The sequence below is a fragment of the Paraburkholderia sp. D15 genome (assembly GCF_029910215.1).
Lineage (GTDB): Bacteria > Pseudomonadota > Gammaproteobacteria > Burkholderiales > Burkholderiaceae > Paraburkholderia.
On record NZ_CP110396.1, the window covers coordinates 850,489 to 1,773,234 of the forward strand.

A 922,746-nucleotide genomic window follows, 5' to 3' on the forward strand; every position below is an offset into this window, starting at 1 on the left:
GCTCCAGCGGCCCGAATGCAGCGTGCGTTCCCACGCGCGATGCGCGGCGAACCCCGCCTCGGTGTCGAAACTCGGCAGCGGCCGGCGCGGCACATGCGCGGCAAGCCACTCGCGAATCTCCGCGCGAAACGCGCGTTGCGCCGGCGTGTAGTCGAGCTTCATGCGCGCGCTCCGGGCTGGACTTCGACGTTAGCGTCGCCGGCGTCGAAGCGGGCGTCGCGTTTCTCGACGAAGGCCGCGCGCGCCTCGCTCGAATCGTTGGTCATGTAGGCCTGCAACGTGAAGCCCTGTTCCCAGCGGTATTTGTCTTCGAGGTCGCCGTCTTCCACGCCGTTCAGCGCTTCCTTCGCGAGTTGCAGCATCGCGGGGCTCTTCGCGGCGATCCTGCGCGCGAGATCCATGGCCGCGTCGCGCAACTGCTCGCGCGGCACCACGCGCTCCACCGCGCCGAGCCGGTACGCCTCGGCGGCATCCACCATCTCGCCGGTGAAGTACATCGCGCGCACTTTCTGCACGCCGAACATGCGCTGAAGATGAGCGCCGCCGCCCATCGCGCCGCGGTCGATCTCGGGCACGCCGAAGCGCGCGCACTCCGAGGCGACGATCACGTCCGCCGCGCCGCAGATGCCGATCCCGCCGCCCAGCACGAAACCGTGCACGGCGGCGATCACCGGTTTGGGATTGCGGTGCACCGCGCGGAACGTCGCGTAGTTGCCGGCGTTGACCGCGACGATCCGCTCGGGATACGCGGCCAGTTCCTTGATATCGACGCCCGCGCAGAAGCCGCGTCCCGCGCCGCGCAGAACGATCACGTTGACGCTGTCGTCGCGGCCGAGCGCATCGATCGCTTCGGCGAGCGCGTGCCAGCCGCGCGTGTCGAGCGCATTGACCGGCGGCTTATCGATCACCAACTCGCCGATGCCGCCCGCGCGTTCGATCCTGAACGGCAGCGCACGGACGTTGTGAAGAGGTTCTGTCATGGTCTCCGTCCCAGATGATTGGCGGATGATTGAAGGGATGTGTGCATGAGCGTGCGCATGTGCATGAGCGGATAAAGCGAAACCTGGCCGCGCTTCACGCGTGCACCGGAATGCCGCGCATCGCGGCGAGCGTGTCGAGCCGCGCCGTCGCCTCGTCGACGATCCGCGCGATCAGGCTTTCGCACGATTCCAGCGCGCCGATCACGGCGGCCGCCTGGCCGCTCGGCAGCACGCCTTCGTCCGGTTCGCCCTCGACGATCGCGCGTTGAATCAGAAACGGCGCGTTCGCCGCCATCAGCGTCTGGCTCGCGGTGTAGCTGTGTTCGCGCAACGCCTTCAGGCCGAGCGACGCCATGCTCGCGAAGCTCAGGCCGCTCTGGCGGCGCCACGCTTCGGCGGTGCGCAGCGCGAACAGCGTGCGGCGCAGCGGCCCGAACGCTTCGAGACGCAGCAGATACGGGTTGTCGATCATCCGTTGCGGCAGACCGTCGAGCGCGGCCGACACGCGAATCCGCGCGGGGTCGTCGACGGCGAGATAGCGCTCGAGCGTCGCGCGCGGCACCGGCGATTCCTCGGTCATCAGAAAGCGCGTGCCCATCGCGATGCCGGCCGCGCCATAACCGAGCGCGGCGGCCAGACCGCGTCCGTCGAAGAAACCGCCCGCCGCGATCACCGGTACATCGACCGCATCGAGCACGCGCGGCAGCAGCAGCGTGGTCGGCATCGAGCCGGTATGGCCACCGCCTTCCGCGCCTTGCACGGTGACAGCGTCGGCGCCGAGTTCGACCGCTTTCTGCGCATGTTTCGGCGCGCCGACAGTGGGAATGCACATCACGCCCGCGTCCTTGAAACGGCGGATGGTTTTCGCGTCGGGACCGCGCCCGTAGCTCACCGCGCGCAGCTTGTGCTTGATCGCCAGATCGACGACCTGCGCGGCGTTAGGCTGGAACATATGGAAGTTGATGCCGAACGGCCGGTCAGTGAGTTCCTTCACGCGCAGAATTTCGGCTTCCACGCGCTCCGGCTCGAGCGTCGCGCCGGCGAGAAAACCGAAGCCGCCCGCGTTGCAGGTCGCGGCCACCAGACGCGCGTCGGCGACCCAGCCCATCGCGGTCTGCACGACCGGATAGCGGCAGCCGAGCAGATCGCACAGCGGCGTATGCAGCGCGGCGCTCATGGGCGCTCTCCGTTGCCGGCGCCGCCGGTGCCGCCGGTGCGCTGCGACTCGGCCATCCTGCGCGCGTCGTAACCGCCGAGCTTGTCGCCGCTCACCAGTTCGTTGTGCGCATGCGCGAAGTGATGCCATGCGAACGCCGCGTCCATCGCGGCGCGTTTGCCCTGCAGTTCCTCGACGTGGTTCACCGCCTGCTTGGTCAAGGTCAGACCGAGCCGCGGCATGCGCGCGATTTTCGCTGCCATGTCCGCGGTGGTCGCGTGCAGCTGCTCGCGCGTGACGACCCGGTTCACCATCCCCATCTGGTACGCGCGCGCCGCGTCCATGCGCTCGCCGAGAAACAGAAACTCCTTGGCGATGCGCGGATTCAACTCGTACGCATGCGCGAAATATTCGACGCCGGGAATGCCCATGCGCACGACCGGATCGGAGAAGAACGCATCGTCGGACGCGACGATCAGATCGCAGACCCACGCCAGCATCAGGCCGCCGGCCACGCACGCGCCCTGCACCATCGCGATGGTCGGCTTGGGCAGATCGCGCCAGCGGCGGCACATGCCGAGGTACACCTCCTGCTCGCGGGCGTACAGAAACTCGCCGCCTTCCTTGTTCACATGGTCGTACCAGAGCGAGGTCCGCTCGAACGATTGATGAATGTCGCGGCCCGGCGTGCCGATGTCGTGGCCCGCCGAGAAGTGCTTACCCGCGCCGGCCAGCACGATGACCTTGACCGCGTCGTCGTCGGTCGCGCGGCGGAACGCGGCGTCGAGCGCATAGGTCATCTTCGAGTTCTGCGCGTTGTGGTACTCGGGGCGGTTCATGGTGACCGTCGCGATGCCGTCGCTCACCTGGTAGGTGACGACCTCGCCGGACGCGCTCGCTTCGCCGGCTGCCGCCGTGGCTGGATTGATCGACATGACGTCCCTCACGCGCGGCGCGGCGCCGGGTTGTTGCGCACCACCGCGGCACGCAGATTGTGGGGATCGAGCGAGCGCACGATGCGCAGATCGTCCGCGGTCGGCGGCGCCGTCACCGCGATGCCGGGATGCGCGAGCAACGCGAAACCGGTGGCCTCCTGCACTTCGTCGAAGCTCACGCCGGGATGCAGCGAGCGCACCTGGACCGCGTGATCCGGGCCGCCGAAGTCCATCACGCACAGATCGGTAATCACGCTGCGCAGATCGGTGAATGCGCGCATGCCGGGGATCTCGCGCGCCGGGTTGTAGCCCACGCTGCACACCATGTCCACTTCGCCGGCCACGAACGTGCGCTTGCCGTGTCCGCTGACGAAAAACGAATTCGCATGGTTGATGCTGTTGCCGGGAAAACCGCGCGCGCCGAGCAATTGCGTTTTCGGGCGCGCGTAGTCGTCGCCGAGCCAGGAGATGTTCGCCTGACCGAAGCGGTCGATCTGCGTGGGCATCACCAGCGCGTGACGCTTGCCGTGCCACACGCAATCGAACACGCGCTCGTAGGTCATCAGGCCCGATGCCTCGACGCGATAGCCCGCTTCGCGCGGCCCGAGCGGTACCGGGTTTTCCACCAGATACGCTTCGCCGTCGGTCAGCATCAGGCCGGGGTTGTAGGCCAGCCGCGCGAGACCCGCCGCGAGGCGCGGCCCCGTGCCGATGCCGGTGGCCAGCACTTCGCCGTCGTCGCGCCAGACGCGCGCGGCGGTGACGATCATCAGTTCCGCGAGGGAATAGTCGAGAGAGTCGCTCATCTGCGCTCCATTACAGAATCGGCAACGGCAACGCCGCTACATGGGACCGGCCGCCTGCGCGTTGCAGATAGCCGGCTTCGTCGGCGCCCACCACGTCGCGCAGATAGGCCGCTGTTTGCGCCGCGTCCCCGGCGCTCGCGCAATACGCCTTCAGTTGCGGCAGATCCCAGCCATAGGCCGGTGCGCACGAAGTCGGATGCGCGCCGCACGGCGCCTGCACGACACCCGTCACGAGCGAACGCTCGAACGTGTTGCGGCGCGCGAGATCGAGGTCGCTGCTGGCGAGCGACTCGACCACCGTTTCGCTGCTGACGAAGCACCGTTTCGCCGCCCGCGCGAACCACGCGTCGAAGAACGGGTCCGGGCCATCGATACGCGTATTGCCCATCGGGTCCGCCGCATTCACGTGCAGCAGCGCGGCGTCGAGTTCGATCGCGGGCATGGCGAGCAAGGTCTCGCCGCCGTACGGCGACTGCACGGTCCGCAGATGCGGCGCGTGCGTGAGCAGGTCGGTGCCGAGGCCGACGCGCGTCGGCAGGAACGGCAGACGCGCGGCGGCCGCGCGCAGGCCGAGTTGCAGCAGGCCTTCGTCGAGTTCGAGCACGTCGATCGCACCGGCTTCACGGGCGCGGCGGAAATGCGGTTCGAGCGGAATCACGTCGAGCGACACGAAGCCGAACACCACCTTGCGCACCTTGCCCGCCGCGCACAGCAGGCCGACATCCGGGCCGCCGTACGCGACCACCGTCAGGTCCTTCAGATCCGAGCGGAGGATTTCGCGCACCAGCGCCATCGGTTTGCGGCGCGGCCCCCATCCGCCGATGCCGAGCGTCATGCCGTCGGCGAGTTGCGCGACGACGTCGCGCGCACTGAGTCGTTTGTCGAGTTTATTCATGGCAGTCATCGCGGCTCAAAGAAATCCCACGCTGAAGTCGTGGCCCCACAGGCTCACGCGGGTCGCCTCGTAGACGTTGTGCTGTTCCCAGTCGACCGTCAGGCCGCCGTAGCCGTATTCCAGGTCGAAGCCGCCCGGCGTCTTCATGTAGAACGAGATCATCCGGTCGTTGCAGTGGCGGCCGAGCGTTGCCGAGAGCTTCACGCCCTGCGCCGCGGCGCGGTCGAGCGCACGGCCCACTTCGTCCATCGATTCGACTTCGGCCATCACGTGAATGCAGCCGGACGGCACCGCCATGTCCATGATCGCGAGGCTGTGATGACGCGCGTTCCGGCAGTGCAGGAAGTGGATGCGCTTCTCGGGTTCGGCGGGGTCGTCGGTGAAGCGCACGCGGAAGATGTCGGAGAGCTCGAAGCCCATCACGTTGCGCAGGAATGCATCGGTCGCGTCGAACTGCGGCGCGGGCAGCACCGCGTGGCCGAGACCCATCGCGCCGGTGACGAAACCCGGCACGCCGAGCGGCGAGGCGAAGCGGCGGAAATCCGCGCGCACGCCCCAGAAAAATTCGTGACGGTTGCCCGAGGGGTCCACGCACCACGCCATCGCCTGCACGCGGCGCAGCGCGGCTTCGGCGGCGCTCGCGCGGACCGCTTCCATGCCGCACAGTTCGAGCGCGCGGATCGCGTGATCGAACGCGGCGGCGTCGGCCAGTTCCCAGCCGGACGCGACGTAGCGGTCGCTGTCGCCGGGCACGATCAGGTAGCGGAAATCGCGCTCGTCCATCTTCAGATACAGCGCGCCGTCCGCGGCATCCTGGGTCTGCATGCCCAGCACTTTTTCGGCGTAATCGCGCCATGTGTCGACCTGGGTCGACTGCACGACGACGTAGCCTAAAGCCCGCACTTCGATCATCTCCGACTCCTCCAGAAACCGTTGTTGTCAGGCTTATTCTGGCGCTGGGGGAGCGGTGCTACATCGTCTGTTGGGACTAGCTTGCGACGGCGTTCGCGGGGCTTGCGGACGGGTTGTCCGGCTCGTCGCCCGCGCCTTCGCGCAGACGGTACTTGAGCACCTTGCCGGCCGCGCTGACCGGCAGCCGTTCGACGATCGACAGATAGCGCGGCACCTTGTAGTTCGCCATGTTGCCGCGCGCCCAGTCGATCAGTGCGTCGACGCTCGCCGTCTGCCCCGCGCGCAGCACCACGAACGCGTGCCCCACTTCGCCGAGCCGCGCGTCGGGCACGCCGATCAGCGCGACCTGCGCGACCGCCGGATGCGCGCTGAACAGCCGCTCGATCTCCGCCGGATAGCAATTGAAGCCGCCGACGATGAACATGTCCTTGATGCGGTCGGTGATGCGCAGATAGCCGTTGGCGTCGAGCGAGCCGAGGTCGCCGGTGTGCAGCCAGCCGTCCGCGTCGATCGTTTCGTTGCTCTGGCCGCTCGGCTCGCGTTGTCCGAAGTAACCCTGCATCACGTTGTAGCCGCGAATCTGCACCTCGCCGGTCGCGCCGGCGGGCAAGGCCACGCCATGGCCGTCGGCGATGCGGATCTCGACGCCGGGCATCGCGCGGCCCGAGGTGTGCGCGACGGTTTCGGCGTCGTCGCCGGGCCGGCACAGCGTCGCGAAGCCGCACGACTCCGTCAGGCCGTAGCCGGTCAGCACGGTCTCGAAGCCGAGTTCCGCGCGCATTCGTTCGATCAGGCTCGGCGCGATCGCCGCCGCGCCCGTCACCGCCACGCGTAGCGACGACAGATCGCGCGCCGCGAGATCCGGCATGTCGAGCAGCGCGTGGTAGAGCGTGGGCGGTCCCGGCAGGATCGACACGCGGTCGCGCACGATCCGTTCGAGCACGCGCTCCGGGTTGAACACAAGATGCGGGAGAATCGTCGCGCCGCTCGCAAGCGCCGCCAGCCAGCCGGCCTTGTAACCGAACGCGTGGAAAAACGGATTGACGATCAGATAGCGGTCGCTGCCGCGCAGCGTCGCGATGCGTGCCCAGTCGTGCACGCCGCGCAGATTCTGGCCGTGCGTGGTCATCACGCCTTTCGGACGGCCCGTGGTGCCGGACGTGAACATGATGTCCATCAGCGTATCGGGACGCACCGTCGCCTCGCGCTCGCGGAACGTCTCCATCGACGTGCCGGCCGCGCGCAGCAGGAAGGCGTCCCACGTTTCGTCGCGGCCGTGATGAACCGGCGCGCCGCGCTCGATTTCGCCGTCGAACACGACGATCCGTTCGAGCGATTCGGGCCGATGCGGCGCCAGCATCGCCGGATACGAATCGCCGAGGAAGGTGCCGCAGCAGAACAGCAGGCGCGCGCCGCTGTCCTGCAGGATCGCGCCCGCTTCGAGCCCCTTCATGCGTGTGTTGATCGGCACCAGCGCGGCGCCCGCGCTGTGAATCGCCAGTGCCGCGACGATCCACGACGCGACGTTCGGCGCCCAGATCGCCACCCGCTCGCCCGGCTCGATGCCGCAGCCGATCAGCGCGCGCGCCGCCGCGATGCGGGCCGCGTCGAGCTGCGCGTAGCTGAGATTGCCCTGCGTTGTTTCGATCGCGGTGCGCGTGCCGTGGCGCGCGGCGCCCTGGGCGATCAGTGCGGGCGTCGTCAGAATGTGATTGAGCGTCATGATGAATTCGAGGGTGAATGCGGGGCACGCGCTCCGTGTGCGGGGTGACGGGTGAAGCGCGTGTCGTGTACCTAGTCGGGGAAGGCGACGTGGAGCGTCGCGCTGGCGGGTGTCGCGCTGCACGCGAGGGTCCAGCCGTCGGCGAGATCGGCGGCGTCGAGCACGTGGTTCGCGTTCAGCGTCACGCTGCCGGACACGACGCGGCACATGCAGGCGCCGCACAAACCGCTGCGGCAGGAGTTCGGCGCGGGCAGTTCGGCACGCAGCATCGCGTCGAGCAGGGTCTCGCCGGGTTCGCTGGTGACGTGGAAGGTCGCGCCGTCGAGTTGCGTTTCGATGGCGGCGGTGACGCTGGTTTGCGATTCGGCGCTGGGTTCGGCGCTGGCGGCGACGTTCGCGTCGGCATCGACGCCGCTACCCCGCGCCGGCAGATCGGGCAGATCCGGCAACGAAACGAAACGCTCCACATGCACTTTCGCACGCGGCAAACCGAGCGACAGCATCGCCGCCAACGCGTTCTCCATGAACAGCGCCGGTCCGCAGATAAAACATTCCTGCGTGCTCCACGGCCGCGCGAGTTCTTCCAGATGACGCTGCTGCGGAATCCCCTGCACGCTGTCGAGCCAATGAATCACGCGCAACCGTCCCGCGTGCCGCTGTCCGAGCTGGCGCAACTCGTCGGCGAAAATCACCGACTGCGCGTCGCGGTTCGCGTAGATCAGCGTCAGCATGCCGCGTCCATTGACCAGCGCCGACTTCAGAATCGACAGCACCGGCGTGATGCCGCTGCCGCCCGCGAACAGCAGCAGATCGCCTTCGAGCGAACGCGGCGTGAAGACGCCGGCCGGCGCCATCACGTCGAGTTCGTCGCCGGGCTGCACGCTGTCGCACATCCAGTTCGACGCGCGTCCGTCGCGCACCCGCTTGATGGTGATTTTCGGCGCGGCGTCGATGCCCGGCGCGCTCGACAGCGAATAGCAGCGCTGCACGACCGCGTCGGCGCACGGCACCTTGAGCGTGAGAAACTGCCCCGGGCGATAGCTGAACTGCTCGCGCAGCGTTGGCGGCAGATCGAACACGAAAGAGCGCGCATCGGCGCTCTCCGCGATCACGTCCGCCACCTTGAGCCGGTGAAAACGCGTGTCGGCCATGGCGGGAGGACTCAGGCCACGCCCATGATCAACTGCGCGTTATCGATCCGATACTCGCTGCCGTTGATGAAGCGCGATTCGTCCGACGCGAGGAACAGCACCAGATTCGCGATGTCTTCCGGCAGACACATGCGCGCATGCGGATCGACCGCCTGGGTCAGCGCCTCGCGCGTGCCTTCGGCCGCACCGAAGAACGGCTCGGTCATCGGCGTGAGAATGCCGTCCGGGTGGATCGTATTGCAGCGCACGCGGTAGCCCTGCTGCTTGCAGTGCGCGGCGATCGCGCGCGTGAGCGCGGTCACCGCGCCCTTGCTGGCCGAGTACGCGCAGAACGCGCCGAGGCCGCCGAGCGCCGCGACCGACGACATATTGACGATCGAACCGCCCTTCTCCTTCATCGCCTTGACCGCCGCGCGGCAGCCGAGGAAGTAGCCTTCCGCATTGATGCGCAGCACGTTCTGCCATTGTTCGAGGGTGGTGTCCTCGATGCTGCCGAGCAGCAGCACGGCGGCATTGTTGACCAGCACGTCCGGCGTGCCGAAGCTCGCTTGCGCGGCGCCGAACACGTCGTTCCAGCCCGCCTCGGAGGTGATGTCGTGACGCACGAAACGCGCCGCGTCGCCGATTTCCGCCGCCACCGCGCGGCCCGCTTCCTCGTTGACGTCGGTCAGCACCACGCGCGCGCCTTCGCGCGCGAACAGCAGCGCGTCCTGCTTGCCGACGCCGCTCGCGGCGCCCGTCACGATGGCGATCTTGCCTTTGAGTCTGTCTCCCATCTTCGTTCTCTCTTTCAGTGTCAATCGGTTGCAGTCAGAAAATGGGCGCCGTTCGCGAGAACCGCGCCCGCGGCGGCCCGGCCTGCCTGGCGGCCGGACCAGATACAGTCGGCGAGCGACAAGCCGCTCACGTAATGATTCGACGCCAGTCCGCACGCGGCGCGGCCGGCGGCGAACAGGCCCGCGACCGGTTCACCGCCAGCGGACAGCACCGCATTGCTGGTCTCGTCGACGCGCAAGCCGCCCAGCGTGATCGACGGACACGGGAACACGCGGCTGCTCGCGGAGATATCGATCGCGTAGTAAGGGCCGTGCGCGAGCGGCTGCAGCATCGCGGAGGATTTGCCGAACTCGCGGTCCACGCCCTGTTGCGCGGCGGCGTTATAAATGTCGACGGTCTGCGCGAGCACCGCCGGATCGCAGCCGATGCGCCCGGCAAGTTCCGTCACCGACGCGGCACGCTTGCGGCCGGCCAGCATCAGCAGCAGCGCGGGCACGCTTTGAAACGCCCACAGTCCGCCGCGCAGACATTCGCGCAGCGCTTGCCTGACGAGACGCGCGTCGAGAATCAGCCATGCGTGGCCGTCGCGCGTTTCGCACATCGCATGACCGAGCGCCGCGCCATAGACTTCCTCGTTGCAGAAACGCGCGCCGCGGCGGTCCACCACGCAGCCTTGCGCCCACGCATACGGCGGGTTGATGAAGCGCCACGCGGACACGCGTTCGAGGCGCGTCGCCACGCCGCCCGCCGACTCGCCGAGGCGAATGCCCGAGCCGTCGCAGCCGGTCGCGCCGAGCCGCCAGTTCGGCAGATAGCGCGGTGCGTGACGCGCCACCATCGCGCGGTTGAAGATGAAGCCGCCGGTGCTGAGAATCACCGCATCGGCCTTGATCGTGATGAGGCGGCTCTCGCGCAGCTCCACGCGATGCAAGGCCTCGCGCAAACGGTCGGCCCATGCGGGCATGCCGTTGTGCAGCCGATCCGCCCAGCGCGCGAGCCGTGTGTGCGCACGCTGCGCGCGGCCCGGCGCGACCTGCCAGACCTGCGCGCCGATCACGCGGCCGCCGCGATCCGTGACGAGGCGGCGCACGCTCGCGTGGCACAGCGTGTCGATGAACGGCTGCGCGTCGACCGCGTCGCGCAAGGTGTCGTACAGCACGCGGCCCGACATGCCGTCGCCGACCACGCGATGACCGCGCGGCGCGGGTGGATGCGCACGCGCGGCATCGCCCACCGCTTCGTTGCCGGAGTAGTACAGGTAATAGCCGTTCTGCGGATACGAGGTCTTGCGCGGCGGCACCGTCGCGGCAAAGCGCACGCCGAGCCGTTCGAGCCAGCGCAGCATCTCCGCGCTGCCCGCGCAGAAACGGCGCAGCGTGGCGGCGGTTACGGCGTCGCCCACTTCGTGCTGCAGGTACGCGAACATCGCCTCGGGCGTATCCGCGTAACCCGCTTCGCGCTGGTACGGTGTGCCGCCGCCCGCGTACACCACGCCGCCGCTTTTCGCGCTCGCGCCGCCGCCTTCGAAGCGCTCGACAATGCGCACTTTCGCGCCGGCCGCCGCCGCTTCCAGCGCGGCGCACGCGCCGGCCGCGCCGAAGCCGGCCACCAGCACGTCGCACACGTCGTCCCAGCGGACTCGCGCGGGATCGTCGACGACGAGCGGCGCCTCCACCGGCGTCGCGTGGTCGTGGCGGGCTTCAGCGCAGGTGGACATGGCGCGCGATGCCTCGTTCAAGCGGCCGCGCAGCGCACGGGCGGTGTCGCGGTCGTATAGGCGCCGTCGACGTACACCAGCGGATCGACTTCGCCGCTGATCAGCACCTGCTCCACGCGACCGATAAAGATCGCGTGCGTGCCGTAGTCGAAGCGGCCGTCCTGCTCGCAGATCAGGCTCGCCTGCGCGTCGAGCAGAAACGGCACGCCTTGCGCGGAACGCTGCCAGTCGCCGGTACTGAAGCGGTCCTCGCCCTTCAGGCGGCCGCTGCAGTCGATCGCGATGTGCTGATGCTGCGCCGACAGCACGTTCACGCCGAACGCCGCGCCCTTGTCGAGCGGCGGAAAGATCGACGAATTGCGGTTCACGCAGATCAGCAGCGAAGGCGGCTCGGTGGACAGCGAATCGACCGCCGTCGCCGACATCGAATAGCGGCGCTCGCCGTCGCTGCAGCTGATCACGGCGACCGAGCGCGCGAGACGGCGCATGGCCAGCAACATGTCGGCGCGCAGCGGATGGGTGTTGAGTTCGGTCATGATGTGACTCCGCGAAGTTCGCTGGGGGATCGTGAAACTGCGCCGGAAGCAACGCCGGAAGCAGCGCCTGAAGCAGCACTCGACGCCGCGCCGTCGCCGGCGAGATGGTTGGCGGCGATGTAGCCGAAGGTCATCGCGGGTCCGAGCGTCGAGCCCGCGCCCGGATAGCTCGCCCCCATCATCGACGCGCTCGTGTTGCCGATCGCGAAGAGCCCCTCGATCGGCGAACCGTCCTCGCGCAGCACACGCGCCAGCGCGTCGGTGACGAGCCCGCCCTTCGTGCCGATGTCGCCCGCGTCGACGCGCACCGCGTAGTACGGGCCGGTTTCGATGGGTGCGAGACAGGGGTTCGGCTTCACGCTCGGGTCGCCGTAGTAGGTGTCGAACACGTTGCCGCCCTTGCCGAATTCCTCGTCCACGCCGCTCGCGGCGTAGCGGTTCATCTTCGCGACCGTGTCGCGCAGGCCCTCGGCGTTCACGCCGATCTGCGCGGCCAGTTCATCAAGCGATCCGGCCTTGTGCAACAGCGAACGGAACGCGGGCGGAATGCGCGAGTCGGGCATCATCGACGCCGGCATGACCGGACCGCATGGATAGTTGCGGCGAAAACGCGCATCGAACACCATCCACGCCGGCACGCTCGCGCCGGTTTGTTCGTGATCGCGATACATCGCACGGACGATCTCCGAGTACGGTCCCGCCTCGTTGACGAAGCGCTTGCCGAGTCCGTTGACGATCACGCAGCCCGGCAGATTGCGCTCGACGAACAGCGCACGCTGCTTTTCCTCGCGCTCGACGTGCACGGTCGGCGCGCCCCACACGTGCTCCATCAGCGCGATGCCTGCGCCGAGCTGCATGCCAACCGCGATCGCGTCGCCCGTGTTGGCGGGGGGCGTCGCGCTCCAATGCGTTTGCGTGGGTTGCGGCAGGAAGCGCGCGCGCATCGCCTGATTGCGTTCGAAGCCGCCCGCCGCGAGAATCACGCCGCGCTGCGCGAGCACACGAACCCGGCGGCCCTCGCGTTCGATCACCACGCCGCTCACGCGTCCCTGGTCCTCAAGCACTTCGCACATCGGCGCCTCCAGCCACACCGGTACCTGGCGATCGAGCAGCGCGCGCCGCAGACCGCCGGTGAGCGCGTTGCCGAGCGTCAGACGGCGGTCGCGGCGCGTGCGCAGCCGCATGCGCAGGTCGAGCCAGTAGCGGCCGAACTGCCGCACCGCGAGGCCGATATAACCCGGCGCCTTCGACAGCATCTGCTGCGCTTCCTTCGAGGTCACCGCCACGCGGCCGCCGACCAGCGTGCCCGGCGACGGATCGCGCAGCCGCGCGAATTCGGCGCCGAGCAATGCGCCGTCGAACGGCAGCGGATCGAGCGCGCGATAGCCCGGCATCGCGCCGGGCAGATGCTGGAAATAGTCCGCGTATTTCGCCAGCGACTGGTAACGCACCGGCGTCTTCGTTTCGAGGTAGCGCAGCATCTCGGGCGCGGTGTCGAGATAGGCGTCGATCTTCTCGCTCGCCGTCAGGCCTTCCGTGCAGGCGTCGAGATAGGTGCGGGCCGCTTCGCGCGTATCGGTCGCGCCGAGTTCGGCGATGTGGTGATTGCACGGAATCCAGATGCCGCCGCCCGACACCGCCGAGGTGCCGCCGTATTTGTCGCTCTTTTCGAGCACCACCACGGAAAGACCGCGGTCGGCCGCGCGGCAGGCGGCCAGCATGCCGCCCGCGCCGGAGCCGATCACCACCACGTCGAACGCGTGGGTTTCGCTTGTCTGTTCGCTCATGACGGCGCCCGTCAGATGAAGAAATCGGTATTCGGGCGGCCCAGCATCACCGCGCCGAGGTTCTGTCCGAAACGGTCGACGTTGTTCGCGTAGTGCGCGCGCGCGGCGTGCAGATCGAGAAAGCGCCGCACCAGCGGATTACGGTTGTAGATGCCGTTGCCGCCCGCGTAACGCAGCAGCGCATTGGCCGCCTGCGCGCAACGCTCGGCCACCTGCGCCGATTGATACCGGAACAGCACGCGCCGTTCGATCGACACGTCCGGGCCGCCGTTGGCCGCGTCCATCAACTCGGCGAAATTGCGCTTGAGCAGCACCTTCATTTCGTCGACGGCGACCGCCGCGTTCGCGCAGGCGGTTTGCGCGCCGGTGTCGTCGGTGGTTTTCGCGCCGCTGTTGGCGCTGACGCGAGTCGCGGCATAGCCGGTGAAATCGTCGAGCGCGCCTTGCAACGCGCCGATACACGCGGTGCACACCGCGCGCACGAAGATCTGCGCGAACGGCAGATGGAACAGCGGCGCGTCGTTGACGGCGAGGCCCGGGCTGGTGCCCATCATCCCGTCGATCGCCTTATGCGTGCGGTAGTCGGGCACGAACACGTCGTCCACGAGGATGTCGTGACTGCCGGTCGCGCGCAGACCGAGCACGTCCCAGTCCTGCTGGATCGTGTAGTCGCTTTTCGGCAGCAGGAAGGTGCGGTACTCGGGCGGTTCGCCGTCCTTCGCCGGCGGCACCAGCGCGCCGAGAAACACCCACTCGCACAGCTCGCTGCCGCTTGAAAATTTCCAGTGACCCGAGAGACGGAAGCCGCCTTCGACCGGCGTCACGCGCCCCACCGGCATATACGTCGAGGCGATCAACGTGCTCGGGTCGCGCCCCCACACGTCCTGCTGCGCGCGTTCGTCGAACAGCGCGAGCTGCCAGTTGTGCACGCCGACCACGCCGTACACCCATGCGCTCGACATGCAGCCGCGCGCCACCGCCATCTGGATCTCGAAGAAGGTCTGCGGGTCGAGTTCGTAGCCGCCGTAGCGCTTGGGCTGCAGCACCTTGAAGAAACCCGCCGCCTGAAAGTCGGCGATCGTCCCGGCGGGAATCCGCCCGTTGGCCTCGGCCTGCGCGGCGCGTCCGGCCAGCACCGGCGCCAGCGCCTCGGCGCGGGCAATCAGTTCGGCTGCAAGGGCGTTCGAATCGTTGTCGCGATGCACGGCTGTCTCCTATGTTTTCTCGTGTGAAACTGTCTGAGGGCGTTTCATCTTCGAGGGCCGGCCGCCGCGTCGCATCGTCTGAAGAGACTAGCGGCGCGCGCGGCCGTTTCGCGTGCGCGCGGCGTCAGGCGACGGCCTGCGCCTTTTCCTTGCCCGCCTTCAGGCGGTTGAAATAAGGAATCACGTGCTCGCCGATGTTGCGGATCGTTTCGAGCTGCGCTTCGTGCGGCACGGTGCCCATCTGGCACAGGAACAGCACTTCGTCGACGCCCGCTTCCATCAGACGGCCCACGTAGCCGATGCAATCGTCGACGGTGCCGTATGCGTGGTTCGGGTTCATCATCGAGAGCGCCGGGTCGCTGAAGTCGACCACCACTTCTTCCGACGCGAAGCGCGAGCGGATCACCATTTCGCCGGTGTTGCCCTGCACCAGATCGTCGCCCCACTTCGACGGATCGGGACGTTCGCCGCCGGTGTACCAGTACGCGAGCGATTCCATGAAGTAGCGCTGGCCGCGAATGCCGATCTTGCGCGCCTGCTGGCCGTCGCTCATCACCACCGTCGGGCACAGCGCGGCGAGATGCTGGGTCGGACGGAAGCCGACCTGGTCCTCGGGCTTGCGGCTCGCCCATGCGTCGCGATACAGCGCGTTCTTCTTCGCCACTTCGTCCGGGCCGCCGAAACCGAGCACCAGCGCGCCAAGACCGCGTTGTCCGGCGCGCACCAGGCCGTCGCTATTGGTGCAGGCCATGTACATCGGCGGATGCGGGTCCTGGAACGGCTTCGGGTGAATCGGACGCTTAGGAATCTTGATGTACTTGCCGTCGTGTTCGATCTCGTCCTGCACGAACATCTTCGGCACCAGATACATCGACTCGTCGATCATCGGCTGCAGTTCCGCGAGGTCGTAGCCGAACGCGCCGGCTTCCTGCTGGCTGCCGCCCTTGCCGACGCCGAAGTGCACGCGCCCGCCCGACAGGATGTCGAGCATCGCGACGCGCTCCGCGACCTTGATCGGATGGTTCATCGCGGGCGGCAGGCAGATCACGCCGTGGCCGAGGCCGATGCGCGTGGTGCGGCCCGCGAGATACGCGAGAAAGGTTTCCGGCGCGCTCATGTGCGCATAGTTCGTCAGCGACGTGTGTTCGACGCACCAGATGGTGTCGAAGCCGACTTGCTCGGCCAGCAGCGCCTGTTCGACGGTTTCCTTGAAAACCCGGTGGTCGCCTTCCCGCGAAGCGTCCGTGGTCTGGGCTTCGTAAATCAGAGAAAACTTCATTGCGTGCGTCTCCATGAATTTTGGACTGTGCTGAATCGGGCGGCAGCCCGTTCTCAGGCGCCGAACCCGGTGAGGATCGTGACGGTCCACGCAACGGAGTTTCAGATCGCGCGGGCTTGTCGGCATCGTCTGTTTGGGTTAACGGAGCGCAATTTGGCGAGGGCGGGTTCGCCGGCCGGCACGCAGCAGTTTTTTCACGCGCTGCCACAGGGTTTTCACGGTCCTGTGCGACGCTTTTCCGTTTTTGACGGGCTAGTCCGATCGGACCTAGTGCGACCCGCCGGCGCGACGCTACGATCGATTCGCGCCCCAACGAGCGGGCGCGCGAACCACGACGCACAACCAGGGGAGTGCAAGGCAATGAAGGCTTCGATGATGCTGTATCCGGTCGACTCGATCGACGCGGCACTGCCGCTTTTTGTCGACGGCTTGGGACTGGCGGTGAAATTCCGCGACGGCGAGCGCTATTGCGCGCTCGACGGCGTGAGCATGACGGTGGCGCTGGTGGCCGGCGAGGAACGGATCGTCGAGCGCGCGGCGCTGGTGTTCAAGGTCGACGAAGACGACGATCTGTACGCGGCGATGGCGCGCGTGGTCGCGGCGGGCGCGTCGGTGCGGGTGCCGGTGCAGCAGGGGCCGCACGAGTGGCGCGCGGTGCTGGAGGATAAGAACGGCGCGCTGCTGGTGTTGTCGCAGAAGCGGGCGAATGCCTGAGCGGTGAGCTCACGGGCGCGGGGTACGCGCCCGTGAGGCTGAACGTGATGTGACTTAACGCGCGACACGTCGCGCGTGACGCGTCGCGATTAACCCAGCGGCACCACGCTGCCCAGCAGAATGCGCACGAGCGTGGCCTGGCGCGTCACGCCGGTCTTCGAGAAGATCGCCCGCAGATGCGCGCGCGCCGTGTTCTTGCTGATGCCCAGCTCGTCGGCGGCCTCTTCGAGCGTGAGCCCATTGGTCAACAGCAACGCGAGCGAGGTCTCGGCCGGCGTGAGATCGAACAGCTTGCGCACGATCTCCTGCGAGCCTTGCGACTTGCGGTCCGGGTCGCGCAGAAACAGCACGGTCGCCGGGCGCCGCTTGTTGTCCTCGGACCAGTCCGATAGCGGAATGGTCCGCACCAGCACGCCGAGTTTCGGCTTGTCGCAGCCGCGCGTGATCGGCATCGCCTCGACGATCGGCGCGGCGGTGCCGAAGTGGCCCATTAACGCATGACGCACGAGGCGTTGCAGGTTGCGGTTCTCCTGCGCGTCGGTCGCCTCCACGTTGCCGTGCGCGATGCGCAACCCCTTGCCTTCCGCGAGAATCTCGTCGGCCACGCTGTTGGTGCGCATGATCGCGCCGCTTTCGTCGAGCGTGACCGTGCCCACCAGCATCCGGTCGATCGCGCTCGCGTACAGCGTGCGTTCCGATTCGACGATGTCGAGCCGCGAATGCAGCTCGACCGCGCGCCGCAGATGCGGCAGCAACAATGCGCAGAACGCCTTGTCGCGTGCGGAAAAATGCGTGGCGTCATGACGCCGGCATACCCGGAAGCGGCACTCCACGCCGGACTCCGTGCGCAGATCCGCGCCCATGATGTAGCGGATGTCGGCGGGCTTCAGGAACTGCTTGTACAGCTCGCTGGTGAGCCAGCCGGTATCGCCGAACACTTCGTCGACCGTCACCACGCGATCGGCGGGCAGGCCGACGAACGGGTCGAGCGAATAGTAGTAGTTGTTGTACGACGCTTCGCCCGGCACACCCGAGCCCGCCTCCGATGCGTGGACCATCAGCCCGCGCCGGTCGCTCGACGGCGAACGCAGAATCAGCGTCACGTAGCTCGCGTCCAGCGATCCGCGGATCAGTTCGAGCGCACTTGCCCAGGGGGTGCTTTCCAGCGGTCCTTGATAAAGCCGCGCGGCAAGTTCGCTGAATTGCGCGACGTTCAGGTCCGCGAGTTCGCTCGCGGACTGGCCCTCTTCGGGGGCCCATCTTGTCTCCATCAACACGCTCCGTCCTCCATGCGATTTTGCATCGCGACGCCAAGCTTACGGGCCGCCCCGTTCGCCTGCATCGGTGGAAGTACTTAGCCGCGACAAGTTTCGCAGAGCGTGCTAACGAACTCTCGTCCAATCGGACGATGCCGGCCCCAGGGCCGCGCGCTTCAATGCATTCCATTCGATGCTTGCGTGCGCAACGGGCTGCCGTTCATAGCGGAAAAACCGCGCACGTACGCTCGCTTTCTAATAACCGGTATAGCCACGGCCATACCCAGACAAGGAGACTCGATGGCGCTCGATCCCCAGGCGAAAGCCCTGCTCGACGCAATGGCCGCCCTGCCCGCGCTCGATTTCACGCAGCTCACCGCTCCCGCCTATCGCGCCATGCTCGCGGCGGCCGGCAGCCTCGCCCCCGGCGATGCGGTCGCGTCCGAGGAAGATCTGCGCATTCCGACCCCGAACGGCTCGCTCGCCGCACGCGTGTATCGGCCGGTCGTCGCCGGCGGCGGCAACGATGCGCTGCTGCCGCTCACCGTGTTTTTCCACGGCGGCGGCTTCGTGTCGCTCGGCATCGACAGTCACGCGAACATCTGCCGCTGTCTCGCGCAGCGGGCGCAGACCGTGGTGCTCTCGGTCGATTACCGGCTCGCGCCCGAAGCGCCCTTTCCGGCCGCGGCGCACGATGCGCTCGACACCGTGCGCTGGGCCGCCACACATTCCGCCGAACTGCGCGTGCGGCCCGGTCCGCTCGCGGTCGCGGGCGACAGCGCGGGCGGCAATCTCGCCGCGGTGGCCGCGCAGCAGTTGCGCGGCGACGGTACGATCGCGCACCAGTTGCTGCTGTATCCAGTGGTCGATTGCGCCACCGAACATCCGTCATACGAATCGCTGGCCACGGGTTATCTGCTGAGCGCCGCGCAGATGCGCTGGTTCAAGGATCTGTATTTTGGCCCCGACGCCGGCCAGGCCGATCGGGCCGATCCGCTCGCGAGTCCGCTCGCCGCCGCTCTGGCCGATCTGCGCGGCGTGGCGAGCGCGACCATCGTCAGCGCGGAGTTCGATCCGCTGCGCGACGAAGCCGAGCAGTACGCCGCGCGGCTCGCGCAAGCGGGCGTGCCGACCGCGCACGTGCGATGGCCAGGTCAGATTCACGGTTTCGCGAGCCTGATCGGTGCGCTCGACGCGGCCGACCATGTCCTCACGCACGCCGCGCAGGCCCTGCATCACGCGCTGCACGTCTCGCCTTCCCGACTCCGCCAACCCGAAACGACATGACTGCATTGATCCGCCTCGCGGCCGACGACGGTATCGCGACGCTCACGTTCGACCGCCCCGACGCCTTGAACGCCCTCAACGAAGCGATGGCCATCGAGTTGAACGCGACGCTGGCGCGGCTCGCGCACCACGACGACATTCGCGCGATCGTCCTCACGGGCGCCGGCGATGCCTTCATGGCGGGCGGCGACCTGCGCAGCATGCGTGCCGCGCTGGACGCGAAACCGGCCGCGCGCGACCGCTCGATCGGCAAGCTCGTGCGGCTTGCGCAAAGCGCGGTCGAGCTGATCGCGCGTTCGCCGAAGCCGGTGATCGCGAGCGTGAACGGCGCGGTGGCGGGCTTCGGTCTGAGCCTCGTCGCCGTCTGCGATCTCGCGATCGCGGCGCAGCGCGCGACCTTCACGTCGGCGTATGGACGCATCGGCACGTCGCCCGACGGCGGCATCACGCACACCTTGCCGCGCGCGCTCGGCGCGCGTCAGGCCGCGCAATGGCTGTATCTGGACGAGCGCTATAGCGCCGACGAAGCGCTGCGCGCGGGCCTCGTCAACTGGGTCGTGCCCGACGACGAACTCGCCGACGAAACGCGCGTGCTGCTCAAACGGATGGGCGCGCTCGCGCCGGACGCGTTCGCGCAGACCAAGGATCTGCTGCTGCATGCGCCGCAACGCGGTCTGGTCGACCAGCTTTACGCGGAACAGCGCAGCTTTCTGCACTGCGCCGCCGGCGACGACTTCCGCGAAGGCATCGACGCGTTTTTCGAGCGACGTCCCCCCGTTTTCGGTTCGGGCGCGCGTTGAACACCCCAACACCATTCAGTACGAACCACCACATCGATGAAACTGGCCACCACCGACGAAATCGTCGCCGAACTGCAAGCCGGCCGCATGATCATTCTGGTCGACGAGGAAGACCGTGAAAACGAAGGCGATCTGCTGATCGCCGCCGATCACGTGACGCCCGAGGCGATCAATTTCATGGCGCGCTTCGGACGCGGCCTCGTCTGCCTGACGCTGAGCGCCGAGCACTGCGCACGCCTGAAGCTCGAACCGATGGCGCAGCACAACGGCACGCAGTACGGCACCGCGTTCACGATCAGCATCGAAGCCGCGCACGGCGTGACCACCGGCATCTCCGCCGCCGACCGCGCGCATACGATCCGCACCGCGATTCATGCCGACGCCCGCGCCGAGCACCTGGTTCAGCCGGGCCACGTGTTTCCGATCGCCGCGCGCCCCGGCGGCGTGCTGGTGCGCGCCGGCCACACGGAAGCCGGCTGCGATCTGACCGCGCTCGCCGGCCTCACGCCCGCCGCGGTGATCTGCGAAATCATGAACGACGACGGCACGATGTCGCGTCTGCCGCAACTGATCGAGTTCGCCGAACGGCATGGTTTGAAGATCGGCACCATCGCCGATCTGATTCACTACCGCAGCGTCAACGAATCGCTGGTGGAGCGCGTTGGCGAGCGGCCGCTGCATACGCCGTGGGGACCGTTCCGCGCGATCCAGTATCGCGATGCCGTGCGCGGCTCCGCGCATCTCGCGCTGGTGCGCGGCGAACCCAACGCCGACGTGCCCGTGTTGACGCGCGTGCACGAATGCTTCTCGCTGCTCGATCTGCTCGACGCGGAACCCTCCGCGCATTCGTGGCCGCTGCACGCGGCGCTGCAAAAGATCGACGCGGCCGGCTGCGGCGTGGCCGTGCTGCTCGATTGCGACATGCACGCCGACCAGGACCGCGGCGCCCCACGCAAACAGAGTGCGCATGGCGGGCCGGCGCGCAAGGACGGCAGGCTGTCGGGCATCGGCTCGCAGATTCTGCGCGATCTCGGCGTGCGTCGATTGAATGTGCTGTCGAGTCCGTTCAGATTGCCCGCGCTGTCGGGACACGAGCTGGAGATCATGGCGTTCATTCCGCTCGGCGAGGCCGATCTCGACAATCCGCACGCGTTCGATCCGACGACCGTGATGCCGCCCGCGCGTCTCGATGCCGCGTCGCTCGCCCACCCGTCCACTTCCCGACGACCTGTCCATTCATGACCGAACACGCTACCCATCACGTTATGCGTCCAACCGACCGCCCCTACGTCGCCCTCGTCACCGGCGCTTCGCGCGGCGCCGGCAAAGGCATTGCACTGGCGCTCGCCGCGACCGGCGCGACCGTCTATGTCACCGGGCGTACGCAACGCGAGGGCGACGCGCCGCTGCCCGGCACCGTGCACGCCACCGCGATCGAAATCGACCGGCTCGGCGGCAAAGGCATCGCGCTGACCTGCGATCACGCCGACGATGCGCAGGTCGCCGAAGTCTTCGAACACATCCAGCACGCGAGCGGACGGCTGGACATTCTCGTCAACAACGCGACCACGCTGCATGACGAACTGATTCGCCCCGCGCCGTTCTGGGAGAAGCCGCTCGATCTGGTCGACATTCTCGACGTGGGTTTGCGCTCCGCCTATGTCGCCAGCTGGCACGCCGCGCGGATGATGGCCGCGCAACGCGACGGGCTGATCGCGTTCACGTCGTCGTTCGGTGCGAGCTGCTATATGCACGGCGCGGCCTACGGCGCGCAGAAAGCCGGCGTCGATAAATTCGCGAAGGACATGGCCGTCGACCTGAAACCCTACGACGTCGCCACCGTGTCGATCTGGATGGGCATGCTGCAAACCGAGCGCACCGCGCGCGTGATCGCCGCGCATCCCGAGCAGTACGCGGGTTTCAGCGAGCTGGCGGAAACGCCGCAATTCACCGGACGTCTGATCGATGCGCTGTATCGCGATCCGCAACGGATGACAAAATCGGGCCTCGTGCTGGTGGGGGCGGAATTAGCCCACGAGTACGGCATCGCGGATCTCGGCGGACGGCAGCCGCCGTCGCATCGCGACGCATTGGGTGGGCCGGTGCAGGCGCATCCGGCGATCGTGGCTTGATCGATGCGAGCGGTATGAGCGGCGTGAGCGGCTTCGACCGCTCGCGCCGCTCGTGCCGCATGTGCCGTTCGTGCCGCGCGTGCCGTTCGTGCTTTACACGCCGCTCACCACCAACGCATACACCAGCGCCGCGCCGCCCACCGCGCCGAGGAACGTGAAGCATTGTTCGTCCGCGCCCGAGCGGCGCGCCCAGATTCGTCCCGCGAGCGCGGCGACGCCGGTGATCCCGAGGAACAGCGACAGCGACGAACCCGCCGTGCACACCATGCCGGGAAACTCGTCGCTCCATGCGCACGCGTAAAGCTGCCGCACGGAAACGCCTATCACGCCGATGGCCACCAGCAATCCGGCCACCAGCCCATCGCGCTGCACTCTGGATTTCATTTGCCGCCCCTCCGCTTCGCCCTGTCTCCGGCCGCGGGCGGCCTGGGCGGCCGCCGCGTCGCGCTTTTGTCGCGCATATCGCCATTGACGGCGATCCGGTCCGGACAGGCATCGTCCGGATGGACTAAGGGGGATTGCGGAGGGGCTGGGAACCTAGCTCTTGAGCCGGTAACCCGTCTTGAAGATCCACGCGACGATCGCCAGAAACACCGCGAGGAACAGCGCGGTCATGCCGAGGCTCACCTCGACGTTCACGTCGGCGAGGCCGTAAAAGCTCCAGCGAAACCCGCTCACCAGATAGACGATCGGATTGAACAGCGTCACGACCTTCCAGAACGGCGGCAGCATGTTGACCGCGTAGAAGCTGCCGCCGAGGAATGTCAGCGGCGTGATGATCAGCAGCGGCACGAGTTGCAGCTTCTCGAAACCATCCGCCCAGATGCCGATGATGAAACCCAGCAGACTGAACGTCACCGCGGTCAGCACGAGGAACAGCATCATCCAGAACGGATGCTGCACCTGCAGCGGCACGAACAGACCCGCGGTGGCGAGAATGATGAGGCCGAGCAGGATCGATTTGGTGGCCGCCGCGCCCACGTAACTGACGACGATCTCCAGATACGACACCGGCGCCGACAGCAGCTCGTAGATCGTGCCGGTGAAGCGCGGAAAGTAAATCCCGAACGACGCGTTCGAAATACTCTGCGACAACAGCGACAGCATGATCAGCCCCGGCACGATGAACGCGCCGTAGCTGATGCCGTCCACTTCCTTGATGCGCGAGCCGATGGCCGCGCCGAACACGACGAAGTACAGCGACGTGGAAATCACCGGCGCGATGATGCTCTGCATCAGCGTGCGCCACGTGCGCGCCATTTCGAATTTGTAGATCGCGCGGATCGCGTAGATGTTCATTCTTTACCCCGGAGCAGACTGACGAAGATGTCTTCGAGCGAACTTTGCGTGGTGTGCAGGTCCTTGAAGCGGATGCCCGCATCGTCGAGCGCTTTCAGCAGCGCGATGATGTCGGTGCGGCCGCCCTCGCCTTCGTACGTGTAGATCAGTTCGTTGCCGCTCTTCTCCAGGCTCAGCGCGTAGCCGGCGAGCGCGGCCGGGACTTCCGCAAGCGGACTCTCCAGTTGCAGCGTCAACTGTTTCTTGCCGAGCTTGCGCATCAGTTCGGTCTTTTCCTCGACCAGCATGATCTCGCCGCCGTTGATCACGCCGATGCGATCGGCCATTTCCTCGGCCTCGTCGATGTAGTGCGTGGTCAGAATGATCGTCACGCCGCTCGCGGCGAGCGAGCGCACCAGCTTCCACATGTCGCGCCGCAATTCGACGTCGACGCCGGCGGTGGGTTCGTCGAGGAACAGCACGCGCGGCTCGTGCGACAGCGCCTTGGCGATCAACACGCGCCGCTTCATGCCACCCGACAGCGTGATGATCTTGCTATTGCGCTTTTCCCACAGCGACAGGTCGCGCAGCACCTTCTCGATGTAGGCCGGGTTCTTCGGCTTGCCGAACAGCCCGCGGCTGAACGAGACGGTGGCCCAGACGGTTTCGAACGAGTCGGTGGTCAGCTCCTGGGGCACGAGGCCGATCAGCGAGCGGGCGCCGCGATAGTCGGCCGCGATGTCGCGGCCGTCCACCGTCACGCTGCCTTCGCTCGGGTTGACGATCCCGCAGATGATGCTGATGAGGGTCGTCTTGCCCGCGCCGTTGGGGCCGAGCAGCGCGAAGATTTCTCCGCGGTCGATCGACAGATTGATGTTCTTGAGTGCATGAAAACCCGTGGCATAGGTTTTCGACAGATTCGTGACCGAGACGATTGGCTGCATGGATTCGACGATGGCAGACACCGTGTGTTGAATTGGAGGAAGCGGTGCCGAAGCACCGCCGACCCCGCAATGTAATGGAAAGTCGCGATGCTTGCAGCGCTTCGATACGGCGCCCCGAAAACACGTAGCGATCGCCATGACCCGGCGGCGTGCCGCCGGGAACGCCCCATGCTCGATGAAAACCATGCTGTTGCGGCGCCGTCGGGGATTCCCGAGGCACACCGCTTGCGGCACCTATGACATGCGAGCCCAGGTGCTCGCGTGACATTCGATCCCATTCCATGGAGGTAGATCATGAAACGCATGACAAAGACCATTTTTGTTTCGGCACTCGTGATGGCAATGTCGGGCGGCGTGTATGCGCAGGCCGGCGGGGCTGGTAGCGGTGGCGCGGGCGGTGCCGGCGCGGGTGCAGGTGCCGGTGCGGGCGGCGGCGGTGCGGGTAACGGCAACGGGGTCGGTGCGGGCGGCGGCAACGCCGGCGGCGCGGGCGGCACCGTCACGCCGGGCGTCGGCCCCGGCTCGATGAAGAACCCGAATACGTCGGGCTACGGTTCGCCGGGCGTGACCGGCACCGGCGGCGGTATGGGCACGGGGACCGGCGCCACGCCGAATAGCCCGTCGATGAACCGCTCGAATGGCGGGATGAACGGCGGGATGAATAACGGCACTAATAACGGCATTACCGGCAACGGCATCAACGGCGGGACGATGCAGAACAACGGGCAATGACGGTGTCGCGAGGGTTGTCGAAGGACGCTCGCCGTATTGGGGGCGGCGGCAGCGCTTTTACGGGCTGCCGCCGCTTTGCGTTGTCGTCATGCTGCTGTCTTGTTGCCGCCTTGACCTGCTTTACGTCACAACGTCACAACGTCACGGCTGCACGCACACGAAGCTGCTCGCCAGATTGAGATTCCCCTTGCCGGTATAACGCGGGAACTCCGGATACCGGCACAGCGGCCGCGAGCGCCCGTTGGTGGCCGGCGCGATATCGGTTGCGGTCAACGTCTCCGGCGCGGCGCCGCGCGTCACCCACGCATCGAGCGCGCCGAGCAGATCCACCGACGGAATGAACACACCGCTGCCGTGCTGAAAACCCGGCACCATGTAAAGCCGCATGAAACCGTTCACCTGCTCGCTGCCAAAACGCCGGTTCAACGTCTCGTAATAGGCGATGGTCTGGTTCGGGCTGATCACCTCGTCGGCAAGACCTTGCAGCGTGATGAGCTTGCCGCCGTGCGCGATGTAGCGCGACAGATCCGGATTCATCGAACCGATCGTTTGCGAAAGCGCGATCAGTTGCGCGCGATATTTCCCCGGATGCTGCGGGTCGAACTTCAGCGAGTCGAACTCGGCATCGCGCGCGACGAAGTAGCGGATATAGCCGTCGCCTTGCGCAAACAGATAGCCGTTGGCGAAGAAGGTCGGCACCGGCAGGCGTTCCGCCTGATGCGCGAGCCCGAGATAGCCGGTCAGATGCGTGCCCTGGAAGATGTTGTAGCCGCGATAGCCGTCGACGTCCCACGCGAGCTTGTACGGCAGCGAGAGCCCGTCGCGCATCACCATCAAGGTGGCGAGTTGCGGATCGGTCAGGCATTCGTCGCGTGACGGCGCGTGGCCCGCGCAACGCAGCGACGCGATGATCTCGGGCTCGTGTTCGCGGCAGGCGGCCACGTCGCTGACGATGCCGTCCGCCGCGCCGTCGAGTTTGTCGCACACGGCTAGCGTGCGTTGATACACGTGTTCGAGCAGCAGCGGCGGAATGTACCCGCCTGGCGTCGCGTATTCCGCATGACCCAGTTCCACGCCGAGCAGACGCACCCCCGAAAAGTTGAGCGCGGGCGAATTGGCGATCACGCCGTCGTAGTCGTCCGGATAACGCTGCATCACGGTGTAGCCTTCGCGGCCGCCGGTCGAGCCGCCGGCGAAATACATGCGCTGCGGCGGCCGGCCGTACGCGCGCGCGATCAGCGCGAGCGCCGCGTCGTGCGTTTTCTTCAGATGTGCGTAGCCGAAATTGGTTACCGCTTCGTCGACCAGACCAAACACCGCGAGCGACGAATCGCCGACGTGCCCCGAATCGTCGCCGAAGGTCGCGTAGCCTTGCGCGAGCGGCGCGCGGTCCGGCGAAAACGGCATCACGCCGGTGCCGCTCACCACCACGCCGTTATAGCCGCCGCCGCCAATCTGCAACGCGCGGCCGTTCCAGTGGCGCGGCAGATTCAGATCGAAACGGATATCGGGCGTGCTGGCCTTGACGGCCTTGATGCGGCCGAGAATGCGGCAATACTCGCCGCCCTGCTGATTGCCCAGCGCGGTCGCGTTGATCATGCCCGCGCTTTCTATCAGCACGCCGGCCGTCGGCAACGCGATCAGATCGGGCGGCAGCACCGCGCCCGCGAGTTCCGCGCAGCGCATCGCGAGCGGCGCTTCCTTCGGCGCGGCGGATGCAGGTTGCGCGTACAACGAAACGAACGAGAGGAACGAAATGGACGAAATGGTAGCGACGAGGATCGCCGTGGCGGCGAGCGCGCGGCCAACGCCCGGGAGATGACGGCCGGCCGGCACCTGGCTGCGCCGATGGCGATCCTTGTTGAACAACCCGCTGAGCCGACCCGGCCAGCCGGCCTGGTTCAGCGCCCGCGCGCGCCGCCGCGCCATCATCCGCAGCCCGCGCCGTGCGTGGCGGCACGCGGCGGCTGACTCTTCCACCCCTGCCAGCCGCGCGCGATCATCAGCACCGCGCCGATCGCGACCAGATCGCCGCCCAGCCCGATCAGCACGCCGCGAAAGCCATGGAACATGTGCGGCGTCGCGGTATCGACGACCAGCGACACCACCGTGCCCGCGACGAAACACACGAGCCCCGTGCGCCCCACCGTCACCACGGCAGGCAGTCGCCGCGCGAGCCACGCAATGCTGCCCATGCGCACGAACTGCGCGGCGAGCCAGGCGATGACGATGAAGTTGATCACGCGATCGGGCGAGAGATTCTGTTTAAAGGAGCCGGGTATCGGCTGCGTCAGGACGAAGAGTTTAACAATAGCGAACGACAACGCCGCCGCCACCGCGAACCAGGTCAGCCAGCGCGCGGCGCGGCTCGTATGAAAACGCTCGCCGATCGGTTGCACGCGGCACAGCATGCCGAGCACGAACATCAGTTGCCAGGCGAACGGATTGAAGGCCCAATCGGCCATGTCGTCGATGCTGAAGAACGCGGCCAGCGGCCGCGCCAAAGCCCAGATCGCGAGACTCAGCGTCAATGCCGTGAGCGGCGAACGGCGCGCGAGCGGCACCGCGAACGGCACGCATAGCGCGAACATCACGTACATCGGCAACACGCTGGAGAGATACGGCTGCCGACGTAGCACGGCAATATCGAGCGCGGCATGCAGCGGCTGCGCGGCGAACGGCTGCCAGCCGGTCAGCTCGACCATCGGCGGATTCAGATGCAGCAGCGCGAGAATCGCGCCGGAGGCAAGCGTGAGCACCGCCGTCAGCAGATACGCGCGGTAGATTTCCCAGCAGCGTTTGAAGAAGCGCATCTTCGCCGCGCCTTCGCCACGTCCCGCGAGCACCGCCGTGTACGCCGCGGCGGATGCGTAGCCGCCGAGAAACACGAACACCTCGGCCGAATCGCACAACGCGTACGCATGCAACATCAAGTGCGAGAGCGTGCTGCCCGGGATGTGATCGAGCACGATGACGATCAGCACGATGCCCCGGAAGAAGTCCACTTCGATCGAACGGCCGCCGCCTGTTTCTCTGTCGGCGTGTCCTCCGGCGGGACGCGTTGCGGGATGCCCGGGACGACTTTGCATTCGGCTTCTCTCAGGATGAGGGCGGGGCGCGCTTGAGAAGAACACGCGTGCCCGATGTGTTGCGTTGAGCGTACGAAGAAAAGTCGTGAGTCGCGCTGCACGGCCATTCATCTTCGTAGGAACCTCACGAGAATAAATCGTTCCCACCCGACCCGCTCGCCATTGCGTCCCATGCTTGCAGCTCGATCCGAAACGCGGCACAGGTGCCGGCTTTCTGAAATTGCGCTGTCGGCATGCGGTAAGAACGCGGTAAGCGTGAGTCGCCGTGTCGTCGTTTTGCCGCAAAAGTTGCACGACGCGCACGGCAAGTTTTGCGGCTTCATGCATGAACGGCGAGATCGATCGGTAAGCCTGCGCGAAAAAAATCGCGGGTCGATGCCAGGCGATTTTTTTCGCTTTTTTTCGTCGTAGGATGGGTTCCCTTCCAATACCGACTTGCACGGCCGCGCTACGCGCGCCGCCATCGCACTGGAAGACAGCATATGAACAAAAGGATTGCCGGCTTCGACGGACTGCGAGCGATTGCCGTCCTGATGGTCTTTTTTCAGCACCGCCTGTTCGGCGACGTGGGCGAGATGGGACACCTCGGCGTGTGGATTTTTTTCGCGCTGAGCGGGTTTCTGATCATCGGCATTCTGTCGGCGCAGCGCGCGCGCATCGAAGCTGGGCTCAGCCGCTTCGGCGCCGAACTCGAACGCTTTCTACTACGCCGCACGCTGCGCATCTTCCCGATCTACTACCTGATGCTCGCGACGATGTGCGCGCTGATGGCGTTCGGCATCGCCAGTCCGGAACTCGCCAGCGGCATGCCGTACAACTTCGCGTATCTGTCCAATATCTGGATCGGCTCGGTGCTGCACTACTGGCCGGGACGGTATTCGCATCTGTGGAGTCTGGCGATCGAGGAGCAGTTTTATCTCGTCGTCGCGCCGTTGCTGCTGCTGGTCGGCGCGCGGCGGCATCGCGCGGTGTGCTGGGTCATCGTCGCGGTGGGCCTCGCTGCGCTGGCGGCCATGCGTGCCGCGCACTGGCAGGAAGTCACCATTTACACGCACCCGCTGACCAATTTCTGGTTGCTGGCGCTCGGCGGGATCGGCGGCTTGACGATTGCGCGCGAGCATGAAAAGTTGCGTGCATGGCTCGGGCATGGCGCGACCCTGCCCGGGTTGAGTGTCGCGCTGGTGGCGCTCTGCGTGAGCGAGCCCGCATGGAATGCGTGGGCGAATCCGTTGCTGTTCACCGCGGTCAGCGCGGCGTACGGCATCTGTATCGCGGCGCTGGTGTGTTCGATTGCCTGCTGCCGCAATGCGAGGGTGATCGGCTGGCTCGAGACGCGCTGGCTCGCGGGGCTCGGGCGCATCAGCTATGGGTTCTATCTCTATCACAACCTGATTCCCGATCTGACGCGCAACCATCACGCCGCCGCGCTGTTCGGCGGCGCCGTGCCGATGTGGGCGCATGGGTTGGGCGTCGCCGCGTCGTTCGCGATCTCGCTCGCGCTGGCGATGCTGTCGTGGCGATGGATCGAAGCGCCGATACTGCGATTGAAAACGCGCTGGGAACCGGTGCGGAAACGGACCGCAGCCGACGAAACCCGCCGACGTACGCGCGACGCGCGCACCGTTTCAGACATCGTTTAAACGACGCGACCCGCGTCGGCACGCATTCCGCGCGGCCTGGTCTTACGTTTCACTTGCAAGCGGCGCGCGTGACGGCGGGGTATCATGCGGCCTCTCACTGAACGGCCGCCGCGTCCCTGCCTGCGTGTCCCGCTTGCGCGGCATTGCTTCGGCCGCCCATAACAACAAGCCCTCAGCCCGCGCGACCCCTGGTCATCGTTCGCGCGCGGCGGGCTCGCGGACCTCAACGATGTTCCATTTCAATTTCGCCGACGGCGTGCTGGGCGCCAGCCTGCAGGCGCTCGATGTGTACGCGCTGATCGGCATCGTCGTCGCGCTGCTGCTGGGCGGCATGGTCAAGGGCGTGGTCAGCATCGGCGTGCCGCTCGTCGCCATGCCGATTCTCAGCCACTTCCTGCCGATCAAGGACGCGGTGTTGCTGCTGTCGATGCCGATCATCCTCGGCAACATCCCGCAGGCGCTCGAAGGCGGCAACATGCTGCCGACCATCAAGCGCATCGGCGCGCCGCTGCTCGGCACGGTGATCGGCAACGTCGTCGGCGTGACCGTATTGATCTCGCTGGCGCCGCATCGCGCGCAGGCGGCCGCCGGTGCGTTTCTGATGATCGCCGCGCTGCTGTTGCTGGCTTCGCCGCGTCTCACGCTGTCGCCGGGGTGGGCGAAGCCCGCCGGTTTCGCGCTCGGTTTCGGCGCGGCGTTGATGGAAAGCATCGCGTCGGTGCCGGGCCCGTTGCTGGCGATGTATCTGATCGCCACCGGCGCCACCGGCAAGGCGTTCACCAAGCAGATCGCAATCATTCTGGTGGTGTCGATCGTCACGCTGGTGCTCGCGTTGAGCGGCGGCGCGCACGCCAGCTGGACCGATCTGATCATCTCGGCCTGCGCGAGCGTGCCGGTGATCATCGGCATGCTGCTGGTGCGGCCCTTGCGCGACCGCCTGCCGCCGCCGGCCTTCCGCGCGCTGGTGCTGGTGTTCGTGGTGGCCGCCGCCGCGCAGATGATCTGGAAATCGGGCGTTTTATAAGCCCGTTTCAAGCGATGACGGGACGGCGCGGGGTGCTGGGCTGCGGCTTGGCGGGTGCTTGACTGCTGCCTGACTGCCGCTTGATTGCTATTTGCCGGTCGCCCCGCTGTCGCGGCGGCAAAGTGGCGACTGACGGATAACGGCCAGGTGGTACACGCCTTGCTGCTTCGAAGGGACTTCCCCCGGACGGAGGACCGTCGTGACCCAACCGATCCAGCTTCCCAACGAGCCTGCACATCAGGCCGACGAAGACCCTGGCAGCCCGCCCACCGACATCTCCAAGCCCATCGGCGACGCCATTCCGACACCGGTCGAGCCGGGCCTCGACCAACCGTTGCCGCCGAAAACAGAAACGCCACCCGAGGACGAGGACGCCAGCAAGGGCGGCAGTCCATAAGGCGATTCCGGCCCGTTACGTGTCGACATCCCGACGTATTGACGTGTCGGCGTGTCGACGTATCAGGCCGCTTCCGGTTCGTGCACGATCTTGAGCGTGCCTTTGTGTTCGTGAATCAAGCGGTAGACCGTTTCACCCGGAACGGTCTCCTGCTCCAGCAGTTCATCGGCGATCGCGCGCAACACGGGTTCGTACGCGCGCAACAGCCCATAGCACTCCTCGTTCAATTCCTTGAGCAACGCGTTCGCATGTTCGATCGCGCCTTTCATCTGTAGTCCAGCGTACTGCGACGGCAGCGCGGCGAGACTGAACAGATCGCCGTCCCGGTTGAAGCCGAACTTCGACACCATGTCGAGGCTGATCCGCGACGCCTCCTGCAAATCCGACGCCGCCCCGCTCGACGCCTCGGAGAACGTCAGGATCTCCGCATTGCGCCCGCCGAGCAGCACCTGGATTTCGTTGCGGATCTCGGTTTCGCGATACAGATGCTTGTCCTGCGCCTTCGTGATCAGCGCAACGCCGAGCGCGCCGCCGCGCGGCAGAATCGTCACCTCTTCCAGTACGCCCGTGCCGAGCAATGCCGCGACGAGGCCATGCCCCGCCTCATGCACCGCGATACGCGTGCGCTCGTCTTCGCTCAGCGCGCGCTCCGCGCCGCTCACGTCGCCGATGCGGGCGATCTTGATCGCTTCCATGAAGTGCTTCGACGCGATCTCGGCGTCGCCGGCCTTGCGCGCGACGAGTCCCGCCTGGTTCACCACCATCGCCACCGTGGCGGGCGACAAACCCGTCGTCAAACGCGCAAGCTGGTCGTAGTCGATGTCGGCGGATTTCGCCTTCAGCTTCTCGGCGTAGAAACGGAAAATCTTCGCGCGGTCCTCGCGGTCCGGCAGACGCACCTGCACGGTCCGATCGAAACGACCCGGCCGGCGCAGCGCTTCGTCGAGATTGTCGGGGTGATTGGTGGCCGCCACGATGATCACGCCTTCGTTCGATGCGAAACCATCCATCTCGGCGAGCAGTTGATTGATGATGCGGTTGCTTTCCGCTTCCACGGGACCGCCGCCGGTATCCGTGCGTTTCGCGAGGCCGTCGGCTTCGTCGATGAAGATCACCGTCGGCGCATTCTTGCGCGCCAGTTCGAACAGATGCTTGACCTTCTGGATGCCGACGCCGTAGTACTTCGCGCTGAAATAGCTGCCGGTGATCGAGATGAAGCTCGCGCCGCATTCGCCGGCGAGCGCCTGGGCGAGACGCGTCTTGCCGACGCCGGGGCCACCCACCATCAGGATGCCGCACGGCGCGCGCACGCCCATCGAGGTGAACTGCTTCGGGTCGGACAGATAGCCGCGGATGTCGGCGAGCGCGGCCTTGGCTTCGCCGGCGCCGATCACGTCGTCGAAACGCAGCACCGGTGCCTTCTCCAGCAGCTTCGCGCCACCCCGCATTTCGCGGCGCATGAACCACACCATGCCGCCGATCAGCAACAGCGGCAGCAGCAAACTGACGACGTCGCGCACCTGATCGAACACCGGCGCCCAGCGCGCCGCGCCCGTGCGGATGTCCGCATCCGGCAGCCACACGAGCTGATAGGCGCCGGCCTGATCGGCCTTGGGCTCGCCGAGCAGCAACGCGTGCGAGAACGTCGCGTTGTGATCGGTGACGAAATACTTGGCGCCGTCGCGCCGCGACACGAGAATCGCGCTGGGGCTCACGCCGACCGCCGCCACCGCGCCGTTCTGCACGTCGCGCAACATTTGCGACGCGTCCTTCTCTTCATGCGTCCATGCGGACGGGTCCGCGCGCATCTGCTTGGCGACGCCCGTCAGCGCCGGCGCCGCCGCTTCGGTACGCTGCTGGACGTGCCACACGCCCAGCGCGAGCAGCACCACGATCAACGCCGCGCCGATCGCCATGGCGATCCGGCGTGCGCGTTTTTTCTCAAGCGAGTTTTTTCCCGGCTTCATGAGTCACTTCCAAAAACGGGCTCCGGCGAGCCCTGATACTGGTGAAAATCAGGTGGGTAGAGATGGGCGGGTATTCGATCGACCGGGCCATCCATTAATCCGTCGATGCGATACCGCGCGTGAATGGAAGACAGGACAACCAAGCATGCGTCCCTCTTTAACGAACTCCACACGGAATAGTATGCCGTGCACGTGGGTCCGCCAAATCACGGAAAAAGCCTGTTTCTACCGGCTATCCGGCGCTTTACGGCCGGTTTTTGCGGAGCGCACGGCGTCTGAAACGGCGCTCGGCATTTTGCTCCGGCGCACAGTTTATCAGCGCTAAATTCATTGCGTACTCTGGATACCTGGTATTAATCCGTGCCCTTTTTAAAAGCGGTCGGATTTACCGTATTCGGCGCGATTTTAGTTTTTTTAGGGTCCGGTGCAATGACGGGAATTAATATCGGGTCGATGTGCGACAGACCTCTCCGGGTCCGTTCGCATCATCGCCGTTCTCTCAGGTTCTTTCGTTCTTGTTGCCGATGCCTCGATGCGAGGTGTGCATCCCGGTCCCGGCGGTCTCCCTTGTTACTGCTCGCTGCCCCGGTCTTTGCGACTCTTTCGTCTTTGAATGGAATTCAGGCTGCCGTGGAGGCGGCCGCGCCGCCGCAAGCGGCAACAACCATCGGCATCTAATCATGTGACGATAATGCAAACTTTTTGGCGGGCTTTACCATACGTCTCACTATTGGCCCGCGCCGTGTAAAAATACGCGCTCGCCGCACGTCTGCCTCTTGGTGTTTTAACCAGTTCGCCCACCGCCCGCTCATGAATCAGCGCTCCACGCCTTCGCATCTGGCCGCCGCAGCCGCGGCCGATTCGCGTTCGGCGATCTCGACGAGCCGTTTCAGCACCCACGCAATGAGCGCGCGGGAGCAGTTGCTCGCGTGGCGCCAGCGGGTCGGACACGTGGTGGACGTACCGCCGTCGAACGCGCAGATCGAGCGCGGCTTTCGCGGCGAAATCGATCTGTACGCGGTGGGCGGCATGGTCTTTACCGACTGCCGCACCGACTCGATGCGGCTGGAGCGGTCGGTCGCGCGCGTGTCCACCGACCGGCGGCGCGATTACGCGTTCCAGCTGTTCGTCGAGGGCGAAATCGGGCACGTCACGGGCATGCAGAAGAAACGCAGCGCGGCGGGTTCGGTGCGCGGCATTGTCGCGTTCGATCTGAACCAGCCGTTTCGCGTCGAGCGTCCCGAATGCCGGTTGCTGAGTCTGTTCGTGCCGGCCGCGCTTGTCGATGCGGAACTGGACGGCCCGGCGATTCACGGCCGCATCGTCGAACAGGGCTCGCCGCTGACCGGCCTCGTGCTGGATCATCTGGCGGCGCTCGCGCAGGACATCTCCACGCTGAGCCCGGCGGACGCGGCCGACGCGTTGCACACCGGCGCCCAGTTATTGGTTGCCGCGTTCGGCAGGCACACCCGTCTGACCGGCGCGAGCCGCGCGGCCTTGCAGGCGGCGGCGATGGGCCAGGTGCGCCGTTATATCGACGCGAACCTGCACCACGGCGGCCTCACGCCGACCAGCGTGGTTCAGGCGCTGCAATTGAAGCGCGCGACGATCTATCGCTGGTTCGAACACGAGGGCGGGCTCGGCGCGTACATCCGCAATCGCCGGTTGCGCGAGGCAGCGGACGAACTGGTCCGTTATCCCAATCTGCGGGTCGCGGAGATTGGTTACGGACTCGGCTTCCAGAGCGCGTCCGATTTCACGCGGGCGTTTCGCCGCGCGTTCGACATGAGCCCGCAGGACATGCGCTTGCGGGCGTTTGATCTGCAGGGACGGGACGCCGCGTGGGAAAGCCCATCAACCCGGCCAGCGTCAATACGATCGCGCCCATCAGATACCACGCGGGCACCATCGGCTCCCCCGTGCGATCGATAAGCCACGTCACGATGAACGGCGAAAAACCGCCGAACAGCACCACGCCGAAGCTGTAAATCACCGACAGTCCCGCCGCGCGCCGATGCGCCGGCAAGGCTTCCATCATCAGCACCGAGTTGGCGCCCGCGTTGTTGACCGCGAGCGCCACGTACGCGGCGATGATGACCAGCGCCGCGAGATCGCCCGCGCCGTGCGTCAGTGCCCGGAACGCCGGATACGTCGCCGCCAGCGATGCCGCGAGCGACAGGTATTGCAGGGTCTTGCGGCTCGCGAACCGGTCGGCGGCCAGCGCGACGAGCGGTGTCGCGACGAGAATCACGAGACCGGACAGGCACGCGGTCCACAGACTGATCGCCGGCGGCCGGTGCAGCGTACGGACCAGGTAGGCCGGCATATAGAACACCGTCAGGTAGATCCCCACCGAAGGCGCGGCCATCATCATCAAACCGCAGACGAGCGCACGCGGATGCTCGGCGAACAGCCGCAGCGGCGCAAGCGGCGCGCGTCGTCCGGATGCGGGTGCGGCCGCCGGCATGCGCCGTCGCAGATACCAGCCGACCGGGCCGATCAAGCCGCCGAGCGCGAACGGAATGCGCCATCCCCACGCGTGCATCGCGTCGGGCGACAGCAGCATCGTCGTGCTCGCGCCCACCAGCGCGGCGACGAACGCGGCCGCGCCCTGGCTCGCGCCGCGCCAGCTCACCATGAAACAACGCCGCCGCTCGCCGGCGGATTCCATCAACGACGCCGATGCGGGACCGATCTCGCCACCCGCCGCGAGCCCCTGCATCAAGCGCGCGAGCACCATCAGCACGGTCGCGGCGGGACCGATCGACGCGTAATCCGGCAGGCACGCGATCAACCACGTGCCGAGCGTCATCAACGCGAGCGATACGGTGAGGCCTGCCTTGCGGCCGCGGCTGTCGGCGATATGGCCGATCAGGATCGCGCCCAGCGGACGCATCACGAAGCCCGCGCCGAACGTGGCGAGCGAGAGCAGAAGCGATGCGGCCGGACTGTGCGACGGAAAGAACAGCATGCCGATCGTCACGGCGGAAAAGCTGTAGACCGTGAAGTCGTACGCGACGAAGCCGTTGCCGATCACGATCGCGATGACGATACGACGGAGTTTTTCGCGAGACAGGGGGGCCGTTTCGAGGTCGGCGGTTTGCATGGAAGACGGTCGGCGGGAAGAAACGGCGGTGAAGAAGAAAGACAGACTCTACTTCTTTAACGGCTCGCGAGCAGGCAACTTGATGTTGCGGGCGCAACCTTTTCTGGCATTCGAACGTGGGCGCTGATGCGAGCCATCGTCCGTCAAGCGCATGCCTTCCAGCGCTTCAATCGATCCATAGCGCCACCAAGCCACCGAGCCGCCGATCCAACCGAGCCGCGCTGCTAAACTTGCCGCGCCCTTCTCACCTTTTCCGTTTCAACCGATGCTCCGATTCGACAACCTCACCAAGCGCTACGGCGAACGCGTCATTTTCCAGGGATTGCACCACGACATCCCGTCCGGTTGCGTCGCGCTCGACGATGAATCCGGCAGCGGCAAATCCACCTTGCTCGGCGTGCTCGCGGGTACGCTCGCAGCCGATTCGGGCGATGTCTGGATCGGTGGTCATTCGCTGCGCGCCGCGCCGCGTGCCGCGCAAGCCGTGCTGACTTACGTGCCGGAAGACTGTCTCGCTGAGTCGCAGCAGACCGGCCGCGCGTATCTGCACGAAGTCGCCGCCGCGCGCGAGACGACGCTCGGCACGGCGGCGTTGGACCTCGCGGACCGCTTCGGCCTGACGCCGCATCTCGACAAACGTTTCGAGCAGATGTCGTTCGGCACGCGCAAGAAGATCGTGCTGACGGCGTCGGTGCTGGGCGAAACGAGCGTGCTGCTTGCGGATGAACCGGTCGGCGGCCTCGACGCGTCGGCTCGCGCGGTGCTGGTCGACCTGTTCAGATCGCTCGGCGAAACGCGCACGGTGTTTTTCTCCAGCTATGACGCGGCGTTTACCGAGGCGTGCAAGGCGACGCGTGTCCGGTTCGCGGATTTGACGGGTTGACGACGTCAAGACGCACGCGCATCACGACGTCAACGCGCCCGATCGACTCGACGACACCGTCCGGGCGCTGATGGATCAAATCCCGCCTCGATTACTGCCTCGATTACTGCCTCAATTCCCGGACCGCTGATCCGCTCCCCCGCCGCCCAACTGCGTCAGCCCACATAGCTGCGCGAACGCCCCTTCCACATGACTGGCCAGGCTCGACGACACGTCACCATGCCACGTGGCCGCCGCAAAACCGAATGCGGCGATGCCGGTCCGGGCAGCCAGCATCGCGAGCGCCGGCTCGGTTCCGCGCTCGACCAAGGCCTGCGCTAACGCCGCCGTGACCGCCGCGGATTTTGCGAGCGCCCGCTCCTGAAGCGCGGGGACCGCTTCGATGACCCGTTGCCGCGGCGCCAGAATCGGACGGTTGGCCTCGACCAGCGGAGCGACCGCCGTAAACGCGCGTATCAGCATGTCCAGCGGCGCGGCGCCATCCGGTGTGCTGCGCACCGCTTCCATCAGCTTCTCGATCAACTCGACTTCGCCGTCGAAGAAAACCTCGCGTTTATCGGCGAAGTGCCGGAAAAACGTGCGCTCCGTGACGCCGGCCTGCGCCGCGATCTGTGCGGTCGTGGTCTGGTCGAAACCGTTCTTCGTGTACAGGTCGAGCGCTGCGTCCTGTAAGCGGCGTCGTACCGCGTCTCCATTTCTTGGCAACGAAATATCTCCTTTTATTTGTCAGTCACTGACATTATATGCTATTGTCATTACGTCAGTGACTGACATATCGAAACCTTTTGCAACAGGAGCGAGCAATGACGGGGTCCGCAGAATCGGCTGTAACCATGCAGGCTGTGCGTTTTCATGAATTCGGCGAGCCGGCCGACGTGCTGGTCATGGAAGCGGTGTCCCTGCCGCAACCGGACGCCGGCAGAATTCGCGTGCGCGTGATCGCTTGTGGCCTGAATCCGGCCGACTGGGCGTTATGCCGCGGCCTGTTCGCCGGCAAGATGCCGCGCGGCGTTGGACTCGACGTGTGCGGGATCGTCGACGCAATCGGCGAGGACGTTCAGGACGTTGCCGTCGGCGACACCGTCCTCGGCGCCGCCGACTACGCCGGCTGCACCAGCGCCGGCGCGGCCGAACAGGCCATCCTGAAGCACTGGACGCTGGTGCCGGCGGGTTTATCGCCGGAAAACGCGGCCGCCATTCCGTTGTCGGCCGAAACCGCGTTTCGCAGCATCGAAAGCCTGGAAGTGCGTCATGGACACACGGTGCTCATCCACGGCGCGGGCACGACGGTCGGCTTTGCCGCCGTTCAGCTGGCGCTGCTGAAAGGAGCGCGCGTCATCGCGACGGCCGGCACAACGCATTCGGCCAAGCTGGCCGAGCTCGGTGCGCGGGTCACCGCATACGGCGACGGCATCGTCGAACGGGTGATGGCACTCGCGGATGGACCCGTCGATCTTGTGCTGGACACCGCGCCACCCAGCAACGTTTTGCCCGAACTCGTGGAGATTGCCGGCGGCGACCCGAAACGCGTGCTGACCATCACGGACTTCGTCGCCGCCAATGAGCTGGGCGTGCGGCACACCTTCTCGGAGGGCCATCCGGAACGTTGGGACATGCTCGAAGAATTCGCGAAACTGGCCGCCGAAGGAAAACTATTCGTCCCGATTGCGGAGGTCTTTCCTCTTCGGGCCTGGCGTAAGGCGATGGAGATCAGTCTGAGCGGTCACGCGCGCGGCAAGCTGATTCTCAAGCCGGACCTGCGCAACGCGCGTCTTGATCAGACGTACGCGGAATAGCGCTTTCATTGCCGCCCAGCAAGCCCCCCGCCCCCTGACTAATCGTGGAGACGCCAATGATCCGTTGCGTTCGAATCTGGACCGGCACCGACGGCCACTCGCTATTCGAGGAAGGCTCGATCGATCTTTCAAAAGGAGATCGAGGCGATGTGCTGAGCGAAACCGTTGGCGCAGTGTCGATCTCGTTTCGCGAGACTCGCGCGGGCGGCGCTTTCGAATGGCACGATGCGCCCGCTCGCCAGTTCGTCATCACGTTGAGCGGCACGCTCGAATTCACTGTCCGCTCGGGCGCCACCTTCACGATCGCGCCCGGCGACGTTCTGCTCGCCGAAGACACGACAGGAATCGGTCATAGCTGGACACTCATCGACGACAACCCGTGGCGGCGCGCTTACGTGATCTTTGCACCCGGCGCCGCGCCCTGCTTTGTGAAAAAAATCTAACCGATCCCATCGACGGAGGCAGGAATGATTTCCTCTACCATACTTAGGATGACTGATGTCGCACTGATCGGTGCAGGCATCATGAGCGCGACCGTGGGTACGTTGCTCAAGGAACTCGACCCGTCGCTCACGGTGACGATCTTCGAGAACCTGGACGATTGCGCGCTCGAAAGCTCCGGCGGCTGGAACAACGCCGGCACGGGGCACGCCGCCAATTGCGAGCTGAACTACACGCCCGAACTGCCGGACGGCAGCGTCGACATTGCCAAGGCGCTCGAGGTCAACGTGCAGTTCGATCTGTCGCGGCAACTGTGGTCCTACCTCGTCGAGCGCGGAAAGATCGACGATCCCGCGAAGTTTATCCATGCCTGTCCGCACATGAGTTTCGTCACCGGCGAGGCCAACCGGAACTTCCTGCGGGAACGGTATCGGGCGATGTCCGCGCACCATTGCTACGCGGGCATGCAATATACCGAGGACAGCCGCGAGATCGCCGGCTGGGCGCCGCTGTTGATGGAAGGCCGTGCAGCGGATACGCCCGTTGCGGCCACGCGCATGGCAACCGGCTCCGACGTCGATTACGGCGCCCTGACGCATCTTCTGGTGGAACAGCTCGCCAACCAGAGAGGGGTCTCGGTGCACTACGGGCACCGCGTCGTCGAGCTCATGCGCGGCGAAAAAGAGGGCTGGCGCATCGAGGTTCAGAACCGCGAAACGGGAGAAATCAGTGTCACGCGCGCGAAATTCGTTTTCATCGGCGCGGGCGGCGCGTCGATCGAACTGCTGCAGAAATCGGGCATTCCGGAAGGACGGCTTTACGGCGGATTTCCCGTCAGCGGGGTCTGGTTGCGCTGCGATGCCGATGCCGTCGCGCAACGCCATCACGCAAAGGTGTATGGCAAGGCCGCGCATGGCTCGCCGCCGATGTCGGTGCCGCATCTCGACACGCGGATAGTAGGCGGCAAGCGTTCGGTTCTGTTCGGTCCTTATGCCGGCTTCTCGACCCGATTTCTCAAGCAAGGCTCCCTTCTCGACCTGTTCAGATCGGTCCGGCCCGCCAACATCTTTCCCATGCTCGACGTCGCACTGCACAGCCTGCAACTCGAAGAGTACCTGGTGGGACAGATCGTGCAGACCCCGCACCAGATGTTCGAAACCTTGCAGGGTTTCTATCCCGAAGCGAGGCAAAACGAGTGGACCGAGGCGGTTGCCGGCCAGCGTGTCCAGATCATCAAGGCGAACGGCAGAGGCGGCGGCGAGCTGCGGTTCGGCACGGAACTCGTCGCGTCGCAGGACCGGTCCATCGTGGCGTTGATGGGCGCGTCGCCCGGTGCATCGACCGCGGCACACATCGCGCTCGACGTGCTGCAGACCTGCTTCGCCGACCGGCTGACCGAGGACGCGTGGTTGCCGCGGCTGAAGCACATCATCCCGACTTACGGCATCGACCTGAAGCGCGATGCCGGCGCGTGCCGGCGGACACGCGCGGATACCGCGGCAACGCTCGGACTGGACAACGTGTGACGCCCGGGTTGCCCGCGCGCGACCTACGTTTTGCGCCGGCGCCTGGTCCGCGTTTGCCGCGCACCTAACCCACGATTGCCCACGCGCCCCCCGCCCGGTCTGCTGTGCGGCCCGACTGAACGAACGGATCAAGAGACGTCTCATGAACCTCACCGCACTCATGCTCTCGCGAATCCAGTTCGCGGCAACCGTGTCGTTTCACATTATTTTCCCCGCCTTCACGGTTGGGCTGGCGGCGTGGCTCTGCGTGCTGGAGGGCATGTCGCTGGCGACGGGGCGCCCTGTCTATCGGCGCCTGTTCGATTTCTGGCGACGCATCTTCGCGGTCGCCTTCGCGATGGGCGTGGTGTCGGGCATCGTCATGGCATTCCAGTTCGGCACCAACTGGAGCGAACTGTCGCGGCGCACCGGTGCGATCCAGGGACCCTTACTGGGCTACGAAACGTTCACCGCGTTCGCGCTCGAAGCCAGCTTCTTCGGCATGCTGATGTTCGGGCGCAAGCGCCTGCCGCACTGGGCGTATTTCCTTTCGTGCCTGATGGTGGCGCTCGGCACCACGTTGTCGTCGTTCTGGATCATGGTCAACAACAGCTGGATGCAATACCCGGTCGGCTTCACGGTCGGCGACAAAGGCGTGTTCATTCCAACCGACTGGCCAGCCATCATCTTCAACCCGGTGATGCTGGTGCGCTTTCCGCACATGCTGCTGGCCGCGTATCTCACGTCGGCCTTCTGCATTGCCGCGACCGGCGCGTGGCACACGCTGAAGGGGCAGTCCCCGGCGGAGTCGCGCACCATGATGCGCATGGCGCTGGGGCTGGCGGCGGTGCTGGTGCCGTGCCAGCTTCTGTTCGGGCATCTGGTCGGCGACTACACGCACGACAAACAGCCGACCAAGTTCGCCGCGATCGAAGCGCGCTGGCATGACGAGCAGCCGGCCGCCGAAGTGTTGATCGCGTGGCCGAACGAGAAGACCGAGTCCAACGATTACGCGATTGCCATTCCCTATCTGGGCAGTCTGATCGGTTCGATGAGCCTCGATTCGAAAGAGGTCGGGCTGACCGACTGGCCCAAGGCGGACCGGCCGCCGGTGGCGATTCCGTTTTTCGCCTTTCGCATCATGGTCGCGTGCGGGCTGCTGATGCTCGCACTCGCGTGGTACGGCAGCTGGCAACTCGCGCGCAACGGCATCGAACGAAAACGATGGCTGCTGTGGACGATTTTCCTGTCCTTTCCGGTCGGCTTCATCGCCACGCTGACCGGCTGGTTCACCGCCGAGGTCGGCCGGCAGCCGTGGACGGTATTCGGTCAGTTGCGCACCGTCGATGCCGTCACACCCACGCTCGGCAGCCCGGAAGTCGCCGCCACGCTGACACTCTTTTCGATCGTCTACAGCGTGATCTTTCTGTTCGGCACGCTCTATATCTATCGTCTGCTCAAGCGCGGTCCGGGCAGCTCGCCGGAGCCGGCGGGAATCGACACGCCACCAGGACAAACCGCCGGCACCCGAGCCGGCACCAATCCCAAACGTCCGTTGTCGCTGGCAAGCGAACACATCACGCTGGTCGACAAACCGGAGACGCTCGCATGATGCTCGACTTCTGGACCGCCGTGCTCGTCTTCACCACGTTCCTCTACGCGTCGCTCGACGGCTTCGATCTCGGCATCGGCATGCTGCTTCCGTTTGTCCGCGATGCAGCGGAGCGCGACCGCATGCTTGCGACGATCGCGCCCGTCTGGGACGGCAACGAGACATGGCTGGTGATGAGCGCGACCGTCATGTTCGGGGTGTTCCCGCTCTTCTACGCGACACTGATGTCGGCCTTCTATCTGCCGCTCATGGTCATGCTGGCGGGACTGATTTTCCGCGGCGTGGCCTTTGAATTCCGCGAAAGAAGCCGACGCACGAAATGGCTGTGGGACTGGGGATTCATCGCCGGGTCCTATGTGGCGGCCTTCATACAGGGTATGGCCATAGGCGCGCTGGCGGACGGCTTGCCGATGGCGGGTACCCGCTACGTCGGCGGCGCCTTCGGCTGGCTGTCGCCGTTCGCGCTCTTTTGCGGCATGGGCCTGTGCCTGGGGTACGCGCTGCTGGGCGCCGCGTGGCTCGCGTACAAGTCGACGCGCGCCACGCAGCAACTGGCCTTCCGGCTGCTGCCGCGCCTGCTCGCGGGCGTGCTGGTGTTCCTCGCGCTGGCCTTCATCGCCACATGGTTCAGGGACGGCCTCCTCATGGAACGCTGGTTCGAGCAGCCCACGCTGCTCCTGCTGCCGTTGGCCGGCCTCGCCATCAGCGCGCTCATGGCAACGGCCATCGCGAGGCGCCTCGAACTGGCGCCGTTCCTGTGCGCCGTCGCATTGTTCGCCGTGGGACTCGGCACGTTCGTCGTCTCGTTCTATCCGTACATGATCCCGTTCGCGATCACGACCACCGAGGCAGCCGCGCCGCATTCGAGTCAAGCGTTCCTGTTCTGGGGCGTGGGCGTCTTCGTGATGCCGCTCACGGTCGCCTACTCGCTGGTTATTTATTTTCTGTTCAAGGGGAAGGTTGGCGATGACGACCCAGCGTACTGACCGCGCGCGAACCCAGGCTGCGTGGGTTCTTACCCCTCGGCCGCACGATTACTTCACGCGACATCAAGGAGCAATGGACATGACGGACACGGACCTCTATCACCCGCGGGTGGCGGATATCGCAATCGGCCTCGATGCCTCGGGTACACGCCGGGAGTTCGACAGCATGGGCAACGTGGACGTGCCGGCCGAAAAATACTGGGGCGCGCAGACCCAGCGCTCGCTCCGGCATTTCTCGATCGGCGGCGACCGGATGCCCAAGGCGGTCTATCACGCCTATGGCACGGTGAAGAAGGCCTGCGCGCTGGTCAATGAAGCGGCGGGACGGCTACCCGCGTGGAAGGCTGCGGCGATCGTCCGTGCGGCCGACGAGGCGATCGCCGGCAAGCTCGACGAGCATTTTCCGCTCTACGTGTGGCAGACCGGCTCGGGCACCCAAACCAACATGAACGTGAACGAAGTGCTGTCGAATCGTTCGATCCAGTTGCTGAGCGGCACGCTCGGCACGCAGCAGCCGGTACGACCCAATGACGACGTCAACATGGGCCAGTCGTCCAACGACAGTTTCCCGACCGCGATGCATATCGCCGCCGTCACCATGATCGACGATCGTCTCGTGCCGTCGCTGAGCCGGCTCGCCGATACCATCGAGATCAAGGCAAGTGGATGGATGGACGTGATCAAGGTCGGCCGCACGCATCTCGAAGACGCCACGCCGCTCTCGGTCGGGCAGGAATGGTCGGGCTGGGCCGCGCAACTGCGTGCATGCATAGCGGAGATCGAACGCAGCCGTGAAGGTCTTTACGAACTGGCGCTTGGCGGCACCGCGGTCGGCACTGGCCTTAACGCGCCGGTGGGATTCTCGAAGAACGTGGCGGCGAAAATCGCCGAACTGACGGGCAAGCCGTTCGTGACCGCGCCGAACAAATTCATGGCGCAGGGCTCGCTGGACGCGATGGTGCGTGCGTCCGCCGCGCTACGCGGCACGGCCGTGTCGCTGATGAAGGTCGCCAACGACATGCGCTGGCTCGCGTCGGGCCCGCGTTGCGGCCTGGGTGAACTGAAGCTGCCCGCCAACGAGCCCGGCTCGTCGATCATGCCCGGCAAGGTCAACCCGACCCAGTGCGAAGCCATGGTCATGATCGCGATCCAGGTCATCGGCGAGGATACGGCGGTCGCGTTCGCAGGAAGTCAGGGCAACTTCGAACTGAACGCGATGCGGCCGATCATCATCAACAACTTCCTGCATTGCGCGACGATTCTCGCGGACGGATGCGATAAATTCCGGACCTATTCGGTGGAAGGCACCGAACTCGATCGCGCGAGAATTCAGGCCTATGTGGACAACAATCTGATGCTCGTGACGGCGTTGTCGCCGGTGATCGGCTATCAGAACGCGGCGCATATCGCCGAGGATGCCCAGGCGACCGGCTCCACGCTCAAGGCCGCGGCGCTTCGATCGTGCAAGATCACCGAGGCCGATTACGACAGGATCATCGATCCCGCCGGCATGATCGGCAACGGAATGGGCGGCGCGTGAGATGGGCCGTCCGATGTTGCGCACGACGCGCCGCGTTACCTCAAGCGTCCCCCGTCCACTCGTACGCCACCGTCCCCTTCGGATGCCGGAACCAGCCCGGGTCGCGATAATCGTCGCGCGCCATGCCCTCGCGCACTTTCACCACGCTGAACATGCCGCCCATCTCCAGCGCGCCGAACGGCCCGGTGCCGGTCATCATCGGCAAGGTGTTCTCCGGTAGCGGCATTTCCATGCCGCCCATCGATCCGCCGGTGCCGCCCATCGCCATGTAACCGGGCACGAGCCTGTTGATGCGCCGCGCGAGATCCTTCTGCGGCACGCCGATCATGTTCGGCACCTGGTGCCCCATCGCATTCATCGTGTGGTGCGACTTGTGGCAATGAAACGCCCAGTCGCCCGGACGGTCGGCGGTGAACTCGATCGCCCGCATCTGGCCGACGGCGACGTCGGCAGTCACCTCGGGCCATCGCGCGGAGGGCGGTATCCAGCCGCCATCGGTGCCCGTCACCTCGAAGCGATAGCCGTGCAGATGGACCGGATGATTGGTCATGGTCAGATTGCCGACGCGAATCCGCACGCGGTCGCCCGCGCGCACCGGCAACGCGTCGATGCCCGGAAACACGCGCGCATTCCACGTCCACATGTTGAAGTCGGTCATCTCGTTCACGCGCGGCGTGAAGCTGCCCGGGTCGATGTCGTACGCGGACATGATGAACACGAAGTCGCGATCCACGCGCATCACCTCCGGGTCTTTCGGGTGCACGATGAACGTCCCCATCATGCCCATCGCCATCTGCACCATTTCATCCGCGTGCGGGTGGTACATGTAGGTGCCGTGCTGCTCCAGCTGGAACTCGTACACGAAGGTCCTGCCCGGCGGAATGTGCGGCTGCGTGAGACCGCCCACGCCGTCCATCCCGCACGGCAGACGCATGCCGTGCCAATGCACGGTCGTGTGTTCCGGCAAGCGGTTGGTCACGAAGATGCGCACCTTGTCGCCCTCCACCGCCTCGATCGTCGGGCCCGGCGCCTGACCGTTGTAGCCCCATAGATTCGCGCTCATGCCCGGCGCCATTTCGCGTACCACGGGTTCGGCGATCAGATGGAATTCCTTCCAGCCGTTTTTCATCCGCCACGGCAAGGACCAGCCATTCAGCGTGGCGACCGGCGTGTATGGCCGGCCGGTGGCGGGTGCGCGTGGCGGCTGCATCGTTGCCCCGCTCATGGCCGGGGCTTCGGGCAAGGTGGCCGCGCCGGCCTTGCTGACCAGCGCCGCCCCTAGCAATGCGGCGCCCGAGCCGCCCAGAAAATGTCGACGTGACAGCATGTCATTGACCTTTGGATTCAAGAGGTTCAGAAGGCTCAGCGGCTTGAGCGGATTCATTGGGGGGGATGGCTTGCGTGGTTGTCGCCATCGGTTGCGGCTGCGGTTGCTGGGCAGCCGCGTCAATCGGCAAACGACCGCCGAGCGATCGCCGCAGATCGGTATCCGCGAGCCAGTAGTCCTTCAACGCATCGATCGCGCCGTTCACCGCGCCGATCTGTTCGCGCGAATCGGCGAGCAGGTCGAACACGCTCGCGAGCATGCCGTTGTAGCGCAGCAGCAGTTCATCGGAAATGGTTTTGCGCAGCGGCACGACTTCGTCGCGATAGTGCTTCGCGAGGTCGTAGTCGCTCACATAGGCCGAGTACGCGTCGCGGACTTCGGAACGCGCGTCGATCGCGGTGGCGGCAAGACGATCGACGGACTGTCGATAGAGCGCTTGCGCGCGCGCCACCTTCGCATCGCCCCAGTCGAACACGGGTATCTCGACGCTGATTTCGTAGCCCTGCTCGCGGCCGTCGGAGGTGGTGAAGTTGTTCTGATAGCCGACGTCGAGCGCGTTGATGAAGCGCGTGGCCTTGCTCAGCCCCAATGAACTCGCCACGCTCTGCGTGCGTAGCCTGGCCGCCTGAATGTCGAGGCGGTTCCGCATCGCGAAGCGTTCGAGGTCCGGCAAATCGGGACGCGTCGTGGGCAGATCGGGCAGACGCCCGGGCAGCGCGTATTGCGTTTGCGTGCCCCACAGGCCCATCGCGCGCGTGAGCTTTTCGCGCGCGCTCGCGGCCTGTTGCCGCGCCCTCGCGCGCTGCGCCATCGCGTCCGCGTAGAAGGCCTGTTCGCGCGCCTGGTCGAGCTTGCTGTAGTGACCGGCCTGTCGCATTCGCGACGCCAGTTCGGCGGCGGCCTGCGCGGCGTCGCTCACCTGCCCGGCGTAGCTCGCCGACTGCTGCGCGGCGACGGCGACGACATACGCGCGGCGTGCATCGGCGGCGACGTTGAGCATCGCGTCCGCCGCGAGCAGACGCGTCTGCTCGAAACGCCGGCTTTCGATGCGCGTCGCCAGCGGCATCGTCAATACGCCAGCGAGGCCGAGCGTGAACGTGCGGCTGATGCTCAGGTCGTTGCCGCCCTGCGTGCGGCTGAACGAGAAGCCAGGATTCGGCAGCCGTCCCGCCTGCACGAGGTCGGCTTCGGCAATGCCCAGTTCGGCATAGGCCGCCTGCAAACCGCGGTTGTTCAGCAACGCGATCTGCACGGCGTCGTCCATGGCGAGCGGTTTGGACAGGAGCTCGTCCGTGCGGGCGATAACGGCGCGATGGTCCTCGGGCGTTATCACGCGTACGGCGCTTTTGCCTAGCCGCTCCGATGCGGTCGTGGACACGGTGTCGAAACCGCCGTCTTTGGAGAACGTCGTGCAGCCGCCGAGTATCAGCAGAATGGCGAGCCACGCGGTGGCGTTTGTCAGACCACGCGCCGGTGCGAGTTGAAACGCGGTGCGCGTCATTTCATCGACTCCTCGTGAGTGGAATCGTGAGTGGCGTGAGTCGCGCGATCAAGCGCGGGCCATGACGCCGCCGGCTCGCGATACGGCACGTAGTCCGCGAATGAGGATGGCGCGCTGAGCACCGGCACCGGCGCGGCGGCGTCTGCCGGGTCGGCCATGGCTTGAGGGGTATTGGCGTGCACGAGCGCCGGCAAACCTGCCGTCGCGCCGAGCAGCGCCGCAATGAACGGTCGCATGAATTGTCTCGTCGTGTGCAGCCACGGCGGCCAGCGTCCAGCCGGCCGTCGAGGCGACAGGAAACCCCGCCGAATCACGGGGAACCGCGCGGCACCAGGCCGCGCATGCGCTACACGAGCGAGATTCTGGGAGGCCGTTCGATGCCGCCGGTCAGAAACGACGCGACGCGAACAGCAGGAGGCAGGGGAACAGAGAACCGGACGGGATCGAACGATGCGGACGTCACCGCGGCATTCGGCAACGCGCCGCCGAAACAGCACGCGGCGCAAGCCGGGCATGCGTGAGCATGATGCGCGCCCCCGGAAGCACCATGATCCGACGATTGGGCACTCACGACGCGATGAGCTTGCGCGGCCATCATCGCGGCATGATCGTGATGCCCGGTCGTGCCGGCCATCTGCGTGACGGCCGCCCTATGCGCCAGGTTCCCGACGAGCTCACGATGCGCAACACCTTCATGACCGATGGACTGCGCGTTATCGCATGCCATGGAGACGGCCGCGAACGATTGAACCGGAAGGCTCAATACGAGCAGCACGACAATGAAGAGTTTGCGCCAGTAAGACATGGGCACGGAGTCTAGCACGCCGATAAATCCGTTAGCCCGGCTACGTCATAGTCGACGCAAAGCGAAAAAGATCGCCGTATTAGCGCTTGACCTTACTGCGGTGGTAAGGTCCACGATTAAAGCCCGGCTACTCATTGGAGGCAAAAAATGGAATTCGAAATTCCCGATATGTCGTGCGGCGGATGCGCCAATGCCATTACGCGTGCCGTCATGCAATTCGACCCGGCGGCAAAAATCGCGATCGACGTGCCCGTTAAAATCGTTAACGTCACGTCGACCCAACCGCCGCACAAGATCATCGAAGCGATCGAAGCGGCGGGGTTTCATCCCCAGCAACGCGGTTAAACCGAACCACGCCCCTCCACTCAACGGACACTCACCATGAAAATGAAAAATCAACGCGTCTTTCGTGCGCTCTGTCTGTCCGGCGGCCTCGCGCTCGCCGTCGCCATGGCGCCCGCGCACGCGCAGCAGAGCGGCACGATGCCGGGCATGCCTGGCATGCGCATGCCGTCCGCGACGCCCGCGTCCGCCGCCGATGCCAACGCCAGCACCGGCGACTCGACGCAAGCGTTCAAGGCCGCCGACGACAAGATGATGCAAGGCATGAGCGCGCCCGCCTATACCGGCAACGCCGACCGCGACTTCGTCGCGCACATGATTCCCCATCACCAGGGCGCGGTGGAAATGGCTCAGGTCGAATTGAAATACGGCAAAGATCCGGAATTGAAGCGCCTGGCGCGCAACATCATCAAGGCGCAGCGCGATGAAATCGCTTTCATGCAACGCTGGCAGGCGAAACACAACGCCCAGTAATTCGCGGATTTTAAAATCCGCCGCCCGCGATCTCATGCCGTACTAACCGCGCACTAAGCGCGCACTTTTCACGCACTTATCACGCACCAGTCGCGTACTAATCAAATACCCGCCCTCAAGCGCTCCTTTTTTTGTAACTTTACGTTACAATTCGCCGTTTTTTGGGCGATACCGGGGATGCGAGACGCAAAAAACCTCGCCCAGCAATAACAATGCAGGTGCCTCGGGGGGCGGAGTGCGGGCGAGTAAAGAACTATTGCCGTTGGTGGTCGATCTGGATGGAACGCTCACGCTGACCGACACGCTGGCCGAATCGGTCGTTCAGATCGTCAAGAGAAATCCGCTCAATCTGGTCAGGTTGCCGGTATGGCTACTGGGTGGCCGTGCATCGTTCAAGCGCGCGATCGCCTCGCGCACCCATCCGCTTGCGGCGTCGCTGCCGTATCGCCAGTCGCTGGTCGACTATCTGACGGCCGAGAAAAGCCGCGGGCGCCGTATCGTGCTCGCCACCGCCGCGCACCGTAGCGTCGCGGAGAACGTGGCCACGCACCTCGAACTCTTCGACGACGTGCTCGCCACCGACGGCAGCGACAATCTCAAAGGCAGCGCGAAACTCGCGCAGATCCAGCAGCGCATTGGCCGGGACTTCGTGTACGCCGGCGACAGTTCCGCCGATCTGCCGATCTGGCAGGCGTCGCAAGGCGCGGTGCTGGCCGGCGTGTCGTCGGACGTGGCCGCGTCGGTTCGCAGCGCGGTGCCGGTGGAACGCGAGTTCGCCAACGCCGACGCGGGCCTCGCGATCTGGATCAAGGCGCTGCGCGTGCATCAATGGCTGAAGAACCTGCTGCTGTTCGTGCCGCTCTTCACCGCGTTTTCGTTCTTCGATACCGACAAACTCACGACCTTGATGCTCGCGTTCGTCGCGATGTCGCTGGGCGCGTCGGGCACGTACATCCTCAACGACCTGTGGGATCTCGCCAACGACCGCCAGCATCCACGCAAATGCACGCGGCCTTTCGCGAGCGGCGCGCTGTCCATCGCCAACGGACTCGGCTGCTCGGCGATGCTGCTCGTGAGTTCGCTCGCGCTCGGCTTGATCGCCTCGCCCGGCTTCGCGGCCATGCTCGCGCTGTATCTGGTGATGACCAGCGCGTATAGCTGGACCCTGAAAAAGAAACCGCTGATCGACGTGATCGTCTTGTCGCTGCTCTACACGCTGCGGATTTTCGCGGGTTCGGTGGCGGTGGACATTCCGGTCAGCAAGTGGCTGCTCGCCTTTTCGCTGCTGACCTTCCTGAGCCTCGCGCTCGTCAAGCGCTGCGCCGAACTCGTGTCGATGCGCCAGAGCGGCGCGCAGCCCCCCGCGGGCCGCGATTACCGCGTCGCCGATCTCGAAGTGCTGTGGCCGCTCGGCATCGGCGCGGCATTGTCGGCGGTGGTGGTGTTCGGCCTGTTCATCAATTCCGCCGACACCGTCGCGCGTTACGGTGAAGCGAGTCTGCTCTGGCTCGTCGCGATCGGCTTCATCTATCTGCTCGGGCGTCTCTGGCTCGCCACCGTGCGCGGCGAAATGGACGACGATCCCGTGGTGTTCGTCATGGAGGACCGGGGCAGCCGCATCACGATGCTGTCGATGGTCGCCATCGTGCTGCTCGCTCACTTCACGCATTTCCCGTAATCCGATTCGCCATGACCTCAACCCGTCACCGCCGGCTGCTCGGCTTTTGCCGCTTCTCGATCGTCTTCGTGCTGTTGCTGGTGTGCTGCGGCAACATCACCAATAGCGTGCTGCTGAAATGGGGCTTTCGCGACGATCAGCGCAACGCCGACTACGTCCACACCTTCGCGCTGGTCGGCATGATGGAGGGCGCGGCGCCCAAGCCATACGTGTACCGCTCGTCGATGCCGAAGGCCACTAAATGGCTGGCCGATCAGTTCAGCCCGGCGCTCTCGCAGAAGCTCTTCAAGTCGATCAAGCGTTACGACTCGCTGCATCACGCGTATTTCGCCGGCGTGCCGGATCAGTACTGGACGGCCGAGGTCGCACTCGCCTATCACGCGATGTATTTCGCGGTGATGCTGGCGATGATCTTCACGCTGCTGATCGTCTACCGCCTCGCGCGCATGCATGGTTTCGCATTCAGTCACGCGCTCGGCTTCATGGTCGCGTTCAGTCTGTTCTATCCGCTGACCTTCCAGAAGGGCGGCTACTACTACGACTTCTTCGAGATCCTGGGCGCATTCGCGGTCGTGTACTGCTACATGAAACGCTCGATGCTGCTCGCCACGCTGCTCGTCGCGCTGTTCTCGCTCAACAAGGAAACCTTCTTCCTGGTGCCGCTCGCGCTGTTCTTCCTGCATGAACGCGACGTCGCGCCCGGCAAGCGCTTCGCGTGGCTCGCGGTGCAGATCGGCATCTGCATGGTGACGCGTCATTTCATCATGAGCGGGTATGAAGCGAACTCGGGCGGCTTCGTGGAAATCCACGGCGTAGAGAACCTGCTGTTCTGGATCAACCCGCTTTCGTATGTCAGCTTCTATAACGTGGTGGCCAAGGGCGTGTTCACGCCGAGCCTGCAAAATCCGTTGATCGCCGTGCCGCTGCTGGTGTTCTTCCTTCACGCGTGGCGGCGTTCGCCTTCGCTGTACAAACGCTACTTCCTCGCGGCCGCGTTGCCGATCGCGGCGCTCTGCGCATGCTTCGGTTTCGAGGACGAAGCGCGCGACGCCGCGCTCGTGTTTCCGTCGCTCGTGCTGATCGCCTTGCACGGCGCGCGGCGGTTTGGCGACATTTTCAACGGCGAGCTCAACGACAAGTTCGACAACGACTTAAACAACGAGAAGCGCGGCGCCACATCGGCGAACAACGCGTCCGAACCGGCGGTGCTGGAAAAAGCCTGAGTCCGGATCGCGTTGGTTCGGCCGCTCAACGGTGAATTAGCGGCCCGTTTCCGTTTCCCGCAGATAGCGCGGCGCCGGCTTAGCATTCGAGAATTTCGGCGCAAGCGCGCGCCGGTCCGCTTCCCACTGCGTCCAGCCGGCGCCGTCGTGCAGCGTCGGAATCGTCACGAGTTCGCCCTGATCGAGTCCGGCGAGTGCGGCGTCCACCAGATCGTCGGCCGTCATCGTGCTGGCCGCTTCCTTCTGCTTCGCGTAGCCGGCGACATCCCAGAACTCCGTGGCGGTCGCGGCAGGCAGCACCGTCTGCACGCGCACGCCCTTGTCCGCCAGATCCCGCTGAAGCGCGTGGCCAAAACTCAGCACGTAGGATTTCGACGCACTGTAGACGCCGTTCAGCGCTTCGACCGCGATAGCGACCGCCGAGCTGATGTTGACGATCGTGCCCGCGCCCCGGCTCACGAAAGCCGGCGCCACCGCATACGTCAGACGCGTCAACGCCGTGATGTTCAGGTCGATCATCGATTCCATCGCGTCGACGTCGCCGTTGAGCACCGACGCCACCGATCCGACGCCCGCGTTGTTCACCAGCATCGTGATGCGCGGGTCGTCGCGAAGGATGTTCTCGATGCGCGCGAGCGCGGTCTTGTCGTTGAGATCGGCGACCACCGTTTCGACCGAGCGGCCGCTTTCCTCTTTGAGGCGGCTGGCAAGGGCGTTCAGCCGGGCCGGGTTACGCGCGACGAGAATGAGGTCGTAGCCGCGTTTCGCCAGACGGTCAGCATAGATAGCGCCAATGCCTGCCGATGCGCCGGTGATCAGCGCGGTACCTTTCGTCGAAGTCGTCATGATGTCGTGTCCTTTGCGTGGAGCGAACCGACCGGATGTCAGTTCATGGACTGAATTCTGGCCGTGGTTGCCCGCATCCTCAATGTCATAGATGCAATGATTTAGGACATGAAAAATGGTCCATGGCCGGAAACAGGGCGGGCCATCGCGTCTTATTTATACTATCTTCAATGAATCAGGACATCGCCACCCGGACATCATGCATACCGTCGGACTTGTCGTTTACCCCAACTTCCAGTCGCTCGCGCTCGCCGTGGCGAGCGTGTTCGAGTACGCGAACCTGCAATGCGAAGCGCCGTTCTACCGGTTCAGCATCGTGTCGGAACAGGGCGGACCCATCACGTCGTCGCAGGGGTTTTCGGTGTTCAGCGAGCCGCTTGCCGAAACGGGCTACGACACGCTGATCGTCGCCGGCGACAACGAGTGCCAGTTACCGTCGGCGGCGCTGCTCGATTACGTCCGCCATGCGCCGCAGCATTCGCGCCGGGTCGCGTCGATCTGCACGGGCGCCTTCGTGCTGGCCGCCGCGGGTCTGCTGGAGGGAAAGCGCGCGACCACCCACTGGTATCACGCGCGCGATCTCAAGGCGCGGTACCCGGCCATACAGCTTGAAGAAGACCGGATTTTCGTCGTAGACGGACAGATCTGGACGTCGGCCGGCATGAGCGCGGGCGTGGATCTCGCGCTCGCGATCGTCGAAAGCGATCTCGGGATGGACGCGGCGCGCACGGTCGCGCGCAAGCTCGTGCTCTATCAGCGGCGCGGCGGGGGCCAGTCGCAGTTCTCGGCGCTGCTGGAATTGAATGCGCGATCGGATCGCGTCCAGTTGGCCTTGACCTTTGCGAGCGAGAATCTGGCGAGCGATCTGTCCGTCGAGCGGCTTGCCGAGGCGGCTCGTCTCAGTCCGCGGCAATTCAGCCGCGTGTTCCGCGAGGAGACCGGGCAGTCGCCGGCGAAGGCGGTCGAACGGCTGCGTGTCGAAGCCGCTCGCCTGATGATGGAGACGACCCGTCACCCGATCGAGATCATCGCGCGCGATACGGGCTTCGGCGACCGCGAACGGATGCGTCAAGCGTTCCTGCGCGCCTTCGGTCAGCCGCCGCAAACCATCCAGCGGGCGGCGGGCGCGATGCAGGTCGCGCTGTAGCGGAACAGCGCCCTACTGCGGCCGTATTGCCGCCCTATTGCCGCCCTATTGCTCGTCGGGCGTCCATTCCGGGCTATAGCCGCCCAGCGCCGGGTGATACATTTCGTCGCCGGAATGCTGGGTGAATTCGACGTTGAGCCGGTCTTCGCGCAGGCCGAGAATGTCGATGCAATGCGCGCACAGCGCCTTGGCCACCTCCATGCGCAGCTCGGGCGGCCGCCCTTTTCTGACGTCCAGCATCATGACGGCGACCGGCACCGGTTCCTCGCCGGCTTCGGCGATACGCCACACGCCGCCCTCGCCCAATTCCCGAATCGCGACGCTGATACGCCTGATGTCCACCGACATCATCCGCGCGTAGGTCTCGCTCATCTTTAGCGCCAGGCGGCGCTTGTCTTCCACGCGATAGTGGTCGTTCACATCCAGTTGCAGATAGGGCATGGTCGTCGCGCCTCCTCGAAAACCCGATTCTTGCACCGGACATCGCGCTTTCCCAAGGTCGGATGTGCAAGCTTTCCGGACAGGCGGGCGGCAACCGTCCCACGGCGCGGCTTGTGTTCAGGTCCCCTCGGAATCGTCCGTTCTGGCGCTTTCATAAGCCGCCAGGAATTCATCCGACGCGACCCGATCCGCGAGCGCCCGCAGGGCCGCGGCCGACTCCCGGCCGAGTACCCGTTCGACACGCTCGTTCACTTCCGTCCAGTGGATGAAGGCGCGACGCACCCGTGTCGTGCCTACGCGTGTCAGCGCGGCACGCTTGACCCGACCGTCCAGTTCGTCGGGCTGGAGTTCGACGAGACGGTCCCGGATCAGCGGCCTCAGCGCGTGAGTGACCGCGGACATCTGAATGGCCAGTTTGGTCGCGAGGTCTTGCAGCGTAGGCGGCACGCCCTCACCGTCCGCCGTGAGCCGCTCGATCTCCGCCAGCAGGGAAATTTGCGTCGCCTTCAGGCCAACGGCATCGAACGCCTCGTCGTAAAGCGTGCCGAGGCGCCGGGCTGCCAGTCTCAGCGCGGTATTGGTGCAGGCCAGCTCGTCGAGCAGGTCTCTCTCTTCGGTTCGCGCCTTGCTCCGGCCGCGGCCCGTCTTCGTTTCGTCAGAATTTTTTCCCATGACCGAATAATGATTGAGTACTGCACTATTGACAAGTACCCGGAGACCGGACATATACTTGAGCCCTCATCTAAATTACTTGAGCCCTCATGTTTAATCGTCAGGGAAATACACAGGCAATCTTTCCGGGCGGCCTTGCAGACGTACCGGCCGGCCACTAACGCAGGAACCGCCCAAGGATCTCAATCATCCAGACAGCGGGACAACCAACTTACTTCAGGAATACCCATGAAACTCGATGGAAAAATCGCGATTGTGACGGGCGCAAACTCCGGCATCGGATTGGCGACCGCCCGAACCTTTATCGAGCAAGGCGCGGCGCGCGTCTACATCACCGGCCGTAGAAAAGCGGAGCTCGATGAAGCGGCCAGATCACTGGGCGACCGCGCCGTGCCCGTGGTCGCCGACGTGACGAGCCCCGCGGATATGCAGCGTCTCCATGATTTCGTCAAGAACGACACCGGGTACGTCGATATCGTGTTCGCGAATGCGGGATACGCGGCGCCCGCGCCCCTCGGCGGCCTGAGCGAGGAGCACGTCGACGGTCTGCTCGACACCAACGTCAAGGGCGTGATCTGGACCGTTCAGACGACGCTGCCGCTCATGCGGCCGGGCGGCTCCATCATCCTTAGCGCGTCGATCGTCGGGAGCAAGGGGTTCGAAAACTGGAGCGTATATAGCGCGACGAAAGCGGCCGTTCGCTCGTTCGCGCGAACCTGGGCGGCGGATCTGAAAGGCCGGAATATCCGCGTCAACGCCGTAAGCCCCGGTGTCATCGTGACACCCGGTCATGACAAAACGGGCGCGACCCAGCAACAGGTAAGCGGCTTCTTTGATTTCGCCGCGAGCGTGACCCCGCTCGGGCGTACCGGGCGCGATGTCGAAGTCGCCAACGTCGTGGCGTTTCTCGCATCCGATGCCAGCAGCTTCGTGTCGGGCAGCGAGTTCTTCGTCGACGGTGGCATCGCGCAGATCTGAACGGCGCCGCGGGTCTAGCGTACTGCTGGTGCGCTAGGCCCGCGGAAATCGTTCAAGGCAAGCTTGCCGTACCCGTTCGATCGATGCGGACCATCGTCCACCCAACGGTTGCCGGAACAGGCGGATCGTTCCCGGATACCACGGCGAGTCGCTGCGTTCGTGCATCCAGCGCCAGTCCACCGCCTGCTCCGGCAGCATCACCCAACACGGAATGCCGAGCGATGCGGCCAGATGCGCGGTGACCGTATCCACGCAGATCACAAGATCGAGTTGCGCGATGATCGCGGCGCTGTCGGCGAGATCCGCGATATCCGAACCGAGATGCAGCAAGGGTTGATCGACCGGCGGCGTCTGCGCTTCGTCCTCGCCGTCGCCCTTTTGCAGGCTGATGAAATTCACACCCGGCACGCGCCACAGCGGCGCGAGTTGCGTCAGCGCGCCCAGCGACCGGTTCGCATCGTTCCGATGCAATGCGTTGCCTTTCCAGACGAGGCCGATTCTGCGACCCGCCGGCAGCGCGGCGAGACGTTCGCGCCAGCGGTCGACGAGCGCCGGATCGAGCGTGAAGCGAGCGGGCGGCGGAATCGTATCGACCGTCGTGCGCAAATGGAACGGCGCGCTCAACGGGCTCGTCCAGTAGTCGTAGTTCGATGCGGCGGCCCAGCCCGCTTCGTGCGTGAGCACGGCATCCACGCCCTCGACCGAAGCGAACAATCGATGCAGCGATGCCGAGCAGACGAAGGCAACGCGCGCCGCGCCCTGCGCTTTCAACATCGGCAGATAGCGGCCGAAATGAATCGCGTCGCCGAGGCCGCCCTCCTGCCAGACCATCAGCGTCTTTCCCGCCAGCGGTTCGCCCTGCCAGCGCGGCCGGCCGACGACTTTTTGCGTCTTCTGCTGAATGGAACCGGGCTCGGCGTGCCGCTCGTCGTGCAACCGCCAGCCTTCGTCGAACCGGCCCATGCTCAATAGCAACGTGGCCAGCGCGAAACTCGCCATGTAATAGTCGCCGCTGATCGCGAGCGCCTGCCGGTACGCCGCTTCGGCGTCGGACAGTTGGCCGAGCTCCTTGAGGATATTGCCGAGGTTGCTGTAGCCCATCACGAAGTCGGGACGCAGCCCGATCGGCCGGCGATAGGCGTCGGCCGCTTCGCGCCAGCGGCCCAACGGTCGCAGCACGGTGCCGAGGTTGTAGTGGAATTCGAGGCGCTCGGGTGAGAGACGCGAGGCCTCGGCGTAGGCCGCTTCGGCTTGCGCCATGCGCCCTTGATCCTGGAGCAGCGAGCCGAGCTGGTTGTGAACGTCCGCGAGTTCGGGGCGGACGTCGAGTAGTTGCCGTAACAACGCTTCCACGTCGGACAGACGGCCGAGCCCTTTGAGCAAGGTGACGAGGTTCAGATACGCGTCGGCGAAGTGGGGATTCGTGTCGATCGCGCGGCGCCAGTACGACTCGGCATCGGCAAGTTGACCGAGGCCGAGCGCACTGACCGCCGCGAGTTGCAAGGCCTCCGCTAGCTCGTTGGGCGGCAGCGGCGGCGTCTGGTCGAGCAAAGGCCGGATCTTGTCCAGCGCCTCGGTGAATCTGGCGGACGGGTCCGGTTGCGTCAGCGGTTGTATTAGCGCTTGCGCTTGCGCTTGCGCTTGCGCTTGCATTCGCTGCTCGCGATCGCCGCCGGCGAAAGACCCATCCGTTATTGCAGGCACCATGAATAACGCGCCGACGCTCAGCGCTCGATCTTCGACATGACCGCCGTCGATGGATCGTAGCGATAGCCCTTCTGCGCCAGTTGCTGGGCCATCGTCGCGCCGATCAATTTCTGCTGCACGTCCCGCGAAATCAACTCGTGATCCGGCTTCAACCGCTCCAGCTCCGATGAAAGGCGGCGCACCAGCACGACTTCGCCCGTGCTGCGCGCATCGACGAACATGATCCGTTCGCTGGCGAGACCCAGGCGCTGCTTGAGTTCCTTCGCATGCGCGACCCATTGCTCGGCGTTCGAACGCAATTCGTCGAAGGCTTTCGTGTGCGCTTTGGCCTGCGCGGACATTTGCCGCTGCAATGCGGCGATTTCCTCGGCGCTGTCGTCGTCTTCCTTGACGTCGGGTTGCGGGTGGCGGCGCGCGTGTTTTTTCGCGGACTCGGGCCGCTCGGCGAGTTGCTTCTGCAAGTGCGTTGCGTGTTGTTCAGCGGCATCCGCGCGAGCCTTCGCGGCGCTCGCTTCCTGTTCGAGACGCGTGAGTTCGTCGCGTGCGGCGGTCGCGGCCGCGCTCAACCCGCCGATCTGTTCGCGCGCCGCATCGAGCTCCTGACTGACGCGGCGCACCTCGTCGACCCGCGCCGACGCTTCGTCCTGCTGCGTGGCCGCGGTTTGACGTTCGGTCGCCAACGCGTTGCGCGCTTCGTCGAGTTCGGCTTCCAGCGTCGCGATCCGCGCGAGCGTTTCCTTCGCCTCCGTCTGCGCGGCTTGTGCCCGCGTGGCCGCCGCGTCGGCTTCCTGCGACCAGCGCTGCGCTTCTTCCGCCGCTTCTTTCACCTTCGCCTGATGGGTTTGATCCAACGCCGCGATCTGCTGCAGCGCGTGATCGCGTTCCTGCAGAACGCGGATCATCTCCGCGTCCTTGGTCGACACGAGTTCGGCCAGGGTGTCGCGCGCCGCGCGTTCCTCTTCGAGACTCGCATGGGTGGTGTCGAGTCTGGCGCTCGCGGCGGACGCCTCGCGCATCAGTTCCTCGCTACGAGCTTCGGCCGCGCTCAATGCAGCGCTTTGTTCCGACGTATGCCGTTCCAGTTCCTCGACACGTGTCTGCGCCGCCGTCAATGCCTCTGTTTGACTGGACGCCTGCCGCTCCAACTCATCGACCCGCGTCTCAGCCGCCGTCAATGCCGCGCTCTGCCCGGACCCGTGCTGCTCCAGTTCCTCGATACGCGCCTCGGCGGTCTGCGCGCGCGCAATGGCCGCGCTTGCATCCTGCGACCAGCGTTGCGCCTCGTCCGCCTTCGCCTCGCGCGCCCGGTCCAGCGATGCGACTTCCTGCTGCGCGTAATCGCGTTCCTGCGCGATGCGCGCGATCTCCGCGTCCTTGCCCGCGACCACCTCGACCAACGCTTCGCGCGCCTGACGCTCTTCGTCGAGACTCGTCTTCGTCGCTTCGAGCTTGAAGTCTTCCTCCGACGCCCGCTGCACGAGTTCTTCGATGCGCGCCTCGGCAGCCTGCGCACGCGAGGTCGCGGCCGCGGCGTCCATCGACCAGCGCTGCGCCTCTTCCGATTTCGCTTCGAGGTTGTCGTTCAGCGTCGCGCCCTGCTGTTTCGCCTGCTCGAACTCCGACGTGATACGCGCGATCTCGGCATCTCTCGCGGCGATACTTTCCGTCAGCCTCGCGTGCGTGTCGCGCGCTTGCGCGAGCGTCGCTTCGCTCGCCGCCAACGCGGCGGACTGCTCCGCCACGCGGCGCTCCAGTTCCTCGATGCGTGCCTCGGCGATTTGCGCGCGCGACGCCGCCGCGCTCGCCTCGTTCGACCAGCGCTCCGCTTCCGCCGACTTCGCCTGATGCGCGTCGTTCAACACGGCCATCTGCTGCCGCGCGTGTTCGTGTTCCTGGGTGACGCGTGCGATCTCGGCGTCCTTGTTCGACACGACCTCGACCAGCCCTTCGCGCGCCTGACGTTCCTCGTCGAGGCTCGTGCGTGTGGCGTCGTGCTGCGCGGCTTCCTCGACCGCGCGCTGCTCCAGTTCCTCGACGCGCGCCTCGGCGTCCTGAGCCCGCGACGTCGCCGCGCCCGCTTTCTGCGACCAGTGCCCGGCCTCTTCCGATTTCGCGTCGCAGGCTTCGCTCAGCGCGGTAGCCTGCTGCCGTGCGTGATCGCGCTCCTCGGTGACGCGCGCGATCTCGTCGTCCTTGCCCAGCACGGTGACCGCAAGCGCCTCGCGCGCATGGCGTTCTTCGTCCAGCGCCGTTCTGGCGGATTCGAGCTGGGCCTGATCCGCCGACGTGCGCAACTCCAGTTCCTCGACGCGCGTCTCGGCCACTTCCGCGCGGCCGGTCGCATCGGCGAGTTCCGCGCCGAGATTGTGGGCGTTGAGTTCCGCCGCGTTCAGCGCGCTCGTCTGCGCGGCGAACCGTTCACGGGCCGCCTCCATTTCGTCGAGGGTCTTCTGATATTCGGCGAATGCCTCGTCGCGCTCCGCGAAGGCGGCATCGAGATGCTGGCCGACCGCGATCATGCGCTCCTGGAACGCATGTTCGGCCTGATCGCGCGACGCGACCCAGATGCGATCCGCGGCGTTCATGATGGTTTCGGCCATGCCCGACGGCAAGCCGGCCTGCACCTGCATCTCCGGCGTGCGCGGTTGCCTGACGTCGCGCCAGCGTTGCAAAGCCTCGACGACCTCGACGAGCGACCCGCTTTCGAGTTCTTTCCAGATGGCCACGGGCGAAACGCGCTTGCCTTCGTCGACCATGCGATCGGCGATGGCGGCAACCCGTTCATCGGTGATGGTGTCTGCGTCCCTGGACATACGTGCCTCTAATTCAATGTGGCCGGGCGAAATGTAAAGTCTCCCATACGTTGCCGTGTCCCGCCATATGTTCGGCGAAAGGGAAATGACAGATTGTGGCGGCTGTGCGAGTCACGGCGGCGACAGCGGCGGCTCCGGCAGCCGCTCCGCCGTGCATTGCGCCGCTCACTCCGCCGCTCACTCCGTCACGCAGGACCGCGCCTCGAGCCGCCGCAACACGGCTTCGAATTCCTCCGCCGGCAGCGGACGGCAGAAGTAATAACCCTGGTACGCATGGCAGCCGGCCGTCGCCAGAAAATCCCGCTGCGCCTCGGTTTCCACGCCTTCGGCGATCACGCCGAGCCCCAGGCTGTGCGCGAGCGCGACGATGGTTCGGGCAATCACCGCGTCGTTGGGATCGACGAGCACGTCGCGCACGAACGAGCGGTCGATCTTCAGCTGGTCCAACGGCAGGCGCTTCAGATACGACAGCGACGAATAGCCGATGCCGAAATCGTCGAGCGAAAACACCACGCCGGTGGCCTTGAGCGCAGTCATCTTCTCGATGATGTCCTGCACGTTGTCCACCAGCACGCTCTCGGTCAACTCCAGCTTCAGGCGCTCGGGTCGCGCGCCGGTCCGCTCGATGATCGCCAGTACCTTGTCGACGAAGTCCGGCTCGCGGAACTGCTGCGCGCTGACGTTGACCGCGACGGTCAGATGCGCCATCTCCGGATGCGCGGCCCAGCGCGCCAGTTGCACGCATGCCGCCTCCAGCACCCAGCTGCCGAGCGCGAGAATCAGCCCGGACTCCTCGGCCACCGGAATAAAATCGGCCGGCATCACGATGCCGCGTTGCGGATGCCGCCAGCGCACCAGCGCCTCGACACCAGTGATCCGCGAGGCGTCGATCTGCGCCTCATAGTGCAGCAGGAACTGATTCTCTTCAATGGCGGTGCGCAAGCCCGCATCCAGCGCCGCGCGCGCCATGACCACGGTCTGCATCTCCGGATCGAACAGCCGCACGGCATTGCGCCCGCGTTCCTTCGACTTGTACATCGCGAGGTCGGCCTGCTTCAGCAACTCGTCGATCGATGCCTGATGCCCCTGGAACACCGTCGCGCCGACACTCGCGGTACTGCGGTACTCGACCTCGCCGAGTTGATACGGGTCGCCCAGCATCGCGAGAATCTTCTCGCCGAGCGCTTCGGTTTCCTTGGCGGCCTGGCACGGGTCCGCGTGCAGATTGCTCAGCACCATCACGAATTCGTCGCCGCCCACCCGCGCCACCGTGTCGGTCGCACGCACGCTCACCGCGAGACGGTGCGCGACCTGCTGCAGCAGCAGATCGCCCTTGTCGTGACCCAAGGTATCGTTCAGCGTCTTGAAGTGATCCAGATCGATGAACAGCAACGCGCCGCACGCATCGCTGCGGGCGCTCGCGGTCATCGCCTGCTTCAGCCGTTCGAGCAGCAACGTGCGGTTCGGCAGACGCGTGAGCGCGTCGTAGAACGCCAGTTCCTTGATGCGCTCCTCGGCGATCTTGCGCTCGGTGATGTCGTGGTGCGTGCAGACGTAGTGACTGACGATGCCGTTCTCGCCCATCACCGCGGAAATGGTCAGCCACTTCGGATAGACCTCGCCGTTCTTGCGGCGGTCCCAGATCTCGCCCTGCCAGCCGCCGGAACGATGAATCGATTCCCACATCTTGCGGTAGAACGCCGCGTCGTGACGGTCCGAGCGCAACACCTGCGGCGTCTTGCCGACGATTTCGGCGGCGCTGTAGCCGGTGCATTCGGTGAAGGCCGAATTCACGCGCAGGATCCGGGCGCCGAAGTCGGTGATCATCATCGGTTCCATCGAATCGAACGCGACGGCGGCGATCCGCAGTTCCGCTTCCGCCTGCTTGCGTTCGGTGATGTCCCGGCCGCTGGTGCGAACGCCGATGCAATCGCCGTGCGAATCGCTGATCGGCACCCAGGACACCGACAGCCAGACCAGCGTGCCATCCTTGCGCACGCAACGAAACTCGAGATCGTCGCCACGATAGCCGCGCAATCCGCGCTGAAGTTCCGGCATGACGCGCGGCAGATCCGCCGGATGAATCACGGTGCCGGCAAAGTCCGGCATGGCCATGCATTCGTCGACGCTAAAGCCGATGTACTTCGCCACCGACGAATTGATCCAGCGCGGCTTGCTGTCCGTGCCCCACCAGACCTCCCAGTTCACCGTGCAGTCGGCGATCGCGCGGAACTTCTCCTCGTTCTCGCGCAGCTCGCGCGTCATCGACGAAGCGAGCCGCAACGCACGGCCGTGGCCGGTCATCATGAGCCAGGTGAGCAGCGCCAGCAGCAGGCTCAGGCCCGTGCCGGTCGCGGCGATCTGCAACGCCGCGTTGCGGCCGAAGCGGGCCTTGAAGTCGTCGTGGGCGGTCATCGACAGGGTCCAGTCGTGGCCGCCGACGACCAGATACTCGTTGGCCGTGATGTCCGTGGGCAGATGCGTCGCCGCATCGGGTGTTCTGTGCAACAGCGCCGCTGACGACGGCTCGACGCCGTCGTAGATCGCGAGCGACAGACCCGGCGGCTGCTCGCCATACAGACTCGCGACGACGTCGTGCATGCGGAACGACGCGTAGACCCAGCCAAGCAGATTCGCGCGGCGCTGCGCGACCGTCTCCTGCGACTGCCCGCGCGCGTACACCGGCAGGTACATGATGAAACCGGGCCGCGCGTTCGGCCCCGTATCCACCACCAGATTGACCTTGCCGGACACGGTCGCCATGCCGGAGTCGCGCGCCTGTTCCATCGCGCGCCGCCGCACCGGATCGGCCCACGCATCGAAACCCGGCGGCACGCGGTTCAAGCCGACCGACGGCGCGCGCTGGATCACCGGCGCGTAGTTATCGCGTGAACCTTCGGGCAGGATCGTGTAGTCGCGCAGCCCTTGCCGGTGCATTTCGTCGATGTGGTCGCTGCGGCTCGCCGCCGGCACCCACGCGACGAGGCCGATGGCCTGGATGCCGGAGAAGTTCGAGTCGAGATTCAGCGTGTCGACGTAGTCGCGAAAGTGGCCGCGATCCAGTTCGCCCTCGGCGGCGAACAGGCTCTGCACGCCACGCAACAGCAATTCGTAGGTGCCCATGCGCTGCTCGATACGGCTCACCGCGTCGCCCAGCGTGAAATTGAATTGCGTGAGCAGTTCGTGACGCGCGGCCTCGCGCTCGTGGTCCCACAGCACCCACGTCACGCTCAACGCCGCCGACAACACCAGCAGCGGCAGCAGGGCAATCCGCGCCCAACTCACGGCGGCGTCGGGAAATCGACCATCGCATCGGCGAGGTCGGGTTTGAAGTACTTCTGGAACAGACGCCGCACCGTGCCGTCCGCACGCATCTGATCGACCAGCGCACGCCATTTTTCCCGCTGCTCGGGCGGCAGCGCCTTCTTCGACATGATCAGGCCGTGCGGCACCGAGGGGTCGTCGAAGGCCACGATCGTGGTGACGTCGCGGATTTTCTTCTCGTCGATTGCAGGGTAATCGAAAGGCTCGATGATCATGCCTTGAATGCGCCGCAGGATCAGCGCCTGATACAGCGGATCGAGACCGCCGGCCTGGCTCACGCGGTTCTGCGCGGCCAGCGAGTCGACGAGGCGGTTGGCGGATTCGCTGTAGCGGAAGCTGCGGATCACGCCGAGCTGGAACTGCCGGTTGCGTTCGAAGTCGGCCGGTTTCTGGATGCCCGCGTCCTTGCGGACCAGCAGATAGTATTTGTCGCTGAAGTACCAGGCGAAGTCCGCGTACTGGTTACGCTCGTCGTTGGCGATGCCCGAGAGGCTGAAGTCGAGCGCGCCGGATTCGATCAGCTTCCAGATCCTGGCCCGCGACATCAGGCTCACGCGGATATGGCAGCCGCTGCGGCGCGTCAGCTCCTCGGCGAAATCCTTGTCGATGCCGCTGTCGGTATCCACCGAATAGAGCAGGCCGTGGTCGTGTAGCGCGAGCGTAAAGGTACGCGTGCAGTCCGGGCCCGCGGCAAAAGCGCCGTGCAAGCAGCACAGCGCTAACAGCAGGCCGCCCAGGCCTTGTCGAATCACAGTGTCTCCATCGTGCGGAAGTGGCTTGATAACGCGTTCGAACCGGGACTCGCTTCACGTAGTATCGGCAACGCGTTACCGTTCTTGAGCAGCGGTCGTATTTTGGCAGGGAACTTTATTGGTTTGTATTGTTTGCGGTGGATTTTTGTGCGGAAGAGGACATCGCGGGCCTGATTCAGGGGGGTGTTCAAGCCGATGCGGGCCGATGCGGGCACGTGCAGGCTTATCCGGCTTTGTCCGCTTTGTCCGTATTTCCACCGCCGTCCGCCAACGCCAGGAGAAACACCCATGACCGGCCCCGCGCTTCCCGCATCCGACTTTCGCCGTCAACGCCGCGCCGGCATCGCCGGTATCGCCGTCGCCTCGCTGCTCGCCGTCGTGCTCTGGCTCGGCATCGAGCGCGGCATGGCCCCGTTGCCGGGCATGGACAGCCTCGGCGCACGCATGCTCGTCACACTCAAATGCTTTTGCGTCGCCGTGCTGTTCAGTGTCGTGACCGGCGTCGAGGCGGTCGCGCACGAGCGGCTGACCTCGCCTGCCTTCGACCCGCTGGCGGGCTTCGAAACTCGCAGATTGCGAATCAACCAGCGCTACCTGCAGAACACGGTCGAGCAGATCATCGTCTTCGCCGCGGCGCTGTTCGGCCTGGCCGCGTACTGTGCCGACGGTTCGTCGATGCGCGCGGTGGTCGCGACGACAGTCGTCTGGATCGTGGCGCGCGCCGCATTCTGGCTCGGCTATCAACGCAGCGCCGCGTTACGCGGTCTCGGCGCACCCGGCATGGCGCTGAGCATGATCGTGCTGCTGTACGTGGCGAGCCGTTTCGGTGATGAACTCGCGGGGACGGCCGGCGCGATTGCGCCGCTCGCGCTGTTTTTCGCCATCGAGGCGGTGTTGTTCGTGGGGACGCGGCCGCAGAAAACCGGATGACGCCTGTGAAAGGCAGCGTCATGTCGATCGGCGCGCGCCCCGCTTGCGTCTATAGCCGGAACACCGTCACCGCCGCGTGCAGTTTCGCGGCCTGATCGTCCAGCGATTGCGCGGCCGCGGCCGCCTGCTCGACGAGCGCCGCGTTCTGCTGCGTCACCTCGTCCATCTGCGTGACGGCCTGGCCGACCTGATCGATGCCCTTGCTCTGCTCGTCCGACGCCGCGGCGATCTCGCCCATGATGTCGGTCACGCGCGTCACGGCGGCGATGATGTCGCGCATCGTCGTGCCGGCCTGTCCCACCAGATCCGTCCCGACGTTCACGTGCGTGGCCGATGCGTTGATCAGATCCTTGATCTCCTTCGCGGCCGATGCCGAACGCTGCGCGAGCGTGCGCACCTCGCCGGCCACGACGGCAAACCCGCGGCCCTGCTCGCCGGCGCGCGCCGCTTCGACCGCGGCATTCAGCGCGAGAATATTGGTCTGAAACGCAATCCCGTCGATGATGCCAATGATGTCGGCGATCTTCGACGAACTCGCGCTGATCTCGCTCATCGTCTCCACGACGTTCGTGACGACCTCGCTGCCGTGCCCCGCGATGTCGGACGCGTTCGCCGCGAGGCCGCTCGCCTGGCGCGCGTTTTCCGCGTTCTGCCGCACGGTGCCGGTCAACTGCTCCATGCTGGCCGCGGTTTCCTGCAACGACGCCGCCTGCTCTTCCGTGCGCGACGACAGATCGGTATTGCCCGACGCGATTTCCTTCGACGCCGTGCTCACCGACGTCACCGACTCCCGCACTTCCGTCATCACCGCCTGGATACGGTCCATCAACTGATTGAACGCGGTGGCGGTCTGGCCGATTTCATCCTTGCTGTAGGCCGGCGCGCGCAAGGTCATATCGAGCGACTGGCTCGCCTGCTGCAACGTGCCCTGAATGCCGGACAACGCCGTCTGGATCGAACGCGACAGCACCATGATCCAGCCGACCACCAGCGCGAGCACCGCCAGCATGACCGCGATCACCGTGCGCACCGCCGTCGCGCTCGTGCGGGTCGCGGCTTCGTTGCGCTGTTCCGCCTGACTGTTGGCCTCTTCGATAATCTGTTCGATCGACGCCTGCAGCGGCTGGAATTCCGCGTGATAGAGCGCGGTGACCTGCTCGTTCGCCGCCTTCGAATCGTGCGCCGCGAGGTCGATCAATTGCCGCGACTTGCGATCGTACGAATTCCATGCGGCCACCACCTTGCTGAAACGGTCCTGCTGTTCGGACGAATCGAATAACGGCAGAATGACGCTCGACCACTTCGCGACATTTCCTTCGGCATCCGAAAATACTTTCTTCGTATCGTCGGTGGTGGGATCGAGTTCGATGGTCGATAACGCACTGCCCTTGATATCCGCCAGACCGCGCGCCTGCTTTTCCAACCGGTGCGAGGCAGCCTGCGCGCCGTTGACCGAACTGAATCCGATCGATGTCACGACCGTGCCGAATCCAATGGCAAGCAGCGTGACCAGCATGAGCAAGCGGAGCTTCAATTTAATTGTCATAAGAATCGTCCCCCAAGTCCGAATATCTAAAACATGCTTTCGGCATAAATAGTGGGAAACTTGAGCCAAAGCGCCCTATGCAAACCCTTGGCCGGCGCCGGCTTTATGACGGCACATTACCAATCGAATTAACAAGCTCCATTGACGGCACAATTGAAAGCCTTACAACTTCTCGCGATTTAAATAACAAAAAGACACTTGTCATGTGCGCAGCGCTTTTCGAGAGCATCACATCACTGCCGCGCTTCGAGTTGCGGCCGGATCAAGGCCTCGAACCATTCGATAAACGCATTCAGGCGCCGCGATCGCTGGCGCCGGTGCGGATATAACAACGACACCGGCATGGCCGCCGCGCGAAAGTCCGGCATCACCTCGACGAGTTCGCCGCGGTCGAGTAGATGCTGCACGTCGAAGCGCGGAATCTGGATCAAGCCGACACCCGACAGACAGCACGCGATATAACTCTCGGCGTTATTGACCACCACTTGCGACGCGACAGGCACGCTGTGGAGTTCACTGTCGGCAGCGAATTCCCACGGTTGTTCACGCGCGGTCGTCGGCGATGCATAGCCGACCATCTCGTGCCCTTGCGCAAGATCGTCCGGCCGGCTCGGCCTGCCTTTGGCGCGCAGATAATCCGGACTCGCGCAATTGATCACCGCGAAATGGCCCAATGGATGCACGACCAGACTGCTGTCGTGCAAGTGCCCGACTCTCACGACGCAATCCACCCCTTCATGCACGAGATCGATTGCACGATCGGTCGACCCGAGTCCCAATTGCAAACGCGGATAGCGCCGCAAAAACGTGGGCAGCGCGGGGGCAATCAGGCGCCGCGCGATCCGGCTGGGCACATCCACGGTCAGACGGCCCGACACTTCCTTCTGGCGAGTCTGAAACAGCGAGAAGATATCTTCGACATCGCCGAGCAGCGGACGGACGCGATCGATCAGTTGTATTCCATCGGCGGTGAGTTGCACGCGCCGCGTCGTGCGGTGCAGAAGACGCGTCGCAAGGCTCGATTCGAGTTCCTGCACCGCAGCCGACACCGACGCACGCGGTAAATCCAAGGCATGGGCTGCCTTGATGAAACTGCCCATATCCGCGACCTGAACGAAAATGCGCAACTGGTCGAGCTTGTCCATCGGTCGATCCTTTTAATCCTCGGCGGGCGTCGCGGCCGCTGGTCGGCTACGATGCCCGCGTGACGGTAGGGCACGAAGTACTTCGTCGCGGCGTACTTCGTCGAAAATTACTTCGTCGTGTATCCGCCGTTGATCAGAATGGTTTGGCCCGTGATCCACCATCCGTCGCTCACCAGATGACGAATGAACGGCACCACGTCCTTGATGTCGGTCAGTCCGGTTTTGGAAAACGACGACAGTGCGGCCGCCGTCTTGTGATACGCAACGGCATCTTCGCCTTCGGCAGGATAGAAGAATGGCGTATCCATCGGACCCGGTCCGACTGCATTGACCGAAATGCCACGCTGACCGAATTCTTTCGACGCCGCGCGCGTGAAGTGTTCGACCGGCGCCTTGGTGCCCTCGTACGCTGCATAGAACGGCGTGAAGGCGCCGAGCAGCGACGTCACGAGCGTCACGACCTTGCCGTGATCGTTGACATTCTTCCCCGCTTCTTTCAGGAAGAAGAATGCCGATTTCGAATTGACCGCGGTCATTTCGTCGTATTCCGTCTCGCTGATTTCGACGAACGGTTTCTTGAGTACCTTGCCGACCGTATTGATCGCGATATCGGGTTTGCCGACGGCCGCGATCGTATCCGCGAACAACTTCTCGACCGCAGCCGCGCGGGTCAGATCCGCCTGGAACGCGACACTCTTCGCGCCCGCGGCTTCGATGGCAGCGACGGTTTCGTCGGCGGCGGCCTTGCTCGATGCACTGTTGTAATGAATAGCCACTGCAGCGGCGCCCTGCTGGGCCAGATCCCGCGCGATCAAGCCGCCCAGGTTCTTGGCACCGCCTGCGATCAGAACGACTTTCCCGTTGATTGAATGGTCAGCCATGGCACTCTCCGTGTGTGATTGGTCGGGAGTTCGAGTCTAATCGTCCAGCGCCGTTAGATCAGGCCTCGTTTTCTGGATAGATAATCCAGAGAATCCGACCAATGTCCATTGGCGCACCACGCTGGAGAACCTTAGCGAGCCGAGCTGTAGGTGGCAAGCCGATTTAACCATTGCGATGCGAGTACGCGTTATGAGGATTGTTTTTTCCGATCGAATCTACGCGACGCACGACAGAGGTTTAAAAGTCAGACAGAACCCCGCACGGCCCGGCCACCGACCTGCACCGCGCCACCATGTGTAAAGCGAGCTTCGAGCGTGCACGGTTGCCCCATCGCGTCGCCCTGCTGCAACGTGATGCTCCGTTCGAGCAACGATGCCAGTGCGCCCGCCGCGACACCCGTCGCGGGATCTTCGATGCGAGGATCGAGATGATTGAAATTCCGGCCGGCGTAGACATCGTCGTGCAGATGGCAATAGACATATAAACCCGACACGCCGTTTTCTTTTCCCCAACTCACGATAGCCGGAAGATCGGGACGCAATGCATCGAGTAAATTGCGGTCGCTCATTTCCACCAGAAGCTTCACGCTGCCGACGGACGCGAGTCTGGGTAGACCGATCAAATGCGTTGCATCGGTCGACAATAAACGCGCGACTTGCGCAACGTCGATGTTCAATGCCGGACATTGCTGCGCACTCACGTCGACGAAAATGTTCTGGCCAGCCCGCGACACATCGAGAACCTGCCGACGCATGCTCGTGACGAAGCGGGTTCGCTCGATCGACGGATTGCGTTCGAAGAACACCGCGCTCGCAGCAAGGGTGGCGTGCAGGCACAACGGACTGCGCATGTGCGGATAGAAGTAATCGAGTTGCGTCACGCCGGCGGCATCGGCATCGACGAATACGGTGGCCGCCGCGTTCTGCCGCTGCGCGAATGCCAGACGCTCCGCTTCATTCAACGACGAATGTTCGACCACGACGGCTGCATTGCCGTTGTCGTCATGACGGCCGAAACAAAGCATGCGGTGTGTGTTCATGGGCTGCCCATGTTGGATTAAGGAAAATTATCCTTCATTTCGAGGCGTAACTCGACCGTGAGCGAATTGCTCTCTAAAGCAGCGCCGGGATAGCTACAATTCGCCGTCACGAATCAAACGCGGCATGACCAGAATGACAAAAAACACCGATTCACCACTCGAACCACGCACGACTTCTTTCACACCGGCCTTCGCCCCGCGCATCGCCGCTCGCACCTCGCGCATTCGCGGCATGAGCGTCGCATTGCGCTTCTGCATCGGCGGATTGGCCATTCTGCTTGCCGGTTGCGATCTTCCGTTGCCCGACGACATCAAGCCGGCAGTCGAAAAATATCACCTGAATTCCGTCGCTTCGAGCGACCTGACCGCCGTCAACCTGTCGCGAGCGCTGACGCAGTTGTCCAGGGAATCCTGCAATCGCGATGCCATGGACGTGCTGGCCGTGCAACTCGGACGCATGGGATACCGGCGCGAAGCCGCGAACGCGTTGACTCAATTCGTCGATCAATGCGGCCGCGTGGACGGCTTCCTGAATGCGGCGGCGGATGATCTGATCGCGGTGAGCGATTATCGCGCAGCCATGGCCGTCGCCGATCGCCTCGTGCAACTCGATGCTATCAACCCGCAGTTCTACTTCATGCGAGGCCGGGCGCGGGAAGGAGCGCAAGACTACGAGAACGCGCTCGCGGACTATATGCAGGCGCTTGCACTTGTTCCGGATCTGTCGCAAGTCAACGGCGATCTGTTCGTCCGGGCTGCAGACATGCACGCGAAAGCCGGGCGCTACTGCGAGGCGATCAGCATGATCCGCATGTGGGCGTCCGCCGAACCCGGCCGCGCAACGCAGCCGCAGGCCGTTCAGCAGATCGCCGCCTATTCCGCTCATCAATCGTGTCCATCCACGTACGCTACAGGTGACGATACGTTCCCGCGCCAGCCGGGCAAGACGATTCGCGTGAAAGCGCTTGTCAATGGCGTGAGCGGGACATTTATCGTCGACACCGGCGCGACCTACGCGCTATTGACGCGCCGCTTCGCACAACGCGCGCAAGTGTCGGTCGACAGGGCGAGCAAGATTCAGATGACGACCGTGAATGGCCAACGGCAAGCGTTATTGACATCGGCCACGTCGATCAAGGTAGGACGCGCCGAGGCTCAGCACGTGGAACTGACGGTGGATGGTGCAGAGGCGTCCTCGCTGGGAGACGGAGTGGATGGCTTGTTGGGACAGTCCTTCCTGTCACGCTTCAAAACCGAATTCACGCCGACGCGCTGGTCGATTCGCCCGGCCGGGCTGAAGGGCTGATTCACGGCGCAGGCGCCGGCATGAACGTGAACGATCGCGTCGCGACAAACGACCCCGACACCTCGCCCGAGAACACCTGGCCGCCGTCGATAGTCAGCTTCATCACCGGCGCGCCGGGTTTGAGGTTCAGATTGCGCAGCGACACCCAGAACGTATCCGGCCGCGTCGACGAATCGAAGTAATACACGAGGTTCTTCTGATCGGACACGGTGCGCCAGATCGTCGACGATAAATTCGGCTGATCCGGCGTCGAAATGCCCAACGGCACGCTGACCGAACGCATCACGCTCATCACGCCGGCCACGGCCTGAAACGCGTACGACCGGTTCGGCACCCCGGCGATGTAGTTCGGATCGAGTTGCTTCGGAATGGCGTCGAGCAGGAACGACGCGCGCACGAAACGATCGGCCGCGCGGTTCGTGCCCGGCAGAAATGTCAGGCCGCCCACGCCCTTCCAATACGTATCCAGTGCCAGCTGCTCGCTGTAGATCGGCGAATTCGTCATGATCCTGAACGCCTTGCCGTGGTGAATCACCAGCTTGCCGTCGAGATATTCGAGAATCGCGGAATCGCCTTGCGCGTCGGAGAGCGACAGATGAATCGTCAACGGTTTGCCGTTCGGCAGCGGTGGCGCAATGATCCGGAAAGGCTCGCGGCCCAACACGTCGATCGCCTGCGCGACGGTGGCGAAATTGTCGAGCGCGTATTGCGCCCACAGGCTGATCGACATCGGCGCACGTTGCGGGTCTGGCTTGCCGTAGTCGGTTTCGGACAGATACAACGCGTTCGCAACGAGCCCGCGTTCGTTCATGCCGTCCACACTGCCGATCTCGTAGCCCGAGACCACCACGCTGCCGTATTTCGACGTCCAGCGCGGCGAGCGCGGACCCGCCGCGCCATTGCGTTCGATACCCGCCGGAAACACCCATAGATTGGAGCGCATGTCCTCGGACCAGTCCATCGACCGTCCGGTGATGACGAGACCTTCGTCGCCCGTGTAGAGCACACGGGTACAACTCTGCGCAGGGTCGGCGGTCAATACGGAAAGCGCCGTGAGCATGATGAAAACACTACAGGAAATCGCGGCACGCAGGGAGACGGCAAAGCGGGTCATGAGGTTCTCCAATGCTTTTCAGTGCTTCACGAGCAGATAGGGACCGGCGCGAGCCCCGATTGTCGCGAATTCCATCGGCGTGAACAACCGCTCGTTGCGAGAGGTTGCGAGAGGTTGCGATAAGGTCGAGAAGGTCGAGAAGGTCGATAAGCTCGGGAAGCTCGACAAGCGGCCCACCATCCCTCAAGACCATCTGTAGCGGTGATCCAACGACCGATCTGTATCTGCCGCCCACCGCATCGAATCGTTAAAGTCGAACACCACGCCCCCGCCCCGAATAGCGGTGGGGCGGACACAACGATCAGATCAGGAGTTCACCAGTCATGCAGATGACAGGCTTTCCATTCGGCGTGACGGACTGGGACACCGTCGAGGAAACGGAGCATCGTGGCGAACAAGGTGTCGCGCGCTGGCGCACCCGCACGTTCGGCGCGATCCGCGTGCGGCGCGTCGACTATTCGGCCGGCTATCTCGCCGATCATTGGTGCGTGAAGGGCCACATTCTGCTGTGCGTCGAAGGCGAACTCGACACCGAGCTGCAAGACGGACGCCGCTTCACGTTGAAACCCGGCATGAGCTATCAGGTGGCGGACAACGCGGAACCCCATCGCTCTTCGACGGCGATGGGCGCCACCTTGTTCATCGTCGACTAGTGATCGATGAGGCGACGATCGGATCAGCTCGCCGAGCCCTTCACCGCCGCGCATGCCAGCATCGCCTCGCCGATCACCTGCTCGCCGCGCCCGACGAGCGCTTCGCCGGCGCCCTGAATGTCGCGCACTTCCTTGTTCTGGCCGAGCTTGATCTTGCCGGTAAGGCGCGTGATTTCGATCTCGATGCCGACGATCGCCTTGAGCATCGTATCGATGAAATCCGCGGGACTGTCCGTCATTTTCCACGGTTGCGGCAGCGACGCCTCATGCGCGCGCGTCAGCCGCGCCACCAGTCCGCGAACGTAGCGCTCGTCGTCGTGAATGGTGATACGGCCGTGCGCATGCACCACGCGGTAATTCCATGTCGGCACCTGCTTGTGAAACTCGTGCTTGCTCGGATACCACGTCGGCGAAATATACGCGTCGCCCGCGCGGAACACGACGAGGACTTCGTCGCCGTCGCTCAGGTCCTGCCAGAGCGGATTGGCGCGCGCCACATGGGCCTTGAGGACGCCGTGCGCTTTCTCGCCGGGATGCAATTCGAACGGAACGTGATTGGCATCCATGCCGTTCCTGCCGTGCGAAAACAGAATGCCGAGCGGATTTTCCGTGATGAGGCCATGCAGCACGTCGGCGCGCGGTTCGTCGAAATGAGTCGGTACGTACATAAAGGCTCCGTTATTGGCTCCGATTGAACGGGCGATGGATTGGCCGGGGACAGCAGATTCTCGCGTTAAACTGGTTTGGCTGGTAGAGCCAGTTTCATGCAATTTCCTTGGACCAGAAAATCATGGCCAGAACGCCCGCCATCGTCGAACTTCCCGCCATCGGCCCGCTGGATCGCGCCGCCGGCCAGCTTGGCCGGCAACTTGCGCAGGCGCTGCGCGACGCGGTCAATCGCGGCGACCTGAAGCCCGGCGAGCTGCTGCCGTCCAGCCGCGCGCTCGCCGCGTCGTTGCATATTGCGCGCGGCACCGTGATCGAAGCGTTCGATCAGCTGATCGATGAGGGCTTTCTGGTCTCGCAGCCGCGCGCGGGCACGCGCGTCGCCCGATCGCTGACGCCGCCCGCCGCCACGGCGAGCCGCCGCGCCGCCGCCGAACCCGCTCCGCTGACCGAACGCGCCCGCCTGTTCGCGCAGATCGCGCGGCAGTTTTCGGTGCTGCCGGCGGCGCCGTTCGCCGTCTCCGTCCCCACGGGCCCCGCCGCGCCCGACGACGTCTGGCGCCGCCTCGGCAACCGCCTGCGCGCCCGCGGCGCCGGCGCACCGGCAGGTTATGGCGATCCGCAAGGCGCGCGGCCGCTGCGCGAAGCCATCGCCGGTTACGTCAGAAGGTCGCGCTCGGTCCGCTGCGAAGCCGATCAGGTGATCATTACCAGCGGCACGCAACAAGGCCTTTATCTGTCGTGCCAGGTCCTGCTCGATGCCGGCGACTCGGCGTGGGTCGAAGACCCGGCGTATCGCGGCATCACCGCGATTCTCGACAGCACCGGCCGCCCGGAGCGTATGGTCCGCGTGCCCGTGGATGCCGAGGGCCTGAACGTCGACGCCGGTATCGCGCTGAACCGCAACGCACGCGCCGCCTTCGTCACATCGTCTCACCAATACCCGCTCGGCATGCCGATGAGCACGGCCCGACGCAACGCGCTGCTCGCATGGGCCCGTTCGGCCAATGCGTGGGTCGTCGAGGACGATTACGACAGCGAGATGCGCTACGCCGGCCATCCGTTTCCGTCGTTGCAGGGGCAGGACCCGGAACGCGTGGTGTACCTCGGCACCTTCAGCAAGATTCTGTTCCCGTCCCTGCGGCTCGGGTACGCGATCGTGCCGAGGAATCTCGTCGACGCGTTCTGCGGCGCGCGCGTGCTGATGGATCGCCACCCGCCGAATGCCGATCAGCACGTGCTCGCCGCATTCATCGCCGAAGGCCATCTGGAGCGCCATATCCGGCGCATTCGCGGCGTGTACGCGGAGCGCCGCGCGTGCATCATCGAAACGGTCGGGCGCGTGCTGCCGCGCGAGCTCGCGTGGTTACAGCCTTGCGATCAAGGCATGCACATGGTGTTGTGGCTGGGCGGCGGCGTCGACGATAAAGCGGTGGCCGCGCTCGCGGTGCAAAGCGGCGTCGCCGTGCGCGCGGTGTCGCCGATGTATGCGAACGGAAAGGGGCCGGCGGGTTTGATCCTGGGGCTGGGCGGCTTCACCGACGAACAGATCGAGATCGCGACCCATCGTCTCGCCGCCTGTATCACGGCCTGTATAGCAACCACGCCCGCAGCGGCGCCTGGCGCCGTGCGCGACTCGGCAACGGCTCGGCCGGGCACAGATCAAACGGCCGCAACCCGATCGGTAAAGAAACCCGCACGTCGCGAAGCGGACGCAAAACGCCGTACATCCCCGCCTATTTGACTTTTTTCCCCGCCGCCGCCGACGCGAAATACAGACGCACAAGCTCGCGCACCTCGGCGAGCAGCACGGCCCGCATGGCGGGCTCTTCGGTGGCGCTGTTGATCACGCTCTTGATCATGGGCAGCAGCACCGTCGCCATGGCTTTCGACCTGCTTGCGCTCAGCCCGGCAATCGCCTTGCGCAGAATATCCGCGACGCCTCCGCGTACCGCCTCGCGAAACTGCACGCGCAGCGCCGCGCTGCCGCCGCGCGCATCGACCAGCGCGACCGCGAAACTGCGCTGCGCTTGCAGCACCAGCATGAAGTCGACGAACGCGTCGGCCACGCTGTCGAGCGTCATGTCGGGCACCTGCTGCGCCAACTCGGCGAGGCCGTGCCTGACGTGCTGCGCGTAACGCAACAGTAAGGCGTCGGCCAGCGCTTCTTTCGACGGGAAAAACCGGTAGAGCGAACCGATCGCGGTGCCGGAGCGGGCTGCGATTTCGGTCATGGTCGCCGCGTCGTAGCCTTTCTCCGTGAAGACCTCGACCCCGGCGTCCATGATCGCGGCGACGCGCTGACGTCCGCGCTCCCTTTTGGGTTCGGCGGCCCGCGTGGAGTCGGCGGAAGGTTTGGGCGAGATCATGATGACCAATCCGGTAAGCGAGGATTTGATAGGATTTCCTCGCATATTATCACGATCTAGCTCCCGCCATTATCCGGCCACTTTCACCCAGTGATACTTGTAACAACACCTCGCCACGTTTCTGGCATTTGACTTATGCGAGGGTCGCCTCTACTATATTTTGCGAGACCATCCTCGCAAAACGCATGTCCGCTCGAACGATCGAGCCGCAGCGGTTGCGATCCTTCGTTCCCATCCCCTTCGAGGTGAACCCATGCAGCAGGTCTGGTTGTTTTTCGCCGGGGCGCTTTTGTGCAATTGCGTCCCCCATCTGGTTGCCGGATTACAAGGGCTCCCGTTTCCGACGCCGTTCGCGAAGCCGCGCGGCATCGGCAACTCGTCGCCGCTCGTCAATGTGCTGTGGGGATTCGCCAATCTCGCCGTCGGCCTGTTGATCGCCGCGCGTCACGCGAGCATGGCCGACGCCGGTCCCGATGCGGCGGCCTTGCTGGCCGGCGGACTCGCCATCGGCATCTTCATGGCGCTCCATTTCGGCAAGGTGCAACGCGAGAGACAAGGTCACTGAAAGGCTCGCTGAAATTCGCTGCCTCTTTCACGGACGCCGCGCTATCTGCTAGACTGCGTCCTGCATCCAGAGTTAGTACCGAACGGTACAAACGCCAACCTGCCTCCCCGGGCAAGGTGGTTGCCTCAAGGCGATGCGGCCGATAGTCGGCAACGAAGCGGGAGCGGCACGAGCGGCACCGGTTCGAATTTAATTTTTTCCGGAGTCGCCATGGATCAGGAATTCGCGTCATCCCCCGCCCTCAAGCCGGAAGACAACTGGTCACACTGTCTGCCCGGCTTTCGCCTGACCCACACGCTGCATCTCGTCTCCGACGTCAATCTCGACGTCGTGTCACGCGCCGCCGCGCATCTGAAGGAACAGCACGCACCCGTCCATCATTGGGCCGTGGTCAAGCGCGGCACCGTTCTCGAACAACGTATCGATCTCGACGACATCAGCGAGCAACAGGCTCGGGTGCTGCGCGAACATCTGCTGACGCTGAAGGACGTGCTGCGCGTGCGCCTCGAACACCGCTTCGTGCGGCGGGAAACGGACGCGGCGGGCACGGCGGGCACGGCTTCGTAGCCGGCCGCGCGACGCCAGGTCATTCCGGCGTCATGTCACGGCAAGGCGGCCGTCGCGAGCACCGGGCTACGCGCCGTTCGAGGGCTCGGGTGCTCGCGGGCGGTTGACCAGGGTCACCAGCACATAGCTCATGACGGTCAGCATGAACCACGATCCGAGCTTACCGGCCGACACCATCGACCACCCTTGCATCTGACCTGGATACAGCCACGCGTGGCTGAAGGTACCGATGTTCTCGGCCAGCCAGATAAACAGCGCGATCAGAAAGAAGCCCAGCAGCAACGGCATGCGGTGATAGACCGTGCCGATGCGGAAATACACCTGGCAGCGCCGGAACGCGAGCGCCACGCAGGCCATCAACAGATAGCGGCAATCGAACCAGTAGTGATGCAGAAAGAAGTTGGCATAGATCGCCGCCGACAAAGCCAGCGTCACTTTCAGCGATGGATGCCCGGTAAACCGCTGGTCGAACTCGCGGCACGCACGCGTGATGTAACTCCCGACCGACGCATACATGAACCCGCTGAACAACGGCACCCCGCCGATGCGCAGATACGCGGCCTCCGGATACACCCACGACCCCACCGCTGTCTTGAACAACTCCATGCCCGTGCCCGCGATGTGGAACAGCAGAATCACCTTGACCTCGTCCCACTCCTCCAGCTTGAACCAGACGAGCAGTATCTGGATCACGATCGCCGAGAGCGTCAACGCGTCGTAACGCGGCAGCGCGGCGTGCGCCGGGTACCAGAAATGCGTGCCGATCAGCAAGGCGACCATCAGGCCGCCGAACAGGCACACCCACGCCTGCTTGATGCCGAACACCATGAACGTGTGCAGCCACGACGGCCAGCGCTCCGAGCGATCGGCCGCGCGTAGAACGCCTGCGATCAGCGCGTCGAGACGACGGCTGCCTGCGTTGACTTTGACTCCGGTTTCCAGTTGCATCGTCGATATCGGTTGTTCTGCTTGTTCCTGTTCGCACAGACTCGCGTGCCGCGCCGCACCCCGACGGTTCCCGCTACACTCACGCGATCATCGCGCAGTCTATGCGAGGAAAGCCAAATCAGCGAGCGCGCGCCATCGCGCAGAGGGACAGTCCGGCATGCATACGGCATCATCCAATCACGCACCGAATCACACATCCAATCACGACGTGCCCACTCACGCCATGGCCGCCGCGCCGCGCAACGCGGCCCTGCATCGCGCGATGGCCGACGCGTCGCGCGCCGGGGGCGACGAACTCGGCGCGCTCGCGCACCTGATCGCCGCGCAGACGCTGGACGCCTACGCGGCCAACCTGCCCGATGCGAGCACCGCCAGCCTGTGCGACGTCGCCACGGGTTACATGATGAAAGCCGACCATGACCGCGCCGCGTACTGGTACGGGCTCGTGCTCGCGCTGGACCCCAAGGTCGCGATCGCGCATCTGAACCTGGCCGCGATTCACGCGGACGCGGGCGAACTCGCCGAGGCCGACGCTTGCCGGTCGCGCGCCTATGCACTGCAGCGCGTGTACGTCGAACGGGTCGGCTCGCCCGCGTTCGACGTGCTGATTCTGTGCGCGGGCAGCGGCATCGGCAACGTGCCGTTCGACGCGCTGTTCCCCACCACCGTCTGCGGCCGCATCAAATATGCGATCGACCACGCGCGCGACGAGGAAGACGCGCAGCTTCCGCACTACGACCTCGTGTTCAACGCGATCGGCGATGCCGACGTCGCGGCGCCGCTCGCCGCGCGGCTCGAACGCTTCGCCGCGCGCTGCGAGCGGCCGCTGCTCAATCCGCCCGCGAGCGTGGCGAGAACCTTCCGTCACGATCTCGGCGCGTTGCTCGCGGGTCTCGACGACGTCGCCGTCGCGCCTTGCGTGCGCGGCGAGGCGTTAGCCGGGCTGCCCGCCTCGCGCGACGAACTCGCGCGGCGCCTTGCCGAGGGCGGCGTGTCGTTTCCTCTGCTGGCCCGCCCAACCGCCACGCACGGCGGGGCCGGCGTGATCCGCTGCGAGTCGCCGGCGGCGCTGGAAGCGCGCCCCGATGCGCTCGCAGGTCCGCACTATCTGACGAGCTTCGTCGACTACCGGTCGGCGGACGGCTTCTACCGCAAGTACCGGGCGATTTTCGTGGACCGGCAACCGTTCCCGTATCACCTGGCGATTTCGCCGGACTGGATGGTCCATTACTTCTCCGCCGACATGGAACGCCACGCGTGGAAACTCGACGAAGAGGAGCGCTTTCTCGCCGATGCGCGCGCCGCACTCGGCGAGCGCGCGTGGGACGCCGTGGCGGCCATCGGCAGGAAGCTCGACCTCGACTACGGCGGCGTGGATTTCACGCTGCTGCCGGACGGCCGCGTTTTCGTGTTCGAGGCCAACGCGACCATGCTCACGCACTACGAGCGCAACGGCGGCCCGCTCGCGCACAAGAATCGCCATATCGAACGCATCTTTGCCGCGTTCGGCGCGCTACAGGCCAGCCGCGTCGGCGGCACGAGGTAGACAGCAGGTAAGATGGCGCTTCTTCCTGGCCAATGCCGCGCCCCATCATCACGCGGCCCGCAAAAGAACAATTCCAACCGATCATGCCGCACCCGAAGCACAAGCCGACCGACCGCGCACCGCAGTGGCGAATATTGTTGTCGATATTGCCGCCATTGCCGCGCTCACCCTTGATCACAGCCGCCGCCTGCGCCGCCGCGCTGCTCTGCGCATCCGGCGCGGCGCGGGCCGACTGCATCGACGACGCAGCCGCGTTCCAGCACGTCAACGTGAGTTTGATGCGCGGCATCGCGCAGGTCGAATCGGGCATGCAGCCCAATCGCGTCAATACCAACAGCAACGGCACGACGGATATCGGCCTGATGCAGATCAACAGCTCGTGGCTGCCGGTGCTCGCGCGCGAGGGCATCACCGAGCAGAGCCTGTTCGATCCCTGCACCAATGCGTACGTCGGCGCGTGGATCCTGTCGGAAAACATTCGCCAGTTCGGGCCGAACTGGAATGCGGTCGGCGCCTATAACGCGGCCTCGCCGGACAAGCGTTTGAGCTACGCACGCAAGGTCTATGATGCGGTTCAATCCATTTCGGCTTCACCGGATTCCTCCATGCCTATTCTTCCGCCCTCCTTCACGCCGCCGCAGACCTACAGTCCTTTCACGAGCCTCGAAGTGACGCCCGTGCAGACGACCGGCCGGCCCCGTGCCGGTACGCCGGCCGGCATGCCGTCGGGGGTGCCGGCCGGGGTGCCGTCGGCGACGAACGCGTCCAGCTCGACGATTGCCGCATCCGCCGCGTACAACTTCGGCTGGACGGTCACCGGCGCGGATCAGGCGAAGCCGGTGCAGGTGTTCGACGACGGCGCCAAGGTGTTCGTCCAGTTCATCGATATGAAGCACATTCCGGCGATCTTCGCGGAGACGCCGAACGGGCGCGTGCTGCTGCGCTGGGATCTGCAGTTCCCGTATGCGGTGATCGCGCGTGCCGAGCAGACGCTGATCTTTCAGAGCGGTACGTTCGAAGCGCGCGCCGTGCGCACGCCGGGCACGGCGCAGGCGTCGGCACTGACGGGGAATGCGGGGGCCGCGACGGCCGCGTCGAAATCGGCCGCGAATGCCACGGCGACTGCTAACTCGACGGCGACTGCGACAGCTTCCTCCACCGCGCCGAAACCTCGCGACGACAAGGCAGCCCGCGCCGCCGCCACCGACGCGATGTGGTACATCAACCTGCCGGCGACGGGCCGGCCCCAGACCGACACGCGTCAACCCGCCGCTCAGCTTGCGCCTCAACCCGCACCGCAGGCCGCCCAGGCCATGCAGACGGTTGCGCAACCGCCCGCTCCCACGCCGCCGGCCGCCGCGCCGCAGAAAGCGAAACCCGCGCCGAGCACCGACGCGCTCTGGTACATCAACACGAAGTAAAACCTGAATCGCATTGCGATGAGCAATGCATAGCAGGCGCGAGATCAGGAAGCACCGCGAGAAAGCACCGCCGCAAAGCACCGAGCCGGGCAGCGTTTATACCGGGATCATCGCTTGCCTTGTTGCGGTCGAGCATCGCGGAAACAATGGGACGACTTTGACTCCCATTCTTCTCTCGCCATGAAAATCGCTATTCTCCCGGGCGACGGCATCGGCACGGAAATCGTCGCCGAAGCCGTCAAGGTGCTGAACGTCCTCGATCTCGACTTCGAAACCGGCTACGCGCCGGTGGGTGGCGTGGCCTACGCGGCGCACGGTCATCCGTTGCCGGAGGCCACGCTGACACTCGCGAAGCAGGCCGACGCGGTGCTGTTCGGCGCGGTCGGCGACTGGCGCTACGATCATCTGGCGCGCGCGCTGCGTCCCGAGCAGGCGATTCTCGGCCTGCGCAGACATCTGGGCCTGTTCGCCAATCTGCGCCCCGCGATCTGTCACGAGCAACTGGCCGGCGCGTCGAGCCTGAAGCCGGAACTGGTCGCCGGCCTCGACATCCTGATCATCCGCGACTCGACCGGGGACGTGTACTTCGGCGAGCCGCGCGGACGACGCGTCGCCACCGACGGTCATTTCCCCGGCCAGGACGAAGGCTACGACACGATGCGCTATTCGCGGCCCGAGGTGGAGCGCGTCGCGCACGTCGCGTTCGAGGCCGCGCGCCGCCGCAACCGGCGCGTGACCAGCGTCGACAAGGCGAACGTGCTGGAGACCTCGCAGTTCTGGCGCGACGTGATGACCGACGTCGGCAGGCAGTATCCGGACGTGGCGCTCGACCACATGTACGTCGACAACGCGGCGATGCAACTGGTGAAGGCGCCGAAGAATTTCGACGTGATCGTCACCGGCAATCTGTTCGGCGACATTCTCAGCGACGAAGCGGCGATGCTGACCGGCTCCATCGGCATGCTGCCGTCGGCGACGCTCAACGCGAGCAAGCAGGGGCTGTACGAACCGAGTCACGGCAGCGCGCCGGACATCGCCGGCAAGGGCATCGCGAATCCGCTCGCGACGATCCTCTCCGCCGCGATGATGCTGCGCTTTTCGCTCGGCCAGCCGGAAGCGGCGGATCGTATCGAAGCCGCCGTCAGGCAGGTGCTCGCCAACGGCTTGCGGACCGCAGACATCTATTCTGAAGGGACAACGAAGGTCGGCACGGCCGCGATGGGCGATGCGGTGGTGGCCGCGTTGATGCGGGAAACGGCGGTGCATTGAGTTCGATGCGAGGCGGCGTGCGTGCGCCGCCTCAAGTCACATCCACCAGGCCACACGCCTCACGCAGGTGATACGCCTCAAGCCGCACGCCTCAATGCCCCTGCGTCCGCAAACGCGCCGACGCCTGTTCTAGATCGCGCCACGCCGGTTTGCCCGGCGCGTAGCGCGCGCGCAGATACGACGCGAGCTCCGCCATCTGCCGGTCGTCCAGCGACTCGCGAAAGCCGGGCATGTAGCCGAGTTCCTGCGTCGCCGGTTGATCGATCCCATGCTGCAGCACGTGCAGCAGATTGTCCGGCGACGCCTGCGCGATGCTGGTGTTCAGTCCCATCAACGGACGCACGCCGAAATGGCCGACGCCGCCGGACTCCGCATGACAGACCGCGCACGCCATCTCGAACACGCGCCGGCCGTTTTCGAAACCGGGCGGCACGGCGGTACTCGCGCCGACCTGCGTCACCTGCGCCGACGCCGCACGCACCGCCGCCGCGTCATCCACCGGCGGCGACAGCGACGCGAGGTAATGCGCGATCGCGCGCACATCCGCCTCGGGCAAACTCGCGAGTCCGGCGACGACCGGCGCCATCGGCCCCGCCGCGACGCCGTGCTCCGCCGAGAATCCGGTGCGCAGATAGTCGAACAGCGCGGACTCGGACCACGGCACCGGCGCGGCCCGCGATGCAACCAGCGACGGCGCATCCCAGCCTTCCGCGCTGCCGCCGCTCAGATACGCGAAGCCGCCCTTCTCCGCGCCGATCGCATTGCGTGGCGTGTGGCACGCGCCGCAGTGACCCGCACCGTCCACCAGATACTTGCCGCGATTCCATTGCGCCGAACGGGTGTCGTCCGCAACGAACGGACGCGCATCGTGAAAGAGCCAGTTCCATCCGGCGACGAGACGCCGCTGGTTCAGCGGAAACGGCAGCTTCGTTCTGGGCGGCGCGTTGCTCACCGGCGCTTGCGACATCAGGTACGCGTAGAGCGCCATCATGTCGGCTTCGCTCATCTTCGCGAATGCCGTGTAGGGGAACGCGGGATACAGATGCGAACCGTCGCGCGCGACGCCCTCGCGCATCGCCCGCGCGAACGCTTCGTACGACCATGTGCCGATGCCGGTCTCGCGGTCCGGCGTGAGATTGGTCGAGTAGACGGTGCCGAACGGCGTGTCGAGCGCGAAACCGCCCGCGTTGGTCTTGCCGCCCGGCGCGGTGTGGCAGACCGCGCAGTCGCCGGCGGCGGCGATCTGCCGGCCGCGTTCGAGCGTGGCCGCCGACCACAGGCTGGTGTCGACGGATGTAACCGGTGCGATCGGCGCTGGGCCAGGCAACATCGAACACGCGAGGCCGATCAGGCCGCCGATCACCCCGCCGATGCCGCCCGCCGCCACCCAGCGCCGCCAGCGCGACGGACGACGCGCGACAGCCGGCGCCTGCGCCAGCGTGACCGGCGATGCGTCGAGCAACGCGCGGCGAATGTGTTCCGCGTCGAAGGGCGGCGCGCGGAAACGCACACCGGTCGCATCGAACAAGGCGTTGGCGATCGCAGCCGCGGCGGGAGCGGCCGCGCGTTCGATTCGACGCGCGTCCTCGCCGGTCAACTCGCGCGTGGACTGCGCGCCACCATTGCGGTTGCTGCTGCCGCCGTCACTGGCACCGTCCGTCGCTTCGCGCAGTGCCGTATCACGCACGGCCAACTCATGCGACACCGCCGGCTCGTGAGGATTCGTCGACGCCGTTTCGTCGTGCGACGGCCAGGCGAGTACGCGCAGACCCGTGGTGCGCTCGATCGCCCCGGCGATCTGCCAGGACGGCAAGCCCGCCACGTGCGCCGCACCCGGCCGGCCCGCGCCACGTCCCGCCACGACGCGCGTGATCGCGACATCGCCGGATCGACGGTTCACCTCGACGTCCACAACCCATGCGGTCCAGCTTTCGGCGTGGGCATCTTGCGCGTCTTGGCCATCTTGCGCATCGTGCGTGAGCGGTGCGTGCACCGGCACCAGCGCGTCGATCGATTCGTGTCCCGTTGCGGGCACAACCGCCGCTGCGGCTTCACCATCGAAGGCGAAACCGCGTCCGCGTATCCACGGCGACGCGGGCTCCGCCTGCGCGACAAGCGGCCTGCCCCACGCGGCCCGTTCGGTCACCATGCGGATCGTTTCGCGTGCGCCGTCGTCGCGCTGCGCATCGAGATGCTGCATGCGCAGCGCGACCGGATCGCGCCGCAAACCCTGCGCGAGTTCGTCGATGAACGACTCGCGCGCGAACGCATGCGCCTGCGCCGGAATGGCGTGTGCAGCGGCGCCATCCAGCGCCACCGACGCATGCGCATGCCGATACACCAGCAATGGCGTGGACGAGCCGGGCGAGCCCGGCGACCCAGCCGCGGTTCGCCCGGCGTCGAACGCAGCCGCGCCATCGTCGACGCTTGCACGATACTGCCAGGTCGTCATCGTCCCGTCGCGCTCGTGCCCGCTTGCGACGTTCAGATCCGCGTAGCCCGGCGGCGCATCGTCGCCGGACGTCTCCATCCGGACCGGCCATCGGTAACGCTGCGACAGATGCAACGCCGGCACCGGCGCCTCGGCCTCGACCTCCGGGAGCGTCACCTCGTCGCGCTCGCTGTCGCGCAACGCCACGCTGTCGTCATCGGCTGGATTCATGCGCGTCGTCCTGCCGCAAATAGATCGCGGCGCGCTGCACCGCCTTGACGATTTCGAAGTGCGTGCCGCAACGGCACAGATTGAAACGCAGCGCGTCGCGAATCGCGTCTTCGTCGGGCTGCGGATTGCGCGCCAGCAGCGCCTGCGTGCTCATGATCATGCCGTTCAGACAGTAACCGCATTGCGCCGCCTGTTCGTCGATGAAAGCGCGCTGCACCGGATGCAGCGCGTCCTCGGTGCCGAGGCCTTCAAGCGTCGTCACCTCGCGGCCGATCGCGACGCTCGCCGGCACCACGCACGAACGCGTCGGCTGGCCGTCCACCAGCACCGTGCACGCGCCGCACTGACCGAGTCCGCAACCGTACTTCGGACCGTTCAGTTCGAAGTCGTTGCGCAGGATGTACAGCAGCGGCGTATCCGGCTGCGCGCCGTCGATGCCGCGGCACGCCCCATTGACCGTCAGCGTCAACGGTCCGGCGAGCGGAGTCGGATGCGCCATGTGCGAGCCGCCTCAGGCCGACGCGACCTCGGCCGCCGGCGACACCAGCGGCACATTGAACACGTCGTAGCCAAACACCCACGACGGGTCTTCGTTCGTGCGCAGCCACGTATTGTTGTGCGACACCAGTTGCACTTTCGACGCCCGCGTCGCGCGGTTCGCTTCATACAGCGCGAAGGCGCCGGCGTAGTCGCTCGCGCCCACTTCGTCGAGACAACGGGTCAGCATGGCCGCGTCCTCGATCGCCATCGCGGCGCCCTGCGCCATATGCGGCTTCATCGGATGGCACGCGTCGCCGAGCAGCACGAGGCGGCCACGGCTCCACAGCGGCAGCGGATCGCGTTCGAGCAACGGCCACTTGGTGATGGACGGCGACACGTCGATCAGGTTCTGCACGTCCGGATGAAAACCCGCGAACGCCTCGCGCATTTCGTCGCGGCTGCTTTCCATCATCGATACGCCCGTGGGCCACTCGGCCTGCGGCACACCGGTGACGTAGTAGTACTCGTCGCGCGCCTCGGTCACGTAGTAGACCATCATGTGGCGATCCTGCGACCACCATTTCACGCACATGTCGTACGGCTTGTTGCCGAGCAGCGAGGCCGGAAACACCGCGCGATGCGCGACATAACCCGTGTAGCGCGGCGGTTCCGCGCCCAGCAGATGGTCGCGGATCTTCGAATTGACGCCGTCCGCGCCGATCACGATGTCGGCCGTTTCCACCGAGCCGTCCGTGAAGGTCATGCGCACGTCGCTGCCGGTGTCTTCCACCGACTTCAGGCATTTGCCGAACACGATGGTTCCCGGCGCGACCGCTTCGGTCATCAGCGCATGAAAGTCGCCGCGATGCACGGTCAGATAACTCGCGCCGTAGGTCTTCAACGCGTGATCGCCGAGCGGAATCCGCGAGATCGCCTCGGCGGTCTGCCAGTCGCGGCTGTACCAGAAGTCGGGATGCGAGCCCATGACGTTCAACGCGTCTTCGCAACCGATGCGCCGCATGACCTTCATCACGTTCGGGCCGAGATGAATGCCCGCGCCCAGCCGCGAAAACACCTTCGCCTGCTCGTAGAGACGCACGTCGTAGCCGCTACGTTGCAACAGCGCGGCCGCCGCCGTGCCGCCCAGGCCTGCGCCGATCACGGCGATACGGGTTTTGCTCATGAAGTTCTCCTGTTCGTGCCACCGTCCAGCGACATGCTCCGACGGTCCGGTTGAATACGGTTATATGTAGCGTACACATTAGAAATTATGTCGGCAACAAAAATTTATGGACGACCTCGCGAAGGCTTTTTCCACGCCATAAACCTAGTATTTACACTTACATCGAGCACTCGATCGCAGCCGCACATTTTTATTCTGTTGAATTTTTATAACGTACACACTAGACTTTGCTTCACCGTGCGACGCCCTTCGAAACCGCCGGCGTCGGGCACCATCCCTATTGATCGGAGAGCATCACCATGACGAGGACATACCGGATCGGCCAGATCGTGCCGAGCTCGAACACCACGATGGAAACGGAGATCCCGGCGATGCTGCGGCTGCGCGAGACGATCCGTCCGCAGCGCTTCACGTTCCATTCGAGCCGGATGCGCATGAAGAAGGTCGTGAAGGAAGAACTGGCGGCCATGGACGCCGAATCGGACCGCTGCGCGCTCGAACTGTCCGACGCGCGCGTCGACGTGCTCGGCTATGCATGCCTCGTCGCGATCATGGCGATGGGTCACGGCTATCACCGCGTGTCGCAGGCCCGCCTCACGCAACGCACCGCCGAGAACGGCGGACAGGCGCCGGTGCTGACCAGCGCCGGCGCGCTGGTCGACGCGCTGCGCGTGATCGGCGCGCGCCGCGTGATCGTGGTCGCGCCGTACATGAAGCCGCTGACCGAACTCGTGGTCGATTACATCCGCCACGAAGGCTACGAAGTGATCGACTATCGCGCGCTGGAAATTCCCGACAACCTCGACGTGGGCCGTCACGATCCCGCACGTCTGCCCGACATCGTGAAAAGCATGCCGTTCGAACAGGCCGACGCGATCGTGCTGTCCGCATGCGTGCAGATGCCGTCGCTGCCGGCGGTCGCCAAGGTCGAGGCAATGACCGGCAAGCCGGTGATCACCGCCGCGATCGCCACCACCTACGCCATGCTGCGCGAACTCGATCTGGAGCCGATCGTGCCGGGCGCGGGCGCGCTGCTGTCGGGCGCGTATTGAACGCCCCCTTGCAGGAGCACACACCATGACCACGTTTCTGTACGGCGCCAACGTCCCGGCCAACGGCATTCGCCAACACTATCTGCGCTACGGCGGCGCCGACGGCGCACGCGCGGCGCGCCCCGCCATCGTGTTGATTCCCGGCATCACCAGTCCGGCGATCACATGGGGCTTCGTCGGCGACGTGTTCGGCCGCACGCACGACACCTACGTGCTCGACGTGCGCGGCCGCGGCCTGTCGTCGGCATCGGACTCGCTCGACTACAGTCTGGACGCGCAAGCCGCCGACGTCGCCGCCTTCGCCGCCGCGCTCGGTCTGAAGCACTTCAGCCTGGTCGGCCATTCGATGGGCGCCCGCATCGCCGCGCGCGCGGCCCGCCTCGCGCCGGCCGGACTCGCGTCGGTCGTGCTGATCGACCCGCCGGTGTCCGGTCCCGGCCGCCGTGCGTATCCGGGCAAGCTGCCGTGGTACGTCGATTCGATGGCGCTCGCGCGCGCCGGCACCGACGCCGAAGGCATGCGCGCGTTCTGCCCGACATGGACCGAAGCCGAACGTCAACTGCGCGCCGAATGGCTGCACACCTGCGACGAACGCGCGATCCTCGCTTCGTACGAAGGCTTTCACACCGACGATTTCCACGCCGACGCCGCGCGCCTCACCGTGCCTTCGCTGCTGATGACCGCGCAGAACGGCGACGTGGTGCGCGACGAAGAAGTCGACGAATTGCAGCGCGCCACGCGCGACATGCTGCACGTACGCGTGCCCAACGCGGGCCACATGATTCCGTGGGACAACGCCGCCGGTTTTTACGCCGCGTTCGGCGACTTCCTCGGCGCGCCGCTCGACCACTGACCGCTTAAGAGGAACACGCGATGCCCGTCAGCGACTATCAATTGATCGAAGCGTGGAAGGAAGTACTCACGCTGTCCCGTCTCGAACCCGGCCAGACCGTCACGATTCTGACAAGCCCGGCCACGCATCCGCAGACCTTGTCGTGCGCGCTGATCGCCACGCAAACGCTCGGCGCGATCGTCAACCGGCTCGACCTGCCGCCGGTGAACGGCGAAAAGGCCTTCAGCCGCGATTCGCTCGCGTATCTCGGCACCACGCCGCTCACCGGCAACGGCCCGGCGATTGCCGCGCTCAAGGCGAGCGACCTCGTGCTCGATCTGATGACCCTGCTGTTCTCCCCCGAACAGCACGACATTCTGAAGTCGGGCACGAAGATCCTGCTCGCGGTCGAGCCGCCGGAAGTGCTGGCGCGCATGGTGCCGACGCAAGCCGACCGCACGCGCGTGCTGGCCGCCGCGCATCGCATTGCCGGGGCGCGCGAGATGCGCGTGACGTCGCCAGCCGGCACGTCGCTGGTGTGCCCGCTCGGCGAATTCGGCCCGACCGCCGAGTACGGTTTCGTCGACGAACCCGGCCGCTGGGACCACTGGCCGAGCGGTTTCGCGCTGACCTATCCCAACGACCGCACCGCGCACGGCACGATCGTGATCGATCGCGGCGACATTCTGTTGCCGCAGAAGCGCTACGTGAACGAGCCGATCGTGCTGAGCGTCGAGGGCGGCTACGCGACGAAGATCGAGGGCGGCGTGGACGCGGCGTTGCTGCGCGATTACATGGAAACCTTCGACGATCCCGAAGGCTATGCGATCTCGCACATCGGCTGGGGGCTGCAACCGCGCGCGCGCTGGTCGACGCTCGGCCTGTACGACCGCGAGGCGACCATCGGCATGGACGCGCGCGCGTTCGAAGGCAACTTCCTGTTCTCGCTCGGCCCGAACAACGAAGGCGGCGGCAGCCGCACGACCACCTGCCATATCGACATTCCGCTGCGCCACTGCACCGTGCGGCTCGACGATGAAATCGTGGTGCGCGACGGCCGCGTGATCGACGCGGCACGCTGAACGCTCGTCGCTTATCAAATCCGCTTATCAAACCCGATCCACCGATACCAAGACCGAGACCCGATCCGATGAACGCTCCTCAAACTCACGCCGAAGCCCACGTCTACCAGGCGCAGGGCTTCGGCACGCCGTTGCCGGTGCACGGCAACATCGGCCTGCTGATCGTCGACTTCGTGGTTGGCTTCGCCGACCCGGCCACCTTCGGCGGCGGCAACATCGCGCCGGCCATCGCGCGCACGGTCACGGCGCTCGCGCACGCGCGCGCCGCCGGCTGGCCGGTCGCGCACAGCCGTATCGTCTATGCGGAGGACGGCAGCGACGACAACGTGTTCTCGCTGAAAGTGCCCGGCATGGCGACGCTCACCGAAGACCATCCGAACAGCGCGATCGTCCCCGAACTGACGCCGCGCGCGGGCGAACTGGTGGTGCGCAAGACCGTGCCGTCCGCGTTCTTCGGCACGCAACTCGCGCCGTGGCTCACGCAACGCGCGGTGCAGACGCTGCTGGTCGCCGGTGCGGTGACGAGCGGCTGCGTGCGCGCGAGCGTGGTCGATGCGATGTCGTACGGTTTCCGACCGCTGGTGTTGTCCGACTGCGTGGGCGACCGCGCGCTCGGACCGCACGACGCGAATCTGTTCGACATGCAGCAGAAGTACGCGGCGGTGATGCCGCTCGCGGATGCGCTGACCACGATCGAACGACGCGCGCGTTGACCACGCCGCCGGCCACGGAGCAGGGACAGTGAACCGATCCGACCTACTCGCGCGCGACGGCCGGCTCGCCGTGATCCGGCGCCCGGCCGTCCCCGTCAAACCCGCCGCCGGCCAGCCCGGCAGTCTTTCGACGTATGTGCCGGACGTGCCCGAGGTATTCGTCGCGATCCTCGACGACGGCCGGATTCTCGCGTTCAACGGCCACGTGGATCTGGGCACGGGCATCCGCACATCGCTCGGCCAGATCGTCGCGGAAGAGCTGGACGTGCCCGCGCAACGCGTCGAGATGCTGCTCGGCGATACGGCCGCGACACCGAACCAAGGACCGACCATCGCGAGCGCGACGATTCAGATTTCGGCGATACCGTTGCGTTGCGCCGCCGCCCAGGCGCGGCATGCGTTGCTCGCGCTCGCCGCGCAACGACTCGGCGAGCCGGTCGAGCGGCTCGCGACCGACGACCGGTCGATCTTCGTCGCGCCGCCGGCGGGCGGCGAACGCGGCGCGAGCGTGACCTTTGCCGAACTGCTGGACGGACGCAGCCTCACGCTCGAACTCGACACCGCCACGCCGGTGAAAGATCCGTCGACGTACCGGCTGGTCGGCCGCTCGTCGCCGCGCGTCGATCTGCCCGCGAAGGCGACCGGCAAGCTCACCTTCGTCCACGACATGCGCGTGCCGGGTATGTTGCATGGCCGCGTGGTGCGTCCGCCGTACGGCGGCCTCGACAGCGGCGCCTTCGTCGGTGCGTCGCTCGACTCGGTGGATCGCGACTCGGTCGCGCATCTGCCTGGCGTGCGCGCGGTCGTGGTGACCGGCGATTTCGTCGGCGTGGTGGCCGAGCGCGAGGAGCAGGCGATACGTGCCGCGCAGACCTTGCGCGTGACATGGAAGCCCTTGCCGCCGCTCGCCTCGCTCGACGATCACGGCGCCGCCATCGCGGCCGCGCCGGCCACGCGCCGCCCGCTGCTGGAAGAAGGCGACGTCGAAGCGGTACGCGGCTTGCCGGGCACGATCACGCTGTCGCGCACCTATGTGTGGCCGTATCAGATGCACGGCTCGATCGGCCCGTCGTGCGCGGTGGCCGACTATCGCGACGCGGACGCGGACGCAGACACCGGCGGCCGCATCACCGTCTGGTCAGGCACGCAGAACCCGGTCTCGCTGCGCTGCGATCTCGCGGCGCTGATCCAGCGCGACGAGGCCGACATCGACATCGTGCGCATGGAAGCAGCGGGCTGCTACGGCCGCAACTGCGCGGACGACGTGTGCGGCGACGCGCTGCTGCTGTCGCGCGCGGCCGGCGCGCCGGTGCGCGTGCAACTCTCGCGCGCCGACGAGCACACGTGGGAACCGAAGGGCTGCGGCCAGGTGGTCGACGTCACCGGCACCGTCAGCGAGACGGGACAACTGCTTGGCTATGACTTCGTTACGCGCTATCCGTCGAACGACGCGCCGCTGCTCGCGTCGCTGTTGACCGGCGCGATCGCGCCGCAAGCGCGCGTGTTCGAAATGGGCGACCGCACCGCCGTGTCGCCGTACGAAAGTCCAAACCGCCGCTTCGCCTGCGACGACCTCGCGCCGCTCGTGCGCTCGTCATGGTTTCGCGGCGTGTCGGCGTTGCCGAACTCGTTCGCGCACGATTCGTTCGCCGACGAACTGGCGGCATTGACCCACTGCGATCCGCTCGATTTCCGCTTGCGCCATCTGCATGACACACGTGCCGCCGAACTGCTCGAAGCGGTGGCGGCACGCGCGGGATGGCGACAGCGGCAACGCGATGGCGCAAGGTCCGGCGAGCGCTACGCACGCGGTTTCGGCATGGCCTACGCGCGTTATGTGCACAGCCGCTTTCCGGGCTTCGGCGCGGCGTGGTCCGCCTGGGTGGTGCAGCTGGTGGTGGACCGCGTGAGCGGCGACGTGCGCGTGGAACGCGTCACGGTCGGCCAGGACACGGGCACGATGATCAATCCCGACGGCGTGCGTCATCAACTGCACGGCAACGTGATTCAGGTATTGAGCCGTTCGCTGAAGGAGCGCGTGCGTTTCGTCGACGGCAAGGTGGCGAGCCGCGAATGGGGCAGCTATCCGATTCTGACCTTCCCCGAACTGCCCGCATTGGATGTCGTGCTGATGCCGCGCCAGGGCGAGGCACCGCTCGGCGCTGGCGAGTCGGCTTCGGTGCCGGGACCGGCCGCGCTCGCCAACGCGATCTTCGACGCCGCCGGCGTACGGTTGACGGCTCCGCCGTTCACGCCGGAAACGGTGCGCGCCGCGCTGCGCGCGGCAGGCAGGCTGATCAGCGAGGCGACCCTCTGAACGGCGTTACTCGCCGTCCGACTCCATCATCTTGCGCAGCAGAAACAGCAGGCCGACGCGTTCGCCCGCATTCAGCGGACCGTACGTGCGTTCCGTGACTTCCTTCGCGAACGGCACGGTGCGCTCGATCAGCGCCAGACCCGCTGCCGTGGGGCGCACCACGAGCTTGCGGCCGTCGTTCGGATCGGCGCTCACCTCGATCAGCGCGCGCGCCTTCAATCGCTCGACCACGCCGCGAATGGTGGCCTGATCGATGGCGGTCGCCTTGACGATATCGTTCAGCGAACACGGCTGCTGTTCCTTGACGGCGCACAGCGCGACGAATTGCGCGGCGGTCAGATCGGAGTCGGGAATCGCCTCCTGAAAGATCGCGACATGACGCTGATACGCACGGCGCAGCAGATGGCCGATCTGATCGTGAAAGTCGTAGGAATCCTTGTGCGACGCCATAACGGTACGGGGGCCGGGGTGGCCCGAAGATGAAAGAGAAAAGAGTGTACACCCTCCAACCAGGCACTTTTGACGATCTCGATCAAGGTAGCGTGGCACCGTCGTTTTTTCAGCTTCTACACTCGAATCAGCTCCTGCACGTCCACAGTGCCTTATTGCGTCAGTCCGGTGCATATACCGCACATTCCGGCTCATTATTTCAGTGTCTTTCGATCCACTCACGGCGCCTCGATCCGGCCCTCACGCAGTGCTCGCCTCATTGGTATTTTGGAGCGTATACGCTCCTTTTTTCTCGTGATACACAGACATCTGCAGGTACGGTGCGACAGATTGTCGTCGCACGACCTCTCCTCTTTTTTCGCACCTCTTTCGGAGTGGCAGTCATGGCGAATGTTTATCAAGGCAGTGCAATGCTCGACACGAGCAGCGCCGGCACCGGCGATCTCTATCGCAAGGTGACGTTCCGTCTCATCACTTTCTTCTGCCTGTGCTATTTCGCGGCGTATCTCGACCGGATCAACATCGGTCTCGCGAAACTGCAGATGCTCGACGCGCTGAAGTTCAGCGATACCGTCTACGGCCTCGGCGCCGGTCTGTTCTTCGCCGGCTACATCCTGTTCGAGGTACCGAGCAATCTGATCCTGCAACGGGTCGGCGCGCGTCTGTGGATCGCCCGCATCATGATCACGTGGGGCGTGCTGTCCGGCGCGACGCTGTTCGTCACCACGCCGATGCAGTTCTACATCGTGCGCTTTCTGCTCGGCGTCGCCGAGGCCGGTTTTCTGCCGGGCGTGCTGCTGTATCTGACGCAGTGGTATCCCGACGCGCGCCGCGCGCGCATCGTCGCGCTGTTCATGGTGGGCCTGCCGCTGTCGAGCATGATCGGTAGCCCGATTTCAGGCTGGATCATGGCGTTCTTCAACGGCGCGCACGGTCTGGGCGGCTGGCAATGGCTGTTCCTGCTCGAAGCATTGCCGTCGATCGCCCTGGGTATCGCGATTCTCGTGTGGCTGCCGAACAGCATCGAATCCGCGCGCTGGCTCAGCGCCGAGGAAAAGAAAATCCTGCGTGCCAATCTCGACGCCGAGCCGTCGTCGAACAAAAACCACTCGCTGCGCGGCGCATTCGTCGATTTCAAGGTCTGGGCGCTCGGCCTGATCGATCTGTGCGTGCTGCTCGGCCTGTACGCGACGAGCTTCTGGCTGCCGTCGATTCTGCGCGACACCGGCGTGCGCGACCCGTATCACATCGGCTGGCTGATGGCGGTGCCGAACGCGCTGGCCGTGCTGACCACGCTGTACTGCGGCGCCAGTTCCGATCGTCTGCGCGAACGCCGCTGGCACATCGTCGTGCCGTTCCTGGTGGCCGCGGTGGCGCTGGTGGTGGCCGGCGTGGGCAGTCACGGCACGCTGACCACCGTGCTCCTGTTCTCGCTGATCAATGCGGGCGCGGCAGCCGCGATGCCGGTGGTGTGGTCGTTGCCGTCGACCTTTCTCAAGGGCCCGGCCGCCGCGGCCGGTATCGCGTTCGCGTGTTCGATCGCCAATCTCGGCGGCTTCGGCAGCACGTATTTCATCGGCTGGCTGCGCGACACGTTCCATTCGCAAAGCGCCGGACTGTTCGGCTTTGCCGTGTGCATGGTGATCGGCGGCGCATTGGCGCTCACGTATCCGGCGAAACTCGTGAACCGTTGAGCGCAAGCGCGGCGCTCAACGCGCCGCCGCGATGAAGTCATCGATCTCCTGCGCGGTCGGCGCCGTCGCCGGTCCGGGCCGCGTCACCGCAATGGCCGCCGCCGCGTTCGCGCGTTGCGCGGCCATGCGCGCATCGGCGGTAGTCGCCAGCACGGCGAGAAACACACCGGCGTGCGCGTCGCCGGCGCCATTGCTGTCCACGGCTTTCACGGTAAAACCGCGTACCAATTCGCGATTTCCACCGCCCCGCAGATAGCAGCCATGCTCGCCGTCGCGCACGATGGCGAGCGCGTCCGGCCTCAGGCGCGCGACGATCGCATCGAACGCCGCTTCGAAGTCGTCGGTACGGGCGAAGCGGATGGCCTCCACCCGGTTGCTGGTCCAGATCGTGACGACGGCCAGCATGCGCGCGAGCAGCGAGGGCTCGATCGAATCGACCAGCGGGCCCGGATCGAACGCAACGCGCGTGGTGGACGGCAAGCGTTCGAGCCAGTCGATCAACACCGCGGCCTTGTCGGCCAGCATCAAGCTATAGCCGCTGACGTAGACGACATCGTGCGGCGTCACCGCCAGCCGATCGAGCACGGCGCGTTCGAGCTCGCTCTCCGCGCCCATGTGCGACACGAAGGTTCGCTCGGCGGACGCGTCGACGATCGCCACGCACAGCCCGGTATCGCGTTGCTCGACCACCGGGCTCGCGATCTCGACGCCTTCGCGCGCGAGCACCTGTCTGGCCAGGTCGCCGAAACGGCCGCGGCCATGACCGGCCGCGTACACCACCGGCATGCCGCTGCGGCGCGCGGCCGCCATCACGTTGAAGCCGCCACCCACCTCGAAACTGGCGCCGCGCGCGAGGACGTCGCCACCCGGCACGGGCAACGCATCGACCTGCATGACCAGATCGACGATCACCTGGCCGGTATGAATCAAACGTGCCGCGTGCTGCGAATTCATTCCATTCATGCTGTCTTCAACCGTTTTGCGGCGCCGCGTGCGCCGCCGAGAATACCGTACACGATCGCCGCGAAGGCAAACGTCATGATCCAGCCCAGACCGTTGCGGCCGAACCAGCTGTTCGAGAACACGCCGTGATACGCGCCCGTCGAGAGAAAGCAGAAACCGAGCACGATCGCGCCGGCCCATGCGCCGAACGCGCGCCACTCGATGCCGCCCTTGTACCAGTACGCGCTGCGCGGCGTCACGTCGAGCAGGTCGGCCGCCGAATAGTCGTGACGATGAATCAGATCGACCACGAAGATCCCGACCCACGCGGTGATCGGCACCGCCAGCAGCGAGATGAAGCCGATGAACGGACCGTAGAAACTGTCCGCGATCAGCATGAAGTAGATCGAGCCGGCGAAGATCACCACGACGTCGACCACGACTGCCTGCACCCGCTTCACTTTCAGCCCGAGCGTGAGCGTCGTCAAGCCGGCCGAATACACCGACAGATAGTTCGACAGCAACAGGCCGCCAAACGCGGTAATCAGATACGGCACCGCCATCCACGTCGGCAGCATTTCACGGATCGCGGCGATCGGATCGGTGGCCGACGCGAGGTGGTCGTTGCCCACCGACAGCAACGCGCCGAGCGTCACCAGCAGGATCAGCGGAATACCCGCGCCGAACGCGGCCGACGCGACCAGCGCGGGGCCCTTGACGCCCGGCGCCTGATAGCGCGACATGTCCGCGCCCGCGTTGGCCCAGCCGATCCCCGTGCCCGCCGCGATCGTGCCGATGCCGATCACCACCGCGCTCGCCGATGCGGGCGCCGCGCTGAACACCGCGTGCCAGTCGATCGAGGTCACCAGAAACGCGGCGACCAGCAGATTGAGCACGCCGAACACATACGTCGACCACTTCTGGATCACGAGCAGGGTCGCATGACCGAGCCCCGAGACGATCATCGTCAGCACGACGAAGACGGCGATGAACACGAGCGTCAGCAGCGGTGCCTCCTTGGCTTGCGCCGGCGTGCCGAACACGAGGGTCGCGAGCGACAGCAGCACGTAGGCGGCCGTCGTCGTATTGACCGTTTCCCAACCGAGCCGCGACAGCAGCGACACGATGGTCGGCCCGATATTGCCGCGCACGCCGAAGATCGCGCGCGACAGCGTGAGGCTCGGCGCATGGCCGCGCCGCCCCGCGATCGAGATCACACCGACGATCGCGAACGATCCCGCCGCGCCCAGCACCGCGACGAGCGCGGCCTGCCAGATCGCGAGATGCTGGAACGCGACCAGCGTCGCGCCGAGCGGTAGCCCGAGAATGCTGATATTGGCGGCGAACCAGACCCAGAACAATTGCAGCGGATGTCCGTTGCATTCGCTTTCGGGTACCGGCTCGATACCCCGCGTCTCGACCTTGCGAGCGCGATTGGACGTGCGTGACGAAGCCATCTGAGCGTATCTCCAGATTAAGGGCACAACGGATAAAGGAGGAACGCGCGTTATGACTTGCCGGCGCGCAGTCCCAGCAAACTTTCGGTCAAACCGTCGAGGTCGAGCGCGTTGACGCGCCGGACCGTGTCGAGCGCGGCACGCGGCAACGCGTCGTAGCCGGTGCACGCGCCGAGGATCGCGCCGAGCATCGCGGCGATCGTGTCGGTATCGCCGCCCAGGCTCGCGGCGGCGCCCAGCGCGTGGTCGATCGTGCCGCCGCGGCGTTCCAGATCGAAGGCCAGCGCGAAGGTCGCGACCACCGATTCCTGCGCGGCCACCGACGTCCCGATCACGTCGTAGATCGTGTCCGCGACTTCGCCGGGCGCGCAGTCCGCGATCAGATCGAACGCGTGGCGAATGCGCGGCGCGATGCGGCCGCCGGCAACCCAGAAACCACGTTGCTCGGCCACCTGCGCGATCGCGATGCCCGCTTCGAGCGCGTCGCGCAGACTGGCGCCCTCGATACCGGCCGACACCGCGGCCGCCACCGCCGCCGCGCTCGAAATACCCAGCGTGGTGTGATGCGTGACCACGCACGACTGCACCACCGCTTCGACGAAGGCGGCTTCATCGCGCAGATCGAACGCGATGCCGACCGGCGTGACGCGCATCGCCGCGCCGTTCGTGGTGCCGAAGCGTCCGGTCATCGACGGATCTTCGCCCGCGATGATGCGGTTGATCGCCGCCTTGGTGGACGGTCCGAGCAGGTCCAGCGAGCCGCGCGCCTTCATCGACGCTTCCCATTCGATCAGCGCATGAGCGAACGCGAGCGGCGCGATGCGGCCGCCGCCGTCGATCAGCAATTTCGCGACCAGTACCGCCTGTTCGGTGTCGTCGGTGATCGAACCCGCCGGCATGTTCGGCGCGATCGGCTGATCGGCCGACGCATCCTCCAGCCTGTCGATGCGTCCGAACTGCTGAACGATGCGCTCGCGGCTGAGCGATTGGGTCGGCATGCCGAAGGCGTCGCCGAGCGCGAGACCGTAAAAAGCGCCACGTGCACGATCGACGCGCATAGCGTGGTCCGAAGACGAGAACGAAGACAAAGACGAAGACATCAGAATTCCAGGTGTAGTGCGAAAAATGCGGGGTCCAGCAAGCTCACGACATATTCGATGATGCGCTCGTCGCGATCGCGCGTGAGCCGTCGCGAGCGCAGGAACGAGGTGCCGGCGCGCCGTTTGAGCAACCGTGCGTCGGCGGCGTCGAGGCCGACTACCTCGGCCCATTGTTCGCCGTGATGCGGCACCATGCCGTGCTCGATCAAGGTCCGGTTCAGCGAGCCGCCCACCAGCCCTTCGAGCGGCAGCGCGGCGAGGTCGTCGTTGAACGGCAGACGGCTGCGTTCCAGCGAAATACATTGCGCGTCGGCGCCGATCACGCGCATCCGGTCGATCGCGACGAAGGTCGTGCGCGGCAACTTCAGTTCCCGCGCGAGCGCTTCGTCTTCGAGCAGCGCGATCTGCAGCAGGCGGGTTTGCGCGCCGCCGCCGGCGCTTTCGAGCGCGGTCGTCCAGCCCATTTCGCCGTCGATCGCCTTGCCGTTGAACGTCACGAACGAACCGATCCCGCCCTTGCGCGTGATCAACCCGCCGCTCGTCAGCAGGTCGAGTCCCTTGCGAACGGTGTTGCGGCTCACCGAGAAACGCTCGACCAGTTCGTTCTCGCTTTCCAGTTGCTGCCCGAACGGCAGACGTCCCGTGAGAATGTCCTGCTCGATCGTCGCGGCCACCATGTGCGCTTTCGATCGTCCCACTTCCGCCGTCTTCGATGCCCGTTTCACCATCTTGCCGCTCCTGTGCCTGTGCGAGGGTCGGCCGCGTTCGCACGCCGGCCGCTTCAAAAGCACAAGTATGCACATGTTTTGCGTCAGAACCGGTGAACGATGCCAAACTGGACACCGCGCGCATCCGCGCCGGCATACGCGAGCGGCAAGCCGGCGTTGGCCGAACCGGCCAGCCGGTAGGACGCCTGCCCGCGGTTTTGCAGGAACGACAGCGCGCTGTAGAGGTTGGTGCGTTTCGTCAGCGTGTACGTGTACAGCGCGGCCACCTGACTCGCGTTGGCGCCCTGGCCGGTTTCGTCGTGCAGGTAGGTGTAGCCCAGCGCCAGCGCGCTCGACGGAGTGAATTGATACAGCGCGGAAGCGCCGTACACGTTTGCGTCGAGCTTGATGTCGTTCCACTTCGAGCCGCTCCAGCCGAGGTACAAGGTGGTCTTGCCGATCTGGTAGGACAGGCCCGCCTCCTCGGTGCGGTCGGTGGTCGTGCCGTCCGCGCTCTTCACCGCCTGCGCGGCGAGCACGGCCGCCACCGGCCCGTGCGTGTAGTTCACGTCGGCCTGATAGCTCGAACCCGCCGAGCGCACACCGCCCGCATCGCCGAAACCCGCGTACACGCTGAATTGCAGGCCGCCCAGCGTCGGCGACGTGTACGACACGGTGTTGCTCGTGCGCACCGTGAAGGTCATGAAGTTGCTGAAGCCCGACGCTTGCGTCGCGGCGCCGAAGGCGTCGAGTCCGCCCTGATCGTTGAAAATCGGCGAATTCTGGCGGCCCGCGCGGACCTCGCCCCAGTTCCCCGATACGCCCACCCACGCCTGCCGGTTGAACAGGCTGCCCGGCGACGCCATCGATCCGTCGTTCGGATTGAAGCCGTTCTGCAAGTCGAAATTGATGCGATTGCCGCCGCCGATATCTTCGCTGCCGCGCAGGCCGATGCGGCTAGCCCATTGCCCGGACGACCCTAGCGCCCCCGTATAGCCGCTGCCGGTGTTCACCACCTGGACGAACTCGTCGACGATGCCGTACAGCGTGATGCTCGATTGCGCCCGGGCCGCGGGCGCGAGACACATCAGCAGAACAGCGGCGGGAAAGCGGATTTTCATGGTGATCGACCGGATGGTTTGCATGCCGCGAGCAGCGGATTCCTGTACCTATCCAGCACTCTTAAAAAGTACATGTAGGAACATGTGCATAAATTAGTGCGCCACAATGCCGGGGTCAAGCGCGATCTTGCAGGGGAAAACCCGAATGCCGGGCAAGAGGGAATGGGATGACGCGCGGGCGAGAAACTATCTTTGCGTGCGTTTTCGCCGGGCCGCCTTCACGTTCGCGTTGGCGGACGCTTCCAGATCCAGCGATTCCGCCAGAAACGCGATGAACCGTTCGAGCTTCGGCGGCATGCGCGTATCGGGCAGATAGACGAGGTGGATGGGCCATGTCGGCGCCGGCCAGTCCGGGAACAGTTGCACGAGCCGGCCCGCTTCCAGATCGTCGTGCAGAATCATCCGCGGTTGAAGAATCACGCCGATGCCCGCGAGCGCGGCCTCGCGCAAGGCCATGCCGCCGTTCACGTCGAGCCGGCCCCGCACCTTGACCCGCTCCGCGCCGTTGCCGTCGGGACGCGGAAAGCGCCAGTCGCGTTCGGGCCCGTTCGGCTGCATGAAGGCGAGGCAATGGTGCTGCGCCAGTTCGGCCGGTTCGCGCGGATGTCCGTGTTGCGCGAGATACGCCGGCGACGCGCAGGCAATCCGTGGCGAGTACCCCAGCAGCCGCGCGACGAACCCGGAATCCGGCAGGTCGCCCACACGGATCGCCGCGTCGAAACCCTCCTCCGCGAGGTCGACGAAACGGTCGCTGAGCGACAACTCCACCTCAACCTCGGGATACCTGTCGAGGTAGCGGGACAGCACGGGCACCAGCACCCGCGTACCGAAACTCACCGGGCAACTCACGCGCAGACGGCCACGCGGATTCGCCTGCATTTCCCGCGCGTCGAGTTCCGCCGAAGCAAGCAGCGCCAGGATGTTCACGCATTGCGCGTGATAACGCTGGCCGAGTTCGGTCAGGCTATGGCGCCGCGTCGTGCGATTCAGCAGACGTCCCTTCAGATGCCGCTCCAGTTCGCGCACGTGATTGGCGACCATGGTCGGCGTCATGCCGCTGCCTTCGGCCGCCGCGGCGAAACTGCCGCGCTCGACCACGCGCGCGAAGATCGTCATGCTGGTGAATCGATCCATTCGAAAGCTCCGCTTCGGAGTGACCGAAGTCCAGAAGGATTTATCAATTGACGCCGCGAAATAATAATCGAGGCCTGGTTGCAGTCACAACGTCTTCCGTATTCCTCGCTTTCATTCGACTCAAGGCGCTTTCATGTCATCCACTCGCAACACACTGCAGGATCAACGCGTCGTGATTATCGGCGGCACATCGGGTATCGGGTTCGCCGTTGCACGGGCCGCGCACGACGACGGCGCGGCCGTCGTCGTGATTTCGTCGCGCGACCGGAAGGTGGCCGATGCCATGGCCGCGCTCGGCACGCGCGCCGAAGGTCACGCCGCCGACCTGACGGACGAGGCGGCGCTGCCCGCGCTGTTCGAGCGCATCGGGCCGTTCGATCACCTTGTCTATAGCGCGGGCGACGCGCTGCAGATCGGCCCGCTCTCGGACATCATCGACCGCGACACGATTCGCAAGGCGTTCGACGTGCGCGTGTTCGGCGCGATGACCGCCGTGAAGCATGCCGTGCCTTATCTGCGCACCGGCGGCTCGGTGGTGCTCACCAGCGGCGTGGCGAGTTTGCGTCCGCAAAAAGGCTGGTCGCTGGCCGCGAGTTTTTGCGCCGCGATGGAAGGGTTCACGCGTGCGTTGGCGGTGGAACTGGCGCCGCTGCGTGTCAACCTCGTGAGTCCCGGACTCGTGCGCACGCCCCTGTGGGACGGCATGCCGGAGGCCGACCGCGCAGCACTGTACGCGTCGGCCGGCGCGGCGCTGCCGGTGGGGCGCGTCGGCGAGGCCGACGATATTGCAGGCGCGTATCTGTACTTGATGACCAATCGTTATTCGACCGGTCAGACGATCGTCGTGGATGGGGGTGGCGTGCTGGTTTAAGCGTTCGTTGCGCGGCTCGTCAAAGGCCGGCGCGCTTCATACGATACGAAGAAGCACACCGGCGCCTTGCACGGCCTTACGTGATATCACGCGCCGCGCCGATAGGCATCGCGCAGAAACACCGGCAGGTCCGTCACGGGCGGCGCCACCTTCGCTTGCTTCATGAGGTCCGCGACGAAGCCGCGATGATAGGTGTTGTGATTGATCACGTGCAGCAGCATTTCCATGCGCGTCATCGCGCCCGCACCGCCATCGAGGAAGCGGAACTCGACCACTTCGTTCGCCACCTCGGCCGGCATGGTGCCGGCCAGCTCCAGGTACCACGCGTCCAGCTGTCGCTGAGTACGCGACAGTTCGTCGAAGCCGATCTGCGTGGCCATGTTGCGCGCGGTGAATCCATGCGGCCGCCCCTGCAAGTGAGCCTGAAAGATCAGACCGACCGCGCAGGAATGTCCCAGCGTGCGCTCGATCGAACCGAAGGTCGTGACGCGCGGCTCCGTGGCGAGTCCTTCCGGCAGCGCCGCCACGGCAGCGTAGATGAGTGTGTTCGCCCACTGGTTGTAGCGGGCGAACATCGCGATGGCGTCCGTGTTCATCGAAAGCTCCTGACAGGAAGCAAGGAAAGCGTGGCCTTGCGAGGTTCGTAAAGAGCCACAATTCTGCCCTCACCCATTCTGGTCCGCTTTCACTGTCGAGCCAACTTTTGTCGAATCCCGGCCACAACGAGCAAGACGACGAAAACGACGACGAAGCCGCCCGCTATGCCAACGGCTTCTTCATCGACGGCGCGATGTGAAACACGAAACTCTGCCGCTGGTAGAACCCAACCGCATCCGGATGCGCGTCGAGAAACACGGCGGTCATGTCGCGAGCACGCGCGTCGGCTTCCGCGTAATCCATCAACGCGCGGCCGGCGCCGCCTTTGCGCACCGTTGCGTCGACAACGAGATCGTCGATATGCAGGTGCGCCCCGCGCGCCAGCGTATGAACCGGACGCATGCCCATCACGCCGATCAGCGTGCCCTCCGCGAACGCGCCGACCAGTTCATAGCCGGTATGCGCCTGACGGCGCGCACGCTGTAGAAACTCCGCTTCGTCCAGCGAGCGCAATTGCGCGATCAACGGAAACGCAGTCGCCCATTCGGCAGGCGTCAGCCGACGGACATCGATTCGGGTTGTGCCGCTTGCGGTCATCGTTCTATCCACTCCGGTTTGGGGAGCCGTATTGTTGCACGGCCACCCCAAACCGCACTTCAAACGGGAAGCGCCAGCTACGCGTTCCCCGGCACCCACGCGCCATGAAACCCCGCGGGAATCCGTCGCGGCAATCTCACGGTCGCGAGCGGATCGCCGTCGATCTGCCGGGCGTCGAGCACGACCACATCCGTGGTATCGCTCGCCTGCCGATACACGCACACCAGTAGCCAGCCGTCGTCCTCGTTCGTTGCGCCGGGGCGCGGCACGAACACCGGTTCGCTGTTCTGATCGCCAGCCGGCACCGCGTAGGTTTGCGTCGAGCCGCGTTCGAGGTCATACCGCACGACGCCACGCATCTCCGTATTGCTCGGCTGCTCGACCGCGTAGAAGAAGCGGTAGTCCTGTCCCGTGCGTTGCTCGTTGATACGCGGCATTTCGATCGCCAGATCGTCGAGCGGCGATTCGGTCACCGTGCCGCGTTCGAGGTCGATCACGTAACGCCACAGCGCGCCGAGCGGATTCTCGACGAAGCCCGCACCATCCGGCGATACACGCAAAAACTCGCGATAACGCACCACGTCCACGGTAACGATGGATGTGCCCACATCGAACGCATTGACCACGTGCATGATCATGCACGGACTCACCTCGAACCAGCGCATCGTGCCGCCATGACGCGGGATCACGCCGATCCGCGCCTGACGCTCGTCGTGCCAGCGTAGCGGCATCCGGTAACCGCGCGAGAGCATCGAAAAATCGAACGCGACGTTCAGATCGAACAGGATGCTGTGCGTCGCGGTAATCGCGATGTCATGCATCATCGACGCGCCCGGCACGTCGATTTCCATCTCGACGCTCGTGTTGCCCTGCGCGTCCATCACGCCATAGCGCAACCACGGCCGCTCCCAATGCGCGCGAAACGTGACCAGCTCGCCGGTGCGCGGATCGACCTTCGGATGCCCGCTCATGCCTTGCGCGAAGCCCGCGTGACGACGCGACGCGCCGAGCGTGTCCAGCCCGGTCGTGATGGCGAGCGGCGCGCCGCCTTCCGAGAGCGCGAGGATTTCTCCGGCGTGCGCGAGCACGTTGATGTTCGGATTCGTGTCGAGCATCGACGACGCGCGCGCCGCATCGTACTCATGCGCCCACCGTTTCGTGCGCAACCAGCGATTGCCGTAGCGCAGCGCACGGCCGTCGCGAAACGACACTGCGTGCAGCATCGCGGCTTCCGGCCACCACGACAGCATGTCGTTTCCGCCGAAACGGCCGTTCAGCGGATTGGGACCGTTGCGCATCAGCACGCCGTCCAGTTCTTCGGGCAGCGTGCCGATGACCGGCAGTTCGTACAGGTCGACTTCATCGATGACAGGCGCCAGCGCGCCGACGTGTGGATCGAGCGTCGTCATGGCTGTGCTCCGTGAGCGTCCTGCGCGAGGGCGTCAGTACGCCGAGCGCCGGAAAAACAGCGGCGATGGGAGTGTGAAGGTGTAGTCACGTTGATCTCCAGGTGGAAGGAATGGCGATTTATACCCGGATAAATTTAGATCGTCAATAAAATCCGGGTAAAATTCGCGACACGCCCGCCAGCGCTTCGGGCGATAATTGGGGGCACCTGGCCAATCCCCGCCCCGCAATGCTTCACCCAATTCATGGAGAATTTCGCGTGCTCCCCTCGACGCTGCTTTTCCTGCCCGGCGCATCGGGCGACACCGCTTTCTGGCACCCTCTCGCCGATCGCCTCACCACCCAGGCCGACCGCGCAGTGGTCGGCTATCCGGGCTTCGGCGCGCAGCCGGCCGATCCTGCCGTCGACGGTTTCGAGGGGCTCGTTCGCGTCGTGACGTCCCGCATCGACCGGCCGACGGCCTTGATCGCGCAATCGATGGGCGGCCTGCTCGCGATCCGCGCGGCGCTCGCGAAGCCCGAACTCGTCACGCATCTGGTATTGAGCGTGACGTCAGGCGGCATCGATACGACGGGGATGGGCGTGCAGGATTGGCGCGAGGGCTTCGTGAAGAACAACCCGTCGCTGCCCGACTGGTTCGTGTCGTTCAAGGCGGATCTGTCGCATGAACTCGGACGGATCACCCAGCCCGTGCTGCTGTTGTGGGGAGACGCCGATCCGTTCAGTCCGGTGGCGGTTGGGCGCAGGCTCGCCGCACTGCTGCCCGACGCGACGCTGCATGTCGTGGCCGGCGGTCAGCACGATCTGGCGAAGGTGCATGCCGCGGAAATTGCGCCGCTGGTGGACGCGCATCTCGCACACGGCTGACGTGATGCATCGCGGCGATGGGCTTCACCGTTCGATGGCGCGGTCTGTCATGCGCACTGCGAGTCTCAGGTCCCAAGTCCCAGGTCCCAGGTCCTGAGCCGTCGCCTCATGCGCCCTTGACGTCCCCCGCCCGCCCTTCTAGCATGGTCCGCTCTACAGAACGGCTTTCTCCCATGCAAAACGAAGAGTCAGAAAAAGGCGGCGGCGGCGTCGCGGCGCTCGACCGGGCGTTCGCGATTCTCGGCGCGTTCGCGTCGGGCGAAAAAGGCGTCTCGCTGGCGGAACTCGCGCGCCGCACCGGCTACTACAAAAGCACGCTGTTGCGTCTGCTCGGCGCGCTCGAACATGGCGGCTTCATCCGCAAGCTCGAAGACGGCCGCTATTCGATCGGCCCCGAGCCGTTGCGGCTCGCGCAGATCTATCAGGAGTCGTTCCACGTCCGTCACGTGGTCGAGCCGTTGTTGCAGCAACTCGCCGTGGACTCCGGCGAGACCTCGTCGTTCTATGTGCGTCAAGGCAACCATCGGGTGGTGTTGCATCGGGTCGAACCGGCGCGCGCGGTGCGCGTGTCGATCCGTGAGGGCGATCGTTTTCCGATCGAGCGCGGCGCGTCGGGCAAGGTGCTGCTCGCGTTTTCGAAGCCCTATAAAAAGCCGTTCGATACCGTTCGCGAGCGCATGTGGGCCGTGTCGTACGGCGAGCGCGATCCGGACACGGCCTCGGTGTCGGTGCCGGTACTTGGTCTCGGTGGGGAACTGGTCGGGGCGCTGACGGTGTCCGGACCGCGCGAACGGATCGGCGCAACGGAGCCGATGCGCGCGTCGTGCAAGCTGCTGCTGAACGCGTCGGTTCGCGCGAGCGCGGCGTTCGGCGGCGATGCGTCGATGTTCGCTCACAGCCTCAAGCTCGTCGATCAGGACGACTTCAGCACGCCGCCGGGCAACGAGCGTTAGAGCGCGGCACGGCACGGCACGGCGAAGCGTGGCACTACAACGCGCGGTGTCGCGGCACCCCACGCACCCCGCACGTTCAGCGCATCACGCTTCGGCGCCTTGCAGGCGGAACACGTTGACCACATCGCGCAGCATCTGCGCCTGTTCCTGCATCGACTGCGCGGCGGCCGCGGCCTGCTCGACCATTGCCGCGTTCTGTTGCGTGGTCCGATCCATCTGCGCGATCGCCACGTTCACCTGTTCGATACCACGGCTCTGTTCGTCGGATGCCGCCGAGATCTCGCTGATGATGTCGGTCACACGCTTCACCGCATCGACGAGCGAATGCATCGTGCCGCCTGCTTTCTCCACGAGCGCCTTGCCGTCGTTCACGCGTTCCACCGAGTCCTCGATCAGGCTCTTGATCTCCTTCGCCGCGTCCGAGCTGCGGCGCGCGAGATTGCGCACTTCGCCCGCCACCACCGCGAAACCGCGTCCTTCCTCGCCCGCGCGCGCCGCCTCGACGGCCGCGTTCAACGCGAGAATATTGGTCTGAAACGCGATGCTTTCGATCACCGCGATGATGTCGACCACGCGTGCGGAACTCGCCGCGATGTTCTGCATGTTCGCGACGACTTCCTCGACGACGTGACCGCCGTCGCCCGCGAGCTTCGACGCGTTGAGCGCCATCTGATTCGCCTGCAGCGCGTTGTCCGCGTTCTGCTTCACGGTCGCGGTCAACTGCTCCATGCTCGCGGCGGTTTCGCCCAATGACGATGCCTGCTCCTCGGTACGCGACGACAGATCGAGATTGCCCGCCGCGATCTGCTCGGCCGCCACGGTGATCGTTTCGGTGCCGCCGCGAATGCGCCGGATCGTATCGGCGAGCCGGTGCTGCATGCGCTGCATCGCGAACAGCATGCTCTGCTGATCCTGCGCGCCGAGCGCGACCGTGCGCGTCAGATCGCCGTCGGCGATGGTTTCCGCCACGTGCGCCGCGTAGGCCGGCTCGCCGCCGAGACTGCGCTTCACGTTGCGGATGATCAGCACCAGCGCGATCGTGCTGAAGCTGCCCGTCACGAGGATCGTGAGCAGGTAGCCCAGCAGCGCCTGGTAAAACGCCTTGTTGATGTCGTCCACGTACACGCCGGAAATCAGATACCAGTCCCACGCGTCGAAGCGTTTGACGAAACTGATCTTCGGCACGTGTTCGGTTTTGTTCGGCAGCCGCGCCATATAGTCGACGAAGCCCTGACCTTGCGCCTGCGCCAGCTTGACCATCTCGACGAACAGCAGCTTGCCCTCGGTGTCCGCGTAATGCGAGACGTCCTTGTTGCGCAGATCGGCCAGCGTGGGATGCATGATCACCACCGGCGTCGCCGTCGTGATGATCATGTAGCCGCTGCCGGGGTAGCGCATGGCGGCAAGACGCGCCATTGCCTGTTCTTTTGCCTGATCCAGCGTGAGCTGATGCTGGTCGACCAGCTTCGCGTAATCGGCGACGATTCCGTACGCGCTTTCGACGACGTTCTGCACCGCCGCCTTGCGATCGGACAGCATCGTGTCGCGCGATTGCCATGCCGCCCAGCCGCCGAGCGACAACAGGCCCAGCCAGGTAATCAGCAGGGCCAGCCACAGTTTGGTATTCAAGCTAAGTCGGTTCACGCGGTTTTCTCCGTCGCCAGCGATGCGGGGACACTGCCCCGCTGGATGTTCCGCCTCCCCCACGACATCACGCGCGGGGGCGCGGGACGGCGGAGAGTCGTCGCTGTATAACGGCATCAAAACGCATAACCTGAATCAGGGAATACGTATAGAGGGTGGGGTTCGGCGCGTCATGAGCGTGTCATGAAATGCATCGAGAGGCCGGTCGCGACGCCGGTCGTGGACAGTGAGCCAGGCGCCGCGCCGGGCCCGCTACGTGAGATTCAACCCGCCATCGGACAGCAGGATCTCGCCGGTCAGATAGTCGGACGTCACCAGCATCGCCACGGCTTGCGCGATGTCGTCGGGGCTCGCCGCGCGGCGCATCGGCGAGCGTTCTTTCCAGAGTTGTTGCGCGTGCGTCCAGCCGGCGGTGAGCGGTGTGTCGACGAGTCCCGGCGCGACCGCGTTCACGCGAATGTCCGGCGCCAGCGACACCGCCAGCAGACGCGTCATGTGATTCAGCGCGGCCTTGCTCGCGGCGTAGGGAATCGACGCGCCCTTGGGACGCACGCCGGCGTGCGAACTCACGTTGACCACGCAACCTGACCGGCCGCGCTGGGCGGCGTCACGCAGCGCCTTTTCCGCCAGCGCGATCAACCGGAACGGCGCGACGACGTTGACCTCGTGCAGTTCGTGCCAGATGTCCGGCGTCGCGGCAGCGAGGTCCGCGTGCGGAATCACGCGGCTGATGCCTGCGTTGTTCACCAGCACGTCGAGGCGGCCCCATGCGGCGATCGCGTCATCGATGAGTTTCACGCGCGCGGCGTCGTCGGCGAGATCCGCCTGCACGTAGACGGCGGAGTCGAGCTCGGCCGCGAGCGCGAGACCTGCCTGCGCGGAACTGCGCGAATGCACGACGACCGAGAAACCGTCCCGCGCCAGGCGACGCGCAACGGCCGCGCCGATGCCCGAAGTCGACCCGGTGACGAGGGCGACGGGACGTTCGTGGTGCACCGGGGAAGTCGCCGTCGTTGCCGGAGTCATAGGCCGCGTCATGCCAGATCTTTTCGCATGAACACGCGGCTGCTGCCGGGTGGATCGCACGGCACTTCGCCGAACACCTGCCAGCCATGTCGCGCGTAGAACTCCGGCGCCTGGAAGTTGATCGTATATAACACCGCGCCGCGACAGCCGCGTTTGATCGCTTCCGCTTCGGCTTCCGCCAGGATGCGGCTGCCCAAACCGTCGCCGCGCAGCTCCGGCGGAATGAAGAACAGATCGATGAAGAGCAAGCCCAGCGACGTTCTGCCGGTCAGGCCGCCGACCACCTTGTCCGTTCCGGCGTTCCTGATCAGCACCGCGAGCGGACGGACATCGTCCACACCTGTCTTCTCGATGTTGAACGCGTTGAGGCTGTGCGAGATCGTTTCGATATCGGCGAGCTGCGGCGAGTCGGTCAAACGGATGGAATGATTTGGCATGGGGCGCGGATAGATCATGTCGATCGAAGTGCGGGGGAACGGCGAATGTAGCCGGTTTGCCGGTCGCTCACAAGATCGGCCACCGCTCGTCACTCACGGCTCGGCCCTCACCACGCACCGCTCACCCGCCGCGCCGCCGCATCCACTGATTCAATCCCGCACACATCACCAGCAGCGCCGCCGTGACGAAGAACACCGCGCGCAAACCGACCAGCGCGCCGATCTGTCCGCCGATCAACGGACCCACCACCTGTCCGCTGAATTGCGCGGATTGCAGATAGCCGAGGATCGTGCCCGAGTTGTGCTCGTCGACCGAATGACGCACCAGTTTCGCGATCGACGGCAACAGGCCCGCGATCGTCATGCCCATGATTGCGCGCAGCACCGCGAGTTGCCACCAATGCGTGACGAACGCCTGCGGCAGCATCGCGAGCGCGGTCGCGATCAGGCAACCGACAATCACGTTCCAGCTGCCCACGCGATCCGCGAGCGCGCCGAGCCTGGGCGCGGTCAGCATGCTGCCGAATGCCGAGCACGCCATCACGATGCCGGCGACGCGCGCGAGTTCCGCATGCGGCACGCCGAGGCTGCCGATATACACGGTGATGATCGGCTCGATCGACATATTCGCGAGCAGCACCATCATCGCCGTGACGAGCAGCGCGGGAATCACCGCGCGATTCGGCTTCGCGTCTGTTGCGCCCTTCGCGGCCGCCGACGCTTTCGCGTCCACGTTGCGGTCGAAATCCTCGCGCACCAGCGCGATCGTCGCGACCGCCGCGACTGCGATCATCGCGCCGCCGACGAAGAACGTGCCGCGAATGCCGACCCACGTCGGCAGAAAACCGCCCACCAGCGGCCCGATCAGATTGCCGGCCAACGCGCCGGTGGACAGCACGCCGAGCGCCCAGCCAGCCCGCTCGCGTGGCGCCTGCGTGCCGATCATCACGATCGACGCGGAGGCGTAACCGCCGATCAAGCCCGCCGCGAGCCGCAGCAGAACGAGTTCTGTCACGTTGTGAGCCAATCCGATCAGGGACATGACGACGGCCATGCCGATCGCCGCCCGCACCAGCATCGGCTTGCGGCCGAAGCGCGTGGCCAGACGTCCCCACACCGGCGCGGTGATCGCGGTGCCGAAGAACGTCGCGCCGAATGCGACGCCCGACCATTGCACGATCGCGCCCGGCGAACGCACGCCGAGTTGTTCGACATAGAGCGGTAAGAACGGCAGCAGCATGCTCAGGCTCACCAGCGTCGTGAACGAACCGAACACGCACACCGCGAGGTTGCGCCGCCAGAAAGCGTCATTGCGCGCGACGTAGCTGCGCGGGTCCGGCGGCGGCGAAGCGAGCGCGTGGGCAGGAAGGGACATGCTGCGTTCCTCGACATGATTCATCTGTCGAGAATACGCAGTACCGCGCATCCTTGAAAATGAATTTATCTGAACGGAATAATCTGCTTCGCTGATAAGGCCGAAAAGCCCTTTAAATCCCGCGATTTCGCAGCGTCCTTGTTATAATTCTCCCATCCATTCGTACAAAACATAACGACCTCCCACATCGCGCGACAGGATCCTTATGCTGAAACCCGAACGCCTTCGCGCCCTTGCCGATGCTCTCGCCAAACAGAACGTCATGCGCCTGCGCGACGCCGCGAGTCTGTTGAACGTTTCGGAAATGACGGTGCGGCGCGATATCGCCGGCAGTCCAGAACGCTTCACTTATCTGGGCGGTTACATCGTCAGCGCGACGGACGTGCCGAACAACGCCGGCTATTCGCTCGAGGAAGAGAAAGACCATTTCGCGCAGGCCAAGGCCGAGGCGTCCGCCATTGCGGCGGGGCTGATCGGCGACAACGAAACCTTGTTCATCGATTGCGGCACGACGCTCACCACGCTGGCGCGGCTGATTCCGCTCGAACGCCACGTCACGGTGGTCTGTTATTCGCTGAACGTCGCGGAGATTTTGCGGCGCAAGCCCAACGTGCGGATGATTCTGCTGGGCGGCGTGTATATCCCTTCATCGGATTCGTTTGCCGGCGAAGAGAGTCTGGAGGTGCTGCGCCGCATGGGCATCAACAAGGCCTTCATTTCGGCCGGCGGCGTGGATACCGCGCGCGGCGTCACCTGCTGGAATTTTCACGAAGTCGCGCTCAAGCAGGCCGCCATGGCCAGCGCGGTGGAGCGGCATCTGGTGGTGGACAGGAGCAAGTTCGGCGTGGTGAAGGCGGTGCGCTTCTCGCAGGTCGACGACTTCGATTCGATCATCACCGAGGCGGGCCAGACGCCGAGGAAAAGGAAGTGAAGCAGTGGAAGTGAAGCTGCGCGCCTGAAACGGCCCGCAGCTTCCACGCCGGAATTTCAGCGCTTGCGCTGCAGCGCGAACAGCGTCCCGGCAATCAGAATGAACGCGCCGATAATCACTTTCTGCCAGGTGCTCGGCACGCCCACCAGAATCAGCACGTTGTTGATCAAGGTCACGAGCACCACGCCAAGCAGCGTGCCCGCCACCGTCCCCGTGCCGCCCGTAATGCGCGCGCCGCCCAGAATCACCGCCGCGATCACGTCGAGTTCCGAACCCACCAGATCGAACGGATTCGCGAGCCGGTTATTCGACACGTGCAGAATGCCCGCGATGCCGGCCAGCATGCCAGTATAGCCGAACACGAACAGATGGATCGCGCGCAGGTTGTAGCCGAGCCGCTCGGCGATCGCGAGACTGCCGCCCATCGCGTAGACGCCGCGGCCCATCATCGTGCGATTCAGCAGCCACCATGTGACCAGCGCGGCCAGCACCAGCGCCAGTACCGAGACCGGCAGCACCGCGCGCAGGCCATCCGCCGTGTGATAGAAAACGAGCGGAATGCGGCCGAAGCGATCCATGCTGTGCGGAATGTTCATGAAGAACGACGTGCCGATAAAAGTCAGCAACAGTCCACGATACAGATACTGCGTGCCGATCGTGACGATCAGCGAAGGCGCTTTCAGCCGATGCACCAGCAAGCCGTTGATCACGCCGAGAATCACGCCGCCGAGCGCGCCGGTGATCAGGATCAGCGCGAACGGCGCATCCGGCCACCACGCGAACACCGCCTTCGTGATGCCGTACATGGTCAGCGCGCCGATCGCGGTGAACGATACGTCGATGCCGCCGGAGGCCAGCACGACCAGCGTGCCCAGCGCGAACAGCGACATCGTGGTGGCGGAATGCAGCAGATCGAACAGCGTCGCCAGTTGAAAGAAGCGCGGATTGATCGCGCCGACGATCAGGCACGTCACCGCGATCAATGCGACAGTGAACCATTCGGGATTGCGCGCAAGCTTCGCCCGCAAGCTCGGCGGCTTGACCTCGGGCGCGACTTCGACGACGGTCGGTGTAGTCATGGTCTGCTTCATGCGCGAATCGATGCGCGAGTTCATGGGTGGGACGTCCTTTATGCAGCTTCCGACAGCAACGCGTGGTACAGATCGGCTTCGTTCAACGTATCGGCCGCGTATTCGTCCGCCACGCGGCCTTTCTTCATCATCAGAATCCGATCGCAGTTCTGCAGCAGTTCGGGCAGATCGTCGCTGATCAGAATGATGCCGATGCCTTGCTGCGACAGCCGCTGCATGATCCGGTAGATGATGTCCTTCGAACCGACATCGACACCGACCGTCGGCCCATGCAGGATCAGCACGCGCGGATCGATCGCCAGCCAGCGGCCGATCAGCACGCGCTGCTGGTTGCCGCCCGACAACGACTGCACCGCCTTGTCGACGCCCGGCGTGGCAATCTGCAAATCCTTCACCGTCTGCTCCGCGAGCGCGTTCGCGCGCGTGCGGTCGATCTGGCCGAAGCGGTCGCGCAGACTGCCGATCATCGCGGTGATCAGGTTGTCGCGAATCGGCTTGTCGAGAAACAGCCCTTCGTTCAGGCGGTCTTCCGGCACATAGCCGATGCGATGACGTTTCGCGTCCGACGGCGTGCGCAGCGCAATGGCCTTGCCGTCGAGCACGATCTGCCCCGCCTGCGCGGGCGCCACGCCCGCCAACGCACGCGCGAGTTCGTTGCGCCCCGAATCGAGCAGGCCGGTCACGCCGAGAATTTCGCCGGCATGCAGCGTGAACGACACCTCGTTGAACTGGCCGCCGCGCGAGAGACCGCGCACGTCGAGCACGACTTCGTTGCCGACCTTGCCTTCGCGATAACGCTCGGTGGACAGATGGCGGCCCGTCATCAACTCGCTGATCTGTGCCTTCGTGAAGTCCGCGATCGCGCCCTGTGCCATGGTCTGTCCATCGCGCAGCACGATCACCTCGCCGCCGATCGCATAGCACTCGTCGAGCTTGTGACTGACGAACAGCACGGTCACGCCCTGCGCGCGCAGATTGGCGAGTACGGCGATCAGATTGTCGACTTCCTTCTGCGTGAGCGACGTGGTCGGCTCGTCCATGATGACGAACTTCGCCTCGCTGGCGATCGCGCGTGCAATCGCCACCAGTTGCCGCGTCGCGAGCGGTAGTTGCTCGATCAGCGTCGCCTGGAATTCGGCGTCGCCGGGCAGACCGACCGCTTCGAGCGCGCGCGCCGCCGTGCGCGCGAGCGCGTGGCGGTCGAAGGTGCGGGCGAGCTTGCCGGCATGGCCCGCCAGTTCGGCCGTCAACGCGACGTTTTCCGCGACGCTCATGTTCGGCAGCAAGGACAGGTCCTGATAAACGGTCTCGATGCCGGCCGCGAGCGATTCCAGCGCCGAGAGTCGCGCGTGGCGCACGCCCTCGATCACGAGTTCACCCTCGTCGGGCGGCTGCGCACCCGAGATGATCTTGATCAGCGTGCTCTTGCCGCAGCCGTTTTCGCCGAGCAGGTGATAGATGCGTCCGCGCTCGAACGACAGGCTCACGCCACGCAGCGCGTGTACGCCGGTGAAACGCTTGTGCACGCCAACCACCTGGAGAAACGGCTGCGTGATGTCGTTGCGCGGAGTCGGGACTTCCTGATTCATGGTAGCGATTCGTCGTGACGTGAAGCCTGTTTCCGGCGTGCCCGCGAGAGCGAGGGCACGCACCGGACGAAGCCCTCCGGTGAGGACTTCGTCGCACATCCAGCAACCTGCCGTTCCATTTCCAACGTTAGAACGGATACTGCTTGTAGTTAGACTTGTCGACGTTCACCCAGCCCTGGCCGCGCACGATGATTCCCTTGCCCGGTCCCTTCTCGACCGTCACCTTCGTGTAGCCCGGCAAGCCGAGATCGGCGCCGTTCTCGACCGTCTTGCCGGCGATCAGCATCTGCGCGATCTTGTTCATCGCGATACCGGCCAGCTTCGGGTCCCAGAACGCGATACCGTTGATCGCGCCGCTTTCGAGGAATTTGCCTGCCTCGGTCGGCAGGCCCGTGCCGTACACGCAGATCTTGCCCTGCATGCCGGCCTCTTCGACCGCGCGGCCAATACCGATCACGTCCAGCGACGACGAGCCCTGGAAGCCCTTCAGGTCCGGATGCTTGCGCAGCACTTCCTTCGCGACTTCGTACGCGCGCTCGCCGTCGTTATTGGTTTCGAGTTTCGGCTCGACCAGATCCATCTTCGGATACTTGGCCTTCGCATTGCCGATGCCGCCGTCCGCCCATTGCACCTGCGAACGGCTGCCGAGCGAGCCGACCAGCACCGCCCACTTGCCTTCGTCATGCATGCAGCCGGCGAGCCGTTCGTTCAGGCCCGCGCCGTAGGCGGTGTTGTCGAACGCCTCGATGTCGACCATCGTGTTCTTCTCGTTGTCCGCTTCGTGCGTCACGACCTTGATGCCGCGATCCATCGCTTTCTTCAACGCGGGTTCGAGCGTCGGCGGATCGTAGGGCACCACGGCGATCGCCGTGACCTTCTTCGCGATCAGGTCTTCGATGATCTTGAGCTGCTGCGCCGCATCCGCGCGGCCCGGTCCGGTCTGATACGCGGTCACGCCGGGATTGTCTTTGGCGAATTGCTTGACGCCGTCGTCCATGCGGTTGAACCAGTTGATGCCCGTCACCTTGACGACCGTGACGATCGTCACGTTGGTCGCTGCCTGCGCCGCGGCGATCACGCCCACCGCAATCGATGCCGCCGCGAGCGCGGCGCCCAGTCGAGTCAGTTTCATGCCAGTCTCCTTTGTTCGTTCGAGGTCGCCCACTTAAGCGTGACGGACAGCCAGGGCTCGTTGTCCGCTGAGTACTGAAACCGTGATACGTGACCAGATTCGCTAGGGTTTGGGCGCGGCGCCTGAATTCGGCGCCACGGTCTGCGCGGCGTCGGTCCCGCCAACTCTTCCACCACCCCCGCCACGGCCGAAACCGAAAATCGCCCGCACCCGTTCGCCGCCCGCGAACGCGAGCGACAGCAGCAGCAGAAAGCCCCACGCGCAATCGCCGAAGAACTGCGATACGCCCATCAGATTGAACAGGCTCGACAGAAATTGAAGGACCGTGGCCGCGAAAAACACGCAGATGATCCGGCCATGACCGCCCGCCGGATTCACGCCGCCCATCACCGCGATCAGGATCGCGATCAGCAGATAGGAGTTGCCGTAGTCCCATTTCGCGCTGGACGTGTGCGTCGCGCTGATCAACCCGGCCAGCGACGCGAGCACGCCGCACATCGTGTAGGTGAGAATCAGCATGCGCGTGCGCGGAATGCCCGCGTAAAAAGCGGCCTTGGGGTTGGTGCCCATCAGATAGAGCCGCAGGCCGAATGGACTGCGCCTGAGCAGCCAGCCGAGCACGAGCACCGCGCCGATAAAGATGCAGAACGCGATCGGCACCTGAAACACCGTGCCGTTGCCGATATTCGACAGCGGGTCCACATAATCGACATGCACCGACGCGCCATTGCTGAGCACCACCGCGAAGCCCGTGAACAGCAACTGCGTGCCGAGCGTGCAGAGAATCGGCGTGAGCCCGAGCCGCGCGATGACCACGCCGTTCAGCAGGCCGCCGAGCAGACCCATGATCACCACGATCACGCAGAACAACGCCGTGTAGAGCGCGGGCGAGTCGTCTCCATTGACGTAATGCGGCACCACCAGCGCCGCGACCATGCCCGACAGATTCGCGAGCCCGACACCGGACAGGTCGATACCGCCGTTGCCCGACACCATCGACAGCATGATGCCGAGCGCGAGCAGGCCGAGTTCGGGAAGCTGGCCGCCCATCGACTGCAGGTTGTCGATATCGACGAACTGACCGTGCGACAGCCAGGTGGCAAGCAGCACGACGAGCACGTTGACGATCAGCAGAAAATTCAATTGCCGGTCGCCGAACAGTTTTGCCGCGGTGAACGAGGACTTCATGATGACGACGCTCTCCTTGCTTCACAAACCCGCTTTATCAAGCCGCTTCACTACCGGACCACGCGATTCGGGTCCGGCGTCGCTCAGGATGCCTGCGATACATCCACCGGCTCGCTCAACACACGATTCACTTCGTCGAGCGTCGGCATGGAAGGCGCCGTGCCCGCACGCGTGACCGAAATGCCCGCCAGCGCGCAGCCGAAACGCAGCGCGGCGATCGGGTCGTCGCCGCGCGCCAGCGCCGCCGCGAAACCGCCGGTGAAGCCGTCGCCCGCGCCGGCGGTTTCCACCACGCGGCCGCAGCGATAGGCCGGCACGAGAATGGATTGGCTCGCCGAATGCAGCAGCGCGCCCGCTTCGCCGAGCGTCACGATCGCCGTGCCGACGCCCTTGGCGAGCAGCACATCGGCGGCGCGGCGCGCGTCGTCGGCATTGGCGATCGGCACGCCGGTCAGCGCGGTCGCTTCGGTTTCGTTCGGGGTGATGTAGTCGCACAGCGGAAAGAGGCTGTCGTCGAGGGGCATCGCGGGCGCCGGATTGAACACGGTCGTGACGCCGTGCCGCCGCGCCACTTCGAGTCCGCGACGCGCGGCGGGCAGCGGTTGCTCCAGTTGCGTGACGAAGACCTGCGCGGCGGCAATGTCGGCCTCGATCGCATCGACATCGGCGGCGCTCATCGTGCCGGCCGCGCCCGACGCGACGATGATCGCGTTCATGCCGCTGGTGTCGTCGACGAAGATGTGGGCCGCGCCGGTCGATACCCCGTCGACCACCGACGCGCGTGCCGTAATGCCCTCCTTCGCCCACGTCGCGCGGGCGATCTCGCCGAACGCGTCGTTGCCGATGCGGGTGCAGAACACCACCTCGGCGCCGGCGCGCGCGGCGGCCACGGCCTGATTCGAGCCCTTGCCGCCGGGCCCCATCGCGAACGCCGAACCCGCGATCGTTTCGCCGATCAGCGGCATGCGTTCGGCGCGAAACGTCAGATCGGTGACGTAGATGCCGAGAATGACGACGCGGCCGCGCCGGCCGCTCGAAGCGCCGGCATGGTGAGTATGGTTCGGATCGCTCATGCGTCGCTCCGTTGCGCGGGCGGCGTGTTTCGAGCAACGCATGCCGATACCGGTCGCGCGCGATGCACGGCATTGTCGTATTGCAGGTCCAGATGCTTCAGCACGTTGTCTCCTCCAGTTTCTGGTTGGCGTGCAGGTCGTTCAGACTTTTCGCGGACGCTAATGGATCGAGAGGTCCATCAGTCGCCGTACGGTATCCAGATGTTCTTCACCTGCACGGCCTGGCGCAGGAACGGACGGCCTTCGCTCGAGCGGCCCAGCCAGTCGAATTGACGGCCGTGATCGACGAAGGTCCGCTTCAGATTGCCGACCGATTCGCGCTCCACCAGCGTCGAATCCGCTTCGCTGCCGAAGCACCAGAGCGCGTCGACATCGTCGTGCCGCGCGAGCGCCGGCAGCAACGCGGCGCGTTCGCCGGTGACGATGTTCAGCACGCCGCCGGGTACATCGGACGTCTCGGCCACCTGATAGAAGTCGGTGACGGTCAACGGGCAGGTCGCGCTCGGCAGCACCACCACCCGATTGCCCATCGCCAGCGCGGGCGCGATCAGCGACACGAAACCGAGCAGCGGCGCTTCGTCCGGACAGGCCACGCCGATCACGCCGAGCGGTTCGTGCATGGCCAGCGCCACGCCGCGCAACGGCGGCGCATGCACCGCGCCGTCGAACTTGTCGGCCCACGCCGCGTACGTGAAGAGCCGCGTGACGGCCGCATCGACTTCCGCGCGCGCCGCGTTTTCCGTCGCGCCGTTGCGCGCGACGAGCTGACGCGCGAATTCGTCCGCGCGAATCGCGAGGTTTTCCGCGAGATAGAACAGCACCTGCGCGCGGTTGTGCGCGCTCGCCTGCGACCACTTGTGCGCGGCGCGTGCCGCTTCGACCGCGTTGCGGATGTCCTTGCGATTACCCTCGCCGACTTCGCCGACCAGCGTGCCGTCCGGCGCGTGAACCGGCAGCGAATAGCCGCTGTCGGGACGTGCCTGTTTGCCGCCGATAAAAAGCTTCGCCGTGCGATCGATCAGCGCGCCGTGCGTGGCCGTTTCCACTTCGATCCCGCTTCCGCCCGCCACGCGCAAAGCCGGCTGACGCTTGCCAAGGTTGAGCCAGTCGCGCGGTTTCAGATATTCGTAGATGCCCTCACGTCCGCCTTCGCGGCCATAACCCGACTCGCGATAACCGCCGAAGCCGACCGCCGCGTCGAACAGGTTCGTCGCGTTGATCCACACCACGCCGCATGCGAGTTTCGGCGCGACATCCAGTGCGCGGCCGATGGTTTCGCTCCACACGCTCGCGGCCAGCCCGTAGCGCGAATTGTTGGCGAGCGCAACGGCTTCGTCGGGCGTGCGAAAGCTCATTGTCACCAGCACCGGGCCGAAGATTTCTTCCTGCGCGAGCGTGGACGACGGCGCGACGCCGGTGACGAGCGTCGGCGGATAGAAACAGCCGTTAGCGGGCATGGCCGTACCGGCCGATTGCCAGATCGCGCAGCCTTCGCGCCGCCCGGTTTCCACCAGCGACTCGATGCGCTCGCGCTGCACCGGATCGACGATCGCGCCGATGTCGATGCTCTTGTCCAGCGAGGTGCCGACCCGCAACGTCTCCATGCGTCGCTTCAGCTTCGCGATGAAACGCGCTTCGACGCCTTCCTGCACGAGCAATCGCGAGCCCGCGCAACACACCTGGCCCTGGTTGAACCAGATCGCGTCGACCACGCCTTCCACCGCGCCGTCGAGATCGGCGTCGTCGAACACGATGAACGGCGACTTGCCGCCCAGTTCGAGCGTCAGCGACTTGCCGGTGCCCGCGGTCGCCGTGCGAATCAGCCGGCCCACTTCTGTCGACCCGGTGAAGGCGATCTTGTCGACCCGCGGATGCTCGACCAGCGCTGCGCCGGTGCGTCCATCGCCGGTGACGACGTTCAGCACGCCGGCCGGCAGACCCGCCTGATGCGCAAGTTCGGCGAACAGCAACGCGGTCAGCGGCGTGTACTCGGCCGGCTTCAGCACGACGCAGTTGCCGGTGGCAAGCGCCGGCGCGATCTTCCACGCGAGCATCAGCAGCGGGAAATTCCACGGCACGATCTGGCCGATCACGCCAAGCGGCGCATAGTCGGCGAATTCGGCGTCCTGCAGTTGCGCCCAACCCGCGTGATGCAGGAAGTGACGCGCGACCAGCGGCACGTCGATATCGCGCGTCTCGCGAATCGGCTTGCCGTTGTCGAGCGCTTCGAGCACCGCGAACAGCCGGCTGTGACGTTGCACCATGCGCGCCAATGCATACAGATGCCGCGCGCGTCCCGTGCCGCCCAACGCGAACCAGCCGGGTTGCGCGGCGCGCGCGGCGGCCACCGCGGCGTCGATGTCGGCGGCATCGCCCTGGGCGATTTCGGCGAGCAGGTCGCCACTCGCGGGCGCGTGCGAGACGAACCGTTCGCCCGCCGCGGGTGCATGCCACGCGCCGCCGATGAAGTGCCCGAAGCCGGCTTCATGACGCGCGAGCCACGCACGCGCAGGTTGATCGTCCTCGGGTGCGGGACCGTACTCCATCGATGAAAAATACTCGGCTACGCTCATGGGATCGGTCTTCTATCAGGCTACGGGGTGACGGTTGAAAGCGGAGTAACGGCCGCTCACGTGATGTTCGAGCTGGCGTTCGATATCGGCGAGCAGGCTCGATGCGCCGAACCGGAACAGGTCCGGTTCGAGCCAGGGGCGCCCCAGCTCTTCCTTCATCAGGATCTGATACGACAGCGCCGTTTTGGCGTTCGATACGCCGCCCGCCGGCTTGAAGCCGATCGGCACGCCGGTGCGTTCCTGGTATTCGCGGATCATCCGCACCATCACCAGCGACACGTCGAGCGTCGCGTTGACGCCTTCCTTGCCGGTCGAGGTCTTGATGAAGTCGGCGCCGGCCATCATGCACACCATCGATGCGCGCGCAACGTTCGACAGCGTGCGGATGTCGCCGGTGGCGAGAATCGTCTTCAGATGCGCGGGACCGCAGGCCGCGCGGAAGTCGCGCACTTCGTCGTAGAGCGCTTGCCAGTTGCCGGTCAGCACATATTCGCGCGTGACGACGATGTCGATCTCCATCGCGCCGTCGGCGACCGACGCCTCGATCTCCTTGAGCTTCAGCGGATGCGGAATCAGTCCCGCCGGAAAACCGGTCGACACGGCCGCGACCGGAATGCCGCTGCCCTTGAGCGCATCTACCGCCGCCGCGACGAAACGGTGATACACGCACACCGCGCCGGTCGTGATGCCTTGCGGCGCGATACCGAGCGCTTCCAGCAGATCGGCGCGCACGGGTTGACGCGCTTTCGCGCACAGACGACGCACGCGGCCTTCGGTGTCGTCGCCATTCAGCGTGGTCAGGTCGATGCAGGTGACCGCCTTCAGCAGCCACGCCGCCTGCGCATCTTTCTTGACCGTGCGGCGCGTGGCCAACGTCGCGGTGCGCCGTTCCACCGCCGATTGATTGACGCGCAAACCGTCGAGCCACGATGCGTCGAACGGCATTCCGGGATTGCGCACGGCATGAACGAGCGGCCCGCCGCGCAGCGCGACGACCGATGAAGACAACGAAGGAGCTTCAGGCATAAGACATCCGGGAATTTGGCGCGGCGCACAACAGCCGCTGACAATTTGTTCGCACTTATGCTACAACGATTGATAGAATCATAACAAGCCTGACGAACAAATCTTCACACGGGCCGCCAATAAAGGCCATTTTCGTGCGATGAATGTTATTGACGCATCAAAATCATGGTGCGAGCATCACAATTCCGGCATCGCCCGGTCAGCAGGACACCAACGAACAAAACGAAAAAATTTCGTCGAATCGACGAAGGAGACAGTCCAGATGAGTGAACCGGTTGCCGCCGCGGCCGCGTCTTCGCCTCAGGTTCCATTGATCCGCGTTGCGGGCGTCACCAAGCGGTTTGGCGGCGTGCAGGCGTTGCGCGGCGTCGACCTCGACGTGCGGCCCGGCGAAGTGCATGCGCTGCTCGGCGAGAACGGCGCAGGCAAATCCACGCTGATCAAGATTCTCAGCGGCGTGCATGCGTACGACGAAGGCGTGATCGAAATCGACGGACAGAAGGTCGCGTTCGATTCGCCGGCGCGGTCGCGCGAGGCCGGCGTCGCGGTGGTCTATCAGGATCTGAGTCTGGTCGAATCGTTGTCGGTCGGTGCGAATCTGATGCTTGGGCGCGAGCCGCGCACGCGTCTGGGCTTCGTGAAGAACCGTCAGCTCATGGCCGAAGTCGGCGAATTTCTGCGCTCGCACGGCATTCCGCTCGATCCGAAAACGCCGGTCGGCGCGTTGCCGTTTGCGTACCGGCAGATGACTGAAATCTGCAAGGCGCTGATGGGTCACGTGCGCGTGTTGATTCTCGACGAGCCCACTTCCGCGCTGACCGGCGGTGAAGAACAGATTCTGTTCGACGCGATTCGGGCGGTCACGGATCGCGGCGTCGGCGTGATTTACGTCACGCACCGGTTGAATGAAGTGTTCAGGATTTCGCAGCGCGTCACCGTGTTTCGCGACGGCGCCAACGCCGGCATGTTCAACACCGCGCAGACCGATATGAAGCAGCTCGTCGCGGCGATCGTCGGTCCGAAGCATGCGGCGATGCAGGCGCGCGAGAAGAGTGCCGCGGGTTCCTTGGCCGACGGGGGGTTATCTCCGACTGCATCGGTGTCTACTTCCGCGCGCGCGGCCTCGAATGATCCGGCCGTGAGCGGTGACCCGGTGCTTAAGCTGTCACGCGTGAGCAACGACCGGCTCCGCGATGTCGATCTTGCTGTCGAGCGCGGCGAAGTGCACGGGCTCGCGGGTTTGATCGGCAGCGGACGCACCGAGATTCTGCAAACCATTTTCGGTTTGCGCGCCGTGGCAGCGGGCACGCTCGACATCGACGGTCAACCGCGTTCGCGCGTGACGCCCGCCGACGCGATTCAACTCGGCGTGGCGCTCGTGCCGGAAGACCGTCACCTGGAAGGACTCGTGCTCGAACATTCGATCGAGCGCAATCTCACACTGCCGCGCCTGCCGCGGTTTTCGCGCTGGGGCTGGCTGCGCAGCCAGGCCGCCGACGATCAGGCAAAACGTTCGATGAAGGAACTCGCGGTCAAGGCGGCCGCCTCGTCGACGCCGGTCAAGTTTCTCTCCGGCGGCAATCAGCAGAAGGTGGTGTTCGCCAAGTGGAATCATCCGCGCCCCAAGCTGTTGCTGCTCGATGAGCCGACCGTCGGCGTCGATGTCGGCGCGCGCGAGGAAATCTACGGCGTGGTGCAGGACGCCGCGCGCGCGGGCACCGGCGTGCTGGTCGTGTCGTCCGATCTCGACGAACTGCTGCGCCTGTGCGACCGCATTTCGATCGTGGCGGACGGGCGCATCGTCAAGACCGTGCCGCGCGCGGAACTCGCGAATGCCGAAGCCTTGCATCACCTGATTCAACTGTCCCGTTCTTCTTTCGAGTCCCCTGCCGGGACCGCCGCCGGAGCCCTCGCAACATGAATGAATCTGTCTCGCCGCTGACGGCAGAGCGGCAAGCGGCACTGCCGCAAAAAAGCCGCGCGCGGCGCATTGCGCAATTGCTGTTGCAAGGCGATCGGCCGTACGCGTTATACGGTGCGTTCGCGATTCTGCTGGTCGTGTTCAGTTTCGCGTCGCCATGGTTTCTCTCGATCGACAACTTTCTCAACATCGGGCGGCAGACCGCGCTCGTGTCGATCATCGCGATCGGCATGACCTTCGTGATCATCGCGCGGCAGATCGATCTGTCGGTGGGCTCGACGCTCGCGCTGTCCGGCATGTCGGCGGCGTTGGCCATGTCGCATCTCGGCGATAGCTGGATCATCGGCGCGATTGCGGGCATCGGCACGGGCGCGATCGTCGGTGCGATCAACGGCGTGGTCACCACACGCCTGAACATTCCGTCTTTCCTCGTGACGCTCGGCACGCTGAGCGCGGCGCGCGGCCTCGCGCTGATGGTCACGACGACGCGTCCCGAGATCATCACCAACGATTCGTTCATCGCGATCTTCGGCGAAGGCACGATCGCCGGTGTGCCGGTGCCGATCATCTGGACCGTGCTCGCGGTGATCGCGGGGATTCTGCTGCTGCACTACAGCGTGTTCGGCCGGCAGATCTATGCGGCCGGCGGCAATCCGACGGCGGCGCTGTACTCGGGCATCAACACGCGCCGCGTGACGACGCTCGCCTTCATTCTCACCGGCATGCTGGCCGGTGTCGCCGCGCTCGTGCTGTCCGCGCGCTCGCACGCGGCGCGGCCGGACGTGGTGCAAGGGCTTGAACTCGACGTGATCGCCTCGGTGACGCTCGGCGGCTGCAGCCTGTTCGGCGGCCGCGGCTTCGTGCTCGGTACGCTGCTCGGCAGTCTCATCATCGGCACGCTGAATAACGGGCTGGTGCTGTTGGGCGTGAGTTCGTCGCTGCAACTGGTGATCAAGGGGGCGATCATCGTCGCCGCCGTGGCGTTCACCAGGAAATGACTGGCGCAGGTCCTACGCGCCGATTGCCGGAAAAGAGTCGCTGTAATACCAACCGCTGCAATACAAACGTGAAGACCAACGGAGGAGAATCATGAAGCAACATCGTGGTGGCTCGAACAAGGTATGGGGTAGCGTGATGGCGGCGGCAATCGCCGCCGTGGTGTCGTCGGGCGCCTACGCGCAATGCGTGACGAGCCTGCCGGCCGGCTCGATCGGCCCGAAGACGATCGTCGGCCAGGGGCCGAACGGCGAGAAGGCGGCCTCCGTGGATGCGGTGCAGTTGACGCCCGCCGATGTCGCGAAGATCAAGGCCGGTAAATTCAAGGTCGGCATTTCGATGCAGACCATGAACCTCGACTGGTCGCAATTGCAGGTGCAAGGCATTACCGACACGTTGAAGAAATACGGCGTGGAAGTGATCGGCACGGCGTCGGCCGAATACCAGGTCGACAAACAGATCGCCGATATCGAGAACACGATTCAACGCCATCCGGACGGGATCATTTCGATTCCGGTGGACGGCACGGCGACCGCCGCCACCTACAAGAAGGTGTCGGAGGCCGGCATCAAGCTCGTGTTCATGGACAACGTGCCGACCGGCTTGAAGCATCCGGAGCAATACGCGTCGATGATCTCGGCGGATAGCGAGGGCAATGGCCAGATCGCCGCGAAAGTACTCGCGTCGTGCGTACCGAAAGGATCGACGATCGGGCTCGTGAATTTCGGCGTGGATTACTTCAGCACGAAGGAACGCACCAAGGCGGTGAACGACTGGATGAAGAAGAACCGCCCGGATCTGAAAATCAAACAGGTGGACTTCACCGATCCGTCGAAAGTCGGTCAGATCGCCGGGGACTTTCTCACCGGCAATCCGGACGTGAAGGGATTATTCGCGGTGTGGGATCAGCCGGCGCTGGATACGCTGACGTCGATGCGCGCGCAAGGAGTGAACATTCCGGTGACGACGGTCGATCTGGGTCTGCAATCGGCGATCGAGATCGCCAAGGGCGGCCCGCTGAAGGCGACCGGTTCGCAACGCCCTTACGATCAGGGCGTGGCCGAAGCCATGGCGATGATGAAGGCGCTGATCGGGCAGACGCCGCCTGCGTGGATCGGCGTGCAGTCGCTGCCGGTGGTGCAGTCGAACGTGCTTGAATCGTACAAGACGGTGTTCAAGAAGGATCCGCCGCCGCAGCTCGAAGATGCGTGCAAGAAGGCGAAGCCGGCTTGCGGTTGAGTGAATGAAGGGCAGCGATGTAAGTGGTCACGGAGAGACGACGCAGCGTACCTCAATGTCCGTTGCAATAAACGGCGGTGAGCAGAAACGGAATGACCTCGTGAACCGTCGCGCCGCTGCCCGCGCGGCGCACGCTGGCCTCGACCGACGCCGCCGCCGCTCTCACGACCACGCCATACGTCGACGGTTTGACCGGCTGACCGCTGCCCTGCTTGAACATCGGCTCGTCCTGCTCGTATCCGAACACCGCATAAACGTGGAAGCCGAACGCATTCAGCTGCGTGCCGCGCGACGGGCGGAACGAATTGACCGAGTTGGCCTCGATGCGCATGGGTTTGGGATCGATCGACTGACTGTCCAGCAGCGCGCCGATGAATTCGTGAGGACTCGATGTGCAGTCGAGTTGCTGGTCGAGGTCATCCGCCAGGCACGGGAGCGGAGAAAATACGGCCCCTAGCGACGCGATCGCCGCCAGCGCGTTTAGAACGGACGATTTCATCATGTGCCCCGCTACGTCGCTCATATCCCACTGTGACACGGCTCGCGCGCCAGGTTCGTGCGGTGGCAATCAATGCCGGCGAGTCGGCGTATTTTGTCTGAGCAGAGTTTCGCGTGGCGGCTGAGAATGCGCGCGAGCAACGGCCGTCCGATTCGCCCTACGAAAAGCTGACAAAAGCGGCACTCGGACTGCACAGTCTTGCAGTCGAGCCATTCCGCTCTATTTCCGCCCCTGCTTCCTGAACCCCGGCAACGTACGCGCATCCGGACTCGACGCGAGATGGACGCCTTGCTCGACCGCGGCATGGAACTGGTATTCGGTCGTCCACATCGGCACGCGCGTGCGATAGAACGCGGCCCACTGGAATTCGGCAAACGGCGCGGGCGTTTTGAGGTAGCCGCCAGCATCCCGCACGAAGGCCGCGAGGCTTCGGTAGGGATCGTCCGCCAGCGCCGACACTTCATCCGGGATCGCGGAGATGGCGCGGAGAATGCCGTGCTCGTCGTACGGATGGACCCACTGACGCTCGATCACCGTGTCCCAGAACTTGTCTTCCGACAGGCTCGACAGATCCTCGACGACGGCGGCGAATGCACGCGTAATGCCACCGTCCCATAACGCGCGAGCCAGATGATGATGATCGATCACGTAATGACGGTCGCCCCGGCCGATCACGGTGGGAATCGGCGCGGCTTTCAGAAACGTTTTTAGCGCCTTCTCGTCCAGTTGCAATAGACGTTTTTTCTTCGCATCGACTTCGAGCATGCCGACAGTGGCTTGCATGGGCCGCAACTGTTCGATTCTTACGGTCGTCGTTTTTGCCATGGCGCAGTCTCCTCTCCGGATGTTTCGCGCATTCTACTGCGCGCGATCAATCGTCCGCTTCGCTCGTGGCCTCTATTTCATCGCCGGCCGATGTCGCGTTGTAACCCGGTCGCGCCTTGAGCCACAAGCCGAATTCCTGCATCACGTCGACGACGGGCCTTAACCGTTCGCCGTCTTCGGTGAGCCGGTATTCGACTTTCACCGGCACTTCCGCATAGACCGTTCGCTGGATCAGACCCGCCTGTTCGAGCGCGCGCAGATCCAGCGTCATCATGCGTTGCGAAATACCGGGCACGTCCCTGCGCAAATCGCTGAAGCGTTTCGGGCCGTCCAGCAGATACGACACCAGCAGCAAGCGCCAGCGTCCGCCGAGCAAACGCATCGACTCTTCCACTGAACATCCGGTTGCACTGTTCTTCATTCACTCGTCCTTCATCGGTATATTTTTTGTGCCTACACCACACTATTCTGCCTTCTTCCTTTTTTATCCCGCTTGCCGGATATTAGCCGCGTTGCCGCCATCGCGTAGACCCTTGCGCTGAATACGGCGGCTTTCCGCTTTAATCAAGGAAGAACTCATGAAGCTTTATCACGCAACCGGGAGTTGTTCGCAGGCCATTCGTATCGTGCTGGAGGAAACCGGGATCGACGCGCAATGGATCAGCGTCGACGCACGCAAGCATTTGATAGAAGGCGGTGCCGATTACTACGCGGTGAATGAATTGGGTTATGTACCGCTGCTCGAACTCGACGACGGCAGTTATCTGCGGGAAGGACCGGTGATTGCACAGTATCTGGCCGATCAGCGACCAGAATCGCAACTGACACCGGTTCACGGCAGCATGGAACGTTACCGGCTTCTCGAATGGCTCAACTTTCTGACTTCGGAAATCCACAAGGGATTTATTCCTTTGCTGTATGCGGTCGCGGCAGGGAAATATGTCGATACCGCGAAGCCTAAACTCGAAAGCCGTTTCGCGTGGGTCGACCGGCAGCTATCCGGGCGCCAGTTCCTGATGGGGGATGTCTTCACGATCGCCGATGCTTACCTGTTTGCACTGACCGGCTGGGGAAAGGCGGCGTGGATGAAATCGGTGTACAACGCGGACATCGATTTCACTTCACTCGGGAATGTGCAGGCGTGGTACGAGCGAGTCAGGAATCGACCCGCTGTACAGCGCGTATTGCGTGAGGAGGGATTGTTGGGAAGCCGTTAAGAGATGTCGCTTGCCCCTTAAACGCGCCCCTCTTTCCTCGCCCGCTTGGCCTGATACATCGCTTCGTCCGCGCGATCGATCAGCGCCGTCATCTCCACGCCGTCATCCGGCAGCACAGCCGCGCCGACGCTGATATCCAGATCCAGCGCGCGCCCTTCGAACTCGAACGGCTCGCGAATCTGCTCGACGACGCGCATGCCTAGCCGCTCCGCATCCGCTTTCGAACCGATGCCCGGCAGAATGAAGGCGAACTCGTCGCCACCCACGCGCGCCACCGTATCCGAGCGCCGCGCCGCCTTGTTCATGCGCGCGGCGGCCTCCTTAAGCGCGGCGTCGCCCGCGCGATGCCCGAAACGGTCGTTGATCGGTTTCAAGTCGTTGAGATCGAGATTCAGAATACCCAGCCTTTCCGACGACCGTTGCGCGAGATGAATCGCTTGCCGCAAACGGTCGTAGAACAGCGCGCGGTTCGGCAAACCGGTCAACGCGTCGCGCGTGGCGAGCAGATACAGCTCGCTGGTTTCATATCTCGCCGCATGAAACATTGCCGCCGCGATCAGCTCCGACATCAGTTCGAGCGCGCGAATGTTGTCGTCGTCGAAGGCATTGGCGGCCGCGCCCACTACTTTCAGCACGCCGACTGTCGTGTCCATATGCCGGAGCGGCGTGACGATCATCGAACGCAATCCCACTCGCCGGCAAGCGTCGCGATCGACGCGCGGATCGGTCTCCGAGTCCTCGCAACGCAGAATGTCGCCCGTTTTCACGCACAGACCCGAGAGGCTGCCGTCACGCTTGAGCCGCAATCCCAGCAGGTTTTCGGCAATGCCTGAGCTCGCGCGGTACACCATCTCATCGCCTTCGGCCAGTTCGACGACCGCACCGTCGGCGCGCGTGAGTTGCTGGACCCGCTCGGCGACGAAGCTCATCACGCCGCCCAGATCCAGGCCCAGTTTGGCGATCTCCGTTTGCGCCCGCACGATGGCGAGCAGCGTCTCACTGCTGGGCGTGGCATTGCTGAAAACTGTCTGCAAGGTTCTCTCCGTGGGCAGGTTGCCCGCGGTATTCTACGTGACGACAAATCGTTGTCGATGCACGCGCGATGCAGCTTATGTCCGAGTAACCGTAGATTGTTCGTCAGCGGTATTCAGCGCAATGCGACTCAGCACGAACGTGCGTCGCAAAGTAAAACCCAGACGCTCATAAAGTCCGATCGCCGAGATGTTCTCGCCGAGCACGTGCAGAAACGGCGTCTCTCCACGTCGTTCGATTTCATTGCGCAGAATCGTCATGAGGCGACCGGCAAGACCTTTGCCGCGCCAAGCATCGTCGACGCACACTGCGCTGATCTCCACATAGCCATCGACATGCATCCGCTCGCCCGCCATCGCGATCAGTCGGCCGTTATCGCGGATGCCGATGTAATGCCCCATCTCGCGCGTCCGCCTCGCGAACGGACCGGGTTTGGTCTGCTGGACAAGTGCCAGCATGTCGTCGACATCCGCTTCGGTCAGGCGGATCACATCCTGCCCGGAAGTCTCCCCGGCACCGGATCGCGTCGCCACCATCTGATGAAGCGCGCCGACATGTATCGCGCGCAGTTCGTCGATCGGCGTCACACGCTCCGCCGACAGCAAACCCACCTGTTCGCCCGGTTGCAAGAGCTGATGCAGCGAGCGATAAGCGTCGGGGGTATTGCCCGCCAGCGCGGCAAAAGGCGCGACATCGGAAAAATAGCGACGGGCGAGCGCATCGCCTTGCCCGAGATGCGCCTGCGTCGTGGTCAGCGCGGCCCAGATCGGGTTGTCGAGATTGGTCCGATTCGACGGCTCCGCCTGATTCATCTGTTTGAGGCCGTTCATGCGATCTCCTCGAGGTTGTTGGCGCGATTCGGACAACCGCCGCGCGATGACCCTCACTGTAGACATGAAGCGGCACTCGTACTATTGTCGTAAATGACATCTTTCGCATCATTCGCGCCATGAAGCTGACCCTACTCGCCCTCGATGGCGTATTCGGAACCGGACTCTCCGTATTGCTCGACACGCTCAATACCGCGCGGAACCTGGCGGCGGCGCAGTATGCCGGCGACGGTCCGCGCTTCGACATCAGCGTGATCGGCATGCGGCGCAACGTGCGGACAGCGTCCGGGCTGCGGGTTCCTGTCGAACCGGCCAGTGCGCGCACGCGGTCCGACTGGCTGGTCGTGCCCGCGCTCGGCGCCACGACCGAAGAACTGCTGGTGCCTGCGCTTGCGCGGCGCGATGTGGCCGACGCAATGGCCCTGATGCGCGAGGAACACGCGGACGGCGTGAAAATCGCGTCCGCCTGTATCGGCACATTCGTGCTGGCCGAATCGGGCCTCCTGAACGGACAGGAAGCGACAACGTCATGGTGGCTTGCGCCGCTGTTTCATCGACGCTACCCGGAGGTGCGCCTCGACAGCACGCGCATGCTTGTGCCCTCCGGCCTCTTTGCAACGGCCGGCGCGGCGATGGGTCATCTGGATCTCGCGCTGTGGCTGTTGAATCAGGAGAGTCCTGAACTGGCGTCGGTGGTCGCCCGCTATCTGCTTGTGGATGCACGGCCTTCGCAGGCGCCGTACATCATTCCGGATCATCTGGCGCGTGCCGATCCGCTCGTCGAACGATTCGAGCGCTGGGCGCGGAACCGGCTGGCCGAGGGCTTTTCGCTGGATGCCGCGGCTGGGTCGCTCGCCACGAGCACACGCACTTTGCAGCGCCGCATCGAAGCGGTGCTCGGCAAATCGCCGCTATCGTACTTTCAGGATCTGCGCGTGGAGCGCGCCGTTCATCTGCTGCGCACGAGCCGCCTCGATATCGAGGCGATCGCCGCCCAGGTCGGTTATGTCGATGGCGCGACGTTGCGGACGTTGCTGCGTCGGCGTCTGGGGAAAGGTGTGCGGGAATTGCGGGGTGGGAGGGGGTGAGGGAGGAGGCGACATGACCGGAAACGGCGGGCGTTGCGGCGAATAATCGCTACGCGTCACCGGCGGCCCGAAAGCCGCCGGTGATTCACCCGAAACCGCCGCGCTTAGAAGCGATGCGTCATGCCGACGATCGCTGCCAGCTGGTGGTTGTTACCCGAGTAGTTGCTGCCGTTCAGATCCGCCACCGCGGCCTTGCCCGTCGAATCGATACCCGAAGCCGTTTCGAAGAAACCGATCGCGTAGAACGACGTGCGCTTCGACAACGCGTAGGTCGCGCCCAGGTTGAACTGGTTGTACTTCGCGCTGCCCACGTTGTCCGCGCCGCTGTTGTGCGTGTAGATGTACGCGCCGGCCAGTTGCAGTGCCGGCGTGACCTGATACTTCAGGTTGACTTCACCCGAATTGAACGTCGCCGTGCCGCCCGTGTACTTCGTACCCGGAATCGCGCCGACCGCATTCACCGAACCGAGGTTCTGGAACTGCGTGTTCGAATACAGCAGGCCGATGGTTGCCGGTCCGATTGCATACGAACCACCCGCCACGATGATCTGCTGCGAACCAGCCGATGCATAGCCGCCGTAGATCTTGTTGTTCATGTTGTCGGTTGCGCCCGTGACAGCCGAAGACGGCGTCGACGAGTTGCCCTGGTTGCCGTACGTCGCGTAGTACGGATCCTTGACGAACGTATAGCCGGCACCGAGGCTCAACGGGCCGTTCGTGTACGCGAGCGCTGCGTCGAACACCGAGTTCTGCGAGAAGTTACCCGCCACGCCGCCGAGGCTGTACATCACGCCGGCTTGCAGACCACGATAGTTCGGGCTCACGTACTTCAGCGAGTTCTGGACGCGGTTCGACGTGTCCACGTTGTCCACGTCGCCAGCGCGCGTGCCGTAGCCCAGGCCCGAAGCGGCCCAATCCGCGCCCGACGCGAACGTCGAGGTCAGATCGTTGCTGACCGAATACTGGCGGCCAGCCGTGAACGTACCCAGATCCTTGCTGCTCAAGCCGACGAAAGCCTTACGGCCGAACAGCAGACCGCCTTGACCCAGCGCGCCGGTACCCGTCGTGTAGCCGTTTTCCAACGTGAAGATGGCCGACAGACCGCCGCCCAGATCTTCAGAGCCTTTCAAACCGAAGCGCGACGACGTCGCTTGCGACAGCGCGTACAGATGCGCTTCCTTCACGTTGTTGTTGAAGAGAATGCCCGTATCGACGATGCCGTACAGGGTCACGCTGCTTTGCGCGTGAGCGACGCCGCCGAGCGTGCCGAGCGCGAGGAAAACTACCGAGGCCTTGTTCAGTTTCATCTGTGTTCACTTTATTGGATTAAGGGACGACCACTCCGTGATGAGCGAAAGCCCGTTGATGTCGGCCGCTCGCGTAAGTATCGTCAGCATCACTATGCAAGACACCTGCGCGAGCCAACCCCGCTACGAGCAGAAACGAATCCGCGCTGTTTCCGCCATTCCCGTGAGCCTCAAAGCGTGACGCTTTCGGCAAGTTATGCATTACTGCTATTTCGAAGTCCGGCAAAAATAGCCGACGCCGAATTGTTTAGGTAGAGAAGATTTCGCCTTGTCTCGCGCTCACAACGAACTCGGGCACCGCGAAGATTTCGTCCGATGCCTTTGCAAAAACGTCACAAAAGAAAGGTATTGGCGGGAAACGGCCAGTTGCCGCTTAGAGGGGAGGGACGTACGCACCGCACGGTTGCATCAAATGGTTGTGCGCGCACCAAGTGCGTGCAGGATGCGATCCGGTGCGCGCAATGATGGAGGACAGATACGGCTTTTCACTTTGCTTTGCTACGCGAAGCGGCAGCAATGACGCTGGCGATAGCGGCGCTTAAGCATACGACTCAACGACAACTCAACTCCGCCCACGCAATGCGACGAACACCACGCCGCCGATCGCCATCAACCCGCCGCACAAGGTCGAGACACCCGGTCGCTCTCCCGTGAGCCAGGCCGACAAAGCCGTCGCAACGGCAGGAGTCAGATAAAGAAAATTCGCAGCACGTGCCGCGCCGAAATGGCCAAGCGCAAAAGTCCAGCTCGCGTATCCGAGCGCGGCGGGGAACACGCCGAGCATCAGCACGGCCGGCAACGTGGAGCGAGATGCGCCCGCGAGCGCATGCAACGCGCCTGGCAACCAGGGTGTCAGCAGAAGCGCACCCGCCAGCAGCGTGTATGCGGTGCAGGTCAGTGCGCCATAGGTAGGAATCAAGCTCCGCTGCAAGACAAAGTAACTCGCCGAGCACAGTGCAGCAGCAAGAATCAGCGTGCTGCCCGCGCCGAGCGTCAGACCTCCGGGCTGCCCGCTCGCAATCACCGCGATGCCCGCCAGACTGGCCAGCGATCCGAGCCATCCCCAACGGTTGACGCGCTCGCCGAGAAAAATCACGGCCAGCACCGCAGTGAAGATCGGCAACGTGTTGACGATAAAACTGGCTGCACCGGCGGCGACGGTTTTCTCGCCGCTATTGAGCAACGCGTTATAGAGCGCAATACCAAGAAAACCGCACAGCAGGAAACGTATCGCATCGCGCCACGCGGGCAGTCTCGGCTTCTTCCATGCGAGCCACACGAACACCAGCAAGACGGCCGTGGCGAAACGCGCCGCCGCCAGTTGCAGCGGCGTCAACCCTTGCAGACCAATGTGGATAAATGGAAAAGCGGATGCCCACGAGAGAATCGTGAAGGCAACCGCGCTCGAGGCCAGAAGTGAATGTCTGGCATTGCGTGACGCACGCGGTTTCGACATGGAGGACAGTGTATTCATGTGGCAATCTTGCCGCGTCGCGACCTGATAAGCTAGCGCACAGATCAACGTCGTGATGTGACTATGGCTCATACCTCGCCGCGCCGGAATGTCCAAAACGCCGTTTCAGGCGCGACGGACTCCGCCTCTTCTTCTATCTCGCCGTTGGCAGTTCTCGACGCGCGTCCTCCGCTCGTTAGTCTCGAGACGGTCTGCACGGTCGCGCGCAGTGGCTCGCTTCTCGCCGCCGCCGAACTCTCCGGCCTCACGCACGGCGCGATCAGCCGGCGCGTCGCGGCCGTGGAGAACTGGCTCGGCATGACGCTATTCGACCGTCACGCGCGAGGCGTGCGATTGACGCCGGACGGCCAGCGCTTCGTCAATCAGATCGAGCAGGCATTCGGCATCATCGACAGCGCGGCGCAGCAGTGGCGCTCGCCGCGCAGTCCACGATCGGTCAAGCTGAGCATGGTCCCCGCGTTCGCCAAACTGTGGTTCTTTGAACGTCAAGCGACGTTGGAGAGCGAAACACCGGCGCTGCGTATCGAACTGGATATCGATCATCGCAATGTGGACGTCGCGGGAGGTCAAGCCGATCTCGCCATCCGTTATGGCCGGGGCAATTGGCGTCACCTCGACGTCAAACCGTTCCTGCCGGAAAACCTTTATCCGGTGGCGCATCCCGCGCTCGCCGCACGCCTTATCAAACAGATGCGCCGGCATGGGGACGCCGCGCTACTCGACGTACCATTGCTGCACGACTCCGATCTCACCGGCTGGCGTGCCTGGTTCGAGCCATCAGGTATGTCACTCAAGCCACGCGCGCAGGACCGGCGTTTCGAGGATTACGCATTGGTACTCGCCGCCGCCGAGGCAGGTCTGGGCGTGGCGCTCGCGCGCACGCCGGTTGCCGGCGCTTATCTCGCACGCAGCGATCTTTTGCGCGTCGGACGCCGGGAGGTCGCGTCGCCACTCAGGTATTACTTCGTACATGCGAAGGGGGAAAGCCGGCCCGAGGTACTGACGTTGATCGAGCGTATGCTGCATTGCGTAACGTAACGGCACATGGCCTCATTTCGAGGCGCGCAAAAAGATGAAACAATTGTGCAAGACGTGTCGATTTTCTGGACCCTGCTTCGTCGTTTGAATGGCGGCACATGATTTGCCTCCGCAATACGTTCACATTGACAGGAGATTTGCCATGGCGATTCAAAAGATCACGCCTTTTCTCTGGTATGCCACGCAGGCCGAGGAAGCGGCAGCGTTCTACGCGGGAATTTTTCCCGACTCACGCGTGACGCGCGTGACCCCGGTGCCGAGTGCCGGCGCCACCCGGCTCGTCGAGTTCGTGCTGTGCGGCCAACCCTTCATTGCGATGAGTTCGAGCGGTCCCGACAGCTTCAATCACGCCATCTCGCTGATGGTCTATTGCGACAGCCAGGAAGAACTCGACCGCTATTGGGACGCGCTTCTCGAAGGTGGGGGCGCCCCTGAAGCATGCGGCTGGCTGAAGGACCGCTTCGGCGTTTCGTGGCAGATTATCCCGAGCGAACAGATCCAGATGATGGCCGATCCCGATCCGGAAAAAGCGGCGCGCGTCGCCCAGGCCATGATGAAGATGGTGAAGCTCGACGCCGCCGTATTGAAAGCGGCCTATCTGGGTACAGCAAGCTAATACTCGGTCATTACGCGCACGCATTCGCGGGAATCCGTGGGTTTTTCCCGAGATCACCCGATTGCGCGCCGCGCCATCGAGCGCCGGTATTGACGCGTGCGGCACGCGTTGGCGCTCTGCTGCAAAATCAGCGCGCGCAGCGGTGAGACCGTCGGATTGGTGGTGCGTCCGAGGCTGAGTTTGCCTAGCTGGAATTTGACGGCCGCCATGTTGGCGAGCGATGCCAGCGCCTTGTTCTTCCAGGTGATCGGTGCGAGTTCGGGGACCACGTCCTTACCTGCCTGCCACGCTCTCGGCAAGTTGGGATCGATGGCGAGAGCCGTACCGATCCCGACCATCTCCACGCCGCTTTTCACCACCTGCTCGGCAACCTGGCGACGACGGACGCCGCCCGTGACCATGACCGGCATCGCGGCGATCTTGCGGATTTCGCGGGCGAATTCCACAAAGTAGGCTTCGCGGGCCAGCGTGCGGCCATCACGAGCTTCGCCCTGCATGGCAGGCGCTTCGTAGCTGCCGCCCGAAAGTTCGACCAGGTCGACGCTCAGGCCGTTGAGCAGTTGCACCACCTGTTTCGCGTCGTCGGCCGTGAAACCACCGCGCTGGAAGTCGGCGGAATTGAGTTTCACCGCCACCGAGAACTCGGGCGATACCACGGCGCGCACCGCCTTGATGATCTCCAGCAGCAGACGCGCGCGATTCTCCAATGAACCGCCCCACTCGTCCGTTCTGCGGTTCGTCAGCGGAGACAGAAACTGACTCAGCAGATAACCGTGAGCCGCGTGAATTTCGACGCCGGAAAAACCGGCCTGTTCGCCGAGTCGCGCGGTGCGGGCGAAACGCACGATGACGTCGTCGATGATTTCACGCGTCATTGCTTGCGGCGTGTCGAAGTGTTTCGACATCCTGCCCAGATCGAGCGGAATCGCCGAAGGCGCCCAGGTGGGTTGCCCGAGATTGGCGCGCATCTGTCGTCCGGGATGATTGATCTGCAGCCAGAACTGAGCGCCTTTCGCCCGGCCGGTCCGCGCCCAGCGGCTAAATTTCTCCAACTGTGCGTCGTCTTCCAGCACGACGCCGCCGGGACCCGTCATCGCCCGGCTGTCGACCATCACGTTGCCCGTGATCAGTAGACCCGCGCCGCCTTCCGCCCAGGCTGCGTAGAGACGCATTAACTTTTCCGACGGTGCCTGATCGGCGTCCGCCATGTTTTCTTCCATGGCAGCTTTTGCAATGCGGTTCGGAATGATCGAACCATTGGGGAGAAGCAGTGTGTCGAACACGTTCATGGCAAGTACCTCGATTGATCGTGTCACACACTCTAAGTTTGAAGTTAAGTTCAATGTCAAGCGCGTCACGATGGGGCTCGCTGCCTAAGGTAAACCCTCGCTTCACGCGCCGATGAGAAGCATGGAATCGCCTTTCGCGAATCAATGCTTGACCTTAAAGTTGAGTTCAACCTTAAAGTATGTTTCGCGGGCACTGTCCAGGTAAACAGGCGTCTGCGCAAACCTCGCCAATAAAGGATCTTATGAACGCTCCGGACTATGACCTCGTCGTGTTTGGCGCCACCAGCTTTGTCGGGCAGATTCTTACCCGCTACCTGGTCGAGTATCTGTCGGCACACACGGAAACGATGCGATGGGCCCTTGCCGGCCGATCCGAAAGCAAACTCACGAGCCTGAAGCGCTCGTTAGGGCCCGCGGGGCAGAATGTGCCGGTCATCGTGGCCGACGCGGAGAACGAAAGCCAGTTGCGCTCCATGTGCGAGCAGACTCGCGTGGTCGTTTCCACGGTCGGTCCCTATGCGTTGTATGGCGAGCCCTTGATCAAGGTTTGCGCTGAAACCGGCACGGACTATTGCGACCTCACCGGCGAGACGCCCTGGATCAAACGGATGATCGAGAAGTACGAGCCCACTGCCAGACAGTCCGGCGCCCGCATCGTTCACTGCTGCGGATTCGATTCGGTACCGTCCGACATGGGCGTCTACTTTCTTCAGCAACATGCGCGAAACGAATGGGGCGTACCGGCCACCCGCATCAAGATGCGCGTGAAGACGCTTAAAGGGGGCGTGTCGGGCGGCACCGTCGCTAGCATGATCAACATCGTCAAGGAAGCGGCAGCGGATGCCGCATTGCGTAAATCGCTGGCGAATCCTTATGCGCTGTGTCCGCCGGATCACGGCTTCACGGCGCGCCAACACGCGGTCAAGGCGGCCCGCTTCGATCCGGATTTCAGCGGCTGGATCGCGCCGTTCGTGATGGCCGCCGTCAACGAGCGCGTCGTGCATCGCTCCAATGCGCTGGCCGCCAATGCGTACGGCGGCCAGTTCCTCTACGACGAAGCGATGTTGACCGGGTCCGGTTTCAGAGGTCGCGTGAATGCCGTGACCGTCGTGGCCGGTCTTGGCGCGTTCATGCTGGGGATCGTGATTGGGCCCGTGCGTGCCGCCATGGAACGCTTCCTGTTGCCCAAACCGAGCGAGGGCCCCAGCCCCGAGGCACAACTGGCCGGGCGCTACGATCTTCGCTTCTTCGGCAAAGCTGACGACGGCCGCACGCTGCGCGTGAAAGTGACCGGCGACCGCGATCCGGGCTACGGCTCGACGGGCAAGATACTCGGCCAGGCAGCGGTCAGTCTGGCGCTGGACCACGTCAGGGACGGCATGAAAGTGGGACGCGCCGGCGGCTTCTGGACACCGGCCACGCTATTCGACGATCGCTTTATCGCGCGTCTCGTCCAGCACGCCGGCATGCGCTTCGAGCGGGTGTAAAGAAAATGCCGGCGAATGCACGCGCAACAATTCAATGCGATTCGATAGTCACAATGGGAGTCTCGGGAACATGAAGATCGGCGAACTCTCGGAACGCACCGGCTTGACCGCGTCGCGAATCCGCTTTTACGAGCGTATCGGTCTGCTGAAGACGGTTCAGCGCGAACCGAACGGCTACCGGAGCTATCCCGCCGAAACCGTGCTGGTGCTCGACCTGGTCGCCAACGCGCAGAAGGCCGGTTTCAGTCTCGAAGAAATCACCGCGTTGATGCCGCCCGACCCGGCCAATTGGGCGCATGGCGCACTGCTGGAAACGCTGCGATTGAAGGTTCAGGAAATCGAGGCACTCGAAGCGCGTCTCGCACAGAGTAAGACACATATCGTTTCGTTGATCGCCGAAATCGAAGCCAAGCCCGCGGAGATCGATTGCAAGACCAATGCGAAGCGCGTGCTGTCGCGCATGCAACGAGGCGAAATCGCAAGTCCGGCGCTTGCCTCCGGCGACGTGAAGATACTCGGTAAATCACGCGCCCGGCGGCCGGCCGGCTCTCGACAGAGATAAGGAGCCGTTGCGAGAAAGCGCTACTTTCAGCGTCGGACCCATTAGAATCATCAGCCATTCCAATGAACGACCCGACGCCGTGAAGTCCACGATCCTTGCGCTTCTCCTTGCATTCCCTTTTCTCGCCGCGACGGTTCCGGCCAGCGCCGCCACCGGGCTACTCGAACCCGGCATCTATAAGCTCGACCCGAGTGGCTACCTCGATGCGCCGAACGCGCAACCAGCAAGCTACGGCGAACGCGACGAAGACAAGTTCGAGCGCGCGATGCCGCCAACGGCCAAGGTCACTTACGCCGTCGTCACGCGTGATCCGGATCGCACGCAAAACCGCGTGCTGTTCCTCGTCGACAAGGACTATCACTACGACGTCAACAGCCCAAACAAGCTCTGCCCGGCCTATGCGTTTCCCGACTGGAACGAGTACTCCGAATCGCAGCCTTTCTGTCGAACCAACATTTCCGGCGACGAAGCGGCATTCAAATGGACGGCGAATGCATTCACGGTCAGTTGGGGCACAGACCGGAAGTACCTGCGAACGGAAAGCACGCCGCCGCAACGCAAGGCGACGCCGGCAGAAGCCGCAACCTGCACCGCCACGCCGAGTTGCGCCGACGCCGTTTTCGGCAGCTCGCATCCGTGGTACGAGATTACGCATCACAGCGACCGCTTCGAACTCGCGACGCCGCGTGACTACCAGGGCATGCTGTATCTGACCAAAAGCGTGCCATTTTTCTCGGACAACCAGCGCAGCGCGTCACACACCGATCTGGCTGCCGGCAGCTACGTCGCAGTCGTCTCAGCCGGTTCGCAATGGGATCAGGTCGAGCGCTTCGACGGGAACGGCACCCCTACGCGCGGCTGGATCGATCGCGACGATCTCGAAGATCTCAAATGGGTCGATCAGCAGGCGGCAACAAAACAGTTCCGCTTTCGCGTCGCCTTTGCTGCTTCGGAAGGCGATGCCGACTCCGTCGTGCCGGTCGCCATCGAAGTACTCGATCGCGTCAGCGACACACGCGTGCAAGTGATCCGCGACTTCTACACCGACATATCGACGAGCGATACCGCTACGAGTCTCGAACTCGTCGACGCCAATTTCGACGGCTACCCCGATCTGACGATCGCTGGCACTTCGGGCGGCGCAGGTCCGAACAGTACATCCAATTTCTTTCTCTTCGATCCGAAGACGAAGCGTTTCGTGTTCGACAAGACCCTGTCCGACATGTCGCAGATCGATATAGATGTGCGTCACAAGCTCATTACATCGGCGCAACGCAATAGTTGCTGCAGCCATTCGTCGCAAACCTTCCACTATGAAGGCGGCAAGCTGGTGGAGATTGCCAACTGGGACGAAAGCCTGTCCGCCGACGGGAAGTGGCTCGAGACGACCGTCGGGAAATTCAGCAACGGCCAGATGCGCTATCGTGTCACGCGCAAGCGAGCCGAGTTGAATTGAGCATTCTCACGAATGGTCGCCGTCATCTCATGATCGGATGCTCCACATAGAGCGGCGATCCGGGTTAGGCTTCATGCACGGTATTGTGTCGAGGCGTAATCACCATGAGTACCGACGGCTCGTGCACGATCAGCCGATGCCACGTCATCGCCGGCACCACGAACGCCGCATGCGGCGATAGGCGCGTCAAGCCGCTCGCCTCTCCATCACGAAGCTCTACCGACATCGAACCGTCGGCGACGACGAGCAGTTCGTCGCCCTCGGGGTGCATTTCCCAAACCGGGTAATGCACATCGTTCGAGTCGTTCACGCGATAAAGCGCGAGCATGCGACCATCCATCAAGGCCAGGTCGTTGCCCGCATTCAGCTTCGCGGCGGCAATCTTCGTATAGGGGTTCATGCTTCCGTCTCGTGCAAGCAGAACACACATGTCCTTCAGGTCCAGCGCTGACGAGATCTCGTCACGGTTATGCAGGTTCATCGGTAGCTCCTCATCGGAATGGGTTGTTGCGGGATTCGAATACGCAGTACATTCATCGCAGGGATGTCGCCGTTACGACGCCCATCGATTGCGTCCTTCGAATATCGGACAAATCGGTCTCGCTGACTATTCGCTTTTCTCGCGCACGCTTATCGGGTGGCAAATGGACGTAAACCCACGGAAATCGCCGCGTCAGGCCCGTGCGAAGGTCACGGTCGACGCAATCGTCGAGGCAACTATTCAGGTTTTGCTCGACGAAGGTTACGAAAGCTTCACGACGGCGCGCGTCGCCGACCCGCGCAGGTGTCAGCATCGGCACGCTGTACCAGTACTACCCGAACAAGGCGGCGCTGGCCGTCGCGGTAGTAGAGCGAAGCTGCGAGGAATTCTTGACCGCGTTCGGCAACGCGCTGGACACGCAGCGCTGTCCGTCATTGGACGATTGCATTCGCGCGTTGGTGGACCTCGCATTTGCGCCGGATCACGTGACGCCGGAACGCCATCGCTGCGTGATCGAACTCGCACCGCGACTTGGCGTGGCGGATCGCCCCGAAGTCGTGAGGCAAGCCACGGTCGGAATCATCGAAGCGGCGCTGGGGAGATATCCCGCGGACATCGCGCCGGAGATCGATCTCGCCACGGCGTCGATATTGATTGCCACAACACTCGAGGCACTCGCCCACCGTGCAGTGCAAATGCAGGCGACTCGATCGCAGATCGAATCGCTTGCGATGGAAACCACGCGGCTCGTCACACGCTATCTCACGCCACGCAATTAGTCAGGCACGTGACCTTCGTTCCCGCGCATGACATCGCGCGGCAACGAAGAGTACGTCACGACCGCGTTACATCAACACGTCATTGCGACGCGCAGGTGAAACTCGACGCGGCATTCACATCGCCCGCGCCGTTATAGCGCGGGAAGGTCGGGTACTCGCAAAGCGGCCGCGTGCGTCCCGGCACGCCCGCCGTATCCGCGACCGTCTGCGCGGGCGGCGTGACGCCGTTTTCGACCCAGTTCTCCAACGTCGTGAGCGAATCCCACGAAGCGTTGAAGACCGAACTGACCGCATGGCCGTAACCTGGAATCTCGTAGAACCGCACGAAATTGGCAACGGCGGAAACGCCCATGGTCGCCTGAAGGCGTTGATAGTACTGCTCGCTCGAACGCGTGCTGACCAGTGCGTCGGCCATGCCATGCGCCATCAGGATCTTGCCGCCCTTTGCGTTGAACGCCGACAGATCCGTTTTGTTGACGTCCTGCAACGCGGTCAACTGACTGATACGCGTCTGCAGGCTGCCTGGGTTTTGCGGATCGACAGTCAGCGAGTTGTAGTTCGGATCACGCGTGACGAAATAGCGTATCCATTGATCCCAGAACACGCTCATGTACGGCGCCGTGTTGGGCATCGGCGAAGCGGGTTGCGATGTGCCCATGGCCAGCACTGTCACTGTCGGTTGCAATGGCGAGGCATTCGCAACGCCGAGATCCGCACCGTACACGTTGAATCCCGGGAATTGCGTCTCCCCGCTGGCTAACGGATAGCCGAACGTGATCGGCGTGTTGTACACGTTGAGCGCGGCAATCTGCGCATCGGACAGACACGTGTCGCCGGTGTCCGCGCCGCCCGGGCACCGCAACGGCGTGCCGTTGAGCGTCGCCGTCGACGGATTGAACGTTGCATTACACGCGGCCACGTTGCTGATCAATCCGTCCGCTACGCCATCCAGGGCGTCGCAGGTCGCCAGCACCGCGTTGAGCAGCACCTGACGCTTGGCTTGATCCAGATACGCGCCGGGCGCGGCGAACGCACGCGTGATGCGGCCGAACTGCAGGTCGAGACTCGCGGCCGCCCAGGCCGGATACAGCACGATCGATCCATCCCAGTCTTGCGGCCAGCGTTGCACCACCGCGAGCGCTTCGCGGCCACCTGATGAACCGCCCGCGAAATAGGCCCGCTTCGGCGCATTGACTGCGTATCGCGCGTCGATCAGATAGACCGCTGCGTCGCGGGTCTTTTTCAATGCGTCGCCGGAGAAGTTCTGCACGGCCTCGTCATTGACGCCGAACGAGCCGTCCTCGCTGCCGAGCGCATTCGCCTGGTGCCCCGAGTCGCTGCCGAAGGTCGCGTAGCCTCGGCCGAGCGGCGTGAGTTGCGCAATCGGACCAGCCGGTACATTGCCGGTAGGCGCCGGAATCGTGCCGTCATAACCGCCACCGCCGAACATCATGATCTTGTTGTTCCAGACGGTGGGCATCGCGACCTGAAATTTGATTTGCGGCGCTGCCGGATCGACCGGATTGATCGCACCGCTGACGAGACAGTATTCCCCCGTGGCCTGCGCGCCGGTACCCGACGCGGGCATCGTGACCGCGGCAGTGACCGTTGCGCCCGTAGTAGGCAAACCGATGGATGCCGCCGGTACCGTTTTACCGGCGAGTTGCGCACAACTGAGCGGCGTGGCCACAGGCGGATTAATACTGTTGTTACCGCAACCGCTGAGCGACAGCAGGGTCAGGACAGATGCAACGACTAGCGGGAATCCAATGCCGCCCAATCTTGACCGGGCGTTGTGCTTCTTCTGCATGGCGTGTCTCCGTTCGTTGGATGGTGCGGCCATCACTCTTGCTGGCGCGATGAGACGTGATGAGGACGCCACGCAAATCTGCGTGCTGTGCAGCATGGCTGTCAATAGGCATACGGCAATTATCTTGCATCGATTTCGAATGCACTTCTATTCGAATCGAAAGGCATCCGAATGCTCGATTAACTTTACCGATAAGCCGATTCACATTACGCAAGTTTTACGGAAAAAGAAAAACACAAAGACAGCTTGTCGTTCATAAACGCCATCCTCTACACTGCCGCTGCGTTCCAGTGCAGTAGATATGCGTATTGAGCAAGCGGGCTCGGAGACAACTTTTTCCGCATCATTTTGTTCTCCTGGTGAGCACCGCGGCAGCGTCGTCAAATCAAAACACTCAGGGAGCATCCGCCGTGTCGGCTTTAAACTTTCGCAAACACCATGGAGCGCGGCGATACATTGCGTCGTCGGGTCTTTCGCTTGGTCTTTCTCTCGCACTCGCCGCCCTCTCCGGCAGCGCCCATGCCGACGACGCGCAGCAATGCAGCGCCAACGCGGGAACATTGCTGGTCGGTCAGGTCGTTTCTCCGCCGAAGTTCAAACACGGCACGTATCTCAAGGGCGTCGAGCTCTCGCACACGCATGTGACCATCAAGGGCGACGCGGACGGACAGAACTACGATGTCGCGATCGACAACGTGTTCGCATCCGGTTATCAGCAGAACACGCCCGTCGTGCCGCCGCCGCTGGACAGCATCGCGGTGGGAGACCGGCTGGAATTGTGCGGCATTCCCTACCAGGGCGGCATTCACTGGGTTCACACCAATTGCGGCGATACGCCCACACCGCAAGATCCGAATGGCTGGCTGAAAGAGATTGCGGCGGACGGGACGGTCGGCCCGAGCCTGGAAGATAGTCAGCAATACTGCTATTTGTGGCCGAGCAAATAGAACACCGAGTTCTCCGCTGGTGCTGGCTCTTCGGAAAAGGATGCCGTGATGAAACCCTCGAAACTGTTGATCATTCGCCACGGCGAAAAACCCGGCGACCCGGCGGTCGATGCGAGCTCGGACGGCATCGATCTGTCCACGCGAGGATATGAACGCGCCGGCGCATTGGCACCCTACGCGCCGGCGACTTTCGGAAAAATAGACTTTCTGTTCGCGACCAGGGCGTCGCAGCATAGCAATCGGCCGGTGGAAACCATCACGCCGTTGGCGCGGCAGATTGGCGTCGAGATCGACCACAGCTTTTCCGACAAGGACTATGCGAAGCTTGCCGCCCTACTGACGAGCGACAATCAATATGCCGGCAAACAGGTGCTGGTCTGCTGGCACCACGGCACGATTGCCGAACTTGTCACCGCGCTGGGCGCCGTGCCGCCGGTGCCGCATTGGCCTTCCACGACGTTCGACCGGGTGTGGATACTGGAAAGCGCCGCCAACGGCGGCGCTCTGCCTCCCGTTCAGAACCTGCCTCAACGTTTGCTGTTTGGCGACGAACCCACGTGAGCGGCAGTTAGTTCGGTGAATTGCCACCGCATTGCAGATGCGTTGCCGATTAGTTGCCGATTAGTTGCCGATTAGTTGCAAGCGAGAGGAACGGTCACAGCGAGCGTTCGATCGCCTGCCCGAGCAACTCAAGGCCGAGATCGATCTCTTCCTCCTTGACGGTCAAGGGTGGCGCAATACGGAATACGCCGCCCATGCCCGGCAATTGCACGATATTCATGCTGAGCCCCAGGTTCATGCACTCGCGGGTGATCTTCGCGCCGAGCCCGTCGGCCGGCTCTTTCGTGCGGCGATCCTTGACGATCTCCATGCCGAGCAGCAAGCCGCGTCCGCGAATATCGCCGATGCAATCGAAACGCTCCATCAAATCGAGCAGACCACGTCGGAGCCGTGCGCCCATGACATTGGCACGCTCGGTCAGTCCATCCCGTTCGACCACATCCAGCACACGCAAGCCGACCGCGGCCGGCAACGGATCGGACACGTGCGTCGTATAGAACAGATAGCCCAATTCGTGCGCGCGTTCCTCGATCTGCGCTGATGTCACGACGGCTGCGAGCGGCAGACCCGCGCCGAGCGTCTTGGATAGCGTGAGAATGTCCGGGGTCACGCCGTCTCGCTGACAGGCGAACATCGTGCCGGTACGCCCCACGCCGGTCTGCGCCTCGTCGAGAATCAGCAGCATGCCGCGCTCTTCGCATTTGCGCTTCAACGCCGCCATGTAACCTTCCGGCAATTCGATGATGCCGCCCGAGCTGAGAATCGGCTCCGCGATGAACGCCGCGAGATTGCCACTGGATTGCCGGTCGATCAGATCGAACGCATAGTCCAATTCCGCCAGCCAATCGTATTCGCCGTTCTTTTCGAACCGCGGGCGATAGGCGAACGGTGCGGGAATCGCAAACGAACCCACCGCCGCCGGTCCCACTCCTTTACGTCCGGCGCTGTACGTGGCGGACGCGGCGTTCCCGGTCATGCCGTGCCACGACTGCGCGAAGCCGACTACTTCATATTTTCCCGTGACGAGCTTCGCCATGCGAATGGCCGCCTCGTTCGACTCCGCCCCGGTGCTGAGCAGCAGTGCGCGGTCGAGACCATTGGGCGTGATCTCGGCGAGACGGGTTGCCAGATCGACCACGGGGCGCGAAAGCATGCCGCTGAACAGGTGATCGAGCTTGCCCGCGTACTCGTTGATGACCGACACGATCTCCGGATGGCTGTGTCCGAGTACCGCGCTCATTTGCCCCGACGTGAAGTCGAGAATCGCACGACCCTCCGCGTCGTAGACAAAACTGCCTTGTGCGCGCTCGATGATCATCGGCTCGAAAGTGCCGCCGTAGCGGATGAGATGCTGCCTGGCGTTGCGCCAGAACGTTGCGTCGTCGTTGCGGGACACCTTGCTTCTCCTTGGCTGCTGACGGGAATAGCTTGCAGTCTAGGTGGCTCTCTGGTTTCATGGAAACGAATAGTTCTTATGGAAGCTAGAAGCGAGACTAATATCTTGAGCCTCTCACTCGAAATCGATCTGCTGCGTTCGTTCGTGGTCGTGGCTGAAGTCCGGGCCTTGAGTCGCGCCGCCAGTCGCGTCGGGCGCACCCAGTCTGCGTTGAGCCAGCAGATGAAGCGCCTCGAGGAAATCGTCGATCAGCCGCTGTTTCAGCGCACCGGGCGGGGCGTCGTGTTGACCAATCCCGGCGAACGCTTGCTGGTCCACGCCCAGCGGATCCTGCGTCTGCATGACGAGGCGCTGGCCGATCTGTCGGGAAAGGGCTTGTCGGGGACCATCCGGTTCGGTTGCCCCGACGATTACGCAGCGGTTTTCCTGCCGCATTTATTGCGGCAGTTTTCCAGCCAGCATCCGCAGGCGCTGGTGGAAGTGGTGTGTGCGCCCACGCCGCGATTGATCGAGCAACTGGACATGCACGCGCTGGATCTCGCGATGATTTCGTTGCCGGAAGAGACACCGGACATCGATGTGATCCGGCGTGAACCGCTGGTATGGGTGGGCTGCGCAGGGATGAATGCCGCGCATTTCGATCCGTTGCCGTTGGCGCTTTCGGATCCCGATACGCTCGACCACGTCGCGGCTTGCGAGGCGTTGAATCGTGCCGGGCGCGCGTATCGCATCGCGTATGCGAGCAGCAGTCTCGCAGGGTTGACTGCGTTGGTGCGATCAGGTCAGGCTTTAGCCGTCGTCACGCAGACCGCTGTCGCTTCAGATCTTTGCGTCATTCACGACGACCCGGGATTGCCGGCGCTGCCGAGTATCGGCATTTCGCTGAAGTTCGAACGGGGACGGCCTTCACATTTGACCGCGGTCTTTGCAGAACATATTCGCGGGATGTTGCCGATGCTTTGAGCGCGCACTGGGTAGCGCCCGTTCAAGGCGCACCATTACCCTCAGTCAAGTTGAAGACAGCAGAGATTGCCCTCGCGGCGGGCGTGCTTCAATAGCGTCGGCGACAGCAATCCGCACTGCGCAACGACGCTGTGCGCCCCGGCCTCTTTCAACATCTTGATCGATGCCTCGCCGGGATAGTCGATGCCGAACGCCTGATCGTTGATGTAGTCCGACTGCAATGGCTCGCGCAGGCCGTCGAAGGCAAAGAAGGTCAGGTTGTCGATCACCAGATGACGAGCGCCGTCGCCCTGAATGTGGCATTGCGCGGCAAACGCGCGAATCTGGTCTCGCTGTCGGCCATAGCCCAGCGCCGGAATCGACAGAGGCTGCCCCGGCAATCCGACCGGTGCGGCGTGCAGATTAGCGATCGTCGGCGGCATGACTTTCGACAACAGCAATCCTGCGCTACCCACGAAGAGCAGCGTCAACGGCAGCAGCACGGCGAGAGTGAGCGTTCTGAAGATTCGCGCCGGCAACAGCGAGCCGAGCGCCGCGAGAGACAGGACGGCAAGCAGCGCCGCAAGCGGAATCGCGAGCGTACCGGTATAGAAGTTCCACAAGCGATACATGGCCATATGGCCGAAAAGACCGAGCCACAGGGCCGCGATACAACACGTCGGACCATCCAGTCGACGCGACCGCAGTTTCAGCACAAAACCCAGCGGCGGCAAAATCGCGGCGACACCGAATGCCGCGATCACCACGGCGCGAATGAACGGGTTGATCCACGCGACTAGCGGTAGCGCGGCGACGCCCGGCGCTGCCGCCAGCCACGCGGACTGATACTGGTCGGCAAAAACCAGTTGATCGAGCATGGCGCCAGGCGCCGAGAGAACATTCGTCCAAAGCGCGCAGACGAATGCCAGCGGATTGGAAAGCAACAGACCCGGCGGCGTCATCAGTGCAAGCCACTGCGACGAAAACATTGGTGCGCCGGGGCACTTCGTCAAGGCACTCGCGAAAAGCAGGCTTTGCCACACCGTCGCGAGTACGAACGCGCCCAGCACAAGCGCCAATGCGCGGCTATGCCGCCAGAAACACAGTACGCACGACGTCAACACCACCGGAATGAAGAACAGGGTTTTGGGGTGCGTGTAGAAGAAGGCGGAAACCACAACGCAAAACAGGATCACGCTGGCAATCAGGCCAACGCGGCCCTCTCGGCCACTCGTGCCTGTGCGCCCTGCAATGCGTGCCGTCAACGCAGGCAGACACAGGAATGCGATCAGGAGCAGCAGAATGACCTGTTCGCCGCGCGCCATGACCATCGTCATTGGCAGCACGCCCAGTCCGACGATCGACGCGATGGCGGCGAGCAATGCCCAGTGCAATTGCTTCGGCTTGGTCAGTATGCGGACGGCGGTCGCGGTGAGCGCGAGCCAGCACAGATCGGCGATCATGCCGAGAAGACGTATGCCGAGCGGCGTCGCGTGACCATAGACGATGTCATAGACGAACGCGCCTGGATACAGCAGCGCGGGAACGCTGCGCAAATAGTTTCTATCGCACTGGGGAAGGAGCGTGTTGTACTCCCAGCCATTCGAGAAAAACGCCCCACGCATCATTTTCGTGGCGGCTTCGTCGCTATAGACGGGGACGAATAAGCCCGCCGCCACGATCGCCAGAAACACAGTCAATACGATCACAACCAGAGCAATGAGAAAGAACGAGTTCTGTTTGCTCTGCAAATCGGCGGGCTTTGATGTCATGAAAAGTTATTGTCGCTAGCCAGGAAAAACATATCCGGCAGAAAATCGATTAATGCGATTAGTGGCCGCCGGCGTTCTCTATGGCTCGGGCAAGTGCGTCCACGACATGCACCTGCTGTTCGTTCGTCAGACCGATCCACATCGGCAGGCGGATCAGACGGCTGGACATGTCGTCCGTCACCGGCAGTTCGCCATGTGAGCGTCCGAGGTTCTGACCGGCCGGCGCGGAATGGAGCGGGACATAGTGAAACACCGCGTGAATGCCTTCCGATTTCAGCGAGCCGAGAACACGTTGCCGATCGGTCTTCCGGTCCAGAATCACGTAGTACATGTGGCCGTTATGCACGCATTCAGCCGGAATCACCGGGCGCCTAAGCACGCCCGCCGTCTCGAACCGCGCGAGCAGCGCGTGATACGTGTCCCAGATCGCGAGCCGGCGCTGGGTGAGATCGGTGGCCTCTTCGAGCTGGGCACATAGAAATGCCGCCGTCAGTTCGCTCGGCAAAAAAGACGACCCGATCGACTGCCACGTGTACTTGTCCACTTCGCCGCGGAAAAAACGGCTGCGATCGGTGCCCTTTTCACGAATGATCTCGGCTTGCAGGCGCAAGTCTTCGCGATTGACGAGCAGCGCACCGCCTTCGCCGCTGATCACATTCTTCGTTTCATGAAAGCTGTATGCGCCGAGCTGGCCGAGGGCGCCCAGTTGCCGCCCTTTGTATGTCGCCACCACGCCTTGAGCCGCATCTTCCACGACGATGAGACCGTGGCGGTCGGCGATTGCCAGGATGGTGTCCATTTCGCACGCGACACCCGCGTAATGGACGACGGCAATGGCGCGGGTGCGGGGCGTGATGGCCGCTTCCACCAGCTGTTCGTCGAGATTGAGCGTGTCCGCGCGGATATCGACGAAGACGGGCACGGCGCCGCGCAAGGCAAACGCATTGGCCGTCGACACAAATGTGTACGACGGCATGATCACTTCGTCGCCGGGTTGCAGATCCAGCAGCAGCGCGGCCATCTCCAGCGCGGCCGTGCACGAGTGGGTCAGCAATGCCTGCAGCGAACCCGTGCTGGCCTCCAGCATCGCGTGGCAGCGTTTGGTGAACGGTCCGTCGCCGGCGAGGTGTCCCAACCCATGGGCCTCGGCGATGTAAGTGACTTCCTTGCCCGTCATGTACGGACGATTGAATGGAATCGCGAAAGAGGGAGCGGTCATCATTAATCTCAGCTGTTCTTTTGAGCCACAATCAGCAGGGAGCCGCCGAATGGAATGCGCAGGCCCCACCGGATAAATGCACTTTCGACGGCCATGACGCCCTCGAGGATGCCATTCGTGACCCGGCCGAGTCGAAGGTCGGCGGTGATGTCGTAATCAGCGTCGTCGACACGAGGGCGCCGCCGTGTCAGGTACATGAGCGGAAACAGCAGGCTGACGAACGAAGTCATCAACCGGACCGTAAATCCGGCGTCCTGCAGTTTTTGACGAATTTCGGCCGCGCGGTAACGCCTCACGTGACACGCCTGCTCGTCCTGCTGGCTCCACATGAACGGATGCTGCGGGACGGTGAGGATCACATGCCCTGCCGGTACGAGGGCACGATGCATTTCCGACAGCACGCGTTCGTCTTCCTCGATATGTTCGATCACGTCGAACGCGCCCATTACGCTGAATTCGCGAACGAACGGAATATGCCGCGCATCCATCTGATAGAACGATGCACGCGGCACGCGTCCAGCAGCAAAAGTCAGCGCCTCCGGGTAGATTTCCGTGGCGGAAAATTGCGTGGCGGGGAAGGCATTGGCGAGTCCCGACAATACGTAGCCCGTGCCGCAACCGATCTCGCAGAAATGCGCGCCGGGCGTCATGTATCGAGAAGCGGCCCAGACGATGAGCCGGTTGCGCGCCCTGAACCAGAAGTTGCGCTCTTCGACTTCGGCAAGACGTTCGAAATATTCGGGACGAAATCCGCTGGTCGAATTCGACAGGCTGGGGCTCAACGAGAGAACACCACCCACGGTCGGCGCAGTTGCGCCGCAAGCGCCGCAATGCCACGCATCGTCGACGTTAGCCTCTCCACATCCTGGACAAACTTTCATTCCTGTTCCGCAAAAGACCGGCTAGACGCCGGGAAGACCCATAGACGTTGTGCGACAAACATGAAAGCGGCGACCACAACGATCATGACGGCTTGCACGAGTCGATCCGAAATGTGATAACGATCCACGAAGATCATCATCGCCGCAAGGTTGATGCAGTAGGCCGCGCAATACGCGCCAAGGTAGCGGATAAATGCCGATCCATTCGACCCGCTGTGCTGGAACGACCACTTCTTGTTAAAGACGAAGGTCTGCACGATTCCCAGCGCAAACAGCGCGGTCATTGCGACTTTGTGGCCGATGCCGATACTCGTGGCGGCCAGGTACAACACGTACAGAATGGCATTGGACGCTATACCGACCGCGACGAATCTTGCCAGTTGCTTGCTTGTCTGCATGGAACGGCTAGGCAAAGCGGACGCGAAAGCGTTCGAGCGGCAATAACGACGCGCCGGTATCGTCGTCTATCAGTTCGGTCACGCGAAGCAGTCCCTCGCCGCAAACGACGACCGGGAAAGCACCGTCCATCCAGATCACTTTTCCTGCCTCGCGGTTTTCTATCCGCACGTCCGGCAGCGCTTGCGCGGCAAGAATGCGCGCGGGCTTGCCGTCGACCAGCGTCAATGCGCCTTTGTAAGGTGCGCCCACCGCGTCGATGAAACGGGCCAGCCAGTCCGCCGGGCGCGCCCATCGCACCTGGTAATCTTCGTCGTCCCGCCAGAGGCTGAAACTCGCGAGGTGCTCGTCCTGCGCAATCGCGTTGAGCGAGTCGCCCTTCTCCAATTGCCGCAGCACGCACTCCGCCGTCTCGCGATAATTCACGGCAATAAGGTCGATAGCGCGGGCGATCGTGCACGGATACGCGACTTGCGTGCTCGACTGCGCAAGTACCGGACCCGCATCATAGTGTTTCGCACCCAGCAATGCGGTGACGCCAACCCGCGCCTCTCCGTTGATCAGGCAGGAGACGAGCGGATTGAAACCACGATAGCGCGGCAGAAGCGAATCATGAAAAACAATGAGCCGCTCGGCTGGAAAATCGATCATCCAACGCCATGAAACCGCCATCGCGAATTCGGTGTCGATCGGCGCATCCGGCATGCGCTCGCGCGTACGCAATCCGTATTGCGCGCACAGGCCGGCAATCTCGTCGTGATAGTCGTTGTCCAGCGAGGCATCCCGGCCAATGACCACCACTTCGAACAACGGATGAAACTGTTCGATGAGATCGGCAAGCAGCGTGTAGCCCTTCTTCGTCATCAGGAAGAGCGTGAGCTTTTTCACTGTGCCGCTCCCTCTGCACGGTTCGGCGCGACCGGTTCTTCGGCACGGTTCAGCGTGCTCGCGACCGCATAGGCGGGTCGCCCCATGCTGCGAAAATGCATTCGAGCCAGGTATTCGCCAATCATGCCGAGCGCAAACAATTGAGCGCCGGAAAAGATCGCGATGATCGAAGCGAGAAACGGAAAACCGGGAACCGTGGTCCGGTCCATGAAATAGCGTGCGAGCACGTAACAGAACAGCGCAATCCCGAATGCCGTAAAACCGAAACCGACAAAGCTGGCGATCTGCAACGGGACGGTGCTGAAGCCGGTCACCATGTTCATCGCGTGAGTGAAGAGTTTGCGCAGCGTGTAATTGGACACGCCCACGCTGCGCGGATCGTGGCGAACCTGGAGGTGCGTGAAGCGCGTGGTGCCCCACGTCAGGAGCACATCGATCGAAACGAACGGGCTTTGGTAAGCGGCGAACGCGTCGCGCAACCCGGTACGGAAAACGCGAAACGCACTGACGTGGCGCGCGGTCTGCGCACCCATGGCATTCTGCAGCGCGATCTTGGTGATGATCGACGCCTTGTCGCGCAGAAAACTATGCTGCTCGCGTTCGGGCGCGCCGTAGACGACGTCGAAACCGGCTTCCAGTTCGGCGAGCAGGCGTGGGATTTCCTCTGGCGGATGCTGCAGGTCGTCGTCCAGCGTGACGATCACCGGGTAATTGGCCGCGCGGATGCCGCACAGCAGCGCATTGTGCTGACCGTAATTCCGGCTGAGCCGGATGCCCTTGATCCGCGGATTATCTTGCGCGAGCGTTTCGATGACATTCCAGGACGTGTCGAGTCCGCCGTCTTCCACGAGGATGATTTCATGGCGCTCCGCGACCCGTTGCAGAACGGGCGTCAGCCGCTCGACGAGGGGCTGGAGCGTTGCAGCCGAACGGTACACGGGAACGACAACGGAAATGCCTTGCATCGAAATCCTTTTTATAAATTGCCAATTCGATTTCGGCCGAACGTTTGCGCCTTCGGCATGGAGAAACGGTTCTGGTTCGAAAGGCCGGCGGGAGTTTCCGTTTCCAATTGGCGATCGTTCGGCAGCGTGGGCCTGCAACGCTTTTGCCGTGCGGGGAAAATCGGGTTGATTGCCGGAACTCTGGGCCGCTATTTTACACGGCGCGCGCGTTATACGATCCTGCGCCTGACAAAATGCTGACGCCGCGGTTACGGTGCGCCTGACGTGGCCGTTGAAATCACGTTAGCCATGTGCCGCGCGTCGCGCGCGGTCGGGTTCGCGCTGACCGATCCCATGCTGGAGCGCTTGCTGGGACGCACCCCGGACAGTTAGCGATGCTCTCGCTCACCACTACGCGTAGCGCCGCCGGACGCGCTCTGCTCCTCCCTGATCAGCTCGATGAACGCTCTCAATGGCGCGGACACGAACCGGCTCGAAAAGTACAGTTGCGGCCCTTCGAATGCATGCCACCACTCCTGCAAAACCGGTTCGAGCGCGCCGCTTTCCAGGTGCGGGGCTAACCAGTTTTCGAAAGTCCCGATCACGCCGCGTCCGCCGCAGGCGAATTCAATCGCCGCGGCCGCGCCGTCCACGCCGACGATGAGACGTCCCGGAGAGTCGATCCTCACCGCTTCGTCGCCGCGCTTGAATCGCCATTCAACGAGCGCGCCGCTCGAAAAGCGCAAACGGATGCAATCGTGACTCAAGAGGTCGTCCGGGTGTCGGGGAATGCCGCGTGCGGCGAGATAACCCGGCGCGGCGGCCCACGCAATCCGCTGGGAACGCGGTCCAATCGGCACGGCGATGGTGTCTTGCGCGAGATGCTCGCCGTAACGGATGCCCGCGTCGCAACCAGCCGCCACGATATCGACGAGCCGGTCGTCCACCATGATTTCAACCCGCACCTCGGGATGCGCTTGCAGGAATCGATCGATGATCGGCGGCAGGATGTCGACCATCACCGCGCCCGTCACATTGATCTTCAGAAGACCGCGCACGACTTGCTGCGAGCTTGCGGCGTCGTGCAGCGCGGCGCGCGTTTCCGCCAATAACGGCGCCACGCGACCGGCGAGCGCGCGGCCCGTTTCCGTCGGCATGACGCTGCGCGTGGTACGGATCAGCAGCGGTACGCCCAACTGCGCTTCGAGCTGCGCGATTCTTTCGCTGACGGTGGACGGAGAAAGGCGCAGCCGTTGAGCAGCGGCGCGGAAGCCACCGGCCTCCACGACGGCAAGAAATACCGTCAGTAGATTCAGGCCGGATTCGTCGTTGGGATTGTTCGACATGCCGATCAGTCTATTCGGTTTCAGCGTGATTATCAAAACACACCGAACACCACTACAGTGACGACAGAACCTTTTTCAAGGAGAAAGACATGAGCAGCAAAACCGTTGTGATCACGGGCGCCAACAAGAGCATCGGCTACGAAACAGCTCGCCAGCTCGCCCGTCTGGGTTACCGTATCTGGCTCGGCTGTCGTGATGCCTCGCGAGGCGAGGCAGCGGTGCAATCGTTGATAGCGGAAGGCCACGACGTCCGGCTTCTGCCCATCGACGTCACGCGGGACGATAGCGTTCAGGCCGCCGCGGCACGCGTTCAGGACGAAGACGGACGGCTCGATGTGCTGATCAACAACGCCGGCATTCCGGGCAAGGCAAAAGCGGCGCCCAGCGCACAATCGATCGACGATATCCGCTCGGTGTACGAGACCAACGTGTTTGGCCCTATCCGTGTGACGCAGGCGTTTTTACCGCTGCTGAAGTCCGCGGGCCGTGCCAACGTCGTGATGGTGAGCAGCGGATTGGGATCGCTAGGCTGGCTGTCCGATCCAGCTAACCAGTTCTATGGCGTGAATATCCTCGGCTATAACAGTTCCAAATCGGCACTCAACGCTATTGCGCTGTCGTTCGCAAAAGAGCTGGCGTCGATCGGCATCAAGGTCGATGCGGTCGATCCGGGCTATACCGCCACCGACTTCAACAATCATTCGGGCTATCGCACCGTCGAACAGGCGGCGGCGGGTATCGTCTGGCTGGCAACCCAAGATCCATCCGGTCCGTCCGGGCGCTTCTACTTCGAGCAGGATCAGATTCCGTGGTGAAGCGGCGCATGCGGCCAGCACTCGCGTTTTTCCTATGAATGTTGACGCGGAAACGCCCGCGCTTGTGATGCACGGGCGTTTCATTTCCTGCGGCTAGCGCTTTCTATCGATCACCATCCGACTGCACGAGATCGGCCGCTTCAAAGAACTGCCGATACCACTGCCGCAATTGAATGAGCGGACCGTCTCCATCGCACAGTAGCGGTACCGGGCGATAGATCTTCTTTTGCCAGATCACCACGTCCTGATCGAAAGCGTCGTGAGCGAAACGTGCGTACTCGCGCGCAATATCATCGGTATCCGGCAGCGTGGGGTCGCGGTGGATCTTGATGCCATAGCAGACATCCACATATTCCGTATCGACCGGGGTATGGATGTTGACTTGCGTACTTGCGTAAGTCCCGCTCATCGTGACGTGCTGCACACCCGGCCCAAAGTAGGTCGCGCGGGTCAGCAATGTATCGCCAAGCGTGGCGTGACCGCCGATGACTGACGTTTGCGACGCCACGTGACCATCGAAGTCGACCGTGATCTCCTCGATCGGCGAGCCGTGCACATAGGTGAAATGCGGCGCATCGACCAGATTTTCGATGATCTCCTTACCTTGGGTTCGGACTCGCCAGCGCTTGAAATACCAACGGGTCCAGTTCTCGCTATCGTTCATCGTTTCGTCTGTCGGCACGTCCCACGTCGGAGCGCCCCCTTCCGGATCGAACCATAGATGCACGATCTGATTGATCTCGCGCACCAGGTAAGGTCGCAGCGCGCCTTGTTGGGCCTTCAGCGGAATGCGCTTCGCGTACGGGACTTCCACGCATTGCCCGGACTGCGAAAATTTCCACGCGTGAAAAGGACACACGATCGTGTTGCCATCGCATTTCCCATCGCCGAGATGGGCGCCCAGATGCGGACAAAACGCGTCGAGAATCGCCACCTCGCCATTCTCGCCGCGAAACGCGACAAGTTCCTTGTCGAAATAGCGCAGCGATTTGACTTGCCCGACCTGAAGCTCGTCCGAAAAGAGAACACCGAACCAGCCGCGCGGATACTTGCCTGCGAAAAAATCATCGGACATCTTCGTTACTCCCATTCTTGCTGGATCAGGACGCCGCCGCAGTCGCCTTTCGATGCTCGTCATACGAGCGGACAATACCGATAGGCGGGTTCTTCTTCAGGTCGTAGTTGTGCGCATCCAATAGCCACTGTTCGGTATCGTCACGCTGGCGGGTCACGAATACACGCTTCTCGTTGACCGACTGCGGCACTTGATCCCGATCCAGGTAGTACTGGTTGTACCAGTCGCGCAGTTGATAGACGGGGCCATCGCCATCGCAGAGAATCGGGTTGTCGACGCGCTTTTTGCCGTCCCAGATGCGCAGATCCTGGAAGAAGGTTTCCTGACCGTTGGCAATGTACGCTGCTATGAGTTTCTGATTCTCGGAGAAAGAAAGGCCGGGTACAGCTCGCACTTTCATGCCGAAGTGCATCATGAACTTCTCTTGATGGATGGGTACACTGCCAATCATCATGATGCATTCGAGGCGGTGCCCCCACATCTCGGCATCCATTTCCGCAATGACGTAAGACGGCCCATGGTAAAAAGCAATGCTGCGCAAACTGTCGCCCGTTCCGATCAGTTGATTACCACCCGTCAGCATCTGGCAGTAGGTATGTCCTTCCGCGACATTGATAAAACTGCTCACCGGCGAACCGTGAACGGGCTCGAAGTGATAAACGTCGGCAAGATTGTCGATCAACTCGCGGCAGTTGGTATTGGCGGGACGGCTGATGACAACCCAATCCGACCAGCCCTCTTCGTTACAGCAACGATGGGGAGGAATGCGTTGCTCCTCGATCGGCGGGAGTTCTTCGTGGTCATGCCAAATGAATAGGAGTTCATTCTCGACCATCGTTTGCCATTCGCGAATGCGAGCCTTTTGCGGAATACGCGATGCATAGGGGATATGTTGGCATTGGCCACCCTCACCCCATTGCCACGAATGAAACGGGCATTCCAGCGTGTTTCCCTTCACTGTGCCGAGCGCGAGGTCCGCGCCCATATGCGGACAATAGCCGTCGAACACGCGGACTTTACCGTCGTCGCCGCGGTAGGCCACGAGTTTTGTCCCGAATGCTTCAAGGCTCGCGATTTCGCCTTTTTTAATTTCCCGTTCCAGGCCAAAGCAATGCCATCCGCGCGCGTAACGCGTCGGCATTCTTGAAATAATCTTTGCGTATGCGATCATGCTGCTGTCTCCAGTTTTTATGGACGTGATCTATCTTTATCGAAAAATCTATCGACATGGTTTAAAGACGAGGCCAGTATAGAGACGCGTTTCATCACTGAAAATGAGTTTGTTTGCACACCGTCGTGCAAATTTGCACACCACAAAAAATGATAGATTGGGACGACCTGCGATATTTTCTGGCTGTAGTGCAATCGGGCTCTTACCAGGCCGCCAGTAAGAAACTCGGTGTGGACAGAACCACGGTCAGCCGCCGCGTCGATGCACTGGAAAAGAGTGTGGGGGCCAAGCTATTCACCCAGATCGACAAGGAGTATCACCAGACGGAGGCGGGTCGCGCGGTGCTCGATGTCGCGCAGCGTCTGGATGAGCAGGTCCGCTTATTGAGTGCCCAGTTGAAACGTCCGGAAGGTAGTCTTGAAGGACTGGTTCGTCTGGCTGTGTCCTCTTCGTTTGGCGATGTCTTTATCGCCGAGATCATGGCGTTTCATCACCTTCATCCATTGGTGAACATCGAGGTGAGTAACGTCAGCGATCCGATGAATGCGGTGATTAGCCGCAAAGCCGATCTGGGAATTTGCGTCGCGTACGATCAACCCTCGCGTCTGGACTGCGAATTCGTTGGCAGTCTGGAAGTCGCGGTGTACAAGGCAGCCGGATTGCCGGACGATCACCCTTCGGCACAGGCCTGGGTGGGATGGAGCGAAGACATTCCCAAGTCGTTCGCGGCCTGGATGAATGAATATGCGCCGGAGAATGCGCGAATCAGTACGAGAGTGAACTCATGGGAGTCGCTGAAGAGTGCGGTGCTCTCCGGAGCGGGAATCGCGCCTTTGTGGTGTCTACTGGCAGAACGCGAACCGGGGTTGAGTCGCGTATCGGAAAAGGCGCCGGGGCACTACATCGGTTTATGGCTGACGTCGCTGGATGGCCTCAAACGTGATGCCTCTCAGCAGGCGCTTTGGCGCTTTCTGTTGCAGCGCATTCGGCAGATGCTTGTTTGAGGGTGTAGATCTGCCGGCGTCCACAAAGCAAGTCGCACGTCGCAGCGTGCAAACGCGCTATCCCCGTCCACTCAGATCCCCCGGCAACCGTCCGACTCTTCAACATCCATTCACCGCGACTCGCCGATGACTTCGTATTTGTTCTGAGTCGCATCGACATGAATGAGCGCGTCGAGCACTCTGATCACGGGAGGATGACCATAGATCTTCTCGACCATCGCCTTGTATTGGTCGTCGTGCCAGCGCGCGGCCGCTTCGCGCGTGCGCCAGATGTACACGCCGCCGCCTTCGTGCGTGGCCGCGTCGTAGTAGTAATACTTCTGGATCAGATCCGGGTTGTGCGCCCACTTTACCGCGGTGCTTAAGTAGCGCTCCATTAACGTCTGGTGATCGACGTCCGGTGTAAGTTTGAAGAAGATGATTTCGGTGATCATGACGGCGCCTCGTTCGTGAATAGATATATCGGCTAATCCATCCGAACACTACACCATCTTCTTCACATCGCCTCTTAACCAACCGGCGGCACGCGCACCCATCCTTCCATCAACACACGCGCGCTGCGGCTCATGATCGCCTTCGTGACCGTCCACTCGCCGTCGCGCTCGCGTGCCTCGGCGCCCACGCGCAACGTCCCCGACGGATGCCCGAACCGCACCGCCTCGCGCTCGCCGCCGCCGGCAGCCAGGTTCACCAGCGTGCCGGAAATCGCCGCGGCCGTGCCGATTGCAACTGCTGCCGTGCCCATCATCGCGTGATGCAGCTTGCCCATCGACATCGCGCGCACGAGCAGATCGACGTCTTTCGCGGCCACCGGCTTGCCGCTCGACGCGACGTAATCCGCCGGCTTCGCGACGAACGCCACCTTCGGCGTATGCTGCCGCGTCGCGATCTCGTCGAGCTGTTTGATCAGGCCCATGCGCAACGCGCCGTGCGCGCGGATCGTCTCGAACATCGCGAGGGCTTTTTCATCGCTATTGATCGCGTCCTGCAACTCCGTGCCCTTGTAACCGATCGCTTCTGCTTCGATAAAAATGGTCGGAATGCCGGCATTGATCATGGTGGCCTTCAGCGTGCCGACGCCGGGCACGTCGAGGTCGTCCACCAGATTGCCGGTCGGGAACATCGAACCGCCACCGCCCTCTTCTTCCGCGGCCGGGTCCATGAATTCGAGCTGGACTTCCGCCGCCGGAAACGTCACGCCGTCGAGTTCGAAATCGCCGGTTTCCTGCACCACGCCATTCGTGATGGGCACGTGACCGATGATCGTCTTGCCGATATTGGCCTGCCAGATGCGCACGGTCGCCACGCCGTCGCGCGGAATCCGGCCTGGGTCGACGAGTCCCGCGCCGATCGCAAACGGTCCCACCGCGGCGGAAAGATTGCCGCAATTGCCGCTCCAGTCGACGAACGCCTTATCGATCGACACCTGCCCGAACAGGTAATCCACGTCGTGATCGGGCCGCGTGCTTCTGGCGATGATCACCGTCTTGCTCGTGCTCGACGTCGCGCCGCCCATGCCGTCGATCTGCTTGCCATACGGATCGGGACTGCCGATCACGCGCATCAGCAACGCGTCGCGCGCGGCGCCGGGCACCTGCGCGGCCTCGGGCAGATCCTGCAGACGAAAGAACACGCCCTTGCTGGTACCGCCGCGCATGTAAGTCGCCGGGATCTTGATCTGAGGGGAGTGAGTCATGACAGTATCCTTTTTCAGGCCGCGGCCTTCGACGATTCCAGAAAATCCTGCGCGAAGCGTTGCAGCACGCCGCCGGCTTCGTAGATGGACACCTCTTCGGCGGTATCGAGCCGGCACGTCACCGGCACCTCGACACGCTCGCCGTCGCGGCGCTGAATCACCAGGATCAAATCCGCACGCGGCTTACGTTCGCCGATCACATCGAAGGTTTCCGTTCCGTCGATACCGAGCGTCAGCCGGTTCACGCCCGGCTTGAACTCCAGCGGCAACACGCCCATGCCGACGAGGTTCGTGCGGTGAATCCGCTCGAAGCCCTCGGCCACGATCGCTTCCGCGCCGGCCAGACGCACACCCTTGGCCGCCCAGTCGCGCGACGACCCCTGACCATAGTCGGCCCCGGCGATCACGATCAGCGGCTGCTTGCGCTCCATGTACGTTTCGATCGCTTCCCACATCCGCGTGACCTTGCCTTCCGGCTCGATACGCGCGAGCGAACCCGCCTTGACCTTGCCGTCCTCGATCACCATTTCGTTCTTCAACGTCGGGTTCGCGAAGGTCGCGCGTTGCGCGGTCAGGTGATCGCCTCGATGCGTCGCGTACGAATTGAAGTCCTCTTCCGGCAAGCCCATTTTCGCGAGGTATTCGCCCGACGCGCTGTCCGGCAGAATCGCATTCGACGGCGACAGGTGATCGGTCGTGATGTTGTCGCCCAGCACGGCGAGCGCACGCATGCCCTTCAACGTGCGCTCGCCGGCCAGCGCGCCTTCCCAATACGGTGGGCGCCGGATGTACGTGCTCATCGGCCGCCAGTCGTACAGCGGATTCGCCTGCTCGCCGCTGTCCACCGAGACCGCGAACATCGGCTCGTACACCTTGCGGAATTGCTCGGGCTTCACGCTCGCGGCGACGATCGCGTCGATCTCCGCATCGCTCGGCCAGATGTCCTTCAGCGTGACGGCGTGACCATCGGCATCGATACCCAGCACGTCCTTCTCGATGTCGAAGCGGATCGTGCCCGCGATCGCATACGCTACCACCAGCGGCGGCGATGCGAGAAACGCCTGCTTCGCGTACGGATGAATGCGGCCGTCGAAGTTGCGGTTGCCCGACAGCACGGCGGTCGCATACAGATCGCGATCCACCACCTCTTTCTGAATGACTGGGTCCAGCGCGCCCGACATGCCGTTGCACGACGTGCACGCATACGCGACCACGCCGAAGCCGAGCTGCTCCAGTTCCGGCAGCAAGCCGGCCTCTTCGAGATACAACGTCACCGCCTTCGATCCCGGCGCCAGCGACGTTTTCGCCCACGGCTTGCGCGTCAGGCCGCGCCGGTTCGCGTTGCGTGCCAGCAGACCGGCGGCGATCATGTTGCGCGGATTGTTGGTGTTCGTGCAGCTCGTGATCGCGGCGATGATCACCGCGCCGTCCGGCATCAGACCCGGCTCGTTCTCGACCTTGCCGCTGATGCCGCGCGCCGCCAGATCCGCGACCGGCAAACGGCGATGCGGGTTCGACGGACCGGCCAGCGTGCGGACCACCGTCGACAGATCGAAGCTGAGCACGCGTTCGTACTCGGCCTGCTTCAGGCTGTCGGCCCACAGCCCCGTTTCCTTCGCATACGTCTCCACCAGTTTGACGAGTTCGTCGTCGCGGCCGGTCAGCTTCAGATATTTGATGGTCTGTTCGTCGATATAGAACATCGCGGCGGTCGCGCCGAATTCGGGCGCCATGTTGGCGATGGTCGCGCGATCGCCGAGCGTCAGACTCGCGGTGCCGGCGCCGTAGAACTCCAGGTACGCGCCGACCACTTTTTCCTTGCGCAGGAATTCCGTCAGCGAGAGCACCACGTCGGTCGCCGTGATGCCTTCGGCGGCCTTGCCCGTCAGTTCGACGCCGACGATATCCGGCAAGCGCATGTACGACGCGCGGCCGAGCATCACGCTCTCCGCTTCGAGCCCGCCCACGCCGATCGCGATCACGCCGAGCGCGTCGACCATCGGCGTGTGCGAATCGGTGCCGACCAGCGTATCGGGAAACGCGACGCCGTCTTTCACCTGCACGACCGGGCTCATCCGTTCGAGATTGATCTGATGCAGGATGCCGTTGCCCGGCGGAATCACGTCGACGTTCTTGAACGCGCGCTTGGTCCAGTTGATGAAATCGAAGCGGTCTTCGTTGCGACGGTCTTCGATCGCGCGATTCTTCGCGAACGCGTCCGGATCGAAACCGCCGCATTCGACGGCCAGGGAATGGTCCACCACGAGCTGCGTCGGCACGACCGGGTTGACCATCGCGGGATCGCCGCCTTGTGCGGCGATGGCATCGCGCAGACCGGCGAGATCGACCAGCGCGGTCTGACCGAGAATGTCGTGACACACCACGCGCGCGGGAAACCACGGAAAATCCAGCTCGCGTTTGCGTTCGATGATCTGTTTCAGCGACGCGTCCAGCGTCTCCGGATCGCAGCGCCGCACGAGGTTTTCGGCCAGCACGCGCGAGGTGTACGGCAGGCTGTCGTAAGCGCCGGGCTGGATCGCATCGACCGCGCCGCGCGTGTCGAAGAAGTCCAGCTGGGTACCGGGAAGGCGTTTGCGGTTGGCAGTATTCATGGCGTAGGGACGAACAGTAATGATCCGGGGACGACGGCGTGTGCCGGTCGCCATCCGCCGATCCTTGTTTTAGCGACGATTGGCGACGCCGGACCGGTCGGACAGTGTGTGTAGTTTAGCTCGCTGGAGCGGGCAAGCCGGCTGCTGGCCACGTGTTTCGCGGCGCGGCATGCCGCTGCAAAAAACGACCTTGGCTCGGGGTTCCGACGAGCCAAGGCCAAACTTCATTGCATCGCGCTCAAGAGACGCAATGGAGGAGAAAACCCGACTGCTTCGACGCTGAAGCGCCGAAGCGCCGAAGCGTCCAACGGCAAGATCGAATCGCTTGCGACTCGCCTGTGACTCGCTTATGACTCGCTTGCAAAGCGACTCACACGCGCTTCGCGAGCGGCACGAACGGCAGATCGTCCGGACCCGTGTAATTCGCGCTCGGACGAATGATCTTGTTGTCGATGCGCTGCTCGATGATGTGCGCGCTCCAGCCGGCCGTGCGGGCAATCACGAACAGCGGCGTGAACATCGCCGTCGGCACGCCCATCATGTGATACGACACCGCGCTGAACCAGTCCAGATTCGGGAACATCTTCTTCGCTTCCCACATCACCGACTCCAGCCGCTCGGCGATGCTGAACAGCCTGGTGTTGCCCGCTTCCTTCGAAAGCTTCTTCGCGATCTCCTTGATGACCTTGTTGCGCGGGTCCGAGATCGTGTACACCGGGTGACCGAAACCGATCACCACTTCCTTGTTCTCCACTCGCCTGCGGATGTCCGCCTCGGCCTCGTCCGGCGTCTGGTAGCGCGACTGGATCTCGAACGCGACCTCGTTCGCGCCGCCGTGCTTCGGGCCGCGCAGCGCGCCGATCGCGCCGGTGATCGCCGAATAGATGTCCGAGCCCGTGCCCGCGATCACGCGGCCCGTGAAGGTCGACGCGTTGAATTCGTGCTCGGCGTACAGATTCAGTGACACGTGCATCGCGTCGACCCACGATTTCGACGGCTCCACACCGTGCAGCAGATGCAGGAAATGGCCGCCGATCGAATCGTCGTCGGTTTCCACCTCGATGCGCTTGCCGTTGTGCGAGTAGTGATACCAGTAGAGCAGCATCGAGCCGAGCGAGGCCATCAGCTTGTCGGCGATGTCGCGTGCGCCCGGCAGGTTGTGGTCGTCCTTCTCCGGCAGCACGGTGCCGAGCACCGAGACGCCGGTGCGCATCACGTCCATCGGGTGCGCGGCGGCGGGAATCCATTCGAGCGCGGCTTTGACGTTCGCGGGCAGGCCACGCATGCCCTTGAGTCTGGTCTTGTAAGCGGTGAGTTCGGCCTGCGTCGGCAGTTTCTCGTGGACCAGCAGATAGGCGATCTCCTCGAATTCGCACGCGCCGGCGATGTCGAGAATGTCGTAGCCGCGGTAATGCAGATCGTTGCCGGTCTTGCCGACCGTGCACAGCGCGGTGTTGCCCGCGGTCACGCCCGACAGGGCGACCGACTTCTTCGGCTTGAATGCGCCTGCGGCCGGCGTGGTGTTATCTGCTTCGCTCATGAGTTCGTCTCCAGATGCATGGGGGGCGTTGTGTTCGATCGCCGCTTGAAACGCAAAGAATGGGCCAGCTTGACTACGTCACGCTAAGTGTCTGATTTGACGGGGAAACCGCTGCCGCTAGCGCGTCGCCGCGAATTTCACAAATGAAACTGAAATTTCACAAACGGAATTCCCGGCGCATAATAGGCGCACTCTTTAGCCGCACTCTTCGAATCCCCACGAGCCGTCCATCTTGAGCACACCGCTTTTCGAACCGGGCCAGCGTCCCCGCATCTGGGCGCTCAGCATCAGCCGTCTGCGCGATCTGTTTTTCGACATCGCCGGCGAGTATGTGGAACGCGCGGATCTGCGCATCGTGTCGCACGGTTTCGAAGACGCGGTCCGCGAAATCGAAGCCGCCGGCGCGAATCGTCCCGACGTCGTGATCGCGGGCGGTTCGAACGGCGCGTATCTGAAGACGCGCGTGTCCGTGCCCGTCGTGCAGATCAGTCCGACCGGTTTCGACGTGATGCACGCGCTGTCCCGCGCGCGGCGCGACGGCGCGAAGGTCGCGCTCGTCACACACGGCGATGCGCCGGACGAAGTGCGGCGCTTCGTGATCGCGTATGCGCTCGACGTCACGCTCGCGTCGTACCAGTCCGCGCAGGATGCCGAGAGCGTGGTGCTCGATCTGCGCGATCGCGGCATCGACATGCTGGTCGGTCCAGGTCTCGTCACCGATCTCGCGGCGAATGCCGGCATGGGCGCGGTGTTTCTCTACTCGCGCGCGTCGATCCGCGCGGCCTTCGACACCGCGCTCGAAGTCGCGCAAGCCACGCGGCGCGAAACGGTGCGTCGTCAGCGGCTGGACAATCTGCTGCAGCATCTGCGCGACGGCGTCGTCGCGCTCGACGCGCAAGGCCGCGTCGAAGCGATGAATCAACGTCTCGCCACACTGCTCGGCGTCGATGCCGCACGCGCGGTCGGCCGCGCCCTGCTCGAGCTCGCGCCCGATCTCGCGGGCAGCCTGCCCGACGCGGACGGCGACGCGTTCTGCACGGTACGCGGCGCGAGCTACGTCGTGCATCGCGGACCGCTCGCGAGCGGCGGTGCCGCGGCGGGCGCCGTGCTGACGTTTCAGGAATCGCGCGCGGTCGAACGCCTCGACCGGACCTTGCGTGCGCGGCAACGCGTGCAGCAGTTCAGCGCGCGTTACCGGCTCGACGATATCGTCGGCGCGTCCGCTTCGATCGAACGGGTGCGTACCCTGGTGCGGCGTTACGCGCGTTCCGATGCGACCGTGTTGATCCTCGGCGAAAGCGGCACCGGCAAGGAAATGGTCGCGCAGAGCATGCATCAGTTGAGCGCGCGGCGCGATTTCGCGTTCGTCGCAATCAATTGCGGCGCGTTTCCCGAGGCGCTGCTGGAAAGCGAGCTGTTCGGTTACGAAGAAGGCGCGTTCACCGGCGCACGCAAGGGCGGCAAGGCGGGGCTGATCGAAGTCGCGCATCGCGGCACCTTGTTTCTCGATGAAATCGGTGAAATGCCGCTGTCATTGCAAAGCCGGCTGCTGCGCGTATTGCAGGAGCGCGAGGTGGTTCGGCTCGGATCGACCGAGCCGACGCGGGTCGATATCCGCGTGGTCGCGGCGACGCATCGCGCGTTGACCGAGGGTATCGAGGCGGGGCGCTTTCGCGCGGATCTGTATTACCGGCTCAACATTCTGAGCATCGCGCTGCCGGCGCTGCGCGAACGCGCGAGCGACCTGTTGCCGCTCGCGGTCGAACTGCTGTTGCAGGCCGCGTCGCGCGAACCGAGGCTCGCCGCGCGTTTGCCGGATGCCGCCGCCGCCGAGCGCGTGCTCGCGGGTTGGGCGGAACCGCTGCGCCGCTACGCGTGGCCCGGCAACGTGCGGGAACTGCAAAACGTGATCGAACGGCTGGCGGTGGAACTCGCCGATGCCGATACGGACAGGGACGCGGACACGATGACCCTGAGCGACGGCGCGAACGATGCCGCCGTGTCGCGCGAAATACTGCGCAGCGTCGCGCCCGAAATCATGATGCAAGCACCGGCGCAACCGCCCACGACACCTCGCGCAAAGCAGGCCGCGCTGACGCTGCGCGAACGCAGCCGTCACGTGGAAGCCGACGAAATCCGCGCCGCCCTTGCCGCGCACGACGGCGATCGCGACGCGGTGTGCGCGGCGCTCGGCATCAGCAAGACGACGCTGTGGCGCAAGTTGAATGCGGGGCGGTAAGGCGCCGCGATGCATGTGGAAGCGTGTTTTGGTGAATTCGGCGCGTTACTGAAGCCGACCATTCGCACCCGGCAGGACTAGAATCGACCGGAACGAAAAACCTCACAGCCCCGAACGAGGGCAGAACGAGGACAGAGCGAAGGTCGAAAGAAGCTCGAACGCCCCACCCAAGGAGCAGCACCATGTCGAAGAAATATCGGATCGCGATCATTCCCGGCGACGGCATCGGCGTCGAAGTCATGCCCGAGGCGTTGCGCGTGCTGGACGTCGTGAAGGCCCGCTTCGGACTCGAACTCGACTACCAGCACATCGAATGGGCGAGCTGCGCGTATTACGAAAAGCACGGCAAGATGATGCCGGACGACTGGAAGACGCAACTGCAATCCGTCGACGCGATTCTGTTCGGCGCGGTCGGCTGGCCCGACACCGTGCCGGATCATATTTCGCTGTGGGGTTCGCTGCTGAAATTCCGCCGCGAGTTCGATCAGTACATCAACCTGCGCCCCGCGCGTCTGTTCGCGGGTGTGCCCTCGCCGCTCGCGGGACGCAAGGCCGGCGATATCGACTTCTGGATCGTGCGTGAGAACACGGAAGGCGAATATTCGTCGGTAGGCGGTGTAATGTTCGAGGGCACCGAGCGCGAATTCGTGCTGCAGGAATCGGTGTTCACGCGGCACGGCAGCGAGCGCGTGCTGAAGTTCGCGTTCGATCTCGCGCAGCGCCGCGAGCGCAAGAAGATCACGGTCGCCACCAAGAGCAACGGTATCGCGATCAGCATGCCGTGGTGGGACAAAGTCGCGGCCGGCATCGCCGCGCAGTACCCGGACGTGACGTGGGACAAGCAGCATATCGACATTCTCTGCGCGCGCTTCGTGCTCAACCCCGACCGCTTCGACGTGGTGGTGGCCACCAATCTGTTCGGCGACATCCTGTCCGATCTCGGGCCGGCCTGCACCGGCACGATCGGCCTCGCGCCGTCGGCCAACATGAATCCCGACCGCAAGTTTCCGTCGCTGTTCGAGCCGGTGCATGGCTCGGCGCCGGATATTGCCGGCAGGAATATCGCCAATCCGATCGCGATGATCTGGTCGGCCGCGATGATGCTCGACTTCCTCGGCAATCACACCGGCAAGGAGCGCGACGCGCACGACGCGATTCTCGCGGCCATCGAGGCGACCCTCGTACAAGGTCCGCATACCGGCGATCTCGGCGGCCGCGCGACCACCACGGAAGTCGGCGAAGCCATCGCGGCGAAACTCGGCTGAGACCAAACCCCACCCGGCTGAGGCCGCCCCACATCACCAGGACACGTCAGCATGAGCACCTCCGCCTATCCCATCGAAGTCCACTTCCCCGATATTTCCGTTCACCGGCAATCGGCGTCCGGCATCGACTACGTGCACACGTTCGACTCCGGCGCGCCCGGCCCTCACGTGATGATCAACGCGCTCACGCACGGCAACGAAGTGTGCGGCGCGATCGTGGTCGATGAACTGCTGAAGCGCGCGCTGCGGCCCAGGCGCGGACGTCTCACGCTGAGCTTCGCGAACGTCGCGGCTTATCGAAGCTTCGATCCCGCGAAACCCGACGCCGCGCGCTTCGTCGATCAGGACTTCAACCGCGTGTGGACCGCCGCGACGCTCGACGACGCCGCTCGCACGTCCAGCGAACTCGTGCGCGCACGCGAGATGCGTCCGGTCGTCGACAGCGTCGATCTGCTGCTCGACCTGCATTCGATGCACGAAAAAAGCAAACCGCTGATCGTCGCGGGACCGCTGGCCAAGGGCAGCGAACTGGCGACGCAACTCGGCACGCCCGCCACGGTGATCTGCGACGAAGGTCATCCGGAAGGCCGGCGCATGCGCGACTACGAGGGCTTCGGCGATCCGTCGAGCCCGAAGAACGCGTTGCTGATCGAATGCGGACAGCACTGGGAACGTAGCGCAGTCGACGTGGCGCGCGACACCACCGCGCGCTTCCTGCTGCTGGCCGGCGTAGTCGACGCAACGGATCTTCCCGGCGATTGGATCGCACCGCTCCCGGCCACGCAACACATCGTGCGCGTGACGCAACCGGTGGTCGCGACCAGCATGGACTTCCGCTTCGCGTCGGCGTACACCGGCCTGGAGATTCTCGACAACGCCGGCACGGTGATCGGCTGGTCGAACGGCGAACCGGTGGTCACGCCGTACGACGACTGCATGCTCGTCATGCCGTCGCTGCGTCAACTGCGGCCGGGCGTGACAGTCGTGCGGCTCGGCAAGGTCGAGCGGACCGTCACGCGCAAAGACACGCCGGCCGACTAGATCGGTCGCACGATTAAAAAATCGCTCGTCACGTCGCGAGCCTTTTCGTATTCCGCTGAGAGGAGACACTCATGAATCGCGGTAGCGCTGTGGACGTTCAAACCTTCATCAACGAGCATCCGTTCTCGCCGTTCCAGTGGCTCGTGTTTTTCATGTGCTTCGTGATCGTGCTGCTGGACGGTTTCGATACGGCCGCGATCGGTTTCATCGCGCCGTCGCTGATTGCCGAATGGGGCATCACGAAGCCCGCGCTCGCGCCGGTGCTGAGCGCGGCGCTGTTCGGTCTCGCGTGCGGCGCGCTCGTGTCGGGACCGCTCTCCGACCGCCTCGGGCGTCGTTCGATGCTGCTCGGCTCCGTGTCGCTGTTTGGCTTCGCGTGTCTCGCGTCGGCGTTCTCCGGCAACATCGAACAGCTGACCGCGCTGCGTTTCGTGACCGGCGTCGGACTCGGCGCGGCCATGCCGAACGCCGTGACCATGATGGGTGAATACTGCCCGGACCGGCGCCGCGCGACGCTGATCAATCTGATGTTCTGCGGCTTTCCGCTTGGCGCCGCGTTCGGCGGGTTTCTCGCCGCGTGGATGATTCCGCATGCCGGCTGGCGCAGCGTGCTGCTGCTCGGCGGCATCACGCCGCTGCTGCTGCTCGTGCTGCTGTTCGTGAAGCTGCCGGAGTCGGTGCGTTACATGGTCGCGAACGGCGCGCGAGCGGAGCGCATTCGTGCCGCGCTCGCGCGCATTTCGGCCGATGCCACCGAGGCGCCATCGTTCACGATGACCGAAAGCGCGCCGCAAACCGGCGGCAAGGGCATGGGCGTGGTGCTGTCGCGGGCGTACATCGCCGGATCGGTGATGCTGTGGGTCGCGTACTTCATGGGCCTCGTGATCTTCTACGCGTCGATCAACTGGATGCCGATCCTGCTGAAGGACGCCGGCCTCACCCCGCAACGCGCGACGCTGATCGCCGCGCTGTTTCCGCTCGGCGGTGTAGGCGCGGTGCTGTGCGGCGTGCTGATGGACCGCTTCAACGCGAACCGGATCATCGCCGCGTGCTACGCGTTGACGGCGGTCAGCGTGTACCTGATCGGCCAGGCGGTGGGCAACGTCGGCGCGCTGGTGGTGATCGTGTTCGTCGCGGGCGTGCTGATGAACACCGCGCAATCGTCGATGCCCGCGCTCGCCGCCGCGTTCTATCCGACCGAGGGACGCGGCACGGGCGTCGCGTGGATGCTGGGCATCGGCCGCTTCGGCGGAATCGCGGGCTCGTTCCTCGTCGCGGAACTCGCGCGCCGCCATGTCTCGTTCGGCGGCATCTTCGCGATGATCGCGGTGGCCGGTTTGATCGCGTGTGTAGCGTTGCTGATCAAGCAGGCGGCGCGGCCTTATGTCGCGACGCCGGCGGCGGCGAAGGCGGAATCGTTCGGGCATTGACGAACCCGAATGCGTGCAACGCGGTCCATTCCGTGAGGCCTGGCGATGCGTGGCGAGCGCCGACACCTGCCCGCCACAATTCAACCAGAACCGGCCGATACGCGGCCGCAAAAAACGTCGCGCGTCACTTCCCGATACACTACGCGGTTCTTTATTCGTCCGGCCGCCGCGAAAGCCGATGCCATCGCGGGCACGCCGGACTCATCCAATGACAGGATTCAGGTCATGAAACGCGTAGTGGTAGGCGCGCTGCTGGCAGCGGCGTGCGTGATCGGGACGGCGACGCCAGCCGTCGCGCAAACGGTCAGCAATCAATGTTTCGCGCTCGGCGATATCGCCGCCCAGGTCGCGTCGTGGCGCGCGCACAAGAAGACCAAAGCCCAGGCGCTCGATCAGACCGCCAAATACTATGCGGATGCGTCCGACCGTCAGGCCGTCGACGCGATCATCGAAAAGATCTACGCGCCGGACGCGCCGCGTATGACGCCGGATCAGGCGAGCATGGCGTTCACGTCGGAGTGCGTGGACCGGCAAAAAGCGCAGACGCCCAAACAGTAGCGCTGTCTTCGAGCGCCTACTTCATCCGCAACGACTGCCCTGCCACCCGCACGTTCGATTCGACACCCGGCAGCGACAGCAAACGCCTCAACACATCGCTGTCCGGGCCCACGGTCGAAAAACCTTGTCCCGACGCAAAGCCGAAATCCCACACGATGACGCTGCGTCCGTTGGGATCGCCATTCATCCGGATGCTGTTCAGCGACGCGAGCGGATACACGCGCTCGTGCAGATCGAACAGATCGCGCACGTAGATGTCCGTCTGCGTGACGATTTCATAGCGGCGCAGGCACGGCACGCTGAGCAACAGGAACACCGCCGTGACGATCGCGAGCCGCTTGACGAAACCCGCAACCGAAAGCGGCGGCGTGCGCGCGCGTTTCTTCCGCTGCTGTGTGGACGAGGCACGCGCCGCCTTCCGGTCAGCGCCGATGAACGACAGACTCATCGTCAGAAACGTCACCCACCACAGCGTGATTAGCGGACCCAAGGGCATGTCCAGCAGCGGGATCGAAAAGATGCCGATGAAGCTCGCCGGAAAATCCCACAGGCCCACGTTCGACGTGAACCCCAGATTGCGATACGTGCCGGGCGCATGCGGAATCAGCGTCGCCGTGGCCAGATGCTTGAGCCCGACGAGCACCGGCCAACACAACAGCGCCGCGCAAAACCAGCCGAGTACCACGACGGCGAAACAGACGACGAGGGAGACGTTCTTTTTTATCATGAGAGTCTGGAAGAAATAGCGCACGTCCGGCCGGCGCAAGGTTGCAACCGCAACTTTCCCTGCGGCGGATGCGCGTGCATGATAGCAACGATGTCCGGCGCAGCACGACGAACCGCGCTGTCACGACCTTTCCCCTCATCCCGCAGGAACTCTCTCCGTTATGGCGGACTATTTGAACGCGGCAGCCCTGCTTGCCCTCGCACGCGAAGCCGAAGCAAAACAGGAAGCAGGCGCGCCGACACCTTGTTCGTGCACGAAAACGCCGCTGGACGGCTGGCAATCGCAACCGCTATCGCTCGACGAAACGCAATTCGATGAAATCGGCACGCTGCTGCCGGAAGACGACCCGGAGCCGACCTTCAGCGAGCATTTGCCGGGCGACACGAATTACTGGTCGGCGGATGCGCCGGTCGCCCCGCGCTACTTTCCGTACAACCGCTGTACGGTCTGGCGATGCGCGTCGTGCGCACGGCTTTATCTGCGTTACACGGAAGGCGGCGGGTATTTTGTCGATCGCCGGATACGCGCGTTGCGGGCGGCGTTGATCGAGGACGTGCCACTGCCGGCGTGAACCTTACTGGCGACGTGAGCGGCACGAACCGCACACGCGCCACGACGGCACGACTGCACGACGCATTCAATGCCCCGGCTTCAACGCCGCATACGTCCCGGGTGTGATGCCGTACGCGCGCTTGAACAGCCGGTTCAAGTGGCTCTGATCGTAGAAGCCGACGGCCGCGGCGGCGCTCGCCGCGTTGTGTCCCGTCGCGAGCAGGCGTTTCGCGGCGAGCAGCCGCACCTGCGTCGCGTACGCATGCGGCGGCAGACCGAACTCCTTGCAGAACGCGCGCGTCAGGTAATAGCGGCTGAGCCCGGCCAGTTCCGCGAGTTCATCGACTGACATATCGCGCTCGTAATTCGCCTCGATGTACTCGCGCACCTGCGCCATCTTGCGCGCTTCGTGCCGAGCCTCCCCGTATGCCTGCGCGGACTCTCCATAGCGGCCCACCAGCATGCCCATCGCGCCCCACCAGTTCGCCTGACGCTCCATCAGCGAAACGGCATGCGGCTGATCGAGACTCGCATGCGCCTTCACCAGCAAACCGGCCAGATGCGGGTCCTGGTAGAGACCGGGTGGAATCAGCAGCGGACTGTCGCTGCGCGACTCCGGCGAAAACACCGCCGCCAGCGCGCCGATCCCCTGCATGTCGAGATAGATGGCCCGGTAGATCCATTCGCGGCCTTCCCACACTTCGCCGCTGTGATATTCGCCGGGGCCGAACACCAGCACGCTGCCCGGTCCGGCAACCTCGCTGCCGGCGCGCGTGTGACACTGGCCCGCGCCGCTTTCGGTCATCACGATGACAAGTTCGTCGTGCAGGTGGCGGTCGAACTTGTGGTCGCCGTAGCGGGCGGTCGCGAGGCATGCGCCGTCGAGCGCGCCGTCGCGCCAGCAGACCACTTCCGGTTCGCTTTTATCGGATGTTTGCATCGCTCGCCTCTCACTCCAACCCGTCAGACCAGCTCGATTCTGACACGCCGGTTGCGGCGCCCCTTATTTTCGATCTTGCCGATGCGGATCGGCCGCGATTGCGCGGTATTGGACAGATGCGTGCCGCCGCAGGCCTGGCGGTCCAGATCGCCGATCTCGACGATGCGCACGCGGCCATCCGAAGTCGGCGGCGGCGCCACCGAGAGGCTGCGGATCAGCCCCTGGGTCGTGCGCGCCTCGACGGCATCGACGTAGTAGATGCGCACGTCCAGCGCGCGGCGGATCGCTTCGTTGACGGGTTCGTCGAGCGCGCGCAACGCGTCGTTGTCGGCTTCAGGCAGATCGAAATCCATGCGCGCGGTGCCGTCGGCATTGATCTGCGCGCCGGTCACGAGCGCGCCCGCGAAGCGCTGGTACACCAGCGCGTTGAGAATGTGCGTGGCGGTATGAAGCTGCGCGACGGTCGAGCGGCGCGCGGCATCGATCGCCACGTGCACGTCGCCGTGCAATTCCACGGGTTCGTCCAGCAGATGCCAGAGCACGCCGCCTTCGGCCGCGACGCCCGTGATGCGCGCCGTGCCTGCCGCGTGCGTGAGCGTGGCGGCGTCCGACACCTGGCCGCCGCCGCCCGGATGCAGCGCGGAACGCGCCAGCACCACCGCGCCGGGCCGCGTGTCGAGCACCGTCGTGCCGAACTCCAGCAAGTCCGGCTGTTCATGGCAAAGATAGTGCGCCACCTTGAGGTTCCCCCATATAAGGCTGAGTACGGCAAGAATACTCAGCCGCGCGGGGCAACGTCTTGGTTAAAAATGCTCTTTCGCGACGCGAGCGGCGCCGGGAGGCAAACCGCCCGCACTCCCGACGCAACCGCAACGCAACCCCGGCGCAACCCCGGCGCCCCCCTAGCGCCGCTTCATCGCCGAACCGATCGCCGATTCGAGGTTGTCCTCCGGCTTGAGCGCCAGCGTGCGCATGATCGGCTGACGGCTCTTGCCCATCCCCTCCAGCACGTCGGCGCTGGCGGTCTGCGCCAGATGGCCGCCGACCGTCGAGCGCAGGTACGCGAGCGATTCCGTCTTCGACATGCCCAGATCGCGCATCAGCTGGCAGGCCTTCTTCAGATCGGGATTCAAGCCCCCAGCGTCGTGATAGAAGTTTTCCAGCGAGCGCTTGCTGGTCGTTTCGCTCGAACTGTACGCGGTGAAGACGCGTTTCAGATCGTCCTGATCCGTCTCCTTGATCGCGCCCATCACCAGTTCGGTCGCGCGTTTCTTCACGAGGTCGGTCTCTTCCTTCTTGTGCGCGGTCGATTTCTTGTCGTTGATCCGGCTGAAGCCGATCGGCACGAAGCGGCTGATGTTCTGCTGGTTGACCTCGTGGCGCGCGAGCATCGCCTGATCGGCCCACGCCTGTTCGTCCGCCGCGCCGCCGCGGCGCAGCAGCCGCTGGGTCGTGACGTCGGCGATACGCGCCTCTTTCTTGTCGCGGTAGTGCTGCTTGAGCGACACGGCCGCGCCGCGGTTGTTGAGCACGTCGCGGCCCGACAGCAGCGCGCCGCCCGCGATCGCCGCCGGCGCGATGCCGTGCGTGCCCGCGGTGAGCGCCGCCGTCGCGCCCATGCCGACCACCGACATCGCGCCGCTGTACAGGTTCGAGCGCAGCCGCGTGCCGCCGTGCACATCGGCGATGTAGCGGCCCACCAGCACGTCGCGCATCTTGTCGCGATGGCCGTTCGGATCGTTGTCCGCGTCGTGGCTGATGATCGCGTTGACGAGCTGATGGCGCGACTCGAAGTCCTTGCGCTCCGCGACCTGCTCCAGGTTCAGCCGGGGCGCGACGTTTACGCCGCTCAGGTCGCCGCGCGCCGCCGGGTCCTTCAGATTGTTGCGGTAGCGGCTTTCGCGCGAATAGGCCGTCGCGGTGGCGTGCGCGGCGAGCGCGGTATTGACGGTCTCGTGCGTCGCGCTCGCGATGTACGCCGACTGCACGCCCGGCACCTTCCCGCCGACGAGACCGGAGATCGCGCCGTTCGCGGGCTTCGTCTTGTTGGTGAGGTTGATCAGCGCGGTGTCGTTGTCGGTGCGGGTCCAGCGGCCGATCTTGCGCAGCCCCTTGCCGAACGTCGACACCTCGGGGACGATGCGGCCGAGCGCTTCGCCGTGCGGACGCGGCGGCGGTGGCGGGTTCTGCGCGACCACGGGGGGGTGGCCGCCGGTGGGCGGTACGCCGCCCGGCGCGGTCTGGATCTCCTCGAAACGCACGTGCCTCACAGTGTCCGTCGCGGTGGCCGGTACGGTGGTGGTCGCGTTCGAGACCGGCTGACGGCCCGAGCCGCTCGCCACCGCATTCGTGCGCGAGGTGCCCGACGTGCCCGAGGTGCCCGAGGTGCCCGAGGTCGATGCGCCCGGCACCGGCTTGCGCGGCACCTTGAAGGCCGGCGGCGGATTCCCGCTCGTGCCGTCGTTCAACGCGTTACCGTTCGAACGGCCTTGCAGCGCGAGCGCGGGGTCGCGCGGTGGCTCGGCCAACCGCGCTAACTTCGCCGAGCCGTCGGTGCGAGCCGTATCGACGGTCGGCGCCGTCTGTTGCAGCGACGGCACCGGCTTGCGCGCCACCTTGAACTGCTTCGCGCCCTCGAGGCCGCCGCCCGTGCTGCTGGACGACGCGGCATTCGTCTGCGCGCGATTCTGCGTGAGCGTGGCGAGCCCGGACAGCATCGGCTGCTTGCCGGATTCGTCCAGCGCCTTGCCTTTTCCCTTGTCCTTGCCGACGTCCCGAAGCTCGAACGACTCGCCGTCCTGCGCGTTCCGAAGTTGAACCTGAGCGGCATTGCTCGACTGGGTGTCGTTGGTCCTCAAGACAGTCTCCTTCCGTGCGGTCCACACGGTTGAACATACGGTTCGGCGAACGGCGCGCGGCCGGCGCGAAGGCGCCGGTGCCGCGCGAACCGCGTGTCGATTCAGACGGTACGTCCCGTTCAGAAATCGTTCTTCTGATTCAGGTCGCCTGCGCTGACCGTCACTTGCGACGACGAGAAGTTGACGTTGCCGCCATCGCCTTCCGTGCCGCGCGTGCCGTTCTGCGCCTCGATGATTGCGCCGGCCAGGCCGCCCTTGCCGCCGGTTTCGAGACGCTGGATTTCCTTCGTCGCGCCCGAGTTCAGCGACACCGAACCGTCCTTGTTGATCTGGCCGACCGAATTGCCGCTGCCGTTGTACAGCGTGCCGTTCGAGTCCGCCTGCAGATGCAGCGCTTCGCCGCCGGCCTTCGTGTTCAGCTTCACGTCGTGCAGACCCTGCCCCTGGCCCGAGCCGTTGCCGAAGCCGCCGGCACCGCCCACGCCACCCGCGCCGCCGCCGAAGCCGCCCGCGCCACCCAGGCCGCCCGCGCCGCCGCCGCCGAAGTTGCCCGCGCCACCGGCACCGCCGCCGCTGCCGCCGCCCGAGCCGCCTTGTTGCAGCGCCTGCAAGTCCTGCATCAGTTGCTGAATGGCGCTCATGTCGCCGCCACCGCCCGTCGTGTTCGCGCCGGTCGCGCCGCCGCTGCCGCCGCCACCGTTGTTACCGCCGGTGGCGCCCTGTCCGCCGTTCAGAAGCTGCTCGATGTCCTGCAACACCTTCGCGATGGCCTGGCCGCCGCCACCGCCGATTCCGCTGCTTTCCGGCGAGAAGTTCGAAACGCCACTGGATGAATTCAGGAACGCTGAAGTAATCGAATTGCTCATGCTGTTGTGCTCCCGCTGAGGAAGAGTTGAGTTCGATAAGGAATCGGCCGCGCGAAACGGGCGCGGCCCAATTCATCGCACAGACTAGGAGCGTGCGCGTGCAAAGCGGGGAGTCGATGCGAAGCCGCGTCGCGCGAGCCGAACCCGTCGCGCGACAAAATCCGCCGCGCGTGAAACCGCGCGGCGACATCGCGCGAGGTTCGTCTGCACGCTCAACGCTTCGCGCAGGCGAGCCGCCGGGCGTGTGGCATCGCGGACAATCCGGAGGCCATCGCGAGGAGCGGCGACGTCCCCGACGTTCGTGACAGACGTGACAGACGTGACGGTCGTGACGTGCGTGACGTCCGCCCCATTCGCGACATGCTCGACGTCACGCATGCGCGGCATGCGGCAACGCGTGTCCGCGTCGCTGCTCGCCGGCCGAATCCATACGCGATGTTCACCACGCCTTCGGAGCCAACATCATGTCGAACCCATCCGTCGTATCGAATGTCCTGCTGACGATGTTTTCCTGGGGCGTGCGTTGCGGTGCGCGAGCCGAGCTCGAAGATATGTTGCAGGCGCTGCGCGTGTTGCAACCGCACGGTCCGCTCGGCGATATCTGCGAGGCGCGGCTGGAGATCGGCTCGGCCAACTGGCTGGCGGCCTCGCAGGTGCTGCGGCAGATCGACGAACGCGGCGAAGGCAGTCCGATCGTCTGGGCCTTGCAGAGCTGGTGTCTGTACACGCTCGACGACATCGAATGGCAGCGCTGCGCGCACGACGTGCTGGCGAGCGGCAACGACACGGCGACGGCGATCGTCGACCGCTTCCTCGCTCCCGCCGACGATGGCGCGCACCTCGGCTACCGTAGCGACGACATGCGCGCGCGGGTCGCCGAGGCGTTGAGTTCGAACCGGGCGTTGACTGCATGACGGCACGCACCTCGCGCCTGTCGTGCTTGTTGCGTTTGTTACGCTTGTTGCGCCTGCCGCGCTTACCAGGCTCGCCACGCCTGCCTGGCCTGTCACGCTCGCCACATCTGCCACGCACCTTGCGCGCGCCACGCCCCTCCCGCTTGCCAAACGGCAGCGACGCGTCCCATGCGCGCCTCCCCGCGGCGACGCGCGCGGCATTCGTCACGCTCACCGCCCTGACACTCGCCGCCTGCACGACACCCTATAGCCCGCCCACCGACACCGACCTGCCGCTCACCCTGCGCGCCGGTCCGAACCAGCATCTCGATCAGGTGCTGAGCGCGCACGGCCAGACCCTCTACGAATGCCGCCGCGACGGCGGCGCGCGCGCATGGACCCGCGAAGGCGACCTCGCCACGCTGGTCGATCCGCAACGCCGCAGCGTCGGCACGGTCGCACCGGGCGGCTATTTCACGGCCTACGACAACAGCTACGTCGTCACGCGCGCCGACGCGTTCGCGCAGGTCACGGCCGGCACGCTGGTCTGGGCGAGACTGGTCGCGCGGCAACAGCCCGGCAGCGTGATGCGCGAAGGCCGCTTCGCACGCACCTCGATGATCCAGCAGGTCGACACGACCGGCGGCCTGCCGCCCGACCCGCTCTGCGACCGCGAAGGCGGCACGCTGCTGGTTCCGTTCAGCGCGACCTATCTGATCTACAGCCAGCGCCTCGACGCGCCGGCGTCCTCTTCCGCGCATACGACAGGCCGCACGCGCGCCACTCAGACGCCGTGGGGTGGCTTCCCGCACCCGGCAAATGGCGCCGCGCCGCTTCCGAACGACTGACCGATCCTCAAACAAAGTCAGTTTTCGCCTTACGCTCTGTAAATTTCCCGCCAAAGCCTTGCGGCACAAGGCTTGCGGAAGCGCTCCCACAGAAACTTCGCTCACAGCCCGAGCAATTGACCAAATAGCGACAGGCTATTACGCCGTCAATTCGCCGCTAACTTCAGACAATTCCCCTCAATCGTGCAAATCGCTGTCACGCGCAATGCATACATGCGGTCTACGAGTTTTTGTCAACGTGGCCATTTAACAAAATGTTACGTACCTAGCGGACGTGCGCCCCTACCTTTCGTCTGCCGGGACCACGCTGTTGTGTCCTCCTGAGCGAATGAGCAAAAAATGGCCATGTCTTCGCGAGGTAACCATTGAAACTTGCCATCTTCACCAACGACTCGGCCTTGTTTCATCTGATTCAAAGCTGCCTGGCCGCCGAAGGCGCCGTCTGCACCCGCTATGGCGAGGACGTCGAGCTGGCGCGTGCGCTGCATCGGGAAGAGTTCAGCGCGATCGTGTTCGACGCGGCCTCGGGCATGGACGCATCGCATCCCGTGCTGGCGCGGCGCGCCTGCTACGGCGACCGGCGCGCGCCGCTGATCGCGGTCGGCGACTTCTGTGCGCGTGAACACGTGCAGGCCGCCTTGAACGCGGGCGCCGACGACATCGTGTTGATGCCGGTCGATCCGCGCGAGTTGCGCTTGCGCTTCCAGCTCGCGGTGCGGCGTTTCGCGTGCGATTCCGGCTCTTGTGGCACGGCGCAGACGACTGGCGACGAACTCGAGATGGGCAGCTACCGGATGAGCCGCCGCGACGGCAGCGTGGAAATCGACGGCAAGCCGGTACGGCTGACCGCGCGCGAATTCGCGATTGCGTGGGTGCTGTTCTCGCAGCAGGGCAACTACGTGACGCGGCGCGCGATTGCGGCCACGGTGTGGGGCAGCTCGGAGGACATCGTCGGGCGCACGCTGGAGCAGCACATCTACAAGCTGCGCAAGAAACTGCAGCTCGACGGCGCATGTGGGATCGTGTTGCGCACGATGTACGCGCACGGCTACCGGATCGAGCAGATCGTCGAACGCGCGGTGGAACCGGCGCTTGCGCGGGCTGCGGAACGCGTCCCCGAGACGACGCTCGCACGGGCCACGGAACGCGCGCTGGAGCGCACCGCCGAGGTCGCCGCGCCACGTCCTCCGCTCAGACCCGCAAGCGGTGCCGCGAACGGCGCATGCACCACGGGCGGCACGATCAAGCTGCACACGAGCGGCAGCGAAGCGGCCCGCCACGCCCAGCCGTGGTCGCCCGAGAGCAGCGATAGCTGGGCCTTCGTGGCAAACCGTGCAGGCGTGCGCCGCCTCGCCTGAGTGTCGTTTAGCTTCGCTCGAGCGGCGGGCGGCGGAACACGACGCCATGCACTGCCACGTCCTCCGCCTTGAACCCGCTTAGCGCTCGCTCAAGACCCGCTCAAGACCCGCTCAAAACTCGATCACGCGCGGCGACAGCAGCACCAGCCGCTCGGTGTGACTGTGCTGGTCCTCGCGGTAACGGAACAACGCGCCGAGCAGCGGAATCTTCGAAAGCACCGGAATGCCGTTCTCGCCGTTCGACGAGTTGTCCAGCCGGTAGCCGCCGATCAGCAGACTTTCGCCCTGCGTGACCACGGCCTCGGTACTGATCGCGCTGGTCGTGATCACGGGGATGTTGTCCACCTGCTGCCCGTTCGTCTGACCGTCTTCCACGTGGACCTGCAACTTGATCTGCGTGCGCCCGTCCTCGTCGACGACCATCGGCAACACGCGCAACGAAGTACCCGTCGAAATCTCGTACAGATCGCCGGACGTATAGCCCTGCACCCGCACGTAGAAACGCTTCTTGTTGTCCATCACCGCCTCGACGTTGTCCAGCGTCGCCACCTTCGGACTCGCGTCGATCCGCGCGAGGTTGTTGTCTTCGAGGGCGTTCACGCGCGCCATCAGATAGCGGCCCGCGTCGCCGAGCACGGCCGTCAGCGCGAGGCCACCGGGCGTCGTGTTGAGGATCGTGTTGCCGGAGGAATCGGTCCCGTTGAAGGTCGGGTTCAACTGGCCGTTCGCGTAGCTGTTGGCGGCGGTCGTGCCGTTGCCGGTCTGCAGATCGACGTGGCTGTTATGCGCGCGCCAGTCGACCCCGATCTGCTGCAACGCCGAGTCGTCGATTTCGATGATGTGCGCCTCGATCTCCACCAGCTTGCGGCGCACGTCGAGTTGGTCGATCAGCGATTGATACTGGCCGATGCGCTGCGGCAAATCGCGGATCAGCACGGAGTTCGTGCGCGGGTCCGCCTTGATGACCGGCAGCGAACCGGCGCCGGCCGGCACCGCGCCGGTGCCGCCGTCGCCGCCGCTCAACCCGCTCATGCCGTTCATGCCGTTGCCGCCATAACCCGCGCCGCCATTGCGCCCCTGCCCCGGCGACTGCGCGGCGAATTGCGGCGCGTTGCTCGCGCCCTGGCCGAAGAACGCGGGCAACGGCGGATTGACGCCGCCGCCGTCGCCGCTCGCGAACGGCGAGCCGCCGCCGGTGTTGCCGGCCGCGTCCGTCATCGGCGTCTGTCGCACCATGCCGGGCGCCATGTTCCGGGCGTTGCCGCCATCCGCGTTGTCGCCCGATTCGTCCTTGCCCGGGTGATACATGCCGGCCAGCACGCGCGCGACGCCCGGCACCTTCACGGACTTGCCGTCGATCACGACGTTGTGGTCGGCCGCCCAGCCATGCTTGAGCGGAAACACGCGCACCTCGGTGCCGACACGCCGGTTCGCGTTCTGGTCGAGCCGCGACGCGAGGTTGGCGACCAGCGCGACGTACTGACTCGGTCCGGTCACGAGCGCGGCGCCCAGCGACGGGTCGTACACCACCGGAAAACGCCTGTTATCCAGCCCCATCTGCGTCAAGGTCTCGCGCAATTCCTTCGTGCCCGCGAAGTCGAGATGAATCACCTGGCGCGTCACGTCGTTCGCGGTGCTGATCGCGAGCACGCTGCCGTCGTAGAACCAGACGAAACCGAAGGTGCCCGACAAGGTGTCGAGAAAGCGTTGCGGCGACATGTCGAAGTTGCCGGACACCGTCCCTTGCACGTCGTTCGCGACCGAGGCCGGGATCCCCTGGCTCGCCGCGAAATCGCGCAGCACGTCCTTCAGATCCTTGCTTTCCACCGCGATATGCACGATCGAGGTCCGGAACGGCACCGGCGCGGCGAGCGCAAGGCGGACATTGCCCGCGACGAGAGTGAGACACAGGCACAGCTTCAGGCTCGCGACGAAGCGCGCCCCCCACGTATTACGACGCGAAGTGACTTTCATGTGTGGTCTGTCGGTTCGATTGATGAGTGAACGGGTCGATGCGAATGGCGTCGCTTCAACGCTTGAGCGTGTCCGACGGCGCTTCGTTGAATTGCCGGCGATAACCGTTGACCAGCGTCGAACGGTTCTGCACGCCCCAGCGGGTGGCCGCATGCAACACGCTCTGCTCGCCGTGCACCGCCTCGCGTTGCAGTTCCGCGCGAATTCGTTCCATGCGTTTCTGCCGGATGATTTCGGTCGGCGTCGAGCCGAGGCTGTTCTTGAACGCGCTCTGCAACGCGCGCTCGGTCACGCCGATTTCGGCGGCCACTTCACGCACCGACAGATCGCTGCGTTCGAGGTTGTCCATCAGATAGCGATACGCGCGGCGGTACCTGGCGGGCAAGCGCGCGCCGACGTCGTCGAGCTGTTCCGGCGCGCGTTTCGCGCGATGCGCGAACGGCGCGAGCGCGGCGGAAGCTTCGCGCAGACACTGCATCGCGGCGAGCGCGTAGCGGCTGTAGAGTTGCGCCGACTCCTGATCGCGGCCCTGCGCGGAACGCGTTTTCGCGAGGCAGTACAGATACTCCAGTTGCCGGTGTCCCTGCACGGCACGGCGGTCGGCGCCGAGCGGCGCGAGCATGGTCTCCGCGAGTTGCGGCGCGGCGCCGGCCAGACCGGCAAGCGCGATTTCGAGCCGCACCGCGTACTGGTAGGCGTACAGCCCGTTGGCGATCGCCCAGTTCAGATGCGCGACCGCCACGTCGGTCGCTTCGCGCTGTCCCGCCGCCAGCCGGCGCAACGCATCCAGATAGTCGACGCGCGCGCGCAGCAGCGGCGAGCGCACGCGCGCGGCGGCCTGCGCGAGTTGCAGCGCACGGGCTTCGCCCTGCATGAGCGAATGCGTCGCCAGCGCCACGCTGGCCCCGGACGTCAATCCCGACTGCCAGTACACGTGATCGGCGAGTTGCGCGGCCGTGCGCAGTTCGTGTTGCGCGGCGAGGTCGTAGCGCAGCGTGTCGATCAATTCACACCACACGGGCCGCTGCGGCAACGCGGCTTCGCCGTCCGAGGTCGCGGCATCCACCAGCGCTTCCAGTTCGTCCAGCAACTCCGACGCCTCGTGCCACTGCCCCAGCTCGAACAGCACGCAGAGCGCACCGAAACGCGCTTCCAGCGCCTGCCGCCGCTCCAGCCGCGCATCGTCGACGATGCGCATGAAGCACGACATCGCCGTGCCGAAGCGATGCCGGAAAAACGCCTGCCAGCCGGTATTGCGGCACGACGCGACACGCACGTCGCGGCGCGACGAGCGGATCATCTTCTGCGCTTCGCGGTACGAATCCTCGGCATCGACTTCGATGCCAAGCATGGTTTGCAGATCCGCCTGAAGCTGCATGCAGCCTGACGCGCTATCGCCATCGTGCGCGCAATGTTGCGCGCAACGATTCGTGTGAGCCACCGCCTCCGCCAGCTTGCCGTCGCGCAACATCTCCAGATGACCGGAGGGCGCCTCATGGCACGCCAGCGTCGACACAAGCGGAAAGTACAGGCTTGAAAACATGTTGGACTCCCTGGTTGTCGATCCGCGTGGCGAACGCCGGGATCGCCGGGCGTCGCACGCTACGCTGCGGATTCAATGTAGTGCAGGGAGAGGCTTGAGAATTTCAACAAAGCTAACGCGGCGGCCCGATTTGAGGAGTGTTGAAAATCGGCGATCGCGCATAGATCACTGCCTGGGTGCGGCTTGCGTATCCTGCGCACCTTGCGCATGCGTCGCTTTCGCCAGTGCGCGCATCTGTCCGGCGAACAGGCGCAGGTCGAGTTGATCGCGCACCTGGTTGATGAAGATGCCGGCGAACAGCGCGAGCAGCAGCACCGCCACCGCGCCCTTGATCGGCTGGCTCAGCGCGCTGAGTTCGAGCTTCTGCGCCGATTTGGAAGCGAGGTTCGCGCCGAGATCGATCAGCACCATCACGAACAGCATCGGCGCGGCGAGTTTGGCGACCATCGCCATCAACGTATCGGTCTGCTGCAGCACGAACATTTCGAGGAAGTCGGTATCGATCGGCTTCGACGACGCCACCGGCCACCAGCGATACGACTCGTACAACGCCTGCAGCAGAAACTCCATGCCGCCCAGCGTCCAGAACGCGACGATCGCGAGCTGGCTCAGCAGCGTGCCCGACGGCGTGGACTTTTCGGAGCGCATCGGATTGGTGATCTGCGCATTGTTGTAGCCGCTCAGGCTGTCAAGATACGTCCCCGCGCTATCGGCGACCCAGAACACGGTTGCGGCGGCGAAGCCGAGCACGGTGCCGATCAGCGCTTCGCGCAGGCCGGTGAACAGCAGCACCATGCCCGTGAGCGATTGCGCGAAACCGGCGGGCTGCGCGATCGCGATATACAGGCTGAAGATCAGCGCGACGCCGTTGCGCACCGGCCCTTGCAAGGTGCCGTCGGCGGTCGGCGGGAACAGCGTCATGATCACGTAGAGACGGATCGAGCACACGCCGAGCACCATCAGGTCCTGGATCAGGCGCGGGCCGACCACCACGAAAAGATCGTTCATGCGAGGCTGCGCCGTGCCAGCGACAACTCTTCCGCCGCTTCGTCCTCGGCGTCGAGTTCGATCTGCGCGAGCGTCTGTTCGAGCTGCGTGGTGCGCTGGCGGCATACGTCGATGCGGCCGCGATTCTGCGCAATCGCGCGGCGCGCGCCGGCGATCTCTTCTTCTTTCGCGACGACCGCCTGTTGCCGCGTGTCGAGTTCGGCCCGCGCATCCTGCGCCTGCGCGTCGATCACCTCCAGATAGCGGCGGCAGCCTTCGAATACGTCGATGGAAAACGGCTCGGCGCCGGTCATCATGCCGGCAATCCGATCGCGATGCTGGATCGCGATCGCATCGAGTTCCGCCACGCGCGCCACGCTCTCGTCGACCCGCCTGGACAGATCCATGTGCTCGCGCCGCCGCGTGTCGAGTTCGGCGCGCAGTTCGGTTTCCTTGCGCTCGCGGCGCGCGCTCGCGCGTTTGAGCGCGGTGATTCGGCGGACCGTCGTGCGCATCAGCGTGCGCCTCCGGCACCCGGCTGCGCGAGTTGCATCAGCGTGGCCGCCGTGTCGGCGGGGTCCGCGTAATGATCGGTGCGTTGCGACAGAAACGCGTTGATCGCGTCGATCTTGGCGATCGCTTCGTCGGCGAGCGGGTTCGAACCCGCCTGATACTCGCCGACCTGCAGCAGCATTTCGACATCGCGATGCTGAGCCAGCAATTCGCGCAGACGCGTCGATGCGTCGAGGTACTCGCGCGTGACCACCTGCGGCATCACGCGCGACAGACTGCCGAGCACGTCGATGGCCGGATAGCGGTTCTTCGCGGCGATCTCGCGCGACAGGATCAAGTGGCCGTCGAGCACGCCGCGCACTTCCTCGGCGATCGGGTCGCTGCCGGATTCGTCTTCGGCCAGCACGGTGTAGAGCGCGGTGATCGAACCCGTCTCGCCCATGCCCGCGCGTTCGAGCAGACGCGGCAACTCGGCGAAGATCGACGGCGGAAAACCGCGCCGCGCCGGCGGCTCGCCGGCGGCGAGGCCGATCTCGCGGCCGGCGCGCGCGAACCGCGTGAGCGAGTCCATCATCAGCAGCACGCGTTTGCCTTCGTCGCGGAAGTGCTCGGCGATCGCGGTCGCCACATACGCCGCCTTCGCGCGTTCGATCGACGAGCGGTCCGAGGTCGCGCACACCACCACCGAGCGCGCCATCCCCTCCGGCCCGAGAATCAGCTCGACGAACTCGCGCACTTCGCGGCCGCGCTCGCCGATCAGCGCGATCACGCTGATGTCGCATTGCGCGCCGCGCGCGAGCATGCCGAGCAAGGTGCTCTTGCCGACGCCGGCCGGCGCGAAGATGCCGATCCGCTGACCTTCGGCGAAGGTCGTCATTGCGTCGATCACGCGCACGCCGGTCGGCATCGTGTTCTCGATCATGCGGCGCGTCATCGGGCTGGGCGGGTCCGCGAAAATCGGCCGCGTGCGCGCGTCGTCGATATCGAGCGGACCGAGGCCGTCGATCGGCTCGCCGAGACTGTCGATCACGCGGCCCAGCAGTTTGTCGCCCACTTTCACGGAGAGCGGCCGGCCGAGCCCGATCACCTGGGTCGAGCGCGATACCTGCGCGAGCCGCGCGAACGGCGACACCAGCGCGTAGTCGCGCGTGAAGCCGATCACTTCCCCGTGCTGCAGCAGGACGCCCTCGGCGGTACGCAACTCGCACAGCTCGCCGAGTTGCAGATCGAGACCGGCGACCTTGATGAGCGTGCCGATCACTTCGATGATCTTGCCGCTCTGACGCACGCGGACGCTGGCGAGCAGTTCGCGTTCGATCGCGTCGGTCAGGCGGCGGAAGTGGGCGCCCTGGCTGGACGTGCCGGCCGAGGTGGTGTTGGCACGGGGCCTGGCGGCGTCGCTGGCGGTCTCGCTGGCGGTCTCGTTCGCCTTGGTATCGACGCTCATGTTTCAGCCTCTTGCGGCGCGTGCTGCATTGCCTGCTCGACGCCGCCGGCCGCATCCTGCACCGACTCCTTCAACGCCCGCGCAATCGCGGCGCGCATGGTCCGCAACTGCGTCGATACGCTCGCGTCGATCAAGCCGAGATCCGACTCGCACAGGCAACTGCCGCGCGCGAGACGACGATCGGCGACCACGGTCATCGGCAGCGGACGGCCGAGTTCGCGCCAGCGGTTCGCGAGACCCTCGAACGCGGTGCGCGCGTCGTCGAGATCGTCGGGATGCACGGCAACACGCAGATAGGTCGACCCTTCGACGATACGGTCGACCGCGACGAGCGCCCGCTCGAACAGCGCGCTCGCGCCTTCGCTGCGCACGATCTGCTCGACCGCGACGGCGACGATCTCCGCCATCCGCCCGCGCATCTGCTGCTGCGCGACGCGCGCTTCGCCGCCGGCTTGCGCGACGCTCGCGAGCCAGTCGGCGACACCGCGCGCGACGCCTTCGTCGAAGCCGCGTTGCGCGGCCGTGTCGTATTCGGCGCGCGCCATCTCCAGCAAGGCCTCGGCCTCGGCGCGTCCCGCCGCGACGAGGCGCGCGGCTTCGTCGCGGGCGGCGTCGAGTTCGGCTTCGGCGTCGTGTTCGGCTTGCTGGTAGACCGTGGTGACGTCGACCAGCGCGCCGAAGGTTTCGCGCGGCAGGATGTCGCCATGCACACCGAGCCGCGGACGTTCGCCGTCTGCGGGACGATCGGCCTGCCGGGGCTGGCTCAGCCAGATAACCATGGGTACTCCGGCAACAGGTTGGGAAGCTCGGCGAACAGCGCGGCGGTGCCGTGCTGGTCGACGTCCGCGGGGATTTGATCGACCCAGTGGCGCGCTGCGCGAGATGCGTGAGATTGGTGAGATGCGTGCGCCGCGTTGTCGCGCGTCTGCATGGATGAAGGGACTGACGCATACCCATCCACCGGCCTATCCGCCGCCACGCCGCGCGGCAGCGCAAGCCGCAGCAACGGACACGGCGAACGCATGCCGCCCAGATCCATGGCCACCTCCAGATCGCGCCGGATCAGCGCATACCCTTCGAGCGCGAGCGCATGGTCGTCGAGCATCGCGACCGGCGGAATCGGCACGCGCGCCGCCATCTGCGCGATGTCGGGCATCGCGCGCCGGTCGTTCTGCGCATCGCCGGTCAGACGATCGAGCGGCAAGGCCGCCCATTGCACGACCGTCGCGCGGGTCCGCTTGTCGACGATGCGGCGGATTTCGGCGCGCCGGAAACGCAGCGCGCGAATCCGCAGCACGCGCAAACCGGCGGCGGCCGGCAACGCATCGAGACGCAACGGCCCCGGCTCGGCGAACGCATCGAGCGACGGCATCGGCAAGCCGAGATGACGCAGCAACGCGAGCGAACAGTCGTCAGCATGGGCGGCGGCCACTGCCTGCGTCAAACCGGCGGCCTGCGTTTCGTCGATGGCCAGCGCGCTCGCCAGCCACGACGGATGCGCCCACTGCAACACGCCGCGCGCATTGCGCTGCCACGCGAGCAGCATGGCGGCCGCGCGGCGATAAGGTGACCCGGCCAGCGCGTTCATCCGCGGCCTCGCGACGGCGGGAAGCCGCGCATCAGCACGCGAACCACGGGCACGCCCATCGCGACCTCGCCCGGCATCGCGCGCTCAGGCGGACGACCCGCGTTTGCGGCGCATTGCCGCCAGACCCGCGAAGCGTCCGCTCAACACGTCGGCGGCGGGTTTGAAGCGGCGCTGCAAGGCCTTGCGGCGCGCGACGGCCGCGCCCGCGAGCACCAGCAGCAACGCGGCGACGCTACCCGCGACCCAGCGCAGCGGATACGGCTGCTCGGGCGCGGCGGCGGCGATCTCCACCGGCTCGGCGGCCACGGCGGTCACGCTCACCTGGTCGTACGAGAGCCCTTCGACGCTATGCACGACGAGGTTCTTGATCTGCGGCACCAGCGCGCCGATATCGGATTCCGGCCGGTACTTGATGAACACCGCCGCCGACGACGGCTTCACCTGCTGCGCCAACGGATCGTTGTTCGGCAGCACGATCTGCACGCGCGCGAACATCACGCCGTCGATATGCGACAAGGTGCCCGACAGTTCCTGCGACAGACCATAGATGAAGCGCACCCGCTCCTCGGTCGGCGTCGAGACCAGGCCGTCCTTCTTGAACAGATTGCCGAGATCGTCGAACTTGCTGTGCGGCAGGCCGCGCACGCTGAGAATCTGCATCGCGCGGACCATGTCGTTGCCTTCCACCTGCAACGTATAGGTCTTGCCGCCGTCGGGGCTCACCTTGTCGGCATTCACGCCGCGTTCGAGCAGCGCCACCGTCATCTCGTTGACGTCCTGCTCGCTCAGGTTCGCGTACAGCTCCTTCTTGCACGAGGCCAGCAACGCGCAGCCGGCCAGCAGCAACGCGAGCCCGGCCCGCCGGGCCGCATGGGATTCCCGCAATCGACGGCGCGCCATCATCACTGATTCTTCATCAAGGTTTCCGCCGACGACTTCGACGACGACACCACGCTCATCTTCGCCTGAAAGTCGAACTGCACCTGGTACATTTCCATCGCGGCCTGCGCGGATTCGGCAATCACCTGCTTCACGTCCATGTTGCCGGACTGCTGCGCGAATTCGGTGATGTGGTTCATCGCGTGCTGCGCGGCGGCGTCGTAGGTGGACACCATCTGCGAGAACACGGTGCCGTCGCCGCCGCCGTGTTGCGCGGCAGGCGGGCTCAATGGCGGCTGGTCCATCAGCGCCTGGAATTTTTCCGCCGCGCCTGCGTTGGCGCCGCCGGGGGTACTTTGCGCCGGCTCGGTCATGCTGGTCAGCGCTGCCTGAATGGTCGAACTGGTGATGGCCTGGCTCATGCGGATTTCCTCGCTCGATCGTACTGGACGGGTTCGCGCCGCGCGGCTGCGGGTTTCGTCGCGGCGAACGGTGCGAACGGCGCGTGGGTTCACGCGCGCAGATAGCTGAATTGCGGATCGGGCATCGACAGCGCGGCAGGGGTCGCGCTGGGCGACTGCTCGGCGGCGCGCGCGTCGTCGACGAGCGACTGGCAGGTCTCCGGAATCACGAATTCGCCGCCACGGTAGTCGCGCACCGCGTGCTGCAAATCTTCGCGTGCTTCGAGCGCGCGCACCAGTGCCAGGGTTTCGCGGTTCGGGCTCGATTCGAGCGCGTTGTGCGCCCACTGGCGCCAGCCGTCCTCGCCTTTCGACGCGAGGCAATACGCCATCATCGCCTTCGCGTACGCGAAATCCGGCGCCAGATCGATCACCGCGCGCAGCGCGTGCGCCGCGTCGTCCCAGCGGCCATGCACGATATGCAGCACGCCGTCGAGCATGCCGATCTCCGCGACCTTCGGGCGAAACACGCGCAGCGCGTCGAGCACGAGTTCGACGTCGAGCGTGTCGCCCGCGGCCTTCGGGAAGTGCGCGAACAACGCCGCGGAGGCGGTCTCGATCAGGCCGCACACGACCTCGTGACTGCATTGCAGGTAATCGGGAAGCGCGCTCGCTGAAGACGGCGTGGACTGGCTCGGGAGCATGACGTGGGATCTCCATGAATAAAGGGCGCATGGCGCCTGCCGGCGAGGCCGCGCGGTTCGCGGCGGGCCCTGGTCCGCCGCGGCCGGCGCACCTGCGACCGCTGGCGACCGCTTGCGACGTAGTGCACCTTAACAACGCGCCCCGGCACCTCCCGCGTGCGATGCGAAGCGTTCCGCGCGCAAACGAAGCGATCGCCGGCAGGGCGGATGCGGCGCGCCGCGGAGGCTGTTCACGCGACCGGCCGCGTCTCTCCTCTTGTTCATGCCGGCTCGCGGTTGCCCGGGTTTGCCTGTTCCTGCTTGCCTGCTCGCTTCGCCTGCACGTCCGGCGCTTCGTCCCTGCGCCGCCGTGCGCACGTCAGCCGCCTATGATCGAAGCAGGTCCACCGGCGTCCGCTGCACGCTGAGCTGCCCGCCGCACATCGCCCGCCGCACACCAGACAGCCCACGCCGCGCGTCATCCCACCCGAAGCCCTCCCATGAGCGACGAAAAGACCGAAAAGCCCACCGAGAAGAAACTGCGCGAAGCGCGCCGCGACGGCGAGGTGTCGAAGAGCACGGACCTCGTCGACGGCGTGCTGCTCGCGGCCGGCGTGCTCGTGCTCGTCGCGTGCGGCGACATGATCGTCGACGCGGCACGCTCGTCGCTGAACATCGCGCTGCATTTCGTCGCGGGCGATCACGACATGGTGACGCTCGCAGTCGCGTTGCAGCAGATCGGCTCGCGTCTGGCGGGCGCGGTGCTGATGCCGGTCGCGGCGGCTTTCGTCGCGGCGATCGTCGCGCTCGCGCCGCAAACCGGATTCCAGATTTCGATGAAGCCGGTCGCCTTCAAACTCGGCGCGGTCAGCCCGATGGCCGGCATCAAGAAAATTTTCTCGGCGCGCGCGCTGATCGATCTGCTGAAAATGATCGTCAAGGGCGCGATCGTCTCGCTGGTGATGTGGCAAACCATCAAGAGCCTGATGCCGATGGTGGTCGGCTCGCTCTATCAACCGCTGCCGCAGCTCTCGCGCCTGTTCGCGGGTGTCGTGCTGAAACTGTTCGGCGTCGCCGCGCTGGTGTTCATCCTGATGGGCGCAGCGGACGTGAAGCTGCAGAAGTGGCTGTTTATCCGCAGCAAGAAGATGAGCAAGGATGAAATCAAGCGCGAGTACAAGCAGGACGAAGGCGACCCGGTGATCAAGGGCGAGCGCCGCCGCCTCGCGCGCGAAATGGCGACCAGCGCGCCGCGTCCGAAGGTCGGCGCGGCCAACGTGATGGTTGTCAACCCGACGCATTACGCGGTCGCGGTGCGCTATGCGCCGGAAGAAAACCCGCTGCCGGTGATCATCGCCAAGGGCTTCGACGAGGAAGCCGCGCGCCTGCGCCGCGAAGCGCAGATGGCCAACGTGCCGATCGTCGGCAACCCGCCGGTGGCGCGCGCGCTGTACAAGGTCGAGCTCGGCGCGCCGATTCCCGAAGAGCTGTTCGAAACGGTCGCCGCGATCCTGCGCTGGGTCGATTCGCTCGGCGCCGCGCGCAACGATGCTGCCGCGCCGCGCATCGCGCGCTGACCCGCGGCAGCGCTTCTCATCGTCATTCCCCAACGTCACGTCCCAACGTCACCTCGCGAGGTCATCATGCTGAAGACGCTGAAACTGCCGGCCGGCGGCGAAATCGCGCTGCTGGCGTTGATCGTCGCGATGATTTCGCTGATGATCCTGCCGCTGCCCACGCTGCTGATCGACATCCTGCTCAGCTTCAATCTGGCGATCAGCGTGACGCTGCTGATGATCACGCTCTACGTGCCGAGCATCGTGTCGCTCTCGGCATTTCCGACGCTGCTGCTGTTCACGACGCTGTACCGGCTGTCGCTGAACATCGCCTCGACCAAGTCGATTCTGCTGCACGCGGAAGCGGGCGACATCATCGACAGCTTCGGGCAGCTGGTGGTGGGCGGCAACCTCGTGGTCGGCATCGTGGTATTCGTGATCATCACGGTGGTGCAGTTCATCGTGATCGCGAAGGGCTCCGAGCGGGTCGCCGAAGTCGGCGCGCGCTTCACGCTCGACGCATTGCCCGGCAAGCAGATGAGTATCGACGCGGACCTGCGCGCGAACAATCTGACGCCCGAGGAAGCACGCCGCAAACGCGCGACGCTCGCGCTCGAAAGCGCGCTGCACGGCGGCATGGACGGCGCGATGAAGTTCGTCAAGGGCGACGCGGTGGCCGGGCTGATCATCACCGTGGTCAACATCGTCGCCGGTCTAGCGGTCGGCGTCGCGTATCACGGCATGACCGCGGGCGAGGCAGCCAATCGCTTCTCGATTCTCTCGATCGGCGACGCGATGGTGTCGCAGATTCCGTCGCTGCTGCTCTCGGTGGCGGCCGGCGTGATGATCACGCGGGTGGCCGACGAACGCGACGAGAAGCCGCTCTCGCTCGGCGCGGAGATCGGCCGGCAACTGATGGCCAGCTCGCGCGCGCTGGCGTTCGCCTCGCTGTTGCTGCTCGCGTTCGCGGCGGTGCCGGGGTTTCCGTGGCCGTTGTTCCTGCTGCTGTCGGGCACGCTCGGCTTCGCCGCGTACCGGCTCGGCAAGCGTCAGCCGGGCCACGGCGCGTCCGGCAGCGAGCCGCTGGAGTCGATGCAACGCGCGGGCTCGAAGATCGGCTCGCCGGCAATCCTGCCGCAAGCACCCGCGTTCGCCGCGCCGCTCGGCGTGCGTCTTTCCGCCGATCTGATCGCCCGCATCAATCCGCCCGCGCTCGACAAGGCCTTCGAATCCGAACGCGCGCTGCTACAGGAAGAACTCGGCCTGCCGTTTCCCGGCATCACGATGTGGGTGTCCGACCGCGTGCCGCCGTCCACCTGTGAATTCCTGATGCACGACGTGCCGCAGTTGTCGCTCGCGTTGCCGCCCGGCAAGGTGGTGCTGCCCGACCTCGGCGCGGCGCCGCGCGAAGCGGAGGGTAGCGCCGGCGCCAACGCGCACGCCGCGCACACGATCGACGACGAAGCCGCCACGGCGATCATCGCGCAGTGCGACGTCGGCACGCCGCTCGCCGCGAACGGCCGGCAAACCTACTGGATCGACGAGAAAGCGGTGCCCGCGAAAAGCCGCGTGTGGCGCGCGGAACAGTTGATCGCGCACGCTTCGGTCGCGTTGTTGCGACAGCACGCGGCGCTGTTCGTCGGCGTGCAGGAGGTGCAGTACATCCTCGAACAACTCGGCAACGACTATCCCGGCCTCGTCGCCGAAGTGCAGAAGGTGCTGCCGCCGCAACGCATCGCCGACGTGCTGCGGCGCCTGCTGGAAGAGCAGGTGTCGATCCGCAACGCCCGCAACATCATGGAGAGCCTGATCGCGTGGGGGCCGAAGGAGAAAGACATGCTGATGCTCACGGAGTATGTGCGCGGCGATCTCTCGCGTTTTCTCGCGCACCGCGCGGCCAACGGTGCGAAGCAGTTGCCGGTGGTGCTGTTCGACATGCCGGTCGAGCAGCACATCCGCCAGGCGATCAAGCAGACGCCGACCGGCAACTATCTCGCGCTGCCGCCCGATCAGGCGAAGTTTCTGGTCGACAGCATCCAGTCGTTCGTCGGGCCGGCGCCGCGCGCGGGCATCGCGCTGGTCACGTCGATGGATATTCGCCGCTACGTGCGCCGCATGATCGAATCGCAGCTCGGCTGGCTGTCGGTCTACTCGTATCAGGAGCTGGGTGCGCACGTCGATCTGCAGCCGCTTGGCCGCGTCACGCTGTAACGCGCGATGACCCGACTCCATCGCGCCGCCCGCATCATCGCGCCCGCTACCGACGCGGCGGACCCGGCTAGCGCACCGCGGACGAAACGCGTCGACTACGCGGCGCTGCTGCGCCGCCGCCTCACGCCGCCGCGTCCGGCCGGTGCCGGCGCGCAGGACAGCGACGCGGACGACTACGGCGCAGCCGGTTCCGACGCTTCGGCCGACGACGACGCGCCGCCCTCCTCCGCCGCCGATCCGCGCCAGCGCCGCGGTCTCGACTCGCTGGCCGAGCGGATCGGGTCCGTCAGCGTGCCGATCGTCGACGCCGTCTATCAGCAGCAGAACCGCTTCATCGAACTCACGGCGCGCGTGGCCCGCGAGATCGCGGCGTTCTGCGCGAATCGCGCGGTCACGCAGTCCGGCAATTGGGAAGTGCGTCTGCCGCTCGACCCGGATGTGCTGCCCGACACCACGCTTTATCTGACGCTTTCGCCTCTCTGTCTGCAACTTCGTTTCGACGCGCAGGATCCGTCGAGCCGCCAACTACTCTTGCAGCATAGTCGCCTGCTCGAACGCGAACTGACTCAACTGCTCGACGCCTGGGGCGAACCGCGTCAGTTGGAGATCGCGATCTGGTGACGCAACGCCCGCCGCACTCCGCCCCGCGTCACGCGGATGTGCGACGGCGACCGCCCCACGCTGACTTCGACGTACTGCCCATGGCCCTCGCGCTGGACAACACCGCACCGCTGAATGACGACAGGCCGGCTCCCGGGAACGGCACGCCGCGCGCCTTGCAGGCGTCCGCACCGTTGAGGGTCAAGGGTGCCGCCGCGCGGACCGCCACGGATGCGCTTGCGGCCCGCCTTCCGCGACTCACCCAGGCCGCCGCGCAAGCCTCGCGCGTGCTGTTCGACGCGCGCCTCGACGCGCTCGTCGCGCGTCTTGCCGGGGTCGATGCGTGGCAACTGCGGCCCGCCAGCGACACGGCGGATGCTCCACACGTCGACGAACCCGGCCGCATCGTGCTCGTACACGTCGCGGGCAGCCTGTCGATCGACGTCGATCTGCGGCGCTATCCGGCGTTGCAGATTCTCGCCGGCGCGGCGGGTTCGAATGCAGCGAATGCGGCGAGCGTGGTGAATGCGATGAGCGCGGCGAATGCGACGAATGCGGCGAACACGGGTGCGTCGCACGCGCTGCGCCAGTCGATCGCGACCGCGTTGCTCGCGCCGCTCACCGAGACACTGCTCGAAGCAGGCGCCGGCACATGGCGCGTCGCGGACGTGCAACGGCTGAGCCCACGCGGCAATGCCGTTGTGCACCGACCGTCGTCGGGCGGCACATCCGAAGCCGATGCTCTCGACGCCACCGGCGACACACTCGCGGCACGCGTCGACGTCATGTTCCAGGGCGAGCGCCACGACGCCCTGATTCACGCCAGCCCAGCGATTCTCGCGATGCTGGAACGGCGCATCGCCGCGCCGCATGCGTCCCCCTTCGCTTCGGCTGCCGCGTCGGTTCTCGCACAGGAACACCCGTCGCCCGTCGGCGCCGCGCTCGCGCCGGCATGCCATCCGGCGTGGCGCGTGCCCGGCCGCATCGCGCTCGGCGCGCGCCGCATCGGCATTGCCGCGCTCGAGGCGCTGCGCCCCGGCGACGTACTGTTGCGCACGATGCCGCCGCACACCGAGACCGCGCTGCGGCTCGGCAATCCGTTTCGTGCACGCGCCGCCTGGGGCAGCGCCGGACTTACCCGTTTCAGCGTCGGCGTAGAAATCGACGACTGCCGTCTTGCCATCATCGAGGAACCCATCATGACCGACGAACCGCAGCAACCGGACGAGGGCATGCCGCCGCTCGCCGTCGATTTCCAGGGCGAGCCGATCGAGATCGGCGACCTGGACCTGCCGGTTCAATTCGAGCTCGACAGCGTCGCGCTGCCGCTCGCGCAACTCACTTCGCTGCGGCCGGGCTATGTGATCGAACTCGACACGCCGGTCGTCGACGCGCAGATCCGTCTGGTCGCGCACGGCCAGACCATCGGCTATGGCGAGCTGATCGCCGTCGCCGAGCATCTGGGCATCCGCATCGTCAGAATGGCGCACGGCGATGGCTCAGTTCGGTGACCTCACAGGACTGCTGCTCGTCGTTCTGGCGATCAGCATCCTGCCGTTCGTCGCGATGGTCGTGACCTGCTACATGAAGATCGTGGTGGTGCTGGGCCTGCTGCGCAACGCGCTCGGCGTGCAGCAGGTGCCGCCCAACATGGTGCTCAACGGCATCGCCATCCTGGTGTCCGCGTACGTGCTCGCGCCGGTCGCGATCGCCGCCACGCGCAACATGCCGAGCGGTCCGGCAGCGGCCGAATCCAGCTCGCAGACGGTGATGCAGGCGTTCAGCGCCGCGCGCGAGCCGTTCCGCCAGTTCCTGCAGAACCATGCGCACGAACGCGAGAAGCGCTTCTTCCTGCGCTCGGCCTCGGTGGTGTGGCCGAAGGAAGAAGCGAGCCAGCTGAAGGAAAACGATCTGTTCGTGCTGGCCCCCGCGTTCACGCTCAGCGAACTGACCGACGCGTTCAAGATCGGCTTCCTGCTGTACATCGCCTTTATCGTGGTCGATCTGATCATCGCCAACGTGCTGCTCGCGATGGGTTTGAATCAGGTGCAGCCGACCAACGTCGCGATCCCGTTCAAGCTGCTGCTGTTCGTCGTGATGGACGGCTGGTCGACGCTGATCCACGGCCTCGTGCTGACCTACAAATAGCGCCCGTCGAACGCGATGCGCCGCGCACTCACAGGACTTCGTCATGGATATCGATTCGCTGATCGGCGCGACCGCTCAGGGGATGTTGCTGTGCCTCTACTGTTCGCTGCCCATCGTGCTGGTGGCGGCCGCGGTCGGGCTCGCGGTGTCGTTCCTGCAGGCGATCACGTCGATGCAGGATCAGACGCTGCCGCACGGCGTGAAGCTGGTCGCGGTCGTGATCGCGATCGTGATCGTCGCGCCGCTGGCGGCGTCGGCGGTGCTGCATTTTGCCAACCAGATGATGCGCACCGCGTTGCCGCAATGAGCGGGCGCGTCGTCGTCAGCATCAGCGTCATCAACGCGGTCGTGGCGAGAGCGGCGTATCGCGCGCCGTTGCGCCGATGAATCCAGCCGCGACGAATCTGCCGTCTGCGCGGCTCGACGCGCTCACGCGGACCGATCGCGCGCAGTCCGATCACGCGCGCGACGACGCGCGATCCAACCATCAAGCCACGCTGTTTCGCGGCCACACCAACTTCGCCTATGCGCACCACGCCGCCGCGAAGCTGCTCGCCAACCGGCAGCGCGCCAGCAAATTGCGCGCGCGGCTCGCGCAAACGCGCCAGGGGCAGGCCAACAAGCGGGCGCGCTTCGCCGCATCGAAAAAGGCCGCCGCGCAGATGTTGCGGCAGGCCAACGTGCGCGGTCTGCCGCAGCGCGGCGCGCAGAATCGCGCGGGCGGTCTGCGCGTGAGCCGTGACGGTGGGCGCGGTGGGCGCGGAGGTCAAAGCGGCGGCGGCCAGTCGTCGCAGGATGGGCAGAAGCAGGGGCAGGGGCAAGGTCAGGGTCAGCAACAACAGCAGCAGCGGCGCGAGCGCGAATGGCGGCATGGCTCCGGCGAGCGGCGCGTCGGCGACGCGGCGGCATCGCGCGCGGGTCTGGATGGCGCGGCGATGCCGGACTGGCTCGCCGTCGCGCTCGAACACGACAACGGCGGCACACGCGAACACGCACTGGCCGATGCCTGTTGCGATCGATTGCTGGCGCTGCGCGACGAGATCGCCGCCGCGCCGTCGCAACGTTTCGATGCCCGCCTGTACCGGCTCGCCGGCGAAGTGACGATGGCGCGTGCGTGGCTCGGCGAAGCGGCGGCGACGAATTTCGCGGCGGTGCGCGCGCGGCTTGTCGAGCGGACTGGGTTGCGGGCGGCGGAGCGTGGGGCGATGGCTGGAAGTGCCGTTGGGGCTGGTGCCGAGACGCGTGGACATGTGGCCGCGAATGCGTCGCCGGAAACGGCTCATGCGCGCAACGCCGCTGCGCCGACTGTCGATGCCGCAACGCGTGTGCGTCATTTCAATCTGCTGCTGGGTCTGCAACTCTTCACGCTCGAACGTCGTCTGCTCGGCTCGCGTGCGGGGCATACGCATAGCACGCTGACGTCGCTCGAAGCCGGGGCGGGGGCGAACGAAGCCGCGAATGCCGACGATGGCATCGACGACATCGACCGCAGTAGCGTGAACGCCAGCGCCAACGCCAGCGCCAGCGCCAACGCCAACGCCGACAACGCGGATCACGCATGACCGCAATCGCAAAGACGCATGCATACGCATGCCTCACACGTTGCCGAGAACACCGCCTCCTCCCCACCTCGCCGAACGCTTCGCATCCCCGCCTGCCGCTTCGCGTCGCCGCCGGGCACGTCGCATCTCACCCGCTACAGTGAAAACATCGACAGCGAGTGGGCCCGCAGCGCCGATCGGCGCACGCCGCCCGCATCACCGTAGAGACACGACTTCGCCATGAAACTGCTACGCATCCTCACGGGTCGCCACGCCGGTGCGCAGGTCCATCTGGACCCCGGAGCGTACCGGATCGGCGCCGACGACGACGCCGACATCCAGCTCACCGACTGGCGCGGCGCGGACGTGCTGCTGGTCGTCGAAGCGAATGGCGCGGTGAGCAGCCAACGGCTCGATACCGGCGCCGTGCACGGTGAAGCACTCGCCGGCAACGCTGCAACGCCGGCGGGTTCCCCGGTGGATAGCGAAGCCGCGGCAGCGCAACGAACAGACGCAGAAGCACAAGCAAACGTAGAAACAAACGCAGTAGCAGAAGCAGAAGCAGAAGCAGAAGCAGCGGAACAAGCAGAGACAGAAACAGCAACTGAAGCAAAGAAAGCGCACACCGAATCGCGGCGTCATCACGAGAACACCGCCGCGCCGGACGCGCCACCGGCACACGACGCGCAGGCCCCATCGGCGGCCACGCTCGATCCGGGCAAGGTGTGGATGGTCGATTTCGTGCCGATGCAATTCGACGACACCGTGGTCTGCATCGGCTGGGCAGACGCGACGTGGCCGAGCGACCTCGCATTGCTCTCGACGCTGCTGAGCGCGCCCGTGCAGGCCCAACGCGAAGCCGACGATGCCGAGCGCGACGCCGCCCGTCTCAAACGGCGGCGCTATACCGGCATCGCCGCCGCCTGCCTGGCGATCACCGCCGGCGCGATCGGCATCAGTTTCGCGCTGACGACGAACGTCAGCCGCGCGGCCCTGACGCCGCCCGACGTGCTGCTCGAGCAACGCGTGAATCGCGCGCTGAGCGACGCGCATCTCGACGAGCTGCATGCGGTGCGCGACGGCACGAACGGCAGCGGCGGCGCCGCGCGCGCGGTGGTGACGGGCATGGTCCGCTCGGAGAGCGAAGACTACATCGCGCGGCAGGTGTTCGAGCACATGAAACCCGGCGTGATCGCGCGCCGCTACCGGCTCGCCGATGAAACGGCGCGCGGTATTCGCGACGCGATCGGCGTGGACGGCGTGCAGGTGACGTACAACGGCAACGGCGTGTTCACCGTGTCCGGCGCGGTCGCGGACAGGCAGCGCGTGGAGAACGCCTTGACGCGCGTGCGCGGCGACTTCGACAAGAGCATCACGCAGATTCGCGTCGCGCTGACCGACGTCAGCCGTCCCGAGACTGCGCCGCGGCAGGGTACGTACACCGCGCTGGTGTCGTCCGGCGACGTGCAGTACGCCGAAACGCCCGACGGCGTGAAGCACATTTACGCCGTGCCGGATGTGGCAAGCGATGCCGCGGCGGACGCGGCGGCATCGGGACCGGCAACGACGAATGCACCAGCGGCCCTTACGGCACTCGCGGGACCGGCGTCGACGAATGCAACGGCAGCAACACCGGCAACGCCCACCGCGACGACCGTGGCGAATGCAACAACCGCAACAACCGCGTCCACCACGCCCGGCGCCACGCGAGCCGCACGTGCCGCGCCCACCGCCGTCGCCGGCCCGGTGCCGTTGCCGTCCGACGACGGCGGCGCCGTGCCGCTACCGCACTGAACTCAAGGAGGACTGTCATGTACGAAGCGATCGAACGCCATGCCGAGGATTTCAACAACCTGCAGACCTTGCTCGCCGATCCGTCGGCAGGCCAGCGCCTGATCGATCTCGAACGCGCACTGCAACAGAGCGCGCAATCGGTCGGCGACGCGCAAGGCGGCAACGACCTCGACCGCAGCAACCGCTCGAAGATCTACCTGGGTCTGATGGCCGCGAGCCGCGTGGTCGCGCAACTGCGCGAGCAGGAACTGGCGAAGTAAGCCCGCCTCGCGGCACGCATGACCCTCGCATCACCCCGTTTTTCGCGCTGACGCGCGGAACCCCGTGACGCCGGATCTCCGGACGCCACGGTCTGCAACGAGCTGTTCCGGCAGGCCCACGCCGCAACCGCGGCGTCTTCCGGATAGCCTCTTCTACACGTCTAAAGGAGTCAGATATGAGTGGCATTGCTTCGACAATCGGCAACGTAGCAGCAAGCGTGGGCGGTGCGGCAGGCGACGGCGCCAGCACCTCGGGGATCATCGGCCAGATCAACGCGAACGCGCAGCAAGGTCTGCAGATCGCGGAAGCGCAATCGCAGGCCAGCGTCACGCAGGCAGCCGGCGACGCGCTGAAGAGCGGCGCATCGGGTCTGAAGGACGCCGCCAAGGCATCGTGAGCGAGGCGGCGCCGGGCGGCGTTCGCGCGCCGGCCGGCACCGTCGTGCCGCCGTCCGGGTTGCGCTTCGGCGCGGCCCGGCGCGGCTATTTTCATGGACGACGTTGTCGATGAGTACAGGTCTCTACACCTCGCTGATCGGCGAACTCTGCGCCGCGGTCGGACTGCCTGACGTCGACCACGTGCTCGACACGCGTACGATCGAAGTCGAGGGCTTCGACGTGCGGCTCGATCACTTCGACAGCGATCCGGGCGCGCTCTACATCAACTTCCAGTACGGCACCGTCACCGCCGGACGCGCGCTGAGCGTGTACCGCCTGATGCTGGAAGCGAATCTGCTGATCTACGCGCAGGACCAGGCGCAACTCGGCATGGACACCGACACGGGCAGCATCGTGCTGATCGCGCGCGTGCCGTTCTCCGGCGACCTCAACGGCGAAGCGCTCGCCGACCTGCTGTCGCACTATGCGGAACATGGCCGTTACTGGCTGCAGAACATCATCGAATCGAGCGACGATATGTTCGAAGGCATCGCGGCCGGCGATTTCGTCTGGCTGCGCGCCTGACACGCATACGCAGCAATCCGCGTTCAATATGGCGCCGCCATGCATGCGACACGCATGCCGCACGCGCCAGGCCTATGTCCGCTGCCGGTCCGGCACTCACCCCGCATCGTTTGCATCGACGCCATGACCGTTTACCCGGTCTTTGCGACAGAGCGATGAATGCCTCTACTTGCGCTTGCGGAGATAGGCACGCGGGCCCTGCCAGGACAAAATATCGTTATCTGGGCAATTGCTCCCGTACCCGACACGTTCCCACATTGCGGGCTGATCCGCCGCTGTGGCGCGACGACGGTGGCGCCACGCGCGTCATACCTGTCGCTTCGATTCCCGCGACTCCAGGCACGGTGCATGAAAGAAGAAAAAACGCTGGCCGCTTCGGCGCAGCGCGTTACATTGTTCGGCCGCTTCGCGCTCGCGCGCGATTCGCGCACCCTGTATGCGGATGGTCAAACGCTGACGCTCAACGAGCGCGTGATGGACGTGCTGATCGCGCTGCTCGACGCTGGCGGCAAGATCGTGTCGATCGAGCAGTTACAGCAGCAACTCTGGCCGGCCGCGTCGATGGTCGCCAATAGCGTGCAGGCCCTCGTGTCGCAACTGCGCCGCGCGCTCGGCGACGACCGCGATCTGATCGAGACCGTGCCGCGTCGCGGCTATCGTCTGACCGCCGAGTGGTACGACATTCGCGACGACCAGAGCGCGCCGGGGGGAGAACAGGCCGCGTCCGCATCCGATGCCCCGGCTTCGACAGATACGCTGTCCGCATCGCACGCGGCAACACGCGGCGCCGGCGACGCCGCGGCGATGCGCCTGCCCTTGATCGGCCGCGACGCCGAACTCTCCGAATTGCTGATGCGCGTGCCGCAACACCGGCTCGTCACGCTGGTGGGCGCGCGCGGCGTCGGCAAGACGCGGCTTGCGCACGAAGCCGCGCAGCGCAGCGCGGCGTTGTTTCATGACGGCGCGGTGTTCATCGGACTGGCCGAATTGACGCTGCCGGAACGCGTGGCGCCGACTATCGCGGCGCAGCTTGCGCCGCTCGGGCAAGCGGCTGGGCAAGCGCCCGGACATACGCTGGCCCAGCCGCTGATTCAGCCGCCTGGTCAGCCACCCGCTCAATCAGGCACGCCGGGACTCGATGGACTCGTCGCGCGTCTGGCCGGTACGCAGACGCTATTGATCGTCGAGGACTGCGATCATCTCGCGCAGGAAGTCGCCGCCGTGATCGACGCGCTGCTCGCCGCGACCCAGGTGTGCGTGATCGTGTGCGCGGAAGCGCCGCTGTTCATCGCCGGTGAGTATGTCTTGCCGCTCGCGCCGCTGCGCTTCGCCGCTCGCGGGGCGGGTGGGTCGGCGCATGCGGCGTCGGACTCGTCGCCGGACTCGCCGCTGGACTCGTCGCGGATTCCGGCAGGCAACCTTGCCTCGAACCATCCGCATCACGTTGCGGCGGATACGCCGCCTTCGGATGCATGCCGCTTTCTGCTCGCGCAACTCGACGCGCACGGCACGGCGACCACGAACGACAGCATGGGCACGGCGTCGCATGGCACGCGTGCGCGGGGTCTCGCAGCGGGTAGCGGTAGTGGTAGCGGCGGCATTGCCGGCTCCGTGCCCGGTGACGCGAATAGTGCCTACGTGTCCGCTGTTTCCAACGCTTTTAGCGTCGTCAGCGGGTTCAGCGCGGCGCGCACCGCCAGCGTGCTGCATGCCACCTCCACGAGCAGTTCGCCACCCGCTCGACCTGCGCTCGAATCCATCTGCCGCGCGCTGAGCGGCAATCCGCTCGCGCTCGAACTGGCCGCCATCCAGATCGCGCGCGCGGCGCGCGGCCGCACGACGCTCGCCGATGCGGTCGCGGACTGGGACGCGCGCTGGCGGCGCGTGATGATGCAGCGCGCCGGTAGCCCCGACGTCGCATTGCGTCCGGCGGCGCTGGTGCCGTCGGTGATCGCGCATGCGTACTACGCGCTCGATGCCGGCGCGCAGCATCTGCTGTGCTGCACGAGCCTATTCGCGGGTCCGTTCGATTTCGCCGATGCGCGCGCTGTCTCCATGCGCACCGATGGCGCCGAAGGCCTGGCCGGCGATAGCGCATTGCAGACGCAGGTCGCGGCATTGCTCGATGCGGGTTTGCTGGTCGAGCGGACGCGAGGCGCGGCGAATGGCGCGGCAAATGGCGCGGCAGCCGCGTCTGCGCTCGCCGCGTCGTCCACAGGTTCGGCCGTCGCCTCGCACGCCGGATCGTCCGCTGCGTCGGGCGACGCATCACCCGAACCCTCTCTCGACACCTCACCCGCCGCAATCTGCTCGCTGCGCATGCCGCAAGCAGTGCGGCAATTCGCGCTAGGCGTGCTCGCCTATCGCTTCGACTATGCGTGGGTCGCCGCCCGGCACGCGCAACGCGTGGCCGAACGGGTCAGCGAAACGGTCGGCCATCCGTCGCATCCGCCGGCCCGCGCGGCCTCCTCACCTTCATCGCCCTCCTCACCCTCCTCACCCTGCCCGCCCACGCTCGCCGACGTGCGCCGCGCCGTCGACTGGTCGATCGAAGCCGGCCGCTTCCAGATCGCCGCGCCGCTGTTGCAGCATGCCGGGCCGATCTGGAGCGCCGCGAGTCTGAACGACGAATGGCTGATGTGGATTCGCCGCGCACTCGCGCACGACGGCTCCCGTCAGACGCTTCGCGTCCACGACCAGATGCTGCTTCACCTCGCGCTCGCGCAGGCCATGCAGCAGACCACGCCCGCGCCGCCGCCCGCCGACACGCTGGCCGCATGGTGGCGCGTGTACCAGCTCGCCACGACCTGCGCCGCCGACGACAGCCGTCTGTACGCGCTCTCCGTGCTGCTGTTGCGCACGCTTCAGGCCGGCTTCAGCAACGACCCGCCCGAATTGCTGACGCACGTGCGCGCGCAGATCGCCCAGGAATGCGAGGGCGCGTCGCCGCACCACGGCTTCGCGCGCCTGCGCGGCGCGCTGATGATGTTGAACGGCCGGCACGAGGAAGCGATCGCCCTGCTCGCGCCGGCTGACGACAACGCGTCGGCGCCGCCGCGTCACGACCCCGCCGAAGGCAACGGCCCACCGGACTCGCGTCATCCCAACTACATCGCCGCGGTCTCGCACAACGCGCTGGCGATTTCGCTGTGGTTCACCGGCGCGCGCGCCACTTCGCACCCGCGCCTGTTGCGCGCGCTGCAGGATGCCCGGCAGCCATCCGATCCGGTCTCGCGCTGCGTCGGCGCGGCAATGGCCTGCGTGCTGTTCATGCTGGAGGAAAACCGGCCGCGCGCCGGCCAGCAGGCACGGCTACTCGCCGACATCGCGCGAAGCGCCGGGCTGCACAGCTGGCAGAACGCCGCGCGCGGTTTTCTGCTGTGGATCGACGCCGCCGACGAAACCTGCGACGAAGCACGCCAACTCGCCGATCTCGCGCTACGCAATCTGGCGCGCGGCCACGCGACGATTCTCGACCTGCTGGTGTTCGACCGCTTTGCGGGACTCGCGCTGAGCCAGGTCGGCGGCGCGGCGCTGATTCGTCTGTTCGAGCGGATGATCGCGAACCTGCTCGATAGCGGACGGCGCTGGCTGTTGCCGGAGGCGTTGCGGGTGAATGCGGTGCTGTGCCGGCACGCGGGATGGGCCGACGCGGACGTCTGGGCGTTGCTCGAACGCGCGGCGCACGAGGCGCGGCAGCAGCGCGCGTCGATGTTGTCGCGGCGCATCTCGGCGACCATGGAACAGATCGCGCCGTCGCGCTGAGCGCAGAGACGGGCGGTACGTGTGGTACATGCGTTACATGCGATCGCAGCGCAAACCGGCACGGCGTGCGCTGCCGCGTCAATACGGCTGCATCCGCTGCACGATCAGGCGAATCTGCGCCGCGTAGCGATCGCGTTCGGCGGGCGTCTGCGAATGATAGGCGCCGACCGCGCGCCACGTATTGCCGTACTTGAGCATCATCTTGCGCAGATGCCACGCGGCGATATAGATGCTCGCGCACGGGTCCATCAACGTATGCGAGGTGATGCCGTAAGAGGATAGCGTCGGCAGATGGATCGAGTTGATCTGCATCAGGCCGTAATCGATCGAGCCGTTGGTGTTGACGCGTTTCGCGTTGATGTCGTCGTGCGATTCCTGCCAGGCGAGCGCGCGCAGAATCGTTTCGTTGACGTGCTGATACGAAGCCGCTTCGGCGAAGCAGTCGGCGCGGGCGGGCGACGTGACGCACAACAGCAGCGTCACGGCCGCGATGGCTCGAATGAGCATGGTCGGAACCGTCGGAAAGCGTGGTGCGCCGATCATAAAACCCGCCGCGCCGCCCTCGCGCCGCCGCATGCGAACCCACGACGCGCCATGCGAACCTGGCGCTACAGCACCGCCAGCCAGCCGCCGTCGACGTAGATGATCTGCCCGTTCACATAACTGGACGCGGCCGATGCCAGATACACCGCCGTGCCGACCAGTTCCTCCGGCTTGCCCCAGCGCTGCGACGGGTTGCTGCTCTTCACCCATGCGTCGAACGTCGCGTTCTCGATCAGCGCCTGGTTCATGTCGGTCAGGATATAGCCCGGCCCGATCGCATTCGCCTGAATGTTCGCGGCTGCCCATTCGGCGGCCATCGCGCGGGTCAGCATCTTGATCCCGCCTTTCGCCGCCGTGTACGCGCCGACCGTCGCGCGGCCGGCCTCGCTCGTCAGCGAGCCGATGTTGACGATCTTGCCGCCCGTGCCGCGCGCGATCATGCGCCGCGCCGCTTCTTTCGCGACGATGAACGCGCTCGTGAGGTTGGTGTCGATCACGCGCTGCCAGTCGCTCAGCGCGAGGTCCACGAGCGGCTTGCGGAACTGGATGCCGGCGTTGTTGACGAGAATGTCGATTGCCACGTCGTCCTGGTCCCATTGCGCGAACGCGGCGGCGACGGCGGCTTCGTCGGTCACGTCGAACGCGCGGCCTTGCGCGTTCAGACCCTGGGCGCGCAGTTGGGCGACGGCGTCGGCCACCGTGTCGTCGCGCGTGCCGTTGACGATCACGGCGGCGCCTGCCGTGGCGAGCCCCTGCGCGAGTGCAAAGCCGATGCCGCGCGCCGAGCCGGTGACGAGCGCGGTTCGTCCGCCGAGATCGAATAGCGGGGTCGTGGGACGGTCGTGCATGCAATGTTCTCCTTGAGTCGTGGCCGAAGGGCGCGCCTCGTGTCCGGCGGCAGCCGAACAGAGAAGCGGCAAGCATTCCATCCGGCAGCTAACGATTAGCGCTCCAGCTCCGCAAACAACCAGTCCTGAAAACTGTGCAGCTTCGGCAGATCGGCGCGCGACTTCAGCAGATTCAGCGTATAGCCGCGCACCTCCAGGCCATCCAGTCCGAACGGCGCGACGAGTCGCCCCGTTTCCAGTTCGCGCTGCGCGAGCAGCACGCTTTCGAGGCACACGCCAAGCCCGTCGACGGCCGCGCTCAGTGCCATGAACGAGCGATCGAAACGCGGCCCGCGGCCGATATCGACGCGTGTCTTGCGATGCAGCCGCATCCAGTCGCGCCAGCCGACCAGACAGCCTTCGCTGTGAATCAGCGGATGGTGCTGCAGATCCGCGACCCCTAGCAGCGGATAGTCGCCGCTCATCAGCATCGGCGAGCACAGCGGCACGATCGTCTCGGGCGGCAATTCGAGCACCAGCGTACCCGCCGGCTGCAGCTTGCGCGGACCGTAGCGGATGTCGACATCCACCGCGCCCGACACCAGATCCGCCGCTTCCGACGAAGCGTTCAGCCGCACATCGATATCCGGATGCGCGGCGCTGAAACGGGCGATGCGCGGCATCAGCCATTGCGTCGCGAAGCTCGGCGTGCAGTGGATCGTGAGGATGTCGCTTTTCGCGACCCGGCCGATTTCGCGGGTGGCCGCATCGATACGCGAGAACGCCGCGGTGATTTCCTCGGCGTATTGCCGCCCCGAGTCCGTCAACTGCACGGTGCGATGCAGGCGATGGAACAGACGAATACTCAATTGCTCTTCCAGCAGCTTGATCTGATGGCTCACGGCCGAAGGCGTGACGAACAGTTCTTCTGCTGCGAGCGCGAACGACGAGAGCCGCGCGGCGGCTTCGAAGGCTTGAATCGACTTGAGGGTGACGCGATTGTGCATGGCAGCATCAGCGTGAATTCAATTCATCCATCGGCCATGTTAATTCGTTTGAGCGCGAAACGGGCTGCGATTACGCTTGAATCACTGGCCGAGACATCGACGCGGCCCACGAAAAGCATCCGCGCACGACGCTGCGCGGGGCCCATGGAGACGACACCGTGAACCCCAGCGAACCCGCACCCTACGCCGCTCTCGCGGAACACGCGTACCAGATTCGCCGCAACGCGCTGCGCATGGGCGAAGTGCAAGGCCAGGGCTATATCGGCCAGGCGCTCGACATCGCTGACGTGCTCGCGGTCGCCTACTTCCGCGCGATGCGCTACCGCCCCGACGATCCCGACTGGGAAGGCCGCGACCGCTTCCTGCTGTCCAACGGCCACTACGCGATCGCGCTGTACGCCGCGCTGATCGAGGCCGGCATCATCGCCGACGAAGAACTGGAGACCTACGGCAGCGACGACAGCCGCCTGCCGATGTCCGGCATGGCGAGCTACACGCCCGGCATGGAGATGTCCGGCGGCTCGCTCGGCCAGGGGCTGACGATCGCGGTGGGCCGTTGCCTCGGCCTCAAACGCAAGCAGTCGGACGCCTTCGTCTACACGCTGTTTTCCGACGGCGAACTCGACGAAGGCGCGGTCTGGGAAGGTCTGATGTCCGCCGCGCACTGGCAGCTCGACAACCTGATCGCGATGGTCGACGTCAACAATCAGCAGGCGGACGGCCCTTCATCGAACGTGATGGCGTTCGAGCCGCTGGTCGAAAAGCTGCTGGCGTTCGGCTGGTTCGTGCAGCGCGTGGACGGCAACGACCTCGCGGCGGTGGTCGCCGCTTTCGACGCGGCACGCGCGCATCCTGAAGCGCAGCCGCGCATCATCGTCTGCGATACGCGCATGGGTTGCGGCGTGCCGTTCCTCGAAGCTCGCGAGAAAAACCACTTTATCCGCGTCGATGCGCACGAGTGGCAACTCGCGCTGCAAGCGCTGGAAGCTGGGAGAAACGCATGAGCGCCGCCGCTCCGAAACCGCGCCTGAAGACCTCGGCGATGATCGCCTCGATCGCCGGCGAAGGCCAGATCACGCGCGCCGCGCCGTTCGGCCATGCGCTGGTCGAACTGGCGCGCCAGCGCCCCGAGGTGGTCGGCATGACCGCCGATCTCGGCAAGTACACCGACCTGCATCTGTTCGCGCAAGCGTATCCCGAACGCTTCTATCAGATGGGCATGGCCGAGCAGTTGCTGATGGGCGCCGCCGCCGGCATGGCGCACGAAGGCGCGCAACCCTTCGTCACCACCTATGCGGTATTCGCCGCGCGCCGCGCATACGACTTCATTCACCAGGCGATCGCCGAGGACAACCTCGACGTCAAGCTGGTCTGCGCGCTGCCGGGCCTCACCACCGGCTACGGCCCGAGCCACCAGGCCGCCGAGGATCTGGCGCTGTTCCGCGCGATGCCGAATCTCACGGTGATCGATCCGTGCGACGCGATCGACATCGAACAGATGGTGCCGGCCATCGCCGATCATCGCGGTCCCGTCTACGCGCGTCTGTTGCGCGGCAACGTGCCGGTGGTGCTCGACGAATACGGCTACCGGTTCGAACTCGGCAAGGCGAAGCTGTTGCGCGACGGCGCCGAGGTACTGCTGGTGTCGTCCGGAATCATGACCATGCGTGCGCTGGAAACCGCGAAGGAACTCGCCGCCGACCGCATCGACGTGGGCGTGCTGCACGTGCCGACCATCAAACCGCTCGATGTCGTCACGCTGTTGCGCGAAGCGCGCCGTCCGGGCCGGCTCGTGGTCGTCGCGGAAAACCATACGGTGATCGGCGGACTCGGCGAGGCGGTGGCCAACGTGCTGCTGACCAATGGCGTGACCCCGCCGTTCCGGCAGATCGGTCTGCCCGATGCGTTTCTCGACGCGGGCGCGTTGCCCACGCTGCACGACCGCTACGGCATTTCCACCGCGGCGATGTGCGACACGATCAAGGCGTGGCTGCGTTAGCAACCTCGACGAACTTATCCACCCCGGCGACCCCCGGCGCCCCTGGCGACCCGGCAAGCTCGGCGGCAGCGTGACAGCCGCAGCCGTGTAGTCACGGATAGCCAGACCGTCCACAAAGCATAACCATCCCATTCAGGAGAATCGCATCATGTCAGAGTCACGTCTTCTCGACGGCAAGGTAGCAGTGATTTCCGGCGGCGCATCGCCGCGCGGCATCGGTATGGCGACCGCGCGCATGTTCGCGGCGCACGGCGCGCGCGTGGCGATCTTCGATCTCGACGAGAAAGCCGCCGTGGAAGCGGCCGCCTCGATCGGCAGCGCGCATCGCGGCTACGCGTGCGATGTCACGGATCGCGCCGCCTGCCAGGCCGCCGTCGAGCGCACGGTCGCCGACTTCGGTTCGATCGACGTACTGATCAACAACGCCGGCATTACCCAGGCCGTCAAACTGCTCGACATCGACGCGGATAGCTGGGACCGCATTCTCGACGTCAATCTGCGCGGCGTGCTGTATCTGTCGCAAGCGGTCGTGCCGCAAATGAAGAAACAGAAAAGCGGTTCGATCGGCTGCATGTCGTCGGTATCGGCGCAGCGCGGCGGCGGCATTCTGGGCGGCCCGCACTATTCGGCGGCCAAGGCGGGCGTGCTGGGTCTCGCGAAGGCGATGGCGCGCGAACTCGGCAACGACGGCATCCGCGTGAACTGCGTGACGCCGGGCCTGATTCAGACCGACATCAACGCCGGCAAGATCAGCGACGACAAACGCGGCGAGATTCTGTCGGGCATTCCGCTGAACCGCCTCGGCGTACCCGACGACGTGGCCGGCGCATTCCTGTTTCTCGCGTCGCCGCTGTCCTCGTACATCACGGGCGCGGTGATCGACGTGAACGGCGGCATGCTGATTCACGGCTGAGCGCGCGCCCTGCCGCTGTCGTAAGCGGACGCGGCGAGCGAGCTTCGCAGTTGCCGCGCGCCGGCGTTCAGAAAGTCGAAAAGCGTCGAAAAAATAGAGCGATACGCCATATTGGAGGAAGACATCATGACTACCCGTTCGAATGCCCCGCAAGGCATCAACCGTCGCGACTTTCTGAAAGCCGGCGCGACCCTGGCCGCCGCCGCGCCGTTATGGAGCGTGTCGCGCCGTGCGCTGGCGGCGCCCGAGTTCTCGTACAAGCTCGCCACCGGCCAGGACCCGACCCACCCGGTCAATATCCGCGCGCAGGAGGCCATCAATCACATCCGCGAGGCGACCGGCGGCCGGCTCGACATCAAGCTGTTTCCGCAGAATCAGCTCGGCTCCGACACCGACCTGCTCTCGCAGGTGCGCAACGGCGGCGTGGAGTTCTTCAACCAGGCGTCGTCGATTCTGGCGACGTTGACGCCGGCCGCCGGCATCGTCAACACCGGTTTCGCGTTCAAGGACTACGACGCGGTCTGGAAGGCGATGGACGGCGACCTCGGCAACTACATCCGCGCGCAGATCGGCAAGTCCGGCATCGTGTCGGTCAGCAAGGTGTGGGACAACGGCTTCCGGCAGATCAGCTCGTCGACCCGCGCATTGCGCGCGCCCGCCGACCTGAAGGGCTTCAAGATCCGCGTGCCGCAGGCGCCGATGCTGACCTCGCTGTTCAAGGCGCTCGACGCGGGCCCGGCGCCGATCAACTTCAACGAACTGTATTCGGCATTGCAGACGGGCGTGGTGGAAGGCCAGGAGAATCCGCTGCCGATCATCGCCACCGCCAAGCTGTACGAAGTGCAGAAGTACATCAGCCTGACCTCGCACGTGTGGGACGGCTACTGGATTCTCGGCAACCGCGCCGCGTGGGAACGTCTGCCGGCCGACATCCGCGCGATCGTCACGCGCGAGTTCGAGAAGGCCGCGATGCTGCAGCGCGCGGACATCGCGAAACTGAGCAATACGCTGCGCGACGATCTGAAATCGAAGGGCATCACCTTCGTCGACGTGGACCGCGAAGCGTTCCGCGCCGCGCTCGCCAGAACGAGTTTCTACCGCGACTGGAAGGGCAAATACGGCGACGAGGCGTGGGGTCTGCTGGAGAAGTCCGTCGGAAAACTGGGGTAAGGCCATGATCACGATCTCGTATTCGCACGACGCGCAGCATCGCTTCGCCTGCGCGCTCGACGCCGCGCTCAGGCACCTGGTGGAGATCCCGGCCGCGCTGCTGGTGCTGGCGGAAATCGCCGTGCTGCTGGCCGGCGTGACGAGCCGCTACCTGCTGCACGCGCCGCTCGTCTGGTCGGACGAACTCGCGTCGATGCTGTTCCTGTGGCTCGCCATGCTCGGCGCGGTGATCGCGCTGCGGCGCGGCGAGCACATGCGGATGACCGCGCTGGTCGGCATGGCATCGCCGGGCGTGCGGGCATTTCTCGACGTGGTGGCGATCGCCGCGCCGATCGCGTTTCTGGCGATGGTGATCGCCCCCGCCATCAGCTTCGCGCAGGACGAGTCGTTCATCACCACGCCCGCGCTCGAACTGTCGAACTCGTGGCGCGCCGCCGCGTTGCCGATCGGCTCGGCGCTGATGCTGCTGGTCGCCGTGGTGCGACTCGCGCGGCTCGGCAACTGGCGGCTGATTCTCGCCGCGCTCGCGACGGTCGGCGCGCTGATCGGCGTCTTCGTGCTGCTCGGACCGATGCTGCGCGATCTCGGCAACCTCAACCTGCTGATCTTCTTCGTCGGACTGGTCGCGCTCGGCGTGCTGAGCGGCGTGCCGATCGCGTTCTCGTTCGGGCTCGCCACCTTCGGTTACCTCGCGCTGACCACCAATACACCGATGCCGGTGGTGGTCGGCCGGATGGACGAAGGCATGTCGCATCTGATCCTGCTCTCGGTGCCGCTGTTCGTGTTCCTCGGCCAGTTGATCGAGATGACCGGCATGGCCGCCGCGATGATCGCGTTTCTCGCCAGCCTGCTCGGCCACGTGCGCGGCGGCCTGTCGTACGTGCTGGTCGGCGCGATGTATCTGGTGTCCGGCATCTCGGGATCGAAGGCGGCCGACATGGCGGCCGTCGCGCCGGTCCTGTTTCCGGAGATGAAAGCGCGGGGCGCGAAACCGGGCGACCTGGTCGCGCTGCTCGCGGCGACCGGCGCGCAAACCGAAACCATTCCACCGAGCCTCGTGCTGATCACGCTCGGTTCGGTGACCGGCATCTCGATCTCGGCGCTTTTCACCGGCGGCATGCTGCCGGGCATCGTGCTCGCGTTCACGCTGTGCATCGTCGTGCAGTGGCGCTATCGCCGCGAGGACATGTCGAGCGTGAAACGCGCGACACGTGGCGAGATTCTGCGCAAGTTCGTGATCGCGTTCCCGGCGCTCGCGCTGCCGTTCGTGATTCGCGCGGCCGTGGTCGAAGGCATCGCGACGGCGACCGAAGTGTCCACCATCGGCATCGCGTATGCGGTGCTGGCCGGCCTGCTGATCTACCGCCGCTTCGAGTGGAAACGGCTCAAGCCGATGCTGATCGATACCGCGTCGCTGTCCGGCGCGATCCTGCTGATCATCGGCGCGGCCACCGCGATGGCGTGGGCGCTGACCCAGTCCGGCTTCTCGGGCCAGCTCGCGCAAACGCTCGGCGGACTGCCCGGCGGCGCGGCGATGTTCATGGCCGCCTCGATCTGCGTGTTCGTGATTCTCGGCAGCGTGCTCGAAGGGATTCCCGCGATCGTGCTGTTCGGCCCGCTGATGTTCCCGATCGCGCGCGCCATGCACATCCATGACGTGCACTACGCGATGGTCGTGATCCTGTCGATGGGCGTGGGCCTGTTCGCGCCGCCGTTCGGCGTGGGCTACTACTCGGCCTGCGCGGTGAGCCGCATTCATCCCGACGAAGGCATGCGGCCGATTCTCGGTTATATCGCCGCGCTGCTGGTCGGTCTGATCGTGGTGGCCGCGGTACCGTGGATTTCGACTGGGTTTCTGCATTGAGTGGCTGAAGCCGAGTCGCTGCGGTTGAGTCGCTTCGGTTGAGTCGCCGCGGCGGTCCACCCGCGTGGACCGTCCCGCGTGTCCCGCACCGCGTCGACCGGTTTCGCTGTCCACCCCTTCCGCTTTGTTCGATTGCCGCCGCCCGCGTCGCGGGCCGGCGTAGAGGAGCCTTTTGCCATGTCCATCCCCGAAGCCCGGCTTGCCGACGCGATCCGTTTTCTCTCCATCGACGCGATCCTGCGCGCCGGCGAAGGTCATCAAGGCGTGCCGCTCGGCATGGCCGAAATCGCCACCGCGCTATTCACGCGGCACCTCAAATTCAATCCCGCCGATCCAACCTGGCCCGACCGCGACCGCTTCGTGCTGTCCAACGGACACGGCTCGCTTCTGCTGTACGCGCTGCTGTATTTGACGGGCTACGAAGCGATCGGCCTCGATCAGATCCAGTCGTTCCGCGAGCTCGACTCGCACTGCGCGGGCCACCCCGAATACGAACCCGCGCATGGGATCGAAGCGACCACCGGCCCGCTCGGCCAGGGGATCGCGAACGCGTTCGGCATGGCCATCGCCGAAGCTTATCTCGCGGCGAAATTCGGCAGCGATCTGGTCGATCACTACACGTACGCGTTCGTCGGCGACGGCTGTCTGCAGGAAGGCATCGGCCAGGAAATGATTTCGCTCGCCGGGCATCTGCAACTGGGCAAACTGATTCTCTGCTGGGACGACAACCAGATCACCGACGACGGCAGCACCGCGCTGTCGATCAGCGAGGACGTCCGCGCGCGATTCCGCGTGGCCGGCTGGCACGTGGTCGAGGTGGACGGGCACGATCTCGACGCGGTATCGGCGGCGCTGACGATCGCGCGCGCCGACCCGCGCCCCTCGATGATCGCGTGCAGGACCGTGATCGGCCGCGGCATCGCGCGTCTGCAAGGACAGCGCGGCGGTCACAGCGGCAAGCTGTTCCCGGCCGACGCCGAGGCCGCGCGCGAGCAACTCGGCTGGCCGCACGCGCCGTTCGAGGTGCCCGCGGACCTTCTGGGCGCGTGGCGCGCGGCCGGTCATCGCAACGACGCGCGCTACCACGCGTGGCAGGCGCGCGTGGCCGCGCTGCCGGACACGCAGCGCGCCGAGTTCGAGCGGGTGCAGTCCGGCCAATTGCCGGCCGGCTGGCGCGACGTGCTCGACGCGTACCGCCAGCGCGCGGTGGAACGCGCCGAACCGCAAGCCGGCATCGCGCTGTCGGGCGAAATCAGCGATCTGCTCGCGCCCTTGCTGCCGGAACGCATGGTCGGCTGCGCGGATCTCGAAGCGCCCACCGGCCACAAGCGCCGCCTGCACGCATTCACCGCCGGTGACCGTAGCGGCGCCTACGTCCACTGCGGCGTGCGCGAGCATCTGATGGGCGCGATGGCGAACGGCATGGCCGCGCATGGCGGCGTGATCGCGACCAGCGTCACCTATCTCGCGTTCTCCGACTACGAGCGCCCCGCGATGCGCATGGCCGCATTGATGGGCTTGCCCGTGAATTTCGTGTTCAGCCACGACTCGATCGGCGTCGGCAAGAACGGGCCGACGCATCAGCCCGTCGAGATCCTCGCGTCGCTGCGCGCGATGCCGAACATGCGCGTACTGCGCCCCGCCGATGCCGTGGAAGCCGCCGAGTGCTGGGCGCTCGCGCTCGAACATCGCAGCGGCCCGAGCACGCTGGTGTTCGCGCGCCAGACGTTGCCGCCGGTGCGCGGCACTCATAGCGCTCAGCCGCTGTCGCAACGCGGCGCCTATGTACTCGCCGAAGCCGAGGACGGAGCGCGCGCCGTCACCTTGCTCGCCACCGGCTCCGAAGTCGCGCTGGCCGTGCAGGCGCGCGGTCTGTTGCAGGACGAGGGCATTCCCACCGCCGTGGTGTCCATGCCCTGCTGGGAAATTTTCGACGAACAGGACGCGGCCTATCGCGTCGCGGTGCTCGGCGCGGGCACCGTGCGCGTGGGCGTGGAGGCCGCGTTGCGATTCGGCTGGGACCGCTATCTCGGCGAACGCGGCGGCTTCGTGGGCATGACGGGCTTCGGCGCATCCGCGTCGGCAGACACGCTGTACGAGCACTTCGGCATCACTGCCGGGCACATCGTCGCCGAAGCGAAACGGCATCTGTAAATCGACGGGAACCTGACCATGCACAAGATCGTTTTTCTCGACCGCGCCACGTTGGCGCCGCAAATCATGTTGCGCGAGCCGCGCTTCGACCATCAGTCGATCGAATACGAACGCACCGCGCCGGATCAGGTGCTCACGCGTCTCGCGGGCGCATCGATCGCGATCGTCAACAAGGTCGCGTTGAGCGGCGACCTGCTCGCGCAATTGCCGGATCTGAAACTCGTCGCGGTGGCCGCGACCGGCACGGATTGCGTCGACAAAGCCGCCTGCGAACGGCTCGGTATCGCGGTCAGCAACATTCGCGGCTACGCGATCAACACGGTGCCCGAGCACACCTTCGCATTGATTCTCGCGTTGCGGCGCAATCTGATCGCGTATCGCGACGACGTGCTCGCCGGCGAGTGGCAAAAATCCGGGCAGTTCTGTTTCTTCACCCACGCCATTCACGACCTGGCGGGCGCGCGGCTCGGCATTATCGGCGAAGGCGTATTGGGGCAGCGCGTCGCGGAAATCGGCAAGGCCTTCGGCATGCAGCCGATGTTCGCCGCGCACAAGGGCCGCGAAGGGCTCGGTCCGCTTTACACGCCGTGGGACGAGGTGCTCGCGACCAGCGACATCATCACCGTGCATAGTCCGCTCACGCCGCACACGCGAAACATGCTGGCCATGCCCGAATTTCGCGCGATGAAACGCCGGCCGTTGCTCGTCAATACCGCGCGCGGCGGCCTGGTCGACGAACACGCGCTGGTGCGTGCGCTCGACGAAGGCTTGATCAGCGGCGCGGGTTTCGACGTGACGGCAGGCGAGCCGCCGGAAGACGACAATCCGCTGCTGCGCGCGGCGGGGCGGCCGAACGTGATCCTGACGCCGCATGTCGCGTGGGCATCGGACGAAGCGCAGCAACGGCTGGCGGATCAGTTGATGGACAACATCGAGAATTTTGTCGGCGGCACGCCAACGAATCTCGTAAGCGGGACGTATTAGGCGGCGCGCAAAGGCCTGCAACTCGCGGCGTGTTCAGCCCTCCGGCTACCAGTGCGTCGGCGCGCCTGCCCCGCTTCGCGTCAGGCGCTCTGGCGGAACACCGCCGACCCCCACGGTGCGCCCGTCGTACCGCCATCCACGACGATCTCGGCCCCGGTCATGCCGGATCCGTCGCCGGATGCGAGGAACAGCACCGCCGCCGCCACTTCCTCGGGCGCCGCCAGACGGCCGAATGGAATACGCGGCGCGAGCGCCGTTTCGGTGGCGTCGAGTGTCGCGCCTTCACGTGCGCCGCGCGTCCAGATCGGCGTACGCGTGCCGCCTGGAATCACCGTATTCACGCGGATGCCGCGCTGCACCAGCTCGGTCGCGAACACCCTGGCCATGCCCGTGATACCGGCTTTGGTCGCCGAGTAAGCGGCCGAGCCCGGCGAACCCAGCTCGCGCATGACCGAGCCGTTCAACACGATCGCGCCGCCCGCGCTCATCAACGGCAGCGCGGCCTGCACCGTCAGGAAGACCGCCGTCAGGTTGGTGCGCAGAATCGCCTCGAATGCGGCCGCCGACGTGCCGCCGAGCGGCGTCGGCCCGGAAATGCCGGCGTTGGCGAACACGATGTCCAGCGAGCCGAACGCGGCGCCGATCTGCTCGAACAACGGGCCGAACGCGGCTTCGTCGTCGAGATCGGCTCGCACGCCCAATGCGTTTTCGCCGAGTTCGGCGACCGCCTGGTCCAGCTTCGCCTGATCGCGGCCGGTAATCGCCACGCGCGCGCCTTCGGCAATCATCAGCCTGGCGGTCACGAAACCGATGCCGCTATTGCCGCCCGTAATCAACGCAGTCTTTCCCTTGAAACGCATCTTCTCTCTCCTTCGCGACGCCGGCGGTCTGGCTCATGAACCATGAGCCATGAGCCGTGCCCTGGCTGGGCGACGCCGCTCGACGGTTAAGCGGCGAATCGTCGCCGCATCAATGGACACTTCGAATCTGTACCAATCAGATCATTCTGCATGTTGATCGTCATGCACATTTTCAGTATTATGCTCATCATGCAGATTGTCAAGACAGGGGGAACGGGATGGGCTACTCGCAGGCACAGAAAGCGGAAAGCCGGCAGCGCGTTCTTGAAACGGCAGCGCGGCAAATTCGCGAAGACGGGATCGGCGCGTTGGGCGTCGCGGATTGCATGCGGCGCGCGGGGCTCACGCACGGCGCGTTTTACGGACATTTTTCGTCACGCGACGAACTGATCGTCGAGGCACTCGAATACGCGGTTGGGCAGAGCCGCGAGCGCATCGGCACGGTTCGCGCGGCAGCGGGAAAAAGCGGCGGAAAGCAGAAGGAACCGTTGCAGGCAATCGCCGAGATGTTTCTCAGCGAGCGTCACGTGAAAGATCCCGGCAATGGTTGCGCGTTGTGTGCGCTAGCGGGAGAAGCGCGGCATGCGAGCCCCGAGGTCAGGGAGCATTTGACGCGCTACGTGCATTCGCTGACGTCGCAGATCGCCGGCACGTTGGCGGGTCACAGCGAGAGCAAGGCGCTCGGTATCGTCGCGACGATCGTCGGCGCGGTGACGCTGGCCCGCGCGGTCGACGAGGACAAACTCGCGAAAGCGATTCTTGCTTCGTCCCTGACGATGATCGTCACGCAAAACAGCGAGCAAAAGTAGAAGCGGACGCGGGCTCCGGCGAGCCCGCGCAGCCCGTCACTCGCCGCCGGCGCGTGCGACCGGCGCGGTCGACGCGTTCGGCGCATATTTGCGCAAGCGCTGCGAAATCAGGTGCGAAGGCCGTTCGACCAGGCGGTAGAACACGTAGCTGATCGCGAACGCCAGCACCATCTGCACAAGCCACACTCGCGGCGACGCGGCATTCCAACCCATCGCTTCCAGGATGCCGAGCGCTGTCTTGTGGCACAGATACAGGCTGTACGACCATGCGCCGCACGCTGCCAGTCTCGACCAGATCGCGCTACGGGTCGGTGTCGCGGTTTCCGTGGCCAGCCAGATCGCGGCGAGGAACTGAAACAGCGGCAACGTGATATCCGCCGTGATCTGCGGCATGAAGGCAGGCTTGAGGCTGGAACCTGACAGCAGAATCATGACGGCCGCGCCGGCCGCGACGACTGCGATACGCAGCGCAATCAGGTGATCGGCAAAATAATGCGTGCAGCGGTCCAGCGCGTTTTTCAATACCAACGTAAGCGGCGAGTACGCGCCGCGTACTTCGAAACGCAACGCATTGCGCTGTGTTTCCGCGATCAGACAGCCGGCAATCCAGCCGGCCGCGTACAACAACGCCGTGCCCGGCACGCGATAGGTTTCGTACACGCAGCTATGGCAGACGGGATGTCCGAACAGACGCACCACCGCCACCATCACGCCGGCCGCGAGCAGACTGCCCACGATCATCTCGCCGAGATAGCGGAACCGCGGACGCAGCAGCGGATAAACGGCGTAGTAGACCATTTCGCAATAGAGCGACCACAGCACGGACTCCAGATAATTCTGCCCGGTCGGCAACGGCTGAACGATGCACAGCAGAATGCCGAGCGGCAAGCCGATCCGGATGAAGCGTGACGCGTAATAGTTGATCGGCTTGAGCGCGACGTCGCGTTGATACGCGTTGTGAATGCAGTAGCCGGAAATGACGAAGAACACGATCACCGCGGCGGGACCGGCGAACAGCACCGTGGCGCCCGACCACAACGCGCCGCCCAGAAAGGCGAGCTGATGCGGGAAGAACTCCTTGAAGGCAGGCGGACGGAAGTGATACATCAGCACCCAGAACGCCGCGAGGAATCGAATGGCATCGATCTTGAGCGACTTGTTCGGCGCGACGGACGCTGACGGGTTCAGGTGGTTCACCATTCTTTGCCCCTTTTTTACCGGCTGCGGCGATCTTAGCGCCGTGGGGAACGACAAAAATCGAAAGAAATAGCGAAATTAATCGCCTTGATCACCATCCTGTTGGCCGCCTCTTTCTTCTTCGAAGCCAACGTAGCTCAACGATGGCTTAGCCATTAAGCGCTTTGTGAACTAGCATTCCCTTGGCGCGCTGCGACGTGTGAACAGGCAGATGACGTACGCGGCGTAGACCGGACAGCGGATAACCTGCAAGGAGACACCGGATGAGCGAGCAATATGGGTGGTTGTGCCCGTGCTGTGGCAGCGCCGAACATCGGGCGATGAGCCGCCGTACTTTCCTGAACCTGGTCGCCGGCAGCGCCGCTGGACTCGCGCTGCCGTCCGCGTTCGCCGACACGCAAGCCGTGCCCGCGATCGCTTACGATTCGATTGCCAACCCCGTTCATTTGCCGAAGGACATGTACTTCGGCGAATGCTCGGGCGTGGCGCTCAATTCGCATGGCCATATTTTCGTGTTGTCGCGCGGCAATTCGAATGGGCCTGCTTATGGCGCGGCCGCGGCACAGTTGCTCGAATTCGCGCCCGATGGCCGTTTCATCCGCGAGATAGGACGCAATCTGTACGCGTGGTCGTTCGCGCACACGGTCAAGATCGACCGGCAGGACAACATCTGGGTCACGGACAAAGGCTCGGACATGGTGATCAAGTTCACCCCGGACGGCCGCGTCGCGATGGTGTTCGGTCGCAAGCAGGAAGCCGCCGACGAAGACACCGGACCGCTCAAGCATCCCAATCCGCCGCTCCCCGCCGAAGACGGACGCTTTCGCCAGGTCACGGACGTCGCGTGGGACGTCGCGGGCAATACCTACATCAGCGACGGCTATATCAACTCGCGCGTCGCCAAGGTGGATCGCGACGGCAACTGGCTCAAGTCGTGGGGCGAGCGCGGCACCGGGCCGGGGCAGTTTCATACGCCGCACAGCATCGCGCTCGACGCGCACGACAACATCTACGTGGCGGACCGCAGCAACCGCCGCATTCAGGTGTTCGATACCGACGGCAATTTCCAGCGGCAAATCACGATCGACGTGCCGGTGCCGCCGGGCGCGCGGCCCGCGATCGGCAACATGCCCGACGAAGCGACCTTCGCCGCCGGCACCTTCGCGCCGGGCGCGCCGTGGGCCATCTGCATCTCGCCGGGACCGAATCAGGTGCTGTATAGCGCCGACGGTTACCCCGGCCGCATCTACAAGATGACGCTCGATGGAAAAGTACTCGGCGTGCTGGGGCAGTCGGGCAAGCAACTCAAGCAGTTCGGCTGGATTCACCAGATGGCGTGTCCGTCCGAGAACGTGCTGTATGTGGCGGAGTTGCTGAACTGGCGCGTGCAGAAACTGGTGTTGCACGCGTGAGTGGATTTAAGCGATGCGTTCGTCGATTGCTGCTTCAGGAACGCATCGCTGGTTTTTTTTAGCTGTTTTTAGCCGCTTTTAACTGGCGTGCCGGCGTAAGAAGTTTTCGATGACCGTGGCCAGATAAGGCGGACACTCCTGCATCGGATAGTGGCCGCAGTTCGGAATCTTCAGCAGTTCGGCACGCGGATGCCATGCCATGAAGGTCTGCTGCATCGCTGCTTCGTCGAGACCCGGGTCCTTGTCGCCGACAACGACCAGATACGGCGTTTGCAACCCGCGCACCTCGTCGACGAAGTTGGTGGTGGTCAGCATCGTCAGATAGCCGGAGCGACATTCGGCGCTGACGTTGGCGCGGTGCTGGCGCAGCTTGACCTCCGCCCATCGATCCGACAGACCGCCCGTCACGAACTTGAGCAGACGGCGGAATGCATCGTCGTTCTCCGCGACGCTCGCGAAGAACGCGAGCGACGCTTCATCGAGACGATTGCCGGCGGCCGACACCGGACAGATCGCGACGGCGCTTTTGATGCGCGCGCAAGCATCGGCGGCGATCCGTTGCGTCGCCATGCCGGTCATCGAATGGCCGATCAGATGAAAGCGATGCCATCCGAGTGTGTCGGCCAGCGCGAGGCAGTCGCGCGAGATTTCCTCGATCGTGTAGGTGCCGCGCAGGTGGAACGATTTTCCGTAGCCACGTAGGTCGACGAACACGTAGGTGAAAGCGGTGCCATCGAGATAAGGGCGCATCGCCTCGTAGTTCGTGTGATCGCCTAGCCAGTCATGCATGACCAGTACATTTTCGGGTCCGGTCCCGTGCTGCACGTAGCCGAGATTGGCGGTGAAGTTCTCACCGGCATGTTCTATTGCGGAAGTAGATATGTTCATTCCAACGGGTTCCTTTATGGAGTGGGGAGACTGAAAATCGCCAAAAACCACCAAAAAGAAACGCCCTCCCGGCGGACCGGGAGGGCGTTGGAAATTGACTCGATAGTATTAAGTGCGAAGACGAACGTCAAGCGAATCGTGTTCTTTTCTCTGAATTGCAGATCAACCGGTAAAGTCTCGCGTAAGCGTGCATAGTCGCGCGACTCGTTGAACTCGCAACGAACCGATCACACTCAAATAGAAACGATTCGACAATTCATGACCATTCGAAACCGCATTCCATCGGATAACGCAACGCTCGCGGAAATCTGGCACCGCTCGGTGCGTGCCACGCATACGTTTCTCAGCGAACAGGATATTCAGGATCTTTATCCGCAAGTCCGGGATATCTATTTACCCGCCGTCTCGGTATGGGTCTACGAAACCGCCGAAGGTAACCTGGCCGGTTTCATCGGCACCAGCGACGCGCAGGTTGAAATGCTGTTCGTCGACCCCGCGCATTTCGGCCAGCGCATCGGCACGCAACTGCTCGATCACGTGCGCGCGCAACACGCCGAATTGACCGTCGACGTCAACGAACAGAACCCCAGCGCTCACGCGTTCTATCTGCATTACGGCTTTAGCGACGTCGGCCGCTCGCCGACCGATTCCGCCGGCCGGCCGTTTCCACTCATTCACATGGCGCTGACGGCGTAGGGAGTCCGCGGGAGGAGTTGCTGCTGCGACGACCGAGCAGCAGATCGATTGAGCGGCGGATCGCCCGCATAGCGGAACCGCTGCGCAGGTGGAAAACCCATGCGTCGCCGCCCACTTGCACCACCGGCGTGACTAGTTATATTATGACTAGACTCACAACGACTAGTCACGCCCATGGTTCGCCACTCCCCGCTCGCGCTCGCTGTCCTCGCCATGCTCACCGAAGCGCCGATGCATCCGTACCGGATGCAGCAGCTCATCAAGGCGCGCGGCAAGGACGAGGTCATCAACGTCAGCCAGCGCAACAGCCTGTATCAGACAATCGATCGCCTCCTGCGCGGCGACCTGATCGCGGTGCGCGAAACCGAGCGTGACGGCGCTTTCCCCGAACGCACCATCTACGAGATCACCGAGGCCGGCCGCGACACCGCGCGCCTCTGGTTGCGCGAGCAACTAGCGCAACCTGCGCGCGAATTCCCCGCGTTTCCGGCGGCATTGTCGTTCCTGCCATTGCTGACGCCCGACGACGTCCGCCGTCAGCTCGAGACGCGCGCCGCCGCACTCGAACGCGAACTGACGCGGCAGGACGCCGTCGCCGCGCAAGCGCAAACCATGCAGGTGCCGCGACTGTTTCTGCTCGAAGGCGAACTGGTCCGCGCGCAACTCGTCGCGCAATGCGACTGGGTGCGCGGCGTGATCGACGATCTGAAGGCGGGCACGCTCACCTGGAGCGAGGCGTGGCTGGCGGACATCGCCCAGCGCTTCACGCTCGCCGCCGACGCTACTTCGTACAAGCGAAGCCCATCCCCCGCAGCCACCTCGTCCCCGGAGAAAAAGCCATGAGCCGTGAACCCATGAAAGTGATCATCATCGGTGCCGGCACCGGCGGACTGTGTCTCGCACACGGACTCAAACGGCACGGTATCGAGGTCGCCGTCTACGAACGGGATCGCACGCGTACAGACGGGTTGCAGGGTTATCGCGTCGGGATCAACGCGCACGGCGTCGCATCGCTGCAGGCATGCCTGTCGCCCGAACTGTTCGCGACGTTTCTCGCAACCTGCGCACGCACGCCGGGGCACTTCAACATCCTCACCGAACACATGACGGAGTTGCTGCGCGTGCCGCTCGACGACGAAAACCTGAGCGGCGGCAAATCGGTCAGCCGCATGACCTTGCGGCAGGTGTTGCTCACGGGCCTTGAAGAACAGGTGCATTTCGACAAAGTCTTCACGCGCTACGAACAGCACGCGGACGGCAGCGTGACCGCGCATTTCGCCGACGGCACGCATGCGAGCGGCGACCTGCTGATCGGCGCGGTCGGCGCGCGCTCGACAGTCCGCAAACAGTTGTTGCCGCACGCGCGGATAGAAAGCACGGGGATCGTCAGCATTGCCGCCAAGGTGCCGATGACCGCGGCATCGCGCGCGCTGCTGCCGCCCAAGGTGCTCGACGGCATCACGCTGATCAATGCGCCGAAGGGCTTCGGCGGGATCGTGCATGTGATGGAGTTTCCGTGGGGCGACAGCGGGCCGAAACAAGGCATCGGCGGGAACGAGGCCGGCTTGCTGGAACGCTGGCCGGGTCTGCTGTTCGACAACACGCGCGACTATCTGATGTGGGGCGTGTGGGGCGCGCGGCACAACCTGCCGGCCGATCCCGCCTCGCTCGCACAGCCCGCGCTGCTCGCGCTCGCGACGGAGATCACCGACGGCTGGCACCCCAATCTGCGTGCGTTGATTCGCGCGTCGGATCCGGCCACGGCATTCAGCATCGAAGTGCGCACCTCGCTACCCGTCGATGCCTGGCCCACCACCAACGTGACCGTGCTCGGCGACGCCGTGCATCTGATGACGCCGGGCCGCGGCGTCGGCGCCAACACGGCGTTGCGCGATGCCGCGCTGCTCGCCGAACGGCTGGGCGACGCGCAACGCGGTGCGCTTTCGGGTCGCGACGCGGTGGCCGGTTACGAAGCCCAGATGCGCGAGTACGGTTTTCATGCGGTGGCGGAATCGCGCAAACAGTTCGATGCACGCGATCCGCTGCATCGGCCCGTGGTAGGCCGCGTGGCGCTCGGTGCGATGCGCACCGGTCTGCGCGTGGTGAACAACGTGCCGTTGCTGAAGCGCCGGATGATGGCGGCGGCCAACGATTTTCGCGGCGTGAAGCGCGAGGCGGATAAAGCGCGGGTGCGTTAGCCGTCACGCCGAACCCCACACAGTTGCACACGCAACCAGCAGTAGAACGGCCGGCGCGTTTCAAGCGAAAGCGCGCCGGCCGATTGCCAGGACGATTGCCAGCACATCGGTACGAAGAAAGCATTGCGCGATGAGCGGACATCGCGATGTTTTCTGAAAGGAAGGCAAGGTAGGATTCGCGCAGGCGAGCGTCCTGTTCGCCGCCATCTTCGCAGCATTCACTTCGCTTACATCAGGCCATGTCCTCCTCCGCGACTTCCTCCTCCCACACTGCCGCCAAAGCCGCGGCGCCGAGCCTGGTGCTCGGTGCGATCGGCGTCGTGTTCGGCGACATCGGCACGAGTCCGCTCTACACGTTGCGCGAATGCCTGAAGGCTGCCGGCGGCATCACGCAAACCAACGTCTTCGGTATCGTCTCGCTGATTCTGTGGGCGATCATCGTGGTCGTCACGCTTAAATATGTCACTTTCGTGATGCGCGCCGACAACGACGGCGAAGGCGGCATTCTCGCGCTCACCGCACTCGCGTCGCGCGTTGCGCCGCCACGGCTACGTCGCGTGCTGTTGACGCTCGGCGTCTTCGGCGCGGCGATGTTCTATGGCGACTCGATGATCACGCCGGCCATCTCGGTGATCTCCGCGGTGGAAGGGGTGACGCTCGTCGATCCGCACCTCACCGAATGGATCGTGCCGATCTCGCTCGTGATTCTCACGGGCCTCTTCAAGATTCAGAAACGCGGCACCGGCGCGGTGGGCAAGGTGTTTGGCCCGATCATGATCGTCTGGTTCGTGACGCTGGCCGCGCTGGGTCTGTCGCACATCGTCACGCATGTGGACATTCTGCGTGCCGTGTCGCCGCTTTACGCCGTCGCGTTCGTTGCGCACGCACCGACCACTGCGTTCATCGTGCTGGGCTCGGTGTTTCTCGCGTTGACCGGCGGCGAAGCGCTCTATGCCGACATGGGTCACTTCGGCAAGAAGCCGATCAATCTCGCATGGCTCTTTCTCGTGCTGCCCAGCCTGGTTCTGAATTACTTCGGGCAAGCCGCGCTGGTGCTCGAAAAGCCGTCGACGATCGCGCAGCCCTTCTTCAATTCCGCGCCTGGCTGGGCGCTGGTTCCGCTGGTGCTGCTGGCAACGGCGGCCACCATCATCGCATCGCAGGCGGTGATTTCCGGCGCGTTCTCGATGACCAAGCAGGCGGTGCAACTCGGCTTCCTGCCGCGTATTCCGGTGGTGCACACGTCGTCGCACGAAATCGGCCAGGTGTACGTGCCGTTCATCAACATCTCGCTGTACGCGGCGGTGGTGTTCCTCGTCGTGTTCTTCAAATCCTCCGATAATCTCGCGGCGGCCTACGGTATCGCGGTGGCGTCGACCATGTTGCTGACGACCTTGCTGATGTACTTCATCACCCACGATCTATGGAAATGGAGTCCGCTGAAAACGGCGGCGGTGATCGGGCCGCTCGCGCTGGTCGACGCGGTATTCGTCTCGAGCAACGTCAGCAAGGTGATGGAAGGCGGCTGGTTCCCGCTGCTCGCGGGCGGCGCCTTATTCACGGTGATGACCACCTGGCACAAGGGACGCGAAACCCTGATGGAGCGCATGCGCAGCGACAACCTGCCGCTCGCCCCGCTGATCCATTCGCTGTGCGACGGCTCGCATTCGCCGCCGCGCACCAACGGCACGGCGGTGTTTCCGGGCGGCGTCGCCGGCATGGCGCCGAGCGCGTTCCTGCACAACCTGAAGCACAACGGCGTCATGCACCAGTACAACATCTTCATGGCCGGTACGACCGACAACGTGCCGCACGTGCCGGACGAACAGAAAGCCATCGTGGAAAATCTCGGCAACGGATGCTACTCGGTCGTGGTGCGCCATGGCTTCACCGAGATTCCAAACGTGCCTCGCGTGCTGGAGTTCGTGCAGAAACAGATTCCCGAATGGCACTACGAAGCGTCCGATACTTCGTTCTTCCTCGCCCGCGATACGGTACTCGCCACCGGAGAAAGCAAGGCGATGTCGCTGTGGCGCGAAAAGCTGTTTGCCTTTCTGGCCCGCAACGCGGCGCAAGCGGCGGAGTACTACAGCCTGCCCGCTAATCGTGTGGTGGAAATGGGCGGTCAGATCAATATCTGATGTGGCGGATCGAACGCGCACGCTGCGCGTTCGATCTTTCCCGCCTGCCCGCCGGTCCGGTCAGTGGCTGTCTTGCGCGATGTGCCAGAGCACGCCGGACGGGTCGAACACATACGCGACGCGCAAACCCCAAGGCTCGAGTTTCGGCGCTCTCGGCGCCTGCACGCCGTAGCGGCCGGCGAGATCGAGCGCATCGATGCGAGCCCACCATGCGTCGAGGTCGCGGACCATCAAATGCATCATGTAGTTGTTGGCGAACTCCTGCGAATCGAATTCCTGCAGCAGGAACGCGAACGGACCGAGCTGCATCGAGGCGATCTGCCCGCTGATCCGCGACGCGACGAAACCCAGATCCGTATAGAAACGCAGGCTCGTTTCGAAGTCTCTTGCCGGCAGGAACGACCTGAGGGAAACGACATCGGGGCTTGCGGTCTGATTGCTCATTGCTGTACTCCAGAAATGACGGTGGCGTAGTTATCTATCTATTCTTCAATTGCCGGCATTCAATTCGAAGCCGTCTCCTCCAGCAACGCCACGAAATGCTCGGAGAACTTTCTCACTCTCGAACTGATGTCCTTTCGCGACGGATAAACAATGAACAGGCCAATTTCCGGTGTAGCGGATCGGCCTTGATCGATTTCAATCAGCCGTTCTTCACGCACTTCATCTTCGCATAGATGAGCGGGAAGAAAGGCCGCGCCCCCGCCATCCAGCGCCAGTTGCTTGAGCAGCGCGAAGCTGTTGGCGGTGACGGCATGGTGGGATTTCGACTGCAGCGACGTTGCCGAATTCAACGCCTGCGCTTTGCCCGAAGGATCCTCGAACATCAATTGCGCAAGGTTCTCCTCGTTGCGTTCCCGCTGCTGCAAATAAGCCGGGCTCACGAACAGACCAAAGCGGAAACTCGCGATTTGTCTCGCGACGAAATCGTCGCTGCCGGGATTCCCACCCCGAATCGCAAGGTCGATGTTGTCGGACACGAAGTCGCTGACGCTATTGTCGACGATCACGTCGAAGCTCACGCGCGCATGCAGGGCCCGGAATGAGGCAATCGCTTGACTCAGCACATCTACTGGGAAATCGAGCGGCACGCTGATGCGGATCGAACCGTGCAGCGTCTTGTCGCCACTCGCGCCCGTGAACTCCGCCTCCCGCAATGTTCTGATGGCGGGTGCCACCTGATCGAAATAGATGCTGCCATCGTCGGTGGGCGCGATTTGCCGCGTGGTGCGGCGTAATAGCCGCGTACCGAGCCGCTTTTCCAGCGCGGCGACGCGTGCGCTGACCGTCGAGCGCGGAATGCGCAAGCGGCGCGCGGCCGCGGAAAAAGAACCGCATTCGAGAACCGTGACGAATGCCAGGCAGGCGTTGAGATCCATTGTCCATTCCATTGGCAGGTGCCGCCAATTTTAACGGTCTTTTTCGGCAGACCGGTTGCGCACAGAATGTCCGCACTGAGCCCGACTCATGGGTCAGATCAACCAGGAGTGCAATCGATCATGCAATCAGAGTTTTGCGAGGCAGCGGAAGTCGTTCAATTCGCCGGAATGACCGTTCAATTGATCAGCGGCGGCGACGCGAGTCCCGTCAGCGTCATGGATATGAACATCGCCCGGCACTGCGGCGCGCCGAAACACAAATCGCTCGATGAGGAAAAGATTTTCACCCTCGTCGAAGGGCAACTGGAATTCACGCTATGCGACACGACGCGCGTGCTCAATCCCGGCGACCGGGTCACGGTGGCGCGCGGCGATGTCCACGGGTTCACCAACCGGCTCGATCAGAACGCCCGCATGTTCCTGGTATCGACGCCGGCGCGCCATGACAGGTTCTTCCGCGCGATGGCGGCGCTGCCGGTGCCGCATAGCCCTGAATCGGTGCGAGCACTGTGCGCGACGTTCCGGCAGGAAATCGTCGGGCTGTGAGAGGCGGCGCCCGCAACCGCGCTGCACAGGCACGCGCGACGCCAGCCGGTACCGAGCGCTCCCGCGACTCGCTGCCCGGCAAGATGCCGCGCTTCAGGCCTCGGTGTCGATCATGCCGGTGGTCTGGCCGGACGCGAGCATCAGTTGGGCCAGTTCGGAGGTGGCCATTTCGATCGCGGAATTGATCGTCGACACCTCGCTTTGCAGGGTGCTCACCACGGTGGCCTGCACGCTGACCTGAGGCGAGTCGGCGGCCGCCTGGGCCGATTCTGCCGGTTGACTGCGCCGCGCACGTGCGGCCTGCGTGCTTTGAGCGTCGTCGGTCTGTGCGGAGCCGCCGGCTTGCGAGGCGCTACTGGACTGGATGGAGCCGACCGACTGAACGCCTTGCGACGCCGCGTGCGTAGCCCGCGTCTGCGAGCTCTGCGCTTGCGCCATTTCCGACTGGATCTGAGCCAGTTGCGCCTGCAACCGTTTGATCAAATCCTCGAGTTGCTGCATGGCGGACAAGGTCGAACTCGAACTGCTACTGCTGTCCGCACCGCCACCACCACCACCACCGCCGCCGCCCTTACCTGTGCCCTTGGCATGCGAGGCGGAAGTACCGCTGGTGGATGAACTCGACGATGTCGAAGCGTTCGTGCCGGACTGCGAGCCCGACGAGCTGGAGGAACTGGACGACGCCGAAGCGGCATCCGTCGTGGAAGAAGTGGACGTCGAGGCAGCCGTCGCGGCCGGGTTCGTGGTGCCGGTCGAACCGCTGCCGGTCGGCCAGGCGCTGGGACTGGTGGCGCTGGTGATCTGCATCGGCACACCTCCTTTGAACAATGCGATTCGTCGAGATTGGACAGACCGGACGGAATGCCCCTCAATGAATAACGGCTGTTCACGCTGCAAACTTTAGTGCCGCCGCCTTTCTTTTCGCGCGGTCTTTTACACGCAATTACGGCTTGTGCTGGCTTCGCGCAGAGTTCTTCCCCGAAGGCCACACGGCCGCGATCAGCCCGGCGATCACGCCGAGCACGCCGACGATCGCCATCAATCCCCCGCCGATATACGGCGTCAGCGACGCACCAAGCGCATTGGATTTACCGAGCAGCAGCAAGCCGCCGATCAGCGCGATCGATCCGCCGATCCCCCAGACGGCCGCCGCCGCGGCGAAAAAACGATTCATTGTGTCCTTGAAATGACGAATAGAGAGCTGCGATGTCATGTTCGCCGACTATGCGCTCGCCGCGTGACGCGCGCATGCGAATGAACGATGCAACTTCGAGACGGTGTTTGGGGGGATTGTACCTATCTAAAAACCAGAAAAATCCGCCCGTGATTTGGCTTGTGTCCGTGGGTCGATCCATTTTCTGCTTTGTAGCATGCATGTTTCAACGTTCAGAACGAAGATCTTCCTATGCCGGTTGCGTGCACGTTTAGCCTGAATTCCAAAACAACTTCCACGTTATTGTGTCCGGGCGCCGGATTTTTTACGGCGTTCTCCGGCACATCCACGGGACGAGACAATCCGAATGCCGTCGCACAGGAAAACCTCGGGCCACTGCCTCCGGGCCGGTATTACATCGTCGACCGTCAGAGCGGCGGGCGCGCTGGATGGATACGCGATATTGCTGCGGCAGTTTATGGAGCGGATCGCCGTCACTGGTTCATGCTCTGGCGCGAGGGAACGGGAGATACGACCATCATCAACGGCATCAAACGCGGAGCCTTTCGTTTGCACCCCATGGGGCCAGGTGGTTTATCCAAGGGATGCATAACGATAGTCAATCCCGATCGCTTCAAAGTACTGGCGGACTATCTGCACAAACAAGGTGCTACCCTACCGGTCCCAGGCACCACCCTCAAGGCCTATGGCTACGTGGACGTAAAGTAATGCGCATCGCTCGCTACACTGCAAACATTGCAGCGACACTGCTATTGGGCGTATTGCTTGCCCGATATGTCGTGAATCTGCCTGTCGAATGGCCTTGGCTCACCGGCTCGATACAGTTCGTATTACATCTTCTTGGCAACCGGGACTACGACAATCCAGACGACATGTTCGATCTCGCCGGTGTTGTGATTCTTCTCGCCTGCCTGCTGATCGTTGGCGTCGCTGTATGGCTTGTCAATCTGGCCTTGTACCGCCACCGGAAAACCTGAGTGTCTCACCCGCCCACCCTGAATTGCCGCGGCGTCGCACCCACAAGTTTTCGCATCATCCGCCTAAGCGCCGTGGCATCGCCGTACCCCACCTGCTCCGCGATCTGTTCGACGCTCATGCGACTCGTCGCGAGCAAGGTCCGCGCTCTGCCGAGCCGAACGCTCTGCAACAGATCCTGCGTGCTTCTCCCGGTCGCCGCTCTCACATGACGCGAGAGCGTACGCTCCGACATTCCGAAGCGCGCCGCCAGTTCGGACAGACCGGGCATGGCCGGCAACGCCGACTCCACATGCGCCACGATGTTGGCGATCAGATCGCTGCCGCTCGCCAGCAACGACGGCACGATGAACGGCGCCTGCGCATGCCGCGCGTCGAGCAGCAGCACGCGGGACACGGCATCGGCCAGCGCCGCTCCGAAACGCCCACGCACCAGATGCAGCATCAGATCTGCCTGCGCAAGCGCCGCCCCACCAGTCACCACGCCACGGTCCTCCAGCACCATGCGATCCGCGTCGACCGTGCAGGCCGGTTCCAGACCTTGCAGCAACGGCGCGAGCCACCATGACGTCGTGGCCCGGCGGCCGGTCAGCAAACCCGCCGCCTGAAGCAGAAACACGGCCGAACAGGACGCAGCGACCGTGCCGCCGCGGCGCGCGTGCGCCTGCAGCGCCTTGATCGCGACGCGCGCGTCATCGCGTTCGAGGCGCGCCGACAGCTCCGCCGGGCTATCCAGCCCAAGTCCCGGCACGATCCAGATCGAGCCGTCAGCGCGCGACGTTTTCGGCAAGGGCGTCGCGTCGATCGACAGGCCGTGCGAGAGCGGCACCTTCGCAACCGCGGCCGGACCTGCAACCGCATTTGCAACACCCCGCACGCGCCAGCGCGGCGCAGCCACGCCGACGCGCGCCGACATCGCGGCGGCGGCCGACAACATGTCGATGGTGAGTGCAACACTGGACGGATAGGCGCCTTCGAGTACCAGTATCGTGAAATCGTGCATTGGCTGGATACGCATGAAAAGCGCCTATTTGGACACTGTAATTCTGTCCAAACCTGCACTCTAATTCAAGCTCTCGAATCTAATTACGGAGCTTGCATGCCTAACATCGTCGCCAGATTTCCCAGAAACGCCTTTCCGGATGAGCATCGCGAAACGCTCGTACGCCTGCTCAACGAGGCCGCTGCTCAAGCCGAACAGATTCCCGACGACGCGAGAAAGCGTTTTCTGTGCTGGATCGTCATCGACGAAATTGCGCCGGGATTGTGGACCTGCGGTGGTATCGACGTGACTGAGCAGGTGTTGCCGTGCATGGTCCGTATCGACGTCCCGGCCGGTGTTCTCGACGCGGCCGCGCGAGCCCGCTACGTGCGTCTCGTGCACGATGCGCTGCGCACCGCCGCGCCGGCCGCCGAACGGCGCAAGCTGAGCACGTCGGTGATCGTGCGCGACGTGCCGGATGGCAGTTGGGGCGCGAATGGCGCAATCTGGCGGCTACCGGAATTCGCCGCCGCGGCGGGTTTTGAACATCTGCAATCCACGCTCGGCGCGGCGAAGTTGCCCACCGCAAGCTGACCATCCCACGCGTGGCCACGCGCGCGTCAACGCGAGCCGTGAGCGCGCGCCGCCATCCACCACACGCCAGCCGCGAACATCGACAACGTCACCACGATGCCGAGAATCAGATTCATCGCGGCCTGAAACACGTGGGCGGTCGAAATGAACGTGCCGAAGACCGCTACGCCGAGCGCCGAACCGCTCTGCCGCGCCGAATTCAACACGGCGGCGGCGATCCCCACACGCTGCCTGTCGACCGTGCCGAGCGCGGGCGAGGTCGCCGCCGGCGAAATGAAACCGGACGCCATGCCGATCGCGAGCATCGGCGCGACCGCGAGCCAGTATGGCGAATTCGCCGTGGCGAAACTCATGCCGAGCGCACCAAGCGCATAGAGCGCGAACGCGACGCACATCGACTCCCGCACGCCCAGCCGCTTCACGACCCGGCTCGACAGCAGACCGCCGAGCGCGACCATCGCCGTCATCGGCAGAAATGCGAGGCCGGTGTCGAGTGCGGAGTAATCGCGCGCCTGCTGGTAGAACAGGCTGAACGTGAACAGCATCCCGTAGAACACGAAGGCCGATATCATCGATACGAGCGTCGATGCCGAGAACAGCGCATTGCGAAAGAACTGCATCGGCAACATCGGATGCCGGGTACGAAACTCGACGACGAAGAACGTCGTCCACGCGGCGACGCTGATCGTCATACCCGCCACGATCGGCGCCGATTGCCAGCCCAGCCGGTGCCCTTCGATCAGCACCCCGATCAGGCTGGCGAGCGCAACGGCCACCGCGAGTTGCCCCGGTAGATCGACATGCCGTGTGCGCGACGACGCCGTCCGCTCGACCGGAGTCCGTTCGACCGCCTGCGCGAGCCAGACACCGGCCAGTCCGATCGGCACGTTGACGAAGAAGATGCTGCGCCAGCCGAACGAATGAATCAGCAGTCCGCCAATCAGCGGCCCCGATGCCATCGCCACGCCGCCACAACCCATCCACAGGCTCACGGCCGCCGCGCGGCGCGTGGGGTGCGGATAGGCGTCGTTGATCAGCGCGAGCGAGCACGGCACGAGCAGCGCGCTGCCGATGCCCTGCAACGCGCGCGCCAGACTCAGTGTCGCGAGGTTCGGCGCGCAACCGCATAGCACCGAGCCCAGCACGAACACCGTCAGGCCAGTGAGGTACACGTTGCGCGCGCCGAAGCGATCGCCGAGCGTGCCGCCCGTCATCAGCAGGCTCGCGAAGGTGAGCGTGTACGCGTTGACGATCCATTGCAGTCCGGCCACGCTGCTGCCCAACGTATGGCCGATTTCCGCCAGCGCGACGTTGACGATGGAGGCATCCAGCAACACCACCGTGTAGCTGATGCAGGTGGCGGCCAGCACACGGGATGCGGCGCCGCGGTGTATCGCGAGATCGGCCATGATCAGCGGCCGCCCGAATCTGCAGCGGCGGTTTTGAAGGCGACGCGGAAGCGAAGAGGCATGACCTGTCCTGATGAAAGAGAGTGAGGCCAGTGTAGAGGCCGCTCCCTTCCCGATGCTTCGACGCGAATCGAAGCATGATCACCGCGTCTGGCGCCACGACGCCCGACATGTCTCGCCACGCCACGCCAAATCATTGCCAAACGTCCCTAACAATGTGAGCATTGGGCTCATATTCCCCGGGAGCCACCAACTTGACCACCCGCCCATCCTCGCCCAATTCGTCGCGCGCATCGGCCCGTGTTTCAGCCATGCGCAAGGAACCGCGTCAGGCGCGATCGCGCGCCACGGTGGAGGCGATTCTCGTCGCGGGCGGTCTCGTGCTCGGGCGTCGCGGCTGGGCCCGTTTCACCACGAACGAAGTCGCGGAAATTGCCGGAGTCAGCATCGGCTCGCTGTATCAGTACTTCCCGAACAAGCTGATCCTGTCCCAGGCGATCACCGCGCGGCACTTCGATCAGATCCTCGCCGTGCTGCGGGCAATCGGCGACGCCACGCTGCCGCTTGCGCGGCGCGTGGAGCAATTGATCGACGGCATGATCGGCGTGCACAGCATCAATCCGGCGTTGCACCGGGTCTTGCTCGAAGAGGCGCCACGCGCACGCGGGCCGAAGTCCGTACACGAAAAGTTCGACGCGGAATACCTGGGTTGCTATGCGGCCTTGATTGCGCAATCCGGCGACACGCGCACGCAGGAATCGATCGATGCCGCGGCGCAGGTCATCTCGGCGGCTGTCTCCGGCGCGATTCACGATGCAGCGCATCGCGGCACGATAGGATCGCCCGCGTTGAAACAGGAACTGGTGGATATGATCGAAGCGTATCTGCTCAGATGCCGCCGGCGCGCGCGAACGGCGCCGGCCACGCCGAAGAAAGGCCGCTAGGGGCCATCAGACGGGAAACGCCAGGAGTCACCACGTTCGCAGCCGCGACCACAACAAGCGAGCGAGTCCGCGCCACGCCGTGCAGACGCTCGACCAGGCGCCTCAATCCCCGCCCGGCATCTCCGCCGAAACCCATTGCGGATCGGCAAACTCCACGCGATTCCGGCCGCCGCGTTTCGCCTTGTACAACGCCGAATCGGCCAGACCGTAAGCGGTATCGAAATCGGTCCGGGCTGGATTCGCGCTGACGCCGAAGCTCGCGGTAATGCGCCGGTTCACCGGCGCATCGAATACATGATTGCCGATCGCCGCGCGCATTTCGTCGGCGAGTTGCAACGCGTCGGCAAGGTCATAACCCGGCAGAAGTACCGTAAACTCCTCGCCGCCCACGCGGCCGATCGCCCCGCGCTCCCCAACGATGCGCCGCAGACACGCGACGATCCCCAGAATCACCGCATCGCCGACCGGGTGCCCGAAGTCGTCGTTGACCTTCTTGAACTCGTCGATGTCGAGCAGGATCATCACCGCGCGGTCGACCCGCAACGCCTTGATCGTGCGCTCGATCACCGCGCTGCGATTCAGCACGTCCGTCAACGCGTCATGCGTCGCGCGATACTGCAACTGCTGCGTCAGCGCATGCATCTCGCGCTCGGCGCGGTCGCTGCGGCCGATCAGACGGCGCGTCTCGCGCATCAGGCGTTCGAAATGGCCGATCAATTCGGCGAGCGCGACGCGGCACTGCTGCGGGTCCGCGTCGGCATGCGCATGGATCGCGCGCGCCTTTTCCAGCGCGTCGCTCTCGTTGCGGAACAGGTCCGGCGCGTCGTTCGCGGGTGTGTCCGATGAGGAAGAGGAGCCCACCGTAGCCGTCCTCAGGTTGCGACCGGGCAATCCGTGAACTGGATTGCCGTGAAATCGGCCTGCAATTCCTCGCCGAATTCGAGAATGGTTTCGTCCTCGGCATCGCGATACCAGCGCACCAGCACGCGATTGCCCGACGAAGCCGCCTGATCCAGCGCATCGAACACGCTGAACAGCATCTTGGTGCTCGAACTGTTGAAGTAAGTCAGCGTGACATCGACAGTGATGACCGCATCGTTGCGCGAGGCCAGATAGGCGCGCAACTGTTCGATGATCGGCGCGTAAAACGCGGCGGCGTTCTCGGGATAGGACTCGCCCCGGAACGTCAGCACGTTCTGATCGAATTGAAAATCGACTTCCGGCGACGTAGTCGTGGCGGCAATATAAAGATTATCCATGGCGCGTGGTCGTCCGTTGGTCAGATGATGGTCTTGAGGCAAAACAGCGTGGTTTCCGGCGCGTCCGTACGCGGATAGAACGCGAATTCCAGCGGCGCGCTCGCGTCGCGCGCCATGGTCAGGAAACCCAGCCCCGCGCCCTTGCTTTCTTCCGGCGTGTCGGCGCGCAAGGTGAGCTTGTACGCCTGCTTGATTTCGTCGACCGACATGCTGCGCAACGGTTCGAGCCGTTCGCGCAGGCTATCCACCGCCGTCGTCGCGATCGGATTCACGCACAGCATCAGATGACGGTCGCCTTCCGTGGTGATACACACCGCGCCCTCGCGGATCGCGCCGCTTTCGCCGCCCTCGACGAGCGCGTCGGACGAATAGTGCACGATATTCTGCGCGAGTTCGATGAACGACGAAAACAGTTTGCGCCGCGTGGGTCCGCTGACGCCGGCCACTTCCAGCTGCAGCTTCACGACTTCGCTCATGGCCGCGACGATGCTGTGGGAAAAGTAACCCTTGTGATAGAAAATCAGATTGCGCCGTTGTGCAAGTTCGAAGAACGCCGCATCCTGGTCGAGCTGTTCAAACATATTCATGGACTACCCTAAACGCGTGCAAAAAATAGCGTGACGTCGTCGCGGCGCACTTGCGCACCTTGCCAGTCCGCCAACGCATGTTGCAAACCGTCGCAGATGACGGATAACGATTCGGTACGGCGCTCGACGATCAGATCGAGCGCGCGGCGTTTGCCGAAAGCAATCTTGCGCGGACCGCCGATCTGATCGATCAGGCCATCCGTCGATACGAACAGCAGACTGCCCGGTTCGAGCGCAATGGTATTCAGCGCCCAGCCGTAGTCGGCCAGACTGTCCACGTAACCCACGCCCATGCGTTCGCCCGCGATGCTGTCGAAGCGTTCGGCATTCGGCCGCAAGACGTGCAGCGCGATGCGCGCGCCGGAGAAATGCAATTGCCGTTCGGCGGCGTCGAACCAGAAGAACGCGGCATCGAGACCGTCGTTCGATTGCGGCGACTCGCCGGTGCCGTTGACCTGTCCCAGCAGGCTTTTCACGTTGCGGTTGACTGCCGCGAGCAGCGCGGCCGGATCGCGCGGGCCGAGCCGTTCCAGCGCTTGCGACAACGAGGCCGACGCGAGCAGCGTCATGAACGCGCCCGGCACGCCGTGACCGGTGCAGTCGGCGACCGCGCCGAACCAGCCGTCGCTGAAGGTGGCGAAGTGATAGAAATCGCCGCCGACCACATCGCGCGGTTCCCACACCAGTGCCGCATCGGCCAGCATCGACGAGAGCGCGTCACGCGAGACGCGCAGCATGGCCTGCTGGATCACGCTCGCGTACTCGATGCTCTGCATGATCTGGCGGTTCTTCTCGGCCTGCATTTCGGCCACCGCGCCCAGCAGTTGAAAGCCGCTCGCGAGGCCGGCGAAACGGCCCGCGCGCGTCACGATGAAACCGTCGGACAACGCCTTGTTGCCCACCTCGACAGTCTTGAAGGTCAGGGCTTCGATGCTCATGTCGGCGTCGACGATGAGCGGCTCCTTGTCCATGAACGCGATGCAGCTTTTCTTGTCGTAGAGTTCGCGATGAAACGGCTTGCTCATCTGCGACAGGAAAATGTCGCGATTGATCAGTCCGATCGGCCGCTCGCCTTCCAGCACGGCAAGACTGAGCATATCGCGGCGCGCATAGAAGATCTCCATGGCGAGCGAGTTCGAATCGGCCGCGTCGATGGCGGGAACATCCTGGCACAAATCGCCGGCGCAACGCGGGCTTGCGGCGACTCCGGGGCGGCGAAACTGCGCAAGCGCGGGGTGCATTTCGTGACTACCCGATGAACGAGAAATGAGCACGCTAATGCGCCAATATGTCAGTTTCGTTACCGCCAGTAATTAAAGAAAGCTTCCTCGAAACCCCGGCGGGATGCGGCCGCGCTGCAGGCCGCGCCGCAAACGTTTTCCTGTCCGATAGCGGCCTCGCAGGATTTTTTCGGGCCTGCGTTGCGTTCGCACGACGACCGGAGCGGCACCGGCGATTTCGCACGCGACTGCGTTTCCTCCAGATTGTTTGACTGAAACGAACGTTACATGTAACGTTCGTTTCATGGATCGCAAACTCGAACTGCGCGACAAGGCGCTGGAATACTTTCTCGACAACGGCATGGCCGAGCTGTCGCTGCGTCCGTTAGGCGAGCAGATCGGCAGCAGCGCGCGTCTGCTGGTCTATCACTTCGGCTCGAAAGACGGCCTGATCGAGGCCGTCATGGACGAGGTTCGTCTGCGTGTTCAAACGTCGTTCGTCGAGCTGATGGCTCAGGCCGGCAAGTCGCGCATTCTGAAGACCTTCTGGGCGTGGGCAACGGCCGCCGAGAACAGCCGCTACGTGCGGTTGCTGTTCGAAGTCCAGGTGCTCGCCCTGCAAAACCCGGCCATGTATGGCCGCTACGTGGAACGGTCCGCGTCGAGCTGGATCGCGATCATCGAAAACGTGTTTCCGCCGTCGGCGAACCGGCGCGCTATCGCCACGCTGTGCGCCGCGGTCGTGGACGGTCTCATGCTCGAATTTCTCAGTTCGGGCGATCTGAAGCAAACAGGCGCGGCACTCAACCTGTTTGCGTCGATGCTGCAGGACAAGTTGCGCGCGCCCGTCTAGCGGCACGCTGACATACCAACCTCTTCAGGCCAATTCAAACAACAAGTAACGAGGGCAACGAATGAGCGAATCGAAAGACTACGGCAAGGCATCGGGCAATCTCGAACCTGGCGGCAATGTGGACCACGATCGGTGCGGAGGATGGCGACGCTTTTCCGGCGGCCGGTTTGCGCGCGTCTGGATGGGCCGCGACGGCTTGCGCGCGGGCTGGGCCGTGCTGCTGTTCGTCATGATCATGAGCGCGCTGCTGGCGGGGATCGCGTATGCCGCGCATCGGCTGCATCATCTGCCGCCCATGACGGGCGAATTGCAACCGTCGCGCATGCTGATCGGCGAACTCGCGATGATCTTTGCCGCCGTGGTCGCGACGAAGGTCATGAGCCTGATCGATAAACGCTCGTGGCGCGACTATGGATTGCAGGCGCCGCAGCGCGCCTCGCGCGTCGCTCATCTTGCGCAAGGGCTCTTTTTCGGCGCTGCGGCGATGGCGTTGTTGATGGGTACGCTGCGCGCTCTGCACGCGGTCAGCATCGAGCCGTCTGGCGTTGCACTCAAGCCGTTGCTCGAATCGGCGGCGTTATGGGCCGTCGTGTTCGTGCTCGTCGGGTTCAGCGAGGAAACGAGTTTTCGCGGCTACGTGTTGTTTCGACTGTTTCGCGGTGTGGGGCCCGTGGCCGCGAGTCTCGTGACGTCGGCGGTATTTGCGCTCGTGCATCTGACCAATCCCGGCGAAACGGCATTCGGCATCGTGTCGGTGGCCGCCACCGCGCTTGTGTTCTGCTTTGCGATCTGGCGCACCGGCGCGCTGTGGTGGGTGATCGGCTTTCACGCGGCCTGGGACTGGAGTCAATCGTTCGTGTTCGGCATCGCCGATAGCGGGACGCTCGCGAGCGGGCACTGGCTGACCAGCCGTCCAGGCGGACCCGCATGGTTGAGCGGCGGCGCGGCCGGTCCGGAAGGCAGCGTGCTGATGCTGCCGCTGCTTGCGATACTCGTGGTCCTCATGGTGCGGACGTTGCCGGGCGGTGGCGGGCGGCGGTCGGTGCAAGCCTGGCGTTGAGCGGGAGTGAACGGCCGGTGGATCGGCGCATTCAATACGGCATATAGATGAGCCGGCTCGTCAACGGGGCGGCGTTCGCCTGGATCGCCACCTATTCGGCATGAATGTGGAGATTCATTCGATATAGACAATTGGAGTGCTAACTTACTTTTTAGAGACTGGACAGAACCCTGTAAAATAAAGCCGCCCTCATGAGGAGAGTCACAAACCAAAAGCTCGGGTTCAATGCACGATGATTGTCGTAATCTACGAAGAAGAAGTAGCGAACGCGGCCGGTGTTGCGAGCCATGCGCAGCTTGGCTTCGAATCGCATCAGCATATCGAAGAGGTATTGCTGCCGGGTCACCCTCGGCCAGACAATCCTGTTTTCTTCACGAAGAAGTTTGTCGGGCACGCGGAATATCGGTGGCAGGTTCTGAAAGTCTGCCTGAAAACGGGTGTTGCTCCGTTGACGTACATCGTAACGCTCAGACGACGACCACAAAGCAGGAAAGACTTTTACCTGAAAAACATCCTTTCGACGCGGAAGGAGAAGGTGCGTCGGGTCATTCATCCATGGACCCTGGTCGAGGTGGAGTTTGGCCATTCGCTCTCCGTCGGCAAAGCAAGCGGCTCGATCAAGGGCAACAAACGCTACGCGGATACCGTTCAGCTCTTCAGCATGCCGAAACGCCGTCTGGCGATTGTCATGCAGGTCATCGAGCGCGATCAGGAAGATTTGTTGCAGGTGGTGCCTATCTCGTCAAAGCATCCCGGCGTAACCGAAAGGGCTTCCGTGGAAGTCACTTCTGCTCTGACAACGCTGACTCATTATCGGAAACGAAGCTGGGCAGTATGCCGCATGATTCAACCGGTCACTGCCAGTCGAATCATCGCACCGATGGTCCAGATCGGTCCGCGCCACCAGACTCGCGACAAGGGTTTCCGCCTCAAGGTGCGCGGCGCAGTCCGGGAAGCGATCAAAGATGCATTGATGTTTGGCGTCGCAGCAAATAGTCGGGTTACGGAGTTGGCGGCGGAGAAAAAGCGGGCGGACGAACTTTGCGAACAGGTCACGGATCTGCAGGACAAGCTGGAGTTCTACGAAAAACTGATGGCGCAGTCTGGCTTGACGTTGGAAGGAGAGCAAGTGGACGAGACCGCCGCCGCGTCCTGATCCCCTTGGTCTGAGTCGGCGGAAAAGACCGCTTGCCGGGGAGCGCAAGATTCCTTATAATTCTTTCACTTTGGTGATGGAACTCCCGGACAGGACCGGCCATCGCGACGGTTAAAAGCCTCCTGAGTAGCACCTTCTTTAAGATGAATCCGCCTTCATGGCGGATTTTGTCTTTCCAGGCCTGGAAATTTCTCAAGCTCGTTGTTTCTCCGTCTCGCCATTCCGGCAAACCGTTACCGCACTCGTCCTTCGTTCATCCACGGACCACCACCGTACTCAACCCGTTCCGGTAGACTGGGTCATCACGAACTCTGGAAAAGTCGGCCATGATTTCCCACGTCTTCATCGGCATTACCGATTTCGACCGTGCCCTGCACTTCTACTCGCCGGTCATGGAAGCGCTACGGCTCAAGATGAAGTTCTGCGATCGTGACAAGCCGTGGGCCGGCTGGATGGCGCCGGATGCGCCGCGTCCGCTGTTCCTGATCGGCAAACCGTTCGACGGACATCCGGCCCGTTTCGGCAACGGCCAGATGATCGCGTTTCTGGCGCCGGACCGGCAGGCCGTCGATCTCGCCTACACCCACGCACTCGCACACGGGGGCTCATGCGAGGGCGCACCCGGCTTGCGAGTGCACTATCACCCGAACTACTACGGTGCTTACTTTCGCGACCCGGACGGCAACAAGCTCTGCGTTTGTCATCACGATCCCGTCGATGCGTAGCGCGGAATCGATCAAAAGCGAGAGCCGGTCGCCAGCGGCTTTCGCTTAAAGCCCCCGATTCAATCGCTTCAACCGCGCCCCTTCCCGCGCCCCCGCAGCGCAAACGCCGCCACCGTACACCCCAGCATCGCGACACCCGCCAACAGAAACGTATCGCTATACGCCATCAAAAGCGCTTCGCGGCCCACCACCTTATCGATCACGCCCAACGCCGCTGCACGCGCATCGCCCAAGCCGGCCGACGCCAATGCATCGACACGGCCGATGTGCGCGCCGCTCAACGTTCTGACCATCTCCACCATCCGATCCCGATACGCGCCGTTGAACGGCGTGATCGCCTCGCCGATCCGCGACGCGTGCAGCTTCTCGCGCTCCACCACGATCTGACTGGCAATCGCGATGCCGATCGCGCCGCCAAGATTGCGCACCATGCTGAAGAGCCCGGACGCCGACCCGAGCTGCGACTTCTCGATACCATCGACGGCCATCACGCCGAGCGCGACCACCACCAGCGACTGTCCGATGCCGCGCACGATCAGCGACGGCACGACGACGTTCGCCGATGCATCCACGTTCAGATGTATGTTCATCAGACAGCCGATCGCAACCAGCGTGAAGCCCGCGATGATCGTCGTGCGCGCACTCGTTCTACGCATCAGCGGCGGCGTCAGAAACGACATCACGAACTGCACGAGCCCATACGGCACCATCAGCACACCGATGTCGCGCGCGTTATAGCCCTGCAATTCGGCAAAGTAATTCGGCACGAGGAACACCACCGCGAACACCGCGCCGCCGAACAGAAACTGCATCAGACTCGCGATCCCGAAGTTGTAGCGCCCCAGCAGTTTCAGGTTGATGAACGGTTCGTCGCGACGCAACTGCACGACCACGAAGATACTCAAGCCCACTACGGCAACGACGAAAGCATTCGTGATGAAGCTCGACCCGAACCAGTCCTTGCGGCCGCCCTCTTCCAGCACGATCTGCAATGCGCTGAGGCCGATCGCCATCGTCGCGATGCCGAGCCAGTCGGCCTTGCGCAAGCGGTCGAGATGCACCGGCTCGGCCTTGATCGACCAGCCGATCGCCGCGAGCAGCGCAAGCGCGGGCGGAATCTGCAGATAGAAAATCCAGCGCCACGAGTACATGTCGGTGAGCCAGCCGCCGAGCGATGGCCCCGCCGCCTGCGCAACGTTATTCGCGACGGCGAACAACGCCATGCCGAGCGGATGCCGCGACGCGGGCAGCTCCGTGACGATCAGCTGAAACGACAGTGGAATCAGCACGCCGCCGAACGCGCCCTGAAACGCGCGCGCGACGATCATCGCGTCGATGGTGGGCGCCACCGAACACACCAGCGAAAAAACCAGAAACCCACTCGTGCCGACCAGCATCACGCGCCGGATGGAAAACACTTTCACGAGCCAGCCCGTCAATGGAATCACGATGATCTCCGCGACCAGATACGCGGTGGTGATCCACGAGCCCTCCTCGAAACTCGCGCCGAGCGAGCCGCGAATGTCGGGCAGCGACGCGTTGGTGACGTGCACGTTCATGCCGGCCATGAAGCAGCCGAACACGCCGCCGAGCACCGCCACCCACGCGCGCCAAGACACCGGCTCGTGACGGCGGGAAGCCGTCGCCGCCGCGCTCATGAACGGCTCGCGACGGGTTGCACGGCGTCGTCGCCGGTATGGACGCGCGCGATCACCGACATGCCGGGCCGCAACGCCAGCGCATCGCGCGGGCCGCCGTCCACGCGGATCTTCACTGGAATGCGCTGAACCACCTTGGTGAAGTTGCCGGTGGCATTGTCCGGCGGCAATAGCGCGAACTGCGCGCCCGAGCCCGGTGCGATGCTCGCCACGCGTCCATGCAGCGTGTGCCCGGCGTAGGTATCGACGTCGATCTCGACCGCCTGGCCCGCACGCATCGCGGCGACCTCGGTCTCCTTGAAGTTGGCGATCACATAGACGTCCTGCAACGGCACCACCGCGAGCAACGGCTGTCCGGTCTCGACATACTGGCCGACGCGCACCGCGCGCTGGCCGATCGTGCCATCGCCGGCCGCGCGAATCGTCGTGTGATCGAAATCCAGTTGCGCGAGCGAGAGTGCCGCGCGCGTCATGCCGAGCTGGGCCTGTGCCTGCTCGATCGTCGCGAGGCTTTGCGCGCGTCGCTTGAGCAACACGGTTTGCTGCCCGCGTTGCGCCTGCACGGAGGCGTCGGCCTTCGCGAGCGCGGCGTCGGCGGTGAGCGCGTCGGCATGCGCCTGCTCCCAGCGCTGCGCGCTCGATGCCTGTTCGGCGGCCAGTTGCCGGTAGCGCTCGGCGTCGGCCTTGCGGCGGATCGCGCCGGCCTGCGCCGCCGCCACGTCCGCTTGCGCGGCGGCCGTCAGGCTGCCTTGCTGGGCGATCTGGGCGTCGAGCGTCGCGAGGTTCGCCTGGTCCGCATGCAGGGTCGCGAGCGCGGCATCGACACTCGCCCGCGCGCGGCTCAGTTTCGCCGCGTAGTCGGCGCTGTCGATCCGCGCAAGCACATCGCCCTTGCGCACCGGCTGATTGTCGTCGACCTCGACGCTCGTCACGTAACCCGGCACGCGCGAACTGACGGTGACGACATCGGCGCGCACGTAGGCGTCGTCGGTGCTCTCGATGAAGCGGCCGACGGTCCACCAGCGGATGCCCACGACGACCAGCACGACCACGGCGACGGTTGCCCCCGCCACGATCAGATTGCGTTTGCTCAGCGGCGACGACTTGCCGGGAACGACGGTAGTACTCATATCGGGACCTTTGAAAAAAATAACGAATCCATCGTGACGACGATGCGCTGCGATGGGGTTCAACGTGATGCAGTTCAACGACGATGCAGTTCAACGACGATGTGGTGCGCCAGCCGTCTACCGCTGCCAGCCGCCACCCAGCGCCTTGAACACCGCGACCTGATCGACAGCCAGGTCCTGCGCCGACGCGGCCAGCGCCGCATCGGCCGCGACGAGCGTGCGTTCGGTGTCGAGCACATCGAGGAAATCCAGCGCGCCCGCCTGGTAGTTCAGTTCGGCGAGGTGGAACGCGCGGGCGTCGTTGGCGCGCGCATCCTGCAACGCGTGTTGTCGCGTCCACTGCGCGCCGTAGAACGTCAGCGCCTGCTCGGATTCCTTCAGCGCGGTCAGCACGTCGCGATCGAACGCGGCAAGCGCCTCGGCGTTGCCGGCCTTCGCCTGCGCGAGGCGCGCGCGGCTCGCGGCCAGATTCGGAAAGCGCCAGCTGATCAACGGGCCCACGCCCCAAGCCATCGCGTATTGGTCGCCGAGCGATGCGAGACTGCCGGTGGTCGACAGCACATTCACCGAGCCGCCCAGCACGATCGACGGATACAGCTCGGCGTGCGCCACGCCGACACGTGCATCGGCGGCGGCCAGCCTGCGTTCCGCCTCGCGCAGATCGGGGCGGCGGCGCAGCAGCGCGGCGCCGTCGCCGACCGGAAACGGCGCCGCGAGCACCGGCGTTACGCGGCAGGCGTCGGCCTGCGCCGGAAACTCGCCGGGCGGACGACCAAGCAACACCGCGAGATCGAACAGCGCCGCGCGGCGCTCGCCTTCTAGCGTGGGCAGCGTGGCGCGCGTTTCGTCGAGAAAACCCCGTGCGCGCGTGACTTCGAGATCGGACACGAGGCCACGGTCGCGCTGCCGCGTGGTGAGTTCGAGCACGCGTTGCGCGACGCCGAGCGAGCGGTGCGCGACGTCGATGCGTGCGCCGCTCGAGCAGGTGCGCAGATAGGCTTCGGTGGTCGCCGCGACGACCGACACGCGCACGGCGTCCGTTGCGGCCTGCATCGCGTCGGCGTCCGCATGCGCAGCGTCGACGAGATGGCGCACGCGTCCCCACAGATCGATTTCGTACGACACCGTGAACGACGGCGAGTACGCCCAGCGCGTGTCGGCCGAATCGCGACGCGCCGCCGCGACGGTTTGATCGGCGCTCTGCTTGCCGTAGTTGCCGCCGAGCGCCAGTTGCGTATCGGGCAGTTGCGCGGCGCCCGCTTCGCTCAACACCGCCCGCGATTTCGCGAGACGCGCGAGCGCGACCGCGAGATCGCGGTTCCGATCGAGCGCTTGCTGAATGAGCCCGTCGAGCACGGGGTCCTGGTAGAGACGCCACCAGTCGTCCGCTAACGGTTGCGCGGTGACGGGCGCGTGTCCGGTGGAGACGAATGGTGCGGAGGCGGCGGCCGGCGTCGAGGGTGCGCGATACGGCGCATCGAGTGAACAGGCCGAGGCGAGTAACGAGAGCGCACCGATGCTTGCGCGGCGTAAGAAGTAATCAGCAAGACGGCGAGCCACGCGATGAACGGTGCGAAAAACGGTGCGATAAGCGCCCGGAAGAACCATGACAAATGCCCGGCAGTGGATTCGGAGGACAGATGGTAGAGTCCTGCGATCCGGTCATCTCTCGCAGAATTGCCATGCATCGTCGCGAAATAGACAACTTCGGTTTCGTCGAAAGTCAGAAGGCACTCGAAGTCTCGCCGGTCGTCGTGCTGGCCACTGACCAGCCCGCCCGCGCGGAATTTCCGCCGCACGCGCACAGCAGCGCGCAATTGCTCTACGCGATTTCCGGCGTGATGATCGTGCGGGTCGCGGGCGGCAGTTGGATCGTGCCGACCGGACGCGCGGTCTGGGTGCCGGGCGGCGTGCGCCACGAGATCCAGATCGCCAGCGACGCGCAGGTCCGCACCGTCTACGTCGCCGCCGGCGCCGACGCGTGCGCGACCTTGCCCGGCGAATGCCGCGTGATCCTTGTGAGCGCGCTGTTGCGCGAGTTGATCGTGACGGCAGCCGGCATCGGTCCGGCCAGCGACCACGGCGAGCGCGAGCGGCGCGTGCTTGCGCTGATCCTCGATGAAATCGCGGTGGCCGAACCGCTGCTGTTGCACGTGCCGATGCCGCGTCATCCCGCGTTCGCGGAACTGTGCGCGGCGTTGATTGCGCAGCCGTCGCTGGAGGCGTCGTTGCAGGGCTGGGCAGAACATGCCGGCATGAACGCACGCACGTTCGCCCGGGCATTCCAGCGCGAAACCGGCATGACACATGGCGCCTGGTGCCGTCACACGCGCGTGCTGCTGAGCCTGCCGCAACTGGCGAGCGGCGCGTCGGTGCTGGATGTCGCGCTCGATCACGGGTACGACAGCCCGAGCGCGTTTACGGCGATGTTCCGCAAGGTGCTGGGCGTGGCGCCGAGCGAGTACTTCAGATAGAGGTTGATCCGGGTTTGCCGCTCGCGCGTGAATGCACGCCATAAAAAACGACGCGCCAGCCACCAAAGGCTAGCGCGCCGCTCTCACGTCACCGGCTGCCCCAGCAAGTGTTCGAGATTGGTCATCAGCGTGCGGCGGTATTGCGCCTGCTCTTCGTAGGTTTGCGCGGCGGCCGCGATGTCCGCGTTGCAATGCGGGCAGGTGTGTTCATGCGCATGAACGTAGCCGTTGCAGTTGCGGCACAGTTCAAGCTTCGTCGGAAGCCGGCCCATATCCGGCGCGCGCTTGCCTTTGTTCTTCCACGTCAGTTCGATGGTCTGCCCCGATCTGACGATGCTCGACACGGGCGTGCCGTCGTCGATGCGTTCGGTCACCAGGTCGAAACGGCCCACCGCGAACGAAGCCGGCCCAGCCTCCTCGACCTTCGCGATCCGTTCGCGCAGCCCCTGCTTCTGCAACTCGATCACGCGATAGTGGCAATACGGGTTGTTGCCCGGCTTGCCGAGCAGCGAATGCGAGGTCCACGTGCAGCCGCCGCGGCACACGTCCGCGTAATAGCAGGAGCGGCAAAAGCCCCACAGGTCGTCCACCGAACGCAGCCGGCCGAAGTGAATCGCTTCGCTGGTACGCCAGATTTCCTCGAGCGAAAGATCGCGCACGTTGCCGCCCGCGAAGCCGACCGTCGCGAGCGACGGGCAGCCCTTCACCGTGCCGTCCGCCTCCAGCGCGATCACCTGTTGACCGGCGCTGCAGCCGGTCCAGTGCACGCGCTCGTCGCCGAACCCGCGCCACAGATGTTCGTACGGTCCGTAGTAGCCGATGTTGTTGCCCACGTTCATCAACAGACCGTGGTCGAGACCGCGTTTGTAGAGATCCGCGAGCAGCGGCATCAATTCCTGCAACTGGTAAGGCTGCAGCAGCAGTTCGTCGTTGTCGGCGGCATTGCCCATCGCCACCGTCAACTGAATCTGCCAGTGCGTCGCGCCCAGTTCGATGATCGTGTCCATCAGCGCCGGCAGATCCGCCATGGTCTGCGCGCCGATCTGCGTGTTCACGCTGGTCGCGAGGCCCGCGGCTCGCGCGCGCTTGAGCGTGTCGACGGCGCGGCCGAACGCGCCGGGCACGTTGCGCACCTTGTCGTGCAGCGGCGCAAGTCCGTCGAGCGAAACGCCGACGCCGTTGAGCCCCGCCTCGACCGCCGCCGCGAGCCGCGCCGGATTCAGATTGCGGCCGCCGGTCTGGATCGCGCAGTACATGCCATGCGAGCGGATCGCCTTGATGAGCTGAATCCAGTCCTTGCGCAGATACGCTTCGCCGCCGATCAGCGAGACCTCGCGCGTGCCGAGCCGCGCGAGCGAATCGATCACGTCGAGACATTCCTGCGTGTTCAATTCGTCGGGACGCCGGCGCCCTGCACGCGAGCCGCAATGCAGACACTTCAGATCGCAGGCCAGTGTGATTTCCCACACCACATGAACGGGAACGAAGCGTGTGTAGTCGTCGTCGCGCAGAAAGCGCGCCGGTTGCTGACTGGTCTCGAGCATTGTGGCGTCCCTATCTTGTGTGTGTTGCCCAGCGTGTGTGCCGTGCCTGTGCGGTATTGCTCGCGCGCGATCGGATGCGCTCCGCCCTTTGCCGCCGACACCGGCGACGCGCCTTGGCACCCCAACCACGGCACGTCGTCCGGTATCGGCATCGGGCGCGCTTTGGCGCCCGTGCCGCGCCGATCAGCTACGTCCTTCCAGACGCGCGATTTCCGCGTTCAGCTTCGCCAGTTCGTTCCTGATGTTGCCGGCATCGCCGAGATGCTGTTCGGCCTGCTGCGCAAGCGCCTTCATCTGCGTCAGATCGCCGGACGCCTTCGCCTGTTGCAGACCGACGCCATACAGCGGCGTGACCGGCTGATTCGGCTCGTGCGGCTGGATCGCGCCGACCAGCGTGACGAGCGCGTGCTCGATGTCGTGCCAGCGGCCGTTCTCGAAGTACTTGTAGCTGGCTTGCCCGGACTGCCAGCCGCTCTTCAGCACGCCGTGAAACTGGAACGTTTCGGCGAGGCCGCTGGTCGGTCCCGACGGATTGCCCGACAGCGTGAGAACGATGTCCGCCTCGGCATTCGGGTTCAGCAGCAACTGCGTGTAATTGCCCCATACGTCCGCGTGAAATTCGAGCGGCGGGTAGGTCGATTGATAGATGCGGGCCACGCCGCTCACGCGTTTGGCCGGCGTATTGACAAGCAGCGACAGCGTGAGCACGGGTGCGCCGATCGCGGGCGTCGCGACGCGCAGATTAACCGGGAAAAGACCGACGGTCATAGCGATAACTCCTGTGAACAAAGATAGCGAAGCGTGACGATCCAGCGCGTTAGCGAGCGGCTTCGAGCCGGGCGATTTCAGCCTTCAGATCGCTGAGGCCGGCCTGAATGCTTTCGCGGCTGTCGAGCTGCTGCTGCGCGAACGTCGCGAGCGTCTTCATGTGCGCGAGATCGCCGCTGGCGGCCGCGTGCTGGATGCTCACGCCATAGAGCGGCGTCGGGACGACGTGCGGACGGTTCGGAATCACCGGACCCGGCTCGAGCGGCACGAATTCCGGATCGAGTCTCGCCGGCACGTTGCCGACTTCGTGCCACGAGCCGTTGTTCAGGTAGCTGTAGTTCGCCACGCCTGCCTGCCAGTCGCTGTTCAGCACGAGATGCAGACGGAAGGTCGTGATGGAGTTCGATTCCGGGCCGCCGGTGTTGCCTTGCAACGCCACCAGGATGCGCGTTTCCGACGGCGGCATCAGCGCCAGGTACGTGAACGTGCCCCAGGTGTCGGCGTGAAAATCGAGCGGCGGGTTCACCGCCTGCGTGATCGTTGCGCCGCCGACGACGGTGCGCCGCGGCGTATCGACCAGCAGGCCGAGCGTGAGCGTCGGCGCGCCGGGCTGTCCAGTGCCGACGACATAACGGGCCGGGAACAGGCCAATACGGGGAATGGTAGCCATGCTGTTTTCCTGATGATGGATGGGACGTCGATGAAGGGAGGCGACGACTTACTGACGCTCGAGCCTGGCGATTTCCAGCTTGAGCACTTCGATCGCGGCGGCGAGATTGCCTTGCTGCTCCAGAAGCGATTCCGCCTTGGCGAGCAGGGCTTTCATCTGCGTCAGATCGCCTGTCGACATCGCCTGATGGATCGCCACGCCGTACGGGGTGATGGGATGCTGCGCTGCTTGACTCATGGTCTTCCTCGCTGAACGAAGTAACGCGTTTGCAGAGAAAACAACTTTTTTATATTTGCGCCGGCTGAACCGGCGCGCCTCGGAACGCGGGGCAGACAATGCAAGGCCTGTGCCAAACGCGGCGGAGATTGAGGAGGCGGTAAAACGGGGAGAAGATGGGGCGTCGAAGTGGACGGCGGCGTCCTTTCGAGTGGATTCGAGTGGACGAATTCATCCACTCGTCCTCGCGCGCGGCATGCGCGATGCGATGATGGACGCGCAAACGTTGGCGCGTCGGCAAGAAAAAATGCGGCGCGGAAAAACACTTCCCGCGCCGCACTTTCCGCTTCGGTTTTTGCCTGGCGTCAGTCCATAGCCGCGACGCCGCGCGTCAGGAGCCGAGCACGTACTTGCTATACGTCAACCGGCTCGGACGAACGCGCATGCGCACCAGCCCCACGAGGAAACTGAAGCCGGCGTGATTCGGATCGATCACCGGCACATACGCGCCCAGCTCCGCTTCGAGCATCGCGCCGACGCGGCTCGCCACATCGACGAAACCGGTGCAGCCGAGCAGGATGGATTGCGCGCCGTCTTCCTTGATCGCCTTCATCGCCTGCTCGAAGGTTCTGGCGACCACCACGTCGGTGTTGCCGAGATCGTCCACCGGGCAGTTGATCGAACGGATCGACGCGAAGTTGTCCTGCAGGCCATAACTCTGCGGATGGCCCCGCTGCATCGCCAGCGTGCTTTGCAGGATCGTGATGATCGAGAAGCGCTGGCTGAGCAGCAACGCCGCGGCCGCCGATGTCGGAAAACCGCCGACGATCGGAATGTCGATCACTTCTCTGGCCGCTTCGACGCCGGCCATGTCGAAGTCGGTCAGCCAGATGCCGTCGAAACCGTCTCTGGCGATTTCACTCGCGAGCTGAACGACCGGCATGCCGTTCTCGAGCCAGTTGGTGCGGTTCTCGATACACGGATGGCCGCTCGTGATGTTGCGGACCTCGACCTGAACGTCGGGCGGCACCACGGGGGCGACCGCCTGCAGGATGCGGTCGTTGAACTGGCTCGTCGCGACCGGCACGAGCACGCAGATACGAAGCGGTGCGCTCAAGACAGTTCTCCTCGCTGCGACGTCGAATGAAGTTTGCCCACGGGCACGTAGGGGCCGAGATAGCCGAGCTTCTGCAGCAGCACCTGGAAGCTGTCGAGAATCAGACCACCCGGTACGCGCAACGGCGCTTCGGCTTCCCAGCCGATCAGCGTGATCTTGCGTTTGCCGACGACGGGATTCGGCTTGCCGTCGGCCAGCACCAGGTCGCCATTGGTGAAGATCGACTGGCCTTCGCCTTCGACGAAATACGCGACGCTGTCCGGCGCCAGCACGATCGGTTGCGGACGCTGACTGTCCCACGCGAGCAGCGATTCGTTTTCGTAGATCACGGTGTACGTATGCGCGCCGGCCTTGATGCCGATCTGGCCCACGTCGAAACCGCCGCTGGTGTCCACCTTCGTCGACACGAGTTCGCCCGGCTCGGAAATCGCGCGCGCCGAAATCCCGCAATGCTCGACGAGCCACGCGATCATCTGCGGCACGTTGCGGATGCGGCCCGCGCCGACCGCGCGGCCGAGCGTCAACGCACGCGTCAGCGTGCCGCGAATCGGCAACGCGGCGGCGAGTTGTTCGGGCTTCATCTGCCAGATCGCGAGGCCGCCGAACTGGCCGAACTCCGGATCGCCGACGATCGGCCGCATCATCTGCTCGACGATCACCGACACGTCCTGCTGATGCATCGAACCACCGCCGTTGCTGCCGGCCCGCGGCGTCACGTTCAGCTCGACGTTCAAGCCACTCTGACTGACGAGAAACGCCGGACGCGGATCGATCTCCTGCGCGGCGTACGTGAGCATCGGCAGCGACGGCACGGCGCGGCCGGCGCCGTCGGCGTCGATCACCGCGAGGCCCAGCTTCGCCGCCACCAGACACGCGACGCTGAAACCCAGCGCGCCGCTTTCCGGCGGCGCGATATAGGCCAGCTTGCGGCCCTGCGCGGCGAGCCGTTCCTGCACGCTACGCACGGCTTCCACCGGTCCGGTCGGATAGGTGGCCGAGTTGATCGCTTCCGGCGCGCCCAGGTAGGCAACCATCACGGCCTCGCCCTGTGCGTGCTCGCCCGACGCTTCCTCGACCGTCACGATGCTGACCGTGTCGCGCGGGTAGTAGTCGCCTTTGCGGAAATGCGCGGCCAGATGACGCGCGGATTCGATGGTGCCGCCGCCGCCGCTGCCGAAAAACGCACCCCCGAGCAGCAAGGGTTCCAGATCCTGGGGACCGAGTTCATAAGCCATGTGCCAATCCTTTTTGATGCGGTTGGAGGGAATCGCTGTCTGCATTGCTACCGTTGCTGCCGTTCATACCGTTGATGCCGTTGATGCCATTGCCGGCGTTGATGCCGCTTTGACCGTTGTGGCGCAGTTCGGCGAGCAGGCGGAACGCACGCATCGCATTGGGCGCCGGCCGCTCCGACGACTCCGCGCGCAGCGCGCGTTCGAGCACGTCGATCGCGTCGGTGCGTCGTCCGCTCTGCTTCAGCAGATCCGCGAGATAGGTCGATGCGGCGATGCGCGCCGGCACCGACCCCAGCGCGCGGGCGGTCGAAATCGCGCTGCGCAGCCCCTGCTCGGCTCCGTTCAGATCGCCCAGCGCCCATTGCGCGCGCGCCCGGACAATCAGCAGTTCGCCGAGATACACGCGCTCCTGGCGCTCGATGGCCTCATCGAGCGCGCCGGCCAGCAGCGCCTCGCACGCGTCGGGGCGACCCGCGCGCAGCAGCAGTTCGCCGTGCTGCCACGTCTTGAATGAGTAGAACAGCGCCCCGCCGTTGTTCGCCATGTAGTTGTCGTAGCCGTCCAGCAAGGTCGTCTGGGCTTCGTCGAGCGCGCCGCGCGCGCTCAGGAAGCAGGCGCGAAACACCTTGCCCACGCCGCGATAGAACGTGAAGGCCGCCACCTTCGACACCGCGTCGAGTTCGGCGGCCAGCTCGCCAAGCCGGTCGATGTCGTTGAACAGGAACGCGAGCCACGCCGCGCCCTGCAGGTCGAGCACATGGCCCAGCGCGTGGTCGTTGCCATCCGACGTGCGGGCGATCAGTGTTTCCATCGCACGGCGCGCGGTATCGACCGCGCCGATCTGATAACTCGCCAGACCCTCGAAGGTCAGCGCAAGACCGGCGAGATCGAGCCCTTGCACGCCGATGCGACGATCCTTGCGGCCGATCCCGCTCAGGCCGCCGCGCGTGAGACAGGCCAGCGCTTCCTCGCTGTCGCCCAGCCAGAACAGCGTGTTGACCATCGCGACGTGCGCCTCGTCGAGCGTCGCCTGACGGCCGATGCCTTGCGCCTGTTGCAGCAGGTTCTGCGCGGTCGCGCGCGCTTCGGTGAGTTGCAACGTGGTGAGCTGCGTCGTCCAGACGCCGAAGCGCACCGACGCCAGTTCGTTTTCGTCGCACACGCCCTGGCCCGCGGCGAGCGCCGCCATGTAGCACGCGGTCGCTTCGGCGTGCAGCCAGCCGTAGACGCTGCGCAGACACACGCCGAGCATGCGGTACGCCTCGAACTGGAGATGGCGCGTGTCGTCCGGCCCGGTGCTCTTCAGCAACAGGTCGAGACAGCGGCGCAGCAACGGGATCGCCTCCTGGAACTGCGATGCGCCGACCAGCACGTCCGCCTGCGCCAGACAATCGCGCGCCACGCGATGACGTTCCTCACGCGCCTTCTGGCGGCGCTCGATCGTTTTGCGGCTCACCCCCAGCAGCACCGCCGCGGCGCTCTTGTTGTTATGCGTGCGTTCGAGCGCGCGATCGATCAGCAGGTTTTCGGCGGCGGCCAGTTTGTCGTCGCCGTCGAGTTGCAGCAGCATGTCCGCGAGACTCGCGCGCGATGTCTTGTCGACCGTATCGGTTGCGAGAAACGGCGCCAGCATGTCGGCGTCGATCCGGGTGCGCTCGGCCAGCACGCTCAGTTGGCTGATGAGATTGCGCAACTGCCGGATATGACCCGGCCACGCCTGCTGACATAGACAGCGCAGCGCCGCCGGGGTGAATTCGATTGCGCGCGGCTGTTGCGCGGCGAAATGCTCGATCAGCAGAGGGATGTCGTCGGCACGCTGATCGAGGCCCGGCACCGTCAGCACGAAAACGGCGAGCCGGTAATAGAGGTCTTCGCGGAAGCGTCCTTCGCGCACGGCCGTGCGCAAATCGCGGTGCGTCGCGGCCACCACGCGCCCCTCGAAACGCACGCTCGACGACGCGCCGATCGGTCTGAAGCTGCGGGTCTCCAGCGCGCGCAGGAGTTTCGGTTGCAACGCCAACGGCAATTCGCCGATTTCGTCGAGAAACAACGTGCCCTGTCCGACCTGGCGGAGCAATCCGTCGCGATGGTCGACCGCGCCGGTGAACGCGCCTTTCGCATGACCGAACAATTCCGCTTCGACCAGGTGTTCTGGCATTGCCCCGCAATTGACGTCGACGAACGGCTCGTTGCGATTCAGCGCGAGCGCGTGGATGCGCCGCGCGACCAGCTCCTTGCCCGAACCGGTCGGTCCGGTCACCAGCAAGGCGTGATGCGTCGGCGCTACGCGGTCGATCATGCGCACCAGTTGCCTGAATGCGAGCGACGAGCCGATAAACGCCGCGTCGTCCGGAGCATGTGCCGACGCGCGCCGATGCGCTCCGCTCGACGAAGGTTGAGGATCGAACTCCATCATATGACGCGCCCCCGGCACGGCCTCCATCATGATGAAAAACGGTAGGACTTCTCGAATCGCAGAACGAACGGACAACGCAATCTCACAGCCTTATGCATTTCACATAGGGAAAATTGCGTTTTCGCTCATGCAATCTGGATACTTCTACTCGGCGACTTTCAGTGTCCGCCGCGTCATGTCGATCGAATGAAATCGATCTGAACGAAATGACGCCGGCAGTTATATTTTTTATGCTTGTTAATTAGTTTTGCGAAAAGCTCCGTTTCGCAGGCGACATCAGGCCGCGGCAGCACGGTGGTTGAACGTGTTATCGGCATCAGGATCGCTAACCTTAGAGAAGATACACGGATTTTCGCGGGCCGCTCCATTGCTATTTGCACAGACGCTGCTTCGCCGCCATAGCGGCAACAGCCGATGTTCATGCGTATTTATTGTGGTTATCACTCGCGTGCGAACGCATACGTTTGCGCGGCGGATTCGGGCAGGCGAGATGAGTTGAATTGGCGTACGCAATAGTGTGGCTTCAGATAGTGTGGCTTCAATGTGTCGTGCGTGTTTCCTTTCGCTGAGAGGGAAACGGGCTGCGCAATCTACCGTTGCACATCGCACGCTTCGCGCGTGAAATCCCGCCGAGCGAAGCGCTGCTCTAAAAGCTTTCCGTCATCAAAAATTCTTGAACATTTTTTTGCGGCGAGGCATAGAATTCGATCAGTTTCGCAATCCGCGGAAAGGTCGCTGACATCTTGCAAGCCGCTACTGCTGCACCGTTTGTCTGGTTTCTGAGCTTCATCGAGCACGACGCCACACGCAATGGGATCGAATCCCGCGTGCTGCGCGCACTGGCTCCCTTTTCCCTTCTCTCGCCACGGCTTCTGCCGCTGCCTTTCTCCGAGGCCGCAACGCAGCTCGCGTTAGCGGGTCGCGTCGTGCGTCGCTCGAACGCGTCGTGGTCGCCGGCGCCGCAATCTCCGTGGCGGATCGTGCTGGCCATTACCGGCAACCCGCCCCTCTCCCGGCGCCGGGATAGAAATCCCACCACGCCGCTCGACGGCTGACGTCGCTCTACCGCTTGATCGTCCGACCGCTTGACGGCTGATGGCTTGATTGCCGGATTGCCTGATTGCGCTGGCGGTTCATTCGTTTCATTGCAGTGCCCAAGACCTTGCGTCGCACTCGTGCTCCGTCACACGGCGGCAGCAGTGGGTGACGCTCGGCCATTCGAAGTACAACGCTAAAAAGAGTCCAATAACATGCATACGTTTTTATCGATGGGTTTGTTGGTGCCTTTGATCGTCTTGCTGGTCATCGGCGTGATTCTGGTCGCCGGTTTCTGGCTATCCGGGACGGTTCGCTACATTCCGAACGACGCGATCGGCGTGGTCGAGAAGATCTGGAGTACGCAGGGATCGGTGCAGGTCGGCCTGCTCGCACTGAACGGCGAAGCGGGCTTCCAGCCCGACGTGCGCCGCGGTGGATTTCATTTCTTCACGCCGTTCCAGTACCGCGTGCATATCCGGCCGATGGTGTCGGTCACGCAAGGCAAGATCGGCTACGTTTTCGCGCGTGACGGCGTCGATCTGCCGGCGGGGCAAACGCTCGCCGACAATTCCACCGTCGACGATTTCCGCGACGTGCGCGCGTTCCTCGAACATGGCGGCCAGAAGGGTCCGCAACGCAAGGTGCTGCGCGAAGGCACGCACATCCTGAATCCGGCGCTATTCGTCGTGATGACGGAGGACACGACCTATTCGCTGTCGATGGCGCCCGAGGAACGTGCGTACTATGCCCGCATGCGCGACGTGCTCGATGAACGCAGCGCGTTCACGCCGGTCGTGATCAAGGAAGTCACGGGCACGCACGGCTCCGATCAGATCGCCGTCGTCACGGTGCAGGATGGGCCGGGATTGCGTGTCGACGAACTCCTCGCGCCCGATGTCGGCGATCTGCACAACGCCTTCCAGGAACCGGAGAAGTTTCTCGCCGCAGGCGGCCGGCGTGGTCGTCAGGAACGCGTGCTGGTGGAAGGCACTTACTACATCAACCGGCTGTTCGCGACCGTGGAGTTTCTGACCAAGACGATCATTCCGGTCGGCTATGTGGGCGTAGTCGTCTCGTACACCGGGCGTCGCGGCGATGATGTGTCGGGCAACGAATACAGCCACGGCGAACTGGTTAAAACCGGTTGCCGTGGCGTGTGGAGCGAGCCGTTGATGCCAGGCAAGTACGCGTTCAATCCGTACGCCGGCAAGATCGAACTCGTGCCCACGACCAACTTCGTGCTGCTGTGGAAAGCCGGCGAAAGCGGTTCGAACTTCGACTCGAATCTGCGCGAAATCACGTTGATCACCAAGGATGCGTTCGAACCGCAACTGCCGTTGTCGGTGGTCGTGCACATCGACTATCGCAAGGCGCCGCTCGTCGTGCAGCGATTCGGCAACATCGAACAGCTCGTCGAGCAGACGCTGGATCCAATGGTGTCGTCGTACTTCAAGAATGTTTCGCAAACGCGTACGTTCATCGAGTTGATCCAGTCGCGCAGCGAGTTGCAAAGCAATGCGTCGAGCGAGATGCGCGAACGCTTCAAGGCGTATTCGCTTGAATTCGAGGAAGTGTTGATCGGTACGCCGAAGCCGCAAACCGGCGACATGCAGATCGAGAACATCATGGCGCAGTTGCGTGACCGGCAGATCGCGCGCGAACAGGTGGAGACGTTCGCGCAGAAGCAGATTGCCGCCGACAAGCAGCGCGAGTTGAACGAAGCCGAACAGCGCGCGGCGAAGCAGAAGGAGTTGACCGGCTCGCTGGTCGACGTGTCGATCAAGGAGAACCAGGGTTCGGCGGCGGTGAAGGCTGCCGAGAAACGTCGTCAGGAAATCGAGGCGCTCGCGCAGGCCGACAAGTTCAGGCAGGAAATGGAAGGCTCGGGACGCGCATCGGCGATCAAGGCAGTCGGTGAAGCGGAGGCTTCGGCGATCAAGGCGAAGTCCGAGGCACTGCAGGGAGAAGGCGCGGACAAGCAGTTGATGCAGACCGTGATGCTGCGTTTAGCCGAGGCGTTCGAGGTATCGCGTGTGCCGCTGGTGCCGCAGATCCAGCTGGGCGGCGAAGGCGGCGGCAATGCGTTCAATACGCTGATGTCGCTGATGGGTTCGTTGAAGGCGGGGGAACTGGCGGGGTCGCTGACGTCGCCGGGTAAGGGCGGGTAGGTTCTGGCCGCGTTCTGAGGCCATGTTTTCATGGCGCGTAAACGCAGAAACCCCACCGTTGTAGGTGGGGTTTCTGTTTGCTGCAGCGTGCTGCTGGGGAGCCTGACGATTACCTACTTTCACACGGGCAATCCGCACTATCATCGGCGTGGAGTCGTTTCACGGTCCTGTTCGGGATGGGAAGGGGTGGTACCGACTCGCTATGGTCATCAGGCATGACTTGTTGCCGTGGCGCCTTTTGGGGCATCACGACCAATCCGGAAGAAGTAGTTTCTGATGATGTGACATCAGTGGCGGGGGTTGTGTTGTTTTATCTGGCACAACACTGATCTCAACCTGTGTGTGGTCTGCATAAGACCCTGCGCGTAGCGCAGGGTGGGGCATCCATAAGTGCTGAAGCACTAACGGCTGCCGACACACACCTGTTATAGGATCAAGCCTTACGGGCAATTAGTATCAGTTAGCTGAGCACATTACTGCGCTTACACACCTGACCTATCAACGTCCTGGTCTTGAACGACCCTTCAAGGGGCTCGAAGCCCCGGGGATATCTCATCTTAAGGCGAGTTTCCCGCTTAGATGCTTTCAGCGGTTATCTCTTCCGAACATAGCTACCCGGCGATGCCACTGGCGTGACAACCGGTACACCAGAGGTTCGTCCACTCCGGTCCTCTCGTACTAGGAGCAGCCCCCTTCAAATATCCAGCGCCCACGGCAGATAGGGACCAAACTGTCTCACGACGTTTTAAACCCAGCTCACGTACCTCTTTAAATGGCGAACAGCCATACCCTTGGGACCGGCTACAGCCCCAGGATGAGATGAGCCGACATCGAGGTGCCAAACACCGCCGTCGATATGAACTCTTGGGCGGTATCAGCCTGTTATCCCCAGAGTACCTTTTATCCGTTGAGCGATGGCCCTTCCATACAGAACCACCGGATCACTATGACCTGCTTTCGCACCTGCTCGACTTGTCGGTCTCGCAGTTAAGCACGCTTATGCCATTGCACTATCAGCACGATTTCCGACCGTACCTAGCGTACCTTCGTACTCCTCCGTTACACTTTGGGAGGAGACCGCCCCAGTCAAACTGCCTACCATGCACTGTCCCCGATCCGGATTACGGACCAAGGTTAGAACCTCAAACAAGCCAGGGTGGTATTTCAAGGTCGGCTCCACTGAAACTAGCGTTCCAGCTTCAAAGCCTCCCACCTATCCTACACAGACCGGTTCAAAGTCCAATGCAAAGCTACAGTAAAGGTTCATGGGGTCTTTCCGTCTAGCCGCGGGGAGATTGCATCATCACAAACACTTCAACTTCGCTGAGTCTCGGGAGGAGACAGTGTGGCCATCGTTACGCCATTCGTGCAGGTCGGAACTTACCCGACAAGGAATTTCGCTACCTTAGGACCGTTATAGTTACGGCCGCCGTTTACCGGGACTTCAATCAAGAGCTTGCACCCCATCATTTAATCTTCCGGCACCGGGCAGGCGTCACACCCTATACGTCCACTTTCGTGTTTGCAGAGTGCTGTGTTTTTATTAAACAGTCGCAGCCACCAGTTTATTGCAACCCCTTCACCCTCTGCGCGCAGGCGCATCAAGCTACAGGGGCGTACCTTATCCCGAAGTTACGGTACCAATTTGCCGAGTTCCTTCTCCCGAGTTCTCTCAAGCGCCTTAGAATACTCATCTCGCCCACCTGTGTCGGTTTGCGGTACGGTCTTGTTAGACTGAAGCTTAGAGGCTTTTCCTGGAACCACTTCCGATTGCTTCGTGACCTAGATCACTGGCCTCGCACCCTTGAATTCCGCGCCCGGATTTGCCAAAGCGCCTTCTCCAATGCAAGGACCGGGACTTCCAACACCCGGACAACCTTCCGCGATCCGTCCCCCCATCGCATCTAACAATGGTGCAGGAATATTAACCTGCTTCCCATCAGCTACGCATTTCTGCCTCGCCTTAGGGGCCGACTCACCCTACGCCGATGAACGTTGCGTAGGAAACCTTGGGCTTACGGCGAGGGGGCCTTTCACCCCCTTTATCGCTACTCATGTCAGCATTCGCACTTCCGATACCTCCAGCGCACTTTTCAATGCACCTTCGCAGGCTTACGGAACGCTCTCCTACCATGCACATAAATGTGCATCCGCAGCTTCGGTATATGGCTTAGCCCCGTTACATCTTCCGCGCAGGACGACTCGATCAGTGAGCTATTACGCTTTCTTTAAAGGATGGCTGCTTCTAAGCCAACCTCCTGACTGTTTTAGCCTTCCCACTTCGTTTCCCACTTAGCCATATTTGGGGACCTTAGCTGGCGGTCTGGGTTGTTTCCCTCTTGACACCGGACGTTAGCACCCGATGTCTGTCTCCCGTGATTGCACTCTTCGGTATTCGGAGTTTGCTATGGCGTAGTAATCCGCAATGGACCCCACAACCATGACAGTGCTCTACCCCCGAAGGTGATACACGAGGCACTACCTAAATAGTTTTCGGAGAGAACCAGCTATTTCCAGGTTTGTTTAGCCTTTCACCCCTATCCACAGCTCATCCCCTAACTTTTCAACGTTAGTGGGTTCGGACCTCCAGTACGTGTTACCGCACCTTCATCCTGGCCATGGATAGATCACCTGGTTTCGGGTCTACACCCAGCGACTGAATCGCCCTGTTCGGACTCGCTTTCGCTACGCCTGCCCTAATCGGTTAAGCTTGCCACTGAATGTAAGTCGCTGACCCATTATACAAAAGGTACGCCGTCACCCCTTACGAGGCTCCGACTGTTTGTATGCATGCGGTTTCAGGATCTATTTCACTCCCCTCCCGGGGTTCTTTTCGCCTTTCCCTCACGGTACTGGTTCACTATCGGTCGATCACGAGTATTTAGCCTTGGAGGATGGTCCCCCCATCTTCAGACAGGATTTCACGTGTCCCGCCCTACTTTCCGTACACCTAGTTCTTCCTCGCTGTTTTCGTCTACAGGGCTATCACCTGCTATGGCCGCACTTTCCAGAGCGTTCGACTAACAATGAAGATAAAGAGTACAGGCTGGTCCCATTTCGCTCGCCACTACTCTGGGAATCTCGGTTGATTTCTTTTCCTGCGGTTACTTAGATGTTTCAGTTCACCGCGTTCGCTTCGCGTAGCCTATGTATTCAGCTACGGATACTCCATAAGGAGTGGGTTTCCCCATTCGGATATCGGTGGATCAAAGCTCGTTTGCCAGCTCCCCACCGCTTTTCGCAGGCTACCGCGTCCTTCATCGCCTGTGATCGCCAAGGCATCCACCACATGCACTTGTTCGCTTGACCCTATAACGGGTGTGTCTTCGGCGCATTCACTCGGAACACGGCCTTCGCCACATCGTTACAGGTTGAGTATTCGTGTTGCGCCGTATTCCAAGGCAATCTTTCGATCACCTTTTCATACATTGATACAATCACAACCCTGATTCACCTACTCGCACACCCATCTCTAAGTATGCTTTCGTGAATCTCTTTACTACTTCTTCCTGATTGTTAAAGAACGACAGCCGATCGCGTGGTTGCTATAACCACGTCCCGCTCTGACTGGCTCAATCGCCAATGCGAAGTACTCTGCTCTTCACAGAACACTGCGCACTGAGGATTGTCCATCCAGACTGCTGCAATTCACAGCCGATAAGCGTGAGCGCTCAACGTTGAACACGTCAGCTCGAGAAAGGAGGTGATCCAGCCGCACCTTCCGATACGGCTACCTTGTTACGACTTCACCCCAGTCATGAATCCTACCGTGGTGACCGTCCTCCTTGCGGTTAGACTAGCCACTTCTGGTAAAACCCACTCCCATGGTGTGACGGGCGGTGTGTACAAGACCCGGGAACGTATTCACCGCGGCATGCTGATCCGCGATTACTAGCGATTCCAGCTTCACGCACTCGAGTTGCAGAGTGCGATCCGGACTACGATCGGTTTTCTGGGATTGGCTCCACCTCGCGGCTTGGCAACCCTCTGTTCCGACCATTGTATGACGTGTGAAGCCCTACCCATAAGGGCCATGAGGACTTGACGTCATCCCCACCTTCCTCCGGTTTGTCACCGGCAGTCTCCCTGGAGTGCTCTTGCGTAGCAACTAGGGACAAGGGTTGCGCTCGTTGCGGGACTTAACCCAACATCTCACGACACGAGCTGACGACAGCCATGCAGCACCTGTGTTATGGCTCCCTTTCGGGCACCCCCACCTCTCAGCAGGGTTCCATACATGTCAAGGGTAGGTAAGGTTTTTCGCGTTGCATCGAATTAATCCACATCATCCACCGCTTGTGCGGGTCCCCGTCAATTCCTTTGAGTTTTAATCTTGCGACCGTACTCCCCAGGCGGTCAACTTCACGCGTTAGCTACGTTACCAAGTCAATGAAGACCCGACAACTAGTTGACATCGTTTAGGGCGTGGACTACCAGGGTATCTAATCCTGTTTGCTCCCCACGCTTTCGTGCATGAGCGTCAGTATTGGCCCAGGGGGCTGCCTTCGCCATCGGTATTCCTCCACATCTCTACGCATTTCACTGCTACACGTGGAATTCTACCCCCCTCTGCCATACTCTAGCCCGCCAGTCACAAATGCAGTTCCCAGGTTAAGCCCGGGGATTTCACATCTGTCTTAGCGAACCGCCTGCGCACGCTTTACGCCCAGTAATTCCGATTAACGCTTGCACCCTACGTATTACCGCGGCTGCTGGCACGTAGTTAGCCGGTGCTTATTCTTCCGGTACCGTCATCCCACCACCATATTAGGGCGATGGTTTTCTTTCCGGACAAAAGTGCTTTACAACCCGAAGGCCTTCTTCACACACGCGGCATTGCTGGATCAGGGTTTCCCCCATTGTCCAAAATTCCCCACTGCTGCCTCCCGTAGGAGTCTGGGCCGTGTCTCAGTCCCAGTGTGGCTGGTCGTCCTCTCAGACCAGCTACAGATCGTCGCCTTGGTAGGCCTTTACCCCACCAACTAGCTAATCTGCCATCGGCCGCCCCTTGAGCGGGAGGTCCGAAGATCCCCCCCTTTCCTCCACAGAGCGTATGCGGTATTAATCCGGCTTTCGCCGGGCTATCCCCCACTCCAGGACACGTTCCGATGTATTACTCACCCGTTCGCCACTCGCCACCAGGATTGCTCCCGTGCTGCCGTTCGACTTGCATGTGTAAGGCATGCCGCCAGCGTTCAATCTGAGCCAGGATCAAACTCTTCAGTTCAAACCTGTTACTGTTTTTCGGGCTCTTTCGAACCCGGTCGCTCACTCAACGTACTGACGAATTGTTCGATCATCTTTCGACGGTCAAACCTTCCTTTCATTACTGTGTGAGACTTGATACTTTTGCTTTACGCCAGACTCCGAAGAATCCGGCTCGCATTCCGCATCAAGCGCCCACACTTATCGGCTGTTAATTTTTAAAGATCATTTTGCTCAGAAGCTCTGCTTTCTTCGCGTCCGTCATCTAACGGGAGGCGAATTATGCAGAGTGGAATTCCATAGGTCAACCCCTCTTTGCAAAATAATTTTTTCGACGCCTCTCCGCGCTTTTCTCACACGCCTCATTGGAAGCGCCGTTTGCGACTCTCCATCCGCGCGCTTGTACTCGTCGTACTCACGAGCGAGCACTGAAACGGATGCGCCCACTCCGCGGCGAAACCGCCGGCCACGAATGCGATGATCGACAGCACCCGTTTCATGCGTCCTCCACGATGGACAGACTGGCGCCATCGGCAACACCTGCCTCCAGCGAATACGGATCGATACCTTCGAGGCATCCGATATTGGCGCGCCACATCAGCGGATCCTTGCACGTCTGATGAAACGGGTAGATGCCGCAATCAATGGCAAGATCCTTTCAGTCCACGAGTACTCATCAGGCTCTCCGACATTGAATGACGACAGTACTTTAAAACCGTGCGACATCGATGACCGCATCGGCAAATGCCTTCGGTGCTTCCTGCGGAAGATTGTGTCCAATTCCACCGCCGACATTTCGGTGCGAGTACTTTCCCGTGAACTTTTTCGCGTACGCGGAGGGCTCCGGATGTGGAGCGCCATTCGCATCGCCTTCCATCGTGATGGTCGGCACGGCAATGCCCGGTGCCATTGCGAGACGCTTCTCCAGTTCGTCGTATTGCGTTTCGCCTTTGACGAGCCCTAAACGCCAACGGTAGTTGTGAATCACCACGGCAACGTGATCCGGATTGTCGAACGACGCGGCGGAGCGATCGAAGGTTGCATCGTCGAAATTCCATTTCGGCGATGCCGTGTGCCAGATCAGCTTATTGAAGTCGTGACGGTTCGCCTCGTAGCCCGCATAGCCGCGCTCGGTGGCGAAGTAGAACTGGTACCACCACGCGAATTCCGCTTTCGGCGGCAACGGTGCGCGATTCGCTTCCTGGCTGCCGATCAGATAGCCGCTCACGGACACCAACGCCTGGCAGCGCTCCGGCCACAACGCGGCGATGATGTTCGCCGTCCGCGCGCCCCAATCGAAACCGCCGAACACCGCCTTGTCGATTTTCAGCGCATCCATCAGCGCGATGATGTCGACGGCGACGACGGATTGCTGCCCATTGCGCGGCGTATCCGCGGACAGAAAGCGCGTGGTCCCGTAGCCGCGCAGATACGGCACGATCACGCGATAACCGGCCGCCGCCAGCAACGGTGCCACGTCGACGAAGCTGTAGATGTCATACGGCCAGCCATGCAGCAGAATCACCACCGGACCATTCCCCGGGCCCACTTCCGCATACCCCATGCTGAGCGTGCCGATGTCGGCCTGCCTGATCGCACCGAACGAAGCGGTGCTGCGCGACCCCGCCGCCACGCCCGAAGTCTGCGCGTTGGCGATACCGCTCAGGCCGAGTTCGAGCAGGCTGATCCCTGCGAGCGTCGTACCGAGCAAACGCCGGCGGCGGGTGTTGATCTGCTCTGTCATGGCGAAACTCCTTCTCCAGTGATGTGCGTAGCTGATGTCGTGGCATGTCGTTGAACGAGCCCTTGCTGCCGCCGGCTTGTTACGGCGCAGCGCGACTCGATCGGGTGAAGGCAGTTTGCCGATGCCGAGCCGCACTAGCAACAGCAACTAAGTTCACGTATCGTTGCCCGTGGAGCAACACTCGATCGCCCCTATCACCGCCCGAACGGATCACTGGAATGCGCGAAATCAACCAGCAACGCCTGCGGTATTTCCACGAAGTGCTGACGCACGGCACGATTCGCGGCGCCGCGGACAGCCTCAATACATCGCCGTCCGTGATCACGCGGCAGATCAGATTGCTGGAAGACGAACTCGGCTCGACGCTATTCGAACGCCAGGCGCGCGGCGTCAAACCCACCGAGGCGGCGGCGCATCTGCTCGAATTCTGGCGAGGCTATCGCTCGCAGCAGGAAAAGCTCGAAGACCGGTTGCACGCGTTAAGAGGTCTTCAACAGGGGCACGTGCAACTCGCGATCAGCGAGGGCTACGTCGACATGCTGGTCGACGAAGTGTTGACCGCGTTCTGTGCGCAGTACCCGAAACTGGAGATCGGCGTGCAGATGCTGCCCGTCGACGACGTACTCAACGAAGTCGCCGAAAGCCGCGCGCATATCGGCCTTGCCTACAACCCGCCGCCCGATCCGCGCGTCGACTATCGCGCGAGTTCGGCGCAGCCGGTCGTGCTGCTGGTCCGGCCGACGCATCCGCTGGCACTGCGCGGTGGCCCCGCGAGCATCCACGACGTGCTCGACTATCCGCTGGCGTTGATGCCGGCTACCTTCGGCATCGGGCACGCGGCGAGAATGCTGGAATTCGCCGAGAACATCGAAATTCGCGCGACACTCACCACCAATTCGCTGACCGCGCTCAAACGCATCGTCGCGTCGGACGACTTCGTCACCTTGATCGGCGAGTTCGCTGTCTATCGCGAGATCGCGGCGGGCGAACTGACCATCGTGCCGATCGACCATGCGCTGTTTCGCGGCACCCAGGCGCGCGTCCTCGTCAAATCCGGCCGTCCGCTGGTGGCGGCCGCACACGAATTGCTCGAGTGGATTTTGCGGCGCATGAGTATGTTCGCGGGAACCGGCAAGAAACGGCGCGGCTAGGCGCGACTGCTCGAACGCTTCGCCTTGCCCGAACGCAACGCCAACGCCGCCAGCCACTGCACCTTCACCGCGTCGATCAAGGCCCGCACCTTGCGCGATGGGAAACGCGTCGCCGGAAAAATCGCATGAATATTCGCTGGTGCGGTAGCCCAGCCGTCCAGCAGACGCACGAGGCGGCCGGCGGCGACATCGTCGGCGATCGAGAAATCGGTGAGCAGCGCGATGCCGCCGCCCGCGAGCGTCGCGGCGCGCGCCGCCGTCGCCGTGTTGGTCAGGAACGCGTTCGGGTAGCGCAGACTGTCCTTGCGCCCGTCGCGATGCTCGAGCGCTACCGATAACGGCCGCGGCAACGTGGCCACCGCGACGTAAGGCCGGTCGGCGAGCATCGCCAGCTCTGCCGGCTTCGCTGCGCCCGCGCCGAGCGCCGCCGGGCTCGCCACCATCCACTTCACGAACTCGCCGATCTTCACCGCGCGATAGTTCGAATCGGCCAGACGTCCCAGACGAATCGCCACGTCGACACCCTCGCCGACCAGATCCACCAGTTGATCGACACATTGCAGATCGACTTCCAGCTCCGGATGTACGCGGCGCAATTCCACCAGCGCCGGCGCGACGAACTGCAAGCCAAAGTCGATCGGCGCATTCACGCGCAACGTGCCGCGCAACGGCCCCACCTCGCCCGCGATGGCCGACAGACCGTCTTCGGCCGCGCGCAACGCGAGGCAACTGGCGTCATAGAAGGTGCGGCCGGCCTCGGTCACGTTGAGCCGCCGTGTGGTGCGCACCAGCAAACTCGCGCCCACCTCCGCCTCCAGCCGCTGCATGTGCTTGCTGACCATCGTTTTGGCGAGGCCGAGCCGTTCGGCTGCCGCCGTCAGCGAGCCGGCTTCCACCACGGCGACGAAAACCGCCAGCCGGTTGAGATTGACGTCGCGCAGATCGGCCATGATCGATTGTCCATTCAAAGGGGATTATGTTTCGCCCATTATCCCCCTTACGGAACCGCCTCACAGTCACTACTCTTTAACCGTCGCGTCGGAATCATTTCGGTTCGACGCCAAACGTCCTCCACTTTCACCGGATCACGATCATGCCAGTCAACCAGCCCGCCGCCCCCATCCGCCTTCACACGACGCTGCTGTCGGGTCACGGACACCGTGTGCGCCAGTTTCTCGCGATGCTCGACCTGCCGTTCGAAATCGTCCCGATCGACATGAAGGCCGGCGACAACCGCCGCCCCGAATTCCTCGCGCTCAATCCGCTCGGTCAGGTGCCGGTGATCGAGGACGGCGACGTGGTGCTGTCCGATTCGACCGCGATCCTCGTGTATCTGGCGAAGCGCTACGGCGACGCCTCGTGGCTGCCCACCGATCCGTTGGGCGCGGCCGCCGTGCAGCGCTGGCTGTCGCTCGCGTCGGGGCAGATCGCCTACGGCCCGTGCCGCGCGCGGCTCGTGACGGTGTTCGGCGCGCCGCACGATCACGAGGCCGCGAAGACCATCGCGGTCAATCTGTTCGACGTGATCGAAAAGGAATTCGCCGGCAAGCGTTTCGCGGCGGGCGATCACCCGACCATCGCCGATATCGCCGCGCACGCGTATATCGCTCATGCGCCGGAAGGTGGCGTGTCGCTCGAACCGTATCCGAATCTGCGCGCGTGGCTGCGGCGTGTCGAGGCGCTGCCGGGCTTCGTCGCGATGCCCGTGAGCAAGGCCGGTTTGCTGGCCGAGTGATGCAGCACCGCGATCGCTGACTTTTCGAATCGCTTTTTACTTCACGCGTTTTCGACGCCTCATGCGGAGGCATGCCATGTCCGACGTCTACATTCCACTCGCCGATCTCTCCACGCCAGGTTCGCCGTTTCACGCCGGCGAGCTGGCGGTGCAGACGCGCGCAGGCGTCGCGGACTTTGCGAATTCCGCTGGGCGACGCGGCATTCGCACGGAGATGCCGGAGCAGCATCGGCTGTTTTTCGCGGAGCGGCCGTTCATGGTGCTGGGCGGTCTCGATGCCGACGGGCAACCGTGGGCGTCGCTACGCGTCGGCGCACCGGGCTTCGTGTCGACGCCGGACTCGCACACGCTGCGCATGGCCGGCAGCGCGTTGCCCGGCGATCCACTCGAGGGGACGTGGCGCGTGGGCGGGATGATCGGCGGACTTGGCATTCAGCCGGAGACGCGCCGCCGCAATCGCGTGAACGGCGTGATCACGTCGCTCGACGACGAAGCGATCACGCTGCGCGTCAGCCAGAGCTTCGGCAACTGTCCGAAGTACATTCAAAGCCGCACGCCGACCTTCGTGCCGCGCGACGCCGCTAAACCCATCCCGCCGCAAGTCCGCGCGACATCGCTGAGCGACGCGGATCGCGCACTGCTGCGGCAGGCCGATACGTTTTTCATCGCAAGCGCGAACGGTTCGGACGACGCGGGTTTCGCGCGCGGCGTGGACGTGTCGCATCGCGGCGGCATGCCGGGCTTCATTCACGTCGATGCAGACGGCACGCTGACGGTGCCCGATTTCAGCGGCAACCGCTTCTTCAACACGCTGGGCAACCTCGTGCATGATCCGCGCGCGGGTTTGCTGTTCATCGACTTTGCGAGCGGCGATCTGCTGTATATCGCCGCGGATGCGGAGATCGTTTGGGGCGGCGGCGCATTTGCGCACATCGCCGCATTTGCCGGAGCGGAACGGCTGCTGCGTTTTCGGGTGCGAGATGTGCGGCGCAGCGCGCGTGTGTTGCCGTTTCGTTGGTCGACAGTGGAATACGCATCGCAGTTTGCCGCGCAAAGCGCAGCGCGTGCAACGCCAGTTGAGTTGTCAGCTGAGTTGACAGTGGCTAAAGAAAGTACCGCGAACGAATGGCGCGCTTTCAACGTGGTCGATGTCCGCGACGAGACGCCCGCCATTCGCTCGTTCTATCTGCAAGCCGCGGACGGTCGCGCGCTGCCGCCCTTCGAGCCCGGTCAATATCTGCCGATCCGTCTTCCCGTGAAGGACGGCGAGCCGCCATTGGTGCGCACTTATACGCTCTCGGCCGCGGGCGACGGTTCGCGCTACCGGATCTCCGTGAAGCGCGAAGGCATTGCATCGACATGGTTGCACGCGCACGCAACGACCGGCACCCAGCTTCACGCGCGTACGCCACGCGGCGCATTCACATTCGACGCGGCGAGTACTCGCCCAGCGGTGTTGTTATCGGCGGGCATCGGCATCACGCCGATGATCGCGATACTGGATACGTTGATCGCAGCGAATAGCACGCGGCCGGTGCATTTCATTCATGGCGCGCGCAGTTCGCAGGACCGGCCATTCACCGGGGCATTGCAACGGATCGCGTCGTTGCATCCCCATGTCGCGGTGCATTTGTTGAACAGCGCCGCCGATCCGCTGCAAACCGGACAGGACGGCTCGCGACACGGGCGCGTCGATATCGCGGCATTAAAGCGGCTTCTTCCATTCGACGACTACGACTTCTATCTGTGCGGCCCCGCCGCCTTCATGCGCGACCTGTACGAAGGCTTGCGCGCGCTGAACGTGCTCGACGAACGCATTCGCTTCGAAGCATTCGGCCCGGCGAGCGTAAAGCGCACGCCGACGCCAGTTTCCGCCTCGACGCCCGCGGCCGGAACAGCGACGCAAGCTGCGCCTCAAACCGCTGAAGTCATCTTCGCGCGTTCCCAGCGCACGGTGCGCTGGTCCGCGCAGGACGGCACCTTGCTGGAATTAGCCGAAGCCCAGGGCATACCGGTCGAATCGAGTTGCCGGATCGGCGAGTGCGGCACCTGTTCGACGCGGTTACAAAAGGGACGCGTCGCTTATCAGGGCGAAGTGGCGGCGGATATCGAACCGGGCTGCGCGTTGTTATGCGTCGGCAGGCCGGATACGGAGAATAAGGCGGGCAGTGAGGCGGTCGTACTCGACCTGTAGCGCAACCACGCCATTCAGGCCATTCAGGCCATTTCCTGAGAGTGGATGTAGCGACACCCAGGCTTCGCCGCGATAACGGCATCGATCAGCGCGGCGGCGATCGCATCGGCGGAGTTGATACGGAGTTTCTTCGGCAGGACTGGCGCCAATACGCGGAATAAGGTCAGCGCCGCGCCCTCCATGGTTCTCGCTTCATTCCGCTCACCGCCGATAAGGCTGGGCCGGCAAATGGAAAGAGACTGGAACCCGATTTCACGGATGCCCTTCTCCACCTCGCCTTTGGTTCTGTAATAGAAGCTCATCGACTCAGCGGATGCTCCCATCGCCGTCACGATCGCAAACGTGTTCACGCCGGCGGAATGCGCGGCGCCGGCAAATATAAGAGGGAGTTCGTAGTCGACCTGACGGAACGCTTCTTTCGAACCTGCTTTCGCCTGCGTCGTTCCCAATGCACAGATGACCGCATCCGGTTCGTACGACATCGACGCAGTGACCAACGTCTCCAGTCCCGATGCAACCGGATTCACCAATCCGTCTCGCGGCGGCAGCGGTCGACGTGTCGGCGCAATGACTTCGGAAAAAACGTTGCCGGAGAGCGCGAGCGCCAGTGTCCGGCTTCCCACCAACCCCGTGGCGCCGAGTAGTAGCAGTTTCATCGTCACGCTCTCCTGGTTCGCTTATTGTTTGATGCCTTCGAAATTGATCGTCACGTGCACATCGTCGCCCACGTAGGGGACATAGGCTTTCATGCCGAAGTCCGAACGCTTGATCGTGGTGGTGGCCGTAAAGCCTGCCTTATAGACGTTCGTGCCGGTCGTATCCTGGGCCATCCGGTTCAATGTCGTCTTCAATACCAGATGTTTCGTGACGCCAAGCAAGGTGAAGTCGCCTTCGATGTCCGCCGTTTTCGCCCCGGTCTTCCTGACGTGGGTACTGGTGAACGTCATGGTCGGAAACTGCGCGACGTTGAAGAACATCGGCCCTTGCAACGCCGTGTCGCGCGCGGCAAAACCGGTATCGACGCTATCGGCCGCCATCGTCACCGAGACTGTACTGTTTTCCAACCTAGCCGTGTCGAGAATCAATGTGCCCTTCAGGTCGTGAACCGAGCCGGTGATCGTCGAGAAACCAAGGTGATCGATGGTGAAGATCGTCTGCGTATGAGCGGGGTCCAATGCATAGGTATCGGCCGCGAATGCGCCATTGAGCGACGCAGCCGCGATCAGGCCGGCCGCAACAAGCAACGTCGTAAAAAGCTTCATGGATTAGTTTTTCCGTTTGAATCTGAAAGAGACAGGCAGCGGTCCGGACGTCGAATGTCCTTGCCGATCACTGCCTTAAGATGATTGCCGGCCGCCTTGCGCGGCGTTCGATACCGCTTCCCATGTGTCCCAATTGCCGAGCCGCGCCGCGTAGGTCGCGCGGATCTTCGCGAGCGTCGCCGACCCTAGCGCGAGACGAAGCGGCGGCTGATCGGCGTCCACGGCTTCGAGGATCGCCGCAGCGGTCGCCTTGGGGTCGCCGACATCCTCCGGTTTGAACGACGCGCGTATGGCCTGACGGATCGGGTCGTACGCCGGCATGGCGAGCGGGCTTCGCACGGACGCATTGAACCCGGTGGCGAATTGCCCCGGTTCGACGATCGTGACCTTGATGCCGAAGCCCGCCACTTCGCCCGCCAGCGCTTCCGACATCGCCTCGATGACGAACTTGCTCGCGGTGTAACTGCCACCGGTCGGAAACCCGATCACGCCGCCAATGCTCGACACGGTCAGCACGTGACCGCTACCTTGCGCGCGCAGGATGGGCAGCGCGGCCTGAACGACCGACAGCGTGCCGAACACGTTGGTGTCGAAGTTGGCTTTGACCTGCTCGTGTTCCAACTCCTCGATCGCGCCCATGTAGCCGTAGCCGGCGTTGCACACGATCACGTCCAGATGCCTGAAATGCGCATGCGCCCGGCCGACGGCGTCGAACACCGCGTCGCGATCCGTCACGTCGAGCGGCAGGACCAGCAATGAATCACCGTATGCCTCGACGAGTTCGTCGAGCGACGCGGGGTTCCGCACCGCGGCCGCGACCTGATCGCCGCGTTTCAGCGCGGCCTCCGTCCAGACGCGGCCGAATCCACGGGATGCACCCGTGACGAACCACACTTTCGATAAAGCCATGTTGGGCCTCCTTTAAATTGCACCGAGTGCACTTTATGCACTGAGTGCAAACTTGTCAAGAAACCCATCGGTCGTCAGAATGCCCACAATGAAAAGCAAAGAGAAAATTCCTGGCGATCTACGCGAGCGCAAACGCCGTCTGACGTTCGAGTTGATCACCCAAACCGCCCTCAGGCTGTTCAAGGAGAACGGCTACGAGGAGACCACGCTCGACGCGATCGCAGCGGAATCGGGGATCTCGCGGCGGACGTTCTTCCATCATTTGAAGTCGAAGGAAGACGTTTTGCTGGCGCACGAGAGCGGCGAGTTTCCGCACGCGCTGCGCCCGACCTTCCTCGCGCAGTCGCCGGATCAATCGCCGCTCGAGGCGGCGAGAAAAACGTTCCTGACGCTTGCCCCGCTTTACGACACCGACGAATCGCTGATCGCGGACCAGATTCTTCGGTCGATCGACGCGCTGCGGCTACGCAAGGACGCACTTTTCGTTCAGTTGGAAGAGGTGCTGGCGGAGGCGATGTACGAACTGTGGCCGGACCCGGTGCGCCGGCCTGCGCTACGGCTGGACGCGATGATGGCCATGGGCACGCTGCGGTTCGCCAAGGAGAACTGGCGGCAGGAAGACGGCGCGCGGCCGCTGACGTTTTATATCGACGAGGCATTCGACCTGCTCGAGGCCCGGTCGACGCGTTGACGCTTCGCCGCGAAATCGACCGTGCACGCTGTCGATTTCGCTCACCATCATTCGTCGTAGTCGGTAGAGGCGCCTTGGCCTCGCAACACGATCATCTTCGAAGGAGACATCACATGCGCGTCATGGTTATGGTGAAGGCAACCCCCGAGTCCGAAGCTGGACAAATGCCGGGCACGGAGCTCATCGCGGCGATGGGCAAATATAACGAGGAGCTGGTGAAGGCCGGCATCATGCAGGGCGGCGATGGACTGAAGCCCAGCTCGGCAGGGGTACGCGTTCAGTTTTCCGGGAAAACGCGGACTGTCGTCGACGGGCCGTTCGCGGACACCAAGGAACTGATCGCCGGATATTGGCTCTGGCAGGTTCAGTCGATGGATGAAGCGATCGAATGGGTCAAGCGCTGCCCGAATCCGATGGTCAGCGATTCGGAGATCGAGATTCGGCCTTTCTTCGAACCCGCGGATTTCGGCGAGGCGTTGACGCCAGAATTGCAGGAAGAAGAAAAGCGCTTGAGGCAGCAGATTGACGGACAGATGCGCTGAAGACGCTGAGGGGTGTTGCGCGCGTCAAACGCGCGCGGCTTCCTCGGCGGTTTCGGGCGTCAAGGTCGGCAAGCGTGATCGATTCGCCTGCCACGCCGCGCTGTATTCCATGATGCGCGCGGTTTCGCTGGCAACGCGCTCGCCGAGAAAACGTTGCAGCAAATACAGCGTGGTGTCGATGCCGAGCGTGACGCCGCCACCGGTCACGACGCTGCCGGCATCGACAGTCAGCGCGGCCGTTGCATCGACGCCGTAACGGTCGCGCAACGTGTCGAGCGGACTGGTTTCGGGCGGCACGACTTCGAATTTGGTCGTCGCCGTTCTACCGTCCAGCACGCCGGCCGCACCGAGGATCATCGCGCCGGTACATACGCTGGCGATCACCTCTCCATTCTCCATTCGCTCGCGCAGGAACGCATGCATCGCCGCGTTGCGGGTCTGCGTCTCCCAACCCGGACCGCCCGTCACGATGATCACGTCGGCGGCCGGCGCCTCGTCGAACGAATGATCGACGAGCACCTGCAGGCCGTTCTGCAACGTGACCGAACCGCCATGTTGCGCGACCGTGAAGTAGTCGAGCTGGTCGGTAACACGCCTGGCCATCGACAGCACGCCGACAACCGCGAGGTCGATCGGTTCGACCGCGTCATACAGCACCACTGCAATTTTCATCCTGTCTCTCCTGATGGGCAAACCTGCCGCATCGACGCGTACGGTGCGCTACCGGCCGACGATTTCCGTCAGTCGTCGTCGTCCCCGGCCGCGCCCTGCATGACGACCATCGCCTGAGCTTCGCCACCGATGCTGTGCCCGCGATGCGGCAGGCTCGAATCGAAATAAATGCTATCGCCGTCTTCGAGCGTGTAGCTGCGCGTGACGCCGTTCAGCACGACCTCGAACGCCACTCGCCCGGACAGCACGTAAATGAATTCCTCGCCGGAATGCTGAAAAAACTGATCGACGTCGACCGACTCCGGGAACGTGAAGACGAACGGATCCATCAGTTTGTCCGCGCGCTTGTGCGCGAGGCTCACATAGTCATATCCGAATGCGGATGCCCCACGCGCCACCGGTTTGCGCTCCCACTTGTGCACGACCGATACCTTCGATTCGTCGAGCCGCGCCGACGCGCTCGACACGTCGTCGAGAAAAAAGTAGCTCAACGATTGTCCGAGTGCGCGGGCGATGCGCGCGAGTGAAGCGATGGGCGGCGCCTTGCCGCCGTTCTCGATACGCGACAGATATCCCTTCGTGAAACCCGACAGATTCGCGAGCGCGTCGAGCGTCAGTCCCTGCTCGACGCGCAGCGCTTTGAGGCGGCGGCAAACGGCTTCCTCGTCTTCGTTCGACATCTCGTCGAATTCGGGCGCCGGGTGTTCGCGTAATGCAGCTTGTTTCTTGGCCATGATCCAGTGGTGTCTCCAAAATCAACAGAGACGAACCCGTCGCCCGGCGTCAGCCAGCCAGGTCGCGGTGTTCGCGACCCAATTGTAACACTCGCAGGAAACTCACCGCCCAGCGGCACCCCTTTCGTTTCCTGTTAGTACGCCTTGTCCTCGAAGCCGGCGACGGCGTTGAAGAACGTGTTCGGCTTCCGGTACACGGCGAGCAGCAGGCAGCCCTCATCCGAATGCGTTTCGTGCAGCGATCCGGGGACGCGATAAACGAATTCCCCCGCGCGGCAGATACCGTCGTGATCGTAGAACGAGCCTTCCAGCACATAGCTCTGCTCGATTTCCGGATGACGATGGAACGGCAGCGTCGCGCCCGGTTCCCATTTGAGCAACACCGTCATCTCACCGGCGTCGTCGTTGCGGTACAGCACCTTCATCCAGATCTTGTCGAACTGCGATTTCTGCCATTCGATCTTTTTCGGGTCCACGTAGATCGAGCCGCCTTGCGTGGGCTCGAGCTTGCCTTGCAGCCGCTGGTTGAAATGGCGGGCGGCAGTGGTGTCCTGCGCGGTTTCGGTCGCTTGCATGGTGTGCTCCTCGTTGAATTTCGGGCGATCTCGCGGCGTGTCGCGAGACTGTGAACACTGTAGGACGAAGTTTCCTGACTACCCATCAGTGTTTACGATATGGAAACTTAATTTGTTTTTTGTTTTTTGTCCAGCCTATATTGGTTCTGCATTGGGAAACATCGACCGACCAGCCGACCGCGCGGATTTCACGCGCTCACTCAAGGAGAAACCACATGGCACTGACAGGCGCAGACCGGCTGGACGCACTTCCGGCTGAGATGGGACAACGAAGCGATTCGGAGCAGCTGCGAATGCGAACGATCATGCTGTCCAGCGTGATCGGCACGACCGTGGAGTGGTACGACTTTCTGCTTTACGGCACCGCAGCGGCGCTGATCTTCAACAAGCTGTTTTTTCCGGCGTTCGATCCGCTGGTCGGCACGATCGCGGCGCTCGCGTCGTTCGCGGCGGGTTTCATCGCGCGGCCGCTGGGCGGTGCGATTTTCGGCCATTTCGGCGACAAGCTCGGCCGCAAGACCATGCTGGTCGTCACGATGTTCCTGATGGGCGGCGCTACCTTCCTGGTCGGCGTGTTGCCGACCTACCAGCGGATCGGCATCTGGGCGCCGATCGCGCTGGTGCTCCTGCGCATCGTGCAGGGTATCGGTCTGGGCGGCGAATGGGGCGGCGCGGCGCTGATGGTGATCGAGCACTCGCCGCGCAATAAACGCGGCTGGTATGGCGGAATCGTGCAGATCGGTTTTCCGCTCGGCATCGTGTTGTCGACGGCGGCGTTCGCGCTGGCGAGTTTACTACCAGAAAACCAGTTCCTAAGCTGGGGTTGGCGCGTTCCGTTCATGATCAGCATCGTGCTGGTGATGGTCGGTCTGGTGATCCGCCTACGGGTGACCGAATCGCCGGAATTCCTGCGCGCGATGAAGCGGGAACCCGAAGTCGCGATACCGCTCTTCGAGGTACTGCGCTCGTACAAGCGCAGCCTGTTCATCTCGATCGGCCTGAAGATCTCCGAAGTCGCCTGGGTGTATCTGCTGTCCGTGTTCGTCGTGATGTACGGCACGCAGGTCGCCGGCGTGCCGCGCACGGTGATGCTGAACGGTCTGTTGATTGCAGCGGCAATCGAATTCGTCACCGTACCGCTGGCAGGCCACCTGTCCGACAGGATCGGCCGGCGGCCGCTGTACTTCTTCGGCGCGTTCTGCACGATCGTCGCCTCGTTCCCGATGTTCTGGCTGGTGCAGACCGGCAATCACATGCTCATCGTCGCGACCATGGCGGTATGCATGAGCCTCGGTCACGCGACGCTGTTCGGACCGCAGGCCGCCTTCGTCCCCGAGTTGTTCGGAACGCGTGTGCGCTACAGCGGCGCATCGCTGGGCGTGCAGATTGCCGCGGCGCTGGGCGGTGGACTCACGCCGATGGCGGCGACCTGGCTGTTTGCCACCACGAAACATATCGAGTCGGTCGCCGCGCTGATCAGCGTGCTGGGTGTCATCACGCTGATCGCAACGTGGTTCGCGCGTGAGACGTATCGCGAAGATCTGTCCGATTCGAAATGACCGGGCGCGCGGGATCGTGCGTCGCGGCGGCGATCTCGTGGAGTGAACTGGAATCGCGGGCACGCCGCGTCGCGCTCGCCTGAGGAGGTGTTATGTCCTGTGTTGTCACCGATCGATGTATTCGTTGCCGCTACGGCGATTGCGTCACGGCGTGCCCCGTCAACGCGTTTCACGTGGGCCCCGAGTTTCTGGTGATCGACCCGAAACGGTGTATCAATTGCACAACCTGCGTGGTCGTCTGCCCAATCGGCGCAATCGTGCCCGACTACGAGTTGACCGATGAGCAACGGCCGTTCGCGGCCCTGAACGCGAAGCTCGCGCAGTTGTATCCTCGCGCGAATGGACCGGTTGAACCCTTGCCCGATGCAGACCAGTGGGCAATGGAATCCGATAAGGCTGCGTTGTTGCGCTGAGTCGAGCGCAAGCCGGGAGTAAGCGGTCGTTTGACGCGACGAAAAACCCGGCGTGCGCCGAAAGATTACTGACGTGGAGAAAAACATGGACTTACGAGCAAAGGAGTACTTCGACGAGCGTGCTACACAAGAGATGAAGGCACATCTCAAGCCGAAGCAACGCACCATTCAGGAGAAACTGGCCTACGCATGCCGGATTCTGGCCATGACCGGACAGGAAGCGGGACTAGCCGGTCAGATCAGCGCCCGCTCCAGCCGCGACGGCGCGTACTGGACCCTTCGCTTCGGCCTGGGTTTCGACGAAGCGACGCCCGATGACTTCATCGAAGTCGACCGCGACCTCAATACGCTTTCAGGTTCGGGCATGGCTAACCCGGCCACCCGCTTCCATCTCTGGGTCTATGAAGCACGCCCCGATCGCCATAGCCTCGTCCACACGCATCCGCCCTATGTGTCCGCCCTGGTTGCCGCGAAACAGCCATTGATCGTGTCGCAGATGGACATGACGCCCTTTCACAACGATTGCGCTTTTCTCGCCGACTGGCCAGGCGTGCCGATCGCGGACCAGGAAGGCGTCATCATCTCCGAAGCACTCGGCCAGAAACGCTCGATTTTATTGGCGCATCACGGCTTGCTGACGGCCGGCGATGGTGTCGAGGAAGCGACCTACCTCGCGGTCTATCTGGAGCGCGCGGCACGCATGCAGATACGCGCGCGGGTCTTCGGACCGCTCACGCCCCTTTCCGATGAACTCGCGAGCGAGGCTCACGACTACCTGCTCAAACCGTCGATCGTCAAAGGGACATTCGACTACTGGTGTCGGCAGGCGGACCAGGGCATAAAGAATCTGGCCGGATAGCGCGCAATTAGCAGGACATGCGCTTTCCCGCGCATGGCTGAATCGGTGACCGCATGAAAGACGCCGTCGGTTACTTGAACGGCGCCTTCTCAGGTTCAGCCGCATATTTATCGCGAATCGCATTCACGCAAGTGGTGAAGCGCGTGCGAAAGCCGACCGGGTCAACGCTCGGCGGCCTGAGGCCGTCCGACGTCACATTCAAACCATCCGAGGTGCGCGTCGCGTCGAAATCGAAGGAATCGCCCGGCTCGTCTTCGAGAATCACCGTCTGACGAACGTCCTGGCCCTGTGCGCGAATAATGGCCTGACAGGCCTGACGCAAGCGGCCCGTCGTGTGCGAATTGCTGCTGCCCAACGGCGCGTTGTCAGGCACCGCGCCGTACATTCGCATCGACTGGAATTGCGGCGGCATGTTGGCGGTGACGAAAGCGATGTCGGCGTCCGACATGCTGTCGCTGCAACCGCTCAATGCGCCGGCGCTGGTGGCCAACAGAATGCTGACAACAGCGCGTCGATGACTCGAAAAGGTGTGGCGTAGCATGGTCGGTCCGGGAAGTCGTTGTAGGTTTTATCGCGACTCGCGCGGTGGCCGGAATTCCGATGTGGCGTGCCCGGAAAGTGTACGGCTTCACTGCGCTGATTGCGGACGTAAGGATAGCCGATCGCATCGGTACTCAGCCAGCTATCCACGTCAACGAAACCTCGCTTCCCTGGAGAAGTCGAGGCAATGCTCGAATGCATCATCTGCATTGCCCCAACTTCTCTCCCGCCACGCAATTGTCTTCAGCTCACTCCACGCACGCAGGACGACGCTTGGCCCAAGGCGCGGCCCGTTCGAGTTGCGCGACGTTCGGCACGGCGCCGTCGTTCATGTTCGAACCTGGCCGACTCAGTGTCACGTTCCGCGACGCGGACACCTTGGCAAGCAGTTAGAACTGTTCGGAAAAATTTCCGGTGACTGTGCATGTCTCTCGAACATGACACCCGGTTTAATTTGCAAAAGGCGAGGCCTTCCCGCATTCAAGTGATCGAACTGTCATTGCGAGGTCGATAGAAAACCATGGCATGGAAAGAAGAAAGCCTGTCCGTCACCACGGACATCGATAAATTCGATTTCGCGGCAATTCACCAATACCTCAGCGAAGTCGCGTACTGGTCCAGGGGCATCGCCAGAGAGAAAGTCGAAAGGGCCGCCCGGAACTCGCTGGCATTCGGTCTTTTCCATGAAGCAGAACAGATTGGTTTCGCGCGAGTCATCACGGACGCGACGACATTCGCCTACCTGTCCGACGTATTCATTTTCCCCGACTGGCAAGGCCTGGGGCTCGGGCAGTGGTTGATGAAGTGCGTACTCGCCCATCCGGACCTTCAGGGCCTGCGCCGAATCATGCTGCTCACCGCCGATGCGCATGGCCTCTACGAGAAATTCGGCTTCACGAGTCCGGCCAATCCGGACATGGTGATGGAAATAAAGAACCTCGACGCGTTCAGGTGAGCGCCACTCATCCATCATCAAATTTTTATCCTTTGTCGCGGCGTGGCATTCCTGACACCATCGAATGGATAAACGCCGACCGGTATCGCATTCCGAAGCCGGTGACGGCGTGGCCATGGAGACGCATATGGACGTAGGCTTTATCGGCATCGGCGTCATGGGGCAGCCCATGGCACTCAACCTGCTCCGCGCGGGTACGCCACTGACAATATGGAACCGCTCGCCGGACAGAATCGAGCCACTGCGCGCCGCCGGCGCCAACGTGGCAGCGAGTCCCGCCGAGGTATTCGAACGCACGTCCACGGTGATTCTGATGCTGGCGCACGACGATGCCATCGATGCGGTCTTGGGACGCGGAACGCCGCAATTCGAAACCAACGTCGCGCGGCACACGATTCTTCATATGGGAACGACTTCGCCGGAGTACTCGCGCGCGCTCGCGGCCGACATTCGTGCGGCCGGCGGCGCTTATGTCGAGGCGCCCGTGTCGGGATCGCGCAAACCCGCCGAGGCGGGCGAACTCGTGGCGATGCTCGCGGGCGACGCCGACACGGTCGAATCGATACGCGCGCTATTGAAACCCATTTGCCGCGAGACCATTGTGTGCGGCCCCGTGCCGAATGCGCTGCTGATGAAACTGGCGGTCAATATCTTTCTGATTACCACCGTGACGGGCCTGGCCGAAGCGGCGCATTTCGCCAATCATCATGGTCTGGATATGACGCAATTCCGCGCGGTCGTCGATGCCGGGCAAATGGCGAGTAGCATCTCCCGCGTGAAGTCGCTCAAGCTGGTGACACGCGATTTCGACGTGCAGGCATCGATCACCGATGTGCTGAAGAACAATCGCCTCATTGCCGAAGCGGCGAGAGAAGCGAGCGTCGCATCGCCGTTGCTCGACGTGTGTTACGCGCTATTTTCGGAAACGCATGCGATGGGACACGACAAGGACGACATGATCGCCGTGGTGCGTGCGCTCGAAGCTCGTACGGCCTCGCAGGTTTGACCCGGCGGAAGTGGTTCAATCACCAACCGCGAACGGAATGGCAAGCGGATGCGCCGCTTGCCGTTCCATGGCCTCTAACGGGCAGCCAGCAGGATCGCATCTTCCAGACGATCATTGCCCCAGAACATTTCTTCGCCGACAAAAAACGTGGGCGCGCCGAAAATACCACGCCGCACGGCCTCTTCGGTTTGCGCGCGCATCGCCAGTTTGTTCTGCTCCGTCTGTGCGGCGGCGATGATCTCGTCCGCTGGCAAACCGAGATCGATTAACACCGTGCTGACGACATCAGCATCATCAACTTCGCGATCGTCGACGAAATTGAGCTGCATGATCCGCTTGCAAAACGCGCCGCCCCACGACTGTTGCGCGCCGAACAGTGCAACTCGCATGGGAAGCAACGAGCGCCGCGGAAACTGGCTGGGTTGAGTCCAGGGCAATTGATATTTTTCGCATTGACGCACCATGTCGCGCCACACGTAGGCGCCCTTCTCTTTCTGCAGGACAAAGGGCGACGTCTCCCAACCGAACGATTTAAAGATCGCACCGAGTAGAAAGGGACGCCATGCCACCGTAATACCGTCGCGCTGTGCGAGTTCTTCGATCCGCATCATGCTCAGGTAGCTATAGTTGCTGCCGAAATCGAACCAGAATTCGATCATGCGGCGTGGTGTGAGATCAGGCTGAGTCATATCTTCTCCGCATTCGATCAATCGTAAATGACGAGACAGCGCGCTTCGATGCTTTCCCTCGGCGGCAAACCTGCCGGCGCATCGGGGTTATCGAATGCGGCATGCGGCGTGAAACGCGCGACGCCGCTCACACGCGAGTCGTATTGCTTGAATACCAGCGCCTCGTGCCGATCCATCGCCGAGAACCAGTACCAATGGTGATGCGGCGAATGCGTCGCCAGAAAGATCTCGCCGACGCGTCGTGGGTAGCGCACCTCGGCATTGACCAGATCGGCGGAATCGATCGTTCTGGCATCGCATACGGCAAGCGGCGTATCGAGCACCGGCGCCTTGATCGACCGCCAGATGTTGATGATCGCATACCGCTGTCCGCGCAGCGCTTGCGCTTCATCGCCGAGCACTAACGCAAGCCTTTTGCGGCCGGAGTCTTCCGTGTAGTCGTTATGCACGCGTCCATTCGCCGACGCGGGCATGCCTTTCTCCGGCCGGCCGAAACCCAGCGGTCCACGGCTCGGCTCGCGACAGCGCACCAGATGATCGAAGACATATGCGCGGCTCGCACCCGTTGCGAGTAACGCGAGTTCTTTGAGTTCAGGGTAATAAAACTCGGCGACGGTCTCGCTATTCTTGAAGTCGCGGACACTCGACGGCGCGTCCCAAAGCTCAAACCCTTCTACCTGCACCGAGTGGCGCGCGGATGCGAATCGTCCGTCGCGAATCGGCACAACGCGATCGTCGTGCTGATAGTTTTCCCAAGCCTCGCCCGCAGGCGGTTGATACGCGTAGTTATACGGACGTTCGCAAGTAGGATGCAAATAGCCGAGCGTTGCCTGCACCGATGGCATGGGCGAACGAGCTGGCGAAAAGCCATTCGTCAGAACGGCTTTCATCAGGTTGCCTGGATTCGCTTCGGCTAACGGACAGCGTGGCGCGAGCGCTTCGTTTGAAATGGGATCGACGTTCATTGACAGACTCCATGACGCCAACTCGAATCGAGCCGGCCATGCTGTCATTGAATCCCGCGAGGCGGTCTGGCTCAAGCGCAAATTGCGTTCGGTTCGCATGCACCGGCGGAATGTGAAAACCCGCGGCGTACGCGTCCTACGGCCTCGCCTCCCTCACAATCCACTCCATCACCGCGCGCACATCGGCCCGCGGTGAAGCCTCGGCGCCCATCAACCAGTAAGCGTAGTTATTCAAAGGCCCGGACTCCGGCGCGTCGAGTAGCGCGAGGCGTCGATCCGCGATCATCGGTTTGATCAATTCGAGCCGTCCGAGCGCAATGCCTTGCCCCGCCATGGCCGATTGCACAACCTGGTCGTATTGGTTGAAGCGCAGCAGCGCCTTGGGTTTGACATCGCGCCAGCCGACACTATTGAACCAGTCTTCCCAATGCAGCCACGGGCGGCCAGGTTCGTCGAATTCGAGCAGGACCTGTCCGGCTAGATCCTGCGGCGACAAAACCTGTTTGATACCCAGCGCGGGATGCGCGACTGGCCCAATGGTTTCATGAAATAAAAGAACCGCGCTGTCGTCGACAGCCGAAGAAGGACAATAGCGGATCACCAGGTCGATACCGTCGCCGGCGAGATCCAGCACGCGATTGTTCGCGGCGACGCGCAGATCGATGCCGGGATTCAACTCCTGAAAACGCCCGAGACGCGGCAACACCCAGAGTCCCGTCACGCCGATGCTCGCGCTCAGCGTAACCGGCGAACGGCTCTGCGCGACGCGTCGCACCGTGCCGACGGCGTCCTGCAATTGTTGAAGCGCGCTGCTGGCGCTGCGGAAAAAGCGCTCGCCTTCAGGCGTAAACGCGATCGCGCGATGGCCCCGCGTCAGCAGCTTGACGCCGAGGCGCTCCTCCAGGGCTTTAACTTGCCGGCTCAGCGCCGACTGGGTCAAACACAGATCTTCGGCGGCGAGTGTGATGCTCATGCGCCGCCCCACCGCCACGAAGCCGCGCATGGGCTCCATCATGGAAGCGAGAAAAAGAAGCGAGTCCGACATGCCGAGTCTCGTGGAGGAGCAGGAAATAGCTTCCTATCCTACCGGCTTTACGCCGCGTGCACCGACATCGTCGCTACCCGGAATCGCTCGCGGATGAATGGAACGATCAGCGTCCGTGCGTCGTTTCGATTCCGGCCAGAATAAGATCGATGCCGGTCAGAAAGTCACCGCGATCGTCGTGACTCCGTAATCGGCCCGCTACACTGCGAGTAAAAGGAAACTCGTCCGCATCGAGCTCGGACCACATCGTCGCCACTTCATTCAGGAAGCGCGTTCTGTCTGCATCCAGCTCGCGCGCAACGTGTGCATTCGCCGCGTTCTGCCCGCTCACGCCGAGGATGTAACTCAATAGCGCCGACACTGCGCCCCACTCCGCTTTTTTCGGCACGCCCAACGCACGAACCTGTTGGCCAATGCACTCGAAAATACGCACCGTGGGCAACTGTCCCGGCGCACGCGTCAGCGCTGCACCGACCCAAGGGTGCGCGTCGATCGCATCGAACATACCGAGCGCGAGTGCGCGGATCGCGGTTTTCGGCGACGCGTCGAGCGCGGCTGCATTCGATGTCGCGTCCACCGTCCCGGCAATCACGGCATCGCAAGCGGCCGTGAGTAGATCGCTCTTGTTGTCGACGTACCAGTAAATCGCCCCCGCGCCGGTGGCAAGCCGCTCGGACAGCGCGCGAAACGTCAGGCCGCTCTCGCCGCCGTTGTCGAGCAACGCGATCGACGCCTCGATAATCTGATCCCGCGAGAGCGACTCCTCCCGCCGTTGAGTACCACGCGATTTTTTGACCATGTTGCTGCTTGACGTCGATGGAATGTTGTTCCATATTATCATGGAATGACGTTCCATTCATAAGGAAGAGCAATGCATACGCCTATTGCAATCATCGGTGCGGGTCTTGGCGGATTGATGCTGGCCCGGGTGCTTCACGTGCACGGTATTGCCGCGACGGTTTATGAAGCGGATGCGTCGGCTCACGCGCGCACCCAGGGCGGCATGCTCGACATCCACCTGAACAATGGGCAACTCGCGCTCAAAGACGCGGAACTATTCGACGAATTCGTCGCGATCATTCACGCGGGGGGTCAGGCAACGCGAGTGCTCGATAGAAACGGCCAGGTGTTACTCGACGAACCGGACGACGGCACCGGTGGTCGCCCTGAAGTGCCGCGAGGCGCGCTGCGCCAGCTTCTGCTCGACTCGTTGCCCGCCGGCACGATTCGTTGGGGACACAAGCTTATTACCGCGTCGGCGTTTGAAGATGGACGACATCGGCTGACCTTTGCCGACAACTCGACGACGACAACGGATCTTCTGGTCGGCGCGGACGGCGCGTGGTCGAAAGTGCGCCCACTGCTTTCCGGCGCGAAGCCGGCTTACGTCGGCACCTCGTACATCGAAACGTACCTGCACGACAGCGACACACACCACAAGGCGAGCGCCGCAGCCGTAGGCAGCGGCGGCCTGTTTGCAATCGAGCCGGGTAAGGGCATTCTCGCTCACCGAGAACCACACGGTGTTTTGCACACGTACGTGCAGTTGAACAAGCCGCAGGCGTGGTTCGATGAAATCGATTTCACCGACCCTGGCGCGGCGAAAGAACGTATTGCCCGTGAATTCGCCGGCTGGTCTCCTGCGTTGACGGCGCTCATCACCGACGGCGAAACGAACCCCGTGTTTCGCCCGATTCACGCGTTGCCCATTAATCACCGATGGGCTCGCGTGCCAGGCGTCACGCTGCTCGGCGACGCCGCGCACCTGATGATTCCTTCGGGCGAGGGCGCGAACCTCGCGATGTTCGATGGCGCGGAACTCGGCAAGGCCATCGCCGCGAATCCTGACGACAAGGAAGCCGCGCTAGCCGCGTTCGAAGAACAGATGTTCACCCGTAGCGCAGCCGAGGCGGCGGAGGCCGAACGCGTACTCGAGGTCTGCCTCGGCCCGCACGCACCTCAAAGTCTGCTCGATTTTTTCGGCGCCAACCTCACACCCCAGGCCGCAACGTTATCTTGAACACGCGCGGCGCCTGACCGTCTTCATCGACCGGCATCGGGTCCGAGCGTTTGACGGCTTCAAGCGCCGCACGGTCCCATGCACGGTCGCCGCTGGATTGAACGAGCTTCACCGACTCGAGACCGCCCGATGACGCGCAGTGGACTTCAACGACCGCTTCCAGTCCACTCCCCTTGCCGTCCCACACGATGTTCGGGCGAATGCGTTGCCGCACTCTTTCCGGGTAGTCGACTATCTTCGGCGTGACGTTCGCTGTTTGCGTCGCCGGTTTAATGGCCGCGAGATTCTTCAACGTCGTCGACAGCGTGGTCAAATTGCGGCGCTGAGTGTCCAGTTCGGACATCATGACCCAATCGCGCATCGGTTGCGGCGTCTTTTCGAACGCATGCTGGTAAAAGCGCGTGGCTTTGCACCATGCTTCGGGAGAAAGCTCCGCCGATTTTCCGCTCATCAACAGGCCGAGATCTTCCGTTTCGGTGGGATCACGCTTGAGTGCGTCCGCAATCGACGCGTAGAGTGCAACCTGGCCTTGCAGTCGCTGGCCCGCGGTAATTTGCGGCACCGGCGTGCTCTGGGTTGCCTGCTTCATCAAATTGAAGATCGCGTCCAGTTGAGCGCGAAACACGTCGTCGCTCTCCGTGCCCATCGATTGATGACTGGTCGTGATCTTCTGCAGATTTTTCACACCGCCGCAATCGGCGGGCGCGTTATCCAGCGCGTGCGTCGTCATCTGCATGATCCGCTCGCGCTCTCCCGGCGACAGTCTCGCCGTCCCGTCGACCAGAGCCAGCGCACGCGACAATCCCGCCTGCACCACGTTCGGCAAATTCCCGGCCGGCGAAAAGTAATGCTTGATGTCCGGGTCCGACGCGAGTTTCTTAGCCCAATCCTCGAGCATTTTTGCCTTCGGCGATCCAGGCTCAACGCCGAATCTGGCGTACCCGGTCGCGTCGAAAGGTTTCGTCAACTCAAAAGGAACGCCCGCCGCCAGCAGCGATGTATTACCCGTGTTCGCAGACAACGGCGCCCCTGGAAGATTGGCCGCTAACCCGGCGCTCCCCGCCACCGGCGCCGCGTTGGGGCGCGGTAGATCGAAAGAAAAATTCGTCTGGATCGCAACCGCCTTGCTGTCGCTCCCAAAGAACGGCATGCACTGTGCGCGTCGCGCCGCCTGCAACGCCAAACCGTCGAGCAACGTATTACCCGACGACTTCTCGACGACTGCATCGCTAACCTGCCCGTGTTCGTCGATCGATACCCGGACTGCCACGTCGGGATGAACGTCGCTCTGCGCGACAGGCCCCACGGACTTCAGATCGTCCGCGGACAGACCATAGCGGCACTGCGTATTCTGCACAGGCACATACAAAGAGTTTGACGTTATGCTTGCCTTTGCCGTGACGGCCGTGACCATCGTGCCGGCGACAAGCAACACGGCAGCGACCCGACGGGTACGCGAACGTAAAGTCTCGTTTTTGAATTGGCGCATTATTTTCATTGAGCTTTCGAATTAGCGATCGTGGTGTCAATGTCAAATCGTGGAATCTGCCGATCGGATTCGGGTTGAAGAACGGCCGATTGCGAGTGATTCTATATTGAGCACGGTCGCTCGATGACGTTGACGCGACGCCATCTCTCAAGTCGCCGAAAATCGACTCACGCATCGCAGCACAAGGGACAATTGCAATGGACAAGAATCTTTCCGGGATCTATCGCGACTACATTGCCTGCCTGAACAGACAGGACTGGTCGAAGCTGGGTGAATTCGTCGGCGACGACGCAATCCATAACGGCCGGCAGATTGGTTTGTCTGGCTATCGCGCCATGCTTGAAAGGGATTTCCGCGAGATTCCGGATTTGCACTTCGAAATTGAACTGCTGGTGTGCGAGCCGCCACGCATCGCCAGCCGGCTGCATTTCGACTGCACGCCGGCCGGCGCGTTTCTCGGACTGCCGGTGCAAGGCAAACGCATCACGTTCGACGAGAACGTGTTCTACGAGTTTTCCGGCGGCAAGATCCGGCAGGTCTGGTCGATCATCGACAAGGCCGCGGTGGAGCGTCAGTTGTAGCAGCGATTCGTGCCCGCCGTTACGTCTGCTTCAATCGGAACACCGCCACCGCCTCGTCGAGTTGCCGGCTCTGCTGTTCGAGCGAGGCCGCAGCCGCCGACGCTTCTTGCACGAGCGCCGAATTCTGCTGCGTCATTTCTTCCATCTGAATGACGGTGTTGTTCACCAGCTCGATGCCCACGGTCTGCTCGCTCGACGCGAGACTGATCTCGGACATGATGGCCGTCACGCGGCCGACGGCCTGCACGACTTCATCCATCGTCGCGCCCGCACGCGCGACCAGCGCGCTGCCGTCCCTGACCTTGCGCGTCGAGTCGCCGATCAGCTCCTTGATTTCTTTCGCCGCCGACGCCGACCGCTGCGCCAGATTGCGCACTTCGGCGGCAACCACCGCAAATCCCCGCCCCTGCTCGCCCGCCCGCGCCGCCTCGACTGCCGCGTTCAGCGCGAGAATGTTGGTCTGAAACGCAATACCTTCGATCACGCCGACGATGCCGACGATCTCGCCCGAACTGGTCGAGATTGCATCCATCGTTGCGATGACTTCGCCGACCACCAGCCCGCCGCGCGACGCGATACCGGACGCACCGATGGCCAGCTCGCTCGCACTGCGCGCATTGTCGGCATTCTGTCTGACCGTAGCCGTCAATTGCTCGACGCTCGCTGCGGCTTGCTGCAGCGATTCGGCCTGCTGTTCGGTGCGCGTGGAAAGCGCGGCGCTGCCGCTGGCGATCGCACGAGCATCGTGAACGATCGCCTCGGTACTGCCACGCACTTTCTGGACCGTCTGCACCAGACTGTGCTGCATGCCCCGAAGCGCGTCGAGTAGATAGCCCATTTCGTTGTCTCGCTGCACGTCCACCGTGCTGGTCAGATCGCCGGCTGCAATACGGCCAAAGTACTCCACCGCGAGGCGAACAGGCTGCACGATCGCGCCGGCCAGCGCGCGTTGTGCAAGCACGCCGATGCCGAGCGCCAATACGCCGGCGGCCACGAGCGCCCAGAGCATCAGGTGAAAGCGTGCGTCCGCGCTATCGAAACGCCCCTTCTGGCGTTGCACCTGGTAGTTCTCAAGCGCGGTGAGTGCGCTCTGATAATCGGCGAATAACGGTGCCGATGCTTCGCGCTGGGTGCTGAGAAAATCGACGAGGTTCTCCTCGTCGAGTTGCTTCAGCGCGAGCTGGAATACCTGTTTGAGTAACTCGCCCCGTTTGGCTTGCAGCGCGTCGAATAACGGCTTCTCCGTCTCATCCATGTCGTGCAGACTTCGGTATGCGTCCAGTTCGCCATTGCTCTCGTTCAGAAGCGCGTGCAGCCTCGCGATTTCCTTGCCGGCGGGTTTGCCCGCGCTCACCAGTTGCTCGACTTCGCCCAGGCCGCCACGCAGCAACAGCAGGCGCTCCGAACTCGTTTTAAGGTGCAATAGCGACGCCGTGTCGTCGCGATACATTTCGCGCAGCGCCGCATTGCTGCCGTAGAGACCCGCGATGGCCGCGGCCACCACCAGCATCAACAGCAGCGTGTAGCCCGAGATCGTCGCGGCCAAACCGCCGCGAATGGTGATTTTTTTGAGCATGAGCATGGGACCGCAATCGGCAATGTCGACTCCCGCATCTACGGCAAAAAGCGCGGCGCGGATTTTCGGCCAAGCGACATCCATCTAACGAATTCCGACACGACGCGAAAAAACGACCATTCGACTGAACCGTCGAGATCATCGACAATAAGCTCGCACTCGATAGCGCTCACGTCACGACCTATCCGCCTACGTCCCACGATCTGCACGGAACATGACATCGATGCCGGACATTCTGATTGTCGGCGCCGGCCCCACCGGGTTGACGCTCGCTTGCGAACTCGCCGTGCGCGGCGTGCCTTTCCAGCTCATCGACGCCGCTGAAGGCCCCTTTTCCGGCTCACGCGCGAAGGGTGTGCAGCCGCGCTCGCTCGAAGTATTCGATCGCCTCGGTATTGCCGGCGAGATCGTGAATGCGGGCAGCGGCGATCTGCCATACCGTCAGTACACCGACGACGGCGGCTTCCGCGACATCCCGCGCGCCGTGCCGGAGAAGCGGCCGGACGTGCCGTACCCGGTGTCGATCCTGATTCCGCAATGGCGCACCGAGGCTGCGCTGCGCAATCGCCTCGCGTCGCTCGGCGCTCGTGTGAGTTACGGCACAACACTGGTCGACGCGCAGGCAGATGCCAACGGCGTGCGGGCCACGATCGAGCGCAACGGCGACACCGGGCAGATCGAGGCCGCGTGGCTGGTCGGTTGCGACGGCGGACGCAGCACCGTGCGTCGTGTAGCGGGGCTGAATTTCCTCGGCGAAACGCGTGAGGACATGCGCATGCTGGTAGGCGATCTACACGTGGAGGGCGTGGACCGTCAGCACTGGCACATCTGGCGTCCGGCCGCCGGCGGTTTTCTCGCGATGGCGCCGCTGCCGGGCACGGACGCCTTCCAGTTGCAGATCGCCATCGGCCCGAAAGGACCGGACTCGCCGACGCTGGAAGTTTTCCAGCAGATGGTCGAACGCGACACTGGCCGCACTGATATCCGGTTGTCCGCGCCGACGTGGACCTCGCTATGGCGTGCCAATGTTCGCCTCGTCGATCGCTATCGCGCGGGCCGCATTCTGGTGGCCGGCGATGCGGCTCACGTGCACACGCCGGCAGGCGGTCAAGGCATGAATACCGGCATACAGGACGCTTTCAATCTCGGCTGGAAACTCGCGGCCGTTCAGTCCGGCGCCGACAGTACATTGCTCGATACCTACGAAGCCGAACGATTGCCGGTCGCCCGTCATGTGCTGGGTTTGTCGACGCGGCTCGCCGACACCGTGGCTTCGTCGAAGACCGAAGGTCTGGTCGCACGCAACGAAAATACCTCACAGCTTGATATTCACTACCGCGAATCGCCTTTGTCGCGCGAAATGCGCACCGCGCCCGGTAGCGTGCGCGCGGGCGACCGCGCACCCGACGCGCCTGGATTGCTGAATGGACAGCATTCGACAACGCTGCGACTGTTCGACATTTTCCGCGGCCCGCACGCAACGCTGCTGGCATTCGGCGAGGGTTGGAAACCAATACTCGACGCCGCGCTCGCTGCAGCGGGCGACACGGTGCATGCGATCGTCGTGCAGCCGGCCGGATTTTCGCCGTCTCTATCGCTCAACGAAACAGGCACGAATACGAGCGATATTCCGACCTTCGTGGATACGCTGGGTCATGCAAATACGGCGTGGGAGCCGGGCGCACGCGCCCTGTTTGTCGTGCGCCCCGACGGGGTGATCGGCTTTGCGACCGATCAATTGGATATCGATGCGTTGATCGACTGGCTGCGCCTTTCCGGATTGATTGTCCGTTAATCGCGCGGATACGCTATTTCACAAGACATTGAAATAACGCACGCTTTAACGATCAACATCCTTTTCCGTGCATCAAGCCAACCCGCCATTCGCACGCAGAACCTGACCATTCACCCACGCCGCGCTTTCACTAACCAGAAACGACACCACCGCGGCAATATCTTCCGGCTGACCAAGCCGTTGCAGCGGCGGCATGTTCGCGAACGTCTTGATCTGCTCATCCGTCTTGCCTTCGAAGAACAACGACGTCGCGACCGGCCCCGGCGCCACTGCGTTCACGGTAATACGTCGACCGCGCAATTCCTTCGCGAACACATGCGTGAAGGCTTCGACAGCGCCCTTGGTCGCGTTGTAGATCGCATAGCCGGGCATGTTCAAGGCAAGCGTGGTGCTCGAAAAATTGACGATGCGGCCGCCTTCGTTCATTCGCGCGGCGGCTTCGCGCAGCGTGTTGAAAGTACCCCGTACGTTGATGTCGAAAGTCTGGTCGTACAGCGCGTCCGGCGTATCGGCGAGCGGCATGGTCTTCAGCACGCCCGCATTGTTCACCAGCACGTCGATCTTGCCGAGTTGCTGCTCGACAGTCTCGAACATCGCGCGGACTTCGCCGGCAACGGCGACATTGGCCTTGACCGCAATCGCCTTCGCCCCTTGCGCCGCGAGTTCGGCGACCAACGTCTCGGCTTCCCGCGAACTGGACGCGTAATTGACGGCGACGGCAAACCCGTCGGCCGCGAGACGCCGTGCGAGTTCCGCGCCGATACCGCGCGATGCGCCGGTCACGATGGCTACCTGACTGTTTTTGGCGATCGTCATGATGTGCTGCTCCTTGTCGGTCGATGATGCAAAGGTGAGTGGATGAAACGAATCATCGCCGCTATCGCCGCAAAGATAATTGGCACCGAATTGGTATCATCATTCCATTTGCTTTAACAATAGCCTCGGAGTTCGCGGACATGGACCGTTTCCAGGAGATGCAGGTGTTCATCCGGATCGCCGAGCGCGGCAGCTTCACGCGTGCTGCCGACGATCTGCAGATTCCTCGCGCCACCGTCACTAATCTGATGAAACGGATGGAAGAACGGCTTGGGGCTCGCTTACTGGAACGCACTACGCGCACGGTGCGCCTGACGCACGACGGCGAAGCGTTTTACCGGCGCTGCGTACGCCTCGTCGCCGACATGGAAGAGGCCGAGGGTTCGTTTCACAACGTCGCGCCAAAGGGACTGTTGCGCGTGAATGTTCAGGGAACGCTCGCCAAGTACTTTATCGTCCCTACGTTGCCGGACTTCGTCGCGCGGTATCCCGGCATCGAGCTTCATATCGGCGAAGACGACCGGTTAGTCGACCTCGTGCGCGAGGGTATCGACTGCGTGCTGCGAGCGGGCACGCTGCAGGATTCGTCGATGGTCGGACGGCGCGTCGCATCGCTGGAACAGGTCACGGTGGCGAGTCCCGCGTATCTCGCGCAATTCGGCGAGCCGGACACGCTGGACGCACTCGAACATCATCGCGCGGTCAATTACATTTCGAGCAGTTCTGGACGTGCATTGCCACTCGAATTCACGGTAGACGGCGAAGTGATCGAGATGCAACTTCCGTCTCTCGTCTCCGTTACCGGCGCGGACCTCTATGCGGGCGCCGCCATTGCCGGGCTCGGCATGGTGCAGGCGCCGCGTTACCGGGTGGCGGGCGAACTGGCCGCCGGCACGTTGAAGATCGTGCTCGGCGAGTTCCCGCCGCCGCCCATGCCTGTATCGGTGCTCTATCCGCACAACCGGCAGCTTTCGTCGCGGGTCAGAGTGTTCGCGCAGTGGCTGCGCGATGTTTTCGAAGAGGTGAGCTAACTTAAAACATGATGTGAACCTGTTTCGCCCCTTAAAACAGGCCCTTTTTCGCTCGCCAGCCGGGATCGGCAGCCCATGCGATAATTTGATTCTTTCGACGCGGCGAGCTAAGCGCTCGCCGCTGCTTCAGGGTTTTAAGCATGAAACGTATCGCCGCCTTCGCTTTGGCAAACTGGTCCGCCGCGGGCCTGCTTTACTTCGGACAACATTCGGTCGCACTGATCGTCGTCAGCGGTGTCGTTGCACTGGCCGGATTCGATCTGCTGCGTCCTTGATACCGGCTGCGCGTTTGCAGCGTCACGGTGCACGCGTAACGCAACGCGCGCCCCCACTTTTTGTCATTCCTTGAGCGCCACCGCAATCGCCGCGAGCCACAGCGCCACGGCATGCGCGCCGGGGTCCACATGACCGAGTGCACGATCGCCGACATAGCTGGAACGCCCCCTGCGAGGATGCATCGACGCGGTTCGCGCCGCGCCCTCCACAGCGGCATCGACCGCCGCCTTCAACGCCCCGCCTATCTCGCTTGAACTCGACAGCGCCAGCTGCAAAGCATCCGCGGCAGGCTTCAACGCGTCGACCATCGTGCGGTCGCCAGGTTGCGCCCCGCCAAGCTCCATCAATCCCGCCACCCCCGCGCCGAATGCCGCGGCCCAATCCGTTGCCTCGATAGCGCGCGCCTGTTCAAGCGCGACGGCCGCGCGCACCAGCATCACCGCGTAAAGCGGCCCTGATGTGCCGCCGATCACGCGTCGCAAGGTCGCCGACATGCGGCGCAACACCGCATCGGGTGTCGATGCCGACGGATACGTGTCGATCTCGTCGAGTATCGCGTGTGCGCCGCGTGCGAGGCTGATGCCGAGATCGCCATCGCCGACGCGTTGATCCATCTCCGTCAAGGTGGGCTCCGCTTGCAACAGGCACGCGCAAACAGCCTCGATCGCGCGGCGCAACGGCGCTTCGCGCGCGAGCGTCGGACCGCTCGAACTCTCCGGCCTGACGGGCGCGGGCCGCACGGAAACCGGCGCCACGCGGCCGCTCAACGCTGGCCATGCGCTGGTGTGAGACGCGGCATCGAGCCATCGCAAGCGTTCATCGTCCACACGCAACAGCGACAGCGACACGCCCGCCATCTCCAGCGCGCTGAGAAACGTCCCGGCCCACGCGCGCTCGACCTCGATACCCTTTCCGCTCAGATAACGCAGTGCCGAACCCGCGACGACATTCAACTCGCTCGACGGCGTACCGCCCAGGTTGTTCACCAGCAGGACCACGCGCTCGCCGGACTGCAACGACAGATCGTCGACGATCTTCGCCAGCAACCTGCCGACGATCGTTTCCGCCGATGCCATTGCACCGCGCTCCACGCCAGGCTCGCCATGAATGCCGAGTCCCCATTCGATCTCGTCGTCAGCGAGTTCGAAGCCCGGCTTGCCGGCCGCCGGCACCGTGCACGGCGTCAGCGCAACGCCCATCGTGCCGAGCGCCGCCGCCACCTCGCGAGCGATCCGCGCGACCTCCGCGAGTGGCTGACCCGCCGCGGCCGCCGCGCCCGCGATCTTGTGGACCCATACCGTGCCCGCGAGCCCACGACGTCCGGCGTGATCGCCGCTTGCCGTCAACGCGACGTCGTCGGCCACGATCACCATCTCGGTGGGGATGCCTTCGGCTCGCGCGATCTCGGCGGCAAGACCGAAGTTGAAGCGGTCGCCCGTGTAGTTCTTCACGATCAGCAACACGCCCGCCGGGCCGGCGACCGCGCGAATCGCGTCGAGCACGGCGTCGGTGGAAGGCGAGGTGAAGACTTCGCCCGCCACTGCCGCGCTCAGCATGCCGGTGCCGACATAACCGCCATGCGCGGGCTCGTGACCCGAGCCGCCGCCGGAGATCAATGCGACCTCGCCACGCGCGGCAGCGGACTCGGCATCGGCCCGCACGACGATCGTGCCGCCTTGCAGCAGCGAGAGATGGGGATTGAGCGCGGCGAGTCCATCGAGCATGTCGGGGACGACCGAGGAGACGTCGTTGATCAGCTTCTTCATTGCGTCAGCTTCCTTGTTAAAGCTGCCGGCGCTGTGTGACGCGCGCGGCAGTTCTTTCAGTGGCGACCGTGGTGATAGAGAAGACCGGTAATGACAGCGATAGCCGCAATGCGCGTGGCGATTCGGAAAGGCTTAACTGTACCGCGCATTGGCAATAGACGACGCAATGCGCGGCAAGTTCGAATACTCGAATGCCAAAGCTTTGGAAATGAAACGGAGGGAGTGACTACGAAGAACATGGCGTGTAAAAGCAAACGCCGATGCCATATATTGACAGGACAGTAGACGAAAGCGGAACCGCTTTCGTCTACGTCACTGATGCGTTGGTAGGCTCGATTGGATTCGAACCAACGACCCCCACCATGTCAAGGTGGTGCTCTAACCAACTGAGCTACGAGCCTTTAGAGGCGCGAATTATAGAGACTCCTCACGCGAAGCACAAGCCCTGACCTCGCGATATCGACAACCTGTGAGCGCGATCAGTTGGCGAGCGGCCATTCGGTGCCGCTATCCAGCGGATAAACGGGGCGTGTCACGCGCTCGAACGCGAACAGCCCATAGTCCGAGCTCGTCACGCCGCGGCTATCGCATTCCACCAGCGCCGCGCCGATCGGCACGAAAACCGGCCGGCAGTACATACGCGACTTCAGCAGAAGAAAACGCGCGCGGCGCGGATCGATACCGACACTCTCGAACACGCCGAGATCCCAGGGTTCGTGCGTGCGTTCGGTCAGCACGAGCTTCACGGTCCCGGTATCGAGTACGGCGGCACGTCCCATGAACGCGCGCTGTCCCGTATACGTCGGCCCGCTGATCACGTATTCGCCATCGGTCAGCGCACGCACCACGCCCGTGACGGAGACCGGTGGTCGCGGCGTCACCGCGCTACCCGCGATCTTGTTGCCGACGCTCACCGTCACCGTGCTGCCGACACCGGCCGCCATCAGCGCCGCGACGGCCTGCGGATCGCACAACGGCCCGCTGACGATGCCTTCGAGCTTCTGCTTCAGCGCTTCTTCCAGCAGATCCATGGTGTCGCACGTGCCGCCGGACATGCAGTTGTCGCCGTGGTCGAGCAGCAGGACCGGTTTGTCCGCGCCATGCGCGAGTCCGAGCGCTGCCGCTTGCGCGACCGAGTCCGCGAGCGGCGCACTGCGATAGACGAAGTCCTCGCGTTCCGCCCAGATTTGTCGCGCGATACGCTCGGCCGCTGCTTCCGCCTGCTTGAGATCGCCGTTGCCGACAACCACCACGCTGATGCAAGGCGCGGCGATGTCGGCCAGCGAGAAGCCCGACAACACCGAAACGGCAAGCAGACCATCGGCCTCGGCCGCGCGCGCGGCCTCCACCGCGCGTCGCATCGCACCTTCCGCCGTCGCGCTGCGCAGCGTGTGCGTGAGCAGAGGCGGCTGTCGCCAGGCGATCACCGGTTTCGCTTCGCCGTGAATCATGGCGAACATCAGCCGCGCAGCGTGCGCGCCGGTTTCGTACATATCCACATGCGGATAGGTTTTGAAACTGACGATCACGTCCGCGTTGTCGATCATTTTTTGCGTGACGTTGCCGTGCAGGTCGAGCGCAACCGCGATCGGCGCGTGCGGCAGCGCGGCGCGCACGCGTTCGAGCAGATCGCCCTCGCCGTCGTTCGAGTTCTCCGCGACCATCGCACCGTGCAGGTCGAGCATCACGGCGTCGCATCCGGTTGCAGCCGCAACGATCGCATCGGCGATCGCGTCGTACGCGGCAGCCTCCACCGGTCCGCTCGGATTCGCCGACGCGGACACCGGCGTGACGATCTCGGCCTGCTCGCGTTCGGCGGCATCGATGAATGCGGCCATTGCCGTCTGCATGCCCTTGTTGTCGTCGAACGCATCCTGCCCGTAGCTGGGACCCTTGCGGCCGAACGCGCTTAGCGGCGTCGCTACCGGCGAGAACGTGTTGGTCTCGTGGTTCATTCGCGCGATCAGGATTTTCATGCGCGTACGCTCCGTGACGTGGATTGCGTTTCGCTGTCCGGCCTCGTGTCGCGCTCCGTTCGCCGCGCGGCGTTCAGCATCGCTTGCAGGAGCACGTTGCATCCCGCTTCCAGATGATCCGCGCGCGCATCTTCGATCTCGTTGTGGCTGATGCCGTCCTTGCACGGCACGAAGATCATCGCGGCGGGCGCGACGCGTGCGAGATAAACGGCGTCGTGGCCCGCGCCGCTGATCACGTCCATCGACGAAAATCCCAGGCTGTCCGCGCCTTGCTTGACGGCCGCAACCAGGTCAGCGGCGAACGGTTGCGGCGGAAAGTACACGACCGGCTCGACATCGACCGTGATGCCGGCTTGCGCACTCGCCTGCGAACAGGCGGCGCGCAGTGCTTCGTCCATGGCGGTGAGCGTGGCGTCGTCGGCCGCACGCAGATCGACCGTCAGGGTCACGCGCCCCGGAATCACGTTGCGCGAATTCGGGTGCACGTTCAACCATCCGACCGTACCGCGTCCGTGCGGCGCGTGATCGAGCGCGATGCGATTGACCGCATGAATCAGATCCGCGGCGACCAGCAGCGCGTCGCGGCGCAAGTCCATCGGCGTCGGGCCCGCGTGTGCCTCCATCCCGTGCACGATCACGTCGTACCAACGCTGCCCCAGCGCGCCCTGCACAATGCCGATGGTTTTGTCATGCGCTTCCAGAACCGGCCCTTGTTCGATGTGTGCCTCGAAGTAAGCGCCGACCGCGTGCGGCGATTCGCTTTCGCCCGCGTAGCCGATCGCGGTCAGCGCATCGCGCACGGAAATCCCTTCACGGTCGCGTTGTTCGAGCGCGTGTTCCAACGTAAACGCACCGGCAAAAACGCCTGAGCCCATCATCACGGGAACAAAGCGGGAGCCTTCCTCGTTGGTCCACACCGCGACTTCCAGCGGCGCTTCGGTCCTCACGCCCGCATCGGCGAGCGTGCGCAGAACTTCGAGCCCGGCCAGTACGCCGTAATTGCCGTCGAACTTGCCGCCGGTCGGTTGCGTGTCGATATGGCTGCCGGTCATCACCGGCGGCAGATCGTCGCGCAATCCAGCGCGCCGCGCGAAGATATTGCCGATCGCGTCGACCCGCACGCTACAGCCGATCTCCTTCGCCCACGCGATGAACAGATCGCGAGCCTGACGATCCAGGTCAGTCAGCGCCAGCCGGCATACCCCGCCTTTATCGGTCGCGCCGAGTTGCGCAAGCTGCATGAGACTGTTCCAGAGGCGCGCGCCGTCGACCCGCAGATGGGTGGATGCCACAACGGTTTTCGATTCCTGAACTTGCATCAATGCTTCCTCGTGTTGAAGACGGGACGCGCGTCAGACAACGCCGACGCCGAGATAGCGATCCTTGATCGACTCGTCCGCCGCGAACGACGCGTTGTCGCCCGAATAAACGATCACACCCTGCTCGATGATGTAGTGGCGATCCGCGAGCTGCGTACAGACTTCGAGGTTCTGCTCGACCAGCAGAATCGCGACGCCGGCTTCGCGAATCAGTTTGAGCTGAGCGACGATCTCCTCGACGATCACCGGCGCGAGACCTTCCACGGGTTCGTCGAGCATCAGAAGCCGCGGATGATTCATTAGCGCACGGCCGATGGCGAGCATCTGCTGTTCACCGCCGGACAGTTGCGCGCCTCCGTTCGTACGCCGCTCCTTCAAGCGTGGAAAGATGCGGTAGATATCGTCGAGCTGCCACGGCGAATCCTTGCGCGCGCCGAGCTTGAGGTTCTCTTCAACAGTGAGCAAACGGAAAATGCCGCGATGCTCAGGCACGAGGCACACACCGCGCGACGCAATCTTGTGCGGTGCCATGCCATCGATCTTCGAGCCGTTGAAGGTCAACTCGCCGCGTTCCGGTTTAACCACGCCGGCAATGGCCTTGAGCGTGGTCGACTTGCCCGCGCCGTTGCGGCCTAATAGCGTGACCGTTTCGCCATCGCCGATCTGCAGACTCACGCCTTGCAGAATGTGGCTCTTGCCATAAAAGCCATGGATGTCCCGCATGTCGAGAATCACGCCCGGCCTCCCGTGATCATGTTGCCGAGATAGGCGCTGCGCACGCGCTCGTCGCCGCGAATCTGATCGGGACGGCCTTCCACGAGTACACGCCCTTGCTGCATCACCGTGATCGTGTCGGAGATATCCATCACGATGCCCATGTTGTGCTCGATCAGCACGACCGTGTAATCGTCGCGCAGGCCGCGAATCAACTGCTTCATGTCGTCGAGATCGTCGATGCCCATGCCGGATGTCGGCTCGTCGAGAAAGATCGCCTTGGGCCGCGCGGCGAGCGCCATGCCCACTTCGAGCCGCCGTTGCTGGCCGTGCGAGAGCGCACCCGCCAAGGTCGCGCTGAAGCGCTGTAACGCGAGCCGTTCGAGCACGCTATCGACGGTATCCGCATGCGTAAGCGCGCCGAGCGGCGGCGTCCATGCGTTCAGCGCGCGCACCGCGTCGACACCTTGTGCGGCAAGGCGCAAATTCTCGCGCACGCTTAGATTGGCGAAGAGCGATGTCACCTGGAACGACCGCGCGATGCCGCGACGCACCCGCTTGTGATCCGGCTCGCGTGTCACGTCGTGACCATCGAACACGATCCTGCCTTCGGTAATCGGCAGTGTTCCGGTCAGTACGTGAAACAGCGTCGTTTTCCCCGCGCCGTTCGGTCCGATGACCGAGTGCACCGTGCGCGGCTGGATGTTCAGATTGACGTCCGATAGCGCGGTGAATTTGCCATAGCGCTTCACCACGCCGTTCGCCTTGAGAATGGCTTCGGTCATACGGGCTCTCCACTGGCATCGTCGTTCCTGTCGCTGCGGTTCTGATCGTTTTGATCATCTCGCCGCAACGATCGACAGATTCGCTCGCCCAATCCCCACAAGCCGCGCTGCATGAACAGGCTAACCGCGATCAGTACGATGCCGAGCAGCAGCAGCCAGCGCGGCCATAGCGTCGAAAGCCAGTCGGCGAATAGCACATAGAACGCGGCACCCAATACGGACGCGAACAGATTGCCCGTTCCGCCGATCACGGTCATCACGAGGATCATTTCGCTCGTGTGATAGTCGATGTTCGAGAGCGGCGCGATACCGGTCATCAGCGCATGCAGTGCGCCCGCCAGACCCGTAACCGCGCCGGAGATCACGAACGCCATCAGCTTGAAGCGTTTGACGTCATACCCGACGGCAGCCGCACGTGCTTCGTTGTCGCGAATCGCCAGTAGCGTCCGGCCGAATACCGAATGCGATACACGCAGTAGCAACCAGAACACGACGAGAAACAGCACCGCGACAAAACCGTAGTACTGCCACGGCGATGCCAGCGACAGCAACGCATGCCCGAAGAGCCCGAGCGGTGGACGCGGAATGTCCAGCAAGCCGTTGTCGCCGCCAGTCAAATCAGGCGTCGTGTACGCGAGAAAATAGAACAGTTGTCCGAACGCGAGCGTCAGCATCACAAAGTACGTACCGCGCTGTCGAATCGAAAACCAGCCGACCACGGCTGCGGCCGCTGCGCCGATCGCGACTGAAGCGAGCAATGCGACCGGTACCGGCAACGACGTTTTAGTCAAAACGAGACCGGCGCAATAGCTGCCGAGCCCGAAGAAGATACCCTGACCGAACGACAGCAAGCCGGTGTGGCCCAGCAAAAGATTGCAGCCGAGTGCCGCGAGTGCGAATACCAGCACCTCGGTGGCCAGCGAACCCGAGCGCAGCGTCAACGGCAAGACGCACACCACGAGCAGCGCCAGCAATAGAAAGCGGTAGCGGTGCAGCACGCCATTCGCCGCCGGCTCAGACGACGTCGATGCCTTCGACACAACCGGTTTAGAGGTATCGATCATGCCGCCCTCCCCAACAACCCGTTTGGACGCAGCAACAGGACCGCCGCCATCGCGACATAGATCATCAACCGCGCGCCCTCCGGCCACAGCGTGCTCATTACGCTTTGCACGATGCCGACCAGCAATCCGCCGACGAGCGCCCCCAGAAAATTGCCCATTCCGCCGACCACGACCACCACGAACGCGACACTCAACGCCTCGATACCCATGAATGGATCGACGCCGCGAATCGGCGCGGCAAGTACCCCTGCCAAGGCGGCCGTTGCCGCACCCAGCGCAAACACGAGACTGAATACGCGCAGAACGTTGATACCGAGCAGCGACACCATCTCGGTCGATTCGCTGCCCGCCCGCACCGCGCTACCGAGCCGTGTGCCTTCCAGCACCCACCACAGCAATGCCGCCAGTACCGCGGTAAAGCCAATCACGAATAGCCGGTACTTCGGGTACACGAAACTCCCCCAGATCACCACGCCGTTCAGCACGTCCGGAACCGCTACGTTATCGCCGAGCGGCCCCCAGACCAGAATCGCGCACTCCTGCACGACGAGCGCGAGGCCGACGGTGACGAGAATATGGAACTCGTGCTGCTGCGCGTAAACATGACGCAGGATCAGTTTCTCGACGACCCACGCCAGCGCGCCCACGACGATCGGCACGACCACCAGCGCGGTCCAGAAACTCATCGACCATTGCATCGCCTGATAGCAGAAGTACGCGCCGAGTAAATAGAACGCGCCGTGCGCGAAATTCACGAAACGCAGCAGACCGAACACGATCGACAAGCCGACCGCGAGCAGGAAGTACAGCATTCCCACTCCGATGCCGTTGACGATCTGCAAAAGATAAACGTTCATGGCGTTCGTCTAGAGAATGGGGAGAGACCGGTGTGCGTTCATGACGAGCGCGACCGCGGTGTTCAGTCGTTGCAGGCACAACGGTGCGGCGCGTGGCGGCACCGTGACCACGACGGTGTATCAAGCCATCTTGCAACCGGTTTGATCGAGCGAGAGGAACGACTGCCCGGAACTCACGATATCCGCGTAGTCGTCGGCGTTTTTCATCTTGTTCTTCGCCTTGCCCTTCAACAGATAGTAGTTCTTCAGCACCTGGTGGTCGCCCTTGCGAATTTCCTCCGGGCCGGTCAAACCATCGTATTTCATGCCTTCCAGTGCGGCCACGACCTTTTTCGGGTCGACGTTGCCCGCTTTCACGATGCCGTCGAGCAGGATTTTCGTGCAGATATAGGAACCCGCGAGGCTGTAGTTCGGGTTCGCCTTGAATGCGGCATTCGAGCGTTTGACAAGATCTCGATTGAGCGGTGAATCGATGCCGTGCCAGTACTGCGCGCCGAAATACACACCGTCGCACAGATCCGCACCCAGCGATTCGAATTGCTCGAGACCAGATGCCCACGCCATCAGAATCGTGCAATTGTTCTTCAAACCAAAACTCACCGCCTGGCGAAGCGTATCGGACGACTGCGAGCCGAAGTTGAGAATCAGCAATACGTCGGGCTTGGCGGCCACCGCATTCGTTAGATATCCGCTGAATTCCTTCTCGTTCAGCGAGTGATAACTATTGCCCACGTGCTCGATCCCTTTCTCCTTGAAGATCGACTTCGCGGCCGACAACAGACCGTCTCCGAACACGTACTGCGGCGTGATCGTGTACCAGCGTTTGGCCTTCGGCATCATCTGGATCAATGGACGTACTGTCTGTTCGATCGCGCCATAGGTCGGCACCGACCAGCGAAACGTCGCGTCATTGCAGTCTTTGCCGGTGATTTCGTCCGCGCCGGCAGTCGTGATAAAAATGCCGCCGGCTTTCTGCACTTCCTTACCCATCGCCAATGATTCGGATGACAAAATACCGCCGGCGAAGAAGCGGGCATTTTTTTGCTGTGCGATCTCCTGCACGCGACGCACTGCCGTCGCGGGCTTGCCTTCGGTGTCAAGCACCGTGTAGGCGAGCGGCTGACCGAGTACTTTTCCGTATTGCTCGATGGCAAGCTTCATACCGAGATCGGCGTATTTTCCGTTGGCCGCGAAGGGCCCGGACATCGGCACCGGACACGCAAACTGCAAAGTACTCGCTTGCGCGAAAGCGCTTCGCGCTGCCAGCGCGCTCAACGTCCCCGGAACGGCCGACAGCGCGGCCAGCTTTAACATATTTCGGCGATTCAAAATGACGCTCCTCAGGAAGAGACACACACTGACCGACTACGAAACTGCGCGGATTGCGTAAATCGCGCGAGCGATTGCTTGAGGTTGCTGGCCGCCATCAAGGTTCTGCTATCCCATCGGCTTTGTTCTATTTATCATGATAAATAGGTTGGACTTGATCGTAGGTACAATAAATTCGGGTGTCAATAAGGCAAAATTCCTGGCGGCGTCGACGTGGCCTTTGGGGCCGTCATCAGGCCAACGGTCTGATCGAAGATCGCACAGGACAAACTGGGAGCATCGAACATGGCCATGGATCGCGCCAAAGCGGGCGCCGCGATTGAGATCAAGCAGCAGAAGCGCGGCGATCTGGTCGCCGAGGAAATCAAGCGGCTGATTACGGAGAAGGATCTGAAGCCGGGCGACCGGCTACCGCGGGAAGTGGAGTTGCAGCAACTCTTCTCGGTGAGCAAGAGTACGATCCGCGAGGCGTTGAAATCGCTCGAGGTGCAGGGACTCATCAAGGTGAGCACCGGACCGAGCGGCGGCGGCATGGTCGTGGAGGTGCCGCTGGACCGAACCTTGCAATTGCTGCAGAACTACTTGTTCTTTAAAGACGTGTCCATCGACGATATCTACACCGTGCGCAAACTGCTCGAGCCCGAGCTTGCGGCGGGCGCGGTGCCGCATCTGACGGAGCAGGATTTTGAAGCACTTGAGGCCAGCATTGCGTGCTGCGATCGACCGGCGTCGTCGCATGGCGGACAGGACATCGTGCGGCAGCGGCAGGAGGATGTGAACTTTCACGACATCCTGGCGGCCGCGAATCCGAATCCATTTCTGCGCTTCAGTTGCGAGTTGATCAACGAGATGATCCGGCAACTGATCGAGTTTCGGAACGACACACCGCAATCGGAACATGAACGCTTCGGCGCGGCAAACGTGAAGATCCATAAGGCCATTACCAAGGCTGCACGCGAGCGTGATGTGGAAAAGGTGCGGGAGCTGATGGTGGTTCATATGACCGAGGCGCCGCGCTATGTTAAGCGGATGAAGGGGAAACTCCGCGGAAGGCTGATCCTGGATTCGGAGATCCGGCGACGCGTGCGGGCGCGTAGCGTGACGTCGACGGATGAGGGTGGAGAGGGGTGATGTTGTGTGTTCTGCGTGCTGGGCGGCGGGCGGTGGGCCGTTCGCGGTTGGCTGTTGGCTGTTGGCGGTTGGCGGTCAGCGGTCAGCGGTCAGCGGTCAGCGGTCGGAGTGATCGCCCAAGATAGATGCGTTTTTGTAAGGTACGCGCCGCAACCGGCTTGTGAGCCGATTTCGTTCTTGGCCTCATGATCAACGTGCGTTCTATGGCGGAGAACGCCGGCGTCTGCCGCTGGTGCGCACGTAACAAACACCTTGAAAAGCGGAGTGGTAGCCCGTCTGACAGCAACAGTAGCCAGTGGGTGAGGTACCGGCAGCATCGCATCGCTGCGTGCACGACCAACATGCTTCGGTCGCCACCGCCCAGACGTAGCGGTCGATTGCCGAAAGACTGAATCGAGTGTCCTGAAAGGTGCTCAGATAACAAAAAACTGGCGTGCGAAGCGAAAACGGCCACTGGCCGGCGTCTTTTCCGACCCAGCAGCTATATGTCACCGTGAGACTCAACCTTTTGCCGCTCGCGCCGTTATTGCGTCTGCACAGGCACAACATTGGACCCTCATGGCACAACCGATCCCTTTCTCCCGCCACACTGGCGCTGCGCGTGCGCGACATGCCAAGGCCATGCTGTTGCCGATTGCTCGCCAAACCGCCGACGAATTAGCGCTGCGAGTGCATCTGTCGCTCGACGCGCTTCGCCGCGGCGCGGGCAGCATGACTGACGCTCAAACCCTCACGCAGACCATGCTATTGGCCGGTTTCCTCGCCGAAGCGGGCTTTGGCTCAGCGACCGGCGAGCAACTCGGCGTGGCCGAGCGGATGGTAGCAGCGGTATTCGATACCGGTCGAACTACCAACGAATGGAAGCTCGACGCAGCGGGAGTCGCGCTTTTCGCCGCCATCGCCACGAACTACGACGAGCAACTGCACCGCGCACCGCTATGGGCGATTACCGATGCCAGCGAACGGCTGGATCGTTTTACGGCGGGAATGACGTACCAGGCACCGACGCGAAAGCGAGCGTAAGAACGGAGTTAGAAGCCTGATCGTGGAAGAAATAGGCAGCAATTCTCCTTCCACCGAGTTTCGGTTTAGCCGAGGCGTTCGAGGTATCGCGTGTGCCGCTGGTGCCGCAGATCCAGCTGGGCGGCGAAGGCGGCGGCAATGCGTTCAATACGCTGATGTCGTTGATGGGTTCGTTGAAGGCGGGGGAACTGGCGGGGTCGCTGACGTCGCCGGGTAAGGACGGGTAGGTTCTGGCCACGTTCCCGGGCCATATTTTCAGGCGCGTAAACGCAGAAACCCCACCGTTGTAGGTGGGGTTTCTGTTTGCTGCAGTGTGCTGCTGGGGAGCCTGACGATTACCTACTTTCACACGGGCAATCCGCACTATCATCGGCGTGGAGTCGTTTCACGGTCCTGTTCGGGATGGGAAGGGGTGGTACCGACTCGCTATGGTCATCAGGCATGACTTGTTGCCGTGGCGCCTTTTGGGGCATCACGACCAATCCGGAAGAAGTAGTTTCTGATGATGTGACATCAGTGGCGGGGGTTGTGTTGTTTTATCTGGCACAACACTGATCTCAACCTGTGTGTGGTCTGCATAAGACCCTGCGCGTAGCGCAGGGTGGGGCATCCATAAGTGCTGAAGCACTAACGGCTGCCGACACACACCTGTTATAGGATCAAGCCTTACGGGCAATTAGTATCAGTTAGCTGAGCACATTACTGCGCTTACACACCTGACCTATCAACGTCCTGGTCTTGAACGACCCTTCAAGGGGCTCGAAGCCCCGGGGATATCTCATCTTAAGGCGAGTTTCCCGCTTAGATGCTTTCAGCGGTTATCTCTTCCGAACATAGCTACCCGGCGATGCCACTGGCGTGACAACCGGTACACCAGAGGTTCGTCCACTCCGGTCCTCTCGTACTAGGAGCAGCCCCCTTCAAATATCCAGCGCCCACGGCAGATAGGGACCAAACTGTCTCACGACGTTTTAAACCCAGCTCACGTACCTCTTTAAATGGCGAACAGCCATACCCTTGGGACCGGCTACAGCCCCAGGATGAGATGAGCCGACATCGAGGTGCCAAACACCGCCGTCGATATGAACTCTTGGGCGGTATCAGCCTGTTATCCCCAGAGTACCTTTTATCCGTTGAGCGATGGCCCTTCCATACAGAACCACCGGATCACTATGACCTGCTTTCGCACCTGCTCGACTTGTCGGTCTCGCAGTTAAGCACGCTTATGCCATTGCACTATCAGCACGATTTCCGACCGTACCTAGCGTACCTTCGTACTCCTCCGTTACACTTTGGGAGGAGACCGCCCCAGTCAAACTGCCTACCATGCACTGTCCCCGATCCGGATTACGGACCAAGGTTAGAACCTCAAACAAGCCAGGGTGGTATTTCAAGGTCGGCTCCACTGAAACTAGCGTTCCAGCTTCAAAGCCTCCCACCTATCCTACACAGACCGGTTCAAAGTCCAATGCAAAGCTACAGTAAAGGTTCATGGGGTCTTTCCGTCTAGCCGCGGGGAGATTGCATCATCACAAACACTTCAACTTCGCTGAGTCTCGGGAGGAGACAGTGTGGCCATCGTTACGCCATTCGTGCAGGTCGGAACTTACCCGACAAGGAATTTCGCTACCTTAGGACCGTTATAGTTACGGCCGCCGTTTACCGGGACTTCAATCAAGAGCTTGCACCCCATCATTTAATCTTCCGGCACCGGGCAGGCGTCACACCCTATACGTCCACTTTCGTGTTTGCAGAGTGCTGTGTTTTTATTAAACAGTCGCAGCCACCAGTTTATTGCAACCCCTTCACCCTCTGCGCGCAGGCGCATCAAGCTACAGGGGCGTACCTTATCCCGAAGTTACGGTACCAATTTGCCGAGTTCCTTCTCCCGAGTTCTCTCAAGCGCCTTAGAATACTCATCTCGCCCACCTGTGTCGGTTTGCGGTACGGTCTTGTTAGACTGAAGCTTAGAGGCTTTTCCTGGAACCACTTCCGATTGCTTCGTGACCTAGATCACTGGCCTCGCACCCTTGAATTCCGCGCCCGGATTTGCCAAAGCGCCTTCTCCAATGCAAGGACCGGGACTTCCAACACCCGGACAACCTTCCGCGATCCGTCCCCCCATCGCATCTAACAATGGTGCAGGAATATTAACCTGCTTCCCATCAGCTACGCATTTCTGCCTCGCCTTAGGGGCCGACTCACCCTACGCCGATGAACGTTGCGTAGGAAACCTTGGGCTTACGGCGAGGGGGCCTTTCACCCCCTTTATCGCTACTCATGTCAGCATTCGCACTTCCGATACCTCCAGCGCACTTTTCAATGCACCTTCGCAGGCTTACGGAACGCTCTCCTACCATGCACATAAATGTGCATCCGCAGCTTCGGTATATGGCTTAGCCCCGTTACATCTTCCGCGCAGGACGACTCGATCAGTGAGCTATTACGCTTTCTTTAAAGGATGGCTGCTTCTAAGCCAACCTCCTGACTGTTTTAGCCTTCCCACTTCGTTTCCCACTTAGCCATATTTGGGGACCTTAGCTGGCGGTCTGGGTTGTTTCCCTCTTGACACCGGACGTTAGCACCCGATGTCTGTCTCCCGTGATTGCACTCTTCGGTATTCGGAGTTTGCTATGGCGTAGTAATCCGCAATGGACCCCACAACCATGACAGTGCTCTACCCCCGAAGGTGATACACGAGGCACTACCTAAATAGTTTTCGGAGAGAACCAGCTATTTCCAGGTTTGTTTAGCCTTTCACCCCTATCCACAGCTCATCCCCTAACTTTTCAACGTTAGTGGGTTCGGACCTCCAGTACGTGTTACCGCACCTTCATCCTGGCCATGGATAGATCACCTGGTTTCGGGTCTACACCCAGCGACTGAATCGCCCTGTTCGGACTCGCTTTCGCTACGCCTGCCCTAATCGGTTAAGCTTGCCACTGAATGTAAGTCGCTGACCCATTATACAAAAGGTACGCCGTCACCCCTTACGAGGCTCCGACTGTTTGTATGCATGCGGTTTCAGGATCTATTTCACTCCCCTCCCGGGGTTCTTTTCGCCTTTCCCTCACGGTACTGGTTCACTATCGGTCGATCACGAGTATTTAGCCTTGGAGGATGGTCCCCCCATCTTCAGACAGGATTTCACGTGTCCCGCCCTACTTTCCGTACACCTAGTTCTTCCTCGCTGTTTTCGTCTACAGGGCTATCACCTGCTATGGCCGCACTTTCCAGAGCGTTCGACTAACAATGAAGATAAAGAGTACAGGCTGGTCCCATTTCGCTCGCCACTACTCTGGGAATCTCGGTTGATTTCTTTTCCTGCGGTTACTTAGATGTTTCAGTTCACCGCGTTCGCTTCGCGTAGCCTATGTATTCAGCTACGGATACTCCATAAGGAGTGGGTTTCCCCATTCGGATATCGGTGGATCAAAGCTCGTTTGCCAGCTCCCCACCGCTTTTCGCAGGCTACCGCGTCCTTCATCGCCTGTGATCGCCAAGGCATCCACCACATGCACTTGTTCGCTTGACCCTATAACGGGTGTGTCTTCGGCGCATTCACTCGGAACACGGCCTTCGCCACATCGTTACAGGTTGAGTATTCGTGTTGCGCCGTATTCCAAGGCAATCTTTCGATCACCTTTTCATACATTGATACAATCACAACCCTGATTCACCTACTCGCACACCCATCTCTAAGCATGCTTTCGTGAATCTCTTTACTACTTCTTCCTGATTGTTAAAGAACGACAGCCGATCACGCGGTTGCTATAACCACGTCTCGCTCTGACTGGCTCAATCGCCAATGCACAACTCTCTGCCCGTCTTGCCGGCAGAACACTATGCATTGAGGATTGGTGGAGGATGACGGGATCGAACCGACGACCCCCTGCTTGCAAAGCAGGTGCTCTCCCAGCTGAGCTAATCCCCCAGTCACATACAGACACACGATCAATTATCGTCTGCCGATGCAGTCTTCACAGATACGCCCTTCAGCGGCGAACCCCACCGCAGAAACAGTGGTGGGTCTGGATGGATTCGAACCATCGACCCCCGCCTTATCAAGACGGTGCTCTAACCGACTGAGCTACAGACCCCTGCGTCTGTCTGCGTATCTGTCTTTAATTTACAGCCGATAAGCGTGAGCGCTCAACGTTGAACACGTCAGCTCGAGAAAGGAGGTGATCCAGCCGCACCTTCCGATACGGCTACCTTGTTACGACTTCACCCCAGTCATGAATCCTACCGTGGTGACCGTCCTCCTTGCGGTTAGACTAGCCACTTCTGGTAAAACCCACTCCCATGGTGTGACGGGCGGTGTGTACAAGACCCGGGAACGTATTCACCGCGGCATGCTGATCCGCGATTACTAGCGATTCCAGCTTCACGCACTCGAGTTGCAGAGTGCGATCCGGACTACGATCGGTTTTCTGGGATTGGCTCCACCTCGCGGCTTGGCAACCCTCTGTTCCGACCATTGTATGACGTGTGAAGCCCTACCCATAAGGGCCATGAGGACTTGACGTCATCCCCACCTTCCTCCGGTTTGTCACCGGCAGTCTCCCTGGAGTGCTCTTGCGTAGCAACTAGGGACAAGGGTTGCGCTCGTTGCGGGACTTAACCCAACATCTCACGACACGAGCTGACGACAGCCATGCAGCACCTGTGTTATGGCTCCCTTTCGGGCACCCCCACCTCTCAGCAGGGTTCCATACATGTCAAGGGTAGGTAAGGTTTTTCGCGTTGCATCGAATTAATCCACATCATCCACCGCTTGTGCGGGTCCCCGTCAATTCCTTTGAGTTTTAATCTTGCGACCGTACTCCCCAGGCGGTCAACTTCACGCGTTAGCTACGTTACCAAGTCAATGAAGACCCGACAACTAGTTGACATCGTTTAGGGCGTGGACTACCAGGGTATCTAATCCTGTTTGCTCCCCACGCTTTCGTGCATGAGCGTCAGTATTGGCCCAGGGGGCTGCCTTCGCCATCGGTATTCCTCCACATCTCTACGCATTTCACTGCTACACGTGGAATTCTACCCCCCTCTGCCATACTCTAGCCCGCCAGTCACAAATGCAGTTCCCAGGTTAAGCCCGGGGATTTCACATCTGTCTTAGCGAACCGCCTGCGCACGCTTTACGCCCAGTAATTCCGATTAACGCTTGCACCCTACGTATTACCGCGGCTGCTGGCACGTAGTTAGCCGGTGCTTATTCTTCCGGTACCGTCATCCCACCACCATATTAGGGCGATGGTTTTCTTTCCGGACAAAAGTGCTTTACAACCCGAAGGCCTTCTTCACACACGCGGCATTGCTGGATCAGGGTTTCCCCCATTGTCCAAAATTCCCCACTGCTGCCTCCCGTAGGAGTCTGGGCCGTGTCTCAGTCCCAGTGTGGCTGGTCGTCCTCTCAGACCAGCTACAGATCGTCGCCTTGGTAGGCCTTTACCCCACCAACTAGCTAATCTGCCATCGGCCGCCCCTTGAGCGGGAGGTCCGAAGATCCCCCCCTTTCCTCCACAGAGCGTATGCGGTATTAATCCGGCTTTCGCCGGGCTATCCCCCACTCCAGGACACGTTCCGATGTATTACTCACCCGTTCGCCACTCGCCACCAGGATTGCTCCCGTGCTGCCGTTCGACTTGCATGTGTAAGGCATGCCGCCAGCGTTCAATCTGAGCCAGGATCAAACTCTTCAGTTCAAACCTGTTACTGTTTTTCGGGCTCTTTCGAACCCGGTCGCTCACTCAACGTACTGACGAATTGTTCGATCATCTTTCGACGGTCAAACCTTCCTTTCATTACTGTGTGAGACTTGATACTTTTGCTTTACGCCAGACTCCGAAGAATCCGGCTCGCATTCCGCATCAAGCGCCCACACTTATCGGCTGTTAATTTTTAAAGATCGTTCGCAAAAAGATTCAGGTGGCTTGCACCGCCCACTTCCTTCTGCGTCGCTGCATCAGCAGCAGAGAAACGAGATTATGGAGAACGACCGACGTGTCGTCAACCCCTTTGTGTGAATTTTCTTTTCGTGAAGACTGCATCGACGCCAGAAACGTCCTCCCTCTATATAGGGGGTCAAGGGAACCTATCGCCCCGCATCCCGACGAACTAGCTCGCCCTGCATACCGGCCCGCTTGCAATCCGTCGATTCGTACGCATTTTGATCCCACGACCTCAACACACCGCTTCACGTGTGACCAGCGGACGACGAACGGACCTGCGACATCGTGCACGACGATTTCCTGTGCACACAATGAGCGCGAACGCACAAGCTCGTATATAATGCGAGCCGCGCGAATTTCGCACATTTCTATCGGCCCGCTTCGAGCGGGCTCATCTTTTTTGCTCCCCAGAGCAACAGCCAAACAACCGCGTTGAGTCACTCAGGTGATGTTGAGCCATGCTCGAAACGCCTGACGGTCGCGTCTTGCGTCTCATAGCGAAGCCTCTAGAGGAGAATACGTGAACCCTTTTGATCGCGAAGATTCGCAACACGATAACGCCAGCTACACCCCCAAGACTCCCTCAGGCCGCGCGGCCAAGGGCAAGGGCGCCGGCAAAGCGATCCCCGTGGCGGCCGAACTGCCGCCGCAACAGGCAGAGGAACGTCAGCGCCAGATGCGCGCGCTGATCCAGCTGGGTAAGGAGCAAGGCTACCTGACCCACGCCCAGATCAACGACCACCTGCCCGACAATTTCGCGCAGACGGCGGCGATCGACAGCATCGTCAGCGCGTTCAACGACATGGGCGTGCAGGTCTACGAGCAGGCTCCCGACGCCGAAACGCTGCTGCTCAACTCGAACTCGCCGGCCGTGGTGTCGGACGATCAGGCGGACGAGGAAACCGAAGTCGCATTGTCGACCGTCGACTCGGAATTCGGCCGCACGACCGACCCCGTGCGCATGTACATGCGTGAAATGGGCGCAACCGAACTGCTGACCCGCGCCGGCGAAATCGCCATCGCCAAGCGGATCGAAGACGGTCTGCACGAAATGGTGCAGGCGATCGCCGCCTGCCCGCTCGCGATCTCCGCGATTCTGGCGAGCGCCCAGCAGGTCGCGGACGGCGAGCTGCGCATCGACGAACTGGTCGACGGCCTGAACGAAGACACGGTCGCGGCCGAAGACGACAGCGCGAGCGCCGACGCATCCGCCGAAGACGACGCCGATGCGGAAGAACAGGACGACGAGGACGAAGACGACGACGACAGCGGTCCGGCCGATTCGTCCGCCGCCGACGAAGCACGCCTGAAGCAACTCACCAGCGACTGCCTCGAAATCTTCGCGCAGGTCGGCATGCTGTCCGACCAGATGAACGCATCGCACACGCGTGGCGACGTCAGCTCGAAAGCCTATCAGCGCGCTCGCGAGGAAATCCAGCAACACCTCGCGAAGATCCGCTTCACGGCACGCACCATCGACCGTCTGTGCGGCGACGTGCAGCATCAGGTCGCGCAGGTTCGCGCGATCGAGCGCAACATCCTGCAAATCGTCGTGTCGAAGAGCGGCATGCCGCGCGAGAAGTTCATCGAGTCGTTCGCCGGTCACGAGGCGGACCTCGGCTGGACGGAACGCGCAGCGCGCGGCAATACGTCGTACGGTGCGGCGCTGGAGCGTCATCTGCCGGCCATCCAGTCCGAACAGCAGAAGCTGATCGAGATCGAAGCGACGGTTTCGCTGCCGCTCAAGCATCTGAAGGAAATCAACCGTCAGATGGTCGCGGCCGAGTCGAAGATGCGCAAGGCCAAGAGCGAAATGATCGAGGCCAACCTGCGTCTCGTGATCTCGATCGCGAAGAAGTACGTGAACCGCGGCATGCTGTTCCTCGATCTGATCCAGGAAGGCAACATCGGCCTGATGAAGGCGGTGGACAAGTTCGAATACCGTCGCGGCTGGAAGTTCTCCACGTACGCCACGTGGTGGGTTCGCCAGGCGGTTACGCGCTCGCTCGCCGACCAGGCTCGCACGATCCGCGTGCCGGTGCACATGATCGAAACGATCAACAAGCTGAACCGCATTTCGCGCGAGATTCTGCAGCAGACCGGTCAGGAAGCGCATCCGTCGGTGCTGGCCGAACGCATGGAGTTGTCGGAAGAGAAGGTGCGCGGCATTCTGAAGATCGCCAAGCAGCCGGTGTCGATGGAAACGCCGGTCGGCGACGACGGCGACGCCACGCTCGGCGACATGATCGAGGACTCGGCGGCTTCGTCGCCGGCCGACGCCGCGATGCAGGCCGACTTGCGCGCCGCGATCGACGACGCGCTCGACTCGCTGTCGCCGCGCGAAGCGAAGGTGCTGCGCATGCGCTACGGCATCAACACGAAGTCGGACCACACGCTTGAGGAAGTCGGCAAGCAGTTCGACGTCACGCGTGAGCGGATTCGTCAGATCGAAAGCAAGGCCATGCGTAAGCTGATGCATCCGAGCCGCGCCGATCGTCTGAAGTCGTTCCTCGACCGTTAAGCTCGTTGTTTGACGCTTGCCGCGCGCACCGCCGCGCGGCAAGCGGCTTCACCTTCCTGCTGTACTCTCCCCCGCCGTTCTGCAAAACCCTACCCCGCGTTTCCGCGGTATTCCCCGCCTCACACCCGCAACGAAACCACACACCTCAAGGCTTGCCGCACATCCCCCGGACCGCCGCCCATTGCTTCGGCGTCAACGCGCTTTCGCCGAGTGGCGAACCCTGACTGCGTTTCTCGCGATCGGCGATACGCGGGTGATCCGACAGAAATTCGACCGTCGAACCCGCGTTGCCATGTTTGCGGCTCGTCAATGCGAAGAAGCCTGCGAGCCCGTCGCTGCGCAGTCCGCTCGCCTGAAGATAGGCGACGCCGTTCGCATCCGCGAGGCGCTCCATATCGCGGCTATACGACAGGTTCACGAGTTGTCCCGCGAGCGACGACACGTCCGCGATACCGAGGTTGATGCCGAGCGTGGTGCTGACCAGGCTGATGCCCGCGCCGCGAATCAGCGCGACGACCGGATCGCGTCGCGCGATATGGCCCGTCTCGTGCGCCATCACGCCGGCCAGTTGATCGGCGCTGTCCACCTCCTGCAACAGCCCGCGCATGATGACCATGCGCGCGCCGGGCAGCGTCACTGCGTTGACGGTTTTACTGTCGATCACCACAAGGCGGATGGGTTGCGCAATGCCCGCCGCGCCGGCAAGACGCGCTTCGAGTTGCTCGAGCGCGCGTTGACCGTCGGCATTGACGCAGACGCGATGCTGGTTGACCACGACGGTTTCCACCATCTCGCCGAGATGGTTCTCCACACTGCGCGGAACCAGCGTCGCGGCCACGGCAGGCAGCCTCACGACGAGCGCGAACGCCAGCCCGAGGCTCACCACGCCGACCAGCGTCCAGCCGAGATACTGGCGGCGCCTCGTGCGCGGCGTCGCGATGCGGGCGGCAATCCGGGGCGGCAGCGCAGCGGCATCCATCGATACGCGTCCCGGTTGGCCTTTGCACGACAGCGCGACCCTGCCGTCCGGATCGATTTCGCCGATGCTCAGGCGTGCAAGCGGCCAGACCGCCAGCTCACGCCCCCCCCCCTCGCCACCATCGACACGGTCGATCGACAGCGCCTCGTCGCGCCAGCGCAGCGTCGCCGCATGGGCCGCCGCGCTGAGGCCGTCGTAGTAGCGCGTACGATCGGCACGCGCTTCGGCCGACGCCGTCTCCATCCAACTCACCTTAGAACGCGCCGCCGTGGTCGAGCAGGTTCAGCATGCCTTCACCCGTACGCGGCGGCGTCTGGTCGCTTTGGCCGAGCGTCTGCGGATCGAGTTGACCCGACACCTGCAACGTATCGGCCGCGAAACGCAGGCCACGATGCAGCACGATCGGCAAGCCGAGGCCGAGCGTGAAGATGAAGATCGCCAGATTGCCCAGCATGATGCCGAGCAGACGCGTACCCGTGATGCTGCTGCCAAAGCGCAATTGCGTACCGAGCGTGGTGTTGCCCAGCACATGACGCGTCAGCAGGGCGAGATACAAACACTGGATCAGCAGCGCGCCGACGATGAACAGCACATAGAACAGAAAGATCGAACCGAACACGGCACCCGCACCCGCGTCGTGCGTATGCAGCGGCGCGTGACCGATCGGCAGCAGCGCCAGCAGCGAGCGGTAGAAAATCGCGCCGAGCACGGCGAACCACACGATCACGCCGACAAAGGTACCGACGAATGCGCCGTACAGCGCACCCGCATGTCCCTTGAACTGGAACTGCAGGCTGCCGAAGCTGCTCGCGTTGATCCGTCGCTCGGCAAGACGCAGCGACGCCCACGGCCACATTTGCCACAGCGTGACGATGCACAGCAGACCGTACAGCAGGACATACGCGCCATAGACGAGCGACGAGCCGGTCATGCCGCCGCGAATGCCACGCCACTGCGTGCGGCTCAGCCGATAGCGCTGCGCGCTGAAATACGCGCCCGCCGCGATCACCGCGACCACCAGATACAGCAGGATTAACGGCAGGGAAGACAGCGCCGCGCTGCCGGTAACAGCGCGCAAGATCACGCTGAGAACAACAGCGCCGACCACCGCACCGAACATGATCGCAATGGCCAGCAGAAAGCCCTTGAACAATTCGCCGCCGGTGCCGGTGTATTCGAAACGCTCACCCTGAAAGCGCATTCTCGACCAGACATACCGGCGCGTATTGGTGGTGGCCCAAAACCGGTAGATGCCCAGGGTGATAATCTGCAACAGCAGATTTTTGATGAAGATACCGTACAGCTCCCCAATCTTGCCGTCATAGGTCAACAACGGCTGCTTCTGTTCGAGTGCATCCATTTTTGCTTCCCCTTTCTCGGATTTATCGACGTTTTAATGACGTGTGCTTCAACCTGCTCTAACGCGTCCCGGCACGTTTCAACGTGCTCTATAACCGCTTTACGGCAATACGAACGTCTTCACCAGCGTCAGCTCCCCGGGTTTGCGCATCGGCACGCGAATCGTTTCGCTCTTTTCGTCCGGCGTGTTTTCGTTGGTGATGATGGTGATCTGCGCGACCGTGATATCGGCGCCGCTATTGCCGTTGCCGTAGTAATTCACGTAGACCAGATACGTGCCTTTCAACGGTGCCGCCGACGAATAAATCTCCGGCCCGTAACCGGTCGTCACGTCGACGTCGAGCGAGCCGCCGTTCGGCGCCACGCGGTCGCCGTACCAGGTGTGCACGCCATCGGGCGAGACGACGTGCAGGTCGAGGTCGGTGCCGTCGGTGTCCCATGCGAGCACCACGCGCAGCTTCGGCTGGGTCTTGCCGCTGTACGCGTCGTAGAACTGCACGCGCTTGCGGGTGCCGTCCGGCGCGCGCAGCTCGACGCCGTTGCTGCCCGACGAAAACGCGAACGGCCGCGAGAACCGGCCGTCTTCCTCCACGCGTTGCGGCAACGGCGTGCCGTTCACCACCAGCGTGCCGACCGAGGTGCCCTTCTTCTTCGGCGTGTTGCGGATCTGCCCTTCGATCAGCGCGAACTTCGACTGCCCTTCCGGCGTCTGCACCGCCACCGCCGGGTAATGCACGTCCTGCGTGTAGCGCTCGGTGTCGCCGCTGGTGTTGCGCCAGCCGTTCAACGGCGCGGCGAAGTCGATATCGCTCGCGCGCGCCGCCGGCGCCGCCAGCCAGCAAGCCGCGGCGAGCACGCCGCACGCCGCCTTCATCCACTTCGTCGTTCTGAACGTCATCTTCACTGCTCCCATCCCGCTGTCAAAGTCGCTCGCTCTTCACGAGCATCAGGTCGCCGATCTTGCGCAGCGGCACGACCCTCGTTTCACGCCGTTCGTTCGGCGTATTTTCATTGAACACCAGCGTCAGCGTCGCCGTGATCACGTCGCGATCGTGCGCGTGGGCGTCGAAGTTGTAGCCGGTCGAATCGAAGTTGCCCCAGTAGTTCAGGAAGAACAGCCAGGTACCGTGCTCCGGCGCCGCCGACGAAAATATCCCTGGCCCCGCGCCGTCCACCGAATCGACGTCGAAGCCGCTGCCGTCTTCGAGCGTGGGGTTGGCGAAGAACGCGTGCAGGCCGCCCGGCGTGATCACGTGAAGATCGACCTGCGCATGCGGGTCGTCCCACGTGACGATCGCGCGCAGCTTCGCCTGCGGCTTGCTGCGATCGGCCTCGTAGAACTGCATGCGCTGATGCTGTTTGCCGTCGGCGGAAATCAGCTCGATGCTGTTCGAGCCCGCGCCGAACGCCCACGGACGCGCGAACGCGCCTTCGTCGTCGGTATAGAGCGGTGTCGGGTTGCCGTTGACGACCAGCGTCGGCGGCCGGCGCGCGTGCTTGTCGATGTGCCGCAGGCGTCCCTCGATCAGCGTGCGATAGCGCTGCGCGCCGCGATCCACCGGCGGACGCGGATAGGCGGCGACGTAATGCTCGCCCTCGTTCGTGAGCCCGCTGTGCCGCCAGCCGCCGAACGCGCTGGTCAGATCGGCGATCGCGCCGTTGGCGTCGGTGTCGGCGGCATGGGCGGGTGTCGTGGTCGCGGCCAGCAGCGCGGCGGACGTTGCCGCCAGCGTCGCGAGCGCGCACGCCGCGAACGCGCATGAAACCGCGAACGCGGACACGGATGCCGGAACGCCGCCGGCGGCCACGCGCATCCGCAACCGGCGCATCGCGCCAGCGCGGCGAAACAGACACGAAAGCGGACGCGGATCGGAGTTCATTGGATCGGATTGTCGGTACGAATCAGCGTGCACGCGGTGCGTTCGACGAAATCCTCGTCGAGGCCGCGCGGATGATGCTGGAACGCGAGGTGAATGTATTCGTGCGTCAGCGCGATGCGGTCTTCTTCAGTCTGCAGGCGATAGATGTAGATGCGATTGCGCTGCGCGTCCTCATACGGACGCCCTTCGCGCACTTCGCACACCGCCGGCAGATCGGGCGTTTCGTAACCGGCCGCACCGTCGAGACGACGCGCCCACAGCGGCGCATTGCGTTGCAGCCATTCGCGCGCGCCGGCCACCGCGATGCAGTCGCCCGCCAGCGGACTGAGGAACGACGTGAGCGTCGCCTGCGGCCATGTGCGGGCGAGGATCGCGTCGAAGCTCTGGCCGTTCTGCGCGGACGCTTTCGCGGCGAGCCAGCTCATCTGGCCTGGCGCGGCTTGATCGTGGTGGTACTGCACGGGCACGCCGGTCAGCACCAGCGCGTCGGTCAGATCGGCCGCGCGGCGTGCGGCAGCGGTCGGCGTGCGCGGCAGGACGCGCTGCGTGCTGCTGCTGTCGTCGATCCGGTAGCAGCCGTGATCGTGGCTGCCGTGCTGCACCGCGTAGGTCCGCGCCGCCACCGCGAGGGCCTTGGCGGCTTCCGGTTGACTCGTGTCGCCTTCACGCTCGACGACGCGCGCCACGTAATCGTTCATGCCGAAGCGGCCGACCACCTGCAGCGCGCCGGCCGCATCGCGATCGAGGCGCAGTTCGCCGTGACTCGTCACGCGCGCCCAGTTGCCGTTGACGAAACCGACCCGATAGTCGCCGCGCAGCGGACCTTCCGGCGCGGCCGCCGGTCCGGTGTCGCCGAGCACCTGGCGGATCGGATAGCGGCTAAAGAAATCGACGAGCACGCAGCCGTCGTCGTCGGGGATGGCGACTTGCGTGAGCAGCGGTCCGATGCGTGGCGCAGCGGCCTTCAGCACGCCGGGACTGCCGCCCCGACCACCGAGCCACACGGGCGTTCCGTCGGCAAGCCAACCCGCCGCGCCGCCGATCGATGCGCCCGGCCGTGCCGGATCCGGCATCGTCCATGTTTTCGCGCGCAGCACGCTGCCGTACAGCGACACCGTGCCCTCGCCGCGGCCGCTGGTCAGCACCGACACCAGCGTGCTCGCCGCCGCTTCGCGCGGCCTCGCCGGCACCGCCTGCAACGCGGCCAGCAGTTCGCTCACCGGCACACGGCGAGCCGGCGTCAGCGCTTTCAGGTCACGCAGCCAGGCGGGCGCGTGAGCGGCGCTCCAGTATTTGCGCCAGTCGGCGGCATCGAGCTGGAGACGCGCGGGTTCGAAGAACAGCCCGCACGATTGCACCAGCGCGTGTTCGCGATCGATATGACCGCCCGTCATGCAGCAATACACTTCCTCGCGGTCGCCGCCGCTGCACGTGTAATCCGGTGTGGCGATGTTACGGTCCACCAGATACGCGTAGACGAATAGCTTCCACACGCTGCCGAGCGGCGTGTCCAGTGTGGCGGGCAACGCTTGTGCGGCTTGCGGCGAAACCGGCGTGGCCGGACCGTCGGCGGCGACTTGCCAGAGCTGATCGTGACCGTCGCGCTGCCATGCGAAGCGCAGCAACGGCGCAACGGACGAAGTGGACGAAGCGGCCGGCGATACGGCCGGCGATGCAGCGGACGATACGGCCGAAGCCGGTTGAGCCGCCAACGCGACCCCATCGCCGGCGCCGACAACGACTCCCCCCCACCCCACGCCGACGACGAGCGCCACCCGCAGCGCCGTAGCCAGGCGTTCGCGGGTATGCCGGAGCGTGCGCAACATGGCGGTCTCGCTTACTCGATACGCAGCGTGGTGACGCGATCGCTCTTGCCGCCCTCGAACGCTTTCGCGTCCGGCTGATACATGCGGAAGTAGCGCGCCGGCGGCAGCGTGAACGTCCCCGGCAGCGCAAAGCGCACCAGTTGCCGCAACGTGACCGGCCGGTCGAGCAGCGGCACGGGCTGGTGATACGTCAGCTCGCCCATCTCGTACGACGCCGCGCGTTCGAACGGTTGCGGGCCGCTCGCGCCCTCCTTCTCGCCCGGCAGACCGTCGATCGACACGCCCCAGCTGGTCGCCTCGACGTCGCCGCCCGGCGGCAGCGGCACGTCGAGCAGACCATAGTGGTACGCATTGCCCGAGCGCGGCGTGAGCACGACTTCGTCGACGTACAGCGCATTGCTGTCGATCGCATCGCCCGATTTCACGCGGCGCGCGGTGAACGACGCGCGGCCCAGCTGGCTCTCGGCGCTCTCGCCTTTCTTCGGATCAGGCTTCGCGTCGAGCGGTTCGAGCTTGTAGAAGCGGCGTTCGATGGTCACGTTCAGACGGCTGTCCTCGCTGGTGTGGCTACGGAACGAGACCAGCGCGTTGACGTCGGTGCGGGCCGGGCCCGCGTCGAGCGTGGCAGGCAGGCTTGCGCCGCTGCCGCCGCTCCATGTCCACAACGGCGTGCCGGTTGCGGTCACCGCGCGCGTCCAGCCGGCGCCTTGCAGCGACGGCAGCGCGCCCACCGGCGTGTCGCCGCCGAGCGCCTTGCGCAGCCACAGCAATGTCAGCGCGCGGTCGAGCGTCGGGTAATCGGCGCTGCTTTTCGCGAGCAGGGCCGAGGTGTCCGCCGCCGGGCCACCGCCGGCGTCGCCGGTCATCACCAGCAGGCTTTGCACAAGCGGCGCGGGATCGTTCGCCAGCGCGGTACGCGCGGTGCTGGCCGCGGCGTCGAAGCCATCCGGCAATTGCGCATTCGAGCCGCGTGCCAGCGACGCGATCAGCAGCGTGGCCATCTGCTTGCCGCGCGGCGTATCGGCCTGTGCGAACACGATGCTGTCCGAGGTGGCATACGTCGGGCCGCCGGCCGCGTCCGCTTTCGCGCTCGCCGCCGCATCGCTCAACAGGTCGGACGCGACGCCCGACACCGGCGTCGCCACCGGCAAGCCCATCTGCTGCATGAGCCACAACGCCAGCGCGCGATGCAGCAGCGGTTCCTTCGCCCCCGCGTCGCGATACACGTCCATCGCATGCTGCCAGTTATCGGCGGGCAGGCTGATACCGAGGCTGCGGCTCGCGAGCCAGTCGGCGTAATACGCGTACGCGGTGATCAGCGCGCTGCCGCCGGTCGTGTCGCCCCACCAGCCGAACGTGCCGTTGACGCCTGCCAGCATCGCCAGACGTTGACGCTGGTTGCGCAGCAACGCTTCGAGCCCTTGCGTCGAACTGGCGTTATCGCCGCGGCCGATCGCGTCGTGCGCAAGCGCGAGCGGAATCAGGCGGCTCGACGTCTGCTCGGCGCAACCGTACGGGTAATTGATCAGATCGTCGGCCACGCGCATGAACTGGCTCGCCGAGCTGCCGATGAACCGCACGCTGACGTTCTGCGCGTCCTGCGGCAGATTGAGCGGCTTGTTCGAGCCGTCGAGCGCCACCGTGTTCTGATGCAGATCGAGCCAGCCGCTCGCGTCGAGACGGATCGTGGTCTGCAGACGATCGACGTCCTTGCCGTTGCGGCGCAAGGTCGCGTTGATCACGCCGGCCTTCAGCGCGCCGCTCGGCAGGCGCAGATAATTCGCGCCGCGCTTGAGCGTGACCTTCTGGTTCAGCGACAGACCGCCGCCGTCGACCAGCCATTGCGCGTCCATGTCCGCATCGGTCTGGTTGAACGCGATCATGTCGATGGCGGGCTGATCGTTGGGACGGAAATGCGACGGCCCGCTCCACTTCAGATACAGCGCCTTGTCGGAGCGCACGTACGCGGTGCGTTGGCCGACCATGCCGTCCGGCGCGGCCGCGCGCACCGTCACGCGCCAGCGCGCGAGCGAGTCGGGCATCTTGAAGGTCATGGTGGCATGACCGTTCGCGTCGGTCTTCAGGCTGCCTTCCCACGCGGCCGTGTCCTGGTCGTCGCGACGCGGACGTTCGAGCACCTTCACGCCGCGCTCGTTGTAGTTCGCGCGTTGCGGTCCACCCGGCGCGCCCTTCAGTGGCGAACGCGCGAGGTCGTAGGTGATGAACGACAGGCTCGACGAGGTGCGCACGTTATTGCGGCGCGGGTGATAGAAGAAATCGACGATGTTCGGCGCGATTTCCGGCTGCAGCACGTAGACCATTTCATCGACCACGCTGACCGTCAGATTCGCCGCTTCGGGCTTGCCGTTCAGCGTGCTGTCGAAGTTCAGCGTGACCGTGTCGCCCGGGCCGTACACCGGCTTGTCGCTCTTCACGTTCAGTTCGATCTGCGGCTGCGCGACCACGATGCCCGCATTCTGGAACACGTACTCGCCGGCATGCACGTACAGCACCGAGAACGTCATGTTCGGCGCGAACTCCTCGCCGACCTTGATGCGCGCCTTCCATTGCGACGGTGCTACACGTTGCAGTTGCAACCAGTCTCCGCCCGCCGACAGCAGCGCGCGATGCTCGACGTTATCGCGTTCGAGCGTCAGCAATGCGTCGTCGACCGGCATCGGGAACGTGATCAGCGCCTCGGCGGTATCGCCGATCTTGTACCTGTCGCGATCGAAGACGATTTCGACGCTGCCCGGAATCGCCTTCAGGCCATCGCCCGCGACCCAATGGCTCGATGCCGCGAGCAGATTGCCGGTGTCGTCCTTGACGGACAGCATGTAGGAACCGGGTTCGTCGAACTGCACCGGGAACGACAGCTTGCCGCCCGTCACCGCGCCCTTCAACGCGCCTTCGCCGTGCGTGCGCGATTCGAGGCGCGTCCATTCCCACTTGGCCGGCGCATGCGACGACGGATCGATCGCGCCGAGCGCCTGCAGATCGAAATTGACCGTTTCCTTCGGCTGCGAGAACGACTTCGCGGTGGTCAGGCGATACGGCGTCGCGCCGCGCGCGATCAGCACTTCACGCGTGACGCGCACCTTGTAGGCCGCGCCGTCCTGCGCGAACAGCGTCAGCGCATAGCGGCTGGGTTCGGTCGCGGCGGGCAGCGCGAGGCTCGCGTTGCCGTCGCTGTCGGTGGTCAGCTCCTGCTGTTCGAGCTTGACCGGGAACAGCCCCGCGTAACGCAGTTCGCCGTCGACGATCGTCACTTTCTGCGCGCGCAGCGTGACCGAGATCTTGCTGTCGCGCACCGGCTTGCCGTCCGGGTAGCGCAGCTGGATCTTGCCTTTCAGCGGCTCGCCGGTCGCGTAGTCGGCCTTGTCCATCGACAGGTTCACGTCGAAGTGCGGCTTCACGTATTCGGCGACGCGAAACGCGCTGCCGTAGACGTCGCCGTTGTAGTCGAAGCGCAGCGTGTAGCCGCCGGCGGTGGCATCCGCGGGCAGCGTGAACGAGGTGTCCGCGCCGGTATCCGACGCGAAATGCACCTTGCTGGTCGCGACCGGCGAGCCGTTCGGATCGAGCACGTCGAGCTTGATGTCGGCCTCGGCGGGCGCGGTGGATTGCGTTGCGTTCTGGAACGTGCGGCCGATGAACTTCACGTGCACCGGATCGCCCGGCCGGTACATCGGCCGGTCGGTCACGGCGTAGATCTTGGTGTTGTAGATCTCGCTGTCGTAATAGAAATTCTCGGAGACGAACACGCCGCCCTGCGGATCGGTGCCGAGCACGTAGCTGCGTTCGGGGCTCACGTGTTGCAGCATCAGCGCGCCGTCGTTGCCGGTCGTGCCGCTTTGCAGCACGCCGACGCCATCGGTCCAGCTCACGTCGGTGTTGGCGACCGGCTTGCCGTTGTCGCGCCGCGTGGTCCACACCAGCATGCCGCTCGACGCCGCCTTCACGACCGCCACCGTGTCCGACACGAACAGCAGCGTATGCGCGCGATAGTTGCCGATCACGGCCTCGACGATGTACAGCCCCGGCGGCAGCTTGCCGACCGGAATCATCACGTTGCCCGAACTGGCTTCGATAAAGTTGCTGCTGCTGCCTTCGAGGTTCACGCCCTTGGGCGGCTCGATCACTTTCGCGTCCCAGATCGGATAGCGGAAGCGCGCGACGACGTCATAGCCCTTCAGCGGCGCGAATTGCGAGTTCTGCTGGAACTGCGTGGCCTTGCCGGTCTGCTCGCCGAGCTTGAATTGCGGCGCCGCCTCGGTGGCCTTGCTGCGCGTGGCGAACGACAACACCCGCTGCCATGCGCGGCGCGCTTCGGTGAACCAGCGGTCCCACAGATACGCGAGCGTGTTCGCGAGTCCTTCGCCCTGGTAATTCGGCGCGACGTTCACGCGATGCAGATTCTTCTGCGCCTTCAGGAAGTCGAGCGGCTTCGCCACGCGATACACGACGATGTCCGCGCCGCCGTAGGCCTGCAACGCGTCCTTGTAATCGCGGCCGGGCGCTTCGAGCCGCACCTGGGCGGGCTGATCGCTGCCGAAGCTGGCGTCGGAGAGCAGGAAGAACGGCTGGCCGTCGACGCGTTGCGAGCTGAAGTTGCTGCCCGGTGCGGCCTGCAAGGTCGGATTCGCGGCGACGTTGGCATCGGCATTGGCGCCGGATGCGGCGTCGTCGGCATAGGCGGCCGGTGCGAGCGCGAGCGTCACGGCCGCGATCAGCGCAGCCAGTGCAAGCGCCGCGCGATGGCGCAGGCGCCCTGCTTCAAGGTTCGATGCGCGATTCGATGACATGACGGAGTGGATTCGCTTCATGGTGTCAAAAAGTCCAAACGAAACACGCCGACGAAGTTGGGATTGCCGTCGAGCGGCTGCCAGCGGGAATCTTTCCATTGCATCAGGTCGGAAACGGCGACGGCGCGCAGACCGGTGTCGGTCGGCGTGACGGTGCCTGTGTGATAAGCGATGTAGCGGTCCAGCCAGATCATCAGATGCTGGTCGTCGCCCTGGTCGAAGAACAGCAGGTCGCCGGGCAGCGCCTGATTGACGTCCTTCGAAACGAAACGGCTGTTGCGTTGAATCAGTGCGATCGCCGACGCGTACGCGCCGGTCGATCCGTCGAGCTGGGTCCAGCGGTTCGCGATGGTGCGTTGTGTCGCCGACAGTTGCAACTCGGGCGGCATGCTGCTCGCGTCCGCGAGACCGGTCATGCCGTTCGCGCGCAGCCAGCGGGCGTCGTGCGGCTTGAGCGTCTCGCCGACCGCGAAACGCACGAGGCCGGCGCAGTCGCGTTGCGTCCAGCGCGGCGTCGGGCCGCGCCGAATCTGCTGATCGACGATGCGCGTGAACCACGCGCGAAACGCCGCCGATTGTTGCGGCGACAACGCGTCGGGATCGGCCGGGGCGGCGCTGCCGGTGAGCGCATGCGCGAGCGGAACAAGCGGCGACAAGCCGGTCAGCAGGCAGGCGCCGGCCGCATGCGCGAGCCACGCGCGGCGCGCGGGCGGATTGACCGCCGCGCGAGGGACGCGAAGGACGCGCACTTAGTCGCCCTCGGTGCCGGGCTGATCCGCCGGCGCGTCGGTCGTGCCGGATGGGTTCGTGCCCGCGTCCGCGTCTGCGTTGCCGGCCTTCGCGCGATCGAACCACCAGTCGACCGGCACCCAGCCCGTCGAACCCGGCAGACTCTGCGGCAGGCTCAACGACACTGGCGGGTAATGCGCGAGCGCCCGCAGCTTCGGCACGAGATGCGTGCGCGATGCGTTGCGGAACACCGCTTCCTGATCGGCCGGCAACGCGGCGCCTGCTTCGCGTTCGATCAACGCGGCGGCCGACGACGGCGTGAGCGTCAGAATCGTGCGCGGCAGGCGTTGCGGCGCGAGCGTGTCGGCGAGCGCCGGATAGCGCTTGTCGAGCACCGCGAGCGTGTCGTCGACCAGACGGCTATCCGGCGAGAAGATCAGATAGCCGTGCGCGAGCGCGAGCGTGACCGGGAAATAGCGCTCCGCCGACAGTTGCGACGCGAACGAAGCCTTGCTCGTCAACGCCGTTCCCGACGTCGCGCTCACCGGGCGTTGCCACACGGTGACGCCGGCGCCGGCGTCGCGCGTGGTGACGGGCAGGCGCAGATAGCCGGTGTTGCCGTCGGTTTTGGCGGCCTTCGCTTCGTACGCGCCGATCGCGTCGCCGAAGGTTTTGCCGAGCGCGGTTTTCAGCGCGGCGGTTGCGGCCGCGTCCTGCGTCTTCACGCGCGCGACGAACACCGGCGCGACCAGCGTGGATTTCGCGTACCAGCACACGGCGGCCGGACCGGCTAGTTGATCGGTGATAGCGGAGGCGGCGTCCGCGCCGCCGTCGGCGACCTTGCCGAGCAGACCCGAGGCCTCTTTCCAGTCGGCCGGCAAGCTCGTGCAGGCGGCCGGGTTAGCCGGCAGCGCGTGCCACAGGTCGGCGCTGTTCCACTGTTGCGGCAGCTTGTCGGGATCGATCAACGCGGCCGTCTGCCAGGTTGCGGGAGCATTGCCGTTCGACGAGAAATCGAAACGCAGCGCGTCGATGCCCGAGAAGAACGCCTGATAACCGAACGACAGATAGTTTGCCGAGACCACCAGACGGTGTCCCTTCGGCGCGTCGCCGGGGGCGTCGAGCTTGTAGGCGCGGGCCGCGTCGTCACGGCCCGACGACAGCATCTCGAACACCGCGTCGCCGCGCTCGCTCAGCACACCGCCTTTCTGGTCAAGCAGCACGCCGGGCGCGGACAGCACCACGAGGCGATCGTCCTTGGTGGCGAACAGCAGCGTGCGGCCGACCGCCAGCTTGAGCGCGTAGACCGGGACGTCGCCGGAGAGTTTGGCGACCTGGCTCAGTTGCGAGTCGCTGGCCGCGACGTTCGCATAGCCTTGCAGCAGCTTGGCGAGGCCATTGCGATGCATGGACATCGCCCAGTAGCCGAGACGACCGTCCGGCGAGCGCCACAGCAGCACGTGCGCGGGTTCGTCGAATACGCGGCGGATCAGTTCGTCGCGCCAGTCCAGCTGATGTTCGAACGCGAGACGGCGCAGCGCGCCTTCGGCGGAGAGCCGCGTGTTGTTCGATTCGTAATAGTCGACGAAATCCTGCGTCAGCACGTCGTGCAGCAACGGCACGCGCAGGATGTCGCGCGGCAGACGCGAGAGCGCTTCGCTGTCGATTACCGCGTCGGGGTGGTGAATGTCGAGAACGACCTCGGTATTTTCCGGGCCATGCGCCTTGCGATGTCCGAATGGACGCCACACCGCCTGAATGACCACGCCGGCCACGACCAGAAGACCGACTACCAGGATTGCAATCTTTTTGCGCGACATCTTCATCTGATTTCTTCTGGTTCGATGCGACGGTGATAACGTGGATGCCCGGCGGATTAAGTCGATGCGGTCAATTGCAGATCAATCGCCGAAGGCAGCGATGATAACCGATATCTTTAACAGGAAACCAGTCGCGCTTTGTATTTCTTTGCATTTAACAGTCGGCTACGTTTTAGAAGGTTTTCTGGTGGGGAATCGCTGAGGGATTCATTAAAATTTCATGCGAGTTAAAGCCCCGCCGGATATTGCGGCGTCGTCAGACAGTTATTGAACCAGGCGCTATCCACAAGCGACCACATCTCCGCATCGAGTCGCGGCATGCCTGAGGCCGGAACCGGAAACCGGTCTTCCCCGTCCGCTTTCGCGGCGCGCACCCAGCCGGCCTTGCTGCTTCCGTCGTTACAGGCGTTCGATTGACTGTCGCAGTAGGCTTGCGCGTGGACGGTGCCGCCATCCACACGACTGACCGTGCTGTACATGTCCGTCTGCCAGCTCGCAAAGTCCTGACTCTGGCTGCAAACGCGGTCGTGGTTCTGAACGTGCACGGCGCCGAAGCAGGTGTACGACACCGTGGTTCCGCTACGGTCGTTCGGGATGAAAGAACAGTCCGCCGCGAAACCGCTAAACGGACCGCCCGCATATTTGGCGAGCCATTGCCGCTCCCTTTGGGCGATGGCGATCAGGCCTTTGTCCGACTGGTCTTGCAGCAAACGCGTGCGCTCGGCAATCTGCTTGCGGACTTCGCCGGCGCTCAATGAATTGCCCTGCAAATCGCCGTCCAGACCCGTATTGCGAGCGTCAATCCAGCGACGCTGGCTACGCACCAGCATCTCGCGGATTTCGGCGTCGGGCGCGGATTTCAATAATTTCGAGTAGGCCGCGTTCATTTGCTCGTCCGCCGATAGCAAAGACTTATTCGCGCAGATTTTCTTTTCCACGGGTTTGGCGGCTTTGGCGCAGTCGAATGCGAATGCCGGAATCGCGCAACCCAGCCCAACAGCGGAGAGTAGAACGGCCGTGACAGTCCGGATCAGGGAAATGCGTGAAAACCTATGCGCGGCATGCACGAAATACCTCCTTCGTTTTACAAATAGGGGGGGTCGCGGGAACTGCGGGAAATACGAATTCGGATTCTGCCATGAGCGGGCGCTCACGATCATAGCGGCGTTGTGGATATCGTCGTTGGAACAAATCGGGTGATACCTGATAATTCAGATTGAATTTACATTGTGCTTGCACCTTCGGTATTCGTCATTGCCACTTCCTTTCGGTTGACTCTGTCGATACGTGAAACCTAGAATCCGCCAGCAACAAAGTCTGATGCCTGTTTCCCTGATTTTTTGGCTAGTCGGCAGACACCACACGAGAATAGAGAACTGAAGCGATCCACTTAATCCGGGTGGACCGATTCGGCAGCATGGATAGTGGACGGGATACATACACGATGAAAGCAGGGCTTCAGTTCAAGCAATGGGCACGCGTCGCGATGAGTGCGATGCTGTTTCACGTCGCCATGGCATCGGCGCAGACCGTCGACATTCCGCTCGGCACGCCCGAGGGATTTTCCGCCGATGCGGTGACGGCGGTCGGCAATGGCCGCTACTGCATCAGCGGCAACATCTATGACGACAGCGGGCCGAGCTGGTCGGGAATGGCCGTGATGGTCGACGCAACGAACCGCCGGGTGTTATGGCGTACGCCGATTCCGTTCACGCGCGGCTATGCCGGCAATTCGGTGCAGGCGTGCGGCGTCGCGGGTCAATCGGTCTATGTGGTATCGGTGGAGAGCACGCAGAGCAGCGAGTCGCTCAAGCAGAAGCGTGTGGTGTTGAACCGTCTTTCGGCGGCGGGCAAGCTGGAGAAACAACACACCCTCCACGCCGGGTTCGACGAGTGGTTTTATATGCTCGGCGTCAATTCATCGGGTCTCGTCGTAGCGGGTAGCACGAGCGAGAAGTCCGCGCAGGGCGGGCCGTTCGGCAACTACGTCGCGCAGTTCGATGGCGACCTGGTTCAGACCGGCATCAGGCAGTTGCCGAGTGGCGCGTTCGGTGCCGATTCGTCGGCCGTGTTCGATGGCAGGAATCTGGTGGTGGCGGGTCAGTTCCTGCCGAATCCCGGCGCGGGGCATGATGGCTATGCGGTGTCGAAGATCGATTTCGACAAAAACCGCTACCTGTGGTCGACTTATACGTCGCCGGGTGTGACGCTGGGGACGAGTGCGCTGGTTGCGCAGGACGGGAACACGGTCGTGGTGAGTTCAGCGCCCGGCGGCGTGTTGAACGTGACGGTACTCGATCGTTTGGGGAAGATCACGTCGACGTTTGCCGCGAAGGCCGCGGAGTTTTGCAAGCTGCAGGCCGCTGCGATGGATGGGCATAAGCTCAGCGTGTTCGGCGATACCTGCAAGAGCAATAGCGTGACGCAGTTGTTGTCGGTGGATCTGACGTCGCATGCGGTCAGCACAACGCGGGCGTTCAAGACGAACCTGCAAGGCGCGACGATCGATGCGGGCGGCTGGGTTGGTGTCGCGGTTAGCGAAGAACATGGGGCCGTGTTTCAGCGAGGGGTAGAGTGAGCTTGCTGGAACCGGAGGAGTTCGACGCCACTCTAGGTTCGCTCATCTGCTGAGCTTCTGTTCGAGTCAGCGCGGAAACTCAGCATCCGGGTTTTCACGGAGACGACCCACTGTCGATTCACCATCCCCTCACACGTCGTAGCAATGAAATCCAGTCCATCGAATCGACTGGCCTCCCCATCACCGCATCCACAGCACGGACGGAGACGTGAATGACTAAAGTAAAAGTTGCCGGGTTTGGTGTCTCGCTCGATGGTTTCTCCGCGGGAACCGAGCAGAGCCTTGAACATCCGCTCGGCGTACGCGGCGAGGAAATCTTCCAGTGGTTTTTCCCAACGCAGACTTTTCGCCAGATGATCGGAAAAGAAGGCGGCGAAACCGGCCCTGACGATCAGTTCGCCCAACGCGCGATGGCAGGATTCGGCGCTTTCATCCTCGGCCGCAACATGTTCGGACCCATCCGTGGAGAATGGCCGGACGATCAGTGGAAAGGCTGGTGGGGCGACAATCCACCGTATCACGCACCGACCTTCGTGCTGACGCATCATCCGAGACCGTCAATTGAAATGCTCGGCGGAACGACTTTTCATTTTGTATCCGAAGGCATCGAAGTCGCACTGCAAAGGGCGCGCGACGCAGCGGGCGGAAAGGACATCAAGATCGGCGGCGGCGTCGAGACGGTCAGGCAGTACATTCAGGCGGGCCATGTCGACGAGATTCATCTCGCCGTCGCACCGGTCGCGCTGGGTCAAGGCGAACCGCTCTTCAGCGGTCTCGATCTCCGGGCGCTCGGATATCGAACGGTCGAGCATGTGCCGACGGAGCGAGCCACACACATTGTTCTGGCGAAGTAACGTCGGCGATCGAAGGGCTTGCTGGTTGACGGTCGCTATCCACGGGACTTGCCGATCAGCACCATCGCGATACCGCCAAGAATCGCAGCAGACGCTACAACGAGGCGCGGCGTGATCGCTTCCGACAGGAACGCCACGCCGCCGCATGCAGCGATAAGCGGTACCGACAACTGCACCGTGGCGGCCCGCATCGCGGTCAACCTGCTCAGCGCCGCATACCAGATGACGTACCCGATGCCGGACGTCAGCGCACCCGATGCAATCGCGAGCGCAACGCCCGTCTCAGTCGCATGAGCGCGCCCGCCGGCGATGAAAACCGCGCTCATCAATAAGACGAGCGGCGCCGCTCGCACGAAGTTTCCCGCCGTCGATGCGAGCGGGTCGGCCACTTTACGGCCACGCAGCGAGTACACGCCCCAAGCAACGCCCGCGACCGCCATCAAGGCCGCGCCGACAAGCGGCGGCGCCGCGATACCCGGCAACACCAGATAAACCAGCCCCGCGATGGCCAGGGCAAGACCGAGCCACGCGATACCGCCGAACTGCTCGCCGGAGCGCAGGCCCACGCTGAGCATCGTCAACTGAACTGCGCCGAACAGAATCAGCGCACCTGTCCCCGCGGACAGAGTGAGATACGCGAAGGAGAAAAACGCGACGTAGACGAACAGCATGACAGCAGCGAACCAGTCGGCACGGTTGGGTACATGCGATCGCGACTTGAACCGCACGATGACGGCAAGCATGATCGCCCCCGAAATCAATCGGATGCCGGCGAAGCTGACCGGATCGATTTCGCCTCGCAGTAGAGCGAGCCGGCATAACAGGGAATTCGCCGCGAACGCGAGCATCGCTGCGGCAGTGAGCACAATCGTTCGCAAGAAAGCTGGGCCGTCGCGTGTATCACGCATGGGTCAGCACCAGGACGAAGGCCCATGACAACAGCGCCACGCCTATGGGCGTACTTAACCGCCGGCCCCAGGTAACGTTCTTTTCGATCGCCATCGCGGCAGCAAGCAGAAGCATCCAGCCGAGGCTGCCGGTGCCGAGCGCGAACATCAACAGCATCAACGCCCAGCAGCAACCGACGCAGAACAGACCGTGCCGCGCGCCAAGCGCATAGGCGTTCCAGGCCTGCGCGTGTCCTCGCCAGCGTTCGATGACGAAACTCGTGGGCGTGCGGCACTTTTCGAGGCATCGGTACTTGAGCTTGCTGAACTGAAACGCGCCCGCCAGCGCAATGACGGCGACGCCGACGAGCCAGCCGCGCCAGGCCAGCGCGGGTACGTTGGCGACCACCGAGAGCACCGCGCTATGAAGCACGTGCGCCACTATTCCGAAGGCGCCCCACACCGTCATGTAGCCCAGGCCGAGTAGCGTCAGCAGGCAGGCATGATCAGGACGTCCGGCCGTCAACCGGTCGAAGGCACTGAATAGCGGCAACGTGGTGGGCAGCATCATCGCGGTTGTCATCAATATCCACGCGACCGCGTAGAGCACCACGGGCACCACCACGCTGCCCGCGGGAACGACACGACACAGGAATGCCGCCGGTCCCGACGCGGTCCAGTCGGCGTGCTCGATGTAGCGTCCATACGGACTGCGTGCCCACGCCCACAACACCAGCCAGGCCAGCGCGATCAACGCGACCAGAATCGGCAGGAACACGTGAGCATGGCGCGAAGCGCGGGCCGGCGAAGGGCCGGCCATCGGGTTCATGCGTCGAACACGAAAGTGCTCTGTAGAGCGTTCTGATTTTTGATGTGGAGGTCGATGCCGAGCGCCGGGTTCTTCGATCGATAAGTCGGGGCCTTGCCGACGAACACCGGTGCACCCGGCACGGTCGAAAACACGGTGTCGGACAGCGTCGTCTGGCCACCGGTCGCGCCAAGATAAGGTTCGAGCTCGGCATAATAATCCGCGCCGATTTCGAGCTCGCCCTTGCCCGCGACCACGGTGAAGCGGATCGGCGCCCGCTCCACGGATACGACCTGACCGATGAGCTTGGCGAGATCGGCAACCGGGCCGCCGGCCTGCCCGGTGTAGACCTTGAGGAGCGCGTCTTCCTGCGCTTTCGAGGCCTGGTCGCTGATGAAGATCGCGGCGGTCCAGTTGCCTTGTAGGATATTGCCGGGTACGTGGGCGACAGCGGCGATGGTGTTGCCGGCGACATCGACGCCGTCCACCGTGCCCTTGTCGATGTGCCATGCGACGATGGTGTCGCAGGTTCCGTTGTCAGGGTCCTCGCCAATCCAGCAAGGACACAGCACCTTACAGTTGCAAACTTCGAGGAGACGACCTTCCAGGTGATAACTCATACGAACCTCCATTGAAGGTACGTGAACACCCACACTTGCGGCCGCGAGGCGCGGCTGCAAGGACTATCAATTTTCCCGCTGCCGGTTGTAGCGAGTCAAGGTTGCCGATGCTCACGCAGTTCAATAACGATTGGGCTTGGCGGTTTTGGAAAGTCATGGCGTGGTTCGGCGGGGTGATGAATGCAGCGTTCAAGACATTCGACGGCGTGGGTTGAACTGCTGAATTAGTCAATCAATTTTTCTGCAAGATCTCACGAATTAGTTTTTAGCAGCAGAAGCGGGTTTGGCGGTAAGTACTGGACGACGGCGAACGGCCGATTGCGTTGGACGCCAGCACCTCACTCTGCCTGATGGACTTCGCGTCCACTTTTGAGTCCCGTTTATCGACACGCCCAAAGACCACATGGCATTCCTGCAGATGATTAGGCTCACGGCCGAAGAAGAGCACGCGTTAAAACGTTGGGACACACGCCGATTGCCAGATGGGTACTGCCCTACATGCCTTGGGCCATCAATCCCAGCCACACGTCGCCGCAGTGGCCCGATCTCACACAACGCCTGATAAATCACGCACTCATTTTGAGAGTGCCTGCACTGATTGCCAGTTGAGCGCTGGCTAGCCGATAGACACAGACGTGGACAGGCTGCTTCGATGGATGGCGAAAAACCATTTCGCATTATTCTCAACCGAGAGTTGTTCAATTCAGTGACGCCGAGAATTTTGTGATAACGCATAACAGCGGTAGGGACGCGTGAAAGAACTTTCGAAAGTCGCAATGTATGCAACCGGCATACTTACGTTTATAAAATCTATGTCACTTAAAGTTAGCCTCATTAAACAGCTGTCCGATTTATTCGAAGTTTCGTAGAATCGGCGCCGTGTATGTAACTGTCCGACTGGTTAACATTTAAGAGGCCGTATGGGAACGCAGGACCTGATCGGGGTAATGACTGGCAGACTCGTCCAGAGTGATCGGCTGCTGAAGCTGGATACGCAGTTAGGCAGAAACATCCTGGTGCCTCAACGCCTCGTTGGTACATCGCGAATCGGCCGTCACTACGAATTTACTGCCGACGTAATTTCCACGTCCGGCGACCTCGAACTCAAGACGCTGATTGCCCAGCCCGTCACCCTCTGGATCCAGCAGGCCGACAAGTCCTACCTGCCTCACCACGGATATGTGCACACCGCACGTCGCCTCGGATCCGACAGCGGTTTAACCAGTTATCAGATAGCCTTCGCTTCGTGGATGCACTTCCTGCGTTTTCGCAAGGACGCGCGAATCTGGCAGGACAAGTCAGCCGATGAAATTCTGACTGACGTATTCAACATGCACCCGCAGGCGCAAGGCGCATTCCGTTTTGCATTGAGCAAGGCGCTACCCTCGCGTTCGTTCTGCATGCAATACGAGGAAGACTGGAATTTTGTCCATCGCCTGATGGAAAGCGAAGGACTGTTCGGCTACTTCGAGCAGGCGAGCGACGGCAAGTCCCATACGCTCGTCGTCACCGACAGTCTCGATGCTTTCCAGCCCCTGTCGCCGCAAAGCGTTCAGTTCTATCGTGCCGGCACGAATAGCGAAGCCGACGCGCTGGTCCAGTGGTCGGGCACGCGAACACTGCAAAGCACTACGCTCACGACCCGTACGTTCGACTACAAGGCACCCGCACCGGTCGCATTTCCCAAGGGCACAAACATCCCCACCGTGCCTACACAGGGGAATCTGCCCCAGCAGGCCGAGGTATATGAATACACCGGCGCCTACACCTATGGCGGACAGGATCGGGGCGATCAACTGTCCAAAGTCCGGATGGAGGAATGGGAGTCGCGCGCCAAGCGTTTCTCTGCTTCGGGCGGTTTACGAGGTGCCGACGCTGGGCGCTGGTTTGAACTCGACGATCATCCCGAGCACGCGACGGACAGCGCCCAGAACCGGCAGTTTGCGATCATCGAAGCCACGTGGTTCATTGAAAACAACCTGCCGGTTTCCACCATGTCGGCCGATTTCCCGCATAGCTTGCGCGGCGACATCGGGAAAATCCTGGCGAGTCGCGCGTCCAGCAATGGGCTCAAGATCAAACACGCGGACGGCAGCGAAGGCTTCTTCCTCGTCGAGATCGAGGCGCAACGTAAGGCCGTACCCTTTCGCAGCCCGTTCGAGCATCACAAGCCGGAGATGCATCTGCAGTCGGCGATTGTCGTTGGGCCCAAAAACGTCGAGGTTTATACCGATCCGCTGAACCGTATCAAGGTGCGCTTCCACTGGGACCGGCTCAATAACGGTGACGAAAAAGCATCTTGCTGGGTGCGCGTCGCGATGTCCGATACCGGCGGCGGGTACGGCAGTGTGCATGTGCCCAGAGTCGGAGAAGAAGTTCTGATCAGTTGGGTAGGCGGCGATTGCGACAGACCCGTCGTAACCGGGCGCATCTACAACGGCAATACGCAACCGCACTGGCATTCCAACGGACTGCTATCGGGCTACAAGTCAAAGGAATATCAGGGCGGCGGCTACAACCAGTTGGTGATGGACGACTCGACTGGTCAGAATCGCGTTCATCTCTATTCGACAAATACGAATGCGCATCTGCACCTGGGCTATCTGATCGACCAGAGTGGCAATACACGGGGCGGCTACCTGGGCAGCGGTTTCGATCTGAAATCGGATGCCTACGGCGCGGTGCGGGCGGGTCAAGGTCTGTACGTCACGACTTATCCGGCAGGCGCTCAGCCGCTGAACGTACAGCAATCCACGTCGCAGCTCGTCAATTCGGAGAGCGTGCTGGAAACGATGTCGGATGCCAGTACAACCCATCAGGCGGAAAGTCTCAAGGACGGGCACGACTCGCTGAAGGCATTCACGGATGCCACGCAGAACAACGTATCAGGCTCGTCATCGGGCGGCAACACCGCGGGCGGTGGGACTGGAAGCGCCAATGCTTTCAGGGAGCCGGTCATGCTGTTCGGCAGTCCGTCGGGCATCGCACTGTCTACACAGAAATCCGTTCACGTCGCCAGCGATGAACACATCAATCTCGTGAGTGGGCAGAGCACGCATATCGCAACGGGTAAGTCGCTGATTGCGAGCGTCGTGGAAAAGCTGAGCCTTTTCGTGCAGAACGCTGGGATGAAACTGTTTGCGGCAAAGGGAAAAATCGAAATACAGGCACACTCGGACAACATCGAGGTGATCGCTCAGAAAACCATGACGATGTTGTCGGCAACCGAGAAAATCGACGTAGCGGCAAAGCAAGAAATTCTTCTGACGTCGGGTGGCGCATATATCCGTCTTAAGGACGGCAATATCGAGATTCATGCACCTGGCGCGATCGATGTGAAAGGCAGCCAACATAGCTTCAATGGGCCGGCAAATATGAGTTATGCCTTGCCGGTCCTCCCCATTTCTTCCGATGAGGAAATTGTTGAACAAAGCTTCGTTCTGTTAGAGAACGGAACCACGCCGGTACAAGGGTATCACTACGATTTATATGCCGATGATGATCTGCATACGAAAAAAGGCCAATATTCCTCCGGCGAGACAGTGAGTGTTTCAGGGCAACCCTCTTTGAAACTGATTACATGGATTGCGGGAGATTCAGCAAGGAAAAGCATATGAGCAGCACCCCCCCTTCGGACACGCAGACACCCGCCAGCGCGCCAGCAACCGCAAGCACGTCGACAGCGACGACGACGCCTGCGCTGACGCAAATGCCAGCACCTGCACAACCGCTCGATGCGCAGACGAGGCAACTCGCGGCGATGGCTTTCGGTGAGGCATCGTTACAGGATAATTCCGACGAAATGATGGCCATCGCAAGCGTGCTGGTACGGCAGCGCGACGCCCGTGGCTATTCCAATATGGCTACGTTCACAAAAAATGATCCGACTTTTTCGTTCGTGATAGGTGATGGAAATGCTCGCTACAACAAATTAATGCAGGCGACTGACGCACAGATCGCGAAAGATCCCGCCATGCAGGCCGCAATCGCAGCTGCGCGTAACGCACTTGCAGGCGGCCCGGACAAGTCGAATGGTGCCTATTTCTGGGATGGCGCTGACATTAAGACAAACTATGCCAATCACTTCAAAGTTAGACATGGTATAAAAATTACCGACCCCAGTCACAACATATATAACATCAAAGACTCCACCAAACTCGTCATTTTGTACAAAATTATAAAAACAAAGGACAAAAAGACAAAAAAAGTGAAAACTGAAAAAATAGAGACAGGCCGCTACGACCACGTTTACGATTCAACCGCCGGCATCGGTGGCACGATTTTTTGGAAGTATAATCAGCAATATCTCGACGTTACAGGTGGGAGTGAATATCGATGAAAAATGGACTCGCGGCAGCAATAATTTTTGTCTCAATTACGGGATGGGCAGCATCACCCAGCGAAAACCTGATCGAAAGTTGCCTTCAGGCACACTCGACCGCGTCGTCTATTACGATCCACGACATTGCCCAAGATACCGTACTTCAAGAAGACAACTACGCACCTGGCTTTAACGCCACCTACATCTTCAAGTACAAAGGAGCCGATGTAGGTTATGCCAATGGAAAACGTGATCAGGCTCTGATCTACTCCGGAAAACTTTATCCGCTTTCGAAATCCATACCGCTTGACAATGGCAAACCCGTCAAATACTCGGAATTCAACCCCGCGTTGGCGCAATGGAGCCTTGCAAAAGAGGGACGGCAACGATACTTATGTGTCGGATTCAACTTTGACGGACTTGGGCAAAGTGGCTCATTCCAAAATGTGTACGGCGGATATCTATTGAATTTAAACAATAAAAATTTATATTTCGCTGTGCGCGACGTCCGGAGATGAGCACACCAAGGCATCAAACATACATTCGTTCGCCACTTCCTACCCTCATTGGGCTCAAAACTCTGGTCACCGTTCGACCCACTGCTGGAAACCAAAGCGTGTGGTCTGCTGCTGAGCGCATACGTCAATTGCCGTTACGCTATGCCGACGTACCCCCCGCCCCGCACGCCCGCCGAATCCCCGCCCCACAACCCACCCACAACGCGAGCGACCCCGTCGACACCGCCCCGAGCGCGACAAACGCCGCGGCATAACCAAACCGATGCGCAAGCAACCCGCCAAGCGCGGGACTCAACGCCGCGCCCGCCGACTGCACCGTCATCACCACGCCCTGCCCGACATTCACGCGCCCCGTGCCGTTCAGCAGATGCACCACCAACGCCGGCACGGCAACGCTCTGCAGACCCGCGCCGACACCGTCGAGCGCCTGCACCGGCCACACGCCCCACGCCTCGATCAACGAAGCGGCGATCAGCCCACGCACCGGCAGCGCGAGGAAGGTGAGAAGAATGACCCACCAGTATCCGCGCCAGCGGATCAACCGATTGGCAAACATCGCGGCAACCACCATCACACCTTGCGCAATCACGATGGTCTCGGCAGTGAAGGCACTCGGATCCCCCTTATGGGCGGCAACGATCGCAAGCCCGTAGAGCGGCAGCATCGCGGCATTGCCGAGATGAAACAACGCGAGTGCGGCCGCGAGCACCAGCAGCGGACGGCATTGCAACAGAATCCGGAGTCCGCTGGCCGCGTCGTCCTTGGCGGCCTCATGTGAGGGCTCCGCCGGAGCTAACCCTCGCGCGACATGATGATCGATCGCATCACCACGAATCATCACCACGCAGATAATCGACAGCACGCCAAACGCGGCACTCAACGCAAACACGGCGCCGAAACCATAGCGCCAACCCAACCATCCCGACAGCGCCGCGGCAACGACATTGCCCGCGTGATTCGCCACCTGGTTGCGTCCAAACTGCCGGTCGAAACCGCTCTGCCTCACGATTCCCAGCGTGATGCCCGCGATCGCCGGCCCGATCGCGGCGCCGGTGATCGCAGTGGCGATCTGGGAGACCGCCACCATCCAATACTCGTGAGAGACCCACAACAGGCTCGACGCGAGCACCGTCATGACACCGGCCACCACGATCAACGCGCGCTTGTAACGCGTACCGTCGACCAACGCGCCGGCCGGCGACGTCGCCAGCATCCCCGCGATGCCGCCGATGCTCATCACCGTCCCGATCATGTCCGTGCCCCACCCTCGCGCTTGCAAAAAAACGCCGAGAAACGGACCGATGCCGGCCTGGACATCCGCCATGAAGAAGTTCAGTGCTTCGAGTGCGCGGATCGTTCTCACGGTGCCCTACGATTCGTTGACGTACCGGCGTGCTGGCGTGCTGGCGTGCCGGACGGGGACTGGAACTGAGACTGGGTGCGCGCCAGCGTTGCAATCGGCGTGCCACCCGGCCTCACTCCGGCAACTCGACGCCGCGCGTCGTTTTCATATACCGCTTCCAGCGCGTCATCAGCACACTGCGCCGCTCGTTGTGCCGCTCCTCCAGAAAGACCGCATCGCCGATTCGATCCGTTCTGAAGTGACGAAACGCCTGACGCAACTCGCACCACGCGACGAGCAGACGCACCGTGTCCGCATAGCCGATCAGCAGCGGCCAGATGGTGCGCTCGCTCGAACGCCGTTGCTCGTCGCGGTAACGGATACGCAGCTTGCGCCCCTCGCGAATCCATTTGCGCACCTGCGCGACGTCGAGCGTTTCAGTCGATGCGGACAAAGGCGTCGGAACGCCGACCGTCGGCTCCGCAATAAAAGGCCGCAGTTGCTCCGGTATCGCGGCCGTCACCTTGGCGATCAGATCGCGGGCCGCTCTCGCGAGTACGGGGTCACCACGCTGCGCGACCCATTGCGCGCCCAGCACGGCTGCTTCCAGTTCATCGGCCGTCAGCATCAGCGGCGGCATGTCGTACTCGCGTTCGAGGACGTACCCGGTTCCCGCCTCGCCGCGAATCGGCACACGTTGCGCCATCAGGTCGGCGACATCGCGGTACACCGTGCGTATCGACACTTCCAGTTCCTCGGCGAGTCCGCGAGCCGTCACCGGACGCTTCGAGCGTCGCAGGATCTGGATGATCTGGAAAAGTCGGTCGGATCGGCGCATGAGTTCGAGGTCGACTGCTGACTGCTGACTGCTGACTGCTGACAGAACGGTGGCAGCAGTGCTTTCGTAGGATACGTATCACGTCGCGCAGCTTTTGCAACGACGCGCTGGCCGGGCTTCTTCAATCCCGCCGAAGCCCGGATGCATCCTGACACATCGCCCCGAGGATCAACAATGGATTTCGTTTCCACCCGCATCATCACCGACGATATCGAACGGCTCGTCCAGTTCTACGAGAACATCGGTCTGACGGCCACGTGGTATACGCCGGACTTCGTCGAACTATCGTCGCCGTCCTGCACGCTGGCGATCGGCAGCACACGCACCATGGCCCTGTTCGGAGCCGGCGCGGCGACACCGGCCAGCAATCGTTCGATGATCGTCGAATTCCGCGTGGACGACGTCGACGCGGAATACCGCAAGCTCGAAAAACTGATCACTTTCGTCCAGGCGCCGACAACCCAACCGTGGGGAAATCGCTCGTTGCTGTTTCGCGACCCGGATGGGAACCTGATCAACTTCTTCACGCCGGTCACGGAAGAAGCGATCCGGAAGTATACGAAGCAATGAACTCGCGGAATAAACGAAGCTTCGGCGCGGCGCGCTCACACTGAGTCACGCGTCACCTTGACGATCCCGCAAAGTGCTTCGCCAGTTCGCCGACACGACCAGCAGCGTCATCGCAAGCAATACGGCCGCACTCCACGGCAGCGCAGCGGGTCCCGCCAGGGTGATCGTCGCCGCACCCAACACCCCACCGCCCGCGATCGCAAGATTCCAGACCGTGACGATCAGCGACTGCGCCATATCGGCCAGCTCGCCGGCGGCTTCCGCCGACGCGGTCTGGAACACCGTTGCCACGCCGCCGAATGCGAATCCCCACACCGCCACGCCGGCCAGCACGGCAACGTCGTGACTGGCGGCAACGCCCATGATGACCGCAGCCGACGCGAAAAGCAGCGTGCTGGCAATCATCAAGGGCTTGAGCCACGCGTCGATCGTCCAGCCGACCACGGCGATGCCGACAAGCGCCGCGAGACCGAACGTCAATAGCAGCGCATCGACACGATTGGCGCCGCCGGACAACGCGACGAACGGCGCGATATACGTGTAGAGCACGTTATGCGCAAGCACGTAGAGAAACGTTGCAGCAAGTACCGTCTTCAGCCCAGGCCGACGCAACGTCGCCATCACGCCACGCGTCTCGCTCGAAGACTGTCCCGCGAAGTCCGGCACGATCGCACGTACGCAAACGGCCAGTGTCAGCGCCAGCCCGCTCAACGCGCCAAACGTGATGCGCCAGCCGAGCGATGCGCCAAGCCAGGTGCCCAACGGGATGCCGATCGATAACGCGAGCGGCGTGCCGACCATCGCGATCGCGATGGCACGCCCGCGAAGATCCGGTGGCGCCATTCGCGCGGCGTAACTCGCCAGCAACGCCCAGACAACGCCCGCCGATACGCCCGCGAGCAATCGCGCCACGAGTATCGTCGGATAGCTCGTCGAGATCGCGGTGACTGTGTTGGCCGCGATAAAGCCCACGATTGACAGCAGTAACAACGAACGGCGCCGCCAGCGACGTGTAACGACCACCACGGGAATCGCCGCGATCAACGAGCCGAACGCATACATCGTCACGAACTGGCCGATCAGCGCCTCGGAGACGCCGAGGTCCGCGCTCATCAGCTTCAGCAATCCGGCCGGCAACGCTTCGGTCAGGATCGTGACGAAGCCGCACATCGCAAGAATGAGCAAACCCGCGAGCGGCAGGCGCCGCGGATTCACACGGCCATCGCCCTCGGCATGACGATGGGCACCGGCATCGACATTGGTCTTCGCCTCACACGATCGCGCCGCGAGATCGATGTCACCCATCACGACGCTCGTCGTCGCCCAAGCCACCCGCTTCGCCATAGACCGCATCGCGCAACTGTGCGACGAACGTGCCCGACATGCCTTCGTAAAGCGTATTCGTGAACGCGACGACGCTCAGGCCACGCACACGATCGACGAACCACGAATGACCATACGCGCCGCCCCATCGCCATGTGCCGACGGACTCCGGCGAATTGGCCCGCACCGGATCGCGCAGCACCGAGAAGCCAAGACCGAAACCATAGCCGGGCGCGTCCGGCGGACCTGCCTCGCCGCTATGAACGGAGCCCATTTGATCGACCAGCGTGGACGGCAGCAACGCCCCACCGCCGCTGCGCAACGTGTCGAGCAAGCGTAGAAAATCGCCCGCCGTGCCGACCATGCCCGCGCCGCCCGACGCGAATGCATCGCGGTCGAGCGCGCGCGACGGTGCGAAACGGATTCCCGTCGTGCCTTCGAACGGCGCGACGATTTCCTCGTCGCGCATCCGGTGCGGCTCAGGCGCATCGTTCACATAGACGGCAGCGAGCCGCAAGGGATCGGTTGCAAAAAACGCGGTGTCGGTCATGCCGAGCGGTGTCGTGACGAGCGCCCGAATCGCGACCTGCAGCGTTGTCCCCGTCACACGCTCGATCAACAATCCGAGCACATCGACGGCGAGCGAATAACCCCATGCAGCGCCGGGCGCGTAGCCCAGCGGCACACTGGCGATCCGGCGTACGTTGTCGTCGAGCGAGATGTTCGACGCATCCATGCCGTCCGACACGCCGGCTTGCGCATACGGACCCGACTCGTCCACCTCCAGAAAACGGTAGCCGAGCCCGGCCGTATGCGACAACAACTGCCTGACGGTGATCCGCGCCTCGCGGCCATCCGGCAGACGCGGGCGGAATTCGGGAAGCCAGCGCGTCACTTCGTCGTCGAGACTGAGCGACGCTTGCGCGACCAGCACCATCACCGCGGTGGAGACGATCGGTTTGCTGATCGACGCCAGCCGGAACAACGCGTCCTCGCGCATCGGCCGCGCTCTTTCCCGATCGGCGAGGCCCGCCGCGCGCCGGTACCGCGACTCGCCGCGCTCCGCGACCAGCACGACTGCGCCAACCAGGCGCTTCTCGTCGAGCGCGCTATCGATCACCGCATCGACACGTCGCCGCAACGTGCCCGGGTCGCCATTCGGGCTGGATAAAAACGATCGCACGGACATACTAAATCCTCGCAAGGTGTAAGTCCGTGGATGGTACGAGCGCGCTTGCAGGAGAAAAACAGGCTAGAGTTCCGCGTTGAACGGACACGCATGTCCGCAATTGGGGAGCGCAGCTTTGGAAAGTCTGAACGGCTTCATGGTCTTCGTGCAGGTGGCGCAAACGCGCAGCTTCGTGGAAGCGGGCCGGCTGCTCGGCGTGTCGGCGTCGGCAGTCGGCAAGCGCGTCGCGAGACTTGAACAGCGGCTCGGCGTGCGCCTGTTCCACCGCAGCACGCGCAGCGTCACGCTGACCTCGGAGGGCGCGTTGCTTCTCGAACGCAGCCGGCGCATCCTGGGCGAAATCGAAGCAGCGGAACTGGAGCTATCGCAGCGGGCCGAAGCGCCACGCGGCAGGCTGCGCGTGAGCTTGCCGCTCGTCAGTTCGCTCGTGCTACCAGTGCTAGGCGACTTCATGCACGCGTATCCCGACGTGCAACTCGACCTCAATTTCACGGACCGCACGGTCGACGTGATCGACGAAGGCTTCGATGCCGTCGTACGCACCGGCCCGCTCTCGGATTCTCGTCTGTCGGCGCGCAGCCTCGGCGCGTTCCGTCTGTTGCTGGTGGCGTCGCCCGCGTATCTCGCGCAACACGGCACGCCCAGCGTTCCCGCCGATCTGGTGAATCACGTTTGCATGCACTACCGCTATCCGAACACGGGCAAGCTCGAAACATGGCCGTTGCTTCGCGCGGATGGCGAACAGGAAGTCCCTTTACCGATCTCGATGGTGTGCGACAACATCGAAACGCGCCTGTGTTTTGCGTTGCGTGGGTTGGGGATTGCATGCCTGCCGTCGTTTTCGGTGAAGCAGGCGTTGGCGGACGGCTCGCTCTGCACGATCCTCGACGAGCAGGTCGAGCGCGTGATCGCGCTCAATGTGATCTGGCCTTCAGGAGGCAATCTGGCGCCGAAGCTGCGGGTATTTATCGATTATCTGCATTCGCATTTTCAGACGTAGCGCTGGCATTGCGAAGACATTCGACGAAATATTCCAGGCTGGCGCCCAGCACGAGTTCGCGTCGATACATCAAACCCAGGGTCAGGCGTGGTGTTCGCGCATCGGTCGCGAGGCGCTGCATTCGTCCGAGTTTGATCTGCTCTTGCAGCAGGAACGCGGGCCACACGCTCACCGTTCCCGGCTCGTCGGCCAGTTGCGTGTACAGGCGTTGCGATGTGCAGACATTCACCTGCAGAGGCATCGCCAGGGTCGCGCCGTCGCCGCACAACTCTCGCCAGAAAGCAGGCAGACTATCGCGGGTGTAGTTGTACAGCCAGCGCGCCTTCGTCAGCCGCGCGAGCTTGGTTTCGCGCGCCAGCGGATCACCGCTCGGCACCGCCAATACCTGCGCCGATTCCGCGAGCGGCACCACGCGATATTCCGCGGTCACGTCGCTATCGGCCACGAAAGCGACGCACAGGTCGAACGAGCCGTCGCGCAAACCGTCGATGATCTGCGCGGGCAAACATTCATACACGTTCAGCCTGACATCCGGCAGCCGTCGACGAAACGCGCGCAACGCGTCGTCCATCGTCATCGATGACGCCAGCAGCGACACGCCGATCGACAGCGTGCGCTCCACGCCCGATTTCATTTCTTCGAGCTCACGCTCGGCGCGCGCGATTTCCGTGACCACGGTACGCGCACGTCGCAGCAGCGCTTCGCCGTAACGCGTGAGACGCACGCCGGCGCCGCTGCGCTCCAGCAACTGTACACCGAGGCGCGCCTCCAGTTCCTTGATGCTCTTCGTCACCGCCGGCTGGGACACGTTCAACGCGTCGGCGGCGGCCATCAGCGTGCCTTGCTCGGCAATCGCGACGAGCATCTGCAACTGCGCCGTCTTGAGCGTTCCGCGTTCCATAAGCGTTGGCTATGTACATGAGAAATTGGAAATTGTCCGCCGCCGGGGCGCCCCTAGTATGTGAACTCCAGCCAGCACGAACGAACGAACGCCCGAAGTATACAAGGAGCACACCGTGACAACGAACGCCATCACGAACGCCATCGACATCGATATCGACGAACTGGTCGCGCTGCGGCGGGACATTCACGCCCACCCCGAAATCGCCTTCGACGAGCATCGCACGAGCGAACTCGTCGCCGCCAAACTGCGTGCGTGGGACATCGAAACGCACACCGGCATCGGCGGCACGGGCGTCGTCGGGGTCGTGCACGGACAACGCGGCAAGGGCCGCACGATCGCGCTGCGCGCCGACATGGACGCGTTGCCGATGGAAGAGGAAGGCCGCCCGCTGCATCGCTCGCAACGTCAGGGCGTGTTTCATGGATGCGGCCACGACGGCCATACCGCGATGCTGCTCGGCGTCGCGCGGCACTTCAGCGGTCATCGCGATTTCGCGGGCACGCTCGTGCTGGTGTTTCAGCCCGCCGAGGAAACCGGCGGCGGCGCGAACGCGATGCTGGCCGACGGCATCGAAACGCGCTTCGGCTACGACGAAATCTACGCGCTGCACAATGCGCCGCATTTTGCGCCCGGCACCTTCGGCGTGCTCGACGGCGCGATGCTCGCGTCGTGCGACGAAGTGATCGTCACGATCGACGGCGTCGGCGGCCATGGTTCCGCGCCCGAAAAAACCAAAGATCCGGTGATGGCCGCCGGCCAGCTCATCTGCGCGTTGCAGACTGTCGTGAGCCGTTCGATCGAACCGAGCGCGACGGCCGTGCTGAGCATCGGCAGCGTGCACGCGGGCAGCGCGCCGAACGTGATTCCGTCTTACGCGGAATTGACCGGCACGTTACGTACCTTCGACGAAGGCGTCCGCACGTTCGCCAAGTCGCGCATCCGCGCTATCTGCGAGGGCGTCGCCACGCTCAGCGAATGCGCGATCGCCGTCGACTTCCGCAACAGCTCGCCGGCCACGATCAATCATCGCGAGCAGGCCGAGGCGGCGGCACAGGTCGCCGCGGAAATCTTCGGCACGGACAACGTGCTGCGCGAATTCCCACCGCTCAACGGCTCGGAAGACTTCTCGGAGTTTCTGCTGCGGCGCCCTGGCGCCTATGCGCTGCTCGGCCAGGGCGGCGTGTACTGCCATCACCCCGAATTCGATTTCAACGACGACGTCCTGCCGCTCGGCGTGCGTTTCTTCGTCGCGCTCGCGCATGCGCGCTGCGCGGCCTAGCGCATGTCGCCTGGTCCAGGTGCCCTCGCCCATGTCGCCTCATGCAGCGCCTCGCATCTCGATGCGATCAATCCCCCGTGAAGGAGTTTCGATGATGCCCCCCTCGTTCCGTGCGCGCCGCCTGTCGCGCATCACCGCCGCGCTCTGCGTCATGGCCGTCGCTCTACCTGCAATGAGCGGTGCGTGCGCGGCCGCGACGCTGCGCTTCGGCACCGACCCGACGTACCCGCCCTACGAATACAAGCTGCCCGACGGCCGTCTCGCGGGACTCGACATCGACATCGGCAACGCGATCTGCGCGGCGGCCAGCGTGAAATGCGTGTGGGTGCAAAGCAGCTTCGACGGTTTGATCCCGGGTCTGCAGGCACGCAAGTTCGATGCGATCAACGCGTCGATGGCGCCCACCGCGGCCCGCCGCGCCGTGATGGATTTCACGCAGTCCGTCTATCCGGCGGACATCCGGCTGGTAGCCGCGCGCGGCAGTCATCTCGCGCCTAACGCGGCGTCGCTGACCGGCAAACACGTCGGCGTGCTGCAAGGCTCGACGCAGTCGTCGTTCGTGAAGGCGAACTGGGAAACGCACGGCGTGCTGGTGCGCGAGTATCAGGATCAGGACAGCATCTACGCCGACCTCGTCAACGGCCGGCTCGACGCGACCGTCGTACTCGGCTCCGCCGCGCGGCTCGGCTTTCTCTCGAAGCCGGAAGGCGCGCGCTTCGAACTGGCCGGTCCGAGAATCGACGATCCGTCGATTCTCGGTGCGAGCAGCGTGATCGGCGTGCGCAAGGGCGACGCGAAAACGTTGCAGGCACTCGACGCCGCGCTTGCCCGCCTCAAACAGGACGGCACGATCGCCCGCCTCGAAAAGCAGTATCTGGGCGACGGACAAGCCGCGAAGTAAGCAACGGCCAGCATATGCGGACGCTGCATGTCCTGTTATCGCGCCCCACTCTCGTGCGCCATTGCGAGGCGGGTCACGAGCGGATTAACGCGGCTTGAGCCGCACCCTGCGCCGACCGATCCGTACCTCGTTCCGGCACATCGCCATTTCGCGCGGCATGGCGCTTGCTGAATTCATGGTCAAGCAGACGGCAATCGTCTGCGCCCACATTCCAGTCCCTATTAAGGAGGAACGGATCATGAACAAGGCAACCAGCACCCTGATCGCAGCCGTCGCCGCCCTTGCGCTGTCCGGCGGCGCCTACGCGCAATCCGCGGGCGCGGGCAGCGGCGGTGGTAACGGCAACGGCTCGTCGGGCAGCACGGCCAGCCCCGCGACGAGCCAGATGATGAACAATTCGACGAGCGGCTACGGCACGCCGGGCACCACCGGCTCGGATAGCGGCACGGGTTCGGGCCTGCCGAACGCGCGGATGCAGCCGGGCATGAACGGCGCGCCTGCCGACGTCGCACCGGCACCGAAGACGAACAACACGCTGGCCACGCCAAGCGTCGTCTCGCCGGTGGGCAATAAATAACGGGCGGTAACGGGCGGCGATCGACCCGGAAGGATTTATCCGCACACCATTTGACTGCGCGGATTTACCTTAAAATTTTTACATCGTAGTGGCGACAAACGTTTGCGCGTTTACAAATTCACCATGCATTCGTAACTCGCCGTAATAATCAGGGCCGCTGTCTTTTCGACAGCGGCCTTTTGTTTTTGCGTCACGTCAATCATTCAATACGGCGCGTCGCGCGTTGCAAACACAATCGCGTGGAAAGCCCCGCCACAGCCGCGATTTCATTGACAGTTTCCGCTACGCCACGGTAGTCTTTCCCCGCCTTACATCAGTATTATTCAGACAAAACAAGCTTTTACACCTGAGAGCGCTTTATCGCTGCCGCGTCGCGGTTTACCCGCATGACGCATTCAGCAATTTCAAGCCGGCGTGAATGTTTCGTTCGCATCGATCGAAACTGCTCAATAGCCCTATTGCTCCCGGGATAAAAGCCGATATCCATAACAAGCTTTTGCATAGGGAGACCACGAGATGGCTCGCGCTCGCGATTCGAAACACGCCGAACTGCCCAACCTGCTGCCCGCCATGGGGGTATTCGTCGCCCTGGTGGGCGCCGGCATTATTCCCGTTTCCGCGTACGCGACCTGTGCGACGGCCGGCACCACGGTGAGTTGTTCCGGCCCCGCGAATCCGCTTTCGCCCAGCTATACGAACAGTGCGAACGACGTGAACGTCACGATCAATCCGGGCGCAAGCCTCGGCGTGCTGCTCGGCGTGGGCGGTACGTCGATGACGCTGTCCGGCAGCAACGTCACCGTCACCAACAACGGCCGGATCGATCCGACCGTGCTGGGCTCGAACCCGAACGTCCTGTCGGCGGGGCTCGTAGTCGGCAACACGACGGCCAGCGTGCAGTCCATCACCAACAACGGCATTCTCGGCGGCACCACCGGTACGACACTCAGTCAGACCGGCATGGCGCTCGTGTCGCAGAACGCCACCGGCGGCATCACCAACATCACGAATACCGGCACGATGTCGACCGCGCCCATCTCCGGCGCCACCATGCTCGGCGCCGATGCGGGCGTGATGGTCGCGTACGGCGGCGCCGCGGTCACGGTCAACAACTCGGGCACCATCACCGGGCGCGTCGGGCTGGCCACATCGGTCACCGGCAATATCTTTACGAACTCCGGCACCATCAACGGCAGCGTGTCGCTGGGCGCCGGTAGCACAAATCAATTCATCGCGACCACCGACTCCTCGGTGAACGCGGCGGGCGGTACTGCGACGTCGCAGAACCTGACCATCGGCGTGAGCACGGTCAATTTCGCGGCCACCGGCGTGGTGGACGGCGGCGCGGGCGGCAACAACACGCTGAGCCTGCAGATCGGCGTGTTGCCGACAGGCACGATCGACAACAACAACTACATCGACTTCAATCATCTGGACGTGCAAAGCGGCACATGGACGCTCTCGGGCGCCTCGAGTGTCAGCGACGCGACGCTGGAAAACGGCGCGACCGCGCTCGTCGACAACGCCGCTTCGCTGGGCACCGGCACGATCAAGTCCAGCGGTGGCGCGATCCAGTCCCTGGTGCCGGGTATCACGCTGTCGAACAACATCGTTGTAACGGGTAATGGTCTTACCGTGGGCGGCAGCAACAGCCTTGGCCTGTCGGGCACGATTTCCGGCGGAGGCCAGCTCACCCAGTCGGGCAGCGGCACGACGACCCTGTCGGGTGCCAACACGTATATCGGCGGCACCAACCTGTTCGCGGGCGAGATCGTCGTCGGCAACAACGCGGCGCTCGGCACCGGCGCGCTGACCGTCAGCGGCAACGCGACCCTCGACAATAATCAGAGCACCGCGCTCGCCAACCAGATCGCCATTAATACGGGCGTGACGCTGGCGCTCGGCGGCAGCAACGCGCTGACACTCGACGGCGTGATCAACGGAGCGGGCGGCATCGCGCAAAATGGTGCGGCGACCACCACGCTGGCCGGGGCCAACACGTTCACTGGCGGCACGACCATCAATAGCGGCACGCTCGCGCTCGGCGCGGGCGGCTCGCTGGCGGCGACGGGCGGCGTCAATCTCGCGAACGCGGGCGCCACGTTCGACATCAGCGCCGCGGGCGCCAACCAGACGATCGGCGCGCTCTCCGGCGCGGCAGGCTCGTCGGTTGAGCTCGGCGCCAACTCGCTGTCGCTCGGCGACAGCAGCAATGCGACTTTCGGCGGCACGATCGGCGGCACCGGCGGCATCGTCAAACAGGGCACCGGCACCGAAATCCTCACGGGCTTCAATACCTACACCGGAGGCACCACGATCAGCGGCGGCACGCTGGCGCTCGGCGCGGGCGGTGGCCTGGCGGCCGGCAGCCCGCTGACCCTCGACGCGACGGGCGCCACCTTCGACATCTCCACCGCGGGCGCCAACCAGACCGTTGGCGCGCTCTCGGGCGTGGCGGGCACTACGGTTGCACTGGGCGGCAATACGCTGGCGTTTGGCGATTCCACCAATCAGATTTTCTCGGGCTCGTTCACCGGCACCGGCGGCATCGTCAAGCAGGGCACGGGCACCGAGACGCTCACGGGATCGAATAGCTTCACCGGCACCACCACGATCAATGCCGGCACGCTGGCGTTATCGGGCGGCGGCAGCCTGTCGGACGTGAATCTGGCGAACGCGGGCGCGTCGCTCGACGTGAGCGGCGCGACCGCTTCCCCGACCATCGGCGCGCTGACCGGCGTTGCCGGCACCTCGGTTTCGCTCGGCCCGCAGACGCTCACTCTCGGTAGCACAAACAACGGGGTCTTCGACGGCACGATCGGCGGCACCGGCGGCATCGTCAAAGCGGGCGGCGGCACACAGACGCTGACCGGCACGAACACCTATACCGGCGGCACGACCATCAACGGCGGCACGCTTGCGCTGTCCGGCAACGGCAGCCTCGCTGCCGGCGCCGGGGTCAACGTGGCCGGCAATGGCGCGAGCTTTAACATCAGCGGCGCCGTGGCCCCTCAGACGGTCGGCGCACTTTCCGGCGCGGCAGGCAGCACGGTGAGTATCGGCGGCAACTCGCTGACCTTCGGCGACGCGACGAACCAGACGCTCGCCAGTTCAGTGACCGGCACCGGCGGCCTCGTGAAGCAAGGCTCCGGCACCGAAACGCTCAGCGGCAACAACACCTACAGCGGCGGCACCACGATGAACGAGGGCGGTCTGGTGGTGGGCAGCAACACCGCCCTCGGCTCGGGCGCGCTGACGGTGAACGGCGCGTCCACCCTCGACAGCAATGCGGCCACTACGCTGGCCAACAACGTCGTGCTGAACGCGGGCCTGACCGTCAACGGGACCCACGATCTGACGCTGAACGGCTCGATTTCCGGCACGGGCGGCCTGACCAAGGACGGCGGCGCCACGCTCACGCTGAACGGCACCAACACCTACACCGGCGGCACTCAGGTCAACGCGGGCACGCTTGCGCTGGGCGCGAACGCCAGCCTCAACGCAAACGGCACGGTCAATGTCGCCAGCGGTGCGGTGTTCGATCTGTCGGCCGGCAACGGCACGCAGACGTTCGGCACGCTGACGGGCTCGGGCACGGTCAACGTCGGCACGAACGACCTGACGGTGGGCAGCGCGACCAACGGCACGTTCAGCGGCGGGATCGCCGGCACCGGCACGCTGACCAAGGTCGGGAGCGGCACGGAGACCCTGACCGGTACGAATACGTTCACGGGCGGCACCACGATCAACGCGGGCACGCTGGCGATCGGCTCGGGCGGCAGCCTGGCGCCGACCGGCGGCGTGACGCTGGGCGCGGCGGGCACCAGCTTCGACATCAGCACGGCGGGTGCGAACCAGACGATCGGTGCGCTGTCGGGCGTGGCGGGCAGCACGGTGGCCATGGGCGGCAATACGCTGACGTTCGGCGACAGTTCGAACCAGACTTTCGCGGGCACGCTCAGCGGCACTGCCGGCATCGTGAAGGCCGGCAACGGCACGGAAACGCTGACGGGCGCGAACACCTATACCGGCGGCACGACGATCAGCGCGGGCACGCTCGCGCTCAGCGGCGCGGGCAGTCTCGTGGCGGGCGGCGCGCTGAGTCTGACCGGCGCGGGCGCGACCTTCGACATGAGCAACGCGGCGGGCGACCAGACGTTCAGCGCGTTCTCCGGCGTAGCCGGCAGCACGGTTGCGCTCGGCGGCCATACGCTGACTTTCGGCGACGCGACCAGCCAGACTTTCGCCGGCACGCTGAGCGGCTCGGGCGCGCTGATCAAGAACGGCGCTGGCGTCGAAACGCTTAGCGGCGCAAGCACCTATTCCGGCGGCACCACGCTCAACGGCGGCGGTCTCGTGCTCGGCACCAGCAGCTCGCTGGGCACCGGCACGCTGACGGTGAACAACGCCGCGACGCTCGATGCATCGACGGCCATCAACGTCGCGAACGCGATCGTGCTCAACGCGACGACCACCATCGGCGGCAGCGCGGACACGACGCTGTCGGGCAACGTGTCGGGCACCGGCGGCCTGATCAAGAACGGCAACGCCGGGCTGACGCTCGGCGGCTCGAACACCTTCTCCGGCGGCACCACGGTGAACGCCGGCTCGCTCACGCTGGCCTCGGCGAACGCGCTCGGTACGGGCGGCCTGACGATGAACGGCGGTGCGCTGAACGTGGGTACCGGCGGCTCGGGTCAAGCGCTGCAAGTGAATTTCTCGTCGCTGGCCGGCGTGAATAACACCGCCATCAACCTGAGCAACGCCGCGCTCGGCGTGAGCGGCGCCGGCACCTTCGCCGGCACGATCACGGGCAACGGTTCGCTGACGAAGAACGGCAACGGCCTGCTGATCCTCAACGGCGTGAACACCTACAGCGGCACGACCGAAGTGGTCGCGGGCGAACTCGAAGTCGGCGACATCAACCACCTGAACGCGCGCATCGCCGGCAATGCGCTGGTGGACAGCACGGGTACGCTGCGCGGTCACGGCACGGTGGCGGGCAACGTGACGAACAACGGCACGGTGGCGCCGGGCGGCTCGATCGGCACGCTGAACGTCGGCGGCAACTACACGCAGGCCAGCAACGCGACGCTCGCCATCGAAGTGAGCCCGACCGCGGCGTCGCAACTGAACGTGACCGGCAGCGCGGCGCTGAGCGGCGCGCTGGCCGTGACCTTCGATCCGGGCACGTACACGGCGAAGCAGTACACGCTCGTGTCGGCCGCGGGCGGCGTGACGGGCAAGTTCACCAGCAGCGCGTTCAACGCGTCGTCGGGTGCGAATCTCGGCGCGTTGCAATCGTCGGTGTCGTACGGGGCGAATACGGTCGAACTGATGCTGGCCAACGCGCAGGGCACGCCGGGCGGCGGCACGGCGCCGACCGTGATCGCGCCGGTGAACACGAGCATCTACACCGCGCAGGGCACGGCGGCGCTGCTCAACGCGCAGACCACCACGGCCGCGCTGCTCGGTCATTTGAGCGGTGCGGGTGCATCGGGCGTCGTGGGCGCAACGCCGGGCGCCGCGGCAGGCTGGATCAACGCGAGCGGGTCGCAGACGAAGGTCGGCGGCACGAATGGCGCACCGGGCTTCCAGGCGAATCAGTACGGTTTCCTCGCGGGCCTCGATCAGCGGATGGGTGACTACACGGTGGGCGTGGCGGCAGGCTATACGCACACGGATCTCGACGAACAGTCCACCGGCGACTCGGGCACGCAGGACACGTTGCGCGCCGCGCTGTACGCGAGCCGTCCGCTCGGGCCGGTGCAGGTGTCCGGCACGGTGAGCTATGGCGTCGACTTCCTGTCGCAGAAGCGGCCGTTCGCGGGTGTCGGTACGGCCGAGGGCGATCACGTCGGGCAGGAGTTCACGGCGGGCGCGCAGGCAAGCTTGCCGCTGACGCTGGGCAGCTTCGTGCTGACGCCGCTGGCGGGCTTGCGCTACGCGTATTTCCACGCGAACGGTTTCGGCGAAAGCGGCGCGGGCGGTCAGGATCTGCGCGTGGGCACGGACAACGTCCACAGCCTGCAACCGTACGTGGGTGTCACGCTGGATCGCGCGTTCGGCGACGCATGGCGGCCGATGGCGGTGCAACTGCGGGTCGGTTACGCGCATGAGGTGCTCGATGCGGGCCGCGCGGTCAGCGTCTCGGCACAGGACGGCACGTTGTTCACCGCGCCGGGTACGAGCTTGCCGCGTGGTTATCTGACCACGGGCGTGAGCGTCAGCATGCAGCCGATGAAGAACCTGACCGTGTCGGTTGGGTACGATGCGTTGATCAATACGACACATGCGTCGGCGCAGCAGGGGACGGTGAAGGCGGAGTATCGGTTCTGAGTGGGGGCCGCGCTCGTGTGAAGCGGGCGCGGTGCCGACATTCCGACGCCGATCAAGCCACACCCCTCGCAACCGCTTCACCATCGCCACGGCGGGCAGCTTCGTCCGCCCTCGCCTCCAACCCCTTCACGTTTCGCTTGGGCGGCTCGCCGAACATTCGCGAGTACTCGCGGCTGAATTGCGACGCGCTTTCGTAGCCCACCTGAAACGCGGCCGCTTCGACGTTCGCTCCGCGCGACACCATCAGCCGGCGAGCCTCTAAAAGCCGCAGCTGCTTCTGATACTGGAGCGGCGAAAGCGACGTGAGCGCCCTGAAATGCCGATGAAACGCGGATGGGCTCATCTGCGCGACCGTAGCCAGTTCCTCGACGCGAATCGGTCTGGCGAGGTTGTCGCGCAGCCAGCGTATCGCGTTGAGTACGCCTTGCGACGCAGTGTTCGCCAACGCCATGCGCGCCACGTCGCCACCGTACGGCCCGGTCAAAAGCCAATAGCAGATCTCGCGCATGACGAGCGGGTAAAGCACGGGAATCGCGTCGGGCGTATCGAGCAGCTTCACGAGCCGAAGCGCGCAATCGGCGAGCGGCCCCAGGAAGTCGGTCACAAACACGCCCCGGCTGATTTCGCTGCTGGCCTTGGGCGGCCTCTTCAATTCCGCCGCAACGCTGCGCATGATCGCGAGATCGAGTTCGAATGCCAGCACGAGACATGGACGCTCGGGGCTCGCGCTGCTGACGCGGCCGACCGACGGCGCCTCGACGCCGACAATCAATGCTTCACCCGCCTTGTACGCGTAACGGGTGCCACCAAAGCTCGCCCATTTTTCGCCTTGAGCCACGATGCACATCGCGGGTTGCGACAGGCGATGGACCGGCGGATTCGGATGGTCCGACCGAAGAATGCAAACGGTGCCGATCGCGGTCAAATACGGGCTAGGTCCTTCCCGACGGTCGGTGTATCGCAGCATCGCCGCTACCAGTTCGTCCAGCATGAGCCCCTTCTCCTTTCCCGGCATTGACTGGCAACCATACGTCGTCAGGCAGGAATAGGCAAGAATCGGGGCGGTTTGGGTATTCAGATCGCTGCAGGCCCAGCGCCATAATCGTCTCCAGTGTTTTAACAGGAGCACACACATGGCAACCGAACACGCAGACGTAGCAGGGAACAAAATCGCCGTCGTCACTGGCGGCAGCCGCGGCATTGGCCGCAATACCGTGATCTCGCTCGCCAAACGCGGCGTACGGTCGATCCTGACCTTCCACTCGAATCAGGCAGAAGCGGACAAGGTGGTCGCGCTCACCGCGGATCTAGGCGCACCCGCCATCGCGCTTCAACTCGATACGGGCAACGCCGCCAGCTTTACGGATTTCAGCGATCGATTGGCGCGTGCATTGGCCGAAATGACCGCGCAGCGTTTCGACTATCTAGTGAATAACGCTGGCACGTCATCGGCGGCATCGCTCGCGACCGGTACGGAAGCCGAACTCGATCTACAGTTCGGCGTGCATTTCAAGGGCGTTTTCCTGCTGACGCAAACGCTGCTGCCGTTGATGAACGACGGTGGCCGCATCGTCAACATCTCGTCGGGCCTTGCGCGCGTGGCGATGAATGGCCGCGCGATTTACGGCCCCATGAAGGCGGCGGTCGAATCGCTCACGCGTTACATGGCACTCGAACTTGGCCCGCGCAGGATTGCGGTGAATGTCGTGGCGCCCGGCGCTATCGCGACGGATTTCAGCGGTGGCGTGGTACGCGATAACCCCACCGTCAACAAGATGGTCGCCGATCATACGGCGCTGGGACGCGTCGGCGTGCCGGAAGACGTCGGTCCGGTTATCGCGGGACTGCTCTCCGACGAATTCGGTTGGGTCAACGCTCAGCGGATCGAGGTGGCGGGTGGAATGCAGATTTGAGCGATGGGGTGTGACGGCTCCGCGGCATTGAAGCGCCGCGGGGCCGTCTGCAATCCGCTTTGCTCCGGATCGATCTACACGCTCCGTGAAAACCGCTGCCCCAATTCCCGCAACCACGCCAGAAAAATACCAATAGCAGGATCGCCGAGCCGCGCGTGGTGCACGTAGCTGCAATACCGCCACGCGGGCAACGCGGGACCGTCGAACGGAAACACGAGACGTCCTTCTTCGACGTCGAGCGCGACCAGTGCGGTCGGCCCCATCGCGATACCGAGGCCGTCGATCGCGGCCTGCAACGTCAGATAAAAATGATCCAGCTGCTGTGAATTGCGCGGCACGAGCCGCGGCTTCCCGCACGCCGCGAGCCATTCGTCCCACAGCCCGGGATAAGTCGCCGTGTGCAGCAGCGTGTGATGCGCGAGGTCCGACACGCGACGTAGCGGATGAACCTCCAGCACCTTCGGCGAGCACACCGGCAACCGCACTTCCGACAGGAACTCGCTGACCACATACCCCGCCGCCTTCTGCTCGCTGCCGCGAATCGCCACGTCGCATTCCTCGCGCAGTTTTTCAATCGGCTCGTCCGATGTCGTCAGCCGGACTTCCACTGCCGGGTTGGTCAACTGAAAACTGGACAGTTGCGGCAGCAACCAGCGCAACGCAAAAGTGGTCGGCGCATTGACCCGGATGATCTGCTGGCGCGTGACGCGCAACTGTTCGTCGGTGGCGAGCGCGATGCGGTCGAGCGCCGCCGATATCTCCGACAGATACACGCGCCCTTGCGCAGTCAACGCGACGCGCCTGCCACGACGCTCGAACAGATCGCGGCCGAGCCACGCCTCCAGCTGCCCCACCTGCCGGCTGACGGCGCCATGCGTCACGCAAAGTTCATCGGCGGCGGCCGAAAAACTTTCGAACCTGGCGGCGGCTTCGAATGCGCGCAACGCGTTCAACGGCGGCAGGCGACGCGGCATGCTGCAATTCCTATGTGAGTTTTGCTGACAAATAAGTTGAGTTTATATCGATTTTCGTGATCGTGCCGAGCCTCTATATTGACCACGTTTCGCGGCGGATCGGGTTCACGATCTGTTCGATTTTGTCACCAGGGTTCAACGCATCAGGGAGTCGGTATGTCGAATGTTGTCGTGGTTGGCGCGCAGTGGGGCGACGAGGGCAAGGGCCGCATCGTGGATTGGCTCGCCGAGAAGGCGGACATCGTCGCCCGCTACAACGGCGGCCACAATGCGGGGCACACGCTTGTCGTGAACGGTCAGACCTACAAGCTCGCGCTGTTGCCCAGCGGAATCGTGCGCGGCAAGCTCGCGTTGATCGGCAATGGCGTCGCTGTCGACCCCGAGGCGCTGCTGGCGGAGATCGACCGCATGAGCGCGCTAGGCGTGCGCATTACGCCGGATGTATTGCAGATTGCCGAAACGGCCACGCTCGTGCTGCCGATCCATCGTGCGATCGACGCTGCTCAGGAACGCCTGCGCGCCAAACCGCTCGGCACCACGTTGCGCGGCATCGGTCCGGCGTACGAAGACAAGGTCGGCCGCCGAGGCTTGCGAATCTGCGATCTGGCCGAGCCCGAACTGCTCGCGCAAAAACTCGACGTGCTGCTCGAACATCACAATGCCTGGTTTCGCGGACTCGGTCTCGAACCGTTCGAGCGTGAACCGCTGTTGAATGCATTGCTCGACCTCGCACCGAGAATCCTGCCGTTCATGGGACGCGTCTGGGAACAACTCGACGCAGCCCATGCCTCGGGCAAACGCACGGTATTCGAAGGCTCGCAAGCGGTGATGCTCGACGTGGACTGGGGCAGCTATCCGTATGTGACGTCGTCGAGCACCGTGGCTGCCGGCGCGGCCAGCGGCACCGGCATCGCGCCGTCGCGCCTCGGGCAGGTACTGGGTGTGAGCAAGGTCTACGCGACGCGTGTCGGCGAAGGACCGTTCACCTCCGAGGTGGACGGCACGCTCGGCGACGTACTGCGCCAACGCGGCGGCGAATATGGCGTCAACACCGGCCGGCCGCGCCGCTGCGGCTGGCTCGATACCGTGCAATTGCGTCAGAGCTGCAAGGTCGCCGGCATCGATCTGCTGGCGCTGACCAAACTGGACGTGCTCGACGGTTTCGATTCGATCTATGTGTGCGTCGCTTATGAACTCGACGGCCGGCGGATCGATTACATGCCGTCCACGTATGCGGAGCAGCAGCGTCTGAAGCCGGTGCTCGAACGCTTTGATGGTTGGGAAGGCTCGACGCGGGGCATTCGTTCGTATGACGCGCTGCCCGCCCAGGCCGTCGCGCTGATCGAGGCGATTCAGCGGGAAACGGGGGTGACGGTGTCGATGGTGACGACGGGGCCTGAGCGCGATGAGGCCATTGTGCTGCAGTCGCCGTTCGGTGAAACGGATCATGTGGCGCGCTGAGCTGTCCATTGTTCTGCTGCATCCGGAACGGCTTCGATGATACAAACGAGCCGTTAAGCAGCAATGGCGCGATTTGAGGGTTTTATTTAAACTACGTCACCACCCCTGAGTGACCGGTTAAGTAGCTCATGACACATCGCGTTGGATTCTTCGTTTGTCACGGCCACGATGCGCTCGATCTGGCCGGACCGCTTTCGGCTTTCAATCAGGTGGCCGCAGCCGCCGGCCGCTCGCCTTATGCCCTTCATGTGATCTCGCAACCGGGCGGCCCGGTTATCGGCAATACGGGCCTGCCGATCGAGACGAAGCCCGTCGGTAGACGTACTTTCGACACCGTTATCTTCGTCGGCGGCACTATCGCGCCGATGCAAACGGCGGAAAACGTCATGGCTGCCACGCGACTGGCCGCCAGAACCTCGCGGGTCGCAAGCGTGTGCACCGGCGCGTTTCTGCTGGCGGAAACCGGCATGCTGGAAGGACGCAGAGCCACCACGCATTGGCAGTACACCGCGCAATTGCAAGCGCGTTTTCCCCGCATCAAGGTTGTCGGCGACAGCATCTACACAATGGATGGGCACGTCTGGACGTCGGCAGGCATTGCCGCGGGCATCGATCTGGCGCTCGCCATGATCGAACGGGATATGGGCTCGGACGTCGCGCGGACCATCGCCAGATTTCTGGTCGTGCCGTATCGTCGGCCGGGCGGTCAGTCGCAGTTCTCCGCGATGTCGCAAATGGAACCCGAGTCGGACCGTATCCGCATCGCGCTGAATTTCGCGCGGGAGCATCTGACTGAAGCACTGCCGGTCGAGCGACTGGCGGAAGCCGCGAGTTTGAGTCTGCGTCAATTCGGCCGCGCATTTCGGCGGGAAACCGGTGAAACGCCGGCGAAGGCAGTCGAGCGCTTGCGCGTCGAAGCCGCGCGATTGCGCCTTCAGGACGGCAGCGAGCCCATCGAACAGATCGCGCTCGCCGTGGGATTCACCGATCCGGAGCGGATGCGCCGAGCTTTCGTCAAACTGCACGGACATCCGCCGCAATCGATCCGGCGCGCGAGTCGATTGAACGGCGAGCGGTAACCGAATGAATGACCTCGACGCACCGATGTGTTTCAGTTGCTCGAGCTACTCCACATGTCCCGGTGCAGTTTCCACACGCCACCCTGCTTCACGAAGATCAGGATCTGCTTGCCGCGGAATTTGACGTTGCCACGCTGATCGCGTATTTCGGCATCCGAGACTTCCGTCATGGCCTTGCCGTCGCCATAGAATTCTTCGTTGCTGAAGGACAAGATATCAGGCGTGGTTTCAGTGTGCCCCTTCGTGAAGTACTCGGTAATTGCGTTAGCGCCAATGATTCTCTCGCCACCGGGCGGCAAAAGCGCACCGTCTTCCGTGTACAGGCGTCCGATCGCCTTATAGTCGCCTCGGCCAAAGGCTTCTGCCCATCGCGTGTTTTCGGCCTTGATCGCCACTTCGAGCGAATGCTGGCCATGAGTACTCGCCGAAACGTCGAACGCTGCAAGAGAGAGACACACTGCCAATGCAGCAACGTAAAGATGATTTCGTCGCATTCAATGATTTCCAGTCGTCAATGGTGACGCGAAAGACAGAGCGCCACACCTGCTTGCTGCAGGTGCGGCAGATACTGTCCTGTCAGTCGCGGTTCTTTTTCGAAGTTACCGAACGCCAGGCAACGCAGCGAGTCCTTTGGTCGCACCGGGCAATTTCTCTTCGACCATTGCCAGGATTGCGGGCGGCGCACTTCTCGGATGACCGGAGTGGTACGGCGGATCCGGATCGTATTCGATCAGGAGTTGCGCGAATTCCGCACTTTGCGCGCCTCTCAATCTGGCGGCGACACGCAGCGCGAAGTCGATCCCCGAGGTCACACCGCCGCCGCTCATGAAGCGGCCATTGTCGTCCTCGACGAAACGGTCGGGAACGGGAATCGCGCCATACAGCGCCAGCTTGTTGACGAAGGCCCAATGGCAGGCGCTGCGCTTGCCGTTGAGCACACCCGCTGCGGCGAGTGCGAGCGATCCTGTGCAAACCGATGTGATGAACTTCGCGCTCTCGGATAAGCGACGAATCTGCGCAAGATACTCCGGCCGCATGGCCGCCCTCATGTCGGCGCCGCCGGGCACCAGAATGAGGTCGGCCTTGGCGATATCCGCCAGCCGCTCGGTCTTGCCGTACACGACGCCAAATTCGAGCGTCACGGGACCGCCATCGACACTCGCATAGCGAACGGTCGTGTTAGGTATGCGGTGGAATACCTCGCTCGGGCCGGCAAAGTCGAGCAGCGTCCCGCCGGGATAGACGGCGATGACGATGTTGAGCGGATCGTTCGGCGACAGCAGCGGCGCGCTGTCCGTGTCCGCTAAAGCGGGTGTGTTGTGGCCAAGCAGTACGCCGCCGCCGAGGATGGCGCCGAGCGTAGCGATGCTTCCCAGTTTCAATACGTCGCGGCGCGAACGGACTACGTCGGCTGATCGCCCTTCGGCGGGATGATTTTCGGTGTCGTGTGTCATTGTGATGTGTTCCTGTGAAACGCGAGACGATGGCTTAAAGCTGCGAAGCGCCGCCATCGACGACCAGTTCGGTGCCGACGACATAGGAAGATTCATCGCTGGCGAGATAGAGCGCGGCGTTGGCGATGTCTTCCGCCTTGCCCAGATGCCCCACTGGAATAGCCGTGGCGAACTCGGCTTTACGGCTGCGAACCCACTCGTCGGGCATGCCCCATTTGCTCATCAGTGGCGTGTCGATTGCGCCGGGGGCGATCGCATTGAAACGGATCTTGCGGTCCAGAAATTCGTAGGACCAACTGCGGGCAAGCGACCGGACGGCGGCTTTTGCCGCCGCTGTCAACGAGATGCCGTGCGCGCCGGTCTGCGCGACGAAAGACGTATTCAGAATGACCGATGCGCCCTCGCGCAAATGCGGTAGCGTCGCCTGGATCGTGTGCACGACGCCCTTGACGTTGATGTCCATGATGTCGTCGTACAGCGCGTCGTCGATGTCGTTGAGTGCGGACGGGAAAGCGCGGCCGGCATTGGCGAATACGACGTCCAGGCCACCGAACTTCTCTTTTATCTCCGCCGCGATAACCTTCATATCGTCGAGAGAACGGACATCGCCTTTGAAAGCGAGCGCGTTTTCGCCGAGTTCAATCCTCGTGCGCTCCAATGCGGCGGCATCACGCCCTGTCACCGCTACCCGCGCGCCTTCCGCGATGAAAAGCCTGGCGGTCGCGAGACCTATTCCGCTCGTACCGCCGGTGATTAAAGCCGTTTTGTTCTTCAATCTCATCTCGTGTTCCTTTTTTGCGTCGCGATTGATCGAGTGGCAGGCCCCAAAGCGCAAACGCTTCGAGGCACTGCTTTTAGCCCGATGTCGCCGGCAATTATGGAAGGGGGAGCTAATGGCGCAAAGGTCTTATAACCCTCAAAAAACGCCATTGAAAAAAAGACGGCTTTTTTACGAGTAACGCGTGGCGAGAAAGAACGTCTTGAACGTCACTGAACACATCGAGCAAGCCGCGCGCGGCGCGTTCGCGAGACAGCAACGACAACGCCGGCAAAGATCCGTTTAATCGTGGACAATCACACGGGATCAATGTGCTCAACGGGAACCACCATGGACTATGTGACGACTTTGCTGACGCTGGCTGGTGTATTGCTACTGAGTGTGGCAAGTCCCGGACCTAACTTCGTCATCGTCACGTCGACGGCCGTCGCGTCGCGGCGTGCCGGCGTGGCGACCAGCATCGGGCTGGCCGCCGCTTCCGCCACATGGGCATTGATTGCGACTGCGGGACTAGGTCTGGTGCTCTCGCACGTGAGCTGGATCGACACCGTGCTCAGAACGGCGGGCGCAATCTATCTGATCTGGCTTGGCGTCAAGATGATCGTGACGGCGCGTCGGCCATTGGTTGTCGAGAACAAAGCCGTTACGTCCGATTGGAATGCCGCGAAGAAAGGCTATTTCGTCAGCATGACGAGCCCGAAGTCGATGGCGTTCTATGGCAGCGTGTTCGCCCTTCTCGTCCCCCCTCATGCGCCGATGTGGTTCGGGGTAACGCTCGTGGCGCTTGCCGCAGCTATTTCATTGAGCTGGTACGGCGGCCTTGCATTGCTCGCATCGCAACCTGCTGTCAGCCGTCTGCTGGTTCGTCGCAAAGCCACACTTGAAGCGACGGCAGGCGTGGCGCTGGTGGCACTAGGCGGTCGTATGCTTGCTTCGCGGTGATCGTCGATTGAGTCGTTCAGGTGTGACGGGAGAAGTATTGCGTCGTGAGCGTTCTCATTCGGCCTTCTTTTTCGGCTTGCGTTGCCTCGACGACGTGACGTCGCGCGCGATCTCCGAGAGTCGCGTCTCTCCCAGTAATTCAAGTAAAGTTTTTTCCGCTGCATCCAGCGCCGCGCCGATATGGCGGTTCACCGCCGCTTCCACCGGGCAAGTGCGATTGTCGTCCGCAACGCTGATGACAAATGGCTCGGCGTGGCCGATCGCCTCATAGACGTTTCTTACCGTGAGGTCGCCTAGATCGCATGCAAGCGCCCAACCTCCGCCAGGCCCACCTGTTGAATTGACATACCCCGCTTCGCGCAATGCCGCCATCGTTCGGCGAACGAAGGCAGGGTTCGTGTGCAACATCAGCGCGATTGTTTCCGACGTGGTGGCGCCGCCACGAAGATGCATGTGGATGAGAACGTGCAGAAGTCGAGCCAGTCGAGTATCGCGTTGCATGATCGGGAATATTGTAAATGTGCAACTTTTGATGTTACGCTATCTCCGCGTTTCCGTGCACAATCATTTTCGCCAGGGCAACCATGACCGCTTACCGCCAAACATTCATCGAAGCCAATGGCTTACGCCTGCATGTCGCTGAAGAGGGCAAGGGGCCATTGGTGCTGCTTTGTCACGGTTTTCCCGAGACTTCGCATGCGTGGCGTCATCAGCTGGCGGCGCTGGCTCGCGCCGGCTTCCATGCGGTGGCGCCCGATTTGCGCGGCTATGGGTCGAGCGAATGTCCAACGGAAATCGAGTGCTATACGGTGCTCGATGTCGTCGGCGATCTGGTAGCGCTCGTCGATATGCTTGGCGCGCGCGACGCGGTCATCGTGGGAAACGACTGGGGCGCTTCGATTGCGTGGCAAGCTGCGCAGCTTCGGCCTGATCGCTTTCGCGCCGTCGCCGCGCTCGGCGTGCCGATGATGGGCCGCGCGCCAATGGCGCCGAGCCGGCTTTTTCCGCAGAACGAGCAGGCGTGGTTCTATACGCACTACTTTTCCGAGCCCGGATTGGCCGAAGCGGAGTTCGAGCGAGACGTTGCGGCTACTTTGCGCAAGATCTATTTTTCGGCATCGGGCGATGTCGGCGTACGTGACGCGACTACGCCCAATCCATTCGGCTTCGTGCCGCGAAATGGTGGACTACTCGATTCGCTGATTGATCCACCTGCGCTGCCGGCCTGGCTCACGCCTGTCGATTTCGAGAGGTTCGTGAAGGCCTTCAGCGAGAGCGGCTTCCGCGGCGGTCTGAACTACTACCGTAATCTCGGTCGCAATTGGGAATTGCAGGCTGCAATGGAAGGGCGGCTGGTCGAGGTACCTGCGCTATACCTCGTTGGCGAGCGTGACACTGGGCTAGCGATGCCGGGTATGCGTGAAATCATCGATAGCATGCCGAGGATCGTGCCGAGGCTTTCGGCTTCTCGAGTCGTACCGGAAGTGGGGCACTGGTTGCAGCAGGAGGCGCCGGAGGTTGTTAGCGAGGCGTTGATCCGGTTTTTGCGCGATCTTTGAAGTACATTGCGCGGCGATTGAACTGCACTTGAACTATGGACGTTGATCGATGTTATTCGGCTTGAAATCCGAGTTTGCGATAGAGGCTATGATCGAGCCAGGTCTTGCTCGTCCATCCGCCGTCTATGGGCGAATGCAAGTATGGTGCGCTGGTACTTCGATAGGCGACTTTAGCAACCCTTATTGCTCGTTGTATCCGGCCTATCTGGGTTTCAAGCAGCTTCTGACGACAATTCCCAATCTCTGGCTTGACGAGTTTGAAGGCCTGACAGATGAACACTTGACGGACCTACTGGACAGGCTGCTGTATGCAGCAAGAGGCGATCAACTGATTGAAGACGAGCGAACTGTCAAACAGTGCAAGGGCGATTGGGAAAAATATAGAAGCTTCAATTTCCTGACCAATTGGGGAGAGCAGTTTGATCGCGAAGGCAAAGCATTCGTCTTCTATCCGCCTGGACAACCGATGAAAGTACTCATTCGATCAGGGGAAACGAGGCATATTCTGTCTTTGCGAGCGTCCGCGTCCATCGTTATCGAGGCAATCCGTCTATTCCTGCAATGGTTCGAAGTTTCGGCGACATCGCTGTTAGAGCAAGATTCGAGCTAATTCAATTTATCTTTCTGGTTCCTCGAACTCCGCTCGACGGCTTGCGGTGCAGGGCCGCCAGATCACGAGCGATTTCTTTCAGTGCAGGATGGTCGGGCCAGGATAGTGCGGCAGCATCTATACCCCGCCTGGCAAAAAATTCAGCATCGACCTGGACGGCGACCGGCAGCAAGCGATCTATGACATATACGATTCACATGAATCTCTATGGCACCTGAGGGATAACGTAATGGGGATTCACGCATTTCGGGAACACAGTAGACACCTTGTCCTCACGAAGGACTTGCGAAAAAACCGGAAGGACAGCGCTATTCCATGTCTCCAGAATCGGTTGTATTAGACGATCCGTCTTTCCGAGGGCGTTCAATAGGTCGCCCAGATTCGCGTTGCTATCGCTTTTGAACATCGCCAGCGGCGAGACTTTTACAGCATCTGCAATTTGGTCGAGCGTGGTGGATATGACAGACACTAACGTCACGGCTGCATTAGTCTTCGTCCTCGACCCAGAGACACCCTGACTGCAAGACACCGATTACGAGGACGCCCACATCGAACGTCGCGTCGGTAACTGGACACCAATTGTTGGTGAAGTATCGAGCTTGAGCGCCGAACTGTTCGAAAAATTTCCCCGTCAATTGTTTCGCCTGAGCCGCCGTCATGATCTCAACGCTGTACGCCTGGTCGCGATGCAGCACCTCTGCAACAAAAGAATGCGCTGTACGCTCATCGATTTCGCGATAGCAGACGTCGTCACCGCGCAGATCGAACGCTTTCGCTACAACTGCGGGCGTCGGTGCCGAGTACGGCAAAATTCCACAACGCACTTCGCCGCAATCACGCAACCGTTTGATGTCTTCATTGATTCCCACAACAGTCCTTTTTCGGCCCACAGAAATTGTCGATGGTCTGCGTCCGGCCTGTCTACTGGCCAAGGGTCGCCGGATACTGTCAGCGCATATCGCCCCGCCCCGTTTGACGAGATATTTCTCTTGCCACTGCTGTTCTCTATCACGGTTGTTCTTCCGATGCTGAGGGATCGTTCACTGGCAACAAACCCGCGACATCAAACATACCAAAGGTGACGCAAAAACCTATCTGATCCACCTAAATAAAAACGTGCTCCCGCCGAACAACTGATGCATGGGGCTGTCAGTGCCATCCCAGCAAGCAATATCTCTAAACGACATCTTATTGCCAGTCCCGACACCGCGTTGCCCCTCACCCCATCGCCGCCCCCATCCTCCCCACCCCCACCTCAATCTCCTCCACTCCCGGCGCGGCAAACGACAACCTCAGCGCCGCCGGATCGACCTTGTCCTTATAGAACGCGGCACCCGGCACGAACATCACATTCTTCTCGATACAAGCCCGCAAATAATCCGCCGCATTCTCATCGGACTTCAATCGCGCCCACACAAACATCCCACCGGCTGGCCGATGAAACGCAACATGCTCCGGCATCTGCGTCTCCAATGCATCGCACAACGCGCGGCATTTCCTCGCATAAGCATCGACGATTCGCGGCAGATGCCGCTCCAAAGAACCCTGTGCCAGATATTCCGCGGCAATCGCCTGCGTCCACGGCGAACTGCACAGATCGACCGTTTGTTTAGCCACCACGCAACGCCGCAAAATCTCCGCATGCGCAATCATCCAGCCCACTCGCAACCCCGGCGCGACGATCTTCGACAAACTCGAAAAATGCACCACCCAGTCACGCGAGCCCGGCACCTGATCGCTCAACGCGAGCAATGACGGCAACGCCGCGCCATCGAAACGCAGATCACCGTACGGATCGTCCTCGACGATCAGAAACCGGTAACGCGCCGCCAACTCCAGCAACGCCTTGCGACGTTCGAGCGACAACGTCGCGCCCGTCGGATTCGCGAATGTCGGCACCGTATACAACAACTTCGGCACACGCGGCAGCGTACCCGCGTCGAGTAGCGCGGCAAGCGTCGCGACGTCGAGCCCATCGTGATCGACAGGCAGCGTCACCACGTCCGCCCCTTGCAGCTTGAGCGCCTGCAAAGTCGCGGGATACGCGGGTTGCTCGACCAGCACCACGTCCCCCGCCGCAACCATCACGCGCAACAGCAGATCGAACCCCTGCTGCGAACCCGTCGTCACGAGCAGATCCTGCGCCGCGCACGGCGTGCCCCGGCGCGTCATCAAACTGGCGAGCTGATCCTTGAGGACGGCAAGACCATCGGTCGGTCCGTATTGCAGACACGCGGTGGTCTGTTGGGATGCCCGCGCCGCGGCTGCATCCAGGCCTTCGCGATCGAAGAGATCGGTGGCCGGATAACCGCCGGCAAACGAGATCATGCCGGGCTGCGCGAGGTATTTGAACAGCTCGCGAATCGGCGAACCGGTGGGCGCTTCGAATGCGGGAGTAAAGGCGAACATGGTGACGAGCCGTTGAATGCATCGGTCGATGAGTCAACTCATTGTCGACCCATCGACCTGTGCGTGATTCGGTAGTAGAACGGCGTCGATTGTGCGCACCGCCGACGCAGGCGGCAAACGATATCTACGCACTACGTATTGCGTTTTCCGCATCATCCCGGCGCAATCGACCGAGCGATCACACCACGTTCTTTTCCACGATCGGCCGGTTCTCCAGCACGCGGGTGAAGCTCAGCGAACCGAGATCGAGCGACGTATAACGCCCGTGCAAGATCAACTCGCTGATACCACGCCCCGTCGCCGGACCTTGCTGCAAACCGTGACCGCTAAAACCATTGGCGAAAATGCAGTTATCGACATCCGGGTGATAGCCGATGATCGCGTTCTGATCCAGCACGTTGTATTCGTAATAGCCAGACCAGCAATTCTGCACACGCAGCGCTTCGAATTGCGGCACGCGGTGCGCGAGCGTCGGCCAGATCACGTCGTCGAACAACGCGTGATCGACTTCGTCGAGCGGCAGATCGTCGGGATCGTTCTCCGGCGAAGGCGACGTGCCGCAAATAAACGAGCGACCCTCGGGACGAAAATACACGCCACTCGGGTCGATCAGCAACGGACACCGTTCCAGTTGCCCCGGCGACGTGACATTGAAAATACTGCGCCGACGCGCGAACACCGGAATGTCGATGCCGACCATCTCCGCGACGCGGCGCGACCACGCGCCTGCCGCGTTCACCACGACATCGCACGGATAGATCTCGCCGCTCGCGGTGCGCACCTGCGTGACGCGTTTGCCGTCGCGATCGATCGCGGTGACGTCGTCGGCCACATAACGCGCGCCGAGCGCCTGCGCTTTCTTGCGCAGCGCCTGCACCAGGCCATAGCCGTCGAACCAGCCCTCGCCGCTTTCGCCATACGCACCCGCCACGAGATCTTCGGTGTTGAGCCACGGAAAGCGCGTCTGCAACGCGGCAGCATCGAGCAAACTGATATCGGCGCCGAGACTTTTTTGCAGCGCGTGATTCTCGCGCAGCGTCGCTTCACCCGCGGGCGTCGCGAGAAACAGATAGCCGCCTTCGTGCAGATCGATCGAAGGCTGTGCGCCATTCACTTCGAGCCGCTCGCCGATGGAGCGCAGAAACTCGATGCCGAACAGCGACATCTGAATGGACAAGGGCGTGGAGAATTGCTGACGGATCGACGCCGCGGAAAGCGCCGAGGAAGATCTTGCGTAAGTCGGATCGCGCTCGATCACCGTTACCCCGACTGTCGGATCGGACAGCCGCAAGAAATACGCGATCGAACTGCCGATCACCCCACCGCCGACGATCACGACTTTGGCACTCACGTCTCACTCCACGAGTAGCGTCGCCGCTCGACTACGCCGGGCGGCGCAAACGGATTACTGAAGCATGGCTGAAGCCTGCGTACGAAAAGCGGCGCACGATGCGCCGCTTTTCCTGATCAACTACACGTACACACCCGTGCGCAATCAACCGATATTGAAGTCGATACCCTGCGCAAGCGGCAATGCCGACGAATAGTTGACCGTGTTGGTCGCGCGGCGCATATAGGCCTTCCACGCGTCCGAACCCGATTCGCGGCCGCCGCCGGTTTCCTTCTCGCCGCCGAACGCACCGCCGATTTCCGCGCCGCTCGGTCCGATGTTGACGTTCGCGATGCCGCAATCGCTGCCCGCGTCGGACAGGAAGCGTTCAGCTTCGCGCAGATCGGTAGTGAACACGCACGACGACAAGCCATGCACCGCCGCGTTATTCGCTTCGACCGCTTCCGCGAAATCGGTGTAACGCAGCACGTAGAGAATCGGCGCGAAGGTTTCCTTCAGCACCACGTCGGTTTGCGACGGCATCTCGACGATGGCCGGACGCACGTAGTACCCGTTCTCGTAACCGGCCACCTCGACGCGCTCGCCGCCGAACACCTTGCCACCCTCGGCCGTGGCCTGCTGCAACGCTTCCTGCATGCGGCCATACGATTGCTTGTCGATCAGCGGCCCCATCAGCGTGCCCTTTTCGAGCGGATTGCCGATCGGCACCTTTGCGTAAAGTTGCTTCAGACGTTCGATGGTCTTGTCGTACACGCTGTCATGCACGAACAACCGGCGCAGCGACGTGCAACGCTGGCCCGCCGTGCCGACGGCCGAGAACAGGATGCCGCGCATCGCGAGCTCATGATCCGCCGTTTGCGTGACGATGCCCGCGTTGTTGCCGCCGAGTTCGAGCAGCGAGCGGCCGAAACGCTTCGCGACTTCCACGCCGACCGTGCGGCCCATTTCGGTGCTGCCCGTCGCGCTGACGATCGACGCGCGCGGGTCGGCCACCAGTTTCGCGCCGACGTCGCGGCCGCCGTTGATCAACGCGGTCAGCCCGGCCGGCGCGTCGCCGAATTCCTGCAGCGCTTCGCTCAGGATCTGATTGACGGCGAGCGCGGTGAGCGGCGTCTTTTCCGACGGCTTCCAGATCACCGCGTTGCCGCAGACCAGCGCGAGCGCCGCATTCCACGACCACACCGCCGCCGGAAAATTGAACGCGGAAATCACCACGCAAGTCCCCATGGGATGCCACGTTTCCGCCATACGATGCCCCGGACGCTCCGATGCGATCGTCAGGCCGTAGAGCTGACGCGACAGGCCGACCGCGAAATCGCAGATGTCGATCATTTCCTGCACTTCGCCGAGACCTTCCTGGAGGATCTTGCCGGTCTCGAGCGTGATGATGCTGCCGAGCGCCTGCTTCTTTTCGCGCAGACGGTTGCCGAGCAGACGCACCAGTTCGCCGCGACGCGGCGCGGGCACATTGCGCCACGCGGTGTACGCGTCTTTTGCCTGGGCAAGCGCCGTGTCCACTTCCGCCACCGTGTTGCTGGCCACGCGGCCGATGAGATTGCCGGTAATCGGTGAATGAACTGCAATGTCGCCGGCTTGCGCCGCGTGGGCGATGCCGAGGTCGGCGAGGATGGTGGAAGCGTCCATGAGAATCCCTTTAATTTCCGATACGAAACAAGAGTAAGTTCGGAAACTATACACGCGGGTTTTTGTGGCGGCAACACTATTTACGGCGCCCGGCGCGCGGAAAAACCCGCATTGGCTTGTCAGGCATGGCACACGGACGGGATAAGCGAATGTCGCGCAGGCCGCGTGGCGCCTGAATTCCCCACATCGAGAGGCACGCGGCGACATCGCAATCGTTTCTTATTGGAAATTCGTCGTGCATCGCACACGATTGCGGGCACAGCGTTTGCTTAATAGCGCGGCCTCGACGGCGCGAGCGGCGCCACGACAACCCACAACACACGAATATTTCAGGCAGAAGCACTATGAGTCGCGTTTTACTGGTGGACGACCAACCCGAGGCTTTATCCGCGCTACGCGCCGTGCTGGTCGGCCGTGGCTACACGGTCGCCACGGCAGCGGACGGCGCCGAGGCTTTCGAACGGCTGCAGCGCACGCGCGTCAGCGCGGTAGTGTGCGATTGGCGCATGCCGAAAATGAACGGCGCCGAGCTGATCGAATCGATGCGGGCGACGCGCGAACTGGCCTCCGTGCCGGTCATTTTGACAAGCGGCAGTGGCGAAACGCCTTCGCTGCCGGTGAAGGGCTTCCTGAGAAAACCGTTCGCGCTGGATAAGCTGCTGTCGCTGCTGGCCGAATGCGAAAACGGCGCGGCGGCCCCGGCTGCGTGCTGAGTGACGAATCGGTCGACACACGCTTCGCTTTGCTTCGTTTCGCTTTGATCCACCTCACTCCGATTCAGATCGCCTTTGCGCAATCCACACCGCGCGACGAACCTGCCTCGCCGCGGAGCATGACGCACAGACACGGGGCACGCATGCTCATCGCAGTCATCGCAGTCATCGAATAAGAGAGCAAGAGTTGGAGTGCGCGGCTTCGCTTACGTACTTAAACTCCGTCATCACTCGATGATTGCCGCACGGAGAGCACTGATGAATACGATAGCGAGAGCCCCGCGCTCGCGAGAGATGGCGTTGCCGTTGGAATTCGAACGCACCGAAGCCACTGCCACTTCCGCTGCCACGACATCCCCCCAAGGTTCGATCGAACAGCGCATCGACACGCTCGACTGGTTCGCCGTCGAGGAAGCATTGAATGGCTACGGCTGCGCGATGTTGCGCAATCTGCTTAGCGCGCAGGAATGCGACGCGCTGACCGCGCTGTATCCGCGCGACGATTTGTACCGTAGCCGCGTCGTGATGGCGCGGCATGGATTCGGCCGCGGCGAATACAAGTACTTTGCGTATCCGCTGCCCGCGTTGATCGCTGATCTGCGCGGCGCACTCTATCCGAAGCTCGCGCCGGTAGCCAACCGCTGGAACGAGGCGATGGGCATCGGCGTGCGCTATCCGGCCGCGCACACGGAATTTATCGAGCGCTGTCATGCCGTCGGCCAGACGCGTCCGACCCCGCTGATCCTCCAGTACGCGACCGACGACTACAACTGCCTGCATCAGGATCTCTACGGCGAGCACGTGTTTCCGCTGCAAGCGGCGATTCTGCTGTCCGAGCCGGACGTCGATTTCACCGGCGGCGAGTTCGTGATGACGGAGCAGCGTCCGAGGATGCAATCGCGCGCGGAGGTCGTACCGCTGCGCAAGGGCGACGCCGTGGTGTTCGCCGTGCATCATCGCCCGGTGCAGGGAACGCGCGGCACCTACCGCGTGAATCTCCGACACGGCGTAAGCCGTCTGCGCTCGGGACACCGCCATACGGTCGGCGTGATTTTCCACGACGCGAGTTAGGGCGATCGCCCATTCAAGGCCGGTGATTCGATTCAGCCCTTGCCTCGGACCGCTGAATCGAATCGCCAACACAAGCCGCAGCGCGACGTGCGGCACCCTGCTGCGCCGCCGCAAAAATTCGACAAGCCTGATTTTGTCCAGGTATCATCCGGGAAAACCCGAATCCACCCGCGACGTCGCGCCACCCCTTGCGATGTCTCCGGTGTGGCCATTCGCGCGTTATCGCCCATCGTCGGATGGGTTGCGATGCCGGTGATCCCGGTGCCGCAATCCCGCTCGACGAGTTGAAGGTGGCGGGCCTCTCGCCCGCCCCGCCGCAATCGGTCACAAGCCGGTCGCGGCTTTTAGCCTGGATATCATCGATCATGATTGCTGCCGCGTTTTCACGCGTCGCCGACCGCCTGCTCGCCGCGGACCCGGGACTCGTGCGACTCCACACCGCGCTACGCGTTGCGCTCGCCTGCCTGTTCACCGGCGTCGTCAGCATCGCGTGGACCGTCTCCCACCATCAACCGATCACACTCGCCGCGCCCGGCATCCTCTTCGCGATGGTCGCGCCGCTGTTCCTGCGCGACGCGCGCCGCGCCGCCTGGTTCGGCACGCTCCTGCGTCTTTATCTCTGCGCGTGCCTGTGCTTCGCCGCGGCGAGCGCACTCAGCCGCTATCCGTTGGCCGGCGACGCGGGCTTTCTCGTCGTGATGTTCGCCGGCATGCTTTGCCAGGCCTGCGGCCCGCGCGCGCTCGGTTGCGCGATGCTCGGCGTAGTGTGCTTCTATCTGGGTCTGTATCTGCATCCCTCGACGATGCAGGTCGCGCAGTCGCTGCTGCTGTCCCTTGCCGGTCCGGTGACGGTGACGCTGGTGGGTCGCGTGCTGGTGCCGACGCGGGTCGCCGCCAGTTTCCGGCTGGCGGTTCACACGGTGACCTTGCGCGCCACACGTGTACTGCACGCGCCGGATCTCGCGAACCTGTCGTCGTTGAACGAAGCGGCGCTGTCGCTGGAAGAACAGCTCGCGTTGCTGAATCCGTCGAATGCGGAGACGGTGCGCGAACGAATCGTCGAGGTGGAGGTGGCCGCCGGGCAGCATGCGTTTGCTTCGGAACCCGACACGGGCTCGGTTGTTGCAGATGCAACGAACGCGACGAATACGAAGAGCACGACGAACGCCCCCCACGCGCAAGCATTGCGCCACGCGATCGCGCGGCTCAAGGAGATCGCGCATCGCCCTGCGATTCAACCCGCCGCGCCGCCCGATGCACGCCCCAACGGCATCGCACCCATGGCCGCGCGTTTCGCCGATCTGCGCGCCAAACTCTGCTGGCTTCCCGCGACGCGTGCCACGACCGCCGCGTTTCTCGCGATGCTGATCGGCCACTCGCTTTCACCCGAGCGCTGGTTCTGGGCGGTCATCACCACCTTCGTCGTGTTCCTCGGCACACGCTCGCGCGCCGACACCGTGTATCGCGGCGCGCAGCGGCTGGCGGGGACGCTGGCCGGCGCGCTCGTCAGCGTGCTGCTGGTCGCGCCCTTGCATGGGTCGCCGATGTGGCTGGTCGCCGCGATGGTGTTGTGCGTATTCGGCTGGGCGTATTTCATTCTGAGCGCATACGCGCCGGGCGTGTTCTTCATCACCGTGCTGGTCGGGCTTGTGTACGGCGAGTTGGGTTTTGCGATGGGACCGCTGGCCGAGTTGCGGATCGAGGAAGTGCTGGTGGGCTGCCTCGTATCGTTCGCCGTCGCGATGTTGATGATGCCGCTGGCGGCGACGCGCCACGTCGAAGCGAAACTGGGCGCCGTGCTTGGCGCGCTGCGCGAGGTGGTGCTGGCTAAGGATTCGAATACGTTCACGTCGAACGAAGCGGCCTCGGCGATGCGCAAGCTCGATCGTAGCTGGCACGATCTGCGCATCGCGTTGAAGCCGTTGCAGACGCAACGTGTGGTCGTGTGGAATCCCGATGTCGAACTGGCGACCGGTTCGCTGCTGTGCTGCCTGCATTGGGCACGGGTATTGAGCGACGCGGCGCGTGATGAAAATACGCGCTCGATGCCGGAAGGAACGATGCTCGATCGCGCAGATTTCGCTTCGGCCGCTGCGCACAGAGAATCGATCGTCGTGCGGCTGGATACGTTGATCGCGCGATATCAAGGCAGCATTGCGCGTGCTTCGCGCGCTGAAAGTGAACGACAACGCGAGAATCGCTCCACGCATAGTGCCGCCGCGCTCGATGCCGGCAAAGACGCGACATCAGGTCCGGCATGGGCTCAACTCGACGGCGCCGTCGCCCAATTGTTCGATCGCTTGACACGCCCCGCTGCGACGACGCGGCGCGTGTTCAACTGGGCGCTCCGTGGCCGGAGTGCGTGAAATAGTCTGAGCCCGGAACGACGTCACATTCCTAACCCGCGCATTTCCCGACCCACGCCTTGCTCCGGCACCTACGCCAACATTCATCGGGAACAGGTTTTGCAATCGGCGTATGTGACACGCATACGCGGTTTCCGCCTGGCTGCTGATCCGGTCGAACTGAATGGCAACGAAACCTGTTCTCGGGCTGTCCAATTGCAGGTAGCCCGGCGGCGCGTGTATTTTGAAGTCGGTGTCGCGTAAGAAATGCGAGATCTGGTTGCGGAACGGGGTTGGTATGACAAGCGTCTTATTGGTGGATGATGACGTCGAAGCGCTCGCGGCATGGCGCGCGGTATGCGAGGCAGATGGGTACGACGTCCGGAGCGCGACGAATGGGCGAGACGCGCTGGCAAGCTTTGCCGGCTCTCCCGTCGACATCGTGGTTGCAGACTGGCGCATGCCCATCATGTCGGGCAGCGAGTTGTGTCACCAGTTACGCACCGCGCCGGGACTCGCCGACGTCGCATTCGTTCTGGTCTCGGGAGAGCCGAGCCCGCCGGCGTTCGTGAGTTACGACGCGTTTCTGCGCAAGCCCGTGGAAGGTGCCGAGCTTCTCACGACCATGCGCCGACTGCTGATGGACAAGGTCGGGCACCGGTCGCGATAGACGTCACGTCGTCGCTTCAGTTATCCCCAGTTTTTGTTCGCAAGCCTGTGGATAACCTTCCCACAACCGCGGCAACCGCTTGATCCAATTACCTTATCAAGCGGTGCGCGCGGTATGCCACCTGCCTAGATCGCCGCGCGCCGGACCGGCCGCACGAAAGCGCTGCGCTCGACCAGCGCGCCGAACAACAGTCCGATCGTGGTCCACATAATGACCTGCATGCCGATCGCCGCTACGCGGAATTTCCACAGCAGCACGGCGGGGAAGGCCGCGGGCACTTCGTTGATCACCGGCATCGACAGCTGCACGGCCGCGATAATCGCGACGAACAGCACGCCTGCCACGATCGATCCATTCCATGCGCCGAGCTGCACGGCCAGACGTCGACGCACTTTCAGCGAGAACACCATCGCCGCGACGGAAATCGCGATCATCAGAAAGAACAACCCGGTGCGCATGCCGATCGTTTCGGGGTCACCGACCGATGGCGGATTCGCCGGATACTTGATGTTCGGCACGATCACCAGTGCGATGAACGCCGCGAGCGCGAGCCAGGCGGACAGAGCCCGCGCACTCGCCGCGCCGACCCGGCCATACGCATACGCGAACACCAGCGAGAACAGCCCGCCCACTGCCGCGCCGTACGTCACCACGCCGGTGAGCAGACCCAAACCGGCCTGGGTCTCGCGGCTCACGATTTCCGGTTCGGGCGCTTCGCCTTTAGCGGCATCGGCTTTCTCCTCGAAGGAGATCGCCTGATCGACCTGCGGTTCGCCGACCACGCGGGCGAAACCGAACGTGAGCAATCCCGCGGCGATGCCTGCGAGCATCCCGCGTACCAACAATTTACCGACCATGTTCGACTCCGTTAGTGGCAGGGAAAGCCGAGCAGATGGCGGCCGTCGTGCACGAACTCATGGACGTACATGCCGGGCACGAGCGACGTGGCGCCCTCTTCCGCACCCACGAAGTAAATGGCGAGCAACAGCAGCAGGCCGCCGAACACGATCCACGGCAGCAATTCGCGCAACGGAATCGGCGTGGGTTGCGCAACGGGCGCATTGGCGGAATCGAATACAGCTTGGGTCATGAATGACATCTCCTGGGGTAACGCGCCCCGATAGTCGATAGCAAAGGGAGTGCGCAAAGCTCGGGTCTGGCTGTTGGCAGAAGAAGCCAATTACAGTGGCGCGACCGCGCCGGGTTCTCACCGGCTTCCGTGCTTCGCAACGCCGCTATTCTACGCGCTAAACTTTCGCGTTCGATAACCGGTAAGTGCGTGCGCCGCATGGGCGCTGGGCGCTGGGCGCTGGGCATCGATGTAGCTTCGAGGGATTCAACGGAATGGACATTCGGCTTTTATTGATCAGTCACGCGTCGACCGCCGCGATGCGCGCGGGCCGTTTCCCCGGCGATGTGTCGTTCGACTCGCTCGATCAGCGCAGCATTGCCGAAATCGATGCCACACGTGCGCATCTTTCGATTCCGGGTGATGCCAGCGCGTTGGTCAGCCCGGCGCTCTGCGCACGTGCAACGGCGCAGGCGCTGAAGCTCGCGGCAATCGTCGATGCCAATCTGGCCGATGTGAATTACGGTGCGTGGCAGGGTCGGCGTCTCGCCGATCTGCTGACCGAAGCGCCGCAAGAACTCGGGGCATGGATGCATGATCCCGACGCCAAGCCTCATGGCGGTGAGTCGTTCAGCCAACTCGTCAAGCGCGTGGGCGCGTGGCTCGATTCGCTCAGCGATCCGGCAAGCCAACGGACGCTCGACGATAAGAACAAGCTTCGTACTATCGTCGCGGTCACTCACGCGCCGGTCATGCGGGCGGCGATCGTCGTGGCGCTCGGTGCTGCTGCGCAGGTGTTCCCGCGCATCGAGATCGCGCCGCTGTCGATCATCGAATTGCGCTGCTCGCGGCGAGGCTGGACGTGGTGGCCGGCAGTCGGCTAGCGGCGACGCGTTGGCCCCCCCCTCGTCCCCGCTATCGCCCTTTCCCGCGAGGCTTGAATTCCAGTTCAGGTGGTGCGATGTCGGGGTGCGCTTCGTAGAGCGGTTCGAGAGCCAGAACATACACCTGGTCGAGTAGTTGACCCATTGCCCGACGAAACGCTTTGAATTCGTCGGCAGGGCAGCTTTCTTGCACCAGAATAATCGCGTCGTTAATTGCTCCACTGACGCCGAGAAACCGGTTGCTCAGATCTGATGCAATCTCAGGATTTTTGATCATGACGTTCCTTTAACATCCGTTGTCCGCGATGCATTTGTTTTTGCATCTAAAAAAGGGGATTCCAGTTCCACCTCGTGTCGGAAGCTCCGTTTCCGTGCAGTAGTCGATGCACTTTTGATATACCTTGCGGCATCGGTTGGTCGTCGCGCACTTTACAAATCCCGGGTCCGAATCTCCGTTGGTTGCAAACAGTTGCGCATACAACACCGCGCGCTTTGATTGACCATTCTGGTCGGGCATAAAAATTGGAAAACGAACCTGTTCCTGCGTTACTATCTTTCGTCGCCATATTTGGCATCCGCGACGCTATTTGGATCAGTATGGCTAAACAACTTGCAACGATAGATTAAAGTGTCCGGCATCAATAACAGACCCGGTGCCCAAACATATTTTATCTGAGAGAGTGTGATGACTCGAACACCGACCCTTCTTCTGGATGAGCCATCGAACGTCGATGACTTGGGCGGAGCACACGCAAGGATTGCAACGACGATATCGAAGCTCGTCCTGACATCCCCTGGCGGGCAAACAATTAGGCTCGACGGCACGTGGGGAGCCGGAAAATCGACCGTCGTGAAGATCGTCGCCGAGCAGTTGGAGCATTCTGCCCCCAAAAAGCCTGGCAAAGAGGTATTGCAATCGCCTGACGTCGCAGTTTTCCAGTACGACGCGTGGGTGCACGTCGGCGATCCGCTTCGTCGTGCATTTCTATCAGCGCTTGTACAAAAACTCACTGAACGAAAATGGTTAGAAAATTCCGATGGCACGGCGAGTGAGTCTCTCTGGACGAAAAGGCTAGATCAACTGAGTCGACGGCTCAAAACAACGTCTCGGAAGACAACCCCATTCTTCTCCAACTCCGCCAAGGTAATTTTGTCGGCGCTTGCGGCGCTAGGCATTGCTGCACCGATGTTGGCGGAGCTCGAAAAACGTCTAATCGAACCGCTCGGAGTTGCACCACTTCTGGCCTCGACTGCGCTGACAGGCTTCGTAGCTTTCGCATTGTTTCATCTGCTTTCCAACGAAGCCATGGGCTTTATCATCCGACGCAATTCGGATGAGGAAGCTGTCGAAGTTCGGGACGACCCGGAGCCGACTTCCATCGAGTTCCAAGATGCGTTCGGTGAACTGATGCAGGTCATCCTTGAGCAAGACAACCGTCGCCTCGTCATAGTCATAGACAATCTCGACCGCATTGACCAAGCCGATACGAAAGCAGTGTGGGCACTTCTCCGTTCGTTCCTCGACAATCCCCAGTTCAAATCACATGAGTGGCTCCGTCGATTATGGGTGCTCATACCAGTGGCGGACGAAGGGCGAGTGCTTCAGTCATCCACGCCTGCCTCGGCTGTATCAGCGAAAGACCCTGCTCCGTCATCGTTCCTCGAAAAGGTTTTCCAGCTACGATTTTCCTTGCCGCCACCGATGCTTCATTCGTGGAAAAACTACTTTAACGGAAAGCTGGTGCAGGCATTCGGGGAAGACTTGCTTGGTGATTACGATGAAATTTTGCGGCTCTATGAAGAGCTACCGCTCTCGGCTAGTCTGACTCCCCGAGCAATCGTGTCGTTTGTCAACGAACTTGTCTTGTTAAAGATTGAGTGGTCCGACAAAGTATCCCTATCCAGTCTGGCGGCGTACCTTCTCTCGAAGGAAAAGCTCCTCGCGGACAGTTGTGTTCCGCCGACGGAGGTAACTCGAATTCTTCGCGAAGAGTCTCTAGCCGATACGTTCGCCATGCTGCACCATCATGCATCAACGAAAGAGGAGGCTTCCTACATTTCTGTTCGTCCAAGGCTTGAAGCCGCTCTGGACAATGGAGACAGCGAAGCGTTAAGTCGGCTGTTTCAGGAAAGCCCTGCTTTCCAATTCGTTCTCGACCGATATATTCGGCAGGACCTAAGTGCTCTCCAGGGGCAACAGGAACGCTTGCTGCAAGCTGTAAGGGCGATTTGCCCCTTGGCAATAGCGGAAGACGGTACGCAGCTCAAGCACAAACCGCTGACGGCGGGAACGATGCTTCATTTTCGTCAGGTGGCCTTGTCGACCATGGCTGCTTCAAAAAGCTTGCGGTTGCTCAATGAAAATCTTGTGTCTGGTCTACAAGCCCTACTGGACATCTCGTCGTCTCGCGAACAGACGGCTATGCTGATTGTCGAGATGCTCAGAAACATCGTTGCAACTGCGGATGACCAACCAGACCCATTAACTAAGCAAATTGCTGTGGCGTGGGAAGCATGGACCTCTTCGCTTGGTGGCGTACTTTCAATATCGGAGGTGCACTCAGCAATAACAGCGGAAGGGGCGGAGCAGATTGCGTTGCCGGTTGGTGCCGAACTGTGGGCTCGACTCTGCCAAGAGACCAGGCACACTGAGCGTTCTTGGATTTTGACTTGCTGTACGTGTAGAGGTGGCGAAGACGCGAAACTGACTTGGCTTAGGACTCGATTCGAATCCGAAAAGATGGAAACTGCTGCGGTCGCACTCCTTAAGCAAGCTATGGAAACAGGAGAGGAACACTTCTTCGACGCTATCGCTGAAGGCATCGTTAAGAAACAAGTCCACGCCTATAAGATTTCTTCCTGGGGAAGCGACGACTATTTAATACCATCCCTCGCGGCATTGTTTAGTCTCGACCGTTTGCGCTTAAAGCCATACCTGCGTAGGCTAGTCGATAGTGGTGAGTTGTTCAGAGTGTTCGGCACGTCGACTCCAACAAGCGATTGGAAGTCGGCCGTGCTAATTTATTTTATAGTATTCGCGACCGACGGCATGCTGAAGACTGAGATAACGGCCTTTCTCGGCGGAAAGGAGTCCGTTGATGGTCTGCAATTTGTGACGCGGCTGGTCGAAGGAAAGATTGGGCTAAATACCGATCAAGTTCGAAACTTTGTGGAGGTGCTCGACACCCTTGCAGTCTACGAAGTGCTGCAGTTGTTAGCGACAGGTTGGGGTAACAAGGGGCTGATAACCTCCCTTGTGCCAGCACTAGCTTTAAGCGAGCGATTTATTTATTACATCCGTGCACAGGGTGACTTCAAAACCGAGTTGATAGCCTTTGCGAACAAGTACGTGATCGATCCACAGTTACGTCATCAGTTTGTCGAATCGGCGCTTTCGACCGAAGAATCAACGGCCGCACAAAAATCATTTGGCGACGAGAGCATCTTAATCGAACGGTTGCGGGAAGTGCAGATTCCCGCGTGAGAACCCGAGGTGACAAGCAGCCCATTCACCTACGCGACTAGCGGTGATGGGGAGCTTTTCCATACCGGAGCACGTCACTTGTTGGCGAACACCGTGAACCGAGCATAGGCCTTAGGATTTACGCGCTTTCCACCCTGCACGAGCCACAGCGGATTCGTGCCGACGAAGAAAGGGAAAACAGCGCATCGAGATCGCGCCGCTGTCGATCATCGAATTGCGCTGCTCGCGGCGAGGCTGGACGTGGTGGCCGGCGTTACAGCCTGTTCCTTGACTCACGCCCTCACTTCCCCGACACCACCAGCCGCAGCTTGTTCGACCCCGTCGGCGACAGCGTGATCTCGGTTCGCTTACCCGGCGCGCCGACATAAAAGTGCTGGCGTCCCGGCGAATTCTGATCGTGCGTCGCTTCGGGCAAACATGACGCGATGTCCGCCGCCACCGCCTGAAGCGCATCCGCGTTCGATCCCGCGTCGTGATGCGGCGTCCACATGCATTGATAGCTGCCACGGGCGGCCGAACATTGCGCGTCGTCGCCATAGGGCTGCGCGACGCCTTTCCCGTCGTCGGGCGTCAGCGAAGACAAGCCGCCTGGCGCGGCGGCCACGATGCGTTTGAGCGACGCGCACGGGCTGGGCGCATCGTCGGCGAATGCGCTGCAGGGCAGCATGGTGCTTAGCGTTGCGACGGCCAGCGTGGCCGCGAAGAGTCGGGTCCGGTTCATGGGCGCAGTCCTTCAGTCATTGAATGCCTGAGAAAGAGGCGCGCGAATGGAAAACCATTCACGGGCCCTAGCGCGGTAGCAGTCTCCGTGCCCATCGTCGTGCGCTCCGTCCGTTCCGTGCCATCGCAATGCATTGAAGCCGCTACCGCTGTCCAGTGCCGAACAAGGCCTCCCGCCCCCGCGCCGACGTGAAGATCCCACCCGCGTCATGCCCGACGCCATCGATCACGAACGTCCTGTGCGTCGATAATCCCCGCGGATGCCGCGACGCCATATAGCGCGCGTAAGCAAGCCCCCGCTCCAGCCGATGCGCCCCTTGCGCACGCGCCGCGCAAGACCGGTCGAGCGCCGGATGCTGCGGATCGCAATCCGCGCCGCCCAGCAGCACGGTGACATCACGTTGCACGTAACGCGCTTCGAGCTTTTCCGTCATGGCGTCGTCTATCGTACCGCTCGCGCCGGCATCCTTCGCATACGCCGGCAAATGCTCCAACCCATACTTCCAGCGATTGAACGACGAACACGACGCCGCATCGAACGCGACAAACTCGCCGCGCGCATCCGGCCGCATCGCATCGAAATACACATACGACGACGGATTCGCGACGACGTAACGCAGCGCGACGCCCCGCGCCGTCAGCAACGCATCGCCGCGCGCGACGACCGCGTATCGCTGCACGACCTGGCCGCCGCCCGAATGCCCTGCGATCACCACGTCGGTCAATGCGCCGAACTGCTCGCGCGAAGCGAGCGTGTGCAAAATCGCGTCGAGCACGTCGAACGAACTGAGCGGCGCCGGACCTTGGGAGTTGTCGCCGCCCATCCAGCCGGTCCAGTCCCAATGCAACGTGGACGACGGCAACGCATGCGCATCGAGATCCGCGCTCGCGAGAAACTGCGGCACGATCAGCAGCGTATCGTCCGCGCTCGCCCCGGCCGACTCGCACGCGCGCTGCGCCAACTCGAAGTACGTATCGCCGTTGCGCAAACGTCCATGAATCAGAATCACCACACGCCGCACCGTCGGCGCCGGCGCGAGCCAGTCACCGTTCGCGAACACCGGCACCGTGCCGCTGCCGGCCGGCGTCGAGACCTGCAGATAACGGCTCGCGACGACCGCGACCGGGCGTTCATTCGGCGCGCGTTCGTCGTCCATGATCGAAGGCTGGGTCATGCAATAAGCTCGTGGTTGATTTCGTGGTTCATCGACATCTAGTGCGTGACGACGCTCGCCGCCGCGCCGCGCGGTTCACGACCAGCGCGCGTGAAATACACCATGGCCAGCGACACGAACCCCGCGAATATCAGGTAAAACGCCGGCGTCAGACTGCTGCCCGTCACCCGCGTCAAGCCCGTGATGGTAAGCGGCGCCATGCCGCCGAACAGCGTCACCGCGATGTTGTACGACAGTGCCACGCCCGCCGAACGGCTACGCACCGGGAACAGTGTCGCGAGCATGCCGGGATGCGCGCCGGACATCGCCGCGAGAAACACGGTGGCGATCATCTGCGCGATGAACAGATGGCCCGGCGTCGGATCGGTGACGACGAAGCGATACAGCGGATACACGCAGATAATCCACGCGATCACGACCGGATAGAACAACCGGTACGCACCGTAGCGATCGGCGAGCTTGCCCGACAGCGGAAACAGAAACAGATTCAGCACGCCCGACACGAACGCGCCGAGCAACGCGGTGGAGAGCGGCAGATGCAGTTGCCGTTCGACATACACCGACAGATACGAGTGCCACACATAGTTCGTTGCCGCTCCGACGATGATCACGCCCATCGCGCAGATCGCTGCATCGCCGTTGTCGTGGAAAAACTGGCGGATGGTCACGCGAGGCGGCTTGTCCTGATGTTCGAGCAGTTGCTCGAACTCCGGCGACTCGGCCACGCGGTGCCGGATATAGAAACCGAACGGTCCCGCCAGCGCGCCGAACAGAAACGGCAGACGCCACCCCCAGGCCACCAGTTGCTCATGCGTCAACTGCGTGGTCAGCAGATAACCGACACCGGACGACAGCAGCAACGCGAACGCCTGCGCCGACATGTTGAAGCTGCCGTAGAACATCTTCTTGTGCGGCGGCGCGTACTCCACAAGCATCGCCGACGCGGTCGCGAACTGGCCGCCCACCGAGAGCCCTTGCAGCAACCGCGCGAGTACCACCAGCAGCGGCGCCGCGATGCCGATATGCGCGTAACCCGGCGTCAAGCCCATCAGCAAGGTGCTGGCCGCCATCGAAATGATCAGCAGCGACAGCGCCTTGCGGCGCCCCGCGCGATCCGCGTAAATGCCGAGCAGAATGCCGCCGATCGGCCGCACGATGAAGCCGACCGCGAACGTGGCAAGCGTCAGCATGATCGACACGAAGCCGCTGCCGCCCGGAAAGAACACCTGCGCGATGATCTTCGCGAAGTAGCCGTAGATCAGAAAGTCGAACCATTCGAGGCCGTTGCCGAGCACGGACGCGAAGATCGCGCGACGCACCATCGCCGGGCTCAATGCGCTCGACGGATCGGCGCCCGGGCGCGCACCGCCATTGCCTTGCTTGAGAGTCGTCGCTTCGCTCATGGCTCGCATCCTTGCGTGCTTTGCGCATTCGATGTGTCGAACATCGCCGCCAGCGCGCAGACCGAAGTCAGCATGCGCGCGCCGTCATGACCGACGCCCGGCACGATGTGAAAACTTTGGTTCAACCCCTGCGGATGACGCGTCTGCATATAACGGTAATACGCCTGCGCACGCGCCACGCGTTGCGGACCTTGCGCCTCGGCGGCACAGGATTTGTCGAGCGCGCTTTGCTGCGGATCGTTATCCGCGCCGCCCACCAGATAGTCGATGCGCCGCGCCGCGTAGGTCGCTTCGAGTTGCGCGGGCGAGCGGTCGGCAAGATACGGCGGCCGCTTGTCCATGCCGTACTTCCATTGATTGAAGTCGGGGCATTGCGCGCTGTCGAACGGCGCGGCGACGCCGTCGGCGTCCGGACGCAACGCGTCGAAATACGCATACGTGGACGGACTCGCCACCACGTAGCGCACGTCGATGCCTTCGTCGGTCAGCGCGGCGAGATTGCGCCCCGCCACCGCATAACGCTGCACCACCTGGCCGCCGCCCGAATGTCCGGCGAACACGACATGGCGCAGATTCGGAAACAGCTTGCGATCGGCGAGACGCGCGACGATCGCGTCCAGCACTTCGTACGAACCGATCGGCGCGGGGCCGTTGGCCGCTTCGCCGCCCATCCACGCGTCGCCAGTCCAGCGCAGCAGATCGGCCGGTTCGTCGTGCACGCGCAGATCGAGATTGGCCAGGAACTGCGGCGCGATCAACAACGTGGTGTCGGGATCGGCGTGCGCGGCCGCGCGCGCGTTCTGCGCGGTGCGGTAGTACACGTCCGCGTTGCGCAGCTTGCCGTGAATCACGATCACCGCGCGCGTGACCTGAGGCTGCGCGACGTTCCAGTCCTTCGACAGATACAGCGGAAACTCCGCCTGCCCTTGCGGCGTGTCGAGCGTGAAGCGCGTATCGGAGATCACCGCAACCGGCTTCAGATGTGCCTTATACGCGTGCGCCGCGAACGCCGGCTGCGGCATCGCCGGCAAAACGGCCGCGCTCGTCGCGACGCACAACGCCGCCAAACCGCGTGATAGATGGAAAGTCATGTAACCCGCTCCTGATCGCCACGCACGATGATGATGCGATAACCCTGAATCTTGAACGCGGCGCATCGTCGATTCCGTCGTTGAAATGCCGGCCTGCCTCGAATTGCTCAGAACCGGTGGCGAATGCCGAGCGTCACGCCGGTCTGGTTCGGACCGAACGCCGTGTCGCTCGTCAATCCCACCGGCGTGTACTTGTCGTTGGCATAGCGCGTGGCAGCGGCGTAAGCGATCGTTGCATACACATCGGTTCGCTTCGACAGAATATAGTCCGCGTCCAGCACGCCCATCAACGAGTTCGAGACGTTCGCCGTCTTGTTGCTCTGATAGTACGTGGCCGCCGTCACGCGGAACTGCGGCACGATCAGATAGCGAACCCCGCCGAACCACAAGGCCGAGGACACCGTCGCGCCCTTGGTCGGGTTGTATAGATAGTGCTCGTAGCCGCCCAGTATCGTGAAGTCGCCGATCTGCTCGCGCGCCGACGCGCTCCAGTTGCGCGACTTGGTCCACATGCCGGTCGAGTTGATCGCGCCGTTGCGGTAGTCGTAGGCCAGTGCGGCGGCGAAGCTGCCGGTGTCGTAATCGAGCGCGCCGCCATACGCCGCGCTGCTCTGGAACGAATCCGCGGTGCCGCCGAAGCTGTAGTCCGCCGTCGCGGTGAGGCCGCCGAAGCGCCCCACGTACTTGACCGAATTGTTCAGGCGCGCCTTGAACGAGAAGCTGTCCGCCGAGCCCGTGGTCGGCATCCACGTGTATTGCTGACCGAACACCATCGGATCGTATTTGATCAGCGTGTCGTACATCGCGGTGTATTGCAGACCGGCCGACAGCGCGCCGTAGGCATCGTTCGCGACACCGACCGCCGCCGTGCGGTTGAACAGTACGCCCGCGCTCGCATTGGTGCCGTCGTTGCCGTTGAAACCCGCTTCGAGAATGAAGAACGCCTTGTTGCCGCCGCCGAGATCTTCCGTGCCGCGAAATCCGAAGCGCGAATTGCTCAAGCCACCGGAATTCTCGCGTACCAGCGTGCCGCCGCTCGCGCTCGCATGATTCAGGAATTCGAGGTTCGTATCGATCAACCCGTACAGCGTGACCGATGACTGAGCCTGCGCGTTCGCGCATCCCGCTACCGCCAACGCGGCCACCGCATAGTGTTTTTTCACTGACGTCTCCAGTCGATTTTGTTTTATGTCGCAACGTGAGCGGCTTGCTCGCCTGAGGCGATGCCGGCCTTTGCCGATGCGATGGACGAGATCGTAGGAGTGGCCGTGGTAAATGTAAAATACCTGTTTTACGCACAATCCATACATACAAAATATGGCAGAGAACGGCGCGAGCCGGCAGCCACGAGACGAAAAGGGAGAGGGAAACGGCAATGGAACTACGTCATCTGCGCTACTTTCTGGCCGTCGCCGAGGAAGGCCAATTCACGCGCGCGGCCGAGCGCCTCGCGATGCAACAGCCGCCGCTGTCGCAGCAGATCCGCACGCTCGAGGAAGAGATCGGCTTCGAGCTGTTCGTCCGCATGCCGCGCGGCGTCACCTTGACGCCTGCCGGTCAGGCGTTCGCCGCAGACGCGCAACGTCTGCTGCACGAACTACAGCAATCGGTGGAGAAGGCGAACCGGATCGCGCGCGGCGAACTCGGCACGATTTCGATCGGACTCACCAGCTCGGCCGCGTTCCATCCGTTCACCACCGAAACGATCCGCGCGTTCCGCGCGGTGTGTCCCGAGGTGGCCGTCGAACTGGCCGAACTGAACGCGGCGGAGATCATCGAGCGTCTTGCCGCCGGACAGATTCAGGCAGCGTTTCTGCGCAAGCCGGTCGACGCGCGCGAAGGCGTGTCGTTCGAACTCTTGCTCGACGAACCGATGGTGGTCGTGTTGCCGGTCGGGCATCCGCTACTGAAGCGCGCGGGCGGCAAACGTCCGCAGGTGTCGTTGAAGGCGCTGGCGCAGGAAGACTTCATTCTCGTGCGGCGGCCGGGCGCGCCGGGCATGTATGCCGACATCCTCGCCGCATGCCGGCAGGCCGGGTTCGTGCCGCGCATCGCGCGCGAGGTGCCGCGCATGGTGTCGGGCATCAACCTCGTCGCGGCCGGTCTCGGCGTGACGCTGGTGCCCGCGTCGATGCAACGCTACGACCAGGTGGGCACCGTGTATTGCACGCTGGCCAATCCGTCGAAGCTGAGCGCGCCGTTGCATCTGGCGTATCCGGCGGCGTTGCACAACAGCGCGGCCTCGCGCTTCATTCAACTCGTGCAAGCGCGCGCGCATCTGTAGACGGGCACGCGCCGCATCACCGCGCATAGGCACAAAATTTGCATCCACGCCGTACCGGCTCTGTCATTGCCGGCCACTAAATCGACGCGAACCGCACGCCATGCCAAACTCACCCGCCGCCCACCCGACGGCCCGCCTTTCATCGGGAATCGAAGGCATCGACGACATTCTCGGCGGAGGCCTGACGCCGCGCCGCATGTACCTGGTAGAAGGCGCGCCGGGCACTGGCAAAACTACCCTTGCCTTGCAGTTCTTACTCAAGGGCGTTCAGGAAAACCAGGTCGGGCTGTACATCACGCTGTCCGAAACCCGCGACGAGTTGATCTCCGTCGCCGACAGCCACGGCTGGGATCTCAGCCGCTTCACGATTCTCGAACTATTGTCGGACGAAGGCCTCGACCCGCAATACGAGCAGAGCGTGCTCCATCCGGCCGAAGTCGAACTCGGCGAAACCGTGCGCAACGTGATTCAGCAGGTCGCCGAACTCAAGCCCGCGCGCATCGTGCTCGACAGTCTTTCGGAGTTGCGCCTGCTGTCGCAGAACCAGTTGCGTTACCGCCGGCAGATTCTTGCGCTCAAACGCTATTTCGCGACGCGTGAATGCACGGTGCTGCTGCTCGACGACAATACCGCCGACCCTGGCGACATCCAGTTGCACAGCATCGCGCACGGCGTGATCACGCTGGATAACCTCGTGCACGACTACGGCGGCAACCGGCGGCGGCTGCGCATCGCCAAGATGCGCGGCATCAAATTCCGCGAGGGCTATCACGACTTCACGCTGGACACCGGCGGCATCGACGTCTATCCGCGGCTCGTCGCCGCCGAACATCATCAGGAATTCTCCGCCGACATACTGAGTACCGGCACGCCGGGCCTCGATGCGCTGCTCGGCGGCGGCTTGATCCCCGGCACCAACGCGCTGCTGATCGGCCCGTCGGGTGTCGGCAAGACCACCACCGTGGTGTCGTGTCTGGTGGCGGCGCTCAAACGCGGCCAGCGCTGCGTCTACTACGTGTTCGACGAAACGCTCAGCACGCTGACGATCCGCTGCGCAACGCTCGGCATGGACCTCGCGCCCCACATCGAGAGCGGACTGCTGACCCTGCGCCAGATCGATCCGGCGGAAATTTCGCCCGGCGAGTTCGCCAGCGACGTGCGCGAATCGGTGGAGCAAAAAGGCGTTCAGTACGTGGCGATCGACAGCCTGAACGCCTACCTGCAAGCCATGCCCGGCGAACGCTATCTGCTGCTGCAGATGCACGAACTGCTCGGCTACCTGAATCAGCAAGGCGTGATCACGATGCTGGTGCTGGGCCAGCACGGCATCATCGGCGAGATACAAAACAATATCGACATCAGCTATCTCAGCGACATCGTTGTACTGTTCCGCTACTTCGAGCATCAAGGCGAAGTGCTGACTGCCGTCACCGCAGTGAAGAGCCGCGCCAGTGCGCACGAACGCTCGATCCGCCAGTTCCGGCTCAGCCACCGGGGCGTGGAGGTCGGCGAGGCGCTGCGCGATTTCGAAGGCATCCTGTCCGGCCTGCCGGCGTATCGCGGCGGTACGGCGCTGCTTGGCGCCACGCCCCACGTCATCGACACGTCGAGGTAGCCGGGTCATGGAGGAGCGTGTCCTTATCCTGGCGCCGTTCGGCCGCGACGCCGACGTGATTACCGAAGTCCTGCGCAAAGACGAGCGCATCTGCGTCACCTGCCGCAGCGCCGACGCGCTCACCGAAGCGCTCGACGCCGGCGCGGGCGCCGCGCTGATCGCCGAGGAAGCGCTCGCGGACCGGCACGCGACGCGTCTGTTCGACTGGCTCGGCCAGCAGCCGGCGTGGTCCGATTTCCCGTTCATCCTGCTGGCGGCATCGCGTATTGGCCACCGCTCCGCGCGCGGGCTCGACGTGCTCGAACGGCTCGGCAACGTGGTGGTGCTCGAACGTCCGTTGAACTCCGAGACGCTGCGGCGCGCGGTGGCCTCGTCGTTGCGGGCGCGCGCGCGGCAGTACGAATCGCGCCGCCATCTGGCCGACCGGATCGAAGCGCAGGAAGCGCTGGTGCAACTGAACGATTCGCTGGAAGGCCGCATCGCCGAACGCACCCAGGAACTCGCGTCCGCCAACAACCGGTTGATGACCGAGATCCACGAGCGCGCCAAGGTGCAAGCCGTGCTGGTGCAGTCGCAGAAGATGGAAGCGCTCGGCCAGCTCACCGGCGGCATCGCGCACGACTTCAACAATCTGCTGAACGTGATCATGGTCAATGCGGAGCTGATCGGGCGCGTGAGCGGCGACGAACGGATTCGCGGCATGGCCGCCACCGTCAAACGCGCGACCGAACGCGGCGCCAAGCTGACCGGTCAATTACTGACCTTCTCGCGCAACAGCAATCTCGATCTGAAAGCGGTGGATGTCGTCAGTCTGCTGCAAGGCATGCGCGACATCATCACGGTGTCGCTCGGCTCCACTATCCAGTACGCGAACGAATTCGACGGCGAAGCGATGTGGACCGAGGCCGACGCCAATCAGCTCGAACTCGCCATTCTCAATCTCGCGATCAACGCGCGCGACGCGATGCCGAACGGCGGCCGGCTCGATATCCGCGTGAAGCAGCGCGACGAGCCGGACGAGACCCTCGAACATGGCCGCTACGTCGTGCTCGAAGTCATCGACACCGGCTCGGGCGTGCCGCCCGAGGTCGTCTCGCGCGTGTTCGATCCATTCTTCACCACCAAGCCGATCGGCAAGGGCACGGGGCTCGGCCTGAGCCAGGTGTACGGCATCGCGAGACAGGCAGGCGGCACCGCGCGCCTGTTCAGCGAGGAGGGCAAGGGCACCACCGTCGAAATCTGGCTGCCGCTGCGCGAGCGCGCGGCCCCGCAAGCCGAGGCGGAGCCGGATACCGAAACGGGCGTGGTCGGCGAAAAACGCGTGCTGGTGGTCGAGGACGACGGCGAAGTGCGCGCGATGCTGGTGGAGTCGCTGCGCATGCTCGGCTACACCGTGACCGAAGCCGCCGACGGCCGCGCCGGCCTCAATCGTCTGGCGAACGACAAGCCCGACCTGTTGATGGTCGACTTCGCGATGCCCGGCATGAACGGCATCGACGTGATCACCGAGGCACGCAAGCTGCGCGAAGACCTGCCGGTGATTCTCGCGACCGGTTATGCGGACGTGGACATCTCCGGGCTCGCGGTGAAACGCTGCACGATCCTGCGCAAACCCTTCCAGCTCGACGACCTGGCTCGCACGGTACGGCTCGGACTGGCGGCTTGACCCGAGGCGCGCCGCGCCGACCGGTCAGGTCACGCCAGATCGCGTCACGAAAAAATCACGAATCAATAGTTTGCTAACGAATTTTTTAGCCCTACAATGCCGGCCATGTCGACCAATCTCGATACCTTGCGCCGCACCGTCAGCAGCACGCTCGTCGTTGCGGCCCGTAAGTGGCGGCGCACGAGCCACGGCGTGCTCGCGGCCTTCAATGTCTCCGAGGCGTGCGCCACGCCGCTTCTGACCGCAAGCCGGCTCGGCGAGGCGGTGCGTCAGGTCACGCTCGCCGATTACGTCGGGATAGAAGGGCCGTCGCTGGTGCGGCTGCTCGACCAGTTGTGCGCGGCGGGATTGATGCGCCGCGACGAAGACCCCGAAGACCGCCGCGCGAAAACCGTCGTGCTGACCGAAGAAGGCCGCGCCGTCACCGCGAAAATGGAAGAAGAGCTGGTGACGTTGCGCGCGCAGGCATTGAAGGGCGTGTCGCGCAGCGATCTCGAAGCGACCCTGCGCGTGTTGTCCGCGTTCACCGCGGACATCGGCGATCAGGCGTAACGGTTCATGGCCTACCCGTCCCTACGCGACTGGCTGTTCTCCGTCAAAACCTTCGCCGCGGCAATGATCGCGCTTTACATCGGGCTTGCGCTCGAACTACCCCGGCCTTACTGGGCGATGGCCACCGTCTACATCGTGTCGAATCCGTTCGTCGGCGCGACCCGCTCCAAGGCGCTCTATCGTGCGCTCGGCACCGCGCTCGGCGCCTCGGCGGCGGTGCTGCTGGTGCCGCCCTTCGTCGAATCGCCGTATCTGTTCAGCGTGATCGTCGCGCTCTGGACCGGCACGCTGCTGTATCTCGCCGTGTCCGACCGCACCGCGCGCAGCTACGTGTTCCTGCTGGCCGGCTATACGATGCCGATCATCGCACTGCCCTCCGTCACCAATCCGGCCGGCGTGTTCGATCTCGCGGTGAGCCGCACCGAGGAGATCACGCTCGGCATCGTCTGCGCGAGCGTGGTGGGCAGCGTGCTGTTTCCGAGCCGGCTCGCGCCGACCATCATCGAGCGGACCGACGCGTGGTTCCGCGACGCCGCGTTCTACGCCACCGAAACATTGTCCGGCCGCATCGCGGGCGCGGCGATTTCGGGCGCGCGGCAACGGCTCGCGGCCACCATCAACGGTCTGGAGTTGTTGCTGAGCCAACTGGCCTACGATCACACGCGGCCCGACGTGCTGGCGCGCGCGCATGAATTGCGCGGACGCATGCAGCTACTGTTGCCGATCATGTCGTCGCTCGCCGATCCGCTGATCGCGCTGTACAACAGCGGCCGCCAAACCTGGCCCGAAGGGCTCGAAGCGCTGCTGAACGACGTGATCAAGTGGTTCAACGCGCCCTTGCCCGCCGTCAGCGCCGGCTATCATCCCGATCCCGCCGCCGATGCGTTGCGCGCACGCATCGCGGCCATGCAGCCGCCGTCCGCCGCGCTCGCGAGCTGGGACGGCGCACTGCTGTCGAACGCGCTGTGGCGGATGAAACAGGTGATCGACGTGTGGCAGGACTGCCGCTCGCTGCGCATCATCATCACGCGCGAGGAAGGTTCGTGGCGGCCGCGTTTTCGTCATTGGCGGCTGGGCGGCACCGAGCGCTTCTACGATCGCGGCATCATGCTGTTCTCCACCGGCTCGGCGGCGGCGGCCGTGATTCTCGCGTGCAGTCTGTGGATCAGTTCGGGCTGGAACGACGGCGCGGGCGCCGTGACGCTCGCGGCGGTGGCGTGCTGCTTTTTCGCCGCGCTCGACGAACCCGCGCCGATGGTTCTGCGCTTCTTCGTCGCGACCGCGATCAGCGTGGTGGCGGCAGGCGTCTATCTGTTCGCGGTGCTGCCCCACGTACATGACTTTCCGATGCTGGTGATCATGTTCGCCGCGCCGTTCATCTTTGTCGGCACGCTGATTCCGCGTCCGCAGTTCAACCTCGCGACAGTGCTGGTCGCGGTGAACACGGCGACCTTCATCAGCATTCAGGACGCTTACGACGCCAACTTCCTCGTGTTCATGAACAGCAACCTCGCGGGACTCGCGGGGCTGCTGTACGCGTATGTGTGGACGCGCGTCACGCGGCCGTTCGGCGCGGAACTCGCGGCGGCGCGTCTGCTGCGCTCGAGCTGGGCCGACGTGGCGCTCACCGCGTCGACGCGGCAGATCGACGACCCACGCAATCTCGCCGCGCGCATGCTCGACCGCTTGATGCAGCTGATCCCGCGGCTGGCTGCCACCGACGATCACCGCCATCCGTCGATCGAAAGTTTTCGCGATCTGCGTATCGCGTTCAACGCGCTCGACCTGCGCCGCGTAACAGGCAAGCTTGGCGGCGACGCGCCGGCCGCGATCGATCACGTGCTCGACGACGTGCGCGCGTATTACGAATACTGCGTGGATCGCGGCAAACGCGAGCCGGTGCCGGAAAGTCTGATGCAATCGATCGACGCGGCCGTGGCGCGCGTGACCGCGCAAGGACTGGCGAATGCTGCCGACGCGGCGGCCGGGACCAAACCAGCCGACCCAACCGATCCAACCCACGCTAGCGGCGCGGAGTCCCCCCCAGCCACACCCGCCACGCCCTCCCCGACCGCCGCGCATTCCGCGCGCCGTTTGCGCGAAGCGCTGCATGCGCTGGTCGGCTTGCGTCTTTCGCTGTTTCCGGCCACGCTGACGACACCCGCGCCGCCCGAACCGGAAGCTGCCGCCCCATGACGCCCATGCGCCCGTCCGCCACCCGTTTGCTCTTTTCCCCTACCCGCGATGATCGGTGAAATCGATATCTTCGGCGTGTTCGTGCCGGCCGTGCTGGTGCTGATGTTGATCGCGTATCTGATCAACCTCGCGCTGCGCACCGTGCTCGCGCGCGTCGGCTTCTACCGTTTCGTCTGGCATCGCTCCATCTTCGATCTCGGCATCTACGTGCTGGTGCTGGGCCTTGTCGTCGTCGTTTCGCACAGACTCATAACGTGAAAAAAACCTGGTTCTCCGTCGGTCAGATCCTGCTGACCTTGATTGTCGTGGTGGCCGCGGCGCTCGTGCTGTGGAAACTGGTCGACTACTACATGTTCGCGCCATGGACTCGCGACGGTCACGTGCGCGCGGACGTGATCCAGGTGGCGCCCGACGTCTCCGGCCTGATCTCGTCGGTCGAGGTGGTGGACAACCAGCAGGTCAGGAAAGGCCAGGTGCTGTTCGTGATCGATCAGGCGCGCTACACGCTCGCCTTGCGCCAGGCCGAAGCCAACGCGCAGCAGCGCCGCGCCACGCTCGATCAGGCGCGTCGCGAAGACGCGCGCAATCGCAAGCTCGGCAATCTGGTGGCGGCGGAGGTGTACGAGGAAAGCCGCTCGCGCGTCGAAGCTGGGGAAGCCGCGCTCGCCGATGCGAACGTCGCGATCGATACCGCGAAACTGAACCTGCAACGCTCGACGATCCTGAGTCCGGTCGACGGTTATCTGAACGATCGCGCGCCGCGCGCCGGCGAATTCGTCGCGGCGGGGCGTCCGGTGCTCGCGGTGGTGGATATGAATTCGTTCCGCGTCGACGGCTATTTCGAGGAAACCAAGCTGCGCGGTATCGCCATCGGGCAACCGGTCGACATCACGGTGATGGGTGAGCCGCGCGCACTGCGCGGCCACGTGCAGAGCATCGTCGCCGCGATCGAGGACCGCGACCGCACGCAAGGCTCGAATCTGCTGCCGAACGTGAATCCGGCGTTCAGCTGGGTCCGTCTCGCGCAGCGTATTCCGGTACGGGTCGCGCTCGACGAAGTGCCGGCCGATTTCCGCATGATCGCGGGCCGCACGGCGACGGTGTCGGTGCGGGATCTCGCGCCGCTCGCGAAGAAACATCCGCAGACGAATGCGTCCGGCGCGGTGGATGCGTCGGCGGCGGTCGCCGCGTCGGGCGCATCGCAATGAAAGCGTCGCGTTTACAGGCCTTTTCGCGGCGGCTGGCCGGCTTGCCGCTTCTGCCGTTGTTGCCGCTGTTGCCGCTCTTGCCCTTGATCGCCACACTCGACGGTTGCATCAACGTCGGCCCCAACTACGCGCTGCCCAAGCAGGCGCTCGTCAATGCGCCGCTCGCCAACGCACCGCTCGAAGGCGCCGACGGCACGCTGACCTCGCGCCAGACCGTGCCCGCTATCTGGTGGAAGCTGTACGACGATCCCGTGCTCAACAGCCTCGTCGATCAAGCCTTGCAATCGAATACCGACCTGCGCGTCGCGGCGGCCAACCTCGCGCGTTCGCGCGAAGCGCTCGGCGTCGCCCAGGCGCAGGGTGGCTTCTCCGGCAAGACGTCGGTGGCGCTCGAACGCGCGCAGGAATCCGCCGAGCAATACCTGCTCACCGAAAAACTGCCGGTGGCGAACGAAGGCGACATCGGCATCAGCATCTCGTACGAAATCGATCTGTTCGGCAAGCTGCGGCGCGGCGTGGAAGCCGCGCAGGCGGACACCGAATCCGTGCAGGCCGCCGGCGACCTCGCGCGCATCTCGGTGGTTGCCGACGTGGTGCGCTCGTATGTCGAGCAATGTTCGGCGGCCGAGGAACTCAGGATCGCGCAGCAGTCGCTCGCCTTGCAGAAGCAGCGCGTGGACGTGTCGCGCCGTTTGCGTGACGCGGGTCGCGGCAACCAGCCCGACGTGACGCGCGGGCAGACGCAGGTCGAGACGCTGTCGGCGGATATTCCGCGCTATATCGCGCGGCGCAAGATCGCGCAGTACCGGCTCGCGGCGTTGCTGGCGCGTGCGCCGTCCGATCTGCCGCCGGCCGTGCTCGCGTGCGATCGTCTGCCGACACTACGCCAGCCGATTCCGATCGGCGACGGTGCCGCGCTGCTCAAGCGTCGTCCGGACGTGCGCGAGGCCGAGCGGCAACTGGCGGCGTCCACGGCGCGCATCGGCGTGGCGACCGGCGCGTTGTATCCGAGCGTGAGCATCGGCGCATCGGCGGGTTTGACGGGGATTCTCGAAGACCTCGGTACGTCGCCCACTGCGCGTTGGGCGTTCGGTCCGCTGATCAGCTGGACCTTCCCGACCAACGGTGCGCGCGGACGCGTGCGCGAAGCCGAGGCATCGAGCCAGGTGGCGCTGGCGAAATTCGACGGTGTGGTGTTGACCGCGCTGCGCGAGACCGAGACCAACCTCGCGACTTACGCATCGGATGCCACGCGTGCCGATGCGTTGCGGGCCGCGTTGAAGTCCGCCGAGGCATCGGCGGATGAAACGCATCGGCTCTACGTGGCCGGGCGCGAGTCGTTCATTTCCGATCTGGACGCGACGCGCACGCTGACCTCGACGAAATCGCAGGTCGCGGCGGCGGAAGGCCAGGTCGCGATCGACCAGGTCAATCTGTTCCTCGCGTTGGGCGGCGGGTGGGAGACGGCGGGGCCTTGAGCGGGCTCGCGGGGCCTGGTGCATGTCAAGCGTTCCCGGCCCGCCACATCCGCCATGCCGTCCACCCGCTTTACATCGTCACTTCGTCGCGCGCGCCGCTTCCACGATCGCCGCCGCCACTTCCGCCGGCTTCGACAGCATCACGACGTGGCTCGCGTCGACCTTCACCACCTTCGCGCCAATCTGTTGCGCCATGGCGTCCTGCAGCGGCGCCGGAATCATACGGTCCTTCTCGGTCACCACGAACCACGACGGCTTGTTCTGCCACGCCACCTGCGTCACCTTGTCGTCGGTACAGCCGGAAAACCACGGACCTTGCGTCGCGGCCACCAGACGCGCCTGAGCGACCGGCAGATCCTGCGCGAAGTCGTGGATGATGGCATCGGTCGACAGCGTCAGGTAGCCCGCCGAATCCTTCTGCAATGCCGAAGCCCACGAAGGCGCCGGCTTGCCCTTCAGGATGTCGTTGATCGACTGGTCTTTTTGCGGCGCGAACGCGGCCACGTACACCAGCGACTTGACCTTGTCGTCGTTGCCGGCCTGCGTAATCACCGCGCCGGCCCACGAGTGGCCGACCAGAATCACCGGACCGTCCTGCTGATCGATCACGCGGCGCGTGGCGGCCACGTCGGCGTCGAGCGAACTGAGCGGGTTCTGCACCGCGACCACGTGCAGCCCCTTGGCCTGCAGCAGCGGAATCACTTTCGCCCAGCTCGAACCGTCGGCGAACGCGCCGTGCACCAGCACGACATTCTTGCCCTTGAGGTCGTCGTTGGGCGCGGCGCTCGCCGGCGTCAACGCGCTGAGGGAAAGCAGACTGCCGAACATGAGCGCGGCGGCCAGGCATTTTTTGAGCAGGGTGTTCATACTATCGGTCCTCGTAGTGGAGATAAAAACGGCGGATGGGAATACGGGGTGAAGAATGCGCCGATCCGCCCGCCGGCTGTATCGGTCGAATGACCGAGGCGGCCTTCGGCAGGTGTGGCACAGTGCTCCATCGTTGTGCTCCATTCACGCTTCGCAAGACAGGACCCGAACGACACCCATGGCAGACGCTTCAACCCTCCGCGCGCTCGACGCCGTCAAGGCGCTGGCCTTCATCGGCGACCTCAGCATGGGCCAGCCGACGGATCACTCGTTGCGCACCAGCTGGCTGGCCGCGCGTCTCGCGGTCGCGGCGGGCTACGACGCGGCGCAATGCGACATCGTGAAAGAGGTCTCGCTGCTGCGCTGGTCGGGTTGCACGGCCAATGCGGCGGAGTTCTCGGCGATGCTCGGCGACGACGTCGGCGGCCGCGAAGCGATGCTCGCGATGCGCCCAGGCTGGGGCGGCGTGGCCGAAGCGCAGGGACGTCTCGACGCGACGATCACCCCGCTCGCGCAGATTCACTGCGAGGTATCGGGGGACATCGCGCGCATGCTCGGCCTCGAACACGCCACGCAAACGGCGTTGCGCCACATCTTCGAAACCTGGGACGGCGGCGGCACACCGAACAAACTGGCCGGCGCGCGCGTGCCGGAAACCGTCTTTCTCGTCGTGCTCGCGGGCGACCTCGAAATTCTGAGCCGCACATATGGGCTCGATGCCGCGCAGACAATGATCGAGCGGCAAGCGGGCCGCCGGTATCCGGCCGGGCTCGCCAGTCTTGTTTGCGCGCAGGCGGCCGACTGGCTCGCCGAACTCGATCGCCACGACGCGGCGGCTCGCGACGAAGCGCTCGACGCGTTGCCGATTCATCAGCACACCGCGCCCGAAATCATCGCCGATGTGATCGACCTGAAGTTGCCCTGGATGGCCGGCTATTCGCGGCGCGTGGCCGAAACGGCGGCGGACTGCTGCGCGTGCCTGGGTTTCGACGACGCGGTTCGCCACCGCACCTATCTCGCCGCGTTGATTCACGGCATGGGGCGCATGGCGGTGTCGAACGCGATCTGGAACACGCCGGGGCGCCTGTCGTCGGCGGCGTGGGAGAAGGTGCGTCTCGTGCCTTACTGGACCGCTCGCGCCGGCAAGCAGATCGGTGCGCTCGCGCGCGAGTCGGAGATTGCGTCGCAGGCGTATGAGCGGCTCGACGGCTCCGGCTATTTTCGCGGCGCGACGGGCGGCATGCTCAGCGACGAAGCGCGCGTGCTCGCGGCGTCGGCGAGCTGGGTGGCGCTGCGTTCGGCGCGGCCGTGGCGCGCGGCGTTGTCCGTGGATGAAGCGGCCGCATTGCTGAAGGAAGAAGCCGCGGCGGGCCGCTTCGACGCCCGGCCGGTCGATGCGCTGCTCAACGCCGGGCGCGACGACTACACGCCGTCAGCCGAGCGCGCGAAACCCGCGGCGCGCAGCGGCTTGCTGTCGCCGCGCGAAGCCGAGGTGCTGCGGCACATCAGCCAGGGCGCGAGCAACAAGGAAGTGGCGAAGGCGTTGGAGATGAGTCCGAGCACGGTGCGCACGCACGTGGAGAGCGTGTTCCGCAAACTCGAGTGTTCGACGCGCGCGGCGGCGACCTTGAAGGCGTCGACGCTAGGGTTGATCTGATCCGACCGGTCTGGCGCCTTGACGCGCTATCGGCCTGGGGCGCCAACGTGTTCGCCGCGTTCACAACGCCGCACGTTGTCGACTTCCGCCCGCAGATCGCGCGCGATCCGTTCGACCGCGCGTTCCGGCCGCGCGTTGCCGCACATGAACACATCCAGCGCGGCGAAGCGATGCTCGGGCCACGTGTGAATCGTGATGTGCGATTCCGCGAGCAGCACGACGCCGGTCACGCCATGCTCGCCGCCGAAATGATGGAAGTGCGCGGACAGCACGCGTGCACCCGCTTCGTTCGCGGCGCCGACGAGGATCGCTTCGAGCGCGGCCGCATCGCGCAGCAGATCGGCATCGATACCGCCGAGGTCCGCCAGCACATGCATGCCGCACGCGTCGCGCGGTGCCGGCGTAGACGCAGATGCAGTTGCCGGCGAAGGCTTAAGCGCGCTCCCGCTCACTTGTGCGACCCATACGACGAATAACCGCTGCGCGCCGACGTACCGCCATAGCCACCGCCACCGCTGCCACTGGTCATCGACGTGCAACTGAACATGACGATCACGACGAGCGCGTAAAGCACATATAAAAGCTGTCTCACGCTTACCTCGACTCTTCGTGGAACGCGCGCCAGATCCACTCGGGCGCCCACAAGGCCACGATGCCGATGATCACCAGCACCGTCGAACCGTCGAACTCGAAGAGCCTGCCGAAGTTGACGAACGCCATCAGGAAGGTGGCGATCCACGGCCACGGCCCGAAGCCGACCGTGGCGTGCCCGCTCTTCGACGATTTGCCGTTACCAGCCTTGGCCGCCTTGCTTGCCGGTTTGGCCTGCTTCGACGGCTTCGCCGCGCCGCCCTTCAGTTCGGGCATGCCGAAGCGGTCGGCCACCTTGCTGTTGCTCAACGGCTTCGCGCTCGACCAGACGATTTCGTTCGACGACTCTTCACGCGTCATCTTGAAGTCGCGCCACGCGAAATCCGTGATCGATGTTCTGTCGCCCACCTGCACGCGCCAGTTGAACGCGCCCGCCACGTAGATCACTTCCGATTCGTAACGCTCGCTTTCGCGGTAGGTCTTGCCGTCGTCGAGCACCTGGCCGCGCTGGCTCATCATCGGCCAGCGGTTCAGCACGTCGACGCGTTCCCAGCGGCCTTCGCTATGCACCTGCCACAGAAAGCCGCGATCGAGGTTGTGCAGCAGATATTCGTCCCAGCTGTATTCGCCATCCGGCGTGCGGCAGCGCATCAGGCCGAGCACCGTGTATTTCGCGCCGTCGAAGGTCGCGCTCGCGCCGAGCGGCAGCGCGGTCTCGATCGTTTCGAGCGTGCGCTTCTTCGAGAACAGCGTGGCCTGTTCCGCGCTGCAGTCGACGCCCGCGTGACACGAGCCGCAGATCACGTAGTCCGCGACGCCGACCGGGCAATCGAGCGACGCGCCGCAGCTCGGGCAGCCGAACGCCTTCAGTTCGCCGCGATAACGCCCTGCCGTCTCGCGAATCTGCGCTTCGTCGCGCAAGCCCTGGCAGGCGAGGTCGGCCAGTTCCACCGACTCGCCCGAGTACACCGTCGGCTGACCGTTCTGCTGGTCGGCGTCGGCGTAGTCGAGCGTGATGAAGCGGTCTTCGTAGCGGAAATCGGCGACGCGCGCCTGCCAGCCCTCGCCGACGCGAAACGGCAATTCGCCCTCGCCGCCCACGCACTGCGCGGTGCGGATGTCCGACGCGAGATAGCGCTTGCCTTCGAATTCGAACGGCGTACCGGGACTCAGCGAATCGAAGCGCGGCAATGCAGCGAGTTCAGAGGCGTCCGGCACGCGCTGCGTGGTGACCGCGTACTGCCCCGACGCATCGGAGAGCCAGCCGAACGTACCGTCGTCGAAACTCGCGTACCACTCGCTCCAGTAGCCCGCGTCGTAGCGCAACTGGATGCGGCCGAGCAAGGTGAACGTGCGTGTTTGATAGCGGCCCGTGGCGCCGAGCTGCAACGGCGAGTAATCCTCGAACACCGAGGCCATCTCGCCGAGCCGTTCGACCGCTTCGCCGTGTTTGAGCAAGGTGCTGCGGCACGATCCGCACACGGCCATCACGGCCGCGGCGGAGCGGAATTCGAGCGGCGCGCCGCATTGTGGACACGAAGTACTGAACATCGAGTGGGATTATTGGGTCAGCTTCGCGAGAATCTCGGCTTTCGCCTTCGCATAGTCGTCTTCGGTGACGAGGCCCTTGTCGAGCAGGGTCTTCAGTTGCTGCAAACGTTCGACGTAGTCGATCGAGCCGGCGGCGGGCTGCGCTTGCGGCGCGGCGGTAGCCGGTGCCGGGGTCTGCGTCTGCGGCTGCGGCTGCGTCTGATTCAACGCGCCCGTCATGGTCTGCGCGATCGCCGCGCCGGCCGCGAGGCCCGCGCCGACGCCGGCCACGCCGCCCGCATTCTGCGCGGCGAGCGGGATCGATTGCGCGGCCTGGTACTGCGCGAACTTGTTCAGATCGCCGCTCACGCCGACGCTGATGCGTGCGTCCAGCGCTTTTTGCAACGCGTCGGGCAAGGACACGCTTTGCACGGTGAACGAATCGAGCGCCACGCCGTAGCGCGCGAACACCGGCGCGAGCGCCTGGCCGATGCGCTGCGACAGGGCTTCCTGATTCGCGGCCATGTCGACGAACGCGACATCCGCATTCCCGAAGGCCACGCTCATGGCCGTGACGACGAGATTGCGCAACTGCTGTTCGAGATCGTCGACGGTGTAGACGCCACGCGTGCCGCTGATCTCGCGATGAAACGCCGGCACGTCCACCACGCGGTACGAATAGATGCCGAACGCGCGCACCTGCACGAGGCCGAATTCGCGGTCGCGGATCGTGACCGGTTGCGGCGTGCCCCAGCGGCGCCCGAGTTGCAGACGCGTGCTGAAGAAGTACACGTCGGACTTGAACGGCGATTCGAACAGCTTGTCCCAATTGCGCAGACTGGTCAGCACCGGCAGCGTGCGCGTGGTCAGCGTGTACAGACCGGGGCCGAAGACATCGGCAATCCGCCCTTCGTTCACGAACAGCGCCATTTGCGATTCACGCACCGTCAACTGGCCGCCGTACTGGATTTCCTGATCTTCCATCGGATAACGCCAGGCCAATACGCCGTCACCGTCTTCCGTCCATTGCAGGACGTCGACAAACTGCTTGCGAATAAACGAACCAAAACTCATCGTGTACTCCTCGCGCGAGGCGCCTGCCAATCAGACATTGAGATGAAATATGTCAATCAGTTTGCAAAGATTTGCAGAATCAGGTCAAACAGGCCGCATTGATAATGCCGACGACCAGCGAAGCCGCGCCCATCAATCCACCCATTGCGTTATTACGCGATTCAATCGCGTGGTTCATGCCGGGCAAAAGACGCGTGAGCAATGCATAAGTGGCGACCTGGACGACCATTGCGCCGAATGCCCAGATCAATACCAGCGGCAGCGTGGAGTTGTGAGCGATGCTCGAGGCCAGCGTGAGACAGAAGCCGAGCAACGCGCCGGCAAAGGAAAGCAGCGCCGCGACATTGCCTTCGCGGATCAACGCGAGTTCGTCGAACGGCGTGACCTTGAGGTAAACTGCCGCGAATCCGAGGATCAGTACAAACGCCGACAGGAAATGAATTCCATAAGAAAAGGCATCACCCATTTAATCTCCCGGATTTTGTGTGTCGCAATGCGCGCAAATCGCCGCCAGTATATCCAGATCGGACCGGAGTGCCCAGCATGACGATTAAACATAATCGGATGCTGATACTCTCGGTACTCGTGCTGGCTTCCTGTGGATTGGGCTACGAGTTGATCAGCAGTACCTTGTCGAGCTATTTGCTCGGCGACTCGGTATTGCAGTTCTCGTCGGTGATCGGCTGTTATCTGTTTGCGATGGGCGTCGGCTCGTGGCTCGCCAAATTCGTCGACGACGACGACGTGCTCGACCGCTTCGTCGATATCGAATTGCTGGTGGGACTGCTCGGCGGCTTGTCGGCGGTCATGCTGTTCGGCGTGTTCGCGTGGCTGTCCACGCCGTTTCGCGCGGCGCTGTATGCGGTGGTGCTGGCGCTCGGCGCGTTGATCGGCATGGAGATTCCGCTGGTGATGCGCGCGTTCCAGCAGCGCCGTCAGGCCTTCCGCCATACCGTCAGCGACGTACTGACCTTCGACTACCTCGGCTCGCTCGCGGTCTCGCTGATATTTCCGCTGGTGCTCGCGCCGCGTCTCGGCCTGCTTCGCACCAGCTTCCTGTTCGGCATGCTCAACGCGATGGTCGCGCTGTGGACCACGCACACGTTCCGCGCCGAGATCAGCAACGTGACCGGCAAACTGATGCGCGCCGCGCTCGTGATCGGTCTGCTCGGCGCCGGCTTCGCGCTGTCCGGGCGGCTCACGCACTGGGCCGAACACGGCCTGTACGGCGACGAGACGATCTTCTCCGAGACCACGCCGTATCAACGCATCGTGCTGACGCAATGGCACGACGACATGCGGCTGTACCTGAACGGCAACCTGCAGTTTTCGTCGCGCGACGAACACCGCTATCACGAGGCGCTGATTCATCCGACGCTCGAAGCGTTGCCGTGGGCCCGGCACGTGCTCGTGCTCGGTGGCGGCGACGGGCTCGCGGTGCGCGAGATTCTCAAGCATCGCAACATCGAAAGCGTGACGCTGGTCGATCTCGATCCGGCCATGACGCGGATGTTCTCGACCTCCGCGCCGCTCGTCAAACTCAATCAAGGTTCGCTGAAAGATCCGCGCGTGCACGTGATCAACGACGACGCGGTGCGCTGGCTCGAATCGAACGCCGATGTGTTCGACGCGATCGTGGTGGACTTTCCCGATCCGACCAACTTCGGTCTGGGGCGTCTGTATTCGGTGCCGGTGTATCGAATGCTGTCGCGGCATCTGTCGGAGAACGGCTACGCGGTGATTCAATCGACCTCGCCGTATTTCGCGCCGCACGCGTACTGGACCATCGTCGATACGCTGCGCGAAGCCGGTTTCAACACCTGGCCGTATCACTGCTACGTGCCGTCGTTCGGCGACTGGGGCTTCGTGATCGCCGGCAAACGGCACGACTATACGATCCCGACGCATTACGCCGAGCCGATGCGCTGGCTCGACGCGCAGACCGCCGTCGACATGTTTCATTTCCCCGCCGACATGCCCGCGTTGCCGATGGCGCCGAACCAGTTGAACGACCAGCCGCTCGTCCGCCTTTTCGACGACGACTGGAAACACGTGCTGCGCTGATGGACCGCCGGACTTTTTTGCGCGCGGGCGCCGCGGGTGCCGCTTCACTGGGCTCGCTGGCTTCGCTGACATCGCTGGCCGGTTGCGGCCGCACCGGATGGATCGAGACCACGCCGGTGATCGACAGTCCCGGCATGCGCGAGGGTCATGCGCTGCGCGATCACCGTAGCCTGCCCGCGCCGTCCGGCACGTTGAGCGTCGATATCGCGATCCTCGGCGCGGGGGCGGCGGGTTTGTCATGCGCGTGGCAACTCGCGCGGGCGGGGCACAAGGATTTCGTCGTGCTCGCCGGTCCCGAATTCGGCGGCAATTCGGCAGGCGGCCGGTATGGCGATCTCGGCTACCCGAAGGGCGCGCATTATCTGCCGTTGCCGTCGATGGAATCGACGCATCTGCGCGACATGCTCGCCGACTTCGGTGTGATCGAGGCCGATCCGTTCACCGCGCGGCCGGTGTTCGACGAACGCGTGCTGGTCCACGCACCGGACGAACGCCTGCTGATCGACGGCCAATGGCAGGACGGCCTGGTGCCGACGCGCGGCGTGGACCACGCGGAGCTCGCGCAGCAACAACGCTTTTTCGCCTATACGGATGCACTGCGTGGCGCGATCGGCAGCGACGGCCGCAAGGTGTTCTGCATTCCCGTCGCGCAGTCGTCGCAGGAGGCGCGCTGGCGCGCGCTGGACAAGCGCTCGTTCAAGCAGTGGCTGTTCGACGAGGGCTATACCGCGCCGTCGCTGCACTGGTATCTGAATTACGCGTGCCGCGACGACTTCGGCGCCGGTTATGACCGCGTGTCCGCGTGGGCCGGTTTGCATTATTTTTCGGCGCGCGGTGGTCATGCGCGCAATGCCGAGGACGGCGCGGTGCTGACCTGGCCCGATGGACTGCACAGCATGGTGACGAAGCTGAGCGCGTCGATCACGCAGCGCACCGGCGGATCCGCATGGCCGGTGCCGGGCTTCGCCGCGCGCGTCGATGAAAAAAACGGCGGCGTCGAGGTGCTGTGCGTGCGGCTCGACGGCAACGACGTGCCGACCACCTTCGTGCTGAAGGCCCGCCGCGTGGTGAGCGCAATGCCGCTGTTCGTCGCGCAGCACGTGATACCGCGGATGGCCGCATACGGTTTCGACGCGCCGCGCGACCTGCCGCCACGCGCGCCGTGGCTGGTGTCGAACTTCCTGATGGACGGCATGCCGCGCGAGGCGCCGGGCCTGCCGCTCGCCTGGGACAACGTGGTCTATCGCGGTGAAGGTCTAGGCTACGTGGTCTCGACACATCAATTGATTCGTCTGTCGCCGCCACAGCGCTCGGTGTTCTCGGCGTATCAGGCGCTCGATCTCAAGTCGCCCGACGACACACGCCGCTGGCTCGCCGCCGCGCATCCGGACGATCTGCGCGGCCAGGCCGCGATCGATCTGCTGCCGGCCTACGGACTCGATCTCTGGCGCCACGCGGCCGCGCTGGAAATCACGGTGCGCGGTCACGCGATGGCGACGCCGGACGTCGGCTTTCTCAGCCGTCCGGGTCTGCTCGCGTTGCGCGACGCGGATGGGCCGGTGCTGTTCGCGCATGCGGATCTATCGGGGATGTCGCTGTTCGAGGAAGCGTCTTATTGGGGCGTGCGCGCGGCGGATCGCGTCCTGGGATAATCCCGGGTTCGCTTACGTTTTATTTTTGAAAAGCTTTCTTATAGCTTTCATTTCGGGTTAAATACGTTCCATCCTTGATCCCTGTCACTTCATCGAGCGGAGTTCCGTATGTCGCAATTCATGAAAAGCGTAGCCGCGTTGGGCGGATGTATCGGCGTGTTCACGGTCGTGGTGGCGTTGGTGGAGATGTTTGCGAATTGATCGGAAAACCGGCGTGCGCCGAAGTGCGATGGTTCGGCACGCCGGCACGCTCAATGAAGTAGCGCGGTTGGCCCGATCATGCCGGTCTACGCCAGGTCGCCGATGCTCAAGGCAATGACGCGCACCTCATCGTGCTAACGCGCTGATGCGAAACGGACCGAAGATCGCCAGCAATCTATGACATAGCGCAAACGAAACGCAATGTGCGCCCGTGCACTTCCCGTTCAGAGCGAAAATAGCGCGCTACCGTGAAATGAAAGAGACCAACAGATGAGCAACCAGACATTTTCGAGTGTGTGGGACGCCATCGAAGACACCCCGGAGCAGGCAGAGAATATGAAGCTTCGCTCAGCGTTGATGACGGCGCTAAAGGAACACATCACCCGGACAAGGATGAGTGAGAAGGGAGCCGCCCGCCGTTTTTGCGTCACTCAGTCAAGCGTTTCGAATCTCATGCGCGGCAAGATAAATCTTTTTACCATCGATGCGCTGGCTAACATGGCAATCGCGGCGGACGTGCGCGTCGTCCGGCGATCCGTTGTGCAAACAACATAGAGCTCGCTAACGCTCCGCAGCGCGCATTGCCCGCTTCCTCCTCCCGCCCAACGCCCCGCTCCCCGCCACCCGCACGATCCGCAGAAACGTCGGGCATTCCATATGGCTGGGTGCCGGACACGCTGCCGCATGCCGCAGGCCATCGCGCATCGCAGTGAGCTTGCGAATGGTGCGGTCCAGTTCGTCCGCTTTCGCCGCCAGCATCCCACGGTCGATGCGCGGCTGTCCCTCCGGCGCGAACATCCGCGCGATTTCATCGAGCGAAAAACCGGCCGCGCGCCCCAGCGCAATCAGTGCGAGCCGTTCCAGCACCGCGTCGTCGAATTGACGGCGCAGCCCACGCCGCCCGCTCGACGCAATCAAGCCCTTTTCCTCGTAGAACCGCAGCGTCGATGCAGGAATATCCGCGCGGCGCGCCACCTCGGCAATGTCCAGCTTGATCACGCTTGACCTCAAGTCGACTTGAAGTTGCATAGTGTAGCTTCCACTGTGCAACGGCACGCGAAGCGCGACGAGGGTAACGACCATGACGACGAAACGACACGCCAACGACGAACAGACCCAACTCTGGAACGGTTCTTCCGGCGACGCGTGGATCGCGTCGAAAGATGTGCTCGACCGCATGTTCCAGCCGTTCGAAACGCTGCTCGCCTCGAAGCTCGTGGACGGCGGCGCTCAGCATGTACTCGATGTCGGCTGCGGCACCGGCAGCACGACGCTCGCGTTGGCGCGCCGGCTCAATGCCGATGGTTATTGCCTCGGCGCGGACGTCTCCGCACCGATGATCGCCGTCGCCGAAGCACGCGCACGACACGACAACTCCCGCGCGCGGTTTCTCTGCGCCGACGTGCAGACGCATCCGTTCGAGCCGCACCGCTTCGACGTCGCCGTCTCGCGTTTCGGCGTGATGTTTTTCGACGATCCGGTCGTCGCGTTCGAGAACCTGCGCCGGGCCATGAAACCCGCCGGCGCATTGCACTGCATCGCATGGCGCAGCGCGTCGGACAATCCATTCATGACCACGGCGGAACGCGCCGCCGCACCGCTGCTGCCGGATCTGCCCGCACGTCAGCCCGGCGCGCCGGGACAGTTCGCTTTCGCGGACCGGCAACGGGTGACGTCGATTCTGCAACAAAGCGGCTGGCACGGAATCGACATCCAGCCGCTCGATGTGGACTGCACGTTGCCGGAAAGCGAACTGGCCGCGTACCTCACGCGGCTCGGTCCCGTGGGGCGCGTGCTTCAGACAGTAGACGCGTCGAAGCGCGATGACATCGTCGCCACCATTCAAGCGGCGTTCGCCCCGTACGTGCACGCAGACGAAGTCCGTTACCGCGCGGCCTGCTGGATGATCGACGCGCACGCCTGAAGCGGCCTGCCGCTCACCGCCGGTTCGATCCCGACACCACATCGATCCACACGGCCAGCACCAGAATGCCGCCCTTCACGATCATCTGCCAGTAAGCGTCGACGTCGAGCATCGACATGCCGTTGTCGAGACTCGCCATCACGAGCGCGCCGATCAGCGCGCCGTACACGGTGCCGGAGCCGCCGCGCATCGACGTGCCGCCGATAAAGCACGCGGCGATCGCATCGAGTTCGCCCATCGATCCCGCCGACGGCGAACCCGCCGCGAGGCGCGCGGTATTGACGATGCCGCCGAACGCGCACATCAGCCCCATCAACGCGAAGATCGCCAGCTTCACGCGATTGGTGTTCACGCCCGACAGCCGTGTCGCCTCCAGATTCGAACCGACCGCATAGATGCGTCGCCCGAATACGGTCTGCGTCGCGATCCACGTGAAGATGCCCAGCAGCGCGAGCAGCAACAGCACCGGCACCGGAATGCCGCCGTAACGGTCGAGCGTCGCGACGAAACCGGCGAGGATCACGCCGGCGCCGACGACCTTCGCGACGTCCTGCCACACCGGCACCACGCGCAATTGATAGCGTTCACGATTGCGCCGCTGCCGCAGCGTCAGAAACGCGAGCAGCACGAATAGCACCACGGCGAGCAAGTCACCCACGAGACGCGGCAAATACCCCTGGCCGAGAAACACGAAACCGTCCGACACCGGCGCGATCGTCGAGCCGCCCGTGACGCCGAGCAGAATGCCGCGATACGCGAGCATGCCGCCCAGGCCGACGATGAACGACGGCACGCGCCGATACGTCGACCACCAGCCGTTGAACATGCCGACCGCCACGCCGAGCACCATGACGACGGGCACGGTCACGCCGATCGGCCAGTGGCGGTTCACGTCGAGTATTGCCGCCACGCCGCCGAGCAGACCGAGCAGCGAGCCGACCGACAGATCGATCTCGCCCGCGATGATCACGAACACCATCCCGCACGCGAGCATGCCGGTGATCGACATCTGCCGCAGCAGGTTCGACAGATTGCGCGGCGTGACGAACGCGCCGTGCGTGAGAAACGAAAAGAAAATCCAGATCGCGGCGACGGCGATCAGCAACGCGAGAATCTTGTAGCGCGCAAACAGTTGCTGGATACGCTGCGTGCCGCCGAACGCGCCACGCAGCGCGGCGCCATCGGCGGGTTGGGAAGTGACATCGGGCGTCATGCGGCACTCGCTGCGGTTGGGTTCGGGGATCGCTGCACAGGACGGATCGCGGCGCTGAGTATGTCTTCCTGGGTGAGGCCGTCGTTGACGAAGTCGCCTCTGAGCTCGCCTTCACCGATCACCAGCACGCGATCGCTGATGCCGAGCACCTCGGGCAATTCGGACGACACCATGACGATCGACATGCCGCGCTGTGCGAGCTGAAAGATCAGTTTGTAGATTTCGTATTTGGCGCCGACATCGACACCGCGCGTGGGTTCGTCGAGTATCAGCACAGCCGGATCGGTCAGCAGCATGCGCGTGAGTACCGCCTTCTGCTGATTGCCGCCCGACAGACTCGCGATGGACAGCATTGGATGCGCGGCGCGCACCGAGAGACGCTTCATCTCCGTATGGATCGTGTCGAGTTCGGCGGCCGAATCGATGCGGCCGCCGCGCGCGAAGCGCTGCAACACCGCGAGCGTGATGTTATGGCCGACGCTCAGTCCCGGCACGATGCCGTGACGTTTGCGATCCTCCGGCACCATGCCGATGCCCGCGCGAATCGCATCGACGGGAGCGCGAATCTTCAGCGGCTTGCCGTTCATCAGCACCGTCGCCTCGCTCACGCCCGCATAAGCACCGAACACCGCCTCCATCAACTCCGTGCGGCCGGCGCCCACCAGCCCCGCCACACCGAGAATTTCGCCGCGACGCAACGTGAACGACACGTCGTTCACGCGTTTGCGGCGCGGATTCGTCACGTCGAAACAGGTCACGTGACGCGCTTCGAAAATGACGTCGCCGATCGGATGCGGCTCGCGCGGAAACAGATTCTTGATCTCGCGGCCCACCATCAGCGCAATGATGCGGTCGGTGGTCAGCGCGTGCATCGGCTCGGTCGCGACGTGACGGCCGTCGCGAATCACGCTGATCGTGTCGCATACGGCGGCCACCTCGTCGAGCTTGTGCGAGATGTACACGCACGCCACGCCACGACGTTTCAGATCGCGCACGATGTCGAGCAGAATACGAATCTCGGATGCGGTCAGCGACGACGACGGTTCGTCGAGAATCAGCAGCTTCGCGCGCTTGTTCAACGCCTTCGCGATCTCGATCAACTGCTGGTGGCCGCCGCCGTAGTTCATCACCGGTTGCGCGGCGTTGATGCCGCTGATGCCGAGTTCGCGCAGCAGTTCGTCGGCGCGCTGATACATGGCCGCGTAATTCATGCGGCCGCCCGGCAAGGTGATTTCGTTGCCGAGAAAGATGTTCTCCGCCACCGACAACTGCGGCACCAGCATCAGTTCCTGGTGAATGATGATGATGCCGGCGCGCTCGGTGTCGCGCACGCTGGCGGCCTTCAGCGGCTGGCCTTCCCACGTGATCTCGCCGTCCCACGTGCCGTACGGATAGACGCCGGACAGTACTTTCATCAACGTCGATTTGCCCGCGCCGTTCTCGCCGCACAGCCCGACGCACTCGCCCGGCGCGACCGTCAGGTCGATGCCGTCGAGCGCCTTCACACCGGAGAACGCCTTGACGATGCCCCGCATCGTCAGTAACGGTTGAGTCATTCGCTATGCCTCGCTGCAAGGCGTGCGGCGGCCTCGACACGCTGAACGCGTGCCGGGGTCCGCCGCGCGCACGTTACGCTCATTGGCTCGCGAGCTGGGCCTGGGTATAGAAGCCGTCCTTGACGACGACGTCGACATTGCTTTTGGTAAGCAACGTGGGTTGCAGGAGTACCGTGTCGACCTTCTTCCTGCCGTTGTCGTATTGCGCGTTATAGGCGGGCTTCTCGCCCTTGGCAAGCGCCACGGAGAGTTTCGCCGCTTCGCTGGCGATCAGTTTCAGCGGCTTGTACACCGTCATGGTCTGGGTGCCGGCAATCACGCGTTTCACGGCCGCCAGATCGGCGTCCTGCCCGGACACCGGCACCTTGCCCGCCATGTGCTGCGCGGCGAGCGCCTGGATCGCGCCGCCGGCCGTGCCGTCGTTCGATGCGACGATCGCGTCGATCTTGTTGTTGTTCGCGGTCAGCGCATCCTCGACGATCCGCAGCGCGGTGGAGGCGCTCCACTCCGGCACCCACTGCTGGCCGACGATCTTGATGTCGCCCTTGTCCATGGCCGGCTTCAGCACCTTGAGCTGGCCTTCGCGCAGCATCTTCGCGTTGTTGTCGGTCGGCGCGCCGCCGAGCAGGAAGTAATTGCCCTTGGGCTGCGCGTTATAGACGCCCTGGGCCTGCAGCTCGCCGACCTTTTCATTGTCGAAGGAGATGTAGGCGTCCACGTCGGCATCGAGAATCAGGCGGTCATACGAGACGACCTTGATGCCGGCCTTCTTCGCTTCGGCGACCACATTGCCGAGCGTTTTCGAATTGAACGGCACGATCACGATCACGTCCACGCCGCGCGAAATCAGATTCTCGATCTGCGAGATCTGCCGCTCCTCGCTCGCATCCGCCGATTGCACGGACACTTTCGCGCCGAGCTTCTCGGCGGCTGCGACGAAATAATCGCGATCGCGCGACCAGCGTTCGACGCGCAGGTCGTCGATACAGAAGCCGATTTCAGGGTGATCCTTGCTGGCATGCGCGAGCGGCGCCGCCAGCGACAGACTGGCGAGCACCGCTCCACAAACGAACGAACTCAATACGGTACGACGCGTTGCGAATTTCATGTCTCTCTCCTTCTTCTGATAGCCGGAATACCGGATTGGACGATCCGCGCTGCGAGCCGCGAGACCGGACAAGCGATTTAGCCAAAGCTTTCTGTTTCGCACGGTCGACGTGGCCGTGCGATTTTTTTATCGTGATGCGTTTTCTACTGCGCTTTCCACCGCGCTTTTTATTGCCGCTTCCTCGGACGCCTTTGCTTCAGCGTGCTTCTCAACGCCCGCTGTAAATTGCCTGATTCACGATGCCTTCCATCAACTCCTGACGGCCGCTCGCATGTTGCGGATTCAATTGCCGCGCCAGCGCATCGGCCGCCAGCGACGACAGCGAAAAATCGCCCGACAGGATCTTGCGGCCAAAGTCCGCTTCCCAGCCCGCGTAACGCTCGCGCTTGAAGCGATCGAGCCGATCGTTTTCGATCAGCGCCGCCGCCCGCTCGACGGCGATCGCGAGGTTGTCGATCGCGCCGATGTGGCCGTAGAACAGATCTTCCGGATCGACGCTTTGCCGCCGCACTTTCGAATCGAAGTTCATGCCACCGGTGGAGAAACCGCCGTGCTTCAGAATTTCATAGAAAGCCAGCGTCAATTCCTCGACGCTGTTCGGAAACTGATCGGTATCCCAGCCGTTCTGCGGATCGCCGCGATTCGCATCGACACTGCCGAAAATACCGAGCGCGTACGCGGTGGCGATCTCGTGATGAAACGAGTGACCCGCGAGCGTCGCGTGATTGGCCTCGATATTCACGCGGATCTCCTTGTCGAGTCCGTATTGCAGGAGGAAGCCGTGAACGGTCGCGACATCGTAGTCGTATTGATGCTTGGTCGGCTCCTGCGGTTTCGGCTCGATCAGCAACGCGCCTTTGAAACCGATCTGATGCGCGTGGTCGACCACCATGTGCAGAAAGCGCGCGAGCTGTTCGCGCTCGCGCGCGAGATCCGTATTGAGCAAGGTGTCGTAGCCTTCGCGGCCGCCCCACAGCACATAGTTTTCGCCGCCGAGCCGATACGTGGCGTCGAGCGCATGACGAACCTGGGTCGCGGCGAACGCGAAGACTTCCGGATCGGGACTGGTCGCGGCACCCGCCGCGTAACGCGGATGCGAGAACAGATTCGCCGTGCCCCACAGCAAGCGGATGCCGGTGTCCTGCTGTTTGCGCGCCAGCACGTCGACCATGCGCGAGAAGTTCTCGCTGTATTCGCTAATGCTCGTGCCTTCGGGCGCCACGTCGGTATCGTGAAACGTGTAATACGGCGTGCCGAGCTTCGAGAAGAACTCGAACGCGGCGTCGGCTTTTTGCCGTGCGCGTTCGAGCGCGTCGCCGGCCTGCTGCCAGGGTCGCTGGAAGGTTCCTTGCCCGAAGATGTCGGTGCCGGGCCACACGAACGTGTGCCAGTAACACACGGCGATGCGCAGATGTTCTTCGAGCGTCTTGCCGAGTACCTTTTTGTTCCTGTCGTAATGGCGATACGCAAGCGGATTGTCCGATTGCGGGCCTTCGTAACGGATCTCGGGAATGTGTTCGAAGTAGGACATCGGCGTCTCCAGTTTATGGTGCACTGCAACCCGCACGGCATCGCCGCGGCGGTCGACAAGGTGACGCCATGCTGACGCTTGCGAACTGCATCGGCAATTGCGAAATTGCGCAGCGTGCTTGATGTTTCTTACCGCCCGCATTTTTGTTTCGCACGGCCACACGATTCGCGGCCTAGAATAACCAGACGCTTAAAAAACGAGGCGGTATAAACCCGCATTCAACAGGAGACGAAGGCGCGCAGGTGATCCGGAATCCGCGCGCCATTCATGCCATGACCCGTCCGCAAACACCCCAGACGACCCATCGGATCGCGCTGCTGTTCAACGCGAACAAGGTCTACGACCGCGAGATCATCACCGGCATCGGCAATTACCTGCTGTCCACGCGCGTGGCGTGGGATCTGTTTCTCGAAGAGGATTTTCGCTGCCGGCTGACCGGCATCGAGCGGTTCGACGGTGACGGCATCATCGCGGATTTCGACGACCCCGCAGTGGGCGAAGCGCTGCGGGATTGTCCGTTGCCGGTGGTCGCGGTGGGGTCGTCGTTCGAAGATCCCGCGCACTATCCTCCGGACTTACCCTATATCGCCACCGATAACGGCAAGCTCGTTTCGCTGGCTTATACGCATCTGATCGGCGCGGGTCTCGAACACTTTGCGTTGTACAGCCTGCCGCAAGCGCAGGAGAACCGCTGGGCGCAACAACGCGAACTGGCATTCGCGCATTTGCGCGAGGCGGACGGACGGGACGCCGGGCAGATCGACAGCGAGATCTATCGCGGGTTGTCCACCAGCGCGCCATCGTGGAACCAGGCAACCGAACAACTCACCGCGTGGTTGCGGCAATTGCCCAAGCCCGTCGGCATCATCGCCGTGACCGACGCGCGTGCGCGGCATCTGCTGCAGGCCTGCTTGATCGCGGGTATTCCGGTGCCTGAGGAAGTGGCGATCATCGGCATCGACAACGATCCACTCACGCGAACGCTGACGCGCATTCCGCTCTCGTCGGTGATTCAAGGTACCGAGGAAATGGGCCGTACCGCTGCCCACTTATTGCATCAGATGCTGCACGGCGCGCGCTTTCCCGGCCGGCGCATTCTCGTGCCGCCGGTCGGCATCAACGTGCTCGAATCGACCAAACATCAGCCGCTCGCGAGTCCGTATGTGATGCGCGCGCGGCACTTCATCCGGCAATACGCGTGTCAGGGCATTCGCACCGAACAGGTGGCCGACTATGTGGGCGTATCGCGTTCGTCGCTCGAAGAGTACTTCCGGCGCGAGCGGCAGTGTACGGTGCACCAGGAAATCCTGCGCCACAAACTCGATGTGGCGAAAGCACTCCTCGCCAAACGCGACGCGTCCAGCGCGGAGGTCGCGATCCGTTGCGGCTTCACATCGTTGCAATACATGTACGCGGTATTTCGACGCGAACTCGGCTGCACGCCGCGCGAGTATCAGGAGCGCGCGAACGCCACGTCGACGCCGGGTTAAAACACGCTTCCATTTTTTGTTTTTTTAATGACGACATGATCAGCATCGCACAACTTTCCTCCGAGCCATGGGGCGTGCTGCCCGGCGGCGACCCCGTGCGGCTGTTCACACTGCGCAACGCGCATGGAATGAAAGTCGCGATCAGTGACCTCGGCGCGACGCTGGTCTCGTGGCACGCGCCGGATCGCGCGGGGCGTCTCGGCGACATTCTGCTGGGTCACGACACGCCCGCCGACTACGCGGCGTCCACTACCTACATGGGCGGCTTGATCGGTCGCTGGGCCAACCGGATCGCCGGTGCGCGCTTCACGCTCGACGGCATCGAGTACATGCTGGATCGCAACGAAGGGGCGAATCTCCTGCATGGCGGCACGACGGGTTTTCATCGCGCGCTCTGGGAGGTCGGCGAAGACAACGGCGCGTTGCTCATGCGCCTGGAGTCGCCCGAAGGCGATGCGGGTTTTCCGGGCAACATCACCGTGCAGGTGCGCTACACGCTCGACGACGACGGTATCCTGACGATTGCCTACGAAGCCGTCACCGATGCGGCGACGCCGTTGAACCTGACGAGTCATCCGTACTTCAATCTTACCGGACGGCCTGGCACGGACATTCGCGGCCACGTGCTGTCGATCGACGCCGACCGTTTCTTCGAAGTCGACGCGGCCATGATCCCCTCCCGGCTCGCGGATGTGGCGGGCAATGCATTCGACTTCCGCCAGAGCGCGCCGATCGGCGCCAGGCTCGACTGGCCGCATGAACAACTGGCGCGCGCGCGGGGCTTCGATCATTGTTACGTGCTACATGACACGGCGGACAGCAACGCGTCATCTGTACGCCCGGTGGCTTGCGCATACGATCCGGGCAGTGGACGCGAGCTCACCGTGTCCACCGATCAGCGCGGCCTGCAGTTCTATACCGGCAACTGGTTGACCGGCGACACAGCGCGCGGCGGTGCCGTCTATCAGGCGCACGCAGGGCTGTGCCTTGAGGCGGGCGGCTTTCCGAACCAGGTCAACATGGCGGAGCAGGAAGCCGTGATCGTGCGGGCGGGCGATACGTATCGCCAGATCACCGCCTACAAGGTGGGCGTGCGCGAGGGCGTGTGAGCGCGCATGAGTGCATTTTTCACGATTCCACCGACCTTACGGCACGCCTTACATCCCGCCGACTTACCGTTTGCTGCAATACTGAATTAACCTCCCGGCCGTTTTCGCCGGTTCTCCGGCTTTCTAGACTTCCGTGAATGGTGCCAAGGATTGCCGTGGCGCCGGATTAAAAAATTCACGGAGGGATCCATCATGAAGTCGCTCGTCAACACCATCGCATTGGCGGTTGCATTCGCCGCACCTGTCGCCGCATTCGCGCAGGCCGACCAACAACCGCTTACGCGCGCGGAAGTCAAAGCGCAGTTGAAACAACTCGAGGCTGTCGGCTATAACCCCGCGGTTGCAACCGACGCTACCTATCCGGCCGATATTCAAGCCGCCGAAGCACGCGTCGCCGCGCAGAACGCGACGGGTTACGGCAGTCCTTCGGGCGGCACCTCGCAAACGGGCACCAATGCACCGATGGCGAATCCGACCATGCCCGCGCCGTCGAACAGCCAGTGATACCGGTAGCACGACCGGTAGTTTGAAATCATTCGATGCGAGCGCAGTCATGCGCTCGCATTCGTTTTTGTGCACCGCATCTTCATCGCTCGCGCAATGCGAATGCATCACGTGATTGCATACGACAACGTCCGATTCCGCGCGACCATGACAGCACGGTGTCAGAAATGTCTTTGACGAAAATAATGACTCGGCTATCCTAGCGCGGCAGTTCAGTGATTCTCGCCGCGTGGTTGTCGTTGATATGGCGAGGATATCTACTCAACGTCGCTTCGGGTTCAATCGTGAAAGTCCGTGGTCCATTGGTGAGATACCAGCGCGGTCGGGAAAGAACGATCCTGTTCGGCTGTCCGATCGCTCATCAGGGGAGCAACTGCGCTTCGCCATCCCGCTCCCTGTCTATCGATACGGTACTGTCGCGCCGCTCCGTGCGCCGGCATAACGTCATCGCCGCTCCCTCCGCCATTCCCGTCCGTACCGACGAAATCGCGTCGCTTCTGCCTTAGCGCCTTCCTGTTTCGCGCCCTGCATTGCAGGCGTTACGCCGCTTGATTCCGGCGGTGCGTTTGCAATGCGTTGGCCTGTTCGCGTCCATGCAAGTTCGCTTGCCGGCACGAAACGGCTGAAAGGGTTCGCCTGTTCAACTGCGCTTTAACTCTGCTGTGCGCTTCGCGCCGCGGCAGGCGGCGTCACGCCTCTTCTCACCGCTCGCATGCATTGCGACGGCGTGGGACGAGTGGACCGTCACGACCGTCCCGCATGCACGCGTCGGCGCAGCGAAACGTGAAGATCGATAACCAGGAGATTGCAGAATGAAGACCCGTACGATGCTGTGCTCGCTGACCGCCATGACTGCATTGAGTGCGATGAACGCCGCTTGCGCCGCGGACACCTCGCTGAATGTGTACAACTGGTCCGACTACATTGCGAAGGACACGATTGCCAACTTCGAGAAGCAGTCCGGCATCAACGTGAAATACGATAGTTACGACAGCGACGACACATTGCAGGCGAAACTGCTGGCAGGTAGTTCCGGCTACGACATCGTCGTGCCGACATCGAGCTATATGGCGCGTCAGATCGAAGCCGGCGTGTATCAGAAGATCGATAAATCGAAGATGCCGAATCTCGCGAATCTCGATCCGGGCCTGATGAAACTGATCGCCGACGCGGACCCCGGCAATCAATACGGTGTGCCCTGGGCATGGGGCACGGACGGCATCGGCTACAACGTACAGGCGGTGAAAAAAGCACTCGGCGCGGATGCGCCGGTGGATAGCTGGTCGCTGATATTCGACGCGGCCAATCTCGCGAAGGTCAAGAGTTGCGGCGTGTCGTTCCTCGATTCGGCGGCGGACGTTTTCCCCGCCGTGCTTCAGTATCTGCACAAAGATCCGAACAGCACCAATCCCGGCGACTATCAGGCGGCCTACGAAGTACTGAAGAAGGTTCGACCGTACATCACGCAGTTCAATTCGTCCGGCTATATCAACGACCTCGCGAATAACGACATATGCGTCGCGTTCGGTTTTTCCGGCGACGTGGGAATCGCGCGGCGGCGAGCATCCGAGGCCAGGCGATCCTATGAAGTGCGCTTCTCCAATATCAAGGACGCGGGTCTGCTCTGGATGGACGTGATGGTCATTCCAAAAGATGCGCCGCATCCGGAAGCGGCGATGAAGTGGATGAACTACATCGAAGATCCGAAGGTGAGCGCCGAGATCACCAACGAAGTGTTCTATCCGACCGCGAATCGCGCCGCGCGGCAGTTCGTCACGCCGGCTATCGAGCAGGACGCGAACGTTTACCCGCCTGAAACGGTGTTGAACAAGATGACGCTGATGCGCCCGCAACCGGCGCCGATCATGCGGCTGGAGAACCGGTTGTGGGCCCAGTTGAAGTCCGGTAGCTAATAGCGGCGACGCGATGCCATGAGCAGGCCCGTTGTTTTCAGATGAGTCTTTTCCGGCGTGGCGCATGCAGTGGGTGCGTGTGCCACGCTTTTTTTGCCTTGTGTTCTTTTGCCTTGTGTTCTTTTGCCTTGCGCTTTTTGCGCCGATTTTTATCCCGCTCTTATCCAGGACATCATGAGTATTTCGAACATCGTCGATTTTTCGCTGCCCGCCAGGGAGAGTGTCGAGTACATGCCGAAGCCGGAAGCGATTCTGGCTGGCACACCGTTGCAACAGGTTCATGCGCATTTCACCAGTCCCTGCGGTCAACTCGCCGCCGGGCTATGGGAAGGCGCTTGCGGCACGTGGAGCGTGAATTTCACCGAGAGCGAATACTGCGAAATTCTCGAAGGCGTATCCGTGATTCGCGATGCGAACGGCACCGGTAAAACCGTTCGCGCCGGCGACCGATTCCTCATTCCGGCGGGATTCAAGGGAACATGGGAAGTGCTGGAGCCGTGCAGGAAAGTATTCGTTTCCGTGGAATTCAAGGCTTAACGAGCGATTTTCGTCAGTGCCGATGAGAGAAAAAAGAGAGGCGCACGTGATCGTGCACCTCCCCTAAGTTTTTCTCATGTTTACCGTCAAACGGTGTAATGCTTCGGGTCCGCGATGATCAAGTCGCCGTACGAATCGTTCTTGTAGTTCGACATATCGAACTTCACCTGCTTTGTCTCCGGGTCCAGCATGTTGTTCACGAGTATCAGATTTTTCGCCTGGCTGTTTCGCGCAATGCCATCGAGTTTCGGCACGGTGAATACGCCTTGCGATTGCGGTGAGAGAAAGCGCGCCGTCACCGAATCGTCGTGCTTCGAATAGGTGATGGCGACCGCCCGCTCGAAGCTACGCATCGGCTGTCCCGTAGCCGGCCAGCCGAACATCTGCGGCGAGCGCGACAGGAGTGTCACGGAATCGGCACTCATATTCTCGTTGATGTTCTTCAGGTACGGTTTCGCTTTCGTTGCGAAGCTCTTCTCGCGCTCGGACAAGGCGGTCTGATAGTAACGCTTCGCGGCCGCCGTCGCGTTAGCCGGCAGTTCGCGCGGCACGCCGTCTTTCGGCGGCGTCCCCGGTTTATTGCCTTGCGCTATTTCGAACGACTCGACCGCGGGTCGCATCGCGTGCCGGTAGAGCGGACCGAACCAGTTGACCAGCGGCGTGGCGTTGAGCGCGGCTTCCTTGTACTCGGTGTGCATGGCGTCGGCTTCCGTATTGCGTCCTTCCGCGCGCAATTTGTTGACCTCGCCCCGGAGTACTTCCGCGTGGTGGATCTCGGCAAAATTCGGAAACAGCAAAGCCGCCGCCGCGGCGGGAGGGAAGGCGAACGCCGCGGCCGCCGCGGCGAGCCCGCCAAACAGATGGACCGCGTCGTTGCCCACGTTCCATTTGGCCTGTTCGCTGTCCGGATGCGCTCGCAGTTCCTTCGCGTCCTTGCCCAGTTGTACGCTGGACGGCACGACGCCAAGCACGGTGCCTCCGGCGGAAAGCGCTTTCGATGCCAGACCCAGCATTGCGCCGCCTCTTATGTTGGCGGCGGCAATGACGTCGCCGGCGGAACCTACTACATCGGAAGACAACGTCAGTGCGCTCAATGCGCTTGGGTTCTCCTTCTGATTCTTGATGTCCGACGCGAGCGCCATCGCGTCGACCACGACCCAATGTCCATTCCCCCTGACGCTGCTCGGCACCCTGTCACGCCAACCCGCAGTTGCCGCGACAGGGACGTCGATCCGTTCGGGCATTCGCAAGGTCTGGCTCGATCGATCGCGTGTCAGCGGCGCCGCCGTCGTAGGGGCCCGCCATTCGGTTTTTTGCGTGCGCTGATTCCGGGTTTCGACGCTCGCCTGCGACGTACGGCCAATCCCTGACGTTCCAGCCGCATGATCGGTCAGCAGCGGCAACCGTATCGGCGTTTCGCGTTCGCGCGCCGCTGCATGCGTCTGCGACGAGGTTCCCGCCTGCGTCGCGGTCTCCGCATGAGCGGCCGTTGCCGCGCGCGTCGTATCGGCCTTCGGCGAATGCGTGGCCTGCGGAGCATCGTGAAACGGGCCTGCCTCCGTTTGCATCTCACGGCTCATTTTCTTCGCTCCAGTCAAGGCGTCGAACGATGGATGCGGATCGGTCTGCACGTGCTGACTGGGTGCCTGATTCGACGTTTGCGTGGCTCTGTTCACGTCGGCGACCGTGGTTTGCGCCGGCGCATCCCGTTTCGCTCGCGCATCGCTTGGAAGATGGGGCGACTCAAGCGCTTGCGGCGAAGTTTGCGTGCCCGAGTCGACGGTTTTTCGCGTAGCCGGTCGAGTCGGCGGAGATGCGGGTCGCGGATTCAATTCGCGCAATTCGACCGCGCCCCGTTCCGGCGACGAGATCAAGCGCGAATACGTTCTTTGTCTTACCGGCGCGAACAGATAATTGCGCACCGTCGCCCGCTTGTCCTGAACGTTCGAGAAATCGATGGCGTAGCCAATCGCGTTTCCCAAACCCTTGGCGATCTGCAATAAGGTTCCGCCAGTGGACTGAGTGCTTCCGGGGTCGCCCAATTGTCCAATTAGTCCCGCCGCTCTCAGTGTGTTACCCACTATTCCGTTAGCCGCATAGCCCATCCGGTTGGCCTGCATGAGCGCCGCCGGAATGGCGTGTTGAGGCACGGTCTTTTGCAGTGCATTCCAGGCAAGATTCAAACCGCCCGCCTTGAAGTGCAAACTATTGCCGAATGGCGCGGGGACCGACGACGAAACGGATTCGTCATGCTGCGGAATAAAGATCGCCGGAACGACGGACTCTTCGTCTTTATCGTTCTCTCCATTCCGCCCACCACCGCCTATTTGACCCGGGTCGTTCGTCACCTGTGCCGCGCTGCGAGGAAAACTGTTCGAGATTGACGTCGTCATGTGAAAGCCTCTGATAGTGCAACGTGAGCGTTCATTGAAGCACGCTCGTTTCAGGGCTATGTGCTACGCACGTAGAGTGACGATGCTTCCCGGCAGGCTGTTTTCAGCGACGTTTTTTCTGCACACTTCTTTCAATAAGCTTTCTCGACAACTTTTCCGGGGGACGCGACTCCCGGCTTTCCAGCCCGAATCGCTCCATCAGAAAATCGATCACGCTGCGCAATTTCGCGGTCGGCCGCCGATCCTGCGCGTAGATCAGATGCATCGGCGTGGGCCGATACGACCACGACGGCAATACCGGTACCAGGCGGCCAGCCGCGATATCGTCGACGAGCAGTACTTCCGGCTGCAGCACGATACCCGCGCCGCTCAAGGCAGCCATCCGCAATGCGCCGCCATGATTCGACGTAAAGCGCCCCTTGACCGTCATGTCGCAAGTTTCGCCGCCGGGACCGACCAGACGCCAGAGATCGTGCCGGCTCCAGTACGACAAGCCGAGGCAGGTGTGCGCATTCAACTGCGTCGGATGATCCGGTTGTCCATGCTCGCGCAGATAGCCCGGCGCCGCCGCGAGAATCCGCCTATACGGTTGCAGCGGACGCGCAACGAGATTGGCGTCGTCGATCTCGCCGATCTGGATGCCGAGTTCGTAACCCTCGTCGATCAACGCATGCGCGCGGTTATCCAGCGTCAACTCGACACTCACTTCCGGATGACGCGCCAGATAATCGGTCAGTACCGGCACCAGGCTATGACTGCCGAACGTGACCGGCGCCACCAGTCTTACCTGCCCGCGCGGACTGCTCTGCAATTCCGATGCGCTCGCTTCGGCCAACTCCACTTCCGCCAGCGCGCTTCGGCAGCGTTCGAAATAAAGCCGTCCCACTTCGGTCAATTGCTGACGCCGTGTCGTGCGATGAAGCAGACGCGCGCCAAGACGTTGTTCGATCGTGCGGATATGTTTCGCGACCATCGTCGGAGAGACGTCGCTGAGCGCGGCCGCGGCGGCGAAACTGCCGCTTTCCACGACTCGCACGAACATCGCCATGCCGGCGAGCTTATCCATGATTGAGAACCTGGCGGTGTTGAATGACTGAAATCATCGCATGTTTATCCGCGCTTCAATGTGCCCGACACTGCGTGTACTGGCTTTCCATCCGGAACGCCGCTAACGGAGAACTGTCATGCCTGTCCTGCATCTGGAAATGCTGCCCGGCCGCACGCTGGAACAAAAGCGCGCGTTCGTTCGTGAAGTCACACGCGTTACCGTCGAAACGTTGGCCTGCCCGCCGGAAAGTCTCGACGTGGTCATTACCGAAGTGCCGCGCGACGCGTGGGCGAAGGCGGGTAAGTTGATTGCGGACGCCTGAAAGAGCGGCCGGGATTGAAGTCGAAGTCGAATGGAAAAGCCGCTTCGCTATCGCGCGTTCTGCGCGTCAGCGAGGTGGCTTTGGCACACCGAGACAAGGCACGAAACTAATGGCATGGTGCCTTTTTCCTGGTTGCATCAAAACGCCGCTCCAGTTCATTCAGATCCGCAACGAACCATAGCGTGTCGCCACGATTACTTTCGTGAGTCAATGCACGCAATGCAGTACTTTGCTCAAGCCACGAAGCGATGTTCCCGACGACGGCCACCTTCAATTGATAATTGATCAACTTCTGCACGACACGGCCGGCCATTCCCGTCGCGAGCTTGAAGAAGTCGTCAGGCAACGCGACGCTGCGCAATACGACCCAACTCGCGTCATGCTCGCGTGCGGCAACGATCAGTGCATCGACGTCGCGTTCATCGGCAAGCCACCGCTCGTCGTTTTCCGCGCTAACGAGAACACGCGTGTCGCCCAGGGTCAATCCGCTATATCGCACGATGCAATGCCTCCTCGCGAGCAGCTAGAAACCCGGCAATCGCATCGCCCTGCCCGCGAATGAAATGCGGTTGCTCCGCGAAATAGCGGACATCCGCGTGCGGCACCAGCCGACGCAACCGCGCCAGCGACTCCGTCGAATCGAGCAAAGCATCGCGACCACCGAGCATCGTCAACAGCGGCACGGCAAGCGTGCGCAATTGCGCATCGGTGAAAACGGGAATGGTGCCGAGCCGTGGACGAAAACCACGGTCGATCGTCTCCATCAGATCAAGCATCGCGCGATCCGCGGGTTGAAGATCGTCGGGCATCGGACCGAGCACGATGTCGCGAATACGCCGGCGCCCCCATGCGCCAAGTAGCAGTAACGGAGCGATCTTCAACAGAAACGGTTTTTGCCTGCCTATGCCGGAAGGACACAACAACGCGAGCCGCTCGACGCGCGCCGGTTTGCGAATCGCGAAATCGAGCGCCATCCACGCGCCGAGGGAAATGCCCACCATCGCCGCGCGGTCGAGTTGCAGTGCCTGCATCACGTCGTCGAGCCACAGCGCGTAGGCGTCGCTCGCCAGGGGCGGACGAGAAGGCGCGCTCAAACCGGCTTCACCGATCACGTCGATCGCATAGACACGAAAGCGCTGCGCCCAATCGGACACGTAACGCATCCAGCTCGCCGAGTTGGTCTGCGAGCCGTGCAGCAGCAACACGGCAGGCGCATGTTCGGGGCCGGAGGCCAGCACGAAAGTGTGGCCCTCGCGAGTCGGCAGCGTGAGATGACGGCATGGCGCCGGCCAGTACGCGAGCGTGCGCCGGTAGACGTCAAGTACTTCCGCTGCCGCGCGCTTCGATCGGAAGATCGGCTTCATGGCTGAAAGGCGTCGAGCAGCGTGTCGAGCATGCCGAGCAAGACAGCGGCGTCACCGGACGCAGCGATGATCACGATCTTCAACTGACGTTGCGCCGGATCGAAGATCGTCTCCAGATGAATCGGATAAACGGGCGAAGTACGCGCCGTCAATGCCGCCTGCAGATTTTGCGCGATGTACTGATGAAGCGCCTGCGATGCATCCGGTACTTCCGCGATGCTGGTGACCCGCGCCGCCATTGGCCTCGCCGCGACCTCGGCCGGCACACCGGCGAACGCTTCCAGGTCCGCGCGCTGAATGCGATACGCCTTGCCGACGCGCGTGGCACGCAGTCGCTCTTCGCGGATGAACCGCAGCACGGTTTTTGGGTGAAGGCGTAAGCGGTCAGCCGCTTCTTCAACGGTGTAGATGGCGTCGAGCATCGCGATAGGCCGGAGTAGCAACGCCAGCAATATTCCCTAATGCTCCTTATTTTGTCAAATAAAAGGAACTTTAGGGATTATTGCGCGCGTTGCATCTCGCCCTGCCCCGACGCAAACCGCTCGCGATACGCCTGCGGCGTAACCGCGATCGCGCGCATCAAACTACGCCGCATGGTCTCCTCGCTGCCGAAACCGCAGCGCGCCGCGATCCGTTTGATCGGCAACGACGTATCGACAAGCAGACCGAGCGCCGTCTCGGTGCGAATCTGTTCGACCGCGCGCGCCGGCGTTTTGCCGGTCTTCGCGCGATAGTGGCGCATGAAGCTGCGCTCGCTCATGCCGACACGCGCGGCCAGCACCGCGATCGACAGATCGACGCTCAGGTGTTCGACGATCCACGCATGCAGGTCGCCGAACTGATCGTCGTCCTGTTGCAGCGACAGGGCCGCGCTGAACTGCGACTGTCCGCCCGGTCGCTTGAGAAACACGACGAGTTCGCGCGCGACGTCGAGCGCCATCGAGCGGCCGAGATCCTCCTCGACCATCGCGAGCGCGAGGTCGATGCCCGCCGTCACGCCTGCCGACGTCCAGACCTGACCGTCTCGCACGAAAATCCGGTCGGGCTCCACCTGGAGCGCCGGAAAGCGCCGCACGAGTTCGTGACAATGCGCCCAGTGCGTGACGACGCGCCGTTGGTCCAGCAGCCCGGCCGCCGCGAGCAGAAACGCACCGGTGCAGACCGACGCGACACGCCGCGACGCGGCCGCATGCTGGCGCACCCAGCGCAGCAAAGCGGCATCTTGCGCCGCTGCATGAACCCCGCGCCCACCCGCGACGATGAAGGTATCCGACGGCGAGCGGCCCGACGGCAACGGGTAGGTTGCGAGCCCCAGGCCGGCGGACGACATCACCGTGCCCGGTTCCGTGGCGATCACACGCGGCTCGTAGCATGGAGCAAGACCCCGCTGCCGCGCGATTTCGTTCGCCGAGGCGAACACCTGAACTGGCCCGGACACGTCGAGAAGCTGCACGTTCGGGAAGGCGAGCACGTTGATCGAACGAAGGGTTTTACGCATGGCAGGGATAAGGTCTGGCGGAAATCGAGGGGTGACTGGCATTCCTGCCAGACGATACTTGCGTACAGTGGATCTGTCCATCCACGCAGAGTTGGCCTGCCGTCAGGCCGCTTCCTTTTTTGACCGACACTTTCACCGACGAGGTACCGCAATGACGCTCCACATTGGCCTGCTCGTGTTTCCGCGTGTGCAGCAACTCGATCTGACCGGACCGCATGACGTTTTCGCATCGCTGCCCGATACCGTTGTGCATCTCGTATGGAAAGACCGTGCGCCGCTGCAGTCGAGCAGCAACCTGACCCTGGTGCCGAGCGCGACCTACGACGACTGCCCCGCGCTCGATGTGATCTGCGTGCCGGGCGGCGTCGGTGTCAACGACTTGATGGAGGATCGGGAAACGCTCGACTTCATCCGCCGCCAGGCCGCCGGGGCGCGCTACGTGACCTCGGTATGCACGGGTGCGCTGGTGCTCGGTGCGGCCGGCCTGCTGCATGGCCGCCGCGCGACCACGCATTGGGCGTTTCACGAGCTGCTCGCACCGTTGGGCGCGATTCCGGTGCGCGAACGCGTGGTCCGCGACGGCAATCTGCTGACCGGCGGTGGTGTGACGGCGGGGATCGATTTCGCGCTGACGCTGGCAAGCGAACTGGTCGGAGAAAAGGAAGCGCAGGCAGTGCAGCTTCAGCTCGAATACGCGCCCGCGCCGCCGTTCGATTCGGGCAGCGTCGATACCGCGCCGGCATCGATCGTGGCGCTGGCGCGCGAACGTTCCGCGGAATCGTTCGCGCGGCGCAAGGCGATCGTGGACCGCGTCGCCGCGACGCTTTGAGAAGTTGGCGCTGGGGCGGCGTCGACGATAAGACGCGCGGCGCGCGGCTCGTTCGTTAAGCCGGCGTGAGACTAGCCGGCGACGCTAGCACGACGCCAGCGCCCGGTGTCCGGACACACGACAACCGGTTCGCCATCGAACCGGACCTGTTCGTCATCGGGCAGAGTCGATGCAGCGGAAGCGACATCGAATGCGATATCGAGCGCCTCGCTGACGTGCGGATCTTCGATGGCGAGTTCCCACGTGAGGAAGATCTGCACGGCGTCGTCGTCCGGCGCGAAGGCGGTGGCATCGAAGCGATCGTTGTCGCGCCGAATCACGCCATGCGGTTGGCCGGTGTCGAACAACAGCGCCGTGCCTCGCGTCAGCGGAATGCGTCGGCCGGCGCCCGGGAAATGCACGTCCTGCCCACGGTCCTCGCTCACGAAGAGATTGCAGAACGCCGCGCCGCCGTATTGGCTCGCATCGTGGTGATAGCGCGCGCCACGGCACGCCATCAACGCGACATCGCTGGACGCCAGCACGCCGGGCAAGCCGAGCGCGCTCAACCAAGCCGACATGGCTTGCACGCAAGCCGTGTAGTTCGGCCAACGCGCACGCGCCCTGGCCAACGGCATGACTTCGACGTCGCCGGGTTCGAGCACCATGTTGGTCGCGATTTCCCGTTGCCAGTCCGCGATCAGACGCGCCGGCGGCATCGGAATGTCGAGCGTGGCGGATCGCACGATGCTGCTGACGCGTCGGCTGCGGATCACGTCGCCGCTCCAGAAGAACGATGTCAGCATGCCACGCTCTCTCCGCCCGCTTCTTTCACCGAGGGCTTATATCCGCTCGACACGATCACTTCCTTTTGCGCGGAGCGGCCGGCGTTTCGGGTTTTGCCTCGGGTTTTGCCGACACCTCGGTAGGCGTCCCGCACATCATCGCAACGCCGGCCTTGGCCGTGGCGCGCAACGATGCGCGCGAATCTCCGGCGCGCGACCGCACCGCAAGCGTGTGGAGGATCGCCGACGCGATTTTCGCCAACACGGCGGGATTCGCGGATGCATCGATTTCGCCTTGCGCCCTCGCACGCTCGAAACGCCGCTCGAAGGCGGCATCGAAAATATTCAGACCTGCGGCGAGTTTGTCGCGAACCTCTTCATCCGCGCGCGACTCGGCGAGTGCCGTGCCGATCAGAAAGCAGCCGCGCGGCGTATCGCTGCCAGGAAAGTAGATGGCCAACGCGCCGTCATAGACGGCCATCAACGCGCTGCCCAATGGACGCTCCCCGCCGAGCGCAGCCTCCATTCCCTGCAGACCGTACTCGATGTAGCGATCCAGCGAGCTCAGGTAGAGCGCGTGCTTGTCGCCGAACGCGCCATACAGGCTGGGCCGATTCATACCGGTGGCCTCGCTCAGCGCGTCGAGCGATGTGCCCGCGTAACCGCCTTGCCAGAACGCGTCGCGCGCGTCGCTGAGCGCCTGATCGGGATCGTAGTTGCGAGGCCGCCCGCGCGCCCGCTTGTCGTTTTTTGTACCGTCATGCATAAAAATAGTTGCCACCAGTGATTTTTATACACTATAGTACAAAAACAATATCAACGACGGGAGTGATGAGCATGGAGCTTTATTTTTCGCCGCTGGCGTGTTCGCTGGCCACGCGTATCGCGTTGTACGAAGCGAGCGCGGACGCGGGTTTTATCGAAGTGGACAACCAGTCGAAGCGTCTTCGCGACGGTTCCGATTTTTACCCGATCAACGCTTTGGGGCAGGTGCCGGTTCTGCGCACCGATGACGGCTGGTTGTTGAAGGAGAACACCGCCATCCTGCCGTACGTTGCGGACGCCTATCCGGAAAGCGGGCTGGCGCCGGCAGCGGGCACGGCGGCGCGCGCGAAGCTGCAGGAGTGGCTGGGTTTCATCAGCACGGAATTGCACAAGGGTGTATTCGTGACGCTGCTGGACCCGGAGGCATCGGCGGAGGTGCGGAGCTACACGCATCAGCGCGTGGCGCTGCGCTTTGGCGTACTGGACCGGCATTTCGCCGAGCACGAATTCCTGCAGGACGGATTCAGCGTCGCGGATGCGTATCTCGTGACCGTCCTGAACTGGGCGCAATACAGCGGTATCGATTTGAAGGCATGGCCGAATGTGAAAAAGTACTACCTGAAAATGGCCGAGCGGCCGACGGTAGCGAGAGCGCTGGCGGAAGAAATGCAGCTTTTCGCGGAAGAGCAAGTCAGGCGCAAACAAGCGAAGGCATCCTGATTAACCCAGGGTAGACCTCAGGACCGACTCCGGCGGCTCGCAAAGCGCCGCCGGAAGAGTGATTGATATGCCACTGGCGCGGCGTGCGCCAGATGAAGGATTTCAGCGGCAACATTAATCGACCGCAAATAGCGGGACAAAAAGACACCGCTACACGACATCGCAAGATAATACTCAAAGCCTCAAAACCGCCAAACGCGAAACCCATCCAACCTGTCGCGGACGCCAGTCTCGCTTACCACGGCGACCGTTTATCGCTCTTCCCAAATCGTATAACGCGCGTTTCAGCTTCGTCGACGGCGAACACCGGTGCGGACAGCAATTGCTGCTCATGCAGATCGAGAATACGAATAATCGACGAGCAATCCGCCACCGCAATCGACCATACGTTCTGATTCGCGCTGCGGGCTGCGGCATCCAGAATGCGCTCGGCGTCGAGATATAACTCGCGTTCCGCCGTGCCGAACCCGGCCTGTTGCAGATACCAGGCAAGATAAAGCGCCTTGACGAGTTTGACCAGTAACTCGCCATTGCCGTTACCCGTTTTGAACGCGGCCAGCGCCAGATGCCAGCAAAGCGACTGCTCACGCACATAGTTCGCGCTATGCGGCAGAAGATCGGCCTTACCCAATGGTTTTCGGCGCGTTTGATTCCCCGTTACCCGTTTTTTACGATGCTGAGACATGGATCGTTATTCTGCGTGAAGCCGTTTTTTAATCCCAGCATCGTAATCGAAACGGCACACGAACATAACCATACGGACAACATTTAACAAAAAATAATCAATATGCTGTCAGCATATTTTCGCGGCAAATTCATTATTCTCGACGGACGTTGTGTTATTCCGGCGGCGGCATGCTCGCATTAGAAGAGGCATTTGGAATACGCTAATCCGTGCCGACCGCAATCACGCTTCCACACGCAATTTGATTCGGGTAATAAATGCGATCGAATCGAATTGACCGGCAAGATATGCCAGTTTTCCAATCGAGCGATGGCTTATCGCCGCCATCTCACACCCGGAAACGTCCCGCGCTCCCAGCTACGCGCCATCCGCGTTTCCGATAAGAAAGAAAATCATCGAGCCGCCGCGCCGCGCCTTCCCTCACCGGCCGAGGCCGCGAGTCTCAATGTTATGATCGGAAACACCACACGCCCACGAAGGCGAGCTTTCAAGCTGTCGGACCCCATGGATACTCATCTCACCAAACCCGCCGATCCCTCCACCGCGGACCTCGGCCGTCGCGTGCGCGCCGCCCGTCAGGCGCAGGACCTGACGCTGGAAACCGCGAGCCGCCTGTGCGGCGTATCCCGCTCGACGCTTTCCAAGGTCGAGAACGGCCTGATGTCGCCCACCTTCGACGTGCTGCAGAAAATCGTGCTGGGTCTGAAGATCGAAATCGGCGAGTTGTTCGGCTCGACGCCCAAAGTCAGCGCGAGCGGCCGTCGCGCGCTCACGCGCAGGAACGAAGGTCAGCGTCACGCGTACCGCGGCTATCAAATGGAATTGCTCGCCACCGACCTCGCGCACAAGGCGATGCTGCCGTTCCGCATCCGCATCTCCGCGCACACGCTCGATGCCTTCGACGACTGGGGCCGTCATGAAGGCGAAGAGTTTCTGTACGTGATCAGCGGCAGCGTGTGCCTGTATTCCGAGCTGTATGCGCCCACGCATCTGAATGCCGGCGACAGTCTGTACTTCGACAGCCGCACCGGCCATGCCGCGGTGTCGACCAGCGAGGAAGACGCCGAAGTGTTGTGGATGGCCACCAGCGCCGACATTCCATCGGCGCCGGCCGCTGGCGAGACCTCGAAGAAATAACGCGTCCGCCCTTACGCATCACTCCGCCGCGACATCCACGTTCACCCTTTCACACTTTCACACGCTCGCGCCTTCCCGCGCCGCCGCCAACGCACGCTGCGCGAGTTGCGCGATATGGAGCGTGTGCTGCCCGGTCCCCTGTTCGATCTGCTCGCGGCAACTGAAACCGTTGGTCAAGACGATCGTCTCCGCATTCGCCGAGCACGCGTCGCGCACGGCGGGAAACAGGGTGTTCTCGCCGATCTTCTCCGACAGATCGCGATGCGCGGCATTGAAGCCGAACGAGCCGGCCATCCCGCAGCACCCCGTGTCGAGCAGTTTCCATGTCACGCCGAGTTTGTTCAGCAACGCTGCATCGCCCTGCATGCCGAATAGCGCCTTCTGATGGCAATGGCCGTGCACGATCACGTCGGCGGCGAGCGTCGGCCATTCGAACGGCTGACGCGCGACGAAATCCGAAAACAGGAACGTTTGCGCGGACAGTTGCTTCGCCAGCGCGTGACCGGGAAGCTGCTTCAGCAACTCGTCCTTGAACACCGACAGACAGCCGGGTTCGAGACCGACCACCGGGACACCGGCGGCGATGTCGTCCGCGAGATCGTCGACGATATGCGTGAGCAGTTCACGCGCGCGTTCGAGCAAGCCGAAATCGTAGAGCGGGCGTCCGCAGCACAGGCGCCGCTTCGGCAGCACCACGTGCCAGCCGAGTCGGGTCAATACATCCACGGCGGCTTGCGCGACGTCGGGCGTGAAGTGATCGTTGAACGTGTCGATCCAGAGAATGACCTTTTTGCCCGCATCGCTACGCGTTGCGCTCGACACGGGCGACGCACGCCTGGCCATCTGCCGATACGTGGTGGTCGCGAAACGCGGCAGCTCACGCGTCTGCGCAACGCCCGCGATCCACTTGCCGAACGACGACACCCCCGGCGCGGACGTCATGAAATTGGTCAAGCGCGGAAAGCGCGCGGCCCACGGCGCCCACTCGCCGATGCGACCCATGAACCACGCCTGCCGCGGACGCCGATGCGTCTCGTGATAGTGCGATAAAAACTCGGCTTTGTACGACGCCATGTCCGTATGCGTCGGGCAATCGGATTTGCAGCCCTTGCACGCGAGGCAGGTATCGAGCGCGTCCTTGACCTCGCGGCTCTGCCAGCCGTCGGCGATCACGTCGCCTTGCAGCATCTCCCAGAACAGATGCGCGCGGCCGCGCGTCGAATAGCGTTCCTCGCGCGTGGCGCGATAGCTCGGGCACATCGTGCCGCCATCGAGCGAGCGGCACTTGCCCATGCCGATGCAGCGCTCGATCTCGCGCTGGAACCCTTCGCCCTCGGCGCTCGCGAACGTGAGCTTCGTTTGCAGGGTCACCGGTTTGTAGGCCGGGCCCATCCGCAGATTTTCGTCGGCGCGATAGGCATGCACGACCTTGCCCGGATTCAGCCGGTTGGCCGGGTCCCAGATCGCCTTGAACTGCTCCATCGCCTGCATCAGTTCGGGGCCGTACATGATCGGCAGAAACTCGGCCTTGGCCTGGCCGTCGCCGTGTTCGCCCGACAGCGAGCCGCCGAATTCGACCACCAGCTCCGCCGCTTCGCGCAGAAAATTGCGCCACGTCGCCACGCCCGCCGCGCTGCGCAGATCGAAGGTGATGCGCGCGTGCACGCAGCCGTCGCCGAAATGACCATAGAGACTCGTCTCGTAGCCATAGCGGTCCACCAGCGCCTGAAACGCGCGCAGATAGTCGCCCAGGCGCAGCGGATCGACCGCCGCATCTTCCCAGCCGACCACCGGATCGGGCGTGCCGTCGTCCACCGACAAAGCCACCGCCGACGCGCCCGTCTCGCGAATCGACCACACCTTCGCCTGCATCGCGCGATCGTCGACGAGCATTGCCGATACGTTCGGCCCTGCTTCGCCCGACGAGAAATACGCGGCGGCATCGCGCGCCTGGCGCAACACCGCCTCTTGCGTATCCGCGCCGAATTCGAGCACGACCCATGCGTCGCCGGGCGGCAGCAACGCGATCTCGTCCTTCTTCAGACCACGCGCCTGCAGACCGCGAATGATCGCGCGATCGAGTCCCTCGATCGCGATCGGCTCGCAGCGCATGAAATGCGGCACGGCATCCGCCGCGGTGTAGATGTCGGTGAAGCCGACCACGACGATCACGCGCTTCGCCGGACTCTTCACGAGACGCACCTTGGCCTGCAAGGTCACCGCGCAGGTGCCCTCGGTGCCCACCAGCGCACGCGCGACGTTAAAGCAGTTTTCGGGCAGCAGTTGATCGAGATTGAAGCCCGACACGCGTCGCTTGATGCGCGGAAATTTCGCGCGGATCTGTTCGGCGTAGGTGTCGCGCAACTGCCGCAGCGCCGCGTAGATTTCGCCCTGACGGCCACCGGCCGCGATGATGCGTTCGAGTTCGTCGTCGGCGGTGGGGCCGACCCAGAAACGCGCACCGTCGAAGGTTGCGATTTCCAGCGCCTCGACATTCTCCACGGTCTTGCCCGCCATCACCGAATGCGCGCCGCACGAGTTATTGGCGATCATGCCGCCAAGCGTGCAGCGGCTGTGTGTGGCGGGATCGGGGGCGAAGGTGAGGCCATGTCGTTCGGCGGCATCGCGCAAGGTGTCGCAAACCACGCCCGGCTCGACGATCGCCGTGCCCGCAACCGGATCGATCGACACCACGCGGTTCACGTACTTGCTCGCATCGGCCACGACCGCGACGTTCACGCACTGGCCGTTCTGCGACGTGCCGCCGCCGCGCGGCAGAAATGGCACGTCGTTGCGGCGGCACGCGGCGAGCGTGGCCAGCAGATCGTCGACATCCGCCGGCACCACGACGCCGAGCGGCACTTGCCGGTAGTTCGACGCATCGGATGCGTACAGCGCTTTCGAGCCTTGATCGAAGCGCACTTCGCCGCGCACGTGACTGCGCAGATCCGCCTCGAGCGCCTGCATCACGGCGGCGGTGCGCCTGAACGGCGTGGCAGGCGCGCGCCGTGCGTGAGCCGTGCGCGGCACGGCCTCGTTCGATGCGCTCATGTCCGCGTCTTGCGCTTCATTCACGGTGTTTCCTCGTCTGTCGCGTGCGGCGCTTACGCAGCCTGGCTCGCGGTCATCTTGAAGATGCCTTGCGCGTTGCCGGCGTCGAAGCGCAGATCCGTTTCCCAACGGCGCGCGTCCTGATCGAACGTGCGCTTGCGCGTGATGAACTCGTAGAACGAACCCGGCACCTCGCGCGTCACCGTGCCGCCGTCCGCCGCGACGAATTCGCGCCGCACGATGTCCGCACGATACGCGGTCTGGAACACGCGACCGGAGCGCGAGCGCTCCACTTCCGGCTTCATCGGACGGCCCTTGGCCTTCTCGTCGTCGGACAGCTTGAAGACGTCCGCGACGCGATCGGTGGCGTGATTGAACGCATTGCCTTCGGTGGCGATCCACGCCATTTCCGCCGACTCCTTCAACAATACTTCGTAATCGGCTTCGCGGGGCGTCTCGTGCTGACGCGCGAACGCACCGACGATCACCGGCAGCAATTCGTGCGCCGCGTCGAGCGGCAACACGCCGTCGCGTTCGAGTTCCCACAGCAAGCCTGCCGCGCGCGGCGTCAACGGATCGCGCGACGCGCCGATCACGTTCGTCACCGCCTGCTGGAACGCCGCCGAAAAACGCTCGGGATGCAACTCGCTGACGAAGAATTGCGAGATCTCATCCGGCGCGTCGTCGTGCGCCCACGCGCGGCCGGTCATGCCCAACCGGTCGAGCGGATAGCGGCCGTTGATGCTGAAGCCAAGCGGACGCAGAATGCGCGCGAACGCCGCCTCGCCGGTCGGCAGCGCGCCGCTGTGCGGCCAGCGCACCGTACGCAGCGCGCCGTGATCGAAATACACGCTGCCGCCGGCGGCGATCGTTTCGTCCGTATAGCGGCGGCCGTTCGGCGAGCGCGCCAGCAAATCCTCGAACAACGCCATGTTCATCGCCTGCGCGAGTTCGGCGCGCGTGACGCTGCCCTCTTCCCACTCGTTCAGAATCCGCGGATGGTTCAGCGTGGCGAACAGCCGCAAGGTGGTGTCGGCGCCGAGCAGCTTCAGCAGCAATTGTTCGACATTAGCATTCTTGATGTTTCGCATATCGGTTCTGTATCGGGCTTCGAGTGGGGCATCGCGCGTTCGCCGACGCGCCGATGAGGTCTGCAGATAGGCGCACGGCGCGTACCACCGCAGACTGGAAGGCATGATTATTCAAAAATCGCGAAGCTCCCGTAAAGCGAGATAAAATCGCCACTTGATGCGTTTTTGGAATCAACGTGCGAAAGTTCAAGATCCCCAACATGGGCGCGCTGCTCGCGTTCGAAGCCGCCGCGCGGCACGAGAGCTTCACGTATGCGGCGCGCGAACTGTTCCTCACGGAAAGCGCGGTATCGCGGCAGATCAATACGCTGGAGAGCAATCTCGGCGTGCGGCTGTTCGTGCGCGTCAAGCAACGCGTGGTGCTGACGAAGGCGGGCAAGGTGTATAGCGCGCAGGTGCGGCGCTCGCTGGAACAGCTCGATCGCGACACGCTGTCGATCATCGCGCACGGCAGTGGCGGCGGTTATCTCGAACTCGCGGTGCTGCCGACTTTCGCGTCGCAATGGCTGATTCCACGGCTCGCGGCGTTCAATGCGCAATATCCTGACGTGCGCGTGAACATGGGCGTGCGCACCGGCACATTCCCGTTCGCCGACACGCATTTCGAAGCGGCGATCCACTACGGCAAGCCGACGTGGCCGGGGACGTCGGCGGATTTTCTGTTCAGCGAAGAGGTCGTGCCGGTGTGCGCGGCGAGTCTGCTGACGCATCCGGTGAAACACGCCGCCGATCTGCTCGACTACCCGCTGCTGCACTCCACCACGCGGCCCGACGGATGGGCGGCGTGGTTCGCGAACCTCGGCGTCGACGACAACCGCACCATGCAGGGCGTGCGCTACGAACTCCACACGATGCTGATCAGCGCGGCAGCGGCCGGGCTCGGCATCGCGCTGGTGCCGCGCTTTTTCGTCGATGCGCAGCTCGATCAACTGGGCCTCGTCGTGCCGCTCGATGTGCCCGCGCTTGCCGATTCGGCGTATTACCTCGTTTATCCGACCGAGTTGAGTCACGGGAAACCGCTCGCGAGTTTCCGCGAGTGGTTGCTGCATGAAGCGGCTGCGTATAGCGCGGGGAATCCCGGGTTGGCAGGTGGGAATCGCGGGGGTGACTGAGGCGGTCGTGCGTTGACGGGTGAGCGATTCACGCGCCGGTTTGCGACTCGCGCGCCTGCGCCAACGCGCTCAGGTTACCTTCGCCGAAACCATGGTGCCCCTGGCGCTGAACGATCTCGAAGAAAATCTCGCCGGTACGGCGCCGCACGAACGTCTGAAGGAACAACTGCGGTATGCCGTCCGCGCCGATTTCGCCATCCACCAAAACGTGCGTGCGCTTGAGACGCGCGACGTCGAGTCCGTGGCCCGGTAGACGCGCGTCGAGTTGATCGTAGTAACGCGACGGCGGTTCGACGAACTCGACGCCGTTCGCGAGCAACTGCTCGACGCACGCGAAGATGTCGTCGGTGGCCAGCGCGATGTGCTGCACGCCCTCGCCGGGATGGTCCGGCAGATAGTCGTGCATCAGGTTGGTCCGGCGCGTGCCTTCCTCGTACAAGGGCACGCGGATCGCGCCGCACGGCGACACCATCACGCGCGATTCGGCCGACACATGCCAGTTCGCGTGCAACTCGTGAATCTCGCGGAAGTTGAGCAGGTCGCGATAGAAATCGAGCCATTCCTGCATGCGGCCTTCGCCGACCGTTTGCGTCAGGTGATCGACCGCGACGAGGCCGGTCCCGGTGCCCTTGTGAGCCGGGTCGGGGCTCGCGGCGGGGTCGAGCGGCCGGAAATCGATGTCGAAGATCGACGTGCCGCCGGCGGCGCCTTGTTGTCCGGCGCGCCCGCGCCACCGGTCGATGAAATAGATGTGCGAATCGCCGATGCCCTGGATCGCCGGAATCAGCAGTTCGCCCTGGCCGATCCGTTCGCCCTCGAATTCCCATGCGCCCAGCTCGATCGCGCGGTCGAACGCCCGCTGCGCGTCCGCCACCCGAATGCCGATCGCGCAGATGCCCGCGCCGTATTCCTCGGCGTAACGCGCGGCGAACGAATCCGGCTCGGCGTTGATCAGGAACTGCATTTCACCCTGCCGGTACAGCGTGACGTTTTTGCTGATATGCCGCGCGACGGCGTTGAAGCCAAGTCGCGCGAAGGTCTCGCCGAGCGCCTGCGGATCGCGCGCGGCGAACTCGACGAATTCCAGGCCGGCCGTGCCGAGCGGATTGTGCTCAGGCACCGACACGGCGCGCAGCGCGGCGTCTGGAGTGGGCAGGTCGCTGGGCATGGCAATCTCCTTGTGCGGTCTTTCGAGGCGTGGCGCCGTTTGCAGGTTTGTCTGCAGCGGGGTTTTCTGCAGGTTTTTGCACCGTGTTTGTACACCGGGTCACGGGTGCATCGCAACCGTCATTTTGTACCAAATGGTTCACATTGAGCAAAACGCCTGACTGGCTGTTGTGGCGCTTGCGAGTTTCAGTTTGCGGCTTCCCGCGCGTTGCCAACTGCTTGCCACAAGCCGCTGGCGCCGCTTGAACCGCTTGAGCCGCTTGAGCCTGCCGCTAGCGGATCAAGGCGCCTCAACCCTTTGCCGTCTTCGCCCGCCCCCGCCTGCGCGAGCCGCTTCCATTAGAAGCAGGCATCGCCGTCATGCGCTGCTGCGCGACGCCGCGCACCGCTTCGATAAACGCCTGCCCGACCGGCGACGGCTGTGTATCCGAACGCCGGATCAAACCCACCGGTTCATCCGTGCCGGCGAACGGTAACGGCAACCGCACCAGCATGCCTCGCGCCAGCTCGTACTCGACCGCGCTCTGCGGCACGAACCACACCGCGCCGTTTTCCAACGTCAACGCACGCCCCGTGGAAACCGACAACACCTCGACGAACGCCGACAACGGCGGTACGCCCCACGCGCTCAACAAACTCTCCGCCGACTGCCGGATCAGCGTACCGAACGGCGGCAGCACCACAAGAAAATCTTCCAGAGCGCTGGCGGGCAAACCCGGTCCGAGCGCCAGCGAATGCCCGGCACGCACGACCGCAATCAACGGTTCGCTGAACAGTTGCTCGAAACTGAGCCCCACCATCCGCTCGGGATCGGCCAGCCGCCCGATCGCGAATTCGATCGTCCCCGCTTTCAGCCGCTCGAGCAATTCCGGATTCGCCCCGGTCGCGAGACGCACGATCACGCGCGGCCACAGCGCCGAAATCCGCTCCAGCACCGGCGGCATCAACGCGGCGGCGACGGTCGGCAGAATGCCGATTTCCAGCGTCGCCGCGACCGCGCCTTCGGCGCGCGCGAGCAGATCGACGCCCTGACGCAATGCGCTCACGCAGGCGTTCGCGTGCGGCATGAAGAGCTGCCCCTCGCGGGTCGGCACGGCGCCGTGACGGCCACGCTCGAACAGCTTCACGCCGAGAATCGCTTCGAGTTCGGCGACCGTCTTCGATACCGCGGGCTGAGTGATGGACAAACTATCGGCCGCCCGCTGGACGCTGCCGAACTGCGCGACGGCCAGAAAGCACTGGAGATGACGGAATTTGACGCGGCTATCCGCGAGGCTGCGTTGCATAACCTCAGGTTATACGAAAAGTGCGAAAACGTCATTTTTCATAACCGCTTGCGACGGCTAAAGTCTCCCCCACAACGCCATTCCCACATTGCCCCGAAGGAGACACCGATGGACGAGTCCTTTCTCAGCGCGCGCGACTTCGCGTCCCACCCCGACTACCTCTCTCCCGGCTACGGCTCGTCGGTCAAACGCGGTCCCACGCTGCCGCTGATTCCGCTGAAGGAAAAGCTGCGCGACCAGCGCGTTCCGGTCTACGGCACGGCTGACCTCGGAGCGCTCGACCACGACCTGACGCGCAACGCCGTGCGCAATGGCGAACCGCTCGGCGAACGCATCATCGTGACGGGCCGCGTGCTCGACGAGGGCGGGCGCCCGGTGCGCAATACGCTGGTGGAAATCTGGCAGGCGAATGCCGCCGGCCGCTACGTGCACAAGGCGGATCAGCACGACGCGCCGCTCGACCCAAACTTCCTCGGCGCGGGCCGCTGCATCACCGACAACGACGGCCGCTACCGTTTTCTGACGATCAAGCCGGGCGCGTATCCGTGGGGCAATCATCCGAACGCATGGCGGCCTAACCATATTCATTTCTCGCTGTTCGGCGATCACTTCGGCTCGCGTCTCGTCACGCAGATGTATTTCCCAGGCGACCCGCTGCTCGCGTTCGACCCGATTTTCCAGGGCACGCCGGAGCACGCGCGCGACCGTCTGATCGCGAACTTCTCGTTCGACACCACGCAGGAAGCCTATGCGCTCGGTTACGACTTCGACATCGTGCTGCGCGGCCGCAACGAAACGCCGATGGAGCGCTAAACCATGACCACGCTCAAGCAAACACCTTCGCAAACGGTCGGACCTTATTTCGCGTACGGTCTGTGCCCGCAGCAGTACGACTTCGACTTCAGAAGTCTTTTCACGCCCGTGCTAGCCGACCGCGAGGCCGCGGGCGAGCACATCACGATCGTCGGCCAGGTGTTCGACGGCGACGGCACGGTGATCGGCGATGCGATGCTGGAAGTGTCGCAGGTCGATGCGGACGGACGCTTTCCCGAATCGCGCGAGGACATCGTGAAGACGGGTTTTCGCGGCTTTGCGCGGGTCGGCACCGGCACCGACCCGCACAAGCGTTTTATCGTGGAGACCATCAAACCAGGGCGTGTGAGCCAGGACGAAGCGCCGCACCTGAACGTGATCCTGACGATGCGCGGCATGCTGTTGCACACCTTCACACGGATCTATTTCGAGGACGAAACCGGCGCGAACAGCCGCGACGCCGTGCTGGCGGCGGTTCCGGCGGAACGGCGCGACACGCTGATCGCGCGTCGCGAGCCGGATACGGCGAATGTGTACCGCTTCGATATCCACATGCAGGGCGATCGGGAAACGGTGTTTTTCGACCTTTAATAAAGATTTCCTACACTTTCATCCAGCTTTCAAATACACTGCGCTTGATCCGGTTTGCGACTGGATCGCGAAACTCCGAGTAGTTAAGCCCGCCCCGCGCGGGCTTTTTTTTGTCCGCGTCGGCGCAGCGTTCTCCAGTTTCTCCGTGTTCCCCGCGCGCGCCTGATCGCTGAAAACGTTTACCGCAACGAACATCGCAGCCAGCGGCTGATGCGCGCCACGTCGGCGATGTGATCGTGCGGGCCGGGCGCACCGAGCACCACGATGTCCACCGGACGTCCGTGCACCATCATGCGCACCACCACACAGTGCCCAGCCTCGTTGATGAAGCCCGTTTTCTGCAGCACGATCGAACGGTCGCCGCCTCGCACGAGCGCATTCGAATTCACGTAACTCAGTTGCGCGTGGCGGCCGCCTGGGCGAACCACCTGCGCGCGATCGGTCGAATAAGCGCGAATCAACGGATAGCGACTGGCCGCCGCGACCAGCCGCGACAGATCGCGTGCCGTCGACACATTGGCCGGCGACAGTCCCGTCCCGTTGACGAACGACGTATTCCGCATTCCGAGCACGCGCGCCTTCGCGTTCATCGCCGCGACGAAGCTTGGTCGGCCGCCCGCGTAATCGCGACTCAGCGCGGCAGCGGCACGATTCTCGGATGACATCAACGCGATATGCAGCATGTCGTGGCGCGACAGTCTCGAACCGACGCTCAAGCGCGAACCGGTGAACTTGTCGTAATCCCGATCCTGATCCGTGACGTCGAGCGGGGCGTTCAGCGCGTGTTGCGTATCGAGCGACACGACTGCCGTCATCAGTTTGGATACCGAAGCGATCGGCATGATCCGCTCAGCCTGCTTTTCGGCGAGCACGGTCTGCGTTCGTTCGTCCACCACGTAGACGGCTTTGGCGCGGAGCAACGCTCGCGACTTCGGCGTATAGCCGCAGCGCGCCAGTAAACGAAGTGGTGCGTGTGCAGGCGAGTGTGCATTCGCTCGCGCTGCCGTCACGGTTCGCGCGTGGCGCTGCGCGGCCGCATTCGCGGGCCGCCGGCCGGCGCGCGGTTCGCGCGCATTACGCGCCATCTGCCGGCGATGTTTCGTCTTGAGTTGACTCACATGCATGGGCCGCTCGAAGCTCGTCTGCAGCTTGCGCTTATGCGCGACACGGCGCCTCGCCTTGCCTGTCGTGGTCTTTTTCGCGTGTCCGGAAGAATGCGCTTTCGCTTTCGATGTGCGCTTCGCTGCCGGCGCAACGTGCCGGCTCACGCGAACGAACCGTGCCGACGACTGCCGCGCAGACGCGGGCTCATGCACCGCTCCGAACGACCCGCCGACGTTCAGCCACAGCAGACCGAACACCGCGATGCAGCGGAGCCACACGGGAAAACGACTAGCGGGAAATACGGACAAAAGACGACGACAGCAGTACGACATTCAGCTTCCAGTGAGTTCCGTTCGATCTCGTCAGCAACGGAAATGATCGATGCTCTGCCCGGCCCAGATGGCCCGCGCGAGCCAATCGGGTTTGTCGCCGTAACCGTCCCACGTATTGCCGAATGCATCGCGGTAGCGCACCTCGCGAACCGCATTCGCGTCGGCTTCGATCGATTCGGCGAGCGCTTCAAGCGTGATGCCGTACTCGTCCATGCGCCGGCGAATCCAGACGATCAAACGCTCGCGCGTATTGCCGTCGAGGTCGAGCAGCATTTGTCCTTCTCGCTCTTTCATCACTATCGGTGTCGAGGCTGGTATTGCCCGAATTGGATAATCAAAAGGCTTCGCTAAACAACACGAAGCCTGGGTGTGATTCAAATGGCCATGCGCAATTCGAAATCACGACTATGGAGAAGAATTCTAGCATCCAAGTTCTTCGGTCTGCAGCAGTGAACGAACGACAGGCGATGTCCGCACGCCATTCATTTTTATTCGCTCGAATGGAAGCCTGCGCGCCCGCTTACAATAAGCGCCAACAGGAAATCGCTCTGAGTCCGACCATTGGGCGAAGTTCCGCCGACGCATGAAACACGCACACCTATCCACCCACTGGAGAAAAAACCATGCAAGCGTCAACAGCCATCGTCACCATTCTCGCCGCGCTGCTGCTCGGCGCAATGAGTCCCGGGCCGAGCTTCGTGATCGTCGCACGCAATGCTATTGGACTGTCGCGCATCGACGGGCTTGCTACCGCGCTCGGCATGGGAGTCGGCGGCGTGTTCTTTAGCGGCATCGCCTTGCTTGGGCTGTACACGCTGCTTGCTACCGTCGAATGGCTTTACGTCGGTTTGAAAATAGCGGGCGGCCTCTATCTGGTTTACCTCGCATCGAAAATCTGGCGCGGCGCGGCTCAACCGCTCGCGTTCGACGCCGCGCAAAGCGCCACAACCCGTCCGGGCAAATCGTTCTGGGTCGGTTTGAGCACGCAACTCAGCAATCCGAAAACCGCCGTCTATTACGGCAGTATCTTCGCCGCGCTGCTGCCGCAGCATCCGCCGCTGTGGTCCTATTTCGCGTTGCCGCCCGCGATCTTCACGATCGAAGCCGGCTGGTACACCGTCGTCGCGCTGTGCTTTTCGAGCAAGCGTCCACGCGAAATCTATCTGCAGTGGAAAGCGTGGATCGATCGCGTGGCTGCGACCGCCGTTGCCGCGCTCGGTCTTCGGCTGATTCTCACGGCCCACAAAGTGGGCATCTAAGCGCAGACAAATCACGAGGGCCGCATCGCTGCGGCCCAACCAGCGTGCTCTACAGTGCAATTCAACGCGCCGTCCGCCGGGCGCGCCTCAAAACAGTTACAAGTTAGGTGTTGACGCCAGCACACCCTGGCGGTTACTGTTGCGCCCGAAGTTCAAGAAGTTCGATTGCTGTTCATCAATGTCTCGCTCCCTCAGCGGTATTCGTTGTCCTCTCCCTCCTTGATGCTTCGCCCGCTCTTCAACTGAGCATTTCATTTTTCTATTTCTACTCAAGGATTCCTCATGGATACCGGTACCGTTAAGTGGTTCAACGACAGCAAGGGCTTTGGCTTCATCACCCCGGACAAGGGCGGCGACGACCTGTTCGCGCACTTCTCCGAAATCAGCGGCAATGGCTTCAAGACGCTGGCTGAGAATCAGAAGGTGAGCTTCGAAACGAAGCAAGGCCCGAAGGGTCTGCAAGCGGCAAACATCACGCCGCTGTAAGTTTGAAGGGCCTGGTGTCCGGCAACGGACATCGGGCTGCAGCGACATCCTCGCGGAGCCTGGTCTCCCACAGTTGGCGCGCCCGCTTTAGAGCTGCACGATAAGTTCAGCAGTTCGCCAAAGCGCCAAACGCCTCGTTGCACCTCATTCTCCCCTCCGGCTTCAACGCCCATTTTTCGTTTTCCGACTGCGTCAGAATTCGGCTCGCAATGGCTTGAATCAGCTCGTCCGCGCGACACGCATTGGCGTTCGCATGGCCGGCGCGCACTCGAACAATCATTAAAAATAAAATGCAAACCAAACATTTACATCATTACAACGGCTATGCCATCCAGCCTTCGGCGCATCGTTTGCCCGACGGTACGTTCTCATCCAACCTGTTGCTCGAACGCGCGAACAGCGCGCGCGCAGAGGGACGCTATCAGTTCTATTCGCTCGACTACTTCCCGAACGAAGAACAGGCTCTGCGTCACTCGGCACATTGGGCACATGAATGGGTCGATACGCGTGGTTGAGTCTGCGCTAAAGTCCGCGCTCAGGTACGCATTGAGCGCGCGACGGCCCGCACAACGAGCGTGCGCTATTCGCCACTTTCGGCCTTGATCCGCGCGCGCAATTCGAACTTCTGGATTTTCCCCGTCGACGTCTTCGGTAATTCGCCGAAGCGCACCGCCTTCGGCAACTTGTAGCCTGCGAGAAACAGCCGGCAGTGCGCGATGATTTCTTCTTCGCTCACCAAGACGCCTTCCTTGAGTTCGACGAACGCACACGGTACTTCGCCCCATTTCGGATCGGCCATGGCAACCACGGCCGCCACCGAAACGGCGGGATGCCGGTACAGCGTGTCTTCGACTTCGATACTCGAAATGTTCTCGCCGCCCGAGATGATGATGTCCTTGCTGCGATCGCGAATGCGAATGTAGCCGTCGGGCATCCGTACACCGAGATCGCCAGTGTGGAACCAGCCGCCGCGGAACGACGCTTCTGTCGCGCGCTCGTTCTTCAGATAGCCCTTCATGCAGATGTTGCCGCGAAACATGATTTCGCCGAGCGTCTCGCCGTCGTCGGGTACGGGAGCGAGGGTGTCCGGATCGAGCACGGTGACCGCGGCCTGCAGGTGGTAGCGCACGCCCTGGCGTGCGTTCAGTTCGGCGCGCGCGGCGTCGTCGAGTGCTTCCCATGATTCCTGTTTTGCGCACACCGCCGCGGGTCCATAGGTTTCGGTCAAGCCGTACACGTGCGTCAGATCGAAACCGATCTCCTTCATCTTCGCGATCACGGCGGGCGGCGGCGCGGCGCCTGCGACCATCGTCGACACGCGATGCGTAATACCCTCGCGCCATTCGGCCGGCGCGTTGGCGAGCGCGCTCTGCACGATCGGCGCGCCGCAATAATGCGTGATGTTCTCGCGGCGAATCAGATCGAACACCGTCTTCGCGTCGAACTTGCGCAGACAGACATTCACGCCCGCGCGCGCGGCGACCGTCCATGGGAAACACCAGCCGTTGCAATGGAACAGCGGCAAAGTCCACAGGTAGACCGCGTGCTTCGGCATATCCCATTCGAGGATATTGCTCAGCGCATTCAGATACGCGCCACGATGGTGATAGACCACGCCCTTCGGATCGCCAGTCGTGCCGGACGTGTAGTTCAGCGCGATCGCATCCCATTCGTCGGCGGGCATCGTCCACGCGAACGCGGGATCGCCCGTTTGCAGAAACGCCTCGTAGTCCGTCGCGCGAATGAACTTCGCCGGGTCCGCCGGCATCGCGTCGGCCACGCTGATCACGCGCAGGTCGGGAAACTCCAGCGCGGCACGGTGCGCAAGCTCGCCGTATTCCGTATCGACGATCAACGCCTTCGCCTCGCCATGACGCAGCATGAACAGCAGCGACGACACGTCGAGCCGCGTATTCAACGTGTTGAGAACGGCGCCGGCCATCGGCACGCCGAAGTGTGCTTCCACCATCGGAGGAATATTGGGCAGCAACGCGGCCACCGTGTCGCCCCGCTCGACACCAGCCTGCCTTAACGCGCTGGCCAGACGCCGCGCGCGCTCATACGTCTCGCGCCAGTTGCGGCGAATCTCCCCGTGGACGACCGCTGGCCGCTCACCGTAGACTTCCGCTGCACGCACGATGAAATCGATCGGCGTCAGCGGGACATAGTTGGCCTCACGCCGCTCGAGGCCTTCTTCGAACATGTGCTTCATCGCATCGTCTCCTGAGGCGCCGGGCGCCCCGTCGATTATTCTGATTGGTGAGCAAGCCTAGCAACGCCCATGGTGAACTGTCTGTCATTCAAATGACAGAGTGGTTCGCCCTGAGGTTTGATTCTCTATCCGCGACACCCAACGCCACTCATGAACGACGCCACGCTCCCGGTTCCCGCAGATGCCCGCTCGCCACGCGCCGAACGGATTCCCCGGGACGCATTGCCCGCGCTGTTCGACACCTGCGCCTGGTTTCGCGCGCTCGCTGCCGGCCATCAGGCGCTGGTGCTCGCGAACTCGCACGCCGAGCGGCTGGAGGGCGGCGCATGGGTCGCGCGCCGCCAGGAGCCGTCGCATTACTGGATCGGCGTGCATTCCGGGCTGATCAAGCTCGCCATCTATAACGCGTCCGGGCGCAGTTGCACGCTGTCGGGCGTGCCGCCCGGCGGCTGGTTCGGCGAAGGTAGCGTGATCAAGCGCGAACTGCGCAAGTACGACGTCGCCACGATCCAGCCATCGCTCGTGATGTTCGTGCCGTCGGCCACGTTCCATGCATTGCTGGAGTCGAGCCTGCCGTTCACCGGCTTCGTGATTCGCCAGTTGAATAACCGGATGGGCGAATTCATCGCGTCGATCCAAAACAGCCGCTTGCTGGACGTGGATGCGCGCGTCGCCCAGTCGCTCGCACAATTGTTCAATCCCGATCTTTATCCCGACACTGGCCGCACACTCGCGATTTCGCAGGAAGAAGTCGGCCTGTTGGCCGGCGTTTCGCGACAAAGAATCAATCAGGCGTTGCAAAACCTCGAAAAACTGGGGATCTTGCAGCTCTCCTATAACCAGATCGACGTGCTCGATCTGGATCGTTTGGCCGCGTTCGGGCGGGAACAGATTTGAATTAACACTCGGCGAGGCGACACCCGGCGCCGCACCGCTCGTTGATTTAGCGTCTTCGCTTGACCCACCCTCGTCAAGGCCGCCACACGCGGCCTTTCTGTTGCTCGCTTAAATTTTCAGCAGAAACAAATAAAGAAAGCGCTGAAGCAGCCGTTATGCGATTCATGCAACGCAGATTGCAGCCCATCCCTATTCCGAGCCCAACGTATCGTCGAATCCGATAATGAACCGTCTGACACTGAAACAGAAACTGTGGGTGCCGTTGCTGTTGTGCTGGGTTGCGCTGTTGATCGTAACCGTTGTCAATGCGTTCGACGCACGTAACGCCCAGATGGACGCACGGCGCGCCGACCTCGCCGACGTGACGGACATGGCGCTATCGATCGTCGCGGACTACGCGAAGCAGGCCGAGGCCGGCAAGTTCTCCGTCGATGACGCGAAACAGCAGGCTATCGCCCGCGTCAATGCACAGCGCTACGGTGCCTCCGGCTACGTGACGATCGTGCGCAGCGACTCCGTCATGGTCGATCATCCGATGAGTCCGAAGCTCAATGGCAAGGACATGAGCGGTTTCCGCGATGCCAAGGGCAACGCGCTTTACAGCGACATCGCGCGGGCGGGTGGGTCGGCGTCTGGTGCCGGCTACCTGGGATATTGGTGGCCGAAACCCGGCGAAACCACCCCGAGCGAAAAGATCGGCTACGTGAAGCGCTTTGCTCCGTGGGGCTGGGACTTCATCGCCGGCGCCTACATGGACGACATCCAGGCGCAGTTCTATACGACGCTCGAGCGTTCGGCCGGCATGTTGATCGTGCTCGGCGTGCTGGTGTCGTTCGTCGCATCGCGCGTGGTACGCAGCGTATCGCGCTCGATCGGCGGCGAACCCGTGACGGCTGCGACCATCGCGATGCAGATCGCCCGCGGCGATCTCGCCACGCACATCGATCTGCGCCGCGACGATACGTCGAGCCTGCTGTATTCGCTGCGCGAAATGCGCAATCAGCTCGCCGCCACCATCGGGCGGATCAAGAACTCCGCTGAAACGATCACGGTGGCATCGAAGGAAATCGCGGCGGGCAACCTCGATCTCTCGAGCCGCACCGAGGAACAGGCCGCGTCGCTGCAACAGACCGCCGCCAGCATGGACGAGCTCACCAAGACCGTCACGCAGAATGCCGACAATGCGGCCACCGCCTCGGAACTCGCGGCGGACGCGTCGAACATCGCCGCGCGCGGTGGCCAGGTGGTCAACGACGTGGTCGAGAAAATGGCCGGCATTTCCGATAGTTCGCGCAAGATCGGCGAGATCATCAGCGTGATCGAAGGAATTGCGTTTCAGACCAATATTCTCGCGCTGAACGCCGCGGTCGAAGCCGCACGCGCCGGCGAAGAGGGTCGCGGTTTCGCGGTCGTCGCCGGCGAGGTGCGCAACCTCGCGCAGCGCAGCGCGACGGCGGCCAAGGAGATCAAGGTGCTGATCGACCAGTCGGTCGCGCAGGTCGGCGAAGGTTCGACGCTGGCCGGCCGGGCCGGCAGCACGATCGGCGAAGTGGTCGATGCGGTGCGCCGCGTGACGGCGATCATGAACGAAATTTCGGCGGCGTCGAAGGAGCAGAGTTCGGGCATCGGCGAGGTGAATCTCGCGATCCGCCAGATGGACGACGTCACGCAACGCAATGCGGCGCTCGTCGAGCAGGCAGCCGCCGCGGCCGGCTCGCTCGATGAACAGACCGAGCGCCTACGGCATGCGGTGGCGGTGTTCAAGGTCGAACAGCCGGCATAGCGCCGTCTGAAGGACGAATGCCTAAGCGCGTGGGTCGCGTCGATCGCGATCTACGCGGTTCCGATATCGTTCTTGCGCGACAGCGGACGATCGAGCATCGCATCCGTGCCAAACAGCGCAAACGCGATATCCGCCAACACCCCTGATTTTCTCCACCGCAAATAGTAGCGATGCGCGGTCTGATACGGCGCGTAGCGCTCAGGCATCGCGCTCCACGGCGCACGCGTGCGCAACACCCACATCACGCTATTCACCACGCGACGAATATCGATGCTCGGACGCCCTCGGCGCGGGCCATGGTCCTTCATTTCAGGCAACAACGGCACGATGCGATGCCATTGATCGTCGGTGAGATCGTGAATGACGGGCGATTGAGGCAACGGGTCTGAAGCGGAAGGTTTCATGCAGTGGAAACGCGCACTCGCGGCCCGGCTTGAAGACGTGGCCGCGAAAATAAGTCTGTCGATGGATGGACTTCAGACTAACGCATGCCCGCTTGCGCGACCGTTAATTCTTGTTAGATAAACGTGTGCAATTGTCAGAAACGGCAACGATTTATCGTGCGATAAATGTGCAATTGAAATGCCGCTTTTTGTTCTTCCAGAAATTGCGCGCATAAAAAAAGGTGCCGCGAACGGCACCTTTTTCTACAACAAGGTCAGGCTTCTGCTGAAGCTTAGAAGCGGTGACGCAGACCGACCGTAGCAGCCGTCTGGTTCTTCGACGACGACGGCAGTTGCGAGTTGTCGCCGCTGTAGATCGAAGCAACTGCGTTGCTGTCGCCCATTGCGTGCTGGTACACGGCTTGAGCGTAGACGTCCGTACGACGCGACAGCGAGTAGTCAGCTTGCACGCCGATCTGGTGGTAACGGACCGAATCCGAACCGCCGTTCGTTGCGAAGCCGTAGCCCTTGCCGTCCGTGAACGTGTAAGCAACGCCCAGGCTCATTGCCGGCGTCAGGTTGTACTTGCCGTTGACTTCGTAGTTGTTGGCGCGCAGCGATTGTGCACCACCCAGAACGTTGTCGATGCGCGATTGCGTCCATGCCAGACCGACGGTTGCCGGGCCGAATGCGTACGAGCCTGCTGCGCCGAACTCACGTTGACGGAAGTTGCCGCCCAGACCCAGCAGCGAGCCGTCCGACGCGCCGCCGTTGCTTGCCGTGCCAGCACCGTTCGTTGCGCCCGGGTTGTTTTGCTGTGCGTATGCAGCACCCAGGTGCAGGCCTTGCCACTGGTATGCAGCACCGACGCTGTATTCACGGTTGTTTGCGAATGCGCCAGCCTGGTTCGAGAAGCCGTACGTGCCGCCGAACGTGAAGCCTGCGTAGTTAGCGCTCGAGTACTTGATCGAGTTGTTAACCGCGAAGCCGCCGTTGGTGCTCAGGTTGTCGTTGTTGAACGGGTGAGCGAAGTACGTACCACCCCAGCTGCCCGTCGCGGTCAGCGGTGCCAGGTAGTCTTGTGCCGCGTCGTATTGACGACCCAGCGTGACCGTACCGAATTGCTGGCTCGACAGACCGACGAACGCTTGACGGTTGAACATGCCGTTGTTGTTAGCGAACTTGCCGTTGTTGACGTTGAAGCCGCTTTCCAACGTGAAGATTGCCTTCAGACCGCCGCCCAGATCTTCCGAACCGCGCAGACCGAACATGCTTTGGTTGATACCACCGCTACCTGCCGAGTACTTGGCGTTGTGGTTGACGTTGCTGGTGTACGTCAGGCCTGCGTCGAGCAAACCATACAGGGTCACGCTGCTTTGTGCGTGAGCGACGGATGCGAACGATGCGGCAACCGCAACGACGATGAGACTCTTTTTCATGCGTGGGACTCCTGTTCGATAAATTTACGCGGGGAGCGGGACCTGCCTCGACAGCGCATGCGTTGCATCCGCCACCGCCCTTTTTGCCGATCCGAATTTCGGCCGGCAGCCGGGCACCCTTGAAACGAAGCGTGAGTGTAGGGGGACACCCTAATCGGGAAGCCCGCAATTTACACAACAGGATTTTTCAAAATTCGCAACAATCTGGTCACACAACCTATTAAGTCGTTGTTTCTTAGACAGTTATCGCAACATCACGGAGGCAGGGCATCTGCTCCCGCCATAACTGAATGGCAAGTTCTCAATATTAAAAGTTGTGCGTTTGCAACACCGTTTTAATACGGCTGACGTAATCGGGTCGGACCCAATCGGAAAAATCGTTTGGATATTGCTCGAAAATGAGGCAGCACAAGGTACTGCATTAAGTCGCGCCGTACATTTATTTTAAAAAGACGGGAACTTAATTCGATTAATCTGGTCGCGTCATTTCAATCCATTTTGTCGCCTATCAACAGCAAGAAAATGGCAGGACGGAAAATGATGGGACGCAGTGTGTAGTCGAAGTAGTCGAGCCAGGTTTCGCGGTGATCGAGATGCAGAGGGCGACGCAGGAAAAGGCGGCGTGGCGTTTTGGGTGGGGACGGCAGAACAGCGAGCGAGGCAGCGTGGACAGGGAAGCCTCCAGCACGGGTGTTGCCCGGAGGTGAACTGCGGCGCCGGCCGCCGCGTGACAAGACCCGTGCTGAGAGCGGACGGCAACCATCGAACAGCCTTCCGACTCTATTTAACGACGAACACTGTCCATTTTTTACACGGAGTTTCCCTAGTTCCCGGCAAGCCTTACCTTATGCGCCCGTCCTGCAAGCGCGAGGCAAGCTAGTTGTCATCATTCTCCGGCGGCGACTCAGGGGCGAGCGGATCGGCCTCGGGCGGCTCACCGGGCAATGGACGCGGTTGCTCACCCGGTTCATCGAGCGGTTGATTGGAGGGGTCGGCGAAGGGATCGACGGTGGGATCGGTTTGCATGATGAACGTCCAGTGACGGGAAAAAGCTCCCAATCATGGACGCGCAACAGCTATTCCCGCGGGATCGTGCATCGGGGCGTGGCTTGAGCGAAAGGCGCAGCGAATTCGGGAGATCGTGCGCAACGCGCGCCGCCCCCGTCGTTTCTGTAGTTTTTGCCCAACTTCGCAGCGAAACTTTCAATGCCCGCGCCCCACTCGATCCGTCGCAACAGCGCTCGCGATCGACCGAACGTCGCTCAACTCAATCGAACGAGCTCGGGACATCGTCCACGGAGCCCGTCAGGAAGGCCTCCAGTCCGAAAAGCCAGGCGAAGCAGAACGTGATACGGGTCAACGCGGGCACCCGTTTGCGCGGCATGACTTCGATGCCGTCAAGCGGCGAAGGCAGCAGCGGTTGGGCAGAGACGTAGTCGGTAGCGGTGTGGTCGGGTCGCATGATAGTTCTCGTTATTGATACGGTTTGACGCCGACATTCAGCAATGCACGTGCCACTCGCGGAGAAGAAGCCCAGATTTTGCGGAACAGGATGTAGTCACGCGCGACAACAAATTGCGCAACCTGGCGCACGCCTTCCAGCTACGTTGAAGCAAACCAGAAGAGGCCATAGAAAGCGCGGAATAAAATCTGTTTGAATCCACGCGACCGATTTAATCGCACCTGAAACGCGACATATTGCCGCGCGCGATTATCGATTCCACGCCCGCAATAAAAAAGGGTTCCGATATGTCGGAACCCTTTTCACATCCATGGTGGGCCGGGTGGGATTCGAACCCACGATGTCCTTTCGGAGGCGGATTATGAGTCCGCTGCTTTGTAGCCTTGACCCCTTATCCCATATAGGCACGCCGCCCTAACCCATTGAATTCACGAGAATTATATAATCACTGCTTGTCATTGGTTGCCGTTGCTTGTCACTCTCCCGTAGCCTATGCGTAGCCTTTTTGATGGACGCGACCGTAGCCTAGACCTAGAATTAGGCTACACCACCACGGAGGCTACAACCCATGTTTGACTACCCGAAGAAGGCAAAAATAACACAGGCGGCAATCGACTCCTGGCCGCTCAGCGACGGCAAACAGATCACCATCGTGGACACCGATATCAATGGGTTCGGTATCCGAATAGGGGCAACCTCGAAAAGCTTTATTGTATATAAGCGGGTTGCCGGGGGCGCGCCGAAACGGGTGACCTTGGGCAAATTTGGGCATATCACGGTTGCCGAGGCTCGCAAGCTGGCGGCGCAAAAATTGTCTGAACTGACCCATGGTGTTGATCCGAACAAGACTAAAAAAGAAAAGAAGCAGGTAGAAAAACAAGAGAAAGCACAAGCTACTACTCATACGACTCAGACCGTGCGTTGGGTTCTCGATACCTACAAAGAAAAACATATCGAAGGAAATAAGAAAGGCCGTCACGGCACTCTTCGCAGCGTCAATTACACATACGATTACTTTGACGAACGAGAACTTACACTACTGGAACAAGATAAAAAGACTAAAGAATGGAAAATTAAGGGCGCTGCTACTCTTTCAAGCTGGCTTGACAGACCCTTTAGAAGTATCACACGCGAAGAAGTATTGAATCGCTTCGAAATGTATGAGCGTGCAAAGCCGACCCGAGTCAAGGGTAATATTCTGGCTCCGATTGTCAGAACTCATCAAGTCTCGTTCAAATTCATGAGTTCGGCTTTTAATTTTGTGATTGCTCGTGAGAATCTTGCAATCACTGAAAACTACTACAACCCTTTTGACATTCTTAAAGCTTACAAAAAATGGAAGCCGACGAATGTACGCACTAACTTTGTCGATGTTCGCAAGAAAGAATTCGGGGATTGGTGGAGCGCGGTTCTTAAATATGCAAAGCATAATCCAGTGATCAGTGACTATATTCTTTTTAGCTTGCTGCAAGTTGGCCGAAGCATTGACATTGCACCACTTAAATTTGAAAACGTTGACTTTGAACTTGGGGAAGTTCGCTACTACTCCACCAAGAACACACTTGATTATATTTTCCCCGTTACGAAGCTTGGCATGGAAATTTTGGAGCGTCGCAAAAAAGAGAAGATAAACGATTATGTGTTTGGCTATCACGACAGCAAGGTCGGCCATGTAACGCAAGATGCGAAAGCCCATTTTGCCAACATAGCTAAAAATTGCGGTAAGCTCATCACTCACCATGATTTGCGCAGAACGTGGGGCACGAGCGCACGGCTTCAGAAGATTGATGAGAGAACAATCAATTTTCTGCTCAAGCACAAGGCAACTGATATTAACAAGCACTACCTTATGCAGCACTACGACGAAATCAAGGAAGCTCTTCAAGCCGTTGAAGATCTCTTTGTGCAAAAAGGTATAGAAGCTATGCAGACGACAGAAACAACAGAAGATAACAAGGAAGCGGCATGAATTCAGACGAGTTGCTTTTCAAACTGGGCAATCTTGACCCCGACACTCCTTTGACTGCAAAAGATTTGATTGCAGTAATTGAAGCTCTGAAGCCCGTAAAAAGTGAGAAGCAAATTCGTGTTATGGACACCGATGCTGTTCTTTCAACTGAGCAAGTTGCAGACTGGATCGGTGAATCTGTTCATACACTCGAAAAGTGGCGAGTAACTGGAGGCGGCCCAAAATTCATTAAGAAGCCGAAAAATATTGGCTACAAGTCAAGCGAAGTGAAAAAGTGGCTCGACAATCTGACTGTTTCAAGCACGGCAGAATTCAGGACGAAGATTCGTAAGCTCGAAGGTTTTATGTTCGCCTCTTCAACCCCTCTAATGATTTACGGAGACTTGCGAGTAGATTTTTTCGAGTCGCTTGCAATGAGCGAGGAGCCGGACGGCTTTCTTCTGGTCTCCAACGAATACTACGATTTGCCGCAAAATAATTTGACAGCATGGATTGCCGATCAACTTCCTTATGTTTCCCTAGCAAAGCTTCTCGCTCAGGTGGAAGAGTTCATTGATCTTGGGGGTGATCTCAATCAGGTATCGGCACGATTGATTGGGGACGAGTTGCAGACCTACACGACTGCACACGTGCTCGCCACCTATGAAGGTAATGACCCTGAGTTTCCTTCTTTCGCGACTGCCCTGCTTGCGCAAGGCATGAAGGTGGACATTGCCAACAAGGAGGGGCAGACAGCGCTTGATATCCACCCTAATGATTTGTTCCGTCAGGCCGTTAACGCATATAACCTGCACGGCAAGCTCCAGGCGTTGCCAGTGAAGGAAACCACTCCTTCCTCAAACAGGGACGGCGGCAAGCTCTAAGGACTGTATGACCCAAGAATATATCCAAGGCATAGACGACACATTTGACCTTCTCACTGCTTGCTACTCGCAGAAGCCATGGGGAACGGAAAAATTCAAAGACTGGTTCAAAACCCGCCACATGCTTCTGAGCGCTCTTCGCTACATGAGGAAGACCGAACGCGAGGAATATTTCTACGAGTGGCTTTATATTGCCGCTGATGCCCTGCCCGAGCCAGAGGCGACCAACGTTTTCAACGCGATTATCCCTGAGCTTGTGCTAGCCGGAAGTGAGTCAGTGATTTCATTCATTGCTCTGCAAACGAAGCGCAAGATCAAAGTGGACAGTGCATACGTTCTCAGAATCTACATGTCACCGTTTGCCGAGAATTCGCTTGAACAGATTGGCAAAGGAAGTGCACCATGGAAGGCTGCGAACCGCAACTTGAAGGATGTGGGGGTTGATTTCTCAATCCCTTACGACGACGACACGACTGCCGCCAGCTTTCTCGCTTCCTATGAATTGGAAGACGAAGACGACGAGGAAGAAGAAGCTCTTTATCGCTCACTCGTTGAGTCGTTCGGGCAGTGCGCAGACCTGTCCCCCGGCCTATCTGTAGAGGGCGCCAACCCGATCTTCAGGGAGATAGTTCATTCGCTATCCACTGCAAGATGAGCAGCGCGTCGATCTGCGGTTCCCAGTAAAAAACCGCCTCCAATCAGGCTGCGCGATCAACTATCATATGATACGGCTAACATTGGACGGTTAGCCGTTTTTGCTTATAGGCCAAAGCGCCGCCAGATACCAATCGGCCCTGATAACTAGAGACCTGAGAACACGAAGCGGAACAACATGAACATTGCACAGATCGAAGAAAACGTTCGTCAGGTTTTGCTGAATTCTTCCCAAGAAGACTTCATTTTTGATCTTTTGCTTGCCTATAACAAACCAAAGGCTTCGATTACACGACTGCAAGCGACGGGCAATGGAACATACAACCTCTCAAAGGTCGAAAATCGTGTTCTCTGGAAAAACAATCTGCTGTTCATTGCCACCACTAAACAAAATCTAGAAGAACAACTACTTGAAGCACGCGACGAGCCGGCCGTCGAGCGGAATAAGCCGCGTTTTTTGGTCGCCACTGACTTCAATAAGCTATTTGCTATAGACAGCAAGACGGAAGAAGAGCTCAACATTGCTTTCGTAGAACTTCAAAAGCACTTCGCATTTTTCCTTCCGTGGGCAGGTTTCGAAAAGAAGGCGCAGCACGTCGCTGACAATCCAGCCGATGTCAAAGCCGCTGAGAAAATGGCGAAGCTTTTCGACATACTCAAGGTTGACAACCCGGCAAGCGACCCGGCTTCCACCCACGGCCTGAATGTGTTTTTGTCACGACTCCTTTTCTGTTTCTTTGCAGAAGATACGGAGATATTTCCGAAGGATCTCTTTAGTGCAAGCGTCCAGGCTCACACATCTGAGGACGGGGACGACCTAGCCGAATACTTGCAAACCTTGTTCAAGGTATTGAACACTGCTGATCGCAGCAGGGGCCCCGCTTATCTAAGAGAATTTCCGTATGTGAACGGCGGATTGTTTGCAGACGAACACCCCATCCCAAAATTTTCTAGACGTTCACGCAACATATTAATTGAGTGCGGATCGGAGCTTAACTGGTCGGAGATCAATCCCGATATCTTCGGGTCCATGATTCAGGCAGTAGTTGATGTCGATCAACGCGGCAGCATGGGCATGCATTACACCTCAGTCACCAACATCATGAAAGTGATTGAGCCGTTGTTTTTGATCGACCTCTATGAAGAATTTGAGCGCAGTAAAAACAGCACAAAGCGTCTTAACGAATTGCTGATTCGTCTCGCCAAGATACGCATCTTCGACCCCGCATGCGGCTCGGGAAATTTCCTTATTATCGCTTACAAGGAACTTCGTCGACTCGAAATGGAGATTTTCAAACAGCTTGACGAGCTAAACAAGCAAAGTGGGCTCGCCCTCTCCGGCGTTCGTTTGTCGCAGTTTTATGGCATAGAACTGGACGATTTCGCCCACGAAGTTGCTTTGCTATCTCTGTGGCTCGCTGAGCACCAAATGAATCTTGTATCTCTCAAGCGTTTCGGCCGTACCCACCCTACCCTCCCGTTGCAGCCAAGCGGCAATGTCGTATGCGGCGATGCTACCGTGCTCAACTGGAAAACCGTCTGTGCTACCGACGACGAAACAGAGACATACATCCTCGGCAATCCGCCCTATCTTGGTTCTAAGAAACAAAGTGCCGAACAGAAACGCGCCATCGCCTCTATATTTGCCCACAGCCGCGACTACAAGAATCTGGATTTTATAGCATGCTGGTTTTATCTAGCAGCGCAATATGTAGCCGGTAGCAAAGCCAAAGCAGGCTTTGTCACCACCAACTCGGTTGTTCAAGGCGACCAGGTGTCGCTTCTCTGGCCGCATATCTTTGCGCTAGGCATTGAGATCGATTTCGCACACCAAAGCTTCAAGTGGGGAAACAATGCCAAAAATACGGCAGGCGTCAGTTGCGCCATCGTTGGTCTAAGAGACCAGTCCAAGCAGCCAAAGTGGATCTACCTCCAAGACCGGCGACTGCCAGCGAAAAATATCGGACCGTATCTAACGGATGCCTCCAACGCGATAATCGCGAAGTGCAACCGTGTCCTGTCTGACATACCTGAAATGGTCTATGGCAACATGCCGCTAGACAAAGGCTATCTGAAGCTTGAAAGAGACGAAAAAGATGCTTTGTTGAAAGACTACCCTTCGGCCCAAAAATTTATACGCAAACTTACTGGCGGAAACGAATTTCTCTATAACATGGAGAAGTGGTGTCTATGGATTGAGGACGACCAACTCAAAGATGCTCTGAACATTCCCCCTATCGCAGAGCGAGTCGCACTGGTCAGGCAATTCCGCCTCGAAGGTGGGGACGTCGCTAGGACGCTGGTTAATCGCTCGCACCAATTTCGCTATCGGCATACAGCCAAATCCTCATTCATGTTAGTGCCGTGCACGTCATCGGAGCGCCGTGACTATCTACAGGTCGGGTTTTACGACTCCACTCATATTGCGATACATTCTGCGCAGGTAATCTACGACAGCGATCCTTACATTTTTGGCGTAGTTTCCTCGCGGTTGCACATGCTATGGACGAAGGCAACTTGCGGCACATTGGATTCCCGAATCCGGTATTCGAACGTTATTGCATACAACAATTTTCCCTTCCCCGAGATCCCCGACGCGGTTCGGGAGAAAATAAGAAAATGCGTATTTAAGATATTAGCTATACGCGAAAACTATCCAGAGATGGTGATCGCTAACCTCTACGATCCCACACTTATGCCCGTGCCTCTTTTACAGGCCCACCGCGAAATGGATGAACTCGTGGAAGGATGCTATCAGAACAAACCGTTCCAAAACGACGAAGAGCGACTGAAAGCCCTCTTTAAATTGTATGAGCATATGACGGAGAACGAAGTTGCCCAATATCGTTGAAGTAGCCTACGAGCAGACAGGACAAAGCACCAATATCAACGATATGGGCATGCGTGATATGCAGGCCCGTGCTTACGAGGCGAGACATAATCAATATCTCTTGCTGAAGGCACCGCCCGCTTCGGGCAAGAGCCGCGCGCTTATGTTCCTCGCGCTGGACAAGCTGCGCAATCAAGGCGTCAAGAAGGCGATTATTGCGGTTCCAGAGCGCTCCATTGGCGCCTCGTTCGATTCAACGCCACTCTCCAAATACGGCTTCTTTGAAGACTGGATCGTCAACCCCAAGAGCAACCTCTGCACACCTGGGGGCGACGGCAGCAAGGTGAAATACTTTGTTGACTTCATGGCCGGAGCAGACCAGATATTGGTTTGCACCCATGCCACTTTGCGGTTTGCGTGCGAGGCAATGGAAGACGACGTATTCAACGACTGCTTGCTCGCTATTGATGAATTTCATCACGTTTCGGCTGACGCGGACAACCGCCTAGGATTCCTGCTGCGCGGCGTAATGCAGAACTCGACTGCACATGTCATTGCAATGACCGGGTCTTACTTTCGAGGCGACAGCATTCCCGTGCTGTTGCCGGAGGACGAAGCACGATTTACCAAAGTAACTTACAACTACTATGAGCAACTCAACGGATACACCTACCTGAAATCTTTGGGAATTGGATACCACTTCTACAAGCGGCAATATCTGACAGCGATACCGGAAATCCTAGACACTGACAAAAAAACTATTCTTCATATTCCGAGCGTGCGCTCCGGTGAATCAACCCAAGATAAGTATCGGGAAGTTGACGAAATCATTGGCAAAATCGGGCATGTTGAATTTCAAGATCAGAACACCGGGCTACTTCACGTCAAGCGAAGTTCAGACGGCAAGATTATCAAAGTTGCTGATCTCGTGTTTGACGAGCCAAAAGCGCGTGACCGTATCGTCGCATTCCTGCGCAGTGTGAAATCTCCCGATGACTTGGACCTGGTAATTGCGCTTGGCATGGCAAAGGAAGGTTTCGATTGGTCGTTTTGTGAACACGCATTGACCGTTGGCTATCGTGGCTCGCTGACTGAGATCATTCAAATCATCGGCCGCTGCACGCGCGATAGCAGCAACAAAACGCATGCTCAGTTCACGAACTTGATTGCAGAGCCGGACGCAACCGACGATCTGGTTAAGCTCTCTGTGAACAACATGCTGAAGGCGATCACCTGCTCCCTTCTCATGGAGCAGGTTCTTGCACCCAATTTCAAATTCAAGGCGAAGCTATCTGACGACGATAAAGCTGGCCCCGGAGAAGTGAAAATTGGAGGATTCAAGGAGCCAAAAACGAAGCGTGTCAAAGACATTCTTGAGTCCGATCTGAACGACTTGAAAGCTCAGATTCTCCAAGACGACACTATGATAAAGGCGATACCTGGAACGGTAGACGCGGAAGTCATCAATAAGGTTCTCATTCCCAAAATCATCAAGCTGCGTTACCCGGACCTGTCGGACGAGGACGTAGAGTCCGTGCGTCAGCATATCGTTGCCGACTCCGTTATTAAGGGCGGAGAGTTCAAGGAAGACGGGGACCGACGCTTCATTAAGATGGCAGGTAAGTTTGTCAATATTGACGATCTTCACATAGACTTGATTGACCAAGTGAACCCGTTCCAGGCCGCCTACGAAATCCTATCTAAGTCGGTTACTGCGAGCGTGCTCAAGGTCATACAAGAGACTATCGAGGCCACTCGCATTGTCATGACCCCCGATGAGGCCGTGTTGCTTTGGCCGAAGATTAAGGAGTTCAACCGGATCAACGGGAGAGCACCGAATCAGCAATCGTCCGATCCGCTGGAGGCTCGTATGGGAGACGCCCTTATCTATATCAAGAACATGCGACGCAAGGAAGGCGTATGAAGCTTGAGGACCTTCTGAGGATAGTCAGCGAGGACGATGACGGCCTTCTGGATGTGAAGCCGGCCAGCACCGGCGTTTTTTCGGCTGACGAACGGCTCGTCAATCTATTCAAGGAAATTGAGACTTTCTATCTGGAGAACGGCCGAGAGCCGGGAGGCGACACAGGCAACGTTCCCGAATTCAAGCTTTTTAGTCGTCTGTCGGGATTTCGGGAAAGCGCTGAAAAGTCGGAGTTGCTTCGTCCGTTTGATGAATACGGCTTGCTAGGTAAGCCCGTCGAAACAATACAGGACATTTTCACTGACGACAGCATGGGCCTCTTAGACACGGGACCAGACGATATCTTTACGTTCAGGCATGTGCCCAAGGACGTCGATCTACCTGACAGGATTGCGAAGCGCAAGCCATGTCCCGACTTCAAAGAATTTGAGCCGTTGTTTGCACAATGTCATGCCGAACTGAAAGACGGGACGAGAGAAGCTAGGGCGTTCACAGGCGAGCAGCAGATACGCGAGGGTCATTTCTTCATTGTTCACGGGGTCATGGTCTACGTCGCACATGTGGGGGAGCCGGAGCGCATAGCGAAGAACGGAAAACTGAACGCTCGCCTTCGCTGCATATATGAGAACGGCACGGAGTCAGATATCCTGCTTCGCTCTCTCGCACGCGAGCTATACAGAGATGAAGCTGGCCGCCGTATCCTGGATAGCAGAGACAAGGCACTCGAAGAGTTGGAAGGGATACAAGCGGAAGACAAGGAAGCAGGCCATATTTATGTTCTATCGTCACGAAGCACCCTTCCCGCCGTCACTGCTATCCCCAACCTTTTCAAGATCGGATTCACCAAAGGATCTGTTCAGGACCGCATAAAGAACGCAGAGCACGAGCCGACTTATCTTATGGCCCCGGTGAAGGTCGAGGCAGCATATCGTGCTTACAATATGAACGTCCACAAGTTCGAGACCCTGTTGCATACCTTCTTCGGCGAAAACTGTCTTGATATCACAGTCACCGACGACGCAGGCAAGAAGGCGGTTCCGCGAGAATGGTTCGTGGCACCGCTCCATATCATTGAAGCCGCTGTGCAGTTGCTTCAAAACGGTGAAATAGTTCATTACCGGTATGACGGTTTGACTGAAGACATCGTGCTTCGCTAACCAAGACACCTGACAAAAATATACTGAGGAAGACCATGGACCAGCAGGGGCTACTTTACGAAGACCGTTTTCTTGAGAGTTGGGCTGGCCCGATCATAACCAACCCGAGCACGGCCATTGTTGAGCTTGTTGCCAATGGATGGGACGCATACGCTACCAAGGTCGAAATCACACTTCCCGATATCGAGAAGAAGAAACAATTCTCTATCGTAGACAACGGCAAAGGCATGACCCTTGCCGAGTTCAGTTATATATGGCGCGCCATGTCGTATGACCGGATTGCAAAGTTCGGCCCGGTAACTGAGCCGCCAAGTGATGTTTCAGGTCTTCCTCGTGCCGTTTTCGGTAAAAACGGTAAGGGAAGATTCGCCAGCTTTTGCTTCTCCACGGCCTATACAGTCACCTCATGCAAGAACGGCGAGCGCTTCACTGTCAAGGTTTCCCGCACTCCGAGCAACCCGCTTGTTTTCGAAGAGATTGAGCATGTATCGGAAGGCGTGGAAGGTCATGGCACAGAGATCAAAGGCAACGGTGAAATTCCGTATATTCCTTTGACGACTGAACAAGCTCGCCAGCTTCTGGGTAGTCGATTTCTGGCTAACCCCGCCTTCGAAGTCCTTGTCGACCAGAAGCGCATCACGTTCAACGATATACCTTCCTCATGCCTCTCAGTTGTGAAGGTCCCTATTGAGGGTGTCGGAGAGGCGACGATCTATCACATCGACACGCTGAAAGCGGATAAATCGACCAAACAACACGGTATAGCCTGGTGGGTTCTAAACCGTGCTGTCGGTGATTGTGCATGGCGAAGCACTGACTACTCTCGCATTCTTGACGGAAGATCTTCTGAAGCGAAGCGCTATACCTTCATTGTCCAGGCTGACTTTTTGAAGAGCGCAGACGCCGTCAAAGAAGACTGGTCCTGGTTCAAAGAAGACAATGCCGCTTGGCTGAAGGTGCGACCTATCATTCAAGACAAGATTCGCGAACTTATCGCCCAGACCACCAGAAACGAACTCAACAGCAAACGACAGAATGTCCTTGACAAGATAAGTCCGTCTGTCAATACGCTGGCACCGTTGAGCAAGGATCGCGTTCACTCATTCGTCAATGAGGTTGTGGAAAAATGTCCGAATTTTGGCGAACAAGAAATACTTCAACTTACGACAATTCTCACGAAGTTAGAAAAATCGAAATCTCGCTTTGGCTTGCTTGACCTACTGCATTCTCAGGGGCCTTCCGATCTCGATGCTCTCCACAATATCTTGACTGAGTGGACCATAGGAATGGCTAAGATTGCCTTGGACGAGATTCAGACCCGCCTAAAAATTATTGCTGAACTCAAAGCGAAGGTGCAGGTAGCGGGCATTGATGAGGTTCACGAACTCCAGCCTCTTTTTGAGAAGGGTCTATGGATGTTCGGCCCTCAGTTTGAGTCAATAGAATTCACGGCCAACCGAGGAATGACAACCGTCATACGCGACCTCTTCGGCGTGAAGGGTGGCAAGGGCACACTTAACAGACCAGACTTTGTTATCTTGCCCGACAGCAGTGTCGGCTTTTATGCATGCTCTTCCTTTGATGAGGAATACAACGAGGACGGAATTGCGCATGTCGTCATTGTTGACTTGAAGACCACGGGGCTGTCGCTTGGATCAAAGGAAAAAGAGCAAGTCTGGAAGTATGTAAAAGAGCTTAAGAAAAAAGGCATTATTGGTAAAGCCACGAAGGTAGACGGCTTCGTGCTTGGCGACCAGATCGAACAAGGGGAAGGAGGCACCCGCACTGAGGACGACGATCAAGTGAAAATCAGGCCTCTTCGCTACGACACGATTTTGATTCGCGCCGAAAAGCGAATGCTCAATCTCCACCAGAAAGTCAAAGACGCACCGTTTTTGACCGACCAGCAAGATATGCTTTCGAAGTTTATCAATCCTATTGTCGCGAACCAGCCTTCGTTACTCGAAGAAGAGTAAGGACCATACACAAGCCTTCGCACTAACAACAACTCGCACCGCTCGGAAAACAAGACAATGGCGCGCATCGAAAATCACCAGCACACTATCAACACAGCCTTCAAGGAGTGTTACTACATTATTCCAGACTACCAGCGAGAGTATGTTTGGACTGACAAGGAAGTTCAGCAACTACTTGACGACATCAACGAGCAAATCGATGCCGGTTCTTCGCGTCCCTACTTCATAGGGACGGTGCTTGTCTCGCCAAGTGACGAGCCGGAACATTTCGAAGTAATTGATGGTCAGCAACGTTTGACGACGTTTTTTCTGTTGCTATGTGCCCTTAAGAACCTGTTCGGACCGGATAGCCAGCACAAGCAACTGATAGCGAACCTAGTCTCGATGAGCTATACCGACGATCAAGGTGAGATTCAAGCCAAATTGAAGCTCGATCCAAGATACGAGAACGCAGGCGACGTCATGCGCAAACTCGTAGAACTCGATGCCGACCCGCAAACGGTGCGCACTGCCATTCAGGCCGCGACCATTCCAAGTTTCGGCTCGCTTGAAAATCTCCTTGGTGCTTACGACACGATCTACAACTATCTGAAAACAAATTTCGAAGACACTGCACAACTCAAGAAGTACTGGGGCTATCTTGCCAACAATGTTGTCTTTATTCAAATTTCGACCGATGTCAGCAGCGCACTAAAGATTTTTGAGACTATCAACGAGCGCGGTGTCGGCCTCAACCCAATGGACTTGTTGAAAAACTTGCTGTTCACACAGGTGAAGCAAGAGCAGTTCACAAGGCTTAAGGACGAATGGAAGAAGATCACCAAGCCTCTAGAGCAGGCGAAAGAAAAGCCTCTTCGGTTCCTTCGCTATTACCTCATGGCGAACTACGTTATCAAGAATGCTCGCAACGATGCTGTCGTGCGGGAAGACGAAATCTATGACTGGTTCGTTGAGAAAGACAATGCGCGGCTATGCGAATACGGGGCGAAACCCTTCGAGTTCGTCCGAAAGGTGATTCTGAACGTCGAGAACTATCTTGCCTTTAGCAGCGGCCAAGGCAATGACCGCAAGGCTAGTGTTCCCATGGACAATCTGAAGCGTCTGACAGGCGGGGCATTCAGCTTGCACTACGTTCTCTTGCTCGCTGCCGCTGGATTGCCAAAGACACTGTTTGATCATTTCGTCGTGCAACTTGAAAGCTTCCTTTTCTATTATATTTTCACCAAAACACCGACGAAAGATTTGGAACGCAGCTTTTCGTTGTGGGCCGATGAGCTTCGAGTCATAAGCCTTGAGCCGGACCTTGCAGCGCAGAAAACGCGGTTGAACTCGTTTGTGGCTGAGCGCTTTGAGACAAACATGGAAAGCAAATCCGCCGAACTGAAGGATGCGCTTAAGCGATTCAACCTCCATTCAATGCAGCAGTATCGGTCACGATACTTGATCGCAAAACTGACGCAGTATGTGGATATGGCATTCAACGGGACGAAGAGCCCCGCAAGCCTTGCCCCCTACATTAACCTCGAAATTGAACATATCTTGCCTCAGACTCCAACACCGGAATTGACCGCATCTTGGGCACTGGCGAATCCAACCCTCAACTACCATTTATACAAGGCCAGACTCGGAAACCTCACACTCCTCGAAAAGCCTATCAATGTAGTTGCCGGCAACAATTTTTATGCCGAGAAGAAGGCACTGTATCAAGAAAGCGGAAACTATCTTACCCGCAGTTTGGTGGGGCTTAGCCATGTCGGGCAGAACACCTCGATTACTCGAATCAACCAAGATTTGAAGCCATTTGACGCTTGGGATTCAACCGCTATTGATGGCAGGCAAGACATGCTTATAGGTCTTGCCTCAGACGTTTGGAAAACGACGACCATTGAGGTATGAACGGAGCAATAACCAATATTTAGTTATGCGAATCTTGTCATTTCGCAACCGGAAGGCTTGACCACTCTGTCGTATAGCAAGGCGTTTTCTTGTCTTGTGTCATATGCCATGGTTGCCTGCCTTCCACACTTCCTACTTTCAGGGTTCCTCGCCCAAAACGGTCATTGACCGAGTCCATAGCAAGCATGAGCTTTGAACGCTGGCTTGCATTATTCTCAAAGAGTTCTACTTGCTCCACCCCTTCCGCCAGCAGTGAAGCTTATCTATCTGCTTGTTCTCATGCTCTGACGCCACTCCGGCAAGGAGAAGATTCCCCACGGGAGGGTTTGCCTATCCTGGAGAAATCTATCTTTCAATGATAGTGCTCACTAACATTCATGAATGAAAACAATGCGAATACAGGTTTGCCAAGGTGAGGGTTTTCAGGAGACAGAGGAACCAAACTTCCTCCTCCCTGCCAATGGTTTCATGCATGCTGAGTGTCCGAATTCAATCGTTAAACATGAAAAAATAAAAATATGCAAAGAGACATGATCAAGTTGTTGACGCTGATTGTTGCTAGATATAAAGTACAAACATCAAAAGGCACACAAGAAGGAAGCTTGTTGAGACAGACTCAGTGAGCTTTATAAACCACATTGTAGAACTACTTTTTTCTAAAGAAGGAAGACATGGACATGGCAACGAAGACCCAATCTTTGGCAGACCTCAAAGCAGCAGCGGAAGCAGCAAAGAAGGCATTTGAAGACGCGCTGGAGGCTGGTCGACAAGAGGCTATCAACAACATTCACACGATCATCGCTGAAAATTCGCTTCCCATTTCGGCTCTCGTAAGCAACAAGGCGCAAGCTATCGCTGTTGCTCAAGAGATTACAGCCACCTTCCGCCTCAAGACTTCGGATGTGTTCAAGAGCGACGAGCCTTCAAACGGCGAAGCTCCCGCAGGATCGAACGCTGCCTCTGCCGAGACTGGTAAGAAGCAAGCGGCGCCTTTGCAGAAGGGCGACGTTGCGATCCTTTGGCCCGCCGCTTTGAAGACGGTCCCAGCAGATGTGCAAGGTCTTCTCGATCTCTGGAAGCAGAAGAAGCCGTTCAGCGAGTTCATTGCCTATGAAAAGAAAGAGCAGCGTCTGGGCCTGATTGTTCGCGTGGAAAAGGCATCGGGCCACAAAGCGACCAAGGAACAACTTGCAGACTTGGGCTACACCCGCGAAGAAATCGATGCAAAGGCAAAGCGTATGGAAAAGAATGCAGCAGATCAGAAAGCCAAGAAAGCAGCCTGATTACTCAAGCAGCATGCAGAAGCCCCTCGTTTGAGGGGCTTTTTTTATTCTATTCCAACATTTCCAAGCTCATTTTTCAGATAGTCACCCATCTTGAACTTGCCGCCATTTTGCACAGAATCATTATCATTCTTAAAGCTACTTCTCGCCTTCTCATTGACCTTCTTAATCTGACTACGAACTTGATCTGGCTTGAATCCCGCATCGTCCAGTTTGGCATATGCAGTCTCATAACCTTCCACAGCCTTATCGAACTCAGGACCAGCATAACTACCGCCTGAGACTTCATGTAGGGCTGTTCCAGTGCCAACACCATATTTCTGACTCAACTGACGATGAAAGGCGGCATTGATATGCTCTGAAGGAGGAATGTTTGGCTCCTTAGCCATTCTCTCGTTGACACTGTCGAGGAATTTTTCAGCATGGGGAGAATCGGCACCGCCCAATTTTTCCATGACCTGATTCATGCGAGCCTCAGTCTGAATACCCGTCGAGAACTTGTCGTTTTCCTTGGCATTGGGTCCGAGTTGCTTGAGCGCACCAGCCTTAACAGCCTCCATTTGCCCCTGCATTTTTTCGTCTTTCAGTTCGCGTGGAGTGCCACCTGTAGGAGCATTGGCAAGCATTTTCTTACCATTCATAGTGCCTTCAGCACCTTGACCGGCAATGTTCCCGACCAGAGCCGCAGCACGGAAAGTATGTGAGCTATCCCCGCCCATATCAGCAGCGTCTTGACCCAACTTAGGACCACCATTGCCGATCCAATTTTCGATATGGTCTCCAATATGAGTTGTCATTTCGAACGACTTTTTCAGGAAGGTAAAAATCATTGCCGCATACATGATTGGAGCCATGATCATGCCGCCCAACACCTTCACCAGGAACCCTGAATCAGTTTGGCTCAGCAGGAATGCACCGGCAAAAAGACGGTTTAGAAGGTCTCCCACGACCTGAGTCATGGTGAGAGCAGCGATAAGACCAAACACGAGCAAGACGGGCCTCAGAAGAAGGGAGAGCACCAGCCGGTATCCAGCAGCACCGGACCCCAAAACTTCGTCACCGTTTGCCGTCAAGTGCATGACGCACCATAGAGGCGCCGCAATCACGGCTTCAATCACTAACACTGCCCAACCCACCAAGGCCCCGATAAAAATGAGGAACGGCATGAAGGGCAAAATGTAGGTGATGATAACCCCGGTAATCAGCAGCGGAGCCACAACGAAGCTCATGACAGCCAGCAACGCCGTTCCAATTCCTGGAGCATTGCCTACCGTGGACATGAGACCGATGACCGCCATGAACGAGCCAACACCGGCAGCTAATACATAGTGACCAAGACGAGTCAGGCTCATCATGGGGTTCTCACCGTCTATCGTTTTGTATTGTGTGACGGAGGAAAAGACCCTATTAAAAATCACATTCACGTCACCCTTGAGCACCGTGTCTTTGATTGAAGACCACCAGGACTGGTTTGCTCCACCAGGTTGACTATCAATCCCGAGGGTCAGGGTTTGACTTGCCTTATCCAGTGTCTTTTGCAGGGGAGACATGATGTGTTCCCACTGATCCTGAACGATTCCGGTTGTCATGCCGTTAGGACCTGTAGCCGTAGGAACTGAGGCCACCGACCGGTTAATCATATCCATGTAGAACGACAGCGGCACGAACCACGCACCAGCTACCGCGAATCCGTTTTGTGAGGCATTCTGAGAGATATTGGCGAACAGATCCATGGTTGCCACCTGAGCCTGAGCCACCTGTAGCATGTCGCTTTGATAAGTGTTCGCTATCTTGTCAATCTGAGCCGGATCGATAACGGCACCGGCCGCAACCCGAGCCGCTAGAGGAGTCAGCGAAGCAATCATTTTATTGACCTCAGCAGGATGAGCGTCATTGATTGCCTTCATGCGAGTGTATGCGTCAGACACATTGAACATGAAACTTGTTACGCTCGAAGTTTGCACGGCAGGCACGCTATAAATGCCAATAGTGATTCGACCACAGCTATCTTTCGTAAAGCCCGAGACCTCGTTTTTGTCACCAAAATAAATAAAGTTGCTCATGGTTCCAGTAGCCGTAGACTGACCGAAATCCGAGCCACCATTGAGCACGTCGGCACTCGGATCTTTCATGGCATTCTGGACGAGTTGCAGGCACACCAGAGACTCGAAGGTCTTGTAGGCGAAGTCATTGACTTGGGGAGGCGTGATTGAAGCCGTCATGGACTGGCTCAGGTTCTGAGACGAGACGTATTTCGTCCATACCGTATCAGCTAGCCCCACCCCTTGAATTACGAGCCAGTAGACAATCACTTGCATGAGACAGTAGCTTCCCTTGACAACCGGAAGCAGCAACGCCGTGAAGGCAGCAAATCGAATCGGCATGAACGCTGGATTGTATTTCTTGCCCAGGAATTCACCGTCATGAGCCGTGCCGACCGTGGTCACAAACAAGGTATGAGTCACCAGCACACCTCCGACTATCAAACAGCAGGCAACGAAGATTCCGATTCCCGACGCCATGGGATCTGCTCCACCCGTGCCGGCCAAGTCTGGGAATACCGCATTGGTAAGTGCTAGAGCAAGATCGCCCTGAGGCACCGTGAAGAGATTTTGAGCATGGGCCAATTGCGGCAGCATGCTCATGAAGAGAAGTAATGCGACGAGATACATAAGGCCTCCTTATTATTGTTATTGTTGTCGTCTGCTTCACTTATATAGCGTTAACACATAAAGTCAACGAGCCACAAAAAAGCCCTCAGGCGACTGAGGGCGATTCTGCTAATAAAAAATAGCGAAGAAAAACAGACAATCTAAACGGGAGTAAAAACGGCCTGACTTCTTTCTATATATTCACACTAGGATGTGAATAATATAGTTCTACCAAATTTCACCCGATTGTCAAGCGAAGACGAAAAAAAAGACTGCCTAACTGACCAGGCCTGTTTGCGCAGATTGATTTTTTTCTTTTTTACGGATTTTGATAAATTGTCAACTTTGCATGAAGTGTGAGCTACAAAAGAAAAAAGCGCGAAGGAGGTCGCGCCTTTTTCAACAGATGAACAACAACAAATTACTCTAAGAAGACAACAACGAACTTGCTTGGAGCCTTACTACTTTACGATTAAATCTGGGAAAGTCAACGCCCCTAAAACTTATCGCCAATCCTTGGACCGGGCATTGGCAACGGCAAGAGGTTATCCTTTCCCACCACTCCAGAATTCTTGAGCAAGACCGACATATACTCGCTGATATCTTTGCCGAATTCGTCAAATTCATATGCGATAGCCCCTTGGTTTAACCCCTCAAGGAAGTATTGAGCATGCTCCCTGAACGACTTGACTGGACACTTAATGGCGAGTTGCCACATGGCTATCGCAGCCAAAAGGGATGAAGCGGAATAGGGAACTTCAGAGTCAGACGAGCTTTGATATTCAGTGAAGACGAGGGAATAGACATTCGTATCAAGCTTCAAGTGTCGAACCGTCAAGTCCGCTTGCAGGGTTCTGAAGCATGCCGTCACCTTCCTGAATCTGTCTTCGAGATCCCAATCCTCACCAGGCTTCACTTCTGCAAACTGAACGTGCAAAAAGCTCCAGCTTGCCTTAAGCGGCTCGGCCAGCCTCACCTCACCCGCATTCTTATAGTGGTAATCAAGGAAATGATCTACCTGCTTTAAGCAAGCCTTCTCGTTACCTTCTAGCACCTCCCAAACGGGAAGATCGAACGGACCCTCATGAAACATTGAGCCGGTTCCGGTGAGGACACTATTGACCATATCGACCACCCGCCGCTGAGGTAACTGCCCTGCCTCATATCTATCCCATCGCAAGCCCTCCAATGCCGATAGATAGCTTCCCGCCTCACGGCAAGCCACCGTCATTTGATACCCGTCTTCTACACCCGCACGGGCATAGACGGCTCTAAGCCAGAGCCGACGCTTCATATCACCAATTTCCGCGTTACCAGAATTCATTCTGTCTTGTCAAGAAAGCCAAGGGCCATTCCATGGCAGAGCTGGCATTTTACTCTGCCAAAGCTGCGTAGGGAGATTGAAAGTTAAAGGATATTCTGGCACCACATTAAAGAAAAGCAGATGAAAAAATAAGTTGCATGAATGAATTGGCCAACATGCAGCCTCGGATTAAATCTGCAATTTCTTGATAACTGCCCCGTCGAATGAATTCACTTTCAAACAGCCAGGCAAACATAGACGGGACAACCCACTAACTAACTGATGAGGAACAACACAATGAAAGCCTACAAATCGAAACATCAAGGAATGGCAGAAGTGAAGCTGACAGTTGAAACCCTGAAAAGTGAAGGGATTGAGGTCAGCCTGTCCGAAATCTCGAATCTCACTGGCATCAGTATCCCGGTTCTCTACACCTATAAGCAGATTTATGACCTCATGGGGGTGAAGAAGCGCGGGCCTAATGGCACCCGCCTGCCCGTTGCTATCAAGGCAAACCCGTCGCAGAACCGATACATGACTGTTATCCGGGGTCTCTTTCTCGATAACAAGCCCATGAGCCGGACCGACATTGCAGATGAACTCGTTGCAGCACTTGGAGGCAGTGTGGACAGCACGGCAATGATCCAGGCCGTCAACTCACTGATTGCGAGCAACACTCTGAGTCTTGACAGCAACGGCTACTACCGCCTGAAGGAAGCTCCTGCGAAGCATTCCAATGCCCCGTCGGTTCTTCTGGATGAGACCGGCAATGCAACGGTTCTGAAGCATGGCGAATCGCCTCTCGAAGTTGCAGAGCGACTTATCCGGGCAGGAGCACGCCGAATTGTTCACCTCTTGCCCTCTGAAATCTTTGAGAGCACAACCACCATTATCAGCCACCGCATTTAATTAGGAGAAAAAACCATGAAACAAATCAAACTCGAAAACATTAAAGTTCGCCCTTCTCTCATTCTTAACACGCTCTCGATTGTTGACACTTTCCAGAAGCAGTTTCTTATCACCGGGAAATGTCGCTCTGACTTTGTGGAATATCGCGACCATGAATTCGTGGGGGGATTTTCTGTTGATCAGGGTTTCGAAGAAGGCGTGAAAGCTCAATTGATTAAAGCCGTCGATGACGGACGAGCGAGCGAAATTGTCTTTTTCAAAATGAGCATGAACGAAGTGAACGAACCTGACTTTATCACTGACATTATCCAGAAAAAAGGCAAACGCTCCTATATCGGAGTTTCATGCCTGCTGCACGAAGAGTGGACTGACATCGACTGGCAAGAATCGGCACGCTAAGCACTACTACAACTAACAAGGATAAAACATGAAAACCAAATTTATTGCAAAACTTGAAGATGCCGTGAACTCGCTTATGACTCTCCAAGCTATTAATCAGTCAAAACTCTTGAATGCAGACGGCAACCACCAGCTTTGGGAACACTCGCAATCAGGCGACAAGTATATGAGCATGTTCGAAACTCAGCTTGGCTTGATTTTGAATAACTGCAAGCGCAGAGCCTTCAATTGGGCTTGTGAAGTTGCAGCTACGGCCAACCGGCATGAGAACTTCGACCCCGTAGCATTTCGTGATTGTCACCATGGATTTTACAAAGGCAAGGCAGCGATTTTTCTGTATAGCTTCGCTGATGTAAAGCAAGAGGACATGCATGAAGACGAAGAAATTCCCTACAACACCCTCGTAGTTTTGCTTTGAGAACGGTCATGAACATTGAGCAGACTCTATTCCTTCTCAAAAAAATTGATTCCTGGAAATCCAATCCACCAGACTACAAGGAGATTCAAAGCACGACCAAGCTTTTCATGAGGACCCTATTCCCGAACCTGCCACGGGACCAATTAAATTATCTGGCCGGAAACTTTATCGCAACACACTGCAATTTTAACCAAGGAGAAATGCAATGAAATCGAATCGCCCTAACTTGTCGTTTGAAGCAACCTACCGCCTCAGCCCTCTTGCCTCAGCGATTACAAACAGCATGGCGGCAACACTGGTTAAAGCTATGAATCAGCCTGACTTTATCCCTGGCACCAGCAACGCGACTTATCACATTATTGCCCGATTGATGCGAAGGACTTTTGAATTCAACCCCGAACAAGACAATGTCGAGGAGTTCAGAGCCATGGTTGATGAAGAAGCCGATAAGCTCGGCGCGGACTATATTTTCGTGCATTTCGAAGGGAAACTTTCAGATTATCCAAGCATGAACCTTGAAGTTTATGACTGGAAGAAGAAGTGGGGAATTCTTGGCATGTCGTTTAACTACGGCAATGGCTACACCCCTTTTGCATGGATTACCGAAGACGAAGCAAAAACACTTTAAACAATTCTAAGGAGCATGAAATGACTAACAACCAGAAACTGATTCAAGCGATTAACGGCTTTCTCGATATCCAGAACCGTTACGAAGCACACCTTTCCTACATGGTAGGCCTTGCCCAAGCATGGGGCACGAAGAATCCTGACGAGGACATTGAAAACAATAGAGCTTTCAGGGCAGACATCCAGAAGCTTATGGGTAGCGGTAAGGAGGCAATTATTAGCCTTGCAGGAAAGATTGTAGCCACCGCTAACCAGCAAGAGTCTTTCAACCCCTACTGTGTTTTGTCGGTTGAAATGAAGAACACCCACGGCAAACGCTCTGTGCTCTTCCATAGTTACGGCGAGATGAACAATATCGGGACGGCCGAAAAACCCCACCTGGAGCTTGAAATCAACAGCATCGAAATTAACCTTTGAGGAGACCCACTATGAACGAAGACAAATTTTTCGCAGCAGCAGCGCAGGTAACACAAGCAGGAGAACTTCTGGAGCGAGCAGGCTTTAAGAATAACCAGATTGTTGAAATGCAATCGGCTTTTCTCGCACTCATGATGGCAGAGAGCCGGATTGTTCGCCACTACCGGCAAAGAGCAATCAAGATGGTGTTTGATATCTTTGGTGCGGAAGGGAAAGACCTGATCTTGCGAGGTCTGGAGCTTGCAAACAAAGACGGCCTGACGAAATCAGATTTCTACGCCTTGGCAGAGAGAACTAACAGCAAGTGTGTTTTCTTCAACGACCGCGAGCTGGATAGTGTCCTCTCCAGCATGATCACTCATGCAGCTTACGCACTAGAGAGAGACGGAACGAAACTCAATGTCAAGCCGGTTTATGGCAACCCTGGATTTTTATTCTGCCATGGGTGACATTGAGAATTGAAGATAGAAGCATAAAATTACTTACACAATCACATAAAGGAAAAATCATGGCAAACACAAAACATGTATCAGTAACGATTGAAGGCATTTCCGCACTACAAGTAATAAATAAGGAAATGACCACTGGTCCGGAAAATTACTTTCATATTCTCGATTTTATTGGCTGGAACCTGACCGAGCATAAATTTTGTATCTCCTTCACAACCAAAGGACATTGGGGAGAGAAGGTGTTCGAGCTTGCAAAGAAATATCCCGAGCTTCGTATCTTCATGACTGAAAACGATCCATACATGCCATGCCGTTTTGAAGTTGAGTTTTTCAACGGCGAAGTTGCCTGCTTTCAGGAGACGGCTGGATTTGAAGAATATTACGGCTGCCCTGAACCGGAGGCTTGTGACGAACCACACACGGAAGAAAGCAATCTCACCCCGGACGAACTGAACGGGTCTGATCCATTCGGAGTGGACGAGCCAGCAACTATTAACTTGACCATGTGAGGAGAGCACTATGAAAAAGAACCAATACAGATTGAACGACACTGAAAAGAAGCAATACACCGTTGTGATCGCGAACACCTGGCTTCAAGAGCACAAGAAAAAGCTTGGCTTGCCCTACCACAGTGGGGGAATGCTCTTTTGTCAGTATGTCTTGAACTACGACCACTTGACTAACTGGAGCTTGTCTCTCCAGTCCGTTTTGAAGGCACGAGCAAGTGAGATCGACCGTGTTGCAGCAGTTCTCACACGCGGCCGTCACGGAGGCTTTCACGGGATTGAAGTCACCTTGCATAACGGGAAGACTGAAATGCTGGACGAGACGACTTATATGCACTGCCGGCCATTCAATGGGGAGACACAGCTATGAAAACAATCGCCAAGAAGATTGACGAAATTTGCCGGGTCTCGAAGCAAGGACTCACGCCCAAGTCAGTTGTCGATGACCTCATGCAGGTTCTATTCAATGCTCTCGTTGGGGAGGGGCTATTTCGACTTGCCTTCCCTTCTGGCGACCTTCGCGTTGATTCGAGCTTCTATCGCGAATTGGACCAATACAGGGCAGATCCTGAGGCATGGGAACGCCTTGGAGATATTGCTGAGGACTATCTGTTGCTCATGAAGAGCCGTGACCCGTTCACCGACCTGGTAGGCAGTCTCTATAGCCAGATCAGGCTTAACATAAAGTGGGGGCAATTTCTGACTCCATGGCCGGTTGCCACGGGTCTCACAGGATTTCACAACATTGACCTGCGCGACGGCAAGCACATTCTGTTTGGGGATACAGGAGGTTGCGGAGCGGGCACCCTGCTTCTGGCACAGCTTCAGGATTTATACGAGCGACAGCCAGCCAGACTGAGACAGGTTCATGTGGTTGCGCTGGATATCGACTGGCACATGGTAATCATGAGCACTGTCCAGATAGTCTATCCATTGCTTGCTTGCAATATCGAGCTTGGAAGCTTCAGGAATTATTGTGGGCATGGAATTATTGATTACGACAGACCAACACCAGCAATGACTTTCATTCCTGATTTAAAAAACTGGAAAGCTTTTCATGAGCAGAGAGATATGAAAGATGAAACATTTTTTCTCTGAAGTATTGACAACAACCTAAAAGACGTTATTGTTAGTAATACAGGTAATACTTTTAATACGAGGAGATTAATTATGAGTGAAAAACAAAACTACCCAAAATTGCTACAGTTCAAATCTACGGAAGACATGGAGCGTGACATTAAAAAGTTAAGAGATTTTGGATTTAATACTAGCGACCTCATGCGTGAAGCAGTAAGACGCGAAATCGAAGCGAAACTTTTATTGATCAAGGCAACAGTCTAAGAAACAAGAAATCCCTCAGACTGCAATCTGAAGGACTTAATAACTAACTCTCAAAGGTGGACACCAGACGAGAATTCACAAAGGAAAATACTATGACAACAATAAACAAAGATTCTGAAAATGTCAATACAGAAGCTACAACTGATAGACCCAACGCAGAAGACCAGAAAAGAGACGACGATCTTGACCAATTTGGTTTCCTGTTCAATAGCGTTGAAGACCTTGCAAAATACAAAAAATATGTCGAATATTTTGAAAAATACTCGCTGCTGAACTTAAACGGCAAGACAGTAATCGTTAGCTCACGCACGGACCCAGATGTCGGACTTATTTACGAGTTCAAAAGCATCAAAGATTTCCATGACTATCATAGACGCGACAATTTCTACGTTTGCGAAAATGACCGTTGCACCAAGAAATTCTTTAGCTTTCTTTGGATTGAGTCTGAAACATTATGCACCCGATACGAGTATGCAACTTTCAATGTCAATCCCGAGTTCAAGAACCCTGAAGCATTGAACTTCTGGCATGGTTTTGTTGAACCTAAAAAAGGAGACCATAAGCCTTTTCTTGACCATATTGATAAGTTAATTGACGGCACGAAGGAACACAAAGATCACCTTATCAAGCTCCTGGCTTATACGGTTCGTTACCCTCAGAAACAAACAGGAACCAGTGTCGCCCTGAAAGGTAAGCAGGGTTGCGGTAAGACCACAATTTCCCTTACCTTGAGCGAAATGTGTCCTAAGCACAGCCGGATCATTGACGATGTGGACGACATTTTTGGGTTCAATGACTCGACCATTCACCTGAAATACTTCCTCATGGAAGAAAGCGTTTGGGGTGGAGACAAGACCAAAGAAGGCAAGCTAAAGAACGCAATCACCGCCAAGACCCGAAATATTGCAATCAAGCATGTTTCCGGCACTACAATTCCCAATGTTGCCTTCTATGTTTTCACGAGCAACGAGGACTGGATTGTCCCAATTGGCACAAATGATCGTCGCTTCAATGTATTTAACTGCACGGACACATTGATTGGTGATCGTGAATATTTCGACAAATACTATAAATGGCTTGAAGGCGAAGGCAAGCACTATCTGGTTAATTACTTTATGAACGAGATCGATCTGACTGGTTTTGACCCAAAAAATCTAGTTGCAAACGATGCGAAGACTGAGGTCAAGGTTCAATCACTGAGACCAGTTGAGAAATATCTCTACAACTTGCTCTCAGGTGAGCTTGATTATGAATTCTTGTCAATGCAGCAGTGGGCAATGGAAGCCAAGCTGAACCGCGCTGAATTTTTCCAGCACTTCAAAGAAAATTCGGTTTTCTCAAACCGTATCGAGATCATGGAATTTTCAAAGACTCTCGGGAAAATTTTCAACTTCCCCTCAAATTGGGCAGTGAACTGGAAAGGAGGCTCGACCAAACCTTTCTACCGATTGCCAGGAAAAGCGGAATGTCAGTCATTGTTCGCAGCCTACATTGGCGAGAAGGCAAATATGCTTTTCTCGGACTACGCAAAAAATCAGGACGACCATGATAATTTCGCAACCATGGACCCCTTTGCTGAGAATGGGCAAGCTGAGCAAAGCTCTAAGACACCCGAGCAAAAAGCCGCTTGATTCCCCTCCTCCACCAACCAGCCCCTCATGCAGGGGCTTTTTTCTGTGCAGGCCAACTCACCAGAGAGCGCCGGGGACAGATCTCAAAGAAGCTCACGCCGCTTTTTCTACCGAATTTTTTTCAATGTGTTTCTTATCCCTACCTTCCCTACTTCTCCCTACTTAAAAAAATATATACCGGGGAGAGATAGAGTTAATACAGGTAAGGCTCACAAGATTTCTCCCTGGCTTCCCTAGTAGAAATCGAGCACAAAAGAAAATTGGAGAAACAGCGAAACTTGGTCTTATCTCATGCTTCGTACAATCTTTTTTTTAATTCTAGTAGGGAGAGTTAAAAATTGGCTCTTCGCCTTATTCAGTAAGGCTAAAAGTCTCCCTGGGTAGTTGTCATTTCTAGTAGGGATAACTTGAAAATCGAATATAAAACCCTCTCTTCGTGAGATTTCTGCTAGCCGCAGGGCAAACCCATGATTGATCGTTCAAGCCTGACGGCACCGGCTTCGAAGAAGTGAGGGATTCATCATTGCCTCACCGGCTAGGTGAAGTCTTCCCAACGGGAAAAGGGGTTGTCTTTTGTTGGGACTAGCTCCGTGCAGGCAAGACGTTGTCCGCGTGACGCCGGCCAAAGTCACATGCTAAAGTCGGTTGCCTTGCGAATGGCGAGGAGACCGGACTATAAGCCGTGAACAACGCCGTCAGGCAATCCAAGAACCAAAAAAATGAAGCACGACCTCTATCTGTTCGAAGACTTGCTAAATTCAGACTCGCACGAAGAACTGCATAACGGTGTGAGCAGGCTCGCTAAAGGCATGGGCTTTCCAAGCCTCTTCTTTTCTCCACTGGTGGATAGCGGAGGCGCGAGACAGTTTTTTCACGACCAAGGGCAAGTCGATCCTGAGCATTTGCCAGCACGAAATATCTATACGACCTATCCCGAGTCATGGCTCATTCGCTATCAGCAAGCTCAGCATATCCGCCACGACCCGGTCGTGCGGCAAGCGACTGAAAGAACGCTTCCGATTTTCTGGGACAAGTCGGCTAAGGGCCGCAATGTTGTCTTTGACGAAGCGCGTGAGCATGGGCTTGCCAATGGAATCACGATCCCGATTCACGGCGCGAACGGTGAATGGTCACTGTTCAGTGTTGCCTCTGACACCGCCCCTTATCGGGACCGCTTACATGCCTCAGCATTCGTGGGGCAAATCCAGCTTGCAGCCTTCTATGTTAATGAAGCGGCGCGTCGCTTTGGTGAAGCTCCCCCTCTTGCCATTCGACCGCTCACGAAGCGCGAGAAAGAATGTTTGCTGTGGGCATCGCGCGGAAAAACGGCTTGGGAAATCGGCTCGATTTTATCTATCGCGGAGGTCACGGTTGTGTTTCACCTCACCAATGCCCGTGACAAGCTGAATGCTACCAACAGGCGGCAGGCCGTCGCCAAGGCTATCAGTCTTCGCTTGATTACCCCCTAAAACCTATAAGTTTTTATAGCTATCACGAACGATTGCAGCGGCTGACAATCCGCACCAGCATGATCATACATGCGCTGGGGGGCATGGCTTAGCCGTGCCGGGGATTCAGGCCAACAGAAGACAATCGATGAAAAAGCTATTACTCGTAACCGTGCTGCTGACCGGTTGCGCGGACCAAGTCGCAACCCTGAATTCGAGCATGACCAATGCCGTCATGTCGCTTCAGTCGCGAGTTACCGCACCGCCAGCCAATGACGCTTTTTCGTCGTCTGGTCTCAGGGGTGTCTTCGCTAATCACCCGCTCGAATCTGGCTGGCCGCGTGTAGCCCTCACCATTGATTCGATGCCCCCTGACGCAAACACTTCGAGATATACATGGAACGCAATTGACGGCGGGTATGCGCCGCCCCAAGGATACTGTTTGACCGTATCTGCTGTCGTATGGAGTTCTCCGACCAAATCGCGCGAAATCCACGGTGTCCCATTTTGTGCTCAGGATATTGCGCCGGGACAAACAGGCTCGACCACACCCAATATTCTTTACTGGTCGACCATGCCCAAAACCAGTGTCAAAAATACGGGGACACGCAGGACAACTGGCCCCACTCCCCCGCTCAAATCGTTTCCCAATCATGGCTTCTTTGTGGACAACATAACCTCGAAAGCAGCTTTCATGTTTGACCACTTGGTTGAAACCATGGGTCTCGATCTCGCTGACGACCCTATGCACGAGTATCGCCTCTGGGTAGTCACAACTGTTCAGTAATACTGATCAAATTATAACTAGCAGACTAACATGAAAAAATACACAGGAAGCCTTGAGCGTCTGGGAACAAGTCGCGTTCTATCTGGCTACACCCGCTACACCTACATTGAAATCGGGAATGACCGTCTGAAAAATTTATCGGTGAGTGACGCACTGGACGGAGTTCTACAGGAAGGTCTCAAAACTCCAGCCTCGATCTCAATCTGGGTTGTTTCTTATATGGGCAGAAAGATTGTCGCCGGAGTATCGCGAGCGGACGGGACGGTTTTCCGCTCGAAGATAACTGGCATTCCCCTCGCTATCGTAATGGCCCTGTTTGCCATTGCTTGTATCTGGGGAGGTCTGAGCGAAAAAGCGAGTTTTTTTGTAGTGCTCGGACTTGTTCAAGTCGCCTTCCTGGTCTATTTGGGCAACTTGAACCGCAAGGTGCTAACCATTCCTGCCAACGATGCTTTATAGCGCTTCATGCTTCTGTAGCCATGAGAAAGCTTTGCTAGCTTTTTCCAACCTTCGACAAGTAAGCTCCCAAAGCGGCAGCAAAGCCAACAATCAATTCTGCTTCTTCCGCCGATGGCTCACCACCTTCGCTCAAGTGTCTGCCTCTGTTTGAAGTGAAGCCCCACATGCTCTCTATCGCCTTATCGAGTGGAGAGCCAATTCTTGCCCGATTAGCCTTAACCCACTCACCTAAGGTCAGCTTCGTTTCGCCAGTAATCTCACGGGCCACGCATTCCAATGAGGCCATGGCATGCTGCACCGCGCCTGTAGTGTCAGGAACGGGACGACGCGACAGATCCATAATCGCCTCATGAAGCTCACGCGAAGCCGTCATATGTCCATGGGCTTTTTCGGTGGCATGTGCGTCGGCTACAACGCGGTCAAAGCCCTCCTCGCCCCGATAAACCACTTGCCCGTTGTGATCGAGCGACCAGCCAACACCATTGACCAGGAAATATCGGTTGATATCTTGCCGGAATTTTTCCTGTTGAAAGCCATGCAGACTTCCGAGTAGTTCTATGAAGTCATAGACCTCATACCAGTGAGCATCGTCCAGCAAGCCACGGACTTCTGACTCGACATTGCCAGGACTCCAATTGTTCGAATCTGGCCGCTTCTGGAGCATGCGACACAGCAACTCACGCAGCTTGTCGTGCTTGAAACCGCTATCGAGCGCACTATTCACCACCACCCCGCGAAGCTCCTTTGAAGCCTCCAGCCTGGCAGTAATAGGCGCCGCATGAATCTGGGCGAATCCGTTTCTCTCCGAAAACTTCATGACTTCTCCAGTGCATGCGAGCAATAAATTTCGCCCTTCAACGAAACCGTTTTAACCGCGTGGTCGAGCAGTTGCTTGAACGTATAGTGACCGAAAAGCACATTCGAAAGATGCACACCATCAAGCAACACCATATTGATTTCTTTCCCATGAGGCAGGGTCTGAACAGCACCGCTCGTGAACCCTGACATAGAGAGGAAAATGCCCCTTCCGTCAGGTTTCCCCAAGAGCTTTACATAGAAATTGCGAAGCTGTACAGGGTCGGCCTTGTCGGCCGTCCACTTCAACTCGATGAGGTAGTAGCGGCCTTCATACTTGATAGCACCATCAATCTGCTCTCCCAGATTGTTGAACGGACGCTCGACCGGAATCCCGCTTGCCTCCATCAGATCCGCAAACAACTTTTCTAGCGCATAGCCTTTTTGTTGGGGGGTCAAATTGTGGCTATCGAGAAAGCGTTCATGAAGCTTCTGACGCTTTTCGTCATAGGACTGAACCCGAGGAATAACACGAGCTTGCTTGACTTCCTGCTCCTTGGACTGCTTGCCCAGCAACTCTCGCAAACGCAACGCGGCAAGTTGGGCCTTCTGGATCTGGTGTCCCCTGTCCTGAGGAACAAAGCTCTCGCGCTCGATCAGCACCCTAACGAAATTCCGGGAAATCTCCAGCCGTCTGTTGTAGTCAATCGTGCGAATACGCTCATAGAGTGCATCCATTTGATCGCGCTTGGTGAGCGGGGAGCCTTCAGGCGACCGCAAATTCTTGATTTCCGTCACAAGCCGAACTTCCACCTTCGAACTCAGCCAGGTTTTATGAAGGTCTCCCTTATACCAATAGAGGTTCGCGAGGCCGTCTTTGATCAGCAACTCAATCTCGTCAGTGAATACGTCAAACATGGCTCCTCTTCCTCTCAGTTTATATTTATATGTTGATAGTTATTCTTTGGTTTCTTGTGTATGAATCTCTTGCTTAAAGTTACCTGCGCGACGAATAGTTACAGTTCTTGTCATGACGGGTTTTTTTGGTGCTCCGTTTTCACCTGGCATAGCAATCGTGACCGTGACTTTCCTCTCAAACCAACCTTTCTCAACGGGTTTATAGATATCGTCAGGATACGGTAACATATCATTTACTCTTCGTAGCAAGAGGAGGTGACGACGAATAGCTTTTTTGAAATCTTCAAAGGTTCCAATATCTTTCTTCTGAAATGCATGGATAGCATTACGACGAAACTGAATCTCTTCAATAAACTTATGATGTTCGGACTCTTTGCTCCAGATATGCTCAGCAAAGAACACTTTCAAGGGTTCCAACATAAGTCCGTCTGGAGAATTTATCTTCTTCTTTAGTTCTTCAATCTCGGCCTCAGTCTTACCTTTTTTCAGGCCCTTGGACTCCACCGATTTCTTACTGCTGGCGAAATAGTCTTTCAGGTAGGCACACAGCACGAGCTTCAATGCGCCTTCTGCCAGACTTCCGAGGTTAGTCCACGCCAAAACAAGATCGCCCTCAGTCTTGCACTCAGGCCAACGCTTTAGCGAAACCGCGAGCGAGGTTTGCCACTCCAGCATTGAGCCCTTGAGAAGAGCCGCCGCTTCGTCTGGGGCCCAGCCCTTAACCTCCTTCCAGAACTTCATAAGTCCAGCCGTCAGCGACTCGATACGCTCTAGCACCTGCTTGTCCGACAGCTTGGACGGGTCATTAAGGTCAGGTTGCGGTACGTTTATTTCTTGCACGGCTTCTCCCGAGTCTTGGGCCAGTCGCCAACGATACCACTGTGAAAGCCAATTTTCGACGGCTCGAATTTCGGGTAGGATTGCTCTCAGCCGTGCAAGCAGAAGGCACGCACCGGAAACCACCCCTGCGAGACCAGCATGCCGGCCAAACCCCTGAAAGAACGAATTATTGAGGAGGCGTTCAAGTATTTCCTGCCCGTTATCCTGAAACGCCTGCACCGCCTGTTTAATTGGCTTTGGGAGCAGCTTCAGGGTTTGATCGCTCGATTCACGAGCCGACGCACGAAGGAGGCTGCACATAAGGCTGAGGAAGCCAGCAGGAAAGCAGCGGAGTCAACCGACCCGCTAGAAAAGGCACGACAGCAAGGAAGGGAGGAAGCTTTTCGTGAAATGGCAGCGAGTTACGAGCGTGACATTGCCCAACTCAAAGCCGAAATCGACCACTTGCGAGAAGAAATGCAAGCGAAGAGTTCTGATGAACTAACCCGCATGTCAAACAGGAGCAAACAAAATTTGCTGGAGGGTCCAGCACAAAGCAAATCTTAGTATTTCAATGACCGATTAGATGTTGAAGGAAAAGCCATGGATAGCGTAGACATTCAAAACTTCGAAGAACAGATCGAAGAAATCCAGGCCAGCCATGCTCTCTCGACCGAGGGCAAGGGAAGTGAAGACACCGTAGACGATCTTAAGCGCCAGTTAGGGGAAAATTTGGGGCTTATGGTCTATCAATGCGACGGCGATAACGAGTATGAACTTGATCGCGACGCACTGAATGAGATTGAGAACGCAGGACTCGGGACAGTGGAAATGAAATATGGCTTCCCGAAGTTGATTATCGGGAATAGAGCAGATCCCGATGACCAAATCGAAGTGCCTATTGTTGACCCGACCGAGCAACGCTATCCGGGTGACTGATTAGCCCGGAAATCGAGAAGTGGAATCGCGGACATGGTTCAGGGACAACCCCCGCGACCCTATGTGAAACCCCGTAAATGAAAAAAGGACTCGGCAAAAACCGGGTCCTTTTTCTTTTCTGGTTACAACAAGCACAAACAGACAACACCAGAGAGGAACAACAAAATACAACTATCTAAAAGGAAAGTACACTACTTTTAAGCTGTTCTTATTCACCAGAACAATAAAAGTATACATATAAATCAGATAAAGTCAATAGTAAGTATTGACAAAGTTACTTCTTCTTTACTGCATCGACCAATTCTTGACGAGTCGTATCACGCTTCTGAATCAATGCAATGTTTGCCGTCAATTTTTCGTCACGAAGACCACCCGCTTCAATCTCAGCTTCATTCTCTTCCTGATAAGCCCACCACTTATCGTAGACTTCGAAGAAAGTCTCAAGCTTCAAGAATACTTCTTTATTTCTATCTTGAATTTTAGTAAGCAATTCGTCCGGCATATAAAACTCATAGTCAGGCACTTCAATCTGACGAGCTACCGTAACAACAACCTGCGACTTATACCAAGCTACATCGTTTCTGTTCATTCTCATGTGTCATTTTCCTTCAATAGTATGTTTTGACATGTAGTGCAACATCGGTCCCGCGAGAGCCTACACCGACCTGAAAATTGACTTCCTGGCCTTTGAAGAGGTCAGCAAACTCACCTGATTCGAGCGCGGTATGGTGAAAAAACAGGTTCTCTCCTCCCGAATTGGGACGAAGGAAGCCATAGCCGTCACTGAGAGTTACGATAACGCCGTCTTGCCAGCCGTCTTTGTCTTCCACGGGTTCCAAGTCAGCCGACCCCACATGAGGCTCTACCGGCTCGATTTCAACCCCAGGCGCATGCCTTTGAACGCCACGGCGCCTCACGAACAGATCCTCGAATGCCGCTTGCTCTTGAGCAGGTAAAGCCTCTAAGCCGTCGATCGTTGCTGTCATGTCAAAGGGGTAAGTGACCTCACTCATGAGCAACTGAGACGCACGCGTTCCACGCTCTTCCCCACTTTCCGCATGGTAGGTAAATGACCACCCGAGAACCATGACCCGGACACCAAGGGTATTGAGCTTTCTGACCAGTGGAACGTAGTCACTGTCGCCGGCCACGAGGCACACGAGATCGAGACTTTTTAGTTGCGCCACCTCGAAGCACTCAAGCGCGAGTGACACATCCACGCCTTTTTCGGTCCCGTCAGGACCCATGGGGAGGTAATGGGTAATCACCCCTTCTTTAATCAGTGTGTCGTCCCAAATCCGCTCTTTGAAAAGCATGTCGCGCTCACTGACTTGCTGCGCGGAGAACCTACCTCTGAAGTAATGTGAGTCGACAACCTGTACATATCTTTCGTCAAGCTCTTCTTCTTTAGCAATCATGCTTCTCACAAACTTGTGAAGCCCACTGATTGATAGACGAGCTTTCCTCTCGTGGTGATACATATAATAATTGCTCACCATGGAAAAATAGCTTCCATCGTAGAACACACCAATCCGCGTTAGATTTCTCATATCTTGTCTAGTGTCGTTATCTGCATAGCACTTCTATAAACCCCGCTTCGAACACTGCCTTGCCCTTCGGGGGCAAAGAGAACCCTTCCACTCTACGGGGCAGTTCCACGGGGTCAAGCCTAGCCAGCCATCCTACCTGAAATCGCCTTTTTCAGCGATTCCGTCTGTCGTCCATATCAACCACTTATCTGAATGACTAGTCTTTACTATTGAATAACTAAAAGTATTTCGTATGATAGAAATATAACAACAACAAAGGAAAAATATGGAAAAGGTATTGGTTACACGCACCGAACAGGAACTCAACGACCTAAAACAAAGCTGGAAAAACGATCCATGTTGGGATATCGAAGATACGGAAGGGTTCGAAGCACATTACTCTGAATTGGTCAGTTTTAGAATAGCAGCTATACAGGCTTGGCAGGATGAATGGAAGCAAAAATGCCTGAGCAAAGCAAGCGAAGCTGGAATTCCAGGAAATTTCAAATTTGGTCAATATCTAGTAAGGCAAGAGCAAAACCTTGATCGACTTTGGCTCAAAGTTGCAAAGCTACACGAGCATGACGAAATCGACTGAAAGATGTTTTATTAAAAACCAAGCCTGGCACGTCCAGGCTAAAGCCCCTAACATGGCTACAAACCAACAAGACAAAAAAGGACAAAAACATGAAAACCAGAATACATATAAAAACTAGATCAAGAGCAAATTCCATGGATTACGCTCCCGAAATGCTAGACCCTCACAAGTTGAGCATTTTAATAGAACAGGTATTTGATGCTCCAAAAAAGCATGACTCCTGGTTTGACCGAGAGATAACGCTCATGTTTAGCCACGGTTATTTCAATACTACTGCACACGTCGGAGACAAGAAGACTCAAGGTGAACAATCATGAGCCAGATTCGCACTGTAAAAATCTTTGATCGCTTGCCAGATAAACCTGTTCTCAGAGAGGTCGCTCTCAACTGGAATGGCCGCACAGAACCCGAGCCAGCGAGCCTTATTCACTCCTCACGCTATATCTCGATTCACTTCTGGCAAAGAGAAGACCAGCAACCTGACCTCTACCAGGATGTTCTTTTGGAGGCTGAGAATAACGGTCTCAATCCAGGGTTGAAGAAAGAACGCGACGCGATACGAGCAGTGTTGAAAGCAGCAGAGCAGAAAACGAGCAAATAAGTTTGCCCGTTTATCGTCAATCTCAACCATTTATCTAAAGACCAGTCTTTTACTATTGAATATATTCCTATCCTTTGTATATTTGTAATACAACAACAGAGGATAAGAAATGAACAACAATGAACAATCCCGCACAATCTTTGAATTGTTGGCTCACCTTAAGTCAACTGAGACTCGAAGACATAAGGAAGCTGAGCAAATTTATCTTGAGACTATCCGAAACAGCCGCTTTCCTGAAGAAGTAAGAGGTTCCCATGAAGCATGAGCTTGATATCGACCTCTTCTCCTCCCCGCTGCCAAAGCCTAAGACGGTGTCGCATATCACTGAGATTGGAAAGGTTGCCGTTCTCATGCTGACCGCCTGGTGTCTCTTTACGAGTATCCAACGATTCCATATCGGACGCGACAATCAGGAAGCTCTTCAGAGCCTCGTGAGCGACTACCAGATTACTGCGAACGCCATGATGAAGGTGAGAGCTAGCACCCCGAGGGGCGACACACAGAAGTTCGCTCGCCTGAGTGCCGGCATTGAACGCGCGACACAGGTTGAAGCCTGCCTACTGCATATAAACCCATATGGCGATATCAATCTCATGCCCGAGGTGCGCCGTTGCGAAATCCAGCGAGGCAAACAATGAGCCGCAAGATTCTCACTGACCACTACCGCAGCCCCAAGCTTGCCCATAGCCACGAGCTACACAACGACGAGTTGCTTGTAGCGGTGCATACGAAGAGCCGCAAAGGTGTCTTCTATGTGGATACCTTGGACATACAGACAAATGACCGGATCACGGACAAGACCGAAACACACAACCTCAAGAAGCTCGAAATCTGGTGCAGGAAGACATTGATTCCGAGTGCCGGCCATAAAGTCTATCTGATAGACGAAGACCTACAAGATATATAACGAGGATAACAAGATACACAACAACAAGGAAAACTAAAATATGAATAAACTAACACTTATCACACTTACCATTCTACTTGCCACCCAAGCTCATGCTTCATGCTTCATTATGGGCGACAGCATTGCATACGGTATCTCAACCCAGGCCCCAGCTTGCCAAGCGAACGCCAAGGTAGGACTAAACACCAGGGACGCTCTCACACGCTTCTCAGTGATTCCAGCCACCGACACCACCGTCATAAGTCTTGGGGTGAACGACCGAGGCAGTAGCTTACCTACCGCTCGAAACCTGGAAGCTATTCGAAACCGCGTGAAGTCAGCGAATGTAGTCTGGATCTTACCCACGAGCTATGAAATTGCCAAGCATCAGACCGTCGCGAAAGTGGCGGCCGCCCACGGAGACAAGACCCTCAATGTCGATTCCCTAATTGGTGCGGACCATATCCACCCTACAAACTACACTACGATTGCACGCGAACTGAAGCTGTAACCACACGGCCCTCATGCAGGGGCTTTTCCCATTCTTATCCAGCTACCCATGCCCAAGCTCTCCTTTCAGGAGGGTTCTGCTAGCCGCAGGGCAACAGCAGACTGTTCCATGCACCTTCTACGAAGTCATTGCCGTCAGGCATATCTCTCCCTTTCGCTTATGCCCAACCATGTATGCCCCACCGGCAAGGTGAGCATTCCCAACGGGGAAATCTGAAAACTTGCCAAATTCCTTTCTTCCGGTAGTTTAATTAGCATAACTAAAAGGAGAGCGACCATGGCCGGAAAATTAACAGATAAAGAATACGCGATTCGAGAACTGACACAGAATCACTACGACTATTCGCACCTACCAGAGACCCTTCAGGCTGATCGAGACGTGGCTATCGCAGCTATCAACAAAGATACCGCCCTGCACGTTCTCTACCACCTTCCCAAGTTACTGAGAGCCGATCAATCCATAGCCAGACACACGGCACTCGAAATGGAAAAGGTCCAGACCCAAGCCTTCATACACGACACCATACAAGCGAACTTCACCACTGCGATTGCTCAAATGCTACAGCCTGGAAAGAAGGCTTCTGACTGTTTTCCTCCAGATCTCGATTCGCACAGAGCCGAGCATGCATTCAAAGCCAGCCATCCTCCAGCATTGAAGCCCACTCCTCGCGTCTGCAAATTCACCAAACAATCTATCTAAGATGTGAGCCTCTCTATGGGGCTTACCTCTTATCTCTGAAACCTACCATTTGTCTGAATGAATGCCCTTCAGTATTGAATAAAAGTAATTTCCCGCTATGATTAAATTAAGAAAACAAATAAAGGACTAACAATGAAATTCTTAACAATAATTTTAGCTTCACTGATATTTACCACAACAACACAAGCAAAGATAGCAACTGCTGATCTTCAGGTGACAGCAACGATTCATTACGATTGCTCTTCTGACAAGCTTGAGCAAATGAAATCTGAACTTGCATACATTAGAAACTGCCAAGTGCAGCAAGCGAGTGAACTCAAAGGCGCAGTAGTGAAGCAGGAAGGAAACGCAGTCTCAATTACATACTAAAAAAAGGAGAAAAAATGAGCATTGATATCAAACAATTTAATGACCCTAAGATGTTTACCGCAATGGGGTTCACTCGAATTGCACCTACACGAGGGCCCTCCTCAAGTTGCCCAATCAGAATCATCCCATCTGCAACGAAGTATATGAAAACCTCAAGAATCGTATTTCGACCTGATGTGATCGAACAAGCTGGGTGGAAGCTTCACGATTCCCTAAATATGTATGTCATGGAAGGTCGAAAAGATGTATTCGGATTTGCTCTAAGCAAAGATTCACAAGGCTTCACACTTCGCAAACATGGAAATAATGCGTTTAGCTTATTGATACCGTTTGGATTTTATACCAAGACCATCTATCTTACAGACGACGATTATGGTTTTAAAGAATCAAATATTGACGAAGCTATTGGGGTCCTAATACAAATACCAAAACAAAAGGTAAAACTGGAGAATTGATGATTGAACTAATAATTTTAACATTACTAGCGGGAGTTTCAATCTATGCCCTGAGAAAACCTAGGCCACGAATCGAAGTAGACATGGTTCCTTTTTCCATGCACGGCATCAATGTCCGCTCAAGACTAACCCCTTCACAGTGGGGGAAGATACGAAAGCTCCACACTGAACTGGCAGGCGATAAATGCGAGGTATGCGGGAAGAAGGGAACAGAGCAGCGATTCAAGCATGACCTCGAATGCCACGAAATCTGGCTTCACGAAGGCAAGATCCAGAAGCTTATCGGCATGCAGGCACTTTGCCCTCTATGCCACAAAATTAAGCATGTCGGACTGGCTGATAAGTCTGGCTATGGGGAAGACGTCCGGGAACATATGGCTGAAGTAAATGGCTGGACCCTGGACCGCGTTGAGGCTCATATCAATCTCAAACGGCAGCAAGTCAGATCTATCAAACTTCCCCGAGGCGAACGCCACCAGCTAGATCTCACCCACCTGAACAAGCCCTGCTACTCCTTCCTCAATGAGACTTTCACCGAGAATGAGACAGGTAGGTGTCGCAGGGGGCTGTATGAGTAGCCCTATCGCCACCATTGAAGCTCCCCTGACCGACCAGAAGGCTTGGGTTGCCCGTATCACGAAGCTCGATGAAAAATGGACCTTTGGGCGCGACCAGATACCACCAATCGTTTTCGGCAGCCGCATTGTCTTCAATATCGTCAGAGCAGGACTGTATGAACACAGGAACACTTCCCACGGCTCAGGCTTCGTCCATATCAACGAAGAGGGACTGAGCCACCCCATGACGAAAGAGCAAGTTATATCCATGCTCGAATAGCTTCCACCTCTTCCTATCGAGCTACCCACCGCACAGGCACAATCCTCCCTTCTCGGGAGATTTCTGCTAGCCGCAGGGCAACACCATACGGTCAACGAACAACATTCTTCTATCGAACCTAGCCCTGCTTATCCTTACTTTCGACCTTTTATCTGAATGACTACCTTTTATTATTGAATAAAAAATTCTATCGAATAAGATAGTTACATGACAACAATAAAAAAGAAGAAAGTCATGAGCACATACTTTAATATCGTCAATCTGGATAAGAAAGAGCAGGCAAGTTTGGTGATTCTCAAATCACAAGATGAGGTTGACGCAACAGTTGCGCAGTGGGAAAAGAAAAATCGAAAAAAATGGTTGAGCAAGACCCGACAAGAGGACTTTTCCAATTGGGGCAAGCAATACGATCCAGAGGGCTATGAAAAACAAGAAGACGGAAGCTGGACCCGCGAAATACACAAGTTTTATCAGTTTCATCAAAAATTGGTTTTCGGATTCATTTTCTGGGAAGCCTGCGGAAATCAATGGGGAAGGGTTTCAGAATGGTTCGGTGATCGAGTTATCATTATTTGCGACACGAGCGGAGCAAACGAACCAAACTCTCCATATCGAGACTATGAACACTGGATAGCGATGGATGATTATAAACCCGTTCAATTTCATACTACCTACAATGAATGGAAAGACGCACAAAGATAATACAATCGGGGTAACGGCCCACCCATTCTTAACGGGCTAACCATAACAACTAAAAAAGGAGCATCCTCATGTATCAAGCAAAATACAACCCAAACCATATCATTGCAGACCTAGAAAATCACAACATTGATATTGAAAAATTCACCGCTAAAGTTATAAGAATGTCAGGAGGAGCCGCACACCAAGCAATCTTCGAGTTAGTTTATGAAACATTGGTCGTCAATAGCTACAACCAAGAACTGATACTTTGATGAAAAAAGCCCCCTAGCGTCTGGGGACTTCTCTCACAAGCGCTTGCGTTGCTTTCGATAGATCGACTTTAGAATGTCCAGAACGGTTTCCCGAGCCTCTTCGGCAATACCAGCACCGCCCCTCTCCAGCTTCTTATCATTTTCATTGTCATACCCCAAACTCATGTTTGAACATTTTGTGCTCGTGAACGGAAATGATCGCCTGTGCAAAATGATCAACATAACCCCGTAGTGAAACTAGGAACTCCCCCTCCTCCCAACGAAGCGGTAATTCCACTAACTTGGTTTCGAAATCGTGACTGACATTCGGAGGAGCGAGCTTACGAAGCTCCTCGATTGCCTGGATTGCAACTTCCTCATCGAATCCGCCAGTTCCAGTCACGAGTTGCATGTAGCAAATGCCTACTAAATGCGTGATAGCGGAGAGCTTGATTTCGGTTTGTAAAAAATAGTTTGGGTTTTTATCCGACGGTTTGCTACTAACATTTTTGACGGTTGCATCAAAGTAACATCTCGGAGGTAAAACATCATTTGCCTGCTGCATTTTTACTGCCAACCCACTCCAACAGTTTTCCAACGACTGAAGGTGCGATAAAGCAACGGCATTTAACAGCGTTCCTGGTTCCAGCAAATCTTTAAATTCTCTAATCATCATTGTCCCATATTCGTTGAACCGTCTATCTTCATTCAATACCATTCGTCTGATACAAGCCCATATCGAATTGAATGAAATAAAACATCGGTTATAGTTAAACTACAACAACAGAAAGAAAAGGAGAGTTACCGTGACAACAGCTACTCACAACTACACCACGTTTGACCACGAATTACTTATCGCCACAGATGAAGACACCGGCTTTTTCTTCGTCCCTCTTCTTACCACTCGCATTTTTTTAAAGATTCGTGCTATTTGCGAGATTAAAAATATTCCTAACGCCGTAATTCAGGGCTACAACTCAACGATTGATCTGGGCTCGAACGAACACTTTAAATTCGAACAAACCGAAAAGAAGTAACTCACAACTATTGACAATTAAACTTTTTCTTATATAACAATCATGTACAACGCAAAACTATCGCTTAAAAAACAGATCGTATTATCAACAAAAGAAATGACTCAAATCTACTTGCTCGAATTGATGACTGACAATGAGATTTCAGAAGCTATGGCACTGGAGACGGAAGACAACCCCTCCAGGGTTTTAGCCGTTCCCTCTTCCTTTGCTACCACGGTAGACATTATTAAACGCATTCGGGGGGAGCAAAACCTCTTTCTCTATCGCAAAGCCGATTATTGGCGCGAGAGCAAAAAGCTGGAACTGAAGCTGGAAATCATGGAGAGCGACGGAACGGTAATCGCCGCCGGAATTCTGTCAGAAAACAATCTGATAGACCTCCATGTCATGGCTGACGCTTTGAAGGATTACGAAGCCCTCAAGACTCATGCTTACCTCCAATCCACTCTCCACCGCAATACACAGACAACCCGAAGACCCAAAATATGATGATCATTCACCACGAGGGGCTGACTAATGCCTCCCTTACGAAGCTACCTTACCGAATCCGCCAGTCGTATCGAGACGAATTATTCGAGGTATGCAAGACGCGAGACTGGGCGCACTTCAGGAGCCTCATGAAGGAGCTAGACCTTCAAATTGCGATCACGAGCAACGGGAGAGCCGACCGGAGACTTGAAAACACGATTGAGAATCTGGCTCAAACAACCAACACCGTCAAGATTTTCCATGGCACAGAGATCGTCTTTCGCATGAGCAAGCCAGCGGGCCTCAAGGGCTACCCAGAACTATGTATTGAGGCAATCAGCACTCTTGAGGAGTATCGAGCAGAGCAACGGCGCATGCACTATGAAGCCCTACTGCCCACGAAGGAAGGCACGACACGAGGAGCGACCAAAATATGAGCACAACAACCTTCTTCTTAGAGTTTTGCTAGTCGCAAACACACCCCGGGGCCGCAACGGCTCATTTTCATTTCTACCGTCTATCCACTAATACAACCACTTATCTGAATGCCACCCCTGTTGTATTGAATAAAAATTCTTACTTGTTATCATATAAGCATGATAACAACAAAGGAGAACTATCATGGCAGACCTCAACAAAATCAATTCCGCTCTTAGCGACTTAGCAAAAGTATTAAACATTCGCAAATTCACAACTAATATTGAAGCCATCGAAGATGGATATACAGCAAACTTGGTAGACACGAATTCGAAAGTTGCTCTTGTCTACACTGCGGACAATCTATCAACCCTCTGGGTCAAGATTGACGACTCAGTGGTTAGTATTTCATACGACGACACCTTTCCCGATTTCAAAGAACTTATTGAAGACAAGGCAGCATTAAAATATTTCCGATTACCGGCATAACGAACAAGCCCCTGCAACAAGGGACAATTAACCATAACAATAAGGAGACACACATAAAATGGCAACACTAGACTTCACAAAGAAATCACCCAAGCGTAAGCGCGAGATTGCAATTCAGAAGGCAATCAAGCATCTGACCGACGAGGGAAAGAAGGTCACTTTTCAGGCCGTATCGAAACGCAGCGGGGTAGCACAGACCACCTGTTTTAACTACCTGAAGCTCTCGGGCAAGGGACAGGCAGTCACCACACTGAAGCCCACCAATCGGCACTTCATTGATATTTACGAGAAGGGCTACAACCTGCATTTTGAAGCTCGCAGCTACATGGCAGATCGGGACAATTGCACCCTCTTCGTCATGGACGAGGACGGCTTGACCGTTACCACCAAGACCTTCAAACGTAGTGGGCTGACCAGCACACAGCTTCTAGAGAATGCTCGAATCGCTAAGACCGGCAGCAACCTTGACCAGGCACTGGCTCACGCTCGCAAGTGGCTGAAGGAGAACCGTTCGCAGGAATTTGAGGTGTCGAATGTTTAACTTCGATACGTCCCACTTACCTGACAAGCCCAAACCGGAGAAAGACACTCCCGAGGCTCGCAAAAAAATTCTCAAGGAGCTTCGTCAGAAATACACCCGCACACAATTGATTTGTGCCGCACAGCGATTGGCAGATCAGGAGTATGAGGAAGAAGCCCAAAGGACCGAGAAAGCTCGTGACCCAGGAATGGCACTCCCCCTGTTAGCGGCGACCTTCAGGAATGCCAGCAAGACACCAGCTACACATGGGCAAGCCGCGAACAAGCAAGCGGAGGCAGCATCGCTCTACGTCATGTCGTGCTTTCTCTGCGGACCTGAATCCGTTTTGGGTTCATTTGTGCGGGGTCTGGTTCTGGAGAGCGCATGCACACAGCAATTCGTTCCATTGCCAACATACAAAAAACGATAAGAACAACAACAAGGAGAATAATATGGCTTTAAGTCAATACCAATCTATTAAAATAAACAAATCGACAGCAGAGATTCAATTAGCTATCCATTTATGTCAGGCGCTCAATTTATGAGCATGATGAACTGCATCATTAGTTATAACGAGTTTCCCGGATTGACACAGCATGAAATCAACGAAGTTTTGCAAAAATGCATCGATAGATACCCTGACCCACAGTCTTTTCATCACTTTGATTCACTTCTTATAAACTGCTCTCAAGCACCTAGAGATATAGATACTTGCTCATGGCGTTTCTCTTCATTGGCACAAAGATCCAATCCCGAGACGTTTGCCTTTCTTTACCAGTACTTTGCTGATTATTTCAACGGAGAGCTTGCCGTTAAACTTGCAGAGGAAGGAGCCAGAGAGGGCTACACTTTCACGATGACTGATGAAGTCATGCAGGTAAAGAATCAGATTGATAGCGAGCGCCGCTTGCAAAGAGAGCTACCATCGAAGCCCACAGATAAGAAAGCCAAAAAGACCAAAATCTAAAGCAGGTTTTGCAGGCAGACGGTTGCCAGTCTTCCCTTCCTGCTACTCTGACTGTTACGCTTTTCGCCTGGACGCCGGACCAAATTCGGTCTATATTTAGTCTTGTAGAACACCCACGGAGCCACCATGAAGTTAGCCAACATTAAGCCGATCAGCTACCTCAAGAGCGACGCGGCCAAGATTGTGTCGGAACTGACCGAGTCTCATGAGCCGCTGGTTATTACTCAAAACGGGGAAGCCAAGCTGGTTGTGCAGGACATCGCCACCTATGAGGCACAGCAGCAGACCGTAGCCCTTCTGAAAATTCTGGCTCTCGGACAGAAGGAAATTGCACAAGGCAGGACGACGCCGGCCGAGGACGTGTTTGCCGAGCTTGACCGACTGGACAGGGAGGAAGGTGTATGAGGGTAGAGTTCACGGACTCAGCCAAAGCCGACTTGAAGGACCTGCGAGCTTACCTACTGCGATACAAGCCCAAGGGCACATGGGAGCTAGTCAAGAAGCAGATTCACGAGAAGATAGACTACCTAACCACCTTCCCCGATTCAGGCTCTATCCCGCCCGAGCTTCAAGAATACCCAGACGGCTACAGACAGATACTTACGAACCAACAGCGGATAATCTACAGAGTCACCCCAGACATAATTTACATTCATGTTATTTGCGGTCAGGTGCAAGATTTCACTGAGCTACTGACAAAAAAACTTACCAGACCCTAAGCACGACAAGAGCCCTTAACTCAGGGGCTTTTTCATTTTTATAGAGTGTCATTGCTCGACGGCAACTGAGACTTTCTATACCGTTCAAACTGGTCATTGAGCACTCGCTTGAAGTCCCATAGATTTACATTCAGGTTGAACGGGGCAAGCTCGTATCTCTCAGTGAAAGCCTGCGACAAGTTGAGAGCCTTCAGCCCGAGGCGAGCGCACTGATTTCTACACTCACCGTCCTGATCGTCATCATGTGCGACCTCGCCAAGAAATGACACTCCATTGTTGCCCGTGTCGATTTCCAGCCTGAATGCCAATGCTTGGGCAAGAAGGTTCTGATCGAGCATTGCATAGTCCGCTTCCACTGGATACTCACCCAACTCAGGCAAGCGCACATGAACCTTGCCGGCCGACCCCCTGCTATCGTCATGCAGAACGGCATCTGAAATCATTCCTGCACAATCCACCGCGAATTTTTCCAGCACGAACGCGAGCCTCAAAGCCAGATAGTTCAGGTCCCGAGTTTCCTTCTTCGCTTCCCTGTTCAATATCAGATAGTGAGTGAGCCACGCAACGACCACAGCCACTATGAGCGACGATACGAAGCTTCCCCATGTCATTGCATGCCTGCCTTGTCAGAATTCGTTTGCTGGCGATTCTAGACCATGAAGCCTTAGTGTCACCACGGCAGCAAGTCAGAGGCGCCGATTAAATGATTCCAGCCTGGCTCATGATACCTGCCATGATTTCCGCACCCGTCATGTCCTCTTCAGACTGACCTTCCCACCGCTCCTCGATTCTGGCATTCGCCATTTTTCTATCGGACCCGTCGCTTGCCATGGCTTGACGAACCTTTGCCACTGTCGCAGGGGATAGTTCATTTTCATAGGCAAGGAGCCAGGACATATCGAGCCGCCACTCCTTCTCGCTTCTCTCAATCCAGTCAGCAAAGGCATTTTGAACATGTTCATTAGTCTCATGCGCAGACCACCCGTTGACTGTCGCTAAGTGAGCCGTTGCTTCCTGAGACTGACCGCGAATATTGGCAAGCCCCATGTGTGTTGCCGTATGGCAGTTCGGACAGAGAGCCTGAACACCCGCGAGTGTTTGAGTCAGGGTTGCATTGTCATATGTCCATCTCTCATGACATTCCACGGCGTGACTCTTTCCCTGAGCAAACCCCGATTCCCCGCATATTTCGCATTTGTTGCCAGCCTGCTTGTAAGCAGTGTGTCGAATCAGATCCCATTCATGCGCAGCAAGCTCGCTTCGAAGATTCGAATACCAGCCCGTTTTCGGGACGAGGTCGACATAGAGCTTGGGGCTATGTTCCGGCACCTTGACCCACCGGGAAGTATCCAGTGTTTTCTTCTCTATCGTTGCAGGAACCTTGAGCCATTGGGAGAAAGGTTTGAGGGCAATGCCGGCGGGAACAAACCATTTCTTGTCTGTCGCACTCCACTTCGCCCCTAGAGATTTTGCATTGTCTTTTTCCGCAAAGGGAACATGTAAGAAGGTTATTTCATTATTATTGTTATCCATTTTATCTTCCTGTTTTTATTACCTCTTATAACAGGAAGATAACAATTGTCAAAAGCAGCTATTTCATATCAACCAATCTAATGTATACGGAAAGACAAGCAAAACCTTTCCCGTTGGGAAGTTCTCCTTCCCGGAGGGGGAAACCAGATAACTCAATCATAAGCCTCTTCTAGCGAAGTATCAAACTACTTCCTCGCCATTTATCGCTTTAACCGACCGCCTATCTTAAGCACACCCCTATCGACTTGAATAAAAATAGTTATCAAGTATGATATTTACATGACAACAATAAAAAGGAGAAATTCATGAATTTCGAAACAATCCTGGAGAATCTATGAACGACAGACAAGAACTCGATATACAGTTTTTTAAAACTCCCAAAATAATCGACTCTGACGAAAACTTTGACTTATGGAATTCAACAAAACGCCAAGAGCCAGCCGTTGCTCCTCAAGAAAACGCGACAAAAAATAAACGCGGCCCCATTGCGAACATTGGATTAAAGATATGGATACTCTTCAATATGGCTTTCATGCTCCGGTTAGCGATTGGAGTCTTTTTAATAGAATATCACGCATTTATAGATTTTCACGCTGCCATTGATAAGGCTTCTTTAAATAATTACGTTTTTGCCGTTGATTATTCCTATTCAAATTTGATTCAACAGATGAAGAATCTAGGAGAATTTATGATCAGCATGTTTTCTTTTCTCCCAAAGAATATGCAAAATTTCTGTTGTCTTCTATACCTTGCCCAGCTTCCTCCATCAATGTATTTTGTAGACAAGTATAAGACACCCGAAGAAGTATCCGAACATGAATCAAGGTGAATCCCCGAGACAAAAGTTTTGCAAGGAGAAGGCCAAAAAAAGCCCTCACTTGGAGGGCTTATCCGTCTTTAGGAAGCAAGTTCTTATACGATTTCGGGGTGATTGAGTCTGAGCCAAATTAACACCGCAAGCTCACAATGATGGTCGAACTGGTGAGCCGCATCAGGCGGGAAGTCTCCAGACTTAACCTCAGGAAACTTGCTCGCAATCACTGCCCAGAATGCCTCTTTCGCTTCTTCCACTGCACTCTCAATCTCGACTCTGAAGTTATCCACTGTCTTAATCATGTTGTTTTCTCTGTAGTTTATAGTTTCTCTTACCGCTTCTTGCCGACCTTCAGATCTTCCCATGTCACCAGTTCGTCGTTCAGGAACTTGGTATCGGGATAACGAGCCAGAATCTTTGCCCGATTCTCAGGAGTGTCCAGCAGGCTCCATGAGCTATACGCTTCAGCGACACCGTTGCTATCAAGCTTCGTTTCGTCAGACTGCATGAGCTTCTTTTTAGCCGTAGTCTTCAGGCGTTTGACAGCAAGCTCATAGTTCGCCAGAAACTCCAAAAACATGCCATCGGTCTCAAACTCGAAATCCTTAATGACCGTTTTTGCATGAGCCGCCAGAGCTTCGTTGTCCTCTTTCCTCATGAACTTGATATGGCAGGGTCCACCGTTGCCATAGTCCGCAGCTTCCCCAAGCACCCGACCGTTCAGCACAACAAGGCCAATCCAGCCCGAGCCTTCCATGCCCTCAGTCTTCCTGATTTGAACGATACGGAAACCACCTGCGAACTTCTTCAGAGCTTCAATCATGTTCAATCTCTTTCGTTGTTAGTGAGATTAAACAATAGCGTACACATTCGAATATGTGTCAACGAATCTAAGCTTAACTGTTGTCCTGCGAGATTCGTGGGGCAAACCGTTTATCTTCAGATTTAACCGTCTATCTGAAGTATCGCCACATACTATTGAATAAAAAGATCTATCAGTTATAGTTTATATATGACAACAAAAACAAGGACAAAATATGAAAGTTATCTTATTTACCAACCTTGAAATCAGGGACGGACAAACAGCACTGGTGTTTTCCTGCAATCCAGAGATTAGGAAAGAGCAAGCTGCACTCTATAATTTATTTCAAGAGTCCCTAGAAAGACTTTGGAAAGCAGAGGAAGCGGGAAACAAACTCGACATCAAGCTACTTCGCGCAGAAGTTAGCGAAAGAGAAAAGGACTTGAGCGTTAATAGCAAAATGTATCGGCTACAGCTTAAAGAAGAAGAGAAACTGGCAACTCAACAATATAACCCGGCCATTGTGGAAAACCTGAAAGTCAGAATCTATAAGAACCCCATCGCTTGAGCAGTATATTGCGGCGTTCAAGGAGTGGGAAGTTCGAAAGAAATAAGCTGCAAGAACGGAATAGCCCACCGGGACGGGCGATACTAATTACATGGAGAACCATATGAAGCTAGAAAAGAACCTGAGACCTGAAATCGACGCCGTCGAATTCTTCAAGCAACAGCCAAAAAGGAAGCCGAACCGCACCCTTCCCTTTGCAGTAGCAATAACCATGATTGCTGGAGCCCTGATCCTCTTCAATTCCACCCGCACAGTTGAGCCATACAGCCGCTCTGTCGTATCAGCCCGAGGCGTTGCATACGACCTCACTCACCCGTCCACTCTGGCAGCGGAACTGATACACATGGACTCGTTACCAACGGCTTCGGCTTGTGACTACTTTTGCCAGCGTGACCAGTTGATAGAAGACAGCCACAAGCTGGTTTGGTCGTACGGGCAAAGTGGACTGTCCAAGGAACAATTCGAAGAACGCAAAAAAATCTTAATGAGAAGATACGATAAATTGGAGGGTCAGACATGAAGCCACTAAAGAAACCACACAACCAGATCTCAGGTTATCTTGCCCTCCCTTGCGAGGGATTTTTTATTGATATCTCAAAACCATTTATCCCAAAATATAACCGTTTTTCGGAAGTATCCATACTTACTATTGAATAAATATTTTTTCTTGTTATATTATATTTACAACAACAAGGAAAAACCATGAAAACACTAACACTAGAAAGCTGCAACAATAAACTGAATAAAAAACCCTGGCTCGCCAAACTATTTGTTGATCCAAAAGACTCAAAAGATCTTTTCTACACTTTCCAGAAGCCAGACGAAGTCACATATATTTCCGGCACACGAAATAGTTATGAGTGGGACCTTGAGGAAAATGTTCTTTACTGCAAAGGCGATACTCACAACTACAGCAAGTATTTTGTCACTATCTTTGTCATCATAACGGGAAGAGAAATAGAGCTAACAAAAAGGGAAGCCAAGAAATTTCTAGCTGGAGAGTTCGACCCACTGAGTAAGCTCACAGAATCTGCCGAGTGAGGAGAGACCAAGAAAAATTTAAACAATAAAAAAATATGAACAATGACCTCGCGAGCTACGGCTACCAGCAACCTATCCTTTTGCTCATGCCTCGCCGGGCAACCCGCCTGCACACGCACCTTGGCCGCGAGTTCATGCAGGACAAAAAGCTCGCCGCTGTTTATGCAATCGTGAGCCGGTTTAAAAACTTCCCTCGGCACGGCCAGAACAACGAAGCCCTTAGCTTGGAGTTCGATTCGAACCTATCCCCCGACTTCTGCTTTAGTCACGTCTATATGGCGACAGGCAAGTCTTTGAGTGTGAGCCTCATTGAGAGCGACCAGCCGACATACGGCAACACCGCTCTGACCTTGCTTGTCCACCACACCAATGAGTCACAGGAGCTTTTCACGAACGGCAACACTATCTATTGCCAGACCCTATCCAGCACAGTTGCGAAGAGGCTCCAGCACTACAAACAGGCTTTCGATACCGAGTGTCAGCAATTGCTGGATAGCTACCTCTCAGACGGCTTTAGTGTGAATCGCAGCCATGTCATTGCCAACCTTGCGAGTCACCTCATACGGCTCGATAAGAAGCTCGGGAGCCGCTTTTTGACTTCATGGGGACCCTACGCAAGCGTGAACAATGTCCTGACCATGTTTTCAGCACTCAACGGGGATTGCCTCCATCAAAGGCTATCACCCTATGAGTCGAGCACCGCACTATTTACACGGCAAGCACACCCCGATGAGGACTTGCACGTTATCCCGCTGGAGGCGTGGCAGGAGGACTCCCTTGAGCAAGTGACCCGTTTCTATCATGCGAACATGGGAACGGTTATCAGGCTTTTTGAAGATTGCCGGGACTCGTATAACAACTTCTCCTATGCCAGTTTCAAGGAGCGATTTCTTGATCTTTTTTCTCGCAGCCAAGGAGACAAACAATGACGAGGAGATTTCAGAGGACATCCCTCAATAATTGGCTTCCGGACGAAGACATCATTCAGAATATCCAGTACCAACCACTTGCCTATCTCGAAAACCTGATAAGTGAACATGGTATGGATATCAATCACAGATTTGGACACAACGAAGAACCAATCCTTCTCGTGCTCGCTGCTCATCTCAACATTTTTCCTGACTCAACTGAGCACTTGGACAAAATTGTTTTCCTCCTCGACCATGGCGCAGATCCCAGTGTTGCAAACAAATTCATGAACACACCCATTGACATACCAGGTTTCAAAAAGTTATATGAGACATACAAACGCACTCGTGACCTTGAACAAAAACTTCCCACAAAGCCAGAGCCGGCCACTATTAAGAAGCACAAGATCTGAAGCATGCCCTCCTCAGTGAGGGCTTCTTTTTCTTGTAGAAGAGCACCACTGGACAGGCAAAACCCTTCCCTATGGGAAGCCTCTCCTACCCGGAGGGGAACAGCGAAGAGATGGATGACAAGCCTCTTCTATCGAAGTATCGACTTCCCTTTTATCTTCAATATCAACCGTCTATCTTAAGCATACCTATATTGACTTGAATAGAATTAACAATCGGTTATGATATTTACATGAAAACAAAAAATAAAGAGAATTAAAATGGGAAAATATACAGTTGAAACTACTCTCGAAATCGCAGAAAAACTTAGCACTGACCTTCTAAATGATAAGACCGTAAAGACATGGAAAAATCCAAAATTCGCAAACGACACAAGAATCTACATCAATCATCTTGACCGCTTGCTTGATAAGTATGATATTGATTACTCTGATGCAGCACGCCGAACTGTCAAGCAAATCCAAGAAGCGAAGATCTACTTTCACGTTGAAAAACAAGAAATCGTAATTTTTGACAATGACAAACGAGCTATGTACGTCGGATTCTTTATTGAACAACTGATTAAGAAAATTGCATAAGGCAAATTCAAAGCACGGGTTAGCCCACCACAAACTGAACACATGCCCTCTCACGAGGGCTTATTTCATCAGCGCACTCCAAGCCCTTCGCCCGTTGGGAAGACTCCTGCTACCCGCAGGGGGGAGAACCCCTGCCCCAAAAGCCACTGTCTACGCAGATTGGCTACAGCTTTTATTTCTCTCTGATCTTATGTTTATCTCTCATTTTTTTACGGAGATCTCTTCTATTCTGGTAAAGCGAATCACTTGCCGTTTATCTGTAAAAGAAACCACTTATCTGAACAAGCACCCTAAAGTATTGAATAATCGTAATTACTGGTTATGATTAGATTAACAACAACAAAAGGAGATTTATCATGGAATTTTTTAGCGCACTCTTAATGTATTTATTATTAGCAGCCGTATTCTACATTGCTGGAACTCTCATTAGCTGGGAACGTATCTGGAACACAATTCTTGACCTTATCGGCTATGTTATCGAAGGCGCAGAGAAGGCAGCAGATGGTATGAAACGAATTTTTAGCTAAGGAGCTAGCAACCACAACCGAGGATTTATTATGGAACAAGAAAAACAAGAAAGAACAAAATTAAGTATCGAGGGCGGAACAATCAGAATCGTCAAACAACTAGGTGGAAGATATGCCTATGTTGTCTATGTAACTGGACACAAGAAAGTAGATATTGAGGTCCGCAACGGTATCAATAAAGTGCTCCACAGGCAAGACTTTGAACCTATTCACCTTCTCGTGATATGCGAGCTTAACCATAAGCGGTCAAAATTTGATGTTTTCTACCAAGCCAACATAAAGGAAGTAACAAAAGTAAAAGATACAGTGCCTTTCACCGAAACTCAGATTTACGAGAACTGGCTTCTGATCAAAGAATACTTCATTGCTCTGTATAGGAAGCACTTTGGACAGGCGGCGGAAGAATAAAACAAAGCCCTTATACAATAAAGGCATTCTAATTAATTGGGGTGTCTTCCCTTTTAGTATTGACTTTAAATCTATCATCCCTTATAGAAGGTATATGCAAACTTAAAAAAGGAGGTAGATTTGAATGAACAAAAAATACAAAAGAACGTTTGCCTGAGAATGCCGGAATCACTTAAGCAGCACATAACTGATGAGGCGCGAACCTTGGGCATCACAGACAAAGAATTTGTGATTAAAGCAGTAATAGAAAAACTAGGAACAACAGATAGCCACTATAACTTAAAATACAGGAGACTAAGAAATGGCAAACAACAACAAAAAAACTGAAGAAGTAACACAAGAACAGAACGATGACCTTGCACCAAACTTTGATGACATTTTCGAAGAGCGGAAGGTTGAACCCCCAATCTATTCAGCAGTTTTTCACATTGGGGATATCGGACAAGCTGGCAAGTCTATGGATTGCAAGGGACTCAAAGAAGTCCTCATGCGCCTTGGAGTGAGCCACGACACCTATGTCGCAGATGGTGACCACATGCAGAACCTGGAGACCTATGGCTTACGCGACGCCTCAGGTGAACTGGTTGCCCACGACAAGCTAGATCCTACTTTCCGCTTTACACGGGACAGCAACGGTAGAATAGATAAGATTGAAAATTACGGTTGCGGATTCTTCAATATCCGTAAAGCCAAGCAAGAGCTAGTCAATACTTTACAGTCTCCTAGCAAATTCAAGTTCTACGACATGCCAGCTTCAAGCATGGACGAACTGTATGACGTATTTGGGGATATGTATTCTTTCCTTAATGCTTTTGTTAATGCACGCACAAAGCTAATTTTTGTTGTCCCCGTATTTGACGCTGACAAATCAGTAAAGCAGGGTATCGGTAAACTTCAAGACATGTTGTGCGATGTTCACCCTGACGCAGTGATTGAGTTTGCATTCCTTTTCAAGAACGGACTGATGCTTGAAAACCAAATCAGCGGGGTTCAACAGGAATACAAAAGAAACGCCTCAGTCAAGAAACTTAAGGACCGTTACAGGGTGACAGAGGTTACAATTGCGCCATCTTTTAGCAGTATCCTAAAAAACAGGTTACCGACTGCCAAGTTGTTTGACCTTTTCTACACACGAGATGAGGCACAAAGACTTCCATTTTTTGAACAGGAGAAGCTTGAGCAGATTCTGAACACATATAAAGAGGCGACCAAAAAAATTCTCTTCTAATAGTGTGTAGTCCAATAAGAAGGCCCCTGAAAAACTCAGGGGCGTTTTGCTATCGGGGGAGGGAGAAAGCCGCCCTCTTGTTTTTTAGATTTCTCAATGTGCTGCGGCTCACGTCCGAGCGGAGTTGCTTGTTCATGGCAGGGACATGACTGTAGAGGTCAGGAATCCCATTGTCTTCTGCCAGTTGCAGGAAGTAGCGATACATTCTTTCGTCAAGCTCAGTCCAGCCTATCCCCTTGTAGTCACCCTCTCCCTCAAGCTCAAGTCGCTGGCTTTGCTCATGCCAATTCCAGTCAGGCTCTATAGGCTCACCCGATAGCACCCGAGGCACTACCGCAGGGCTACTAGCATTTTTAAATGAGGAGACGGGCTGAGGAGCTACAAACACCTTTTCAGCCTCCCGCATTGGTGAGGAGGGCATTGGTGCGGGCGAAGCCACTGGCGCCGTTTGTGGAGGGAGGGAGGGTGTTTGATTAGCCTTCGCAGACCTACGAGCTTCACGTATCTGCCAGAAGTATGTTCGAACCAGATTCTCGGTTGCGTTCTCATACCCGGCTCTTTTGAGCAGATCCGCTACATACGGATAGCACCCCTTCTTGCGAGCTTGAAGGAGAGGGAAGAGGCGCATCGTCCAGTCGTCAAAATTCTCTCGAATAGCCATACGAAGATTTTGCACCCCAACCTCATCCTCCAGTTCCGCAATCGCCAGGTCAGTGAGTTCATGAAGTCTTTTGTCCATAAATTCACTCACCCTTCATATTCTTTTTGGCTCGCTCAACCTTGACCTTGTGCATGTATCCCCTCACAAGCTCTTCACTTGCATTGCCGTAACCAGCTTTTTTGAGTAGGTCGGCAATGTAACGATACCGAGCCAGACCACGCAATTTGAGGACGGGAAACAGCTTCTCGCGCCAAGTATCGTAGTTCTCTCTTATCACTTCAATCAATGATGGCAGGCACACACTATTTGCCAAAGTTTGCGTTTCCTGCTCTATAGCGTCTTCTGTTAGTCGCTGAATGTTAGTCATTTGTCTCCTTCTGTTAGTAGCTCTAAAATCCTAGCGCAATAAAACGCTATGTCAAGCAGACAACGTATCGACTTTATATAGATAGCCTGAAGACAGCATAGAGATAGTCGAAAGACAATGTATAGACTTTGTATAGATGAGATAGAGATAGGTTAGGGCCCTGCCCTAACATTCAACATACGTTGATCGAGCTTTCAGCCTTTTGAAAATTCCAAGCACCCATTACATTAAAATGTAGTTTTATCGTAAAACCTTAGAGCCATGAGGCTTACAGTCCCAAAACTTCAGAAAGTAATGTCAGACATTTGACAAGCAACTAAAAAACACTATATTAGGAGTAACAACGACATAACAGGAGACACATGACAATCATTGCACTTTTCTTTTTACTGCTAGTTTCAGTAATTTTCACAACCACACTAGATCTATTCAATTCAAGAGAAATCAAAAAGCTCAGGCAGGAAGTAGACTACCTGAAAGCGTGGCTCTTTCTCGACCGTTTGCTCGCAAACAGAAAAGGCAGTGCTGAGTATGTGAAGCAGTTCATGGAGGACGACAGCCATGAATGAAAACAACAAGACAATCAAAATCTCCCTTCTCGAAGGCGACCAGGTAGTCCAGAACTTCAGGCACCAACTCAAACATTTTCGCCTGCCCTACCCCGAGGAATCAGTTCAGTTAACAGCAGCACACGACTTCTTTTACGCACTCGGAAGCGAGCAGACATGGACCGTCATCTGGTGCGTTTTCAGTGTCGGAGCATTTGCATTGGGTCTCTGGCTAGGAGGGAAGTAATGCGATACACCCACCGAGAAACCGCACTTGAAGTCGAATACCTAGACGGCCGAGTTGCTGAAGAGCAAAAGAGGACTCGCAAGGAGCCCAAGCGCTCGAAGTTCTACCATGAGGCTTTGGCTAAAGCCATGTTCTACGACGAACACGCCAGAAGGACAGCAGCAGATTTTGACCTATTGAAGCAGATCCTGCTTGCAGTCCAGGAAGAGGTGACAACCCTCAGAGCAGAGAACCGGACCTTGCACATGATGCAGGCCAAACAAAGAGAAAATAAGCAAAACTAAAAGAACCCACGGGACGGCAGCACTATGAAACTTGAAGACTTTATGACCATGAAAAATGGCGACTATCACGAGCAGCAGATCGCCTACAACATGACTGCGACCTTGGCAGAGCTAAAAAAACAATACCCTGACATTACTCCGCAAGGCATGCAGGCTCACGCGGCCGAAATCAATAAGTCAGTATATGCCCCGAAATTCCACGGTGAGCTACCTGAAAGCTTGGGTATCAAGGACAAGGTTCTGTCACTCGACATGTGGAGAGATTTGAGCGCGGGATATTGCCCTGCTACCTGGCTTGAGAAGGATTCTCTACTACGCAAACACACTATCGAAACCCCACGCGGCCTCATGGTTCGACTCAATAGGAACGCCCTGAAGATTAACGCAGACGGCTCCTATGCTCCCCCTGCTGACACGGACAAAGGACACACCATTGGCACAGAAATGATGTTTAGCACGGGCGGGAATCTGAGCAAGACACTGGTCAAAATGTTCGTTGAAGATTCTACCGCCGAAGAGCGATTCAAAGCTATTGTCGATAAAGCGCTGGATCGTTGCATGAAGGGCATGCTCGAAGACGCCTACATTCGCCTTGGAAAAGACGGCACTGAGCTTCAATACGCCAAGGAAATCATGGCAGTGTCGTTCATGCACATTGAGAATCGAGGTGTCACCGAGTCAGGCAGTTCATGTCCGTTCATTCACGTCCACTTCGACCTGATGAATGTTGCCCGAGGTGAAAACGATAGCTTAGGCTCCCTCTTCAGTGGCTACATTGCCAAAAATAAAGCCAAGTTTTCCGCTGAATACATGTGTATTATGAAGGGAGAACTGGAGAAGGAGTTCGGCTTCGTATTCGAAGAAGTCTTGCTCAAGGAAGACGCACAGAACAAATACCTGAAGCCTGAAGAACGCAACATTACAAGCTACGACTTGCCTGATTCCGCTGTTCCTGAAAACGTCAGGAAGCTCTTCAATAAGCGTGAAGAAGAGATCGAGGCGCAGATGAAGGCAGACGGCAAGAGTGGTCCTATCGCCAAGGAAATTGCACGGGTCAAGAGCCGTGACTCCAAGGCTGAACTCTCCCCGTCCGAAATGAAGGCAATGTGGAAGAAGGACTTTGACGATTTGGGCTGGACCATGGCCGATATCGAGAAGCACCTCGACTTCAATCAACGCCGGCCAAACTACACCACTATCACTGACGAGACACTTGCCAGCAATTTCTCACGCAAGGTTCAGTCTCAGGAAATGGCCCGCTCCTCCAAAAAATCCAAGCCAGACGCTTATGACCCAGACGCTGAGGACTTCATTGACCGTATCACTGGCACCATTCGAACACAGAAAGAGCAGCAGGACCACGACGATGAGCTTGTGAGAGGATTTCTTAGGAAAACAAAAGAACTTGTTTTCACTGAGGACCAGTTCAAAAGCCATATCACAATCCAGCTTCTGAAAAGTCATGACAAGGATCATGCTGAGCGTGAAGCCGCCAGAATCTTCGAGAGCCAGTGTCTGGCTATGATTCAGAAGGAGCAGATTCCCTACTACAAGGAATTCCTTCTGGACGAAATTGAAGACCCTGTTGACTACCGCCAGAAACAGATTCGCTATGCCCGTGACATGGTGTTCACAACCAAGGGAGTCGTTGAGAAAGAGCACTATATTACTGACACGTCGAGAGCACGCTCCCACGAAACAGCGTTTGTCTTCACCGAGCAGGAAGCCATTCTTGAGCGGCTGAAGTTCGAAGAAAAAATGAGCGAGGAGTTGAAAACCAATGTCCAATTTTCAAAAGGGCAGCTTGGAGCATTCCATGAGACCCTGACACAACCCGGCTCCATGAGTCTCATAAAAGGAATGGCGGGCACTGGTAAGACATTCGCCATGCGAGCCATGAAGGAAGCTTACGAGGGCAAGGGTTACAACGTCTGGGGTATGGCTCCCTCCTCAACTGCGGCCGAAGGTTTGGGGAAGGATGCCCAGATTAAAAAAGGACAGTGCGGCAATATCAGTGAAATGCTGCTCATGCTGGACGAGCGCAAAATTCAGTGGGATTCAAAGTCAATCGTTATTCTCGATGAGGCGGCAATGGTCGGTCTCGACTCATGGCACCGGATCGTTAAGCACGCTAACCAGGCAGGGGCAAAAATTGTTGCATGCGGAGACTTCTTGCAGCTAAACGCCGTAGAGCATGGAGCCACATTCCGGGTTCTGACGGAGCAGTTTGTAGCTCAGGAAATCACAGAAATCAATCGCCAGAAGTCCTCTGTTCACCGTGACATGGTCATGGACTTTGCAGCCGGTAACGCGCATAAAGCCCTGAGAACCCTCTATGACGAAGGCCGGTTGATTATCTATGACACTGAAGAGCAACGCATGCAGGGTGTAGCCCAAAGCTATCTGAAAAATCCTGAGGCCTTCGAGAAGAAAATAATTATCGGAACTAGCAACGACGAAGTTGAGGCTATCAACAATGCTGTTCGTGACCAGTTGAAGGCTCAGGGCAAGTTGCAGGGTAAGGAAGCCGAGGTGACTTGTGAAGACGGCACCGTGAGAAATTTCGCTGTCGGAGACCGGGCAATCTTCGTTCGCAACAACAAGAGCAGTGACATGCAGACCCAGAAGCTCAAGAACAGTGATATTGGGACCATAATTTCCCTACGCACCAACAAGCTCACTGGAGGCGTCTCCGCTATCCAGCTAAAAATGGACAACGGCAACACAGTCTGGAAGAACACCCGAGATGACGATTTGCCTATTCGCCACGGCTACTGTTCAACCGTCCACAAATCGCAAGGTCAGACCCGGAATGATTCTGACTGGGCTCCTAGTGCTACGGTCAATAGCTTGCACCTCTCTTATGTCGCAGCTTCTCGCCACCGCAATAACATAACCATTCACTTATCGAAAGAAATGGCGGACAAGCTGGCAACGAAAATGGATCTCGAAGATAAGCCACCTACACCGCAAATGCTGAAGGTAGCCGAGTGGGTTTCGAAAAAAGAGAACGTTGCCATGGAACCCGGCACGCTCGATTCCTTCCTTCAGACTCGTTCCTTCCTCGACAAACACTACTACAAGATTGCTGATGGTGGAGAATTTGCACCGCACCCAACAGACGATTTCTCTAGTCTCATGTCTGCCATGTCAGCTAGTGCCATGAAGAAGAGCACCTACGATTACCAGCTTATCGACGGCACACGTGAACTGGATATCTATCGCAAAGTGCGACAGGATCGAAAATACGAGGTTGAGCAGAAACTTGAAGTCGCCATGCATGGTGAGAAGGTCAAGCTCGATGTGGGATATCAGGAACCTCTTCGCACCGCTGCTCAGGAAAAACTTCACCGCGAAGTTATGACGACACTTGCAGAACTGGAGAGAAGAAAAGAAATCGCTGAGCAGAAGAAGATTCTCAAGCATTCCTGATTTCAAAAATGCGTTTCTTATAGTAGGCGCTTGACAATCTCGATTGAGCGCCCTATAAGTTGTATATGCAAACTATGAATTGCAATTTTCAAGGAGATCGACAACAACAAATAAGGGAGGATTGATCATGAAGAAAAACAATAATTTCCAGGAAGAAGCGGACTACAAGCTTCAAAAATTTAACAGCTTCATGCAGACCAACAGCGTGCGTGACTACTACATTGCCGAAGAAGTCATGGATGGTTACGAGTGGAAGCCTGCCAAGCGCAGTATCTACTTCTGGACATGGCAAAACTTCATGACCAAGATTCGTGGACTGACAGGCAGCAAGGACAAGCCTTTCAAAATTTGACCCTCTACCCCGAGGGTTTAACTCATCCTGCCAAGCTTTCCCGAGCAAAGGCAACACCTCTCCCGATTGGGAGATTTCTGCTAGCCGCAGGGCAACCCCATAAGCCAGATCTTCCCCCTTCTCACGAAGTCAGTGCCGTCAGGCATGCTTGACTATTTTGCTTATCTCTGCCCTTTTTCGCTCCTGCAAGAGCGAGGATTTTTCCCAAACACCGCTTTTGACTTTCCGTAAGGCATAGATCGAGTCTTGCTCGACCAACTTTTCAATGGGTTTCTTATCCCTACCTTCCCTACTTCTCCCTACTTAAAATAAATATAGTAGGGAGAGGTAAAGCCAATACAGATAAGGCTTCCAAGCTTTCTCCCTGGGTTCCCTAGTAGAATCCATGAACAATAGAAAAATCTGGATTTCTGTCTCCTCTTACTTACTCTCATCTCCATATAATCTTTTTTAAAATTCATCCAGGGAGAGTGAAAAAATGGCTGTAAGCCTTATACAAAAAGGCTGAAGCTCTCCCTGGTTAGTTCCCTAGTTAAGTAGGGATAGCCTCCAAATCGCCCAGAACGACAAAATTTAAAGCGCTGGCCGGCAGTATTTCCTTTCCCCACCCCGAGCTTTGATTTTTCCATGGGTGGACTTGCTTCCCCTTCCTAGTTGCGTTACACATAAATGAAAACAACAATAAGAAGAAGGATCGAACATGAAGAAGAAAAAAAAGGTCATCTACCTCCTGCCAGGCTCCAGACCTCCCCTCGATACAACAATTGCATATGTTCCCATGGGGGGGCCTATACTGATAGGAATACTATCTTTCTTGCTAACACTTACGTTGGCTGTTGGCCTATTCAATCATGCCCTGCCATTTTTCCCCATGCCACCGGGAAACAATCACCCGGTCGGCCAGCTAGTATTTGAGTTTTATGAGGTATGGCTTGGCAGACTGATTCCACATTTCCGGGGTGACACCTACTGGCTCTACATGAAGTGGATTGACTGGCTTAATTCACCAGAAGTCGACAAACTCAGTCTCCTCTCATATCGCTGGTTCATGTCTATTGCTACCGCCTGCATTGCCTCATTCATGCTCGCCAAAATTAGTATGAAGCCAGCCGTGAACGAATATCAGGTGCGCGGAAAAGTTCTCTACGAAGAAGACGATGCGTTCGACGTTTTGAAGCCTCAGTTCGATAACCAGATGGCAAACACCAAAAGCCCACCGGCTTTTATTCTGGCTACCCGCTACTACTTCAATCCTATGAACAGCAACAGCTACAAAGAGCTAAAACCAAAGGACGTGATCTACATGCCGGATACCCAACGTCGGCCGCATTCTGTCTTCGTTGGGGGCTCGCGCCGAGGCAAGACCAACTCCATGACCGGACCTCTCATGCAGTTCAAGCATGAGAATGAGCACGGCGGCAATGTGAAGGTTTTGATCGTAGACACTCCAAAAGATGACTACTCAAAGTGGTTCTCAGTGAAGGACCGACGCAGCAAACGCTCTGGAAAAATCAGACCGGCTGAAGCATATCTTGTTGCACCTCAAGATCTAAACGGGGTTGTCTGGCACATGCCAAAAGATTTTATAACTGAATACCATTGGGAGACCTTCTGGCTCCAGCAAGTCCCTGACGCACCGTCTGGACAAAACACGCACTGGACCTCCAGCACCCGCACCGTATGTTGTGCAGCTTCCGCAATTCTCGCTAACCTATATCCTGAGGACTACGGATTAAATAATACGGTCCATCTTATCAAAGACATTATCGCTAACCCTTATCTCTACAAAGATAAAGTAGCCAAATTCTATCCCAAGGCAATTGAATTCCTTCAGGCACTGGAGGGCACCGGCGAATCCAAAGACAACCTTGCCACTTCTGTGAACAACGGTATCAAGAACATAACCACGCTTGCCATGGTATGGGACGGCTACAACACGAAGTATGAAATCAAGCAGATGTCCGTTCGCATGCTGTCATACGAAGAAAACATTCTTACGCTGGCAGAAGCCCTGCATCCCATGTTCGACCTTGAAAACGTGGTAGACGGCAAGCCCAAGACCAACTATCACCACATTGTCCCGAATATCGTATTTCGTGGCCTTGTCCGAGGTTTGAATCAGACCAAAGGAGCCAAACAGTGGAAGTGGAGAGACCTCCAGGAAATCCTGAGACAGGACTATAAGGAGGTCATGAAGCTCGCCGGCCAGAACCTCACTGAAGACGAAAAAGCAGTGATCTGCCCACTCGAAGCAATTCCTGAGCTACTAGAACTGACCGCCGGAGAAATGCGCCAAGGCCACCGCAGGAGTTTTGCCAACGATGACGCGGCAGACGCTTACTGCGCCCTCGCCTTCCTGAATCGCCAGACGCATGACTTCATTTATCGAGCCCTCATTCGCAAGCACGGCCTGAAAGATCCATGGAATGCAATCCATGCTGAACTCACTGCATGGCAAAAAGGCGGCATGCGAGAGGTGTTCGATATCGTTTGCTCAAAGTTGAAGGGTTTCGAGCTTGCTACTCTCACCTCACTCTCCCATAACGATCATATGACATCGCTGAGCGGGGGCAAGCCAATTTTGCAACGCTGGAAAGAATGGGATCGATTCGAGGGCACGAAACGAGTTTCGTTTGGTGACTGGATTCGCGATGAGAATCCGGAGAAGAAATACTTTGTCTTCAAGCAAAGTGCCGACTTCCCAGAGGTAACGACTCCCCTTATCAATGCCGCCCTTTCTTACATGACCAGTGTCGTGCTAGGCGGCACATACATGGACGACAAGGACATGGGGATTGTGCGGAAATTCTATGTCATGCTGGATGAATTTCAGACACTCGGCAACATTGAGAAGGACATTAAACGCTGGCTCGAATTGTTCGCTTCTCGTGGAATTTCGATTTGGCTTGCTTGTCAGGACTTGAGCCAACTTGTCTCAATCTACAAGAAGGAGTTCGTTGACTTCCTGCTAGGCAACACAGGCAACCTCTTCGTGTTCGGATCGAACCAGGGCGAGACCTCAAAAATTCTCTCTGAAGTTGTCGGTAACAAGAAAATCAATAAATTCCACCGCTCTCAGAGCACAAGTGACGGCAAGATTTCGTTTAGTGAAAACTGGCAGGTTCATGACGATATCGTGATTCACCCGTCTGAGATCAACAGCAAGCTTGGTCTCGATATAAACGGTGACTATCGTCCCACCGTGACAGACCGGCTTCGAACATGGCTCAAGAACAGGGAGGCACTTGCCAACAAGCATGACCTTATCGACCAATTGCTTGGCATGCCTGACGAAATGAAAATTCGCATGCTCTACCTCCCGTCTAACAATGAGAATGCCTACATTCTCCACAACCCTCTCATAAGATTCAGCGGCGCTAAGTCTCGCCTTGAACCTGCGAAGTGGACCTACCAGATTGCCAAGGAGCCGCCTGAAGTAGACGTGCGAGCAATCTTTGACGAGATTTACCCAAAGCCCATTTCCGACGCAGCTAAGGAGGAAGGCGACGAGAGCGATCAGGTTTTCGACATGAGCCATGACTCCACCCCTGAATTAACGGACGAGGACTTAGCGACATATGCAAATGCTCAGGAATCGAAGTATGAGAACTTATCTCAGCCCACCCCTGCCAGGGATGCTGACAATATTTTTAGCGATGAAATAACAGCACTATTAAATACTGAAGAAAAGTGACTTATATGGTGTCAACGAGTTGATTTTAAAAAGATTTTCGTTATAGTAATTTTATAACACAAAAGGAGACAGTATGGCTATAGATATAGACGAACAATTTGCATGGAGACCCGCCAACTACGACGAGTTCAAATTCATAACAACTATCCCTGAGGGAACCATGGACTGGCTCTATCAGGACTTGGGGCCTATGACAGTTCAGGTGACACCAATTATTGAAGAAATCACGGAACAGGTTGCGTTACCTGTTTCAGTGGACGCACCGAAGGTAGAAGAAAGATACAGCTTGCAGGATCTGCAAAACAAGCTGCTGACCAACATTGGCATGACCATGGAGTTGCCCCGCGACTTCTATACTTTTTCACGCATAGAGAGCCAGTTTTTGAACCGTGGCGAGGACTATGCCGTGAATGAACGCATGAATTTGTTAGACGAGCTAGCCGACCCTATCCAGCCTGAATTCGTCCAGGTTGAGAAGCTAGCCCAAAAGGCCATGCAGGACGCACATGCAAATGATTTTCTTAATGCCCCTCCTGAGCAGTGGCATGTCCTGCACGAGCGCCATGACCTCGAAAAAGAGATTTTCGCTTACCGTGCGGCCGAGTTCGATGGACTTGAACACGAAATTTCTCCAAAGCTCCAGGCTCTGTATCTGAACTATCAGATCCACCAGGAAGAGATTGCTACCCAAATCACCGTTGACCCTGACGCACAAATTTTTATAAATCGGGTTACTGAGAATGTCATGACTCAACGTGAAGAAGTTGCTCCAACCCTACCCGTAGCTGAGCCGGTAGTTCAGGAGCCTGCCTATGTCGAGAAGGAATCCGATTGGGCACAAGTAGCGAACAAACGTGAAGCTGATCTGGCTGAGTATCGCCAACTAACCAATCCAAGCCTGGACGATCTCAATCAGGCTTTCGAGGAAGGTATGTTTAAGGACTACTTGAGCGACAGCCGTATTCTGAACAAAGACGCTTTTGACTACATGAGCATTGTCGGAATTTACGACCAGGGCGCACTCATGAAGGGCTATGCAAATAGCCAGCTTTCCACCATGTTTGATATCACAACCGGTCAGGCTATTGACTACTACATGGGCATTGGGGGCGAGACTAAGGAGCGCCACATTCAGGACAGAAAGCACGGAGACATCACTGGTGACTTGAGCGACGAGGAAGCCCGTCACAAGGCAGAAGAAGCCGTGTCTATCGCCTATCGTTCCATGACTGAGGCTCACGGTCTTCAGAAGAACGATTTCGACACTGCAAACGGCGATTGGCAACTACAGGAAGCTCGCCAGGCTGTTGAGAAGGAAAGGTTCCTGGTCGGGTATGCCGATAGGGTTGCCAACAAGATAGCTCCAACAGAGGATTTGCTTGACGCATACACACAATATAGCCGTGTTGCCCATGCGGATCGTATCCGCGATATCGAGAAACAGTATCCTGATTTGAACCGCGAATCACAGAGCTTTGTAGTCAACATGAAGCCAGCAACTGAAGGCTTCTCCACCATGGAGGAGCAGAAGGCACGCCATGGCCGTTACAGAGAACGCTATGAAGCGATGCAGGCCCAGAAACAGCTTCAAAACGCCCCTGTAGCCTCTTCAGAAGCCATGAAGGAAGTTGCACCTGTTCAGACCGCGCAGAAAGCACCTGAGAAGGCTCCAGAGGTTCCAGCTATCGAGCCAGACGTAAGGACTGAGCAAACACTCACCGGCACATTGCTAGCCCACGGCGCAGCCCCCTACAAGCATGACCCAAAGAATAGCGACAGCTACTTTGTGACCCTGAAAAATAACGGTCAGGAAGTGACTCGTTGGGGTGTCGACTTCGCAAAGGCATTCCAGAAAGAAGATCTGACTGAAGCAGTCCAGCTTGGCGACCATGTGAAGCTTGATAAGCAGGGTAAAGAGGATGTGGTCCTAAAGGACAACAGCGGTCAGAAGGTTGAGACCTATCGCAACGAGTGGAAGGTTGAGACCACGCAGTCGCCTGAGGAAAAGCACAAGGCATTTCTAGCCCAGCAAGCCCAGCTTATTGCTCAACGAGAAGCCAAGATCGAGCAACAGCGCCAGCAAGAGCAGGAGCGCGATAACCAGAAATTGTTAAGCCGTGTTCGAGCAAGCCGTCCAATTTCCGAATTCATAAATCCTCATGACAAATTCATGGAGACTATGAGGCAGCAGGTAGAGGCTAGAAGCCAATCGGTGAAACGAGGACAGAACTTCTCCTAAACTTAAGCCCCGAAAGGGGCTTTTGTTATTGCATCGCGGTTTTCTTGAATATTTCCCATAAAACAATTCCAACAGTTGCACTGACTCCCAGATTCACTCCGATCAAAAATCCGACAACCTTCCAGCCAAGTTTCCCAAGAACTATTTTTGTCACTGACTCGGAGATCTCTTCCACTGCTTTGTTACTATAAATACGCTCAACATCTTTTTCTATTGCAATAACTTTCTTGTCCAAAAGAGCTTCCTTTTTAGAAAATTCTTTTTCGGCACTTTTATTCTTATCCTCATGAAATTTGTTTACTTGATTTATAAGACTGGACCATTTTCTTTCTAGGTTAGCCCAATCCGTAGCGGCTTGTCCAAGATCTATTTTTATCTGAGTTAGGAGGTTGTGCACTTTTGACTCGGAATTGTCAACCGCATCATCGAGCTTCTTGACTTGCTTGCCCACAGCACGCTCGGCCCCACTCTCAAACCTGCTCTCCATTGTTGCCGCTGCACTTATTGCGTCTGCAAGGACGCGAAAATGAACTTGCTGGCCTAATAAACTGACGAGCAGGCTCTTATCGCCTAATACTTCCAATCTTTTTGCTGTCTCCAAAAAGACTGCCTGTTTCTCCTTTGGCAGGTTTGATAGAGCAAAGATAAGCAGATCCTGAGTATCACTTGGGAAGAACACCATTGACTCCCTCACCGCCGCTATAAGCTCCTCTTTTTCCTTCTCGTTTTCCGTTTTCTTCAGATACTCTTCTATTAATTTAGCTTCCATATGTCTCCTTTTTTCTTTTTAGCTATTGCTTTTTTCAAACTTTCCTTTATATATATAAAAGGTAAGACACCGAAAGTCAATATAAAGGAGAAATAGATGATAAGAAATAAAAAACGAATTACTATAGGCACGAAACTACTTGCGCCGTTATCAGCAGCATTACTTCCTGACATGGAGAGCGGTAAATATAAGCTTGCAAATGGAGATGTAATATCAAACAAAGAATTTTATTGCATGCCTGATGACAGAAAGAAAGTAAACCCGGACCACTTCGACCATAGAAATGCAGATAAGCATGCTGTAATGAGTCGAAACTCAAAGTGGTCAAAGGTAAGACGCAGTGTTGCCAACAAGGCATACAGCATTGCTATGGTTTTATCTATCGGCTTTACTTTTTCAACGAGCTTGATTGTGAGCGCTATCTCCCACGCCGAGTCAGGGCTTCACTCACTAACCTCCAGTATCAGCAGTGCCACCCATTCAGCAACCTCCTCCGTTTCTTCCATTGGGGAAACCAAGGAGCAAAAACTTGCCGACATTAAACAGCAAGCCAACGACTTGAAGGCACAAGCCAAGGCTCACCAGATTGACGAAGCCACTTTTAATCAAAAGGCTCAGGAGCTAACTGACAAATACAACGCAATACTTAAAGGAGAATAAGAAATATGGAAGAACAACTGAAACAACTTAAAAATGTTAAGGAGAAAGCAAGCAAGCACGCGAAGAACACAAGCGCATTCTTCAAAGGTCTCTTTCCTGTCCAGGATTACATTGAAGAATCTGAGGAAATCGTTGACGACTGCTTTTTTAGACACGATGTTCCACAAGGCGACCACATACCAACAGATCTGAAGGACGTGAAGGGTGACTTGCTGGTCAACTCTACTGGGCACCCAGTAGTCAGTATCATTTCCCTCGAAGACGCAACTATTGGAGGACAGAGTCCTGCAAGGCCTCTCATGTTGGGCTTCTGGACTGGTTCAGTAGGCTTGGGTCATATCCTCATGGTTCTGGGCATGCCACTGCTTGGCGCGGCGATTCCGGTCATCTATCTGGCAATGCTCTGGACGATGTTCAGTGTTTGGGAACTGGTCATATTTGGCTTCTTCGCTGGGTTCGGATCGATCATTACCTACCTTCCGCACCTTCTCCCGTTTGGTGCTGGAGCCGCACTGTATGGCTCAACGGGCTTCACGACGATTTCAGGCATAGCCGCTTTCCTTGCCCCCGCAATGATTCCATATGTGTTTTATCGCAGAGAGAACCGCCGCTATGCCCATGTGCTGGCCGAAACCGCCCGCCACTTCAACGGTGCTTTGGTTTCGTCAATTCGCTCCACCCAGAACGAGGCTCGACTAACTCAGGCAGCGAATGTCATTACTGACAAGACCTATGCAGTGGCACTTGGCGAAGCAATCGGAGCCCTGACTGCCCATGGTGACTCTCTGGCACCTGACGCCGGATTGGAAGCCCGGACCTCAATCAAGGACATGTCTCGTTCAATCATTTGGTTTGGCAGACCAGGAACCGGGAAAACGACCCTTCTTCGAGTTCTATTACGAGGATTCTGGCTTGAGGAAGCATGGATTGCACGGACCAAAAACCTTCACTTTGACTCACTTACTGAGCAAGATAAAGAGGAAATCCGCAAAGAAGTAATGGATGAATGGGATAGTCAACTGGATTCAATGAATGGAAGGCGAGACCAGGAAAAAAGAGATATTGCAGATCTCGACAGAATAAAAACTGAAGTTATCAACTCATTGATAGCAGAGCGAAAATTTCAAACCAATCGTCATGAACTAACCAAACGTGAATTGCTGGACATAGAATATAAGTATGACGCGATGCTGGAAGAAGAATATAAATTACTAAATAAGGAGACTGTATAATATGAATAACACTCAAGATATAAACACGAAAGAAAATGAGCTATCCGAAGATGTATTCAAGGCAACCGGCCTTGACTTCAAGTCCGACCCAGACACCGCAAAGACATCGGGAGAATTATTCAACCGTATCCAGAAGCAGGTTAAAGAAGCGGCTGAAATCCAGAAGCGTTTAAGAAATTACGAGTTCAAGAAGAGAAATGGACTCGACACTACCGACATGATTGGTATTCTGTTAGGCGATGGCAAAGGTAGCTTGCCCCACGATTCCCGTTCCATTCTTGACCTGGTGATCAGCCCCTATACCGTTAAAAATTTGAACTATATCCATGGCTCTACCCCAGAAGAAGTAACAAACACTTTATTAGCTATTTTTTCCGAGAAAGCCGCTGACGGAGCAAATGCTTATTTTTACACCAATGCACACACTATCGCATACTACGGCATGGTGTTTCACATTGCTTTGATTGAATATACGGGTGCAAGCAAGTCCCCCAATGCTTACTTCAACACAATGATGGACTTCTGCAAGCCCTATGAGAAGATAAAATCTGACGACCCCGACGCAGAACCAAGAATGACGCACCCTATCTTTGATCGGCTTGGGTTTCAACCAGAACTTTACGAACCTGGCACTGAGCTATACACAGCAATGCAAAAGTTCGTTGAGTACTCACAGATTGATGCCGAGACAAAATCTAAATTTACATCGACCGTCAATAGCTGGCTCAACGAATTTCAGAAATCTTCAAAACTGATTGCATGGACTCATTCAGAGGAAAGTGACATAGATATTGAAAACGTTCTCAAGCTTGCACATCGCTATGGTCTCGCTCTATCAGAAACCTTATACGGAAGAGCCGGCCTCGCAATTCAGGCTCTCATGAAGTCTCGCCTTTATTCGGCAGTCAAAAAACGCGAAAACCTTGGATTGAAAAGAGTCGATTGTGGTCACTCAAAGGTTGTTGTCTTGATGGATGAGTGTCACAGTTCAGTAACAAAAGAAGACTTGGCTATTACTCCGATTGGCCGAAGCCTCGATATCATTAGTATCTACGCTACCCAAACCTTCGAAGGATTGCTGGCGAAAATGAGCCAGAATGAAGCAACAGCTTTCATGGAAACATTCGGCACAATCGGCAGCTTTAATTCTTCGCCTGCAACCCTGGAACTGGTAAGGCAGCGTGTCGGTAAAAGCAAGATCCTTGTGAACAATCTACCAGGAGAAATTCTGGACCTTGGTAACACTGCCACAATCCACATGGGGTCTCCTTACTTCGACCAGCAAAACCCACACAGCAAATGGATGCGTGCCATTAGTAGAAAAGCGAACTTCATGAAATGGTTCGCTCTAACGAAGAACACAGATTATGATTTTGAGCCTATCTCGCCAAAAGGCAATAGTGGACTTGGCACCGCAGCAACCCTGTCTGTAAGCAAGGAAGCTCAGTTTGTAGTGACTGACAAAGACCTTCAGAAGCTCAAAAACAGCTTTACCGCGATATGCGACTGGAACCGTGGAGATATCAACCGCCATGACTTTCTGAAAACACTTGCACTCGACGAAAATTTCAAACCAATTGACACCAGCAAAACCAGAAATAACAAAATTTTGGATAAGGCCAAAGCAATTCTCGGTTTATAAAACAACTTCCCCGCTTGACGGGGATTTTTATTGCACCTAATACTTAACAAACAGGTAACACACACATTGACTATTTCCTTGTTTATTGTATAAGAAGAATAGACAACAACAAGGAAAATAGATGAAGAAGAAAAGAAAGATACTCCTAACTACTGCGATAGTCGCAACATTAGGAATAGGTGGACTTGTTGCAAGCCACCATAAGAAGGCACCTGATCAAGATGCAGCCAGTGCACTAGGTTTATCAGGTCAAGAAACACTCTTTGGAGATTTCAAAGCACCCGCTCAAGCTAGTCTTCCAGCTTCAAGCACACAAGCTCAAACTGCCCCTGCTTCAAGCCCTGTAGCCGTAGCTTCTCAGCCTCCCGTTTCGCCTTCCCCAGGTAGTGAGCCTCCACCTTTTGCCAAGAAAGCCCAAGGATTTGCCAAGGTCAACAATGTCGGCTCCAACGTCGCACAGGCAGCTTTCGATAAGGGCGACTACAAGACTGCGATCATTTCCCAATATGAGGGCTACCGAGGGCAGTATTATCCAGACAATAAGGGGTACGCAATCGGGTATGGCTTCAATGCCAAATTTCACACCCGAGCAATGATGGAGAGCTTGGGACGACCAATCCTGAGCGACCCCACACAGCTATCTGGTTTCGTGAGCCAAGCGGAGCAAGACACACTTCAGGCTCAAGCTCGCTCAGTCAATCTGACACCCGAGCAAGCGGCTTCACTGGTCCAAGGAGTTTTACCGCAATACGATGCTCCCGCAGTGAAAGCCTTGTGCGGAGCTTCTGCTTCAGTGACGGCTCCATGTGCTTTATACGAAAACCTGAAGCCCAACGAGAAAGCCGCTCTCATGTATAACAACTACAAGCGAGGCAGCATACCAAGCGACTTGAAGTCTCCCCTGCTTACCTATGCCAAGTCTCCAACGCCTGAAAACAAAAAAGCAGTTCTGGCCCATATCAGCTATAGCTATGTGAGCCGTGCCGGCCAACGCATACAAGACATCAGAGGGACGGCAGGCGTTCAAGCGATGTTCGACTCACCTGAAGCCTTTGCCGCCCTTCTCGGCAAGAATCCGACCTATGTCAGCACCCACGACCTCAGCCGCGAGCTACCTGCACTTGCGAGCGTGAAGATTGACCCTGCCAAATCAATTGACGAGCAGATTCCAGACCCTGTAGGCATTGCTAAGGAGCAAGCAGTTGAACAGGGATTGCACTTCGACTATCAACCTATCGAAATTGCCAAACCAGATGCTCCAGCAAGAGCGCCATTGAATCGTTCAGTCGGTCGAATGCCAAGTGGATGGCTGTAAAAATAGAGAAAGCTCCTTAGGGAGCTTTTTTGTATATGCAAAGCCTTGCAATTTCTTCTTTTTTTGTTATGGTTAATTCATAACTATTACAATAAAGGAGACAAGTAATGAATATAAGGGGGAAAAGACAGAATGGGTTCACATTGATTGAACTCATGATCACAGTAGCGATAGTCGGAATACTTTCCGCGTTAACCATACCGGCATATCTCGACTATCTTGTGAGAAGCGAAGTATCTGAAGGGATTGGTCTAATGGACGGGTTCAAAACGCCCACGGTTGAATACTATGCACAGTATGGGAGTTTTCCAGTCACCAATGCTGACATGGGATTGAACATCCCGAGCGGAAAATATTCCAGCATGACAATGACAGCGGGCACAAGCTCCAACGGGGCCAACGCAAGCATCACGCTTCAGACGACTTACGGGAACAGTGCCAACAAGAACATTCAAGGCAAAAACCTGTTGCTCATAGGTCAGGCAAATGACGGGTCTTCAGTCACCTGGACATGCACGACCTCAGGTGCAAATAACCCGGTCGATAAGAGATATCTCCCCACAATTTGCCAGAACTAAGGAGGAGACCATGCATATTAGAAAAATCAAAACTGCCGGTTTCACCTTGATCGAACTCATGATCGCCGTTGCAATCGTTGGGATTCTAGCAGCAGTAGCAATAGCCCAATATCAGGACTATACAATTCGGGCTCAAGTATCAGAAGGAATTCAGTTGACTGGAGCGGTAAAGGCCCAGATCGGTGAGCTATACGCACAAACCGGAGATTTGGCAGCGATCATGGTGGACGGAGGCTCTGGTATCCCCTACGACTTCAAAGCCACAGGCAAATATTCGCAGGTCTGGACGATTCAGAATCAAGCTATCGAAGTCATATTCAACCAGCCAGCCACAAATAAGAAGCTATCGGGTTCGACTGCACAACTGCTACTTAAGCCGGTCGAAATGCCGGACGGAACCTTGCAATGGCTGTGTGGACCCGGTCTGAACATGGAGAAACAATTTCTTCCAACCTCATGCCAAGACGCGATTCTATAACAACGACATTTTTTATAAGGAGGACTATGAAACTAAAAACAACAAACGCCCGGGGCTTTTTGCTTATCGGAGCAATGGTAGCAGTATCTATAATCGGAATCATGGCGGTTGCGTCTACAGTCACATGGCGACTTAACTTCATGAAGCAGGAAGTCCAGATCTCCTTGGCATATGGCAATGGCCTAGTCCGCCCTGGTATTACCTATTACAACATGAAGCACATGTGGCCTATGACCAACATTGATCTTGGCACAGCGACGATACCGGGCAGTGCCTACGCAAGCGCTGAGCTAATCAACGGGCACTTCATCGTAACTATTGGCGACACCGCACACGGAGCACAGCTTAAGTCCAACAAGGGGCTCGAAATGGCAATTGTCGATTACTCGCCAAATCTCGATGACCAAGGCCACCTCTTCTATACCTGCAAATTCTCAAATTCATTTGTTAAGTATGGAGCAGGAGTGAGCCAGTGTGTTCAGGCAACACCCGGATCGATTCAAGCCGACATTCAGCCAGCGAACAGCGATAGCTAACCGTTCGTCGGAAAGTTCTGATTTCTAGCAGGGGTGCGTTGACAATTGATTTTTTAAACTTATAGTTTAAAGGTCGTAAGAAAAATCACAACAATAACAATAAGGAGACCAAAATTATGACAAAAATAACAAAATTGAATTTGGCGAAGACCGGGGCACAGAAGGGTTTCACACTGATCGAACTTATGATCACTGTAGCAATCGTCGGTATCTTGGCCGCAGTAGCATTACCTGCTTACCAAGACTACACAATCCGCGCTCAAGCCTCTGAAGGTCTGCAATTAGCAGGCGGAATTCAGACTGCATTCGCTGAAAATTATGCTCAGACTGGCACCCCAGCCCCTGACTTAACAACCCTAAATCTTACTAGCCCAACTGGCAAGTATGTTTCCGGTATCGACCAGGCCGCAGGCTTAATCACTATCACCTACGGCAACGCAGCTAACAAAAATCTTGCTGGCACAACTGCTTTGCTTAAGGCTAACCCTGATGCCAACGGCAATATCCAATGGGCGTGCGGCCCAGGCACGGCAGCTAAGAAGTATCTGCCTTCTTCCTGCCAAGACACAGTGTCCTAATCTGACAATACTCAGATATAAAAAGCCCTCGAAAGAGGGTTTTCTTCATTCCTACAGCTTCCCCCTCGCGGGAGGTTTCTGCTAGCCGCAAGCAACACCATGCCCCACACGCCTCTTCTACGAAGTCGTTGCCGTCAGGCCTGCATGCTCCCGTCGCTTGTCTCTGTCCATTCCTGCCCCCACCGGCAAGGTGCATTCTCCCAAAGGGGAAATCACAGACGTTGACAATCCCTGCTTTTGCGCTATGAGTTCACCATAATCTGATCTAAAGGAAAGCATTATGGATAACTATCAAACACTCTCACCCTGTGTGAACGATTCAGGATTCACAATCTCCAACCTCAAAAAAGAATACCGTGTCACCGTCACTCATGACCACGACGTTTGCGGAATCTTTGACTATGCTGCGAAGAATGGCAAAGGAAAGGAAGTCACGAGCGAGGCTGAAAAGAGCTTGCCATACGATAAGCGCACACGAACCTTCGTCTACGACCAGCAACAGCTAGTGGACAATCCTGAGCAAGCCAGATGGCTCAATGAAACCGTATCGAAGCAAAAAGCCGTTTTTGTTACCAAAGACAAGGAACTGAGAGCAGCCAAAATGGAAGCCGTAGAAAAATACGGTCCCGAGCTAACTGACCAAAAATTAGGAGCTGACTTCAGAGTAGGCGTTCCTCCAGCTTTCGGCACCAACAAGACACCATTTGTCCGTGGCGAAGTGTTCAAGGTCGGTGAGTATTTTGTGGGTCTCAAGACTGGCACCAAGGACAACGTTCAGTTTTTCCAGCTTGTTCCCGTGAGCAACCTTCTTAATGGCGCCGAGGAATTCAAGAACCGCTGGAAGACGATAAATTCACGCTTCAAGGTCGGTCAGAATGTTGAGGTTCGCTTTGACGACAAGAAGAAGCTCCAGGAAGTGAAGTCCTACACCCCCAAGGTCAAAACTGACACGCCAGCGAATCCAGCCGATGCAACCTTAGACACTTGGACTCGAAGAGCCGAGGACGCACTGAAAGCTTATGACGAACATAAAAAGGGTAACCCTGAAGTCACTGCCCTCGAAGTCTCAGTGAAAGCGAGTCAGGCGGCTTCCAGTTACGCTCATCAACTTCACCAGTCAGGCAAACTTCCCCCTGACGGCGGCACCATTGAAATCCCCAAGGAATTTCAGGGCAAGCCTGAGCTTGAAGAAGGGTTCAAGATTGGCTTTAATGACATGTATCACAATATCTACACTGCCAACGAAAAGCCCCTGACCTACAAGACTGATGAGGCTAAGCAGGACGCAGCAATCGATAAGATAGCGAAGCCGGCCACCGCCAAGAAACGGCCACCAGCGAAGAAAAAGGACAACAAACCTTCAGTGTCTATCTAACAAAAAGCCCCTCAATTGAGGGGTTTTAACTTACATGGCAATCCGGCTCATGCTCTGAACCATTTGCAAGTCCTGGCTTCGTTCACGCACTTTTGCCACCTGTCTATGCTGGATCTTGACTTCTGGAGCCACCGTAATTTTTGATACTGATTGGTCGAGGGAAAGCTCACGCTCTTTCGATTGTGCAACCTCCAGCTTGTATCCTTCGACGGCATTGATAACCAGATCCGCAGCCTTGCTGGCCTCCACAGCAGACGTGTAAAGATATTTCTTTTCTTCCTTGGCTCCCTTAAGCCAACTCTGGATATAGGCAGCATGGTTTTCATGACCCCGCTCGTCATAACTAAGATTCGCATAGGCCGAAAGGTAGTAGCTGGTCATTTCGGCCACTAGCTCTTCACGTGCATAGGACAAAGAGCCGAATTTTCCGCTCATATCGCGGTTCTGACGCGTAGGGTGTCCTGTTGCATGCGCAATCTCATGGGTGACCGTCTGGTAACGGTGCAAGTCATTTTTGAAGAGCTTGGCTGTCGGCACATGGATCGTGTCCGACGAAGGCACGTAATACGCTCCCCCCGTTTCATGCTCAACAATCTTGATACCGAGCTTTTCCTGAGCCACCTGGATGATAAGCTCACCGTCTTCATTTCGAACGACCTCCCGGTCAGGCACGACATACGGCTCAAGCCCTTCAATTTGAGAACCGTTGAACACGGTCCCGGCATAGGCAAGAACAGTAATCATTGCGGGTTGCTTTTGCCCGTTCTCATCGATAACAAATCGCTCATCTTCGCCTTCCCGAGGCTTGAGCTTGACTTGCACACCCTTATAGACCGGTATTCCAGTCTCACCCTTTCGCACATGAATGTTTTCGCCGCGCTCCTTGGCTAGCTCCATGGCATTGTTGTAAGTCATGAACCGTGGATCTTGGAAACCAGCACTCATGAGGTTAAAGAAATTTACCCCCCGATAGCGAGTGCCTGTCACCGGATTATTCGGTAGCTCATTGCAGGCAAACCAAGGCGTCTCATATTTGTGAGAACGCTCAAGGCTTTCAATCATGTTCTTGGTCCAAGCCTCATAGACATCTATTTTTCCTTTTTTCTCAATCGCCATATCTCCTCCTTTTTTGTAGTTATTCTTTTCCTATAACAGATTTTGAATTAATTTCAATTTCTGTTACAAGTAAGTGAAGAGACCAAAGAGGAGAACATGGAAAAAGAACAACTAAGAAGGAAGATTGAAGAGATATTGGGCGAGACAGTTGATTGGACCAACCCCTATGCGGTTGCCTACGCTCTCCAGCTATTCAAAGAAAAGCTGTAAATTAAAAGAATAGAAGCACTGGTGTGGAACCACCCTGAGCCACAACAACAAAAATCATACGACGAGTTTTTTAGTTGTATCGACCCGAAGAATCTCAGCAACGACATGTTCTTTGTCCGCATGCTCCAATATTTCTACTACGACGAGCAGGGGGACTTCTTTTTCCCGCTGATTCAGAGCTACGCCTCCCCGTATCAGAAGAACAATATTCGCTACCTCTTCCGAATCCAGCAAGCCATGCATGCCCTGCCCGTGCTTCCTGAGGACATGGATAAGCACCTGAAAGGCAGGACAGACGAGCAGAAAATGGGCTTTGTGAGCACCTATCACCAGGCAACTGAGCAGCGAAGCTTGCTAATTGTCAATGCTTCACAGACCCATACACACACCCACAAATTTAAATAACAAGGAGACCTTATGACGCAAGAAGAACTAAACCGATACTATGAGCTAGACAAGAGATTCGGACAGCGTGAGCTCGACGACAAACCCAATGAAATAGAAGACTGGTATGACATTCCAGCAGTAGTTGAAGCATTGAAGAACAACAATCACATGCAAGAATCGTTCGTACTCGTTCGCCCGGATGTTTACAAGAACCGCGATGTTGCACTTGGCCTACTGACGCAGGACGAAATGGATGATCACACTGGAGCGCAAATTATGGCAATCCATGGAGACGACCGGCTGTTCGTCTTGGAAGCCCTTCAGCAGACTGATCACAAATGGCTCTATCCCGAGGTGGATGACTCTTTAAAGAACGACAAAGAGCTTGCCTATCACGCAATCTTGCAGTTCCCCCAAAACCTGAGGTATGTTGGGGACGAGTTGAGAGCCGATCTATGGTCTACACAAGGTTTCTATGTTGACAAGGAGAATCTAAACGGTTTGCATTATGACGATTGGAACAGGCTTCAAAGGGATGTCTCGAATGTTTTAGGTTCGGAACTTGGCTTGAGTGTCCATGAAGAGAAATTTGAATACGAGAATTTACATACTCTTTATAAGGCAGAGTGTATGCAGTGTTCCAAATTTCACTCAGATCTCCGTTGTTCAATTAGGGATGCGACCAGTTTTACCAAAAACAATCTCAAAGAATTCGCGCGCTCTTCACTGGCGACCAATGAGGAGATACTTGGCACTTTTCACAAATCCGTCACTGTAAATCATGAAAGGCAATTCGATAGGATTAAAAATGCTAGAGATAAAAACTTACTTCGTCCAAGTGATGAGCCTGTAGATGTTCCAACCTTCAAACCTCTCGAAATTAGCTTGGGTGACGTAATCAAGCACTACGGCATGACCGAAAAAACTATCAACCTTCACAAGCTTGAGCCTGACCTAAGGAAATCAGTCAATTCTTATTTCATGCACGAAAAGATGCAACGAGACCTGACTCAGAAATCGCAGCCAACAATGACACAATCAAGAAAAATGAAAATATGAGGAGAAGACCATGCAAAATATCGTTATAGATGACTTAGATAATTATGAGACAACTGAAAGTCAGAACTATATCAAACGCTTGAGAGCGGGAATTATTCGATCCGAACATTTCACCAAGCATGATTTAGAACAATACCCTGAGTTACCTGTCGGCACCGATCATTCAGATATCCTCGATACAGTTCATTGGGCTATATTTATCCATGACCGAAATGCATTGGAAAGAATTAGGCAAGCCCAAGAACTAAACAAGCGCAAATATTATCCTCCTGTTGAGGTTCCAACCTTCGAACCGTTAGAGCTAAAACTATCGGATGTTGTAAGCCACTACAAAATGACCGAGACAAGCGTTAATCTGGAAAACGTTGATAAAGAGATCAGGAACGAGGTAACGAAGTGCCTTAGCTACTTCAAAATGCAGCGAGACCTGACTCAGAAGGCTGAGCGATCTATAACACAGGCCCGAAAATTCAAGATCTGAAGTTTGGCAGGGAAGAAAAGATAAAGCCCCTACGATGAGGGGCTTTTTATCGAACTACCTTTGAGTAGTGCGAGGTTTTTGGCTTGCTACCTGTGAAGCTACGACCTACGGCAGAGAGCAGGCCCAATCCACCCCTGCACACCATACCCATAAGAAGTGTCGTCGGCACCGAACCCATGGCTATCAGTCCGAGGCTGACAAGCAGGTGATTGCCTTCGTTGAGCAAGGCAAGACCGGGCACAACGGTGAGCACTGACAGCATACCCAGAACCAGAAACTTGCCTGTCGCACCACCAAGCTTGCTCATGCTCTCTGGATCTACGCGGACATTCGTCCGGGCGGGAACTACAACATGCTCAAACATACTTTCCTCCTATTTATTTACTTTGTCTAATCGTGGCGTACTGTTTTCCGCATGTCAAGGCCAATACTCTTGAATTTATTTTTCTGTCTGTTATATATAAGTGATAACAACGAGAGAAAACAACATGAAAATAAGATTGCTTCACTTTGCCCTTGCTATTCCGCCATGGGGAACTTTTTTTACAATCTGGTTCGTGCATCAATATATAAAGGCGCGGATTAGCTACTCTTTCGCTTCAAGTGAGGGAGAAAAGGACAAGAAAGAGCAATTTCAGAATCGCGTTGCCTATCTGGAGCAATCCGCCCTGCTCCTATCTCTTGCTGTTGTCCTGTCTGTCCTGAACTGGCAGCTACTGGATCATGGGAGATTTATCAATTTCTCGACCCGTCTGCTTGCCGCGTTTATCTGGACTGTATGGAATCTGCTTACCCAACCAACCTAAAAACAAAAGGAGACACATGGAGAATTTCACAATCAAGATTAGAAGAGTCAGAGTCGTGCTCGAAGAGGCTCATATACCCGTGAGAGCGAGCGACAGCCAGGAAGCCTTCCTGCATGCCCTACAACAGCCGCATGAGGACTGGAGGACTGTCACTGAGGATCTGGTAGCCATTGCGGACGCACGAGATATCATCCCTGAGAATTTCACGAGCCAGGAGGTGCGCAATGTCATTACGGACTAAGAGACCCACCGGCCAATATGCCCAATACAAATGCAAGGTTATGAAATTCACCACCGCCCGTCATAGAGAACTCCTGCACAGCATAGCCACCGAGCTTCGCTGCTCCCACAGCATGGCACTTGCAGTCAGTTTTGACTATGTGGCGAACGTACCCACTCAGAGCCGGTCATTTGAGACCAAGGTCTTTAGCGACCTCGCCCCGGTTGACCGCGTGCATACATACTTTGACCAATCACAGCATGCTCAGATCACCGATCACCTGAAGAAGAACGGGCTTTCTTACACTGAATTCACGAAACGGGTGATCGAGCAAATGTATGAGCGATTACCAAAACTTAACTACAAACACCGATCTCTTCAAAATTTCAAACGAACATGAAATATGAAACTGGCTCCTTATCTAAGGAGCTTTTTTCTTTCTTAAACCGTTGACTTTGCGTGATATTGTGTTACACATAATACATACAACTAAAAAAGGATGACATATGAGTAAAGAAGCAATCGAAATATTTTCTATAGCTATACCTGCGACTGAAGAACAACGCTTTCTCACGAAACTTGCTGAAACTGCTGACGGTATGGCGAACCACCACAAAGAATTTGCTACAGAGCTAAGTCTCACAGTCGCTCAGAACCTGTTTAAATTTACAAACGGAGAATTGTCATTTCATGATTTCGTTGAGGCTCAGTGGAATGTTTTGCTTCCGATTCAGGTTATCATGACTAATGCTAGTCAATCTGCGACAACTAAACAATAAACTTATAAAACACAATAACAAGGAGACCCTATAAATGAAAGTAACACAGACAGAAATCGACAAACAACACTTCAACAACGAACTCGCACAGAAAAATATAGCCATTCACGAAGATACGGCAGACGGAATTCTTCAAGGAGCAAAAATAGTTGGACCTCTTGCAATTGCTCTTGTAGTTTTTCTCGTATATATATTATTCATGCATTGATTCCTTTTCCCCTGGATTGTCACACTATCTCCCTACATGGTGACAATCTCTAAAAGCCCCTCCCTCGGGGCTTTTTTCTTTTCTCTTAAAATATATTTGGTGTCTTACCTTCTATGTAATTGACAATCTCTTTTATTTTGCTATAAGAATATAGCAATAACAACAATAAAGGAGATTGCGTATATGAAGAAAACAACAAACTTAAAATTAAAGAAGATAACGATTCATGTCTTTCTAGCTGTATTCGGAACAAGTACCTTTTTGCCAGCTTTCGCCCAAAGCACTTTTGATAGCACGGGCACCGCAGTGGGTCCCAATGCGAATGTCACGAATTCAAGTGGCACGGCAGTTGGTTATTCTTCGCAAGCTGGTTCTTATGACGGCACAACCGGCAACGGAGCTACAGCAGTCGGCACAAGCAGTTTTGCGCAAGGAGATGACACCACGGCTTTAGGTCATAGTGCTCAGGCAAATGGAATAGGTAGCACTTCAATCGGCTCCTACAGTCATGCTGTCGGGCAGTATTCAGTAGCTCTGGGTTATCTATCAACAGCCCAAGCCGACTACAGCATGGCCTTTGGAATGAACGCTCAGGCGACAGGCTTGTATGGTCTAGCTTTCGGATATGCCGCTCAAGCAACAATCCAGTCAATCGCTATCGGCTTTCAGGCAGTTTCGCCATACTCCAATTCTTTAGCTCTGGGCACAAATGCAGCAGCAGGAGCTTCGAACTCGGTAGTGTTGGGCAACAATGCCAGTGCTCATGTGTTTGGGCCAGCAACTAACGTTGGCGGTGCGATTGCTATCGGTAATAACGCAGCAGTAGGCGTGACTGGAATCGAAGCAGCAGGACAATATTCTCGTGCCTTCAATTCAATTGCTATCGGTGCAAACTCCCTGTCTCAGTTAGACAATTCAGTTGCTCTGGGCTCTTCTGCACAAACTACACAGACAAGTGATATCGCCATAGGTAATAGTGCTTTGGCAACCGGAAGTGTCGCAACAGCAATCGGAAGTGCAGCACAAGCTTCCGGCTCGAACTCAGTTGCTATCGGAAACGGAGCTAATGCAAGCAACAGCGGCTCAGTAGCATTGGGCTCGACAGCGGTTGCCTCAGGTCCCAATGCAATTACTATTGGAGCAGGCATGGCTACTGGTAGCGATTCTATTGCAATCGGCGCAGCACAGAATTTTGGCAATAATTCAGTTGCTATCGGCAAGGGTTCATACACCACTTCTGATTACGATTTTGCAGTGGGCTACGCTCCGGCTAACGTCCTTCGCACAATTTCCGGTGTGGCATATGCTCAAACAAATGATCAAGCCGTGCCTCTTGGTCAGTTGAATGCATTGCTTTCTGGTATCAGTGCAGGAACCAATCCTTTATCCGTAAATTACACTGACGGAACATATGCTCATGTTTTGCTTCAGAACACTGTAATTTCTGGGGTAGCTCCAGGAATCGCAGGGACAGACGCAGTGAATTTGAACCAGTTGAATGCGGTCAACACGAACTTACAGACCCAGATTAACAATATCAATACCACTACTAACACCGGCGGAACTACACCTCCTCCAGTTCAGACTAGCAATACTGATCCAAATGCAGTTCATTACAACAATGGATCAAGCGGTGATGTGACTATTGCTGGAAACGGACAGATTCATGGAGTGAATGCTGGCACAGCTTCAACAGACGCTGCAAACGTCGGGCAAGTTCAAGATGCACAAGCAGCGGCGGTATCACAATCAAAGACTTACACAGATACAGTCGGAGCTAACACTCTGAACAGTGCAAACGCATACACAGATAGCAAGCTGTCTGGACTGAACGGACGCATTGATAACTTGGGCCAAAGAATCGACGGCATTGGAGCAATGACAGCAGCTATCGGCTCTAATATCTACAACCCTTCAAGCGGTTCAGATACACAGCTTGGTCTCGGCTTGGGATCTTACCGTGGAGCATTCGGTTACTCTGTCGGAGTATTCCACCGCTTCACTCCTCAGGCAGTTGTTAACCTGAAGGTTTCCGGTGCGACACAAGCTGGAGGTGTAGCAATCGGAGCAGGTATCAATATTGGTTTCTAATCTAAGAGATTCAGAAAAACGCCCTCTTCATGAGGGCTTTTTCATATCTGGCTTGCAACAAGAAAAATATCCGGTATAGATATATACACAACAATAAGAATATGGAGACAACAACAATGAAAAGCTTTCTTAAATATATCGCACTTCTCGCCGGCCTCATGATCATATCAGGGGTATCTCAGGCTCAGACTTCAATGACCTTTTTGCCTCTCTCATACTGGCAAGGTCTGGAGACTACAACTTTTGCTCAATGGGGGGCTCCTCAAACATGCCAGAATGTTATCTGGAGTTCCAGTGACAAGTTTCCACATACTGTAATGCTCGGCGCACAAATTGTTTCTGGTAGCCCTCAGATTGCATTCTATGATTCCGACAATGACGCACAGTATCAAGCTACTGGAATCATGAATGTGGTATCTACCTGGACGACTGGCGCGACACTGACAAAGAATATTCGTGACAAAGGAAACATGACTTTTCAGCTTCTTCCCTCAGGATTTTTCACAAGCAATCAGTCAGGGGCACTCTATAGAAGGGGTTGTTTTTGGTGAGATTCTGGACCTCTGAGTTGCCTCAGAACACGGCTGGAAGTTAGCGCGCAGCAAAAGAAAAAGCCACCCCGAAGAGTGGCTTTCAAGTATTTGGTGGGCCTCCCGTGAGTCGAACACGGCACCAACGGATTATGCTTACCAGCTACGGTTTTCACCGCCCCTTTCGGGTTTGTGGTCTGGACTGTCTCTTGTCTTTACGACTCGCCCGTTCAGTCTCTACACCTTCCCAATTTCCTTCATTAGGCTTGGCTCGGGATTGGCATTGTGACTTGCACAGAAGCGTTCCCCGACTTTGAGCGATTCTACCGCAGGGCAGAGCTAACTTGCCCCACGGCAACCCATTCACGGCTCACCATGCCGTGCTGCATGGTTTAGGTGAGCCTTTGCTAAGTCCGCTGCTCTAACCAAGCATGAGCTAGAGGCCCGATTCGCTATTCTACCCTAGGAAAAGTTGCGTAGCCTAGAAGTAGCCTAATTACAAAAGAGCTTTTGCACTCCTCGCAAAACCTTATCCAGCAAGGCTTTCCGAAATACAGCAGAGTATTATGAGTCCGCTGCCTGCAACCAGCACGGCGTCCAGCCCTAACGAAAAGACCCGGTCAGAAGGCCGGGCCAGTTCATCGATTGCGCGACATACTACACGAAAAGTACACGAAAAAGGGGCCTCCGCAACCGCTTCGCTCACGCGAAACAACCGGGAAGCCCCATTTGTAACCGCTACGTCATTTACCTCGGCCGACAGTTGCCGATCAATTCCCTTCGAGGAACGACTTCAGCTTGTCCGAACGGCTCGGATGACGCAGCTTGCGCAGCGCCTTGGCCTCGATCTGACGGATCCGCTCACGCGTCACGTCGAACTGCTTGCCGACTTCCTCGAGCGTGTGATCGGTGCTCATTTCGATGCCGAAGCGCATGCGCAGAACCTTCGCTTCGCGCGGCGTCAGCGAATCGAGCACGTCCTTCACCACGTCGCGCATGCTGGCGTGCAATGCCGCGTCCGCCGGCGCCACCGTGTTCGTGTCTTCGATAAAGTCGCCCAGATGCGAATCGTCGTCGTCGCCGATCGGCGTTTCCATGGAGATCGGCTCCTTCGCGATCTTCATGATCTTGCGGATCTTGTCCTCCGGCATTTCCATCTTTTCGGCCAGCGTGGCCGGATCCGGCTCGAGACCGGTTTCCTGCAGGATCTGACGCGAAATGCGGTTCATCTTGTTGATCGTTTCGATCATATGAACCGGAATCCGGATCGTGCGCGCCTGGTCGGCGATGGAACGCGTAATGGCCTGGCGAATCCACCACGTGGCGTACGTGGAGAACTTGTACCCGCGGCGATATTCGAACTTGTCCACCGCCTTCATCAGGCCGATGTTGCCCTCCTGGATCAGGTCGAGGAACTGCAGACCGCGGTTCGTGTACTTCTTCGCGATGGAGATCACGAGACGCAAATTCGCCTCGGTCATTTCGCGCTTGGCCTGACGCGCCTTCAGTTCGCCGGCCGCCATCTGACGGTTGGTTTCCTTCAGATCCTTCAGCGGCAACACGACGCGCGCCTGCAGGTCGAGCAGACGCTGCTGCTGCTCGCGAATTGCCGGGATATTCCGCGTGAGAATGGCGCTGTACGCATGACCTTCACCGACGATCCGGTCAGCCCATTCGAGATCCGTCTCGCTGCCAGGGAAACGCGCGATGAATTCGGCGCGCGGCATGCCGCACTTGTCGACTACCGTGTGCAGAATCTGACGCTCGACCTGGCGCACTTCGTCCACCTGCGCGCGCAACGTGTCGCACAGCCGTTCGACGGTACGCGCGGTGAAGCGGATCGTCATCAGCTCGTTCTGGATGGTTTCCTGCGCCTTCAGGTACGACTTGGACTTGTAGCCTTCCTTCTCGAACGCGCGACGCATCTTGTCGAACCATTCGCTGATGAGGGCAAACTTTTCGAGCGACGCGCGCTTGAGCGCTTCCATCTGCGCCGCGTTGGCCGTGGCTTGCGCGGTGCCGTCGTCCTCTTCCTCGTCCTCGTCGGACTCTTCCTCGTCCTCTTCGTCCTCGCTCTCGATCGCTTCCGCTTCCTGCGCGGAAAAGCCGTCCGCGTCTTCCGCGTTGGCGTCGATCAGTCCGTCGACCAGTTCGTCAATGCGAATTTCCTCGTTCGCGACGCGCTCGGCCATGGCGAGAATGTCGGCGATCGTGGTCGGGCACGCGGAGATGGCCATCACCATGTGCTTCAGACCGTCTTCGATCCGCTTGGCGATTTCGATTTCGCCTTCACGCGTCAGCAGTTCGACCGTGCCCATTTCGCGCATGTACATGCGGACCGGGTCGGTGGTGCGGCCGAACTCGGAGTCGACCGTGGACAGCGCGACTTCGGCTTCCTCTTCCACTTCGTCATCCGACGAGGCGGCGGGCGCGTTGTCGTTCAGCAGCAGCGTTTCAGCGTCCGGGGCCTGCTCGTACACCGCCACGCCCATGTCGTTGAACGTGCTGATGATGCCTTCGATCGCCTCGGTCTCGGTGAAATTGTCCGGCAGGTGGTCGTTGATTTCGGCGTACGTGAGGAAGCCGCGCTCCTTGCCGAGCTTGATCAGCGCGCGCAGCTTGGAGCGGCGCTCCTCGATTTCCTCGACCGTGCCGGGCTGCGACGACGCGAACGCGTCTTTCAGCAGCGCCTTTTCCTTTGCACGACGGTCGCGAGCCTTGGCCTTTTCCACTTTGGCCGGCGCTGCGGCCACAGGGTTTTCTTCGCTTTGGGTTGCGTCGTCATCGACGGGTACTTCGTTCAGCTTTTTCGTCATGGAGTTCGCCGTACCGGCTGTAGTCTCGACTCGCGGCTGGTGGACGCCAGCCGGTTGAACCGTGGATACTGGAACCTCGCGAACTGCCGCATCGTCCTGCGCGACAGCCGCTTCCCTTGCGCTTCTGACACCCGGCCGTTTCGCGACCGGTGGTGATACCGACTTCGCCGCCTTGACCGGTTCGGCTCGTGCAGCCGAACCGGTCAAGGATTTCTTCCCCGCAACCGGGGCGACACTGGCAGTAGACGTTTTTCTGGCGGAAGAATCGAGCCTGGCCTCGGTGACCTTTCTGGTCGGCTCCTTGGAGCGTGTGCCTGCCGCTTTATTTCCGCCTGTATTTCCGTCTGTAGTCTTTGCCATCGCATCGCCCTTTGCCTGTTGGCCTTTGCTAGGAAAACCCTTTGAAAAACAAACCGCTGGAAACCTTTTATTATAGCACTTCGGCCTTTTTCAACCCGTCTACAGCCCGAGCTGGCGCTTCATGTCGGCCCGCTTCCGATTCAATTCCGAAAGCTCCGCGAACTCCTCCGGCGTATGCCGGGACTGTCGCGATAGTTGCTCGAGACGTTCGCAATAAGCGTCGTACCGCATCTTCAGAATCGCCGCTTTCAATTCCTCGCCGACAATCCGTTCCTGTTCGCGCCGTTCCTCGATGACGGTCGCATCCTCGGGGTCTTTCAGCAGTAAATCCCGGACGTTTTCATCATAGTCTAGAATTTTGCGAAAGATTTCCTCGAAAGTTGGGGCGTTTGCGCCGTTTCGCAATAGATCCGACAGCAGTTGAAATTCCGCCGAATCGCCCAGCGCACGTGCGTGCGTCGTCACTTCCTCGAACAATTCCCCGTGCCGGGTCACCGTCAGCAACGCCTGCTCGGCCTCTTCGTCGAGCACCGCGACCGTGCGCGGGTGCATCACCAGATTGCGCAGCGTCTTTTCCTCGATGCCGGTCACGCTGCGGCGGTCCTTGCGGGCCGGCGCCGAGCGGGCCGCCGCCGCGATCCGCGCGTCGACCTCGCATAGCGCCGCCACTTCGTCGAACGGCACATCGAGCCGGTCGGCGAACATATGCATGATCTGCGCGCGCAGCGCGTTGGCCGGCAGTGCCTGCAGCAGCGGCTTGGCGTCGAACAGCGCGCGGGCCTTGCCTTCGGGCTGATCCAGCTCCTTGCCGGTCAGCACCTCGTTGAGCATGAACTGCGACAGCGGCATCGCGCGTTCGACCTGCTCGGCGAACGCCTCGGTGCCGAATTCGCGCACGTAGCTGTCCGGATCATGCTCGGTGGGCAGGAACAGGAAGCGGATGGTGCGATTGTCGGCCGCGTGCGGCAAGCAGGCGTCGAGCGCCCGGCGCGCCGCGCGCCGTCCCGCCGAGTCGCCGTCGAAACTGAAAATGACCGTATCGGTCTGGCGCATCAGTTTCTGCACATGAATCGGCGTGCAAGCCGTGCCGAGCGTGGCGACCGCGTTCTGGAACCCGAGTTGGGCGAGCGCGACCACGTCCATGTAGCCTTCGACGACGAGCACGTAATGCTGTTCGCGAATCGCCAGACGCGCCTCGAACAGGCCGTACAGCTCGCTGCCCTTGTTAAATAGCGGCGTTTCGGGCGAATTCAAATACTTCGGCTCGCCACCGTCCAGCACGCGCCCGCCGAAGCCGATCACCTGCCCCTTCACATTGCGGATCGGGAACATGATCCGCTCGCGGAAGCGGTCGTAGCGACGGTTCTGACCCTGCGCGTCCGACTTTTCACTGACGATCACGAGCCCCGACTCAACCAGCGAATCGTCCCGATAATCGGGAAATGCCGATTCCAGATTCTGCCAGCCGTCCGGCGCATAACCGAGCCCGAAGCGCGCGGCGATTTCACCCGTGAGGCCACGTTTTTTCAGATACTGGATCGCACCGGGCGCGCTGCGCAGTTGCTTGCGATAGAAGTCGCAAGCGGTCTGCATGACGTCCGAGAGAGCAGTGGTCACAGCCTTGGAGGCTGCCGGCGCATAACCGCCGCCGCCCCCGCCATAACCCGGCGACGGTTCGTTCGGTACGGTCAACCCGACCGATTGCGCGAGTTCGTTGACCGCCTCGGGAAACGATGCGCCGACGTGCTCCATCAGGAAACCGATGGCCGTCCCGTGCGCGCCGCACCCGAAGCAGTGATAAAACTGTTTAGTCGGACTAACAGTAAACGAAGGGCTCTTTTCGTTATGAAACGGGCACAGCCCCATGAAGTTCGCGCCGCCCTTTTTCAGCTGCACATACCGGCCGACCACGTCGACGATATCGACGCGGTTGAGCAGATCCTGCAGGAATGACGGAGGAATCACGTTAAATGCGCTACCTGAAAAGCTCAAGGCTGCGCGCGCCGTCCGTCCAGCAACGGCACGCGCACACTAAAACGGACGGAGATTACTTCGCGAGCGCGGCTTTGACTTGCGCCGACACGGCGGTCATGTCGGCGCGGCCGGCCAGTTTCGGCTTGAGCACGCCCATCACCTTGCCCATGTCCTGCGGGCCGGCGGCGCCGGTTTGCGCAACCGCTGCCTGCACTTCGGCGACGATCTCCGCCTCGGACATCTGCGCCGGCATGTAGGCAGTCAGAATCGCCAGCTCGGCCTTTTCCTTGTCCGCGAGATCCGTGCGACCCGCCGCTTCGAACTGGCTGATCGAGTCCTTGCGCTGCTTGATCATCTTGTCGACAACCGCGGTGATCGCGGCGTCATCCAGCGTGATCCGATCGTCGACTTCGCGTTGCTTGATTGCCGCGAGCAGCAGACGGATCGTGCCGAGGCGCTCGGTTTCACGCGCGCGCATGGCGGCTTTCATATCGTCGTTGATCTGGTCCTTGAGGCTCATTACTCACCCGAATGCGTTGGAATTTGAAAAAACAGCCGGATCGACCGCATTAAACACAAAAACCCGCTTGGGACTGCTTCCTCAAGCGGGTTGGCGCGATGTGCGTAATGGATGCGACCCGGATGTGACCTTCCGGCTGGCCGGAAAGGCCATGTTTTCCGTGACGGCGCCGACAGCGCCTTCACCGGTTGGATGTTGCCGCGCCGTTGAACGAAACCGCGACAACGCCAGAATCAGTATCAGTAGAACTTCTTTGGCAGCATCTGCGCACGCAGACGCTTGAAATGACGCTTCACCGCGGCGGCCTTCTTGCGCTTACGCTCAGCCGTCGGCTTTTCGTAAAACTCGCGAGCGCGAAGTTCCGTCAACAAGCCGTTTTTCTCCATGGTGCGCTTGAAACGACGCATGGCGACTTCAAACGGCTCGTTGTCTTTTACGCGGATGGTCGTCATTTTTCAATAACGAAACTTTGTAAAGGTTCAGGAGTATAGCAGAGCTTTCTCACAAAGCTACTGCGCCGTCAAGCCCCTAAAACGTGCTCCGCGGCCGCCTGGCCGGCCGCCACGCCCGAGGCCCACGCCCATTGAAAATTGTAGCCGCCGAGCCAGCCGGTGACGTCCACCGCCTCGCCGATGAAGTACAGGCCAGGCGCTTTCGCGCTCATCATCGTCGATGAAGAGAGGTCGCGCGTGTCGACGCCGCCGCGCGTCACTTCGGCCTTGCGGTAGCCCTCCGTGCCGTTGGGGATGAGCGTCCAGCGGGACAGCGCCTCGCCGACTCGGCGTAGCGTCTTGTCCGGCAGGTCCGCCACACGGGCCTCGGCGGGAATCTGATGGGTTTCCAGCCAGACGTGCGCGAGACGTTGCGGCACCCATTCCGACAGCAGGTTCGCAATCTGACGCTTCGTTCCGGTTTTGGCTTCGAGGAGCGCCGTGGTGGCGTCCTGCTCGGGCAACAGATTGATGTGGATCGGTTCGCCAGGCTGCCAGTAGCTCGAAATTTGCAGCACGCCCGGCCCGGACAGGCCACGGTGGGTCAGCAGCAAGTCTTCGGTAAATTGCACGCCGGTCTTCTTGTTGCCGGTCGCCAGTTGCACTTCGAGCGACAACCCCGAGAGCGCCGAAAACGGCTCCCAATCGGCCGCCGCGAAGGTGAGCGGAACCAGCGCCGGGCGCGTATCGATCAGTTTATGGCCGAATTGTTTGGCCAAGCGGTACGCAAAATCCGTGGCGCCGATCTTGGGAATCGACAGGCCGCCGGTCGCGATCACCAACGCGCGCGTGGATATCGAGCCCGACGGCGTGTCGAGCGTGTAATGGCCCTGCGCGTCCTGCCGCACCTGCTCGACGGACAGCGGCGTGCGCCACGCAACCCGGCCGGCATCGCACTCGGCCTTGAGCACATTGATGATCGCGTCGCTCGACTGGTCGCAGAAGAGCTGCCCCTTGTGCTTTTCGTGCCAGGTGACGTGATGCCGCTTGAGCAGCGCCATGAAGTCGCGCGGCGTGTAGCGCGCCAGCGCCGAACGGCAGAAATGCGGATTCGCCGACAGATAATTCGCCGGCCCGGCATACAGATTGGTGAAGTTGCACCGGCCGCCGCCGGAGATGCGGATTTTTTCCGCGAGACGCTGCGAGTGGTCGATCAGCACCACGCGACGGCCGAGTTGACCGGCCACGGCTGCGCACATCATGCCGGCCGCGCCCGCGCCGATCACCGCAATATCGAAGGATTCCATGGGGCCGCATTGTACCTGCGCGTCTGCGGCCGCTTGTCGGCACTGCTATACTTTCAGGCTTACTTTCGCTTTTCGGCCGTGCGCCGGCGGCCGCAGCCGTTCACTCCCAAACATTCATCATGCTCGTACTCGGCATCGAAAGCTCCTGCGACGAAACCGGTCTTGCGCTCTACGACACCGAGCGCGGCCTGCTCGCGCACGCGCTGCATTCGCAGATCGCGATGCATCGGGAGTACGGCGGCGTGGTGCCGGAACTGGCGTCGCGCGACCACATCCGGCGCGCGCTGCCCTTGCTCGAAGAGGTGATGGAGCGTGCCGGCGCGGCACGCGGCGACATCGACGCGATCGCCTATACGCAAGGGCCGGGTCTCGCGGGGGCGCTGCTAGTCGGCGCGAGCGTCGCCAATTCGCTCGCCATGGCGTGGGATAAACCGACCATCGGTATCCACCACCTCGAAGGCCATTTGCTGTCGCCGCTGCTGGTGGACGAACCGCCGCCGTTTCCGTTCGTCGCGCTGCTGGTGTCCGGCGGCCATACTCAGTTGATGCGCGTGACGGATGTCGGCGTCTACGAAACCCTCGGCGAAACGCTCGACGACGCGGCCGGCGAAGCCTTCGACAAAACCGCCAAGCTGCTCGGCCTCGGTTATCCGGGCGGCCCGGAAGTGTCGCGCATGGCCGAGTTCGGCACGCCCGGCGCGGTCGTGCTGCCGCGCCCCATGCTGCATTCGGGCGATCTCGATTTCAGCTTCAGCGGCTTGAAAACTGCCGTGCTCACGCACGCGAAAAAACTCGGCGGCGCGAATATCTGCGACCAGGCGAAAGCCGATCTGGCGCGCGGATTTGTCGATGCAGCGGTGGAAGTGCTGGCGGCGAAGTCGCTGGCCGCGATGAAGAAGACCAAACTCAATCGTCTGGTGGTGGCCGGCGGCGTCGGCGCGAACCGGCAATTGCGCGAAGCCCTGTCTGCCGCGGCGAAGAAGCGTAATTTCTACGTGCACTACCCGGATTTGTCGCTGTGCACGGATAACGGCGCCATGATCGCGCTGGCCGGCGCGTTGCGGTTGCAGCGTTGGCCGGATCAGTCGGGTAAGGACTACGCGTTCACCGTGAAGCCGCGCTGGGATTTGACGTCGTTAGCGCGCTGACTGAAAAAGGCCGCCCTGCCCGGGAGAAATGCAAAAAGCCGCTTGAAAAGCGGCTTTTTGCATTCTGCGAGATCGACCTTGGCCAATCTCGTGGTGCGAGTCACGCCCTTCTTAAGCGACCCGCTTATCCCGCTCGATCACCGCGTACGCGCTGTGATTGTGGATCGACTCGAAATTCTCCGCTTCGAGCGCGTACGCGACAATCCGCTCGTCCGCATTCAGACGCTGCGCAACGTCGCGCACCAGATCTTCGACGAACTTCGGATTCTCATACGCACGCTCCGTCACGAACTTCTCGTCCGGACGCTTCAACAAACCCCACAGTTCGCACGACGCTTCTTCTTCCGCGATACGGACCAGTTCTTCCACGGCCACGTCGCCGGCGAGTTCGGCGTTGATCGTGACGTGCGAGCGCTGGTTGTGCGCACCATACTGCGAGATTTTTTTCGAGCACGGGCACAGGCTCGTGACCGGCACCAGCACTTTCAGGAACAGACGCGTCACGCCGTTGCGCGTCTCGCCGGTCAACGTAACTTCGTAGTCCAGCAGGCTCTGCACGCCCGACACAGGCGCGGTCTTGTTCACGAAGTACGGGAACGACACTTCGATCCGGCCCGCCTCGGCTTCGAGCTTCTCGAGCATCGAGGCCAGCATGGTGCGGAACGTAGCGGCCTCGAGCGGCGCCTTGTTCTCTTCGAGCAACGCGACGAACCGCGACATGTGCGTGCCTTTCTGCTCGGCGGGCAGATGCACGTCGAGATTCCACGTGCCGACCGACGGTTGCACGTCGCCGGCTTGCGTGCGCACCGTCAGCGGATGACGCACGGCCTTCACGCCAACACGCTGGATCGGAATCTGACGCGTGTCGGGCGTGCTTTGCACGTCGGGCATCACGAAAGCAGGGTTCATCTGATTCATTGTCTTGTCCTTTCCAGAAATCGCCGGGCCATCCAGGCCGCCCCTTGCCTTCGCGGAGTCAAACTCCACCAGCAGGATCGCACCTCGAACTGCCGCAAACCGGCGGAAGCGGGCGCCTTCGGCGGCCGTGCGGATCAGGTCGCGCAACGGCAAACGCCGGCCCCTGCCGGCGTTGGATGATGGGCCCGAAGGCCCACTGATTCAAGTTGGAGATTGCTATAGCCGCGATAGTGCCGCGGCCTTCAGCGAGCGGCGCCGCCTCAGGCGACGCGCTTCACCGACGACTGACCGCCGACCGCGCCGTTCGTGAGGAAGCGTTCGCGAATCGACTTGGCGATGCCCGCGGCGTCGAGACCGCATGCGGCGAGCAGCTTGGCCGGATCCCCATGATCGATGAACTGATCGGGGAGGCCCAATTGTAGTACGGGTCGCAAAACCCCACTTTCAAGCAGGGCTTCGACGCACGCGGAACCCGCGCCGCCCATCACGCAGCCTTCTTCGACGGTGACGATCGCGTCGTGCGTTTCGGCCAGCTGGCGAACCAGTTCGGCGTCCAGCGGCTTCACGAAGCGCATGTTCGCAACCGTGGCGTCCAGTTGCTCGGCGGCCGCCAGCGACGGCGCGACCATCGTGCCGAACGCCAGAATCGCAATGCGCTTGCCCGCCGGTTGCGAAGTCTCGCGGCGGATTTCGCCCTTGCCGACCGGCAGCGCGGCCATCTGCTTGACGGTTGCGACGCCCGTGCCGGCGCCGCGCGGATAGCGCACCGCCGTCGGATTCGGCTGTTGCAGCGCCGTGTACAACATCTGACGGCACTCGTTTTCGTCCGATGCTGCCATCACCGTCATGTTCGGGATGCAGCGCAGGAACGCGAGATCGTACGCACCCGCGTGCGTGGCGCCGTCCGCGCCGACCAGACCTGCACGGTCGATGGCGAACACCACCGGCAGGTTTTGCAGCGCGACGTCGTGAATCAACTGATCGTAAGCGCGTTGCAGGAAGGTCGAATAGATCGCGACGACCGGCTTCATGCCGTCGGCGGCCAGACCGCCGGCGAACGTCACCGCGTGCTGCTCGGCGATGCCGACATCGAAGTAACGATCCGGGAAGCGCTTCTCGAACTCGACCATGCCCGACCCTTCGCGCATGGCCGGCGTGATGCCCACCACGCGCGCGTCCAGTTCGGCTGCGTCGCACAGCCATTCGCCGAACACCTGCGTGTAGGTCTTCTTCGACGGCGTGGCGGCCGGCTTGATGCCCTCAGCCGGATTGAACTTGCCCGGGCCGTGGTAGAGCACCGGATCCGCCTCGGCGAGCTTGTAGCCCTGGCCTTTCTTCGTCACGACGTGCAGGAATTGCGGACCACGCAGTTCCTTGATGTTCTGCAACGTCGGAATCAGCGAGTCGAGGTCGTGACCGTCGATCGGGCCGATGTAGTTGAAACCGAACTCTTCGAACAGCGTGGCCGGCACGATCATGCCCTTCGCGTGCTCTTCGAGCTTGCGGGCGAGATCGAGCATGGGCGGCGCGACGCGCAGCACGCGTTCGACGCCGGCGCGCGCGGCGGCATAGAAGCGGCCCGACATCAGGCGCGCGAGATGGCGGTTCAGCGCGCCCACCGGCGGCGAAATCGACATGTCGTTGTCGTTCAGGATGACCAGCAGCGGCACGTCGTCTTCGACGCCGGCGTTGTTCATCGCCTCGAAGGCCATGCCGGCGGTCATCGCGCCGTCGCCGATCACGGCGATGCCCATGCGGTTCTCGCCCTGCAGCTTGCTCGCGATCGCCATGCCGAGCGCCGCCGAAATCGACGTGCTGGAGTGGGCGGTGCCGAACGTGTCATATTCCGACTCATCGCGCTTCGGGAAGCCCGAGATGCCGCCGAGTTGACGCAGCGAGTGCATCTGGTCGCGACGGCCGGTCAGGATCTTGTGCGGATAGGTTTGATGGCCCACGTCCCAAACGATCCGGTCACGCGGCGTATCGAACACATAGTGCAGCGCAATGGTCAACTCGACCGTGCCGAGGTTGGACGAAAGATGGCCGCCCGTCTGCGAGACGCTGTCGAGCACAAAGGCACGCAACTCGTCGGCAAGCGGTTGCAGTTGGCGGCGATCGAGGCGGCGCAGGGCCGCCGGGTCGTCGATGGTTTTCAGCAAGTCGTACATCGTCGTTCCATTGTAGGAAAACTTACGCGCCCGCACTTCATTCATGCACCTCGTGGGGAAGGCGCGCGGCGGCGGGCTTTCGCGTTCAGCTGACCCGGTTCACCACCAGGTCGGCCAATTCGGCAAGACGCTGCGCGCGTGCGCCAAACGGCGCCAGCGCCGCGTGAGCGTCGCTGCGCAACTGCGCGGCGAGCGCGCGCGAAGCGTCGAGCCCGATAATCGACACGTAGGTCGGCTTGCCGTCCTTCGCGTCTTTGCCTGCGGTCTTGCCGAGCGTCGCGGAGTCGGTCGTGACGTCGAGAATGTCGTCGACGACCTGGAACGCGAGGCCGACAGCGGCCGAGTAGGCATCCAGCGAGCGCATTGCGTCGGCGTCCGGCGCGGCGCCGGCCAGCGCGCCCATGCGCACAGCCGCGCGCAGCAATGCGCCGGTTTTCATCCGATGCATGGTTTCGAGCTGCGGGCGCGTCAGCGTATGGCCGACGCTCGCCAGGTCGATCGCCTGACCGCCGCACATGCCGATCGAGCCGCTCGCCAACGCCAGTTCGCGCACCAGCGCAGCCTGCTGCGCCGGGGCCAGAACGTCCGACGTCAGCGCGACGAACGCCTGCGATTGCAGCGCGTCGCCGACCAGCAAGGCCGTGGGTTCGTCATATTGCACGTGCACCGTGGGCTTGCCGCGACGCAGCGCGTCGTCGTCCATGCACGGCATGTCGTCGTGCACGAGCGAGTACACGTGGATCATTTCCAGCGCCGCCGACGCCGCGTCGAGGCAATCGGCGCGCGCGCCGGTCAGCTCGCCGGCCGCATGGCACAGCAGCGGGCGAACCCGCTTGCCGCCGCCCAATACCGCGTAGCGCATGGCTTCATGCAGCTTGCCCGGCTCGGTGGCCTCGGTGGGCAGATAGTGTTCCAGCGCCGTCTCGACACGCTCGAGAACCGAGCGCATCCATGGTTCGAATGTCATAGGTCGTCCCCGCTTTCAGTAGCGGCTGTGCCTGCACTATTCACGGGCAGCGGTTTGAGCGTCTCGCCGTCGAGTACGCGTACCTGCTGCTCGACCTTCTCGAGCTGCTGCTGACAGAACGCCACGAGCGCGGCGCCGCGCCGGTAGGCGGTCAGCGACTCCTCGAGGCTGAGACTGCCGCTTTCCATGCGCGCCACCAGTTCTTCCAGCTCGGCCTGAGCGGCCTCGTAGTTCCCGGGCAGCGGCGTGGTGTCGACGCCCTCGGCAGGCGCGGCAGCAGTATCTTTCGATGCGGTCTTCGCCATGAATAGTCGCAAAATTAAAACAAGTCGGACATTCTACGGCAAAAGCGACATTTCCGATCCGCTCGCCGCCTCCCTCCGAGGCCTTTCCCTCCGTTCATCGTGTAATTAATCCGCCCGCGTCACCCGAGTGTCGCAGAAAAAAATCCTTGGGGCCGGGTCGAAAAACCACGAACTTCCGCGACATTTTTGATCCAAATGAACTACTTACGTGCCCCGGGGATGGGGAAACGGGTATAATCGCGGGCTCCCTAAATCGAATCTTCGATGGTTGGGTTGTTCACTGCTTTCACGTCTTCACGGGAGTGGGAATGTCCAATCTGAGCAATGCATTGCAGTTGCGGTCTGTCCACAGCCAGCTGCCAGTCACGGCTTACTTTGACGAAGCGCTTCTAACGCGCGAAATCGAAACCCTTTTCAAGAAAGGTCCTCGCTACATCGGCCACGATCTGATGGTGCCCGAAGCGGGGAATTATTTTGCCTTGCCCAGCGAAAGCGAGGGGCGCGTGCTCGTCCGTAACCAGCAGTCGCAAGTCGAACTGCTGTCGAACGTGTGCCGCCACCGGCAAGCCATCATGCTCAACGGCCGCGGCCAGACGGAGAACATCGTCTGCCCGCTGCACCGCTGGACATACGACCTGCACGGCGAGTTGCTCGGCGCGCCGCATTTCGCGGACAACCCGTGCCTGAACCTCGGCGCCACGCCGCTGCAGAACTGGCAAGGCCTGCTGTTCGAAGCGCAGGGCCGCGAGGTCGCGCGCGATCTGGCGCGCCTCGGCCCCCGGCATCACTTCGATTTTTCGGGCTTCATGTTCGATCACGTCGAAGTACACGAGTGCAACTACAACTGGAAGACCTTCATCGAGGTCTATCTGGAGGACTATCACGTCGCGCCGTTCCATCCGGGCCTCGGCAGCTTCGTCAATTGCGACGATCTGACGTGGGAATTCGGCGACTGGTACAGCGTACAGACAGTCGGCGTGCACAAGGATCTGGAACAGCCGGGCAGCCCGACGTATCGCAAGTGGCACGACGAAGTGCTGCGCTTCCGCGACGGCAACCCGCCCGAATTCGGCGCGATCTGGATGGTGTACTACCCCGGCATCATGATCGAGTGGTATCCGCATGTTCTGGTGGTGTCGTGGCTGATCCCGCGCGGGCCGCAGAAAACCACGAACGTCGTGGAGTTCTATTACCCTGAGGAAATCGCGCTGTTCGAACGCGACTTCGTCGAAGCCGAGCGCGCCGCCTATATGGAAACGGCTCGCGAAGACGACGAAATCGCCGAGCGCATGGACGCCGGACGCCGTGCGCTGATGGACCGCGGCGAGTCGCAGGTCGGCCCGTACCAAAGCCCGATGGAAGACGGCATGCAGCACTTCCACGAGTTTTTGCGGCGCGAACTCGGCACGATCTGAGTCGATCTCGACGTTTGAATCGGCCAGGCCTCGAGTCGTTCGCAAGCAGCGTCAGCGCAACGAATGAGAGCAAGGAAAGACGGACTGCGGTCCGTCTTTTTTTGTTTAGACTACCGGGATAGCCCGGTCATGCAGTCGCGGCAACACGCCGCCGAACGCAGCCGCCATCGCCTATGAAGGAGACGTCATGCCGCACACTCACTACACCACGCTGATCTCCGCGACGAATCTCGCGGAACGGCTCGCCGCCGCGCCGGGCAGCGTCTTCGTGATCGATTGCCGGTTCGATCTGGCCGACACGGAAGCCGGCGAAAAGGCTTATCTCGCCGGACATCTGCCGGGCGCACACTATCTGAATCTCGACCGCGATCTGTCGGGGCCGAAGACCGGCACCAACGGGCGTCATCCGCTGCCGGATCGCGCGCGTCTCGTGGAAACGCTGGAGTCGCGCGGCTTGAAGCAAGGCCAGCAGGTGGTCGCGTATGACTCGCAAGGCGGCATGTACGCGGCCCGTGCGTGGTGGCTGTTGCGCTGGCTCGGCCATGACTCGGTCGCGCTGCTCGACGGCGGCTTGCAGGCGTGGGAGGCGGCCGGTCAGCCGTTGACGCAGGACGTGCCGGCGCAGAACACCGGCGATTTCAAGGCTCACGCACCGCTCGCGGTCACCATCGACGCGCAAGGTGTGGAACGCAATCTCGCGTCGAGGGAGCGCGTGGTCGTCGACGCGCGCGCCGCCGATCGCTATCGCGGCGAGAACGAGACGCTGGATCGCGTCGGCGGTCATATTCCGGGTGCGCTGAATCGCTTCTTCAAGGACAACTTCACCGCGGACGGCCGCTTCAAGCCGGCGCACACGCTGCGAGAAGAGTTCCACGCAATCCTGGGCGATACGCCGCCGGAGCATGTGGTGCTGCAATGCGGCTCGGGCGTGACGGCGTGCGTGAATGCGGTCGCGATGGAAGTTGCCGGCCTGCACGGCGCGGCGCTGTATGCGGGCTCATGGAGCGAATGGAGTTCGGACCCGAAGCGGCCGATCGGCACCGGGCCGAATCCTTGAGCACGGACAGGTAGATAGAAGCCTGCGCTGGTCGGCAATGAAAAAGCCGTTGCCGCTTGTTAGCGGCAACGGCTTTTTTACAGCAGCGGGACAATCCAGCGTTCGCCAGTGCTCGCTGACGAAATAAACGCGCCGTCAAGCCACCCCGTGCTGCTTGAACCACACCAACGCGCGACGCCAGCCATCCTCGGCATCGGCTTTCTTGTAGCTCGGGCGGTAGTCCGCGAAAAACGCGTGACCCGCATCGTCGTACACGACGAACTGCGAACCGCGTCCGGCCTCCGGACCTTGTGCGATTGCCTGCTTCATCTGTTCGAGCGTGTCCTGCGGAATGCTCTGATCCTGGCGTCCATACAAGCCCAACACCGGCGCATGCAACTGCGCCACTTCATCGAGCGGATTGGCTGGCGTGTTCGCGGTCTTCTGCCCCGTCACGCGCCCGTACCACGCCACGCCCGCCTTCAACCGCGGATTGTGCTCGGCGTACAGCCACGCGATGCGTCCGCCCCAGCAGGAGCCGTTCACGCCCAATCGGTTCAGGTCGCCGCCATGCTCGCCAGCCCACGCGACGGTCGCATCGAGGTCGGCCAGCACTTGCGCGTCGGGCACCTTGCTGACCAGTTGCTCGTTGAGCTGCTGCATGCTCGTATAGACGGACGGGTCGCCCTCCCGCTCGTACAGATTCGGTGCGATCGCCAGATAACCCAGCTTGGCGAAGCGCCGGCAGACATCGGCGATATGCTCGTGCACCCCGAAAATCTCATGCACGACGATGATCACCGGCAGATGCGTCTTGCCCTTCGGCTGCGCGCGATACGCGGGCACCAGCGTGTCGCCGGAATGCACGGCCACCTCGCCGGCCTCGAGGCCTTCGCTATCGGTATGAATGGTTTGCGCCGACACCGGCAGCACGGCGGCCGCGAAGCCAGTGCCAAGCGCGGCCTTGATGAAGGTACGGCGATTGAATGGAACGTGCGGGACCAGACTGTCGATCTCGGGTTTCAGCATGCGGCGCTCCTCGGTTGGACGTTGGAGGCAACAGGATACGCCTGACGGGCATCCTGTTGCAGGAGCGGCTTTCCCGAGGAACGCACGAGCCGGAGATCGAAGGCCGGGCGCCTGACCACTGGGCCGGCGCCGCCCGTAAGCGCGGCGCCGCCGGCTTCAGCGGAGCGACATCAGTGCAGCTTGACGCGCGGCAGCGTGGTCCGCCGCAGCCAGTGCGCGAACGTATCGAGCACCATCCGCGCATAGCCGTGCAACGCGGCGATATGCAGCCGGTACAGCGACATATACATGAAGCGCGCGAACAGCCCCTCGATCAGCATGTTGCCGCCGATCACCCCGCCCATCAGATTGCCGACCGCGCTGAAATGCCCGAGCGACACCAGCGAGCCGAAGTCGCGGTAGGTGAATTCCGGCAACGGCTTGTTGTCGAGCCGCGCGGCGAGCGCCTTCATCAGAAAGCTCGCCTGCTGGTGAGCGGCCTGCGCGCGCGGCGGCACATTGCGCTCGTTGCCGGGCCACGGACACGCCGCGCAATCGCCGAGCGCGAACACGTTATCGTCGATCTCGGTTTGCAGCGTGCGGCGCACGACGAGCTGGCCGAGCCGGTTGACCGGCAGTTCGTCGAGTTGACTCAGAATGGCCGGCGCCTTGATGCCCGCCGCCCACACGGTCAGATCGGCGCGCACGGTCTTGCCGCTCGCGGTGCGAATCATGCCGGGCGCGACTTCGGCGACGGTCTCGCCGATCATCAGCTTCACGCCGAGCTTGGTCAGCAGCTCGGCGGTCGCCGTCGACACGCGCTCCTGCAAGGCCGGCAAGATACGCGGCCCCGCCTCGATCAGCACGATGCCGACGTCATGCCGCGGATCGAGCTTATGCAGGCCATACGCCGACAACACCTGAGCGGTATTGCGCAACTCCGCCGACAGTTCGACGCCCGTCGCACCACCGCCGACGATCGCCACCTGGATGCGCGGTTCACCGGATGCGCCCTCGTCCGGCGTCGCCTCGACGGGTTCATGCACCTGATGTTCGGCGCGCATGCACGCCGCGATCAAACGCTTGCGGAAGCGCTCGGCCTGGCTGACCGTATCGAGTGCGAGCGAAAACTCGGGCGCGCCCTTCACGCCGAAAAATGCCGTGGTACTGCCGATCGCGATGATCAGCGTGTCGTATTCAAGTTCACGCTCGGGCAACAGCTCGGCGCCGTCGTCGTCGAGCACCGTGCCGAGCGTGAGACGCTTGTTGGCGCGGTCGAGACCGGCCAGTTCGCCCTGCTGGAATTCAAAGCCATGCCAGCGCGCCTGCGCTGCATATTCGAGTTCCTGCGTGAACGGGTCCATGCTGCCCGCCGCCACTTCATGCAGCAGCGGCTTCCAGATGTGGGTCGGGTTGCGGTCGACGAGCGTCACCTGCGCGCGCGCGGCGCCTTTGTTCTTGTGGGGCGCGTAGCGATCGCCCAGACGCGTCGCTAACTCCAGCCCCCCCGCGCCTCCACCAACGACGATAAATCGATGCATTGAACTCTCCGTGTTTGCTGATCGGTTATGCGTCGCACGGCGCGTCGCAACGCGCCGTCTTTCAGCGATTGTCCGTGAGCGGCACGGTTTGTCACAAGCTATCAATGCGCATATGTGACATGCGCACGACGTTATCGCTAGCCGTCACCTGTGCGTCAATGTGCCTCTTCCCAATTCAGACCGGCGCCGACCTCGGCAACCAACGGCACCTTGAGATCGGCGACGCCGCACATCAGCTCGGGCAAACGCTTGCGCACGTCGGACAGTTCGGCGTCCGGCACTTCGAGGATCAATTCGTCGTGCACCTGCATGATCATGCGCGTGCCGATTTTCGAGTCTTCGATCCACTTCTGCACCGCGATCATCGACAGCTTGATCAGGTCGGCGGCCGTGCCTTGCATGGGCGCATTGATTGCCGCGCGCTCGGCGGCCTGGCGGCGCGGGCCGTTGCCGCCGTTGATTTCCGGCAGCCACAGGCGGCGGCCGAACACCGTCTCGACATAGCCCTTGGCCTTCGCGCTGACGCGCGTTTCGTCCATATAGCGCGCGACCCCCGGATAACGCGCGAAATAGCGGTCGATATAGAGCTTCGCGGCGTCGCGCGTAATGCCGAGGTTCGACGCGAGGCCGAACGAGCTCATGCCGTAGATCAGACCGAAGTTGATGACCTTGGCCACGCGGCGCTGATCGCTCGACACTTCGAGCGGCGTCACGCTGAAAATTTCCGCCGCGGTGGCGCGGTGAATGTCTTCGCCCTGCGAGAATGCGCGCAGCAACGATTCGTCGCCGGAAATGTGCGCCATGATCCGCAATTCGATCTGCGAATAATCAGCGGAGACCAGCTTGTGTCCGGGCGGCGCGATGAACGCCTCGCGGATCCGGCGGCCTTCGCCGGTGCGTACCGGAATGTTCTGCAGGTTCGGATCGTTCGATGCGAGACGCCCGGTGACGGCCACGGCCTGCGCGTAGTTCGTATGCACGCGGCCCGTGCTGGCGTTGACCATGCGCGGCAATTTATCGGTGTAGGTCGATTTGAGCTTCGACAAACCACGATGTTCGAGCAGGATCTTCGGCAGCGGATAATCTTCGGCGAGCTTCTGCAATACTTCTTCGTCGGTGGACGGCGCGCCGCTCGGGGTCTTCTTCACCACCGGCAATGCAAGCTTCTCGAAGAAGATCTGTCCGATCTGCTTCGGCGAGCCGAGATTGAATTCGCCGCCGGCCAGCTCATACGCTTCTTTCTCGAGTTCGATCAGACGCGCGGCGATTTCACTGCTCTGCACGCGCAGCTTCTCCGCGTCGATCAGCACGCCGGTGCGTTCCATCTTGCGCAGCACGCGTGAGGTCGGCACTTCGATTTCGCGGTACACGTACTCGAGCGTTTTTTCCGCGGCGACTTGCGGATACAGCGCTTGATGCAGACGCAGCGTGACGTCGGCATCTTCCGCCGCGTATTCGGCGGCGGTTTCGAGCGCAACCTCGTCGAAACCGATCTGCGACGCACCCTTGCCCGCGACTTCTTCGTACTTGATCGTCTTGATGCCGAGATGGCGGAGCGCGAGGCTGTCCATGTCGTGCGTGCGGTGCGATTCGACCACGTACGATTGCAGCAACGTGTCGTGCTCGATGCCGCGCATTTCAATGCCGTAATTGGCCAGCACCTGCTCGTCGTACTTCAGATGCTGACCGACCTTCTTGCGATCGGCGCTTTCAAGCCACGGCTTGAGCCTGGCGAGCACTTCGTCGCGCGGCAACTGCACGGGTGCGTCCGGACCGCGATGCGCGAGCGGCACGTAAGCAGCGTGTCCCGCTTCGACCGAGAGCGACAGGCCGACGATCTGCGCGACCATCGGATCCAGCGAGGTGGTTTCCGTATCGAACGAAGTCAGTTCGGCGGCGTCGATCCTTGCGAGCCACGCGTCGAACTGCTCCCACGTCTGCACGGTTTCATAGTGCCGCTCGTGATCCACCGACAACGCCGGTTCCGCGTCCACTTGCGGACCTTCCACGACGTCGGCGATTTCCACCTCGCGCAGCCAGGTCTTGAAGCCGTGGCGCGCGAACACGTCGCGCAGTTCGTCGCGCGCTTCCGGCTTGCTTTGCAGACTTTCCTCGATCGACACGATGTGCGCGGTCAGATCGCAATGGCGCTCGACGGTCACGAGTTTGCGCGCCATCGGCAGGAAATCCAGCGCGCGGCGCAGATTGTCTCCTACCGCACCTTTGATCTCGTCCGCATGTGCGACGATGCCATCCAGCGAGTCGAATTGCGTGAGCCACTTGAGCGCGGTTTTCGGCCCGCACTTCTCGACGCCCGGCACGTTGTCGACCGTATCGCCGATCAACGACAGATAGTCGATGATGCGTTCCGGCGGCACGCCGAACTTGGCGATCACGCCGGCACGGTCGAGCGTTTCGTTGGTCATCGTATTGATGAGGGTGACATGATCCGACACGAGCTGCGCCAGATCCTTGTCACCGGTCGACACGATCACGTTCATGCCGTGTTTCTCGGCTGCGGTGCTGAGCGTGCCGATCACGTCGTCGGCCTCGACGCCTTCGATCATCAGCAAGGGCCAGCCGAGCGCGCGCACGGCCACGTGAATCGGCTCGATCTGACGCGCGAGATCGTCCGGCATCGATGGACGGTTCGCCTTATAGTCGGGATACCAGTCGTCGCGAAACGTTTTGCCCTTGGCGTCGAACACGCACGCGCTATACTCTGCCGTGACTTCCTTGCGCATGCGCCGCAGCATGTTGATCATCCCGTAGAGCGCACCCGTGGGGCCGCCTTCGGGACCGCGCAGATCAGGCATCGCATGGTAGGCCCGGTACAGATAACTCGAACCGTCGACCAATAGCAGGGTCTTACCTTCAAGGTTTCGTTCTTCAGGCATTATGACTAAGAGAAAAGTGATTCCGAGTCTGCGATCGCTCGCAGATCAAGAGCGCGCAACGGCCAAGAAGGCCCGCGCATCGTGGCAGATGTTCACGATTATGGCAGAGTTTATCGAGGCGACCGAGTACCTCTCGGAGATTCGTCCGGCCGTCAGCATCTACGGTTCGGCGCGGCTCAAGCCGAACTCGCCGTACTACAAACTCGCCACGCAAATCGCGCGCAAGCTCTCCGATGCGGGCTTCGCGGTGATCTCCGGCGGCGGCCCCGGCATCATGGAAGCGGCCAACAAGGGCGCACATGCGGGCAAGGCGCCGTCGGTCGGTCTGAACATCGAATTGCCGCACGAACAATCGGGCAATCAGTGGCAGGACATCTCGCTGCGCTTCCGCCATTTCTTCACGCGCAAGGTCACGTTCGTGAAGAACTCGGACGCGGTGATCGTGATGCCGGGCGGCTTCGGCACGCTGGATGAACTCGCCGAAGTACTCACGCTGATCCAAACCAAGAAGTCGCGCCACGTGCCGATCATTCTGGTGGGCGCCGAGTTCTGGGAAGGCCTGCTCGCGTGGTTCAAGAACTCGCTCACGCCGATGGGCCTGATCAATCCCACCGACATGGATCTGATGCAGGTGATCGACGATCCGGATCAGGTGCTCGAAGCGGTGCTGAAGTTCTACGAAGACCGCGAAGAAGCCGAACCGCATCCGGCCAAATCGGATGAAGACCGGATGTTCTATCTGTAACCCTGGCTAAGGGGCAGCCTCCAGGCTGCCCGCTTCAGCGACATCCGTCTGGTCGCCTTGCGCCTGCAGCCACTCGCAGAATTGCGCGACCAGCGGCGCCTGCGCAACCTCGCGGCGCGCCACCCACCAATAGCCGCGCGCATCGATTCGCGGACCGCTCAACGGCACGACCAGGCGCCCGGACACGAGTTCATCCGCGAGCAAGGGCAACGGTCCGAGCGCCACGCCGAGACCATCCACCGCCGCCTGCAACGCCAGGTAGAAGTGGTCGAACGACTGCTTCTTCCGGCATTTAACCGTCACCCCTGCCGCCGATAACCAGTTGGCCCATGCATCCGGTCGCGTATCGGAATGCAGCAGCACGTGCCGCGCGAGATCGTCGGCAACCTTGATCGGCGAGCGCTGCAACAGCGCCGGACTGCACACCGGTATCTCGCTCTCTCCAAGAAAGTGGCCACTCACGCAATTTGGCCAATGCGCGGGCCCGCGACGCACCGCGACATCGAAACTCTCCAGCGTATCGACCGGCGCGTTCGAAGTGGACAATCTCAGTTCCACGTTCGGCACCTTGCGCTGGAACTGATGCAGACGCGGCAACAACCACTTCATCGCGAACGTGGGTAGCGCGTTCACGCGCAAGACGTGGACGACGCCGGTGTCGCGCAGTTGATCGGTGGCGAGTGCGATGCTGTCGAAGGCGGCCTGCACGGTGGACAGATAGCGGCGGCCGTCGTCGGTCAGACGCACGCGCTTGCCGCGGCGCTGGAACACCTGCACGCCAAGCCACGTTTCGAACGACGCCACCTGGCGGCTGATTGCACCGTGCGTCACATGCAATTCGTTCGCCGCGGCGGTGAAGCTTTCGTGACGCGCGGCGGCTTCGAAAGCGCGCAGCGCCGGGAAGGGAGGAAGATTACGGGCCATGCTTGTGATTCTAGATCACAAAGGCGCACCGAAAAATCGTTTTGCGCGCCACGGGTTCGGCGCTAATCTGCTGAGCTTGAACTGGAAGCCTGCAATATGGATCAAGACCTCACCGCGCCCGAGTCCGCACTCGCGCCAACACCCACACTGCGGGAAATTTTCGGCGGCTTTCTCGGCCTTGGACTCATTTCGTTTGGCGGAGCGCTGCCATTGGCGAGGCGCGCGCTGGTCGAACAGCGCCGCTGGCTCACCAGCGAAGAATTCACCGACCTGCTGGGCCTGTGCCAATTTTTGCCGGGCGGCAACGTCATCAATCTATCGGTCGCGATGGGCATGCGCTTTCGCGGCGTGCCGGGCGCGTTGGCCGGTCTGCTTGGGTTGATCGCGGGGCCTTCGCTGGTGGTGATCGGACTCGGTGTGCTGTACGAACATACGCAGAACGATCCGCATGTGCGTCATCTTTTTGCTGGACTGGCCGCTGCCGCGGCGGGCTTGCTGATTTCGATGGCGGTGAAAATCGTGCTGCCGTTGCGCAATAAGCCGCTGGCGGCAGTGATCGCCGCGCTCGGTTTCGTCGCCATCGCGGTATTGCGTCTACCGCTGTTGCCCACCATGCTCGTATTGACGCCGCTCAGCATCTACATTGCATCGAGGAGCGCCCGATGACCGACACGCTCATTGCCCTCGCGGTCATTTTCAGTCAGCTCTCGCTGCTCGCGTTCGGCGGCGGCAATACGATTCTTCCGGAGATGCAGCGGCAGGTGGTGGACGTGCACCACTGGATGCCGGCCAGCGAGTTCAGCGCATTGTTCGCGCTCGCGCAGGCGGCGCCGGGACCGAACCTGATGATCGTCACACTGGTCGGCTGGCATGTGGCCGGCTGGGCGGGGATGCTGGTGACGTCGGTAGCGAAGTTCGGGCCGTCGTCGCTGGTGACGATACTGGCGTTGCACGCGTGGGAGCGCTTCAAGGACCGCCCGTGGCGACGCTACGCGCAACTGGGGCTAGTGCCGGTGACGGCGGGCATTGTCGCGGCGAGCGCGGTGCTGATCGCAAGGGCATCGGACCCGACGGCGATCGCATGGGGCATCACCGCCTTCACAGCGGCATTGTCATTGAAGACTCGGGTGCACCCGCTCTGGCTGCTGGCCGCGGGAAGTTTGATCGGATTGACGGGGTTCGGGCAGATGTGACGCGAGGTCGCTGCGGGCACGTGGATCGCAGACCATCGATATGCTCGTGCAGATTGGCGGGGATGTGTTGCCACATCGGATCGAGAATGAAATCGATGCCCTCGCGCCTCGCCTGTTTTGCCGCGGGCACGAAGTCGGCGTCGCCGGCGATCAACACGATCTGATCGACCTGTTTCTTGAATGCCAGCGATGAAACGTCCAACCCGATGCGCATGTCCACGCCTTTCTGCCGAAAGTCGACCGCTACATCGTTGGGCGTGATATCCGCCATCTGAATCTTGCCGGACAACAAGAGCGCCACCTTGTCGGGCTTGATCGCCCATTGCGTGAATGCCGACAGATGCCCGAGCCTCAGCGCGACCTTCCGCATGCCGCGCAGATGTTCGTGCAATTCCAGACGGAACGTTGCCTCGCTGGATTTGCCGAAATCGATTGCCTGCTTGCTGATCGGGTTGTGCATCTTCTTGTCGAGCGGCGGACAGTCGTAAAAGAAAATACGATAAAGATCGTGCCGCTGCTGTGGCCCCCGCTCGCGCTCGATCCCCGTTCCCGCGCCGCCACCATTGCGCCGAGGATTCCTAAACGTTAAATGCGCGCAAGCCCACCGATGGGCGCATTCCGCAGCCCGGCGCGCGTCATGAGCATTGTGTGGTTCGATTGCGCGAAAGCGCTTGATGAAGAAAGCCCCGTCGATGAGGATCGCTGTCGACATTTTCACCCCCTGTTTTACCGGCCCAGAATGCAAAAAAGCCCAAGGGTTCGGCGCGGCGCTGGATGAGGTGCGTCGGCTTACTGCCAAGGGCTACATGACCGTTAATGTAGCATCCGTTACTAACGTTTTCAACAAATTTTGGGTGTAAAATTTTCGTTCACGCTCAAGACATAAAATCCCTTTCTCTTTATAAGAGAAACTGAGAATTTTCTTACTTCGAAGCGAGTCGTTACTGAAACGCCACTTCCGCGAAACTGCGCAGCTTCCGGCTATGCAGTCGATGCAAACCGTTCATCCGCAGCAACTCCATCGCCTTCACGCCGATCTGCAAATGCTGATCGACCTGCGCGCGATAAAACTGGTCGGCCATGCCGGGCAATTTCAACTCGCCGTGCAGCGGCTTATCCGACACGCACAGCAACGTGCCGTAGGGCACCCGGAAACGAAAACCGTTTGCCGCGATCGTCGCGCTTTCCATGTCGAGCGCAACCGCGCGGCTTTGCGACAGACGCTGCACCGGCTCGCGATGATCGCGCAGTTCCCAGTTGCGGTTGTCGACGCTCGCCACCGTGCCCGTACGCATCACGCGCTTGAGTTCTACACCGTCCAGTTGCGTGATCTGCGCGACCGCACGCTCCAGCGCAACCTGCACTTCGGCGAGCGCCGGAATCGGCACCCACAGCGGCAGGTCGTCGTCGAGCACGTGATCCTCGCGGACGTAGCCGTGCGCCAGCACGTAGTCGCCGAGACGCTGCGTATTGCGCAGCCCCGCGCAATGACCCAGCATGATCCACGCATGCGGGCGCAGCACGGCGATGTGGTCGGTGATGGTCTTCGCGTTCGATGGCCCGACGCCGATGTTGACCATCGTGATGCCGCTGCCGTCCGCGCGTTTCAGGTGATAGGCGGGCATCTGCGGCAGACGCGGCGGCGCGGTGCCCTCCTGCGCCTGTTCGCCGAGATTCTCGTTGTACGTGATCACGTCGCCGGGTTCGACGAACGACGTGTATTCGCTGCGATACGCGCGCAGTTCCTCGTCGTCGGTGTGGGCCATCATCGTGCGGCCGAGTTTGACGAACTCGTCGATATAAAACTGATAGTTCGTGTACAGCACGTAATTCTGGCAATGCGTCGGCGACGTGGCCGTGTAGTGCTTCAGCCGATGCAGCGAGAAGTCCACCCGCGCCGCCGTGAACAGCGCAAGCGGATGCGGGTCGCCCGGCAGCGGCTCGTACGTGCCGTTGACGATGCGATCGTCGAGCAGCGCCAGATCCGGTGTATCGAACACGTCGCGCATCAGGAACAGGCGTTCGCGATCCAGATCACCTTCAAGGTGAATGCCCTCGGCGAACGCGAAATGAATCGGAATCGGCTGCTCCGACACGCCGACCTCGATCTTCACGTGGTGATTCTTGGCCAGCAGCCGCAATTGCTCGCGATAGTAATTGCCGAACAGGTCCGGCCGCGTGACGGTCGTCTCGAACACGCCCGGACCCGCGACGAAACCGTACGACCGGCGCGAATCGATGTGGGTATTGATCTCGGTACGCACACGCACGAACGGGTAACAGGCACGCACCCGGCGTTCGAACAACTCGTTGCGGCGGTAGCGCGCAAAGGCGTCGCGCAGGAACGAGGTGTTCGCTTCGTAAATCGCCGAGAGGCGGGTGACCGCTTCGGCGGCGTCGTCGAAGGATTCGGTTGGGAAGCTGTTAGCGGGAGTCTGCACCGCGCGTTGATTGGTATCGTTGTTCATCTTCATTCGCCTCGATTGATGCGACGACATTACCACGGAACCCGTGATCGCCAAATGACCTTGCGACGCTTGCCAGCCCGGCCGCGGCAAGCCGCGTGGGATTGCGCACATGTGGCGCGAAAGCGGCGCAAAATAAGGCAATCGCGCTCGTCGGCGTGGCTGGATTTGCTAGAATCGGGCCACCTTATTGGAGAATCACCATGAAGCCGCTCCTTCCCGTCGCCGTTGCACTGGCCCTCGCCTTTGGCAACGCCGCGATGGCTGCCCAGCCTGTCGATGACACTCCGCCCCCCGGTGCACCTCAGTCGGCCAATGAACGCGCCGGCCTGCCCGACCTGGAGAAGATCAATCGCCCGGCCGCCGAGGTCAGTTCGAAGGTTGAAATCAACGTGCCGCGCACGCCGAGCTTCTACGAAAAGAGCCCTAACGGCACCGAAATCACCGAATACCGCGACAAAGGCAAGCCCGTCGAGATCAACGTGCATTCGAATCTCGGCACGCGCTATCAGATGAGCGCGCCGCTCGACACGTCGCCGAAGGTGCGCGACAACGGTCAGGCCAGCACGCGCTTGCCGTCCGTGCATTTGACCTACTGATTGACTGATGCATGACGGCCTGGCGATCCTGACCGGACCGTTGGGCCGCGGACCCCACAAGTCGTCGCGCGATACAGCCGAAAGAAAGGGCCGGTCAGTCCGCTTACGAGGCGGACTGCGCAGGGAAGATCCAACGCGGTAAGACCGCGTAAGTTTTTCGATGCCCATCGACCCGGCGTTCGACACCACGTCCTACCCGCCACATCTCGCACTGGCCGTCTTGCGCCAGCCCGACCAACCTGATCGACATTTCCCGCATGGCTGTCTTCACCGCTGTCACCGAACCCCAACTCACAGAATGGATGTCCCACTACGATCTCGGCGATGTCGTCGAGTTGCGCGGCATCTCGTCCGGTATTGAAAACAGCAACTTCTTTCTGACGACGACGCGCGGCGAATACGTCCTCACGATTTTCGAAAAGCTGACGGCCGAACAACTGCCGTTCTATCTCGACCTGATGCAGCATCTGGCCGCGCACCGCGTACCGGTACCGGACCCGATGCCGCGCCACGACGGTTCGCTGTTCGGCACCCTAAGCGGCAAGCCGGCGGCTATCGTCACCAAGCTGGAAGGCGCGCCGGAAATGTCGCCGAAAGTCGAGCACTGCGTCGAAGTCGGACAGATGCTGGCGCGCCTGCACCTCGCGGGGCGCGACTATCCGCGTTATCAGCCGAATCTGCGCAGCCTGCCGTGGTGGCGCGAAACCGTGCCGAGAGTGCTGCCGTTTCTGCAAGGCGAGCAGCGCGACCTGCTGGCGTCCGAACTGGCGTACCAGGAAGCCTTCTTCGCATCGGCCGACTACGCCGCGCTGCCTGCGGGCCCGTGCCATGCCGATCTGTTCCGCGACAACGCGATGTTCGCCCACGCCGCGCCGGAGACGGGGCATGAGGTGCGCCTCGGCGGCTTCTTCGATTTCTATTTCGCCGGCTGCGACAAGTGGCTGTTCGACGTCGCCGTCACCGTCAACGACTGGTGCGTCGACCTCGCCACCGGCAAGCTGGACGATGCCCGCACCGAGGCGCTGCTGCGCGCGTATCAAACCGTGCGGCCGTTCACCGTCGAAGAAAATCGCCATTGGGGCGACATGCTGCGCGCCGGCGCGTACCGTTTCTGGGTCTCGCGCCTGTATGATTTTCATTTGCCGCGCGCGGCAGAGATGTTGACTCCGCACGATCCCGGCCATTTCGAGCGCATTTTGCGCGAACGCCTTTCCGGCGTTGCACTCCCAGGCATTCATAGCTCATGCAACTGATCGAAGTTCCCGCGAAAACCGGTTACGTATGGTTCCGGCAGGGTATCTGGCTGTTCCGCAAGAACCCGCTCGCGTTTCTGACGCTCTTCTTCACCTATCTGCTGGTGATGACGCTGCTCGCGCAGATTCCGGTGATCGGCGGCGTGTTGCCGCTGGCCTTCATTCCGGGCGTCGCGGTCGGTTTCATGGCGGCGTGCCGTAATACGATCGCCGGCAAACCGGTGTTTCCGACCATCCTGGTGGACGGTTTTCATTCGTATGGCCCGGTGGTCGCGAGACGGTTGCTGGTCCTCGGCGTGCTGTACGTCGTCGCGATGGCGCTGGTGCTCGCCGGTTCTGCGCTCGCCGACGGCGGCATGCTGCTGAAGGTCATGCTCGGCACCGCCGCGATGGATCAGGACGCAATCCAGAACAGCAATATCCCGCTCGCGTTTCTCACCGCGTTCGCTTTCTACATTCCAGTGGCGATGATCTTCTGGTTCTCGCCGATCCTCACCGCGTGGCACGACGTGCCGCCGGTCAAGGCCATGTTCTTCAGCATCGTCAGTTGCTGGCGCAATCGCGGCGCGTTCATCGTGTTCGGCGCGCTGTGGTTCGCGACCTCGACGACGGTGTCGTTCGGCCTGTCCTTGCTGATGCAGGCGCTGGGCGCGACCGACTTCGCGTTCGCCGTGCTGATGCCCGCGACGATGATCGTCATCACCATGCTGTATTGCTCGTTCTACGCGACATACCGCGGCTGCTTCGGCGTGCAGGCGCCCGAGGCGCCGGACCTGCCGACCACGCCGGCCGCCTGAGCGCGGGTCTGACGCAAGCGCGGTCCATGCAGTACGCCCGCGGGGCGTTTGTCCCACGCGGGCCTCATTCGAACTGAAGGCCACACAATCGCGGGCGCGCTCACGGCGCCCGCCACCCCCTTCCCTCTCGTCATCCTGCATCGTTTTGCGGCACAATGATTTGCGTGCGATCGATTTGCACGCAATTTCCCGTGAGATGCATCATGACCCAGCGCCCCGCCTTACCCTTCACGCTCGACGAGCAACTCTGCTTCGCGCTTTATTCGACGTCGCTTGCCATGACGAAAGCGTACAAGCCGCTGCTCGACAAACTCGGCCTCACCTACCCGCAGTATCTGGCGATGCTGGTGCTGTGGGAGAGCGACGACGTGACGGTCAAGGACATGGCCGCGCGTCTGAATCTCGATTCCGCGACGGTCACGCCGCTACTCAAGCGCCTCGAGACGCAAGGTCTGCTGGAACGCGTACGCGGTATCGACGATGAACGGCTGGTGTACATCCGCCTGACCAAAGCCGGCACGGCTTTGAAACGCCAGGCGCGCGAAGTGCCCGCCGAAATCTTCTGTGCGACCCAGCAAACGCCGGAGTTTCTGCTGCGGCTGCGTGACGATCTGACACGCCTGCGGACCACGCTCAACGACTACATGGATCACTAAGCCGGCTCGACGCGCCGGGCTCGCTATCGACTCGATTCAAAATTTCATTTGCACGCAAATGATTTGTGTACTATCTTTATCACATGCCGCTTCCACAGCGCTCCGCCAAAAAGGCGGGCCAGCAAGCCGCGGCAAGTATGCAAACCCCGATCATCCAAACCACGGAGCAACATCATGAACATCCTCTACAAAGCAAGCGCAACGAGCACCGGCGGCCGTGACGGCCGCGCAGTTTCGTCGGACAACGCACTGGACGTCAAGCTGGCAGCACCGCGTGAATTGGGCGGCAACGGCGCGGCGGGCACGAACCCGGAACAACTGTTCGCGGCCGGCTATTCGGCCTGCTTCCTGAGCGCGATGAAATTCGTCGCGGGTCAGAAGAAGCAGACTCTGCCGGCAGACACGCAAGTCACGGCTGAAGTCGGCATCGGCCCGAACGACAAGGGCGGCTTCGCGCTCGACATCGACCTGCACATCTCCCTGCCGGGTCTGGACGCGGCGGCTGCCAAGGAACTGGTCGACACCGCGCATCAGGTTTGCCCGTACTCGAACGCCACGCGCAACAACGTCGCGGTTCGCCTGCAAGTCGCGTAAGCTGCGACCTCGCTGATCGCCGAAGCATCGCTCGAAGCGGCGCCTCGGACCGCGCCGGATCAAACAGCGCCCGTTCCCTGCACAATAGGAACGGGCGCTGTGCCGTTGACGGACGCGGCACGTAACATGCGATACCGATCCAATCCGTGAGCGCCGGCGATCGCGCATCCACGCAACCCTTCACCGACTCTCGCTGCCCATGACACGCGCCCGACGACTGAACGATTCCTTCGACACCGGTCTGGTCTGGTTCCGCCGCGACCTGCGCAACACGGACAACGCGGCGCTCTACTACGCGCTCAAACATTGCGAGCGCGTCTGGTGCGTGTTCGTGTTCGATACGACGATTCTTCAGCCGCTGCACGAGCTTTGGCAAAAGCGTCATCCGGATACGCAGACGCAGGATCGCCGCATCGAATTCATTCTGGGCGCGCTGCACGAACTCGACGAGGCCTTGAGCGCACAGGGCGGCGGCCTGATCGTGTTGTATGGCGATCCGGCCGAACTCGTGCCGAAGCTCGCAGATGAGCTGGGGGTCGACGCGGTCTTTACGAATCACGATTACGAGCCGGTCGCGATCGACCGCGACGAAACCGTGCGTGAGCGGCTCGAAGACGCCGAACGCCAATGGCTGACGTTCAAGGATCAGGTGATTTTCGAGCGCGACGAAATACTGACCGGCCAGCGCAAACCCTTCACCGTGTTCACGCCGTACAAGAACGCCTGGCTCAAAGAGGTGACGGCGTTCGACCTGAAACCGTATCCGGTGGAAAAGTACGCGGATCATCTGGCGCCGACGCCGGCCAAACTGCACCGCAAGCTGCCGTCGCTCAAGCAGCTCGGCTTCGCGCCCAGCAACCTCGCCGAACTGGCGATCCCTACCGGCATGAGCGGCGCGCAGAGCCTGCTCGACGACTTCATGAGCCGCATCGACAGTTACGCCGACCGCCGCGATTTTCCCGCCGCGAAGGGCCCGAGCTATCTGTCGGTGCATCTGCGTTTCGGGACTGTCTCGATCCGCACGCTGGCGCGGCTCGCCCAGGAGATGTCGTTGCAACCCGACGGACAAGGCTCGGCCACATGGCTATCCGAGCTGATCTGGCGGGATTTCTACTTCATGATTCTGGCGCACAACCCCCGTCTGGCGAAGGGCGTGTCGTTCAAGGAAGAATACGACCGGCTGCGCTGGGAAAAAGGGCCGGCCGCCGAGGAGGCTTTCGCTGCCTGGTGCGAAGGCCGCACCGGCTATCCGCTGGTCGACGCCGCGATGCTGCAGATCAACTCGACCGGCTACATGCACAACCGTCTGCGGATGGTGGCGGCGAGCTTCCTCGTGAAGGATCTCGGCGTCGACTGGCGGCTTGGCGAAGCGTATTTCGCGGAGCAGTTGAACGACTTCGATTTCTCGGCGAATAACGGCGGCTGGCAATGGGCGGCATCGACGGGATGCGATGCGCAGCCCTACTTCCGGATCTTCAATCCGATCACGCAATCGGAAAAATTCGATTCGGACGGGCGCTTTATCAAACGCTATCTACCGCAGCTGGCAAAGCTGCCGTCGAAGTGGATTCATGCGCCGTGGAAGGCTGGGGCGGAGCAGCTTGCGGCGTTTGGGGTAGTGCTCGGCAAGGATTATCCGGAACCGATCGTCGATCACGCCGAAGCGCGGGAACGCACGCTGGCTCGCTTTGGCAAGTGAGTGCCTGCTTACGTTGCACGGGACGGAGCACGTGGATCGAGCTGGACGAACGCCGTTTCAGTCGAATTGAAAGAGAGGAAAACAAGCATGCGCCGATTGCCGTCGCTGATCGTATTTCTGGCTTTGACACTGGCGACAGGGTTCGTCGCGAGCCGGTTCTTGCCGGACGCGTGGTACGTCGCGCTGCATAAACCCGCGTTCAATCCGCCGGATTGGGTGTTTCCGCCGGCATGGTCGTTACTGTATGTGCTGATGTCGGTCGCTGCATGGCGCGTGTGGAAACGCGACGGCCTAAGAGCAGGGATCGTCTTATGGGCGGTTCAACTGCCGTTCAACGCAGCGTGGATGTGGCTCTTCTTTGGCCTGCATCGACCCGGCGTGGCGCTGGTCGATATTGTGGTGCTGCTGGTCTTGATCGTCGCGCTGACGTGCGTCTTCTGGCGACGGGACCGCTGGGCGGGCATGATGCTGGTGCCCTATGTGGCGTGGGTGGCATTCGCCGCGGTACTGAATCACGCGCTATGGCAAATGAATCCGGTGGTTTAAACCGCGCAGACTTTCTGCCAGCTTCGGTTTTGGCGCCTCACCCGAACACCGGCGTCTCACTACCCGCCGATGCGAAAAACAAACCTGAAGCAGCTTAGTACTGCTGGCTCATCCACGACGGTTGGCGCGGGTTTGCTTCGCGATCCAGCTTGCGCATGCGGAATTCGAGATCGTAAAGATCGGTGGCTTCGGCGAGGAAAGCGTCAGCGCGTTCTTTCGCGAGTTGCTCGGGCGATTTCGTCAGAAACAGGAACAGGCGGCTAAGCAGGTACATGGTCGACCTCAACAATGAGTGCTAGGCGTTAACGCCTAAGGGATAACCCGTATTATAGGGAAAACCCTATTGACGCGCTACGACTCATTTTCGAAGTGTTGTTCCGATGTCACCGTGCGCCCGCTGCGGCCGCCCTGGAAGGATTTGCAGCGATCTGGCCGGCTCCCGTACGGCGTTGATGCTTGAAAAATTCCCAGATCATGGCGCTAGCGTCAGGACCTTTGGCGGAATGGAACGGAACGGCGTCATCGCCGCCACTCCATGCGTGACCCAGCCCTTGCACGCGGCACAGCCGAACCACTCGCCGTCCACCGCGCACGAAATCGCGCATCACCACGCCGCCTTTGCGCTCCTCGCGCACCTCGCCAGATTTGCGCGTGCCATCGGCATCGACGATACGGTTCAGGCGCAGGAATTCCTCCGCCAGTTGATCGGCGTTGACCGGCGAGACGACGTGGTCGGCATCGCCGTGGACGATGATCGCCGGCATGCCGGGGTAATGCGCGACGTCGACCAGTTGGTCGACAAGCTGCGCCGGCTCGCCGCGCGCGCCGCGCCGCATCACGTCCATCGCGGTAATGCCGGTGCGCGCTTCGCCGAATGCGGGGCCGGAATGCAGCGCCACCGCCGCGAAATGCTCGGGATAGTGGACGGCCAGCAGCGCGGTCAGCCCCGCACCGGCCGAGATGCCGGCCGCGTACACGCGTTCGCTGTCGAAGCCATGTTCCGCGACAAGCGCATCCACCAGCGAGACCACGGCGCGCGCTTCGGCGCCGCCCGCGCTCTCGCCGGCGTCGTACCAGTGCCAGCAGCGGTGCGAATGCGCGTGCTTCGATTGCTCGGGATACACCACCGCAAAGCCGAAGCGGTCGGCGAGCACGTTCATGCGCGTGCCTTCCGCGAATTCATCGATCGACTGGGTACAGCCGTGCAGCATCACGACAAGCGGCATGGCTTCCAGCGCATGGCCCGACGGGATGTACAAACCGTACTGGAGATGGTTGACGAGCCGCCCCGGCGCCGCGGGCGCCGAGTGAAACGAACGCGTCCACGAGCCGCTCGCCCACGCCGATGCGCGCGGCCGCACGCGCGATTCGCGCGCAGCGGGACGCGGCGCTTCCCGCTTCGCCGGGGTGCGCAGCGCGGCTGCCGCCTTGAGCGGGCGCACTTTCGCGGACGGCTTGCTGGTGGCGGTGCGCGTTGGCCGCGTGGACGTACGTTTGGCGGTCTTCGCGGTTTTGGTCAGGGATTCGGACTGGATCGCAAGCAATCGCTTCAACCCGCGTAGCCAGATTTTCGACAGACTTTTTGCCATCGGCGGATAACCTCGCAAAAAGGGGCAGGATTCGCCCGTAGAACGATGCGTCTTTGTGCAATGCACAATAACATCATTCCTCATGCCCCGCTGTGCGCGCGGTCTGCCATCCCGAGGCAAATTGTCCACCCGGCGAACCTTGCCGGGAGTCTGGCGTCAAATCGCGTCAAGGCCTGTTCGACCGCCTGCGTCCCAAGCCGAAAGCGTGGTGCGCGGCGTCCGGCAGAACCGGCCGAACTCCCCGCCTTATACTGGCGGTTAACAATTTGACGTGCGAGCCTGCGTCAGGTCGGCGCTTCGTGCCGCTCGCGCGTTAACTCCTTACCAACCGATTCTACGCGGCCTGGGTCGCTCCCTTTGCCATGCCCGATTTACCCGTTCACCTGTGGTATTCGATCACCAGCCTCGGCGCCGCCGGCATGACGCTGCCGCTCGCGTTCGCCATCGCGTTGTGGCTGGCGGTCGGCTATTCGTGGCGCATGGCGGCCGGCTGGCTGCTGTTGCTGGGCGCGGCCATCGGCGTGACGACCGTCACCAAGCTGGCGTTTCTCGGCTGGGGCGTCGGCGTGCGCGAGCTGGATTTCACCGGCGTCAGCGGGCATGCGATGTTGTCGACATCCGTCTATCCGGTCGCGTTGTTCCTGATGCTGCTGCCCGCCCGGCCGGCTTTCCGTCTGCTCGGCGTGCTGCTTGGACTTGCTGCCGGGATCGCGGTGGGTTTGTCGCGGGTCGTGCTGAGTGCGCACTCGCCTTCCGAAGCGATCACCGGCTGTCTGGTCGGCGCGCTCACCGCGTTGATGTTCGTGCGCATGGCGTGGCACGCGGAGCCCGGCCGGCTGTCGGCGTTGCCCGTCACCGCCAGTCTGATGGTGCTCGCGTTGCTGATGCACGGCGTGCACGTGCCGACGCAACGCTGGGTCACGCATATCGCGCTGAAGGTGTCCGGACACGACCGGCCGTTCATCCGCGCGAAATGGCGGGCGGTGCGGGACGTGCGCCCGGCTACTGCGCCGCTGTCGCAAACGCTCAATACGCTCACTCAGTCACGCGCCACTGACGTTTGACGCTGACGTTCGGCACTGCCGAAACGGCCCGCTCAGGGCGCCTATTGCCGCGACGAGCGCTTGCGCGTTTATCCGCGTATGGCCAGTCATACCGAGGAAGAACCTGTTTCCGCGCCGTCGCAAGCCGCTTTAACTCGCCACCGCCAATTCGTCGACGCGACGTCAAAGGCAGCGCGCGAAGCCGCTGCACATCCCACGTTATGCGCGCCGTTGAATAATCGTCATGGTTACCGTTATAACCTTTCATATATTACGATAGCGTTTTAACCTCGCGCTCCGGCCCGCGCCGGACTCTGAACCCTTCATGACACTGTCCCGCCGCTTTCTGAAACACGCGCTGTTTGTCGCCAGCGCTGTCTCCCTCGTCATCAGCGCCAACGCGCGCGCCGACGAACTGGTGGTCTCCGCCGCCGCCAGCCTGACCAACGCCTTCAAGGCTGTCAGCGAAGTGTTCGAACAGCAGCATCCGGGCACCAAGGTGCTGCTCAACTTCGGCGCCTCCGACGTGCTGATGCAGCAGATCGCCAAGGGCGCACCCGCCGACGTGTTCGCGTCCGCGGATCAGAAAGCGATGGACAAGGCCGCCGCCGAAAAGGTGATCGTGCCCGCCACGCGCAAGGACTTCGCCGCCAACTCGCTCGTGCTGATCGTGCCGACGGATAGTCATTTCGCGCCGTCCGCGTTGCCCGAACTGGCGTCGGCGAACGTGAAGCGGGTGGCGTACGGCGATCCGGCCTCGGTGCCGATCGGCCGCTACGCGCAGGGCGCGCTGCAAGCCGCCGGCGTGTGGGATGCCGTCAGCGCGAAGGCCGTGCTGGCGTCGAACGTGCGTCAGAGCCTGGATTACGTGTCGCGTGGCGAAGTCGATGCCGGCTTCGTGTTCAGCACCGACGCCGCCGTCATGCCGGACAAGGTCAAGGTCGCGCTGAACGTGCCGACGCAAACGCCGATCACCTACCCGATCGCGCAAGTCGAGGGCAGCCGTCATGCGGCCGATGCGCAGGCGTTCATCGGCTTCGTGTTGTCGCCGGCTGGCCAGGCCGTGCTGGCGAAGTACGGCTTCAAGCCCGCGCATTAATAGCGCACTGATAGCGCATCAACAAGGCATCACACACATGCAACAGGCCTGGATTCCGCTCTTGCTGTCGCTGAAAGTGGCGGGCTGGGCCACCGCGCTCAATCTGGTGTTCGGCGTCGCGGCCGGCTTCGGCCTGTCGCGCTGGCGCTCGGGCGCGCGCGACGTGATCGATTCGATGCTGATGCTGCCGCTCGTCCTGCCGCCCACCGTGCTCGGCTATTACCTGCTGGTGCTGCTCGGCCGGCGCGGCGTGATCGGCGGTTGGCTCGACCGCTTCGACATTCAGCTGGTGTTCACCTGGCAAGGCGCGGTGATCGCATCGACCGTGGTCGCGTTTCCGCTCGTGCTGAAATCGGCGCGCGCCGCATTCGAATCGGTCGATCCGCAACTCGAACGGGCCGCGCGCACGCTCGGCATCAGCGAGACGGCGCTGTTCTTTCGCGTGACCTTGCCGCTCGCGGCGCGCGGCATCTTGGCGGGCGGTCTGCTCGCGTTTGCCCGCGCGCTCGGCGAGTTCGGCGCGACGTTGATGATCGCGGGCAATCTGCCGGGCCGCACGCAGACGCTGTCGGTCGCGGTCTATTCGGCGGTGCAGGCGGGCGACGACAGCACCGCGAATTTCCTCGTACTCGTGACCTCGGTGACGTGCGTCGTGATCCTGTTGCTGGCGGGCCGCCTCGTGCCGCAGCACACCTTGTTGTCGTCCCGCTGACATGCCGCTCGCCGTCGACATCCGCAAAACTTTTCAGAGCGCCGAGCGCCGTTTCACGCTCGACGTCTCCTTCAAGGCGAGCACGCCGCGCGTCGTGCTGTTCGGGCCGTCGGGCGCGGGCAAGAGTCTGACGCTGCAGGCGATTGCCGGCCTGCTGCGCCCCGACGAAGGCGCGATCACACTGCACGACGCCGCGCTCTTCGACAGCGCGCGCGACATCGATCTGAAGCCGCAGGCACGCAAGATCGCGTATCTGTTTCAGGACTACGCGTTGTTTCCGCATCTGAACGTGCGGCAGAACATCGGTTTCGGTTTGCAGCAGGGCTGGTTGAATCCGCGGGCGCGGTTCGCGCATCCGCAGGTCGACTACTGGCTCGATGCGCTGGAATTGAAGAGCGTGGCCGGCAATCATCCGGCGCAGCTTTCTGGTGGACAGAAACAGCGCGTGGCGCTGGCGCGCGCGCTCGTCGCGCAGCCTCGGCTGTTATTGCTCGATGAACCGTTTTCCGCGCTCGACAGCGCATTGCGTCAGCGCATGCGGCACGAGTTGTCGGAGTTGCAAACGCGGCTCGATATTCCGATGGTGCTGATCACGCACGATCCCGACGATGTCGCCGCATTCGGCGATCAGGTCGTGCAGGTCAGCGACGGCTGTGTGCGCGAGAATCATCCGTTCACGGGCTACGTGCGCAGCGAGTCATGAGCGCGAAGCGCGCCGCTCAATCCTTCACACCGAGTATCACGCTCGACGCCTTGAACGCCGCGACAGCGGTCGATCCCTCCGCGAGCCGCAGCGCATCGACGCTGTCGTTGGTCACCACGGCGGTAACGACCGCGCCGCCTCCCAGCGTCAACGACACTTCCGCACTGACCGCCCCGCGCTTCACGCTCGACACCGTGCCGCGCAACTGATTGCGCGCGGATATCCTGAGCGGCGCGCCGCCTTCGTCCTCGACCAGCAGCACGACCCACGACGCCTTGATCAGCGCAAACGCCGCCGCCCCCACCGCGAGCCCCAGCGTCTCGGTACTTTCGTGCGTGAGCACGGCGACGATTTCATGGCCACCAGGCAGCGCGAGCGACACTTCGTCGTTGACGGCGCCGCGCGTCACTGCCGACACCGTGCCGTAAAGCTGATTGCGCGCGCTGGTTTTCACGCCGATGCGGCCGATCAGATCCCAATCGGTCGCGAAACCTTCGATGGCCGCGCCGGCCCGCTCCAGAAACCGCCGATGCTCGCGCTCCACCGCGCGGAACGTCTCGATCAGCTTGACCGCGCGCGGCGTGAGCGTGGTGCCGCCACCGCCCTTGCCGCCGGTCAGGCGCACCACCAACGGCTCGCCGGCGAGGTTGTTCATCGTATCGATCGCGTCCCACGCGCCCTTGTAGCTCATGCCGACGGCTTTCGCCGCATTCGTGATCGAACCGGTTTCGCCGATCGCCGCGAGCAGCGCGATCCGCGACGCGCCGCCGAGGGTGTGCGCGCCCGCCTGGAACCAGACGGAGCCGCCCAGTTCCAGCGGTTCGTGTGAGGGATCGGTGTGGTCGGTGGTCATGGCGGGAAATGCTCGAAAAGGGGAGACAAGGACAGCGAATCATTATAGCGACGCGAACGTGGAATACTTTCTGCTCGAATGCTTCGATTACTGCGATTACTGGGATCACCTCGATCACCCACCTTCATGTTTTCCGTCGCGGGCTGGTCCGGCGGCATTGCGCCGGGCGCCGCAACTTCGACAAGGAGCAGCACAGTGAACATCGATCTATCGGGCAAGACCGCCATCGTCAGCGCTTCCACGGCCGGCATCGGCCTTGCCATCGCCACGGGCCTCGCGGCGTCGGGGGCGCGCACCGTCGTCAATGGCCGCAAGCAGGAGGCGGTGGACCGCGCCATCGAAACCATTCTGAAGACCGCACCGCATGCGCAGTTGCAGGGCTTCGCCGGCGACCTGGGCGATAAGGCGGGTTGCGACGCGCTCGCGAAAGCCATACCGCAAGCGGACATTCTGGTGAACAACCTCGGCGTATTCGGCCCCGGCGACATCTTCTCCACCGGCGACGACGACTGGTCCCGCTATTTCGACGTCAACGTGATGTCGGGCGTACGCCTCACGCGCCACTATCTGAAGGGAATGATGGAACGCCGATGGGGTCGCGTGGTGTTCGTCTCGTCGGAATCGGCGTTGAATATTCCGCCCGACATGCTGGCCTACGGCTTCTCCAAGACCGCGCAGTTAAGCATTGCGCGCGGCATCGCCAAACATGCGGCGGGCAGTGGCGTCACGGTGAATGCGGTGCTGCCGGGGCCGACGCTGTCGGACGGTTTCCGCTCGATGGTGGAAGACACCGCGAAGGAGCAGGGCAAAACCGTCGAACAGGTCGCCACCGAATTCGTGCGCGCGCAACGCGCCAGTTCGATCATCCAGCGCGCGGCGAGCACCGAGGAAGTGGCCAACATGGTCGTGTACGTCTGCTCGCCGCAAGCCTCGGCGACGACCGGCGCGGCGCTGCGCGTGGACGGCGGCGTCGTCGATACGATCGCCTGAGCGCAAGCGCAAGCGTGCAATGACGGCGCCTGAATGCCACGATCGAGCGTGGCGTTCAGGTGCGGCTTTCAAAGCGCGTATTGCGCGAGCCCATTGCCGAACGACCAGTTCTCCTTGAGCACTTCGACGAGATTGATGAACACGTCTTCCCGTCGCAACCCCGGCGACGCCGCCAGCTCATCCGCCATCCGCTTGTACAAGGCCTTTTTCTGATCGAGCGTGCGCGTGTTGTTGAAGGTGATCTGCACGATCACCAGATCGTCGCTGCGCTCGACGTTCAGATACTGGTTGTCGTACACGAAGTTTTCGGCGGCATGCTCGGTGATCAACATGAAGATGTCGTCTTTCGGCACGTTGCAGGTTTCGACCAGCGCGCGCTGGATGCCCTGCGTCAGCGCCTTCTTGTATTCCGCCGGTTTGCCGGCGCGCAATGCGATTCGAGTGAGCGGCATGATGAACCTCCGTTGTGGTTAACCGTGTTGGGTTAAAGACAGATTAGGCGGATGCGATCATAATAAACAGACATAACTGATTATTTCATCTATTTCCATCTGAAATGAAAGTCCTCGATCTCGATGCCGTCCGGGCGTTCGTGCTGGTCGCCGACCTGAGCAGCTTCACGCGCGCGGCCGACGCGCTCGACACAACGCAGTCGGCCGTCAGTCTCAAACTCAAGCGGCTGGAAGCGCATCTCGGCAAGCAATTGCTGGAGCGCACGCCGCGCGTCGTGCGTCTTTCCGCCGACGGCGACGCCTTTCTCGGCGCCGCGCGTGACCTGCTGCACGCGCATGAGCGCGCGCTGGGCGCGTTGTCGGTCGAGCGGCGCCGGCTGGTGCTCGGGCTCAGCGAACATGTCGCGGGGCCGGATCTGCCGCAACTGCTGCACCGGCTCAACGCGCACGATCCGGGTCTGGTGATCGAACTGCACATGGGCACGTCCACCGCGCTGCTCGCGCAATTCGACGAACGCCGGCTCGATGCGGCGATCGTCCGATACGGCGCCGACGAGCCGCCGCGCGACGACACCGAACCGTTGTTCAGCGAGCCGCTGGGCTGGCTGGCCACGCCGGAATGGCTGCCGCGCGTCGGCGAACCGCTGCCGCTGGCACTGCTCAGTGCCCCGTGCAACGTGCGCGAAGTGGCGTTGCGTGCGCTGAACGACGCGGGGATCGGGTGGCAGGAAGTGTTCGTCGGCGGCGGCGTCGCGGCGGTCGGAGCGGCCATCGCGGCGGGATTGGCGGTGTCGCCGCTGGCGCGGCGGGTCGCACCGCGCGGTCTCGTCGATGTCGGCCCCCGGCTGGGATTACCGCCGCTGCCGCAATCGCGCGTGACCTTGCATTCGCGGGTGCGCGAACCGCGTTCGATGGAAACGCTGCGTTTGCTGGCGAACGGCCTCGCCTCGCAGTGACGAGCGGGCATAGGCAGCGAGCCGCGCCCACGGGTGACGGCTTGCAGTGACAAAACGACTCAGCCGCCGAACGGCTCAAGGTGGCGCCGCGCGGATAAAATTCGCCCCCGCCGCTTGAGCGGCGGCACCCGGCTCCGCTGGCTAAAGGTGGTTAGGGCTTGTTAACGCCGGTTCGCCGGTTGGTCATTCATCCCACCACCCGGACCGCCTAAGCTTGGACAACCCACTCATTCGACAGAGCAACCGTGGACCTCGACCCCCGACAAACCACCGCCGTTCGCGCCGTCATCGAAACCGGCAGCTTCGAGCAGGCTGCCGTGCGGCTGAATATCACGTCGTCGGCGGTATCGCAGCGGGTGCGGGCGCTCGAAACGCGGCTCGGCAATCCGCTGATCGTGCGCACGCGGCCGTGCCGGGCGACGCAGATGGGTCAGCGTCTACTGCAGTACCTGCGACGCGCGGCGTTGCTCGAAGATGACTTCGCGAGCGATCTGGCGGGTGCGAACGAGGCGCTGCTGAGCGTCGCTGCCGCCGTCAACGCGGACACGTTGTCCACGTGGTTTTTCCCCGCGCTCTCCGACATCCTGCTGCAGGAAAACGTGCTGCTGGACCTGACCGTCGACGATCAGGACCACACGCACGCGCTGCTCGCCTCGGGGCTCGCGATCGGCTGCATCACGACCGAACCCGCGCCCATGCGCGGCTGCTTCGCCGAGCGGCTGGGCGCGATGCGCTACCGGCTGGTGGCGTCGGCGGCGTTCGTCGAGCGATGGTTTCCGGATGGGTTGACCCGCGACAGCGCACGGCGCGCGCCGGTGATTCTGTCGTCGCGCAAGGATGCGTTGCAGGCGCGCTTTCTGGAGACGTGCTTCGGCCTGCCGCCCGAGGCGTATCCGTGCCACTACGTGCCCGCGCCGGTGCCGCGCTACATGGCGATCCAGCGCGGCCTCGCGTACGGGATGGTGCCGGAGCTGGAATTCGGCGATGCCGTCGAGCGCGGCGAACTGGTCGATCTGGCGCCGAAGCAGCCGACCGACGTCGAGCTGTACTGGCACGCGTGGAAGGTGCAGTCGCCGCGGCTGGAGAAGTTGTCGGCACGGATCGTCGAACTGGGACGGACGGCGCTGGGGACGCCGGGCGGCAAGGTCAAACGTAAGCGCGCGGGGTGAGGATGCCGGGTTCGCCGGCGGGCTGTGGGACGCCACGCCGCAAGATCGGCGCGCCGCTTAGCTAACCATCGGGCAGCCGTCCCGTGGTCGAACCGGCCGGAAAAGCCACGGGCCAGGCGAACGGAGCGTGGTCCCGGCCTTCGAGCTCAATGAAGGATGGGTGGCAAGGAGCCGCTGCGGGCCGTGGCAGGATCGGCGGATGCGTTTGCCGTCACCGGTTGATTCGTGTCGGCGTTGGCGGCTTGAGCCGGCACACTCGCTTGCGATGCCGCCGGTTTCGACGCGCTGGATTGTGCCGCCGCCTTCGCCGGATGCGAATGCGCCGGATGTTGTTGGGCCATATTGGCGTGCGCGGTCTTGCCTTGAACCGGTTTCAGTTTGGCCATCTGCGCGTGCGGTTTTTTACCCTGCACCATTAGCGGCGTTTTCGACTTCGCTTTCGACGGGGATCGGGATTTGGGTTTGGCGGCTGCGTGGGTGTTGAGGTTGACGCTGCTTTTCGCGCCGCTCGTTGAATGAACCTTTGCGTTGCCGCTAGCGGCGACCTTCTTCATCGCGCCGCGCGCGGCGGCCGTTTTGCCGCTACGCGCCGACGTGATCGACACGCCTCGCCGGTCGCTCGCTCGATGTCCCGACGCCGCCCTCGATACCGTCTTCGACACTGCTGCGTGACTGGCGTGACCGCCAACGACCTTCGACGCGGACTCCCCGCTGGTTTTGGATCCACCGGCAACCGTCACCTTCCCCGCCTGCACCGTCGTATGCCCCGAGACTTCCGGCGGATTCCACGTTTCCGCATACCCCGCGGCCATCGCCGCACCCGACGCACACCATACGGCCAGCGCCGCCGCTACTGCTCGAACCCACATCTGCTGCTTCTCCAGCGTTTCGTTAAGAGACAGCGGATTTTCTCACACGACCGCCCGACAACCGGGCCAGGAAAAGGCGGAGGTGGGGGTGCGGATCTGCTGCATGTTGGTGCGTCGGGGCTGGGGCTGGTTGCTGCTTCGATTTCACTGGAAATCTGCTGAAGAATCAAATGCTCAGAAGTCAGCTTCGATCCTGATCTAACTCCTCGGCTTCGTAGCTTCAAATTGATTCAATTAACCATTCGCAACAATTTTTTAATTATATAAGCGTCTCGCATAGCAAATCGCTCAATGATAATTGTCAGAGACCTCTACTTCAGGTCTACTTCAACATCGTTTTCTGCCAGACAACACACAAGTTGCCTGCAAATATAAAACTCAAAAACCCTATATGCCAGATATATTTATGGTCCACATAAAGAAAATTCCCTACTATAAGCCACAAAAAGGATTATTCGAATCCAAGCTAAAGGAATACACGGGCTCCCAAGGATGCATTCCTCTTGACACTCAAAAATCCGTATCAATAGAAAGACTTGCGCCGGGTGAAAAACCGCCCACCCAACAAGTTTCCAAATCAGCATCAAGTGAAACGCCACCGGTTAAACAGCAACCGAAAGCTGTTCAGCCAAAAATTGAAAAGAACCTGACACAACCAGAGGCCGAGGTATGCGAAAATCCACCAACCTTCGATCTTCAAGATGTACCCGTCGCAATGGACAATCTAGGCTGGAAAATTTCAGCCAGACTTGCACGAGTTTGGTTTGCAAGTCCCGCTCACACTTACAACGATGACCCAAAATCAACTCAGCCATTCGACGATGCGATCGTTACTCTAGACTGGGTGCTGAAATTTCGCGGTGTCAGAAATAAATATGAAAATCTTCTTGCAAAAGATATTTATAAAAATTCAGCGCTCGATCTGGCAAAGAAGAAAATCTACGACCACATCAACAAGATGTTTTCCGAAAACAGGAAAGCCGAACTCGGCTTCAGCACGGGATCATTCCTGGCGGATATTCGCCAGTTTCATCTCGACTGGCAGTTTCAACTCACGTCGTTATCCAACTGGGACACGCTGGAAAACCTCGCGCCGACCGACCTCACCGGCGCACTGGCCAATTTCAATCTATACGCCGCCTTGGGCAAAGTTGAAGTCTCCAGCGAAAGATATTTCAGATATGAAAAATCCAAAAATCACTATTGCTCCAACGTCACCGCAAAAATCACGCATATCTACGTATATGCCAAAGACAACTATTCTTTTAACGGGCAACAATATTTGGGACACTGGAACAAATATGGGGTAATTATCGCACCAGGATCACTTTTCTCGCAATCCGGCTCACCAAAACGTGACACAGACATCGACATCTGGATAAAAAATACAAACAGACCGGTGGACACACGAAAAAATTTGTTTGGAAAATTCAAGGAAACCGACGTCTATTTTCCAGTCTACAACGCCGACTATTGCCGCTGGCGGGATAAACACCAGCGAGGCGGAGATTTCATGATATATTCCAAGCCAGTTTACTTAAAGCTAAAAAAGCCAATCGATCTTGAACTTGGTGAAATATGCAGATTAGAGTCATCAGACTTGCCGGTTTAGCCTTGATCATTTTCTTCATAACCGGCCTGATCATTCACACGAACAGGCCAAATTACGGACGTTGCGAATTTTTCACAAAAAAATTAAACGGAGGATCGAAAAATTTTCATGGAAAACAATATTTCGCCAAATTATGTGGCGCAGATATCAAAAATGGTACCGAGATAAGATTTCAATTACTCGATGAAACGGGAAAGTTACTTGCGCAACGATATTTTTCCTATTACGTGAATTCCGCTTCGGAGCGAGACCTATCTGACGGCATGGATTCGATTATCTACTATGATCAGTCGAGCGATGCTGCAATGAAATCAATCTCAATGCCGCCTGCCAGGTGGGACTGGATCCGAGCCAGACTGCCTCTTTTTTGATGGTCGTAGCGCCAACAGCAAGTGACGGAGAGGCGGGAGTCTTGTGGTCAGTTAGCTGGCCATGATTCCCGCACCGTTCCATCACCATCCCAACTCATCTCCAGTTTGCAAAAATCCATATCTAGACTATTATTATCACCAAGTACACATCAGGACTCCCCACTCATGGCTCACGCTGCCCGCGCCACCCAGCCTGAAGCGCCGATTCGACAACCCGCCTCATCCCCTTCCTTTGCGGACATGTCGGCGGCGGGGTTGCGCGCTTTCTTCAACATCGCGCGCGACTGGGACCTGAGTGCCGAAGAGCAGATCGTGCTGCTCGGCTCGCCTGGCCGCTCCACCTTCTTCAAATGGAAAGCCGCGCCGGAAACCGCCCGCCTCGGGCGCGACACGCTCGAACGTCTATCGTTGCTGCTCGGCATCTACAAGGCGCTGCAGATCCTTCTCCCGCAAGCCAGCGCGGCCGACGCGTGGATCAAACGTCCCAACAGCGCGCCGCCGTTCGGCGGCCGTCGCGCGCTGGACCGCATGCTGGCGGGCAACATCAGCGATCTCGTGGCCGTGCGCCAATATCTCGACGCAATGCGAGGCGGCTGGGCGTGACACAACCACACTGGCAGGACCGCTGGCACAGCGCGCCGCTCGACTGGTCGCCCGCGTACCGGGTCATTCCCACACGCTTTCCGGCTGTCAATCTGTTCGACCGCGTGGCATCGGCGGAAGATTTCGATGCGCTCTACGCGCTCGAAGCCATGACCAACGACCGCCTTCGCACCGAAGTCGGCGACCTCGATCTGGTGCCGCTCGAAGAGCGCCGCTTCGGCCCGGGCTATGGGCCGATCATGGCCGCGTTGACGCATCTGAATCCGCTCGGCAGCCGCTTCTCCGACGGCAGTTACGGCGTGTTCTACTGCGCCCGTTCGCGCGTCACGGCCATCGCCGAAACGCGTTATCACACCGGCAAGTTTTTGGCGGCAACGGCCGAGGCGCCCATGCGTCAGCAGATGCGTCTTTACACGGTCGTCGCGCAGGGCGAGGTGGTGGATATTCGCGACGATGCATCGCTGGATCTCGCGGTGCTCTCGCCAGACGATTACCTCGCCGGCCAGGCGCTAGGCCGCGCGGCGCGCGAAGCCGGCGCCGCGGGTATTGCGTATCCATCGGTGCGCGATCCGCACGGCGAGTGTCTGGCCGCGTTCAGGACGACGCTGCTGCGCGACTGCCATCACGCCGCCTATCTGGAATACAACTGGAACGGCACGAACGTCGACATGGTGTTCGAACTGAATCAGGTCGGCTGACCGGAAGAAAAAGGCGGCACAAGGTCGATGTATGCATCGCGCGGCAAACTCGCGCGCCGCGCCGTCAACCGCCAACGGCCCCATCACGCCTCAAGGCAACGGCAACGCAGCCGCCCCATCCGCGCGCGCCTCGTCGGTCGAAACCGACCAGCGCCGCAACACCTTCGGCTCGACGATCGTCAGCTTGCCGCTGGACGAGAACGCGCCCGTGTCGATAAACACCTGCGAGCCGACCTGCTTGATATCGGACACCGGCGTGTGACCGCAATAGGTCAGCGAAAGACCGCGCTGCAACGCGGGATCGCCGTTCCCCAACGCGAGGTCGCGTCCCCAGAGCAATTGCTGACGCGTCTCGGCGGAATAATTCCCCGCGTCCAGTTCGAGATCCGAGCCGAAGAATTCGGCATGCAGAATATTGAAGCGCTCCTTGCCGCTTCCCACCACGCGCACCAGCGGCAACGGACGCAATAGCGCCGCGTACTGCTGCAAGCGCTCGTCGGGCAAATCCATCGCCCATGTCCCGCCGATGCCATACCACCACTGCCGCCGCATGCGTCCCTCGGCAACACCGCACAACGTGTCTTCGTGATTGCCGAGCACCGGGTAGAACCACGGCTTGCCGATCAGCGTCAACGCGAGTTCGGAGTGCTCGCCGCGATCCACCAGATCGCCGACCGAGAACAGCCGGTCGCGCGCGGGATCGAACGCGATACTGCGCAGCAGATAGCGCAATGCATCGACGCAGCCGTGCAGATCGCCGACCACGAAGTCGCGACCGGCTTCGTTGGCCGGATGATGCTCGACAGTGTTGACGGATGCGGAAGTCATTCGATCATCATAATGCGTCGATCTGGCGAACGTATGCGCGTTGGCGATCGTAAGGTACGCACAGGTAGAATCCGCGACACGAACAGACTAAAAACGCCACTCATGTCCGCACAACTTTTTCCGCAGGTTCTTCGTAACCGGCCGCGTATGCTGATCGGTCTCGCCGTCGGCATCGTGATCGCCCTGCTGCTGCCCGCTCATACGCGTCCGATGGTACGGGGTCTCGCCGGTTGGGACGCCGCCGTATGGACCTACCTGGTGCTGATCTGGCTGCACATGATCGTCGCCGACGAAGGCCGCGTGCGCGACTACGCGCGCCGCGACGACGAGAACGCCGGCGTGGTGCTCGCCGTGATCTGCGTGGCGACGGTCGCGAGCCTGGCCGCGATCGTGCTCGAACTGGCGTCGGCCAAGGGTTCGTCCGGCGCGTCGAGCGCATGGCACTACGCGCTGACCGGCCTGACGATGGTCGGCGCATGGTTCATGATCCCGACCATCTTCACGTCGCACTACGCGCGCCTGTATTACGACCCGGACGTCGCGGAAACGCCGCTGCTGTTTCCCGATCACAAGCTCGAACCGAACTATTGGGACTTCCTGTACTTCTCGTTCACGATCGCGGTGGCGTCACAGACCTCGGACGTGGTGCTGCGCTCGCGCACGATCCGCCGCGCCGCGCTCGCACAGTCGATCCTGTCGTTCTATTTCAACGTCGCCGTGCTCGGGTTGTGCGTGAACATCGCGGCGGGGCTGGTCGGGTCGTAACGGCTCCGGCGCCGCGTGTAAAACCCGCACGCGGCGCCCCGATTTACCCACATCCCACCCGCCGCTCCCACGGCGTCCGCGCGCCGTCTCGCTCCGTCCCCGCTTCGACCACCCCGCCGTTTCCTCCCACGGGCCATGCGCCGGCCCATTCCGGCACGCTGCCGGCCCCGCTCCACGGCCGTCACTGGCACAACGCTTGCTGCTTCCAACGAATAGTGCCGGCCGGCCGCCAGTTCATCGACAGATGGCGTCCATGCACCTTCGACTGGCCAGCGGCGTGACGATCTATGCACTACATTGACCAGTACGCGCCTTCGCTCGACGCAGGCGCGCGCTAGCGTTAGCCGGCTCTGGAAGCCCAATGAGCGCTGTGATCGCATGTCTATTGCATCCACACCGCAGCAGGACGAATCTGGAAACGACCGATGGAATCTCCAAACGGGTACGCGCCGCGGATTTACTTTTTTCATTCACTTCTGGTTGGGCCGCTTGCCGCATGGCCTGCGCAATTCGCGCATGCCGCCGCGCTAGGCTTCGATCACGCGCTGATCGGCGGGCTCTTCGAGCCGGGTCAGGCAGGCCACGGGCAGGTGGTCGGCAATCACGCGAAATTGCATCCAGTGTTCGAGGCGCAGGCGCCCGCCACCGACGCGCTACGCACACTGACCTCCACCGCCCGCCAGCATGACTTGACCCTGCTCGCCGATCTGGTGATCGACCGTATGGCCGCCGACGGTGCGCTGTACGCCGAGCATTCCGACTGGTTTCATCCGTTCGAATCGGAAGAGGCGCGGCTCGATCCGCGCCACGTGCATCGCGAGGACAACGTCGCGTACGCGAACTTCGACGACCCGACCAGCAGCGCCGCGCTCACCCGTTGGTGGACGCAACAACTGCTGGCGCTCGCCGACGCGGGCGTGGGCGGCTTCCGTTTCGACTCCCCGCACCGCGTGCCGGCCGCCGTCTGGCGCCAGCTCGGCGATGCGGTGCGGGCCAAACATCCGCACGTGCGCTTTCTCGCGGCAACGCCCGGCCTGTCGCGCGGCGATCTGCCCGGATTGGAAAGCGCCGGCTTCGACAGCGTGTTCTCGTCGGTACGCTGGTGGGACTTCCGCTCGAGCTGGATGGTCGAGGAACATGCGGCGCTCGCGCGCGTCGGCGCGCCGATCGCTTTCCCCGAAGCGCCGTACGGCACGCGCCTCGCCGCCGACCTGAGCGACGCGCACGACGCCGCCATCGTCGAACGCGCATACCGGCGCGCGCTATTCGCCTCCGCCTCCACCGGCACGGGATGGATGATGCCGATGGGCTTCGAATACGGCATCGCCGAGCCGATCTCGCAGACGCGCGGCGACGCCGCGCAATTCGCGCTCGCGGCTCAGGCCAAGCGCTTCGATCTGTCCGGACCGATCACGCACGTGAACGAAGTCGCGCGTCATAACGCGGCGCTGCACGCAAACGGCGAATTGCGCCCGCTGAGCGGGCCCGGCGCCCCGGTCGCCGTGCTGTTGCGCGCGGACCAGCCCGACCTGCGCGACGCGCACGAAGCCATCCTGATCGCGATCAATCCCGACCTCGGCGCGCCGGTGCGCGTCGATCCCGCGCGCTTTCTGGCCGGCGTGCCCGGCAACTTCACGCGCTTCGTGCCGCTCGACGCGCCGGGCCACAGCAAGCCCGCCACGCTGACGCCGTTCACGCTCGCGCCCGGCGCGGTGCGCCTCTACCGCGCGGTGACGGAAAAACCGATCTGCCTCGCGCCGCCCGTCGACAAGGCGAACAGCAAGCGCAGCGGCCGCAAGACCGTGGTCGAAGCGATGAGCGCGCCGCGCGTGGCGATCGAAAGCGTGACGCCCTCGGTCGATCACGGCCGCTTCGCGGCCAAGCGCAGCGTCGGCGAACGCGCCGAAGTCACCGCCGCGATCTTCGCCGAAGGGCACGACAAGATCGCCGCCGCCGTGCTCTGGCGCGCCGCCGACGAAACCGCGTGGCACGAAGTGCCGATGTCGCCCTCGCAGCCCGCCGGCCTCGACATCTGGAAGGCGCACATTCCGCTCGAACGCGTAGGCCGTCACGAGTTCACCGTGATCGCATGGCGCGACGACTTCGCTTCACTGGTCGAGCACATCCAGAAGAAGCTGAAAGCCGGCCAGACGGTCGAACTCGAACTCGACGAAGCCTCGCATCTGTTCGCGCTGGTGCTCGCCGAAGTGGAGACCGTGGAAGGCGCGGTGACCGAACCGCTCGAACACATCGTCAAGGTGTTCACGAAGGCCGACGCCGCGACGCGCCTCGCGCTGCTGCTCGCGCCGACCACCGCGAAGGCGATGAACGCCGCGCGCCACCGGCCGTTCCTGAGTCGCGATCCGGTCGTCTACAAGATCGACGCGGACCGTACCGCCGCCAGCTTCGCGAGCTGGTACGAGATCTTCCCGCGCTCGATGAGCGACGACGAATCGCGCCACGGCACGTTCGCCGACGTGACGACGAAACTGCCGCGCATCCGCGACATGGGTTTCGACGTGCTGTACTTCCCGCCGATCCATCCGATCGGCGTCGCGAACCGTAAGGGCCGCAACAATACGCTGACCGCGCAACCGGGCGACGTCGGCAGTCCGTACGCGATCGGCGGCGCAGAAGGCGGCCACACCGCCGTGCATCCGCAGCTCGGCACGCTCGACGACTTCAAGGCAATGCTCGCCGCCGCGCACGCGCACGGCCTCGAAATCGCGCTCGACTTCGCGGTGCAGTGCTCGCCGGATCACCCGTGGCTGAAGGAGCATCCGACGTGGTTCGCGTGGCGTCCCGACGGCACGCTGCGCTACGCGGAAAATCCGCCGAAGAAGTATCAGGACATCGTCAACCCCGACTTTTACGCGCACGACGCCAAGCCCGACCTGTGGCTCGCGCTGCGCGACGTGTTCCTGTTCTGGATCGACGCGGGCGTGCGGATTTTCCGTATCGACAATCCGCACACCAAGCCGCTGCCGTTCTGGGAATGGGTGATCGCTGATGTGCGCGCGCGCTTCCCGGACACGATCTTCCTCGCCGAGGCATTCACGCGGCCGCGCATGATGAACCGTCTCGGCAAGATCGGCTTCTCCGAGTCGTACACGTATTTCACGTGGCGCGAGTCGAAGCGCGACTTCATCGAGTACATGAACGAACTCACGCGGACCGACGCGCGCGACTTCTACCGGCCGAACTTCTTCGTCAACACGCCGGACATCAATCCGCGCCATCTGCAATCGCAGGGCCGCACGGGCTTTCTGATTCGCGCGGCGCTCGCGTCGACACTCGCCGGCCTGTGGGGCGTGTATAGCGGCTTCGAACTGTGCGAGGCCGCCGCGCTGCCCAACAGCGAGGAATATCTCGACTCCGAGAAGTATCAGTTGCGCGCGTGGGACTGGAACCGGCCGGGCAACATCGTCGGCGAAATCACCGCGCTGAACCGCATCCGCCGCGCGAATCCGGCGCTGCAAACGCATCTCGGTCTCACGTTCCTCACCGCGCACAACGACAACGTTCTGCTCTTCGAGAAAGCGACCGGATCGCGCGACAACGTGATCGTCGTCGCGATCAATCTCGATCCGTTCAACGAACAGGGCGCCGACATCGAGTTGTCGTGGGAGACCTTCCAGCACTGGCATCTGCATGACCACGGCGCGCTCGAAGTGACCGATCAGATGACGGGCGCGCGTTTCGACTGGCACGGACGCTGGCAACACATCCAGCTCGGCTCCGGCCAACCGTTTTCGATCTGGCGCATCGCGCCGCTCGGCGGCCTGCCCGCCGAACGTCCCGACGACGCCGACAGCGACTCCGACAGCGCCCATCACGCAGACGCTGGCCAACCCACTCCAACGGAAGGTGCGATATGAAGCGTGACGACCCAGCCCAAACCGCGTCGCCGGCTCAAGGCAGCGCCACCGGCAACGCCGCCAAGGCGCGTTCGAACCGGCGAGCCAAACCCTCGCCCCTGCCCGACGATCCGCTCTGGTACAAGGACGCGATCATCTATCAGGTGCACATCAAGTCGTTCTTCGACGCGAATAACGACGGCGTCGGCGATTTTCCCGGCCTGATCGCGAAACTCGACTACATCGCGGAACTCGGCGTCAACGCGATCTGGCTGCTGCCGTTCTATCCGTCGCCGCGACGCGACGACGGCTACGACATCGCCGATTACCGCAACGTGCATCCGGACTACGGCCAGCTCTCGGACGTCAAACGCTTCATTCAGGAAGCGCACGCGCGCGGCATCCGCGTGATTACCGAGCTGGTGATCAACCACACGTCGGATCAGCACCCGTGGTTTCAGCGCGCGCGCCGCGCGAAGCCAGGTTCGAATCATCGCAACTACTACGTGTGGTCCGATACCGACAAGAAGTACGAGGAAACGCGGATCATCTTCATCGACTCGGAGCCGTCGAACTGGACGCACGACCCGGTGGCGGGCGCGTATTTCTGGCACCGTTTCTATTCGCACCAGCCGGATCTGAACTTCGACAACCCGGCCGTGCTGAAAGAGGTGTTGCAGGTGATGCGCTTCTGGCTCGACATGGGCATCGACGGGCTGCGGCTCGACGCGGTGCCGTATCTGGTCGAACGCGAAGGCACGAACAACGAGAACCTGCCGGAAACGCACGCGATCCTGAAGAAGATTCGCGCGACCATCGACGCCGAGTATCCGAACCGGATGCTGCTCGCCGAAGCGAACCAGTGGCCGGAAGACGTGAAGGAATATTTCGGCGACGAAGACGAATGCCACATGGCGTTCCACTTCCCGCTGATGCCGCGCATCTACATGTCGATCGCGAGCGAGGACCGCTTTCCGATCACCGACATCATGCGGCAAACGCCCGATCTCGCCGAGACAAATCAGTGGGCGATCTTCCTGCGCAATCACGACGAGCTGACGCTCGAAATGGTCACGGACTCCGAGCGCGACTATTTGTGGAACACCTACGCGAGCGACCGCCGCGCGCGCCTGAACCTCGGCATTCGCCGCCGTCTCGCGCCGCTGATGGAGCGCGACCGACGCCGCATCGAGCTGATCAATTCGCTGCTGCTGTCCATGCCCGGCACGCCCGTGATCTATTACGGCGACGAACTCGGCATGGGCGACAACATCCACCTGGGCGACCGCGACGGCGTGCGCACGCCGATGCAATGGTCGTCGGACCGCAACGGCGGTTTCTCGCGCGCCGATCCCGAGCAACTGGTGCTGCCGCCGGTGATGGGTTCGCTGTATGGCTTCGACGCCGTCAACGTGGAAGCGCAAAGCCGCGACCCGCATTCGCTGCTGAACTGGACGCGCCGCATGCTCGCCACGCGGCGCGCGAAACAGACTTTCGGACGCGGCACGATCCGTTTCCTGAAGCCGGAGAACCGCAAGATCCTCGCGTATCTGCGCGAAACGCCGGGCGAGCCGCCCATTCTGTGCGTGGCGAATCTGTCGCGTGCGCCGCAGGCGGTTGAACTCGACCTGTCCGAATTCAACGGCTCGGTACCCATCGAAATGACCGCGGATTCGGTATTCCCCGCGATCGGGCAACTGACGTATCTGCTGACCTTCCCGCCGTACGGTTTCCTGTGGTTCATGCTGTGCCCGGGCGGCCAGCGGCCGACGTGGGCGCAGGCGCATTCGGAACCGCTGCCGGAATTCGTCACCATCGTGATTCGCGAGGGACAGGCGGGTCCGACGCCGGAGAACGTCCGGCTGCTCGAATCCGAGGTGCTGCCGTCGTGGCTGAGCCGGCGCCGCTGGTTCGCGTCGAAGGACGAGAAGATGCACGCGGTGCGGCTCGCCGCATTGACGACGATTCCGAACGGCGGCTTCGCGTTCACCGAGATCGAAGCGGACGTCGGCGATCACACCGAACGCTACGTGGTGCCGATCGCGATCACGTGGGGCGGCGAGACGACCACGCCGCTCTTCATGCAACTGGCGCTCGCGCGCGTACGGCGCGGCCGCAACGTCGGGCATCTGACGGATGCGTTCGCGCTGCCGATCTTCGCGCACGGCGTGATGCGCAAGCTGCGCGAACGCGCGGTCGTGCCTACCGTGCAGAAGAGCGAGATCAAGTTCCTGCCGACCGAGCGCTTCGACGAACTCAAGGATCTCGGCGAACGGCCGGATATTCGCTGGCTCGCCGCCGAGCAGAGCAACAGCTCGCTGATCATCGCCGACGCGGCCGTGCTGAAGCTGGTGCGCCGGCTCGTCAGCGGAATTCATCCGGAAGCGGAAATCAGCCGCTATCTGACCCACCTCGGCTACGCGAACACCGCGCCGCTGTATGGCGAAGTGGTGCGCGTCGATCCGGAAGGCGTGCCGCATACGCTGTGCATTCTGCAGGGCTATATCGAGAACCAGGGCGATGCGTGGAACTGGTCGCTCGACTATCTGCGCCGCTCGGTCGACGAACTCGCGATCGCCGTGGATACCGACGCGCAATCGACGCCGGACCGCGCGAACGAAGCGATCGTGCTGGAAGGCTACGGCAGTCTGGCGGGCATCATCGGCAGACGGCTGGGCGAATTGCACGTCGCGCTCGCGTCGCCCACCGACGATCCCGCCTTCGCGCCGGAACCCACCGACGCGAAGCAGGTGAAGGCCTGGGTCGACGGCACGCAGGCGATGCTGGCCAGCGCACTGGATCTGCTTGCGCCGCGCATCGAACAGATGAGCGATCCGGAAACCCGGGCGCTCGCGCAAAGCCTGATCGACCGTCGCGCGGCACTGGTCGCCGCCGTCGACGCGCTGATTCCCGCCGACGTGGACGCGCTGCGAATCCGTATTCACGGCGACTTCCATCTGGGCCAGGTGCTGGTCGCCCAGGGCGACGCGTATCTGATCGACTTCGAAGGCGAGCCGGCCCGCTCGCTCGACGAGCGCCGGCAGAAGTCGAGCCCGCTGCGCGACGTGGCCGGCTTGATGCGCTCGCTGTCGTATGCGAGCGCGGCGGCGCAGTCCACCATGGAAAGCGCGCCGCAGCAGACCGCCGACCGCAAGCGCACGCTGTTCGAACGCTTTCGCGCGGACGCGACCGAGACCTTCCTGCGGGAATACCGCGCGGCCGCCGCCGAAGCGGCGACGCCGCTGGTCGCGCCCGAGGCGGAGCAGGCCCTGCTCGATCTGTTCCTGATCGAGAAGGCCGCCTACGAGATCCGCTACGAAGCCGCCAACCGTCCGACATGGCTCGGCTTGCCGGTGCGCGGACTTGCCGCGCTCGCCAGCCGTCTGCTGGGCGATACTGGCGCTGCGTCGCACGATCCCACAACCCAGGCGCCTGACGCCGCCACACCGCCTAACCCGGCCGAGGGCGACTATGAGTGAGCATGATCCGGCCGCAGGCCTGCAACCGCTGGAAATCGACGCGCTCGTCGAAGCGCGTCACCCCGATCCCTTCTCGCAGCTCGGGCTGCATCAGACGGACGCCGGTCCGGTGGTGCGCGCGCTGCTGCCGAACGCCGCGCACGTCAGCGTGATCGCGCGCGCCGACGGCGCGACGCTCGGCGAGCTCGATCAGTTGCGCCCGGGCCTGTTCGCCGGCCGCGTCACGTCGGCGGCGCCGTATCGCTTGCGGATCGACTGGCATGGCGTGGTGCAGGAAGTCGAAGACACGTATTCGTTCGGCCCCGTGCTGGGCGATGAGCCGCTTGGCCGCCTCGCGGGCGGCGATCCATACGCAGTGCTCGAATGTCTCGGCTCACGGCCGATGGAAGTGGACGGCGTGCCCGGCGTGCGCTTCGCCGTGTGGGCGCCGAACGCGCGGCGCGTGTCGGTGGTGGGCGACTTCAACGCGTGGGACGGCCGCCGTCATCCGATGCGGCTGCGTCATCAGGCCGGCGTGTGGGAGCTGTTCGTGCCGCGCGTCGGTCCCGGCACGCGCTACAAGTACGAACTGCTGTCGCGCGACGGTCATCCGTTGCCGCTGAAGGCCGACCCCTGCGCGATGCAGACGGAGAAGCCGCCCGGCACGGCGTCGGTGGTCGCGCACGTCGACGAGATCGAGCAGTTTCCGTGGACCGACGGCGAGTGGATTCAATCGCGCGCCGCGAAGCAAACCGCGCGTGCGCCGATCTCGATCTACGAAGTGCATGCCGAGTCCTGGCTGCGCGTCGCGGAAGAAGGTCAACGCGGACTCGATTGGGAAGAGCTCGCCGAACGGCTGATCCCGTACGTGAAGAGCATGGGCTTCACGCATGTGGAATTCATGCCGATCGCCGAGCATCCGTTCGGCGGTTCCTGGGGCTATCAGCCGCTCGGGCAGTTCGCGCCGTCCGCGCGCTTCGGCAAGCCCGAGCAGTTCGCGTTGTTCGTCGACAAGGCGCACGCGGCCGGTCTCGGCGTGATTCTCGACTGGGTGCCCGCGCATTTCCCGAACGACGCGCATGGGCTGATCGACTTCGACGGCACGCCGCTCTACGAGCACGCCGATCCGCGCGAAGGCTATCACCAGGACTGGAACACGATGATCTACAACCTCGGCCGCAACGAGGTGAGCGCGTTCCTGGTGGCGTCGGGGCTCGCGTGGCTGAAGCGCTATCACGTCGACGGCCTGCGGGTGGATGCGGTGGCGTCGATGCTGTACCGCGACTACTCGCGCGCCGCCGATCAGTGGGTGCCGAACATTTACGGTGGACGCGAAAATCTGGAGTCGATCGCGTTCCTCAAGCGGCTCAATCATGAAGTCGGCTATGTGCCCGGCGTGCCCGGCGCGATCACGATCGCCGAGGAATCGACCGCATGGCCGGGCGTGACCGCGAAGGTCGAGGACGGCGGCCTCGGCTTCCAGTTCAAGTGGAACATGGGCTGGATGCACGACACGCTGCATTACGTGGAAGAAGACCCGGTGTATCGCCAATACCATCACCACAACATGACGTTCGGAATGGTGTACGCGTATTCGGAGCGCTTCGTCCTGCCGCTTTCGCACGACGAAGTGGTGCACGGCAAGGGCTCGCTGCTCGGCAAGATGCCGGGCGACCGCTGGCAGAAGTTCGCCAATCTGCGCGCGTATTTCGGTTTCATGTGGACGCATCCGGGCAAGAAGCTGCTGTTCATGGGCGGCGAATTCGGCCAGATGGCCGAGTTCGATCACGACACGTCGCCGCATTGGCATCTGCTCGACGACGCCAACCATCACGGTGTGCAGATGCTGGTGCGCGACCTGAACCGGCTCTATCACGACGAACCCGCGCTGCACGTGCTCGACAGCGAACCGGGCGGCTTCGAATGGCTGATCGGCGACGACAGCGGCAACAGCGTGTTCGCCTATCGCCGCACCGACGGCGCCGGCAAGGAGGTGGTGGTGGTCTGCAACATGACACCGGTGCCGCGTGTCGGCTACCGGCTCGGCATGCCGCGCGAGGGGCGCTGGGTCGAAGTGCTGAACACGGACGCCGGCGTGTACGGCGGCTCGAACATGGGCAACGGCGGTCTGATTCACACCGACCCGACGTCGAGCCATGGCTGGCCGCATTCGGCGTCGCTGACGCTGCCGCCGCTCGCGACGATCGTGTTGCGCGCGGACTGAACGATCGGCGACTGAAAGGCTGGCGCTCCGTTCGCTGGAGCGCACCGCCCCGATGCGAGCGCGCGGCCACCACACCGCGCGCTCGTCGCATGAAGACCCTCGATAGCGGTCACACGACAGAACGAAGGAAGGGGAACCATGTCGCACGCAATGCCCGACCGGCTTCTGCCCGGCTCGCCCTATCCGCTCGGCGCGAAATGGGATGGCCTCGGCGTCAACTTTGCGGTGTTCTCGGCGAACGCGCAAAAAATCGAACTGTGTCTGTTCGATCCCACCGGCCGCAAGGAAATCCGCCGCTACACCTTGCCCGAATGTACCGACGAGGTCTGGCACGGCTATCTGCCGAACGCGCATCCGGGCACCGCGTACGGGTTCCGCGCGCACGGACCGTATCAACCGCAACACGGGCATCGCTTCAATCCGCACAAGCTGCTGCTCGATCCATACGCGCGCAAGCTGGTCGGCCAGTTCCGCTGGTCCGACGCGCTGTTCAGCTACCGCGTGCATTCGAATCGCGCGGACCTTTCCATCGACCGGCGCGATTCCGCGCCCGCCATGCCGAAGTGCGTGGTGATCGACGAAGCCTTCGACTGGTCGCACGATAAACGCCCAAACGTGCCGTGGGGCGAAACCGTGGTGTTCGAAACGCACGTGCGCGGCGCGTCGATGCTGCGTGCCGATTTGCGCCAGCACGAACGCGGCACGTTTGCCGCGCTGGCGTCGCCGGAGTTCATCGAACATCTGCAGAAACTCGGCGTCACCGCGATCGAACTGCTGCCGGTGCATGCGTTTCTCAACGATCGTTTTCTGGTGGAGCGCGGACTGCGCAACTACTGGGGCTACAACACCGCGGCGTTCTTCGCGCCGGAGCCTTCGTATCTCAGCACGCATCGTCTCGACGAAATGCGCATTGCCGTGCGCCAGTTGCACGCGGCCGGCATCGAGGTGATTCTCGACGTGGTCTACAACCACACCTGCGAAGGCAACGAGATGGGGCCGACCGTGTCATGGCGCGGCCTCGACAATGCCAGCTACTACCGGCTGATTCCCGGCGACGAGCGCCACCATATCAACGACACCGGTTGCGGCAATACGCTGAACATCGCACATCCGCGCGTGCTGCAGATGGTGATGGATTCGCTGCGTTACTGGTGCACGGCGTTCAACATCGACGGCTTCCGGTTCGATCTCGGCGTGACGCTCGGGCGCGAGCAGCACGGTTTCGATCCCGGCTCCGGTTTCTTCGACGCATTGCGCCAGGACCCGATCCTGTCGCAACGCAAGCTGATTTCCGAGCCGTGGGACATCGGGCCGGGCGGCTATCAACTCGGCAATCATCCGCCCGGCTTCGCCGAGTGGAACGATCGTTTCCGCGATACGGTGCGCCGTTTCTGGCGCGGCGACGCGGGTCTACGGCCCGATCTCGCCGCGCGTCTGACCGGCTCGGCCGATCTGTTCAACCGGCGCTTCCGCAAGCCGTGGGCGTCGGTCAACTTCGTCACCTCGCACGACGGTTTTACGTTGGCCGACGTGACCGCGTACGAACAGAAACACAACGAGGCCAATCGCGAGAACAACAACGACGGCCACAACGAGAATTGCAGCCGCAATTGGGGCGTCGAAGGCCCGAGCGACGACGCCGCCCTTCTCGCCACCCGTCAACGCGTGGGCCGCTCGCTGGTCGCCACCCTGCTGATGGCGCTCGGCACGCCGATGCTGCTGGCCGGCGACGAATCGCTGCGCACCCAGAACGGCAACAACAACGCGTACTGCCAGGATAACGAAACGTCGTGGCTCGACTGGGATCGCGCGCAATTGCCCGAAGGCCGCCAGATGACGGAGTTCGTCGCGCGCGTGATCGCGTTGCGCAAACAGCATCCGTTGCTGCGCGAAACGCGCTTTCTGTTCGGCGACCGGGAAGTGTTGCCGGGTCTGTTCGACGTCGGCTGGTTCGACGAACACGGCGATCCGCTCACCATCGAAGCCTGGCAAGACCCGGAGGGCCGCGCGTTCACGCTGCGGCGCGCCGGTCCCGGCTCGAACGGCGAAACCGAAGTATTGTTGATGATGCTCAACGCGAATGCGGACACGCTGCGTTTTACTCCGCCCGCACCGCACCTGGAATGGCACGTGCTGCTAGACACTGCCGACCCGGAAGGCGCGCCCTACCGGTTGGTGTCCTCCGAGCTCGACGTGGCCGCGCACGGCCTCGTGATGCTAGCGGCGCAACCGGTCGGCGAAGCGGACTGGCAGGCCGGCTGGAAAGCGGGCGCGCAGCATGGCCCCCGATTGTTGACGGCGTTGCCGCCCGATCCGGGCGCGCGTCCGCCGGGTCGCGATACGTCGCCGACCACGTAGACGACGTGACCGGCGGCGGCGCGCGCGAGTCATGGCGGGTCACGCGTCACGCGTTACGAGTTGCGAACGCCTCGGCAGCTTAATTCGAATGGTGAAGAGTCATGTCCGAAAGTCCGATTGATCCGCACGCGCATCATCACGCGCACTGTCTGCCGTTCGGCGCGCAACTGCTGGGCGCCGCGGGCGCCAAACCGCGCACGCGGTTCCGCTTCTGGGCGCCGTCGTGCCGGCACGTGCACGTCGACATCGAAAACGGCCCCGCGCAAGGCGCGCATGCAATGACGTCCACCGGCAACGGCTGGTTCGAAGCGGCGGTGGAGACCGGCGCGGGCACGCTGTACCGCTTCCGGCTCGACGAAGAACATCTCGTGCCCGATCCCGCATCGCGCTTTCAGCCGCAAGACGTACATGGCCCGAGCGAGGTGATCGATCCGCGCGCGTATCGCTGGGAGCACGCACACTGGCATGGCAGGCCGTGGGAAGAGACGGTGCTGTACGAATTGCACGTCGGCGCGATGGGCGGCTATGCGGGCGTGCAGCAGCGCTTGCCCGCGCTCGCGGCGCTCGGCGTCACCGCGATCGAGTTGATGCCGTTGAACGATTTTCCCGGCAAGCACAATTGGGGCTACGACGGCGTGCTGCCGTACGCGCCCGATTCGGCGTACGGCCGCCCCGAGGACCTGAAGGCGCTGGTCGATGCCGCGCACGGTCTCGGCCTGATGGTGTTTCTCGACGTGGTCTACAACCATTTCGGTCCGGACGGCAACTATCTGCACCAGTACGCGCGCTCGTTTTTCCGCGAAGGGACGCATACGCCCTGGGGGCCGGCCATCGATTTCGAGCGCAGCGAGGTCAGCGATTTCTTCACGGACAACGCGGCTTACTGGATCAACGAATACCGGTTCGACGGATTGCGTTTCGATGCCGTCCACGCGATCGACAACCACGCGTGGCTGCGCGAATTGTCCGACCATATCCGCGCGAAGGTGCAGCATGGCCGGCATGTTCATCTCGTGCTGGAAAACGAGCACAACAGCGCGAATCTGCTGGAAGCGCATTTCGACGCGCAATGGAACGACGACGCGCACAACACGCTGCACGTGCTGCTGACCGGCGAAACGGAAGGCTATTACCACGCGTATGAAGACCAGCCGATCCGCCGTCTCGCGCGCGTGCTGTCGGAAGGTTTCGCGTATCAGGGCGATCCGTCGCCCATTCACGACGGCAAACCGCGTGGCGAAGCGAGCGGACATTTGCCGCCGACGTCGTTCGTGATGTTTCTGCAGAATCACGATCAGATCGGCAATCGCGCATTCGGCGAGCGTCTGCGCAAGCTGACTTCCGACGACGCACTGCGCGCCGCCACCGGTCTGCTGCTGTTGTCGCCGCAAATTCCGCTGCTGTTCATGGACGAGGAATACGGCTCGACGCAGCCGTTCCTGTTTTTCACCGACTACACCGGCGATCTCGCCGACGCGGTGCGCGAAGGACGCCGCCGCGAATTCGCGCGCTTCTCCGCGTTCAGCGACGAAAAGCGCCGCGCGCAGATTCCCGATCCGAACGACGTGCAGACGTTCGCGGCTTCGTCGCCGCCGACACTGTCCGTGCAGGCGGCCTCTCACGCATCGCCGTCGGCACAGGAAAACGACGAAGCGCGTGACCGGCTCGACTGGTTGCACTTCTATCAATCCGCGCTGGCGGTGCGCGCGAAGCTGATCACGCCGCGCCTGAAGCACGGCAAGGCCTGCGGCGCGACCGTGCTGAGCGGCGCCGATGGCCACGACGCGAATGCGTTGATCGCGCGCTGGAAGCTCGCCGACGGCGAGACGCTGTCGATCGCGTTGAATCTCTCGAAAGCGAGCGTCGCGTTCGCCGACGTGCCTGCCGGCAAGGTGATCTTTGAAACGCCGCCACGCGTGCGCGAACAGGTCGGCGCCGGCACGTTGCCGTCGAACGCGTTCGTCGCGTGGGTGACGGGCGACGTCCACGAGTATGCGACGCGACACGATGCCCGCATCGCCAGCCAACAGGAGCGCCACGCGTGAGCACTCGACGCAACGATACGATCGTCACCCTCGCCACGCGCGCCGGTTTCGAAGTGGAGTGGCAGGACGCGCACCGGACGACGCAGCACGTGCCGGAGAAAACCTTAGCCGTGCTGCTCGACCGCATGGGTTTGCCGTGCGGCAACGCCACGCAGATCCGCCAGAGCGCCGCCGCGCTCGAATCCGAATTGTCGGGCCGCAAATTGCCACCGCTGATGACCGCCGAAGTGGGACGCGGCATCGCCTTGCCTGCCGCCGCGATCCGCTCGGGCAGCCACTACCGGATCGAACTGGAAAGCGGCTCGATCATCGACGGCCGTTTTACCGCGCCCAAGGGCGAGCAGGCCTTGCTCGCCCCGATCGACGAAGCGGGTTATCACACGCTCGTCATCAACGAGCAACGGATGACGCTCGCGGTCGCGCCGGCGCGTTGCTACACGGTTGCCGATGCGTGGCGAACGCTGCATGCGAACGATGACGGCGATCAGGCCGCGGTGAAAGGAAAAAACCAAGGCAACGACAGCGCCCCGCCGCTCTGGGGCATCGCCGCGCAACTGTACGGCCTGCGCCGCACCGGCGACGGCGGTATCGGCGACTACTCGGCCCTCGTGCAACTCGCCGTGGAAAGCGCGCGGCGCGGGGCCCACGCGCTCGCCGTCAGCCCGACGCACGCGATGTTCAGCGCGGAGCCGAATCGCTTCAGCCCGTATTCGCCGTCGTCGCGTTTGTGGCTGAACGTCACGCACATCGACCCCGCCGCCGTGTTTGGCGCGGACGCGGCCCGTGCGGCGCTGCAGGCCGTGCAAGCCGAAGACGCGTGGTCGAAGCTGGAAGACCTGCCGTTGATCGACTGGCCGCAAGCGGTCACGCTGAAACTGAAAGTGCTGCGCGCGCTCTACGAAAACTTCTGCACCGAAGACCGCGCGCACGACACGCCGCGCGCGCTGGAATTTCACGGCTTCTGCGAACGCGCGGGCCGTTCGCTCGAAGATCACGCGCGCTTCGAAGCGCTGCAAGCCGCGCAACTCGCGCAGGACAACGGCAATGGCGGCGGCAACGGCCACTGGCGCAACTGGCCGGATGCGTTGCGCGATCCGCGCAGCCCGGAAGTCGATGCGTATGCCGACGCGAATCGCCACGAAGTGGACTTCCATCTGTTTCTGCAATGGCTCGCCGCCAAGGGTCTCTCGCATGCGCAACATGCGGCGCGCGAGGCGGGCATGGCCGTCGGACTGATCGCCGATCTCGCGGTGGGCTGCGATAGCGCCGGCAGTCATGCGTGGTCGTATCGCGACGACATGCTGCAGGGCGTGTCGGTCGGCGCGCCGCCGGACCTGTTCAACCAGGCCGGCCAGGCGTGGGGGCTTACCACCTTCTCGCCGCGCGCGATGCGCACGCAGGGCTTCTCCGCGTTCATCGACATGTTGCGCGCGGCGTTCGCGCACGCCGGCGGCATCCGGATCGATCACATTCTCGGTTTGCGGCGCCTGTGGCTCGTGCCCGAGGGCGAGAGTGCGCGCAACGGCGCGTATCTGCGCTATCCGCTCGAAGATCTGCTGCGGCTGATCGCGCTCGAATCGTGGCGGCATCGCGCGATCGTGATCGGCGAAGACCTCGGCACCGTGCCGCCGGGTTTCCGCGAGCGGCTCGACGAGCACGGCATTGCCGGCATTCGCGTGCTGTGGTTCGAAGGCGCGCACGGCGGCAAGGGTTTCAAGCCGCCGCACGAATGGGACCGCAACGCGGTCGGCACCACCACCACGCACGACCTGCCGACCATCGCCGGCTGGTGGCGCGGCAGCGACATCACCTGGCGCAACAGGATCGGCCAGACGATGGCGCGCGCCGACGGCCGCGACGCGGAGGCCGTCGCGCAGGAAGAACGCGCGCACGACCGCGCCGAATTGTGGCGCGCGTTTCAGCAGGCGGGCGTGGCCGCGCCGGACGTCGACGCGCCGCCCGCCGACGACGCGCCGGTGGATGAAGCGCTCGCCTTCGTCGCCGCGACGCCGGGACCGCTCGTCACCTTTCCGCTCGAAGACCTGCTCGCGCTGGACGAGCAACCCAATCTGCCGGGTTCGATCGACGAGCATCCGAACTGGCGCCGCCGCATGCATCTGCCGATCGACGCGCTGTTCGACGACGACGCGTTCCGCGACCGTCTGCTCGCCGTCGATCGCGAACGCCGCCGCGCCGGCTCGACAGCGCCCGCCGCCACTTCGTCTCCCGCCACATCTTCCAACCCTTCCGCGGAGCCAGATACGCCATGACCGTCCCGCGCTCCACACTTCGTCTCCAGTTCCACAAGGACTACACGTTCGACGATGCCGCGAAGCACGTCGACTATTTCGCCGCGCTCGGCATCAGTCACCTGTACGCCTCGCCGGTCACCACCGCCGAGCCGGGCTCGATGCACGGCTACGACACCGTCGACTACACCCAGGTCAGCGCCGAATGCGGCGGCGAGGCGGCCCTCAAGCGTCTCGTCGACGCACTGCGCGCGCGCAACATGGGCCTGATCGTCGACATGGTGCCGAACCACATGGGCGTGGGCGGATCGAGCAACGCGTGGTGGCTCGACATCCTCGAATGGGGTCGTCATAGCGCGCATGCCCGCCATTTCGACGTGGACTGGCACTCGCCCGATCCGGCGCTGCGCGGCAAGGTGCTGGTGCCGACGCTCGGCGCGCCCTATGGCGAAGAGCTCGCGGCCGGTCGCATCGCGCTGCATTTCGATGCGGATAGCGGGCGCTTTTATATCGGCTACGGGCCGCACGTGTTTCCGGTGTGCCCGATCGACTATCCGTCGATCCTGCAAAGCGCCGATCGCGCCGACCTCACCGCGCTCGCCGAACGCTTCGGCGGACTCACCACGCAACCCACCGATCATCCGCGCGCCGCCGAAGCGCGCGAGATGCTGCGCGAGTTCGTCGCGCAGCAGGGCGGCGCGGCCATCGAGTCGGTGCTGGAGAGTTACGCACCGGGCGATCCGGTTACGCGCGACCGTTTGCATCGACTGATCGAGCGGCAGCATTTCCGGCTGGCGTGGTGGCGCACTGCGTCCGACGAAGTCAACTGGCGGCGCTTCTTCGATATCTCGACGCTCGCCGGCGTACGCGTCGAGCGGCCCGAGGTGTTCGACGCCGTGCATGCGCTGATTTTCCGGTTGTATCAGGAAGGCGTGGTGGACGGTCTGCGGATCGATCACGTCGACGGTCTCGCCGAACCGCGCGAATATTGTCAACGCTTGCGCCAGCGCCTCACCGAGTTGCGCGATACCGCGCCGTACGTGGTCGTCGAAAAAATTCTCGCGCGCGACGAACCGTTGCGCGACGACTGGCCGGTGGACGGTACGACCGGCTACGACTTCATGAACGATGTCGGCGCGCTGCTGCACGATCCCGCCGGCGCGGAACCGCTCGCGCAGACGTGGAACGAACTCACCGGCCGCAGCCCGCGTTTCGCGGACGAAGCGCTGATCGCGCGCCGCAAGATTCTCGCCGAGAACCTGTCGGCGGAACTCGACCGCGCGGCGCGTGCACTGCATCGCATCGCCCGCGACTCGCTCAGCACGCGCGATTTCACGTTCACGTCGCTGCGGCGCGTGCTGGTCGAACTGGTCGTGCATTTTCCGGTGTATCGCATCTATCCGCAGAACGGTCTGCGCAGCGCGGACGACAATGTGTACTTCGATCAGGCGCTGGAAGGCGCACGGCGAACGCTGTCGCGCGCGGACCTCGTCGTGCTGGATCGCGTGAACGCATGGCTCGGCGGCAGCGCCGAGGATGCGCCAAGCGCTCGGCCGAACGCCCAGCAGCCGGCGCAGAACGCCACGCAGCCCGGCCATGCGGGCTCGTCGCGGCGCACCGCGCAAACGCTGTTCTCGCAATTGACCGCGCCGGTGGCCGCGAAGGCGGTGGAAGACACCGCGTGCTATCGCTACGGACGGTTGCTCTCGCGCAACGAAGTGGGCGCGGACCCGGGCGAATTCGCGTTGTCGGTCGAACAATTCCACGCGGGCAATCAGACACGCGCGCAACGCTTTCCTCACGCACTCCTCGCCACCGCCACACACGATCACAAGCGTGGCGAAGACGTGCGTGCACGCCTCGCCGTGCTCAGCGAGATCGCGCCGGACTGGAGCGCGACGCTGCGCGCGTGGTCGACCTTGAACGCGCCGCATCGTCGCGCGCTCGACGGCACGCCGGTCAGCAGCGTCGGTCAGGATGCGCGCTACGACTGGGCGCCCGGTCCCGCCGCCGAGGCGATGTTGTATCAAACGCTGGTAGGCTGCTGGCCGCCGGATCTGCAAGCGGACGACGAAGCCGGCGTGAAGGCGCTGGCCGAACGCGTCGCGCAATGGCAGTTGAAGGCGCTACGCGAAGCGAAGCTGCAAACCAACTGGCTCGCGCCCGACGAAGCATATGAAGCCGGCTGCCGCGATTTCCTGTTCGACATTCTCGCGCCGCAGCGGCGCGACGGATTTCTGAAGGAACTGTCGGCGTTCGTCGCGCGGATCGGCCGCGCCGGTGCGTTGAACAGTTTGCAGCAGACGGTGTTGCGTCTTGCGTCGCCGGGCATTCCCGATCTGTATCAGGGCACCGAGTTGTGGGACTTCAGTCTGGTCGATCCGGACAATCGCCGGCCGGTCGATTTCGACAAGCGTCAGGCGTGGCTCGTGCAGACACCGCCGTCGGATTTTCTGCCGACGTGGCGCGATGGTCGCGTCAAGCTCGCGGTCGTGCAGCGCGTGCTGGCGTTACGCGCGCATTTGCCGGAGTTGCTGAGCCAGGGCGAGTATCTGCCGCTGGTCGTGCAGGGCGAGCATGCGGCGCACGCGATCGCATTCGCGCGACGGCACGGAAATGCGTGGGCCGTGGTGATTGCGAGCCGCCTCGCGGCGGGCTTGCTCGGCGACGGAAACAGCACGGGCGATGCGGACGCCGCGCACGATTTGCCGCTGATCGATCCGCGGCGTTGGGGGGACACTGCCGTGCGCGTGCCATCCGATCTGTCAGCTCGCGCGCTGTTTGATTGGCTCAGTCCCGCTGCGCCGAAGGTGGATGACAACGGCCTGCTGTTTCTTCGCGACGCGTTGAGCGTCATGCCGATCGCCGTGCTCGTCGAGGATGGCGTGCCGCGTAGCTGACGCGCGCGCTTGGCGCATGGTCTCGTGACAGTCCGGGCGATCCCGGACTGTCACGGCCCACCAGGCCATGACTCATTACCGCCTCGTCACCCTGCCCTGCCGTTTTGCTGGGCACGTTGCACCGCGTCGGCCACCTGCTCGGCGACGCGGCGCGTGTCCCAGTACACCTGCCCCTGGTACATCCGGTCGCCCCTCAGATTGAACCGGTCGACACCTCGCCAGCTCAGCGCCTGACCCGCCACCGTCGCCGACGCCTGCCACTCGATCATCACCGCATCGCCGGTGGGCGCCCATTGCAGCACGTCCACCTTCAGATCCGGAAGCTGCGTCAACACCTGACGAAAATGCTCGACCACGCCTTCGCGATCGGCGGGTTCGGTCATTGGCGGAATCAGATTCCGCGTGTCGGAGTGCATCAGACTTCTCAGGTTATCCGCGACCGGGTTCTGCCATTCTTCCGCGAAACGCTGCACGGCGATGCGGGCATTCGCTAACTGTTCCGCCGTCGGCGAAACGTATTTTTCTGCGTGAATCATGCTGGTCTGCTCCTCGATGGATTGCTTGCCTGGGGGGTGAGTCTTCCGTCGTTCGTGCGTCCCTACACGCTGCGGGCGAAGTCGAAGGCACATACATCAAGACTTTCACATACAACGTGTATGTATACTACAATTCGAACGTGAAAAATCAAGCGATAAAAACACGCTCATGACGACCCCGGAAATGCCGCCCAAATCCCGCCGCGAGGAATACGCGGACGCCACCCGCCAGGCGCTGATCGGCGCCGCCGGCGAACTGTTCGTCGCGCAGGGCTATCAGCAGGTCGGGATCGAAGCCATCGCGCGCAGCGCGCGCGTGACGCGCGGCGCCTTCTATCACCACTTCGCCGACAAGGCCGAACTCTTCGACGCGCTGATCGCGGCCATGCAGGAAGACGCCGCGGCAAGGGTGAAGGCCGCGGCAGAAAGCGCACCAAAAGCAAAACGCATCGGCGCGGGAATCCGCGCGTTTCTCGACGTGTGCTGCGAGCCCGCCTACCGGCAGCTCGTCATCGATACCGCGCCGGCCGTGCTCGGCACCGCGCGCTGTCGCGAGATCGAGGAGGCGCACGTTTACGGTTTGCTGATCGGCGCGCTGACGGGACCGGCCGGCAGCAGCGAGAAAGCCCGGACGAATGCGTATCTCGCCGCGCGGATGATCGGCAGCATGGTGTGCGAAGCCGCGCGTTTGCTCGACGGATCGGACGACCCTGGCGCGTTAAAGGCAGAGGCGCTGAAAGTCGTCGACAGCATGGTCGGCACGCTGGCGCCCGACAAAGGCGGCAAATCCGCCGCGCGCAAGTAAATCGCCACCTCTTCCGACAGGAATGACGATGACCCTCGACTGGCCGACGATTCGCAATGGCAATGCCGACGCACTGCACGATACGACGATCGACGTAACGGGCTGGATGATTCCACTGGACCCGCACGCCGCCGCGGTCGATTACTTCCTGCTCAGCGCGGACGAACCCTGTTGCGGCGGTTGCGTGCCGCGCAATCCGGCGGCATCGATCGAGGTTTATGCGGCCGCGCCGTTCGCGCCGCAAGCGGATGCGCTGACGGTGCGAGGCCGTCTGGTGCGGCTGGTCGACGATCCGGCGGGGTGGCGTTATCGCTTGATCGAGGCGCGGGTGCTGGGGCAAACGGCGGCGGAAGCGGAAGCGGACAACGCGGCGCATCGGGCAACGGAAGCGCCGCCGCGCGCGTTCAGCCGGCGCGCGTTTCTTGCGTCCGGCGCGGCCTTGGGATTGGCGGCGTGCGCGCCGGGCCGGTTTGGCAGCTATACCGAAGCGGAAGCAGAAACAGAAACGCATGGGTCGCCCGGGTCGGGAACGCGAGCGACGGATCAACACGCGGCGTCCGCCGCATCCACTGACGACGCCCCCGCGCCCACATGGCAGCCGCCTGCCGGCACCTTCACCATCGACATGCACAGCCACGCCGGCCGCGTGACCGTCTCGCGCGATCCGGCGATCGGCGCGCGCCGTCCGTTTCTGCCGCTTGCCGCGCCGATGCGCACGGGCGGCATGCACGTCGTCTGTCTCGCGATCGTCACGGACACGACCTGCACGCGTGTGTCGGATAACCGCAAACGCTTCGAAGCGTGGCGCGATCCGCAACCCGGCGAGTTGTACGCGCTCGGTCAAACCGAATTCGACCGCGTGCATCACCTGATCGAGCGCGAGCGCTTGCAGGTGGTGACGAACGCCGCCGCTCTGAACGCCAACGCTTCGCAGGGTCCGTGCGCGATCGTCGCCGCCGAGGGCGGGGATTTTCTCGAAGGCCAGGTGGATCGCGTCGATGAAGCGTACACGCAGCATCAGTTGCGGCATCTGCAACTCACGCACTATCGCGTGAACGAACTCGGCGATATTCAAACCGAACCGCCGGTGCACGGCGGACTGACCGATGCCGGCGCCGACGTGATACGGCGTTGCAACGCGCTCGGCATCGTCGTGGATGTCGCGCACGGCACCTACGATCTGGTGAAGCGCGCCGCCGATACATCTATCAAGCCGCTCGTGCTGTCGCATTCGGCGCTGGCCACGCATCCTTCGTCGCGCAGCCGGCTCATCACGCCCGATCACGCGCGCGTGATTGCGGGCACGGGCGGCGTGATCGGCGTGTGGCCGAGTTCAGGCTCGTTCAAGGATCTGCACGGCATGGCCATGGGCATCAAGCGGATGGCGGACGTGGTCGGCGTCGAACATGTCGGGCTGGGCAGCGACATGCTCGGTTTCATTTCGCCGCCGGTGTTCCGCAGCTACGAGCAGTTGCCGGATCTGGCGAGCGCGTTGCTGCTCGCCGGATTCACGCCGGACGAAGTGGGTGCGATTCTGGGTGGAAATTACCGGCGGGTGTTCGCGGCTTCGGTGGGATGACGCGCCGGGTGCGGCTTGCGTTCAGTGTGCGATGTTCTGCGTTCCGCGTGCTGCGTTCAACGCCCGGCCGCCCACAGCAACGACAAACCCGACGACAGCATCAAGCCATCGACGATCAGCTTGAACGTCGCGGGACTCATCCGCACGACGATGGAGCGCGCGGCGAACGAGCCGATCATCAACGCGGAGCCGGTGATCAAGCCGTCGATCACCACGTGCCACGGCAACGCGCCGAAGTGGTTGAACACCGCGACCTTCGCTGCATAGACGGTCAACGAGCCGGCTGCTTCGGTCGCGAGAAATGCGCCTTTGACGAGTCCGTACGACATGAACACGGGCACCGTGATCGGCCCCGTCGACACGACGATGCCGGTGAGAAACCCCACCACGCCGCCGATCAGCGCAAGATGCCAGAGAGAGAATTTGACGGCCCGGCGCGCGAGCCAGCGGCGCGTCGGCACCATCGCGACGAAGAACAACCCCAGCGCGATTTCCACCGCGTGCGGCGGCAACGCCAGCAGCGTGCGCACGCCGAGCGCCGCGCCCGGCACCGCTGTCGCGCAATACGCGCCGCACGCGCGCCAGTCGATCTCACGCCACCAGGCGATAACCTTGCCGAAGTTGCCCATGATCGCGGCGATCGCCATGATGGGTACGGCCTGTTGCGGGCCGAACAGCATGACGAGCACGGGCATCAGCAGCATCGACGAACCGGTGCCGATCACGCCGCTCAGCGTGCCCGCCAGCAAGCCCACGCACAACACCAGCACGTATCCCATGTCGCCCCCTCGGTGAGGAAGACGATTCTACGCGAGGCCTGCGTCAAAACGCAGCCACGCGCACACCGAGAAAACGGCGAAATGCGGGTGGCCGCGTCGACGCGCGGACGGCTAACCGCCTTCGTCGTCGAACACCTTCGGGTACACGCGCACCAGCACGATGCGCGGTCCTTTCATCTTCTTGACGACCACGTCGAAGCGATCGAACTCCACGCGCTGCCCTTCAGAAGGCAGATCGTTGAGCGCCTGAATCACGAGGCCACCGACCGATTCCGCCTGGCCTTCGTCGATGTCGATACCCAGCGCCCGCTCCAGCGACACCACCGGCAAACTGCCCTTGCCCATCAAGGTGCCGTCGTCCATGCGCGTCCAGTCGGCGTCGCCTTGGCGGAACTCGTCGTGGATCTGCCCGACCAGCGCGCCCAGCAGATTGTCGAGCGTGAGAAAGCCGATCGGCTTCGCATGCTTGTGGCCGACCAGCGCGAAATGCGGCGCGCCCTTGCGGAAGCGGCGGAACAGTTCGAGCGCCGGCATGTCCGGCTTCACGTACTGCACCGGCCGCGCGTATTTCGACAGGTCGTCGAGCGTGCTGCCCGCATGACGCGCGAGCAGCAGATCCTTCAGATGGATCATGCCGGCCACGCGTTCGCCGGCGGCGTCCTCGAACAGCGGATAGCGGCTGAAGCGATGCCGCGCGACCACCTGCATGTTGTCGCGCAACGGCACATCGCGACGCAGGCCAATCAATTCGTGCGACGGACGCATCAGGTCCGACACCGTCATGCGCGAGAAATCCAGCGAATGCGCGATCGTGTTCCACTCGTCCTGGCTGTACGCGCCGCCGTCCGCCGCGCCCAGTTCGGTCGCGACGTTCGCGCGGCGGCCGCGCAGGATCAGCTTGAGTTCGTCGGTGGAGTAATGCGAGTCGTGGCCGTGATCGGCGTCGAGACCCGCCAGCTTCAGCACCGCATTCGCGCTTGTGTTGAGCACCCAGATCGCCGGATACATCGCCCAATAGAAACCGTACAGCGGCGTGGCGGCCCACAGCGACACCTTTTCCGCCTCGCGAATCGCCAGCGACTTCGGCGCCAGTTCGCCCACCACGATATGCAGGAATGAAATGCAGGAGAACGCGAAGAACAGCGAAATGCCGTGGATCAGTTTTTCCGACTCCACGCCGATCAGGCTGAACAGCGGCGTGAGTAGTTGCGCGAACGCCGGCTCGCCGATCCAGCCGAGGCCGAGCGACGCCAGCGTGATGCCGAGCTGACAGGCGGACAGATACGCGTCGAGGCGGCCATGCACCTTGGCCAGCAAACGGCCGCGCATGCCGTGTCGAGCGGCGAGGCTTTGCACGCGCGTGGCGCGCAGTTTGACCAGCCCGAATTCGGCGGCCACGAAGAAGCCGTTGAGGGCAACGAGAAACAACGCGCCGACGAGGGCGACAAGCTGGATCAAAGCGAGGGGCTCCGGCAACAAAAGTTGTCAGTATAGAGGGTGAAAGGCAGTTGAAAAGATCGTCGCATCCGACCCTGCGCGGACGCGACGCATTCAGCGGATGATCGCGAGGCCGGCGCGGGCCGTTACTTCGGTGCGCTCGCGCTCAACGGAATACGCAGCGTCAGCTTCGCCGCTTCGTCCGCGGTGGCGTCGATCTGCTCGAAGCTGCCGCCATGCGCCTCGGCAACGCGCTTGCACAGCGCGAACACCCACGCGATGCGCTTGGCCTCGCGCGGCTCGGTCGCCTGCTTGCGGGCAAAGGCTTCGAGCACGTGCGGCAATGCGGGATCGGTCAGCGAGGCGGCATCGGCATTGTAAGTGACGGCGGCGTGCCACGCGGTGGCATCCGCGCGCGCCGACAGCGCGACAGCGGCGCCCTCCGGGCCGGCTTCCACCGCGAACGCGAGCATCAGCCACAGGGCGGCGGCGAGCCGTGCGCGGTCGCCGTTGAGTTGCTCGGTGGCGAGTTGCGAGTCGACCGTGACATCGACGTTACGCGAGCGGGCGAGTCCCGCGCGCACTTCCTCGACGGCTTCGTCGAGCAACGGATGCAGTGGAAACGGCGCATACGCGAGCGCCAGCGATTTGGTTTCGGCACGCGTCGCGTCGACGATCGTTTCGAGCAGCTTGACCTGTTGATCCACGCCGTTGCGGATGCCGGTGACGGCGCGCTGCGCGTTGGGGTCGTTCGCGTCGAGCTTGCGTTCGAGCACGTAAGCCCAGCTGTGAATCGCGTTCAACGGACCGCGCAGATCGTGCGACACCAGCGACAGCACGTGGTCACGCATGAACAAGGCAGTTTCGGCGCGCAGCAGCGCGGTGCGTTCGGAGACGGCGAAGCCGGAAGCAGCCGGCTCTGCGCCGGTGGTTCCGGTTGAAGACGTTGTCACGATCGAGCCTCTCAGGCAGTGCATGTTAATTGAAAGAAGCCCCATTATAGGCATCGCGTCCGGCACGAACAGTCTGGCCGAACGGCCTGTCTTCACGCAATCCGCGTGCCACGCGGCAAACCTCGGCGATGTGCGATCAACACGCCTACAATGTCGCTTTCACATTTTTTGACCTGAGGAGCGTTACATGTCGACTGTCACCACCGAATCCGGCCTGAAGTACGAAGATATCGTCGAAGGCACCGGCGCCGAAGCGGTTGCGGGCAAGACCGTCAGCGTGCATTACACCGGCTGGCTGACCGACGGCCAGAAGTTCGACTCCAGCAAGGACCGCAACGATCCGTTCGCCTTCGTGCTGGGCGGCGGCATGGTCATTAAGGGCTGGGACGAAGGCGTGCAAGGCATGAAGGTCGGCGGCACGCGCAAGCTGACCATTCCGCCGCAACTCGGCTACGGCGTGCGCGGCGCGGGCGGCGTGATTCCGCCGAATGCGACGCTCGTGTTCGAAGTCGAACTGCTCGACGTCTGATCGAGGCACTGCTGTCTTGAACCACGCCGCCGTCACCGCTCCCTGCGTTTCGCTGCGCCGCTACGGTGCAGTGGAAGCATCGGACGTGCATGACTTCCATCAGGTCGTGCTCGGCCTGGACGGCGCGATGGTGATGGCGGTGGACGGCGTCGCGCAGCAGATCGACGCCGGGTCCGCGTGGCTGATCCCGGCCGGCGCGCGGCACGACTATGCGGGCATCGGCGAGAACCGGCAGTTGGTGCTGGACTTGCCGGCCGCATCGCTGGCGGTGCCAGAGCGGCTGTTCGACCGTGCACGAGCCGTGCATGTCGATGCGTCGTTGACTCAGCTGGTGTACCGCATCGCGGCGCGCGCCACCGGCGGCGCCGTGGCGGGCGACGATCTCGACGCCCGTCGTTTTCACTGGGACGCCGCGGCTCGTCTGGGCGCCGCGTTGATCGCCGACGACGGCGCCGTCTCCGGCACGCAGGCGCCGGGCGCGGGACTCGACTTCGCGCGCATCGACCGGTGGCTACGCGCGCATCTGTCGGAACCGTTGCGAATGGCCGACCTCGCCGCGCACTGCGGCTTCGGCGTGCGGCGCTTCCATCAGCTTTTTATCGAAGCGTTCGGCGAAACGCCGCATCGCTATCTGCAGCGTCTGCGGCTCGATACGTCGCTCGCGCTGCTCGCCGACCCGCGTCGGTCGTTGACCGGCATCGCACTGGATATCGGCTTCGGCGATCAGAGCGCTTTCACGCACGCGTTCACGCGGCGTTTCGGTTTGGCGCCTGGACAGTGGCGCGCCACCCGCGATCGGCACCACGCCTGAAAGCCTGACCACCTGAACGCCTGACCTGTTTGTCGTTGATCTCCCGCGGTTAAAACGGACTTACGACGCTGCGTCCCTCGCATGCGTCATCGCGTCGCACGCATCGAACAAAACCGCATCGTCGTGTCGCGGCTCGCGTCGTCCAGATTCATCTCTCTCATTCGGCTGGAAGCCCTTTCGCATCGGCGCTTTTTACGCGCGGCGCGTCGTCGCGCGCGATGGCCGACCGGTGCGCATGCAACGATTCGATGACAAATCGTGCTCGCAGAATCATCAGAAGAGAGTGAACCTTACTCTTTGCTTTCAGACATAGCTAAGGGATGCGTACTATTTCCAGATTCTCCGGACGCACTCCATTCTCAACTTTCTTTCGAGGTAAGCAATGCAAACTCTCGTTCATAAAATTGCTCAAGACTCCGTATGGAACAAATGGGTCTCCGCCAACTCGTCCCAGACGGACGGCTGCGTGTCAGGCACCAAGGAAGGATGCGTTTCGTCGGCGAAGGCTGGTTGCGTTTCGATTGCCGGCACCGCGCCACTGCGCAAGACCGGTTGCGTGAGCTAACCGGATTCCGTCGAATCCGGGCGGCCGCCAGCACCAGGACGCACCGCGCAGACAGGCGCTAGCGGCCGCTTATCGAACCGGTCCTGATCGAGGACCGGTCTTCACCGACATCGCAGTCTGGTCATGGAGCACGCATGAATACTCAGCCGACCGCCGGCATGATCGAGCAGGTCAAGGACATTCCGATCTATCGACAGTCGATCGCGCAAGGTTATTTTCCGATTCTGGAAAAGCCCGGGATCGCGCAGGACTTTCCCGCCAACTGGATGACGCCGCGTCTGGCACACGCGCTTGCAACCGGCGAAGCCGAGTTTGTTCTTTCGACCGGTACGCATCACGCCAGAATGCAGATCATCCGGCCGCCGTATTTCCTGCTGAATTCGTATTACAGGCTGTGGAGCGATCATCCCGACATCGCGTTCACGTGGGACCAGCAGTGTCAGCGCGTGTCGCTCACCACGGTACTCGCCACCGAGCATGTGATACGGGTCAACAGCCGGAAACATGACGGCACTCGCGGCCAGAAGCCGGACTCGCAGGCCATGCGTCGACTCGATGCGCGCACCTCGTATCTCAATCAGAAGCTCGATCCCGTGCACTGGGACCGTGCGGATATCGAGCGCATGCTCGATGAAATCGACGCGGCACGGCGTTCTCATCCGCATGGTTTTTATCATCTGGATTGTTCGAGTTATCACCTCGCGCACTTCGTGCTGAAGGTCGCCGCCTATGGGCTAAAGGAGCGCTTCCCTCAACCCGCGAGCATCATCCACGCTTACGAGTACACGCCGGCCAACGTCAGGCAATTCCTGCAAGCACACTTTAGTTGTCCGCTCATCGATCTCTTCGGCAGCACGGAACTCGGCTACCTCTACTACAGCGACCGGCACGGCCGCTATCTGCCATATCTCGACGACATGCAACTGGAACTCGTGCCATTCGAGACGAGCCGTTCGATCTTCAGCCTGATCGTGTCGAGTGTGCGCAATCCGTATATGCCGCTGATCCGCTACCGTTCCGGCGATTGCGTTCAGACAGCCGGCAACGCGTTGGACCCCACAAAAATCGTCCGATTCTGCGGCCGCGAGAAAGAGATTCTCCGCACTCGAAACGGCATGCTGTCGCACGCCGATTTCGACGATCTGATTCGCGCCGCTTCGCCGAACGTTTTCGTCTACCAGTTGCGCACGCAAGCATCGGCGTGCGCGCATCTGCATTACACGACGTTCGATGGCGCGCCGCTAGACCAACAGGAAACGGCGAATCTCGAAGCACGCCTTCGCCAGGCAACCGGCCTCGATTGCCGCGCGACGCATCGCGCTTGCATCGACATCGGCAAGTCAGGCAAATACGCGTGGCTTGCGGCAACGACGGACGTCACGCTTCGCACAACCTGACCACCCTCCCGCCACGAGGACATCCCATGCTTTCGACGCACTCCGCTTCAGCGGTCGACGCCAACGCATTGCTCGGCCGCGAACTGCATTCCGAAGTCATTCGCCATTTCACGCGACACCCCAGCGCATCGCCGGACGACGCAGAACGTCAATTGCTCGAATGTCTGCGTTACCTCTATCTGATCTCCAGACACCGCGAACGGCTCAGCGGTCTCTTTTTGCCGGTCGAACAGCAGATCGACGAAGTCTGGCATTACCTCATTCTGCAGACACGTGAATACCGCACGCTCTGCGAAGAGCGTCTGCCTGGTGGCTTCTTTATCGAGCATCGCAGTTGTCCGTATTCGGACTATCGGCAAACGCCGAGTCGTGAAGAACTGATCGAGCAGGCGCTGCGATGGTTGCCGCTGTATCGCGAATCCTTCGGTCCATTCGACGAAGCCGCGTTGCGGCATTGGACCATGCCGCGTTTCCTGCGCGACGAGTTGGGCTTCTCGCTTGCCGATATCGCGGGCGTTGGAGAGGTTGCGGAGGTTGCGGCATTCACGCAACCTGAAATCAGCCGGTCCGTTTGAACGCAGCCGCGATGTCAGACACTCGCGAATCCCTGCCGCTCGCGTGCGGACGTCAACCTGACGCGGCGCGGGCCAACGGCCTGGCGCTCGCCGTCCTGCTGGCCTGTCAGGCGATGCTCGTCATCGACGGCACAGTCGTCTACGCAGCGCTGCCGGCTCTGCGCGCCGACCTTGGCCTTGCGCGCGCGGATCTGTCGTGGGTGCAGAACGCGTACATGCTGACCTTCGGCGGCTTCATTCTGCTGGGCGCTCGCGTCGGCGACCTCCTCGGACATCGCCGTATATTCGTTGCCGCTAGCGCGGCGTTCGTGTTGGCGTCGATTACCGGCGGCATCGCGCAATCCGTGCAGGGGTTGCTGATCGCGCGCGCCGCGCAAGGCGTCGCGGGCGCATTCGCCGCGCCGTCGGCGCTCGCGCTGCTGATGCTGCTGTTTCCGGCGGGCGCCGCGCGCGTGCGTGCGATCGGCCTCTACACCGCGGTGTCGGGCGGCGGCAGCGCCGTCGGCCTGGTGCTCGGCGGCGCGCTGACCGATCTGGCCTCGTGGCGCTCGGTGCTGTTCATCAACGTCCCGATCGGCGTGGTGTTGCTCGCATTCGCGCCGCGCTGTCTACCTGGCGCGCCACGTAATCACGGACGGTTCGACGTGATGGGCGCGTCGACCGTGACGCTCGGCATGAGCCTTCTGGTGTACGCGTTGATACGCTGCGTGCACGACGGTGCGGGCGATCCGGGCGTCGTCGTGTCGTTCGTCGCGGCGGGATTGTCGCTTGCCGCTTTCGTTTTTATCGAAGGACGCGTCGCGCAACCCATCACGCCGCTCTCGCTTTTCGCCGACCTGCAACGCTCAGGTGCGCTGGCGAGCCGGATGCTGCTGATCGGCGGCATGCTCGGTACGTTCTTCTTCCTGACGCAGTATGTGCAAGGTGCGCTCGGATTCAGCGCGTTGCGCGCGGGTCTCGCATTCCTGCCGCTATCGGTGACGCAGTGTCTGATGGTGATCTACGGCGTGCCGCGGCTCATGCCTCGGCTTGGCGCCAAGGGACTATTGACCGGGGGATTGTCGATCGCGGCGATCGGCATGATCGCACTCGGCAAGATACCGGCCAATGCCGGCTTTTTCGCCGATCTGGCATGGCCCGTGTTCCTGCTGGGACTCGGCACCGGCGCGGCGCTGGTTCCATTGACGACGGCCGGCATCGCCGGCGTCGGGGCCGGTCAAGCGGGCGCGGCTTCCGGCCTCGTCAACGCGACGCATTATCTGGGCGGCGCGACGGGGACGGCGCTTATCGTTCTTATCGTCGAGTCCGCTCTCAACCGTTCGGCTGGCGTTCGCGAGTTTGGCGGACCCGCATCCGGTTCACACACCAAGGCCGAACTCGCCCAAGCCCTCTCTGTTGCGGCGACCACATCCGCCGCGTTCCTTGGATTGGCGCTCGTCATCGTGCTGGTCACGATGCGCCGTCACGGCGCGCAACCGCCGGCATGAGCGCAGCGATCGGGCAGCGGCAACCTGCCGTGAACGAACAGTTCACGCACCGCCGCCCTCCCAGCGTTTAGCCCGCGAGTCCGCGCGCCAGATCGCCGCGGATATCGCCCGCGTTTTCCAGACCCACCGCCAACCGGATCAAGCCTTCGGTGATGCCCGCCGCCGCGCGCGCTTCCGGCGTCACACGGCCATGCGTGGTTGTCGCCGGATGCGTGATGGTGGTGCGCGTATCGCCGAGGTTGCCGGTGATCGAGCAGATCTTCGTGCTGTCGATCACGCGCCATGCGTTCGCGCGCATCTGTTCCGGCGTCTCGCCCTTCAGTTCGAACGACAGGATCGCGCCGCCCGCCTTCTGCTGACGCTTCGCCAACTCGTGCTGCGGATGCGATTCCAGCCCCGGATAGAACACGCGATTCACGGCCGGATGCTGCTCCAGCCAGCGCGCGATCTCGAGCGCGTTCGCCGACTGCTTCTCGACGCGCAGCGACAGCGTTTCCATGCCCTTGAGCAGCACCCACGCATTGAACGCGGACAACGTCGGCCCGGCGCTACGCACGAACGGAAACACTTTTTCCATGATGAACTGCTTCGAGCCGACCAGCGCGCCGCCAAGTACGCGCCCCTGACCGTCGAGGAACTTGGTGGCCGAATGCATGACGACGTCCGCGCCGAATTTCAGCGGCTGTTGCAGCGCGGGGCTGCAGAAGCAGTTATCGACCACGAACAGCGCGTTCGCGGCTTTGGCGATCTTGCCGATCGCTTCGATGTCGGACACTTCCGTCAGCGGATTCGACGGCGTTTCGAGGAAGAACATCTTCGTCTCGGGACGCACGGCGTTTTTCCACGCATCCAGATCAGACGGATCGACGAACGTGGTCGTAATGCCGAACTTCGTGAAGATCTGCGAGAACATGCCGAGCGTCGAGCCGAACAGCGCCTGCGAACTCACCAGATGGTCGCCGGCCTGCAATGCGGACATCACCACCGACATGATCGCGGCCATGCCCGAGGCGGTCGCCATGCACGCTTCGCCGCCTTCGAGCGCGGCGAGCCGGTCCTGGAACATCGTGACCGTCGGGTTGGTGAAGCGCGAATAGGTGTAATAGTCCTCGGATTTCTTGAAGCGCTCGGCGGCATCCGCGGCGCTCGCGAACACGAAGCTCGAGGTCAGGAAAAGCGCTTCCGAATGTTCGTTGAAGTCGCTGCGCTGGGTGCCCGAGCGGACGGCCAGCGTGTCGAAGTTCAGGGAGTCGTCCATGTTGGTTCTGGTTTCCAATGTTCCATGGCTGCGTCCGGCGCGTACCGCGTGCGTGAAATCCACGCGGATCGCCGGACGGCAGCAACAAAAAAGCCCGCTTTTGCGTCGGCATAAGCGGGCTTCATGTGCGGGGGAAAGCTGGAGCGGAGGCGGAACGATGCGGCTTTTCCACCCTTCGCTTTAGCTGTTTCGGGTTGCCCCGCGTCCGCAAGCTGAGATCAAATCGACGCAAGCCAACATGCTAACACGCTCGCGGCGTGGCGTGCTGCACGCCGCGCCGCGAAGCGCTATCCGCGGTGGCAGAGGCAAACGCATCGGGATGCGTTAGCGCCCGCCTTCAACCCACCGACAACTGCAAGTGCAGCTGCGAGCGAGCCGGGCCGCCACCGTCGATCGCTTCGCTCGCGGCGTCGCGATCCGATTGCGACGACGGCGCCAGACGCGCGGTTTCGATGCGATCGAGATACTCGGTCGTCACGTCGCCGGTCACGTAGTTGCCGTCGAAACACGACGCCTCGAATTCCCTCAGCGCCGGATTGATGTCGCGCACGGCCTGCTTCAGCGCGTCGACGTCCTGATACACGAGGTGATCCGCACCGATCATGCGCGCGACTTCATCGTCCGTGCGGCCATGCGCGACGAGTTCGCCGCGCGTCGGCATGTCGATGCCGTAGACGTTCGGGAACTTCACCGGCGGCGCCGCCGACGCGAAGATCACCTTGTTCGCGCCCGCATCGCGCGCCATCTGCACGATTTCGTGCGAGGTAGTGCCGCGCACGATCGAGTCGTCGACGATCAGCACGTTCTTGCCCTTGAACTCGATGCCCATCGCGTTCAGCTTCTGGCGCACCGACTTCTTGCGCACGGCCTGGCCCGGCATGATGAAGGTGCGGCCGACATAACGGTTCTTGAAGAAGCCTTCGCGATACTCGACGCCCAGCTTCTTCGCGACCTGCATCGCGGCCGGGCGGGACGAATCGGGAATCGGCATGACCACGTCGATCGCGACGTCGGGCAACTCGCGCTTGATCTTCTCGGCGAGATAGTCGCCCATGCGCAGACGCACGTTGTAGACCGGCACGCCGTCGAGCACCGAGTCCGGACGCGCGAGATACACGAGTTCGAAAATGCACGGGTTCAGGCTCGGGTTCGTCGCGCATTGCTGGGAATGCAGATTACCCTCGATATCGATGAAAATCGCCTCGCCCGGCGCGATGTCGCGCACGAACTCGAAGCCGATACCTTCGATCGCCACCGACTCCGACGCCAGAATCCATTCGACGCCTTCCGGCGTTTCCTGCTTGCCGAGGCACAGCGGGCGGATACCGTACGGATCGCGGAAACCCAGCAAGCCGTAACCGGCGATCAGCGACACGATCGCGTACGAGCCCCGCACCCGGCGATGCACGCCCGACACGGCCTTGAACAAGGCGGCCGGATCGAGTTGCAGGCCCGAGCTGGACAGCTGCAATTCGTGCGCGAGCACGTTGAGCATGACCTCGGTGTCCGAATTCGTGTTGATGTGACGGCGATCGATGCGGAACATCTCGTCTTTCAACTGTTGCCAGTTGGTCAGATTGCCGTTGTGCGCGAGGATGATGCCGTACGGCGCGTTCACGTAGAACGGCTGGGCTTCTTCCTCGCTGGATGCGGACCCGGCCGTCGGGTAGCGGACCTGGCCGATACCGGTCGTGCCGGGCAGGCTACGCATGTTGCGCGTGCGAAACACGTCGCGCACCATGCCGTTGGCCTTGTGCATGTGAAAGTTACTGCCGTTCGCGGTTGCGATGCCGGCGGCGTCCTGACCGCGATGCTGCAGGAGCAGCAGGCTGTCATAGATCAGCTGATTGACCGGAGAATGGGAAACTACGCCTACGATGCCGCACATGGCATGTCCTTCAAAGGTACGAAATTCGTCGTGGCGGCCGGTGCCTGAGATGATCCCCCGAGCCGAACGTCAGCGGGGCGCTTGCGACTGCAAGTGGAGGCGACCGGTTTGCGCCGGAGTCCTGCCGCGTTCCTCTGACCGCTCGCCTGATCGTCACACGCGGACGTAGGCGGCAAGCGTCTCGGGAAGCAGCGGTTTCATTACGTGCACGCCCTCGACCGCATAGGGCCGCAGCAAGGCGTTGCGCCAGAATTCCTGCTGGGGCAGTTCGGTCAAGCCAGCAAGGGCGACCAGAATCAGCACCAGGATGACCCCGCGGACGAGGCCGAACATCAAACCGAGCGAGCGGTCCACGCCGCTCAAGCCGGTTGCCTGCACGATGCGGCTCAGGAGGGCATTCAACACGCTCGCCACCAGCACCACACCGACCACCACCAGCGCAAAGGCCAGCAGCCACTGCGTCAACGCACCGCCCGGCCACGTGGACGGGATAAACGGCACGACATACCCAACAAAGCGGCAAGCGATGAAAAACGCCGCGATCCAGCCGATCAGCCCGAATATCTCGGACAGAAAACCGCGCCACGTGCCACGCAGCGCCGACAAACCGATCACCGCCATTACAGCGTAGTCGAAGGCAGTGAACATCGCTGGCTTACTGTGCGGCGCCGCTGTTCGCGCCCGACGTCAAGCCGGCCTCGCGGACTTTCGCAATCGCGGCGCTGGCCGCGGCGCGGTCGGCGAACGGGCCGGCGCGCAATAGCGTGAGCGTGGAGCCGTCGGCCTGCTTACGATGTTCGGTATATGCGGGTACACCCGCCGCTTTCAACTTGGCTGCCCAGTTGCGGGCGTTCGCGTCGTTCGCGAAGGCGCCCAGCTGGACCGCGAAACGGCTGCCCGGCGGCGATGCCGGCGTGCCGGCACTGGTATTGGCGTTGTCGGTCGCGGCGGCGGTGTTGGTGTCGTCGGTCGCGCCCGGTGCGGGCGTGGCGGCCGCGTTGTGCGTGACGGGCGGCGGCGTGACGGCGGGCCTGGCCGGTTTCGCGGACGGTGCTGCCGGCGTGGCCGGTGCCGTATTCGCCGCGATAGCCGGTGTTTGCGGCTTCGCCGCCGGTTTGGCGCTGGTGTTCGCTCCGGCGGTAGCCGTCGAGTTGGCCGACGTACCCGGCTGTGGCGCGGATGTGGACGTGGATTGATTGCGTGTAGCGGATGTCGTCGCGCCCGGCGTCGCCGCGAGGCCCGACGCGGCAAGTCCTGCGTCGGGAGTCGGATTATCGGGTGCTACGCCGGCTTGCGTGTCTTCGTCAGCTTTCGCGAGTTTGGGCGCGGGACGGTTCGGGATGTCGATCGAGATGTCGTCCGTCACCGGCTTGGGATGCGAATCCAGCACCATCGGCAGGATGACCACGGCCGCGACGACCATCGCGATCGCGCCGACGAGCCGGCGCCGCGCACGCTGCTTCTCCGGCAACGTAGGGTCGAGCAGCATGGCGTCGGCGTCGACGGTGCGCTCCGTGCGGCGGGTTCGCCGCTCCACGCGCTCGCCACGGGCGGCGCGGGTGGAACTGGTATTTGCGCCGCGCCGGGTGGGCGCGTCGTCTTTCTTGCCGAACGAGAAAATTCCCATGAATCGCTTGGTTCGAGCGTGGCGCCCGTTCAGTGTTGCTGCGATTTACGGTAGGCCATCACGCCGGCTACCGTATAGAAACTGCCGAAAACCACGATTCTATCATTCTCTGACGCTCGTTTTAGCGCGTCTTGGTATGCATCTGCCGGGCTCGGGTAACGCGTCACGCTGCTGTCGGCGCCATTTTCCACGCCCTGCTCGCGCAACGCCGCTTCAAGCTGTTCCGCCGATGCCGCTCGCGGCGTCGGCAGATCCGTTACGCACCAGTGGTCGATCTCGTCCTTCAGATGGGCCAGCACGCCGGCAATGTCCTTGTCGCGCATCGCGCCGAACACCGCGTAGGTGTACGGGAAAAAGCCCATGTTGCCGAGGTTCTGCGTGAGCACGGCCGCCGCGTGCGGATTGTGGCCGACGTCCAGCACCACAGCCGGTTTGCCCGGCAGCACCTGGAACCGGCCCGGCAACTCGACGTTCGCAAGTCCGAGACGAATATCCTGCGCCGACACCGGCAGCCGGTCGCGCAGTGCCTCGAGCGCCGCGAGCGCCGCGGACGTGTTGATCAACTGATTCGCGCCGCGCAACGCTGGATAAGCCAGCGCCGAACGGCGCATGGTCGGGCCGACATAGCTCCACTGCTGACGCTCGCTGCCCGCCTGGCCTTCGTAGCGGAAATCGCGGCCGAAGAGCCACAGTTCGGCGCCGATCTTCTCCGCATGACCGATCAACGATTGCGGCGCGACCGGGTCGGCGCAGATCGCCGGCTTGCCCGGACGGAAAATGCCGGCTTTTTCGAACGCGATCTTCTCGCGCGTGTCGCCGAGATAATCGGTGTGATCGATATCGATGCTGGTGATCACCGCGCAGTCGGTATCGAGAATGTTGACCGCGTCGAGACGGCCGCCCAGACCGACTTCGAAGATCACCGCGTCGAGCCCGCGCGCGGCGAACAGGCTCATGATGGCCAGCGTCGTGAACTCGAAATATGTCAGCGTGACCGGCTCGGCGAGGCTCAGGCGCGCGGCTTCGACGGCCTCGAAGTGCGGCAGCAGCTCGGCGTCGCTGGCCATCGCGCCGTTGATGCGCGCGCGTTCGTTGAACGTCAGCAGGTGCGGCGAGGTGTGGCAACCCACCGTGAAACCGGCACGCAACAGAATCGATTCGAGGATCGCGCACGTGGAGCCCTTGCCGTTGGTGCCGCCGACCGTGATGATCGGGCACGCGAACGACAATTGCATCGCATCACGAACGCGGGAGATACGCCCCAAACCCATGTCGATGCCGACCGGATGCGCGGATTCAAGGTGCGTGAGCCACGCGTCGAGAGTGGGGAAAGTGGTCATCGAATGAATCGCGAGTGAATCGGTTAAGCGCGGAATGCTGCGCGCGGCGATGCCGGCGGGCGACACCATCTGGCGCGACCGTGATTATCCAGGAAATGACAACGCGCCGCACGATGACTCGCGCGACGCGTTATTTTTTGTGCTTTTTGCGTGCTTTCGCCGACGACCGCCACGCGCGATATGAGCGCGGGCGGTTCGCCCCGGCAAGCCGCGCGCGGCGCGGCTTTTAAGCGACGGCGTCCGCCGGCTGGTGGCTCAACAGCGCCATCAATTGCGCGATTTCCTCACGCAGCTTGCGACGGTCGACGATCATGTCCACCGCGCCCTTCGACAGCAGGAACTCGGCGCGCTGGAAACCTTCCGGCAGCTTTTCGCGCACGGTCTGTTCGATCACGCGCGGGCCGGCAAAACCGATCAGCGCCTTCGGCTCCGCGATCACCACGTCGCCGAGGAACGCGAAACTGGCCGACACGCCGCCCATGGTCGGATCGGTCAGCACGGAAATGAACGGCAGCTTGGCTTCGGCCAGCTTGGTCAGCATTGCCGTGGTCTTCGCCATCTGCATCAGCGACAGCAGGCTTTCCTGCATCCGCGCGCCGCCCGAGGCGGTGAAGCAGATGAACGGCACTTTCTGTTCGAGCGCGTTCTGCGCGCCGCGTGCGAAGCGCTCGCCAACCACCGAACCCATCGAGCCGCCCATGAACGAGAACTCGAAGCAGGCCACGACCACCGGCAACGTGTGGATCGCGCCGCCCATCACGACCATTGCGTCGGTTTCGTCGGTGTCGTCCATCGCCTCTTTCAGGCGCTCCGGATATTTGCGGCTGTCCTTGAACTTCAGCGCGTCGACCGGGACGATTTCCTGACCGATTTCGTAGCGGCCTTCCGGATCGAGCAGGCCGTCGAGCCGCTCACGCGCGCCGATGCGCATGTGATGGTCGCATTTCGGGCAAACGTGCAAATTGGCCTCGACGTCGTTGCGATACAGCACCGCTTCGCACGAGGGGCACTTGATCCACAGGCCTTCCGGAATCCCCTTTCGGCTCTTCGGGTCGGTTTGTTTGATTTTCGGCGGCAGCAGCTTGTCGAGCCAGCTCATATTGAATCCTTCTGGGGTCGGCAGTCGCGCAAACGGCGGGACAAACCCGCCGTTTGCGCTACAGACGACAAAAATAACTGTTATCGGGCAGTCGCGACGCTATCGATCGCCTCGCGCACTTCGGCGACGAAGCGGGTGAGCGTTTCGGCGGCAGTCTCGGGCGACGCTTGTTCGAGCAATTGCACGATACGGCTACCGATCACGACGGCATCGGACACTTCGGCGACCGAACGCGCGGTTTGCGCGTCGCGGATGCCGAAACCGACGCCCACCGGCAGGGGTACGCGCGACTTGATGGCCGGGATTTTACTCGCGATGCTGGAAACGTCCAGATTTGCGGCGCCGGTCACCCCCTTCAACGACACATAATAGACGTAGCCGCTGGCGATTTTGCCGACTTCCGCAATACGCTCGTCCGTCGACGTGGGCGCCAGCAGGAAGATCGGATCGATGCTGGCAGATCGCATCTTTTCCGCGAAGTTAGCGCACTCTTCCGGCGGGTAATCGACAACCAGCACGCCGTCCACGCCGGCATCCTGAGCGGCTTTCGCGAATTCGTCGACACCCATGCGTTCGATCGGATTCGCATAGCCCATCAGCACCACGGGCGTCTTGTCGTTAGTCTCGCGGAAGCGCTTGACGTCCGCGAGCACGTGGCGCAACGAGACGCCATGCGCCAACGCGCGTTCCGACGATTGCTGGATCACCGGACCATCGGCCATCGGGTCGGAAAACGGCACGCCGAGTTCGATCACATCCGCGCCGCCGGCAGCCAGCGCGTGCATGAATTCGACCGTACGGGCCGGGCTCGGATCGCCTGCCGTCATGAAGGGAATGAGGCCTTTCCTACCTTGAGCGGACAGCGCGTCAAACGTGTTCTTGATACGGGACATGGAAATATTCTCGGATTGGGGCTACTGCGCGAGGCGTTCGGCGATTCGTTCGTGACACGCCGCCCACCTTCCGCCACGGCGGTTCGCTTATTGCGTTTCAGCCTGCCGCCGGACCTTGGCTTTTGCCGCCCGCGCCTTCACAGGCGTGGGCGTGGCAGCGGCGCTGACGCGTTCTCGCGCTATCGCACAGTAACTTTCATTGATCTCATAGCCGACGAATTCGCGCTGCTGACGGGCGCAAGCGACTGCGGTGGTGCCGCTGCCCATGAACGGATCGAGCACGCGACCGCCCTTCGGACAACTGGCCAGCACCATGCGCTCGACGATTTCCAGTGGTTTCTGGGTCGGATGCGCGACGCGCTCGGCATGTTGCCGATGCAGCCGCGATACCGACCAGACATCCTTGGGATTATAGCCAAGCTCCAACCACTTGCTGCCCTCGAACAACTTACGCGAACGCGCCTTCTTCGTGACTTCATCGTACGGGATGCGGACGGGATCGAGATCGAAGAAGTAATCCTTCGACACCGCGAAGAAGCCGATGTTGTCATGCACCGAGGTGAACCGGCGCGTGGTTCCACCCATGCTCGGTACCCGCCGATCCCAGATGATTTCGTTGATCATCACGAGTTTTGTCTTCAGGAAGCTGAAGATTTCCGGCGAATACTGCCACGTGCAGAAGATATACAGCGACCCCGACGGTTTGAGCTTCGGCACCGCCAATTCCAGCCAGCCACGCGTCCAGGCGAGAAAATCCTCGCCCGTGCGCATGTCGGAATCGTTGCCGTAGTCCTTGCCCAATCCATACGGCGGATCGCACACGATCAGGTCGATCGATCCGTCGGGGATGTTCGCTACATCGGTCAAAAAATCGCGGTTCAACAGCTGAATGCCGGCCGGCACCTGCGGCAGCAACGCCGCGGGCACCGCGCTGGCCGCCTGATCGGCGACCGGCTCCAGGGTTTCAATCGCCGGCTGAGGCTCGTCGAACTCGTCGCGCATCGTCGCGGGGCTCAGAACTGGATGCCCGATCGCTCGGCGACCGTGTGCATGTCCTTGTCGCCGCGGCCCGACAGGTTGACCAGAAGGACTTGGTCCTTCGGCAGCGTCGGCGCGAGCTTCGCGGCGTAGGCCAGTGCGTGACTGGACTCCAGCGCCGGAATGATGCCTTCGATGCGACAGCAATCGTGGAATGCCTTAAGCGCTTCTTCGTCGGTGATGCTGACGTATTGCGCGCGATTGCTGTCTTTTAGCCACGCATGCTCCGGACCGACGCCCGGGTAGTCGAGGCCGGCCGAGATCGAATGCGTCTCGATGATCTGGCCGTTTTCGTCTTGCAGCAGATACGTGCGGTTTCCGTGCAGCACGCCGGGGCTGCCGCCAATCAGCGAAGCCGCGTGGCGGCCGGTTTCGAGACCGTCGCCGGCCGCTTCCACGCCGATCAACTTCACCGAAGCGTCATCGATATACGGGTAAAAGATCCCCATCGCATTCGAACCGCCGCCAATACACGCGATCACCGCGTCCGGCTGACGGCCGACGAGTTCCGGCATCTGCACCTTGCATTCGTCGCCGATCACGCGCTGGAAGTCGCGCACCATCATCGGATACGGATGCGGACCCGCAACCGTGCCGATGATGTAGAACGTATTTTCGACGTTGGTGACCCAGTCGCGCATCGCTTCGTTCAGCGCGTCCTTCAGGGTCCGCGAACCCGATTCGACCGGCACGACGGTCGCGCCCAGCAGTTTCATCCGGTACACGTTGGCGGCCTGACGCTTCACGTCCTCGGCGCCCATGTAGACCACGCACTCCATGCCGAAGCGCGCCGCGATGGTCGCGGTCGCCACGCCATGCTGACCCGCGCCGGTTTCCGCGATCACGCGCGGCTTGCCCATGCGCTTGGCCAGCAACGCCTGGCCGATCACGTTGTTGATCTTGTGCGCGCCGGTGTGATTCAGGTCTTCACGCTTGAGGAAAACCTGCGCGCCGCCGAGCAGCTCGCTCCAACGCTGCGCGTGATAGATCGGCGAGGGACGGCCGACGAAATACTTCAGCTCGCGCTCGTATTCGGCGACGAAGTCGGGATCTTTCTGGAATTTTTCGTACGACACGCGCAGTTCGTTAAGCGCGTGAACCAGGGTTTCAGCGACGAACACGCCGCCAAATTGGCCGAAATGGCCTCTTTCGTCTGGCAAGTTATACATGGCGATCACTCTTCTCAGTGTGGCCGCGCGATTTTCGTGGATGAAAACCGCGGGACCGGAATCATTCGGCATCCGCCGCGCGCACTGCGCGGACGAAAGCCGCCATCCGGGCGTGATCCTTCACGCCCCGGGCGCCCACGATTTCGATGCCGCTGGAGACATCGACCGCGTACGGGCGCACGCGATGGATCGCGTCACTGACGTTTTGCGCGTTCAACCCACCACTCAAAACGGCCCGACGCGCGAGCTCTGCTGGAATAAGTGACCAATCGAAAACCTTCCCGCCACCGCCGTAGCCTTCGACATGCGTGTCGAACAAGAGGCCGCTGGCTGCTGAATAATTGAGAGCCGATTTTACCAAATCGGCCGGTTGAGTATCCGCCGCAATCCGCAACGCGCGCAACCAAGGCAAACCCGCAACGCCGGCGAGCGTTTCGCACTGCTCCGCCGTCTCGTCGCCGTGAAATTGCAGCAGCGTCAAGCCGACATTGCTGACCACCTCGCGAATCCAGTCCGGCGTCGCATTCACGAACAAACCGACGACCGACACCAACGGCGGCACGTCGTGCACCAGATCCACGGCCTGCGCGATGCTCACCGAGCGCGGGCTCGGCGGATAGAACACGAGGCCGATCGCATCGGCGCCGAGGTCGATTGCGTGCGCGACGTCTTCCGGCTTCGAGAGCCCACACAGCTTGATGCGCGTACGATGCGGCACGGCGGCCTGGGTTGCGCCGGCTTGCGCGCCGTCAGCGAGGGGGTCGGGGCTGGTCATGTTTCCGCTTGCTCGGTCCATACGGTACTCCACGGCACGCTGCCGGTCTGCGGCGCGGGCACGGCGAATTGCTCAGGATAGCCGACCCGGGCCAGATACAGGCCGTCTGGCATGAAAGTCGGCGCGGCGGTCTCGCGTTCGCGGCTCGCCAGCACTTCCGCCATCCATTCGACTGGCCGTCGGCCGCGGCCGATGTACACCAGGCAGCCCATCACGTTACGCACCATGTGATGCAGAAATGCGTTCGCACGGAAGCGGAAATGCACGAAGTCGCCCTGTTGCCGGACATCGATCTGGTACACGTGCTTGAACGGCGTCTTCGACTGACATTGCGACGAACGGAACGCGGAAAAATCGTGTTCCCCGATCAGATATTGCGCGGCAGCGCGCATCGCGTCGAGATCGAGCGGCGTGTGGACCCAGCCGGCGCGCGTGGCCAGCATCGGTGAACGCACCGGATGAACGTACAGCACGTAGTAATAAGTCCGCTCGAACGCCGCGAAACGCGCGTGGAAATCGTCCGGCATCGGCTTGGCCCATTGCACCGAGACGGTTTTCGGCAGGAACGAATTCGTGCCGCGCACCCAGGAAATATCCTCGCGGTCCAGTTCGGTGTCGAAGTGCACGACCTGCCCGAGACCGTGCACGCCCGTATCCGTTCTGCCCGCGACGGTGGTCTGGATCGGCGTACGCGCGAATTCGCGCAACGCCCGTTCGAGCTCGTCCTGCACCGTGTTGCCGTGCGGCTGCGACTGCCAGCCGCAAAACGCCGAACCGTCGTACTGGACGCCTAGCGCGATCCGCTTCACGACAACGGCGCGAGCGTCGACAGCAGCGCACGGGCCTCGGTGCGCGTGGCCGGATCGTTCGCTTCGATCACTTCGTGAATGAGCGCGCGCGCGCCCGACAGATCGCCGAGGTCGATGTATTCGGCGGCCAGATCCAGCTTGTTGCGCGCGATGCGGGCCAGGTCCGCGGGCGTGAACGCCGGCAGCGGCTGAGCCGGACTCGGCGGCAATTCGAGGTCGAAGTCGAGATTCAATGCGCCGAAACCCGCCACGCCCAGACCGGCCGGAGCCAGACCTGATGCCGGTGCGCCGGGGGCGGCTGCACCGAAGCCTGCTGCGCCGAGGCCCGCTACGGACGCGTGTCCGGCGGTGCCCGCGTTGATTTCGTCGGCGATATGCGGCGCGTCGTCCGGGTCATGTGGCGCGAACGCCTGTTGCGCCGTCGTTTCCGGCGATGCCACCGGCTGCGTGGTCAACGAAGCTGGGGCATGAATGCCGTCCGCTATCGAATCGATGCGCGGCGGCAACGGCATGTCGAGACTGCTGAACGCGTCGACGGCGTCGCGCGGGAATTCGTTCGGTGCGGTAAGAGGGTGCTGCGCTTGCGACAACGGTACTGGCTCGGTAAGGGTTGATGCGCCGTCAGGCGAAGCGGCCTGGGTCGGCTGATGCAATTCGTAAGACGGTTGATGGGGTAGCTCGCCGTGCAGCGGCTCCAGAACGGGCGGGGGCGCCAGATCGGGAAGCGGATGGGCGGACGCGTCGATGTACGGCTGCCCGAACGGCGGCGGCATTTCACGCGACTCGGCGGGTTGTTGCGTGAAATCGCCAGCCGATGACGAGGCGATCGGCGGGTTCTGCGGTTGCGTCGCCGGAGCAGGTTCCGCGACAGGCGGCACGCTGGCGCTCGGCGCCGGCTCGTCGTCCCATTGCAAACGATGCTCGGGCACGGGCTGCGGGAAAATTTCGTCGACGGGTTCCAGCGGCGTTCGCGGCAAGGCGTCGGCGCCAAGCTCGGCTGCGGCGGCGAGGCTTGCGGCCGTCGTCGCGCTGTCGAGATTGTCGTGATGCGCGGCTGGCAGCGGCTCGATTGGGGAGTCGCTCGGGCCCGGCTGCACGAAATCGTGCGTAGGGTGCGCGGGTTCGGACAGCGAGCCTGGCGTGGACAAGTGTTCCGGCGCGACGAACTCAGACGCGGCGGCCATAGGCTGCGTCGGGGAAATCTCTGTGGACCGGTGCGGCGGTGTCGATGCGGCGGCGACTTGCTCCGCTGCCGCGCGTTCCGCAGCGGCGCGTTCAGTTTCCGCACGCTCTTCGGCCGCGCGCGCAACCGCTTGCTCTGCCGCCTGTTGTTCGCCCGCGGCGTGTTCGGCCGCGGCGCGCTCTGCGTCCGCGCGTTCGGACGCGGCACGTTCCGCTTCCGCCTGTTCCGCTGTCAGGCGCTCCGTCGCGGCACGCTCCGACGCAGCCTGGTCCGCTGCGGCGCGCGCTGCTTCCGCGCGCTCCGCTGCGGCACGTTCCGCCGCAGCCTGCTCAGTCGCTGCACGCTCCGCCTCGAGCGCGGCCGCCCGACGCTCTTCCGCCTCGCGCTCCGCTGCCTGACGTTCCAGTTGTTCGCGCTCCGCGGCCTTGCCCTCCGCCGCTTCGCGTTCCGCCGCCGCCAACGCGGCCGCGCGCTGCACGGCAGCATCGTCATGCGCGTCGGCTGAACCATCGTGAACGAAAGTTGGCGCGACGCCTGCTGCATCGGCCGGTGTAGCGCCCATTCGCGCCGACGCCGTTGCTTCGTCATCGACGGACACGGCTTGCTCCGGCGCCGCCCCAGCGCGCTTACGACGACGCATGCGCAACGCCGCCAGCAGCACGACCAGCGCCGCGCCAATCGCGGCCGCGATGCTCAACTCAGTCTGCGAGAAACCACCGGGTAGCGCCGTCGAGCCCGCCGCACCCGTGCCGGTGCCGCCGTGCGACGACTGCGCCGCGCCCGACGACGCCCCCGCCACCGGCGCACCCGTGCCTGCCGACGCAGCCCGCGTCGCAGTCGGCGACCCGCCGATGCCATGCTTCTGCAACTCCATCAGCACACGGTTCTTCAGCGCGAGCAATTGCTGCAAGCTGGAAACCTGTGCGCGCGGCTGCGATGCTGCCTGCGCGCCAGCGGTCGTCGCCGACGCGCCCTCAACCGCTCCGCTCGCCGACTGCTGAATCGAGCCGGACCATTCATGCGTGCCACTGGCCGCAGCGCCCGCTGCCGACGAACCCGCCACCGGCGCCGACGACGCCACGCCACTCGCCGTTGCGGCAGTGCTACCGGCCATCGCCGGGCTTGCCTCGGGTGTCGCACCGGACACACCGGACGCACCCGAAACCACCGCCGCCGTAGGCGCAGCGGCATGCGTGGCAGCGCTGCTCGCGCCAGCCGTCGCGGCATTGGCTTGCGCTGCGGCGCTCGCCGCAGCAGTTGAAGAAGGTGCAGGCGCGGCGACCGCAGCACTACTCGCCCCCGCCTGCATCGCCGCCGATGCGCCTGCAGGCGCAGACGCCCCCACGGCAGCCGACGAAGCCGCCAGCGCCCCGGACGCATCCAGCACCGGCACCGTCAGCACCGCGCCCAGCCGCATCCGGCTCGGGTCGTGACTCATGAAAGCATTCGGGTTCGCATCGAACAGCGCGCGCGATGCGCGTGCGAGCGTCGCCCGATCGTGCGACTGCGTGACGGCAATCGCGACATCGTTCAACGACTGCCCGGGCTTGATCGTGAACTGGCCGCCGTTCGCGTACGAAACGGACGCGGCATCCGGCGCGCTCGCGGCATCGGCCGGCGCGGCCACCGCGCTATTCACGCCAGCGCCGTTCAGCGCGAAAAGCACAGCCGCCACCGATGCCGTAGCTGCCACCCGGCTGCTGCGCACGCGAGCGAACATGGCCCGAACAGATGAGACTCGGAAGATCATCGGGACGCCTGGCGCATCAGCGCGCAGCCCTTTTTTGCGGTTGGAAAGAGACAAGATATTCGGAGCACACAATGAAAAAAGCGCCGCGCAAGCGCGACGCTTCCTGAATTTTCTACGCGTCGTGAGCGCGTAGTTTACTTTACTTGTCGAGCACAATGCGAAGCATGCGACGCAGCGGCTCGGCCGCGCCCCACAGCAGCTGATCGCCGACCGTGAACGCCGACAGATATTCGCCGCCCATCGCAAGCTTGCGCACGCGGCCGACCGGCACCGTCAGCGTTCCCGTGACCACCGCCGGGGACAGATCGCGCATCGACGCTTCGCGCTCGTTCGGCACGACCTTGACCCAGTCGTTGCCCGACGCGAGGATGCTGTTCACTTCGTCCAGCGGCACGTCCTTGTTCAGCTTGATGGTCAGCGCCTGCGAGTGGCAGCGCATTGCGCCGATCCGCACGCACAGGCCGTCCACCGGAATCGAGCCCGGCGTGCCCATGGCCGGCTTGCCGAGAATCTTGTTGGTTTCGGCGCCGCCCTTCCACTCTTCCTTCGACACGCCGTTGCCGAGATCCTTGTCGATCCACGGAATCAGCGAGCCCGCGAGCGGCACGCCGAAGTTGTCGGTCGGCATGCGGTCGCTGTTCATGGCCGACAGCACGCGACGGTCGATGTCCAGAATCGCCGACGACGGATCGGCCAGATCTTCCTTCGCCGCACCGTACAGCGTGCCCATCTGCTGCAGCAGTTCGCGCATGTTCTGCGCACCCGCGCCCGATGCGGCCTGGTACGTCATGGCCGTCATCCAGTCGACGAGGTTTTCGCGGAACAGGCCGCCCAGCGCCATCAGCATCAGGCTGACCGTGCAGTTGCCGCCGATGAAATTCTTCTGGCCCTTGACCAGCGCATTCTTGATCACGTCGAGATTGACCGGATCGAGAATGATGACCGCGTCGTCCTTCATGCGCAGCGACGAGGCCGCGTCGATCCAGTAGCCGTTCCAGCCGGCCGCGCGCAGCTTCGGGAACACGTCGTTCGTGTAGTCGCCGCCCTGGCACGAGATGATCGCTTCGCACTTCTTCAGGTCTTCGATGCTTGTCGCATCTTTGAGCTTGGTCTCGTTTTTGGCGAACGACGGCGCGTTGCCGCCCGCGTTGCTGGTGCTGAAAAACACCGGTTCGATCAAGTCGAAATCGCCTTCCTGCTGCATGCGCTGCATCAGGACGCTGCCGACCATGCCGCGCCAACCTACGAGACCTACGTTCATGACTTCATACCCTTCGAATGGAAACTTCCCCGCATCTTTGCCCGCAGTGACCGCGCGGGGAAGATGAGCGGGCACGACGGACGATCAGCGTTTCGTGATCGTTTTCGGGGTGATCGCTTTAATGAGCGTTTTGGTGGTGATGGCGAGCTCAACCACACGGGCAGTCGCGCCGTGCAGTGTCGAAATCGAGGAGATTTGAGCCAATTGAGCCATCGCCACAATATACACGAAAACCGGATTCCGGCGACGCTAACCGCCGCCGCTATCGTCCGTATTACGCGCGAATCGGCCGGTTTAACGGCCGATTCGCGTTTTAAAGGCGCGTTACGCGAACCGCGCAGCGCGCCCCGATTGCCGGTGGACGCACCGCTTTACAGCGCCGCGACGACCGCGTCGCCCATGGCGACCGTACCGACCTGCTTGCAACCCGGCGTGAGAATGTCGCCCGTGCGGTAGCCCTGTTCGAGCACCTTTTTCACGGCATTCTCGATGCGATCCGCCTGCTCCGCCTTGTTCAGCGAGTAGCGCAGCATCATCGCGGCCGACAGGATGGTGGCCAGCGGATTCGCCACGCCCTTGCCGGCGATGTCCGGCGCGGAACCGTGCGACGGCTCGTACAAGCCCTTGTTGTTCTTGTCGAGCGACGCCGACGGCAGCATGCCGATCGAGCCCGTGAGCATGGCCGCTTCGTCGGACAGGATGTCGCCGAACATGTTGCCGGTGACGACCACGTCGAACGCCTTCGGCGCCTTGACGAGCTGCATCGCGGCGTTGTCGACGTACATGTGCGACAGCTCGACGTCCGCGTATTCCTTCGACACGTCGATCATCACGTCTCGCCAGAATTGCGACGTTTCGAGCACGTTCGCCTTGTCCACGCTGGTCAGCTTCTTCTGACGCTTTTGCGCGGCCTGGAACGCGACGTGCGCGATGCGGCGCACTTCGGGCTCCGAATAACGCATGGTGTCGAAGCCTTCCTTCGCGCCTTCGAACAGACCGTCCGGCGACGAACGCACACCGCGCGGCGCGCCGAAATAGATGTCGCCGTTCAGCTCACGCACGATCAGGATGTCGAGGCCCGAAACGATCTCTTCCTTCAACGACGACGCGCCGGTGAGTTGCGGATAGCAGATGGCCGGACGGAAGTTCGCGAACAGTTGCAGATGCTTGCGCAGACCCAGAATCGCCTGCTCCGGACGCAGCGCGCGTTCGAGGCTGTCGTACTTCCAGTCGCCAACGGCGCCGAACAGGATCGCATCGGCTTCCTTCGCCAATGCGAGCGTCGAGTCGGGCAGCGGATGACCCTTCGCTTCGTAGCCCGCGCCGCCAACCGGCGCTTCTTCGAGTTCGAACTTTTCGCCGAGCACGTTCAGCACCTTGACGGCTTCATTGACGATTTCGGGACCGATGCCGTCGCCCGGCAACACTGCGATCTTCATGCGAATTCCTTGAGATTTGCTTCGAAACTAGTCGGGTAAGCCGGTTCTTCAGCCGACGATACGATGATTCAACCACGGCTGCTTCGTGAGCCGCTCCGCTTCGTACTGGCGAATCTTGTCCGCGTGACGCAGCGTCAGGCCGATGTCGTCGAAACCGTTCAGCAGGCAGTACTTGCGGAAGCCGGCGACTTCGAACGGGTACGCGGTGTCGCCGCTGGTTGTGCGAACGACCTGCGCTTCGAGGTCGACGGTCAGTTCGAAACCGTTGAATGCATAGGTTTCGTTAAACAGATGATCGACCTGCTGCTCGGTCAGCACGATCGGCAGCAGACCGTTCTTGAAGCAGTTGTTGTAGAAAATATCGGCGAAGCTCGGCGCGATGATCGCGCGGAAGCCGTATTGCTGCAGCGCCCAGGGCGCATGCTCGCGCGAGCTGCCGCAACCGAAATTCTTGCGCGCCAGCAGCACCGAAGCGCCTTGATAACGCGCCTGGTTCAGCACGAAATCCGGATTCAGCGGACGCTTCGAGTTGTCCTGACCCGGCTCGCCATGGTCGAGGTAACGCCATTCGTCGAACGCATTCGGACCGAAACCCGTGCGCTTGATCGACTTCAGAAACTGCTTTGGAATGATCGCGTCCGTGTCGACGTTCTCGCGATCGAGCGGCGCCACGACGCCGGTGTGTACGATGAATTTATCCATGACGCTTGCGCCCGTTTCAAAAGCGGACGATGCGCGTGACGGCGGAAAAGCCGCCCGGCGCACCGCCGGCAACAATCAAAAATCGCTTATTTATCAGCGTGGTTGCTGATCGAATTGCCGAGGTGTGACATGTCCTCGCCGAATCCGTGCACCGTGTTGCAGCCGGCCAGACCGAGCAACAGCCCGGCCAGGGTACCGAGCGCGAAGCGGCGCAATAGAGTGGTGCGATTCATGTTCTTCATCATGCGGTTTATCCAAGCTTGCGAATATCGACGAAATGCCCTTCGATGGCCGCAGCCGCAGCCATCGCGGGGCTGACCAGGTGGGTACGGCCACCGGCGCCCTGACGACCTTCGAAATTACGATTCGACGTGGACGCGCAACGCTCGCCCGGGTCCAGCCGGTCGGCGTTCATCGCGAGACACATCGAGCAACCGGGCTCACGCCATTCGAAACCGGCGTCGGTAAAGACCTTGTCCAGGCCTTCGCGTTCCGCTTGCGCCTTCACCAGACCCGAACCCGGTACCACCATGGCCAGACGGATGGTCGGCGCGACGCGGCGGCCGAGCTTCTTCACGACGTAGGCCGCGGCGCGAATGTCTTCAATGCGCGCGTTGGTGCACGACCCGATGAAGATTTTATCCGGCTTGATCGACTCGATCGGCGCGTTGGGTTCGAGTGCCATGTATTTCAGCGCGCGCTCCATCGCGTCGCGCTTGACCGGATCCTTTTCGCGTTCCGGGTCCGGCACGCGGCCGTCCACCGCCGTGACCATTTCCGGCGACGTGCCCCACGTGACCTGCGGCACGATGTCGGCGGCATTCAGTTCGACCACGCGGTCGAAATGCGCGCCGTCGTCCGACTTGAACTGCTTCCAGTACTCGACCGCGTGATCCCATTCGACGCCTTCGGGCGAGAACGGACGGCCCTTCAGGTAGTCGACCGTGACGTTGTCGACCGCGACCATGCCCGCGCGCGCGCCGGCTTCGATCGCCATGTTGCAGACCGTCATGCGGCCTTCCATGGACAGCGCGCGAATCGTCGAGCCGCCGAATTCCATCGCGTAACCGGTGCCGCCCGCGGTACCGATCTTGCCGATGATCGCGAGCACGATATCCTTCGCGGTGCAGCCGCGCGGCAACGAGCCCTCGACCTTCACCAGCATGTTCTTGCTCTTCTTCTGCAGGAGCGTTTGCGTGGCCAGCACGTGTTCCACTTCCGACGTGCCGATGCCATGCGCCAGCGCGCCGAACGCGCCATGCGTGGACGTGTGCGAGTCGCCGCAGACGATCGTCATACCCGGCAGCGTGGCGCCCTGCTCCGGCCCGATGATGTGCACGATGCCCTGACGCAGATCGTTCATCTTGAACTGCGTGATGCCGTAGGCGTCGCAATTCGAATCGAGCGTGTCGACCTGCAGCTTCGAGACCGGATCGGCGATGCCGTGGCTGCGATCCGTGGTGGGCACGTTGTGGTCCGAAACCGCCAGATTCGCGCTGATGCGCCACACCGGACGCTCAGCCAGCTTCAGGCCTTCGAATGCCTGCGGGCTGGTCACTTCATGCAGCAGATGGCGGTCGATATAGAGAATCGTCGTGCCGTCGTCTTCGGTGTGGACCACGTGGGTGTTCCACAATTTGTCGTAGAGAGTCTGTGCCATGGTGTATGCGGGGTAGTAATGACTGCGGGCTGACCGTGTCGGTCGATTATGCCACGCAGCTTACAGCCTGGGGCCGTGCATCCATGGAAAAAACCGATAAAAAACAGGGGGTTGGGTGGTAGTGCCGATACCTGTATCGGCGTTACCCGGCAAGTCGCCGGGTAAAAAAAACGGCGACAAAAGCAAATGCCCCGACGGAAGACCCGCCGGGGCATGTGTATCGATCGAGGCGCCGCGCTAGCGGGCAGCTACTGCATCAGACGACAGTTGCAAACAGCGCGAGCCTGAACCGGAATCCCATCAACGTTGCGCGATCGGCTTGGCTTCACGCTGCGTGTCGCCGACGAACAGCTGACGCGGACGGCCAATCTTCTGTTCCGGATCGGCGATCATTTCGTTCCACTGCGCGATCCAGCCGACCGTACGTGCCATCGCGAAGATACACGTGAACATGGACGTCGGGATGCCCAGCGCGCGCTGCACGATACCCGAGTAGAAGTCGACGTTCGGGTACAGCTTGCGCGACACGAAGTACTCGTCTTCCAGCGCGATCTTTTCCAGCGCCATGGCCAGCTTGAACAGCGGGTCGTCGTGCAGGCCCAGCTCTTCCAGCACTTCGTGGCAGGTTTCGCGCATCAGCTTCGCACGCGGATCGTAGTTCTTGTACACGCGGTGACCGAAGCCCATCAGCTTGACGCCGGAGTTCTTGTCCTTCACCTGCTTGATGAACTCGGGGATGTTGTCGACCGAGCCGATCTCTTCCAGCATGTTCAGCGCGGCTTCGTTCGCGCCGCCGTGCGCCGGGCCCCACAGACATGCGATACCGGCCGCGATACATGCGAACGGATTCGCGCCCGACGAGCCGGCCAGACGCACCGTCGAGGTCGACGCGTTCTGCTCGTGGTCCGCATGCAGGATCAGGATACGGTCGAGCGCGCGCACCAGCACGTCGTTGACCTTGTACTCTTCGCACGGGTTCGAGAACATCATGTGCATGAAGTTCGCGCTGTACGACAGGTCGTTCTTCGGGTACGCGAACGGCTGACCGATGCTGTACTTGTACGCCATCGCCACCAGCGTCGGCAGCTTCGCGATCATGCGAATGGCCGACACTTCACGGTGACGCGGATTATTGATGTCGAGCGAGTCGTGATAGAACGCCGACAGCGCGCCGACCGCGGCGACCAGGATCGCCATCGGGTGTGCGTCGCGACGGAAGCCACGGAAGAAGAAGTGCATTTGCTCATGCACCATCGTGTGCTTCGTGACGGTGTTCACGAATTCTTCTTTCTGCTGCGCGTTCGGCAGTTCGCCCTTCAGCAGCAGATAGCAGCTTTCGAGGAAGTCGGCGTTTTCCGCGAGGTTGTCGATCGGGTAGCCGCGGTACAGCAGCTCGCCCTTGTCGCCGTCGATGTAGGTGATCGCCGAGTTGCAAGCCGCCGTCGACATGAAGCCCGGGTCGTACGTGAACTTGCCGGTCTGGCCGTACAGTTTGCGGATGTCGATCACGTCCGGGCCGAGAGTGCCCTTGTAAATCGGCATTTCAACGCTCGGCGAATTATCGCTGAACGATAGCGTGGCTTTAACATCTGACGGGGTCATAGCACATCCTCAATCGAAGTATGGAAACAGGTTTTCGATAATTGCACGCCTGGAACAACGGACTAGCGGCGCTCAAGCGTTGCGCAGCAGCTCCAGCACCCGGATCACGTCCGGGTCCGCGAGGTCGCCTTCCGGTTCCTTGCGAGCCAGCAGCAAGTCCATCAGGTCGTTATCGCTCAGCTCGAGCAGGTGCGTGAGCGCACCCACGTCGGCATCGCTGAGGTCATGCTCATATCGGCCGAAAAAACGTTCAAAGATCAGATCGTTTTCCAGCAGGCCGCGCCGTGCGCGCCAGCGAAGACGCGCGCGGCGAAGAGGGTCGGACTGATGCGATGTTTCGTTCATTTCACTACGCGCCGGACCGCTCCCCGGGCGCCCTGACCGCCCTTCGGGCAGTAGACGCAAGGGAGCGTGGGTGAGTTGATCCTAGACAGCGCGACGAACCATCAATTCCTTGATCTTGCCAATCGCCTTGGTCGGGTTCAAGCCCTTCGGGCAGACGTCGACGCAATTCATGATGGTATGGCAACGGAACAGACGGTACGGATCTTCCAGGTTGTCGAGCCGTTCGCCGGTCGCTTCGTCACGGCTGTCCGCGATGAAACGATAGGCTTGCAGCAGACCCGCCGGGCCGACGAACTTGTCCGGATTCCACCAGAAGCTCGGGCACGAGGTCGAGCAGCTGGCGCACAGGATACATTCGTACAGGCCGTCGAGCTCGTCGCGTTCTTCCGGCGACTGCAGACGCTCTTTTTCGGGCGGCGGCGTGTCGTTGATCAGGTACGGCTTGATCGAATGATACTGGTTGAAGAACTGCGTCATGTCGACGATCAGGTCGCGAATGACCGGCAGACCCGGCAGCGGACGCAGCACGATCTTTTGCGGCAGATCGTTCAGGTTCGTCAGACAAGCCAGACCGTTCTTGCCGTTGATGTTCATTGCGTCCGAACCGCACACGCCTTCACGGCACGAACGGCGGAACGACAGCGTTTCGTCCAGCGCCTTGAGCTTGACCAGCGCGTCGAGCAGCATGCGTTCGTGCGAGTCGATGTCGATCTCGTACGATTGCATGCGCGGCGCTGCGTCCTTGTCCGGGTCGTAGCGATAAATTTCAAATGTACGCTTTGCCATTTCTGAATTCCTTTAGCTTGTGCCTTAGAAGGTCCGCGCTTTCGGCGGAACCGATTCGACCGTCAGCGGTTTCATCTGAACCGGCTTGTAGTCGAGGCGATCGCCTTCGCTGAACCACAGCGTATGGCGCAGCCAGTTTTCGTCGTCACGATGTTCGAAGTCGTTCTGCGCGTGCGCGCCACGGCTTTCCTTACGTGCGTCGGCGGAAACCATCGTGGCGCGTGCCACTTCGATCAGGTTCGCCACTTCCAGCGCTTCGACGCGCGCGGTGTTGAACACCTTCGACTTGTCCTTCAGATGGATGTTGTCGACGCGTTCAGCCACTTCGCGGATGCGCTCCACGCCTTCCGACAGCAGCGCCGACGTGCGGAACACGCCTGCGTGCTTCTGCATCGTGCCGCGGATGTCGTTCGCGACCGATTGCGCGTACTCGCCCGACGACGAACTGTCGAGCTTCGCGAGACGCGACAGCGCAAAATCAGCGGCGTCGGCCGGCAGCGGCTTGTGCTCCTTGATTTCCTTCACGTGCTTGACGATGTGGTTGCCGGCCGCGCGGCCGAACACCACCAGGTCGAGCAGCGAGTTCGTGCCGAGGCGGTTCGCGCCGTGCACCGACACGCACGAGCATTCGCCCACGGCGTAGAAACCGTTGACCGGATCCGAATGACCCTTCGACGTACCCACGACCTGCCCGTGGATATTCGTGGGGATGCCACCCATCTGATAGTGGATGGTCGGCACAACCGGGATCGGCTCTTTAATGCAGTCGACGTTCGCGAACTTCATCGCGATTTCGCGGATCGACGGCAGACGCTTCATGATCGTCTCGGCGCCGATGTGCGACAGGTCCAGCAGCACGTGATCCTTGTTCGGACCCACGCCGCGGCCTTCCTTGATTTCCTGGTCCATCGAACGCGATACAAAGTCGCGCGGCGCCAGATCCTTCAGCGTCGGCGCGTAGCGTTCCATGAAACGCTCGCCGTTCGAGTTACGCAGAATGCCGCCTTCGCCGCGCACGCCTTCGGTGATCAGCACGCCCGCGCCGGCCACGCCGGTCGGGTGGAATTGCCAGAATTCCATGTCCTGCAGCGCGATGCCCGAACGCGCGGCCATGCCCAGACCGTCGCCGGTGTTGATGAACGCATTGGTCGATGCCGCGAAGATCCGGCCCGCGCCGCCCGTGGCGAACAGCGTGGTCTTGCCTTCGAGGATGTAGACGTCGCCGGTTTCCATTTCCAGCGCGGTCACGCCGAGCACGTCGCCTTCGGCGTCGCGGATCAGATCCAGCGCCATCCATTCGACGAAGAACTGCGTCTTGGCTTCCACGTTCTGCTGATACAGCGTGTGCAGCAGCGCGTGACCGGTACGGTCGGCGGCCGCGCAAGCGCGTTGCACCGGCTTTTCGCCGTAGTTCGCGGTATGGCCGCCGAACGGGCGCTGGTAAATCGTGCCATCCGCGTTACGGTCGAACGGCATGCCGAAGTGTTCGAGTTCGTAGACGGCGTTCGGTGCTTCGCGGCACATGAACTCGATCGCGTCCTGGTCGCCGAGCCAGTCGGAACCCTTGATCGTGTCGTAGAAGTGGTAGTGCCAGTTGTCTTCGCTCATGTTGCCGAGCGAAGCGCCGATGCCGCCTTGAGCAGCAACCGTGTGCGAACGCGTCGGGAACACCTTGGACAGCACGCAGACCGACAGACCGGCGCGCGCGAGTTGCAGCGAAGCGCGCATCCCCGAGCCGCCCGCGCCGACGATGACCACGTCGAAGCGGCGACGCGGCAGAGAATTCTTGATTGCAGCCATTCTTTTACACTCTCCAGAGAATCTGCGCAGCGTAGCCCGCACACGCGAGCAGCCAGACGATCGTCAGCGCTTGAAGAAACAGGCGCGTGCCAACGGGCTTCACGTAGTCCATCCAGATATCGCGGATACCGACCCACGCGTGGTAGAACAGCGCCAGCAGCGTGACGAACGTGGCGAGCTTCATCCATTGCGTGGCGAAGATCGACGCCCAGCCGTCGTACGAGAAATCGCGCGCGCCGAAGAACCAGGCGAGCAGGATGACCGTATAGACGGCCATGATGGTGGCGGTGATGCGCTGCGCCAGCCAGTCGCGCAGGCCGTAATGTGCGCCGACGACGAGACGCTTCGGACCGATTCGGTTGTTAGCTGCCATTTTTTTAGAATGCTCCGAAGAGTTTGAGCGCGAAAGCAATCGTCAGAATCGACGAAACGACCAGCACCACGATGGAGGTTTGCTTGCCCTTCTCTTTGGTGGTGAGACCGTGGCTCGTGTCCATGAACAGGTGACGCACACCCGCGCAGAAATGGAACAGGAAGGCCCACGCGAGAACGAGCGTGATGAGCTTGACGATGATGTTGGAGAGGAAGCCCTTGAAGACGTCGAAGCTAAGTTCGGACGTCAGGCTCTGATCGAAGAGGTACAGCAGGAACGGAAGAAAAACAAAAAGCAGACCACCGCTCACGCGGTGCAAGATCGACACTCGCCCCGCTAGCGGTAGACGGTACGCCGTCAAAATCTGCCCGATACCGATGTTCCGGAATTCCGGCCTCGGTTTTTTTACGGCTTCAGCCATGCTAGACCCCTACTATGTAGTCACACTAATCCGCAATTTTAGCGCCTTTTTATATCGCGCTGCAGCGAAAACCACGACAGGTCCGTGACAGCACACGCGATAAAGACGCCTTCAAACAGGCGCGGGCGTGGGATGCCGCGCCTTTTTCCAGCTCGCTCAGCTCAGATCGTTCTGATAGTAATACCCGGTTGTGACATACCAACCACGGCGTACCTCGACCGGCCGGTCTCCATATGTATAGGACACGCGCTCGACCGATAGAAGAGGAAAACCCGCGGGCACATGCAGCAGGTCGGCCACCGAGGGCTCGGCCGCGACCGCGCGGATCTTCTCCGTCGCGCGGATCATGCGGGTGCCGAACTCCGTCTCGAACATGGCGTACAGCGGGCCCTTGTACTCCGACAGGCGCTCGAGCGTAAGCCCGCGGAACACCGCGCCGGGCAGCCAGATTTCATCGAGCACGGTGACTTCGCCGTCGAACTGCAGCAGGCGCTTGATCAGCACCACCGGATCAGCGGGCTTGAGGTCGAGTTGCCGCGCGATGTCGGCCGAAGCGCGCAAACGGCGGCATTCGAGCAGGTGACTGACGTGCGGATGCTCGGCGCCGTCGTCGGCCAGCAAGCGGAGGAATCGAAACTGGGCGCGGTCTTCGTTGTGCGTTGCAACAAAAGTACCCTTGCCCTGACGGCGGACCAGCAGGTTGTCGGCGGCAAGCTCGTCGATCGCCTTGCGCACCGTACCCTGGCTCACCTTGTATCGAGCCGCCAGTTCGACTTCACTGGGAATGATCTCGCCGGGCTTCCATTCACCGGTTTCGAGACTTTGTGTAATCAAGCCCTTGATCTGCTGATACAAAGGGCTGAAAGTCGGCGATGCCGACGGCGACGCGACGGATGCACCTTCGCCCGCGGCCCCTTGGCCATTCGGATTCGCAGTGTTCGCCGGGTTCGAATTCATGCGCGCATTTCATCATAAAGGCCTAGGGCGCGTCTAGGCTTTTCCCCGCAACAGATATGTCTTATATAAGACATAAGATAATGTTGACTTTGTGGATGACGACTCCTACACTCCCTGTCGAGTAAGGGTTTGCGGGATTTTACGAGGCTGCGGAACGCAGCGTCGCGACGCGCCGGCAGCCTCTCTGCACCATGCCGTTCCCTCGCAGTCCAGGTTTCGATTCGCCCGCCATTCGCTGGTCAGACGCTTGCCGAAACGCGCTGTTTGCAGGAGCCCGCACCGTGCAGCGGCTACCTTGGCGCGCCGTCTTTCCGCCCTCCCGCTCGGTGGTACAGAAACAGGTTTCCGGCATGGCGGTCTTGCCGCAGCGCGTCACGCAACTCGCTTACTTTTAAGGGGTTGCCCGCGAAAAGTGAATTCCGCCGTGTTTCACAACGCTTCGCTGAACGCACATATAGAATGGCGTTTTCCCCTAGCGTCTAACGCATCGTCCTGGAGATTTCTCAATGGCTAAGCCCGCAAAGCGCGTTGCCGTCACCGGCGCCGCAGGTCAAATCGCTTACTCCCTGCTGTTCCGCATCGCCAATGGCGACCTGCTCGGCAAGGACCAGCCGGTGATCCTGCAATTGCTCGACCTGCCGCAAGCGCAAGGCGCCGTCAAAGGCGTCGTGATGGAACTGGATGATTGCGCGTTCCCGCTGCTGTCGGGCGTCGTGATCACGGACGACCCGAAAGTCGCGTTCAAGGACGCAGACGTGGCCCTGCTGGTCGGCGCCCGTCCGCGCTCGAAGGGCATGGAGCGTAAGGACCTGCTGTCGGCCAACGCCGAAATCTTCACGGTTCAGGGCAAGGCGCTGAACGACGTCGCCAGCCGCGACGTGAAGGTGCTGGTGGTCGGCAATCCGGCCAACACGAACGCGTACATCGCCATGAAGTCGGCGCCGGATCTGCCGAAGAAGAACTTCACCGCGATGCTGCGTCTGGACCACAACCGCGCGCTGTCGCAACTGGCCGCCAAGTCGGGCAAGCCGGTCGCGTCGATCGAAAAGCTGGCTGTGTGGGGCAACCACTCGCCGACCATGTACCCGGACTTCCGCGTCGCGACGGCAGAAGGTCAAGACCTGACCAAGCTGATCAACGACGAAGAATGGAACCGCAACGAATTCATCCCGACGGTCGGCAAGCGTGGCGCGGCGATTATCGAAGCGCGCGGCCTGTCGTCGGCGGCATCGGCGGCTAATGCGGCGATCGACCACGTGCGTGACTGGGTGCTCGGCACGAACGGCAAGTGGGTCACCATGGGTATCCCGTCGGACGGCTCGTACGGTATTCCTGAAGACATCGTCTACGGCGTGCCGGTCACGTGCGAAAACGGCGAATACAAGCGTGTCGAAGGCCTGGAAATCGACGCGTTCTCGCGCGAGAAGATGGACCACACGCTGAACGAACTGCTGGAAGAACGCGAAGGCGTTCAACACCTGCTCGGCTAAGCGCTCGATGCAGTCGAACCGGAACGCCGTGCTGTCGAAGCAACGGGTTCCGGTTTTTTACGTGCGAAGGGCAAAGCGGGCCGGTGTCTTACATCTGGCTTTGGACTGGCTACCGCACCTGATCCGATCGCGCTTTGCGCCACCGCTGCCTTGCAGCACGGCACGCAGAGCGCGTCCGAATCAGCAATCTCTCAACACAAACCACGCCCCTGACGCCGAAGATGCGCGCCCTCACACCCGCCGAAGTGCTGTTTGACGGCGAAGTGCCGCCCGCTGTGCTGCCTGCCTGCGATCACTACGCCGGCAGCGAAAAGCTGATGCTGAAATCGCTCGCGCTGCAGCAGCAACTCGGGCCGGTGTTCGACATCACGCTCGACTGCGAGGACGGCGCTCAGGTCGGCCGCGAAGCGGAGCACGCGGAGCTGGTCGCGTCGCTGCTCGGCAGCGAGCATGACCGCTTCGGGCGCGTCGGCGTGCGGATTCACGACTTCGATCACGCGCACTGGCGCGACGACGTCCGTCTCATTCTGCGGGCCGCGAAGCGAGCGCCTGCTTACATCACGCTCCCGAAAATCCGCAACGTTCCCGACGCCGCCGAAATGGTCGCCTTTATCGAGGCGATGCGGCGCGAGCTCGGCATTGCGCAGCCGGTGCCGGTGCAACTGCTGGTCGAAACCCACGGCGCGCTCGCGCACGCGTTCGATCTCGCCGCACTGCCCGGCGTCGAGGCGCTGAGCTTCGGCCTGATGGATTTCGTCTCCGCGCACAACGGCGCGATCCCCGACAGCGCGATGCGCTCGCCCGGCCAGTTCGATCATCCGCTGGTGCGGCGCGCGAAGCTGGAGATCGCGGCCGCCTGCCACGCACACGGCAAGGTGCCGTCGCACAACGTCAGCACGGAAGTGCGCGACATGAGCGTGGTCGCGAACGACGCCGCGCGCGCCCGCAACGAGTTCGGCTATACGCGCATGTGGAGCATTCATCCGGCGCAGATCGAGGCGATCGTCGCGGCCTTCGCGCCGCGAGACGAGGAAATCGCCACGGCGACCGAGATCCTGCTCGCCGCCCAGTCCGCCCAATGGGGACCGACGCGCCATCACGACACGCTGCACGATCGCGCCAGTTATCGCTATTACTGGTCGGTGCTACGCCGCGCACATGCCACGGGCCGCGCGATCGCGCCAGACGCCGCGCCGCTGTTCGGCGAAGTGGGTACTGACATAGGGACAGGCGTCGGGGCGAACACACGGGCAAGCCACGCCGAGTACGCGGTTCAACCTGAAGCAACGAGCAGGCACAAAGGAGATTGCGGGAGATGAGCGAGACAACGCAAAACGCCGGTGCACAAGGTGCACAAGGCGGCGAAGAACCCAAAAGCGGCTTCAAGCCGAAGAAGTCGGTCGCCCTGTCGGGCGTGACCGCGGGCAACACCGCGCTGTGCACGGTCGGCAAGACCGGCAACGATCTGCATTACCGCGGCTACGACATTCTCGACATCGCCGGCGCGTGCGAATTCGAGGAGATCGCCTATCTGCTGGTCCACGAGAAACTGCCGACGCAGGCCGAACTCACCGCTTACAAGACCAGACTCAAGGGCATGCGTGGCCTGCCCGCGAACGTCAAAGCCGCGCTCGAATGGATTCCCGCCGCCGCGCACCCGATGGACGTGATGCGCACCGGCGTCTCGGTGCTCGGCACCGTGCTGCCGGAGAAGGACGACCACAACCTGCCGGGCGCACGCGACATCGCCGACAAGCTGATGGCCTCGCTCGGCTCGATGCTGCTCTACTGGTATCACTACTCGCACAACGGCAAGCGCATCGAGGTGGAAACCGACGACGATTCGATCGGCGGCCATTTCCTGCATCTGCTGCACGGTGTGGAGCCGTCGAAATCGTGGGTCGACGCGATGCACGTGTCACTGAATCTGTACGCCGAGCACGAATTCAACGCGTCGACCTTCACGGGCCGCGTGATCGCGGGCACGGGCTCGGACATCTATTCGGCGATCACCGGCGCGATCGGCGCGCTGCGCGGCCCGAAGCACGGCGGCGCGAACGAGGTCGCGTTCGAGATCCAGTCGCGCTACCAGACGCCGGACGAGGCCGAGGCGGACATCCGCAGGCGAGTGGAGAACAAGGAAGTGGTGATCGGTTTCGGTCACCCGGTGTACACGATCTCGGACCCGCGCAACAAGGTCATCAAGGAGATCGCGAAGAAGCTTTCGAAGGAAGCGGGCAACACCAGGCTGTTCAGCATCGCCGAGCGGCTGGAGTCGGTGATGTGGGAAGCGAAGAAGATGTTCCCGAATCTGGACTGGTTCAGCGCGGTGTCGTATCACATGATGGGCGTGCCGACGGCGATGTTCACGCCGCTGTTCGTGATTGCCCGCACGGCCGGCTGGAGCGCGCACATCATCGAGCAGCGCATCGACAACAAGATCATTCGTCCGAGCGCGAATTACACCGGACCGGAGAATTTGAAGTACCTGCCGCTAAATAGGAGAAAATAGCGGCCGCTGTGCGTTTTTCAAGGCGCGTGCAGTTCCACGACGCGGTCGCCTGGACCGGCAGCCCGCGCATTGTTCAACCGAAACTAGATAGAAAGGTTTTCTCCATGAAAAAGCTGATGATCGCCGCCGTGATTGGCGCCCTGTCCACGACGATGCTGACCGCCGCGACTGACGCCGCCGCGCAAACGGCGACCACCACGACGAAGCCGGCCGCCAAGGCCGTCGCCAAGCGTCCGCAACCGAAGCGTCTGATCAAGCGCAAGCCGAACGCAGCCAAGGAAGCGAAGGTCGATCCGGTGCCGGACGGCGCGGAAAAGTGGTCGTGCAACGAAGGCCTCTCGTTCGACCTGAAGGGCGACATGAAGCGTGACCAGATCGTCACGGTTCACTGGGCGAACAAGAACTACAACCTGCCGCGCGAAGCGACCACCACGGGCGCCGACCGTTTCCACGACGCCGCATCGGGTATGGACCTGGTCGTGATCCCGACCAAGGCCATGCTGTTCTCGGACAAGGACAGCTCGCGTCTGGCCGACGAGTGCAAGACGGCCGCGATGGTGCAAGGCGCACCGGCGCCGACGCAATCGAACGCGATCAACAACAGCAACTAAGCATCGTCAGGAAAGCTCCCCGATGTCCGCTCCGATTTCCAACGTGCGACCCGACCCGGACCCAGTCCTGGCCGATATCGTCGACTACGTTCTGGACTATCAGATCGACAGCGCGCTCGCGCTGGAAACCGCGCGTCACTGTCTGATCGACACGCTCGGCTGCGGACTCGAGGCGCTCACCTACCCGGCCTGCACCAAGCTGATGGGACCGATCGTGCCGGGCACGATCGTCCCCAACGGCGCGAAGGTGCCGGGCACGTCGTTCCAGCTCGACCCGGTTCAGGCCGCCTTCAACATCGGCGCGATGATCCGCTGGCTCGACTTCAACGACACGTGGCTCGCCGCCGAATGGGGGCATCCGTCGGATAACCTCGGCGGCATTCTCGCGACGGCCGACTGGCTCTCGCGCAGCGCCATCGCAGCCGGCAAGACGCCGCTGCCGATGAAAGACGTGTTGATCGCGATGATCAAGGCGCACGAAATTCAAGGCTGTATCGCGCTCGAGAACTCCTTCAACAAGGTCGGGCTCGATCATGTCCTGCTGGTCAAGCTGGCGTCGACGGCGGTAGTCGGGCAACTGCTCGGCCTCACGCGCGACGAGCTGATCAATGCGGTGTCGCAGGCGTTTGTCGATGGACAGGCGCTGCGTACGTACCGCCACGCACCGAATACCGGCTCGCGCAAGTCGTGGGCCGCCGGCGACGCGACCTCGCGCGCGGTGCGCCTCGCGCTGATCGCGAAGACCGGCGAGATGGGCTATCCGTCGGTGCTCACCGCGAAGACGTGGGGCTTTTACGATGTGCTCTTCAAGGGCAACGCGTTCCGTTTCCAGCGCCCGTACGCGTCGTATGTGATGGAAAACGTGCTCTTCAAGATTTCTTTTCCGGCAGAATTCCATGCGCAGACCGCGGTGGAAGCGGCGATGACATTGCACGCGCAACTCGAGCGCGAAGGCCGGCGCGTGGAAGACATCAAACGCATCACGATCCGCACGCACGAAGCCGCGATCCGCATCATCGACAAGACCGGCCCGCTGAACAATCCGGCCGACCGCGATCACTGCATTCAGTACATGATCGCCGTGCCGCTGATCCACGGCCGACTGACGGCCGCGGACTATGAGGATTCGATTGCGCGGGACGCGCGCATCGATGTGCTGCGCGCGAAGATGGCGTGTGTCGAAGACGCGCAGTTCACGCAGGATTACCACGATCCGGAGAAGCGTTCGATCGCCAATGCACTGACGATCGAATTCAACGACGGGTCGTCATTCGACGAAGTCACGGTCGAATACCCGATCGGTCACAAGCGTCGTCGCGAAGACGGGATTCCGTTGCTGGTCGAGAAGTTCAGGACCAACCTCGCGCGCCGCTTTCCGGTCAGGCAACAACTGGCGATTCTCGACGTGTCGCTGGATCAGGCACGGCTCGAAGCCATGCCGGTCAATGAGTACGTCGATCTGTACGTCATTTAGTCAAGTTAAGTACTGTAGTTCCGCGATCAAACCAAGGAAAACACCATGGCCCACAACCTCCACAAAACGCTCAAGGAATTCGACAGCGGTTCCGGCAAAGGCAAGTTCTACTCCCTGCCGCAACTCGGCAAGGCACTGAACATCAAGATCGACCGCCTGCCGGTTTCGATCCGTATCGTGCTGGAATCGGTGCTGCGTAACTACGACGGCAAGAAGATCGCCGAAGAACACATCACGCAACTGGCGAACTGGAAGCCGACCGCCGCGCGCGTCGACGAAATTCCGTTCGTCGTGTCGCGCGTCGTGCTGCAGGACTTCACCGGCGTGCCGCTGCTCGCCGACATCGCCGCGATGCGTGGCGTCGCGAAGCACATGGGTAAGGATCCGAAGTCGATCGAACCGCTGGTCCCGGTCGATCTGGTCGTCGATCACTCGGTGCAGATCGATCACTTCCGCGAAAAGAACGCGCTCGACCTGAACATGAAACTGGAATTCCAGCGCAACAACGAGCGCTACCAGTTCATGAAGTGGGGCATGCAGGCATTCGACACGTTCAAGGTCGTGCCGCCGGGCGTCGGTATCGTCCACCAGGTGAACCTGGAATACCTCGCGCGCGGCGTGCACAAGAAGGCTGAAGGCGCGGATACGGTCTACTACCCGGACTCGCTGGTCGGCACCGACAGCCACACCACGATGATCAACGGCATCGGCGTGGTGGGCTGGGGCGTGGGCGGCATCGAGGCGGAAGCCGGCATGCTCGGCCAGCCGGTGTACTTCCTGACGCCGGACGTGGTGGGCGTCGAACTGAAGGGCAAGCTGCGCGAAGGCCTGACGGCGACCGACCTGGTCCTGACCGTGACGGAACTGCTGCGTAAGGAAAAAGTGGTCGGCAAGTTCGTCGAATTCTTCGGCGAAGGCACGAAGTCGCTGTCGCTGCCGGATCGCGCGACGATCGGCAACATGGCGCCGGAATACGGCGCGACCATGGGCTTCTTCCCGGTCGACGAAAAAACCATCGACTACTTCAAGGGCACGGGCCGCACGGACGCGGAAATCTCGGCTTTCGAAAACTACTTCAAGGCACAAGGCCTGTTCGGTATCCCGAAGGCTGGCCAGATCGACTACACGAAGGTCGTCACGCTGGACCTCGGCACGGTGACGCCGTCGCTGGCCGGTCCGAAGCGTCCGCAGGACCGCATCGAAATCGGTCACGTGAAGTCGACCTTCAGCGACCTGTTCTCGAAGCCGGTCGCGGAAAACGGCTTTGCGAAGAAGGAAGCCGATCTGGACGCGCAATACACCACGTCGAACGGCGTGAACGTGAAGAACGGCGACATCCTGATCGCCGCGATCACGTCGTGCACGAACACGTCGAACCCGAGCGTGCTGCTGGCCGCCGGCCTGCTGGCGAAGAAGGCGGTGGAAGCCGGCCTGACGGTCGCGCCGCACATCAAGACCTCGCTCGCGCCCGGCTCGCGTATCGTCACCGAGTACCTGACGAAGACCGGCCTGCTGCCGTACCTCGACAAGCTGGGCTTCACGCTGGCCGCTTACGGTTGCACGACCTGTATCGGCAACGCGGGCGACCTGACGCCGGAACTGAACGAAGCGATCACGAAGAACGACATCGTCGCGGCCGCGGTGCTGTCGGGCAACCGTAACTTCGAAGCGCGGATTCACCCGAACATCCGCGCGAACTTCCTGGCCTCGCCGCCGCTGGTCGTCGCTTACGCGATCGCCGGCAACATCACGCGCGACCTGATGACCGAACCGGTCGGCAAGGGCAAGGACGGCAAGGACATCTTCCTCGGCAACATCTGGCCGACCAGCGAAGAAGTCAACGACCTGCTCAAGTTCGCGCTCGACGCGGAAGCGTTCCGCAAGAACTACTCGTCGCTGACCAAGAAGGGCGACCTGTGGAGCAAGATCGAAGGCGAGGAAGGTCAAGTCTACGACTGGCCGAAGTCGACCTACATCGCTGAGCCGCCGTTCTTCGGCAAGGACTTCTCGATGCAGCCGGCCGACAGCATCGCCGCGGTCAAGGACGCACGCGCGCTGGGCATTTTCGGTGACTCGGTCACGACCGACCACATCAGCCCGGCAGGCTCGATCAAGGAAGATTCGCCGGCAGGCAAGTGGCTGAAGGCGAACGGCGTGCAGAAGGCCGACTTCAACAGCTACGGCTCGCGCCGCGGCAATCACGACGTGATGATGCGCGGTACGTTCGCGAACGTCCGGATCAAGAACCTGATGATCCCGGCGAAGGCAGACGGCACGCGCGTGGAAGGCGGCCTGACGATTCACCAGCCGAGCGGCGAACAGGAATCGATCTACGACGCAGCGATGAAGTACATCGACGCCGGCACGCCGACCATCGTGTTCGCGGGCGAAGAGTACGGCACGGGCTCGTCGCGCGACTGGGCAGCGAAGGGTACGCAACTGCTGGGCGTGAAGGCCGTGGTCGCACGCAGCTTCGAGCGGATCCACCGTTCGAACCTGGTCGGCATGGGCGTTCTGCCGTTGCAGTTCAAGGGCTCGGATAGCGTGCAATCGCTCGGCATCACCGGCGAGGAAACGTACGACATCGAAGGCCTGGGCGCGGACTTCAAGCCGCAACAGGAAGTGACGCTGGTGATTCGCGGCAAGGACGGCAAGGAAAAGCGCGTGCCGGTGCTGCTGCGTATCGACACGCCGATCGAAGTCGACTACTACAAGCACGGCGGGATTCTGCCGTTCGTGCTGCGCTCGCTGCTGGCGGCTTAAGCGGTTTCATTACGCTGAGCCAGCCGATAAGCGGCGACGCGAACAGCCAGGCTGTTTGCAGGGGCTGCGTCCTGTGGAGGACGCAGCCGACTTTAGAAGCCCGACCGTTGGTCGGGCTTTTTTTATGGGCGCGGTTTGCGTTGCGGGTGTGTTGGGGTGTCGCGTGGGTGCGTTGTTTCGTGCGCAACGCTTTACCGGGACGTGGCGGATTTACGGTGGACCATTCCTCGCCTGGAAAGCGCCGGGATTGTCTGTGATGCGGCGTTGGGACATGCTGGCGTTCCAGTCGGTGTTGTTGTTTGTGGTGGCTGTGGTGGCTGTGGTGGTCCGTGCGGGGGCCTGCGCAGCAACTGGTGCGATACCTGGTGCGGCGGCTCGCGTGACGACGTTGGCGCTGCGCTGCCGCGCGGCCCAGTCGAGAAGCGCTGCGCGCTCGGCCGAATCGCCGACCGGCGGCAATGGGGATATAAGCGCAGTCCATTCCGGTTGCGCCGATACGGACGGCCGCGTGAGGGACGGAATGGCTCGGATCGCCGCAAGACGCTTGTCGACTTGCGCCTGGCTCAAGCGCCCGACGTGCGAACGTTGAGCCGGCTGCGCGAGCTGAAGGGGTTTAGCGGGTCGAGGCGGCTTCTCAACGTTGCTTCGCGAATCACGGACAGCCGGAGTCGGCTCGGCATGCCGAACCGACTGCTGTGCGGAGCGTGCGAAATGTGCAACGCGTGCGCGCGGCAGTGCAGGCTCCGTGGATTCGGTGGACGGCGTGGTTTGCGCGCTTTGAGCCAGTTCGAGAACTTGCGTGGGCTTGCTTCCAGGCACACTAGAACCGTCCGATGGCGCCACAGGCGCACGTGCAGTCGCCACCATCTTCCCCTTGCCGTCTGGACGCGTTGTGCACGTCGCTAACAACCAGGCTAGCGCGATGCTGCACCCAAGAAAAATGACCGCCCCGACGACATGATCTGCACGCGACGAGCGCGGACGCGCCCTCGCCGAATCGAGGTATCGACGTGCCTCCGCCAACTGCGCGTCGAAACGATTGGCATGAGCATGCTGCACCGGCAGCTTATAGAGAAAGACATGCTTCGCATTACGAGCGACTGAAATCTGTTGCGCCGGAAGCGCGCCCCGTTCCATCGCGCTTTGTAGCGACCGTTGCAGATTGCTGGATACGACGGCCCGAGGCTCATGGCGTTCAGCCGCCTGCCCGGGTTTTCTCAAACCGAACGGCGGCGGCAACCCACTGAGCAACCGGGCATTCGGCAGCGCCAGATCGCCTTGAATCAAGGCTAGAGGTCGATTCATCGCAAGGTATTCCCCAATGCGGGAGGCGTGGTTTCCAGTTGCATGATCAGAGTCCGCGCACGCGCCGCGAGCATGTCGATGGCGCCGTGGTCATGCGCGTGCGGGTTCGCGCTGAAATAGCGCAACGCTTCCATCAGGCTGCACGCGCCGACCAGGCCAACGGCACCGCTCAGTCGATGCAGCAAGCCGCGCAAGCGCTCTGTCTCGCCGTCGCGACACAACGCGCTGAGTTGGGCGATATCGTCCTCCATGGCGTGCCGCCAGTTGACGAGAAACGTGTCGAGATCGATGCCCTCCTCCGCAAGCGCCTCCAGATAACGTGGTTCGAGCGATTCGAACGACGCTTTCTCCACCGCGCCGAACGCGGACGATTGTTCTGCTTCTACCGTCTTGACTGCTCCGACGTCTACTTCTTCCACCATTTCGCAGCGACTCGCCCACACGTTGACAGCGTATTGCTCTTTCCCGGCCCTTCGTCTCAGGAAGTTCCAGGAGAAATACCACCCGGCCGGCGTCGCACAGCGATACGCAGTCGCGCTGGATTTCCACGAGTTCGAATGATTCACGGTTCGCACCACTCAGTCGATCAGCTTGTGCAACGTAGCGAATTCGATCAGTGCCGCTAGCGACGACAGGCCAAGTTTTTCCTGAATTCTGCTTTTGTATGTGCTGACTGTTTTGTCGCTCAGGCACAGGCGACCGGCGATTTCCCGGTTGCTTACGCCCCGCGCCAGGTGCTGCAACACCTCGACCTCGCGCGCCGACAGCGCGCTCAATCCACCTGGCGTTGTGGAGTCGGTCGTGTCGACCGGGAAGCAGTCGTAGCCAAACAGGATGGTCTTCAGCGCTGTGATCAATTCGCTGATGTCGCGCGCCTTGCTGACGTAGCCATTCGCGCCGGCATTGCGCGTGTAATTGGCCATGACGTGCTCCGGCTTGGCCGACAGCACGAGAATGCGCGTTGCGACGTTCTGGGCGCGAATGCGCCGGATCATGGACAACCCGTCGAGTCTCGGTAAATCGAGGTCGAGAATGACGAGGTCAGGATGTTCTTTCAGGATCATGGCGAGGCCATCTTCGCCGTCACCACACTCGCCGGCGAGTTCCAGCTCTGGATCGGCCCGCAGCACGTCGGCTATCGTCCCCCTGATGATTGGATGATCGTCAATAATCGCAATTCTCTTCATTGACAGCTCCATTTTCGTGATGACCAATGGGCGCAACACGGAATTGCAATTAGCCCAACGTGAAATCGGAACAAATACTAACAATATTCCCGCACCGCTTCTTCTGGATAACGAAGCGATATTTCACAAATGGTTGACAGATTTTTCTCGCGAGAATCTACAAAACTCCTACACGTGCGTTCGTTGTCTTGAAGATGGCATGACCTCGCCATGACACAGCGAGGCCATGCCTTTGCATCAATGCGGTGGCTGTGACTGAGCCTGCGGTTGCGGTTGTGTTTGCGATTGTGCCGACGGTTGAACCGGCCCCTGCGTCTTCGTGGGCTGGCCCGGCGTTGGCGAAGCGCTACGCGCAAATTCCAGTTCGACGCGCCGGTTCGGCGCCAGACAATCGATCAACGCCTGACGATCGCGGTCGTTACATTGCACCACCGGATCTTCCTTGCCGTGGCCCCGCGCGGCGATCGGCGTCTTGACGCCGCCGCCTTGCAGGTACCGCTTGACGGTCTCGGCCCGTTTCGCCGACAACTGGCGGTTATAGCCGTCGCTGCCCAACCGGTCCGTGTAGCCTTCGACGCGAATCGCGGTCACGTCGTCCGCCTGCTTCAGATCGCGAACCAGTTGATCGAGCTTGTCCTTGCCTGTCGGCAGCATGCCGGCCAGATCGCCGCGATCGAACCTGAAGGTGGCGTCGGCCTGCAGCGTCATCTTCTGCGGGATCGGCGACGCAACCGGCGCGACTGGCGGCGGCGTACACGCTTCGAGCGCGGCGCCGATAGCCGGCATGCCTTTCTCGACGCCGTCCACCAGCCGCTGACTTTCACTGAAGTCACGCGTCCACGCCTCGTGACCGGCATGGATCAGCTCGACTTCCGAGCACGCGGTCAACCGCTGCGCCTCCTGGCACTGCGGGAATAACGGCGAGGTCTTCGCGGCCAGGATTTGCTGCCATAGATCGGGCCGCACGATCGCCGCGGTCCGCAGCTCGGGATTGTCGGCGGACAAACCCTGACTGGTTTCCAGCGCGGTGGTCAGCGTGTTGGCCTGAACCAGCGCTTCCTCGATGAACCCCCAGCCGTCGTGACTGGCGCGTTCGTCACGCGCGGCATTCAGCCAGCACTGCGCCTTGTCGCCGAAATAGTTGTTCTTGCGATCGCCCAACGCATTCAGGCGCGTCTGCACGCTGGCCAGCATCGCGCCATTCCTGATCCCGCCATACGTCGCGATCCATTGCGGCGTGACCGCGCCGGCCGCCTGGCTCTGCGTCGCCTTGAAGCCAGTCTGCAACACCGTCGGGTCCTGAATCTGCAGGCGTTCGCGCGTTGGCGACGACGCACACCCGCCAAGCACCGCGGCAAGCGCGATGCCAATTAACGAATACTTCATGTCTGTTTCTCATGGAAAGAGGGTCGCACGGGAGCTTCCCGTGCGACCCAGACAGCTAACGCCTCGAGCGTCCAATCAAAGGCCGGAAGGCCCCTGTTTAGTTGCCGAGGACAATGCCGATACCAGCGCGAACGATGGTGCTATTGCCGCCGGAGGAAGACACGCCCAGGTTGTAGTTGATCGTGCCCTTCTCGTTCCAGCGCGACACGCCCAGGCCGACGGCCTGGAAGCCACGGTAGTTGGCAATGCCCGCGTTGATCGTGGTGCGACCCGGCAGATACGGTGTGACGATGTTCAACGCCGAAGCCGAAGCGATACCCTTGGCCGCATTGCGATCGACGTTGTTGATCGACGTGTTCACGCTGCCGAGCGCGTTGTTCAACTGACCGAGATTGACCGCGTCGGTGGCCTGCGTACCGGCGGCGACGTTGGTGATCTGACGCGTCGAGCCGGCGGAACCCACCGATACCGAGTTGTCGCGATCCGTCGTCGAGTTCGCGCCCAACGCGACCGCGTTGGCGTTCGGCGCCGTGGCACCCATGCCCATCGCGACCGAGTTGTCGCCCGCCGTCACGGTGTTCTTGCCGATGGCGATGGAGGCCGCGCCGGTGGCCGCCGCGCCGTTGCCGATCGCGATGGCATCCGTGCCCGAGGCCACCGCCGCCGTGCCGCCGGACGGTGCGTTGATGTTCACGTACGTCGTGTCGCCCGCGCCGCCGTTCGACAGGTTGTTCACCTGGCTCTGAAGGCTCGAGAACTGCGAGTAGTTGACCGCATCCGTCGCGTTGGCGCCGGCTGCCACGTTCGTCAACGTGACCGGCGTCGTGGCGCCCACACCGCCCAGTGTCACCTGACTGCGCGTGGAGTCGTCGTAGGCGACGCCGTTTGCCGTGCCGCCGCTGCCCGCGTTCTGCGCGACGTACGACTGCATCTGACCGAAGTTGACGGCGTCGGTCAGATCCGTGCCCGCGGCCACATTCTTCAACTGGGTCGGCGCGCCGCCCGCGTTGAAGGTCAGCGTGGTACGCGTCGAGTCGTCGTAGGAGACGAACGAGTTGATCACGTTGCCCGCCGTGTCGACCTTCAGGCCTGCTTCCTTCAATTGCTTGAGGTTCACGGCCTGGTCGTCGCTGGTCGCGGCCGCGACGTTGGCGATCGTTACCGGCGTGCCGGCATTGCCCAGCGTCAGCATGTCGTGCGCGGAGGTGTCGTACACCACGCCGTTCACCGAACCGGTGGTCGCCTTGGCATCCACTGCCGCGAGCGCCGAGCCGACGTCGTTGAACGTGTTGCCGCCGAGCGTGTAGGTCGGCTTCGAGATCTGGCCGCTGGTGTTCACCGTCGCGCCGCCGCCCAACGCGGCCGCGGTGCTGCTCGCCACGTTGTACAACTGCGCGCCGTTGACCGCGTCGCGGCTGTTCGACGTGAGCTGACCTGGCGCCACGTTCGTCAGCAGGACCGGCGTGCCGGTATTGCCCAGCGTCAGCTTGTCGTGCAGCGATGTGTCGTACTTGACGGCATCCGGCGAACCGCCGCTACCGCCGGTGGAAGCCGCGGCAACCAGCGCCGCGCCCACGTCGTTGTACGTGGTGCCGTTCAGCGTATAGCTCGGCTTCGAGACCTTGCCGTCGCTGCCCACCGTCGAACCGCCGCCCAACGCGGCCGCTGCGCTGCTGGCCGTGTTGTACAACTGCGCGCCGTTGATCGCGTCCTTGCTGCTCGACGTGATCTGGCCAGCGGCGAGATTCGTCAGCGCGACCGGGGTGGTCGACCCGACGCCACCAAGCGTGATCTTGCTCTTCGTCGTGTCGTCGTAGGCGACGAACGCGTTCGTCACGTTGCCGCTCGTGCCGATCGTCGCGCCCATGGCCTTCAGCTGCTCGACGTTGACCGCGTCGTTATTGGCCACGCCGTCGGCGACGTTGGCGATCCGCACCGGCGCGTCCGCGCTGCCGAGCGTGATCGACGTATGCGCCGACGTGTCATAGACGACAGCGTTCGGTGCACCGCCGCCGGCGACATTAGCGATCGCGGCCGACATCTGACCGAGGTTCACCGCGTCGGTATTCTGCGTACCAGCCGCGACGTTGGTGATCTGGCTGGCCTGCTTGCTGTTACCCACCGATACCGTGTTGGCACGGTCAGCCACCGCGCCGTAACCGATCGCCACGCTGTTGGCCGCGCTGACCGACGAATTCATACCGAACGACATACCGTTCGTCGCGGTGGGCGCAACATACGCGGCGTAGCCCATGGCGATCGCCCCGGCGGCCGTCGCGTTCGTATTGCTGCCCAAGGCAAGCGCGTTCATGGCCGTGGAACGGGCCATATAGCCGATCGACACCGAATTGTCGGACATCATCCCCACCGTTGCATTCGCACCGATCGACGTCGAATTGATCGACCCCGATCCCGCGTACGAACCGACCGTCGTCGACCCCGCGCTGCCGGCAATGGAACCCGCACCGACCGTCAATGCCCCGACGCCGGTTGCACTCGCCATCGGTCCGATCGCCATCGCATTCAGATCGTTCGATGCCGTCGTGAAACCGCCGCCCGTGACGACCGAGCTCACCTTGATGTAATCGGTCACCGGCGCCGCCGCGCCCAGCAGCATCGACTTCACGCCGTTGACCTGCGACGTGTTCTGCACCAGTTGCTTTTGCAGATCGCTCAACTGCGCCATGGTCACGGCGTCGTTCGCATCCAGACCATTGGCGACGTGCGTGATCCGCATTTCCGCGCCACGTGCGCCGACGGAGACGGTGTTCGGTGCGTCCGTCGTCGCATTCACGCCGATCGCCGTCGAATTCTCGTATCGCGCGCTGGAACCCGCGCCGATGGCCAGCGCACGGTCGCCCGTCGCCATCGCGTTGCCGCCGATCGCGATCGCTTCCGCACCGCTCGCCTGCGCCGCGCCCGCCGTCGACACCACCTTCACGTACTTGAGGTTGGTCGCGTAGTTCACGTTGATCTGGTCGAGCTGCCCGTCGACGGCATCCAGTGCGGAGCCGACGTCGTGGTAAGTCGTGCCGCCGATGTCGAACGATGGTGCCGACAACGTGCCGTTCGTCTGCACCGTCTGGCCGCCTCCCATCGCCGCCGCGATCGACGCCGCCGTGCCGTAGAGCTGCGAACCGTTCACGGCATCGTTACTCGTCGACGCGACCTTGCCTGCCGCGACGTTGGTCAACGCGACCGGCGCGGTCGAGCCAGTACCACCGAACGTGACCTTGTTGCGCGTCGAATCGTCGTACGACACGAAGCTGTTCGTCACGACACCGCTGCTGTCGATATTCGCGCCCATCGCCTTCAACTGCGCGAGGTTGACTGCATCGTTTGCGTTGGTACCGTTCGCCACGTTGATCAACTGACGCTCCGAACCCGCCGCGCCGATCGACACCGCATTCGACCGGTTCGCCACCGAGTTGGAACCCAGAGCCACCGAGTTGGTGCCGGATGCATTCGCCGCACCGCCGATCGCCACCGCATTCGTGCCCGTTGCCGACGAGTCGGTCAGCGTCGAATTCACGTGGAAATACTTGATGCCGCCGCCGTTGACGACGATGTTGTTGACCGTGTTGGTCAAATTCACCACGTTGCCCGCGACGTTCGCGACGTTCGCGTTGGTCGAATACAACTGCGAGCCGTTGACCGCGTCCGTGCTCGACGCCGACAGCGTAGCCGCTGCCAGCTTCGTGAGCTTCGTTCCGTTGGCGCCCTTCAGGGTGATGGAATCCTGGGTCGTGTCGTCATAGGCAACGAAGCTGTTCGTCACGTTGCCGCTGGTGTCGACGTTCACGCCCATCTGCTTGAGCTGCCCGAGATTGACCGCGTCCGAACTCGCCACGCCGGCGGCCACGTTAGTCAACGTCACGGCCTTGGTCGAGCCTGTGCCGCCGAACGTTACCTTGCCTTTGGTCGTGTCGTCGTACGCGACGAAGCTGTTCGTCACCACGCCGCTGCTGTTGACGTTCGCGCCCATCGCCTGAAGCTGCGACAGGTTCACCGCGTCCGTGCCGTTCGTCGCGTTGGCCACGTTGATCAACTGACGCTCCGAGCCGGATGCGCCGATCGACACCGCGTTCGCCCTGGTGGCAGTCGAATTCGCGCCCAATGCGACGGAGTTCGTCGCGCTGGCGCTCGCACCCGAGCCAAGCGCCGTGCTGGATTTGCCGGCAGCCGCGGACTGCGTACCGACCGCCACCGCGTTGGCGCCGCTAGCCGTGGTTTGCCAGCCCAGCGCCGTGCTTGCCATACCGGTCGCGTTCGAACCGACACCCACCGCGACGTTGTCGTTCTGCGAAGCGTTCGCGCCTGCGCCAAGCGCGATCGAGTCGAGGCCGGCAGCCGATGTATCCGCCGTGCTCTCGTCCGACAAGGCACCAAAGGCAAGGTACTTCATGCTATTGCCGTTGGCGATGTTGTTCACCGTGTTGGTGAGGTTCGTCACGTTCTGGTTCGTCGCATACAACTGCGAACCGTTAACGGCATCCTTGCTTGTTGCCGACAGCGCACCCGCCGTCAGATTCGTGATTTTCGTGCCCGTCGAACCCTTCAGCGTGATCGCATCCAGCGTCGTGTCGTCATACGCGACGAAGCTGTTCGTCACCGTGCCGCTCGTGCCGATGGTCGCACCCATGGCCTGCAACTGCGCCACGTTCACCGCATCGTTGTTTGCGATACCGTTGGCTACGTTCGACAGCGTCACCGCCTTGGTCGCACCGACGCCACCGAACGTTACCTTGCCTTTGGTCGTGTCGTCGTACGCGACGAAGCTATTCGTCACCACGCCGCTGCTGTTGACGTTCGCGCCCATCGCCTGAAGCTGCGACAGGTTCACCGCGTCCGTACCATTCGTCGCGTTGGCCACGTTGATCAGCTGACGCTCCGAACCCGCCGAGCCGATCGACACCGCATTCGCGCGGCTTGCCAGCGAGTTCGAACCCAGCGCCACCGAATTGGCCGCCGTCGCGCTCGCCGCGCCGCCGATCGCCACCGCGTTCGTGCCCGTCGCCGACGAATCGGCCAACGTCGAGTTCGCATGGAAATACTTGATGCCGCCACCGTTGACGACGATGTTGTTGACCGTGTTGGTCACGTTCGTCACGTTGCCGGCAAGGTTCGCGACGTTCGCGTTGGTCGAATACAGTTGCGAGCCGTTGATCGCGTCCGTGCTCGTTGCCGAGACCGTGCCGGCGGCCAGATTCGTGATCTTCGTGCCGGTGCCGGCAGCGCCTTTCAGCGTAATCAGGCTACGCGCCGAGTCGTCATACGCGACGAAGCTGTTCGTCACCGTGCCGCTCGTACCGATCGTTGCGCCCATGGCCTGCAATTGCGCCACGTTCACCGCGTCGTTGTTCGCCACACCGTTGGCCACATTCGACAGCGTCACCGCTTTCGTCGCGCCCACACCGCCGAACGTTACCTTGCCCTTGGTCGTGTCGTCGTACGCGACGAAGCTGTTCGTCACCACGCCACTGCTGTTGACGTTTGCGCCCATCGCCTGAAGCTGCGACAGGTTGACCGCGTCCGTGCCGTTCGTCGCGTTGGCCACGTTGATCAGCTGACGCTCCGAACCCGCCGAGCCGATCGACACCGCGTTCGCGCGGCTTGCCAGCGAGTTCGAACCCAGCGCCACGGAATTGGCCGCCGTCGCGCTCGCCGCGCCGCCGATCGCCACCGCGTTCGTGCCCGTCGCCGACGAATCGGCCAACGTCGAGTTCGCATGGAAATACTTGATGCCGCCACCGTTGACGACGATGTTGTTGACCGTGTTGGTCACGTTCGTCACGTTGCCGGTAAGGTTCGCGACGTTCGCGTTGGTCGAATACAGTTGCGAGCCGTTGATAGCGTCCGTGCTCGTTGCCGAGACCGTGCCGGCGGCCAGATTCGTGATCTTCGTGCCGGTGCCGGCAGCGCCTTTCAGCGTAATCAGGCTACGCGTTGAGTCGTCATACGCGACGAAGCTGTTCGTCACCACGCCGCTCGTTCCGATGGTCGCGCCCATGGCCTGCAACTGCGCCACGTTCACCGCATCGTTGTTCGCCACACCGTTGGCCACATTCGACAGCGTCACCGGCGCCGTCGCGCCCGTCCCGCCCAAGGTCACCTTGCTATGCGACGTGTTGTCGTACTGCACGGAATTGGCCGAGCCGCTGGCCGTCGCCGCGGCGATCGCCGAACCGACATCGTTATAGTCTTCACCACCAACCGTGAAAGTGGGTGCCGTGATGGTGCCGTTCGAGCTGATCGCCGCACCGCCGCCAATCGCCGAAATCACGCCTGACAACTGCTTGACGTTGACCGCGTCCGTATTGGAAGTACCTGCGGCCACGTAAGTGATCTGATTTTGCTTGCTCGAGCTACCTACCGATACCGCGTTGGTACGGTCCGCGACGGCGTTGTAGCCGATCGCCACGCCGTTCACGGCGCTGACCGACGAGTTCATGCCGAGCGCCATACCATTGGTCGCCGTCGAGTTGATGAAGGCGCCATAGCCGATCGCGACCGAACCGGTTCCCGTCGCGCTGGCGAAGCCGCCCATGGCAAGCGCGTTGCTCGAGCTGGCACGCGAGTTATAGCCGATGACCACCGAGTTGTTGGAAAACGCGCCGACGGTTGCCCCGGCGCCGATCGCGGTCGAGTTCAGCGACGCGGAGCCCGCGCCCGAGCCGACCGAGGTCGAATAGCCGCCGCCCGCCGACGAACCCGCACCGACACTCAGCGCGTTGGTCGCGGTGGCTGCGGCTGCCGGACCGATCGCCATCGCGTTCATATCGCTCGATGCGGACGTGGACGTGCCGCCGACGACGTTCGGACTCACTGCAATGTAGTTGGTCACGGGCACGACCGCGCCGAGCAGCATCGATTTCACGCCGCCGCTTTGCGGCGTGCCTTGCACGAGTTGCGACTGCAACGCGTTGAGTTGAGCGATGGTTGCCGCGTCGGTGTCGTTGATGCCGTTCGCGATGTGCGTGATGCGCTTTTCCGTGCCGCGTCCGCCGAACGAAACGGTATTCGCGCTGTCCGCCACGGCGTTCACGCCGATCGCCACCGCATTGGCGAAACCCGCGCTCGCACCCGCACCGATTGCCAGTGCACGGTCGCCGGTTGCCATCGCTGCGCCGCCGATCGCGATCGACTCGGCGCCGCTTGCCATGGCTGCGTTCGCCGCCGAGATGACCTTCACGTATTTCGCCGCGCCGACCAGGTCGCCTGCCGCGGAGTTGAGTGCATCGAGGGCGTCGCCGACGTTGCCGTACGTGGTGCCGCTGATCTTGTAGCCCGGCGCGACGATCGTGCCGTCTGCATTGACCGTTGCACCGGCGCCCAGCGCCGACGCCAGGCCGCTGGCCGCGTTGTACAACTGGCCGCCGTTGACTGCGTCCCTGCTGCCCGACACGATCTGGCCCGGCGCGACGTTCGTGAGCGCGACCGGCGCCGACGCCGACGCACCACCCAGCGTCAGTTTGTCGTGGACCGACGTGTCGTAGATCACCGCGTCGGGCGATCCGCCGCTACCGATCGACGCGTTGGAGATCGCCGCGTTCATCTGGCCAAGGTTGACCGCGTCGGTGTCGCCGGTTGCCACGGCCACGTTGGTGATCTGCCGCTCGGCGCCGCTCGAACCCACGGACACCGTGTTCGCGCGATCGGCCAGCGCATTCGAGCCGAGCGCCACCGAGTTTTTCGCCTGTGCGACGGCAAGACCGCCGATCGCGACCGATTCCTCGCCCACCGCCGACGAATCGGCCAGCGCGGAATTGGCGTGGAAATACTTGACGCCGCGCTTATAGATTTCCGTACCGATCTGGCCGACGTTGTCCGCGAGGTCGTGCAGGTTCTGGTTCGTCTGATACAACTGGCCGCCGTTCACCGCGTCGGTGCTGGCGAGCGACGAAATATCACCGGCCGCGACATGAGTCAGCTTGACCGCCGCGCTGCCGTTCACGCCGCCGAGCGTCACCGCATCGCGCGCGGAACTGTCGTACGTCACGACCAGCGGATTGCCCGCAATGCCGTTATTCACGATGTTGTTGACCACGTTCGTCACGTTGGCCAGATTGTTCGACACGATCGTCACGCTATTGGCTACGTTCGCGACGTTCTGGTTCGTCGAATACAACTGCGAACCGTTGACCGCATCCGTGCTCCACGACGACGAAGCGTCGCCGGCCTTCAGATTCGTGATCAGCGTGCCCTTCGTGCCCTTGAGCGTGATCTGCGCGGAAGTCGAATTGTCGTAGGTCACGGCATTGGCCGGCACCACGCCGCTACCGCCGCTCACGCTGGCAATCGCCGCGTTCAACTGGTCGAGGTTGACCGCATCCGTGCCGGCGGCGCCCGCGGTCAAGTTGGTGATCTGCCGCGTGTATTGCGATTTGCCGTCCGACGACAGATAGCCGACCGACACCGAGTCGTTACGGCTTGCCACCGAGTTCGCGCCGAGCGCGACGGAGTTGGACACCAAGGCCACCGCGTTCGCACCATAGGCACTCGAGTTCGCGCCGATCGCCTTCGACGACGGACCGGAAGCCACCGAGCTCGCGCCCCTCGCCTGCGCATCGGTCGACGCATCGCCCGACGGCGAATTGGCATTGAAGTAACGCGTGTACTGGTAAAGCTGGTTGCCGTTCACGGCATCCGCGCTACCCGACGACACGTTGCCGTTCGCCAGCGAGCTGATCTTGTTGCCGTTCATATTGACGGCATCGAGCATCGAGATGCCGCCTTTGCCCTGCAACTCGAGCAGACCGCTGTCGTAGCCCGTGACGCGCGCCGTGATGGCATCGCTCGCGTAACCCCAGGAGCCGTTGTCCGCCGCCGCGTTGTTCAGCGAGAACGACATGCCGCTGCCGGATTGCGTCGGCGCGGTGCAGTTCATGAAGCCCACGGCGCTCGACAACGGCCCCCACGAGGAACCCAGGCCGCCCACGCCCGCCGGACACAGTTCGAGCCCACCGTTGCCGGTGGTCGCCTGCGCCGCGGCGGTGCCCGGCAGCATGGCCGCGCCGATCGCCATCGCGATCGGCATCAGCGCCAGCCTGAAAGGATTTGCCGAACGAGATCCGGCATCGCTGCCGGACAGGATCGCGCGGGAGGACGAAACGCCGCCACCGCTATATGTCCTGGCAGTCTCGGGCGCGGCAACCCACGTTCCCGATGCGTCGTTCCAGACGCTGATATACGACTTGTTCATAAATTACCTAAATAGAGGGCAAGCCCCGCTTGCAGTTCGATTCAAAATTGCGCGCATACGCTCTCAGCAAAAAAACTGGAGGCGAAATACGGCAGACTCGCTCAAGAGTTTTCGCGCGTCGCAAATCTAACTGCACGGCTTATCCCTAAAAATCAGGAAAATGGAAAACGGACCGGGAATTTTCCGAATGAACGGCGCGAGAAGTCGCGGTCAGTCAATTTGATGCGTCCTGTTTAATTTTTCGCATCGCGGACAGCCGAGGACTCCATTTTTTTCGGCGACAAGTCGGCGATCCGCCTGCGCGTTCGCACGGAACCCGCATCTATCCTGGATCGCATCCATCGACAGATTCACGCGGCTTAAATACGTGCCTTATTGCGCCCGACGCATGCGGAATTACACCCTTGCGATTTAGGAAATTTCAGTGTTTATCGAGACGCGTCCATTTCTATAATTCGGCCCGACACTGTTGCTCATCCGTTTCGAGTCACGGAATTATTTATATTAATTTTCTGTTCGAACCGGCGAAAAGGTCTCGCAGCGGTGTTCGAAACTCTTCATCATCCGCATTAAATACCCTGAAACGAATACCATGAAAATTGCACCCATTCGCCGGCAGCGCAAACAGCTCGGCCAAGGCATGACGGAATACATCATCATCGTCGCGCTGATCGCCGTCTCCGCCATCGGCGTGTACTCGCTGTTCGGTCAAACGCTGCGTAACCAGACGTCCGGCCTTGCCGTGGAAATGTCCGGCCAGAACGCGCAGAGCAATATCTCGACCGCGCAGACCAACGCGAACACGGCGACGACCAACGCCGACAAGACGAAGAACATGGGTACGTATAACGACAGCAACAACGCCGGCAAATAATCTCGCCGGAATAGCGATATCCATCATGAAACACTCTGCCCGCAAGGGCAGGGGCAGGGTCGCCGGCGCCAGCGGGCAGGCGCTGGTCCCTGCACTGATCTTTCTGTTTGCCGGTTGTATCGGCCTCTACGTGGCGTTCAATTCCTTCCAGATGACGAGCGCCAAAATCAAGCTTCAGAACACCGCCGACGCCGCCGCGTACAGCGCAGCCGTGCTGCAGGCGCGTGACTACAATTTTTCCGCGTACACGAACCGGGCCATGATCGCCAACCAGGTCACCGCCGCGCAGGTGGTCGCGCTCAAGTCGTGGATCGACGAGCTCGACGCCACCTATTCGACATCGGAACTCGACAACACCGTCAACTGGCTCGCGGATCACCCGACCCGCTGGAGCACGCCGAAACAGACCGGCCATGCCGACATCGCACCGGTGCGCGAAGCGCTCGACGCGATGCTGCCCACCGTCGCGCGCAACATCGGCACGCTCAACCGCGCGCTGAGTGTCGCGCAGGCCAATTATCACGCCGCGGTCTTCAGCGCGGTGCCCGATACCGCCGACGACATCGCCCAGCGCAATCAGCCCGACACGCACGTGACGAGCGGCTACTTCACGAGCGAACGCAACGCGGCGCAACTCGCGGCGTGGACCACCTACACCGCAACGGTCACCCCAGCCGGGCAAGTCGGCGCGGACGACTTCGCCGATGTCGTGACAGCCGCCGACACCCTCGACGGCTTCGTCAAGAACCGCGATTCCGTGCGCAGCGTCGCACCCAATTTCCAGCAGCTGAACGACAGCGCGGACGCGGTCTGCGGTGCGAACAGTTCGTTCACCATCAACGTCACGCACGACGGCGGCACGCAGCTGCGCAACGACAAATCCGGCTGGCAGTCCATCGACGCGAGCACCGCGCATCTGAAGATCAGTTGCGTCGGCCCGATCGAATCGATCGCCGGTTATGGCGCCAGCCTCAATGGCAACCTGACGGGCTTCATGACCCATCCGCCATTCGCGGCATGGCAGGACTGGCAGGGCTACGGCGGCTATTTCAACTTCGGCTATACCGGCAGCGCCACGCCAGGCTGGCAGGTACCCGACGCGATGGCGCAGGCGTTCCGCGACGGTCCCGGCGCATCGCTCGATCCTGCCAACGGCGGCCTGTTGCCGTACCAGCAGGTCAACGGCGTTCAGCTCGGCAATCAGGCGCCGCGCATCACCATCGAAGTCACGCGCGACAGCAACAGCCTCGTCAAAACCGTGGAGTTGAAGAACGGCGCACAACTCGGCGTCGCGAATCACGCGGCGGCTGGTGCGATCCGTGCGCTGTCGAGCGCCAACGCGTACTTCGTGCGTCCGGACGAGTCGTTCCTCGCCGGATCGGTCATGGGTGGTTTGCTCAACCCCGACCAGTGGGCGCGCGCCGACCATAGGACCGAATATCCGAGCCTGTTCAGCCCGTACTGGCAGGCCGCGCTCGCACCGGTCAGCACGGCTGAGCGCGCGGCGGCCCAGGCAGCGCAAATGGCAACGGCAACCGGAGTCGATAAACGATGAAAGCACAACGTCGCGTCAGTCGAGGCCGTCCGCACCGCCAAAGCTATCAACGCGGGCAGGCGATGGCCGAGTTCGTCATTTCCATGACCATGGTGATGAGCGTGTTGTTGATCGCCATCGCGATGCTCGGCAAGTTCAACGACGTGCGCAATCGCACCTTGATGGCCTCGCGCTATGTCGCGTGGGAACGCACGGTGTGGACCGACAACGATCCGCAAAAGAACAACGCAGGTTTGGCCACCACCACCGAGGGCTGGTCGAGTCTCTACGGCAGCGCCGCGCTGAGCGTGAACAAGACGGACGCGGATCTGCGCAGCGAAATCGCGCAGCGCGTGATGGCGGGTGACAACGCATTTGTCTCGAGCGCCGATCGTGCGCAAAGCCGCCTCGCCACGTCCCAGCCGGCCATGTGGCATGACCACGGCGGCAACGCCCTGCTTAACTCCATGGCGGATCTGTCGGTCGTCACCGCAGAGGGCGCCGACACGCCGAGCAGCCAGACCGATCGCGCCAACGGCCGATGGACGGTCGGCACCGCGAGCGGTGCGCCGTTCATCGCGCAATTCGGCATGGCGACGCGCGCGCAGCAATCGGCCACCGTCAGCGTGTCGGTCGGGCGTGACAGCGATGCGCTCAAGCGGCTCTGGCCTAAAAACAATGGCTTGCCCGCGTTCAACGGCCTGACCTTCTCCGACACCAACGTGTTGATGACCAACACGTGGATGCCAGACGGTTCGACGAGCAACAAGGCCGTCTTCAGCCGCGCCGTGCCTGCCGCCCATGTCGCGCTCGTGCCGTCGGCGGGCTATATGGGCCTGCGTAAATACGCACCGGAAATCGCCACGCTGCAGTTCGGGCGTATCCAGCAAGACATCGTGCCGGCCAGTCGCCTGAAGTGATGAAATTCGCCTACTCCATCACACGTCCTGCCTGCCTTGCGGTCACGCTGATTTCCTTCAATGCGATCGCCGGCGCGGCGTGCAATAAAACGCCCGTCGCACCGCAAGCTATCCAGGCATTCGGACGCGACATGATCGTCAACGGCGTACCGACCTCGCTCGTCGGCGTGCAGCTTGCCGGGACGGTCGACGACGTGTCGAAAGCCTTCAATGCGTTCTGGACTCGCGAAGACGTACCGGCGAAACGCCAGCCCAGCGCGTCGGGTGTGCTGCTCAGCGCGCTCGACGGACCCTGCCTGTACGTGCTCAACCTGCCGCCGCAAGTGGACGGGCCGCGAACGCGCGGCATCCTCAGCGTGGTCCGTCTGGGTGAACCGCGTCCCGAGCACCGCATTCCGGATACCGTCATCCCGCTCCCCGAGCAAGGCAAGGTGCTGACGGACGTCGAAAGCCGCGACGGTGGACAGACCGGCCGCACCTGGCTGCTCGACGTGCCCGGCAGCGCCCGCTGGAATGCGCGGCGCTATCGCGACCTGCTCATGCTGCGCGGCTGGATGGACGTGGGCCATCAACCGGACTACGCGTCCGTCGGCGCGCACGGCACTGCGTTCGCGATGCAACGCGAGGGAGATAGCCTGGACGTCAGTTTCTCGGATCGCGACGGCCGTTGCGTCGCGGTCGTCAATGCAACAAGGAACCGTTGAGATGCAGACACCGAAACGTTCTCCGTTTATTGCAGCACGGCGGCTGCGTCAACGCGGCCAGGCGTGCACCGAATATCTCGTTGTCACCACCGCGCTGGTCGCCGTTCTGCTGATCGCGAAAGAAGACACCCTCTCGCCCTTTGCCGCACTGCTGCTCGGCCTCAAATCGTTCTTCGGCGCTTACAGCTTCGCCCTATCGCTCCCCTGACCGGCAACGGTCGATTGGTCATGTTCAAAAAAATCAAACTCCGCTCGCTGCTCGCGAATTCATGGGTCTTGCTGTTCCTCGCCGTGCTGGTCGCGGGTGGACTGACCTACCTGCTGTACAAGTATCTGAACGATCGCGAGAACAAACTCAAGGCCGACATCGCCGCGCACGGCGCACGCGCCGGCATTGAAGTCGTTGTACCGGCGCGTGACGTGCCGGTCGGCACGCCGTTGACGAGCGACGACTTCGTCGCGCGCGAAATTGCCAGCGACCTCGTCTACGACGACATGATTCGCGCGGACAATTTCCGGCAGTACCGTAGCGCGCATCTCGTCAGAGCGGTGCGCCGCGGTTTGCCGCTGCGTGCTGGCGATATCGACGCGTTGCGCGGCCGCGACTTCTCGGACGTGTTGCCCGCCGGCCAGCGCGCGGTGACGATCGAAATCGACACGGTCAACTCGACCGCGCTGCTGGTCCGTCCGGGCAATCGCGTGGACCTGTACTGGCTCGGCAAGGTCTTCCACGAGAACGACTCCAGCGACGACAAGAAAATGGCGCAACTGCTGATGTCGAATCTGCTCGTGCTCGCGACCGGCCAGGACATGCGTGCGCGCGACGCGGGCGAGGCGGCCGCGCCGGAACAGGCGAACGCCAACAGCAGCGCGATGAGCCGGCAGGAAGGCATGGGCTACACCACGATCACGCTGCAGGTGCCGGTGGACGACGTCGCGCGTGTCGCGCTTGCGCAGAAGATCGGCGGCTTGCGTCTGATCCTGCGTAACGCCGACGATAAAGGTGCGGCGGGCCCACAACTGGTTCAGGAGAGCGAGGTCTTCACGGACCCGGCGCAAGGCAATCGCGGCACTGGCCGCCCGATGCAGATGATCGAAATGATCGCGGGCGGCGGTTCGAACAATGCGGCGGTGTTGGTGCCGCAAGGGGGCGCTGCGGATAGCGTTCGTTCGGCGACCAGTGCGCCCCCGCCCGCGACGATAAACACGCCCGAAGCAGCGCAATCCTCCTCCGCCTCGCCGCAGCGTCAGCCGAGCCTCTACGAGCAGGCCAACGCCATCGCCCAACAACTGCAGAAGGCTGTCGCGCCAGGCGCGTCGTCCAGCGCGCCGAAGCAGAACTAAAGTACCGAGTCCAGGTTTCACACCATGAACGTCAAACACAACGCGGCGCATTGGCGCCGCCGGGTCATGCCGGCTGTTCTCGCCGGCACGCTGTTCTGCGAGGCCGCACCGCTCGCGCTCGCTCAAACCGTCACTATGCGCGGCACGGAAGACACGTCGGCCAACACGCGCGTGCTTGAAATGTTTCGCGGCGAAGTGCGCATTCTGCACATCCCCGGCACCATCAAACGCATCGCGATCGGCAACGGCAAACTGCTCACCGCGAACGTGGTGGACGGCAGCCTGATGCTGCTCGGCGAACAGGACGGCATCACGTCGCTGGTGGTGTGGAACGAGCGCGGCATCGCGCTGCAAACCACCGTGCGCGTCGCCAAGGCGGAGGTGAATGCGTCGCTGGAACAATTGCGTGCGGTGCTGAAGTCGGTGCCGGGGCTGCATATCGACGCGATCGGTTCGAACATCGTGCTGTCCGGCACCGTGCATCGCGACATGGTCGCGATCGTCAAGTCCGCGACCCAGGACATGAAGAACGTCATCGATACGACCAAGGTCGACGAGGGCGACGCGCTCAGAAAAACCGTGCACTTCAAGGTGCAGATCATGGAAGTGACACGCAATGCGCAGAGAAACCTGGGCATTGCGTGGGACAGTGCTTTTCGCGGACCGCAGATTGGCGGTAGTGCGGCTATTGGGACCGGCGCGGCGAAGGCAGTCGTCTCCGGCACCAACTATTTTCTCGCCGGCATTGCGTCGAACATCACATCGCAGATCAACTTTGCCGTCGAAAACGGCGACGCATTCGTGCTGGCCGCGCCCGAGTTGAATACGAAAAGCGGCGGCACCGCGAGTTTCCTGGCGGGCGGCGAAGTGCCGATTCCGCAATCGGGCGCGCTCGGCACGACCAACGTCGAATACAAGCAGTACGGGATCAAGCTGAGCATCGTGCCGGTGGTCGATGCGAATAACGTGATTTCCGCGCATCTGACCACCGAAATCAGCCAGATCGATCCGACGGTCACTTACGCGGGCATGCCGGGCTTCCTGACCCGCAACACCAGTTCCGACATTTCGATGCGCGGCGGCGAAACGCTGGCTATTTCCGGGCTCGTCAGCGCGGACGCGGCGAACAGTTCGAACGGCATGCCGTTCCTGAGTCAGGTGCCGGTGATCGGCCAGTTGTTCCGTTCGGACAGTTTCCGCGCGAAGAAGAGCGATCTGGTGATCTTCGTGACGCCGGTCATTTCCGATCCGGATCTCGACCCGAACGCGGATCTGCTCGCGCGCGCGGATAAGGTGGATCGGCGCTTCCGTGACGAGTACGGCAATCCCGATCCGCTCGTCGCCGCCGACGACAAGGCCACTCGCACCACGGCGCCACGCCGCACGATCGCGCCGACGCCGGCGCTGCTGCCAGAGGTCATTCGAAGTACACCGCCTCAGCCGTCCTTGCATGCTCCGCGGTCTCAGATGACCTTGCCCCCGCAAGATCCGGCGGGTGTGACAGCAGCGCCTACCGCTACGGGCAGCGATGTCGCGCGTGCATCGGTGGTGGCACCGCCCACGTCCGCCAGCACGCCGCCCGCGGGCGTGGCAGACGCTTTGCGCATGCTGAATGCGGCCCCACCGCCTCAGGCGGCGTCGAACGATGCAGCCCGCCCGCTCGCCGCAAGACCGGTGGCTGCGACTGCGACTACGAACGCATCGAACGCTGCGAACGGCAAGGTGCCGTCGCAACAGATCGACGTGCTCGGCCGACCGGCTAACTGATACGCCTCCGTGGAGAAGCCCCATGCTTAATCTTCAGATACACGCACGCAATGCGCCCGTGCACGCGTTGCATGTCGAACATGGCTGCACGATCGGCAAGGATGCGAGCTGCAACATCGTCGTGAAGGGACTGCTCGTCGGCAAGTTGCAGGCGCGCGTCGTCAGGGAGCACAACGCGTATTACATCGAGGATCAGGGTGGCATCGCGGCGACGCTGGTCAACGGTTCGGCGGTCACGCGCTATGGACCCTTGACCGAGGCCGACCAGATCGAAATCGGCACGACGACGATCAGAATCGTTCGCGGCGCGGCGGCCGCGGCGCTGGCCTCGATTCCCGTCGCGGACGCTACGCAGGCGGCGGACGCCTCGTCTTCGCAGCCGTCAAGCTGGAAGGCGGGTTCGCTTCCGCAAGAGGTCGCGCCGATGGCACACCTCGCGGCCCGGACCCAAACCGACCTGTACCCGGCAAGCGCCGCCCACTTCGAGCCGACGCTCGCGGCAACGGCCTCGTCCGGCGTAACACGGCACGCGACCACCGTTGCGTCACCAGGGACGCACCCGTACACCAGTGGCGCAGCGACAACCCATACCGGCGCGGCCGAAGCCCCCCTGCGCCTGCCAGCCACGCATCCACGCAAGACAGCAGCCGGCGTGCTGCCCATCGCGCCGATCAATAGCCCTCTCGGCATCGAGTTGCGCAAGCAGGCCCACATGAAGGTGATCTCCGCGCTCGATCTGCGACGTCTGAACGTGGCGCGCATGGAAGACGACGAACTGCGCAAGACCGTCGGCGCCGCGCTCGACGACATCCTCAATCACGACCCGAGCTTCCGCACACCGGACATTGCGCTCGATACGCTGAAGAAAAGCGTGTTCGATGAAATCATCGGCCTCGGTCCGCTCGAGGAACTGATCGCGGACCCGACCGTGTCGGAAATCATGGTCAATTGCCACAATGAAATCTTCATCGAACAGGCGGGCCAACTGACCCGCTCTCCGGTGATCTTCACCGACGACCGTGCGGTGATCGGTGCGATCGAACGCATCGTCGCGCCGATCGGCCGACGCATCGACGAAAGCTCGCCGATGGTCGACGCCCGCCTCGCCGACGGTTCGCGCGTGAACGCCGTGATCCCGCCGCTTGCCTTGAAAGGCCCGAGCATCACGATCCGCAAATTCTCACGGCGCAAGCTGGTTGGTGAAGATCTGATCGAGTTCGGCTCGATGTCGCCGCACATGCTGGAGTTTCTGCGCACGGCCGTCGAGCAAGGCGCGAACATCATCATTTCCGGCGGCACAGGCTCAGGTAAGACGACCCTGCTCAACGTGCTGTCGAGCTACATTCCCGACGACGAACGCATCGTCACCGTGGAAGACGCGGCGGAACTGCAACTGTCGCAGCCGAACCTCGTGTCGCTCGAAGCACGACCCGCGAACATGGAAGGCAAAGGCGCGATTCCGATCCGCGATCTCGTGAAAAACTGTCTGCGGATGCGACCGGACCGCATCGTGATCGGCGAGTGCCGCGGCGGCGAGGCGCTCGACATGCTGCAAGCGATGAACACCGGTCACGACGGCTCGCTCACCACCGCGCACGCCAACACACCGCGCGACTGCATCGCGCGTCTCGAAGTGATGACGCTGATGGCCGGGCTCGATCTGCCGGTGCAGGCGATCCGCGAGCAGATCTGTTCGGCGGTCGACATCATCGTGCAGCAATCGCGCTTCTCATGCGGTTCGCGCCGCGTGACGCACATCAGCGAAGTCAGCGGCATGGAATCCGGCGTCATCACGCTACAGGATGTGTTCGTTTTCAAGGAAGAAGGCTTCGGCGAAAACGGCAAGATTCGCGGCGACTTCGTGCCTACGGCCTATATCCCAGACTTCTATCAGCAACTGATCCGAAGACGCATTCCGGTCAATACCGATATCTTCACGCGTCCCGAATGAGCGTTCCGTCATGAGTCTTCCCATCATTCTCGCGTTCGCATTCTTCGGCAGTCTGTTTCTGATCTTCCTGATTTCCCGCATGGGCACGGCGACGCTCAAAGCCGGCTCCCGGCAAATGGCGGGCGAAATCGAGTCGTCGCTCGCCGACGCGTTCGTGTTCGTGAATCGCCAGAAAGCGGCCGCGTGGAGCATGGTCGTGATGATCGCGCTGCCGCTTGTCGCGTTTCTGCTGAGCCGCAGCATCCTGATCGCGCTGGCGTGCGTGCCGGTCGCGATGTTACTGCCCAAAAAGTATCTCGCGAGAATGCGCAGGAAGCGCATTGAAGCGCTCGAAAGGCAATTGCCCGACGCGTTATTGATGATGTCCGGCGCGCTGCGCGCAGGCGCGAGTTTTCCCAGCGCACTGGAGGCGGTGGTCCACGAATCGTCCGCGCCGATTTCTCAAGAGTTCGATCTGCTGATGCGGGAGATTCGCCTCGGCATCGATATGGACATTGCGATGCGCAACGTCGAGAAACGTATTCCAATCCCCGACTTTCTGATGATGACCGCCGCCGTGTCGATTGCGCGCGAGGTGGGCGGCAATCTCGCCGAAGCGCTCGAATCCGTCGCGCGCACCTTGCGCGAAAAAATCCAGATGGACGGCAAGATCAAGGCGCTGACCTCGCAGGGCCGCATGCAGGGCATCGTGATGACTTGCCTGCCGCTGTTTCTGATGCTGGTTCTGCGTTTCATGGAACCCAAGGCGATGGCGCCGCTCTTCAATGAGCCCGTCGGCTGGGCGACGCTGACCGTCATCGGCGTCATGGAATTGCTCGGCTATGTGTCGATCTCCAAGATCACTAATATCGACGTGTAAATCATGCTGCTATTCATTGCCTTCGCCGTCAGTTTCGGCGTGATCGCGATCTTCGCGATCGGCTACAAGTCGATCAACAGTCTCGCCGGCGCGGTGCCGCAGGAAGATCGCGCGTTTCTCGATCCGCTGCCGAAGTCGCTGCGGCCTTTGTGGCCGCTGGTCAACTTCGTCGTGCATCATTTCGGGCGGCGTTTCAGTCCGAAGCTGGTCGAGAAAACAGACTTGCAGTTACGCCTGACGTCGCTCACGTTTCTGATGAACGCACACCAGTTCATCGCGCTGTCGATGATCTCGTCGGCGTTGGCCATGCTGGTCGCGCTTGCGTTGATGGCGGTGCTTGGGATGTTTTCCGTTCTGGCCGCCCTGGGTATTGCCTTGCTCGGCTATTACTATCCGCGTATCTGGACTCGCGACGTCAGGCGCCGCCGCATCGCGCAAATCCTCAAGCAGTTGCCGGTCTACCTCGACTTCCTGACGCTCGCCGTCGAGGCCGGCTTGAACATCAACGGCGCGCTGCAAAAGGCCGTTGAAAAGGGACCGGCCGGGCCGTTGCGTTGGGAGCTGGAACACGTGCTTCGCGATCTGAAATCCGGTCTGAATCGCACGGAGGCTTTGCGCCGGCTCGACGATCGTCTGCGTATCAAGGAGATTACCAATCTCGTCGGCACGGTGGTTCAGGCTGAACGCATGGGATCGGGTCTCGCGAAATCACTGCGTTTCCAGTCCGAGCAACGCCGTTCCGAACGTTTTCAGCGCGCGGAAAAACAGGCGATGGAAGCGCCCGTCAAACTCGTGTTCCCGCTACTCATGTTCATTTTTCCGATCACATTTATCGTGCTCGGCTTCCCGATTGCGATGAAGTTCGTTCAGGAGGGGTTGCTGTGACGACAGCACATCTCTATCTGCGCGGACGCGATTGCGGCGTCGCGGTGACGGTGGCAGACACCTCTCGTACGCGCATGCGGGGTCTACTCGGCCGTGACCATTTGCCTTCCGGCGAAGCGTTGCTGATCAAGCGTTGCGGCGCCGTGCACACGTTTGGCATGCGCTTCGCTATCGATATCGTGTTTCTCGACCGGCATCAGCGCGTTGTCGCGATTCATCATGACGTGCCGAAGCGACGCGTGCTGTTCAACCTTCGCGCGAGACAGACGTTGGAGATGACGGCGGGTGGTGCGCGTCGACAGTCCTTGTCGGTCGGCGACTCGTTAGTTTTTGGGGCGGCCCAGTGATTTCTTCGTTTTTCAGGCAGCGCCACGCGCATCTACGTTGCACGGCGGCATACGAATATGATGTCAGACCTCAACGGCGTGTATTCCGTGCGCGCAAATGCCGGCAAGCGGGTCAGTCCATGGCGGAGTTCATCATCGTCGCGCCGGCGTTGTTGTTCGTCTGCTTCGGCATCTTGCAGTTCGTGCTGCTCTATCAGGCGAAGTCGACGCTGGACGTGGCAGTTCTTGAAGCGGCGCGCGAAGGCGCGGTCAACAACGGCTCGATGCAGGCGATGCGCAATGGTCTCGCTCGCGGGCTCGCACCAGTCTACGCGCGCCAGGCGAGTGCCGATGGCGTCAACAGCGCACTCGCCAAGGCCCAGACCGATGCCGCGAACTACAGTGTCATCACCGTGCTCAATCCCACCGCCGCTGCGATACGCGACTATGCACGCCCTCGCTATTACCCCGACACCGGCGCCAATTACACCGAGATCCCCAACGATTCGCTGATGTATCGCGATGCCACGGTCGCATCCGGCGCGACATCGGGCGTGAACATACAAGATGCCAATCTTCTGAAAATCCACGTGCACTATTGCTACAACATGTATGTGCCGCTGGTGAACAAGGTCATCTACTACGCAACGAATGTGATTGGCAGTATCGGCACCATGGGCATTCTGACCCGCGAGCCCGCGAATCAGGACCCGTACGGCAAACCGCAGAACGGCGACGCGCTGTGTAAAACGCAACTGAAGGACGGTGTGGCGACGGGTCGCTGGCCCATCTCGCTCGATTCGGAGGCCATGGTGCGCATGCAGTCGCCGCTGCGGGTGTCCGCGTTGAACGATTCGCCGAATCCGACAGGCGAGCGATGAACCGCCGCTGCATGATGCACGCGTTGCGGTTCGCGGGACTGCTTGCCGGAAGCATCGTGGCATACCCGTCTCTCGCCGAAGCTGCTGATGCACAGCATTCGCACGCTCCCCGAACGGATGGCGTAGTGATGTTGATTGGCGGGATGCGTGCCAACACCGACGTGGTAGAGGCGCACGGACTTGAATCCGCATCAGCATCGGCATCGGCCGCGCTCGACGCGCCACCATCCATCTCAGTCGTCATTCAGCGCGACGGCACGCTCCCTACCGATTCAACACGTCGATCGTCAAACGCCATTGCCGCACGAATCCTGGCGTTCGCACCCGCAATCGACGAAGCCGCCGCGCTCGCCGACGTGGACCGCGCACTGCTCATGGCGGTGATCGACGTAGAGTCCGCCGGCAATCCGCAAGCGGTGTCGCCTAAAGGCGCGACGGGATTGATGCAGTTGATGCCCGGCACGGGCGCGCGACACGGCGCGAACGATCTGTTCAACCCACGTCAGAACATTGCCGCGGGCGCACGTTATCTGAAAGCGCTGATTGGCCAGTTCGGCGACCTGGAGTTGGCGCTGGCCGCGTATAACGCCGGGGAAGGCGCAGTGCAGAAGTATGGCGGCCAGATACCGCCGTATGCCGAGACGATGAGCTATGTGCCCAAGGTCATGGCGCGTTACCGGTGGTATCGGAACGCCACGGCCTCGCCGAGCGCGGCGTCGATCGACGCGTCGAGCGACGCCAATGCATCGGCCACGCTGCGCATCAGCGCCGTGACCGTGCCGATCTCGCGACCGCGCGCAGCGGCTTCCAATTGAGTCAGCAACGCAATCAGTCCGTCGCATTCGAGCATGCGCGCCGAACCGGCGATGCGATGCGCGGCGCTGCTCACGCTATCCCATGTCGCCGCCGCGAACCCAGCGTGTAATTGAGCGAGCGCGGCCCGATTGGTTTCCACGATCAGCGCAAGAAGACGTCTCGCGCTGCAAGCGTCACCGCCGGTGAGCGCCAGCGCTTTCGCTTCGAGTCCGTACGCCATGCCGGAGGACATTGCAGAAGTCGTCATGTCGATGGCCCGGCGTCAGTTCGTGGAAGCGATCCGGCAGCGACGCGCGAGATCGATCAACTCGACCAACGATTTCACACCGAGCTTGTGCATGACACGCGTCTTGTGACTACTCACGGTTTTATTGCTGATGAACAGCGCGTCACCAATGGCTTTATTCGACATGCCCTTCGCGAGCATCTGGAGAATCACCAGTTCCTTATCCGACAGCAACCCGATTCTGCCTTGCTCGCCACCCGCATCGGCGGGAACCGCGATGCCCGCGCCGCTCGACGTGACCGGAAAAACCGTATAGCCGGCCAGCACCGCCTCGACGCCCCGCATGATTTCCCGCATGTCCTGCGATTTGCCGACGAAGCCGTGCACGCCCGAACGCATCGCGCGCGGTGCGAAGGTAGCAGGATCGTGGCCGGACAGCACCAGCAAACGGATCGGCGGATGCGCAAGCTTGAGGCGCGGAATCACGTCCAATCCGCTGATTCGCGGAATATCGAGGTCGAGAATCGCCAGTTCCGGCGTATGCTGCCGGGCTAGTTCGACAGCGGTTTGTCCATTGTCGGCTTCGACAATTTCCTCAATACCCAGTAGCTGCGTGAGTTGCATTTTGATGATCATCCGGAACGCCGGATGATCGTCGATCACCAGAATAGTCGACATGATTTCTCTTCCTTTAAAGAACTTCCCCGACACCGCTTAACGGCTATGACCGCGCGACACCACGTTCTATTTCGACGCGGCGGTTCGGCGCGAGGCAACGCACCAAGGCATCGCGTTGGGTTTGCGCGCACGCCACCAGCGGACTGGCGCTGCCACGGCCTTCGGCATCGATCGGCCATGTCACGCCGCGCGTGCGCAGGTATCGCGCGACGGCTTGCGCGCGCGACAAGGACAATCGCTGGTTGTAGGCAGGCGTACCGATGCGGTCGGCGTAGCCGACGATCTTGAGTGTCGGGACGGTTGATGTACGCTTGACGCTTATCGCCAAAGCATCGAGTTGGCGCTTTCCAGCCGATGAAATAGCGGCGCTGTTGAAACGGAACAACGAGTCGGCGCGCAGCGTGAGGGTCTGCGGCGACTCGCGTGAAGAGGTGATCGCCGGCGCCGCCGTAGCACTCGCCGCGGCCTGCTGGCATTGCAACGTTATTTGCGCCGACCGGATCAGCTTTGCCTTGATCTCAGGTAAGCGCTGCTCTGCTTTGGAGAAGCTACGGAGCCATGCATCGTGTCCGGTCTGCATGAGTTCGACTTCGGCGCAAGCAAGCGGCGCCTGCGCTTCCTGACATTGCGCGAGCAACGGATCCGCCTTGATGGTGCCGACAATCTTCCACAAATCAGGGCGCACCGTCGACACCGTGCGCAATGCCGGATTCGCGGCCGACATCGCCACGCCACGTTCCAGCCCGATCGTCAGGCTCGCTGCCTGGCCGATCGCTTCCTCGACGAAACCCCAGCCATCATGTGCGTGTTGCGCCTGTTGCGCGGCGCTCAGCCAGCATTGCGCTTTCGCGCGAAAGTACTCGTTTTTGTCGACAGGAATCCGGTCGAGTCGCGCCTGAAGCGACGTGACCGCCGCCCGACTATCGGCGATCGTTGCGTAGGCATCGACCCATGCAGCGTTCGCCGCGCCCGCTGCTTCGTCCTGCGTGGCGCCGACACCGGTCTGCAACACCGAGGCGTCTTCGATACCCAGCCGCTCGTGGGCGGCACGGTCCGCGCAACCCGTCAAGGTCAGCGCGAACGCAAGCATCGTTAGCTGGAATTTCATTGACTGTCTGCGTCGAGCGCATCTGGCTAAAGAGGGCTCAGAGTATGACCAGCCACAGACACCCGGGGAATGGGAACAATCTTAGAAACGGATTGGAACTTTGCAGAATGTAAGGAACCTTAAGTATCTGATCCTACAGCTAAGGTAATCAATCTCACGCCTTCACGGCGCGCGCCGCATTGCGGCCTCTCAGCCATTCAAGCGACAGCAGCAGTCCCGTCGAAAAGATAATCAGGATCGTCGCCAGCGCGGCGATGGTCGGGCTGATGTTCTCGCGGATGCCGGTGAACATCTGGCGTGGCAGCGTGGTTTGATCCGCGCCGGCGAGGAACAGCGTGACGACGACTTCGTCGAACGAAGTCGCGAAGGCGAACAGCGCACCCGAGATAACCCCAGGCGCGATCACCGGCAGCGTAATGCGGAAGAAGGTCTTCACCGGATTCGCGCCGAGCGAGAGACTCGCGCGCACGAGGTTGTAGTTGAATCCCTGCAACGTCGCCGCAACCGTGGTCACGACGAACGGTACGCCGAGGGACGCGTGCGCGAGAATCAGCCCGATATACGTATTGGCCAGACCGAGCGGCGCAAAGAACAGGTACATGCCGACGCCGACCACCACCACGGGCACGATCATCGGCGAGATCAGGATGGCCATCAGCAGGCCCTTGCCGCGGAAATTCGCCTTGGTGAGGCCGATCGCCGCGAGCGTGCCGAGCACAGTTGCCACGATGGTCGCCGACGGCGCGACGATGAAGCTGTTCTTCGCGGCCATGCGCCATTCGTCCGAGGCGATCAGGTTCTGATACCAGCGCAGCGACCAGCCGGGAATCGGATACACCAGAAACGTACTCGACGAAAACGACAGCGGCACGATCGCGAGCACCGGCAGAATCAGATACAGCAGGGTCAGCACGGCCAGCGCGCGCAGAGCGAAATACCATACACGCTCGACCATCGACGTATGCGGCGCGAACATGGGCTTGGCAAGTTTCATCGCAATGGTCTCCGGTCAGCCGAGGCTCAACGACGAACGCGTGAAGCGTCCGTAGATCACGTACAGCACGAGCGTCGCGGCGAGCAGCAGTCCACCGAGCGCGCACGCCATGCCCCAATTGATCGTCACGTTGGTGAAATACGCGACGTAGTAGCTGACCATCTGATCGCCGGGACCACCGAGCAGGGCTGGCGTGATGTAGTAGCCGATCGCGAGAATGAACACGAGCAATGCGCCCGCGCCGATGCCGGGATAGGTTTGCGGCACATACACGCGCCAGAACGCGGCGAACGGATGGCTACCAAGCGACACCGCCGCACGCTGATAGGTCGGCGGAATCGACTTCATCACGCTGTAGAGCGGCAGGATCATGAACGGCAGCAGGATGTGCGTCATCGAAATGTAGACGCCGGTGCGATTGAACAGCAGCGCGAGCGGGTCGTGAATCAGGCCGCTCGCCATCAGCGCCTTATTGACGAGCCCTTCGCTTTGCAGGATCACGATCCACGCCGCCACGCGCACGAGGATCGACGTCCAGAACGGGATCAGCACGAGAATCATCACGAGATTCGCGCGGCGTTCGGGCAGCGTCGAAATCCAGTAGGCGAGCGGATAGCCGAGCAGTAGCGCGAAGAAGGTGACGGCCGCGCCGATCACGAAGGTGCGGCTGAACACGGCGAGATAGATCTGCTGATCGGGATCGGTCGGGACGATGTGGCCGAACGCATCCTGTTTGTGATCGAGCGAGGCGAGCAGATAGAACGGCGAGTAGACGCCGGCATTCTTCGCGATGGCTTGCCAGTAGGTGATGTCGTTCCAGCGCTCGTCGAGTTCGACGAATTTCGCGTGAACCTGGGCGGGCGTGAGTTGCAGCGGCTTGTTGTTGTCGTCGACGAACGGCATGGCGCGCGCGGACTTCGCAACGAGCGAGCGATAGCCGGGAATTTCCACGTTGAGGCGACGCGCGAGTGCGCCCATGCCGTCGCCGTCGGCGACGGCCGTTAAGTCAGTGGCGAGCGCGGCGAAGGCGGCGTCGGGCGGTGGCGTTTTGCGGTCCCAGCCGTTGAGTGCGCCGAGCGTATGCGGCAGTGCGCCGACCACTTCGGGATTTTGCGCGGCGCGGGTCAGGAGCGCGCCGATCGGCACGACGAAGATGAGTAGCAGAAAAATCGCGAGCGGGGCGATCAATAGCAGGGCCATGGCCCGCTTTTTCGATTCCGCGGCTTTCAGTTCACGCTTGAGCCGGCCGCTTGCGTCGGGCTTCGAATCGGCGGCGATCATCATCGTAGTCACACGTGTCTCCTGTGTCGATGAGAGTTAGCGCTTTAGCGCTTACTCTCATCCCATGCCACACCGTGGCGTCGATGAGAGTTAGCGCTTTAGCGCTTACTCTCATCCCATGCCACATCGTGGCGTCGACCAGTTAGCGCTTTAGCGCTTACTCTGGTCCCATGCCACACCGTGGCGTCGACCAGAGTTAGCGCTTCAGCGCTACTCTCATCCCATGCCACAAAGCAGCATTGCATACACCCATACAACGCGGCCCCTTCATCACCAAGGCCGCGCCCTCACCCCTTTACTTCGAAGCCCACGACGAGAACCGCTGCTCCAGTTCATCCCCGTGATCGGTCCAGAACGCCAGGTTCTGCAGCACCGCATTCTTTCCATTCGCCGGCGAGTTCGGCAAATTAGCCAGCGTCTTCGGATCGAGCGCCTTGATCGCCGCCGTGTTCACCGGCCCATAAGCGATGTTGTGCGCGTAATCCTGCTGCGGCTTCGACGAAATCGAATAGGCAATGTACTTCTCGGCCAGCGCCTTGTTCGGCGTGCCCTTCGGAATCGCCCAATAATCAAGGTCGTAAATGCTGCCGTTCCACACCACCTTCAGGTTCTTGCCTTCACGCTGCGCGGCATCGATCCGTCCGTTGTACGCGGTGGACATCACCACGTCGCCCGCCACCAGGAATTGCGGCGGCTGCGCGCCCGCTTCCCACCACTGGATATTCGGCTTCAACTCGTCGAGCTTCCTGAACGCGCGATCCTGACCTTCCTTGGTCGCCAGTACTTTGTAGACGTCCTTCGGCGGCACGCCATCGGCCATCAACGCGAATTCGAGGTTGTAGCGCGCGCCCTTGCGCATTGCGCGCTTGCCCGGGAATTTCTTCACGTCCCAGAAGTCGGCCCAGCCGGTCGGCGCGGTCTTTAGCTTGTCGGCGTTGTAGGCGAGTGCCGTCGACCACACGAAGAAACCGACACCGCACGTTTGCGGCGCTTCGGGAATCAGATCGGACTTCTTGCCGAGCTTCGACCAGTCGAGCTTCTCGTACAGACCTTCATCGCAACCACGGCCAATGTCGCCCGACTCGACTTCCACCACATCCCAGTTCACATGTTTGGCTTCGACCATGGCCTTCACCTTGGCCTGCTCGCCGTTGTATTCGACGGCGGTCACTTTATTGCTCGTCTGCGATTCGAACGGTTGATTGAAGGCAAGCTTTTGCGCGTCGCCATTCGCACCGCCGAAATTCACGACGGTCAGTTCGGCGGCATTGACTTGCGCGGCGCCCAGCGCGAGCGCGACAGCACCGACAGCGACGGCGCAGCGCGATTTCACGATCTTGCTCATGGTGTGATGCTCTCCTTGGTGGTGTACTTCAAGCTAAGTACGATGCGGCTTTGTTATGTGCTGCTGGAAAACCTGCGTGAAGCCAAACGCGTTGCACGTTCGGCGTACTGGCTTAACTGAATGCGGTGTCTGTTTAAATAAATGGAATGCGCCGCTTGCCTGACTGGATCACGCGCCCGCGAAAACCCGCAGATGTTCAGGCGCGAACTCCAGCGCAACCGGCGCGCCAGGCGCAAACGTATCGAGCGCTTCGGTGCCGAGCGGCACTTTCACGAAACACTCGTCCTGTTGCGGCAAACCGCAGCGCATCCGCACATGGTCGCCAAAGTAGATCAGCCCGCGCGCTTCACCGCTGAGGGCATTGGCGCCGACACGCACCGATCCATTCACCGTGCGCTCGGCGAGCTTCATCCGTTCGGGCCGAATGCACGCGACTGCCGGCGTACCCGCTCGCGCGCCGCCGATATTGCGGCCGGTGAGACGTGTGCCGTCGCTCAACTGAAACTCGCAGTACTCGCCGTCGACATTCGCGATCGTGCCGCGCAGCTTGTTGCTGTCGCCGATGAAGTTCGCGACGAACTCATTGCACGGCGATTCATAGAGACGGTCCACGGTATCGAGTTGTTGCACGATGCCCTTGTCGAACACGGCGACGCGGTCGGACATGGTCAATGCTTCGCCTTGATCGTGCGTGACGTAGACAAAAGTCACGCCAAGCTTCTCGTGCAGCGATTTAAGTTCGTACTGCATGTGCTCGCGCAACTGTTTATCCAATGCGCCAAGCGGCTCGTCCATCAAGACGAGTTTCGGTTCGAAGACCAGCGCGCGGGCGAGCGCAATGCGCTGTTGCTGGCCGCCGGACAATTGCGCCGGATAACGCTTCGCGAAGCTCTCCATGCGCACCATCTTCAACGCATTGTGCGTACGCTCCGCACGTTCCTGCGCCGATACCTTGCGCACGGTCAATGGATATGCAACGTTCTGTTCGACGGTGAGATGCGGAAACAGCGCGTAGTTCTGAAACACCATGCCGATGTTCCGCTTATGCGGCGGCACGGTATTGAGCAGCATGCCGTCGAGCCAGATCTCGCCGCCAGTGGGAAATTCGAAACCCGCGAGCATCATCAGACAGGTGGTTTTGCCTGATCCCGACGGTCCGAGCAGGGTCAGGAATTCGCCCTGATAGATGTCCAGATCGAGTTGTTTGACGACCAGCGTTTCGCCGTCATATGTCTTGCGCACACCTCGAAAGCTGACGATCACGTCATCGGTTTTCATCGTTCCAGTCTCCTCTGCGATCCGGCAGGCTCCCCCTGAAAACAGCGGGGTTTGTGTCAATTGCGAGGCTCACTATAGACCGTTACGGTTCTACAATATGGAACCATTTCATTATTCCGGATAGAACCACTTGGACACCGTGATCTTGTCGGACTGGCTCGCCGCGAGGCTCGATCGCGCGGCCGCCGAACCGGTCTACCGGCAGACGTTGCGGCTGATGCAGCAGGCCATTCTGACCGGCCAGTTACCGCCCGGCACCAAGCTGCCGAGTTCGCGCACGCTCGCCGAAGATCTCGGCATCGCGCGCAACACGGTGCTGCACGTCTACGATCAATTGACCGCCGAAGGCTATGTGATCTCGACGACCGGCAGTGGCACCTACGTCGCCGATACACGGCCCGACACGGCCGCGATGAACACGCGCAAGCAGCCGGCGCTGACGAAGCCGGACACGCAACGCGCGCCCACCGACGTTGCGCCCACACCGCAAGCACCGAAACGCGATCTCAACGACCTCTCCACGCGCGGCCGGCGTCTGATCGACAAAGCCGGCGTCTCCGCCAAACAGTGGGGTGCATTCATGCCGGGCGTGCCCGACGTCGCCGAGTTTCCGGCGCGCACGTGGAGCCGCCTGCAGGCGCGTTTGTGGAAGGAAGCGAATCCCGACTTGCTGACCTATGCACCCGGCGGCGGTTATCGTCCGTTACGGCGCGCGTTGTCGGACTATCTGCGCGTGGCGCGCTCGGTGAACTGCACACCCGATCAGATCATCATCACCACGGGTATTCACCAATCGATCGATCTGGCCGTGCGTCTGCTGACCGACGTCGGCGATCGCGCGTGGGTCGAGGAACCGTGTTATTGGGGGGCGCGCAGCGTGCTGCAATCGTCGGGGATCACCCTGGTGCCGGTGCCCGTCGATGCCGAAGGTTTGAATCCACGCGAGCAGGACATGCAACAGCCGCCGCGTCTCGCGCTGGTGACGCCGTCGCATCAATATCCGCTCGGGATGGTGATGAGCCTCGCGCGTCGCCGCACGCTGCTCGAATACGCGCGCCAGCATAACGTGTGGATCATCGAGGACGACTACGACAGCGAGTTCCGTTACGGCAGCCGGCCACTGGCATCGTTACAGGGACTCGACGAAGCCGGTCAGGTGATCTACGTAGGCAGCCTCGGCAAGATGCTGTTTCCCGGCCTGCGGATCGGCTACATGATCGCGCCCGAGCATCTGGTGGAGACGTTCCGCACCGGCGTCGCGGAGTTGTATCGCGAAGGCCAGTTGATGCAGCAGGCGGTGATGACCGACTTCATCATGGACGGCCATCTGACCTCGCACGTCCGGCGCATGCGCGCGTTGTACGGCGAGCGGCGACAGATGCTGATCGACGCGATTACCGCGCGCTTCGGCAGCGAACTGCCGGTGATGGGCGACGAGGCCGGCCTGCATCTCGTGCTCGGCTTGCCGGACCACGCGAACGATCGCGCGGTGACCGCCGCCGCGTTCGAGGCCGGCGTGATCGTGCGACCGCTCGCGAGCTATTACAGCAGCGACACGCCTGCGCGGCGCGGTTTATTGCTGGGTTACGCGTGCGTGCCGAACGACAAGATCGGCCCCGCGTTCGACACGCTCGCTCGCGTGATCGAGCAAACCGCGCTGAAGAAAAAAACGCGCGCGGCCTGATCGTTCGCCGGCTTCACTTCAAACCGAAATCGACCCGCGTGGTCGCACCTTTGTCCTTGATGCCGTCGGCGTTCAGCTTCGGCGCGACGATGAACACACGGCTGCTGTCGATCTTGCCTTCCAGATACTGCTGCACGCTCTGCGCGCGCTGCTGCGCGAGTTGCCGCAAGCTCGCTTCGTCGATCGGCGCGTTGGCGGCGAGCGCGGTCTTCATCTCGTCGTCCGGCACACTCTTCGTCAGACCGACGAAGTTGCGCGGCTTCTTGAAGTCGGCAGCTTTATAGGCCTTGGTCAGGTATTTGTCGTAATCCTTCGGATCGACCGTTACCGTCGACAGATCGACGCTCTCGCCATTGCCAACCACGTCCTTGATCTTCTGCTGCTTGACGAGGCGCTCGACATACTGCGTGCGCAATGCGGGCTCGTCGACCGCTGGATCGACGCGGCCGATCAGATCCATCTTCACCGACGATTTGTCCGACAGCGCCTTCACGATCGTGTCGAGCTTCTTGTTGTCGGCGTCCGTGAGCTGCGCGGAGCCGGGTTCGAATTCGACGTAGCCCAACTCTTCGCCGCTGCCGCCGAACGCGTTGGCGATCAGCGAGAACGGTGCGGTCACCGCCTTTTCCAGCAGATTCAGCACCGCATGCCAGATCAGGCCGCCGATACTGAACTCCGGATTCGACAGCGAGCCCGACACCGGCAGATTCACATCGATCTCGCCGCGCGAATTCTTCAGCAGCGAAATCGCGAGACGTACCGGCAGTTTCGTTGCGGTGTTGTTCTCGACGTGATCGCCGAACGTGAGCTGATCGATGAACAGGTGATTGTTCGCGTTCAACTGATCGTTATCGAGCTTGTAGTGCAGATCGACGTTCAGCTTGCCTTTGGTGATCGGATAGCCGGCGTATTTCGCCGAATACGGCGTGAGATTGGTCAGTTCGATGTCATGCGCGCTCGCCGTCAGATCGAGCGCCGGCTTCGCGATCAGCGGATTGACGGTGCCGCGAATGGAGATCGGACCGTTGGCCGCCAGTTTCGCGGCGACATCCACCGGCGCGGCCGTGGTGGATTGCGTGCCGAACGCGCCGATCGTGCCTTGAATGCCGACCAGATTCGCCGTGAAGTTCGGCTTGATGAAGTTGTCCGTGTAGGTCACGCGGCCTTGTTGCAGCACGAGCTGGCCGAAGTGCAGCTTGACCGGACTTTGCGGCGGCGTCGCGGCCGTCACGGTGGCGGGCGCGGCCGGCGTGACAGCCGAGGCGGCCACTGGCGCGGAGGCGGCCGGCGTCGCCGACGGCGTCAGTTGCACGGGGTCCGCACCGCTCTTGTCGCGGGTCAGCGATTGCGCGGCGCCGCTTTCATGCGCGACCACGTCCTTGAGGTTGAGCTTGCCTTGCGCGTCGAGCAGCACGCGTCCGTAGAACTTCGAGAACGTCACGCGGCCCGCGTCGACCTCGGTGCCGCGCTCGTCGTAGTCGGCCTTCAGGTTGGTCAGCGCGAGCGAACCCCAACCCGCGAACGGGTCCGAGGTGGCTTTGTCGAGCATCCGCACGTCGACCACCGCGAGGTCGCCGCGATAGTTCGCCTTCAACGACTTCGCCTGACTCAGCGCGAGATCGCCGTTCGCGTTCAGCAGCGCGCTCGCGATCACCGCGTTCAGCTTGCTGCCGAAATACGGTTCGAACGCCGCCGCATCCAGACGATTGGCGTTCACCTTCACCGCGACCTTCAACGGTGTCGCGGTGACGTCGCCCTTGATGCCGAGCGTGCCCTTCCGGTTCAACGTGGCTTGCAGATCGACCGGCAGCGGGCGGCTCAGGTCGTCGCTGATCTGCTGCACCTTCAGTTGCAGCGGCGTGATGCTCAGGCGCACGGGCTGCGGCGTGGTGTTGTCGGTGAACTCGGCGCTCGCGTCCTTGAGGTTGAGTTCGCCGATCTTGTAGTGCCACGCGGGGCCCTGCGTTTCCGCCTTCTTGACCGCATGGATCGCCGTGCGCTGCTGCGCGGCTTCGTGCGGACCGGCGAGCGAGGTCAGGTTGATGCTGCCGTCTTTCTGACGTTGCGCATCGACCGAAAGGCCGGTCACGTCGATGCTGGTGACGTCGGCGGTGCGCGCGGCCACGTCCACCTGCCTGACCGTCACGCGGCCTTGCGTGAGCGCGACCAGCGGCTGTTTGCCGTCGCGCGCCGCAAGCTTCAGCGATTGCAGATCGAGTTGCGAGTCGGCGACCATCACCGCAACCGGCGACTTCGACCAGTTCGCACCGATGTTGGCGGTGGCGCTCAGCGCGCCGTCCGTCACTTGCGCGGCGGTCGCGGTGTCGATATACGGTTGCAGCAGCGGCAGCTTCAGCGATTTCAGGTCGAGCTTCGCGCTCGCGGTCTTCGCGACGAGACCGAACGCACCGGCCGCGCCGAGAGAACCGGCGCCGTCCTTGAAGTCCGTGTTGACGGTGTAGTGCGCGGGCGCGCTGGCCAGCGTCGAGAAATCGGTCAGCGTGACGGCGAGTTTTTGCAGACCGAGATCGACGGGCCGCGAAGCGGCTTCGTCGCGCACGTTCACGGTGCCGTCATTGAGCACGAAGCGCTTGATCGACAGGTCGAGCGGCGGTGCGGCGGTGGTGCCGGTCGCTTTGGCGCCGGATGCGGCGGCCGCCGGTGCGGCGGCGGGTGCGCTGGCGGTTGCCGTTGTGGCCGCGCTGGCGTTGGTGGCGGCAGTTGCGGACGATGTCGCCGCAGACGTGGCGGCCGGCGCAGAAGCCGTCTTACCCGCCGACGCTGAAGCCGACGCGCTAGAAGCGTTCGAAGCCGTCGAAACCGCTCCCGCCGGCGCAAACATCCGCTCGACGCTCAATACGCCATTCCTGTCCCGTGCCAGATCGACGCTCGGCGCATCGACGCGAATCTCGTCGAAGCGATACACGCTCTTCAACGGTTCGAGTGTCGCCGCCGCCACGTGCACCGCACGGGCCGCGAAAAACGGCGCCTTGCCCTGGTCGCGCACGTCCACGTCGTTCATATCGACGGTGCCGGCCACGCGCAGCGAAGGTGCGTCATTCGAGATGACGAAGTTCAGCTTGATGTCGGTGGACAACTTGCCCGACTGCACGATCACCGGCAATCGGGTCGGCACGTAGGAGACGAGCTTCGGCACGTCGAGTCCGTCGAAGCGCAGCGACACTTCCGATTCGCGCGAGCTGGCGAACGGTTTGGTCTTGCCGTCGATCGCGAGCGGGCTGCCGTCGATCCGCGCGCGCAGCAACGGCTCCACGAAGATGTCCGTTTTCGACGGCAACGTGGCGATGAACGGAATGCCGAGCTTCCATTGATCGATTACGTGCGTGGCGCCGAGCAGTTTGTCGTCGAACGTGATCTGGCCGTTTTCGACGCGAATATTCGACACGGAAAACTGCGCGGGCTTGCTGTCCGGTTTGGACGGCTGCTTCGAGAACTTGTCGATCAGGTCGGTGAAATTGAAGCGCTGCGCGTCATAGCGAACGATATGAAAGCGCGGCGAATCGACCTGCACTTCATCGACGATCGGCGCCGCGCGAAACAGCGAACTCCACGACGCCTGCACGATAAGCCGTGAAATATCGATGAAATCGCCCGCGTTGTCGCGATCGCCGATATGCACGCGATCCGCTTCGAGCCGCAGCGTGTACGGATTGAGCGCAATACGGCCGATGCTGGCCGGCCGGTCGAGTTGCTTGCTGAGTTGTTGCTCGGCGATATGACGAATCAGCGGCGGCGCCGCGAAAAAGCCGAGCAGACCGAACACTACGATGAAGATCAGCAGACCGGTCATGACGCGCCGGGTACGGCGCGACTGCGCGACGTCGCGCACGGTCTGCATGGAAGAAGCTAATGAGGCTTTGTTGAGGCTTGCCATGCTCGGTCTTGGGTAGTGCGGCGGCAAGCCCGCCGCGAAAACGAAAATCCCGCAAGCGGCAGTATAAGTCGTGAATCCCGCCTCCGATAGAAATGTAAGCCGCGGCTTACACAATCATCGTCGACATAAAAAATCCGCCGCTGAAAGGCGGCGGATTTCGTTCGTTCGGTCGTTCATTCGTTCGTTCAATCAACCGGCGCGACCGTCACGCAGCTTGCGCATGACTGTCACGCCGGCGACGCATTTCACTGACGCACGACCGCCGGCGGCTGCCAGCTCCCGTCCGTGGCCTGCGGCTTCGGCGCATACATGCGGAGCACGAGTTGCACGTCGGCGCGCGGCGCCGGCAACCAGTTGGCGCTCTTGCTGCGCACCGACGACACGGTGACGTCGAGCGAACCGTCGCGATTGCGGCGCACGCCGCTGCGATCGCCGACCGACTGACGCGCGGGCGCGCTTTCACCGAGCGCGCCGTCCTTCGTGTACGCGGTGATCGACCAGAAGCCGCGCACCGGCGGCACCTGATTCGGCGCGAAATGAATCACGTAGCGGTTGGCGCCGTTCAGCGCGTGACCGTCGCTGTCCTGCGTGACGACCGCGCGCACTTCATCGTCCTTCGTGCCGATGCCCGCCTGGGTGGCCGCGGCATACGCACGCAGCGCATAGTCGGGACCATAGTTGCCGACGCCGTCGCCGAACCAGCTCCAGCCGTTGGCGCTCAGCAGATTGGACGGCGGCGTGACGACGCGGTCGTGACCTTCCGCGAGACCAGCCGAAATCGCGTCCGGTGCGGACGGCAGCTTGACCGGTTCGCCCGGCGTCACGCCGAGGTCGGAGAGGAATTTCAGCGCGTGCGGATCGGCGGGCGTAGGCGGATTGTCGGGCAAGGCCTGCGCGAGACGCGTGAAGAAGCCGTTCGCGTCCAGCGCGGCGACCTGCGCGGCCGGCGTGCCGGACGCACTTGCGGCCGCGTCGGCAGCATTGCTGCGCGGCGGCGCAATCGAGGCCGAACGCGTGTCGCCGTTATAGACGCTGAGCGGCGCCACGCGAATGGCGCGCTGCAACTTGCGCACCGCCGTCAGATCGCGCGTGCCGTTCGACTGGATGCGAATGCTGACCCATGCGTTACGGGTCGGCAGATCGATGCGCTTCGCGTTCTTCGGCAAATCGCCCTGCCAGCCGGGACCGACGAAGGCAATCGTTTGCGATTTGATGCCTGCCGCGCGTGTCGCGAATTGCGAGCTGGTCGACCAGACGACGTTGGTCCACATGTCCAGCACCCGCGCATCCACGTAACGGCCGTGCGAATCGGGCAGCGACACGATCACCGGCTCGCTGCCGACGTCGAGCCAGCCGGTCGAATCGAGCGTATCGAGGCTCGGTTGCTGCGGATTGGCCGCGCCGATCGGCGGCAACGCCTGCGCGTGACGCAGCGTGTTGAGCGGCGCCTGGCCCGGCTCGGTGCCGACCGCCGCGTCGCGCGCGACGCCCATCAGCACCAGCGGATAGCCGAACACGTACGAATCGGCAACTTCGTCCTTGATCCAGCCGGTGGGTTTCTGGGTCGCGGCAGGAGGCGACGCGCAACCGGCCAGAAATGCGAGGCCTGCGAACGATGCGCAGGTCCAGTGAAGCGAAAACGGTGTTCGGCGATTTTTTATCATTCGTTCAGGTGGCGGAACGTGCGGTCCTATAGGAGACGTCGGTGTGCAGCGAAAGTAGCTGTTGCGTGGTCTCCCCAACCCAGCGCAGCCGCTCCGCCATACGCGATGCCGACAACACCGGGTTGTATCGTATCCTCGCCCACCAGGCAAGCGCAAAGGCGTGAAACGCGCGCTTCAGGCGCTTTTCACGCGGCTTTCGGCCGCACCATGCCGATGTGCGCTTTGCACGCTTGACCTTCCCATGATAGGAAGGTCAAATTTCCAGCCTATGCTTGCCCGTAGGGGAAACATTGTGCTTTTGGCGTAATTTATGCGCAGCTTGTTTGCAACACACCAGCATGTCATCGCCGAACACCGAGCAAAAAAGCTCACACCAACGCCGATGATGCAGCAGTACATGCGCGCGCCCGACAACGCATCTCCCACCGACCTAAGATATAAGCTACGCGAAAAGAATCCCAAGGACCGCAGTCGACCCAACCCCGTCGTTCGGATCGTCTCAGTTCGAAGGCCGCAAATGGAGCAAAACCGGACCTTAACTTTTTGACGGGTTATGCCGACGGAAAGCACGTGCCTTCGCTTCAACCACCGAAGTGACCTATCTTTTTGAGCCCCGTTTCAAACAACACGCGTTCATCACGGCTGGGACTTTCAGCCGGTCATCGGGCGTCTGAACGTGGTCGGAATACCGACATCTGGACTTGGGAAACAGCAAAATCCACGAAAGCGCCATTTATGTACTCCCTCTCCGAACAGGGCAACAACGTTGCATATCAAATGCCAATGTAGACCGGACGACAGCGTATTTTTCTAGATTCGTGCTCCCTACGTCGCCCTGGACGAGGTCGCAGAGCCGCGCCTCATGCCAGAGGGGCGCCCGCCAAACAAGCAGCAATGTTTTGCGACCTTTTCAATGCGCCGTTCGTACGATGCCTGCTGAACAAAAACTTTCCAAAGTACAAAGTGTCACCAGATCATTAAACGCTAAACAATGGCTTGCCAAGCTTGCTTTCATCAACCTCAATGCCAAGTCCGGCTGGAGGCGTGGCACAGGCCGTGATCGGGTTGATGGACATCGGTTCGGGGGCAAACCAGCAGAGCCTCGCGGCCATCGGTCTTCGTCACAGGTTCTGTCGCGCTGCGGGCCGTGCCGCGCGTGCTTCACGCTGGAGGAGCACTTCAACAGTCCGACCCTCAATGCGCCCGGACTGACATTGTCGGTGATCCGTTGGTCTTTCATCGGGCCTGTTGTCGTTTCCACGCAACCTAGTCCGATTCTGAATGGCCACCCTCACGACGACGCGCACGAGCGGTTGATTACCCTGACCTGCGAAGAGCGCATACCGCGGCTTCAGCGATGGTTCGAAAATCACGAAACACACGCCATGCGCGACCGGCTCGCAGACGCTACACGGTGTCCTCCGCCTTGTCGAAAAGCCGTCTGGCATTCTCAACAAGACTGAGGACTTCCCGCGCGTCCCGGACGCAGTTCGAAGGATCGAAGGTGAGGCGCGATGCCAGTTGGTAATCGGCGTCGACCCGCGCCCGACGCAGGCGAGCAAGCTTTCGGGCCGCCCTCTGCGCACTATGACGCCCGTCGCGCGTGCTATTACCCCAGGCCTCCAGCGAGCCGACCAGCGCCTTGTGACTTCCCGCCTCATAGCGCGCTTCCCTAGCCGGCAGCAGATCGACGGGCAAACAGCGCGAGCAGCCATGAAACGCACCGTAATACGCTCGCGATACCGCAGAGCGTCTTCCCGCTTCGCCAAATTCGGCAGAGAGGAATTTTTCAGCAGCATCGATAAATTCACTGGGACTCATACAGCACCTTCGGCTCGATTGTGAAAACGAAGGAGTCAAGCTGCAATTCCCCCACCTGCTGGAAAAGGATCGGCGTCAACTCGTCGTCAACATCGCGCGCCGTTTCCGCGTCGACATCCACGATGAATGCAAAGTAGATGCACTCTTCACCCCGGCCCTTCTCTGCGCTGTTGGAATAGTTAACCACGCGAATCTTTTTCGACTGCAAGAATTCCATCGCGCAGGAAACGGTTCTCTGGACGGTCTCCTCCCGCAACCCAATGCGTTGGGCCATTTCGGCCATGGACACCAGTTCTGCAGACTGTTGCACCTGCTCCTTGGTCCTGGTAAGAAGCACGCGCATCAGTTCCTGTGCGCGTGTCCATCTACCCGCGCAAAACGACCAGTTGATTGCACTGCGCAGGTAAAGCAGGTTTTCTGGTTCCTTGTCGGCCGCGATTCCCACCTGAACGGACGCTTCCTCAAGATCGTTCAGGTCGCACAGGGCGCGACCAAAGTTGGCGTGGATCTCCGCCCGTGGGGCAGAGAGTATCGCTCGCTGGAAGTTCGAATTGACGCCCGCCGCGTCCCACCGACGTGATGCGATCATACCAAGCACCTGGTATGCGTTCGATGCATCAACCTGCAGCGCCTCTTTGGCCATGCGCTCGAGCCGGCTTAGCGTGAATTCATCAATCTCGTCACGCAAGGCGAGCAGATCGGCGAGTCGATTGAACGCTTCCTGAGCCTTCGATAAGGGTTGCGGTGTAGGCGTGACCATGATCTGACCGTTCTGGTCATGACGTAAAGAACGGATATTACGCGATAAGCGGTATCGGGCAGGAACACGACCGCGTTGTCCAGCCGCTTTGCCTTTGGCCAATGGCATGTCGGAGAGCTTCGGCGACGATCCAGCGCTCGCGCCCAGGAAGACCGGTCGGATTTTTATCCGGTAGATCCCCGTGGCAAGCGTCGCGCCTGACGGCCGCATGCCGCGACTCGGGCGGCGGAACCGGTCGGTCACGACGTGACGCTACCACGCAACGCCAAATTTCGATGGGTGATACCCGCAGAGGCCCCAGTGTCCGCAAATAAAGGGGTAGATAGCTGCAATTATGTGGAACTGGACGATTTTGGCGCTGGGAACCAAAACCAGCGGTCCTTCGACCTGCCTGCGGCGATACGTTGAGAGATCGTGATATCGCTCAGAAAGCCGAGTCGGCAGGCAAATTTCGCCCCTGAACGGTCCTTCCATGTCGTGCGCAGCTGCTCACCCAACTCATAACGCTCGTCCTCGATTAGATCCTCGCAAACTAGAATTCGAGATCGCCAAGATCTGATTATGAAATATACGCTTCCCACTCGATAGACTTCGTCACCATTCGTCCGGTTACTTTCGACAGTAACGCAAGAAAGCGTGCAAGGCCTACTGCAGGATCCTCATAGCAAAGATACTGTTCAGAACCGCTCAGTAAGAAGAGAAAGCCTTCATTCTTTACCAGAATTCCCCTCGTCAAATCTAGGTAGACATCTGGCTTGCTCGCCTCGGGAAGAGTGCTGAGCTTCTTGCTGATAGCGTCCAAACCCGATCCCCCGTACGTCAACACGACGTGAAGAATCCTGCTGTATGGCCAGTCAAGATCACCCAGTTGTGCGCCCGCAAGCGTCGTCGGCACCAAACGCTTTACGCTCGCAATATTGTCAGCGATGTCATCTAGTACAGATGATGTGATTTGGGTCTTAATCTCGAAAGTCGCGACCGTCCCTTCGCGAAAGATTAAGTCGTGGCCACTTGCGAAAGCCAGCCTCGGCATTGATTTCAACATCAACACAATGTCTTGCTGTTTCGAGCGCTGCCCGGTTGAATCAACGATCACGCCGCTGACCACGCTAGTCATCTCAGGAAGATGACTAGTCAGAAAATCCTGAATCAGGCGCTCCCTCGCTGTGCCAGCGGTTGCCGCGTGACCCAAGACCTCGGTCATCTTGTATTGGGCATTGAGTGCATCGACTGCTCCCCGACAATATTTAACTAATGGTTTCATTGTTTGTTTTTGAATCCCATCATTGCATGGTAAGACCGGTCAAGGATGCAGCTTGTTTTTACTGAACCACATCCAAATGGATTGTGGCGGGGGAATGTCAAACTCGCTCTCTCTGAAATCACCTTCACCCGAAAAGTTATAAGCGACGTCTGCCATGATGTACTAACCTGCACGCGTTGAACTGACAAGCAGCATAACGTACAGCTAGTCATGGCTCGTGTATCGCTTACCAACTGCACGGAGTGATAATAGAGAAGCGGTGCACGTCCTGAGAGCCAGCAGCACTGAGTGAAGCGGACATTCGAACGTCTAACTGGATGGCAGGTCGAACGGCCGCAAGTGGCCGCCAAGCGCCGTTCGTATCCGCTTGCGTTTTATGCGCTGAATATTCACCGAATGCCCGAGCGCCGAATCCGCTGTTTTGATGCCAGCAGACTAGTCACACCAAGCTTGAAATCAAGCGACATCCGCAGGTGGCACGATGCCCGTGACGAGCAATCGGAACGCCGTCATCGGTCATCGATGTGTCGCCTTCCTCGATCAGGTTGGGCGAGACGTCGGGGTGCCGCGGGCAGGATATACGGTCGCCCTTGCGAGCGACGAAGCGCCCGTCAAAGCGCATCATCGTAGAGCCCGTTTCAACCTTGCCGTCGTGGTCGGTGTCATCACCGACGCGGATCAGATTCATCATGTCGGCGGCCTATTTCTCGATAAGAGTTTTCAGGTAGTCGACTCGCTGCCGGGTGATCGCGACCAGACAGTCCTTCGTAATTAAGCCGGAACCAGCGCCTTGAGATTGCGAAGCCTCGGCCGCAATATAGCCATTGCACTGTTTCTCCCTGTAATTAAGCCAGGCTTTCTGCGATTGCTCAAACTCATTCTTGTATTGCGTAGCCGAGTATATTTTTTGGTAAATTTCATTGAGCTCTCTTTTTGAATCATTCAGAGTGCGATCAGCGCAAGACAAGTCCCCGTACACATTCCCAGTACTTGCACATTCTTTCGCAAAAGAAGCCAAAGGAAACAACAAGATAATTAAGCAAATTACTCTTTTCATGAAATCCTCAACACACTAGTTGCTATATGAATCGGGAAGTTCGATTGTATAAGGATCGGGCCTGGAAGACATTAGTCCTTGCGTTGTCCCGTGCACGTGAACTGCGTGTCCGCTTCCGTACCTGTATCCAGTTATGCTTGCTTGATGGATGACATCTTCAACCCATGCTCTCGTCGCTTCCGAAGCCTCATCCAAGGCATATGGATTGGCATAACTCAAGTTATTTCCGACAAGCGAAGCCCCTCCGTTAGCGCGGCTTTGCAGGTGAGCGACGACTAACGACCTTACCCTTGGAGAAACTCGGCTCTCAGGTACATTTTGCACGCTTCCGTAAGCGCTTGGCCTTGGCGCATTGATGTCTGAAAATTGCCACCTCTCATTGATTACGCCTCTGATTGTGTTCCATTTTTGAAGCCCAGTCATGCGGCGGTTTAAAATAGTGTCAACAACAGCACCCGCTTGTTTCCCTAAATTGTCGTCATCCAGACTCAACGCAACCTCAGTTGCTGTGACCTTGATCAGATCATCCACATCCTGATCTGACAATCGAAGGATCCTTCCTCTATCTACAGAATTCACAAAATTGCCAATTAGCCCAATCGGATGAAAATGCCAAGGATTCAGCTCATTCGGGAAGCCGCCAACGCCCGCAACTTGTTCCCACCATTGCAGCTTGCCGATGCGCTCAAGCTCGGCTTTCCAGAGCCACAACAGCTTCTTCATCAGTGGCGACAGGTCGTCCCACTTGCCGAGGCCGCCGCCCCATTCGCTTTCACAGCGCACAACCAGATGCGACAGCGCCTCGGCAAGCCACGGCACCTGCTGAGCGACCTTCAATTCCTGCGCCGTTATCTTGCCATCGTGATTCGTATCAATCGCCTTTTCCAGCTTCGTGATGAGTTCCCCGCCGTTCACCAGCGACGCACTCGGTTCGAACTCCGACTTGTCCTCACCGTCGATTAATTGCTGGGTGACGTGCAGGTAACGCTTGAACATGTCGACAGGCTTGATACTGCTGCTGTCAATCAGATCAAAACCTGGCCAATCCCAAGGTCCGCACATACGTGTGAGCGGGTGGTCCTTTTCGCACACCCAGCCCTGACGGGTCGTACCGTCCTTCGTACCAATCGTGACGTTCCACCAATGCACCCGCTTGTCGTCCTTCGCGACATTCTGCGCGCCGAGGTTGTCGAGATCGACGCGACGGAACACGTCGCGAAAATCCGCACCCGGTCCATTCGCGCCAGCGACTGTCAGAGGAAAGTCTTTCCAGCCTTTCACAACGCCAGTCGTCACCTGGTTCGCGAGACTGGCGTCAACCCACAGCGGTGATCCGAAGTTAGTGAGATGCGGTGATTGAGGATGCGGATGCCCAGGATGACTACCCGGATGAGGGTGATTCGAGGTCGCTGGCGATGCGGCGGCCGCAGTCTTCGGCTGCACCTTGATCCAGCACGAGCCTTGAGTATCGCCAAGCGGCACCAGATGCAGACCGGTCTGCGTCAGCGTTTGATCACGTTCGGGCAGGTTAGTTACCAGCCGCGCGCCCGGTGAGATTTCCAGGAACGCTTTCGATTCCGGTAGCTGCTTGACCCGCTCCCGGCTTCTGCTGATGAAGTCCTCCAGATCCGGTCCCGCAAACGTCTCCAGATGCAGCATCGGGTGCGTGCGCCCCGGCGGCAATGAGCTCGAATCGGTGTAATCCTGATACTGGCCGAGATAGCCGATCACGGTTCCAGCCGTCACGGGAAACGGCGTCTTGAGTATTACCACCTGATCGAGGGGTTTTGGATCAACCACGATATCGAGTTCGTTGACATACACCCAGCCATAAGGAGCATGCGGCGACGGTGATTGACCCGCCACGGCTGCAACGGGCGTACCGCTTCGGATCCTCGCGATCTTGGCCCAACCTGGCTTGTCCGATTTCTCCGTGGTAGATACAACCAGTTCCGAGCCCGTCGGCAGCAGTCCGATAATCTTTCCACCGGCCGAATCGCGTACACGGATTCCGGAAACTGGCGTCGGAACGGGCGCTGAGCCCTCGACATTGTTGGCGTTGACCGGGGCTGGCGACGGCACTTTGAAATCATTCTGGATCATGGCGCCGATGGGATCGCTGTCCGCATTGATCCCGCCGCTCGTCTGTTGCGGCAGGGGCGGAAGGGCTTTGGGCTTCGGTACATCTTGTTTATCCTTAGCCTTCGCACCGACGCGATAGTACCGATCACCCTCCCAGAACGGCATCGGCTGGATTTTCGGAGCATTCGGATCAGTTGGCGCTTCCTTTCCGGCTTCGATCGCCAATTCATATCCGACCCAGTCCAGCAGGTGCATGTACAGGCTGAAAAATACCAGCGTGTCGGCGGCGGGAGCCTGCGGCGGTTGCGCAGGCGCGGCCGGCGTGCTCGCGGCAGCCGGCGCGCTCGCTGTACTGGCGGCAGAAGCCGGGGCCGCAGGCGTACTGGACGCAGCACCCGGCGCACTAGCTGCAGTCGATGAGGCCGCATCCTGTTTCGGTTGCGGCGGCGGCATTTGCAGCTTGTGGCGGATCAGCACAAAACCCGTCGAATACAGCGCCGAGCGTTTGTCCTTGTATTCGAGTTCAGGATATTGGTGATCGAGCCGGTACGCGACGACATCGCCGTCCGCAATCGCGCGGACGCCGACATCCTGTTTCAGCGCATTGCCAGTTTTTCCATCGAAATGTATCCCGCCATGCCACAGGCCATTTGCGCCAAGTGGATAGAAGCCGTTCTGTGCATTACCGAGCGCCTTCATGTACGTCATCGGGTCGGCCGGATCGTCCTTGCCAGCGGGTACAAATGGAAAACTGAAAGCCAACGGCTTGTAGGGAGGCGCTGCAGGCGTGGCGGGCGTCGCCGCGGCCTGCTGCGGATGCGCGGGGTGCGAAGGATGTGTGCCGTGGTGTGAATTGCTCATGGGAGGTCATTCCCGTTGTGATTCATGAGAGATGTTCTATGGGCGGATGCGATCAGCCAGAAAAAGACAGGCCGCGCCCACCTTTTGTTGCGACGGGCGTTGCCTGCAACGGATCGCTAATCGCCGCGCTCGCTCCACCCGGCTTGTCCCACGTCGCGCACCGCTCAAGGATGTGCCCGGTCGTGACGTTCTCGATTCCCGCACCCTTGATGCTGATGTATGAGCCGCCCGCACCGAGCCACACTTCCGTTTTGGCCGTCAGGACCAGTCGTCCCGTGGCGCTCTCCACCTTGAGATCGAGTTTCGAGAGCAGATTCATCGCATCGCTCAGCGCCTGGATATCAACCTGCCCTTTTGCGGCGATGAGCTTGATTCCGAGGTTCTGCGCGAACAGGCTGATGCCGTCCACCACGCTGGCGAGGAGCGATTTGCCCGCCGCGAGAATGACGTTCTTGCGCGCGACCGTATTGACATGTTGATCGGCGGTGACATGAACCGACTGCTGCGTGCTGAGTGCAATGCCTTCCGGACTGGACAGCACCATGACGGGCTTCGAAAAACCGTTTGCGTTGCCCGTCCCGCCGCCTGCCGTCCGGCCACCTTTGCCCACCGTTCCTGCCACGCTGTGCTGGGTCGCATCGGTGAAGGTCTTGAGCGCATCGTGCCCATCCTGCAGGCTCTCGCCCCGGTTCGTCTCACTCGCCCTGGAAACCGTCTCGAGGACAGCCTCGGCACCCGCCAGTTGCCCGGTCGCGGTGGACACGTTCATTGGTTGCGTGGCGACCGGTTGCGTCGAAATGACCATGCCCTGTGCGGCGCGCAATGCACCGTGCGCGCCCGAGCGCAGATCGAAGCCCGTGCCGATGAATGCACCGCGCGAGTTATCCGTGTGCTGGATCAGATACCCCATGTGCAGTCCGGTGCTGTAGCTCGTTGAGTACAGGCTCAGCCGATTCTGCCCACTGGCATCGTCCATCAGGAATTCGTTGAAACCATCGCCACCGTACTCTTTCGAGCGATGGCCGGAGAACAGCCCGTGCGAGTGGAAGACCGGTTTCGTCGCACCGCCATGCAGCCTCGATATGATCACTGGACGGTCGCAATCACCGTTCACGAAACCGACGAGCACCTCGTCTCCCTTGCGCAGCGCGAAATGGCCGCCGCGCTGGCTGCCGGCGTCAGGCATGGCGGCACGTATCCACGCCGACGCGCGTTCGTTACGGCCCTTGCGGCTCCACGAAAGCCAGACCTTCGAGCGGTTCAGGGAGTCGGTGAAAATCTCTTCGTTGTCCGGCGTCCCGACGATGCCAGTTTGCAGATGCATCTCGGGCTTGTGGTGCCTGAACGGACTGCGGAACGGCACGCGCCGACGCTGCGCTTCGATCTCCACCTGAAAAAACCCCGCACTGCCGTCCGTGTGACGGACTGTCGATCCCGCACCCGCTGCGCGGGCCTGCTCGACTTCGGCACGCAGGCTCTTCGGGAACCGCGCGAGGGCTTCAATACCTGGCACGTTATTCTGGATCTGCCAGTCGACGGCAATGATCGCCATCTCGCGGTCTTTCGCCGCTTCGCTGTCGTGAACGGGATGACCATCGAGCCGGTACCAGTAGCCGGGCAGCGCGCAACGCAAACCGCCGACACCGAAGTAACGCTTCGAGCGGCTCGCCATTTCCTCTGCGCGAACGCGCGCCTGCTGTTCGCCCATGTCTCTGTCCGACCATGAGTACCCGCCGGTGTAAATGTACCGCTCACCTTGCGCCGGCAGTTCGTCCTGACTGAATGCGGGCGAGCTGACCTCCTTCGGCAGGTCGGGGCGCATGTAATCGAACGTATTCGTCGTGATCGATTCGCTTTGCGTATCCTGCTGCTCGCTCCACTGCGTCAGACCGTCGAATTCTTCGTCCATGTCCGAGCGGCTGAATTTCACCACCTGCTCCGGTAACGGCGGAACGAAATACAGGTCATCCATGATGACGATCGTGTGTGACTTGCCGTCCTTCGCGAATTCGAAGCGCGGGAAGACGCCGACCTCTTCCATGCTGCGATAGACAAAGTTCCAGTCGTCTTCCCACTGCACACGTTGCGAGTACGAGCGGATCGGCGTGCGCAACTCGAAGCGGTACTGTCCCTGCGCTTGCGGCGTTCTGGCGAACACATCGGCGAGGATCTGCTGGCCGTTAGCTTCCTGCCAGTCGCGGCAGTCACTGCTGAGTTTGAGCAAGCCAAGCCAGGAAGAAAACCGGATCTGGTAATAGGCCATTGGCCCATCGCTTCCGAGACGACGTGCATGCTGAACGTAGCCGTGGATTGGCATGTCGGTGCCATCGTTCTGCTGGATCCAGAGCGTGACGGGTTTCAGCACAAGCGCGCTGAGCTTGATCTTTTCACCGTGTGCCGATACGGCATCGACTGTGAATTCAACATTGCCGCCGAGGCGGGCTGAACCCTTCACGTACATCGGTACGAGCCAGTCGTCGCCGAGCGGCGTGTCGAGCCTGATAAGGCGCCCCAACTGCGTGTATCCGGCGCGCAGTGCGCCCTGCAGTACTTCGTAAGCCATGCTGAATCCTGTGTGTGGAAAACGCATATAGCCGCCGCTCGAAGCGGGGCGGCCAGTTCACTTTGCTATCGACGGCATCCGGAAGATGAAGCCTTCGGGCATCGGACGTCGTTAAATCCGCTCTGGCGGGAAAATGAACTTGATTCCTATAATCTTTGCAGCCTCAATTATTCATGTCGCATGAAACAGGAATCAGGCGGCGCGCGATTTTACCCGAATCAATGGCCCGTGTTACATCGTCGCCATATCGAATTCCAACAGCCAACAGGCGCGATTCATTTGTGAGAGATGATTAAGTAAAGTCGTCTTTTTTTGATGAAAATGCCATACACCTATTTGCGCATTTTCTTGAAGACTCGGTCATTTTCAGGTGGAACGCAGACTGCTTTTGCACAAGTTGAACGACACCTACAAAAAGCATATGCGACCGATCGTATCGATCGATGCACTGCTTCAAGTCGAGCTTTTCGATATAGGCGTTTGACAGCGCAAATGTGCAGCCGACAGGTTCTCCTGGAGCCGCAGCAGGCGCAGCCCCGGCGGCGCCGTGGCCGCCGTGCCGAATGACTGCCCCTCGACCTTCCGGCCGAACCAGTTCTGCTGCAGATAATAGAAGCGCGCAGCGCGATGGATATCCGTGAGTGTTTCCGTGATCGTGTTCTGCAACCACTTGAACACCTGTCGTATCTAGAACCACAAAACCTCCAGACTCCCACCAGACAAGGCTTTCATAAATCGAGCGCTTTGAAATGTACTGTGAAAACGCTTGACCTTCCCATGATAGGAAGGTCAATACTGATTTCATCCGCGGCACCATGCCGCTTCGAGCCTTGCCTGCCATGACCGAACTTGCCCAGCCGCAGCATTCCGCCGACACCGACGCCGTCGCTTCACCCCACACTGCCGAACTCGAGATCGGCGGGATGACTTGCGCTTCGTGCGCGATGCGGGTCGAGAAAGCGCTGGCGAAGGTGCCAGGCGTCACGCGCGCGTCGGTGAATCTCGCCACCGAAAAGGCGCGCGTGGAAGGCGACGCCGCCATGGATGCCGAAGCGCTCGCGCAAGCGGTGCGGAAAGCGGGTTATGACGCAACGCCGGTGGTTGTAGCGGAGGCGCCGCTTGCGGCGGAAGCGCCCGCGCCGCAAACCACGGAACTCGCGATTGGCGGGATGACTTGCACATCCTGCGCGATGCGGGTCGAAAAGGCGCTGGCGAAAGTACCGGGCGTGACCGGCGCCTCCGTGAATCTGGCGACTGAAACGGCCTCCGTGAGCTTGAGCGGCGCCGGCTTCGACACAGATGCGAGTGCAGACGCTTTGATCGCCGCCGTCAAGAAAGCGGGCTATGAAGCGCAATTGATTGCATCGCCGGACGGCGGGGCGGTCGACGAGCCCGTAACGCTTGCGGATCGTGCAGACCGCCTGGCCGACCACGCCGCGTCCGCCACCCCGTCCGCCTCCCTCGCCGACCGCAAGCGCGACCAAAGCCGCCGCGAACTGGCCGCCGTTCTCGCCTCCGCCGCGCTGACGCTCCCGCTCGTCGTACCGATGGTCGCCGAATGGTTCGGCGCGCACGTCATGCTGGCGCCGTGGCTGCAATTCGCGCTCGCGTCGGTCGTGCAATTCGTGTTCGGCGCGCGCTTCTATCGCGCGGCTTTTCGCGCGGTACGCGCCGGCGCCGGGAACATGGACCTGCTGGTCGCGTTGGGCACGTCGGCGGCGTATGGCATCAGCGTCTACGAACTGGCGACGCATCCGGGCGACATGATGCATCTGTATTTCGAGGCGTCGGCGGTGGTGATTACGCTGGTGCGCTTCGGCAAATGGCTGGAGGCGCGGGCGAAGCGCCAGACCACCGACGCGATCCGCGCGCTGAACGCGCTGCGCCCCGACCGCGCGCGCATCCGCGTGGGCACGGAGGAACGCGAAGTGCCGCTCGCGCAGGTGCGGGTCGGCACGGTGGTCATCGTGCGTCCCGGCGAACGCGTGCCGGTGGATGGCGCGGTGCTCGAAGGCCGCACGCATATCGACGAATCGCTGATCACCGGAGAAAGTCTGCCGGTGCCGAAGCAGCCGGCCGACAAGGTCACCGCCGGCTCGATCAACGGCGAAGGCGCGATTGCGGTGACCACCACCGCGATCGGCGCGGAAACCACGCTCGCACGGATCATCCGTTTGGTGGAAAGCGCGCAGGCCGAAAAAGCGCCGATCCAGCGCCTGGTGGACCGCGTCAGCGAAATCTTCGTGCCGGCGATTCTGGCGCTTGCTGTCCTCACGCTGGTCGGCTGGCTGATTGCCGGGGCAGGCGGCGAGACCGCGATTCTCAACGCGGTGGCGGTATTGGTGATTGCCTGCCCATGCGCGCTCGGGCTCGCCACACCGGCCGCGATCATGGCCGGCACCGGCGTTGCCGCGCGGCATGGCGTGCTGATCAAAGACGCCGAAGCGCTGGAAACCGCGCATCGGGTAACACTGGTCGCGTTCGACAAGACCGGGACGTTGACGCTGGGGCAGCCGTCGGTGACGGCATTCGAAGCGATCGGGCCGATCCGCCGCGATGAAGCGTTGGCGCTGGCGGCGGCGGTGCAGCGGCACAGCGAGCATCCGCTGGCGCGAGCAGTAGTGGCGGCGTACGAGGCAGCAAGTCACCACCGGGCGGATGCCGATGAGAGCGTTCAGGCGAAAGCGCCTCATTCGCCTGGCGCACTCCAAGCAAGCTCCTCGGCGCGCGCGGTGGCGGGCCGTGGCGTCGAGGCCGTGGTCGACGGCCGCACCCTGGCGCTCGGCAGCACGCGCTGGCTCAACGAACTCGGCATCACTTTGCCGCCCGAAGCGAGCGCTCGCGCCGCCGAACTCGAAGCCGCCGGCAACACGGTCTCCTGGCTGATGCAGCGCGACGCGCACGCACCCGCCGCCCTCGCGCTGATCGCATTCGGCGACACGGTCAAACCGACCGCTCGCGAGGCGATCCGGCGGCTCGCGCAGATGGGCATCCAGAGCGTGCTGGTGACGGGCGACAACCACGGCAGCGCGGCCAGCGTCGCGCAGGCACTGGGCATCACGGAATTTCACGCCGGGGTCTTGCCGGACGACAAGGCCCGCGTGATTCGCGATCTGAAGATCCGCAGCGCGGGCATCGTCGCGATGGCGGGCGACGGCATCAACGACGCCCCTGCCCTCGCCGCCGCCGACATCGGCATCGCGATGGCGACCGGCACCGACGTCGCGATGCACGCGGCCGGCATCACGCTGATGCGTGGCGATCCGGCGCTGGTGGCCGACGCCATCGACATTTCGCGCAAGACGTGGCGCAAGATCCAGCAGAACCTCTTCTGGGCGTTCTTCTACAACCTGATCGGAATTCCGCTGGCCGCGTTCGGTTTGCTGAATCCGATGCTGGCCGGCGCGGCGATGGCGTTCTCGAGCGTCAGCGTCGTGACGAATGCGTTGCTGCTGCGCACGTGGCGCGGCGCGCCGGAATCCGCGCAGCGCTAAATGCTGAACGCCGATCCGCGCCCTCCGCGAAATATGAACACGTAGAGCCGATTACTAAACGCTTTCAAAAACCCTAAAGAAAGCCACGCCCCCAGCCGTTAACCAGCTATCAATGCGCGGACCCTGCTCATGCAGGGCCCGCGCTTTCGCTTGTCCTCCTCACTTCGTAATCGTCCATGGAATTCCTTTCTTTGCGCCGCGCGAGCGTCGGCGCCCGGCTTGCCATTCTCTCGTGCGTACTGGTGGCGCTGATTTTCGCCGCCTTTACCTGGGCGCTGACCCGCACCGCCGGCAAACAGGTCAGCGACCAGGTGCTCGACCGCATTGCAGACCGGGACCGCTCGATCGCCGCGATGATCACGCTGTTCGACAAGGCACTGTCCGCCGAAGTTGACCGCTCGATGGCGCTGTTCGCGAGCTTCCTACCGACCGGCTACACGCTCGACGACACCCAGAAAATCGACATTGGCGGGGTCGCCACGCCGACCATCAAAGCCGGCGACAAGGTTCTCAATCTCGACTTCACGATTCCCGACCAGTTTCTGGAACGCAGCGGCGCGGTGGCCACCGTGTTCGCGCGCAGCGGCGACGACTTCGTGCGCGTGACCACGTCGCTGAAGAAACAGGACGGCTCGCGCGCGATCGGCACGTTGCTCGATCGCAAGGCGCCCGCGTACGCGCTGATTCTCGCGAACAAGAGCTATACCGGACTCGCCGCGCTTTTCGGCAAACGTTTGATCACGCAATACCGTCCCATCACGGACGCCAGTGGCCGGGTGATCGGCGCGCTGTTCGTCGGCGTGGACGTGGATAAACAGATCCAGTCCGTCGAGGACGACATCCGCAATCTGAAGATCGGCGACAGCGGCTATTACTTCGTGCTCGATGCGTCGAAGGGTGCGAGTCGCGGCAAGCTGATCGTGCATCCCGCTGCAGCCGGCCAGAACGCGGACAACGCGAACGCGCCGTATCAGCAGATGCTCGACATGAAAAAAGGCCAACTCGAATACCGCTCCGCCGATGCCACGCTCAACGAACGCAGCGCAAGCGACAAATTCGTTTCGTTCGTCACGGTGCCGGAATGGCAATGGCTGGTGGGCGGCATTGCGCCGCGCGACGAAGTGATGGCCGACGTCACCACCACGCGCAACGCGTTCCTCGTGCTCGGCTTCGTGCTGGTCGGCGGCTTCGCGGTGGTGTTCCTGATCGCGGTGCGGCGTCTCGTGAGCCGTCCGCTGGCCGAAGCGGCCAAGGCATCCGAGCGTTTTGCCTCGGGCGATCTGAGCGTGCGCGTCGCCCATCACGGCAGCGAGCGCCACGATGAAATCGGCCGCTTGATGCAATCGATCGACGGTATCGGCGAAGGACTCGCGCGCATCGTTTCGCAGGTGCGCAACGCGTCGGCGGGAATGTCGCAAGGCACGGAGAAGATCGCGACCGGCAGCGGCAACATCGCCGCACGGATCGCCACTCAGGCGAGCAGCCTCGAAGAGACGGCGGCCAGCATGGAGCAGATCACGTCGACCGTGCAGCAGAATGCCGACCATGCGGCGCAAGCGAACACGCTCGTCACGCGCGCCGCCGACGCCGCACTCGAAGGCGGCCGCGCCGTCGAACGCGTGGTCTCGACGATGGGAGAAATCAGCCGCTCGTCGCAGAAGATCGCGGAGATCACCACGGTGATCGAGGGCATTGCATTCCAGACCAACATCCTCGCGTTGAACGCCGCCGTGGAAGCCGCGCGGGCCGGCGAGCACGGCAAGGGCTTCGCGGTGGTGGCCTCGGAAGTGCGCGCGCTCGCGCAGCGCAGCGCGGCCTCGGTGAAGGAGATCGAGAGCCTGATCGCAACATCGGCCGCGACCGTGCAAGGCGGTTTCCGCATTGCCGAGGAAGCCAGCTCGACGATGCAGGGCATCGTGCAACAGGTCGGCCAGGTGCGCGCGATCATGGGCGAGATCAGCGTCGCGTCGCGCGAACAGTCGGGCGGTATCGAGCAGGTCAATCTCGCCGTCACGCAGATCGGCGAGGCGACCCAGCAGAACGCGACGATCGTCGGCGAGGCGGAACTCGCGGCGGCCGAGTTGCGCGATCAGGCTGCGCGTCTTGCGCAGGTGGTCAGCGTGTTCAAGCTCGAAGGCGGAAGAGAATAAGCTCGCATTGATGGATGCGGGCGTTAAAACTCGACGTCCAGTTCGTCGATCTCTTCCACTTCCTGCTGCGCGCCGGCAATCCACTCCCGCATGTCGGGCAGCGCCATGATGCGCTGCCCGTAGTCGACGATCTCCGGATCGAGCTTCACGTCGTAAGTCACGAAACGCGTGACGACCGGCGCGTACATCGCATCCGCCGCGCTGCGCTCGCCGAACAGAAACGGGCCACCGTACTGTTTCAGACAGTCGCCCCAGATCGTTACGATGCGGTCGATGTCCGATTGCGCGCGCGCCCAGACCTTGAAACCCGGAAAGTGCGCTTTCAGGTTCATCGGCAAGGCCGAGCGCAGCGACGCGAAACCCGAATGCATCTCGCCGCAGATCGAGCGGCAATGCGCTCGCGCGCGCAGGTCCTTCGGCAGGAGCGCGGCATCCGGCTTCAGTTCGTTCAGGTATTCCGCAATGGCCAGCGTGTCCCAGATCTTGATGCTGTCGTGGACGAGACAGGGCACCAGAATCGATGGCGAGAGCAGCAACAATTCGGCGCGCGCGGCGGGGTCGTCGATCGGCATCACGATCTCGTCGAACGGCAAGCCGCTGAAGCGCGTCAGCAGCCAGCCGCGCAATGACCACGACGAATAGTTCTTGCTGCTGATGGTGAGCGTGGTATTCGCCATACGAATGTCCTCCTGATGACGCATCTCGACGCAATCGCGATACATCCGCGCGACGCGTGAGGTCGCGCATGCACGCTGCCGTGCGTGCGCGCACCAAAGCGCGGCAATTCCGGCCCGTTGTCGCTACACGCGCAAATGCTATGCCAATGCGTGACAACGGTTGAGCGCGTGTCCCGGTGCGATTGGCACATGACTTGCCTTGCAGTGGGCTCACTCCACTCTCTTCAGGCGCGTGCGAAGGTTATGAACCTGCTCGCCTATCCCGCTTACCAGGCGTTTGCCGACATGATGCTGCCGATGCGTCACGGCGCGGCGTTGATGATGCATTCGCTGGACACGTGGCCTGCAATCGGCGCAACGTCGCAAGGACGATCGCTGCGCGCGGCCTGCGAGTTGATGACGCTCGCCGGGCTCACGCCCGTGCGGCCGCCGTTCGATATCGACAGTGTGGTCAGCGAGGGCAAGCCGGTCAGAATCGTCGAGGAAGTGGCCGCACGTACGCCGTTCTGCTCGCTGCTGCATTTCCGCAAGGACGCTACGCTCTCCACGCGGCAACCGCGCGTGCTGGTGATCGCGCCCATGTCGGGGCACTTCGCCACGCTGTTGCGCGGCACCGTGCGCACGATGCTCGCCGAACACGACGTGTACATCACCGACTGGCACAACCCGCGTGATGTACCGCTTGGCGAAGGCCGCTTCGGCTTCGACGAATTCGTGGGGCACGTGATCGACTTTACGAATGCGATCGGGCCTGGCACGCATATGCTGGCGGTGTGCCAACCGACGGTCGCCGCACTGGCCGCCGTCGCATTGATGGCTGCGGACGATCACCCCGCGCAGCCCGCCAGCATGACACTGATGGCCGGGCCGCTCGATACGCGGATCAACCCGACGCGCGTCAACGAACTCGCCAAAAGCAAACCGCTCGACTGGTTCGAACGCAACCTGATCAGCGCGGTGCCGTTCGGTTTCGCGGGTGCGCAGCGTCGCGTGTATCCGGGCTTCGTGCAGTTGACCGCGTTCATGTCGATGAATCTCGGACGTCATCTCGACTCGTTCGAAACGATGTACTACGAACGCGCGAAAGGCGATCCCGCGAAGGCCGACACGATTCACAGCTTCTACGAAGAGTATTTCGCGACGATGGACCTCACTGCCGAGTTTTATCTGGAGACCGTGGATGCGGTTTTTCAGCGGCACGCGCTGCCGTTGCATGCGCTTGAGGTCGCGGGACGTCTCGTCGAACCGTCGACAATCCGGCGCACGGCGTTGCTGACCGTGGAAGGAGAAAAGGACGATATCTGCGCGGTCGGACAGACGCTTGCCGCGCAGGATATGTGTGACAAGTTGAGACCGTATCTGAAGACGCATCACGTGCAGACGGGTGTCGGACACTACGGCGTCTTCAACGGACGGCGTTGGGAACGGCAGATCTATCCGCGCGTACGCGCCGTGATTTACGACAACGAACCGCGCGCGGTGATGGTCAGTTCGAAGGCACGGACGATCCAGCCGGTGCCCGCGGCGACGGCGGCCGAGATGACAGCGGCCGCGCCGGCCGCGGCAGCGGTGGCGGATGATGTGCCGGTGACCGGTGCTTCGCTCGGCGATGACGCTAGCGCTGGTGGTGGGGATTAATTAAGCCGCCACGCTTTTCCAAGGCGTCACGGCCGGTACATCGCATGGACCGTCGACGTCGATCGATTTGAAGTCGGCCGGCGACACGATCTCGATGTACTCCATGTCCTCCGAGTAATCGAACAGATAGTGGACGATGCCCGGCGCCTGATGCACGCAATCGCCGGCGGCGACGAGCGTCTCCTTGTCGCCGTACATGAAGCGCGCCCAACCCTTCAACATGATCACGATGTGGAAATCGGCCTCATGACGGTGCCAGCCGGTGCCTTGCTCTGGTGCGTGATTCGCCTTCACGAGCTGCGCGAGTACCTTGCCGCCGGTCGCCTGCGCGATGCCCAGGTCGCGGTAGAGAAAGAAGTCGCGCAAGCCCTGATCCTCGTAGGACGTGTCTTGCGGACGGATGTGGCTGAACTGCGTGGCGAATTCGGTGGACATGATCGCGCTCCTGGTGAGTGAGCCGGCTGGTGAAAACGACGCGGTGGAGCGTCGGTTGCAAGCATCAAGCGGGCCAGTTGCGCGGGGTTTGCGAGGGTCGGTGCGGAGGGCTTAGTGCGGCTTAGCGCAGCTTTTGCAGGGTTATGCGCGAGGGCGGATCATCTGGAACATGTCGCCTATTTCCGCGTAGTCGGCACGGTAGCCCGCGCGCATGATCGGCTGCGCGGCGTGCGTGTCGAACAGACCGTCTTTCAGATACGCGTCGTTGATGTGCACGCCGACCACCTGGCCGAGCGCCAGATAGTTGTCCATCGGTGCGCCGTCTATCGTGTGCAGACGTATGACCTGCAACAGTTTGCATTCGAGCGCGGCCGGCGACTCGGCGACGTGCGGCACGTTCACGTTGCGGCCTGGCGCGGGCGTGAGTCCGGCGAGGTCGAATTCGTCGACGTGCGACGGGACCGATGCCGATGAACGGTTCATCTGCTCCGCGAGCGGTTTCGACGCGAGGTTCCAGACGAATTCGCCGGTGGCTTCGATGTTGGCGATGCTGTCCTTGCGGCCCTCGCTGCTGAAACCGATGATGGGCGGCGAGCTCGCGAACGCACCGAAGAAGCTGTAGGGCGCGAGATTGAGCGTGCCTTCGGCGTCGCGTGAGGAAATCCAGCCGATCAGGCGCGGGGCGACGATGGCTTTGAACGGGTCGTGCGGGAGGTTGTGGCCGTTGGCGGGGTTGTAGAAGTGGTGGGGCATGGGCGGGGGCTGTGGGGTGAGGAGGGGTAGTTATACCGCAGAGAGGCGGGGTTTGCTGGGGAGGGATTGGTGGCAAGTTCTACAGGCTTTAGATTGTTGCCGTGATTTACAGGCTATCGCTTGTATTCGTGCGATACAGTCTAGGGACTGTATGAGGCGGGCGATAAGCGCATGGATGACGGGGGTGTCAGAATTTCCGTGTTCAAGGCGCGCCGCTCTTAAAACGCAATGACACCATCAATTCATATGGACAAGAAACAACTCGACGAAACCAGCAAGTTCCTTAGTTACATCCTCCGTCATGAACCGCAGACTATCGGATTACATCTCGATGCAGAAGGGTGGGCCGACATTGATTGTTTGATTGCTGGAGCCGCCGGGCAGCGACGAGTACTCGATCATGCAATCATTCGGGAGGTCGTCGCGACCAATGATAAAAAGCGATTTGCGATTTCCGAGGACGGTCAACGCATCCGCGCAGTACAAGGGCATTCGACTTCAACAGTTCAGCGGCAATACGTCGAGCAAATACCCCCTGAAGTTCTTTACCATGGCACGGCGACGCGTTTTCTCGCGTCTATCTTTGAAGAAGGCCTGAAAGCAGGTGCTCGTCATCATGTGCATCTGTCGCAGGACATGACTACGGCTCTGTCTGTGGGGCAACGGTACGGCAAACCCGTCGTGTTGAAAATTGAAGCTCAGCGAATGCATCAACGTGGCTTCAAGTTTTTTCTAGCTGAGAACGATGTCTGGCTGACCGATGCTGTTGCAGTTGAGTTCATACGCGAAATCTGACGAACTACTCCTGCTATTTCGTAAGTAATGCGGCGACAAAACTGTCCCGAACAGTGCGATCAGACCAACGATACACTTGGTACGTCAGGCTTTCTCGTGCCCAGATGGTCCCGGTAATGCTGTAAACGTAAGTTAGCAATCCACGTCAATCTGTGGCAGTTCACCAAGGTAATAGTTCAATTCAAAATCGACGAACATTCGCTTATCCAATTCTGATGAGTTGGTTCTTGCGGTTGTCCAGATAAACAGCGGCCATTCCACAGAGCGTCCTTTACTTTCCATCAAGTCTTGGCATCCAGGTTCCGCAGAGGTTCTACCTTATCAAAGCCCTGCCGATGAATTCGTTCGAGACGGAAGATATCTCGGTGGAACCGTACGTTATGCGGATACTGTCCTGCGAACATACAACAGTCGCGCCAGCCGGAAGCGCCAAAAAAGGAATAATTTTCTGATGGCTAACTGCGATCTCGAACAATGAGCAATGCCTGCCGTTGGACCCTTGATACGCCTCCTCACGAAACAGCCAACCCGAATCGTTTCCGCTGGACTCATCCCGGGTCATGACAAACTCACCCGATGCGCCGAGAAAATCCGGAGAAATGATGCCTGACTGTCTTAAGGATGGAAAGCTCGGCTCAATGTCGACTTGTGCGCACACTTCTCTCTGCAGGATGAGGTCGCGGACGGTGCTATTCGCCCCTCGAATCCACGTGACAGGCATGACATCGAACCGAGGCTCCCATATTTCCAGATCGCCTTGCGCATCTGTCGTCAGCTTCACGAGCGTCCACCCGATCTGAACCGTCTCGTCTGGACGAAACACAACTCCGCGCTGAATCTCATCCTCAAAGTACGACAGTAACCACTTCGCTTGGGCGTCAAGGCCCAGGTTGAGCGCTAGTACGATATCTGGATGGCCATAGTTTCGCGGGAAATTCGTCCGATAGTTTTTCATAGGTGAGTGTTATTGCATGCCGCTACGCCGCTACCGCGGATCCTTTTCGGGAAGCCAACCATCCTCAATCCGCTTAACGAGCAACGTATCGTTCCATGAACCTCTTATAGGTAGCCGTCGTTGTTCATCGGTGAGAGTACCGATCTTCCATTCCTTCTCTCCGTCCCACAGCCACCATGTCTCAACCTTGCTGGTCGACGGATCCACGACACCCGCTCGAAAGATGGGCGGCTTACGAGCATGTTCTGGTATCGGACGATGCACGATTTTTCGCACAATCCCCTGCTTTAGTGCGACAGTGACCGGAAAGAATATCCAGAAATTTGTTTCGCAATCGATAAGCCCATCCCATTCCAGCGGCTGATCTGGAAATGTACCTGGAAGCACCCGGATCAACGAGCCCATGGGAGCAATCTTCTTCACGAACTGGAAATATGCGTCCCCGTTCGCAGTCTTGATAGCAAATACATCTCCAGCTTTAACCATCACACGAGCTCCAGATTTTTGCGCTCCCGATCCTCACTACTGAAGAATATTCTTCCGGACTCACTGTGCGGTAGACCGTCGTTGTTCCATGGTTTGCGGCATCAGGTTATTTACGACTGCGGTCGAATTCGCATCCCCGTCAAATTACATATTCAATCCAATTACGGCCAATGACGCAATTTGATTATTCTCGACCAATCACCCGTTTCCGGCCTGCCTTAACGCGATTCAGATGCGCATCGTCCCAGTCATAGAATCCGGCACCGGTCCGCACACCAACGCGTCCCGCTTCGACCTGGCGGCGCAGAAGATCCAGCACGTCCTCATCCTTGGCCAGCTCCGGCATCAGATGCGACGCAATGTCGAGAAAGGTATCGAGGCCGCCCATGTCCGCGCCTTCGAACGGCCCGACGATTCCCCAGCGCCGTCCCAGCGACGCCTTCATCACGCGATCGACCACATCCGGCGTCGCCGCACCGGAGCGGACGATATTCAGCGCCTCGCGCAGCACCGCGAACTGCAACCGATTGCCGACGAAACCCGGAATCGCTTTCGCCAGCACGACGGGCTCCATGCCGATCGCGCTCATTAGGTCCGCGGTGCGTTGCGTCGCCTCGGGTGCGGTCGCGGTGCCGGGCACGACCTCGACCAGCGGAATCATGTGCGGCGGATTCCAGAAGTGCGCGATCAGAAAACGCTCTTTCGCTTGCAACGGCGCGGCCAGCGCGTCGGGCGGAAAGCCGCTGGTATTGCTGGCGAGAATCGCATCGGCGGACAACAACGGCGTCAGCGCTTCGTACAGCCGATGCTTCAGTTCGAGTACTTCCGGAATCGCTTCGATCACGAATTGCGCCGAGGCCATCGCATCGAGTTGCGCGTGCGTTTCGATGCGCGCGAGCGCTGCCTGCTTCGCGGCAACGTCGATGCGGCCGGCGTCGATCAGCTCGTCGAGCACCGCTTCCGCTTTCGGCGCGACGCTTGCAAGACGCGCTGGATCGACGTCGTGGACGAGCGTCCGGTGGCCATGCAACGCGCTTTGCGTCGCGATGCCGACGCCCATCAGTCCCGTGCCGACTATGCCTATCGCTGCCTTGTCCACGCCGTTCCCCATTACCGTCGATGAAAGCTAGGCAGCATAGCGCAGCGCGTCGAACCGCGCGTTGACGCGGGCGCGGTCTGCGGCGGATGTTTTTGCGGGGGGGCTCATGGGCTCTTGTCTTGCGGCTTTGTCTCCCGTCCTTGTCTTGCTCATTTGTCTCGCGCATTTGTCTTGCGCACTGGCAAACGGCCGCCCAAACGTGACAAAGCCGGTCTTCCGCGAGGAAGGACCGGCTTTGTGGATTGCACGCCGCACGAAGCGGCGTCGTCATGCGCGCATTAATAGCGCGGCGGCGGACGATGGTCGTCGTGGTGATGCGGATCGTAGTCGTGCGGGTGATGACGCATCCAGTCGTCATGCGCCCAGTAGCGATGACCGTCGTAATAACGATCGCCGTGCCAGCCGATGTTGATCGACACGCCCACCGGGATCATCTGCGGTTCGCCGTACACACGTTCCTGAGCGAAGGCGCTGCCGGCTGCCAGCAGCGCGCCGCCGGCGAGCAGCGTCGCAATGATCGAACGCGATGTCTTGTTAAAGGTTTTCATAGTGACCTCCCATCAAAGTTTGGTATCCAGGCTAGCGTCCAGTGCGGTCGACCGCGACCTGCGGTGGCAGGCTCAACCAGACGCCGTACGCTTGAGACCAACTTTAGCGGCCCAAACCGCGTGAAGACGTGAGCACTTGTAAGCGCTGGTTTCAATGATGGGGACCGATGAATGATGCGTGGAATCGCTTTCAAGACGCACCTGCAAAGCCATGCGCGCGGGATCGGGCAAGGTAAGTGTCAGCACCCTGTCAGCCGCCGTTACATTCATTTCGGCCAGGAAATATTCGGTGACGCGCCAGTCGCGAATCGTCGGCCAAAAAACAAAAGCCACGGTACGCATTTCGCGAACTGTGGCTCAAATAGTGCGCGCCCGAAACGCGCGCCTGTACGCGGTAGTCCGCGCTCAGGCCTCTACGACCTCTTTAGTCGCTCAGCTTGATGCCGAACAACGTGGACTGTGCACGACGCACGCGGTCCGCTTCACGGCTACGCGCTTCATACGAGTAGTCCGAATCCAGCGGCAGATGAGGCGACGCAAAGAGGTCGCTGACCTTTTGGAACAAAGCGAAAATGAAGCTCATGGCGACTCCCGGTTGGTTACTGCATTGACTAGGGTTTTCCCTTAAGAAGAGATTATAGGGTTTTCCCTAGGACAAAGCTAGTGCAATGCAGCAATTTCTGGGGTGTGGTGCGTTGTCACAACGTGTTTTTAGATGGTGCGTCGCACCATGACAACGTCCCCGTTTTTTGAGATTTGGGGCCGGGAGGGAAAGTGGCGCTCTGGGGCTGAGGTTGGCGGCAATCGGCTAGGAAACGCCGGGAAAGCGATCGTGCGAGCGCCGAAGAGCGGGGCGCCCGGCGCGGCTAACCGTGGCATTAAAAGCATGAGGATTTGTGTGTTGATCCCTGAAGTGCCGCGCATTGCACGCGGACGGACCATCAGCGGGTCGACGGCGCGTCGGCCGTCGATTTCAACGAGTTAGTGCGTGCCAGCCGACTTCGGCTTGTGCACGTGCTGCGCGGCATGCGCCGTACGTTTCGCGCGAACCGGTGCGGCAGCGGTCTGCTGAGGCGTAGCGGAAGCGGCCGACGCTGCGGCAGCGTTTGCGGCGACGGCATCAGCCAGTGCCTTATGCGTATCGAGCAGATTCGTCATGGCCGACTGCTGGCTCTGCATCAACTGTTCGATGCGTTGCTGCTGTGCCGTGGTTTCGCGCGTGAGGCGCATCAGCAGCACGGTTTGCGTGATGCCGATCGCGACCGTCCCGAGCAGCGCGCCCACCACCACCGGCAGCAACCACTTCATGCGACGCGAGTGATCGTCCGCCGCGCGACGCTGGTCGGCGATCACGCCGTAAAGCGCGTCGACGGTATCCGCGAAGGCGGTCGCCCGCGCGCGATCCAATTCCGGCGCGGCGCGCAATGCCGCGGCAGCAGCTTCGGCGCGGCGCGCCTCGCGCCAGGACTCGGCGAACGCCGGGTTCGATTGCGCGGACGCGGCGGCGTCGAGCGACGCGCTGACGCCCGGTTGGGCGTCAGCGGATGCCGTGGCGGTCGAGACGGCGGCGGATGACTTCAGCGCGGCCTGTGCGGTTGACGCGCCTGCGCCGATTGTCGCAGCAGCGTTTTGTTGGGCGGACGCGCCGTCGACTGCGCCGACCTTCGGGCCGCCGTTCACCGGACCCGTGTTCACACCACCGGCACGCGCGCCGCCCGTCACACCCGACTTCTCACGTGCGTTTGCACCAGACGTCGTTTCGATGGTCGTATTCGCTTTCACGCCCGGCAACGTGCCGACGTTGTTGCCGGCGACTGCGTCAGAGCCCTTACCCGCAACCACATTCGCGATCGCGTTCGCTTTCACACCGACGACGTCCGCATGGACATTCGCGCTGGCCGCCGTGCTGTCGTTCGGGCTTGGGTTCGGGTTTGAGTTTGCGGTCGCATTTGCAGCCACATTGCCTTCGCGCGCCGCCGTCCCGCTACTCGCGCTACTCGCGCCAATCGCGCCCGCATCCACAGCGCCTTCACGCGCCGCCGCGGCCGCTTTACCGAACGTCGCGTCGAATCGCTGCGTCGGCGTGACGTCGGCCGGCTTTGTGGCATTCGAGGCCGCTGTGGCCGTCGACGGGTCTTTCGCATCCTTGCCCGCAGCCGACTCGGCGGCCTGGCGCAACGCGGTCACGCTACGCGCGACGGTCGCCGCGGCCATGGCGGGCGTGAGCGGCACAGCCGCATCCCGCTTCGCCGACGAAGGCGACGAAGCCGACTGAGCCAAAGCAGCCGACCTCGCTCCAGCCTCAGAAACAGAAGTCGACCCCGCCACACCCGCGACCTTCCCCTCCTTCTCACCCGCGTCCACCTCACCCGCCGGCTTCGCATCCGCCAGCGCCGCTTCCACCGCCGCCTCATGCGCAGCCGTCAGCGGCAACTCCCCGCTGACCCCGAACCCCGGCTCCATCTCCAGCCCGCTCAACAGCCCACTCACCGGCACCGGCGTCGGCTCTTCCGGCTTCGCCACCCGCATCCCACGACGCGCCACGCGCGCGTCCATCAGCGCGCCATCGCCCGCGTCGATCACGCCGACGGCGGCCAGCACCACTTCCGGCAACTCGAAACCGTGCAGCGTGCCCTGCCGGATGTCGATGTTCATCGCTTCCAGCGTCGCGCGGGTGGGATCGTCGGGGAACAGGTCGAGCGTGCTGTCGTCGCGAGCGGCGTCGCTCAGTTGCGCGAGGCGTCGCGCGGAGCGCGCGGCGCGCGCCAGTTTGTTTTCGGTTTCGGTCGAGACGGTGGCCTGGCGTCGCTTCTTCGAAGCGGCGCGCGAAGGCCGGGACTGCGTGGATGCTGCGGAATCTGCCATAGAGAAAAAAGCGGTCGTCGCCGCAAAGCGGGCGCCGAGCACCGCTCGTCAATGCGTTGGAATTTTTCGAGACCGCATTGTCGCATGGCCGCCCATGCCCGCCGAAGCCATTCGCCGACGATTTTCGCCTTTTCAGGACGACACTTCGTCCTGCCGGAACTGCCTGACGCCATGCAATTGCCGCAAGCGCGAGCAGATCGCCTCGTATTCCGTGTTCGACACGCGATGCAGCGTAATCATGACCTCGTCGCACTCGGGCGCGTCGTCGCTCTGCTGCATCACGAATTGCTTGACGCGTGGGCTCGCGGCGCCGAGTTCGTCGTGCAGCGAGTGGAACGTCATGCTGCCGCGCTCGACGATCATCGACACCTGACGCCGTTGCTTGACGGTGATGAAGCGGCGCTCGAGCGGCTTGATGCCGGCGAGGATGATCAGAATGATGATCGTCGCCGCGATCGACGCCGTGTACAGCCCGCCGCCGACCGCCAGCCCAATCGCCGCCACCGACCACAAGCTCGCTGCGGTCGTCAGCCCGCGCACGATCTCGCCGCGCAGCAGAATCGAGCCCGCGCCGAGAAAGCCGATGCCCGACACGACCTGCGCGGCCATCCGCGACGGATCGAGCACCACGTGTTCGCCAGTCAGCACTTCGGCAAAGCCGTAGGCCGACACGATCATGATGAGCGCCGAGCCGACGCAGACCAGCATGTGCGTGCGCAACCCCGCCGCCCACGAGAGCCGCTCCCGCTCGAAGCCGATCACGCTGCCGAGCGCGGCGGCCAGTACCAGCCGGGAGATGAGTTCGAGATTCCCCAACATCGTTTTCCTCCTTGTCTTTCATGATTCGAAGCGATTGCCGCTTCCCGGCCGCAGTGCCAAGCCGACCCGTTTGCTTTATCCTAAGCCGCACTTTGCGGCGCCCGCCGTTGCGGCGCCCGCAGTTGCAGACGCCGGGCCAACGCCCGGCCCGCCGATACAATCCGGCGCCGCTTCGCCATACCGTGTTTGATCCACTGAATGACTATGCACAGCATGAACCCATCCGCCGGCTCGACGGTCGCTCTCGCCGCCGCGCTACGCGATCACTTCGCGAACGTCGTGTTGCCCATGTGGCGCGGCGCGGGTTTCAATACCGCGTTGAAACTGCCGTACGAGGCGGTGAGTGCCGAGAATCGCCAGCCGCTGCCGGCCGAGCGCTATCGGGCGATGGCGTGCGCGCGGCAGTTGTTCGTGTTCTCGCAGGCGGGCGACGCCGGACACGCCCAGGTGCTGTTCGATTCGCTGATGCACACCTTTCAGGACACGCGGAACGGCGGATGGTTCTACAGCGTCGACGCGCAAGGCGCTCCGCTCGACACCACCAAGGACCTCTACACCCACGCTTTCGTCGTCTTCGCCTGCGCCGAATTCGGCCGACGCCACGGCAACCCCGACGCGCTGGAGACGGTGCATCGCACGTCGGCGCTGATCCAGTCCCAATTCGCCGCCGACGACGATCTGTTCAACGCCGCACTCAGCGCGGACTTCGGCCGCGTCACCGGTACGCCGGTCCAGAATCCGCTGATGCATCTGACCGAAGCATGGCTCGCGGCGCGCGAAGCCACCCGCGACAACGCGTTCGACGCCGCCTTGCGGCGCCTCGCGGGCGCCGTCGCGCGGCACTTCGTGCATGCGCCGACGGGTTGCATCGCCGAATTGCCGATCGACGCGGCGGACAACCGTCTCGAACCCGGCCACCAGTTCGAATGGTTCTGGCTGGTCAGGCAGGCAGGCGGTCTGTTCGACGATTCGGGCCTCGTCGAATCGCTGCAGCGCGCTTTTGCATTTGCGCGACAACTCGGCGTGGACGAGACAACCGGCGGCGTGTACGCATCGCTCGACGAAGCGGGCCAGATCAAGGACGCCACCCAGCGGATCTGGGCGCAAACCGAGTATCTGCGCGCGCTCGCCAGTCATGACGACGCGGCCGTACGCGCCGCGCTGCCCCGCCAGATCACGCTTTTCGAGCAGCGCTTCCTGCGTCCGGCGGGTTGGTTCGAGTGCAAAACGCCGGCTGGCGACGTCGCGCGTGCCGACATGCCGTCCACCACGCCGTATCACCTGGCCACCGCTTACGACGCATTGCCGTCCTGAACGCGTGCAAGCGCGCCTGTAGGTCGAAGCGCGCTCGCCTCACGACCCGAAGACGCTCATTGCCGAAAATTAGCTAACGATTCCATCAAAAAGCATAAAGATCGACGCTTTTACGACACACCCGTCGCCAAAAAGCGCTGTCAACGTTTTTCCTGGAAGCGTCATACAAAGCGTTTAACCTCCCGGCCGGAGCCTCTTTCCGCGCACCTTTCGGGTCTTCGAAACGTGCCGGGCCGGGGAATACCCGAATACGGGTTGATTGGCATCGATCTTTAAGACGTGATACAACTCCACCTTCGCGCTCGATCTCGCGTTGAGAAATAGCGGTCGCGAATGCAACACACAACATTTACTGGATTAAAAATGGCAACAGGTACTGTGAAGTGGTTTAACGATGCAAAGGGCTTTGGCTTCATCACGCCGGACGACGGCGGCGAAGACCTGTTCGCGCACTTTTCGGAAGTTCAAGGCAGCGGCTTCAAGTCCCTGCAGGAAAACCAGAAAGTGTCGTTTGAAGTCAAGCAAGGCCCGAAGGGCAAGCAGGCTGCAAACATCACGCCGGCCTAAGTACCTTCCGGTACGTTGAGCCACACTTAGGCGCTCGCGTCTAATGCAAAATGGCCCGCATTCGCGGGCCATTTTCTTTTGTCCGGCACGCTCTTTCGAGCGCTTCCGCGCTTAAATCGCGCGCAGCCCGGACAAGCCTGTTTCACCGCCGTCCATGCGAATCGCATCGAAATGTTGCGTGCGCAACACACTTTCCGAAATTTCAAACACGGACACGGCCTGCTTGAGTTGTTGCGTCTGCTGATGCAGCGAAGCCGCAGCGGCCGCCGCCTGTTCGACGAGCGCCGCGTTCTGCTGCGTCATCTCGTCCATCTGCACCACCGCCTGATTGACCTGCTCGATACCGGTGCTCTGCTCGAGCGACGACGCGCTGATCTCCGCCATCATCTGCGTGACGCGCGAAATCGATGCGGACACGTTGCTCATCGCCTCGCCCGCATGCTCGACCAGCGTGGAGCCGCCCTGAATCTCGGCGACCGACTCGCTGATCAGCGTCTTGATTTCCTTGGCCGACTGCGCGCTACGCTGCGCGAGGCCGCGCACTTCGCCCGCGACCACCGCGAACCCGCGCCCCTGCTCGCCCGCGCGCGCCGCTTCCACGGCCGCGTTCAGCGCGAGGATATTGGTCTGGAACGCAATGCCGTCGATCACCGAAATGATCTCGGCGATCTTGTCCGAGCTTTGCGCGATGCCGCGCATCTTGTCGACCACCTGATTGACCACCTCGCTGCCGCGCGAGGTCGCTTCGAGCGCGGTTTCGGCGAGCGCGTTGGCTTCGCGGGCGTGGTCGGCATTCTGACGCACGGTGGCGGTCAGCTCTTCCATGCTCGACGCGGTTTCTTCGAGCGATGCCGCCTGGTTTTCGGTGCGTGCCGACAGATCCGCATTGCCGGTCGCGATTTCGTCGGCGCCGAGGTGAATCGAGTCGGCGGATTCGCGCACGGTCTGCACGGTGCGCGCCACGCTCGCCTGCATTTTCGCGAGGCCCGAGAACAGGCGGCCGATTTCGTTGGTGCCGCGCGACGCGATCGGCTGGTCGAGGCGGCCTTGCGCGATGCGGTCGAAGTGGCGGCCCGCTTCTTCCAGCGGCGCGACCACGCCACGACGCAGCGCCGCGTAGACAGCGACGGTGCCCGCCACCAGCAACACCAGAATCGCGATGCTCACCGCGCGGAAGGTCGCCATGCGCGCATCGATCGAATCGAGCGACGCACGGCTCGCGGCATTGCCGAATTTCACGAAGTTATGCGACTCGACGAGGTACGCGTCCTGAAACGACTGCGTCGGCTGGTCGAGGAACGCCTGAATGTTGTTGCCGTCGAGGAACTGCGCGAGCTCCGACAGCGCGTCGTGGAGTTTCTTGTAGCGCTCGGCGAGGGCCGTCGCGCGGGCGGTGTTCTCGTCGCTGGTCTTCTGCGCGCTCATGAACGCGGCGAACGACTGGTCGGCGGCCGACAACTGCTCGCGCGCGTGCTGCACGATGTCGGTCGGCTCGCCGCCGCCGCGCACCATGCGCGTTCCGGCGCGCGACAGGTTGATGCGCGCGTCCATCAGGCGCTGGGTCGTTTCGTTGACCGCGTCCACCTGTTTCAGCGCGATATTCGACAGGTCGTCGACGTCGTCGTGCGTACTGGTGAGCGACCAGAAGCCCAGGCCGACCGTAACCAGCTGGAACACGCAGAAGGCGGCCAGAACACACAACAGGCCGGAGGCGACCTTGATCTTGCTGAACATCGTGAATACCTGAAGACAAAGAATGACGGGACCTACGTCAAGGGTTAACGGCAATACCGGACATTGCTTGAGATCAATATTCGACGAAGATCGTCTTACCGCCCCGTTTCATCGCTCAACTTCGCGATTCCTCCATTTTTCGCAACAATGCCCCGCACATTTTTCCGATTCACCTTGACGGGGTGCATCGGCGCTTCCTAGAGTGGGTAGGGATTGCTAAGACGCAACCAGGCGACAAGGCAACCGCGCAGCAGCGCGACTACACATCCACGCGCCGCCGTGCGAATCCCACCGCGGGCTCCGCCCGAAGGAACCACGATGACCGACCTCCTCGACCGGGCGCGCGGCGCGCTGCATGCCCAGCCGTTCAGCATGCTGCTGGGCGCCGAGCTGATGCACACCGGCAGCCAGGAATTGACGCTGTGCCTGCCGATCCGCGACGAGCTGAGGCAACAGCATGGCTTCGTGCATGGCGGCGTCATCAGCTATCTCGCCGACAACGCGTTGACGTTCGCAGGCGCGCTGTCGCTGGGTCCGAAGGTCGTGACCGGCGAATTCAAGATCAACTATCTGCGGCCCGTGATGAACGGCACGCTGATCGCGCGGGCCAAGGTGGTGTATGCCGGCCGCTACCAGGCGACCTGCCAGTGCGAGGTCTATGTGGTGGAAGGGAATCGCGAGAAGCTGGTGGCGGTGGCGCAGGGGACCATCAATCGCATCGGCGAGACGGGCGAGCACGAACCGGCGGGATGAGAAGACGGCTTGCCGGTCACGGTGCCGGCGCCGGTGAACACGCCAAACGACAAACGACAAAGGCCGTTCCTGCTCGGTGCAGGAACGGCCTTCACTTTTTACCAGCGACGCGCGACGAACACCGCCGCTTCGCTCACTCCGCCGCGTAAGTCTTCTGCGTCTGCTCGCCAAGCCCTTCGATACCCAGGCGCATCGTCTGTCCCGGCTTCAGGAACACCGGATTCGGCTTCACACCCATGCCGACGCCCGGCGGCGTGCCCGTCGAGATCACATCGCCCGGTTGCAGGCTCATGCACTGCGATACATACGACACCAGCTTGGCGACGCCGAACACCATCGTCTTCGTGCTGCCGTTCTGGTAGCGATGACCATCCACTTCGAGCCACAGGCTCAGGTTCTGCGGATCGGCGACTTCATCGCGCGTCACGACCCACGGACCGATCGGGCCGAAGGTGTCGAAGCCCTTGCCCTTGTCCCACGTGCCGCCGCGTTCGATCTGCCACTCGCGCTCCGACACGTCGTTGACCACGCAGTAACCGGCGACGTAGTCGAGCGCGTTGGCTTCGTCGACATACTTCGCCGGCTTGCCGATCACCACGCCGAGCTCCACTTCCCAGTCGGTCTTCTTCGAGCCGCGCGGAATTTCCACGTCGTCGTTCGGCCCGCAGATCGCGCTGGTCCACTTGTTGAAGATGACCGGTTCAGCCGGCACCGGCAGATTCGATTCCGCCGCATGGTCCGCGTAATTCAGCCCGATGCAGATGAACTTGCCGATCTTGCCGACGCACGGCCCGATACGCGGATTGCCTTCCACCGCCGGCAACGACGCCGGGTCGAGCGCGCGCAGTTTGGCGAGCCCTTCGTCGGTCAGCGCCGCGCCGTCGATATCGCCGACCACGCCGGACAGATCGCGAAGCTTGCCTTGCGCGTCGAGCAGGCCCGGCTTTTCCTGGCCTTTCGGCCCATAACGAAGCAGTTTCATCGTTGCACTTTCCTATACGGTCAAGGGTGTTCGGTTTTTGCCTGGCAAGATACGCCGGCGCGTGGGGTTGCGTGGGGTGCCGTCAATTCGACCAGCCGCCGTCGATCACGTGCGCGTGGCCCGTGGTGAACGACGATTCGTCGGACGCGAGATACAGCGCCAGCGCGGCGATTTCCTCCGGCTTGCCGATGCGGCCCATCGGCTGACGCGCGACGAATGCGGCCTGCACGGCATCGAGCGTCGCGCCTTGCGCCTGAGCCTGCGCGACGATCCGCTGTTCGAGCGACGGCGAAGCCACCGTGCCCGGGCAGATCGCGTTACAGCGTACACCACGCGTAATGAAATCGGCCGCGACGGCCTTGGTCAGTCCGATCACGGCCGCCTTCGACGCGCTGTACGCCAGCCGGTTCGGCACGCCCTTCACGCTCGACGCCGCCGACGACATGTTGATGATCGACCCGCCGCCGTTTTCCAGCATGGCTGGCAGGAACGCGCGGATCATCCGGTACATCGCCTTCGCATTGAGGTCGAAGGCGAAATCCCAGTCCGCCTCGCTGCATTCGAGGATGTTGCCGGCGTGCACGAAGCCCGCGCAGTTGAACAGCACGTCGATCGCGCCGAGTTCGGCGGCCAGCGCGGCGATCGCGGCACCGTCGAGCACGTCGAGCTTGCGCGCCTCGACCGGCTTGCCGGCGAGCCCGTCGATGCGGATATCCGTGGCGATCACGCGGGCGCCTTCGCTCGCGAACAGCTCGGCGGTGGCGAGGCCGATGCCTTGTCCCGCCGCGGTGATCAGGGCCGTCTTGCCAGCCAGTCTTTGTGTCATCTACGACTCCGGTTGAATGGGCTTGGGTTCGTTTGCTGCGAGTTCGTGTGCTGCGAGTTCGTTTGCTGCGCGCCGGCGTGTCGGCGCACCGACAGCACCGATGGCACCGACAGCACCGACGCGCCGTTCAAAGCCTGTAAAACGTGGCGGCATTGCCGCCGAAAACCGCCTCCTGCTCGCTCTCGCTCAACGATGCGAGCAACGTCGTCGCCACCGAATGCCACAGCAGATAGTCGCCGTTCAGATCGAGCACCGGCCAGTCGCTGCCCCACATCAGGCGCGCGGGACCGAACGTCTTCAGCAGATGCTCGACGTACGGCCGCAACGTGTCTTCGGTCCAGCTCAACGACGCCTCGGTGACGAGCCCCGACAACTTGCAATGCACATTCGGCAACGCCGCCAGCCGCGTGATCGCGTCGGCCCAGCCCGCGAACGAGCCGCGACCGTAGCGGATCGGCGGCTTCGCGCCATGATCGACGACGATGCGCAGCGCCGGAAAGCGCGTCGCGAAGGTCTCGAAATGCTCGGCATGGCGCGCGTAAATCAGCGCGTCGAAGCTCAGGTCGTGCGCGATCAGCATCTCGATCGCGGGCGCGAGATCGGGATTCGCGATCCACGTGTCGTCCGGTAAATCCTGCAACATCGGCCGCACGCCCTTGAACTTGGGTTCGTGCGCGAGCGCTTCGATCAGCGCCGGCGCCGTGGGTAACAGCAGCGGCACCCAGCCGACCACCCCCGCGATCGATGCCTCATGCCGCGCGATGTCCAGCAGGTAACGCGTCTCGTCGAGCGTCGGCGCCGCCTGCACCACCACCGTTCGTTCGATGCCCGCCCGTTCGCGCAGCGGTTTCAGATCCGCCGGGCCGAACGGCCGATAGAGCAATGTCAATTCCGGCGTCAGCCACTCGTAGTCGCCGCGAGCGGGGTCCCAATAGTGCTGGTGGGCATCGATAGGCATCGTCAGGTCAGTCCTCTGGCGCGGGCGCGCGGCGGTCGAGCAAGCCTTGCTCGCGCAACGCGGACCACAGCGCGGCGGGGATCGGCTGCTCGAACGACGCGACGTTCTCGCGCAATTCGTCGACACTGCGCGCGCCGGTCAACACGGTGGCGACCGCCGGGTGCGCATACGGAAACTGCAAGGCAGCGGCAGCAAGCGGCACGCCATGCTCGCGGCACACTGCTTCCAGCCGCGCGACGCGCTCGATCACTTCGCGCGGCGCGGTGCCGTAATTGAATTTCAGATCGCCCTCGACACCGCGCGCCAGAATGCCGGAATTGAACGCGCCGCCTAACAGGATGCTGACGCCGCGTGCTTCGCAGGCGGGCAGCAGGTCGTCGAGCGTGGTCTGTTCGAGGAGCGTATAACGGCCCGCGAGCAACGCGCAATCGATATCGAATTCGGCCATCGCATCGAGAATGACCGCGCCTTCGTTGACGCCGAGTCCCACCGCCTTGATCGCGCCCGACGAGCGCAGCGCATCCAGCGCGCGGAAGCCGCCGCCTTCGGTCAATTGCCGCCAATAGTGCGGATGCTGGTCGCCGTGTGTGACACGGCCGATGTCGTGCACCAGCAGCATGTCGATATCGACGATGCCCAGGCGCTGCTGGCTGTCCTCGAACGAACGCAGAATGCCGTCGTGCGTGTAGTCGTAGATCGCTTCGAACGGCAGCGGGTTCTGCCAGCCTTCCTTGTCGTCGAACGGCGAGGTGCGCGGCACGAAGCGGCGCCCCACCTTGGTGGACAACACGTAATCGCCGCGTGGATAGTGGCGCAGCGCATGACCCAGCCGATGCTCGGCCTTCGTGTTGCCATAGTGCGGTGCGGTATCGAAGTAGCGCACGCCCGCGTCCCACGCGGCGGCGATGGTGGCATGCGCCTCTTCGTCGGAGAGATCGCGGTAGAGGCCGCCGAGCGGCGCCGTGCCGAGTCCCAACCCGCCCACCTGCAGCGCGCCGCGACCGACGCGGCGACGCTGCGCGAGCTTCGAACCGATCGATGTGGTCATGGAACGCGTCTCCTGTTTCTTGACTTTTTAACATGCGCGGACGAGATGTGCCCGCGAGCTGACATTCGCTCGATGACGCAAGCGCTTTTGGCTGAATCGCTGAATCGCTGAATCGCTTCGGCGCTTCGGCGCTTCGGCGCTTCGGTGCTTCGGCGCAATGGCGCGTTGGTGAATTAACGCGCTTCCACCGCGACGACCCGCCGCGCCGGCGCCACGTTCGACGGCAGACAGGCCGGCCCGACCGGTTCGAAGGTCTTGTAGGTCAGGATAAATTCCTGGTGCCCGAGCGTTTCCGACTTAGACGCCGCGCCGTTCGACACCGCCACCGTGTGCTCGAACACTTCGCGGCCCACTTCGTCGAGCGTGCCGCGTCCTTCGAGAATCCGGCCCGCGTCGATGTCCATGTCGCCGGACAGATTGCGATACGTCGCCGGATTCGCGCACACCTTGATGACCGGCGAGATCGCCGAGCCGACCACCGAGCCGCGGCCGGTGGTGAACAGAATCACGTGCGCACCGCACGCGATCAGCTCGCCGATCTCCGCGTTATCGCTGATGTTCGGGAAGCCGAAGCGCGGTTCGCCGTCCGGCACCACGTCGAGCAGATAGAGGCCGCCGGTCGGCGGAATATCGCCGGGTTTGACGATGCCGACGATCGGCGACGCACCGCTTTTCGCGTAAGCCCCAAGCGACTTTTCTTCCTGCGTGGTGAGGCCGCCGTCCGCATTGCCGACCGCGAAGCTGCCGTGGCCGAGAATCGAGTAATAACGCGCGGCCTTCTCGACGCACGCGACGATTTCATCGCCGAGTTCCGGCCGTGCCGCGCGCGTCTTCATATGAAACTCGCAGCCCACCAGTTCGCCGGTTTCCTCGAACAGACAGGTCGCGCCCGCCTCGATCAGATGATCGAACGCGCGGCCCACCGCCGGGTTGGCCGTGATGCCGCTGGTGCCGTCCGAGCCGCCGCAGATCGTACCGACGATCAACTCGCTCAGCGCCATCGGCACCTTGCGTTGCGCGGCCAGCTCACCGCGCACGCCGCGAATCCAGTCGACGCCGTATTGAATCGTGCTGCGCGTGCCGCCTTTCTCCTGGATGGTCAGCACTTCGACGGGACGGCCGCTCGCGCGCACCGCGTCGACGAGATAGTGCTTGTTCATGCTCTCGCAGCCGAGCGACACGAACAGCACCGCGCCCACGTTCGGATGCGTGGCCAGCCGTTCGAGCATGGTCTCCGCGTAGCCGTTCGGATAGCAGCCGGGAAAACCGATCAGATGCACCGGCGGTTCGCGCTCGGCGGACGGATCGTCGAACGCGTCGAGCGGCTCGCGAAACTGCGCGACGATCTCGCGCGCCACGTGATGCGCGCATTCGACCAGATACGCGACCGCGACCACGTTGCGGATGCCCTTGCGGCCGTCGTTGCGCAGATAGCCTTGCAGCATCGGCGGCGCGCCGGCAGTTGCTACGGATGTGTCAGTCATGATCGTTCCAGCGCGGCGCGAGGCCGCGTCGTTGTACGCGTCAATCAAGGGTGCGGGACGAACTCGTGACCCGCGTCGTGCGTGTAGGTCGGCAGGTAATCGCTCGCGAGGTTGTGCGTGTGCAGATGCGCGCCGCGCGCCACGCTCTCCGTCACGTGGCCGATCACCGCGCCGTAGCGCAAGACCTTGTCGTCTTTCGCGAGCGGCTGGCGTGCGACCTTGTGGCCGAGTTCGATGGTTCTGGCGAGCGTCACGCGCTCGCCTTCTATCTCGACCGGGGTACCCGCTTCGAGACGCGCCGCCGCGATCAGACAGTTGTCGGCGGGACTGAGCAGGATCAGGCGGGAATCGGTCGGCAGTGAGCGGCTGGTCAAATGAGTTCTCCGTTGTTCGCGTGCATCAGTTCTGCCCTTCGCCGCTCGCGAGGCGCGCCACCATCAGCGAGCCGAGAATGATCGCGCCGTAGATCGCCTGAATCCAGAACGACGGCACCTGCGCGAGCGTCAGCAGGTTCTGCACGACGCCGAGCAGCAGCACGCCGGTCAGCGCGCCGAACATCGTGCCCTTGCCGCCGTCGAGCGAAATCCCGCCGATCACCGCCGCCGCGAACACCGTGAAGATCATGCCGTTGCCCTGGTTCGCGTTGATCGCGCCGACATAGCCGGTCACGATCAGTCCGCCCACCGAGGCAAGCATGCTGCCGAGCACGAATACGCCCCACGTGATGCGCTCAACGCGAATCCCCGCTGCGCGCGCCGCTTCCGGATTGCCGCCGATCGCGTACAACGCGCGGCCCAGACGGTGATAGCGCAACACGAAGGCGGCGATCGCGAACGCCGCCGCCGCGAGCCACACCGACAGCGGCAGACCAAGCACGATCGTGGTGGCGAGCGAGAAGAACGAAGGCGGCATGTCGAACAGCGTGCCGCCCTTGGTCGCGCCGACCAGCATGCCGCGCAGCACGATCAGCATCGCCAGCGTGACGATGAACGCATTCAGCCGCAAGCGCACGACAAGAAAGCCGTTGATCGCGCCAATCACCGCGCCCACCGCGACGATCGCGAGCAGGCCGACCGCGGCGGGCCATTGCGTGCCGAAGCCCGCCGACGCCGCCGGCATCACCAGCATCGCGCCGACCGCGGGCGCGATACCCACGGTCGATTCGAGCGACAGGTCGAACTTGCCGGTCAGCACGATCAGCGATTCCGCGAGCACCACCAGGGCAAGCGCCGCCGACGCGCCGAGCACGCTGATCAGATTCGCGCGCGTCAGAAAACTGGGGCTGACGAACGCGCCGATCACCAGCAGCAAGGCGAGCGCGGGCAGCAAGGCCAGCTCGCGCAGCCGCGCCAGTTCCGAGCGCGCGCGTTTGCCGCGCGTCGCGGCCACGGCGGGCGCCTGGGTTTGTCCCTGCGCTTGCGCGGCCCCGAAGGCGGGGCTGGGCACACTATTCTTCATGGAGACTGACTCCTTCAACGGATGCGATCAGGTCGTGGTCCTGCCAACCCGCGGGAAATTCGGCCGCGACGCGGCCACGGAACATGACCAGCACACGGTCACAGGTACGCAGATCGTCGAGTTCGCCGGACACGACCAGCACGGCCTTGCCCTCCTCGCGCACGCGATCCACGACGGAGAGCAAGGCTTCCTTCGATTTCACGTCGACGCCCGCGGTCGGATCGATCAGCACGAGCACGTCTGGATCGGTCGCGAGCGCGCGCGCCATCACCACCTTCTGCTGATTGCCGCCCGACAGTCCCGACACGATATGTTCCGGGCCTTGCGCGACGATCCCGAGCGCGTCGATCATCTTCTGGCCGAACGCGTTCTTCTTCGCGGGCGGCGCGATGCCGAATTTGCCGAGCAGGCGCGCGATCGTCATCGACGCGTTTTCCGCGACCGATTGCGTGAGCACCAGCCCTTCGTGATGCCGATCCTTCGGCACGCAACCGACGCCATGCGCGAGCGCGGCCGGCACGTCGCCGGGCGGCAGCGTCTTGCCGTCGACACGGATCGCGCCGCGTTTCGCCGCGCGCAAACCGGCGATCGCCTCGGCCACGCTCGTGCGGCCGCTGCTCGTCGCGCCGGTCAACCCGACCACTTCGCCGCGCTTGACGGCAAACGACACGCCTTCGTAATCGGCGCCCGCGAGCCCGTCGACTTCCAGCGCGACCGGCGTGCCGGCCGGCAACGCGTCGCGCGCGGCCGCGTCGGCGACGGCGAGACCGCCGCGTTCGCCGGTCATCGCCTCGATCAACTGCTCGCGCGGCAACGCGGACACCGGTGCGCTGACGATATGCCGCGCGTCGCGCAGCACCGTCACCGCCTGACAGATCTCGTACACCTCCTGAAGATGGTGCGAGATGAACAGGAACGTCACGCCTTCGCGCTGCAATTCGGCGATGCGTTTAAACAATCGCTTGATCTCGTCGCCGTCGAGTTGCGCGGTCGGTTCGTCGAGAATGATGAAGCGCGCGCCATAGGACAACGCGCGCGCGATCTCCACCAGTTGCCGCGCCTCCACGCTCAGATCGCCGGCGCGGGCATCTTCGCGCACGTCGATCTTCCAGTGATCGAGCAACGCGCGTGCGTCGCGGCGCATGGCCTGCCAATCGATCACGCCGCCACGCGACGGCTGCCGGTTGATGAACAGATTTTCCGCGACGCTCAGATCGCGGATGATCGTCGAATGCTGATACACGCACGCGACGCGCTCGCGCCACGCGTCGCGATCCGCGATCGACGGCGCGGGCGCGCCGCCGAAGCGCACCTCGCCGGCGTCGGGTTTGCGCAGGCCGGTGAGGATCGACACCAGCGTCGATTTGCCGGCGCCGTTGCGTCCGACGAGCGCGTGCGATTCGCCGGGCAGCACGCGCATGCTGACGTCGTTCAGCGCGGCCGTGGAGCCGAAGCGCTTGGTGACGCCCAGCGCTTCGACGACCGCAGAGGAGGACTGGCCGGGCGCAGCGCCCGGCAGGGAGGTCGCACTGAACTCGCTCATCGGTCCTCCCGTCGGTCCGCTCGTTTGCCCGCTCATTTGACGGTATTGCCCCACAAGGCCTTGTCGTCCACATTCGCCTTCGTCACGAGCGGCGCGGGCAACTGATCTTCCAGCACGCCCGGCGACAACTGGATGATGTTGCTGCCGTGATCGGTCGGGCCCGGCTTGAAGGTCTGCCCCGCCAACGCCGCCTTGATATAGAACAGGCCGTATTTCGCGTACGAATCGGCGGGCTGCGAAACGGTTGCGTCGATGTCGCCGCGGCGAATCGCATCGAATTCCTGCGGAATGCCGTCGTTGCTGACGATCACGACGTGTTTCGGATCGCCCGCCGGAAACAGCATCTGCTTGCGGCGCAAGGTCTGCAGCGTCGGCGACAGATACACGCCGCCGGCCTGCATGTAGATGCCCTTCACGTCCGGGTTCGCGGTCAGCAGACTGTCGAGCGCGGTGGCCGCCACGTCGCCCTTCCACGCCGCCGGAATCTCCAGCACGGTAATGCCCGGATAAGCCTTCATGCACGAGCGGAACGCTTCCGAGCGGTCACGTCCGTTCACCGATGCCAGGTCGCCCATGATCTGCACGACCTTGCCCGACTTCACGTGATCGCCGATGTACTTGCACGCCTTCTCGCCGTACGCGCGGTTGTCGGCGCGCACCACCATCGCGACCTTGCCTTGAGTCGGCGCGACGTCCACGGCCACCACCGGCACGTTCTTCGCGGCGGCGGCATCGAGCGCGCGGCTGATCGCCGCCGAATCCAGCGGACCGACCACGATGCCTTTCGCGCCGAGGTTCAGCAGGTTGTTCATATCGGTGATCTGCTGCGCGGGATCGCCGTTCGAATTGACCGGCGCGAGGATGTCGAGACCCGAATCCTTCGCGTATTTGGGCAGGTAGTTGTTGTACGACTGCCAGAACGGCGAGGTCAGCAGCGGCAGATCGAGGCCGATCTTGCCGGCGTCCGCCGCCTGTGCGACGCCGGCTGCGCCGGGACCGGCCATGCACGCGGCGGCGGCCAGGGTGAAGAGCGAACTGCGGAACCAACGGCGAGCCGTGTACGGCCCTTTCTCGAACGACATGGTTGTCTCCTGTCTCGGACGGCGCGCCGCGCTTGAGCGCGCGCTCCGTCCTCATGCGTTGTGGGAACAGCGTGAACCGGGCTGGCGGCCCGGCGCTTTGTCCTGCGCTTTCTTATCGAGCGTTGCGATGCATTGGTGGAGGACTGTCGCGCTCATTCACCAATGAACGTATTATTCATATACGGACTTTTCGAAGTCAAGGAATGTGCACTGCATCAAGCGTCCGTGTTTTCCCTGGACGAAGATTGCTATCCAGCAGATTCGCTACGCACTGGCTCGCTCGCGCCAGATAATGAGAACAACTCCTGGAACCTCGCTCGCTATGGACGCAGACGACAAAGACGACGACCGTTACCGCGCACCCGCGCTCGACAAGGGTCTCGACATCCTTGAATTGCTCGCCGAACAGAAGGACGGGCTGACGCGCGCCGAAATCACCAAGCTGCTGGGACGCAATGCGAGCGAGATGTACCGCATGCTCGAACGCCTCGTCGCGCGCCAGTACGTGGTGCGCTCGGCGGGCGGCGACCGCTATTCGCTGAGTCTCAAGCTGTACGCGCTCGCGCACCGTCATCCGCCGATGAACCGTCTGATCGCCGAGGCGTTGCCGCTGATGCAGCGTTTCGCCGACGCCGCCGAACAGTCCTGTCACCTCGTGGTGTACGACCGCGGCAACCTGCTGGTGATCGCGCAGGTGGACGGTCCGGGTACGTGGGGGATGTCGGTGCGGCTCGGTTCGCGGGTCGGCCTGATCGATACCGGCTCGGGCCGCGTGATGCTGGCGTTCCAGAGCGTCGAGCAGCGTCAGCAGATGCTGGCCGAACACACGCGGGTGAAAGGCGAGGTGACGATCGATCGCGACGCGCTCGAGGCGGCGTGCGAGCGCATCCGCGCCGCCGGTTTCTCGCAGAAGGACAGTCAGCAGACTTTCGGCGTCACCGACGTGACGTTCCCGATTCAAGGGCCGGCCGGCCAGGCGATCGCGGTGCTCACCTGCCCGTATCTGCGACGCATCGACGAATACGTCGCGCCCACGCTGGAAGCCGCGACCACGCTGTTGCGCGACACCGTGCAGGCGCTGTCGATGTATCGCGAGAACGCCGCGTAGCGGTCGAGCGGCCGCGTTTTACGACCTGCGCGGGCGGCCGCCGCCGGAAAATCGGCCGCTCGCGCACATGGTTTAGAATGGCGACCCTTTCAAATTTCAGCCGCATGGGTTCGCTCGTGCGCGCCCCTCGATAAGCAATGGCGAAACTTCTGACCGATTCCGAATTCCAGCGTTTTTCCGAACTCCAGCAGAAGCAGTCGAGCTTCACGATCACGCCCGAAGAAGCCGACGAACTGCGCGACATCGTCGCGCACGCGCAGAAGCGCCGCGACGACCGCGCGGCGGCGATGCAAAGCATCGAAACCTTCATCCAGCAATTCGATATCAGCCCGGACGAGCTGTTTTCGCCGGAGCAGATCGGCGAAGCCGCGCGCACGTTCGGCCTGATTCCGGCCGCCAAGAAGGAACGCGTGCTGCCGCCGTCGTTCACGCACAACGGCAAGCCGTATCAATGGACCTCGCGCGCGTTGCCGGACGACATTCGCGTGCCGTTGTTCGATGCGTTCAAGGCGGGCGAGTCGGTCAAGTCGTTCATCGCGACGCCGAAGGATGCGAACCGCTGCGCGGCGACCATCGCGCGTCTGGAGAAGGAAACCGGCGCGGTGTACGCGGATGCGTGGCTGGAAGAGCTCGCCGTGACGCGCGCGCAGGTGGATGACGCAATGGCGAAGCTGGCGGCTTGATGGGGCTTGGCGGGGCTTGATGGGGCGCTTTAGTCGCCGCTCGGGTGGCTGCTGCCTGGGTAGCGGCTTGCCGGACCTGCTGCGTTACTTGCGCGCCGCCTCTGCGTTGCTCGTATCAGAGGCTTCGTCCAGCGCCATGCGGAACCCGACCACGCCCGGATCATCCGTCGGCGTGATCGTGAAACCACTGGCCCTCGCGAGCGCGATCATCGGACCGTTTTCGCGCAGCGCTTCGCCGACCAGCCAATGGATGCCGCGCGTGCGCGCGTAGCGGATGATCCGGTCCATCAGCAGTTGCCCCAACCGCCGGCCCTTCTGGTCCGAGCGCACCGCTACCGCGAATTCGGCCGTTTCGTTATCCGGATCGGCCACCGCGCGCACCACGCCGAGCGTGCGCGTGAACCCCTCCTCGCTGACGACCGTCGCGATCAGCGCCATCTCCCGGTCGTAATCGATCTGCGTCATGCGCGCGAGTTGCGAGTGGTCGAAGCTGCCCACCGCGCCGAAAAAGCGCAGACGCAAATCCTCGGGCGTCATCGCCTCGACGAAATCGTGATGCGCGGCCTCGTCCTCCGGACGGATCGGCCGCACCGTGACCCGCAACCCTTGCCAGTCCAGCGTCTCCTCGAAGCGGCGCGGATACGGGACGATCGCGAGCCGGCTGCGCGTCGTCGCGATGTTCAGCGTGGGCGCGATTATCGTCACGTGATCCTTGAAGACCCGCAGCGTCAGTTGCAGGCCGACGATTTCCTTCACGTCGCAGACCGCCTGCGAGAGCGCCGTCAGCGCGGCGAGCGTCGGCTCGGGCGAGACCAGCCGCGCGTATCGCGAGCGCGTGACGATATCGCGCGCCAGCATCGGGTTCAGCGGCGGCAGGCCGTAGACGCGCAGCGCCTCGGACACGCCGTCCACCGACGGCGCCGTGAAGCGGAAGACCGGGCCGAAGTTGTCGTCGTCGTGAAGCTCGACGGCGATGTCGACGATGGGTTGGGGGGAGCTTGCCGTAGCCGGCGCGGTGCTTCGCGTGGGCGCAGCGGGCGTCGCTTTGGCCTCGGTGGCCTCGGTGGCCTCGGTGGCCTCCGACTGCGCGCGGCTTGCGTCCTCCGCCACCCTTAAGCCGAAACGCCGCAGAAAGCGCACCGCCGCTGCCCCGGCCAACTGGTTCGTTCCCGCGGCCAACGCCTCACGCGCCTGGGCCTGCGCCGCATCGATCGCCTCGGGCACCTGCGCGGGCAAGCCCTCGGGCGTCTGCATCAGCAATTCGCGCCCCATCCGGTAATCGACCAGCCGCGCGAATGCGCGCGCGAGCCGCTGCGGCGTCGTATGCACCGGAATCCCCTGCGCGTGCAACGCGTCGCGCGTCGCGGCATCCACACCGCCGAAGAAGCACGCCAGCAAGCCGCGATACGCGAACCGCTGATTCGCGATCAACGCCTGTGCGACTTCACCGACCGGCGCGCCATGCGTCGATGCATGCACGACGAAGGCCGTGCCCGTGCTGCGGTGCTCGGCGAGCAGCTTGAGCGCGGTGCCGAAGTGCTCGGGCTTCGCGTCGTCGCCCAGTTGCAGCGGATTGCCGCCGACCGCGTGCGGCAACGCCAGCCGCAGCGCGTCGGACGCCTCGTCCGGCCACGGTGCCAGCGTATCGCCGGCGGCCGCGAAGGCATCGCAGGCGAGCGTCGCGAGGCCACGATCGCTCGTGATCAGCGTCGCCGTCGCGCCCGCCGCGACCCGGCCGACGCCGAGCGTTTCGATTTCGTCGAGCAGGTCGTCGAGCGCATCGACGCGCACCATGCCCGCGCGCCGGAAGGCCGCCGTGTAGAGCGCGTCGGCCGGGTCGGCGCGGCCCGAGCGCAGCGCCAGCACCGGCTTATTGCGCGCCGCCGCGCGCGCCGCCGACATGAACTTGCGCGCCGCGCGCACGCTGTCGAGTTCGAGCAGGATCGCGCGCGTGCCGGGGTCGCTCGCGAGGTAATCGAGCACATCGCCGGCATCCACGTCTGCCTCGCCGCCCAGCGCGACCGCGTGCGAGAAGCCGAGCCCGCGCGCGTGCGCCCAGCCGAGCACCGCGTTGGTCAGCGCGTTCGACTGCGACACCCACGCGACGCCGCCCGCCTTCACCGTGCACGACGGCGCCCCGAGGTGCGCGCGCAACGCCGGCGACACCACGCCAAGACTGCCCGGCCCGACGATCCGCAGCAGATGCGGCCGCGCCGCCGAGAGCGCATGCCGCAACGCGAGCCGATCGTCGTCGCTACGCACCTCGCCGACGATGATCGCCGCCCGCGTACCCAGCCCGCCAAGCTTATGGATGATCCCGGGCCAGCTCGCCGGCGGCGTGCAGATCAGCGCGACCGTCGGCGCTTGCGGCAGATCGCCGGCGTCGCCGATCGCCTTGTGGCCGCCCAGCACCGTGTACTTCGGATTCACCGGCCATAACGGACCGTCGAAGCCACCCTCCAGGACGCGCGCCCAGACCATCGCGCCGGTGCTGCCGGGCCGCTCGGACGCGCCGATCACGGCGACGGATTTGGGACGAAACAAGGCGTCGAGATTGCGAACGGTCACGGGCGCTCCGCTGGTTGGAAGAACGCGGCGGCCTGGGCGGCGCACGCGCGTTGTCGTCAGGATAGGCGAAACTCGGGCGCTTGCGCGGCGCGTCGTCCTGGCAGTTTTCGGGCGGCTTGCGAAGCGTCTGATTTTCGTCGGAAATAGAACGGATACGGACGGAATGCGGTGGAATTATTTCGGACCGCTCAAGCAAAATATCGAGCGCCGATGCGACAATCCCGGTCGATGCCGACCCGGCATCGCGATACACAACGCGGGCCGACCATGGCTCGCGACGCGCGTGGGAGACAACGCGCGGCCGTCCACGACACGGCCATCCATCCAGCAGCGCGGGCACGCCCCTGACCCGCCTGCGGCGCATGACTCAAGAAATAGAAGGTGATGTATGCGGCGCTTGCCCTCGCTGATCGCGTTGCGTTTCTTCGAAGAGACGGCACGGCACATGAGTTTCAATCGCGCGGCGATTGCGCTGTGCGTGACACAAGGCGCGGTGAGCCGGCAGATCAAGCTGCTGGAGGAATCGCTCGGCGCGAAGCTGTTCGAGCGCGATCACAAAGGGATCCGCCTGACGCCGGCCGGGATGCAGTTCCTGCCGTGTCTGTCCGAGGCATTCGACACGATCGAGCGCGGTTTCCGGCAAATCTCGGCAGCCAAGGGACGGCGGCGCCTTGTGGTTGCCGTGCCGCCCACGTTCGCGACGCAGTGGTTTTCGCCGCGGCTCGGCTCGCTCGCGGTAGAGCTGCCCGACGTGGAACTGTCGATCCGGACCGAACCGAGCGGCGACTGTCACTGCCATATCCGCTTCGGCCGTCACGCGCTGGCGCAAGGCGAAGGCCACTCCGAATTGCTGATGATCGAGCGCCACGTGCTGGTCGGCGCGCCGCGTCTGCTGGATCAGCCGCTTGGCGAGCTGCTCGAGAGAATGCCCGCGCTGCACGTACTGCATAACGACGCGCGGCTGGATCTGTGGCCGAACTGGCTAGCCAGCGCTGGGCTGCCCGCCCGGTATGCGGAAAACGGCATCGAGTTCTCCACCCTGGAGCAGGCGATTCGCGCCGCGCGCAAGGGCGCCGGGCTCGCGATCGTCGACCGGAACATGATCGTGGATGAGCTCGCGGACGGCAGCCTCGCGCAGTTTTCCGAGGTCGAGGTGGCGGGACCGTTCGGGTATTGGCTCGATATCGCGCAGCGGCATGCGGGGCTGGAGCATGTGCAGGCGTTTGCCGGGTGGATGCGGGAGGAAGGGTTGAAGATTGCCGAGGGTTGAGACGGCGCAGCGTTCTTGCTGGCCGCCGGGAAAGCACCGGCGAGGGCGCCGGAAAGCAGAAAGCCACGTCTCGCTGACGTGGCTTTCTGCTTTTACTGCCGGATTCCCGAGTTCGTCGAACTCGCGTATCGAGCCGTGTTACATCGACTTCCTGAACGGTGCGCCCGAATGCTCGCGCAATTCGTTGAACACGATCTTCGGCCACGCCTTCTGCGCGACTTCGATTTCCGACACGTGCGAGGCCAGATAAGTCGGCGCATCCGACGCGTCCATGGCGATCCGCGCCGCGTACGAATCGGTGAAGCGGCGCAGTTCGGCGGCATCGTCGCAGGTCACCCAACGCGACATCCGGTAACGCGCCGGCGCCATCCGCACGTCGACCTTGTATTCGGTCGACAGACGATGCGAGACCACCTCGAACTGCAGTTGCCCGACCGCGCCGAGAATCATCAGCCCGCCGACTTCCGGACGGAACACCTGAATCGCGCCCTCCTCGCCGAGTTGCTTCAGCGCTTCGCCGAGCTGCTTGGCGCGCATCGGATCGACCACTTCCACCGTCTGGAAAATTTCCGGCGCGAAGAACGGCAGACCGACGAATTGCAGCATTTCGCCTTCGGTCAGCGTATCGCCGAGACTCAACGTGCCGTGGTTCGGAATACCGATGATGTCGCCCGGATACGCCTCGCTCACCGTCTCGCGACGTTGCGACAGGAAAGTCACGACGTTGTTGGCGCGGAACGTCTTGTTCGTGCGCGTCACCTTCACGGCCATGCCGCGTTCGAAGTGCCCCGAACACACGCGGATGAAGGCCACGCGATCGCGGTGCGCCAGATCCATGTTCGCCTGCACCTTGAACACGACGCCGGTGAACTTCGGCTCGTCCGGCAGCACGGGACGCTGCACCGTCATGCGCATGGACGGCGGCGGCGCCAGGTCGACCAGCGCGTCGAGAATTTCCTTCACGCCGAAGTTATTGATTGCCGAGCCGAACAGCACAGGCGACTGCTGACCGGCGAGGAATTGCTCGCGATCGAAGTCAGGCGACGCGCCGGTGATCAGGTCGATCTCTTCCTTTGCCTTGACCCACGCGTGACCGAAGCGGCGTTCGCCTTCTTCGTCGCTCAGTGCTTGCAGCGTTTCGACTTCGCCGCCGGCCTTGTCTTGACCGGCGCGGAACAGGCGCACCTGATCGCGCTGAATGTCGTAGACACCCTGGAAGTCCTTGCCCATGCCGATCGGCCACGTGAACGGCACGGCGGCGACGCCCAGGTGCTGCTCGATTTCGTCGAGCAGTTCGAGCGGCTCGCGCACTTCGCGGTCGAGCTTGTTGATGAACGTGACGATCGGCGTCTTGCGGCTGCGGCACACTTCGAGCAGCTTCAGCGTCTGCGCTTCGACGCCGTTGGCGCCGTCGATCACCATCACGGCGGCATCGACCGCGGTCAACACGCGATACGTGTCTTCGGAGAAGTCTTCGTGACCCGGCGTGTCGAGCAGATTGATGACGGCGTCGCCGTACTCGAACTGCATCACCGAACTCGCGACCGAAATGCCCCGCTGCTTTTCGATTTCCATCCAGTCGGACGTTGCGTAGCGATTGCTCTTGCGGCCCTTCACGGTACCGGCGATCTGAATCGCGCCCGAGAACAGCAGCAGTTTTTCGGTGAGCGTGGTCTTACCCGCGTCCGGGTGGGAAATAACCGCGAAAGTGCGGCGGCGTTTGAGTTCGGAGACTGACATCGGGTCTGGCGGTCACGGATAGGGGTTCGGACGATTCCCGGCGGCTTGTGGCGACCGGCGTGCCACGTCTTGCGCGGCGGCGTCGAGCTGCGGGAATTGGGTCGGAACCCGCATCGCAATGGCAACCCGACCGAGTCGGAAACAGGTCACGAACGAGCGTTCGACAATCCGGGAATCGCCAGCGCAGAACAGCGCAGGGAACGAATGATACACGTCATGGGGGTGGAAGGCGGGGAAATGGACGGCTGGCAGACGGGTGATCGACGCAGGTCGACGAGAAACATCCCTCGTTCGAAATCAATTTCGCCCGTCGAACAGCCGCGCGCCCACGACGGGGGCGTTCGCGGGCATCATTCGATGCATCACCGATAACTCATCGTGAAGGTCGCAAGTGCTCTCAAAACGCCCCCGCCCAAGTTGCCTGTTCGAATGTATGCCGCAGTCAGCGGGATGGTTACAGCACCACTCTTTGTTCCCAGCGACAACCAGTTCGGACCGCCGGGTTGGCCGGCGGGATCACCAAAGGTTAGTGGAACCGAATTCGAAGATATCTGTATCCCAACGCCATTGGCCGTCGAACCTGGACCGGGCGTGAGGATGTTTGAAGTGTTGGACGGCGTTGACGCATCGGCTAGGGAAATGTACACGCCCGTTGGGCTACTACAGTTCAGACCTAGCGAAAAGTCGGTCGCGCCGGCAATTGAACCGATATTCGGCATGACTGCCTGAGACGCTCGTGGGAGCACTACGGAAACTGACGAATTCGTCACATTGCAGGTGCCCGGTTGAATCGATGGACCCGACGGCGCAACGATACGCTGCGTGGTCGTGTCGATGCAGGTGCCGGAGAACGTGACGTTGACAGCGGGGATAGCTAACGGACCTGATCCGTTAGGGCCCGTGACATAAATATCAGGAAAGAAATTAATGTTGGTCTGCCCCTCCTTTGGAGTAAATGCCGTCTTTTGAGGAAGAACTGAGACAATTTGGCTACCAGGGTCAGACATCTCAATCTGCGCGCCGATTCCGGGGACGTTCGTCAGAAAGATCGAAGGATTACCGGACCAAGGCGTACTGTCCACCGTTTCGCTTAGCGTAATCGGACAAGTGACATTCGAACTTGTCAATATCACGTTGCCGCCAAACCGGGCGACGACCTGGCCTGGAACCGCATTTGCCGGTATTTTGACGGCGGAACTAGCGACCGACGCCTCAATGACGCTCGCACCGTTCCCAAAATAAATCGTCCCCTTTGCCGCATATGCCGTCGTTGGCAAATAACAAGCCCCTACGATTGCCAACATCAGTATGACTGCACGTTTTGCGGTGATGGTCACGCGTGCGAATGCCAGGTTCACTCGTCGGCCGATTTTGCCTGGGTAAATCATGGAGTCCATTTTGAATTGATAACAAATAAGTTCATGTTGTGCGTCATTGCGCGGCGCGCAGCTCAAGCGCTTGTGCCGGGACATCTGGCACAGACGCCTGCATAACGGCCACGCAATGGCTTTCGATCGACGTATAAGCCTGCGAAACCTTCTCCGCTTTCTTCGGCATCACGTAGTCGATACGGCACGACTCCGCCGCCGATCTTCACTTCACTGGTAACTCATAGTAAAGATGCCGGTGGCGTTGACTCTCCCTGCCTTTACAGTGGCCGCGCTCAGGCGGTAGTACTGGGCGTAAAACGGGAACGAATCGTTGCCGAGCGTGGACGAAGTCAGCGGGAGCGCGGTACCGAGCGTGATGGGTTTTTGCGAGGCGTCGAGAAGCTGCACGCCGACGCCACTCGCGCTGCCGTTCGAGCCCAGCACAGATGGAATGCCGCTAGCGCCAGAGGCGGATGTAAACGTTATCGCGACGCTAATGCCTTTGTCGCAGTTAAGCGCGAGTGAAAACGGGGTCTTTGCTGCGACGGCGCCGGCATTTGCAAGCATGGACGGGCTGATCGTCGCCAGAGGAACCGTCTGGTAGGCCGTGGCGGCCGTGACGGAGCAGGTCACAGTCCGGATCGCGGTACCGTTCGCGATCTGCATTGTGTTAGTGCCATTATTGAGTACGACGCCTGTACCGAGTAGCCCAGTGAAGTAGTTCGCAACGGTGCTTGTGGGTGTAATCGTGCCGCCAGTGATGGTTCCGGTTTTGACGAGTTCCAAAGTACCGGACACGTTGAAACTTCCGTCGGCGGCGGTTGTTCCGAGCGATGATCTCACGTCGCAATAGCCCGATCCGATCAGCGGCGTGCCGCTACTGTTTCGCATGCGCATCCCGACACCTGCGAGGCCCGTACTGTATACGTCCGACGTACCGGAAACGGGATACTGCGAACTAGGGCAAGCTACGACCGTCTGGTTCGCCAGACTGCCAGCAGAACACTTTCCGGACAGCGTAAATGACTGCACGGTGCCTGGGATCACGTCCCCAACGGCAAGGTTGTTTGAAACCGCAATCGGTCCGTAGTTAAAAGTCTTCGGCAGCCCAGTGGTCGGGCAATCGGCTCGTGCGCTTGCCGTCCACCCGAACGCCATGACGGCGAGGAAAAGTACTTGCAGGAACCACCACTTGCGTTGCGACATCACACGCTCCTTTATTCAGTTTGAAGTTTCCCGATCGTCTGCCGTCAATACGCAAGTGCAGCCGGTTTTTCAGCGACTTCTGCCGTCATTTCCCCCGCCACGCAATGGCTTTCGATCGACGTATAAGCCTGCGAAACCTTCTCCGCTTTCTTCGGCATCACGTAGTCGATACGGCACGACTCCGCCGCCGCCGAGCCCCACTTCACGAACAGCGCACCCTGATCCTCCAGGCCCCGCGCGAAAATCCGGCTGTCCTGCGCGACGACGCCCACCGTCTTGCCATTCGCGTCCACCACATCCGCGCCGAACGGCAACGCCTTGCCACCCAATTGCGGTGCGCGGATCAACGCCGCGCGCCCGCTCACCAGCTTGTACTTGAGCATCACCACGGAACCGAGGCGCGGCACGGCCTGCTCCGAAGTCGACTGGAATTCGACGTCGGTGGACGTGCCTTTCGGATCGATATCGACGGTGTTCATGCCGTACGGCGTGAGGTAAGGCACCACCGCATATCCGCGACGATCGAGCTTCACGCCAGGCGCGCTGCTCACATTCGCGCCGGCTGCACCCGGCGCCTCGACGATGCCGAAGGTGTCGCCCACGGTCTGCGACAGCGTGACGCCGCCCGGATGCACAACCACCGATCCGCTGATCCCCGCCGACACCTGGCTCGATTGCGAGCCCGAGCTCGCGGACGCCGTCAGTTGCGCGTACGGCGCGCGGTACGTGCCGCTCACACCGGCGTTGCCGGTACTGCTGCCATTGCCGCTGCCATACGTGCCGTACGCGTTGTACGAATACTGGTTCGCATCGCCGAGCGAGCCGCTCAGGTTGGTCTGCATGTTCGTGGTACCCGAACCGGTCGACAGGTTCGCCGACAGAAGCGGCGCATGCTGACTATGGCCCAGCGGAATCGTGGTGCTCACCATGAACTGGTTCGACATCGAACCGTCCGAGTTACGCGTGCGGCCGGCCGTCACGCTGTACGTGCCGTACTTGTAGCTGTTCGTGTAACCGGCCTGATAGAACGTGTCGCTGCCGTCGTGATTCCAGTATTGCTGGGCCGACGCGCTCAGAAAAACCGTCCCGTACTTCTTGAAGCTCTGGTTGACCGTGAGCTGGAAGCGATTGCGTTGCCGATAAACCGAATTGGTATCGCCGCCACGCATCGCCAGATCGCGCACCGATGCCGCGTCCGAGAGGCTCATGAAGCCCGCCGTCGAATAACGGTAAGCCGCGACCGAAATGTTCGTGTTCGTCGGATCGATGAACTTGCTGTAGCCGATCCGCAAACTGGTGCCGCGCATCGTGCTTTCATTCGGCACCTGAGTTTGAGCGGCGGTCACGTCGGCCGAAAATGCGCCGAACTTCGTGTTGAGCGCGGCGCCGACATCGGCGGCCACATACCCGTTTGACGCAATGCCGCCGCCATAAGCCGTCACCAGATTCGTGAGGCCGCGCTGCAACGTGAATTGCGCGAAATTCGGCCTGGTATCGAGCGTCGCGTTACGCAACTGGCCAGCCGTCACCGAGAAGCGCGTGGTGCCCGGCCGCAGGGATTGCGCGACCGCGGCATACGGCACGGTGAAGCTCTTCGTGCGGCCGTCGGATTCCGTGACGGTCACGTCGAGATTGCCGCCGTAACCCGTCGCGTACAGATCGTTGATTTCGAACGGACCCGGCGACACGCTCGTCTCATAGATCACCTGACCGTTCTGGCGGATCGAGACACGCGCGTTCGTCTCGGCCGTACCGCGCACGACGGGCGCATAACCGCGCAACGACTCGGGCAACATGCGGTCGTCGGTCGCGATCTGCGCGCCGCGAAACTGCACGCTGTCGAACACGTCGCCGGTCGTGTTGCCGTCGCCGATCGTGACCTGCGATTTCAACGCGGCGACATCGTGCTGCACGTACGTCGCGATGTCGTCGAAACGCGTGCCCTGCCCCGTCTGCTGCGTCACCGACGATTGATGACGGAAATGCCACGCGCCGATATTCACGCCGGCATTCAGGCCGAGATAGCTTTGCGTCGACTGCATGCCCGAGCCGGCGGTGTGATAGGTGTTCGCGTTGTAGCTGACGAAGCCGGCGTTGACGCCCTTTTGCCACATCTCCGGCGGCACGTAGCCGCGCGCGGCGTTGCGCATGTATTTCTGCGGCACGCTCAGCATCAGCTTCTGCTCGGAGAAATCGAAATCGATCGAGGATTCGGGCACCAGCGCGGCCAGATCGACGCAATCGTCGGCATTCGCGGCGGCGTCATTAGCGTGCGCCGGCTGGGCGGCCAACGCGGGCGTCGTCGCATTCCCGGCTGCCTTGCCATTTTCGCCCGCACCCACCTTGGCGAAGTCGACGCCGAGCTTTTCCAGCATCTGACGGCTCAAACATGCCCGTGCATTTTTCCCTTCATGCGGCGCGACAAAATGCACGTCCTGACGCGCCACACGCACATCATTGACCCAGATATCGACTGAATAGACACCCGGCGACACGGTATTGCCGCGTGCGAATCGCGTGACGTCCACGCCTTGCGTGGCGTCGGTGCGCAGGAACGTCGTGTCGAACTGAACGGCATCCGCGCCGTTGGTTTCAGATGCATGCACGCTCGCCGACTGGACAGCGCCCAACACCGCGAAAACCGACAGTACGACGGCAGCAGCAGGGCGAAGTCCGAGCGAACTCACGCATTCATTGGCTTGAGCAAGCGACGGGTGACGAGGTGAAAGTTTCATGATCTGACCAACTCGATAATGTTTGCAACGGACGTGCGTCGACCCTGCGCGTTGCCGAGGCACCGCACGCCATGCGTTAGAAAAGTTGAGTGATGGGCGGAGACTTCCGCCCGACCGGCGCGACTTGCGCGGTCTATTGGCCGAGCGTCGCGTCGCCTTCGATCGCGCCGCCGTAGTCGCTGATTGCGGTGTAATGCACTTTGGCGCCCGAACCGGCCGCGTTCATCTTCGCGACCGGCAGAACCGCCGACGCATGCGGCGCAACCATGCCGCCCTGTTCGTTCTTGAAGACATGACCGCTGCTTTCCACGTCGACTTCGCTGAACGACACGTAATAAGGCGTCGGATTCGTCACGCTGACCGCCTGGCCCTTGCCGTCCGGCGATGCCGCGACCTTCCAGGTCAATTGCGTCGGCGCCTGCTCCGGATTGCCCGGCAATTTGGCCGGCCGCACGAAGACCTTGATGCGGGTCCGATAGGCCAGTTGCAGCGAGTTGGCGTCCGACGCGCCGTCCGTTTTCGGCGGAATGTCGAGCACGTTGAGCCAGTACACCGACTCGCGATCCTGCGGCAGCGCTTCGCCGCTATACATGACGCGCAGCGTCTGCGCTTTCTTTGCATCCATCCGGAAGATCGGCGGCGTGATCACGAACGGCACCTTGATCTCACCGGGCTTCGCATCGGGATTGCCGTCGTCCATCCAGACCTGTACGAGCGACGGACTGCGGCTGTCGTTGTCCAGTTTCACCGTGACTTCGCGCTGCTCGAGCGGATACACCACTCGCGTACCGCCGATCGTCACGCTTGCTTGCGCGCCGCCAGCCAGCAGCGCACACGCAAAACCGATTCCCATCGTCATTTTTCCGAGCAACTTCATCACAGCACCTTCGAAAGTAATCTTGAAAAAAACCCGTTAAAAAGGCGTTCGTATGCACGAACGCCTTCGGCCCTCGCTTACTGATACTGCATCGTGTATTGAACCGACGTGTTGACCGTGCCGGCAGTGGCCACGCCCGTCGAGTAGTACTGCGCGAAATACTTCAGGTTCGCGGCGCCGCCGGCGATCGTCGCCGAATTCGTCGAAATGTCGTTATTCGCATTCGTCGTGATGTTGATCGGCTGCATTTGACCGTTCAGCAAACGAACCTGCACTTTGGTCGCCGTGCCGGAGTTGTTGAGATAACCGCTGGTCTGGTCGACGGTCGGACCGTTTTCGAAACGGGCGATCGCCTTGGTTGCGGTGCCCGAGCAGCCGCTCAGGGCCAGCACGAGGTCGGTCGGGCTCGACGTGCCGCCGACGTTGCCCGCTGCGGACAGCGAACCTGCGGAGACGGTCGGCAGCGTGATCGACTTGTCGGCCGAGGTGCCGGTTGCCTTGCCGTTGATCGAACAGGTCGAATCCGACACCGTGCCGGTAATGGTGATCGTGCCGTCCGCTGCGTGCGCGCCGAACGATGCGAGGCCCAACAGACCGCTAGTGGCGATCGCGATGGCGGGGAAAATGGCTTTCATGTTGTTACTCCAGTGAATTAAATAAAGTGACTTGAATCGACAGCGAATCGATATAGGGTCTGGCTCGCCGTTGGCCCCTGGGCGCTCCAATGTTCCGTGCCGGGAAAAACGGCGGTCTTGACTTAGAAGCATTGGCCTTTCGTTCAGGCGCAAAGAAATATTAAGATTTGGTATGTCTTAAGTACCTCAGACGATTCTTATTTAATTGAGATGGACTGAGATAAACGAGAAGATTTAAGAAAGATTGGTTTTAATTTCAGATAAAAATAAGACTTGTCCGAAATTTTTGGATCACGCAGATACGTGTTCGCAGGAGCGATTCGAATCGCACAAAAGAAAACCCGCCGCATCGTTGCCGATGCGGCGGGTTTGGTTGAGTTCAGCGTTCGTTGGGGCCGGGTTTAAGTGCCGCTGGCTTCGTTTAGCGTGAGGTGCTTCGTCTCGGGCGCCCAGGCGATCGAGACCACCATGCCGATCAGCAGAACTGCGGCGAGCACGGTCATCGTCGCGTGAAAACCCAGGTGGACGATGCCGAGCGGCAGCAGAAACGTGCCCACCGCCGAGCCCAACCTGCTGCATGCGATCGCGAGACCGACGCCACAAGCTCGCACTTCGGTCGGAAAGCACTCGGGCGGAAAGACACCGACGAGATTCGAGAACGCCGACATCGTCAGCGTAAAGACCGCGAACGCGACGATCATGCCGAGCGTCGCCGATTCGGGCAGCACGCTCAGCGCAACCAGCGACAGACACGTCACCGCGAACGACCCGATCAGGAACATGCGACGCGACAGTTTGATCGTCAGCCAGATGCCGATCAGCGCGCCGAGCACGAGGAAGCCATTCAGCAGGAAATCCGCGCTCGAGTCGTTGTTCAGGTGGATCGCTTTCAGGATGGTCGGCAGGAACGTGTAGATCGCGAAATAAGGAATCACGAGGCACACGAAGAACGCGCAGTTGAAAATCGTCCGGCGAATCAGGTCTTTTCTGAACAGACGCGCGAAGCCGCCGGCGACGTGGCCATGGTCGTCATGCGCGCCGTCGAGCGTGACGTTGGCGCCAAAGTGTTTGAGCAGCACGGCACGCGCTTCCGCAAGGCGGCCGTTGTCGTGCAGCCAGCGCGGCGATTCCGGCGTGCCTATGCGCAGCACCAGCACGATCAACGCAGGAACGCCGGCGGACGCAAGCAACCAGCGCCATGCATCCGGCGACGCATCCGCGTAATGCAGGCCGAGCACGTTCGCCACCACGTAGCCGATCGTCCACACCACGCTGAATGACCCGAGCAGCGTGCCGCGATGTTTGCGTGGCGAGAACTCGGCGAGTATCGCGTGCCCCACCGCGAAATCGCCACCCATGCCGAAGCCGATCAGTACGCGCAACACGCACAATTCAGCCGGAGAGCGCACGTAAAACTGCGCGAACGCGGCCGCCGTGATGATCAGGAAGCTCAGCAGGAAAATCTTCTGACGTCCCAGCCGATCCGACAACCAGCCGAACACCAGGCTGCCGAAGAAAATCCCCATCAACGCGGAGCTGCCGATCATGCCCATCCAGAACGCGTCGAGCGGCATCTGCCGATTCATCGCGGCGAGCGCGTAGCCGATCGTGCCGAGCGCGAAACCCTCCGTGAAGTGCGCGCCGAACGTCAAACCGGCGATCTTGACGTGAAACGCGTTGAGCGGCACGTCGTCGAGCGGAATGGGACCGCGCGCCGGGGCCGGCGCGGCGGGCAAGGTAGGGGCGAGGCCGAGAGTGGCCGTCTGGATGTCCTGATTGCTCACGCTGTCTCCTTCGTGTTTATGAATGACTTTGCGTGGCCGGCATCATGCCGGCCACGCAAGGTTGTGCCGCGTGTTGCGTACTCAGCGCCCGAGGCCGCCCATCATCATGTATTTCAGCTCGGTGTATTCGTCGAGTCCGTACTTCGAGCCTTCGCGGCCCAGACCCGATTGCTTGACGCCACCGAACGGCGCGACTTCCGTCGACAGAATCCCTTCGTTGATGCCGACCATGCCGCTTTCCAGCGCCTCGCCGACGCGCCATGCCCGCGCCAGATCGCGCGTATAGAAATAGGCCGACAAGCCGAACGGCGTGTCGTTGGCGGCGCGGATCGCTTCTTCTTCGGTGTCGAAGCGGAAGCACGCGGCGACAGGGCCGAAGGTTTCCTCGGCGGCGATCAGCATCGAACTGGAGGCGTCGGCGAGTACGGTGGGTTCGTAGAACGTGCCGCCGAGCGCGTGGGGCTTGCCGCCGGTCAGCACCCGCGCGCCCTTTTGCAAGGCATCGGCGACATGCGTTTCGACCTTGCGCAACGCCGCCTGATTGATCAGCGGACCTTGCTCGACCTCGCCCTGCAACGCATCGCCCACCCGCATCTTGCGCACGGCATCGGTCAATGCCTGAGTAAAAGCTTCGTAGATGCCGCTCTGCACGTAGAAGCGATTCACGCACACGCAGGTCTGCCCCGTGTTGCGGAATTTCGATGCCATCGCGCCCTGCACGGCGGCATCGAGATCCGCATCGTCGAACACGATGAACGGCGCGTTGCCGCCGAGTTCGAGCGAGAGCTTCTTCAGCGTATCCGTCGACTGCTTCGCGAGCAGCTTGCCGACGCGCGTCGAGCCGGTGAACGACAGCTTGCGCACCACGTCGGATTCGGTGAGCGCGCCGCCGATCGCCACGGCATCGCCGGACACGATATTGAACACGCCCGGCGGAATGCCGGCCTGTTCGGCGAGCACCGCAAGCGCGAGCGCCGACAGCGGCGTTTCCTCGGAAGGCTTGAGCACCATCGTGCAGCCGGCCGCGAGCGCGGGGCCGGCTTTGCGCGTGATCATCGCCAGCGGGAAATTCCACGGCGTGATCGCCGCGACCACGCCGACCGGCTCGCGCGTCACGATGATCTTCGCGTTCGGGTTGGGACTCGGGATCACGTCGCCATACGCGCGCTTCGCTTCTTCCGCGAACCATTCGAAGAAGCTGGCCGCGTAGCCGACTTCGCCGCGCGCTTCGGCGAGCGGCTTGCCTTGTTCGAGCGTCAGCAGTTCGGCGAGCGCGTCGCGATGCGCGAGCATCAACTCGCCCCAGCGTTTGACGCGCGCGCCGCGCTCTTTGGCGGTCAACCCGCGCCATGCGGGCAACGCGCGCGCCGCTGCCGCGATAGCCTGCGTCGCTTCCGCCGCGCCGCCCTTGGCCACCTGCGCGATCGCCTCGCCCGTCGCGGGATTCAGAACGGCGTACGTGCTCGCGCCTTGATACCACTTACCGCCGATGTAATGACCTGTCCGCAGAAATTCGTTCATGCCGCCTTCTCCAGATCCTCGACGAAGCCGGCTTGCGCAAGCCGAGGTTCACGGGCAATACGACGACCCGCGGTGTAATCGTTGATCAGATCGCACGGGGTGTAGTTGCGCTCGAGTTCGAACAGCTCGTCCACGGACAGCGTGGTGTTGAGCGCGGCGAGCGCGCTGTCGAACTGCGCGGGCGTGTCCGCGCCGACCAGCATGCTCGCGACGCCGTGATGATTGAGCACCCACGCCTGCGCAATCTGCGCGGCCGACACGCCGCGCCGCGCCGCCACCCGTGCGACCGACGCGGCAATCTCGCGCGACGCCCGGTCGCCATACATTTGCGCGGTGAAGAAGTCGGTCTGGTTGCGCGTCGAGTTCGGATCGCAGGTGAGCAGACCGCGAGCGAGCGGACTGAACACCGACACGCCGACGCCCTGATCCTGGCAATACGGAATCATTTCGCGCTCTTCCTCGCGATACGCGAGATTCAACTGCAGTTGCATGTTGATCGGCTTGTGCCAGCCGTTGCGCTCGCAGACCTGCATGATCTTCGCGAACTGCCACGTGTACATGGTCGAGACGCCGATATAGCGTGCCTTGCCGGCGCGCACGATGTCGTTCATCGCGCCCATGGTTTCCTCGACCGGCGTGTTGACGTCGAAGAAATGCAGCATGTAGAGATCGACGTAATCCATGCCGAGGCGCGCGAGCGAACCGTCGATGCCGTCCATGATGTGCTTGCGCGAATGTCCGCCGGCGTTCTGATAGGCGCCCATGTCGTAGCCGACCTTGGTGGTCACGACGATTTCCTCGCGCCGTGCGAGGCGCTTCAGAATGCGCCCCACGACTTCCTCGCCGACGCCGGTCGAATAGAAATCCGCGAGGTCGATGAAGTTCACGCCGGCTTCGAGCGCGTGACGGACGATCGGCTCGCTTTGCGCTTCGTCGAAGATCCACGGCTTCCATTGCGGCGTGCCCATGTTCATCGTGCCGAGGCACAAACGCGACACCTTCAGGCCGGACTGGCCGAGGCGAATGTATTCCATGATGTTGTCTCTCATCGGGTGGCAGGTGGCGGCTCGCATGCGGTCAAACGACGCCGCGCGTGATCACCGTTGCTTCGGCGTGTAGAACGGGTTCGATACCTCGCGCGCGGCGGCGAACACTTCGTCGCGATGCGGCAGGCCTTTCATCGCCGCGAGAATCGCGTTTCTGCACGCGCGGTAGTTGTTGTCGAAGACGGCGTCGAGATCGTCGGTGGCGGGGTTCACCCAGTTCGCCGACACGACGACCCAGTCGTTTTCCGCTTCGGGCGGCAACGTGCCGTTCTCCAGCGATTCGGCCACCGCCTTCGCGATGCCCGCCTGCGATGCGCCCCACGTCGCGTTGCCGTGGAACTCGCTGCCGATCTGCGCCTTGTTCACATAGAGCGTCAGCGGTTTGGTCGGCACGCCGGGACGCGCGATCACGACGAACGGCGCGTGTCCCGCCGACGGCGTCGCGAGCGCGGTCGCGAACGCCTGGCCCGCCGGGCCGTTGCGCGGCCCGACCAGCACGTTGATGTGGGCGAGATTGACGCCGGGGCCTTCGAATCCTTCGCCGATAAAGAGTTGTTTGTCCATCGATGCGTTCATGCCGATTCCGTTGCGGTAGGGGGATGAGCGGATTGTGCGGCGGGGTGTCGACGACCCTGTATCGATGAGTTTTGATGCAGGGTATGAGGCGAACTCAACTCCGGGTTTGTCCGGAGCAGGCGGCTCGGTGAAGGTGCGCGAGCGCAAAGGTGAGGGTTTTCGGGAAGAGCGACAGCGATCGCGTCACAAACGCATAAAGGTGAACGCGAGTGACGACGCTGGCGCACCGGCAGCGCGGAGCCGACACGCCATCCACACGAGCTTGAAACGAAGGTAAGCGTATGAGGCGAGGTTATGCGTGAATCTTCGGATAGCCTGGGAACGCCTGCCAGCAAAGGCTGGCGCGGGTTTCGGGCAGCGTGTCGCGTCAGCCGGAACGGCAGCGCGGATCAAACGGCACGGTGCGTCTCACGCTGAAACCAGGCTCACCGAACCAACTCGAACCGGCATGGGTTCGTGCGGACTTATCCATGACCGTAGCCTCGAACGAAGGTCAAAGGTGAGCGTTTTCGGGACTCGGCCAGCGGTGCGGAAAGTCGCACGCGTGGCATCACTTCAGAAAAACGGCGGCCTGGTCACGGCGACAGACGCCGCACCGGCGGGCATTTCGAATTGAATCGATCGAGATCGACGCGCGTCGACGCGCATCAACCGTCGATCAAAAACCGTTCGCGGTTCTTCCCCGCCAGCCAGCTCGGTGACCGGCCACGCCCGCTCCACGTCTCGCCGGTTTTCGGATTCCGGTATTTGGCAACCGATACCGATTTCCGCCCCGCCGCGCGTTTGCTCGTGAAGCCGAGTTCCTCGGCGGTCAGGTCGTATTCGGCGATCTTCTGCTTGATGTCGGCGATCGCCTGCTCGATCTCCTTCTCGCGAGCGACGGCGACTTCCTTATGAAGTTTTTCGAGCTGCGCGGTCAACTGCTTGTACGTGGCCATGGCGGATGCTCCGGTCGGGTGGACGAACTGCAGGATGCTAGGGTGGAAAGTCCCTCGCGGACACTATCAGACGAATAAAACGCCGGATAGAGAGTGGTGCTCGCTGTCGCAGGTCGTGTTACGGGACGTTTCGTGGCCGCGGGCGGCACGTTCAGTCATGAATCGCATCGTACACGCGACGCCCGCCGTCGAGTACCTTGCGCGGACAACTGCCGGCGCCGTTAGCCGACTCTGCTGACTATTTTGTTGGCTGCGGAATTATTCTGTAATCAATGGAGAGGTTTTTCATATTCACGCCGCGCATGGACACACCGCTCCATTCAAATTATTGAATAACTGACGTGTTTAATCGGTGTCCGACGCGAGGAACAGAAAACCCATGCAGGAATAATTGGAGCGTTGACAAAGATCGGATAAAAGAAGGCGCGGCCAGTTAATCGGAAACATTGACCGTTACCGCGCGTCTTCAGAAAACGTTACCTTTGCAGGGGTGACATGCCGTGTGCCGTTCCGGGGAGCGGTCACACTTTCTGCCGCAGTTCGAGTTCGGCGAGTACGGCATCCAGTCGCCTGATCCGGTTCGCCTGCGCCGGCATCCGCACCGCGCCCGACACCGAGTCGATGCGGCTGCGCCAGTACGACAGCGGAATACGGTCCGCGGCAGAGATATGCGAGATGACGTGTTCGAGATGGACGATATCTCGTTCGAGTTGGTGATGATCCATTGGCTTTCCCCGGAATGCTCGTTGAACTAGTTTCGACGCAAGATTTCAAGCATAAAGCGTGCCTTCGACGGAACGCTCTTTTTTATTCTTACGGAAAATTATTCTTCATCCCTTTTCACCTCGACGATAAAACCAGCAAAACATGCAGAAGGTTTATAAAGCGAAGCCGCCATAAAAGCGTACTGCCGATAAACTTCGCGTTCCGTTAGGTGCCGCACCGACTCCGCTGAACAAACGGCAGAAAAACCGGCATCGGTAATAACACCGGCAACCGATGATTAATCGGAAAATAAGACGTTAAATCAAGTTTTGTATGATAATTTTGCGACGACGCCATGACTTGGCGTGACGGTGACAATTGCGACTGAATTTGCTTTTATGACAGAAAACCCATTCCGCCGTCCGGCGAGTATGGCGCTTCAAAATGAAGGTTGTGAGACGGTCTGGAGCGATCGCCGGCGTGGCGCCGGCGACGCATCACTTGGCGCGGCAGGCGTAGATCAGGCTGAGCGTGCCGTTATCGCTGGATTGGCGCACCACGTCATAGCCGCCGCCGCAACTGGCGTTGGCCTGCTGCGCGCATGAATCGGAGCCGGCCGGGCATTGGACCAGCACCGTCGCGCGGCCGTCCGACAGAAACAGCGGCGCGCTGCTGCTGCAACCACCCAACACGACGAATGCGCCGGCCGCCAGCGTGACGCCCGCCCGGCGCGCAAAGAGGGAGAGACTGCATTTCCTGCGTTTCATTTGAAACCCCGATCACGTCTTGTTTTTCGATCACCGGATTGTGCCACGCGGCAATTACGCTGCGTCACCCGGCATCGCGGCTTTCGTTACACGTCGATGCCATAGGCCGCGATCTTCTTGTAGAGCGTCGCACGGCCCATGCCGATCTGCATCGCCGTGTCGGTCACGCGGCCTTCGTTGGCGCGCAGGGCGTCGCTCAGGAAACGCTTCTCGAAGGCCGCCATGGCGTCGCTCCATGAAAGGGTGTCGAACGTCACGGGCGCGGGCTCGGCCATGTCGATCGTTGCCGCCGCACCGGTGCGGGGCGCGTCGCCCGACGCGGCGACCGCACCGCGATGACCGCCTTGCGTCAGGCCGATGAACGGCGCGAGCGCCTGCGCATCGATCCGTTCGCTGTCGGACAACATCACCGCCCGCTCCAGCGTGTTGCGCAATTCCCGCACATTGCCCGGCCATGCGTAGGCGCATAGCAGTCGCAGCGCGTCGTCCTGCAATTCGAAGTGGCTGGCGCCGCGCGCTTGCGTCGACAGGTCTTCGAGCATGGCGTAGGCAAGCGCCTCGATATCGGATGCGCGTTCGCGCAGCGGCGGCGCCAGGATCGTCAGCACGTTCAAGCGATAGAACAGGTCCGCGCGGAAGCGGCCCGCGGCAACCAGCGCGGGCAGATCGGCCGACGTCGCCGCGATGATCCGCACGTCCGCGCGCACGATCCGGTTCGAACCGAGCGGTTCGAACTCCTTGTCCTGCAGCACGCGCAACAGCTTGCCCTGCAACGGCAGCGGCATGTCGCCGATCTCGTCGAGAAACAGCGTGCCGCCGTTCGCCAGCTCGAATTTGCCGACGCGGCCTTTACGGTCCGCGCCGGTATACGCACCCGGTGCCGCGCCGAAGAATTCGACCTCCAGCAAGGTATCGGGAATGGCCGCGACGTTGACCGTCACGAGCGGCTGATTCGCGCGCGCCGAGCCGCCGTGGATCGCATGCGCGAGCAGTTCCTTGCCGGTGCCGGTTTCGCCGAGCAACAGCACCGGCGATTCCAGCTGCGCCGCGCGCCGCGCCTGGCGTTTCACTTCGAGACTGGCAGCGCTCGTCCCGACGAAACTGCCAAACGTATATTTAGCGCGTCGCGCCTGCGCGAGCGACTGGCGCGTCGCGATCAATTCTTCCTGCACGCGCGAGTAATGCGAGAAAAGCGGCGTCAGCGCCTTCAGTTCGTCGAAGAGCGCGAAGCCGACCGCGCCGACCGTCTCGCCGGCATCGTCCTTCAGCGGCAGACGGGTCACGACGAGCGGTTCGCGGCCGGTTTCCAGAATATCGAGCAGAATCGGCTTGCCGGTCTTCACGACTTCGCGCATCAGGCTGTTCGGAATCACCGCTTCGCAATCGCGGCCGATGGCCTGCTGCGGGTCCGAGAACCCGAAGCGCGCCGCATAGCGCTTATTGATCCAGACGACGCGCGCTTCCGCATCGACGATAAACGTGCCTTCGCTGAAGTTTTCGAAGGTGCGGAACAGGGAGTCCATCGCGCGGCGCAGGACATCGCTGTAGGAAAGGGGAAGACCCGCCCAGTCGTTCATCATGTTGTCGCCGTCTCCGGGTAGGGTTTTAATTGGGCTTGTCTCATTTGGTAGACAATTTTATCCCACTGGAGAGACGGCCAATAAGGCCGTCGCATCGGCATTTTCCCTTGTTTACCCGTATCTTCCGACAAATTCAGTCCCGATTTTGAGACATTTGAGTACAATCGATCGCAGCGCATTCCGAAGTTCGGCCTGAGAAATCAAGGCACTAGCCGTTGCGCCGCTTGTGGCACGGAACCTGCATTTGCCGCCGCCGTGCCGTCGCATCCTCAAAGACGGCGACTACGTAGAACAACCAAGCTCTGGAGACTCAATGTCCTTTGTCATCGTCCTTGCCGCGCTGGCGTTCTTGATGTTCGCCGCGTATCGCGGCTACAGCGTCATTCTGTTCGCGCCGATCGCCGCGCTCGCCGCCGTTCTGCTGACCGACCCGGCCGCCGTCGCGCCGGTCTTCACCGGCATCTTCATGGAGAAGATGGTCGGTTTCGTGAAGCTCTATTTCCCGGTGTTCCTGCTGGGCGCCGTGTTCGGCAAGGTGATCGAGCTGTCCGGTTTCTCGGAGTCGATCGTGGCCGCCGCGATCCGCTATATCGGCCGCTCGCGCGCCAATGCGGTGATCGTCGCGGTGTGCGCGCTGCTCACCTATGGCGGCGTATCGCTGTTCGTGGTGGTGTTCGCGGTGTACCCGTTCGCCGCCGAGCTGTACCGCCAGAGCAATATTCCGAAGCGCTTGATGCCCGGCGCGATCGCGCTCGGCGCATTCTCGTTCACGATGGATTCGCTGCCCGGTACGCCGCAGATCCAGAACATCATCCCGACCACGTTCTTCAAGACGACCTCGTGGGCCGCGCCGACGCTCGGCGTGATCGGCTCGCTGTTCATCATCGTGGTGGGTTTGACGTATCTGGAATGGCGCCGCCGCGCGGCGATGGCGACCGGCGAGGGCTACGGCACGGCGCTGGTCAACGAGCCGGAGCGCGTCGAATCGAAGCAACTGCCGCATCCGCTGCTGGCGGTCGCGCCGCTAGTGCTGGTGGGCGTCGCGAACTTCTTGCTGACTCGCTGGATTCCGAACTGGTACGGCGCGTCGTACACGGTTGCGCCGGACATTCTGCCGGGCATTCATGCACCGGTCACGACGACGATCAAGAGCGTGGTCGCGATCTGGGCCGTGGAAGGTGCGCTGCTGATCGGCATCGTGATGGTGGTGATTACCGCGTTCAATCGGGTGCGCGAGCGCTTTGCCGTCGGTACCAAGGCGGCGGTGGCGGGTGCATTGCTGGCGTCGTTGAACACGGCGTCGGAATACGGTTTCGGCGGCGTGATCGCGGCGTTGCCGGGCTTCCTCGTGGTCAGCGATGCGCTGAAGAGCATTCCGAATCCGCTCGTCAACGCGGCCGTGTCGGTGAGTTCGCTGGCGGGCATCACGGGGTCGGCGTCGGGCGGGATGAGTATCGCGCTGGCGGCGATGTCGGACGTGTTCATCAAGGGCGCCGAAGCCGCGCATATTCCGATGGAAGTGCTGCACCGCGTGGTCGCGATGGCGAGCGGCGGCATGGATACGCTGCCGCATAACGGCGCGGTGATCACGCTGCTGGCGGTGACGGGGCTGACGCATCGTCAGTCGTATCGCGACATTTTCGCGGTGACGGTGATCAAGACGATGGCGGTGTTCTTCGTGATTGGGGTTTATTACGCGACGGGGTTGGTTTGAGGGAGTGAGGGGGCGACCGAGGTGGCGGCGCCAATGCGCAATACGCGCACCGGAATCACTTTTATTCGGTTAGCGTAACGTTTCTCGCCAACCCATCGCCTCGCCCATGACCACCGCGCCCACCTTCTGGATGATCCCGACCGCGCCCACGCCGGTCGGTCCTTTCTCGCACGCCACCGAAACCGACGGTTGGGTTTTCCTGACCGGCCAGATGCCCACCTCGCCGACCGACGACGACGCGCCGCTCCCCGAAGGTGTCGTCGCGCAAACGCAGCGCGTCATGGACAACCTGAAGCTGGTTCTGGAAGGCGTCGGTCTCGGCCTGCAGCACGTCGTCGCCGCGCGCATTTTTCTGACCGAGTTCAAGCGCGATTACGCATCGATGAACGCCGTCTACCGCGCTTACTTTCCGCCCAATGCGTTGCCGGCGAGAACCTGCATCGGCGTGACTGCGCTGGCTCGCGATGCGCTGGTCGAGATCGATTTCATCGCCCGGCGCGCGGGACCGGGTTGATTCGCGACCTCGTCAGCAACCCGGCGACGCAAGCCGGTTAGCGCGCACGCGCGAGTCGGCTACCCATCAACCCCAAAGCGATCGATCAACGCGTCATGCAGCGAGATGGCGCGTTCGTCCATCTCCGTGGTCCACTGCGCACTTTCCCGGCACAGCCGCTGCAACTCGCGGCATTGCCGCGCGAAGTCCGTTTCCTGCACGACCAAAAACGCGCCGCCCGCGCTATGCGCCCAGCCGGCCAGCGCCTCGCGATTTTCCTGCTCGACGATCGTCGTCAGACGGGGCAACTCACTTTGCAGATGGGTTTTCAGCATCGCCTCGTAGCGTGCCTTGTCGTCCGCGCTGAGGATAGCGGGTGCGTCGGCGGCATTGTCTTCGCTAGCGGTAGTACCCGGCGCCGAGTTGCTCGCGCGCCGCGCCGCCGTCGCGACCTCCAGCAACGCCGCTTCCAGCTCCGCCAAAGACGCCGGCTTCGCCACATGCCCCGCAAATCCGCGCTCACGCCAGGCGGCATCGTCCCGACTATCGGTGACGGCGCTGAACGCCAGCACGGGCATGTCCGGGCGTGACGTTCGCAGCCGCGCCAGCAACGCATATCCATCCATCACGGGCATATGGATATCGCTCAAGAGCACGTCGAAATGCGCCTGCTCGACGGCAGCGAGCGCTTGCCGTCCGTCGCCGACGAGCGTCGGCAAGCAGCCCAGCGCAGCGAGCTGTTCGACCACCAGGCTCTGAATCAACGGATTATCTTCGGCCACGAGCACCGTCAGCCCCTGCAACGCCGGAGCCACTTCATGCGGCGCTGAAGCGACCGCGTCGACAGAAGCCGCAACAGTTGCAGCAGTTGCAGCAGCCTCATCCGCCATCGCGCCACCCGCCGCCAGATCGACCGCGGTGAACACCGCCTTGCGGCTAAACTCGCTCGCTTCGAATACGCCGTCCGCGCATTCAGCCGGCCTATGCGGGCCAGCGTACGTGATCCACACCGCACCGACGGCCTGAATCTCACGCAGCGCGCTCACCGCATCGAGCTCGTATTCGCCAGTCACGACCAGCACATCCGGACGATTCACGCGCAGCCACGCCAACGCTCCACGCATCGACGTTTCCGTATGCACGCTCCAGCCTTTCCTCTGCAGGCCGATTTCCAGCAACAACCCCGACTCGCGCTCCTGACAAACCACCAGCGCATTGCCACGGCGCGGCGGCTCGACGGCCGGCGTGCGCGACTCCACGGGCGACAGCGCAAGCGGAATCGACACGCTGAATGCGCTGCCGACACCCAGCACGCTCTCGACCGAAATATGTCCGCCCATCAGCTCGCACAACCGCGCGCAGATCGACAGCCCGAGGCCCGTGCCGCCGGAGCGGCTCGACGTGCTCGCCTCGCCTTGCACGAACGGATTGAACAGCCGCGCCACCAGCGCCTGATCCATGCCGATCCCCGAATCGCATACCCGGCAAACCAGCACCGGTTTGCCCTGGGGATCGTCGACGATCCCGGCGCTCAACGTGATCTTTCCGCACGACGTGAACTTGAACGCGTTGCTCAGCAGGTTGTTCACGATCTGCGCGATACGTGTGCGGTCGCCGCGTAGTTCCTGATCGAGCGTCGGCGACAGATGCGCGTAGAACCGGATCGGCCGGTCCGCCTTCATCGGCGCATACGAAAGCGCGATGTTCTCCAGATCGTCGACGGGACGGAACACCTCGCAGACAAGCTTCATCTCGCCCGCATCGATCTTCGAAAAATCGAGGATGTCGTTGACGATGCCGCGTAGCGCGTTGGCGGCGACGCCGAGCGTCGCGAGCCGCTGCGTATGCGCTTCGAGTCCCGGCGTCCGCGAAAACAGTTCGAGATTGCCGAGCAACGCGTTCAGCGGCGTGCGGATCTCGTGACTCATCGACGCGAAGAAGTTCGAGCGCGCCCGCATCATGTCTTCCGACGTCTGCTGCGCGAGCCGCAATTGCTGTTCGAGTTCGTGCTGCGCGGTGACGTCGAGAATCGCGCAGAACAGCACGTCCTGATCCGCGTAGCGGGCCGGCGCGTAGGTGAACTGGAGGAAGCGATCGGCCGCCGTGTCGCGCTCGTCCGGGAGCACGGCCGTTGGCGCGGCTGGTGTGGTCGGCGTGGCGGCTGGCGTCGCAGGCACGACAAACACGGCAATCTTCGCGAACGCATTGACCGACGGTTTATCCGGCGCCTGCGCATGAAACTCGTCGACGATATGCGCGGGCAAGCGCTGCCCGCCCGGCTCGATCCGCAACAGTTCGAACGCGAGCGCATTCGCGGTCAGGATCGCGTGATCGCTTTGCCGGACGATGCACAACCCCACCGGCGTCGCGCTCACCAGAATGCGGTTGATGGTCTCGCTCTCCAGCGCCCGCGACGTCTCGGCGAAACTGACGCGCAACAGCCGCAAGCCCCAGAAGCGCGCGGTCAGCGCAATCGCGCACAGCGTGAGCAGCGCGAGCGAAACCAGCACCGCGAGTTGCCAGCCGAGCGCGGCGGCGAGGCCGCGCCACGTCACGTAACCAACCAGCGCGCCGAAGCCCGGCGTCAGCGGTTCGTAGAAGACGACGCCATCGCGTGTATAGCGCGTCACGTCGGGCTGCGTGCGGGTCACGACGCCTTGCAGCATCGCTACGCGTCGGGCGTCGAGCGGCGGCGACGACAGGATCAGGCGATGGTCGGCCATCATCAGCAGCATCGCGCCCTCGCGGTCCGGCCATTTCAGATGCGCGGGCAGCGCCTCGACCGGGATGCTGACTGCGATCAGCGTGACGGGTTCGTCATTCGCGTCGTAGTACGCGCTAAGCGCCGAGATCACCGTGATGCCTTGCAGCGGGTCGCGATAAGGGCCGAGCCAGACGCGCTCGCCTTTCGCGGGCATGCGCTTGCCGGTTTGCGTCTGGAGTTCGTGCAGCAGGGTCGTGCGCAGCGTGGCGATCGCCGACGGTTGCAGCGGCGTGGTGCCCGTCGTGACCGCCGATTTTGCCGGGCTCGGCGCGTTTGCCGTATTCGCCACGTCCGTGGCGTTCGCGGCATTCGCGCCATTCGCGCCATTCACGCGATTGCCGCCATTTGCCCCCGCGCCGCCGTTCAGCGACGGCAGGATCGCCGCATAGTCGCGATCCAGCCCAAGCAGCACCGCGCGTTGACGCAGTTCGAACGCCTGCTGCGTGACCAATGTCGATTGCGCCGTTTCATACAGACGCCAGAGTTGCGAGCCGAAATCCGCGCCCCAGGCATCGCGCGTCGCGTCGCTCACCAGCAGATCGAAACCCGCGTCGATCCGGCCCACATCGCCGCGCGCGACGCCATTGCGGCGGATCGCGTCTTCGACCGCATCGGGCACGCGCAAGACGTTCTGCGTGTTCCGGTAGTAATCGACGGTGAACTCGGTGCGCCGCAGGAACGACTCCTCGCGATGCAGCACCAGCGAGATATCCGCCGCATTCTGCGCGGCGTAGGTGCGCAGGTAGTCGAGTTGTTTGTCCGCGCCGATCCCGGCGAGCACGAGCGCGAACACGACGACGATCAGCATCAGCGAGGCAATCGTTGCCAGATATACCCGTTGCTGACGCTTCGCGCTGTATTTGAGCGAAGCGAACGCGTGCGCCAGTGATTCCTGAGTGCGATCGAGGATCTTTTGCATGGCTCGCGTGGCAGAGGAAGCGTGAGCGGGCCGGTCGAACGTCGCGGCGCCCCCGGCAAGGCGGTGAAGCAGTGAAGCGATGAAGCGGTAACGCGGCGACTGCGGCGGAGAACCGCGCCTGCAGGCCTTATACGGGCGAAGTGTAGCGCTTTTGTCCGACACATCCGGCGGCATCGGGCGCCCGTTCCGGCGGCTACGCGAAACGCATGAAATAACCCTGCATTAACGGCCAGGCGCCGCCTAAACCTGAGTGGTTTACTGGGAAACCCTCAAGCGAACGCAAAAAATTGCCGTTATTCCTTGCAACACCGTAAGCACTGCAACCCGCCGGGGCAGCATCAGCAAGGAACGCCATGCGCAACAACCAGCCCGTTACCGGGCATGAATACGAATTCCCTTCGTCGCAAATGCTGGTTTCCGCGACCGACCTCACCGGCCGTATCCAGTACTGCAATCCCGCGTTCATCGCCGTGTCGGGTTATACGCGCGAAGAGCTGATCGGTCAGCCGCACAACCTGATCCGCCACCCGGACATGCCGCGCGACGCCTTCGCCGATCTGTGGACGACGATCCGCGACGGCCGTCCGTGGACCGCGCTCGTCAAGAATCGCCGCAAGAACGGCGACCACTATTGGGTCCATGCGAACGTCACGCCGGTGGTCGAGAAAGGCGCGATCGTCGGTTATCTGAGCGTGCGCGTGAAACCGGACCGCGAAGCCGTCCGCGACGCCGAAGCGCTGTACGCCCGCATGCGCGAAGGCCAGGCGCGCGGCCGCAAGCTGCGCCGTGGCGTGGTGGTGCGCACCGGCCTGCTCGGCCGCCTCCAGGCGCTGATGCGTCTGCCGGTCGCGACGCGCGCCGCCATCGGCTACGCGCTCACGCCGCTGGTGCTGCTGGCGGCCGGCTTCGCCGCCTGGCAGGGCGTGCCGCCCACACCGTTCTGGATCGCCTTCGGCGTGACCGCCGCGCTCAGCGTGGTGCTGTGGCAGGTGCTGACGCGCCAGCTCGCGACGCCGATCCGCGACATGTCGGGCATCGCGACGCGTCTCGCCGCGGGCGATCTGACCGCCGATCTCGAAATCGCGCGTCACGACGATCTCGGCGACGTGCTGCAGGCGTTGAACCAGTTGAAGGCCAATCTCGCGGCGATCGTGTTCGACGTACGCGCGCAGATCACCGGCATGCTCGACAACGCGCGGGAAATCTCCAGCGGCAACGTCGACCTCGCGCGTCGCACGGAAATGCAGGCGGCGTCGCTCGAGGAAACGGCGGCGACCATGGAGCAACTGACCACGACCGTGCAGGCCAACGCCGACGCCAGCGTGCGCGCGCTCGATCTCGCCAAGGACGCGCAGGCGGCAGCGGCCGTCGGCGGCCAGATCGCCGGTCAGGTCGAACAGACGATGGCCGGCATCACGGCCGCCTCGCGGCGTATCGCGGACATTACCAGCGTGATCGACGGCATCGCGTTCCAGACCAACATCCTCGCGCTGAACGCCGCCGTCGAAGCGGCGCGCGCCGGGGAATCGGGCCGCTCGTTCGCGGTCGTCGCGGGCGAAGTGCGGATGCTGGCGCAGCGCTGCGCGGCGTCGTCGAAGGAAATCAAGTCGGTGGTCGAAGCGAGCGCCACCGAAGTCGCGGCGGGCACCGAACTGGTGTCACGCACCACCTCGCAGATGCGCGTGATCGACGAAGCCGTGAGTCGCGTGTCGTCGATCATCGTCGAAGTGGCGAATGCCAGCAGCGAGCAGGCCGAGGGGATTCGCCAGGTCAACCAGGCGGTCTCGCATCTGGACGGCGCGACCCAGCAGAACGCGGCGCTCGTCGAGCAGGCGGCGGCCACCGCGCAGCGGCTCGCGGAACAGGCCGACGTGCTCGACGAAGCCGTGCGCCTGTTCACCGTGGCCGAGGCTGAGCCAGCGCCGCGCGCCGCGCCGGCGCGTCCGGCCGTGACGTCGAACGCCACAGCCACTCCCGCACCGGTCGCACCGGCGAAACGCGGCGCCGCGCGCCCCGCTCACACCCACGACGACAGCCACGAAGCAGCGACATTGTTCTGATAGATCGGCGTTACTCCCACCTCGACAGTGAGGTATTGACGCATCACGATTGAACCGTCAGCGCCCAACCTGGTTGCACGGGCCGGCTGACCCGAGTAACAACGGCGTTTAGCGGCCCGTCCATCGATGGACGGGCTATTTTTTTGCCCGCTCGCCATGCTTGTCACGATGGCCATGATTGCCACGCCCTTGAACATGCCGCCCCCCAACGGTGAGGAAATACGGGAGCCGTCGTATAACCTGCGCCTAACCGGCGCTTACGTCATCCACATGACAGCCGGCCAGAAGGAGTGCACCGCCGCGGGGCACGAAAAATGCATTCGTCGTGGCGGGGAGTCGCGTTACACTGGTCGCTACCGCGTTGCGTCACGGCGTCCGCTGCCCGGCGGGCCGCGCCAGGCAACGCGCAAGGCGAATCCGGGCAAGCTGGAAATGAACGGGCGGCACGGCGAGGCGTGCACATGGCGCGACAGACGGCGCGGCATCCTGCCCGTACAATGGTTCGATCAACACAACGGATTAAGGACAACTTCGATGCGCACTACCGGGTCCTCCGGGTCAATGGCCCTGCTCACCGAATACGACGACGCAACGGCGCGCGAACTTCGCACGCTGCGCCTCGAATCGACAGAAGACGGCAAAGGCATTCTTCTGATCGAAGTCGACGAGCGCAAGCCCGGCATCCATCGCGAAGTGCGCTACGAAATCACGCCAGCCGAACTGATTGCCGCGATCCGCGCGCATGGCGCCGAGCTGCCGGGCGAACAGCACAATCATCGTCAGTAACAGGTCTTGAAGTAAAAACACGCGGTATGAGCGCGAGAGCGTTCATACCGCGTGTCGTTTTTACGCTTTCAGAACGCCGCAACCGCGCTTTCAACTACGAAAAAAAGCACAAGTTTTCCTGACGTTTGCACGTCTCGAAAATACGTCCATAATCCCTGCATTCTCCTTCGCTTTCCCCTACCTGCGCCGCTCCCGAAAGGGTCGCGGATGTAAGCCGATGCTACATGATCTGGTCGAGCAATACGGACCGGCGCTCGTCTTCGTCAACGTGCTGGCCGCTTCCATTGGACTGCCGGTGCCGGCCATGCCGTCGCTCGTTCTGTTCGGGGCCATGGCGGCCATGCATCCGGGGTCGGTGGGAACGCAGTTGCTGCCGGTGCTGGTGCTGTCCATCTTCGCCACGCTGATCGGCGACAGCGCCTGGTATCTCGCCGGACGCATGTACGGCGGCAATACGCTGAAGACGATTTGCCGCCTGTCGCTGTCACGCGATACCTGCGTGAAGAAGACGGAGCGTTTCTTCGGACGCTGGGGCGTGCGGGTGCTGGCCGTCGCCAAGTTCGTACCCGGTCTGTCGATCGTCTCGATTCCGATGGCCGGCGCGATGGGCACGCGCTACCGCACGTTCCTCACGTATGACGGCGTCGGCGCCGCGTTGTGGTCGGGCACGGGCCTGATCATCGGCGCGTTGTTCGCGAAGCAGATCGACATGCTGTTCGCGATGGCCGGGCGTCTCGGCCGCACGGCCGCGCTGGTGGTCGTCGCGTTGCTGCTTTTGTACGCGGCTTACCGCTGGATTCGCCGTCGCCAGTTGATTTCGAAGCTTGCGTCCGCACGTATCGAGGTCGACGAACTCGCCGCGCTGGTGGCCACGGGCAAGACGCCGGTGATGTTCGACATCCGCTCGATGGAAAAGCGCAAGCTCGATCCGTTCGTGATTCCCGGTTCGCAGTTCGCGGACGAACGGCAGCTGGATGAGATCGTCGCCACGTATCCGCACGATCAGAAGTTGGTGATTTACTGTTCCTGCCCGAACGAAATCTCCGCGGCATGGATGGCCAAGCAGTTGAACGAGGCCGGCTTCTCCGACGTGCTGCCGTTGCGCGGCGGCATGGAAGCATGGCGTGACTCGGGCAGGCCCGTCGAGGCGCTGCCCGACGTGCCGCCGCCCGACATCGCGGTCGACGGCGTCGCGCCGAAAGCCGTGTAACGCAGCAGGCAGCGCCATCGCGCCGGCGCCTTGCGCGCCGCGTCGCACCGCTTCGCGCGTCGTGCCCGCGTCTGATGCGCGGTCCCGTCCGCGTCTCGTTCAAACAATCAATGAACACCGAAGGAGCGGTTCAATGCTTTCGACTCAAGACGTCTCGACTCAAGAAGCTGAAGCACAACCCCAAACCATCGTCGCCGACGCGCCATTCTCGAATCTCGCGACGCGCATGCACCAGATGTTCCCCTCGCTGACCTGCGCGGAAATCGAGCGGCTGCGCCGTTTCGGCGAAATGGGCCATTGGGAGGCTGGTGAGCTGCTGTTCGAAACGGGCCGCACCGGTCCGGGCATGTTCGTGCTGCTCGAAGGACGCGTGAAGGTCTATCAGCGCGATGGGATCGGCCGCGAAGTGGTGATCGCCGATCATGGCGCCGGGCATTTTCTGGCGGAAGTCGGACAGTTGTCGGGCAAGCCCGCGCTGGTCAACGGCATGGCGCTGAGCGCCGTCGACGCGCTGCTGATTCCGCCGACCCAATTACGCGCATTGCTCGTCGCCGAGGCCGAACTCGGCGAGCGGATCATGCGCGCACTGATCCTGCGTCGCGTGTCGCTGATCGAAAAGGGCGCGGGTGGCCCGATTCTGCTGGGCAACAGCAGCGATGCGCGCCTCGTGATGCTGCAAGGCTTCCTGTCGCGCAACGGCCATCCGCATTCGGTGATCGATGAACGCGACGAAGACGCGCTGCGTCTGATCGAGCAATTCGCCGCGCGCAAGGAAGACATGCCGCTCGTGATCTGTCCGGACGGCTCGGTGCTGCGTCATCCGAGCATGCCGGAACTGGCGACCTGTCTCGGTCTGCTGCCCGACCTCGACGACTCGCACGTGTACGACGTCGCGATCGTCGGCGCGGGACCCGCCGGGCTCGCAACGGCCGTGTATGCGGCCTCCGAGGGCCTGTCGGTGATCGTGCTCGACAGCCGCGCGCCGGGCGGCCAGGCCGGCGCGAGTTCGCGAATCGAAAACTATCTCGGCTTTCCGACCGGCATCTCCGGCCAGGCGCTGGCGGGCCGCGCGTTCGTGCAGGCGCAGAAGTTCGGCGCGCACGTCGCGATTCCGGTTCACGTGAAGGCGCTCAATTGCGCGGAGTCGCCGTATCGGCTGGAACTGAAGTGCGGTGGGCACATCACCGCGCGCACCATCGTGATCGCGAGCGGCGCGGTGTACCGGCGGCCAGCGCTCGAAGGCCTCGACCGTTTCGACGGACGCGGCGTGTTCTACTGGGCATCGCCGGTCGAAGCCAAGCTGTGCAAGCGTCAGGAGATCGTGCTGGTGGGCGGCGGCAATTCGGCGGGCCAGGCCATCGTCTATCTGGCGACGCACGCCGCCAAGGTCCACGTGCTGATCCGGCGCAGCGGCTTCGAGGCGACCATGTCGCGCTATCTGATCGACCGTATCCGCTCGTTGCCGAACGTGTTCGTACATCCGAATTCGGAAATCGGCCGCCTCGACGCGGATGAGAGCGGCCTGTCGCGCGTCGGTCTCAAGAAGCCGTTGCCCGACGGCACCGATCACTTCGATACGCGCCATCTGTTCCTCTTCACCGGCGCCGATCCGAATACCGACTGGCTGCGCACCTGCGGCGTCGAACTGGACGAGAAGGGCTTCGTGCTCACCGGCGCGGCCGTCGACGGCGGTTCGGCATGCGATCTCGCCACCAGCGTCGAAGGCGTGTACGCGATCGGCGATGCGCGCGCCGGCTCGACGAAGCGCGTCGCGGCGGCGGTCGGCGAAGGCGCGGCGGTGGTCGCGCAGATCCATCAACTGCTGGCCGTGTCGGCAGAGGAAGCGGTCGCGCTCGGCGCATAAGCATCACGGCGTTGCCTGGCTCACCGGGTAATCTGCTGTTACACACGCCTTCAACTCGTAGCACCTGTCTTGCTTTCTGTCTCGTAATATGGTCGTCAGCCATTCGACAGTGAATGGCTGACCCTTTCGACCGCAACTCATGTTGCATGGGGCCGACTCACGGCGCGCCTGAACATCCGGCGCGCAGGTTGGCCGACAGGAGACAAGCAATGATCCAACGCGCGATCGTATTCGCCGCCTTCGGCCTTGCCGCCGCCTGCGTATCGACTGCCACCTCGGCGCGGGTGAATGTCGGTGTATTCGTCAACACGCCGGGGCCGGTGTATGCCGCTCCGCCGGTCTACGCGCCACCGCCGGTCGTCTATGCGCCGCAACCGGCCTACGGCTACCGCTATCGTGGAGACTATTACCGCGACCGCCGCTGGCACCACGATCATGGCTGGCATCGCGGCTGGGATCGTCATCACGGGCGCGGCTGGTGATCGAGCCGGACGCGCACGCCGGTTCGTCCGCGCTATTCACGCTACAGTAGCGGCTGCCGATGCGGACCTCGCGTCCGTTCCCTTCGCAGTCACTGATGGACCGACGAGGACCGACGACCGCGTGAAGACTCTGCCGCTCTCCGCAGCACGTACGCTGCATCTGGCCGCACAAGGTTTGCTGACGCCGCCGCGCCGCAAGGCCGTCAAAGCCGATGTACTCGACGCGATCCGCCGCATGGCGCAATTGCAGATCGACACGATCCACGTGGTCGCGCGCAGCCCTTACCTCGTGCTGTTCAGCCGGCTCGGCGCCTATCCGCCGCAATGGCTCGACGAACATCTCGCCGAAGGCAAGCTGTTCGAGTACTGGTCGCACGAGGCCTGCTTCGTGCCGACCGAAGATTACGCGTTGCTGCGGCATCGCATGCTCGATCCAGGCGGGATGGGCTGGAAATATGCCGCCGAATGGCACGCGCAGCATCGCACGGCGATCGACGCGCTGCTTGAACACATCCGCGAGACGGGGCCGGTGCGCTCGGCGGATTTCGCGCGCGAAGCCGGCACGGGTAATGGCTGGTGGGACTGGAAGCCGGAGAAGCGTCACCTCGAGGTGCTGTTCGCGATCGGCCAACTGATGGTGGCCGAGCGGCGCAATTTCCATCGCGTCTACGACGTGACCGAGCGCGTGCTGCCTGATTGGGACGATGCACGCGACCTACCGCCGCCCGATGTCGTAGCCGAACGTGTGTTGCAGCGAAGCTGCCGCGCCCTGGGCATCGCGCGCGCCGACTGGGTCGCCGATTACTACCGGCTGCCGCGTCGCCCTTATCGCGACGAGCTGCATGCGCTGGCCGATCGCGGTGAGCTGATTCCCGTGCGAGTGGAAGGCTGGAAGCAGGACACGTTCGTGCATCGCGAGTTCGCTGCGCTACTCGACGAGAGCGCGAACGGCAAGCTCGCGTCGACGGTGACGACCGTGCTGTCGCCGTTCGACCCCGTGGTGTGGGATCGCAAGCGCGCCGCTGCGTTGTTCGACTTCGACTACGCGATCGAATGCTATACGCCGGCGGAAAAACGCAAATACGGTTATTTCGTGCTACCGCTGTTGAGCCGCGGCCGGCTGGTCGGTCGCGTGGATGCGAAAGCGCACCGTACTCAACGCGTGTTCGAGTTGAAGTCGCTGCATATCGAACCTGGGGTGCGTTTGAGCGCGCGACTTGCGGGCGATCTGCGCCGCGCGCTGCAACGTTGCGCGGACTGGCACGGTACGCCGCAACTCGCGTTGACGTCGGGCCCGGCGGAATGGCTCGAAGCGTTGAGCGTGAGCGACGGCGTGGACGCGTAGCGCAGCTCGTCCCGTCTTGCGTTGTTCTGTTTCGCCGCGTGCCAGGTCACTCGGCACGCGCCTTCGACTCAATGCAACGCGGCCCATGCGAGCGACAGCGAAAACACCCCAAGCACGATCGACGCGCCACGCTGCATCTTCACTGGATTGAGCCACGCGAGCTTGCCGCTGCCGAGCGCCGCGCCGAACGCGATCCACGCGAGCGCGATCGGCACCAGCAGGCAGGCGAAGATCGACATCGCGAACAGATAGGCGGGGAGATGCGCAAAGGCGACGGCAGGAAAGATCGTGCCGGCGAATAGCAAGCCCTTGGGATTCAGCAGCGTCGCGACGAACAACGTCCGCATGCCGATGCTGCGTTGCGTGGAATCGGGCAGCGCGACGGCGGCGCGCCACATATCGACCGCGAGATAGGCGATGTACAAGCCCGCCGCCACGCGCAACAGCGAAGGCAACCACGGCAATGCGTGGTCGGCTTGCACGAGAAAATGTCCCCACACGGAAATCGCCACCAGGTAACCGCACAATTCGGCGACGATCAACGGCCATGACCGCCGCAGCCCCTGACGCAGACCGGCGGCCGCGAGCAACGTATTGGTCGGGCCCGGCGTGATCAGCACGACGACAATGCCGATGGCGAGCAGCGCGAGAGCGGACGCGGAGATCATGAAAAAGGCGCAGTGTTGGGAACAGTGCGCCTTTTTATCACAGTCGGCGGTACCGACGAAAAACGTCGGCGGATTTCAATGATCGAGCCTGGCGCGCAACTCGCGCGCGGCTTCCAGCAGCCCTTCGTAACCCGAACGCGCGTGCTCCGGCAGATCCGGATCGCCGACGAACGCGCCGAGCGTTTCGATCAGGCTGTAGAGAATGCCCTTCGCGGCGCCCGATGCGATGCTGCCCGACGAGACCTGCTGATCGACGTGATTCAGCGCCGCGTCGAGATGTTCAAGGTGTTCGAAACCCGGTCCGTCGCCGGTGGTGGATGTGGGCGTGGGTGGCTTGGGCGAAACGTCTTGCGTCATGATGAGTCTTCCCGTGTTTGAGTAGCGGTGAACAAGCCTGTCCTGCACTCGGTTACTCGGTTATATACCGATCGCGCGGAGACGTCTATTCGCGATCCATGCGAAGACGACGTGGGTTAAAGCATCGCTCGATACGCGACGCGAGCGACCCGACAAGTCTCAGGCTCGTTCGCCGCGCTCGCGTTTATTTGCCCGCTGGCGTGATCCGATACGCGCAGCGCCGCGCGCCGGCCAGCACATGTTCTTCTCGTGCAATCGAGCCCTCCTCGCCGACGATCTCCGCGAACAGCTGCAGCTCCGTGCGGCAAAACCCCTGACAGGTACGCGCCGCCGCGCAGATCGGGCAATGGTTTTCAAGCAGCAGCCAGTCGCGCCCATCCTTCTGCAACTCGGCCATGTAGCCCTCGGCGCTGCGAATCTCCGCGAGTTTCGTCAGACGCGCCTTCAATCCCTTCGACGATTTGAGTGCCGCCAGATAATTCGCACGCGTCTCGACCCCGCGCTGATCGATCAGCTTGTCGAGCCCCGCTTCGCCGAAAAGCTGGCGAATCGAGCCGAGCAACTGCACGGTCAATTGCGGATGCGTATCCGGAAAGCGCGCGTTGCCGGCTTCGGTCAACCCCCAGCTTTGACCCGGACGCCCCGGCCCCGCCTGCGACGCTTGTCGCCCTTCGACCAGACCGCCTCCGAGCAGCTTCTGAATCTGCTGACGCGCCGCTTCGACGGTGATGCCCAGTTCGGCCGCGATCGACGCCGTGGACGACGGCCCCTGCGTCTTCAGCAGATTGAGGATGCGATCCACCGGCACGGCTGGCGTGTTCATGGCCACCGCGGCGTTTGCCGGCGCTTTTGAATTTTCCAAGCTTTCATTTGCATATCTCATCGGGTCACATTATTATCCAAGCCAATGCTTGCATAATAAGTCAACCACGAACGGCTGTCCACGACATGAAAAATCTGCAATCCACCGCGCCGTCATGGGGCGATCTGCTGACCGGCAGCAACGGCTGGCGCATTCTGGCGCTGGCGGGCGGCGTCGCGCTGCACGCCACGGACGTGTATATCGCCACGACGATCCTGCCTTCGGTCGTGCACGAGATCGGCGGCCTTGAACTGTATGCGTGGAACACCACGCTGTTCGTCGTCGCGTCAATTCTCGGGTCGGTGCTGTCGATGCCCCTGCTCGCCAAACTCGGCGCGCGCTCCGCCTACTTCGTCGCGCTCGCGGTTTTCGCGGTGGGCAGCGTGGTCTGCGCGAGCGCGCCGTCCATGCCGTGGATGCTCGTCGGCCGCACGCTGCAAGGCTTCGGTGGCGGCATTCTGCTGGCGCTCAGTTACGCGTTGATCCGCGTCGTGTTCGACGAATCGTTGTGGCCTCGCGCGATGGGTTTCGTCTCCGGCATGTGGGGCGTCGCGACGTTGTGCGGCCCGGCGCTCGGCGGCGTATTCGCGCAACTCGGCGATTGGCGCCTTGCGTTCTGGGTGTTGCTGCCGGTGGTGGCGGTGCTCGCCGCGATCATCCATCGCGAGGTGGACGGCAAGCGCACGTCGGCATCCGACGTTGCCGCCGGGCCGACGCCCTTGCTGAAGGTCAGCGTGCTGGGCGCGTCCGCGCTGGTGATCTCGCTCGCCACGTTGAGCGAGCGGATGCTGTGGAACGCGGCCGGTGTCGTCGCGGGTTTCGGGCTCGTATGGCTGCTGGCGCGACTCGAGCGCAAGGACAACGCCGCGCGTCTGCTGCCGAGCGGCTCGTACTCGATCCGCACGCGTATCGGTCGTCTCTATGCGTGTTTGAGTTTGCTCGGCATCGGCATCACCAGCGAAATTTTCGTGCCGTATTTTCTGCAAACCATTCACGGTCGCTCGCCGCTGGAGGCCGGCTACCTGACTGCGTTGATGGCGGCCGGCTGGTCGGCCGGTTCGATGTTCAGTGCCGGACGCTCTCCCGCCGTCGCGCGACGCCTGAGCCGCGTCGGCCCGCTGATCGAAGCGTTGGGGCTAGGCGCGCTCGCCTGGTTGATGCCAATGGCGGGACTGCTCGACAGCACCGGCGGCGAACTGGCGCTGTGCGTGGCGCTGGCAAGCGTCGGCTTTGGCCTCGGCATCGGCTGGCCGTTTCTGTTGACGTGCGTCTTCAGCGCCGCGCGACCTGGCGAGGAGAACCTCGCGTCGCTGTCCATCACCACCATTCAACTGTTTTCGATGGCGGTCGGCTCCGCGCTGGCGGGTCTCGTCGCGAACGGCGCGGGACTGACGACGCTGGCCGCGCTGCCCGGCGCGCAGCACACGGCGCTGTGGTTGTTTGCCACGTTCGCGCTCGCGCCGCTCATCGCCTTCGGGCTGACGCGGCAGCAGACGGATCGGCCTTCGACGGGAGGAGCATCGTGATAGACCGCGTACAAGCCATGCGCATTTTCGTGCGCATCGTCGATGCGAGCAGCTTCACGCGGGCGGCGGAATCGCTGGAGATTCCACGCGCCACGGCGACCACCACGGTGCAGTCGCTCGAAGCGTTGCTTGGCGTTCAATTGCTGGTGCGCACCACGCGCAAGGTGACGCTGACCGCGGAAGGCGCCGAGTACTACGAGCGCTGCGCGCAGATTCTCGCGGCAATCGAGGAGGTCGAATCGGGTCTGTTCAACCGGCCGGAAAACTTGCGTGGCCGTTTGCGTGTAGCGATGCCGGGCATGATCGCGGCGTCGATCGTGGTGCCTCGGCTGGCGTCGTTTCACACGTTGCATCCGCATGTGGAGCTGGCGCTCGGCGTGAATCATCGCGCGCCGGAGTTGGGGGGCGAGAGCGTGGATTGCAGCATCGAACTCGGCGAACTGCCTGATTCGCGTTTGCTGGTGCGGCGGCTGGGCTGGCTCGACCGAGTGACGTGCGCGAGTCCCGCGTATCTCGCGCGGCATGGCGAGCCTCGGCATGTCGATGACCTTGCGCGTCATGTTGCCGTGAACTGGTCGTCCGTGCATGCGGGCCGGCGCATGGATTTCGAGTTCAGCGTGGCGGCGCGCACGAGCAAGGCGAAGGTCGGCGGCTTTGTTCAGGTGGACGACGAGCACACGTACCTGGCTTGCGGGCTCGAAGGGCTGGGCTTGATTCAGCCCGGCCGGGCGACCGTGATGCCGTATCTGGCGTCGGGACAGTTGGTCGAGGTGATGCCGAAGTGCAAGGCGTCGCCGGTGGCTGTATCGGTGACGTATGTGAAAAGCCGTCAGGTGTCGCCGCGCGTGCGGGCGTTTGTGGATTGGCTGGGCGAGGTGTTCGAGGATGCGGGTCGTTCCGCGCCGGCGTCGACGCCGTGGTTGGGCGAGACGCCGCAGTGGCCGGTGGTGGATGCGACGCGGGGTGGGGTGGGGGTGCATTGAGGGGCGTGACGCCCCTCCTTAGTCGATCGTCGTAGCATTTGTGGGTTGAACATCCCGGCAAGCTTTCGCGGCGGCACGCGTCGAATGGCTTGCTATTCAGCGTCAATGCTGCCCAACCACCACGCCCGCCGCAGGCTCGTTCGCAGCACTCGCCGCCGCGGCCGCGGCCGCCTCCGCCGCCACCGCCGGCGACACGATTGCCGGCTGTCCCGTCTGCCGGCGCGAACGCCCCGAGCTCAGGTAATCCGCGATCGAATCCTGCGTCACCTCGCCGACATACCGGCCATCCGCATCCAGCACCGGCATCCACGACGAGTTGAACTGATACATCTTCGACAACACGATCCGCAGATGCTCGTCCGCGTTGACGGTCGCCTTGAACGCCGTCAGATGATCGCCGCACACGCCCTGCCCCGCGCGCGCCGCGCGGCGCGTGACGAAGCCGAGCGCCTGTTGCCGGTCGTCGACGATGGTCAGATAACGGCTATCGCTCTCGTCCATCATCTGGAACGCGCGAGCAACCGGCAGATCGGCGTGCGCGGTTTCGGGTTGCGTCGCGGCGTCGCCGGCTTTCACCAGCAATAGACGCTTCAACGTACTGTCCTGGCCGACGAACGCGCCGACGAATTCGTCGCGCGGATGAGCGAGCAGCGTATCCGGATGATCGTATTGCACCAGTTGTCCACGACGGAACACGGCGACCCGATCGCCGAGTTTGATCGCCTCGTCGATGTCGTGACTCACCATGATCACCGTCTTGTTCAACTGACGCTGCATCTGGAAGAACTCGTTCTGGATCGACTCGCGATTGATCGGATCGACCGCGCCGAACGGCTCGTCCATCAGCAACACCGGCGGATCGGCGGCGAGCGCGCGAATCACCCCGATCCGCTGTTGCTGGCCGCCCGACAATTCACGCGGATAGCGCTTCAGGTACTGCTTCGGATCGAGCGCTACCATCGACATCAACTCGGTGGCGCGCTCGCGGCAACGTTTCTTGTCCCAGCCCAGCAGACGCGGCACGACCGTGATGTTCTCCTCGATCGTCATGTTCGGAAACAGGCCGATCTGCTGGATCACGTAACCGATATGGCGGCGCAATTCGACTTCGTTCAGCCCGGACGTATCTTCGCCGTCGATCAGCACGCGGCCCGAGGTCGGCGCGATCAAGCGGTTGATCATCTTCAGCGTCGTGGTCTTGCCGCAACCCGACGGGCCGAGAAACACGCAGATTTCCCCTTGGCCGACGGTCAGGCTGACCGAATCGACGGCCTTCACCTGCTGGCCGTCCTTCTGCTGAAACGTCTTGGTCAGTTGGTCGAGTTCGATCATGTCTTTTGCACTCCCTTCGGTGTCAGCAGGCGTTGCAGCGCCTGCAGCAGCAGGTCGGCGACGATCGCGAGCACGCTCACGAGCACCGCGCCGACCAGCAGTTTCATCATGTTGCTCTGGCCGATCGCGCGGACGATCAGCGTGCCGAGACCGCCCGCGCCGATCACCGCGGCAATCGTCATCACGCCGATATTCATCACCACCGCCGTGCGCACGCCGCCGAGAATCACCGGCACCGCGAGCGGCAAATCGACGAGCCGAAGCCGCTGCCACACGGTCATGCCGATGCCGATGCCGGCCTCCTTGATGCCGGCGTCGACATTGCGCAGCGCGAGGTAGGTGTTGCGCATGATCGGCAGCAGCGAGTAGAGGAACACGGCGGTGATCGCCGGCACCGCGCCGACGCCCTGGCCGAAGCGCGAGAACACCGGGATCATCAGGCCGAACAGCGCGATCGACGGCAAGGTCAGTATCACGGTGGCCACGCTCAACAACGGCGCGGCCAGCCACTCGTGCCGATTGATCAGAATGCCGAGCGGCACGCCGACCACGATCGCGCAGCCGACGGCGATGCCGACAAGCCACACGTGCTGCGCGGTGAGTTGCAGCAATTCAGGCCAGTTGGCCGATAGATAGTCGAATACAGTCATGGAATGGTTTCTCCGGGGCTACGCGTCGCGCGTTCGGGGCGCTCAGGGCAACCTGTGCGTGCGAATGAATTCCGCCGCGACGTCGTGTACCGATTTGCCGTCGATGTCCACCTGCTTGTTCATCTCCAGCATCGTGTCGTTGCTCAGCGCGTCGGAGAGCGCGTTGAGTTGCGTCGCGAGTTGCGGGTTGCGGTCGAGCGTGGCCTTTCGTACGACCGGCGTGGCGTTGTATGCCGGGAAGTAATGACGGTCGTCTTCCAGCGCGACGATGTCGAAACCCTTCACGCGGCCGTCCGTCGTGTAGATCAGACCGATCGGCACCTGGTTGTTATGCAACGCGGTGTAGACGAGTCCCGGATCCATCTGGCGCGTTTCCGCGCGCGTGAAGTGCATGTTGTACGCGGCTTCGAGCGGCTTCAGTCCATCGGGGCGATTGGCGAATTCCGCATCCATCGCGAACACGTGCTTCTTGTTCGGTTCGGCGTCGATCTTCGCGGCGAGTTGCGAGATCGTGCGGATGCCCGTCTGTTGCGCGAATTGTTGCGGTAAGCCCAACGCGTACGTGTTATTCAACGGCGAACAGTTGAGCCAGATGAGACCGCGTTTTTGGTCGAGCGCCTTCACGCGTTCGTACATCGCTTTCGGATCGAGTTTCTCGGTGATCTTGTCGTAGACGAGCGCTGCCGTACCGGTGTATTCCCACGTGACGTCGACCTGGCCGTTCTCCTGCGCACTGCGCAGCAAGACACTACCGAGACCGGTGCGAGCATCGATCGTGTAGCCCTTCGAGCGCAGATACTGCGACGTGATCTCGGTAAGAACGTATTGCTCGGTGAAATTTTTTCCGCCGACAACAAGGGTCGTAGCATTTGCATGAACGCCGGCGATACCTGCGCATAGCGTTAGCAGCGCGGCAGCGGTGAATTTGCCGATGCGGCTTCTAACGCGATGACTATCGTTGTCGTGATTGCGGACGTGGCTTCGGTTACGGTTGCGGTTGAATAACGCCATCATGCTGTCACCCCGCGACGGGCCAGCAAGTAACGGCTGCTTGCCGAGACGATGCCGTCCAGCACCAGCGCGAGTATGGCGGTAGCCGCCGCGCCCAACAGGAGTTGCTGCTGGTTGTTCAGGTAGATGCCCGGGAAAATCAACGTACCGAGGCTGTCCGCGCCGATCAGATACGCGAGCGGCGCGCTGCCCACGTTAATCGCCAGCGCCGTTCGCACGCCACCGATGATGATCGGCATTGCGTTCGGCAACTCGACACGCAGCAGCGACTGCCAGCCGGTCATGCCTAGACCTCGGGCCGCCTCCCGCAGCGCGGGCGATACGTTTTTCATGCCTTCGTACGCATTGCGGGTGATGGGTAGCAGCGACGCCAGGAATAGCGCCACCAAGGCGGGAATATCGCCTATGCCGAAGATGCCGAGCGCGATTGCCAGTACGGCTAACGAGGGCACCGTGTTGCCGATGTTGAAGATCTGCATGAAGCGCTCGGCCTGACGCGCAAGGCGCGGGCGGCTGAGCGCCATGCCTGCCGGAATGCCTACGAGTAGCGCGGCGGCCATCGAATAGCCCACCAGCAGCAGGTGCCGCTTCGTGTAATAGACGAGATCTGGGGCGTACTGGTGTAGCGCTTTGGGGTCGATTGCGTGGCATAGCAACGCGATCACTATGACAAGAGCGGTCAGGCTGCCGAGGAGTCTGACAGGTCGGTGAATCATCTATCTGCGCCTCGTTGGGTCGTTGGGACCAGATAGAGGTAGCAAGTGGGATGCCTGGGGCTACGGAGGCGGCACAAAATCACGCGTACACGACATGTCCCCCGCACCGGCATCTAGGTCTCGCATGGCGCTGCACGTCGTCTGAAGAACGGCGTGCCGTCATTTCCGATGCGCGCAAACACCGCACCTAAGGCGCTCGCGATGAAGAGCGGCAATGCGCCCGCGAGCAGCATGTCGCGGATGTCGATATGCAACGCAAACAGCGCGCCGCCGTACAGCGTGCCGACAATTCCGCCGACACGTCCGGCACCGAACGCCCATCCGAGTCCAGTCGATCGTACAGTCGTGGGGTACGCGTCCGCCGCGACATAATGCGAGCAGACCACGCCACCGATCACCGTCAGTCCTGCGATACCGACCATACTGGCGAGTAACGCCGCAGACTGTATTCCCAACGCGCCGATCAGCGACACGACCATACCGCCGACTGCCATCACGACAGCCATCACCGCAGCCGGTCGCAGTTTATCCATCAAGCGGCCGAGCAGAATCGGGCCCAGCACGCCGCCTACCTGATAAAGCGACGTGACGAATACCGCTTGCGTCACGCTCGCTCCGGCATCGTGAATCATGACCGGCAGCCAGTTCGACAGCAGATACAAGTCCAAAAAACTCAGGAAATAGATCATCCACAGCAGCAGCGTACGAAGGGCGCGACGGTGTTCAAAAAGTTGCGCGACGGGCGAGCGCATCGGACGAGGTTCTATTGCGATAAATCGGGTTTCCCTGGTAAAGATCGATCGCGAATCGAAGGTTCGCAGAAGAGCGGCAACGCGGGCGTTGTCATCTCCTTTCGCCACCATGAAACGAATCGACTCCGGTAGCCAAAGCAGTACCGCGAGACTGGTGAAAGCGGGAAAAGCACCCCCAAAAAACAGCACGGATTGCCATCCCTGAGCGGCAATCAGCCAGCCGGAAAGAAACCCGCCGAGTGCGGCGCCCAGAGAGAAGCCGCTATACATCGTCATCAACGCGGTGGCGCGAATTCGCCTCGGTGCATATTCCGCCGTGAGCGCGACGGCATTCGGCATCGCGCCGCCAATACCGAGACCGGCCAGAAAGCGGAGAACCGTCAATTCCGTCATCGACGTGGCCAAACTCGCGGCGAACGTCAACACGCTAAACAGCACACAACACAACAGCACGACCGAGCGGCGGCCGATGCGATCCGCGAGCGTGCCGAACAACATGCCGCCCAGCGCCATGCCGGTCAGCCCGGCCGCGAAGACCGGTGTCAACGCGGCGCGATTGACGCCCCAATCGTGGATGATCGCAGGCGCGACATAGCCGATCGCCTGTGCGTCGAAACCATCGGCCATCGCAACCAGCGAACACACGAAGAAGATGACGATCTGTCTCGCACTGAGCCGATGGTCGTCGATGTAGCGTTCGACATCCACCGGTGTGGCATCGGTTTGCATGCTGGTCTCCTTTTTTCTCGCCGTCATGCATGACGGTCTGCTCACGCTGCAGGCGAAATCGCCATAAGACCGCCGCTAAACGACGTGCCGGCCACCCACGTCGACACGTGTCGCGTCGTACTCGAAAAGCCATTCGTAGCGTTCGCGAACCCGCTCCTCGGCCCACTCCGTGTTGACGTATTCGGACGCATAGTCTGCATTGGCCAGCAACGGGTTATGAAACCGTGCACCGTTGGCAGTCGAACCGTTCACCATCTTCTCGGTGCGATCCATGCGCAGGGTTTCGTAGCGCTCGAGTCCGGCCGCGGGATCCACCGCGTGCGCGTCGATACAACGGGCGAGGACGAGGCCGTCCTCGATCGCCATGACCGCACCTTGGGCAAGAAAGGGAAGCGTGGGATGACAGGCGTCGCCGAGTAAGGTCACGCGGCCACGTGTCCATTTCTTCATCGGTTTGCGCGCAAGCAATGCCCATTTGAACGGTTCGCGAATGCCGCGAATGAGCGTCTGCACATCCGGGTGCCAGCCGCTGAAATCGGCAAGACACTCGTCAACGGTACCGCGCGTGGTCCACGATTCGACCCGCCAGTCGTCTCGTTCGACAATGCCGACGAAGTTCACCAGCCGCCCATGCCGTAACGGATAGTGAATGACATGCGCGCCCGGTCCGATCCAGTTCGTACCGATGCGGCTGCGCAGATGTTCCGGCAGTGCCTCGCTCGGAATCAGGCCTCGCCACGCGACGCAACCGATAAACTCGGCATCGCCTTCGCCGAACAGCCGACGGCGTACGTTCGAATGGATCCCGTCAGCGCCGATCAGCAACGTGCCCTCGGCCGCGTGACCGTTCTCCAGTTGCACGCGCACGGACGTGTCGTCCTGATCGAAACCCGTCACTTTCGCGCCGCAATGAATGGCGTCGGGTTTCAGCGCGCGAATACGTTGCACGAGAAGATCGTGCAGATCGGCGCGATAGACAAGGTAGTAAGGGAAGCCGTATTTCTCGACCGAACTCTTCCCGAGATCGAAGAGCGGCCACGTTTGACCGGTATTCCAGAGTCGAACCTGTTTGCTCGCCGCTTCTGTCGCCGAATCGCGCAGCGCGCTTTCGAGGCCGAGCTCGAAGAGACAGCGCGTGCCGTTTGCGCTGATCTGAAACCCCGCCCCGACTTCTGAAAGCTGCGGCGCCTGCTCGTACACGTCGACGTCTATACCACGCCGCAACAGCGCAAGCGCGCAGGTCAATCCACCGATTCCGCCGCCTGCAATCAATACCTTCCGAGTGCTCAATTGCCTCTCCTCCACTTGCACATGGCAAACGTGCCATGGCAGCGAATTGGACACCTCGTCAACTCGTCTGTGAAGTGAAAGTGTCTTATCGATTCATAAGCGAATCACAACAATTGTTCTGTACCGGAATCGCATTGATGAGGAGAGTCAATCAAACTATTTAATATTCTGGTTTCACAAATAACTGCGCATCAAGTCTACTTAGGAGAGTAACCAGCACACATATCTTTCTGCACGATGAAGGTCATTCCAGAGATTCAGGCGGCGTTCGGCGAGTTGCAATCGATCCGGCATTCGCTTCACCAACACCCCGAACTTCGATATGAAGAAAACCGGACTGCGGAATTGATCGCGGAGCGGTTGAAGCATTGGGGTTTGCAGGTGCACTGCGGACTCGGGAAAACGGGTGTGGTCGGTTTGCTGAAAAAAGGCAATGGCCATGCATCGATCGGTCTGCGCGCGGACATGGACGCGCTACCCGTCGACGAGCTCAATACGTTTTGCCATCGTTCGACACGACGCGGCCATATGCACGCGTGCGGCCACGACGGCCACGTCGCCATGTTGCTCGGCGCGGCGCGTCATCTTGCCGAGCGAGGAGACTTCGACGGCACGATCGTCTTCATCTTTCAGCCGGCCGAGGAAGGCGGAGCCGGCGCGCAGGCGATGATCGACGACGGCCTGTTCACCCGCTTTCCCGTCGATGCGGTCTTCGCCCTGCACAACTGGCCGGGGCTCGAAACAGGTCGCTTCGGCGTGACTGCGGGTCCGATCATGGCGGCCAGCGCGGAGTTTCGCATCGACGTGTCCGGCGTCGGCTCGCATGCGGCGCTTCCGCATCTGGGACACGATCCGCTCTTCGCCGCCGCGCAGATCTATCACGGTCTGCAGGCACTGGTGACGCGCAACAAACGTCCGATCGATGCCGCCGTGCTGACCGTCGCGCAATTTCACGGCGGCGAAAAAGACAACGTGATCGCCGATTGTGCGTGGATGTCCGGCACGGTTCGCGCGTTCAGCAACACGCTGATCGATCTGTTCGAAACGCGCATGCGCGAGGTCGCAACGGCCCTCGCGTCCGGCCATGGATGCACCGCGTCGACGACCTTCAGGCGCAGCTATCCTGCCACCGTCAACGACATCGCCCAGACGCGCTTTGCCGTGGAGGTGATGCGGGAGGTGGTGGGCACGGCCAAGGTCGACGACAACATCGAACCGACCACCACCGGCGAAGATTTCGCGTTCATGTTGCTGACCCGCCCAGGCTGCTATGCGCTGCTCGGCAACGGTAACGGCGACCATCGCGCGGCAGGGCACGGCAACGGGCCTTGCACGCTGCACAACCCCAGCTACGACTTCAACGACGAACTGCTGCCCATCGGCGCCACCTATTGGGTACGCCTCACGGAACGCTTCCTCGCCCGCCGCCTTGCCAACGACTCGTGACGAACCCCGCACACCGCCGCGGGCCGTTTTGAAGCGCCATTTTTACTACTCAAAAAAATTCGTCGATCAGGAGACTCTCATGGAAATATCCCCCAAACAGCAATGGCGCAACGCGCTAGCATCGACCATCGGCAATATGCTCGAATGGTATGACTTCATCATTTTCGGATTTCTGTCCGTTCTGATTTCCCGGCAGTTCTTTCCGGCAAGCGATCCCTACACCGCCTTGCTGTCCACCACGGCCACCTTCGGCGCCGGTTTCATTTTCCGTCCGCTCGGCGGTGTATTGATCGGCATGTATGCCGATCGCGCCGGCAGAAAAAAGGCGTTGTCTCTCGTGATTACGCTGATGACGTTCTCCACGGCCATTCTCGCCTTCACGCCGACATACGCCACGATCGGCGTCGGCGCCACGGTACTCGTGGTGCTCGCACGCATCGTCCAGGGCATCTCCGCAGGCGGGGAGTTCGGCACGGCCACCGCCGTGCTGGTCGAGTTCTCGCCGAAGAACAGAAAGAATCTGTTCGGCAGTCTGCAGATGTTTGCGCAATGCTTCGGCTCGCTGCTGTCGGCCTTGATGGGCACGCTGCTTACGACGAGATTCAGCGACGCCGAACTCGAATCGTGGGCATGGCGCATTCCGTTCGTGGTAGGCCTGCTGATCGGTCCGTTGGGCTTTTACCTGCGCAGGAACATGACCGAAACCGAAGCGTTCGAACAGGCCGCGCACAAGCCGAAAGGCGTGTTGCGCGAAACGGTACGTAGCCACAAGCGGGAAATAGCGGTAGCGGTGGCCCTGAGTTCGACGCTGAATGTCATGGCCTACGTGGTCATCTCGTATCTGCCGATCTACGCTGTCCGCAATCTCGGCCTCCCCGCGTCGGTCCCGTTCAAGGTGCTTGTGATTGCGGGCATTGTCCGCATGATCCTCATTCCGTTCTTCGGGATTCTGGCCGACCGGATCGGCGCCGATGTAATTCTGCGTTGGACATTGTGGCTGATTCTGGCGGTACTTTATCCGTGCTACTACTGGACGATCCACGCGCCGTCGATAATCTCCGTGCTCGGGACATCCGTGATCTTTGCCGTTCTGATGGGCGCGTTTCAAGGCCCTATCTCGACCTATTGCGCGGAACTATTTCCCGTGCCGGTTCGTTCGACCGGTCTATCGGTCGCCTACAACATTGGCGCGTCATTGCTGGGTGGTTTCACGCCATTCGTGTTGACCTGGCTGTTGCACGATACCGGGGATAAGTACATCCCCGCGCACTATTGCGCGTTCTTCTTCGTCATCGGTCTGATCGGTCTCAAGTTCGGCGCACCCACGAGCCATAACAGCGACGCCGTCGAACCGCTAGCCAAACCCATCGTCAATCGATGATCCCCAGGCGGTCGTCGGACCGCCTTTCCTTTCGTCTTCACCTTTAATTTCTATCCACCATGGTCAACGCACTTCCTCAAATCCTGCGCGCCGAAGCTTACCAACCCGGTAAACCAATCGAAGAACTAGCGCGCGAAATCGGTATCTCACCGGAACGAATCATCAAGCTCGCATCCAATGAAAACCCGCTCGGTATGTCGCCCCAAGCCCGGCAAGCGGCCGTGGACGCGATGCACGACAGTGCGCTTTATCCGGACGGCAACGGTTTTCATTTGAAGCAAGCGCTCTGCGAGCACCTGAAGGTCGAAGAAAACAATCTGACGCTTGGCGCGGGCAGCAACGAAATTCTCGATCTCGTCGCCAGCGTGTTTCTGTCGGCCGGCACGAGCGCGGTGTACTCGCAATACTCGTTCGCGGTCTATGCGCAGGCAACACTGCGCGTCGCGGCCGACGGCATTTCCGTTCCTGCAAAGGACTACGGCCACGATCTCGATGCGATGCTGAAAGCGATCCGCGACGATACCCGAGTCGTGTTTGTCGCGAACCCAAATAATCCGACTGGGACGTTTATCGACGAAAAACCATTGCTCGACTTCTTGAGCAAGGTGCCCGCTTCTGTCCTCGTCGTACTCGACGAAGCCTATTACGAGTACCTGCCGGCCGCGCGTCAATACAATACCGTCGATTGGATCAAACAGTTTCCGAATCTCATCGTCGCACGAACCTTTTCCAAGGCGTATGGACTGGCGGGCCTTCGCGTCGGTTACTCGATCAGTCATCCCGACATTGCGGACTACCTGAACCGGATTCGATCGCCCTTCAACGTCAGCACCGTCGCGCAGGCAGCAGCAGTCGCCGCGCTTGCCGACGTCGATTTTTGCAATGCGACGCGAGAGGTCAATCTTGCGGGCTTGCAACAGTTCTCGACAGGACTCGGTGCGTTGGGAATTCGTACGCTTCCGTCGTGCGGCAACTTCATTCTGGCCGAGTTTGGCGAAACCGCGGGAGCCGTCAACGCCTATCTGTTGAAGAACGGCGTGATCGTTAGGCCAATGGGCCGATATGGGCTGAAACACTGGTTGCGGATTTCCGTCGGACTTCCCGAGCAGAACCGCCGATTGCTGGATCTGCTTGACCTCGCTGATTCACCGCTGCGCGGCCAGCAGTCACGTTAACGGGAAAGCGCCCAATGTTTGCATTGGGCGCTCTCGTTTTATTGCCGTTCCCGCCGTTCCCGCCGTCTCCAGATCAGAACAGAGTTCTCAAGCCCAACGCGACACCGGTTTGATTGTTACGGCCCGGATAGTCGGCCAGAAAGGCCCCGTTACCGCGCGCGAAATCGACTGTGCCATACACTTCGGTACGCTTGGAAAGCGCATATTCGGCGAGGATCGTTGCCGAATAGTTGATACCGGCGCCCAGCGCGCCGCCGAGCGTGGCCGCGTTTCTCGCATGATCGTAGTAGCCCGCGAACGTCAGCGTCAATGGCGCCGTGACCTGCCACGTGCTGCCGACGTACAGCGCATCGTCGATACGATTCGGGCTCACGTGCGGCAGAGTCGGAGCCCCCGACTGCTGCATGTCGATGTCGGCGAGACCGGTATTATCCTGCGAGTGCAGCCAACCGGCGAGCAGTTTCACCGACGGCGTAATCGCATAGACACCGCTTACGTTCGCGATGTTGAACTTCTTGCCGCCCAGATCGTTTTGCTGAAAACCGGCATCCGCGGAAAACGGTCCGATATCGTATGAAACCGTCACGCCGTACATGCTGTTCTCGCCTGTGCTGCCCGCCACACCGCCGAAACCGTACATGCCCGAGACGTGAAGGCCGCCGAACTGGCCGCTGTATTTGACCGAACTGCTGGCGGTCAGGAACGGGCCAACAGGGTTGTATACGTAACTATCCTGCCAGTAGTCTCCAACGGTCATGGGATCGAAGGTTCTTCCCATCGCCTCGAAGAACGGCGTCTGCTGACGTCCAAAAGTGAGCGTGCCATATTGGCTGCTGGACAGTCCGACGTAGGCTTGACGTTGGAATAACGTGTTGCTGCTATTGTCGAGTTTGCCGCTCCAGAGCTGGAACTGGTTCTCAAGACGGAAAACGGCCGACACGCCGTTGCCCAGATCTTCACTCCCCTTCAAACCCCAGCGGCTCGGGGTCTCGACACCTTCTCCCATTGCGGTCTGACTGTTGTTCTTCGAGTCCGCATTGGTCAGGTATCGAATGCTCGTGTCGGCGAGACCATACAAAGTGACCGAACTCTGCGCGAATGCCGTGGGAACGAACAGCACGAGCGCGGTTGTACCTGATACAGCAAGAACCTTCTTCATCAACATCTCCGTTGTCAATTGTCGAGCGTTTTTTGTGGGCGAACATGGCCGGGCAATCCGGCTTTTTTATTTGAGCGTGGTGGTACCGATCGGAGCAAAGTGACCGGATTTCGCCTGGTAAAGCGTGACCGGCGCGGACAACAGATCGCCTTTCGCATCGAACGCGATGCGCCCCGTCACGCCAGCAAAGTCGACCTTTCGTAACTGCGGGAGGTACACGGCCGGTACCGTCGAATCGGCCCGCTTCATCGCATTGATAAGCGCCCAGGCGGCGTCATACGAAAACGGCGCGAAGAGCACGACCTTTCCATACTTGCTGAAGCGGCTCTTGAATGCGTTGCCGCCGGGAACGTCGTCGAGCGGCTCGCCCGGCTCTGCCGACAAAGTGCCGTCGGTGCCGTTCGCTCCGCCGGCCAGCTCAAGAAACTTGTCCGTCTCGAGTCCCGAGCCGATCAGCGGCATGGTCATCGCGAGGCTGGTCATCTGCTTACGCAATGGACCACCTTGCGCGTCGACGCCGCCGTAGAAAATCGCATCCGCCTGCGACGACTTGGCTTTGGTGAGCACACCGCGAAAATCCGTGGTGTTTGCCGTCACGTACTCGCGGTCGACCACCGTTCCGCCGTTCGCTTTGAACGATTCGACAACCACATCCGCCAAGCCTTGTCCGTAAGCGGTACGGTCGTCGATCACGGCAAGACGGCGGATCTTCGTTTCCCTGGCCATGTACTGTCCCAGCACGCGGCCCACATACGAGTCGTCCCCAATCACGCGAAATGCGGTGGGAAAGCCTTGACGGGTAAAGTCCGGATTCGTGGCCGCAGGCGAGATCTGCGGAATGCCGGCATTCGCATAGATCCTCGATGCGGGCAGAGTGGCACCGGAATTGACGTGACCCACCATGCCCACCACGCCGGCGTCCACCAGCTTCTGCGCGACCGTCACCGCCATTCTCGGATCCGCGGCGTCGTCCTCCGCGAGAAGCTGGAACTCGACCGGTTGCCCGTGGATCCGGATGCCGGCCGCATTCGCTTCCTCGATCGCAAGCCGCGCGCCGTTCTCCGCGTCCTTGCCAATCTGTGCGTTTGCTCCCGTCAGCGGACCGGCGAAACCGATTGAGACGGCTTGCCCGGCACTGGCCGCATGCCCCAACGTCGCGCCGGCGAGCACGGCAGTCGTTACGATTGTTTTCTTCACTTGCGTGTCTCCATGGTTTTTAACGAATACGATCGTTGCTTCGAGAGAGATCTAAAATAAAATGATCCGGATGCCGAAATAATCGGATCGTGTCGTGATCTAAATTTGTCGATTCGTTGCGCGTCGCGCGAAGCAAGGCGCGCAACTCATCCGTGAGCGTTGCGATCGAGTGGAGTTAGATCTGATGAATCGACTTCGTGACCAGGCAGGCGTCGACACCTTCCGGGCCGTCCTCCGAACCGTGTCCACTTTCCTTGACCCCTTGGAACGGACTATCGGCATAGCGGATCACCGTCGTATTGATGCCGACCATGCCCGCTTCGATGGCATCCGCAATCAGATTCGCACGCCGCCCGTTTTCGGTGAAAGCGAACGCGGCGAGGCCGAACGGAAGCCGGTTGGCCTGCTCCACGACTTCATCGAAGGTCGAGAACCGGGCGGTCAATGCGATCGGCCCAAAGGGTTCTTCATTCATGATGCGGGCGTGGGCCGTTACCTCGGAGAGGACAGTCGGACGGAAGAAGAAGCCCTTTCCGTCCGGACGTTCACCGCCCACTCGAACTCTCGCGCCATGCGACACCGCATCGGCAATCAAGCCTTCCAGCGCGACGGGGCGCCGAGGGTTCGCTGTGGGCCCCATCATGCTGGTCTCGTCGAGGCCGTCGCCGATGTTGATCTTTTCCACACGCGAAGAAAAGGCGCTGACGAAGCGGTCATAGATTCCGTCCTGCACATAGAATCGCGTGGGCGACACACACACCTGCCCCGCGTTTCGATACTTCGTCGCGACCAGAATGTTGACCGCCTTATCGACGTCGGCGTCGTCGAAAATGATGACGGGCGCGTGGCCGCCCAATTCCATCGTCGTGCGCTTCATCGTGTCGGCGCAAAGACGCATGAGGTGTTTGCCGACTGCCGTGGAGCCGGTGAAGCTCGCTTTGCGAATGATCGGCGAGGCCAACAAATGGCGAGAGACTTCGTCCGGTACGCCACACACGAGCTGCGCCACCTCTTTCGGCAGCCCGGCGTCGAGCAAAGCCTGAATCACGGCAATCGCGGAGGCAGGCGCTTCCTCCGCCGGTTTCAGGATGACCGAGCAGCCCGCTGCGATCGGTGCGCCCAGCTTGCGTGCAGGGCTATCGACCGGAAAATTCCACGGCGTGAACGCCGCGACCGGACCGATCGGCTCCTTCACGACCAAGGAGCGCGCGCCGCTGGGTCGAGACAGGACACGTCCATAAATTCGCTTTGCCTCGCCCGCATAGAAATCGAAAAGCGCGGCACTCGCGAGCACTTCGTTCTTTGCCTCGACAAGAAGCTTTCCTTGCTCCAGCGTGACGTTCCCCGCAATCTGTTCGACGCGTTCGCGCATCAGTCGCGCCGCACCGGCAAGCACCCGGCTTCTCTCGTCGGCGGCGCTGTTGCGCCAGATATGAAAACCCCTGCGCGAAGCCTCCAGCGCGCGATCGAGATCCGCGGCATTGGCGAGCGGCATCTCGCCGATCGTGTCGCACGTCGCGGGATTAACGACCTGGTGAGTGCGACGCCCCCCTCCCTCGACCCACTCTCCGTCGACGAACATGGCGAGTCTGGGATATCCGTGACTTCTGGAATCAAATTTCATTCGCTATCCTTAACCAATAAGCAACTTGCACGCCGGGATCAGCATGCATGCACGTAACCGTGCGCCCGATCGCAATTCGAATTAAATCCGCTTGAATATGAAGAATCGAATTTCCAGGGATAGCGAGACAGAAAAGGTATTTTTAATATTATTCCGATCTTGAGCGAATGCGTTATCGCCTCACCATAACCAGATCGACATCATGCAATTTAACCATCGGCAATCCGGCGCACAGATCATCCGGCAAGGAAAATATACCAATACAAAATTTCGACGGTGAAGTTGGAGTTATCAATCAATTTATTGGAATTCGATATATATATATATTTATAGAGAGAACCCCGAAATCATGAATTGAATTAAATTATTCGAGCGGAAACAGGTTCCGCATGGATGCGACGTCTCAACCCGGCGCTGCGGCATTGACGAGCGAACGCAGCTTCAGGGTCACGGCCTCGGTGAAAATGGTGCAGATTTCCGAGTTCGTCCGTCCAGATTTGCGAGCGACGTACACGTCGATCGAATCGCTCGGCCGCCTTAAATGGGTCGCCTGCACGGAGAAGCGCGCACACATGGGCAGCACGAACGCGGGCAGGATCGCCGCGCCATGGCCGGCCTCGACAAGCGCCACAATGGTCAGCAGATGACTGAACGCTTCCCGCTGGACAATGGCGCGCCCCAAGTCCATCAGTCGTTGATCGATGATCTGTTGCATGGGATTACCGGCGGACATGCCGATCAACGGCGCGGCGGGAATGTCCGCCCAATCCATTTCGGCGGAAAAAGCCGTGCCGCCGAATCGGACTTCTCTAAATTCGTCCCGGCAGACATACACCATGTCGAAGGTGCCGACCACCTCCCGGGTAATGCCCGGCGAACTTTTAACGACGGCATCCACACCGAGATCGACTTCGCCCGAATCGATGAGCGCGATGATCTGGCTCGAATCCGCTTCTTTCATATGAATCTCGATGTGCGGATACGCGTTCGCGATGGAGGTCAGCACCGCCGGCAAAATGCCCGCCGCCATGGCCGGCGTGACGGCCACCGTCGCACGACGATTTTCGACATCCGACATGTCGCCGATGTCGCGCACCGCCGATTCGAGTTCCGCCAGCGTACGCTGGGCGACCGGCAAAAATCTCGCCCCGGCGGCCGTAATGCGGACCGAGCGCGTCGTACGGTCGAACAGACGCGTGCCGAGTTGCGCTTCCAGCTCCTTCAACATGAGACTCAGCCCGGATTGCGTCAATGCGACTGCTTCAGCGGCCTTGGTAAAACTGCCCAGGCGCGCTACCGCCGTGAACGCCTTCAACTGCCGCGAAGTGAGATTCATGGATAATCCCGTTCAATATATTGACGATGCCTGTTTCACAGCATCAAACAAGTGTAGTTCAATCTATTCTGGCGCAAAGTTTTTTCTCTGGGATCTGAATGACAGTTAATCGCGATATACCGGCAAAGACAGAATCAATGCCGATAATCGCGAAGCCACGGTGCAAATGAAAATACCCGCACCGCGTGGCCGTTAGCGAACGTCGTTGCGGCCGCGTCCGACCTACCGTGGCGTTCCATACCGGAACGTCTCGAAGGACCCTTCGGGAATCTGCAAGGGCGCGCGCACGCCGGCACGCGCGGCCGCAATCCGCAACTCGCGGGCGTGAGCACGGCCCGCCTCGTCCAGCCATGTCCGGTCATGTCCCCAGATGCTAGGCCCATGCACGAGTTCCGCCGCCTCCCATGGCTGGCTGACCGAGCGACCGCCGAAGCCCACCTCCATCATGAATTTCGACGGCGACCACGCGTAAAACGACGTGACGAAATCATTGGTATGGCGTCCGAGCGTTGCACCGATCATCCCGTCCTCCTGCAGCGCCAGGTCATAGGCCTGCCCGACATCGTCGAGCGACAACGTCTCCAGCATCAGGTGATGGACACCGACGCGTCCCGTCTCGACCAGCGCGATGCTGTGATGGCGCGCCGCGTCGATCTTCGTATGCAGGAAATAAGCCTTGAACGGTGCCAGCGCAAAATCGCTCAGGCCGAATCCCAACACATCCGTATAAAACGGCAGCACCGAAGCGATATCGCGCACCATGAAAACCGCGTGCCCGATGCCCTGCTCTGCCGTGCGAAAACCGCTAACCGGTCGAGCGGAGACGAACGGACTTGCGGCATCGCGCAAGCCATGAAAGATCTCCAGCCTGTTTCCGGCCGGGTCGATGAAATAGACCATTCCCGCGACGCCGCGACGCTCCAGTTCGAGCGAACTCGCGGCAGCAACGCGGACGTTTGCACGATCCAGTTGACTGGCCGCCTCCAGCAATTCCAGCGGACCCGCAACCTCCAGCCCGTAGAACGCGCCGCCGTCGACGGAACAGGCATCGATCATGAAGCGCGAATGCTTCGAGTCCAACTGATAGTCGACCCGATGTCGCGAATGCGATGTGGCCGGCGTCGGGTCCAGGGCCAGCAGTTTCCGGCCGAACGCGCGCCACGAATCCAGATCGGTCGATGTCACGCCCACGTAGCCGAGGCTAAGAATGTTCATCGCTGACTCCGCCGGATCACGCTGTTTGCGGCGCTTTCACGCGCTGCCGGATGTGGCCGAACGGCGCCCAGCCGGCGTCGTCGAGCGCGGCGATCTCCACCAGATCGCCATAGCGCAGATGCGGCGTCCTGACTTCACCCGTTTCGATTTTTTCTATCATCCGGATTTCCTGCAAACACGCCGAACCGACACTACGATCCCGATTCGACACCGTGCCCGAACCGACGATGGTTCCAGCCGACAGCACACGAGATTTGGTCGCAAATGAAATGATCTCGGCGAAATCGAAATTCATGTCCACGCCCGCGTTCGGCGTGCCGATCACGCGTCCATTCACCCGGCTCTCAATCTTCAACGACAGCTTGCGACCGTCCCACGCCGAACCCAGTTCGTCGGGCGTAACAGCCACCGGCGAGAAAGCCGTGGACGGTTTGGACGTGACGAAGCCGAAGCCCTTTGCCAGTTCGTCGGGCATCAGGTTGCGCAGGCTGACGTCGTTCGCGATCACCAGCAACTTGATATGCGCCGCGCTCGCTTGCGGTGAGCAGGACATCGGCACATCGTCGGTGATGACGGCGACTTCGGATTCGAGGTCGATGCCCCAGCTTTCATCCGGCACGACAATGTCGTCGTGCGGTCCCGCGAAGCTGTCGGATGCGCCTTGATAAATCATCGGCTCCTTGTACATGCTGGCGGGAATATCGGCGTTGCGCGCCCTGCGCACGAGTTCAGCGTGATTCAGAAACGCCGAGCCGTCGAGCCACTGGAACGAACGGGGAAGCGGAGCCCGCACCGGTGACGAAACGAAGTCGACCGCCTCGGCCAGCGATCCTCTGCTCAGCTTTCTGTACACGTCCTCGAGTTCCGCCTCGACCTGAGCCCAGTTCTCGACGGCGACACGCAGACTCGGTGCGATTTTCGGAACCGCGACCGCGCTGAGCAGATCCCGCGAAACAACCACGAGGGCACCGTCGCGGCTGCCGTCATGCAAGCTTGCCAGCTTCATTTCAACCACCTCATCCTTTCGACCTGTTGCACTTCAGTACCCGGCGGTGCGATCGACCTCGTTCAGCAATTTTTCTCCAGCCGATAGCCGTCGCAGATTCTCGATGAACTGCTCGACGACCGGTTCGACCGCCGGTTGCGCCGCGCAATGCGGCGACACCAGCACACGCTCGTGCCGCCAGAACGGACTGTCCAGAGGCAAGGGTTCCGTGGCGAAAACGTCGAGCGCCGCACCGCTCAGATGGCCACTCGCGATGAGTTCGAGTAGATCGTTTTCCACCACGATGCCGCCGCGCGCGACATTGATCACATAGCTATGCCGCGGAAGCTGCGACAAGGTCTCGCGATTGAGAAGACCGCGCGTCTGCATGGTCAGCGGAAGCAGGCAGACCAGGAAGTCGCTCTGACTGAGAAACGGCGCCAGACCTGCCTCGCCGGAAAAGGTCGGAACGGGCGAGTCTGGCCGCTCGTTTCGTACCCACCCCGTCACGCGAAACCCGAGACCGGTCAGCACATCTGCAACGACGCGTCCCATCGAGCCCATGCCCATCAGGCCAACCGTAAACTTGCGCGCGTCCGGTACATCGATCCATTTCCATTCAGCCGCCGCGTGCTGCTTTTCGATGGCTGACAGCGAGCGAAACTGACGCAATATCTGCATCGCGACGAATTGCGCCATGCTGAAGCCGAGGCCGGGATCGACCGCCCGAGTCACCCGCACGTGCGCGGGCAAGTCCTCGCATCCCAGAATGCCGTCGGCGCCCGCACCGGCGGAAGCGACCAGCTTCAACGCAGGCAAACGCGGTACGACGCCGGCCGGCAACCTGAAAGTAAACATCGCCTCGATACTGCTGTCGATGTATTCGGGGAGTGCCGTCAACACTTCGATCTCAGGCGCCGTGGCGCGCAGAACTTCATAACGTTGCTCGACAAATTTCGAGGTTAACAGCATCAGCACGCGCGATTTTTTGAGTTGACCGGTCACGCTGCTCTCTCCACGGCGAACGAGGTATTCCAGCGACGCGCCTGCCGGCAGAGTAGCTGCCAGCGCAAGTCCATCACATACGCGCTCTTGAGAAATCGCTTCGTCTGCAGCAGTTCTTCGTGCGGCAGTAATTTGGCGTCGCCGACAGCGAGACATTGCAACTGGATGCGCGCCGCGTTTTCCAGCACGATGGCGGCAATCACGTTCTCGGCGATCGACGGACCGACGACGATCGAACCATGACTGCGCAGCAGGATCGCGCGATTCTCGCCGAGCCTGGCCGCAATGCTTGCGCCCTCTTCCCTGGCGAGCACAATGCCTTCGAACTCGTCGAAGAGAACAATCTCTTCATAGAAGAGCGCGCCGCTTTGCGTGATCGGCTCAAGGCACTCCCCGACGATGCCGAGCGCCAGCGACGCCTCTGCATGCGTGTGCAGAATGCACGTCACATCCGGGCGGTTTTCGTAGATCTCGGTATGAATGTTCAGCGTCGGATTGCACTTCGCCGTGCCGGTGATGGTCTTCAGATCGAAGTCGACTTCGATCATCTCGTCGGCGGTCGCTTCCTCGAAGCCGTAGCCGAACGGGATCGTCCAGAAGGTCTTCCTGCCGGGCAAACGGGCGGTCAAATGTCCGGCGACGCCACTACCCAGATCATTCATCGCTAACGCCTGGAACGCAAAGACCAGATCTTTAATCAGCGTAATTTCTTCGCGAGATGGCATGGCTGTTTCAACTCCAGATAATGTGTTGATGGAAAACCTGAATGTCTAAAATCGGGACAAGGCGGATCGGCTAGCGATAAGTTTCGGCGCCGGACCCGTCTGTGGAGTGGAGATGAACAGGCTGTGCAAATCCGCGAAATGCGCTATGTAGCGAGGGATTCCGATGCGTTCCACCGGCATTGCGCCCAGGTGAAACAGACAGCGCGCAGGTGGGGCCGCCGGTTACCTGACCGGCAGCAAGCGCTTGTCGTGATCTATCGTCCAACACTGCTCTTCTCCGAACATCGCGAAATATCGCCATGCCGAATTGAACACCAGGACAATTAATCTGAGAAGTTTAAGTATTTTATGGTTTGATGGGTTTTGCAAATAAATGGAGAAGCGCTGAATAACCGCGGGTCAAGAATCGCGCCTCTCTCGTGGCCGTTTAACCGCCTCCTGGAAAAGCTCACCTTGGGTCGATCCGGCGAACTTCCCGCTCCCGGATCAGCTCACCTCCGCTCCATTCACGAAACCTGCGCCCGCCGCGCAAACAACCGCCGCGTCAAATCGAACGCGACCAGGTTCCCCGCCAGCACCAGCAGCAAACCCACCACCGCCAACGCGGACCACTGATAGCCTTCGAACACCGTCGACACCGCCAGCGCCACGATCGGGAACAGCACCGTGCAATACGCGGCTCGCTCGGGGCCCATGCGGCCGACCAGCATCAGGTACGCCGTAAAGCCGATCACCGAACCGAAGATCGACAGATAGCCGAGCGCACCGAGATAGCGGACAGTCGGCTCAACCGCGAACGGCAATCCCGCCAGCGCGCTACCCACCGTCAACACGCCCGCGCCGATCAACATGGCCCAGCTATTGGTCGCGAATGGATGCAGCCCCATCGATTGCATGCGGCTCGACAAAAGGTTGCCGGCGGAGAAGCAGATCGTTCCCAGGAAGGCCACGCCGAGTCCCAACCAGGCGGTGTGATCGCCGAGGTGACCGGTCATCTGCTGGACAAACAGACACACGATGCCGACCAGCCCCAGCAATGCTCCCGCAATCGCCGACGGCTGCAGCGGACGGCCCATGAAAAGCCGGCCGTTGATCGAGTTCAGCAACGGCGCGGTGGAAAACACCACGGCGACGAGTCCGCTCGGGACCACCCGCTCGGCGTAGTAGAAGCAAAGGAAGTTGACGCAGAACAGCGCCAGCCCCTGCGCGACGAGGTATCGCCACGCGGCGCGCGGCGGCCATATCGGCCGGCGCATGACGCGCAGCAGCGCGAACAGCACGAGCGCCGCAATGCCGAAACGCCACGCAATCGAAACGGGCGGCGGCACCACGCCCAGCTGCCATTTGATGGCGATCCAGGTGGTGCCCCAGATCAAAACGGTAACGACGTAAAGCGCGAAATTCATGGTCGGGTCGATCACTGCGAATGCTGAAGACCCGACTATGCGCGCGCGCTGGCCGCGGCACTTGTCCAGGATTGCGCACTTTTTCTTGGTGACGAGCGGCCGCGAGGACATCGCCGTATACTGGCGGCCAGCCCGATTTCCGCTGTATCCCGCCTGTCCCGTGAACGCTCGAACGCCCGCCCCCGTGTTGAATTCCACCGAAACGCCTTTCGGCCTGCATTCGGTTTGTCACACGCTGAGCAGCTCGAACGCGAATCTCGACCGTTTCGCGTGGCTCGGCGACCGGCTCGCGGTCGCCATCTGGACGCGCGATACCGAAGAGGCGGAAACCGCGTACGAACAGCCGGGCCATCACACGCTGTCGTGCTATCTGAACGGCGGCTACCGCACCGAGCGGCAGAAAATGCCCGGGCATTACGGCGCGCCATCCCGGCTCTGCACGCTACCCGGCGATCACGAATCGCGCTGGTGGGTACGCGGGCACATGCACTTCATGCATCTGTATTTCCTGCCCGAGCATTTCACGCAACGCGCCGTTCAGGAACTCGATCGCGAGCCGCGCGAACTGACGCTTGCGGACCGTACTTATTTCGAGGACGAGCAGATCGCCAGCTTGTGTCAGACGCTGGCGAACGAAGACTGGCAAGACCCGGACGGCTTGCTGCGCACGAACGAAACCGCGCATCGGGTGCTGAGTCTGCTGTTGCGCGCGCAAGGCGTGCGCCGCGCCGACGCCGCGCTCAAAGGCGGATTGTCGGTGGCCACGCGGCGGCGTTTGCGCGATTACATCGAGACGCATCTCGCGCAGACGCTCACGCTCGGCGAACTCGCCGGAGTTGCGTCGTTATCCGAATTCCATCTCGCGCGGATGTTCCGCACATCGTTCGGTTTGCCGCCCGCCGCGTGGATCGCGCAGCAACGGCTCGAACGTGCGCGGACGCTGTTGCGCACCACGGCGCTGCCACTCGCCCAGGTGGCCGAACAATGTGGCTACGCGAACGCCAGTCACTTCAGTCATCGGTTTCGCGAAAGCGTCGGGGTGGCGCCGTCCGCGTATCGGCAAGCGCTGGTTGCCTGATACGCGGAGCGGCTCGCTTTAGCGCTTCATTGCTTCATTGCTTCATTGCTCTATTGCAAGGCCATCGCCAGCACGCGTGCCACGTGAATTGCGTCGACGCCCGCGCCATCGTGAATCTGATGACGACAACTCGTCCCGTCGGCCACCATCAGCGTGTTGGCGTCGATCTTGCGCACCGCCGGCAGCAACGACAATTCCGCCATCGCCTGCGAGGTCGCGTAATGCTCGGCCTCGTAGCCGAAACTACCCGCCATCCCGCAGCACGACGACTCCACCGTCGATACCTTCAGTTCCGGAATCCACTTCAACACGGTTTGCACCGGCGTGAACGCGTCGAAAGCCTTTTGATGGCAATGGCCATGCACCAGCGCCTCCGGCGTTGCGAGCGGTTTCAACGCGAGTTGCAAACGTCCGGCCTTGTCCTCGCGCACCAGAAACTCCTCGAACAGGAACGCCTGCTTCGCCAGCCGCTGCGCTTCCTCGCCGAAACCGTAGTGCAGAAACTCGTCGCGCAACGACAGCAGACACGACGGTTCGAGGCCGACAATCGGCACGCCGCGCTCGACGAACGGCTTGAACAGATCGAGCATGCGTCGCGCTTCCTGTTTCGCTTCGTCGACCAGCCCCGCCGCGAGAAAGGTGCGTCCGCAACACACCGGGCGTTCACCCTGGCGCATGTTGAAATGCACCGTGTAGCCGGCAGCTTCGAGTACGCGCTGCGCGGCGCGTGCGTTGTCCGGCTCCATGTGGTTGTTGAATGTATCGACGAACAGCAGCACTTCCTTCAGCGCGCTGCCTTGTGGCTGGCTCGTCGTAGACGACCTGGCCGGTGCGTGAGCCACCGCATTCGCGAGAAACGACTTCCTGAAGCGCGGCAGACTGCGCTCCGGCGCAAAGCCGACAGCCCGCTTGAACCAGGTGGACAGCAACGGCACGTTGTCGGCCAACGCCATCAAACCCGGCATACGGCTCGCCGTCGACGCATAACGCGGCATGAACGCCACCAGCTTGTCGCGCAGCCGCAAGCCGTGTCGCTTGACACGCGCCGCCCGCGCTTCGATCTTGAACTTCGCCATGTCGACGCCGGTCGGGCAATCGCGCTTGCAACCCTTGCACGATACGCAGAGGTCGAGGGTTTCCTTGACGTCGTCGCTCGCGAGGCCTGCTTCGCCGAGTTGCCCGGAGATCGCGAGGCGCAGCGTGTTCGCGCGGCCACGCGTCACGTGCTGCTCGTCCTTCGTCACGCGATAGCTCGGACACATGGTGCCCGCGTCGAACTTGCGGCAATGGCCGTTGTTGTTGCACATCTCGACGGCCTTCGCGAGGCCGCCGGACAGATCGTTGCCGGTGCCCGCCAAGGTTTCCTTGCCGGTCAGCGGATCGCGTTCGACATTCCACGCGGACCAGTCGAGCGCGGTGGCGATGGTCTGCTCCTGATAGCCCGGCGGAAAACGGAAATGCCGCGCTTCGTCCATCTTCGGCGGACGCACGATCTTGTCGGGATTGAAGCGATTGTCCGGATCGAACAGAGCCTTGATGTCGGCGAACGCCTGATTCAGCCGCGGCCCGTATTGCCACGCGACCCATTCTCCGCGGCACAGACCGTCGCCGTGCTCGCCCGAATACGCGCCCTTGTATTCGCGGACCAGCGCGGCGGCCTCTTCGGCGATCGCGCGCATTTTCACGGCGCCGTCGCGACGCATGTCGAGAATCGGCCGCACGTGGAGCGTACCGACGCTCGCGTGCGCGTACCACGTGCCCTCCGTGTCGTGACGATGGAAGACCTCGGTCAGACGGCTCGTGTATTCGGCAAGGTGTTCGAGCGGCACCGCGCAATCTTCGATGAACGACACCGGCTTGCCGTCGCCCTTCATGCTCATCATGATATTCAGGCCGGCCTTGCGGACTTCCCACAGCGCCTTCTGTTCATTCGCGTCCGGCATCTCGACGACCGAGCCGGGCAAGCCGAGATCGGCCATCAATTCGGTGAGCTGTTTGAGCGACGCGAGTTGCGCGTCGCGGTTTTCGCCCGCGAATTCCACCAGCAGAATCGCCTGCGGTTCGCCGACCAGCGCCTTGCCGATCACCGGACGGAACGCCGGGTTGCTCATCGCCAGGTCGATCATCGTGCGATCGACCAGTTCCACCGCCACCGGCTTCAGCTTGACGATGTGCTGAGTCAGGTCCATCGACTGCCAGAAGGTCGGGAAGTTGACCACGCCGAGCATCTTGTGCGCGGGCAGCGGCGCGAGCTTCAGCGTCAATTGCCGGCTGAACGCGAGCGTGCCTTCCGAGCCGACCAGTAGATGCGCGAGGTTCGCGAAACCGTCGTCGGTATAGGCGCGCGGGTTCTGGCAATCGAACAGATCGATGTTGTAGCCCGCCACGCGGCGCAGCACCTTCGGCACCTGCGCGGCGATTTCGTCACGCTCGCGTTGCGCGATGCGCGTCACGCCGTCGAGTATCTGCTGCACACGTGCGCCTTGCGGCGCGTCGCGCAACGACGCGAAACGCGCGTCGTTGCCGTCGGCGAGAATCGCGTCGATCGCTTCGACGTTGTGCACCATGTTGCCGTATTCGATCGACCGCGAGCCGCACGAGTTATTACCCGCCATGCCGCCGATCGTGCATTGCGCGGCGGTCGACACATCGACCGGAAACCAGAGGCCGTGCGGCTTGAGCCACGCGTTCAGATGGTCCAGCACGACACCCGGCTCGACCGTCACCGTGCGCGCGTCGGCGTCGAAGTCGACAATGTTGTTCAACCATTTGCTCGTGTCGATCACGAGCGCTTCGCCGACTGTCTGGCCGCATTGGCTCGTGCCGGCGCCGCGCGCAAGCAACGGCACCTTCTCGCTGCGGGCAATTTCCAGCGCGACGCGCAGATCGTCCTGATCGCGCGGCACGACCACGCCGATCGGCGTGATCTGGTAGATCGACGCATCGGTCGCGTACCGGCCGCGGCTCGCCAGATCGAACAGCACGTCGCCGCGCAACGACTTGCGCAGTTGCTGCGCGAGCGGCGTCGTCAGACGCGCGGCGGAAGGCACCAGATGAATCGGCTTGACGAGCAAAGCGGAAGTGGGGTTCGTCATATCGTCTGCCTGTGTGGAACGGGCGGCCCGCGGGTTAGTACAGCGTGAGGCCGACCGGCGCGAGGCCTTCGATGCGGCCGCTCGCGCTGCCCGCTTGCCGCGGGAAGTACATGCCCGTGTAAGAGCCGGTGGTGATGACCATCTCCGGCGTAACGGCGATGCCACGCGAAGTCGCGTGATTCACGAGCCAGGTCAGCAGACGGCGCGGATCGCCGGCCGGGTTGGCGGGCGCGTTAGCCGCTTCGGTCTGCACGATGTCGTGACCATCGAAGCTGAAACGCAGCGTGGGCGCGACGAAAGGAAAGTCGTCGCGATACGCGCTGAACTCGCCGACGATCAACGCGCCGTGGTTCTGCAGATCCGCGAGTTGCGCGAGCTTGTCGACGCCGGGCCATGCGGTGTACCGGCTCGCGACGATCTCGATGGCCGCGCCGATCGAGCCGATACCCGCCCGCACGTCCGCTTCGCTATACGGCGCGGCGGACGCCTCGAAACGACGCGCGAAGCGAAACGCGATTTCCAGTTCGAGTCCCAGCGGCGCAAACTGTGCGCGCGGCAGACGCGCGCCGTCGGCGTGCAGATCGGCAACGGGCAACGGCGCGCCCTGGATCGGACCATCGTGCGATTTCGCGCCGATCTTCCAGCCGCCGATGCGGTGGCCGCTCGCGTCCAGCAGGGCGTGCTGGATCGCGTAGGCCGCTTCGGCGTCGGCGGGCAGGTCGGACGGCAGCGCGTCGAGCGTGATGTGGTCGCGGCGTGCGTCGGCGAGACGCTGGCTGAGTGAAGTCGTCATATCGTCGTGAAAGCGTGGAGAGAAAACGGCGCGTGATGTCGACGTCTATGCGCCGAGGCGGGTCGGAACCGCGCCCTTGTCCGCCGGGTTGAGCGCGAACTTGCTCTCGGGCTGCATGCGGAACGCGAGCACCACGCCAATCGCCATCAACAGCATGCTGCCGACGAATGGCAACTCCCAGCTACCGAAGTAATCGATCAGGAAGCCGCCCACCACCGGCGAGATGATCGCGGCCAACGCCGAGCCGGTGTTCATCATGCCGCTCGCGGTGCCGGAAAATTCCGGGGCGATGTCCATCGGGATGGCCCACATCGGACCAATCGTCATTTCGGCGAAGAAGAAGCCGGACGCAAGACACGCCATCGACAGATACAGGTCGTGCGTGAACATCAGCGGGATCAGCGAGAGCAGACAGAAGAACATGCACACCGACACCATCCAGCTGCGAGCGCGTTTGAGGCTGCCGGTGCGGGTGAAGATCCAGTCGGTCACGATGCCGCCGAGCGTATCGCCGAGCACGCCGGCGAAGAACACCACGGACGCGAAGATCGCCGACTTCTGCAATTGCAGGTGATAGCTATGCAGGAAGTACTGCGGAATCCAGCTGAGGAACAGCCACAAGGTCCAGCCGTAGCAGAAGTACACGATCGTGACCGGCCACATGCGACGGAACAGTTTGCCCCACGGCACGCCGGCCGCTTTCGGTTTCGGCGCGGGCAGCACGTCGAGTTCCTCGGTCGTGATACGCGGATGATCCTTCGGATGCTCGGTGAACGTGATCGCCCACACGCCGACCCACAACAGGCTGAACACGCCGCAGATGTAGAACGATTCGCGCCAGCCCCACGTCGCCATGACCAGCACGATCAGGCCGGGCGCGACCGCATTGCCGATCCGCGACGCCGCGTGCGTAATGCCCTGCGCGAAACCGCGTTTCTCTTTCGCGACCCAGCGCGCCATCGCGGAGGTCGCGGCGGGGAAAGTCGCGCCTTCACCGAAACCGAGCAGCACGCGAGCGGCCAGCAGCGAGATCAAGCCGCCGGCGAAACCGGTCAGCAAGGTCGCGATGCCCCACACGGCGCCGCAAAACAGCAGCGTGCGCTTCGCGCCGAAACGATCGCTGACCCATCCGCCGATGATCTGAAAGATCAGATACGGGTAGGCGAAGGCCGAGAACACGAGGCCGACTTCCGTATGCGAAAGATTGAATTCCTTGCCGAAACCCGCCGCCGCCGTGCTGACGTTCACGCGGTCGAGGTAGGTGATGAAGTACATGATGCAGAGCATCACTAGAACGATACTGGTCGCACTGGTCACACGAAACCGCTTCATCGTCTCTCTCCATTGCATGTGTCGACGGCGCGCTTGAGATGGCGAGCCGCGTCGTTGCCCGTCGCGGCGGCGTTGGCCGCGCGGGGTCATTGCATGTTGTTCGGGGCCGCGTCTTCGGCGCGGCTTGGTGAGGGAAGTGCTGGACGCCTTCCCCGGCTGCGAGTCTGTCTGGTGTTCAGTTGCCTGTTTTCAGTTGCCTGTTTCATGCGGCGGATTGCCGGTCACTGCGTGTCTTTCATGGCGCGGCTCGCCGGATACCGATGCGTAGCCGCGCCTTTCGGGCCTTGAGGTCCAGACTTCGAGGTTCAGGCTTCGAGGTTCAGGCTTCGAGGTTCAGCCTCAGGTTCAGCCTCAAGCCGCCGCTTTCAGCCCGGACGCCTTCGTCGGCTGACTCAGCCATTCCATCGCGGCGGGCAGGCCGCTATCCTTCAGCGGCACACCCGCAAGCCGCAGACCCATTTCGCAACCGGCCAGCGTCGCGAGCAGCATCAGGTCGTTGCAATCGCCCAGATGGCCGATGCGGAACATGCGGCCTTTCATCTTGCCGAGGCCCGTCCCGAGCGACATGTCGAAGCGTTCGTAGATCAGCTTGCGGACCGCGTCGGCATCGATACCCTCCGGCATCATCACGCCGGTCAGCACCGGGCTGTACACCGAGGGATCGGCGCACTGAATCTCCAGACCCCACGCACGCACCGCGCGGCGGGTCGCTTCGGCGAGTCGTTCATGGCGGGCGAACACGTTGTCGAGCCCCTCGCCGAGAATCATCTCCAGCGCTTCGGACAGACCGTAAAGCAGATTCGTGTTCGGCGTGTACGGCCAGTAGCCGGTCTTGTTCATCTCGACGATTTCGGTCCAGTCCCAGAAGCTGCGCGGGAGTTTGGCCGTCTTGCTGGCGGCAAGCGCTTTCGGCGACAGCGCGTTGAAGCTGATACCCGGCGGCAGCATCAAACCCTTCTGCGAGCCGGAGACGGTGACGTCCACGCCCCATTCGTCATGACGGTAGTCGGCACACGCGAGGCCGGAGATCGTGTCGACCAGCAGCAACGCCGGGTGACCCGCTGCGTCGATCGCGCGGCGCACGGCGGCGATGTCCGACGTCACGCCCGTGGAGGTCTCGTTGTGCACCACGCACACGGCCTTGATCGTGTGCTGCGTATCGGCGCGCAGACGCTCTTCGATCATCTGCGGCTGAACCCCACGACGCCAGCCTTCGATACCCGGCAGTCCGAGAAACTCCGGCTTCAGGCCGAGGCTTTCCGCCATCTTTTTCCACAGCGTCGCGAAGTGGCCGGTCTCGAACATCAGCACGTGGTCGCCGGGGCTCAGCGTGTTGGACAACGCCGCTTCCCACGCACCCGTGCCCGACGCCGGGTAGATCACTACCGGCTGCTGGGTCTTGAAGATCTTCTTGATGCCGTCGAGCACTTGCAGGCCGAGTTCGCCGAATTCCGGGCCGCGATGATCGATGGTCGGATAGCTCATCGCCCGGAGGATGCGGTCGGGCACCGGGCTCGGACCCGGGATCTGCAGGAAGTGACGGCCAGCGGGATGAAAGTCTAACTTGAGCATTGGGCTCCTCCGTTTGAATTTTGCATGCAAAAAACTATATCAGACGATGCAGGCCGACCCAAGGCAAAATTGACGTTCCGACACCCGTGTTTACCCGCTGCCGCACGGCGTGGTTAACTAATCCGTGCACTTCCGATAAAATCCGACCTGACATGATTGAGGGTTTTTGTATGCAAAATTCGGATTTCGACGCAAGCGCGACGGCGTCCCCGCTGATGCCGAAGGTCGAGCGGCAGCGGCTTCACGACACGGTGGTGGAGCACATCCGCCGCTTTATCGTCGAGGGGGTGCTGGAGCCGGGCAAGAAGCTGAACGAGCGGGAGCTGTGCGAAACGCTTGGAATTTCGCGCACGCCGTTGCGCGAGGCGCTGAAGGTGCTGGCGGCGGAGGGCTTGATCGAGATCTGGCCGAATCGCGGCGCGTCCGTGTCGAAGATGTCGGAAGCCGAATTGCGCGAGACCTTCGAGTTGATGAGCGGCCTCGAAGCATTTTCCGGCGAGCTGGCCGCGGAACGGATGACCGCCGCCGAACTGGCCGAGATCAAGGCCTTGCACTACGCGATGCTCGCGTGCCGCACGCAGAACGATCTGGCCGGGTACTACAGCCGCAACCAGGCGATTCACGACAAGATCAACGAGGCCGCCCGCAACTCGGCGTTGCGGCAGACGTATATCTCGGTCAATCGGCGCTTGCAGGCGCTGCGGTTCCGCTCGAATTTCCAGATCCCGAAGTGGGATAGCGCGATTCACGACCACGACGAGATGCTGAAAGCGCTCGAGGCGCGCGATGGGAAGAAACTCAGCGCGATTCTCCGGCAGCATCTGCTGGATAAACGCGATGCGGTGTTGCAGGTGCAGTCGCGCGAGGATGTCGCGGCATCCACGTTCAAGGCTTAGTTTTTTGTCGGCGCCGATTCCGGCGCCGACGCTTCGCATCACCTCACTCTCCCCGCCTCACATCGTTACACGACGTTTCACTCGCCATACCCTTCGTTGTACGATTAAAAGTTCGAAGGGTTAAATCTACCTGCTCGCGTTTCCGTGTTTTTCTGAGACAACGTCGACGGTTGTTGAATGAAAACGCGCGCGCGGCATTTGATAGCGAGGCGAGAAAAGTTGGCTAGCGACCAGTTGAATGAACTTGCATCGTTCCGCGCATGATCGAGGCGCTGCGGCCTTACTACGAGCAGGAACTCGCGCGGCTGGACGAGATGCTCGCGAAATTCGCGCAGGACTATCCACGAGTCGCCGAACGTTTGAGCCTATCGGGTTGCCATTTTGCAGATCCGCATGTAGAACGTCTGAGCCAGATCTTCGCCTTGATGGCCGCCGGCATTCGATTGAAACTCGATGACAGTTCGCCACAATTTACCGAGGCATTGATCGAAACTTTGCACCCGCATTACCTTCGATCGTTTCCATCGTGTTCGATCGCCCGCTTTGAAGCGATCGGCGAACCGCCACTGCAACCGGTTACGGTTGCGCGTGCAACGGAACTTGCGGCTGAAGGTGGCGAAGTCATATTCAGTACCAGCCATGACGTGACGATCGCCGCGATCGAAATCTCACGAGTTGTTTTCTTGCCCGTAGCGGCGGCCGCGATTAGCGCCGGGTTGCCGGCGGGTACGACGAACATTCTGTCGATCGCATTCGGCTCTTCTACCATGAATGCACCACTCGACGCGGTCTGGCCCGGCCGGGTTCGACTTCATCTCGCGGGTGATACGAAAACTGCGCGAACGCTCCTCGACGTCGTGCAATTGAACGCCACGCAAGCATTCATCGAAATCAACGACGATGGGCGATGGACACCCTTACCGCGTGTTCCGGTTTCCGCGGTCGGCTTCGAGGATAACGACGCGCTGTTGCCTGCGAGCGCCAACTCGTCATTCATTCAGTCACTGCTGGAGTACGCCGCGTTTCCAGAGAAATTCGATTTCGTCGATGTCGATTTTGGCGAGCCACTACCGCCGGGTTCGGATTGCGTCACGCTGCATCTGGCTTTGTCCGGACTTCACCCGGATTCGCGCGCTGCATGTGCGTTGAAGGGAATCGGTGTCGGGAACGTCGAGTTGTTCTGTACACCGGTCGTCAATCTGTTCCGGCAGCGGGACCTCCACGTTCGGCGCGCCGATGGGTCGGCCGAATATCCTGTCGTCGCGAAACCCGAGCAGCCGGCTGCGTTTCAGGTTTATTCGATCGATGCGACACGCGATGCGCGAAATGCGAGACCTGTCGATCCATTTGCTTCTCTGATGCACGGGCAGATTCAGCCCGGCGCGCCGGACTGTTACTGGCGGTTGATGCGCGATTTGTATGTCGAGCGGCATCGGCCTGGCATGGAAACGTCGCTCGTGCTCATTGGCCGGAATGGCGCCAGGCTGGAATCGGAAGATCTACCGCAGACGCTGTCGGTCGATGTGATTTTTTCGAATCGCGATCATGCGATTGCGCTTTTGCGCAAGTCGTCGAGCGGCGACTTGTGTGAGGAGCAAAGCACGTTGGGTAACCGCGTCAGGTTGTTGCGAGCGCCGACTTCATCTTTCCGGCCACGCGCGACGAGCGACGCGTTGTGGCGTGTGATTGCGTTGAGCACGCCCAATGCCGCGCAGCTTTGTGACAATGGACTGCGCGAATTCAAGCTGCTCTTGCGGCAATGCCAGCCGCACGAGGCTGTGCCGTTGAAACACGTCGACAGCGTTTCCTTTGTCCGCTACCAGGCTCGGCGCATGATGGTTCCTGGCAAACCCAGCCCTGCTTTCATGGCCGGAATTGAGATTACGTTGTCGATCGAGGAGCAGGCGTTTGCCGGGCAAAGCGTGGCGACGTTTATTCACGTGATGGATCGATACTTCGCGCGGTACGCGTCGGCGAATAGCTTTACCCAGCTTGTCGTGCTGTCGAAGGAGAACGGGCGGCAGATTCGCAAGTGTCCGCCGCGGCAGGGGCGTGGGTTTAGGGTTTGACGCTGTTCACCACCAGTTCTTGTAGAAGTTCAGCCTCGCGACGCAGTAGTCATGTTCTTCATGGAGCGTTGACGCGGTCAATTTGCAGTTTGCTTCGACGTACTTGATCCAGTCTGGATGGGTGCTTTGGGGGACGTGTGCAACCAATTTGGAGAGCACTTTCTCCGAGTCATCATTCTCGTAGAGGCTGGCCATGACGAACAGCGCCTTCCGGAACTCGACCATGCCGCCCAACTGACTCAGGTAGCGAAGCTCCCGAGTTCGCATCTCCGTCACTGACTGCAAACAGCTCCATTTTTCGATACCGGCCTCCTCTCCATCACGGATCGCGTCGAAGGTTTCCGGGCAATAGTTTTCCTTGTAGACGATCCAGCGTCTTTGGGCAGTTAGCAAAGCCTCTTTGTCTACCTGGGAAACGCTTCTTATCGCGTCTGCGTATTGACGATTCAGGTCTTTGTCGGCAGTTTTAAAATTGGTGTACGCGCATGCCTCAAGCTCTCTATTAGTTTGATAATTACACAACTCCAACGCCTGAACCGAATCAATGAAGAGCAAAAAAGTAATAAGCAAACATCTTCCAATCGGATACCGGAACATCATCATAAATATTTCCAGGTTACTAATCGCCAGCCGTTCGAGAATATGCACGCGGTGGTATCTGAGACATCAGTCCTCGTGCATTCATCATCGAGATATATCTGCCATAAGCGTCTTTCGCCTTGGCCAGTACGCCAAGATTCCAATAAGAATCGGCCAGATTCAGCCAGGTCACGACACGCTTCGGATCAATTTTCACTATTTTTTCAAAAACCGAAACAGCGCGCGTATCGTCGCCAAGACTCTGGGCGGCGAAACCATAATCGCCGATCAACGGAACCAGTACTTCTCGCCCCTCTTTCGAATCAAGCCAATCGGAAGAATAGTTATCGGCAAATGGCCTTAAATCTCTCACGGCGGATTCAAAATCATTGATCCCAATGAGATAAATTGCATTCTCGTGCATCATGCCGGCGTAGTACAGAAATACCTCCCGGTAGCGTCTATCCTCTTTGCCTAATTCCAGGTAGCGCCCGGAAAAATCTATGTCATCTGCACATAAGCCACCGATTTGTACGCCTCCCACCCTGATACTTTGATGAAACATGTAGACCCCCGCGTGCCGTCCCGCAACATAGCGCTCATCCAAATTGGCAATAGAGTTATGAACAGCGCTCAACTTCCCCTCGTAGTAGCTATCGCCTTTTTTCGATAAAACATCCACCTTGACGAAACAATCGGCGGATGTAGCCCCACCTCCAGGAGGTGCGCCGCCCGCTATCAGAAGCGTCTTTTTTCCTTCATTGATCAGGAGCGCTGCGTCCGCGGTTCCGCGACTGAACAGGCTGATTCTGCTGTCCGCGGCGAACGCCGATACCCAACAAAAAAAGAGAATCCATAAGAATGCAACTCTAATAACCCATTTCATCCTCCAGTTGCAGCAACGCTTTAGGCCGTTCGGCAACGTATCGTCGTGACACGCCATCTTGCTGGTCTTGGGACGCGTGGATAAATCGAATAAGTTTTCCCGCATTATTTTTCTTACCTCGCTCATCGTAAATCGCATCGATCAGTTTTCTGTCGTAATCCTTTGTTTCGCTGGGAGCGTCACCTAACCGCTTCATTGCAATCACTATCGCGTCAGTTGTTGGACCGTGCTGCACACATGTCGACCAGACCACGTCGTTCAACGTATGCGAGTGATATCGAAGGTCGATTCCGTTTTGCGACAAAACAAATTGAATTTGCGCGTCATAGTGCGTTCTCCTCGTGTATTCGTGTTCTATCTTATGAAAATCATTCAGGTTTTCATCCACGACCTTTCTCCATTTTCTGGAGAACTCTGTCGATCCCGGAATCAGACCGACAAATTCACCTGCCCAGGGAAAGTGTGGTGATGTGACAAACGCTCTCACCGTTCCGCCGACAACGACACCGCCATCCGATTGGCGAGTCTGACTGGTGAATTGATACGATCCGTAGGACACGCCACCAGGATCGCCGAGTCCGCCAGATATCGTCCCTGGGCCGCGGCCGCCCGTCTCGAAATGGCTGGAAAGTGCGCCAAGGTTGTCGTCGTGTCGCTTACGCCGCTTCCCAATAAAATTCCCCACCACCCCCACCGGATGAAAATGCCAGGGATTCAACCCCTGCGGAAATCCCTCGATCTTCTCCACCTCCGATTTCCACCACTGCAGCCTCTCGATCCGCTCCAACTCACGTTCCCACATCCAGTCGAGCTTTTTCATCAGCGGCATCATCGCTTTCCATTTGCTCATATCGCCGCCCCATTCGCTCTCGCAGCGAACCACCAGATGGGAGAGCGCCTGCGCCATCCACGTCGTCTGCTGTGCGTGCCGCAACTCCTGCGCGGTGACGGTGCCGTCGCGGTTCGTGTCGATCGCCTGTTCCAGCTTCGTGATCAATTCACTGCTATTCACCAGCGACGCCGCCGGCTCGAATTCGGACTTGTTTTCGCCGACAAGCAGCAGCCCTGCCACGAACAGAAAGCGCGTGAACATATGGACCGGCGTGAGTTTGTCGCCGTCCGCGAACTCGAAGCCGGGCCAGTCCCACGCGCTGCACCAACGCATGTTCGGGTGATCTTTCTCCCGCACCCATCCCTGACGCTCGCGCCCGTCCTTCGCACCGACGCCGACGTTCCACCAGTACGCCCCGGTGTCGCCATCCTCTCTGGCGATCTTCTGTTCACCCAACTCATCGAGATCGACGCGCCGACACACGTCGCGGAAATCGGCTGCGGGTCCACTCGCGTTCGCGAGCGTCAGCGGAAATTCGCTCCAACCCGATACAGGCGCCGTCGTGATCTGATCGACGAGCCCTCGCTCCACCCACAACGGCGGCCCAAGGTTTTCCTCGATCGGTTTTGGCTTCGTGCGGTGATGGTGAGCATGCGGCTGCGCCGGCGGCATCGTCAGCGTTTTCGGTTGGACCTTCAGCCAGCGTGTGCCCTTCGCCCTCGTCAGCGGCACGAGTTTCAGACCGGTTTGCATCAACGTCCGATCAGGCGCCGGAATCCCGGATACGAGCACCGCCCCCGGCGAAATCTCGAACAACGTCTTCGTATCCGGCAGATTTCTCGCGCGCTCGCGGCTCCTGTCGACGAAGTCCGGAAGATCCGCGCCTGCAAACACCTCGACATGCAACTGAGTGCGCGAGCGTTGAGGCGGCAACGCGCTGGCATCGTTGTAGCGCATGTAGTGCCCGACATGGCCGACGACCTCGCCCGCCTTCACCGCCACCGGTTCTTTCAGCACGACCACTTCGCCAAGCGACTCGGGCTCCATCACGAACTCGAGATGATCCAGTTCGACCCATCCGGACGCGACATTGATGGACGCCGTGCTGCCGGCCATCAATCCCACCGGTTGGCCCTTCTTCAGCGATGCAATTTGCGCCCACCCGCTGCGCGCCTCACCGACGACCTTCAGTTCGCATCCTCGCGGCAGAAGGCCGATGGGCCGTCCTTTCTTCGAACCGTGGACCTTGATCCCGAACAAAGCGACAGGCTCGACCGATGGCGTCGCCAACACAGCCCGGGGAGCGCCTGCGCAACTCGACACGGCAACCGGTTCGACCAGATCGCCAAAATCGCAAGCCTGCGCCGGGTTCGCTTGAACGTGATGCGGCTTCTGCCGCGATTTGCTCTGCTGATCCTTCGCACCATCGCCGACGCGAAACGAGCGATTCCCTAACCAATAGCGCATCTCGCGCGTCGGAGTCTTCGATGCTGCCGTGCGCATCGCATCCCGATAGCCCTTCAGGTCGAGCAAATGCATGTACAGACTGAAGAAGATCAACGTCTCACCGGGCTTCGCTTCGACCTGACGCTGTCCCGGATCCGGCGGCAAGCGCAACCTGTGCCGGATCAACACGAAACTGGTGGAGTAGTGCGCAAGCTTTCCATCCTTGTAGGCCAGCTCCGGATACTTTTCATCGAGTCGATACGCGACCACTTCACCGTCCGCGATTGCGCGTACGCCGTCTCCCTGCTGCAAAACGGCGGCGGTCTTCTCATCGAAGTGAATCCCGCCGTGCCAGTTCCCATTCGCGCCCAGCGGATAAAAACCGTCTTCCGCGCAACCGAGCGCCTTCATATAGGTCATCGGATCGCTGGCATCGGCCTGACCAAGCGGCGCGAACGGAAAACTCCAGTTCAACGGCACGTAGGCTGGATGAACCGATGCCGGGCTCGCATCCGAAGTCTGCGGCTGAAGGACGGGAAAAGAACTGGCAGGATGATTCATCGTGCTCATCGAGATTGACTCCATCGGCTCCGTGTTTGTCTTCAACGCGACGAACGATCCGCGCAACCTATCCTCCCTACGACGTCACCCCGAGAAGCCATTGCCTCTCCCTCCGTTTATCTCGATCGACGTCGCCTCCAACGGATCCTTCAACGTCATCGTTGCGCTTTCCGACTTGCCCCACGACGCGCATCGCTCGCGAATCTCGCCACGCGTGCCGTTCTCGATCAGATCCGGCCCGATCCGGATGTAAGACCCGCCCGCGCCAATCCAGACCTCGTTCTTCGCGGTCAGCACCAATCTGCCGCCGACGCTTTCGATCGTCACGTCCTGCTGCGCGATCAACGTCATCGCGTCGCTCTGCGCCTGAACGATCACCGGTCCTTTTGCCGCAAAGATCTTCACGCCGAGGTTCCGTGCGAACAGACTGATGCCGTCCAGCACGCTCGCGAGCAGCGACTTCCCGGCGCCAAGATTGATGTGTTTGCCGCTGACGACGTTGATCTGACCATCGGCCGCGACATGCGCCGACTGCTGCGTCGACATGGCGATGCCGGCGGGACTCGACATCAACATGAGCGGCTTGGCAAAGCCGTTTGCGTGGCCCGTGCCACCGCCTGCGGTGCGGCCGCGATGTGTCGTCGAACCGCTCAGGCTGCTTCGGGTTGCATCGGTGAAGTGTTTAAGGGCGTCGTGTCCGTCAGCAAGACTCGCGGCGCGACCGCGTGCGCTCGCCTCCGACACCGTGTCGAGGACCGCTTCCGCCGCCGCGAGTTGTTCCGTCGCCGCCGACACGTTCAGCGGTTGCGCCGCGGCAGGCTGCGTGGAGAGATACATGCCCTGCGTCGCTCGCACGGCGCCATACGCATCCGATTTGAGGTCGAAACCGCTGCCTACGAACGCGCCGCGTGTGTTGTCCGTCTGACTGATCAGGTAGCCCAGATGCAGTTGCGAGCTGTAGCTCGTCGAATGAAGCTGCAGGCGGTTTTGCCCGGTCGAGTCGTCCATGACCAACTGATTGAAACCGGCACCGCCGTATTCCTTCGAGCGGAACCCGGACAGCAATCCGTGCGCGTTCCAAACCGGTCGCGTCGCACCGCCATGGAGCCTCGACACAATGACCGGCCGGTCGCAATCGCCGTTGACGAAACCGATCAGCACTTCATCGCCCGTGCGCAGCGTGAAGATGCCACCGCGTTTTGCCCCGGCATCCGGCGCCGCGGCGCGAATCCACGCGGATGCGTTGCCATCGCCCGCGTTACGACGGTTCGACGTCAGACGAACCTTGTGGCGATTCATCTCGTCCGTATGGACCTCCTCGTTCTTCGGCCCCGCGACGATGCCGCTCTGCAGTTGCATCACCGGCTTGCCATGTTCGAATGGACTGCGGAACGGCACACGACGCGCCTGTGCCTCGATTTCCACCCGAAAAAAACCGACGCTTCCGTCGACGTGCCGGACGCTCGAACCATCGCCATTTGTTCGCGCCTGTTCGATGCTGCCGCGTAAGCCCGCCGGGAAACGCTTGAGCGCGTCGACGCCAGGAATGTTGTTTTGAATCAGCCACTCGGTCCCGATAATGGCGAATTCACGCTCGACATCGGGCAACGTGTCGTAGGCGGGATGTCCGTCGAGCGTGAACCAGTAGCCGGGCAGCGCGCAGCGCAAGCCGCCGACGCCGTGCAGACGCTTCGCGCTCGACGCCCACTCTTCCACCCTGATCCGCGCCTGCTGTTCGCCCATGTCGCGGTCCGGCCAGGTGTAGGCGCCGGTGTAGTCGTAGATCTCGCCTTGCGCGGGCAATTGCTCCGGATTGATGGCGGATGCGCCGATCTGTTTGGCGAGATCGGGACGCATGTAGTCGAATGTGCCCGTCTCCAGCGCCGCGCTCTGCACTGTCTGGTGCTCGCTGAGATGCGTCAGGCCATCGAACTCTTCGTCGCTGCCTGAGTGGCTGAAGTGGACGATCTTTTGCGGCAGCGGTGGCGCTGCAAATAGATCGTCCGCGATCACGACCTGATGCGACTTGCCGTCGGCGGCAAACTCGAAGCGGGTGAACAAACCGAGTTCTTCGAAACTCCGTTGCACGAAGTGCCAGTCCGACTCCCATTGCATACGTTGCGAGTACGCACGTAAGGGCGCGCGCAATTCGAAGCGATACTGGCCGCGAGCCTGCGCGTATTTGCTGAATACGTCCGAGAGGATCTGTTCTCCGCGCACTTCGAGCCAGTCGCGACGATCGCTGCCGAGCTTGAGAAAACTCAGCCACGACGAAAAGCGCAATTGGTAATACGTCAGCGCGCCGTCGCTGCCGAAACGCCGGAACGCTTGCACGTAGCCATGCATCGGCAGATACGTTTCGTCGTTCTGCTGAATCCACAGCGTCACCGGTTGCTTGAGCAGCGACGCCAGTTGAATCCGTGCGCCATACGGCGACACCGCGTCCACCAGCACGTCGTAATTGCGGCCGAGTCGCGCGGTGCCTTTTACGTAAAGCGGCAAGAGCCAATCGTCGCCTAATGGCGTATCCAGTTTGATCAGACGATGGAATTGAATATGGCCTGCGCGCAGCGCTTTTTCTATTGTTTTCTGGGACATGCTGCCACTCCAATTCCTTTAAAGAAAACCAGCAGTGACCGCGTGTCGATCGGTCGGCCGGTTCGTCTCGTCTCGTTTCGTTCAGGAGAAGCCTCGGTGCTGATGCTTGCTGCTTGTGCGTTTGATGGCCTTCCCGCGTTTCGCGGCCCGCCGGAGATGATTGCGAGCCCGAGCGCGGATATTAGACTCATCGAATTTTTGCCGCGATATCGAATAGCATTAAATTTGTGGCGAAGTTGTAAAGAGGATTGGTGTTATTTATCTAAAATAAAAAAATGTAGGAATGTTTAAGCCTGGCTTTGTATTTTCTTAATTTTGTTTGAGGATGGTAGGCGGGATTGCTTTGCCGGATGGATCGGGATCGGCATTTTTCGGACATGTTTTGATGAGGTGACTGGTGCTGTCTGCGGAAATTTCGCAGTTGTTGGACGCCGCGTTTCCTTTAGCTTTGCAGCGTGCCGCACGAACTCGGCAGACAACGGTTGCTAAGGGACATCTCATGATCGAAGACAAGCGCGTTGCCACGGAAGTCTCTAACAAATTGATCGAAGCCAACTGCGCCATCATCGACGCATTAAAGCTGGTTGAAGAGCTTTGCCCGAACCACGAAATCGAGCTCTTCCGACCCGAAGCGGCGAACGCAGCCGGACACTTATTCGCGCTCGTGCTCAGACCTCTGTGGCAACGCCACCCCGACCTCGCCCCCAAAGGTCTGGACATGTCACCGCCCACGCCAGGTCGCAAAGGACAGCCCCCTGCTCAACCATGAGCCGCAAGCCGATTCCCCTTCCGCATCAACCGCTTGCCTTCGATGTCCGAAGGTTGTCCACAGGCTTGCGAACAATTTAGGTGGACAAGTTTCGCGACGCCGCCCATCCCGCCTTCAGGAGATCAAACGAAGCGCTCCTTCCTGCAAAACCGGCCGTCAAATTGCCGTGCCGTCACCCGCCCCAAAGGTTATCCCCGTTTTTTGTTCAGAAGCCTGTGGACAACCTGAGCACATCGCACCCAACTCATTGAAGCGACGGCTCAATCCTCCTTCGGTTCAGCCACAGGCACGCGCCCGTCCCTGTGATAAAAAGTAACTCCCCCGCCATTCGCCGAGGCCGCGCATGTCTCCCGTCATGGGCTTCAAACTCGTCCTGTTGTCGCTCGTCGCGATCATCGGTCTCGAACTGCTGGCGCGGCGTCTGCGTCTGCCGCCCGCCGCCGCGCTGCTGGTCGGCGGCGCCGCGATGGCCTTCGTGCCCGGCCTGCCCGCCTTCAATCTCGATCCCGAACTGGTGCTGATCGTCTTCCTGCCGCCGCTGCTCATGGACGGCGCGTACTTCTCCGTCTGGGACGAATTCAAGCGCAATCTCGGCGGCATCCTGCTGCTCGCGATCGGCGCCGTCGCGTTCACGACGCTCGCGGTCGGCGTCGTCGTTCACTGGGTCGCGCCTGGATTGCCATGGGGCGCCTGCTTCGCGCTCGGTGCGGTCGTCTCGCCGCCCGACGCGGTCGCCGCGAAGGCGGTGCTCGAACGCGTCGCGCTGCCGCGCCGCCTGATGGTGCTGCTCGAAGGCGAAAGCCTGCTCAACGACGCCGCCGGCATCGTGCTGTTCCGCTTCGCCGTGATCGCCGCGCTGACCGGCGCGTTCAGCCTGCCGCACGCAGCCGGACAGTTTGTCGTGCTGGGGTTGGGCGGCGTCGCCATCGGCGTGGCGATCGGCTTCGTGCTGGTCAAGCTGCTGCGCTATCTCGACGACGGCTACCTGATCATCACCGCCGCAACGCTCTCCGCGTGGATCAGCTACATCGCCGGCGACATGCTGGGCGTGTCCGGCGTCATCGCCACCGTGAGTTGCGGAATGATGCTCGGCTGGCATCAGCACGAGATCTTTTCGGCGTCGGTCCGGATGCGCGGCACCGCGTTCTGGCAGGTCGTGATCTTTCTGATGGAAGCGCTCGTGTTCATCCTGATCGGGCTGTCGCTGCGTGGCGTGATCGCGCGCCTGGGCGGCGTCGGCGACACGCTGGTCGCGCTCGCGCCCGCCGTCGGCGCGGTGCTCGCGGCGGTCGTGCTGTCGCGCTTCGTCTGGGTCTTCGCGGTGGAGTGGCTGAAAGCGTTGCTGGGCAAATTGACACGACGCGCAGACAGCACGCCCGACTGGCGTTCGGCCACCGTCACCGGTTGGGCCGGCATGCGCGGCGTGGTCACGCTGGCCATCGCGCTGTCGCTGCCGGAAGCGATGCCCGGCCGCGATCTGATTCTGGTCGCGTCTTTCGCGGTCATTCTGGTGACGGTGCTGGGTCAAGGCACGACGATCGGCGCATTGATCCGCTGGGTCAATCCCGATCACGCCGCCGAGCGCAACGCACGGCATCTGACCGAGCCGCAGGCATGGGCGCGTCTCGAAGCGGCGCAACTCGCCGCCGTCGTGCCGCTCGCGCACGGGCCGGACGGCAGCGTGATTCATCCGCGCCTGCTCGAGCAGTACACCTATCGCGCCAACATGACCGGCGCGTATCAAACCGAAGCCGCCTATCCCGCCGATGTCCGCGCCGCCCACTACGACGTCGTGCTGGCCGCCGTGGCCGCCGCGCGCGTCGAGTTGCTACGGCTGCACCGCAGCGGCTTGATTCACGACGAACTCCTCACGGTTCTCGAACACGATCTGGATCTGCAGGAGATCGCCGCGATGCATGGCAAGGGCTAATCAACGCGCGCGTGACCTCCGCCACGCGCGCACTCCGACGCACTGCCTCGATCTTCAATGGCCTTTGAAGAGATCGAGAAACTGGTTTTGCACCAGCATCATCTCGTGCGTATGCTTCATCTCCATCTGCGCCATCGCGTCCTGATACTCCATGTCCATCTGCATCATTTTCTGTTGCAGCGTGATGGCCTGCGTGCGCTGCTCAGGCGTCAGCCTGTCGATCATCATGCTGTAGTTCGGTGGCATCAGATACATGCCGGCATGCCCGATTCCCTGTGCGTGCGCGGCCCCGACGGTGAGCGCGATGGGCAACAGACAGCACATCACGGCGGCTCGAATCGATTTCATGTCATCTCCAGTTTCATGCCGGTGCCCGCGCTTCGATAGCGGGTCACGCAGCGACGTTCAAACGCCCGGATGCGGCGGGCAGCGGTCGATCCACCGCCTGCGCAGCATCCGGCCACGAAACCCCCGGGGCTGGCCGCCCTGCACGATCGTCCGGTTGTTTCGTGGATTTAGTCGCCGGCGCTGACTGGAAATGACACGTCTACCCGAAAATAATCGGGCCGCCCCCCGCGTTAGTCCTTCCACGACGAACCGAGAATCATCGTGCAGAAATTCTCGCGATGGTAATGCGGGTCCTTCAGCGCCAGCACGTCGGCCTTGACGTTGCCGAAGGTCGTCTCCGGCTTGTGGATCGTGCCGCACGCGAACGCGTCGATAATGCCTTCCTTGAAATGCGCGCCGCGCGGATGCGCATGCGTGACCTCGTGGCGCTGCTGTTCGCTGAACTCGTCGTACGCGAGGCCGAGCACATCCATTTCGACGCCGGCTGTCACCAGCGCCACCACCGGCTTCATATGCTGCGGAATGCCGGGCGTGGTGTGCAGCGCGATCGAATTCCACACCTGATCGATGTCGTCCTCGCCGATGCCGTGCCGCCGCAGAAAATCGCGCGCGGCGTTCGCGCCGTCCACTTCGAAGCGGTCATGCTGGCTGCTATACGGCGCGACGAGCCCCATGTCGTGAAACATCGCGCCGATGTACAGCAGCTCCGGGTCGTACTTCAACTGCTTGCGCGCGCCGGCCAGCGAGCCGAACAGAAACACCCGGCGCGAATGGTGGTACAGCAGTTCGGTTTCGGTATCGCGCACGAGTTGCGTGGCTTCGCGCGCCATCATGCTGTCGGGAATCGTGATGCCTGCGATCGTGGTCATATGCGGTGCTCCTTGAATCGGTCGAGTGAAGAACGGGATGCGCTTTGCCGGCGTCGCGGCCAACATCGCCTTTGTCGGCGAAAGCGCGTTTGGTATGCTGGTTCGCGATGCGGTTGCGGATGCCGTCGGCGTCGCGCCCGGTGAAACCAGTATTGGCCAGCGCGCGTTCACGAACAATCGCCGTGGACCGTTGAAGCCTGCCAATCGCACCGCGTTGACTGCCGTGGGCCTCGCACACCGAACGCCATTGCGTCGCCACGTCTTCAGGCCGCGTGCCGTCCCTCGTCTTTCGTCAAAGGAAGTCTTTCGATGCCCACCGTCGCGATCGCGATCTTTCCCGGCGTCCAGGCGCTCGACGTCGCCGGTCCCGTCGACGTTTTCTCCGAAGCGAATCGCTTCGTCGCGCCGCATGCGCGCTACGAAGTCACGCTGGTCGGCGCGCGGACGGCGCCGCTGCGTGCATCGAACGGCATGACGCTCGTCGCCGATACGCGCTTCGACGCGGCACGCCGTCCGTTCGACCTGGCCTTGGTCGCGGGCGGCCCAGCGCTACCCGATAGCGATACGCTCGACCCAGGTCTGCTCGACTGGCTGACGAACGTCGCCACGCAATGCGGCCGCTACGGTTCGATCTGCACCGGCGCGTTCGCGCTCGGCCACGCGGGGCTGCTCGATGCGCGCAACGTGACCACGCACTGGCAGCACGCCGCGCAACTCGCGGCGCGTTTTCCGCGGGCGCGCGTCGACTTCGACCGGATCTATCTGCGCGATGGCGCGCTCGTGACATCGGCGGGGGTGACGGCAGGCATCGATCTGTCGCTCGCGCTGGTCGCCGAGGATCACGGCGCGCAGACCGCGTTGCAGGTCGCCAAGCGGCTCGTCGTGTTCGCCCAGCGCCAGGGCGGTCAGTCGCAATTCAGTCCGTACCTGACCGCGCCGGCCGACGAGACGTCGCCGGTCGCCAGGGTCCAGGCCCACGTGATGGAAAGGATTCGCGAGAGCTTCACGGTCAAACAACTCGCGGACGTCGCGGGAATGAGCGCACGCAACTTCGCGCGCGTGTTCGTGCAGGAAACGCAGGTGACGCCGCATGAATTCGTCGAGCGCGCGCGCGTGGATGCGGCGCGCAAGCTGCTGGAAAGCAGCGGCGCGGCGCTCAAGGCGATTGCCTACGACTGCGGTTTCGGCACCGCCGACCGCATGCGGATCGTCTTCACGAAACGCATCGGCGTGACGCCGATGCAATATCGCGAGCGCTTCCGCTCCGGGTGAGCGAAACACGCTGCCGCGCACGGGCAGCGCGGCGGAACGGCAGAACTTGCGCATGAGAAAATAGCCACCCCGTCTCTCTTTGCCACCGACCAAGGAACGCCATGACCACCTCGACTCCGATCCGCGCCATCGTCACCGGCCACACTCGCGGCCTGGGCGCCGCGCTCGCCGAGCAACTGCTCGCGCGCGGCATGGCGGTGCTGGGCCTGTCCCGCTCGCGCCACGCCTCGCTCGGCGCGCGCTTTCCCGCGTTGCTGGAAGAAATCGAACTGACACTGGACGACCCGGCGCGCGTCGCGCAATGGATCGCGACCGACGCACTGCGCACCTTTGTCAGCGGTGCGCAAACGGTGCTGTTGATCAATAACGCGGGCACGGTGCAGCCGATCGGTCCGATCGCAGGACAGGACGCGGCGTCGATCGCGACCGCGGTCAGCCTGAACGTCGCCACGCCGCTGATGCTGGCAAGCGCGCTCGCGGCAGCCGGCGAAGACGCGAGCGACCGGCGCATCGTCCATATTTCGAGCGGCGCGGCGCGCAATGCGTACCCAGGCTGGAGCATCTACTGCGCGACGAAGGCCGCGCTCGATCATCACGCGCGCGCCGTCGCGCTCGACGCGAATCGCGCGCTGCGCATTTGCAGCCTTGCGCCAGGCGTGATCGATACGAACATGCAGGCGGAGATTCGCGGCAGCGGCGTCGAACAATTCCCGATGCGCGAGCGCTTCGAAGATCTCAAGCGCAATGGCCAACTGGCGACACCCGAGCAATGCGCGACACAGTTGCTCGATTACGCGCTCAGCGACGCGTTTGGCCAGACGCCGGTGGCCGACATTCGCGAGATCGCGAAAGCGGATTGAGGAAGGGGGCGAAGGCTGAGTGAGGTCAGCGGCGCATTGTGGCCGCTTTTTCCGTGCTCCCGAAAAACCTCACCTTTAGCCATTGAATGCAGCTTACGGCGGGTGATAGGCGTTACCGCCGCCAGATCATGCGCTCAAATATCCGGCCTATCCGGCTCGACGTTCGGACCATCAGGCCATCACGCCGCGCTCGGCCGCGCCGATCTCGCCGTGCGGCACGAACACATAGCCGCGTCCCCACACGGTCTGCACATACCGCGGTTCCGACGGATCGATCTCGATCAACCGGCGCAGCCGCCAGATCGAGACATCGAGACTTCTCCCCTGATGCACGACGCTATTGCCGCGTAGCTGCTCGTTGAGCTGCATGCGCGTGAGCACCGTCATCGCGTGATTGACGAAGATCTTCAGCAACGCGAACTCGGAGCTACGCAACGCGAAGCGCTCGTTGTCGCGCTGCAATTCACGCGCGGAAAAATTCAGCTCGCAGCGGCCGAAGCGATACGGCGGCCGCGTTTCCGGCGCGCCTGGCGCGAGCGCGCCGCGTCGCCGCAGCAGCACGCGGATGCGCGCGAGCAGTTCGGCGGGATCGGCGGGCTTGCTCATGAAGTCGTCGGCACCGAGTTCCAGGCCGATCACGCGATCGATCGCCTTGTTGCTCGCCGACAGCAGAATCACCGGCACGTCGTTGCCGCTCATGCGCAGATCGCGCAACACCGCGAGACCGTCGCCGTGCGGCGCGGAGATGTCGAGCACCAGCAGGGCCGGCCGCTCCATCTCGACCACCTGCTTGAGTCCCGCCCCCGGCGGACGCGCGGATACTCCGCAGCCCTGTCCACGCAAGGATTCGCCCACCAAGGCAGTCAAGCCGGCATCGGCGCCGACGAAGAGAATATGCTGGCTCATCCAACTGATTCCAGGAGACGATCGTTTTTTCAGAGACTGAGAGTCCGGCTCGCAGATAGGACGGAGCCGCTGACCTTGTCGTCCGCGTCGCCATCTTCCCTGTTTGGGGCTCATCTCAAATCGGGGAACAACCCCCAAGGTTGGCAATTTCTTCCCAACTCTTTCAATCTGAAACGTGATATGGAATCGGCCGTGCAAATCACCGTCGGCGCGCGCGACGCACTCCCGAAAATCCTCACCTTTGGCACGAAGCGGCGGGGCTTGCTCGCGAGAGCTGATGCGAACAACTCCCGAAAACTCTCACTTCAAGCGTCGGATGGCAAGCCGCAAAGGCATGCTGGGCGTGGCACAACCGGGTGAGAACGGGGGGCTCCCGCAAACCCTCACCTTTCGCGCGAGGGCGGGTAATTTGCATACCCAGGTAAGCGGCGGAAGCGGGAAAACGGCAACGTGTCGCGCCAATTGCGCGCTGGATGCGGTGATACAGGCTCGGCGCGCGGAGATTCAGGCGCCGGCGATCGGGATAGGGAGGACGATTTGCGGCCCGCACCACCGCCATGACGGTAAGGTGAGGCGTGAAGGATGGGCGCGGCTCACGGATGGCTTTGCGCCATCAGCTCCCGAATATCCTCACCTTTGACGCCGCGAGGACATTCGGCAGCCCGGCCGCCGCCGAGGGCGGCCGGAAACTTCGTTCAAGACATCAGAACTTGTGACGGATGCCGACCACTGCCAGCTCCTGACTGCTGGTGCCCGAGTTCACGCCGAAACTGCCGATCGACGCTTGCGCGTTCACCACCTTGCCGCTTCCGTTCAGCGTGTTGCCGCTCGCCTTCTGGTAACCGGCCAGCGCGTACAGATCGGTGCGCTTGGACAGCGCGTAATCCGCACCGAGGTTGACCTGATTGTAGTGAGCCGAACTCGGGCCCGTCAGCGACGTGTAGTTGTAGCCCACGCCTGTGCGCAACGCCGGGGTGATCTGATAGTTGAAGAACACCGAACCGTTGTTGAACTTGGCCGTGCTGTGATACGCGGAGAACGCGTCGGTCGCGTACTGCGTGTTCGAATACGCCGCGCCGATGGTGGCCGCGCCGATCACGTACTGACCACCTACGCGCACGATCTGAATCGACTTCGCGCTGGCGAAGCCCGAGTTGATGACCGTGTTGAACAGCGTGTCGGAGCTGCTGTTCCACGTGCGCACGTTGTTCGTCGTCGTGTTGCCGCCGTTGGCGTAGAAGTAGCCCGCGCCCAACGACAGCGGACCGTTCGCGTAGGCCGCGCCGAAGCTGTAGGTCTGGCCATTGCCGGTTGCACCCGCCACGCCGCCGACGCCGTACAGCGCTTCGACCTGGAAGCCGGCGAACAGCGGGCTCACGTACTTGATCGAATTGCTGACGCGCAGGCTGTTGTCGTAGTTATCCAGGTCGCCCGGCGACGCGAAGGTGCCGCCGAAGTAGTTGTCTTCGGTGAGGCCTTGCACGAGGTCGACGATCGGATCGTACTGACGACCCAGCGTGACCGTGCCCAGCGTGCTGCTCGACAGACCGACCACCGCCTTGCGGCCGAACTCGCGGCTGCCCTGACCAAGCGTACCGGTGCCGACGTTAAAGCCGTTTTCGAGCTGGAACACCGCTGCCAGACCACCGCCCAGATCTTCCGTGCCCTTAAGACCCCAGCGGCTGCCGGAGACGTTGCCGCTGCTGAACTTCACCAGCGTCGACTGATTCTGGCCGCTCGCGCTTTGTGCGTTGTGCACATAGGCGATGCCGGCATCGACGAGGCCGTACAGCGTGACGCTGCTTTGTGCGTAGGCGCCGCTGGCGAGCAGGGCGGCAGGGAGGGCGAGGAGTGCAAGACGCTTCATGATTCGAGTTCCCATATCGGTGTCTAGTTGTTGAAAACTGGCGCAACGATACGAGACAGGGGCGTGTCAGCAAACTAACTAAATCTTCGATTCATATGCTCTTGACGGCGGCGGGGGAGTTTGCCGCATCACGCGGGCAGGCGGCGTTGGTGTAACGTTGGCGCGGCATGTGTGCGGTATTCGCGCGCCGCTCGCTAACCGGTGCGGTCTCAGGCCGGCACGGCCGACTGTTCCGACAGCGCGTATTTCGACGACGCGAGCACGTCGGCCGGCACCGCAACGTGTGCCCGGCGCAACAGCGCGCCACGGCTGAACATCAACAGGTCGCCGGGCCGGCAGGCGGTCCACGCTTCGTCGGTCAGCGGCGTCGTGGCGATCACCGCCGTGCGATCGGTGGGCGTGCCGCGCTCGGCGAAGTCCACGCTGAGGTCGCCGTCCACCAGGCGCGCGCTCGAAAACGGCCAATGGCGGATCACATACGACAGACGCGTCGAGCAATACGCGAATTGCACGCTGCCGTTCGACAACACGAAGTTGAAGATGCCGAAGGTGTTCAGCGCGCGCGTCGCGTCCTGGATGACGGCGAACAGCGCGTCGGCGTCGTCGGTGCGCGCTGCGGGGTGAGCGGCGAAATGCGCGTACAGACGGTTCATGACGAAGCAGAACGCGGCCTCGCTATCGGTGGTGCCGACCGGCGCATAGGGGCCGGCTTCCGGTTCACCGAGCGGACGCAAGTCGCCGTTGTGCGCGAACACCCATTGCTGACCGCGCAACTCGCGCATGAACGGATGGCAGTTCTCCACCCGCGCGCCGCCCTGGGTCGCCTTGCGAATATGCGCGACGACGTTGCGCGACTTGATCGGATTGCGTTGGAGAAAGGTCGCGACCGGCGACTGGCAGGCCGGTTTGTCATCGACGAACACGCGGCACGCGCGGTCCTCGTAGAACGCCACGCCCCAGCCGTCGACATGATGGTCGGTGAGACCGCCGCGCGCGGCGAAACCGGTCAGCGAGAAACTGACGTCGGTGGGTTCCGCGCAACTGAGGGCGAGCAACTGGCACATGTCCGGTCTCGTCCTAGGCGGACCGCGCCGGCGCGTGCATGATGTGCGGCGACGACAACCACGCGAGCACGTCTGCAACCGCCGTTACGGCGCCGGCCTTGTCTGCGGTCTTGGCGGTCATCACACGTCATCCCCGGATCGTTCATGTTCCTGGGGAGACTAACGTGTTTCGGCGACCGCCGTTATAGCGAATCGTGCTTTGCAAATGAACGGCAAGCGGCTCCCGAAAAACCTCACCTTTGGGGATAAGGGGCGTCTTCGGTGCGCTCAGGCGCCGCCGGGCGCGGGTCAGCCGGCCAGCTTGCGGAACGTTTCCAGCACCGCATCGCCCTTGAACGGCTTGACGATCCAGCCTTTCACGCCGGCCGCCTTGCCGCGTTCCTTCATCGCCGGGCTGCTTTCCGTCGTCAGCATGATGACGTTGACGGAGGTGTTCGCCAGTTCGCCACGGATCTTCTCGACCATCGTCAGGCCGTCCATGTTCGGCATGTTGACGTCGCTGATCACCAGCTTGATGCCGGGGCTGCTCTTCAGTTTGGCGAGGCCGTCCTTGCCGTCCACCGCCGTGTCGACGTCCAGACCATTCTTCTTCAGGAAGCCGGCCACTTCGTCGCGCACCGTGCTCGAATCATCCACCACCAGAATTTTTGCCATGTTTTTTCCTTTGACAACACTCAGAACAGATCCAGTTCGCCTGCTTCGACCATCGCGCCGACGTCGTCGGCGACTTCCTTGAAGTCTTCCGGCGACCAGCTCAGGCTGAACACGAAACGTTGATGCAGCTTGACCGAGCGGCCCGATTGCGGGTCCTTCAGCCAGTACATGAAGCACAGTTGCGGATTGCCGGTGCCGAACGAGATGTACTTGTGCTTGTGATTCACCAGCAGGGGCACCTGCACCTGGCTGCGCGACCATGCGTCGGCGTCGCCGACATAGCGGTTCTTGAACGACCCCCAGATCAGGTTTGTCACTTCGCCGAGCAGGCCGTTCAGATCGCGGAAATCCGCGTCGCTGTCCGGCGTGTGTTCGACCATCCGGTAGCGATCGATCAGATCGAGGATCGGCGCCTCTTCGGCCTGCATCATCATGTAGCCGCGGCACCACGCGCTTTCCAGCGGAATCAGGCTGAACACCTCGCCGAAGATGATGCGGTCGCGCACGATGTACGGCGTATCGCAGGTGATGATCAGATCCTTGAACACGTCGCCGAGAATCGCCTGCGTCATGTCGGCGATGCCGCGCACCAGCGCATTCGGATAGTCGAGGCTGAAGATGTATTCGTCGATCACGCGGCGCAGCGGCGCCATGTCGTGCGCGACGTACGTCGCGCAGATCACGCGACGCAGACTTTCCGGCAGGCTGTCCATGCCGGCGTCGTGCTCGCGCCGCATGATGATCGGCAGCTCCGGGCGCACTGCGTTGATGCGGATCGCGATCTCGGCGCTGGCCTCGGGCGACCCGCCGTAGTTCTCGGCGAACAGCACCGCGCCCAGATCGATGTTCGAGCGCAGCACCGACTGCAAGCGACTCTTGCCGACCTTCACGCCGACCAGATTGTGCTCGTCGCAGAAGCGCTTGAGCGCTTCCTTATGCACCGGACAGTCGTCCAGCACCAATACCTTGCTGACCGGTTTGTTCATGTTCATGTCGCGTTCCTGCTCGCTATCGCGTGGCTTGAGATTCAACTCAAGGGTTAAAACAGTTCCAGCTCGCCGCTGGTTTCCTCGACGGCGCTCGTGTCCGCCACGAAGTCGAGCGGCGCATGCGCGCACACGCAGACGGTGGCGGCCAGTCGCACGTCGCCGTTCAGCGTGATCGCATACGACGACAACAGCGCCGGCTTCAGTTCATGCAGATGCGGCAGGCAGCGCGCGTTCAGCACATAGGGCGTCGACATGCCGAGATCGGGAAACGCGTTCAGCAGTTCCTGATTCATCGCGCCACAGCAGAGGTTGCAGATCTCCAGAAAGACTTCCTGGAACGAACGCTCGTCGGCTTCCTTCAGGTAATAGCCGCGCGCGGCGTCGTTTTCGTCGAAATGCAGGATCAGCAGCATGCGGAACACGATCGACGAAATGGTCAGCACGACCACCTGCGTGTCTTTCGTCGTACCGGCGCTCGCATCGGCGATCGGCACGATCTCGCACGGGTCGCTCGCATCCAGCGGCAGGCGCGATTGCGCCGCCTTGCGGAAAATGCGGTCGAAGCTGTCCCTGGCGTGTGCCGAAATCACGCCGATACCTCGTTCAGCCTCGAATGAAACTGATTGGCGAGCGATTCGACGCTCGCGAGCGATGCCGCGATCATCTTGCCGCCCGCCTGAATGTCCTGGAACGTCGAGGTGGTCGTCAGGTCGTTGCGGTGCAGACTGTCGCGATAGCTCTTCGACAGTTCCTCGGAGCGCGCGGCGAGCGCGCGCACTTCGCTCGCCACCACCGCGAAGCCGCGGCCCGCCGGACCCGCGCGCGCCGCTTCGATCGACGCGTTCAGCGACACGATCACCACGTGCCGCACGATCGACGACAGCTCCTGATTCTTCGCGTGCATGTCGTGGTTCTGCGTCATCAGCGAAATCATCTGCTCGTGCCAGCGCTCGAACGTTGCGCCCAGTCCCTTCAGACGCGCGGCTTCGCCGGCGATGCGCTGCGCCTGCTGCGACCACTGTTCCTTGTCGCCGGCCAACGCGTCGAGCGTGGCGCGCAGTTCGTCGGCGCTCGACGACTGTTGCCGCAACTCGTCGCGCAGTTGCTCCGTCAGCGCCTGCAGTTCCTGCTCGGCCTGTTCCCGTTGGCGCAGCGCGTCGCCGTGGTCCACGTGCTCGGCCGTCAGCGCGTCGATGCGGGCCTCGGCCTGCTCACGCAGACGCGCCGTCAGCTTCGCGCTATGCAGCCGGTGCAGCGCAAATGCGAGCAGCGCGGTAATCGCGCTGCCTGCTGCCGCCGCTATGACATACTGTTGAATCACAACCTTTCCTTCGAGTGCGCCGGGCGGCGCTCAGTGGGCCTACAGCGAGTCTTCGCGTGGCCCTCAATCGGCCCTTAGTCGGCCATCAATCGGCCATTGCGTCGAGTTGCAGCTGGCCGGTTTCGCCGCGCGCCTGCACGCCGAGCGTATCGACCGCGAAGCTGTCCGGCAGGCTGACCACCGTCTGGAATTGACGGAAGGCCGCGCCCTTGTGGTCATCGGTGAAATGCAGTTCGATGCTGCCGTGTTCGCGCTTGAGGAACGCCCGCACCGCGTCCATGCCGACGCCGCGCCCCGACACTTCCGTGACCGTTTCCGCGGTCGAGAAGCCCGGCCGGAAAATGAAGTCCGCGATCGCTTCGTCGCTCGGCGTTTCGTCGGCGCCGATCCAGCCGCGCTCGACGGCAATGCCGCGAATCCGTTCGAGCGCGAGGCCGCGACCGTCGTCGCACAGGGTGATCTGCAACGCGCCGCCGTCCACGCCCACTTCGATATCGATCGTGCCGGCCGGCGTCTTGCCGTGCGCGCCGCGCACGTCGGCGGTTTCGATGCCGTGGTCCATCGAGTTGCGCAGCAGATGCATGAACACGTCGTTCAGCGTGCTGCCGGCCTGACCGCGCAGGCGGTAGCCGTTGTCGTCGATACGCACGTTCGGCGTCAGCTTGCCCAGTTCGCCGGCGAGCGACGGCAGCGAATCCAGCACGCCGGACAGCGCGTCATTCACGCTCACACTGCCGAGCGCGCGCAGCGTGCGGCGCAGCGTATCGCGCATCGACTGCAATTCGTGGAGCGCGTTGCCGTCGATCCGGTCCAGCATGCTCAACGTGCTCTGGATATCGTCCTTCTCGACCATCACGTAACGGCCGGCGTTGCCTGCCTCGTTGGCCAGACCCTTGGTCTTGCGGCCGAGGCTGTGTTCGTTGATCTTCGCGTAGCTTTCGATCGCCTCGCGCACGCGCGTCAGTTCCTGCATCAGCAGATCCTGATCCCATGGCCGGTCCGCATCCGGCTGACGCAGTTCGTGATAGCTCTGCTCGGTCTCGTGGACCACGTTGGTCAGATGCTGCAGGTTATACGTGCGCGCATTGCCCTTAATGGTGTGCATGTTGCGGAACAGTTCGGCGATCGCCGCGTGATCCGCTTCCGAATGCTTGCGGATGATGCGCTCGTTCTCGCTGACGAAAACCGCCGAGCTTTCGATGAAGTGATGGAACTTCTCTTCGCTGACCGCGAGAATCTCGCCGATCATGTCGAGACGGCGGCGCTGTTCGCTGGCTTCGGCCGCGAGCTTGCGCAGTTCGGTGACGTCGCGCACGCACAGCATCAGGCGCACGATCACGTCGTTTTCGTCGGTGATCGCCGACCAGCTCAGGTCGAGGATCTTCACGCGGCCGTCGGCCATGCGCTTCGAAATTTCGCCGACCAGCAGATGCTGGTTGAACGCGAAGTTGATGCAGTCCTCGCCGAGACACGCGTGCGTGGCCGCATCGACTTGCGAGAGTGCGTCCGAGCCGAGATCGGTATCCGCAAACACCAGATCCATCAGATTGCGGCCGGCAATGTCCTTCGTTTCGAAGATGTCTTCGAGATACGCCGAGTACTCCGAGTGGATCACGGCGCCGTCGACCACGGTCAGAATGCCCTGCTGCATGTTCTGCAGCATCGCCTGAATGTCGGCGGTCTTCTGTTTCAACTGCGCGGAGCTTTCCTGGATCTTCTCGATCATGCCGTTGAACGCGACGATCGAATGACCGATCTCGTCCAGGCGGCCGACCGGCACGCGGCGCGTGAAATCCTGGCTCGACGCGATCTCGCTCATCATCGCCTGCATGCGGCTCAGCGGACGCGTGATCTGGCGATACAGCAGCGAACCGATCGACGTGAGCAGGATGATCGCGATGCCCGTCACCGCGGCAATCGCCGTGGTGGTGGTGGAGAGGGTGGCGTTCAGCGACGTGATCGCCTCGTCCTTCTGACGGTTCTTCTCGACGCGCAGCGTTTCGACGATGCCTTCGAGTTCGTCGCGATACTGCGCGACGTTGGCGAACAGATAGGCTTGAGCCAGTTCGTTCTTGCCGTCGGCCTTCATCTTCGCCGTCTCGGCGATCGCGGAGAAATAGTTTTCGAGGCTGTCGTTAGCCTGCGAAACGAGACCTTGCTGCGCGTGGCTCGCGGCGTCTTTCGCCTGCAAGGCCAGCGCCTGCTGCAGCGCGGCTTTTTTCTTCTTCAGCTCGTCCTGCGCCTGCGAGACCATGTTCGCGTCGGGGGCGTAGACCAGCGTCATCGTGGCCAGCTGCACGTCCTTGACTTGCGACACGAGGTCGGCGGAAGCGAGCGCGCTCGGCACCACGCCTTCGGTCACCTTGCGAACTTCGGCGGCACTGCCGCGCGTCTGATAAACGGCGTAGCCGCCGATCGCCGACAAGGCGACGAACATCAAAACAACCAATAGCGTGATGCGATGACGGATAGTCATGTGAACCCCCCGGGGTCTGGCCTTCGCGTCAGCCCTCGAACGGAGCGGCGCGTTTTTGTGCGAAATATGGACTGACTTGTAGCGACGCCGAGTATTGACGATCTTTGTTACTAAGCGATGACTACAGTGTTCTGACGCGCAATAAAGGGGATAAATAAATCGCTAAAGTTTTGGAATGGAAAGCCGTTAATTGTTATCCGCTCATTTTCGCGAGATTGGCGCAGGGTCTTGCTGAGCGGGTTGTTGGGCGGGCGATCGCGGGTGTGGCGATTAGTAGCGGCATATCGCCGCGCTTCTGTTTCAGGAAGCGGATAGGGATTGGCTGAAGAAGTATCGCAAAGGATTATTTCGCCAAATGAGTGTAATGCGCGGATTGCGCGCGTTACACCAAATTTTTCGACGCCTCGCGCACGGTGAGCGGCGACAGGATATCGGCCGACACGGCGAGAAAGCCGCTCACTGCCTGCGGCCGATGCCACGCGTAATCGCGTAGCGCCCAACCGATCGCCTTGCGGATGAAGAAGTCGCTTTCCGCGGCCAGGGCGCGTGCGTAGTTGAACAGGCGCGTTTCGTCGGTGTGATCGCGCCAGCCGAGTTGGTGAATCATCGCGACGCGCCGCACCCATAGCGAGTCGTGTTCGAGTGCCGCATCCATGACGGCTTGCGCTTGCGGCGTGTGACTGCGCGCGGCTTTCAACACGTCGCCGACCACGCCCGCGAGCGGATCGACGCAATCCCACCAGCACGCGCGCTGCACGATCTCCAGCACGGGGGCGATGTCCGCGATGGCGAGGGTCTTCCATTTGCGCGCCAGCAGATCGGTCGCGACGTATTGATATTCGCGCGCCGGGAGAGCCCATACCGCATCGGCGCAGGCGAGCATATGCGCGGCGTCGTCGACCTTCAGTTGCTTGAAGATCGGGAGGACCGCTTGCCTGCGCAACAGCGTGGGGATGCCGAGAAAGTCGAATTGATCCCGCATGTAGGCGCGCATCGCGGGGGCACGTTCGGCGTCGGTGTGCGGTGCGAGTGCGGCTTTGATTTCCTTGGCGAAGGTTTTGGGGGTCATGGCGGGGAGCGCTCCGAGTGTGTTTCGCTGCGAGCAGTCATCGTTGAAATACGGTTGGACCGGGACGACGATTCGACCCGCTTCGGGCTCCCGAATTCTCTCACCTTTGATTTTGAAGTGCGCACACAAGTAGCGATATTCTCACCCGAGCGTCTCCCGAATATTCTCACCTTTGGCGATTCGGCTTCTCTTATCGCTGTATTTCGGCACTTGCCAGGCGCGCATCCCCCTGGAAATCCTCACCATTCTTCGAGCTGGCGAGCTCTCCTGGAACACCTCACCTTTGGCTAAAGTCACGTCATCCCCTGGAAATCCTCACCATTGCGCGGGATGTCGTCGGCTTGAGTCGTTCCCATCGACGTCGATTAACTCTCGTCCGACCTGACGCGCAGACTGTTCAGCAGCGTGTCCCACAGTTGCAGCGCTCCCGCTTCGTCGACCGGCGACGTAGCCTGGCCAGGCGGCAGGTCGCTTTGTGAAGGCGCACCTAGCAGCAGCTCAATCGAGGTATGCGGCTGTGTCAGCGTCGCGGGATTACCCGGCGCCAACAGATAGAAACGGAAGGCCGTGACGGGGCCATCGTGAAGTACGAAGAGAATTTCCTGGGCGTCCATGCCGGCGATTTTGCGTTTGGCTTTGCGCAGCACGTGATAGCTGCCGGGCATGTGATTGAGCCGCGAACTAAGCGCGGAGAGATTCTTGAAGAGCGGTTGGGTCTGGTCTTCGCTATACGCTTCCCGCATTTTGATGAGCAGGAGGGCGGGCCTGCCTGGCATCAGCGCGAATGATTGGCTGACGTCTTCGGGATATGTTGATGATCCAGAGACGATTCCGCCGTTGAAGCAAAAGCCTGGTTCGGTGGGTACAGTCCAGTTGTCGCGGGCTTTGATGCGGCGGTACATGTCCTTATAGATACTCTCCGAGATATCGAGACCGGTCGGCCCAATGCGTCCCGTCGTGTGGAAGAGAGTGCGATCGTAATAAATGTAGCCCTCCGACTCGAACGGCAATTTCACGGACTTTGCCTCTCCCTCCTGATAGATAAAAACCCTTGAATCACTGACGGGCGAGAAGGTTTTTTCCAGCCATGATCGTCCGGTTTTCTCATCGAGTTTGACCGGGTTATAGCGTTGCTTGAGACGCAACTCGCTTTCTCGTGCCTCAACCTTGGCAAGGTAGGTTTCCCTCGCAGTGTTGCGTGTTGTTTCCAGCGTCTCGCCGCGCCATTCGTAGGTCTCATTCGATATTTCGCTCGATGCGGGCCGGTCGAACACAAGGCGACCGATGCACCACGGGCGCAAATTGGATAGCAAGGGATTGTTCGTGACTGGTTCGACGCAGAATGTGGAGGAATAGATGCAAAGACCCGTCAGGAGGGGAAAGAGACGAAATAGGTTATTCATGAGCAAGCTCTCGGGTATCTATGTCGTTCTGAACCAAGGGCGTTCTCTTCTGAAGCTTAAAAGTCCATGAGTAATAGGTTCATTGGACCGCTCTGGATATCCACCCTAGCGCTCCCGTCGCGAAGGTTACGATCGGTTTTCGTTGAGAAGATTGCTAGCGTCACCTCCCTGTACGATACCGCCTACCGTCGTGAGATCTCCCTTTACGATGTCGTAACGTCGCATCATTCGCCTTTTTACACTGCGCCTGGTCTGACACGCAGACTGTTCAGCAAGGTATCCCATAGCTGCAGCGCGCCCGCCTCGTCGACCGGCGACGTTGCCTGATCGGGTGGCAAGCCGCCCTGCGAGGGTGCGCCCAATAACAGTTCAACCGACGTATGCGGTTGTGCCAGCGTCGCAGGATTGCCTGGCGCCAGCAGATAGAAACGGAAGACCGTCACAGGGCCGTCGTGAAGTTCAAACAGGACCTCTTCCGCGTCCATGCCGGCGACCACCCGTTTTCCTTTGCGCAGGATGCGATAGCTGCCGGGCATGCGATTGAGTTGTGCACGTAAGTCGGACAGGTTCTTGGTGAGTGGATGTCCTTGATCGTCATCCATCGAATCACGAAGCTTGATCAGCAACAGTGCTGCTCGACCCGGCATCAGCGCAAACGACTGGCTCACCTCCTCAGTGTGAGTAGACGTCCCCGCGACGATTCCGCCGTCGATGCAGAAGCCCGATTCCGTGGGCACTACCGAGTTGTCCCGCGCTTTGATGCGTCTATAGATGTCGTTGTATATATTTTCAGCGTCGTAAAGACCATCTTCACCAATACCACCGATCGTATGAAAAAGTGTGTGATTTGCGAAGAGATAGCCTTCTGTTTTAAAAGGCAGCGGCACTGCTGCCGCAGCCTCCTGATAGACGAAAACTCGTGAGTTTTCGACGGGCGAAAAAGCTTTCTCAAGCCATGCTTTCCCGGTTTTTACGTCCAGTTTGGCAGGATAAAAGCGTTGCTTGGTTCGGAGTTCATTTTCCCTGGCCTTGATTTTTGCGCTGTAAGTTTCGAACGTCGAGCCGTGGGTAGTCTCCAACTTGTCACCCCGCCATTCGTAGCTCTCATCTGAAATTTCGCTCGAGGCAGGTCGGTCGAACACGAGGCGACCGATGCACCACGGGCGCAAGTCGGATAGCAAGGGATTGTTCGGAGCTGGTTCGATGCAGAATGCGGAAGAGTAAATGCAAAGTCCTGTCAGGAGCGGAAAGAGATGATGGACATAACTCATGGGCAAACTCCTGCGGTGTCTATGCCGTTCTTTGGCCAAACGCGCTCTCTTCCGAAATTGAAAGTGCATGATTGATAGTTTTATTGGACCGCTCTTAATATCCGCCCCAACACTCTCGTCGCAAGGGCCACGACGAAAGCATCGGCGCATACACGTTTGCTAAACGTAGCTACTGACTCGCATCGACTGCCCTCCAGCCATTCTCGTAGCAGATACGGCCACGACCTCACTACACGTCGACGTAAGACGTTTCCTGCGACGGCACAAGATGAGGGTGGGGCGTACAGAGACAAACGCATAAATCATCGCTCAACGCCGCTTGCCGCCCATCCGGTCCTGTCGTGGAAATGCGAGGCCCCTCGCATTTGATCTGTCCCATCGTTTTGCAAACGGGACACCAGACGGGGTCGGTTTCGTATGCTTGCTCCCGGCCGCTGAGAAGATCGTGACCGTCACCTCCCTGTACGATACCGCCTACCGTCGTGAGATCTCCCTTTACGATGTCGTAACGTCGCATCATTCGCCTTTTTACACTGCGCCTGGTCTGACACGCAGACTGTTCAGCAAGGTATCCCATAGTTGCAGCGCACCTGCCTCGTCGACCGGCGAGGTTGCCTGATCGGGTGGCAAGCCGCCCTGCGAGGGTGCGCCCAATAACAGTTCAACCGACGTATGCGGTTGTGCCAGCGTCGCAGGATTGCCTGGCGCCAGCAGATAGAAACGGAAGACCGTCACAGGGCCGTCGTGAAGTTCAAAAAGGACCTCTTCCGCGTCCATGCCGGCGACCACCCGTTTTCCTTTGCGCAGGATGCGATAGCTGCCGGGCATGCGATCGAGTTGTGCGCGTAAGTCGGACAGGTTCTTGGTAAGCGGCTGACTTTGGTCTCTGTCGTAAGATTCTCGCGTCTTCATTAACAGCAATGCGGGCCTGCCCGGCACCAATGCGAACGACTGACTGACATCTTCTGGATATCGTGACGATCCGGTGACGATGCCACCATCAAAACAAAAACCTGACTCGGTCGGTACCGTCCAGTTATCGCGTGACTTAATGCGGCGATACATGTCGTCATAGACGCCTTGGGAAATATCCAGGCCGTCCTCGCCTATGGTGCCGGTCGTATGGAAGAGTGTTTTATCAGAAAGGATGTAGCCTTCAGAATAAAACGGTAACTTAACACCCTTTACTATGCCCTTCTGATAGACAAAGACTCGTGATTCACTGACGGGAGAGAATGCCGTTTCCAGCCACGCGTGGCCAGTCTTTTCATCCAGATTGGACGGGTTGACTCGTTGCTTTGTGCGCAATTCGTGCTCTCGAGCATCGACCTTAGTGCGATAGGCCTCAGTTGACACATCACGAGTGGTCTCAAGTTTCTCCCCTCGCCATTCATAGGTCTGATTCGATAGTTCGCTTGACGCCGGTCGGTCAAACATAAGGCGACCGATACACCACGGACGTAGCTTGGAAAGGAGGGGATTGTTCATCGTTGGTTCCACGGAAGACGCGAAGGAGCAGATGCAAAGACCTACCAGAAGAAAGAGACAGCGACCAATACGATTCATTACTAATTCCCCGGTACCGGAACATCCTCGCCATTCACAATCTGGACGACACTGTATAGCATCGCCCAATGTGTCCAAGGATGTGCATTACTCTTCATATGTTCGTACCCCCCCTGCACAAATGCCATCTGAACGCCTTTAGCCGGCTCACCTGGAACACCGGGTTTCAGCCCACGCGCCTGTGCGTCTGCCGACCAAGCCGGCACTGTACCGTCACCGCGAATTATTCCAGTCTTGCTAGCGACCTTGTCCCAGTCGGTCTTTAGATTCACGTCGGGTAAAGTATTCGTTTTCTGAACCGTAAACGTGACGCTAAGATTGTGCTTCGACACGAGCACGCGAATTTCCCCCCTGCCAGAATCGTTAAGCAACTTGGCGTGCTTGAGATCGTCCTCCGTGACATCTGAAGGCACGTCTCCGGTCCAGATTGCATTACCCCACGTCAAGAGTTCCTTCGTCAACTCTCCCTTCTCAATCGTCGGTTTGCTGCCGCTGGCCTCTGATGCCGCACCGGAATTCGAAGGTCGGAAGTCAAGTCCGCCCTCGCCATACGCCACGTATGTCGTACTGTGGTAACGATTTCTCAATTGACTCTGATTCGTAACGACATCTACGACCATGTTCTTATAGTTCGTTATCAATGTATCTTTTTTCCCAAGATCCTTGAGCCGGTCCTGCACAATGCCAGCGGGGTCTAGCTGTTTTTCGCTGGGCAGCAAACCGTACCACGCGTCCTTCAGATACAACTCTCTTGCTGCGTCCCCCTCCTCGGGAAACTGCATCAGTACCGTCCCATCTGGCCGCGCAAAAATCCACCAAGGCGCGCCATTGTGATAATCCGGCATCGGCGTCAACTCCATCGGCCCCGGCGCGTTTGCCATCACGGCCATAAACTCGTCCGCATCGCGTCCGAGCAGACTGCCATTGATAAAACCATTGAAGCCTCCCTCAGGACCACCGCCGGTTTTGAACCGCTTCGCGGCCAGCGGTGCGCCCGTCGCCGGTTGACAACCGTGGAAGATGCCGTGTGCCAGATCCTCAAGTCCGTGATTTAACACGGCAAAGCGGCCCACCAGACCACCCATCGAATGCGTGAGAATGATGGCCTTGCCTGTATCGTTTTCCTTGCAGATTTCGCTCACGCCCATTAGACGGGTCGTCTTCTTTGTCTTCGGATCAACGACGTCCAAACCGCTCATCACGTCGCCTGCGGAATCATTGTTGGACTGCAACCAGTTGTACCCGATCGCGTAAACGCGATAGGCATACTTCACGAACTTATTGAATTCCGCAGAGCCTTCGGTGATCGCCTGCCCCTCGCCGAATGCGCCATACGTCTTGGGATCGGTGCCTAGCACGGGATGCAGCGCCCATTTCTCTCCCGTAGGATCGCCATTGATCCACGCGCCCTGCAACTTGCCAAGATGCTTCGGGTTGTTCAACTGTTGTTCGAGCCACAACAGGACAGGTTGATAGCTACTCCGGTAGACCGACCCCCAGCCGCGGCGCCGTGCCTCGTCCTTGGTAAGTGGGCTGTCCTTGTCAAGGTCGATCAGCGGACCGAGCGGCGTCACCGTGACGGTATGAGGATCGAAAAGTTTTTCGCGCGACGACGCACTACGAAACCATCCCGCGATAAGGGAACACAGCCCCGCGAGGCCTGAAGTTATCGTGTCGGTGTTCGGTGCAGACCATGCCATGTCGCCGCTGTCCTTGGTAGCCAGCGGTGAGCCCATCACTCCCGGGATGAAAATCACCGGGATGGTAGGACGCACACAGTGCAGAGTCTCCTTGACGCGCGTGTCGTCGGCTGGTGTTAGTGGAGCCTGCGCGGCAGAGTGGCCGTCTTTATCCGTCTTCGACGCCAGGCGCACGACCTCCTGTTCGGCGTCGTCGCTGGACGTCTCGTCAGTTGTGCCCGCACTGTCGGACTGAGTATTGCTCATGGATTCTCGCTTATGTTTGGTCCGCTCAGGCGCCGCTCTTGCCAGGTCGTAACGCCCGGATCACCACGGTTTCGATATCGTTGCTCTTCTGTTCGCTGGTGTGGCCTAGCTCGTCAGTTACTCCACTCAAACGAGAGCCGTCCGCACGTATGATTTCGTACGGATGGTTTTTTAATGGATCGCCTGAAATACGGTCGCGCAACAGATACTTGTCGTTGAATGCCGGCTTGTCGAGGCTGTTCAGATGCTCGGCCACCGAGCTCGGTCCCTGGCGGCTGAACGAAGCCGATTTGATGGTGCGCGCACCACGCGTGCCGTCTTCGATACCTTGCGGCGTGATGCGAATGTAGGAGCCCCCGCACTTGAGCATCAACTCGGTTTTCGCGTCGATCTCGATGCTACCGTTATTGCTCTTGAGCGACAGGCCAAGTTCCGAGAGCAGTCGCATTTGATCGGAAAGCGCCTGAATATCGATCGCCCCCTTTCCCGCGATCAGTTTCATACCTGCGCGTTGTACGAATAAACTGATCTTGTCCGCAACGCTGGCAACCAACGATTTTCCAACGGCCCAGTAAGTGTCCTTGCCGCTGACAAGGTTCAAATGATCATCCGCCACCACCTGTATCGACGCGTGCGTCGTGAAGCCCATGCTTTCCGGACTCGATACCAGCATGACGGGCTTAGCGAAACCATTTGCGTTGCCCGTTCCGCCGCCCGCGGTGACGCCGCCATTCGTAGTGCCAGCCTTGCCGTGCTGGGTCGCCTTGGCAAACTGCGCAAGTGCCTCCTGACTGGGCTTCAAATCCTCCGCCTTGGCGGTCGAACTCGCGGAAGACAACGATTCCACCAGCAAATCCGCCCGCGCCAGAATCTCACGTGGTTCAGTAGTGTCCAGCGGTTGATCGTCTGCGCCAATCCGATGCGTGGTGATATACAGCCCGTCGGTTGCGTGGACCGCGCCAGCATAGTCGGTTCGCAGCGTGAATCCGCTACCGGTATAGGCACCTCGCGAATTACCGTTCTGAACAATCTGATACCCGACGTGGAGCATGCTCATGCCGTGACTACTCATGATTCGCATGCGGTTCTGGCCCGTCGAGTCATCCATGACAAGCTGGTTATAGCCCGTGCCACCGAACTCTTTGGATTGGTAACCTGAAAGCAGCGCGTTTGAATGCCACTGCGGTTTCGCCGTGCCGTTATAAACACGATGAAGTGCTATCGGACGGTCAATATCGTTTCCAATATGGCCGATAAGCAGTTCCTCGCCGGCGCGAGGCATATGAACGCCGCCGTAGCCGTCGCCGGTGTCCGACTGCGCGACGCGTACCCAACACGATGCACGTTCGTCACCCAGGTTGATGCGATCCCAAACGAAGAGAACCTTCACCCGGTTCAATTCGTCGGTATACGCTTCCTGTCCCTTTGGGCCGGCCACGATTGCCGATTCCAGCTTCGCTTCAGGCTTGGCGTGTTCGAATGGACTGCGGTACGGCACTGTAGTCCGTTGCGCTTCAATGCCCACGCGATAGAAACCCGTGGACCCGTCCGCGAAGCTCACACCAAATGTCAGGGCGGTATCATCGGCACGAGCCAAAGCGAGCTGGTTACTCAGGCTATGAGGGTAGTTCGCGTCGTGCCCGGCAAGTGGCAAATTGTTTTCGATGGCCCATTCGACTTCAATGGTCGCAAATTCACGCTGATCCGCCCTATCCTGATCGTGCTCCGGGTGTCCTGAGAGCGTGAACCGCTGTCCAGCGTCCACCGCTCGCAGGCTGCCCATGCCATGAAACCGCTTCGCCCGTGACTCCCACTCCTCCATGCGAATCTTCGATAGCTGATCGCCCCGGTTCTGGTCGGGATAGCTGTAGCCACCGGTGTATTCGTAAACTTCCGTTTGAGCAGGCAACGCGCCTTGATTTTCCTGTGTCGGGACGGACGTTGCCTTGGGATTGAACGGAGTCGGCGGAATTTTGTAGTCGAAGGTGCGTGTGGACAGCAGGACGGATTGCAGCGTCCGCGTACCCGACCACTGGGTGAGTGCGTCGGCTTCGCTTCCTGTGCCTGCACGATAAAAGCCAACCGTTGCGGGCGACAGCATCTCAAAGGTTTCGAGGCGATCGGTGATGACAAGCGTGTGCGACTTGCCATCGGCTGCTTGCTGCCAGAAGCCATAAAGTCCCTCGGATTCCAGCAGTCGATGCACGAAATTCCAGTCGCTATCATCCTGTCGGCAATACGAACGTGCAGGCAGCGATTTTGACAGGGCGAAGCGGTACAAACCTTGCGCCTGCGGATGCTGATTGAAGACGTCAGCGACGATTTCGTCGACACTCTTATCCTGCCAGTGCCGCTGGTCGCGCCGGAACTTCAGAAAATGCATCCACGAAGAAAATGCCAATTGATAGCTGGTCAAGCTGCCATCCGCGCCTAGACGACGTGCGGTGTGCACATAACCGTTGTGCGGCCGGTAAGAGCCATCGACCTGTTGAATCCAGAGCGCGACCGACTGGGCGATCAGCGTTTTGAGTTCGACGTTATCCGATACGGAAACGCAATCGAGCATGAAAAGGAAATCACGACCTATGCGCGAACGTCCTGTTACGCGGTGCGGTAGCAATACATTATTGCCAGCCGGCGTATCCAGTTTCAGCAGGCGCCCTTGCTGCGATAGACCGCCCTTGATTGCCCCGATTCCTACATGCCGCGTAACCATACCGCCTCTCTATTTAGTTACGTTCGTTTTGTGACGCGATTTTACGTATGACGACACGACGAAAGCAACAACGCTTTTGTAGAAAATTGAAAAGACTTAATTCCATATAATGCGAATTGAATTTTTATGCCTTTCCGCGCGAGCCATACGCAACTTGGAAAGCGGCCGCTATTCATTTGAATAGCGCAATAAGCTCACAATCGAGGAAGGAAAAGTTCGCAGCGTTGGTGTGTTTCGTAATGCGGACATCCGGCAGCGGATGTCCGCATTACATAAGAACGAACAGGGGATTTTTGTCCGTTTTCGGCGATTTTCCAAAAGTCGCATCTTTTTTGTACGGCAACACCAGCCGCGCATCGTCTCCTGGAATTCCTCACCGTTTGCCCTGGTGACGGCCTCCCCCTGGAAATCCTCACCATTCTTCGAGCTGGCGAGCTCTCCTGGAACACCTCACCTTTGGCATTCAACTCTGTTGGATTGCGGTATTCAGCATCGCTGTCGCGCGCGCCTCCGAACGCGTGCGCCTCCCCATTGCGAACCTCCATCGAACGTATCTGCAATCCGTCCGCCTCCAGCACCGCTCGTCGCGTCGCCCACCGGCCGCCGATGTCATTACCTATCCTCGCGCTTCCATTCCACACTGGAGCTACACGTGATCGCAGCCAGTTTGAGCGACGTAACAAGGATCTATGGCGAGGGCGCTGCCGCCGTCGCGGCAGTGGCCAACGCGTCATTCGACATCGCCGGTGATCGCTTCACCGTGCTATCCGGGCCGTCCGGCAGCGGCAAGACAACCTTGCTGAACCTGCTAGGCGGACTCGATCGCGTCACAAGCGGCGAGCTGACCATAGCAGGGCAATCCATCAAAACGATGACCGACGACCGCCTTGCGGATTTCAGGGCGCGTCACATCGGTTTTGTCTTCCAGTCGTTCAATCTGCTCCCCGTACTCAGCGCGTACGAGAACGTCGAGTACCCGCTCGTGCTGCTGGGCGTACCCAAGGCAGAGCGTCGCAAACGTTCCCTCGATCTGCTCGACGCGGTGGGTCTCGTCGATAAAGCCCACCGTTTGCCGGGAGAGCTGTCGGGCGGCCAACAGCAACGCGTCGCGATTGCCCGCGCGCTAGTGACGGACCCGTCCCTGGTACTCGCCGACGAACCGACCGCGAACCTGGACAGCGCAAGCGGCACCGCCATCATCAAGCTCATGCGAGACATGCAACTCGAGCGCCAGACTTCGTTCGTGTTTTCCTCACACGATCCACAGGTGCTCGCGTGCGCGGATGACGTCGTGGTGATCCGCGACGGCCGCGTCGTCGAAATCCGGCGCGCCGAAACAGTCGAAGGACACTAACCATGAAAACCCTCCTCCTTGCTTTCCGCAACCTGAAGCGCAACCGGCGCCGCTCCTCGACCACGATGCTCGCCATGATCAGCGGCCTCGCCGCGGTGCTGCTGTTCGGCGGCTACACAACCGACATCAACTACGGATTGCAAAGCAATTACGTCAGACAGAGCGGGCATCTGCAACTGCAGCACAGCAATTACTTTCTGTACGGCAGCGGCGACCCGGTGTCTTACGGCATCGACAACTATGAGCATGTCATCGATGTACTGCGCGGTGATCCGCAACTGGCCTCACTGGTGACAGTCATTACGCCGGTCCTGTCGGTCAACGGCATTGCGGGCAATTTTTCCGCCGGTGTATCGCGCACGGTGTTCGGTGTCGGCATGGTCGTCGCCGATCAGAATCGCATGCGGACGTGGAATGACTACGGGTTTCCCGGCCGCCCCAGTCAGTTGAAGCTCACCGGCAGCGGCCCCGATGCCGCGGTGATCGGTACGGGAGTGGCGCGCGTACTGCGCCTGTGCGATCGACTCGACGTGCCCCACTGCAGCGGACAGGATGCGCAAGCCCCGCTCCAGCCGAAAACGGTCGCCGCCGCGCCGGCCGACATCGCCGCGCTGTCGGCCATCGAAGCCGCAGCCAAGCCGAAAACACCCGGTGCCCACATCGAATTGCTGGCATCGAATGCTTATGGCGCTCCCAACATCGCCGAGTTGAATGTCGTCCAGGCACAGCGTCAGGGCGTGAAAGAAGTCGACGACATGTTCGTGCAACTCCATCTTCCCCAAGCGCAGCGATTGGTCTACGGCGGCGGGCAACCCAAGGTGACTGCCATCGAGGTGCAGCTTCATCACACGGATCAGTTGCCGCAAGCGCGAGCGCGGCTGAACGCGTTGCTCTCGTCGTCGTTGCGAGGCGAACCCATCGAAGTGCTGGATTTCGCCACACTCAACGCGCAATACGGCCAGATTACCGGCATGTTCGGCGCGGTGTTCGGCTTCATCGCCGTGCTGATCGCGACCGTCGTCATGTTCACGGTCAGCAACACCATGAATATGGCAGTCATGGAGCGGACCCATGAAATCGGCACATTGCGCGCAATCGGCGTGCGGCGCGCCGGCATCCGGCGGATGTTCGTCTACGAGGGTTTTCTGCTTGGCGTCTGCGGCGCCGCCGTCGGTGTCTTGTGCGCCCTAGGGGCCGCTGCGTTGATCAATCACGCCGGCCTGCATTGGGTACCGCCTGGCCAGACTGAACCCGTCGCGTTGACAGTACGCGTATGGGGCGAAACCGCGATGATCGCGCGCTATGCGATCGGCGTGGTGCTGGTCGCAACATTCTCGGCATGGTGGCCGGCTCGCCGGGCAGCCCGTATGCCCATCGTCGATTCGCTGCGCTTCGCCTGATACATCGGAGACCACCATGAAGATCAGATCGCTCATTACGCTTGCCGGTGCTCTGCTGATTGCATCCACCGCCTTCGGCGCCGTGCCTTCCGCACAACAACTGCTGATCGACAGCGACGCCATCCGCAATCCCGACAAACCGTTCAGCCTGACCACCACCCTCATCGAGTTTCGTCAGGGGCAGCAAACGGCGACTGACGTGTTGACCGTGTATTCGAAGGCCGATCCCGCCGACGGTCAATTCCGGAGTCTCGTCCAGTTTCAGAGTCCCGCTCGCGATACGAACAAACTGTTGCTCAAGAACGGCAACGACCTCTGGTTCTATGACCCGTCGAGTCAGGCCAGCGTGCGCCTGTCGCCGCAACAGCGCTTGTTGGGACAGGCGTCCAACGGTGACGTCGTGACCGTGAACTGGGCGAGAGACTACGACGCGAAGCTGAGCGGCGAGGAAGATATCGCCGACGGCGACCGCCAGACCCGGCACTGCTACAAACTGGACCTGACCGCGCGTACGGCGGATGTGACCTATCACGCCATCGAACTCTGGATCGACGGCGCAAGCAAATGGCCGATCAAGGCCCGCTTCATGTCGGAGAGCGGCAACTTGCTGAAAACCACGTATTTCCGTCGATTCCAGACGGCACTCGGCATGACGCGTCCGACTGAGATGATCATCATCGACGGCCTCGATCCCGCCTGGGTCACCGTCATGCGTTATGGCGACTACGCGTGGCGCGAGATACCCGATTCGTGGTTGCAACGCGCGTACCTTCCGCGTTTCAAAGCGCAGTAAAAATGCGCCATTTGATCGCGATCGCGTTGGGGTGTATGTCGGCAGCGAGCCCGGCCATGGCATCGGGCGACGCGGATCCACTCATGCTCGCCGATTCGGCGACCGCCGCGCCGGTCAATCACCGCGACTGGCAGGCGGCATTCGAATTCGCCACGGGCAACTACTCGCCGGTCAGCCAGACCAACCACGTAGAGCTCAACGACAACGCCCGTGTCTCCGCAAGCGTCGATTACAGCAGCAAACTGGCAAGCGATTGGCAAGCCGTGCTGGCCAATCGCGTGGATGCCGGGTGGCGCAGCCCTTCGGGGCAGTACAACATTGTCGACACGTTGAAACAGGCCTATCTGAGTTGGCAACCCAGTCAGGCGGTCATTGTCGACGCCGGCCGTATCAACCTGCGCGAAGGTGTCGCCGCCGGTTTCAATCCAACGGACTTCTTCAAAACCAATGCGATACGTTCCGTCGTGTCTATCGATCCCACCAGCCTGCGAGAGAACCGTCAGGGCAGTGTGATGCTGCGTAGTCAACTGCTATGGACCGGCGGTTCGATGTCCGCGCTCGTCTCTCCGCCGCTCCAGCACAACCCGAGCGATGCGCCATTCGATCCCGATTTCGGCGCAACGAACCAGAACTTCCGCTACATGCTCAGTGAAACCCAACGTCTGGTCGGCGAGTTCGCGCCTCAGTGGTTGCTTTATGGCGGGGCTGGGATCGCGCCGCAAGTCGGCGTCAACCTGACCACGTTACTGGGCGATTCGACCGTCGGATTTATCGAATACGCGGGTGGCCGCAGCGGTGAGCTCGCCGACCCGGCGCAGCCTGCCAGCTTCCATTCAAAACTGGCGACCGGACTCACGCACACGTTCCCCAACAAGCTTTCCGTCACACTGGAATACGACTACGACGGCACGAGTGCCGACCGCGCCACCTGGGACGCACTGGACAGTGACCCAGCGCGCTACTGGCAATATCGCAACACGGCGGCAAGCACTCAGGCATTGACGACCCGGCAGTCGCTTTTCCTCTATGCAAGCTGGCAAGATGCGCTCGTGCGACATCTCGATCTCTCAGCCATGGCACGCCTCGACCTCGTGGACCATAGCTATTTCACATGGCTCGAAACACGCTACCATTGGCCCCGCATCGATCTCGCGTTCCAATGGCAGACCAATCACGGCGCTTCGTACAGTAACTACGGTGCGCAAACGCAATCGCAAGTCGTGCAAGCACTGATGACCTTCTACTACTAAAAGATGCAAAGCAGATTAGCCACATGGATGGGATTTGGAACAAGCCGAAGAGGCCGAGCCGCTTTCCTGACTAGCGTCGTGCTGCTGAATTGCCTTATTGCTGTGATTTTTTGGGCCGGCAGTCGTAAAGCGCCGCTTTTTTCCTATCTGATCAGTTCGAACGCGATCGGATTCAGCGCGCTTTTTCTCAACCAACTGGTCAGCCGGTTCGCTAATGGCAGGCTCGGCATGCTCATACAGGTATTGTTCATCGCGCCCGTTAGCGTGGTGGTCGGCGTGGAGGTCGCCGGCATGACGGCAGCACATGCGCCACCGCTTCTCGAACGTACCAGTATGGCGACGTGGCTCGCGTTCGCGCCTTCCTTTCTGGTGGCGGCGCTGATCTGCGCCTTCACCTCGGTGTTCGTGCGTGCCTCCCACATGCGTGCCGCGCTCGAAACCCAGCGCAGGGAAGCGGCCGAATTGAAGCAATCGGAAACTGCCGCGCGTCTCGCGCTGCTCCAGGCGCAGATAGAACCGCATTTTCTTTTCAACACGCTGGCGAATGTTCAAAGCCTGATCGAGCGCGACTCGGCACGCGCGTCGGCCATGCTGGACAGCCTGAACCGCTATTTGCGCGCGAGCCTCGGACGCACGCGCAAGCCCGTGTCACACCTCAACGAGGAACTCGAACTGGTTGAGGCGCTGCTCAGCATTGCTTCCATGCGTCTCGAGAAGCGTTTGCGTTATACGATTTCTGTCCCGGAAGCGCTTCACCAAGTAGCGCTCCCGCCGTTATTGCTGCAGCCGCTCGTCGAAAACGCCGTGATTCACGGCATCGAGCCTGCCATTCACGGCGGTGAGATTGTTATTGCCGCCCATCGGGAAGAAGGTGTTTTAAAGTTGAGCGTGGCCGATACGGGAGTGGGCCTGGGCAACAGCACCCGGTTGCATGGTGGCGTCGGACTGGCAAACGTGCGTGCGCGCCTTCAAAGTCTTTATGGCGACGCCGCATCGTTATCCGTCAATTCCAATGCCTCACGTGGCGTGACTGCGAGCCTGCTTATTCCAATGCCTTGATATGCCGACTGCCCTGATCGCCGATGATGAACCGAACCTGTCCGCCGAACTCACTTCGCGTCTGGCTCATTTCTGGCCGGAGTTGCAGATCGTCGCGATATCGAACAACGGCGTGGACGCATTGGCTGAGTTGAATGCCAAACAACCCGATTTTGCGTTTCTCGACATTCGGATGCCCGGTGTCGACGGACTTCAGATAGCGCGATTGCTGCCGAATATACGTGTTGTATTCGTCACTGCTTACGACGAGTACGCGGTACAAGCTTTCGATACTTCCGCCGTCGACTATCTTCTGAAGCCGCTCAACGACGACCGGCTTCTCCGTTGCATTGCAAAACTGCAACGCGGCAACTGGCTTGCCCCCGATCTCACCACCACGGCGCCCATCGTTTCCTCCAATGACGCCGCGCCGATCAAATGGCTGACGGTAGGGTTGAAAGATGCAACCCATCTGGTGCCGGTGGACGACGTGCTGTACTTCAAGGCAACCGACAAGTACACGGAAGTGGTGACTCGCGAGCGTAGGCACATTATCCGGACATCGCTCAAAGATCTGATGCCTCGTCTCGACGCCGACAGTTTTGCGCAAGTGCATCGAAGCGCCATCGTGGCGTATTCGGCAATCGACCGGGTCGAACGCGATCTGCTCGGTCGCTTGCGTATCCACCTGATTGGCTGCGCGGACCTCTTGCCGGTCAGTCGCGGTTGCGTTGGCCTCTTCAAGCAAATGTGAGCGGCCATATCACCGCTGAGCTTGCCCTGCCGGACCGCGGGTAGCGCCACAGCTCACTCAAAACTTCACCTTCACCTGAAACCCGATCGTAAACGGCAAATTATCCGAAGGAATCGGCGGGATCACGATGAAGTTCGCCCCCACCCGTTTGTATTCGACCATCACGATCGGCGCGACCACCGGCCCGATCGTATGATCGCGGCCCAGACCCCAGTTGCCGTAGTTATAGCCCGAGATAATCCCGCCCATCGCCGCGATCCGCACGATGCCCCAGTGCAGGAACTCCGGCGCGTAGACGCCGCCGCCATAATAGGACGGGCGACGCAGCGAGTTACGGAAACCACCCGCCGTCAGCGCCCACTGATTGTTGAGCCAGCATTCGACGCCGAGGCCAGGATTGAACTGCTCGAAGTGCGTGCCCGGATCGGGATTGATGTGATACGAGCCGAGCATCGCGTCGACCCAGACGCCGCCATCGCACCAACTCCCCGCATGTGCCGTCGATGCCGCGGCGAGGCTGGCGACCACAGCAAATGCGCCGCGTCGGATGTTCTTCTTGATCTGCCGAAAATGCATGTCTTCTCCGCCACCGGTCGCGCGCCGGCGTCATCTATGTTCTGGATTGGGGAGCTTGCCGCCCGTCGCGCACTGTACCTCAACCTTCACGCGCGATGTTGAGGACGCGCTCGGGCGTGCGGGCACAAGTCATGCCCCGCCGCCTGAAACCGGAACGATAACGGAGAACCGATGGCAGAGCGGTGAAGATCGCGGTTTTTGTCGCGGTTTTATTTGCGATTTCAACCGATGCTCTGCCGCCGGCGGACAGAATCACAGGCCGAGGTCGGACAGCCCCGGATGTTCGTCGGGACGACGGCCCAGCGGCCAGCGGTACAGACGGTCCGCCTCGCGGATCGGCAGGTCGTTGATGCTCGCGTGACGGCGCGCCATCAGACCGTGTTCGTCGAACTCCCAGTTCTCGTTGCCGTACGAGCGGAACCAGTTATTCGAATCGTCGTGCCATTCATAGGCGAAGCGCACCGCGATGCGGTTATCGGTGAATGCCCACAGCTCCTTGATCAGGCGATAGTCGAGTTCCTTCGCCCATTTGCGCCGCAACAGCCCGACGATCTCCGCGCGCCCATGCGTGAACTCGGCGCGATTGCGCCAGACGCTGTCGACGGTATACGCCAGCGATACGCGTTCAGGGTCGCGGGTATTCCAGCCGTCTTCGGCGGCACGCACTTTCTGGATCGCGGTTTCGCGCGTGAAGGGCGGGAGCGGCGGGCGGGTTTCGATCGGGTCGGCCATGATGTTTCCTTGTTCAATCAAGTTGCGGTGCGCCGGGATGGCGGCCGTTTGCGTGAAGCGGGTTCGGCAGTCGTGCCGGTGGATGGCTTGGCGCCGCTAGCGGGGCCCGCGGTCTGTGCGTCGAGAACGGCACGCGCGGCGGTCTGCGCGTCGAGCGCGGCATCGGGATCACCGCTTACGAGCGCAACGGCGATCGCGCCGTCGAGCAGCACCAGCCATTGCCGCGACAGACGCGCGGCATGGCGATGGTTGATCGCGCTCGCTCCACTCGTTCCGCTCGTGCCATTCACGCTGGACTCGTTGACGAATTCATCGCACTGCGTCCGCACGAACGCGAGCAGCCGCTCTTTATGTTCGCGCGCAACGATACGGATCGGGTCTTCCGCCGAGGCAATCTCGCCGGCCGCGTTCAGAAACGCACAGCCGTGAAAATCCTCCGATGCAAAGCATGCGCGCAACACGTCGAACATGCCGAGCAGACGTTTTCGCGCAGTCTTGCCGCGCTGTTGCGTACCCGCGATGAACCAGTTCATCCAGCGTTCGTCGCGCCGTTCGAGCGCGGCGGCGACCAGTGCGTCCTTCGATCCGAAGTGCGTGTAGAAACTTTTGCGCGCCGTGCCGGATTGCTTGACGATCGCATCCACGCCGGTTGCGTGGATGCCGCCGGCGTAGATCAGCGCCTCGGCGGCGTCGAGCAGCCGGTCGCGCGCGCTGCCGGGCGACGAGGCGTCCGCCTGGGTTTCGGTTTCAGTATCGGTTCGGGTATCGGTAGCCATGTGCGAAGGGTAGAACGATCATTCTCCTTCGTCAAGCCTTCGCGTGCTTTTTGCGGACGAGGTACGCGACCTGCAATCTTGATCGCGATCGGTCAACCGGAACGAACCTTATGAGCTCATCGACAGTCCGCGCCGCGTTCGTGCGCGTTTTGGGACGCGGCGTACTCAGCGTCGCGCTGCTGAGCGCGATCGCCTGCACACCGATTCAGGTACTCACGCACTCGGTCAGTCAGAACGAAACACGCGTGCCGGCCGGCCGCTATGAGATCGATCCGGATCATTGCAGCATCACCTTCGACATCGATCACTTCAAATACTCGCGCTTCACGATGCGCTTCGATCGCAAACGCGGGCAGCTCGACTGGAACGAGGGCGGTCTGGACAAGAGCACGGCCTCGATCACGATCGACGCCGCAAGCATCGACACCAACGTGCCCTTGCTCGACAAGATGGTGAAAAGCGACAGCATGCTCGACGTCGAACGCTATCCGGAGATCCGTTTCGTGAGCACGCGCTTCGAGCGCACCGGCGATTCGCGCGGCACGTTGACCGGCAATCTGACCATTCACGGCGTGACGCAGCCGGTTTCGCTCGACGTCACTTTCAACGGCTTCGCGCCGGACCCGCTGACGAAAAAAGACACGCTCGGTTTTTCCGCCGATGGCCATTTCAGCCGCGCGAAGTTTGGCCTCGCGACGTGGTACCCGGCCGTCGGCGACGACATTCACGTGCGCATTCAGGCGGAGTTCGTGAAAACGCCCGCAGGCGCGTAAGCGCGATGCGGGCGTTGCGGGTCTATCGCGGCGGTCATCGCTCGTAGCGTGCCGTCGCTTTCGTTTCCACTCGTTTTCTACTCGTTTTCAGCTCGTTTCAACTCAAGCGGTCCAATCCAGAATCACCTTGCCGCTCTCGCCGGACAGCATCGTGGCGAACGCTTCCTGATAATCGTCGACCTTGAAATGATGCGTCAGGATCGGCGACAGATCCAGACCGCTCTGCAACATCGCGACCATCTTGTACCAGGTCTCGAACATCTCGCGGCCGTAAATGCCCTTGATTTCGAGGCCCTTGAAAATCACCTGGGTCCAGTCGATCGCGGTTTGCGCGGGCGGAATACCGAGCAACGCGATCTTGCCGCCGTGGTTCATCGCTTCGAGCATGCTGGTAAACGCACTCGGCACGCCGGACATTTCCAGGCCGACGTCGAAGCCTTCGGTCATGTGCAGATCCGCCATCACATCGCGCAGCGACTCGCGCGACACGTTCACCGCGCGCGTCGCGCCCATCTTGCGCGCGAGTTCGAGACGGTAATCGTTGACGTCGGTAATCACGACGTTGCGCGCGCCGACGTGTTTCGCAATCGCGACCGCCATGATCCCGATCGGTCCCGCGCCGGTGATCAGCACGTCCTCGCCGACCAGATTGAACGACAGCGCCGTATGCGTGGCATTGCCGAACGGATCGAAAATCGCGGCGAGGTCGTCGGAGATCTCCGGCGGAATCTTGAATGCGTTGAAGGCCGGAATCACCAGATACTCGGCGAACGCGCCTTCGCGATTCACGCCGACGCCCACCGTGTTGCGGCACAAATGCCGGCGCCCCGCGCGACAGTTGCGGCAGAAGCCGCAGGTAATGTGCCCTTCGCCCGACACGCGGTCGCCGATCGCAAAGCCGCGCACTTCCTGGCCCATCTCGACGATTTCGCCGACATACTCGTGGCCGACGTGCATGGGTACGGGAATCGTTTTCTGCGCCCAGTCGTCCCACTTCCAGATATGAATGTCGGTGCCGCAAATCGCGGTGCGCGTAATGCGGATCATCACATCGTTATGACCGACTTCGGGCTTCGCGACGTCCGTGAGCGTGAGCCCCGGCGCGCGTTCGAGTTTAGCCAATGCTTTCATGTGCGCCTCCGGATCAGATCACGCCGAGTTCGCGGCCGACGCGCGCGAACGCGTCCACGGCGCGGTCGATCTGCTCGGTCGTATGCGCGGCGCTCATCTGCGTGCGGATGCGCGCGCGCCCCTTCGGGACCACCGGAAACGAGAAGCCGATCACGTAGACGCCTTCCTTCAATAAGGCGTCGGCCATCTTCGACGCGAGTTGCGCGTCGCCCAGCATGACCGGAATGATCGGATGTTCGCCGGGCACGAGCGTGAAGCCGAGCGCGCTCATCTTGCTGCGGAAGTGCGCGCCGTTTTCGCGCACACGTGCCCGCAATTGCGCGCCTTCGTCGCTGGCCAGCAGTTCGAGTACTTCCAGCGACGCGGCGGCAATGCTCGGCGTCAATGTGTTCGAGAACAGATACGGACGCGAGCGCTGACGCAGCAATTCCACGATTTCCTTGCGCGCCGCGACGTAACCGCCCGATGCGCCGCCAAGCGCTTTGCCGAGCGTGCCGGTAATGATGTCGACGCGCGCCATCACGCCGCAATGCTCCGGTGTGCCGCGGCCATGTTCGCCGACGAAACCCACGGCGTGCGAATCGTCGACCATTACGAGCGCGCCGTAGCGATCCGCCAGATCGCAGATACCGGCGAGGTTGGCGATGATGCCGTCCATCGAGAACACGCCGTCCGTCGCGATCAGCTTGAAGCGCGCGCCGGCGGCGTCCGCTTCCTTCAGACGCGCCTCGAGATCGGCGAGGTCGTTGTTCTTGTAGCGAAAGCGTTTCGCCTTGGAAAGCCGCACACCATCGATGATGCTGGCGTGATTCAACTCGTCGCTGATGATCGCGTCGTTCTCGTCGAGCAGCGTTTCGAACAGGCCGCCGTTTGCGTCGAAACAGCTGGAATAGAGAATACAGTCGTCGGTTTGCAGAAATGCGGCGAGCGCCGTTTCGAGCTGCTTGTGCACGCTTTGCGTGCCACAGATGAAGCGCACCGACGCCATGCCGAAGCCGTCGCGGTCGAGACCCTGCTTCGCGGCGTCGATCAGACGCGCGTCGTCGGCAAGACCCAGGTAGTTGTTCGCGCAGAAATTGAGTACGCCTGTGCCGTTCGCCAGCCGGATGTCGGCCGATTGCGGGCTGTCGATCACGCGCTCGTGCTTATAGAAGCCGTCGGCGCGAATCTGTTCGAGAGTGCCGCGCAGATGGGCGAGGTAAAGGTCACGCATGAACCAGACTCCTGAAATGGGTGGGTGCGCCCGCGCCGTTGTGCGGCACGGGCGGCCACGAAGCAGCCTGTTATAGTCGGCTGTCAGCTTTATCGGATAAATTCGTTTTTTCGAACTAAAATCCGGTATATCGAACAACTCTAAACGATGGGTCAGGAAATGGCAAGTTCGGGTAATCGCCGCGTTTCGGCTGTTTCGGCCGCCGCGGCGCCTGCGGCAAGCGCGCTGCCGGCCTCCGCGAGCGCGGCACCGCCACGCGTTGGCGAGCAGATTCAGCGTTTGCGCGCCGAACGCCGGATGACGCTCGACGATCTGTCGCGCGCGGCCGGTGTGTCGAAGTCCATGCTATCGGAAATCGAGCGCGACAAGGCCAATCCGACCATCGCGGTCGCCTGGCGGTTGACCAACGCGCTAGGCGTCAGCCTCGACTCGCTGTTCGCGCCGCAGAAAACGCCCGAGGCCATCGCCGTCTCCGGTCCGCATGAGATTCCCACGTTGAGCGGCCACGACGCCAAATATCAGTTGCGAGTGTGGGGGCCGATCGAACTCGCCGGTAAGTTCGAGTGGTACGAACTGACGCTGCAACCCGGCGGGGCGCTGGTGTCGAACGCGCACGAACCCGGCACGCGCGAACACCTGACCGTGTTGCACGGCACGATCGAAATCGATGCGGCCGGCACGACGAAGCGCCTGAAGAGCGCGGACACCGCGCGCTATGTCGCGGACGAACCGCACGCGATCCGCAATGCCGGTAAAGGCGAGGCGAAAGCCTTGCTGGTGGTGATTCACGGCTAGCCGGCAGGCTCACCTTTCTGTGGATGACGTGGATTCGGATGATTAGATGGTTGGCAGGAGGTTGCGTCGAACACTGTATATTTGTACAGTATTGGGTATCGACTGGAGCCGACCATGAACGACCTGACGACCGACCCTACCGACCACGCTCTGGCCGCGCTGCGCTATCAAACCGCCGCGCGCGACCTCGAACGCATCGTGCGCGCCATCGCCGCGCGGTACATCGTTCAGCAGGTGCCGCTAACCTGGCGCCTTCTGCACGCCATCGAGGCGGAAGCGCTCGCCGACCTCGGTTTCGCCAGCCGTCATGACGCGCTGATGCTTGGGCTGTTTCAGCGACCTTCCGAGTTGCCTTATCCGGAAACGGACGAAGGCGTCGACTTCGGCATGTCGACGGCGTTGCCCGCCGTGTTCGCGTTCGCTGTTTGCGCTTATGAAGAAGCCGCTCGCCGCGCGACTCGGTCGGCGGGACAGGATGCGCCGCTCAAACGCGCGCGCGCCTGGGGCGATTAGTCTTCTCTGTCTTGGCCGTTTTGGCCGTTTGGGCGGTTCCGTTCGCTCTCCTGGGTTTGTCCTCTCGTCGTAGTCGTTTGCTTCACCCCGTTAGCCCCTACAATGTGTGCAACTAACGGAAAGAGAAGCCATGTCACCTCCCAACCTGTCCGACCCCGTTCCCCGGCCCGCGCCCTCCACCGATCTTTTCGATCAGCAGCGTGACGACTGGCGTCGCGATCCGCAGATCGCCTTCGACGCGTGGCTTGCCATGCAACATTTCCGGCGGTCGTCGGCCGAGGTTTATCAAGCGCAATGGGGACAGTTTCTCGACTGGCTTGCGGTACGTCAGAAAAGTCTCGTGACGGTGGATACGCAAACCATCGCCGAATTCGTCGGCAGTCTGGCGGTTCGAAAGCCACAGCGCGTCCGCTATCTGCGCCTGATCGAGCGGGTGCTGGATCATGTCCGCGAAATCGAATCCGCGTCGACCAATCCCGCCCGCTTCATCGCTCAGGATGGCGAAGCAAACTGGCGCAACGCCCGCGACAATGAACCCACCGGCTTTCTCACCCATGCCGAACGGACCGCGCTGATTGCACATCTGTTCTCGCCATTGCCGGCGATGTCGGCGGCGCAGCGTTGGCGAGAGCGGCGCGATCGGGCACTGATCGCTGTGTTTCTCGGCGGCGGACTGAAAACCGGCGAGGCGGGCGCACTTTCGGTTAGTTGCGTGATTGCTGGCTCGCCGTGGGTCACGATCGAGTCCGCGAATCCGATGCTGACGCGCCGTACCCGGCTTGCTCCCTTCGCGGCGGCCATTCTCGACACATGGCTCGCCGAGCGGCGTCTGTCGGAATTGGCGGGCAATCTTGTCTTCCCCGCATCGCCTTCCGGGCGGCCGATGCACAAGGCCACCATGCTGCGTTCGGTCGACGCGCTGGTCGACGCCGCCGGCATCGCCGCGTCGCGTACCTCACGCGCCAGTCCGCAAACGCTGCGCAACACGTTCGCGGCGGACCTGTTCGAAAGCGGGGTAGAGGCGGAACTGGTCGGACAATGGCTGGGATTTGTGCAGGGCGTCTCGGCGAACCGGCTTTATCGCGCGTGGGAGATGTGGGCAGATCGACAGGATCCGCCCATCGTCGACGAACCGGATCCGGCGGCTCGACCTTTGGCAGAACCTAGACGCGACGGGCGTTTGACGAGGAAAAAGGGAGGAATCGAGCCCTGAAAATCCTCACCTTTGGAGTCCCGAATTTCCTCACCTTTAGCGTTTTATCCGTCGTGGCTGCACGTTATTCGTCATGCGGACGTCTCGATCGGGTCGTCCGACAGAAAACGGCTGACCGCTTCAAGCCTTGACTGGCCTAGCCCGGACGAGTGATCGCACTCCGGGCACTGCAACTCGAAGCGGTGATCGACTTGGGACAGCTCCGGCTCACCTTCCTCGCACTTTGGACAACGCGATGGCAGTTTCACGTGTCCGTCAGCCACGGTACCGATCGCCTGTAATTCAGCGCCACTTAGCCGCCCGGCTTCCACGAGCGAACACAGCAGATTGGCGATCGCCGGGTCGATTCCCTGCTGGCCGCGCAGCGCGGCGACCTCCTTGGTGAGCGCATCGACTTCATCGGATTGCTCGCGCAGTTGCGCATCGAGCCGGTCGCCGCGCGCCTTGGCCGCTGCGATCTGCTGGATGAACTCGAATTCCTTCCGGCTGGCATCGCGAACGCCCGATTGGTAGGTAGCGGCCATGTTGCGCAGCGAATCCAGTTCGACCAGCATCGGTTTGACGCGACGTTCCGCTTCAGCGACCGCGTCTTTGATCTGCTGCGCATAATGTTCGGTGCTTTGCCGCAAATCGACGTGCAATGCGTCGATCCGGTCGCGAAGTGTCGCATTGGTGGCGAACTCGGACTCGAGGCGTTGCCGCAGCGTCTCGTTTTCCTGTTCGATTCGACGCACCGTCGCCTGTAAACCTTCCTGATGTGCATTGCCGTTCGTTGTCGCGCTGGATAGCTGGGTTTCCAGCGCGCGGACTCTATCCCAAGCGGTATCGGCACGTGCTTCGCTGCGTTTGATCGCGTCTTCCGATGCTTCGAGGCGAATTTCCGCGTCGCGGGTACGTTGAACGGCTTCCGTTAATTGCGTGCGAATTTCCGCGCGTTCATCGTCCAACGAAGTTTTCGCCTGGATGACCGCTTCTTCGAACAACGCACCCAGTAATTCGCCGGCGCGCTCTTCGAGCGCTTTCGGAATGGCGCCAGCACCGACCTTCACTCGAGACGCATGACGGATGCGTTCCCAGAAATGATCGATGTCTTTAGGAATGTCGCTCGCGCTACCGGTTTGCGTCAGATCACGGACAGCCGCCATGGAAGGGCGAATGCCGAGATCGAAAAACAGGCGCTTGCATGCGTGGAGAGAAAGTTCTTGCCGTCGCGCACCGCTGGTCCGCATCGCGTCGAGCTCGTCGCGAATGGTCTGCCGCAGCTGATCCAGATTCATGTATACCTCGATGTCACTCGAATTCCACGAATCATAACAATTTACGTAGTGTTTGATACGAATTTGTTCGGTGCTATGTCTTTTGGCCAATTCCGCGTGATCTGACGCTTTAGACGTGCATCGTAAACGTCATAGCGACGCCTTTTCCGTGAAACAAAACGAAGAATAGCCAATAAGTCTTTGTAGACAAACAGTTTTATCTGGTTTTTCAGTGATCGCGTACTGTTTCACGACACGTATCACGGCGGCAGCGTGGTTTTGGAGGCTGTTGTCCGAAGGACGCACGGGGTAGGTTCTAGAGAGTAATAAAAGTAAACACCTTTGAACCCATGTTAAAAACGTTAACGCCATGGCAAAGCCTTACCTGGTGGGCGTTTCAGAGAAGTAAGGTGAAGCTTTCCGGGAGAGATGGTGAGGTCTTGCGGGAGGGTTGAGTGATGGGGTTCGGGGGCCTTGGTGAGCGGGTCCGGGACACAACGTGAGCGGGTTCGGGACCGATGGGCAAAGTACGGTTAACACAAAGGTGAGATTTTGCGGGACCTGGCCGCCGGGAACGGCCCGTTGGCACGGAATTCAATGCAGTGCGGGTGGTTTGGCCGAAGGTGAGCGCTTTCGGGACATGCTTGTCGGCTGATTTTTGTCTGTGTTACGGCCGCGGTTACCCCTTTGGTGAGTCAAGACGGGAGAAAACGGGAACCGAAGGTGAGATTTTACGGGGCTCCGCTGCCATTTTTGCCAGATTTTTGTGCATTGCAGGCTTAAGGTGAGTGTTTGCGGGAGCTGGTCAGTGCCCGAAGTGCGCTTTGGCATGGAGCTTGAGGTGTTTGTCGACGCGTGGAGGCCTAAGGTGAGGGAATTCGGGAGCGTGCAGGCGACGGAAGCGGTGGAGCATGAAACGCTCCAGTTTTGGACAAAGGTGAGGTTTTTCGGGAGGCTTTTGAGGTCCTCGATAGCGCTGAGGTGAGGGAATTCGGGACAAAAAAGCGCGTGTCGGCCCGGAAAAGCCCGTTGGACGTACGCCGAATCACATGGAAATCCTGCTCGCTAAATTTCAAAGGTGAGGCTTTTCGGGATGTTTCGGGAGGCTATGCGGCGCGAGGAAATTCACCGAGGAATTGCCCAAGGTGAGATTTTGCGGGACCTCACCACGCGTTAGTTGCCAATTCATGTTTTCTAATTGCATGAATTCATTGAATATTTTTTGTGTGTGCCGCAAAGGTGAGGGTTTTCAGGAGCTTGCGACGTCGCTGATTATTCTGCGTTGCGGCGTCTCAGGTGAGTATTTTCGGGAGCGATTTCCCACTGTCCAACATGCTCGTTACGCTCAAGGCCTCGCCGTTTCAGGCCTCGCGCCGCGGTAAAGGTGAGTGTTTTCGGGGGCGTGTCGAGAGAGTTGAGGCCAGCGTGTAGATGAAAGCGAGGTTTCGCACCGGTTGGAGCCCTTCCTGGCTGACGGATTCGGTCTCGCTGGCTGCGAGTGAGGCGTCGCTCGCTCGATCGCTCGCCGTGAAAAGCCCCAAAATATTTTTCAGGTGAGAATATTCGGGAGCAGGTCAGCACGCTTGCGTTTACCTGGCGGAAAGCCTGAATTTGCCTGGCCCGCGACCCGTAAGGATGGTCTCGACCTGGCTCCAGACAATGAGGTGAGGGTTTTCGGGAGTTGCTCGAGGTGAGCCGTGCTTCGTAAACTGACTTCACCCGCAACGGTGAGAGGCCTGCTATAGACGGGTATCACCACAGCCGGTATGCTCTCGCCAAATTCCCTCCTCGACCCGACGCATGGCCACTAAGCGCGCGAAGAAGACCGACGTAGTTAGCCCCAGCTCGGCCGAATTGCGCAAAGCCGTCGAGGCGATCGCGATTCAGCCCAAAAGCGGCAAGATCACGCTGCTGACCCGCAAGCTGTTCAACGTGCTGCTTGCGGTCGCTCAGCAGGCGGACGAATCGGGCGACACGTATCGCGCGCTGCTGTCCGACATCGTCGCCAACTCCGCATTCGATTCCAACGACACCGCCCTCGTCAAAGAGCATTTGCGGCGCATGGTGTCGGTGCAGGTCGAATGGAGCAGTGGCACGTCCAGTCAGAAGCCGGGCCGCAAATGGGGTATTTCCACGTTGATTGCCGACGCGGAAATTCTCGAAGATCCCACTACGCGCCGCGTGTGGGTCGAGTTCTCGTTCGCACCGAAAATCAAGAAGAAGCTGCTCGACCCGGTGCAATACGCGCGGCTGAGTCTTCAGTTTCAGAGCCAGTTGCGCAGCAGCGCGGGCCTCGCGCTCTACGAGATCTGCGTGCGCTATCTGACCAACCCCAGTCATCTGACGATGCGCGAGACGTGGGAATGGTGGCGCCCTATCCTCTCCGGCACGCCGGACACGGAAGCCGGCGACGAGGCGAAGCGCGAATACAAGTACTTCAAGCGCGATTACCTGCGTCCGGCCATTGCCGAAGTCAACGCGGTCACGAATATCTTTGTCGAGCTGATCGAACATCGGGAAGGACGGCGCGTCGCCGAGATCCAGTTCCGTGTGACCGAGCGCAAGCAGCCGATGCTCGCGCTCGACGAACACCCGAACGTGTTCGACAGCACGCTGGTCGACCGGATGGTGAAGATCGGCATTCCGCTGAAGGAAGCGCAGACCCTTTACGCCGATAGCGAAGAGAACCGGATCCGCGCCGCGCTGCAAATGACGGAACAACGCATGCGCAGCACGTCGTTGCCGCCGGTGCGCAGCGCGCCGGCGCTGTTCAAGGACGCGTTGAAGAAAGGCTATGCGCCCCCGGTCGAGGTGCTGCCGTCCGGCTCGGGCGCCGGTGGCAAGGCCGCGGTGGCGGCACCCGCCGACGATCTCAAGGCGCGCCTGCTGGGCGAGTACTCGGCGCATCGTCGCAAGGAAGCGTACGAGCTGTACAACGAGCAAGGTGAGTCGGAACGGGAGCTCGCGCGGCAATCGTTCGAAGAAGACGAGTTGCCGGCGCTCGGCACGCACATGCGCGACGACTGGCGTCGTCGTGGCCTCGATTCGAAGATCGTCGAGACGGCGTTTTTCGATTGGCTGGCGCGCAAGACCTGGGGCGATCCGACCGATGGCGATCTGCTCGCCTTCACGCTGAGCCAATCGCGCGCGGCGTAATCCATTCAGCAAAAAAGGGCGGAGGCGCTTGATGTAGCGCCTCCGCCCTTTTTCTTGCTACGCCCAAACTTCCGTTATTTGCTTTACTTCAGCATCTTCTCAATCTGACGAAGGATGTCGTCGCGCTTTTCACGAGAGAGCCCTTTCAAGCGCAGTTCGATCCGGTCATCGCCGTACGATTTGAGATCACCGACCGAGACGCCATCCATCTTGATCTCGAGACGCTGAGCGTAGCGCTGGCGCCCCGCCGGCTTGCTGCTCTCCTGCTCGCTCGCCCGGCCTTTCACGATGTCCGCAACCTGGCGCGTGCTCAGGTCGTCGGAGAGGATTTTGTTGATCAGACGAAGCGTCGCATCCGCGCCGCGAGCCGTGTGATACCGGCCGACCTGATACGCCATGTTCGAGCCGAAGCGGTCCGGGCGCGCGACCATCTCGTGCATCACGACCTCGGGCAGCTTGGCGATCGACAACGCGACCGTTACCGTCGACTCGTCCAGTCCAAGGTGCTCCGCAAGCTCCTTCTGGCTCTGGAAATGCCGATCGTCGAGAAAGCGTTTCCAGACCACCGCGTTGTCGAACACGGTTTGCGAATCGCGCTGGACGTTCAGGTCGTAGCCGAGCTTGTAGCTCTGAATACCGATCGGCAGGTCGATGACGATCGCCTTCACCGATTCCTTGTTCGCTTCCTTCAACGCACGTACGCGCCGGCCGCCATCGCTGACGAAGTAGCTGCCGGGATTGTCGTAGTCGGGAATGACGTGGATCGCTTGCTGTTGACCTTGCTTCGCCAGATTCACGGCGAGTTCGGCGATCGACGCCTTCAGATAAAAGTGCCGCGGGTTGAACGGGCTCGGCTTGATCGTCTTCAGCGCGAGGTCGATCACCTGACCTGGGCGGTAGTGATGCGCGAGACGCCATGCGCGATAGGCAGCAGATTCGTCGGCGATGTCGAGGGTTTCGGCATCGTCGAGTGCCGACGACGGCGCGACGGCGGGCATCGAACGGCTCGGGATCTCATTGCCCTTCGGGCCGTTCTTGACCAGACCGTCGATGGCGTTCAGACGGTCGAGTGCGGTTCGCTTTTCGCTGCTGGTCGTGTCAGGACGTGCTTGAAAGCCTTTGGCAAATTGGGAGGGTTTCATTCAGGGTCCTTTATGCGCATAAATTTCACGGGAGCAGGGCGGCGATCTCGTTGGCGCACGCCCGTACTTCGATCGCCGCGAGCTTGGCGCCGCGATCGTTCATTTGAAGCACCGTCTGGCCTAACGCCATGGCCTGCTTGTAGGCTTCGCGCGTCGGGATCTGGGTCTTCAGGAGGGGGAATCCGAGTTCTTCCAGCGCGCGCTTCAGTTCGCGCGTGAGCATTCGCTTCTCTTCGGTCTTGTTCAGCAGGAAGACCGCGCGGAGGTCTTCGTTCATGACCTGCGCTTGCTGGACCAGTTTGACCAGGCCGATGCTAGACCAGTAATCGGCGGGGGATGACGACGTTGGGATTACCGCGACGCTTGCCGCCAGCAGGACGACGCCGGAGACCTTTTCCGTGATGGACGGCGGGCAGTCGACGACGATGATGTCGTAGTCGGAGACGAATTTCTTGATCTCACGGTGGATCTGGCTGCCGGCCTCGGAGAGGTTCACGACCGGGAAGGGGATACCGTTGTCGTTGTCGGAGGAGGCACTGGCCCAGTGGATCAGGGTGTTTTGGCCGTCGGCGTCGACGACGAGGACACGCTTGCCTTTTTCGTGAAACGCAGCGCCGAGGTGCATCGCGATTGTGCTTTTGCCGACTCCGCCTTTTTGTTGCGTTACCGCGATGATTTCTGCTGCCAAATTTCACCTCTCTTTTTTTAGATGCTGAGGGATTTTACCTGGGGGGATTTGGGATTTGAACTTGTTTTTTAATTTCTTTGTGGAGGGTTGGTGTTTTGGTAGTTTTGTTCTTAGGTTGTTGGTTTATTAGCGTTGCCCCTGTGCGGGGCGGCACTTACTCTCTTTGCCGCGGCAAAGAGAGTAAGCAGAGAAAGCCGCTTCACACCGCCAGCTCATAAGCGGGCACCTCGCACAGCCACGGTAGTGGCCCATCTGGAATCCGTGCCCTCGCACATTTCCCCCTCGTGGCACAGCAGTCATTCATCCCGGCTCGCGCACGCGCTCGCCGGAACGGTTTGCTCAACACCAGGGGGCTTGCGGTGGGGGCGTCGGGGTTGCCTTGGCGGAAGGCCTATTTTCGAGATCGAGGTGGGGCTTTATGCGCATAAAGATTCTTTGCGCTCGGGCGATCGTGGCCGTTGACTTGAGCGGAAGAATTAGGCGTGGGAGGCCTGTCGTCTAGGTTGTTCAGGGGCGCGACGTCGCCTGTTTATGCGCATAAACCGATATGGTGTTCATGGGGAGCGGTACCCACGACGAGATGGATTTGCGCTGGGTGATGGGTTAGCAGCGGCGCTCGCCCGCTAAAATCCATGTCAGCAAGTCCTAACCCTTAACCTCAAAACTCGCCTCCCGCCCCTCCTGATCATGATCACCATCTACCACAATCCCCGCTGTTCCAAGTCGCGCGCCGCCTGCGAACTGATCTCCGCCACCTGCGCCGAGACCAATGAGCCGACCCAGGTCATCGAGTATCTGAAGCAGCCGCTATCGGTCGATCAGCTCAAGCAATTGAATGCGCAGCTAGGCTGCCCCGTCCGCGAGATGATTCGCGATACCGAAGCCGAATTCAAAGAGCTTCATCTCGCCGATACTTCCCTCACCGATGAACAACTTCTCGCAGCCATCGCCCAGCATCCCATCCTCCTCCAACGGCCCATCGTCGTGCGTAACGGCCGTGCCGTGATCGGACGCCCTACCGAAAATATCAACGCCCTTTTCGCCTGATCAGTCTTCGACGTATCAACGGTGCAAGCTGGCCGCAAACTCTACCTTCCCGTCAACCGAGACTGCTTTAACCGCATCGTTGCCCTGGCTCACGGCGGTCGTTTTTAGATCGCTAGATCGCCACCCGCCCGCCCCAGCCACCTTGCGATTCGCCGGGGATTGCCTTCCCCGGCCCGCAGCGCTCGTTCTTCTCGAACGGGTGCTCAATTCTCTAAAAAATATGTCCGCACTATAAATACGCGTCGCTTTCGATTTTCTTTACTCCATCCACATCGGAGGAAATCAACCTTGCGTACGCGAACTCTCCGGCCGTGTCCTCACCCCGATTCAACTTCGGTCACATTCCGCTAACCCGCAGCGCACGGTTCGGCCGTCTCGACATCAAACTCGCACGCGCGCTTTCATCCGTGTGCCTCAACTTTCCAAACCCGTCGCCCCCAACGCCCATCCGTTCATCTCACTGCTTCGATTTCCCCCGCCCCGCTACAATCCGTCATCCGCGCGGTCGCGGATGCGTCAATTGATATAAAGGGACATCGTGCATCTGACGACAACACTCGCGCCGTGGTCCTCCCACGACACTCAACTGATTCTGTCCTGCGCGCTCGGGCTCGCGCTCATCATCGTCTTCATCAGCGTGCTGAAGCTCGCGCCGTTTCTGTCGATCCTCGTCGGCACGTTCGCGGCAGGTTTCACCGCGGGGCTGCCGCTCGAAGCCGTCGCGAGTGCGTTCAGTAAAGGCGCCGGCGCCCTGCTCGGCGATGTCGGCATCATCATCGCGCTCGGCGCCATGCTCGGCGCGCTGATGGCCGAATCGGGCGCGGCCGATCGGCTCGTGTCGACCATCCTCAAACACTCCACCCCGCGCACGCTGCCATGGATGATGGCGCTCGTCGCCCTGATCATCGGCCTGCCGCTCTTCTTCGAAGTCGGCCTCGTGATGATGGTGCCGATCATCTTCGTCATGGCGCGCCGTTCGCAACAGCCGATTCTGCGTATCGCCATCCCCGCACTCGCCGGCATGACCACGCTGCACGCGCTGCTGCCGCCTCATCCGGGGCCGCTGATCGCCGTGAGCGCACTGCACGCCGATCTCGGTCTGACACTCGGCCTCGGTCTGATCGTCGCGATTCCGGCCGTGATTCTCGCTGGCCCGCTCTATGGCATCTGGTTGTCCAAGCGGATGCACGTAGTCGAGCCGGAAGAAATGGGCAAGCTCTTCTCCGCGAAAGAAGACGCCGCCGAACCGCCCGGCTTCGCCATTTCGCTGATCACGATCCTGCTGCCCGTCGTACTCATGTTGGGCCGTACGGTCGCGAAGCTGTTGCTGCACCCTGAAACGTTTCTGTTCGACGCGTTGAATTTCCTCGGCGAGCCGCTGATCGCGCTCGGTCTCACGGTGCTGTTCGCGGTGGTGGCATTGGGCTGGTCGCGGGGCATGGCGCGTGATCGCGTCGGCGGCATTCTGCGCAAGAGCCTGCCGCCGATCGCCGCGCTGCTGCTGACCATCGGCGCCGGCGGCGGCCTCAAACAAGCGCTCGTCGTCGCGGGCATCAGCACGACGATCGGCAAGATCGCGGTCGGCGCGCACATGCCGCTGATTCTGCTCGCGTGGCTGATCGCGGTGGCGCTGCGTCAGGCGACCGGCTCGGCCACCGTCGCCACCACCACGACCGCGGGGATTGTCGCGCCGGTCGTCGCGGGGCTCAGCGCGACGCATAACTCGCTGATGGCGCTCGCCATCGGCGCGGGCTCGGTGTTCTTCTGCCACGTGAACGACGCCGGCTTCTGGATGGTGCGCGAATACTTCGGCTTGCAACTGAAACAGACGGTGCTCGTCTGGTCGGTTCTGCAAACCATCGTGTCGGTGGTCGGCCTCGCGCTCACGCTCGTGCTGTGGGGCATCCTCACGTGACGGTGACGCGGCGATCGGGCAGATAACGAAGATCGGGCAGATAACGAAATAAGGCGGGCAACGCAACGTCGGACGAACCCTTCCGCGACGCGCCGTGTTGGCAGAAAATGCGGCCGGCCTGTCCTTTTCTGCGTGAGGACGCGTCATACACTGCTGGTCCGGGCGAGGTGCCGCGCACCTCGCTTCCCTCTCGACGCGGAGCCACCATGCTTGAACTCAGACCCTCCTGCGAAGGCTGCGGCAAATCCCTGCCGCCGAACGCCGCCGACGCCATGATCTGCACCTACGAATGCACGTTCTGCGAGGTATGCGCGCTCAGCACGCTGCGTAATGTGTGCCCGAACTGCGGCGGCAATTTTCAGCACCGGCCGATTCGCACGCGCGCACAACTCGACAAGCATCCGGCGCGCGTCGACCCGATGCCCATCTCGATCGACGAAACCGCGCACGCCAACTTCTTCGCGCGTTACCGGAATACGCCGCCGGTGGAGCGTTAAACCGCGCAACGCGTTCACTCATCCCCATTCACCGCGCCCGGCGCTTCGATTCCGCTCACCGTCCGCGCGGCGACGCGCAACAAACGAATCTGCTTGCGGTAGTTGCGGCAGCCGCTACACGTCGGCAGATGCAGCCGGATCGCCACCCACTCGCCGGTCGTCAACCGGCGATCGAGCGCATCCGACAACAAGCGCGTGATGTTTTTACATTTCCCCATTCGCATCCTCGCTGGATAGGCCCTTTTCGCTCAGGCACGTGCGTAGACGCAGGCGCGCGCGATAGATCAGCACGCTGCAGTGATTGGCGGTCATCTTCAGTTCGGCGCAGATCGCGTCGGTTTCCAGATCGAGGAACTCGCGCATCATGAATACGCGCCCGATCTGTTCGGGCAGGTGATCGAGACACATCTCGAACAGCGTCCAGAACTGCTGCTGACGCAACGCGGTTTCCGGCGTCGGCCACGGCCGGGGTTTCGCCTCGCGTGACCAGTGGCCGTTGTCCTTGAAAAGCTCGCGATCGAGCAGCGCTTCGCCGTCGAGTTCGGATTCCAGCGCTGACAGATTGATGGTCCGCTGCCGCGCGCGCAACGTGTCGACGAGCTTGTGCCGCAAGATCCCGAACACCCAGGTCTTATGCTCCGACTGCGCGGCGAAACGGTCCGCCTGCGTCCATGCCGCGGCCAGCGCCTCCTGGACGGCGTCTTCGGCCGCGGCGGCGTCACGCAATTGCAGACGGGCGAAGCGCACCAGATCGCGTCGCAATTGCGCGAGATAAACCGGGTCGTCGAGCGCGGGGCCGTTCACGGCTGGCATGGCCGGTTCCTTCGCCGCATGGACATGGGCCACGCGTTTGTTGTTTTGTCGTTCATGGGCAAATGAGTTGCGTTGTGCGGAATGGGGCGTCGAGCGCCATTGTCCGCCACGCACGCGCGCAATCGAATCGGTATTGAACATATATCCCGCCCGCCAGCGCGCGATGAGTCGATGAAGTTAGTCGCGGCAAGCCCTACGCTTATGACAGAAAAATATTATTGCGAAAATTGAAATCAATCCGGCATACAAATTCTCTTGCAAACGCGCGCGCAACGATCTGCACGGCAGGCGCATCGACGTAAAACCCGTGGCGCATGAGCTACCAGGATTGTTTCAATTTTCGAAAAAATATCTTCGCGAAGTCGGTATTTTTAGGCGGACGCTGAATCGATATTCTCCAGCCATCGATCGCCTTCCGATCGCGACCTGACGCCGAAGAGGAGTAGCACCATGAAACGCATTCTGTCCGCCCTGATCGCATCCGTCGCCCTGTTTGCCGCCGTGTCCGGCGCAGCGCAGGCCGCGACGCCGTCGAAATGCAACGGCCCGGCGTCATACTGCAACGTGTTCTTCGGCAACTAAGCCGGACGGTTGCAACCGCGCGAAAGCGCCGGTTTCACAAACGAAGAGGGCGCCCGTCACGGCGCCCTCTTCGTTTTTGGGAATCGGCTGAGTTCATCCGCCCAACGCGCGAACTGCTACGAATTGCCTCAAATCGTCCTGGACCGGAAGCATGCTTGATTGGCAAGGCAAAAATGCTACTTATCCACAAGGTTATTCAACAAATCTGTGGATAACTTTTGTTGCGCCGTGGGTTATCCACCGGTTGCGCCGTCGCACATGCGCGAAGCGCGACGGTGCGGCGTTTCCCGCGCTCGACGCGGCTTTTTGCCTATGATGGACATTCCCCACCTTCCCGCGCGTCATGCGCGTCCACCGAGGAATCCACCATGGCTCATCACATTGCAGTCGTCGTCGGCAGCTTGCGTCGCGAGTCGTTCAACCGGCAATTGGCGCAGGCCGTGATTTCCCTCGCGCCACCCGATTTCACCTTCGAGTTCATCGACATCGGCTCGTTGCCGCTTTACAGCCAGGACTACGACGCGGATTACCCGGAAGCCGGCAAGCAACTCAAGCAACGTGTGGAAGCCGCCGATGGTCTGCTGTTCGTCACTCCGGAATACAACCGCTCGATCCCCGGCGTGTTGAAGAACGCGTTGGACTGGGGTTCACGCCCATGGGGGACGAATTCGTGGGGCAACAAACCCGGCGCGGTGATCGGCACCTCGCTGGGTGCGACTGGTACGGCGTTGGCGCAACAGCATCTGCGTAACGTGCTGGCGTATCTCGACGTCATCACGCTGGCGCAGCCGGAGGTGTTCATCAAACATGACGCGGCCGTTATCGACGAGAAGGGCGAGATTCTCAACGACGGCACGCGCAAGTTTCTGCAGAATTTCGTCGACCGTTACGTCGCGTGGGTGAAGCGGCATACCAACGCGGCGTGACGGCTGAAGCTTGAGAAGCTTGAGAACGGAAGAAAGCAGCAGCACGTAGCGCGAAGTAAAAACGCGTCACGCCGCGAGCGAGCCACGATGACTCGCCAACGGCGAGACGCGCATAAGCGGTCAACCCGGACTACACGTGATGATGCCCCGTCACTCGTTCCCAGCCATGACGCACGGCGATCTTGAAGCGCTCCCATCCGCTCTCCGGCGCCGTCGTTTCCCACTGCCGACGTGCTTCCGGCTCGACGTCGTCCCACGCCATGTCGTGAAAGCGCGCGTCGTGACCGATTTCCGCGCCGTAACGATAGGCCGGCACGTAGTCCTCGTAACGCGAGTTCTCGGCCGCGAACTGCTCGTCGTAGTGCGAGCGGAAGTCCTCTTCGTACTCCAGATATTCGTTCGGCATCTGGGCGCCTGAGCCGGCGACCGGTTGCGTCGAAGCGGGCGCGACCTCGGTCGGTTGCATCACCGCGCCGGAACCGCCGATCGAACCGGCGGCGAGCGCGGTATGTCCAGCGTCGCCGGTCAAAGGATCGATCACCGGCTCATCGATCGGGTCGAGCATGGGTCGTTCGCCAAGCGGCGGCGGCACGAAGGGCTCGGCGTCGACGTTTCCGGGCGGCATGCCGTAGAGCGGATCTTCCACCGCCGCCGCCCGGGCAGGAGCCGCGGAAGCGGGCGGCACAGCGCTGGGCATCGCCGTGGCGGACCCGGACGCGTAACGTTGCGCCACATCGGGCGCCGTGGCCGCAGGGCCGCCTACACCGCCCGAATCGACCGTCGATGACCGCGGCGTCCCCGCCACCGTACCGATGCCTAACTCGTCGAGCACCGAATGCTCGCGCCCCGATGCTGCGAAGCCCGACGACTCGGGCGCGCGGTCGCCAATGTCGATCGCGCCGAGTCGCGCGAACGTGCCGCGCGCCAGTTCCGCGTGCGCCTCGCTGGCGGCATCGACGGAAACCAGCACGGCGCCACGCCGCAGCGCTTCCGCGTAGCGCGCGGTGTCCGGCGCGCGCGGACCGGTGGCGAACAGACTCGATAGAAAGCGTTCGATGTTGGCCATGAGGCCTGAACTGGCGACCTCGTCGGTCGCCGAACCGACGGTCGGCTCCGGCGCTGTTTGCAGCTCGATCGTTTCGCGACCGAAGCCGGTTTGCACGAGCGTATCGCGGGCGCTTTCAGCTTGAGAATAAGTGTCGAATAAACCAATCACGGTATGTCGCATGGCAGTCTCCCGGCATGATCATGTGAGCCGACGAGCGACGCGAATGCGCGCTCTCCATCCCTTTCATGCCGCAACGATCGTGCCGCAGCCGGCCGCGTGGCGTGAATGCCCGCCTGGCACGGGCTGGGCTGAAGAATCGCCACGTCTGGAATCGGCGGCCCGTCCACGCGGCGCTTTTACAAAGCCGGTAAATGTAAAGAACGCGAACATCAGCCGACCGGGTTGCGCCCCTCGTGCTCTGCGTTCCCGTCACGCCCGGCCGCCGCCGTGGACTCGCGCTGGATCGTCTGCAGTAGCTGCTCCAGCAGCCCGATGTCGAACGGCTTCGACAACACGCGCGCGTCCACGTGCCGCGCGCGGTCGAGCTCTTCGGCGTAGCCCGTCACCAGAATCACCGGCAAGGGCGTGTCGAACGCCTGCACCGCTTCGGCCAGATCGATGCCGTTCAGCGCGCCCGGCATGTGGATGTCCGACAGCACCAGGTCGAACGGCAACGGCTCGCCGCTGCTGGCGTGCCGCGCGTGGGCTTCGTCGAACAGACGCAGCGCGGCGTCGGCATTGATCACGCAGGTGACGTGGTGGCCCATCATCTGCAGCAGCGCTTCGGTGCCGGCGGCCACTTCGTCGTTGTCCTCGACCAGCAGGATGCGCAACCCGTGCGGCACGCTGTTCGTCCCGGCGTTGGTTTCAGCGGGGGTGTCGGCGGCGGCCGGTTCATCCAGCGCGCGCGGCAGATACAGGCGCACCGACGTGCCCGCGCCGAGCGCGCTGTCGATCGCTGCCAGGCCGCCGGAGCGCTCGCAGAACGCAAACACCTGCGGCAACCCGAGACCCGTGCCCATCCCCTTCGACTTCGTGGTGTACAGCGGCTCGAAGGCGCGCGCGAGGACCTCGGGCGCCATGCCGACGCCGGTATCCTCGAGCGACAGCTGAACGAAGTTGCCGGTCAACGGAAAGCCTTTGTCGCGGCGGAAATGGATGTTGGCGGCGCGTACGGTGAAGCGGCCGCCGTTGGGCATCGCATCGCGCGCGTTCACCGCGAGGTTGATCAGCGCGAGTTCGAGCTCCGCGACGTCGACGTGGATCGGCCATACCTCGGCGCCGATGTCGACGACGAGCGACACCTTGGCCCCCAGCGACGCGCGCAGCAGATCGCGGCATGCCGGCAGCCAGCGCTGCAGCGACAGCGCCTCGTTGCGCAACGGCTGCTTGCGCGCGACGCCGAGCAGCTGCCGCGTCAGCGACTGGCCGCTCTTGAGCGCGCGCTCCATCGCCGACAATTCGCGGTCGAGGCCGGGCGTACCGCGCCGCCGTGCGATCTGCACGTTGGCGGAGAGGATCATCAGCAGATTGTTGAAGTCGTGCGCGACGCTGCCGACCAGCGTGCCGAGCGCCTCCATCTTGCGCGACTGCCGGTACGCGGATTCGATCGAGCGGCGCATCGACGCTTCGGCCTGCCAGCGTTCCCATGCCTCCTCCTCGGCGCCGAGGCGGCGCAACGACAGCCAGATCACGCACCACAGCGCGATGGACGGTGTGAAGATCGACAGAATCAGCACGCTCAGATGCCGATACCAGCCGGCCCAGATCGCCGACGTGCGAAAGCCGCACAACACGTAGACGGGATAGGCGCCGACGTGCCGGAACGCGACGATCATGTCGTCGCCGTCGATGCTGGAGCGCGAATGCTCGACGCCCGAACTCCGTCCCTGCGCCAGCGCGTCGGTCAATGGCGTGTTCGCGGTGATCGTGGCCGTGTCGCGCGGCGTGCGGGGATAGCGCGCGAGGATCGCGCCGTCCGAGCGCACGAGGCTCATCGTGATCGTCGCACTGTCGCTGCCGCCGAGCAGTTCGCGGTAGAACGCGTCGAAATAGCCCGGACGCAGCGCGACCGACACCACGCCGGCAAATCCGCCACCGGCGTCGCGGCGCGCGACGCCGGTATTGAACGCCTGTTCGCCGGCGACGCGCCCCGTCATCACCTTCGATACATGATCGAGATTGTTGCCGTCGCGAATGCCGACGAAGTCGGCGCGCTCGCCGATCGTGACGTCCGGCGCGGGATAGGCGCGGCTGGTGGCGAGCAGCCCGCCGTCGCGCCCGAAGATCGACACGGCGGCGACTTGCGGATAGCCGCCGCCCATCGCGCGCAGCTTGTCGTGAATGGCGGACTCGCGCGCGCGGATGCCGTCGTCGTCGAGGCCATCGGTCAGATCGACGACGCGCGCGTCGAGCGTCTCGTTCATGTCGAACACCTTGAGCGCGTGTTCCTGCGCGACGCGCACGGTGCGCAGCGTCAGTTCGGTGGCGTCGGCTTCGCGCGTGCGCCAGTCGCTCAGCGCCATGATCGCGACGTAGACGCACGGCAGCACCACGGCCGCGATCAGCAGCGCGATCAGCGTCAGGCGGCGCACGCGGAAATCCTGCTCCGGTACGCCGGGAAAGATCGCCTCATCGTGCCGGCGCTGGTCGGCGGGCGGGCGATTGGCGGGAGGCGGGTCGAACCGGTCGGGTGTCATCGTCGATAAAGCCAGTTCGTTCGTGGCGACGGGGTCGTCTTCAGGATCGGCAAGGTCAGCAAGGTTTCCGAGGCGTATCTATACGAGAAGCATAGACACGCGGCGACGGTAGAAGTTACCTTGGCGGGCTGGCGCGCGTCGGCGGCTCTTCGATTCGTCTGTTTTATGAAACAGCGACGAATCGGCAAGCGCAAACGTACACAAAAGTATAAATACCGAGAATAGCTTTCCATTTCTACCAGAATGTTTTCAAAATTTGTCGTTGGAGAGAAAATCTCTTTAATCAACGACAAATTGGTAAGTTGCCTTTCCGTTGAATTGCTTCGAGAATCGACGCCACGATAAAAAGTGCGTCCGCCATGTTCGGAGGCATCTGCCGCGAGGGCTGCCAGACCGTGCGTACCACGCGCGGCATTGGCGTTCGCGGGATCACGCGCGCGGCAAGGGACCAGCCCGATCCACGAGGCCGCGCAGCTTCATCTACGGGGTAGGCTTCGAACATGCCGGTAACAGCCGTCGTCCACCGCGCGAGCACGCAATCGTGTCCGCTCACGGGTTCCGCCCAACGCACCGCGCCGCGCGTGCTCCCCGTTCGCCTGCAATCCGCTTCCCCTCATGCTTCAGCGCGTTTTGCCGCGGGTCGACAGACCTCGCGTTAAAGTACCCGCTTGTAGACGCCGTTAACGCGCCAGAGCTAAATTCGCTTTCCGACCCGCCCATGCCTTTGCCCATTGTGATCGCCGACGATTCGCTGCTTGCACGCAAGGTGCTCACCAAGGCATTGCCGCCGGACTGGGATGTCGACGTGTCCTACGCGACGAACGGGCGTGAAGCGCTCGGTCTGTATCGCGCGGGCAAGGCGTCGGTGATGTTCCTCGACCTGACCATGCCGGACATGACCGGCTACCAGGTGCTCGAAGCTTTGCAGCATGAGGATCTGAACACCTTCGTGATCGTCGTCTCCGCCGATGTTCAGCCGATGGCCCAGTCGCGCGTGCGCGCGCTCGGCGCCGCCGCTTTCATCGCCAAGCCCGTGACGCCCGAGGCGGTACTACCCATCCTCAAGGAGTACGGGTTGTATGTCTGAGCCAGTCCTCACGGAAGATCAGCGCGACGCGCTGCAAGAGGTCGCCAATCTGGCGATGGGCCAAGCCGCCACGCGTCTGGCGCGGCTGCTCGATGCGTTCATCGAATTGTCGGTGCCGCGCGTGCGCGTGGTGGCGGTCAGCGAGGCCGCCCAGGCGCTGCGCGAGATGACCGGAATCGAAGATACGGTCAGCGCGGTGCGCCAGGGTTTTCGTTCCGATATCAAGGGCGAGGCGCTGGTGATCTGCCGCAGCGACAGCGTCGACCAGCTGTGCTCGCTCGTCAGCGATCCGTATTCGCGCTCGGCCTACGAGGCGGTCAGCCAGCGCGAGCTGGTGTTCGACGTCGCCAATGTGCTGACGGGCGCTTGCGTGTCCTGCATTCTCGACCAGCTCGGCCGCACGCCGGTGTTCTCCGCGCCCGGCCTGCTGGGCGAAGCGATGACGCTCGACGAAGTGTTCCAGCCGGGCGTGCTGCAATGGGGCGTGGCCTTGCTCGTCGAAGTCAATTTCGCGCTGGAAGACCAGAGCTTCCGCGCGCACCTGGTGATGCTGATGGCGGAGGATTCGATCCGCCACATGAACGGAGCGCTCGACGAGCTGTTGTCCAGTCTATGAATGTGCCTGTCGAGTCGTTGAGCGATCTGGTTGTCGAACGTGTCGGTTTCGGCATTTTCGTGCTCGATCGCGATATGAACGTACTCATGTGGAACCGGTTCATGCAGGATCACAGTGGACTCGCGCCCGAGCAGGTGGTCGGCCAGTCGCTGTACACGCATTTCCCTGAACTGCCGCGCGTGTGGCTGTCGCGCAAGATCGAAAGCGTGTTTCAGCTCGGCAGCTTCGCGTTCAGCTCGTGGGAGCAGCGCCCGTATCTGTTCAAGTTCGATCACGACCGGCCGATCACCGGCGGCGTCGATTTCATGCAGCAGGATTGCACCTTCATGCCGCTGATGCGCGAGCGCGAAGTGGTCGCCGTGTGCGTGACCATCTCGGACGTCACGCATGTCAGCATCGTGCAGCGCGAGCGCGAAGAGGCGGTCGCCAAGCTGCAGGAATACGCGGATCGCGACGGCCTGACGGGCATCGCCAACCGCCGCTATTTCGAGGCGCGGCTGCGCGACGAATTCACGCGCTGGCAGCGTTACGGCGGCGAGATGTCCGTGCTGCTGTTCGATCTCGATCACTTCAAGAAAATCAACGACCAGTTCGGCCACGGTGTCGGCGACACGGTGCTGCGCGTGATGGCGCAGCGCGTGGCCGGCGTGGTGCGCGCGCAGGATACGTTCGGACGCTTCGGCGGCGAGGAGTTCGCGCTGCTGCTGCCGTGCACGCCGCTCGAAGACGCCATGCGCGTCGCCGAAAAGATCCGTTGCATCATTTCCGATACGCCGGTGGAAGTGCAGGGCGTCGATGTGCCGGTGACGGCGAGCGTCGGCGGCGCGGCCGCGCGCGCGGGCGTGCCGGCGTACGACGTGCTGATCAACGAGGCCGACGCCGCGTTGTACGCCGCGAAGCGTCAGGGACGTAACCGCTCGGTCGCGTTTACCTGAATCCGGGTTACAGCCAGGGTCACCGCCAGGATCACAGACGGGTCGAACTGGAGCGCGAACGAGCTTTCAACGAGGCGCCAGGCACGCTATCGACGCCTTCCGGCCCCTTAATGACCCCCCAATCTGCGTCATCTCACAAACGTTGTTATACTTTTCGCCGTTTCTGCCCGCCCAGCCGGGTGTTTCGCGCCTGTCCGGGCGCGCGGGCCGCTTGCCCCTCGGGTGAGCATCACACTTCTTGAACGCCTTTCAGCGGGCGCCTCCAGCGGAGATCGTCTTGGCTGTTTCCAATCTTGTCGTGGACGATACTGAAATCGATGCCGCTGCCGCTACGTCCGGCAGCTCGTTTTATCTCGCCATGCGCATCCTGCCGGCTGCGCAGCGCGACGCGATGTATCAGGTCTACGCTTTTTGCCGCGCTGTCGACGATATCGCCGACAGCGACCTGCCGCGCGTCGAACGCGCCGCCGCGCTCGAACGCTGGCGTGCCGACATCGACGCGTGCTACGCCGGCGCACCGCGCGCTTCGTTGCGCGCGCTGACGCGGCACATTCACACGTTTCATCTGCAACGCGAAGACTTTCACGCGATGATCGACGGCATGGCCATGGATGCCGCCGCCGACATCTGCGCGCCCGACGAAGCCACCCTCGACCTGTATTGCGACCGCGTCGCCAGCGCGGCGGGCCGGCTATCGGTGAGGATATTCGGGATGCAGGACGAACCGGGCCGTCTGCTCGCGCACCATCTGGGCCGCGCGCTGCAATTGACCAACATCCTGCGCGATATCGACGAAGACGCCGGCATCAACCGCTGCTACCTGCCGCATGAATTGCTGGCGCGCGAAGGCATCGCGGTGACGAACCCGACGCAGATCGCCGACGATCCGTCGCTGCCGCGCGTGTGCGCCACGCTCGCCGAGCGAGCCAGGGAGCACTTCGCCGCATCCGACGCGATCATGAACCGCGAACCGCGCGTGGCCGTGAAGGCGCCGCGCATCATGTCGGGCGTGTATCGCCTGCTGCTCGACCGCACGCTGGAGCGCGGCTTCGACATTCCGCGCACGAAGGTCAGCAAACCGAAGCTGCGCATGCTGTGGATCGTCGCGCGCTACGCGCTCTTCTGAGCTGATGCCGAAGCTCATCCACGTGGTCGGCGCGGGCCTCGCCGGTCTCGCCGCCGCGGTGCAACTGCAGCGGCGCGGCGCGCAGGTCGTGCTGCACGATGCGGCCGGCTACGCCGGCGGCCGTTGCCGTTCGTACTACGACGCCCGATTCGGGGCGACGCTCGACAGCGGCAATCACATCGTACTGGCGGGTCATGCCGCGACGCTGAACTACACGCGGGCGATCGGCGCCGCCGACGAATTGACCGGTCCGGCGCTGCCCGACTATCCGTTCGTCGATCTCGCCACCCGCGCGCGCTGGACCGTGCGCATGTCGCCGGGACGCTTGCCGTGGTGGATCTTCGATCAGCAGGCCCGCGTGCCGAATACCGGACCGGCCGATTATCTGTCGCTCGTGCCGTTGCTGTTCGCCAAACCCGGCCGCAGTGTCGCGCAGACCATGCGCGCGCAGGGTCCGCTGTGGGACCGCCTGTTAAGACCGCTCTTGCATGGGCTGCTGCATGGCGAGCCGCGCGAGGCATCGGCGGAATTGACGGCTGCGCTGGTGCGCGAGTTGATGCTCGTGGGCGGCTCGGCGTGGCGTCCGCTGATGGCGCGCAATGGGCTCGGCAGTGCCTTCGTCGATCCTGCGTTGCGGCTGTTGCAACATGGCGGCGCGTCGCTTCGGCTCGACTCCGGGCTGAAGGAAATCGTGTTCGCCACGGATAAACCGCGTGTGCAGGCGCTCACTTTCGAGCATGAACACATCGCCCTCGACGCGAACCACGCGGTGATCCTCGCGGTCCCCCCGGAGATTGCGCAGTCGATGGTGCCTGGGCTGTGCGCGCCGACGCGTTTCGCGGCGAGCGCGAGCGTCCATTTCGCGGTCGAGCCGCCGTTCGGCCTCGCGCCGCTCACCGGCGTGCTGAACGGGACGGCCGAATGGCTGTTCGCTACCGACGGGCGTCTGTCGGTGACCGTCAACGGCGCGCAAAACATGCTCGACGGACCGCCCGAAACACTCGCGACGACCGTCTGGGCCGAAGTCGCGCAAGCGGCCAATCTGCCCGCCACGCCGATGCCGGCCTGGCAGGTCGTCGCGACCCCGCGCGCGACGTTCGCCGCGCTGCCGGATCAGGAAACGCTGCGTCCCGGCACGCGCACTCGCTGGACCAATTTGATGCTTGCGGGCGACTGGACGGCCACCGGCCTGCCCGCGACGATAGAAGGCGCGATCCGCTCCGGCCAGAAGGCCGCGGATACGTTGCTGAATGAACCGATGGAACGCCGATGAACGATCTCACTCAAGCCCAGCCGCTGGACGCCGTCCTGCCCGAAACCGCCGACGTCGCCGACGCGACCGGCACGACGGTTCATGCCGCGCCTGCCGCGGCGGCATCTGACGCAACCTCCGGCTTCACGCCCGACGCGTCGCTCGACGCCGCGATCACGCGCGCGACCGACGCGATTCTCGCCGCGCAGAATCCGGACGGCCACTGGGTCTACGAACTCGAAGCCGACGCGACGATTCCCGCCGAATACGTGCTGCTGGTCCACTACCTCGGCGAGACGCCGAATCTGGAACTGGAGCGGAAGATCGGCCGCTATCTGCGCCGCATCCAGCTGGCGGACGGCGGCTGGCCGCTCTTCACCGACGGCGCGCTCGACATCAGCGCCAGCGTGAAGGCGTACTTCGCGCTGAAGATGATCGGCGATCCGGTCGACGCCGAGCACATGGTCCGCGCGCGCGAGGCGATTCTCGCCCACGGCGGCGCCGAAACCGTCAACGTGTTCACGCGGATTCTGCTCGCGCTGTTCGGCGTGGTGTCGTGGCGCGCGGTGCCGATGATGCCGGTCGAGATCACGCTGCTGCCCGAGTGGTTTCCGTTCCATCTGTCGAAGGTGTCGTACTGGGCGCGTACCGTGATCGTGCCGCTGCTGGTGCTCAACGCGAAGCGGCCGGTGGCGCGCAATCCGCGTCGTGTGCGGATCGACGAGCTGTTCCGCGGCGCGCCGGTCAACGTCGGCCCGCGCGATCGGGCGCCGCATCAGCATCTCGGCTGGTTCCGCTTTTTCAGCGGCGTGGACGTGCTGCTGCGCGCCGTCGACGGTCTGTTCCCGAAGGCCACGCGCGAGCGCGCGGTGCGCTCGGCGGTCGCTTTCGTCGATGAGCGTCTGAACGGCGAAGACGGCCTCGGCGCGATTTTCCCCGCGATGGCCAATTCGGTGATGATGTACGACGTGCTCGGCTATCCGGCCGATCATCCGAACCGCGCGATCGCGCGCCAGTCGATCGAAAAGCTGCTCGTTATCAAGGATGACGAAGCGTACTGCCAGCCTTGCCTGTCGCCGGTGTGGGACACCTCGCTGGTGGCGCACGCGCTGCTCGAAACGGGCGAAGCGCGCGCCGAACAGGCGGTCGAACGCGGGCTCGAATGGCTGCGTCCGCTGCAGATTCTCGACGTGCGCGGCGACTGGATCTCGCGCCGTCCGAACGTGCGGCCGGGCGGCTGGGCGTTCCAGTACAACAACGCGCACTATCCGGACGTCGACGATACGGCGGTGGTCGCGATGGCGATGCATCGCTCGGCGGCGCTGACGCAATCGGATACGTACCGTGACTCGATCGCGCGCGCACGCGAGTGGGTGGTCGGCATGCAGAGCAGCGACGGCGGCTGGGGCGCGTTCGAACCGGAAAACACGCAGTACTACCTGAACAACATTCCGTTCTCCGATCATGGCGCGCTGCTCGATCCACCGACCGCGGACGTTTCGGGCCGCTGCCTGTCGATGCTCGCGCAGCTCGGCGAACTGCCGCAGGGCAGCGAGCCGGCGCAACGCGCGTTCGCGTACATGCTGAAGGAGCAGGAATCGGACGGCAGCTGGTATGGCCGCTGGGGCCTGAATTACATCTACGGCACGTGGACCGCGCTGTGTTCGCTGAACGCGGCCGGCTTGCCGCACGACGACCCGCGCATGAAGCGCGCCGCGCAGTGGCTGCTGTCGATCCAGAACGAGGATGGCGGCTGGGGCGAAGGCGGCGAGAGCTACAAGCTCGACTATCGCGGCTATGAGCGCGCGCCGAGTACCGCTTCGCAGACCGCATGGGCGCTGATGGGACTGATGGCGGCCGGCGAGGTCAATCACGAGGCGGTGGCGCGCGGCGTCGCGTATTTGCAGCGCGAACAGCAGGCGCATGGTTTGTGGGACGAAACGCGCTTCACCGCGACGGGCTTCCCGCGCGTGTTCTATCTGCGCTACCACGGCTATCGCAAGTTCTTTCCGCTGTGGGCGCTGGCGCGCTTCCGGCATCTGAAGCGCAACGGGCTCACGCGCGTCGCGGTCGGGATGTAACGGATGCCGCTTTCGACGATGCCGTCCGCCCAGGACGGCCATGGCGGCTTGCCGGTGATCGTGGTGACAGGCATGGCGTTCGAGGCGCGCATCGCGCGCGGGCCGGGCGTCGACGTGGTGCACGCGGCGCGCGCCGATCTGCTGACGCGCGCGCTGGATGCGGCGGTGGCGCGCGGCTGCGCGGGTATCGTGAGTTTCGGGACGGCGGGCGGGTTGGCGCCGGACCTGGAGCCGGGCGCGGTGATCGTCGCGGATGCGGTCGAGGGGCCGTCGGGGCGTATCGAGACCGATCGCGCATGGGCGGACCGGCTTGCGGCCGCGCTGTCGGCGGGGACGCTGAAGGCGCCGCTGCGGCGCGGGCCGATGGCGGCGGTGGCTGCGCCGTTGGTTAGCGCGTCGGACAAGAACGCGCTGCACCGGTTGAACGGTGCGTTGGCGGTCGATATGGAATCGCATATCGCCGGCGCGACGGCTGCCGCGCATGGCGTGCCGTTCGCGGTGTGCCGCGCGATCGTCGATCCGGCGTGGCGTACGTTGCCATCGGCTGCAACAGCCGGTCTGCGCGACGATGGGAGTACCGCGATCGGGCCCATTCTGCGCGAACTGTTGCGGCAGCCTTCGCAGCTTGGCGGACTGATTCAGGTGGCCGTCGATGCGCGAGCGGCGCGGTTGTCACTGGTTCACGCGCGGCGGGCGATCGAAGAGGCTGGGGCTTGGCGGATGGGCGCGGTGGGTTGAACGGCCGGCTTCGCCGCGGTGCGCGTGCCGCTCGGCGATGTCCACCCTGTTATTCGGCAGGCATTGAATAACTAGGGAAAACCCTTATATTTGGTACAATGTCAGTGTTAACCCTAGGTTTCGGCTCAATGCCGACTGCCTGGGTGCCTCGAACACGGAGTACCAAATGAATTTCCACACCAGAAAGTGGGTCAAGCCCGAAGATCTGAACCCGAACGGCACGCTGTTCGGTGGCAGCCTGCTGCGTTGGATCGACGAAGAAGCCGCGATTTACGCGATCTGCCAGTTGGACAACCAGCGGGTCGTGACCAAGTTCATGTCCGAGATCAATTTCGTCAGCTCGGCACGTCAGGGCGACATCATCGAACTGGGCATGACCGCCACGCATTTTGGCCGCACGTCGATTACCTTGCGCTGCGAAGTGCGCAACAAGATCACGCGCAAAAGCATCCTGACCGTCGAAAAGATGGTGTTCGTCAATCTGGATCAAAACGGCGAGCCGGCGCCCCACGGCCGCACTCAAATCCGTTACGCGGATGAGGCGTTCGCGCACTATCGCGAGAATTCACGACCGGTTCCGCAAACGGCGGCGGTTGTTGACGAGGAGTTGGTTGCGGCGCGTGGCGAGGTGGAGAGTTTGCATTGAGTCGGCGCGGGTTGGCGTGTGTCTGGCGCGCTGTCTGTGTTGTGACCGCTGCTCCGCGCGGTAATTGAATTAGCCCCGATTGAATTAGCCCCGATGCGTTCGGGGCTTTTTCATTTGGGCGGCCTTCAAGACGTAGAGATATGACGCGATGAGGAGCACGGCGATCGCGTCGATGACACCCAAAACGGGAAACGGATTCGTCCATTTGTCCATGTTGGTCGTGCGGGAAAAATACGGCGGTCCGCTGCCATAGGCTTCCTGCAAGTTGAGGACGTTGAACGCGATCACCAGTCCCCCGGTAACCAGCACAGTCACGCTGAGGAAAGCGACGATGATTCGTTGTTTCATAGTTTGACTGCGTTTATCGAACACGGAATCAATGCGCATAAAGACGCGCTTCGTCGCACGCGTGTGATCGATTTCTAATCGAAACGCATCGGATCAGGTTGCGTCGTATTCCAAGATGTATCGCTTCATGCATACTTGTGCCGCGCTTTGTGCGGGGGCACATAGCTAGGAAACCTAAAAAAGAATACGAGGGACCTGAGATGAAATGGGATTTTCAATTGGATAGGGAGTGCGCGTCAGCGCGATCAGGCGATATTTTGTCGGCGACAGCATACGGCATGGCGAGCCGTGTACGGCAGTTCGCAGAGGTCTGCCGTGAAAAGTAACCTTGCTGTTGTCGCTGCACAACCGGGCCGAGGTAAGCGTGAGCGTCTCGGCGACCAGGCGACTATAGATCAATCGCGTACGCCGGAAATCGTCATCGCTCTTTGTGGGCCGATGGGCACGCCATTGCATGAAGTCGCGCAAATGTTCAGGGCGCTTCTGCAGGAGACAGATTACGCGTACAGCAAGGTCGACATTATTCGGCTCAGCAATGAGATCTGTCGTTTGTCGGGCCTGACGCGAGAAAATTGCTCGACACGCGAGTTGATCGATGCGGGCAATAAGCTTCGCGAACTCCACGGGAATGCAATCCTCGCTCGCGTCGCTATCCAGCAAATTGCATTGGAGCGGGAAAAGATCAACGAGAACGCGAAGGATGAGAAGCGCCACCAGCCGCTTCTGTTTCCCAACCACGATCTCGACCGCGATGTGATCCGCCCGACTATTTCGGAAAAGCGCTGCCACATCATCGATTCCATCAAGCACATCGATGAACTGCGGCTGTTACGGTCCGTCTACGGCGATATGCTCCACGTTGTCGGTGTCTATACCCCGATAGAGCTGCGCGTGGAGAAACTGGCGAGGCGCGCGGCGCGCGGTGACGATGTCTACGAGCTTATCGACCGCGACTCCGGCGAAGAACATGACTACGGACAGCGTGTACAAGACACCTTCCCGTTATGTGACTTCTTTTTACGCGCTGACAAGAACACAGATTCACAAATACGTGCACGCGGGAAGCGTTTTCTGGATTTGATGCTTGGAACGAAAATCATGACGCCGACCGTGCATGAGCGGGCGATGTACGCGGCGTACTCGGCTGCGCGCAATTCCGCTTGCTTATCCCGGCAAGTCGGCGCGGCCCTGACGAATAAAAAAGGAAGCGTCATTTCTATCGGATGGAATGACGTGCCACGTCCGTTTGGCGGCCTCTATGAGACGCTGGACGTCAACGACTCGTCTGATGGAGACCATCGTTGCTGGAACGTCGAGGGTGGCCGCTGCTTTAACGACAGTGAGAAATCCGCGATTGCCGAGGCCGTCGTCAGCAAGATGGTCGACAACAAAATTATCGAGCCGGAAAAGCGCGACGAGGCCTACAAACTCATGCGCCACGACACGCAACTCAAAAGTCTGATCGAGTTCTCTCGCGCCGTACATGCGGAGATGCATGCGTTGCTGAGCGCTGGAGCCGCTCACGGATCAGAAGTTCTCGGGGGCAAACTCTTCGTGACCACATACCCATGTCACTCATGCGCGAGGCATATCGTCGCTGCGGGTATTGAAGAGGTGTATTTCCTGGAGCCGTACCGGAAAAGTCTTGCGACCAAACTTCATTCTGACGCTATCACTGATCGCGAGACAGACCACGCTAAGGTCCGCATCGTACCGTTTGACGGCGTAGCGCCATCGCGGTTTCTGAAATTCTTCTCGTCGCACGAAACGGGCCGGAAAGACAGCAGCACCGGCGAGATGAAAATACGCGCGGCTTATCCGGTTACCGCAATAACCCTGGAAGCCATTCCAACGCTTGAAGCGCTAGCAGTCCGTGAACTACAATCCTCCGGGACGGATGGCGAAATGCCTTCCGTCTCCGAACGCCTAGCACCTGAAATGGCCGGAAGCGACACCCACCAACCCGAAGGAGGATGACATGGTTAGAGAAGAGCAACTCTCGCTGTGTTTTGAGCCGCACGCGAACGAAGGCTCGGTGATTTCTTCGGAGCGCGGATTGTCGGCATCGGCACCTGAGCAGCGGCCGCTTGCGAAAGTGCTTCAATTCAAGCCGGTCAAGCAGGAAGGTTCCGCAGGAGTCGACGTCGACAATGCGCGGCTGCTTGAAAAGATTACCCGGAAGGTTAAATACTTCTGATCTCGCTTCAGGACGCCCCGCGTGAGGTGCGGTGTTCGATAGGTAGAACTCCCGCTCGCTCAACTTAGTCAGCCTGGTATTCAGCCCCGTATTCAGCCCCGCTTTCACGCGGGGCTTTCGCTTATCTGGGCGCCAAGCGTCCGCCCTCGAACGCGATCATTGCGGTTACTTGCTGCCTGCCGGAGCCGGTTGAGGCGCAGGCACAGCCGCGGTGCCCGAGGCCGGCGCCAAGGGCGCCGCCCCGCCCGCCCCACTCGCCGGTGTTTCCCCCGGATCCGAATAATTCGGCACCCCAGCCGGAGCAGCCGGCGCCGTACCCGCCCCTGATGCCCCCTTCGGCGCTTCCGCCGCCTCACCCGGATCAGCGTAATTCGGCAGCCCGCCCGACGTGCCCTGCGGCGCAGCCGATGCCCCCGAATCCCCCTGATCGTCATAGTTCGGCAACGGCGCGGCGTTATCGCCCGAGCCGCGCAGACGCGCCTTGCGCTGCTGCGTATAAGCATCCCGTACGAACGAATACTTATCCAGCGCCGCCTGCTGCAGCAGATCGGTCGCGCCCAGCAGATCCGACCGCACGCTAACGAACTGCAGCACATACAGCGGATTGCGCACCGCCGGTTCGACGTAGTTCAGCGGATTGAACTTCACGTCGACCACCAGCCCCATGCTGTCGCGCACCGTACTGGGCCCGAACAGCGGCAGCACCAGATACGGACCCGACGGCACGCCCCAATGCCCCAGCGTCAGACCGAAGTCCTGATGATGCTTCGGCAACCCAGCCGGCGTCGCCCAATCGAGCAGACCGCCCAGACCGAAGGTCGAGTTGAACGCGAAGCGGACGATGTCCTCGGTCGCATCGGTGATCTTCAACTGCAGCAGCGCGTTCGCCGCGTTGCTCAGGTCGCCGAGGTTCGAGAAGAAGTTGCTGACCGCCGTGCGCAACGGCTGCGGCGTCACCTTCTGATAGCCGGTTGCGACGGGCTTCGCGATATAGGTGTCGAGCCCATCGTTGAACTTGAACACGACCCGGTTCACCGGTTCGAACGGGTCGCCGGGCTTGCGGTCAGGACCGGTCGCGCAGCCGGAGATCAAACCGGTGGCGGCAAGCGCCAGCACGGTGTTACGCAGCTTCATGCTTATATTCCTTTATGCTTCGCGCGACGTGAGCGCGGCTTGCCCATCAGCACGGGTTGAAACACCACCGCGCCGATCAGTGTGCAGAACAACGACAGCGCCAGCAGACGTCCCATGCTCGACGTCCCCGGATGATGCGACAGCCACAGGCTGCCGAACGCCGTCGCCGTGGTCGCCGCGCTGAACAGCACGGCGTGCGTCAGGCTCGACTGCAGGAGACCGGTCTGCCCGTTACGCCACGCCATCACGAAGTAAATCTTGAATGCCACGCCGACGCCGAGCATCAGCGGCAGCGCAATGATATTCGCAAAGTTCAGCGGCATGCCGAACACCACGCACAACTCCAGCGTCACAAGCGCCGACACCAGCAGCGGCACCAGCGTGCGCAGCATATCGCCGACGCGCCGCAGCGCGATCCACAGCAGAATCGCGATCGATACCAGCGCGTAGCCCGCCGCTTGCAGGAACGCCTTGATGATCGTATCGGCCGAATGCAGGATCGAAATCGGACCGCCGATCGCGTCCGGCTCCGCCGTCTTCACCGCATGCGCGAAGCGGGACAGCACGGTGTCGTCGTTCGGGTCGGCGCCTGCCTTGATTTTCGGCGAGATGTCGACCAGTGCGCGGCCGTCCTTCGATACCCAGCTGCTCGTGATTTCCTTCGGCAGGTTCTCGCGCGTGATCGCGGTCGGCTGCAGCAGATCCGCCAACTGCTTCAACGCGATACGCAACGGCTCGGACATCGCGGTTTCGGCGCGATCGCGGGTGGCGGCATCGGCGGCGGCGAGTTTTTGCAGCGTTTCCGACAGATGCTTCGCTTCGGCGGCGCCCGGGCCCGGGTGATCGTCGGCGGCGAGCGAGAGCTGGTTCGACGCGCGTTTGAGCGTGGCGACCCGCACCGCGTCCGTGGCCGGCGGCGAGGGCTGTTGTTGCAACGCGGGCAGCAGTTGCTGCGCGGCGCTCGCGATCAGCATCATCTTCTGCTGCTGATCGGCCGGCACGAACGTGTCGAGCGTGGTCACGCGACCCACTTCCGGCAGCGTACGCAGATGCGCGGCTTTCTGGTCCGCATCGGCGAGCGACGGCGCCAGCACGTGCACATTGTTGACCGCGGCTTCCGGTGAATCCTTCAGCGACAGCAGCGTCGCCATCGACTCCGTATGCGGGTCTTTCAGATGCAGCGGATTGAAGTCGAAGCGCAGATGCGTGAGCAGCGGCGTGGCGCCGATCACCACGATCAGCGTGCCGATCAGCACGGGCTTGCGATGATGGTCGAGAAAATCGTCGAGCGGCGCGAGTTGCTTGAAGCCCGGCGAGCCGGCTTCGCCCGGCGGATTGAACAGCTTCAGCAACGCGGGCAGCAGCGTCATGTTGGTGAAGTACGCGACGAACATGCCGACGCCCGCGATCTCGCCCAACTCGGAGACGCCGCGATAAGCGGTCGGCAGGAACGAGAAGAAGCTCAGCGCGACGGCCACGGCCGCGAGCGTCAGCGGCACGCCGATGCTGTGCGCGGTATGCATGAGCGCGGCGGACAGACGATCGTCGCGATTGCGCTCCTCGCGATACTTGACGCCGAACTGCACGCCGAAGTCGACGCCGAGCCCGACGAACAGCACCATGAACGCGACCGAAATCATGTTCAGCGCGCCGACCAGCATCAGCCCGAGCGCGGCGGTGATTGCCAGCCCGACGAACAGCGTGACGAACACGGCGGCGATCATGCGGCCCGAGCGCAGCGCGAGCCACAAAATAATCAGCACGACGACAAAGGTGCCGATGCCATTGAGCGCGGCACCGTCCTGCACCGACGCGAACTCTTCGTCGGCGAGTGGCTGTTGGCCGGTCAGGCGGACCGTGGCGCCGTAACGCGCATCGAGATGCAGCGCGGCCGCCGTGCCGCGGATCGCCTTCGACGCGCTCGCACCCGGCTCCAGTGCGTCGTAATTCACCACCGGCTGCACGACGACGAACGCACGCGCCGGATTGGTGGCCACGCCCTTGTCGACCAGCGCGCGCCAGGAGAACGCGGCGGGCTGTCCGGCCAGCACGCGGTCGATCGTGGTCGCGCTCTGCGACAACAGATGGCTCATGTCGGCGAGCTTCACCTGACCGAGTTGCAACGGCAGCAACAGGCTGGTGGTGAGCGTACCGGCGAGGCCGGTCAGGCTCGGGTCGTGCGCGAGCGCATTCACCAGCGGCCGCGACTGGACGAGTTGCGACGTGGTGGACATGACTTCGTCCGTGGACGGGAACAGCAGGCCGTTATGGTCGAAAAACGGTCCACCGGCCGGCTGCGAAACGGCGACGAATTCCTTCGGATCGGACTTCAGCGCGGCCGTCAGCGCATTGGCGGCCGCGTCGGCGAACTCCGGCGCGCGGGCCTCGACGACCACCAGCACGGAATCGCCGCGATCGGGGAAGGCCTGGTCCATCGCATGTTCGAGCGACGACCACTGCTTGTCGGTCTCGATGAGCCGGCTGATGTCCGTGTTGATCTTGAAGTTGTGGGCAACGTAGATGCCGCTCAGAACGGCGAGCGCGAGCGACACGGCGACGATCCGCAACGGATACCGCACCGAGTAGGCGACGAGACGGACGATAGATGACTTCAGCATGTAGGCGGAATGGGCCTTATCACGGGGTGTTGTTTTTGACGAAAGTGCACAAGTATACAGAGCCCGAGGGATCCGGATCGTATTCGGTAGCAAGTACAGCGCCCGGCGGCGCGCTTCGGGGTGGGAACGCAATATCGGTATACTGGTCTATCCTGCTTTCGCCCCGGCTTACAAGGCTGGCGGCGCTTATTCCTTCAGCACTTCTTCAGCTTCTGGCGAGCGTATGAAACGTTATCTGTCTGCTTTTCTGGCTGCGGCCGTGGTGTCCACGGCGGCTTTTGCGCAAAGCGCGCCCGATGCCGTGGTAAAAAATGCCGTCGAAGGCACCGTCGCGGCGATGAAGGCCGATCCGCAGGCACGCGGCGGTGACATGGGCAAAATCACCCAGGTCGTGGAAACGCGTTTCCTGCCGGCCACGGATTTCCAGCGCACCACGCGCATCGCCGTCGGCAAGGCATGGTCGACCGCGACACCCGAACAGCAGAAGCAACTGTATGACCAGTTCACGTTGCTGCTGGTGCGGACTTACGCGGCCTCGCTGTCGCAACTGCGCGATCAGGACGTCAAGTTCAAGTTCCTGCCGGTAACGGCGGCGTCCGGCGCGAACGACATCGTCGTGCAGTCGCATGTGCTCAGCAACGGCGGCGACGATGCGATCGACTACCGGTTGACCAAAAGCGCGTCCGGCTGGAAGGTCTACGACATCAACATGATGGGCGCCTGGCTGATCCAGGTTTATCAGACGCAGTTCTCGGATCAGATCTCGAAGGGCGGCATCGACGGATTGATCAAATTCCTCACCGCGCATAACGCGCGGAGCGCCGGCTGACAATCTGAACGAGTCGCCTCGCTACGTTTAATCGTAGCGACGCGTACGGACAGCAAAAGAAAAAGCGCGGTAGCCAGAACCTGGCTGCCGCGCTTTTTTATGTCTTGAGAACGTGTGCGGCCGATCGGGGCAAGGCGGTGCAAAACCGCCTTGAACCGACCGCCCCGGCGCTCGCTTAGTGCGCCGCCGTTGCCGCCCGCACGCTCTTGCCCGTACCGGCGACCTTGATCTCTTCCAGCTTGATCTCGACGTGGCGCGAGAACACGTATTCGGCGGGACGTTGTTTGTCCAGCGGAATGTCCTTGGCGAATTCACCCGAGGTCTTCGGACCGCGCATGCTCACCTTCAGCGCCTTCAGCGGATTCGAGAACGTGTCCAGCACGGCGGTGGCTTCGAAACCGCAATGCACCATGCAGTCCGCGCACTTTTCGTAGTTGCCCGTGCCGTACTTTTCCCACTCCGTGGTTTCCATCAATTCCTTGAAGGTCTTCACGTAGCCTTCGCCGACCAGGTAGCACGGCTTCTGCCAGCCGAACACGGTGCGCGCCGGGTTGCCCCAAGGCGTGCATTCGTAGGTCTGGTTGCCGGCGAGGAAGTCGAGGAACATGTCCGACTGGCTGAACGACCAGTTCTTGCCGTTGTTGCCGCGCTTGAAGATTTCGCGGAACAGATGCTTGGTCTTGTCGCGGTTCAGGAAATGCTGCTGATCCGGCGCGCGCTCGTATGCATAGCCCGGCGAGACGGTGATGCCGTCCACGCCCATCGGGCCGAGCGTGTCGAAGAACGCGGCCACGCGTTCCGGCACGGCGTCGTTGAACAGCGTGCAGTTGATGTTCACGCGGAAACCGCGGCGCTTCGCTTCCTTGATCGCGGCGACGGCCTTGTCGTACACGCCGTCCTGCGACACCGAGTGATCGTGCGATTCGCGGTCGCCGTCGAGGTGAACCGACCAGACGAAATACGGATTCGGCTCGTAGTCGTCCATTTTCTTTTCCATCAGCAGCGCGTTCGTGCACAGGTACACGAACTTCTTGCGCGCCATGATGCCCTTCACGATCTCCGGCATTTCCTTGTGCAGCAGCGGTTCGCCGCCCGCGATCGAGACGATCGGCGCGCCGCATTCGTCGACGGCGCCGAGGCATTCTTCCAGCGACAGACGCTGATTCAGGATGGGATCCGGATAGTCGATCTTGCCGCAGCCATTGCAGGCAAGATTGCAGCGGAACAGAGGCTCCAGCATCAACGCGAGCGGGTAGCGTTTGTTGCGCGAGAGGTGCTGACGCATGATGTATGCGCCGACCCGGACTTTCTGTAGCAGCGGAATAGACAAGACGTCCTCCTTAAACTTCGCGCGCGGCGAGTGGTTGCATCAGTTTCGATGGCAACTTGAATTCGACTTTCTCTTCACGGCCCGACATCGTCGTGACATCGACGGGCCCCAATGCGCTCAACGCATCGATTACGTTTTTGACCATCTCTTCCGGCGCCGAGGCGCCGGCCGTGATGCCGACCGTCTGCACGTTCGCAAACCATTCCGGCTTCACTTCCGAACCGTCGGCGACGAGGTAGCTCGCCACGCCGCTTTCGCTGCCGATCTCGCGCAGCCGGTTCGAGTTCGAACTATTGGTCGCACCGACCACCAGCAGCACCTCGACCTGCTTGCTCAGTTCGCGCACCGCCGCCTGACGGTTTTGCGTGGCATAGCAGATGTCGCGCGTGTCCGGACCGACGATGTCGGTGAAGCGGCGCAGCAACGCGTCGATGATGCCGCGCGTGTCGTCCACCGACAGCGTGGTCTGCGTGACGTAGGCGAGCGGCGTGTCGAGCGGCAGATCCAGATGCGCGACTTCGGCTTCGCTCTGCACGAGCAGCACCTTGCCGGGAATCTGGCCGATCGTGCCTTCCACTTCCGGATGCCCGGCGTGGCCGATCAGAATCAGCGTGCGGCCCGCGCCGACATACTGGCGGCCCTGCACGTGCACCTTGGTGACGAGCGGGCAGGTTGCGTCGAGCACGTCGAGACCGCGTGCTTCCGCGTCGCGTTCGACGGTTTGCGCGACACCGTGCGCGCTGAAAATAGCGACCGCGCCTTGCGGCACTTCATCGAGTTCCTCGACGAAGCGCGCGCCTTTCTGGCGCAGGTTGTCGACCACGTGACGGTTGTGGACAATCTCGTGGCGGACGTACACGGGGGCGCCGTGTTGCTGTAACGCGCGATCGACGATCTCGATTGCGCGAACAACACCCGCACAAAAGCCGCGGGGTTGAGCAAGGATGACTCGCATAAGTTGGCGAACTCCGACTGACGCGGGCTTCGAAGAAGTCGGTAAGTTTGACTTTATCGCCGCGACCATCTAATTAGTTGACGTCTTGAGCCCCGGCGACAGCCGGTACAGCAAAACCAAACGCGCATTCTAACGCTATCAGGCCGGCTTTGCTTTGGCAGGCCCGCCCGCTGTTGGGCGGGCGCAGCAGCGCCGGCTTGGGGTCGGCGCCGATACCGGGTGCAGGCGGCAATCCTTACACGCTGCGCGGGTTTAGCGGAACCCTTAAACTACGTGGTCCTGCGGCGCGCTTAGGCGCCTGCATTACAGAATGGTTTCGAGACTCGCTGGATGGAAGTCGATCACCCCGAAAATTTTCCGGTCGCGAGCGTGCTGGTGCCGAAGGCGCTGCGCGCGCCCCTCGGCATTATCTATCAAGTCGTGCGCACGGCGGGCGACATCGTCGACGAGGGCGAATGGAGCGCCGCCGAGCGGCATACGCGTCTTGCCGACTTTCGCGCCGGTCTCGACGCGGTGGCCGCGCGTCGCGCGGCGCCGGTGCATCCGCTGCTGTTCGGCAAGCTCGCGGGCGTGGTCGCGCAATATAAACTGCCGCTCGCGCCGTTCTACGAGCTGTTGCGCGCATGCGCGCAGGACATCGACACCCGTCGTTACGCCGACCGCGCGGCGTTGCTCGACTATTGCCGGCAGTCGGCGCATCCGCTCGGGCATCTGATGCTGCATCTGATCGGCGCGGCCACCCCGGCGAATCTGGCCGATGCCGACGCGATCTGCACCGCGTCGCAATTGATCAGCTTCTGGCTGGAAGTGCCCGCCGACTGGAAGCAGGACCGGCTCTATCTGCCGCTCGCGGACCTGCAGCGTTTCGGCGTGACCGAGGCGCAGATCGCCGCCGGCCGCGTCGACGATAACTGGCGCGCGCTGATGGCGCATGAAGTCGGTTTCGTGCGGCAGACGCTGGTGCGCGGCGCGCCGCTCGCGTTGCGCATTCCGGGGCGGCTCGGTTTCGAGCTCTGCGGCGCCGTGCATGGCGGTCTGCGTTTTCTCGAACGCATCGAGCGCGCCGACTACGACGTGTTTCGCGAGCGGCCGGAACTCAATCTGTTTGACTGGTGCGTCGTCGCGGCGCGTACCGTGGTGATGTGGCTATCGCGACGCGTCGGCGTCGAGGCGCGTTCAATCGAGGGTAATGCTTAATGGCCGTGGTTCTGTTTCTTCTGTCGTGTCTTTCCCTGCTGATCTGGTGCGTGCTGCTGTTCGCGCGCGGCGGCTTCTGGCGCGCGCGGCCCGCCGCGCCGCTGCCGCTCGCGCCGCGCGACGCATGGCCGGCGGTCGCGGCGGTCGTGCCGGCGCGCAATGAAGTCGAGGTGATCGCCGAGGCGGTCACCAGCCTGCTGCAGCAGGATTATCCCGGCGCCTTTCACGTGATCGTGGTCGACGACCACAGCACCGACGGCACCGCCGACGCCGCGCGCGCCGCGGCGTTGCAGCTGCAATGCGCCGACCGTCTGACCGTGCTGAGCGCGAAGCCGCTGCCGCCGGGCTGGTCCGGCAAGGTGTGGGCGCAATCGCAGGGTATCGAGGCGGTGCGCACGCTCGGGCTGCCCGCAGATTTTCTGCTGCTGACCGACGCGGACATCGGCCATCCCGCGGATGCGGTCGCGCAACTCGTCGCGCGCGCGGAAGCCGAACAGCGCGACCTCGTCTCGCTGATGGTGCGTCTGCGTTGCGATTCCTTCTGGGAAAAGGCGCTGATTCCGGCGTTCGTGTTCTTCTTCGCCAAGCTGTACCCGTTCGCGTGGGTCAACAATCCGCGCAATCGCACGGCGGCGGCGGCCGGCGGCTGCATGCTGGTACGGCGTAGCGCGCTGGAAGAAGCGGGCGGCATCGAATCGATCCGCGCCGAACTGATCGACGATTGCAGTCTCGCCGCGCGCATCAAACATCGCGGTACGGGGCGGCATCCGATCCGGCTCGACGTGGCGGCGCGCAGCATTTCGCTGCGTCCGTACGATAGCTGGCGCGAGATCTGGAACATGATCGCGCGCACGGCCTTTACGCAATTGCACTACTCGCCGCTGCTGCTCGCGGGCACGCTGCTGGGCATGACGATCATCTATCTGATGCCGCCGGTCGCGGCGCTGGTGCTCGGTCCGACGGGCGGTCCCGCATGGCTCGCGTGGGCCGCCATGTGCTGCGCGTATGCGCCGATGCTCAGCTATTACCGTCGTTCGCCGCTGTGGGCGCCGTTCCTGCCGCTGATCGCGCTGTTCTACGTGAGCGCGACGCTCGGCTCGGCGGTGCGGTACTGGCGCGGCAAGGGCGGTCAGTGGAAGGCACGGGTTCAGGCGCCCGTGCAGGAGCGCTGACGCGGCTTCGCGGTTCGTAACGCTTGAAGAAGAAATGGCGCCCGTGGGCGCCATTTTCATTTGCTCTGCGTGAGCATCATGTAGAGCTGAATCACCATGTCCGGCGAGAACGTGAACGGCACCCAGCCGTGGCCCGTATGCCGCATGACCAGCAGGCGGTCGCCGTTCGACTGCTTCTGCACCGCCATCACCGGATTCTTCGTTGAGACGAAGCGCCAGCCTGGCGGAATGCCGGGCGGCGGTTCCGGCGTCATCGATGCGCGCGCGTTCGACAGTTCCTCGATCAGCTTGCCGACCTGATCCGGACGCAGCGCGACCGTCTGACCGCCGATCGTCATGGTGATTTCGTTTTGCGCGGGGCGGTTGATTTCGAGCGTCGGCTGGAGATGTTCGGCTGGGGCTTCTTGCGAAGGTGCGGCCGGCTCTTGCTGCTCTTGCCGCTCTTGCGGTTGCGCGGCTTCCGGCTCGACGACGGCGCTTTCAGCCACGGCGCTGTCGGCCGCCGCTGTATCGGCTTGAGTATCGGGCTGAACGTCGGCCTGACCGTCGGCCTGAGCGTGCGTTGCATGCGCGACCGGTTCCGCCGACGCTTGCGGCGCGGCGTTCGATGCGGATGACTCGGGATGATTTTCGGCCTGCGTGGCCACGACAGCCTGAATGAGCTGATCGACGCCCATTTCCAGCGCGCCGAGCTGTTCGTGAAGATTCATGCGAGGTTTCTCTGGTAAGACCTACGATTTTAACTGCTGCGCGTAGGCTTTTACCTGCCGCAAACACAGTGACGTTGTAACAAAATGCTCGCTGCCGCGCCGCTTTGCCGGGCGCAAGTGCGGGCGCGGATGCGCCGGCGAGCCAGGCCGTGTGACTGGCTGCTTGATGGACTGCCTGACAGACCGCCTGAGAGGCCGCCTGAGCGGATGCGCACCCCCAACCAGCGTCGAGCGGCCGATCAGAGCTTCAGATAGCCCGCTTGCCTGAACCAGTCGAGCGCATCGCTCAAGCCTTCGCGATAGGGCCGCGCGCGGTAGCCAAGCTCGCGCTCGGCTTTCGCCGACGTGAAGTACATCTTGTTCTTCGACATCTTCAGACCGTCGACGGTGACGAACGGTTCGCGTTTCGTGATCTTCGCGACCGCTTCGGCGCCCATCGCGAGCGGATACAGCGGCCAGCGCGGCAAGCTCAGCGTCGGCGCCTTGCGGCCGGTCAGCGCGGCGATGTCCGCGAGCATCTGCTGCAAGGGCAGGTTTTCCCCGCCGAGGATGTAGCGCTCGCCGATCTTGCCGCGTTCGAGCGCGAGAAAATGGCCGGCGGCCACGTCGTCGACGTGCACGAGATTCAGGCCCGTATCGACGAACGCGGGAATCTTGCCGAGCGCCGCTTCGACGATGATGCGGCCGGTCGGCGTCGGCTTCACGTCGCGCGGACCGATCGGCGTGGACGGATTGACGATCACGGCCGGCAAGCCGTCCTCGGCAATCATGCGTTCCACCGCGCGCTCCGCGAGCACCTTGCTGCGCTTGTACACGCCGATCGCCTGGTCGGCCTTGAGCGGCGAGGTTTCGTCGGCGGACTGACCGGAACTCGTGACCTTCAACGTCGCCACGCTGCTCGTATAGACGATGCGTTCCACGCCTTCCTTCAGCGCCGCGCGCATGGTCGCCTCGGTGCCCTCGAGATTCGAGCGTTCGATCTCGCTCGGGTCCGGCGCCCACAAACGATAATCCGCCGCCACGTGCAGCAGATAACGCACGCCGCGCAGCGCGACGCGCATCGACGCTTCGTCGCGCATATCGCCGACGACGATTTCCGCGTTCAACGCCTCGACGTTCTGACGCGGACTGGTGGCGCGCACCAGCACGCGCACCTTGAAGCCTTTCTGCTGCGCGATGCGCGCCACCGACGAGCCGACGAAGCCGGACGCGCCGGTCACGAGCACGAGATCGCGATTCTGTTCGCTCATTGCGTTCCAATTCCCTGCATGAAGTCGACGGATTGTACGTGGCGCGGGGGCCGTGTGTCGCGTGAGCGGGTGCAACACGCAAAAGACGGCGAATGGACGGACTTTGCCGAGCAGGCGTAGTCAAGCGAGCTTAGAATGCCCGCTTGAAAAGTTGACAGGAGAAACCGGCATGTCCCCAGATCTGGATGAGCGGATCGAAACGTATTACGTGCGGGTGCGCGGCACCGTGCAAGGCGTCGGCTTTCGTCACGCGACCGTGCGCCAGGCGCACGCGCTCGGCATCAAGGGCTGGGTCGCGAATCTCGACGACGGTTCCGTCGAAGCGATGCTGCAGGGCGCGGCCAATCAGGTCGACCGGATGCTGTCGTGGTTGCGGCATGGGCCGCCGGCGGCGCGCGTCACCGAAGTCGCCGGCGAGGAGCGCGCGACCGAAAAGCGCTACGAGCGCTTCGAGCAACACTGAGCGGACGAAGGGCGCGCGTCGGCACGCGACATCAATCACGCACGTGACCGCCCCTGCGCCCGAGCCGTGGTGAACAACGGCTGTTCAACCGTCGTTCGACATCAACGCGCCACCAGCAAACTTTCCGCGAAACCCCATTCGTCCTCGACCCACTGATGACTGCACGTGAAGCCGGCGGCGTCGGCGATCGCGGGCATTTCGTCGGCGCGGTATTTGTGGCTGCTTTCGGTCCAGATCGTTTCGCCCGCCTTCAGCGACACCGTCAACTTCGCGGCGCCGACCTGCGCCGTGATATCGCGCTTCGCGCGCAAATGCATTTCGATGCTGCGCGCGTCCGGGTTGAAACGCGCGACGTGCTCGAACGCTTCCAGCGGAAAATCGCCGTCGAGTTCGCGGTTGATGCGCGCAAGCAGATTCAGATTGAACGAGGCGGTCACGCCGACCGCATCGTCGTATGCGGCGATCAGCACGGGCGTCGGCTTGATCAGATCGGTGCCGAGCAATAGCGCATCGCCGGGGGCGAGCATGTTGCGGATGTCGCGCAGAAAACGGGTCGCCGCGAGCCGGCCGAAATTGCCGATCGTGCTGCCGAGAAACAGCACCAGCAGCCGTTCGTCCGACTTGCGGTTCTGGCTGACTTCCGCCAGACCCGCAAGATAATCGCGCTCGTAACCCACGATCGAAATGCGTTCGATGTCGCCAAGCTCGCGCCGGCACAACTGCAATGCGCTGCGCGAAATTTCAATCGGGCAGTAGGAAGTGGGGCGCTTTTTACACAACGCTTCGAGAATACGCCGCGTTTTGCGGCCGCTGCCGCTGCCGAGTTCCGCGACGGTCACGTCGTGCGGCAAATGGGCGACGATGTCGGCGGCGTGCTTCGTCAGTAGCCGCTCCTCGGCGCGCGTCACGCCGTATTCGGGCAGCACGGTGATCACTTCGAAGAGGGCCGAGCCCACTTCGTCATACAGATACTTGGACGGCAATTCCTTTTGCGGCGTATGCGTGAGCCCCGCGCGGACGTCGGCGGCGAAGGTGGAACGGAAGTCGGGTGAGGCGTCGTGCGAGAGGGCTGGCTGGGTCATGTTGGCTCCAGTAGTCACATTCGATGAGCGGGTGCGCTGGCCAGATGGCGGCGTGCGGGTCGGCGCGCCGTGAAGCGCGCCGCGTGGGAGGAGGGCGGTGAGCGACTGCCTGTCTTCGTAGCAAGATTCGCGCACGCGCCGGATAAAACCTTGGCGCTCGGGTTTTGCGCGTGAAGTTATGTTCTAGTGCATCGATGCTTGATGCGCACAGAATAATTTACGGGGTGAGCATGACGCTCGACGTGCGACCCTCGCGCGTCTGCTGTTTTCCGACCCTTACACGCCCGTTACGCTTAAGCGTCTAGAATGCCGGCTGCCCTTGTGGATCGCGTAAGACAAAACGACGGCCACCGGAAATTGCGGCGCGAAACGATGCGCCCTACCGCGTTGCCCGCTCGAAAGACATCACCACCGCTCATGAAAACGTCCAACGCCGCGCGCCCAAATGCTGCGCTGCAAATTCATCCTCTCGCGCCGCTCTGTGCGTTCGCCGTGCATTTCCTGACAAGCTCGACTCCGCAGGCCGCGCGATGAACGCCTACGACCCGAAACGAGGTATCGCGTTGTCGGTGGGCGCCTCCACGCTGTTTGCGCTGCTGTCCGCGTACGCCACGCTGCTCGCGCCGCTGAACGGTCTCGACATCTTCGCGTGGCGCGTCATCTGGACGGTGCCCGGCGCGCTGCTGCTGGTGGCGTTGCGCAAGCGTCTACCGATTCTCCGTCAGCTTCTTGACCGCATGGTGACGCAGCCCAGGCTCGGTGTCGCCATGATCGTCAGCGCGGCGTTGCTCGGCGTGCAGCTTTGGGTGTTTCTTTGGGCGCCGCTGCATGGCCGCATGCTCGAAGTGTCGCTCGGCTATTTCCTGCTGCCGTTGACGATGGTGCTGGTCGGGCGCTTCTACTACCACGAACGCCTCGACGGCTTGCAGTGGCTGGCCGTCGCGTGCGCGGCGGTGGGTGTCGGTCATGAGTTGTGGGTGACCGGCGCTTTTTCGTGGCCGACCTTGCTGGTCGCGCTCGGCTATCCGCCGTACTTCGTGTTGCGCCGCAAGATCAATCAGGATTCGCTCGCCATGTTCACGGTCGAAATGGCGCTGCTGTTGCCGGCCGCGATCGTCTTCGTGGTCAGCGGCGGCTCGCTGGCGAAGATCGGCGGTCGTCTCGACATGTGGTGTTTGCTGCTGCCGGGGCTCGGCGCGTTGAGCACGCTGGCGCTGGCGTCGTATCTGAAGGCAAGCCGTCTGTTGCCGGTCGCGCTGTTCGGCATTCTCGGTTACGTCGAGCCGGTGCTGCTCGTGCTCGTGTCGATCTTGCTGCTAGGCGAATCCTTGAGCGCGACGCAGTTGGCCACTTACATCCCGATCTGGATCGCGGTCGCGTTGACCGGCTTGCATAGCGTGAGGCTGATGCGGTTCGCGCCGAATTGATTCGATTTTGATTCGATTCCCGTCCGGCGAGCGGTGATGCGTCACCGGTGCGCCGCTGCCGGTTGCGGATTGATCCGTGTCGGCCCGACTTCCGCTTCGATCGCCTCGCGCAATGCGGGCCGCCAGCCGAAGCCGAACAACGCTTCCGCAAGCACGAACAGCGGTCCGATCATCAGCCCGATCAGATCGTCGACGAAGGCCGGCTTGCGATGTTCGTACGCGATATGCCCGATGAACTGAAACACCCAACCGATAAAAAACAGCCCGATGCCGGTCGCGATCCACGCGAGCGTGGACATCGCCGCGATCCACTGGCCGAAGGCGAGGCAGAACGCCGAGAAGATCGCCATCATCAGCCCGAGCGGGACGTCGAGCACGAGGTAATAGAGCGTGGCCGCGACGAACAACACCCACGCCGGCGACAACACGAAAGGCAATGCACCGACGGCGAAAGCGGGACGGCTCAGTAATACGCCGAGCGCCACCACGATCATCGGAATGCCGACGAAGTGCGTGGCGATGTTGCGCCGGTCGCGATGATAGGCCGCGTATTGCGTTAGCTGCTGGGTCAGCGTTCTCATGGGTGCCGTTCCTCCGTGAAAGTCAGCATAATCGCGGGCAGCGGAATTTCAAACCATCGGGTAGCCGACAATCGGGCACGGATGCCGTCCTATGACAGAGAGTCTTTCCTCGAATGAACTGGCCGCCGTGCTGGCGCGCAGCGTCTGGTTCCGCTCGGCGCCCGCGGCCATGCAGGCGCAGTTGATCGAAGCGGGGCGGGTCGAGCGTCTCGCCGCGAGGCAGCGCCTCTTCACGCGCGGCGATGCCGACGACGGCCTCTACTGTTTGCTCGACGGACTCGTGCGGATCGGCGCGGCGAGCGCATCGGGCAAGGAAGCGCTGCTCGCCGTGATCGAACCGGTGAACTGGTTCGGCGAGATCGCGCTGTTCGACAACCGGCCGCGAACCCACGACGCGTATGCCGAGCGTGAGTCGGTGCTGTTTCATTTGCCGCGTGCGGCGCTTGCCGCGTTGCTCGAACGCACGCCCGCGTATTGGCATGTGTTCGGTTTGCTGTTGACGCAAAAGCTGCGTCTCGCCTTCGATGCGATCGAGGAAGCCGCGTTATTGCCCGCCGCGCCGCGCGTGGCGCGCCGCTTGTTGTTGATGGCGGGCGGCTATCCCGGTGCTCACCACGAGGCCAACTCGCCGGACGGCTTGCGGCGCGTGCTCAAAGTCCCGCAGGAAGATCTGGCGATGATGCTGGCGCTGTCGCGACAGACCATCAATCAGGTGCTCAAGCAGTTCGAAACGCAAGGGGCGTTGAAGCTGGGTTACGCCGAGATCGAAATCGTCGATGCGAAGAAGTTGAGCGCGTTGGCGGATCTGGATCGCGCCGGCTCAGGCGATTGAGTTGGTAAAGACGTGGGTGATCGGGGCGGCGTTTGAAGAAGGCAACGCGCGATTCGTCACTCACGAGAAGAACGCGAAGGGCAGCGTGGCGGCGAGATAAACCGCGATTCCCATCGACGGTAAACCCACGGCGATCGCGATCGCGGCGACGGTGCCGCTCGCGACCGACAACACCACTTTGCGCCGCCCGGCCGCCTGCCTTCGTACAAGCGATGCGCGATGCGAGCGATCGCTGGCACTGAGCGGCGGCGCGGCAGCATTCTCACGGATGTTCAGACTGGACATGATGACCTCCTGGTGATCGATCGTTGCAGTCTGACATCGCTGAAATATCGGGTGCCTTAATAAGGCACTACGTGGCGCAAAAGATGTGTAAATGGGCGCCCCGCGTGTGCCCTGCCTGTGCCCTGCGTGCGCCCCGTCTCGTCCGGTCGGTCAGATCAGCGTCTCCGCAAACTCCTCGCGCAGATCGTGCAAACGGTCGCGTGCCGTGCGCAAGCGGTCGACGAGTTGCGCCGACGCCCGCGTGATCGGCATGCGGGTTTCGTCGCTGATCGGATGATCGAACGCCAGCATCGCCTTGATTGCCGATGGATTGGGCGCGGCGAACAGCAGCCGCAACACCGGCAGCAAACTGGCGAACAGCGTGCGCGCATCCGTCGCGCGATCGTCGGCGATCAACGCCTGCACCGCCGCGAGCAAATCCCCGCACACATGCGCGCTGGCCAGAATGCCGCCGGTGCCGCCGTGATGCAGACAGTCGTCGAACGCTTCGTCGGTGCCGCACAGAACGCTGATCGGCACGGCGCCGAGTGGTTCGAAGTGCTCTTTCACGCACTCCTTGATCGCGACGATGTTGTCGTGCTCGACGAGTCGCGCGACCGTCTCCGGCGCAATCGTCGCGCCCGTGCGATGCGGGACGTCGTAGAGCACGAGTGGACGTCCGGTGGCGAGCGCCACCTGCTCGAAATGCCAGCGCACGCCGGCTTGATCCGGACATACGTACGATGGCGCGGACACCAGATAGCCCGCGCAATCCCAGTGCTCGTAGCGCTGGATATCGTGCAGCACGTCGCGCGTATTCGATCCGCCGACGCCGATCAGCATCGGCAGACGCCCGCCGATCACTTCGGTCAGCGCCTGCAGCACGGCGAGGCGTTCGGCTTCCTGTAACAACGCGGCTTCGCCCGTGGTCGACAGCGCGACGAAGCCGCTGATCTCGCTGCGCAGGTAGTGATCGGCGAGACGCTGCAACGCGTCGATGTCGACTTCGCCGTTGCGCATCGGCGTGACGATCGGCAACCAGATTCCGGAGAACATGATCAACGCCCTCTCGCGGCCGCGTTGCGACGCTTCACGGGGCCGATCAACGCGGCGGGCAGCGTCGAGATCAACGTGTGCAACGTAAAGTCGAGATCGTCGTAGGCGATGTCGAGTTGCACGCTGTCTTCCTCGCGGCCGGTTTCGGTGCTGACGACGTACACGCCGAGCGGCGAGTGAAGCAACGCGCGCAGTTGCGTGCCGGATGGATGGTGCGGGAGATGGGGAAGACCGACCTGCAAGCGCACACGCCCCGACGGAAACGGAATGACGTTGTTGCGCTTGTGAACCTGCGGAGCGTTGAACGACTGCGGTTGCTGCGCGAAGCTATCGATGGTTTGTGTGAGTGCCATTTAATCCGGCGTTCGTCGACGCCATGGTTGATCAAGACAGTTCGAGATTAGTCTTCCGTACGTAAACGCAGTGCAAAAATTCTCGCGTCGATCGAAAAAATCGTGCGGTGTCGCGTGTCGCGTACTGTGCGCTGTACTGATGGCGTCGAGACCCGCGTAGTGCCCGGCGCGCGACGCGCATAAAAAAAGGCGAGTCCTTGGACTCGCCCTCCCTGAACGGCACGGTGCGGCTTCGATTAGCGACACCTTTATGGCCGATGCGTGCCGGAACCGATCACGTGTTATTGCGTCTTCGTCGTGTCGGTCGTTGCGCCGTCGGCTTTGGCCGGGGCAGTGCTGGCCTCTTTCGCGCTCTCCGTCTTAGTCTTTGCGGCGCTCGTTTCGGTGGTGGTCTTCTTGACGGCCTTGTGCGGCTTTGCCGTGTGATGCGCGGCAACCTTCTTCACGTGCGACTTGCCCGTCGCCTTCGTCGACTTGGCCGGCGCTTTCGCCGAGGCCGCGCCGTCGTCCGGTGCGCCGGTTTGCACGGCGGTGCTGGCCTTCAGGTTCGCTTGACCGGCAGATTGGGTCTGCGCGGCTTGTGCCGGTTGTGTAGCGGCCGGTGCGGCAGGTGCCGCCGTTTGAGCGAATGCCGTCGACACGACGAGAGCGGAAGCGAGTGCGGCGAAAAGCGTCTTCATGGTGTTACTCCTGGTTGAATCGGTGGATTCTTTTTTCGCGGCTGATTATGTTCAGCGCTGCCGGTTTAACGCTGGCCGGAAGACAGGAGTTGACGACGCGATGGTGACAAAACGTAACGGCTGAAACATGTGGCGAGGGCGATGAGGTCGCTCGCGAACTGGCCAGCCAGTTCGCGAGCATCGCTTTACACAATGACCTGACTCACCATCTCACTGAAACGGATTCCGAACCACTCCCGGCTTCGCATCCGGTTCATCCTTCACCTTCGCCGGCAAATTCGCTTGCGCCTGCAACGCGGCGACGATCGCATCCACCGCCTCCTTCAGCGCCAACGCCGCCTTCAGCCCGCGTTGATCCTGCGTCAGTTCCAGCGAGCCGTTCAGCACCACGCGCGTCGTGCCGTTGCTGAGCGTGAAACCGTCGCCCTGGATGTTGAGCACGTCGTCGTCGTTCGAATAGGGTTTAAACACCTTTGAGTCCTCCCGGTCGCTGATCTTTGAGGTTTTCCGGAATGCCCGGAAAGCGGATGCCCGATGCGGCTTCGAGTTCGTGAATCGACTTGATGTCGTAGCGGTTCGTCGACACGTTGTCCACCGTCACCGCGAATGCGAGTTTGCGCGACGGCACGTAGACGACCTTGAACAACTGCGTCGGCACGAACACGCGCGTCGACCCGATGGTCTGCAACTGCTGGCCGTTGAACATCGGGCCGGTGACCACGTACGTATCGTCGTACGACATCGCGAGCTTGCGCACCGCCGTTTCGATACGTGCCCACAGGCGCTGATTGTTCTCGCGGTTCTGCGGCACGACATTGGCCAGCGAGAACGATTGTGCCATCGCTTCCTGGTTCCAGCGGTTGCCCGCGGGGCTCATGTGGCCGCGGTCAAAACCGCTGCGCTTGTAGTCCGCGAGCGTCGCGCCTTCGCCATCGGGCAAACGCGCATCTTCGAAAAACTTGTTGGTGCGCACCATGTCTTTTGCCGCTTCGATATGGTCGCGCGTCAGATGTTCCGCCGACCACAGCGGACCGTGCGTGAGACCCGAATGCAACACCGCGAAATCGCTATAGCAAAGCATGCGCGTTTTCGGCGCCATCTTCTGATTGGTCAGAACCGGCCATTGCGCGTTCGGTGTGAATTCGGTACAGGAAGGCGCTGCGTTCGCGTGAGCGGCGACAGCGAATAACAGACAGGCAAACCACTTCTTCATGTGTCGTTCGGTCGAGGGATGGGGGCGCAAGTATAGCGTTGCGGGCGTGCATCCAGCGACGTGAAACAGCGTGAAAAAGCAGAGACATGCGGCGAGTGTGGAGACCCGCCGTGCCAAAAAAAATGGGCCGCTTTGCAGCGACCCCTAATGCGTGGAGTTCCGACTCTACGGAGCGAAACTTAAGACCGACTTAAAGACGGGCAAAGCGCACGAGCAACGAGCAACGAGCAACGACGAGCAGCGAGCAACCCATCACCCTTCGCGCGAAGCACTTAACTATCGAACACGGAGTTCTCGGCACGCACCGTCTGACGATCGACCGCCTGAAGCCGCCAGAATCCGCTCGCCGGTTTATGCGCCGGCAACGCGGTCCATGCGGCGGCGCCCTGCGCGGCGCTCACGCGCTGTTTGCGATCGACGTGCAAGCCGCGCAACGTGCACAAAGGGGCATCGGCACTGGGCGCGCAGAGGGTGGTCACGCCATCCTCGTCGTGCAATTCGCCCCACGGGGGCAGATCGATCCCTTGGTGCGCTTCTCTCGACCACCGGTGTTCGTCGGTGTCGAGCCAAAGCACGGCATAGTCGTGGCTGACGGAGGGATCGGAACCGTTAATGAGGATGGTTAGGCGCATGTCAGGTCCGTACAGATTGCGAAGTTGAGCCTTATCAGTCTAGGCCGCGACGCGGGTTATTCAAGACCAGAACTAACAGGTTTCGACGCGAAAAATCTCGATGCGCCACGCAGGGCGGTGCGTCCGCGCGGCACCTGCGGCGCAGCGACGCGGGCGAATTCGCGAGCGGCTGAATCCGCGCGCCATCGGCACAAAACGGCCGCGGCGCGCGAGCAAGGCTCAGGCCAGATCCAGCGTCGTCGTCAAATCGCCGAGCGGTGCGAGGCCGTTGCCGGCGAATGCGCGGTCGCGCGCCACCACGCCGTCGAGCGGCGCCAATCCGTGCACGCGGCTGATCAATCGCAGAATCGAGTTCGTGTCGTACACGGTGTGATCGACGTAACCCTTCTTCGCGAGCGGCGACACCACCAGCGCGGGAATGCGCGAGCCCGGACCCCAGCGGTCGCCCTTCGGCGGCGATACCGGATCCCACCAGCCGCCGTTTTCGTCGACAGTGACGATCACGACGGTATTGGCCCACTGCGGTCCGCGCTGGATGTGGTCGATCACCGCCGCAATGTGACGGTCGCCCGATTCGACGTCCGCGTAGCCGGCGTGCATGTTCAGGTCGCCCTGCGGCTTGTAGAAGGTCACGGCGGGCAGACGGCCCGCGTCGATGTCCGCGATCAGGCGATTGCTCGACGCCTCGTTGCCGAGCCCCGCGTCGCGCAGATGCCGGCTGCGCGCGGCCGTGCCCGGCGCGTAGTTGGCGAAGTAGTTGAACGGCTGATGGTGGTACTGGAAGTCCGGCACCGCGCCCGTGTCCTGATGGTCGAGCGCGTATTGCCACGCGCCGCTGTACCACGCCCAATCCACGCCTTTGTCCGTCAGCCGGTCGCCGATCGTCGCGTAGTGTTGCGGCGGCAGCACGCGCGGATTCGACAGGTCGGCGAGCGCGGGATCGCCGCCTTCCGCCGGCCGCACGTTGCTCGGCTGATACGGCGGCGCCATCGTGTTGACGGCGTAGCCGTCGGCGGTGAATGCGCCGTCGTTGACGAACTTGGGCGGACCGTCGAGCGCGGAGGCGGGCGAATCGTCGGCGAGCTTCAGGCGGGTGCCGGTCGGATCGTCGCCTTCGACGACCGAAGCAAGCTTCTTCGCCGGGCTATTGTGGATGTCCGGGTAAAACGGCGGCTGCGCCGAAATCAGGAAGATGTGGTTCATCCACGAGCCGCCGAAGGCCGCCATGAAGAAGTTGTCGCACAGCGTGTATTGCTGCGCGAGGCCCCACAAACGCAGCGAATCGGCGGAGTTGCGGTAGTGCCCCATCACGAGGCCGCCCGAGTCGCCCCACGCGGCGAACTGGTTGTTGCGGCCGGCGTTGATCTGCATCTGGTTCTGATAGAAGCGGTGCACCAGATCGCGCGTGATCACGCCAGTCGGCAGCGGCGCGCCGTGCGCATCGACGATATGGAACGGCTGGTTGCGCAGACTGCCGATGTCCTTCTCGCCGATCATGTAGCGCTTGCCGTCCACTTCCTGCGCTTGCGGCACGAGTCCGCCCCAGATGGCGGGCAGACGCGGCAACGGCGTCCTGCCGTCGCGGTCGAGTTGCACGTAGCGTTCGGCACCGACCGAATCGAGCGGATGCTGGACGCCCGGGAAATTGCCGTACAGGTTCGCGAAACTGCGGTTCTCCGCGTAAATCACGACGATCTGCTTGACCTGATCGTGCAGCGCCGCATCGAGACGCAGGTCGGCGGCGCTGCGCGGCGCGCCGTTGCTCGACAGCGCCGCGTCGGTCTTGCAGCCGGTCAGCGCGAGGCCGAGGCCGACCGCCGCGAGGCCGGTGAGAACGCGGCGGCGCTCGGGATCGTCGGGGGCGTTGCCCGAGAGATCGGCGCGATCGGCGAGTTCATGCTCGGGCGGCAAGCTGGAGTCTTTGTCGTTCATCGGTCGTTTCCGTGAGGGATTCCGTGGTGGACGTGACGGGCCGGCACGTGCGGCCCGCAGGCGAGGGCGATGCCTTCGGCAATCGCCAAGGCAACGCTCGCGCAGGTGTTCAAGCCGTCAGGCACGCCTACGGCAGGCGACGCTTCACGCGCCAACTGTGGTGCGTTGCATCGATGGCAAACAACAGCCAATGTTTACTATCAACTGGGTGACGCTTTTGTGTCGCGTAGCGGTCCACGCTCAATTCGAGCTCGTCGAATGCGCGCAGATGGCAGATGGCATTCGCGCCGGAGCCATCCGCGAATTCGACGACGGCCGTTGCCGCGCGGGCCGACTCGGGCGGATGCGGAATGTTGACCGCGCAGCCCGGATAAAGGTGCGAGTCGGCAACCTGAATCTGGATGGAGTGAGACATGACGGGCCTCCGGACGCTTGAACGGAGCGAGCACGCGACGCCGACGCATCGCGCGATGGACCGCATGGAAGAATAGCACCGGGCGAAACGCTTGCGACACGACAAAATGCCTGCGCGAGCGAGCAACACGCGGTCGTGCGGCGCCGCACACAGCGCGTCGCGGCTGGCGCCCGAGCCCGCTCCGATCTCTGAAGCCCGCATGCTTCGCGCTATCATGCTGATCTGACTACGATGAACAGAAAAGCGGCAGCCAAGATGGCCAAAGAAGAGCAGACAGGAGCGGGACGCAAGCCGGCGAGACCACGCGTGGCGGCGACATCGGCGGCGCGCGACGAGGCGGCAACGGCCGCCCAGGCACACGGCGTCGAGCCCGCCCACGCCACGGAATCCACCGATCCCGCCGACGACGACAGCGCCGGCGGTTCGACCTACCTCGTGCCGGGCCTCGAACGCGGCCTGCGCATTCTTGCGGAGTTCAGCGCGCGCGAGCCGGTGCTCGGCGCGCCTGAATTGTCGAAGCGGATCGGCATTCCGCGCACCACCACTTTCCGCCTGTTGCAGACGCTCGAAGCGCTGGGTTTTCTCGAACGCGTCAATGGCGACCGCTATTTTCGTCTGAGCGTCGCGGTGCTGCGGCTCGGCTTCGAGTATCTGAGTTCGCTCGAGCTGACCGATGTCGGTACACCAATTCTCGAACGGCTGCGCGACGCCACGGGCTTAAGCACGCATCTGCTGATACGCGATCAGCGCGACGTGGTGTTCGTGGCCAAGGCGCAAACCCATGAACCGATGTTCAGCTCGGTGAAGGTCCACGTCGGCACGCGTCTGCCGGCCCATGCGACCGTGCACGGCCAGGTGCTGATGGGCGATCTGAGTTTCGAGGCCTTACGCCAGTTGTACCCGGAGCCGCAACTCGAACGCTATACCGAACGCACGCCGGCGACCGTCGAGGAACTGTATGGCCGCGTGCGCGAAAGCGCGGCGCTCGGTTATGCGGTGAGCGAGGCATCGTTCGAGCGGGGTATTTCGGTGGTGAGCGCACCGGTACGCGATCAAAGCGGCAAGATCGCCGCCGCCTTGACGGTGACGATTCCGCGTTCGGATATCGGCGAGGCGGAAGAACGCGAGCCGTTGATCATCGCGGTGTGCCAGGCAGCGCTCGAATTGTCCGAGCGTTTGTCCTACCGGCCGCGTGCGGACGATCCGACCGCCGCGCAGGCGCGTCGCCGGCCGGTGACGGCGCACTACTGATCGAACCGCTTGCTGGCGCGACGACGACTCGCTGGTGAAAACAAAGGCCCGGCTGTGAAAACAGCCGGGCCTTTGTTTTTTACATCGCTAGCGTTCGGACATCGACGACGTCGGAACATCAGGACATCAGAACGAGTGATGGATACCCGTCAGGAAGATCGTCTGATTGCGGCCGCTCGATACGCCCGCGGTAAAGAACGCGGCGTCCGTGTTCGAGCCCGCGCGCTCATAGAGCGCGTTCACGTACAACTGCGTCGACTTCGACAGCGAGTAGATATCGCCGATCTCGAACTGGGTCCAGCGATGGCCAGCCAGCGTCGTCGTCGCTGCACCGCCGGCGATGCTGTTGAACGGCGTGAACTGATAATTCGCGCCCGCATCGTAGCTCTGGTACGTATCCGAATGACCCGCGTATTCCAGCTTCACGCGTGTGTACAAGCCATGCACCAGCAGCTTGCCGAACTGATACGACGCGCCGGCGCCCATGTTCTCGACCTTGTCGGCCGTGTAATTCGCGGCGGCCACGCCCTGGAAGTTGGCGATACCGGTCGTGACGATGGACGGCGTGCGGTTGTGCTCATTTGCATACGTCGCGCCGGCCTTGAACGGACCGTTCTCGTAGGTCAACGCGAAGCTCAGCGTCTTGCCCGTCGAGAAGTTGGTCGTGTTGCCGAGTCCCATCATCGCGCCGACCGAAAAGCCGGCGAAATTCGCCGAGCGGAATTTGACGGAGTTGTCGAACGGCACCACGCCCGTATCCGCGAGTTCGTCGATATTGCCCGGATGGAACGCGTACCAGCTTGCGGCCAGATAGGCGGTGCTCAGCGGGTCCAGCACGTCGAAGCTGAACGGCGTCTGATGGCCGAGCGTGATCGAGCCGATGCTGTTCGAGCTCAGCCCGACAAAAGCCTGCCGGTTGAACAGCACGCCGGATTTAGCGAATGCGCCCGTGTTCGTATAGAAACCGTTCTCCAGCTGGAAAACCGTCTTCAGGCCGCCGCCCAGATCTTCCACGCCCTTCAGGCCCCAGCGGTCCGGCTGCATATTGCCCTGTTCCTCGATCCACTTCGAACTGCCGCCCGCATTGCTGATGTACGCGATACCGGCATCCAGGCTGCCGTATAGCGTCACACTGCTCTGCGCCCATGCGCCCGTCGTTGCGCAGATTGCCGTCAAGCCGGCTGCAATGATGTGCTTCACCGTTGGTTCTCCTGATCACACGACGGTCGGCTCGCGCCGCATGCGTCGTCCCTGATCCTTGCTTTGGGGTTAATGCAGTTCTGGGTTTATGCGCCAAAACCGCTACGCTTTATGTTCCACCTATGGGCGTCTGTATCGCCTATGGAAAAGTATAGTGAGTCTGGAAGTGGTCAAAATAAATTTTCGGACCCCGTACAAACCCGTAGCGTGGTTCGCGTATTCGTCTGCAAAAAACGCCGGAATCAAGCGCCAGAAGGCGCTGCGGCACATGGACGGATTCAAGCCGGAACACGCAATGCTGTGTTGCGAATGCGACAGTCGGTGTTTTCCCCAGGCGTTCCAGATTTTTATTTTTTCTCGCGAAAGCCGCTCCTATAATTATCCATACACGAACTGATGTTCCTTGTATGGAACATAAGGCTTCAGGAGAAGGCGAGAAATGACTGAACAATGGCGCTGCGCCGGCCATGCCGGCGACCTGTCCGACGACGCGCCGATCGAGTTCAAGCTCGACGGCACCGAGATCGGCATCTACAAGGTGGGCGATGCGCTATACGCGCTGGAAAACGTCTGCCCTCATGCGTACGCGTTGCTGACGCAGGGCTTTATCGACGGCGACACGGTCGAGTGCCCGCTGCACGAAGCCGTGTTCCATATCCCGACCGGCAAGTGCCTGAAAGAACCCGGCGGCCGCGACCTGAAGATGTACTCGGTACGTCTCGCCGGTGAAGAAATCCAGATCAAGGTGGAATGACATGCGAGAGCAAATCGTGAACTTCAATCCCTTCCTGAAGCCGTGGCTCGCGCCGCAGCCGAACAACGTCGCGGGCAAGGGCGTGATCGAGAAACCGGGCGAAACCGGCAACTTCATCTGGCAAACGCGCAAGGCCGAGCCGACCCAATACGAGAACGATTTCGGCGATGCGCTCGAAAAAGTGTTCGAGGCTGGCGCGACGGAATTGCAGGAAGTGGCCGACGGGTTGAATCGCGTGGGTTTCCGTACGCCGGAAGGCAATGCGTGGAACGCCGAGCGCCTCGCCGCCGAATTCCGCCTGCTCGCCGAATAGGCGCGCATTTCCGAACACGTTCACCGCTTTCGTTTCTGGAGTCTGTTCATGACGTCCCCCCATACCGCTCAAGGCCCGGACCAATCCGCGGCCGATCCGATCCAGGCTTACCTGGACAAAGGTCTGCGCAACTACTGGTATCCCGTCGCGCCGAGCTGGCAAGTCGGCGACGCGCCGGTCGGCATCACGCGCCTCGGCGATCAGATCGTCCTGTGGCGCGATAAGGAAGGCCACGTCCACGCGCTCGAAGACCGCTGCCCGCATCGCGGCGCGCGTCTGTCGCTCGGCTGGAATCTCGGCGGCAGCGTCGCGTGCTGGTATCACGGCATCGAGATCGACGGCAGCGGCGAGGTCACGAAAGTGCCGGCTGTCTCGAACTGTCCGCTGGAAGGGCAGAAGTGCGTGAAGTCCTATCCGGTCGAAGAGCATGCCGGCGCGATCTTCCTGTGGTTCGGCGACGACGCACACAAGCAGCCCACGCCGCTCGCGCTGCCGGAAGAACTGGTCGGCGAGGAATACGCGAACTTCCTGTGCATGTCGAACTGGAAGTGCAATTACCAGTACGCGATCGACAACGTGATGGACCCGATGCACGGCGCCTACCTGCATGCCACGTCGCACTCGATGGCCGAAGGCGACAAGCAGGCCGACATGCGCGTGCGCAAAACGGAAACCGGCTTGATGTTCGAGAAAGTCGGCCAGCGCGACGTGAACTTCGACTGGGTGGAACTCGGCGAAACCGGTTGCCTGTGGATGCGTCTCGCGATTCCGTACAAGAAGAAGTTCGGCCCGGGCGGCAACTTCGGGATCATCGGCTTCGCCGTTCCCGTCGATGAAAACCATTGCCAGGTGTACTTCTGGCGGACGCGCAAGGTGTCGGGCTGGCAGCGCGACGCGTGGCGCTTCATGTATCGCAATCGTCTGGAAGGTCTGCATTGGGCGGTGCTGGAACAAGACCGCTACGTGCTGGAAAGCATGGCGCCGAATGCGCGCGAACACGAATTCCTCTATCAGCACGATGTCGGCATGACGCGCGTGCGTCGCATGTTGCGTCAACGCGCGCAGCAGGATTTCGCCGCACTGGATGCGCATCGCGCGCAAACGGCGAGCGCGGCGCCGGGCGCCGCCGCTACCGCCGACGCGAGCCACAGCCATGCATAACGACGCGTTCGCAGCGCTCCACGGCCGGCGCGTTCTCGTGACCGGCGGCGCGCGCGGTCTCGGCGCGGCGTTCGTGCGCGCGTTGGCGCAGGCCGGCGCGCACACCGTGTTCGGCGACGTGCTGCACGACGAAGGCAACGCGCTGGCCGCATCGCTGGGTGAGCAGGGACACGCCGTCACCTATCTGCCGCTCGATCTTGCCGATCCCGCGAGCGTCGCGCAATTCGCGCAGCAAGGCGCGCAACGCCTCGGCGGTCTGGACGCGCTGATCAACAACGCGGCGATCACCCATTCCGGCGGCAAATTCGCCGACGAGTTGTCCATCGACACGTGGGACGCGGTGATGAACGTCAACGTGCGCGGCACGTGGCTGATGAGCACCGCCGCGCTGCCGTATCTGCGCGAGTCGGGGCGCGGCAGCATCGTCAACATCGCGTCGGACACGGCGCTGTGGGGCGCGCCGAAGCTGCTCGCCTATGTCGCCAGCAAGGGCGCGGTGATCGCGATGACGCGCTCGCTCGCGCGCGAGTTCGGCGCGCACAAAGTGACCGTGAATGCGATCGCGCCGGGCCTCACCGAAGTCGAGGCGACCGCCTACGTGCCCGCCGAGCGTCACCAGTATTACCTGCAAGGCCGCGCGTTGCCGCGCGCTCAAGTGCCCGACGACGTCACCGGGCCCGTGCTGTTCCTGTTGTCCGATGCCGCGCGCTTCGTGACCGGCCAGTTGCTGCCGGTGAACGGCGGCTTCGTGATGAATTGATCATGTCGAATCCAAAGGAGAAAGAGATGGCGGACGCCGATATCGAACGCAAGTCGTGGGACCAACCCGCGGACGCGAGCTTTGCCCAGTGGCTGGACAGCCGCGTCGCGCGGCTGGAAACGCGTCGCTACGACTGGGACGCGCTGAAGTTTCAGGCCGACTACGACCCGAAGTACCGCCGCGCGCAAATGCGCTACGTCGGCACGGGCGGCACGGGCGTCGCGAAGGACATGAACACGGTCCCCGCCGGCGGCTTCACGTTTTCGACGATGGTGATTCCGGCCGGCAACATTGGCCCGAGCCATATTCATCGGGATGTCGAAGAAATCTTCTTCGTGCTGCGCGGCAAGATGAAAGTGGTTTGCGAGAAAGACGGCGAGACGTGGGAAGCGGTGCTCGGCGAACGCGATCTGATCTCGGTGCCGCCGGGTGTGTATCGCACGGAAATCAACATTGGCGAGGAAGACGCGCTGATGTGCGTGATGCTCGGTTCGCCGAAGCCGATCACGCCGACGTATCCGCCGGATTCGCCGCTCGCCCAGCTCAAGCGCTAGACACTGAACGCCATTTTTTTGTCGTGACGACACCCACGAAGGAAATCATGTCCGCAGTTCCGGCCGTTACCGCCGATCCACATGCCGAGCAGGGCACGCAAGCCGGGCTCGAAGCGCGCGTCGCGCGCTTTCCCGCGCGGCAGGTCCAGCTCGCGTCGCAACGCGTGGTGAGCTATCGCGAAGCGGACGGCGGCAGCCACGGCGATGCGTTGCCGCTGGTGCTGCTGCACGGTATCGGTTCGGGCGCGGCTTCGTGGGTGCAGCAGTTCGAAGCGCTCGGCGCGACGCGCCGGGTGCTGGCGTGGGACGCGCCGGGTTATGGCGCATCCACGCCGGTCGAGGCGGCCTCGCCGTGCGCCGGCGATTACGCTGCCGTGCTGCGCGAATGGCTCGACGCGTTGGGTATCGAGCGCTGCGTGTTGCTGGGGCATTCGCTCGGCGCGATTGTGGCGGGTGCGTTTTGCGCTTCGTCGGGTAGCTCAGGGAGCGCCGGTCTCGCCGTCGCCCAGCTGGAACGCGTGGCCGGTTTGCTGTTGCTGTCGCCGGCCGGCGGTTACGGCGCGGCCCCCGCCGAATTGCGCGACGCGAAGCGCGACCAACGCCTCGCCATGCTGCGCGATCTCGGCCCGCAGGGTCTCGCCGGGCAACGCAGCGGCAATATGGTGTCCGCTCATGCGAGCGACGAAGCTCGCGCGTGGGTGCGCTGGAACATGTCGCGCGTGATTCCGCAGGGCTATGAACAGGCGACGCATCTGCTCGCCAATGCCGACCTCGCCGCCGACCTCGCTCGCTATCGAGCTGGTTTTCAAGCGCGAGTTCAAGCGCAACTGCAAGCGCGGAATGCAGCGCCCATCGCCATCGCCGTCGGCGCAGAAGACACCATCACGCCCCCTGCCGCCTGCGAGCACCTCGCCCAGGCCGCGGGCGTGCCGCTTCAGATCGTGCCGCGAGCCGGACACGCCGGCTATATCGAAGCACCCGCCGCTTACACCGCGATCATCGACACATTCTGCCGCGCCAGCGACGAACACCGGAGCCAATGAATGACGCCCGACCTCACTAACGCCGAACGCGACGCGGACGAAGACCGCAGCGAAACGGGCAACGACGCCGGCAGCGAAACCGGCTACCGCGTGCCGGGCCTCGAACGCGGTCTGCGCATCCTCACGGAATTCTCGCCGCGCGAGCCGGTGCTCGGCGCACCGGAACTGTCCCGCCGCCTGAAGATTCCACGCACGACGGTATTCCGTCTGCTGCAAACGCTCGAATCGCTCGGCTTTCTCGAACGCGCCGACAAGGACCGCAACTATCGCCTCGGCGTCGCGGTGCTGCGGCTCGGTTTCGAATACCTCAGCTCGCTCGAACTGACCGACCTCGGCTTGCCGGTCATCGAAGCGCTGCGCGACGACACCGGCCTCACGACGCACATCGTGATCCGCGACGGACGCGACGTGGTGTTCGTCGCCAAGGCGCAAAGCCACGCACCGATTTTCAGTTCGGTGAAGGTCAACGTCGGCACGCGTCTGCCCGCTCATGCGACGACCCACGGCCAGGTGCTGATGGGCGACATGACCATCGACGAACTGAGAAAGCTCTATCCCGAACCCGAACTCGAACGCTTCACGAAGCAAACGCCAGTCACGCTCGACGATCTGTACGAACGGATTCGCGACGACGCGCGGCGCGGTTTCGCGATCAGCGAATCGTCGTTCGAACGCGGCATTTCGGTGGTCAGCGCGCCAGTGCGCAACGACACGGGCCGCATCGTCGCGGTGATCACGACGACGATTCCGCGCCACGAGATCGACGCTTCGCTGCTCGACAGCGGCCTGATCGACAAGGTGCGCCGCGCCGCCGACGAACTCTCGCAACGCCTGAACTACCGGCCGAAGTCGGGTCCGAAGGCGGGCAGCCAATACATGAAAGCACTGGGGCTCTGATGATCCAAATCGACTTGACCGGACAGGTGGCGGTGGTGACGGGCGGTTCGTCCGGCATCGGCCTCGCGACTGCCGAACTGTTTCTGCGGGCCGGCGCATCGGTCGCGATCTGCGGCCGCGACAGCGAACGTCTCGGCGAGGCGCAAGCCGCGCTGACCGCGCAGTTTCCCGACGCGCCGTTGCTCGCGCAACGCTGCGACGTGCTCGATACCGGCGACGTCGCCGCGTTTGCGCAGGCCGTGCAAACGCGCTTCGGCCGCACCGACATGCTGGTGAACAACGCGGGTCAGGGACGCGTGTCGACCTTCGCCGACACCACCGACGAAGCCTGGCGCGAAGAACTCGACCTGAAGTATTTCAGCGTGATCCGCCCGACCCGCGCGTTCCTGCCGATGCTGCGCGACGCCGCGCATCCGTCGGTGGTCTGCGTGAATTCGCTGCTCGCGCTGCAACCGGAGCCGCACATGGTGGCGACCTCGTCGGCGCGCGCCGGTGTGCTGAGTCTCATCAAGTCGCTCGCGGTCGAACTCGCGCCGCAACGCATCCGCGTCAATTCGATTCTGATCGGCATCGTCGAATCGGGGCAATGGCGCCGCCGTTACGCGACGCAGGCGCAGCCGGGCCAGAGCTGGGAAGACTGGACCGCCGAACTGGCGCGCAAGAAAAACATTCCGCTAGGCCGCTTCGGCAAACCCGAAGAAGCCGCTCAAGCGCTTTTTTATCTGGCTACGACGCTGTCGTCCTACACGACGGGCAGTCATATCGATGTTTCTGGAGGCGTTGCACGACATGTCTAATACAACCACCGTTGGCGAACTGATCGCCGCCTTTCTCGAGCAGTGCGGCGTTCGAACCGCGTTCGGCGTGATCTCGATCCACAACATGCCGATCCTCGACGCGATCCATCACCGCGGCAAGATCCGCTACGTCGGCGCACGCGGCGAAGCGGGCGCGGTCAACATGGCCGACGGTCTGGCGCGCGTGTCCGGCGGCCTCGGCGTCGCGTTCACCAGCACCGGCACCGCCGCCGGCAACGCGGCGGGTGCGATGGTCGAAGCGTTGACCGCGGGCACCGCGCTGCTGCACATCACCGGCCAGATCGAAACCGAATACCTCGATCAGGATCTGGCGTATATCCACGAAGCGCCGGATCAGTTGTCCATGCTGTCGTCGATTTCGAAGGCCGCGTTTCGCGTGCGCTCGGTCGATACCGCGCTGCCGACCATCCGCGAAGCCGTGCGCGTCGCGCAGACCGCGCCGAGCGGTCCGGTCAGCGTGGAGATTCCGATCGACATCCAGGCCGCGCAAGTCGAATGGCCCGCCGACATGGCCGCGCCGCACGTCACGACGCTCACGCATTGCAGCCGCCGCGTCGCGCAACTCGCCGACGCCCTGGCGGGTGCGAAGCGTCCGCTGCTGTGGCTCGGCGGCGGCACGCGCCACGCGACGCGAGCGGTCGAACGTCTGGTCGCGCTGGGCTTCGGCGTGGTGACGAGCGTGCAAGGCCGCGGCGTGCTGCCCGAGGATCATCCGGCGACGCTCGGCGCGTTCAACGTGCACGCGGCGGTGGAAAGCTTCTACAAGACCTGCGACGCGCTGGTGGTGGTCGGCTCGCGTCTGCGCGGCAATGAAACGCTGAAGTACAAGCTCGCGCTGCCGCAACCGCTGTATCGCGTCGATGCCGATGCGCTCGCCGATAACCGCGGCTACCGCAACGAGATGTTCATTCACGGCGACGCCTCCGCCGTGCTCGACGAACTGGCGACGCTGCTCGAAAGCCGCCTGAAGGTCGATCCCACTTTCGCCGCCGATCTGGCCGCCGCGCGCGAAAGCGCCGTCGCCGACGTGGGCAAGGGGCTCGGTCCGTACAAGAAGCTGGTCGATGCATTGCAGGGCGCCGTGGGCCGCGACTACAACTGGGTACGCGACGTCACGATCTCGAACAGCACCTGGGGCAACCGGATGCTGAAAATCTTCGCGCCGCGCGCGGGCGTGCATGCGCTCGGCGGCGGCATCGGCCAGGGCATGCAGATGGGCATCGGCGCGGCGCTCGCGGGCAATGCGGCCAAGACCGTGTGTCTCGTCGGCGACGGCGGTCTGATGGTCAACGTCGGCGAACTCGCGACGGCCGTGCAGGAAAACGCCAACGTGATGATCGTGCTGATGAACGATCAGTGCTACGGCGTGATCCGCAACATCCAGGACGCGCAGTACGGCGGCCGGCGGTGCTACGTCGATCTGCATCAGCCGGATTTCGCGCAGTTCTGCGAGAGCCTCAAGCTCACGCATTTCCGCGTCAAGTCGCTCGATCAGGTCGACGCGGTGATTCGCGAGGGCATGGCGAAGACCGGCCCGGTGCTGGTCGAGGTGGACATGCTGTCGGTGGGCTCGTTCGCGACCGCCTTCGCGGGGCCGCCGGTCAAGAAAGAGGAGCCGGAACATGCATGACGCGGGCTACGCGGGGCATCACGCACCCGTCGACGTCGCGATGATCGGCTTCGGCGCGATCGGCCAGGCGGTGTATCGCTCGGTCGCCGCCGATCCGACCGTGCGCGTGTCGCACGTGATCGTGCCGGAGCGGCACATGGCCTCGGTGCGCGATGTCGTGGGCGACGCGGTGGACGTGGTGGCTTCCGTGTCCGCGCTCAGCAGCCAGCCGCATTTCGCGCTGGAGTGTGCCGGACATAGCGCGCTCGTCGACCACGTCGTGCCGCTGCTGAAGGCCGGCACCGATTGCGCGGTGGCGTCGATCGGCGCGCTGTCCGACGTGTTGCTGCTCGACGCGTTGTCCGCCGCGGCCGACGAAGGCGACGCGACGCTGACGCTGCTGTCCGGCGCGATCGGCGGCGTGGACGCGCTGGCCGCCGCGAAGCTCGGCGGTCTCGACGAAGTGCTGTACACCGGCCGCAAGCCGCCGACCGGCTGGCTCGGCACGCCCGCCGAACAGGTCTGCGATCTGCACGCGCTGACCGACGAGAAAGTGATTTTCGAAGGCAGCGCGCGTGAAGCCGCGCGGCTCTATCCGAAGAACGCCAACGTGGCCGCGACGATCGCGCTGGCCGGTCTCGGACTCGACCACACCACCGTGCGGTTGATCGCGGACCCGAACGTGACGCGCAACGTGCACCGCATTCTCGCGCGCGGCGCGTTTGGCGAGATGTCGCTGGAAATGTGCGGCAAACCGCTGCCGGACAACCCGAAGACCTCCGCATTGACCGCGTATAGCGCGATCCGCGCGTTGCGCAATCGCGCGGCGCGTTGCGTGATCTAAGCGACCTGCCTACTGGCGGAAGCAGTAGTAGCAGAAGTAACAGAAGTAACGGAAGCAAGCTAACCGGAATGACCGACATGACTCACTTCGATACCAGCCTCGTGCCCAACGGCGATATTTTTATCGGCGGCGAATGGCGGCAGGGGCGTGGCAACCCGTACAAAAGCCTGTATCCGGCGGATCAGTCGGTCAACATGGAAATCTCCACCGCCAATGCCGACGACGCGCGCGACGCCGTGCAGGCCGCCGATCTCGCGTGGCGCAAGGCGGACTGGTCAGGTCTGAAGCCGCATCAGCGGGCGCTCGTTCTGTATCGCATCGCCGATCTGATCATGGCGCGTCACGAAGCGCTCGCGCAACTGCAACGCCGCGACAACGGCAAACCGATCGGCGAAACGCGCGTGCTGGTGGCAAGCGCCGCGAACACCTTCCGTTATTTCGCGGCTTGCCTCGAAACGCTCGACGAAGACGTGACGCCTTCGCGCGGCGACTATCTGACCATGAGCGTGTACGAACCGATCGGCGTGATTGCCGCGATCACGCCGTGGAATTCGCCGATCGCCTCCGACGCGCAGAAGCTCGCGCCCGCGTTGGCGGGCGGCAATGCCGTGGTGTTGAAGCCGGCCGAAGTGACGCCGTTGACCTCGCTGGCGCTGGCGCGCATCTGCGAGGAAGCCGGCGTGCCGAAAGGCGTGATCAGCGTGCTGCCGGGCAAGGGCTCGGTGATCGGCGACGTGCTGGTGCGTCATCCGCTGGTGAAGAAGGTGTCGTTCACGGGCGGCACCGAAGTGGGCCGCGGCATCGCGCGCATCGCGGCGGACAAACTGATGCCGGTCTCGCTCGAACTGGGCGGCAAGTCGCCGACCATCGTGTTCGACGACGCCGATCTCGACCATGCGGTGAACGGCGTGCTGTACGGCATTTTCAGTTCGTCGGGCGAGGCGTGCATTGCCGGCTCGCGGCTGTTCGTGCAGCGCGCCATCTACGACGCGTTCATGAAGCGTCTCGCCGAAGGCGCGCGCAAGCTGCGCGTCGGCGATCCGGCGCGCGCCGATACGCAGATGGGTCCGCTGATCACGGCGGCGCATCGCGAAACGGTCGAGCGCTATGTCGCGCTCGGTCTCGAAGAGGGCGGCCGCCTGCTGTGCGGCGGCGAGCGTCCGGTCGGCGACGGCCGCGAACACGGCACCTACTACCAGCCGACGATTCTCGAAGGCCTCGGCAACAGCGCGCGCATCTGCCAGGAAGAGATTTTCGGGCCGGTGCTGGTGGCCATGCCCTTCGACGACGAAGCGTCGCTGCTGAAAGACGCGAACGACAGCGTGTTCGGTCTCGCGGCGGGCATCTGGACACGCGACTACAAGCGCGCGTACCGCATCGCGCGCGCGCTCGAAGCCGGCACGATCTGGATCAATACCTACAAGCTGTTCTCGATCTCCACGCCGTTCAGCGGCTGGAAGGAGAGCGGCATGGGACGCGAGAAAGGCCGGCTCGGCATCCGCGAATACATGCAACAGAAGAGCCTCTACTGGGGCTTGAACGACGCGCCGCTGGCGTGGGCGAACTGATCGGCACGGATCGGCACCGATCGGACCCGCAGCGCACACGCAACGGCAACGCAACACACGCAAGAGGCACGTTATGACGATTCTCGGCATCGAACAGATTATTTACGGCGTGACGGACCTCGCCGCCTGCCGCCGCTTTTTCGCGGACTGGGGCTTGAAGGAAGTCGCGCACGACGAAACGCAGGCGCGCTTCGAAACGCTGAACGGCTGCACGGTGCTCGCCGTCGATGCGAACGACCCGTCGCTGCCGCCCGCTTTCGAGGACGGTCCGACCTTGCGCGAGGTCACGTGGGGCGTGGCGACGAAGGCGGAGCTCGATGAATTGCGCGGCCGCTTCGCCGGTCAGCCGGGCCATTTCGAAACCGGCGACGCAGTCGGCTGCATCGATCCCAACGGCATGGCGATTCGCGTCGAGGTCACCCGCAAGCGCGCGCTCGACATTCACGGTTCGCCGTCGAACGTATGGGGGCAAACGCTGCGCGTCGACCAACCGTCGACGATTTACGAGCGCGCGGAGCCCGTCGAAGTGGGACACGTGGTGTTCTTCACGAATCGCCTCGCCGAACAGGAAAAGTTCTATCAGGAGCTGCTCGGCTTCGAGATGTCGGATCGCTATCCGGGTCGTGGCGCGTTCATGCGCTGCGCGCCGCACGGCGGTCACCACGACATTTTTCTGCTGGCGCTGCCGGGCGGCAAGCGCGGCCTGAATCACGTCGCGTTCACCGTGCGCGATATCCACGAGGTGTTCGGCGGCGGCATGCATATCAGCCGCTGCGGTTGGGATACGCAACTGGGGCCGGGGCGTCATCCGGTGTCGTCGGCGTACTTCTGGTACTTCCAGAATCCGGCCGGCGGCTTGATCGAGTACTACGCCGACGAGGATCAGCTCACGCCCGACTGGCAGCCGCGCGACTTCGAACCGGGTCCGACGGTGTTCGCCGAATGGGCGATCGACGGCGGCATCGACGGCAATACGCGCCGTCAGAAGAACGCCAAGGCGCCGGAAGGCAAGTTCATGACGGAGCGGAAAAATGACTGACGCTGCTGTGGCAAAGGCGCAAGCCGCGCACGAAGGACTCGACGCGCCGCGCACGATCGTTGTGATCGGTGGGGGCCAGGCGGCCGGTTGGGTGGTGAAGACGCTGCGCAAGGAAGGCTTCGACGGCCGGCTCGTGATGATCGCCGACGAAGTGCATCTGCCGTACGAACGGCCGCCGCTGTCGAAGGCGGTGCTGGCCGGCGAAGCCGACATCGACACCGTGCGTCTGGTGAAGCCCGACGACTTCGACGCATTGAACGTCGAAGCGTGGCAGCCGGACTGCGCGAGCGAGGTCGATCGCGAACGGCAGCTCGTGCGGACGCGCTCGGGCCGCGAAGTGCGCTACGACCGGCTGGTGATCGCCACCGGCGGCGCGGCGCGCCGTTTGCCGGACGCGCTCGTCAACACCTCGCACATTGCCTATCTGCGCACGCTCGACGAAGCCGTCGCGCTCGGCGAGCGCCTGCGCGCCAGCGAACGCGTGCTGGTGGTGGGCGGCGGCTGGATCGGCCTCGAAGTCGCGGCGACCGCGCGCAAGCTCGGCGTGCAGGCCTCGGTGATCGAAAGCGCGCCGCGTCTGTGCGCGCGTTCGTTGCCGCCGGTGGTGTCCGGCTTCCTGCTCGACCTGCATCGCGCGAATGGCGTGGATGTGCGGTTGAACGCGTCGCTGGTGAAGCTCGACGATCATCCGCACGACGCTAACCGGATTCGCGCGACCTTCGCGGACGGCTCGACGCTGGACGCCGACTTCGCCGTCGCCGGGATCGGCCTGACGCCGCATACGGCGCTGGCCGAAGCGGCGGGCGTGAAGGTGGACGACGGCATCGTGGTCGATCATTTCGGCGCAACCGACGACCCGCGCATCTTTGCGTGCGGCGATGTGGCCAATCATCCGAGCGCGTGGCTCAAGCGGCGCGTGCGGCTGGAGTCGTGGGCGAATGCGCAGAACCAGGCGATCGGCGTGGCGAAGGCCTTGCTCGGCAAGTTCGAACCGTACGCGGACATTCCGTGGTTCTGGTCCGATCAGTACGACGTCAACCTACAGATTCTCGGCGACATTCCAGCCGACGCGCAGCTCGCCGTGCGCGGCGAGCTGCCCGGCAAGCGGGCGACGCTGTTCCATCTGGAGGACGGCGCGATTCGCGGCGTGATCGCCATCAATACCCCGCGCGAACTGAAGCTGTCGCGCAAATGGATGAACCAGGGCCGAACCATCGACCTGGCCACCTTGACCGACGCCTCGACGGCGCTTGCCTAACCACATCTACGGACGGCACCACGGCATGAGAACCATCGACAACACCATGGGGGACCGCAGCAGCGCCGGTGTCTCAGGCCCCGTGACCCGGGGCTCGATCATCGCGCGACTCGAACGGTTGCCGAAGAACGCGATGCAGGTGCGCGCGCGCATATTGATCGGCCTCGCGACGTTCTTCGACGGCTTCGACGTGATCGCGATCGCGGCCACGCTGCCGATCCTGATCGCGAAGTGGCACCTGACGCCGTGGGAGATCGGCTTCCTGATCGGCTCCGGTTCGGTCGGCCAGTTGATCGGTGCGTTCGTGTTTCCGTGGTACGCGGAGCGCAAGGGGCGCGTGCAGGCGATTGCGTTGAGTTCGGGGATTATCGGCATCACCAGCATCGCCTGCGGTTTCGCGCCGAGCTTCGCCGCGTTCGTGGTGCTGCGCGTGATCCAGGGGCTCGGGCTGGGCGGCGAGTTGCCGGTGGCCGCGACCTACATCAACGAGATCAGCCGCGCGCATGGGCGTGGGCGTTTCGTGCTGCTGTACGAGATCGTGTTTCCGGTCGGCTTGTTGGCGTCGAATGCGTTGGGCGCGTGGATCGTGCCGCGTTTCGGCTGGCAGACCATGTATTTCATCGGCGGGATGCCGTTGATTCTGTTCTTCGTGCTGCGCAAGCTGGTGCCGGAATCGCCGCGCTGGCTCGCCGAGCGCGAACGCATGGCCGATGCCGATGCCGCCGTGCATGCGTTCGAACGTGCCGCCAAGGGGCCGCTGCCGCCGGTGTTGCAGTCGGCGGAATTCGAGGCGATGGCCAATCGTCATCCGAAGCGCCGCATGAGCGACCTGTTCGGCCCGGCGTATCTGAAGCGGACGCTGGCCGTGGCGATGCTGTGGGTCACCTGCGGCTTCATTCAGTACGGTCTGTCGACCTGGCTGCCGACCATCTATCGCACGGTGTATCACGCGCCGCTGCAACTGGCGCTGAACCTGGCGGTCGCGGCTTCCGTGCTGGGCGTGGTGGGATCGCTGACCTGCGCGCTGCTGGTGGATAAGGTGGGACGCAAGCCGATCATCAATCTGTCGTTCGTGGCATGCGCGCTGTCGCTGCTGCTGGCGGGCGTGTTCCACGATGCGTCGGTGTATGTGGTCGCGACGTGCTGCGCGTTTTCGCTGGGCTTCCTTGCCTGCGGTTTTATCACGGCGTATGTGTACACGCCGGAGTTGTACCCGACCAGCATCCGCGCGATGGGTTGCGGCGTGGGCGGCGCGTGGCTGAAGGTAGCGGCGATTTTCGCGCCGGCGATCGTGTCGAAGACGATGATCGGCGGCAATCTACAGGTGGCGTTTTATATTCTCGCGGCGGTGCCGTTTCTCGCGGCGGTCGCGGTGCATTTTCTGGGCATCGAGACTAAGGGGAAGGTGCTGGAGCAGCTTGAGGCTTGAGCGTGTGACGGGTTGGGTGGGCGGTTGATGTTGGTTGTTTGTTGTTGGTTGTTTGTTGTATCGCAATGGCGGAAGGCGAAGGGCGCACTGGGTGGTGCGCCTTTTGTTTGGCCAAGGTTTGAACGCGCGGGACGCGTGTCCCGCACGCATTGACCTAACGGTTGTGTTGCGCGGCACTTGCCACGCGCAGTTCATTGATCAACCACAGACTCATCAGCCCCATCGACGCGACGGCCAGTATCGACGGCATGGCGATGGCGATCATGAGACTGACGAGGAATAGATAAAACCTGGCCAGCGCATTCGCCGAGGCAAGGGTCAGCCACCACGGCGTGTTTCCGATGACGCTTCCCGCAACGGGTAACACGGCGAACAGTGCCCAGGCGATGTGCGGCGCGTGCGTTGCGGATGACGATATCTGCACGAAAAATACCGCCGCACCCCCGAACCAGCACAACGCGAGACGCCGCACCCATACAGGTCTTGGGTGCAGAGCAGCGCGCAATGCAGGCAGCGGAAATTCGCAGAACAAGGCGATCAGCGCGGCGTGCGCGATCGGCATGGGCCATGAGGCCGGGTCCAGCGTGGTCCATTGCCCGTAGTAGCCACAGCAGTACGCCACCTGGAACGCAAGAAATACGAAGGCGACACCGCTTCGTAACGCACCGTGCACGGCAATCGCCCACTGGATGCACAGCACGAGCGCGGCGATCGCGAGAGGCGTCCGCGCAGGATCGGGTCCGCTGACTAGATCGCCGGCCACGACCGCCAGCCATAGCACGACCCATCCATAGCGGACCGAAGGCGACTGGCGCAGCGCCTGCACGTGACGGGTCAAGGCGGGCGCCAGGTTGAAAACCCACGCTAACGCGCAGCCGACGTTGACGGTCAGCATGGCGAATGCGATTGCCAGTTCGCGCGGTCCCCAGGCAACGATCGAGCGATGCTTTTCAGCGGGCACCAGCGCGCTGGCCAGCAACGTGCCGCACAGCACGCCGATCAGCATTGCGGTTTTGAACAGGCTGACGATTCCCGCGCGAAGCGACAGGCATTCGACCCAGAAGTCGAGCCTTGTCTGATCGAACCGCGACTGCGAAGCGTTGACAAAATACTGGCGCAACGCTGGAACGAGCGCGGTCATTTCATCCCGAACGCCGGTCGTGCGCACGTCCCAGAGTCCTCGAACGACGCTACGTTGCGGCGCATCCATCAACGCGGTCGCCTGCGGAAACCGAACCCTCAGGTTGAGATAGTTTTCGTCGGCGAATACGCGGGAAAGTGCGAGGGTCGCGGTTCGCTGGTCGCGCTGCAAGAGATGCGCGGAGTTCTCGCGCCAACCCAGCACTGTGCAGAGCGACGTTTTCAGTTCAGCCGGCGTGTTGTCGTTCAGGCACGCGCATAGCGTCAGCCATTCGAGCTCGTCACGGGTTGCGAAGCTGACGATCGAATCGAACAGGTCGCTCAATGAGCGCCGGAGCGATTCCTTCCTCGGGCTTGCCAGAAATCCGCGCCAGATTTCCGCGGCCTCGTCGCGTGCTGCCTGCATGCGCAGAGCGGCGGATGTCTCGCGCGTTTCGTCGGGCGCGGGTGTGACGGCTTGCGAGGCCGGGGGCGTGCCCGTTATGGCGGCTGGAATGCCGGGCGCTTCGAGCTCCGGCGCCGCGACCATCTGCATCGCCGACTCATACGCATACCGCAGCCGCTGAAACGCGTCCGCATCCTCGTCCGGCCGTTGCTGCTTCACCTGTTTCGCGTACGCGCGACGCACCGCGCGTTCATCGGCGCTCGAATCGATGCCGAGCACGTCCCACGGCCACTGTTTGTCGGAACCTGTCGTCATGGCCAATCAGTACGTTACGTGCACGTCGAAACGATCCAGCAGCGCGCTCAGCTCGCCGCGCGCGCGGGCGATTTCGTCGGCGTGTTGCCGCTCGATCAGCGCCTGAAACCGCGCGATATGCGCGGCCAGATATTGCCGGTGATCGCCAAGCGTCTCTTCATACACACGGTCGGCGCGCGTCAACAGCGAACGGTTTTCGAGCTGGTCGCGCGGATGAATCTTCAATGCGCTCAACGCAGCGAGCCGTTCGCGGATTTCCTCCGGCGTCATCACACCGGGGTTCTCCTCGATCACCATCGCGCGCTTCACGCCGCCGGGAAACGCGGTGGCTTCGACTTCCAGCACGCCGTTCACGTCGTAGGTGAAACGTACGTCCGCGCCCGCTTCGCCGGCGGGTTTCAGCGGCACGTCCAAGGTGAATTCGCCGAGCGCCACGTTGTCCGTGGTCAGACGCGCTTCACCCTGGAACACCTTGATGCTCAGCATCTGCTGCCGGTCGCGCACCGTGAAAATGCGCTGCATGCGGCTCACCGGCACGATCGTGTTGCGTTCGATGATCGGCAGGAAATGGCCCGGCACGTACTGATTCTGCGCGACCTGCATCGCGGTATCGATGCCGAGGCTATACGGCGCGACATCGGTCAGCACCATCTCGTCGAGCCCCGCGTCGCGGCCGACGAGACCCGCCTGCACCGCGGCGCCGAGTGCCACGACTTCGTCGGGATTCAGATGGCCGGCGGGCAGCCGCCCGAACATCTTCGAGACCAGCTTGCGGACCATCGGCATGCGCGAGGCGCCGCCGACCAGAATGATTTCGTCGAGCGCGGCGACCGCGATCTTCGAGTCGCGCAACGCGCGCTCCACCGGTTTGCGCAAGCGTTGCAGCAGGTGCTCGCAAGTGCGTTCGGCGGTGGCGGCATCGAGTTCGAGCGTGTAGTCCTGATCGTCGACCGAGAGTTGCAACGTGACGCTCTCCGCGCCGTTCTGCGTGAGCTGCCGCTTCGCGCGTTCCGCCTGTTGATGCAGACGCTGCGCGGCGATCGGCGTGAGCTTCTTCAACGTCAGCGTGTTGCGCTGGCAGAACAGTTCGGCCAGCGCCTCGGTGAAGTCTTCACCGCCAAGGAAATTGTCTCCGGTGCTGGCGCGTACTTCCATCACGCCTTCGAAGAAGTCGAGCACGGACACGTCGAAGGTGCCACCGCCCAGATCGAAGATCAGGAACTTGCGTTCGCTGTCGCGCTGATGCACGCCGTACGCGAGCGAGGCCGCGGTCGGCTCGTTGACGAGGCGCAGCACGTGAAGGCCCGCGAGTTCGCCGGCAATGCGCGTGGCCTTGCGTTGCGCGTCGCTGAAATAGGCGGGCACGGCGATCACCGCGTCGCTGACCGCTTCGCCGAGAAAGGCTTCGGCGTCGGCCTTCAATGACTTGAGAACCAGCGACGAGAGTTCTTCGGGACGCAGCGTCTGAGCGCCGAGCGGCACGCTGCGATTCGTGCCCATGTAGCGTTTGAAGTTCGCGGCGGTGCGCTCGGGATGCGTATGCAGGCGATCATGCGCGGGACGGCCGACGAGAATCGAGCCGTCGTCGTCGACGGACACGCACGAGGGCGTCAGCGTCTCGCCCAGCGCGTTCGGGATAAGAACGGCCTGGTTATCGCGCCAGACCGCCACAAGACTATGCGTGGTTCCAAGATCGATGCCGATGATCGAAGGCATGTACAGTTTCCGATTCCGTGTCGCGCCCCTCCATGAGGAGATCGCCCAAGTTTTCGCCGAGGTGCCGCATGGCGAGCCGCGTGTAGCTCCGTCCAATGGCGATAACGGCACACCGCGCGCAAAACTTGAGCGTCATGGCGCGAGGGAATCAAAGCGCCTTGCGATACACCACGAAGCCGGAGCGGTCCGCGACCTGGTCGTAGAGCTTCATCGCCGTGTGGTTGGTCTCGTGCGTCTGCCAGTACACGCGCTCGAGCCCGTCGGCCTTCGCGCGCGCATACACCGCTTCGATCAGCGCGCGGCCCACGCCCTTGCCGCGTTCGGTGTCGAGCGTGTAGAGGTCTTGCAGATAACAGGTCGGCGCCGCCATGGTGGTGTGGCGGTGATAGAGGAAATGCACGAGGCCGAGCAACTGACCGTTGCGTTCGGCGACCAGCGCGTGCATCGGTTCGTAGGCATCGAAAAAACGCGCCCACGTGATCTGCGTGACCGCGCGCGGCAATGCCGTTTCGCCCGAGCGGCCGTAGAAAGCGTTGTAGCCGTCCCAGAGCGGCAGCCAGGCATCGAAGTCGGCGGGGGTGACGGGGCGGATGTGGATCGAGTCGGACATGGGTGTGTTCCTGGTGGGAGAGTGGTTGAATTGATCGGGGTGGTCCGCGAGCGTCAAGTCATGGCTGGTTCGAACACGCATCGATCGCGGCGCTGAGCGCTTGATCGTGCGTTTCGTGGCTGACGTCCTGTGCCGTGACTGCGCCCGACTTCGCCGAAGCCGCCGCGTTGCCGCGCGCCGCCAGGCGGTCGCGTACGCAGGCGTCGAGATTCGCGCGTGCGGTCGTGACCGGGTCGAGCGCGATGTAGACGGCAGCGGCGCAAGCCAGCGCCACGCAGCAGGTTGCCGCGGCGCCGACGCGTAGGTGTGTCGCGCTAGCCTCACGAATGCGCGTGTTCATGACGTTCCCCTTTATTCTCTTCGCATCGCCAATGGCGACGCCCAAGTGACCTACAGGCTGCGCGCAAGCGCCGCGTGGCGATAACCGAGCCATCAGCATAAGAAATTTGTGGCACCATTGTTAGCTCCACACAGCTATCAAATTTTGGAGCCACGCCTTGGACTACGGTCTGCTGATGTCGAACGTCGAGCGCACATTGGGCGGCCGCAAGCTCACGCAGCAGGACCTGCTCTACGAGAGCCTGCGCCGCGCGATTCTCGACGGCGCGATCCGGCACGGCAGCCGGCTGCTCGCGAGCCGCGCGCTGGCGGAGCAACTGGGCATCGCGCGTAATTCGGTGCTGTACGCGTACGAGCGGCTCACGGAGGAGGGCTTTATCGATGCGAGCCGGCATGGCTCCATCGTCAAGCGGGTGAGCGGGGCGGATGCGGCTGCCGCCGCCTCGGCCAGCGGCCGGCTCCAGGCGGTGGACGGCGGCCTGTCGGTGCGCGTGACCGATCTGCCGCGTGAGCGCACCAGTCCCGACGACCCCACGCCGTTTCGCCCCGGCGTGCCTGCCCTCGACGAATTTCCGCTGGCGCAGTGGCGGGCGTCGATGGAGCGCGCGTGGCGCACCATCGAGCCGGAAGAACTGGGTTACGGCAACAACTCGGGGCATCCGGCGTTGCGCCGGTCGATTGCCGAATACGTGCGCGTGTCGCGCGGCGTGCGCTGTTCGGCGGAGCAGGTGTTCATCACCGCCGGCACGCAGGCGAGCCTCGATCTGTGCGCGTGCATGTTCGCCGATGCGGGCGACAGCGTGTGGGTCGAAGACCCCGGCTACCACGGCGCGAAGGCGGCGTTTCAGGCGGCAGGCCTGAAGCTGGTGCCGATTCCCGTCGATGCCGCCGGCATTGCGCCGACTCCCGACCATTGGAAGCGTACGCCGCCGCGTCTGCTGTATCTGACGCCGTCGCATCAATATCCGCTTGGCAGCGTGCTGAGCCTGGAGCGGCGCGGGTCGATCATCGAGAACGCGGTGGCGCATGGCGCGTGGATCATCGAAGACGACTACGACAGCGAACTGCGGCACAACGGGCCGCCGCTACCGTCGATACAAGGTCTCGTCGAACACGCGCCGGTGATCTACCTCGGTACTTTCAGCAAGACGATGTTTCCGGCGCTGCGCATGGCCTTCATGATCGTGCCCGCGCATCTCGTCGCACAGGTGGACGACACGCTGAGCGAGATCGCGCGGCAAGGGCGTGTGGCGGAACAGATCGCGTTGGCGGATTTCATCGACAGCGGCAAGTACGCGCGGCATCTGCGGCGCATGCGGCGTCTCTATCAGCAACGCCGCACCGCGCTGGTGGACGCGATCGAGCGGCACATGGGCGATCTGATGACGGTCTCGTCGGACGGCGGGGGCATGCATCTGACGGTGCGGCTCGACGCGCCGTTGCGCGATCAGGACGTGAGCGCGGCGACCGGCGCGCAGGGGTTGCATATCGCCGCGTTGAGCGCGTTCTGCCAGCCGCCGGCGCGCGATGCCGCGCACTACAACGGCTTCATGCTCGGCTATGCACGGGTCAAGCCGCAGGACGCGGATGCGTTGGTGGCGCGGCTCGCGAGCGTGGTGCGCGGCATGTTATGAAGCGGCATAAAGCAGTCGGTCTGAACCAGGCTTAACCGCGGTTCAAACCACGTCTCAAACCACGGCTCACACCATCTCCGCCTTCAGCCACCGCGCGAGCATTGCATCCTCGTCGCTCTCCAGCGCGTGAGCGACGCGCCGTCCGATCGCCGCGCCGAATTTATAACCGTGCCCCGAACACGCGGACACCACCAGCGTATTGCCGATCCGCTTCGAAAAGAAACGGCTGTCCGCGGTGAACGTGTACATGCAGGTTTTGACTTCGGAGACGGTGTAATCGCCGAGACGGCGCAGCGGCGGCGCGAACAGACGGCGGATGCTGTCGCCCTCGCCGGGCGCCGCGGTGCGGTCCGCTTCGGGATCGAGCGCATGGACCTTGTGAATCCCGGCGCCGAACTTCAGACCCAGGCCGTCGAGCGGCGGGATCACGTAACCGTCGCTGGCGCCGCCGATGTCGAGAATGGCCGGCGCGTTGACCCATGCCTCTTCGAGATCGGCGGGCGGCTCCATGTAGGCCACCGCGTTGCGGAACGTCATCAGCGTTTCGGCGAGCGCGGGAAACAGTTGCAGTGTCCACGCGCCGGCGGTGACCACGAGCCGGTCGGCGCGCAGAAAGCTGTTGTCGTCGAGTCGTACGGACGCGGTGTGCGGATCGACCGACAGCACCTTCGTATGCGTGCGGATATCGGCGCCGCGCATCTTGAGCCACGCCTTCATGTCGCGCGCTATGCGCTCGCTGAACAGCGCGCCGCCTTCGTGATCGAGATACGCGTAACGGAATGTGGCCGGATCGAGAAACGGATAGCGCCGCGCCGCTTCGTCCGGTTCGAGCCGTTCGTAGTCGAATGCCATGCGATCGAGGCCGGCGCGAAAACCATCGGCGCCGTCGCCGGCGAATTGCGAAATGCCGAGCACGCCGCAATTCGCGTAGTGCGAAACGCCGAGGTCGTTCCACAGCAGATCCCAGCTATCGAATGCTTCGGCCATGTTGCGGGCGTAGCCGTCGGCGTCGCCATACGCGCGGCGGATCATGCGATGCCGGTCACCCGAAGCGGCCAGCGGATTCGGAATCGAGCCCTGCTCGATCAGCGTGATGTCGTGCCCCAGCTTCGCGAGCGACCACGCCGTACTCAGGCCGGCAATGCCCGCTCCTACGATTGTCACCCGCATGCCCACGCCCCCGTGTCAAAGGTTCCGGGCCAGAGTCTAGCAGCGCGAAAAAATATCCGGTAAGGGATTTTCGTGCGAATCGGCGTAGGGAAAAACGAAGCGGCGACGCGCGGCGAAATGCGGCAAACCGTGGTCTCCACGCGCGCTCGTATCAATGTTTGCGATGCGAACCGTGACGTAACTGGTTGCGCACTTTCTTCGCCGCGAAGAGCGGCACGTAGTCGAACACGCGTGCTTCGTCCCGATAGCTGGCCAAGGTGTCGGCGTACATCTTCGAGACCGTTTCCGTGGGCGTATCGGTCTCCTCTGCAATGCTTCTCACCACTTCGTCGACATTAGGCTCGGGTTGCGACATGGGTCTCTCCAGTTGAGCGAAGCGCTTGGCACGAGTGAAGCGCGCCGGAAGCAGCGGCGCGCGGGCAACAGGGTTTCCATTAAAGGAAGCGATTCCAGTGGATGCCAATTGAATCGCCCTATCGAGTATGTCGTTCCACAGAGATTTTTGTCTTGCGATGCCGCAAACCCGTGCGCAGGAGGGCGAAACGAAAAATCAATGCGAATGGCGATGGTGAATGTCGGGAAAATGCGGATGAGCATGCGTGATCGGTGCATGGTGATGCGCATGGGTATGCGGCTCCTCACCGTCCCACGCGAAATCGTGTTCGTGCTGATGATGCGCGTCGTGCCGGTGCCGATGCGTGTGATCGAGCGGGTCGTGCGTATGCGCGTGTTCGTGACGTTCGCGGATATGCAGCCAGACGCCCAGCGTCATCAGCGCGGCGGCGACCCAGAACAGCGGCGGCGGCAATTCCGGCCACAGCAGCCACGACAGCGTGACGCCGAACAGCGGCGCGACCGAGAAATAGGCGCCGGTCCGCGCGGTGCCGAGATTGCGCAATGCGACCACGAACAGGACGAGGCTCACGCCATAGCCCGCGAAACCCGTCAGCATCGCGAGCGCGACGGTCGTGGCGGTCGGCCACGCCGTGCCGAGGCGCAGCGCGAGCAGCACATTCACCGACCCGGCCACGAGTCCTTTTACGCAGGCGATGAACATCGCGTCGTGCGTGGACACCTTGCGCGTGAGGTTGTTGTCGATCGCCCAGCACGCGCAGGCGCCGATCAGCAGCAGCGTGCCGGCCGGCAGACCCGCTGCGCCGGGTTGCCAGGACAATGCCGCCCCGCCCGCGACGATCGCGGCCATGCCGAGGAACACCTGGGTGTCGACGTTTTCGCGGAACACGATCCATGCGATCAGCGCGGTGAACACGCCTTCGAGATTCAGCAGTAGCGAACCGGCGGCGGCAGGGGTGGTTTGCAGGCCCCACATCAGCAACGCCGGCCCGGCGACGCCGCCCGCGGCGATCGCGCCGGCGAGCCACGGCACCTCGCGAAGCGGAAACGACGGGTGATGCCTGGTGTCGGTTTGACCGACGGCGTTGCCTTTCAGGCGGCGTAGCAGGATCACGGTGGCGAGGCCGAGGCCGCTGCCGAGATAGAACAGTCCGGCCAGCAGGAAGGGCGACAGCGTGCCGAGCAGTGCTTTCGCAAGCGGAGTCGTCGCGCCGAACAGGGCAGCGGCGAGAAGGGCGGTGAAGGCGGCGTTCAGGCGCGTGGACATGGCGGGAGAAGCGATAAAAAAAGCGGGAACGGACGGGCCGCGGCAAACGCGCAATACCGCAATAGCGCAACAGGTAAGGCTCGACGCGCGACCCGCAATGCACGGCACGCGGTGCGCAGGCAGACCCGAACGATAGCGCGATCCGTGCACCGACGCGCGGCACCGTGTGGAAACTTACACGACGTTTGCGACGCTTACGCTTCGCTAAACAAGCGCTCCGACAAAAAGTCCACGAACGCCCGCAGCTTCGGCGACAACTGTCGGCTCGACGGCCACAGCACCGAAAACTGCCCTGCGTCCGCGAGATGTTCGTCGAGCATGCTTTGCAACGTGCCTGCGCGCAACGCATCGCGCGCCAGAAAATCGGGCATGTAGGCGATCCCCAGGCCGAGTTCGGCGGCGGCGCGCAACGCCTCCATGTTGTTGCACGTCAACGTGGTCGGAAAGCGCGCGGCCATGTCGTCGGCTTGTCCACGAAAGGCCCAGGGCTGCAGCTTGCCCGAGGTCGGGAAGCGAAACCGCAGGCACGCGTGCGCGGCGAGATCCGCGGGCGTCGACGGTATGCCGCGCTGCTTCAGATAGGCTGGCGACGCGCACAGCACGAAGCGGAACGGGCCGAGGCGCTTGGCCATCAGTTGCGAATCGGGCAGCTCGCCGCTGCGGATCGCGGCGTCGAAGCCGCCTTCGATCACGTCGACGATGCGGTCGTTGAAATCCAGTTCGAGGTCGATCTCCGGATAACGCGCGGTGAACGCCGGCAGCAGCGGCAGCAGAAACCGGTAGCCGATCGTCGGCAAGCTCACGCGCAGGCGTCCGCGCGGCACGGCGTTGGCGGCGAGCATCATCGATTCGGCTTCGTTCAGCGCGTCGAGAATCGACCGGCAACGGTCGTAGAAACGTTCGCCGTCTTCCGTCAGGCTGACGCGCCGTGTGCTGCGCTGGAGCAGCCGCACGCCGAGATGCTGTTCGAGCCGCGCGACGCTCTTGCCGACCGCCGACGGCGAAATGCCGATCCGCTGCGACGCGCCGACGAAGCTGGAAGCCTCCACCGTTTGCACGAAGGCGACGATTCCGCTGAGGTTATCCATGGATGCGATTCGAGAGTGGAAGTCTGGAGTGGGCGAAATGTAGCATTATTCATCCGCTACGGCTCCATTATGGAAAGCCTTATATCCCCATCTCGCCGAACCGCTCATCTGACTTGCATAGAAGCCTCCGCCAGCGCACTCGCATCCGCATCCATCCGGCCCCGACGAACGTAATACGTTAACTCACGCCATGTTCGAGGCCCTGCCATGCGTCGCCTGTACTCCGCTGCCGCTGTCGTCGTCGCTGCCACCCTGCTGCTGTCCGTCGCGGCGTGCTCCAACGACCCGCCCAATCCCAATCCGCGCGCGAGCGAGCCGCTCGCCACCGTGCCGGTCGATCTGCCGCGCTACATGGGCCGCTGGTACATCATCGCGAACATTCCGTACTTCGCCGAACGCGACATGGTGGCGAGCCGCGCGGAATGGAAATTGCGGCCAGACGGCAAGATCGACGACTCGTACTACGCGCGCAAGAAAAGCTTCGACGCGCCGGAAAAGCACTATCAGTTTCTCGATACGCCAGTGCCGGGCAAGGACGGCGGCGAATGGAGCGTGCAGATTTTCTGGCCGGTGCATGTGACGCAACTCACGTTGTACGTGGATCCCGACTATCGCTACACGATCCTCGGCTATCCCGGCAAGAACCTCGGCTGGATCTTCTCGCGCGAGCCGGATATGAGCGACGACACGTATCGGTCGATGCTCGCGAAACTCGACGCGATGGGCTACGACACGTCGCGCTTCAAACGCGTGCCGCAGCATCCGGACCAGTTGGGTAAGGCGGGGTTTGCGTCGCCGGGGGATAAGGACTGATGCAAGGACGAGCGAACGCGCGGGCGAAACGCGATGGAGCGCGGCACGCATGGAGCCCGCCGCATCCGATCCCATTTTCTCCGCGTATAAACCGCATCGAGCCGCATCGATTTTTCACTGAGCCTCACTGACCCTCATTGACCTTCACTGACTTCGAACGAGAGCTTCATGCCGCCACTAGCCGCCGCCGTGATTGCCCTGATCGGTCTCGTCGCGATCTTCAGCGCCGCGTGGGCGTGGCAATTGAAGACCGACAACGCGGGCATGATCGATCCGATCTGGGCGTATTCGCTGGGCCTCGTCGCCGTGCTGTACGCGGTGCTCGGCAACGGCGCGCCGCTCATGCGCGCGCTCACGGCGCTCGGCGGGCTGGTGTGGGGCGTGCGGCTCGGCACGCATCTGTGGCGGCGCAACTTCGGCAAACCGGAAGACGCGCGCTACCACCGCTTCCGCGAGGAATGGGGCGACGAAGCGGCGAGCAAGATGTTCTGGTTCTTCCAGTTGCAGGTGGTCGTCTCGATGCTGCTGTCGCTCGCGTTTCTGGTGCCGTCGTATCGGGTCGACGAACCGCGCATCGGCTGGACCTTGCTGGCGATCGTGTTGTGGATCGTCTCGGTGGCCGGCGAAGGGATCGCGGACCGTCAGTTGAAACGCTTCAAGGCCGATCCGGCCAATCGCGACGCCGTGTGCCGCGTCGGCTTGTGGCGCTATTCGCGGCATCCGAATTACTTCTTCGAGTGCGTGCATTGGCTTGCGTACATCGCGCTGTCGATCGGCACGCCGTGGGCCTGGTTCACCGTGCT

825 protein-coding genes, 3 tRNA genes, 6 rRNA genes, 9 pseudogenes and 2 riboswitches (2 of these 845 cut by a window edge) are annotated in these 922,746 nt (G+C 61.8%); of the genes and pseudogenes, 399 read left to right on the top strand and 444 right to left on the bottom strand.

Annotated features, from left to right (window positions below; translation table 11 throughout):
• The 15 genes from LFL96_RS23580 to LFL96_RS23650 form a co-directional block, all read right to left on the bottom strand.
• Positions 1-162: the beginning of an acyl-CoA dehydrogenase family protein gene (locus tag LFL96_RS23580; RefSeq protein ID WP_281003113.1), read on the bottom strand. 1,020 nt of this gene lie to the left of the window's left edge; the window shows 162 of its 1,182 coding nt (coding positions 1-162); it begins with the start codon at positions 160-162; the stop codon falls past the left edge of the window.
• Positions 159-980 (bottom strand): enoyl-CoA hydratase family protein, encoded by an 822-nt coding sequence (locus LFL96_RS23585; RefSeq protein ID WP_281003114.1) that lies wholly within the window; start codon positions 978-980, stop codon positions 159-161. Before LFL96_RS23585 ends, LFL96_RS23580 begins: the two co-directional genes overlap by 4 nt.
• A 94-nt stretch (positions 981-1,074) precedes the next feature.
• Positions 1,075-2,157, bottom strand: a complete 1,083-nt coding sequence (locus LFL96_RS23590; RefSeq protein ID WP_281003115.1) for a nitronate monooxygenase — start codon at positions 2,155-2,157, stop codon at positions 1,075-1,077.
• Complete coding sequence (locus LFL96_RS23595; protein ID WP_281003116.1) at positions 2,154-3,071, bottom strand: enoyl-CoA hydratase; 918 nt, start codon at positions 3,069-3,071, stop codon at positions 2,154-2,156. Before LFL96_RS23595 ends, LFL96_RS23590 begins: the two co-directional genes overlap by 4 nt.
• 8 nt (positions 3,072-3,079) lie before the next feature.
• On the bottom strand, positions 3,080-3,877 hold the full coding sequence (locus LFL96_RS23600; RefSeq protein ID WP_281003117.1) for a ketoacid CoA transferase: 798 nt from the start codon (positions 3,875-3,877) through the stop codon (positions 3,080-3,082).
• A 10-nt stretch (positions 3,878-3,887) separates the two neighbouring features.
• Positions 3,888-4,772 carry a CoA-transferase gene (locus LFL96_RS23605; RefSeq protein ID WP_281003118.1) on the bottom strand — a complete coding sequence of 295 codons (885 nt, stop codon included), beginning with the start codon at positions 4,770-4,772 and terminating at the stop codon, positions 3,888-3,890.
• A gap of 15 nt (positions 4,773-4,787) precedes the next feature.
• Complete coding sequence (locus LFL96_RS23610; RefSeq protein ID WP_281003119.1) at positions 4,788-5,684, bottom strand: VOC family protein; 897 nt, start codon at positions 5,682-5,684, stop codon at positions 4,788-4,790.
• A gap of 76 nt (positions 5,685-5,760) precedes the next feature.
• Positions 5,761-7,407: a FadD3 family acyl-CoA ligase gene (locus LFL96_RS23615; RefSeq protein ID WP_281003120.1), complete on the bottom strand. Its 1,647-nt coding sequence runs from the start codon at positions 7,405-7,407 to the stop codon at positions 5,761-5,763.
• A gap of 71 nt (positions 7,408-7,478) precedes the next feature.
• Positions 7,479-8,558 (bottom strand): ferredoxin--NADP reductase, encoded by a 1,080-nt coding sequence (locus LFL96_RS23620; protein ID WP_281003121.1) that lies wholly within the window; start codon positions 8,556-8,558, stop codon positions 7,479-7,481.
• A gap of 11 nt (positions 8,559-8,569) precedes the next feature.
• A complete protein-coding gene (locus LFL96_RS23625; RefSeq protein WP_281003122.1) occupies positions 8,570-9,334 on the bottom strand; it encodes an SDR family oxidoreductase in 765 nt (254 codons plus the stop codon).
• A 20-nt stretch (positions 9,335-9,354) separates the two neighbouring features.
• Positions 9,355-11,052 (bottom strand): FAD-binding protein, encoded by a 1,698-nt coding sequence (locus LFL96_RS23630; protein ID WP_281003123.1) that lies wholly within the window; start codon positions 11,050-11,052, stop codon positions 9,355-9,357.
• A gap of 17 nt (positions 11,053-11,069) precedes the next feature.
• Positions 11,070-11,588 (bottom strand): flavin reductase family protein, encoded by a 519-nt coding sequence (locus LFL96_RS23635; RefSeq protein WP_281003124.1) that lies wholly within the window; start codon positions 11,586-11,588, stop codon positions 11,070-11,072.
• Positions 11,585-13,375 (bottom strand): FAD-dependent oxidoreductase, encoded by a 1,791-nt coding sequence (locus LFL96_RS23640; RefSeq protein WP_281003125.1) that lies wholly within the window; start codon positions 13,373-13,375, stop codon positions 11,585-11,587. Before LFL96_RS23640 ends, LFL96_RS23635 begins: the two co-directional genes overlap by 4 nt.
• Before the next feature lie 11 nt (positions 13,376-13,386).
• Entirely contained in the window at positions 13,387-14,580 is a 1,194-nt protein-coding gene (locus LFL96_RS23645; protein ID WP_281003126.1) for a flavin-dependent monooxygenase, read from the bottom strand.
• 124 nt (positions 14,581-14,704) lie between these two features.
• The gene (locus tag LFL96_RS23650) at positions 14,705-15,859 is read right to left on the bottom strand and encodes an LLM class flavin-dependent oxidoreductase (protein WP_281003127.1); all 1,155 of its coding nucleotides are present in this window, start codon (positions 15,857-15,859) and stop codon (positions 14,705-14,707) included.
• 360 nt (positions 15,860-16,219) lie between these two features.
• On the opposite strand from LFL96_RS23650, the gene LFL96_RS23655 reads away from it, so the two are divergent.
• On the top strand, positions 16,220-16,573 hold the full coding sequence (locus tag LFL96_RS23655; RefSeq protein ID WP_281003128.1) for a VOC family protein: 354 nt from the start codon (positions 16,220-16,222) through the stop codon (positions 16,571-16,573).
• Between the two features lie 89 nt (positions 16,574-16,662).
• Here LFL96_RS23655 and LFL96_RS23660 read toward each other — a convergent pair whose 3' ends face one another.
• A complete protein-coding gene (locus LFL96_RS23660) occupies positions 16,663-17,844 on the bottom strand; it encodes a helix-turn-helix transcriptional regulator (protein WP_281003129.1) in 1,182 nt (393 codons plus the stop codon).
• Between the two features lie 285 nt (positions 17,845-18,129).
• Here LFL96_RS23660 and LFL96_RS23665 point away from each other — a divergent pair, with 285 nt between their 5' ends.
• From LFL96_RS23665 to LFL96_RS23680, 4 genes are read left to right on the top strand one after another with little or no spacing between them, the layout of a single operon-like run.
• A complete protein-coding gene (locus LFL96_RS23665) occupies positions 18,130-19,116 on the top strand; it encodes an alpha/beta hydrolase (protein ID WP_281003130.1) in 987 nt (328 codons plus the stop codon).
• Positions 19,113-19,916, top strand: a complete 804-nt coding sequence (locus LFL96_RS23670; protein WP_281003131.1) for an enoyl-CoA hydratase-related protein — start codon at positions 19,113-19,115, stop codon at positions 19,914-19,916. The genes LFL96_RS23665 and LFL96_RS23670 overlap by 4 nt, the downstream gene beginning before the upstream one ends.
• Before the next feature lie 36 nt (positions 19,917-19,952).
• Positions 19,953-21,158 carry a bifunctional 3,4-dihydroxy-2-butanone-4-phosphate synthase/GTP cyclohydrolase II gene (ribBA, locus tag LFL96_RS23675; protein WP_281003133.1) on the top strand — a complete coding sequence of 402 codons (1,206 nt, stop codon included), beginning with the start codon at positions 19,953-19,955 and terminating at the stop codon, positions 21,156-21,158.
• A gap of 23 nt (positions 21,159-21,181) precedes the next feature.
• Positions 21,182-22,048, top strand: coding sequence for an SDR family NAD(P)-dependent oxidoreductase (locus tag LFL96_RS23680; protein WP_281003134.1), 867 nt, complete (start codon positions 21,182-21,184; stop codon positions 22,046-22,048).
• Between the two features lie 93 nt (positions 22,049-22,141).
• Here the strand turns inward: LFL96_RS23680 and LFL96_RS23685 are convergent, their stop codons facing one another.
• The 3 genes from LFL96_RS23685 to LFL96_RS23695 all read right to left on the bottom strand — a co-directional run bounded on the left by LFL96_RS23685 (position 22,142) and on the right by LFL96_RS23695 (position 24,270).
• Positions 22,142-22,432, bottom strand: coding sequence for a hypothetical protein (locus LFL96_RS23685; RefSeq protein ID WP_281003135.1), 291 nt, complete (start codon positions 22,430-22,432; stop codon positions 22,142-22,144).
• Between the two features lie 153 nt (positions 22,433-22,585).
• Positions 22,586-23,347: an ABC transporter permease gene (locus tag LFL96_RS23690; protein ID WP_281003136.1), complete on the bottom strand. Its 762-nt coding sequence runs from the start codon at positions 23,345-23,347 to the stop codon at positions 22,586-22,588.
• Positions 23,344-24,270, bottom strand: coding sequence for an ABC transporter ATP-binding protein (locus LFL96_RS23695; RefSeq protein WP_281003137.1), 927 nt, complete (start codon positions 24,268-24,270; stop codon positions 23,344-23,346). The genes LFL96_RS23690 and LFL96_RS23695 overlap by 4 nt, the downstream gene beginning before the upstream one ends.
• 294 nt (positions 24,271-24,564) lie before the next feature.
• Between LFL96_RS23695 and LFL96_RS23700 the strand changes: the two genes are divergently transcribed.
• Positions 24,565-25,002, top strand: coding sequence for a hypothetical protein (locus tag LFL96_RS23700; protein ID WP_281003138.1), 438 nt, complete (start codon positions 24,565-24,567; stop codon positions 25,000-25,002).
• 141 nt (positions 25,003-25,143) lie between these two features.
• On the opposite strand, the gene LFL96_RS23705 is transcribed toward LFL96_RS23700, so the two are convergent.
• The gene (locus LFL96_RS23705) at positions 25,144-26,982 is read right to left on the bottom strand and encodes a tannase/feruloyl esterase family alpha/beta hydrolase (RefSeq protein WP_281003139.1); all 1,839 of its coding nucleotides are present in this window, start codon (positions 26,980-26,982) and stop codon (positions 25,144-25,146) included.
• The gene (locus LFL96_RS23710; RefSeq protein WP_281003140.1) at positions 26,931-28,091 is read right to left on the bottom strand and encodes an OpgC domain-containing protein; all 1,161 of its coding nucleotides are present in this window, start codon (positions 28,089-28,091) and stop codon (positions 26,931-26,933) included. The genes LFL96_RS23705 and LFL96_RS23710 overlap by 52 nt, the downstream gene beginning before the upstream one ends.
• 482 nt (positions 28,092-28,573) lie before the next feature.
• On the opposite strand from LFL96_RS23710, the gene LFL96_RS23715 reads away from it, so the two are divergent.
• The 3 genes from LFL96_RS23715 (at position 28,574) to LFL96_RS23725 (ending at position 31,152) form a co-directional block, all read left to right on the top strand.
• Positions 28,574-29,731 carry an acyltransferase gene (locus LFL96_RS23715; protein WP_281003141.1) on the top strand — a complete coding sequence of 386 codons (1,158 nt, stop codon included), beginning with the start codon at positions 28,574-28,576 and terminating at the stop codon, positions 29,729-29,731.
• 229 nt (positions 29,732-29,960) lie between these two features.
• Complete coding sequence (locus LFL96_RS23720; RefSeq protein WP_281003142.1) at positions 29,961-30,755, top strand: sulfite exporter TauE/SafE family protein; 795 nt, start codon at positions 29,961-29,963, stop codon at positions 30,753-30,755.
• Between the two features lie 211 nt (positions 30,756-30,966).
• The gene (locus LFL96_RS23725; RefSeq protein ID WP_281003845.1) at positions 30,967-31,152 is read left to right on the top strand and encodes a hypothetical protein; all 186 of its coding nucleotides are present in this window, start codon (positions 30,967-30,969) and stop codon (positions 31,150-31,152) included.
• A gap of 62 nt (positions 31,153-31,214) precedes the next feature.
• On the opposite strand, the gene LFL96_RS23730 is transcribed toward LFL96_RS23725, so the two are convergent.
• On the bottom strand, positions 31,215-33,119 hold the full coding sequence (locus tag LFL96_RS23730) for an AAA family ATPase (RefSeq protein WP_281003143.1): 1,905 nt from the start codon (positions 33,117-33,119) through the stop codon (positions 31,215-31,217).
• 810 nt (positions 33,120-33,929) lie between these two features.
• Here LFL96_RS23730 and LFL96_RS23735 point away from each other — a divergent pair.
• Positions 33,930-35,051 (top strand): AraC family transcriptional regulator, encoded by a 1,122-nt coding sequence (locus LFL96_RS23735; RefSeq protein WP_281003144.1) that lies wholly within the window; start codon positions 33,930-33,932, stop codon positions 35,049-35,051.
• Here the strand turns inward: LFL96_RS23735 and LFL96_RS23740 are convergent.
• Positions 34,984-36,225, bottom strand: a pseudogene (locus LFL96_RS23740) (MFS transporter); the annotation flags it as partial. The gene LFL96_RS23735 and the pseudogene LFL96_RS23740 sit on opposite strands and share 68 nt — an antisense overlap.
• Positions 36,226-36,490: 265 nt before the next feature.
• On the opposite strand from LFL96_RS23740, the gene LFL96_RS23745 reads away from it, so the two are divergent.
• Positions 36,491-37,108 carry an ATP-binding cassette domain-containing protein gene (locus LFL96_RS23745; protein WP_281003145.1) on the top strand — a complete coding sequence of 206 codons (618 nt, stop codon included), beginning with the start codon at positions 36,491-36,493 and terminating at the stop codon, positions 37,106-37,108.
• 111 nt (positions 37,109-37,219) lie between these two features.
• Here LFL96_RS23745 and LFL96_RS23750 read toward each other — a convergent pair whose 3' ends face one another.
• The gene (locus tag LFL96_RS23750; protein WP_281003146.1) at positions 37,220-37,813 is read right to left on the bottom strand and encodes a TetR family transcriptional regulator; all 594 of its coding nucleotides are present in this window, start codon (positions 37,811-37,813) and stop codon (positions 37,220-37,222) included.
• A 98-nt stretch (positions 37,814-37,911) separates the two neighbouring features.
• Here LFL96_RS23750 and LFL96_RS23755 point away from each other — a divergent pair, with 98 nt between their 5' ends.
• The 6 genes from LFL96_RS23755 (at position 37,912) to fumC (ending at position 44,988) form a co-directional block, all read left to right on the top strand.
• Positions 37,912-38,904 carry an NADP-dependent oxidoreductase gene (locus LFL96_RS23755; RefSeq protein ID WP_281003147.1) on the top strand — a complete coding sequence of 331 codons (993 nt, stop codon included), beginning with the start codon at positions 37,912-37,914 and terminating at the stop codon, positions 38,902-38,904.
• 56 nt (positions 38,905-38,960) lie between these two features.
• Positions 38,961-39,347, top strand: coding sequence for a hypothetical protein (locus tag LFL96_RS23760; RefSeq protein ID WP_281003148.1), 387 nt, complete (start codon positions 38,961-38,963; stop codon positions 39,345-39,347).
• A 24-nt stretch (positions 39,348-39,371) separates the two neighbouring features.
• A complete protein-coding gene (mqo, locus tag LFL96_RS23765; protein ID WP_281003149.1) occupies positions 39,372-40,871 on the top strand; it encodes a malate dehydrogenase (quinone) in 1,500 nt (499 codons plus the stop codon).
• Positions 40,872-41,013: 142 nt separating this feature from the next.
• A complete protein-coding gene (locus LFL96_RS23770) occupies positions 41,014-42,462 on the top strand; it encodes a cytochrome ubiquinol oxidase subunit I (protein WP_281003150.1) in 1,449 nt (482 codons plus the stop codon).
• A complete protein-coding gene (gene cydB / locus LFL96_RS23775) occupies positions 42,459-43,448 on the top strand; it encodes a cytochrome d ubiquinol oxidase subunit II (protein WP_281003151.1) in 990 nt (329 codons plus the stop codon). The genes LFL96_RS23770 and cydB overlap by 4 nt, the downstream gene beginning before the upstream one ends.
• A gap of 79 nt (positions 43,449-43,527) precedes the next feature.
• On the top strand, positions 43,528-44,988 hold the full coding sequence (fumC, locus tag LFL96_RS23780; RefSeq protein ID WP_281003152.1) for a class II fumarate hydratase: 1,461 nt from the start codon (positions 43,528-43,530) through the stop codon (positions 44,986-44,988).
• Between the two features lie 40 nt (positions 44,989-45,028).
• Here fumC and LFL96_RS23785 read toward each other — a convergent pair whose 3' ends face one another.
• The 4 genes and pseudogenes from LFL96_RS23785 to LFL96_RS37080 form a co-directional block, all read right to left on the bottom strand.
• On the bottom strand, positions 45,029-46,315 hold the full coding sequence (locus tag LFL96_RS23785; RefSeq protein ID WP_281003153.1) for a copper oxidase: 1,287 nt from the start codon (positions 46,313-46,315) through the stop codon (positions 45,029-45,031).
• A 1-nt stretch (position 46,316) separates the two neighbouring features.
• Positions 46,317-47,816 (bottom strand): TolC family protein, encoded by a 1,500-nt coding sequence (locus LFL96_RS23790; RefSeq protein ID WP_281003154.1) that lies wholly within the window; start codon positions 47,814-47,816, stop codon positions 46,317-46,319.
• A gap of 44 nt (positions 47,817-47,860) precedes the next feature.
• Positions 47,861-48,052 (bottom strand): annotated as a pseudogene (locus tag LFL96_RS23795) (hypothetical protein); the annotation flags it as partial.
• 110 nt (positions 48,053-48,162) lie between these two features.
• Positions 48,163-48,621, bottom strand: a complete 459-nt coding sequence (locus tag LFL96_RS37080) for a hypothetical protein (protein WP_348638447.1) — start codon at positions 48,619-48,621, stop codon at positions 48,163-48,165.
• 147 nt (positions 48,622-48,768) lie between these two features.
• On the opposite strand from LFL96_RS37080, the gene LFL96_RS23805 reads away from it, so the two are divergent.
• From LFL96_RS23805 to LFL96_RS23820, 4 genes are all read left to right on the top strand, one after another.
• Positions 48,769-48,966, top strand: a complete 198-nt coding sequence (locus LFL96_RS23805; RefSeq protein WP_281003157.1) for a heavy-metal-associated domain-containing protein — start codon at positions 48,769-48,771, stop codon at positions 48,964-48,966.
• Positions 48,967-49,008: 42 nt separating this feature from the next.
• Positions 49,009-49,437: a DUF305 domain-containing protein gene (locus tag LFL96_RS23810; protein ID WP_281003846.1), complete on the top strand. Its 429-nt coding sequence runs from the start codon at positions 49,009-49,011 to the stop codon at positions 49,435-49,437.
• A 235-nt stretch (positions 49,438-49,672) separates the two neighbouring features.
• A complete protein-coding gene (locus LFL96_RS23815; RefSeq protein WP_281003158.1) occupies positions 49,673-51,115 on the top strand; it encodes a UbiA family prenyltransferase in 1,443 nt (480 codons plus the stop codon).
• An 11-nt stretch (positions 51,116-51,126) separates the two neighbouring features.
• Complete coding sequence (locus LFL96_RS23820) at positions 51,127-52,338, top strand: hypothetical protein (RefSeq protein WP_281003159.1); 1,212 nt, start codon at positions 51,127-51,129, stop codon at positions 52,336-52,338.
• Between the two features lie 36 nt (positions 52,339-52,374).
• Here LFL96_RS23820 and LFL96_RS23825 read toward each other — a convergent pair whose 3' ends face one another.
• Positions 52,375-53,184 (bottom strand): SDR family oxidoreductase, encoded by an 810-nt coding sequence (locus LFL96_RS23825; RefSeq protein ID WP_281003160.1) that lies wholly within the window; start codon positions 53,182-53,184, stop codon positions 52,375-52,377.
• Positions 53,185-53,383: 199 nt separating this feature from the next.
• Here LFL96_RS23825 and LFL96_RS23830 point away from each other — a divergent pair, with 199 nt between their 5' ends.
• Positions 53,384-54,331 carry a GlxA family transcriptional regulator gene (locus LFL96_RS23830; RefSeq protein WP_281003161.1) on the top strand — a complete coding sequence of 316 codons (948 nt, stop codon included), beginning with the start codon at positions 53,384-53,386 and terminating at the stop codon, positions 54,329-54,331.
• A 45-nt stretch (positions 54,332-54,376) separates the two neighbouring features.
• Here LFL96_RS23830 and LFL96_RS23835 read toward each other — a convergent pair whose 3' ends face one another.
• On the bottom strand, positions 54,377-54,772 hold the full coding sequence (locus tag LFL96_RS23835; protein WP_281003162.1) for a tautomerase: 396 nt from the start codon (positions 54,770-54,772) through the stop codon (positions 54,377-54,379).
• Between the two features lie 117 nt (positions 54,773-54,889).
• Complete coding sequence (locus tag LFL96_RS23840; protein ID WP_281003163.1) at positions 54,890-55,498, bottom strand: MarR family winged helix-turn-helix transcriptional regulator; 609 nt, start codon at positions 55,496-55,498, stop codon at positions 54,890-54,892.
• Positions 55,499-55,579: 81 nt separating this feature from the next.
• On the opposite strand from LFL96_RS23840, the gene LFL96_RS23845 reads away from it, so the two are divergent.
• A complete protein-coding gene (locus LFL96_RS23845; RefSeq protein ID WP_348638440.1) occupies positions 55,580-56,422 on the top strand; it encodes an SDR family oxidoreductase in 843 nt (280 codons plus the stop codon).
• 33 nt (positions 56,423-56,455) lie between these two features.
• On the opposite strand, the gene LFL96_RS23850 is transcribed toward LFL96_RS23845, so the two are convergent.
• The 5 genes from LFL96_RS23850 to LFL96_RS23870 form a co-directional block, all read right to left on the bottom strand.
• Entirely contained in the window at positions 56,456-58,075 is a 1,620-nt protein-coding gene (locus LFL96_RS23850) for a tetratricopeptide repeat-containing glycosyltransferase family protein (protein WP_281003164.1), read from the bottom strand.
• A 71-nt stretch (positions 58,076-58,146) separates the two neighbouring features.
• The gene (locus tag LFL96_RS23855; protein WP_281003165.1) at positions 58,147-60,942 is read right to left on the bottom strand and encodes a DNA-binding protein; all 2,796 of its coding nucleotides are present in this window, start codon (positions 60,940-60,942) and stop codon (positions 58,147-58,149) included.
• Between the two features lie 177 nt (positions 60,943-61,119).
• On the bottom strand, positions 61,120-64,227 hold the full coding sequence (locus LFL96_RS23860) for an EAL domain-containing protein (protein WP_281003166.1): 3,108 nt from the start codon (positions 64,225-64,227) through the stop codon (positions 61,120-61,122).
• Complete coding sequence (locus LFL96_RS23865; RefSeq protein ID WP_281003167.1) at positions 64,224-65,018, bottom strand: transporter substrate-binding domain-containing protein; 795 nt, start codon at positions 65,016-65,018, stop codon at positions 64,224-64,226. Before LFL96_RS23865 ends, LFL96_RS23860 begins: the two co-directional genes overlap by 4 nt.
• On the bottom strand, positions 65,015-65,308 hold the full coding sequence (locus LFL96_RS23870) for a hypothetical protein (protein ID WP_281003168.1): 294 nt from the start codon (positions 65,306-65,308) through the stop codon (positions 65,015-65,017). The genes LFL96_RS23865 and LFL96_RS23870 overlap by 4 nt, the downstream gene beginning before the upstream one ends.
• On the opposite strand from LFL96_RS23870, the gene LFL96_RS23875 reads away from it, so the two are divergent.
• Positions 65,307-65,948, top strand: coding sequence for an MAPEG family protein (locus LFL96_RS23875; protein WP_281003169.1), 642 nt, complete (start codon positions 65,307-65,309; stop codon positions 65,946-65,948). The two genes, LFL96_RS23870 and LFL96_RS23875, sit on opposite strands and share 2 nt — an antisense overlap.
• Before the next feature lie 49 nt (positions 65,949-65,997).
• Here the strand turns inward: LFL96_RS23875 and LFL96_RS23880 are convergent, their stop codons facing one another.
• The 5 genes from LFL96_RS23880 to LFL96_RS23900 form a co-directional block, all read right to left on the bottom strand.
• Positions 65,998-67,494, bottom strand: coding sequence for a methyl-accepting chemotaxis protein (locus LFL96_RS23880; protein WP_281003170.1), 1,497 nt, complete (start codon positions 67,492-67,494; stop codon positions 65,998-66,000).
• Positions 67,495-67,727: 233 nt separating this feature from the next.
• Positions 67,728-68,639 (bottom strand): LysR family transcriptional regulator, encoded by a 912-nt coding sequence (locus LFL96_RS23885; protein ID WP_281003171.1) that lies wholly within the window; start codon positions 68,637-68,639, stop codon positions 67,728-67,730.
• 107 nt (positions 68,640-68,746) lie between these two features.
• Positions 68,747-69,520: an SDR family oxidoreductase gene (locus LFL96_RS23890; protein ID WP_281003172.1), complete on the bottom strand. Its 774-nt coding sequence runs from the start codon at positions 69,518-69,520 to the stop codon at positions 68,747-68,749.
• 245 nt (positions 69,521-69,765) lie between these two features.
• Complete coding sequence (locus tag LFL96_RS23895; RefSeq protein ID WP_281003173.1) at positions 69,766-70,560, bottom strand: PhzF family phenazine biosynthesis protein; 795 nt, start codon at positions 70,558-70,560, stop codon at positions 69,766-69,768.
• Between the two features lie 93 nt (positions 70,561-70,653).
• A complete protein-coding gene (locus LFL96_RS23900; RefSeq protein WP_281003174.1) occupies positions 70,654-70,833 on the bottom strand; it encodes a hypothetical protein in 180 nt (59 codons plus the stop codon).
• On the opposite strand from LFL96_RS23900, the gene LFL96_RS23905 reads away from it, so the two are divergent.
• A complete protein-coding gene (locus LFL96_RS23905; RefSeq protein ID WP_281003175.1) occupies positions 70,826-71,866 on the top strand; it encodes a retroviral-like aspartic protease family protein in 1,041 nt (346 codons plus the stop codon). The genes LFL96_RS23900 and LFL96_RS23905 overlap by 8 nt on opposite strands.
• A gap of 1 nt (position 71,867) precedes the next feature.
• Here LFL96_RS23905 and LFL96_RS23910 read toward each other — a convergent pair whose 3' ends face one another.
• The gene (locus LFL96_RS23910) at positions 71,868-72,980 is read right to left on the bottom strand and encodes a linear amide C-N hydrolase (protein ID WP_281003176.1); all 1,113 of its coding nucleotides are present in this window, start codon (positions 72,978-72,980) and stop codon (positions 71,868-71,870) included.
• A gap of 323 nt (positions 72,981-73,303) precedes the next feature.
• On the opposite strand from LFL96_RS23910, the gene LFL96_RS23915 reads away from it, so the two are divergent.
• Complete coding sequence (locus LFL96_RS23915; protein WP_281003177.1) at positions 73,304-73,633, top strand: DHCW motif cupin fold protein; 330 nt, start codon at positions 73,304-73,306, stop codon at positions 73,631-73,633.
• Between the two features lie 23 nt (positions 73,634-73,656).
• On the opposite strand, the gene LFL96_RS23920 is transcribed toward LFL96_RS23915, so the two are convergent.
• Complete coding sequence (locus LFL96_RS23920) at positions 73,657-74,301, bottom strand: FMN-binding negative transcriptional regulator (RefSeq protein WP_281003178.1); 645 nt, start codon at positions 74,299-74,301, stop codon at positions 73,657-73,659.
• A gap of 122 nt (positions 74,302-74,423) precedes the next feature.
• Between LFL96_RS23920 and LFL96_RS23925 the strand changes: the two are divergent.
• A pseudogene (locus LFL96_RS23925) lies at positions 74,424-75,875 on the top strand (PLP-dependent aminotransferase family protein); the annotation flags it as partial.
• Between the two features lie 160 nt (positions 75,876-76,035).
• Here the strand turns inward: LFL96_RS23925 and LFL96_RS23930 are convergent.
• The gene (locus LFL96_RS23930; protein WP_281003179.1) at positions 76,036-76,668 is read right to left on the bottom strand and encodes a TetR/AcrR family transcriptional regulator; all 633 of its coding nucleotides are present in this window, start codon (positions 76,666-76,668) and stop codon (positions 76,036-76,038) included.
• Between the two features lie 253 nt (positions 76,669-76,921).
• On the opposite strand from LFL96_RS23930, the gene LFL96_RS23935 reads away from it, so the two are divergent.
• On the top strand, positions 76,922-77,233 hold the full coding sequence (locus LFL96_RS23935; protein WP_281003180.1) for a hypothetical protein: 312 nt from the start codon (positions 76,922-76,924) through the stop codon (positions 77,231-77,233).
• A 57-nt stretch (positions 77,234-77,290) separates the two neighbouring features.
• A riboswitch (SAM-I-IV-variant riboswitch) is annotated at positions 77,291-77,400 on the top strand.
• Positions 77,401-77,443: 43 nt separating this feature from the next.
• On the top strand, positions 77,444-77,800 hold the full coding sequence (locus LFL96_RS23940) for a hypothetical protein (protein WP_281003181.1): 357 nt from the start codon (positions 77,444-77,446) through the stop codon (positions 77,798-77,800).
• 66 nt (positions 77,801-77,866) lie between these two features.
• On the opposite strand, the gene LFL96_RS23945 is transcribed toward LFL96_RS23940, so the two are convergent.
• Positions 77,867-78,748 carry a DUF817 domain-containing protein gene (locus LFL96_RS23945; protein WP_281003182.1) on the bottom strand — a complete coding sequence of 294 codons (882 nt, stop codon included), beginning with the start codon at positions 78,746-78,748 and terminating at the stop codon, positions 77,867-77,869.
• Between the two features lie 157 nt (positions 78,749-78,905).
• Here LFL96_RS23945 and LFL96_RS23950 point away from each other — a divergent pair, with 157 nt between their 5' ends.
• The 3 genes from LFL96_RS23950 (at position 78,906) to leuB (LFL96_RS23960) (ending at position 82,984) form a co-directional block, all read left to right on the top strand.
• Positions 78,906-80,294, top strand: a complete 1,389-nt coding sequence (locus LFL96_RS23950) for a hypothetical protein (protein ID WP_281003183.1) — start codon at positions 78,906-78,908, stop codon at positions 80,292-80,294.
• 170 nt (positions 80,295-80,464) lie between these two features.
• Entirely contained in the window at positions 80,465-81,715 is a 1,251-nt protein-coding gene (locus LFL96_RS23955) for a transglycosylase SLT domain-containing protein (RefSeq protein ID WP_281003184.1), read from the top strand.
• Between the two features lie 180 nt (positions 81,716-81,895).
• Positions 81,896-82,984 carry a 3-isopropylmalate dehydrogenase gene (gene leuB, locus LFL96_RS23960; protein ID WP_281003185.1) on the top strand — a complete coding sequence of 363 codons (1,089 nt, stop codon included), beginning with the start codon at positions 81,896-81,898 and terminating at the stop codon, positions 82,982-82,984.
• A gap of 91 nt (positions 82,985-83,075) precedes the next feature.
• Here leuB (LFL96_RS23960) and LFL96_RS23965 read toward each other — a convergent pair whose 3' ends face one another.
• The 3 genes from LFL96_RS23965 to LFL96_RS23975 are packed head-to-tail and all read right to left on the bottom strand — an operon-like array spanning position 83,076 to position 87,309.
• A complete protein-coding gene (locus LFL96_RS23965; protein ID WP_281003186.1) occupies positions 83,076-85,646 on the bottom strand; it encodes a cytochrome c in 2,571 nt (856 codons plus the stop codon).
• On the bottom strand, positions 85,630-86,145 hold the full coding sequence (locus tag LFL96_RS23970; RefSeq protein WP_281003187.1) for a (2Fe-2S)-binding protein: 516 nt from the start codon (positions 86,143-86,145) through the stop codon (positions 85,630-85,632). The genes LFL96_RS23965 and LFL96_RS23970 overlap by 17 nt, the downstream gene beginning before the upstream one ends.
• 12 nt (positions 86,146-86,157) lie before the next feature.
• Positions 86,158-87,309: an FAD-dependent monooxygenase gene (locus LFL96_RS23975; protein ID WP_281003188.1), complete on the bottom strand. Its 1,152-nt coding sequence runs from the start codon at positions 87,307-87,309 to the stop codon at positions 86,158-86,160.
• Between the two features lie 299 nt (positions 87,310-87,608).
• Here LFL96_RS23975 and LFL96_RS23980 point away from each other — a divergent pair, with 299 nt between their 5' ends.
• The 5 genes from LFL96_RS23980 (at position 87,609) to LFL96_RS24000 (ending at position 93,305) form a co-directional block, all read left to right on the top strand.
• Positions 87,609-88,361 (top strand): Asp/Glu racemase, encoded by a 753-nt coding sequence (locus LFL96_RS23980; protein WP_281003189.1) that lies wholly within the window; start codon positions 87,609-87,611, stop codon positions 88,359-88,361.
• A 25-nt stretch (positions 88,362-88,386) separates the two neighbouring features.
• Positions 88,387-89,214 (top strand): alpha/beta hydrolase, encoded by an 828-nt coding sequence (locus tag LFL96_RS23985; protein ID WP_281003190.1) that lies wholly within the window; start codon positions 88,387-88,389, stop codon positions 89,212-89,214.
• Between the two features lie 20 nt (positions 89,215-89,234).
• Positions 89,235-90,275: a 2,5-dihydroxypyridine 5,6-dioxygenase gene (locus tag LFL96_RS23990; protein WP_281003191.1), complete on the top strand. Its 1,041-nt coding sequence runs from the start codon at positions 89,235-89,237 to the stop codon at positions 90,273-90,275.
• 68 nt (positions 90,276-90,343) lie between these two features.
• Entirely contained in the window at positions 90,344-90,988 is a 645-nt protein-coding gene (locus LFL96_RS23995; RefSeq protein WP_281003192.1) for an isochorismatase family protein, read from the top strand.
• A 28-nt stretch (positions 90,989-91,016) separates the two neighbouring features.
• Positions 91,017-93,305: a molybdopterin cofactor-binding domain-containing protein gene (locus LFL96_RS24000; protein ID WP_281003193.1), complete on the top strand. Its 2,289-nt coding sequence runs from the start codon at positions 91,017-91,019 to the stop codon at positions 93,303-93,305.
• Between the two features lie 6 nt (positions 93,306-93,311).
• Here the strand turns inward: LFL96_RS24000 and LFL96_RS24005 are convergent, their stop codons facing one another.
• Positions 93,312-93,755 carry a MarR family winged helix-turn-helix transcriptional regulator gene (locus LFL96_RS24005; protein ID WP_281003194.1) on the bottom strand — a complete coding sequence of 148 codons (444 nt, stop codon included), beginning with the start codon at positions 93,753-93,755 and terminating at the stop codon, positions 93,312-93,314.
• A 383-nt stretch (positions 93,756-94,138) separates the two neighbouring features.
• Between LFL96_RS24005 and LFL96_RS24010 the strand changes: the two genes are divergently transcribed.
• On the top strand, positions 94,139-95,449 hold the full coding sequence (locus LFL96_RS24010) for an MFS transporter (protein WP_281003195.1): 1,311 nt from the start codon (positions 94,139-94,141) through the stop codon (positions 95,447-95,449).
• A gap of 15 nt (positions 95,450-95,464) precedes the next feature.
• On the opposite strand, the gene LFL96_RS24015 is transcribed toward LFL96_RS24010, so the two are convergent.
• The 6 genes from LFL96_RS24015 to LFL96_RS24040 form a co-directional block, all read right to left on the bottom strand.
• Positions 95,465-96,403 carry a PfkB family carbohydrate kinase gene (locus tag LFL96_RS24015; protein ID WP_281003196.1) on the bottom strand — a complete coding sequence of 313 codons (939 nt, stop codon included), beginning with the start codon at positions 96,401-96,403 and terminating at the stop codon, positions 95,465-95,467.
• Positions 96,404-96,408: 5 nt separating this feature from the next.
• Positions 96,409-97,848: a cytosine permease gene (locus LFL96_RS24020; protein ID WP_281003197.1), complete on the bottom strand. Its 1,440-nt coding sequence runs from the start codon at positions 97,846-97,848 to the stop codon at positions 96,409-96,411.
• Between the two features lie 50 nt (positions 97,849-97,898).
• On the bottom strand, positions 97,899-98,906 hold the full coding sequence (locus tag LFL96_RS24025; RefSeq protein WP_281003198.1) for an ADP-ribosylglycohydrolase family protein: 1,008 nt from the start codon (positions 98,904-98,906) through the stop codon (positions 97,899-97,901).
• 41 nt (positions 98,907-98,947) lie between these two features.
• Positions 98,948-99,676 (bottom strand): GntR family transcriptional regulator, encoded by a 729-nt coding sequence (locus tag LFL96_RS24030; RefSeq protein ID WP_281003199.1) that lies wholly within the window; start codon positions 99,674-99,676, stop codon positions 98,948-98,950.
• An 83-nt stretch (positions 99,677-99,759) separates the two neighbouring features.
• Complete coding sequence (locus LFL96_RS24035; protein ID WP_281003200.1) at positions 99,760-100,776, bottom strand: porin; 1,017 nt, start codon at positions 100,774-100,776, stop codon at positions 99,760-99,762.
• A 186-nt stretch (positions 100,777-100,962) separates the two neighbouring features.
• Complete coding sequence (locus tag LFL96_RS24040) at positions 100,963-101,910, bottom strand: LysR family transcriptional regulator (protein ID WP_281003201.1); 948 nt, start codon at positions 101,908-101,910, stop codon at positions 100,963-100,965.
• 133 nt (positions 101,911-102,043) lie between these two features.
• On the opposite strand from LFL96_RS24040, the gene LFL96_RS24045 reads away from it, so the two are divergent.
• Positions 102,044-102,781: an SDR family oxidoreductase gene (locus LFL96_RS24045; protein ID WP_281003202.1), complete on the top strand. Its 738-nt coding sequence runs from the start codon at positions 102,044-102,046 to the stop codon at positions 102,779-102,781.
• A gap of 86 nt (positions 102,782-102,867) precedes the next feature.
• Here the strand turns inward: LFL96_RS24045 and LFL96_RS24050 are convergent, their stop codons facing one another.
• From LFL96_RS24050 to LFL96_RS24060, 3 genes are all read right to left on the bottom strand, one after another.
• Positions 102,868-103,377, bottom strand: a complete 510-nt coding sequence (locus LFL96_RS24050; RefSeq protein WP_281003203.1) for a DinB family protein — start codon at positions 103,375-103,377, stop codon at positions 102,868-102,870.
• 163 nt (positions 103,378-103,540) lie between these two features.
• A complete protein-coding gene (locus tag LFL96_RS24055) occupies positions 103,541-103,975 on the bottom strand; it encodes a GNAT family N-acetyltransferase (RefSeq protein WP_281003204.1) in 435 nt (144 codons plus the stop codon).
• Between the two features lie 77 nt (positions 103,976-104,052).
• Positions 104,053-105,384, bottom strand: coding sequence for a carotenoid oxygenase family protein (locus LFL96_RS24060; RefSeq protein WP_281003205.1), 1,332 nt, complete (start codon positions 105,382-105,384; stop codon positions 104,053-104,055).
• A gap of 257 nt (positions 105,385-105,641) precedes the next feature.
• Between LFL96_RS24060 and LFL96_RS24065 the strand changes: the two genes are divergently transcribed.
• Positions 105,642-106,250 (top strand): alpha/beta fold hydrolase, encoded by a 609-nt coding sequence (locus LFL96_RS24065; protein WP_281003206.1) that lies wholly within the window; start codon positions 105,642-105,644, stop codon positions 106,248-106,250.
• A 173-nt stretch (positions 106,251-106,423) separates the two neighbouring features.
• Entirely contained in the window at positions 106,424-107,203 is a 780-nt protein-coding gene (locus LFL96_RS24070; RefSeq protein WP_281003207.1) for an IclR family transcriptional regulator, read from the top strand.
• An 84-nt stretch (positions 107,204-107,287) separates the two neighbouring features.
• Here the strand turns inward: LFL96_RS24070 and LFL96_RS24075 are convergent, their stop codons facing one another.
• From LFL96_RS24075 to LFL96_RS24090, 4 genes are all read right to left on the bottom strand, one after another.
• Positions 107,288-108,847, bottom strand: a complete 1,560-nt coding sequence (locus LFL96_RS24075; RefSeq protein WP_281003208.1) for a methyl-accepting chemotaxis protein — start codon at positions 108,845-108,847, stop codon at positions 107,288-107,290.
• A gap of 252 nt (positions 108,848-109,099) precedes the next feature.
• On the bottom strand, positions 109,100-109,843 hold the full coding sequence (locus LFL96_RS24080) for an SDR family oxidoreductase (protein ID WP_281003209.1): 744 nt from the start codon (positions 109,841-109,843) through the stop codon (positions 109,100-109,102).
• Positions 109,844-109,881: 38 nt separating this feature from the next.
• Complete coding sequence (locus LFL96_RS24085; protein ID WP_281003210.1) at positions 109,882-110,310, bottom strand: GNAT family N-acetyltransferase; 429 nt, start codon at positions 110,308-110,310, stop codon at positions 109,882-109,884.
• A 121-nt stretch (positions 110,311-110,431) separates the two neighbouring features.
• Positions 110,432-111,685: an MFS transporter gene (locus LFL96_RS24090; protein ID WP_281003211.1), complete on the bottom strand. Its 1,254-nt coding sequence runs from the start codon at positions 111,683-111,685 to the stop codon at positions 110,432-110,434.
• A 205-nt stretch (positions 111,686-111,890) separates the two neighbouring features.
• Between LFL96_RS24090 and LFL96_RS24095 the strand changes: the two genes are divergently transcribed.
• Complete coding sequence (locus tag LFL96_RS24095; RefSeq protein WP_281003212.1) at positions 111,891-112,616, top strand: DeoR/GlpR family DNA-binding transcription regulator; 726 nt, start codon at positions 111,891-111,893, stop codon at positions 112,614-112,616.
• Positions 112,617-112,672: 56 nt separating this feature from the next.
• On the opposite strand, the gene LFL96_RS24100 is transcribed toward LFL96_RS24095, so the two are convergent.
• The 7 genes from LFL96_RS24100 to deoC form a co-directional block, all read right to left on the bottom strand.
• Entirely contained in the window at positions 112,673-113,731 is a 1,059-nt protein-coding gene (locus tag LFL96_RS24100; RefSeq protein WP_281003213.1) for an ABC transporter permease, read from the bottom strand.
• A gap of 14 nt (positions 113,732-113,745) precedes the next feature.
• A complete protein-coding gene (locus tag LFL96_RS24105; RefSeq protein ID WP_281003214.1) occupies positions 113,746-115,296 on the bottom strand; it encodes a sugar ABC transporter ATP-binding protein in 1,551 nt (516 codons plus the stop codon).
• A 127-nt stretch (positions 115,297-115,423) separates the two neighbouring features.
• Entirely contained in the window at positions 115,424-116,428 is a 1,005-nt protein-coding gene (locus tag LFL96_RS24110) for a substrate-binding domain-containing protein (RefSeq protein WP_281003215.1), read from the bottom strand.
• Between the two features lie 102 nt (positions 116,429-116,530).
• Positions 116,531-117,616 (bottom strand): ABC transporter permease, encoded by a 1,086-nt coding sequence (locus LFL96_RS24115; RefSeq protein ID WP_281003216.1) that lies wholly within the window; start codon positions 117,614-117,616, stop codon positions 116,531-116,533.
• Between the two features lie 83 nt (positions 117,617-117,699).
• Positions 117,700-118,689, bottom strand: a complete 990-nt coding sequence (rbsK, locus tag LFL96_RS24120; RefSeq protein WP_281003217.1) for a ribokinase — start codon at positions 118,687-118,689, stop codon at positions 117,700-117,702.
• A 179-nt stretch (positions 118,690-118,868) separates the two neighbouring features.
• Positions 118,869-121,262: an aldehyde dehydrogenase family protein gene (locus tag LFL96_RS24125; RefSeq protein WP_281003218.1), complete on the bottom strand. Its 2,394-nt coding sequence runs from the start codon at positions 121,260-121,262 to the stop codon at positions 118,869-118,871.
• Between the two features lie 15 nt (positions 121,263-121,277).
• A complete protein-coding gene (deoC, locus tag LFL96_RS24130) occupies positions 121,278-122,288 on the bottom strand; it encodes a deoxyribose-phosphate aldolase (RefSeq protein ID WP_281003219.1) in 1,011 nt (336 codons plus the stop codon).
• A gap of 262 nt (positions 122,289-122,550) precedes the next feature.
• Between deoC and LFL96_RS24135 the strand changes: the two genes are divergently transcribed.
• The 3 genes from LFL96_RS24135 (at position 122,551) to LFL96_RS24145 (ending at position 126,444) form a co-directional block, all read left to right on the top strand.
• A complete protein-coding gene (locus LFL96_RS24135) occupies positions 122,551-124,209 on the top strand; it encodes a sugar ABC transporter ATP-binding protein (RefSeq protein WP_281003220.1) in 1,659 nt (552 codons plus the stop codon).
• The gene (locus tag LFL96_RS24140; protein WP_281003221.1) at positions 124,206-125,207 is read left to right on the top strand and encodes an ABC transporter permease; all 1,002 of its coding nucleotides are present in this window, start codon (positions 124,206-124,208) and stop codon (positions 125,205-125,207) included. Before LFL96_RS24135 ends, LFL96_RS24140 begins: the two co-directional genes overlap by 4 nt.
• A gap of 91 nt (positions 125,208-125,298) precedes the next feature.
• Positions 125,299-126,444: a substrate-binding domain-containing protein gene (locus LFL96_RS24145; protein WP_281003222.1), complete on the top strand. Its 1,146-nt coding sequence runs from the start codon at positions 125,299-125,301 to the stop codon at positions 126,442-126,444.
• Between the two features lie 52 nt (positions 126,445-126,496).
• Here the strand turns inward: LFL96_RS24145 and LFL96_RS24150 are convergent, their stop codons facing one another.
• The 3 genes from LFL96_RS24150 to LFL96_RS24160 all read right to left on the bottom strand — a co-directional run bounded on the left by LFL96_RS24150 (position 126,497) and on the right by LFL96_RS24160 (position 128,189).
• Entirely contained in the window at positions 126,497-126,946 is a 450-nt protein-coding gene (locus tag LFL96_RS24150) for a hypothetical protein (RefSeq protein WP_348638441.1), read from the bottom strand.
• Positions 126,947-127,162: 216 nt separating this feature from the next.
• A complete protein-coding gene (locus LFL96_RS24155) occupies positions 127,163-127,768 on the bottom strand; it encodes a ParB/Srx family N-terminal domain-containing protein (RefSeq protein ID WP_281003223.1) in 606 nt (201 codons plus the stop codon).
• Positions 127,769-127,814: 46 nt separating this feature from the next.
• Positions 127,815-128,189 (bottom strand): helix-turn-helix domain-containing protein, encoded by a 375-nt coding sequence (locus LFL96_RS24160; RefSeq protein WP_281003224.1) that lies wholly within the window; start codon positions 128,187-128,189, stop codon positions 127,815-127,817.
• Positions 128,190-128,346: 157 nt separating this feature from the next.
• Here LFL96_RS24160 and LFL96_RS24165 point away from each other — a divergent pair, with 157 nt between their 5' ends.
• The gene (locus LFL96_RS24165; protein ID WP_281003225.1) at positions 128,347-128,985 is read left to right on the top strand and encodes a glutathione binding-like protein; all 639 of its coding nucleotides are present in this window, start codon (positions 128,347-128,349) and stop codon (positions 128,983-128,985) included.
• A gap of 17 nt (positions 128,986-129,002) precedes the next feature.
• Here the strand turns inward: LFL96_RS24165 and LFL96_RS24170 are convergent, their stop codons facing one another.
• On the bottom strand, positions 129,003-130,019 hold the full coding sequence (locus LFL96_RS24170; RefSeq protein ID WP_281003226.1) for a sensor domain-containing diguanylate cyclase: 1,017 nt from the start codon (positions 130,017-130,019) through the stop codon (positions 129,003-129,005).
• Between the two features lie 75 nt (positions 130,020-130,094).
• Positions 130,095-130,829, bottom strand: a complete 735-nt coding sequence (locus tag LFL96_RS24175) for a GNAT family N-acetyltransferase (protein ID WP_281003849.1) — start codon at positions 130,827-130,829, stop codon at positions 130,095-130,097.
• Between the two features lie 137 nt (positions 130,830-130,966).
• On the opposite strand from LFL96_RS24175, the gene LFL96_RS24180 reads away from it, so the two are divergent.
• Positions 130,967-131,935: a helix-turn-helix domain-containing protein gene (locus LFL96_RS24180; RefSeq protein ID WP_281003227.1), complete on the top strand. Its 969-nt coding sequence runs from the start codon at positions 130,967-130,969 to the stop codon at positions 131,933-131,935.
• Positions 131,936-132,039: 104 nt separating this feature from the next.
• Here the strand turns inward: LFL96_RS24180 and LFL96_RS24185 are convergent, their stop codons facing one another.
• Both LFL96_RS24185 and LFL96_RS24190 read right to left on the bottom strand, forming a co-directional pair.
• Positions 132,040-133,242, bottom strand: a complete 1,203-nt coding sequence (locus LFL96_RS24185) for a porin (RefSeq protein ID WP_281003228.1) — start codon at positions 133,240-133,242, stop codon at positions 132,040-132,042.
• A 562-nt stretch (positions 133,243-133,804) separates the two neighbouring features.
• On the bottom strand, positions 133,805-134,716 hold the full coding sequence (locus LFL96_RS24190) for a DMT family transporter (protein ID WP_281003229.1): 912 nt from the start codon (positions 134,714-134,716) through the stop codon (positions 133,805-133,807).
• Between the two features lie 63 nt (positions 134,717-134,779).
• Here LFL96_RS24190 and LFL96_RS24195 point away from each other — a divergent pair, with 63 nt between their 5' ends.
• Both LFL96_RS24195 and LFL96_RS24200 read left to right on the top strand, forming a co-directional pair.
• Positions 134,780-135,754 carry a LysR substrate-binding domain-containing protein gene (locus LFL96_RS24195; protein WP_348638442.1) on the top strand — a complete coding sequence of 325 codons (975 nt, stop codon included), beginning with the start codon at positions 134,780-134,782 and terminating at the stop codon, positions 135,752-135,754.
• Between the two features lie 142 nt (positions 135,755-135,896).
• Positions 135,897-136,370: a VOC family protein gene (locus LFL96_RS24200; protein WP_281003231.1), complete on the top strand. Its 474-nt coding sequence runs from the start codon at positions 135,897-135,899 to the stop codon at positions 136,368-136,370.
• Positions 136,371-136,423: 53 nt separating this feature from the next.
• Here LFL96_RS24200 and LFL96_RS24205 read toward each other — a convergent pair whose 3' ends face one another.
• Positions 136,424-137,659: an NADH:flavin oxidoreductase/NADH oxidase family protein gene (locus LFL96_RS24205; RefSeq protein WP_281003850.1), complete on the bottom strand. Its 1,236-nt coding sequence runs from the start codon at positions 137,657-137,659 to the stop codon at positions 136,424-136,426.
• A 242-nt stretch (positions 137,660-137,901) separates the two neighbouring features.
• On the opposite strand from LFL96_RS24205, the gene LFL96_RS24210 reads away from it, so the two are divergent.
• The 3 genes from LFL96_RS24210 to LFL96_RS24220 all read left to right on the top strand — a co-directional run bounded on the left by LFL96_RS24210 (position 137,902) and on the right by LFL96_RS24220 (position 141,164).
• Positions 137,902-139,146, top strand: coding sequence for a saccharopine dehydrogenase NADP-binding domain-containing protein (locus LFL96_RS24210; RefSeq protein WP_281003232.1), 1,245 nt, complete (start codon positions 137,902-137,904; stop codon positions 139,144-139,146).
• Positions 139,147-139,216: 70 nt separating this feature from the next.
• A complete protein-coding gene (locus LFL96_RS24215; protein WP_281003233.1) occupies positions 139,217-139,708 on the top strand; it encodes a MerR family transcriptional regulator in 492 nt (163 codons plus the stop codon).
• A 79-nt stretch (positions 139,709-139,787) separates the two neighbouring features.
• Positions 139,788-141,164, top strand: coding sequence for a hypothetical protein (locus LFL96_RS24220; protein WP_281003234.1), 1,377 nt, complete (start codon positions 139,788-139,790; stop codon positions 141,162-141,164).
• Between the two features lie 64 nt (positions 141,165-141,228).
• Here the strand turns inward: LFL96_RS24220 and LFL96_RS24225 are convergent, their stop codons facing one another.
• The gene (locus LFL96_RS24225; protein WP_281003235.1) at positions 141,229-141,564 is read right to left on the bottom strand and encodes a cupin domain-containing protein; all 336 of its coding nucleotides are present in this window, start codon (positions 141,562-141,564) and stop codon (positions 141,229-141,231) included.
• A 470-nt stretch (positions 141,565-142,034) separates the two neighbouring features.
• Here LFL96_RS24225 and LFL96_RS24235 point away from each other — a divergent pair, with 470 nt between their 5' ends.
• Positions 142,035-142,424 carry a hypothetical protein gene (locus LFL96_RS24235; RefSeq protein ID WP_281003851.1) on the top strand — a complete coding sequence of 130 codons (390 nt, stop codon included), beginning with the start codon at positions 142,035-142,037 and terminating at the stop codon, positions 142,422-142,424.
• Positions 142,425-142,503: 79 nt separating this feature from the next.
• Here the strand turns inward: LFL96_RS24235 and LFL96_RS24240 are convergent, their stop codons facing one another.
• A complete protein-coding gene (locus LFL96_RS24240) occupies positions 142,504-144,234 on the bottom strand; it encodes a tannase/feruloyl esterase family alpha/beta hydrolase (RefSeq protein ID WP_281003236.1) in 1,731 nt (576 codons plus the stop codon).
• Between the two features lie 359 nt (positions 144,235-144,593).
• On the opposite strand from LFL96_RS24240, the gene LFL96_RS24245 reads away from it, so the two are divergent.
• Positions 144,594-145,181, top strand: a complete 588-nt coding sequence (locus tag LFL96_RS24245; RefSeq protein ID WP_281003237.1) for a hypothetical protein — start codon at positions 144,594-144,596, stop codon at positions 145,179-145,181.
• A gap of 48 nt (positions 145,182-145,229) precedes the next feature.
• On the top strand, positions 145,230-145,742 hold the full coding sequence (locus LFL96_RS24250; protein WP_281003238.1) for a histidine phosphatase family protein: 513 nt from the start codon (positions 145,230-145,232) through the stop codon (positions 145,740-145,742).
• A gap of 94 nt (positions 145,743-145,836) precedes the next feature.
• Here LFL96_RS24250 and LFL96_RS24255 read toward each other — a convergent pair whose 3' ends face one another.
• Positions 145,837-147,138 (bottom strand): aspartate aminotransferase family protein, encoded by a 1,302-nt coding sequence (locus LFL96_RS24255; RefSeq protein WP_281003239.1) that lies wholly within the window; start codon positions 147,136-147,138, stop codon positions 145,837-145,839.
• 78 nt (positions 147,139-147,216) lie between these two features.
• Between LFL96_RS24255 and LFL96_RS24260 the strand changes: the two genes are divergently transcribed.
• Complete coding sequence (locus LFL96_RS24260) at positions 147,217-148,101, top strand: LysR family transcriptional regulator (RefSeq protein WP_281003852.1); 885 nt, start codon at positions 147,217-147,219, stop codon at positions 148,099-148,101.
• A 41-nt stretch (positions 148,102-148,142) separates the two neighbouring features.
• Here the strand turns inward: LFL96_RS24260 and LFL96_RS24265 are convergent, their stop codons facing one another.
• The 7 genes from LFL96_RS24265 to LFL96_RS24295 form a co-directional block, all read right to left on the bottom strand.
• Positions 148,143-149,852 carry a hypothetical protein gene (locus LFL96_RS24265; protein ID WP_281003240.1) on the bottom strand — a complete coding sequence of 570 codons (1,710 nt, stop codon included), beginning with the start codon at positions 149,850-149,852 and terminating at the stop codon, positions 148,143-148,145.
• A 58-nt stretch (positions 149,853-149,910) separates the two neighbouring features.
• Positions 149,911-151,074, bottom strand: a complete 1,164-nt coding sequence (rffA, locus tag LFL96_RS24270) for a dTDP-4-amino-4,6-dideoxygalactose transaminase (protein ID WP_281003241.1) — start codon at positions 151,072-151,074, stop codon at positions 149,911-149,913.
• A gap of 5 nt (positions 151,075-151,079) precedes the next feature.
• Entirely contained in the window at positions 151,080-151,853 is a 774-nt protein-coding gene (locus tag LFL96_RS24275; RefSeq protein ID WP_281003242.1) for a class I SAM-dependent methyltransferase, read from the bottom strand.
• Between the two features lie 95 nt (positions 151,854-151,948).
• Positions 151,949-152,350: a GtrA family protein gene (locus tag LFL96_RS24280; RefSeq protein WP_281003243.1), complete on the bottom strand. Its 402-nt coding sequence runs from the start codon at positions 152,348-152,350 to the stop codon at positions 151,949-151,951.
• A gap of 7 nt (positions 152,351-152,357) precedes the next feature.
• On the bottom strand, positions 152,358-153,236 hold the full coding sequence (locus LFL96_RS24285; RefSeq protein WP_281003244.1) for a formyltransferase family protein: 879 nt from the start codon (positions 153,234-153,236) through the stop codon (positions 152,358-152,360).
• Complete coding sequence (locus LFL96_RS24290) at positions 153,233-154,339, bottom strand: glycosyltransferase family 2 protein (protein WP_281003245.1); 1,107 nt, start codon at positions 154,337-154,339, stop codon at positions 153,233-153,235. The genes LFL96_RS24285 and LFL96_RS24290 overlap by 4 nt, the downstream gene beginning before the upstream one ends.
• A 230-nt stretch (positions 154,340-154,569) precedes the next feature.
• On the bottom strand, positions 154,570-155,526 hold the full coding sequence (locus LFL96_RS24295; RefSeq protein WP_281003246.1) for a LysR family transcriptional regulator: 957 nt from the start codon (positions 155,524-155,526) through the stop codon (positions 154,570-154,572).
• 89 nt (positions 155,527-155,615) lie between these two features.
• On the opposite strand from LFL96_RS24295, the gene LFL96_RS24300 reads away from it, so the two are divergent.
• Positions 155,616-156,341, top strand: a complete 726-nt coding sequence (locus LFL96_RS24300) for an SDR family oxidoreductase (RefSeq protein WP_281003247.1) — start codon at positions 155,616-155,618, stop codon at positions 156,339-156,341.
• A 103-nt stretch (positions 156,342-156,444) separates the two neighbouring features.
• Here the strand turns inward: LFL96_RS24300 and LFL96_RS24305 are convergent, their stop codons facing one another.
• Both LFL96_RS24305 and LFL96_RS24310 read right to left on the bottom strand, forming a co-directional pair.
• Positions 156,445-157,479, bottom strand: a complete 1,035-nt coding sequence (locus LFL96_RS24305) for a Rieske 2Fe-2S domain-containing protein (RefSeq protein WP_281003248.1) — start codon at positions 157,477-157,479, stop codon at positions 156,445-156,447.
• The gene (locus LFL96_RS24310) at positions 157,442-158,587 is read right to left on the bottom strand and encodes a Rieske 2Fe-2S domain-containing protein (RefSeq protein ID WP_281003249.1); all 1,146 of its coding nucleotides are present in this window, start codon (positions 158,585-158,587) and stop codon (positions 157,442-157,444) included. Before LFL96_RS24310 ends, LFL96_RS24305 begins: the two co-directional genes overlap by 38 nt.
• Before the next feature lie 113 nt (positions 158,588-158,700).
• On the opposite strand from LFL96_RS24310, the gene LFL96_RS24315 reads away from it, so the two are divergent.
• On the top strand, positions 158,701-159,591 hold the full coding sequence (locus tag LFL96_RS24315; protein WP_281003250.1) for a LysR family transcriptional regulator: 891 nt from the start codon (positions 158,701-158,703) through the stop codon (positions 159,589-159,591).
• Positions 159,592-159,701: 110 nt separating this feature from the next.
• Here LFL96_RS24315 and LFL96_RS24320 read toward each other — a convergent pair whose 3' ends face one another.
• The 4 genes from LFL96_RS24320 to prpC (LFL96_RS24335) form a co-directional block, all read right to left on the bottom strand.
• Positions 159,702-160,025, bottom strand: a complete 324-nt coding sequence (locus tag LFL96_RS24320) for a YdhR family protein (RefSeq protein ID WP_281003251.1) — start codon at positions 160,023-160,025, stop codon at positions 159,702-159,704.
• A 74-nt stretch (positions 160,026-160,099) separates the two neighbouring features.
• Positions 160,100-161,287: a 2-methylaconitate cis-trans isomerase PrpF gene (gene prpF, locus LFL96_RS24325; RefSeq protein ID WP_281003252.1), complete on the bottom strand. Its 1,188-nt coding sequence runs from the start codon at positions 161,285-161,287 to the stop codon at positions 160,100-160,102.
• Between the two features lie 14 nt (positions 161,288-161,301).
• Complete coding sequence (acnD, locus tag LFL96_RS24330) at positions 161,302-163,899, bottom strand: Fe/S-dependent 2-methylisocitrate dehydratase AcnD (protein WP_281003253.1); 2,598 nt, start codon at positions 163,897-163,899, stop codon at positions 161,302-161,304.
• A 370-nt stretch (positions 163,900-164,269) separates the two neighbouring features.
• A complete protein-coding gene (prpC, locus tag LFL96_RS24335; protein ID WP_281003254.1) occupies positions 164,270-165,439 on the bottom strand; it encodes a 2-methylcitrate synthase in 1,170 nt (389 codons plus the stop codon).
• A gap of 232 nt (positions 165,440-165,671) precedes the next feature.
• Between prpC (LFL96_RS24335) and prpR the strand changes: the two genes are divergently transcribed.
• From prpR to LFL96_RS24360, 5 genes are all read left to right on the top strand, one after another.
• On the top strand, positions 165,672-167,678 hold the full coding sequence (gene prpR / locus LFL96_RS24340; protein WP_281003255.1) for a propionate catabolism operon regulatory protein PrpR: 2,007 nt from the start codon (positions 165,672-165,674) through the stop codon (positions 167,676-167,678).
• Between the two features lie 182 nt (positions 167,679-167,860).
• Positions 167,861-168,943, top strand: coding sequence for a tartrate dehydrogenase (locus tag LFL96_RS24345; protein ID WP_281003256.1), 1,083 nt, complete (start codon positions 167,861-167,863; stop codon positions 168,941-168,943).
• A 51-nt stretch (positions 168,944-168,994) separates the two neighbouring features.
• The gene (locus LFL96_RS24350; RefSeq protein WP_281003257.1) at positions 168,995-169,984 is read left to right on the top strand and encodes a M14 family metallopeptidase; all 990 of its coding nucleotides are present in this window, start codon (positions 168,995-168,997) and stop codon (positions 169,982-169,984) included.
• Between the two features lie 71 nt (positions 169,985-170,055).
• Positions 170,056-171,414, top strand: coding sequence for an MFS transporter (locus LFL96_RS24355; RefSeq protein WP_281003258.1), 1,359 nt, complete (start codon positions 170,056-170,058; stop codon positions 171,412-171,414).
• A gap of 225 nt (positions 171,415-171,639) precedes the next feature.
• Positions 171,640-171,972, top strand: a complete 333-nt coding sequence (locus LFL96_RS24360) for a hypothetical protein (RefSeq protein WP_281003259.1) — start codon at positions 171,640-171,642, stop codon at positions 171,970-171,972.
• Positions 171,973-171,988: 16 nt separating this feature from the next.
• Here the strand turns inward: LFL96_RS24360 and LFL96_RS24365 are convergent, their stop codons facing one another.
• The gene (locus LFL96_RS24365; protein WP_281003260.1) at positions 171,989-172,699 is read right to left on the bottom strand and encodes a hypothetical protein; all 711 of its coding nucleotides are present in this window, start codon (positions 172,697-172,699) and stop codon (positions 171,989-171,991) included.
• A 160-nt stretch (positions 172,700-172,859) separates the two neighbouring features.
• Between LFL96_RS24365 and LFL96_RS24370 the strand changes: the two genes are divergently transcribed.
• Positions 172,860-173,270, top strand: a complete 411-nt coding sequence (locus LFL96_RS24370) for a hypothetical protein (RefSeq protein WP_281003261.1) — start codon at positions 172,860-172,862, stop codon at positions 173,268-173,270.
• 66 nt (positions 173,271-173,336) lie between these two features.
• Here LFL96_RS24370 and LFL96_RS24375 read toward each other — a convergent pair whose 3' ends face one another.
• The 4 genes from LFL96_RS24375 to LFL96_RS24390 all read right to left on the bottom strand — a co-directional run bounded on the left by LFL96_RS24375 (position 173,337) and on the right by LFL96_RS24390 (position 177,915).
• Positions 173,337-174,191 (bottom strand): AraC family transcriptional regulator, encoded by an 855-nt coding sequence (locus LFL96_RS24375; protein ID WP_281003262.1) that lies wholly within the window; start codon positions 174,189-174,191, stop codon positions 173,337-173,339.
• 23 nt (positions 174,192-174,214) lie between these two features.
• Positions 174,215-174,928 (bottom strand): alanyl-tRNA editing protein, encoded by a 714-nt coding sequence (locus tag LFL96_RS24380; protein ID WP_281003263.1) that lies wholly within the window; start codon positions 174,926-174,928, stop codon positions 174,215-174,217.
• A 165-nt stretch (positions 174,929-175,093) separates the two neighbouring features.
• Positions 175,094-177,049 carry a hypothetical protein gene (locus tag LFL96_RS24385; RefSeq protein WP_281003264.1) on the bottom strand — a complete coding sequence of 652 codons (1,956 nt, stop codon included), beginning with the start codon at positions 177,047-177,049 and terminating at the stop codon, positions 175,094-175,096.
• Between the two features lie 119 nt (positions 177,050-177,168).
• Positions 177,169-177,915: a hypothetical protein gene (locus LFL96_RS24390; protein ID WP_281003265.1), complete on the bottom strand. Its 747-nt coding sequence runs from the start codon at positions 177,913-177,915 to the stop codon at positions 177,169-177,171.
• A 464-nt stretch (positions 177,916-178,379) separates the two neighbouring features.
• Between LFL96_RS24390 and LFL96_RS24395 the strand changes: the two genes are divergently transcribed.
• The 3 genes from LFL96_RS24395 (at position 178,380) to LFL96_RS24405 (ending at position 181,014) form a co-directional block, all read left to right on the top strand.
• Positions 178,380-178,829 (top strand): HrpB1 family type III secretion system apparatus protein, encoded by a 450-nt coding sequence (locus LFL96_RS24395; protein WP_281003266.1) that lies wholly within the window; start codon positions 178,380-178,382, stop codon positions 178,827-178,829.
• A 143-nt stretch (positions 178,830-178,972) separates the two neighbouring features.
• Positions 178,973-179,656 (top strand): DUF3455 domain-containing protein, encoded by a 684-nt coding sequence (locus LFL96_RS24400; protein ID WP_281003267.1) that lies wholly within the window; start codon positions 178,973-178,975, stop codon positions 179,654-179,656.
• A gap of 365 nt (positions 179,657-180,021) precedes the next feature.
• The gene (locus tag LFL96_RS24405; RefSeq protein WP_281003268.1) at positions 180,022-181,014 is read left to right on the top strand and encodes a response regulator transcription factor; all 993 of its coding nucleotides are present in this window, start codon (positions 180,022-180,024) and stop codon (positions 181,012-181,014) included.
• Between the two features lie 111 nt (positions 181,015-181,125).
• On the opposite strand, the gene sctC is transcribed toward LFL96_RS24405, so the two are convergent.
• The 10 genes from sctC to LFL96_RS24455 form a co-directional block, all read right to left on the bottom strand.
• Positions 181,126-182,988, bottom strand: a complete 1,863-nt coding sequence (gene sctC / locus LFL96_RS24410; protein ID WP_281003269.1) for a type III secretion system outer membrane ring subunit SctC — start codon at positions 182,986-182,988, stop codon at positions 181,126-181,128.
• 55 nt (positions 182,989-183,043) lie between these two features.
• Entirely contained in the window at positions 183,044-184,531 is a 1,488-nt protein-coding gene (locus tag LFL96_RS24415; RefSeq protein WP_281003270.1) for a helix-turn-helix transcriptional regulator, read from the bottom strand.
• A gap of 165 nt (positions 184,532-184,696) precedes the next feature.
• Entirely contained in the window at positions 184,697-185,539 is an 843-nt protein-coding gene (sctT, locus tag LFL96_RS24420) for a type III secretion system export apparatus subunit SctT (RefSeq protein ID WP_281003271.1), read from the bottom strand.
• Positions 185,536-186,033: a type III secretion protein gene (locus LFL96_RS24425; RefSeq protein WP_281003272.1), complete on the bottom strand. Its 498-nt coding sequence runs from the start codon at positions 186,031-186,033 to the stop codon at positions 185,536-185,538. The genes sctT and LFL96_RS24425 overlap by 4 nt, the downstream gene beginning before the upstream one ends.
• On the bottom strand, positions 186,033-187,478 hold the full coding sequence (gene sctN, locus LFL96_RS24430) for a type III secretion system ATPase SctN (RefSeq protein WP_281003273.1): 1,446 nt from the start codon (positions 187,476-187,478) through the stop codon (positions 186,033-186,035). Before sctN ends, LFL96_RS24425 begins: the two co-directional genes overlap by 1 nt.
• Positions 187,475-188,257 (bottom strand): type III secretion system stator protein SctL, encoded by a 783-nt coding sequence (gene sctL, locus LFL96_RS24435; protein WP_281003274.1) that lies wholly within the window; start codon positions 188,255-188,257, stop codon positions 187,475-187,477. Before sctL ends, sctN begins: the two co-directional genes overlap by 4 nt.
• Positions 188,242-189,066, bottom strand: coding sequence for a type III secretion protein HrpB4 (locus tag LFL96_RS24440; RefSeq protein ID WP_281003275.1), 825 nt, complete (start codon positions 189,064-189,066; stop codon positions 188,242-188,244). Before LFL96_RS24440 ends, sctL begins: the two co-directional genes overlap by 16 nt.
• A gap of 84 nt (positions 189,067-189,150) precedes the next feature.
• The gene (sctJ, locus tag LFL96_RS24445) at positions 189,151-189,966 is read right to left on the bottom strand and encodes a type III secretion inner membrane ring lipoprotein SctJ (protein ID WP_281003853.1); all 816 of its coding nucleotides are present in this window, start codon (positions 189,964-189,966) and stop codon (positions 189,151-189,153) included.
• Between the two features lie 2 nt (positions 189,967-189,968).
• Entirely contained in the window at positions 189,969-190,367 is a 399-nt protein-coding gene (locus tag LFL96_RS24450; RefSeq protein ID WP_281003276.1) for a hypothetical protein, read from the bottom strand.
• A gap of 89 nt (positions 190,368-190,456) precedes the next feature.
• Positions 190,457-191,050 (bottom strand): HrpB1 family type III secretion system apparatus protein, encoded by a 594-nt coding sequence (locus LFL96_RS24455; protein WP_281003277.1) that lies wholly within the window; start codon positions 191,048-191,050, stop codon positions 190,457-190,459.
• A 479-nt stretch (positions 191,051-191,529) separates the two neighbouring features.
• Between LFL96_RS24455 and sctU the strand changes: the two genes are divergently transcribed.
• From sctU to LFL96_RS24515, 12 genes are all read left to right on the top strand, one after another.
• Entirely contained in the window at positions 191,530-192,606 is a 1,077-nt protein-coding gene (gene sctU / locus LFL96_RS24460) for a type III secretion system export apparatus subunit SctU (protein ID WP_281003278.1), read from the top strand.
• A gap of 63 nt (positions 192,607-192,669) precedes the next feature.
• A complete protein-coding gene (gene sctV, locus LFL96_RS24465; RefSeq protein ID WP_281003854.1) occupies positions 192,670-194,796 on the top strand; it encodes a type III secretion system export apparatus subunit SctV in 2,127 nt (708 codons plus the stop codon).
• Between the two features lie 6 nt (positions 194,797-194,802).
• Positions 194,803-195,417: a type III secretion system protein SctP gene (gene sctP / locus LFL96_RS24470; protein WP_281003279.1), complete on the top strand. Its 615-nt coding sequence runs from the start codon at positions 194,803-194,805 to the stop codon at positions 195,415-195,417.
• Positions 195,418-195,497: 80 nt separating this feature from the next.
• Entirely contained in the window at positions 195,498-196,907 is a 1,410-nt protein-coding gene (gene sctQ, locus LFL96_RS24475; protein WP_281003280.1) for a type III secretion system cytoplasmic ring protein SctQ, read from the top strand.
• Positions 196,891-197,544 carry a type III secretion system export apparatus subunit SctR gene (sctR, locus tag LFL96_RS24480; protein WP_281003281.1) on the top strand — a complete coding sequence of 218 codons (654 nt, stop codon included), beginning with the start codon at positions 196,891-196,893 and terminating at the stop codon, positions 197,542-197,544. The genes sctQ and sctR overlap by 17 nt, the downstream gene beginning before the upstream one ends.
• A 43-nt stretch (positions 197,545-197,587) precedes the next feature.
• Entirely contained in the window at positions 197,588-197,851 is a 264-nt protein-coding gene (sctS, locus tag LFL96_RS24485; RefSeq protein WP_281003282.1) for a type III secretion system export apparatus subunit SctS, read from the top strand.
• A 76-nt stretch (positions 197,852-197,927) separates the two neighbouring features.
• Entirely contained in the window at positions 197,928-199,106 is a 1,179-nt protein-coding gene (locus LFL96_RS24490; protein WP_281003283.1) for a hypothetical protein, read from the top strand.
• Between the two features lie 219 nt (positions 199,107-199,325).
• Entirely contained in the window at positions 199,326-200,879 is a 1,554-nt protein-coding gene (locus LFL96_RS24495) for a hypothetical protein (protein WP_281003284.1), read from the top strand.
• Positions 200,880-200,896: 17 nt separating this feature from the next.
• Positions 200,897-201,139, top strand: coding sequence for a type III secretion protein (locus LFL96_RS24500; protein WP_281003285.1), 243 nt, complete (start codon positions 200,897-200,899; stop codon positions 201,137-201,139).
• 176 nt (positions 201,140-201,315) lie between these two features.
• Positions 201,316-201,537: a hypothetical protein gene (locus tag LFL96_RS24505; RefSeq protein ID WP_281003286.1), complete on the top strand. Its 222-nt coding sequence runs from the start codon at positions 201,316-201,318 to the stop codon at positions 201,535-201,537.
• Between the two features lie 109 nt (positions 201,538-201,646).
• Positions 201,647-202,102 carry a CesT family type III secretion system chaperone gene (locus LFL96_RS24510; RefSeq protein WP_281003287.1) on the top strand — a complete coding sequence of 152 codons (456 nt, stop codon included), beginning with the start codon at positions 201,647-201,649 and terminating at the stop codon, positions 202,100-202,102.
• Between the two features lie 348 nt (positions 202,103-202,450).
• On the top strand, positions 202,451-205,867 hold the full coding sequence (locus LFL96_RS24515; RefSeq protein WP_281003288.1) for a winged helix-turn-helix domain-containing protein: 3,417 nt from the start codon (positions 202,451-202,453) through the stop codon (positions 205,865-205,867).
• A 78-nt stretch (positions 205,868-205,945) separates the two neighbouring features.
• Here the strand turns inward: LFL96_RS24515 and LFL96_RS24520 are convergent, their stop codons facing one another.
• The 3 genes from LFL96_RS24520 to gcvA (LFL96_RS24530) all read right to left on the bottom strand — a co-directional run bounded on the left by LFL96_RS24520 (position 205,946) and on the right by gcvA (LFL96_RS24530) (position 208,244).
• Entirely contained in the window at positions 205,946-206,374 is a 429-nt protein-coding gene (locus tag LFL96_RS24520; protein WP_281003289.1) for a lytic transglycosylase domain-containing protein, read from the bottom strand.
• 101 nt (positions 206,375-206,475) lie between these two features.
• Positions 206,476-207,258: an SDR family oxidoreductase gene (locus LFL96_RS24525; protein WP_281003290.1), complete on the bottom strand. Its 783-nt coding sequence runs from the start codon at positions 207,256-207,258 to the stop codon at positions 206,476-206,478.
• 95 nt (positions 207,259-207,353) lie between these two features.
• Complete coding sequence (gcvA, locus tag LFL96_RS24530; protein WP_281003291.1) at positions 207,354-208,244, bottom strand: transcriptional regulator GcvA; 891 nt, start codon at positions 208,242-208,244, stop codon at positions 207,354-207,356.
• Between the two features lie 158 nt (positions 208,245-208,402).
• On the opposite strand from gcvA (LFL96_RS24530), the gene LFL96_RS24535 reads away from it, so the two are divergent.
• The 7 genes from LFL96_RS24535 to LFL96_RS24565 all read left to right on the top strand — a co-directional run bounded on the left by LFL96_RS24535 (position 208,403) and on the right by LFL96_RS24565 (position 217,328).
• Entirely contained in the window at positions 208,403-209,248 is an 846-nt protein-coding gene (locus LFL96_RS24535; protein WP_281003292.1) for a transketolase, read from the top strand.
• Positions 209,245-210,243, top strand: coding sequence for a transketolase family protein (locus LFL96_RS24540; protein ID WP_281003293.1), 999 nt, complete (start codon positions 209,245-209,247; stop codon positions 210,241-210,243). The genes LFL96_RS24535 and LFL96_RS24540 overlap by 4 nt, the downstream gene beginning before the upstream one ends.
• Before the next feature lie 148 nt (positions 210,244-210,391).
• Positions 210,392-211,156, top strand: a complete 765-nt coding sequence (locus LFL96_RS24545; RefSeq protein WP_281003294.1) for an SDR family NAD(P)-dependent oxidoreductase — start codon at positions 210,392-210,394, stop codon at positions 211,154-211,156.
• Between the two features lie 126 nt (positions 211,157-211,282).
• On the top strand, positions 211,283-212,326 hold the full coding sequence (locus LFL96_RS24550) for a TRAP transporter substrate-binding protein (RefSeq protein WP_281003295.1): 1,044 nt from the start codon (positions 211,283-211,285) through the stop codon (positions 212,324-212,326).
• Positions 212,327-212,330: 4 nt separating this feature from the next.
• Positions 212,331-214,190 (top strand): TRAP transporter large permease subunit, encoded by a 1,860-nt coding sequence (locus tag LFL96_RS24555; protein WP_281003296.1) that lies wholly within the window; start codon positions 212,331-212,333, stop codon positions 214,188-214,190.
• Between the two features lie 177 nt (positions 214,191-214,367).
• On the top strand, positions 214,368-216,344 hold the full coding sequence (gene tkt, locus LFL96_RS24560) for a transketolase (RefSeq protein ID WP_281003297.1): 1,977 nt from the start codon (positions 214,368-214,370) through the stop codon (positions 216,342-216,344).
• 18 nt (positions 216,345-216,362) lie between these two features.
• Positions 216,363-217,328, top strand: coding sequence for a D-2-hydroxyacid dehydrogenase (locus LFL96_RS24565; RefSeq protein ID WP_281003298.1), 966 nt, complete (start codon positions 216,363-216,365; stop codon positions 217,326-217,328).
• An 80-nt stretch (positions 217,329-217,408) separates the two neighbouring features.
• On the opposite strand, the gene LFL96_RS24570 is transcribed toward LFL96_RS24565, so the two are convergent.
• A complete protein-coding gene (locus tag LFL96_RS24570) occupies positions 217,409-218,188 on the bottom strand; it encodes an SDR family oxidoreductase (protein WP_281003299.1) in 780 nt (259 codons plus the stop codon).
• A gap of 218 nt (positions 218,189-218,406) precedes the next feature.
• Here LFL96_RS24570 and LFL96_RS24575 point away from each other — a divergent pair, with 218 nt between their 5' ends.
• Complete coding sequence (locus LFL96_RS24575; RefSeq protein WP_281003300.1) at positions 218,407-218,997, top strand: TetR/AcrR family transcriptional regulator; 591 nt, start codon at positions 218,407-218,409, stop codon at positions 218,995-218,997.
• 36 nt (positions 218,998-219,033) lie between these two features.
• On the opposite strand, the gene LFL96_RS24580 is transcribed toward LFL96_RS24575, so the two are convergent.
• Positions 219,034-220,197, bottom strand: a complete 1,164-nt coding sequence (locus tag LFL96_RS24580) for an acyltransferase (protein ID WP_281003301.1) — start codon at positions 220,195-220,197, stop codon at positions 219,034-219,036.
• Between the two features lie 260 nt (positions 220,198-220,457).
• Between LFL96_RS24580 and LFL96_RS24585 the strand changes: the two genes are divergently transcribed.
• A complete protein-coding gene (locus LFL96_RS24585; protein ID WP_281003302.1) occupies positions 220,458-221,606 on the top strand; it encodes a peptidyl-alpha-hydroxyglycine alpha-amidating lyase family protein in 1,149 nt (382 codons plus the stop codon).
• Positions 221,607-221,684: 78 nt separating this feature from the next.
• On the opposite strand, the gene LFL96_RS24590 is transcribed toward LFL96_RS24585, so the two are convergent.
• Complete coding sequence (locus LFL96_RS24590; protein ID WP_281003303.1) at positions 221,685-222,494, bottom strand: alpha/beta hydrolase; 810 nt, start codon at positions 222,492-222,494, stop codon at positions 221,685-221,687.
• A gap of 258 nt (positions 222,495-222,752) precedes the next feature.
• Here LFL96_RS24590 and LFL96_RS24595 point away from each other — a divergent pair, with 258 nt between their 5' ends.
• The 4 genes from LFL96_RS24595 to LFL96_RS24610 all read left to right on the top strand — a co-directional run bounded on the left by LFL96_RS24595 (position 222,753) and on the right by LFL96_RS24610 (position 227,529).
• Entirely contained in the window at positions 222,753-223,190 is a 438-nt protein-coding gene (locus LFL96_RS24595) for a GNAT family N-acetyltransferase (protein ID WP_281003304.1), read from the top strand.
• 174 nt (positions 223,191-223,364) lie between these two features.
• Entirely contained in the window at positions 223,365-224,033 is a 669-nt protein-coding gene (locus LFL96_RS24600) for a PadR family transcriptional regulator (protein WP_281003305.1), read from the top strand.
• Positions 224,030-225,388 carry an NAD(P)/FAD-dependent oxidoreductase gene (locus LFL96_RS24605; protein WP_281003306.1) on the top strand — a complete coding sequence of 453 codons (1,359 nt, stop codon included), beginning with the start codon at positions 224,030-224,032 and terminating at the stop codon, positions 225,386-225,388. The genes LFL96_RS24600 and LFL96_RS24605 overlap by 4 nt, the downstream gene beginning before the upstream one ends.
• Before the next feature lie 239 nt (positions 225,389-225,627).
• Positions 225,628-227,529, top strand: a complete 1,902-nt coding sequence (locus tag LFL96_RS24610; protein WP_281003307.1) for a potassium transporter Kup — start codon at positions 225,628-225,630, stop codon at positions 227,527-227,529.
• A gap of 60 nt (positions 227,530-227,589) precedes the next feature.
• Here the strand turns inward: LFL96_RS24610 and LFL96_RS24615 are convergent, their stop codons facing one another.
• On the bottom strand, positions 227,590-227,973 hold the full coding sequence (locus LFL96_RS24615) for a VOC family protein (RefSeq protein WP_281003308.1): 384 nt from the start codon (positions 227,971-227,973) through the stop codon (positions 227,590-227,592).
• Positions 227,974-228,032: 59 nt separating this feature from the next.
• Complete coding sequence (locus tag LFL96_RS24620) at positions 228,033-228,908, bottom strand: LysR family transcriptional regulator (protein ID WP_281003309.1); 876 nt, start codon at positions 228,906-228,908, stop codon at positions 228,033-228,035.
• Between the two features lie 66 nt (positions 228,909-228,974).
• On the opposite strand from LFL96_RS24620, the gene LFL96_RS24625 reads away from it, so the two are divergent.
• Complete coding sequence (locus LFL96_RS24625) at positions 228,975-229,454, top strand: cupin domain-containing protein (protein WP_281003310.1); 480 nt, start codon at positions 228,975-228,977, stop codon at positions 229,452-229,454.
• A 93-nt stretch (positions 229,455-229,547) separates the two neighbouring features.
• Here LFL96_RS24625 and LFL96_RS24630 read toward each other — a convergent pair whose 3' ends face one another.
• The gene (locus tag LFL96_RS24630) at positions 229,548-229,964 is read right to left on the bottom strand and encodes a hypothetical protein (protein ID WP_281003311.1); all 417 of its coding nucleotides are present in this window, start codon (positions 229,962-229,964) and stop codon (positions 229,548-229,550) included.
• On the opposite strand from LFL96_RS24630, the gene LFL96_RS24635 reads away from it, so the two are divergent.
• The gene (locus tag LFL96_RS24635; protein WP_281003312.1) at positions 229,954-230,358 is read left to right on the top strand and encodes a hypothetical protein; all 405 of its coding nucleotides are present in this window, start codon (positions 229,954-229,956) and stop codon (positions 230,356-230,358) included. The genes LFL96_RS24630 and LFL96_RS24635 overlap by 11 nt on opposite strands.
• A 39-nt stretch (positions 230,359-230,397) precedes the next feature.
• Here the strand turns inward: LFL96_RS24635 and LFL96_RS24640 are convergent, their stop codons facing one another.
• Positions 230,398-230,628 (bottom strand): hypothetical protein, encoded by a 231-nt coding sequence (locus tag LFL96_RS24640; RefSeq protein WP_281003313.1) that lies wholly within the window; start codon positions 230,626-230,628, stop codon positions 230,398-230,400.
• 231 nt (positions 230,629-230,859) lie between these two features.
• On the opposite strand from LFL96_RS24640, the gene LFL96_RS24645 reads away from it, so the two are divergent.
• Together LFL96_RS24645 and LFL96_RS24650 are read left to right on the top strand one after the other, a co-directional pair.
• Positions 230,860-231,336 carry a DUF2778 domain-containing protein gene (locus LFL96_RS24645; protein ID WP_281003314.1) on the top strand — a complete coding sequence of 159 codons (477 nt, stop codon included), beginning with the start codon at positions 230,860-230,862 and terminating at the stop codon, positions 231,334-231,336.
• Entirely contained in the window at positions 231,336-231,605 is a 270-nt protein-coding gene (locus LFL96_RS24650) for a hypothetical protein (protein WP_281003315.1), read from the top strand. Before LFL96_RS24645 ends, LFL96_RS24650 begins: the two co-directional genes overlap by 1 nt.
• A 5-nt stretch (positions 231,606-231,610) precedes the next feature.
• Here LFL96_RS24650 and LFL96_RS24655 read toward each other — a convergent pair whose 3' ends face one another.
• On the bottom strand, positions 231,611-232,621 hold the full coding sequence (locus tag LFL96_RS24655; RefSeq protein ID WP_348638443.1) for a helix-turn-helix domain-containing protein: 1,011 nt from the start codon (positions 232,619-232,621) through the stop codon (positions 231,611-231,613).
• An 81-nt stretch (positions 232,622-232,702) separates the two neighbouring features.
• Here LFL96_RS24655 and LFL96_RS24660 point away from each other — a divergent pair, with 81 nt between their 5' ends.
• Positions 232,703-233,179: a tautomerase gene (locus LFL96_RS24660; protein WP_281003316.1), complete on the top strand. Its 477-nt coding sequence runs from the start codon at positions 232,703-232,705 to the stop codon at positions 233,177-233,179.
• 26 nt (positions 233,180-233,205) lie between these two features.
• Here LFL96_RS24660 and LFL96_RS24665 read toward each other — a convergent pair whose 3' ends face one another.
• A complete protein-coding gene (locus LFL96_RS24665; protein WP_281003317.1) occupies positions 233,206-234,588 on the bottom strand; it encodes an MFS transporter in 1,383 nt (460 codons plus the stop codon).
• Between the two features lie 311 nt (positions 234,589-234,899).
• Between LFL96_RS24665 and LFL96_RS24670 the strand changes: the two genes are divergently transcribed.
• Positions 234,900-235,532 (top strand): TetR/AcrR family transcriptional regulator, encoded by a 633-nt coding sequence (locus LFL96_RS24670; RefSeq protein WP_281003318.1) that lies wholly within the window; start codon positions 234,900-234,902, stop codon positions 235,530-235,532.
• A gap of 102 nt (positions 235,533-235,634) precedes the next feature.
• On the opposite strand, the gene LFL96_RS24675 is transcribed toward LFL96_RS24670, so the two are convergent.
• Genes LFL96_RS24675 through LFL96_RS24690 form a run of 4 tightly spaced genes read right to left on the bottom strand, consistent with a single transcriptional unit; the run spans position 235,635 to position 238,502 of the window.
• Positions 235,635-236,393: a GGDEF domain-containing protein gene (locus LFL96_RS24675; protein ID WP_281003319.1), complete on the bottom strand. Its 759-nt coding sequence runs from the start codon at positions 236,391-236,393 to the stop codon at positions 235,635-235,637.
• Positions 236,394-236,404: 11 nt separating this feature from the next.
• Positions 236,405-236,791 (bottom strand): DUF1987 domain-containing protein, encoded by a 387-nt coding sequence (locus LFL96_RS24680; RefSeq protein ID WP_281003320.1) that lies wholly within the window; start codon positions 236,789-236,791, stop codon positions 236,405-236,407.
• A gap of 20 nt (positions 236,792-236,811) precedes the next feature.
• Positions 236,812-237,372: a SiaB family protein kinase gene (locus LFL96_RS24685; RefSeq protein WP_281003856.1), complete on the bottom strand. Its 561-nt coding sequence runs from the start codon at positions 237,370-237,372 to the stop codon at positions 236,812-236,814.
• Positions 237,373-237,386: 14 nt separating this feature from the next.
• Positions 237,387-238,502: a SpoIIE family protein phosphatase gene (locus LFL96_RS24690; RefSeq protein ID WP_281003321.1), complete on the bottom strand. Its 1,116-nt coding sequence runs from the start codon at positions 238,500-238,502 to the stop codon at positions 237,387-237,389.
• 400 nt (positions 238,503-238,902) lie between these two features.
• On the opposite strand from LFL96_RS24690, the gene LFL96_RS24695 reads away from it, so the two are divergent.
• The 4 genes from LFL96_RS24695 (at position 238,903) to LFL96_RS24710 (ending at position 242,392) form a co-directional block, all read left to right on the top strand.
• Positions 238,903-239,451, top strand: coding sequence for a TetR/AcrR family transcriptional regulator (locus LFL96_RS24695; protein ID WP_281003322.1), 549 nt, complete (start codon positions 238,903-238,905; stop codon positions 239,449-239,451).
• 61 nt (positions 239,452-239,512) lie between these two features.
• A complete protein-coding gene (locus LFL96_RS24700; protein WP_281003323.1) occupies positions 239,513-240,511 on the top strand; it encodes a CPBP family intramembrane glutamic endopeptidase in 999 nt (332 codons plus the stop codon).
• Between the two features lie 232 nt (positions 240,512-240,743).
• Entirely contained in the window at positions 240,744-241,667 is a 924-nt protein-coding gene (locus LFL96_RS24705) for a type II toxin-antitoxin system PemK/MazF family toxin (protein WP_281003324.1), read from the top strand.
• A 326-nt stretch (positions 241,668-241,993) separates the two neighbouring features.
• Positions 241,994-242,392 (top strand): VOC family protein, encoded by a 399-nt coding sequence (locus LFL96_RS24710; RefSeq protein WP_281003325.1) that lies wholly within the window; start codon positions 241,994-241,996, stop codon positions 242,390-242,392.
• A 68-nt stretch (positions 242,393-242,460) separates the two neighbouring features.
• Here LFL96_RS24710 and LFL96_RS24715 read toward each other — a convergent pair whose 3' ends face one another.
• From LFL96_RS24715 to LFL96_RS24725, 3 genes are all read right to left on the bottom strand, one after another.
• Positions 242,461-244,050: a DHA2 family efflux MFS transporter permease subunit gene (locus LFL96_RS24715; RefSeq protein WP_281003326.1), complete on the bottom strand. Its 1,590-nt coding sequence runs from the start codon at positions 244,048-244,050 to the stop codon at positions 242,461-242,463.
• The gene (locus tag LFL96_RS24720; protein WP_281003327.1) at positions 244,047-245,180 is read right to left on the bottom strand and encodes an HlyD family secretion protein; all 1,134 of its coding nucleotides are present in this window, start codon (positions 245,178-245,180) and stop codon (positions 244,047-244,049) included. The genes LFL96_RS24715 and LFL96_RS24720 overlap by 4 nt, the downstream gene beginning before the upstream one ends.
• Before the next feature lie 117 nt (positions 245,181-245,297).
• On the bottom strand, positions 245,298-246,740 hold the full coding sequence (locus tag LFL96_RS24725; protein ID WP_281003328.1) for an efflux transporter outer membrane subunit: 1,443 nt from the start codon (positions 246,738-246,740) through the stop codon (positions 245,298-245,300).
• 122 nt (positions 246,741-246,862) lie between these two features.
• Between LFL96_RS24725 and LFL96_RS24730 the strand changes: the two genes are divergently transcribed.
• Positions 246,863-247,654, top strand: coding sequence for a helix-turn-helix transcriptional regulator (locus LFL96_RS24730; RefSeq protein WP_281003329.1), 792 nt, complete (start codon positions 246,863-246,865; stop codon positions 247,652-247,654).
• Between the two features lie 83 nt (positions 247,655-247,737).
• Here LFL96_RS24730 and LFL96_RS24735 read toward each other — a convergent pair whose 3' ends face one another.
• The 7 genes from LFL96_RS24735 to LFL96_RS24765 form a co-directional block, all read right to left on the bottom strand.
• Positions 247,738-249,198, bottom strand: a complete 1,461-nt coding sequence (locus LFL96_RS24735) for a GDL motif peptide-associated radical SAM/SPASM maturase (protein ID WP_281003330.1) — start codon at positions 249,196-249,198, stop codon at positions 247,738-247,740.
• A gap of 183 nt (positions 249,199-249,381) precedes the next feature.
• A complete protein-coding gene (locus tag LFL96_RS24740; RefSeq protein WP_281003331.1) occupies positions 249,382-249,966 on the bottom strand; it encodes a DUF1842 domain-containing protein in 585 nt (194 codons plus the stop codon).
• A gap of 49 nt (positions 249,967-250,015) precedes the next feature.
• Positions 250,016-250,636 carry a DUF1842 domain-containing protein gene (locus LFL96_RS24745; RefSeq protein WP_281003332.1) on the bottom strand — a complete coding sequence of 207 codons (621 nt, stop codon included), beginning with the start codon at positions 250,634-250,636 and terminating at the stop codon, positions 250,016-250,018.
• 48 nt (positions 250,637-250,684) lie between these two features.
• Positions 250,685-250,873, bottom strand: coding sequence for a DUF1843 domain-containing protein (locus LFL96_RS24750; RefSeq protein WP_281003333.1), 189 nt, complete (start codon positions 250,871-250,873; stop codon positions 250,685-250,687).
• A gap of 370 nt (positions 250,874-251,243) precedes the next feature.
• A complete protein-coding gene (locus tag LFL96_RS24755; RefSeq protein WP_281003334.1) occupies positions 251,244-251,969 on the bottom strand; it encodes an aspartate/glutamate racemase family protein in 726 nt (241 codons plus the stop codon).
• A complete protein-coding gene (locus tag LFL96_RS24760; protein ID WP_281003335.1) occupies positions 251,966-253,204 on the bottom strand; it encodes a DUF917 family protein in 1,239 nt (412 codons plus the stop codon). Before LFL96_RS24760 ends, LFL96_RS24755 begins: the two co-directional genes overlap by 4 nt.
• Positions 253,194-255,650: a sigma 54-interacting transcriptional regulator gene (locus LFL96_RS24765; protein WP_281003336.1), complete on the bottom strand. Its 2,457-nt coding sequence runs from the start codon at positions 255,648-255,650 to the stop codon at positions 253,194-253,196. The genes LFL96_RS24760 and LFL96_RS24765 overlap by 11 nt, the downstream gene beginning before the upstream one ends.
• Before the next feature lie 713 nt (positions 255,651-256,363).
• On the opposite strand from LFL96_RS24765, the gene LFL96_RS24770 reads away from it, so the two are divergent.
• Positions 256,364-256,675: a hypothetical protein gene (locus LFL96_RS24770; protein WP_281003337.1), complete on the top strand. Its 312-nt coding sequence runs from the start codon at positions 256,364-256,366 to the stop codon at positions 256,673-256,675.
• 195 nt (positions 256,676-256,870) lie between these two features.
• A complete protein-coding gene (locus tag LFL96_RS24775; protein WP_281003338.1) occupies positions 256,871-258,826 on the top strand; it encodes an SPFH domain-containing protein in 1,956 nt (651 codons plus the stop codon).
• Between the two features lie 100 nt (positions 258,827-258,926).
• Here the strand turns inward: LFL96_RS24775 and rrf (LFL96_RS24780) are convergent.
• The 5 genes and pseudogenes from rrf (LFL96_RS24780) to LFL96_RS24800 form a co-directional block, all read right to left on the bottom strand.
• Positions 258,927-259,040 (bottom strand): 5S ribosomal RNA (rrf, locus tag LFL96_RS24780).
• 215 nt (positions 259,041-259,255) lie between these two features.
• Positions 259,256-262,135 (bottom strand): 23S ribosomal RNA (locus LFL96_RS24785).
• 387 nt (positions 262,136-262,522) lie between these two features.
• Positions 262,523-264,053 (bottom strand): 16S ribosomal RNA (locus LFL96_RS24790).
• Together the 16S, 23S and 5S rRNA genes form the textbook arrangement of a ribosomal RNA operon.
• 474 nt (positions 264,054-264,527) lie before the next feature.
• Positions 264,528-264,671: pseudogene (locus LFL96_RS24795) on the bottom strand (type I-B CRISPR-associated protein Cas8b1/Cst1); the annotation flags it as partial.
• A 69-nt stretch (positions 264,672-264,740) separates the two neighbouring features.
• Positions 264,741-265,775 (bottom strand): alpha/beta hydrolase, encoded by a 1,035-nt coding sequence (locus LFL96_RS24800; protein WP_281003339.1) that lies wholly within the window; start codon positions 265,773-265,775, stop codon positions 264,741-264,743.
• A 218-nt stretch (positions 265,776-265,993) separates the two neighbouring features.
• Between LFL96_RS24800 and LFL96_RS24805 the strand changes: the two genes are divergently transcribed.
• Complete coding sequence (locus tag LFL96_RS24805; protein ID WP_281003340.1) at positions 265,994-266,926, top strand: LysR family transcriptional regulator; 933 nt, start codon at positions 265,994-265,996, stop codon at positions 266,924-266,926.
• Here LFL96_RS24805 and LFL96_RS24810 read toward each other — a convergent pair.
• Positions 266,923-267,876 carry a LysR family transcriptional regulator gene (locus tag LFL96_RS24810; protein ID WP_281003341.1) on the bottom strand — a complete coding sequence of 318 codons (954 nt, stop codon included), beginning with the start codon at positions 267,874-267,876 and terminating at the stop codon, positions 266,923-266,925. The two genes, LFL96_RS24805 and LFL96_RS24810, sit on opposite strands and share 4 nt — an antisense overlap.
• Before the next feature lie 143 nt (positions 267,877-268,019).
• On the opposite strand from LFL96_RS24810, the gene LFL96_RS24815 reads away from it, so the two are divergent.
• Both LFL96_RS24815 and LFL96_RS24820 read left to right on the top strand, forming a co-directional pair.
• Positions 268,020-268,661, top strand: coding sequence for a glutathione S-transferase family protein (locus LFL96_RS24815; protein ID WP_281003342.1), 642 nt, complete (start codon positions 268,020-268,022; stop codon positions 268,659-268,661).
• A 76-nt stretch (positions 268,662-268,737) separates the two neighbouring features.
• Positions 268,738-270,855, top strand: coding sequence for a pyridoxamine 5'-phosphate oxidase family protein (locus LFL96_RS24820; protein ID WP_281003343.1), 2,118 nt, complete (start codon positions 268,738-268,740; stop codon positions 270,853-270,855).
• 23 nt (positions 270,856-270,878) lie between these two features.
• Here LFL96_RS24820 and LFL96_RS24825 read toward each other — a convergent pair whose 3' ends face one another.
• From LFL96_RS24825 to LFL96_RS24835, 3 genes are all read right to left on the bottom strand, one after another.
• Positions 270,879-271,511: an NAD-dependent dehydratase gene (locus tag LFL96_RS24825; RefSeq protein ID WP_281003344.1), complete on the bottom strand. Its 633-nt coding sequence runs from the start codon at positions 271,509-271,511 to the stop codon at positions 270,879-270,881.
• A 21-nt stretch (positions 271,512-271,532) separates the two neighbouring features.
• A complete protein-coding gene (locus LFL96_RS24830; protein WP_281003345.1) occupies positions 271,533-272,117 on the bottom strand; it encodes a YceI family protein in 585 nt (194 codons plus the stop codon).
• A 75-nt stretch (positions 272,118-272,192) separates the two neighbouring features.
• Positions 272,193-273,026 carry an SDR family NAD(P)-dependent oxidoreductase gene (locus LFL96_RS24835; RefSeq protein WP_281003346.1) on the bottom strand — a complete coding sequence of 278 codons (834 nt, stop codon included), beginning with the start codon at positions 273,024-273,026 and terminating at the stop codon, positions 272,193-272,195.
• 88 nt (positions 273,027-273,114) lie between these two features.
• On the opposite strand from LFL96_RS24835, the gene LFL96_RS24840 reads away from it, so the two are divergent.
• Together LFL96_RS24840 and LFL96_RS24845 are read left to right on the top strand one after the other, a co-directional pair.
• Positions 273,115-273,717, top strand: a complete 603-nt coding sequence (locus LFL96_RS24840; RefSeq protein WP_281003347.1) for a TetR/AcrR family transcriptional regulator — start codon at positions 273,115-273,117, stop codon at positions 273,715-273,717.
• A 113-nt stretch (positions 273,718-273,830) separates the two neighbouring features.
• Positions 273,831-274,259: a YciI family protein gene (locus LFL96_RS24845; RefSeq protein ID WP_281003348.1), complete on the top strand. Its 429-nt coding sequence runs from the start codon at positions 273,831-273,833 to the stop codon at positions 274,257-274,259.
• A 24-nt stretch (positions 274,260-274,283) separates the two neighbouring features.
• Here LFL96_RS24845 and LFL96_RS24850 read toward each other — a convergent pair whose 3' ends face one another.
• The 3 genes from LFL96_RS24850 to LFL96_RS24860 form a co-directional block, all read right to left on the bottom strand.
• Positions 274,284-274,931, bottom strand: coding sequence for a DJ-1/PfpI family protein (locus LFL96_RS24850; RefSeq protein WP_281003349.1), 648 nt, complete (start codon positions 274,929-274,931; stop codon positions 274,284-274,286).
• Positions 274,932-274,999: 68 nt separating this feature from the next.
• A complete protein-coding gene (locus LFL96_RS24855) occupies positions 275,000-275,665 on the bottom strand; it encodes an XRE family transcriptional regulator (RefSeq protein ID WP_281003350.1) in 666 nt (221 codons plus the stop codon).
• A 134-nt stretch (positions 275,666-275,799) separates the two neighbouring features.
• Entirely contained in the window at positions 275,800-276,240 is a 441-nt protein-coding gene (locus LFL96_RS24860) for a cupin domain-containing protein (protein ID WP_281003351.1), read from the bottom strand.
• 293 nt (positions 276,241-276,533) lie between these two features.
• On the opposite strand from LFL96_RS24860, the gene LFL96_RS24865 reads away from it, so the two are divergent.
• From LFL96_RS24865 to LFL96_RS24875, 3 genes are all read left to right on the top strand, one after another.
• Entirely contained in the window at positions 276,534-277,799 is a 1,266-nt protein-coding gene (locus tag LFL96_RS24865) for an MFS transporter (RefSeq protein ID WP_281003352.1), read from the top strand.
• 92 nt (positions 277,800-277,891) lie between these two features.
• Entirely contained in the window at positions 277,892-278,212 is a 321-nt protein-coding gene (locus LFL96_RS24870; RefSeq protein ID WP_281003353.1) for a 4Fe-4S dicluster domain-containing protein, read from the top strand.
• A gap of 85 nt (positions 278,213-278,297) precedes the next feature.
• Positions 278,298-279,071, top strand: coding sequence for an aldolase (locus tag LFL96_RS24875; protein ID WP_281003354.1), 774 nt, complete (start codon positions 278,298-278,300; stop codon positions 279,069-279,071).
• 70 nt (positions 279,072-279,141) lie between these two features.
• Here LFL96_RS24875 and LFL96_RS24880 read toward each other — a convergent pair whose 3' ends face one another.
• Positions 279,142-279,612: a hypothetical protein gene (locus tag LFL96_RS24880; RefSeq protein WP_281003355.1), complete on the bottom strand. Its 471-nt coding sequence runs from the start codon at positions 279,610-279,612 to the stop codon at positions 279,142-279,144.
• 519 nt (positions 279,613-280,131) lie between these two features.
• Here LFL96_RS24880 and LFL96_RS24885 point away from each other — a divergent pair.
• Positions 280,132-280,566, top strand: coding sequence for a GNAT family N-acetyltransferase (locus tag LFL96_RS24885; RefSeq protein WP_281003356.1), 435 nt, complete (start codon positions 280,132-280,134; stop codon positions 280,564-280,566).
• 115 nt (positions 280,567-280,681) lie between these two features.
• Positions 280,682-281,572, top strand: a complete 891-nt coding sequence (locus LFL96_RS24890; RefSeq protein ID WP_281003857.1) for an NAD(P)-dependent oxidoreductase — start codon at positions 280,682-280,684, stop codon at positions 281,570-281,572.
• Between the two features lie 74 nt (positions 281,573-281,646).
• On the opposite strand, the gene LFL96_RS24895 is transcribed toward LFL96_RS24890, so the two are convergent.
• The 4 genes from LFL96_RS24895 to LFL96_RS24910 all read right to left on the bottom strand — a co-directional run bounded on the left by LFL96_RS24895 (position 281,647) and on the right by LFL96_RS24910 (position 285,127).
• The gene (locus LFL96_RS24895) at positions 281,647-282,261 is read right to left on the bottom strand and encodes a 2-hydroxychromene-2-carboxylate isomerase (protein ID WP_281003357.1); all 615 of its coding nucleotides are present in this window, start codon (positions 282,259-282,261) and stop codon (positions 281,647-281,649) included.
• A gap of 17 nt (positions 282,262-282,278) precedes the next feature.
• Positions 282,279-283,226 carry a CmcJ/NvfI family oxidoreductase gene (locus LFL96_RS24900; RefSeq protein WP_281003358.1) on the bottom strand — a complete coding sequence of 316 codons (948 nt, stop codon included), beginning with the start codon at positions 283,224-283,226 and terminating at the stop codon, positions 282,279-282,281.
• Positions 283,227-283,362: 136 nt separating this feature from the next.
• Positions 283,363-284,271 carry a LysR substrate-binding domain-containing protein gene (locus LFL96_RS24905; protein WP_281003359.1) on the bottom strand — a complete coding sequence of 303 codons (909 nt, stop codon included), beginning with the start codon at positions 284,269-284,271 and terminating at the stop codon, positions 283,363-283,365.
• A 106-nt stretch (positions 284,272-284,377) separates the two neighbouring features.
• The gene (locus LFL96_RS24910; protein ID WP_281003360.1) at positions 284,378-285,127 is read right to left on the bottom strand and encodes a TetR family transcriptional regulator; all 750 of its coding nucleotides are present in this window, start codon (positions 285,125-285,127) and stop codon (positions 284,378-284,380) included.
• A 15-nt stretch (positions 285,128-285,142) separates the two neighbouring features.
• On the opposite strand from LFL96_RS24910, the gene LFL96_RS24915 reads away from it, so the two are divergent.
• A complete protein-coding gene (locus LFL96_RS24915; RefSeq protein ID WP_281003361.1) occupies positions 285,143-286,291 on the top strand; it encodes an NAD(P)/FAD-dependent oxidoreductase in 1,149 nt (382 codons plus the stop codon).
• Here the strand turns inward: LFL96_RS24915 and LFL96_RS24920 are convergent.
• Positions 286,263-287,780 (bottom strand): TonB family protein, encoded by a 1,518-nt coding sequence (locus LFL96_RS24920; protein WP_281003362.1) that lies wholly within the window; start codon positions 287,778-287,780, stop codon positions 286,263-286,265. The two genes, LFL96_RS24915 and LFL96_RS24920, sit on opposite strands and share 29 nt — an antisense overlap.
• A gap of 197 nt (positions 287,781-287,977) precedes the next feature.
• Between LFL96_RS24920 and LFL96_RS24925 the strand changes: the two genes are divergently transcribed.
• Complete coding sequence (locus tag LFL96_RS24925; protein WP_281003363.1) at positions 287,978-288,361, top strand: ester cyclase; 384 nt, start codon at positions 287,978-287,980, stop codon at positions 288,359-288,361.
• 19 nt (positions 288,362-288,380) lie between these two features.
• Here LFL96_RS24925 and LFL96_RS24930 read toward each other — a convergent pair whose 3' ends face one another.
• Positions 288,381-289,937 (bottom strand): methyl-accepting chemotaxis protein, encoded by a 1,557-nt coding sequence (locus LFL96_RS24930; protein WP_281003858.1) that lies wholly within the window; start codon positions 289,935-289,937, stop codon positions 288,381-288,383.
• Positions 289,938-290,160: 223 nt separating this feature from the next.
• Here LFL96_RS24930 and LFL96_RS24935 point away from each other — a divergent pair, with 223 nt between their 5' ends.
• The gene (locus LFL96_RS24935; RefSeq protein WP_281003364.1) at positions 290,161-291,732 is read left to right on the top strand and encodes an FAD-dependent monooxygenase; all 1,572 of its coding nucleotides are present in this window, start codon (positions 290,161-290,163) and stop codon (positions 291,730-291,732) included.
• Positions 291,733-291,804: 72 nt separating this feature from the next.
• Here LFL96_RS24935 and LFL96_RS24940 read toward each other — a convergent pair whose 3' ends face one another.
• Positions 291,805-292,548 (bottom strand): SDR family oxidoreductase, encoded by a 744-nt coding sequence (locus LFL96_RS24940; RefSeq protein WP_281003365.1) that lies wholly within the window; start codon positions 292,546-292,548, stop codon positions 291,805-291,807.
• 140 nt (positions 292,549-292,688) lie between these two features.
• Between LFL96_RS24940 and LFL96_RS24945 the strand changes: the two genes are divergently transcribed.
• Both LFL96_RS24945 and LFL96_RS24950 read left to right on the top strand, forming a co-directional pair.
• Positions 292,689-293,579, top strand: a complete 891-nt coding sequence (locus tag LFL96_RS24945) for a LysR family transcriptional regulator (protein WP_281003366.1) — start codon at positions 292,689-292,691, stop codon at positions 293,577-293,579.
• A gap of 140 nt (positions 293,580-293,719) precedes the next feature.
• Positions 293,720-293,854, top strand: coding sequence for a hypothetical protein (locus tag LFL96_RS24950; RefSeq protein WP_281003367.1), 135 nt, complete (start codon positions 293,720-293,722; stop codon positions 293,852-293,854).
• 63 nt (positions 293,855-293,917) lie between these two features.
• Here the strand turns inward: LFL96_RS24950 and dhaK are convergent, their stop codons facing one another.
• The 9 genes from dhaK to LFL96_RS24995 form a co-directional block, all read right to left on the bottom strand.
• On the bottom strand, positions 293,918-295,621 hold the full coding sequence (gene dhaK, locus LFL96_RS24955) for a dihydroxyacetone kinase subunit DhaK (protein WP_281003368.1): 1,704 nt from the start codon (positions 295,619-295,621) through the stop codon (positions 293,918-293,920).
• A gap of 324 nt (positions 295,622-295,945) precedes the next feature.
• A tRNA-Val gene (locus LFL96_RS24960) sits at positions 295,946-296,022 on the bottom strand.
• Between the two features lie 78 nt (positions 296,023-296,100).
• A complete protein-coding gene (locus tag LFL96_RS24965) occupies positions 296,101-297,597 on the bottom strand; it encodes a M81 family metallopeptidase (RefSeq protein WP_281003369.1) in 1,497 nt (498 codons plus the stop codon).
• Complete coding sequence (locus tag LFL96_RS24970; RefSeq protein ID WP_281003370.1) at positions 297,594-298,916, bottom strand: Zn-dependent hydrolase; 1,323 nt, start codon at positions 298,914-298,916, stop codon at positions 297,594-297,596. The genes LFL96_RS24965 and LFL96_RS24970 overlap by 4 nt, the downstream gene beginning before the upstream one ends.
• A gap of 33 nt (positions 298,917-298,949) precedes the next feature.
• Entirely contained in the window at positions 298,950-299,651 is a 702-nt protein-coding gene (locus tag LFL96_RS24975) for an ABC transporter ATP-binding protein (protein ID WP_281003371.1), read from the bottom strand.
• Positions 299,648-300,415, bottom strand: a complete 768-nt coding sequence (locus tag LFL96_RS24980; RefSeq protein ID WP_281003372.1) for an ABC transporter ATP-binding protein — start codon at positions 300,413-300,415, stop codon at positions 299,648-299,650. The genes LFL96_RS24975 and LFL96_RS24980 overlap by 4 nt, the downstream gene beginning before the upstream one ends.
• The gene (locus tag LFL96_RS24985) at positions 300,412-301,479 is read right to left on the bottom strand and encodes a branched-chain amino acid ABC transporter permease (protein WP_281003373.1); all 1,068 of its coding nucleotides are present in this window, start codon (positions 301,477-301,479) and stop codon (positions 300,412-300,414) included. The genes LFL96_RS24980 and LFL96_RS24985 overlap by 4 nt, the downstream gene beginning before the upstream one ends.
• Complete coding sequence (locus tag LFL96_RS24990) at positions 301,476-302,336, bottom strand: branched-chain amino acid ABC transporter permease (protein ID WP_281003374.1); 861 nt, start codon at positions 302,334-302,336, stop codon at positions 301,476-301,478. The genes LFL96_RS24985 and LFL96_RS24990 overlap by 4 nt, the downstream gene beginning before the upstream one ends.
• Before the next feature lie 120 nt (positions 302,337-302,456).
• The gene (locus tag LFL96_RS24995) at positions 302,457-303,665 is read right to left on the bottom strand and encodes an ABC transporter substrate-binding protein (protein WP_281003375.1); all 1,209 of its coding nucleotides are present in this window, start codon (positions 303,663-303,665) and stop codon (positions 302,457-302,459) included.
• Between the two features lie 285 nt (positions 303,666-303,950).
• Here LFL96_RS24995 and LFL96_RS25000 point away from each other — a divergent pair, with 285 nt between their 5' ends.
• The 3 genes from LFL96_RS25000 to LFL96_RS25010 all read left to right on the top strand — a co-directional run bounded on the left by LFL96_RS25000 (position 303,951) and on the right by LFL96_RS25010 (position 306,046).
• Positions 303,951-304,796 (top strand): FCD domain-containing protein, encoded by an 846-nt coding sequence (locus tag LFL96_RS25000; protein WP_281003376.1) that lies wholly within the window; start codon positions 303,951-303,953, stop codon positions 304,794-304,796.
• Positions 304,797-305,354: 558 nt separating this feature from the next.
• Positions 305,355-305,819 carry a hypothetical protein gene (locus LFL96_RS25005; RefSeq protein ID WP_281003377.1) on the top strand — a complete coding sequence of 155 codons (465 nt, stop codon included), beginning with the start codon at positions 305,355-305,357 and terminating at the stop codon, positions 305,817-305,819.
• 92 nt (positions 305,820-305,911) lie between these two features.
• Positions 305,912-306,046: a hypothetical protein gene (locus LFL96_RS25010; RefSeq protein ID WP_281003378.1), complete on the top strand. Its 135-nt coding sequence runs from the start codon at positions 305,912-305,914 to the stop codon at positions 306,044-306,046.
• Positions 306,047-306,145: 99 nt separating this feature from the next.
• On the opposite strand, the gene rrf (LFL96_RS25015) is transcribed toward LFL96_RS25010, so the two are convergent.
• The 5 genes from rrf (LFL96_RS25015) to LFL96_RS25035 form a co-directional block, all read right to left on the bottom strand.
• Positions 306,146-306,259, bottom strand: a 5S ribosomal RNA gene (rrf, locus tag LFL96_RS25015).
• A gap of 215 nt (positions 306,260-306,474) precedes the next feature.
• A 23S ribosomal RNA gene (locus LFL96_RS25020) occupies positions 306,475-309,354 on the bottom strand.
• A gap of 323 nt (positions 309,355-309,677) precedes the next feature.
• Positions 309,678-309,753: transfer RNA gene (locus tag LFL96_RS25025), tRNA-Ala, on the bottom strand.
• Between the two features lie 89 nt (positions 309,754-309,842).
• Positions 309,843-309,919: transfer RNA gene (locus LFL96_RS25030), tRNA-Ile, on the bottom strand.
• 77 nt (positions 309,920-309,996) lie between these two features.
• A 16S ribosomal RNA gene (locus LFL96_RS25035) occupies positions 309,997-311,527 on the bottom strand.
• Between the two features lie 766 nt (positions 311,528-312,293).
• Between LFL96_RS25035 and rpoD (LFL96_RS25040) the strand changes: the two genes are divergently transcribed.
• The gene (rpoD, locus tag LFL96_RS25040; protein WP_281003379.1) at positions 312,294-314,294 is read left to right on the top strand and encodes an RNA polymerase sigma factor RpoD; all 2,001 of its coding nucleotides are present in this window, start codon (positions 312,294-312,296) and stop codon (positions 314,292-314,294) included.
• A 145-nt stretch (positions 314,295-314,439) separates the two neighbouring features.
• Here rpoD (LFL96_RS25040) and LFL96_RS25045 read toward each other — a convergent pair whose 3' ends face one another.
• The 9 genes from LFL96_RS25045 to LFL96_RS25085 all read right to left on the bottom strand — a co-directional run bounded on the left by LFL96_RS25045 (position 314,440) and on the right by LFL96_RS25085 (position 328,852).
• Entirely contained in the window at positions 314,440-315,516 is a 1,077-nt protein-coding gene (locus LFL96_RS25045) for a M48 family metallopeptidase (protein ID WP_281003380.1), read from the bottom strand.
• A 10-nt stretch (positions 315,517-315,526) separates the two neighbouring features.
• A complete protein-coding gene (locus LFL96_RS25050) occupies positions 315,527-316,633 on the bottom strand; it encodes a YjgN family protein (protein WP_281003381.1) in 1,107 nt (368 codons plus the stop codon).
• Between the two features lie 99 nt (positions 316,634-316,732).
• Positions 316,733-317,530, bottom strand: coding sequence for a DUF2135 domain-containing protein (locus LFL96_RS25055; protein ID WP_281003382.1), 798 nt, complete (start codon positions 317,528-317,530; stop codon positions 316,733-316,735).
• Positions 317,531-317,552: 22 nt separating this feature from the next.
• Positions 317,553-318,512: a DUF2135 domain-containing protein gene (locus LFL96_RS25060; RefSeq protein ID WP_281003383.1), complete on the bottom strand. Its 960-nt coding sequence runs from the start codon at positions 318,510-318,512 to the stop codon at positions 317,553-317,555.
• Positions 318,509-320,338 (bottom strand): DUF2300 domain-containing protein, encoded by a 1,830-nt coding sequence (locus LFL96_RS25065; RefSeq protein ID WP_281003384.1) that lies wholly within the window; start codon positions 320,336-320,338, stop codon positions 318,509-318,511. Before LFL96_RS25065 ends, LFL96_RS25060 begins: the two co-directional genes overlap by 4 nt.
• An 11-nt stretch (positions 320,339-320,349) precedes the next feature.
• Positions 320,350-325,143, bottom strand: coding sequence for an alpha-2-macroglobulin (locus LFL96_RS25070; RefSeq protein ID WP_281003385.1), 4,794 nt, complete (start codon positions 325,141-325,143; stop codon positions 320,350-320,352).
• Positions 325,144-325,160: 17 nt separating this feature from the next.
• Positions 325,161-325,892, bottom strand: a complete 732-nt coding sequence (locus tag LFL96_RS25075) for a DUF1175 family protein (RefSeq protein ID WP_281003386.1) — start codon at positions 325,890-325,892, stop codon at positions 325,161-325,163.
• The gene (locus LFL96_RS25080; RefSeq protein WP_281003387.1) at positions 325,893-327,698 is read right to left on the bottom strand and encodes a DUF2138 domain-containing protein; all 1,806 of its coding nucleotides are present in this window, start codon (positions 327,696-327,698) and stop codon (positions 325,893-325,895) included. It lies immediately after the preceding gene.
• Between the two features lie 221 nt (positions 327,699-327,919).
• Positions 327,920-328,852, bottom strand: a complete 933-nt coding sequence (locus LFL96_RS25085; RefSeq protein ID WP_281003388.1) for a lysozyme inhibitor LprI family protein — start codon at positions 328,850-328,852, stop codon at positions 327,920-327,922.
• 284 nt (positions 328,853-329,136) lie between these two features.
• Between LFL96_RS25085 and LFL96_RS25090 the strand changes: the two genes are divergently transcribed.
• Both LFL96_RS25090 and LFL96_RS25095 read left to right on the top strand, forming a co-directional pair.
• Entirely contained in the window at positions 329,137-330,270 is a 1,134-nt protein-coding gene (locus LFL96_RS25090; protein ID WP_281003389.1) for a hypothetical protein, read from the top strand.
• Positions 330,271-330,482: 212 nt separating this feature from the next.
• Entirely contained in the window at positions 330,483-331,124 is a 642-nt protein-coding gene (locus tag LFL96_RS25095; protein ID WP_281003390.1) for a dihydrofolate reductase family protein, read from the top strand.
• A 35-nt stretch (positions 331,125-331,159) separates the two neighbouring features.
• Here the strand turns inward: LFL96_RS25095 and LFL96_RS25100 are convergent, their stop codons facing one another.
• The 3 genes from LFL96_RS25100 to LFL96_RS25110 are packed head-to-tail and all read right to left on the bottom strand — an operon-like array spanning position 331,160 to position 333,439.
• A complete protein-coding gene (locus LFL96_RS25100; RefSeq protein ID WP_281003391.1) occupies positions 331,160-332,032 on the bottom strand; it encodes a DMT family transporter in 873 nt (290 codons plus the stop codon).
• Complete coding sequence (locus tag LFL96_RS25105) at positions 332,025-332,840, bottom strand: DUF2182 domain-containing protein (RefSeq protein WP_281003392.1); 816 nt, start codon at positions 332,838-332,840, stop codon at positions 332,025-332,027. Before LFL96_RS25105 ends, LFL96_RS25100 begins: the two co-directional genes overlap by 8 nt.
• Entirely contained in the window at positions 332,837-333,439 is a 603-nt protein-coding gene (locus LFL96_RS25110) for a DUF1326 domain-containing protein (protein WP_281003393.1), read from the bottom strand. The genes LFL96_RS25105 and LFL96_RS25110 overlap by 4 nt, the downstream gene beginning before the upstream one ends.
• A 920-nt stretch (positions 333,440-334,359) precedes the next feature.
• Between LFL96_RS25110 and LFL96_RS25115 the strand changes: the two genes are divergently transcribed.
• The 3 genes from LFL96_RS25115 to LFL96_RS25125 are packed head-to-tail and all read left to right on the top strand — an operon-like array spanning position 334,360 to position 338,278.
• On the top strand, positions 334,360-337,056 hold the full coding sequence (locus LFL96_RS25115; protein ID WP_281003394.1) for a type VI secretion system Vgr family protein: 2,697 nt from the start codon (positions 334,360-334,362) through the stop codon (positions 337,054-337,056).
• Positions 337,053-337,778, top strand: a complete 726-nt coding sequence (locus LFL96_RS25120) for a hypothetical protein (protein WP_281003395.1) — start codon at positions 337,053-337,055, stop codon at positions 337,776-337,778. Before LFL96_RS25115 ends, LFL96_RS25120 begins: the two co-directional genes overlap by 4 nt.
• Entirely contained in the window at positions 337,775-338,278 is a 504-nt protein-coding gene (locus tag LFL96_RS25125) for a hypothetical protein (RefSeq protein WP_281003396.1), read from the top strand. The genes LFL96_RS25120 and LFL96_RS25125 overlap by 4 nt, the downstream gene beginning before the upstream one ends.
• Positions 338,279-338,417: 139 nt before the next feature.
• Here the strand turns inward: LFL96_RS25125 and LFL96_RS25130 are convergent, their stop codons facing one another.
• Together LFL96_RS25130 and LFL96_RS25135 are read right to left on the bottom strand one after the other, a co-directional pair.
• A complete protein-coding gene (locus tag LFL96_RS25130) occupies positions 338,418-339,641 on the bottom strand; it encodes an MFS transporter (protein WP_281003397.1) in 1,224 nt (407 codons plus the stop codon).
• Positions 339,642-339,753: 112 nt separating this feature from the next.
• Positions 339,754-340,458, bottom strand: coding sequence for a YafY family protein (locus LFL96_RS25135; RefSeq protein WP_281003398.1), 705 nt, complete (start codon positions 340,456-340,458; stop codon positions 339,754-339,756).
• 174 nt (positions 340,459-340,632) lie between these two features.
• Between LFL96_RS25135 and LFL96_RS25140 the strand changes: the two genes are divergently transcribed.
• The gene (locus tag LFL96_RS25140) at positions 340,633-341,028 is read left to right on the top strand and encodes a VOC family protein (protein WP_281003399.1); all 396 of its coding nucleotides are present in this window, start codon (positions 340,633-340,635) and stop codon (positions 341,026-341,028) included.
• 45 nt (positions 341,029-341,073) lie between these two features.
• On the opposite strand, the gene LFL96_RS25145 is transcribed toward LFL96_RS25140, so the two are convergent.
• Positions 341,074-342,333 carry an MFS transporter gene (locus LFL96_RS25145; RefSeq protein ID WP_281003400.1) on the bottom strand — a complete coding sequence of 420 codons (1,260 nt, stop codon included), beginning with the start codon at positions 342,331-342,333 and terminating at the stop codon, positions 341,074-341,076.
• A complete protein-coding gene (locus LFL96_RS25150) occupies positions 342,326-343,540 on the bottom strand; it encodes a serine hydrolase domain-containing protein (protein ID WP_281003401.1) in 1,215 nt (404 codons plus the stop codon). The genes LFL96_RS25145 and LFL96_RS25150 overlap by 8 nt, the downstream gene beginning before the upstream one ends.
• A gap of 115 nt (positions 343,541-343,655) precedes the next feature.
• On the opposite strand from LFL96_RS25150, the gene LFL96_RS25155 reads away from it, so the two are divergent.
• A complete protein-coding gene (locus LFL96_RS25155; protein ID WP_281003402.1) occupies positions 343,656-344,540 on the top strand; it encodes a LysR family transcriptional regulator in 885 nt (294 codons plus the stop codon).
• Here the strand turns inward: LFL96_RS25155 and LFL96_RS25160 are convergent.
• Positions 344,506-345,441, bottom strand: coding sequence for a LysR family transcriptional regulator (locus LFL96_RS25160; protein WP_281003403.1), 936 nt, complete (start codon positions 345,439-345,441; stop codon positions 344,506-344,508). The two genes, LFL96_RS25155 and LFL96_RS25160, sit on opposite strands and share 35 nt — an antisense overlap.
• Before the next feature lie 115 nt (positions 345,442-345,556).
• Here LFL96_RS25160 and LFL96_RS25165 point away from each other — a divergent pair, with 115 nt between their 5' ends.
• From LFL96_RS25165 to LFL96_RS25180, 4 genes are all read left to right on the top strand, one after another.
• Positions 345,557-346,723: an amidohydrolase gene (locus LFL96_RS25165; protein ID WP_281003404.1), complete on the top strand. Its 1,167-nt coding sequence runs from the start codon at positions 345,557-345,559 to the stop codon at positions 346,721-346,723.
• A 91-nt stretch (positions 346,724-346,814) separates the two neighbouring features.
• Complete coding sequence (locus LFL96_RS25170) at positions 346,815-347,624, top strand: ABC transporter substrate-binding protein (protein WP_348638444.1); 810 nt, start codon at positions 346,815-346,817, stop codon at positions 347,622-347,624.
• 238 nt (positions 347,625-347,862) lie between these two features.
• Positions 347,863-348,201 carry a hypothetical protein gene (locus LFL96_RS25175; RefSeq protein ID WP_281003405.1) on the top strand — a complete coding sequence of 113 codons (339 nt, stop codon included), beginning with the start codon at positions 347,863-347,865 and terminating at the stop codon, positions 348,199-348,201.
• 516 nt (positions 348,202-348,717) lie between these two features.
• Positions 348,718-354,540, top strand: a complete 5,823-nt coding sequence (locus LFL96_RS25180; RefSeq protein WP_281003406.1) for an autotransporter-associated beta strand repeat-containing protein — start codon at positions 348,718-348,720, stop codon at positions 354,538-354,540.
• 52 nt (positions 354,541-354,592) lie between these two features.
• On the opposite strand, the gene LFL96_RS25185 is transcribed toward LFL96_RS25180, so the two are convergent.
• Positions 354,593-355,675 carry an AraC family transcriptional regulator gene (locus LFL96_RS25185; protein ID WP_281003407.1) on the bottom strand — a complete coding sequence of 361 codons (1,083 nt, stop codon included), beginning with the start codon at positions 355,673-355,675 and terminating at the stop codon, positions 354,593-354,595.
• On the opposite strand from LFL96_RS25185, the gene LFL96_RS25190 reads away from it, so the two are divergent.
• Positions 355,674-356,453 (top strand): SDR family oxidoreductase, encoded by a 780-nt coding sequence (locus tag LFL96_RS25190; RefSeq protein ID WP_281003408.1) that lies wholly within the window; start codon positions 355,674-355,676, stop codon positions 356,451-356,453. The two genes, LFL96_RS25185 and LFL96_RS25190, sit on opposite strands and share 2 nt — an antisense overlap.
• Positions 356,454-356,527: 74 nt before the next feature.
• Here the strand turns inward: LFL96_RS25190 and gcvA (LFL96_RS25195) are convergent, their stop codons facing one another.
• Positions 356,528-357,427, bottom strand: coding sequence for a transcriptional regulator GcvA (gene gcvA / locus LFL96_RS25195; RefSeq protein ID WP_281003409.1), 900 nt, complete (start codon positions 357,425-357,427; stop codon positions 356,528-356,530).
• A gap of 156 nt (positions 357,428-357,583) precedes the next feature.
• On the opposite strand from gcvA (LFL96_RS25195), the gene LFL96_RS25200 reads away from it, so the two are divergent.
• Both LFL96_RS25200 and LFL96_RS25205 read left to right on the top strand, forming a co-directional pair.
• Positions 357,584-358,888 (top strand): adenylosuccinate synthase, encoded by a 1,305-nt coding sequence (locus LFL96_RS25200; protein ID WP_281003410.1) that lies wholly within the window; start codon positions 357,584-357,586, stop codon positions 358,886-358,888.
• Positions 358,889-359,016: 128 nt separating this feature from the next.
• Positions 359,017-359,967 carry a helix-turn-helix domain-containing protein gene (locus LFL96_RS25205; RefSeq protein ID WP_281003411.1) on the top strand — a complete coding sequence of 317 codons (951 nt, stop codon included), beginning with the start codon at positions 359,017-359,019 and terminating at the stop codon, positions 359,965-359,967.
• A 32-nt stretch (positions 359,968-359,999) separates the two neighbouring features.
• On the opposite strand, the gene LFL96_RS25210 is transcribed toward LFL96_RS25205, so the two are convergent.
• The 3 genes from LFL96_RS25210 to LFL96_RS25220 form a co-directional block, all read right to left on the bottom strand.
• A complete protein-coding gene (locus tag LFL96_RS25210; protein ID WP_281003412.1) occupies positions 360,000-360,461 on the bottom strand; it encodes a DUF4440 domain-containing protein in 462 nt (153 codons plus the stop codon).
• Between the two features lie 105 nt (positions 360,462-360,566).
• Positions 360,567-361,421 carry a DJ-1/PfpI family protein gene (locus tag LFL96_RS25215; RefSeq protein WP_281003860.1) on the bottom strand — a complete coding sequence of 285 codons (855 nt, stop codon included), beginning with the start codon at positions 361,419-361,421 and terminating at the stop codon, positions 360,567-360,569.
• Positions 361,422-361,455: 34 nt separating this feature from the next.
• Positions 361,456-362,202: an SDR family oxidoreductase gene (locus tag LFL96_RS25220; protein ID WP_281003413.1), complete on the bottom strand. Its 747-nt coding sequence runs from the start codon at positions 362,200-362,202 to the stop codon at positions 361,456-361,458.
• Between the two features lie 327 nt (positions 362,203-362,529).
• Between LFL96_RS25220 and LFL96_RS25225 the strand changes: the two genes are divergently transcribed.
• On the top strand, positions 362,530-363,141 hold the full coding sequence (locus LFL96_RS25225) for a LysE family transporter (RefSeq protein ID WP_281003414.1): 612 nt from the start codon (positions 362,530-362,532) through the stop codon (positions 363,139-363,141).
• Positions 363,142-363,195: 54 nt separating this feature from the next.
• On the opposite strand, the gene LFL96_RS25230 is transcribed toward LFL96_RS25225, so the two are convergent.
• Complete coding sequence (locus LFL96_RS25230) at positions 363,196-363,642, bottom strand: Rrf2 family transcriptional regulator (protein WP_281003415.1); 447 nt, start codon at positions 363,640-363,642, stop codon at positions 363,196-363,198.
• 83 nt (positions 363,643-363,725) lie between these two features.
• On the opposite strand from LFL96_RS25230, the gene LFL96_RS25235 reads away from it, so the two are divergent.
• Both LFL96_RS25235 and LFL96_RS25240 read left to right on the top strand, forming a co-directional pair.
• A complete protein-coding gene (locus tag LFL96_RS25235) occupies positions 363,726-364,700 on the top strand; it encodes an alpha/beta hydrolase (RefSeq protein ID WP_281003416.1) in 975 nt (324 codons plus the stop codon).
• 49 nt (positions 364,701-364,749) lie between these two features.
• Complete coding sequence (locus tag LFL96_RS25240) at positions 364,750-365,310, top strand: hypothetical protein (protein WP_281003417.1); 561 nt, start codon at positions 364,750-364,752, stop codon at positions 365,308-365,310.
• A gap of 485 nt (positions 365,311-365,795) precedes the next feature.
• On the opposite strand, the gene LFL96_RS25245 is transcribed toward LFL96_RS25240, so the two are convergent.
• From LFL96_RS25245 to LFL96_RS25260, 4 genes are all read right to left on the bottom strand, one after another.
• Complete coding sequence (locus tag LFL96_RS25245; RefSeq protein ID WP_281003418.1) at positions 365,796-366,179, bottom strand: hypothetical protein; 384 nt, start codon at positions 366,177-366,179, stop codon at positions 365,796-365,798.
• A gap of 349 nt (positions 366,180-366,528) precedes the next feature.
• The gene (locus LFL96_RS25250) at positions 366,529-367,719 is read right to left on the bottom strand and encodes a PLP-dependent aminotransferase family protein (RefSeq protein ID WP_281003419.1); all 1,191 of its coding nucleotides are present in this window, start codon (positions 367,717-367,719) and stop codon (positions 366,529-366,531) included.
• Positions 367,720-367,897: 178 nt separating this feature from the next.
• On the bottom strand, positions 367,898-369,070 hold the full coding sequence (locus LFL96_RS25255) for an FAD-binding oxidoreductase (protein WP_281003420.1): 1,173 nt from the start codon (positions 369,068-369,070) through the stop codon (positions 367,898-367,900).
• 144 nt (positions 369,071-369,214) lie between these two features.
• Positions 369,215-370,714, bottom strand: a complete 1,500-nt coding sequence (locus LFL96_RS25260; RefSeq protein ID WP_281003421.1) for an aldehyde dehydrogenase family protein — start codon at positions 370,712-370,714, stop codon at positions 369,215-369,217.
• Between the two features lie 344 nt (positions 370,715-371,058).
• Here LFL96_RS25260 and LFL96_RS25265 point away from each other — a divergent pair, with 344 nt between their 5' ends.
• From LFL96_RS25265 to LFL96_RS25280, 4 genes are all read left to right on the top strand, one after another.
• Positions 371,059-371,427, top strand: coding sequence for a response regulator (locus LFL96_RS25265; RefSeq protein WP_281003422.1), 369 nt, complete (start codon positions 371,059-371,061; stop codon positions 371,425-371,427).
• 258 nt (positions 371,428-371,685) lie between these two features.
• Positions 371,686-372,498, top strand: coding sequence for a 2OG-Fe(II) oxygenase (locus LFL96_RS25270; protein WP_281003423.1), 813 nt, complete (start codon positions 371,686-371,688; stop codon positions 372,496-372,498).
• A 365-nt stretch (positions 372,499-372,863) separates the two neighbouring features.
• Entirely contained in the window at positions 372,864-374,864 is a 2,001-nt protein-coding gene (locus LFL96_RS25275; protein WP_281003424.1) for an FUSC family protein, read from the top strand.
• A 277-nt stretch (positions 374,865-375,141) separates the two neighbouring features.
• Positions 375,142-375,513 (top strand): response regulator, encoded by a 372-nt coding sequence (locus tag LFL96_RS25280; protein ID WP_281003425.1) that lies wholly within the window; start codon positions 375,142-375,144, stop codon positions 375,511-375,513.
• Positions 375,514-375,638: 125 nt separating this feature from the next.
• On the opposite strand, the gene LFL96_RS25285 is transcribed toward LFL96_RS25280, so the two are convergent.
• Together LFL96_RS25285 and LFL96_RS25290 are read right to left on the bottom strand one after the other, a co-directional pair.
• Positions 375,639-376,370: a CbtA family protein gene (locus LFL96_RS25285; protein WP_281003426.1), complete on the bottom strand. Its 732-nt coding sequence runs from the start codon at positions 376,368-376,370 to the stop codon at positions 375,639-375,641.
• 11 nt (positions 376,371-376,381) lie between these two features.
• Positions 376,382-376,603: a CbtB domain-containing protein gene (locus LFL96_RS25290; protein WP_281003427.1), complete on the bottom strand. Its 222-nt coding sequence runs from the start codon at positions 376,601-376,603 to the stop codon at positions 376,382-376,384.
• Between the two features lie 41 nt (positions 376,604-376,644).
• A riboswitch (cobalamin riboswitch) is annotated at positions 376,645-376,783 on the bottom strand.
• Positions 376,784-376,857: 74 nt separating this feature from the next.
• On the opposite strand from LFL96_RS25290, the gene LFL96_RS25295 reads away from it, so the two are divergent.
• The gene (locus tag LFL96_RS25295) at positions 376,858-377,466 is read left to right on the top strand and encodes a histidine phosphatase family protein (RefSeq protein WP_281003861.1); all 609 of its coding nucleotides are present in this window, start codon (positions 376,858-376,860) and stop codon (positions 377,464-377,466) included.
• Between the two features lie 31 nt (positions 377,467-377,497).
• Here LFL96_RS25295 and LFL96_RS25300 read toward each other — a convergent pair whose 3' ends face one another.
• Positions 377,498-377,743 (bottom strand): hypothetical protein, encoded by a 246-nt coding sequence (locus LFL96_RS25300; protein ID WP_281003428.1) that lies wholly within the window; start codon positions 377,741-377,743, stop codon positions 377,498-377,500.
• 408 nt (positions 377,744-378,151) lie between these two features.
• On the opposite strand from LFL96_RS25300, the gene LFL96_RS25305 reads away from it, so the two are divergent.
• Positions 378,152-380,950, top strand: a complete 2,799-nt coding sequence (locus LFL96_RS25305; RefSeq protein WP_281003429.1) for a P-loop NTPase fold protein — start codon at positions 378,152-378,154, stop codon at positions 380,948-380,950.
• 280 nt (positions 380,951-381,230) lie between these two features.
• On the opposite strand, the gene LFL96_RS25310 is transcribed toward LFL96_RS25305, so the two are convergent.
• The 5 genes from LFL96_RS25310 to LFL96_RS25330 all read right to left on the bottom strand — a co-directional run bounded on the left by LFL96_RS25310 (position 381,231) and on the right by LFL96_RS25330 (position 386,502).
• Positions 381,231-381,671: a hypothetical protein gene (locus tag LFL96_RS25310; protein ID WP_281003430.1), complete on the bottom strand. Its 441-nt coding sequence runs from the start codon at positions 381,669-381,671 to the stop codon at positions 381,231-381,233.
• 142 nt (positions 381,672-381,813) lie between these two features.
• A complete protein-coding gene (locus LFL96_RS25315; RefSeq protein WP_281003431.1) occupies positions 381,814-382,845 on the bottom strand; it encodes an alpha/beta hydrolase in 1,032 nt (343 codons plus the stop codon).
• A 38-nt stretch (positions 382,846-382,883) separates the two neighbouring features.
• Complete coding sequence (locus LFL96_RS25320; protein ID WP_281003432.1) at positions 382,884-384,248, bottom strand: MFS transporter; 1,365 nt, start codon at positions 384,246-384,248, stop codon at positions 382,884-382,886.
• Positions 384,245-385,339 (bottom strand): alpha/beta hydrolase, encoded by a 1,095-nt coding sequence (locus LFL96_RS25325; protein ID WP_281003433.1) that lies wholly within the window; start codon positions 385,337-385,339, stop codon positions 384,245-384,247. Before LFL96_RS25325 ends, LFL96_RS25320 begins: the two co-directional genes overlap by 4 nt.
• A gap of 107 nt (positions 385,340-385,446) precedes the next feature.
• Positions 385,447-386,502 (bottom strand): porin, encoded by a 1,056-nt coding sequence (locus LFL96_RS25330; RefSeq protein WP_281003434.1) that lies wholly within the window; start codon positions 386,500-386,502, stop codon positions 385,447-385,449.
• 212 nt (positions 386,503-386,714) lie between these two features.
• On the opposite strand from LFL96_RS25330, the gene LFL96_RS25335 reads away from it, so the two are divergent.
• The 8 genes and pseudogenes from LFL96_RS25335 (at position 386,715) to LFL96_RS25370 (ending at position 396,338) form a co-directional block, all read left to right on the top strand.
• On the top strand, positions 386,715-387,623 hold the full coding sequence (locus tag LFL96_RS25335; RefSeq protein WP_281003435.1) for a LysR family transcriptional regulator: 909 nt from the start codon (positions 386,715-386,717) through the stop codon (positions 387,621-387,623).
• Positions 387,624-387,723: 100 nt separating this feature from the next.
• Complete coding sequence (locus LFL96_RS25340; RefSeq protein WP_281003436.1) at positions 387,724-389,238, top strand: ATPase domain-containing protein; 1,515 nt, start codon at positions 387,724-387,726, stop codon at positions 389,236-389,238.
• A 7-nt stretch (positions 389,239-389,245) separates the two neighbouring features.
• On the top strand, positions 389,246-390,904 hold the full coding sequence (locus tag LFL96_RS25345) for an ATP-binding protein (RefSeq protein ID WP_281003437.1): 1,659 nt from the start codon (positions 389,246-389,248) through the stop codon (positions 390,902-390,904).
• 105 nt (positions 390,905-391,009) lie between these two features.
• Positions 391,010-391,432: pseudogene (locus LFL96_RS25350) on the top strand (MarR family transcriptional regulator); the annotation flags it as partial.
• A 30-nt stretch (positions 391,433-391,462) separates the two neighbouring features.
• Positions 391,463-393,652, top strand: coding sequence for an FUSC family protein (locus LFL96_RS25355; protein WP_281003439.1), 2,190 nt, complete (start codon positions 391,463-391,465; stop codon positions 393,650-393,652).
• Positions 393,653-393,700: 48 nt separating this feature from the next.
• Positions 393,701-393,910, top strand: coding sequence for a DUF1656 domain-containing protein (locus LFL96_RS25360; RefSeq protein WP_035561322.1), 210 nt, complete (start codon positions 393,701-393,703; stop codon positions 393,908-393,910).
• Positions 393,907-394,860 carry an HlyD family secretion protein gene (locus tag LFL96_RS25365; RefSeq protein ID WP_281003440.1) on the top strand — a complete coding sequence of 318 codons (954 nt, stop codon included), beginning with the start codon at positions 393,907-393,909 and terminating at the stop codon, positions 394,858-394,860. The genes LFL96_RS25360 and LFL96_RS25365 overlap by 4 nt, the downstream gene beginning before the upstream one ends.
• A complete protein-coding gene (locus LFL96_RS25370) occupies positions 394,857-396,338 on the top strand; it encodes an efflux transporter outer membrane subunit (RefSeq protein WP_281003441.1) in 1,482 nt (493 codons plus the stop codon). The genes LFL96_RS25365 and LFL96_RS25370 overlap by 4 nt, the downstream gene beginning before the upstream one ends.
• Positions 396,339-396,416: 78 nt before the next feature.
• On the opposite strand, the gene LFL96_RS25375 is transcribed toward LFL96_RS25370, so the two are convergent.
• Complete coding sequence (locus LFL96_RS25375; RefSeq protein ID WP_281003442.1) at positions 396,417-397,205, bottom strand: alpha/beta hydrolase; 789 nt, start codon at positions 397,203-397,205, stop codon at positions 396,417-396,419.
• A gap of 178 nt (positions 397,206-397,383) precedes the next feature.
• Here LFL96_RS25375 and LFL96_RS25380 point away from each other — a divergent pair, with 178 nt between their 5' ends.
• Positions 397,384-398,862, top strand: coding sequence for an HD domain-containing phosphohydrolase (locus LFL96_RS25380; RefSeq protein ID WP_281003444.1), 1,479 nt, complete (start codon positions 397,384-397,386; stop codon positions 398,860-398,862).
• A gap of 26 nt (positions 398,863-398,888) precedes the next feature.
• Here LFL96_RS25380 and speD read toward each other — a convergent pair whose 3' ends face one another.
• From speD to LFL96_RS25405, 5 genes are all read right to left on the bottom strand, one after another.
• On the bottom strand, positions 398,889-399,239 hold the full coding sequence (gene speD, locus LFL96_RS25385; RefSeq protein ID WP_281003445.1) for an adenosylmethionine decarboxylase: 351 nt from the start codon (positions 399,237-399,239) through the stop codon (positions 398,889-398,891).
• 71 nt (positions 399,240-399,310) lie between these two features.
• Positions 399,311-399,454, bottom strand: coding sequence for a hypothetical protein (locus LFL96_RS25390; protein WP_281003446.1), 144 nt, complete (start codon positions 399,452-399,454; stop codon positions 399,311-399,313).
• 2 nt (positions 399,455-399,456) lie between these two features.
• Positions 399,457-401,004, bottom strand: a complete 1,548-nt coding sequence (locus tag LFL96_RS25395; protein ID WP_281003447.1) for a DUF4178 domain-containing protein — start codon at positions 401,002-401,004, stop codon at positions 399,457-399,459.
• Between the two features lie 9 nt (positions 401,005-401,013).
• The gene (locus LFL96_RS25400) at positions 401,014-402,057 is read right to left on the bottom strand and encodes an SPFH domain-containing protein (RefSeq protein ID WP_281003448.1); all 1,044 of its coding nucleotides are present in this window, start codon (positions 402,055-402,057) and stop codon (positions 401,014-401,016) included.
• A gap of 79 nt (positions 402,058-402,136) precedes the next feature.
• Positions 402,137-402,523 (bottom strand): DUF350 domain-containing protein, encoded by a 387-nt coding sequence (locus LFL96_RS25405; protein ID WP_281003449.1) that lies wholly within the window; start codon positions 402,521-402,523, stop codon positions 402,137-402,139.
• Between the two features lie 83 nt (positions 402,524-402,606).
• On the opposite strand from LFL96_RS25405, the gene LFL96_RS25410 reads away from it, so the two are divergent.
• The 3 genes from LFL96_RS25410 (at position 402,607) to LFL96_RS25420 (ending at position 406,529) form a co-directional block, all read left to right on the top strand.
• Entirely contained in the window at positions 402,607-404,121 is a 1,515-nt protein-coding gene (locus LFL96_RS25410; protein ID WP_281003862.1) for a polyamine aminopropyltransferase, read from the top strand.
• Entirely contained in the window at positions 404,121-405,773 is a 1,653-nt protein-coding gene (locus LFL96_RS25415) for an FAD-dependent oxidoreductase (protein WP_281003450.1), read from the top strand. The genes LFL96_RS25410 and LFL96_RS25415 overlap by 1 nt, the downstream gene beginning before the upstream one ends.
• 471 nt (positions 405,774-406,244) lie before the next feature.
• A complete protein-coding gene (locus tag LFL96_RS25420) occupies positions 406,245-406,529 on the top strand; it encodes an XRE family transcriptional regulator (RefSeq protein WP_281003452.1) in 285 nt (94 codons plus the stop codon).
• 6 nt (positions 406,530-406,535) lie between these two features.
• On the opposite strand, the gene LFL96_RS25425 is transcribed toward LFL96_RS25420, so the two are convergent.
• Positions 406,536-406,973, bottom strand: a complete 438-nt coding sequence (locus tag LFL96_RS25425; protein WP_281003453.1) for a helix-turn-helix domain-containing protein — start codon at positions 406,971-406,973, stop codon at positions 406,536-406,538.
• Positions 406,974-407,055: 82 nt separating this feature from the next.
• Here LFL96_RS25425 and LFL96_RS25430 point away from each other — a divergent pair, with 82 nt between their 5' ends.
• Entirely contained in the window at positions 407,056-407,898 is an 843-nt protein-coding gene (locus LFL96_RS25430; protein ID WP_281003454.1) for a class I SAM-dependent methyltransferase, read from the top strand.
• Positions 407,899-407,911: 13 nt separating this feature from the next.
• On the opposite strand, the gene LFL96_RS25435 is transcribed toward LFL96_RS25430, so the two are convergent.
• From LFL96_RS25435 to xylA, 4 genes are all read right to left on the bottom strand, one after another.
• Positions 407,912-409,111: a sugar ABC transporter permease gene (locus LFL96_RS25435; protein WP_281003455.1), complete on the bottom strand. Its 1,200-nt coding sequence runs from the start codon at positions 409,109-409,111 to the stop codon at positions 407,912-407,914.
• Positions 409,108-410,667: a D-xylose ABC transporter ATP-binding protein gene (gene xylG, locus LFL96_RS25440; RefSeq protein WP_281003456.1), complete on the bottom strand. Its 1,560-nt coding sequence runs from the start codon at positions 410,665-410,667 to the stop codon at positions 409,108-409,110. Before xylG ends, LFL96_RS25435 begins: the two co-directional genes overlap by 4 nt.
• Before the next feature lie 79 nt (positions 410,668-410,746).
• Positions 410,747-411,775, bottom strand: coding sequence for a D-xylose ABC transporter substrate-binding protein (xylF, locus tag LFL96_RS25445; protein ID WP_281003457.1), 1,029 nt, complete (start codon positions 411,773-411,775; stop codon positions 410,747-410,749).
• Positions 411,776-411,983: 208 nt separating this feature from the next.
• Positions 411,984-413,306: a xylose isomerase gene (gene xylA / locus LFL96_RS25450; RefSeq protein WP_281003458.1), complete on the bottom strand. Its 1,323-nt coding sequence runs from the start codon at positions 413,304-413,306 to the stop codon at positions 411,984-411,986.
• Between the two features lie 272 nt (positions 413,307-413,578).
• Between xylA and LFL96_RS25455 the strand changes: the two genes are divergently transcribed.
• From LFL96_RS25455 to LFL96_RS25475, 5 genes are all read left to right on the top strand, one after another.
• Positions 413,579-414,796, top strand: coding sequence for a DNA-binding transcriptional regulator (locus LFL96_RS25455; protein WP_281003459.1), 1,218 nt, complete (start codon positions 413,579-413,581; stop codon positions 414,794-414,796).
• 35 nt (positions 414,797-414,831) lie between these two features.
• Positions 414,832-415,905: an aldose epimerase family protein gene (locus LFL96_RS25460; protein WP_281003460.1), complete on the top strand. Its 1,074-nt coding sequence runs from the start codon at positions 414,832-414,834 to the stop codon at positions 415,903-415,905.
• Positions 415,906-416,097: 192 nt separating this feature from the next.
• The gene (locus LFL96_RS25465; RefSeq protein ID WP_281003461.1) at positions 416,098-416,409 is read left to right on the top strand and encodes a DUF4148 domain-containing protein; all 312 of its coding nucleotides are present in this window, start codon (positions 416,098-416,100) and stop codon (positions 416,407-416,409) included.
• Between the two features lie 848 nt (positions 416,410-417,257).
• Positions 417,258-418,322, top strand: a complete 1,065-nt coding sequence (locus LFL96_RS25470) for a polyamine ABC transporter substrate-binding protein (RefSeq protein WP_281003863.1) — start codon at positions 417,258-417,260, stop codon at positions 418,320-418,322.
• Positions 418,323-418,496: 174 nt separating this feature from the next.
• Entirely contained in the window at positions 418,497-418,859 is a 363-nt protein-coding gene (locus LFL96_RS25475; RefSeq protein WP_281003463.1) for a cupin domain-containing protein, read from the top strand.
• Positions 418,860-418,945: 86 nt separating this feature from the next.
• Here LFL96_RS25475 and LFL96_RS25480 read toward each other — a convergent pair whose 3' ends face one another.
• Together LFL96_RS25480 and LFL96_RS25485 are read right to left on the bottom strand one after the other, a co-directional pair.
• Positions 418,946-420,439, bottom strand: coding sequence for a hypothetical protein (locus LFL96_RS25480; protein WP_281003464.1), 1,494 nt, complete (start codon positions 420,437-420,439; stop codon positions 418,946-418,948).
• 916 nt (positions 420,440-421,355) lie between these two features.
• Positions 421,356-422,318 carry a LysR family transcriptional regulator gene (locus LFL96_RS25485; protein WP_281003465.1) on the bottom strand — a complete coding sequence of 321 codons (963 nt, stop codon included), beginning with the start codon at positions 422,316-422,318 and terminating at the stop codon, positions 421,356-421,358.
• 118 nt (positions 422,319-422,436) lie between these two features.
• On the opposite strand from LFL96_RS25485, the gene LFL96_RS25490 reads away from it, so the two are divergent.
• On the top strand, positions 422,437-422,622 hold the full coding sequence (locus LFL96_RS25490) for a 4-oxalocrotonate tautomerase (protein ID WP_281003466.1): 186 nt from the start codon (positions 422,437-422,439) through the stop codon (positions 422,620-422,622).
• 106 nt (positions 422,623-422,728) lie between these two features.
• Here LFL96_RS25490 and LFL96_RS25495 read toward each other — a convergent pair whose 3' ends face one another.
• The 4 genes from LFL96_RS25495 to LFL96_RS25510 all read right to left on the bottom strand — a co-directional run bounded on the left by LFL96_RS25495 (position 422,729) and on the right by LFL96_RS25510 (position 425,565).
• Positions 422,729-423,106, bottom strand: coding sequence for a DUF4180 domain-containing protein (locus LFL96_RS25495; RefSeq protein ID WP_281003467.1), 378 nt, complete (start codon positions 423,104-423,106; stop codon positions 422,729-422,731).
• 4 nt (positions 423,107-423,110) lie between these two features.
• Positions 423,111-423,986: an alpha/beta hydrolase gene (locus LFL96_RS25500; RefSeq protein WP_281003469.1), complete on the bottom strand. Its 876-nt coding sequence runs from the start codon at positions 423,984-423,986 to the stop codon at positions 423,111-423,113.
• Complete coding sequence (locus LFL96_RS25505; protein WP_281003470.1) at positions 423,983-424,408, bottom strand: helix-turn-helix domain-containing protein; 426 nt, start codon at positions 424,406-424,408, stop codon at positions 423,983-423,985. The genes LFL96_RS25500 and LFL96_RS25505 overlap by 4 nt, the downstream gene beginning before the upstream one ends.
• 77 nt (positions 424,409-424,485) lie before the next feature.
• Positions 424,486-425,565, bottom strand: coding sequence for a helix-turn-helix domain-containing protein (locus LFL96_RS25510; protein WP_281003471.1), 1,080 nt, complete (start codon positions 425,563-425,565; stop codon positions 424,486-424,488).
• Positions 425,566-425,635: 70 nt separating this feature from the next.
• Here LFL96_RS25510 and LFL96_RS25515 point away from each other — a divergent pair, with 70 nt between their 5' ends.
• Positions 425,636-426,313 (top strand): DJ-1/PfpI family protein, encoded by a 678-nt coding sequence (locus LFL96_RS25515; protein WP_281003472.1) that lies wholly within the window; start codon positions 425,636-425,638, stop codon positions 426,311-426,313.
• 71 nt (positions 426,314-426,384) lie between these two features.
• Here LFL96_RS25515 and LFL96_RS25520 read toward each other — a convergent pair whose 3' ends face one another.
• Together LFL96_RS25520 and LFL96_RS25525 are read right to left on the bottom strand one after the other, a co-directional pair.
• Positions 426,385-427,098 (bottom strand): hypothetical protein, encoded by a 714-nt coding sequence (locus LFL96_RS25520; protein WP_281003473.1) that lies wholly within the window; start codon positions 427,096-427,098, stop codon positions 426,385-426,387.
• Between the two features lie 55 nt (positions 427,099-427,153).
• A complete protein-coding gene (locus LFL96_RS25525) occupies positions 427,154-427,843 on the bottom strand; it encodes a TetR family transcriptional regulator (RefSeq protein ID WP_281003474.1) in 690 nt (229 codons plus the stop codon).
• 65 nt (positions 427,844-427,908) lie between these two features.
• Here LFL96_RS25525 and LFL96_RS25530 point away from each other — a divergent pair, with 65 nt between their 5' ends.
• Positions 427,909-428,562 (top strand): glutathione binding-like protein, encoded by a 654-nt coding sequence (locus tag LFL96_RS25530; protein ID WP_281003475.1) that lies wholly within the window; start codon positions 427,909-427,911, stop codon positions 428,560-428,562.
• A gap of 235 nt (positions 428,563-428,797) precedes the next feature.
• On the opposite strand, the gene LFL96_RS25535 is transcribed toward LFL96_RS25530, so the two are convergent.
• Positions 428,798-429,247 (bottom strand): hypothetical protein, encoded by a 450-nt coding sequence (locus LFL96_RS25535; RefSeq protein ID WP_281003476.1) that lies wholly within the window; start codon positions 429,245-429,247, stop codon positions 428,798-428,800.
• Positions 429,248-429,751: 504 nt separating this feature from the next.
• On the opposite strand from LFL96_RS25535, the gene LFL96_RS25540 reads away from it, so the two are divergent.
• A complete protein-coding gene (locus LFL96_RS25540; RefSeq protein ID WP_281003477.1) occupies positions 429,752-430,384 on the top strand; it encodes an XRE family transcriptional regulator in 633 nt (210 codons plus the stop codon).
• A 57-nt stretch (positions 430,385-430,441) separates the two neighbouring features.
• On the opposite strand, the gene LFL96_RS25545 is transcribed toward LFL96_RS25540, so the two are convergent.
• Both LFL96_RS25545 and LFL96_RS25550 read right to left on the bottom strand, forming a co-directional pair.
• On the bottom strand, positions 430,442-433,351 hold the full coding sequence (locus LFL96_RS25545; RefSeq protein ID WP_281003864.1) for an FAD-binding and (Fe-S)-binding domain-containing protein: 2,910 nt from the start codon (positions 433,349-433,351) through the stop codon (positions 430,442-430,444).
• A 137-nt stretch (positions 433,352-433,488) separates the two neighbouring features.
• Complete coding sequence (locus tag LFL96_RS25550; RefSeq protein ID WP_281003478.1) at positions 433,489-434,526, bottom strand: DUF1338 domain-containing protein; 1,038 nt, start codon at positions 434,524-434,526, stop codon at positions 433,489-433,491.
• A 176-nt stretch (positions 434,527-434,702) separates the two neighbouring features.
• Between LFL96_RS25550 and LFL96_RS25555 the strand changes: the two genes are divergently transcribed.
• Positions 434,703-435,638 (top strand): LysR substrate-binding domain-containing protein, encoded by a 936-nt coding sequence (locus LFL96_RS25555; RefSeq protein WP_281003479.1) that lies wholly within the window; start codon positions 434,703-434,705, stop codon positions 435,636-435,638.
• A 28-nt stretch (positions 435,639-435,666) separates the two neighbouring features.
• Here LFL96_RS25555 and LFL96_RS25560 read toward each other — a convergent pair whose 3' ends face one another.
• A complete protein-coding gene (locus tag LFL96_RS25560) occupies positions 435,667-436,806 on the bottom strand; it encodes a VOC family protein (protein ID WP_281003480.1) in 1,140 nt (379 codons plus the stop codon).
• A 289-nt stretch (positions 436,807-437,095) separates the two neighbouring features.
• The gene (gene pcaQ / locus LFL96_RS25565) at positions 437,096-438,091 is read right to left on the bottom strand and encodes a pca operon transcription factor PcaQ (protein ID WP_281003481.1); all 996 of its coding nucleotides are present in this window, start codon (positions 438,089-438,091) and stop codon (positions 437,096-437,098) included.
• Positions 438,092-438,199: 108 nt separating this feature from the next.
• On the opposite strand from pcaQ, the gene pcaH reads away from it, so the two are divergent.
• Together pcaH and pcaG are read left to right on the top strand one after the other, a co-directional pair.
• Complete coding sequence (gene pcaH / locus LFL96_RS25570; RefSeq protein WP_281003482.1) at positions 438,200-438,904, top strand: protocatechuate 3,4-dioxygenase subunit beta; 705 nt, start codon at positions 438,200-438,202, stop codon at positions 438,902-438,904.
• 3 nt (positions 438,905-438,907) lie between these two features.
• On the top strand, positions 438,908-439,495 hold the full coding sequence (pcaG, locus tag LFL96_RS25575) for a protocatechuate 3,4-dioxygenase subunit alpha (RefSeq protein ID WP_281003484.1): 588 nt from the start codon (positions 438,908-438,910) through the stop codon (positions 439,493-439,495).
• 179 nt (positions 439,496-439,674) lie between these two features.
• Here the strand turns inward: pcaG and LFL96_RS25580 are convergent, their stop codons facing one another.
• On the bottom strand, positions 439,675-440,931 hold the full coding sequence (locus LFL96_RS25580) for a serine hydrolase (protein ID WP_281003485.1): 1,257 nt from the start codon (positions 440,929-440,931) through the stop codon (positions 439,675-439,677).
• A 30-nt stretch (positions 440,932-440,961) separates the two neighbouring features.
• Positions 440,962-441,225, bottom strand: coding sequence for an H-NS family nucleoid-associated regulatory protein (locus LFL96_RS25585; protein ID WP_281003486.1), 264 nt, complete (start codon positions 441,223-441,225; stop codon positions 440,962-440,964).
• Between the two features lie 329 nt (positions 441,226-441,554).
• Between LFL96_RS25585 and LFL96_RS25590 the strand changes: the two genes are divergently transcribed.
• The 3 genes from LFL96_RS25590 to LFL96_RS25600 all read left to right on the top strand — a co-directional run bounded on the left by LFL96_RS25590 (position 441,555) and on the right by LFL96_RS25600 (position 443,191).
• A complete protein-coding gene (locus LFL96_RS25590; RefSeq protein WP_281003487.1) occupies positions 441,555-442,190 on the top strand; it encodes a LysE family transporter in 636 nt (211 codons plus the stop codon).
• A gap of 282 nt (positions 442,191-442,472) precedes the next feature.
• A complete protein-coding gene (locus tag LFL96_RS25595; RefSeq protein WP_006047703.1) occupies positions 442,473-442,676 on the top strand; it encodes a cold-shock protein in 204 nt (67 codons plus the stop codon).
• Positions 442,677-442,966: 290 nt separating this feature from the next.
• Positions 442,967-443,191, top strand: coding sequence for a hypothetical protein (locus tag LFL96_RS25600; RefSeq protein ID WP_281003488.1), 225 nt, complete (start codon positions 442,967-442,969; stop codon positions 443,189-443,191).
• Between the two features lie 65 nt (positions 443,192-443,256).
• Here the strand turns inward: LFL96_RS25600 and LFL96_RS25605 are convergent, their stop codons facing one another.
• Positions 443,257-444,888 carry an acyl-CoA synthetase gene (locus LFL96_RS25605; RefSeq protein WP_281003489.1) on the bottom strand — a complete coding sequence of 544 codons (1,632 nt, stop codon included), beginning with the start codon at positions 444,886-444,888 and terminating at the stop codon, positions 443,257-443,259.
• A 150-nt stretch (positions 444,889-445,038) separates the two neighbouring features.
• On the opposite strand from LFL96_RS25605, the gene LFL96_RS25610 reads away from it, so the two are divergent.
• Both LFL96_RS25610 and LFL96_RS25615 read left to right on the top strand, forming a co-directional pair.
• Positions 445,039-445,785 (top strand): Crp/Fnr family transcriptional regulator, encoded by a 747-nt coding sequence (locus LFL96_RS25610; RefSeq protein WP_281003490.1) that lies wholly within the window; start codon positions 445,039-445,041, stop codon positions 445,783-445,785.
• A gap of 223 nt (positions 445,786-446,008) precedes the next feature.
• The gene (locus LFL96_RS25615) at positions 446,009-447,568 is read left to right on the top strand and encodes a methyl-accepting chemotaxis protein (protein ID WP_281003491.1); all 1,560 of its coding nucleotides are present in this window, start codon (positions 446,009-446,011) and stop codon (positions 447,566-447,568) included.
• Between the two features lie 50 nt (positions 447,569-447,618).
• Here LFL96_RS25615 and LFL96_RS25620 read toward each other — a convergent pair whose 3' ends face one another.
• The 4 genes from LFL96_RS25620 to LFL96_RS25635 form a co-directional block, all read right to left on the bottom strand.
• Positions 447,619-447,948 (bottom strand): transposase, encoded by a 330-nt coding sequence (locus LFL96_RS25620; RefSeq protein ID WP_281003492.1) that lies wholly within the window; start codon positions 447,946-447,948, stop codon positions 447,619-447,621.
• 296 nt (positions 447,949-448,244) lie between these two features.
• Positions 448,245-449,390: a porin gene (locus tag LFL96_RS25625; RefSeq protein WP_281003493.1), complete on the bottom strand. Its 1,146-nt coding sequence runs from the start codon at positions 449,388-449,390 to the stop codon at positions 448,245-448,247.
• Between the two features lie 876 nt (positions 449,391-450,266).
• Positions 450,267-450,416 carry a hypothetical protein gene (locus tag LFL96_RS25630; protein ID WP_281003494.1) on the bottom strand — a complete coding sequence of 50 codons (150 nt, stop codon included), beginning with the start codon at positions 450,414-450,416 and terminating at the stop codon, positions 450,267-450,269.
• Positions 450,417-450,657: 241 nt separating this feature from the next.
• Positions 450,658-450,852, bottom strand: a complete 195-nt coding sequence (locus LFL96_RS25635; protein WP_281003495.1) for a hypothetical protein — start codon at positions 450,850-450,852, stop codon at positions 450,658-450,660.
• Between the two features lie 568 nt (positions 450,853-451,420).
• Here LFL96_RS25635 and LFL96_RS25640 point away from each other — a divergent pair.
• From LFL96_RS25640 to LFL96_RS25675, 8 genes are all read left to right on the top strand, one after another.
• A complete protein-coding gene (locus LFL96_RS25640) occupies positions 451,421-452,821 on the top strand; it encodes an integrase family protein (protein ID WP_281003496.1) in 1,401 nt (466 codons plus the stop codon).
• Entirely contained in the window at positions 452,818-453,684 is an 867-nt protein-coding gene (locus tag LFL96_RS25645; RefSeq protein ID WP_281003497.1) for a hypothetical protein, read from the top strand. The genes LFL96_RS25640 and LFL96_RS25645 overlap by 4 nt, the downstream gene beginning before the upstream one ends.
• A gap of 7 nt (positions 453,685-453,691) precedes the next feature.
• Positions 453,692-454,339 (top strand): hypothetical protein, encoded by a 648-nt coding sequence (locus LFL96_RS25650; protein WP_281003498.1) that lies wholly within the window; start codon positions 453,692-453,694, stop codon positions 454,337-454,339.
• A 177-nt stretch (positions 454,340-454,516) separates the two neighbouring features.
• Entirely contained in the window at positions 454,517-457,189 is a 2,673-nt protein-coding gene (locus tag LFL96_RS25655; RefSeq protein ID WP_281003499.1) for a DNA methyltransferase, read from the top strand.
• Positions 457,173-459,092: a DEAD/DEAH box helicase gene (locus tag LFL96_RS25660; protein WP_281003500.1), complete on the top strand. Its 1,920-nt coding sequence runs from the start codon at positions 457,173-457,175 to the stop codon at positions 459,090-459,092. The genes LFL96_RS25655 and LFL96_RS25660 overlap by 17 nt, the downstream gene beginning before the upstream one ends.
• Entirely contained in the window at positions 459,089-460,249 is a 1,161-nt protein-coding gene (locus tag LFL96_RS25665; RefSeq protein ID WP_281003501.1) for a GIY-YIG nuclease family protein, read from the top strand. Before LFL96_RS25660 ends, LFL96_RS25665 begins: the two co-directional genes overlap by 4 nt.
• 35 nt (positions 460,250-460,284) lie before the next feature.
• Positions 460,285-462,225, top strand: a complete 1,941-nt coding sequence (locus tag LFL96_RS25670; RefSeq protein WP_281003502.1) for an ATP-binding protein — start codon at positions 460,285-460,287, stop codon at positions 462,223-462,225.
• A 57-nt stretch (positions 462,226-462,282) separates the two neighbouring features.
• Complete coding sequence (locus LFL96_RS25675) at positions 462,283-464,121, top strand: DUF262 domain-containing HNH endonuclease family protein (protein WP_281003503.1); 1,839 nt, start codon at positions 462,283-462,285, stop codon at positions 464,119-464,121.
• Positions 464,122-464,158: 37 nt separating this feature from the next.
• Here LFL96_RS25675 and LFL96_RS25680 read toward each other — a convergent pair whose 3' ends face one another.
• On the bottom strand, positions 464,159-464,308 hold the full coding sequence (locus tag LFL96_RS25680; RefSeq protein WP_281003865.1) for a DUF4113 domain-containing protein: 150 nt from the start codon (positions 464,306-464,308) through the stop codon (positions 464,159-464,161).
• Positions 464,309-464,798: 490 nt separating this feature from the next.
• Here LFL96_RS25680 and LFL96_RS25685 point away from each other — a divergent pair, with 490 nt between their 5' ends.
• Entirely contained in the window at positions 464,799-465,404 is a 606-nt protein-coding gene (locus LFL96_RS25685) for a hypothetical protein (protein ID WP_281003504.1), read from the top strand.
• A 44-nt stretch (positions 465,405-465,448) separates the two neighbouring features.
• Here LFL96_RS25685 and LFL96_RS25690 read toward each other — a convergent pair whose 3' ends face one another.
• Both LFL96_RS25690 and LFL96_RS25695 read right to left on the bottom strand, forming a co-directional pair.
• The gene (locus LFL96_RS25690) at positions 465,449-468,076 is read right to left on the bottom strand and encodes a DotA/TraY family protein (RefSeq protein WP_281003505.1); all 2,628 of its coding nucleotides are present in this window, start codon (positions 468,074-468,076) and stop codon (positions 465,449-465,451) included.
• Positions 468,077-468,551: 475 nt separating this feature from the next.
• Positions 468,552-469,379: a hypothetical protein gene (locus tag LFL96_RS25695; protein WP_281003506.1), complete on the bottom strand. Its 828-nt coding sequence runs from the start codon at positions 469,377-469,379 to the stop codon at positions 468,552-468,554.
• A gap of 276 nt (positions 469,380-469,655) precedes the next feature.
• On the opposite strand from LFL96_RS25695, the gene LFL96_RS25700 reads away from it, so the two are divergent.
• From LFL96_RS25700 to LFL96_RS25765, 14 genes are all read left to right on the top strand, one after another.
• Positions 469,656-470,267, top strand: coding sequence for a hypothetical protein (locus tag LFL96_RS25700; protein ID WP_281003507.1), 612 nt, complete (start codon positions 469,656-469,658; stop codon positions 470,265-470,267).
• 15 nt (positions 470,268-470,282) lie between these two features.
• Complete coding sequence (locus LFL96_RS25705) at positions 470,283-470,666, top strand: hypothetical protein (protein WP_281003508.1); 384 nt, start codon at positions 470,283-470,285, stop codon at positions 470,664-470,666.
• A gap of 28 nt (positions 470,667-470,694) precedes the next feature.
• Positions 470,695-471,084: a hypothetical protein gene (locus LFL96_RS25710; RefSeq protein ID WP_281003509.1), complete on the top strand. Its 390-nt coding sequence runs from the start codon at positions 470,695-470,697 to the stop codon at positions 471,082-471,084.
• Between the two features lie 205 nt (positions 471,085-471,289).
• Complete coding sequence (locus LFL96_RS25715) at positions 471,290-471,712, top strand: hypothetical protein (RefSeq protein WP_281003510.1); 423 nt, start codon at positions 471,290-471,292, stop codon at positions 471,710-471,712.
• A gap of 20 nt (positions 471,713-471,732) precedes the next feature.
• Positions 471,733-472,128: a hypothetical protein gene (locus tag LFL96_RS25720; RefSeq protein ID WP_281003511.1), complete on the top strand. Its 396-nt coding sequence runs from the start codon at positions 471,733-471,735 to the stop codon at positions 472,126-472,128.
• An 11-nt stretch (positions 472,129-472,139) separates the two neighbouring features.
• On the top strand, positions 472,140-472,577 hold the full coding sequence (locus tag LFL96_RS25725) for a hypothetical protein (protein ID WP_281003512.1): 438 nt from the start codon (positions 472,140-472,142) through the stop codon (positions 472,575-472,577).
• Positions 472,578-472,636: 59 nt separating this feature from the next.
• Positions 472,637-473,086 carry a hypothetical protein gene (locus tag LFL96_RS25730; protein WP_281003513.1) on the top strand — a complete coding sequence of 150 codons (450 nt, stop codon included), beginning with the start codon at positions 472,637-472,639 and terminating at the stop codon, positions 473,084-473,086.
• Positions 473,087-473,096: 10 nt separating this feature from the next.
• Positions 473,097-473,453, top strand: a complete 357-nt coding sequence (locus LFL96_RS25735) for a hypothetical protein (RefSeq protein WP_281003514.1) — start codon at positions 473,097-473,099, stop codon at positions 473,451-473,453.
• Complete coding sequence (locus LFL96_RS25740; protein ID WP_281003515.1) at positions 473,450-474,181, top strand: hypothetical protein; 732 nt, start codon at positions 473,450-473,452, stop codon at positions 474,179-474,181. Before LFL96_RS25735 ends, LFL96_RS25740 begins: the two co-directional genes overlap by 4 nt.
• A 72-nt stretch (positions 474,182-474,253) precedes the next feature.
• Positions 474,254-474,424: a hypothetical protein gene (locus LFL96_RS25745; RefSeq protein ID WP_281003516.1), complete on the top strand. Its 171-nt coding sequence runs from the start codon at positions 474,254-474,256 to the stop codon at positions 474,422-474,424.
• Positions 474,425-474,516: 92 nt separating this feature from the next.
• A complete protein-coding gene (locus tag LFL96_RS25750; RefSeq protein ID WP_281003517.1) occupies positions 474,517-476,055 on the top strand; it encodes a primase-helicase family protein in 1,539 nt (512 codons plus the stop codon).
• 719 nt (positions 476,056-476,774) lie between these two features.
• Positions 476,775-477,524, top strand: a complete 750-nt coding sequence (locus tag LFL96_RS25755) for a LuxR family transcriptional regulator (protein ID WP_281003518.1) — start codon at positions 476,775-476,777, stop codon at positions 477,522-477,524.
• Between the two features lie 127 nt (positions 477,525-477,651).
• Positions 477,652-478,290: a hypothetical protein gene (locus LFL96_RS25760; protein WP_281003519.1), complete on the top strand. Its 639-nt coding sequence runs from the start codon at positions 477,652-477,654 to the stop codon at positions 478,288-478,290.
• A gap of 30 nt (positions 478,291-478,320) precedes the next feature.
• Positions 478,321-478,749, top strand: a complete 429-nt coding sequence (locus LFL96_RS25765; RefSeq protein ID WP_281003520.1) for a hypothetical protein — start codon at positions 478,321-478,323, stop codon at positions 478,747-478,749.
• Positions 478,750-478,783: 34 nt separating this feature from the next.
• On the opposite strand, the gene LFL96_RS25770 is transcribed toward LFL96_RS25765, so the two are convergent.
• The 3 genes from LFL96_RS25770 to LFL96_RS25780 are packed head-to-tail and all read right to left on the bottom strand — an operon-like array spanning position 478,784 to position 481,302.
• A complete protein-coding gene (locus tag LFL96_RS25770) occupies positions 478,784-479,566 on the bottom strand; it encodes a hypothetical protein (protein ID WP_281003521.1) in 783 nt (260 codons plus the stop codon).
• Positions 479,563-480,462: a restriction endonuclease gene (locus LFL96_RS25775; protein ID WP_281003522.1), complete on the bottom strand. Its 900-nt coding sequence runs from the start codon at positions 480,460-480,462 to the stop codon at positions 479,563-479,565. The genes LFL96_RS25770 and LFL96_RS25775 overlap by 4 nt, the downstream gene beginning before the upstream one ends.
• A 39-nt stretch (positions 480,463-480,501) precedes the next feature.
• The gene (locus LFL96_RS25780; protein ID WP_281003523.1) at positions 480,502-481,302 is read right to left on the bottom strand and encodes a hypothetical protein; all 801 of its coding nucleotides are present in this window, start codon (positions 481,300-481,302) and stop codon (positions 480,502-480,504) included.
• 138 nt (positions 481,303-481,440) lie between these two features.
• Here LFL96_RS25780 and LFL96_RS25785 point away from each other — a divergent pair, with 138 nt between their 5' ends.
• Complete coding sequence (locus LFL96_RS25785) at positions 481,441-481,848, top strand: hypothetical protein (RefSeq protein ID WP_281003524.1); 408 nt, start codon at positions 481,441-481,443, stop codon at positions 481,846-481,848.
• Positions 481,849-481,884: 36 nt separating this feature from the next.
• Entirely contained in the window at positions 481,885-482,220 is a 336-nt protein-coding gene (locus tag LFL96_RS25790) for a hypothetical protein (RefSeq protein WP_281003525.1), read from the top strand.
• Positions 482,221-482,494: 274 nt separating this feature from the next.
• Here LFL96_RS25790 and LFL96_RS25795 read toward each other — a convergent pair whose 3' ends face one another.
• Both LFL96_RS25795 and LFL96_RS25800 read right to left on the bottom strand, forming a co-directional pair.
• Positions 482,495-482,815: a hypothetical protein gene (locus LFL96_RS25795; RefSeq protein ID WP_281003526.1), complete on the bottom strand. Its 321-nt coding sequence runs from the start codon at positions 482,813-482,815 to the stop codon at positions 482,495-482,497.
• 13 nt (positions 482,816-482,828) lie between these two features.
• Entirely contained in the window at positions 482,829-483,770 is a 942-nt protein-coding gene (locus LFL96_RS25800) for an NYN domain-containing protein (RefSeq protein WP_281003527.1), read from the bottom strand.
• Between the two features lie 265 nt (positions 483,771-484,035).
• On the opposite strand from LFL96_RS25800, the gene LFL96_RS25805 reads away from it, so the two are divergent.
• The 13 genes from LFL96_RS25805 to LFL96_RS25865 all read left to right on the top strand — a co-directional run bounded on the left by LFL96_RS25805 (position 484,036) and on the right by LFL96_RS25865 (position 489,658).
• Positions 484,036-484,347 (top strand): hypothetical protein, encoded by a 312-nt coding sequence (locus LFL96_RS25805; RefSeq protein ID WP_281003528.1) that lies wholly within the window; start codon positions 484,036-484,038, stop codon positions 484,345-484,347.
• A gap of 89 nt (positions 484,348-484,436) precedes the next feature.
• Complete coding sequence (locus LFL96_RS25810; RefSeq protein WP_281003529.1) at positions 484,437-484,664, top strand: hypothetical protein; 228 nt, start codon at positions 484,437-484,439, stop codon at positions 484,662-484,664.
• Positions 484,661-484,948: a hypothetical protein gene (locus LFL96_RS25815; protein WP_281003530.1), complete on the top strand. Its 288-nt coding sequence runs from the start codon at positions 484,661-484,663 to the stop codon at positions 484,946-484,948. The genes LFL96_RS25810 and LFL96_RS25815 overlap by 4 nt, the downstream gene beginning before the upstream one ends.
• A 254-nt stretch (positions 484,949-485,202) precedes the next feature.
• Positions 485,203-485,586: a hypothetical protein gene (locus LFL96_RS25820; RefSeq protein ID WP_281003531.1), complete on the top strand. Its 384-nt coding sequence runs from the start codon at positions 485,203-485,205 to the stop codon at positions 485,584-485,586.
• Complete coding sequence (locus LFL96_RS25825) at positions 485,583-485,855, top strand: hypothetical protein (RefSeq protein ID WP_281003532.1); 273 nt, start codon at positions 485,583-485,585, stop codon at positions 485,853-485,855. Before LFL96_RS25820 ends, LFL96_RS25825 begins: the two co-directional genes overlap by 4 nt.
• 40 nt (positions 485,856-485,895) lie before the next feature.
• A complete protein-coding gene (locus LFL96_RS25830; protein WP_281003533.1) occupies positions 485,896-486,345 on the top strand; it encodes a hypothetical protein in 450 nt (149 codons plus the stop codon).
• Between the two features lie 276 nt (positions 486,346-486,621).
• The gene (locus tag LFL96_RS25835; RefSeq protein ID WP_281003534.1) at positions 486,622-487,044 is read left to right on the top strand and encodes a DUF4116 domain-containing protein; all 423 of its coding nucleotides are present in this window, start codon (positions 486,622-486,624) and stop codon (positions 487,042-487,044) included.
• A 132-nt stretch (positions 487,045-487,176) separates the two neighbouring features.
• Positions 487,177-487,413, top strand: a complete 237-nt coding sequence (locus LFL96_RS25840) for a hypothetical protein (RefSeq protein ID WP_281003535.1) — start codon at positions 487,177-487,179, stop codon at positions 487,411-487,413.
• Between the two features lie 14 nt (positions 487,414-487,427).
• On the top strand, positions 487,428-487,868 hold the full coding sequence (locus LFL96_RS25845) for a hypothetical protein (RefSeq protein ID WP_281003536.1): 441 nt from the start codon (positions 487,428-487,430) through the stop codon (positions 487,866-487,868).
• On the top strand, positions 487,868-488,446 hold the full coding sequence (locus LFL96_RS25850) for a hypothetical protein (RefSeq protein WP_281003537.1): 579 nt from the start codon (positions 487,868-487,870) through the stop codon (positions 488,444-488,446). The genes LFL96_RS25845 and LFL96_RS25850 overlap by 1 nt, the downstream gene beginning before the upstream one ends.
• On the top strand, positions 488,439-488,705 hold the full coding sequence (locus LFL96_RS25855; protein ID WP_281003538.1) for a hypothetical protein: 267 nt from the start codon (positions 488,439-488,441) through the stop codon (positions 488,703-488,705). The genes LFL96_RS25850 and LFL96_RS25855 overlap by 8 nt, the downstream gene beginning before the upstream one ends.
• A gap of 234 nt (positions 488,706-488,939) precedes the next feature.
• Positions 488,940-489,407, top strand: a complete 468-nt coding sequence (locus tag LFL96_RS25860; RefSeq protein ID WP_281003539.1) for a hypothetical protein — start codon at positions 488,940-488,942, stop codon at positions 489,405-489,407.
• A gap of 68 nt (positions 489,408-489,475) precedes the next feature.
• The gene (locus tag LFL96_RS25865) at positions 489,476-489,658 is read left to right on the top strand and encodes a hypothetical protein (RefSeq protein ID WP_281003540.1); all 183 of its coding nucleotides are present in this window, start codon (positions 489,476-489,478) and stop codon (positions 489,656-489,658) included.
• Between the two features lie 148 nt (positions 489,659-489,806).
• On the opposite strand, the gene LFL96_RS25870 is transcribed toward LFL96_RS25865, so the two are convergent.
• Complete coding sequence (locus LFL96_RS25870) at positions 489,807-490,313, bottom strand: hypothetical protein (RefSeq protein WP_281003541.1); 507 nt, start codon at positions 490,311-490,313, stop codon at positions 489,807-489,809.
• A gap of 130 nt (positions 490,314-490,443) precedes the next feature.
• On the opposite strand from LFL96_RS25870, the gene LFL96_RS25875 reads away from it, so the two are divergent.
• The 8 genes from LFL96_RS25875 to LFL96_RS25910 all read left to right on the top strand — a co-directional run bounded on the left by LFL96_RS25875 (position 490,444) and on the right by LFL96_RS25910 (position 493,940).
• Entirely contained in the window at positions 490,444-490,674 is a 231-nt protein-coding gene (locus tag LFL96_RS25875; RefSeq protein ID WP_281003542.1) for a hypothetical protein, read from the top strand.
• Positions 490,675-490,716: 42 nt separating this feature from the next.
• Positions 490,717-491,163 carry a hypothetical protein gene (locus LFL96_RS25880; protein ID WP_281003543.1) on the top strand — a complete coding sequence of 149 codons (447 nt, stop codon included), beginning with the start codon at positions 490,717-490,719 and terminating at the stop codon, positions 491,161-491,163.
• Positions 491,164-491,291: 128 nt separating this feature from the next.
• Positions 491,292-491,579, top strand: coding sequence for a hypothetical protein (locus tag LFL96_RS25885; RefSeq protein WP_281003544.1), 288 nt, complete (start codon positions 491,292-491,294; stop codon positions 491,577-491,579).
• 184 nt (positions 491,580-491,763) lie between these two features.
• Complete coding sequence (locus tag LFL96_RS25890; protein WP_281003545.1) at positions 491,764-492,048, top strand: hypothetical protein; 285 nt, start codon at positions 491,764-491,766, stop codon at positions 492,046-492,048.
• A 58-nt stretch (positions 492,049-492,106) separates the two neighbouring features.
• Positions 492,107-492,589, top strand: a complete 483-nt coding sequence (locus LFL96_RS25895; RefSeq protein ID WP_281003546.1) for a hypothetical protein — start codon at positions 492,107-492,109, stop codon at positions 492,587-492,589.
• On the top strand, positions 492,582-492,998 hold the full coding sequence (locus LFL96_RS25900; RefSeq protein WP_281003547.1) for a hypothetical protein: 417 nt from the start codon (positions 492,582-492,584) through the stop codon (positions 492,996-492,998). Before LFL96_RS25895 ends, LFL96_RS25900 begins: the two co-directional genes overlap by 8 nt.
• Before the next feature lie 111 nt (positions 492,999-493,109).
• A complete protein-coding gene (locus LFL96_RS25905; RefSeq protein WP_281003548.1) occupies positions 493,110-493,535 on the top strand; it encodes a hypothetical protein in 426 nt (141 codons plus the stop codon).
• A 126-nt stretch (positions 493,536-493,661) separates the two neighbouring features.
• On the top strand, positions 493,662-493,940 hold the full coding sequence (locus tag LFL96_RS25910; protein ID WP_281003549.1) for a type II toxin-antitoxin system Phd/YefM family antitoxin: 279 nt from the start codon (positions 493,662-493,664) through the stop codon (positions 493,938-493,940).
• Between the two features lie 352 nt (positions 493,941-494,292).
• Here the strand turns inward: LFL96_RS25910 and LFL96_RS25915 are convergent, their stop codons facing one another.
• Both LFL96_RS25915 and LFL96_RS25920 read right to left on the bottom strand, forming a co-directional pair.
• Positions 494,293-494,865, bottom strand: coding sequence for a hypothetical protein (locus tag LFL96_RS25915; protein ID WP_281003550.1), 573 nt, complete (start codon positions 494,863-494,865; stop codon positions 494,293-494,295).
• 88 nt (positions 494,866-494,953) lie between these two features.
• Positions 494,954-495,787, bottom strand: coding sequence for a DUF5710 domain-containing protein (locus LFL96_RS25920; protein WP_281003551.1), 834 nt, complete (start codon positions 495,785-495,787; stop codon positions 494,954-494,956).
• A 334-nt stretch (positions 495,788-496,121) separates the two neighbouring features.
• Between LFL96_RS25920 and LFL96_RS25925 the strand changes: the two genes are divergently transcribed.
• Positions 496,122-496,616: a hypothetical protein gene (locus LFL96_RS25925; protein ID WP_281003552.1), complete on the top strand. Its 495-nt coding sequence runs from the start codon at positions 496,122-496,124 to the stop codon at positions 496,614-496,616.
• 83 nt (positions 496,617-496,699) lie between these two features.
• Here the strand turns inward: LFL96_RS25925 and LFL96_RS25930 are convergent, their stop codons facing one another.
• Together LFL96_RS25930 and LFL96_RS25935 are read right to left on the bottom strand one after the other, a co-directional pair.
• Positions 496,700-496,903, bottom strand: a complete 204-nt coding sequence (locus tag LFL96_RS25930; protein WP_281003553.1) for a hypothetical protein — start codon at positions 496,901-496,903, stop codon at positions 496,700-496,702.
• 29 nt (positions 496,904-496,932) lie between these two features.
• Positions 496,933-497,424: a hypothetical protein gene (locus LFL96_RS25935; protein WP_281003554.1), complete on the bottom strand. Its 492-nt coding sequence runs from the start codon at positions 497,422-497,424 to the stop codon at positions 496,933-496,935.
• A gap of 214 nt (positions 497,425-497,638) precedes the next feature.
• Between LFL96_RS25935 and LFL96_RS25940 the strand changes: the two genes are divergently transcribed.
• From LFL96_RS25940 to LFL96_RS25985, 10 genes are all read left to right on the top strand, one after another.
• Positions 497,639-497,971, top strand: a complete 333-nt coding sequence (locus LFL96_RS25940) for a hypothetical protein (RefSeq protein ID WP_281003555.1) — start codon at positions 497,639-497,641, stop codon at positions 497,969-497,971.
• 103 nt (positions 497,972-498,074) lie between these two features.
• A complete protein-coding gene (locus LFL96_RS25945; protein WP_281003556.1) occupies positions 498,075-498,491 on the top strand; it encodes a hypothetical protein in 417 nt (138 codons plus the stop codon).
• 182 nt (positions 498,492-498,673) lie between these two features.
• Positions 498,674-499,012: a hypothetical protein gene (locus LFL96_RS25950; protein ID WP_281003557.1), complete on the top strand. Its 339-nt coding sequence runs from the start codon at positions 498,674-498,676 to the stop codon at positions 499,010-499,012.
• Between the two features lie 35 nt (positions 499,013-499,047).
• A complete protein-coding gene (locus LFL96_RS25955; protein WP_281003558.1) occupies positions 499,048-499,941 on the top strand; it encodes a hypothetical protein in 894 nt (297 codons plus the stop codon).
• Positions 499,938-500,333, top strand: coding sequence for a hypothetical protein (locus LFL96_RS25960; protein ID WP_281003559.1), 396 nt, complete (start codon positions 499,938-499,940; stop codon positions 500,331-500,333). The genes LFL96_RS25955 and LFL96_RS25960 overlap by 4 nt, the downstream gene beginning before the upstream one ends.
• Positions 500,334-500,591: 258 nt before the next feature.
• Positions 500,592-500,909 carry a hypothetical protein gene (locus tag LFL96_RS25965; RefSeq protein WP_281003560.1) on the top strand — a complete coding sequence of 106 codons (318 nt, stop codon included), beginning with the start codon at positions 500,592-500,594 and terminating at the stop codon, positions 500,907-500,909.
• Positions 500,910-501,265: 356 nt separating this feature from the next.
• The gene (locus LFL96_RS25970) at positions 501,266-501,436 is read left to right on the top strand and encodes a hypothetical protein (protein ID WP_281003561.1); all 171 of its coding nucleotides are present in this window, start codon (positions 501,266-501,268) and stop codon (positions 501,434-501,436) included.
• 30 nt (positions 501,437-501,466) lie between these two features.
• The gene (locus tag LFL96_RS25975) at positions 501,467-501,844 is read left to right on the top strand and encodes a hypothetical protein (protein WP_281003562.1); all 378 of its coding nucleotides are present in this window, start codon (positions 501,467-501,469) and stop codon (positions 501,842-501,844) included.
• 120 nt (positions 501,845-501,964) lie between these two features.
• Positions 501,965-502,171: a hypothetical protein gene (locus LFL96_RS25980; RefSeq protein WP_281003563.1), complete on the top strand. Its 207-nt coding sequence runs from the start codon at positions 501,965-501,967 to the stop codon at positions 502,169-502,171.
• On the top strand, positions 502,146-503,072 hold the full coding sequence (locus tag LFL96_RS25985) for a hypothetical protein (protein ID WP_281003564.1): 927 nt from the start codon (positions 502,146-502,148) through the stop codon (positions 503,070-503,072). The genes LFL96_RS25980 and LFL96_RS25985 overlap by 26 nt, the downstream gene beginning before the upstream one ends.
• Positions 503,073-503,121: 49 nt before the next feature.
• Here the strand turns inward: LFL96_RS25985 and LFL96_RS25990 are convergent, their stop codons facing one another.
• Together LFL96_RS25990 and LFL96_RS25995 are read right to left on the bottom strand one after the other, a co-directional pair.
• Positions 503,122-503,811 carry a hypothetical protein gene (locus LFL96_RS25990; protein ID WP_281003565.1) on the bottom strand — a complete coding sequence of 230 codons (690 nt, stop codon included), beginning with the start codon at positions 503,809-503,811 and terminating at the stop codon, positions 503,122-503,124.
• 4 nt (positions 503,812-503,815) lie between these two features.
• Complete coding sequence (locus tag LFL96_RS25995) at positions 503,816-504,100, bottom strand: hypothetical protein (RefSeq protein WP_281003566.1); 285 nt, start codon at positions 504,098-504,100, stop codon at positions 503,816-503,818.
• 362 nt (positions 504,101-504,462) lie between these two features.
• On the opposite strand from LFL96_RS25995, the gene LFL96_RS26000 reads away from it, so the two are divergent.
• The 7 genes from LFL96_RS26000 to LFL96_RS26030 all read left to right on the top strand — a co-directional run bounded on the left by LFL96_RS26000 (position 504,463) and on the right by LFL96_RS26030 (position 514,896).
• Positions 504,463-504,669 carry a hypothetical protein gene (locus tag LFL96_RS26000; protein WP_281003567.1) on the top strand — a complete coding sequence of 69 codons (207 nt, stop codon included), beginning with the start codon at positions 504,463-504,465 and terminating at the stop codon, positions 504,667-504,669.
• Complete coding sequence (locus tag LFL96_RS26005; protein ID WP_281003568.1) at positions 504,662-504,895, top strand: hypothetical protein; 234 nt, start codon at positions 504,662-504,664, stop codon at positions 504,893-504,895. Before LFL96_RS26000 ends, LFL96_RS26005 begins: the two co-directional genes overlap by 8 nt.
• The gene (locus LFL96_RS26010; protein ID WP_281003569.1) at positions 504,895-505,179 is read left to right on the top strand and encodes a hypothetical protein; all 285 of its coding nucleotides are present in this window, start codon (positions 504,895-504,897) and stop codon (positions 505,177-505,179) included. Before LFL96_RS26005 ends, LFL96_RS26010 begins: the two co-directional genes overlap by 1 nt.
• Positions 505,180-505,203: 24 nt before the next feature.
• Entirely contained in the window at positions 505,204-508,611 is a 3,408-nt protein-coding gene (locus LFL96_RS26015; protein ID WP_281003570.1) for an AAA family ATPase, read from the top strand.
• Between the two features lie 127 nt (positions 508,612-508,738).
• Entirely contained in the window at positions 508,739-508,963 is a 225-nt protein-coding gene (locus tag LFL96_RS26020; RefSeq protein ID WP_281003571.1) for a hypothetical protein, read from the top strand.
• 700 nt (positions 508,964-509,663) lie between these two features.
• Positions 509,664-512,657, top strand: coding sequence for a type IV secretion system DNA-binding domain-containing protein (locus tag LFL96_RS26025; RefSeq protein ID WP_281003572.1), 2,994 nt, complete (start codon positions 509,664-509,666; stop codon positions 512,655-512,657).
• A gap of 160 nt (positions 512,658-512,817) precedes the next feature.
• Positions 512,818-514,896, top strand: a complete 2,079-nt coding sequence (locus tag LFL96_RS26030; RefSeq protein ID WP_281003573.1) for a hypothetical protein — start codon at positions 512,818-512,820, stop codon at positions 514,894-514,896.
• 25 nt (positions 514,897-514,921) lie between these two features.
• Here LFL96_RS26030 and LFL96_RS26035 read toward each other — a convergent pair whose 3' ends face one another.
• On the bottom strand, positions 514,922-515,665 hold the full coding sequence (locus LFL96_RS26035) for a hypothetical protein (protein ID WP_281003574.1): 744 nt from the start codon (positions 515,663-515,665) through the stop codon (positions 514,922-514,924).
• Positions 515,666-515,761: 96 nt separating this feature from the next.
• On the opposite strand from LFL96_RS26035, the gene LFL96_RS26040 reads away from it, so the two are divergent.
• From LFL96_RS26040 to LFL96_RS26080, 9 genes are all read left to right on the top strand, one after another.
• A complete protein-coding gene (locus LFL96_RS26040; RefSeq protein WP_281003575.1) occupies positions 515,762-516,325 on the top strand; it encodes a hypothetical protein in 564 nt (187 codons plus the stop codon).
• A 5-nt stretch (positions 516,326-516,330) separates the two neighbouring features.
• The gene (locus tag LFL96_RS26045) at positions 516,331-517,557 is read left to right on the top strand and encodes a hypothetical protein (RefSeq protein ID WP_281003576.1); all 1,227 of its coding nucleotides are present in this window, start codon (positions 516,331-516,333) and stop codon (positions 517,555-517,557) included.
• Position 517,558: 1 nt separating this feature from the next.
• On the top strand, positions 517,559-519,199 hold the full coding sequence (locus tag LFL96_RS26050) for a hypothetical protein (protein ID WP_281003577.1): 1,641 nt from the start codon (positions 517,559-517,561) through the stop codon (positions 519,197-519,199).
• Between the two features lie 121 nt (positions 519,200-519,320).
• Positions 519,321-520,514: a hypothetical protein gene (locus LFL96_RS26055; RefSeq protein ID WP_281003578.1), complete on the top strand. Its 1,194-nt coding sequence runs from the start codon at positions 519,321-519,323 to the stop codon at positions 520,512-520,514.
• 107 nt (positions 520,515-520,621) lie between these two features.
• Positions 520,622-521,092 carry a pilin gene (locus tag LFL96_RS26060; RefSeq protein ID WP_281003579.1) on the top strand — a complete coding sequence of 157 codons (471 nt, stop codon included), beginning with the start codon at positions 520,622-520,624 and terminating at the stop codon, positions 521,090-521,092.
• Positions 521,093-521,102: 10 nt separating this feature from the next.
• Positions 521,103-521,570, top strand: coding sequence for a pilin (locus LFL96_RS26065; protein ID WP_281003580.1), 468 nt, complete (start codon positions 521,103-521,105; stop codon positions 521,568-521,570).
• 26 nt (positions 521,571-521,596) lie between these two features.
• Positions 521,597-522,106 (top strand): hypothetical protein, encoded by a 510-nt coding sequence (locus LFL96_RS26070; RefSeq protein ID WP_281003581.1) that lies wholly within the window; start codon positions 521,597-521,599, stop codon positions 522,104-522,106.
• A 116-nt stretch (positions 522,107-522,222) separates the two neighbouring features.
• Positions 522,223-522,684 carry a pilin gene (locus tag LFL96_RS26075; RefSeq protein ID WP_281003582.1) on the top strand — a complete coding sequence of 154 codons (462 nt, stop codon included), beginning with the start codon at positions 522,223-522,225 and terminating at the stop codon, positions 522,682-522,684.
• Between the two features lie 280 nt (positions 522,685-522,964).
• The gene (locus LFL96_RS26080) at positions 522,965-524,059 is read left to right on the top strand and encodes a hypothetical protein (RefSeq protein ID WP_281003583.1); all 1,095 of its coding nucleotides are present in this window, start codon (positions 522,965-522,967) and stop codon (positions 524,057-524,059) included.
• A 30-nt stretch (positions 524,060-524,089) separates the two neighbouring features.
• Here LFL96_RS26080 and LFL96_RS26085 read toward each other — a convergent pair whose 3' ends face one another.
• Positions 524,090-525,175, bottom strand: a complete 1,086-nt coding sequence (locus LFL96_RS26085; protein ID WP_281003584.1) for a zincin-like metallopeptidase domain-containing protein — start codon at positions 525,173-525,175, stop codon at positions 524,090-524,092.
• 231 nt (positions 525,176-525,406) lie between these two features.
• Between LFL96_RS26085 and LFL96_RS26090 the strand changes: the two genes are divergently transcribed.
• Genes LFL96_RS26090 through LFL96_RS26100 form a run of 3 tightly spaced genes read left to right on the top strand, consistent with a single transcriptional unit; the run spans position 525,407 to position 527,312 of the window.
• Entirely contained in the window at positions 525,407-525,790 is a 384-nt protein-coding gene (locus LFL96_RS26090) for a hypothetical protein (RefSeq protein ID WP_281003585.1), read from the top strand.
• 12 nt (positions 525,791-525,802) lie between these two features.
• A complete protein-coding gene (locus tag LFL96_RS26095; protein WP_281003586.1) occupies positions 525,803-526,831 on the top strand; it encodes a DUF4116 domain-containing protein in 1,029 nt (342 codons plus the stop codon).
• Between the two features lie 10 nt (positions 526,832-526,841).
• The gene (locus tag LFL96_RS26100; protein ID WP_281003587.1) at positions 526,842-527,312 is read left to right on the top strand and encodes a hypothetical protein; all 471 of its coding nucleotides are present in this window, start codon (positions 526,842-526,844) and stop codon (positions 527,310-527,312) included.
• Between the two features lie 46 nt (positions 527,313-527,358).
• On the opposite strand, the gene LFL96_RS26105 is transcribed toward LFL96_RS26100, so the two are convergent.
• Entirely contained in the window at positions 527,359-527,619 is a 261-nt protein-coding gene (locus LFL96_RS26105; RefSeq protein ID WP_281003588.1) for a hypothetical protein, read from the bottom strand.
• Between the two features lie 181 nt (positions 527,620-527,800).
• On the opposite strand from LFL96_RS26105, the gene LFL96_RS26110 reads away from it, so the two are divergent.
• From LFL96_RS26110 to LFL96_RS26140, 7 genes are all read left to right on the top strand, one after another.
• Complete coding sequence (locus tag LFL96_RS26110) at positions 527,801-528,118, top strand: hypothetical protein (RefSeq protein ID WP_281003589.1); 318 nt, start codon at positions 527,801-527,803, stop codon at positions 528,116-528,118.
• A 16-nt stretch (positions 528,119-528,134) separates the two neighbouring features.
• Positions 528,135-528,359 carry a hypothetical protein gene (locus LFL96_RS26115; protein WP_281003590.1) on the top strand — a complete coding sequence of 75 codons (225 nt, stop codon included), beginning with the start codon at positions 528,135-528,137 and terminating at the stop codon, positions 528,357-528,359.
• Positions 528,360-528,399: 40 nt separating this feature from the next.
• Positions 528,400-528,738 carry a hypothetical protein gene (locus tag LFL96_RS26120; RefSeq protein ID WP_281003591.1) on the top strand — a complete coding sequence of 113 codons (339 nt, stop codon included), beginning with the start codon at positions 528,400-528,402 and terminating at the stop codon, positions 528,736-528,738.
• 106 nt (positions 528,739-528,844) lie between these two features.
• A complete protein-coding gene (locus LFL96_RS26125) occupies positions 528,845-529,117 on the top strand; it encodes a hypothetical protein (RefSeq protein ID WP_281003592.1) in 273 nt (90 codons plus the stop codon).
• Positions 529,118-529,151: 34 nt separating this feature from the next.
• Positions 529,152-529,325 (top strand): hypothetical protein, encoded by a 174-nt coding sequence (locus tag LFL96_RS26130; protein WP_281003593.1) that lies wholly within the window; start codon positions 529,152-529,154, stop codon positions 529,323-529,325.
• Between the two features lie 183 nt (positions 529,326-529,508).
• The gene (locus LFL96_RS26135; protein ID WP_281003594.1) at positions 529,509-531,416 is read left to right on the top strand and encodes a YadA-like family protein; all 1,908 of its coding nucleotides are present in this window, start codon (positions 529,509-529,511) and stop codon (positions 531,414-531,416) included.
• Between the two features lie 116 nt (positions 531,417-531,532).
• Positions 531,533-531,967 (top strand): hypothetical protein, encoded by a 435-nt coding sequence (locus LFL96_RS26140; RefSeq protein WP_281003595.1) that lies wholly within the window; start codon positions 531,533-531,535, stop codon positions 531,965-531,967.
• A gap of 749 nt (positions 531,968-532,716) precedes the next feature.
• Here the strand turns inward: LFL96_RS26140 and rpoD (LFL96_RS26145) are convergent.
• The 5 genes from rpoD (LFL96_RS26145) to LFL96_RS26165 form a co-directional block, all read right to left on the bottom strand.
• Positions 532,717-535,122: an RNA polymerase sigma factor RpoD gene (rpoD, locus tag LFL96_RS26145; RefSeq protein WP_281003596.1), complete on the bottom strand. Its 2,406-nt coding sequence runs from the start codon at positions 535,120-535,122 to the stop codon at positions 532,717-532,719.
• Positions 535,123-535,221: 99 nt separating this feature from the next.
• Complete coding sequence (gene dnaG, locus LFL96_RS26150) at positions 535,222-537,087, bottom strand: DNA primase (RefSeq protein WP_281003597.1); 1,866 nt, start codon at positions 537,085-537,087, stop codon at positions 535,222-535,224.
• A gap of 82 nt (positions 537,088-537,169) precedes the next feature.
• Positions 537,170-537,616, bottom strand: coding sequence for a GatB/YqeY domain-containing protein (locus LFL96_RS26155; RefSeq protein WP_281003598.1), 447 nt, complete (start codon positions 537,614-537,616; stop codon positions 537,170-537,172).
• Between the two features lie 239 nt (positions 537,617-537,855).
• On the bottom strand, positions 537,856-538,068 hold the full coding sequence (rpsU, locus tag LFL96_RS26160; protein ID WP_281003599.1) for a 30S ribosomal protein S21: 213 nt from the start codon (positions 538,066-538,068) through the stop codon (positions 537,856-537,858).
• Positions 538,069-538,136: 68 nt separating this feature from the next.
• A complete protein-coding gene (locus tag LFL96_RS26165; RefSeq protein ID WP_281003600.1) occupies positions 538,137-539,354 on the bottom strand; it encodes an NAD(P)/FAD-dependent oxidoreductase in 1,218 nt (405 codons plus the stop codon).
• 119 nt (positions 539,355-539,473) lie between these two features.
• Here LFL96_RS26165 and tsaD point away from each other — a divergent pair, with 119 nt between their 5' ends.
• A complete protein-coding gene (gene tsaD / locus LFL96_RS26170; protein ID WP_281003601.1) occupies positions 539,474-540,502 on the top strand; it encodes a tRNA (adenosine(37)-N6)-threonylcarbamoyltransferase complex transferase subunit TsaD in 1,029 nt (342 codons plus the stop codon).
• A gap of 111 nt (positions 540,503-540,613) precedes the next feature.
• Here tsaD and folE2 read toward each other — a convergent pair whose 3' ends face one another.
• The 4 genes from folE2 to LFL96_RS26190 all read right to left on the bottom strand — a co-directional run bounded on the left by folE2 (position 540,614) and on the right by LFL96_RS26190 (position 544,860).
• A complete protein-coding gene (gene folE2, locus LFL96_RS26175) occupies positions 540,614-541,420 on the bottom strand; it encodes a GTP cyclohydrolase FolE2 (protein ID WP_281003602.1) in 807 nt (268 codons plus the stop codon).
• Between the two features lie 260 nt (positions 541,421-541,680).
• Positions 541,681-543,588, bottom strand: a complete 1,908-nt coding sequence (dxs, locus tag LFL96_RS26180; protein WP_281003603.1) for a 1-deoxy-D-xylulose-5-phosphate synthase — start codon at positions 543,586-543,588, stop codon at positions 541,681-541,683.
• 85 nt (positions 543,589-543,673) lie between these two features.
• Positions 543,674-544,555: a polyprenyl synthetase family protein gene (locus LFL96_RS26185; protein ID WP_281003604.1), complete on the bottom strand. Its 882-nt coding sequence runs from the start codon at positions 544,553-544,555 to the stop codon at positions 543,674-543,676.
• Entirely contained in the window at positions 544,552-544,860 is a 309-nt protein-coding gene (locus tag LFL96_RS26190) for an exodeoxyribonuclease VII small subunit (RefSeq protein WP_281003605.1), read from the bottom strand. Before LFL96_RS26190 ends, LFL96_RS26185 begins: the two co-directional genes overlap by 4 nt.
• Before the next feature lie 308 nt (positions 544,861-545,168).
• Between LFL96_RS26190 and LFL96_RS26195 the strand changes: the two genes are divergently transcribed.
• Positions 545,169-546,275 carry an aromatic ring-hydroxylating dioxygenase subunit alpha gene (locus LFL96_RS26195; RefSeq protein WP_281003606.1) on the top strand — a complete coding sequence of 369 codons (1,107 nt, stop codon included), beginning with the start codon at positions 545,169-545,171 and terminating at the stop codon, positions 546,273-546,275.
• A gap of 187 nt (positions 546,276-546,462) precedes the next feature.
• Entirely contained in the window at positions 546,463-547,332 is an 870-nt protein-coding gene (locus LFL96_RS26200) for a sulfurtransferase (protein ID WP_281003607.1), read from the top strand.
• Between the two features lie 135 nt (positions 547,333-547,467).
• Here LFL96_RS26200 and LFL96_RS26205 read toward each other — a convergent pair whose 3' ends face one another.
• From LFL96_RS26205 to polA, 3 genes are all read right to left on the bottom strand, one after another.
• On the bottom strand, positions 547,468-548,340 hold the full coding sequence (locus LFL96_RS26205; protein WP_281003608.1) for a dienelactone hydrolase family protein: 873 nt from the start codon (positions 548,338-548,340) through the stop codon (positions 547,468-547,470).
• Positions 548,341-548,510: 170 nt separating this feature from the next.
• Positions 548,511-549,860, bottom strand: coding sequence for an NAD(P)/FAD-dependent oxidoreductase (locus LFL96_RS26210; RefSeq protein ID WP_281003609.1), 1,350 nt, complete (start codon positions 549,858-549,860; stop codon positions 548,511-548,513).
• Between the two features lie 155 nt (positions 549,861-550,015).
• The gene (gene polA, locus LFL96_RS26215) at positions 550,016-552,757 is read right to left on the bottom strand and encodes a DNA polymerase I (RefSeq protein ID WP_281003610.1); all 2,742 of its coding nucleotides are present in this window, start codon (positions 552,755-552,757) and stop codon (positions 550,016-550,018) included.
• Between the two features lies 1 nt (position 552,758).
• Here polA and LFL96_RS26220 point away from each other — a divergent pair, with 1 nt between their 5' ends.
• Positions 552,759-553,502 (top strand): TIGR00730 family Rossman fold protein, encoded by a 744-nt coding sequence (locus LFL96_RS26220; protein WP_073428625.1) that lies wholly within the window; start codon positions 552,759-552,761, stop codon positions 553,500-553,502.
• Between the two features lie 6 nt (positions 553,503-553,508).
• Here LFL96_RS26220 and LFL96_RS26225 read toward each other — a convergent pair whose 3' ends face one another.
• Positions 553,509-554,426 (bottom strand): transcriptional regulator GcvA, encoded by a 918-nt coding sequence (locus LFL96_RS26225; RefSeq protein WP_281003611.1) that lies wholly within the window; start codon positions 554,424-554,426, stop codon positions 553,509-553,511.
• A gap of 96 nt (positions 554,427-554,522) precedes the next feature.
• Between LFL96_RS26225 and LFL96_RS26230 the strand changes: the two genes are divergently transcribed.
• Positions 554,523-555,092: a chromate transporter gene (locus LFL96_RS26230; RefSeq protein WP_281003612.1), complete on the top strand. Its 570-nt coding sequence runs from the start codon at positions 554,523-554,525 to the stop codon at positions 555,090-555,092.
• Positions 555,089-555,619: a chromate transporter gene (locus LFL96_RS26235; protein WP_281003613.1), complete on the top strand. Its 531-nt coding sequence runs from the start codon at positions 555,089-555,091 to the stop codon at positions 555,617-555,619. The genes LFL96_RS26230 and LFL96_RS26235 overlap by 4 nt, the downstream gene beginning before the upstream one ends.
• On the opposite strand, the gene LFL96_RS26240 is transcribed toward LFL96_RS26235, so the two are convergent.
• A complete protein-coding gene (locus tag LFL96_RS26240; RefSeq protein ID WP_281003614.1) occupies positions 555,525-556,331 on the bottom strand; it encodes an NYN domain-containing protein in 807 nt (268 codons plus the stop codon). The genes LFL96_RS26235 and LFL96_RS26240 overlap by 95 nt on opposite strands.
• A 229-nt stretch (positions 556,332-556,560) precedes the next feature.
• Positions 556,561-558,087 carry an AMP nucleosidase gene (locus tag LFL96_RS26245; protein ID WP_281003615.1) on the bottom strand — a complete coding sequence of 509 codons (1,527 nt, stop codon included), beginning with the start codon at positions 558,085-558,087 and terminating at the stop codon, positions 556,561-556,563.
• A 200-nt stretch (positions 558,088-558,287) separates the two neighbouring features.
• Here LFL96_RS26245 and LFL96_RS26250 point away from each other — a divergent pair, with 200 nt between their 5' ends.
• The 7 genes from LFL96_RS26250 to LFL96_RS26280 all read left to right on the top strand — a co-directional run bounded on the left by LFL96_RS26250 (position 558,288) and on the right by LFL96_RS26280 (position 564,228).
• Positions 558,288-558,683: a hypothetical protein gene (locus LFL96_RS26250; protein ID WP_281003616.1), complete on the top strand. Its 396-nt coding sequence runs from the start codon at positions 558,288-558,290 to the stop codon at positions 558,681-558,683.
• Positions 558,684-558,940: 257 nt separating this feature from the next.
• Positions 558,941-559,936 (top strand): homoserine kinase, encoded by a 996-nt coding sequence (locus tag LFL96_RS26255; protein ID WP_281003617.1) that lies wholly within the window; start codon positions 558,941-558,943, stop codon positions 559,934-559,936.
• Entirely contained in the window at positions 559,927-560,733 is an 807-nt protein-coding gene (locus LFL96_RS26260) for a BPSS1780 family membrane protein (protein ID WP_281003618.1), read from the top strand. Before LFL96_RS26255 ends, LFL96_RS26260 begins: the two co-directional genes overlap by 10 nt.
• A 203-nt stretch (positions 560,734-560,936) precedes the next feature.
• Entirely contained in the window at positions 560,937-561,389 is a 453-nt protein-coding gene (locus LFL96_RS26265; RefSeq protein WP_281003619.1) for a MarR family transcriptional regulator, read from the top strand.
• Between the two features lie 174 nt (positions 561,390-561,563).
• Positions 561,564-561,983: an organic hydroperoxide resistance protein gene (locus LFL96_RS26270; protein ID WP_281003620.1), complete on the top strand. Its 420-nt coding sequence runs from the start codon at positions 561,564-561,566 to the stop codon at positions 561,981-561,983.
• 199 nt (positions 561,984-562,182) lie between these two features.
• A complete protein-coding gene (locus LFL96_RS26275; protein WP_281003621.1) occupies positions 562,183-563,682 on the top strand; it encodes a deoxyribodipyrimidine photo-lyase in 1,500 nt (499 codons plus the stop codon).
• A gap of 87 nt (positions 563,683-563,769) precedes the next feature.
• A complete protein-coding gene (locus LFL96_RS26280) occupies positions 563,770-564,228 on the top strand; it encodes a TspO/MBR family protein (RefSeq protein ID WP_281003866.1) in 459 nt (152 codons plus the stop codon).
• Between the two features lie 94 nt (positions 564,229-564,322).
• Here LFL96_RS26280 and LFL96_RS26285 read toward each other — a convergent pair whose 3' ends face one another.
• Both LFL96_RS26285 and LFL96_RS26290 read right to left on the bottom strand, forming a co-directional pair.
• Positions 564,323-564,502: a DUF3563 family protein gene (locus LFL96_RS26285; protein ID WP_281003622.1), complete on the bottom strand. Its 180-nt coding sequence runs from the start codon at positions 564,500-564,502 to the stop codon at positions 564,323-564,325.
• Positions 564,503-564,611: 109 nt separating this feature from the next.
• The gene (locus LFL96_RS26290) at positions 564,612-565,817 is read right to left on the bottom strand and encodes a PHB depolymerase family esterase (protein ID WP_281003623.1); all 1,206 of its coding nucleotides are present in this window, start codon (positions 565,815-565,817) and stop codon (positions 564,612-564,614) included.
• 362 nt (positions 565,818-566,179) lie between these two features.
• Here LFL96_RS26290 and LFL96_RS26295 point away from each other — a divergent pair, with 362 nt between their 5' ends.
• The 4 genes from LFL96_RS26295 (at position 566,180) to LFL96_RS26310 (ending at position 569,374) form a co-directional block, all read left to right on the top strand.
• A complete protein-coding gene (locus LFL96_RS26295) occupies positions 566,180-566,881 on the top strand; it encodes a phosphatase PAP2 family protein (RefSeq protein ID WP_281003624.1) in 702 nt (233 codons plus the stop codon).
• Positions 566,882-567,185: 304 nt separating this feature from the next.
• On the top strand, positions 567,186-567,959 hold the full coding sequence (modA, locus tag LFL96_RS26300; protein WP_281003625.1) for a molybdate ABC transporter substrate-binding protein: 774 nt from the start codon (positions 567,186-567,188) through the stop codon (positions 567,957-567,959).
• Between the two features lie 37 nt (positions 567,960-567,996).
• Entirely contained in the window at positions 567,997-568,671 is a 675-nt protein-coding gene (gene modB, locus LFL96_RS26305) for a molybdate ABC transporter permease subunit (protein ID WP_281003626.1), read from the top strand.
• A gap of 1 nt (position 568,672) precedes the next feature.
• Complete coding sequence (locus LFL96_RS26310) at positions 568,673-569,374, top strand: ATP-binding cassette domain-containing protein (protein ID WP_281003627.1); 702 nt, start codon at positions 568,673-568,675, stop codon at positions 569,372-569,374.
• Positions 569,375-569,390: 16 nt separating this feature from the next.
• Here the strand turns inward: LFL96_RS26310 and LFL96_RS26315 are convergent, their stop codons facing one another.
• A complete protein-coding gene (locus LFL96_RS26315; protein ID WP_281003628.1) occupies positions 569,391-570,227 on the bottom strand; it encodes a TOBE domain-containing protein in 837 nt (278 codons plus the stop codon).
• A 195-nt stretch (positions 570,228-570,422) separates the two neighbouring features.
• On the opposite strand from LFL96_RS26315, the gene LFL96_RS26320 reads away from it, so the two are divergent.
• Positions 570,423-571,217, top strand: coding sequence for an SDR family oxidoreductase (locus LFL96_RS26320; protein ID WP_281003629.1), 795 nt, complete (start codon positions 570,423-570,425; stop codon positions 571,215-571,217).
• Positions 571,218-571,285: 68 nt separating this feature from the next.
• Here the strand turns inward: LFL96_RS26320 and LFL96_RS26325 are convergent, their stop codons facing one another.
• A complete protein-coding gene (locus LFL96_RS26325) occupies positions 571,286-571,669 on the bottom strand; it encodes a tautomerase family protein (protein WP_281003630.1) in 384 nt (127 codons plus the stop codon).
• Between the two features lie 104 nt (positions 571,670-571,773).
• Between LFL96_RS26325 and LFL96_RS26330 the strand changes: the two genes are divergently transcribed.
• The gene (locus tag LFL96_RS26330) at positions 571,774-572,625 is read left to right on the top strand and encodes a LysR substrate-binding domain-containing protein (RefSeq protein ID WP_281003631.1); all 852 of its coding nucleotides are present in this window, start codon (positions 571,774-571,776) and stop codon (positions 572,623-572,625) included.
• 245 nt (positions 572,626-572,870) lie between these two features.
• Positions 572,871-573,794: an HTH-type transcriptional regulator ArgP gene (locus LFL96_RS26335; protein WP_281003632.1), complete on the top strand. Its 924-nt coding sequence runs from the start codon at positions 572,871-572,873 to the stop codon at positions 573,792-573,794.
• Between the two features lie 146 nt (positions 573,795-573,940).
• Here the strand turns inward: LFL96_RS26335 and LFL96_RS26340 are convergent, their stop codons facing one another.
• On the bottom strand, positions 573,941-574,663 hold the full coding sequence (locus LFL96_RS26340) for a hypothetical protein (protein ID WP_281003633.1): 723 nt from the start codon (positions 574,661-574,663) through the stop codon (positions 573,941-573,943).
• Positions 574,664-574,961: 298 nt separating this feature from the next.
• Between LFL96_RS26340 and LFL96_RS26345 the strand changes: the two genes are divergently transcribed.
• The 3 genes from LFL96_RS26345 to LFL96_RS26355 all read left to right on the top strand — a co-directional run bounded on the left by LFL96_RS26345 (position 574,962) and on the right by LFL96_RS26355 (position 577,947).
• On the top strand, positions 574,962-576,275 hold the full coding sequence (locus tag LFL96_RS26345; RefSeq protein WP_281003634.1) for a DUF6402 family protein: 1,314 nt from the start codon (positions 574,962-574,964) through the stop codon (positions 576,273-576,275).
• Between the two features lie 536 nt (positions 576,276-576,811).
• A complete protein-coding gene (locus tag LFL96_RS26350; protein ID WP_281003635.1) occupies positions 576,812-577,249 on the top strand; it encodes an MbcA/ParS/Xre antitoxin family protein in 438 nt (145 codons plus the stop codon).
• Complete coding sequence (locus tag LFL96_RS26355) at positions 577,246-577,947, top strand: RES family NAD+ phosphorylase (RefSeq protein ID WP_281003636.1); 702 nt, start codon at positions 577,246-577,248, stop codon at positions 577,945-577,947. Before LFL96_RS26350 ends, LFL96_RS26355 begins: the two co-directional genes overlap by 4 nt.
• A 90-nt stretch (positions 577,948-578,037) precedes the next feature.
• On the opposite strand, the gene LFL96_RS26360 is transcribed toward LFL96_RS26355, so the two are convergent.
• Entirely contained in the window at positions 578,038-578,775 is a 738-nt protein-coding gene (locus tag LFL96_RS26360; protein ID WP_281003637.1) for a metallophosphoesterase, read from the bottom strand.
• A gap of 102 nt (positions 578,776-578,877) precedes the next feature.
• On the opposite strand from LFL96_RS26360, the gene LFL96_RS26365 reads away from it, so the two are divergent.
• The 8 genes from LFL96_RS26365 (at position 578,878) to treY (ending at position 598,631) form a co-directional block, all read left to right on the top strand.
• A complete protein-coding gene (locus LFL96_RS26365; RefSeq protein WP_281003638.1) occupies positions 578,878-579,540 on the top strand; it encodes a DUF1345 domain-containing protein in 663 nt (220 codons plus the stop codon).
• Positions 579,541-579,965: 425 nt separating this feature from the next.
• Entirely contained in the window at positions 579,966-583,418 is a 3,453-nt protein-coding gene (locus LFL96_RS26370; RefSeq protein WP_281003639.1) for a maltotransferase domain-containing protein, read from the top strand.
• Positions 583,415-586,876 (top strand): maltose alpha-D-glucosyltransferase, encoded by a 3,462-nt coding sequence (gene treS / locus LFL96_RS26375; RefSeq protein WP_281003640.1) that lies wholly within the window; start codon positions 583,415-583,417, stop codon positions 586,874-586,876. The genes LFL96_RS26370 and treS overlap by 4 nt, the downstream gene beginning before the upstream one ends.
• Positions 586,869-589,079, top strand: coding sequence for a 1,4-alpha-glucan branching protein GlgB (glgB, locus tag LFL96_RS26380; protein ID WP_281003641.1), 2,211 nt, complete (start codon positions 586,869-586,871; stop codon positions 589,077-589,079). Before treS ends, glgB begins: the two co-directional genes overlap by 8 nt.
• A 138-nt stretch (positions 589,080-589,217) precedes the next feature.
• The gene (gene glgX / locus LFL96_RS26385) at positions 589,218-591,437 is read left to right on the top strand and encodes a glycogen debranching protein GlgX (RefSeq protein WP_281003642.1); all 2,220 of its coding nucleotides are present in this window, start codon (positions 589,218-589,220) and stop codon (positions 591,435-591,437) included.
• Positions 591,438-591,538: 101 nt separating this feature from the next.
• Positions 591,539-593,482, top strand: coding sequence for a malto-oligosyltrehalose trehalohydrolase (gene treZ, locus LFL96_RS26390; protein ID WP_281003643.1), 1,944 nt, complete (start codon positions 591,539-591,541; stop codon positions 593,480-593,482).
• A complete protein-coding gene (gene malQ, locus LFL96_RS26395; protein ID WP_281003644.1) occupies positions 593,479-595,752 on the top strand; it encodes a 4-alpha-glucanotransferase in 2,274 nt (757 codons plus the stop codon). Before treZ ends, malQ begins: the two co-directional genes overlap by 4 nt.
• A complete protein-coding gene (gene treY / locus LFL96_RS26400) occupies positions 595,749-598,631 on the top strand; it encodes a malto-oligosyltrehalose synthase (protein ID WP_281003645.1) in 2,883 nt (960 codons plus the stop codon). The genes malQ and treY overlap by 4 nt, the downstream gene beginning before the upstream one ends.
• Positions 598,632-598,717: 86 nt before the next feature.
• Here treY and LFL96_RS26405 read toward each other — a convergent pair whose 3' ends face one another.
• The gene (locus LFL96_RS26405; protein ID WP_281003646.1) at positions 598,718-599,167 is read right to left on the bottom strand and encodes a nuclear transport factor 2 family protein; all 450 of its coding nucleotides are present in this window, start codon (positions 599,165-599,167) and stop codon (positions 598,718-598,720) included.
• A gap of 184 nt (positions 599,168-599,351) precedes the next feature.
• Between LFL96_RS26405 and LFL96_RS26410 the strand changes: the two genes are divergently transcribed.
• On the top strand, positions 599,352-599,972 hold the full coding sequence (locus tag LFL96_RS26410; RefSeq protein ID WP_281003647.1) for a TetR/AcrR family transcriptional regulator: 621 nt from the start codon (positions 599,352-599,354) through the stop codon (positions 599,970-599,972).
• Positions 599,973-600,000: 28 nt separating this feature from the next.
• Positions 600,001-601,551, top strand: a complete 1,551-nt coding sequence (locus LFL96_RS26415; protein WP_281003648.1) for a membrane dipeptidase — start codon at positions 600,001-600,003, stop codon at positions 601,549-601,551.
• A gap of 56 nt (positions 601,552-601,607) precedes the next feature.
• Here LFL96_RS26415 and LFL96_RS26420 read toward each other — a convergent pair whose 3' ends face one another.
• The 3 genes from LFL96_RS26420 to LFL96_RS26430 all read right to left on the bottom strand — a co-directional run bounded on the left by LFL96_RS26420 (position 601,608) and on the right by LFL96_RS26430 (position 604,720).
• Positions 601,608-602,330 carry a sulfite exporter TauE/SafE family protein gene (locus LFL96_RS26420; protein ID WP_281003649.1) on the bottom strand — a complete coding sequence of 241 codons (723 nt, stop codon included), beginning with the start codon at positions 602,328-602,330 and terminating at the stop codon, positions 601,608-601,610.
• 111 nt (positions 602,331-602,441) lie between these two features.
• Positions 602,442-603,788 (bottom strand): hemolysin family protein, encoded by a 1,347-nt coding sequence (locus LFL96_RS26425; RefSeq protein ID WP_281003650.1) that lies wholly within the window; start codon positions 603,786-603,788, stop codon positions 602,442-602,444.
• 125 nt (positions 603,789-603,913) lie between these two features.
• Positions 603,914-604,720: a histidine kinase dimerization/phospho-acceptor domain-containing protein gene (locus LFL96_RS26430; RefSeq protein WP_281003651.1), complete on the bottom strand. Its 807-nt coding sequence runs from the start codon at positions 604,718-604,720 to the stop codon at positions 603,914-603,916.
• A gap of 187 nt (positions 604,721-604,907) precedes the next feature.
• On the opposite strand from LFL96_RS26430, the gene LFL96_RS26435 reads away from it, so the two are divergent.
• From LFL96_RS26435 to LFL96_RS26455, 5 genes are all read left to right on the top strand, one after another.
• Positions 604,908-605,249, top strand: coding sequence for an FKBP-type peptidyl-prolyl cis-trans isomerase (locus LFL96_RS26435; protein WP_006047612.1), 342 nt, complete (start codon positions 604,908-604,910; stop codon positions 605,247-605,249).
• Between the two features lie 16 nt (positions 605,250-605,265).
• On the top strand, positions 605,266-606,060 hold the full coding sequence (locus LFL96_RS26440) for an AraC family transcriptional regulator (RefSeq protein ID WP_281003652.1): 795 nt from the start codon (positions 605,266-605,268) through the stop codon (positions 606,058-606,060).
• Between the two features lie 699 nt (positions 606,061-606,759).
• Entirely contained in the window at positions 606,760-608,022 is a 1,263-nt protein-coding gene (locus tag LFL96_RS26445) for a hypothetical protein (protein WP_281003653.1), read from the top strand.
• Positions 608,023-608,048: 26 nt separating this feature from the next.
• On the top strand, positions 608,049-608,597 hold the full coding sequence (locus tag LFL96_RS26450; RefSeq protein ID WP_281003654.1) for a hypothetical protein: 549 nt from the start codon (positions 608,049-608,051) through the stop codon (positions 608,595-608,597).
• An 11-nt stretch (positions 608,598-608,608) separates the two neighbouring features.
• Positions 608,609-610,084, top strand: coding sequence for an MFS transporter (locus LFL96_RS26455; protein ID WP_281003655.1), 1,476 nt, complete (start codon positions 608,609-608,611; stop codon positions 610,082-610,084).
• Between the two features lie 67 nt (positions 610,085-610,151).
• Here LFL96_RS26455 and LFL96_RS26460 read toward each other — a convergent pair whose 3' ends face one another.
• From LFL96_RS26460 to LFL96_RS26580, 25 genes are all read right to left on the bottom strand, one after another.
• On the bottom strand, positions 610,152-611,342 hold the full coding sequence (locus LFL96_RS26460) for an O-succinylhomoserine sulfhydrylase (RefSeq protein ID WP_281003656.1): 1,191 nt from the start codon (positions 611,340-611,342) through the stop codon (positions 610,152-610,154).
• A 337-nt stretch (positions 611,343-611,679) separates the two neighbouring features.
• Entirely contained in the window at positions 611,680-613,230 is a 1,551-nt protein-coding gene (gene purF / locus LFL96_RS26465) for an amidophosphoribosyltransferase (RefSeq protein ID WP_281003657.1), read from the bottom strand.
• Between the two features lie 153 nt (positions 613,231-613,383).
• Entirely contained in the window at positions 613,384-613,878 is a 495-nt protein-coding gene (locus LFL96_RS26470) for a CvpA family protein (RefSeq protein WP_281003658.1), read from the bottom strand.
• Positions 613,879-613,885: 7 nt separating this feature from the next.
• Positions 613,886-614,857, bottom strand: coding sequence for an SPOR domain-containing protein (locus LFL96_RS26475; RefSeq protein ID WP_281003659.1), 972 nt, complete (start codon positions 614,855-614,857; stop codon positions 613,886-613,888).
• A gap of 29 nt (positions 614,858-614,886) precedes the next feature.
• A complete protein-coding gene (gene folC, locus LFL96_RS26480; RefSeq protein ID WP_281003660.1) occupies positions 614,887-616,197 on the bottom strand; it encodes a bifunctional tetrahydrofolate synthase/dihydrofolate synthase in 1,311 nt (436 codons plus the stop codon).
• Between the two features lie 226 nt (positions 616,198-616,423).
• Complete coding sequence (accD, locus tag LFL96_RS26485; RefSeq protein WP_281003661.1) at positions 616,424-617,296, bottom strand: acetyl-CoA carboxylase, carboxyltransferase subunit beta; 873 nt, start codon at positions 617,294-617,296, stop codon at positions 616,424-616,426.
• An 80-nt stretch (positions 617,297-617,376) separates the two neighbouring features.
• Positions 617,377-618,189, bottom strand: coding sequence for a tryptophan synthase subunit alpha (gene trpA / locus LFL96_RS26490; protein WP_281003662.1), 813 nt, complete (start codon positions 618,187-618,189; stop codon positions 617,377-617,379).
• 87 nt (positions 618,190-618,276) lie between these two features.
• Entirely contained in the window at positions 618,277-619,191 is a 915-nt protein-coding gene (locus tag LFL96_RS26495) for a site-specific DNA-methyltransferase (RefSeq protein WP_281003663.1), read from the bottom strand.
• An 11-nt stretch (positions 619,192-619,202) separates the two neighbouring features.
• Positions 619,203-620,396, bottom strand: a complete 1,194-nt coding sequence (trpB, locus tag LFL96_RS26500; RefSeq protein WP_281003664.1) for a tryptophan synthase subunit beta — start codon at positions 620,394-620,396, stop codon at positions 619,203-619,205.
• A gap of 61 nt (positions 620,397-620,457) precedes the next feature.
• The gene (locus LFL96_RS26505; RefSeq protein ID WP_281003867.1) at positions 620,458-621,171 is read right to left on the bottom strand and encodes a phosphoribosylanthranilate isomerase; all 714 of its coding nucleotides are present in this window, start codon (positions 621,169-621,171) and stop codon (positions 620,458-620,460) included.
• Positions 621,168-621,980, bottom strand: coding sequence for a tRNA pseudouridine(38-40) synthase TruA (gene truA, locus LFL96_RS26510; RefSeq protein ID WP_281003665.1), 813 nt, complete (start codon positions 621,978-621,980; stop codon positions 621,168-621,170). The genes LFL96_RS26505 and truA overlap by 4 nt, the downstream gene beginning before the upstream one ends.
• Positions 621,977-624,913, bottom strand: coding sequence for a FimV/HubP family polar landmark protein (locus LFL96_RS26515; RefSeq protein ID WP_281003666.1), 2,937 nt, complete (start codon positions 624,911-624,913; stop codon positions 621,977-621,979). The genes truA and LFL96_RS26515 overlap by 4 nt, the downstream gene beginning before the upstream one ends.
• A 139-nt stretch (positions 624,914-625,052) precedes the next feature.
• Entirely contained in the window at positions 625,053-626,174 is a 1,122-nt protein-coding gene (gene asd / locus LFL96_RS26520) for an aspartate-semialdehyde dehydrogenase (RefSeq protein WP_281003667.1), read from the bottom strand.
• Between the two features lie 84 nt (positions 626,175-626,258).
• Positions 626,259-626,402, bottom strand: coding sequence for a hypothetical protein (locus LFL96_RS26525; RefSeq protein ID WP_281003668.1), 144 nt, complete (start codon positions 626,400-626,402; stop codon positions 626,259-626,261).
• Between the two features lie 143 nt (positions 626,403-626,545).
• The gene (leuB, locus tag LFL96_RS26530) at positions 626,546-627,613 is read right to left on the bottom strand and encodes a 3-isopropylmalate dehydrogenase (protein WP_281003669.1); all 1,068 of its coding nucleotides are present in this window, start codon (positions 627,611-627,613) and stop codon (positions 626,546-626,548) included.
• 48 nt (positions 627,614-627,661) lie between these two features.
• Positions 627,662-628,315, bottom strand: a complete 654-nt coding sequence (leuD, locus tag LFL96_RS26535) for a 3-isopropylmalate dehydratase small subunit (protein ID WP_281003670.1) — start codon at positions 628,313-628,315, stop codon at positions 627,662-627,664.
• Positions 628,316-628,401: 86 nt separating this feature from the next.
• Positions 628,402-628,560 carry an entericidin A/B family lipoprotein gene (locus LFL96_RS26540; RefSeq protein WP_028196115.1) on the bottom strand — a complete coding sequence of 53 codons (159 nt, stop codon included), beginning with the start codon at positions 628,558-628,560 and terminating at the stop codon, positions 628,402-628,404.
• 5 nt (positions 628,561-628,565) lie between these two features.
• On the bottom strand, positions 628,566-629,975 hold the full coding sequence (leuC, locus tag LFL96_RS26545) for a 3-isopropylmalate dehydratase large subunit (protein WP_281003671.1): 1,410 nt from the start codon (positions 629,973-629,975) through the stop codon (positions 628,566-628,568).
• Between the two features lie 300 nt (positions 629,976-630,275).
• Positions 630,276-631,577, bottom strand: coding sequence for a citrate synthase (gene gltA, locus LFL96_RS26550; RefSeq protein ID WP_281003672.1), 1,302 nt, complete (start codon positions 631,575-631,577; stop codon positions 630,276-630,278).
• 72 nt (positions 631,578-631,649) lie between these two features.
• Positions 631,650-631,922 (bottom strand): succinate dehydrogenase assembly factor 2, encoded by a 273-nt coding sequence (locus tag LFL96_RS26555; RefSeq protein ID WP_281003673.1) that lies wholly within the window; start codon positions 631,920-631,922, stop codon positions 631,650-631,652.
• 81 nt (positions 631,923-632,003) lie between these two features.
• The gene (locus LFL96_RS26560; RefSeq protein ID WP_281003674.1) at positions 632,004-632,708 is read right to left on the bottom strand and encodes a succinate dehydrogenase iron-sulfur subunit; all 705 of its coding nucleotides are present in this window, start codon (positions 632,706-632,708) and stop codon (positions 632,004-632,006) included.
• A gap of 24 nt (positions 632,709-632,732) precedes the next feature.
• Positions 632,733-634,508 (bottom strand): succinate dehydrogenase flavoprotein subunit, encoded by a 1,776-nt coding sequence (gene sdhA / locus LFL96_RS26565; RefSeq protein WP_281003675.1) that lies wholly within the window; start codon positions 634,506-634,508, stop codon positions 632,733-632,735.
• A 4-nt stretch (positions 634,509-634,512) separates the two neighbouring features.
• Positions 634,513-634,881, bottom strand: coding sequence for a succinate dehydrogenase, hydrophobic membrane anchor protein (sdhD, locus tag LFL96_RS26570; RefSeq protein ID WP_281003676.1), 369 nt, complete (start codon positions 634,879-634,881; stop codon positions 634,513-634,515).
• Positions 634,882-634,885: 4 nt separating this feature from the next.
• The gene (sdhC, locus tag LFL96_RS26575) at positions 634,886-635,302 is read right to left on the bottom strand and encodes a succinate dehydrogenase, cytochrome b556 subunit (protein WP_281003677.1); all 417 of its coding nucleotides are present in this window, start codon (positions 635,300-635,302) and stop codon (positions 634,886-634,888) included.
• Positions 635,303-635,458: 156 nt separating this feature from the next.
• Positions 635,459-636,259, bottom strand: coding sequence for a GntR family transcriptional regulator (locus tag LFL96_RS26580; RefSeq protein ID WP_281003678.1), 801 nt, complete (start codon positions 636,257-636,259; stop codon positions 635,459-635,461).
• A 506-nt stretch (positions 636,260-636,765) separates the two neighbouring features.
• Between LFL96_RS26580 and LFL96_RS26585 the strand changes: the two genes are divergently transcribed.
• The 6 genes from LFL96_RS26585 (at position 636,766) to acnA (ending at position 645,109) form a co-directional block, all read left to right on the top strand.
• Positions 636,766-637,749, top strand: a complete 984-nt coding sequence (locus LFL96_RS26585) for a malate dehydrogenase (protein WP_281003679.1) — start codon at positions 636,766-636,768, stop codon at positions 637,747-637,749.
• Between the two features lie 221 nt (positions 637,750-637,970).
• A complete protein-coding gene (locus LFL96_RS26590; RefSeq protein WP_281003680.1) occupies positions 637,971-639,068 on the top strand; it encodes an aldolase/citrate lyase family protein in 1,098 nt (365 codons plus the stop codon).
• A complete protein-coding gene (prpC, locus tag LFL96_RS26595; RefSeq protein WP_281003681.1) occupies positions 639,065-640,261 on the top strand; it encodes a 2-methylcitrate synthase in 1,197 nt (398 codons plus the stop codon). Before LFL96_RS26590 ends, prpC (LFL96_RS26595) begins: the two co-directional genes overlap by 4 nt.
• A gap of 104 nt (positions 640,262-640,365) precedes the next feature.
• On the top strand, positions 640,366-640,872 hold the full coding sequence (locus LFL96_RS26600) for a hypothetical protein (RefSeq protein WP_281003682.1): 507 nt from the start codon (positions 640,366-640,368) through the stop codon (positions 640,870-640,872).
• A 22-nt stretch (positions 640,873-640,894) separates the two neighbouring features.
• Entirely contained in the window at positions 640,895-642,346 is a 1,452-nt protein-coding gene (locus LFL96_RS26605) for a bifunctional 2-methylcitrate dehydratase/aconitate hydratase (protein ID WP_281003683.1), read from the top strand.
• Positions 642,347-642,391: 45 nt separating this feature from the next.
• Positions 642,392-645,109, top strand: a complete 2,718-nt coding sequence (acnA, locus tag LFL96_RS26610) for an aconitate hydratase AcnA (RefSeq protein WP_281003684.1) — start codon at positions 642,392-642,394, stop codon at positions 645,107-645,109.
• Positions 645,110-645,319: 210 nt separating this feature from the next.
• Here acnA and LFL96_RS26615 read toward each other — a convergent pair whose 3' ends face one another.
• From LFL96_RS26615 to LFL96_RS26635, 5 genes are all read right to left on the bottom strand, one after another.
• Entirely contained in the window at positions 645,320-646,414 is a 1,095-nt protein-coding gene (locus tag LFL96_RS26615) for a hypothetical protein (protein WP_281003685.1), read from the bottom strand.
• Positions 646,411-646,980, bottom strand: a complete 570-nt coding sequence (locus tag LFL96_RS26620) for a hypothetical protein (RefSeq protein ID WP_281003686.1) — start codon at positions 646,978-646,980, stop codon at positions 646,411-646,413. The genes LFL96_RS26615 and LFL96_RS26620 overlap by 4 nt, the downstream gene beginning before the upstream one ends.
• Positions 646,981-646,992: 12 nt before the next feature.
• Positions 646,993-647,601, bottom strand: coding sequence for a response regulator transcription factor (locus LFL96_RS26625; RefSeq protein ID WP_281003687.1), 609 nt, complete (start codon positions 647,599-647,601; stop codon positions 646,993-646,995).
• A gap of 237 nt (positions 647,602-647,838) precedes the next feature.
• Complete coding sequence (locus LFL96_RS26630) at positions 647,839-648,987, bottom strand: OmpA family protein (protein WP_281003688.1); 1,149 nt, start codon at positions 648,985-648,987, stop codon at positions 647,839-647,841.
• A 97-nt stretch (positions 648,988-649,084) separates the two neighbouring features.
• Positions 649,085-658,189 carry a YadA-like family protein gene (locus LFL96_RS26635; RefSeq protein WP_281003689.1) on the bottom strand — a complete coding sequence of 3,035 codons (9,105 nt, stop codon included), beginning with the start codon at positions 658,187-658,189 and terminating at the stop codon, positions 649,085-649,087.
• Positions 658,190-658,781: 592 nt separating this feature from the next.
• On the opposite strand from LFL96_RS26635, the gene LFL96_RS26640 reads away from it, so the two are divergent.
• From LFL96_RS26640 to LFL96_RS26700, 13 genes are all read left to right on the top strand, one after another.
• The gene (locus LFL96_RS26640; protein ID WP_281003690.1) at positions 658,782-659,063 is read left to right on the top strand and encodes a pilus assembly protein; all 282 of its coding nucleotides are present in this window, start codon (positions 658,782-658,784) and stop codon (positions 659,061-659,063) included.
• 25 nt (positions 659,064-659,088) lie between these two features.
• Positions 659,089-660,618 (top strand): pilus assembly protein TadG-related protein, encoded by a 1,530-nt coding sequence (locus LFL96_RS26645; RefSeq protein ID WP_281003691.1) that lies wholly within the window; start codon positions 659,089-659,091, stop codon positions 660,616-660,618.
• The gene (locus LFL96_RS26650; protein WP_281003692.1) at positions 660,615-661,517 is read left to right on the top strand and encodes a hypothetical protein; all 903 of its coding nucleotides are present in this window, start codon (positions 660,615-660,617) and stop codon (positions 661,515-661,517) included. Before LFL96_RS26645 ends, LFL96_RS26650 begins: the two co-directional genes overlap by 4 nt.
• Positions 661,517-662,221 carry a hypothetical protein gene (locus LFL96_RS26655; protein WP_281003693.1) on the top strand — a complete coding sequence of 235 codons (705 nt, stop codon included), beginning with the start codon at positions 661,517-661,519 and terminating at the stop codon, positions 662,219-662,221. Before LFL96_RS26650 ends, LFL96_RS26655 begins: the two co-directional genes overlap by 1 nt.
• Before the next feature lies 1 nt (position 662,222).
• Positions 662,223-662,429: a hypothetical protein gene (locus LFL96_RS26660; RefSeq protein ID WP_281003694.1), complete on the top strand. Its 207-nt coding sequence runs from the start codon at positions 662,223-662,225 to the stop codon at positions 662,427-662,429.
• 20 nt (positions 662,430-662,449) lie between these two features.
• Positions 662,450-663,565, top strand: coding sequence for a Flp pilus assembly protein CpaB (gene cpaB, locus LFL96_RS26665; RefSeq protein ID WP_281003695.1), 1,116 nt, complete (start codon positions 662,450-662,452; stop codon positions 663,563-663,565).
• Positions 663,566-663,589: 24 nt separating this feature from the next.
• A complete protein-coding gene (locus tag LFL96_RS26670) occupies positions 663,590-665,332 on the top strand; it encodes a pilus assembly protein N-terminal domain-containing protein (protein ID WP_281003696.1) in 1,743 nt (580 codons plus the stop codon).
• Between the two features lie 22 nt (positions 665,333-665,354).
• On the top strand, positions 665,355-667,283 hold the full coding sequence (locus LFL96_RS26675) for an ATPase, T2SS/T4P/T4SS family (RefSeq protein ID WP_281003697.1): 1,929 nt from the start codon (positions 665,355-665,357) through the stop codon (positions 667,281-667,283).
• A gap of 10 nt (positions 667,284-667,293) precedes the next feature.
• On the top strand, positions 667,294-668,142 hold the full coding sequence (locus tag LFL96_RS26680) for a type II secretion system F family protein (RefSeq protein ID WP_281003698.1): 849 nt from the start codon (positions 667,294-667,296) through the stop codon (positions 668,140-668,142).
• Positions 668,143-668,145: 3 nt separating this feature from the next.
• Positions 668,146-669,027 (top strand): type II secretion system F family protein, encoded by an 882-nt coding sequence (locus LFL96_RS26685; protein ID WP_281003699.1) that lies wholly within the window; start codon positions 668,146-668,148, stop codon positions 669,025-669,027.
• Positions 669,024-669,374, top strand: coding sequence for a DUF192 domain-containing protein (locus LFL96_RS26690; RefSeq protein ID WP_281003700.1), 351 nt, complete (start codon positions 669,024-669,026; stop codon positions 669,372-669,374). Before LFL96_RS26685 ends, LFL96_RS26690 begins: the two co-directional genes overlap by 4 nt.
• A 119-nt stretch (positions 669,375-669,493) precedes the next feature.
• Complete coding sequence (locus LFL96_RS26695; RefSeq protein WP_281003701.1) at positions 669,494-670,234, top strand: TadE family protein; 741 nt, start codon at positions 669,494-669,496, stop codon at positions 670,232-670,234.
• Positions 670,231-671,049: a lytic transglycosylase domain-containing protein gene (locus LFL96_RS26700; RefSeq protein WP_281003702.1), complete on the top strand. Its 819-nt coding sequence runs from the start codon at positions 670,231-670,233 to the stop codon at positions 671,047-671,049. Before LFL96_RS26695 ends, LFL96_RS26700 begins: the two co-directional genes overlap by 4 nt.
• On the opposite strand, the pseudogene LFL96_RS26705 reads toward LFL96_RS26700, so the two are convergent.
• The 7 genes and pseudogenes from LFL96_RS26705 to LFL96_RS26735 form a co-directional block, all read right to left on the bottom strand.
• Positions 671,022-671,297: pseudogene (locus tag LFL96_RS26705) on the bottom strand (Hpt domain-containing protein); the annotation flags it as partial. The gene LFL96_RS26700 and the pseudogene LFL96_RS26705 overlap by 28 nt on opposite strands.
• Before the next feature lie 15 nt (positions 671,298-671,312).
• Positions 671,313-671,954, bottom strand: coding sequence for a response regulator transcription factor (locus tag LFL96_RS26710; RefSeq protein WP_281003703.1), 642 nt, complete (start codon positions 671,952-671,954; stop codon positions 671,313-671,315).
• 43 nt (positions 671,955-671,997) lie between these two features.
• Positions 671,998-673,062 (bottom strand): OmpA family protein, encoded by a 1,065-nt coding sequence (locus tag LFL96_RS26715; RefSeq protein WP_281003704.1) that lies wholly within the window; start codon positions 673,060-673,062, stop codon positions 671,998-672,000.
• Between the two features lie 154 nt (positions 673,063-673,216).
• Positions 673,217-674,056 carry an ABC transporter permease gene (locus LFL96_RS26720; RefSeq protein ID WP_281003705.1) on the bottom strand — a complete coding sequence of 280 codons (840 nt, stop codon included), beginning with the start codon at positions 674,054-674,056 and terminating at the stop codon, positions 673,217-673,219.
• A gap of 15 nt (positions 674,057-674,071) precedes the next feature.
• Positions 674,072-675,340 (bottom strand): ABC transporter permease, encoded by a 1,269-nt coding sequence (locus LFL96_RS26725; RefSeq protein ID WP_281003868.1) that lies wholly within the window; start codon positions 675,338-675,340, stop codon positions 674,072-674,074.
• A gap of 292 nt (positions 675,341-675,632) precedes the next feature.
• Positions 675,633-676,682: an ABC transporter substrate-binding protein gene (locus LFL96_RS26730; RefSeq protein ID WP_281003706.1), complete on the bottom strand. Its 1,050-nt coding sequence runs from the start codon at positions 676,680-676,682 to the stop codon at positions 675,633-675,635.
• A 168-nt stretch (positions 676,683-676,850) separates the two neighbouring features.
• A complete protein-coding gene (locus tag LFL96_RS26735; RefSeq protein WP_281003707.1) occupies positions 676,851-677,960 on the bottom strand; it encodes an ABC transporter ATP-binding protein in 1,110 nt (369 codons plus the stop codon).
• A gap of 130 nt (positions 677,961-678,090) precedes the next feature.
• Between LFL96_RS26735 and LFL96_RS26740 the strand changes: the two genes are divergently transcribed.
• Positions 678,091-679,644 carry a PLP-dependent aminotransferase family protein gene (locus tag LFL96_RS26740; RefSeq protein WP_281003708.1) on the top strand — a complete coding sequence of 518 codons (1,554 nt, stop codon included), beginning with the start codon at positions 678,091-678,093 and terminating at the stop codon, positions 679,642-679,644.
• A gap of 13 nt (positions 679,645-679,657) precedes the next feature.
• Here the strand turns inward: LFL96_RS26740 and LFL96_RS26745 are convergent, their stop codons facing one another.
• From LFL96_RS26745 to LFL96_RS26790, 10 genes and pseudogenes are all read right to left on the bottom strand, one after another.
• A complete protein-coding gene (locus tag LFL96_RS26745) occupies positions 679,658-683,539 on the bottom strand; it encodes a DUF748 domain-containing protein (protein ID WP_281003709.1) in 3,882 nt (1,293 codons plus the stop codon).
• 245 nt (positions 683,540-683,784) lie between these two features.
• Positions 683,785-685,203, bottom strand: a complete 1,419-nt coding sequence (locus tag LFL96_RS26750; RefSeq protein ID WP_281003710.1) for a DUF1254 domain-containing protein — start codon at positions 685,201-685,203, stop codon at positions 683,785-683,787.
• Positions 685,204-686,610: 1,407 nt separating this feature from the next.
• Positions 686,611-687,024: a hypothetical protein gene (locus LFL96_RS26755; RefSeq protein WP_281003711.1), complete on the bottom strand. Its 414-nt coding sequence runs from the start codon at positions 687,022-687,024 to the stop codon at positions 686,611-686,613.
• Positions 687,011-688,027 (bottom strand): hypothetical protein, encoded by a 1,017-nt coding sequence (locus LFL96_RS26760; protein WP_281003712.1) that lies wholly within the window; start codon positions 688,025-688,027, stop codon positions 687,011-687,013. The genes LFL96_RS26755 and LFL96_RS26760 overlap by 14 nt, the downstream gene beginning before the upstream one ends.
• Positions 688,028-688,343: 316 nt before the next feature.
• A complete protein-coding gene (locus LFL96_RS26765; RefSeq protein ID WP_281003713.1) occupies positions 688,344-689,048 on the bottom strand; it encodes a DUF6602 domain-containing protein in 705 nt (234 codons plus the stop codon).
• A 439-nt stretch (positions 689,049-689,487) separates the two neighbouring features.
• Positions 689,488-689,739 (bottom strand): PAAR domain-containing protein, encoded by a 252-nt coding sequence (locus tag LFL96_RS26770; RefSeq protein ID WP_281003714.1) that lies wholly within the window; start codon positions 689,737-689,739, stop codon positions 689,488-689,490.
• A gap of 9 nt (positions 689,740-689,748) precedes the next feature.
• Positions 689,749-690,105, bottom strand: coding sequence for a lysozyme inhibitor LprI family protein (locus tag LFL96_RS26775; RefSeq protein ID WP_281003715.1), 357 nt, complete (start codon positions 690,103-690,105; stop codon positions 689,749-689,751).
• Positions 690,106-690,120: 15 nt separating this feature from the next.
• Complete coding sequence (locus LFL96_RS26780) at positions 690,121-693,048, bottom strand: lytic transglycosylase domain-containing protein (protein WP_281003716.1); 2,928 nt, start codon at positions 693,046-693,048, stop codon at positions 690,121-690,123.
• A 52-nt stretch (positions 693,049-693,100) separates the two neighbouring features.
• Positions 693,101-695,611, bottom strand: coding sequence for a type VI secretion system Vgr family protein (locus LFL96_RS26785; protein ID WP_281003717.1), 2,511 nt, complete (start codon positions 695,609-695,611; stop codon positions 693,101-693,103).
• Between the two features lie 412 nt (positions 695,612-696,023).
• Positions 696,024-696,295 (bottom strand): annotated as a pseudogene (locus tag LFL96_RS26790) (DNA adenine methylase); the annotation flags it as partial.
• Between the two features lie 155 nt (positions 696,296-696,450).
• Here LFL96_RS26790 and LFL96_RS26795 point away from each other — a divergent pair.
• Both LFL96_RS26795 and LFL96_RS26800 read left to right on the top strand, forming a co-directional pair.
• Positions 696,451-699,105, top strand: coding sequence for a heavy metal translocating P-type ATPase (locus tag LFL96_RS26795; protein WP_281003718.1), 2,655 nt, complete (start codon positions 696,451-696,453; stop codon positions 699,103-699,105).
• A gap of 176 nt (positions 699,106-699,281) precedes the next feature.
• Complete coding sequence (locus tag LFL96_RS26800) at positions 699,282-701,255, top strand: methyl-accepting chemotaxis protein (RefSeq protein ID WP_281003719.1); 1,974 nt, start codon at positions 699,282-699,284, stop codon at positions 701,253-701,255.
• A 23-nt stretch (positions 701,256-701,278) separates the two neighbouring features.
• Here the strand turns inward: LFL96_RS26800 and LFL96_RS26805 are convergent, their stop codons facing one another.
• Positions 701,279-701,932: a glutathione S-transferase family protein gene (locus tag LFL96_RS26805; RefSeq protein WP_281003720.1), complete on the bottom strand. Its 654-nt coding sequence runs from the start codon at positions 701,930-701,932 to the stop codon at positions 701,279-701,281.
• 243 nt (positions 701,933-702,175) lie between these two features.
• Between LFL96_RS26805 and phaZ the strand changes: the two genes are divergently transcribed.
• Complete coding sequence (phaZ, locus tag LFL96_RS26810; RefSeq protein WP_281003721.1) at positions 702,176-703,570, top strand: polyhydroxyalkanoate depolymerase; 1,395 nt, start codon at positions 702,176-702,178, stop codon at positions 703,568-703,570.
• Here phaZ and LFL96_RS26815 read toward each other — a convergent pair whose 3' ends face one another.
• Both LFL96_RS26815 and LFL96_RS26820 read right to left on the bottom strand, forming a co-directional pair.
• Positions 703,571-704,005, bottom strand: coding sequence for a cupin domain-containing protein (locus tag LFL96_RS26815; RefSeq protein ID WP_281003722.1), 435 nt, complete (start codon positions 704,003-704,005; stop codon positions 703,571-703,573).
• Between the two features lie 141 nt (positions 704,006-704,146).
• Entirely contained in the window at positions 704,147-704,758 is a 612-nt protein-coding gene (locus LFL96_RS26820) for a flavin reductase family protein (protein ID WP_281003723.1), read from the bottom strand.
• A gap of 246 nt (positions 704,759-705,004) precedes the next feature.
• Between LFL96_RS26820 and LFL96_RS26825 the strand changes: the two genes are divergently transcribed.
• The gene (locus tag LFL96_RS26825; protein ID WP_281003724.1) at positions 705,005-705,553 is read left to right on the top strand and encodes an RNA 2'-phosphotransferase; all 549 of its coding nucleotides are present in this window, start codon (positions 705,005-705,007) and stop codon (positions 705,551-705,553) included.
• A 313-nt stretch (positions 705,554-705,866) separates the two neighbouring features.
• Here LFL96_RS26825 and LFL96_RS26830 read toward each other — a convergent pair whose 3' ends face one another.
• The 8 genes from LFL96_RS26830 to LFL96_RS26865 form a co-directional block, all read right to left on the bottom strand.
• On the bottom strand, positions 705,867-706,508 hold the full coding sequence (locus LFL96_RS26830; protein WP_281003725.1) for a hypothetical protein: 642 nt from the start codon (positions 706,506-706,508) through the stop codon (positions 705,867-705,869).
• Between the two features lie 30 nt (positions 706,509-706,538).
• Complete coding sequence (locus LFL96_RS26835) at positions 706,539-706,994, bottom strand: hypothetical protein (RefSeq protein ID WP_281003726.1); 456 nt, start codon at positions 706,992-706,994, stop codon at positions 706,539-706,541.
• A 184-nt stretch (positions 706,995-707,178) separates the two neighbouring features.
• Positions 707,179-708,054, bottom strand: a complete 876-nt coding sequence (locus LFL96_RS26840) for a 3-hydroxyacyl-CoA dehydrogenase family protein (RefSeq protein ID WP_281003869.1) — start codon at positions 708,052-708,054, stop codon at positions 707,179-707,181.
• A gap of 317 nt (positions 708,055-708,371) precedes the next feature.
• Complete coding sequence (locus LFL96_RS26845; protein WP_281003727.1) at positions 708,372-708,641, bottom strand: hypothetical protein; 270 nt, start codon at positions 708,639-708,641, stop codon at positions 708,372-708,374.
• A gap of 72 nt (positions 708,642-708,713) precedes the next feature.
• The gene (locus tag LFL96_RS26850) at positions 708,714-708,974 is read right to left on the bottom strand and encodes a hypothetical protein (protein WP_281003728.1); all 261 of its coding nucleotides are present in this window, start codon (positions 708,972-708,974) and stop codon (positions 708,714-708,716) included.
• Positions 708,975-709,065: 91 nt separating this feature from the next.
• Entirely contained in the window at positions 709,066-709,224 is a 159-nt protein-coding gene (locus LFL96_RS26855; protein ID WP_281003729.1) for a hypothetical protein, read from the bottom strand.
• Between the two features lie 398 nt (positions 709,225-709,622).
• On the bottom strand, positions 709,623-711,506 hold the full coding sequence (locus tag LFL96_RS26860) for a hypothetical protein (protein WP_281003730.1): 1,884 nt from the start codon (positions 711,504-711,506) through the stop codon (positions 709,623-709,625).
• Between the two features lie 132 nt (positions 711,507-711,638).
• On the bottom strand, positions 711,639-712,325 hold the full coding sequence (locus tag LFL96_RS26865) for an MgtC/SapB family protein (protein ID WP_281003731.1): 687 nt from the start codon (positions 712,323-712,325) through the stop codon (positions 711,639-711,641).
• A gap of 204 nt (positions 712,326-712,529) precedes the next feature.
• On the opposite strand from LFL96_RS26865, the gene LFL96_RS26870 reads away from it, so the two are divergent.
• Positions 712,530-713,639 carry an AGE family epimerase/isomerase gene (locus LFL96_RS26870; RefSeq protein ID WP_281003870.1) on the top strand — a complete coding sequence of 370 codons (1,110 nt, stop codon included), beginning with the start codon at positions 712,530-712,532 and terminating at the stop codon, positions 713,637-713,639.
• A gap of 363 nt (positions 713,640-714,002) precedes the next feature.
• Positions 714,003-714,206 carry a cold-shock protein gene (locus LFL96_RS26875; RefSeq protein WP_006047528.1) on the top strand — a complete coding sequence of 68 codons (204 nt, stop codon included), beginning with the start codon at positions 714,003-714,005 and terminating at the stop codon, positions 714,204-714,206.
• Positions 714,207-714,317: 111 nt separating this feature from the next.
• Here the strand turns inward: LFL96_RS26875 and LFL96_RS26880 are convergent, their stop codons facing one another.
• The gene (locus LFL96_RS26880; RefSeq protein ID WP_281003732.1) at positions 714,318-715,940 is read right to left on the bottom strand and encodes a methyl-accepting chemotaxis protein; all 1,623 of its coding nucleotides are present in this window, start codon (positions 715,938-715,940) and stop codon (positions 714,318-714,320) included.
• A gap of 318 nt (positions 715,941-716,258) precedes the next feature.
• On the opposite strand from LFL96_RS26880, the gene LFL96_RS26885 reads away from it, so the two are divergent.
• Positions 716,259-716,693: a PaaI family thioesterase gene (locus LFL96_RS26885; protein WP_281003733.1), complete on the top strand. Its 435-nt coding sequence runs from the start codon at positions 716,259-716,261 to the stop codon at positions 716,691-716,693.
• A 133-nt stretch (positions 716,694-716,826) separates the two neighbouring features.
• Here the strand turns inward: LFL96_RS26885 and LFL96_RS26890 are convergent, their stop codons facing one another.
• The 9 genes from LFL96_RS26890 to LFL96_RS26930 all read right to left on the bottom strand — a co-directional run bounded on the left by LFL96_RS26890 (position 716,827) and on the right by LFL96_RS26930 (position 725,996).
• Positions 716,827-717,675, bottom strand: a complete 849-nt coding sequence (locus LFL96_RS26890) for an ureidoglycolate lyase (protein ID WP_281003734.1) — start codon at positions 717,673-717,675, stop codon at positions 716,827-716,829.
• A gap of 82 nt (positions 717,676-717,757) precedes the next feature.
• Positions 717,758-718,501 carry an SDR family oxidoreductase gene (locus LFL96_RS26895; RefSeq protein WP_281003735.1) on the bottom strand — a complete coding sequence of 248 codons (744 nt, stop codon included), beginning with the start codon at positions 718,499-718,501 and terminating at the stop codon, positions 717,758-717,760.
• A 127-nt stretch (positions 718,502-718,628) separates the two neighbouring features.
• Complete coding sequence (locus LFL96_RS26900) at positions 718,629-719,459, bottom strand: amidohydrolase family protein (protein ID WP_281003736.1); 831 nt, start codon at positions 719,457-719,459, stop codon at positions 718,629-718,631.
• A gap of 7 nt (positions 719,460-719,466) precedes the next feature.
• A complete protein-coding gene (locus tag LFL96_RS26905; protein ID WP_281003737.1) occupies positions 719,467-720,507 on the bottom strand; it encodes an aldo/keto reductase in 1,041 nt (346 codons plus the stop codon).
• A gap of 173 nt (positions 720,508-720,680) precedes the next feature.
• Positions 720,681-721,991 carry a UxaA family hydrolase gene (locus tag LFL96_RS26910; protein WP_281003738.1) on the bottom strand — a complete coding sequence of 437 codons (1,311 nt, stop codon included), beginning with the start codon at positions 721,989-721,991 and terminating at the stop codon, positions 720,681-720,683.
• 44 nt (positions 721,992-722,035) lie between these two features.
• On the bottom strand, positions 722,036-722,365 hold the full coding sequence (locus LFL96_RS26915; protein ID WP_281003739.1) for a UxaA family hydrolase: 330 nt from the start codon (positions 722,363-722,365) through the stop codon (positions 722,036-722,038).
• A 25-nt stretch (positions 722,366-722,390) separates the two neighbouring features.
• The gene (locus LFL96_RS26920; protein WP_281003740.1) at positions 722,391-723,449 is read right to left on the bottom strand and encodes an ABC transporter permease; all 1,059 of its coding nucleotides are present in this window, start codon (positions 723,447-723,449) and stop codon (positions 722,391-722,393) included.
• Positions 723,439-724,992 (bottom strand): sugar ABC transporter ATP-binding protein, encoded by a 1,554-nt coding sequence (locus LFL96_RS26925; RefSeq protein ID WP_281003741.1) that lies wholly within the window; start codon positions 724,990-724,992, stop codon positions 723,439-723,441. Before LFL96_RS26925 ends, LFL96_RS26920 begins: the two co-directional genes overlap by 11 nt.
• Before the next feature lie 32 nt (positions 724,993-725,024).
• Positions 725,025-725,996 carry a sugar ABC transporter substrate-binding protein gene (locus LFL96_RS26930; RefSeq protein ID WP_281003871.1) on the bottom strand — a complete coding sequence of 324 codons (972 nt, stop codon included), beginning with the start codon at positions 725,994-725,996 and terminating at the stop codon, positions 725,025-725,027.
• Between the two features lie 400 nt (positions 725,997-726,396).
• Here LFL96_RS26930 and LFL96_RS26935 point away from each other — a divergent pair, with 400 nt between their 5' ends.
• Positions 726,397-727,182 carry an IclR family transcriptional regulator gene (locus LFL96_RS26935; RefSeq protein ID WP_281003742.1) on the top strand — a complete coding sequence of 262 codons (786 nt, stop codon included), beginning with the start codon at positions 726,397-726,399 and terminating at the stop codon, positions 727,180-727,182.
• 137 nt (positions 727,183-727,319) lie between these two features.
• On the top strand, positions 727,320-727,865 hold the full coding sequence (locus LFL96_RS26940) for a hypothetical protein (RefSeq protein ID WP_281003743.1): 546 nt from the start codon (positions 727,320-727,322) through the stop codon (positions 727,863-727,865).
• Positions 727,866-727,949: 84 nt separating this feature from the next.
• Here LFL96_RS26940 and LFL96_RS26945 read toward each other — a convergent pair whose 3' ends face one another.
• Complete coding sequence (locus LFL96_RS26945; protein WP_281003744.1) at positions 727,950-730,433, bottom strand: GNAT family N-acetyltransferase; 2,484 nt, start codon at positions 730,431-730,433, stop codon at positions 727,950-727,952.
• A 388-nt stretch (positions 730,434-730,821) separates the two neighbouring features.
• On the opposite strand from LFL96_RS26945, the gene LFL96_RS26950 reads away from it, so the two are divergent.
• Positions 730,822-731,703: a LysR family transcriptional regulator gene (locus LFL96_RS26950; protein WP_281003745.1), complete on the top strand. Its 882-nt coding sequence runs from the start codon at positions 730,822-730,824 to the stop codon at positions 731,701-731,703.
• A gap of 138 nt (positions 731,704-731,841) precedes the next feature.
• On the opposite strand, the gene LFL96_RS26955 is transcribed toward LFL96_RS26950, so the two are convergent.
• The 14 genes from LFL96_RS26955 to LFL96_RS27020 form a co-directional block, all read right to left on the bottom strand.
• Positions 731,842-733,443 carry a peptide chain release factor 3 gene (locus LFL96_RS26955; RefSeq protein WP_281003746.1) on the bottom strand — a complete coding sequence of 534 codons (1,602 nt, stop codon included), beginning with the start codon at positions 733,441-733,443 and terminating at the stop codon, positions 731,842-731,844.
• A 362-nt stretch (positions 733,444-733,805) separates the two neighbouring features.
• On the bottom strand, positions 733,806-734,915 hold the full coding sequence (locus tag LFL96_RS26960; protein ID WP_281003747.1) for a fimbrial protein: 1,110 nt from the start codon (positions 734,913-734,915) through the stop codon (positions 733,806-733,808).
• 126 nt (positions 734,916-735,041) lie between these two features.
• Positions 735,042-736,019: a fimbrial protein gene (locus tag LFL96_RS26965; protein WP_281003748.1), complete on the bottom strand. Its 978-nt coding sequence runs from the start codon at positions 736,017-736,019 to the stop codon at positions 735,042-735,044.
• Between the two features lie 44 nt (positions 736,020-736,063).
• A complete protein-coding gene (locus tag LFL96_RS26970) occupies positions 736,064-738,754 on the bottom strand; it encodes a fimbria/pilus outer membrane usher protein (RefSeq protein WP_281003749.1) in 2,691 nt (896 codons plus the stop codon).
• A gap of 133 nt (positions 738,755-738,887) precedes the next feature.
• On the bottom strand, positions 738,888-739,631 hold the full coding sequence (locus LFL96_RS26975; protein ID WP_281003750.1) for a fimbria/pilus periplasmic chaperone: 744 nt from the start codon (positions 739,629-739,631) through the stop codon (positions 738,888-738,890).
• A 77-nt stretch (positions 739,632-739,708) separates the two neighbouring features.
• On the bottom strand, positions 739,709-740,266 hold the full coding sequence (locus LFL96_RS26980) for a fimbrial protein (protein WP_281003751.1): 558 nt from the start codon (positions 740,264-740,266) through the stop codon (positions 739,709-739,711).
• Positions 740,267-740,667: 401 nt separating this feature from the next.
• Positions 740,668-742,050, bottom strand: coding sequence for an MFS transporter (locus tag LFL96_RS26985; protein ID WP_281003752.1), 1,383 nt, complete (start codon positions 742,048-742,050; stop codon positions 740,668-740,670).
• A gap of 81 nt (positions 742,051-742,131) precedes the next feature.
• Entirely contained in the window at positions 742,132-743,571 is a 1,440-nt protein-coding gene (locus LFL96_RS26990) for an NAD-dependent succinate-semialdehyde dehydrogenase (RefSeq protein ID WP_281003753.1), read from the bottom strand.
• Positions 743,568-744,605, bottom strand: a complete 1,038-nt coding sequence (locus LFL96_RS26995; RefSeq protein ID WP_281003754.1) for an aldo/keto reductase — start codon at positions 744,603-744,605, stop codon at positions 743,568-743,570. Before LFL96_RS26995 ends, LFL96_RS26990 begins: the two co-directional genes overlap by 4 nt.
• A 63-nt stretch (positions 744,606-744,668) precedes the next feature.
• Entirely contained in the window at positions 744,669-745,193 is a 525-nt protein-coding gene (fae, locus tag LFL96_RS27000; RefSeq protein ID WP_281003755.1) for a formaldehyde-activating enzyme, read from the bottom strand.
• 647 nt (positions 745,194-745,840) lie between these two features.
• Entirely contained in the window at positions 745,841-746,131 is a 291-nt protein-coding gene (locus LFL96_RS27005) for an H-NS histone family protein (protein WP_281003756.1), read from the bottom strand.
• Between the two features lie 521 nt (positions 746,132-746,652).
• A complete protein-coding gene (locus LFL96_RS27010; protein ID WP_281003757.1) occupies positions 746,653-746,856 on the bottom strand; it encodes a hypothetical protein in 204 nt (67 codons plus the stop codon).
• 477 nt (positions 746,857-747,333) lie between these two features.
• Positions 747,334-747,603, bottom strand: a complete 270-nt coding sequence (locus LFL96_RS27015) for a hypothetical protein (protein WP_281003758.1) — start codon at positions 747,601-747,603, stop codon at positions 747,334-747,336.
• Positions 747,604-747,689: 86 nt separating this feature from the next.
• The gene (locus LFL96_RS27020; RefSeq protein ID WP_281003759.1) at positions 747,690-749,183 is read right to left on the bottom strand and encodes a sigma 54-interacting transcriptional regulator; all 1,494 of its coding nucleotides are present in this window, start codon (positions 749,181-749,183) and stop codon (positions 747,690-747,692) included.
• Between the two features lie 313 nt (positions 749,184-749,496).
• Here LFL96_RS27020 and LFL96_RS27025 point away from each other — a divergent pair, with 313 nt between their 5' ends.
• Both LFL96_RS27025 and LFL96_RS27030 read left to right on the top strand, forming a co-directional pair.
• Positions 749,497-750,897 carry a GntP family permease gene (locus LFL96_RS27025; RefSeq protein ID WP_281003760.1) on the top strand — a complete coding sequence of 467 codons (1,401 nt, stop codon included), beginning with the start codon at positions 749,497-749,499 and terminating at the stop codon, positions 750,895-750,897.
• Between the two features lie 106 nt (positions 750,898-751,003).
• Complete coding sequence (locus LFL96_RS27030; RefSeq protein ID WP_281003761.1) at positions 751,004-751,411, top strand: RidA family protein; 408 nt, start codon at positions 751,004-751,006, stop codon at positions 751,409-751,411.
• Between the two features lie 59 nt (positions 751,412-751,470).
• Here LFL96_RS27030 and LFL96_RS27035 read toward each other — a convergent pair whose 3' ends face one another.
• Positions 751,471-755,073 (bottom strand): ATP-binding protein, encoded by a 3,603-nt coding sequence (locus tag LFL96_RS27035; RefSeq protein WP_281003762.1) that lies wholly within the window; start codon positions 755,071-755,073, stop codon positions 751,471-751,473.
• A gap of 353 nt (positions 755,074-755,426) precedes the next feature.
• On the opposite strand from LFL96_RS27035, the gene LFL96_RS27040 reads away from it, so the two are divergent.
• The 6 genes from LFL96_RS27040 to LFL96_RS27065 all read left to right on the top strand — a co-directional run bounded on the left by LFL96_RS27040 (position 755,427) and on the right by LFL96_RS27065 (position 762,820).
• Positions 755,427-757,133, top strand: a complete 1,707-nt coding sequence (locus LFL96_RS27040) for a PAS domain-containing methyl-accepting chemotaxis protein (protein WP_281003763.1) — start codon at positions 755,427-755,429, stop codon at positions 757,131-757,133.
• Positions 757,134-757,667: 534 nt separating this feature from the next.
• Positions 757,668-757,919 carry a hypothetical protein gene (locus LFL96_RS27045; protein ID WP_281003872.1) on the top strand — a complete coding sequence of 84 codons (252 nt, stop codon included), beginning with the start codon at positions 757,668-757,670 and terminating at the stop codon, positions 757,917-757,919.
• Between the two features lie 217 nt (positions 757,920-758,136).
• On the top strand, positions 758,137-759,129 hold the full coding sequence (locus LFL96_RS27050; RefSeq protein ID WP_281003764.1) for a DedA family protein/thiosulfate sulfurtransferase GlpE: 993 nt from the start codon (positions 758,137-758,139) through the stop codon (positions 759,127-759,129).
• A 133-nt stretch (positions 759,130-759,262) separates the two neighbouring features.
• Positions 759,263-760,993 carry an FAD-dependent oxidoreductase gene (locus tag LFL96_RS27055; protein ID WP_281003765.1) on the top strand — a complete coding sequence of 577 codons (1,731 nt, stop codon included), beginning with the start codon at positions 759,263-759,265 and terminating at the stop codon, positions 760,991-760,993.
• 209 nt (positions 760,994-761,202) lie between these two features.
• Positions 761,203-761,475, top strand: coding sequence for a hypothetical protein (locus LFL96_RS27060; protein WP_281003766.1), 273 nt, complete (start codon positions 761,203-761,205; stop codon positions 761,473-761,475).
• A gap of 121 nt (positions 761,476-761,596) precedes the next feature.
• Positions 761,597-762,820, top strand: coding sequence for a crosslink repair DNA glycosylase YcaQ family protein (locus LFL96_RS27065; RefSeq protein ID WP_281003767.1), 1,224 nt, complete (start codon positions 761,597-761,599; stop codon positions 762,818-762,820).
• Positions 762,821-762,888: 68 nt separating this feature from the next.
• Here the strand turns inward: LFL96_RS27065 and LFL96_RS27070 are convergent, their stop codons facing one another.
• From LFL96_RS27070 to LFL96_RS27080, 3 genes are all read right to left on the bottom strand, one after another.
• On the bottom strand, positions 762,889-763,488 hold the full coding sequence (locus LFL96_RS27070) for a LysE family translocator (RefSeq protein ID WP_281003768.1): 600 nt from the start codon (positions 763,486-763,488) through the stop codon (positions 762,889-762,891).
• Between the two features lie 75 nt (positions 763,489-763,563).
• Positions 763,564-763,845, bottom strand: a complete 282-nt coding sequence (locus LFL96_RS27075) for a hypothetical protein (RefSeq protein WP_281003769.1) — start codon at positions 763,843-763,845, stop codon at positions 763,564-763,566.
• 184 nt (positions 763,846-764,029) lie between these two features.
• Entirely contained in the window at positions 764,030-764,668 is a 639-nt protein-coding gene (locus LFL96_RS27080; RefSeq protein ID WP_281003770.1) for a metalloregulator ArsR/SmtB family transcription factor, read from the bottom strand.
• 125 nt (positions 764,669-764,793) lie between these two features.
• Between LFL96_RS27080 and LFL96_RS27085 the strand changes: the two genes are divergently transcribed.
• Together LFL96_RS27085 and LFL96_RS27090 are read left to right on the top strand one after the other, a co-directional pair.
• Entirely contained in the window at positions 764,794-766,233 is a 1,440-nt protein-coding gene (locus LFL96_RS27085; RefSeq protein ID WP_281003771.1) for an MFS transporter, read from the top strand.
• The gene (locus tag LFL96_RS27090) at positions 766,230-767,216 is read left to right on the top strand and encodes a LysR family transcriptional regulator (protein ID WP_281003772.1); all 987 of its coding nucleotides are present in this window, start codon (positions 766,230-766,232) and stop codon (positions 767,214-767,216) included. Before LFL96_RS27085 ends, LFL96_RS27090 begins: the two co-directional genes overlap by 4 nt.
• A gap of 102 nt (positions 767,217-767,318) precedes the next feature.
• Here LFL96_RS27090 and LFL96_RS27095 read toward each other — a convergent pair whose 3' ends face one another.
• From LFL96_RS27095 to LFL96_RS27120, 6 genes are all read right to left on the bottom strand, one after another.
• Positions 767,319-768,548 (bottom strand): ABC transporter ATP-binding protein, encoded by a 1,230-nt coding sequence (locus tag LFL96_RS27095; protein ID WP_281003773.1) that lies wholly within the window; start codon positions 768,546-768,548, stop codon positions 767,319-767,321.
• On the bottom strand, positions 768,545-769,198 hold the full coding sequence (locus LFL96_RS27100; RefSeq protein ID WP_281003774.1) for an ABC transporter permease: 654 nt from the start codon (positions 769,196-769,198) through the stop codon (positions 768,545-768,547). Before LFL96_RS27100 ends, LFL96_RS27095 begins: the two co-directional genes overlap by 4 nt.
• Positions 769,199-769,240: 42 nt before the next feature.
• Entirely contained in the window at positions 769,241-770,212 is a 972-nt protein-coding gene (locus LFL96_RS27105; protein WP_281003775.1) for a glycine betaine ABC transporter substrate-binding protein, read from the bottom strand.
• A complete protein-coding gene (locus tag LFL96_RS27110) occupies positions 770,209-770,925 on the bottom strand; it encodes an ABC transporter permease (protein WP_281003776.1) in 717 nt (238 codons plus the stop codon). Before LFL96_RS27110 ends, LFL96_RS27105 begins: the two co-directional genes overlap by 4 nt.
• Positions 770,926-771,038: 113 nt before the next feature.
• The gene (locus LFL96_RS27115; protein ID WP_281003777.1) at positions 771,039-772,406 is read right to left on the bottom strand and encodes an MFS transporter; all 1,368 of its coding nucleotides are present in this window, start codon (positions 772,404-772,406) and stop codon (positions 771,039-771,041) included.
• 75 nt (positions 772,407-772,481) lie between these two features.
• Positions 772,482-773,696, bottom strand: a complete 1,215-nt coding sequence (locus tag LFL96_RS27120; RefSeq protein ID WP_281003778.1) for an FAD-dependent monooxygenase — start codon at positions 773,694-773,696, stop codon at positions 772,482-772,484.
• Positions 773,697-773,933: 237 nt separating this feature from the next.
• Here LFL96_RS27120 and LFL96_RS27125 point away from each other — a divergent pair, with 237 nt between their 5' ends.
• From LFL96_RS27125 to hisC, 3 genes are all read left to right on the top strand, one after another.
• Entirely contained in the window at positions 773,934-775,142 is a 1,209-nt protein-coding gene (locus tag LFL96_RS27125) for a M20 aminoacylase family protein (RefSeq protein ID WP_281003779.1), read from the top strand.
• Between the two features lie 79 nt (positions 775,143-775,221).
• Entirely contained in the window at positions 775,222-776,523 is a 1,302-nt protein-coding gene (locus tag LFL96_RS27130; RefSeq protein WP_281003780.1) for an MFS transporter, read from the top strand.
• 59 nt (positions 776,524-776,582) lie between these two features.
• A complete protein-coding gene (gene hisC, locus LFL96_RS27135) occupies positions 776,583-777,698 on the top strand; it encodes a histidinol-phosphate transaminase (RefSeq protein ID WP_281003781.1) in 1,116 nt (371 codons plus the stop codon).
• A gap of 73 nt (positions 777,699-777,771) precedes the next feature.
• Here hisC and LFL96_RS27140 read toward each other — a convergent pair whose 3' ends face one another.
• The 9 genes and pseudogenes from LFL96_RS27140 to LFL96_RS27180 all read right to left on the bottom strand — a co-directional run bounded on the left by LFL96_RS27140 (position 777,772) and on the right by LFL96_RS27180 (position 788,350).
• Entirely contained in the window at positions 777,772-778,857 is a 1,086-nt protein-coding gene (locus tag LFL96_RS27140; RefSeq protein ID WP_281003873.1) for a porin, read from the bottom strand.
• A gap of 66 nt (positions 778,858-778,923) precedes the next feature.
• Positions 778,924-780,054, bottom strand: coding sequence for a branched-chain amino acid ABC transporter substrate-binding protein (locus tag LFL96_RS27145; RefSeq protein WP_281003782.1), 1,131 nt, complete (start codon positions 780,052-780,054; stop codon positions 778,924-778,926).
• Positions 780,055-780,229: 175 nt separating this feature from the next.
• Complete coding sequence (locus LFL96_RS27150) at positions 780,230-781,678, bottom strand: NAD-dependent succinate-semialdehyde dehydrogenase (RefSeq protein ID WP_281003783.1); 1,449 nt, start codon at positions 781,676-781,678, stop codon at positions 780,230-780,232.
• Positions 781,679-782,081: 403 nt separating this feature from the next.
• Entirely contained in the window at positions 782,082-782,816 is a 735-nt protein-coding gene (locus LFL96_RS27155; protein ID WP_281003784.1) for a LysR substrate-binding domain-containing protein, read from the bottom strand.
• Between the two features lie 420 nt (positions 782,817-783,236).
• Positions 783,237-784,229 (bottom strand): VOC family protein, encoded by a 993-nt coding sequence (locus tag LFL96_RS27160; protein WP_281003785.1) that lies wholly within the window; start codon positions 784,227-784,229, stop codon positions 783,237-783,239.
• 16 nt (positions 784,230-784,245) lie between these two features.
• Positions 784,246-785,235 (bottom strand): fumarylacetoacetate hydrolase family protein, encoded by a 990-nt coding sequence (locus tag LFL96_RS27165; protein ID WP_281003786.1) that lies wholly within the window; start codon positions 785,233-785,235, stop codon positions 784,246-784,248.
• 33 nt (positions 785,236-785,268) lie between these two features.
• Positions 785,269-786,375 carry a glyoxylate/hydroxypyruvate reductase A gene (locus LFL96_RS27170; protein ID WP_281003787.1) on the bottom strand — a complete coding sequence of 369 codons (1,107 nt, stop codon included), beginning with the start codon at positions 786,373-786,375 and terminating at the stop codon, positions 785,269-785,271.
• A gap of 14 nt (positions 786,376-786,389) precedes the next feature.
• Positions 786,390-786,944, bottom strand: a pseudogene (locus tag LFL96_RS27175) (class II aldolase/adducin family protein); the annotation flags it as partial.
• Between the two features lie 506 nt (positions 786,945-787,450).
• On the bottom strand, positions 787,451-788,350 hold the full coding sequence (locus LFL96_RS27180) for an EamA family transporter (RefSeq protein WP_281003788.1): 900 nt from the start codon (positions 788,348-788,350) through the stop codon (positions 787,451-787,453).
• A gap of 184 nt (positions 788,351-788,534) precedes the next feature.
• On the opposite strand from LFL96_RS27180, the gene LFL96_RS27185 reads away from it, so the two are divergent.
• Positions 788,535-789,428 (top strand): AraC family transcriptional regulator, encoded by an 894-nt coding sequence (locus LFL96_RS27185; protein WP_281003789.1) that lies wholly within the window; start codon positions 788,535-788,537, stop codon positions 789,426-789,428.
• Positions 789,429-789,478: 50 nt separating this feature from the next.
• On the opposite strand, the gene LFL96_RS27190 is transcribed toward LFL96_RS27185, so the two are convergent.
• From LFL96_RS27190 to LFL96_RS27205, 4 genes are all read right to left on the bottom strand, one after another.
• Complete coding sequence (locus LFL96_RS27190) at positions 789,479-792,523, bottom strand: FAD-binding and (Fe-S)-binding domain-containing protein (RefSeq protein WP_281003790.1); 3,045 nt, start codon at positions 792,521-792,523, stop codon at positions 789,479-789,481.
• 34 nt (positions 792,524-792,557) lie between these two features.
• Complete coding sequence (locus tag LFL96_RS27195; RefSeq protein WP_281003791.1) at positions 792,558-793,316, bottom strand: 2-keto-4-pentenoate hydratase; 759 nt, start codon at positions 793,314-793,316, stop codon at positions 792,558-792,560.
• Between the two features lie 45 nt (positions 793,317-793,361).
• Entirely contained in the window at positions 793,362-794,648 is a 1,287-nt protein-coding gene (locus LFL96_RS27200; RefSeq protein ID WP_281003792.1) for an MFS transporter, read from the bottom strand.
• A 351-nt stretch (positions 794,649-794,999) separates the two neighbouring features.
• Complete coding sequence (locus LFL96_RS27205) at positions 795,000-796,220, bottom strand: aminotransferase class V-fold PLP-dependent enzyme (protein ID WP_281003793.1); 1,221 nt, start codon at positions 796,218-796,220, stop codon at positions 795,000-795,002.
• 170 nt (positions 796,221-796,390) lie between these two features.
• Between LFL96_RS27205 and LFL96_RS27210 the strand changes: the two genes are divergently transcribed.
• Both LFL96_RS27210 and tssF read left to right on the top strand, forming a co-directional pair.
• A complete protein-coding gene (locus tag LFL96_RS27210; protein WP_281003794.1) occupies positions 796,391-797,116 on the top strand; it encodes a GntR family transcriptional regulator in 726 nt (241 codons plus the stop codon).
• A gap of 260 nt (positions 797,117-797,376) precedes the next feature.
• On the top strand, positions 797,377-799,185 hold the full coding sequence (gene tssF / locus LFL96_RS27215) for a type VI secretion system baseplate subunit TssF (RefSeq protein WP_281003795.1): 1,809 nt from the start codon (positions 797,377-797,379) through the stop codon (positions 799,183-799,185).
• Between the two features lie 6 nt (positions 799,186-799,191).
• On the opposite strand, the gene LFL96_RS27220 is transcribed toward tssF, so the two are convergent.
• The 4 genes from LFL96_RS27220 to LFL96_RS27235 all read right to left on the bottom strand — a co-directional run bounded on the left by LFL96_RS27220 (position 799,192) and on the right by LFL96_RS27235 (position 806,087).
• Positions 799,192-799,833 carry a lysozyme inhibitor LprI family protein gene (locus LFL96_RS27220; RefSeq protein WP_281003796.1) on the bottom strand — a complete coding sequence of 214 codons (642 nt, stop codon included), beginning with the start codon at positions 799,831-799,833 and terminating at the stop codon, positions 799,192-799,194.
• The gene (locus LFL96_RS27225) at positions 799,805-800,650 is read right to left on the bottom strand and encodes a tetratricopeptide repeat protein (protein ID WP_281003797.1); all 846 of its coding nucleotides are present in this window, start codon (positions 800,648-800,650) and stop codon (positions 799,805-799,807) included. The genes LFL96_RS27220 and LFL96_RS27225 overlap by 29 nt, the downstream gene beginning before the upstream one ends.
• The gene (locus LFL96_RS27230; RefSeq protein WP_281003798.1) at positions 800,634-803,498 is read right to left on the bottom strand and encodes a lytic transglycosylase domain-containing protein; all 2,865 of its coding nucleotides are present in this window, start codon (positions 803,496-803,498) and stop codon (positions 800,634-800,636) included. The genes LFL96_RS27225 and LFL96_RS27230 overlap by 17 nt, the downstream gene beginning before the upstream one ends.
• A 75-nt stretch (positions 803,499-803,573) precedes the next feature.
• Positions 803,574-806,087 carry a type VI secretion system Vgr family protein gene (locus LFL96_RS27235; RefSeq protein WP_281003799.1) on the bottom strand — a complete coding sequence of 838 codons (2,514 nt, stop codon included), beginning with the start codon at positions 806,085-806,087 and terminating at the stop codon, positions 803,574-803,576.
• A gap of 499 nt (positions 806,088-806,586) precedes the next feature.
• Here LFL96_RS27235 and LFL96_RS27240 point away from each other — a divergent pair, with 499 nt between their 5' ends.
• Positions 806,587-806,856 carry a hypothetical protein gene (locus LFL96_RS27240; RefSeq protein ID WP_281003800.1) on the top strand — a complete coding sequence of 90 codons (270 nt, stop codon included), beginning with the start codon at positions 806,587-806,589 and terminating at the stop codon, positions 806,854-806,856.
• 343 nt (positions 806,857-807,199) lie between these two features.
• On the top strand, positions 807,200-808,786 hold the full coding sequence (locus tag LFL96_RS27245) for a Na+/H+ antiporter (protein WP_281003801.1): 1,587 nt from the start codon (positions 807,200-807,202) through the stop codon (positions 808,784-808,786).
• A gap of 54 nt (positions 808,787-808,840) precedes the next feature.
• Here LFL96_RS27245 and LFL96_RS27250 read toward each other — a convergent pair whose 3' ends face one another.
• Both LFL96_RS27250 and LFL96_RS27255 read right to left on the bottom strand, forming a co-directional pair.
• Positions 808,841-809,134 (bottom strand): hypothetical protein, encoded by a 294-nt coding sequence (locus LFL96_RS27250; protein WP_281003802.1) that lies wholly within the window; start codon positions 809,132-809,134, stop codon positions 808,841-808,843.
• Positions 809,135-809,364: 230 nt separating this feature from the next.
• The gene (locus tag LFL96_RS27255; RefSeq protein WP_281003803.1) at positions 809,365-810,003 is read right to left on the bottom strand and encodes an HD domain-containing protein; all 639 of its coding nucleotides are present in this window, start codon (positions 810,001-810,003) and stop codon (positions 809,365-809,367) included.
• Positions 810,004-810,312: 309 nt separating this feature from the next.
• Between LFL96_RS27255 and LFL96_RS27260 the strand changes: the two genes are divergently transcribed.
• Both LFL96_RS27260 and LFL96_RS27265 read left to right on the top strand, forming a co-directional pair.
• Positions 810,313-811,275, top strand: coding sequence for a GlxA family transcriptional regulator (locus tag LFL96_RS27260; protein ID WP_281003804.1), 963 nt, complete (start codon positions 810,313-810,315; stop codon positions 811,273-811,275).
• Positions 811,276-811,376: 101 nt separating this feature from the next.
• A complete protein-coding gene (locus tag LFL96_RS27265) occupies positions 811,377-812,135 on the top strand; it encodes an SDR family oxidoreductase (RefSeq protein WP_281003805.1) in 759 nt (252 codons plus the stop codon).
• Between the two features lie 171 nt (positions 812,136-812,306).
• Here LFL96_RS27265 and LFL96_RS27270 read toward each other — a convergent pair whose 3' ends face one another.
• The 16 genes and pseudogenes from LFL96_RS27270 to LFL96_RS27340 form a co-directional block, all read right to left on the bottom strand.
• Positions 812,307-813,041 (bottom strand): winged helix-turn-helix domain-containing protein, encoded by a 735-nt coding sequence (locus LFL96_RS27270; RefSeq protein ID WP_281003806.1) that lies wholly within the window; start codon positions 813,039-813,041, stop codon positions 812,307-812,309.
• Positions 813,042-813,744: 703 nt separating this feature from the next.
• Positions 813,745-814,908 carry a porin gene (locus LFL96_RS27275; protein WP_281003807.1) on the bottom strand — a complete coding sequence of 388 codons (1,164 nt, stop codon included), beginning with the start codon at positions 814,906-814,908 and terminating at the stop codon, positions 813,745-813,747.
• Between the two features lie 209 nt (positions 814,909-815,117).
• Complete coding sequence (locus LFL96_RS27280; RefSeq protein WP_281003808.1) at positions 815,118-815,972, bottom strand: class II glutamine amidotransferase; 855 nt, start codon at positions 815,970-815,972, stop codon at positions 815,118-815,120.
• 288 nt (positions 815,973-816,260) lie between these two features.
• A complete protein-coding gene (locus tag LFL96_RS27285) occupies positions 816,261-816,626 on the bottom strand; it encodes a response regulator (RefSeq protein ID WP_281003809.1) in 366 nt (121 codons plus the stop codon).
• A 20-nt stretch (positions 816,627-816,646) separates the two neighbouring features.
• Positions 816,647-817,618, bottom strand: coding sequence for a chemotaxis protein CheX (locus LFL96_RS27290; protein WP_281003810.1), 972 nt, complete (start codon positions 817,616-817,618; stop codon positions 816,647-816,649).
• Between the two features lie 47 nt (positions 817,619-817,665).
• Entirely contained in the window at positions 817,666-818,205 is a 540-nt protein-coding gene (locus LFL96_RS27295) for a hypothetical protein (RefSeq protein ID WP_281003811.1), read from the bottom strand.
• Entirely contained in the window at positions 818,202-818,936 is a 735-nt protein-coding gene (locus LFL96_RS27300; protein WP_281003812.1) for a methyl-accepting chemotaxis protein, read from the bottom strand. Before LFL96_RS27300 ends, LFL96_RS27295 begins: the two co-directional genes overlap by 4 nt.
• Before the next feature lie 85 nt (positions 818,937-819,021).
• Positions 819,022-821,412 (bottom strand): HAMP domain-containing protein, encoded by a 2,391-nt coding sequence (locus LFL96_RS27305; RefSeq protein WP_281000960.1) that lies wholly within the window; start codon positions 821,410-821,412, stop codon positions 819,022-819,024.
• Positions 821,413-821,794: 382 nt separating this feature from the next.
• Positions 821,795-822,481 carry a DNA alkylation repair protein gene (locus LFL96_RS27310; protein ID WP_281000962.1) on the bottom strand — a complete coding sequence of 229 codons (687 nt, stop codon included), beginning with the start codon at positions 822,479-822,481 and terminating at the stop codon, positions 821,795-821,797.
• A gap of 365 nt (positions 822,482-822,846) precedes the next feature.
• Positions 822,847-823,884 (bottom strand): T6SS immunity protein Tli4 family protein, encoded by a 1,038-nt coding sequence (locus tag LFL96_RS27315; protein WP_281000965.1) that lies wholly within the window; start codon positions 823,882-823,884, stop codon positions 822,847-822,849.
• 144 nt (positions 823,885-824,028) lie between these two features.
• Positions 824,029-824,109, bottom strand: a pseudogene (locus LFL96_RS37085) (PAAR domain-containing protein); the annotation flags it as partial.
• 11 nt (positions 824,110-824,120) lie between these two features.
• The gene (locus LFL96_RS27320; RefSeq protein WP_281000967.1) at positions 824,121-825,155 is read right to left on the bottom strand and encodes a T6SS immunity protein Tli4 family protein; all 1,035 of its coding nucleotides are present in this window, start codon (positions 825,153-825,155) and stop codon (positions 824,121-824,123) included.
• Between the two features lie 229 nt (positions 825,156-825,384).
• Entirely contained in the window at positions 825,385-825,672 is a 288-nt protein-coding gene (locus LFL96_RS27325; RefSeq protein WP_281000969.1) for a PAAR domain-containing protein, read from the bottom strand.
• An 11-nt stretch (positions 825,673-825,683) separates the two neighbouring features.
• Complete coding sequence (locus LFL96_RS27330) at positions 825,684-826,643, bottom strand: T6SS immunity protein Tli4 family protein (protein ID WP_281000971.1); 960 nt, start codon at positions 826,641-826,643, stop codon at positions 825,684-825,686.
• 80 nt (positions 826,644-826,723) lie between these two features.
• A complete protein-coding gene (locus LFL96_RS27335) occupies positions 826,724-828,667 on the bottom strand; it encodes an alpha/beta hydrolase (RefSeq protein ID WP_281000972.1) in 1,944 nt (647 codons plus the stop codon).
• A gap of 25 nt (positions 828,668-828,692) precedes the next feature.
• The gene (locus LFL96_RS27340) at positions 828,693-831,383 is read right to left on the bottom strand and encodes a type VI secretion system Vgr family protein (RefSeq protein ID WP_281000974.1); all 2,691 of its coding nucleotides are present in this window, start codon (positions 831,381-831,383) and stop codon (positions 828,693-828,695) included.
• 667 nt (positions 831,384-832,050) lie between these two features.
• Between LFL96_RS27340 and LFL96_RS27345 the strand changes: the two genes are divergently transcribed.
• Genes LFL96_RS27345 through LFL96_RS27370 form a run of 6 tightly spaced genes read left to right on the top strand, consistent with a single transcriptional unit; the run spans position 832,051 to position 837,972 of the window.
• The gene (locus LFL96_RS27345) at positions 832,051-832,737 is read left to right on the top strand and encodes an ABC transporter ATP-binding protein (RefSeq protein WP_281003874.1); all 687 of its coding nucleotides are present in this window, start codon (positions 832,051-832,053) and stop codon (positions 832,735-832,737) included.
• A gap of 2 nt (positions 832,738-832,739) precedes the next feature.
• Positions 832,740-834,137 (top strand): FtsX-like permease family protein, encoded by a 1,398-nt coding sequence (locus LFL96_RS27350; RefSeq protein ID WP_281000976.1) that lies wholly within the window; start codon positions 832,740-832,742, stop codon positions 834,135-834,137.
• A 16-nt stretch (positions 834,138-834,153) separates the two neighbouring features.
• Complete coding sequence (locus LFL96_RS27355) at positions 834,154-834,930, top strand: outer membrane lipoprotein-sorting protein (protein ID WP_281000978.1); 777 nt, start codon at positions 834,154-834,156, stop codon at positions 834,928-834,930.
• 56 nt (positions 834,931-834,986) lie between these two features.
• The gene (locus LFL96_RS27360) at positions 834,987-836,180 is read left to right on the top strand and encodes a hypothetical protein (protein WP_281000981.1); all 1,194 of its coding nucleotides are present in this window, start codon (positions 834,987-834,989) and stop codon (positions 836,178-836,180) included.
• Between the two features lie 27 nt (positions 836,181-836,207).
• Positions 836,208-837,239: a histidine kinase gene (locus LFL96_RS27365; protein WP_281000983.1), complete on the top strand. Its 1,032-nt coding sequence runs from the start codon at positions 836,208-836,210 to the stop codon at positions 837,237-837,239.
• A 1-nt stretch (position 837,240) separates the two neighbouring features.
• Complete coding sequence (locus tag LFL96_RS27370) at positions 837,241-837,972, top strand: LytTR family DNA-binding domain-containing protein (RefSeq protein WP_281000985.1); 732 nt, start codon at positions 837,241-837,243, stop codon at positions 837,970-837,972.
• 57 nt (positions 837,973-838,029) lie between these two features.
• Here the strand turns inward: LFL96_RS27370 and LFL96_RS27375 are convergent, their stop codons facing one another.
• The 3 genes from LFL96_RS27375 to LFL96_RS27385 all read right to left on the bottom strand — a co-directional run bounded on the left by LFL96_RS27375 (position 838,030) and on the right by LFL96_RS27385 (position 840,056).
• Positions 838,030-838,548 (bottom strand): hypothetical protein, encoded by a 519-nt coding sequence (locus LFL96_RS27375; RefSeq protein ID WP_281000987.1) that lies wholly within the window; start codon positions 838,546-838,548, stop codon positions 838,030-838,032.
• Between the two features lie 252 nt (positions 838,549-838,800).
• A complete protein-coding gene (locus LFL96_RS27380) occupies positions 838,801-839,280 on the bottom strand; it encodes a nuclear transport factor 2 family protein (RefSeq protein ID WP_281000989.1) in 480 nt (159 codons plus the stop codon).
• Positions 839,281-839,297: 17 nt separating this feature from the next.
• Positions 839,298-840,056: a TetR/AcrR family transcriptional regulator gene (locus LFL96_RS27385; RefSeq protein ID WP_281000991.1), complete on the bottom strand. Its 759-nt coding sequence runs from the start codon at positions 840,054-840,056 to the stop codon at positions 839,298-839,300.
• 110 nt (positions 840,057-840,166) lie between these two features.
• On the opposite strand from LFL96_RS27385, the gene LFL96_RS27390 reads away from it, so the two are divergent.
• Entirely contained in the window at positions 840,167-840,829 is a 663-nt protein-coding gene (locus LFL96_RS27390; RefSeq protein ID WP_281000993.1) for a YceI family protein, read from the top strand.
• Positions 840,830-840,931: 102 nt separating this feature from the next.
• On the opposite strand, the gene tdh is transcribed toward LFL96_RS27390, so the two are convergent.
• Both tdh and LFL96_RS27400 read right to left on the bottom strand, forming a co-directional pair.
• Entirely contained in the window at positions 840,932-841,960 is a 1,029-nt protein-coding gene (gene tdh, locus LFL96_RS27395) for an L-threonine 3-dehydrogenase (RefSeq protein WP_281000995.1), read from the bottom strand.
• A gap of 13 nt (positions 841,961-841,973) precedes the next feature.
• Positions 841,974-843,173, bottom strand: coding sequence for a glycine C-acetyltransferase (locus LFL96_RS27400; RefSeq protein WP_281000997.1), 1,200 nt, complete (start codon positions 843,171-843,173; stop codon positions 841,974-841,976).
• Between the two features lie 147 nt (positions 843,174-843,320).
• Between LFL96_RS27400 and LFL96_RS27405 the strand changes: the two genes are divergently transcribed.
• The 3 genes from LFL96_RS27405 to LFL96_RS27415 all read left to right on the top strand — a co-directional run bounded on the left by LFL96_RS27405 (position 843,321) and on the right by LFL96_RS27415 (position 845,694).
• Positions 843,321-843,968 carry an XRE family transcriptional regulator gene (locus tag LFL96_RS27405; RefSeq protein ID WP_281000999.1) on the top strand — a complete coding sequence of 216 codons (648 nt, stop codon included), beginning with the start codon at positions 843,321-843,323 and terminating at the stop codon, positions 843,966-843,968.
• A gap of 114 nt (positions 843,969-844,082) precedes the next feature.
• A complete protein-coding gene (locus tag LFL96_RS27410) occupies positions 844,083-844,481 on the top strand; it encodes a DUF2471 family protein (RefSeq protein ID WP_281001002.1) in 399 nt (132 codons plus the stop codon).
• 130 nt (positions 844,482-844,611) lie between these two features.
• Positions 844,612-845,694, top strand: coding sequence for a tyrosine-type recombinase/integrase (locus LFL96_RS27415; protein WP_281003875.1), 1,083 nt, complete (start codon positions 844,612-844,614; stop codon positions 845,692-845,694).
• 71 nt (positions 845,695-845,765) lie between these two features.
• On the opposite strand, the gene LFL96_RS27420 is transcribed toward LFL96_RS27415, so the two are convergent.
• Positions 845,766-846,971: a DNA-binding protein gene (locus LFL96_RS27420; protein WP_281001004.1), complete on the bottom strand. Its 1,206-nt coding sequence runs from the start codon at positions 846,969-846,971 to the stop codon at positions 845,766-845,768.
• Positions 846,972-847,758: 787 nt separating this feature from the next.
• Between LFL96_RS27420 and LFL96_RS27425 the strand changes: the two genes are divergently transcribed.
• Both LFL96_RS27425 and LFL96_RS27430 read left to right on the top strand, forming a co-directional pair.
• Positions 847,759-847,935: a hypothetical protein gene (locus LFL96_RS27425; RefSeq protein WP_281001006.1), complete on the top strand. Its 177-nt coding sequence runs from the start codon at positions 847,759-847,761 to the stop codon at positions 847,933-847,935.
• 815 nt (positions 847,936-848,750) lie between these two features.
• Positions 848,751-850,106: a replication initiation protein gene (locus tag LFL96_RS27430; protein ID WP_281001009.1), complete on the top strand. Its 1,356-nt coding sequence runs from the start codon at positions 848,751-848,753 to the stop codon at positions 850,104-850,106.
• Between the two features lie 83 nt (positions 850,107-850,189).
• Here LFL96_RS27430 and LFL96_RS27435 read toward each other — a convergent pair whose 3' ends face one another.
• Positions 850,190-851,248: a ParB/RepB/Spo0J family partition protein gene (locus LFL96_RS27435; protein WP_281001011.1), complete on the bottom strand. Its 1,059-nt coding sequence runs from the start codon at positions 851,246-851,248 to the stop codon at positions 850,190-850,192.
• A gap of 25 nt (positions 851,249-851,273) precedes the next feature.
• Positions 851,274-851,936 (bottom strand): ParA family partition ATPase, encoded by a 663-nt coding sequence (gene parA, locus LFL96_RS27440; protein WP_281001012.1) that lies wholly within the window; start codon positions 851,934-851,936, stop codon positions 851,274-851,276.
• A gap of 687 nt (positions 851,937-852,623) precedes the next feature.
• Here parA and arsC point away from each other — a divergent pair.
• From arsC to LFL96_RS27455, 3 genes are all read left to right on the top strand, one after another.
• On the top strand, positions 852,624-852,983 hold the full coding sequence (gene arsC / locus LFL96_RS27445; RefSeq protein WP_281001014.1) for an arsenate reductase (glutaredoxin): 360 nt from the start codon (positions 852,624-852,626) through the stop codon (positions 852,981-852,983).
• Positions 852,984-853,521: 538 nt separating this feature from the next.
• Positions 853,522-854,898 (top strand): gluconate:H+ symporter, encoded by a 1,377-nt coding sequence (locus LFL96_RS27450; protein WP_281001016.1) that lies wholly within the window; start codon positions 853,522-853,524, stop codon positions 854,896-854,898.
• 206 nt (positions 854,899-855,104) lie between these two features.
• Positions 855,105-855,395: a DUF1272 domain-containing protein gene (locus LFL96_RS27455; protein WP_281001017.1), complete on the top strand. Its 291-nt coding sequence runs from the start codon at positions 855,105-855,107 to the stop codon at positions 855,393-855,395.
• A 14-nt stretch (positions 855,396-855,409) separates the two neighbouring features.
• Here the strand turns inward: LFL96_RS27455 and LFL96_RS27460 are convergent, their stop codons facing one another.
• Complete coding sequence (locus LFL96_RS27460; RefSeq protein ID WP_281001018.1) at positions 855,410-855,613, bottom strand: zf-HC2 domain-containing protein; 204 nt, start codon at positions 855,611-855,613, stop codon at positions 855,410-855,412.
• Entirely contained in the window at positions 855,600-856,208 is a 609-nt protein-coding gene (locus LFL96_RS27465) for an RNA polymerase factor sigma-70 (protein WP_281001019.1), read from the bottom strand. Before LFL96_RS27465 ends, LFL96_RS27460 begins: the two co-directional genes overlap by 14 nt.
• Before the next feature lie 450 nt (positions 856,209-856,658).
• Here LFL96_RS27465 and LFL96_RS27470 point away from each other — a divergent pair, with 450 nt between their 5' ends.
• Both LFL96_RS27470 and LFL96_RS27475 read left to right on the top strand, forming a co-directional pair.
• The gene (locus LFL96_RS27470) at positions 856,659-856,790 is read left to right on the top strand and encodes a hypothetical protein (protein ID WP_281001021.1); all 132 of its coding nucleotides are present in this window, start codon (positions 856,659-856,661) and stop codon (positions 856,788-856,790) included.
• 368 nt (positions 856,791-857,158) lie between these two features.
• Entirely contained in the window at positions 857,159-857,716 is a 558-nt protein-coding gene (locus LFL96_RS27475) for an NADPH-dependent FMN reductase (protein WP_281001023.1), read from the top strand.
• A gap of 130 nt (positions 857,717-857,846) precedes the next feature.
• On the opposite strand, the gene LFL96_RS27480 is transcribed toward LFL96_RS27475, so the two are convergent.
• Positions 857,847-858,944: a hypothetical protein gene (locus tag LFL96_RS27480; RefSeq protein ID WP_281001025.1), complete on the bottom strand. Its 1,098-nt coding sequence runs from the start codon at positions 858,942-858,944 to the stop codon at positions 857,847-857,849.
• A 209-nt stretch (positions 858,945-859,153) separates the two neighbouring features.
• The gene (locus LFL96_RS27485; protein ID WP_281001027.1) at positions 859,154-861,463 is read right to left on the bottom strand and encodes a hybrid sensor histidine kinase/response regulator; all 2,310 of its coding nucleotides are present in this window, start codon (positions 861,461-861,463) and stop codon (positions 859,154-859,156) included.
• Between the two features lie 718 nt (positions 861,464-862,181).
• Between LFL96_RS27485 and LFL96_RS27490 the strand changes: the two genes are divergently transcribed.
• The 8 genes from LFL96_RS27490 to LFL96_RS27525 all read left to right on the top strand — a co-directional run bounded on the left by LFL96_RS27490 (position 862,182) and on the right by LFL96_RS27525 (position 869,944).
• Complete coding sequence (locus tag LFL96_RS27490; RefSeq protein WP_281001029.1) at positions 862,182-862,550, top strand: response regulator; 369 nt, start codon at positions 862,182-862,184, stop codon at positions 862,548-862,550.
• Positions 862,543-863,166: a chemotaxis protein CheC gene (locus tag LFL96_RS27495; protein ID WP_281001031.1), complete on the top strand. Its 624-nt coding sequence runs from the start codon at positions 862,543-862,545 to the stop codon at positions 863,164-863,166. The genes LFL96_RS27490 and LFL96_RS27495 overlap by 8 nt, the downstream gene beginning before the upstream one ends.
• Positions 863,163-864,101, top strand: a complete 939-nt coding sequence (locus LFL96_RS27500; RefSeq protein ID WP_281001032.1) for a diguanylate cyclase — start codon at positions 863,163-863,165, stop codon at positions 864,099-864,101. Before LFL96_RS27495 ends, LFL96_RS27500 begins: the two co-directional genes overlap by 4 nt.
• A gap of 277 nt (positions 864,102-864,378) precedes the next feature.
• Positions 864,379-865,227 carry a presqualene diphosphate synthase HpnD gene (hpnD, locus tag LFL96_RS27505; protein WP_281001034.1) on the top strand — a complete coding sequence of 283 codons (849 nt, stop codon included), beginning with the start codon at positions 864,379-864,381 and terminating at the stop codon, positions 865,225-865,227.
• A gap of 4 nt (positions 865,228-865,231) precedes the next feature.
• Positions 865,232-866,500, top strand: a complete 1,269-nt coding sequence (hpnE, locus tag LFL96_RS27510) for a hydroxysqualene dehydroxylase HpnE (protein ID WP_281001036.1) — start codon at positions 865,232-865,234, stop codon at positions 866,498-866,500.
• Positions 866,497-868,560, top strand: coding sequence for a squalene--hopene cyclase (gene shc, locus LFL96_RS27515; protein ID WP_281001038.1), 2,064 nt, complete (start codon positions 866,497-866,499; stop codon positions 868,558-868,560). The genes hpnE and shc overlap by 4 nt, the downstream gene beginning before the upstream one ends.
• A gap of 3 nt (positions 868,561-868,563) precedes the next feature.
• Positions 868,564-869,298, top strand: a complete 735-nt coding sequence (locus LFL96_RS27520; RefSeq protein ID WP_281001040.1) for a phosphorylase — start codon at positions 868,564-868,566, stop codon at positions 869,296-869,298.
• Between the two features lie 166 nt (positions 869,299-869,464).
• Positions 869,465-869,944 carry a hotdog domain-containing protein gene (locus LFL96_RS27525; RefSeq protein WP_281001042.1) on the top strand — a complete coding sequence of 160 codons (480 nt, stop codon included), beginning with the start codon at positions 869,465-869,467 and terminating at the stop codon, positions 869,942-869,944.
• A gap of 84 nt (positions 869,945-870,028) precedes the next feature.
• On the opposite strand, the gene LFL96_RS27530 is transcribed toward LFL96_RS27525, so the two are convergent.
• Positions 870,029-870,292: a hypothetical protein gene (locus tag LFL96_RS27530; protein WP_281001044.1), complete on the bottom strand. Its 264-nt coding sequence runs from the start codon at positions 870,290-870,292 to the stop codon at positions 870,029-870,031.
• 315 nt (positions 870,293-870,607) lie between these two features.
• Between LFL96_RS27530 and LFL96_RS27535 the strand changes: the two genes are divergently transcribed.
• Together LFL96_RS27535 and LFL96_RS27540 are read left to right on the top strand one after the other, a co-directional pair.
• On the top strand, positions 870,608-872,269 hold the full coding sequence (locus LFL96_RS27535) for an anti-phage dCTP deaminase (protein ID WP_281001046.1): 1,662 nt from the start codon (positions 870,608-870,610) through the stop codon (positions 872,267-872,269).
• Between the two features lies 1 nt (position 872,270).
• Positions 872,271-872,489: a hypothetical protein gene (locus tag LFL96_RS27540; protein WP_281001048.1), complete on the top strand. Its 219-nt coding sequence runs from the start codon at positions 872,271-872,273 to the stop codon at positions 872,487-872,489.
• Between the two features lie 165 nt (positions 872,490-872,654).
• Here the strand turns inward: LFL96_RS27540 and LFL96_RS27545 are convergent, their stop codons facing one another.
• Together LFL96_RS27545 and LFL96_RS27550 are read right to left on the bottom strand one after the other, a co-directional pair.
• A complete protein-coding gene (locus LFL96_RS27545) occupies positions 872,655-873,623 on the bottom strand; it encodes a VacJ family lipoprotein (RefSeq protein WP_281001050.1) in 969 nt (322 codons plus the stop codon).
• Between the two features lie 2 nt (positions 873,624-873,625).
• A complete protein-coding gene (locus tag LFL96_RS27550) occupies positions 873,626-876,241 on the bottom strand; it encodes an MMPL family transporter (protein ID WP_281001052.1) in 2,616 nt (871 codons plus the stop codon).
• 223 nt (positions 876,242-876,464) lie between these two features.
• Between LFL96_RS27550 and LFL96_RS27555 the strand changes: the two genes are divergently transcribed.
• Positions 876,465-877,070, top strand: a complete 606-nt coding sequence (locus tag LFL96_RS27555; RefSeq protein WP_281001054.1) for an ABC transporter substrate-binding protein — start codon at positions 876,465-876,467, stop codon at positions 877,068-877,070.
• A gap of 175 nt (positions 877,071-877,245) precedes the next feature.
• Here LFL96_RS27555 and hpnH read toward each other — a convergent pair whose 3' ends face one another.
• Both hpnH and ispH read right to left on the bottom strand, forming a co-directional pair.
• Positions 877,246-878,400 (bottom strand): adenosyl-hopene transferase HpnH, encoded by a 1,155-nt coding sequence (gene hpnH, locus LFL96_RS27560; RefSeq protein WP_281001056.1) that lies wholly within the window; start codon positions 878,398-878,400, stop codon positions 877,246-877,248.
• 10 nt (positions 878,401-878,410) lie between these two features.
• Positions 878,411-879,355 carry a 4-hydroxy-3-methylbut-2-enyl diphosphate reductase gene (ispH, locus tag LFL96_RS27565; protein WP_281001058.1) on the bottom strand — a complete coding sequence of 315 codons (945 nt, stop codon included), beginning with the start codon at positions 879,353-879,355 and terminating at the stop codon, positions 878,411-878,413.
• A 330-nt stretch (positions 879,356-879,685) separates the two neighbouring features.
• Here ispH and hpnC point away from each other — a divergent pair, with 330 nt between their 5' ends.
• Both hpnC and LFL96_RS27575 read left to right on the top strand, forming a co-directional pair.
• A complete protein-coding gene (hpnC, locus tag LFL96_RS27570) occupies positions 879,686-880,552 on the top strand; it encodes a squalene synthase HpnC (RefSeq protein WP_281001060.1) in 867 nt (288 codons plus the stop codon).
• Positions 880,552-881,724 carry a glycosyltransferase gene (locus tag LFL96_RS27575; protein ID WP_281001062.1) on the top strand — a complete coding sequence of 391 codons (1,173 nt, stop codon included), beginning with the start codon at positions 880,552-880,554 and terminating at the stop codon, positions 881,722-881,724. Before hpnC ends, LFL96_RS27575 begins: the two co-directional genes overlap by 1 nt.
• A gap of 56 nt (positions 881,725-881,780) precedes the next feature.
• Here the strand turns inward: LFL96_RS27575 and LFL96_RS27580 are convergent, their stop codons facing one another.
• Positions 881,781-882,434 carry a hypothetical protein gene (locus tag LFL96_RS27580; RefSeq protein WP_281001064.1) on the bottom strand — a complete coding sequence of 218 codons (654 nt, stop codon included), beginning with the start codon at positions 882,432-882,434 and terminating at the stop codon, positions 881,781-881,783.
• Between the two features lie 239 nt (positions 882,435-882,673).
• Positions 882,674-883,684: a hopanoid-associated sugar epimerase gene (hpnA, locus tag LFL96_RS27585; protein ID WP_281001066.1), complete on the bottom strand. Its 1,011-nt coding sequence runs from the start codon at positions 883,682-883,684 to the stop codon at positions 882,674-882,676.
• A gap of 169 nt (positions 883,685-883,853) precedes the next feature.
• Here hpnA and LFL96_RS27590 point away from each other — a divergent pair, with 169 nt between their 5' ends.
• On the top strand, positions 883,854-884,147 hold the full coding sequence (locus tag LFL96_RS27590) for an acylphosphatase (protein ID WP_281001068.1): 294 nt from the start codon (positions 883,854-883,856) through the stop codon (positions 884,145-884,147).
• A gap of 101 nt (positions 884,148-884,248) precedes the next feature.
• On the opposite strand, the gene egtD is transcribed toward LFL96_RS27590, so the two are convergent.
• Positions 884,249-885,229, bottom strand: a complete 981-nt coding sequence (gene egtD / locus LFL96_RS27595) for an L-histidine N(alpha)-methyltransferase (RefSeq protein ID WP_281001069.1) — start codon at positions 885,227-885,229, stop codon at positions 884,249-884,251.
• A 530-nt stretch (positions 885,230-885,759) separates the two neighbouring features.
• Between egtD and rarD the strand changes: the two genes are divergently transcribed.
• Complete coding sequence (gene rarD, locus LFL96_RS27600; RefSeq protein ID WP_281001070.1) at positions 885,760-886,656, top strand: EamA family transporter RarD; 897 nt, start codon at positions 885,760-885,762, stop codon at positions 886,654-886,656.
• Positions 886,657-886,697: 41 nt separating this feature from the next.
• Here the strand turns inward: rarD and LFL96_RS27605 are convergent, their stop codons facing one another.
• Positions 886,698-887,237: an Mpo1-like protein gene (locus LFL96_RS27605; protein ID WP_281001071.1), complete on the bottom strand. Its 540-nt coding sequence runs from the start codon at positions 887,235-887,237 to the stop codon at positions 886,698-886,700.
• Positions 887,238-887,328: 91 nt separating this feature from the next.
• Between LFL96_RS27605 and LFL96_RS27610 the strand changes: the two genes are divergently transcribed.
• On the top strand, positions 887,329-888,069 hold the full coding sequence (locus tag LFL96_RS27610; RefSeq protein WP_281001072.1) for a Crp/Fnr family transcriptional regulator: 741 nt from the start codon (positions 887,329-887,331) through the stop codon (positions 888,067-888,069).
• 60 nt (positions 888,070-888,129) lie between these two features.
• Here the strand turns inward: LFL96_RS27610 and LFL96_RS27615 are convergent, their stop codons facing one another.
• The 9 genes from LFL96_RS27615 to LFL96_RS27655 form a co-directional block, all read right to left on the bottom strand.
• Positions 888,130-888,354: a hypothetical protein gene (locus tag LFL96_RS27615; RefSeq protein ID WP_281001073.1), complete on the bottom strand. Its 225-nt coding sequence runs from the start codon at positions 888,352-888,354 to the stop codon at positions 888,130-888,132.
• Between the two features lie 150 nt (positions 888,355-888,504).
• Positions 888,505-889,389: a 4-hydroxy-tetrahydrodipicolinate synthase gene (locus tag LFL96_RS27620; RefSeq protein ID WP_281001074.1), complete on the bottom strand. Its 885-nt coding sequence runs from the start codon at positions 889,387-889,389 to the stop codon at positions 888,505-888,507.
• Positions 889,390-889,391: 2 nt separating this feature from the next.
• Positions 889,392-889,742 carry a hypothetical protein gene (locus LFL96_RS27625; protein WP_281001075.1) on the bottom strand — a complete coding sequence of 117 codons (351 nt, stop codon included), beginning with the start codon at positions 889,740-889,742 and terminating at the stop codon, positions 889,392-889,394.
• 281 nt (positions 889,743-890,023) lie between these two features.
• Complete coding sequence (locus tag LFL96_RS27630) at positions 890,024-890,422, bottom strand: hypothetical protein (RefSeq protein ID WP_281001076.1); 399 nt, start codon at positions 890,420-890,422, stop codon at positions 890,024-890,026.
• A gap of 210 nt (positions 890,423-890,632) precedes the next feature.
• Positions 890,633-890,893 carry a hypothetical protein gene (locus LFL96_RS27635; protein ID WP_281001077.1) on the bottom strand — a complete coding sequence of 87 codons (261 nt, stop codon included), beginning with the start codon at positions 890,891-890,893 and terminating at the stop codon, positions 890,633-890,635.
• Positions 890,886-891,635, bottom strand: coding sequence for a DNA/RNA non-specific endonuclease (locus tag LFL96_RS27640; protein ID WP_281001078.1), 750 nt, complete (start codon positions 891,633-891,635; stop codon positions 890,886-890,888). Before LFL96_RS27640 ends, LFL96_RS27635 begins: the two co-directional genes overlap by 8 nt.
• Positions 891,636-891,907: 272 nt before the next feature.
• Entirely contained in the window at positions 891,908-892,267 is a 360-nt protein-coding gene (locus LFL96_RS27645; RefSeq protein ID WP_281001079.1) for a DUF3564 domain-containing protein, read from the bottom strand.
• 219 nt (positions 892,268-892,486) lie between these two features.
• On the bottom strand, positions 892,487-894,199 hold the full coding sequence (locus LFL96_RS27650) for an acid phosphatase (RefSeq protein WP_281001080.1): 1,713 nt from the start codon (positions 894,197-894,199) through the stop codon (positions 892,487-892,489).
• A gap of 127 nt (positions 894,200-894,326) precedes the next feature.
• On the bottom strand, positions 894,327-894,614 hold the full coding sequence (locus tag LFL96_RS27655) for a hypothetical protein (RefSeq protein ID WP_281001081.1): 288 nt from the start codon (positions 894,612-894,614) through the stop codon (positions 894,327-894,329).
• A 255-nt stretch (positions 894,615-894,869) separates the two neighbouring features.
• On the opposite strand from LFL96_RS27655, the gene LFL96_RS27660 reads away from it, so the two are divergent.
• Positions 894,870-895,865, top strand: coding sequence for an IclR family transcriptional regulator (locus tag LFL96_RS27660; protein ID WP_281001082.1), 996 nt, complete (start codon positions 894,870-894,872; stop codon positions 895,863-895,865).
• Between the two features lie 126 nt (positions 895,866-895,991).
• Here the strand turns inward: LFL96_RS27660 and LFL96_RS27665 are convergent, their stop codons facing one another.
• Positions 895,992-897,065 carry a porin gene (locus tag LFL96_RS27665; protein WP_281001083.1) on the bottom strand — a complete coding sequence of 358 codons (1,074 nt, stop codon included), beginning with the start codon at positions 897,063-897,065 and terminating at the stop codon, positions 895,992-895,994.
• Positions 897,066-897,504: 439 nt separating this feature from the next.
• Between LFL96_RS27665 and LFL96_RS27670 the strand changes: the two genes are divergently transcribed.
• The 14 genes from LFL96_RS27670 to LFL96_RS27735 all read left to right on the top strand — a co-directional run bounded on the left by LFL96_RS27670 (position 897,505) and on the right by LFL96_RS27735 (position 911,112).
• Positions 897,505-897,819, top strand: coding sequence for a non-heme iron oxygenase ferredoxin subunit (locus LFL96_RS27670; RefSeq protein ID WP_105505421.1), 315 nt, complete (start codon positions 897,505-897,507; stop codon positions 897,817-897,819).
• A gap of 1 nt (position 897,820) precedes the next feature.
• Positions 897,821-898,132, top strand: coding sequence for a recombinase-like helix-turn-helix domain-containing protein (locus tag LFL96_RS27675; RefSeq protein ID WP_281001084.1), 312 nt, complete (start codon positions 897,821-897,823; stop codon positions 898,130-898,132).
• A gap of 48 nt (positions 898,133-898,180) precedes the next feature.
• On the top strand, positions 898,181-899,293 hold the full coding sequence (locus LFL96_RS27680; RefSeq protein WP_281001085.1) for an aromatic ring-hydroxylating dioxygenase subunit alpha: 1,113 nt from the start codon (positions 898,181-898,183) through the stop codon (positions 899,291-899,293).
• Positions 899,286-900,053 carry an SDR family oxidoreductase gene (locus LFL96_RS27685; protein ID WP_281001086.1) on the top strand — a complete coding sequence of 256 codons (768 nt, stop codon included), beginning with the start codon at positions 899,286-899,288 and terminating at the stop codon, positions 900,051-900,053. Before LFL96_RS27680 ends, LFL96_RS27685 begins: the two co-directional genes overlap by 8 nt.
• Positions 900,054-900,079: 26 nt before the next feature.
• On the top strand, positions 900,080-900,607 hold the full coding sequence (locus tag LFL96_RS27690; protein WP_281003876.1) for a cupin domain-containing protein: 528 nt from the start codon (positions 900,080-900,082) through the stop codon (positions 900,605-900,607).
• 47 nt (positions 900,608-900,654) lie between these two features.
• Positions 900,655-901,650, top strand: a complete 996-nt coding sequence (locus LFL96_RS27695) for an alpha/beta hydrolase (protein WP_281001087.1) — start codon at positions 900,655-900,657, stop codon at positions 901,648-901,650.
• Positions 901,651-902,547 (top strand): IclR family transcriptional regulator, encoded by an 897-nt coding sequence (locus LFL96_RS27700; RefSeq protein ID WP_281001088.1) that lies wholly within the window; start codon positions 901,651-901,653, stop codon positions 902,545-902,547.
• Positions 902,547-903,344, top strand: a complete 798-nt coding sequence (locus LFL96_RS27705; RefSeq protein WP_281001089.1) for an SDR family oxidoreductase — start codon at positions 902,547-902,549, stop codon at positions 903,342-903,344. Before LFL96_RS27700 ends, LFL96_RS27705 begins: the two co-directional genes overlap by 1 nt.
• Positions 903,337-904,995, top strand: a complete 1,659-nt coding sequence (locus tag LFL96_RS27710; protein ID WP_281001090.1) for a thiamine pyrophosphate-binding protein — start codon at positions 903,337-903,339, stop codon at positions 904,993-904,995. Before LFL96_RS27705 ends, LFL96_RS27710 begins: the two co-directional genes overlap by 8 nt.
• The gene (locus tag LFL96_RS27715) at positions 904,988-905,818 is read left to right on the top strand and encodes an aspartate dehydrogenase (RefSeq protein ID WP_281001091.1); all 831 of its coding nucleotides are present in this window, start codon (positions 904,988-904,990) and stop codon (positions 905,816-905,818) included. Before LFL96_RS27710 ends, LFL96_RS27715 begins: the two co-directional genes overlap by 8 nt.
• Before the next feature lie 77 nt (positions 905,819-905,895).
• Entirely contained in the window at positions 905,896-907,386 is a 1,491-nt protein-coding gene (locus LFL96_RS27720) for an aldehyde dehydrogenase (protein WP_281001092.1), read from the top strand.
• A gap of 73 nt (positions 907,387-907,459) precedes the next feature.
• Positions 907,460-908,425 carry a VOC family protein gene (locus tag LFL96_RS27725; RefSeq protein ID WP_281001093.1) on the top strand — a complete coding sequence of 322 codons (966 nt, stop codon included), beginning with the start codon at positions 907,460-907,462 and terminating at the stop codon, positions 908,423-908,425.
• Positions 908,418-909,683 (top strand): FAD-dependent oxidoreductase, encoded by a 1,266-nt coding sequence (locus tag LFL96_RS27730; protein ID WP_281001094.1) that lies wholly within the window; start codon positions 908,418-908,420, stop codon positions 909,681-909,683. The genes LFL96_RS27725 and LFL96_RS27730 overlap by 8 nt, the downstream gene beginning before the upstream one ends.
• A gap of 25 nt (positions 909,684-909,708) precedes the next feature.
• Positions 909,709-911,112: an MFS transporter gene (locus LFL96_RS27735; RefSeq protein WP_281001095.1), complete on the top strand. Its 1,404-nt coding sequence runs from the start codon at positions 909,709-909,711 to the stop codon at positions 911,110-911,112.
• 154 nt (positions 911,113-911,266) lie between these two features.
• Here LFL96_RS27735 and LFL96_RS27740 read toward each other — a convergent pair whose 3' ends face one another.
• From LFL96_RS27740 to LFL96_RS27755, 4 genes are all read right to left on the bottom strand, one after another.
• Positions 911,267-912,952: a J domain-containing protein gene (locus tag LFL96_RS27740; protein ID WP_281001096.1), complete on the bottom strand. Its 1,686-nt coding sequence runs from the start codon at positions 912,950-912,952 to the stop codon at positions 911,267-911,269.
• Between the two features lie 6 nt (positions 912,953-912,958).
• A complete protein-coding gene (locus tag LFL96_RS27745; protein ID WP_281001097.1) occupies positions 912,959-914,668 on the bottom strand; it encodes a molecular chaperone HscC in 1,710 nt (569 codons plus the stop codon).
• Between the two features lie 148 nt (positions 914,669-914,816).
• Positions 914,817-915,278, bottom strand: a complete 462-nt coding sequence (locus LFL96_RS27750; RefSeq protein WP_281001098.1) for a GNAT family N-acetyltransferase — start codon at positions 915,276-915,278, stop codon at positions 914,817-914,819.
• 58 nt (positions 915,279-915,336) lie between these two features.
• Entirely contained in the window at positions 915,337-915,618 is a 282-nt protein-coding gene (locus LFL96_RS27755) for a hypothetical protein (protein ID WP_281001099.1), read from the bottom strand.
• 157 nt (positions 915,619-915,775) lie between these two features.
• On the opposite strand from LFL96_RS27755, the gene LFL96_RS27760 reads away from it, so the two are divergent.
• Positions 915,776-917,251: a PLP-dependent aminotransferase family protein gene (locus LFL96_RS27760; RefSeq protein ID WP_281001100.1), complete on the top strand. Its 1,476-nt coding sequence runs from the start codon at positions 915,776-915,778 to the stop codon at positions 917,249-917,251.
• A gap of 66 nt (positions 917,252-917,317) precedes the next feature.
• Here the strand turns inward: LFL96_RS27760 and LFL96_RS27765 are convergent, their stop codons facing one another.
• The 4 genes from LFL96_RS27765 to LFL96_RS27780 all read right to left on the bottom strand — a co-directional run bounded on the left by LFL96_RS27765 (position 917,318) and on the right by LFL96_RS27780 (position 921,130).
• The gene (locus tag LFL96_RS27765; RefSeq protein WP_281001101.1) at positions 917,318-918,421 is read right to left on the bottom strand and encodes an FAD-dependent oxidoreductase; all 1,104 of its coding nucleotides are present in this window, start codon (positions 918,419-918,421) and stop codon (positions 917,318-917,320) included.
• Positions 918,422-918,572: 151 nt separating this feature from the next.
• On the bottom strand, positions 918,573-918,776 hold the full coding sequence (locus LFL96_RS27770) for a DUF3562 domain-containing protein (RefSeq protein ID WP_281001102.1): 204 nt from the start codon (positions 918,774-918,776) through the stop codon (positions 918,573-918,575).
• 195 nt (positions 918,777-918,971) lie between these two features.
• Positions 918,972-920,042: an EamA family transporter gene (locus LFL96_RS27775; protein ID WP_281001103.1), complete on the bottom strand. Its 1,071-nt coding sequence runs from the start codon at positions 920,040-920,042 to the stop codon at positions 918,972-918,974.
• Positions 920,043-920,236: 194 nt separating this feature from the next.
• Positions 920,237-921,130: a LysR family transcriptional regulator gene (locus LFL96_RS27780; RefSeq protein WP_281001104.1), complete on the bottom strand. Its 894-nt coding sequence runs from the start codon at positions 921,128-921,130 to the stop codon at positions 920,237-920,239.
• Between the two features lie 207 nt (positions 921,131-921,337).
• Here LFL96_RS27780 and LFL96_RS27785 point away from each other — a divergent pair, with 207 nt between their 5' ends.
• Together LFL96_RS27785 and LFL96_RS27790 are read left to right on the top strand one after the other, a co-directional pair.
• Positions 921,338-921,943: a lipocalin family protein gene (locus LFL96_RS27785; RefSeq protein ID WP_281001105.1), complete on the top strand. Its 606-nt coding sequence runs from the start codon at positions 921,338-921,340 to the stop codon at positions 921,941-921,943.
• A 168-nt stretch (positions 921,944-922,111) separates the two neighbouring features.
• On the top strand, positions 922,112-922,746 hold the 5' portion of the coding sequence (locus tag LFL96_RS27790; protein ID WP_281001106.1) for a DUF1295 domain-containing protein. It continues 148 nt past the right edge of the window; 635 of the gene's 783 nt are visible here — the first part of the coding sequence; it begins with the start codon at positions 922,112-922,114; its stop codon lies beyond the right edge, outside the window.

Excerpts from the sequence above, each read along its gene's own strand:
- treY (WP_281003645.1), top strand. The coding sequence starts at position 595,749 with ATGACCGTCCCGCGCTCCACACTTCGTCTCCAGTTCCACAAGGACTAC.
- LFL96_RS26290 (WP_281003623.1), bottom strand. The coding sequence starts at position 565,817 with ATGGCAAAAAGTCTGTCGAAAATCTGGCTACGCGGGTTGAAGCGATTG.
- sctS (WP_281003282.1), top strand. The coding sequence starts at position 197,588 with ATGGATATCGATTCGCTGATCGGCGCGACCGCTCAGGGGATGTTGCTG.
- LFL96_RS25745 (WP_281003516.1), top strand. The coding sequence starts at position 474,254 with ATGAGTGAAAAACAAAACTACCCAAAATTGCTACAGTTCAAATCTACG.
- LFL96_RS23615 (WP_281003120.1), bottom strand. The coding sequence starts at position 7,407 with ATGACGCTCAATCACATTCTGACGACGCCCGCACTGATCGCCCAGGGC.
- LFL96_RS24360 (WP_281003259.1), top strand. The coding sequence starts at position 171,640 with ATGAAACGCGTAGTGGTAGGCGCGCTGCTGGCAGCGGCGTGCGTGATC.
- LFL96_RS27460 (WP_281001018.1), bottom strand. The coding sequence starts at position 855,613 with ATGGGGAAATGTAAAAACATCACGCGCTTGTTGTCGGATGCGCTCGAT.
- speD (WP_281003445.1), bottom strand. The coding sequence starts at position 399,239 with ATGCATGTGCTGGCGGACCTCGGCGGTATCGATGCCGATCTGCTGCGC.
- LFL96_RS25300 (WP_281003428.1), bottom strand. The coding sequence starts at position 377,743 with ATGATCAAAAATCCTGAGATTGCATCAGATCTGAGCAACCGGTTTCTC.
- LFL96_RS27265 (WP_281003805.1), top strand. The coding sequence starts at position 811,377 with ATGACCACCTCGACTCCGATCCGCGCCATCGTCACCGGCCACACTCGC.
- LFL96_RS25395 (WP_281003447.1), bottom strand. The coding sequence starts at position 401,004 with ATGTTCAGTACTTCGTGTCCACAATGCGGCGCGCCGCTCGAATTCCGC.
- LFL96_RS24305 (WP_281003248.1), bottom strand. The coding sequence starts at position 157,479 with ATGACGAGCATCGAAAGGCGACTGCGGCGGCGTCCTGATCCAGCAAGA.
- LFL96_RS25405 (WP_281003449.1), bottom strand. The coding sequence starts at position 402,523 with ATGGGTGATGCCTTTTCTTATGGAATTCATTTCCTGTCGGCGTTTGTA.
- LFL96_RS25830 (WP_281003533.1), top strand. The coding sequence starts at position 485,896 with ATGAATAAACTAACACTTATCACACTTACCATTCTACTTGCCACCCAA.
- LFL96_RS26600 (WP_281003682.1), top strand. The coding sequence starts at position 640,366 with ATGAAAAAGCTGATGATCGCCGCCGTGATTGGCGCCCTGTCCACGACG.
- LFL96_RS26330 (WP_281003631.1), top strand. The coding sequence starts at position 571,774 with ATGAAAGTCCTCGATCTCGATGCCGTCCGGGCGTTCGTGCTGGTCGCC.
- LFL96_RS24025 (WP_281003198.1), bottom strand. The coding sequence starts at position 98,906 with ATGCGCGTCGATCGTGCACGTGGCGCTTTTTACGGTCTCGCGCTCGGC.
- LFL96_RS23920 (WP_281003178.1), bottom strand. The coding sequence starts at position 74,301 with ATGTACGTACCGACTCATTTCGACGAACCGCGCGCCGACGTGCTGCAT.
- egtD (WP_281001069.1), bottom strand. The coding sequence starts at position 885,229 with ATGACCCAGCCAGCCCTCTCGCACGACGCCTCACCCGACTTCCGTTCC.
- LFL96_RS24525 (WP_281003290.1), bottom strand. The coding sequence starts at position 207,258 with ATGCACGACCGTCCCACGACCCCGCTATTCGATCTCGGCGGACGAACC.
- LFL96_RS26475 (WP_281003659.1), bottom strand. The coding sequence starts at position 614,857 with ATGGGAATTTTCTCGTTCGGCAAGAAAGACGACGCGCCCACCCGGCGC.
- LFL96_RS24085 (WP_281003210.1), bottom strand. The coding sequence starts at position 110,310 with ATGCCAAATCATTCCATCCGTTTGACCGACTCGCCGCAGCTCGCCGAT.
- LFL96_RS26555 (WP_281003673.1), bottom strand. The coding sequence starts at position 631,922 with ATGAACGAAACATCGCATCAGTCCGACCCTCTTCGCCGCGCGCGTCTT.
- LFL96_RS23680 (WP_281003134.1), top strand. The coding sequence starts at position 21,182 with ATGCGTCCAACCGACCGCCCCTACGTCGCCCTCGTCACCGGCGCTTCG.
- LFL96_RS23660 (WP_281003129.1), bottom strand. The coding sequence starts at position 17,844 with ATGGAGACAAGATGGGCCCCCGAAGAGGGCCAGTCCGCGAGCGAACTC.
- LFL96_RS23655 (WP_281003128.1), top strand. The coding sequence starts at position 16,220 with ATGAAGGCTTCGATGATGCTGTATCCGGTCGACTCGATCGACGCGGCA.
- tssF (WP_281003795.1), top strand. The coding sequence starts at position 797,377 with ATGATCGAGGCGCTGCGGCCTTACTACGAGCAGGAACTCGCGCGGCTG.
- LFL96_RS26370 (WP_281003639.1), top strand. The coding sequence starts at position 579,966 with ATGGAATCTCCAAACGGGTACGCGCCGCGGATTTACTTTTTTCATTCA.
- prpC (WP_281003254.1), bottom strand. The coding sequence starts at position 165,439 with ATGAGCGAAGCAGATAACACCACGCCGGCCGCAGGCGCATTCAAGCCG.
- LFL96_RS23870 (WP_281003168.1), bottom strand. The coding sequence starts at position 65,308 with ATGGGTGTTTCTCCTGGCGTTGGCGGACGGCGGTGGAAATACGGACAA.
- LFL96_RS24195 (WP_348638442.1), top strand. The coding sequence starts at position 134,780 with ATGGCTCATACCTCGCCGCGCCGGAATGTCCAAAACGCCGTTTCAGGC.
- LFL96_RS24850 (WP_281003349.1), bottom strand. The coding sequence starts at position 274,931 with ATGAAAATTGCAGTGGTGCTGTATGACGCGGTCGAACCGATCGACCTC.
- LFL96_RS26655 (WP_281003693.1), top strand. The coding sequence starts at position 661,517 with ATGAAATTCGCCTACTCCATCACACGTCCTGCCTGCCTTGCGGTCACG.
- LFL96_RS25930 (WP_281003553.1), bottom strand. The coding sequence starts at position 496,903 with ATGATTAAGACAGTGGATAACTTCAGAGTCGAGATTGAGAGTGCAGTG.
- LFL96_RS23770 (WP_281003150.1), top strand. The coding sequence starts at position 41,014 with ATGAACCTCACCGCACTCATGCTCTCGCGAATCCAGTTCGCGGCAACC.
- LFL96_RS26130 (WP_281003593.1), top strand. The coding sequence starts at position 529,152 with ATGAAAGTAACACAGACAGAAATCGACAAACAACACTTCAACAACGAA.
- LFL96_RS24115 (WP_281003216.1), bottom strand. The coding sequence starts at position 117,616 with ATGAAGTCCTCGTTCACCGCGGCAAAACTGTTCGGCGACCGGCAATTG.
- prpC (WP_281003681.1), top strand. The coding sequence starts at position 639,065 with ATGAGCGAGACAACGCAAAACGCCGGTGCACAAGGTGCACAAGGCGGC.
- LFL96_RS27170 (WP_281003787.1), bottom strand. The coding sequence starts at position 786,375 with ATGTCTCGCTGTCGGCGACGCCAAATTACTGCCGCACGAAGAACTGCT.
- LFL96_RS26785 (WP_281003717.1), bottom strand. The coding sequence starts at position 695,611 with ATGGCTTACGAAGTACTGCAGGGCGCACTGCGCGCCGGATACACGCAG.
- LFL96_RS23810 (WP_281003846.1), top strand. The coding sequence starts at position 49,009 with ATGAAAAATCAACGCGTCTTTCGTGCGCTCTGTCTGTCCGGCGGCCTC.
- LFL96_RS24740 (WP_281003331.1), bottom strand. The coding sequence starts at position 249,966 with ATGACCGTCGGTCTTTTCCCGGTTAATCTGCGCGTCGCGACGCCCGCG.
- LFL96_RS27740 (WP_281001096.1), bottom strand. The coding sequence starts at position 912,952 with ATGACGACAGGTTCCGACAAACAGTGGCCGTGGGACGTGCTCGGCATC.
- LFL96_RS24555 (WP_281003296.1), top strand. The coding sequence starts at position 212,331 with ATGATCACGATCTCGTATTCGCACGACGCGCAGCATCGCTTCGCCTGC.
- LFL96_RS26875 (WP_006047528.1), top strand. The coding sequence starts at position 714,003 with ATGGCAACAGGTACTGTGAAGTGGTTTAACGATGCAAAGGGCTTTGGC.
- LFL96_RS26635 (WP_281003689.1), bottom strand. The coding sequence starts at position 658,189 with ATGAACAAGTCGTATATCAGCGTCTGGAACGACGCATCGGGAACGTGG.
- LFL96_RS27675 (WP_281001084.1), top strand. The coding sequence starts at position 897,821 with ATGCGAGAGCAAATCGTGAACTTCAATCCCTTCCTGAAGCCGTGGCTC.
- LFL96_RS26360 (WP_281003637.1), bottom strand. The coding sequence starts at position 578,775 with ATGACTTCCGCATCCGTCAACACTGTCGAGCATCATCCGGCCAACGAA.
- LFL96_RS23715 (WP_281003141.1), top strand. The coding sequence starts at position 28,574 with ATGAACAAAAGGATTGCCGGCTTCGACGGACTGCGAGCGATTGCCGTC.
- LFL96_RS26795 (WP_281003718.1), top strand. The coding sequence starts at position 696,451 with ATGACCGAACTTGCCCAGCCGCAGCATTCCGCCGACACCGACGCCGTC.
- LFL96_RS25705 (WP_281003508.1), top strand. The coding sequence starts at position 470,283 with ATGAAACAAATCAAACTCGAAAACATTAAAGTTCGCCCTTCTCTCATT.
- LFL96_RS24910 (WP_281003360.1), bottom strand. The coding sequence starts at position 285,127 with ATGGAACGTCATTCCATGATAATATGGAACAACATTCCATCGACGTCA.
- LFL96_RS26075 (WP_281003582.1), top strand. The coding sequence starts at position 522,223 with ATGACAAAAATAACAAAATTGAATTTGGCGAAGACCGGGGCACAGAAG.
- LFL96_RS27020 (WP_281003759.1), bottom strand. The coding sequence starts at position 749,183 with ATGATGAACGACTGGGCGGGTCTTCCCCTTTCCTACAGCGATGTCCTG.
- LFL96_RS24035 (WP_281003200.1), bottom strand. The coding sequence starts at position 100,776 with ATGAAAATCCGCTTTCCCGCCGCTGTTCTGCTGATGTGTCTCGCGCCC.
- asd (WP_281003667.1), bottom strand. The coding sequence starts at position 626,174 with ATGAACGTAGGTCTCGTAGGTTGGCGCGGCATGGTCGGCAGCGTCCTG.
- LFL96_RS23665 (WP_281003130.1), top strand. The coding sequence starts at position 18,130 with ATGGCGCTCGATCCCCAGGCGAAAGCCCTGCTCGACGCAATGGCCGCC.
- LFL96_RS25675 (WP_281003503.1), top strand. The coding sequence starts at position 462,283 with ATGGCGCGCATCGAAAATCACCAGCACACTATCAACACAGCCTTCAAG.
- LFL96_RS25340 (WP_281003436.1), top strand. The coding sequence starts at position 387,724 with ATGCCAAACTCACCCGCCGCCCACCCGACGGCCCGCCTTTCATCGGGA.
- LFL96_RS24590 (WP_281003303.1), bottom strand. The coding sequence starts at position 222,494 with ATGAACATATCTACTTCCGCAATAGAACATGCCGGTGAGAACTTCACC.
- LFL96_RS25710 (WP_281003509.1), top strand. The coding sequence starts at position 470,695 with ATGAAAACCAAATTTATTGCAAAACTTGAAGATGCCGTGAACTCGCTT.
- LFL96_RS25080 (WP_281003387.1), bottom strand. The coding sequence starts at position 327,698 with ATGAAGATGTCGCGCAAAAAGATTGCAATCCTGGTAGTCGGTCTTCTG.
- LFL96_RS25885 (WP_281003544.1), top strand. The coding sequence starts at position 491,292 with ATGAAGGAGCTAGACCTTCAAATTGCGATCACGAGCAACGGGAGAGCC.
- LFL96_RS27765 (WP_281001101.1), bottom strand. The coding sequence starts at position 918,421 with ATGCGGGTGACAATCGTAGGAGCGGGCATTGCCGGCCTGAGTACGGCG.
- cpaB (WP_281003695.1), top strand. The coding sequence starts at position 662,450 with ATGTTCAAAAAAATCAAACTCCGCTCGCTGCTCGCGAATTCATGGGTC.
- LFL96_RS26580 (WP_281003678.1), bottom strand. The coding sequence starts at position 636,259 with ATGAATTCGAACCCGGCGAACACTGCGAATCCGAATGGCCAAGGGGCC.
- LFL96_RS24720 (WP_281003327.1), bottom strand. The coding sequence starts at position 245,180 with ATGAGTACTACCGTCGTTCCCGGCAAGTCGTCGCCGCTGAGCAAACGC.
- LFL96_RS25325 (WP_281003433.1), bottom strand. The coding sequence starts at position 385,339 with ATGACTTTCCATCTATCACGCGGTTTGGCGGCGTTGTGCGTCGCGACG.
- treS (WP_281003640.1), top strand. The coding sequence starts at position 583,415 with ATGAAGCGTGACGACCCAGCCCAAACCGCGTCGCCGGCTCAAGGCAGC.
- LFL96_RS24805 (WP_281003340.1), top strand. The coding sequence starts at position 265,994 with ATGCGCGAAATCAACCAGCAACGCCTGCGGTATTTCCACGAAGTGCTG.
- LFL96_RS23585 (WP_281003114.1), bottom strand. The coding sequence starts at position 980 with ATGACAGAACCTCTTCACAACGTCCGTGCGCTGCCGTTCAGGATCGAA.
- treZ (WP_281003643.1), top strand. The coding sequence starts at position 591,539 with ATGTCCGAAAGTCCGATTGATCCGCACGCGCATCATCACGCGCACTGT.
- LFL96_RS26940 (WP_281003743.1), top strand. The coding sequence starts at position 727,320 with ATGGCGAAACTTCTGACCGATTCCGAATTCCAGCGTTTTTCCGAACTC.
- LFL96_RS25530 (WP_281003475.1), top strand. The coding sequence starts at position 427,909 with ATGAGCATGGAGCTTTATTTTTCGCCGCTGGCGTGTTCGCTGGCCACG.
- LFL96_RS26820 (WP_281003723.1), bottom strand. The coding sequence starts at position 704,758 with ATGCCCCACCACTTCTACAACCCCGCCAACGGCCACAACCTCCCGCAC.
- LFL96_RS24225 (WP_281003235.1), bottom strand. The coding sequence starts at position 141,564 with ATGAACCCCTATACGAAGATTGCCGCCGCGAAGCTGAATGCGGGCAAC.
- LFL96_RS25610 (WP_281003490.1), top strand. The coding sequence starts at position 445,039 with ATGAACGACGCCACGCTCCCGGTTCCCGCAGATGCCCGCTCGCCACGC.
- LFL96_RS25270 (WP_281003423.1), top strand. The coding sequence starts at position 371,686 with ATGAATACGATAGCGAGAGCCCCGCGCTCGCGAGAGATGGCGTTGCCG.
- LFL96_RS25490 (WP_281003466.1), top strand. The coding sequence starts at position 422,437 with ATGCCTGTCCTGCATCTGGAAATGCTGCCCGGCCGCACGCTGGAACAA.
- LFL96_RS25525 (WP_281003474.1), bottom strand. The coding sequence starts at position 427,843 with ATGCATGACGGTACAAAAAACGACAAGCGGGCGCGCGGGCGGCCTCGC.
- LFL96_RS24950 (WP_281003367.1), top strand. The coding sequence starts at position 293,720 with ATGAAACGTATCGCCGCCTTCGCTTTGGCAAACTGGTCCGCCGCGGGC.
- LFL96_RS27690 (WP_281003876.1), top strand. The coding sequence starts at position 900,080 with ATGGCGGACGCCGATATCGAACGCAAGTCGTGGGACCAACCCGCGGAC.
- LFL96_RS25115 (WP_281003394.1), top strand. The coding sequence starts at position 334,360 with ATGGGAACGCAGGACCTGATCGGGGTAATGACTGGCAGACTCGTCCAG.
- LFL96_RS27290 (WP_281003810.1), bottom strand. The coding sequence starts at position 817,618 with ATGAACATGAACAAACCGGTCAGCAAGGTATTGGTGCTGGACGACTGT.
- trpB (WP_281003664.1), bottom strand. The coding sequence starts at position 620,396 with ATGTATAACTTGCCAGACGAAAGAGGCCATTTCGGCCAATTTGGCGGC.
- LFL96_RS27335 (WP_281000972.1), bottom strand. The coding sequence starts at position 828,667 with ATGAGCAATACTCAGTCCGACAGTGCGGGCACAACTGACGAGACGTCC.
- LFL96_RS27655 (WP_281001081.1), bottom strand. The coding sequence starts at position 894,614 with ATGTCTCACTCCATCCAGATTCAGGTTGCCGACTCGCACCTTTATCCG.
- pcaG (WP_281003484.1), top strand. The coding sequence starts at position 438,908 with ATGACCACGCTCAAGCAAACACCTTCGCAAACGGTCGGACCTTATTTC.
- LFL96_RS25855 (WP_281003538.1), top strand. The coding sequence starts at position 488,439 with ATGAGTAGCCCTATCGCCACCATTGAAGCTCCCCTGACCGACCAGAAG.
- LFL96_RS26105 (WP_281003588.1), bottom strand. The coding sequence starts at position 527,619 with ATGAGCAAGCTTGGTGGTGCGACAGGCAAGTTTCTGGTTCTGGGTATG.
- LFL96_RS25860 (WP_281003539.1), top strand. The coding sequence starts at position 488,940 with ATGAGCACATACTTTAATATCGTCAATCTGGATAAGAAAGAGCAGGCA.
- LFL96_RS23635 (WP_281003124.1), bottom strand. The coding sequence starts at position 11,588 with ATGACCGAACTCAACACCCATCCGCTGCGCGCCGACATGTTGCTGGCC.
- LFL96_RS26420 (WP_281003649.1), bottom strand. The coding sequence starts at position 602,330 with ATGGGATACGTGCTGGTGTTGTGCGTGGGCTTGCTGGCGGGCACGCTG.
- LFL96_RS24200 (WP_281003231.1), top strand. The coding sequence starts at position 135,897 with ATGGCGATTCAAAAGATCACGCCTTTTCTCTGGTATGCCACGCAGGCC.
- LFL96_RS26735 (WP_281003707.1), bottom strand. The coding sequence starts at position 677,960 with ATGAAAACCGATGACGTGATCGTCAGCTTTCGAGGTGTGCGCAAGACA.
- LFL96_RS26000 (WP_281003567.1), top strand. The coding sequence starts at position 504,463 with ATGACAATCATTGCACTTTTCTTTTTACTGCTAGTTTCAGTAATTTTC.
- LFL96_RS26110 (WP_281003589.1), top strand. The coding sequence starts at position 527,801 with ATGAAAATAAGATTGCTTCACTTTGCCCTTGCTATTCCGCCATGGGGA.
- LFL96_RS26955 (WP_281003746.1), bottom strand. The coding sequence starts at position 733,443 with ATGTCAGTCTCCGAACTCAAACGCCGCCGCACTTTCGCGGTTATTTCC.
- LFL96_RS24365 (WP_281003260.1), bottom strand. The coding sequence starts at position 172,699 with ATGATAAAAAAGAACGTCTCCCTCGTCGTCTGTTTCGCCGTCGTGGTA.
- LFL96_RS25790 (WP_281003525.1), top strand. The coding sequence starts at position 481,885 with ATGGATAGCGTAGACATTCAAAACTTCGAAGAACAGATCGAAGAAATC.
- LFL96_RS25435 (WP_281003455.1), bottom strand. The coding sequence starts at position 409,111 with ATGACGCCCGATGTCACTTCCCAACCCGCCGATGGCGCCGCGCTGCGT.
- LFL96_RS24005 (WP_281003194.1), bottom strand. The coding sequence starts at position 93,755 with ATGGCGTCGCACAAGGATTCCTACGACTTTCACGATCAGATCGGCCAT.
- LFL96_RS26125 (WP_281003592.1), top strand. The coding sequence starts at position 528,845 with ATGAGTAAAGAAGCAATCGAAATATTTTCTATAGCTATACCTGCGACT.
- LFL96_RS24565 (WP_281003298.1), top strand. The coding sequence starts at position 216,363 with ATGCACAAGATCGTTTTTCTCGACCGCGCCACGTTGGCGCCGCAAATC.
- LFL96_RS26220 (WP_073428625.1), top strand. The coding sequence starts at position 552,759 with ATGACTAAGAGAAAAGTGATTCCGAGTCTGCGATCGCTCGCAGATCAA.
- LFL96_RS25835 (WP_281003534.1), top strand. The coding sequence starts at position 486,622 with ATGGCCGGAAAATTAACAGATAAAGAATACGCGATTCGAGAACTGACA.
- LFL96_RS27400 (WP_281000997.1), bottom strand. The coding sequence starts at position 843,173 with ATGCGTGACCTTTACCTCGCCCATCTGCGCGGCACTCTCGAACAGATT.
- LFL96_RS24945 (WP_281003366.1), top strand. The coding sequence starts at position 292,689 with ATGGACCGTTTCCAGGAGATGCAGGTGTTCATCCGGATCGCCGAGCGC.
- LFL96_RS26240 (WP_281003614.1), bottom strand. The coding sequence starts at position 556,331 with ATGTCGACAGCGATCCTCATCGACGGGGCTTTCTTCATCAAGCGCTTT.
- LFL96_RS26060 (WP_281003579.1), top strand. The coding sequence starts at position 520,622 with ATGAATATAAGGGGGAAAAGACAGAATGGGTTCACATTGATTGAACTC.
- LFL96_RS27555 (WP_281001054.1), top strand. The coding sequence starts at position 876,465 with ATGAAACGTTATCTGTCTGCTTTTCTGGCTGCGGCCGTGGTGTCCACG.
- LFL96_RS23965 (WP_281003186.1), bottom strand. The coding sequence starts at position 85,646 with ATGAATCCAGCCGATGACGACAGCGTGGCGTTGCGCGACAGCGAGCGC.
- LFL96_RS26210 (WP_281003609.1), bottom strand. The coding sequence starts at position 549,860 with ATGCATCGATTTATCGTCGTTGGTGGAGGCGCGGGGGGGCTGGAGTTA.
- LFL96_RS25220 (WP_281003413.1), bottom strand. The coding sequence starts at position 362,202 with ATGAGATTGAAGAACAAAACGGCTTTAATCACCGGCGGTACGAGCGGA.
- leuC (WP_281003671.1), bottom strand. The coding sequence starts at position 629,975 with ATGGCACAGACTCTCTACGACAAATTGTGGAACACCCACGTGGTCCAC.
- LFL96_RS26645 (WP_281003691.1), top strand. The coding sequence starts at position 659,089 with ATGAAACACTCTGCCCGCAAGGGCAGGGGCAGGGTCGCCGGCGCCAGC.
- pcaH (WP_281003482.1), top strand. The coding sequence starts at position 438,200 with ATGGACGAGTCCTTTCTCAGCGCGCGCGACTTCGCGTCCCACCCCGAC.
- LFL96_RS25650 (WP_281003498.1), top strand. The coding sequence starts at position 453,692 with ATGACCCAAGAATATATCCAAGGCATAGACGACACATTTGACCTTCTC.
- LFL96_RS26005 (WP_281003568.1), top strand. The coding sequence starts at position 504,662 with ATGAATGAAAACAACAAGACAATCAAAATCTCCCTTCTCGAAGGCGAC.
- LFL96_RS24540 (WP_281003293.1), top strand. The coding sequence starts at position 209,245 with ATGAGCGCCGCCGCTCCGAAACCGCGCCTGAAGACCTCGGCGATGATC.
- LFL96_RS25990 (WP_281003565.1), bottom strand. The coding sequence starts at position 503,811 with ATGGACAAAAGACTTCATGAACTCACTGACCTGGCGATTGCGGAACTG.
- mqo (WP_281003149.1), top strand. The coding sequence starts at position 39,372 with ATGATTTCCTCTACCATACTTAGGATGACTGATGTCGCACTGATCGGT.
- LFL96_RS25965 (WP_281003560.1), top strand. The coding sequence starts at position 500,592 with ATGGGAAAATATACAGTTGAAACTACTCTCGAAATCGCAGAAAAACTT.
- LFL96_RS24010 (WP_281003195.1), top strand. The coding sequence starts at position 94,139 with ATGGCGAATGTTTATCAAGGCAGTGCAATGCTCGACACGAGCAGCGCC.
- LFL96_RS27015 (WP_281003758.1), bottom strand. The coding sequence starts at position 747,603 with ATGAAACGCAGGAAATGCAGTCTCTCCCTCTTTGCGCGCCGGGCGGGC.
- LFL96_RS26750 (WP_281003710.1), bottom strand. The coding sequence starts at position 685,203 with ATGATAAAAAATCGCCGAACACCGTTTTCGCTTCACTGGACCTGCGCA.
- LFL96_RS25600 (WP_281003488.1), top strand. The coding sequence starts at position 442,967 with ATGCAAACCAAACATTTACATCATTACAACGGCTATGCCATCCAGCCT.
- LFL96_RS25895 (WP_281003546.1), top strand. The coding sequence starts at position 492,107 with ATGGCAACACTAGACTTCACAAAGAAATCACCCAAGCGTAAGCGCGAG.
- LFL96_RS23700 (WP_281003138.1), top strand. The coding sequence starts at position 24,565 with ATGAAACGCATGACAAAGACCATTTTTGTTTCGGCACTCGTGATGGCA.
- LFL96_RS26405 (WP_281003646.1), bottom strand. The coding sequence starts at position 599,167 with ATGATTCACGCAGAAAAATACGTTTCGCCGACGGCGGAACAGTTAGCG.
- LFL96_RS27285 (WP_281003809.1), bottom strand. The coding sequence starts at position 816,626 with ATGGCAAAAATTCTGGTGGTGGATGATTCGAGCACGGTGCGCGACGAA.
- LFL96_RS26455 (WP_281003655.1), top strand. The coding sequence starts at position 608,609 with ATGTCAGACACTCGCGAATCCCTGCCGCTCGCGTGCGGACGTCAACCT.
- LFL96_RS27700 (WP_281001088.1), top strand. The coding sequence starts at position 901,651 with ATGACGCCCGACCTCACTAACGCCGAACGCGACGCGGACGAAGACCGC.
- LFL96_RS24620 (WP_281003309.1), bottom strand. The coding sequence starts at position 228,908 with ATGGATCTCAACGCCTGCCTGGCATTCGTCACGGTTCTCGAATGCGGT.
- LFL96_RS27355 (WP_281000978.1), top strand. The coding sequence starts at position 834,154 with ATGAAGATCAGATCGCTCATTACGCTTGCCGGTGCTCTGCTGATTGCA.
- LFL96_RS27150 (WP_281003783.1), bottom strand. The coding sequence starts at position 781,678 with ATGAAATTTGATTCCAGAAGTCACGGATATCCCAGACTCGCCATGTTC.
- LFL96_RS26920 (WP_281003740.1), bottom strand. The coding sequence starts at position 723,449 with ATGAAGAATAGTGTGCCCAGCCCCGCCTTCGGGGCCGCGCAAGCGCAG.
- LFL96_RS23695 (WP_281003137.1), bottom strand. The coding sequence starts at position 24,270 with ATGCAGCCAATCGTCTCGGTCACGAATCTGTCGAAAACCTATGCCACG.
- LFL96_RS25360 (WP_035561322.1), top strand. The coding sequence starts at position 393,701 with ATGATCGGTGAAATCGATATCTTCGGCGTGTTCGTGCCGGCCGTGCTG.
- LFL96_RS26010 (WP_281003569.1), top strand. The coding sequence starts at position 504,895 with ATGCGATACACCCACCGAGAAACCGCACTTGAAGTCGAATACCTAGAC.
- LFL96_RS27085 (WP_281003771.1), top strand. The coding sequence starts at position 764,794 with ATGAAAAATCTGCAATCCACCGCGCCGTCATGGGGCGATCTGCTGACC.
- LFL96_RS23875 (WP_281003169.1), top strand. The coding sequence starts at position 65,307 with ATGACCGGCCCCGCGCTTCCCGCATCCGACTTTCGCCGTCAACGCCGC.
- LFL96_RS25845 (WP_281003536.1), top strand. The coding sequence starts at position 487,428 with ATGAGCATTGATATCAAACAATTTAATGACCCTAAGATGTTTACCGCA.
- LFL96_RS24160 (WP_281003224.1), bottom strand. The coding sequence starts at position 128,189 with ATGAAGAACAGTGCAACCGGATGTTCAGTGGAAGAGTCGATGCGTTTG.
- LFL96_RS26505 (WP_281003867.1), bottom strand. The coding sequence starts at position 621,171 with ATGACCAGCCCCGACCCCCTCGCTGACGGCGCGCAAGCCGGCGCAACC.
- LFL96_RS25135 (WP_281003398.1), bottom strand. The coding sequence starts at position 340,458 with ATGCGCCGATCCGACCGACTTTTCCAGATCATCCAGATCCTGCGACGC.
- LFL96_RS26765 (WP_281003713.1), bottom strand. The coding sequence starts at position 689,048 with ATGAAACCATTAGTTAAATATTGTCGGGGAGCAGTCGATGCACTCAAT.
- LFL96_RS27365 (WP_281000983.1), top strand. The coding sequence starts at position 836,208 with ATGGGATTTGGAACAAGCCGAAGAGGCCGAGCCGCTTTCCTGACTAGC.
- LFL96_RS24585 (WP_281003302.1), top strand. The coding sequence starts at position 220,458 with ATGAGCGAGCAATATGGGTGGTTGTGCCCGTGCTGTGGCAGCGCCGAA.
- LFL96_RS25305 (WP_281003429.1), top strand. The coding sequence starts at position 378,152 with ATGACTCGAACACCGACCCTTCTTCTGGATGAGCCATCGAACGTCGAT.
- LFL96_RS26325 (WP_281003630.1), bottom strand. The coding sequence starts at position 571,669 with ATGCCGCTCACTCGAATCGCATTGCGCGCCGGCAAACCGGCGGAATAC.
- LFL96_RS25055 (WP_281003382.1), bottom strand. The coding sequence starts at position 317,530 with ATGACGTTCAGAACGACGAAGTGGATGAAGGCGGCGTGCGGCGTGCTC.
- rffA (WP_281003241.1), bottom strand. The coding sequence starts at position 151,074 with ATGATGACCGCTCCCTCTTTCGCGATTCCATTCAATCGTCCGTACATG.
- LFL96_RS23630 (WP_281003123.1), bottom strand. The coding sequence starts at position 11,052 with ATGTCCACCTGCGCTGAAGCCCGCCACGACCACGCGACGCCGGTGGAG.
- LFL96_RS23670 (WP_281003131.1), top strand. The coding sequence starts at position 19,113 with ATGACTGCATTGATCCGCCTCGCGGCCGACGACGGTATCGCGACGCTC.
- LFL96_RS27390 (WP_281000993.1), top strand. The coding sequence starts at position 840,167 with ATGAGCTCATCGACAGTCCGCGCCGCGTTCGTGCGCGTTTTGGGACGC.
- LFL96_RS23995 (WP_281003192.1), top strand. The coding sequence starts at position 90,344 with ATGAACGCTCCTCAAACTCACGCCGAAGCCCACGTCTACCAGGCGCAG.
- LFL96_RS24390 (WP_281003265.1), bottom strand. The coding sequence starts at position 177,915 with ATGAGCAATTCGATTACTTCAGCGTTCCTGAATTCATCCAGTGGCGTT.
- LFL96_RS25420 (WP_281003452.1), top strand. The coding sequence starts at position 406,245 with ATGAGCAACCAGACATTTTCGAGTGTGTGGGACGCCATCGAAGACACC.
- LFL96_RS24750 (WP_281003333.1), bottom strand. The coding sequence starts at position 250,873 with ATGAGTCAAGCAGCGCAGCATCCCATCACCCCGTACGGCGTGGCGATC.
- LFL96_RS24045 (WP_281003202.1), top strand. The coding sequence starts at position 102,044 with ATGTCATCCACTCGCAACACACTGCAGGATCAACGCGTCGTGATTATC.
- LFL96_RS24155 (WP_281003223.1), bottom strand. The coding sequence starts at position 127,768 with ATGGCAAAAACGACGACCGTAAGAATCGAACAGTTGCGGCCCATGCAA.
- LFL96_RS27255 (WP_281003803.1), bottom strand. The coding sequence starts at position 810,003 with ATGACCACGATCGCAGGCATCACGATTCCCGACAGCATGATGGCGCGC.
- LFL96_RS24940 (WP_281003365.1), bottom strand. The coding sequence starts at position 292,548 with ATGACGATCGCCAAAAACAGTCAGGTAGCCATCGTGACCGGCGCATCG.
- LFL96_RS25375 (WP_281003442.1), bottom strand. The coding sequence starts at position 397,205 with ATGAACACCCTGCTCAAAAAATGCCTGGCCGCCGCGCTCATGTTCGGC.
- hpnE (WP_281001036.1), top strand. The coding sequence starts at position 865,232 with ATGCCGAAGCTCATCCACGTGGTCGGCGCGGGCCTCGCCGGTCTCGCC.
- LFL96_RS24210 (WP_281003232.1), top strand. The coding sequence starts at position 137,902 with ATGAACGCTCCGGACTATGACCTCGTCGTGTTTGGCGCCACCAGCTTT.
- LFL96_RS27305 (WP_281000960.1), bottom strand. The coding sequence starts at position 821,412 with ATGACTATCCGTCATCGCATCACGCTATTGGTTGTTTTGATGTTCGTC.
- LFL96_RS26155 (WP_281003598.1), bottom strand. The coding sequence starts at position 537,616 with ATGAGCCTCAAGGACCAGATCAACGACGATATGAAAGCCGCCATGCGC.
- LFL96_RS26935 (WP_281003742.1), top strand. The coding sequence starts at position 726,397 with ATGGACGCAGACGACAAAGACGACGACCGTTACCGCGCACCCGCGCTC.
- LFL96_RS25100 (WP_281003391.1), bottom strand. The coding sequence starts at position 332,032 with ATGCGTGATACACGCGACGGCCCAGCTTTCTTGCGAACGATTGTGCTC.
- LFL96_RS25175 (WP_281003405.1), top strand. The coding sequence starts at position 347,863 with ATGAACAAGGCAACCAGCACCCTGATCGCAGCCGTCGCCGCCCTTGCG.
- LFL96_RS26830 (WP_281003725.1), bottom strand. The coding sequence starts at position 706,508 with ATGAAAAACTATCGGACGAATTTCCCGCGAAACTATGGCCATCCAGAT.
- LFL96_RS27680 (WP_281001085.1), top strand. The coding sequence starts at position 898,181 with ATGACGTCCCCCCATACCGCTCAAGGCCCGGACCAATCCGCGGCCGAT.
- LFL96_RS24835 (WP_281003346.1), bottom strand. The coding sequence starts at position 273,026 with ATGGCTTTATCGAAAGTGTGGTTCGTCACGGGTGCATCCCGTGGATTC.
- LFL96_RS27625 (WP_281001075.1), bottom strand. The coding sequence starts at position 889,742 with ATGGCACTCACACAAACCATCGATAGCTTCGCGCAGCAACCGCAGTCG.
- LFL96_RS25890 (WP_281003545.1), top strand. The coding sequence starts at position 491,764 with ATGGCAGACCTCAACAAAATCAATTCCGCTCTTAGCGACTTAGCAAAA.
- LFL96_RS26445 (WP_281003653.1), top strand. The coding sequence starts at position 606,760 with ATGAATACTCAGCCGACCGCCGGCATGATCGAGCAGGTCAAGGACATT.
- LFL96_RS25695 (WP_281003506.1), bottom strand. The coding sequence starts at position 469,379 with ATGAATTCTGGTAACGCGGAAATTGGTGATATGAAGCGTCGGCTCTGG.
- LFL96_RS24240 (WP_281003236.1), bottom strand. The coding sequence starts at position 144,234 with ATGCAGAAGAAGCACAACGCCCGGTCAAGATTGGGCGGCATTGGATTC.
- LFL96_RS23745 (WP_281003145.1), top strand. The coding sequence starts at position 36,491 with ATGCTCCGATTCGACAACCTCACCAAGCGCTACGGCGAACGCGTCATT.
- LFL96_RS26205 (WP_281003608.1), bottom strand. The coding sequence starts at position 548,340 with ATGCTGAAACCCGAGATCGACAGTCTGGTCCCGCACGTTCCATTCAAT.
- arsC (WP_281001014.1), top strand. The coding sequence starts at position 852,624 with ATGATCACCATCTACCACAATCCCCGCTGTTCCAAGTCGCGCGCCGCC.
- LFL96_RS24845 (WP_281003348.1), top strand. The coding sequence starts at position 273,831 with ATGCGCGTCATGGTTATGGTGAAGGCAACCCCCGAGTCCGAAGCTGGA.
- LFL96_RS24350 (WP_281003257.1), top strand. The coding sequence starts at position 168,995 with ATGAGCACCTCCGCCTATCCCATCGAAGTCCACTTCCCCGATATTTCC.
- LFL96_RS24515 (WP_281003288.1), top strand. The coding sequence starts at position 202,451 with ATGAAAGAAGAAAAAACGCTGGCCGCTTCGGCGCAGCGCGTTACATTG.
- LFL96_RS23805 (WP_281003157.1), top strand. The coding sequence starts at position 48,769 with ATGGAATTCGAAATTCCCGATATGTCGTGCGGCGGATGCGCCAATGCC.
- LFL96_RS26195 (WP_281003606.1), top strand. The coding sequence starts at position 545,169 with ATGTCCAATCTGAGCAATGCATTGCAGTTGCGGTCTGTCCACAGCCAG.
- LFL96_RS27320 (WP_281000967.1), bottom strand. The coding sequence starts at position 825,155 with ATGAGTTATGTCCATCATCTCTTTCCGCTCCTGACAGGACTTTGCATT.
- leuB (WP_281003669.1), bottom strand. The coding sequence starts at position 627,613 with ATGAAGATCGCAGTGTTGCCGGGCGACGGCATCGGTCCCGAAATCGTC.
- LFL96_RS25070 (WP_281003385.1), bottom strand. The coding sequence starts at position 325,143 with ATGTCATCGAATCGCGCATCGAACCTTGAAGCAGGGCGCCTGCGCCAT.
- LFL96_RS24905 (WP_281003359.1), bottom strand. The coding sequence starts at position 284,271 with ATGTCGGACTCGCTTCTTTTTCTCGCTTCCATGATGGAGCCCATGCGC.
- LFL96_RS27745 (WP_281001097.1), bottom strand. The coding sequence starts at position 914,668 with ATGCCTTCGATCATCGGCATCGATCTTGGAACCACGCATAGTCTTGTG.
- sdhA (WP_281003675.1), bottom strand. The coding sequence starts at position 634,508 with ATGGCTGCAATCAAGAATTCTCTGCCGCGTCGCCGCTTCGACGTGGTC.
- LFL96_RS26340 (WP_281003633.1), bottom strand. The coding sequence starts at position 574,663 with ATGTGGGTTCGAGCAGTAGCGGCGGCGCTGGCCGTATGGTGTGCGTCG.
- LFL96_RS26315 (WP_281003628.1), bottom strand. The coding sequence starts at position 570,227 with ATGACCACCGACCACACCGATCCCTCACACGAACCGCTGGAACTGGGC.
- LFL96_RS25505 (WP_281003470.1), bottom strand. The coding sequence starts at position 424,408 with ATGCTCGACGCCATCTACACCGTTGAAGAAGCGGCTGACCGCTTACGC.
- LFL96_RS25715 (WP_281003510.1), top strand. The coding sequence starts at position 471,290 with ATGAAATCGAATCGCCCTAACTTGTCGTTTGAAGCAACCTACCGCCTC.
- LFL96_RS26140 (WP_281003595.1), top strand. The coding sequence starts at position 531,533 with ATGAAAAGCTTTCTTAAATATATCGCACTTCTCGCCGGCCTCATGATC.
- LFL96_RS24100 (WP_281003213.1), bottom strand. The coding sequence starts at position 113,731 with ATGAACTCGCGCATCGATTCGCGCATGAAGCAGACCATGACTACACCG.
- LFL96_RS26710 (WP_281003703.1), bottom strand. The coding sequence starts at position 671,954 with ATGTCGACTATTCTGGTGATCGACGATCATCCGGCGTTCCGGATGATC.
- sctJ (WP_281003853.1), bottom strand. The coding sequence starts at position 189,966 with ATGGCGCGCCGTCGATTGCGGGAATCCCATGCGGCCCGGCGGGCCGGG.
- LFL96_RS23975 (WP_281003188.1), bottom strand. The coding sequence starts at position 87,309 with ATGAGCAAAACCCGTATCGCCGTGATCGGCGCAGGCCTGGGCGGCACG.
- LFL96_RS24450 (WP_281003276.1), bottom strand. The coding sequence starts at position 190,367 with ATGAGCCAGGCCATCACCAGTTCGACCATTCAGGCAGCGCTGACCAGC.
- LFL96_RS24505 (WP_281003286.1), top strand. The coding sequence starts at position 201,316 with ATGAGTGGCATTGCTTCGACAATCGGCAACGTAGCAGCAAGCGTGGGC.
- LFL96_RS27645 (WP_281001079.1), bottom strand. The coding sequence starts at position 892,267 with ATGCGCCTAACCATCCTCATTAACGGTTCCGATCCCTCCGTCAGCCAC.
- glgB (WP_281003641.1), top strand. The coding sequence starts at position 586,869 with ATGAGTGAGCATGATCCGGCCGCAGGCCTGCAACCGCTGGAAATCGAC.
- LFL96_RS25460 (WP_281003460.1), top strand. The coding sequence starts at position 414,832 with ATGATCAGCATCGCACAACTTTCCTCCGAGCCATGGGGCGTGCTGCCC.
- LFL96_RS24775 (WP_281003338.1), top strand. The coding sequence starts at position 256,871 with ATGCATACGTTTTTATCGATGGGTTTGTTGGTGCCTTTGATCGTCTTG.
- LFL96_RS25680 (WP_281003865.1), bottom strand. The coding sequence starts at position 464,308 with ATGCTTGCTATGGACTCGGTCAATGACCGTTTTGGGCGAGGAACCCTG.
- LFL96_RS26185 (WP_281003604.1), bottom strand. The coding sequence starts at position 544,555 with ATGACATTCGAACCATGGATGCGCTCGGTTCTCGAGCGTGTCGAGACG.
- tdh (WP_281000995.1), bottom strand. The coding sequence starts at position 841,960 with ATGAAAGCATTGGCTAAACTCGAACGCGCGCCGGGGCTCACGCTCACG.
- LFL96_RS26715 (WP_281003704.1), bottom strand. The coding sequence starts at position 673,062 with ATGAAATTCCAGCTAACGATGCTTGCGTTCGCGCTGACCTTGACGGGT.
- prpF (WP_281003252.1), bottom strand. The coding sequence starts at position 161,287 with ATGACTCACTCCCCTCAGATCAAGATCCCGGCGACTTACATGCGCGGC.
- LFL96_RS24015 (WP_281003196.1), bottom strand. The coding sequence starts at position 96,403 with ATGAATTCGCAGCACGCGGCACGTTTGATTCATACCGGCCAGGTGATC.
- hpnA (WP_281001066.1), bottom strand. The coding sequence starts at position 883,684 with ATGAGCGAACAGAATCGCGATCTCGTGCTCGTGACCGGCGCGTCCGGC.
- LFL96_RS26310 (WP_281003627.1), top strand. The coding sequence starts at position 568,673 with ATGCCGCTCGCCGTCGACATCCGCAAAACTTTTCAGAGCGCCGAGCGC.
- hisC (WP_281003781.1), top strand. The coding sequence starts at position 776,583 with ATGGTCAACGCACTTCCTCAAATCCTGCGCGCCGAAGCTTACCAACCC.
- pcaQ (WP_281003481.1), bottom strand. The coding sequence starts at position 438,091 with ATGCAACGCAGCCTCGCGGATAGCCGCGTCAAATTCCGTCATCTCCAG.
- LFL96_RS27310 (WP_281000962.1), bottom strand. The coding sequence starts at position 822,481 with ATGACCCCCAAAACCTTCGCCAAGGAAATCAAAGCCGCACTCGCACCG.
- LFL96_RS27685 (WP_281001086.1), top strand. The coding sequence starts at position 899,286 with ATGCATAACGACGCGTTCGCAGCGCTCCACGGCCGGCGCGTTCTCGTG.
- LFL96_RS25950 (WP_281003557.1), top strand. The coding sequence starts at position 498,674 with ATGAAAACACTAACACTAGAAAGCTGCAACAATAAACTGAATAAAAAA.
- LFL96_RS26260 (WP_281003618.1), top strand. The coding sequence starts at position 559,927 with ATGCAACTGATCGAAGTTCCCGCGAAAACCGGTTACGTATGGTTCCGG.
- LFL96_RS25060 (WP_281003383.1), bottom strand. The coding sequence starts at position 318,512 with ATGAACTCCGATCCGCGTCCGCTTTCGTGTCTGTTTCGCCGCGCTGGC.
- LFL96_RS27230 (WP_281003798.1), bottom strand. The coding sequence starts at position 803,498 with ATGAGCACGATGAATCATCCTGCCAGTTCTTTTCCCGTCCTTCAGCCG.
- LFL96_RS25590 (WP_281003487.1), top strand. The coding sequence starts at position 441,555 with ATGCAAGCGTCAACAGCCATCGTCACCATTCTCGCCGCGCTGCTGCTC.
- LFL96_RS25150 (WP_281003401.1), bottom strand. The coding sequence starts at position 343,540 with ATGTCCGTGCGATCGTTTTTATCCAGCCCGAATGGCGACCCGGGCACG.
- gcvA (WP_281003291.1), bottom strand. The coding sequence starts at position 208,244 with ATGCACAATCGCGTCACCCTCAAGTCGATTCAAGCCTTCGAAGCCGCC.
- LFL96_RS24595 (WP_281003304.1), top strand. The coding sequence starts at position 222,753 with ATGACCATTCGAAACCGCATTCCATCGGATAACGCAACGCTCGCGGAA.
- folC (WP_281003660.1), bottom strand. The coding sequence starts at position 616,197 with ATGACCACTTTCCCCACTCTCGACGCGTGGCTCACGCACCTTGAATCC.
- LFL96_RS26515 (WP_281003666.1), bottom strand. The coding sequence starts at position 624,913 with ATGATCTTCCGAGTCTCATCTGTTCGGGCCATGTTCGCTCGCGTGCGC.
- LFL96_RS25640 (WP_281003496.1), top strand. The coding sequence starts at position 451,421 with ATGTTTGACTACCCGAAGAAGGCAAAAATAACACAGGCGGCAATCGAC.
- LFL96_RS23985 (WP_281003190.1), top strand. The coding sequence starts at position 88,387 with ATGACCACGTTTCTGTACGGCGCCAACGTCCCGGCCAACGGCATTCGC.
- LFL96_RS23790 (WP_281003154.1), bottom strand. The coding sequence starts at position 47,816 with ATGACGCGCACCGCGTTTCAACTCGCACCGGCGCGTGGTCTGACAAAC.
- LFL96_RS25415 (WP_281003450.1), top strand. The coding sequence starts at position 404,121 with ATGGACCGCCGGACTTTTTTGCGCGCGGGCGCCGCGGGTGCCGCTTCA.
- LFL96_RS26660 (WP_281003694.1), top strand. The coding sequence starts at position 662,223 with ATGCAGACACCGAAACGTTCTCCGTTTATTGCAGCACGGCGGCTGCGT.
- LFL96_RS25140 (WP_281003399.1), top strand. The coding sequence starts at position 340,633 with ATGGATTTCGTTTCCACCCGCATCATCACCGACGATATCGAACGGCTC.
- LFL96_RS26235 (WP_281003613.1), top strand. The coding sequence starts at position 555,089 with ATGACCGACACGCTCATTGCCCTCGCGGTCATTTTCAGTCAGCTCTCG.
- LFL96_RS27095 (WP_281003773.1), bottom strand. The coding sequence starts at position 768,548 with ATGATCGAACTCGACCAACTGACCAAGACGTTTCAGCAGAAGGACGGC.
- LFL96_RS27545 (WP_281001050.1), bottom strand. The coding sequence starts at position 873,623 with ATGAAGCTGCGTAACACCGTGCTGGCGCTTGCCGCCACCGGTTTGATC.
- LFL96_RS25085 (WP_281003388.1), bottom strand. The coding sequence starts at position 328,852 with ATGATCGTGAGCGCCCGCTCATGGCAGAATCCGAATTCGTATTTCCCG.
- LFL96_RS24040 (WP_281003201.1), bottom strand. The coding sequence starts at position 101,910 with ATGGATCGATTCACCAGCATGACGATCTTCGCGCGCGTGGTCGAGCGC.
- LFL96_RS26880 (WP_281003732.1), bottom strand. The coding sequence starts at position 715,940 with ATGTTCAGCAAGATCAAGGTCGCCTCCGGCCTGTTGTGTGTTCTGGCC.
- LFL96_RS25095 (WP_281003390.1), top strand. The coding sequence starts at position 330,483 with ATGACTAAAGTAAAAGTTGCCGGGTTTGGTGTCTCGCTCGATGGTTTC.
- LFL96_RS24690 (WP_281003321.1), bottom strand. The coding sequence starts at position 238,502 with ATGGAGATCTTCTATGCGCGCCGCGATATGCTCAGTCTTGCCGTGCTG.
- LFL96_RS24670 (WP_281003318.1), top strand. The coding sequence starts at position 234,900 with ATGCGCAAGGAACCGCGTCAGGCGCGATCGCGCGCCACGGTGGAGGCG.
- LFL96_RS25225 (WP_281003414.1), top strand. The coding sequence starts at position 362,530 with ATGGACTATGTGACGACTTTGCTGACGCTGGCTGGTGTATTGCTACTG.
- LFL96_RS25320 (WP_281003432.1), bottom strand. The coding sequence starts at position 384,248 with ATGAGCGAAGCGACGACTCTCAAGCAAGGCAATGGCGGTGCGCGCCCG.
- LFL96_RS25295 (WP_281003861.1), top strand. The coding sequence starts at position 376,858 with ATGGACATTCGGCTTTTATTGATCAGTCACGCGTCGACCGCCGCGATG.
- LFL96_RS27785 (WP_281001105.1), top strand. The coding sequence starts at position 921,338 with ATGCGTCGCCTGTACTCCGCTGCCGCTGTCGTCGTCGCTGCCACCCTG.
- cydB (WP_281003151.1), top strand. The coding sequence starts at position 42,459 with ATGATGCTCGACTTCTGGACCGCCGTGCTCGTCTTCACCACGTTCCTC.
- LFL96_RS23990 (WP_281003191.1), top strand. The coding sequence starts at position 89,235 with ATGCCCGTCAGCGACTATCAATTGATCGAAGCGTGGAAGGAAGTACTC.
- LFL96_RS26640 (WP_281003690.1), top strand. The coding sequence starts at position 658,782 with ATGAAAATTGCACCCATTCGCCGGCAGCGCAAACAGCTCGGCCAAGGC.
- LFL96_RS23785 (WP_281003153.1), bottom strand. The coding sequence starts at position 46,315 with ATGCTGTCACGTCGACATTTTCTGGGCGGCTCGGGCGCCGCATTGCTA.
- LFL96_RS26265 (WP_281003619.1), top strand. The coding sequence starts at position 560,937 with ATGACCCAGCGCCCCGCCTTACCCTTCACGCTCGACGAGCAACTCTGC.
- LFL96_RS26615 (WP_281003685.1), bottom strand. The coding sequence starts at position 646,414 with ATGAATCGACCTCTAGCCTTGATTCAAGGCGATCTGGCGCTGCCGAAT.
- LFL96_RS25825 (WP_281003532.1), top strand. The coding sequence starts at position 485,583 with ATGAGCCGCAAGATTCTCACTGACCACTACCGCAGCCCCAAGCTTGCC.
- LFL96_RS27540 (WP_281001048.1), top strand. The coding sequence starts at position 872,271 with ATGGTTAGAGAAGAGCAACTCTCGCTGTGTTTTGAGCCGCACGCGAAC.
- LFL96_RS25775 (WP_281003522.1), bottom strand. The coding sequence starts at position 480,462 with ATGTTTGACGTATTCACTGACGAGATTGAGTTGCTGATCAAAGACGGC.
- LFL96_RS24110 (WP_281003215.1), bottom strand. The coding sequence starts at position 116,428 with ATGAAACTGACTCGACTGGGCGCCGCGCTCGCGGCGGCATCGATTGCG.
- LFL96_RS23605 (WP_281003118.1), bottom strand. The coding sequence starts at position 4,772 with ATGAATAAACTCGACAAACGACTCAGTGCGCGCGACGTCGTCGCGCAA.
- LFL96_RS26225 (WP_281003611.1), bottom strand. The coding sequence starts at position 554,426 with ATGGCCCGTAATCTTCCTCCCTTCCCGGCGCTGCGCGCTTTCGAAGCC.
- LFL96_RS24260 (WP_281003852.1), top strand. The coding sequence starts at position 147,217 with ATGGAAGCTAGAAGCGAGACTAATATCTTGAGCCTCTCACTCGAAATC.
- LFL96_RS24215 (WP_281003233.1), top strand. The coding sequence starts at position 139,217 with ATGAAGATCGGCGAACTCTCGGAACGCACCGGCTTGACCGCGTCGCGA.
- LFL96_RS24300 (WP_281003247.1), top strand. The coding sequence starts at position 155,616 with ATGAGCAGCAAAACCGTTGTGATCACGGGCGCCAACAAGAGCATCGGC.
- LFL96_RS24205 (WP_281003850.1), bottom strand. The coding sequence starts at position 137,659 with ATGAACGTGTTCGACACACTGCTTCTCCCCAATGGTTCGATCATTCCG.
- LFL96_RS26930 (WP_281003871.1), bottom strand. The coding sequence starts at position 725,996 with ATGGCCGGTCCCGGCGCAGCCGGCGTCGCACAGGCGGCGGACGCCGGC.
- LFL96_RS24165 (WP_281003225.1), top strand. The coding sequence starts at position 128,347 with ATGAAGCTTTATCACGCAACCGGGAGTTGTTCGCAGGCCATTCGTATC.
- LFL96_RS26585 (WP_281003679.1), top strand. The coding sequence starts at position 636,766 with ATGGCTAAGCCCGCAAAGCGCGTTGCCGTCACCGGCGCCGCAGGTCAA.
- sctN (WP_281003273.1), bottom strand. The coding sequence starts at position 187,478 with ATGAGCGTCGATACCAAGGCGAACGAGACCGCCAGCGAGACCGCCAGC.
- LFL96_RS26670 (WP_281003696.1), top strand. The coding sequence starts at position 663,590 with ATGAACGTCAAACACAACGCGGCGCATTGGCGCCGCCGGGTCATGCCG.
- acnA (WP_281003684.1), top strand. The coding sequence starts at position 642,392 with ATGGCCCACAACCTCCACAAAACGCTCAAGGAATTCGACAGCGGTTCC.
- LFL96_RS23755 (WP_281003147.1), top strand. The coding sequence starts at position 37,912 with ATGACGGGGTCCGCAGAATCGGCTGTAACCATGCAGGCTGTGCGTTTT.
- LFL96_RS26950 (WP_281003745.1), top strand. The coding sequence starts at position 730,822 with ATGCGGCGCTTGCCCTCGCTGATCGCGTTGCGTTTCTTCGAAGAGACG.
- LFL96_RS24735 (WP_281003330.1), bottom strand. The coding sequence starts at position 249,198 with ATGCTCGAGACCAGTCAGCAACCGGCGCGCTTTCTGCGCGACGACGAC.
- LFL96_RS24760 (WP_281003335.1), bottom strand. The coding sequence starts at position 253,204 with ATGGCTTATGAACTCGGTCCCCAGGATCTGGAACCCTTGCTGCTCGGG.
- LFL96_RS27720 (WP_281001092.1), top strand. The coding sequence starts at position 905,896 with ATGACTCACTTCGATACCAGCCTCGTGCCCAACGGCGATATTTTTATC.
- LFL96_RS27410 (WP_281001002.1), top strand. The coding sequence starts at position 844,083 with ATGAACGACCTGACGACCGACCCTACCGACCACGCTCTGGCCGCGCTG.
- LFL96_RS27040 (WP_281003763.1), top strand. The coding sequence starts at position 755,427 with ATGCGCAACAACCAGCCCGTTACCGGGCATGAATACGAATTCCCTTCG.
- xylA (WP_281003458.1), bottom strand. The coding sequence starts at position 413,306 with ATGTCCTACTTCGAACACATTCCCGAGATCCGTTACGAAGGCCCGCAA.
- LFL96_RS27695 (WP_281001087.1), top strand. The coding sequence starts at position 900,655 with ATGTCCGCAGTTCCGGCCGTTACCGCCGATCCACATGCCGAGCAGGGC.
- LFL96_RS23820 (WP_281003159.1), top strand. The coding sequence starts at position 51,127 with ATGACCTCAACCCGTCACCGCCGGCTGCTCGGCTTTTGCCGCTTCTCG.
- LFL96_RS25285 (WP_281003426.1), bottom strand. The coding sequence starts at position 376,370 with ATGGTCGGTAAATTGTTGGTACGCGGGATGCTCGCAGGCATCGCCGCG.
- LFL96_RS27055 (WP_281003765.1), top strand. The coding sequence starts at position 759,263 with ATGCTTTCGACTCAAGACGTCTCGACTCAAGAAGCTGAAGCACAACCC.
- LFL96_RS26755 (WP_281003711.1), bottom strand. The coding sequence starts at position 687,024 with ATGAGTCCCAGTGAATTTATCGATGCTGCTGAAAAATTCCTCTCTGCC.
- LFL96_RS27780 (WP_281001104.1), bottom strand. The coding sequence starts at position 921,130 with ATGGATAACCTCAGCGGAATCGTCGCCTTCGTGCAAACGGTGGAGGCT.
- LFL96_RS27715 (WP_281001091.1), top strand. The coding sequence starts at position 904,988 with ATGCATGACGCGGGCTACGCGGGGCATCACGCACCCGTCGACGTCGCG.
- LFL96_RS27435 (WP_281001011.1), bottom strand. The coding sequence starts at position 851,248 with ATGAAACCCTCCCAATTTGCCAAAGGCTTTCAAGCACGTCCTGACACG.
- sctR (WP_281003281.1), top strand. The coding sequence starts at position 196,891 with ATGGCTCAGTTCGGTGACCTCACAGGACTGCTGCTCGTCGTTCTGGCG.
- LFL96_RS25940 (WP_281003555.1), top strand. The coding sequence starts at position 497,639 with ATGAAAGTTATCTTATTTACCAACCTTGAAATCAGGGACGGACAAACA.
- LFL96_RS24060 (WP_281003205.1), bottom strand. The coding sequence starts at position 105,384 with ATGACGACGCTCGATCCACACGTCGGCGCGCTGGCGCCTGTCATCGAT.
- LFL96_RS26025 (WP_281003572.1), top strand. The coding sequence starts at position 509,664 with ATGAAGAAGAAAAAAAAGGTCATCTACCTCCTGCCAGGCTCCAGACCT.
- sctQ (WP_281003280.1), top strand. The coding sequence starts at position 195,498 with ATGGCCCTCGCGCTGGACAACACCGCACCGCTGAATGACGACAGGCCG.
- LFL96_RS27640 (WP_281001078.1), bottom strand. The coding sequence starts at position 891,635 with ATGAAGAAGTGGTTTGCCTGTCTGTTATTCGCTGTCGCCGCTCACGCG.
- LFL96_RS26900 (WP_281003736.1), bottom strand. The coding sequence starts at position 719,459 with ATGCCTATCGATGCCCACCAGCACTATTGGGACCCCGCTCGCGGCGAC.
- LFL96_RS27050 (WP_281003764.1), top strand. The coding sequence starts at position 758,137 with ATGCTACATGATCTGGTCGAGCAATACGGACCGGCGCTCGTCTTCGTC.
- LFL96_RS25615 (WP_281003491.1), top strand. The coding sequence starts at position 446,009 with ATGAACCGTCTGACACTGAAACAGAAACTGTGGGTGCCGTTGCTGTTG.
- LFL96_RS25455 (WP_281003459.1), top strand. The coding sequence starts at position 413,579 with ATGACCCGTCCGCAAACACCCCAGACGACCCATCGGATCGCGCTGCTG.
- LFL96_RS25265 (WP_281003422.1), top strand. The coding sequence starts at position 371,059 with ATGAGTCGCGTTTTACTGGTGGACGACCAACCCGAGGCTTTATCCGCG.
- LFL96_RS25960 (WP_281003559.1), top strand. The coding sequence starts at position 499,938 with ATGACGAGGAGATTTCAGAGGACATCCCTCAATAATTGGCTTCCGGAC.
- LFL96_RS27530 (WP_281001044.1), bottom strand. The coding sequence starts at position 870,292 with ATGAAACAACGAATCATCGTCGCTTTCCTCAGCGTGACTGTGCTGGTT.
- LFL96_RS27010 (WP_281003757.1), bottom strand. The coding sequence starts at position 746,856 with ATGGATCATCACCAACTCGAACGAGATATCGTCCATCTCGAACACGTC.
- LFL96_RS27080 (WP_281003770.1), bottom strand. The coding sequence starts at position 764,668 with ATGAACACGCCAGCCGTGCCGGTGGATCGCATCCTCAATCTGCTGAAG.
- LFL96_RS27125 (WP_281003779.1), top strand. The coding sequence starts at position 773,934 with ATGAAGGTCATTCCAGAGATTCAGGCGGCGTTCGGCGAGTTGCAATCG.
- LFL96_RS24705 (WP_281003324.1), top strand. The coding sequence starts at position 240,744 with ATGATTGTCGTAATCTACGAAGAAGAAGTAGCGAACGCGGCCGGTGTT.
- LFL96_RS27180 (WP_281003788.1), bottom strand. The coding sequence starts at position 788,350 with ATGAATTTCGCGCTTTACGTCGTTACCGTTTTGATCTGGGGCACCACC.
- LFL96_RS24510 (WP_281003287.1), top strand. The coding sequence starts at position 201,647 with ATGAGTACAGGTCTCTACACCTCGCTGATCGGCGAACTCTGCGCCGCG.
- LFL96_RS27430 (WP_281001009.1), top strand. The coding sequence starts at position 848,751 with ATGGCCACTAAGCGCGCGAAGAAGACCGACGTAGTTAGCCCCAGCTCG.
- LFL96_RS25310 (WP_281003430.1), bottom strand. The coding sequence starts at position 381,671 with ATGAACCGGACCCGACTCTTCGCGGCCACGCTGGCCGTCGCAACGCTA.
- LFL96_RS26855 (WP_281003729.1), bottom strand. The coding sequence starts at position 709,224 with ATGAGCTTCATTTTCGCTTTGTTCCAAAAGGTCAGCGACCTCTTTGCG.
- LFL96_RS26020 (WP_281003571.1), top strand. The coding sequence starts at position 508,739 with ATGAAGAAAAACAATAATTTCCAGGAAGAAGCGGACTACAAGCTTCAA.
- LFL96_RS24090 (WP_281003211.1), bottom strand. The coding sequence starts at position 111,685 with ATGTCCCTTCCTGCCCACGCGCTCGCTTCGCCGCCGCCGGACCCGCGC.
- LFL96_RS26590 (WP_281003680.1), top strand. The coding sequence starts at position 637,971 with ATGCGCGCCCTCACACCCGCCGAAGTGCTGTTTGACGGCGAAGTGCCG.
- LFL96_RS24570 (WP_281003299.1), bottom strand. The coding sequence starts at position 218,188 with ATGCGTTTCAAGGGAAAGACTGCGTTGATTACGGGCGGCAATAGCGGC.
- LFL96_RS27475 (WP_281001023.1), top strand. The coding sequence starts at position 857,159 with ATGGCTCATCACATTGCAGTCGTCGTCGGCAGCTTGCGTCGCGAGTCG.
- LFL96_RS24640 (WP_281003313.1), bottom strand. The coding sequence starts at position 230,628 with ATGAATCGTTTTTTCGCCGCGGCGGCGGCCGTCTGGGGGATCGGCGGA.
- LFL96_RS24885 (WP_281003356.1), top strand. The coding sequence starts at position 280,132 with ATGGCATGGAAAGAAGAAAGCCTGTCCGTCACCACGGACATCGATAAA.
- LFL96_RS26095 (WP_281003586.1), top strand. The coding sequence starts at position 525,803 with ATGACGCAAGAAGAACTAAACCGATACTATGAGCTAGACAAGAGATTC.
- LFL96_RS26410 (WP_281003647.1), top strand. The coding sequence starts at position 599,352 with ATGCCGCCCAAATCCCGCCGCGAGGAATACGCGGACGCCACCCGCCAG.
- LFL96_RS25380 (WP_281003444.1), top strand. The coding sequence starts at position 397,384 with ATGGCAGACGCTTCAACCCTCCGCGCGCTCGACGCCGTCAAGGCGCTG.
- LFL96_RS25900 (WP_281003547.1), top strand. The coding sequence starts at position 492,582 with ATGTTTAACTTCGATACGTCCCACTTACCTGACAAGCCCAAACCGGAG.
- LFL96_RS25065 (WP_281003384.1), bottom strand. The coding sequence starts at position 320,338 with ATGTTGCGCACGCTCCGGCATACCCGCGAACGCCTGGCTACGGCGCTG.
- LFL96_RS27485 (WP_281001027.1), bottom strand. The coding sequence starts at position 861,463 with ATGACACCCGACCGGTTCGACCCGCCTCCCGCCAATCGCCCGCCCGCC.
- LFL96_RS24600 (WP_281003305.1), top strand. The coding sequence starts at position 223,365 with ATGGTTCGCCACTCCCCGCTCGCGCTCGCTGTCCTCGCCATGCTCACC.
- LFL96_RS26100 (WP_281003587.1), top strand. The coding sequence starts at position 526,842 with ATGCAAAATATCGTTATAGATGACTTAGATAATTATGAGACAACTGAA.
- LFL96_RS27045 (WP_281003872.1), top strand. The coding sequence starts at position 757,668 with ATGCGCACTACCGGGTCCTCCGGGTCAATGGCCCTGCTCACCGAATAC.
- LFL96_RS27130 (WP_281003780.1), top strand. The coding sequence starts at position 775,222 with ATGGAAATATCCCCCAAACAGCAATGGCGCAACGCGCTAGCATCGACC.
- LFL96_RS26070 (WP_281003581.1), top strand. The coding sequence starts at position 521,597 with ATGAAACTAAAAACAACAAACGCCCGGGGCTTTTTGCTTATCGGAGCA.
- LFL96_RS27610 (WP_281001072.1), top strand. The coding sequence starts at position 887,329 with ATGACAGAGAGTCTTTCCTCGAATGAACTGGCCGCCGTGCTGGCGCGC.
- LFL96_RS26085 (WP_281003584.1), bottom strand. The coding sequence starts at position 525,175 with ATGGCGATTGAGAAAAAAGGAAAAATAGATGTCTATGAGGCTTGGACC.
- purF (WP_281003657.1), bottom strand. The coding sequence starts at position 613,230 with ATGTGCGGCATCGTAGGCGTAGTTTCCCATTCTCCGGTCAATCAGCTG.
- LFL96_RS26865 (WP_281003731.1), bottom strand. The coding sequence starts at position 712,325 with ATGTTGGGGAATCTCGAACTCATCTCCCGGCTGGTACTGGCCGCCGCG.
- LFL96_RS24920 (WP_281003362.1), bottom strand. The coding sequence starts at position 287,780 with ATGCGCCAATTCAAAAACGAGACTTTACGTTCGCGTACCCGTCGGGTC.
- LFL96_RS24890 (WP_281003857.1), top strand. The coding sequence starts at position 280,682 with ATGGAGACGCATATGGACGTAGGCTTTATCGGCATCGGCGTCATGGGG.
- LFL96_RS26115 (WP_281003590.1), top strand. The coding sequence starts at position 528,135 with ATGGAGAATTTCACAATCAAGATTAGAAGAGTCAGAGTCGTGCTCGAA.
- LFL96_RS25400 (WP_281003448.1), bottom strand. The coding sequence starts at position 402,057 with ATGAGTTTTGGTTCGTTTATTCGCAAGCAGTTTGTCGACGTCCTGCAA.
- LFL96_RS26350 (WP_281003635.1), top strand. The coding sequence starts at position 576,812 with ATGGCTCACGCTGCCCGCGCCACCCAGCCTGAAGCGCCGATTCGACAA.
- xylG (WP_281003456.1), bottom strand. The coding sequence starts at position 410,667 with ATGACTCAACCGTTACTGACGATGCGGGGCATCGTCAAGGCGTTCTCC.
- LFL96_RS25000 (WP_281003376.1), top strand. The coding sequence starts at position 303,951 with ATGGCCATGGATCGCGCCAAAGCGGGCGCCGCGATTGAGATCAAGCAG.
- modA (WP_281003625.1), top strand. The coding sequence starts at position 567,186 with ATGACACTGTCCCGCCGCTTTCTGAAACACGCGCTGTTTGTCGCCAGC.
- LFL96_RS27750 (WP_281001098.1), bottom strand. The coding sequence starts at position 915,278 with ATGTCCGACTCGATCCACATCCGCCCCGTCACCCCCGCCGACTTCGAT.
- LFL96_RS27525 (WP_281001042.1), top strand. The coding sequence starts at position 869,465 with ATGAATTTCCACACCAGAAAGTGGGTCAAGCCCGAAGATCTGAACCCG.
- LFL96_RS27360 (WP_281000981.1), top strand. The coding sequence starts at position 834,987 with ATGGCATCGGGCGACGCGGATCCACTCATGCTCGCCGATTCGGCGACC.
- LFL96_RS25865 (WP_281003540.1), top strand. The coding sequence starts at position 489,476 with ATGTATCAAGCAAAATACAACCCAAACCATATCATTGCAGACCTAGAA.
- LFL96_RS26685 (WP_281003699.1), top strand. The coding sequence starts at position 668,146 with ATGCTGCTATTCATTGCCTTCGCCGTCAGTTTCGGCGTGATCGCGATC.
- LFL96_RS24135 (WP_281003220.1), top strand. The coding sequence starts at position 122,551 with ATGAGTGAACCGGTTGCCGCCGCGGCCGCGTCTTCGCCTCAGGTTCCA.
- LFL96_RS24935 (WP_281003364.1), top strand. The coding sequence starts at position 290,161 with ATGCCGGACATTCTGATTGTCGGCGCCGGCCCCACCGGGTTGACGCTC.
- modB (WP_281003626.1), top strand. The coding sequence starts at position 567,997 with ATGCAACAGGCCTGGATTCCGCTCTTGCTGTCGCTGAAAGTGGCGGGC.
- tsaD (WP_281003601.1), top strand. The coding sequence starts at position 539,474 with ATGCTCGTACTCGGCATCGAAAGCTCCTGCGACGAAACCGGTCTTGCG.
- LFL96_RS25335 (WP_281003435.1), top strand. The coding sequence starts at position 386,715 with ATGGAACTACGTCATCTGCGCTACTTTCTGGCCGTCGCCGAGGAAGGC.
- trpA (WP_281003662.1), bottom strand. The coding sequence starts at position 618,189 with ATGTCCCGTATCAAGAACACGTTTGACGCGCTGTCCGCTCAAGGTAGG.
- sctC (WP_281003269.1), bottom strand. The coding sequence starts at position 182,988 with ATGAAAGTCACTTCGCGTCGTAATACGTGGGGGGCGCGCTTCGTCGCG.
- LFL96_RS25585 (WP_281003486.1), bottom strand. The coding sequence starts at position 441,225 with ATGAAAGAGCGAGAAGGACAAATGCTGCTCGACCTCGACGGCAATACG.
- LFL96_RS26285 (WP_281003622.1), bottom strand. The coding sequence starts at position 564,502 with ATGTACCTGCTTAGCCGCCTGTTCCTGTTTCTGACGAAATCGCCCGAG.
- LFL96_RS26630 (WP_281003688.1), bottom strand. The coding sequence starts at position 648,987 with ATGAAGTATTCGTTAATTGGCATCGCGCTTGCCGCGGTGCTTGGCGGG.
- LFL96_RS27710 (WP_281001090.1), top strand. The coding sequence starts at position 903,337 with ATGTCTAATACAACCACCGTTGGCGAACTGATCGCCGCCTTTCTCGAG.
- LFL96_RS25905 (WP_281003548.1), top strand. The coding sequence starts at position 493,110 with ATGAGCATGATGAACTGCATCATTAGTTATAACGAGTTTCCCGGATTG.
- LFL96_RS24020 (WP_281003197.1), bottom strand. The coding sequence starts at position 97,848 with ATGGCTTCGTCACGCACGTCCAATCGCGCTCGCAAGGTCGAGACGCGG.
- LFL96_RS25550 (WP_281003478.1), bottom strand. The coding sequence starts at position 434,526 with ATGCGAAACATCAAGAATGCTAATGTCGAACAATTGCTGCTGAAGCTG.
- LFL96_RS24030 (WP_281003199.1), bottom strand. The coding sequence starts at position 99,676 with ATGGTGAAACGGGCATCGAAGACGGCGGAAGTGGGACGATCGAAAGCG.
- LFL96_RS27650 (WP_281001080.1), bottom strand. The coding sequence starts at position 894,199 with ATGAACGACAAAGACTCCAGCTTGCCGCCCGAGCATGAACTCGCCGAT.
- LFL96_RS25755 (WP_281003518.1), top strand. The coding sequence starts at position 476,775 with ATGAAGCACGACCTCTATCTGTTCGAAGACTTGCTAAATTCAGACTCG.
- LFL96_RS25510 (WP_281003471.1), bottom strand. The coding sequence starts at position 425,565 with ATGGACAGATCCACTGTACGCAAGTATCGTCTGGCAGGAATGCCAGTC.
- LFL96_RS26230 (WP_281003612.1), top strand. The coding sequence starts at position 554,523 with ATGGATCAAGACCTCACCGCGCCCGAGTCCGCACTCGCGCCAACACCC.
- LFL96_RS27375 (WP_281000987.1), bottom strand. The coding sequence starts at position 838,548 with ATGCATTTTCGGCAGATCAAGAAGAACATCCGACGCGGCGCATTTGCT.
- LFL96_RS26960 (WP_281003747.1), bottom strand. The coding sequence starts at position 734,915 with ATGTCCCGGCACAAGCGCTTGAGCTGCGCGCCGCGCAATGACGCACAA.
- LFL96_RS27245 (WP_281003801.1), top strand. The coding sequence starts at position 807,200 with ATGTCTCCCGTCATGGGCTTCAAACTCGTCCTGTTGTCGCTCGTCGCG.
- LFL96_RS25475 (WP_281003463.1), top strand. The coding sequence starts at position 418,497 with ATGAGTATTTCGAACATCGTCGATTTTTCGCTGCCCGCCAGGGAGAGT.
- LFL96_RS23900 (WP_281003174.1), bottom strand. The coding sequence starts at position 70,833 with ATGGCCAATCCGCCGATGCAGAAGCGCAATGCGACGCTCATGCCGCGA.
- leuD (WP_281003670.1), bottom strand. The coding sequence starts at position 628,315 with ATGGATAAATTCATCGTACACACCGGCGTCGTGGCGCCGCTCGATCGC.
- LFL96_RS27140 (WP_281003873.1), bottom strand. The coding sequence starts at position 778,857 with ATGAAGAAGGTTCTTGCTGTATCAGGTACAACCGCGCTCGTGCTGTTC.
- LFL96_RS26250 (WP_281003616.1), top strand. The coding sequence starts at position 558,288 with ATGAAGCCGCTCCTTCCCGTCGCCGTTGCACTGGCCCTCGCCTTTGGC.
- LFL96_RS26280 (WP_281003866.1), top strand. The coding sequence starts at position 563,770 with ATGCGCCGATTGCCGTCGCTGATCGTATTTCTGGCTTTGACACTGGCG.
- LFL96_RS25820 (WP_281003531.1), top strand. The coding sequence starts at position 485,203 with ATGAAGCATGAGCTTGATATCGACCTCTTCTCCTCCCCGCTGCCAAAG.
- LFL96_RS27030 (WP_281003761.1), top strand. The coding sequence starts at position 751,004 with ATGACCACCGCGCCCACCTTCTGGATGATCCCGACCGCGCCCACGCCG.
- LFL96_RS26435 (WP_006047612.1), top strand. The coding sequence starts at position 604,908 with ATGTCGACTGTCACCACCGAATCCGGCCTGAAGTACGAAGATATCGTC.
- LFL96_RS24980 (WP_281003372.1), bottom strand. The coding sequence starts at position 300,415 with ATGACCGAAGCCATTCTCAAGGCGAACGGCGTGGTGAAGCGCTATGGC.
- LFL96_RS25170 (WP_348638444.1), top strand. The coding sequence starts at position 346,815 with ATGATGCCCCCCTCGTTCCGTGCGCGCCGCCTGTCGCGCATCACCGCC.
- LFL96_RS23710 (WP_281003140.1), bottom strand. The coding sequence starts at position 28,091 with ATGCAAAGTCGTCCCGGGCATCCCGCAACGCGTCCCGCCGGAGGACAC.
- LFL96_RS27210 (WP_281003794.1), top strand. The coding sequence starts at position 796,391 with ATGCAAAATTCGGATTTCGACGCAAGCGCGACGGCGTCCCCGCTGATG.
- LFL96_RS25090 (WP_281003389.1), top strand. The coding sequence starts at position 329,137 with ATGAAAGCAGGGCTTCAGTTCAAGCAATGGGCACGCGTCGCGATGAGT.
- LFL96_RS25870 (WP_281003541.1), bottom strand. The coding sequence starts at position 490,313 with ATGATGATTAGAGAATTTAAAGATTTGCTGGAACCAGGAACGCTGTTA.
- LFL96_RS23685 (WP_281003135.1), bottom strand. The coding sequence starts at position 22,432 with ATGAAATCCAGAGTGCAGCGCGATGGGCTGGTGGCCGGATTGCTGGTG.
- LFL96_RS24715 (WP_281003326.1), bottom strand. The coding sequence starts at position 244,050 with ATGAGCGCGGCGGCGACGGCTTCCCGCCGTCACGAGCCGGTGTCTTGG.
- LFL96_RS25785 (WP_281003524.1), top strand. The coding sequence starts at position 481,441 with ATGCCGGCCAAACCCCTGAAAGAACGAATTATTGAGGAGGCGTTCAAG.
- rpoD (WP_281003596.1), bottom strand. The coding sequence starts at position 535,122 with ATGGCAAAGACTACAGACGGAAATACAGGCGGAAATAAAGCGGCAGGC.
- LFL96_RS23595 (WP_281003116.1), bottom strand. The coding sequence starts at position 3,071 with ATGTCGATCAATCCAGCCACGGCGGCAGCCGGCGAAGCGAGCGCGTCC.
- LFL96_RS25275 (WP_281003424.1), top strand. The coding sequence starts at position 372,864 with ATGATTGCTGCCGCGTTTTCACGCGTCGCCGACCGCCTGCTCGCCGCG.
- LFL96_RS26980 (WP_281003751.1), bottom strand. The coding sequence starts at position 740,266 with ATGAAAGCCATTTTCCCCGCCATCGCGATCGCCACTAGCGGTCTGTTG.
- phaZ (WP_281003721.1), top strand. The coding sequence starts at position 702,176 with ATGAACCTGCTCGCCTATCCCGCTTACCAGGCGTTTGCCGACATGATG.
- LFL96_RS27725 (WP_281001093.1), top strand. The coding sequence starts at position 907,460 with ATGACGATTCTCGGCATCGAACAGATTATTTACGGCGTGACGGACCTC.
- LFL96_RS25190 (WP_281003408.1), top strand. The coding sequence starts at position 355,674 with ATGGCAACCGAACACGCAGACGTAGCAGGGAACAAAATCGCCGTCGTC.
- LFL96_RS25485 (WP_281003465.1), bottom strand. The coding sequence starts at position 422,318 with ATGGATAAGCTCGCCGGCATGGCGATGTTCGTGCGAGTCGTGGAAAGC.
- rpsU (WP_281003599.1), bottom strand. The coding sequence starts at position 538,068 with ATGACGACCATCCGCGTAAAAGACAACGAGCCGTTTGAAGTCGCCATG.
- LFL96_RS27165 (WP_281003786.1), bottom strand. The coding sequence starts at position 785,235 with ATGAAGCTGGCAAGCTTGCATGACGGCAGCCGCGACGGTGCCCTCGTG.
- LFL96_RS27670 (WP_105505421.1), top strand. The coding sequence starts at position 897,505 with ATGACTGAACAATGGCGCTGCGCCGGCCATGCCGGCGACCTGTCCGAC.
- LFL96_RS27270 (WP_281003806.1), bottom strand. The coding sequence starts at position 813,041 with ATGAGCCAGCATATTCTCTTCGTCGGCGCCGATGCCGGCTTGACTGCC.
- rarD (WP_281001070.1), top strand. The coding sequence starts at position 885,760 with ATGAACGCCTACGACCCGAAACGAGGTATCGCGTTGTCGGTGGGCGCC.
- LFL96_RS25970 (WP_281003561.1), top strand. The coding sequence starts at position 501,266 with ATGGAATTTTTTAGCGCACTCTTAATGTATTTATTATTAGCAGCCGTA.
- LFL96_RS24545 (WP_281003294.1), top strand. The coding sequence starts at position 210,392 with ATGTCAGAGTCACGTCTTCTCGACGGCAAGGTAGCAGTGATTTCCGGC.
- LFL96_RS24820 (WP_281003343.1), top strand. The coding sequence starts at position 268,738 with ATGTCCGACGTCTACATTCCACTCGCCGATCTCTCCACGCCAGGTTCG.
- LFL96_RS24645 (WP_281003314.1), top strand. The coding sequence starts at position 230,860 with ATGCCGGTTGCGTGCACGTTTAGCCTGAATTCCAAAACAACTTCCACG.
- LFL96_RS23620 (WP_281003121.1), bottom strand. The coding sequence starts at position 8,558 with ATGGCCGACACGCGTTTTCACCGGCTCAAGGTGGCGGACGTGATCGCG.
- LFL96_RS24105 (WP_281003214.1), bottom strand. The coding sequence starts at position 115,296 with ATGAATCAGGAAGTCCCGACTCCGCGCAACGACATCACGCAGCCGTTT.
- LFL96_RS26135 (WP_281003594.1), top strand. The coding sequence starts at position 529,509 with ATGAAGAAAACAACAAACTTAAAATTAAAGAAGATAACGATTCATGTC.
- LFL96_RS23940 (WP_281003181.1), top strand. The coding sequence starts at position 77,444 with ATGGATCAGGAATTCGCGTCATCCCCCGCCCTCAAGCCGGAAGACAAC.
- shc (WP_281001038.1), top strand. The coding sequence starts at position 866,497 with ATGAACGATCTCACTCAAGCCCAGCCGCTGGACGCCGTCCTGCCCGAA.
- LFL96_RS27350 (WP_281000976.1), top strand. The coding sequence starts at position 832,740 with ATGAAAACCCTCCTCCTTGCTTTCCGCAACCTGAAGCGCAACCGGCGC.
- LFL96_RS27405 (WP_281000999.1), top strand. The coding sequence starts at position 843,321 with ATGGGTCAGGAAATGGCAAGTTCGGGTAATCGCCGCGTTTCGGCTGTT.
- LFL96_RS23950 (WP_281003183.1), top strand. The coding sequence starts at position 78,906 with ATGCATACGGCATCATCCAATCACGCACCGAATCACACATCCAATCAC.
- LFL96_RS25725 (WP_281003512.1), top strand. The coding sequence starts at position 472,140 with ATGAACGAAGACAAATTTTTCGCAGCAGCAGCGCAGGTAACACAAGCA.
- LFL96_RS26055 (WP_281003578.1), top strand. The coding sequence starts at position 519,321 with ATGAAGAAGAAAAGAAAGATACTCCTAACTACTGCGATAGTCGCAACA.
- LFL96_RS26745 (WP_281003709.1), bottom strand. The coding sequence starts at position 683,539 with ATGGCAAGCCTCAACAAAGCCTCATTAGCTTCTTCCATGCAGACCGTG.
- LFL96_RS23935 (WP_281003180.1), top strand. The coding sequence starts at position 76,922 with ATGCAGCAGGTCTGGTTGTTTTTCGCCGGGGCGCTTTTGTGCAATTGC.
- LFL96_RS24730 (WP_281003329.1), top strand. The coding sequence starts at position 246,863 with ATGCATCGTCGCGAAATAGACAACTTCGGTTTCGTCGAAAGTCAGAAG.
- LFL96_RS25630 (WP_281003494.1), bottom strand. The coding sequence starts at position 450,416 with ATGCAAACCGATCCCACCGTCGATCCCTTCGCCGACCCCTCCAATCAA.
- dxs (WP_281003603.1), bottom strand. The coding sequence starts at position 543,588 with ATGTACGACTTGCTGAAAACCATCGACGACCCGGCGGCCCTGCGCCGC.
- LFL96_RS24125 (WP_281003218.1), bottom strand. The coding sequence starts at position 121,262 with ATGAGCGTAGCCGAGTATTTTTCATCGATGGAGTACGGTCCCGCACCC.
- LFL96_RS24345 (WP_281003256.1), top strand. The coding sequence starts at position 167,861 with ATGTCGAAGAAATATCGGATCGCGATCATTCCCGGCGACGGCATCGGC.
- LFL96_RS26730 (WP_281003706.1), bottom strand. The coding sequence starts at position 676,682 with ATGAGCAAGATCGTGAAATCGCGCTGCGCCGTCGCTGTCGGTGCTGTC.
- LFL96_RS25730 (WP_281003513.1), top strand. The coding sequence starts at position 472,637 with ATGGCAAACACAAAACATGTATCAGTAACGATTGAAGGCATTTCCGCA.
- LFL96_RS27620 (WP_281001074.1), bottom strand. The coding sequence starts at position 889,389 with ATGTTCTCCGGAATCTGGTTGCCGATCGTCACGCCGATGCGCAACGGC.
- LFL96_RS24745 (WP_281003332.1), bottom strand. The coding sequence starts at position 250,636 with ATGGCTACCATTCCCCGTATTGGCCTGTTCCCGGCCCGTTATGTCGTC.
- tkt (WP_281003297.1), top strand. The coding sequence starts at position 214,368 with ATGTCCATCCCCGAAGCCCGGCTTGCCGACGCGATCCGTTTTCTCTCC.
- LFL96_RS23735 (WP_281003144.1), top strand. The coding sequence starts at position 33,930 with ATGAATCAGCGCTCCACGCCTTCGCATCTGGCCGCCGCAGCCGCGGCC.
- LFL96_RS23590 (WP_281003115.1), bottom strand. The coding sequence starts at position 2,157 with ATGAGCGCCGCGCTGCATACGCCGCTGTGCGATCTGCTCGGCTGCCGC.
- LFL96_RS27235 (WP_281003799.1), bottom strand. The coding sequence starts at position 806,087 with ATGTCCCAGAAAACAATAGAAAAAGCGCTGCGCGCAGGCCATATTCAA.
- LFL96_RS24265 (WP_281003240.1), bottom strand. The coding sequence starts at position 149,852 with ATGACATCAAAGCCCGCCGATTTGCAGAGCAAACAGAACTCGTTCTTT.
- LFL96_RS27735 (WP_281001095.1), top strand. The coding sequence starts at position 909,709 with ATGAGAACCATCGACAACACCATGGGGGACCGCAGCAGCGCCGGTGTC.
- LFL96_RS24190 (WP_281003229.1), bottom strand. The coding sequence starts at position 134,716 with ATGAATACACTGTCCTCCATGTCGAAACCGCGTGCGTCACGCAATGCC.
- LFL96_RS24310 (WP_281003249.1), bottom strand. The coding sequence starts at position 158,587 with ATGATCGCATACGCAAAGATTATTTCAAGAATGCCGACGCGTTACGCG.
- LFL96_RS27605 (WP_281001071.1), bottom strand. The coding sequence starts at position 887,237 with ATGAGAACGCTGACCCAGCAGCTAACGCAATACGCGGCCTATCATCGC.
- ribBA (WP_281003133.1), top strand. The coding sequence starts at position 19,953 with ATGAAACTGGCCACCACCGACGAAATCGTCGCCGAACTGCAAGCCGGC.
- LFL96_RS27495 (WP_281001031.1), top strand. The coding sequence starts at position 862,543 with ATGTCTGAGCCAGTCCTCACGGAAGATCAGCGCGACGCGCTGCAAGAG.
- LFL96_RS24810 (WP_281003341.1), bottom strand. The coding sequence starts at position 267,876 with ATGGCCGATCTGCGCGACGTCAATCTCAACCGGCTGGCGGTTTTCGTC.
- LFL96_RS24860 (WP_281003351.1), bottom strand. The coding sequence starts at position 276,240 with ATGCAAGCGACCGAAACCGCGCAGGACACCACTGCCGCCCGCCATTTC.
- LFL96_RS26045 (WP_281003576.1), top strand. The coding sequence starts at position 516,331 with ATGGAAGAACAACTGAAACAACTTAAAAATGTTAAGGAGAAAGCAAGC.
- LFL96_RS24870 (WP_281003353.1), top strand. The coding sequence starts at position 277,892 with ATGTCCTGTGTTGTCACCGATCGATGTATTCGTTGCCGCTACGGCGAT.
- LFL96_RS25915 (WP_281003550.1), bottom strand. The coding sequence starts at position 494,865 with ATGACATGGGGAAGCTTCGTATCGTCGCTCATAGTGGCTGTGGTCGTT.
- LFL96_RS24415 (WP_281003270.1), bottom strand. The coding sequence starts at position 184,531 with ATGTTTTCAAGCCTGTACTTTCCGCTTGTGTCGACGCTGGCGTGCCAT.
- LFL96_RS23980 (WP_281003189.1), top strand. The coding sequence starts at position 87,609 with ATGACGAGGACATACCGGATCGGCCAGATCGTGCCGAGCTCGAACACC.
- LFL96_RS25125 (WP_281003396.1), top strand. The coding sequence starts at position 337,775 with ATGAAAAATGGACTCGCGGCAGCAATAATTTTTGTCTCAATTACGGGA.
- LFL96_RS25935 (WP_281003554.1), bottom strand. The coding sequence starts at position 497,424 with ATGATTGAAGCTCTGAAGAAGTTCGCAGGTGGTTTCCGTATCGTTCAA.
- LFL96_RS26860 (WP_281003730.1), bottom strand. The coding sequence starts at position 711,506 with ATGGCAGATTCCGCAGCATCCACGCAGTCCCGGCCTTCGCGCGCCGCT.
- LFL96_RS27280 (WP_281003808.1), bottom strand. The coding sequence starts at position 815,972 with ATGTGCCAGTTGCTCGCCCTCAGTTGCGCGGAACCCACCGACGTCAGT.
- LFL96_RS25795 (WP_281003526.1), bottom strand. The coding sequence starts at position 482,815 with ATGAGAATGAACAGAAACGATGTAGCTTGGTATAAGTCGCAGGTTGTT.
- LFL96_RS23970 (WP_281003187.1), bottom strand. The coding sequence starts at position 86,145 with ATGGCGCATCCGACTCCGCTCGCCGGACCGTTGACGCTGACGGTCAAT.
- LFL96_RS27730 (WP_281001094.1), top strand. The coding sequence starts at position 908,418 with ATGACTGACGCTGCTGTGGCAAAGGCGCAAGCCGCGCACGAAGGACTC.
- sdhC (WP_281003677.1), bottom strand. The coding sequence starts at position 635,302 with ATGGCTGAAGCCGTAAAAAAACCGAGGCCGGAATTCCGGAACATCGGT.
- xylF (WP_281003457.1), bottom strand. The coding sequence starts at position 411,775 with ATGAAATTCGCAACGCGTCGTACCGTATTGAGTTCGTTCGTTTGTGGA.
- LFL96_RS25110 (WP_281003393.1), bottom strand. The coding sequence starts at position 333,439 with ATGAGTTATCACCTGGAAGGTCGTCTCCTCGAAGTTTGCAACTGTAAG.
- LFL96_RS25470 (WP_281003863.1), top strand. The coding sequence starts at position 417,258 with ATGACTGCATTGAGTGCGATGAACGCCGCTTGCGCCGCGGACACCTCG.
- ispH (WP_281001058.1), bottom strand. The coding sequence starts at position 879,355 with ATGCGAGTCATCCTTGCTCAACCCCGCGGCTTTTGTGCGGGTGTTGTT.
- LFL96_RS27340 (WP_281000974.1), bottom strand. The coding sequence starts at position 831,383 with ATGGTTACGCGGCATGTAGGAATCGGGGCAATCAAGGGCGGTCTATCG.
- LFL96_RS24840 (WP_281003347.1), top strand. The coding sequence starts at position 273,115 with ATGAAAAGCAAAGAGAAAATTCCTGGCGATCTACGCGAGCGCAAACGC.
- LFL96_RS24665 (WP_281003317.1), bottom strand. The coding sequence starts at position 234,588 with ATGGCCGATCTCGCGATACACCGCGGCGCCGCATCCCGTGTGCTGGCC.
- LFL96_RS26805 (WP_281003720.1), bottom strand. The coding sequence starts at position 701,932 with ATGGCGAATACCACGCTCACCATCAGCAGCAAGAACTATTCGTCGTGG.
- LFL96_RS23850 (WP_281003164.1), bottom strand. The coding sequence starts at position 58,075 with ATGCAAGCGCAAGCGCAAGCGCAAGCGCAAGCGCTAATACAACCGCTG.
- LFL96_RS25520 (WP_281003473.1), bottom strand. The coding sequence starts at position 427,098 with ATGCTGACATCGTTCTTCTGGAGCGGCGACGTGATCCGCAGCCGACGC.
- LFL96_RS26825 (WP_281003724.1), top strand. The coding sequence starts at position 705,005 with ATGGACAAGAAACAACTCGACGAAACCAGCAAGTTCCTTAGTTACATC.
- LFL96_RS26905 (WP_281003737.1), bottom strand. The coding sequence starts at position 720,507 with ATGACCACATCGATCGGTTCGAAGCTCGCGCAGCGTCGCCGCGTCGGT.
- LFL96_RS25810 (WP_281003529.1), top strand. The coding sequence starts at position 484,437 with ATGAAAACCAGAATACATATAAAAACTAGATCAAGAGCAAATTCCATG.
- LFL96_RS25580 (WP_281003485.1), bottom strand. The coding sequence starts at position 440,931 with ATGTCGTACTGCTGTCGTCGTCTTTTGTCCGTATTTCCCGCTAGTCGT.
- sctL (WP_281003274.1), bottom strand. The coding sequence starts at position 188,257 with ATGGTTATCTGGCTGAGCCAGCCCCGGCAGGCCGATCGTCCCGCAGAC.
- LFL96_RS25290 (WP_281003427.1), bottom strand. The coding sequence starts at position 376,603 with ATGACCCAAGCTGTATTCGATTCCGCCAATGCGCCCGTTGCGCAACCC.
- LFL96_RS25185 (WP_281003407.1), bottom strand. The coding sequence starts at position 355,675 with ATGTGTGTGCTCCTGTTAAAACACTGGAGACGATTATGGCGCTGGGCC.
- LFL96_RS26460 (WP_281003656.1), bottom strand. The coding sequence starts at position 611,342 with ATGGACGACTCCCTGAACTTCGACACGCTGGCCGTCCGCTCGGGCACC.
- LFL96_RS26725 (WP_281003868.1), bottom strand. The coding sequence starts at position 675,340 with ATGATGATCGCCGCCGATTCGAAGCCCGACGCAAGCGGCCGGCTCAAG.
- LFL96_RS24915 (WP_281003361.1), top strand. The coding sequence starts at position 285,143 with ATGCATACGCCTATTGCAATCATCGGTGCGGGTCTTGGCGGATTGATG.
- LFL96_RS26080 (WP_281003583.1), top strand. The coding sequence starts at position 522,965 with ATGGATAACTATCAAACACTCTCACCCTGTGTGAACGATTCAGGATTC.
- LFL96_RS24520 (WP_281003289.1), bottom strand. The coding sequence starts at position 206,374 with ATGCTCATTCGAGCCATCGCGGCCGTGACGCTGCTGTTGTGCGTCACG.
- deoC (WP_281003219.1), bottom strand. The coding sequence starts at position 122,288 with ATGCCTGAAGCTCCTTCGTTGTCTTCATCGGTCGTCGCGCTGCGCGGC.
- LFL96_RS24855 (WP_281003350.1), bottom strand. The coding sequence starts at position 275,665 with ATGGCCAAGAAACAAGCTGCATTACGCGAACACCCGGCGCCCGAATTC.
- LFL96_RS26050 (WP_281003577.1), top strand. The coding sequence starts at position 517,559 with ATGAATAACACTCAAGATATAAACACGAAAGAAAATGAGCTATCCGAA.
- LFL96_RS25480 (WP_281003464.1), bottom strand. The coding sequence starts at position 420,439 with ATGAGCCGTGAGATGCAAACGGAGGCAGGCCCGTTTCACGATGCTCCG.
- LFL96_RS25230 (WP_281003415.1), bottom strand. The coding sequence starts at position 363,642 with ATGCAACGCGATACTCGACTGGCTCGACTTCTGCACGTTCTCATCCAC.
- LFL96_RS24455 (WP_281003277.1), bottom strand. The coding sequence starts at position 191,050 with ATGCTCCCGAGCCAGTCCACGCCGTCTTCAGCGAGCGCGCTTCCCGAT.
- LFL96_RS25145 (WP_281003400.1), bottom strand. The coding sequence starts at position 342,333 with ATGGGTGACATCGATCTCGCGGCGCGATCGTGTGAGGCGAAGACCAAT.
- LFL96_RS27070 (WP_281003768.1), bottom strand. The coding sequence starts at position 763,488 with ATGATCTCCGCGTCCGCTCTCGCGCTGCTCGCCATCGGCATTGTCGTC.
- LFL96_RS24655 (WP_348638443.1), bottom strand. The coding sequence starts at position 232,621 with ATGCGTATCCAGCCAATGCACGATTTCACGATACTGGTACTCGAAGGC.
- LFL96_RS26770 (WP_281003714.1), bottom strand. The coding sequence starts at position 689,739 with ATGATGAATCTGATCCGCGTCGGTGATGACACCGACCACGACGGCAAG.
- LFL96_RS26030 (WP_281003573.1), top strand. The coding sequence starts at position 512,818 with ATGGACTGGCTCTATCAGGACTTGGGGCCTATGACAGTTCAGGTGACA.
- LFL96_RS23915 (WP_281003177.1), top strand. The coding sequence starts at position 73,304 with ATGCAGATGACAGGCTTTCCATTCGGCGTGACGGACTGGGACACCGTC.
- LFL96_RS26040 (WP_281003575.1), top strand. The coding sequence starts at position 515,762 with ATGATAAGAAATAAAAAACGAATTACTATAGGCACGAAACTACTTGCG.
- LFL96_RS26560 (WP_281003674.1), bottom strand. The coding sequence starts at position 632,708 with ATGGCAAAGCGTACATTTGAAATTTATCGCTACGACCCGGACAAGGAC.
- LFL96_RS23625 (WP_281003122.1), bottom strand. The coding sequence starts at position 9,334 with ATGGGAGACAGACTCAAAGGCAAGATCGCCATCGTGACGGGCGCCGCG.
- LFL96_RS25760 (WP_281003519.1), top strand. The coding sequence starts at position 477,652 with ATGAAAAAGCTATTACTCGTAACCGTGCTGCTGACCGGTTGCGCGGAC.
- LFL96_RS24895 (WP_281003357.1), bottom strand. The coding sequence starts at position 282,261 with ATGACTCAGCCTGATCTCACACCACGCCGCATGATCGAATTCTGGTTC.
- LFL96_RS25260 (WP_281003421.1), bottom strand. The coding sequence starts at position 370,714 with ATGGACGCTTCCACCATCCTCGCCGACCTCGGCATCGCCCACGCGGCG.
- LFL96_RS26895 (WP_281003735.1), bottom strand. The coding sequence starts at position 718,501 with ATGACACAAAGACTGGCTGGCAAGACGGCCCTGATCACCGCGGCGGGA.
- LFL96_RS27225 (WP_281003797.1), bottom strand. The coding sequence starts at position 800,650 with ATGAAATGGGTTATTAGAGTTGCATTCTTATGGATTCTCTTTTTTTGT.
- LFL96_RS24765 (WP_281003336.1), bottom strand. The coding sequence starts at position 255,650 with ATGATGGAGGCCGTGCCGGGGGCGCGTCATATGATGGAGTTCGATCCT.
- LFL96_RS26450 (WP_281003654.1), top strand. The coding sequence starts at position 608,049 with ATGCTTTCGACGCACTCCGCTTCAGCGGTCGACGCCAACGCATTGCTC.
- LFL96_RS24140 (WP_281003221.1), top strand. The coding sequence starts at position 124,206 with ATGAATGAATCTGTCTCGCCGCTGACGGCAGAGCGGCAAGCGGCACTG.
- LFL96_RS24440 (WP_281003275.1), bottom strand. The coding sequence starts at position 189,066 with ATGAACGCGCTGGCCGGGTCACCTTATCGCCGCGCGGCCGCCATGCTG.
- LFL96_RS27455 (WP_281001017.1), top strand. The coding sequence starts at position 855,105 with ATGCTTGAACTCAGACCCTCCTGCGAAGGCTGCGGCAAATCCCTGCCG.
- LFL96_RS24710 (WP_281003325.1), top strand. The coding sequence starts at position 241,994 with ATGATTTCCCACGTCTTCATCGGCATTACCGATTTCGACCGTGCCCTG.
- LFL96_RS25280 (WP_281003425.1), top strand. The coding sequence starts at position 375,142 with ATGACAAGCGTCTTATTGGTGGATGATGACGTCGAAGCGCTCGCGGCA.
- LFL96_RS25045 (WP_281003380.1), bottom strand. The coding sequence starts at position 315,516 with ATGGAGACGGCGTCGGCCGAAGCGCGTGCCGATCGTACGCGCTACTAC.
- LFL96_RS25840 (WP_281003535.1), top strand. The coding sequence starts at position 487,177 with ATGAAATTCTTAACAATAATTTTAGCTTCACTGATATTTACCACAACA.
- LFL96_RS25465 (WP_281003461.1), top strand. The coding sequence starts at position 416,098 with ATGAAGTCGCTCGTCAACACCATCGCATTGGCGGTTGCATTCGCCGCA.
- LFL96_RS27025 (WP_281003760.1), top strand. The coding sequence starts at position 749,497 with ATGTCCTTTGTCATCGTCCTTGCCGCGCTGGCGTTCTTGATGTTCGCC.
- LFL96_RS24685 (WP_281003856.1), bottom strand. The coding sequence starts at position 237,372 with ATGTTTGAACAGCTCGACCAGGATGCGGCGTTCTTCGAACTTGCACAA.
- LFL96_RS26840 (WP_281003869.1), bottom strand. The coding sequence starts at position 708,054 with ATGGGCGTCGGCATCGCGACGCAAAGCGCGTTGCATGGCCACCGGACG.
- LFL96_RS27385 (WP_281000991.1), bottom strand. The coding sequence starts at position 840,056 with ATGGCTACCGATACCCGAACCGATACTGAAACCGAAACCCAGGCGGAC.
- LFL96_RS27060 (WP_281003766.1), top strand. The coding sequence starts at position 761,203 with ATGATCCAACGCGCGATCGTATTCGCCGCCTTCGGCCTTGCCGCCGCC.
- LFL96_RS24925 (WP_281003363.1), top strand. The coding sequence starts at position 287,978 with ATGGACAAGAATCTTTCCGGGATCTATCGCGACTACATTGCCTGCCTG.
- LFL96_RS27075 (WP_281003769.1), bottom strand. The coding sequence starts at position 763,845 with ATGACGCAAGACGTTTCGCCCAAGCCACCCACGCCCACATCCACCACC.
- LFL96_RS26845 (WP_281003727.1), bottom strand. The coding sequence starts at position 708,641 with ATGAAAACCTTTAACAAGACATCGCGTTCGATCATTGCGACGCTGCTC.
- LFL96_RS24800 (WP_281003339.1), bottom strand. The coding sequence starts at position 265,775 with ATGACAGAGCAGATCAACACCCGCCGCCGGCGTTTGCTCGGTACGACG.
- LFL96_RS24280 (WP_281003243.1), bottom strand. The coding sequence starts at position 152,350 with ATGCAGACAAGCAAGCAACTGGCAAGATTCGTCGCGGTCGGTATAGCG.
- LFL96_RS24050 (WP_281003203.1), bottom strand. The coding sequence starts at position 103,377 with ATGAACACGGACGCCATCGCGATGTTCGCCCGCTACAACCAGTGGGCG.
- LFL96_RS26990 (WP_281003753.1), bottom strand. The coding sequence starts at position 743,571 with ATGAACGAATTTCTGCGGACAGGTCATTACATCGGCGGTAAGTGGTAT.
- LFL96_RS25005 (WP_281003377.1), top strand. The coding sequence starts at position 305,355 with ATGGCACAACCGATCCCTTTCTCCCGCCACACTGGCGCTGCGCGTGCG.
- LFL96_RS24180 (WP_281003227.1), top strand. The coding sequence starts at position 130,967 with ATGAAGCTGACCCTACTCGCCCTCGATGGCGTATTCGGAACCGGACTC.
- LFL96_RS25235 (WP_281003416.1), top strand. The coding sequence starts at position 363,726 with ATGACCGCTTACCGCCAAACATTCATCGAAGCCAATGGCTTACGCCTG.
- LFL96_RS25735 (WP_281003514.1), top strand. The coding sequence starts at position 473,097 with ATGAAAAAGAACCAATACAGATTGAACGACACTGAAAAGAAGCAATAC.
- LFL96_RS27115 (WP_281003777.1), bottom strand. The coding sequence starts at position 772,406 with ATGCAAACCGATGCCACACCGGTGGATGTCGAACGCTACATCGACGAC.
- LFL96_RS23930 (WP_281003179.1), bottom strand. The coding sequence starts at position 76,668 with ATGATCTCGCCCAAACCTTCCGCCGACTCCACGCGGGCCGCCGAACCC.
- LFL96_RS24610 (WP_281003307.1), top strand. The coding sequence starts at position 225,628 with ATGTCCTCCTCCGCGACTTCCTCCTCCCACACTGCCGCCAAAGCCGCG.
- LFL96_RS25700 (WP_281003507.1), top strand. The coding sequence starts at position 469,656 with ATGAAAGCCTACAAATCGAAACATCAAGGAATGGCAGAAGTGAAGCTG.
- LFL96_RS24575 (WP_281003300.1), top strand. The coding sequence starts at position 218,407 with ATGGGCTACTCGCAGGCACAGAAAGCGGAAAGCCGGCAGCGCGTTCTT.
- LFL96_RS25975 (WP_281003562.1), top strand. The coding sequence starts at position 501,467 with ATGGAACAAGAAAAACAAGAAAGAACAAAATTAAGTATCGAGGGCGGA.
- LFL96_RS27195 (WP_281003791.1), bottom strand. The coding sequence starts at position 793,316 with ATGACGACTTCACTCAGCCAGCGTCTCGCCGACGCACGCCGCGACCAC.
- LFL96_RS24490 (WP_281003283.1), top strand. The coding sequence starts at position 197,928 with ATGAATCCAGCCGCGACGAATCTGCCGTCTGCGCGGCTCGACGCGCTC.
- LFL96_RS23730 (WP_281003143.1), bottom strand. The coding sequence starts at position 33,119 with ATGAAGCCGGGAAAAAACTCGCTTGAGAAAAAACGCGCACGCCGGATC.
- LFL96_RS27415 (WP_281003875.1), top strand. The coding sequence starts at position 844,612 with ATGTCACCTCCCAACCTGTCCGACCCCGTTCCCCGGCCCGCGCCCTCC.
- LFL96_RS24965 (WP_281003369.1), bottom strand. The coding sequence starts at position 297,597 with ATGAAAATCCTGATCGCGCGAATGAACCACGAGACCAACACGTTCTCG.
- LFL96_RS25535 (WP_281003476.1), bottom strand. The coding sequence starts at position 429,247 with ATGTCTCAGCATCGTAAAAAACGGGTAACGGGGAATCAAACGCGCCGA.
- LFL96_RS25805 (WP_281003528.1), top strand. The coding sequence starts at position 484,036 with ATGGAAAAGGTATTGGTTACACGCACCGAACAGGAACTCAACGACCTA.
- LFL96_RS37080 (WP_348638447.1), bottom strand. The coding sequence starts at position 48,621 with ATGTCTTACTGGCGCAAACTCTTCATTGTCGTGCTGCTCGTATTGAGC.
- LFL96_RS25625 (WP_281003493.1), bottom strand. The coding sequence starts at position 449,390 with ATGAAAAAGAGTCTCATCGTCGTTGCGGTTGCCGCATCGTTCGCATCC.
- LFL96_RS24880 (WP_281003355.1), bottom strand. The coding sequence starts at position 279,612 with ATGCTACGCCACACCTTTTCGAGTCATCGACGCGCTGTTGTCAGCATT.
- LFL96_RS23830 (WP_281003161.1), top strand. The coding sequence starts at position 53,384 with ATGCATACCGTCGGACTTGTCGTTTACCCCAACTTCCAGTCGCTCGCG.
- LFL96_RS26885 (WP_281003733.1), top strand. The coding sequence starts at position 716,259 with ATGACCGACCTCCTCGACCGGGCGCGCGGCGCGCTGCATGCCCAGCCG.
- LFL96_RS25215 (WP_281003860.1), bottom strand. The coding sequence starts at position 361,421 with ATGACACACGACACCGAAAATCATCCCGCCGAAGGGCGATCAGCCGAC.
- LFL96_RS24370 (WP_281003261.1), top strand. The coding sequence starts at position 172,860 with ATGGCGGACTATTTGAACGCGGCAGCCCTGCTTGCCCTCGCACGCGAA.
- LFL96_RS25315 (WP_281003431.1), bottom strand. The coding sequence starts at position 382,845 with ATGACCCAGCCTTCGATCATGGACGACGAACGCGCGCCGAATGAACGC.
- LFL96_RS24825 (WP_281003344.1), bottom strand. The coding sequence starts at position 271,511 with ATGAAACTGCTACTACTCGGCGCCACGGGGTTGGTGGGAAGCCGGACA.
- hpnC (WP_281001060.1), top strand. The coding sequence starts at position 879,686 with ATGGAAGTCGATCACCCCGAAAATTTTCCGGTCGCGAGCGTGCTGGTG.
- LFL96_RS23895 (WP_281003173.1), bottom strand. The coding sequence starts at position 70,560 with ATGAACACACACCGCATGCTTTGTTTCGGCCGTCATGACGACAACGGC.
- LFL96_RS24985 (WP_281003373.1), bottom strand. The coding sequence starts at position 301,479 with ATGATCGATACCTCTAAACCGGTTGTGTCGAAGGCATCGACGTCGTCT.
- LFL96_RS25540 (WP_281003477.1), top strand. The coding sequence starts at position 429,752 with ATGGATACTCATCTCACCAAACCCGCCGATCCCTCCACCGCGGACCTC.
- LFL96_RS26965 (WP_281003748.1), bottom strand. The coding sequence starts at position 736,019 with ATGTCGCAACGCAAGTGGTGGTTCCTGCAAGTACTTTTCCTCGCCGTC.
- LFL96_RS26495 (WP_281003663.1), bottom strand. The coding sequence starts at position 619,191 with ATGCGCGACGAGTTCGACGAGCCTCAGCCGGCGATTGAAACCCTGGAG.
- LFL96_RS24295 (WP_281003246.1), bottom strand. The coding sequence starts at position 155,526 with ATGTCGAACAATCCCAACGACGAATCCGGCCTGAATCTACTGACGGTA.
- LFL96_RS23890 (WP_281003172.1), bottom strand. The coding sequence starts at position 69,520 with ATGGCTGACCATTCAATCAACGGGAAAGTCGTTCTGATCGCAGGCGGT.
- LFL96_RS27160 (WP_281003785.1), bottom strand. The coding sequence starts at position 784,229 with ATGAACATTCTTAGCCTCGGCTACGTGGGCGTGACATCGACCGATCTG.
- LFL96_RS24395 (WP_281003266.1), top strand. The coding sequence starts at position 178,380 with ATGTCGAACCCATCCGTCGTATCGAATGTCCTGCTGACGATGTTTTCC.
- folE2 (WP_281003602.1), bottom strand. The coding sequence starts at position 541,420 with ATGAATCAGATGAACCCTGCTTTCGTGATGCCCGACGTGCAAAGCACG.
- LFL96_RS27775 (WP_281001103.1), bottom strand. The coding sequence starts at position 920,042 with ATGTCCACGCGCCTGAACGCCGCCTTCACCGCCCTTCTCGCCGCTGCC.
- LFL96_RS27580 (WP_281001064.1), bottom strand. The coding sequence starts at position 882,434 with ATGAATCTTCACGAACAGCTCGGCGCGCTGGAAATGGGCGTCGATCAG.
- LFL96_RS27480 (WP_281001025.1), bottom strand. The coding sequence starts at position 858,944 with ATGCGACATACCGTGATTGGTTTATTCGACACTTATTCTCAAGCTGAA.
- LFL96_RS27520 (WP_281001040.1), top strand. The coding sequence starts at position 868,564 with ATGCCGCTTTCGACGATGCCGTCCGCCCAGGACGGCCATGGCGGCTTG.
- LFL96_RS25645 (WP_281003497.1), top strand. The coding sequence starts at position 452,818 with ATGAATTCAGACGAGTTGCTTTTCAAACTGGGCAATCTTGACCCCGAC.
- LFL96_RS25210 (WP_281003412.1), bottom strand. The coding sequence starts at position 360,461 with ATGCGACGAAATCATCTTTACGTTGCTGCATTGGCAGTGTGTCTCTCT.
- LFL96_RS25050 (WP_281003381.1), bottom strand. The coding sequence starts at position 316,633 with ATGGATGCACTCGAACAGAAGCAGCCGTTGTTGACCTATGACGGCAAG.
- LFL96_RS27110 (WP_281003776.1), bottom strand. The coding sequence starts at position 770,925 with ATGATTCACCGACCTGTCAGACTCCTCGGCAGCCTGACCGCTCTTGTC.
- LFL96_RS24175 (WP_281003849.1), bottom strand. The coding sequence starts at position 130,829 with ATGAATCAGGCGGAGCCGTCGAATCGGACCAATCTCGACAACCCGATC.
- LFL96_RS27420 (WP_281001004.1), bottom strand. The coding sequence starts at position 846,971 with ATGAATCTGGATCAGCTGCGGCAGACCATTCGCGACGAGCTCGACGCG.
- LFL96_RS24550 (WP_281003295.1), top strand. The coding sequence starts at position 211,283 with ATGACTACCCGTTCGAATGCCCCGCAAGGCATCAACCGTCGCGACTTT.
- LFL96_RS26695 (WP_281003701.1), top strand. The coding sequence starts at position 669,494 with ATGGCGGAGTTCATCATCGTCGCGCCGGCGTTGTTGTTCGTCTGCTTC.
- LFL96_RS23880 (WP_281003170.1), bottom strand. The coding sequence starts at position 67,494 with ATGACAATTAAATTGAAGCTCCGCTTGCTCATGCTGGTCACGCTGCTT.
- fae (WP_281003755.1), bottom strand. The coding sequence starts at position 745,193 with ATGAACGCATCGATGGACAAACAACTCTTTATCGGCGAAGGATTCGAA.
- LFL96_RS23910 (WP_281003176.1), bottom strand. The coding sequence starts at position 72,980 with ATGACCCGCTTTGCCGTCTCCCTGCGTGCCGCGATTTCCTGTAGTGTT.
- LFL96_RS26255 (WP_281003617.1), top strand. The coding sequence starts at position 558,941 with ATGGCTGTCTTCACCGCTGTCACCGAACCCCAACTCACAGAATGGATG.
- LFL96_RS25740 (WP_281003515.1), top strand. The coding sequence starts at position 473,450 with ATGAAAACAATCGCCAAGAAGATTGACGAAATTTGCCGGGTCTCGAAG.
- LFL96_RS27590 (WP_281001068.1), top strand. The coding sequence starts at position 883,854 with ATGTCCCCAGATCTGGATGAGCGGATCGAAACGTATTACGTGCGGGTG.
- LFL96_RS26365 (WP_281003638.1), top strand. The coding sequence starts at position 578,878 with ATGTCCGCACAACTTTTTCCGCAGGTTCTTCGTAACCGGCCGCGTATG.
- LFL96_RS26015 (WP_281003570.1), top strand. The coding sequence starts at position 505,204 with ATGAAACTTGAAGACTTTATGACCATGAAAAATGGCGACTATCACGAG.
- LFL96_RS25665 (WP_281003501.1), top strand. The coding sequence starts at position 459,089 with ATGAAGCTTGAGGACCTTCTGAGGATAGTCAGCGAGGACGATGACGGC.
- LFL96_RS26800 (WP_281003719.1), top strand. The coding sequence starts at position 699,282 with ATGGAATTCCTTTCTTTGCGCCGCGCGAGCGTCGGCGCCCGGCTTGCC.
- LFL96_RS25500 (WP_281003469.1), bottom strand. The coding sequence starts at position 423,986 with ATGAAGCCGATCTTCCGATCGAAGCGCGCGGCAGCGGAAGTACTTGAC.
- LFL96_RS27660 (WP_281001082.1), top strand. The coding sequence starts at position 894,870 with ATGGCCAAAGAAGAGCAGACAGGAGCGGGACGCAAGCCGGCGAGACCA.
- LFL96_RS27705 (WP_281001089.1), top strand. The coding sequence starts at position 902,547 with ATGATCCAAATCGACTTGACCGGACAGGTGGCGGTGGTGACGGGCGGT.
- LFL96_RS27240 (WP_281003800.1), top strand. The coding sequence starts at position 806,587 with ATGATCGAAGACAAGCGCGTTGCCACGGAAGTCTCTAACAAATTGATC.
- LFL96_RS27330 (WP_281000971.1), bottom strand. The coding sequence starts at position 826,643 with ATGAACAATCCCCTCCTTTCCAAGCTACGTCCGTGGTGTATCGGTCGC.
- LFL96_RS25240 (WP_281003417.1), top strand. The coding sequence starts at position 364,750 with ATGTTATTCGGCTTGAAATCCGAGTTTGCGATAGAGGCTATGATCGAG.
- LFL96_RS25355 (WP_281003439.1), top strand. The coding sequence starts at position 391,463 with ATGGCCTACCCGTCCCTACGCGACTGGCTGTTCTCCGTCAAAACCTTC.
- dhaK (WP_281003368.1), bottom strand. The coding sequence starts at position 295,621 with ATGAAGAAGCTGATCAACGACGTCTCCTCGGTCGTCCCCGACATGCTC.
- LFL96_RS26780 (WP_281003716.1), bottom strand. The coding sequence starts at position 693,048 with ATGAGCAATTCACACCACGGCACACATCCTTCGCACCCCGCGCATCCG.
- LFL96_RS26275 (WP_281003621.1), top strand. The coding sequence starts at position 562,183 with ATGACACGCGCCCGACGACTGAACGATTCCTTCGACACCGGTCTGGTC.
- LFL96_RS23600 (WP_281003117.1), bottom strand. The coding sequence starts at position 3,877 with ATGAGCGACTCTCTCGACTATTCCCTCGCGGAACTGATGATCGTCACC.
- LFL96_RS26120 (WP_281003591.1), top strand. The coding sequence starts at position 528,400 with ATGAAATTCACCACCGCCCGTCATAGAGAACTCCTGCACAGCATAGCC.
- sctP (WP_281003279.1), top strand. The coding sequence starts at position 194,803 with ATGACCCGACTCCATCGCGCCGCCCGCATCATCGCGCCCGCTACCGAC.
- LFL96_RS25515 (WP_281003472.1), top strand. The coding sequence starts at position 425,636 with ATGACGCTCCACATTGGCCTGCTCGTGTTTCCGCGTGTGCAGCAACTC.
- LFL96_RS27260 (WP_281003804.1), top strand. The coding sequence starts at position 810,313 with ATGCCCACCGTCGCGATCGCGATCTTTCCCGGCGTCCAGGCGCTCGAC.
- LFL96_RS23825 (WP_281003160.1), bottom strand. The coding sequence starts at position 53,184 with ATGACGACTTCGACGAAAGGTACCGCGCTGATCACCGGCGCATCGGCA.
- glgX (WP_281003642.1), top strand. The coding sequence starts at position 589,218 with ATGTCGCACGCAATGCCCGACCGGCTTCTGCCCGGCTCGCCCTATCCG.
- LFL96_RS24635 (WP_281003312.1), top strand. The coding sequence starts at position 229,954 with ATGGCGGACAAGGTCGAACTCGAACTGCTACTGCTGTCCGCACCGCCA.
- LFL96_RS25160 (WP_281003403.1), bottom strand. The coding sequence starts at position 345,441 with ATGGAACGCGGAACGCTCAAGACGGCGCAGTTGCAGATGCTCGTCGCG.
- LFL96_RS26970 (WP_281003749.1), bottom strand. The coding sequence starts at position 738,754 with ATGAAACTTTCACCTCGTCACCCGTCGCTTGCTCAAGCCAATGAATGC.
- LFL96_RS27315 (WP_281000965.1), bottom strand. The coding sequence starts at position 823,884 with ATGAATAACCTATTTCGTCTCTTTCCCCTCCTGACGGGTCTTTGCATC.
- LFL96_RS26815 (WP_281003722.1), bottom strand. The coding sequence starts at position 704,005 with ATGTCCACCGAATTCGCCACGCAGTTCAGCCACATCCGTCCGCAAGAC.
- LFL96_RS24055 (WP_281003204.1), bottom strand. The coding sequence starts at position 103,975 with ATGACCGCAAGCGGCACAACCCGAATCGATGTCCGTCGGCTGACGCCT.
- LFL96_RS23885 (WP_281003171.1), bottom strand. The coding sequence starts at position 68,639 with ATGGACAAGCTCGACCAGTTGCGCATTTTCGTTCAGGTCGCGGATATG.
- LFL96_RS25850 (WP_281003537.1), top strand. The coding sequence starts at position 487,868 with ATGATTGAACTAATAATTTTAACATTACTAGCGGGAGTTTCAATCTAT.
- LFL96_RS25925 (WP_281003552.1), top strand. The coding sequence starts at position 496,122 with ATGAACGACAGACAAGAACTCGATATACAGTTTTTTAAAACTCCCAAA.
- LFL96_RS23610 (WP_281003119.1), bottom strand. The coding sequence starts at position 5,684 with ATGATCGAAGTGCGGGCTTTAGGCTACGTCGTCGTGCAGTCGACCCAG.
- LFL96_RS25250 (WP_281003419.1), bottom strand. The coding sequence starts at position 367,719 with ATGTTCGCCTTTACTCCCGCATTCGAAGCGCCCACCGGTTCGCCGATT.
- LFL96_RS27575 (WP_281001062.1), top strand. The coding sequence starts at position 880,552 with ATGGCCGTGGTTCTGTTTCTTCTGTCGTGTCTTTCCCTGCTGATCTGG.
- LFL96_RS27205 (WP_281003793.1), bottom strand. The coding sequence starts at position 796,220 with ATGCTCAAGTTAGACTTTCATCCCGCTGGCCGTCACTTCCTGCAGATC.
- LFL96_RS26295 (WP_281003624.1), top strand. The coding sequence starts at position 566,180 with ATGCCCGATTTACCCGTTCACCTGTGGTATTCGATCACCAGCCTCGGC.
- LFL96_RS27755 (WP_281001099.1), bottom strand. The coding sequence starts at position 915,618 with ATGAACACGCGCATTCGTGAGGCTAGCGCGACACACCTACGCGTCGGC.
- LFL96_RS26190 (WP_281003605.1), bottom strand. The coding sequence starts at position 544,860 with ATGGCGAAGACCGCATCGAAAGATACTGCTGCCGCGCCTGCCGAGGGC.
- LFL96_RS26200 (WP_281003607.1), top strand. The coding sequence starts at position 546,463 with ATGCCGCACACTCACTACACCACGCTGATCTCCGCGACGAATCTCGCG.
- LFL96_RS25180 (WP_281003406.1), top strand. The coding sequence starts at position 348,718 with ATGGCTCGCGCTCGCGATTCGAAACACGCCGAACTGCCCAACCTGCTG.
- LFL96_RS23835 (WP_281003162.1), bottom strand. The coding sequence starts at position 54,772 with ATGCCCTATCTGCAACTGGATGTGAACGACCACTATCGCGTGGAAGAC.
- LFL96_RS25945 (WP_281003556.1), top strand. The coding sequence starts at position 498,075 with ATGAAGCTAGAAAAGAACCTGAGACCTGAAATCGACGCCGTCGAATTC.
- LFL96_RS27490 (WP_281001029.1), top strand. The coding sequence starts at position 862,182 with ATGCCTTTGCCCATTGTGATCGCCGACGATTCGCTGCTTGCACGCAAG.
- LFL96_RS26720 (WP_281003705.1), bottom strand. The coding sequence starts at position 674,056 with ATGAAACTTGCCAAGCCCATGTTCGCGCCGCATACGTCGATGGTCGAG.
- LFL96_RS24660 (WP_281003316.1), top strand. The coding sequence starts at position 232,703 with ATGCCTAACATCGTCGCCAGATTTCCCAGAAACGCCTTTCCGGATGAG.
- LFL96_RS26675 (WP_281003697.1), top strand. The coding sequence starts at position 665,355 with ATGCTTAATCTTCAGATACACGCACGCAATGCGCCCGTGCACGCGTTG.
- LFL96_RS23690 (WP_281003136.1), bottom strand. The coding sequence starts at position 23,347 with ATGAACATCTACGCGATCCGCGCGATCTACAAATTCGAAATGGCGCGC.
- LFL96_RS25765 (WP_281003520.1), top strand. The coding sequence starts at position 478,321 with ATGAAAAAATACACAGGAAGCCTTGAGCGTCTGGGAACAAGTCGCGTT.
- LFL96_RS26995 (WP_281003754.1), bottom strand. The coding sequence starts at position 744,605 with ATGGAATACATTCGCCTCGGCCAGTCCGGCCTGAAGGTGTCGCGTTTG.
- polA (WP_281003610.1), bottom strand. The coding sequence starts at position 552,757 with ATGCCTGAAGAACGAAACCTTGAAGGTAAGACCCTGCTATTGGTCGAC.
- LFL96_RS27100 (WP_281003774.1), bottom strand. The coding sequence starts at position 769,198 with ATGACTGTATTCGACTATCTATCGGCCAACTGGCCTGAATTGCTGCAA.
- LFL96_RS24930 (WP_281003858.1), bottom strand. The coding sequence starts at position 289,937 with ATGCTCAAAAAAATCACCATTCGCGGCGGTTTGGCCGCGACGATCTCG.
- LFL96_RS26775 (WP_281003715.1), bottom strand. The coding sequence starts at position 690,105 with ATGAAAAGAGTAATTTGCTTAATTATCTTGTTGTTTCCTTTGGCTTCT.
- LFL96_RS25770 (WP_281003521.1), bottom strand. The coding sequence starts at position 479,566 with ATGAAGTTTTCGGAGAGAAACGGATTCGCCCAGATTCATGCGGCGCCT.
- gcvA (WP_281003409.1), bottom strand. The coding sequence starts at position 357,427 with ATGCCGCGTCGCCTGCCGCCGTTGAACGCGTTGCGCGCATTCGAAGCC.
- LFL96_RS24830 (WP_281003345.1), bottom strand. The coding sequence starts at position 272,117 with ATGAAGCTTTTTACGACGTTGCTTGTTGCGGCCGGCCTGATCGCGGCT.
- LFL96_RS25920 (WP_281003551.1), bottom strand. The coding sequence starts at position 495,787 with ATGGATAACAATAATAATGAAATAACCTTCTTACATGTTCCCTTTGCG.
- LFL96_RS23650 (WP_281003127.1), bottom strand. The coding sequence starts at position 15,859 with ATGAAGTTTTCTCTGATTTACGAAGCCCAGACCACGGACGCTTCGCGG.
- LFL96_RS25880 (WP_281003543.1), top strand. The coding sequence starts at position 490,717 with ATGTACAACGCAAAACTATCGCTTAAAAAACAGATCGTATTATCAACA.
- LFL96_RS26245 (WP_281003615.1), bottom strand. The coding sequence starts at position 558,087 with ATGAACAACGATACCAATCAACGCGCGGTGCAGACTCCCGCTAACAGC.
- LFL96_RS24990 (WP_281003374.1), bottom strand. The coding sequence starts at position 302,336 with ATGAACGTTTATCTTTTGCAGATCGTCAACGGCATCGGAGTGGGAATG.
- sctT (WP_281003271.1), bottom strand. The coding sequence starts at position 185,539 with ATGAACGATCTTTTCGTGGTGGTCGGCCCGCGCCTGATCCAGGACCTG.
- LFL96_RS26700 (WP_281003702.1), top strand. The coding sequence starts at position 670,231 with ATGAACCGCCGCTGCATGATGCACGCGTTGCGGTTCGCGGGACTGCTT.
- sctU (WP_281003278.1), top strand. The coding sequence starts at position 191,530 with ATGAGCGACGAAAAGACCGAAAAGCCCACCGAGAAGAAACTGCGCGAA.
- LFL96_RS26910 (WP_281003738.1), bottom strand. The coding sequence starts at position 721,991 with ATGACTGACACATCCGTAGCAACTGCCGGCGCGCCGCCGATGCTGCAA.
- LFL96_RS26680 (WP_281003698.1), top strand. The coding sequence starts at position 667,294 with ATGAGTCTTCCCATCATTCTCGCGTTCGCATTCTTCGGCAGTCTGTTT.
- LFL96_RS23945 (WP_281003182.1), bottom strand. The coding sequence starts at position 78,748 with ATGCAACTGGAAACCGGAGTCAAAGTCAACGCAGGCAGCCGTCGTCTC.
- LFL96_RS25655 (WP_281003499.1), top strand. The coding sequence starts at position 454,517 with ATGAACATTGCACAGATCGAAGAAAACGTTCGTCAGGTTTTGCTGAAT.
- LFL96_RS23840 (WP_281003163.1), bottom strand. The coding sequence starts at position 55,498 with ATGTCCGGTCTCCGGGTACTTGTCAATAGTGCAGTACTCAATCATTAT.
- LFL96_RS26835 (WP_281003726.1), bottom strand. The coding sequence starts at position 706,994 with ATGGTTAAAGCTGGAGATGTATTTGCTATCAAGACTGCGAACGGGGAC.
- LFL96_RS26065 (WP_281003580.1), top strand. The coding sequence starts at position 521,103 with ATGCATATTAGAAAAATCAAAACTGCCGGTTTCACCTTGATCGAACTC.
- LFL96_RS24650 (WP_281003315.1), top strand. The coding sequence starts at position 231,336 with ATGCGCATCGCTCGCTACACTGCAAACATTGCAGCGACACTGCTATTG.
- LFL96_RS25995 (WP_281003566.1), bottom strand. The coding sequence starts at position 504,100 with ATGACTAACATTCAGCGACTAACAGAAGACGCTATAGAGCAGGAAACG.
- LFL96_RS25815 (WP_281003530.1), top strand. The coding sequence starts at position 484,661 with ATGAGCCAGATTCGCACTGTAAAAATCTTTGATCGCTTGCCAGATAAA.
- LFL96_RS26540 (WP_028196115.1), bottom strand. The coding sequence starts at position 628,560 with ATGATGAAGAACATGAATCGCACCACTCTATTGCGCCGCTTCGCGCTC.
- LFL96_RS26415 (WP_281003648.1), top strand. The coding sequence starts at position 600,001 with ATGACCCTCGACTGGCCGACGATTCGCAATGGCAATGCCGACGCACTG.
- gltA (WP_281003672.1), bottom strand. The coding sequence starts at position 631,577 with ATGACCCCGTCAGATGTTAAAGCCACGCTATCGTTCAGCGATAATTCG.
- LFL96_RS27035 (WP_281003762.1), bottom strand. The coding sequence starts at position 755,073 with ATGCAAAAGATCCTCGATCGCACTCAGGAATCACTGGCGCACGCGTTC.
- LFL96_RS25685 (WP_281003504.1), top strand. The coding sequence starts at position 464,799 with ATGGCAACGAAGACCCAATCTTTGGCAGACCTCAAAGCAGCAGCGGAA.
- LFL96_RS24900 (WP_281003358.1), bottom strand. The coding sequence starts at position 283,226 with ATGAACGTCGATCCCATTTCAAACGAAGCGCTCGCGCCACGCTGTCCG.
- LFL96_RS25670 (WP_281003502.1), top strand. The coding sequence starts at position 460,285 with ATGGACCAGCAGGGGCTACTTTACGAAGACCGTTTTCTTGAGAGTTGG.
- LFL96_RS27550 (WP_281001052.1), bottom strand. The coding sequence starts at position 876,241 with ATGCTGAAGTCATCTATCGTCCGTCTCGTCGCCTACTCGGTGCGGTAT.
- LFL96_RS24495 (WP_281003284.1), top strand. The coding sequence starts at position 199,326 with ATGAAACTGCTACGCATCCTCACGGGTCGCCACGCCGGTGCGCAGGTC.
- LFL96_RS24815 (WP_281003342.1), top strand. The coding sequence starts at position 268,020 with ATGCCAGTCAACCAGCCCGCCGCCCCCATCCGCCTTCACACGACGCTG.
- LFL96_RS23760 (WP_281003148.1), top strand. The coding sequence starts at position 38,961 with ATGATCCGTTGCGTTCGAATCTGGACCGGCACCGACGGCCACTCGCTA.
- LFL96_RS25910 (WP_281003549.1), top strand. The coding sequence starts at position 493,662 with ATGAAGTTAGCCAACATTAAGCCGATCAGCTACCTCAAGAGCGACGCG.
- LFL96_RS25560 (WP_281003480.1), bottom strand. The coding sequence starts at position 436,806 with ATGCCCAGCGACCTGCCCACTCCAGACGCCGCGCTGCGCGCCGTGTCG.
- LFL96_RS27370 (WP_281000985.1), top strand. The coding sequence starts at position 837,241 with ATGCCGACTGCCCTGATCGCCGATGATGAACCGAACCTGTCCGCCGAA.
- LFL96_RS26470 (WP_281003658.1), bottom strand. The coding sequence starts at position 613,878 with ATGTTCACTGCCTTCGACTACGCTGTAATGGCGGTGATCGGTTTGTCG.
- LFL96_RS27380 (WP_281000989.1), bottom strand. The coding sequence starts at position 839,280 with ATGGCCGACCCGATCGAAACCCGCCCGCCGCTCCCGCCCTTCACGCGC.
- LFL96_RS24150 (WP_348638441.1), bottom strand. The coding sequence starts at position 126,946 with ATGATGAAATCGTCCGTTCTAAACGCGCTGGCGGCGATCGCGTCGCTA.
- accD (WP_281003661.1), bottom strand. The coding sequence starts at position 617,296 with ATGAGCTGGCTCGACAAGCTGCTGCCGCCGAAAATCAAACAAACCGAC.
- LFL96_RS25120 (WP_281003395.1), top strand. The coding sequence starts at position 337,053 with ATGAGCAGCACCCCCCCTTCGGACACGCAGACACCCGCCAGCGCGCCA.
- LFL96_RS27250 (WP_281003802.1), bottom strand. The coding sequence starts at position 809,134 with ATGAAATCGATTCGAGCCGCCGTGATGTGCTGTCTGTTGCCCATCGCG.
- LFL96_RS25345 (WP_281003437.1), top strand. The coding sequence starts at position 389,246 with ATGGAGGAGCGTGTCCTTATCCTGGCGCCGTTCGGCCGCGACGCCGAC.
- LFL96_RS24320 (WP_281003251.1), bottom strand. The coding sequence starts at position 160,025 with ATGATCACCGAAATCATCTTCTTCAAACTTACACCGGACGTCGATCAC.
- LFL96_RS27105 (WP_281003775.1), bottom strand. The coding sequence starts at position 770,212 with ATGATGGCGTTATTCAACCGCAACCGTAACCGAAGCCACGTCCGCAAT.
- LFL96_RS25800 (WP_281003527.1), bottom strand. The coding sequence starts at position 483,770 with ATGAGAAATCTAACGCGGATTGGTGTGTTCTACGATGGAAGCTATTTT.
- LFL96_RS27005 (WP_281003756.1), bottom strand. The coding sequence starts at position 746,131 with ATGGCCACGTACAAGCAGTTGACCGCGCAGCTCGAAAAACTTCATAAG.
- LFL96_RS23855 (WP_281003165.1), bottom strand. The coding sequence starts at position 60,942 with ATGTCCAGGGACGCAGACACCATCACCGATGAACGGGTTGCCGCCATC.
- leuB (WP_281003185.1), top strand. The coding sequence starts at position 81,896 with ATGAAAATCGCTATTCTCCCGGGCGACGGCATCGGCACGGAAATCGTC.
- LFL96_RS25635 (WP_281003495.1), bottom strand. The coding sequence starts at position 450,852 with ATGCGACCCGACCACACCGCTACCGACTACGTCTCTGCCCAACCGCTG.
- LFL96_RS25205 (WP_281003411.1), top strand. The coding sequence starts at position 359,017 with ATGACACATCGCGTTGGATTCTTCGTTTGTCACGGCCACGATGCGCTC.
- LFL96_RS24375 (WP_281003262.1), bottom strand. The coding sequence starts at position 174,191 with ATGCAAACATCCGATAAAAGCGAACCGGAAGTGGTCTGCTGGCGCGAC.
- LFL96_RS27500 (WP_281001032.1), top strand. The coding sequence starts at position 863,163 with ATGAATGTGCCTGTCGAGTCGTTGAGCGATCTGGTTGTCGAACGTGTC.
- fumC (WP_281003152.1), top strand. The coding sequence starts at position 43,528 with ATGACGGACACGGACCTCTATCACCCGCGGGTGGCGGATATCGCAATC.
- LFL96_RS24425 (WP_281003272.1), bottom strand. The coding sequence starts at position 186,033 with ATGCGCACGACGGTCCGCCGAATCACCGCGCTCAAACGCGCGAGCGCG.
- LFL96_RS26625 (WP_281003687.1), bottom strand. The coding sequence starts at position 647,601 with ATGAAGAGAATTGCGATTATTGACGATCATCCAATCATCAGGGGGACG.
- LFL96_RS25985 (WP_281003564.1), top strand. The coding sequence starts at position 502,146 with ATGGCAAACAACAACAAAAAAACTGAAGAAGTAACACAAGAACAGAAC.
- LFL96_RS24865 (WP_281003352.1), top strand. The coding sequence starts at position 276,534 with ATGCGAACGATCATGCTGTCCAGCGTGATCGGCACGACCGTGGAGTGG.
- acnD (WP_281003253.1), bottom strand. The coding sequence starts at position 163,899 with ATGAATACTGCCAACCGCAAACGCCTTCCCGGTACCCAGCTGGACTTC.
- LFL96_RS25105 (WP_281003392.1), bottom strand. The coding sequence starts at position 332,840 with ATGAACCCGATGGCCGGCCCTTCGCCGGCCCGCGCTTCGCGCCATGCT.
- LFL96_RS27470 (WP_281001021.1), top strand. The coding sequence starts at position 856,659 with ATGAAACGCATTCTGTCCGCCCTGATCGCATCCGTCGCCCTGTTTGCC.
- LFL96_RS24580 (WP_281003301.1), bottom strand. The coding sequence starts at position 220,197 with ATGGTGAACCACCTGAACCCGTCAGCGTCCGTCGCGCCGAACAAGTCG.
- LFL96_RS26605 (WP_281003683.1), top strand. The coding sequence starts at position 640,895 with ATGTCCGCTCCGATTTCCAACGTGCGACCCGACCCGGACCCAGTCCTG.
- LFL96_RS24250 (WP_281003238.1), top strand. The coding sequence starts at position 145,230 with ATGAAACCCTCGAAACTGTTGATCATTCGCCACGGCGAAAAACCCGGC.
- LFL96_RS24680 (WP_281003320.1), bottom strand. The coding sequence starts at position 236,791 with ATGGATAATCTTTATATTGCCGCCACGACTACGTCGCCGGAAGTCGAT.
- LFL96_RS25690 (WP_281003505.1), bottom strand. The coding sequence starts at position 468,076 with ATGTATCTCGTCGCATTACTTCTCTTCATGAGCATGCTGCCGCAATTG.
- LFL96_RS24355 (WP_281003258.1), top strand. The coding sequence starts at position 170,056 with ATGAATCGCGGTAGCGCTGTGGACGTTCAAACCTTCATCAACGAGCAT.
- LFL96_RS25750 (WP_281003517.1), top strand. The coding sequence starts at position 474,517 with ATGACAACAATAAACAAAGATTCTGAAAATGTCAATACAGAAGCTACA.
- LFL96_RS24185 (WP_281003228.1), bottom strand. The coding sequence starts at position 133,242 with ATGAAACTGAACAAGGCCTCGGTAGTTTTCCTCGCGCTCGGCACGCTC.
- LFL96_RS27275 (WP_281003807.1), bottom strand. The coding sequence starts at position 814,908 with ATGAAGCGTCTTGCACTCCTCGCCCTCCCTGCCGCCCTGCTCGCCAGC.
- LFL96_RS25605 (WP_281003489.1), bottom strand. The coding sequence starts at position 444,888 with ATGAAGCACATGTTCGAAGAAGGCCTCGAGCGGCGTGAGGCCAACTAT.
- LFL96_RS25200 (WP_281003410.1), top strand. The coding sequence starts at position 357,584 with ATGTCGAATGTTGTCGTGGTTGGCGCGCAGTGGGGCGACGAGGGCAAG.
- LFL96_RS27190 (WP_281003790.1), bottom strand. The coding sequence starts at position 792,523 with ATGACGAACCCCACTTCCGCTTTGCTCGTCAAGCCGATTCATCTGGTG.
- LFL96_RS25595 (WP_006047703.1), top strand. The coding sequence starts at position 442,473 with ATGGATACCGGTACCGTTAAGTGGTTCAACGACAGCAAGGGCTTTGGC.
- LFL96_RS27615 (WP_281001073.1), bottom strand. The coding sequence starts at position 888,354 with ATGTCCAGTCTGAACATCCGTGAGAATGCTGCCGCGCCGCCGCTCAGT.
- LFL96_RS24615 (WP_281003308.1), bottom strand. The coding sequence starts at position 227,973 with ATGAGCAATCAGACCGCAAGCCCCGATGTCGTTTCCCTCAGGTCGTTC.
- LFL96_RS26870 (WP_281003870.1), top strand. The coding sequence starts at position 712,530 with ATGCACAGCATGAACCCATCCGCCGGCTCGACGGTCGCTCTCGCCGCC.
- LFL96_RS24500 (WP_281003285.1), top strand. The coding sequence starts at position 200,897 with ATGTACGAAGCGATCGAACGCCATGCCGAGGATTTCAACAACCTGCAG.
- LFL96_RS26925 (WP_281003741.1), bottom strand. The coding sequence starts at position 724,992 with ATGAGCGAGTTCAGTGCGACCTCCCTGCCGGGCGCTGCGCCCGGCCAG.
- rbsK (WP_281003217.1), bottom strand. The coding sequence starts at position 118,689 with ATGAGCGATCCGAACCATACTCACCATGCCGGCGCTTCGAGCGGCCGG.
- LFL96_RS23640 (WP_281003125.1), bottom strand. The coding sequence starts at position 13,375 with ATGAGCGAACAGACAAGCGAAACCCACGCGTTCGACGTGGTGGTGATC.
- LFL96_RS27465 (WP_281001019.1), bottom strand. The coding sequence starts at position 856,208 with ATGCCAGCCGTGAACGGCCCCGCGCTCGACGACCCGGTTTATCTCGCG.
- LFL96_RS24070 (WP_281003207.1), top strand. The coding sequence starts at position 106,424 with ATGCAAAACGAAGAGTCAGAAAAAGGCGGCGGCGGCGTCGCGGCGCTC.
- LFL96_RS23720 (WP_281003142.1), top strand. The coding sequence starts at position 29,961 with ATGTTCCATTTCAATTTCGCCGACGGCGTGCTGGGCGCCAGCCTGCAG.
- LFL96_RS26165 (WP_281003600.1), bottom strand. The coding sequence starts at position 539,354 with ATGGAATCCTTCGATATTGCGGTGATCGGCGCGGGCGCGGCCGGCATG.
- sdhD (WP_281003676.1), bottom strand. The coding sequence starts at position 634,881 with ATGGCAGCTAACAACCGAATCGGTCCGAAGCGTCTCGTCGTCGGCGCA.
- LFL96_RS25720 (WP_281003511.1), top strand. The coding sequence starts at position 471,733 with ATGACTAACAACCAGAAACTGATTCAAGCGATTAACGGCTTTCTCGAT.
- LFL96_RS24095 (WP_281003212.1), top strand. The coding sequence starts at position 111,891 with ATGCTGAAACCCGAACGCCTTCGCGCCCTTGCCGATGCTCTCGCCAAA.
- LFL96_RS24625 (WP_281003310.1), top strand. The coding sequence starts at position 228,975 with ATGTCCGCACTGAGCCCGACTCATGGGTCAGATCAACCAGGAGTGCAA.
- LFL96_RS26975 (WP_281003750.1), bottom strand. The coding sequence starts at position 739,631 with ATGAAGTTGCTCGGAAAAATGACGATGGGAATCGGTTTTGCGTGTGCG.
- LFL96_RS24970 (WP_281003370.1), bottom strand. The coding sequence starts at position 298,916 with ATGCAAGTTCAGGAATCGAAAACCGTTGTGGCATCCACCCATCTGCGG.
- LFL96_RS25955 (WP_281003558.1), top strand. The coding sequence starts at position 499,048 with ATGAACAATGACCTCGCGAGCTACGGCTACCAGCAACCTATCCTTTTG.
- LFL96_RS24695 (WP_281003322.1), top strand. The coding sequence starts at position 238,903 with ATGGATCGCAAACTCGAACTGCGCGACAAGGCGCTGGAATACTTTCTC.
- LFL96_RS24700 (WP_281003323.1), top strand. The coding sequence starts at position 239,513 with ATGAGCGAATCGAAAGACTACGGCAAGGCATCGGGCAATCTCGAACCT.
- LFL96_RS24145 (WP_281003222.1), top strand. The coding sequence starts at position 125,299 with ATGAAGCAACATCGTGGTGGCTCGAACAAGGTATGGGGTAGCGTGATG.
- LFL96_RS26650 (WP_281003692.1), top strand. The coding sequence starts at position 660,615 with ATGAAAGCACAACGTCGCGTCAGTCGAGGCCGTCCGCACCGCCAAAGC.
- LFL96_RS26035 (WP_281003574.1), bottom strand. The coding sequence starts at position 515,665 with ATGGAAGCTAAATTAATAGAAGAGTATCTGAAGAAAACGGAAAACGAG.
- LFL96_RS25430 (WP_281003454.1), top strand. The coding sequence starts at position 407,056 with ATGACGACGAAACGACACGCCAACGACGAACAGACCCAACTCTGGAAC.
- LFL96_RS26270 (WP_281003620.1), top strand. The coding sequence starts at position 561,564 with ATGAACATCCTCTACAAAGCAAGCGCAACGAGCACCGGCGGCCGTGAC.
- LFL96_RS27200 (WP_281003792.1), bottom strand. The coding sequence starts at position 794,648 with ATGAAGCGGTTTCGTGTGACCAGTGCGACCAGTATCGTTCTAGTGATG.
- LFL96_RS24605 (WP_281003306.1), top strand. The coding sequence starts at position 224,030 with ATGAGCCGTGAACCCATGAAAGTGATCATCATCGGTGCCGGCACCGGC.
- LFL96_RS26890 (WP_281003734.1), bottom strand. The coding sequence starts at position 717,675 with ATGAAACTGCTTCGTTATGGGCCGAAAGGCCAGGAAAAGCCGGGCCTG.
- LFL96_RS25370 (WP_281003441.1), top strand. The coding sequence starts at position 394,857 with ATGAAAGCGTCGCGTTTACAGGCCTTTTCGCGGCGGCTGGCCGGCTTG.
- LFL96_RS27325 (WP_281000969.1), bottom strand. The coding sequence starts at position 825,672 with ATGCGACGTTACGACATCGTAAAGGGAGATCTCACGACGGTAGGCGGT.
- LFL96_RS24875 (WP_281003354.1), top strand. The coding sequence starts at position 278,298 with ATGGACTTACGAGCAAAGGAGTACTTCGACGAGCGTGCTACACAAGAG.
- LFL96_RS27630 (WP_281001076.1), bottom strand. The coding sequence starts at position 890,422 with ATGAAGACGCTTTTCGCCGCACTCGCTTCCGCTCTCGTCGTGTCGACG.
- LFL96_RS25545 (WP_281003864.1), bottom strand. The coding sequence starts at position 433,351 with ATGCAGGCGCTCGAGGCGGATCTGCGCAGTCACGTGCGCGGCGAAGTG.
- LFL96_RS27770 (WP_281001102.1), bottom strand. The coding sequence starts at position 918,776 with ATGTCGCAACCCGAGCCTAATGTCGACGAAGTGGTGAGAAGCATTGCA.